Origin of the sequence: Enterococcus sp. AZ156, assembly GCF_051714165.1 — a bacterium.
In the GTDB taxonomy this organism is placed as follows: domain Bacteria; phylum Bacillota; class Bacilli; order Lactobacillales; family Enterococcaceae; genus Enterococcus_B; species Enterococcus_B pernyi.
This window is the reverse complement of record NZ_JBIORI010000001.1, coordinates 1,798,224-2,720,969: the sequence shown is the minus strand read 5'-3', so window position 1 is coordinate 2,720,969 and position 922,746 is coordinate 1,798,224. Positions and strand designations below refer to the sequence as shown.

Here is a 922,746-nt window from a genome sequence, read left to right as displayed (position 1 = left end):
GAGAATCGATTGGAAATCAAGGTGAATTAGGGAGGTCGTTGATTCCCGAAGTTCAATCATCTGATCCAGGAGGATATGTTCAATTAGCTGAAACAAGTAAGACTGGCTATGTAGGAGAAACGGTCATCGTATCGTTTATCTTAAGTGATTCTGTTCAATCTGTTGAAATGATATTGCCTGAAGAAGCAATGATTGTAAAAGAAGTACTCCCTGCGGATGTGGAAGTTGAAAAAGCCCACGATACCAATAAGTGGATGATCAAATCTGAAGTGGCAGGGATTAGGATTGCACTTCCTTTACGTTTTGAGGATGAGGGAAATTATGAAGTTCAGATAGGTACAGAAAGAATAAAAATCGAAATAATCAAAGAAGAGAAGGCAGTAAGTGCTACAGACGACAACGAGGCTGTAACTGAAGAGAATATAGTTGAAGATGAAGAAATTGATGTGTCTCAGGTTGCAAATGCGGAAGAAACAATGCCAGAAACTGATAGAATAGAGGATAGCCAAAAGGATGAAACGAACACAAGTGAAACAACGCTTAGAGATCCAATCACACCTTTAGATGAAATCAATCATCGAGATATTTCGAATTGGCAGGAATTTATGTTGGCATTAGTTGATCCAACAATCAATTATATCAATGTGATCGCTGATTTTGAGTCGGCGAATAATCCGACAGGTGGAATAACAGGGGTGACTGGAGCAACTTCAAATCCTAATGGAGGTGCGGTGTACGCGTATGTTAATGCTTCTCAAGTTTCTCGAAGTTTGGTAATTGAAGGAAATGGACATCAAATTGATTTTCGTGCAGTATCACTTTGCTTTCTTCCTGTTACTCATAATGGATCATCTCCTTGGGATATCACATTGAGTAATATAGAAATTTACCACGGGAATTTCTATGGACCATTTACTTTGAGGGATTTAGGTGGTACATTTGAAAGTCAGTCAAAATTTACTTATTCTAATGTTAAAAATATTGGTAATCAATTGACACACTCTGAATTTGGGAACATTTTTTTCGACGGAGATGTATCCTCCAAACAAGTGGCAACATATACTTCAAAATTTCGAACTCAAAATATTAATGCTACAAACCAAACTAACTTATATGTTAGTCAAATGACAGTACTAGAGAACGCTAAAGTTACAATGGAAACAATAAATGCAGGAAATTTAGATTTAGGTTTTTCTTCACCAGGAAATCTAATATTAAAAGAAAATTCCGAATTGAATCTAATTGCAAATGGGACATCGAAGTTGGCCTTTGAGGCTTGGGGAACAAATATACTTAATTCAGCTGGAAGCATTATTTTGAGGGATAATGCGACACTTAATCTATTTCCACAAGCTAACTCTTCTGCTATTTCTTTAAACTCTACCTCTGCAAAATTAGAAGTCGGTAGAGATGCAACAATTGATATACAATCTAATGGCCGAACATCAACAGCTAACAACTTTAATACAAATACTATTTTTATGGCTGGAGGAGCCAATTTCCATGTACTCGATGGTGGAGTTGTAAGAATTAATGAATATGGACAGACTACATCTACTTCCAATGTAGTGCATGTTGCTGGAGCAGCTACTTTTGTGATAGATAAAGGTGGGACATTAGATATTCAATCAGATAGTACATCACCTGCTCAAAGTCTTATTAATATAACTAGTGCTGCTTCAATTTTTAGTTTTGCCGATGCACTAAGAGTTAATCTTGAGAGAACAATTAATTTAGTAGGAACTACTACAACAAACGGATTAATTAATATAGCTGGAACAACAGGTCTTTTGGACGTTGATATCCAAGCAGTCAAACAATGGCAACATGGGAATCTAAGTGAGGAACCAGATTTTAGCTGGACACCTATCTTTAATTTGAAAATCAATTATGCAGGAACTCTACCGACAATCAACAATGTCTCTTCAATTTCACAGAATATAGTAGATAGTTTTAGAACAAATTTTACAACTCGTGCTCAACGTATCTTATTTGAATATATTCCTGATGTGGAAGTATCCATGGAGACTCTATCGGAAGATCCTTCGCTGGAAAATTCTAAAATTATCCGAGGAAAAGCGACTCCTCATAGTGTCATACGTTTTGATGGTGATCCAGCGATACCAGAACCAACCATTGATTCACCAAATTATGCAGAAGAAGAAAAGTACCATATTCAAGCAGACGAGAATGGAGACTATGCGTTTCAGTTACCTTTTGGGTCGTACTTTACTAAAGATAACATAGTAAAGGCGTATGCTTTTTTAAACGGAAAATCTGATTCAGCTGAAACAATCGTAGAAGAAATCAAGGATCTTGATCCGTTAGACCCAATTGATAGTGTTACGCCAATCACCCCTGAGAATCCACCAAATATTCCAGAAAAACAAGGTTTTATCAGTATCGATTTTGTCTCTCAATTTGATTTTGGAAAAAATGGAATAGCGGTTGATGATACGGAAAATCAGGAAGAACGCCCTAACTTTATCCAAATCAGTGATCGACGTTCGACGATTCAAAGAAGTGGTTGGCAATTGACAGTCATGCAGAATGATCAATTTAAAAATAAAGAAGGTAAGGAATTGAACGGGGCAAGTGTTGGTTTTAGAAATCAAAGTTTGATGACAGCCCAAGGAGGAACAGCCCCTAGTTTGCAACAAACGGATCCTCATGAATTGATACCTGGAGTGAAACGTGTGTTATTATGGGCGCAGAATAACGAAGGAACGGGGACTTGGATCTATCGTTTCGGGGATGAACGTACAGCAAGTGAAAGTATAGGGGTGACGGTTCCAAAAGGTTCCAATCCAGAAGCGATTCAGTATTCTACAACCTTTACTTGGGAACTGAGTGCCGTACCTGGAAATTGAATAATAAGAAAGATAACAAAATGAATGAAGATGTTGGAATGGATACCAACATCTTTTTTTTGAACAAAGGAATGACAAAAGACTACTATACAATAATCAAAAATATAGTTATTTGCCTAACTTATACCAGACTAATAAAAGTAGAAGTCATTTTTTCGAAGAATAGTTGGCAAAAAAAACACATATGTATCTTCTAGTAGTAAGGAAATAGAAGAAGCATATGTGTTCAAATAGCTAATCATTTTAGGTCGTGCTTCCTTGAATCAATTTCACTGGCAACACATAGTTGGATTCAAGTGGTTTCTCTGGATCTTGGATCCGTTGGAGCATTAGGTCGACTAAGATGTCAGCAATATCTGTAATTGGTTGTGCGATGGTCGAGAGCTGTGGGAAATAATTTTGAATCATTTTTGTTCCATCATACCCGATGATTTTTATTTCTTCAGGAATTTTAATATGCAACTCTTGACAGAGATTATAGGCTAAAATAGCAGTTAAATCGTCTGTACAAAATAAACCATCAATTGTTTCCATTTCTAAAATCCGTTTGATCTCTAAATTTTTTAAAGCAGTTGAGCGGGCAGTAGAATGAAAATGAAACACGTGCGGCTCTAACTGGAATTCTTCCATAAATGCCAAATATCCATTCAATCGTTGATTGGTCGGTGAATTTGATTCTTGGGAGCCAGTTAAGATGGCAATGTTTCTGGCACCTTTTAAATAAAGGTTTTCGGTAGCTAAGTATCCACCACGTAAATTGTCACTACTGATAATTGGAATTCCTTCTGCTAAATAGCGGTCGAAGGAGACAATGGGTAGTTCAATATTTTCGTATTCTTGGATACCCAGATTATGCGCTCCAGCAAGGATACCATCTACTTTGTTTGCAGCTAACATGTTGAGGTAGTTTCGTTCTTTTTCTTTATTGTTTGCACTATCGCATAATATTGAACGGTATCCTAAATCAAATAGCTTACTTTCTAATTGTTCGACTAATTCACCAAAGAAAGGGTTGGCAACTGTAGGAAAAATCAAGCCAATCAATTGGGTGTTTTTTCCTTGAAGAGAACGAGCCAATGAATTGGGTTGATAATTTAATTCTTTCATTGCTTGATTTACTTTATCGATTGTTTTTTGGCTCAATGAGCCGTAGTTATTGATGACACGTGATACAGTGGTTGGTGAGACTCCAGCCTTTTTGGCTACATCGGTTAATTTAACAACCATTTAACTTACCCTCTATTCATTCATTTTACGTAACTTCCAAAGCGTTCCTGAGAAGGCATGGTCACATTCGATCAAGAGTGTGGTCTGTTCGCTTGAAGGGAAAATTCGGGCAGTAGCCGTTTGTTTACCGTCATTGATAAAGATTTCGACTACAGAAATATCAACAAAGATTTGTAAAGACAAAGGTTCTTGTGAAATTGTAAATTCTCTTGTGACACCATAATCTTCTGCAAATACTTCTCCTGATAAGCTACGATCTATTTTCATTTTACCATGCCTGCGATCGAAAGAGAGGATCAATCCGTTATTTCCCATGGGATCACTATATAAATGAATTTTTCCACTTTGATTTTCTTTAAACTCTAAGTTGATTTCGTAGCGATTTTGCTCGGTATTTATCTGTGAGACTGAATGATTCAAAGAACATGGCGGATCAAACCGTAATTGACTCATTTCTTTTACAGGACGTTGATGGAGTGTCCCATTTTCAATCGTCAACTCTTTGACGATACTTAAACAATGGGCCCAGCCAAATGGATCAGTCGGATAACTGATCTCAGGCAACCCGATCCAACTAACTGCTAAGGCACGACCATCAGGAGCGTTGAATGCTTGAGTAGCATAAAGATCAAAGCCTTCGTCAAGATTTTTAAGGGTTGAAGGTTGGGTAAGTTGATTCGTTTCGATGTCATAGGCTTCTCCGATGATGTAAGCATTCGGGTATATATTTTGATACTCCAAAATTGACTGTTCTAAGCCTTGTGGACAAAAGAGCAATAGCGCTTTTCCGTCAATGAATACTAAGTTAGGACACTCGATCATAAATCCCATCGATTGTTGCGTAAATTGTAAAGGACCTGCGTAAGACCAAGTGTCTAGATCGGAACTACGGTAAACTAAAATTTCCCCTTGTTTATTTTGATTTTGTGCACCCAACAATAACAAATATTCGTCTTTATAAAAAATCACTTGAGGATCTCGAAATTCTTGTGTATAGCCGTAAGGTGGCTTAGAAATCAGTGGGGTGGTTAATTTGGATAGTTCGCCATTAGGTTGCATCCATGCACCCAACTGATACGAAGTGCGTGCCCAATTTTCATCACGGACATTGCCTGTATAGGCCAAAAATAATTTGTCATTAACCGGAAGTGCTGAACCGGAATAGACGCCATGACTATCATATGATGTGCTGGGTAGAAGTTTCAATCCTTCCTCTTGCCAATCGACTAAATTCTTAGAAGTCAAGTGGTACCAAGATTTTAACCCATGAACAGCGCCCATCGGATAAGCTTGGTAAAATAAGTGCCATTTGCCGTTGAAAAAAGAAAAACCATTTGGGTCGTTCAACAAACCAGAAGGTGGCTGAATGTGGTAATCCAAACGCCAAGGAGAATAAGCTACTTGTTCCTTTAACAGTGTTTGATACTCTTGAGGCCACGCCTGATAAGCTTGATAACGTAGTTGACGTGTCCATTTAAAATTATTATTCATAAGTACGACTCCTTGTAAACGTATTCTATTATAGAATAGCTCGAACCAGCATTAATGTCAAACGCATATCATTATTGTTGTTTTTTTTATCATTCTCTCTAGTTATTTATTATAAAAGATAAGCTTTATTTTTGATAAACGTTTGACAATTTTGAAGTGCCGTGGCATACTCAAGCTAGGATAACGGTTACAAAAAATTGATGTTTAGATTATATAGGGGGGACAAAAAGTGGATTATAAAAAAGTGGCAAAAGAAATCAATGACGCACTAGGGGAAAATAATATCCAAGCTGCCGCACATTGTGCAACTCGTTTGCGTTTAGTATTAAAAGATCAAGCGAAAGTAAATCAAAAGGCACTAGATGCCATTGATGAAGTAAAAGGAACCTTTGAAGCAAACCATCAATTCCAAATCATTATAGGCGCAGGTGATGTGAATAATGTTTACGACGAACTTATCCAGCTGACCGGTACAAAAGAAGCATCGACTGACGATTTGAAAGCGGTAGCACAATCAGGGAAGAAACAGAATCCTTTTATGTCCTTGATCAAAGTACTGTCTGATATATTCGTACCAATTGTTCCTGCTTTAGTCGCAGGTGGGTTATTGATGGCAATCAATAATGTTTTGACCGCACAAGATCTATTCGGACCACAATCAGTGATTGAGATTTATCCTAATTTAAAAGATGTGACTAGCATTATTAATTTACTGGCTTCTGCTCCATTTGCATTTCTCCCGATCCTAGTAGGTTTTTCAGCAACGCGAAGATTTGGTGGCAATCCTTATCTAGGAGCAGCAATGGCAATGGCGATGGTGATGCCGGAGCTGGTCAATGGGTACAGCGTAGCAAATGCTGTGGCAGAAGGAACAATGCCTTATTGGAATATTTTTGGGTTAAACATTGCTCAAGCAGGTTACCAAGGATCGGTCTTACCAGTTTTAGCTGTTTCATGGATTTTGGCGAATTTAGAGAAATTTTTCCATAAACGTTTACTTAATGCATTTGATTATACATTTACACCGATGTTAGCAATTATCATTACAGGTTTTTTGACATTCGTTGTGGTTGGTCCAGTGATGCAAACAGTCGGAGACAGCTTAACAGCAGGATTGAGTTGGTTGTATCAAACAACCGGAGCAATCGGTTTAGGGATTTTTGGTTTGTTCTATTCACCAATCGTGATCACTGGTCTTCATCAAAGTTTTCCAGCAATTGAAACATCTTTATTGGCTGATGTGGCTCGAACGGGAGGAACATTTATTTTCCCAGTTGCTTCAATGGCAAACGTTGGACAGGGGGCAGCAACACTTGCCATCATGTTATTGACTAAAAATACAAAGCAAAAAAGTTTAGCAACTTCTGCTAGCATCTCTGCTTTACTAGGAATTACAGAGCCAGCAATTTTTGGTGTCAATCTAAAATTAAAGTTTCCATTTATTTGTGGAATGATTGCTGCCGGGATCTCCTCCATGTTCATCGGTTTTTTCCATGTACTTGCTATTGCTTTAGGCCCCGCCAGCGTCATCGGCTTTATTTCAATTACGCCTAATCAGATTCCTTTTTTCATGATAGGTATCCTGATCAGTTTACTCGTTGGTTTCACTACAACATATCTTTATGGGAAAAAACATGCATACCTACTTGCTAGTGAAGAACCGGAAACAGCAGATGTACCGAGTGATGCAAAAGAAGAGGAGGAACGTGTGATAGAAGAAGTAATCGTCGCTCCTGTTTCTGGTGAACTGATATCACTGCAAGCAGTAAATGACCCTGTGTTTTCTCAAGAAATGATGGGGAAAGGAATAGCAATCAGACCAACGGAAGGACTTTTATTTGCTCCAGCCGATGGTGAACTGACTGTTGTTTATGAATCGAAACATGCCTATGGGTTGAAAACAGATGCTGGTGGAGAAATTTTGATCCATATCGGTATTGATACAGTTGAATTAAACGGTCAAGGGTTTTCGACAGAATTTCAGGTAGGAGATAAGGTAAAGAGAGGCCAGTTGTTGGGAAGATTTGATCAGCAAAAGCTCAAGCAAGCCGGCTATGATGATACGGTAATGGTGATTATTACCAATTCTTTATCGTATGAATCAATTACTCTTGTTACAGAAGGCACAGTAGATAGCAAAGAAAGATTGCTCATGCTACGTTCAAAGACAGAATCTAACTAATAAAAAGCATTGAGAAATTTTTATTTCTCAATGCTTTTTATGAAATAATTACTTATCTTCTTTTTTTGGTAATTGATTTTCTAAGTTTGTACGTACGACTAGAACATCACATGCTGCATTGCGAATAACGTATTCTGAAACAGAACCGATAAATAGACGTTCGACTGCGTTGAGTCCAGTTGCACCTAAAAGGATCAAGTCCACTTCATGGTCTTCAGGGATTTCTTTAGCAATGATATGCTTTGGAGAACCGTATTCTACCACAGTTGTCACTTGATGTAATCCAGCTTTTTTAGCTTTCATCTCATAATCGGCTAGTGTTTGCTTGGCCATTTCTGTTGCTTGTTCTGCCAACATGCCATCAAAGGATGAAACAGTTTGGAAAGATCGTGTGTCAATGACATGAGCTAATAAAAGCTCGCTGTTATTTCTTAAAGCAACGTTTACTGCTTTTTTAAACGCTAATTCGGCTTCTTCAGAACCGTCGACCGCAACCATGATTTTTCTATATTGTTGTAACATCAGCATTCACTCCTTCAAAAAAGATACTTGGTTTACAATTCTATTGTAAAGCAAATTCAAAGAAATGAGAATTATTTACTGTCAGGTTTCGTCATTTTTTTGGCAAAACCGATGCTGAAGACAGAGGCAACAGCAATTACGATGACTAAATAAAGTAATGCAAAAAAACGATGATTGATTGCTACGACAACGAGTCCTAGAAGTCCTAAAAATGCGTAGATCGAACCGAAAATACTTAGAAAATCTTGATTCTTTTTATTCTGTTCGATAAGAACGAAAAAAATCGTTTGTTTTTTAAATAAGTAATAACTGACAAATAATAGCAATAAGGCGGCAATCGCCATCAATAAACGAATCATTGTATCCACTCCTACTTTTTCTAAAACCAATCATACCATAAAAGAGGCAGCACCGATAAATCGGTACTGCCTCTTAATAGGTAAAAAAATGGTAATCTCCGTTAATGCCGTTGTTTGTCCTGTAGTATTGATCCCGCGAATTCAAGCAGGTGGGTCCCATGGTCGTCGCATCGAACTACCAAATGATAAGGCATGTTACCAGCTGTGACACAAGACAGGTCCCAAGATATCAATAAAAATGTTCGGTCAACACACAAAGAGGACAATTCGAACATCACAGATTTCCCACTTCTATAGTAGCACATGGATTTAAAAAGAGCAATGTGGGCGCTCAATAATTTTGAACGCTTTCAATGACGGTGGTTATTGTGTTTTTTTCTGCCATTCTTTAATGCGCTGATATTGCTGTCCTAAGGCTTGTTCGTACTTCCCAGTATTTTTAGGTTGATAATACTGTGTATGTTTCAGTTTATCAGGTAGATATTGTTGATCGACCCAAGCATTTTCGTAGCTATGAGGATATTGATAGTCTACACCTCGATTCAATGACTTGGCCCCTTGATAATGGCTATCTTTTAAGTGATCAGGAATTTCGCCTGCCTTTCCTGCTCTTATGTCTGCAATGGCTGTATCTAATGCGGTATAGGCAGAATTGGATTTTGGTGAAAGGCAAAGATCGACGACTGCATCAGCTAAAGGGATACGACCTTCTGGTAGACCTAAACGTTCGGCAGCTAGCACAGCGTTGACTGTTCGAGCCGCAGCAGCAGGGTTGCCTAAGCCAATATCTTCGTAGCCAATCACCATCAGGCGACGACAAATACTTGCTAAATCCCCAGCTTCGACTAAACGCGCCAAGTAATGTAATGCAGCATCCACGTCGCTCCCACGAATGGATTTTTGAAATGCGGAGATCACATCATAGTGAGCATCCCCATTTTTATCATGCGTCAATGCTTTTCGCTGGATACACTCTTCGATAATCGCGAGGGTGAGATGAATTGTACCGTCTTCTTGTTTTTTAGTGGAACGTACAGCAAGTTCCAAGCCATTAAGTGCGCTTCTCAAATCACCGTTAGTGGCACGAGATAGATGAAGCAAGGCATTTTCATCTATTTTAATCGATGATTCTCCTAAGCCATTTTCTTTATCGGACAATGCACGATGAATTGCTAATTGGATATCTTCTTCGTCTAACGGTTTTACCTCAAAGATCTGTGTCCGACTACGGATTGCTGGATTAATCGTGATATAAGGATTTTCAGTGGTTGCCCCAATCAAGATGATACGACCGTTTTCTAAATGCGGAAGTAAAAAATCTTGCTTTGTTTTATCTAATCGATGGACTTCATCAAGTAAAAGAATCACAGTACCGCTCATTCTAGCTTCTTCGGCGACAACTTGTAGATCTTTTTTAGAATCGGTCGCGGCATTCAACATCCGAAAGGCAAAATTAGTTGAGCCAGCAATGGCACTAGCGATACTTGTCTTTCCTGTGCCGGGTGGTCCATATAAAATCATGGAAGATAACATTTCTGCATCAACCATTCGGCGAATGATTTTACCTTCACCAACTAAATGGCGTTGGCCAACGACTTCATCGATATTTTTCGGACGCATCCGATAGGCTAATGGTTGTTGCATCAGTCTGCCTCCTTTAGATTATTCGTTCGTTTATTATAACATATCTCATAGGATAAAGGGGCGCAAAAGGCGGAGGAATAGTCAGAATAGGGCGAGAAGCTAGAAATAGGTTTCTCTAGTTCAGCAATGGTAATCGCCAACTCGTTGACCCGCTTTTTTCATAGCTTCTTTGCCTAATATTGTGTATGATAAAGGTGGTGAAGCAAATGACAAATCAAAAACAATTAGATGAACTTTTATTAAATAAAACAACGGCAGAAGTGGCAAAAGATTTACTAGGAATGTATCTGGAATATGAAACACCAAATGGGCGCTTAGGTGGCTATATCGTAGATGCAGAAGCTTACTTAGGTCCGGAAGATCTGGCTGCTCACAGTTATGGTATGCGGCGTACGCATCGAGTGCGTGCAATGTATGAAGAACCAGGAACGATCTATCTCTACACGATGCACACCCACTTGATTTTAAATATCATCACACAACCTGAAGGAGTACCACAAGGAGTGATGATCCGTGCCATTGAGCCTGTGGAGGGGATTGAGCAAATGAGCCTGAATCGCAAAGGGAAGGCGGGTCCTGATATTAGTAATGGTCCAGGGAAATTAGTGGCAGCCTTAGGTCTATCACCAGATTTATATGGACAGTCGATTCGTGATAGCTCGTTGCGTTTGGTTTTTGAGAAAAAACGGCTACCAAAAAAAATATTGGCGTTGCCTAGAATCGGTATACCGAATAAAGGAGAATGGACGGAAAAACCATTGCGTTTTGTCGTTGCTGGAAATCCGTATCTTTCATTACAAAAAAAGAACCAAGTCGATGAAGACTGGGGTTGGAGGAAACAAAATGAAGAAAACAACAATATTGGATTACCTTGATACAGCCATTGAAAAGAAGATCACAGACTATGATGTGGCGTTAGATTGGGACACAAAAAACCATACGATTGAGATCGTGGTACGTTTATTTGCAGAAAATCAGGCACATTTTGAATTAGATGATGCCCAAGGTGTTGTCTCGGAAGAAGAAATCATTGAATTTGAAGATGGTGTCTTATTATTCAACCCAGAAAAATCTATATTTGATGAGCAAGATTATCTGGCAGTGATCCCTTATGAAGGAAAGAAAGGGTTAGCGAGTTCTGTAGCCGATGCACTGATTGACTACTTGAATGATGTATTAGCACAAGGTCAAAGTGATCTTTTAGATTTTTTAGATGCAGAAGACGAAACAGCTGTCTTTGAATTGAAATGGGATAACCATGTGTTCACACGTTTAGTCGAAGAAAAACAACAAAATGAAAAAGATGTATATCTACCCTATCCCAGCTATTAAGGAGCAACGTATATGAAATGGAATGAAGTCAAAATCGAAACGGCGAGTGAAGCGGTTGAAGCAGTCGCAAATATTTTAATGGAAGCAGGAGCGAGTGGTGTCGCGATCGAAGATTCATTGGACGTCGAAAATTTTAAATCTGATCCTTATGGAGAAATCCTGACAAAAGAAGATTTTACAACGATTGAAGAGGGTGCCATCGTGATGGCTTATTTCCCTGAAACGATCTTTTTACCGGAAATTTTACCCTTTATCAAAGAACGTGTGACAAAATTACCCGAATTTGGATTAGCGATCGGTAAGAACATTGTGACGGTGAGTGAAGTCGAAGAAAGCAATTGGGCAACGGCTTGGAAAAAATATTATCATCCGGTTCGGATCACACGTCTACTAACTGTCGTACCAAGTTGGGAAAGTTATCAAACGACTGATCCATTAGAAAAAATCATTACATTAGACCCAGGGATGGCGTTTGGAACAGGTACGCATCCAACGACTTCTTTGACATTACAAGCACTGGAGTCGACCTTGCGAGGTGGAGAAACGCTTTTAGATGTCGGTACTGGTTCCGGAGTGTTGAGTATTGCGGCGAAGCATTTAGGGGCAAAAGAAGTCTATGCGTATGATCTCGATGAAGTGGCAGTACGTTCAGCAAAAGAAAATATGGACCTAAATGAAGTAGCAAAAGATGTGCATGTGTCAGCCAATGACCTATTAAAAGGCATCGAGAGCGAGAGCGATGTGATCGTAGCTAATATTTTGGCAGATATCATTTTGTTGATGATTCCTGATGCGTGGCGTTTACTAAAACAAACTGGGACGTTGATCGTTTCTGGAATCATTGAAGAGAAGAAAGAAATGGTTCTTACGGCGATGGAAGAACAAGGTTTTGTTGTCGATCAAGTGTTCCAACAAAAAGATTGGTATGCCATTATGCTAAAAAAGCCTGAGGTGGATTAAATGCAACGATATTTTCTAGATGAGCCTTATCGACCACAAGAGCGTTTTGTAATAGAGGGTGAAGCCTATCACCATATGGTAAGAGTTATGCGAATGGCAGTGAAAGATCAGGTCTATTTAGCATTTAACGACCAGATCGCGATCATTGCAGAAATCAGTGAAATGAAGGAGAATGAAGTCTTCTTAATCGAAGTGGCGAAAGAAAGTGTTCAAAAAGAATTACCCTGCAAGATCACGATTGCTAGCGGATATCCTAAAGGGGATAAGTTGGATTGGATCGTACAAAAAGGGACAGAGCTAGGCGCTCACGGGTTTGTGGGATTTCCTGCTGCTGCTTCTGTCGTTAAATGGGATGCCAAAAAACGCAAAAAGCGACAAGAGCGGTTGGTCAAGATTGCACATGAAGCGGCGGAACAGTCGCATCGCCAAGTCGTACCGCAAGTATCTTTAATGGAGACAGAAAAGCAATTTTATGAGACGCTCAGTTCGTATGATGTCCTTCTGGTTGCATATGAAGAATCAGCAAAACAAGGGGAAGCCGCTAATTTAGCCAAAATACTGCAATCTGTTTTACCAGGTACTCGGATCCTTGCAGTGTTTGGCCCAGAAGGCGGATTATCACCTCAAGAAATCGCTCATTTCGAATCACAAGGTGGCATTCTTTGTGGTCTTGGTCCAAGAATCCTACGAACAGAAACTGCGCCATTGTATTTGTTAAGTGCCGCAAGTTTCCAACTTGAATTACAAGCACTTAGCAAGTAATAGGCGAGTTAATCGTTAGGGATAACGATCTTCTACAAAACAAATGTATGAATTTTCCTATTTTCTTGATCCCTCAAAGTGAAAGTGGGATTTTGCCTTTTGTACGGAATTGAAAATCATTGACACAATCGGTATAATAAGAACAATTATTTAATCCTAAGCTATAAAAAAATGCTTTCTCACGACAAAAAATATCTGTTTTGATTATGAATAGAAAGGGGGATGTTTCCCATGCCAAAAGAAGAAATATTAACAGGGCCTGACGTCATTAAGATGGTTAGCCAATACATGGGACCTGAACATGTCGCTTTTGTGCAAAAAGCATGTGACTACGCGACCACTGCACATGAGGGACAATTTCGTAAATCAGGAGAACCTTATATCATCCATCCGATCCAAGTTGCAGGGATTCTTGCAGATCTACGAATGGACCCCCATACGGTTGCCACTGGTTTTTTACATGATGTGGTAGAAGATACAGAAGTAACCTTAGAAGATTTAAGAGAAGCCTTCGGGAACGACGTGGCAATGTTGGTGGACGGAGTGACGAAGTTAGGGAAAATCAAATACAAATCCCACGAAGAACAACTAGCGGAAAATCACCGCAAAATGTTATTAGCTATGGCTCAAGATTTACGTGTAATCATGGTGAAGTTAGCCGATCGTTTACATAACATGCGTACGTTAAAGCATTTGCGGGAAGATAAACAACGACGCATTGCGCAAGAAACATTGGAAATATACGCACCGCTTGCTCATCGTTTAGGGATCAGTCGAATCAAATGGGAATTAGAGGATACGGCGCTGCGTTATCTCAATCCAAAGCAATATTATCGAATCGTTCACTTGATGCAAACAAAACGAGAAGAACGTGAAAATTATGTCAGTGGTACAGTGGAGGATATCCGTTTAGCAACGGAAGAATTGGGGATTTTTGCAGAGATCTATGGTCGCCCGAAACACATCTATTCGATTTACCGTAAGATGAAAGACCAAAAGAAGCAATTCAATGAAATCTATGATCTACTGGCAATCCGAGTGATCGTGGATTCGATCAAAGATTGTTATGCAGTACTAGGAGCGATCCATACGAAATGGAAACCTATGCCAGGTAGATTCAAAGATTATATCGCGATGCCTAAAGCGAATATGTATCAATCGTTGCATACGACTGTTATCGGACCAGCTGGCAACCCTGTCGAGATTCAGATCCGTACCCAAGAAATGCACGAAATCGCTGAGTTTGGGGTAGCTGCTCACTGGGCATATAAAGAAGGAAAAGGCGACAAAGTTGAACCCGATGGGATGACAAAACAGTTAAGTTGGTTCCATGAGATCATCGAATTGCAAGATGAAAGTTACGATGCTTCTGAATTCATGGAGGGTGTGAAAGGCGATATCTTTAGTGATAAAGTCTATGTGTTCACTCCTAAAGGCGATGTGACTGAACTTCCTAAAGGATCAGGACCGTTAGACTTTGCTTATAGCATCCATACAGATATCGGGAACAAAACGACTGGTGCCAAAATCAATGGGAAAATGGTCCAATTAGATTACAAATTGAAGAATGGTGATATCATCGAGATTCTGACTTCGCCAAATTCATTTGGACCAAGTCGTGATTGGCTGAAATTAGTAGCCACAAGTAAAGCGAGAAATAAAATCAAGCGTTTCTTCAAAGGGCAAGATCGAGACGAAAATGTGACGAAGGGCCATGAAGCTTTAGTGAAGTGTATTATGGATCTTGGTTTTGTACCAAAGGAGATTCTTTCAAAAAATAAATTACACGACGCATTAGAACGCTTGAATTTTCAAACAGAAGAAGATATGTATGCTGCGATTGGTTATGGCGAAGTAAGTCCATTGACGATGGCTAATCGCTTGACTGAAAAAGAGCGGAAAGAACAAAAAATCGAGCAACAAAAACAAGAAGCAGAAGAGTTGATGAATCAACCTAAAAAAGAGCCTGAAAAAATGAAGGTTCGTCATGAAGGTGGCGTCGTCATCCAAGGTGTTGAAAACTTGTTGATCCGGATCAGCCGTTGTTGCAATCCTGTACCAGGGGATGACATCGTGGGCTATATCACCAAAGGACGTGGTATCTCGATCCATCGCAAAGACTGTCCGAATGTCCAATCGGATAAACCAAACGTGGAAGAACGGTTGATTGACGTTGAATGGGAAGACACTTCAAATACGAACAAAGAGTATGATGCTGATTTAGAGATCTATGGCTATAATCGTTCGGGCATGTTAAATGACGTCTTGCAGACTGTGAATGCGATGACTAAAAATCTAAACAGTGTCGAAGCACGAACGAATAAAGATAAAATGGCGACGATCCATTTGACAGTAGGGATACGTAACTTGTCACACTTGAAAAGTATTGTCGATAAAATCAAGACTGTACCGGATGTATATAGCGTACGCCGGATGAATGGCTAGGAGGTAGTACCTTGCGCGCAGTGATCCAACGAGTGAGTCAAGCAGCTGTGTCGATCAACGAACGAGAAGTGGGGCGTATCGATCATGGCTTGTTGATTTTGCTAGGTGTTCATGATACAGATACGCAAAAAGACGTCGATTATTTGATCAAAAAAATTGCCCAGATGCGTATCTTTGAAGATGAACAAGGAAAAATGAATTTAAGTATTGAAGATGTCAAAGGAGCGCTGTTGAGTATTTCTCAATTCACTCTTTTTGCAGACACAAAAAAAGGCAATCGACCAAGTTTTATCGCAGCAGCACGTCCGGAAACAGCGATTCCTTTATATGAAGCATTTAACGAAGGGCTAAGACAACGAGGAATCACAGTTGAAACAGGAGAATTTGGTGCAGATATGGCGGTTTCTCTTGTGAATGATGGCCCAGTGACGATCATTATTGATTCTCAAAATAAATGATAAATGAATAAAAAAGATCAGTCTGATTTTGATGAAGTTTCTCAAAATCAGACTTTTTTTATTCTCCCTCATTTTGGCAGCCATTTTTATTTTTTGTTCGTTAGTATTACTGAGATGAGAGAAATCAGACAACGATAGACGAGATACTTTCCCACCGCTATGATAATGGCTTTGATTACTGGGCAATACCAGACAAAAAATTGATCAAAGAAGCCCCTTTCACTACTTTAGAATGCCATTATATCTTTTAGTTGCAAGTAAAATATTCCTTTAGAAGCTATAATTTATTTTATGATGTCTATGTTTTGTCTTTTTACAAACATGCTAGAAAAGACGTGCGGTTCAAAGAGGCATTTCACGAGTTGACTACAAAGCTAGACGAAGGAATGAGGCGAATGACAGAGTCACAGAACGTTATAATGAAATCTTATTAGTGATGAGGAAGCCTTTTATTCGAGGTTAGGCAGCTCAAGAGAAATAAATGGTATGGCTTTGTCTCAAACACTTCTTTTGTCAGTTTTATTGTACAAGGAGTATCCTAATAATATCTAAAGTTATTTATTAGGAGGAGCAAAAAATATGCAAGAAATTCCCGTGGTCGATATCAAAATGACCGAAATCAAAAAATACTATAAAGAGGGCTACAAAATGCTTGGAAAGCTAAGAGAAGAAGCCCAATCACCTGTTGTGAAAGCAAAGATATTCAATAAGGAAGCTGTGATCATCTATGGAGAAGAGGCAGCGAAACATTTTTATGATCCAAGAAATTTCAAACGAGAAGGCGCAATGCCTAAAATGGTCCAAAAAACATTATTTGGAAAGGACGGTGTGCAGTCTTTAGATGGCGCGGAGCATCATCACCGTAAAGCAATTTTTATGGATTTGATGACACCAGAGCGAATGGATGACTATCATCAAATATTGGATCGAGTATTGGCACATGAATTGGAACAACAACATGGTACTTTTGAGTTATTTGACCTGAGTAAAAAAGTACTTTTTACCGCCATCTGTGAATGGTCAGGAATCAACTTAGCGGATTATTCAGAAGAAGAGATCAACCAACTGGCAGATTATCAGATCTCTATGATCAGTGGGACAGTCACTTCGCCACTCGATCATTTTAAAGGTGTAGAAAATCGGAAAAAATCAGAAAAATGGGCACAAGAGTTGTTGGAAGAAGCACGAGAAAATCCAGTAGCCGGAAAAGAAAATGTAGCGCTTTATGCTTTTGCGAATGCGACTGACCTTAAAGGTAATCTTTTGCCTTTGGATATTGCGTCGGTAGAATTATTGAATATCATTCGGCCGACCGTGGCATTGACCGTATGGGCGGCGTTGATGGGGCATGCTCTTTTCAGCCGACCAGATCTCTATCAACAACTAAAAAACGATTTTAAGGAACTGCAAGATCCTTTTATTCAGGAGATGCGTCGGTATTACCCATTTTTCCCAATGTTACCCGCCTTTGCTTTGCAAGATGTAGAAGTAGATGGCTATCGCATCCCTAAAGACAGTTGGGTGATCTTAGATTTGTATGGAACAAATCATGATGAACGGACAGTGGATTCACCAGAGGCATTTTTGATCAAACGGTATATTGGTAAAGTGAAAAAAATCTCTTATGAAGAAGAGTATGAGATGATTGCACAAGGTGGCGGTGACTTCCGAAAAATGCACCGATGCGCAGGTGAATGGATCACGTTGCATAGTTTACGCGTTTTTTCCGATCAATTAGTGAATCGTTTTGCCTTTTCTGTGCCAGAACAAGACTGGACGATTCCATTCAATCAATTTCCGACTTATCCAAATAGTCGAGGATTGTTATATAAAGAGTAACGTGGGGGCAATACAGTATTTTATTGACAGTTGTATACATTTGTATTACGATATAGATATGTAATACAAATGTATACAGGAGGTGTCAAGGTATGAGTAATATTACGTTTCGTGTATCAGACGAAGAAAAAGCATTTATGTTAGCAATGGCTGATTTGAATGGAATGACCGTTTCAGAATTGGCAAGGACAACTTTATTAGAAACGCTAGAAGATCAGATTGATATGGATATCTATAATAAAGCGATGAAAGATCATAAGAGTCTTGATGAAAGTATCTCGCATGAAGAAATGAAAAGAGAACTAGGATTATGAGGAAGCAATATCTTGTCCGTTATGAAAAAGGTGCACAAAAAGCATTGAAAAAAATGGATAAATTTCAAGCTTCTTTGATACTATCATGGATAGAAAAAAATCTTATCAATACAGATAACCCCAGACAATATGGTAAAGGGTTAGTAGCGAATAGGAGTGGCGAATGGCGTTATAGAGTGGGGAATTATCGGATCATTGCAGATATAGATGATGAAGTGATAACGATTTTGATCGTACAAATTGGTCATCGAAATGACATCTATAAATAGTGTTTTATGTATAGATTTGATTAATTTGAATGGAAGTTATTCAACCAAAAATTAACTTCTTTCAACCAATTTTAGCCCTATTCAAATAGTCGAGGCTTACTGTATCATTTATAAAAAAACAGCTACATCATTTTCTTGATGTGGCTGTTTTTGAGTATTATTTAAACTCTCGGAATAACTGATCGATTGTTTGGGCATCTTCTAAAGATAAATGAATATCCAAAGCTTTGGCATTGTCTGCGACTTGTTCGGGTTTCTTTGCGCCAGGAATGACAAATGAAATCCGCGGGTGCGCGATATACCAAGCTAAGACTAATTGAGCAGTAGTTGCTTGGTACTTTTCAGCAAGCGGTTTGAGTTGATCGACCGCTGTGATGATTTGTTCATATCGTTCACCTTGAAAGTTTGGTTTGTTCTTTCTAGGATCATCTTCAGAAAAATGTTTTGGACTTTCTAGATCATACTTGCCAGTCAATAAACCTGAAGCAAGTGGGAAATAAGGCACAAAACCAATCTCGTTAGCTTCGAGGTAAGGGAATAATTCTTTTTCCGCTGTGCGATGGATCAAACTGAATTGATCTTGTACGATATCGACATAGCCGTCTTGGTTGGCTTCTTTCAATTGCTCTAAAGTGAAATTAGACACACCGATAGCACGGATCTTCCCTGCTTCTTTTAGTTCGTGTAAAGCGGCAACTGCTTCATTTTTAGGTGTTGCTTCATCTGGAAAATGGATATAAAAAATATCGATATAATCTGTTTGCAGACGTTCTAACGCTTCATCGACTGATTTCTTCAAAAATTCAGGAGAGTTATCAAATTTTTTCGGTTGATCTGGAAGATGTGCTGCTTTGGTGGCAATAATAATACGGGAACGATCATAAGCCGGTTCTTGCAAGACTTCTCCAATCAATTGTTCCGAACGACCTTCGCCATAAATATAAGCAGTATCAATAAGGTTCAAGCCATTATCTAAGGCAGCTCTGACGACTCCTTTTCCAGTTTCATCCGCTAATCCTGAAAAAAGATTGTGCCCTCCGACGGCATTTGCACCTAAGCCGATTGCTTCGGCATATACTTGAGAATGACCAATTTTTACTTCTGACATTTTTTTACCTCCTTTTTTATTTAGTCTAAATCAAAAAGAAAAAAAGCTAAATCAAAATGACTTTGAAAAAGAAATCAATAAGAATCTACTTGACTTTGCGCTGTGTTTTTAGTAGGTTATAATTAATATCTAAATATCGATGAAAGAGCGAGTAAGTAACTAAATGCTTTATAAGAGAGGATCGTCGTGGCTGAGAGCGATCTAAAACAAGTAGTTTCTGAAAGACACTCTGGAGATGGACGCGTGCAAAGCCGTCCCGTAAACGAGCGTTAATCGTGAGAGGAAAGAGCAATCTTTCAAATATAGGTGGTACCGTGTATGAAATAATCATTCACCCTTGTTCATGGCGAACAAGGGTGTTTTTTGTTTGCATTGATTACATAGCGTGAAGAAAAGGAGAGAAAAAGATGAGCTTCCAAAGACCAAAAGGAACAAATGATATTTTACCTGGAGAATCTGAAAAATGGCAATTTGTTGAAGAAACTGCCCGTTTATTATTTAAAGATTATCAATATAATGAGATCCGCACGCCGATTTTTGAGCATTATGAAGTGATTGCTCGTAGTGTAGGGGATACGACTGATATCGTTTCAAAAGAAATGTATGATTTTTATGACAAAGGCGAGCGTCATGTTACGCTTCGTCCAGAAGGAACTGCACCAATCGTTCGTTCATTTGTTGAGAATAAATTATTTGGACCAGAATATACAAAACCTTACAAAACATTTTATATGGGACCAATGTTTCGTTATGAGCGCCCGCAAAAAGGTCGTTTACGTCAATTCCATCAAATCGGTGTCGAAGCATTTGGCTCAGACAATCCTGCGACGGATGTTGAAAGCATGGTGATGGCATTAGACTTCTTCAAACAATTAGGAATCAGTCAAATCCGTTTAGTGATCAACTCTTTAGGTGATCAAGAAACGCGACAAGCGTATCGTCAAGCGTTGATCGATTACCTTGTACCGTTTGAAGCAGAATTAAGCGAAGATTCACAACGTCGTTTACATGAAAATCCATTGCGTGTATTGGATAGTAAAGACAAACGTGATCAAAAATTCGTAGCAGAAGCGCCTTCAATCTTAGATTATTTAAGTGAAACAGCAAAAGCACATTTTGATACAGTGATTGCCATGTTGGATGCGTTAGATGTACCTTATGAAATCGACAGCAATATGGTTCGTGGGTTAGATTATTATACGCATACGATTTTTGAAGTGATGAGTGACGCACCTAAAATGGGCGCACAAGCAACGATTTGTGCGGGTGGCCGTTATGACAACTTGGTCGAAGAACTAGGCGGACCAGCGACACCAGGATTTGGTTTTGCGATGGGGATCGAACGTATTTTATTAACGATGGAGGCAGAAGAAGTAGCTGTCCCTGTAATGAATACATTAGATGCCTATGTGGTGGCACTAGGTGAAGAAACAAATATCGAAGCGTTGAAAATCGTTCAAGCAATCCGTGATTTTGGTTTTTCCGCAGATCGTGATTTTATGGGACGTAAAGCCAAAGCACAATTTAAGACAGCAGACAAAGCCGATGCGAAGTTGGTCTTGGTGATTGGTGCGGATGAACTAGCAAATCAAACGATCAACGTCAAATCAATGGCTAATCGTACAGAGAAAAGCTTTGCACTAGAAGATATTTATGAACACTTTGATAAAGTCTATGATGAAATGACATTATCTACTGAACAGGAGGAAAAATGATGGCACAACGAACAGTTTACTGTGGACTGGTTTCAGAAAAGCAGTTAGGACAAACAGTTACATTAAAAGGTTGGGTACAAAAAAGACGTGACTTAGGTGGCGTGATCTTTATCGATTTACGTGATCGTGAAGGGATCGTTCAACTTGTCTTTAATCCAGAAATCAATAAAGAAGCATGGGAAATCGCAGATAAATGCCGTAGTGAATATGTCATTGAAGTGACAGGTACAGTAAAAAATCGGGATGAATTGGCAATCAATCCTAAAATGGCAACGGGTGAATTTGAGATCATCGCGGATGAAATCATTATCTTGAATCAAGCCAAAACACCACCTTTCTTGATTGAGGATGAACAAACGATCAGTGATGAGATTCGTTTGAAGTATCGTTATCTTGATTTACGTCGTCCAAAAATGACGAACAATATCAAATTGCGCAACGACACAACGAAAGCAATCCGTCATTACTTGGATGACCATGATTTCTTGGATATTGAAACACCTTATTTGGGCAAATCAACACCAGAAGGCGCGAGAGATTACTTAGTACCTTCTCGTATCCATGCAGGGCATTTCTATGCTTTACCACAGTCACCACAGTTGTTCAAACAATTATTGATGAATGCTGGATTTGATCGTTACTATCAAATCGTTCGTTGTTTCCGTGATGAAGATTTACGTGGCGACCGTCAACCAGAATTTACACAAGTCGATATTGAAACGACTTTCTTGACCGCTGAAGAAATCCAAACCTATACAGAAGGATTGATTGCTAAAGTGATGAAAGAGGTACGTGGTATCGAAGTCACTTTACCATTCCCTCGTATGACATATGATGAAGCAATGAGCCGTTATGGAAGTGACAAACCTGATACACGTTTTGACATGGAATTGATCGACTTGAGCACGGTTGTGAAAGACGTTGAATTTAAAGTCTTCCAAATGGCACTTGAAAATGGCGGAGTGGTCAAAGCGCTGAATGCGAAAAATGCAGCAAGCAAGTATTCACGTAAAGATTTAGATAATCTTGGACAATATGCCACTCAGTTTGGCGCAAAAGGACTAGCTTGGTTAAAAGTAGAAGAAGATGGCTTGAAAGGGCCTATTGCGAAATTTATGGGCGAGGCATCTGAAGCATTGATCCAAGCAACAAACGCTGAAGTTGGAGATATTTTATTGTTTGGTGCAGACAAAGAAGAAATCGTTGCAGCCACTCTTGGAGCGATTCGTTCTCGCTTAGGAAAAGAATTAGACTTGATCGACGAATCAAAATTCAATTTCTTATGGGTGACAGAATGGCCACAATTTGAATATTCAGCAGAAGAAGGCCGCTATGTTTCCGCGCATCATCCGTTTACGATGCCTAAAGCATCCGATGTCGAGTTATTGGAAACTGATCCGGCAAAAGTCTACGCAGAAGCGTATGACATCGTCTTGAACGGCTATGAATTAGGTGGGGGATCGTTACGTATCCATACAAGAGAATTACAAGAAAAAGTATTAAAAACACTAGGCTTTTCTGAAGAAGAAATGGAAGAGCAATTTGGTTTCTTATTAAGTGCATTAGACTATGGCTTCCCACCACATGGAGGAATTGCCTTGGGACTTGATCGCTTTGTGATGTTGCTTGCAGGTGAAGAAAACATTCGTGAAGTGATTGCTTTCCCTAAAAATGGTAAAGCAGCTGATGTCATGAGTGATGCGCCAAGTACTGTTTCTGATCTTCAATTATTTGAATTGAACATCGATGTTACAGATGTTGAATAACAAATAAGAAAGAGAAGTTATTTTCATAGGAATACCAAGGTTGTGAAGGAGTCACTGATAAGTCGCGATTGATTCGTGCTAGTGACACTGGAGCAACCTTTTTTTCTCTTATATTGGAATTTCCAATCTTTTTTTCAAAGAAGTCTCTTGATTATATTCTAAAAGATCATATAATAAGGGCATACCAGATAAAGCGAGGCTTTTTTCATGAAAAAAACTTTCGAAAATTGGGCGTATCATGATTATACGACCAAACTTTCGGTGTCGATCGTCTATGCTCTGATTGCTTCAGTTGCATTGAACTTTTTTTATCAACCAGGAAACATCTATTCAAGTGGGATAACCGGTCTTGCACAAATCTTAACGACCCTTTCTAAATCAGTGATTGGTTTTGAAATCCCTGTTTCAACCACATTATATTTATTGAATATCCCGTTATTTTTTTTAGCTTGGTTTAAACTTGGAAAGAAATTTACGATTTTTACATTTATCACTGTGACATTAACCTCGCTTAGTATCCATCTTTTGCCACAAACGATTCTTTCGACTGATCCGATCATTTGTGCGATATTCGGTGGTGCCGTCAATGGGGTTGGTATTGGTTTAGCATTAAAAAATGGTTTGTCTTCTGGCGGATTAGATATCGTGAGTATTACGATCCGTAAAAAAACAGGTCGATCCATCGGTTCGATTTCCATTTATTTCAATGCACTGATTGTTTTCGTAGCGGGCTTGCTCTTCGGCTGGCAGTATATGTTTTATAGTGCTTTGTCGATTTTTGTGAGTGGTAAAGTGACGGATGTCGTCTATACGAAACAAAAAAAGATGCAAGTCATGATCGTGACTAAACATCCTGAAGCAGTGATCGAAGCCATCCAAAAATGTATGCGTCGTGGGATCACGATCATCAATGAAGCAGAAGGTGCGTACAAGCACGATAAACAAACAGTCTTAATGACGATCGTTACTCGCTATGAGCTTCCTTTGTTACGTGAAGCAATGAAATCTTCTGACCCGCAAGCATTTGTCAGTATTGCGGAAAATGTTCAAATTCTCGGACGTTTTTATGAAGATGGGATTTAGATTTTAGTAAACTAGTTAGATAAAACACAGTGGATAACTGAATGGTTATCGCTGTGTTTTTTTGATCTTCTTGTCGCTAGAATACCAGAAATGATTGTTGCGATTAAGGAATTGAAAATAATCATTTATGCTATCGATATTTCAACAGACAAAAGGCGTCTTCTTTCATAAGATTTATGAAGTATGATCATATGAAGCACTTACCTGATCTTAGATAGCCACAATGCAATTCAAATTGGATTAGTAGAATTGGCTAGTGATGATGTAGGCCTAACGACGATTGGTAATTTCCTTGACTGTGTACCTGTTCAAGACGGGTTAGAAAAAATTCCTCCTAGCTTGGTTGCTAAACATATGCAAGAAGATATCTTAAAACAAGTGACAATAATTGATTGATACAAAAATGATAAATGAGTGCAATAACATAACCAAAGAACTACAAAAAGATAAGATATTGAACGAAACCGAAGTTTACGATTTTACAATTAGAAAATCAAAAAGCGAACTTCCTTTATTGAAGTCTTTAAATTTTATGATCAACCATTTGACTACCTACAAGCTTAAAAAATAAAGATATTTTAGAGCATGCTGACTTTGTAAAATACTTTGTTAAAATGCAAATTGACATATTAAACAAAGAGCTGAATCCCGTTTCTGGGGAGCAACGAGCAGAATATAATTTTCACAGAAAAATAGAAGATTCACTCAAATAAGATCTACTTCTTATTGATGAGCCTGAGTCTTCTTTTGATAATATGTTTTTAAACAACAGAATAAATACTGTCCTACAAGATATTTCTAAACGTATTCCTGTTTTTGTCTCAACACATAATAATAGAATCGGCGCATCTAACGACAGTTCCGTTAGCAATCTGTCTGTGCAATTGAATTGTCTTGAAGCCGGCGAACGAACCTCCAAAACAAGGAGAGATACTTATTAAATACTTGGAAATTGATCAAATCATTAAAGAGGATATCTTCGAATTAATTTCTCTAGCCTTTTAATCAAAAGACGGTACTACATTTGAAAGGGATGGATTTTCAGAGGAAATGCTACAACCTGGAGTTCATAAAATTGAAATGGCAACACTTATTTTGAAAAAAGTTAAAAAGTGTAGTTTTTTTCTCTTACTTCGGTAGCCACTTGTAGAATAATGACACTAAAACTATCAGTGGCAACACTAAAATTTGTATTTTCAGTTATGGTATAATAATTGTGCTGTCTGCTACCCCGGCCTATTCTGGCAAGGGGAGGAGGTTATAGCTATGAAGTTTCTTCTTGATTTTACTTTTGCAATCATAGCAGAGGTAGCTGCACACTACTTCTGTCAATGGCTTGATTGTAAAATTGCCAAAAAAGACAGTAAGCCTACCCGTTAATTCGTATAGAAACGTAAAAGAAAACCACTAGCCTGCACGCTAGTGGTTTTTGATTATAGCTATGAGAATTCTTCTTTGTAGCTAAATTATATCATAAATAATATTAATTTCAATGAATAACTAGCCTTTCATATTAATTGGAAACCAAAAAAATGTGATTCGATCTGCTAATATGAATAGTGCATAAACAAACTACTATGCAATCTAGTTTATTTTTCATTTTAACATTGCTGATTCTCCCACCCCACTTATTTTAAATATACAATTAAACACAAAGTATTTTTATTCGTGTGCTGCGATTAGGAATGCAGAATGTCATAAGAATTATTATTAAAAAAATTTCTGGCGTTTTTCGTAACTTTGAAGAAGACGACATGGGAAATAACAAGTTGAAATTATAGATATTGACTAGTATTACATAATAGGATGTGCTCACTTTAAAAATAATTTAAGAGAATTTTTATTTTCGTTGAAGCTATAGTTTGCAACTTTACAGTACGCCCAGTACGTATTATTATATAATAGTCAAGAGGTATGTGCAATGCCCATGACAATCAGAGAAGCAGAAAAGCTACTGAAAGATGCTGGCTTTGTTGAAGTGAAAGGTGGGAAGGGCTCACATAGGAAATTCACTAAAAAGGATCATCCTAGACCTGTTATCCTTACTAGCCATTCAAAAGAGTTATCTAGAAGAGTAGAAGATTCTGTTCGAAAAGCAGTGGGCATTTAAGCCCGCTGTGCTGTTACGAAAGAAGGGGAGATGAATGAAAAAAGTTTATCCAGCTATTTTTGAAAAGGATCCTGTTGGATATGGAATTTATTTTCCTGATATCGAAGGAGCAGTGACACAATCAAAAGATATTATCGAGGGGTTAGAAGTTGCATCGGATGCTTTAGGGATCATGCTCGGTGATTTAGTTGAGAATAATAAACCTTTGCCAAAGCCAACTAATATCAATGATCTTTCGATTGATTCTGAGCGTGAATTTGCTACTTTGATTTCTGTGGATCTAAATGATTACTTAAAAGATGTCCAACTAGATAAAAAGACAATAAAAATTCCTCATTGGTTAAATGTGCGCGCAACAAATGAAGGGATAAATTTTTCAAAAACAATGTCTGAAGCTTTGGTTCAAAAATTAAATATATGATACGAAAGAGAACGATCATCTGTCTGCTAAAGGACAGGTGATGTTTTTTTGTAATAATTAGGAATGAGTTATTAAAGTGATCATAGAAAAGGAGTGACAGAGTGCTTGCAACCAAGGAGTATAGATGTTTATCCTTGTTAAGAGTAGATATCATTCAATTATTTCTCGCCCATCAACGAAAAATAATAGAAAATAATGAAACCCTATCCAAGCAACAATTAGCCAACTTGTTATATTTGAAATTTTGTTAAAGTTACTTAAAAATGTGTTCTTTTTTGATGAACTATGGGATTATAGTATAAAGTGGCAACTTTTATGAAGTTTTTGCTTGCTATTTTTTGGTAATGCACGTATATTACGAATGAAAAAAGTTTATGAAAAGTTGGAATATTGAATGGAAAAACAAAAAAGATTAAAAAATAGCCGGTATATCACGGGCTTCGATGGGATTCGTTCATTAGCGGTCATCGGGGTTATTTTATACCACTTGTTGCCAACAAGTATGAAGGGTGGTTACCTCGGAGTTCCGATATTTTTTGTCGTTTCAGGTTATCTTATTACCGATCTCTTACGACAAGAGTGGGAACAAAATGGAAAAATCAATATTTGGCAATTTTACGTTCGGCGAATGAAACGACTGTATCCTGGGCTCGTTTTCTTGCTTATTACTGCATTAGCATATATTACGCTATTCCAGCGAGGATTGTTGAATAATCTTCGGGGCGTTGTACTCAGCAGTTTATTCTATGTCAATAACTGGTGGCAGATCAATAATGGATTATCCTATTTTGATCGTTTTGCAAATGAGTCGCCATTTACCCATATTTGGTCCTTAGCAGTAGAGGCGCAGAACTATCTGATCTGGCCGATCATTTTTGTATTACTCATGGTATTTGTCCGTAAGAAAAAAAATATTTTTTATGTCATTATGGGCACAGCCATTGCTTCAGCGATTTTGATGATGGTGTTGTACTCGCCAAATGGCGATCCTACCCGTGTGTATTATGGGACAGATACTCGCTTGTTCTCGATTTGGATGGGGAGTGCATTGGCTTTTGTTTGGCCAAGTACGCGATTGAAGAAAAATATCCCTAAACAAGCAAAGAAAGTATTGAATTTAGCGGGTTTTAGTTCGTTGATCATTTTGATCCTCTTTTTCTTTTTCTTAGATGACCATTTGAGCTTTATCTATTATGGCGGGTTCTTTTTAGTCAGTCTTTTATGTATGGTTCTTGTGGCAGTCACAGCGCATCCCGGTGCGAGCTTGAATCGCTGGTTGACGAATCCGGTCTTTAGTTGGATCGGTAAACGAAGTTATGGGATCTACTTGTACCAATTTCCGGTAATGATTTTTTACGAAGCGAAAGTATCAGGTATCGCTGATCATGTGTTGTTACACACGGTCATTGAAATCACATTGATTTTATTGATCAGTGAACTGTCGTACCGCTTTATCGAACGTCCATTGGCACGCTTTGATTATAGCCAAACGTTTCGCGTCGTCAAAGGCTGGTTCACCAAACCTATTTTCAGTTGGAAAAAGCCATGGGTGGTCCCTGGAACCTTAGTCGTAGCGATTGCCTTAGTCGGGTTCGTCACTGCACCTAAAAATGCTGTGACAGCGGACCAAGAGCAATTACAAAAGAATATTGCTGAAAGTAAAAAACTAGCTGAAAAAAGTCAGAATAATCAAGGCAATAATGTAGCACCTATTGACCAAGCGATTTTGGATAAATATGATTTGACCAAAGCGCAAGGGGAAAAAGCCCAACAACTAGAGCTGACTGCATTTGGTGATTCAGTCATGTTAGATGCTGCGGCAGATTTAAAAGAACTATATCCGCAAGTAGTCGTAGATGGCGATGTCGGTCGTCAACTCTACACAAGCCTTCCTTATATCGAAGAATTGAAAAATAGGGATCTATTGAAAGATACGGTATTAATTGGGTTAGGAACAAATGGCTCTTTTTCTGAGGCGCAATTTGATAGCTTGATGAACGCGATCGGGGATCGCAAAGTTTACTGGGTCAATGTTCGCGTACCAACGAAGCGCTGGCAAAATGAAGTCAACGCCATGCTCACAGAAATGGAAAAGAAATATGATAACATGACAGTGATTGATTGGTACGGTTATAGTAACGGTCACAGTGAATGGTTCTATGACGATCAAGTCCATCCAAATCCAGATGGTATGTTGAATTATATCCATCTAGTCAGTGAAGCACTATTAGGTGGAACAAAAGAATCAGAGACAAGTAAAACGAGTGAGACTGCTTCGACTAGTACGAGCGACACTCTATCTGATAGTACTCAAGTAAGTGAATAAAAACTGGGGTTGTGACAGCAATGTTTTGACCTGAGCAGTAGGATAACTCTTATAAAAAAGTGCCTCAACGAAAATCGTTCTCCGATCTTTCGTTGAGGCATTCTTTTTCTCTAAAATTTTTTTACTCCGTTTGATCAGGTAAAGAAAGAGAAGGGTGTGTCTTCAAATAGGTTTCTTTTTGCCGACGTGTTTGTTTTTTGAACGCGGCTTCGGCTTTTGTGGCTTCACTTCTTGTAGCGTATCCTTCTGCATGGATCATTTTTACAGGACGTCTTTTTTGCAAACGTGTGTATTTCGCACCTGTGCCATTATTATGTTCTTGTAAACGACGAGCCAAATCGGTGGTATATCCTCCATAGAACGTATTATCTTGGCAGTGCAACACATAAAAGTAATGGTTATTCTCCATAAAGCATCTCACGGAGTTCAGGGGTATACTCACCTTGCGTATCGTAGGTGAACAAAGGTGGAGACACTTTGAAACCATCGGCTTTTCCTTGCTTGATTCCTTCAATCAATAAAATATTTGCTTCTTTGCCTACTTTAGGATAAACAAACTGAACACGTTTCGGTGCAATCTGATAGGTTTGCATAAGGGTCAAAATCTCTAAGAAACGTTCTGGGCGATGTACAAGAGCTAAGCGACCATTTGTTTTTAATAACTTGCCGGAGATTTGGATCACTTCTTCCAACGTTGTATGGATCTCATGTCGGGCAATTGCTAGATGCTCATTTGGATTTTTTTTGTTTGTAGGTAAGCCTTTAAAGTAAGGGGGGTTACAGACGACTAAGTCACAAGAGTTGTGTCTGACAACCGATAAACTTTCTTTTAAGTCAATCGTATGCACGGTCATTTGTTGTTCTAAATGATTCAAGGAAATGCTCCGTCGAGCCATGTCAGCTAAGCGTGGCTGTAGTTCGATTGCATCGATCTTTGCCTGTGTTTGTTTGCTTAAAAATAGTCCGACAGCACCATTCCCTGAACAAAGGTCAACGATTTGACCGGTTTTTGGCGCACGAGCAAAATGAGCAAGCAATACAGCATCTAAAGAAAAGGAAAAAACTTGGGAACTTTGGATAATCTTAATATCTTTTGCATATAATTGGTCAATACGTTCATGTTCGTGAAGCATCTAATTCCCTCCAAATGAAAAAACTAATCGTATGTAGTATACTATTTTTGTTCAAAAGAACCAAGAGAACTTGTCAAATCGGTCTTTTTTAGGCATACTATAGGAACGAGAAGTAAAGAAAGGAAGAGGATATGTTCTATCGATTTATGCGCGGGCTCGTTAAAGTGATTTTAGCTGTCATCAATGGCAATGCCCGTTATGAAAATAAAGAAGTCTTACCAAAAGACGAGAATTACATACTTGTTGCACCACACCGCACTTGGTGGGACCCGTTGTATCTCGCTGTTGCTGCATCACCTAAATCGTTTAGTTTTATGGCGAAAGAAGAATTGTTCAAAAACCCTGTTTTACGATTTATCTTAACACGCTCGAATGCTTTTCCAGTCAAAAGAGACAATCCGGGACCAAGTGTGATCAAGACACCTGTCAAGATTCTAAAATCAACCGATCTAGGATTGATCATGTTTCCAAGTGGGACAAGACATGCGACTGAGTTGAAAGGTGGAATGGCGTTAATTGCCAAAATGGCCAAAGTAAAAATCGTTCCAGCTGTGTATCAAGGACCTCTCACGTTAGGTGATCTATTCAAACGCAAACGAGTGATTGTTCGCTTTGGTGAACCGATCGACTTGTCAGATATCAAAAAAACTGACAAGGAAGGAATGGCAGAAATCGAGCGACGCACACAAGCCGCATTTGATAAACTAGACAAGGAAGTAAATCCTGATTTTAAATATGAGATCATAAAAAAGAATGAAACAGAATAATTGTTCTTTATTCGATGAGCGATAAAAGAAACGGATTGTCTAAGACACCGCTTCTTTATCGCTTTTTTTGTTATAAAATCCCCTTTTTGTAATTGATTCTAGCTGTCATGTCCTTGATGGAAGTGTTATAATAGTAAGAAGGATATTTTTTTGAGGTGATGAGATGCGTTTTTTACATACAGCTGATTGGCATATAGGGAAAAAATTGCAGGGCTACGATTTACTTAAAGAGCAAGAACATGTACTATCTGAGATTTTAACGATTGCGAAAAAGGAAAAAGTGGATGCGATCGTTATTGCAGGTGATCTCTATGATCGAAGTATTCCGGCCGTAGAAGCCGTAGAGATATTCAATCGATTGATGATCGACTGGAACCTGAACGAAAAATTCCCGATTTTCGCTATCTCAGGAAACCATGATAGCAGTGTTCGATTATCTGCTGGAACTGAATGGTTCAGCCAAACAAAATTCTTTTTACACACCCGATTTGCTGAAGCTTTCCAACCTATCGACTATCAAAATACTCAATTTTTCTTATTGCCTTATTTTGAACCAATCTCTGCTAGAAGTTATTTTGAAGATGATACGATCCGCACGGTCCAACAAGCAATGGAAAAAGTAGTTGACCAGATGCAACTCGCTTTTGATCCTGAAAAAAAACAGGTGCTGGTCAGCCACTTTTTTGTGACGGGTAGTAAGAAATCAGATTCAGAAACAAAAATCGAAGTGGGCGGACTAGATGCGATTCCAGGTAGTTTATTGGAGCCATTTGATTATGTCGCTTTAGGACATCTTCATAATCAAGCAGCCTTGCAACAAGAAAATGCTAGATACAGTGGTTCGCCACTTAAATTCTCACTTTCAGAGATCAATCAGAAAAAAGGTGTTTGGATCGTTGATCTAACTGACACCTTGGTGTTGGATTTTCAAGAAATCACACCTTTGTATGATATCGCTGAAGTAACTGCTAGTTTTAAAGAATTATTAGACCTAAGTTTTTACCATACGATCAACCGAGAAAATTATTTGCAGATTTATTTAAAAGATCGCGCAGTTATTCCTAACATGATGAACCAACTACGAGCAATCTATCCTCGAATACTTGGTGTCGAACGTGTCAATGGACGGCATCGTTCCACAAGCAAACGACAGACACTTGAAATCAAGCAACCAAAGAAACTCGCGGAAACATTCTTTACCGAAATGGTGGATGAACCGATGACAGAACAACAAATGAGCTGGTTAGAAGAAACGTTGCAAGAACTCACAGAAACGGAATGATCAAGTATGAAACCACAGACGTTACGATTGAAAAATTTTGGCCCATTTATTGATGAAACGATTGATTTCTCAAAATTGACCCAAGCGGCCTTGTTTTTGATTACAGGAAAAACAGGGGCTGGCAAAACAACGATTTTTGATGGCATGACTTATGCGCTTTTTGGAGAAACATCTGGAAGGTTGCGGTCTGGCAAAGAGATGCGGTCATTATTTGCGACACCAGAAGACGAAACGAGTGTCTTTTTTTCGTTTGAACATCAACAGTTGCGTTATGAAGTCGAACGTAAGCCTGAACAATTGTTAGCTAAACGCAAGGGTGAGGGCATGAGAAAACAGGCGGCAAAAGTCAGTTTAACGATCTTTGATGAAAAAGGAAAAGAAATTCGACAATTAACAAAACGTAGTGAAGTCGATCAAGAAATCAAAGAACTATTGAATTTAGATGCGAAACAATTTTCACAGATCGTCTTACTGCCGCAAGGAGAATTTCGGAATTTCTTGATTTCCTCTAGTAGTGAAAAAGAAACAGTTTTACGTAACTTATTCGGCACACAATTCTTTCAACGATTCACCGAACAATTGAAAGAAAAAGCCAAGAACAAGCAAAAAGAACTGGATCATTTAGAGCAAGAATTAGTCTTATTGCAAAGGCAATTTAGTTCCTATGAGGAGAAGCAACCGGCTGGTCTACAATCTTTTGAGACAGTGATCAATGAGTGGAAAGAGTATCAAGATCAAGTTTCAACAAGGCTCGCCTCAGAGCAAGAAGTATTAGAGCAACTGAAAGAAGAACAAAAAATCAGCGAGACGGATTACTACCACGGGAAAAATCAAAAATCTGCTTATGAAGAAAAGCAACAATTATTAGCAGAACAACAAGTGCTCAATGAGCAACAACAAGTGATCGAGGAGCACCAAAGATGGATTTCCCATTATGAAGTTGCTCAGCAATTGTGCATACCGCTTGAACGTAGCCAAGAATATCAAGAATCACTTACCACACAGGAAAGTGAGAAACAGCAACTAATTATTGCGTGCAATAAGGTGACAAGTGATTTACAGAAATGGCAAGAACAGGCGGACGTACGAGAAAATCTCGAACAAAAAATAGCAAAAATGAGTCAAACGCTCCAAGAAAAGCAACGATTGATCCCAGTGGCCGATACTTTCAGAGAAAAACAATCGGAACTTTCCGTAATGGAAAAAAAAGTCAGTGAGTTACAGCAAGAAATCCAACAACTGGCAGATCAGCAATTGATCCTTCAAGAAAGACAACAAACGAGTCAAACCGTTTTAGCAACCCAAGGGGAACTACAAGAAAAACAGTTGGTTTATGAACGTTTACGTTTAGAAGGGGAACGTTACTGTGAACAACAGCAACACCTTGATCACCTTGACAAAGAACTAGTAAAAAATCATCAGTACTTTGAACAAACAACAGAGCAATTGGTAGAAAAACAACGATTACTTGAACAACAAACACACGAGTTCAATCAATGTAAAAGCGACTGGGCAAAGCAACAAATTACTTATTTACAAACCCTATTGATACCTGGTGAACCTTGCCCAGTATGTGGTGCAACGGAGCATCCATTGACACCGGATAATCGTGAATCAGTGCAGGAAAACTTAGCTGTGCTTGAAGAAAAAATGGTCCAAGCAGAACAATCGATCGAAAAAACGCATCAAGAAATTGGTCGAAAAGAAGCAGAAATCGAAGAAATCAACCAACAGCTTGCTCGTTTAAGCCAGCAACAAGTGGAAATGAGTCAACAGTTGGATCAACAAGCAATTTATTTGAACACAGAGTTAAAAGCCACCTTCCAAATAGATGTCCAAGAAGATATTGTTCAAGGGTTGGCGGAAATAGAGAAAACCCTCAATGCTCGTTTAAAGGAAATCAAAAAAGCAGAAGAAGCACAAGTAAGGGTCATGGAAGAACTAGCCAGCAACAAAGAACAAAGTGAACAGATCAAAGCTCAACAAATGCTCCATAATGAAAAAATCCAACGACTCCAAGGTGAGATGGCAGGATTGAGTCAACAATTAGGAGCAGAAGACCTTGATACTTTAGTAAAAGAAGCTGATCAATTAGCCGAACAGTCGAGCAAGAGCAAGCAAGAATTGGAAGAGCAAATGGCCCAAGGTGAGAAACTCCAGCAAGAATCAGCTGTTTTGACGACTAAAATCGAAGCGTTGACTGAACAAATCGAAAAGACAATTGCTCAATATGAAAAAGAACAACGGAAAATCTCTAGTTTCTTAGAGCAACACACTGATTTTTCTTCGCAAGAAGCAATAGCAGCGTTGTTAAAAGAAACAGTCACATACGAAAATAGAAAAACAACGATCAAGGATTATCAAACGAAACAGTTGGTTCTTTCCACTCGCTTAGAACAATTGGCACATGTCACTTATGATGAAAAATCCCAAGATTTGACAGTGTTGAGTGAACGAATCGAAAAAATCAAACAACACATTGAAGAGCAACAACAATTGATCTATCACTTACAACAAGAGTATAAAACCAATCAGAAAGTGATCATGGAATTTACTACAAGTTATCAAAATAGTCAGGAACAACTAGATGAATTGATCCAGTTGCAACAATTATCACAGACAATGAATGGCGAAAATCCTAAAAAAACAAGTATTGAACGTTATGTCTTGCAAGTTTATTTACAAGAAGTCTTGCAAGTCGCTAATGAACATCTGATACGATTGACAAAAAGCCGCTATCAGTTTGAATTAGATGAAGAAGTTGGTAGCTACCGCGGAAAGACTGGCCTGGAGATCAACGTGTACGATGATGAAGCAGGAACGACCAGAGGATCGCATACTTTATCCGGAGGCGAAAGCTTTATTGCTGCATTATCATTAGCTTTAGCCTTGGCAGAAGTGATTCAAGCGCAAGCTGGTGGAATCACGATCGAAGCATTGTTTATTGACGAAGGGTTTGGTTCACTGGATGAAGAAGCCTTGGAAATGGCGATGGAAGCATTAGAAACAGTTGAAAGCGAAGGCAGGATGATCGGGATCATCAGCCATGTACGTGAGTTGAAAGAACGTGTCTTGCAACAAATACGAATTGATACAAAAGGTAGTGGACAGAGTGAAATACGCTACCATTTTGGTTAAGAAGGGAGATTGATAACAATGAAATGGAGTATTCCGGAAAAAGTCATTGCAAGAGGGCGTCAATATTTGCAAGAAGACCGTGTGTTATCGGTTGTCCCAGATCAAGAAGATAATGTGTGGCATGCAGAGGTTTTAGGTAGCGAGCTGTATTTAGTTGATTTAGATGGTACAGCAAAAGAAATCGACTACTGTCAATGCCCATACTGGGAAGAACATCATTATTGCAAGCACACTGTTGCAGTAGAACTTTATTTACGATCGAAACAACTTTCTCGTATCATGCAGAAAGATCAAAAAATGATCGAACCAACGAAAAAGACCAGTGAAGGAGAACTATTGACAAAAGGATTTGCCCGATTAAAAGGGAAGACTTCTACTAAATCCTTGCAACCCTTAGTGATCGATTATCATGTCGAACAGATCGAAACCAATCAATACCATCCAGAACTTTCTATTTTGGCGGTTTATCTACGTGTGGGCTTTCTAGAAACACCTAAGAAGACATACATCGTAAAAAATATTTATGAATTTCTACAGGCGTATACAGAAGAAGAAAACTATACGGTCAATAAACAGTATCAATTCCGTTTAGAGCACCGAGTTTTCCAACAAGAAGATCAACAACTAATGGAGCTATTCGCAGGTATTGCACAGACACAAACATTATTAGGCGCAAACGGTATCTTGGTAAAAGGGAAATTAGACAAGCGTTACTTACTTTTGCCAATCGATCAATCGAAATCTTTGTTAGAGCGTATGAATCAATCGACACGTTTGAAACTACAGATCAATGATCAAACTTATCATGGCATCCAGTTTTCAGATGATACGAAACCGCTAAGTTTTCAAGTCAAGAAGAGAGAAACACAGTATCAATTGACTGCCGTAAGTGACTTTGATTTGTTCTTGTCTCACTATCAGTGGGGGATCAGACAAGGTACTATCTATCATTTGACTAAACAGCAACAGACGATCTATTTGACTTGGAAACAACTGATGAAACGTTTTGAAGAGCCAGAAGTTGCCTTTCATAAAAAAGAATTGTCTTCTTTATTTAAAGAAATTTTACCGCTTTTAGATCAGATAGGAACCGTTGCTATTGATGATGAAGTGACAGCAGAAGTCGCAGATATTCCAGTAGAGTTTGTCTTTGTTTTTAAAAAAATGAAAGGGCAAATTCAAGCAAGGATCGATTTTGTATATGGAGATGTTGTGTTCTCCACAGATGAACGACATGAAACGCTTGCTGAGCAAACTACCGAAATATTGAGAGATACGGCGCAAGAACAGCGGGTCCTTGATTTGTTTCGTATGTACCGTTACCGGAAAAATAAAACGGGCTACGAACGTCCATTACCTGAAGGTGAAGCTTTGTATCAGTTTTTCCGGACAGAATTAGCTGTTTTTCGTCAATTTGGAGAAGTCCGTATAGGAAAAAAATTACGGGAATTATATCAAGATGCACAAAAACACCAACCACAGATCGAAGTAGAAGAAACAGGATCATGGCTAGATATCCGCTTTGATGTGACAGGAATCAACGAGCATGAAATCGACAATGTTTTGCAGAGTTTGTTAAGAAATGATTCATTTTATACCTTAGAAAGTGGACAGGTATTATCGTTTGATTCAGAAGAATTCCAACAAACAAGCAAAATCCTACAACAATTCAGAGATACGATCCGTTCAGACGATGGCGTTATCCAAGTGCCAAAAAATCAAGGATTGATGATCAAAGAACAATTTACAGGAAGTAATGCTAGTTTTGGCGATTCTTTCCAACAAATGACTCAAGACTTGATCGATCCTACGAATTACAAAGCCACTTTACCAAAGAATTTGCAAGCAGAGCTTAGAGACTATCAGAAGCAAGGCTTCCAATGGTTGAAAATGTTAGGTCATTATCAATTTGGTGGCATTTTAGCTGATGAAATGGGTCTAGGGAAAACGTTGCAGACTATTGCTTTTCTGCTTTCGGAGAAAGAAGAAAAAGGTGCATTGGACGCCTTGATCGTAGCACCGGCGAGTTTGATCTATAACTGGCAAGCCGAAGTGAAAAAGTTTGCACCCTCATTGAGTGTCCAAGTGATCAATGGCAATAAGAAAGAGCGAGAAACTTTGTTAGCTGAAAAAGTAGATATTCGTGTTACTTCTTATGCGAGCTTACGTCAGGATCTTTCTGAATATCAATCATCGACGATTAATTATTTAGTCTTAGATGAAGCGCAAATGGTGAAAAATAGCAGCACAAAGACTGCTCAAGCTTTACGAGAGTTGCATATTCCACAGCGCTTTGCTTTAAGTGGGACACCAATCGAAAATAGCCTTGAAGAACTATGGTCACTATTTGCTACGATCATGCCGGGATTCTTTCCGAATCGGACACGTTTTAGAGAATTGACGACAGATGAAATCGCGCAAATGATCCGACCTTTTGTTTTAAGACGAGATAAGCAAACAGTTCTCAAAGATTTACCAGAAAAAACTGAAATGAATCTTTATTCTGCGTTGACGGAAGAACAAAAAACAGTGTACCTTGCTTATTTAAGACAAATGCGTGAAGAAGTATCAGCTATGGATTCAGAGTCGTTCAAAAAGAATCGGATCGGCATCTTGGCAGGACTGACACGTTTACGTCAAATTTGTTGTGATCCTCGCTTGTTTGTAGAAGACTACCAAGGTGGATCAGGTAAGTTAGAACAAGTAAAAGATTTATTACTAGCTGCAAAAGAAAATAACCGTCGTGTCTTGTTGTTCTCCCAATTTACGGGTATGCTGACGATCCTTCAAGAGGAATTAGCTGAATTAGGGCTAAGTACCTTTTATTTACGAGGAAGTACAAAGGCACAAGATCGTTTAACCATGGTCGATGCTTTCAACGCGGGTGAAAAAGATGTCTTTCTTATTTCACTTAAAGCAGGAGGGACTGGGTTAAATCTAACTGGCGCAGATACAGTCATCCTTTATGATTTATGGTGGAACCCAGCGATCGAAGAACAAGCTGCTGGAAGAGCCCATCGTATTGGACAAAAAAATGTTGTTGAAGTATGGCGAATGATTGCTGAAGGAACAATCGAAGAACGAATGGATTCCTTACAGCAAGAAAAACGAGAATTGTTCCAAAAAGTAATCCAAGGAAACGAAGAACAATTGACGAAACTAACAGAAGACGATATTCGTTTGATTCTAAGTATTGGTGAAAATGACGAATAAAGCGTAAAGATCATTTATTGAGTAATTACTCTCTTATACAGGAAACAGTAAATAAGCCAAGGAAGATAGCCACGCAAATCTGCGCAGTGATCTTCCTTGGTTTTTCTTGTTTATTTATTCGCAAATGCTTATTTGATCAGACAAGCTGAGCTTCTCCTACAGCAGTTTTTATAGCGGATAGCAGTTGATCGAACTCGTTGATCTCTACATCACACACTGGACGCTCGTTGATGGAACGTTTGCGGTGATTGAACCATAACGTCTGCCAATTGGCACTCTTAGCACCTAACACATCGTTTTCGTAATTATCGCCAACGTATAGTGTTTCATTAGGTGACATATTGAAAGTTTTCTCGGCTAATTGGAAGATTTCCTTTTCTGGTTTTTGAAAGCCAGTTGCTTGAGAAACTAGCATACAATCAGCAGGAATCCAATTTGTTAATTGAAGTTGATTTAATTTTTTTGTTTGATGATCAGTTGGTCCATTGGTGATGATCCCTAATGGAATATTTTTTTCTTTAAGAAAATCAAGTGTTTTTTTTACTTCAGGATGAAGAGAGATATTTGCTAGTTCCTCTTCGTAGACTTCTTGGAAAACTAAGCATTTTTCATCAGAGATAGGTGAATAACCTAGATCGATCAAGGACTGACTAATGCGGTGTGCACGCATATAATCAAGTGTCCATTCTCCAGCCATGACTTTTGGGAAATTCTCATCGCTGTGATGGCGGAAACGGATATATAATCCATGCATATCTTCTTCTGCTACTTGAGGTACCACGCTTTGAACTGAATTCTTAAATGGTTGTTGCTGATCATACATTGTATCGTCAACATCAAATACAACTGATTTAATCAAATTATTACACGCCTTTCAATATTCTATCTTTTCACAAATCCTCGCTTATTGTATCAAAAAAAAGGTGATAAAAACGTTGAGATTTAAAGGTTTTTATTACTATATTTCTTATTAGTTGACAGAATAAGGTTTGTGTATTTTAGTTTTTTTAACTAAAAATAATTAATTTTATTATAAAGAAATCAACAAATCTATTTTCCACTTTGTCAAATGGATTATAATAGTAAAAATAAATAAAACAAAAGATAACTTGTTTTTTTAATACAGAAAAAATAAAATTAGCAAAATATAAAATAACGTTAACTAGCAAGCTGGCTAGTAGGTTTTAACTTTTCCGTTGAACGCATCTGCTACTTCAATTTTATAGTGGCGTTAAAATCAACATTTTTTTAGTTTTTTTTATTTTCTGAGTTTTAAATTTTTTTTGTTATTAAATAAATAAAAAACATTACATGTGAAAAAAACGCTATCATTTTTAAAGTTTTCAAAAAGACTAGTACAGATTTTTGTGCTGTGTTATGTGTTTTTTGTATTGTAAAAGTATTTGAAAACTCTAATTTTTTTACTCAAAATTAAGTAGAAACCTTGGTTTAACTGTATATCTGTCTTAGATAACTTTCATTTTTTTAAAAAATAATTTAAAAAAAAGCTAGCTATTTAAATGTTGATTAGGTATAATAGAAACAGATGGAAGATATTCAGGATCTTCTGTTACAAAAATGTGGCTATAATCACAAAAAGGAGTGATGCACGTTGTTAACACTATATACTTCCCCAAGTTGTACTTCCTGCAGAAAGGCTCGTGCGTGGTTGCAAGAGCATCAGATTCCATTTGTAGAGCGAAATATTTTTTCAGAACCTCTTAATAGCTCTGAATTAAAAGCAATTTTACAAATGACGGAAGACGGAACAGAAGAAATTATTTCTACCCGTTCAAAAGTTTTCCAAAAATTAAACATGGATCTTGATGAGTTACCATTACAAGAACTTTTAGAGCTTGTACAAAACAATCCTGGTTTGTTACGTAGACCAATTATGATCGATAACAAACGTCTACAAGTCGGCTTTAATGAAGATGAAATTCGTCGTTTCTTACCACGAGATGTTCGTCAATTAGAATTACGTCAAGCCCAGCTAATGGCTGGTTTATAGAAAACACAGAATGAAACTTAGGAGGATGTGATGTCTTTCTAAGTTTTTTTTATTAAAAATAAATTGTGTTTTTTTAGGACTTAATGATTTTTTCTTTACATTTATTCTTATTTCGCTACAATTAATCTATATGGATAGTTGGGATAAAGTGAGGTGTAGCATATGGAAATGGAACATATCAATGAGAATACGATTCGTGTAATGATTGGTCATGATGACCTAGAAGAACGTGGGGTCTCATTTTTAGATTTATTAGGTAACCACAGAGAAATTGAAAACTTTTTTTATAGTATCTTAGAAGAAGTGGATATTGAAGAGGAGTTCCAAAGTAGCGAAGCTGTCACTTTCCAAGTTTTGCCAAAAGGGGATGGCCTAGAGCTGTTTATCAGTAAGAATATGCCAGACGAAGAGATCGGTCAAAACAATGAATCGACGTTGAATAGCGCAGATGTTAGTGAGTTTCTTCAAGGTCAAATGCTTGCAAATGAAGAGGAAAGCGACTTAACAGAATCAACTACTGCAAGTGAACAACGAGCAATCTTTGTATTCAATGGCTTTGAGCAAGTGATCCAGCTTGCCAATGATGTTCAGTTAGAATCAGCTTGGACAGATCTATACCAATTAGAAGAACGTTATTATTTAGTTGTTCACTTTTGGATGGAAAATCTAAATCAAACCGATGTTGAAAATCAATATGCACGTATTTTAGAATTCGCTGAGAAAAGTACACGAACAGCTGAAGCATTGAATGAATATGGGCAGCAATTGATGGAACGTAATGCTCTGGAACGAGTAAAATTTTATTTTGAATAAAGCATAGGATAAGCTAACACAGCGATAGTTGACATTGCTAGGTATGCTTTGTCGAGGGTCTCAACATTTGTTGAGACCTTTTTTTCGTTGGCGTATTTATCTAATGAAAGGAAGTGAGTCGATGTTACTCGCCAAAGACAAAGAAGGGTCTATTTTTTTAGCAACTGATGCAACAAAAGAGTGCGACTACTATTGTCCAAACTGTGGGAATCAAGTGTTTTTAAAAAGAGGAATGAAGAGAATCGCCCATTTTTTCCATCATGATACTTCGGACTGCCAAGTATTTAGTGAGGCGGAATCTGAAGAGCATCTTAATCTAAAAAGACAATGTTTCCGATGGTTGAAAAAAAGCTATCCAAGAGTAGAAATGGAAGGATATCTATCACAACTGATGCAACGTCCGGATATCTTGGTTGGTCATCATGCGTTTGAGATCCAATGTTCTCCATTGTCTTATGAGCGAATGATCGAAAGGACGATCAATTACAAAGCAAATGGGTATGTTGTTTGGTGGCTATTAGGAATGAAATTTTTCAAAAGGAACGATTGCTTAAGATTAGAAAAAAAGTTTTGCTACTACGACGATTTACGACAGCTCCACTTTTGGCAAATCGACTGGTCTACGCAAAAGGTTTACTTATATAGTCAGATCTTCACAGACTTATCGGGGAAAATCAGGTTTGAACAATCTTCTTGGTCCTTTTTTGAGAAAGAGCTATTAACAGTATTAGAAGTCGAAAGTGGCTCATTGCGAAAAATACCAAGTTCTTCTTTCGTGAAAACAAAAGACTGGATAGCAAAACAAATCATTCGAAAAAATAAAAAAGTATTAGGAGTACAAGAACAGTGCTATCTAAGAAAGAAGCATGTGCTTTATCTTGAATCGTGGTTCTATGAAGGAAGTGATTTCTTTTGCTTTTTTTCTGAACAAGTATTCTTTTATCGGTTGCTGTTTTCACAGATGAAATGCAAAGAGAATGATAAGAAAACAAGTTCTTTCGATAAATGGTATCAGGAAATCAAGGAATATAAAAATGAGTGGTTATTTCCTTTGATTGATGAACAAAAAATTTATCGATTGTTTTATGAAGAGTGTAAACGTTTAGTACAAAAATAATAATCAGAGAAGAATTCCATATACAAAACATGAAAGAGTTATGATAAACTCAAAAGAGTAAGTAAAAAGTAACTATTATTTTTTATTCAGAAAAGCATAGTTGCAAAGATGAACAAAAGGAGTGGAACAGATGAGCGAAACAACGAAGTTACCAAATAGAGAAGATTTGCCTGAAAAATTGACATGGGACCTAACACCAATCTTTTCAAGCGATCAAGAATTTGATAAAAAGTACGAAGAATTGACTGAAGAATTAAAAAATTCTGAGCATTATAAAGGAACATTAGGTAATGGAGCAACAGCATTTTTGGAGGCGCTTGAATTTGTCTTAACAATGTATCGTAAAGTTGAGCTTATTTATGTCTATTCCCATTTAAAAAATGACCAAGATACGACAAATACGACATATCAAGCATTGTATGCTCGTGCTGGAAGTTTACTTTCAAAAGTGAGTGAAGCAATTGCTTGGTATGAGCCAGAAGTATTGCAACTTTCTGATGAGCAAATTTGGCAATATTTTGAAGAAGAACCAAAATTAGAAGTTTATCGTCATTATGTCAAACAAATGGTTGATAACCGCGCACACATCTTGTCAGCAGAGCAAGAAGCATTACTTGCTGGAGCCGGAGAAATCTTTGGTGCTTCAAGTGGTACCTTTGCAGTATTGAATAATGCTGATTTAGAGTTCCCAACAATCACTGGCGAGAATGGTGAAAAGATCCAATTATCGCATGGTGTATATGGTCAATTATTAGAAAGTACCAATCGTGAAGTACGTGAAGCGGCGTTCAAAGGACTATACAGCGTATATGCACAATTTAGAAACACTTTTGCTTCCACACTTGGGACGCATATCAAAGGGCACAACTTTAAAGCCAAAGCACGTCGATACGCTTCTGCCAGAGAAGCTGCACTAAGCAATAACCATATTCCTGAAAGTGTGTATGATACTTTAGTTACTGTTGTGAACAAACATTTGCCGTTATTGCATCGATATATGGAACTACGGAAACGACTATTAAACGTAGATACATTGCATATGTATGATCTGTATACGCCAGTATTAGGTGAAGCACCAATCAAATTTACGTATGAAGAAGCAGTAGAAAAAGCCATTGAATCACTTGCGCCAATGGGAGAAGAATATCTGGCTGTCGTAAAAGAAGCATTTTCAAACCGTTGGATCGATGTAGTCGAGAATAAAGGGAAACGCAGTGGCGCTTATTCTTCTGGTAGTTATGATACCAACCCTTACATTCTGATGAACTGGCATGATACGTTGGATCAACTGTTCACCTTGGTCCATGAAATGGGACATAGTGTCCACAGCTATTTCACACGTTCGAACCAACCTTTCGTCTATGGTGATTATTCAATCTTTTTAGCCGAGATCGCGTCAACAACAAATGAAAATATTTTGACCGAACATTTATTAGCGACCGAAGAAGATCCTCGGGTTCGTGCCTATGTCTTGAATCATTATTTAGATGGTTTTAAAGGAACAATTTTCCGTCAAACACAATTTGCAGAGTTTGAACACTTCATGCATCAAGAAGATGCAAAAGGAACACCTTTGACGAGTGAGTACCTAAGTGAAAGCTATGGCGAATTAAATGCTAAGTATTATGGTCCAGCTGTTGAAAAAGATCCAGAAATCAAAGATGAATGGGCGCGTATCCCACATTTCTACTATAATTATTATGTCTATCAATACTCAACAGGATTTTCTGCTGCATCTGCTTTAGCGAAGAAAATCTGGGAGAAAGAACCAGGTGCATTAGATGCTTACCTAACGTATCTAAAAGCAGGAAACAGCGATTATCCAGTAGAAGTAATGAAGAAAGCTGGTGTGGACATGACCCAAGCAGCTTATATTGAAGATGCAATGGCCGTGTTTGAACAACGATTAAATGAATTAGAAGCATTAGTGGAAGAATTATAGAAATCATGTGTTGAGTGATCTATTGATTGGATCTTTCTAGGTCCGTTCTGATCCTGCCAAAAACCGGAAAAGTGTGTGAGTTTCTCGCTCAACACTTTTCCGGTTTTTACTGTTAAAAATAACATGAGAATTTAAAAATTAAGGTTTGGATTTTCGGTTTATAGTATACTGACAGGGATAGTAAAGTTGATGCGGTGGCTAGCCTTTAGAAAAGAGGTGATGCCTATGTTGATCTGTGGCTTTCTCCTAGAAAGGAACAAACATGTCTGTGTTTGAGGCATTGATGTTTGCATTATCGTTTGCAACATTGGTCTTGATTGTCAGCGACAAAGACAACAAAAAATAACCGCCACTTAAACTTTGGAAGGTTTAACGGTTATTTTTTGAAGCAATATCAAACTAGCCATTGTTTTGAACGATGCTATCTGAAGGGGAGTTGTTGATGCAACTCTTCTTTTCAAAGTCATGATACCATAGTTGCTACATAAAAGCGAGTTCACTTTCTTTTGTTATGGTAGAAGAACAAAAAGAGGTAGAAATCGCAACACTAAAAATAACAAAAAAATCTAAAAATTAAGGTTTGGATTTTCGGTTTATAGTATACTGACAGGGATAGTAAAGTTGATGCGGTGGCTAACCTTAAGAAAAGAGGTGATGCCTATGTTGATCTGTGGCTTTCTCCTAGAAAGGAATAAGCATGTCTGTGTTTGAGGCATTGATGTTTGCATTATCATTTGCAACATTGGTCTTGATCGTCAGCGACAAAGACAACAAAAAATAACCGCCATTTAAACTTTGGACAGTTTAACGGTTATTTTTTGTAAATATCTAGACTAGCCATTGCTTTAAACGATGCTATCTAAAGCGGAGTTGTTGACGCAATTCCGCTTTTCAACGCTATGATACCATAGCGAGTACATAAAAGCGAGTTCATTTTCTTTTGTTCTGATAGAGAAATAAAAGAGATAAAAATAGCAATACAATAAATAACAAAAAAATCTAAAAATTCAGGTTTAAATTTTCGGTTTATAGTATACTGACAAGGATAGTAAAGTTGATGCGGTGGCTAGCCTTTAGAAAAGAGGTGATGCCTATGTTGATCTGTGGCTTTCTCCTAGAAAGGAATAAGCATGTCTGTGTTTGAGGCATTGATGTTTGCATTGTCGTTTGCAACATTGGTCTTGATCGTCAGCGACAAAGACAACAAAAAATAACCGCTCTTTAAACTTTGGCGAGTTTAACGGTTATTTTCTGTAACTAACCAAGCTAGCCACCAGTAAAACGGTGCTATCTGAAGAGAGGGTTGTTGATACAACGCTCTCTTTTCAGAGTTATGATACCATAACGAGTATATAAAAGCGAGTTCATTTTCTTCCGGCTTATTGGAAAAAGACTGGCTATAATTGTTTTTATTTGACTTGGAGTTGACTCAAGGGGATATACTAGAAGCAATTAATCTAAGGAGTGGAAGCTATGAAAGCAACAGTATTTTTAGAGCCAGGGAAAATGGCTATCAAAGAAATGCCTAAGCCAGAATTGAATCAAGAGAACGAAGCAATCATTCGTGTGGTACGTGCAAGTGTATGTGGTTCTGATTTATGGTGGTATCGTGGTATCTCTAAAAAAGAAGCAGGATCTGCTGCGGGACATGAAGCGATTGGTATCGTAGAAGAAGTAGCAGAAGATGTTACAAACGTTGAACCGGGTGATTTTGTTATTGTGCCTTTTACCCATGGTTGTGGGGAATGTGAGGCTTGTTTAGCTGGGTTTGATGGTGATTGTTTATCAGATACTTCAGGTTCAACAGGGTATCAGGCAGAGTATATTCGCTATCGCAATGCGAATTGGGGGTTAGTAAAAATCCCTGGTAAACCAGAAGATTATTCCGATGATATGTTAAATTCTTTTGTTACGTTGGCAGATGTTATGGCAACGGGCTATCATGCAGCAGTGAGTGCTGAGGTGAAAGAAGGAGATACAGTTGTTGTGATCGGAGATGGAGCTGTAGGGTTATGTGGAGTCATTGGAGCAAAATTGTTAGGCGCATCAAAAATCATTGCGATGAGTCGACATGAAGACCGTCAACAGCTAGCTTTGACATTTGGAGCAACGGATATCATTGCGGCTCGTGGAGAAGAAGCAATCGCTGAGGTCATGAAATTAACAGGTGCCGGCGCAGATGCAGTGTTAGAATGTGTAGGGACACAACAAGCAGTTGAAACGGCTGTAAAAGTAGGCCGACCAGGTGCGGTTGTTGGACGTGTTGGCGTCCCTCACGTAGATGAGTTGGATACGAACGCTTTGTTTTATCGTAATATCGGTTTACGTGGAGGGATTGCGGCTGTGACGACTCACGACCGAGCTGCACTATTAGAAGCAGTCTTATCAAATAAAATCGAACCAGGTAAAGTCTTTACGCAACAATTCGAGTTAGATCAAGTTCAAGCTGCTTATGAGGCAATGGATGAACGAAAAGCAATCAAATCACTGTTGGTCATCTCATAGTTCTTGAGTGTGAATAGATCAGAGGTCAAGAAGCAATGCTACCATCTAATTACTCAATATAGTATCTTTCATTAACCTTGAAACCGTTTGTCAAACGGTTTCAATCATGATAAAATAAATGTAATTAGAGAAAAGGAGCGATGTGCCATGTGGTTGTTTTATTTGGATCAAGTATTTTTAAACAATTAATTGAATCGTTTAAAAACAACTTGTAAATGACAATTCACGGGAACTTTGCTTTTTTTCTATGCTTTTTTAGTATGGACAAAATTCTTGAAGAAGCAGTCTTTCACAGGCTGCTTCTTTTTTGTGTTTCCGTTAGAAGGATGTTCATTTGCACAAAAGGAGTGCAAACAATGGAAGCATTAGCAATGCTACTAAAAGAGATTGAGATTACGTATAACGGAAAAGAAGTATTAACAATCAATGAGCAAGCGATTTATGAGAATGCGCGGATCGGTATCGTCGGAGATAATGGTAGCGGGAAATCGACGTTACTTAAATTATTAGCTGGAGAAATCCTACCAGAAAAAGGAAGAGTAGATCGAAGGATTGATTTTAAATATTTTGCACAGATCGATACCGTTGGTCAGCATCTAGTCGAAGAAATCGATTTTGAGTTACTCAGCCGTTTCCGAGTTCCCAATCAAATGGCTCACTTTAGTGGTGGTGAAGAAACGAAATATCGTTTGGCACAAGTATTATCTACGTACACGACAGGTTTGTTGTTAGATGAACCAACCACTCATTTAGATCAACGAAGCGTGCAAATGTTGATTGAAGAACTTCGGTATTATTATGGAACCTTAGTTTTTGTTAGCCATGATCGCTTATTTCTCAATGAATTAGCTGACAAAATATGGGAAGTATCGGGACATACGATCAAAGAATATACAGGGAATTATGATGATTATGTAAAGCAAAAAGAACAAGAAGTAATTGCTCAAGAAAGAGCGCATGATGACTATTTGAGAGAACGTAAAAAATTAGAAAATAGCATGATCAAAAAAGAGCAACAAGCCAAAAAAATGGCACAATCTTCCAATCAAAAAAGCAGAAGTAATAAAAACAGTCGGAAACCTGATCGTTTGTCAGGAACAAAACAAAAAGAAAGTGGTCAAAAAGGGATAATGAAAGCGGCGAAGTCAATGGAGAAACGTTTAGAAAAATTAACGGAAGTCGCAAGAGTACAAAAAAAGCATCCGATTGATTTCCCGCAGTCAGAAACAACTGTTTTACACAATAAGTTCCCAGTCGTAGGTGAATCAGTGACGATCCATTATGATGAAAAAATCCTGCTTGATGAAGTTAACTTTGCCTTCGCACTAGGGAAAAATATCGCGATTATTGGATCGAATGGCAGTGGGAAATCTAGTTTATTACGACACATCTTACAGCAAAAAAATGGAGTGAAGCTTAGTCCCAAAGTTACTTTTGCTGTCTATGAGCAAAGGGATTATCGCTATGTTGAGGATCTGACCGTCCTACAGTATTTGATGCGTCAGACCGAATATCCAGAAAGTTTGATCCGAAGTATGCTACACCATTTAAGCTTTTCACCGGAGGCTATCCAACAATCAGTTTGTTCGTTAAGTGGAGGAGAAGCTACACGGCTGTCACTAGCAACCTTGTTTGCTAAGCCTTCCAACGTATTGATTCTAGATGAACCGACTAATTTTATTGATCTGCGGACAATGAATGCGCTAGAGTATTTTTTGAAACAATATCATGGAACTGTTTTGTTTACCTCGCATGACCCTTATTTTGTTCAACAAGTGGCAGATCAAGTCTATGAAATAAAGGATCGAAAACTGATTCGACGAGATTGAATCAGCGTAAAACGAGCTTGCTATTGTTGCTAAGTGAGAGTTAAAGGGAGTGCCAAAATAGGCAACTGAATAAGCAGTGAAATCCGGAAATCGTTTTTCCTATTTTGGGATTTCGCTGTTTCTTTTTGCAAGATTTTTTTCTGGTGACTTACTTTTTTTATTTTAATTTTAATACACGGCTGCGTCGTTGACTCTGTTCGGTCCATCAAAATGGAAAAAGCACGAGTCAAATTGGGCTGAAGTGTGATAGCGTTTCCAGTAAAAAGTCATTATAGTTGAAATGGGGGGACGGGAATGATCAATTACCGCTTGAGTTATCTGTTTGAGGAAACGAACAGACAAAAATTGATAAGACTGACGAACTTGGAGGAAGAGACTCTAAAAATAGAATTAACAAAAATCAATCATTTTTGTGAAAAAAAGCTAGGGCAAAAAATAAATATCTCTGGAGAGGAGATACTGGTTCCAGAGGCGATTCGACGACGATGGTCTGAAGTCCTCTTCGAAGTGTCAAAACAGGAACTATATTTTTCTGAAGAGGAAAGACAAGCCATGATCTATCTTCTTGCTTTTTCGATGGTTGATGACTTATCTGTTTATTATTTTCAAGAATTATTCAATGTAAGTAAGAATACAGTTTTAAAAGATGTCAGAAATTTAAGAATGAAACTCCAAGAGGAAGACATTCGACTGATTTATTCGAGAAAAAAAGGCTTCTACATAGATGGCGCTGAACTTGATGTTCGCCGCGTAGCTTATTCAACTGTGGGAGTACTAACAGACACCAAGAACGGCCACTGGTTACTTTTTGAAGGGATCTATGGCATTTCTAGAACGAATTATGTTGTGGTGAGAGACCGCCTGCTTCGTATTTTAGAGGAATTTGATTTAATCATCGTTCCTAGTCGTTTTGAGGAAATGTTGTATTTTATTAGTTTTTTATTGTCACGGATCACAAAAAAAGCAGTTTTTCTAACTGAAAAAGATAAAGAGATGCTGACCTCTTTGAATGTCTATCAAGCAAGCAAAAAATTTTTAACAGATTTTGGTCAAATCAAAAATCAAGTAGAAGAAGAATGCTATTTGACTGTGCTGTTAAAAACTGTTTTACAAGGCGATATCGAGGATCACTCTGTAGAATTTTTATTGGAATGTGCAAGAGAGGTCATCCATGAGATGGAACGTTTATCCGCTGTCCGGTTTGTTGACTATCGGAAATTATTGATGAATTTCTTTTATCATCTTGTTCCCGCTTATTTTCGTATCCGCTATCGATTCACATTGAATAATGTGTTGATCGATGAAATCAAAACCCAATATCGAGAATTATTTGAATTGACTCGTTTAGCGCTTTATCCACTCAAACAATTAGTTGGCGAGATTCCGGATACAGAAATTGGTTATTTTACGATTTTATTTGGTGGAGAGATCAGAAAACAAAAGGAGCGACATCATTACCAACGATTAAAGGCGATGATCGTCTGCCCGAGTGGCATCAGCTCTGGCTTGATCATGGAATCGGAATTACAAGAGCTATTTCCACAAATCGAATTTTTGCCAGCACGATCAACAGAAGAATATCAGATGCTTCGTTTTTCGGAAGACATTGATATGGTGTTTTCCAGTGTCCCACTAAAAACACCGGTGACCAGTTATGTTGTGAAACCCATCATGACTCCTTTAGAAAAAAATGAATTAGTTAAAAAGGTCCAACAAGCATTTTATGTTTCAGAAAGAGGTGTGCATTCGATCGAAGAAATTTTGGAAGTGATTTTTCCATATATTGATTTGAAAGAGGGAATGACAAAGAGGAAACTGCGACAGATCGTCGAGAGAAAAATAAACAAAGAATTGAACAGAAGGGAAGATCAACGGCCGATGTTATCAGAATTATTAACAAAAGAAACCATACAATTTACGGACAAACAACTGACATGGCAAGAAGCCATCACCGAGGCAGCTCAGCCTTTGTTAACGACCAATAAAATCGAAGAAAAGTATGTGGGGGCGATGATCGAAAAGGTCATGGAACATGGGCCCTTTATCCATATCGGAAAAGGAATTGCTTTGCCTCATGCACGACCAGAAGATGGAGTGAAAGAAATTGGGATGTCATTACTGAAGGTAACTGATCCAGTCTTATTGAGCGACGATGAAAAGCATCCCATCCAATTATTTATCTGTTTAGCAGCAGTGGACAACGAGATGCACTTGAAAGCTTTAGCTAGCTTGACGAAAATTTTGTCGAATAAAGAACGTTTAGCGTCATTACTCGAAGCGAAAGATGTAGAAGAAATCATCCATGTAATCAAAGAAGGGGAAGATGAAAAATGAAATTTGCAGCAGTATGTGGTTCAGGATTAGGATCCAGTTTTATGGTGGAGATGAATATCAATTCAGTATTAAATGATCTAGGGGTAAGTGGAGTGGAAGTTGCTCATTACGATCTAGGAAGTGCAGCACCAGAATTAGCAGATGTCTTTTTTATCGGTAGAGATTTAGCAGATAGCGCACAACATTTAGGTGAAATCGTCGTGTTGGAGAGTATCATCGATCTAGATGAATTGAAAGAAAAAGTAGCGGAGACATGTAGACAAAAAGGATTACTATAAAAAATTTTTTTGGGGGAGGAAAAATAAATGAATAGTATTTTAGATCTATTGATCGATATTGCGAGTACACCAGCAATCTTAGTGGCATTGATTGCTGTATTGGGGAATATGTTGCAGAAAAAAGATGTGGCAACGACTGTTAAAGGCGGAATCAAGACCTTTGTAGGATTTCTGGTTGTGACAGCTGGTGCAGGGGTCATAGAAAGTTCGTTGGCGCCATTTGGAGAAATGTTTCAAGTCGCATTCAATATGCAAGGAGTTGTTCCTAATAACGAAGCGATAGTAGCGTTAGCTCTAACTACCTATGGAACATATACAGCACTTATTATGTTAGCGGGGATGGCATTCAATATTTTGATTGCGAGAATCACTCGGTACAAATACATTTATTTGACAGGGCATGCAACGTTATACATGGCATGTATGATTGCAGTCATTTTAAGTGTAACAGGAATGAGTACGTTTAGTCTGATTTTATTCGGTGGGTTAGCGCTAGGCATCTGTAATACGATTTTTCCAGCAATCGCACAACCGTTTACACGTCAAATCACAAAAAATGACTCTGTAGCTTTAGGTCATACAGGGAACTTTGGCTACGCATTGAGTGGCTTGATCGGTAAATATGTTGGAAATAAAGAAAAATCAACAGAAGACATCAATTTTCCTAAAGGGTTAGCTTTTTTACGTGACTCAACAGTAAGTATCACGATTACGATGGCAATCGTCTATGTGATCGTTGCGTTGTTTGCCGGAAGTGACTATATTACTACCACATTGAGCGATGGCACGAATTATATTATTTATGCGTTACAACAAGCGGGTTCATTTGCCGCAGGTGTTTTTGTGATCTTAGCCGGTGTACGTTTGATTTTAGCTGAAATCGTTCCTGCATTTAAAGGAATTTCTGAAAAATTAGTACCGAATTCGATTCCAGCGTTGGATTGTCCAATCGTGTTCCCTTATGCACCAAATGCCGTATTGATTGGCTTTTTAACAAGTTTTGTTGGTGGATTAGTTAGTTTAGTGATTATGGTCTTTACCGGGACAACAGTGATCATTCCTGGCGTAGTTCCTCATTTCTTCTGTGGCGCGACAGCCGGTGTTTATGGAAATGCCACTGGGGGCGTACGTGGCGCGGTCATCGGTTCCTTTATCCACGGGATCATCATTAGTTTCATGCCGATCTTGTTGATGCCAGTAATGGGCGATCTCGGGTTCCAAGGTTCGACTTTCTCAGATACAGATTATGGTGTTTCAGGAATCTTTTTAGGAAACTTAGCAAATATGGGCGGACAAATTGCAGTTATTTCTGGTGTGGTCGCTGTGCTTGCTGTTTTGATCGGTTTGACACTTTTAAAGAAAAGTAAAAAATCAGATACAGTCGCAGAGTAAGGGGGGATCATTTTGACCATCAAGGAAGAGCAGCTAAAAGAACTGGAATTATTAGCAACTAAAATACGATTAGATACATTAATCAGTATCAAACATATGGGGCAAGGGCATTTAGGTGGTTCATTTTCGATCGTTGAGTTGTTAGCCGTCTTATACGGTAAGCAGATGAAGGTCGATCCTAAAAATCCACAATGGGAAGAACGCGATCGGTTGGTCTTATCTAAAGGACACGCAGGAGCTGGGTTATACAGTGCTTTAGCAAATGTTGGTTATTTTGACAAAGAATGGTTACTGACGATCAATGAAGGTGGAACAAGACTGCCTTCTCATCCGGATCGCCAAAAAACACCTGGTGTTGATGCAACTACGGGTTCTTTAGGTCAAGGGACTTCAATAGCTGCGGGGATCGCTACAGGTTTTAAGCAGGCTAACAAAGACAACTATGTGTACTTGATCGTGGGAGATGGAGAGTTGAATGAAGGCCAGTGTTGGGAAGCATTCCAATATATCGCTCATTTTAAATTAAATCATTGTATCGTGATCATCGATGATAATAAAAAGCAATTAGATGGAGAAACAAAGGACATCCTTGACCCGTTCGATTTACAGAAAAAAATGGAAGCATTCGGTTTCTATACCTTAAAAGTAAAAGGTTCCGATATACAAGCGATTGATGCTGCAATCAACAAATGTAAAGAAGTGACTGATCAAGCAGTTTGTCTTGTACTTGATAGCGTGAAGGGACAAGGGGTTCCATATTTTGAAACTTTAGGCGCGAATCATTCCGTAAAATTCAATACGGAACAAGTCAATCAAGCAGCAGATCAAGCAATCCGAACATTAGAAGAAAAAATCGAGAGGATGCGATAAGGGATGTTCCATTTAACTAAATCGACAGCGATCGAAAAAGAATTACGAACTTGTGTCGTGGAAACCATCAATGAATTGATGGAAAAAGACGAGAAAGTCATTGCGTTAGATGCTGATCTAGGATCTGCAAGTGGTTGGACAGCGATTGGAAAGGAACACCCTGACCGCTTTATCAATATGGGAATTGCCGAAGCCAATATGGTTGGCGTCGCAGCAGGATTAAGTTTGACGGGGTACACACCATTTATCCATACTTTTGGTCCATTTGCGACACGCCGGGTATTTGATCAACTGTTTATTTCAGGTGGCTACGGCGGGAATACCATCAATATTTATGGTTCAGATCCGGGATTTGCTGCAGGGCACAATGGGGGAACTCATACGACTTGGGAGGACGTGGCCTTAATGAAAGCCATCCCTCATTCCGTAGTATGTGATGCGGCAGATGACGTACAAATGGCATGGATCATCAAAGAATTTCATCAAATGTCAGGAATCCATTATGTACGAGGAAATCGTAAAGGCGTCACGCCTGTTTATGAGAAAGGTTCAACATTTGTATTAGGCAAAGGAAATGTTTTGCGTAAAGGGACGGATTATCTGCTGATTGCAACAGGGCAACTCGTTTCTGAAACATTGCAAGTAGCCGAACAATTGATGGAAGAAGGAATCAGCTGTGAAGTGATCGATATGTTTACCATCAAACCGATTGATCGAGAGTTGATCCTCAGTGAAGCAATTGGTAAGAAAAAAATCGTAACCATTGAGAATCACTCGATTACTGGCGGTTTAGGTAGTTCAGTCGCTGAAGTTCTTGCAGAAGAAGGGATTGGCGTTCCTCTGAAACGAATCGGTGTCAATGAACGTTTTGGTCAAGTTGGCACACCAGATTTCTTGCAACAAGAATTTGGGTTGGATGTTGCGGGGATCAAAAAGCAGATGATGGAATAAGTCAGCGTATTGACTACGATTATTTGATAGCGAAAAGGAGTAATGAGAGGGTAACCCTTTTTTACTCCTTTTTTGAGTGGGTGATCTATTAGTAGTACAATGGATTTTTATAGGATAAATATGTTGTCTTATGTTATAAATGTGAGGAGATGAAGAATGTTGATTAACGAATTAGGAGATGATATATGAATGTCTACAGCTTTTCTAATTAGAAAGAAACATGTACATATTTTTTATGATTTGTTATTTAAAGATAAAATGGATTTCTAGTTAGAGCAAAGAAATTTTTATTGATCGATTATGGAAACAAAAAGAGAAATCCGATCAATAAACACTAGATGGAGGAACAGAAATTGTCGAAATCAATAAAAAATATCCTTATAGTAGGAGTAGGTGTGGCTATGTATTTATTTACTGCATATGTCTATCGCCATGTGAGCGTGTTTGCAGAGCCTTTGGATCAAATTGTATCAATCGGATTCTACCATTGTTCAAGGGTTTGCTAATTTGATGATCTTCCTATTATTTACTCCTGCACTGAGAATCATTAGTCTTCTTATCTGCTTGGTTTTACTAGTTGTTGTCAATAAAAAAAGAAAGAAGGATCAGTCTGCTGTTTAAGGAAATTAGTCCGGCAGTGTGTATCATTTATAATTTAACAGAAATAATTAGAGAATTGTAGGTGTTTCAAGTAACCGATGATTCTCTTTTTTATACAGTTGAAAAACAATATATTTTTATGTTTAATAATAAAAATAAAAAACATGAAAAAATTCATAGTAAATTTACTTTTCATTGTGCGTGAAAAAGCAAGAAAGCCTATAAAATAAGTGCTTTTTATTATAATTAACGCACTTATTAAATAAAAAATAAATAGTGTTGTATTACCACTCAAAATAAATTTACTAAATAAAAACATGGCATACTGTGTTCAACAAATCGATTTGTATCAAACAAAAAAACAAAAAGGGGAACAAAAAAATGAAAGTGTTCACAAAATTATTTTTAGGAGCATTTGTAGCAACGACGTTAGGAGTAGTCGGAGGAAGTCAAACAGTTTCGGCAGATTTGGATCAAAACATACCAGGTTCTAATGTTGCGGACACCTTTAAAAATCAAGTGGTGAGAATTGAAAGTGCAATGGATTTGGGAAGGGCGTTGGATTGGGATCAATCTAATCTTGACCAAGTAATCATGTACAATAATACTGGCTCATGGAATCAAAAATGTAATATGTTTTATGATTCTAGTGCTGATACATATACTATCTCAACTGATCCTCACCAGATCAACGGCTATATCAGATCAGCAGAATTGGCTGTATCTGACAAAGTTTTTGATAGTCAAGGAAATCCAAAGATTGCTACGACTGGATTAAAAGTAAATTGGAAACTGTACAGAGTAGGCGATGCTGTGGGTGCTGGTGTTTATGTTTTAAAAAATGCTGAATCAGGTAAAGTATTGGATCTGGAAAATGGTAGCCCGTACGACACGAAAGGCCTAGTCGCACGTGAAGGATAGGGTACTGGAACTGCTAGTCAACGATTTATTCTTAGAGTAGTAGGTAACCTTTGATCCTTCGCTAGCTGTATTTCATTTAAATCGAAGAAAAACGAAAAAAGACAAAAACAAAAAAGGGGAATAAAAAATGAAAGTGTTCACAAAGTTAATGGTAGGAGCGTTTGTAGTAACGACATTAGGAGTAGTAGGAGGAAATCAAACAGTCTCGGCAGGCATAGAAGAAAATATACCAGGATCTAATGTTGCTAACTACTTTAACAACAAAGTTGTAAAGATTCAAAGTGAAATGAATAGAGGAATGGTATTGGATTGGGATCAAAGCAATTTAGACCAAGTGATTATATATAATAGTGCTAACTCATGGAATCAAAAATGGAATATGTTTTATAATTTTGCTACTGAGACGTACACTCTCTCAACTGATCCTCATCAGTTCAACGGGTTTATCAAATCAGCCATCCTTATCTGTATCCGAAAAATCTTTTGATAGCAAAGGAAATCCAAGAATTGCAACGACAGGTCTAAATTCAAATTGGCGATTGTATAAAGTAGGTGTAGATGAACTTTTAGGTGATGGACTTTTTGTATTACAAAATACTGAAACAGGTAAAGTACTGGATATTGAAAATGGGGCTCCTTCACAAGGTCAGAAATTAGTTGCTACCGAAGGAGAGGGTCGTGGTACGTCAAGTCAAAGGTTCCGTATTCATATTGTAGGAAATGTTTAACCATATACAATATATTTGATTTGAAAAAATAGTAAAAAAGACATAAAACAGTTTACCTTGTTTTGTGTCTTTTTATTTTGTGTGATACACACATCTATTATTTAATTTGAAAGCAAAGATAAATGGCTATTTCCGGAATGAAGTTGTGGATTCGTTGCTTGCAATGGATGGCTTTCAAACAGCTGATAGCTGTCTTCTTTTCCTTGACAGATCGCCATGATTTGGCGAACACTGTTCATGCCTTCAACTAATACTCCAAAATTTTGTTCACGATTATAATTATAAACAACAGCAGATGGATGTTTCTTTATTCCCATTTCACGGGCCATTTTTTGGTCTGAGAAAAATGCTTCTTTGACAAATTCAGATTGGCGATCTTCTTTGAACATGTTTAGATCTCCAATTTCTGAAAAAATCGATTCAGAAAGCTGTTGAGAATATGGAATTTTTTTACAACTGACTGCTTCTTGTAAACGGCTAAGAAATTGTCTTCCTTTTTTCTTTCCTTGAAAATGCGCAGCTTTGCAATCTAATGCGGCTGAATAAGTAATGGAAAATAGTTTGTTGCGCTCTTCAAGATTAGTTTGAGAAATCCCGTTAGTCTGCATGACATCCCCGATTGTCTGCAAGTTAACTAGTGGTAGAAAACGAAATTGTACTTTGTCTTTCGGCTTCTTTCCATATTCCTCATCAATAAATTGAACGAGCTGTTGCTCTAAATGAAAGCAGTTTTTCCCCAATGGATTAACAAAAAAATAGATTTCGATCATACGAATCTCCCCCAAATTAGATTCTATGCAAATCATGAATAATATTCACAACGTATAACTTACCAGAAAATCCCGAAAAAATGAACTCATGAGCCTTATGAAAATGATAGAGTTCTAATTTTTGGCCTCAAACATTCGTTGGATTTTATTTTTTGAAGGATGATAAGGAATTCCTTGACGTTGAAGGAAGCGCTCAAATGCTACTTTTCCACTGGCAGCATCAGTGACTTCTAATTCTAATTCATAGTCGTGAAGTTGTTCCCCCCAACTTTCGTCAATGGCTAACAAGCCTTCATCAATAGGAAATTCAACACGCTTAGTCGTCAGTTCTCCGATTTCGAACAATTGATTGGAGTCGATCGATAGCTCATGAAGTTTTTCTAAAACAGCGCCCGTTCGTGGCAGTGTCTGATCCTCGATCATTTTAGTGGCTTCTTGGAGCGTATAGGTGTCTGTTGTTTCCAATTTTCCTTCTGCAGCTGGCGTTTTTAACGTGTACTCCGCATAGGTATCTAATAAGCGGATACGTAAGCCACAACCACGCTGTTTTAATTGGAAATCAGGCGTGTCATAATAAATATTGGTTTGGATATGGAAGGATTCCGTTGTAAGTTGATAGTGCGAAAGCAAACGCGTGTAATCTTCCTTAGCTAGCAATGTTTTAAATTCGATCTCTAACATTTCAGTCATTGGCTTCGCCCCTTTTCTTTTATTTTGCCTAATTTTTTGTTTTTGGTCAACTTCAAAGACAGAAGGTGCAAAAAAACTATGTTTATATGTTAGAATATCTATGAATGTTAACAAAGTAGAGGTATAGATTATGGAACGAGACTGGGAAGAGTTTTTAGCACCTTACGAACAAACAGTATCAGAATTAAAAGTAAAACTAAGAGGAATACGTAAACAATTTAGAGAACAAAATCGCCATGTCCCAATCGAGTTTGTGACGGGGCGGGTCAAACCGGTAGAAAGCATCGTTACCAAGTCTCAATTGCGTCATATCCCAATGGCGCGTTTAGAGGAAGAAATGTCAGACATTGCTGGGCTAAGAATCATGTGTCAATTTGTAGAAGATATCCATCAGGTGGTTGAGATCATCCGTAACCGAAAAGACATGAAAGTATTACAAGAGCGAGATTATATCACCAATAAAAAAGCGAGTGGGTATCGCTCGTATCATTTAGTGATCGAATATCCAGTCCAATTGATCAGTGGTGAAAAGAAAATTTTAGCAGAAATTCAAATTCGAACGTTAGCGATGAACTTTTGGGCAACGATCGAACATTCGTTGAATTATAAATATCAAGGTGTATTTCCGGAAGAAATGAGTGAACGATTACAACGTGCAGCGGAAGCCGCGTATCAACTCGACGAAGAAATGTCGAATATTCGTGAAGAAATCCAAGAAGCACAACGGTTATTCTCACATGGCAGAGGCAAATCTGAAGATGCCTATTATCGCTCATTGATCAATCAAGAGAATAAACATGAGGAGGCAAAAGATGAAGGTAGCGATCGTTCATAACAAGGAGCCCAAAACATTAGCAGTCACCGAACGATTGAAAAATCTTTTGGCTCAAGCAAATATCAAAATCGACGATCAACAGCCAGAGTTAGTGATTTCAGTTGGTGGGGATGGGACGCTATTAGCAGCGTTCCATCAATTTAGCCATGCTTTGAACGATGTGCGTTTTTTAGGCGTCCATACAGGGCATCTAGGCTTTTATACGGACTGGCGGGACTATGAATTAGAAGAACTAGTCGATAGCCTGAAAACTAATCGTGAGCAAAGTGTCAGCTACCCGTTGCTGGACGTTCGAATCAGCTATTTAGATGATAAGCCTGATCAACATTTTTTTGCTTTGAACGAGTCGACAATCAAGCGTTCTAACCGAACGATGGTAGCAGATGTGTATATCAAAAACGAACTATTTGAAAGCTTCCGTGGTGATGGTTTGGCATTATCTACGCCTACCGGATCGACTGCTTATAATAAGAGTGTTGGTGGGGCTGTGATCCATCCAAGTATCAATGCATTTCAATTAGCAGAGATTGCTTCATTGAATAACCGCGTTTTTCGTACGCTAGGTGCGCCGATGGTCATTGCTCAAGATGAATGGGTGGAAATTCGTTTAGAGAATACCGCAGATTATTTGGTGACGATTGATCAATTGGACGTTTCAAAAAATAATATACGAGCCATTTATTATCGGATTGCAGAAGAAAGAATCCACTTTGCTTCTTATCGACATATGCATTTTTGGCACCGTGTGAAAGATGCCTTTATTGGTGAGGTTTAGCAATGGAGTTTACATGGATCTATGAAAAAGAGCAAGCGCAACAAGTAAAATATTTTTTAAAAGAAAAAGGGATCTCCAAAGGGCTACTAGCGAAAATCAAGTTTCAAGGCGGCACGATCATGGTCAATGATCAGGTTGAGAACGTCTTGTTTTCTTTGGCTCAAAATGATAAGGTAACCATTGTGATTCCAGCAGAAGGCGAGCATGAAACGGTTCTTTTAGACGAAACACCGATTGAGATCGTTTATGAAGATGAACACCTCTTAGTCGTCAATAAACCAGCTGGAGTATCCTCGATACCGGCACAATACCATCCTACCGGTACGATGGCGAATCGAGTGAAAGCTTATTATAAACAACAAGGCTATGAAAATCAGGTGATCCACGTAGTGACTAGACTAGATCGAGATACTTCAGGATTGATGCTTTTTGCAAAGCATGGTTTTGCGCATGCAAAATTGGACGTACAGCTTCGCGAAAAGAAGTTCGTCAAAAAATATCAAGCCTTGGTCAGTGGCGATGTGGCTACGTTGAAAGCGCATGGGCAGATCGATTTACCAATTGCTCGTGATATGACATCATTATTAAAACGTAAAGTTTCTTCTACGGGGAAAAGTGCGCAAACGGAATACTGGTTAGAAAACAGATCAGCAGAGATTGCACTCGTTGATATCCAATTGCATACGGGGCGCACGCATCAGATCAGAGTGCATTTTTCTGCGATCGGGTGTCCTCTTTTAGGCGATGACATGTATGGGGGAAGGATGGATCAAGACATAGCTAGACAGGCGTTGCATTGTTATGACTTACAGTTCTATCATCCGTTTACAGAAAAATTATTAGCATTCAAACAGCCTTTAGCAAAAGATATGGCAACAATAGTGAAACGATTTGAAGATTAAGGTGAGGTGAGATTGGTTTGGACGAAAATCAAGAATTAGAGGAAAGATTTGCCCAGTTAGCTCAAGATCTAAGAGAAAACAATATTCAAGATTTTAGAAATAACTTCTTGGAGATGCATATCTACGAACAGGGGCAATTCTATCAATCCCTTAAGGAAGCAGATCGTCAACAGATTTATACCTATCTTTCGCCAAAGGAATTGGCGGATATGTTCGATGTCATTGAAGAAGATAACGAATATATGAAGGAATATTTAGCAGAAATGCGTCCTAGTTATGCTGCGGAAATGCTCTCAGAGATGTATACCGATAACGCGGTCGATTTGTTGAATACATTAGATAAGAAACAAGTGGCGAAATATCTTAGCTTGATGGCAGCAGAAGATGCGAGCGAGATCAAAGACCTCTTGCATTATGAAGATGAAACGGCTGGGGCGATCATGACGACCGAATTTATTTCGATCGTTGCGAACCAAACCGTTCGTTCGGCGATGTATGTCTTGAAAAATGAAGCAGATGTGGCAGAAACGATCTATTACATTTATGTAGTCAATCAGGACAATCAACTTGTTGGGGTTATCTCGTTGCGTGATTTGATCGTCAATGATGATGATGCGATGATCTCTGATTTGATGAGTGAACGGGTATTATCTGTTCACGTAGGCGATGACCAAGAAGATGTGGCACAAACTTTCCGTGACTACGACTTTCTTGCGTTGCCTGTCACGGATTATGATGATCATTTATTAGGGATCGTGACTGTCGATGATATCATTGACGTTATCGATGATGAAGCCGCGAGTGACTATTCTGGATTGGCGGGGGTCAACGTCGAAGAAATCAATGAGAATCCAGTAAAATCAGCTTCTCGCCGCTTACCTTGGTTGATCACTTTATTATTTTTAGGTATGTCAACTGCCTCTTTGATCAGTCATTATGAAGAATTGGTCAGTGAAGCAAGTATTTTAGCTGTCTTTATTTCTTTGATCACAGGGACGGCTGGAAACGCCGGTACACAATCGTTAGCGGTCGCTGTACGTCGCCTAGCGATTTCAGATGAAAAAGATCAGGGCTTTGTTCGGTTGATCGTGGCGGAAGTATTGACGGGTTTAGTGACCGGCGCTGTGACTGGCCTAACGATCTTCTTGATCGTAGGATTTTGGAAGCAGAACTTTATTCTAGGCTTTGTTATTGGTATTGCGATGCTATTTGCGATCACAGTGGCAAATCTTGCGGGAAGTTTGATCCCGATGTTGATGGATCGTTTAGGCTTTGACCCTGCCGTTGCCAGCGGGCCATTTATTACGACCTTGAGTGACTTGACCAGTGTATTGATCTATTTCAATATCGCTTCGTTGTTTATGGGGTATTTTATGTAAGATAATAGAGCTAAAATAGTGTCTGGGACATTAGTCCTCTGTACCACCTAAAACCGAATAAACGGCGGGAACAGAAGTAACCTCTTCGGAAATAAGGCGCCATCCACAAAAATTTGAAGAACAATTTTCGTGGATGGCGCCTTATTTCTCGAGGCTGAACACTTCTGTCCCGACCTCTTATTTTTGTTTATTCAGATAAAGGAACGATTTTGGTGCCGTGGACTTCGTGGACTCCTAAAGCATCAGCAACTACTTGTGCATTTTCTGAAGTGATACCACCACCAGGTAAAATGATGATTCGACCGTCTGCATGAGCGATCAACTGTTTTAAGTGTGCAAAATTATCTTCGATGTTTGTACCGGCAACACCGCCATGTGTCAAGATACGATGAACGCCATGTTCAACCAACCAATCGATGGCTTCGTATTGACGTTCTTGAGGAATCGCATCAAACGCCATGTGGAAGGTGATCTGTAGGCCTTCTGCGGAGTCGATCAAGACTTCCAGTGCTTCTTCATCTAACCAACCAGAAGGAGTCAAGCAACCGATCACTACACCATCAGTTCCTAGTTTTTTGGCTTCAATCAAGTCAGTGTGCATGATTTTCAATTCGATATCATTATAAACAAAATCGCCACCACGTGGTCGGATGATCGTCATGACAGGTACACTTTTTTCATTAGCGTAGCTCAATACTTCTTCAATGACACCAGTACTTGGTGTAGTGCCACCTACTGCTAGGTTGTCACATAATTCGATCCGATTGGCTCCATTTGCGATGGCTAACGGGATCGATGTATAATTCTCCGCACAAAATTCTTTGATCATATTCTTGCTCCTTTATTATGTCTACTTTTGTTGAAATTATACCATAGTTTTTACAGTTGCTAAAGCGCTCTTCAAACGGTAAGATGAAGGGGATAGCATGATAGGCAACATCGGATAACGAATGTTTTTAAAGAAAGTTTTTTATCTTTATATGACTATCTCACTACGTATTTTAAAGGAATGAATAATCACTATGTTAAAGAAAATAGACCAGAGTCGACTATTTTTATCAGAGAATGCCCAAATGTTCCGCTGCCCGTTATGTCAAGCATCCTTTTTATCGACCACGAATGGGCTTATTTGCCAAAAGAATCATCGTTTTGATTTATCTAAAAAGGGAACGTTGTATTTTTTATCTCACGCAATCAAAACCGAATATGATCAAGGTATGTTTGCTCCAAGAAGACGAATGATCCAATCAGGTATGTATCAACCATTGATCGAACAGTTAGCTAAGCATCTACCAAGTGATGCGACTGTTCTAGATGTCGGTTGTGGAGAAGGGAGCTTTTTGGCGGCCATCGATCAATTACAACCATTAAAACAAGCAATTGGCTTTGATATCGCGAAAGAAGGTGTCTATGCAGCCACTGAACAGCCGATGCAAGCATTTTGGTGTGTCGCGGATTTAACGAATTTGCCTTTTGCGGATCAACAATTTTCGACGATATTGAATATTTTCTCGCCTTCTCACTATCAAGAGTTTCAGCGAGTACTTGCAGATGACGGCATGGTATTAAAAGTCGTTCCACAATCAGGCTATTTAAAAGAATTACGCCAAGCTTTTTATCCAGATCAGCCAGAAAAACACCATTATTCTAACGAACGTGTTGTTGACAAATTCATGGAATCAATGGCGTCAGTGGAACGTCAACGTGTGACGTATGAATTTACGATTCCTGAAGAAAATCGCCGTGATCTCTTGGCAATGTCGCCACTGGAATGGCAAGTAGCAAAAGAAATAAAAGAGTCTCTGATGGAAGAACCCCTTAGAAAAATTACAATTGACGTAGAATTGTTAAAAGGAAATAAGAGAAAACGATTCCAATAAGAATATTATAGAGTTAAGGTTGCAAAAAGCGTTTAATGGTGATATAGTAGCAACAAGTTGTTTTTTCATTGGTTTTTATCAGGTTCCTGTTCTGATAAAAGATAGTGAAAAGAGCTTCACTAACGTAACGACTCGCAGTGACTGACACCGAGTTGATACGTTTTTTTTTATGCAAAAATCAAGATTTAGTCTAAAATGGATTTCACATATACATGAGAGGATGAATAGTATGAACCACATCGTTTTATTTGAACCTTTGATTCCTGCAAACACAGGAAACATTGCACGAACATGTGCAGCGACCAACACACCGTTACACTTGATCGAACCACTAGGATTTTCAACAGATGATAAACAGCTGAAACGAGCGGGGCTTGATTATTGGCATGATGTGGATATCACGTATCATGCAGATCTACCAGCATTTATGGCTTACTTAGGCGATAGAAAGTTACATTTGATCTCCAAATTTGCGAATAAAGTATACAGTGATGAAAACTTTGCAGATGGCGAAGAGCATTTCTTTTTGTTTGGGAAAGAAACAACTGGATTACCGGAACCCTTTATGCGCGAGCATGAAGAAAAATGCTTACGTATCCCTATGAATGATACACACGTCCGTTCATTGAATCTATCGAATACAGCGGCAATGATCGTGTATGAGGCATTGCGTCAACAAGGTTTCCCAAATTTAGAGTTAACACATCATTACGAAAATGATAAGCTAGACTAAAGGTTGTAAAGAGAGGTTTCGCTCCTATTAAGAAGACGAAGTTGAGAAAATAGTTTCTCTTGCTGCTCAACCTTCGTTTTGATAGAGTAGGAGCTTCCTTTTGCATTTCCTTGATCGAGGGTGTGGATGAAGTATATTTCGTGAACATCGCTGATCGAAAACAAGACTACATAAACGATAGCACAGTTTTTTTACAGTCGATTTTTAGCGATATTCAATTGGCGAAAGCCTCTATTTTTTAGAAACAAGCTTTTCTACACGGTCCAACAGGAAAATCCTATATGATAGTATATATACAAGTACGGAGTGAGGAGTCTAACATCTATGGAACTATACTTTACAAGACATGGTAAAACGGAATGGAATCTTGAAAGACGCTTTCAAGGAAGCCAAGGAGACTCACCGTTGTTACCTCAAAGCTATGAGGAGATCAAGACATTCGGCCAAATGGTCAAGTCTGTTCCTTTTGAAGCTATTTATTGCAGTACGGCAAAACGTGCAAGAGATACAGCAAAAGGGATCAATCAAGAATTGGACCATCCGACAGAAATCATTTATACAGATAAATTAAGAGAATTAGGTTTAGGAAAACTGGAAGGACAGTCGATCGAAGAGATGTACAAAAAATTTCCAGAGAACTTACCTAATTTACGAAATCATTTAGATAAATATGATCCAACACCTTTTGAAGGAGAGCCGATCACCGAAGCAATCACGCGGATCGAAGCCGTTGTTGCGGATGCAGTCTGTCAACATCAAGGGCCTATTCTATTTGTAGGGCATGGTGCCTCTTTAACTGCTGCGATCCAGTGGATGACTGGTAAAGAATTAGGTCAGTTACGAGAAATGGGCGGTTTATTCAATAGTAGCTTGACGATTTTAGAAACAGGAGAACCAAACAATCTGTTACCATATGACCTTAAAGTATGGAATCAGGTGGATTTTTTAGGTAATGGACAGCCAGAGCCTTTACTATAAATAAAGGAGGCGGCCTCGATGGAGCCAGAAGAAATGCCTTATTTTGTCGGCACAGTTGCCGCTATCTTTTTTCAAAATCCTAGTAATTTTTATAAAGTATTGCTCATCCAAGTCAGTGAAACAAGTGTTGATTATCGGGAAAAAGAAATTGTCGCAACTGGTAGTTTTGGCGATATCCAAGAGAACGAAGTGTATCGTTTTTATGGTGAGCTAGTTGATCATCCTAAATATGGCAGACAGTTGAAGGTAGAGCGTTACGAACAGGAAAAGCCGACGACAGCCAACGGGATCGTCAACTACCTATCAAGTGACAAGTTTCCCGGTATCGGAAAAAAAACCGCAGAGAAAATCGTGGAACTGCTTGGTGAAGATGCGATTGAAAAAATCATCGAAGATCCTGCGCAATTGCAACAGATTTCAGGTTTAACGAAGCCAAAAAGAGAAATGATTGCTGAAACGATCCGTTTGAATCATGGAATGGATCAAGTGATCATGGGGTTGAACCGTTACGGATTTGGGAGTCAATTATCCTTTAGTATCTATCAAGCTTACAAAAATGAAGCGTTGGATATCATTCAAGAAAATCCTTACCAATTAGTCGAAGAGATTGAAGGAATCGGCTTTAAACGTGCAGATAACTTAGCTGAACAAATCGGCATTGCTGCTGACTCGCCACGACGCATCAGAGCAGCGATCTTGCACCAGATTTTCCAACAGGCGATCCAAACCGGTGATACCTATGTGCCTGCTGAATCTTTATTGCAGCAGACGATCAAAATCTTGGAATCAAGTCGTCCAATCGAAATCGAACCGGATCAAGTAGCGACTGTCATTATTCAGTTAGTGGAAGAGGGAAAGATCCAACAAGAAGAAACGAATCTATATGAAAATAGTTTGTATTTTTCTGAATGGGGGATTGGCAATTCGATCCAACGCTTGTTGAGTCGAAAAAAGGAAATCAAGTACGAACCAAAAGAAATTAAAAAGAATATTCGACGAATTGAGAAAATGTTTGGTATCCAGTATGGGGATTCACAAGAAGAAGCGATTTCTGAAGCGATTCGCTCACCACTATTTATCTTGACTGGTGGTCCAGGAACTGGAAAAACTACAGTGATCAATGGCATCGTTCATCTGTTTGCAGAGTTAAACGGCTTAGATCTTGATCCGACGAAATATACACAAGAGATTTTTCCGATCCTCTTAGCTGCACCCACAGGACGGGCTGCTAAACGGATGAATGAAACGACTGGCTTGCCAGCTAGTACGATCCACCGGCTTTTAGGTTTGAATGGTCGTGAAAAAACCCCTTCAATCAGCACGAAGGAATTAGACGGTGGCTTATTGATCGTCGATGAAATGTCGATGGTTGATACATGGTTGGCCAATACACTGTTCAAGGCGATCCCTACGAATATGCAAGTGATCTTAGTAGGGGACAAGGATCAGCTACCATCAGTAGGTCCTGGGCAAGTCTTGCATGATCTATTAGAAATCGATCAAATCCCTAAAATCGAATTGAATCAGATCTATCGTCAAGGCGATGGCTCAAGTATCATTCCTTTGGCTCATGAGATCAAAGAAGGAAGATTGCCAGCAGATTTTAGGAAAAATCAAAAGGATCGCTCTTTCTTTGCAAGTGATGCGTATCAAATCGAACCATTGATTTCTAAAATCGTGGAAAAGGCGAAAAACAAAGGATTTACTGCACAAGATATTCAGGTGTTGGCACCGATGTATCGCGGTGCAGCTGGTATCGATGCCTTGAATAAAATGATGCAAAATATTTTCAATCCAGGCGGTGGGAATCGGAAAGAAGTTCACTGGAATGATACAGTTTATCGAATCGGGGATAAAGTACTCCATTTGGTCAATACGCCAGAATTAAATGTGTTCAATGGTGACATGGGGGTAATCACGGGAATTGTTTTAGCAAAAGATTCGGAAGATAAGGTGGACGAACTCGTCATCCAATTTGATGCCAATGAAGTGAGTTACAAACGAAATGAATGGAATAAGATCACCCTGTCTTATTGTTGCTCGATCCATAAATCCCAAGGTAGCGAGTTTAAGATGGTGATTTTGCCGATGGTTCATCAATACCAACGAATGCTCCAAAGGAATCTGTTGTATACAGCGGTTACTCGTAGTAAGGAATTATTGATTTTGTTAGGGGAAGAGCAAGCATATTTGACATGTGCAAAAAACGAATCCGCTGTTCGATTGACGACACTGAAGAAGCGGATCGAAGATAACGAAATGACTCTTAATCTGCGTACGAAATTAGCCGCTTATGAAGATTCCTTGACAGGTGATGATCCATTTGAAGAAGGAACGTATTCGGCAGCCATTGAACAAGTGTCTGAGCCAACAAAACAAATAGAGGACCGTAAAGAGGCAACTGACCAAGCGCAGGAAGTTTCGCTTTTTGCCATCGAAGAAGAAAAAAATGAAGTGAAAGAAGCTGAAACGCCAAAATTACCTGATAATTACATTCTCACAACCGAAGCTGTGGAACAGCAATGGATTGATCCAATGATCGGTATGGAGAACATCCGACCATAAACAGGCAACATCAGTTGGAAGTGTGAAGTATCAGCCCAGAAAAGACACCCGAAACGCTAACGTTTCGGGTGTCTTTTCATTGGAAAGGTAGATGCTCCATCTGAAGAACTTCCACAGATCAAGAGGCTGACTGTTCCTCCCTCATTACTATTTTTTCACACCACAATAACTGTGTTTTATTTGTTAGTTGTAAATCAAACGATTGTTTTTCTAAATCTTCCCCATCTTCTTGACCATATTGGGGAATAGTAGAAACAATTCGAAGTTTGCTTGTTGTATAGTGATGGAAATACTTCGAGTGCATTTGTTTCTTCTGTAATAATAAAAGAAGCAACCAAGCGATTTTAAATAGATTTACTCGTTCAACAACCACGAAGTCGATAGTTGGCTTGGTCACATCTGCAGTAGGAACAATCGATACTCCTCCACCAAAATAAGGATGATTAGTTGCCGTACATAGAAAGGCTTTTTTAAAATTCACACGTTTCCCACCAATATCTACAAGAATCGGAAAGCCTTTTTGTGAGAAAAGAACATATAGTAAAGAAAAAATATAAGAAAGCGAGCCTAAATTATACTTATTCAATCGTTTTTTTGCATTGGAATGATTCGTAGTATGAACGATTGCTGCATCTAAACCAATCCCAAAATTATTGAGTGCCAGCCCTTCGCGATCGTTTACTTTTTCTTCATAATGCAACACATTTATTTTTTGTGGTTCTTTGGTTGCTAAAATCGTTTCTAAAGCTTTTTCTGGATCTCTACTTAACCCAATTCCACGAGCAAAGTCATTGCCTGAGCCGGCTGGTATGAAGCCGACAGGAAAAGATACACATAAATGATGAAACGTATTCAGGACTTGATGAAGCGTACCATCTCCTCCAATGACGATGAGAAGTGGGTACCATCCGATAGTATCAGCATCGATATCCTCTTCCCATTCAATGAGGGTATTTTCGGCTAAATGTTCCGCTATAAGGGCATCGTGCCCTTTATATTCACTATAGTGAACCGTATAGGAAAGTTTCTTTTGATCCAAAATTGGTAAAATCTTATCCGCTGTTTTCTTTCCGTTTCCGCTACCAGCAGCTTGGTTGATTAATAGGTGATAATGAAAATTCATTTTTTCCTCCTGGAATGCACCAAAGTATCGTGTACCTGAGTTGAGAAAACAAGTCTTGTCGGGCTCCTTCATGAGTTCTCATTAACATACGATAGCAAGGCGACATAGTCAAAAGGAGAGCAAGCAGTGTCAGATTTAATCAACAGCTGTGAATACTTGTGGTTTTAGTCATGTAAATAGATCAACGATGCTTTACTAAATCGTCTCACCCTGAGTAAGCAGTGGTTGAATAATAGAGTCAACCACTGAAGGTTCAACAAAGCATCTCGTCATTATTGTCAAAAGAATTACAATCTTGGTTATTATAGCAGAGGTTTGGGGAAATGAAAAAGAAGTTAAGTTAGAAAATACAATAAAGAACAAACGAAAAAACGTAGGTAAAAGATAGAAACAAAGAATTGTCTGGAGAGTATTAGTCAACAGCGACACTCATTTTTTTGATAAGAAGAGTGCGATTCCTTTATCTATCAAGCCTCAATCTCTCAATGAGGCTGTTCAATAAGGTCTTGCGCTAACTACTCGAGGTGTCTTGCTTGTTTTTATTTCTTTTATTTTTTATAACAATCTTTTCAGGGTAAGGTAAAAATGCTGAAATGGTGGGGTGGAGGGAAGGTTGTAATCTAGAATTGTTATGTTATAATACGCCTTGCGGTTCATCAACCATCCCGCATTAACAAAACTAGGAGAAATGAGGAATAGAATATGGAGAGAACAAAGAGTAGGCAACGACTGATGGTAGTCGTTATTAATGGGTTGATCATGGCCTTATATCTAGCGTTAACGATTTTGGTAGCACCTGTGTCTTCGGGGCCAATCCAATTTCGTATTTCAGAAAGTTTGAATCATTTAGTTGTATTCAATCGAAAATTATTATGGGGTGTCTTAGGTGGCGTGATTGTTTATAATGCCATTTATGGTTTTGGTGTCATGGATGTGATTTTCGGTGGTGGTCAAACACTACTTGCATTAGGACTAACGGCACTTATCCAAAATAAAGTGAAAAATGTCAAAGTGCGCTTAGCATTAAATACAGCGTTCTTTACAATCAGTATGTTTATGATTGCTTATATGTTAGTACCAACTGGCGGTCAAGCGTTTTGGACAACGTATGGTACACTTGCGTTAAGTGAATTTATCGTGATGGCTGTTTCTGCGCCATTGATGTATTATCTAGACCAAGCAGTGAAATTCAACGATCGTGTATGATTGTTTTTAATCGAGTAAAAAAGCCAGGAATTCCAAAAGTCGTAAATGATTTTGGGATTTCTGGCTTTTTTGAAATATGATTTTTCGAAAAATAGTTAGTAAATATCAACCACTAAACAGGTTTTTATTTATCAGTATCTTGTAAATTTTCAATTTCGATCACTTTGTAATTTTTCTTTTCTAAGTGATTGACGATCGAATCACAGACACTTTTTTCTGTATGAGCTGGTAGAGTGATCAAGGTACGACGGATGTATTCATCTTTTTCGATATCCAAAGTGATACAACTAGCAATGCTACTATATTTTGCGATGATTTTTGAAATCGCCGCTAAGTCACCTTGTTTACCTGTCGAAGCAATCGTCAAGACGTAGCTTCCTTGTTCTACGCTCCAAGACTGAGACAACATACCAAGTAAGGTACTGTGTGTCAAAATCCCATAGAAATGGTTTTGGCTATCAAGTACAGCAATGTATGGAAGCTCTTTGATCGTAAAGAATACTTTAAAGAAAGAAGTATCTAAATAAATGAATTTTGTTGCGTTTTTCAATAGATGAGTGACTGGTAAAGTCATATCGCCGCCATTTGCTTTGTGACGATAGATGTGCATTTTATAAATATTCCCACGGAAAATATTTCCGGAAGTATCAAGAATCGGTACACAACGGTAACCGGATGTTTCTAAAATTTCTAGTGCTTCTTCCAAGTTGCTTGTCTCAGAGACGGTAGTCAAATCTTTTTTCTTGTAAACAAGAGTTTTTAATAGCATAGTCATACCTCCAGATTGTTCATTTTTAAAATCCTTTAAGTAATCATATCATAACTAAAATAAAAACAGTAGAGCGTATGATCACTAATTGACATAAAATAATTTACATGATAATGTAGTATGGTATAAATTTGGTTTTCAGTGAGGAGGGGAAACGGATGGCAAAGAAAAAAGCGGCATTAGCATGTTCCGTTTGTGGTTCTCGAAACTATACTAAGTCGATTAGTGAAGGAAAAAGCGGCGAGCGTTTGGAAATCAACAAATTTTGTAAATATTGTAATCAATACACATTACATAAAGAGACAAAATAACAAGGAGGAGGCTTACGATGAAATTTCTTAAAAGTGTAAAAGATGAAATGAAACAAGTGACTTGGTCAAGTAAAAAACAATTACGTAAAGATACACTAGTCGTTATCGAAACGTCGATCATCTTCGGACTAATGTTTTTCGTGATGGATACAGCGATCCAAAGTCTGTTTGCATGGATCTTGCAATAATTCAATAAGTTTATCTAAATAAAAGGCGAGCTATCCATGATTATCAATCAATTGGAAGCTCTATTTTTTTTGATAGTAACCGTGAAATTTCAACAAGTTTTTTGTGAATCATTGATCATTCTTTTGCTTTGCTAGTTGATAAGTAAGGAGGAACACATGGAAGTTCATGAATTATTAAAAAAATGCGTGTTGACAGAGGCATCTCTCAAAAAAAGCTAGCCGATGGAATTGTTTCGCGGGAAACGTTAGCTAAATATGAGAATGGGAAAAATCATTTACCATTATTAGTCTTTTTAGAATTATTAGAACGCTTGAATATGACGATCGATGAATTCATGTTTTATCTTGATGGAGATAAAGTATCTCAAAAAAATTTGAGTTTGAAGAAAATATTCCGGAATCTAGAAAAAAATAGTGGTGCAATCAATTATCAATTAAAAAAACTAGCCCAAGAAGTAGAATACTCAGATGATTTAGTCGTCATAAGAAATTATCTTGCTGTCAAAACTTATAAGTGGTATGAGGGAATCGGTGGTGTAAAAAAATTAAATAAAAAAGATACTAACTATCTGAAAAGATTATCTGATTATTTAGAGAAAATCGATGAGTGGGGAAGATTTGAAATGACGACTTTTGCTACTCTCATCTATTTATTTGAAACAAGTTACATCAAACAGCGATTGAAAGAAGTAGAAAAGAATGTGATGAAAAAAGGAGAGTTGGAGAGCTTCCATTCCATATTATCAGGTATTTATAATAATGTGTTTTTACTGATGATTGAAAGAGAAGAGCTAAAATTAGCTAAGTATTATTTGGAAAAACTATGTGAGACTCGACGTAGAATTATTTTTCAGCGAGAAACTGAAATATATCATCGGTTTTATCAACTTGTACTTGCGCACATCGAAGGAGAGGCTGTCAGTAATAAAATAAAGGATTTTATTATGGGATTAGAATTGATTGGAGCGAGCAAGTTGAAGAATGAGTTTTTAGCTGATTTACATAGATTTGAAACACAATACGAGATTGAACATATTTTTAATATATGAGGCTAAAAGAGATTTCTTGTTTGCTTATTTAGGGAGAGTTTGAACTGATCGGACTATCTGAAAATGTAGATATGTATTGATTCATACAACATGACTCTTATTTTGAATGGTTTTCAAAAGTATCCTTTAGTATTTTTACTTCTTTTTCTAAAGATGAGACTTTTAAACTTAAAAAGAAAACAGTGAGACAGGAGAGAATCAAGGCGAGAGAATCTAACCAATCAAAAACCGTTGCAATGAGTTGTCTAATTGTTTCCATGGGGATACCTCCTCTCGTAAAGTTCTTTAAAGCTCAATAAGATGCCTTATGACTATAATTGTACATTGTAGGAATAAATAATATTGACATGGGTATGTATTTTCCTATGCCTTTTCGCTGAATAACAAAAAATAAAAAAATTTATTGATTCATCTTTATAAAATAAGCTTTTTAAGGAATTATTTTTTTTCAAAAAAACAGTAGATAATATAATTTCTGCACCAAAATAAGAATAAATAACGCTTTTTTAATTACTAGAGAACTAAAAATAAGTCACTAGTAAAAACCAGCAAACGGTGCTATAATCAAAGAGAGGAAAAGCTTCGGGGAACTGAGGTTTTTTTATTTTACAAATGAAATGAGGAGCCTTCAATGGAATCTTTTGAAAAAAATTGGTATGTATTGCATACATACTCTGGATACGAAAACAAAGTAAAAGCAAATATCGAGTCACGTGCGCAAAGTATGAAAATGGCTGATTTTATTTTCCGTGTCGTTGTTCCTGAAGAAACAGAAACTGAAGTGAAAAATGGGAAAGAAAAAGAAATCGTTCATAAAACATTCCCTGGATATGTCTTAGTAGAAATGATCATGTCAGATGCTTCATGGTATGTTGTCCGTAACACACCGGGCGTTACAGGTTTTGTTGGTTCTCACGGAGCAGGAAGTAAGCCTGCACCTTTATTACCGGAAGAAGTAAATCATATCTTACGTTCAATCGGTATGAGTTTACGTCAAAACGAACTGAAAGTAGAAGTTGGCGAAGTTGTTAAGATCATCGAAGGAGCTTTTGCTGGATTAGAAGGTCAAGTGACAGAAGTCGATGAAGAAAAAGAAAAACTAAAAGTAAACATTGACATGTTCGGTCGTGAAACAAGTACAGAGCTTGATTTTGATCAAGTAGATAAAATCGACTAAACAGTGATCAGAATAATGGAGGAGTTGGGATGCCTAGTCATCTCAGCTCTTTTTTGTCTTGAATGAAAGGAGTGAAAAAAGTGATAAAACAAAATGAAGTGAATTTTAATCGGGTGCTAAGTGGCATGGTGTTGCTGGTACTGCTAATCCTCTCTGGTTGTCAAACGCAAGAAAACAAGAGCCAAAAAGAAACTGCCTCTACTGAAACAACGAGGACAAGCCAAGTAGAATCCGTAGAAAAGGGGAGTGTGCCTACCTTATTTGTTCACGGATATAAAGGAACAGTGAATTCATTCAAAGGAATGATCGATCGGTTAGAAGGAGAAAGCAAAGGGCAACAAGAATTGACATTGACTGTAGATACTAATGGGAACGTTCAAGCGCAAGGGGAGTTATCAAAAGAAGCAACCAATCCAATGATCCAAGTGCTTTTCGAAGACAATGAAAATAATGAGTGGAATCAAGCAGAATGGATTCGTGCATGTCTGGTTTATTTGCAGACAACTGATCAAATCAACAAAGTGAATATTGTCGGACATTCGATGGGTGGAGTCAGCGGCCTCCGTTATCTAGTCACGTATGGCCAAGAAACAACTTTACCGCAAGTTGAAAAGTTTGTAGCACTAGGCGCACCGTTCAATGACTTTGTTGATGATAGCGGTCAGAATTTAGCTGATTTACTCGAAAATGGGCCAACAGTGGTGTCTTCAAGGTATCAAGATTATCAAACAATGATAGGGAATCTCCCTACCGACACACAATTTTTATTAGTTGCAGGGCAGTTGAGTGAAGTAGAGCTAAGTGATGGAACTGTTCCGCTGAATAGTGCATTGGCAGTTTACGCCTTATTGAAACAACATGGTAACCCTGTAATGGAAAAGGTCGAAGAAGGTGAAGGTGCTTCACATAGTATGCTTCATGAAAATGAAGAAGTGGATCGAGAAGTTAGTCAGTTTTTATGGAATAGTTGAGTCGAATAAAAAGAGTAATTAACGAACGTTTTTGGGTGAATGTTCGGTAATTGCTCTTTTTGGGTTTCCAGAAAACCGATTTTCTGTTTCGTATGAGATGTATTCCTCGACACTTTTGATAATTAACTCGCATTAATTACTAATAATCGTTTGGCGGATAAACATAGATAACTAAAAAAAATAAAATGAATACGAGTATTTTTTGTATAAAACGGATAAACGCAGGTTTTTTACGATGTTTTTCATATAACTCATGTTTTTTTCTGAATATATTACAAAGTTTTCTTGAAAATGTTCGTATTTTTTCTTATAATGAGACAGAACACGAATGAGGGGGAGAACAATGAGGAAGAATGTTCCGTATTTGATCATTGCGCCAGGAACGATCTTATTACTATTTTTTATGATTTTGCCATTGGTCAATATTATAGGGCCAACTATTTTTACTGAAACAGGTGCTAGTCTAAGTGCTTACACCAGTTTTTTGACAGATGATTTCAATTTGAAGATTTTTCTTCGAACAATTCGCGTTTCTGTCATTGTGACGTTGATTTCTGCCGTTTTAGGTATTCCAACTGCTTATTTTATTGCAGGTGTGGGTAAAAAGTGGAAAAGTTTATTGATGGCAATGACGATGTTTCCATTATTGACCAATTCAGTCATCCGTAGTTTTGCTTGGATCAACATTTTAGGAAGGACAGGAGTAATCAATAATTTCTTGATTCGCATAGGACTGATCGAACAACCCATCGCCTTACTATATACGGAGTTTGCAATTATTATCGGGTCTGTCTATTTATTCTTACCTACCATGGTCATGACACTTGTTGGCGTGATGGAAAATATTGAGAAAGAAACACTGGAAGCTGCCGAAACGTTAGGTGCGAGTCCGTTTAAAACGTTCTATAAAATTGTCATGCCGCTTTGTATACCTGGAGTGATCGTTGGCAGTATTTTAGTATTTACAGGCACATTGACGGCTTATACGACACCACAACTTTTAGGTGGGAACCAAAATATGATGATGGCGACTTTCTTATACCAGAAAGCATCGACTTTAGGTGATTGGACTTCAGCAAGTGTCATTGCATTGATCATGATCATCACGACTCTGATCGTGAATAAAGGATTGAATATGATTGCTGCACGTTTAGATCGGAGGGAAATGAATCATGCGTAAGCAAAAAGGGATGACGATCATCGCAGTATTAGTTTTTGCGTTTTTGTTTTTACCATTAGTGATTATTGTTGTAACGTCTTTTGGACAATCATCGACGATACAATTTCCGATTGATGGATTCTCATTAGAATGGTACAAGAAAGCACTAAGTTCTGAAACATTTATGAATAGCTTTAAATTGAGTTTAAGTATTGGCGTAGGGGCTACTCTGTTAGCTTTATTAGTAGGCGTGCCGACTTCTTACGCACTTTCTCGTTACCACATGAAGAGTAAACAGCTTTTTAAAAATTTCTTTTTGTCACCAACGATGATTCCGGGTATCGTTGTCGGCTATTCCTTGTTCCAATACATTGTGATCAAGTTTAACTTGCCGGTGATCCAAGCTTTATTGATTGGTCATTTTTTGATCAGCCTACCGTATATCATTCGCGTCGTAGGTTCAAGCATGGAGCAATTAGATTTTTCGATTGAAGAAGTTGCCTGGACGTTGGGTTGTACCAAAACCCGCGCTTTTATGCAAGTCGTCTTACCAAATGTTTCTTCTGGAATATTTGCGGCGTTTATGCTGGCTTTTGTCAACTCATTCAATAATGTACCAGTTTCAATGTTTTTATCTGGACCAGGAGTAACGATGTTGCCCACTTCATTGTTGAGCTACATTGAATATACGTATGACCCGACTGTGTCGGCGATTTCAGTAATGATCATGGTATTAACCGTTTTCTTGATGTTTATTATTGAGAAAACGTTAGGATTGGCTTCAATCGCTTAACTATTGAGTGAAGAAATCGAACCGTACTTGAGAATGACTGGAAACTATGAGGGGGAGAACCGTGAGTTTTGTAAATTTGAACAATATCCGTGTGAGTTATGACGGAAAACAAAATATATTAGAAGATTTGTCTATTTCAATGGAAAAAGGAGAGCTAGTTTCTTTATTAGGCCCCAGTGGTTGTGGTAAAACAACGACGCTACGTGTGATTGCTGGATTGATTTCGCCGAATGAGGGCTCTTTTGTTCTGGAAAATCAAGAATTAGTGAAAGTTCCTGTGCATAAACGTAATTTTGGTATGGTATTTCAGAGCTATGCGTTGTTTCCTCATCTAACGATTGCTGAGAATGTTGCTTTCGGTTTGAAATTGCGTAAAGAAAATAAAGCGGATATCGCCAAGAAAGTAGCAGATATGTTAGCAATCTGTGGCTTAGAACAGTTGGGTGATCGTTACCCGAAACAACTATCAGGTGGGCAACGTCAACGAGTGGCATTGGCTCGAGCATTGGTTATTGAACCTAAGTTACTACTCTTAGACGAACCATTAAGTAATTTAGACGCTAAACTACGTGTCCAAATGCGGATCGAGATCAAACGTATTCAACAACAACTTGGTATCACAACAGTTTTTGTGACCCACGATCAAGAAGAATGCTTTTCGATCTCGGATAAAGTCGCGGTCATGAATAATGGCGTTATCGAGCAATATGATACACCGGAAACAATCTATCGGCATCCCAAAACTCGTTTTGTTGCACATTTTATCGGTTTTGAAAATTTCTTTCCAGTTGAACCAATCGAAGGCATCCGCTATCAAGCAGCAGGGAATGTCATTGAGACATCTTATGAGCAACCGATAGCAGAACGATTAGTAGCGACGATCCGTCCCGAAGATATCGAGATTGCCTCTGATGCGACACATAACGTTGTAAAAGGTGAAGTGAAAGTCAGAACATTTTTAGGGAAAAGTTACCAGTATGAAGTGACAACGGCTTTAGGTAAGTTCTTAGTAAACGGTACGGATAAACAAATTTACCAAGCAGGGGATCAAATCAACCTGCATTTCCCAAAAGATAAAATCGTTCTTTTGGAAGATAAATAAGCAAAGAAAAGGGGAAAAATCAGTGAAAAAAGGCTTTCTAGTAAGTTCAGTAGTTTTAGCGAGTATGTTTGTATTGACAGCTTGCGGTGGAGGATCTGAAACTAATTCATCCGAAGCGAAAGAGTCAAAAGATCTAGTTGTATCAACATTTGGTTTAAGTGAAGATATCGTGAAAAGCGATGTAATGGATCCTTTTGAAAAAGAATTCGATGCGAAGATCACAATGGATCTAGGGAACAGTGGCGATCGCTTCAACAAATTAATCAGTAATCCTAGAGGAATCGACGTGATTGAGTTAGCGCAAGCGAACTCAGCGGATGGCGCTTCTCAAGAATTATTTGAAAAACTAGATGAATCAAAAATCCCGAATTTAGCGGACTTAACTGAAGGAGCGAAGGAAGTCTTTGATAGTGGTGCGGGTGTTCCGATTGCTGTAAACAGTGTAGGTATCGTTTACGACAGAGAAAAAGTTGGAAAAGAAATTACTAGCTGGTCAGATCTTTGGGATTCAGCATTAGAAGGAAAAATCTCGATCCCGGAAATTACTACGACTGCCGGTCCTTTGATGATGTATATTGCAAGTGATCATGCGGGTGTAGCGATTGAAGATGACAATGGTGAGGCAGCATTTGAAGCCTTAGAAGAATTGAAACCAAATATCGTTAAGACCTATGCAAGATCTTCTGACTTAGCAAACATGTTCCAAGCAGGAGAAATCGAAGCAGCGATCGTGATGGATTTTGCTTATGATATCGTCAAAGGAGATTCTGATACGATCGAGTATGTTGTACCAGAAAGTGGCACATATGCGAACTACAACACGATCAATATTCCAAAAGAAGCAGCGAATAAAGAATTGGCTTACTCATTCATCAACTATAGAATTAGCGAAGAATCACAAAAAACAAAGGCACTTTCATTAAATGAAGCACCGACGAATGATAAAGTGGAGTTGAGTGAAGAAGAAGCTGGTAATATGACGTATGGGGCAGTTGCTGATCGCGCAAAAAATATTGACTTTGATTTCGTGAATAGTCAAATGACTGACTGGATCGATCGTTGGAATCGTTTGATCAACCAATAAACATTTTCCTATAACGGGAAATCATTGAAAAAATAAACATTGGGGTGGTTGTGTCGGAAGCGCACAGCCCCCTATTCTTGTCTAAGGACAATAAAAGTGAGGGAAAAATGTGAAGATTGACTTACTGATTAGAGATGCACAAGTGTATAACACAGCCAAACAATGTTTTGAGAAGAAACATGTCACAGTCAGCGGTGAAAAATTTTATTACATCACAACAAAGGATCTGAGTCACTTGGAGATCCTTCAAGAAATTGATGGCCGAGGGAAATACATGATTCCTGGCTTGATTGACAGCCACATGCACATTGAGAGTTCAATGACTACGCCAAGTATTTTTTCAAAGGCCGTTTTACCATTTGGTGTGACTACAGTGATTGCGGATGCGCATGAGATGGCAAATGTTTTTGGGCTTGAAGGGTTGACTGAATTTATGGCTGCAGAAACGGAATTAGATATTTTCCATGCAATCCCATCGTCCGTTCCTTCCACTACACCTGAACTAGAAACTACCGGTGGCATCATTGGGTTAGCTGAAACAGAAAAGTTGTTAGACAATCCAAAAGTGATTTGTTTAGGCGAAGCCATGAATTTTCACGGCATTGCCCATGAACCAACTTCGCTGATTCGCCAAATTATTGACCTATGTAAAGAAAAACGTCCGACCATGCCGTTAGAAGGACATTGTCCTAAAATTTACGAAGAAGAATTGGCAGCATTTATGTATAGCGGGATTTCTTCTGATCATACGCATCAGTTTCCGGAATCCTTAGCAGAAAAAATTGAGAACGGCATGTTCATCCAATTCCAAAACAAGTCGATCACACCGGAAAATATGGCGGTGATCACAGAAAATGAATATTATGACTATGCTTGTCTCATCACTGATGATGTGATGGCAGACGATTTACTCACTGGTCACTTAAATGAAAATTTGAAAAAGGCAGTAGAGGCGGGGGTGCCGATCGAACAAGCAATCTATATGACGACTTATACGCCTGCACGTAGAATGGGTTTGAATGATCGTGGATTGATTGGACCTGGACGAATGGCTGATTTTATTTTGTTAGATGATTTATCCACATTCGCTATTTCTGCGGTCTTTAAATCGGGCAAAGAAGTCTACAGGCAAGGTAAGGCGATCACTTATCCAGAAAAAATCGAACAATTTCCTACTTCATACAGTCAAACGGTCCATTGTAAAAAGCTTTCTTTAGACGATCTAAGGTTGCCAGTCAAAACGGATTTGGCAAGTGTTCGTTGTAATGTTATTCGTAAACATGAGGTTGGTACATTTACAGAACGGATCACGAAGAAAATTCCGGTGAAAGATGGGTACCTCGATTGGGAAAATTCAGATTGCGCCTTATTGCTCGTGATGGAACGTTATGGAAAGAATGGCAATGTGGCGTATGCTTTGATGGAAGAACCCATTTCAAAACCAGGAAGTATTGCGACGACTTGGGCGCATGATCATCATAACGTGATGGTGATGGGGAATAACTGCCAAGACATTCTGCTGGCTCAGCAAAAATTGTTGGAATTACAAGGTGGCTATGTGGTAGTTAAAGAGGGCAAATTAACAGCAACTTGCCCGCTACCGATTGGCGGGATCGTTTCACAAGCGCCAATTGAAGAGTTAGGCCAAGACTTAAAAACTGTGCGTAGAGAAATGCAAAATCTAGGCTATAAAAACATGAATGAGATCATGTCGTTTTCTACGTTGTCACTACCAGTTTCACCTGCAATCAAAATGACAGATAAAGGAATGATGAATACGAAAACACAGGAATTTTATCCGCTGGTTTTTCCAAGTGATGGTGTTTTGTTATGAGTACACTGATAAAAAATGTCCACGTTCTAACGATGGATGATCAACTGACTGAATACAAAAACGGGTATGTACGGATTGAAGAAAATCGTATCATTGAGATAGGAGAATGGCAGGAAGGGATAGCTTCTGCGGAGGAAGTCATCGATGGAGCAGGCGGCATCTTGTTGCCAGGTTTTGTGAATACACATACCCATGCTGGGATGATTCCTTTTCGATCTTTAGGAGACGATGTGCCAGATCGGTTACGACGGTTCTTATTTCCATTAGAAGCGTTCATGACGCCAGAGCTAGTGGCAGCAAGTACAGCATATGCAATTAGTGAAATGTTGCTTAGTGGTGTGACAGCTTTTTGTGACATGTATTATTTTGAAGATCAAGTCGCGCAAGTATGTGATCAGTTTAAGATTCGTGCGATTCTTGGTGAAACGATCATTGATATGCCTGTGTGTGATAATGTAGAGCCTTCTGGCGGCTTGACTTATTGTGAGACATTCCTGCCAAAGTGGAAAGATCATCCATTGATTACGCCTGCGTTGGCTCCTCATGCGCCGAATACCAATACCTATGAAGGGCTGAAGCGGACAGTTGAATTGAGTGAACGATTCGATGTGCCGATCACCTTGCATGTGGCAGAAATGGACTATGAAATGCAGGAATTAGTGAAGCAGTATCAACAAACGCCATTCGAGTTATTAAAAGACTTAGGTTTTATGAACAGACCGTTGATCATGGCCCATTGTATCCATATGACAGAAGCAGATATTGCCTTGGTCGCTACAGCAGGAGAGCAAGTCGGAATTGCGCACTGTATCGGCGCGAACACAAAATCAGCGAAAGGTATAGCACCAGTTAAAGCCATGCTGTCTGCGGGGTTAACTGTCGGGTTAGGTACAGACGGTCCAAGTAGTGGCAACACTTTAGACCTCTTTGCACAAATGAAGCTCTTTGCCAATTTCCATAAAACCTTTGAAAAAGATCGTGCGCTTTTCCCAGCGAAGGAAATTGTCCGTTTAGCCACTAGAGGTGGGGCGGAATTGTTAGATTTTAAAGAGACTGGTCAGCTTGTTGTAGGGAACAAGGCAGATTTTATTGTAGTTGAGACGCAGTCTGTGAATATGTTTCCGATTTTTGATCCATATTCTGCCTTAGTTTATTCAGCGAATGCTTCCAATGTGGCCCATGTATGGGTGGATGGCAGACAACTCGTACGTGATCATCAGTTAGTCCATCATGATTTTAAACAAATCAAAGCGGATCTCTATGAACAAATGGGGCAATTTGTGTTTGAAGCAAAGCAGAGGATGTAAGAAACAAACCGAATAACCATGGCAGCAAATTTGCTGCCATGGTTATTCGGCATATCTTTGGCGATAACGAATTTTTGTGCATTGTCTGATTCAGCTTTTGATATAAGAAGTAACTATGATTGTTTTTCTAAGATTTCTTTCGTTAGTCGTTTCGCGGTAGGTGTCACTGCAAGTCCGCCTTCTGCTGTTTCTTTGAAAATCGAAGGCATTTGTCTGCCCACTTGGTACATGGCAGCGACTACTTCATCAGGTGGGATCACGCTTTCGATGCCAGCTAAAGCCATATCAGCTGAGATGAATGCTTGTGACGAACCTAAAGCATTTCTTTTAACGCAAGGGACTTCGACGAGACCAGCTACAGGATCGCAGATCAAACCCATCATATTTTTAAGCGTGATTGCCACCGCTTGGGCGGCTTGGTGAGCTGTGCCGTTTTTCGCACAAACCAAGGCAGCCGAAGCCATCGCACTCGCCGATCCAACTTCTGCCTGACAGCCACCTTCAGCCCCGCTGATTGATGCGTTGTTTGCAATGACCAAGCCAAAAGCGCCAGCTGTAAATAAGAAGTCGAGTTGTTGTTCATGGGTTAATTGCAAACGATCACGTACGGCCATCAAGACACCTGGGACAACTCCTGCGCTGCCCGCAGTAGGCGTTGCGCAGATCAATCCCATTTTGGCATTGACTTCGTTCACAGCAATCGCATTACGAACCGCGTTCAAGATTGTTTCGCCACTAAGAAAATCAGCGTTAGAAAGATAGTTGTCCATCTTTTTGGCATCGCCGCCAGTAATTCCTGTGACAGAAGTTACGCCGGCATTTCCTTCTGCGATAGATTGTTCCATCACGAGTAGATTCTTTTCCATGATCTTGATGATCTGCTCACGAGAACGACCGCTCATCTCCATCTCAACTGCGATCATCAATTCGGCAACGCTAGGGTAGTCTTGTGCTTGTTGGACTAATTCTTCAATTGATAAAAACATACCTCGTCTGCTCCTTTACTCGAAATAATTGACACTGTCAATATTTGGTAACTGTTTTAGTTTTTTTACGGTATCTTCTACTTGAGGATCGTCCACTTCCATGATCATAATGGCATTTTCGCCTTTTGACTCACGAGTAACTGTCATTGTACCGATATTGGTGTTGGTTTCTGAAAGAATATTGGTGACTTTAGCAATCATGCCAGGAACGTCTTGGTGGACGATGATCAAGGTTGGTGTTCCCATGCTTAATGAAATCTTGAAGCCGTTCAATTCAGAAATCTGGATGTTACCCCCACCAATTGAGATGCCTGTAACCGAAAGCTTTCGACTGCCTTTTTTCAACAACATTTTGACGGAATTAGGATGATCGGCTTTTTCACTTTTAGGTACGAATAATACTTCCATACCTGCTTCATGAGCCAACCTTAACGAATCTGCTAAACGAGAATCATCAGGTTCCATGCCTAATAATCCTCCAACTAAGGCAATATCAGTACCATGTCCACGATAGGTTTTGGCAAAAGACTCATATAGGTAGATGTCAACAGAATCTGGTTGATCACCAAAAATACTACGGACGATCTTTCCGATTCTTGCTGCTCCAGCAGTATGCGAACTGCTCGGTCCAATCATGACAGGACCAATAATATCAAATACACTTCTGTATTTTAGATCTTTCATTATTTCACCTCATTAGAATAGAAGAACTTATTTGTTATATATAATATGTATTAGGTTCATACAGGCGTAAGTTTAGCATAAATAAGCGATTTATAAAGAGATTTCTTCACGTTTTAACCAGATATTTAGCTTTTTTTTGGATAAAGGTGAAAATAATCAGAAAAAATTGTTGAAAAAAGAGAAAAATTTGCTATACTGTATCAGTGTGCATTCGTTATGTACATGATATGTCAATTGGTTTTAAGATCAACTGACAATACGTGGGAGGAGAAATATGCATCTCCAATTAACCACATCACGGACTTAAGGAGGTATGTCTCGTGGCAAAGAAAGTAGAAAAAATCGTTAAATTGCAAATTCCTGCAGGTAAAGCAACTCCAGCTCCCCCAGTAGGTCCTGCACTAGGTCAAGCGGGTATCAATATCATGGGATTCACAAAAGAATTCAATGCTCGTACAGCTGATCAAGCAGGTTTGATCATTCCAGTTGTGATTTCTGTATACGAAGACCGTTCATTCACATTCGTTACAAAAACACCACCAGCTGCAGTATTATTGAAAAAAGCAGCAAAAATCGAAAAAGGTTCAGGCGAACCAAACAAAAATAAAGTTGCTAAAGTTTCTAGCGATCAAGTAAAAGAAATCGCTGAATTAAAAATGGAAGACCTAAACGCAGCTAACGTTGAAGCAGCAATGCGCATGGTTGAAGGAACTGCACGAAGCATGGGGATCACTGTAGAATAATCTACACCCTAAGAAAGTAGCTTCTCAGTTGGCCCTGTATTGAAAGGTATAGGACACGTGGGAGGTACAACCGTTATAACCACAATCAAGGAGGAACCAAAATGGCTAAAAAGAGCAAAAAAATGCAAGAAGCATTGAAAAAAGTGGATTCAAGTAAAGTTTATTCTGTCGCTGAAGCAGTAGCATTAGCGAAAGAAACAAACATTGCAAAATTTGATGCAACAGTTGAAGTTGCATACCGTCTAAACGTAGACCCTAAAAAAGCAGACCAACAAATTCGTGGAGCTGTTGTATTACCAAACGGAACTGGTAAAACACAAACTGTTTTAGTATTTGCTAAAGGAGACAAAGCAAAAGAAGCTGAAGCAGCTGGTGCAGACTTCGTTGGTGACGACGACATGGTTCAAAAAATCCAAAACGGATGGTTTGACTTTGACGTAGTTGTTGCAACACCTGACATGATGGCTACTGTTGGTCGTCTAGGACGTGTATTAGGACCTAAAGGCTTAATGCCAAACCCTAAAACTGGTACTGTAACAATGGACGTAACAAAAGCAATCAACGAAGTAAAAGCTGGTAAAGTAACTTACCGCGTTGACAAAGCTGGAAACATCCACGTACCAATCGGTAAAGTTTCTTTCGACAACGAAAAATTAGTTGAAAACTTTGCTGCGATCCATGATGTATTAGTGAAAGCTAAACCATCTGCAGCTAAAGGTCAATACATGAAAAACATTACTGTAACAACAACATTTGGACCTGGTATCCATGTAGACCAAGCTTCTTTCTAATCCAACGATTAGAACGTTGATTGATCCAACTGAAAAATAATTCTTGACTCAACTAGTTTAGCGTGCTAAGCTAGTTGAGGTTAATAATTAACTTGTACCGAAGACAGTAGGTGGCGTAGCCTTAATTTCCTACCGAGGACGTTTATTGAATATATTCAATAGTCCCTCTATGTCTACGGTGGCATAGAGTTTTTTGTTGTGAATCACTAAGAACGAAGAGATTAGATGATGAACAATACTCATTGAGTTGAGCGAAAGGAGTCTCCTTTCGAGCGCAAGCGAGTAGAATCACTAAGAACGCAGTGATTAGATGATGAACAAACGATTCAGTCGTAAAAAACTCTTCCATCAAAATTCAGGAGGTGAAACTCAAAAATGAGTGAAGCAATTATCGCAAAAAAAGCAGCAATCGTTGACGAAGTAAGTGCAAAATTTACTGAAGCAGCTTCTGTAGTCGTAGTTGACTACCGTGGATTAACTGTTGATGAAGTAACTCGCTTACGTAAACAACTTCGTGAAGCTAACGTTGAAATGAAAGTTATCAAAAACTCAATCCTTTCACGTGCAGCGAAAAAAGCCGGCCTAGAAGGCATGGACGAAGTTTTCACTGGCCCTACAGCCGTTGCATTCAGTAACGAAGATGTAGTAGCACCAGCGAAAATCATGGACGAATTTGCTAAAGAAGCAAAAGCATTAGAAATCAAAGGCGGTATCATCGAAGGTAAAGTATCTACATTGGAAGAAATCACAGCATTGGCAAAATTGCCAAACCGCGAAGGACTTCTATCTATGTTGCTATCTGTACTACAAGCGCCAGTCCGCAACGTGGCTTACGCTGTCAAAGCAGTCGCAGACAAAGAAGATGGAGATGCAGCTTAATCGCCGCATAGCATAAACAATAAATAAAAAAAGAACATTTAAAATGGAGGAAACAAAAATGGCATTGAACATTGAAAACATCGTTGCTGAGTTAAAAGAAGCAACTATCCTAGAACTTAACGACCTAGTTAAAGCTATTGAAGAAGAATTTGGCGTATCTGCTGCTGCTCCTGTAGCTGCAGTTGCTGCTGGTGGCGGTGCTGCTGCTGAAGAACAAACTGAATTCACTGTAGAATTAACTGCAGCTGGAGACCAAAAAGTTAAAGTTATCAAAGCAGTTCGTGAAGCAACTGGCTTAGGCTTGAAAGAAGCTAAAGCTGTAGTTGATGGCGCTCCTGCACCAGTTAAAGAAGGCGTTTCTAAAGAAGAAGCTGAAGAATTAAAAGCTAAACTTGAAGAAGTTGGCGCTTCTGTAACAGTTAAATAATTTTATTGATTTTTGATTGGCTAAAAACCTTATTGATTAAGGTTTTTAGCCTTTTTTTGTTTTTTGAAATGCTTTTTATTTCTAGTTCTAAACCGTAGCAACACAAGTAAAAACATAAAAAACATTTGACCATGAGGAGTTGCAGAAAAGAAAGGTGTTCATCAAGTATATTACTAAAACTTATTCGTAATTAGATATAGTTGGCGATAGATGACGGTAGCTAAAAGGAATTTGGGTACGTGTACAATCTTCTTGTAACTCAACTATTATCCAGACTCGTTCTGGTCGTTTTTTTGTATAAAAAAAACGACTCAAAATGAGTCGTTTAAACAGATTATTGTAATAGATCATTAATTTCTTTAAATTCTTTATCAAGTTCTTTTTCATCATATTTTTCGTATTTATCAGCTTCATGAAGAATTTTTTTGATTTCATGAATCGCCTTACGTTCAACTAACCATTTTTTTAGGTTGTGTTTTTTTTCTGGATTTTCAGATAACGTATCAAGTTCATTTAATTCTTTATCCAGTTTATTGACTGTAGCAACAATTTTGTCTAAAGCTTTTTCTTCTTTGTGTTCTAAATCTGACATTTATCTTCACGTCCTTTTTATTTGATAATTTAAGTATAGGACGTTGCCATAAATTCTTCAAAATAAAACCCTTATATATGCTTATTTGCATAAAGGAGTAGAAGAACTCAACAATTGATAGTTTATCCCCTCCATAGGATTATTTGATTGAAAAAGTGGTGGATTTTTGAGCTATACTTTGGTGGAGTAACTAAAAATGATAGTAATTTTCATTAAAGCACAGAAACTATTAGTAATATTAAAAGCTTGATATTAAAGCGGTTGAAGTGAATAGAAGTCATCAATAATTATAAAATTATAATACAGGTAAAAGCTTATGCGCTAACCATCTTCGGATGGCATTTTTTATAACATATATAATTAAAACGAATAGAAAGCCTTGTTTTTATAGACTATAATTATGTTGTGGTGCATGATCTTCTATCCAACTTTTAGGACAAAAGGCTTGTTGTTGCAACCCTCAATTAGTCTCACCAGAGCCTCTGTGTTTTCTGCCACTTTTTCTCAGCTGCTTGAAAGAGTAGCCTTTACATAAATAATTTAACAAAGAAGGTATAGTTATGTATTATGTAGAAGTCCAAACGCGAGGAGTAAAAAATAAACAGTATGTTAAAACGGTACGCCATAATTATCCATTATTAGGTTCATGGGAAGAGGCTGAACCATTTTCAAAAGAATGTGCATTGCAAATAAAGTCAATATTAGAACAAGAATTAACTTGTGGAAAAGCAAATGTCACTATCATAGAAAAGTGAAAATGATTGAAACTTTAATCAGGCAAAGCAATAGAAGGACAACACATGCTTAATTTCATAAAGGTTATCAGTGAGAAAGTGTGGATAGATAGACTTTAAAAATATATGTAAGAAGGGATAGGCATGACATATGAAGTTAAAGTCAGTAAAGAAATTCTGAATATATTTTCTGAGAATCAATCAAAAAGGTATCAAGAAATAATCTTATATAAAGTGAATGAGTATTTGACACACAACTTTTATCGAATCAAACTTGTTGTTACACCTGTAAAACAATCAATTTATGAAATGAAAATCCGCTTAGGAAAAGAAAATTTTCGAATTGCTTTTATGATAGAGGATAAGAAGGTACAAGTTTTTTATATTAGTCGAACGTTAAAAAAAGAATTATTTGATAAAGAAGTAAATAGATTTGTCCATCGATTCAATAAAAATCACAGAATTACTAAGTCTATGAAGAAAGTAGAGGCTTAGTAAAATGAACATGATTTGTAAAAAGCAATTAAAGCAATTTTTGAAAAGAAAATTTAAATCGAAGGATTGTTTTAAGTTAAAAATTCTTACGTTAAAAAAAGATCGCTATTTACTTATCAGTTATGATCAAGAACGATATACAATAGTTGAAGAGGGATTCGAAAAGAGTAAGTATGAATTCGACTCTTCAGATGAAGCAATAAAAGCAGTGATGAAAATGGCAAATATTGAATTTAAACGTAGCTATAGACTTCATGTACAATAAATCCTCTGATGTAAAGTCTGATGAATCGAAAAAATCCTCTTACGATGTAGAAAGAAATAGGAAATATTAATAAATGAAAAATTAGAAAGCCAGATATTAAAGCCACCAAGGTAAACTAAAAGCAGTGAATTATTGCAAAATAAAAGTAATTAAATCTTTTCTATTCATGATTATGAACCGAAACTTTAACATGAGTAGTTCCGGTATTTTTTGAGCGAATTGTATTGCCTTCAGCATGTTTAGAATAATAGTGATTGAAAGTCTGGTATTTTAAGTATCACGTTTGTTCTGTTTCCTCATCTAATGATACACTAACAGTGAGTAAGTCTGAGGAGGAGAAGAAGTCGCTATGAAAAAGCAATATATACGTAATACACTGATTGGTTTAGGATTACTGCTGATTTTGTTTGTTGGCTATCAACTTTATTTAGAGTATCGACCAGATATCCACTTATTGCTAGATCCACGGGCAAGTCGCAAAGAATGGATGCGAGAAATTCGTTCACACGGAGTATCTGCTGCGTTTATTTTGACGTTATTGATCAGTTTGATGTGTGCGGTGCCAGGTATTCCTACTTCTGTGATCGGTGTGGTCGTCGGCCTAAGTTATGGTCCATTTCTAGGAACAGTTATCAATGTAACAGGCAATGCACTTGGAAATATCTTATCGATCGTTTTGATGCAACATTTATCCTTTATGGATCATAGTAAAAAAGAGAATCGTTGGGTCAAAGCAATACGTCGGATGAAGCATCCAAAAATAGGAGTCATGATCGGCTATATGGTACCGGTGATTCCGTCTTCTGTCGTGAACTTTGCCGCAACCTCCTTAAATCTTTCGGTTCGTGAGTTATTATTATCGATCCTTATCGGCGTAGTGCCATCTTCCCTTTTATATGCGTGTGGCGGAGAAGCATTGTTTCATGGGGAACATATAAAAGCACTTGTTTTGGTCGCTAGTGTGTTAGTTTTAACAGTATTGGTGGTCATTATCTATCGAGATCGAAGAAAACATTTAGTTAAATAACTTTATTTATTTTATTTGAGCCTCCCTGTTTTCAATTATTCTAAGAAGTTGTAAACTAAGAAAGGAAATGGGGGAATCCGATGGAAATGAATAAGCAAACACCGCTTTCGAAATCATTGATTTTATTATTAGCGATCACCTGTGGAGTAGTCGTCGCAAATATGTATTATATCCAACCAATTGGCACAAAAGTAGCGGCAAATTTATCAGTCAATACGAGTGCTGTGGGTTTGTTGACGATGCTGACTCAGTTAGGCTATGCATTAGGATTATTATTTTTAGTTCCATTAGGGGATGTTGTCGATCGACCTAAATTGATCATTCGCATGGCGGGATTATCTGCACTATCCTTATTAGCAGCCTTTTTCGCACCAAACTTTGCTCTATTTGCAGTTGCTTCTTTCTTGATTGGTCTACTATCGATCGTTCCGCAAATCATTATTCCTTACGGCGCCGTACTTGCAGGACCAGCAGCGCGAGGAAAAACCATGGGGATCTTATTGAGTGGTTTACTAATGGGCATCTTGCTCTCTCGAACTGTTTCAGGACTTCTTGCCAGTTGGTTTTCTTGGCGTAGTGTTTACCTATTTGCCCTTTGCCTAGTTGGAGCGCTCACTGTGCTACTCTATTTAAAATTACCGAGAACACAAGGAACGTTGGAAAAAGAGTCAACAGTCTCTTATCTTGCCTCACTAAAAAGCTTACCGAAACTCGTCAAAGAGCAACGATTGTTGCGTGAAGCTGCAATCAATGGCTTTTTTATGTTTGGAACGTTTTCGCTTTTTTGGTCAACGCTGATCTTTTATATCAGTAGTCCAGCCTATGGTTGGGGAACTTTTGAAGCAGGGATCTTGGCAATCTTTGGTTTGTCGGGAGCAGTAGCTGCGCCGATCGTGGGCCGCTTGGCGGATAGTTATTCAGAAAGAAGAATCGTTGGCATGGGCTTAGTGATGCAGACAATCAGTTTCCTAGCCTTATTCATTGCTGGTGATTATGTTGCTGTCCTATTAGTTGCAATCATTTTATTAGATGTTGGGAACCAGTTCGGGCAAGTAGCGAATCAAAGCAGAGTACAAGGTCTTGGCGAAGCAACAAGTAACCGCAACAACACGATTTTTATGTTTATGTACTTTATCGGTGGAGCAACAGGCTCTTTATTAGGCTCAATGATGTGGCAGCATTATGGTTGGGTAGGTGTGACTGTTACGGGACTGATTTTCCAATTGTGCGCGTTTATTTTTCAATACTATTTCTCTACTCGCAGAAAAAACATCCAACAATCACTAGAGTCCTAAATAGGAATAAGGATAGTACTATGAATTGACAAAAAAACTATGAAGGCCATTAGAGATGGATGACTTTTATAGTTTTTTTTGATTCTGGAACTTTTAGTTACGTTTTGATGAAATCAATAATATTTTGATAATTATGGCATATTTGGTCTATACAGATATTGTCATTTTGAAATAAAGGTGCTATAATTGGGCTATACCAAAACAAAAGGAGTAATCGTTATGGAAATCATTCGTGTGAAAAATGCTGAAGAAGGCGGAAAAAAAGCTTTTGAGATAATTAAAAATGGAATGGAAAATGGTGCGAAAGTTCTAGGTTTAGCAACAGGGAGTACGCCAATCACTTTATATAAAGAAATGACTTCAAGCGACATGGATTTCAGTAACATGACTTCTGTTAACTTGGATGAGTATGTTGGACTAGGTGGCTCAGATGATCAAAGCTACCGCCATTTTATGAATGTTGAATTATTTGACAAGAAACCATTTAAAGAAACATTCGTACCTGATGGAAAAGCAGCTGATTTAGATCAAGCTTGTCAATCCTACGACCAAATCATTGAAGAACATCCAATCGATATCCAAATTTTAGGGATCGGTCAAAACGGTCACATCGGTTTTAATGAGCCTGGTGCTCCATTTGATGGAAAAACAAGTGTTGTCGATTTAACTGAATCAACAATTAATGCCAATAAACGTTTCTTTGATAAAGTGGAAGACGTCCCAACGAAAGCAGTTTCTATGGGAATCGGCTCAATTCTAAACGGTAAAAAAATCGTTTTGATGGCTTATGGCGAAAGTAAAGCAGAAGCAATCAATGGAATGATCAACGGACCTGTTACCACAGATATGCCAGCAAGTGCTTTGCAAAATCATGATAACGTGATAGTCATTGTTGATGAAGCAGCAGCAAGCAAATTATAATAGAAAAGATTTCAGTCACTGGAGATCATCTGGTTTTTATCAGATGATCTGGCACAGTGGCTTTTTTTTAGGTCATAAAAAATAGTTATATTTTGTTTGTTTTTTTTAGTCGTGCTATATTTGATAGGAGGGGGGATATTCATGGAGGATATGGTTTTATCCATACCAGAAATTATTATACGATTGAGTATCGCATTGCTTTTTGGCGGAGCAATTGGTTTTGAGCGACAATATAAAAACCGTCCAGCAGGGATGCGTACACATATTTTGGTTTGTATGGGGGCTTGTATTATTGCCTTGATCCAAGTGGAAATTGCCAGTGGTGCGTTGAGAAATGCATTAGAGTATCCTGAATTAGTTGGGACCCTCCGTTCAGATGAAGCTCGCTTGATTGCACAAGTTGTCAGTGGCGTCGGCTTTTTAGGAGCAGGTACGATCATTGTTACGAAACAATCAGTGACTGGGTTAACGACCGCAGCCTCACTTTGGGCAATCGCAGGATTGGGTATTGCAATCGGAATGGGTTTTTATGCCATTGCACTCACTAGTTTCGTCGGTATTGTGTTTGCTTTGACTGTAGTGAAGCGCATCATCCATGTACCAACAACGAAAAAATTAGTGATCCAATTTATTCATCGAAAAGAAACCAAGGATTTCTTGAATGATTATTTTGAAAAAAGAAACATTACGATCGAGGATGTCAATTTTGATGTAAAATTTGTGGATGATTACCGTATTTATAAAAATGTTTATACGATCGATTTACCAAAAGGATTGACGTATGCAGAAGTGATCGAAGAATTATCCACGTATAAAAATATTACTAACTTACATCTGGTTAGTTTATCTACCTAAGTAACCACTTTTTTTAAATAACAAGAAATAAAAGAAAAAATAGCGCTTTACCGATGAATAAATGATAAAATAAGAGTATCTGTAAGCATGAAATTTGGAGGATATCTATGTATTCAAGGTTCAAAGAGTCAAAATTGTTATTTTGGACAGTGGAATTAGTCTTAACGATTATTGGCGTTTTCTTTATTTTACGTATGCCAAATGTGTTTCACCCGATTTTAAGAATGGCATCTGCAATCATTATGCCGTTGATCATTGCTGGATTTTTCTATTACATGTTTAATCCAGTTGTCTTGTTTTTAGAAAAACATCGAGTACCACGCGTGTTGGGCTATCTATTGACATTGATCGTTTTATTAGTGATCGTCTTTTTGACCATCATGAACATCTTGCCTCAATTGGTTGATCAAGCAGTGCAATTAACCAGAAGTATCCCTGCATATGCAGACGAAACAAGTCGTTGGTTGACTGAGATCATGCAAAGAGAAGAGTTTCGTTCATTGAATCTAGAAGAACAGTTTGCGTCTGCCAACTTGTCGTTGAGCAACTTGTTCAATATCTTGTTGGTTAGTCTGACAGGGAGCGTTTCAAGAATTCTTTCTTTTATGATGCAATTCTTTATTTTATTGTTTACTGTCCCATTCATCTTATTATTTATGTTCAAAGATGGACATAAATTTATCGATGCGTTATCGCCTTTCTTTCCTCAAGCAATTCGAGGAGAATTACGCCAAACGGTCAGAGAGTTGAATGAAACACTATCTGCTTATATCAGTAGCACGATTGTGGATGCAGTGATCATTGGCGTGATGAGTTTTATTGCAATGACGATTTTCAAGCAGCCGTATAGTTTGTTGCTGGCAGTCGTTTGCGGAGTGACGAATATCATACCGTACGTTGGCCCTTTTATTGGTGCAGTACCAGCTATTATTGTCGGACTGTTTATTTCGCCATTTCAAGCACTCTACATGGCGTTATCCATTCTTGTTATCCAACAATTGGATGGCAATGTGATCAAGCCATTACTCTTCGGAAAAACAATGAACATTCATCCACTAACGATCATTTTAGTATTGATCGGTGCAGGAAGTGTTGCTGGCATCATGGGAATGTTGATCTGTATCCCTGTGTATGCGGTGATCAAAACATTAGTATTGAATATTCGTAAGATTTATTTATTGCGGAAGTTTGAACAAGTTCCAGCAGAAGAACAACCCAAGAAAATTGAATTAGAACATGAATAACTGTCAACGAAAAGAGACGAGGGTCATCAGATGATGACCCTCGTCTTTGTTTAGTTATCATTATCAAACACTTTGCTCAACTTTCGGTTCTGCGAGAAAATCTAAAGAGTGGATCTCGACGCCTTCTGTTTCGAAAATCACCACTTCATTTTCCCCTTTTTTAAGGAAATCTTTTGGACAATAAAGTGAATAGATCGGTCCACGATTCCAATAGCGGCCAAGGTTGATCCCATTGACAAAAATCACTCCTTTACCATAGTTGGAACAATCGATATACGTATCTATCGGCTCGGCTACATCAAATGATACGTGATAAAACGAAGGATGAGCTGGATTTTTGCCAGCTTGATAGTCGATCAGCTGAAGTTGCTCGGCTGATAGTGGCAAAGGATAATGTAGATAGCCTTGATGGAAATGGATATCTTGCATGATTCCGCCACGAATCCCTTTTGTTTGGGTCGGGTTATTCAATTTTGAGCCATAATTGACTCTTCCATGATTTTCTACTAGTACATCTAATTGGATTTCTTCATTTTCTGTCTTTCCTTGGATCATGAACTCTTCACCGATCGTTGTTTGGTCTTGCGTCAATTGATAGGTTTCGTCCACATAAACAGAAACTCGATCACTTGCTTCGATGATCCGCACTTTGTTTTCATGGTGATAGTTTTTCAATGCCAAAGAATATAAGACGTAACCATACCCATTACTGACTTGTTCCATCGTCATAGGATATGCGGTAGGTACCGCTTTTGCTAGTGTTTCTTTTGTGTTTAGTAAAGAAACGCTAGTATCAATTGGGTAACTACCAAGAGACTCTAATTGTTTTGTACGTGGTTCTGCTTGCCATACGTCGGGGCAAACTTCTTTGATTGCTTGTTGGACAGCATAATATTTTTCTGTAGGTTCACCCGTTTCAGTGAGTAACGCATCGTAGTCATAGCTTGTCAATTGTGGTAAATCGGTATTTCCACGTGCGGAACAGCCATTATAAAAACCAAAATTGGTGCCTCCATGGAACATGTACAGATTCAAAGAACCGACTTCTAACATATCTTTGACTTCATTCGCTAGGTCTTGAGCATCTCGTTTGATGATCGGCTCGCCCCAGCGATTAAACCAACCATCCCAATATTCCATACACATCAAGGGCCATTTTTTCCCATGTTTCTCAAAAAAGGTTTGCAAGACCGCACTATTCTCTTTAGAATGACTACCAAAATTACCAGTGACGAATACATCATCTTCAATCAGCGTTCCAGCATCCAATACTTCATTCCAAGCGCCATCGGAAGTAAATAGAGGAACAGTGATGCCGGCATTCTCTAGTAGTTGTTTCGTTTCACGTAGATACGCTTTTTCCATCCCATAAGAACCATATTCATTCTCGATTTGGATCATGATGACAGGGCCACCGTTTGAAATCTGCAAAGGTACGATCTTTGGCAGTAAGGTATCATAGTATTTTTTGACTTTTGTCATAAATCGTTCATCCGTCGACCGCAAACGAATACCTGGTTCTTTTAATAACCAAGCGGGTAGACCGCCAAACTCCCATTCTGCACAAATATATACAGAAGGACGTAGGATCACCATTAGTCCGAGTTGTTGAGCAAGTGCAACAAAAGCAGTGAAATCATTCATTCCTTCGAAGTTGAATTGTCCTTCTTTGGGTTCATGGATATTCCAAGGGATATAGGTTTCGACAGTATTTGCGCCTAATGCTTTCAAGTTATATAAGCTATCTTCCCATTGCGATTGAGGAAGACGGAAATAGTGGATGACGCCACTGATCAATTTGATCGGCTGCCCATCTAAAAGAAAGTCTTCTTTTATTTCAAAAGTTTGCATGTTGGTTTCTCCTTACCAATATTTTTTCCACGAGGGTTTTGCTAAACGTACCAGAGCTTCTAGGTAGAAATAATCGCCCCAAAGATTAGGTTCATCGATTCCTTTACCTTCTGCATGGGCATATACGCCATGTAGTAGTAGACCTTCATTATCAGGTTCGGACAAGGATGTGTAATGTTCGCCTAATTGGTAGAGCATTCCTTTCGCTAATTCTTCAGACTGAGGATACGCTTCCATTTTTGCGGCTTCTAATAATCCACAGGCGGTGATCGCTAAGGCGGAACTATCTTTGTCAGAAGGATGTTCATCTGTGAAATCAAAATCCCAATAAGGAACAAGGTCTTCTGGTAAATGTGTCAAAAAGACATCAACGATTGCTTCATAATTTTTAGATAAAGATGAAGTTCTTAAATAACTTTCATTTAAAGGAATCCCAAGAACAGCCCAACTTTGTCCACGTGCCCAAATCGACGCATCGCTATTTCCCTGATGTGTGGCACCGTGAGTTGGTGTACCGGTTGAAGGATCAAAATAATACGTATGGAAAGTTGTTGCGTTTTCTCTAACAACGGTACGTAACACTGTTTCGTAATGTTTCTTTGCTACTTCTCGATAATGATCATTACCTGAAATCTCAGAAGCTTGGAACAATAAAGGTAAGTTGATCAATGAATCGATGATCAAGCGATACTCTTTTGGATCGCCATACGCGCCCCAGGCTTGGATAAATTGTCCTTTTTCTTGAAAACGTGCAAGTAAGACATCTGCGGCTTGAAGCAATTCTTCTTTGCATAATAAGCTGTTGGTTAAACGATAGCCTGCACCAGCAGATAAACTATATAAGAAACCAATATCATGATGATCTAATACGTGATGTGTGGTTAAACGCTCTTTGAAACTATGGATATTTTCCATGGCACGTACGAGAAATTTCTCTTTACCAGTCCATTCATAAGCCAACCATAACATGCCAGTCCAAAAGCCATTCGTCCAGTCATCATTAGGTTTGATCCGATAGATCCCATTTGTTGCGCAAGCCGACGGAAAATCTAGACCGTAGCGTGTCATATTATGTTCGATTTTTTGGCAACACCAATCAATTTGCTTCGCTAGCCAGGCGCTATCGACAGACTGACTTATGGAAATAAGGGAATCTTTTGTTTGTTGTAATCCCATCATACCACTCCTCTTGATTTGTTAACATATTAACTTTAAACTAGTATAACCTAAATAATCAGAAAAAGCGAATGGCAAAATAAAAAAACAGAAAGATCGGAAAATAAATAACTTTATTTATTTTTTAAAGTAGGTAACTCCGATCATGGATAGATATATATAGTTAAGAAGGAATCCACAAAACGTTCAAAGAACGGTCTGATGGATTCCTTCTGGTTTTGCTTATTTAATTCAATGGGTGCGAAATTACGGCTATTACCGTTCTACTTATTCTGCTTCTACTTCGATTTTTGTTTTGAAATATTTCCAGTGCTTATAACTAATGATATATTCGGCTACGCTTCGATCGGCAAGAAAAGAATGCTTGACTTGTTTGACGACTGGTTCGCGAAAGCTTAACTTTAACAAGTTCAATAATTCTGGATCATCGGGAAAGACAATTTCATTCGTCTCAACAGATGAAAGAGAGAAGAGGTCGATCCCAAAATCTTTTCTCACTCTCTCGTAGATACTGGAGTATTGAGATAAGTCTTTACTAATAGGTTCCTTGACCAAACGTTTTGGCAGATGAGTGATATGCACAAGGAAAGGGATATCCTCAAAATATCGCACTCGTTTGATGCGATAATAAGAACCATTTTTTGGTAGTCCAAGTTCTTCTAAAATTTCAGGTTCTTGCGCTTCTTCTATCGAAACGACCTTGACCTTCTCTTTATCTAATGAATGTAATTCGATATCTGAGAATTTGACTGATTGAGAGACTTTTGATTTAGAAACAAAGGTCCCTTTCCCTTGGACGCGATAGAGATAGCCAGCGGTTGTAAGTTCATTCAATGCTTTAACGGCTGTGATCGAGCTGACAGAATATTTTTTCTTGATATCTGCTTCTGAGTAAAACTTATCTCCAGGAACAAATAAATGATTTTTGATTTCAGCTAATAATTCTTGCTTAATTTGTTCATATTTGGGAATCACCACATGAGACCTCCTTTTTTTGCGGTATTCAATTAATCTTACCATAACATGTTAACTTGTTTGTGGCAATGGATTAATTTTGGATCTAAATTTTTTAAGAAAAAAATATAATATGTTAAGATGTTAGGTTTACGTTTGAGTTGATATGTGATATAGTGTACGTAATCAATAGCTAACATGTTAAGTAGCTTAGATGTTTATTTAAGGGGGAAGAGAGATGAGAAATATCTTATTGGTCAGTCATGGTAGCATGGCCGATGGAGTCAAAGCCAGTTTAGAGATGATCGTTGGCGTGCAAGAACATGTCCACACACTTTCTTTAAGACCAGATGGCGATAATTTACAATTTGAACATGAATTAACTGATAAAATGAAAGCCCTTAACGGTTCGACCTTGATTATTGCAGATCTGCTAGGTGGGACACCATGTAACACAGCGCTAAAAAATTACCTAGAAGATGAAGAAGTTACAATTATTGCTGGGATGTCTTTACCTTTAGTCATGGAAGCGACCCTTAATCCACAAGCAACGATCGAGGCGTTGATCGATTTGGCACGCGGGGGTATCGTAGATATCAAAAACAAGATGATCTCAACGGAAGCGGAAGAAACGCAAGCCGCAGAGGGAGATCTAGCACAATATAAGGAATTTAAAGGCAAAGCGAATATTGTCAATGTAAGGATTGATGAACGCTTGATTCATGGTCAAGTTGCAGGAATTTGGTCCACAAGTTTGAATACACAACGGATCATCGTGATCAATGATGAGGCAGCAATGGATTCTTTACAAAAATCTTCATTAAGAATGGCAGCGCCTACATCTATGCGGCTATCCGTTTTAACTGTTGCTGCGGCGGCAAAAAATGTTCAATCTGGCAAATATGGCAAGCAACGTATTTTTTTACTTTTTAAAAATCCAACAGATGTCTTGCGGTATTTAGAAGCGGGCGGTGAGCTGGCTGCAATTAATGTAGGAAACATGAGTCATAAAGAAGGTGCGAGAGAAATCACGAAAAGCATCAAGGTCATGAAAGAAGAAGCAGCAGTGTTTGAAGCAATCGCAGCCAAAGACATAAAAGTGACCGCTCAACTGGTACCAAATGATCCAGTCATCGATTTTATGGAAAAACTAAGAAAGTGATTTAGGAGGAAATAATCATGCAACATTTAGCCATGTATCAAATTATTCTTATTACAGTTTATGCTTTTATTGCAATCAATGATTCACTTATTTCAAATACGTTGACACAACCAGCCATTGCGGGAATGATCTCCGGGATGATCATGGGAGATTTAGAAACTGGCTTGATGGTAGGGGGAACCCTTCAATTGATGCGTTTAGGGATTGCGGCTTTTGGAGGTGCATCTGTACCCGACTTCTTTACTGGCGCTGTATTAGGAACGGCGTTTGCTGTGATTTCTGGTAAAGGCGCGGAATATGGGATCGGTCTAGCTGTACCAGTATCATTACTGATGCTACAGCTTGATGTCGTTGCTCGCTTCTGTAATGTCTTTTTGCTACACCGTGTAGATCGTGCGATTGAAGATATGCGTATCAACAGTATCCCACGGTTAGTATTATCTGGTTCATTCTTATGGGGGCTTTCTCGAGCAATCCCGATCTTATTGATGTTACTAGTCGGTGATGCGGCAGTCTCAACAATCACAGAAAATACACCTGAATGGTTGATGAATGGATTACGTACAGCAGGTGGCGTACTACCAGTTGTCGGTGTGGCCATCCTTTTACATTATTTACCAGCAAAACAGTATATTCCTTACTTACTTTTAGGTTTCTTCTTATCAGCATATCTACAAGTACCAATGCTTGGTATTTCAATCGTTGGTGTTATTGCTGCATTGTTAGTATTCAAACGAGATAACGAAAAAGAAGCAACTGCTCAAACAGTGACAACCACTGGAACACTTGAAGGAGGTTTTGATGGCGATGAGTAATCAAAAGTTAACGAAAAAAGAATTGAATGTCATCAGTTGGCGCTATATCCTTGGTAGCCAATTGAATTGGAACTATGAGCGTATGATGAGTACCGGTTATCTCTATGGTATTTTACCTGTACTGAAAAAATTCTATGGGGAAGACAAATCACAATTACAAGATATGATGAATACTCATAATCAATTTTTCAATACGAATGCAATTTTTGGGAACTTGATCATGGGGATCGATGTGGCAATTGAAGAAGAAGATGGTTACAAAGCAAAAGATACGATTGTCGCGTTGAAAACAGCGTTGATGGGTTCATTGGCAGGGGTAGGCGATTCATTATTCCATGTCATCTGGGGAACGATTTTTGGTTCAATCGCGGGTACATTGGCACAAAGCGGATCAGTCGTTGGCTGTGTGATCTGGATCATTGCCAATATCGCTTTACTTTTTGGACGAGCAGCATTATTACCACTTGGCTATAAGCAAGGAGTTAAATTAGTTACGACTCTGAAAAATAAACTAACAGCATTCACCAACGCAGCAACTGTTTTAGGGATCACAGTTATTGGTGCCTTGATTCCGTCAGTTATCAAAGCAACGGTTCCTTTCGTTTACAAACAAAATGGGGTGGAGTTAGTTGTTCAAGATACATTAGATGCGATCTTACCTTCATTAGTACCGGTTTTATTAGTCTTATTGACTTACTGGATGTTAGGTCAGAAGAAATTGAATTCAACTCGCGTGATCTGGATCATTTTGATTCTTTCGATTGCATTAAGTGCTGCCGGGATCTTAGCTTAAATGATTCATAAAAAATGAATGAAGTGATCGCAAGGTCGTGATCCGATCTGCAAGAAAGAATTGTTCGAAATAAGAATGCGCCTTTCTTGCAGATTTTTTTAGTTCAAAAAATATCTATAATCAAAAAGGAGAACAAAATGAAGCGTTGGTCAACAAAATTAGTGGTGACATTAGGGTGTAGTTTATTCGTTGGTATTGGGTTAGGGTACAGTCAACAAGTCGGTGCAGAAGGAACACAGACTGACATGCAAAAAAATACGACATCAGGGAACTATGAGTCAGATTTTTCGCAGCATTTGGGTACTTGGCAAGACATTGTTGGAAAAGCAGATAAATATACCAACGAGAATGGATTACAGATCGCAAACCAGAAAGTCAATCAACAATTTGAGTCTGTGTCGTTATTATTAGATGCAGGTGTCCGTAGCTCAGGTGATCTAGAATACACGTTTCTATATGAGGGACAGACCAATTTTGGACTAGTTTTTCGAGGAAACGATCAGACGACATCGAACTGGCAATCGTTTGCCTATATGCGCGATGGTGAATGGCAATTGGGGCAGCCTGGGGGGAAATGGTTGACAGCCATCAAAGGTCCTACACTGATTTCAGGACAAACCTATAAATTGTTACTAAGATATGAAGGAACATCGTTCCAAGCATATTTGAACGACCGTTTGTTGTATGAAAATCAAGAAGTTCTTTATTCTGATGGGACAACGATCAATGGGGACTGGTCAGGTTATTCAGGGATTCGGTTATTTGGGAATGAGAGTAAATTAACTATTTATTCCATGCGTAGTGGAGCGGTCAATAGTCTGCAAGTGGAAGAACCGACAGAAGAATTTCAAACAATGAAAGCAAACTGGAAAGATCAACTTGTGTCAACAACGACCGATTTAGCTAATCCAGCGATTGCCAATTATGTAAACGCTCTTTCTGACGAAGCAGAAAAACTTTACGAGACAATGAATCAAGATCCTGACCGCACGTATCTGTGGCCATTAGAATCTGGGAATACCGCTTCGGCAGATTTAACCACGCAATTTACAAAGTTGCAAAAACTAGCGTTAGCATATGGAACGAATGGGACAAGTTTTTATCAAGATGAAGTCATCAGTCAAGCGATTCAAAGTGGATTAGATTTTATGATCACAAAAAAAGGCTATGATGGAACAAAGTATCATGGCAATTGGTGGGATTGGCAAATCGGAGTAGCTCAAAAATTTGTGGCAATTTTGATGGTGCTGGATGAAGACGTACCAGAGGAGAAACTTCAAGAGTATACGGCTGTGTTGAGTAAATATGTACCCGATCCATTTAAACAACTCTACACAAAACCACAAGGAACTTTTGTCGCGCTTGATTTTATACCAAATTTTTCAACGACTGGTGCGAATCGCACAGATTTAGCGCAAACTGTTTTAGGACTAGGTCTCTTACAAAATGATCCAGCGAAAGTTACACAAGCAGTTGAGAGTATCACAGATGTCTTTAAATTGGTGACCCATGGAGATGGATTTTATCAAGATGGTTCATTTATCCAGCATGAAACGATCCCTTATACAGGCTCTTATGGCAATGTACTAGTCAAAGGCGTAGGCCAAATTTTATCGATCGTCAAAGAATCTCGCTATACGTTGACAGCTGATCAAATAAAGTCCTTTGTTGATAACGTACAATCGGCATTTATCCCATTAGTTTATCAAGGTGAAATGTTGCCTTTAGTCAATGGTCGCTCCATTTCTCGAGTACCAGCAGCGACAAAAACGGGTTACGGATCGACAACGATGTACAATTTAATGATCGTGGCGAAATTTGCACCTGAAACACAGCAAAAAGCTTTACAAGAAGCAGTGAAATATTGGATGTTGTCTAATCCTAACTATTATTTGACAAATACGAGAGATTACAATGATTTGATGATGACAACGGAGCTATTGGCTAATACCACGGTGATGGGTAAGCAACTACCGTTCATCGGAACAAAGATGTACCATGCAATGGATCGGTTTGTCCAACGAACAGAGAATTACCATTTAGGATTAAGCATGTATTCGAAGCGAATCTCTTCATTTGAAGCAGGAAATCTGGAAAATCAACGAGGCTGGCATACGTCTGACGGGATGATCTATCTTTACAATGATGACCAAGTCCAATTCGGTCCGAGTTATTGGCCAACAATCGATCCTTATCGTTTACCTGGTACGACCATCGATACAGTACCTTTAGCAGATGAAATTTCAGCATTTACTACAGTGACTTCAAATGAAACATGGGTAGGCGGTGCCGTTGCTGGAGATCAAGGTGTAGTAGGAATGGCTCTTAACAAAGAAGGAACAAAGAATAATGGAACGACCTTACCGATGAATGTACAAGGGAAGAAGTCATGGTTTACATTGGATGGGCAAATCATTGCCTTAGGTGCCGGTATTACAGGAGATACAACTGCTTCAATCGAAACAATTGTCGATAATCGTTTATTAAATGATTCGTATACGTATCAAGTACTTTCGGATACAGGAATGATTGATCAGTCACAACAAACGAAGGAGACATCTTGGTTATTGTTAGAATCAGATCATCAACATGCGTCGATCGGTTATTATTTCCCACAAAAGGAAACAGTCGATGTGATCAGTGAGACACGTACAGGTACTTATCGAGAAATCAATGAAGCATTTCCTAGTGATACACCCTATACAGGTGACTACCGCACCTTCTCAATCAATCATGGACAGCAACCAAAAGATGCAGAATATGCTTATGTGATGTTGCCCGGCAAGACTCAATCGGAATTAGCAGATTATGCAGCAAAACAGCCAGTTGCGATTTTGCAAAATACCAAAGAAATCCAAGCAGTCGAAGTGAAAACCTCTGGTTACTTAGGCATCAATTTTTGGCAAGAACAAGGCGGAGAAATGGCAGGGATCAAAACGAATAAACCAATTTCTTTACTAAAACAAACGAAGGCAGAACAAACAGTTTATACAATTACCAATCCAACGCAACAAACTGAACCAGTAACACTTACTTTACCAAGTGATTTTACTGACGTGGTGTCTACGAGTGAAGGGATTGTCTATGATAGTCAAACGCACACATTCACCATTGACTTCGCACAGTTTGAAAGTAAAACGATTGTTGTTAAATAGATCTACCTTTCTAAGTCATAATTAAACACAGAACAATTGAAAAAAACAGAAGCTTCCCAATCGTTTTCGTATTGGAGGAGCTTCTGTTTTTTTATAAAGTACGCTCTTTCTTAAGCCCACTTGAGATCACCGATAAAGTTGATATTCAACCATAAAGAATAGTCAGAGAAACCTTCAGTTACTTTGCGGTTGAGTTTATCTCTTAGATGATCTTGCGCGCGGATACTATCTAATTCACTATCGGGTAAAATCACGATATCTAGTTCAAGAATGACTTGATCCCCTACTTTTGCGATTCGTAAGACATAGGTTTCGATAGCGACATTTTGCAAGAGCTTATCAACTACTAACAATATTTTTTCGCGCAATTCATATTTGGGGGGTGCATAAGTAAGTTCTAATGTGGCACTTTTGATTTCAGTCACTGATAGATAAATATAGAAAATGGTGATTCCAATGGAAATCACAGGGTCGATCAATTGGGCGATTGCAAGATATGGCGTTTTTGCTAGTACACCAGAGACGATGATCGAGACCACGACTCCTAAACTGAACAGAAAACCGAAGCGCCATTGTTCCAGCTCCACCTTATAAAAGGAATGATTGATCGGATTTTTTTTCAAATAAAGATAAAAGACAAAACAAAAGAGTGTCCCAAACAAAGAAAAAGGCAAACCAATCGCTAAATCAACGTAGGTATCTGCATAAAGCAAACTGAAAAAAGACTCAATCAGGCCATAGGAAGAAATCAATAGGATGACACTGTATTGGATAAAAACAACCAAGGGCATCAGTGATTCCTTTCCAAATGGAAAACGTTCAAAATCTTGTGTCTGGATAAACTTAGCAATATATAATGCGATCAGAGACATCAGCGCACCGACCATCGTATAGACACCATCAAGCAAGAGGACATTGTAATTGATCATCAATCCTGTAAGTAGCGCTAAAAGACCATAAACGGTTCCTGCAATGATGGAGGCGGTTAATAATTTTTTTATTTTTTGCGTATTTTTCATATAACTAAAACCCTTTCTGGAATAGATGCTTTTTTGAGAATCATACTGATTGTAATAAAAGATGCGAATAAATACTTGCGGTTAGAGTCGTTCTAAGCCTTATACTTTACTCATCTTATCAAAGGAGGAGCGTTGTACAAGTAAAAAAACAAAACTAGAGGTGGAAATAGATTGAAAAAAAACGTATTGATCCTTGGTGCATCAGCACCAATTGCTAAATATAGCTATGAATTTTTAAAAAATGATCCTACTGTGAATGTCACTTTATTTTTGAGAAATCCGGATAAAGTCTTTGATAAGGAGCGAAGTATCATTGGTGATGCGATGAATCTAGATGATTTGGTTCATGCAATGAAAGGCATTGATATCGTTTATTCTTGCTTAGGTCCTTACAATATGGTGCCTTTAGCTAAACATGTGATCAAGGCGATGAACCAGAATAAGATCAAACGCGTATATTGGATGGCAACACTTGGGATCTACGGTGAAGTTGACTTCAATGACGAAGAAGCAGTTGCAGAGTTGGGCGACTATCGCGATCCTGATACTTATTTAGGGGACCAGCGTATTGCAGCAGATTTGATTGAGAACAGTCATCTAGACTTTACCATCATCCGTCCTAATTGGTTAACCGATAAAGAGATTGTTGAGGATATTCGTATCGAGAATAGAAACGGAAAAAGTTACATTGGTGAAATCAGCCGACAAACTGTAGGGAAATACCTAGCAACTTTGATCAACGAGCCAACTACTCATATGTATGACTCTATTGCATTAACAGCAAAGGAAAAAATACACGAGTAAAAAATAATTGAGGTTTGACAGAAATTTTCAGCTTTGAAATAAGGCAGGACCCCCAGAAAGCATTCTTTGATTTTCTGGGGATTCTGTCTTACTATTTTTTGTGATGATTGAAAGGAAAGTAGTTAAGACAAACGTAAGATTCACTTTTGTCTGTCACCATACAAACAAATCAACGGGAAGAATTAACGAAACCACTTCGAAAATAAGGCAACAGCTACAAAAATTGGAAGAGCAATTTTTATAGCTATCGCCTTATTTCATGAGGCTAAACACTTCGGTGCAATATCGGATCGCTGATTCTTTGATGGCGACTACCCAGCCTGAGTGGGAAGCGTGTTGGCACAGTCCAATTGATTGAACATTTTATAAAGATTGTCAAAACTTGTTTCGATCATATTAGATACTGCTTCGTCGGTGTTCGAACCAATATGTGGAGTAATGATCACTCGCGGATACATATCGATCAGCGCCTTAGCTGTTGCATCGATCAATAAGGGATCTTCATCAAAATTTTTGTTGAAAATCAGCGCTTCATTAGGCAAGACATCTGTACCAAATCCAGATAGTTTTTTGCTTGTCAACGCATCAAGGATTGCTTGATTATCCTGTAACTCCCCTCTAGCAGTGTTGATCAAAATCGCATCATCCTTCATTTTTTCGATAAAATCTTTATTAATGAAACGTTCATTTTTACCGGGGATGTAAGGAATATGGATACTGACGATATCACTTTCTGCCAGTAAGTCATCAAGCGACTTAAATTCGATGAATGCTTTTGCTTCTTCACTTGGATATAGATCATTACCAATCACCGTTGCGCCTAATCCTTTGAAAAGTTTTGCTTCTGTTAGTCCGATGTTCCCCACGCCAACGATTCCAACTGTACAGTTTCGGACTTCTTTACTGAACATAAAGCGATCAATCGTAAAATTATAAGCAGCTGTTTTATTCGTTGTATGAGTTGTTCTACGTAAAAGCATCATTGCTAAAGTAACAGATAATTCAGCGATTGCATTTGGTGAATAAAATGGTACATACGCGACTTGCATTCCATGATCGTGAGCTGCCATTAAATCAATATGATTTGTCCCCACTGTACGCGTGAGGAGGAACCTGATCCCGAATTGGGCAAAGCGTTCGATATTCATGCGATTTGCTAAACAATTTCCTCGAACGATGATGGCATCCATTCCTTTTGCTTCTGCGTAATTTGTCTCATTTAATAAATCTTCTACTAGTTTCAAGTTGAATCCGTGGACATTCAACTGCTGAAAGAGAGATCTTTCAGCAGGGCGAACACCATAACATACAACATTTAAATTTTTCATAGTATAGTTTCCTTTCGTTAATTAATTATATAATGTGGGTTAATTTCCAATCAAGTTTAAGACGATGATCCAGATAGGGATTAAGACGATCGAGAAGAGTGTAGAAAGTAAAGAGGCGTTAGAGGCAAGTACTGCTTCTTTTTCAAAATTGATGGCATAAGCAACCGCAACTGTTGCAGCTGGAGTAGCCATCATAATGATCATCGTACCTAGACCAACTGAATTCACTGGTAAAATATTCATTGCGTTCAACAGTAAAATTGAAAGTAAAATCACAAGTGGGAAGACAATGACTTTGATGAATGAATAGTACCAAGAGGTGTGACTGCTGAGGGTTTTTCCGAATGGCAGATCGCCTAATGTGATCCCGATTGCCAACCAAGCGAGTGGGGAGGCTAAACTAGAGAGGAACGTCAAAGGTTTAAATAGCCATGGCAACGTCTGATCGATTCTTAAAAAAGCAACAGATTCAGAACTAGACTGAGCAATTTGAGGTAAGCTATCTTGGAAGAGCCAAATAAATAATCCGATAAACGTTGCCAATACGATTGGGTTCAAGATCATTTCTCTAATATTCTTGCGTGCCATTTTCAGTCCGCTCATCTTTAGATAAGCATAAGAGTATAAAAAGATACGATAACCAATGTTAAAAATCGATGCGTACAAAATCCCTTCTGCGCCAAAAACTGCACCGACGACAGGAATACCGAAGAATGTTGTTGACCCGAAAATAGAGAGTACACGCAATGTGTCTTCTTTATTTGGTGCATATCTAAAAAAGAAGAATTTACTTAGAAAAATCAAGAAAACGTGGACTAAGATTCCGAGAATTAAAATGTTGATTCCTTGATTCAATACTTCATCATTCAATTCCTGCATAAACGAATTAAAAGCTAATGCAGGAATTGCGACAGTTAAGACGACCTTAGACAAAGTCTTTCCGACATCTGATGAGAAAACCTCACGCTTTCTTAAAAAGTAACCTAATAATATAATAAACAGTGTGGAAGTGATCGCACTGATAATTTCCATGTTGATGACATTGCTTAATGTTTCTGATAGTGACATTTAAATTTTCCTCCTCAATTCTTGTGAATGTTTTAATTTTTTTATTTAATCAGCTGTGCATGTGTACCACTCCTCCTCAATTACATCCTAGAGGTTAGAATCGTTATAAGGTCAATATGCTTTACAAATAAAATCACAAAAGTATTTTTTCTTCTATATAAGTGATTTTTTACTTTTTTAATGTAAGCGATTTTATTAAAAGAATAAAAAAAAGATTGACCTTAGAGTTGTTCTACCCTTTAGTCTTAACATGTAAACAGGAAAGCAGATAAAGGAGAGAATAATATGAACAATCGCAAGAAAAAGTATTTTTGGCATCCGATGACGGATACTCGAGCAAGTGAAGAAGAAACAATTGTTATCGAACGTGGAGATGGGAATTTTATCTATGATGATACGGGGAGAAAATTACTCGATGGTGTTGGTGGATTATGGTGTATGAACGTTGGTCATAATCGCCCTGAAATGAACCGAGCAATTGCTGATCAAATGGAAAAATTATCTTACTATCAATTGTTTACGAATATTGCCCATCCCAAGGCATATGACTTGGCAGAAAAAATCATTCAAATGACGCAAGAAGAAGAGATGGCGAAAGTATTCTTTACTTCTGGAGGAAGTGATTCAGTAGATACTGCTTTAAAAATCACAAGACAATACTGGCAAGCAGTAGGTAAACCGACAAAGAAAGTATTTCTGTCATTGGAAAAAGCCTATCATGGGATGCATTATGGTGGAACGTCGATAGGTGGCAACCCAATCTATCGGGAATTTATTGGTCCAGGTTTACAAGATTGTGTACGTGTCTCTTCCCCGCATTTGAAGAAAAATAAATGGAATTGCCAAGATCCAGAAGAATTGACAAAACACTGTATCGCTGAACTAGTTGAAACGATTGAACAGATTGGCGCAGATCATATTGCTGCATTTATTGCTGAACCGATCCAAGGTGCTGGCGGTATCATCGTTCCACCAACTTCTTATTGGCCAGCTTTAAGGGAGGTTTGTGATACTTATGGTATTTTATTGATTGCAGATGAAGTGGTGACAGGTTTTGGCCGTTCAGGACATCTTTTTGGTAGTCGTGGCTGGGGCATCAAACCAGATGCTATGGTTCTAGCGAAAGGATTATCTTCTGGGTATGTTCCACTAGGGGCTACTGTTTTTAACAAACGCATCGTTGAAGGCATCGAATCAGCGACCAATGGAGCTAATGTCATTATCCATGGGCATACTTACGGTGGACATCCGCTCGGCTGTGTGGCAGCATTAGAAGCTTTACGTATTGTGGAAGAAGAAAATTTAGTTGAAAATGCCCGTGAAGTCGGTGCATATTTATTGGAACGTCTAAAAGGACTTGAAGGAACATATGACTGCATTAGTGATGTTCGTGGAAAAGGCTTGATGATCGCTATCGATTTTGAGAATACAGGGAAATATGATGTGGAACAAACAGCAAAGAATGTACAAGCCGTGGCTGATTATGCCATCAATGCAGGCGTCTTGCTACGTGATGAATTACAAACGATTATCATTTCACCATCGTTGACCTTTTCAAAGGAAAACGCAGATCAACTATTCGATGCGATTCATATGGGCTTTGAGAAGTGGCAAAAGCAACAATAATTCAAAGGAGGATATAATATGACAATCATTGGTGTACCAAAAGAAATCAAAAATTCAGAGAAACGTGTAGGTGTGACACCCGCAGGAGTCAAAGAGTTAGTAACAGCAGGTCATATCGTTTATGTAGAAGAACGTGCAGGGGAAGGATCAGGCTTTACAGATAGTCAATACCGTGAAGCTGGCGCTCAAATCAAAGCTGATCCAGAGACAGTCTGGTCGGCAGAAATCGTCGTGAAAGTCAAAGAACCACTAGCATCAGAATATCAATACTTTAGAAACGATTTGATTTTGTTTACGTACTTGCATCTAGCCGCAAATCTTGAATTGACTGAAGTATTGATCAAGTCTGGAACAACAGCGATTGCCTATGAAATGGTTACGAAAAACGGAGCATTCCCATTACTCGCACCAATGAGTGAAGTCGCTGGCCGTTTAGGCGGTCTATTGGGTGCGGAGATTTTAGCGAAGCAAAGTGGAAAATTGATTTCAGGTGTAACAGGTGTTTTACCAGTTCAGGCAGCTATTTTAGGTGGTGGGATCGCCGGAGTGAGTGCGGCACATTACTTGCACGGATTAGGAGCAGATGTGACGATCTTAGATATCAATGTCGACCGCTTACGTGAATTGTCAGAGATGTTTAATGGACAAGTAAAAACCCTCTACTCAAGCCCAGCGAATATTGAGAAAATGGCATTGACTAGTGATATCGTGATTGGTTCAGTCTTATTACCAGGTAAAAAAGCCCCACATCTTATCACAGAAGAATTAGTGAAGCAGATGAAAGAAGGAACGATCTTGGTGGATATTGCGATTGACCAAGGCGGCTGTTTTGAAACGAGCCAGCCAACCACCCATGAAGAACCGACTTTCGTTAAACATGGAGTGATCCACTACTCGGTTGCGAATATGCCAGGTTTAGTTCCTCAAACGTCTACGTTAGCTTTAACGAATGTCACGATGAGATATATCAAGGGCTTAGCCTCCCAATCACTGACAGAAGTCATCCAAACGTATCCAGAGATCCTACCAGGAATCAGTACCTATAAAGGAAAACTGACCTGTCCTGAAGTGGGGGAAGTCTTTGAGCGAACCGTTGACGATATTCGTGAGCTCGTTTAAAAATTTTCTAAAAAGTGAGGGAAATACAATGACTAAAAAAATTCGTATGGTCCAAGTCGGCTGTGGAAAAATGTCGAAAGAGATTATCAAATATGCCATGGCAAAAGATATTGAAATCGTTGGAGCTGTAGACAATCGTCCAGAGGCGATCGGTCAGGATCTAGGGCTATATTTAGGATATGACCAAGCTTTAGGAGTGAAAATCTCTAACGATCCCCATGAAGTATTTCAAAACTGTGATGCCGATGTGGCGTTAGTCACGATAGCTAGTTATATCAAAGATTTCATGCCAAGTTTAGAGATACCCTTGACCTATGGAGTCAATGTTTTAACAATCAGTGAAGAAGCTTTATATCCTTGGACGACTTCGGTTGCAGAAACCAATCGTTTGGATAAAATCGCAAAAGCCAACAACGTTACGATTTCAGGAACAGGAATGCAAGATATTTACTGGGTGTTGTTTCCAACGCTGCTGGCTGCTGGCATGAATGATGTACAAAAAATCAGTGGGGAAGTTAGTTATGATGTCGAACACTATGGGAAAGCGTTAGCGGAAGCGCATGGTGTGGGCTATGATCAAGTAAAATTTGACAAAGAAATTGCCAATGCAACCGATTTGCCTTCCTATTCTTGGATGACCGCAGAAGCCATCTGTGCCAAAATGGGTTGGACGATCAAACGCATTGCTCAAAAGAACGTTCCAATCGTTTTAGATAAAGATATTCCATCGAAAACAATGGAACGGCCGATCAAAGCAGGCGAAGCGATCGGCATGTCTGCCGTTGCAACGATTGAAACGGTACAAGGTCCAGTGGTGGAAGTCGGTTGTACTGGGAAAGTCTATCAGACAGGTGAAGGCGATTTATGTACTTGGTCGATCGAAGGAACACCAAGTATGCAATTTGAAGTGACCAAACCAGATACACCAAAGCATACGTGCGCTACGTTGATTAACCGGATACCGACGGTGATCAATTCAAACGCAGGCTATGTCACGATCGATCAATTGCAACCTGTCGAATATATGACGTATCCAGCACATCTTTATTTAGATAAAAAATAGGCAGAACTAAGGTTGGTAGTTGGTTAAAGAGAAACAAAAAAAGAGCGAGGATGCAATATCCAAGCTCTTTTTCGTTTAGTCTAAACCAATCAAGTAATCTTCATCTTTCATCGCTTCTACGTTACCTAATAGGTAGCCGTTTCCGACTTGAGAGAAGAAATCGTGGTTACTTGTACCAGTAGAGATCCCATTCATCACGATTGGGTTGACATCGTTTGCTGTATCAGGGAATAGTGGGTCCATTCCTAGATTCATCAATGCTTTATTTGCATTGTAGCGTAAGAATGTTTTGACTTCTTCCGTCCAACCGATTGGATCATATAATTCTTCTGTGTAGCGCTCTTCGTTTTCGTATAATTCATATAACAAATTATACATCCAGTCTTTCAATGTTTCTTGTTCTTCTTCAGGTAATTCGTTGTAACCTAGTTGGAATTTATAGCCAATATACGTGCCATGGACAGATTCGTCACGAATGATCAACTTGATGATCTCTGCCACGTTGGCTAATTTATTATTTCCTAAATAATAAAGTGGTGTATAGAATCCTGAGTAAAATAAGAAGGTCTCTAAAAAGACACTCGCAATTTTTTTCTCTAACGGCGTACCGTTTTTGTAGATCTCATTGATACGCTCCGCTTTTTTCTGTAGATAAGGATTGGTATTCGTCCATTCAAAGATTTCTTCGATTTCTTTTTTCGTATTCAATGTACTGAAGATCGAAGAGTAACTTTTCGCATGGACAGACTCCATAAATTGGATATTGTTCAATACCGCTTCTTCATGGGGCGTGCGGACATCTTTACGTAATTGATCCATCCCGCTTTCTGATTGGACGGTATCAAGTAAAGTCAATCCACCAAATACGTGACCAACTGTATTTTTTTCTAATTGGGAAAGCGTACGCCAGTCGTCTAAGTCATTTGACAAAGGGATACGTGTGTCTAACCAAAATTGCTCAGTTAATTTCTCCCAAGTCGATTTATCAATGATATCTTCAATTTCATTCCAGTTTATCGCTGCATAATAAGTTTCTGACATGAGAATGCTCCTTTATTAAAATCCAGTAACGGGTTCTATCACTAAGTGAAATTAGATCACACAGCTTTCACATTGGTTGCTGCCGATTTCTTCTGCATCGTCTGTAAACGTACGTACATAATAAATCGATTTGATTCCTTTGTGGAAAGCGTAGTGTCTTAGAATATTTAGATCACGTGTGGATTGTTTTGTCGTTTCTTTCCATTCGTACAAACCTTCTGGGATTTCTGAACGCATAAACAACGTCATACTCATTCCTTGATCCACATGTTTTTGTGCTGTGGCATAAATATCGATCACTTTACGCATATCCATATCATAAGCAGAAGTGTAATACGGGATTGTTTCATTTGATAAATAAGGCGCTGGGTAATAGATTTTCCCAATTTTCTTTTCTTGGCGTTCTTCGATCATACGAGTGATCGGATGGATACTTGCACTAGTATCATTGATATAAGAAATAGAACCATTAGGTGCTACAGCTAAACGATTTTGGTGATACAAACCATCTTTCATGATTGCTTGCTTCAAGTTTTCCCAGTCTTGGGCAGTCGGAATAAAGATACCATCAAACAAAGCAGCAACTCGTTCAGATTTTGGTTGGAATTCGCCAGTGACATATTTATCAAAATAAGTGCCGTCTGCATAAGCTGATTTTTCAAAATTATGGAAGACTTGTTTTCTCTCACGTGCGATATTGTTACTTTCAACAAGTGTCCAGTAATTCAACAACATGAAATAAACATTGGTAAAATCAATTGATTCTTCGGAACCATATTCCATTTGCTCTTTGGCAAAATAAGTATGAAGTCCCATGGCACCAAGTCCGATCGTATGATTCAATTTGTTCCCGTTTTGGATCGGTGGAACCACGTCAATGTCTGAAGCATCTGTGATATACGTCAATGCACGAGTCATCGTGCGGACAGAGCGACCAAAGTCAGGGCTATCCATCAAATTGACGATGTTTGTAGAACCTAAGTTACATGAGATGTCTGTCCCTAACTCTTCATATTCTTGCTTGCCATTGATGACAGAAGGTGTCTGTACTTGTAAAATCTCAGAACATAAGTTACTCATGATGATTTTACCGTCTACAGGATTTTCACGATTTGCCGTATCAATATTGATGATATACGGATAACCAGACTCTTGTTGTAATTTAGAGATTTCATTTTCTAAATCACGGGCTTTGATTTTTTGTTTACGGATATTTGGATTTGCGACTAAATTGTCATATTCCGCAGTGATATCTACGTAAGAAAATGGCACACCATATTCTTTTTCCACACTATAAGGACTGAATAGATACATTTCTTGGTTTTTACGTGCTAATTCATAGAATTTATCTGGGACGATCACACCAAGTGATAAAGTCTTCACGCGAATCTTTTCGTCTGCATTTTCTTTTTTTGCTGAAAGGAACATCATGATGTCTGGGTGGAAGACGTTTAAATAAACGACACCCGCACCTTGACGTTGTCCTAATTGGTTCGAATAACTAAAGCTATCTTCAAACAATTTCATGACTGGAACAACACCGCTAGCTGCACCTTCGTATCCTTTGATCGGCGCTCCGGCTTCACGTAAGTTAGAAAGTGTGATCCCAACACCACCACCGATTCGTGAAAGTTGTAAGGCAGAGTTGATCGAACGACCGATTGAATTCATATCATCCGTTACTTGAGTCAAGAAACAAGAAACAAGTTCACCACGACGTTTACGTCCAGCATTCAAAAAGGAAGGGGTTGCTGGTTGATAACGTTGGTGGATCATTTCATCAGCTAAAGCTAAGGCTAGTTCTTCGTCGCCATTCGCAAAGTACAACGCATTGAATGCGACACGATCTTCATAAGATTCCAAGTAGGCAGAACCATCATTTGTTTTTAACGCATATTGAGAGTAGAACTTATAGGCTGCCATGAATGATTTAAATGTAAATTTTTGTTCGAATAGGAATTGATAAAGTTTTTCAATAAATTCACTACTATATAATTGAATGAACTCTGCTTCTAAATATTGGTTGTCGATCAAATACTGGATTTTGTCGATCACTGTTGGAAACGTCATCGTATTTGGTTTGACATTTTCTTCAAAAAAAGCAGCTAAAGCTTCTTTATCTTTATTTAAAGGGATTTGCCCGTTGACTGGTCGATTGATTTCATTGTTCAGCTTAAAGTAGCTGACATCTTTTAGATTTTTAAGACTCATACATACGCCCAACCTTCTTTTTGATTTTGATGATACGTGTTTGACCACAAGATATAGTGGTGTTCATTGCTGTAAAAAAGGATTTGGGGAGGTTACGGACAATATCCGTAAGTCCATCAAATCCATAGTGGCAGAGGATCAAGTAAATCCTCGATCTATTTGACAACTGTTTGAATGATTCTTAGCTAGCTAAGTGACGTAGTTGATCTGGTCTGAAACCAATGACAGTCGCTGCGTCTGAAGTGATGACCGGAACACTTTGGAATCCTTGGTCTTTTAACCATGAGATTGCTTCAGGTTGCTCGTCGATATTTACTTCTTCAAAGTCGATTTTATTTTCAGCTAAAAAGCGTTTCACCATTTTACATTGCATACAATTATTTTTTGAAAAGATTTTTACGTTCATTATTATTTGCCTCCTTGCTCGTGTGTTTTCTCTATAATCAATAGTATAAATCTATTAGTAAAAAAGTCAATCAACAAACACTACATATTGTGTTGTGGAAATTGTGGAATACTATGTTTTGTGGTTTTTGAAAAACAATGAAAACAAGTATCTCGTGCAGATTCGCTTGTATTAATACAGAAATGCTTGTGGAAAACTCCGTTAAAAAATATTTTTTTAACCTTTGCTTGCCAATAAATGAATGTTCGATCGAAAAATCACAAACGAAAAAGGTATGCAAAATGATGGAAAGAAGAAGAGAAATAAATGCAGATCAAAACCAGAAGAAAAAGGTATTTATACATTTTAGAGATAGAAATTTTTTCACAAAACGAAAAATGATCATGAAGTGTCTAAGGATCATCGAAAAGAGAAACCCGAATCAAAATAGCAAAAGTCAAAAGAGTACTCACTATATATAGTAGTAAGATGATAAATGTTGTAAAAATTGAACTAACAATATTTGTTAAATTTTTAATAACGATGTTATGTTTAAAAATTGGTTAATTGTCATGTTATCTGTTTTTTTATTCCTAGATTTTTGTTTAAATAGAGCCAACAGGACGTCTTGTTGATGCTTTGAAAATTCAATAAAAGGAAGCGATCCAAGATGCGTACAATGGTCAAATGGGTAGGTGTTATTTGTTTTACTTTACTAGTTTACGTTGGAGGAACAGCACAGGCAACTTCGATTCCAATCAAACCTACGATTACTGAAAAAAATCAACATGTGTTAGGTAGCAGCAACCAATTCTCAGAGTCATTCACTCGAAGTCTGATAGACGATTCAGGAATCTCCGCTGCAGAACCAGGCAGACCAGCTAAAGATTTTATTGACATATCTTCCAATAATGGCAAGATATCGAGTGAAGAATTTCAAACGATGAAAAACTACGGCATTAAAGGGATAGTCATAAAATTGACTGAAGGAGACTCGTATAAAAATCCGCTTGCTCCTGAACAGATTGCTTCAGCCGTTGCGGCAGGCCTAAAAGTAAGTGTCTATCATTATGCGTGGTTCAATGAAGAAGCTGACACAAAAGGGGAAGCTCAGTTTTTATTGGATTATATGAGAGAGTTGAACCTGTCATCGTCAACTGTTGTTGTCAACGATAGCGAAAATCCAAAGATGAACGTGGACAAAGTGACAGATAATGCATTGGTTTTCCAAAAAGCGATCCAACAGGGAGGCTATCAAAACGTCGTCCACTATTCGAGTGCTTCTTGGTTCACCGAAAACAAATTGGATATGACACGTCTAGGAAAAGAAAATTGTTGGGTTGCACAGTGGCCCTACGATCCTTCTGATAAAAATCCGTTGCATACAGATACAGCAGCTTGGCAGTGGGCAAGTGATCTTTATTTCCCAGAATTTCCTAGCCGTCATTTTGATGTAAGTAGTGACTATTTGAAAAAATTTACAAGTTAAATGAAATTTATTTTTTAGCGCAAGAAACAAAAAGACAACCACGAAAATTTTTTGATTTTCGTGGTTGTCGCTTTATTCTCGAAGTGAGTGATACGAACTGTTTAGTTTGAGAAATCAACTGATAACTACCGGATTTCTTGTATAGAAGAAAAAAATAAAACCAGTTTACTTTTGCTTCTTTGAAGCGTCCATAGTAAGATGTTAGCTGACAAGTAGATGAAAGAGGAAGAATAAAATGAGTGAAAAAACCAAACTGGTTCGCCCACGTTATCAACAGATCGCTGTTGATTTGGCTGAACGAATCGTAGAAAATCGTTATCAAATCGGCGAGAAGATCCATGCAAGATCCACTTTAGCAAGCACGTATAACGCTTCGCCAGAGACGACTCGTAAAGCAATCAATGTTTTGGTCGATCTGGGGATCATGGAAGTTCGTCATGGCAGTGGCGCGTTTGTAGCATCTAAAGAAAAAGCAAAGGATTTCCTTTTACAATACCAAGATGTGCAATCGATCCAAGAAACAAAAGCAGAAATCATGGAAAGCGTGAAAAAACAACAAGAAGAATTGAACCATTTTTCACAACTATTGGATCAACTGGTGAGTCAAACGAAACGAATACATAAGATGAACCCACTTCTGCCTTTTGAACTTGCTTTGACAGAGGAAGCGGCTCACTTAAACCAATCCATCAGCGAATTGAACATTTGGCAAGCCACTGGTGCAACAGTGATTGCAATTTCCCACGATCAAGAACTGTTGGTCTCGCCTGGTCCATATGCTAAATTTTCAGCGGGGGATACTGTCCACTTTATTGGGAACGAGTATACGCTGCAACGAATGACAAACTTTTTTTATCCAGATGGGCAGTGAACGAGCGGATAAGAAAAATCTCATTTAATTCTAATTTTGGTTAATCCCTATACTGATAAGGGATTGACCATTTTTTTGTATAGTTTCACTAAGAATAGAGATGCTTGAATTTTGACAAAGTGACTACATAGTGTTATCGTAGTGTGGTCACTTTTTTCAGAAAGAAAAATGAATTTACATACAAAGGAGAATTTGTTTGGTAAAAGTAGAAGTCAAAAACTTAACGAAAATATTTGGTAAACGAACACAAACTGCTTTGGAAATGATGAAAAAGCACCAATCGAAAACAGAGATTTTACAAAAAACCGGCGCAACTGTCGGTGTATATGAAGCGAGTTTTGATGTACAAGAAGGTGAGATCTTCGTGATCATGGGACTTTCGGGGAGTGGGAAATCAACCTTGATCCGTCTATTGAATCGTTTGATTGAACCAACATCTGGCAATATCTTGATTGATGGAGAAGACATCTCAACACTTAGCAAAGAAGAACTTCGCGAAGTTCGTCGTCACAAAATCAACATGGTGTTCCAAAACTTCGGTCTATTCCCACATCGTACGATTTTAGAAAATACAGAATACGGTCTTGAAGTTCGCGGTGTTCCTAAAGAAGAACGTCAAGCTAAAGCAGAAAAAGCGTTAGAGAACTCAAGCTTGTTATCCTTTAAAGATCAATATCCTAGTCAATTATCTGGTGGGATGCAACAACGTGTTGGGTTAGCCCGAGCATTGGCAAATGATCCAGAGATCCTATTGATGGATGAAGCTTTCTCAGCACTTGATCCATTGATTCGTCGTGAAATGCAAGATGAGTTATTGGAACTACAATCCAATGTGCAAAAAACGATCATCTTTATCACACATGATTTAAATGAAGCATTGCGTATCGGGGATCGCATTGCGTTGATGAAAGACGGAGAAATCATGCAAATCGGTACTGGGGAAGAAATCTTGACTAATCCAGCCAATGATTACGTGAGAGAATTCGTTGAAGAAGTCGATCGCTCGAAAGTCTTGACGGCGCAAAACATCATGGTTCCTGCACTAACAACAAACATCGAATCAGATGGTCCAAACGTTGCGTTGACACGTATGCGTAATGAAGAAGTTAGCATGTTGATGGCTGTTGATAGAAAACGTAACTTAAAAGGGATCATTACAGCAGATCAAGCATTAGAAGCAAGACGTCAAAAACGTCCATTAATCGATTTCCTTGATGAAAATGTTACCGTGATCGGTAAAGATATGTTAGTTAGTGATATCTTCAATATTATTTATGATTCGCCGACTCCATTAGCCGTTGTTGATAACGGGAAATTAAAAGGCGTTATTATCCGAGGTAGCGTAATCGAAGCATTAGCAGCAACAAGTGAGGTGAGCGAACATGAATAATCTATTGAACTATCAAATACCCGTCGCTGACTGGGTCGAAACGATCACTGATTGGTTGACAACAACGTTCGCAGGACTGTTCTCATTCCTTCAAACGATTGGTCAAGCAGTGATGACAGCTATCACGAATCTTTTATTAGTGATACCAGCACCACTATTTATTCTTTTAATGGCAGTTGCAGCGTTCTTTATTTCAAAAAAACGTCCCGGATTGACATTATTTACTTTGATTGGCTTATGGTTCATTTATAATCAAGGGCTATGGACAGATTTGATGAATACTGTCACATTGGTTTTACTATCTAGTGTGATCTCGATCATCATTGGTGTACCTCTTGGTATTCTCATGGCGAAAAATGATAAAGCGCAAGGAATCATTAAACCGATCCTTGACTTTATGCAAACAATGCCTGGTTTTGTTTATTTGATTCCAGCGGTTGCCTTTTTCGGAATTGGTATGGTTCCAGGGGTGTTTGCCTCAGTGATTTTTGCCTTACCACCAACTGTTCGCTTTACGAACCTAGGTATTCGCCAAGTACCGAAAGAGTTAGTAGAAGCGTCTGATTCATTTGGTAGTACGAGTTGGCAAAAACTAGTGAAACTTGAATTACCACTAGCAAAAGGAACGATCATGGCAGGGATCAATCAGACAACTATGCTTTCTCTTTCAATGGTCGTGATTGCCTCAATGATCGGAGCTCCTGGTTTAGGTCGTGGTGTCCTTTCTGCTTTACAACGTGCACAAGTCGGAAATGGTTTTGTCAATGGGGTAGCATTGGTGATCTTAGCCATTATCATTGACCGTTTTACGCAACACTTGAATCAACCAAATGATCAAAAAGCAGCAGGTACTGCGAAACAAAAAAATAAAAAGCGCCAAGGAGTGATCATTGGTGCAGTAGTCGTTGTTTTATTAGGTGCGATCGGTGTTGGAAGTTTTAGTTCTTCAACAAAAGAAACAAACACGATCAATCTTTCTTATGTGGAATGGGATACAGAAGTTGCTTCAACAAATGTCGTAGCAGAAGTCTTAAAAGAGATGGGCTATGATGTGAAAGTGACACCTCTTGATAATTCGATCATGTGGGAATCCGTTGCAAAAGGAGAATCAGATGGAATGGTGGCTGCTTGGTTACCTAAGACTCATGGTTCTCAATATGAACAATACAAAGATCAAGTCGATGATCTAGGTGCAAACTTGAAAGGTGCCAAAGTCGGATTAGCTGTTCCAACATACATGGATGTTAACTCGATTGCGGATCTAACCGATGAAGCAGGCAAAAAAATCACCGGTATCGAACCTGGTGCAGGTGTGGTGAATGCTGCAGAAAATACGATTGCCCAATATCCAAATCTGGAGGGTTGGACAGTTGAGACCTCTTCTTCTGGTGCGATGACGGTTGCATTAGGACAAGCAATCAAAAATCAAGAACCAATCGTCTTTACTGGTTGGACACCACACTGGATGTTTGCAAAGTATGACTTGAAATATCTAGAAGATCCAAAAAATGCGATGGGAGATGCGGAAGAAATCCACACTATCGTCCGCCAAGGCTTAAAAGAAGATCAACCAGAAGCATATGCTGTGTTGGATAAATTCAACTGGACAGAAAAAGACATGGAAGAAGTCATGTTGGAAATCAACAACGGCAAAGATCCACAACAAGCAGCAAGAGAATGGATCGATAAGAACCAAGAAAAAGTTGCAAGCTGGAAAAATTAAATACCATATAAAAAAGGTGTTACCGAAACAAATGAGATGTTTCAGTAACACTTTTTTTGTGAAAAATTCAATAGTATGCGAGATCAAAAGGCGTATGGTGATACATCAGCCAATGGAGTCCTAAAACGATACTGCTTTCTAAATCATCCAGATAACTGAATACAGGAGCATTGGGCTGTTTCGGCAAATAACGGTTTTGCGCTAAAGTTTCCTCTACGAGCGGCTTAATATCTGGGTCAATAGCTAAGACGAACTTGTTCGGAGCAATCAAAGCATTATACGTAATAATCAAAGAAGAAAGATTTTTAGCAAGTTCAACAGGTGTATCAGGACTCCCTTGATCTAAGAATAAAGGGAAATATTTTGCTTCACCAGCTAGCGAGTCATGTCCTTCGATCAAAGATGATTTGGCAAGTAACGTGACACCTGGCATACTATTTTGTGGATAATAGATGCCTACGATCGTTTCAGATAATGGAAGTTGTTTCAAAAGACAATGACCGATCGTAAAAAGATGGGCATCATTTTGGATATAGTAAGGAAGATCAGTCACTTCTTCAATCAGTTGATGGATAGGCCAACGATCCATTTTTTCATACCAACTAGAAGTGATTACGCCCTCTGAGATTTTACCAGGAATTGAAAATCCAATAGAGGAAATAGTTGATGCGCTCTTCAAATGATTGGAAAGCAACAGTTGAAAGGCAGAAGGAGAGATCTCATGAAAAGATTGTGTCTGCTTTGCTAATCGGTCCCCTTTTAAGTCAATCGTAAAAATATCTACATATAATTGCTTGTTTTCTTCTCGAAAAACAAAGAGCAGTGAATGTTTTCTATCATAATTGAATTCATATTGCGTTGCTGGACGACCAATCTCTCTTGGCTTGTTAGGATGTTCAAATAAAAAACCCTCAGACACCAACTCTGTCACCAAGGAATTGGTCGTCACCATACTGATCTTTGTTGCTTCAACAATTTCGGAAGAAAATAGTTTTTGATGTTGGAATAGTAAAGAGATCACTCGATTTAAATTTGTTTGACGTATTAGATTTTTATTGATTGTCATTATTGAGGTTTTCCTTTATTAAGTTATTTAATTAAGTATAGCGGACGCAAGTATAAATGTAAATATGTAGCTGTAATAGTCAAACCAACCTATTTCTCTCATTTAATACTTGACGTCCACTTATTAATTGATACCGTTAATAAAGGAGGTTAATTAAATAGAATTAGGAGGGTCTCAGATGATCAAATTGATATTAACGGACTTAGATAGAACATTTTTAAATAGTAAAGGAGCGTTTGATAAAGATTTATATACAGAAGTGAAAGCGCTTATGGATGAACAAAATATCTATTTTGCACCGTGTACGGGCAAACAGTGTGAACGTGTCGAAGAATTATTCGGTCCAGAGTTTTCAAAAGATTTATGGATTTTAGGAGATAGTGCTACTAGAATCAAGCACAAAGATGAATATATTTACGAATCTTTATTGCCAAATAAAGTCGGAACTGAAATCCTTCAAAAACTAGAGGAAATCTCTGATGAATATACGATCATCGCTTGCACACCGAGTGCAGCAGCCATCAAAAATACTGTACCTGAAGAAGAAGCTAAAGTGGTTCGTCGCTCCTATGCTAAGGTTAAGACGGTTGAGAGTCTAAAGGAAATGGCAGAAGACTTTGTAAAAATCACCGTTTTTGATCCACAAAAAAAATGTTTTGAGCATGTCAAACAGTTAGAAGAATTTAAACAACAAGCCTATATTGTTGCTTCAGAAGCTGCTTGGATCGATATCTCCAATCATAATGTCCACAAAGGGACGACAGTCGCAGAACTGCAAAGAATCCTCAACGTCACACCAGAAGAAACCATGGCATTTGGTGATGGTCTAAATGATGTGGAATTATTAGAACGTGCAGTTTATAGCTTTGCGATGAGTAATGCCTTTGAGCAAATCAAAGAAGTTGCGCAATTTGTGACAAAGTCGAACGATGAAGATGCTGTACTTCATACCATCAAAAAAATGATTACTTTACAAGTAGGATAATAGTTTTGCTTATTAAAAAAGCTCAAGTATCTGAGTTAAAAGCAAAATTAGTTACTTAAACCTGAGTAAATGGCGGGTACAGAAGTAACCTCATTGGAAATGAAGTATCATCCACAAAAGTTTGGAAAGTAATTTTTGTGGATGATACTTTATTTCTCGAAGACAAGAATTTTTGTTCCAAACTTAAGTTGAGAGTAGTGCTTGGTATAGGAGAAACTAATGCTAATGAGATTCATACATAAAAGTTTAACTGTGGATGAAACAGCTAAGTACTGAATAATTTCAAATACTATTTAGAAAACTAAATGATTTAATTTTTTATTCAGTCCAAAAATTTGAAGAAGAGCCCTAAACTAATAATGTAAGGATTAACATTTTAATTTGAAAAAATTATAAAAAGTATTATAGAGCAGAAGAATCACTTTTCTAAATTAAAGCAACCTAATCTATCAATTGCTTATTGATTATTACATAAAAAAATAAACTTCATTAATTTGATATTTCATCGTGTTTTATTTCAGTAGTTTAGATATTTTTACATGCTTTGCTATAAATAGATGGAGTGAGATATATTTTATAAAACTTAAATAAAGAATTTTCTATCTGACTATTCAATAATAAAAGTGGACTATTCATTTTTGAAAGTTTTTATTTCTAAAAAATCAAAAAAAAGAAAAAAATGGTGAAGCTGTTTTGTTAATTTTTTCATTGATGGAGGTGAGTAGGTGAAAAGTACGGTGCTAAAGAAAGGGTAGTTTTACTAAAGTGGTTAATTTAATGCAGTCAAGAAAACGAGAGCCGATATACAAACAAAAGAATAATAAATGGATATATCTGTTAATTCTACTCTTAGCTGGTTTTAGTTTAGTATATCTCAGTGGAAAATTGAGTAGAGAAGATACAAAGTCAGATAATAAAACGACTAGTTCAACGACAAACAACTTACGTTATGATATTAATATAGAAAATAAAGTAGATAAGTATTTTGAATAGAGTGATTTTTTATTAAAAAAGAAAATAAATTTTTATGGAGGAAATGGAATGCAATGCAAGTTAAACGAACTATAAAATGGATGATGATTTTGACCATTTTATTTTACTGTCTTATCCCCCCTTTTGTGACAGTTGCAGTTTCAACTGATGATTCCAGAGAAGAAATTAAGACTGAAACTCAGAGTAGTGTGGCATCTACAGCTGAGGCAGGAATCAATTCTTTGGAAGAAAATCAAACAATGACATCATCGGAAATGAGTATTCCTAGTACAACTGAATATTCAATGAAGGAACAAGGGCAAACTACAGACACAGGTAAGGAAGAAGCGGAAATAGACGGAACATTGAATCAACGCACTGTACCATTAGAAAAATTAAAACAAGAATTAAAAGCTAGAAATAAAGCAACGACTTCATTGAAAGTATCGTTGTTTTCAAATGAAAGTAATGTTCGTCTAACGGAAGCTGGAGTTTCTGGATATTTTGATTATCAAGGTGGTAAATTTTCAGAAGAGAATGTTTCCATTAAACAATGGATTTCTAATCGGACATTCAGGAGAGCTGCTTATAAAATAAATGGATCAGCCCAAGAATTTCCAATTTTAGGCTTGTATTCGTATGAGGGTAAATGGTTTTATACTGTAGCAACAGATGAAACGAAAAATAAAGCAATTAATGATCAAATTGAAGCAGAAGTTGGGGTTGAATTAGACACAGCAAATTCAGAGGTGATTTTATATTACGAATTAGATACAGAACCAGCGGAAGTATTTACCATTAATCAAACTTTTTCTAATAATAAAGCAGATATATGGGCTGTAAATCTAAAAGATCAAGCACAAACCAATGAACAAGTAGTTTTTAGTTTTAATGTACCAACAGAGTTTTCATCTGCAACTATTACTGTATCCCAAAACAATACGGTACTTTATACATTCAATACGGAGACACCAAATCAAGGTAGTCCATTAGAATTAATTGATACTTCTAATCGAAGATATACTGGAGTTTTCAAAATGCCTAAGGGTCAAGTAACGGTAGCGTTTAGTGGGAGAGACTATGTCGGGGGAACGGATCGTTGGTTCGGGATTGGTTGGGAAGGCCAAGACGGTTTTAGAAATGGTAAATTGTATCAGCAAGTTTTTAATACCATTTCAGTCGCTGGTAAAGCACAAAATTTACCAAGTTATACTATCAAAAGCAGAAATTTTTCAAGTGAGCCTACCACAATAATAAAGTCGCAATCTGGGTTACAAAACCAGACAACTAATTATAGAAATTCAACGAACGGTCGTCATACCCATTCTTTTTCAACTGCTATTGGTAAATTTAATGTTGGAGAAGAGATCGTTTTAGAATTAGATACTGCACACGGCTTGTATCAATATGTTGAAAATCAATCTTTCAGATTTACTCCAGTGGTGTTAGTTGTTGATGCTTATACAAAAGGATATCACGATCAAGATCAAATGATTACAGATCTAGTACCTTTACCAACTGGAAAAGGACAAGTACAACTCCAAGATTTATCAAATGGTGGCAAAGTAAAAATCGAAGTTGTGGAATATGAAGCACCATTAACCATCAACAAAATAACATTAAATAGGGCTCGATTTAAATATAAATTGACTTTTTTAAATATGCGCTACGACTTTAGTACCTACGTCAATACAGTATCTGGTGCGCAACAAAACTTCTTCTTTGACAAATTGACAGGAATTCAACTAGGAGAAAGCTTAGACGATCTTTCTAAAAGTTATCTTGATTATGTTATTGATTGGAATCCAGTAAAAATTCCTTTGAGCACAGGGATAAGTGTGATGGGGAAATTTGCAGATCAAGGTGCCATACTTGCTTATATCAAGCCAAGATATGGGTATAGTAAACCGACAGTAACCTTAAAGAATAGACGAGATCCTCAGTCTATGGATATTGCAGATGATAAAGATAAATACACCGAAGCACTAAAAAAAGGTTATTACCTATATCAATTAAAATCTGGAGGAGGAAATGATGGGATTCAGCCAGCAACTGGTGTAGATATTTCTGCAGAACCGATTTCCTTTAAGATACAATATTATAATAATGAGTCGATGTATTATGAGGAAACAACAAAATTAAAACCTTCAGAAGATAAAAATTATGCGGTCAAAGAAAAAATACCTACAAAGACCAAGAATACGAATGAGTACTTTTATGGTTACAAAGTGGTTGTTATTGGTAGTGATAATTCAAGAATAGAAATTTCACCTAAAAATGGAAGTTATTGGCGGCCACAAGAACTAGTAGATATCAGAGTAGTCTATGATAAACTGATAGAAAATGATAAATTATCAGAACAAACAGAATATACAATTCGTTTAGAGGCGCAGACAGGAACTAGTGAGAATGGTGCTTATATGCGTAGTAGTTTCTATACTACGGTTCAACAAAGTTTTTCCGAGGCATCGGATACAACTAAAAATCAAGAACTGTCTAAACTCTTTCCAAATGGTGCATTCACCAGAAATACGGAAGATATCTATGGCTATAATCAGTCAAATATTACCTTAGTCGGCCACAAGGATGTCTATCAACAGGGGTCTACAAAATATCTTTTAAGTGGAAAAAGTAAAACTTCAGTGAAACTAAGTAAAGATACATTTGCAGAATTAGTTTATTTAAAAGCCATCACAGTTACCTATGATAAAGATAGCTTGGGACAAAATCCGAATATGAGTTATGATGAATCAACACTTTATGTAGGTGTTAATGGTGATGCTGGTCAAGTAGATGGGAAGAAATATTCTTATGAAAAAACATTATATAAAGCTGATGGCAGTCCTTTAGATGAGATGAATCCAGGAACGATCACAGACTATAAATTTATAGGTTGGAAAATTAAAAATGCGGCACTTGATGCTCAAAATTATATAATTACACCAAGTTCAAATGAAAAAATAAATTTTTATGAATTAGGCTTGAATTATCCAGAAACATGGGAAAAAGTTTTTACAGAAGGTACACTGATTTTAGAAGCAGTCTATGAACCAAGATACTATGAAATCACAGGCGAGAATAATGATTATACGCCTTTTGAAACGTCTTTAGAAACATTTACAGGTGGAACAAAAGAGCAAACAGATCAAGAATATGGATTTACGATTTCTTCAACTTTCAGTTATCAAGGTGATTGGTCAGATCAAGATAAAAAACTGAAGTTTGCGTTATATAAAAAATCTCCAGATGGACAACATCAGCTATTAGCAACGGAAGCTGGTGTCAAAGAGGACTTCAAAGAGCAGGTAAGCTCAGGAAATATCGAGGCGAAAGATGGTAAACTAATGATTACATTTAGAATAAAAAATGTAGATGAAGATGGTAAGCCTTCCATTCGCTATGATCAAGAAAACGGCCATTCTTATCTAATTTATGCCTGGAATGATAAGAATGGTGAGTTAAATGTTCCAGATACAAGTGAGCAAGCACCAATTATTGGAAAGGTACCATTAAGTCAAACGAACGTAACCGTATTGCCAACAAAAATAGAATCAAAAAATGGAGGAATTAGTAATGAAAGTAACACGAAGATTACTATTTCACCAGGCGAGAACTTCACAGCTTCGGCGGATTTTAGCTATGATTATTTCTACCCACATCTAGAGCAATGGCAAGAAAACAAAAATGTGGTGGATTATGCAGATAAAAAGCAATTACATGTTGCTCTATTTAAAAAAATAACAGATGAAAATGGCGTTGAGAAGTATGAATTGTGGGGTAATGATGAAGGTTCTTATCAAAATGGAGTGGAAGATGGACTAGAAAAAGTAGGTAAACCCAATATTACATTTAATGAAGAAACAGGAAAAATGAATGTGACATTTGCTATCAAAAATGTTTCTCTTAGTGATGGAAAAGATAGCATAAATTATGATTCAGATAATGGAGCCAACTACAAAATCATTGCATGGAATTATGCGAATATAGCAAATACAAGTGTTGATGATATTGCCAATGATTCAACCCACCATTCGGATCTGATTTCTTCCGTTACTACTCCGATTGAAGTATTTCAAGATCCAGAATACTATTTAACAATTCCAACCATAGTACAACTGGATGATCATGAAGGAAAAGTACTTGATTCTTCAGGAAAAGATCAATCAAACAAGTACGCAGGGAAAGAACAGATGATTTCTTTTGATGCTACTAAAAATTCTAAAACTTGGCCATCTTTTAAAGCAGAAATAGAAGATAATGTTAAAATGACTGCTTCTGGCCGAGATGTTGATGATCGTTTTGTAGATATTTATTTTCCAAATGGTTTAAAAAATCCATCAGTTGAAAAGAATGGTAGTCGATATTCTGTTTTAGGATATTTAGATAAAAATTCTGAAAAAACCGAGATTATTGAAAATGGTTTAGCTTTACCCGTAGGAGAGAACATTTCATTTAGATTAAATACTCGCAGATCCCTGTATGCAGGTGATACGTATTTTGCTACATTAAAATATATTTTTACTTTACAAGAAAATGGACAAGTAGAAGGTAGTGATAAAAAATGAAAAAACAATTGAATAGACTTTACCTTTGTATAATTAGCCTCATATTTGCTGGTATGCCGTTTCAGGCGTTTGCTGAAGAAAGAAGTATTCCAGTTAGTTATTCAACATTGCCAGCTATGGTTAAGGACTTAGTCCAAAAGAAAACAAGTATCGAATTAGGGCAACCTAATTCGGTACAGACTGGCGATCCTACATCTTTTAAGTTATTAATATTAACATTTTTATTATTACTGATGCTGTTTTTCATTCTAGTATGGAGACGCAGAAAAACTAGCAGAGATATGAACTATTGATAATACGATTTTTTTAGAAACATTGATTAATTATCTAAATAGAAAGAAAGGAAAAAATGATGAAAAAACGAATTGGTCTATTTTCATTAGGCTTGTTAGGCGTATTACTGACGAGTGTTCTTGCTGGAGATTCGAGTACTGCTAAGGCAGAAGAGAAAGAAGCTTCTCTTAACGTAGGGTATTTTGCTGGAGGCGTGACAGTGGATCCGAATGCTAGTGTTTTGATTCCCACAGGAATCATATTTTCCGATACAACTTCAAAAGTCGATACTTCAGTTCAATTAATGGCAATTTATCCAGATGGTCCAAGTAGTGATGTGAGCGGGTTACCGAATAACTTTAAGGTAGATGTACAAGTTCAATCTAGTAATGGCTATACTTTGAATAATCAGAAGTACAGCCAAAAAGGAGAATATAAACTAGGATATAAAGTAGCAGGAGAACCCGAAACATTTACCTATTACAACCAAAATACACCTGATAGTACTGGAGCTAAAAATATTGGTACACTAAATAATCAGCGTCAAAAAATCACTGGGGAAGCCCAAATGACAACGGCTCCGAAAGTAGCGGCCTTAGCTGATGATTTATTTGAAGACACGCTAACTTATAAATTAAAAGTTACCAATCACTCAAATGAAACGCAATAACATGTTGTTTTTATAGGATTAGTAATGAACAGGTGCTCACCATATTGCTTTGCTTAAAATAAAGCAATGTGGTGGACACTACTTATCAATTTAAAAGCATTGAAATGGACAAAGCTTACAAAAGGAGAATAAAAGAGAAAGGAACTCAACCATGCATTATCATCTCTTAGATAAAAAATTGATGTCTTATTTTCGAACGAACGATGGGACTCATTGGCCCTACTATACAAAAAAAGAATTTAAAATGTTAGGGGATCATTCCTTCTGTATATGTGGTGAATTAAGGAAAGATAGCAAAAAAAGCAACTATAATTACTGGTTGGTTAAAGATGAACGAACAAGGATACAACTTTTTGAGTATCACTTAAAAAATAAGTGGTATGAAAAAACAGTTGGTTATATTCCAGTGAAAGAGGATAATGAAAACGATGGAGTCAATAGTAGTTATTTTATAAAGATTGTAGATAGATCGTATATAAAAATATTTTTTTATCCTGTATTCTATTTATTAGTAGCTTTATTTATTTTTTTGGGGATAAGTTGGTACATAAATAAAGAAGCAATACCTAAAGTTGATCAATCAGCCGTTGTATACGATTTGAATGGATTGATCAACGAGCAACCAGATAAGATTATGTTACCAGGAATAACAACCATTAATTTACAAGAAAAATCAACAAATGTTCAACAAATGTTACCAAACCCAAAAGGAAACCAATGTTATTTTCAATACCAAGTGATTTTAGATAGTACAAAGGAAATACTTTATAAATCAGATCTAATTCCTCCAGGAAAAATGATAACACAATTTCATTTGACTCGGGAATTATCAGTTGGTGAACATCAAGGAACTGTAAGAATTTTAACGAGAGATTTGAAAAATCCTAAAATTACTTTTAATACTGGTGAAGTAATGATTACTTTAAATGTACAAAAAACAAGCGAATAATTTGTGAAGGGAGTAGACAAAGATTAAAGCAATAAAAAACAATGAGTTAAATGAACTAATGAATGTTCAAGGTGTCAAATGGCAGTATATAAGTAAAAAAAAGTTTAAAAGTATGGGAGTTACGCATCAAAAAATTGTAGGTGATGTATTTAGAAAAACGAGAAAACGACCGATAGAGCAGGTACTTCATTATGATCAACAGACACAATTGAAGGTTTTTCCTTATAGAGAAAAATTGAGTATTTTTGATAATGTTGTCGGTTATATTCCTTGTGAAAAAAAACAAGAGGAAGTCTATGTCAGAATCGTCAAAAAAAACTGGTTAAAACTAGTATTTTTTATTTCTTTTTTTAGTTTGCTAGTCGGTAGTGGAATTTTATATTTTTGTAAGGATAGAGGACCAAATCTAGACGAGACGGCGGTAGCTTATCAAATGCCAGGTAATAAAAAAAATGAAGATCCCTCTAGTATTATGTTACCAGCTTTCAATGAAATTAAGTTAGCCTCAGATACTAAAAAAATGCATATTGCTCTAGCTAATCCAGAAGGAAATCCATGTTATTTTAAATACAAATTAATTTTGTCAGAAACAGACGAAATATTGTATGAAAGCGAGTATATTGAACCTGGAAAAGCAATTACTGAATTTTCAATTAGTCGGACACTTAATCCAGGAAACTATCAATTAAAGTTAAAAATTGAAACAAGGAAATTAGATAACTTTGAACAATCACTAAATAGTGGTGATATCGAAATTCCACTAATCGTGTCTTGAGGAATGGTGTAAGGATAGAAGATGAAAAATAAAAGTGTATTATTTGGTATCCTATTATGTAGTTTAGTACTAACTCTAACTGGTTGTACTAAAAATAGCTTTTCTGGGAAGGAGACGATTTTTGAAAAGCAAAAGCAAGTAACGAATTTAGAAAATCTGCAACTAACATTTGGAACACAAAAAATTACTAACGAATTAAAGCCCCCCAATCCGGTTGGTTATTTTGATTATTATAAAGAAATTGACAATTATCAATATTTAGTTTATGAAGTTATCTTAGAAAATAAAGGAGTTTCTGATATCAATCTTAAAAATTTAGTGATACAAGTTCAACTAGACAAACAAATTTCAAAAGCAAAATTAGTCTCTTTAGATATAAAAAAAAAACGGTTTGAAAATAGTTTGAAAGGTCGAGAAAAAGTGAGTGGTTATCTTTTTACAGCGTTAAAAAAAGAAAGAATCAATACGTCTTCAACTGCTGATCGTATTAAAATTTATTATAATAAAAACCTAACCAGTAACGGGGAAAGTCAGCAATTTGATTTTGAAAAAATGATAGATATGAAGTAGGAGATATTAATGCGGAATCAGATAAAAAAGGAAGCCAAAAAGCATTTTAGAATTAGTTCTATTCTTATGCTATTTACTTTTATTGGACTGATCGTTGTAGGAGGCCGAATTATTATAGAGACACTACCTTATATTGAAGGAGAAAAGTATTACAAGAAACTTAGTGAAAGTTACGTAAAAGGCCAGCCAAATAATAAAAAGATTGATTTTGATGCGCTAAAAATAATCAATTCAGACATCGTAGGTTGGCTAATTTTCGATGAACCAAAAAATATTAACTATCCTATAGTTAAAAGTAAGGACAATAAAGAGTATTTAACAAAAACGTTTCAAGGAACCTATGATAAATATGGTTCAATCTTTATGGATAAAGATAATAATGAGCGTTTTAGTGATGAAAATACAATCATATATGGTCATAATCTAGGTTTTGGAATAGGTATGTTTTCTGAATTACCTACCTATCAAAACTCAGATTTTAGGAAGAAATATCCTTATTTTTATATCTACACTATTTCTGGTGAAGTAAAGAAATATAAAATATTTTTTGCAAATTATGTTAAGAATACAGATAAAAATTATCAAAATCGTTTTGTTAACCTAGATGATTATTCTAATTATTTAGCATTTTTAAATAGTCAATTAAATGAAGAACAATTAACGGCAGAATCAAAAATAGTCAGTTTATCTACTTGTGCGAAACCTGATGTGATTGATGATAAACGCTTCTTAGTACAAGCAATTTTAGTTGGTTAAAAAAAGATTCACTCGTTCTATTTTTACTTTAGATGAATAAAAATTGATTTTGTGCTCTATAAGGTAAAGCAATACGAAAGTGTTAAAGAATTTTTGGCTCAGAAGCTTTTAAAAATTTCTGGATTTTAAGAGACATAGCCCTACGAAATCAGCATCAAAATGAATGTGTTTACGAATTATTGTTGCCAAATGAACTAGTTCTCAAGCTTATCGATTGAGTAGGAGAAATTAGCAAGGATTGTACTAACTGAGCAAGTCATTTAACAGGTACTTTCGAAAAGAATAAAAAAATCGTAAAGGAGATGTATATCGACAATCTAAAGAGTAGAAAAACTGAAAGATATAATGGGATATTTTGTCAAAATAACTGTAATATGATAAAAAAATATTTTGAACATGTGAAGGGTTTAGCTGAATTTTAGGTCCAAGCACATATCATAGCATCTAAAATAGCATATAGATTTGCTATGAGGAAGATTTTAAAAAACTAAATCTATGTCCATCTTATTATACGCTCAAATGATGAAAATGGAGTATTTCAGACAATCAATAAAGAATAACTTATAAAATAATAATGCTTTGGAAATATTGTGAAAACAACACCTTTCACAATAGAAGTAGATTCGAAGGCGAGAATAAAACAACAGAACAATAAAACAGTTAACGACCATACAGAAGATGATATTGACGAATAAATTTTTATACAAAAAAATAAAAAATACCATCATGCACATTCTTTTTCAAACTACCGAAGTAGCCAAAAGTGTACTGGTGACGTGGTTTGAAACTCAATAGGCCATAAGTGACTCGAACCTGCTGGCTGCTTATTAATAGTTTGTTATTTAATGATTATTAAATTAAAGATAAGTGAATTTTTGCGTATTTCTGTATATCCTACACGAGTTTATACTTTGAAAAATAATCTTTAATTGTTATATCGGATGATGAAATCTTATTTTATGTTTATCAAAGTCAATATCTTTTTCTTGTAAAGCTGCAATTTCCCCTTGTCTTACTTCTGTAATGAATGCTAAGTTATTTTCTATAGTTTCCTCAAATGTTACTTTTAGTATTACATGAACTTCAATATTCTTTTTACACCTTGTTTTAGTGTATGAATATATATGATACCGATTACCTATTTTTGATTGTCGTAGTAGTAAAATTTTGATTTAACAGTTTTTTTCGTCGCTTTATTTTTCTTTTTTATATTCTTTCCAAGTTTGTATTTCTTGCCTGCAATAAAACCAAATTCATTTCTCTCAATAATTTTTGTACGCGTTCAAAAGATAGAAGCAAACTTTTCCAAGGATACAGATGTAAAAAATACTAATAACATCAAAATATTAATTGATGATTTAAGAGTAATAATAGCTAATACAAAGGTAGCGGTACCTTTTAGACATGGATGCCATTGTAGATTTAAGTTGTGTGAAAAAAGGCAAGAAAATTGATGTTATTTTGCGGCGTTGTAACCAAGCAAATGATGAAGGGATAGTCAATGATGTACGTATTAAGGATATCTTTTTGACAGTATAGTCGAGAAAAGCTCCTTATTAAGTAGCTATATATATTATAAGAATTCTTTTTATATCAGATTATTTTAAAAATACACAAATTTTTGATGATTAATTAGCAAATTTATGATAACCATATTTTTCTTTATTTATCTTTGAAAGAAAACATCGTATGAAATAGTATATTTTTTATAGAAATATACTGTTGAAAAAAATATTTTGATGTGGAGGATAAATGATGCATGACTAAGTAAAGATAGATTAATTATTAAGATTAGCAAAGTCTAAAAGATATAGGCTGATTAAATCTAAAGAATATGGAAATATACTATTACAATTATTGAATTTAGATTATTCTCATTTTACTTTTCTTAAATTCACTCCTTATAAACAAAATATCGAACTATTATCGTTATATCAAGAATATGTGAAATGTAACTTGGAAATTTTTAGTCATAGAAATATTGATTTGATAGACTCTTCACTGGAAAATAGTACATACAGTTCAATTGAACCACAACTTTTAAGTAACTATATCGATAGACTAGTTGCTAATAATCAAGATAGTTTTTTTATTGTACCTTTAACAGTTATATTATTTGAAGAGGAAAAAAATGATTGGTATGCATATGAAGTGGGTGCAATTATTAAAAAAATTGAAGATGAATTTGTAGTTTGTATCATCGATAAGGCTAACACTAAAATAAAAGATAGAATACAAGTATCTCCCTATATACTTGACGGAAAAATTCAATCTAATTTCAAGAAAGGAAATGTAGAGTATAAATACAAAATAAAAAATAGACCATCGAATATTGAAAAACTATCTAATATTTTAGAATTAGGTTTGTTAACAGATCTAGATAATATAGATAGAAAAGTAAATTTATTAATGGAATATAAGATACAGGAGATATTATTTTCTGAGCTAAGTGAGTTATAAACTTCAGAAAAATTGAGAACGAGAGAGGGAAACTATCAACAATATTTAGATAATTATTTTGTAAAAGAGCTGGATGAGACTATTAAATTCGTATTAATTAATGAATCTAAATCTGATATTTCGAAGACTAGATCAAAGAAATATTTACAAGAGAAAATTCAACATATGTCAAAAAATACGAAACTATACTCTACGAAAGCAATGTACAAAGATCTAATTAAGATTATTGATAAACAATTGGAAGTATTAAAGTTTAATCCAATCGTATATAAAAAACTTATATCAGAAATATTTTAAAACTATTTGCATTTAAAGGAAGCTAGACAAAGCTGCTTTCTTCAAAAAATTCAAACAACAGAAGCAAGTGAAGTATATAGTCAGAGAGATTTCAATATTCCTAAACTTCAATCTACGAATGTCAAGCCTAGCGATTTCAAAGTGAATATAACATCATTAACAGTGAGAAGAAAGCACAACGGCAACAATATGTAACTCTCAAACACATTAATTACTCTCGAAAATTTTGACAATTACAAAAATAATTCGATATAATAAATATGTTATTGTATGATTTTATCTCATAATCTAATATCAATTTAATTTTATGTAATAGCAGAATTGTTGTCGCATTTAATAATAAAATTACGGTAGTCCTTTGGCGTTCTCGCGACAACATTGGATATCTTTAGTTCAGTTGGTCAGAGTATTTGGCTCATAATCGAGCGATCGTAGGTTCGATTCCTACAGAGTATATAATTTTTTTAAAAAGCTAAATCCATAAATTCTTTATAAGAAATAATGAGGAGTAGCTTTTTTTTAGCAGGTGAAACTATAAATTTATTAAAAAAAAGAAAAAATAAGTATATCATTTTCAAATAAGGGATAAAATTACAAAGAATTGAATTTATTAGCTAAATTAAGGGTATAAACTTTTTTATTATTAATAAAGTAGCTTTATTGAATCAGGGAAATATCGTTATATGGTGAAAGTGAAACAACCATTTAAAAAAAACAGTTACAAAAAGGTAATCGTGGACCTGTAAGTATTGAGGATTATTATAGTGCTTTTTATTGGTCTATAGAAGAATATTAAAAAAACATTACTACAAGAAGTGAAAAAGATTATGCTGATGCACTGTTACAAAGTACAAAAAAATCTTTTGTCTTCCCAGATAAAGCTAAAAATTAGCCGTTATGGGATATGTTTTTACAAAAAAACTATTTCATGTAGGAGCCAACCATTGGAACTTTACGATCCTAATGGCCCCCGTTTTATGGATTCATTTGTTCTTGGACACCTTATGAAAGAATCTTCTAAGCTAGGACTTCAAATGGCTATAGAAAATTCTGAGGTAAAGGTTTAGGTTAGTTTAGATAAAGTAGCTATGACTGAAGTTTTGACAAAGGAAGCAGATTGGATTCCTACTCTGGGACCAGAGTTACGTTTTATGTATCGCAATTGATCTGATTTATCAAGTAATGTTATATTTTTTCTACAAGGGAAGGAAGTAGATGCTCCTTGGATAAGTAATCCTGATAGGTGGAAGCTTTACGGATATAGAAGAAAATCAAAACTTCAAAATTTAAGTAGAAACAGTAATAAGAATTCAGTAACTTCAGAAAAAAAAGGAAGTAGTTACTCACAAGAAGTAACTCGATTTCCCAAAAATTGTTTGTGCCAAGGTAAACTCTAGTTTCAAAAATAGTAATACAAGTAGAAAAGCGCACGTAAAAGTAGAAGAAGAAAAAATAATTTTTTAATATAAAATTAGATTAGTAGTAACTTACAAGTATTTATTTGTATATTACTTTACAAATAAATACTTGTTTTTTGTCTCTTATTAAAAAAAGGAAAAAGATTAATTTTTATTCGTAGTAAAATAATTGTGTCATCAAATTACACAATCTTAAATTACATGATGACAAACTATCCGTTCCAGGCTGTCTGTAAAGATAGCCTGTTTTTATATGTAAAATTTCTTTTTGAGTAGCATGAGTAGTAGATAATATTAAAAAAAGATAGTAGTATTTAGAGTTTATTTTTTTGAGATTTTATTTTTGAATCTAGCATTTGTAGTTTTAATTTATGAGGTAGTAAAGAATAAAGAAATTATAGTATTGGTTATTTTAGGGATATGTTTCTTTGTAAATTTCACTAAGGATATTTTATATTTTGATGATGATGCTTCATTTGAAAGAGAATGGAATTTGATAATAAAAAAAACATATAGTTTTCCTGTATGAATAGAATGATTGCTGGTTTAAAATAATAGGTATAATAATATTTATAAATAAAACCTTATTATTCAACCAGAACTGACAATATAATAAGATACTCTTAAAAAAGAGCACCTCAAATTTAGTAAAATAAATTTGGAGGTGTTTTTATCATGACAAAACATAATTATTATCCGAAAGAATTAAAGATTCAGATGGTTAAACGTTTGCTAACGGGTGAACCACCCCACTGCACTTCGAATCGAGTTTCATATCCCTAGTACTGGAACCATTTTTATTTGGAAAAAATGGTATCTTACTAATAATTTAAAAAGGCTTGATTCTTCTTCTGGTCATCCTAGAAAAGCAAAATAGACAGTCTTACAAGAACTAGAAGAGAAGAACAAGGAACTATCTCTATAAAATAAATTTTTCTTTCAGGAAAGGTGGTGACGTTAGAAAATATCTTTCACTTTATTAACCAGCGTACCAATGAACTGTCAAGTGTACGCTTGACCAAATTATTTGGTATCTCAAGAACTACCTATTATCGCAATCGAAAATGAGAGTTTTCTGCGCTCGCTTCAATTGAAAAACGTATTCATCAATTAGTTTTGGAAAATCATTTCTTATTTGGTTATTGCAAAATACATGCTTTATTAAATCGAGAAATGCTTGTAGGTATCAATAAGGTTGCATAAATTATGAAAAAATACTGGTGGAATTGTCTTGCTAAGTGAAAAAACGTAAACATGCTGGAAAGATACACAAAACCTTTGATAACCTCATTCAAAAGAATTGGACAACAAATCAATCAATGGAAAAATTAACCACAGATATTACTTACTTGCCCTTTGGCAAATCCATGTTATATCTTTCTACCATTATGGACACTTTTAATAGTGAAATTATTGCTTATCAATTGTCTGAACAACCGGATACCCAATTAGCAGTAGATACATTAAACCATTTAAAAGAAACAATTATTTTGCATAGTGATCAAGGATCAACCTATACTTTGAAGGTATTATACGAACTTGTTAAACAAAAAACGTTATCCAAAGTATGTCACGTAAAGGAACCACTTCAGATAACGCTCCGATAGAATCGTTTCACTCCTCGCTAAATTCTGAAACGTTCTACATTTCAAAAGAACCAATAGATTCTAATTAATAGAGTAATCGAAATTGTCGAAAATTACATCTATTTTTTGAAATTATCACCGAATTATAGCCAAATTAGGCTATAATTCTCCAATTGACTACCGAATGAAAGGAACAAATTGAGTTGCTCTTCTTATTTTTTATCAAAAAATAGATGTACTTCCACCACCTTCGTTTTTTTTAGAATAGCTATAATGAAAATGAATAAAAAACCTAATTTTTGTAGATTATGATTATATTGTGCTATATGTATTCCGTTCTTCTTTTACACGATCTGCTTGACAACAAATAACACATGCATGGTAAACCACAGTCGAGTAACATCATCCAGTTTTTATATGTTTAGTGTGAATAACTGCTCAAAAGAGTAGTTATTTCTGTAAAGAAAAATATGATGTATTTCTGAATACGTCATGTTAATGTTACATTAATCATGAGAAAAAAATGCCATACTATTTAGAAAAATAGAAAATATTACTGACTGTAAAATTATAGAAAATTTGATACTAAGGCAAACAGCGTTAACTAGAATTAATCAAGAATTGTAAAACTAGAAGTGTATGTTTATCAATAGCTCAAGAAGTTAAATAAAGTGCTCCATCTCTTTGTTAGTAAGGATGGCATTTTTTTTAAATTAAAAATTTTTTTTGACAATTCAAACATAGGGAGTTAGCTATCAATTAGGATATAGTTAAATCTAATGTATGAAAGGAAAGTTTTTTATGAGAAATAGAGTAATAAAGATTTTAGACGCGATGGTTGAAAAACATAAATGGATGTCAAAAGTTTATGTTCATAGTGAATTTAAAAATAGTGAACCTCATTTTGATAAAAAACAGCCTGCTTATGATACTTTAGAAGGATTATATACACGGTATGCTAATGTTAGAAGATTAGGATTAGTTAAAAACGTAAATGAATGCACTAGAAAAGACTTATACATGAATTACTATAAAAATAACTATCGTTTAAGTGATTATTATATGACTTTATTAAATATAAATAGCAACAAGATTCAACAGGGTGATTTTCCAAAAAAATTTCAACATTTCCTTGAATTTGAAAATGTGAAACTTAGAAACAAGATTTTATTATTAATGGATTATCCACACTTAAATAAAAAATTAAATACAGAATTTACTTTCCTTATAAGCGATCAAGTAAATTTAGATACAATGGCTCCTAATACTTATTTAATGAGTCTTTTGAAAAATAAAGTTCAAGGGGACCGAGTTTACAAAGACATGATAATAAACAAATCTCAGGCTCAAAATAAAAATGTAGTTTCTCCAGTGGAAGAAGCAAAAGTTGCACCGCCAGTTCCTCCAAGGACTCAATTAACTAAAGAAAAGTTAGAAATTATAAAAAAACAAGCACAGAAAGTAAATGAGAACGTGCAAAAAACAAAGATTCAATTAGGTCGAGAGGTTATGATATAGAATCTAGGTAAAGATTACTCATTTTGAGTGATCTTTTTTAGTCTATTTTACATGACTTATGAGAGAAAAAATGATTGTAAATATGGAGATAGTATGAATGGACTATTTATATTAAAACTGTATTTTTTGAATGCTATGTATAATTTTTTAGCGAAAATTAACTAAAATAAAAATAGTCAATCCCTTTATATATAAAGATTTAAGTGTTCAATAAAATCTCCTAGAATCTCACAATGGAGACGTAACTTCGAACTCCTTAGTAGGGATTAAAGATCTCAATTTATCATTTTTGGTTGATTTTTTATAGGTTCTTCAATTAAATACGTTAACTCTTCCAAATTCTTATAGCTAGAATTTTTCAAAATTATTTGCATTTGAAAGAAGTGAGACAAAGCTGTTTGCTAAAAAATAAATTCCAATAAAGGAAGCTGGTGAACTATATAGTCAAAGAGAGTGTAATATTCCTAAACTTCAATCTACGAATATCCAACTGAATGATTTCAAAGTCAATCTAAAATCAATATCTAGTGAAAATAAGAAACAGCGTGTGTAGTACAAAAGTACTTTTATCAGTTTTAATATAGGAGAAAAGACTTATATAAACGAGTTATTATTACATTTGTTTATAATAGATATATTGATATTTTATATAAGTAGAAAATTTATTGACAAAGGTAAAAATTAATCGATAAAATATTTTTGTTATCGTATACAAAATAATCAATTTCATAACTGTCTATACACTAACGTTTTAATACGATAATAGGATTGTTGTCGCATAGAATAAAAAAATAAGATTATTCTTTGACCTTGTCGCGGTAACAACCTGTACCCCCTTAGCTCAGTTGGTTAGAGCAGACGGCTCATAACCGTCTGGTCGTAGGTTCGAGACCTACAGGGTACATATACCAAAAGCACTCTATGATTTAATCGGTAGAGTGCTTTTTTTGTTATTAAAAAATAAAATACTAAGATACATACCCGAATTTCATACCCGAAAAATAAAAAATGCCACCACGCACACTCTTTTCCAAACTACCGAAGTAGCCAAGAGTGTACTGGTGACGTGGGTTTGGCACCCAATGGGCCGTGAGGGGCTCGAACCCGCGACCCGCTGATTAAGAGTCAGCTGCTCTACCAACTGAGCTAACGGCCCATATGAAAAAGTACTTTATTATAGTAGCACTAAGCATTTTAAAATGCAAGGCACGTACAATAAAAAATCTACGAAAACTTTACTACTTCCTAGAAATTCATTCATAGTTTATTCATAAATGACCGTTATGATAAATGTATCCCAACCAACAAAGTTCTTGCAAAAGAACAACCCATAACACTTTTTCATTTTTTTACTCCTTTTCCCGTCATGAAAATGGCGGGTCTTTTTTTATTCCAAGAAGAATCTAGAACAAGCATCGTTTAAACGCTTGTTATCGATGTTTGATTTTGTTATTAATTTATCTAGTTTGAGTAACTAGATTGAATGTTTTTGAAAACTTTGATAAAGTATTAATGAGAACATTAAAGGAGCTTTCATAATGGAAAAAATGCGTCAGCAATTAATTGATTGGGCTGTCAGTATCGAAACGTTTCGTTTACCACATTGGGAAGAACTTCCAGACTTGGAGCTATACATGGATCAAGTCAAGACACTAGTAGATCGTCATTTATCACCAGTTATCCAAGGAGAAAAACATCCTTTGTTAACTTCTTCAATGGTTAATAATTATGTGAAACTAGGTTTAGTACCGGCGCCAATCAAAAAGCGATACAACAAACAACATGTGGCATTTCTGATTGCTATCACAACGCTTAAACAAGTGTTGACGATTCCTGAAATCAAAGAAGGAATTTTGTTTCAAGGAAAAACAGTGGGCATCCGTGAAGCATACAATCTTTTTTGTGATGAACAAGAAAATGCGATACGAATGGTCAGTCAATTAGCCCAAGGAAAACAACATGAACAATTATTGAATCAAGAACTTCCATTAGAATATGTTGCTGTACGTTCAGCGACGATTTCTTTTGCAATGAAGCTACTAGCAGAAAAAACGATCAGTTTAGAAAGCGAATATTTACAAGAGGCAAAAAAGGAGAAAGAAAATGAAGAATAAGATTGCGATTTTAGTAGACTCAGGAACAGATGTGCCACAAGAAATCATCGATATGTACAATATTTATGTGATCCCTTTGAAAATCATTTATAAAGATAGAGAATATACAGATAAAGTCGATATTACTCCTGAAGAGATTTATAAGCGTTTACCTGAGGAAATTCCGGGTACCTCGTTACCTGATGGAGAATCAATCACTAAGATTTTTTATCAAATCAAAAATGATGGATATGATAAAGTTCTAGCAATCACTATTTCAAGTGGTTTGAGCGGGACGAATAATGTGGTTCGTCTTGTCGCACAAGAACAAGAAGGAATCCAAACACATGTATTAGATACTAAAAATATTGGTATTGGCGCCGGTTTTACAGCAATCCAAGCCGCAAAATGGATCGAAGATGGCATGGAATGGGACACGCTGATCGATGAATTAGTTGCATTAGCTGAACGAACGAAAGTCTTTTTCAATGTAGCAACACTTGAATACCTGCAAAAAGGCGGACGTATCGGTCTAGTTGCCTCAATTTTAGGAAATGCCTTAAAATTGAATCCTATCATCTCTTGTAATGAAGAGGGCATCTATTATACAGTAGGTAAAGCACGAGGCAGAAAGAAAAGTTTAGACAAGACAATGTCCTATGTGAAAGAAGCTGTCGGGGATGCAAAAGTCTTCAACTTGGCAGTCGCACATGGTGCGGCGGAAGAAGAAGCAATTGAAATGAAGGCTCGTTTTGAACGTGAATTCCCTAATGTCCAAGAGATTTATTTTGGACAAATCTCACCGGCATTGGTTGTCCATACTGGCCCAGGTTTATTAGGGATCGGTGTGCAAATACTTGAACCATAATATGATCGAAGCTAAGTGATCATCAAAGAACAGCATTATTTTTTATCTAAAATAATTAGAAAAAAATAGTGGACACTAAAAGAATCGCAAATAGAATTCCGCTCTGTAGAAGTTAGATATTCGTCTGACTTCTCTAGGGCGGGATTTTTTATGGGGAAATTTAATTTTTGAATTTAATGGAACATGCTTCAAGAGTTTTTGGAGAAGAAAAAACACAATTCCGGCATTTTTGATTTTGTATAAAAAATTAGGTTGACCTTAGAATCGCTCTAACCAATATCATTAAAGTAGGCATAGAAATGCGGATCATATCGATTGATCACTATGCCAGTTTATTTTTAGGTAGAAAGAAGGAGTTTAAAAATGAATTATTTAGAATTAAGTGCCCACAGAGAAAATCCAGCGGTAACGATCATGTTAGGGATGCCAAATGACGAGAAAAGTGCTGAAAAATATAAACTAGTGTTAAAAAATCTAGTAAAACAGATTATTTTAGAGTTGGAAGAAAGGGAAGGAACAGCGGCGAAAACAATGATTCGTAAAATCGATCAAGTGTTAAAAGACTTTCAACCTACGCATAAAAGAGGAAGCATTGTCTATTTTATTTCGCCAAGCGTCAATGAACAAATCGAAGTACCGTTTGTGTTGGAGAGTCAATTTGTTATTGATGCGTATTTCCATACAAAAGAAATCTTACGAAGTGAAAGTAAAATGAACCATTATTATGTGTTAACGATTGGGATGGATTGTTCACGTTTACTAGAATATGTAGATGATACGCTGATACAAGAAGTGAAAGACGCACATTTCCCAATCAGGAATAAAGGCTACTGGGCAAAAGACCGCGTATTGAATTCAATGGGAAGTGTTCAAACGAATTACAAAAAAGAGTTCTTCAAATGGATTGATTCTGAGTTACAACCTTATTTGAATCGTCATCCACACCCAATCATTTTAGCTGGAACAACAGAAAATATTGCGACATATAAACAGATTTCACATAAAGATGAACGGATTGTTGGAGAAATCTATGGGAACTTTACAGTTGATAGTGGCGAAAATGAGTTGGCAATAGGAGAGCAAGCAAATCAGGTGATTCACGAATACATTCGTCATCAAAAAGAGACGATACTACACACTATAGTAGGAATGGAAAACCAAGGGCGTGTAGAGCGTGATGTAGCCAACATCTACAGACAAGTAATTAAAGGAAAAGGGCAAAAATTGATTGTAGATCACGCTTACTATCAAGAGGCGGTGATTAGAGATCATCAAGTCAAATTAGTAGATATCTCACCGAGTGACGAAGGCTACGTCGAAGATATCGTCAATGAAATCATTTATGAAGTCATGCGTTACGGAGGAGAAGTTATCTTTGCCGAAACAGAAGTATTAGAAAATCAATCGCCGATCCTATTACAATTACGCTATTAAAAATCGATTCATACAAATGGGAAACTAGGAAGCTTAGAAGAATAAGGAGATAGCCCAAGCCCAACACTCGGATACATTCGGAGGTTGGGCTTTTTGATGAAAGATAAAGTCTAAAAAGTTTGGAATAGCTAAGAAAACACTCGTAATCTTAAAAGATAGTATAAGATTCTTTTCAAATCAGCCTTGAGGCGTAGGTTATCTTATAGACCTTATAGTACAATGTTTAAAACAGAAAACAGCTACATGGAGGTTATGTATGAAGAAAACAAAACTTATTGCCACTCTCTTGGTCTCAAGCCAAGTTTTACTAGCAACACCAATCGTATTAGCAGACGAGACAGCAACAACGCAAAGTATTGTCCCAATTTCAGGAACGGTCGACTCGACAGTTGCTACGCATTCTTCCGATTCAACAACGACAACCAGCTCTAGTGAACGATTACAGATCAATGCAGTAGCAATCGGTAATGCGTTAACGAAAGAACAAGAAACTTATACATTAGATAAATTGGGGATCAAAGGAGAAACGCCGATCTATAAAACGTCCGGTACAGACTTGATGTCCTATATTCCTGACGGTGGATTTACCAAAGACTGGGCAGTTTATAGTTCTGTACGTATGCAGACGCTCGCTGAAGGCGAAGGGATCACTGTTGATATCGCGACACCAGAAAATATCACACGAATCACAGCCGCTCAGTATCAAAATGCAGCGTTAACAGCTGGGATTACCGATGCAAAATTGACGGTCGCATCTGCAGTACCGATCGATGGTTCAGGTGCTTTAGCTGGTGTGTACAAAATCGTTGAAGAGTCAGGGGGCATCATTAATCAAGACCGTGTCAGCGTGGCTCAAAATGAGATGGATGTTTTATCGTCTATCACAGAAGAAAACAAAGACAAAGATGGCTATTCCGATGAAGCATTAAATAAAGCACAGGAGCAAGCGAAAGAAGAGTTAGCAGCTAAGACTGCTGACGGCAAAGAGCTGACACAAGCGGATATTCAAACGACAGTAGAAAAAGCTCTGAAGGATAATGGACTAGAAGATGTAATGACAAGCGATCAAGTCACAGAAATAACTTCGTTGATGAGTGAAATGAAAGATAAAAATATTTTTGAAGACTTCGTGAAAGAATTAGACTTGACTGAGGCGAGCAAGCAAATTCAAGAAAAATCAAAAGGGCTTTGGGAAAATATCAAAGGGTTCTTTAGTGGCATATGGGATTCGATCACTGGCATGTTTTCTGGTGACTCTCAATAATCGAAATAGTTTTTTATGTATGAAATATTTGATTTGAGCTACCCTATACGGATCTTTAGTCAATGAAGCAAGAATAAACCGCTATAACTTTTCCGAGTTAGCGGTTTATTTTTATAATCATCTAATTGCATACTTTGATAAGCGACAAGTGAGATTCGTGGGGGGGTGTAGGAATCTGAATCCGCCTGTTCAATCATGCAATTTTTATCAATAACCTCCTATTTTTTTAGAAAGATGAAACCTGATAAGAAATGCGGTATAATAGAACAGAATGACAATACTAACTAAGAGGTGGCTCTTTATGAAAAAAATACTAGTTGTCGACGACGAAAAACCGATTTCGGATATCGTCAAATTTAACTTAGCAAAAGAAGGCTATGACGTCTATACAGCATATGATGGGGAAGAAGCTTTAGCAAAAGTAGCCGAAGTGGAACCTGATTTGATTTTACTAGATTTGATGTTACCAAAAATGGATGGCTTAGAAGTGGCTCGTGAAGTACGAAAAACGTTTGATATGCCGATCATCATGGTGACAGCTAAGGATTCTGAAATCGATAAAGTGTTAGGCTTGGAACTGGGAGCAGATGATTATGTGACCAAACCGTTCTCTAATCGTGAATTAGTGGCACGTGTGAAAGCAAATCTTCGACGTGGCGCTTCTGCTACCAAAGAAGTGGAAGAAGTCACACCTTCTGAACTGATCATTGGGGACTTAACGATCCATCCCGATGCGTATATGGTGACGAAACGTGGCGAAACGATTGAATTGACTCACCGTGAGTTTGAACTGCTCTTTTATTTAGCAAAACACATTGGTCAAGTCATGACACGGGAACATTTGTTACAAACCGTTTGGGGCTATGATTATTTTGGTGATGTTCGTACAGTAGACGTGACCGTTCGTCGTTTGCGTGAAAAAATCGAGGATAATCCAAGTCATCCTAGCTATTTAGTTACACGCCGAGGCGTAGGGTATTACTTGCGTAATCAAGAACAGGAGTAATTGGATGAAAGGAAAAGTCCGTTTTTTTCGATCAGTAAACTTCAAAATAGCTATTACATTTATTTTGATTTTACTGATCTCAATTGAAATTATAGGTGCTTATTTTATTAGAGGATTGGAACGTTCAACGATCAATACCTTTATCAAAGATATGAACCAAACAGTCGAAACATTAGCGACAACGATCAGTCCAGAACTGAATGGGAAAGGCAATGAAAGTGCGACTATCGATGATGTCAATGGGAATATCAAGCGTTTTATTGAGACCAGTGCTTCAAGTGATATCATTGAGATCCGTGTCGTGGATGAAAAAGGCATCATTCGAGCAACGACAGAGGTAAGTGAACAAGGTTCAGTCGGCAAAAAGAATGATTACGTCGATATGAATGATTTTACAACCAAACGATATGTCGCATTAGATGATGACGGAAAACGAGTAAATATCAATATTCAACCGATTTTGTCCCCGACCGGCGACGCCGTCATCGGGGCTCTTTACGTCAAAAGTGATATCGAACAAAAATATTCAGAAATCAATAATACAGCACTGATTTTCTTTACGGCTTCGTTAATTGCAGCATTTATCTCAATGGTTGTGTCTGTTCTGGTCGCACGTTCCATTACGCAACCGATCGGTGAGATGCGTGAGCAAGCGATCCGCATTGCGCGTGGTGATTATAGCCGTAAAGTAAAGGTCCATGGTCAAGATGAATTAGGTCAGTTGGCTGAAACGTTCAACCAACTAGCAGAACGGATCGAGGAAGCGCAAGATACGATGGAAGCTGAACGAAATCGGTTAGACAGCGTCTTGTCACATATGACAGATGGTGTTATTGCAACCGATCGTCGAGGGAAGATCATTACGATCAATGATATGGCTGTCTCATTATTAGACTTGAAAAAAGAAGAAGCAATCGGACAGTCAATCTTGACCCTTTTAGCAATTGAAGAAGAATACACGTTACGAAAACTGTTAGAAGATCCGAATGAAATGATTTTAGATCGATCAACTGGAGCGAGAGAAGCTGACCAGATGATTTTACGCGTCGATTTTTCGATGATCCGTCGAGAATCTGGCTTTATCAGTGGGTTGGTTGCAGTTTTACATGATGTAACGGAACAAGAGAAAACAGAACGGGAACGTCGTGAGTTCGTATCGAACGTTTCCCATGAGTTGCGTACGCCTTTAACAAGTATGCGTAGTTATATCGAAGCACTTAGTGAGGGTGCTTGGAAGGACGAAGAAGTCGCACCGAACTTTTTAAAAGTGACCTTAGATGAGACCGATCGTATGATCCGCATGATCAATGATCTACTGAACCTATCTCGCATGGATACGGGGAATACTCAATTACAATTAGAATATGTCAATTTTAATGAACTCGTTAATTTTGTGTTAGATCGTTTTGATATGATGGTTGGTAATCAAGAAAAAAATTATACGATCCGTCGAGAATTTACGCAACGAGATCTGTGGGTCGAGATCGACACAGATAAAATTATTCAAGTTATTGACAATATCATGAACAATGCAATCAAATATTCACCCGATGGGGGAGCAATCACCTGCCGGTTGCTTGAAACACATAACAATGTGATTTTAAGTATTACAGACCAAGGGCTAGGTATCCCTAAAAAAGATTTGAATCGTGTATTTGAACGTTTTTATCGAGTGGATAAAGCAAGAGCTAGAGAGCAAGGTGGAACAGGATTAGGCTTAGCAATCTCTCGCGAAGTAGTGAAAGCACATCGTGGCGCAATCTGGGCAGAAAGTAAGGAGGGACAAGGTTCAACCTTCTATATTTCTTTACCTTATGAACCGTATGAGGAGGAATGGTGGGAATGAAGATTTCTGAAAAATTTATACGAATTGGTTTGATCTTGATGGTTGCATTAAGCCTGTACTTCTCTTATGCAATTTGGTTGAGTCCAGCAGGGAAAACTTCAATCAACTTAGAAGAGAGCAATTCACAAGTGATTGAATCACAAAGCTATCGTAAAGCATCAGAAATTTATTTGCCTTTACACCTCACATGGTTTCAAACAGATACAGTGAAAGAAACGAATAGTGAGAACCTGATTTCTCAAATACATGGGTGGATCGAAGGTGCTCGTTTTGGCAAGCTGACAGAAGTCGTGGAAGCAGACCAAGAGAAGTTCAATCAAAAGAAGTCTCTCAATGAAGGAATCGAATTCTCTTATAACGCACCTTATCTACTCAGTGGCTATGTGAAAGCATTTGGTTTGAATATTGATCTAGGTTCAGTCCAAAATGAAGATGTCTATTTTACGAGTGTCCAATTTGATCTAAAAGACGAAAAAGTTAGTTTTATTGATTATGATCAGCGGACGATTTACGAAGCCAGTCTATCGATGGATTGGAAAGAAATAGAACATGATTTGAATTCTTCAGATGTCAACTGGACACCTGTATTCAGAACGCCAGAAAGTATTGAAACACAGCACAGTATCAAAGAACCAATGAAACTAAAAAAATACAGTTATATCTTATCTCAGCAACCATACACCGTCTTTCGGAATGCTTTTTTTTCCCAGCCAGATGCGGTTAAAAACAATGATGAAAGTACGGAATTGATTTTTTATGATGGCAATGAAACAATGACGATCCATTCAGAAAATCAGATCGTCGATTTTAGAGGAGATTTACCGACGATTGATGAACCAAACAATATTTTTACGGACAGTTTTCCTTATGTCAGCAAACTAGGTGGCGCGTTAGGCAATGTTCGATATTTTGATCGTAATAAGAATACAATCGATTATCGTATTTTTGTAGAAGGATTTCCCGTATTTGGTTCAGACAGTAAAGGAAAAGTTGGAATCGAAATCGGTAATGAGCAAGTCAATAATCAAGTAAGTATCCAAACGAGTTTAAATACCATCCAAGTCCCGATTCCTTCAGATGAAGAAGTCGAGTTGCCTAGCACCGACGATGTATATCAGGAATTAGTAGATAATGGGGCAGAAGAATCGAAAATCGAGTTGATTATTGTTGGCTATACATGGCAAAACATCGAAGAAACAAATCGGGTGGTTGATCTATTCCCAGAGTGGTATGTGAAATATCAAGGAGAATGGTATTCTGCAAATGAATTATTGACCAAACTACCTGAGAAGGAGGCGGAGTAACTATGGATTTCAAAAAAATTGAATGGATTTTCTTCGTCGCCTTTCTAGGATTGAATGTTTTTTTATTTAGTAGTTATCATGAATCGATCAACCAAGAGCATACGGTAATACGCTCAGATCAGACAGAATCAATCAAAAAACGGTTAGCAAATGATGATATTACTTATACGGGTGATTTCTCTTCTGAAAGTAAGCAAGGCTACTATTTAAGTGCGGAAGAAACGGAACTGAGTCAAAGGTTGTTCAAGTATCGCCAAGATAATAATCGACGTGGTTTATTAGAAAGTGGAGTTTCGATCAATGATAATGTATTGACTAAAACGTTATCGGACTCTGAATCTGAAAGCAAAGTCCTTGATCCAAATCGCATAGCAAGTTCACTCAATGATTTTTTGGATAACGAGGAAGATGTTTTATTTGGTAATGAGTATATCTATATGAAAAATTTCTCTGTATTAGAAGGTGATTCTCCTGAAATCACAGCGAGCCAAACGTATGAAGGATTGCCATTCTATGATGATACAGCTAAACTTATTTTCTCCCTCGAAAAAAAGGGGGATGAGTATCGCATTTTGAAGTATACTCAAACCCACTTAACGAATATTGAACAGTTGCGAGAAAAAACAGAATTGCATACGGAAGAAGAAGCTATTAATACATTGTATGTAAATAATAAAATCTCTCGAGGATCGAATATCCTTTGGCGTCAGCTGGCTTACTCTCGTATTTTGAAAGTACGAGAGAAAAATGTGTATGTACCGGTGTGGTATGTCGCAATTGAAACGCCGGATAAGACTTATCAGATCGAAACGGTCAATGCATTTAGTAATACGATTATTACAAATAATTCGATCCCAAAGGTGGAAGATCATTAAAAAAGTAGGTATAATGAAAAAAGTTTACAAAGTAAGAAGGGAAGTAGTAGTAAAATGGCTGAAGGAAATACAGCTTTTAAAATCAGTATCCTTGCAAGTGGGAGTTCAGGAAACTCATTATATATCGAGAGTGACAAAAAGCGACTTCTGGTAGATGCAGGACTGAGTGGGAAAAAAATTACTTCCTTAATGGCACAAATCGGTCGGACGCCCGATCAATTAGACGGTATTCTTGTGACACATGAACATCGAGATCACATTCATGGGGTAGGTGTTTTGGCGCGTAAGTACCATTTAGATATCTATGCAAATGAAAAAACATGGGAAGCTATGGCTCCGATGATCGGAAATGTCCCAATTGAACAAAAACATTTATTTCAGATGGGGAAAGTCCAAACATTTGGCGATTTAGATATCGAGAGTTTTGGTGTTTCTCATGATGCAGCTGCACCACAATTTTATCGTTTCCATAAAGAGAATCGTTCATTTGTCATGCTGACGGATACGGGTTATTGTAGTGATCATATGCGAGGGATCATTGAAAATGCTGATGGGTACTTGATGGAAAGCAATCATGATCTAGAGATGTTGCGTATGGGGCCTTATCCTTGGAATTTGAAACAACGTATTTTAGGCGATCGTGGTCATTTATCGAATGAAGATGGTGCATTAGTGATGACTGATGTAATTGGCGATCGTACAAAACGAATCTATTTAGGCCATTTAAGTAAAGAAAATAATATGAAAGAATTGGCCCATTTGACTATGGAAAATATTCTTAAGGAAAAAGATCTAGGTGTGGGATATGATTTCAATGTGTACGACACTGACCCGGATGCTGCAACAGAATTATTTTCAATTTGATCAATCAGTTGTGACGGAAGTGATCGGTTCATAAAAATAAGCGGTAAAGTCCGAAAATTTGAAGGGATTTTTGGGATTTACCGCTTTTTTCGTAAGGAGTTACCTCCTGAATGCTATTTATCTTATTATAGGGAGTGCCTGATGATGAAAGTCACAGGCTTTTTTTATTTTTTTACAGTAAACCTTGTTGCAATGCCAATTGTACAATGACAACTAGAGTGTTCATACCAATATGGGTAATCATTGGTGCCCAGATTCGTCCAGTGGATCGGTATAGTAAACTAAAGAAAAATCCTAAAAAGAAGTAGACGAGTAAATGCCCATCATTGTGTGCTAATGCAAAGAGCAAGGAACTAACACTTGCACCTACCCAAAAGTTGGTATAGTGACCAACGATGCCAAGAATACTGCGACGAAATACAAATTCTTCCATGATTGGTCCGGCAATAGTTGTAGCAATAATAAAAGCAGGAGTATCTAAAATCAGTTGGATAATATTTTGCGTATTTTCAGATGGAGAGACTTCTCCAAAAAAGAAACTCTCGATCATAACCGCAATACTTTGTAAAATTAGAGCGATAAAGATACCAACTACTCCATATAAAATGATTTTTGAGCGAGAAGCAACTGGTACGTTTGCTTCGATTTCTATCGGTTCTTTATGCCTGAAGTACAAGAACCACAGAATGATTGCACCTAAGATATACGCAACTGTTGTAGCATTAATCAAACCTGACGTTGAATTTACAAGTCCGACAGATGTCAGAAGTAAAGGCGAGACAAATACTAGCCCGTAACAAAAAATGCTAAAAAAGCTATATTTTTTTAATGACATATGAAACCTCCTTGAGCTAAGTGAAAAGCCAAGTGTAACTTTCTTTCTTGCTCTAATAATATAGGAAAAGCAACCGTTCGTTGAACTTTAAGTGAAGAAACTTAGTAGCTTAATCAACTTCTGTGTTACTAAACACTATCCATTGTTCATTATACCATATCAAGATGTTTCTCTGATCAGTTAGTATTGATCGGCTTTTTCATGACCTATGATAAACGGTGTTCAAGAAGCAACACTTCAATAATAAGACAAAAAAATCCAAAATGAAAAAGCCATTTTTTATTTTCTTGTCTTATTACTCAGTGCTGAGCGCTTCTTTCACAACCTAGATAAACGGTGTTCAAGAAGCTGACCTTCAACATTAAGCTAGAAAATCAAAAAATATGAGGAGCTATTTTCTGATTTTCCATCTTACTGCTCAGGTCAAAACGCTTCTTTCACAACCTATGATAAACGGTGTTCAAAAGCCAGCTCCTTCAATATTAAGTCAAAACTTGAAAAAATATGAGAAGCTATTTTCTCAAATTTTGCCTTAATACTTGGAGCTGATCAGCTTTTTCACAACCTTCTTTAAAAATTTTTTTTCTATGATTTAAAAAGCTTGCAAAAGAATAGGAGAATGAGTATTATTAAAAATGTAGGTTAGCACTCGATGTGATAGAGTGCTAATGGATTCAAAAAAAGAGTTATCGGAGGGATTTATCGTGTTAAAACCATTAGGTGATCGCGTCATCATTGAAGTCGCGCAAGAAGAAGAAAAAACTGTTGGAGGAATCGTTTTAGCTTCATCAGCGAAAGAGAAACCTCAAACTGGAACAGTTGTAGCAGTGGGTGAGGGACGTTTGCTAGAAAACGGTGAAAAAGTTCCTGCAGCTATTAAAGTAGGCGACCAAGTAATGTTTGAAAAATATGCCGGTACAGAAGTGAAATTTGAAGGAACAGAATATTTGATCGTCTCTGGAAAAGATATCATGGCGATTGTTGAGTAAGTACAAAACAAAAATAATTGATGAGGTGACGAAAAAATGGCAAAAGAATTAAAATTTGCAGAAGATGCACGTGCAGCAATGTTACGTGGTGTAGATAAATTAGCAGATACAGTAAAAGTGACATTAGGACCAAAAGGCCGTAATGTTGTTTTAGAAAAATCATATGGTTCTCCATTGATCACAAATGACGGTGTGACGATTGCAAAAGAAATCGAATTAGAAGATCATTTTGAAAACATGGGTGCAAAATTAGTTTCAGAAGTTGCATCTAAAACTAATGATATCGCTGGAGATGGTACAACGACAGCGACTGTATTGACTCAAGCAATTGTCCGTGAAGGTTTGAAAAACGTCACAGCTGGTGCTAACCCATTAGGTATTCGTCGTGGGATCGAATTAGCCACTAAAACAGCAGTGGAAGAATTACACAACATCTCAACTGTTGTTGACTCAAAAGAGGCTATTGCACAAGTTGCGGCTGTTTCTTCTGGTTCAGAACAAGTGGGCCGTTTGATTGCGGATGCAATGGAAAAAGTCGGCAATGACGGTGTCATCACAATTGAAGAATCTAAAGGAATCGAAACAGAATTAGATGTCGTAGAAGGTATGCAATTTGACCGTGGTTACTTGTCACAATATATGGTAACAGACAACGACAAAATGGAAGCTGTTTTGGAAAATCCATACTTGTTGATCACTGACAAGAAAATTTCAAATATCCAAGATATCTTACCTTTATTAGAACAAATCTTACAACAATCACGTCCTTTATTGATCATTGCTGATGACGTGGATGGCGAAGCATTACCAACATTGGTATTGAATAAAATCCGTGGAACATTCAATGTTGTTGCTGTAAAAGCACCAGGTTTCGGCGACCGTCGTAAAGCAATGTTAGAAGATATTGCTGTCTTGACTGGTGGTACAGTGATCACAGATGACCTAGGATTAGAATTGAAAGATGCAACAATCGAAAACTTAGGAAATGCTTCAAAAGTTGTTGTGGATAAAGACAACACAACGATCGTTGAAGGTTCAGGCGATAAAACAGCTATTGATGCACGTGTTCAATTGATCAAAAACCAAATCGCTGAAACAACTTCAGACTTTGACCGTGAAAAATTACAAGAACGCTTAGCGAAACTTGCCGGCGGAGTAGCAGTCGTAAAAGTCGGAGCAGCAACTGAAACAGAATTAAAAGAATTGAAACTACGTATTGAAGATGCGTTGAACGCTACTCGTGCTGCTGTTGAAGAAGGCATGGTCTCTGGTGGTGGTACAGCATTAGTGAACGTGATCAACAAAGTAGCGATGATCGAAGCAGAAGGCGACGTAGCAACAGGTATCAAGATCGTTACTCGTGCATTAGAAGAACCAATTCGCCAAATTGCTGAAAATGCTGGTTATGAAGGATCAGTTATTGTTGATAAATTGAAAAATGTTGATTTAGGAACAGGATTCAATGCAGCAACTGGTGAATGGGTAAACATGGTGGAAGCCGGAATCGTTGACCCAACAAAAGTAACTCGTTCAGCATTACAAAATGCAGCATCTGTATCTGCATTACTATTAACAACTGAAGCAGTTGTGGCAGATAAACCAGAACCAGCAGCACCTGCTGCACCAGCTATGGATCCATCAATGATGGGCGGTATGATGTAATAACTCCAGAAGAACCTTGTTCAATCAAGGTTCTTCTTTTTTTTGTCTTCTTAGAAAAAAGCATAAATAGGGTAAAATTGAGTGTGACGTAATGAGATTGTGCATTCATATTGTAAATAAAAAATGGGCAAATCACTAAATTGACAAGCCAATCATCAAATTGTTGTATTATTATTTCATCGATTTAATCTATGGAAGAAAATTTATTTCCTTTAATATTTCTTTCACTCTTTCGCTAGCGAAGTTCACAAAGTTATGCTATATTTGTGATATCATTATAATGTATGCGTATTCATAATGATGGAAGATCGAATTGTAGGAGGATGAAAATGAATAAATTGATGGAATGGATGGAGAGATATATCTTGCCAGTTGCCACGAAGATTGGTTCGGAAAAGCATCTGGTTGCTTTACGTGATGCGTTTATTGGAACCATGCCGGCAACGATGGCTGGGGCAATTGCGGTGCTATTGAATGCGTTTATGCGTGATTTTCCTAACACGTATCTAGGTGAAGGGAATGCCATTACGACTTTTTTTACACCAGTAATTGGTGTCAATGGCCTGATTTGGAATGGGACGCTAGCGATTATGGCAGTCGTATTCGCATTGTCACTAGGCGCAAATTTGGCAAAGGCATATGAAGTGGACCCTGTATCAGGAAGTATTGTATCTTTAGTTGCATTTATTATTGGATTACCTGATGCTGCCACAGCTGTTTTGACGTTGCCAGAAAAATTGTCACAAGATGCTATGGACATGATCACTACCGCAGGCGGCGTGATTGCTGATGGTACTGATGGTGGACAGACGCTTTCGATGGGCGCATGGGGTTATTTCAACTTTGGGAAATACATGGGTGGTTCTGGTCTTTTTACAGCTATGATCTTTGGTTTTATTTCTGTTATCATTTTTGCACTATTGATGCGTAAAAAAATTATTATCAGAATGCCAGAATCAGTGCCACCAGCAGTTGCACGTGCTTTTGCCGCAATCATTCCTGCAGTTGTTTCTTTATATGTTGTGGGAACGATCAATTATATCTTCCGACAAACAGCAGGAGTACCATTGATTGACTGGATCTCTGAAGCGATTCAAAAACCTTTGATGAATTTATCGCAAGGGTATGGCGCAGTGTTTATTATCGTGTTACTTGTTCATGTGCTTTGGTTCTTTGGATTACATGGAACAAATATCATGTCACCAGTGTTACAGACACTTTATGGTACAGCGATGGTCGAAAATACCAATGCCTTTCAAAATAATGAGCCAATCCCCTTCAAATGGGTAGCAGGTTCATTTGAAGCATTCGTATGGCCTGGTGGTGCCGGCGTAACGTTGGTATTGATCGTCATGATTTTATTTTTATCAAAACGTGCCGATTATAAAACAGTTGGTAAGCTAGGGATTGCTCCTGGTTTGTTCAATATCAATGAACCAGTGATGTTTGGTCTACCAGTCGTATTGAATCCATTGTTGATGATCCCATTCATCGTCGCACCACTTGTAACGGCAACCATTGCTTACTTTGCGACAATGGCAGGCCTTGTTCGCCCAGTGGTGGTAAATGTGATTTGGGTCATGCCAACGATTATCAGTGGGTTCTTAGCAACCGCAGGTGACTGGCGTGCCATTGTCTTGACGATCGTCAATCTCTTAGTCGCTGCTTTGATTTGGGCACCATTTATCTTGGCTGCAAACCGTTTAGATCCTAATCTAGGTGAACCAGAAGAATAAAAGAAGCAAACTCCTTGCTATGAGACGCGTTTCATACCGTATACTCAAAGCATAAATAAAGGAGGGCTTCTTATGAATACCTATATCAAAGCAACGCAAGGCACCAAGAATCAATGTTTTTACGCATTTGTTGAGTTTAAAGATTCCATGCTCGTGTTGTCTAGTTTTCAAGGCTTTAATCGATCGGTGATCAAAAAAATCAATTTAGCAGATATTTCTGGTTTGACCAAGGATAATTATTGGGGTGGTCAACGAATCAGTTTCTATGACCAAGGAACATTGTATCAATTTTTCGAATGTGGACCTGCTGTGGTAGACTATCTACAAGAAAATCTTTTTGTATAGGTGGCGAACAGTAGTCATGGCAAACATCCGAGATATAGCCAAACGAACAGGATATTCTGTTTCGACGGTATCCCGTGTCATCAATCAACATCCTTATGTCGATGAAGCGAAACGAACAGAGATCTTGAAAGTGATCAAAGAATTAAATTATGTACCGAATGCCAATGCCAGACAACTAAGTTCTGGAAAAACTAAAAATATTGGTGTCATTTTACCTTACACAAATCACCCATATTTTGATCAGTTGCTCAGTGGAATCATTGAAGTCGCTTTTAGTGAGGGCTATAAAGTGACGTTGTTGCCAACAAACTACCAAATAAAACGGGAACAACAATATTTAGAAGAGTTTGCGGCGAAAGCATTTGACGGATTGATCATTACATCAAGAGCAAATCCCTTAGAGTTGTTGCTTGATTATCAACGCTATGGCCCTATCGTCTTTTGCGAAAAGATCGAAGACTTGGAAGTAATGAGTGTCTATATTGATCGCAAACAATCGATTACTGATGGCTTATCCTTTTTAAAAGATCAAGGTGTCAAACGTTTAGGTGTCACCTTAGGAAGAACCGGTCGAATGAGTTACAATTCGAAAATCACATTAAAACTGTGTAAAGAGATTTTTCCTGACTTTAATGAAGCTGATGTCTACTGGCAGTGTATTGATACCGAGCATGGGGAAATGGCAGGGGAATTTTTTAAGGAACGAGGAATTGATGGCATTTTCACGAATTCAGACACAGTAGCAGCGGGAATCCTGCAAAGCTACAAAAAACAAAAAATACCAATTGTTGGTAGGGAAAATATGCTGATCAGTGAATTATTAAATTTTTCAACAATTGATCACCATTTGAAACAATGTGGTGAAACCGCTTTTCGTTTGTTTTTGAATGATACAGTCGAACAAGTAAAGATTCCGTATACTTTTATTCAACGTCCGTGAAATAAAAAAGACAAATCCTTTTTGTGGATTTGTCTTTTTTTATTTATGCATGAGCTTGAATGATCTCATTCAATGCTATAGCGGCGCCTTTACCACAGCGAGAATCATAGTATTCAGTAAAACGTTCATCTGAGATATACAGCATACCTAATCCTTTGTGGGCTTCTGCTTGATACGTGGGCCAACTAAATAATAGCCATTTTTTATGTGCATCAAAAATTTCTTTTGCAAGTGCCTGATTTGATTGGTCAGACAGATAAGACGTTAAATTCGTTAGTAATTGTTGCTCAACTTCTTGCATTTCTTGGTATTTTTCTTGGGAAAGGTTTTGCCATTGTTCGTTTGCTTTATCAATCGTTTCTTCTCCGTATTTTTCACGGATCTCTGTGCCATAGTTTGTTTCATTTTCAGTTATTTTTTGTTTTTTTAATCCTTCAAATTTTTCTTGGTCAGTCATCTTTTTTCCTCCTTTGAATTGTGCTAATGTTTGTTGGACGGTTGCCAGGAGAGTATCAATTTCTGCTCGTTTCTCTAGTAGTTTTCTCTGATGTTCGATGAGTGCATGTTGATGATCAAAGGTAGGATCATCTAATAATTCGCGAATTTGGTTCAGTGGAAAATCTAAGGATCGATAAAATAAAATTTGTTGTAGACGATCGATTTCTTGAGAACCATAGATACGATAACCAGCTGAATTGATCCGTTTGGGTTTGAGTAAATCAATTTCATCGTAAAAACGTAGTGTACGACTACTTACTCCTGAGAGCTGTGCCATTTTCTTAATTGTGTATTCCATTGTTTTCCCTCCTGACAAAACTAGCATAATCCTTGACGTAACGAGAAGGTCAAGTGAAAAATCATCTTTTTTATCTAATTGATTATATGTTATACTATTAAACGAAGAGAGGGAAATCAAATTGTTTTTTTATCGTCTTTATGAAAGCGATTTATTTTATTGAGTAAAAAAATTAAGAAAAGAGGAAAAGTATGAAACTGATTGAAACTCCGATTACGAGCAACTTGAATATCAAAACTTTTTATCCAAAAATCGTTGATTTCTTTTTTAGAAATTCTGCTATTCGATTTTATAAACTATTTTCTTTAGATCGTACACAGATTTTGTTGATCGATACCTATAATCAAGTCCAATTAGTGATGATCAATACAAAAAAGAAAATCACTAAACAGGAAATTGATTATGCAATCAAAAAAGTGTTGAAAACAGAACGATCAGCGGTCAATATCCATGTAGGTGTCAAGCAAGAATTAGAAGAAGCGGGTGTTCAGTTCAAACGGCCGAATAAGGATATCGTCATTGTAGAACAAGCCATCGCAACGATTGCATAGCTCGATCAATACAGCAAGAAAGTTATGGATGATCCTAAATTGAATAAGCGATAGGAAGTAAAGCGCCTAAATTCCAAGATAGTTTGATCTTTGGGATTTAGGCGTTTTTTTACAACCTAGATAAACGGTGTTCAAGAAGCAACACTTCAATAATAAGCCAAGAAAATCCAAAATGAAAAAGCCATTTTTGATTTTCCTGTCTTATTACTCAGTGCTGAGCGCTTCTTTCACAACCTGGATAAACGGTGTTCAAGAAGCTGACCTTCAACATTAAGCTGAAAAATCAAAAAATATGAGGAGCTATTTTTGCAAGTTCTACCTTACTACTCGGAGCTGCCCGGCTTTCTCACAATCTCCTATCTTATTTCTTTACTTTGTACAAAATAAAACAAGATTTCTTTTACTAGGGTATTTTTTTGTTATAATGGATAAGAAATGAAAATTGGCTAAGAGGAGCAATAAAAAAGATGACGACAACTTACTCAGATGACAGTTTGACGCTACATACGGATCTTTACCAGATCAACATGATGCAGACTTACTGGGAACTAGATAGAGCAGATAAACATGCAGTTTTTGAATGTTACTTCCGCGAGATGCCATTCAATCATGGTTATGCTGTTTTTGCAGGGTTAGAACGATTAGTGGATTATTTAGAAAACTTGACATTTACTGATACAGATATTGCGTATCTTCGCGAAATGGCTGTTTATCCGGAAGGCTTTTTGACGTATTTACGTGAATTCAAATTCAAAGCGACTGTCCGTTCCGCTCGTGAAGGAGAACTTGTTTTTGCGAATGAGCCATTGATCCAAGTGGAAGGCCCATTAGCCCATTGTCAATTAGTAGAAACAGCCTTATTGAATATGGTGAATTTTCAAACGTTGATCGCGACGAAAGCGGCTCGTATCAAATCAGTGATCGGTGACGATCCATTATTGGAGTTTGGTACACGCCGTGCGCAAGAATTGGATGCTGCGGTTTGGGGTACTCGTGCTGCTTATATTGGTGGAGCAGATGCAACGAGCAATGTTCGTGCAGGGAAAATTTTCGGGATTCCAGCAAGCGGTACCCACGCTCATTCACTTGTTCAAAGTTATGGGAATGACTATGAAGCATTTATGGCGTATGCAAAGACACATAAAGATTGTGTTTTTCTAGTGGATACTTACGATACCTTGAAATCGGGTGTTCCTAGTGCGATCCGTGTGGCAAAAGAACTTGGCAACAAGATCAATTTCCAAGGCGTACGTATCGATAGTGGTGATATGGCGTATATTTCGAAACGGGTCAGAGAACAATTAGATTCCGCTGGTTTTACAGAAGCAAAAATCTATGCCTCAAATGATTTAGATGAAGCGACGATTTTAAACTTAAAAATGCAAAAAGCAAAAATCGATGTTTGGGGCGTGGGAACAAAGTTGATCACCGCCTATGACCAACCGGCTTTAGGTGCAGTCTTCAAACTGGTATCCATCGAAAATGAACAAGGTGAAATGATCGATACGATCAAATTGTCTAGCAATGCAGAAAAAGTTACTACACCAGGTAAAAAACAAGTATGGCGTATCACTCGTAACTTTGATGGGAAATCAGAAGGCGATTATGTGACACTATGGGACGAAGATCCTCGACAAGAAGAAGAGATCTTCATGTTCCACCCGACACATACCTTTATCAATAAAACTGTTCGTGATTTTACAGCTCGGCCAATTTTACAAGATATTTTTGTTGAAGGAACGAGAGTCTATGACTTACCGACATTAGAAGAAATCAAAGAGTATACCAGAGGAAACTTAGATTCTCTTTGGGAAGAATACAAACGTGATTTGAATCCGCAAAAATATCCTGTGGATCTATCAACAGATTGCTGGAATCATAAGATGGCAATCATGGAACGAATGAAAAAAAGCGTCACACAATTAACGAGTGAACTATAGGAGGAATGGAAGATGAATCATTTACAACAAGCAATCATCGAAGAATTAGGCGTGAAATCAGTCATCGATCCTCAAAATGAAATTCGTGTGAGTATCGATTTCATGAAAGAATATTTGAAAAAGAATCCCTTCTTAAAAACCTTGGTTTTAGGTATCAGTGGAGGACAAGATTCTACTTTAGCCGGACGTTTAGCACAATTGGCAATGGAAGAAATGCGGGAAGAAACGAAAGATGATAGTTACCAGTTTATCGGTGTACGTTTGCCATATGGAGAACAGGCAGATGAAGAAGATGCCAAAGCGGCGTTAGACTTTATCCAACCAGACGTCCAATTACGTGTAAATATCAAACCCGCTGTCGATGCGCAAACGCAAGCATTGATTGAAGCAGGTGTGGAAATCAGTGATTTCAATAAAGGAAATATCAAAGCGCGCCAACGAATGATCACACAATATGCGGTTGCTGGACAACGCGCAGGGGCTGTGATCGGAACCGACCACGCAGCTGAAAATATTACTGGTTTCTTTACAAAATATGGAGACGGTGGGGCAGATATTTTGCCATTGTTCCGCTTGAATAAACGCCAAGGAAAAGCATTGTTGAAGGCTTTAGACGCGCCAGAACATCTCTATACCAAAGTGCCAACAGCTGACCTTGAAGAAGGCAAGCCGATGATTGCCGATGAAGTCGCATTAGGTGTCACATATGATGAGATCGACGACTATTTGGAAGGGAAAGAAATTCCAGTAGATGCACAACAAAAAATCGAGCAATGGTGGAATAAAACACAGCATAAACGTCATTTGCCAATTTCGATCTTTGATGATTTTTGGAAATAAAGTGAAATAAACGAATCAAATGAACCGTTAATCCTTTGTTGATCAAGGGATTAACGGTTTATTTTTGTTTGTATTCGCGTTTTGTTCTCCAGTGTATTTTTAAGGTGAAGATTTTTATTGCTTTGCTTCATTCTCATAGAAAAGAAGGCTTAAAAAATAAGTTTTCCACATTGGAAGAGTCAGTATTGAAAGAAACAAAATAGGATCGGCTATACTTGATTGACACTCTTTGACAGTCTGAAACAAATCGATGTTCCTTAAGAAAATCATTTGATAGCGACAATAGCATCTATTTCTACTTTGAATCTTGGATCAATCAATCCAGCTACTATTACTACTGTCATTGCTGGTTTATTTTCTCCATATAGTTTTATAAGTGTCGACCTAAGTGATCCTAAAAAGGAAGCATCAGTTAAATACACGTTCATTTTGACAATATTTTGGGTACTCGCTTCGTTATCCATAATGATGGAATTTATTTTTTCAACAACGATTTGTATTTGCTCATCGATACCATCGGGAATGTAATCCTCTTTTTGAGGTGTCTGTCCGGAAATAAATAATAAAGGTGAATCTGTCATAACACTATTTGAATAGATAGCCATAAAATTACTCCTTTTCATTGATATTATTATTCGGTGCTGACCGCTTCTTTCACAACCTAGATAAACAGTGTTCGAAAGCCAGCTCCTTCAATAGTAAGTCAAAACTTGAAAAAATATGAGAAGCTATTTTCTCAAGTTCTGCCTTACTACTTGGAGCTAAACGGCTTTCTCACAACTTAGATAAACGGTGTTCAAAAAGCTGACCTTCAAAATTAAGCTGAAAAATCAAAAAATATGGAAAGCTATTTTCTGATTTCTCATCTTACTGCTCAGGTCAAACCGCTTTTTTCACAACCTAGATAAACGGTGTTCAAGAAGCAACACTTCAATAATAAGTCAAAACCATCAAAAATGAAAAAACCATTTTCGATGATTCTGTCTTATTACTCAGTGCTGACCGCTTCTTTCACAACCTTAACTATAATACACCTTCATCTTGATATCTTGGTCGTAGTTGCCGAAGCCTTTGCCGAATAGGGTGCAGCCACCGACGTTTTTGGCGTCTTCTTTGACTTCGATGCGGAAGGTCCAGACGTCTTCGTTTCTTGGGATGTCATTGATCGTGATTTCAGATAATGGTTCGCCGTTGATATTGGTCAAATGTTTAGTGATACGGATTGTTTTCAATAGTCCGTATTGGTTTAGATTATCTGGATACCAGTCCGGGGTATGTTTTCCACGAATGTCTGCGAAATCTCCTGGGCTTGTCCAGTTACCTAATTCCACACCGTTTAGGCTGAAAGTGATATCCGATGGCCAATTGTCGTTCGAAAAGGGAAACTCGGAAGATAGTTCAACGGACAATTCCAACATTTCCAAGGTATCTTCTTCGTTTAAAAAGTTTGGTGTTTGATATTCAACAAATCCGCTTGTAAACCACAGAATCCGAGCATCCATTCGTCGTGGATCGGCAAAATAACGTGGTTCATCGACTTTGCCGATAAAGTCATGGATCGTTGCCAGACCGCATGTCGGCTCGATCGAATAGCGGGTATAATGACCGATAGGGATCGATGTTTCTTTCGTATCAAAGGCATTGAAGATTTTTTCTGGAAACGTGATGTTGATTTTATCGACACGTAAGCTGGAAATTTTTTTTTGGCCTATTTTTTCAGATTTGATGATATTTGCTTCTTCAAGTTTTTTTACATGCATTGTTGTAATCGCGCTACTGATACCGAGTGCTTGGGCAAGCTCTTTGATATTCATTTTGTTTTTTGAAAGTAACTGGATGATTTTTATCCTTGTTTTACTAGCTAAAGCTTCATAAACAGGTAACGATTCTTCATTGATTTGGAGTTGCATGATTTTTCACCTCTTATTTAGGTTTTTGTTTAACTATATATTAACATAAATATTAATTTATAGGTTAATATCATAAAACTAATATATATAATTAACATTTATGTTAATTATAATGTAAAAATATTTTTATATTTAATAATATTATTATTGACAACGCTTTCAAAGAAAGATATGATTCATGTATAAATTAAAGGAGGGGACATATGGAAGCTGTAATGTCAGTTAGTCGTGTGCAAAAGATAGGGGAAATCGATCGTCGTTTGTATGGCTCGTTTATTGAGCATATGGGACGTGCAGTGTATGGAGGGATCTATCAACCAGATCATCCGACTGCAAATGATAAGGGATTTCGCCAAGACGTTATGGAGCTAGTCAAAGAATTATCGGTACCATTGATCCGGTATCCAGGTGGGAATTTTGTTTCTGGGTTCAATTGGGAAGATAGTGTGGGGCCTATAGCGGAGCGGCCGAAAAGATTAGACCTTGCTTGGCGATCTTTAGAAACAAATCAAGTGGGTGTGCATGAATTTGCTGCGTGGTGTCAAGAAGTGGGCGCTGAGATCAATATGGCTGTCAATCTTGGAACACGTGGCTTAGATGCTGCAAGAAATCTAGTAGAATATTGCAATTATCCTAGTGGTACTTATTGGAGTGAGCAAAGAATAGCAAATGGACAAACCGAACCTTTTGCGATCAAGACGTGGTGTTTAGGCAATGAAATGGATGGTCCTTGGCAAATCGGTCATAAGACAGCAGCGGAGTACGGACGGCTGGCAGAAGAAACAGCAAAAGCAATGAAACTTGTCGATGAATCGATCGAAGTCGTTTTATGTGGTAGCTCGAATGGTAAAATGCCGACGTTCGGTGAGTGGGAATTGACTGTATTGGATCAAGCCTATGAACAAATCGATTATCTTTCATTGCATCAGTATTATGGCAATCAAACAAATGATTTGAAAAATTATTTAGCTCGTTCAGTCGATATGGATCAGTTCATCTCTGGTGTTGTTGCGATGTGTGATGCAATCAAGGCGAAAAAACACAGCAAGAAACAAATCAATCTATCTTTTGATGAATGGAATATTTGGTATCATTCGACAGAACATGATCAAACAGTCAAGCCATGGCAAGTGGCTCCACCTTTATTAGAAGATCACTATAATTTTGAGGATGCTTTAGTATTGGGCTGTTTATTGATCACTTTGTTAAAACATTCTGATCGAGTAAAAATTGCTTGTCTGGCGCAGCTAGTCAACGTAATTGCTCCGATCATGACAGAAGAAGACGGTGAAGCATGGCGTCAAACAATCTATTATCCATTTATGCAAGTCGCGACTTTAGGGCAAGGTATTGCTTTACGACCTGAAATCACTGTCGATACGTATGCAACGAGTGAATTTGATACAGTTCCATATTTAGAAAGTATCGCGGTGCTGAATGAAGAAAAAAATGAGTTGGTGATCTTTGCAGTGAATCGTGGAGAAGAAGAGATGAGTTTAGATCTACAATTTTCTGACTTAAAGATTAAGGAAGTCATTGATTTTTCAGAGATGTCTGGCTATGAAATCAAAGCGGTCAATCAAGCAGGAAATGAGCAAATCAAACCTGTGTCTTCAAAAGCCTACGAACATAAAGAAAATCAGTTGAATTGCAAATTGAAACCGTTATCTTGGAATGTGATCCGTACAAGCTTGACCCCGAACAAATAAGGAGGAGATAGAGATGCGAGGAAAAAAATTGATGATTGGTTCATTGTTGTTAGCTGCGACTGGAATATTAGGTGCTTGTGGCGGTGGTGCTTCTTCTCAAAGTAAAAATGACGGAGAAGTCACACTCTCTTTTTGGAATGGGTTTACAGCTTCTGACGGAGAGATCTTACAAGAGATCGTCAATGATTTTAATAAGAATAATGACAAAAACATCACGATTGAGATGGATGTGATGACATGGGCTAATTTGAATGAAAAATTACCAACGGCTATTTCTTCGAGAAAAGCACCAGATTTTGTTGCACTGAACTACGCTGATTTTGCTCAATATGTGGAGAATGGGGCTGTGCAGCCTGTAGATGATTTCTGGGAATATGACGGTGTGGATAAAGGAGATTTCAAAGATACTGCGGTAGATCTAGGAATGGTGGATGATCAGCAATACTTTATTCCGATGCAAGTACAAGGGATGTATATGTATTGGAACAAAGAATTATTCAAACAAGCTGGCTTGGATGAAACAACACCACCAACTACTTGGACAGAATTAACAGAGATGGCTCCACAACTGACCGATAGTAGTAAAAATGTCTCAGGTTTTGTCTTCAATAAAGACGGTACTGCACCACTTTATAACTGGATGAAGGCAAATGGAGGAAAACTTGTCAGTGATGACTATACAAAATCTGAGTTTGCTTCACCAGAAAATCTTGAAACACTAACAGCCATCCAAAAAATGATCCATGTCGATAAAGCAGGACCAGAATCGATTTCAGGAGCAGAAATGGATAATTTGATGAACGCTGGACAATTATCGATCATCATCAACGGACCGTGGTTGAATAACGGCTTGAAAGCAAACGAAATCGATTATGGTGTAACGACATTACCGCAAGCAAGTGCGGACGGTGAAAAAACAGCGATTTTAGATGGTGTTGGTTATGCAATCCCAGCAAGTACAGATAGTGACAAAAAAGAGGCAATCTATGAATTCCTAAAATACTGGAACACAAGTGAAATCGGTAAAAAATGGAGTATTGAAAATGGCTTCCCTGCCTACTTATCATCTGTCGCAGAAGATGAAGAAGTGAAGAATGATCCTATCGTATCGGAACTATCCAAACAAATGGAATATGCTGAACCTTATCTACCAGGATTCACGAAAATCGCAGCAATCAATAATGACATCATTAATCCATTGATCGAAAAATTGTTGGCTGGTGAAGATCCAGAGCAACTCATGAATGATGCAGATGATCAGATCAATGATCTATTGAAGGAATAATCGAGTAACAGTTCACAATGAAATCAAAACAACGAAAGAAATAGAAGGAATCTCGTAGAGGATAAGGCGAAAGTCCTATAAATTGCAAAAACATATTTATTGCTTTCGCTTTCCTTTTTCGAGAAAAACTTCTTTCCTTTCTTGGGCTGATTTTTCATCGCTTGAACTGTTCATCAAGGAATCCATCGAATAAGAAAGAGGGGAAATAGACGAAATGAAAGCATTCACCAGATACTGGAACCGACCGGATCGAGCGGCTTATTTGTTTTTAGTGCCATCCTTTTTGATTCTACTGTTATTCACAGTGGTGCCATTGATTGGTACATTTGCGATCAGTTTTACTGATTTGAACATCTTTTTTACTTCAAGAGAGTTCGTAGGCATGGATAATTTTTTGCGGATCTTTGGGGATGAACGTGCGGTCAATTCACTTTTCCATACGTTGTATTTTACCTTACTTGAAACACCAACACAGATTATCGTTGGTTTATTAGCTGCGGTGATCTTGTCAAAGAATACTCGTTTCAATCGCTTTTGTCGCTCAACTTTTTATATCCCTGTTATTTGTTCCTTAACATCCATTGCAATCATCTTTTCAATGTTGCTTGACCCAAACGTTGGGGCTATCCCTTACCTTTTCTCACAAGTAGGTTTGCCGATTCCACAATTTTTCCGTGATCCAACATTAGCAATGCCAACAGTTGCGCTGATGACGGTTTGGAAAAATTTCGGTGTCACGATGACGATCCTGATCACTGCTATTCAAGGAATCTCCCCTTCGCTTTACGAATCAGCGCAAATGGATGGAGCAACCAATCGTCAACAATTCTTTAATATCACGTTACCGCAGATCGTCCCATCTCTTGGTTTTTGTATCTTGACCAACCTGATTGGTTCCATGCAAGTGTTTGACCAAGTATATGTGGCAACGAACGGCGGACCACAATTCAAAACGGAAACAGCTGTCCAATACATTTATAGTCGCGGCTTCACCGCTCCATATGAGTTAGGCTATGCTTCCGCATTATCTTCAGTACTGTTTGTCATTGTAGCTGTGTTGGCAATTTCGACCAATTTATATATGTCAAGAAAAGAAAAACAAATGAAATAGGGGGGAGTAATAATATGCTTTCGGAAAGTTATACAGCAGTTTCAACGAATCGTCGGAAAAAGTTTGATGGAAAGAAATGGTTGCGTGTCGTCGGAATGTTACTCGTATTATTGATTATCGCTTTTCCTTTTCTATGGTTGATCATTTCCTCGTTCAAATATGAAAAAGACATTATTTCTTTTCCCCCGAGAATTTTTGCAGATGAATATACCTTTGAGAATTATATCAAGGTTTGGACGACTATTCCGTTGTTAGATTACATCAAAAACACAGTGATCTTTGCAGGTGGGACAGTGATCACTTCTGTTTTCTTTGATTCTCTTGCAGGGTATGCTTTTGCTCGGATGCGCTTCAAAGGGAAATCGGTGTTGTTTTACTTTGTTTTGTTAACGATGATGATCCCATTTCAAGTCTTCATGATCCCACTGTTCATCCAAGCAAACTTTTTAGGTATGTTAGATACGTATGCCGGATTGATCATTCCTCGGATGACTACTGCTTTTGGGATATTTATGATGCGGTCGTTTTTTGTGACTTTACCAGATTCATTGGAAGAAGCCGCACGTATTGACGGGTTAGGTGAGTTCAAGATTTTCTTGAAGATCATGTTGCCTTTGAGCAAGCCAACACTTCTATCACTAGCAATCTTTACGTTGATGAACAGTTGGAATGATTTATTGTATCCACTGATTTTGACAACAAGTTCGAAAATGCGGACGTTACCTGCAGGATTAGCTTTATTCACCGGACAAAATATATCATTTTATGGACCGGTGATGGCAGGAACAGTTATTTCGATGTTGCCATTGTTGATCATTTATATTTTTGCTCAAAAATACTTTGTACAAGGAACTGCAATGTCTGGCATGAAAGAGTGAGAAGATGAAATTAGTCGAAACAAAATGGTATGGTCAATTGATCCAAATTTCCGATCATATCTTATTAGGGATTTTATGGGTCGTCGTTTCTTTGCCTTTAGTCACAGTAGTACCAGCCACAACAGGGGTCTTTACAGCGTTGAATAAATGGAAGAATGGCGAATCAGGGCATGTTTGCTATTCCTTTTTGCAGGGCTTTAAGCGTAAGTTTTTCCTTCAATTAGTGATGAGTTGCGTGACCATCATCAGTTATTTTGCGATGAATCTTATTTTGCAAGAATCTGCTATTTGGTTAGTGATTTGTGGGTATGTAACAATGTTGGTTTTTACGATGTTTTTACTTTCTTGGTGTAGTTCTCTTGCCCAAAATGACGCTCTTTCCGGAAAGGTACTTTTTCAAGAAAGTACGTTGTGGGTGTTGACCAACTTTTTGAAGAATCTTGTATGTTGTGGCATATTATTAGTTTTTCTTGTGCTTGTGTTTATGTTTCCGCCGATTATTTTTATATTAGCAGGTGGGGTTTGGTGGTTGATCAATCATTTAGTGGGAAACATAAATAGGAAAGGAGTGTGGCAATGAAAAAAGTTGAATTAAAGGTACGTCAAGGATTTTCTAAAGGAGCTATCAGTCCACGACTCTTCGGTTCTTTTGTTGAACATATGGGAAGTGTCGTGTATAACGGAATATTTGAACCAGAACATCCGACCGCGGATAAGAATGGCTTTCGACAGGATGTACTTTCTTATGTAAAAGAACTGTCTTTAGGGGTGATCCGTTATCCTGGAGGGAATTTCACTTCAGGATATGACTGGCAAGATACGATTGGTCCAGTCAACGAGCGTCCAAAAAAAATCGATCTTGCATGGCAAGGAATCGAACCAAATACATTCGGGCTACATGAATTTTTCAAATGGTTAGACATGGTAGAAGCGGAGCCAATCATGACGGTGAATCTAGGCACAAAAGGAATCGATGATGCACGTAATCTAGTAGAGTATTGTAATTTTCCTCAAGGAACCTCTTGGAGTGAGTTACGCAAACAAAACGGACAAGAGCAACCTTTTAACGTGAAACTTTGGTGCTTAGGAAATGAGTTAGACGGGCCTTGGCAAATTGGCGCAAAAAGTGCCTATGAGTATGGCAGGTTAGCCAATGAATCTGCCAAAGCGATGAAATTAGTCGATGAATCGATCGAAACGATTTTAGTCGGTAGTTCGACGCCACGCTTAGCGTCTTATCCTGAATGGGACCGAATCGCTTTAGAAGAAGCATATGAAAACGTAGATTATATTGCTTTGCATAATTACATCGATAAATATGACGAAGAAGATTTAACTAAACCTCCAAAAAATGAGCGAGCAGATACCAAAACTTACTTAGCTAAAGCGGAACGGTTTGATCGACAAATCGAAGAGATCATTGCGACGTGTGACTATGTGAAAGGCTATCTACGCAGTGACAAGACGATGTACTTAGCTTTTGATGAATGGAATGTTCATAGCCAACCAGAACAAACCTATCAAAAATTCCAAGAGGGGTCACCAATCGATTGGTGCCAGTTCACCATGGAAGATACATTACTGTTCGGCACGTTAGGTCTTGCGATTTTACGGCATGCAGATCGTGTCAAAATTGCTTGCCAATCGCTTTTAGTCAATACCATCCCGCTTATCCTAACAGAGAAAAATGGGATCGCATGGGTAAATCCGACCTATTATGTGGTGCAACATCTGGCAAAATATGCGAAAGGCACTGTATTAGATCAACAAACGTTTTGTCCCACTTATGACTGTGATACTGGAAAAGAAGTGCCGATCATTGATAGCGTAGTTGTCGAAAATGAGCAAGAAATCGTACTGTTTCTAGTGAATCGCACAGAAGAAAAAGTGTCCATTACGACAACGCATGATTTTGAGCTGGAGACTAAAGCAGTCCAACTAGTCGTAAAAAGTGATCATTTACTAGATAAAAATACGAAAGACGCTCCGAATACGATCCAGCCGATAGAACAAGTAATCGATGTAAATGAAAAGAACAAGATCCATATGGTGCTTGAAGCATATTCTTGGAATGTCATCAGACTAAAAAAATGTGAGGAACCTTTATGAAAAAAACAACTTATGCTAATCCAATCGTCCTTGAACGAGCCGATCCTTGGATCTACAAACATACGGACGGCTACTATTATTTTACGGGTTCTCTACCTGGTTATCAGTCCATCGAATTGAGACGTGCGAAAACGATCGATGGCTTGAAGCATGCAGAAAAGTTACTGGTTTGGCATGCACCTAAAACTGGACTCATGAGTCAGTTGATCTGGGCACCAGAAATCCATTATATCCAAGGAAAGTGGTATATCTATTTTGCAGCCAGTGATCATGCAGAGATTCGTGATCGGGATCATCACCATCGGATGTTCGTTCTTGAAAACACGTCCATTGACCCAATGAATACTGATTGGGAAGAAAAAGGGCAAATCATCACTGCTACAGATACGTTTAGTTTAGACGGCACGACTTTTACACATCAAGGAAAGTTGTATTATGTTTGGGCGCAATTAGACCCGCGTATTCCGGGAAACTCCAATCTCTATTTATCAGAAATGGCAAATCCTTGGACACTGACCGGAAAACAACTATTATTAGCCATCCCAGAATTTTCTTGGGAAAAGCAAGGATTTGCAGTCAATGAAGGACCAGCCGTACTGGTTCGTAACGGGAAAATATTCATCACTTACTCAGGGAGTGCCACGGATGAAAATTATGCGATGGGTTTGCTGTGGGCAGAAGAGTCAGCGGATCTACTTGACGGTTATTCTTGGCATAAAAATCCTAAACCTGTCTTTGTCTCTTCGGAGAAAAATAAGCAGTTTGGACCGGGACATAACTCCTTTACTCTCTCAGAAGATGGCAAAGAAGATGTATTAGTTTACCATGCACGACCAGAAAAAAATGAAGGAATCGATCCTCTGAACAATCCCAATCGTCATGCCAACGCACAAGTATTTTCGTGGGACACAGAGGGATTCCCAGTTTTTGGTGAACCAGTTGCGTATTCGGCTGATATTTGAGCATCATTTCAATAAAGCCCTTCAAGAAATAAGCGGTAATAGCCACAATTTGTTGTTCAAAATTGTGGCTATTACCGCTTATTCTTTGCGAGCTGGAGAGACTAAGACACAGTTTCATTCCTTTTGTTTTCTATTTATTTTTTTATAAAATTGGTCGTTCAGACTACTTGTTTTTTGAACTTTACTTTCATTTGTGAAGCGACTAGAATAAAATAGGCGTTAAAGTAGTTTAGAAAAAGTGAAGGAGCGCTCTCTTGAACAAACATTTAGATAAGCTTTCAACCAAACAACAAAAAATTCTACGAATCACTACTCTGGGGGTAGTAACAGTCTTACTGATACTTATAAGTAATTTGTATTTACAATGGTGCCAGAATAATCTTTCAGTTGATTTAGCCTTGAAATTTGCTTTTTCATGGCACACAGAAAAATTTTTACTTGCTTGTTTCGTATTACTTACTGTCTTTTTATTTATGGTCGCTTTCGCGGGTTCTTACTTATTTGGTCTGCTTTTTTATCTCGTAAGTATCGGTATATTAGGTTTTGCAAATTACTTGAAAATGAGCTATCGTCAAGAACCAATCTATCCAGATGACTTAAAGATGATCACAGAGTTCAATTTACTCAAAGACATGACCGGAACACCGATTTTTATTGGGTTGATGCTACTAGCGATCCTTGCCTTTGGTGGAGTGGTCTGGGCAATTGTCCGTAGTTTCAAAAAAGATCGAACATTCCAAATCTATCGTATCTTGACTTTAGTCATGACCGTTGCAATGATGGGTTATTTCAGTAACTTCAATAATCCCAATAATTTGTTGCGTAAAGCTTATAATCAAACGGCTTTGTGGATTCCTTATAGTCAAAAAATGAATTATTATAATACAGGATTCATTGGTGGCTTTTTGTACAATCTAAAAGTTGAACCGATGGAACGACCAGAAGGTTATTCAAAAGAAAAAATCAATGAAATCACTAAAAAATATCAAGCAACCGCAGACGAAAAAAATCAAACGGCAAGTGATGAGCAGCCAAATATCATTTATGTGATGAGTGAAAGCTTTTCTGATCCAAGTCATCTAAATGGTGTAACGGTGACCGGTGATCCCTTAGCTGACTATCGTGAAGTGGCAAATCAAACCTATAGTGGCCGAATGCTTTCGCAAAATTATGGTGGTGGAACAGCAAATATTGAGTTTGAAGCCTTAACGGGTCTATCCATGGCACTATTCAATGGTCAAATGACCACACCATATACGATGCTCGTTCCCAAGCTGGATCAATTACCATCGCTTGTTTCCACACTTAATGCACAAAACTATCGAACAACGGCGATCCATCCTTATAATACATCGATGTATAAACGTGAAGATGTCTATCAGACGCTAGGGTTTGATTCGTTTATCAGCGAGGGAAATATGACTTACACCGATACCATTGATAATAATCCATATATTTCAGATGAGTCTGCCTATAAAGAAATTTTAGACTTATTAAAAGATGAGGAAACGCCTCAGTTTGTCCATCTAGTCACGATGCAGACTCACATGCCTTATGCAGGCAAGTATTCGCAATTGGATTTTTCGGCTACAACAGAAGATGATACTGGAACAGATACACTCAACAATTATTTGCAAGATATTGCCTATAGTAGTCAAGCATTGAAAGCATTCACTGAAGCGCTGAAAGATACGCCAAGAAGAACACTAGTCGTTTTTTGGGGAGATCATTTACCGGGGATCTATTCGGACGAGATCAAAAACAAAAATGAGAAACAAGCCTTACATCAGACAGAGTTTCTCATGTTCGATACAGCAGGTGAGTTAGAGAAACGTGAAACCAATGATGCTGTCACTAGCCCTTTTTATTTTGCAGCGAATCTTTTAGAACAAACGAATCAAAAGACCACTGGTTTTTATCAATTACTGCTTGAAATGGAGTCGGCTATTCCCGCGTTCGAACGAGAACTGTATTTTCAAAATGGCCAATGGGGAAAAGAAGCTCAGTTGAATCAGGCGCAAGAGGAAGTATACGAGGCGTATCACTTGATCCAATATGATCTAGTTTCAGGAGAACAATATAGTTTGGATGCAGGATTTTATGAAAAATAAACGATAAAAATAACATTTTATTGATGTAATGACTTGTTTTCTACTAGAATAAACAGGTAAAATAGAGAAAGAAAAAGAAGAAAGTAGGAAAACCTATGTTACCGAATCTCGGTTATTACGTGCAGACAGTCGATAAAATCGTGAAAGAAACAGAAGCAATCGGCGAAACGATGCACCCAAAATATGAAAAAATCAGAGAAGCAATCGATCAAAAGAAAACAGCTGAACTAACGCAAGCCGAGCTTGTTGAGACGGTTGAGTTATTTGACCAAGGTACTGAAAAATATCGCAATATGCTAAAGAAAATCAGTACGTTGCGTCCACCAGCCAAAGTAATGGGTATCCATAAGAACTTTGAAAAAGCCTACAAAAATTATGTAGCTGGTTGTGAAGAAATGACTCAAAGCATCCAACCAGAAAAAGGCATCGATGCTGAACAATTTGATGCGTCAGAAGCAAAACAAGACCAAGCGACAGATGATATTTCCGCAGCAATCCAAAAAATGACTAACTTATTGATGAAATAATCAAAAAGCCGAGACGACTGAAAATAGGGTTCCTATTCTCGATCATCTCGGCTTTTCATTTATTCTTGTTGCTTTTCTTCATAAAGGGAAGAAATCGTAGTGTACCATTCAAAAATGTGAGAAATCAATACTTTCGCTGCGGCATAGACAGGTATCCCTAAAATCACACCGACCACACCAAATAATTTTCCGGATGTTAATAGGACAAGTAAAATCGTCACTGGATGGATCGACAACTGATTGCCAAGTACAAGTGGCGAGATCAAACGGCCTTCGATTGTTTGCTCTAAGGCGAAAACGATCAATACTTTGACCAACATGATTGGTCCTGCAACGATGGCTAAAAATACCGCAGGGATCATCGCTAAAAATGAACCTAAGTAAGGGATCAAGTTCAAGAAACCGGCAATGATTCCTAAAGTGACAGCATAATCTAACCCGATGATTGCAAATCCGATCATGAACATCACCGCAACTGCGAAAGCCACAGTCAGCTGTCCACGAATATAAGAAGAGACTTGGCTGTTCATCTCACCTAAGACTTTTAACGTAGGCACTCTCATACGAGTGGGTAAGAACTTGACCAAATAAGGTGCTAATTGTTTTCCATCTTTCAACAGATAAAATAAAATAAACGGCATCGTCAATACGGCAACAACGATCGTAGCTACAGCGCCAACAAAACTCCCTAAGCTTTGAACGGTGCTTTTTGATAGATTCTGTAAAATATCGCCAGCAGAATTCATAAACTGATCGCCTGTATTTTCCAGTTGCTCTCTAAATTGACTGAATAGTGGATCACGAAAAATCTCGGTTAATTTGTCATCGATGGTCTCGACGTATTGTGGAAAATTGCTGACAAAGCTGACGGTTTGTTCTTGGATTTTCGGGATGATCACTACACTTCCCCAGACGATCAAAGCGATAACAAGTATAAATAAACCGATGATGCTATAGAGCCTTGGAATATTTTTCTTTTCAAAATAATCGACGACAGGATTCATCAGGTAATATAAGATACCTGATAGAATGATCGGTAAACTAACGATCGCTAGAAACTGCCAAATGGGCTCAAAAAGATAAGAGACTTTCGTAAATAAGAAAACGATCAGTAAGACCAAAAGAACGACTAATAAAGCCGTGACTACTTGATTATTCAAAAACCAACGCCAAAACCATGAAACAGGTTTGATTTTTCTTTTTTTATCCTCTTCCATTAGTTCACCTGCTTATAGTCGATGGTCGTGCCGACAGTGATTTCTGGTAGTTGATAAGGGGACAAATAGATTCCATTGACGATTCTGTTACCTGCTGGTGGTTGTTCAAAAACCAGAGTCACATGACCAACCGTTGTTAAGTTTTCATTGGCCAACGGACCAACATGTTCGATGGTATATTCTTGATGATCAAAAGAAATTTGATCACCTTGATTAAGTGAAAAATTCTCTTTTGTACTAAATTCTTGAATGATCGTATAGTCACGCAACGCGGATGTTGCCGACTGATCGAATAAAATCAGCATAGGTTCCTCTGAATTGATTGCTGACGTGCCAATTTCTGTTATCGTTGCTTGAGTCATCTCATTTCTCTCCTTTACTCCTAAAAAATCAATGATTCTATGGTTACAAAAACAGTATAACATATTCTCTTTGATTAACGACATGAATGGATGTATGATAGAATAAATTAGAATTCTTAATTTGAGGAGGATCAAAATGATAAAAAAAATCATTCTAGGAACATATACAAGACGAAAAAGTGAAGGAATTTATCAAATCGAATTAGATACAGATAAAGGCACTTTAGAGAATCTAACGTTAGTGACAAAAGAAAATAGCCCAACGTATGTGACAAAAAGCGATGCAGGTAATCTTTACACAGTAACAAGTGTCGATGGGTTAGGTGGAGTCGGTGCATACGATCATTCATATAATTTTTTGAATGCGGTAACAGAAGCCGGCGCACCTTTGTGTTACGTGACAGTCGATGAGCAACGCCAACTGGTTTATGGCGCAAATTATCATAAAGGAGAAGTCAATGTTTATCGTATCACTGAAGACGGTAGTTTAGAGGCGACAGATGCAGTCTTTCATCAAGAACCGACTGGTCCACACAAAAACCAAGATCATGCCCATGTCCATTACACAGACTTAACACCTGACCAACGATTAGCTGTCTGTGATCTAGGAACTGATCGTGTGTACACATATGATGTAGATGAAAATGGGAAATTAGCTGTAAAAGCTGTATTAGAAGTAGAGCCAGGAACCGGCCCACGTCATTTAGTTTTTCATCCTAATAATCAATTCGTCTATTTGTTTGGTGAGTTAGATAGTACAGTTCGTGTTCTTTCCTATGATGAAACAACAGGCGAATTCAAAGAAGTGCAAAAAATCAGCACATTGCCTGAAGGATTCACCGAAGAAAATGGTGGGGCTGCCATCCGTATTTCAAACGATGGACGTTTTGTCTACGCATCAAATCGGGGACATAATTCGATTGCTGTATTCGCTGTGAATGAAGAAGGTTCACATTTAGAACACGTACAGACAATCTCAACTGAAGGAGATTTCCCAAGAGATTTCGCCTTAGATCCAGAAAATGATTACGTGGTATCTGCCAACCAGAATACGGATAATCTTACCTTGTACAAACGTGATGCTACAACTGGAGAATTGACATTGATCCAAAAAGACATCTATGCACCTGAGTGTGTCTGTGTTTACTTTGATTAAGGAGTAGTGACATGAATAAAGAAGAAGTATTAGACCGTTTACGTGAAGAATTAGAGATTCCGTTTTTTCAAGGAAAAATCGAAGACAAAGAGTATAGTGAAGAAGAATACCAAAAGATCAAAAATGATTTGATCCAGTATTTTGATGACTATGTTCGTAATGTTGAAAATTAAAGAAGGAAATATAGCCTAGAGTAAAATGATTTCTATCTTATTTTGAACCAACACGCTAGCATGCCAAAGCTGTTTAGCTGGATAAAAAAGGGGGACGTATGAAAGAGTTGAAAATAATTTTTGGTGCGTTTCTTTTGTCGCTACTTTTAAACTGGGGCTCATCCTATCTATTAAACCGTCCATTCAAATGGTGGATTACTTTAGGTATGTTCATAGGATTCTCCAGTGCCTATTTAGTTGGTTCAAGAAAGAGGTTGGGACAGAAGAGTTTACTTCTGCTCCCGCCGTTTATTCGGTTTTAGGTGGTGGGAGAGGACTAATGTCCTACTTCCTTTCTTTTAATAACATCTGATTTTAACCAAAGTTTATTTTGCGTAAGACTATAGTAATATTCCTTGAAATTAAGCAAAGGAGCAACAGTAAATGAGTCATCTAAGATGGTTTTCTGGTGGAAACGATCGACGCAAAACAGCAGAAACAATCATTAATGAATTGATAGCTGATTTAGCGTTAGACCTTGGAAATGAATCGCTTAGAGAGGTTTTACACGCTTATCTAGAAAAATTACAAAATGATGGAGCATCAGTGCCGTTCATTCTAAGCCGTATGAACTTAGATATATCTAATGCATTGAAAAAAGATGGCGCCTCTCTCAACGAGCATCAATCCGAAAAGCTACGTGAACTGATGGCTATTTCTAGTATTAGATATGGTTATTAATGAATTTTAGCGTCGCAAATCAGCCACTTTGCAACAAATAAAAAAGGATTTCATGAACATTTATTGTGAATGTTCATGAAATCCTTTTTCTTTTCTCAACATTTTAAGAGAAAGATTTACCTAATAGTGACTAGAAGTCTTTACCGAATGCAGTTGCTTTATCTAAGGCAGCTTGCATCAATTCTTCTGCACGATCAGGTGTATAGTCGATCCCCTCGATAAATAATTGGTCGACTTGATCGATGCCGACAAAGTTCAAGATTGCTTTTACATATTGAGAAGCAAAATCTTGTCCATTGTAGATTCCGCCATTTGATTGGATGTGTAGTGCTTTTTTACCAGTAACTAAGCCAACAGGACCATTTTCAGTATACTTGAAAGTTTTACCAGCAACATTGACTGTATCAAACCAAGCTTTTAATTTTGTAGGAATGTTCAAATTCCATAAAGCATTGGCAATAACGATTTTATCTGCTGCTAGGAATTGCTCTGTCAATTCGTTGAAACGAGCAATTTTTTGTTGTTGGTTTTCAGATAGACTAGAGAAATCTGCACCTGCACGAAGCGCTTCCCATCCAGAAAGCAATTCTTCATCAATTTCTGGGATATCATCACGATAAAGGTCTAAAACAGTTACCTCGTCGTTTGGATGATTTTCTTTGTAGCTAGTTAAAAAACTAGTTAATGCGTTAACTGAACGTGATTCTTGTGCAGTTAGTGGATGTCCTTTGATTACTAATACTGATGCCATAATCTCTCTCCTTTAGTCGTAATTGTTAACTTTACTGCTAACAATACCAGTTTACTTGAAACAGAAAAGGCTATCAAGTATTTTTACTGATAAAAAGTAAGTTATTTTCCAGTACGATCAAAGAGGACTAGTTAATTCACGACTTTCAAATAACTTCATGTTGTCGATCACATAAGTTGCTTGCAATCCGTTTTCTATTAGGTAACTAGTGATTTCTTGTGCTGAATGGTTAGATGCTCCGACAATGTAGTACTGTTTTTTTGTATCGAGATTATTTAATTGGGCTGGCAAACTGGTAATAGGGATGGATATCGAATGACTTAGGTGTTTTTTTATATACTCATTCGTTTTTCGGACATCTAGAATTACAACATCCTTCTTTTGATAGACGAAATAGAGTTCGTGGACGGTTATTGATTTGATCATGGCGTTCATCCTTTTTATATAATGATCCTATTTTAGATGTATAGAATAGAAGAAACAAATCTTTTTACTCGATTTATTCTTTTTTTAATAATTATGAAAAAAAATGTAAATGACTTGCAAAACAATCAGATGGTGTTATAATGACAAGGTGTCATATGACGGTGTGTCATTTTTATGTAGGGAGGAATCAACGATGCCGACACAGACTTTTTTTCATCTACCTGAAGAAAAACAGCAAAGACTTTTAGAAGCTGCCAGGGTCGAATTTTCAAGAGTACCATTGAATGAAGCTTCGATTGCACAAATCGTGAAACTTGCGGGGATCTCTAGAGGTAGTTTTTATCAATATTTTGAAGATAAAGAAGATCTTTATTTTTATTATTTTGAAACCGTTCGTAGCGATAGTACAAAAAATATGATCCAACTAATCAAAGAATCGAATGGAGACTTATTTATCGGTTTTGAACTTTATTTTGGGAAAATGATTCGAGATATTCTAGAAGGTGAAAATGCCGCGTTTTATAAACATCTTTTTATGCACATGGATTACCGTGCCTCACGAAAAGTCGTGCCGCATCCACAAGGACATCGTCCATCACCACATAAAAATCATAAAAAAGCGTCCAAAGAGTTGATTGGTTTGATTGATCGTTCTAATCTTAGAGTAAAAGATGACCATGAAATGGAATTATTGTTTCAGTTAGTCATGAGTACACTATTTACAACGATTGCTCATGCCTATAAATCATTTTCAACCTCTGAGGAGTATTCTGTTGAACAAGCCATTGCAGAATTCAATCTAAAACTGTCATGGATAAAAGATGGCGCTTATAAATAGAAAGAAGGGGAACGAATGCTAAAAATTGTCAAACGAATTTCATTGACCTCAGCAATCGCTGCAACGGTCTTTATGATTATTCAAGTGTTAGCAGATCTGTATTTGCCAACGTTAACATCTAATATTATTGACAAAGGCGTAGCAAAAGGTGACGTCGACTATATTTGGCAGACGGGATTTGTCATGATCGGATTTTCTTTGATCAGTATTTTAGCCGCCATTGCCAATACGTTTTTTGCTACACGAGAATCTCAAAAGTTAGGAAAACAATTACGAACAGAAGTCTATCAAAAAGCCGAAAATTTGACGAAAGACAAATTCGACAAGTATGGAACAGCTTCATTGATCACTCGTACAACGAATGATGTGACGCAGATCCAATTGGTGATGCAAATGTTTTTACGGATGATGATCAATGCACCGATCACTCTTGTTGGGGCAAGTATCCTTGCTTATCAAAAGGACCATCAACTGACAAGAATTTTCTTAGTCGTGATTCCTGTCATGATCATTTTGATCGGTGGTATTATGTATTTTGCTGTTCCTCTATTCAAGAGCATGCAAAAGAAAACGGACCGCTTAAACCTTGTTTTTCGTGAAGGATTAACCGGTGTACGTGTCATCAGGGCGTTTGACAAAACACGTTTTGAAGAAAATCGTTTTGATTTAGCGAATAAGGATTATACAAATACGGCAATCAAAGTCAACACGATTGTTGCATTGATGATGCCATTGATGACGTTGATCATGAGTGGGACGAACGTAGCGATCACATGGTTTGGTGGGCACTACATAGCGGATATGACATTAGAGGTCGGAAATCTGATTGCCTTCATGACTTATGCGATGCAAATTTTGATTAGTTTCATGATGCTATCAGCAATCTTTATCATGGTTCCTCGTGCCCAAGCTTCGGCTGATCGGATCAATGAAGTACTAGAAGAAGACGCGGGTATCGTTGATCCAGAACAACCAGAAACGGTTGCTTTAGCTGGAAAAGACGCAAGTTTGTCATTCGAACAGGTGAATTACCGTTACCACGGCGCAGAAAAACTAGCGTTGGAAGATATCAACTTTGAAGCGTCATCCGGCGATATCGTAGCTATCATTGGTGGTACAGGTTCAGGAAAAACGACTTTAGTGAATCTGATCCCACGTTTGTATGATATTGAATCGGGTGAGATCGCGATTAACGGAACGAGCATCACTGATATGACGCAATATAACTTGCGTGAATTGATGGGATTTGTTCCCCAAAAAGCTGTCCTTTTTTCTGGAACGATTCGTGAGAATATGCAATATGGGAAAGAAGACGCAACAGATGAGATGATTTGGAAAGCATTAGAGATCGCCCAAGCAAAAGACTTTGTTTCTGAAATGGAAGATGGTTTAGATAGTCATGTCGAACAAGGCGGCGGAAATTTCTCTGGTGGACAAAGACAGCGATTAGCCATTGCGCGTGCCTTAGTAAAAGAAGCCGACATCTATGTCTTTGATGATTCATTCTCAGCACTAGACTTTAAAACAGATGCGAAACTCCGTCAATCACTAAAAGAAAATATGACAGAAAGTATCACCGTTTTAGTGGCGCAACGAGTAAGTACCGTCATGGATGCAGATACGATCTTAGTATTAGATGAAGGAAAACTTGTTGGAAAAGGAACGCATAAAGAATTACTAGCAACAAATGAAACATACAAAGAAATCGTCAACTCACAATTGAGAGAGGAGGATTTAGCATGAGTAAAGGAAACAATCGACCTCCTCAAGGACCAATGGGTGGGGGACCAGGACGTAACATTGGTGCTAAAGGAGAAAAACCAAAAAACTTTTGGGGCACTGTTCGCCGGTTATTCGGCTATATGTCTAAGCGTTTAGTAGCGATCATTGCTGTATTTGTCTTAGCGATTGCAGCTGTCGTCTTCCAAATCCAGACACCAAAAGTATTAGGGAAAGCAACCACAGAAATTTTTAACGGTGTGATGCTTGGCGCAAGACAAATGCAAGAAGGGCAACAAGTCACGAAATTCCCAATTGATTTTGACAAAATTGGTCAAATCATTGCGACAGTGATTGTCATGTACTTGATTTCTGCCGTGTTCAACTTCTTGCAACAGTTCATTATGACTCGCGTGTCACAACGTACGGTATATGAGTTAAGACATGATTTAGAGACAAAAATGAATCGTGTGCCGATCTCTTATTATGATACACATACGAATGGGGATATCATGTCTCGAGCAATCAACGACATGGATAATATCGCCAGCACGTTACAACAAAACTTGACTCAATTTGTCACAAGTGCGGTCACACTGATCGGGGTCATCGTTATGATGCTATCCATCAGCTGGCAACTGACATTAGTGGCGTTGTTGATGATTCCATTGAGCTTGATCATCGTGATGATCATTGCACCGAAATCACAAGTTTTCTTTGCGGATCAACAAAAGAGTTTAGGATTATTGAACAACCAAGTCGAAGAAACCTATGCTGGACATACGATCGTCCAAACGTTCAACCATACAGCAAAAGACCAAGCAGTTTTTGAGATTGAAAACCAAAATTTATATGCCTCTGGTTGGAAAGCACAGTTTATTTCTGCGATCATCATGCCATTGATGAATTTCGTAAAAAATCTAGGGTACGTCTTTGTGGCTGTGCTTGGTGGGATCAAAGTAGCCAATGGGAATATGGCATTAGGGGATGTACAAGCATTCTTGCAATATACGACACAATTTTCTCAACCGATCACACAATTGGCAAGCTTGATGAATACGATCCAATCAACAGTAGCTTCGGCTGAACGTGTCTTTGAAGTCCTAGATGAAGAAGAGATGACAAATGAAAAATCTGGTTTACCAGTCGAAGAAAATACACCGTACAAAGTTCGTTTTGAAAATGTGCAGTTTGGTTATACGCCAGATCACTTATTGATGAAAGATTTCAATTTGGATGTGAAGCCAGGTGAAATGGTCGCTATTGTTGGTCCGACGGGGGCTGGTAAAACGACTTTGATCAATCTATTGGAACGTTTTTATGATGTTTCAGGCGGAAGCATTCGGTATGACGGTGTCGATACGAGAGATGTTTCTCGTGATGTATTACGTGCGCAATTTTCAATGGTACTACAAGATACATGGTTATTTACTGGAACGATCTATGACAATATCAAGTATGGAAATGATGATGCAACGGATGAACAAGTGATCGAAGCTGCGAAAGCTGCCCATGTCGATGAATTTGTCCGCAAATTACCTGACGGGTATGATACGATCTTAAATGAAGATGCAAGCAATATCTCACAAGGTCAACGTCAATTGATTACGATTGCCCGAGCATTCTTAGCAAATCCAGATGTCTTGATCTTGGATGAAGCAACCTCAAGTGTCGATACTCGTACGGAGATTTTGATTCAAAAAGCGATGAACCGTTTATTGAAAAATCGTACAAGTTTTGTAGTTGCGCATCGATTATCAACGATTCGTGATGCGGATAATATTATCGTGATGAACCAAGGATCGATCGTTGAAACAGGAAACCATGATACACTCATGGAAAAAGATGGGTTCTATGCTGATCTGTATAATAGTCAGTTTACAGAAGAAGCTTCATAATAAGATAAAATAAGTTATAATAATCTTTATAGGATTATGGGAAAGCGGCGTTTAAAAAGATAAAAAAGTTTTATCAAAGATTCGCCGCTTTTCTTACATATAGAATGATTTTCCCTTCCCATTCTGATAATTAGCTAAAAAATAAGACAATCTGAGAATTAATTCAACAAAAAATAAGATATTGCTTGAAAGAAAAGAGAAGCATCGTTAAAATAAAGCTTAACGTAGAGGGGAGCAAGAAATTATGAAAGTTTTTGATTTGGGGTCTACTACTTATTTGAAAAGTATTGCGATACGTGTAAAAGACCGTGATAAAATGATCGAGTTTTATAGAGACACGATTGGTTTCGATTTAAAGAGAGAAGAAAATGAGTTAGCGATTTTCGGTACAGTAGAAAATGACAGCGAGATGTTATTATTAGAGGAAAGTCCACGAGCAAATGATCACTTTGGGGAAATCAAAAAGCTCAATCGCTTTTCTTTGATCATTCCAACATTAGAAGAAATGGCAGATGTGCTGTATCGCATTCGCCAAACGAATCAAACGATCGAAGAAGCACTGGAAAGTGATGGCAGAATCGGTATTTTATTGAAAGATCCTGAAGGCAATATGTTAGAGATCTATCATGAAGAGACTCATACTTCACAAGAACAAGCGGTGGAACAATTAGACCAAGAAGCACTATTAAGACAATCAAATGAACGCTTTAAGAAATTATCTGCTGGTACTTATTTCCAAAAAGTCCACCTAAATGTACTAGATATGGAAAAGGAACGAGAATTTTTATCAGAGCTTTTAGGTCTGACTGTGCATAAAGAGGAAGAAAAAGAATTTATCTTGAATAAAGGTGATTTTCATGTAGGACTGACTCAAGCTGAGAGTCCAGTGATTGCCTTACCGACTGATGAAATCTTAGGATTAGACTTTTTGAAATTTGTTGTTGACCCAGAGAGTATGCAACGTCTGATTGCACATTTGAACACAGAAACGATCGATTTTTACATTGACAAAAAACAAAAAGTTTTGACTTTGTATGATGCAATTGGCATCGAATGGTGGTTCGTGGACGAAACAAAAGTAACTAATGTTATCCAATGAACAGTGGCTAGGATCAGTCGATTGCTCGTTCGTTGGAAAAAGCAGGAAAAATTCAGCTGATGCTGAAAGTTTCCTGCTTTTTTATGTCAGCCACTGAATACTGGGATAAATGAGAAAAACAATTGATTCTTATGGAAGAAAGAATTATGCTTGGGGAGCAAACAAGCATATCCAGAGATAAATAAGGAGAAACTATGTACGCTAAAACGAAAGAATATATACTAAAAAAAATGAATGAGGGATATTATCCAGGGGTCGTCGCTGCTTTTATGAAAGGGGATCAGATTAAAAAAGTGATCGCAGGTGATGCGCAGATCATTCCTATAATAAGACCAATGACCGAAGATTTGCTCTTTGATGCAGCCTCCCTGACAAAAGTGATTGCAACGACAAGTCTGGTCTTGCGATTGATCGAAGACGGGAAAGTTGAATTAGATGAACCTTTGCATACGTACTTGCCGACTTTTGAGAATCAAACGATCACGATTCGCCACTTATTGACACATACCTCAGACATCCAGACATTTATTCCTGATCGAGATCGTCTATCACAAACAGAATTGATTGAAGCTTATTTGAAACTTCAACCAGGCGATCAATTAGGAATCGAAGTTCGCTATACGGATGCAGGCACGATTCTTTTAGGATTGATGCTAGAGGAGATTTTCCAGGAAGAGGCGGTTGAGCTTTTTGAAGAGCAAGTACTAGCACCGTTAGGAATGATGAATAGCTTATTCTTACCACGTCCTTCAGAACGGATCGTTCCGACTGAACAACTTCCTTCTGGTGAGGTGATCCATGGCTTGACCCATGATCCAAAAGCACGAGTGTTAGCAGAACATGCAGGTAATGCTGGTCTATTTATTGATCTTGCGGATTGTGAGAAGTTTGTCCGGATGTATCTGCAATACGGAAAGTTAGATTCTGGTCATTTTTTGGAAGAGACAACCATCCGTTCCTTATTGGCTGATCATACGCCAACTGGTAAAGGTGGTCGCTCACTCGGATGGGATTTAAAACAAGATAAAAAGGATGGCCATCCATTACTATTCCATACAGGCTATACAGGGACATTTCTATTGATCGACCCAATCGATCAAGAAGCCTTCATTTTTCTGTCCAATCGCCTACATCCAAACGATCATCGGGAAGAATATCTAAAATGTCGGGATGAAATCATTGAAATTTATTTACAAGAGAAAGCGTTACACTGAAAATAATGCTATAATAGCAATTGAAAATTGAGAGGAGTTTGACGTATGCAAGAACCATTATTTTTAAAACCTGTTTTTCAAGAAAAAATCTGGGGAGGCAGTCGCTTACGTACTGTTTTTGGCTTTGATATCCCAAATGATAAAATTGGGGAAGATTGGGCAATCAGTGCGCATCCTCATGGCGTGAGTGTCGTTGAAAATGGCCCATTCAAAGGCTGGAAACTAGATGATCTATGGAAAGAACATAAAGAATTATTCGGCCATCCAACAGAACCAGTTTTTCCGTTATTGATCAAAATCTTAGATGCAGAAGATGATCTATCTGTTCAAGTCCATCCAGATGATGCTTATGGTATGGCACATGAAGGAGAGCTAGGAAAAACAGAGTGCTGGTACATCATTGATGCCGAACCAGGTGCAGAGATCATCTATGGTCATCATGCAAAAACACGTGAAGAATTAGCCGAAATGATCCAAGATAGTCGCTGGGATGACTTATTGAAAAAAGTTCCTGTCAAAAAAGGTGATTTTTTCTACGTACCAAGTGGAACGATCCATGCAATTGGTAAAGGGATCATGATTTTAGAAACACAACAAAGTTCAGACACAACTTATCGTGTTTATGATTATGATCGCAAAGACGACCAAGGAAACACTCGGGAATTACACATCCAACAATCAGTCGACGTAACAACAGTACCAGCAAAAGCTCCTGAATTACAGATCAAAGAGATCCGTCAAGGGAACTCTTCGATCGTCACTTACGTAGAAACAGAATTTTTCAACGTCTACGAGTGGGACATCAAAGGGATCACATCCTTTAAAAAACAAGCACCGTATACATTGATGACAGTTATTGATGGTGCGGGAGAATTGGTGATAGGTAACCAAACCTACTCACTAGAAAAAGGAACAAGTGCGATCTTACCAAGCGATATCACGGAGTGGAAAGTTCAAGGAGAACTTTCGATCATCGCTTCTGAGCCAGGAAAAAAATAATAAGATAAAACTGTCGTTGCTAGGTTCAGCGATAACAATAAAGCGTACCAACCGAAAATGGACTTGCTATTTTTGGTTGGCGCTTTTTTTTTAGATCAGTGATGAGCTATCACTGATCTAGTGATATAAGAACAAAGAAGGTACCAATTACAGTTAGTTTTATCGATGAAAAGTTGCTTGTTGAAATCACTTACAAAATATGTTATATTCTTCTCGTAGAGTTAAAACGTTTTAATGGAACGTTAAAATGATTTTCTTGTTAAAGGAGAGGGAAAACGATGAATACTGTTACAGTTATCGGAAGCATCAATTTAGATCGAACCATCCGTGTGACTTATATGCCAAAACCTGGAGAAACGATCCATACGAAAGAAACTTTTTCAGCTGGTGGAGGAAAAGGAGCCAACCAAGCGGTTGCTGCTAGACGTTCGGAGGCAAAAACTTACTTTATTGGTGGTGTGGGTAAAGACGAAGCAGGAAAAACGATGACAGAATTACTTGAACAAGAAGAAATTGATTTATCTGGTGTAGCGACATTAGAAAATCAAGCGACTGGACAAGCGTATATCATTGTTGATGACCAAGGTGAAAATAGTATCATGATCCATGCTGGTGCAAACAATGCGTTTACCGTAGCACAAGTACAAGAAAATAAAACAATCATCCAAAAAAGTGATTTTATTATTGCTCAGTTTGAAAGCGCTATAGAACCGACGATCGAAGCATTCAAAATCGCTCGAGAAGCTGGCGTGAAAACGATCTTGAATCCGGCACCGGCGCTAGAAAATGTTCCTGACGAGTTATTAGCAGTAACGGATATGATCATTCCAAATGAAACAGAAACGGAGATCTTAACAGCCATTGCTATTACCGATGAAAAAAGTCTAAAAGAGGCGGCACAAGTCTTTCATGGATTAGGTATTGAAGCGGTGATCATCACGATCGGAAGTAAAGGCGCTTATTATGATATTGCTGACGGCGCTAGTGGGATCGTACCAGCTTTTAAAGTTCATGCAGTAGATACAACGGCTGCTGGGGATACCTTTATTGGCGCGATGAGCAGTGTATTAGCCAAAGACTTCAGTAACCTAGAAGAAGCAATCCGCTATGGTAATAAAGCCTCTTCTGTGACTGTTCAACGTTTTGGTGCACAGCCTTCTATTCCGTATAAACATGAATTAATCTGATTGAGGAAAGGATGAACAAATAATGAAAAAAACGAAAGTAATCAATTCTGATATCTCACGAGTGATTGCACAAATGGGACATTTTGATAAATTGAGTATTGGAGATGCAGGAATGCCTGTACCTATGACCACTGAAAAAATCGATTTAGCAGTCACGCAAGGGGTTCCTAGCTTTATGGAAGTCTTACGCAATGTGTTGTCAGAATTAGAGGTGCACCGTATTTATCTAGCAGAGGAAATCAAAAAAGAGAATCCTGACATCCTTCTAGAAATCCAAAAAGAAATGCCGGAGACACCGATCACGTTTATTCCGCATAGTGAAATGAAAACCGAGTTAAACAATTGTCACGCATTTATTCGCACAGGTGAGATGACTCCTTATGCGAATATCTTGTTAGAAAGTGGCGTCGTATTCTAAAAAAGGAGATGTAATAAATGAATGCAACAGCATTATTGATCGGATTAGGACCATTACTAGGTTGGGGACTTTATCCAACGATTGCTTCGAAGATCGGTGGACGTCCTGTGAACCAGATTTTAGGATCAACAATAGGAACTTTGATATTCGCACTTATTTTTGCCCTGATCAATGGCATAGCACTGCCATCTGGAATGGATCTTGTCTTTTCTATTCTTTCCGGTGTGGGCTGGGCGACTGCTCAAATCATTACTTTTCAATCTTTCACACTGATTGGTTCGTCACGTGCAATGCCTATCACCACAGCTTTTCAATTACTTGGGGCTTCATTATGGGGTGTTTTTGCGCTAGGCAATTGGCCAGGAACGACAGCGAAGATTCTTGGTGGATTAGCATTGATCTTGATTATTTTAGGCGCATGGATGACTGTTTGGACTGAGAAAAAAACCAAAGAAAATAGCAGTCTACTGAAAAAAGCGGTTTTATTATTAGCAGTCGGAGAGATTGGGTATTGGGCATATTCCGCAGCACCTCAAGCAACAACCATCGACGGAATGCACGCTTTCTTGCCACAAGCAATGGGGATGGTCTTAGTGGCGATCATCTACACCGCTGTATTAAGTATGAAAGGGCATGAAAAATCAGCATTTACGGAAGTTGTTTCTTATAAACAAATTTTTTCTGGCTTCTTTTTTGCCTTTGCTGCATTGACCTATTTGATTTCTGCACAACCAAATATGAATGGTTTGGCAACGGGCTTCATCCTATCGCAAACTTCTGTTGTTCTAGCAACCTTGACTGGTATCTGGTTCTTAGGTCAAAAGAAAACGAAAAAAGAAATGACTGTCACGATCATTGGCTTGGTCCTTATCTTAGCTGCCGCAACGATGACTGTTTTGATATAAGATATTTTGTTAGAAGCGTTATTTTAAAAAATTGGGAAGTAATTACGGTTACTTGCCCAATTTTTTTTGTGGAAAATAGATAACGGAAACTGTTAGAATAGAGCTATCTGAAAAAAAGCATAAGCGCAGTCTGCTGAAGTAGAAAGGGCAGGTGATCAACGTGGGGGAGAATTTGAATGCGCTTCCTGCTAATGCAGTGGCGAAATTAACCTGGTTTCGTCAATTACTACATTATTTCAAACAAATGATCATGCCAAATCTAAGTATTTTTATTGCTTGGGGTTTGTTATCGATTGTATCAAATATCGTATCAGGTGATTTGCATCAAACGCTTGCACATGTCAGTGATTGGCTGATTTATCTGTTATTGCCTATTTTGATCAGTTACTCTGGAGCAAAGATTTTTGATCAAAAAGCAGCTGTAGCAGGTGGGATTGCTGTCATCGGTATGATAGTAGTTTCTGATCTTCCACAACTATTCGGAGCGATGGTCATCGGTTTGATCACGGGAGGTATTTTTCACTGGGTGGATCGTTGGTTGGCGCCGAAAATCAAACCTGGCTATGAGATGTTGCTGAATAACTTGATGATCGGTCTAATCGGTGGGGTTGTCTGTCTGTTAGGCATACTGGTCATCCAACCAATTGTTGAAGGTAGTTTGTCTTATGTTGGACGCTTTGTTTATTGGCTCATTGAACAACATTTGTTACCAGTGGTCAGTTTAGTGTTGGAACCGTTAAAGGTCTTATTTTTGAATAATGTCATCAATCACGGCATCTTGACACCTTTAGGAATGGAGATGACACAACATGCGGGGCATTCGATCTTATTTTTGATGGAAGCCAATCCTGGGCCAGGAATAGGGATTTTAAGTGCATTCTTGTTTGCTGCTGATCGAGAAAAAAGTGTCAAAGCAGGTGGAGCATTGATGATCCAAGCTGTTGGAGGAATCCATGAGATTTATTTTCCTTTTGTCTTGATGCAACCTGCGCTTTTTTTTGCCGTTATGATTGGAGGAGCAACAGGAACGTTTGTGTTCCAACTGTTTGCTAGTGGGTTGAATGCTCCGGTTTCACCAGGTTCATTGGTGATTATTTTAGGGAATACACCACCTTCACAATTAGCAGGTGTCATTTTAGGTATTATTCTCAGTGCGCTTGCTACGTTTATTTGTGCCATACTGTTATTGAGAAAAACGAAACCTGTGGAATCGATCCTCCCAGAAAGGAGCCAACTGATGAATCATGAAGCGGTCAACCAAATCATCTTTGCTTGCGATGCCGGGATGGGTTCTAGTGCAATGGGCGCAGCCATTTTGAAGAAAAAACTGCATGCGCAAGGGATAGATATACCTATAAGCTATACCTCTATTTATAGTCTGAAGAATCATCAGAAACAATTGGTGATCGTACAAAGTGCCTTTCAATCTTTAGCACAAGAAAAAGCCAAAGAGAGTCAGATCATTGCTGTCGAACATTTTTTAGAAGTTGAGTCGTATCTACCATTGATCAAGCAGCAACTTCATGAAATAAACAGTGAACCTCAGATCAAAAAGCAACAAGAAGTTAAACAACCTAGAACCAGAGTTGTGTTTTTATACCAAGGAAATCGACGAGGCTCACAAACGATGGGGATGACGATTTTAATGAAGCTAGCCAAGGAATATCAGGTCGATCTATCTGTAGAAAAAACAGCCGTTGAAGACCTAGTACCCGAAAAAGAAGTGGTATATCTTGCGAATGAAAGAATGGCAAAGACGTATCAACTGGAACAACAAGTGGAGCATTTGTTGATCATTGATCATTTTGTCAGTACCAAAGCCTATCTATCATTAGTAAAGGAAGTGGACTAAGATGTATTTGTCATCAAGGGAAAAAGAATTATTGACAGAACTCATCAATAGTCCAGCACCCGTTTCTATACAAAAAATGGTCAATGTTTTACGTGTCAGCAAACGGACTGTATACCGCGAGTTGGAGCAATTAGAACGATCGCTCAAGGAAGTAAATGCTTCGCTGAAAAAAATAACCCGCGGATCATTTATGATTGAAGCGACACCTGAAACAATGACACAACTGCGCCAACTACTGAACGAAAAAGAGATGGAATTATCGACAACTGAAAGGCAACATGCAATTTTATTAGAGCTGTTACTCACGAAAGAACCATTGTCTTTAAGTTATTTTTTAGAAAAGTATTTGATTAGTAATACGACTTTTTATGCTGATATCAAGCAACTCGAAACCAGTATGAAACAGCTACCATTATCTATCACTCGTAAACGTGGTTATGAAATCACTGGACCGGAAAAATACAGAAGATTGCTGATCGCGAATATCTTAGAGTTGGAGATTAATGCGTATGAAATATTTCACTTGCTGGAATTTGATACGACAACGAATTTCTTTTTTCAATTTATCACGACAGATAGTTTATTACTGGCGCGTCAAGTGGTACGAGAAGAATTGATCCAGCAAAAGAAAGAATTAAGTGACCGGAAACTGGAACATTTAGTTTTGATACTCAGCATTACGATCGACCGTGTCAAAAAAAATCACGTGCTGACGAATGAAACCTACACTGGACTAGTGAACAAAGAGTTATTACGTATCGCCAAAGCTTTATTTTCTAAAATCGCTAAGGAAACGCAACAACTTTATCCAGTCAATGAGATCGTCTTTTTTGCTAGTCTATTAAATGACTTCTCGAATTCCTTCGATCAGGATTTCTTTGAAGAAACATTTGATACGCAACTCGCTTATCTTGTGAAACAGTTGATCCAAGTAGTGAGTGAAGCAACAAATAATCCATTCTACCAAGATGAAACACTCTACAAAATGTTGTTGACCCATTTATCAGGAGTATTCTCTCGAGCGGTACTTCAAGAAGAACAATTGACTAATCCAATTTTAGAAAAAATCATGGTTCAGTATCAAGAGATTGCTCAAGCCATCCGTCAAGGAATCGAGCAGATTTTTCAAGAAAAGAAACTATCCGAAGAAGAAATTGCTTATATGGTTCTCCACTTTGCGAACTCGTTAGAAAAAACACCAAAGGACAGCACGATCAAAATCGCTGGTTTTTCCCCTAGTGGATTAGCTTCGACAAGTATGCTTGAGTTAAAACTAAAGAGGTACTTCCCATTTGTTCAACATATCCATTTTTATCGAATTGCTGATCTAAAGAAAATCAATTTAGAAGAAGAGTATGATCTCGTCATTTCTACTTCGATCTTAAGTGGCTATGAGGGGAAATATCTATTAGTTTCACCATTACTTCTTGAGGAAGAAATCAAACAATTAAAAGCAGAATTTGCTCGTTTGACAGCCCATCGAACGGAACATATCCGGTTAGCTGATCAACCTTCTGTTATCGAAGATACTTATGAAGAAACGGTGTTGATGATGAGCAAAATCAATCGATTACTTCAGCACTTCTTCATTCAAGAATTAGACAATCCAGAAACAGTAGAAGCTACGTTGAAGGATATTTTCGACTATTTACCTACAGGGTTGGTCCAAGATAAAGAAAAAGTCTATCAGCGTTTAATGAAAAGATATCAACAAGCACCGATCGGTTTACCTCATACCAACATGGGGCTTTTCCATACTTCTAGTTCTGAGGTCACAGAACCCTTCTTCTGTATTTTTCAATTGAAGCAAGTATTGGAGATCGAAGGAATGGACAAAACGAAAGTTGATTTATCAAGAATGTTAGTGATGTTAGCCCCGTCTCCAATTGATGAAGCTACTGGAAAGTTACTTGGGAAAATAAGTGGTGCATTGATCATGAATGATTTGAATACTGAGATTTTTCGATCAGGAAATGAGGCAATCATCTATCAGTTGTTATCTAAAATTTTGATCGATGAAATAAAAAAATAAAGGGGGGCTCTATTGATGCTTGAGATTCCATCTGAACATATTTGGTTGAACCAACAGTTTGGTAGCTGGAAAGAAGCCATTCAGCAGATTGGTGAACAACTTCTTGAAAAAGGAGTGATCCAAAAGGAATATATCGATGCGATGGTTGCTCGCCAAGAAGCAGCAAGTGTCTATATCGGCAATTTTGTGGCACTTCCTCATGGAAAAGCAAAAGATGAACAGATTGTTGAAGAAGGTATTTTTTTGTTCCAAGTACCTGATGGCGTTGACTTTGGTATCGACGAAGAAAAGAAAATCGCAACGATTTTATTTGCAGTGATCATGCGAGAAAACCAACAACTAACAAGTTTACAAGAACTCGCCTTTTTTTGTTCCGATGTCGATCAAGTGATGGCATTGAGCGATGCTCAAACAGTAGAGGAAATCCAACAAATCTTAAAACAAGCTGAGGAGTTTTGACGTAAAATACGCAACGACCAATCAATTGATTGGTCGTTTTTTTTTCTATTTTTTTGGGAGAATCTCGCCAAAATCGTAATTATATAGTGAAGGAGGTACGACGAGAAGGGCACATGTTCCCAGTTGATCTATTCCACTAATGAAAGGAGCCAAAGAATGAAGAAATCCTCTGAATCACTATTTTTGATTCTACCAATCATTATTTTAATCACTATTTTTTTTCAAATGAAAGTGAGACCAGTCTCGGCAGAAACATTGCCTGACCTACCCATGTATCAACAAATCACTGCATCTGATCCCAATCAAACTTTACGTACAGCTGAACAATCAATCCCACAGGATAATAGCTGGACAAATTTCAAAAAAAACTATCAATTAGTCCAAAGGGCCACTGGGAAATTGATTACTATTGGTTCGACGAATTATATTGAAGCGGCGATCCATGAATATTCTCCAAGATTGGCTGATCCATTTGCAAATGAAAGTGTCGTTGTTGATCCAGCGATCCATATCCCTCATATCGATATCCATCTATCTAATGGTGGCAGAGAAATTGGTTGGTACGGCAAGCGAGTGAAGGGAGAGATTGCGCTTTGTCTGGAACAAGGAGTAGCGCTGAATATTGGAGAAAATAGCGGGTATACTTCAAGTATTCAAAACACAGAATTATTGAAGAAAATTTCTTTGATTAAATACTATGGGGTGATTGCGACAAACTACACGATGGAAAAAGAATTGATGACGCAACTCCTTGCTTGGGAGCAACACGGAATCACCCCCACCAGTATTACTGGTGTTTTGACAATGAACGATTACCAAACATTCAAACGAACAGTGATGGAACAAGTGGAACGGTTCTATACCCAACCGAGTTTTGATGGACAAATATTGGATATAAAAGCCGGCGAAAGCCAAATATTGACCGACACAACAGGAGCATTTTCAAATTATAGCTCATCGCCTGTTCAACAAATCAATGGAGTAACCATTGAAAAGCAAGGTAATCAAGTAACAGTCACTGCATCGAAAGAAGCACCGGCGACAAGTGAAATCGCATTTGATTATCATATCCCCAGTAGTTATCAAGGAGCAATCGTCGTGTACCAACATCCTTATACACAAAACATGGTAGTCGGTAGAGTGCCACAGCTGACAAGAACCTCCTTTCAGTTACGCGTGCAAAAATATGGACATGCAGGTATCCGCAAAGTCGATCAACAAACAAAACAACCATTAGTAGGCGCCGTTTTTTGTTTCACGACTGCGGATGGACAGATAAAAGAATTGACGACAGATTCTGATGGTGTTGCTATTTGGCATGATCTACTCGTTGATACGGTCGTTACGATTCAAGAAATCAAAGCGCCAGAAGGCTACGTTTTAAATCCAACGTCCCAGACTGTCACTGTCAAAGTGAATGAATTGACGAGTATCACATTAGCTAATCAAGAACAGACAGCTAATTTGATGGTCATCAAAGAAGATGCAGAAACAGGCAATCAGCCTCAAGGAGGTGCCCAATTGATCGGAGCTGTCTATAAATTAACGGACAAAGACGGAGAAACAGTGGCGGAATTGACGATGGAAGAGGTTAATGGAAGTGCATCAGCTGAGCTAAAAGGATTAAAACTAGGAACCTATTATTTACAAGAGACCATTCCACCGAAAGGTTATAACTTAGATCCGACCATCTATCCTATACATTTGACTTACGCAGGACAAAATGAAACGGTGGCTGTTCATAGCAAAACAGTCACTGATCGCGTCATCAAGGGACATGTCGAAGGATATAAATTTGGTTCAAAACCTCTTATCCCCACTTCTATCTTCGAAATTTTACACGCATTAACATCCAATCAAACGAATCATAAACCACCACTCGAAGGAATCGAACTAACAGCCACCGCTCATACCACAGGAAAAGAATATGTCCAAGTCACTGAAAAAAACGGCTACTTTAAATTTATCGATTTACCCTATGACACGTATACGATTGCTGAAACTAAAGGAACGGATGGCTATTTGATCATTGAACCATTTGAAGTGACGATCAGTGAGGAAGGCTACACACATTTCTTTTTATTAGAAGATGAAATCATCGAATCACGCGTACATCTCATCAAGATCGATCAAGAAACAGGACAACAAATTCCCTATGCTGGCGCACAATTCAAGATTTTTGATACTTGGGCGAATGATGGACAAGGGGCATTTGTAGCAATGACACGTCCGAATGATACAGAAAAAACTGAGATTTTTGAAACGAATCAAAAAGGGGAATTAGTGACAACAGAGAGCTTACCTTGGGGCGTGGATCGCTATGAGCTTCATGAAGTCAAAGCGCCAGAAGGCTATCTCCCGTTAGAAGAACCATTGATTTTCAGTGTAACAGCAGAAAATCATAGTGCATTGATTCGCTTAGAAGTCCCTAACCGTTTAGCAAGACAATCCATTGAATTGATCAAACGAGATCGCTTGAATGAACAACCTTTGGTGCAAGTACCATTTGGTTTATATCAGGTAGAAAAAGCAGAAAATGGCGGGGATATCCTTCAATTTATTGAAGAATATCTCACGGATGATGAGGGAAAAATCGAAGTAAGCGATTTGCCCTATGGGACCTATCAATTTATTGAAGGAAAACCATTGGAAGGGTATTTACCTTTAGAAGAACCTTTAGATTTTTCAGTAACTATTGAAAAAGATGGTGAGTTGATCGTATTAGAAGCCTATAACGAACGCGAAAAATTAGCATTGACGAGTTTGTTCACAGCAATCGACGGAAGTAAGGAGCTTGATCCAACCAAAGACAATCAATTGAAAGACGTAGTCTGGATCAAAGGAGCAGCCATTGAAGTCGGTCATGTGTATACCGTAGTGACCCAGTACCGAAAAGGTGACACCGGAGAACTCATCAACGAAGCAATCTCAACCTACACAGCAAAGAGTAAAGAAGATCAATTTGAAGTTTTTCTTGAGCTGAAAGCCAATACGCTAAAAGACAAGGAGCAGTTGACTGCCACTCACATTTTATACTACGAGTCTGAGCAAGAAAATGAGGTAGCACGTGAAGATGATTTGACGAATCAAGAACAGACTGTTCATTTCAATACACCAAAAGAAGGGGAAAAAGAAGAAACGAAAAAGCAGGAAAATACTCGTGATTTACCTAAAACAAATAGTCGTACTTCTGTTTCTCTAGTAGGGCTAGGTAGTTTATTTCTAGGAGTGAGTGGTCTTTTGATCTATCAACAAAAAAAGGGTGGTTTGAATGACTAAAAGGAAAAAATACATGAGATTTGGCTTGTTCATATTCAGTTGTTCAGTTGTTTTGTTCGTCAGCGGCTGTAAAACACAACAAACAGAAGATCCATCAACAGCTGGCTCTACTTCAAGCAAAATGAAACAGGCAATCAGCGTGGAGACACCAGAGGAGAGCTATTTCAAAAAAGAAAACAATTCTTCTCATTTGTTTGAGTTTGCTTCTCAATTTAGAAAACCACTGGATCTTCCCACGGAAGCAATGATCAAGGATGAAACCAATCAGCTGAGAATCGCTTACCTTGAAGCCACAACAGTCTCTCAAAATCGGGAAAATACAGAATCAAGAAGCAATCTCACGAATCGCTTCGAAGAAAACGAACAAAAAGGTACTCTATCCAATATTTCAGCAATTCCAGAGAGCGATAATCATTGGCAAGGTCCTTACGTCCATGCAAATGCTCCATTGCAGATCTTACCAAGAGGAACAGCAATTGATCCCTTTACCTATTTTACTGTTGTTCAAGGAAGTGATCCCGTTCCAGTGATCCATTATACGCCCGTCGATCCTAATGAATCTGGCTACCAAGTGATGCAGATCACAGCAATTGATTCAAAAGGGAAAGTGAGTGTTGCGACAGTCACCTTTCTGTTTAATCACTCTCCGATCATTCAGCAAGTAAGACAAAGTCACCACATTACGATTGGTTCAAGTATTGACTTATTAGAGGGCATTTCTGCTCATGATGAAGAAGATGGTGAATTGACCTCAGAAGTTCAAGTACAAACCACACTCCAAACAGAACAAGAAGGCAGTTATGAAGTGATTTATTCTGTGACTGATCAATTTGGAGCAAGTACCAAGCTGATAAGTAATATGACGATCACCAATGAAGCACCAATAATCGCGGGGCCGAACCAGCTCGTTTTACCTGTTGATCAATCATTCTCTTTATTTGATTATTTCTCCGCAAATGATCAAGAAGATGGTGCGATAAACCTTACTTCAGACAATATCTTGGCATCCGATCTTGTCCCATATGTACCAGGAAACTACTTCTTAAGAATTGGGAATGTCGTTGATCGGTATGGCAAAAGAGCGGCAGAGCGTACGATCCGTGTTCACTTAACAAATGAAGCGCCGACGATTACAAATACGCATATGACTCTTCCTGTATTTAGTGAACTGAATAAAGAAAGCTATCTAGCAAAACTAGTTCTTGCAGATCGTGAAGATCCGGTTGAGCAATTACATGTGGCAATCGATCTGCCTTTTTGGGAGAAAATCGACACTTCCCGATTAAATACCTATCGTTTTCCTCTTCAAGTCCAAGATACACATGGAGAGATCACCAAAACCTTTGGGAGCATCCAAGTAATCAATGAACCACCTGTATTTTCTGGGATAGAGGATAAGAGAATCATTGTAGGCGAAGAAAAGCCAGATTTATTAGCAGGGATCTCCGTTTCGGATCGTGAAGAGAGTATTGGAATAGAAGATGTTGAGATCATAGAAGAAATCGCTTGGGATACACCTGGAATCTACTCTGTTTATTTGACGGTCAAAGATACATTTACAGAAACGACAGTATCTTTTCAAGTCATTATTCAAGACAACAATCCAGAAATGCCAGAGAAATTGAGCGAATAAGGAGAAATAAATGGATTATTTCAATCAAGCAATGTCTTTATTTTCTAACGGGGTGATTACTGCAGGAAGCTTACTGACCGTTTGGGGCATTATCCAATTAGGCGTTGCAATCAAAGAGCATAATGGGCCAGGGATGCAACATGCCATTTTTCAAATCGTTGGGGGTGCAGTGATTTTAGCTGCTGGTGCGTGGATCACGAATATTTCAATGTGAGGAGCGAAAAAGAATGGACGGTGCGATCGAATTTTTGCTACAAACGATTGCAGAACAATTAAGTTTATCGACGAATCATAAAAATAGTCTTTTACAAAACCTCGAACATTATCTGCCGGAAATCTATCGTTACAGTGTGACGATCATGGAAAGTGTCGTCAAACCTATTGCTTATTCACTATTAGGTTTTCTATTGTTGATCGAATTTCAACAACTCGCACATCGACTATATGGCAAGCAGTCAGAGTTTGGTGGACTGGATCTTTTTTTACCATTGTTTATCAAAATCGGATTGACCGTACTGCTTTTACGCCACTTGATGGTTTTCCTCAATGCCATTATGGATGTAGGTATTTTTGTTAGTCAAGGAATCAATCAATTGGAGATTCGAGGTGTGACGGATCAGACAATGGATATCTTCAACGTGATGGAGCAGATCGATCAGCTAGGTTTTTTTGAAAAAATGGTGTTGTTGATGATTTTACTCGTTCCCTTGATTCTATCGATCATTGTTAGCGTCCTTGCTCAAGTGCTGATCTTTTTACGCTTTTTGGAAATGTATCTTTATTTGAGTATCTCACCTTTACCGATTGTCGCTTTAGTGAATACAGAAATCGGGCATGTCGGAAAGAATTTTTTAAAACTATTTGGTGCGGTATCTTTACAAGGTGTATTGCTTTTTATCGTGTTAAATATCTATCCACTACTAGTGAGTACTATTTTTTCATTTGATGAGACGCAGGGGATGATTGCAGTGATCAGTGCGATTGTCGGTAATTGCTTGGCGCTATCCATGTGTTTGTTTTACACCATGAAATGGTCGAAAGCGATCATCGTTGCGGCCTGAGTGGGAAAAGGAGTGTGAAAAATGGCGATTGAAGTCGTGATCAGAAAAGAAATCAAAGAGTATCAAGAGAAGATCTTTTTTGGCTTCTCTTTAAGACAGGTTATCGTTATTGCATTGGCTTTAATCGTGATTTTACCGGTCGGCCTACTTAATCATTTTATTTGGGGTTATTCAATTGATGATCTAGGAATTGTATTGATGTTTTTTACTAGTCCGATTTTATCGGTGGGTTGGATCAAAAAAAATCAGTTACCTTTAGAAAAATATCTCCTTATCCGTTGGCGCCATCTTATCGCAACAAAGCACTATCCATATCAAAATGCTCGTTTGGAGGAAGATCATGAAAGGATTTCAACGAGGAAAGTCAGTAAAACAGAGAAATATCGAAGTGAACAAGGCAATTAAAAAGTCTTCCTTAACCAAACTATTACACAAGCAAAAGAAAAAAAGAGGAAAAAAAGAACGAAAATCAGCACCAGCCAAACATGCACAAAGGAAGATTCGTTATGAAAAAATGTATGAAAGTGGAATTTGTGAACTTGCTTCCGGATATTATTCAAAAAGTATCCAGTTTTCAGATGTCAATTACCAAATTGCACCTGTAGAAGACCAACAAGCTATTTTTCAAGGGTATTGTACCTTACTAGATAGTTGTGATGAACGAACGCATCTAACGATTACCTTGAAAAAAAAGCGAATGGAGCAAAAGGAACTTGAAAAGCAATTGTTCTATAAAGAAACAGGGGAGAGACAGGACATCTACCGTCGAGAATTGAATGAAATGCTGCGGCGAACCATGACAGAAGGAGGAACGAATTTTAGCAAACAAAATCTATTGACCTTCAGCACGCAGTCTACTGATTATGACCAAGCCAAGCATTCCTTGACACGTATCGAACAACAACTTAGTCATAGTCTTTCGGAAATCGAATCAAGTAGTCAAACACTTTCTGGCAAAGAACGGTTGCAACTGCTCCATGAATTGATCAAACCTAATGAATGGTTCCAGTTCAATTATACAGATTTAGTTTATAGTCGTTTGTCGACAAAAGCAGTTGTTACCCCTGCAAGTTTCAGCTTTAAAGCAAAAGACTATATCGAAATTGGCTCAGAGTATGCCCAAGTCCTATATTTGAAAGATTACCCTACCAAACTTTCAGATAGATTGATCTTAGAATTAATGGATATTGGCGAAGAGTTGTGTATATCGATCCACATTGAACCAGTGGATTCTGAAAAAGCAAATCAGTTGGTTCAAATTAAAAAAGCTTATATGGAAGGGGACAAAACAACTGCTGAAAGAAAAGCGACACAAAAAGGCTATGATCCTTATTCAAATATTCCGTATGAATTGACCAATAGTATCAAAGAAGCCGAAGCTTTATTAGACGATCTAGTCAAAACCGGTCAAAAATTATATTTTGTTACCTTCCTCGTTTATTTCCGATCTCAGACCAAAGAAAAACTTGCTGATATTGCGGAACAAGTCCAACATGTTGGGCGTAAAAATCGTTGTCATTTCAATGCATTAGACTATCTACAAGATGAAGGATTCAATTCGGTCTTACCTTTAGGAAAAAATTGGATCGAACAACAACGGACGTTGACGACAGAAAGTACAGCGATTTTTATTCCATTTTCAGCGCAAGATCTTAATCATATAGATGGCAAATATTACGGGAAAAATGAAATGACCAAAAATAGTGTAAGGATCGATCGTAAGCAACTAAACACGCCGAGTGGCATGATTTTAGGTAGCTCTGGTTCAGGCAAAGGTGTAGCCAAAAAATATGAAGAAATCACGACGTTACTTAAAAATCCCGAAGATGAAGTCATTTCGATTGATCCGGAAGATGAAGATACGATCATCGGCAATGATTTTGATGCTCAAATCATCAATATCGCCCCTAATACCAATACCTTCATCAACTTACTAGATATTTCAGAAGACTTGAGAGGAGAGGCAGATCCAGTAAAATTGAAATCTGACTTTCTGTTGACTGCTTGTGAAGCCTTGATCGGTGGGCCAACTGGGTTAAATTCGGCACAACGATCGATCATTGATCGTGTCACGCGATTGACGTATTTCAATTTTCAAAAAAGCTCAGAAAAATCAGCGCCGACATTGGCGGAAGATTGGTTTCCGCTTTTAAAAGAACAACCGGAAAAAGAGGCGCAGACATTGGCGTTAGACTTAGAGTTATATATCGATGGTTCACTTTCGATGTTTTCTAAACCAACTAATGTTTCTTTAAATAAACGTTTTATGATTTACAATACGAAACAACTAGGAAATCAATTGAAAACTTTTGGGATGATGGTTGTTTTGGAACAAGTGTGGAATCGGGTCGTTCGCAATCGAGACAGAGGCATCACTACTTGGATCTATATTGATGAAATGCAACTCCTGTTAAATGATCCTTACTGTGAAAATTATTTTTTTGAACTATGGAGCCGAATCCGTAAATGGGGTGCGATTGCCACTGGTATTACCCAAAATGTCGAAACCTTATTATTATCAGATAAAGCACGCCGAATGTTAAGTAATACGGAATTTATCATTATGTTGAAACAAGCGAAAAGTGATTTAGATGAGCTGTCTTCCTTATTCAATCTTTCGTATCAGCAACAAAGACAATTACTCAATCCAATCAAAGGCGCAGGATTGATACGGGCAGGCAATGCCATTGTCCCTTTTTCCAACACTGTTGATCCAACAACAAAACTTTATGAGTTGATCACCACTGATCCTGTCGAACGCCACAGATTACGACAGGATGTATCGCCATGAAAAAAAACGATGTAGGCATTGAAGAGACCGTGAAATCACGAAATAAACGAAGGAGTAACAGACATTTTCTGCGTAGGAAAACGAAAGATCCTTGCAGAGTCATGCTTGCATATCAGACAAAAATAGTTGATTTCTCTTTACTTGGAAATAAAACTTCGATCAGTAGCAAAGTCAGCCTTTACCTACTTGTTGGTGTTAGCATTCTCATATTTTTTCTCTTTTTCAGTATGATCGGCTTCGTTTCGTCTGCCACGATCAAAATCAATGAGCTTGAATTGACGAAGGTATGGAAATATTTAACCGAATTGGATGTGGAATTGACACTAGAATTAAACTCAACTAAGAGTTTGATTCTAGTAAATGAACGAGTAGTGGCTGCAAATGAAGTCGTGATCAGGTCTGATATTGAAGAGGTGCTGATTTATTTAGACATGGCTTATGGTGAAGACCAATTAGGAAATCCAGATGTTCTCAAAGAAACGATCCAAGGATTGCATGAACAGATGTGGCAAGTAGACAGTAACGAAGGTCAAATCAAATTAACATCACGATCATTGTCGCAAGTGATCACTTGGACACCGGAGTGGAAAGAACGCAGACAGCTGTTAGCAGAAATTGGTCTTTATGCAAGTTTGACTGAATTAAGCAATCCATTGAAAGAAACAGACTCTTTACGCATAAAACAACGCTTTGGTTATTACGTAACAAATCAAGAAAAAAGCTTACTTGAAGGACTGCTCATCCAGACAGAACCGAAAGAAAGCATAGTCGCTGTGATCGCTGGAGAAATTACAAGAGACCGAGAGAACGTAACCATCACAATGAACGATCAAACCATTACTTATCATGATGTAGATCTAACAGCTACTGAAGGACAGATGGTATCGGTGGGGACAGAGATCGGGAGAGTAAAACAAGAGGAACTGCATCTGTCTTACCAGAAAAAAGGTGAAATCGTCAATCCAGCTTTTTATCTCCCCAATGTAGTCGATAACAATGAGACACAGCTTGATCCCATTGAAACGGACGTTACATTTAATGGACAGAAATTTCGAGAAGTGATTTTACTGCATTGTCACGCATTTAGTGACCATGCAGAAACGATTATCCAAGAAGCTAAAAAGAATAATATCTCCCCCATTGTTCTAGCAGCCATCATGATCCACGAAACTGCTTGGGGGACGAGCGAAGGAATTCGAGAAAAGAACAATCCAGGTGGCTTGATGCGAGAAAATGAGTTGCTTTCCTACTCCACACTTGAAGAAGGGATTGCCGCCACCGCTCGAACACTAAACCAATTGATCGTGAACCAAAGACTGCTGACAGTCGAGCAACTCGGAAGTGTGTATTGTCCTGTAGGTGCAAGTAATGATCCCCTGGGATTAAACCAATACTGGGTACCGACGATCAAAGAATTATTTGTACAACTAGGTGGCAGTAAAGAGATGAGCTTACTCTGGCAATCGAATCACACAGTAGGTCAAGAGGTGTTGACACAAGCCAGAACATTGTATCGTCAAAATGTTCAGTACTCACAAGGCTTTGAACGAGGCACCTTTCCTTATCATGATTGCTCTTCTTTTGTTCTGTGGGCGATGAGAAGTGTTGGCTTGCCTGTGCCACTAGGTAGCACTGAGACATTGTATTCTTTGGAAGGGACTTTCCTGATGCCAATCAGTCGAGAAGATGTCAGAGCCGGTGACTTGTTTGTGTGGGGGAAGAAAGGACACTCTTTAGGTAGTTACGGCCATACAGGGCTATTTTTAGATGATGGTGGTAAAACGATTCTTCATTGCACACCTGCTACTGCACGAGGGTATGGTCAAGAAGGCGATATCATCATCACTCAATTTGAAGGCTATGCAGGTGATTTCCAGCTGGCGCCTGTTTATTTCTATCGATTGTTGGGAGAAAAAAAATGAATGCAAAATCCCGCTTCCTTTGTCTCATTCTAGCTTTCTTTCTGTTTGGTAGCATGACTTTTAGTGTTGGTAGGTCACTTGTCTTTCGTTCACAAGAAAAAAGACAAGCCTCTGAAAAAAAATCCAGACAACTTTCGGAAGCACAAGTCAGAGAATTTTTACAAGCTTATTATACGTTTGAAACAGTCGGCGACAATTACTCTGCATATGTTGATGCTCTTTCTAACAAGATGAAAGATAAAGTAAAAACAGAACAAGATAAAAAAACGCATAGTCCACAGCGTTTTGGCTTCAGTCGCTGGCTCAAAAGCGAGCATTATTTTAAACAAACGAACGAGGAAATGGTTGAAGTCCTCTGTTTGGTTGATTTTACGACGTCTTTATTGAATGAAGAAGGCGGAGTTGTAAAAAAAGATATTCGCCATCGTGAGGGTGTCAAACTGACTTATCTCTATGACACTAAAAATCATCGCTATGTCTTGGATGATCTCGAACAGCTGTCTTCTTTTATGGAAATACAATGATTGAGTAAGGAAGACCTTTCAAATGGACGCAACAAAAATGAATGAGGGGAGTGACAACGTATGGCGAAAGAAACTGTAATCATCGATCAGATCCATCACTTACAACTAGAAGAGACTCAGTTGGATTTGTTTCAGGCTTTGGAAGATTTAGAAACTGAAAATCGACGAGTCTTGCTGGCAAACACACAAGGACAATGTCGCATACGTATTTATGATCGTAAGGGAGAAATGATGATAGAAAAAGTGCTTCAATTTCCTTTGACAGAGGAGATTGAAGAGATCTTAAGTCAACACTGGGAGCAAGAAATAGCCAATACAAAAGAGAAGAGTCAGTTCCCTCATTCAAGCAACACGCTGAAAAAAAATCAGTTGTTACAAATCGATTGGAAAAAAATCATCAAGCGATTACTTCTTAGTGGAGTAATCGTTTTTGCTGTGGTTCAAGGCAACATGTGGATCGAACAAAGAACGAATAACGAGCAAGCGACAACCAAAGAAAATCAGAAAAGTTCATGGCAGTCATTGGTAGAACTAGGTGCATATGAAGAAGCAGCTGAAGAATATCCCGCTCGGTATCAGCAATTGATCGATCACTTAGTAGAAGAACAGGAATTTTCTTGGGTAGAGAAGTTGAATGAGCAAAAGCCAACAGGAAATGCCACTTTTGATTTGGCTTTTTATCAAAACGATTGGGAAACAGTAATTGTGACCCACGTGGAACAATTGACGGAAAAGCGCCAAGTCAAGTTAGCGATTGCTTATTTGAAGCTAGAACAAGTACAAGAAGCCGTTGTCTTGAATGGCCACTTAAAACATCCGGAGATCACGTTAGCACTGGATCAGTTTTATTTTGAAAAAAGTCTTGATTGGTTGAAAGAAAAAGAAATGAACAAAGCAAAAGAAGCATTTGAACAAATCCAAACGGAAGAATTAAAAGTGGTGATGGCGGCTTACATAGAGCAAGGAACGATTATTTTAGATTTCATTACGTTCTATGAGGCGTCAGCCGATATGTCTGAAAATCTAATGCTTTGGGAAGAACGGTTGGCTCGATTAGGAGAGTCAATGGAATAAAAAACCTTACTTTGTAAAAAAGAGTCCAAAAGATCACGAGGATGTGCCTTTTCGTAGGTATCTACAGATAAAATGCTCCCTTAAATGAAGAAAATAATTGTTTCAGCGTCTCTAATTAGTACCAGAAGTCTTTCATCAAATCACTCATTTGGATCACTCCATGTTTTGGCACAAATGATTGTGACAAAATCCGACTATTTATCTAAACGGTAAGCGGATACAATTTGGTTAAAGAAAGAGATAAAGGAGCGATTGAAGTGGAAGAGACGATACCAAAAAATAAAATTTCATTCAAAGCAAAAGTACAAAAGTTAGGAAGTACCTTATCTAGTATGGTGATGCCGAATATCGGTGCGTTGATTGCTTGGGGTGTTTTGACAGCATTATTTATTCCAGATGGCTATTTACCAAACGAAGCGTTTGCTACGATGGTCGGCCCAATGTTGACGTATTTAATTCCTTTATTGATCGGCTACACCGGAGGGAAAGTCATCGGTGGTGATCGTGGTTCAGTCGTCGGAGCAATTGCGACGATGGGTGTGATCGTTGGGACAGATATTCCGATGATGTTAGGTGCCATGATCATGGGTCCATTAGGTGGCTTTGCCATCAAGAAATTCGATCAAGTGTTTCAAAAACATATCAAATCAGGGTTTGAGATGTTGGTCAACAATTTTTCTGCAGGATTAATCGGTTTTGCGTTAGCATTGATCGGCTTTTCTGCAATTGGTCCAGTGGTGGATACACTGACGCAAGCGATGGCAACAGGTGTTGAAGCAATTTTAAATGCAAATTTGATTCCATTGACGAGTATTTTTATCGAACCAGCGAAAATCTTGTTTTTGAATAATGCGATCAACCATGGCATTTTGACTCCTTTAGGAACAGAACAAGTGGCTACAGCCGGTCAATCGATCCTGTTCTTGTTGGAAGCTAATCCTGGACCAGGTCTAGGTGTATTGTTAGCTTTCACACTATTTGGCAAAGGCGCGGCAAAATCATCTGCACCGGGTGCAATGATCATCCATTTCTTAGGTGGAATCCATGAAATCTATTTCCCATACGTAATGATGAAACCGTTATTATTCTTATCAGTGATTTTTGGTGGGATGACAGGTAGTTTCGTTTTCCAATTAATGGATGCAGGCTTACGTGCGCCAGCTTCACCGGGTTCGATCATTGCCATTTTAGCAATGGCACCATTGAGTGCTTACTTACCAGTTATTTTAGGGATCGTCGCTGCAACAGCCGTTTCTTTTGGGATCTCTGCAGTCATTCTAAAAGCTGATGCGAAAGAAACAAGTGAAGATTTTGAAAAATCAGTGGAAGCGACTCGTCAAGCGAAACAACAAGCGAAAGGAACTGGAACTACTAGTCAGGGACAACCAGCTTTATCAGCGATCAAAAAAATCATTTTTGCCTGTGATGCTGGAATGGGGTCAAGTGCGATGGGTGCTTCCTTGTTAAGAAAAAAAGTCCAAGAGCATCACTTACCTCAACTCGTGACGAATCAAGCCATTAGTCAATTATCTGATGAAGCAGACGTATTGATCGTGACTCAAGTTGAGTTGCAGGAACGAGCAAAACAAAAAGCGCCACATGCTCATTTTGTTGCAGTAGAAAACTTCTTAAATTCACCAAAGTATGATGAAATCATCCAAGCATTAGGAAGTAAGGAAGAAACACAGCCAAGCCAACCACTCTCTACTACTCCAACAGATGATTTGGATTTATCTGAATTAAAAGATATCAAAGAGATTTTACTTGTTCATGACGATCGTGCAGGATCAGCGACAATGGGATTGTCCTTATTGAAAGATATTTTGAAGAAAAACCAATTGGAGATCCCTCTGAAAAAAATCAATATTGATGAGTTGACGGAGCAACCGAATACACTGATCGTTTCAAGAGAATCCTTGTCTGAGGAAGCACGTTCAGTGGCACCGCATTCACTTCATTTTTCAGTGGCGACGATGGTCAGTCCACAAAAATATGAAACGATTGCTCACTATTTGAAAAAAGTAGCATAAGGAGGAAATAAAATGTCTGAATTAGCATTTGATATGATCGAGTTGAATAAGGCTTTTGCAACAAAGGAAGAGGCCATCCGATACTGTGGAAGAAAATTAGTGGAAGCCGGTTGTGTCGAAGAACCCTACATTGACGCAATGGTGGAACGTGATGCGATGTTATCCGTTTATATGGGGAATTTTATCGCGATCCCTCATGGAACAGATGAAGCCAAAGCATTCGTAAAAAAATCAGGGATCTGTGTGATCCAAGTGCCAGATGGTGTCAATTTCGGGACTGAACAAGAAGAAAAGATTGCGACAGTCTTGTTTGGTATCGCTGGCGTAGGAGAAGAACATCTGCAATTAGTGCAACAAATCGCTCTTTATTGTAGCGACATGGACAATGTTGTCCAGTTAGCAGATGCACTGAGTAAAGAAGAAGTCACACACAATCTAGCAATTGCCTAAGGAGAGAAGACGAATGAGAGCAGTACACTTTGGTGCCGGAAATATCGGCAGAGGATTTATTGGAGAAGTTTTAGCTGAGAATGGGTTTGACATCACTTTTGTTGATGTCAACGAACAGATCATCGATTCATTAAATGAAAAAAGACGGTATACGATCGAACTAGCTGACGAATCGAAAAAACAACTTGTCGTTGAACGCGTTCGCGGATTGAACAACCAAAAACAGCCTGAACAAGTGATCAAAGAAATAGCACAAGCAGATCTTGTGACCACAGCGATCGGTCCCAATATCTTACCATTCATTGCTGAACTGATTGCAAAAGGGATCGAGCAAAGAGAACAAGAGGGCAATCAGCAACCGCTAGACATCATCGCTTGTGAAAATATGATTGGTGGCTCTGAGCATCTAAAAATGGAAGTCTATAAATATCTGTCAGATACCCACTTTGCAGATCAGTCCATCGGATTTCCAAATGCAGCAGTGGATCGCATCGTGCCGATGCAACAACATGAAGATCCTTTGTTTGTGCAAGTGGAACCTTTTAAAGAATGGGTCATTGATGATACGCAACGAAAAAATAAAGAGATTTCGTTAAATGGCGTACTATACGTCAAAGATTTGGAACCATATATTGAACGAAAACTATTTAGTGTGAACACAGGGCATGCGACTGTAGCTTACACCGGTGCATTATTGGGATATGCAACGATCGATGAGGCAATGCAAGATTCGTTAGTCGTTGCCCAACTAAAATCAGTACTACAAGAAACAGGAAGTTTACTGGAAGCAAAATGGGGCTTTGATAATAAACAACATGAAGCCTATATTGAGAAAATCATCCAACGTTTCCAAAATAAATATATCTCAGATGCCATCACTCGGGTAGCTCGAACGCCTTTACGGAAGTTAGGCTATCAAGAACGCTTTACTCGTCCGGTTCGGGAATTGCAAGAATACAATTTGACTTGTCCACATTTGACAGCTACGATGGGGATCATTTTCAACTACTATGATCCTGAAGATGAGCAAAGTCGTGAACTGCAAGAGATGAAAGTGCGAGAAAATATGGATCAGTTGATCCAAGAAGTCACAGGTATCCATGATCCGACAACAATCAGTAACATCAAGCAAAATGTGATGCGTTATGCGAAACAAGTAGCTTGATTCTTGATACGATCAATGGAATAAACAAGTGGATTGTAAAAAAAACCTCTAAAAATATCTAAGATATTTTTAGAGGTTTTTCGCTGTTTACTTGATTGGAGCTGCGGCAACTGTTGGTAGATCAAGCTCTTTTCCATAACGTTTCTCTAATGCTAAGCGAACGAGACGCTCCGCTAAATGTTCATTACGTGCTAAGATCGGACCATGGAAATAGGAGCCGTAAACGTTGCGGTAAATGACACCTTCTGATTGATCTTCCCCATTATTCCCTTGACCTTTGACGATTTTTCCCAGCGGGCGTTCGCCTTCGCCAAGAAATGTTCGACCATTATGATTTTCAAATCCATAATAGGTTTCGTTGAACTCTTCGTTGTGGATCACGATGTCACCAATGAAGCGATTATTCTCTTGGCTTATGGTGTAATGATCCAACGCACCGATTCCTTGGATTTTTTCACCGTTTGCGCCCATATAATAATGACCAAGTAGTTGGTAACCGCCACAAATCGCAAGTACGACACCATCATTTTCAATGTAATTAGTCAATGATTCCTTCTTTTCTTGAATATCTTTTGAAATGATCATTTGTTCAAAATCTTGACCACCTCCAAAGAAAACTAAGTCATATTTATCTGCCTCAAAGGGTTCATGGATGCTGACGATCTCAGTATGAGAAGTGACCCCCATTTTTTTGGCGATATATTGGAGCATCAAGAGATTGCCATTGTCACCATAAGTATTCATCAGATTCCCATAGAGATGGGCAATGCATAATTCGTAGTTAGCCACGATTCATGCCTCCTTTGATAAAGCCTTGACTCGCTAATTCTTTTCGTAATTGTAAGACAGCTGTATAGGTCGCTAAAATATAGACATGATCCGTCGGTAGTTGCTTGATTTTCTCAATGACATCAGTCAATTCTTTTGATTGTGTCAATTTATCTTCAGCGATACCCGCTACTTTCAAACGTAGTGCCATATCTGTGTGGCGATCGCCACCAGCAATCACAGCAGGGATTTCCATATCTGCAAAGCGTTCAAATTCTCCGTCCCAGATCCAACTCACATCGATTCCATCTGCGTAGTTCGCATTCAAGAGGGCTACTAGTGAAAATGGATACGGCGCATGTCCCATCATGTCGATGACTTGGTTGATCCCTACAGGATTTTTGACTAGGACTAAGGTACAGGACTTGCCATCGATTTCGATGACTTCTTGACGACCAAATACTTTTTCGTCATACCCTAAGCCTTGTCTGATTTTTTCAGGAACAACACCATAATATTCAGCCACCGCAGTAGCTGCTAAAGCATTATAGACATTGTACATGCCACCAACTTCGATGCCATATTCATTGCCATCAATAACGAAATCAGCTGATTTGTTGTCCATTCGTTTCATTTCTGTCAAACGATAATCCAGTTCTGGACGTTTAAAGTCACAATTTGGACAATAGTATTTACCTAAGTTTGCATAAGTGATCATTTTGTAGTGCAAGATGTGATGACATTTCGGACACAACACACCATCTGTATTGTAGTGGGCCATCTGCTCATGGTCTTCTTCGTGATCAAATCCATAATATCTTCTAGGGTTGACGGTCTCAACTGAATTGAAGATCGGTGAATCGCCATTACTGATGATTATAGCATCTGGCGATTTTGCGGCACCGTCAACGATCATTTTATACGTGGTATAGATTTCACCGTAACGGTCCATTTGGTCACGGAAAATGTTTGTAAATAAAAATAGCTCAGGTTTGATGTATTCAGTCACTCTACTTAGACTGGCTTCATCGATTTCTAACACCGCAAATTTCTTTTGCCCTTTTCCGGCTTTTGCTTGTAAAAAAGTCGAAACGATTCCTTGGACCATGTTGGCGCCAGTAGGGTTCGTCAAGACTTCATCAAATTGTTGTCGTAAAATATTGACGGTCAAAGCGGTCGTCAATGTTTTTCCATTTGTTCCAGTTACGACGACGACTTGATAGTCTTTTGCTAATGTATCTAAAATATGAGGATCGATCGACAAAGCAAGTTTACCAGGTAAACTTGATCCTCCTTTAAAAAAGGTTTTTAGTCCCCATTGTGCGGTTTTACCAACTGCAATCGCAAATTGACTGCGTATTCCCATTATGTAACCTCCAAAACGTCATAATTACAAATAAATTCAACTAATCATACCATATGTTGAAAAAAAGGTTAAATTGCTTTGTCTTATTTTACAAAAGTTTATACTGTTCGCAAAACAAAAACGAAAGAAGCAAGAAAACGAAAAACGATCGCTTCCTTGCTTCTTACATATCGGTTTTTTATGGTAACGATAGACTAGCTTACCCGATAATGATTTTCTCAGTAGGATATTCATAACCTAAATCTCGTGTTTCTTTTGGCACAAATAACATTAATGTATACAACATCCCGATACGTCCAATAAACATCAACGCACCGATCGTGATTTTACCGACTGTTGATAGATCACCGGTAATTCCTAGCGATAACCCCGTTGTACCAAAAGCAGAAGTCACTTCCACGATGATTGAGATCAGCGGTTGTTTCTCCGTGGCAGATAAAAAAAGAATACAGAAGAAGCACATCCCTAAGGAGAGCATAAAAACGACTACTGATTTTCGGACATCATCTTCATCAATTCGACGACCAAAAATATTAATGTTATCTTCACTTTTCAAAAACGAATAAAGATAAAGACCAATGATCGCCACAGTCGTGGTTCGGATACCACCACCGACAGAACTGGGACTACAACCAATGAACATCAATAAGGAAAAGACGATCAAGGTCGTGATTTGAAAATCTCCTAGATCATGGATCTGTAAACCCGCATTACGAGTTGTCATGGAATAAAACATTGAATTGATCCACTGGACACTAGGATGGAGATCTTTGAACAAGTGATTTTTTTCAAGTAAAAAAATCAAGACAGTCCCGCTGACAAATAAAATGACAAAGGCGAGGACGGCTAGTTTGGTAAACAAAGAGAACCGAAAAGGAATCTTGGCTTTCGTTTTTCGATACAAGCGCCATTCTCGAAACTCCATCAATACCGGAAAACCGATTCCACCAATGAAAATCAGGAACATGATCATAAATAAAAAAGGATAGTCATGTTCAAATGGCTTGATCGACTCACCAGTAATATCGAATCCCGAATTTGTGACCGCGGAAATAGCTTGATAAAATCCATGGAAAATGGCTTCGTGCCAATGATCGAAATAGCCGCGAATATAAAAATAAACGGAGAACAAGGCACCGAATAGCAATTGGAACCAGAGCAATATGACAAAAGTGATCCGAATCAAACGAACGATACCAGATAAACGTGGTTGGTTCATATCTGTCATGATCAATTGTCTTTGACGTAAGGTGATCCGTCGCTTAGAAAAGATAATAAATGCCGTTGAGATCATCATGATCCCTAAACCACCCACTTGAAACAACACTTCGAGTAAAATAATGCCATTGTTATTAAAAATCGCGTGGATGTCAAATGTCGAAAGACCAGTGACACTGATCGTACTGATAGCCATAAAAAGCATGTCAATAAATGAAGCATGACTACCCGGATTTCGGAAAAATGGGATGTAAAACAAGCCCAAAGAAATCATAGTCATTAAAATATAATAAAATACAATAATTTGAATAGAAGAAAAGTGACTAGAAGCATATCTTGCACTACGCCTTCGCCATTTCCGGAAAAAAAGATTCAATTGCACAAATTCGATCCTCCTTGTTAGATGTTTCTTCCAGTATACCGACAATAAAATAAATACACAAAGAAATAATAAAACTAAAATTTACTAGGATTTTAGTTATTGGAAAAGTGTCTTATAATAAAGATGACTTTGCGAAACAACTTGGAGGGAGATCCATGATAAAATGAAGTGTATCAACTAGTCATAGACTGTCTGATTACGACTAAAACAACATTTGAGTAATCTACACAAAAGTTTCATGAAAAAATAAGAAAAAAATAAGAAATTTATGGTAAAACTAAAGAATACGTGTGAGAAAAATCAATTTTTGCCAAACGGATCAAGACTTCAAGCGGCAACAAGGAAAAGGATGAGAGAATATGCGAAAAGTAGCACCTATATTAAAGCCAATCGCTGTATTGACGATTTCGACGATTGTTGCTACCACAACAGGCATTGTTAATAGTTCTAGCTATCGTGCACCAAGTCGTTCCACAGAGACTACGACGACTTCTACCAATGAAGGAACAGGGCAAACGAATGACACGGTAGAAACAACACCGACGACTGTAGAACAAGACACAACCAATTCTACATACAACCAAAACTCAATACCAGAAAGTTCCGTGGATGAAGGAAATACAGGATATACGACCGATTCGACTAGTCAAAATCAAGGGGACGACAGCGGTTCAAGTACGACGCCAAGTGCCACTACACCAAGCAGTACGACGCCTAATACAACGCCAAGTACTTCTACGCCAAGTGAAGGCAATCTAAATGAAAATAATGCACCTACAGAGCAATCCGCTGAAACACAGATGTATAATCAACAGGCAGGTGATGAAGAATGACATTTATATTAGATATCATCAATGGGATACACAAGTTTTTAGGATATTTAGATATCAGTCCTAAATATTTGAACCGAGGCTATACTATATTAAGTGTGATTCCGACCGTTTACCTTTTACGGATTGTTTATGGATTATGGCAAAATCAAAACTATTTGCAGTTCTTTTTATATGGATTAGGCTTTTTAGTTCTTTTATATTTCACTGTTCTAAATGTGTTTTATTACTTTTTTGATAAAAATTCAAAAGCCGATGTGACCCAAGTGATCGTAAAATATCTACCTGATGAAGCATTCAATATTGAAGGAGAAACGGTTCGCGGGAACAACGGAAATATCGACAAAGTCAATACAGAAAAAGCCAATGTTCTATTCGATGAAGACTACCAATTGAAACTAGCAGAGAATATGCGTTATTTGATTGAAAAAGGGGAAATCAAGGTCAATGAACTTGGTCGAATGGACGGTTTCTTGATTGATCGAAATACACTTTATCCGTACTATTATGTGAAAAAAGTCTCCGACAAAACTTATCAATTAAGTATCGGCCGTAATTATTCCAGCATGGAAAAAGTAGGAACGATCAAGGTCGACTCGCCAGAAGATCATATTGAACCCGTAGGCTTATTCCTTGCAGGCGGTGATTTTGTCAAAGATGGTCTTAGATACCATGAACCCTATCGTTTGAAGTTGATCATCAAGAAAAATCAACCAAAAGAACAAGAAGGTGAAGTGACATACAGTCGAAGCCAACGAAGAAAAAAATCAAAAGTGTAGGATAAATCTTCTCCATCAAGTATTTATTTCGCTCTAATATGAAAGATACATGAAGTTCAAAAAAACATTTCTAAAAAAAACGGATTATTCCCAACACGATCCGACACTTATTCTTTCTTTTAATTGATAAAAAATGTAAAATAAAGAATAGCTAACAAATAAATAAAAAATAACATAAAAATGTTTGGTTAATAGGAGGTATAAATTGAAAAACTTTTTGAAAAATTGGGGAATCTTGATCGTTGTTTTAGCCGCCATCATTTTGGCAAGAGTCTATGTATTCACACCAGTCACAGTGAGTGGTCATTCCATGGACCCTTCGTTACATGATGGGCAACGTTTGATCTCATCTAAAATCTCAGATTTTGACCGCTGGGATATCATTACAACAAAAGAACCTGGGGATGAAGAACGGATGATCGTCAAACGAATCATTGGGATGCCAGGCGATACTGTGAAAATGGAAGATGATCAACTATACATCAATGGGGAAAAGCAAGATGAACCCTACTTAGATGAGTATAAAAAAGAATTTTCAGAAGACAAACTACAAGAGGAATATTCTTATAATTCAGCCTTCCAATCGCAAGCTGAAAATGCTGAAACGTTCACCAGTGATTTTGAATTCACTGTTCCGGAAGGACAATACTTGGTACTGGGCGACAATCGTTTGATCTCAAAAGACAGCCGCATGTTTGGTTTAGTCGATGAAGACTTGATCCAAGGTAAAGTCGTTTTCCGCTATTGGCCGTTGAATAAGATCAATATCATTTAATCGATGATACGTAATGCGATAGCGATATAACTCTAAACAGTAAAGATATACCCTGAAAAAACCTCAACATTCGTTTGGAATGTTGAGGTTTTTTTGTTATATAAACTAAAACAACAAGTGATCAAGTATAATTTTTTTATAAAATCACGTTATTTTCAAAGTTTGTTCATAAAGTAAGGCTAAAGTGAAAGACACATAGATATAAATAACTATTAAAATATATAGGAGTGACAGCATGAAAAAATTCATCTCAATATTAGCTGTATCATCAGGACTGGTTTTGTTTTCTGCATGTTCAACAAATCCGTCAGATCAAGCTGCAGTGACGTATAAAGGCGGTACCATCTCAGAGCAGGAACTAGTGGACCACTTGAAAAAAATCAAGGGTGCGGAGACCGCTGTCCAAGATTTGATCATCTTCCAGATTTTTGAAGAAAATTATGGCGACAAAATTACGGCTGAAGATGTAGATAAAGAATACAACGCTAGCAAAGAAGCACTCGGTGATTCTTTCGATTCGCAATTGAAATTAGCGGGCTATACAACTGAATCTTATAAAGAAGAAATAAAAAGAGGGTTAGCTTACAAAGCAGGTTTACGAGCGAATGTCGAATTGACGGATGAAGATCTTAAAACAGCGTGGGAAAACTTCCATCCAGAAGTAGAGGCACAATTGATCAAAGTAAGTAGCGAAGATGAAGCCAAGGAAATCAAAAAGTCACTCGATGAAGGGGGCGACTTTGCTAAAATCGCCAAAGAAAAATCGACCGATGAAGCGACAAAAGAAAAGGGTGGAGAAATCACCTTTGACTCGCAATCTACAAGTGTGCCAACAGAAGTCAAACAAGCAGCTTTCAAACTTAAAAATGAGGAAGTATCTGATGTTATCACAGCGACTAATTCCTCTACGAACGCCACGGAATATTATCTTGTGAAAATGGTCAAACAACAAGAAAAAGGCAATGATATGTCGAAATATAAAGATGAATTAGAAAAAATAGCAACAGAGACAAAAATAGCAGATCCAACATTCCAACAAGAAGCTGTGCGTAATGAATTGAAAAAAGCAAATGTAAAAATCAAAGATGAAGATTTCAAAAACGTACTAAGTGGCTTGATGACGGAACCATCCACAAGCGAAAGTTCAACCGATGCTTCAACTGAAGCTTCGACAAGTACTTCGACAGATAGTTCAAACTAATTGATCAGTGGAAGAACTAAACAAATACGAACTCAATTAAAATAATCAAAAGAGGTCGGGACAGAAGTGTTCAGCCTCGAGAAATAAGGCGCCATCCACGAAAATTGTTCTTCAAATTTTTGTGGATGGCGCCTTATTTCCGAAGAGATTACTTCTTTTCCCGCCGTTTATTCGGTTTTAGGTGGTACAAGAGGACTAATGTCACAGACACTTTGCGTATTTATGAAAGGTTTTTTTATAGAAATAGAAAATGCTTATTCTTTGATTGCTATAGCCAAAAACAAAGAAGCATCTTGTTTTATGAACAAGTTTTTTCCGTGATGGAATGTTTCAATTGAGAGTGGTTTAAATCCAGCAAGCTTCAATTGTTCTCTTAGCTCCTCGTGGTCAAAACCATTATGGACTTTTGGATGCTGGATCTTTTCGTTCTTATCGAAGTCAACGATATAAAGTTTTCCGCTTGGATGAAGCATTTGCGAAAGTTGTTTTAAAATGACTTTCGTTTCTGGAATATGCAACAAGACTAAAGATAGTAAGATGATGTCGGCTTTCTCTGCCGGCAAATCCTTTGTAGCATCCAATTCAAGTGTTCGTACATTTGCTTGTTTTGCCTCTTTGATTTTTTTATCAGCCATCGCTAGCATTCCTGCGGCTGAATCTATAATGATCACTTCTTTAAAACGTGAGGCAAAGGTAACGTGACAAGACCAGTTCCCCCACCGTAATCGATCAATTTCTGGTCATGAGTCTGTGCAGAAAATTCTTTTTCAACAGCTGAACGAATCGTAGCAGCTAATTGTATTCGTTCGGGGGTATCATAATGGTTCGCCATTTGGTGGAATATTTCGGACATAAGTGCCCTCCTTTATTTTTCATTCGATTATACCAAAAGAAGTGCGGGTAGTTTATTGATTTATAACGAAAATACCAACATTTACACTAGGGAAATCTCGCTTCGAAAATTCTCACTGTAAAAATGATTGAAAATCAAGTATAATACCATAGGAACAAACTGGAAGGTGAATGAGGACATGGCACAACTATTTTTTAAGTACGGCGCAATGAACAGCGGCAAGACAATCGAGATCTTAAAAGTCGCACATAATTATGAAGAACAAAACAAACCGGTTGTTTTGATGACCAGCGGAATCGATACAAGAGATGGCGTTGGCGTAGTTTCAAGCAGAATCGGGCTGAAACGTGAAGCAATTCCCATTTTTGAAACGACCGATGTATTTGAAGTCATCCAGCAGATGGAACATCCACCATTCTGTGTATTGATCGATGAAGCGCAGTTCTTAACAAAAGAACATGTCTTAGCATTCACGAGAATCGTTGATGAACTCAATATTCCGGTGATGGCGTTCGGATTAAAAAATGATTTTAGAAATGAATTATTTGAAGGATCGAAATATTTATTGCTTTATGCAGACAAAATCGAAGAAATGAAAACGATCTGTTGGTTTTGCCATAAAAAAGCAATGATGAATTTACATTATATAGACGGAACACCGGTGTACGAAGGAGATCAAGTCCAAATTGGTGGCAATGAAGCCTATTATCCCGTATGTCGAAAACACTATTTTCATCCATTGATGATCACAGAAGGAGATTAAGCATGTACGATCAATTACAATCAATCGAAGACCGTTACGAAGAGCTTGGGGAACTACTGAGTGACCCAGAAGTGATTTCAGATACGAAACGTTTCATGCAGCTTTCAAAAGAAGAAGCAAATACACGTGAAACGGTTGAAGTTTATCGTCGCTACAAGGAAGTTGTTCAAGGGATCAAAGATACAGAAGAATTACTCGGCGAAAAGTTAGACGACGAAATGGCAGAGATGGCTAAAGAAGAATTAGCTGATTTGAAAAAAGAAAAAGAAGAACTAGAAGAAAAAATCAAGATTTTGTTACTTCCAAAAGATCCAAACGATGACAAAAACATTATCATGGAGATTCGCGGAGCCGCTGGTGGCGACGAAGCCGCACTATTTGCAGGGGATCTTTTCTCGATGTATCAACGATACGCAGAGAGCCAAGGCTGGAAAACAGAAGTCTTGGAAGCAAGTGTGACAGGGATCGGTGGCTATAAAGAAGTCATCATGATGATCTCAGGTGAAAATGTCTATTCGAAATTAAAATATGAAAGTGGCGCACATCGGGTCCAACGTGTTCCTTCAACAGAATCTCAAGGACGTATCCATACATCAACGGCAACTGTCGTTGTCATGCCTGAAGCAGAAGAAGTAGAGATCGATCTGGCTGACAAGGATATCCGCGTCGATATTTACCACGCTTCTGGAGCCGGTGGACAGCATGTCAATAAGACAGCATCTGCGGTACGTTTGACTCACTTACCAACTGGAATCGTGGTGGCGATGCAAGATGAACGTTCACAATTGAAAAACCGTGAGAAAGCGATGAAAGTCTTACGTGCGCGCGTCTACGACAAGATCCAACAAGAAGCACAAAGCGAATATGATGCGAACCGTAAATCTGCGGTAGGGACTGGGGATCGTTCAGAGCGTATCCGTACGTATAACTTCCCTCAAAATCGCGTGACCGACCACCGTATTGGCTTGACGATCCAAAAATTGGATCAGATTCTAGCAGGAAAACTAGATGAGATCGTCGACGCATTGATCGTGTACGACCAAACATCTAAGTTGGAAGAGATGCAAAATGGATAAAACCTATCGAGAAGTCCTCACACGGGCTTCTTCTTTTTTAGAAGAACAAGGAGTAGAAGGGTATAATATCCAGTTTGTCTTTCTTGAACGAAAGCAGTGGACGAAACTGGATTGGCTCATGCGAATGAATGAACCGATCACAGCCGAGGATCAAGCCATGATCGATGCAGATATGCAACGACTAGTGCAACATTATCCGCCCCACTATTTATTAGGTTATGCTGAATTTTTTGATCACCGCTTGAAAGTCACGGAAGCAACCTTGATTCCTCGTCCAGAAACCGAAGAATTAGTCGCACTGTGTTTGGCAAAAACAAGCGAAGAAACCTTAAATGTCGTGGATATCGGTACAGGAACTGGAGCAATCGCCATCAGCTTGAAAGCTGCTAGAAAAAATTGGCGGGTCTCAGCAATTGATTTATCTTTAGAAGCACTAGCTGTCGCTAAGGAAAATGCAGAATATGAACAAACAACGATCAATTTTTATCATGGTGATACGTTGGAACCTGTCATGGATCAAACCTTTGATGTCATTATTTCTAATCCCCCTTATATCAGTCGAGCAGAATGGTCGGTGATGGATCAGAGTGTACGAACCTATGAACCGAAGATGGCATTGTTTGCTGAAGAAGATGGTTTAGCGATCTACCAGAAAATCGCAAAGGAAGCTGCACAAATATTAGCTAGCGATGGACAACTTTTTTTAGAGATTGGTTTCCAACAAGGAGCAGCTGTCAAAGCAATCATGGAGCAAGCCTTTCCGACAAAAAAAGTACGGATCAAAAAAGATATGGCAGGAAATGATCGAATGATTTTTGTTACCAATTAGTTTGTGGATGAAAAAATTTTTTTCTGTTTTTTTATAATAAAAAACACTGATTTGATAAGGATGAAAACGAATATTTTAGTTATCAACATACTTATCCACTATTGACAAACTAGTTATCAACAATTTGTGTATAACTACCTGAAAAAACGGAATAAAACAAGGATTTTGAAAAAAGAGGATGTGGATAGACTGTGGAAACAATTAAATATGATGAAACACAATTGAATGAAGCTGCGAAGGAATTAGCAGTAGGAAATCTAGTGGCTTTTCCAACGGAAACTGTCTATGGATTAGGAGCTAATGCCCTTTTACCGGAGGCTGTCAAACAAGTCTTTACAGTGAAAGGTCGACCACAAGACAACCCATTGATCGTCCATGTCGCCTCCTTCGAACAAGTAAAAGAGTATGTGGACAACTTTCACCCATTAACAGAACAAATTGTGAAAAACTTCTGGCCAGGACCACTGACTTTGATTTTTCACATCAAAAAAGGTAGTTTACCAGGGATTGTCACTGGTGGTTTATCCACAGCTGCTTTTCGCATGCCAGATAACAAGAAAACGTTAGAATTAATCCAATTAGCAGGTGTACCACTTGTCGGGCCAAGTGCCAACACTTCAGGTAAACCGAGTCCAACAACAGCAGACCATGTCTTTCATGATCTAAATGGAAAAATCACAGGAATCATTGACGATGGGGCGACGAGGATCGGTGTGGAATCAACGGTACTTGATCTGAGTGACCCATCTGCACCGCCGATGATCTTACGACCAGGAGCAATCACGAAAGAGCAACTAGAAGCTGTCATTGAAAGTCCAGTGGCGACAGACCGCCATTTGGTCAAAGAATCTGAAACACCGAAATCACCGGGGATGAAATACAAACATTACTCACCTGATACTCGAGTACTAATGGTTGAAAAAAAGGATTGGCCAGAGGCGATCATCTGGACAAAAGAGCAAAAACTACGTACCGGTGTTTTAGCTGGACCAACAATTGCTGATCAGGTACGCAAGGATGTCGCAGCTGTGTATATGTATTACGATGATTCAATAGAGGCAGCAACGAAAGGGTTGTTTGCGGGGTTACGTGGCTTAGATGATGATCGATTAGCTCTTGATCTGATTCTAGTACAAGTTGCACCTGAAGAAGGGCTAGGTATTGCTTATATGAATCGGTTGAAAAAAGCCGCAGGACAAAATTATTATAAAAAATGAACCAGAAGTGATTGCTGCAAAATCATTCTGTGATACAATCTAGGAAACAAACTAAAATAGCTATTTAAGAAATAATGTTCGTATTCTTAGCTAGTAATGTTTGGTCAACATCAAAAAAAGACAAATAAACTGAATAATCATTTGAAATTTAGAGAAGTTGACACATAAATAAATAAGGAGTTGTTGTTTGTGGTAGACTACAAAACGTTTGACCCTGATTTATGGGCAGCAATCGCAAAAGAAGAGGAAAGACAAGAAAACAATCTGGAGCTGATCGCTTCTGAAAACTTTGTCTCTGAAGCTGTGATGGCGGCACAAGGAAGTATTTTAACGAATAAGTACGCAGAAGGGTATCCAGGACATCGCTATTATGGTGGGTGTGAATTTGTGGATATCGTTGAAAATCTGGCGATCGACCGTGCCAAAGAATTATTTGGTGCCGATTTTGTCAATGTTCAACCACACTCTGGATCACAAGCCAATACAGCTGCATATCTTGCGTTAGTTGAACCGGGGGATACGATCTTAGGAATGGATCTTTCTGCTGGCGGACATTTGACACATGGCTCTCCAGTCAATTTTAGTGGAAAAACGTACCACTTCGTTGCTTATGGTGTAGATCCGTCAACAGAAGTCATTGATTATAATGTCGTACGCATCTTAGCGAGAAAACATCAACCAAAATTGATCGTAGCAGGAGCAAGTGCCTATGGTCGGACGATCGATTTTGCAAAATTCAGAGAAATCGCGGACGAAGTTGGGGCAAAATTGATGGTCGATATGGCACACATTGCTGGTTTAGTTGCAGCGGGTGTCCATCCAAGCCCAATCCCTTATGCCGATATCACAACAACTACTACTCACAAAACATTACGAGGACCTCGTGGTGGGATGATCTTAACGAACAATGAAGAGCTGGCGAAAAAAATCAATAGCGCAGTCTTCCCAGGCATCCAAGGTGGCCCCTTGGAGCATGTGATTGCCGGAAAAGCTGCTGCATTTAAAGAAGCATTGACTCCTGAATTTAAGGAATATAGCGAACAAGTCATTGCCAATGCAAAAGCTATGGCAAAAGTATTCAATCAATCGATTGGTACCCGAGTGATTTCAGGTGCCACAGATAACCATTTGATTTTGATCGATGTACGTGACTTAGAATTGAACGGAAAAGAAGCAGAAGCGATTTTGGACAGTGTTCATATCACCGTCAATAAAAATTCGATTCCTTTTGAAACACTAAGCCCATTCAAAACAAGCGGTATCCGTATCGGGACACCAGCAATTACGACCCGTGGCTTCCGCGAAGAAGATGCGGCAAAAGTAGCTGAATTGATCGTCAAAGCCTTACAGGCAAAAGATGATGAAGCACAATTAGAAGAAGTGCGTGCAGGCGTCCGTGAATTAACAGAGCAATTTCCATTATATAAAAAATAAATAGTTTATAACTAAGAGTCATCAATAAGAAGGTAAGAGAATAGAAAAAGGTGAGACAACCAGGCATGTAGCTGTTTGGTTGTCTCACCTTTTTTCTGATTGTTGAAGTGTTAGATGGCTCTCTGGAAACTCAAAAAATATGAAAAGCTATTTTCTGATTTTTCATCTTACTGCTCAGGTCAAAGCGCTTCTTTCACAACCTGGATAAACGGTGTTCGCAAGCCAGCTCCTTCAATATTAAGACAACAATTGAAAAAATATGAGAAGCTATTTTCTCAATTGTTGCCTTAATACTTGGAGCTGAACGGCTTGCTAACAACCTAGATAAACGGTGTTCAAGAAGCAACACTTCGGTCATAAGCCAAAAAAATAAAAAATGAAATAGCCATTTTTAATTTTTCTGTCTTATGCCTTAGTGCTGAGCGCTTCTTTCACAACCTCTTTCAATCTGATTTTTTGACTTTTGTCTGGTTGCTCTCTAGTATATGAGGTGTAATTTTATTTGTTGCATTCAATTTAGGGAGGAATCCGTATGACTGATCGAATTTCATTAGAAAAAGAAGCAATTGAGTTTAGTGATGCTAATGCACCGCACCCGCGTATCTATGAATTACCTCCGGAAGAAGGGCGTGATCTTCTAGAAGAAGTTCAAAGTTCTTCTGTGGAAAAATTACCTGTGGATATCGAGGATTTGAAAATGGATACCAATGATTGGGGACAAATCAATGTGCGTTTTATCCGTCCTGAAGGAAATGTAGAAAAATTACCTGTCATATTTTATATACATGGTGCTGGTTGGGTATTTGGAAGTGCCAAGACACATGACAAATTGATTCGAGAATTGGCTGTTCGTACAAATTCGATTGTGATTTTTCCTGAGTATAGTCGTTCGCCAGAAGCAAAATATCCTACTGCCATCGAGCAAAACTACGCGATTTTGCAAAAACTTGCGGAGCTTTCTGAGTCGAAAGGCTTGGATCTTGAGAACTTGACAGTCGCTGGGGATTCCGTAGGTGGGAATATGGCAACGGTGATGACGATCCTTACAAAGCAACGTCAAGGATTACCAATCAAAAAACAATTACTATATTATCCTGTAACTGATGCAAATTTCGATACAGATTCTTATAACCAATTCGCAGAGAATTACTTCTTAACAAAAGAAGGGATGCAATGGTTCTGGGATCAGTATACGACAGATGAAAAGAAACGAGCAGAAATCACTGCCTCACCTCTACGTGCAAGTAAAGAAGAATTGACAGGTTTACCACCTGCAATGATCTTGACTGGTGAAGCGGACGTGTTAAGAGATGAAGGAGAAGCATACGCTAGAAAACTTCGTGAAGCTGGTGTGGAAGTTACGCAAGTACGTTTCCAAGGGATCATCCATGATTTTGTCATGGTAAATGCGATGGACCAAACCAATGCGACACGAGCAGCAATGACTCTTTCCACAGAATGGCTAAAAAACTAGTTGTTTTTTGTCATCTTTATCCATTAATAAATTAGAAAAATAACAAAAAACGTCTGATTTTCAGGCGTTTTTGTTATTTTTTGCTGATTTTAAAAAGAACACCGCTTTGTTTTTTTATTTCTTTGATTTTCTTTAGGAAAATGACGGGTTAGACTAGTCAAGTCAGTGATTTTGTTTTACAATTAAAAAGAAACGAGAGAAAAAGGAGACAAAAAAATGGGCAAATTTCAAGTAATCGACCATCCATTGATCCAACACAAATTAACGATTATTCGCGACAAAAATTGTGGTACAAAAGTTTTCCGTGAGGTTGTTGATGAAATCGCTATGCTGATGGCATATGAAGTATCACGTGATATGCCACTTGAAGACATTGTCATCGAAACACCAATCACAGAAACAACACAAAAAACATTGTCTGGTAAAAAAGTAGCCATTATCCCAATCTTGCGCGCAGGTATTGGAATGGTTGACGGAATCTTAGAATTGATCCCAGCAGCTAAAGTCGGCCACATCGGATTATACAGAGATGAAGAAACATTGGCACCGCACGAGTATTTCGTTAAATTACCGGAAGATATCGACGCACGTCAATTATTCGTAGTTGATCCAATGTTAGCGACAGGTGGCTCAGCGATCATGGCGATCGATGCTCTGAAAGCACGTGGCGCTTCAAACATTAAATTTGTTTGCCTTGTTGCAGCTCCAGAAGGTGTTAAAGCCTTACAAGAAGCACATCCAGATATTGATATCTATACTGCTTCATTAGATGAAAAATTAAACGACAAAGGCTATATCGTTCCTGGTCTAGGCGATGCTGGCGACCGTTTATTTGGTACTAAATAGGAAAAATCAGCTATACAAAAAATCTGGGATTTTCCCAGATTTTTTGTATTTCATTCAGTCAAAATAAAAACCATCCACTTGATGGATGGTTGAAAAAACTAAATCTTACTCATATCTTTGTAATTGATAATGACGACGCCTTTACTTTGGGTCATCAAATCGGCATTCTCATTAGTTTCATCAATTGCAACAACAGCAGAGTTTTTCAATTGCTTGGAAATCGTTCCGGTTTGCGTTTTTCCGTGAATCATAAAGGTAACATGTGTATCAGTGGTAAATTTTTCTCCAAATTCTGACGGTTCGACCTTTGTTTCAAATTTTCCAAAAATTGCCATTTTCATAAAACCTGCCTTTCATCTATAATTATAGCACATTTTTTGAAAAAAATCATGAAAGTAGAAAATTCTTCCACATTACCCCTTTACATTTCTTAACATAACGACTATAATTTTTCTTGGAAACGCCAGCTTAGCTCAGTTGGTAGAGCAACGCACTCGTAACGCGTAGGTCGTAGGTTCGATCCCTATAGCTGGCATACGATAAAAGCAGTCATATTAAGGTTTTTATGCCTTCGATATGACTGCTTTTTGTTTAACCAAATTATTTTTGTCCAAGCACCTACATAAAGCTTTTGTTAGGGAGATTACAATGGACGAAGTAATAGAGATAAGATGAAAATTCAGCTATTTTCTAGAATAGTCTACACGTAGGCTTATTTCTTATTATTCGATCGAGCTTTTTTTAGCGAGTTTTTTCCCAAAATTTCAAGAACAAATTAGCCACTTTTCGAAAATATGAAAATCTCCTGTTATTACTAATTTCCGGGTTGATTTGACCATGAGTTGGGCGTGACATAGCCAAGTATTTTTCTTGGTAGTTGATTCATTTTGTCTGCGATTCCTTCAAGAAACGAACGAGCATAGCCATCGATACTCTCGCCTTTTGGAAGATATAGGCGAATCACCCGAGTATGATTTTCATTTGTGCCATGTTCACAGGAAGAATACGTATGGGTAAAATAAACCGCAATGAATCCCTTCAGACATTCCTTCAACTGGGAAAATTCTGACCTGTTGTCTGACGTAATCGAACGAAAAATTTCCGAGAAATTCGAGCTATATTCGTCCATCAGTTGACGGAGGGTATAGGTCACTGAATCCGCATCCTTACCGTCAATCGCACGAATGATCTCAAAGCGAGTCATCCGCTCAGTCAACGTCAATAACGCTGTTTCAGCGCCATTTCTCTTGCCAATTATGGTGTCGATCTCAAAATGAACAAACTCGGTACGTATGTCCACCGAAGCAGGGCGCTCTTCGATACTTTGACCGAAGACTTTACGATTTCGCTTCAAGATTGGTTGATCTGATCGACGACTCAATTTCATCAAAAGATCGATATTTCGAATCTCCAAGCGTTGTGCATCAATATACGCATACAAGGTGGTCGTAGAAACCATTTTATCTGGTGAAAATAAGTTATGACGCTTGGCAAATCCCACTACGGCATCTGGCGAAAAGCCTCTTCCTTTGAATGCTTCGACAAAGAATGCGAGAAAAGCGGCGACTTGTGAAAATTTAGTAGGAGGGCGACATTTTTGGCGCTTCGTTCGGTAGCGAGTTTGCGCATATTCGGCGTGATAGTAGGCAGAAAAGTGCGTGCGGCTATTAATTTTCTTGACTTGTTTCAATTGCCTGCGTTTGATTTCGTTTTAAATGGTTTGAGGAGCGACACCAATACGCTTAGCGATTTGGCAATTTAAGACCCTTTGGGCATGCCAAGCAGCGATTTTTTCTCGTTTGATTTCAGTTTGGTGCTTTCCTTTTGAGCGAAGTGTAGTAGAATTTATACAAGTCATAGTGAAAATCTCCTTATTGGTTTGGTGTAGGAACCCCAATAATATACGATTTTCACTATGATGCTTTTTTATTTCTTAGGTGGCTAACTTGATTATAACATTTGCAAGCGAGTTTTTTTGAAAAAATTTTTGATTTCGTTATAGTTTATAGTATAGATAAATTAATCAAGGAAATACATGATAAAGGTAAGAAAAAAAGAAACAAATCTAAAAAAAGAACATATGTCAAAAGCTGTGAATTTAGTCTGACAAGGAACTAATGATACGGAGAAGCAGCGACTCATTACTCCGTAAGAGCACGTGGAGCATTAAAAAAGAAATAGCAAGACTAGAAAAACGAATAATTAATCTGATCTTGCTCTCGGATAGTTCCATTACGGTCAATGCAAAGTGTTGACATTGACAGTTGACCAGTAAAAAAGGTTACAATTAGAAAAGAAAAAGCAGCGCTTGATAGCTGATTTAGCGGGAATACAACAGCCACTGGCTTGAGCAAGCAGTGAAGCTTGCTTTTTTAGATAATTTCGTTCAAAAAAGTTTACTTACTCCTGTTTAATAGTTCACTTTTTTTATTTTTTTTAATAATCTGCTTCGTACCGTTTTTTGATCCTCTCGTAGTTTATACTAAATGTGAAAATAAATATTTTTGTGTAAAGGAGAATATTTAATGCCAGTACCAGTAGATGTAGAGAAACGAAAATCAGGTCAATCCCCAAATAAACGAAGAGAAGCATTTAAACGAAAAAGAAAAGAGAATGAGAAGAATGAAGCACATCAATTGAAAGAAGAACTACGACGAACTGGAGTAACAGAACCAATTTATGAAAACTTATATAAGCGACCAATCCCGCAAAAACCTAAACGAACGAAAATGCCTTACTCTAGTCACTCACAAGAAACCCAAAGATTATCTGCTATTGATATGAAGACAGAAGCGTTAAAACAAAAAATATTGCGCGAACATAAACAGAAACAACATAAAAAAGGCAAGAAGAAAAGTCTCGGATCTCTTTGTAAAGAGCTAAGACAGAAGATGGCCTCAAAGCCGAAAAAAAGTCCGCAACAGAAGCAACAACAAGAACGATAGTTAATCCTTTGCTGGACTACACTGACTCTTTTTGTAAAATAGAAAGCTAGGTGGAAGGTTGGTTTTTTCAAAATTATTTTTTTGCGAGAAACATTAGGCGAATTAGGGTAACATACGTTTTATAATAAGATTAACTTTGACGGAAGGAGGAAGAAATCTATGAGGCCAAACGAACACTTATTAGATAGATGGTTAGAAAACATTAAAGATCAAGGCTATCAACAAGTCCTGGAGTAGCGATGTCAGGGGTTGTGGTTCCTATTCCATAGGATAGACTTAATGACACTTTTTATATCTTTTTGTGATTTAAAAACCTCTAACGACTTGCTTTTCAGCAAGGTATATTATAGTAGCAAGCTACGTCAAATTAACGTAGCTTGCGTAATAATTTTCCGTTTGTGGGTTAATAAATTAGGAGTATTAGCATTTTTTGAATCAAGAATTTAAAAGAGTGAAACTTTGATAAAGTCTTCGTTCTTTTTTAGTGTTTAAAAAATAGTTGAATCATAATTCTGAAAAGATGCTGTGAGCTATTACAACATCTTTTTTTATTTTAGAACTTTTTTGAAAAAAATCTTTTTTGTTTGACGTTTTTTCGTATCATTTTAGTAGATAAATTGCATGTAATTACAAAAAGAAGTGGAGGAAGAGAGCATGAGAAATTGGTGGATTCGATTATTAGATAAAGCAACTATTAAGTACCCGTTTGTTTCGAGAGTATATGTCCATAGTGAATTAAAAGCTAATCGTTCGGCATTTGATAAACATCGAGGACCATATGATACAACGGAGAATTTATACAAGCGTTTCAAAGATATACGAGAACTAGCATCAAAAAAAGAGTTATCTAGCTCAATTTTTAAACAAAAATGTCTTGCGTATTATGACAGAAATTTTTGTCTAAGTGATTATTATATGTATTTGATCAACCTGAACCAACAAAAATTGACTCTTCCGAACATACCAAGAGATTTCAAGTTATGTTTAGAAGCAGAGACGTTAGAATTGAGAAAAAAATTATTGTTTTTAGTGGATTATCCACATTTGAATTCACGTCTGAGTGAAGCTTTCACCAAGGATATGGTTGCTCGAGCAACACCAGATTTGGTGTTGCCAGATATGTATGTAATGAGTTTATTAAAAAATCGAGTCGAGGGAACACGGTGGTATTCATCAGTGGAAATTAAGACCACATCCCTTAAAACACTTGCTACTATCAAAACTCAAGCGTTAGGTCAATCAAGATTGGCAATTCATAGAAGTACACCGACTACGAAGCCAAGAGAGTATTATTTGCGCTAGTTTTGCTGGAGCAAGGAACAAAAAAAGAAAAATACCACGAAATAAAAATGAAGAAAAAAATACTTCTAACATAAATATATTCATTAAATAAGAAAGAGGTGGAAATGATGTCTAGTGTTTGTTGTTTGATTACTGGATTGTTCTGTTTGTTTCGCTTAGCTTGTAAAATCATCTTGTTAGTTTTTGTGAAAATTATTCCTGCACCATTTAAGTTTATGCGCTTTATGTATAAATGTATGGAGAGGGAAAAACAAACAAAGGAACAAGAATATTCAAGCAGAAAACGTGAATATTCAGTTAAAGCTAAACGATTCAAAGATAACGGACGCAAAAGTAGAATGTCTAACTTGGATCGTCATTCTAGAAGTAGTTCCTTAAGTTCAATCAGTAGTTTAGGAAGCTTACCAACACCAACTGTTTATTTGTCGACTAGAGAATCACGTTAACGTGTTGATCTATCCAAGTATTTTGTTTATAAGAATAAAAACGATAGTTATCTTTAAAAAAAGAGAAAAAAAAAGAGGTGTGTATCAGGTATAAATGATACATATCTTTTTTTTATAGGGAGAAGGTGCAATAAACAAAATTAAATAGTCAAATGTCTTTTATCAAAAATAAAAATAGTCAAATAGAAAAGGAGTAAAAAAGAATGTCAAATACAGACTTACTGTCACAAGTATTTAGTTTGATTACAAAGTTTACACAAGTTGGTGGAGGATTATGGCTGATCTGGGGAATCGTAATGATGGCTGGTGCATTGAAAGATAAAAATGGACCACAGTTACAAACGGCAATTTGGCAAGTGGTCGGCGGGATGCTGATTCTTGTAGCTGCGCTATGGTTCAGTTCGTCATTTGATGTCGGTTCTTTAGTAGGGGGTCGCTAAATAATAAGGGAGTGTCTTAATTGGGCGGAGCAGTAATGAACATCTTCAAACAGATTATGTATTATCTGAATGGAGAAGATTTAAGAAATATTCTGAGTTTAGATTTACAACAATATTTGTATAATGCATATGTGTTTGTCATTGATTTGCAAAAAACAGTTGTTGGTCCAGTTGCCTATGCCTTATTAGCTATTTTTATTTTATTGGAATTTCAAAAAATTTCGATGAAAGTAGAAGGTGCAGGTGGCGCAGCGACGTTAGGCTTTGAAATGATCATTAAAGCATTCATCAAATTTGTTTTATGCTATATTGTTATTTTAAAAATTCAAGTCATTTTGGACGGAATCATTGCTATTACATCATCACTTACAAGAAGTATTTTGAATGGTGCTGGTCAAAGTCATTTGAATGATTTATATGCACGTGTTGAAGCGGTGATTAAGTCATTAGCTTGGTGGGATCAATTAGTGATCTTACTGGTCTTTTGTATCATGTTTTTAGCTGCGTTAGTTGTCAGAGTGTTGATTCAAGTAACGATCTACATACGATTTTTAGAATTGTATATCTTTTGCGCAATGGCGCCAATTCCAATGGGTGCTTTGCCAAATCAAGAGTTTTCATCTTTGGCGAAAAACTTTTTTAAAAATTTTGCAGCTACCGGATTACAGTCCTGTTTTATTGGTCTCGTACTAGTGATTTATCCATTTATTTTTGAGGAAATTTTGAATAACTACAGTAATGGTGTTTGGGGAATTATCCTGGGGATCACAATTTACATGATTGCTCTGTTATTCTCGATCAATAAAACAAAAGGTTGGGCGAAAACACTTGTTTCTGCCTAAGTTTAATTTACAAAGAGGAGCAAAACTATGGCAATTGAAGTAAAAGTTCCAAAGGATATCAAAGAATACAAAGAAAAAATCATCGCTGGCATGAGTATGAAACAACTTTTAAGTGTGAGCGTTGCGATTGTGTTAAACATCGTTTTAAGTATTGTATTGATCAAAATTTTAGGGATGAGTATGGACATTGCAAGTTGGTTCATGATTATTCTTTCAATTCCAGTTGTTTCTTTTGGCTGGTTTAGAAAACATGGCCTTGCGTTTGAAGTATTCATGAAATATTTTTTGAAATACCACTTAAATCCTGGGAAAAAAGTTAAAAAAGAAAATACAAATAAAATGAATGAAGTTAGAGAAGCATGACACATTTAGTTGATTGATGTTCTTTCAAAAACTCGAAAGAACATCAATTCTCTAAATAGTCACTTTTAGGAAGAGGAGAGGATAGCTATGCTCAATATGTTTAAACAACGAGTACATAGTGAAAAAGCAACAGGAAAAAAAGTAAAGAAAGATATGACGAAAATTCAAAGTGTTCTACCTTACGAAAAAATGTATGAAGATGGCATCTGTTTTTTAGAAGAAGGAAAATATTCAGTATCTGTTGAAATTGCCGATATCAATTATCAGCTTTCATCTGAAGAAAATCAGATTAACATCTTTTCTCGTTATTGTGATTTTTTAAATTCTTTAGATCAACGAACAAATGTGCAGCTGACATTAAATAAAGTAAAAAGACATACGGATGAACTGAAAAGCATTGTGCTATATCCTCACAAAGATGATTCTTTTAACCATTATCGCGATGAAATGAATCAAATTGTTTCTGAAAAAGTGGAAGAAGATAAAAATGGGTACAAGAAATCGATTATTTTTACCTTTACTCAAAGTCATGGCAGTTATGAAATTGCTAAAAAAGAACTTCATTTGTTATTGGATCGCTTTGAAAATTATTCTCAAAAAATTGGTTCTTCTATTCATTGCTTGACTGGAGAAGAAAGAAATCATTTAACCGCTAAGATTTTTAATCAAACGTACCGATCATCCAGAATGGAGGATCGAACACAGTTATTACCCAGTTCAATCCATTTTAAAAAGAATAAAAAATGGATTGAATTAGATGGAGAACTAGGTCAAGTAATTTATTTGGAACAATACCCATCAGAATTATCGGATCAATTTTTGTTTGATTTATTGGAGATTCCACGGGAATTACTGATTTCTTTCCAAATCAAGCCAATTGAACAATCTGATGCATTTGATTTAGTTCGTACGAAGCTAGCATTTATGGAGCAACAAAAAGTTGATGAACAGAAAAAAGCATTGAAAAATGGTTATGATTTTGACATGTTACCGTATGAATTGACCTATTCATTAAAAGAAGCAGAAAGCTTACTCGATGATTTACAGAATAAAGGTCAGAAGCTTTTTTCACTTACAGGCTTGATTTATATCAATGCCCATGAACATCGGTTGCTTGAAGAAATCAAAGAAGAAGTGTTTTCAGTTGGACGTAGGTATGGTTTTAAATTCTCTATTTTAGATTATATGCAAGAAATTAGTTTACAATCTGTTTTGCCTTTTGGAAATAACCTCATGCCAGTAGATCGAACCCTATCAACAGCAAGTACAGCTATTTTTTTACCTTTTACAGTGTCTGAATTGATTCAGGAAAATGGAAAATACTACGGGGTCAATGCCATTACGAAAAATATCATTTCAATTGACCGAAAACAATTAAAAGCACCAAACGGGTTTGTACTTGGAACACCAGGATCAGGTAAAAGTTTTTCTGTGAAACGAGAAATTGTCAATGTGTTACTCCGAGACGAAAAAGATGAAGTCATTATCATCGATCCGGAGAGAGAATACACATTGATTGCGGAAAATTTTAAGGGTGAAGTGATAAAAATCTCCAGTGATTCAAAGACGCATATTAACCCTTTAGATATTAACGAACATTATGGAGACGATGTTGACCCAATTGTAATGAAATCTGAGTTTTTGATTTCTTTGTTTGATTTGATTATTGGTGGAACCATTGGCTTAACTTCTACACAAAAAACATTAATTGACCGGGTTTGTCGTCATTTATATGAAAAATTCTATCAAGAAGGGATCAAACGACAACCGACGTTACTAGACTTTTATGATCTGCTAAAACAGCAACAAGAAGAAGAAGCTAAGTTGTTAGTGATGGATTTAGAAATTTATATTGAAGGAAGCTTGTCTGTTTTCTCAAATGAAACGAATGTCGATATTAATAAACGATTGGTTGTTTACGATATTAAAGATTTAGGAAAACAGCTTAAAACAATGGGAATGCTTATTGTATTAGATCAAGTGTGGAACCGAATCACAGAAAATAGAAGCAAAGGTATTCGGACATGGTTATACATTGATGAGATGCAATTGTTGTTCACCAATGATTATGCAGCGAATTACTTTTTTGAGTTGTGGAGTCGTGCCAGGAAATGGGGAGCAATCCCTACGGGTATCACACAGAACGTTGAGACTTTACTTCTATCTGATCTAGCGAGACGGATGCTTTCCAATAGTGATTTTGTCATGATGCTCAATCAAGCAAAATCAGACCGAACGCAGTTAATTCGCTTATTTGATATTTCAGAAGAACAAGAGAAATTTATGATAAATACCAATGAAGGAGCAGGACTTCTCGTTTATGGTGATACAACCTTGCCATTTTATGATAAGTTTCCAAAACATACTCATTTATACAAAATGATGTCAACAAAACCTGGTGAAAATCAGGAGGTAAATGAGGGATGAATCATTGAAATATGAAAGTAGAAGTAGTGAGAGAACAAGAAGTTATCAAATCGGTCATTCTGGCCGTAGGAAGTATACCTTAAATCGATACTCCGATTTTCAGACGAAGCAAATGACTGGAACCACGCCTAAGAGGTATGTGATCAGTCGAAACGAGTCCTCTCTTTCAAAAACATCGTTACCTAGTGCAAGAAGTCAGATAATAAATAGGCGACGCAGATTACAAGCGCTAAGAAGAGCTCAGGGAATTAAGAAATCAGGCATGTATGATGGAAATCCGATTGGAAAAATGGGCGGAGTGGCTCCTGGGTTTGATCGGAAGAAGAATCTGCTGAGGTCAGAAGTTCAAAAAGCTAAAGAAAGCTTGAATCCAGGTGGCGGACGCAAACGCTCGCTTTTCAGGACAGGTTCATCTACTTCAGCAAATTTGTCCACTGCCCAAGCAGGAGGAGCGCAAGGTAAGCGTTCAATTCTAAAAACAGGACGAGCCGTCAATGCATCGAAGAAAATCAAATTCCGTAAGAAATTAGATAAAAAAATAAGTTCAAAGAAGTCAAAAAAATCGAAAGCAAAAGGTTTATTTTTGCAAAAATTATTAGATAAATTTGGCCGAGATAATGATGGCAATTTAAATATTTTTGGGATTATTTTAGCAATTATCATGATTATCCCGATTTTGGGCACATCCATCATTATCGTTGCTATCTGTAGCGTGGTGATTGCAGTGGTCTGTGCAGTCTTAGCACTATGGCTCTTTATCGTAGATTTGTTCACGATAAAGACGGAAGACATGGCAATTACGCAAGCCTATCAACACGTAACTTGGTTGGATGCTAGTAAAAATAAAGAAGTTTATGAGCGATATCAGCAATTAAAAGAAGAAAAAGACAAAGTTTATTTTCTTGTCAATGGAGCAGCATCAGATCCAGAACAGTTTATGTATCGATCTGATGGAGATAAATATTTGTATTATTTAAATGCGAAATACGAAGTTTATGATATTGATAAGAAAATCTCAAATTCATCTAATATTTTCGGTGCTACAACGATTAAAGGTGAAATGGAAAAAATTCACGAATATACCTTTAATTACAATGTGACAGAAGAAACAAAAGATACAGAAAAAACGATTACGACTGTTGATCCAGATTCAGGGGAAGAAAAAGTAGAGAAGATACAAGAAACTCAGGATATCGCTACCATAAATGTTACAGCAAAAACACTTCAACAATTTGTTGATGAAAATCCAAATACCTTAACGGAAGATCAAGAAGACCGATATTATCCTATTCAAGATATGGATCGTTTTGAAAACAAAATTTTTCTTGATAGCCCGCTAGGTGAAGGAAATACTGCGACTGTTACAGAGAATTTTGGCTACCAAAGAAGAGATCCTAATACGATTCATCCAGGTATTACGATTACTGTCAATGGACGAGTCCCAGTTTATTCTACATTAGATGCATCAATTGGTGGTGTCGATAATAACAGCTTATGGTTATGGACAAATATTAAGAAAGATATTTGTTATTGGGATATTGAGGATATTCAAGTAAAAAAAGGACAAAAAGTAAAACGAGGCCAACTTTTAGGATACGCGAACAGTAAGTTCCGAATGGCTGTAAAAGAAGTTCGTCCAATCAATCGGAAATACTATAACTATCCTGCGATTTTCTTTGATGATCTTGCCTTTAATTATGAAAGTAATACTGGATATCATGCAGGAAGTGGTGGACTGACAGGAGAATTATTGAATCCACCAGCAAATGTTACGAAATGGCGTGAACTAGTTAAAAAAGCAGCTGAAAAATATGAGATCGTTGGCTATGAAAACTTGATTTTAGCCATTATTTGGGAAGAATCAGGTGGTTTAGATGAGCAAACACCAGATATTATGCAAGCGAGTGAATCACAAGGAAAAGATCCTAATACCATCGATAGCCCAGAGGAATCAATTGATGTAGGAACAAGCTATTTAGCAACATTATTAAGGCAAGCTAAAAGTTTAAATTTAAGTGAGTATGCAGCAGTTCAAGCTTACAATTATGGCGGTGGATTTTTAACATGGTTAGCAGCGAAAAATATTGACTATTCGTTTGATTGGGCAAAAGATTTTGCAGCCGAAAAAAGCAATCGACAAATCACAGAATACAAACATCCAATCGCAGAACAACGTGGCTACAATTGGCGCTATAAGTACGGCAACATGTTTTATGTGGATTTGATTACACAACATATTATGAAAGATGATGATGAGTTGGTAAAAATTGCAAAAGATGAAATTGGAAATTCCGACGGTTCTAGATATTGGAAATGGTATGGTTTTAGCCGTGAAGTGGAATGGAGCTCCATCTTTATTTCCTGGGTGGCTAACCAAGCAGGATATCTTGATCAAGGAAGAGTACCGAAAGTAGGAAATACGATTGATATGGTCAACTGGTACAAAAATAATCAGCGATATAAATCGACTGACGAGGACTATACACCACAAGCAGGAGATTTGATTTTCTTCGATTGGAAAGGCACGAAGACAGGGAAAGATCATGTAGGGATTGTCGAATATTCAGATGGCAATATCATTCAAACAATCGAAGGAAACTCTGGTGGAACAGTCAAACGTAACACTTATGATATCAATAATCAAGCTATTTCTGGTTATGGATTAACCAATGCAACTAAAGAATAGTTAAAAAAGGGGGGAGTAAAATGTTAAAAAATATTTTGGAAACAAAAGAAGGAAAACGTATGGCTATTTTATCGGTTATCGGGTTCTTTTTTGTTGTAGTAATTATCATTTTTTCTCTCTTAGCAGGAGAAAAAAAAGTAAATGAAGCGACAGCAGAAAGTCAAAACAATCAAAAAAATAGTCGTGTGACAACTTCTAGTGAGTATGCCGTAAGAAATGCAGTGGTCTATCAAGGAACGTGGTATTCTAATCGGTCAGACGATATGATCGTTGAATTGAAATCAGATGGTAGCTATACGGCATCTGATTGGTTAAGTAAAGGTACCTATTCTTTAACAGACGATACAATGGTATTGAAAGATGACAAACAAGGGATCAAAAAATTTAAATTGCAGACAAAATCAGGTCAAACTGTGATGTATCTAAATGAAGATAATGAGGAAATCTATCTTTATCCAAATCAAGAATTATTGAAAGAATCAGAAAACCAACAAGAAGAAATTGATGAGGATCTAACCAATTTGGTGAACCAAAAATGGTCTGATATTTTATATCAAAATAGTTGGGAATCAAAAACTGGAGATACAACGTTTACGATTACTTTCTATCAAGATAAATATGTGCAGCTCAAAGAAGAACCGAATGGCCAAAAAGAATCACATACTTTCAATTATCGGATTATTTCACAAGAAGTAGAAGAAGAAAAATCAACATATCAGATTTCACGAACTTCAGAATCAGGTGAGGTGGATGAAGTAACATTCACAGTCTCTGAAGGGGAGTCAACCTATGAATTAGCTGGAAACACAGGAACCTTCTTATGGGTGCCATCTTATGAAAAATTGAAATCTGAAGTACAACTTACACAAGATGGAACGACAAAAGAAGATGCCCCATTAGAAATAACTGTGACGACAGATGAAAATGGAAATACGGTCACAATTACTGAAGAAACAGCAAATTAAGGAGTGAATCAAATGAATATTAGTCCAGAAAAGGATCCAGAAATTAGACAACTTGAAAATGGGATGGAAAAAATGCCCAAGCAATCAATGGGAATGCTACGAAAACTTTTCACCTCATTAATGGATATTGGCAAGAAAATTAAAGCTTTTATTTTTAGTAGAACTGGAAAAGTGGACTTGTCAAAATCCACAATCAACAAAAGTTCTATCAAAAAAGATAGTCCAGGTATTTCCAGAAATTCCATTTCATTAAAAAAAGAAAAATTTCAAAGCAGAGCTCATTCACAAAAACAATCATTAAAAGCAGTTGTATCTAAGGCTGTTGAAAAGGCCAACAAAGCTAATCAACATCTGGATAGAACTGTTTCGCTTGAACGAACTCGAAATTAGTCGAACCAAACTATGGAGGGATAACTATTAAAGACAGTAGTATTTTAAAAAATTTAAAACGGATCAAGATCATGATGCCTGTCTTAGTGATCGTTCTTCTAATCGTTTTATTCTGTGCATTCTTTTATCAGAAAAATACGCAACAAGCTAGTACGACGGACTCTACAAACTATAAAGAAGTCAATATTTTAAAGAGCCAGGGTGCGGAAATCACACTAATTCAAAAAAAACTTGCCCAATTAATGAACGAGCAAGGTTACTTAGCAGAAAAGGTGAATGATAATGATTTAGAAACATTAACGAAGACAGTAGACAGTATCAAAGAAACACTAAATAAAAAAGAAGAAACCAAAAATATTTCAGAAAAAGATCTCGAAAGAATCCAAGAAGATATTGAAGAAACTGCGTTAAAAATTCAACAAATCAGAAATAAGAAGGACCTTCAAGAGATTATCAATAAATTGTTTGTTGGAGATGAAACAGCAATCAGAGGAGAGAAAATCAATGCTTCTTTACCTCTAAAAGCATCGATTGTATCAAGTAAAATTGAGAAAATAAACAATCAAGTGACGAACTTGAAAGTGGCTGATCAATGGAAAAAAAGTATTGATCAAATTTTAGAAAATGCTTCTTCTCAAATCAAATTAGCGACACAAATTCAATCGAATCTGAATAAATTTTATGATTCAGAAGGCAACATTGATAAAACAGCTGATTTTTCAATCTTAGCAGAAGTTGAGCAATCACTTGAACAAGTCAAAAATACGGAACAGAAACAAAATTTCTCTGAAAAAATTGAAAAAATCAAACTAGTACAAGCAGAAGTAGCCAAAGAAGCAGAAGCAAAAAAACAAGCAGAAGAAGCAAAGAAGCAGCAGGAAGAACAACAAAAAGTTGCTGAAGAAGCAAGACAACAACAAGAAGCGGAAGAAGAAGCTAAAAAACAAGAAGAAGCACAAAAAGCAGCCGAAGAAGCTGCAAGACAACAACAAGAAGCGCAGCAAAAAGCACAAGAAGAATATCAGCGACAATTAGCTGAGCAACAAAAACTAGAAGAGTACCAACGACAACTTGAAGCGTATCAAAAACAATTAGAAGAATACCACATGCAATTAGAAGAACAACAAAATATGAATTAAAGCCTTTTTTAGGGGAATATGAAAAAGTAACTCAGGATAACAATTAATAAAAGGGGCGAATATTATGGAGTTAACCACAAAAGAAAATAAGGTAGTCACTCCGGCAGATCTGACTCATTCCAAAACACAAATACCTAGAGGCATTTTAAAAACTGATGGTCCTTCTAAAAATGAAAAACACGTTACTTTTGGAGAAACGACCATTATAGGAGAACAACAAGTGGAACCATCAATAGAAGTGGAGGAATCAATCATTCCTCCACCGCCAGCTCTCCCTCAAACTAAGCATTCCTTTGAGGCTGAATTAAAAAAAGTAGTGGCTAAGCGAAAAGAAGACAGAAATACCAAAGGTTTAGTAGATCAAGTAGTGGAAGGAATAAAAAAACCAGAACCACTAATCAAAGGAAACACTTCTTTTGAATCAGAATTAAAAAAAGCAGTAGCTAAGCGAAAAGAAGACAGAAATACCAAAGGTTTAGTAGATCAAGTAGTGGAAGGAATAAAAAAACCAGAACCACTAATCAAAGGAAACACTTCTTTTGAATCAGAATTAAAAAAAGCAGTAGCTAAGCGAAAAGAAGACAGAAATACCAAAGGTTTAGTAGATCAAGTAGTGGAAGGAATAAAAAAACCAGAACCACTAGTTAAAGGAAACACTTCTTTTGAATCAGAATTAAAAAAAGCAGTAGCTAAGCGAAAAGAAGATAGAAATACCAAAGGTTTAGTAGATCAAGTAGTGGAAGGAATAAAAAAACCAGAACCACTAGTTAAAGGAAACACTTCTTTTGAATCAGAATTAAAAAAAGCAGTAGCTAAGCGAAAAGAAGACAGAAATACCAAAGGTTTAGTAGATCAAGTAGTGGAAGGAATAAAAAAACCAGAACCACTAGTTAAAGGAAACACTTCTTTTGAATCAGAATTAAAAAAAGCAGTAGCTAAGCGAAAAGAAGACAGAAATACCAAAGGTTTAGTAGATCAAGTAGTGGAAGGAATAAAAAAACCAGAGCCACTAGTTAAAGGAAATGCCGCTTTTGAAGAAGAACTAAAGAAAGCTGTTGCTAAAAGAAGACAAGAAAGAAAGTCTTTAAAAGATATACGGATAGAAGCCGAAGTGAAAAGTCAGCAAAGAAACCAGTCAGAGCAACAACAAAGTCAGAAAAATAGAGAAGAAAAAGAAAAATAATCAGCCAGCTGTTTGATTAAGCATTATCAAAAATGTAGGATTATTTTTCTAACAGGGATGTGATAGCATCATTAATTTTTTAGAAAAGCAGACAGAAAGACAAATTAACATTGTCTTACTAGTGAATAAAGATATCAATGATATTACTGTTATTGCCGATCGGCTTCGTGTAATCGATAAAACGATTCTAGGTGATATTAATGATTTTAATGAAAAATATGCTCCTGCAGAATTACGCGAGCTAGAAAATAAAAAGATCGTGCTTAATTTACCAGCCGATATGAACTTGAGTGATTTATTTTCACAAATTCTCAATGCTTCAACAACCGTTCAAGCTTTAAAAATGATTTTTGAACGTGAACTAACAATCAAAGAATTGAGTAAAAAAATCTTTGTCAGTGAAACAAGTATTCGCAGAATGATCAGCCGAACCAATCTTTTTTTTAAAGAAAAAAACTTAAAAATCGAAATTGAAAGCTTGCCATTCCTGTCCATTCAAGGGGATGAAAAACAAATTCGAGAATTCTTTTGTCAAATGTATTTAGAGATCTATGATCAAACAAATTTACCTCAATATACGTTAATTTATGATGCTCTATTTCAATGCAATCAATTGTTTTCCAACAGTGGAAATCGAAAGGAGCAGTTATATCTTTATTTAAAGCTAGTTTTCTTTTTGCTGATTGGGATTATACGAATTGGAAAAAAGCATTATAATTTAAAATCAAAAAATATTCGACCGATAGGAGAGGATATCGTCAATCAAATCTATGATATCATGCGGGGGAATTCGCAGCTGTGTGACGTATTAAAACAGGAATATGGATTTGAAATCGAAAAATTCAACATTCAGGATTTATTAAATGTGAATGCCAGCTATATCAGTCACAAGATTATCGAATATGAGGAATTAAATCAGGAAGAAAAGCAACTCTATCGGTTAACAGTTCAATTCTTCTACCAGTATTTTGAAAGAATTAACTTATCCGAGTTGTTAACACCACAGAAAAAAAGTGCATTGTATCGGATTGTTTTGCTTTCTTCTAACCGAAATTCCTTTATGATTGACTACCATGAAATTTTTTATTATCAAATTGTGAAACGCTCACCTTGGCTGATTGATCAATTTGAAAAAGAGTTTGTTAAAAGTGGGTTGTCTTCGCTCATTCCATTTGGTTCTTCACGTATGAAAGAAGTTTTTATTGAAATGTATATGGACACTGAAGAACTGATTGATATTGTCGAACCATCACTTAAAGAAAAAAGTATTGCAATTTTCTTCAACAGTAGTAAAGGAGTAGAAAAACTTTATAAAAAATTGATTAAACAGCGTTATCCATTTCTAACTAAGTTAGATATTTATACAGGAGACGATGTACTAATTGATTACACTTATTTGAATCAATATGATTTAGTATTAGCTGAAAATAGTTTAGATATGGAGAAACTGAGTGCTGATTTTTTGAAAATTTCTAGAATTCCCACAGATAATTTCTGGGAGCATTTTCACAGCAAATTATATTAACAAACAGATTTGATTTAGAATTAAAGGAGTGATGAATATGCTTCGATCAATTGAAGAATTTTATGGTACACAATATAGAAGTGCAACCATCCCTAGCTATGAAAAGTCTGTTTATGAAACAGCACAACAAGAATTTTCTGCTAGTAAATATAAAGAGAACTTAAAAACTGAAGCTGCTGTCATCTTTAAAATGACAATGCAAAATCTTAAAACGCAAGAAACCGTCTATCGTTTAGAAAAAGAAGCAGCAATTGGGATGCTAGCGCTAGGCAACCAAGACGAACAAAAATACAACGATATTATTGAGAGATCTAATGAGGGGATTCTCCGTGTTCAAAGTGAAATTACCCGTTTAGAAGTTTTCCAGCAAAAAGATATCTATGATGCTTGGAATATGGACAAGTTCATGGAAAGCTACGGACGAGAAAGCTATGCACAGTACAAGATCAAGTTGTCTGAAGCTAGAAAACATCGAAATTACCAAGACAAAGAAAGAAAAGCGGAAGTGGAATTCAATAAAATCCGTGATAATTTAAGAAAACAGAGAAAACATGAAGTTAAGAAAGTACAAGAAGGGAATTCATTACTTGAAACGCTGTTAAAAGATTACCAAAGTGAAGTTAAAAGACCGACTGGGAAACGGGCATCTTTGATTCGTGAAACAGCAGCGAGAATTGAAGTCGTACTATCTGAACAAGTAGAATCATATAAACGTTTAGAAGCATTTGGCCAAATTTCTGAACTCCAAAAAAGCGAACAGGAAAAAGATTTATCTACTTTTGAGGAAACCAGAAGCAAAATTAAAGCTTTATTGGCTCAAACCAAAGAATTGGGGTTTAACGTAGAGGTTCAACCAGGTGTTATGGATGTTCCAGGGAGAAAAGATCAAGCTAAAATAGTTGATCCGAAGCCTCATACTCAGCGTTCAGAGATGAAGATTCCGATCCATGGAAAAACAAGATCTAATGAAGAAGGTACGCGCCATCGTTCGAGTGTACACATCAAGTTGATGAAAGCTAAAGAAGCAGAGGTCAAATCAGCTCAATCATTAGTAGAAGCAAAATTACAGCGAATAGAGTTGAAGTTAGCCATCTTAATTAGTAGTCGTCAGATGAATGAGCTTCAGTTATTAGAAGCACAAGGCACAAATCGAGAGCCTATTTTGCATCAAGAAGCTAAACGATTGAGTAAAGAAATCAAAGAGTTGCAAAAAGAGAAGGTTGACTTTACTTATGACTTGGATCAATTGAAAGGACAAAAACTAGAATTTCCTGTTGAGCACTTGTCTGAACAAGAAGCTGAAAATGAATTGCAACAAGCAGATAAAAATACGCAAGCGAATACGATTGAAACGAAAGAAGTTTCTACAGAAAATGCTGGACTTTTCCACGAAAATCAAGTTTCTCAAGGGTTAGCAAAACAAGCTATTCTGGTACGTATTAGTAAGTTAAATGATCAACTAACTGCTAGTGTGGCTGATTTTACTTATGATAACGAGATGCTCGGTGCAGCTAAAATTAGTATACTTGCTAAACGAGCAAAATTAATTACGCAGAAAATACGAGATATCGAAGCTAATGATACGATTCCACCAGCAGAAAAAGCTGGGATCATCAAAGTTTTACGTGAACTTCAAAATGAAAATGCCTTAGAACAAAAAGCCATATCACAAGAAAACAAAGGAAAAGTAGAATGGGCGAATGTGCTTGACCCTAAAGAAGATGAACCAAGCGAAGTACTTATTGAAAAGGCGAAGAAATTAACAGATCAACTGGATAATCTAAAAAAAGAACATCAAGTCGTAAAGTCAGAAATCATTGTGCAGCGTCAAGAAGACCAAGACTTTGATCAAACACAAGGTCCACATTTTGCTGGGACATTAGAATTTCTAGTTCAGGATGTTCAACGAAAAGAACGACAAAAAGAGCAAGAGAAAGATAAAAACAATGGTAAGACTTTTGAAAATCGAGGCATAGGGACAGATCAAGAGGGACAAGGCAAAGACGGCCGAAACAAAGGACCGGTACCACCAGTACCGCCAAAACCACCAAAAGAACAAGAAAATAAAGGAAATGACCAAGGCCAAAATATCGGTGGTGACCAAGAGGGACAAGGCAAAGACGGTCGAAACAAAGGACCGGTACCACCAGTACCGCCAAAACCACCAAAAGAGCAAGAAAATAAAAGAAATGACCAAGGCCAAAATATCGGTGGTGACCAAGAGGGACAAGGCAAGGACGGTCGAAACAAAGGACCAGTGCCACCAGTACCGCCAAAACCACCAAAAGAGCAAGAAAATAAAGGGAATGACCAAGACCAAAATATCGGTGGTGACCAAGAGGGACAAGGCAAAGACGGCCGAAACAAAGGACCGGTACCACCAGTACCGCCAAAACCACCAAAAGAACAAGAAAATAAAGGAAATGACCAAGGCCAAAATATCGGTGGTGACCAAGAGGGACAAGGCAAAGACGGCCGAAACAAAGGACCGGTACCACCAGTACCGCCAAAACCACCAAAAGAACAAGAAAATAAAGGAAATGACCAAGGCCAAAATATCGGTGGTGACCAAGAGGGACAAGGCAAGGACGGTCGAAACAAAGGACCAGTGCCACCAGTACCGCCAAAACCACCAAAAGAGCAAGAAAATAAAGGGAATGACCAAGACCAAAATATCGGTGGTGACCAAGAGGGACAAGGCAAAGACGGCCGAAACAAAGGACCGGTACCACCAGTACCGCCAAAACCACCAAAAGAACAAGAAAATAAAGGAAATGACCAAGGCCAAAATATCGGTGGTGACCAAGAGGGACAAGGCAAAGACGGCCGAAACAAAGGACCGGTACCACCAGTACCGCCAAAACCACCAAAAGAGCAAGAAAATAAAAGAAATGACCAAGGCCAAAATATCGGTGGTGACCAAGAGGGACAAGGCAAAGACGGCCGAAACAAAGGACCAGTGCCACCAGTACCGCCAAAAACGACACGTGTGGAAGGCGGCACACAAACTGATTTCGGAGAAACAAATGTCAGAAAGAACAAAAATAAACGTAAAGGTCAAAAAAATCGTCAGGACCGAGAGCATGATCCAGTAAAAGATTCTCGGGTAGAAAGGGAAACCCAAACAGATCTTGAAGAAAACAATAAACGTCGGAACAAACGCCCAGCTCCACCAGTTCCCCAAAAAAATAGACAGTTAGAGGATGAACGACCAAAAGAAAAGACAACAAAAGACAATGGCAATAATCCAAGAAAGGGAAAAAATAGAAATGTCGGTGTAAACACCGAACCAGCTGCAATTACCCAAGATGAGGAAAATCAACCAAATGATAAGAAGAAAAGACGTGGTTTAGGCCGTTACTTCTGGCACAAAAATCGTAACAAACGTGCTTCACGCGGAATTCGCTGGTTACGTTATTTGTTGAATCTGTGGCCTGCAGCTGTATGGCCATTATGTACAGCGTGGATGACAATGATCGTACCTTTCCAAATATTACCATTAATTATGCCTGCGGTTGGTGCTACTTTTGCAGCTGTTTGCTTAAGTTACTATATTCCTAAATTAATACGATTTGTCCGAAAAAGACGTTTAGTTAGAAGAGCTAAAAAGCTAGGATTAGATGTACGCTCCTATGTAAAACAAAAAGAGTTCGAACGAAACCAGCAAAATCAAGGAAGGTTTAAAAAATTTGTTCGGAGAAATTGGAAGACAGTTGCGATAATTTTAGGTGTAACTGTTGCTTTGGCAGGCGTAGGGCTCGTACTGATGCCTGCAGTAATGGGATCTATCTTGACAGCATCTACGATAACTGGATTGATGTATATGGGAGCAGTAGCAATTGTCGGTGGGTCAATTAGTATAGGTGTTCAATTATTTGAAAAATATGGTTTAGTCAAATTAGATAAATATTTTGAAAATAAATATATTAAAACAAAAAATCAAAGTAAAGATTTAGTTTTTGACAATTCCAGATACGACAATAATTATGATAAAGTGACAAAAGAATTAAGGAATATGTCGAATAATTTGTCAAAATTAGAAAAAAGTAACGAAAAATCTAATGTTAAATCTATAGTACATGATAATTCTAGACATGATAATAATTATGATAAAGTAACAAAAGAGTTAAGAAATATGTCTATTTCCTTATCAAAATCAGAAAAAAAATCGTTGATGTCTGAATTGAAAGATAGAGTTGTAAAAGAATCTAATAAGCAAAATAAAAAAGTAAATAATAAAATTGAAAAAGATAAGAGTATGCAAAGCCTTTAATAAAAAATAGAACGGAGTAAAAACTAATGAAAAAAAGAATTTTATTGAGTTTGCTGGGTACGGTAGTTTTAGGAACCAGTATGTTATCCACAGCAACTCAAAATGTAGAGGCTATATTTTTGGGAAATTACCAAGGACAAAATTTAGCAGATCGGTTAAAAATTGAAGGTCACACAGCGTATATTGATAATTTACTGAAGCATGAAATTGAGTCTACTAATGTAGAAATTAACTCAAAAAAAGATTCAGAAGTAACTTTTAGAATTGAAGTTCCAACATGGGTAGTAGTAACTGCTGGTAGTGGTGAATGGATTGAAAGAATTGCTGGGAATAATAATTTAGGTGTACCTGGTTATACTCAAATGTATTATGGAAAAAATGATGATTATAATAGAACATTTGAAGTAAGGGGACTGTCTATAGATTCTAGAACTAAAGCAAATAATATAACAACAAATATTACTAGCAATGTTACTACTAATAATATGTTAGAAATAACAGCAAGTGTGAAGCTAAATGAAGATGTTACGGATACAGAGATTCCATTGGAAGTTACTGCTGATGCGATAGAGCTTGGTACTACTGTAGTGGATCCGACTGGTAATAGGCTTAACCCTTCTTTAGAAGTACAAAACGTTATTTTTGAAGGCAATGGAAATACTAAACTAGATCTAGGAACCGTAAATGTAGCTGTAAAAGCTGATACTACTACTTCTTCAAGCACAACACCAAGTACGTCAACTAGCTCAAGTTCAAGCACAACACCAAGTACGTCAACTAGCTCAAGTTCAAGCACAACACCAAGTACGTCAACTAGCTCAAGTTCAAGTACAACACCAAGTACGTCAACTAGCTCAAGTTCAACTACGACAGAAACGTCTAGTGTAATGAACACGGAACAATCAACATCACCAAGTACTAGTACAACGAGTTCACAAGCGAAAACACCTGTTATTTATACGCCTTCTGAACCATCGACACCAAGTATAACATCAACAAGTAGTACAAGTGAGAAATTTAGAAGTACAGCAAGTGCAAGTACGCTTCCAAAAACAGGAGAAAAACAATCGATTTGGATTACTTTGATGGGGATTGTTTTACTGGGAGCAAGTATGTTCTACTTCAAAAAAAATAAAGTAAAAAACAAATAGAAAGAAAGACGCTATTGATAGGAGCTGAGTCTTCTATCAATAGCAATTTTTATGATAAATAAAAACAGGAGAATGGCTATGAAAAGCAAAATACCAATGGGGTTGATTTTTCATCTCTTTGCGTGTAGTGTAATTGGTTATATTTTTAACCGATTTTATATTCTATTTGAGTTAAATAAAGTAACAACGCCAGATAGTGTTGGTAATTTCTTAAATACGTTTGATACTTTAACACGTGAATTATCTGCTATGCAGTTTCATTTTACGATTGGAGGTTCTTCTTACTTCGCTAGTATCATTGGTATCACTCTGTATTTAATGATCGTCTTATATCATAAATATAGCAAGAAGAACATGCGTACAGATGAAGAGTATGGTAGTGCAAGATGGGGGACAAGTAAAGATATTGCGCCATTTATTGATAAGAAAAAGTTTTTCAATATTTTGTTAACCGAAACAGAACGATTGTCTTTATCTGGACGAATGAAAATTACCAAAGCCGATAACTTTAACCGAAATAAAAATGTGATTGTTGTCGGGGGGGCTGGTAGTGGGAAAACCCGCTTCTTTGTAAAGCCAAATTTGATGCAAATGCACTCTTCTTATGTAGTTAGTGATTCAAAAGGATTGTTATTGAGTGAAACAGGAAAACTTTTTGAAGAAGAAGGCTATGAAATCAAAATTTTTGACTTGATTTCAAGAAAAAATTGTAACCATTATAATCCATTCAACTATATAAGAAACGAAGATGACATCCTGAAAATTGTCAATAACTTGATTAAAAATACAACTAATCCGAATAAAAAAGGTGGCGATGATTTCTGGGAAAAAGCTGAAACTGCGTTATTAATGGCAATCTTTAGCTATCTTTTACAGGAAGTTGTCGAAGAAGATCAAACGTTATCCAGTGTGGTTGAATTGGTACGTTTAGCAGATATTCCTGAAGATGTACCAGGCTATGTAAGTCCGTTGGATATTTTATTCCAAGAATTAGAAGAAAAAGATCCACAAAACTTTGCGGTACTACAATACAAAATCTTTAAATTGTCAGGAGACAAAACGACGAAATCTATTCTCGTCAGCTTAGGGGTGCGGTTAGCACCATTTGATATTCCAAGTATCAAAGAATTGGTCTCAAAAGATACATTAGAATTGGATACGATTGGGGATAAAAAGACCATCTTGTATATTTTACTTTCCGATACTGATACAAGTTTCAACTTCTTGGCAAGTATGATGTACCAACAATTGTTCGATATGCTTGTCCATCGAGCGGATAATTATTATAAGGGAAGGCTCCCTGTTCATGTCCGTTGTATCCTCGATGAGTTTGCGAATATTGGACAGATTCCTGATTTTGAAAAAGTTATTTCCGTTATTCGAAGTCGTGAAATTTCAACCAATGTGATTTTACAGAATATCAGTCAGTTAAAAACATTGTATAAAGATACTTGGGAAACAATCATTGGTACCAGTGATACGTTTTTATATCTAGGGGGAATGGAACAAAGTACCCATGAATATATTTCTAAATTATTAGGAAAAGAAACAATTGAACAACGAAATATTAGTGTGACTAAAGGTGCCAATGGTTCTTACAATGAAAGTTTCCAAAAATTAGGCCGTAATTTGATGGAACCGGATGAAGTGGCTAGCTTAAAAGGGCAAGAATGTATTTTAAAAATTAGGGGGGTTCATCCATTCCTATCCAAAAAATACAATATTGAAAAGCATAAAAATTATAAACGTTTAGGAGATGTCAATAAAGAGTATTGGTATTCGAGAGAAGAAGAATCAGAGACAGCAGATATCGAATCGATAGCGGGAGACGAGTTTGATCTTAGCAAATTACAAGGTCTTTCTGAGAAAGAGCTGGCACGCTTAAATGAAGAATTGGATATTGAAGAATTTGAAGAGCTTCTTGAAGAAGAAGTTGAAGCGATAGAAACAGAAGGAAATAATTCATCAGAACGAAATGAATAAACTAGGGATAAGGGGAGTTTTTAATGAAAAAAATGTCAAAACTTTTTTGTGTGGCTACGTTATTAGCTACGCCGTCCGCAACACAAATGAATAAAGTTTTTGCATCTGAACAGGATAAGGCAACGATTGATTCATCTTTTATTGAAGAAAGTACGATAGATTCAACCACAAGTACAAGTGATTCAAGTAGTCAAATAAATGAAGAAATAGGCACAACAGAAAGTACAGTGGGAGACGCAACGATTAGTTCGACAGAGACAACCGAAAGCACGGATGATAATAAAACAGACGTGACTGAGTCAAGCCAACAACTGGAAGAATCAACCGAAAATACGCAAGAAGAACAAAGTAGTACGAATATGGGAGCAACTCCCCATCCTTCTGGAAGTATAAACATTCCAAAACCAGACTTCCATAGGCCAACGCCACCAACGATCCGTCAACCAGATTTAAGTCAATTCACTACTGAGCCAATTTATCCAGAAAATGTTAATGATAGCCGAAGACAAGAAACGAGTAAGCAGACTAGTGCAAAAAGTGAATCGATTGAACTATTTATTAAAAAAATTGGCGAAGATGCGCGAAAAATTGCACAAGAAAATGATTTATATGCATCAGTGATTCTGGCACAAGCCATTTTAGAATCAGGTGCAGGATCCAGTATTCTAAGTCAAGCTCCTTATTATAATTTATTCGGAATTAAAGGCGCATTTAATGAGCAAGGTGTATATCTAGCTACGCAAGAAGATAATGGTTATGGGCAACAGTCCGTTACCCTTGCACAATTTAGAAAATATAGTGGCTACGAAGAGAGCTTCCAAGATTACGCGAAATTAATGAAAAACGGCTTGATTGGTAATCCAACTTTTTATCAAGGAACTTGGAAATCGAAAACAACGAGTTACCATGATGCTACTAAAGCTTTAACAGGAACGTATGCTACCGACATCTATTATGGAGATAAGTTGGACCAGTTGATCGAAACTTACGAGTTGACGGAATATGATGAAGCGAAAGAAGTGATAGTAAGTGATACCAATTACTGCATGCCATTGGATTCCTATACTGTAACTTCTGAATTTGGCATACGTGGTTCAGAATTTCATCGTGGAATTGATTTAGCAGCACCTATGGGGACACCAATCAAAGCGGCTAAAGCAGGAAAAGTAATCATGGCAGATACCCATTATTCGTGGGGAAATTATGTAGTCATCCAACATGAAGATGGGACAACGATGCTTTATGCCCATCTAGATCGTTATGTTGTTAGCGTAGGACAACAAGTGGGTCAAGGGAGTGTGATCGGATTTGTTGGGTCAACAGGTAATAGTACAGGACCACATTTACACTTGGAATTGTGTAAAGATAACTCTCTATTAAAAACCAAATTAATGAATCCACGAACTGTTTTACCGATTCGTTAACTAAGAATGTCTAAAAAACAAACGCACAAAAGTAGAGAGATAATCTTTCATTTGGCTTGTTATGCAATAGACACAAAAAAGGGACTTCTTTGAACATAAGTTGAGATTTACAAAGGATATACTGCAAATTTTGTGAAGTTTCTTTTATTTTTTGAACACAAATATGGTGATCGAAGTCCGGACTTTCGGAGCATCAAGAAAAGTCTGATTACAATTGTTATTTTCAAATAAATGGTGAAGTAACAAGCGAACTGGCTTTTTTCGGCTCTTTGTCAATAAGGACTGATGAGTTACGAAAAATTAAATCTGGGTCAGAATGAACCTCATTCTGGCTCAGATTTTTGTTATCTAACTTTGATTAATTGATTGGTCAAAAAGATTCTAATTTTCATGTTCTCAAATGATTTAAATCCATAGGATACTCGTTTCATTTTTTTTATGTGGGTATTCTTTGCTTCTATTTTTCCATTGGAGTAAGGATAAATCATCGCATTGGTGATGTCTTTTTCATAGGGCAAAAGGTTTTGAAGCTTCTACCGAAAGCCTCATCTAACGTTTCGGTAAGTTCTGCCAATAAGGAGAAAAACAAGTCAGGTCTTTGTCTCCAAAGGCTTCAACTAATTCATGAAAATAGGGATACGCCTCCTTCAGGAGCGCAGAAAAGCCAAGCAATCGATCAATCATCATTGCTTCAGTAAGAAGTGGGGATTTTGGTGTCCGGAAACTTTTCCATGTTTTGTATTCATAATGGTTGATGTTTGCTCGATTTTTTAGCAAAAAGCGCCAATTCTTTTTCAGTTTTTCTGACTGACTTTTCTATCCTGCTTTACGGAGCGCATTCATTTCACGATACGCCAATCATTGAATGCTTGATTCATATGTTTGACAACATGAAACCGATCAATCACTACTTTCGCATTGGCAGAACACGCTTGGTGAGCTGAAAGTAGGCGGCGTTCCTGTCTGTGACTAAGAACTTTACTTCTTTTGGATTGGTGCAGCCTATGAAATAGCTTGTTAATCGAGGCAATTTACGCGTAGGCAAGACATCAAATGATTGTTGAGTTCCTGTTTGTTCCTCTAATTGCCTATTGTGTTGTAAAGTAATCACTGGAACAGTTTTTAAAATGTCTTTATGAAGTAATATTGCTTTATCGATTAAAGTCAATTTTAAATGAGTTTTATTCTTTTAAATCAACTAAGAATTTGTATACAATTGTCCTGAACAACAGCATTCCGTTACTGGAATCAATAAAAATGAATCAGGATCATCTGTTAACGCCGAGAGTGCTTTTTCCAATAAAATGAGGCTTCTATCACAATAAATGCTGTCTTCTAGCGAATACTTGATTTTTTCGATTTTACGGTTCGGAAAACATTGGTGATTAGTTGTTAAAAAATCGATGTATAAAGTTAAATATTCTAAATTTAGATCTAATTATGGAATATAATCAAAAAGCGTTACCTGACTTGATTTCAAATTCATATGCTGGCATAATGCGCTATATAGATAAGAAGCGTACTCATGGCTTTCTAACAACACTTTTCTTTGCTACTGGAGAACTGAACGAAAGAATTGTTCTTGTTCTGTTGATAGAGGAATATATTGTTGTATCAGATCATCCAAATAATTAGGCTGTTGCAAAAATTTTTCATACTCCGTTTGACTTAAAAGAGAGAGTGACTGATATGTGTGGCGATCAATTTGATGCATCAATTCAATTAAAGCAAGTTGCTTCTCTTTTGATGGTAAACTGTCGATCAGTTCATAAGTATTACCAGGAAGGGAAAATCCAAAATTCTTTAATGTAAAAGAATCAATCGATGTTTGTTGAATCATTTTTTTAGCTGTAGAAGATGTTCTTCAATACATAAACAAATAACTAGTAGGAATTATAGAAAAGAGGGGGACAAAAATTTGGTTGTATACTTTCTTCTGAATAAAAGGTATTCAGAAAGCTATCCTTCGATAAAACTGTAAAAAAGGTAAAAAGCTATTTCTATAGTTTTTGAGTTATCACTTAGGGCAAAGTATTGCTTTTGGAGCATCTTCTTCTAGAATAATTTTAGATGAGAAAAGGATGAACTACAAGCACAGGGCTCTTCTTATTGGCTCCAAATTAAGTTTTGAGCTATTAAATTATTCATAATGTGTATAGATAAAGGATAATAAATATTCTCGTTTTCTTTTGAATAAAAAAGCGTAGTGATAACTTCAATAAACAAATAAGGAAAAATTGATTGAATCTCTTGTAATTTTTTTAAAATGAATTAGCGTAAAAAGTAAGACAGAACATAGAAATGTAGTAAAAGTCGTTTCATTTCACTAAATAAATACCCTCTAAAAAGTAGTTCTTCAATAGTGGACCGAAGAAGACTATGGATAATGGCATAAGATGAGCAATTAACGGATGAGATAAATTTTTTTAATTCATGTAGGTTGGTACTTTCTTTAAATGATCCCTGCTCAAAAAACATGAGAGAAACTAGTGTAAACAAAAAAATCATGAGAAAACCGATAAACCTGTAAAAATAAAATAAATACCATTTTTTTCTTTGCCAATCATTTTTCAATATTGGCCACTAAATATAGACGGCTAAGAGTGCCACTAAACTACTACCAATGAAAAAGTACCACTCATTTAATGTATCATAATCAATGGCTAAAAATGTGGAATTTGGAGTAGACATAATCTAGGGATCATGTTTAGCAAAAGTATATAGAGGATTAGTATTTTTTCTTTCCGTAAACTTCTTCTATCTTAACTTTTGATAATGGTCTAATTATAGCTGTCTATTAGTTCAAATTTTTCAAATAAATACATAAATTTCTTCTAAATAGTTCATTTATAGGGAATGAATAGGAAGGAAACTGGGGAAATATCTGAAATTCCAAAGGGGAAACAATCATATAGTTATCCCTCCTATTTCCAAATAAAGAGTATCCAAAGGAATGTATCTTCAACAATAAATCAAAGCAGATCAAAAATAAGAGAAGCTTTTATTCTCTATTCCGAATTATCATTTGATGCAGAATAGCCTTCTCATGATCTCTAATAAATGATGCTCAAAAGTTAACTTCTGAAATAAGTCAAGATTTTTTCAAATATCAAAAGCTATTAAACAAATCTTTTTTATTCTCGTCAGAGCTGATTGTTTTTTTTACATCCTCTTGTCAACCAATCATTTTCTTTAAACTTTAGATAGAAGGAAGGAGCGATCGGCTAAATAGTTGTAGTTAGAGTTAATTTGAATGGTAACTTTACTTGAAAAAGAGGCAATATTTTTTTTTATGAGAAAAAAATGAAGTAAATTTCAAGAGAAAAATGTAACTTGATATCATTTTTTTATAAAAAAGTGGAGGTACTGTAGAAATGAAAAAATTGTTTGAGAAATTCAAGAGAATGAACCATGGTAGAAGAGAAAGCGAAGAGAAAAATAAAGGATGGAAGAAATCAAATGAAGAATTTATTTATCTTTCCCAACCGATGGATAACGGACAGATCAAGCCAGTGACACAACAGCAAAAGAATATGCAAGATTTTCTTCAAATAGGCGCCGCATGTGTGCAATTACGAAAAAGACCAGAACAAAATGGGCAAGCACTGAGAGAGATACTAAAAAAAGTAGAGCTAAACTCGCATTCAAAAAAAAGTTCTTCACATGTTTCAGTCAAAGAGCACAAAACATCTCACTTATGTCGTTAATCAAGAATAAGAGATAATAAGGAAAGTCGGACAAAATCAGATCTTATGCGAGATGAATAGACAAAAAAGTTAGAATCCACTTAGTGTAATCAGGGATTCTAACTTTTTAGTGGAAGGAATTTATAAAAACAAATTATGTTGTTTTTTTCTGATGAATAAGCAAAGATTTTTCATAAAGATATTCACGAATCAACTTGATATCTTGCAATAATGAATTTCTTGAAATATAAAAGAGATGACTGTCTGCAAGATGATGCTCTTCTTTTGTTAGTAATGAACGTTCATAAATGATAAAATGAGGCCAATCGTCTTTATAGATCGGGATATGATCAGCTGAATAGTACATTCGATCGTCCATCGTAATAAATTCTGGATTGATCCATCTTTTTAAACTTTCTCGATAAATAATATGAGATAATTCATTTTCAGCGACAATCATACATAAATGTTTCTGCATATGATTACTCAATAAAGCAGAATGAATTTCTGAAACTAATCGAATAATCGCTGTTTTGTTAAAATGGATGTTTTCATCTGGGTGATACAATTCTTTCCATTGAATTAAGATTTTTTCTAGACGATCCGCAATGCCCATTTGATAGACAGTTAAAAAATAATTTCGTTCAATAAAGTAGTTTTGCGTATTTTCCCATAATGAATAAATAAAATAAATAAACGGTACTTCAAAGATCATATTGTTCCTCAAGGGGATCTTAAATTCAATTTCGATTGTTTTAATCAATTGTTGGATGTCTGGTTGGTCTTCAATGACTTCTTGCCGATCCAAATGATAATTCATATTGACAATCGAATAATTTTTTGAATTTAACATTAATAGCTTACAAAATATAGCTAATAGTTTAAGATTCTTATCGGACAAATGATATTCAGCTAGTACTGAATCAGAAATTTCGGCTAGCTTGTTATAGGAGCTATTAATCCTAGACTTTTTATAATTAGATAGAACTAAATTGTCATCTGGTCGTTCTATACAAAGATAGGTATGGTATAAAAAAAATGAATATTCTCGATCATTTGGCAAGTAAGACACATCGAATACGTCAAATACTTTTGCCACAAATTGTTCGGCTCTTTTGAAAAAATCCTTGTTTATTTTTTCAGAAAAGAAGTCTGTCCGTAGCCAGATCGAAACAAAAATCAATCGATAGAGTAGTTCATTGGGTTTAATGTGATTGTTGCTGTCTAAAAGTTTCTCTTTTTTTAGGTAGTTTTCGACTTCTTTTTTGATTTTGAATGCTTTCGTGACCGAAACAAATTCTTCATCCACGATACTCAAATAGTTGGTGTCACCTAGAAGGTAGCGAGCAACAACTTTCAAAAATTTAGATTCACTATAAATTTCTTTAATCAAATCGTATCTTGTTGTTTGTTTTGTGAAAATCATTGTGACTACTGTAGCGGAAAGTTCATAATGATCTAAAAAAGGCGATAATTGTACTAATAGCATAGAGAGATCTTTTTTTATGGTATTGAACGTAACGTCAAGCTCTTTAGCTAGTTCTCTAATTACTAAGGTTTTGTGTTCAAACATGTATTCGGTAATTTTGACTTTTCTAATGATATCTTTTTCCATATAGTTTTCTATATTCATCGTGGTTTGCCTCCTGTATTTTTTTCTACAGCTAAAATGAGATAAAGTTGTTACCATTAGAAGTTAAACATACTATCGCTTAAGAATATTTCATTTAATTTTATAAAAAATTGATTTATGATAAAAAAAAGGGAAAATAAAAAGGCTAAAAAAGAGGTATATTTTAAGAGTAATATCATTTAATAGAAGATATTACAGATACCATTGTTATTCTCTATACTTATCCTAAAAAACATGAGAAAAATAAGAAGAAGTATCTTTTTTGATACTTCTTCTTATTTTTTGTGTTCATAAAATAGTTTATTTTAAGAATCAGTGCCATTTTTTTCATTTTAAGAAAAAAAAAGATAATAACCGATTGTTAGAATAAAGTATAGAAATTATTTAAGCGAACTACCAGGTTCTAACTGAGGAAAGAAATTGATCAAAATAACAAAGGAGAAGAAAAAAATGCAACGATGTTTGGATAAAAGAAAAATGTATCAATGCAAAGTAATTGGAGAAAATGAGACGTATCGAGTTCGTATTGTTACTATTTTAGAAAGAACAGTAGTTGTTGAGATAACTGATGGTGTCACTAAATTAGCTTTAGCCAGAAAATCAGAACTGAAAGAGATTGCTTGACGATTGGGTCATTAAATATAAAAGGCTCTATAATTTATGGGACTGATGAATCAAAATTGATTCTTCAGTCCCATTTTCATTTTAGATATTAAAAAACATATCGTTCTCTAGTATGATTAAATCACCACAAAATAAACAACTGAGAGGACGATATGGTATATGAATGATTCTATCAAAAAAAATGCTGAGATTAATAGATAAAAATTTGATGATTACTGAGTTCTCTTACGAGATCTTTCATAAAGAAAAGACATTGGTCATTAATGCCATTCTCTCACCTGATTCTCGTGCCTGTAGAAGTTGTGGTTCTAGTGTGGTAGATGGAAACGGGAAAACAATTGTGTTGAAAAATGGGAAGAAGGAAATCATTGTCTCCTTTGAACAATACGATCATATGCCAATGGTTATGCGCTTAAAAAAGCAACGCTATACCTGTAAAAACTGTCGAACCCATTGGACTGCATAAAGCTATTATGTCCGCCCAAGACATTCAATCGCGAATCATGTCAGATATAAAATTGCTTCTTTACTGACTGAAAAAGTCTCTTTGTCTTTTATTGCGAAAAGCTGTCAGGTATCTTTGACTACCGTTATTCGTACATTGAAAGAGTTTAAAAGCTATTTACCAAAGTCCACTAAGAGGATTCTACCCAAAGTATTGATTCGTTTGCACACTTCCATAGCAGATAAAATGAGCTTTATTTGCGCAGATGGAGAAACAGGTAATTTAATTGATATCTTACCTACGCGTAAATTACCTCGATTAACAAACTATTTTTTGGGCTGCACCAATCCAGAAGAAGTAAAATTCTTAGTCACAGACAGGAACGCCGCCTACTTCCAGCTCACCAAACACGTTTTGCCAAATGCGAAAGTAGTGATTGATCGGTTTCATATTGTCAAACACATGAATCAAGTTTTCAACGAGTTGCGTATCCGTGAAATGAATGAACTGCGTAAATCCGGACATAAAAGCCATGCAGAAAAACTGAAAAAGAACTGGCGCTTTCTGCTAAAAAATCGTGCAAACATTAACCACTATGAATATAAAACATGGAAAAGTTTCCGAGCACCTAAATATCCATTTCTTACTGAAGCAATGATGATTGATCGATTGCTTAGATTTCCAACGCTCCTAAAGGAGGCGTATCCCTTTTTTCCATGAATTAGTTGAAGCTTTTCGAGACAAAGACCCTGACTTGTTTTTCTCCTTATTGGCAGAACTTCCCGAAACGTTAGATGACGGCTTTCGTGAGAAACATCAAAACCTTCTGACTTACTAAGAAGGCATGGCCAATGCGATGATTTATCCTTACTCCAATGGAAAAATAGAAGCAAAGAATACCCACATAAAAACAATGAAACGAGTATCCTACGGATTTAAATCATTTGAGAACATGAAAATTAGAATCTTTTTGACCAATCAATTAATCAAAGTTAGATAACAAAAAATCTGAGCCAGAATGAGGTTCATTCTGATCTAGATTTCATTTTTCGCAACTCATCAGTCCTTATTGACAATAAGCCATATAAAAGGGACTTCCTCATATCCGGAAAGAAGTCCCCTGTTTATTAGATATTAATTTCCATGAAAAGCAACACCTTCATACCGCCAACCTCTTTTTACCAAGGTATTTTTTTCATTGACATCAGCGGTGTAATGATGCGTGCCTGTTTTGGCATTTGGATTAAACAACCTGAGGATTGTTTTTGAACCACCTGAATAAAAGCTTAGCCCTTCATACCGCCAGCCAATCTTAGTGAGTGAGTTGATCTCCCCTTGATTTGATGTATAGTGATGATCGCCGTTGTTCGGATTATACAAACGATAGACAGCCGTTCCTCGATTAGGTGCAGACCACGCAATTCCTTCGTATCGCCAACCAATTTTAGCTAATTGATTTTTTTCAGCAGCGTTCAATGTGTAGAAATGTTCACCAGTATGCCGATTGTACAGACGATACATTGCTGAATAAATTGTTGAGTTATTTGATGAAACACTGTCATACTTTGTCAGATTGTATGTCTCGATAATATTATTCAATTTTGATCCATAATTTGGATCGGTTGCATAACGACCAGTTAACCAGGCTGTTGCTTCTTTATAAGATTTTGTATTACTTTTCCAAGCACCACTATAATAATAAACGCCAGATTGAAAAGAAGTCGTTTTTAAAATTTTTGCATTGTCTTCCAAAGATTCCTTATAAGAAGGGTATTTTCTAAAAGCTGCTTGAACTGTTACCCATTTGCCATTGAGATACTCTTGCGTAGGTAGCGTAACGGATTGTCCATTATAATTGCCCTTGATACCAAATAAGTTGTGATTTGGATAAGAAGCTAGCGTACTTTTTCCCCAACCACTTTCGACAATCGCTTGCGCAATCATAACGGAGGCATAGAGATCATTTTTATGGGCTAATTGTTGTGCATCACTTGCAATAGACTGGATAAACATTTGTTGACTACTCCTAGCAGTAGCCGAAAAAGCATCTTCGTCATAGGTTGATGAAGTACTTTGGTGAATTATAGTTTCTCCAGTAATTAAAGGATTTTCAATCGCAGTGGGACCGTCTGTAGGATCTTCAACGTTTTCCAAAGAGAAAACTTCTTGCTCTGAGTCTTGGAACAGCAAATGTGCCGGTGCAGCCTCCTCATTAGAAGAGGTGACTTCGTTAGAAAATATTGGTGTAGTCACTGAAAATAATGTCCATAAGCTACAAGTATAAATTAGAATTTTTTTTCTTTTCATCCTATTCTCCTTTTATTTGTTTTACTAGCACAAAAATAATAGTAAACAAAAAAAACAACATTTTTTTCAAAAAAATGAAAAAAATGTTGTTTTTATGAGAGAAAATGAGAAAAAATCATTTTTGTTAGTAGTCGGCTACTAGCTTGTGTTTTTGAAAAAAATCAGTTCTCCTAACATGTTATTCATTTTCCTATTTATAAGAATGGTTCAAATCGATTAAGTTAAGTTTATAAAAAGAATCAATAATATATTTGGTATCTTTTAGCAAGGTATTTCTTGAAATGTAAAAGAAATTGGGCTCCTGTTGTGTGTATCTTGTTTGCAAAGTTCGTTCACAGACAATAATATGGGGCCATTGTTCACGATAGACAGGGATATCATCTACCGAATAATAGAGATTTTCATCGATAAAGAGAAATTCTGGATTCAACCATTTTTTGAGTGTATGACGATAAAGGATATGAGATAACTCCGTTTCTGCAATAATTATACAAACGTATTTTTTCTTTCTTTTTATAGTCAAACAAGGTAAAATTTCAGAAGTGAATTTCACGATAGATAATGGATTAAAATGAAGCGAGTGATCATTAGTCGTTTCTTTCCAACGGATAAGTACGTTTTCAACCCGCGATACATAATAAAGTTGTTCTGTAGATAAATAGTAGTTTCTTTCTAAATAATAATTTTGAATGTTTTCCCATAATGAATATACGAAATAAATCAATGGAATCTCAAAGCTTTCATTATGAAAAAGAACTGTTTGAAACTCTTCTTCAAATAAAGCAATTAAATGTTTGATCTGCTGTTGATTCTCGATAATCCGCACCCGTTCATTTTGATAATTTAATTCGATTACGGAATAATTTTTTGCTCGAATTGGTAGAATACTACATATTGCAGTTAAAAAAGTCAGGTTTTTTGAAGTAAGCTCATTTTTTTTGAAAATTTTTTTTGCAATTACTGAAAGTTGCTGGTATTCGATTCTAGTTTGAGTAGTCATTTCATTTGCAAAAAACAGCTGTTTTTCTGATCTCGATAGACAAAGGTACGTATGGTAAAGCAAAAATTGATATTGGCGGTTATTTAAATGGTAATTCGAAGAAAAAGTTTCAAAGATTTGTTTCACAAATGAAGAGGCTAATAATAGTAGCCTCTGATCGATTGTTTTGTTAACAAGATCTGTACGCATCCAAATCGTCACGAAAAGCATCCGATAAGTCAATTCATCGGCTTTAAATTGTTCACCAACTTGTTGAAAGTTTTGGGTAATTAAAAAAGATTCTACATTTTTTTTAGTGCGAAAAGCTTTTGTTGTTGATACAAAATCTTCCTCAACAATTGTTAGATAATTTGTTTCCCCCAGTAAATACCGAGCAACGACTTTAAGAAAGTGAGACTCTTTGTACACTTCTTTTACCAATTCATAATCAGTTACTTCTTTTGAAAATAATATCGTGATATGTGTCGTAGTTAGCATGTTATACGTAATAAATGGTGCTAATTCTATTGTGAGTTTTTGGATGTCTGTTTTTATGGTATTGACAGTAACACCAAGACGTTTACTCAGTTCACGCAAGCTAATCGTTTTTAATTCGAAAATATATTCCACTAACTTTACTCGGCGAATGACATCTTTTTCAATAAATTCTTCAATCATATTTTTCTGTTCACAACCCTTTCTTTCCCACTTAAGGTCTATTAAATCATAAAAATCAAAATTATGAAAATAATGATGAAATAAAAGGCTCGTTTTTTCTCCGAGGCTATCATAGTAGAAAAGGAGTGAGTGATATGCTTGAAGAAAAACTGCAATTGTTACAAGGATTATTAGCACAAGATTCAGTGGACAAACGAGAAATTAAGAGCCTGTTGACTTCATTAAATTCTAATGAAAGAAATATGATTATAGGGAAATTAAGCAATACAGAGTATAGAAAATTTATTGAAGTTACTTTATCTGTTAGCTTTAAATTATATGACGAAGTCATGAAGGTTTGTGATAAAGAATATGATCGATTTGTTCAAACACCTAATTTTTTTGATCAGTTGGTAGCTAACTATCAACCTTTAAGTGATGAAGAAATTCGTCAAAATATCTTATTAGTTGAAAAACAAAGAAAAAAATTGGTAGAGGGGCAAGATTATGCCTTTCTTTTATATGATGCTCTATGCCAGCATACCAATTTGAAAGCCAGCCAAACTACAATTTTAGATTATCTAGATCGACTAGATTTAAATTTAGAGTTTATGACATTATATTTAGATTTTCTAACAATCTATACGGATTCTTTTATTGATAGGGATGTAGAGAAAATAAAGAACTCCATAAAAAATAGTATTTATTGCGCTAGATCTTCATACTTATTGGAACAATCAATTGCAAATTTGGAAAAGAATAACTCAGATTCTTTTTTAGTTTTACCTATTATCCAAGCGCCTTCCAGCGAAGGAGCTCATAACAGTGTGATTGTACTTAAGAATAAAGAGAATGTATTAGAATTAACAATATTAGATAAGGGAATGCACTACAGTCAAGAACTTTGCCAAAGTGTTCCAACTATTGTTGTTAAGGAACAAGCCAATTCAGGATTTATGTCTTATTTAAAAAGTTTTTTTGGTGAATCAAATAATCCAAATATAAAAGCTGCGATACCTTATGTATTTGAATTGGAAAATAGTGAAGCCATGAGAACAAGACTATCTTATCTTTTAGGATTTGGTACCTCTATTATTGGTCAAAGTATCCAATTATCTGTGGCTACTAGAGAAAAAAAATTCTTAATTTTAGAAGAAGAATTAAAAAAAATTGCTTCTAAATCGTATTGGGGAAAAGAGATATACGATGTTCAACTTTATACAAAAAATTGTTACATTAAATCTGTTAGTGCTGCGATGCAACATATTTTGGGGGATAAACAACAAAGTAAGACACATTATATTCAATCTGAGCCAGCAGAATTGAAAAAGATTCCTCATCATTCCGCAAGAACGATTACAGTAGCTTTGGCTGAAATAATCAAAAATCGAATAAGAAAATTAGGTTATACACAAGAGGCCACCCAAATAATTGATGACTTATTAGGAGATTACTTAACAAGGAAAAACCAAAATTATGACACCAAAGGGAAGTATATTGAAACAACGAAGCTGATTAAAAAATATGGTCAAAAAAATGATGATGTATTTGAAAAAAAATCACATGCAGCGATAGACGTTTCTTTTATTCCTAATAGTTATTCATCTTCTTATTTAAAACAATCCCAAGTAATTGGGCAGCAAAGTAGCCTTTTAGTAAAAGAATCACTTCAATTGTCTGATTTAGAAGAAATTGAAACAGTAAAATCAGCGATCCGAGCAACTTTAGCTATTCACCAAGAAAAAACTGCTGAAAGGCGGACGTTAAGTGAAGTTGCCAATGTAAAAGGTGACAGTAACAAGTCAAAGGAAGAACCAGAAAAACAAGTAAAAAAGGAAAATCTAGAACGCTAATTGCTTTAGTGAGTGATCCAATAATTTGTTAAACAAATTATTTCGTTCTCATTATTTTCAAAAAAAAGAAAAAACTGGTCTTGGAAGAAGCGTATCATGAACGAGTGATAAGATAAAAAATAAGATTTTTTAAAGGGGAGTAGAAATGGGTAGAGTAAGAAAATTGATTGATAAATTTGAAAAATTTGTCAAAAATAAAGTATCTAAGAAGCCAAAAGAATTACCACAAAAAAAACAAGTACCACAACCACAATCGCAACCGCAACATTATGGGGCAATGTTGGAAGAGATGGTCAAATTGTTGCCACAAAAAGAACATCAACGACCACTTGTCTTTTTTCAAGAGTACTCGCAGGTTCATGATCAAGTTTCTCAAAAAGAGGAAGAGCATATCTATGATGAGATTGATCCAGAATCAATCTATGACCCAGTTACAAAAGAACCGATTTATGATCAAGTATCTGACGAAGGTCTTTATGTTACTATTACGCAGGAAAATTTTAAATCAGAAGAGCCAAAGAAAGAAACACCAAAAAAACCACTGCGTCGTAAATTGCTGCAACCACACACGTATGAAAATACATCTCCTAAAAAGGAGCCGATTTATGACCAAGTATCAGGAGCAGGTAAACCAGTTATTCCGCCTAAACCGAAATTAACCAAAGAATTTTTAGAGGAAATGAAACAAAAATCTCATCGTAAGAATCAACAAAGGCAATCACAAGGACCATTGCACAAACAGGAAAAAGAACGATAAATCGTTATAGAAGAGCCTTATAAAAATAAATAGTAAGGAGAGGCATCTAAATGAAGTATCTGGGAATTATTAGTATTTTAATTGGCATTTATGTTAATTTAGCATTATTCACGCAGTTTTTTGAAATGATTTTTGATACCGTCATCCCAGTTTTTTTAATCGCTTTATCCGGAATCGGCTTAGCGATACTTAGCTTAAAAGAAAATAAAGGCACTTTCCATACTTGTTTTGCCAGTGTCGGGTTATTAGTTAATTTGTTGCCAATTACGAGTTATCTTTATCTGTTGATTGGGCTTGGTTAAGGGAAGTAGCGGAAGCCATCCCCTAACATTGAAAGAATCGGAAGAACTAATTATGAAAAGTATAGGAATACTCAGTATTTTGATTGGTGTGTATATCAATGATGCGCGATTTATTCATCTATTTGCACCTCATTTTTCAAGGATAGTAATCTTCATCCTTGGGTTGATCGGAATAGCCTTTGCCTTCACTAGCTGGAAAATAAGCAATTTAAAAGGTGATCGATATCTAGCCATTAACGGATTATTATTAAATGGGGTACCCATGTTGAGCTATCTTTATTTGCATGTGATAATTTAAGAGAAAAAAGACAACTTCGAGAGAAACACAGGATTCTAGCTCGTACTAAAATGACTAGATTATTCTTGTTTCTTTCGAAGTTTTTGCTGTATTAAAAGTATTTTTAAATGATGGTATCGAAATAATCACAGTTGTCAAAAATAATTTCGTTCCTATTTTTTATTCTTTTACAAATGATTTTTTCTTTCTATATAAAAAGGGATAATAACTGAGAGGATTTTGAAAGAAAGATTTTACTTTTTTTTAGAATCATGCGTTTTCCCAAATAAAAAATGATATTTAGTTAAAAAGTAAGTAAATTAAAGAAGTAGAAAAAACATTGAGATAACCCTCAAAAGTTTTGTTTACTTCTTTTTTCGAATAAAAAAAGAGATAGCATTGTGCTATAAAACACAAATAAAGGTATTTGCTATTTGTCAACGATTAAAAATCACTTTTTTAAAAATCGAAAAAAAAATGGTGTTACTTTTTATTTATATTATTTATGTCACGTATATATTAAGTTTACAGAAGAAATTCTTAAGTAATTTTAGTAGTATGAAGGAGTTTAAGATGGGAAACAAGAAAAAACAAGCAATTTATGACAAACAAAATCAAAGCTACATAACTTATCAATCAAAAAAAGAAATGGAGAAACACCATCCCGATGGCAACTACCTGGTCATAGGGGAAATCGAAAAAAACAACAAACCACCGAAAAAAGAAGGAATTACAAAAGAAGTAGGAGAACAGCAATTAACGATGTATCCTATTGGAACCTACGCAGAAAAACGATTTCAAACTGTTGGCTATATTCCTTGTAACGACAAAGAATACATCGTTGTCAAGGGAAGAAAATACCATCCTTTTCTTTTTATCTTAATAGTACTACTGCTATTTTTTGTAGGTTATTATTTTTTTAATCAGAAAACGGTAACAGATATTGATCCACAAGCTGAAGATTATTTGTCTCAGCTGAAACGTCCGGAAAATATCGATGATTCCAAAATCTTGATTCCAGGATATGGCACGTTTACCTTAACTAAAGGGAGTGATACCATCGATACGGTTTTATTCAATCCAGAAGATAATCCTTGCTTCTTCAAGTTTACTTTAACAGACAAAGAAACCGGAGAGATATTATATGAAAGCAAACTTGTTGCACCAGGAAAAGGAATTAGTCCCATCAAATTGACGAAAGTATTTTCTGAAACAGGTACGCAGGAGGCTGTATTACTGTTTCAAACGTTTGATTTGGAAGACACAGACATCGCGTATAATTCCTCAAATATTGATGTAAAAATCAATGTTGTGGATTAAAAGGAGGTGAGGAAAAGATGGAAAGGAAAAAGATGGAAAGGAAAAAGAATTATCTCTATCAAGGAATTGCGTGGTTAACCATTCTTTTGCTGACAGCTGGTTCATTTCATATCAAAGAAATCGTCGAAGCTATTACAGCTGATCCATTGATTGAATTCAATGTAGTGTATAACGAAGACCATACGAAAGCAAGGATCGTATTTGACATAGAAAGCATCGATCAACCAATGAATGAAATTGTTAAGATTACAAGTGAACATGATGGAGAAGTTGTTTATGATAGAAATTTTATTAATCAATCCTCGAATTATGATGTAACTGAGAATGGTGATTATCAGTTTAAGATAACATATCGTCCGATCTCTTTGTTAGCGAGTCATAATGCTAGTCTTCCAACTGACTCAGAAACAATAGAGACTACTCAAGTGACCATACAAGTCGAGGGAATCCAACCAATACCCGAGACAGCCAGTACAGAACAACAACTACCTATCGATTCTGAAGAAAATGCTGAAGCTTCTGTTGAAGTAGCAACGACTGAAACAAACGATGTAGCTTCAAGTGCTGACTCCTCAGAAATTATTTCTTCTACTGATATGAGTCAAGAGCAATCAGAAACAAGTAATACAGTAGAAAATACTAAGAAAAATAGTCAAAGGGAAGAAGGCAATAAGGCATCAGTAAATGAAGAGAATGCGATAAGTTATCCGCAAGAGCTATTATTAAGAGGTATATCTGTTTCAGGAAATGAAAACAAAGTAAAGTTTAAAGTTGATCCTGAAACGTATAATATTTCTGCTCAATTGATGGCTACAGGTTATAGTTGGCACAGCTATTTTTCAAGTGTTTATTATAGAATTACAGTTTATAAAAAAGACGCTGTTTTGGGAGATAGCGGTACCGTGTTACTCGAAGTTAAAGGAACTGACAAAGTTCAACAAAATCAAATGACTCAAATGACAACATTTGATTTTGAAGAAGGGGATATGATTCAAATTTGGTGTCAAGAATCTAGATTTAACTTCTTGGGTAATCCTGTAATTGCTAGTGATGGTATCAATACTATCAATTATGCTACTAGTTCTGTGCCAAAAGAAAAATTCCAAAATTCTGTGTATGAGCTCACTAGTGAAGGATTTAAGGAGATTTATAATTCAGCACCTACAGCCACTGGTCAAGAGATTCCTTTGTATTCTCTATATGGCCAAGGAGATTGGTCAGACGGAGACTTGGAAACTGCTCCAATCTATTCTGATATGATTTTTAAAGATGATCGGAATGAACACGGTGTGTATCAACCTAATGGCTATATAATTAAACAAAAAATAGGTTCTATTAATTATAGTATTGCAAATAAACCAGCAGATGATGTGGTTTCAGGTAGCTGGACAACCAAGTATACAGTTACAGATTCATGGGGGAGAAAAACAACTATTAATCGCTTAAGCATAAAGTTGCCTAAAATTGATTCCAAAATAACTATTGAAGAGATGGAGGAAAAAATAGTTGATGGGAAAAAAGTCGAAGGCTTTGTCCATTTTCCCGAGGCAACGGTAAATACAAAGGATCAGACTGTGACTTTGTCTTCTAGTGTGGTGATCAATGCAAATCCTCAATGGGAAGCTTGTTTAGTAATACCCTATGGGGGAACTGAAAGAACCAGAATGATAAAAAGTTCTACTGGAGATTTACAAGAAGTTGATTTTGCAGGTAAATATCGCATACCTGCTGACCATGTTACTTCTGTAACAATAAAAAAAGATCCTGTGACAGTGATAGCAACAGATTATCAAGTAAATTTATCAGAAACTCAAATCGTCTCCTTAGAGGAAACTGCGTTAAAAGAAAAAATCAAAGAACAATTAGCTCAAGAAATTGGAACGACTAATTCGGAACTTTCTGATGCAGAGATAGTTCTTGATACGACTTTAGATAAAGTGAATCCAAAATCAGGAAACTACCAAGCAACTCTCAAGCTTACAAATACCAGTGGGACAATCGAACAAACCTTTAACTTAGAGGTAACCTCAAATCCTTGGAGTTATGATACGCCAGAGCGAACAGAAACGAATGGTGCTTCGGGTTTTGTAGTCATTCCAAAAGGGATTGATTTACAACGAGATACAACCAATACGAGTCAACTTTCAGCAACAGCTGAAGTATATTTCGCAAACTATGGGAATGCTACAGGTGTCAATTACCAAGTTTCTGTGGATGAAACTTTTGAAATGATGAATGTTGTAGATACTTCCAATAAATTTACTGTGACAGCAACGGCAACTAACAATCAAATAGGAGCAAGTAATGGTCAATTAGCTTTAGGTAATTTATCGACAACAAATACCAAAGGAAACGGGCTAAGTGTTACTTTTACTGCTCCAACGGATAAAGTCGACCGAACTAAAGGGCGTTGGCAAGGAAATGTTCAATTTTATATCGAACGTCAATAATTTTGTGATTAACATAGGCAACTATGTTTGAATAAAAAATAATAACTAAAAGGAGATTAAAATCGATGATCAATAAAAAAATGATGAGTACAATGGCAATATTGGGGACGGTGTTGATTGGAGGAACTATTGTGAATGCACAAACTACCAATTCTATTCAAAATGGAAGTACTCCTGTTACCTATGATAATAGAAACATATTACCGGATAATAATGCTCAATATGGAATGGTGATTCCAACAGCAATTTCTTTCTCAGATAATAAGAAAGAAGCAGATGCTTCTGTACAAATTGTAGGAATAAATGGATACGATATAGATACTGACTGGACAGAGTTAGATGTTACAACTAAAGTAAAGTCACAAAATAGTTATAAATTAAAAAATGATAATAATAAAGAAGTTAGTTATAAACTAAAGATGGAAAATAATTCAGCTGAATTTACTGCAAATGATCAAGAACAGGAAATCAGTAAACATTTTGGGAAAGGAGGAGATACTGTTAAAGAAGAGGAAGGAACTGCAACATTAACAGGAAAAGCAACTGAAAAGGGACAGTATACTGATACATTAACGTATACATTTACTGAGAATACAAATACACCAACCTAATAAACTGATAAATACTGAAATGAACTAACTATAGTGCGGATAATTTTACTATAGTTGGTTCATTTACCTACTTAGAATGGAGAGGAAGACAATGAACCATCAAAACTATTTCACCTACTTCCATCAAGAATGTCAAAAGGACTATTTAGCATTGAGATTTCCTTTGATTAAAGCGGAAGTGGAGGAGCTATGCTTAGTGATGCAAGAAGAAATTGATAGTATAAATGGGGATAATTTTTTTGAAAAGCACGCAGAGATTCTGGGAATTGATGCACGCTTGCAAATTATTTTTTCTTTGTTATCAAAAGAAGAAAATGGCATTTTCACTTATTTAAGTGAGGAAGAAATTTTAGAATTGTCCAGAAAAGATTATCCATATTATATACGCGAGTTATGCGGCTTTCGTTCCAACGAATCAACGCCACATTCCTTATTCTTTTACTGTCAGTAGAAAATCTTTTAACTATTGATTAAAAATCAAAGAGACGCTCTTGCATTGTAAAAGAGTGTCTCTTTGGGTTCCTTAAACTTTTTTCAGTTATTGGACGTTGAAAGAAATAGGCTCTTTGTCAATAAGGACTGATAAGTTACGAAAAATTAAATCTGGGTCAGAATGAACCTCATTCTGGCTCAGATTTTTTGTTATCCTTCTTTGATTGATCAAAAAGATTCTAATACTTATGTTCTCAAAAAATTTAAACCCGTAGGATAATAGTTTTATTGTCCTCATGTGGGCATTCTTTGATTCTATTTATCTATTGAAGTAAGGATAGATCATCGCATTGGTGATATGCCTTCTTCATAGGTTAGATGGTTTTTAAGCTTCTGCTGAAAGCCCTTATCTAACCCTTCGGGAAGTTTTGCCAATAGGTTTTATTGTTCAAAGCGGACAATCATCTCCTTCTTCCCATTTTTCACTACACTTACTTTTCCATTTACCACAGTAGAACCACAATTTCTACAGGCATAGGGAGCTAGCGAGAGAACAGCATTGACGATCAACTTTTTTCTTTCTGAAAGGTCTCGTAAGAGATCTTTGTAATCATTAAATCTTTCTCTATTAATCTCAGCATTTTTTAATGGAATCATTCATATAGCATATCGCCCTCTCTGTTGTTTATTTTATGGTGATTTAATCATACTAGAGAACGATATGTTTTTTAATATCTAAAATGAAAATGGAGCTGAAGAATCAATTCTGATTCATCAGTCCTATAAATTATAGCTACCTTTTTTTAGAAAGTTAATTTGTAGGTAAAAGGATATTTTTATCTGTTAAACCGAGTGATTTTTACTAGGATATTTTATGGAGATACCTTTTTTGTGATGAGTTTGTTTTAGTCGACTTTATTCGCTCAATTTGGCTATCTCTTATTTCATAAAAAAGTGTTGATGGAAAATTGAAATGTTTTCCATCAACACTAGATATTCTAGAATCTTCTTTTGTTTTAGGATGTTATTGTATCTAAAATGATACCTTTTTGATAATCAATGATCGAGACAGAAAGATCTTCATTCAATACATATGCTTGATTATCTGTCTGGCTAACGGCAATAGCCTGCCGTGGAGCTTTTAATCCGTTGATAGTTCGAATGACTTTGTTAGTAGTCAAATCAATGACTGATACCTGATTACTACCTTTGTCTCCTGTTAAAATCAGATTTTTATCTAGTAATAAAACACAACCATATGGTTCTTGACCAACTGGGATTTGATGTAAGAGATCCCCTGTAGCAGAATCCACGACATTGATAGAATTATTACTACTTGAAGCACCGTATAAAAGATTATTTTTTTCATCTAATGAGATAGCACGTACTTTAGGAATATTTTTCAATGTATTGACGATTTCTTTGGTTTTCAAGTCTAGTACTTTGACATCATCCGATTGAAAATTTGTGACATAAGCATAACTATCTGTCGAATCAATCAAAATGCCTTGTCGTGGGCCAGAAAAACCAGGAATGATTTCTTGTTTTTTCGTATCGAGATCAAGAATCGTGACGGAATTTTCTGCTTGATTATTGGCGATGATCTTTTTACCATCTTTAGTTAAAGCAAAGCCAAAAACTCCTTTTTTCATTTGATAATTTGCAATACGCTCAAACGTCATAGCATCAAATTCTTGGATACTTCCTAAGGAACTATCGGAAACAAAAAAAGAACTACTGTCTTTCGAAAAAGCAATGTTTCTAGGAGAAAGGAATCCATCTAATGATTTGATTTTTTTCTTGGTCTTTAAATCATAGATGATGATTTCTTGACTATCACTCTTACCGACAATCATAATATCTTCTTTAGGTCCGACAGCTAGTGTATTATTTTTAATTTCTGGATCAAAGAAATCAGTAGAAGTAGTTTTTTGCTCTTGATTCTCAGGGGAACCAGGATAAAAATAATATAAGATACCTAAGATACCCATGATAAATAATAGAACTGCCAGAAGATAAGCTAATTTTTTTGACATTTTTATTTCATCCTTTCGTTGTAAATAGTTTCATCTATCTATTATTTCTTATTAAAAGCTAAGTATGATTCTTCCCGTTATTGAAACTTTAATTATAAATAAAAAATTTTTTTCATAATAGCTAAAAGAAGATTCATTTTCTTTTAGCTATTATGAAATTTGAAGAATTAGGTTGGTACAAAAGTAAATTATTGAAATTTTAGCTAGGGGACCTGCTAAAATGGTAGACAAGGAAGATACATTTTTTGTTTATACCCTTCTTATTTGTTTCCTTTTTTAACATAAATATTCGTGTCAAAAGAATTAATAAAAAAATTATTAATTAAATAAAAGTATTCTCCATTGAAGTAATAATGAAAAAAGCCACCTTTCTTTACGATTTTTATCAATCATTTACTATAGAAAGATCTCTAAATTCCAAGATGTTAAGGATATACCTGGGAAATGAATTCTTTCTATTTAAATAACGGATTACAGGAAATATAAAAGTATAAATAAACAGGATAGTTATATCATAAAGTAAAAAAAAAAACTGATAGATATAACAATCAAAAATTCTTTTTTTTTTTTTTTTTTGATAGAGGTTTCTAAATAGTAAAAAAACTAGTTTTAAATTGCTTAGTAAGATATTCAAGATAATCTGCTTCATTTTTACATATCAAATAAAAAAAACGTTTGCTTTATGTTAATTAGTATTTGTTAATTAAACGCAGTGGATGAGAAAAAATGAACATTATAATAAATGGATAAGCTTATATCCCCTTATCTAAAACAATATTATTTAGTTGAAAGTATCCTATTTTTGCTTATGTATAATGCATATATTAAAATTGATTAATTAAAAAATAGTGAATCCTGGCTTGATGAACTGTTAGTCATCCATGAATTAATGAATTCTCTAAATTTATTTTTAATTCTATGTTAGAAAGAGTAATTTCTCTTTTAGAATAAGTATTTATTTGAGTGTTGATAAACTTAAAACAAAAGGCTCTTGTATTTTAGAGAAGACAATATTTAGAAGATAGTTTATAGTATTCTAGCTTTGTGATGTGGGCTCGTTTTTTAGAATATAGGGCATTTTATTAATTGTATACTGAAAATTGTTTAACTATCATAGCCAGTTTGTTATAATTCTTCGGACGAAGTTATGATCTGCTTCTTACTCTATTTCTTAGTTGTTGGACTTCTTTTTTCAACTAGAGTATCTGAGTTAATTATATTAATTGATGCAAAATTGGAAATGAAATGATATAAGTAGTATGAAAGATTTTATTTTCAAGTAGAAGTTGTACCTAAATTATAAAAATAAGGCGTTATCTACAAAATTGATCAACAAATTTTGTGGATAACGCCTTATTTCTCAAGGCTAAAGATTTCTGTCCAAACCTCATTATTTTCAGAGTTTTCACTTCTGAATTCTTTCTTTGTTAATTGATGCAACTTTCATTTTGAAAAAATTATTAGTATGGAAAGTAGGAAAAGTAGATAGTTATATAAAAAGATTGCATCAATTATCTAAAGTCTATCACTCTAAAAAAAAGTAAAAGATAAAAACCGTTTTTTTTTAGAAAAAAAAAAAAAAGATAATATTGAGTTTGCTATCATGTAATAAATGGATAAAAGAAAGGAGCAAAAAATGAATAGGAGTCTGTACTTGTTAGGGCTATTGATCTTAATAGTACTAAATGGAGTTTCCATCAATGCAGAAGAAAACAAAGAAGAAACATCATTAAATGTGCATATTACTACGTCTGAAAATGGAGGAGACACACCTGCTCCGCCTTCTGCTTCATCTAATGTTGCTAGTTCAGATCCAGATAATCCAGGAAATAGAAACAATCAGTTACAATCGGCCTTTGGGTTAGCTTACCAACCGGATGTCTTTAATTTTGGTCAAGTCACTTTAAAAGAAAAAGGTGAACAAGAGGTTTTTGCTAAATTACCAAAAAATGGGGATGGTAAGTTTCATGTTGGTGTGAAAGCTAAAAATCGAGATACAGCTGGATGGGCGTTAAAGGTTGGACTAAAAGGTTCTTTAACTGCGCAAGCAGGTGTCACAATTGAAATAGGCAATGGGACGGGTGAGGTTAAAGTAAACCAAGGAGATACAATGACAGCACAATTATTTGCTGCTCCTTTAGATGTAGTCTCAGCTTCTAAAAACATTTCAGTGGGCCAAACAGAAGCACTTGTCATGGAAGGAAAAGCGGGAGAAGTTCATAATGATGTCTATGACTACGAACTTGGTGAAGTCAAATTAAAGATTGCTGATGTGCGTCATATTCAAATGGGAGATTATTCCTATTCGTCGTTACAATGGAATTTAGAGAAAGCGCCTTAGGTCACATAAATTAATAAGTTTTACTAAGTAAAACAGAAAATGATGAAAGGAAAAATGAAGTGAACAAGATTTGGAAATTCGTAAGCTTGATCTGCTTATTGTTTTCTTTAGGAACTCAGTCAGTAGCTGCTGGTGATTTAGGAGGATACACCATTGAAGGTATACCTAATCCTAATCAGCTTGATCCTACTCTCGGTTACTTTTATTTGCATGAAGAGATAGGTGCAAGTGATACAGTCAAGGTAAAATTGATCAATACTTCTTCTGAAGAAAAAACACTATTTGTAAAACTGACCAATGCGGCTACGAATAGTAATGGTTTACTTGATTATACTGGGGGATTGCCAGAACATACTTCATTGAAGTACTCTTTAACTTCTCTCGCAGAAGTTAGTCAAAAAGAAGTAACTGTACCACCATCAAGCGAAATCGAAACAGAAATCAAACTAACAATGCCTGAAGAGAAACTATCTGGTGTGATTATTGGTGGCATTGTAGTTTCTGAGAAATCAACAGAAAATCAAACAGCTGAACAGATTTCCTTAGAAAATAGATATAGTTATACTTTAGGATTAGTTCTTACAAATGAAAAAAAAGTAGATATAAATAAGCATATTTCCGTCGAATTAGAGAGTATTCAAGCAAAACTAGTAGATGGGAAAAAAATTGTTGAAGCAAATTTTTTAAATCCACATCCATACATCTTTGCAGATGCTCAAGTCCAAGGAACGGTCATCAATAAAAAAAATCAAAAAGTTATAAAGCAGGTTACAAATGAATTTGTGAATATTGCTCCATATTCAGTCTATCCTTTTCAGCTAGATTGGCAAAAAGCGAACTTAAAGCCAGGGGTATATATATTCAAGGGGGAAGTATCCGCAAATGGAAAAAACTGGACATTGGAAAAGGAATTCACAATCAGTAAAAAGCAGGCAGATACATTAAACAAAAAATCTGTTTATAAAGTGACAATTCCAGAGTGGTTGCACATTGCTTCTTATGGAACAATTGGTATGAGTATACTAGGAACTGTTTATTTGATTTTGAGAAAAAAAAAAGTGAGGTAGAAAAGATGAAAATAATTATTCGGTGCATTTTACTAGGTAGTTTCCTGTTGCCAATGTTCGCAGTCCAAGCTGACGCAAGTCAAAAAGCAGAGACTGAAGTCGAAGTGACCTTTGTTCGTCCCATTAAACCTAATCCAGAACAACTACCTGGAGGAGGACATGTGGAAGAGAGTAATGGAACTACAGGGACTGAAGAAGTAGATGTGTCATCGAATGAACAAACTGCAAGTTCTTTGAATACGTCTAATACTTCAGCAACTATGTTTTTTGACCAAAATAGAGAAGAAATTGTTTTGACAGATAAGACACAAAATATCAATAATTCCTCTTCAATAACGGAAAACTATCAGCCTAGTCTCGTATCGCAAGCATCAAATTTTCCTGAGACAGGTACAAAAATCAATGAGTTATCAAGATGGATAGGAGGTATTTTACTAATAGTTAGTGCTTTATTATGGAAAAAGCAAAGAAGGAAGGAGCATAAAAATGTATGAACAACCAATTTTATTCTTAGGAATAGGAGGCTGTTTACTAATTGGAAATATTTTTCTATTACTTAGTGACTACAAAAATAACTTGATAGTGAATGAAAGTAAGAGAAATCTTTCCATCAATGCGTTGGTCCTTATTTTAGTGATAGCGACGGTTGTTCTTGGAATTATCTATCTTTTTATGATCAATCAGCAATTATAATTGATGTGTAGGACTCTGGAGAAAATAATCTGAAAAGATAAAGAGGGGAAAAATGAACAAAAAGTATAAATCAATTGCATTATTCGCTACGGCTAATTTGTTTATCTCACCTATGGTTACCATATATGCACAAGAGAGTTTAAATAGCCCTAAGGTGTCGATGATCAAGGAAGAAGCGCTTCAAGAAAAAACAGATATAAACAGTGTGTCAATCGAGAATGGCTCAAATGGAGAAAATACTCAAATGACAGGAATGTCAAGTTCTGAAGAACTAGAAGTAAGTGATGATTTGCCTGAAAATATACATGTAAAAACCATTGATCAAGAAGATACAAGTGATACGAACGAGGAATTTGTGACTGATATCGCTGAGCAGGAGGAGATAGTTAATAATGAAGGTAGAAACACTGGAATAGTAGAAGTCAGTGAAAAAGCAACAGCAACCCTTACCTTTGATTTCTTAGGTATAGGTAATCGAAATTTTGGTACACTACAATTCACCAAAGAAGGAAAGTTATTGCTGACGTTAAAAGGTGGACAAGCTCATTCTGGATTTGGAACAAGCACATATGTATCTCTGAAAGTAACGAGTCAAGGGACTGAAACCTATACGAAAGTCATTAAAGGGGATGAATGGTTATCGAATCAAACAGAAGAAATTTCTTTTAAAGAAGGCGATCAACTAACTATTTATCATGCTGAGCCAAAAAATCGCTTTGTAGTGTCAGATACAAATTTTAAATCAAAAGATGTAGACATTAAAACTTTTAATTATCACTTAGCAGCCAATTATACCTTAAAGAATATTACGGATAGTGTGTATTTAAATGAACAAGTAGATGCTCTTTTTGAGAACGAAGAACAAGTAGAATTATCAGAATCAGCCAATCAAGTTAAAATCAATGAACTGAAACAGAAATTAACGAATGATGACTATGAAATAGAGGAACAAGAAAAACAAGGATTGCTACAATTATTAGAAAAAGCTCAACAATTAATCAATCAATTAGGAGAAGTGATTCAAAATAATCAGATTCTAACTCAAGAAATATTCACATTACCACAGCCTACTCATCTTTTAAATGAAGGGCGTAGAATGGCTGCAAATCATGATCGCCAAGACTTAGGGATTGTCTTAGAGGGGCAGACACAGATCCAAGTAAGACAGGCCAATGATCAGTATTCAAATAATGTGACATTACGTTTGTTGGGAAATGATTCAAAATTGGAAATGTCGAAGACAATCTCGAAAGAGTGGACAACAATCGATGTAGCTACTTCATTAGTGCCCTACATTGAAACACCTTATACCAACACGCAAACGAATGAACAACCAAAAATTGAATTAAAAATTGTTCAAGGGGTAGCTAAAAAAATCCCAACTTATGATAACCAAACACAGATTGCTGATTTCTTAGCAAACTGGTCGCAAAGCAGAGCAAGTTTTGCAGTCGTTAAGGGACGGAAATTCCAAATGTTGATCCCGGTAAATGATTTCAACACTGTAAAAAGTATTGATCTTTCTAATTTAGTTCATGAATATGATGATCAAGTTTTTCAATTAATTGATGAGCTAACAGGGCTGGCTACCAATAGTTTAGATCCGATTCATGAAGAAGAAAAACAACGCTATTTCATCAAAGCTGATGCTAACGGTGCAGGTGCTGCTTACTATGGAGGAAACTGGACAGCGCAAAATTCAACGAGTATGTCTTCGTATCTCTCCATCAATTGGCTGTCAATCCATGAAATTGCTCATGGCTATGAAGTGCCAAGTAAAGAAATGGCCGTAGTAGATGTGTTAAATAATGTTTATGGCACGTATTATCAACAAAAGTATTTAACGAATTTCATTAAAGACAGTTGGCTTTTTAGAAATAATAAACAAGGGTTAATAAACAATGTAAAAACAAGTCTATTAGAAAATCGTGTCGCTTATAATGAGCAAGGTTACCAAGAAAAACTACTTTTATTTATGATTTTAGTAGAACGATTTGGTCAAGAAGGCTTTGCTGCATTTAACAAGTATCATCGTAAATTAGCAAATGAAGGTAAAACAGTCAATGACCTTGTCCAGCTGTTTATTGAATTTGGGTATCAGTATCAAAAATATAATTTGGTGCCATATTTCGAATTGTTAGGATTAACTGTCAATGATCAAACAGCAAACCATTTTTTGAAAAATGACAGTCAGCCTGTTGCGATGGTAACACAAGTAGTTCCAGATAGACAAATCGAACAAGCGCTACAAATGTTAGGTTTAACTAATGATCTTGACTCACAACTGACACTGGTAACGAACCAAGAACTACAAAAATTGAATTTGACCAGTCAAATTACCGTTAATATTAAAAATAGTGAACTACTTCAAAATGCTACTTTACGTTTAAAAAATGGGCAAGAAGTTGTTAAAGAAGTAACGGTCCAAGGAAATCAAGTCACTCTTGAAAACATGCCGAATGGCGTGTACACGATTGAAGCAAGTGAAGGGCAGATTATTTTTGATCAACAGTATCTCTATGTAAAAGAAGACGGGATAGTTGAAATCACCGCAATTGATAACTATATTTTAAATAGAGTACAAGAACTTTATGAAACAAAAAAATATACGACATTATCACCTGATTTGATGCAAGAGCAAATTGATCAGGCCAACGTATTAGTAGCTGAATTAGCTGATGGCCCACGAAAAGAAGTGAATATGGAATTAATTGAAAAAGCTCAAAATATGTTCAAACAATGGCTAGCAAAAGGTTTAGCCGATGCTACATTTGGACATATCCGCTACTTTGAAGATGGAACCAACCGTTTCGTCTTTACGACAAAGAGTAGTCAGCCCCATTCTTATTATGGAGAGTCTGTTTATTTTTCTCTTAAAATTAAAGAAGATGATGGAACAGTACTATACGACCGTAAAATTAAAGGGACTGAAAATCTGACGAATGAGAGCATACAATGGACCTTAAAACCGGGTACAGTGATCACAATGACTCATGCTGAATCAAGTCGTTTGCATTTAAATGATGATCAGTTAAAACCGGTAGTAGGGCAAGTAACGATCAATTATAAAATTGACGAGTCCGGAAAAATTTCTAAAGTTCAGCAGGATTGGGATTATACTGAAACTGATAATTATGTTATTTTAACAAAGTATATTGGCTCGTCTAAAGATGTTGAGGTTCCGAAAATGATGAATGGATTACCTGTACAATTAAAAGCAATTAATCACAGTGTTTTGCCAAAAGATATTAGGAGCTTTTCGATTAGCCAAAAAGGCACTGGCAACGTCGCTTTACAGAATAAAACGCTAAAAAGCTCCTTTGAAAACTTCCCCAATTTAACCAATGTTGATCTTAGAGGATTAGATACAGAAGGAATCAGAGATTTTTCACGAATGTTCTCGAATTGTAAAAAACTGGTAAATGTTGATTTAACTGGTATTGATACGAATGCAGCAACGAATATGAATCGAATGTTTAATGAATGTGATAGTTTACAAAAGATTGATTTGTCAAGTTTTGATCTAACGAATGTGACGGACAAAGGATTTATGTTTTTTGTTTATCAACAGAAGCCATTAGTATTGGTTACAAAAGATTCACAATTATTACACTATAATTTTACAACCGATCATCGAGTACCACATATGTCACCTAAATTGGAAGCAAATGGTGGTGTTTTTATTGACGGTACAACGAGCACAACTACTGTAAAACAGTATTTTAATTCCTGTGCGGTGACGTTAGAACAGATTCAGTTAGCAACCTTCGAAGCGTTTAAAGAAGCAAATGTTCCTATACGTAGTGGGTATGAATTTAATGGATGGAAAGCCAAGCAAAACAAAAGTGAAGGAACTGTATTCGATTTATTAGATACTGTCTATACTGCTAGCTGGAAAAAAGACTCAATCTTTTCTGCTAGTGATAATCACAAGGTAGAGTATATTTATGACTCGTTTGGTATCGCTTATTTTCCAAGGAACTTTAAAACTGATGCTACAATTCTAAAGAAAGAAGGCGAACAAAGTATCCCAATCAAGAAAAAAGAATCTTTTAATGTGGGCGTGCTTGACCAACGAACAACTAATAGTCCATGGACATTGACAGCGAAACTCAAGTGGCTTAGCCAACCGATTGTCGGAGCCTTTATCCAGACAACGAACGATACGGGAGAAATTACCAAAAATACCAATGATGGGTCAAAAGAATTTGATGCCATGACTGATCTCAAAGAGTTATCAGGAAATCAAACGGTGACTGGGATGTCCCAGGTTAAGATTGAGACCGTTCCTTCGGTGGTGATGTATGGAGAAGGTTCAATGATGGATGGCGTCTACGATTACAATTTAGAAGACGTCACTTTAGAGATTCCTGCTGTTGAAAAAGTCGCTAAAGGAGAGTATCAAGCAACGATTGAATGGAACTTAACATCTGCACCATAAGAAATAATCACGTATTCGTGGATTTGTTATAGTAGAAAAATTAAATAAAGTACAAGCCTAGAGGTATAGAGCTGGAAAACTTGAAAAAGACAAAGATATTTTCAAGTTTTTCAGTTTTTTTGATGTGAAAGACTAGAAATCAACTTTTTTAGTTCTCTCGTTTGTAGATTAGGTTGCATAGCTTTGATAAGCGGAGAAAAATATTTTTTCAATGAATGCTTGTTAGTCGATGATTGATTTGCGACACCTAGCTTCCGATTAAGTAAAAAAAAAAACTAAATTGCTAAAAAATACTATTTTTCGTTTTTTTTGTTCTCTTTCTACAAGAATGAAAAAAAGAGATTAGACAGTCAGTTACTCCTTCTCTATAATCTCATCTTGTTAACAAAATTTAGCTTTACCAAGAAAGGTGAATAGAATGGATCCAATCATTAAAAATCAACTAGTTAGTTTCTACACGAATGCAGTAGAACTCAATTTACTAAGAAAATCGAATTATCGAAAGCTGATTTTTCTTTTAGCTACTTTTGAACAGGGAAAATCAGCTTCAATCAAACAGTTACCTTTGCAGATTGAAGAAAAAGACATCCAAAAATCTTTACGATTTGCGGATCAATGTATGGACGAAGTAGTGAAGGCCATCAATCAAAAGGCTCATAAGGGAACCAATAAAAATAAGCTGAGAAAATTGGTAAATGAGGCAACCAATCAAGTAACAGAGCGAGTAATCGATCAAAACAAAGCCGGATTGAATAAAATTATGATGTCTTATGACGTCCATCGATTGCATGCTAATTTTGCGAAAGCAAAACTTTCTCCTGGCGAAATACAAAATCAAAGTAAAGCACAAATACAGGAACTTCTTCAAATGTTATCACAACAATTAGAAGAAAATATTCATTACAAGCTATCTTTACGAGGTCTCTCCCTTAACCTGCCGCTGTCAGAAAAAATAGTTCGTACGCCAGTATCACTGAAATATACGCACTGTGATCTTTTGATGTATAAAAAAAGAACTTATCAAAATAAACGGTTGACTTTAACAGAAAAAATCGAACAATCCACTTATATTAAATCGTTTCATCCGCCAAAAAATAATCAAAAAAAATCATTAAATCAGCTAATTTTTAAAGAAAAAAAAGATCCGGAGGGTCATTTAAGGAAAAAAATATTAAAAGAAATCAAACAATTGGAACAGAAGGAAAAAAAATTACAAGAAAAACTACTTCATTTAAATTTCAAATCAGGGGAAGTTTCTGCGAATAAGAAATCAAAAATCAAAGAAATGCAAAAAGAAATCGAATTATTTAAGCAGGAGCATTCAAAAAAACAACCATTGAGCCAAAAAATGCGTCAAGCAAATTACACCATTAAAGAGGGATATCGAGGGCCAATAAAGGTACCATCAAATTCTTTATTACGGAAATCTCAAGTAGTAAGGTAAGCAACTCGAGACGTATAGATTATTTGGAATATTTGTTGGCATGTGATTCATTCAAGTTACATAGAAGCCATGCAACAAAAAATTTTATATATGAAAGAGGTAATGGGATGAAACGAAGAAAAAAATATACTTGCCCTTTAGAGCTAGTTCACGATATGATTCGTGGAAAATGGAAACCCATTATCTTATGGCGTCTACGACTAGGGAAAACAACACTAGCGCAATTACAACGCGATATCGAAGGTATTTCACAAAAAATGTTATTGGAACATCTAAAAGAATTACAGATGGATGGATTTGTTGATAAAGAAGTAGCGTCAGGCTATCCTTTGAAAACGGATTATTTTTTAACCGAACACTATGGCAAAAAAATCCTCCAAGCATTGACAATCATGCAAGAGATTGGTACAGAAATTGAAAGAAAACAATAGAATGGCTTTCGAGTCTGCGTATGAAGGTTACTTACAAATTTGTGGGTAATTTACGTAGTAAAACTGCTCTATTATACTATAAGTACCATAATTAGCGAAAGGATGTTGTTAAATGTATGTGATTAGTCAAGGAATTGTCAATGGTATCATTGACGATAAATATGGAAAATATGGGACGTATTTTAATGAAAATGGGATCCCAAGTTATTCCCTTCCTTTTGAGATTTTTGATGTGCCAAAAGGAACAAAAAGTTTTGCTCTTTTTTTAGAAGACAAGGATGCCTGCCCAATTAGTGGAGGATTTTCTTGGGTTCATTGGGTAGCTGCCAATATTACACGAACGAAGATAGCAGAAAATGAAAGTCAAACAGCTAATGATTTTGTCCAAGGACTAAATAGTTGGATTAGTATTCAAGGCGGACAGCAAGACAAAAAATTATCTGCTTGTTATGGTGGAATGGCACCACCCAATGAACCCCACACTTATGAATTGCATGTCTATGCGTTAGACACATTATTAGAATTAGAAGATGGTTTTATGTTTCATGAACTATTTAAAAAAATGGAAGGCTATGTCTTAGATACGTATACGCTAAAAGGTAGATATCGAAACTAAGAATTGCAAACGTTAGATAATAGAAGAGTCAAGTAAAAAAGTAAACGAATATTCTTGTTGTTTTGCTTTTTCACTTGGCTATTCCTTACCAAAATATTCTATAGTCAGTAAAAAATGAAGAAATTTCCTTTTTATTAGGTCTTTCTATATATAATAAATCTAAATTAGAAATACTAAAGATAGGAGTATTTATATATGGGGAAATTTAGTAAATTCGTTGAAGTCTTGGATCCAAGAAAAAAAAAAGAAAAAGTAGGTCATCCGCAAAGAAAAGAAACAACGGTTAGTTATAGAAGAGAAGATAGATCTAAAGGAATGTCTAGACGACAAAAAGAAGAAACGTGCAAAATGTTATTAGCAGCAGCTAAAAAAAGCCAGGAAAATAGAAGGAGCCATTCTCCAAAACAACTGGGAGAAAGAATTCAGACTGTAACTGTACAACTTGAAGAAGTTGAGGTAGCCTATGCAGAACTTGATTTGGATGCACTAGGCAAAGGCACCAAACCACAAAATAAAGTACCAGAAACGATTTATGCAGAAATTAAAGATTCATCGAGAGAGAAAAAACATAAACCGATTTATGAAAATCTAAAAGGGCTAACTCAGCCATCACCAGACTCTCTTTATGAACGATTATCTCCATGGAAATCATCTGGAGAAACACAAATAAAAATTTCATTGGAAGAGATTCAGACAAAAAATAATCTAGGTGCTCGTACAAAACGATATAATCTACCACTAGGAATAGCGCACGAGCGATAATACGTACAAAATGAAATAGTGGCACCAATTGGTTTTAAAAATTTTTTTGAATAGGAGGAGTCTAGCGTTCTTTATTGAACGCTAGACTCCTTTTTTCTGTTTTACTCTGGGATGCAACATTTTTTTTTAGTATTTGGTGTAAAAAATGGGGGATTTTTGTTTATAGGTTGTGCAAATAGCTTCTTTCTAAAGCTCTCGAGATGCAGTGGATCGAGGAGCTTTTCAGTTGCATGATAGTGCTTAGAATGTAATTTTGATAGAAATAAATCAGTTTGTTAATAATAACGATTGGCTAGGCATGATTGGACCTTCTTTTTAAAGGAGCTATAAATATGTTCGATTGAGGGTTCAAAAGCAACGGAGTCAAATCCTAATTTTTACAAACGACTCAATAAGATTGCACTTAATGTACCATAAATGGTTTTCGTTGAGCGCGAACAGATGGTAGTTTTGCTTGCATTAGGTATGTGGCTTGGAGGCCTGCTAGTGAAGGTTAAATATTGAGTTTAGTAATGGTACTCTCCTTTTTTTCCTAAAACGATTTTCAATATGCTGTCCAACTACTTAGCGAAGCAATTACCTAAAAATACTTGCGGAAGTACTGACAGGATAATCATAGTACTCGTCTATTGCTAACGTTCTTAATTTAGCAAAAAAATTTTTCTGTAGCCTATGTTTCTTTTTAGCAAGAGAATAATCCCAATTTTTTTTAAGAGCAAAGCTTCACTAAATTTTTGTCTATCTTAATGAGTCCAAGTGTTAATAATTTGGATTAATTTTGTCTTATTTCTATAGGAACTGAGTAACAATGATTAACAATTGTTTTTTGTCGAAAATGAGCGTCTGGAGCCATTGTTTCAGGTAATGGTTATTTTTTCGTAGGAATAGCTAAATGGGCGATATCGATTATTTCTAGATGTATAAAACTCTCCGTCCTGCGTAAGATACAACCGACTTCATGAACAAGCCAGTTATCAAAATAATCATAGAGACAGTCAAAGACAACACTAAAAAAATTTTTTTTTATTAGGCACTAATTCATAAATTGCTATTTCCAATAAATTTGGTTCGATAGAGGCGTACAAACTATTTTACTAGGAACATTTTAACATGGAAACATCAGAAGAGTGGTACTTGGCCACATTTAGTATAAGGTAATCTTGATAGAACAAAAACAATTCAATGTTTGATTTGTAAAAATGATACTCGCTTAATGGGATATTGTTTTCCATTAGATTTAGTAATTGCAATAATAATTTGATCAATGAAATTCCATATTGCTCAGAGTTGAAGAATTCGGTTCGTTTAGTGATAGCTAGTGATATTCATTCGTTATAATTGGTTGTTTTATTCATTTGATCAGATGAGGCTCAGAAACTACTATTAGGTGAAATGAATTAGCAAGAAGGAATGATTTTCCTGAACTCAGTTCTTCCTTTAGTTCAATCATGCGAAAATTTTTTATATAAAAGTGACAATTAGTCAAAAAAAATTTTTTATAGTCATTTTTTCTTAACTAATTATTTAAACAGTATAATGTAAAATTCAATTTTTAAGTGAAATAACAGTATGGAGTAAGAAAGACTTTGTTAGTGAAACAGTCTGAGTTGTGAAAAAAACGAGCAACAAGTAAGTAGTGTGTTTGTGAAAAGTAGTGATGCATGAGCCAATTATCAAATAATATGAGAGTATTGTTTTGGATAGCATAAAAAAGTTCACGATCTTTTTGAAAAAAGCAGTGAACTCTTTAAATAATTCAGAATAAAACTAATAGAAAGATCTAGAAAACAACAAAGAAATGTACGATAGAGATCAATATAAGATTGTTTAACGTTCTTTCGAACACTTTTTAAGTCTATCTTTAAATTTTTTTGTTGGGCTCGTTCTTCTTTTTTGATGTTTTTTTCATTGTAGCTAAGTTTTCAGGTAAGTTAGTTTGTTCTTGCAGTAATCTGGATCGGATAGATAATAAATTTTTTATTTATTTGAAGCAAATCCGAGGGAACCATCGTAGTGCTAATTTTACAAAGTTCTAAATCTTAATTTTTATAAAATTGATTGGATAATAAAAGTTGCAATTTTTTTTTAAATAGTTGATTGTAGCGACAGCTTTTTAAAAAAGTGTACGTACGGTATATATCTGTTATCATAGGCTGAACGGCTGCTGGATCAAATTTTAGTATCAGTAAGCGCTCCATTAAAATAGAGGTCAAAGTCAAGTAAATATCTTTGGTGTAACGTACATTTGGAAGCTTAGCTGTATGCAGGTATTTTGCCTGAATACCTTCAAATGATAAGAAATACTTTATTTTTGAGATTTCGCTAAATCTAGCTTCTCCTAAAGCTGTTTTTAATGCAAAATCTAATTCTTTAACCAAACAATTACCAATTAATTCTTGTGAGGTACTGGCGAGTTCCCCATAATGTTCATTCACAGAAAGAAAACTGAACTTAGAAAAAAATACTTCAATCAAGTTAGGTTGCTTCTGATCTGTATGATTCAGGGCTTCTTTTTTAGCAAGTACTTCGTTTTTTTGAGTTAAAAAGTTAATAATACCCATACAAAGAATAAGTGCTAATTGTTGTACTTTTGTTGATGGAATAATATAAAAATAATTAATGACATCTCTTGTATTTCGGTTGTTTGGATTCGGATCCATCGTTTATTGTTTCTTATTTTTTCTATGGGAATGGAATACATGCGATTTATCAAAAATTTCTAGTAAAAGGTGTTGGTTTTTCTTTTGAATTCGGCAACTAATCTCATGAACTTCCAATGCTTCATTGGGAGCCGTGGAGTAAGCGATGGTAAGAGTTAAAACAAAAAAACTTCTGGTTTATTAGCAATTAAGTGTTGCATTTCAAATCCTAATAATGCTGGGACAATTGGAGCATATAAGCTATTATCCAAAGAATTTTTTAGGATTCAACAGACTTAGAAGTGAAATCTTGTTTCTGTAGGTTAAATACTCTTTGTATAAAGAAATGAGTTCGATATTCGGTTTATAAGGCACGAAATGGGGTGTCGAAATCTGATTTTCCATTAAATTCAGTAATTGTAAAAGAATATGAATAGATAAAATATCATATTTTTCCGAATTTAAAAGTTCAGTATGTTGAGATTTCGTCTATGCTTTTAAGTGAGAATAATACTCTTCTTGATTCATTTCACTATTCTTCCTTTCAAATCATTGTTATGAATAATATTTTTTTATTTAATAACTCTAATGAGCCTTTACTAGTAAAATAATAAAAAAACAGAGAAACGAGAAACCAATATAAATATACCCCAACTAGGGGAAACGATCGTTATGAGCGAAGTATTTCCTCTAATTGGAGTATTGTTTATTGTTATCTGATTTCATCAGGCCAAGATTTTTTAACCAATAGCAAAAATTAAGAAAATAAAGTAAAGAATCGGTGATAGATTCAATAAACCAGCAACAACACAAGTCAAACGTAAATAACTATTTGACAATTTTAAGAAACCAAAAATTGCAATAACTGTACCAATAGCACCTAAAACAAATATTGGGATGACACTTGTTAATCTCAGGGCAAGGCTTGCATCATCAATAAATAATAAGAGATTGACTAAAAGACCAAACACCATACTAATTATCCCTGAATACTTCACTATCATTACTCACTCCTTACATTATTTATGAAACTAGTATAAGAGATTTTTTGATCAAGCCAGAGAAATAACCATTTTTTTATCATTATAAAAAAATAATTGGAAAAATTAAAATAACAATGAATAAATGATAAAAACAGATACTGGTTGACATAGAATTTATAAATAGTATTCTGTAAAGATGAATTTTTTTATTAAAATAATTTTGTAGGAATATTTATAATAGTTTCAGTGTTCTATAAAGCTTGGATTTATAGAGATACAATTTATTGACAGTCGTAGGTTCGATCCCTATAGCTGGCACACTAGATAAACACCGTTATATCAAGGCTTATACCGAGATAATGACGTTATTTTTTTGCTTTTTTGGATTTGTGGCAGAGATAAGTTAAATGAATTTAATCAGATAATTTTCAATTGGTGTTTGATTTCAAAGAATAATTTTCATAGTTTATGGATCACTGATTCACTCCGTAATGAATCAGCTCTAGATACGCTTGCAATAGAGAAAGCAAGATGATTTATGCCTTTTGCCGTTCTAGTAAATTGATTATGCTTACGCTGATATTTTTCATGAGTTTGAACAAACAAAATCTAGCAATATACATAGATGTGGTTAAAGCCATTTTTGAAATACTTGATACCCTAATTTTAGTAAAAGAAAGTCATAAAAAATCCTTAGATCATTTCAAGTTACTGATGTTAATTTCTATGTGATATAAGGTCAATTCTCCCCTTTGTCGATTTTATTATATTAAATAATAGGGAAGCAAATGCTAGAAAAAGAGCCAAAATATTTTATACTTTATATATAGATGTATATACAATCAGGTAAGTTCCTGTTTTTTTATATAAATTTGCATGCATACTAAAACATAAGGAAGTATCTATTTACTGAAATTGTTACACTTTTACTAATATGATATTCTTGTGTCATAGTTATAGAAATCGACTGCTCATGGAGGTCGTATATATAATTATCGTTCGATAAAATCCTCAATCAAATTCAATAGAAATTTTCATTTAAGAGCGAACCTTACGGAGGCAGACTATAGAAATGAAAAAGGACAGTCTTGTCTGGGAACGCTATACCAATCACTAACTTTGTTCGATAATCAGGTAGCTATTAACCAGCTAAGGGTAGGAATCTACGTAGCTCTGAACAACCATCTAAAAATTTATCCAGAAGACTGTGACTTGATTATTTCAGAAATAAATTTAGATCCAAATATATTTATAGAAAAAATTTGATTAGTTTAATATATATAAAATAGAATAGAAACAAAAAATGGATAGCGATTATGTAATTTGATATAACCGTTATTCTTTAGATAATTAAGAATCATAGTCGTAATAAAAGCTACTAGTTTTCTTTGGTTGATGTGGTCACAGTTTGAGATGTTTGCCATACACAATCACATAGGTATTGATTCTTATTTTTATGGGATGTTATTATATTTTTTCAAGAAAATCCCGACTAAAATAAGAAAACGTATCAAAAGCCCCCTCAGCCTGTTACACTTTAACTAAATGAGTGAAAGGAAGTGGACAGCAATGGATTTAGTGATTGCAAAAGATTATGAAACGCTTAGTGAAGTGACAGCGGGGATCGTCTTGGAAAAAATGTTGAAGAAAAAACGAGTGAATTTGTCTTTGACGACAGGAAATTCGCCTAAGATGGCGTACGAGATTTTAGTGGAGACGCTTAGTAAATTACAGATGGATACATCGATGATCCATTATTATAATTTTGATGAAGTGGCATTAAAGGACAAGCAGTATGGTCTGACTATGTCAGGACTGAAAGAAGCCCTTTATGATCCTATAGGGGTCGCTACTGAAAATATCCATGAACTGACTATTGATAATTATCAAGATGTGGATAAACGAATGGCGCAAGCGGGTGGATTGGATCTAGTCTTGATGGGGCTTGGTGAAGATGGTCATTTTTGTGGAAACATGCCTGGATATACGGATTTTAGTAAGGAGACTTATAGCATTCCAGTCATTCCAGGAGATCAGATGTATGAATCGTTAAAAGAACATCTGGGAGAAGAACCTGGTGATTACTTTGTGACATTTGGGCCAAAGACGGTCATGGCAGCGAAACAGTTAGTATTGATCGTTAACGGGGAGCATAAAGCAGAGATCATCAAACAAGTGATCGAAGGACCAGTAACAGAGCAGATTCCTGCATCGATCTTGATGACTCATCCCGATATCACAGTGATTTTAGATGAAGCAGCTGCAAAATTATTAAAATAAATAGTCATATCAATGGATTGTTTCAAAGAACAACACAGAATCCACGAAAATCATATTACCGATTTTTGTGGATTTTTTTGCATGTCTGAATTTAACTGTAGACTCGTTTTCCATCGTATTCTCCGGTAGAATAGATAAGAAAACAGACCATATCGTTCATTGGCGAAAAACTGCCAGAATAGGAGAAAGAGATGAATCAGTTTTATAAGAGAATCCAATATAAATTTTCTGAATTAAATCAAGTGGAAAAAAATATCTTAGATTATTGTTTGCATCAATCAAGAAAAGTTTCCTCCATGACAGCCGAAGAATTAGCGAGTGAAAGATTTACCAGCCAATCGACTATTACTCGAATGGCAAAAAAGCTTGGCTTTAAAGGATTTCAAGAATTTAAGTTTGCCCTTAAAAGTTACCGGTCATTAGAAGAAACGAGTGGTTCTACTGATGTGTCGGATGAATTCAAACCATTGATCAATGAAATCCTTCGTCAGTTTACAGAGACGTTAGAAAAAATCGAGCCGAAACAAATCGATCGCGCAGTCAATATGATTAAAGAAGCACAACGTATTGAACTGTTTGCTGTAGGGCAAAGTATTCCGGTCGCTGTTTCCCTGAATCGAAAATTGCATTTTCTTGGTAAAAATGTGGGGCATTCAACCGATTGGGACGAATTGCTAGCAGTGAGTAAACAACTAGGAGAAGGAGATCTTGCTATTTTTATTAGTCATAGTGGGGAAACATTAGGAATGCTCGATTATGCTAAACGACTAAAGGAGCGAAATGTTCCTCTGCTGTCTTTTATTGGTCAACCGACAAGTTCTTTAGAAGAATTGTCGACGGGCGCATTTATTGCAGAAATGTTGACGATCTATCATCAGAATATTGATTTGAGTCCAAGAGTTTCAATGGATATCTTGTTAGATATTTTGATGATCCATTATGCGAAACAAGTCATTTCTCAGAATGGAGATTCTAATTTATGAATGCCCATTCTACATGGACAGGAAGTATTGCAACCGCCTTTGTCATCGCTTACATTTTAAGGGTAAGAAATAGAGTAAGGGGGAAAAGGGATGCAAAAAGGGAAGAAAGCAAGTTGGATGGAGATTTTTCAAGGGTTAGGCAAAACGTTCATGTTACCAGTCGCACTGTTAGCTTTCATGGGATTGTTCTTAGGGATTGGGAGTGCGTTCTCCGCTGAATCAGCAATTACTGCTTTTCCATTTTTAGGTGCTGCTTGGTTACAGGTGATGTTTCGCTTTATGTCGACGATTGGTGGCTTTGCTTTTAGCTATTTACCTGTGATGTTTGCCATGGCGATTCCTTTAGGCTTAGCACGTAAAGAAAAAGGCGTGGCTGCTTTTTCTGGGTTTGTTGGATATGTAGTGATGCAATTATCGATCAATTTTTATTTGCAAGAAACGAATCAATTGGCAGCAAGTGAACAATTACGTGAAGCTGGTCAAGAAATGGTTTTTGGTATCCAAACATTATCTATGGGTGTTCTGGGAGGGATCATTGTCGGGCTAATCGTTTATCAGCTCCATACGCGATTTTATCAATTCCAATTACCAGATAGTTTTGCCTTCTTTTCAGGGACACGTTTTGTACCCATCATTACTTCAGTAACTTTAGCAATTGTTGGCGTGTTGATTCCGATGGTTTGGCCACTTTTTGCCATGTTGATCACTGGGATCGGAAATTTGATACAACGCTCTGGTGCATTTGGCCCGTTCTTATTCGGTTCTGGAGAACGACTCTTATTGCCATTTGGCTTACATCATATTTTAGTATCGATGATCCGGTTTACAGAAGCTGGAGGAAGTCAGGTCATCAATGGGCAAGAAGTCTTTGGCGCACTAAATATTTTTTATAATGAATTGCAACAAGGATTGGCGATTTCACCGAGCGCCACTGCTTTTCTTTCACAAGGAAAAATGCCGACATTCATGTTTGGCCTTCCCGCAGCGGCTTTAGCGATGTATCAAACCGCAAAGCCAGAGAATCGTGCAAAAATCAAAGGATTATTGATTTCAGGTGTGATTGCGACTTTTGTAACAGGGATCACTGAACCAATCGAATTTCTCTTCTTATTTGTCAGTCCTCTCTTATGGGGATTCCATGTGTTGATGACTGGTGCCGGATTTATGGTCATGAGTTTGTTGGGCGTAACGATCGGGAACACCGATGGCGGTATCTTAGATTTTATTATTTTCGGGGTCATGCAAGGGACTTATACTAAATGGTGGTTAGTTTTACTTGTGGGTGCCTGTTGGTTTGGTATCTATTACTTTACATTTAAAACGGTGATTTTACGCAAAAACTTAAAGACCCCTGGACGTGAAGAAATGACTGCTGAGACAGAATATACAGACGAAGAAGTATCATATAAAGGAAAAGGCACAGTTGATGCACGAGGAATCTTGGCTGCTTTAGGTGGTGCTGAAAATATCACTTCTTTAGATAATTGCATCACACGTCTAAGGTTAGTGGTGAATGACGGATCGATCGTTGATGATGACCGACTGAAAAAATTAGGTGCATTAGGCGTGGTTCATTTGGATGATACGAATGTACAAGTCATTATAGGAACAAAAGTGACGACTGTTAGAAATCAACTGGACGACATCTTGTTGTTCTGAAATCGGGAGAGTGTAGAAGATGTCTTTCAATGAACAAATCGATCGTAAAGGGACGTATTGTACGCAATGGGATTATATTGAAGACCGCTTCGGTAAAAATGATCTCTTGCCATTTACGATTTCTGATACAGATTTTAAAGTACCAACAGGCGTCGAAGCTGCGCTCCAAGAAAGGTTAAGACATCCAATTTTTGGCTATACTCGTTGGAATCACACAGATTTTAAATCAGCAGTCACTCACTGGTACAAAGAACGTTTTGGACACCAGATCGACGAGGACTGGTTGGTTTACAGTCCTTCCGTCATCTATAGCATCAAGCAACTGATTTGTTTATTAAGCGAATCGGGAGAAGGTGTGATTATCCAAACGCCTGCTTATGATGCCTTTTATAAACTGATTGCTGGGAATGGCCGCAAACTGGTAAGCAATGAATTGATTTATCAAGAAGGTGCCTATAAATTGGATTTTGAGGACTTGAGGCGCCAATTTGAGCAACCGGAGAATAAAATTTTGTTATTGTGTAGTCCCCACAATCCAACAGGTAGAGTGTGGACCAAAAAAGAATTAGTGAACATCATCGAGCTTGCCCAAAAAAACGAGGTGTTCATTATTTCGGATGAGATCCACATGGATATTCTCAGAAAGGGACAACACCATCAACCACTGACAGAATTGATTCAAAAAAATGTCGCAGTCGTCACATCAGGAAGTAAAACATTTAATTTTCCTGGATTGATTTTTTCTTACGGATTGATTCCAGATTCGTCCTTGCGCCAGCGGTTTTTACAACAGATGAAAGAAGCTGATGGCCTCGGTTCCACGAGTGTTTTTGGATTAGTTGCTACGATTTCGGCGTATGAAAAAGAAAACAACTGGGTCAGTGAACTCAATCAGTACATTGATGATAATATTGCTTTTGTCACTGCGTACCTTAAAAAACATCATCCGGAAATCATCGTGACCAAAAGCGAAGCCACCTACTTGATGTGGCTCGATTGTGCCCGACTCCCATTCACTATGGAAGAACTTCAGCAACGAATGATCGAACGAGGCAAGGTTGCAATCATGTCAGGCGAAGTATATGGGAAAGCTAGTCACAATTTTTTGCGATTGAACGTGGGATGCCCACGTAAGAAATTGGAAGAAGGATTGCGGCGATTGACGGAGAGTTTGGGGTAAGAGAGAGAAAGTATTTATAAATAGATCACCTATCATTTTATTTAAAACAAGCGCCAAAGGACAACTACTTCTTGTATCTTGTCCTTTGGCGCTTATTATTTCAAGAACCTTTCTTATCAAATGATTTGATATAGATAGGAATCACCTATTTATTGTTAATTAGACTTAAAGTCTTCAGGAAGTTGATCGAACGTAACGGAAGAAACGTTTAAATAGTCTTTTTCAATCCCATTGTTCGTAAAAATCATCCCTAGTAATACGCCAGTTTTGGCATCAATATTTAGTTTAAAGTGATTAGCCTGATATCTGACTTGATTGGCGTCTGATAAGCTACCTTCTAAAACTACTGTATTTCGTCCAGCTATTTTTCCAGTATCTGTAAGTTCATAAATAGCTTCATCCTCTAATAAGTTAATTGCTAAATCGGAAGGTAATGCAACTATTTTTGCATTGCTATAATAATTTGCATCTGGTCTTGCCTTGTACAATTTTTCTCCATCCTCACCAATTTTTATACTATCGGCTAATGTCATAGAATGATTACTAGATGCTCCTTCTAACCTAACAAAGGAAGTATCTATGCCTAAGCTTTTATCGTTTGAATCAAAATTTTCCGTTTCAATATTGCCGTTGTCGTAAAAAAGAAAACTTCGATTATTTGTTGAATAAGTAGTATCGATTTTCGTGAGATGATTGTCAGGCAGATTAACAGCTGATAGATGAATTGATTCAATTAATTCTCCTGCTTTTTTAGTCGCTAAAAAATGAATCTCGATACTGTGATAATAATCAATAGCATTGATCATTCGATAGACTGCTTCTTGTTTTGTTGTGATTTCATCTTCTATTTGTACAGTTGGTATTTCAATTGTTGTTTGTTTTTCTTCTTCTGGAGAAGTCGTGATTACTCTACTCTCAGACTTAACTTGTACATCTGTTTGTTGATTAGCTAAGACAGCATAAGTAGAGCTTGCCAAGATTGTTGTCAACGTTAAACCAATAATAACTCCTCTTATTTGTTTTTCCATAGTTATCTCCTTTTACCATGTGACTTTGAATGCATCTGCACCCAGACCACCCTGAATATTCACATTATTAGGTTTCCCAACATTTGCAGCTAGGTTCCAATTAGTGGCACCCAAATCACCAATCCAATTCCATCCTACAGCAGCGTAGTATTGTTCAATAGTATTTCCTTCACCTATCCCTGGCGGTGAAGCAACATTATAAGCAGCTGTTGACTCGAATGCTGGATTAGCTAAATATGCGTAAAAATTCCCAACATTTGTTCTATTTGTAGGGTTAAAGCCATACGCATAAAATGCACCACTTTTGTCGTAACTAATCCTTGCGTCTCCAAAATAACCTGATGAGATCCACGTCCAATTCCCTGACATAATATGACTCAAACCCGGTTGCCCTGCAGCTGCATCGTTGTCTACTAATTGCTCACCAGCAAAAACCTTGTACCCAGAAAAAATAGTACTGACAAAAAACAAAATAAAGAAAAGATTTTTTTCATGAGTGACTACTTTACTTATTTATTTGTTCTCTTGAAGTATAAATCTAAGAAATAAAAAAACATATATTTTTTATTAATCATTATATTTGCATAATATTTAATGAATAATTTACTCTTCATCAACCTGTTTTTTTGTATAATTTAGCTCGGAAAATAAAATTTTATATTGTGTGAAAAAAATAAATATATTATATATAGCAAAAAAGATAAAAAAACATAAAATTAGGAGATTTAAGTGGATGATTTATTTAATAACTATAGAAATTTATTGATTTTATATTAAGAATAATGTGTATGTTTTTATACTATCTATTCTTAAATTAAATAATAATAAATTGAAATCTATGAGATTCTAAATACGCTAAAAGCTTTTTTAATAGAATAGAGCATAAAGTTTAAAATAGATAATATTAGAAGGAGTATCCTACTTAAATAACGTAATAATCATTTTTAATTTTATATTAATACTTTCTAATTCATTTACATAAAAGTAGAATAAGTTAACAAAAATGAGCAGAAAATCTTTGAATGTTAAATAACTAATTATATATATTTATATTTATATAAATATATATAATTAAGAAGTCATAGTTTATTCGAATAATTTATTATATTGGTGAAGATATCTTCTAAAATCGAAAATATAAACACACTTGGTAATGAATTATAATTGAAGATCAAGGAGAGAATAAAAAATGAAGGAAGTATTGATGGGGTTTACAATGCTGTTTGGTTTGATAGTTAGTGGAATGCATACTGAGGTTGCAGATGCAGCAATTCGAGCAATTGATCCTGAAAGTATTGTTATTTCGAAAGAAGATAACCAAAAAGCAATACAACAACTTGAAGAACAGGGGATTGATGTAGATAATCTACCTTTTTCAAAAGACAAGTTGACGACACAAAAACCAAAACCTGGCACATATATCATCGAAGGAGAAGATAAAAATTCAACAGATAATTTAAGTACAGAAGAGTTGTTACCAAAGGCTAAACTATATAGTATTAATGCCCCAGGGTTCTCAGTTCAAATTTATAATCCTAGTTCAGGTAGTACTTCGTCAGCTAGTGGGATAAGATGCAACGAATTAGCACCTTTATTTACAATAGAGGACAATGGCATTGCGGGTATCCATGCAATAATGTCTTATAATCAGTTTTATTTTCTAGGTGATTATGTGCAAGATTATGGAACTGGTGTATGGGATGGAGGATATTACTATAGATACTTCAACATTTCTGATACAAAGTGGCAATGGTATAGAAGGTTATGGCTGAGTGTTGCTGATAAGAATGATTTGCTAAACTAAAAATAGACTGTTTGGGAAGAAGCCTCTTTCTATTTTTTGAAATGAAGAGAGAGTGATCAAATAGAATGAAGAAACGAATAATATCCATCCTGCTATTTCTATTACTAATGGCTGGCTGTAGTAGCGAAACAAATACAAGACAATTTGAAATGAGTGACAGCGTTCCGGAAACAAAAGAAAGCACTCAATCACAGGAAATAGCTGATTCAGACGATTTAACATTCGAGGAATATAAAAAAGCCTTTCCTGGTCCGGGAAAACTCGATGAAGCATATCAGAAATTAAAAATAAAAAGCGATATTTCCCACGACCAGTTACACGATCTCTTGATTAAGTATTCCTGGAAACTGGAGGGAGGGGGTATTTTGATCTTCAATGAATCAGGTGAAGTACAGCGAATCAATCTGTCTGGGCTGATAGAGTATGCTGGAATATATTCAGTTAATCAAGATAACTTCTATTTAGAACCAGATCCAGCAAGTGTGAACTATGCAAATGTGATCAAAGATCATAAGTACAGAATCGAAGCAGATAGATTGTTTTTATTCAGCGAGGAAGTGAAAGAACATCAAGTCATTATGTATCCTATGAAAAAAATAATTCCATAAACCAGTATTTTTTGTGCTCAATCTATTTATAAGTCATTAAATAAATAAGCGATTTAAAGCATCGGTATTCTGCCGATGCTTTTTTTGTCACAATTTTCTTCATTTTACCGACATATTAAACGTATTTAAATACGCAAAAATTTTGAGAGGAGAATCAAAATGAAGTATGTTGTAAAATCTGGAGATTCGTTAAGTAGGATTGGTGAAAAATTTGGGGTATCAGTTAGTCAATTACAACAATGGAATGGAATCAAAAATCCTGACTTTATTTTAGTTGGGCAAGAGCTGATGATCATGAAAGAGTTGAATGATACACTTACGCGAAAGATTACTAGGAGCCAACTTGAAGCAATTGGATGGAGTAATTTTTCAGAGCAGATAATCAACGATTTAAATCAGTGCATCAACGTGTATCGTATCACTGAACTTAATCCTTTACAGCATTTTATTAGCCAGTGTAGTCACGAGTCAGGTTGTGGGAAATGGCGCATAGAACTTGCTTCTGGAGAAGCTTATGAAGGGCGTAGTGACCTTGGAAATGTTTTTAGTGGGGATGGTAGAAAATTCAAAGGGGCAGGGTTTATTCAACTAACTGGTCGTTATAATTATACACAGTTTTCTTTATCAATCGCAGATCCAGAAGTTGTCAATCAAGGAGTAACTTATGTGGCTGAAAGATATCCTTGGTCAAGTGCTGGCTATTGGTGGGAGGCCAATGGGATGAATAATTTCTGTTTATTATCACCTACTGTTGAACAAGTGACATTTAAAGTAAATGGTGGATACAATGGATTGGCTTCACGTAAATCCTATTACGAAAAATGTTGCGAAGTGATCAGTTAAGAGGGAGATAATGTTTAGTAAAATGGGGATTTTTATACATTTATTTGAAACAGAAGAAGAATTGATCCATATCTTCTTTTTGTTGATTTTATTAGATTTATTCACTGGTTGGCTAAAAGCGAAAGTACAAAGAACTTGGTATTCTAATCTGAGCTGGCAAGGCCTATGGAAGAAGCTTAGCCATTTTGTTTTATTGATTTTGACTGGCGTTGTCGATATCGTTTTAGCAAAAAATAATGTTCAACTTGAATTCACGTTAGTTCAAGTATTTACAACATTTTTAGTACTGACGGAAATCGGAAGTATTTTAGAGAATATGGCAGAAACAAATCTAACAAAATATTTTTGTCAGATCATCGAATCGATTGAACAGAAATTAAAAAAAGGCAGCTAATATCCAAAAAATAGAAAAATAAAGAGTAGATTCTATGTCACAGATTTATTCAACTTATCGACATATCCTTTCAAAAGAATGAATGGAGTGGCTAATGATGAGTTTTTGGATAAGCATAACAGAAAGAGTGGATTTGTATGTAATAGAACAAAATGGAGAGTTACTGGAAGCAATACTCAGAGATTTTTTTCCATATTTAAAAAAAAGTGCTAAAAATGCCCAAATTTCAGCAGAGAAATTGGGCGTATACATACCTTTTGAAGATTTTTATAGTACTTATCTGTTAGCTACATGGAAAGCGATTGAAGATTATCGACTGGAAAGAAAGAAGAAAGAGTTGAAGTTTAAAAATTTGTTTCTCTATCGCTTAGCAATTGCTGAGAAAGATGTATGGCGTCTTTACAAAAAAAGTTCAAACAATAAGAATGACAAAAATAGGATTACTTATGATGCTGGGCGTTGGCAATCTTTAGATCCTGGATTTATAGAGAGTCAGTCATCGGTGGAAATTGATTCAACTATCGATTTAAAAGAGATGGTTTGTAATTATCAAAAGCAAGAACCACTTGATGGGTTCTTCTTTTCATTGCTAGTTGAAGGGTTTACTTGTTCTGAAGCAGCGAAAATCATGTTTTCAGAAAAGGACTACCATCCGTCAGTGCGTAAAAGAGTGGAGAGAATGAAGAAACGCTTAAAAAAATATTTGCTTCAAGAAAAATATTTCCTGAATACTGTCACAAATTCTAAAAAATCTCAACATATCTAAGTGATTCGAATCAAAATAATGTTGAGGAGTGAAAAGAATGGATAAGAAAGCAAAACAAACACGTGATCCTTGGGTGTTAGAGGTACAGCAATGGTTGAATGAGACATATGGAAATGTAGCAGGCTTTGGTTCAGTACCGGAAGATGGTTATACTGGATGGAATACGATTTATGGATTGATTCAAGCGGTACAACATGAACTAGGAATTACGACATTAGTTGATAACTTCGGTGCTACCACTTCTGCTTTATGGGATAAAGAAGTCACCCCCAATCTAATCAACACATATGAAAGTAATTTTGTAAAGTTGATTGATGGTGCATTTCGTTGTAAAGGAATGGGAACTGGAAAGTTTAATACCATTTACACAACGGACAATGACAATGCAATAAAGCAGTTAAAAATTGCCGCAGGATTTGAATCAGTCAATAGTACATTAGATTCCACATGGGCCAAAGCCTTGTTTGATATGAGCGCTTTTGTTTTAGTACCAAGTGGAGATGCGACGATTCGCTCGATGCAACAAGGATTGAATCGAGAGTACTGGCAATATACGGGGATTTTGCCTTGTGATGGCGTTTATCAGCGTCAAACCAATACAGCATTGATTTATGGTCTTCAAGCAGAAATTGGTATGGATACAAATACAGCAAATGGTAATTATGGTCCTGGGACTGAAGCGGGTACCCCAGTACTAAATCAAGGAGACATCGGTCCATTTGTTCGAATTTTGCAATACGGTCTTTATGTGAACGGTTATAACAAACAAGGTGATTTTTCAGGAAACTTTACGTCATATATTGCGGAGCAAATTCTTGCTTTCCGACAGTTTATGGTATTGCCACCGTATAATCAAACGTCGGATTTAACCGTGATGAAAGGTTTACTAACATCAAACGGGAACACGAATCGTTCAGCAGAGGCCTTTGACACCTCGACAATTTTGACTAAAGAAACAGCGGAAGGTTTGAAATCACAAGGTTTTTCGATTGTTGGACGCTACTTGACAGGTACGGTTGGAACAGGAGCCGACGAACGTGATAAAAGTTTATCATTCGAAGAGATAGAAGCAATTACACAAGTTGGCTTAGCTATTTTTCCTATCTACCAAGATGGCGGTTGGTATGAATCTTATTTCACGCAAGATCAAGGCCTAAAAGATGGAAAACTGGCGATTGAAGCAGCATATAACTTAGGTTTTCCTTTAGGAACAACCATTTATTTTGCATGTGATGTGGATATTCAAGACGGAAATATCCCCGGAACCGTCTTACCTTATTTTGCGGGAGTATGGTCAATTCTTTCATCAGACCAGACATATAATGTTGGCGTTTATGGTACTAGAAATGTTTGTCAGAAAATCATTGATGCGAGTTATGCAACTCAAGCTTTTGTATCTAATATGTCCTCAGGCTTTAGTGGTAATTTAGGATTTCCTATGCCTAAACAATGGGCATTTGATCAGTTTATTGAACTGACCACAGCGGGAGTAGGTATCGATAAAGTTGCTGTGTCAGGTAGAGATCGAGGTATTTCATCTTTTTCTGTATCTCCAGAAGCAATTGCGAAAAGAGAGTTATTGAAGTTGTATAAAAATTTCGGTGTAGCAGAAACAGCATTTGAATTTGAACAAGAAGTACGTATAGAGCCAGCACCAAATTATGTGGTCTATTTGAAACCGCATATGGAGTGGTCTATTTCAGGAGAAGAATATGGGATTTCTGTATTGGTGAAGGATAAAAAAGTGGATATGTCTCCTTATTACAATGAAATCACTGATTCGATCGTGGAATACAGTGAGTATCTTAAAGGAGACACAAAAAGTTTTGAAGATGTCATCAACGAACTTGGACCAAAAGTAGATAATGGAGCGATTGCAGTTGGATTAGCAACGAAAGAAGGGTTAATAGGTACACGTATCTTGATGACCTTTGAGAAAGAGTTGAAGCACGGAGACCATGAAATTACATCCAAGTTTCAATTAGAGATTGAGATTTACTTACGTCCGCTTGTTGATTCCCCCTTGCCAGATCCAATTTATCAGGACGTCGTAGATCAGTTGGAGAATGGGACGTTTGAGTGGAATGTTCCGTTGTTGATAGGGATTGGAATGTCCGCTTTTTGCGTAGCTATTCTTATAATCTACGGCGGCACAATCATTGCGGCTATAGGTACGATTATTGCAGGAGTTACAAGTTCTGTGACAACTGTAGCAGCTGCATTAATTGTTATTGGAACTACACTCATGGGGATATTATCGAGTTTTCTAAGTATTTAAAAAAATATAAATTATTGGACTGATGAAACCTAGCCATCAGTCCTTTTTAAACAAAAAATAGACATATAATTACTTAATAATTGAAACCCTATAACAATAAATATAATAGTAAAAAATTTTTATTTTATTGGACTAATTTTATCAGTAAAGTTGAGATCAAAAGTAACATATAAAAGAAAAAAGTGAGATAAACTGAACAAATCATTTTATTTTGCCAAGATAAAATCATATCTTTCTCTTTTTGATCGTTAAAGTAGTATATCCAATATGATTTTTTTTTAGCTATAATCAGATATCCGTGGCTAATGTTCCCTTTAAAGTAGTACCATTTATTTAAACTTAAAAACAAGAAGACGATTCCTAAAAGTAGTAAAAGAGTAGAGATAGTTAAGATGTTTTTCAAAAGTAGGAAGGCCGAAATACCAGATGAAATTGAACCAAAAAGAATATATATATTGCTTTTTCTTACTATACGATTATATAGTTCTGCTTTATCAAGAGCAGGAGAAATGATTCTCTTTGAGTAGATTTGTTGTTTGAAATGTTTCCATTCGATTATTAAAGAAAACTAAAGATATAAGTGATATTATCATAAGACCTAAAATACCAAAGTTAAGTATTCCGAGTAATTTATGCATATTCATGCTCCCTTCTTTTCAAATTACTGATATAGGAATAGAATTTTATTTTAAAATGTAGGTCTGGATAAAACTAGTATCCAATAATGTTGCTCATTCAAGACTAAGATAAATTATTTAAATAGCAGTACATAAAGCTTGTGCTTATGTATCACGGATTCGATTCTTAGGCTGTAGTGGGCTGCTTTAAGGTCAAAGTACAAAGTAACTATAAGTAAAAAATGATATCTATCGTAAAAAAATGCTAGAACCATCAATAAAAGAAATAGCACTAGATTGTTTTCATCAGTAAAGTTGAGATCAAAAGTAACATATAAAAGAATAAAGTGAGATAAAGTGAAGAAATCATTTTATTTTGCCAAGATAAAATGATTTCTTTCTGTTTTTGATTATTAAAGTAGTATATCCAATAGGATTTATTTTTAGCTATAACCAGATATCCTTGGCTAATGCTCTCTTTAGAGTAGAAACATGTAGTTAAACTCAACAACAAGAAGAAGATTCCCAAAATTAAAAAAAAGGTAGAAAGATTCAAGATGTTCTTTGAAACTAGCACATTTGAAAGGATAAATGAAATTGAAGTCAAAAAAAATGTATTGATTATTTTTTTTTAACATACGAATATATATTTCTGTTTCATCAGAAGCTGCAGAGAAAATTTTTTTGAATATATGTATTGTTTAAATAATTCTATTCGATTACTGATTAATATCAAAGATACAAGTGAGATTAACATAAGACCTAGAATACCGAAGTTAAGTATGTCTAAGTAATGATACATAGTATTGCCCCCTTTAGTATTTATGTAGCTTAAAAATGCTATCAGCTATATATCAGCTATAATTAACAGATAGAAACGTTATCATCTATAAGTATACGCAATTAATGGATAGATAAAACGCAATCAGTTAAAATATTTTTTATAATGAGAGTTATTTTAACTGGCTATCATAAAAGAAAAAGCTACCCTCTAATTTGAAAGGATAGCTTCATTCATTACTTATTTATCTGTTTGTTCCCCAATTTGGTGGGCTTTTTGTTTTTCAGTTTCCCGTACGATATAGACTGGGCGTTTTTTCGTTTCTAGGAAGATTTTCCCGATATATTTCCCAATGATGCCAAGACAAAGGAGTTGGATTCCGCCGATGAATAAAACGATCGAGACGAGTGAAGGCCAACCGGAAGTTGGATCACCAAATAATAACGCACGTAAAATAATAAATAATATGGCGATTCCTGAACCGATACATGATAATGCACCAACAAATGAGGCGATGTTCAATGGCGTGTCAGAAAAATTGACGATCCCATCAATTGAATAGTTGAATAATTTCCAAAATGACCAAGACGTTTCACCGGCAACGCGTTCGCGATTTTCAAATGAGAGATACTCAGTTTTGAATCCTACCCAACTGAATAGTCCTTTTGAAAAGCGATTGTATTCCGCTAATTCTAAGACCGCATCCACCATTTGGCGAGTCATCATGCGATAATCTCTTGCACCGTCAATCATTTCAGTATCACTGATTTTATTGATCAATTGGTAAAATTTCTTCGCAAAGAAACTGCGGATAGCTGGTTCACCTTCACGAGTAGAACGGCGTGTACCGATACAATCGATATCGGAGTTGATGACTTTATCGATCATCACTGGTAATAATTCAGGCGGATCTTGTAAATCGACGTCCATGACAGTGACAAGGTCTCCTGTAGAGGCTTGCAGGCCGGCATATAGTGCAGCTTCTTTTCCGAAATTTCGTGAAAAAGCGACAAAACGAACGGATTCATGTACATTCGCTAATTTTTTGATGGCAGCCAATGTGCCATCACTTGACCCATCATCGATAAAAAGATACTCGAACTCGTAATCGCCACGAAATTTTTCGACTTCGTCAAAAAAAAGTGGGACAGTTTTTTCTTCATTAAAACAAGGGATGACAATTGATATTTTCATGTTTTCGTTCCTTTCAAGCATGTTTTTTTCATATAACCTATATAAATAAAAGTATGCTTAAATAACAAAAATAAAAGATGTTATAAGCGCCTTATTCAGTGTACCATCTCTATGGCATTAAATAAACTTTTAGGTTGCTTTTTTTTCTTGAATCATAGATGATAAATAAAATAAGTGAGGAGGAAGGCGGACAAAAATGAAAATTGAAACACCAATCGGTCCTTTATGGCTTGATGCCGATCAAAAAGGATTAACAGCTGTCTCTTTTGAACGAATTTCTGAAAATGAAGAAGCAAATGCTCAGATTTTATCCTTGGCAAAACAACAGCTGGAAGAGTATTTTTCAGGTGAAAGACACGTTTTCGATGTACCTTTATCTTTCCAAAGAGGAACAGCCTTTCAACAAAAGGTTTGGCGAGTGCTCACAAGAATCCCTTATGGACAAAGTCGCACATATAAACAAGTGGCACAGGCAATCGGGCAACCAAAGGCAGCTCGTGCGATTGGTCAAGCCAATCGTTTGAATCCTCTACCAATCGTTATTCCTTGTCACCGAGTGATTGGGCAAAATGGACAATTGACTGGGTATATGGGGAAAGCTGAAAATGGGTTAGTGATCAAACGGCAACTATTAGTGCTTGAAAATATTTTAGCTCATTAGGCTGTACTACTAGCTGACAGCACAGATAAATAAGCACCAACACCTCGAAATAGAAAATCTTTCCGAGGTGTTGGTGCTTATTTTTACTTATAGTTTGATCAACCAAATAAAGAATAAAGCCATGATTGTTTGTAAAAGTCCCACAGTCAATCCATACGTCAAGAATCGTTTTCCTTCTTTCATGAACTTTGCAAAATCCAAACGTAAGCCAATCGCGGCTAATGCAGTGACCTCAAACCAACCACTAATAAAACTAGCGCTTTGATCGATCACATGGGGAATGGTAAAGAAGCTGTTGATTAAACACACGATCAAGAAGCCTAAAACGTACCAAGGAAGTGGCATTTTTCGTTTGTGGTTTTTTGGCGTATACGTTGAAGAGACGGCCGGCTGTTTTTTTTCCATAAATTTTTCAAAGAGGAAGACCACGACCACAAGCATCATGATCCGCATGATTTTAAACAGCATTGCAAATTGCACGACTGAAGTATCTAATAGACTTGCTCCAGCAACAACTTGTCCAACGGATTGTAAAGTACCACCTATAAGTGCACTTTTTTCGATCAGTTGATCACCAAAGAGTTGGAGACCTAAAAAGGGAAGTGTCAACATCATCACTGTTCCTAAAAGATTGACCAAGGTAATGACTTGACCCTTTTCTTCTTCATCTGCATGGATCACTGGAGCAATCGAAGCAATGGCTGAAGAACCGCAAATGGCGTTTCCACCTGCCATCATCAAGGAAAATGTATCGCTGAACAATAGTTTTTTTCCGATGAAATAGGCACCAAGAATCGTGACAGTCATTTGGAGTAACACGAAAGTTACACCTTTGAAACCAATCTGTGCAATCGTTTGGATCGTCACAGTTGCACCAAGCAAGAAAACGGAACATTCTAATAGTTTACTTTCGGCAAATTTGGTACCCACCGCAAGTTCAGGTTGCTTAAACAAGGTGTTTCCTAAGACGATACCAAGTAAAATCGCAATCGTTCCTGCACCGAGTTGAGGGACAAAGGGTCCCAGTAGCCGACTAATGACTGCGACAGAAAAGGCGAGTAGTAGTCCGGGTAAGATTTTTCGGCCACCAAATTTTTTCAGCGTTTTTATATAAGTGAATAAAGCATTCATTTGATTCTTTCCTTTCATTTAAGAAAAAGTTTTTCTAAAATATAGTATCATTTAATTGTTTCTTCGTGAATACAAAAAAACCTTCTGCCTTTTTACTAAGTGAAAAAGACAGAAGGTGAAGTCTATTCTATCAATCCCTTTGAAAGGTGATGTTTATGTTGACTGTGTTCTTTAATCAAGTAGATGGCATAGTGTCCTAAGACGTAAGCGATCATGCCACAGGCAATCAAACACTCGATGACTTTCAATCCATCTAAGATTCCTGTAGCAAACCCTAATTGATGGAAATAAGCAGTGGCAGTAGAGATTGCTGTAGCAGAGATTACCAATGGGAAAGTAAAGGCTGCAAAGCTTGGATAAAAATCAAGCAATAATAGACGTGGTAACATGGCTAAAACGATAAAGTAAAGTACTTGCGAAACAAGGAACAACGTCATGACTAAGGCCAAATTTGGGTCTTCAAAGTTTTTTAAGTACCCTGTCAGGCACAAAGAACCAGGTGCTGCAAGAATCGCAATCAATGGCAAGGTTGGTTGCGCCATATTTTTGACAAAGAAAATTCGATGGATGATGATTGGTAGTAGTACGACATAACAAGCTAACGAAAGCCAGAAGAAGATCTTTCCAAGGATCGGAGAAAAGTTTCCAGCAGTTACTGTGATGACACCAAAACCAACATACACGATAAACCAGCTTGGAAAAATTGCTTCTATTGACAAGTCTGCTTTAACTACATGATGGTAATTAAAGTACAGAACCAAGATGATTTGGAAGATCCCTGCGGCTAACCAAATCAATTTGACGATTGGCGCAATTGATTTGAAAGAAACAAAATACGTACAGATGACCATCAAAGACATCGTAAAGGTCGGCGAGACGGAAGCGACGATTGGATCATATAGATGTTGCTTCGTGTGTTCAAATAAAAGGATCAGTTTGCCGATGATCAACAGCATCAAAAGCATACCGATCGCACCTACAAAATTCCCTACATGTGTCAAATGATAGTCTTTTAAAAGATTCCCTAAAGAAGTCAATCCAAGGATCAACCCACAAATCGGGATCGGAACAATCTTCAAGAAATGCTTCATACATTACTCTCCTTTTTTATTGATAATCAAGGACAGACTCGTTGCAACGATAAGTAGCCAACGATGAAAACTGCTTGTTACGAAGAATAGTAAAGTTTTTCAATGGGAAAAAACAAATCGCATGGATGCTTCTCCTTATCGTTGCAGTAAGCTGTCTGGAAGGCTGTGAGGTGTGTGTAACTGAAGGTCCACAACCTGTTCCTTACACTTTTCATTATAGAGTCTTTTTGATATATTTAAATCAAATAGTTATTATAGTTACTATAAAAAAAGATAATGGAAGTGGTTAGATGTTTAAATTATTAACAACCTTTCGTGTCGTTTATGAAACAAGAAATTTTTCGCGAACCGCTGAATTACTCTATTTGTCTCAACCTGCGGTGTCCAATCAAATCAAACAATTGGAGCGGGATCTTGGGGTGGAACTTTTCCAACGTAATGGACGACAAGAGATGAAACCGACAAAACAAGCGGATTTGCTTTATGAACGAACATTGGTTTTATTGGAAGAATGGGAAACAACACAACAACAATTAGCGGATGAAAAAAATGAAGAAGAAGTGTGCCGGATCGTCGCTTCCCATACATTTGCGGTGTATTTATTGCCTCAATTGATGAAAGAGTTGATCGTGCGTTTTACAAAAATCAAGTTTTCGATTGCTTTTGCGAATTCTCATGAGAGTTTGGAGCAAGTGGCAAAACATGAAGCTGATTTTGGTTTTATCGAAAAACCTTTAGAAACAACCGGAGTACAACGCTTTTCTTTACTTGAAGATGCGTTGGTCGTTGCAGGTGATCCTAAGAGTGAGCTATGGCTAGTCAGGGAATCTTCTTCAGGTGTGTTCCATTACACGCAACGTTATTTTGAAGAAAAGAATATCCAAGGGAAGAAAATGCTTGTAAAAAGTAATGAAGTCATTGTGGCGATGTTGAAAGAAGGAATCGGACGATCCATATTATCCAAACGAGCAGTACCAAAAGGGATACACGTTGAACCTTTAGCTGAATCTCGTCAGTTCTATTTGATCCAACGGACCCATTTGACCTCTGAACGGTTATTAGAAGTAGGAAATGAGATCTTGGATTTCTATAAAAAGGAAAAGAAAAAATGAAAAATATCAGACGGAATCAATAGAACTTCTCCCTTGAATAAGCGTTTTTTTCGTTTTTATCTTAAGAAAGGATAAAGAGAAATGAATAAGATTAATTTTTCGCAAATCTCATTTGCTTTGGCTTTCATTTATAGAAGGAGACAGCTATAATATAGGGCAGTATGGTTTTTAGGAAAAGGGATGAAAAATGGAAAAAAAAATAAAAACTTCGAATGATAACCGCATTGATTACGGAGTCATTCTACCAGTATTTTTATTATGTTTGATTGGGATTTTATCCTTATACGTTGCATTGACACATGATCCAAACGGTCCTTCTGTGACAAGAGGTGTCGGGATGCAGATCATTTGGTACCTTGTGGGAGCAGTAGCGATTGCAATCGTCATGCGGATCAATTCAAAATGGATCTGGAAATTGACACCGTATCTCTATGGACTAGGATTGCTTGTCATGGGGTTGCTCTTACGATTTTACGACCAAACTCTGGCGGCAAGTACTGGTTCAAAAAACTGGTTCCGTTTTGGAAGTGTCACATTTCAACCAGCCGAGCTGATGAAGATCGCTTATATTTTGATGCTGGCGTTGATCGTAACGAAGCACAATACGCAAGTCAAAGTTCGCACAATCAAATCTGATTTTTGGCTGATTGCAAAGATGTTGATCATTTCGATTCCTGTGATTGCGTTAGTCATGGCGCAAAAAGACTTTGGGACGATGCTCGTCTTTCTGGCGATCTTTGGTGGCGTCTTTTTGATGTCAGGGATTTCTTGGAAAATCATTGGTCCGATCTTTGCTTTAGCATTTATTGTGGGGGCAGGAACGATTTTCCTTGTGACCACAGAATCAGGAAGAGAATTCCTATATACTGTTGGGTTCAAATCTTACCAATTTGCCCGAATCGATTCTTGGCTCGATCCATTTCATGATACGTCGGGCTTTAGCTTCCAACCCGCCCAAGGGATTTTAGCAATCGGAACAGGTGGGATGTTCGGAAAAGGCTTTAACGTCAGCAACATTTACGTGCCAGTCCGAGAATCGGATATGATATTCACTGTCATTGGCGAGAATTTTGGCTTTATTGGTGGCGCATTTGTCATTTTCTTGTATTTTGTATTGATTTATCGTATGATACGTGTCTGCTTCGATACGAACAATGAGTTTTATGCCTATATCGCAAGTGGATTGATCATGATGCTCTTATTCCATGTCTTTGAAAACATTGGCGCAAATATCGGCTTACTTCCATTAACTGGGATTCCATTGCCGTTTATCAGTCAAGGGGGTTCATCGATCTTAGGGAATATGATTGGGATCGGATTGATCTTATCTATGCGTTATCAAAATGAAGCACCGGTAAAAAATTCTAGGAGGTAACGTAAGTTGTTTACTTTTTATGAGTACCCAAAGTGTTCCACTTGTCGAAAAGCCAAGGCTTGGCTCGACAATCATCAAGTAACGTATCAAGCGGTCGACATGGTCAAAGATACGCCTACGGCAGAAACGATCGAATCATGGTTGAAGCATTCCGATGTGCCGCTTCGACGTGTCTTTAATACAAGCGGGATGAAGTACCGTGAACTTGGTCTAAAAGACCAAATCGATGAATTATCCCTCACAGAAGCAAGTCAGCTGTTATCTACGGACGGCATGTTGATCAAACGTCCATTGATCGTCAAAGACAATCAACTGGTCACAATCGGTTTTAATGAAAAAATATACGAAGGAGCATTCAATTAAAATGGCTGGGAAACACTTAAAGAAGAAAGATAACCTTTGGATTTTATTTAATGGAAAAGAATACTGTGTAGGTTTGACAAAAGAAGCGCAAGAAGATCTAGGTGAGATCACGTTTGCCAACTTACCAAAAATCGGTAAAGCGTATCAAGCAGGCGATGCACTAGTTGAAGTAGAAGCAGAAAAAGCAGTCACTGAATTTGCAAGTCCTTTATCTGGAACAGTCTCATCTGTGAATGAAAAAATCAGTGAGAATATCGCTGTTTTGAACGATGAAGATGAAATGACTGCGTGGTTATTGAGTTTTAAAGATGTCGATGCAGCAGAATTCGACGCACTTTAAGAAACACGATGTTCAAATAAATGTTTGACACTGATTCTTGTAACTGCTATAATCATAAACAATCATATTGAAAGCTTTGATAAGAAGAGTACATGTCACAGATGTTTCAAGAGAGCCCGGTTTGCTGTGAAAGGGTAACGGAAATGAGATGGAAGATGGTCTTAGAGCAGAGTGAGTGAGCGCAAGCAAACTGACTACGGGAGTGCCCGTTATAGCACAGCAGTATGCGACTAGCGTCAAGTACTGAACGAGGTTGTTATTGTGAAATAGCAGCGAATCAAGGTGGTCACACGGAAGTCTAAACTTTCGTCCTTTTGCTAAACGCAAAGGACGAAAGTTTTTTTGTTGTCTAAGAGAAAATAAGTAAAGAAAGATGTGAACGATATGTCATTGATCCAATTGACGAATGTTAAGAAAACATTTGGCGGGAAACATGGGACGATCCACGCTATCAACGACGTTTCACTACAAGTGGAACAAGGCGACATTTACGGCATCGTCGGTTATTCCGGTGCTGGTAAGAGTACGTTAGTCCGTTTGTTGAACGGCTTGGAATTACCTACAGATGGTCAAGTAATTGTCAACGACCAAGACATTACTAAATTAAAAAATAAAGAATTACGCGTTTTTCGTAAAAAAATCGGTATGATTTTTCAACATTTCAATCTATTGTGGTCACGTACCGTACTAGAAAATATCCAGTTCCCTTTGGAATTAGCCGGTGTATCGAAACAACAACGGAAAGAAAGAGCAGAAGAATTGCTCCGTTTAGTCGGTTTGGAAGGACGAGGACAAGCTTATCCGTCCCAATTATCCGGTGGACAAAAGCAAAGAGTCGGGATTGCTCGTGCGTTAGCCAATGAGCCAGAAATCCTCCTTTGCGATGAAGCGACAAGTGCATTGGACCCACAAACGACAGAAGAGGTCTTAGATTTATTATTAGCAATCAATAAAAAGTTGAACTTGACGATTGTTTTGATCACTCATGAAATGAACGTTATTCGCAAAATCTGTAACAAAGTGGCAGTGATGGAGCGTGGGCAAGTCGTAGAAGAAGGCGATGCGTTGACCGTTTTCCGTCATCCGCAACAAGAAGTCACGAAACGTTTCGTCCAACAAGACATCGAACCAGAAGCTGAATCCACTGAATTATTGGCAGAGTTGATCAAAGAAAATCCAGACGGTCGCTTAGTGACATTGACCTTCAACGAAACGAACGCCAACGAACCAGTGATTTCTCAAGCCATTCGTCGTTACAATGTGGATATCAACGTCGTATATGGGAAAATCAAGCAAACTAAAGAAGGCTCGTTTGGTTCACTGACTACCTTGATGATCGGAGAGGAAAACGAATTGGACCAAGCAGAAAACTTCATCAAAGAGCAAGGCGTCGGAGTGGAGGTGATCCATCATGGATAAAAGCTTCACAGAAACCTACCTTGATTTCAGCCAAATCAACATGGAGACGATGCAACAAGCCATCATGGACACGTTATACATGACGTTGATCTCCATGGTCTTAGTAACCATCATCGGTTTGATCCTTGGTTTGATCCTTTACTCGATCGGTCGCAAAAACAAACCGTATGCGCGGATCATTTACGGCATCGTTTCGATCATTAGTAATATTTTCCGATCGACACCATTCATGATCTTGATGGTCTTGATCATTCCTTTTACCAAAGCAATCGTGGGAACGATGTTAGGCGCACAAGCAGCGATTCCAGCTCTCGTGTTGTCCGCTGCTCCTTTTTACGCTCGACTTGTAGAAATCGCGTTTCGCGAAGTCAGCCCTGGGGTCTTAGAAGCCGCAGATGCGATGGGGGCGAGCTATTGGGAAATCATTTGGAAAGTCTTGATACCTGAAAGTGTCCCGGCTTTGATCTCAGGTTTGACTGTAACAACGATCTCGATGATCGGTTTTACTGCCATGGCAGGTGCAATCGGTGCCGGCGGTCTAGGTGGCTTGGCTTGGCAAGAAGGCTACCAACGTGGTAATTTAACAGTGACTTTTGTCGCTACCTTGATTATTTTAGTCATTGTATTTATTGTTCAAGGAATCGGGGATTTCTTAACGAAGAAAACAGATAAAAGATAGTAGGAAATAGGAGGATATAGGATATGAAAAAGAAAATTTTTGGATTTGCAGCAACGCTTTTACTGACAGTTGGATTAGCCGCATGTGGAAACGGTGGAAGCAGTAGTGACTCATCAAACGCATCAGACGACGATACAACCTTGAAAATCGGCGCATCACCAACACCACATGCGGAAATCTTAGAACATGTGAAACCTCTTTTGAAAGACGAAGGCATTGATTTGGAAATCGTCAAATTTGACGATTATGTCTTGCCAAACCAAGCATTATCAGAAGGCGACATCGATGCGAACTATTTCCAACACATCCCTTACTTGAACAAAGAAATCGACGAAAAAGGCTATGATTTTGTCAATGCGGGTGCTGTCCACATCGAACCAATGGGCTTGTATTCAAAAAAAATCAAAGACATTTCTGAATTAGAAGATGGCGCAACGATCATTACTTCAAATTCAGAATCTGACTGGGGACGGATCATCACGATCTTGAAAGACGCTGGTTTAGTGACAGTCAAAGACGGCGTTGATTTAGAAACAGCCACATTTGATGATATCGATGAAAATCCTAAAAACTTGAAATTCAATCATACGATCGATCCAGCATTATTGGCTTCTACCTACCAAAATGATGAAGGTGATCTAGTAGCTATCAACGCGAACTTTGCTTACGGCGCTGGATTGAATCCATTAGAAGATGCGGTATTACTAGAAAAAGATAACTCACCATATGTCAACATCATTGCGACACGTAAAGGTGACGAAGACAGCGACAAGATCAAAAAATTGATTGAAGTCTTGCATCAAGAAGATGTTCGTCAATGGATCGAAGAACAATGGGAAGGCTCCGTAAAATCTGTCGATGCGGATGCAAAATAAAACCTGTAAAGTCTGGGAATGATTCCTAGACTTTTTTTGAGAAAAAACGAACAAAACTATTTTATTCAGTTTATAAAGATTATCAATTGAAAATGATGTTTTATTTGCAATAAATCAAAATTATGACATTTTTAACTGGTCGGGGCGTTGCGCTTCATTCTCAATTAGTCTAAAATAAGTGAGAACGAATCAGAATATGGAGGGGAACTACATGTCTGTCTTAGAAATAAAAAACCTACATGTGTCGATTGAGGACAAGAAAATCCTTAAAGGCGTGAATTTAACAATGAAAACAGGGGAAATCCATGCCATCATGGGACCAAACGGAACAGGTAAATCGACCTTGTCTGCTGCAATTATGGGAAATCCGAATTACGAAGTAACTGAAGGAGAAATCCTTTTTGATGGGCAAAATGTGTTAGAGCTAGAAGTAGATGAACGTGCACGTTTAGGTCTGTTTTTAGCCATGCAATACCCAAGTGAGATTCCAGGAATCACAAATGCCGAATTTATGCGTGCAGCGATCAATGCGACACGTCCGGAAGATGACAAGATTTCTGTCATGTCATTCTTGAAAAAGTTAGATGAAAAGATGGCACTTTTGAACATGCCAGAAGAAATGGCTGAACGTTATTTGAACGAAGGCTTTTCTGGTGGAGAGAAAAAACGTAACGAGATCTTACAACTCTTGATGTTAGAACCAACGTTTGCGATTTTAGATGAAATCGATTCTGGTTTAGATATCGATGCACTGAAAGTCGTGGCAAAAGGCGTGAACGAAATGCGTGGCGACAGCTTTGGTGCCTTGATCATCACTCATTACCAACGCTTGTTAAACTACATCACACCTGACGTCGTCCACATCATGATGGAAGGTCGTGTCGTGATGACTGGTAGTGCAGATCTAGCAAAACGCCTAGAAGCCGAAGGATATGCTGGCATCAGTAAAGAATTAGGAATCGACTACAAAGAAGAAGAAGCGTAAGGAGGAGCACATCTATGAAAGACATTAAATGGCTCGATCATCTTGACGCTGTTACAGATTTTTCATTCAGTAAAGGTGAACCGGAATGGATGACGACGCTTCGTCAAGAGGCGCTGAAAAAAGCAGATGAACTACCATTGCCCCATATCGAACGTGTGAAATTCCACCGTTGGCCATTGTTTTCAATCAATGAGTTGACTGATCAGACACCTGAATCTGGAAATGTTGCGGCATTTGATGCGATGAAAGACAATCCATTAGTCGTGCAACAAGGCACCTTGACTGTCTTTGAGCAATTATCCGCAGACCTTGCAGAACAAGGAGTGATCTTTACAGATCTATTTACTGCGATGCAAGAATACCCTGAATTAGTCCAAGAATATTACATGACGAAAGCTGTTGAAATGGACGAAGATCAATTGACTGCACTTCATGCCGCATTCATGAATAGTGGTTTGTTCTTATACGTACCAAAAAACGTGGTCATCAAAGAACCGATCGAATCCCTGTTTATCCAAGAAGGCGCATTTTCGCAACACTTCTTTAAACACGTCTTGATCGTCGCAGATGAACACAGTGAATTCTCTTACTTGGAACGATTCCAAACAACTGGAGAAGAATTACAAAAAGTCTCTGGGAATATCATTGTTGAAGTCATCGCCAAAGCCGGTGCCAAAGTCAAATATGCAGCAGTCGATCAATTAGGCGAAAATGTCACAGCATATATGAACCGTCGTGGACATATCTTACGGGATGCTTTTGTGGACTGGGCAATCGGAGTGATGAACGATGGGAATATCGTCGCTGATTTTGATTCAGATCTTGTCGGTGAAGGCGGACATGCGGAAGTCAAGATCGTGGCAATCAGTTCAGGAAAACAAACGCAAGGAATCGATACCCGGGTGACAAATAAAGCCCCACATACGATTGGACATATCTTGCAACATGGTGTGATCCGCGAACGTGGTACGTTGACATTCAACGGTATTGGACACATCTTGAAAAAAGCCAAAGGTGCCGATGCCCAACAAGAAAGCCGTGTCTTGATGCTTTCAGATAAAGCCAGAGGCGATGCCAATCCGATCCTCTTGATCGATGAACACGAAGTTACAGCAGGACATGCCGCAAGTGTTGGACGTGTCGATCCGGAAGAAATGTATTATTTGATGAGTCGAGGCTTACGAAAAGAAGAAGCAGAACGTTTAGTCATTCGTGGCTTCTTAGGGTCTGTCTTAACTGCGATCCCAGTTGAAGCGGTGCGCAAAGAACTAGTGGCAGTTATTGAAGGGAAGTTAAATGTATGATTTCTCCAGAACGTATCCGTCAAGATTTCCCGATCTTATTTCAGGAAGTCAATGACGAACCCCTGGTGTATTTAGACAATGCAGCGACTACGCAAAAACCCAAACAAGTGTTAGCGACTATGACGCATTATTATTCCGCAAACAATGCCAACGTCCATCGAGGCGTGCATACATTAGCTGAGCGAGCAACCCATGATTATGAAGCTGCCAGAGAAAAAGTTCGTCGTTTTTTAAATGCTCAAGAGACCGCCGAGATCCTTTTCACTCGTGGAACGACCACAAGCTTGAATTGGGTAGCACAAAGCTATGGCGATGCCTTTGTCAAAGCCGGTGATGAAATCGTGATCTCTTACATGGAGCATCATTCGAACATCATCCCTTGGCAACAGTTGGCAAAACGAACTGGCGCTACTTTGAAATACATCGAATTGACCGAAGAAGGCTTTCTTGATCTAGAACATGCCACTTCGATCATTACAGAAAAAACCAAGATCGTGTCGGTCGCCCATGCCTCTAATGTATTAGGTGTCATCAATCCGATCCAAGAGTTGGCGACGATCGTTCATGAAAAAGGCGGAATTTTGGTGGTGGACGGTGCACAATCTGCCCCACACATCAAAATCGATGTCCAATCTTTAGACTGTGACTTCTTTGCCTTTAGCGGACATAAGATGTGCGCAACGACCGGAACAGGTGTATTATATGGAAAACGGAAATGGTTGGAACAAATGGAACCCGTTGAATTCGGTGGAGAAATGATCGACTTTGTTGGCCTACAAGACAGCACATGGAAAGAACTTCCCTGGAAATTTGAAGCAGGCACACCAAACATCGCCGGTGTGATCGCACTTGGCGCTGCCATCGATTATCTTGAATCGATTGGTCTAGCAGGCATTCATCAATATGAAGAAGAACTTGTTGGTTATGTCTTACCAAAACTGCAAGCAATCGAAGGCTTGACGATCTATGGACCAAAAGACCCGACCCAACGTACAGGTGTGATTTCCTTTAACTTAGAGAACCTACATCCCCATGATGTAGCGACTGCTCTTGATATGGAAGGCGTCGCCGTTCGTGCCGGTCATCATTGTGCCCAACCATTATTGAAGTATCTAGGGGTTGCTGCGACAGCTCGTGCCAGCTTTTACATGTATAACACAAAAGCAGATGCCGATCGTTTCGTCCAAGCAATTCTCGCAACAAAGGAGTTTTTCCAACATGGCGCTATCTAAATTAGATAATCTTTACCGTCACGTGATCTTGGACCATTCATCCCATCCACATCATCGTGGCACGTTGACGGAATCAACGAATAAAATTGAAATGAACAACCCCACCTGTGGGGATGTCATTGAATTACAAGTCGAGATCAAAGACGGCAAAATCAATAATATCGCCTTTGACGGCAGTGGTTGCTCCATCAGCACAGCCAGTGCCTCAATGATGACCGATGCGGTCATCGGCAAAACAATTGCAGAAGCAGAGCAATTGACGGACGACTTTTTACTACTGGTCCAAGGAAAAGAAGTCGCAGAGCTTGAATCACTAGGGGACGCTGCCATGTTAAGTGGTGTCGCAAAATTCCCCGCGCGTATCAAATGCGCAACACTTGCCTGGAAAGCACTAGGCAAAGCAATGGAAGAAGACGGTACTGCAACCGTCCATCATGAGCACAAGGAAAAGGAGTGAGCAAATGGGCGTACCAGAATTAGAAGAATATAAATTTGGCTTCCACGACGATGTGGAACCCGTTTTTAGTACAGGAGAAGGCTTGACCGAAGAAGTCGTTCGAGAAATGTCACGAATCAAAGAAGAACCAGAATGGATGTTGGAGTTTCGTTTGAAATCTCTGGAAGCATTCAACAAAATGCCTATGCAAGACTGGGGACCAGACTTATCTGACATTGATTTCAATGCCATCAAATATTACCAAAAACCAAGTGACCGACCTGCTCGCGATTGGGATGACGTACCAGAAAAAATCAAAGAAACCTTTGAACGAATCGGTATTCCAGAAGCCGAACGTGCTTATTTAGCCGGCGCTTCAGCCCAATACGAATCAGAAGTCGTATACCACAATATGAAAGACGAATTCGAAAAACTCGGCATCGTCTTTACCGACACAGATTCTGCATTGAAAGAGTATCCTGAACTATTCAAAGAATACTTTTCAAAACTCGTGCCACCAACAGATAATAAACTAGCCGCACTAAACTCAGCCGTTTGGTCTGGAGGTACGTTTATCTATGTACCAAAAGGCGTCAAAGTCGATGTCCCATTACAAACCTACTTCCGAATCAACGCCGAAAACACCGGCCAATTCGAACGTACGTTGATCATCGTGGACGAAGGCGCCAGCATCCACTATGTCGAAGGCTGTACTGCACCAACCTATTCAAGCAACAGCCTACACGCAGCCATCGTGGAAATCTTTACCCGTAAAGACGGCTACTGCCGCTATACAACGATCCAAAACTGGTCCGACAACGTCTATAACCTCGTAACTAAACGAGCAAAAGCCTACGAAGGCGCGACCGTTGAATGGATCGACGGCAACTTAGGAGCCAAAACAACCATGAAATACCCAAGTGTCTACTTAGACGGACGAGGCGCACGAGGCACCATGCTATCCATCGCATTTGCCGGAGCCAACCAAATCCAAGACACAGGCGCAAAAATGATCCATAATGCACCAAACACTTCAAGCTCGATCGTCTCAAAATCAATTTCAAAAGACGGCGGCGAAGTAAACTACCGAGGCCAAGTCACCTTTGGAAAAGACAGCGCCGGCTCGATCTCCCATATCGAATGTGATACCATCATCATGGACGAATGGTCCAAATCTGATACCATTCCATTCAACGAGATCCACAACAGCCAAGTCTCGTTGGAACACGAAGCAAAAGTCTCCAAAATCTCAGAAGAACAACTTTACTACCTCATGAGCCGCGGCTTGACCGAATCTGAAGCCACAGAAATGATCGTCATGGGCTTCGTCGAACCATTCACAAAAGAACTACCGATGGAATATGCGGTAGAGTTGAACCGGTTGATTAGTTATGAGATGGAAGGCAGCGTTGGTTAAGGTTAAATTACCAATGATTTCAAGCTTTTCATGGGGTGGGTGATTGACATTTGCCACAAATTTGCCACAAAAATAATAAAAAAATTTAGGAGTGCTCTTTGAGTGCTCCTTTTTCGTTCATATAGTTTTGGTAGAGTTTTAAAGAATCATCTTCGATTTTTTCTGTAATGTGCATATAAATGTCAGCAGTCACACTTATAGTGCTGTGCCCAAGTCGAGTACTGACATACTTTATGTTTGCCCCGGATTCTAGTAAATGAACTGCATGGCTATGCCGCAAAGCATGAGGGGAAAGTACAGGGACATTCGCACGTTCACATGTTTTATAGAAAAATTCTCTAACAACTGAATGGCGCAAATAGTTGCCGTTTTCGTTTGAAAATACCATAGATTCATTTATTGGGCTATCGTATGACCGATACCTCAAAATACATTCATTCTTGTTTATTTTATGTTTTTTTAGCAGGTGAACAAGACGATCATCAATTTTGATCGTACGAATACTTGTTTTTGATTTAGGTGGCGTAATTATGGAATTGTTATGATCATCGTAAGATAGTGATTTGTTTACTGATAATTTATCTCCGTCAATATCTGACCACTCTAACGCCAAAGCTTCGCCTAATCGGAGACCAGTACTCGCTAACAGGTAGAATAAGACGTAATATTGAATAGAATGAGCGTATTTACCTAATTTATAAGAGGATAAGTATTCTAACATTTGAGCAAGCTCATTTTTAGAATAGAATTTCAATTTCTGTTCTTCTTTAGCGGTTGGGAGTTTTATTTTTTTTGCAACATTTTTTTCAAGATAGTTGAGTTCATAGACTGCAGTCTCTAATGCATCGTGTAACACATTTAGATTTGATCGAATTGTGTTTCTTGTTTGTTGTTTTGTGGTATCTAGGTCATTTACCCACTTAACAATATCTGTACGGGTTATTTCCTTTAAACTCATCATTCCAAACGTAGGTAATATATGAAGTCTTATGGAACGTTCTAACCTAAGATAAGTTGATTGTTTGATATTTGGTTTTTTGTAAACTTCGAGCCAATCCTCCAAATAGTCGGCCATTAATATGTTATTAGCTCCAATCTGAACACCGTTATTATATTGTCTTTCAAGTTCATTTGCCGCAGCTTGTGCATCTCTCTTTGTTCTAAACCCACTTTTCGAAACTTCTCTAAATTTTCCGTTATCTTTATATCGAATACGAAAACGCCACTTTCCGTTTTCTTGTTGCTTGATACTAGCCATGATAATCAACACCTTTCTTAGACATTCTAGGACTCTAACACTGCTAACTCTTTATCTTGAAAGCCTGTTGTTTTTTTACTAACGCAATATCTCCTTCGGATATTTCTATTTGAGACAAAACATCATTTGTTAGTATTAAATTTAAGTAGTTATCCATGTCAATATTAAATTTTGCTTCATTCTGTAGTAAAAAACCGTTTGGTATAGTCAAATTTTTTTCGGACATAATGAATCCCTTTTCAAGAATGTATGTTCGTTTTTCAGGCAAAAAAATAATAATTAAACTGCAACTTCGTTTCTTACCATTTCTAAAATAAGATTTCTGATAGTAGATTCGCAATTGTAATCTAGTTCATAGTAGTCCATAAATGAAAAAATGTTTATTTGATATGGATCGATATGACATTCAGATAAAAAATCGTAGAGTAAATTCTCAATCATAAATCGATCAGCTTCATATTCCATTTTAGTTCTGAAATAAAATATCTTGTAGAGCTCAATAAATTCTTTGTGATCTACAACATGCTTTATTTCATGATAAATTGTTTTTCTTCTGTCTTCTTGCGAGAGGCTGCAGTTAACGAAGATAGTATGCTCTTCTTCGATATAGCAGCCATCTGATTCCATTTCAACATAAGCAATACCTACGCCACATTCATCAAGTACCTTTTCTAATAACTGCATACACTCACCTCACTTCGAACTTTGTCTACCTTCTATATAAGCGCGAATTGCCGCTCTGTCTATCTCGGTCAGTGGTTTGCCACCAAAAGTCATAGCGTTGTCGAGCATCTTGTCTAAGTCGTCAGGCACACGCTCCTGTGTCGAATTAGGGTTGTCTGTGCGTCCTAGTAAGTAATCAATTGATGTGTCGAAATAATCTGCTATTTTTTTTAACTTATCTGTTCCAGGTACTCTTTTTTTCCATTGATAAATCGTGTTTGTCGGGAGGCCTACTTTGTTTTCAAGTACTGAGACACTAATACTTCTAGATTTGCAGAGCTGCTTAATCCGTTCCACTAAAATTTCCATTTTAATCACCTTTAAAGCTCAGATAGAATATAACTAATATTTTTATTAGTTATCAGTTGACAACTAATAAAAATATTAGTATACTTCATTCATAAGCTAGTTATTTAGCTAGAAACAAAACTAAAGAGAACCAATAAAATTCAAATTTTCGAGGTCGGCAAACTTAGAAATATTGATTTATGGCTTTTTAAAGTCTTATTTAGCTATACCTATATACTAATATATTTATTAGTTAAATGTCAACGATTAGTTTAATTTCTAGCTATATTCCTAGGTTAAATATATGAGAAATGAGGTGACGTTATGGTCATTGAAGATTTTCATGAAATGGTCCTGATTCAAATGAAACGTCAAGATAAAACCTGGAAATACCTAGGAGAACTAATCGGAACTTCACCGACATACGCCAAGCAAATTGTAGAAGGTGTTCAAAAAGGTCCTAAAGCCCAGGAATACAAACGTATAATTGCCAACGATTTACAGATTGTAATAGTAAAGGGGGTGTAATTGATGTTTCCACAACAAAAACAGTCAGTGACGGTGGATATTCAGGTTGATGACGCTTACTGGAAAGAATATGCAGACTCATACCTCAAAGAATTGTTCGAACACTATTTACGACCACAGTTTTTAACTATTGCTGACATGGAAAAAATTACTCGTAGAAAACGAGCGTGGATAATGGAATACATTGTCGATGACCCATATGTGCGGAAAAACAAGTTAGCTAAAAAAGATACAGATGGTAAATGGATTTTTGATGCCGAGAATATTCGACCGTTTTTAAAACGATTATTTGATAATTTACCAGATTATTAGAGAATGGAGGCAACATAATGAATCAACCACAAATTTTTTATTTCGAACAAAACGAAGTTCGAACAATCTTAGTAAATGACGAACCATATTTTGTAGGTAAAGACGTTGCAGAAGTCTTAGGATATAGAAACACTCAAAAAGCAATCCTAAATCATGTGGATGAAGAAGACAAGGGGGTAACGAAATGGGACACCCTTGGAGGAAAACAAAACATGACAATCATCAACGAATCAGGGTTATACAGCTTAATACTTAAATCCAAGCTTCCAAACGCAAGAAAGTTCAAACGTTGGGTAACGAGTGAAGTTCTACCAACAATTAGAAAGAACGGCGCATACCTAACCGATCAAAAAGCGTATGAGATTACACACAATCCAAACTCACTAGCAGATCTGTTGTTACAAGCAGGTGAACAATTAAAACAAAAAGATTTGGTTATCCAAGAAATGCAACCTAAAGCATTATTCTCAGATGCAGTAAGAGGGAGCGTTAATTCATGTTTGATTAAAGAATTAGCCACGATTCTAAAACAAAACGGTATAAATATTGGGCAAAATCGTTTGTTCATTTGGTTAAGAGAGAATGGTTATCTTTGTCGAGACGGACGACGTAAGAATCAACCAACGCAACGTTCTATGGATTTAGGAATTATGGACGTGAGGGAGCATGTACGCACGAATTCTCAAGGTGAGTTAGTGACAAAGTTCACGCCTCTTGTTACTGGTAAAGGACAGCAATACTTTATAAATAAATTTTTGAATGAGGATGTATAGGAGGTAAGTTGATGACTTATACAGTACAACAAGAACATCAAATTCTCAATCTTATTAGGCTACGTAGAAAAGAATTACAAGATGATCGTGCAGCGCTTAGAAAAGCCGATGAGCTTTCAGATAGACAAGCAGAGCTGATTGCGACTGAGCTTGAAGATTTACGCAAGTTTAATGGTTTTGATGAACCTATTAGATTCCAAGGAAAGGAGAACATATGAAACGAAAAGAAGCTTTGAAAAAAGGAAAGGTGATTGCTGATCGATGGTGGTATGACAATAAGTCAACTTTCTTAAGTCAACAGGTAATCAATAAACAAAAGAAATGGCAGGAGATCAAATGAGACTAAGACAAAAATTAAAAGAGTATCTATTTTACAGACATGTTTTTTATTGTCCGGATTGTCGCTACACATTACGTTTTAACAATAATTTACTACAGCAGTATCATCCATGGGATGGACCGTATTGTCCAAAGTGTGGAGAAAAGATACAAAAAAAGTGACTCAGCCGACCAAAGCAATGAGTCACAATCTAAACATATCTAAGGAGATTTTAGCATATGAATAATGAACTTTCCACTTTAGATGAATATTTAACTAATCCTGATTGGGGAAAAATGAATATCAAAGAAACAAATAACCGAAAAATAAGACGAAATCTTTTGACGGATGAAGAACTAGCATGTGATCAAGATGATCTGGGAAATTTTGTGAGTCTTTGGGATCATATCTATCTTATCCATCTATCAAAACATTCAAATAAACCTGAATATATTTACGTCATCGAAGACGGCTTGATTGATGCGCTTGAAGAGTACGAGAGAGGAAATTTGATCGATATCTCATACTACGGGCAAGGAAAAAAATATATCGCTGATATGGAGGCGAAGTTTTATGAGTGAAGCAAAAAATATCACGAATTTTGAAAAACTATCAAGTAAAAAGTTAGATAAAGTTTTAAAAAAGAAAGGACAGTTTGATTATTTATCGTGGGCACGCGCTTGGGAGATCATGAAAAAAAGTGATCCAAAATCAAGAGTAACGATTAACGAATATAAACACTTTAGTGTTGTTTCAGGAACCCATCAAGATTTTCTTGTGGAAGAGTTTAAACCCTATTTATTAGATGAAACGGGTGTCTATGTTTCGGTGTCTGTAACGATCCATGGAATCACAGAAACTGAGCTTTTTCCAGTAACTGATTATACGAACAAAGCGGTCATAAAACCAAATGCTACTCAGATAAATAATGCACTTAAACGATGTTTTGTTAAGGCGTTAGCGTTACATGGTTTAGGATTGTATGTCTATCAAGGCGAGGATATACCTGCACCACAGAGAATCGACATAAAAAAATTAAATATGTTGGAAGAAATCCTAGGGATATTCAACGAAGAAATGGGAGAAGATATGACTCCGATGTTAATTGATTTTGTAAACGAGCAGACTGCGAAACTAGGGCTGATTGCTGACAATGTGGAAAGTCTTGAACAGTTATCTTATGAACAATGTGGGCTGTTGGAAAGAGCAATTGCTAAAAAACGAAATGAATTAAACAAGAAGAAGTGATGTAAGTGTTTAATTCATTAATCGATTCCTATTCAGCAGTTCTTAGAAAGTTCAATAGAAAAGACATTGCCGCAACAATCAACGAAGAAGTAAACATTGAACGACTTAAAACGATGTACGAAGGCTATGAAGGTGATCGGATCATTGAAATTCGCTTTATTGATCCACGTCGCTTCACGATCCAACAAAGAAATTTCATCTATGCGCTCATAGGGGATATATTCATCGATACGGGCACACCAACGGACTTCTGGAAGGAATTCTTCTATTTCCGTTTTGAAGGTGTCACAGGGCGCAAAATAAGCCTGAAAGATGATTCTAGTACAACCGTGAGCGATGCGAATATCTTAGCGAACATCATTATAGATTTTATTTTTGAACATCATATTCCATTCAAAGAAGGCTATGAAATCTTACCAGCGAATCAAGAATACTACTTCTACAAGTGTATTACGAAAAGAGTCTGTTGTATTTGTGGAAGAACAGGAGCTGACATTGATCACTTCGATAAAGCATTGGGTAGACGAAAACGTAAAAAAATTGATCATTCAGAATACACTTACGCAGGACTTTGCAGAATACACCACACAGAAAAACATCAAATCGGTGTAACTAATTTTAAAAATAAGTACCAAATCAAAGGGATTAAGTTAAATCAAGAAACGATCAAAAAGTTAAATATTGGAGGATAAAAAGTGGATCACAGAGGATATTACGCTATCATACCTGCAAATGTTAGATATGACGATTCATTGATACCTAGTGCAAAACTTCTTTATGGAGAAATCACAGCTTTGTGTAATGAAAAAGGTTATTGCTGGGCTAGTAATGAATACTTTGCCAATCAATACAAAGTAAGTAAGCCAACAATTCAGAATTGGCTAAAGTCACTTGAAGAAAAAGGCTATATCTACCGAGAAGTTAAGTACAAAGAGGGTAGTAAAGAAATCGAGGCTAGGTATATAAGAATTCTTGGTGGGGGTCACCAAGAAAATTTGGTGGGGGGTCACCAAGAAATCTATCAAGATAATAATACATCTATTAATAATACATTTAATAATACAAAAGAATATATAAGAGAGTTACCGCCTTCGAAAAAATCGAAGGCTAAGCCCATCCGTCATAAATACGGGGAATATAAAAATGTTCTCTTGTCAGATGACCAAATGGAGAAACTCAAAACAGAATTCCCTAATGATTATCAAGAAAGGATTGAACGGTTATCCGAGTATTGTGAATCAGCTGGTAAAACTTATAAAAATTACTTGGCCACTATTCGAAGCTGGGCAAGGAAAGAAAAAAGTGAGCCTAAGAAGATGAATAGTAGCTACAAGCGCACAGGAAGACGAGAGACACTTCCTGAATGGGCAATCGACCAAGAAGCCTATCAAAAGAAAAAAGCGCTAGAACGATCAAATAAGCCTCGATGGGATGAAGCGTAAGGGGGAGAAGATTTGGATATTAATTTTGACTACTTAGGATTAATTAAAGAAATCGCTAAGTACAAAAAAGATGAGGAGTATGACATTTTAGGAATCGTACATGATCAACTGGCAGCAGTTAATCTCGAACAGATCAAAAATGATCGTAGATGTTGGGCGAAATTACGTCATTATTATGCTTTTTACATTGATCGTACAAAACTAAGGGAAACAGCTTATATGAAATTGCTTTTTTGGGAATGTATCAAAGGATTAAAAGCACATTTAAGAGAACTCGAAAGACAAGGGTACTGTCATGGAAATTAATGAGTTGAAAGCTCAAGTGGAGCTAATGCACAAAGAAGCGATGAGGCAAAGCGCTTCGTATGAAGACAAATGGTTAAATACATTTCACGGCGGACGTGAGAGTGCACTTGATCAAGTACTCAAATTATTGAAAGGAGACTGTCAGGATGGATAAGAAAGCAGCAATGAAACAAATTGCTGAATTAACCAGTGCGGAATCTTGGCAAGAAGATGAAAAAATCATCGTAGAAGTACAAAAGCTTGGTAAAAAGATATGGACTGAGAAGCTTAGAAGAAAAACACCGAGGAAAATTGCAATTTGGCATGGCGACAGAATTCTAATTACAGGCACAGCTGAACAGTTAACAGAAATTACTGGGCTGTCAAAAAATATCATATGGAGCAGAGCGAAGCATATGGATATTGATTCTAAGGGTCGTCAATTTAAATACATGGAGGAAGAAAAATGAACGAACTAACAATGAATATTGAGAAATGGGCTAAAAATAAAGGATTGGATCAGGCTCAACCAGAGAAGCAGATGTTGAAAGTAATTGAGGAACTTGGAGAGGTCGGCGCTGGCATGGCTCGTGGCAATTTAGAAGCCGTAAAAGATGGTATCGGAGACACGCTTGTTACTCTTATCATTTCAGCTATGCAGCATGGGTTGACTGCTGAGGAGTGCTTAGTATAGGCTTAGAACGAAATTAAAGGACGTACTGGGCAAATGGTTGATGGGGTGTTTGTAAAGTCTTAGTGATCTGGAGGACAGCAAATGAAAAAACTAATTATGCTCATTGTGACTATAGGAATGGTTTTTAGTTTATCGGCACGTCGTTAATTTACAAGAGTTTCTTGAAAAGTAAGCCAAGGGATAGATAATCTCGCTGCCATTCTCATCTGTTAGAGATTAGCAATTATTGTAAAGGAAGTCGTAAAAGGAAAATTTACCGTATTTTGCTGAGATAGAAAAGCCCCTTTCTGAGTAGAGGCTAATTAAAACTCACACTTTGCTCTTTTAATTGTTTAATTACTTCAGCAACATAAGTTTCTTGAAATTTTTTTTCAAACTCTTCTATAAATTTTTTTGATGTTAAATCAAAATTTTTTTCTGAATACTCAATTAGTTCATTGGGTGTATCGAATTCTGCAATAATTGAAGCACTGTCAAAAGAATCTGCTACTTGTAATGAGACAGTTTTCATTATTGATACAATATCAACTTGTGTTTTTAGCATAAATTTCACTCCTTTATATAAGTTTAACACATAATTGATGAATAGTAGTGTGTTTTATAATTCTATACATTCATTGTGAAATAAATGAGATAAAGTGAATGGGTCTCCGACGATACTGAGGTTAAAAACCGTAGTGAGATTCTTTGGATGATGCCAATCTATATGAGTTTACACAAACTGAAAGAGACTCACGGAGACAACGAGTACGACAAACAATACCTACTGATCATCGGACTTGCCAAGTTGCGGTTTGGGGTAGAGGCCAGCAAATGAGTGATTGGGAAAAGGATAATGAAAAGAGTAATGATTAGCAAAGCCATACGTCGCTTAAGAAGTTACCTGTACACTTAAGCTACAAAAGATGCAGAGAAAGCTATTATTATTTTTCAGAATATGGAGGAAGACAGCAGATGATACTGAAGTTTCGGGCATGGGATAAGAAAAACAAGTCAATGCATGAAGTTGAATTAATAGATTTTAGCGATAATATAGGCTATTTATCCATAGAAAACGGTAGAGGTGATTGGTACAGCTTTGAAGTCGATACCATACTCATGCAATCCACAGGACTGAAAGATAAGAACGGTGTAGACGTTTATCAAGGCGATATTATCAAATGTACTAGCGGTTGTCCTCATGAAGTCATTTGGTTAGAGGAGTATGGCGGGACGTTTATCGGTGGTATGCCAGCATGGTATCTTTCAGGACTAAATAATGGCTATTCTTGGACGGGTGAAGAAGAGGTAATCGGGAATATTTGGGAGAATAGTGATCTATTAGAGGAGTAGACGTAAGAAACCAGCCATATAGACTGGTTTAGTTGTTACTTTTTAAAGCGATAGATTAGATATGCGATAAAAGTAACAACTGCGAGAAATAGGCCAATCAAATATCTAATAAAAACAGATAACGATTGATCAAGTCCATAGTTAAATATTTTAATTATAAAATAAAAAATCGGACATGCAAAAAGAAACATTGTGTAACATTGAGCATTACATTTTGCAAATCTACAAATAACTAGGACGAAAAGAATAACTATCACCCAAAAGATAACTTTTGCAGTTATAAACAAATGAGCCACCCCCTAAATCCCCCACAAATTAAAGCTAACACGTTAGAGATTTAGAGACGAATAATAAGATTGAAACTCAAACCAAAATCAAGTAGAGATGTAATTTTAGGAATCTATAATCACTAATCAATAATTCACAAAGATTAATAACTAGCGACAAAAAACAGTCCAAATGGACTGTAAATCTTATTTTATAAAGAAAGCTATAAAACCAAGAGAATCATACACGAAATGGCAAATCCAACTAACCCATATACTATCAGATTTCTTCCAAATATAATTTAGAGCAAGTCTTGCAGGCATCAAAGTTATTAATAATTGTAGGGGATGAAAACCATATGCAGGGATATGCCATATAGCAAATAGGAGGCTACAAATAATTGTTGACCAGAAAAAAGATAATCCTCTTGTTTGAAGAGCTAAAAGAATATTTGTACTTAATAATTCTTCTCCCAAGAGCATAAAAGGTATTTGTAAAAATATCATTGCCAATGAGATGGTTTCACCAATGGAATTAGTTGTAGGTTTACCGAATAAAGAAGAATAAAGCGAGGAAAATAATATGCCAGAAATCATAATTAATGGTATTCCCCAAAGTAAAACTTTGAAACTGAAGTGTTTAAACTGAGATAAAAACTCAGTCTTCAATAAGAAATAACCCGCTAAAGCAGCTAACAATAAATTCCAAACAGTTCCGAGTAAAGATAGAACGTTATTGCCCAAACCTGTATAAGGAAGGAACGAGTAAGAGAGGCCAATAATTATGGTTATAAAAAATAGAATAGTAGATGATTTCTTTTTCAATATTATCACACCTTTAGATTTGATAAGAACAAAGTAAGTATATAGATAAAAATTAAAAAAGCAATATAAATATTCATGTTGTTTAATTATTTATAAGCAAGAGACAAGGTACATGGCATGTGACAAATTCTGTTATATGAACAGTGTAGGCCTTGGATAGGATGATTTTCTATGATGAGAAGGAATCATGATGGCAACTAAAAAAACATATACAGTCGAAATTACATGTGATGTTTGTAAAAAGAAATTATTCGTGAAGGTGAGTCAAAAAGCTTTTTATCTGTTAATTGTGCTGTTAGAGAAATAGGATTTAGAGACGAGTACGGAAATTTTCACGAAGAAAATACGCAAACATTATTAGTTAAAGATTTATGTCCTGAATGCAGAGAGAAAGCTTATGAAAAGATAATTATTAGAATCTCTCAAATGTTTTCTCTAGACTATTATTATTCGTTTTTCAGTAATGAAGAACAGGAGGAAACAGAATGAAACTAAAAGACGAATTTTACACTGATGCTTATGGAATTGGTGGCTTGATGATGGATCTACCAACTAAAAATCCTATTAAGCAAGTGGAATCAGAAATTAAAGTTGGCGATATGGTTCGTTGTACAGCGGAAGAGTTCATTTATCCAATCAGAGGGTATGTAGAACGTGTGTATAATCATTCAGCAGTTATTCGTATTGAGAATACGATGGACTGTGACAAAGAACTAGCGAAGAGCAAAGCGAATGTTGCAGTGGCTCGATTAGTGGATATGAAGACTATATAAACAGCGAAAGAATGTACTTCTAAGAGAAAAATTTATTTTCTATAAAAATAGGAAAGTATCATTATGAAAAAGACCACAGAGATAAATAAACCTACCACATAAAAAATGAATATTTCTTGCGATTCAATATAGGTATGTTTAACAATTTGTACAATAAAAAATACTATAGGTAAAAAAGATAACATGAGGAGCTTATTTGTTCTAGAGTGTTTGACAAAGTAACAAAACGCGACAACACCAATACAAACGGGAATCCAAAATAACAGCATGCTCCACATAGTCACTCAACCATCTCCTATACGCTTTATTATCAATAGATAATATCATTTTTCGTAATAAAGATAAAAAAATAAGTAAGGCTTCTCATTAAATATAAAAAAGACAGCCGACCACTGGCTGTCCTTAGCAGAATATTGAAATAGTGAGCCATCTGTTTTCCGCCAGATAGCTCAACATGTATATGGGTAACGAGTGCAACCTCGCTACTTGAAAAGCTTAGCATAAGCATGGGTATAAAAAAAGCCGGATTCCTCCGACCTTAATTAATAATTCTGACACAATTATTATATCATAAATGGAGGAATCAATGGATGGTACTTTTCGATGTAAAGAAGTATGAGACACCAGAGGCAAAAGATGTGGATATGGATCGCACAAAACATAATGTTGGTGTTTTCCTTTCAGCATATCTGTCAGCTAGATGTAGGGTAGGTCAACCTCGTGAGCCTAAAGTAACAGCATCTTACTCCTTGGTTCCACCTTCTACTGCAAATAATACATTTGAAGCAGAACGAATGATGATTGAGAAAGAGGAAGCACAACAAGAATTTGAGTACTTGCACAAATTATTTATTCGTGGCTATTCAGCAATTCAGCATCCGCATAAACCTGATGTAACAGAAAGACGGAAAAAGATATTCTATGATCGTTATATCAACGGTATGTCGATTTATGTAACTGCTCAAAGAAATAATACGAGCGAGGAATCTGTAAAAGCAGAATCGAACAAAATCATCATTCAATTTGCTTCTTCATTAGAACTGGTTGCTTTTAAGTAGCCAGTTTTTACACTTTTTATACCCATTTACTACCCAGAAGCTTTCCTTTTTATACCTTTTTTGTACCGATCAACTACCTAGCAAATGATTTATTATGATAGTGTCGAAAGATTAGGAAACAGGACTTCGACAAAAACAATTTGAAGGGAGGAAATCTCCCTCATCGTTGTAATTAAGCTTCGATAGACAGCAGCAAATAAACTAAAGGATGTGGGGTTCAGCTCCTGCGGATAGTTCATATGTTGCTGTCTATTCTTATTATGTCGCTGTGGCGGAAGTAGGAGACGCAACGGTCAATGTGAATAACCTCGTGAGAACCTAGTAGGTTCTTGTGTGTAGTGCAATCCCACTCCAGTGACTTTGGGAGGACTTATTTAACACTGGTCAGTGTAATAAGTATCTGACCCATAACAATAGCAACTGAGGCTGTGGTAGGGAAGAGAAGCGGTTGTCAGGCTTGTGTAAGGTTGTTGGATTTGTTTGTATCTACAATATGAACATGCTTTACTAATTATCAAAAATTGTTTATCCTGTATGGAAAATGTTCTCAGAGGTGAAACGATTTATGTTAGAAACTAGTGAATTGAAAAAAGATGGCATCTACATGGCTAAAGTAGTCGGAGAAAAAGAACTTTATAAAATCAAAATTCGTAATATTTTAGAAAGAACAGCAGTCGTCGAGTTAGTGGACGACAGCAATAAGGTAGCTGTAGTTAAGTTAAAAGATATTAGAGAAGCTGTCCTATAAAGGATAGCTTTTTGTTTTGAGAAAAAAATTTGCCGGTATCAAATCTGGCAGATTGTAGGGCCTATTTACTTATAATTCGAGTTTTGCAACAAAAGCTACAAAATAAAAATTCGTCTGAGGGTCTTTTTAAGCTAATAGAGAGAAGAGCATCATTATGTTCTGTATGATACCCGATAGCAGTGATTTCATCTTTTTGTTTAATACGATGGCAAGTGCATTCGTGAATGACGAATCGATTATTCGATATTTTTAACTTTTTCTTTTTGATCACATAGTAAGGCATTTTACTTACCTCTCTTTTTTACTCTATTATACAGCGAAAGGATAAAAAGTCATGAAAAAGTTAAATCAGATGAATGATTAGAAGGGACAAGGTAAAGACTCGTAAGCAATACAAGCTACATTTTTTTACAACATTTGATCAAAGTGTATTGTCTAGGGAGGACTGTTTACACAAGTCTGTCACTTAGAATGTATGAGATAAACTTGGATGTTACAGAGTCTTGCTACCAATATCTTAGGAGGGAATTATGAAAACGAGGCAAATAATTTGGAGAAAGATTACACGCTAATCCAAGATGCGTCAGAGGCCAATAATCAAATTATATCAAAAAAGCCTATACTAGTTTCCGCTAGTATAGGCAAATGACTATAGTAAAAAACAGTTTACAAAAAACGAGCATTAATGTCTAGTGAAATCATTATTGCCCATTTATAAGAAAATCAAACACACTTCTCTGTGTAGTTACATAAGATCGCTCGTTGAGAGGTCTTTTTTATTTTGTCTTAAGGAGGAATGAACTCATGAAACAATACACTGATAAAGATTTTGAGGAAATGAAACAATTAAAGAAGGGCTTTGAAGAAGTTGGTCAAGGTCAAGTATTTACGATTGGAACTATTCAACGTAGATTACGTGTTGGAAAGGAACGAGCTACTGCTCTTTACAATGATTTGATCTCAGATAGAGAGAAGGCCACGTGATGAGAAACTACTGGTACGTATCACTATCTAATAGGTATCCACAGCCGAATGAAGGTGATCTAGTTAGAGTCGTCCAGTCAGTTCAGATCAAAAAGAAATACTCCATTGTAGAAATGACCAGAGAAGCGACACCGAAAGAAATTGACAAATATAATCTTCGATACTGTGGATATGGCTACTTTAATGAATCACATATTGAAGAAAATATTAACAAGAATTCGAGGGATACAAATGCAAATTGAAGTAATGAAGTTACAGGACTTAAAGCCTGCTGATTATAATCCAAGAATTAAGTTAGAACCTGGTATGGCCGAATACGAGAAGTTAAAACAGTCCATTTTGGAATTCGGCTTTGTTGATCCACCTATTTTTAACAAACGAACAGGAAATCTCGTAGGCGGTCATCAACGGGTTGCTGTGGCTAAAGATTTGGGCCTATACGAAGAGATAGACGTATCTGTCGTTGATTTACCACTTGATAAGGAAAAAGCTCTTAATGTGGCTCTCAATAAGATTACTGGGCATTGGGATGATGAAAAGCTTTCTGTTTTGTTGAAAGAATTAGAAAATGAAACCATTGTTTTAACAGGGTTTGAATCGGAAGAAGTAGAAGAATTACTTACTGCGTTTGAGTATAAAGAAGATACCGAAAAGCCTGTAATAGAAGATGGATTCGAAGTGAATGAATTTATAGAAAATCATTCTGATCCTAGAACTAAATATGGTCAACTATGGAAGCTGGGTAAGCATTATTTATTATGTGGCGATGCTACGAAAGCGAGCGACGTCGAAAGATTGCTACAAGGTAAAAAGGCGAATTTAGTTGTCACTGACCCACCATATAATGTAGCGGTGAAATCTGATAATAAAGAATTAAATGAATCTGGACGAGAAAAAATTATGAATGATGACATGAGTGATGAAGAGTTTGATCAATTTTTAACATCTATATTCCAAAACTATGCTAATGCAATGGAAGACAACTCGGCAATTTATGTCTTTCATGGATCTTCTTATCAGCGAGAATTTGAAAATAGCATGAATGCCGCAGGAATTATAGTTCGGTCGCAGTGTATTTGGGTTAAAAATAATGCAACATTTGGTTGGAGTCAGTATCGTTGGCAACATGAACCAGTTTTCTATGCACATAAGGACAGATATGCACCTACGTGGTACGGAGATAGGAAACAGACAACGGTTTGGCAAGACGACTTACTAGAAGATTTACCAGCAACCATTTGGAGAGTTCCCAAAGATGATGTGAATGCATATTATCATCCGACGCAAAAGCCATTATCACTTATTGCTATACCAGTAAAAAATAGTTCTAAAAGACAAGATATCGTTTTAGATTTGTTTGGTGGCTCTGGTAGTACATTAATGACCTGCGATCAGTTAGAACGTATTTGTTATACTCTCGAATTAGATCCTCTATTTTGTGATGTAATTATTGAAAGATGGGAACGAGCAACAGGGAACGAAGCGATTTTAGTTTAAGAATAAAAAAGAAGCCGAGTGCGCTAACACCCGACTACTTCAACAAGGACCGTAAGCCCCCGAAGACACAGAAACCACACGCGCGTGCTTTCTAGTCAGTTCTGTGTCTTTTAGCATTTTAACAAATGCGGGGTGCTTACACAATGGAAAACAAAAACTTTGATTTAGATTATGAGATTGAAAAGGCAATGGAGAAAGCAGAGTCCATTCAAGAATATAAAAAGATCATTCGTATCGCTTTGGGGAAATGGTTAAAAAATCTCCAATCAGGACAAATCAAGTTAGATAAAGTTTCCGACTTAAAGATATTGATTGAAGCGGATTTGATGCTAAAGGATATTGATAATGATTAACAAATTTCATAAAATTCTTGATATACTTTAAGTAAAGTGTATTGGGAGTGTTTTTATGGAATGGTTAAAATTATGGATACCTTTTGTTGGAACTATCTTGGGTATTGGTGCTAATGTTTACATTAGTTTTAGGCAAAGTAAAAAACAAAACGAATTTCAGAAGAAATTGAATCATCAGCAACAAGAATTCCAAAAAGAAATGACTCAAAAACAAATAGATGCTAATTTAAAAGCAAAAGCAAGAATAGAATGGATAAATGAAGTAAGGTCGCTCTCAGCTAGCATTATTTCTGGCTTTGCAGAAATAAAAAAAAATAATACTCATTTTGAAGATAGATATCTAGAAATTAGTAAAGATGCAGAACTATTAAAGTTGTATTTTGGAGCATTTGAGGAAAGTGATTCTAAAAAAATTGATGAAAGTATTCTTTTAAATAAGACAAGCAACAAGAATAAAAATGCCCATATATTCAAATTTATTGACTCAATGCTAGATGATTACAGTGAATTTGGCATAAAAAAATATAAGTTTAATTTAAAAGAATATAGTAAATATCAAGATGAAATTAAAAGATACGAAGAACATATGATGGAATATTGCACTGTAGAAACTGATGAGTTTGGAAATTTAGAAATTGTGCCAACTGACGAAGGTTGGTTTGCTCATAACTTTTATTTTGGAGAAGTTCAAGAACTAAAAAGGAAAAGTACGAAATACTATTGGTATATGAGAGAATACGATAGTAAAATCACAATGTTTGAAAAGATTATTTCTATATATTTAAAACTAGAATGGGAGAAAGCCAAAAAAGGAGAATAGAAAAACAAAACTCAACCTAATCAGATTGTGAGGTGGTGTATATTGAATGGCAAGAAAGCGTGATCCAAGACGTGATGAAGCTTTCGAATTGTTTAAAAAGTCTAATGGAACAATAACTAACCGAGAAATTTCTGCAAAGTTATCTGTCCCAGAAAAAACTATTTCAGCATGGAAATCACGTGACAAATGGAATGAAGTACTGCAAAAAGATGAATGTAGTACTTCAAATAATCATTGTAGTACTGCAAATAAAGGTGGCGCACCTATCGGTAACCAGAATGCCATAGGGAATAAAGGGAATAGCAGAGCATCGCCGCCATCAGGTAATAAGAACGCTTTGAAAACTGGCGAATATGAAACAATATTCTTTGATACGTTAAGTGATGATGAGAAGGACATCTATTCAAGTTTGGATGATGATCCTTCTTTTGTTTTGTCTGAAGAAATACGGTTACTGAAGATTAGGCAGCTACGAATGATGAAAAGAATCAAAAAAGCCGAAGAAGGGCTAAATGAGGAAGAAGTTGAGCGACTACAACAGCTAAGAAAAATAAAAACTCCCATAGAAAAAGATGGCAAAAAGCTAGAAATCAAACGTGAAGCAATGCAAGATATCCAAGTAAGTAGAAAAGTATACCGTAAAATTGATGATATTCTTTCAATTGAAGATTCGCTAACTCGGATTAGTAACCAGTTGACAAAATCGATTAAACAACTAAATGAATTATCTCTATTAGGAGGAAAAGTTGTATTAATGGAAGAGCAGAAACGGAAGCTAGCCTTTGAAGCGGATATTCTCGAACATAAAGTCTCTAAACTTATTCTGAAACAAGGTGAGCAAAATAAAGTACAGGGCCTTATCGATATCGGTCAATCGCTTATTGGCCCAATAAAGAAAGATGAGGAGAGTGATGCAGATGAGCCGGTTGAAACTATCGACTAAGCAACAAGAGAATATTTTCCAATCGCTCAAGGGAATTCGGATGGAATTGAACGAGGGAACGATTCGTTCGGGAAAAACGATGTCAGATGCACAAAAGATGGCGCTGATCTATGCAGGACATCCCGACACCAATCATCTTGTACTTGCTTACAACCAAGAACAAGCTTACAGAATGTTTATGGATTGTGAAGGGTTCGGACTGGAACATATCTTTGCCAGCTGTGCTGAAATTCGACACGATGAACATGGAGATCATTTATGGATCAATCTACCAGAGGGAGAAAAGCGGATCTATTATAAAGGCGGCGGAAAAGTCAATGCTGTCGGCGCTATCACTGGTATGTCATTTGGAACTGTCACTTTTTTGGAATTCAATCTGCTTAACAAAGCGGTCATAGAGGAGGCTTTTCGTCGGACTAAAGCTTCTAGTTTTCGTTATCATCTCGCTGAACAGAATCCGCCAGCACCAAATCATCCGAACCTAGAAACTCTTAAACCCTTTATAGAAACTGGGTCTTTTAAGTTTCGTCATTGGCGACCACAAGATAATCCTATTTTAACGAAACAAGCTTTGAAAGAATGGGAAGCGGAATGTAAAGTCTCCGAGTATCTTTACAAACGAGATTGGCTAGGTGATCGTGTGATGCCTGAAGGTGTGATCTATTCAATGTTTAACGAAGATACTCATCTGTCGAAGGGAATCATCGGCAAGCCTGTAGAAGCATTCTTTAGTGCAGACGGCGGACAAAGTGATGCAACTACCTGTTCCTTAAATCTCGTTACATGGAAAGACGGAAAGTATTATCTCTATCGAATGGCCAACTTCTATCATAGCGGTACTGATACAGGGGTAACAAAAGCAATGAGCGAGTATGCCAAGGAAATTAAGCAGTTTAAAGAATGGTGTTATAAAGAGTGGTCATGGCTGCCTAAGCATTCAAAATTCTTTGTCGATCCAGCCTGTAAGTCATTGAGTGAGGAATTACGTGTGTTAGGAATCGTCACAACAAAAGCAGACAACAACTCAAAAGACAAAGTAACCAGCAATGGCACTAAAATTGAAGTAGGGATTGAACGAACGCAAAGCGCCTTTTCAAAAGGACGCTTTTTTCTTTACGATCATGATGGCAAGTATGGTCACTATCATTTCATCAAAGAATTAGGAATGTACGTTCGGAATGATTCGGGCTACCCAGTGGATAAAAACAACCATGCATTAGACGAATGTCGTTATGCGATTAATTACTTTACGAAACGCTATGTTCTTTAGCAGGAGGTGATCAGGTGTCATTTTGGCAAGCAATAAAAAGAGTTTTTGGAAAGGGGGCGGTTGCGATAGGAGCGAAAAAAGAGTTACAAAGTATTTTAGATCATCCAAAGATTCAAATGAGTCGTGAAGAATATGATCGTATTCAAAACAGCTTGCTCTATTATCAAGGGTACACCCATTGTAATTCTGATCAGAGGGCAAAGGCGAATATCAATATGGCCCGCAAGGTTGCTTCTGAATATGCGAAGGTAATGTTCAATGAACAGGCAGAAATCACGATCGGAAAAGACGATAAATCAAAAAAATATGATGAAGCTAGCGCTTGGATAGAGTCTGTGTTTCAACATAATGACTTCAAGCGTAATCTCAGTAAGTATCTTGAACCAGCAATGGCTCTTGGTGGCTTAGTTGTGCGACCTTATTTCAATGATCAATCAGGACAAGTGGAATTTTCATGGGCGCTCCCGGATGCTTTCTTTCCATTGGAAAGTAGTACAAATAAGATCAGTCAGTGTGCAATGGCATTTAAAACGATCAAAACCCAAGGGAACAAAACGTTCTATTATACCTTGTTAGAATTCCATGAGTGGATCGATGGTGAGTATTGGGTCTCTATGGAACTATACGAAAGTGAAAAATCTAATGTGTTGGGGATGCAAGTATCTTTAAACACATTAAAGCAGTACGAAGAGTTTGAGGCGGCTGTTCATGGTGAAGAAATTGAACGTCCAATCTTCTCTTATTTTAAGACAGCAGGTTTTAACAATATCAACCCATACTCACCACTTGGTGTTGGTGTGTACGATAACTGTAAACGAACACTTGATCGATTAAACAAAGCACTTGATGCGTTCGATCATGAAATTGACGTAGGAAAGAGAAGAGCGGCCTTTCCTGAATCTATGCTAAGTGGAATTCCTGACAAGGGAACAGGCGAAACGAAATTAACCTTTGATAAAGATGATGACTTCTATGTCATTGTTCCTGGTACGGACCCTGATGAATTTAAAATTACTGATTTAACTCATGATATTCGAACAGAACAATACATCGGAGCAATTAATCATCGCTTGCGACTTCTAGAAATGGAAGTGGGGCTGTCGACTGGTACGTTCGTTTTCGATGGTGCCGGGGTACGTACGACGAATAAGACGGCAACTGAGGTAATCAGCGAGAACTCGCAAACGTATCAATCAAGGAACCAACAAACAACCGAATTAGAGGAATTCATTCGGGATGTTGTACTAGCGTTGTGTGAGTTAGGGCGGGCCACAGAAGTTGATGGGAAACCACTATTTAGTGGTGAATCTCCAAATCGTGAAGAGATCGGTGTGAACTTTGATGATGGCATCTTCTTAGATAAAAAGTCAGAATCTGATTATTATCGTGAACTGAAAAATGATGGGCTGATTCCCGGATGGTTAACTTTAGCCAAAATAATGAAGTTGCCTGAAAGTAAGGCAAAAGATCTTTACCGACAAGCGCAATTAGATATAGTTGATGAGACTACTGGTAAAATACGAGATTCTGGATACGAAGACTTCGAGGAGTGATTGAATGGCCATTACACCCAACCAGCTAGATATTGAGGCTTCTTACATTCAAGATGCTTATATGGCGATGGAAGATGAGATCATGAGGATGCTTGTCCGCCAGTTAAACAAGCCAACGAGAACACCGCTCACAGAAGATAATGTGCTTCGATGGAAGCTTGAAAAGATGCAGCAATTAAATTTGTTGAATCAACAATCTTTGCAGCAAGTGGTCAATGAAACAAGTCATTATTCTTATGATCAGTTACGTAAAATCATCGTGGATATGGGATTTGAGGTCGTTTCAGATCTCGACAAGAATTTGGCTAAGCAAACCGGAAAAGAATCGCCACCACGAACGGAGATCGACAATGTGATGGAGTCATATTTCAATCAGCAATGGCGAGAGCTCGACAATCATGTCAATCAAACGCTGATCGACACTAATTATCCGAATAATCCACTGGCTAAGATGTATCAACAAGTTTTAAACGATACTGTAGCCAAAATCATTGGCGGCACTAAAACGCCACAACAGGCGCTTAGAGAGTCGATCTATGCGATGGTGGAAAAAGGGGTGATGACGACCTTTGTCGACAAGGCAGGGCGTGAATGGAGCCTTGAGCGGTACGTTCGGATGGTTTTAAAAGCAACCACTCACCGTGTTTATCAAGATCTGCGACTTAAGCGAGGCTTAGAGCATGGCATCGTCACTGCTTTAATGAGTAGCCATGTGGCTGCACGACCACACTGTGCCCATATTCAAGGTGGATGGGTATTGCTTGTCCGTAAAGAGGATGCGCCGGAAGAATTACGGCACATTCCATCGATCTATGATCATGGATACGGTGAGCCTGACGGAACCCAAGGTATTAATTGTCGACATCGATTGTACATCCAAATCTATGATCCGGATCTTGATATTCACATGAAGCAGTATGATCCAAAGCAAGCGATTGACAATGCAGACTTGGTTGCCAAGCAACGACGCATGGAAGTCGCTATTCGTCGTGCCAAGCGGCAGTTGAACGGAGCAACGACAATGGACAACAAAGAAGATGTTCTGCACTTCAAACAACTGGTCAGACGACGTCAAGCAGCACTGCGTACTTTTATCAATGAGCATGATCAATTGTTACGTCGGGATTATTCGAAAGAGCAAGTGTATTCATAGAAGGAGAAAGTATGGTGGAGGATTAAAGCAAATTGAGCTTATCTGAAATCTTACTAACATTTTATGAAATTGGTCTTGCTTTGAAGTTTGAGGATTTTGGTTTGTTTAGTCTAGCTTGCTAGGCTTTTATTTTGTCCTGAATATGACATTAAACTGTTCATCTACCGAGTGAGCGGTATAACTCACACTCTAAACTGGTACCAACCAGAATAAAAAGGAACGGAGAATGAATCATGGAATGGATCAAAGAAATTTTATCAAAACACGTCGGAGAGGATGGGAAGTTTGATCTAGACGGAGCGACAAAAGAAATAAAATCAGAATTTCCGAAAAATGCTGTGCCTAAAGCTGATTTTAACGATAAGTCTCAAAAGCTAAAAACTGCAAACGAAGATTTAACCGCCGCAAATGCGCTTGTTGAGCAGTTGAAAGCATCAAACAGTGGAAATGAAGATCTGCAAAAACAAATTGATGACTATAAAAATCAGTTAGAAACCGTAACCGCTGAAAGACTAGCAGATCGTAAGAACGCTGCGATCGAATTAGCTTTAACACAAGCTGGAGCTAAGAACATTACAGCTGTGAAAGCTTTGTTGAAGGCAGATGAATTGGAAATGACTGACGAAGGAGTCAAGGGATTAGATGATAAAGTAGCCTCACTGAAAAAAGATGAAGGCTATTTGTTTCAATCAAGCGATCCTGCACCACAGCCAAAGAAAAAGCAGTTTGTGGCTGCTGGTAATACAGGTGGTGGTGAGCCACCTAAAGAAAAAAGCTGGAAAGATAATCTAGCAGAGAATATTGCAAGAACAAAAAATAATTAGGAGAGTGGTTTAAATGCCAGTAATTTTAGACAGTAAGGATTTAGCGAAAATCGACAAGGAATTTGCAGCTGAGTCGCAAGTATGGGAAGTATTGACACAAGGCGCAAAAGATATTACAGAAGCTGATTTTGTGGGGACTCATGAAGTTCGTGTAAATGAAATGCAAGGATTTACTGCTGCCGATTATAAGCGAAATAAAGAAAATGAACGGAACAATATATCAGTTGAGAAGTCAACTTTAAAATTGGAAAAGGAACGTTGGATGGGCTACGACATGGATCGCTTAGATCAATCGGAAAATGCAGCCTATCAAGTAGGTGCTGTCATTGAAGAGCACACTCGATTGGTTACGATTCCTGAGAAAGATCAAACCGCTGTTGCTCGTTTGCTTGAAGCTGGATTTGATACTTCTGATAAGATTTACAAAGGAAAAACGGTCAAACAAACAATCACTAAATCTAATATTTTAGATAGCTTCGACGATGCTGAAGCGTACATGACTGACACAGAAGTCATTGGTCAGTTTGTGGCATTTATGTCTAGTGATGCCTACAAAGCATTGAAGAATGCAGATGGCGTTTCTAAAACTTTTACCACCAACACTGTTCAATTTAACGGTATCGATCGTCGTGTCGAGATGCTTGATGGCACGAACATCATCATCCAAAAGGTTGCTAAAAATCGGTTGCAGGTCGATGAAGACAAGCATATTAATTTCATTATGACGCCTATTACCGTTGCTAAGCCAATCGAGAAGTACAATACGATTGATTTGGTCCCTGCTGACCAGGATCGTGGCGGTTACCGTGACACCATCAAAGGGTTGGATTATTACGATTGCTTGGTACTTAAGAAAGCACGTCCAGCAATCTATATCTCTTATGATGACCCAAAAGCATGACCCCGGAAGAACCGGGGAAGTCTGGGGTAGAAGGTAAATCATTTGTCATCGATGACATGAAAGTTGATGAGCTTAGAGCTGAGTTAGATCGTCTTGGCTTTGAGTATCCATCTACTGCCAAGAAACCAGAATTAATTGAGCTGTTAAAAGAGAGTGAATAACCACTCTCTTTTTTCATGGAGGTGAAAAACCATGGAACGAATAAGACGTAAGCCGTTGAACGAAAGCTTTGACGATCAGGAGAGCATCGAGCCATGTGGCTACCTGTCTCTTAAAGAGTACAAGCGACTCGTGGATCGTGACACGGAACTGACCGAAAAAGATTTCCGGAAGCTTCTGAGAAAAGCCAGTGCATTGTTGGACATCCAAACGAGACGTTTTTATCAGCGGAATGATCTCGAGTCAGATATTCCGATGCGGCGCAATGCCTTTAAGTTGGCTATTGCCTATCAAATCGAGTACATGCATGAAGTAGATGCCACTACCACGTTTGGCATGCAAGAGCCTGACAGTTGGTCCATCGGACGGATGAGTGTTTCTAAAAGCAAAGGTGTTTCGTCATCGACAAACGAAGTATCCCTGCTTTCTGGGGACGCTATGCTGCAGTTATCTGGCACAGGGCTGTTATATCGTGGGGTGAGTCGATGAGAATGCGAATGCCACCTAAACGTTTTTTCCCTCATGCGATGATCTATCGCAAGAAAAACGGAATGGGTCCACGAGGTGAGCCGATTTTTGAGGATGATTTAGCCATTGAGCATGTCCGCTTTGACGACACAGTCAAATTTGAGCCAAGGGATATTGATGGGAAAGTACAAACGCCAAATGCATTGATTTCTATGGTGAAAAAATACACTGGACCATTACCGGAGTTTTCAGTTGCAGATCAAATTGAAATCTTTGGCGAACAATACACAATCACAAAAATCGTTCCGTTGCTTGCTGATTCTCCTGAACCATTCGCTTATGAATTGGAGGTGGTTTAATGGGAGCATCTGTAAGAATTGATTTAAGTCGAGCAAAAATAAAATTAAGTCATTCATCTATACAAAATGGACGGCACGAAATGGCAAATAAAGCTCATTTAGATATGAATGAAAGATTTGTTCCTATGAGGAGCCAACACTTGAGAGATATGTCTTTTGTTGAAAGTAATGGAGAAAAGATTACTTGGAATGCTCGATATGCTTTGGCTCATTATCACGGAGGGTTTACAAATAAGTTTGGAACACAGGTAATATTTTCTAATTATACTACACCGGGAACTGGCCCATATTGGGATAAAGAAGCAAAATCTATATTTATGTCTAGTTGGTTAGAAGCATTCAAGAGGGGAGCGAATTGGTAATGGATTTTATTGATCAGTTGCTAGAAGTATCGAACCAAGTACCAGTACCAGTCCGTATTCACTCTTTAGATAAAGACGAGTCGATGCGTCTAACCGCATTACCTGGAGGTAAAACGGTCGAAACTTTTATGGATGGATCAAAACAAAAAGAACTAAATTATGAATTTGTCTATAAAACAAAATGTGAAAATGCAGATCGGATAATGATTGAACTAGGTGAGTTACTAGAAGAACAAGAAGATATTCCATCTAGTAACAATAGTTATCAATTTGTTGGAATAACTATTGTAGATGAACCTTTTTTTACAGGTTATGACGACAAAAAATTTCTGTATTATCGATTAGCAATCAAAGCAACATTATATTTTGATAAATAGGAGGAATATTATGAAACGAAAAAAAATTGCGCTAATTGGATTTGAAATTCAAAAATTGAAAGATGGAAAAATTACTGAAGATGGTTGGGTTCGCTTAAAAAAAATCAAGAGTGTCTCTGATGCCTCACAAGAAGAAGTTGATGATGGAGACGGTTTCTTTGATGGGTCGGGAGAACCAGAACAAACGATCACCTCTCATCGACTAGGCTATAGTTTTACGGGTGAATACTTTGAGGGTGATGAAGCATCCGAATTAATTGATGAAATGATTGGTTTATTTGGAGATGATCGGAAAATTGGTTTTCGAGTAACAGATGATCGAGATAATCCCAAAAAGAAAAGGGAAGGAATTGCAACTTTATCAAGTCCTCAAACGAAAACTGGAGGGGCTACTGAATTTGGTAATATTGAATTTACTGTTCTATATGATACTACACCTAAATGGGAACCTTATTCAAAGCAGACAGCCAAGAGCCAGAGGAACTGAAAGCTACTGGGCTAACTATTCCAGAATTAAAACAAACACTTGATAGTAAAAATATAGAATACCCGTCAAACACTAAGAAAGATGAACTAACTAAAATATTGGGGGAGGCTTTATAGCCTTCTCTTTTTTATATGGAGGTAATTATGAAACAAACACTTGATATCGATATTGAACTCTCTGGCTTTCCAGTAGGATTTACAAATCCAATTACTGGTGAGCGTGTTGAAATCTGGTTTGATAGCTCATTGGAAAATTTAAAACGAATTATTGTAGAAGAAAACTATGAGGAATTCGACATATACGAACAAAAACTTAAAGAAGATTCTATCCACGAAACTAATGTTGAAACAGTCATAGAACATGCTAAAGGGACTCTTGAATATCAATATGATTTTTTCTTTGGTAAAGGAACATTTGAAAAATTATATGAATGTGTACCAGATTTTGATGCACTTGAACGTGCTTATGAACCAACTATCAAAGCTATTGCTAAAAAAGTCGAACAACAAGCAAAAAAAAGACAAAAGGATAGAGAGATTGCAGCAGAAAAGCTAACCAAGGAGTTTCAGAATAAGAAAAAGCAAAAAGTAGCAAATAAAAAGTAGGTGGTGACATGAGGTTAAATGACCCAGAAGTCACTTCCTTTTTTTATAAAGAACGTGAGTATTTGATTAATTTGTCATTTGATATTGTATTAGATGCTTTTGATGTGTTAAACGAGGCAATATTCACTGATTATGAGAAAGCTTGTCTATGTCTAGACTTATTAATTGGTGAAGGTTGCTATCAATCTGAGGATGCACTTAGTCTATGGGTATTTATTTACGACCAATTTATCCATAAGGAAGTTCCACCGTTCATTAAATATAGTTTTTACGGAGAGCCACTTTCTGTGGAAGAGCACGAACAATTAATAGATATATCAGCGGATGCAGAGACTATTTACGCTTCTTTTATTCAAGCATATAACATCGATTTAATTGATAAACAGGGAATACTGACTTGGTCCAAATTTAGAGCTCTTTTACATAATCTGCCTTCAGACACCCCACTTAAACGAATTATGCAGATTCGAGCTTGGAAACCAGGAAATAATGATTCAGAAGAATATAAGCAAGATATGACAGATTTACAAAGATACTATGCCTTAAATACTGATAGAGAGGAGGAAGATAATGACTAAAGATGGCAAAATAAGTATTCTGATTGATGTCGACGCCAAGCAGGTTCCTAATGTAATAAGTTCAATTGAAAAAAACTTTGGACAGTTAGGAAAAAATGCTGATGATATTACAAAAAAAATTGGTAATAATATGGGTGCCAATACTGAGACAGGAGCGAAAGTTGCTAATCAAGCAGTGGATTCAGTTGAACAGTCGATGACTGATTTGGGAAGATCGACTGATACGGCTACTGTCAAAGCTGGGAAATCATTAAGCGAAAACTTCGAAGTGGGATCTAAGGCCGCTAATAACGCAACAGATAGCGTGGCTAAAGGAGTGACGGATCTAACCGCCACGACGAGCACTGAACTAGCTAAGTCAGGACGTATCATGGGTGAATCCTTTGATTCTGGTGCCAAAAATGCCAATCAGGCCAATGACAGTGTCGTTAAATCAGTCACAAGCTTGGTTTCTTCTGTGGAATCTTCTGCACCTAAAATTGGTAAAGAGCTTGGTGGCTCCTTTCAATCTGGTGCCAAGGAGGCGACTAGCGCTTTAGATGGTATCGGGAAATCAAGCAGTAACATGTTAGCCAGTATTGAAGCGACGTCACCTAAGGCAGGTAGAAGCATCGGTAATTCGTTTGAAGCAGGTTCCAAGCAAGCAGCTAGCGCTCTTGGATCTATAGAAAAGTCCTCTGCGCAGATGGTTCCTCCTGTTGAATTATCAGCAACTAAGGCAGGAAAGAGCATTGCGACTAGTTTAGAAGCTGGTTCCAAAGACGGAGCAAAGACTGTCAGTGATGCGGTTGATGCGATGAAAAAGGATCTTACGTCATTGGGTGATGAAGCAGAAAAGTCTGGTGCTAAAATGAGTACCTCCTTTTCTCAACCAGAGCCAAAAGCCAATTTGTTAACAGGCTCTGTGGGCAAACTAAGTGCAGCGATGTTGATCACAAAAGGAGCAACTACAGCACTATCGATGGCTAAAGGTTCATTAGATGGTGCATTTGGTCGTATTGATACTTTGAATAACTTTGAAAATACGATGACTCGATTAACTGGCAGTTCAGAAGAAGCGGCTGCAGGGATGGAAGGCGTTCGAGATGTCGTTGTTGGTACAAACTACATGCTGGATAGTGCGGCTCAGACCGTTCAACGTTTAGTGATGCAAAACGGCTCACTGGAACAATCGACAAAAAGTTATCAAATCTGGGGTGACGCTGTGGCTATGTATGGTGACGGTGCAGCGGAGACAATGGATAACGTAATGGATGCCATGATCCAAATGAGAGCCACCAGTACCGTAAATATGGCTCAAATGGATCGAATGGTCCGTCGTGGTGTTGATCCTTGGAAAATCTATGAAGATGCAACTGGCATGAGTATGCAGAGTATTCGTGATGCGTTGCGTGATGGTGAAATTAGTGCCAATCAGTTTTTTGATACGGTTGAACAGGCGATGCGTGATGGTGGGAATGAATTCACATCGGTTTCTGGGATGGCTCAACAAGCTGGGGATACTTGGGCAGGGTCGTTTGCCAATATGGCTACTGCAACAAGCCGAGGAACAGCAAATATTATCGCATCTATGGACGAGGCATTCTCAGAAACACGTTTTGGCTCGATGAAAGAAAACATCCAAGGATTTGGTAAAACATTTGAAGGTGCGCTAAATGGGATTGCTGGTGTAATCCCTCCTGTTGTTTCGGCTGTTGATACGATGACCGGTGGGGTTATTGCTGTGAAGGACGCAGCTGTGACAGCTTCACCCGTGATTATCGGATTAGGAACTGCATTTGGTGGACTACTTATTGTACAGAAAGCAGCAGTTGCTACAGCATCTTATGTTCAGATGTTGAAATACCTGACCGGTGCAACTTCTGGTGCGACGATGGCTAAAAAAGTTGATGCAGTTGCTACAAAACTAGGAATCAGTCTCAACTTACAGAACGCCACCACCACTAAAGCGGTTGTTGCAGCAAACATTTCCAATGCAGCTTCACTAAAAGGTGCAGCAGCCGCCCAAAAAACCTATGCGATTGCTGCTGGTGCTTCTGCAGCAGCGAAGAAGGCACTGGCAGCAGCTAGCATTCTATTGAATCCAGTAGTCGCGGGTACAGCAGCTGTTTTAGGAGCAGCTGGTGTAGCTGCAGCCATAATGGGAAAAAATTTTTTAGATACACGTAAAAAGACCAAAGAATTAGCTAGTGAATTAGATGGATTAAAAGACGATCTAGATAATGTCGGAAAGTCAACCCAGTCCAGTGCAAAAGAATTTGAGTCACAAGCTAAAGTGATCGAGTCGAATACAGAAAGAAACAAGGATCTAGCAGCTGAATTACAAAGGCTTTCAGCAATTGAAGATAAATCGGCTGCGGATAAAAAATTGATGGCTGATACAGTTGATGAACTGAATAATTCAGTGACTGGTCTAAATCTCTCTTACGACGAAGAAACAGGCTTGCTTAATGCAACCACAGAAGAAATAAACAAACGGATTGAAGCTTCTAAAGGAATGGAAGAAGTCAATCGGCTAACCGAACGACAAAAGACGTTGAATCAAGAAGCTGCAGACATTGAATCCTCATTAACTGAAGTAGCCAAAGAACGTATGAGATTGGAGCAAGAAGCCTCAGAATCTGGCGTGGATGGAAAGAAAAAAGTCAAAGAATCACTGGAAGGACTGTCCCAGAAGGAAGATGAACTTCAAGGTTTACTTGTTGAAAATCAATCCGAACGAAATCAATTGTACACGGAGGAGCAAGAGAAAAGACGAGCAGTCGCAGAGACCGTCTCAGAAGCTAATTCTCAGATGATTACTTCATGGAATGTTCTATCTGATGCACAACAAGCTGCCTTGGAATCAATGAATAGCATGTACAAAAAGCTGGTAGAAGAATCAGGGAATGCTTTTAAGCAGATTGAACAACAAGAAGCAATCAGCTTAGATCAAATGAAGGAAAATCTACAAAAAAATGCTGAAGCTATGAGAACGTGGTCGACCAATGTTGCCATTTTGGCGAAGGCCGGTGTAGATGATGGCATTATTATGCAACTTGAAAAACTAGGCCCGGCGGGTGCGCTTCAAACACAGCAAATGGTGGATGAGATGGGGCTGAATCTTGGTTCATTAGCGGAGTTAGGTGGAGAACATACAAAAAGCCTGCTGGAACAAATGGGTCTTCATATGGAGGACCTACCAAAAATGTCAGCTGAACAATCGGCGTGGTTTGTTGAAAATTTAGATCTTGAATTAGGTAAATTACCAGAAACAGCACAACAGCACATTAGTGATTTAAATGGGACTGCGGATGCAACGATGAAGCAAGCGATGGCGAGTATGGGGAATATCGTTGGTGAAGAAACGGAAACTGTTGCTGAAAAATTTGGATTAATTCCAGAAAAAAGTGAGGCATCTTTACGGAGAGGAACAGAGGGGCGAGACTTTGCACAGTGGGGACGTCAACCTGTCGAAGAAATTGGGGATGGGATGGTAGAGGCAACCGCCAAAGTAGAGGAAGCAGCAAAGGAAGTTGCTCAAACGCCAGAGAGAGTTATGGGCCCTCAACTAGAACAAACAGACTACGCCTCAATGGGTGCAGCACCACCAACAAAATTGGGGCAAGGAATTTTAGATAATATTACTTCAGTAGAAGAAGCTTCTAAAGAAGTAGCACAAACTCCAGAAACAATGTTTCAGGAAACCATACAAGCAAATCGTTATATTCCGACTGGTCAAGAAACAGGTAAAGGATTAAGTGAAGGAATTAATCAATCTAATGCCGATGTTGAGTTAGCAGCCAAAGCTATAGGAATGATACCAGAAAATACTATTCAAGCTGAGATGACTACAGAAAAAACTAAGGAAAGTGGAACAGAGGTAGGTCGAGGTGTAGCACAAGGGATTGATAGCAGTCAAGAAGCTGTGCAACAAAGTGCTAAAGCTGTCGCAGACACTCCAAATAATGAACTATCTAGCCATATGAACCAAGGTAACTATGCTGAGTACGGACAAGCAGTGGGAGAAGGTCTTGCAACGGGAATCGCAGCCACTAGTCCAATGGTTGTTGCGGAAGTAAATAAGTTGGTTGACCAAATGGTAAAACAAACTGACATTGGTATCAAAAATATGACAGTAAGTTTTAATCAAGTTGTTCCTAATGTAGCTAACGCGTTGAGTGCGCTTCCTATGGTAGCTTCCAATAGTATGAATTCTATGAATATGAGTTTCCAAAGTGGATCGCAAGTACAATTAGCTACTGTGAAAGCTTTGAATAGCAACTTGATACGGACCTTTACTAATACGCCAAGTGAATTTCAATCGATCGGTCGAGATATTATGAGTCGATTGAATTCTGGAATGATGGCAGAGTCGAGCAGGGTTGTCGCAACTTCCAGAAATATATCAAATAGGATTGTACAATCCTTCAATCAGTTGCCAAATCAGATGCAAATGGCAGGTCGCAACGCAATTAGTTCATTAAATAGTGGAATGAATTCATCTGCAAGTCAGCCTGTTTCAACTGCATCAAGAACTAGCTCGGCGGTTGTATCTGCTTTTTCAGGATTACCTAACCAGCTAAATGGAGTGGGTCGAGATGCTATGGCTGGATTGAATGCTGGATTAAATGCCGGTACAGCATCTGTATTGGCAACCGCAAATAGAATTGCCAATCAGGTTGCTAATACAATGAAACAAGCATTAGATATTAACAGTCCATCTAGAGTGATGGCATCAGAAGTTGGTCGATGGATACCAGAAGGTGTAGCTGTGGGAATTGATAAGTATGCAGATGTAGCATATCAATCGATAGATAATTTATCAAAAGGAATACTGAGGATCACTACCCCAGAAATAGCTTTAGGCGCTTCAAGTATGGGTATGGAAGCTAGAGGTACACAAATTATTAATCAATCATACAGTACGCAATCCCCATACACCTCCAAAATTGCACAAGCTTTAACAGATTTGGCAAATAAAGAACAGATAGTAATGATTGAAGACACTAATGGACTGACAAAAATAATCGGTAAGACGATGGCGAGAGGAGGATTTTAGTGCAACATCTATCAATTGAAAACAGTCATGGTGATACCTGGCTCATAGATAATACGCACTCTTTAAGGGCTTCTAATGTAAATGGTTTAGGAATAGGTTTTGAAACTGATTATTTGAGCGAAAATGGGCATTCTAGAATTGAAAAGCACGTATTGAAACAACATCAGTTTGAAGCTTATTTTCATTTTGGACGTCGTAAAAATGAAAATGCCTATCAAGTATATTATTCTTTTGTAGAATTTTTATCCTTTAGTCCACTTTATTTAATTTATACTACTGACGCAGGCCAAAAAAGAGCACTGATTACAGTTTCTATGTTATCGAAATCTTCTATACAACAAGGCGGATTTTTAAAAGAATCAATTATAATTGACCGATTATCGCCTTGGTATACAGTGAAGTATGCAAAAATTCATCAAAAAAATATAAATGTTAATGCCCATGGAAAAGTCTATAATTATGTCCGGCCGTATGTCTATACTCAAAATGCACATGAGAAAAAAGGGAACTATCGAATTAATAATCGTTCCTTCTATTTATCTGCTGAAAAAAATCATCTGACTCCGCTAAGAATAAAAATAACTGGTTATTGTGTAAACCCTCGTTGGGAAATATTCCAAGGTTCAAAATTAATTAGCTCAGATGGTTATTTTCTAACTTTACAAGAAGAACATCAGTTGGTTGTTTCTAGTTTATTTCAAGAAAGGACTGCTATATTAATAGATCAGAATGGATTACAGTCTTCGGTCTATCAACAACAAGATATAACTAAAAACGGGTTTGTTCATGCGCCTGTCGGAGAATCAATAATAGTATTTCATATCGGTACTGCAGAAGTAGAAATAACGATTTATGAGGAGGCTGATCTGTTTTAATGATTATATCTGTTCATTTATTTCGTTGGGATCTAACTCCCTATCCTAGAGAATATATATGTGGAGAGTTCGACTTTGGTATTGATGAAGTTAATCGTGAACTGACCAGTGAGTTCACCTTAACAGAAGATATAAAAATTGAAAAAGGTGATTGGCTAAGAGCAAAGTATATACCTAGTGGAAAATACGCTTATTTTGGGATAGTCGACTCTCAAGATAATAAAACAATCCGTTGTCGTGGGTTGATGGGCCTTGGAGATAGTTATTTCCCTACTTATAGAACAAGTGGGAATAGCTTTGAATCTCATGCTAAATCAATCATCACTAACTACCTTTTAAATGACCGTACAAAGAATTTAAATGGAACATTAAGTATTGATGTTGAAAGTGATACAGCTCATAGTTATCAAGCAATTGAATTAAATTCTCGAAGGATTAATAGCTATTTGATTAATGGATTTAGGAAATACAACGTAAAGTGGTATGTTAAAGCAATCTCAGGAGGCAGAATACAGACTGGTATAAAAAGAATAGAAAAAAGTATTCAAATAATGGATAATTCTTCAGAATTTAGTGACTGGGATTATTGGGTAAAAAAGCCAGGAGTTGGTAATGAGAATGCATTGTTAATTGTTGATAAAGCAACTAACAGTATGGACCATCCAATTATCTTAGCTACCTACTATTTAGAAAATGATAATAATGTCACTAACAATCCAAACAGCAATAAAATTATTAGACCTACTGTTAATACGGTATATATATATGATCAGGATTTAGAAGATAAACCCACATATTTAGAAGTTGCAAATAGTGAACTAAAAGGAAATGCTTATTCACATGAAATCAATTGTAAAGTTATGTTTCAAGCAAAAAATATTGATGTTGAAGAAATTGAAACTGGATTATTAGCGAATGTAAGAATAAAAAATACAATTTATCAATCAGTTCTAACTGCTTGGCGAGTAAATAGTACTGAGAACAAGATGCAATTAACATTTGGTAATATTCGAAGTCGATTAAGTGAATATTTTGATGAATAAAAGAAAGGTAGTGGAGTAATGGAGCCTATTGAACTTAAATTAGGCGGTAACGGACGAAAGCTCTCAAAGTCCATTATTGGTCGAGTTGGGGATAATCGATTTATAAATTATCCCTTTAAATTATTAGATCCAGACGGATCAACAATAAATCTCAATGGATGTACAATAGTTTTTTATGGAACAAATGCAAATGGCACATTCACAACTGGCGTGCCCACAATTTTAGATCCTACTGAAGGTGAAATCAGCTATAAATTTAGTCGTGAAAATTTTAGTGTCCAAGGTGAGTTCAAGGAAGCGTTCTTTCGTGTGACGAGAGAAAACGGAGAATGTTATGCAACACAGAGCTTTCGAATAAAAGTTGAAAATGATGCCGATATCAGTCAAGGTCAAGCAACGCTTTATGTGTCTTTGCTAGATGAAAAACTAAAGGATTTTGATAATCGTTTCCGATTATTTATTGAAGAAAAGGAACAAGAGTATAAGGGTATTGAGAACGTAGTTAAAGAGTTAAACGAACAAGTTCTAAATTTAAATGAAAAAGTCAACGAGACAAGCAAACAAATCAACGAGCTAGGTAATCTAAAACGGATGTACTCAAACAGTATTGATTTCGGTAATTACGACTACTCAGGGAATGCCAATTTGCTACCAAAGATTACAGCTGCTCATTTTACATCGGGAAATGGAGCTACGGTTGAAGATGGACCAGATGGCGAGATCATTTTCACGTTAGATGGATCTGCACAACTAACTAAATTTAATACAAGCATGCGTTTACCCGCTCTTAAAAACGGAAAGAGATACACAATTAGCGCTGAGATTATGTTACATGAAGGTTTAGAGGGAGATGCCTCTAATATTCGATTAACTAATACCTACGTACCAGGTGGAAATATTATGTTATCTACAGTTAGACCTCTCCCGACAGCTACTAATATCTGGCACACGATTAGTGGTACGCAAATAGCCACTTATGCGACTACACTGCCTCAACAGTGGTATGTAGTCTTACAAGATGTTACAGCATCAAGTCGAATTAAGGGTAAAATCTCTCTTCGAAACATAAAGATAGAAGAAGGATCGGTTGCTACGCCTTATCAACCCAATCTACTTGTTGAACCGTATCACATTTCCAAGGTTCCATTGAACGAAAATCTAGCAAATAAAGAACAAGCTTTCCCGATAAGTAGTCGACAATATTTAGTATATTCTGCTGAAATGATTGAACCATTTATTGCTAATCAAACGTATACATTAACTTTGAAAGGAACCAAGCTAGGTACACAATCATTTAGGGTATACACGACTGGTCCGAATAGTACCTCTAATATTGGGGACATGGAAATAGTAGAAGGTTTAGCAGATACTTGGCGACTGACATTCACTCCTTCAGAAGTAAATTTGAATGGGAGTGTTTCTCCTAGCACATTACAAATTTACCAATTCCCTCAAGCAACAATGGGGCAAGTAACGATTGAATCATTAAAAATAGAAAAAGGTGATATAGCCACTCCGAATATTTTGGAATATAAATATTTTGGCGAAGGTTTGAAAGATAGTAGTAACCCAAATGATTATAGCTGGGATATCACCGAAGAGTACTTGGATTCTAAAATCTTACAAACAGTTAGTCTAAATGAGCCACAGCAGGTCCCAGGATTTAAAAACTTTTTAAGCGGTTTACAGTCTAATGGTGTAAATATAGGTGTTGAGTACGCGAAAGCAGTAGCGACTGATAAATATAAAAATCATGGTGCGGTGTATTTAGGTGGCTGTGTGTGGCTTGCGTGGGAGACATTAGAATTTTCGAATTCAATTGGTTGGGCAAGAGGAAGTACAATTCGCGTTGGAAATGATGGTCATCCGGGCTTCACTTATCCTGATGTTCCGAATATTTTTGGCGGATATATTTGGATTGGTGGCTCCTGTTTACCAGACTACACAGACGGCGGATTTGGTTCTTATCATATTACTGTATCAAACAATTTTGATGATGCTCGTAAACCGATTGTCCGTTTTATTGATTCGCCAACAACATTAGTGAAGAGACTAGCAGTTCGAGGTCATGCATTAGTTTTTGCACCTGCACCCACAAACAATAGTAAGGTTGAGGAGGTATGAAATGAAAAAAATTTGGCAGTATGGACGTACTGGTGGAAAAGAGCTAGAAGTCTCAGATGATTTCCCAATTCAGGTCCCTTTTACTGATGTTCCACCGATAGAGGAAATTGAAATAGCCAACCAGTTTTTTGTTCCAACAGAAAATCGCTGGCAAGAGTTAGAGAATAGTGTGCTTAGTGAGCAGGTTGATAATCTTCAAGTACTTTATAAACATTTAGAAAAAAATGTAAAAAGACAAGAAGAGCAACTAACAGAAACTCAGTTAGCTTTAACAGAAGTATATGAATTGATTCTAGGAGGAGGATAACTTGATAAAAATATATATTGAATTAATCAACAAGGGGTTAAAAAAATTGAAGATGTACCTAAAAAAATCCAGAAAGAAGTCAAAGCGATCTTATCTCAACAGGCTGAGATGTAGGATTGTCTTTTTTATTTTAAAAAAGGAGTATAAGACAATGGTCATTGTATATGCAACGTTAATCATAAAAGAAAAGAAAAAAATTGAAGATGTTCCAAAGATCATACGTGAACAAGTAAAAGAAGTTTTGGTTGAGATGGGATTACCTGAACTGACATTTAAAGAGGTGGACTGATGGCTGGAAATATAGATGGATATCAATTTGACAATATAAAAATCAGTGCTGAAAATGATGCGAAAATGTACCATGCTTTAGCAAGAAAAAGAAGTTATGTGATTTCTGGTTATGAACAAGGATTAGAATTATCTTCCAGTGGTTTGGATGTAAGAGTTGCCAGTGGTAGTGCGATTATACAAGGTAGAATGGTATATGTGAAAGAAGCACAAAGTATTACTCTTCCAGCAAATTCAAGTGGGTATGTTTGTTTAACGATTGATTTAAATGAATCGGTAATTCCAACTGATGATTTTCCAGCAGATAGTGAGAATTACTCTTGGACAAATAATCAGGTTCGTTTAGAGGCAGTTAACCATTTAATTAATGGAAATACTTTAGCAGGGGATAGGGTAGTTACATTCCCGTTGTGTAGTTATACAACTTCAGGAACTACTGCCATTATTACAAAGAACACAACAAATTATAATGATTCGCTCATTGAAAGTCTTCCCCTTTGGACAGGAATATTGACTATGAATACGAGTCACATCATAAGACTTTCTAAAAAATTCGAGGATCTTAATTCAGGACTATTACTGATCTGGGCACCTTACGCTAACGGTTCAGCATGGAATTATGATTTTACGACACAATTTTTACCTAAACGAGCAGGTTTACATGTGAGTCAAGTATTAAATTCTAGTAGTAACTGGATCAATAAGAGAATTCAAGTGGATTATTCTTCTAATTCAATTTGGGGACATGGTGGGAATGTGAGTTCTGAAGGATTAAAGGCTGTTTTACGGGAAATTCGAGAAGTTTGATATAAAGGAGGTTACTTATGGAGGGAATTACAATCGGGGAGTGGATCGCGATTCTTACACTCGGTGGATCATTAATGGTGGGTGTGGCGAAATTTTATGCGATGTTCACGAAACTTGATCACACGTTAGGAAAGTTAGAAAAGACGATCATCCGCGTAGAAAAAAGTCAGATTGACTATGGCAATCGGCTTTCAATTATTGAAGAACAAATCAGATCTATTTTTAAGCAAATTGGAAAGGGGAGAAAATAACATGACAGAAATCTTAGCTGCTTCAAGTATTATTACACCACTAGTCGTTGGTGTCACAGGGTTAATTAAAACACAAATGAAGGAGTACAAACTCTTACCCGTGATCAATGTGATTGCGGGTATTTTGTTAGGGGTGCTTTATGCAATGACCCTAGCACCACAAGATTTAGCAATCTACGCATGGGCTGGGGCTGTATCAGGATTAGCCGCTGGCGGATTATTTGATTTAGGAAACAGCATGGTTAAACCAGACGTTGATCCACCGGATTATGGTGATGGCCAAGAAGGTACAGAAAACTTAATTTATAAAGAACAGGATCAGTCGAAAGGCTGATCTTTTTCTATTAAATATTTAGGAGGTAAATACGATGAGAAACAAAGAAAAATTTTTAGAAGACTACAACAAAGTAGTCAAACCGGAGTTTCAAAATGACGAGAACACGATCGAGGATGCCGCACACACTCTTAACAATATCGAAGGAACGACCGTGACCGTGGCAGCTGAATTTACAGAAACTGGCAAAATGGAAGCATTTGATTTTGAGCAGAAGCAACGACCCAAAACAGATGATCCGGATCAACAGATGCTGGACTGGTATTACGTAGGAAGAGGTGAAGTAAAATGACGATCAGATCAAACGGTGCCGGACACGGAGGAAGAAAAAATGGCTCCAACTGGATGGATCCAGGTGCAGTAGGAAACGGGCGACGTGAAGCAGATGTTGTACGAACAATCACCCAAAAGATGCAAGCAATTGCAAGTGTGCGCGATTCTACAGATAACGTTGGCGCAACTGTTAACCAAAACTTGCAGAACCAAGTCACGGTTATGAATGCGGCGGGATCAGGCGTAGCAATCACGAGTCACTTGAATGCCTTTAATGGTCAGGCAACTGGTGTTGAGGTTTTTTATTGGGCTGGTAACGAACAGATGCGTATTTTAGCGGCAGCTGTATCAAAAGTGATTGCGGATACGTTGGGAATTCCGAATCGTGGAGCAAAGCCTACCACAACGTTCTTCGTACACCGTAACACTAATCCGGGCGTCAATGTATTATTGATCGAATGGTGCTTTATCGATAATGCAAATGACATGCGACGATTAGACCAGAATATGGATCAAGCAATTCGTGCGGTGATGAGTGTTCTTGGCTATAATACAAGCGGAAGTGGTAGTATTCAAGCGACACCACAGACACATGATCAAATTATTTTAGCGAGCCCACCAAAAACTGTTGGTAATTATGTAGGTAAGTTAGAAGTGTTTAATGAGCTATCTCTTGGTATTTTTCGAATCGGTGCTTGGTTGGTTCCGCAAAATGGTGCAGCTTATTTAAATCAAGGATATATCTTCTGGATGGATGCCGACAATCCAAATGTCGAAATTGGACGTTGTCGATCAGCAGGTATTATTAGAAATGATGTGAATGCAGCCTATGGATTACCTAGTGGTTTGCGATTTGGTTTAGATGGCACACTAGATATCCGTAAATTTGCAGGGAAAAGAGTCTTTCCGATGTTACGACGAACAAACGATCCTAATGGAAATACGATCAATGGACAAACAGTCGACATTCGATTCCCTGAGTATGTTTTAACGATTCCTAAACGATGAAAAATAGCCCCTCGATGAGGGCCGGTACTTGGAATCATATATAACAGTTTTGTTACAAATTCAACGGCATGCAAATCATAAAATATCGTTTTAATGTCATAAACGTTTGGATTGAACTTACGTTCCCTATATGTTAAACTTATTCCATAATCCTCAAAGATTATATCTGCTAATAAGCCCGAAAGCTATTGTCTTTAGGGCTTTCTTTTGTTTTAATTATATTATGCAGATATTATTTTTTGAGAGTGGGAATATTTAATGAATATTGATGAGATTAGAAGATTCATGCGTGATTTAGATACCGCTAATATTGATAGTATAACAATGAAAGTGGTACAAAAAGTTGGTAATGGTATTGATATTTATACCCCAGAAATTATTTTAGAGATGCGAGAAAACTTAAAAAAATTTTTTTGTGAGAGTTTAAACAATAATTTTTTTGATTTAGAGCAAAGAGCTTATGATCCGAGTGTGGTAGTTGAAGGTACTTTACAAATCTCTGATTTAGCAACGGCTCACATAAATGAAGTGTTAGCAGATCTACGAAATAGTGATAACTATGTTGGAGATGTTAAAGATATAGATATTGAGCGTGTAAACTATTATGTTTTTGAATTTTCTAATAATGGGAATAATTTGTTAATCTTTAGAAGATTTACTAAAATGAAAAAAATTAGAAATGGTTTCTTGGGACGTTTTGTAGATAACAATTTTAGAAAAATTGAAACAGATGATTTTTTTGGAATCGATAGAGATATAGATATAATGATTTTTGATAATCAGGCTTTGATAGTGAATAGATTCGCATTACAAACAATTTTCAAACTAAATGATTATTTTAACCAACAAGCGCAAATAGCATTAAAAAAAATTTCTGATGCGTGTGTGATAAGCAACTTTGATGAATTTTGTGAGGATTGTCTTAATGATAAACTTGCTGCAAGAAGAATGACTAAGATTTTGAATACGCCTGGTAGATTAAGCGGTTTTTTTGATCATGTAGAACATTTACCAAAAGTTATTGAGCACTTCGAGTTGGATATAATTTTTGAGAATAACCAAATTACTTATAATTTAAATAGGGATTCTAGGAACCATATATTAGGATGTATCTCCGATGGATATTATCAATCATTAATTCAACAAAGATATGGGGAGGAACTCTAGAAAAAGGAGATAGCAAAGTGAGAACGATACAAAAATTTCTTTTTTATATGTCTTCATTCATGCCCCTTTATTTGCTGTTATGTGTGCAAAATATTAAGGTATTTGATAAAAATAAGAAGTTATCATCTGATGTATTTTGTAGTCAATTTAACTTCTCCAATATTCCACAATCTATTTTTTGGTGGGGCTTAATAGTTTTTGTTTTTATTTCTTTTTTTGGGTGTATATTGTTTTTTTTTATCTATACAAAAAAAGATGGGATTACTTCCAAATTAGAAGATGCTGAGTTTGTTAGGGAAGATACGATGGGATATATTGTAACTTATATTGTTCCACTGATTACGATGGATATTTACAGTCCGAGAAGCTTGATCGTTAATTTTATTTTATTTATAGTCATAGGAACTTTTTATGTTAAAAACGATCAAATATTTATGAATCCAGTATATAATCTTTTCAGTTACAATGTTTTTTCAACCGAAAAAGGTATTTATATTACTAAAATATCTAAACAAAAATTACGGTCTATATCTAAACATGGATTAGAGGTAAGAAAAATAAATATTTTAGCAGATATTTATGTCTTAAAAGAAGCAGATAATAAACCAATAAGTCAGTTTTAACCATTGAATTGTTTATGTAAAATATGGCAATCAAGAAACTTATTTTTTCAATTGCTCAGTTTGGTTAGAGCAGACGGCTCATAACCGCCCGGTCGTAGGTTCGAGTCCTACAGGGTACATAGTAAAAAACTCAATCATTCTTGACTGAGTTTTTTTATCAATTGTTGCAATTCTTCCAGATCCTCAATCAGTATTTATCACATTATATAGAACGAGCAGATCTGTTAGTAATTGCAAAGCACATGACTTGAACAATAAATAAAATCATAGTACCCTTAAGTTATCCTCAGTACTAAGAATTCGTTTTTTAATACCCGCCCACTCTCCGGAGTGGGTCTTTTTTTATGGGAAAATCTGAAAAAACATAAAAACAAAACGCTTGCAATAATTTTAGGTCAGCCTTAAAATATCCGTAGGCGCCATCATAAAAAAGAGTATCAATAACTAAAAACTTTTGGGGAAGTGTATAGCGTGCATATCGATACTCTCTTTAATAATTATATCATACGTATTTTAGACAGCAAAATGATTATATCAGTTGAATAATAGATAAAAAGATAGTAATCTTATTGTATCACCCTAACAACATTGCTTTTTTCACATCCCGCTCATTGGAGCGGGGTACATAAAGAACATATTATTTGAACATAGCCTGAAATGGTAGTAAGCTTTACTTAGCTTCACTAATGCGGATTGAATCCTTTAGTGGCCCGCTCTTTACGAGCGGGTATTTTTTTGTTTAAAATAAGATTCGATCAAAGTTTAAGAATTCTCAGATTAAGACAAGGTACTTGCAATAATCACTGGTTACCCATAAGGTGTGAATAGGAATCATTCTAAAAAAAGAGTACCAATGGACAAAGTTTTAAAAACTTGGGGAAGTTTTCAGCGTGCGCATTGGTACTCTTTTTATGATTCTATCACATGTGTTTTAAACAGCAAGGAAAGCGTATTACTTGAATGCGGGGTCAAACTCTAGTAATGTGAAGCTGACCAAATAATTCCCATATTAACGTACGTGCCACTCTTCGGAGTGGTATACATAAAAAAACATATTATTTGAACCTAAATTAAAATGATAGTAAAGTTTAATTATCCACATTCAGAAGATTCTTTATCCTAAGACTGCCCGCTCTTATATGAGCGGGTGTTATTTTGTCTAAGTGAATCTGATTTGATTAAAATAATCTAAAATGAATAAGCAACAACTTATACTAAATCGATATCTCTAGGATTGATAAATAATCATTTTTTATTACATCTACATGAAATCCCGTTTGCTTCTCAATAGTATTGGTATGTAATAAGATTGAAGAATGTGCAATTGTTTGTAAAGTTAAATTAAGGAATAATCTGTTACATTGACAATAACAAAAATTGTTCGATACAATTTGGCTATAACTATTTCATTATTTATATTTACGATTATATATATTTAAGTCATAGTGACAAGAAGATTGTTACCATAATAAATAAACTATCTACCAGATAATAGTTCTGACGACCCTTTTGACAATAATTTGTACCCTTAGCTCAGTTAGGCAGAGCATATGGCGAGTTATTAACCGTCCGGTCGTAGGTTCGAGTCCTACAGGGTACATAGTAAAAAACTCAGTCAACCATTCTTGGCTGAGTTTTTTTATCAATTGTAGCAATTCGTCCAGATCCTCAATCTTTATTTATCGCATTATATAGAACGAGCAGATCTGTTATAAATTCCAAAGCACATGACTTGAACAATAAATAAAAACAATACTTCCGAATAGTCATTGTCAATGTGTGAAGAGTGTTAAATATAAGGAAGAGCAGGCATTATCCAAGTACCCATGATTGCAACGCCTAGTACTAATAGCGAAAATAGGATACAACATATCATGAATATGCTCCAATTCGATTGATCAACATCAAGTTTTTTCTGATGAATTATCCAACCGGTTATATAACATCGTGAAACTTAAAAAGTATAGAATAAAAATCCAGAAAATAAAAATCACCTCAAATAATAATATAACAATATTTTACAACTTATGGTTAAATTATCTCAAATTTCATATAAAATTCTTAAATCTATAATATTATTTGAATGTATAAGAGGAGGTGCGTGCTATTGAGTATTCTAAAATCGGCAGTGAAATATAAAGTTGCAAAAAAAGCTACAAATAAAGTAATGGGCGACGGTTTGTTATCAAGCGTTGTTGCTGCAAAAGCAGTGAAGAAAAGTAATCAGCGTAGTAAGCAAAGAACAAAAAAATAAAAATACTAGAAGTCCTGTCCTTAGTTAGAAAGGGAATTTTTGTTTTTTTAATCGATTGTAGTAACTCGCTCAAATCTTCAATCGGCACCTAACCATTATAAGAGAACAAGCGATAAAAAAAGCATATGACTTGAACAATAAATAAAATCATAGTAATTTAAAAGTGTCCTTGAAACCATTGATTAGGATATTATCATTTGCCCACTTTTCTGAGTGGGTCTGTTTTATGTTTCATAATCTAGCAAAACGCTTGCATTATCATTAGGTTAACCTTAAACTAACTGTAGGCGTAATTATGAAAAGAGAGTATCGATAGCTAAAACTTTTGGGGAAGTCTATAGCGTGCATATCGATACTCTCTTTACTAATTATAACATACGTAATTTAGACAACAAAGGAATTGTACAATCCTAACCATACTGTTTTTTTTAATTGCCTACTCTGCGGAGTAGGTCTTTTTTCTATAATGATATAGTTAGTTTTACAGAATATATAATGTCAATTTGACTATACGTATATTTTGAATTAGCTTTCTCACTCACATTTGTCAATGGAAATTGACCATTCATTTAAAGAAAAAATAGTAGACAAATGATTGGAAGTGAAAAAACTAGATTTAATAGGAGTAAAAATATTGAATCTGATTTCAAGTTATTTTGTTTAATATTTATTAAGAGCATAACAACTGGAAGCGTGATTGTAAGAACAATTAGAACCAAATATATTTGATTGGCTGTAAAAAATTAAAGATTAGCAGCATATACTGATAAGATATGATAAAAGTTATAGACATGTATTGGCATCGACGGTTCCAATATTCCTACATTAAAAACTAGAAAATCAGCTAGATTGAAAAAAGAAAACAGAGTACCTAATCCACCGATAAAAAATAAGATGATCGGTGTAGACGAAGTATTTAATCGATTAGCGTTCAATACAATAACCTCCTAATTTTCTTTATAAAAGTTTAGAGCTAATGAATCATTTCGGATAGCAAAAAAACTAAATTTAGCGAAACTATTTAAAACAAAAAAATTTCATAAAAAGTTCATATTTTGTAAAGAGATGAATTTGTTTACTTCTGCAAAGTGCTAAATAGAAATATTCTTAATTATTTAAACATATCTATGGATGTTTAAAAAGTAATGTGACAGTAATGTAAGCGTTTCTTATTAATGGTTTAAGCAAATAGGCATCGTTTAATTTATTCTTTTTTATACACTCTAAGTGTACCAAAAAAAATAATAGGAGTGGTCAATATGAAGAAATTTTTATTAGCATGTTTAGGAATTTTAGCGACAGTTAGTTTTGCAGCGTGTGGTCCTAAAGTGTCAGAAAAGCCAAAGAGCCATTCGCCAAAGCAATCACAACAGATCCCAAGAAAAAAACAAAGTAGTGACACAAATGGTACTAAGAAAAAAGAAAAATCTAATAACAAGAGAAATGAACAGGAGAATAAACAGTCAAGTGATAGTAAAGAAAAGAAGAGCCAAAAAGTAAAACCAAAAAATGAAAGCAATTCTCAAAATAGAAAAAAACCAAATATTACGAACAAAGAATCAAATCATAATAATCTAGCAAATGTAAGCTAGATTAGCCTGCGATGATCTAGTAACCCAGCATTGCCAAAAAAAAGAACATCGATAACTGAGTATTTTTGTTATCGATGTTCTTTTAGCGAGATTAATGACTTGAACTTGCTGTTATTGTTACATAATTAGAAATTAAGTAAAGACAATCCTTTTTTGTAATATTGAGCCATTTCTTCTTCTGGAACCATATTACCACCCGTTCCCCAAATTATGTGTGTGCCAGACTTTATCCAAGTTTTTTTCAATGCGAATGCTCGATTTATATTCACAAATGATGCAATCCCAGCGGCGGATGAAGGTTCCACATAGATGTTTTCACTATCCGCAAGCAATGTTAGATATTGATATAATCTTTCATCTTGAACAGTAGAAGTAGCATATAAAATCGGTTCTATGATCTTGCCGACTAAATGTGAGGGGCGCCCGACGGCTAATCCATCAGCAGCTGTCTTACCATCGATTGCAATATCTTGCACTGAAATTTTGTCGTGTAATCCTGTGTACAGGCCAAGTAACATTGACGGAGCGTGAGTAGGTTCTACAAAAAATATTTTTACAGCATCACCAAAAATGCAGGACAATCCAAAGGCAATTCCACCTGGACTACCACCTACACCACAAGGAAGATGGACATATAGAGGATGATCTTCAGATACTTCAATATTTTTTTCTTTTAATTGAGTTTGTAGTCTCAGTGCAGCTACAGAGTATCCTAGAAATAAATCTTTTGAAGCTTCATCATCGATGAAATAACTGTGGAATTTGTTTACTGTTTCTGCTCGCCCTAAAGCTACAGCTTTGCTAAAATCACCTTCGTACTCTTTGACAACAACGCCTATTTCTCTCAACAAACGCTTTTTCCAGCTTTTTGCTTCATTAGACATGTGGACAGTCGTCTGAAACCCTAACTTTGCTCCCATGATTCCGACACTAAGACCTAAATTCCCTGTAGAACCCACAGCGATTGAATAATTAGAAAAAATATTTTTGAATTCATCATTTGCTAGAATAGCATAATTACTATCAATTGTTAGTTTTCCAGAATCCAGCGCAACTTTTTCAGCAAACGTCAAAACTTCATAGATTCCACCTCTGGCTTTAATTGAACCAGATACAGGGAGATTATTGTCACATTTAAAATATAGTTTACTGTTTGTTTCGAAATGTTCTTTTTCTTTTATTTTATCCAACATGTTAGGAATCTCAACTAATTCTGACTCGATGATACCACCAGTAGCTTTAGTCTCAGGAAAAACTTTAGCAATGTATGGAGCAAACCTTTGTAGCCGTTTAGAAGCGTCTATCACATCATTTAGGGTAAAACATGAAGTTTTTCTTTCTCCAAAATTTGGATTTATCCAGCACACTTCTTGATATGATTGCAATGCTCTTAATAAACGATCTGTTTTATTAGTCATTTTGGAACCCTCTTTCTATTTCTTAATTTGTGCTAACAATGGAAGAATTACTGATTCATCCCCCATGCAACGAAGAAATAAAAGAGTGTAGGGAGAGAAAAAAGTAAATTTATTCCTAAAATCCAAATGGAAATCAATTTATTATTATTAGTGAAGATATTGAAAAATAATCCAATAATTGAAAAAATGATAAATAACGAGAGAGATGATAAATAAAGATTGTCGGAAGAAATGTGAAGGATAGATGAAGTAGCAGAAGCAAATTTTTCAAAAGATCCAAACAGAGGGATGTTCGGATCTGCAACACCCATATGAAAGATATAGATACAAGTGATGTGCAATACCGATATAGCTGTGCCAAGAGCACCGATTACTAATAAAGAGATTGCTTTTAAAGGATTAGCAGATTTGAGTATTGGCATATAAATACCTCCTAATTTTGATACATTTAATTATCTATAAAAAATTTTTTTCTAACCATTTTTTTGTCCAATTTATTCATTACATTTTCGTAAGGAATTAAAAGATAAAGAGGTCTGTATGATTGGAAAGCTTCATTTGAGAGTCACTAGAATTGTTATAGCTTAAGACAATTTACTTATCTCGAAGGTCTTAGTTTTCAATGAGATAGCTACTTTTCAGAGTGATTGTCTTTTAAAAAATAGATACAACCACTGAAAACCAAAACAGTTGAATAATAATTAAAATGATAGTAATCTTATTGTATCACCTAACAACATTGCTTTTTCACAACCCGCTCTTTTCGAGCGGGTGTTTTTTGTGGACTAAAACAGCCACCAATGTTTCTTGACTACGGCAAAGGCATGTAGTCATAGTGACTTAAAATGAAATCAATAACATTATTTTTGCCACAAATTTGCCACAAAAAAATATAAAAGTAAGTAAATAAAGGGGAACGTATTTTCTGTTTTGGCATAAAAACTACTGTTAAATAGGGACTTTTATTAAATTGAAATCAATTGATATTACCTATATATATTTAGTTATGAGATGGAAGGGTCTGTGGGTTAAGTAAATGAATTATGCGGTCTCTTTGTCAATAAGAACTGCTGATGCGTTCAATCAAGTAAAATAGTGTGGGACAATCATCAGAAAATATCTGATGACTGTCCCACTTTTTTTCTTTTTTTTTAAATTTAAGGAACGAAAATTTTTCTAACTCATGATAAAGTTGAGAAAGAATGATATCGTTGAGATCAGCTAAATATATGAAATAATGATCATTAAAAAAATGTTAAAAGGTTTATTCTTTTTATCAAAAAACTAATGCAGAACCTTGTGTATGAGAGTTTAAGCAACTCGTCAAGGAACGTTTGGGAATCAGTCATTGTTGATGTCGTAATGGGATACTGTTGCGTATCAAGTGAGTATTCTTGGTAACAAGAGGAAAGCCAGTGTAAAAGCATTGGAGCGCAAAGAACGTGTGCAAAGTGTGACCAAATGTAAGGTAGCGAACTTGTCGGGACGACAATAGAAAGCTAAGTTGATAAGACTTAGCCTCCCTGTGAAGAGATTTGCTAAGGGATTGGCATTTCACACTGATGGAAACATCCAAAGAAGTCCTTCGCCGTGAAGTGATTAGAAATAATCTATAAGACAAGAAACGCGTGAGAGTAGCAGAAGGCGGTATATGTTGATACTAATCATAATCAAAATATACCGAATGCCCTTGTGGAATTTGTAGGCTGTCATGCCTGACCACATCTCGTAAAGCTACAATATGCCAGTGGTCGCTCCGACTGGTACGGTATTGTAGAATGTGTGACTGAACAACATTGCAATCGGATGGCGTAGAGAGAGACTCCGCATAGTTTTTTGGTAAAGGGCGTAAGCCTTTTTCTTTTGCAATTTTTTATATTTAAAAGAACAGTTACAACGATTTGCACGATTATGATATCAAAACTACATTTTATGAGATTTTTCGTTTTTCGATTTATATATTTGGTAAGCTTTACATAGAATGCGCTTTCTTTACAAAGATCAATAGTGATACGATTTATATCTTGGAAGTAGCGAAACGTTCTCTAAAACGGTAAAAATCATTACTTCTAGGTAGATTCAAATCAAATGTATGATATGGAATGGAGGTAAGTAAATGAATGGTGAAATGCTAAAAAATCAACAAGAAATTGTCAAAGTAGAAAAACATCAAGAAAAATTATCGAATGAAAAACGTGTATTAGAAGAAAAACTGCTTCAGTTGCAAGATGTACTTCAAAGAGGTTTTCAACAATTAGCTGAATCAAACCATGAGGCATTGCAACGAGGTTATACCTCAACACAGTGGTTACATAAAAATAATGAAACAAAACAACATATTTTTCAACGTCAGTTAAGACAAGCCAATGAGGAATTAAATCATACATATAATAAAGCCATTCAGAAATTAGAAACGGAACGAGAAGAATTACAGGCGCAAAGGAGAAACCTCTCATGGGATTGATTTATGTCAGTAGTGAATCTTCAGACTTTATGTCTGCGCTTAAAAGTAATTTAGAAAGTGGTAAAGAAACTGTAAGTCAATTGAAATCGGGTAGTCAAAAAGTTGTCTCAGCAGTAGATGGCAAGCAATTATCTGGTGCGGCGTATACAGCAGGCAAAGGCTTGTTTGCGGATTTGATCATTCCAACGATCACCCGCACAACAAATGCCATTGAACAGATTGAACAAGAATTGAAAAAATACCAAAATGCCGATAAAATAGTGGCAAGTGAAGGCGAATTGAATGAAGATAAGTTAAATCAACAGATACAAGTCACACGTACAATGAAAAACTCAGTAGACAAGACCTTATTTTTCGTCCGATTACAAACGACACTGAACCCAATCGCAAGTGTACTAGATACCTTGTTGAATGTTGAAAGAGATTTGCAGCGAATGACTGATAGCTTTCAACAAGCTATCGATCATTTACAAAATCAACTAAGAAAACTACAGGATTTCAATACACAAACAAGTGGTTTATTTGCTAATAGTCTAAATGAGTTGAAGATAGCGATGCAAGGTGTATTGATATTAAATAATACGACAATCAAAAGTGATGGCTCATACTCATTACCAAAAGGTACAAATAAAAGTTATTTTGAGAAAATAAAAAAAGACGTATCTTTGGTTATTGAATCAGGCGATCAAGAGATTGAGTTAATCAAAGAAACAGATAGTCTAGAAGAAATCAATCGCAAAACACTTGGTTGTGCGAATATAAGAATCAATCCATACACAGGAAAGAAAATCAGCCAAGAAGAAGCGAATAAATTCAAGTACGCTGCATGGTCAGGAACATTTACGAATATTGGCGACACAGTGATGGGGGCGTATTATGGAAATAAAGGTGCTTCGAGATTAGATGGCATCGATGATGTTGGGAGTGTCAATAAAAAGTCGTTTAGTGAGAAAGAGGGAGGAGCTACAGTCTTTAAACTTGAAATTCCGGAACAAAGTTTGAAACATGCTGATGTCGGAGATTTTACTGTTAATCCTTCCACAGGAAAAGTTTCCAAAATGAAGGGTGGGGGACATGGCCAAGCTAACATTGACTTTCTAAAGGAAAATGGGTTTGAAGTAAACATTGACAAAACTTACTCTAATGGTGTCAGAGCTGGAAATGTACCACACCACAAGACACCGTCGAAACGTATAGGCACAGGTCAATCTTGGTTTCCTGAAAATTGGACAAATAAAGAGATAAAACGTGCAGCACAGCATATTGCTAACCAATCAAATTTTGTAGGTGCTCAAAATGGGGATGTTATTTTTGGGGATTATAATGGTGTACGAGTGGGTGTAATAAAAACTGATGGGAATATTGGAACCATTTTTCCAGATGGCACGAAACAACCATAAATAACTATTTAAAGGAGAAAAAATTATGGATATATTTAATCAAATAAATAAAAACTTAGAAGAACGAAGAAGTTTACATGAAGAAGACGACTTTGGACTTGAAAAAAGTTGGACAGAATTAACCACTATACTATCTATGAGTGAAGATAAAACAATTAATTATTTGAAAAATTGTTCTAAGGAAGACTTATTATTGATTAGCTCAGTTTTTGCTGATGTTTCTGAAAAATTACAAAGTAAAAGATTCATCTCTTGTTTAAGGGAACTTGATAAAAAATATCCTGATTTGAAGCTAACCTTTTTTATTTCTGATGCTGAAAGTTACATAAAAAATTAAAATAAAAACCAGTACAGCATTTCCAGAGAGCTGCATTGATACGAAAATCATTGAAAGTTCAAAGACTATTGGTAATAGCAATCTAGTTAACTAGTGATGGTGCTACATGGTATGGAAGTATTATTTGTGGCGTCAAAATTGATGTAATAAAACAAGGAGCTAAAATAATTAGTGCTTATCCTACTGGAACAGTTAATGGACCTCCTCCTATAGGATTTAGTAAATAAGGAGTGTTAAAATATGTATGATGAGTTAGATAAAATATTATCTGAAGATAGTTCAGAGGATTCTTGGTATGATGATGGATGTATCTATACTGAAGAATTACTAGGAAATTTTACTGAGAGCGATTGGAGAGCGTTAATGCAATCTGTAAAAAAAGAATGATAGATATAAAATTAGATTAGCTTATTCTATTGAAGAGGATACTGGTATGAATGGCTTCAACTTGTTGTTAGAGCTAGTAAACGATAATGCTGAGGTTGCTGAATATGCTTTAGATTCGTTGCGTTCATTCGATAGAGAACCATATAAAACCATGATTATTTCCAATGTAGCAACAATAAAAAAAGCAGAAAGTTTATTAAAAAATGCCAGTTTGTCGGTAAAGCATATTTTAGAAGCCTTTTTACAACAAAATAAATAAAAGGATATACAATTTTATTTTAAGATCCAAATCCAATACTGAAAAGAAGCGATTAAAATTTATCGTTTCTTTTTCTAAATATGAAGTTATTACACACTTATCAAGAAAAATGATGAAGTGGAATTAAATTACATAAAACAAATCTTTGGCAAAGAAATCCAGTATTTAGGCAAGACCGAGATAATTGTTAAATCAGAAGAAAAATTAAGAATATATTTAAAAGTAGAGTATAAAATATCTAATTCTCTATGTATATTTCTTCTATGTAAGGCTCGATTTTTCTAATAACCATAAGTAGTAAATAATTCATTTGAAAATACACATAGTAAGTAAATGAAGGAAAAAATGACAATAGTGAATAGTTTGGCATTAAGAGATGATGTTTATCGTTTTCTTGAAGAACATGATCATATAAAAACTTATGAACATTGTATATCAGTCGGTGATTGTGCGGAGAAACTTGCTGTAAATTACAATATCAATGGCGAAAAAGCCAAAATAGCGGGTTATTTACACGATATATCCGCAATTTATCCAAACAATCGTAGAATTACTATAGCAAAAAAAATAGGGATAGAACTAAATCAAGAAGAGTTGGTATTTCCAATGATCATTCACCAGAAGATCTCAAAAAAAATGGCAGAAAAGATTTTTGGCATCACTGACAACGAGATTTTATCCGCAATTGAGTGTCATACAACTTTAAGGGGGAGGTATTCTCAACTAGACTTAGTTGTGTTCGTTGCAGATAAAATAAGTTGGGATCAAGATGGAATTCCTCCGTATCTAGACGGTTTATTATCAGCACTTGAATGTTCTTTAGAAAGTGCTGCATTGTATTATATTAAATATCTATTAGATCAAGGCGTCAAAGTTATTCATCCATGGCTAAAAGAAGCACATGAATCATTGTCTAAGGCAGTTAGTAAAGGAGAGGACGGGAGAGATATATGCCAGAATTTATAAATTTACCAAACTTTTATCATGACAGTGAAATTTTAAATAATGTTGATTTACCTGAAGAAGACCAATCTTTACAAATCCAAAGAACTTTAAAAGAAACAGAGAAAATACAAAAATCCGTTTCTTCTCTGGAAGATAGTGAAGAAAAAAGAAAAAGAAGAAAACAACCGACCTTTCAAAAAGAACAGTAATAAGTTTCGAAACGGTATGGCTTCATCTATGTTGACTTGGATGATGAAGGAAAAGGCACCGGAAACAGATACAAAAAGAAATCGTTTGATTGGTATAAAAGTGTGATTGAAACAAACGGAATAGGATGATAAAAAGCAAAAAACCCAAAAATTGGAAGAACAATTTTTGGGGTTCTTATTTTTTTTATAGAGGAATTGTTTCTAAGATATTAAGCTTTAAGCATTAACTAAAAAATGTATTAGCGAAAGCAATAAAAACGACCAATACAGGAATCATCCATGAAAAACCATACGTTTTATCAAGGATTTTGTTTGACGAATGATTGATCATTCTTGAGATGACCTCAATCAGAAAATAACCTAGAATCATTCCTAGTACATTTGAAATTAAATCATCAATGTCTGTTGCTCTAGCTATCGTAAATAGTTGGCTTATTTCAATCAACAATGAGGTACCAAATCCAAGTAAAAGAGAATAACTGAATTTTCTATACTTGTTGCTAATTAACGGACACAAGAACCCGATGGGTATAAAGCAAAGAATATTAAGAATATAACCTGCATTTATTCCATCTATAAAAGGGATAAGATTGATATTCGGATTGAAAATACTCTCACCAAATCCACTGATCCTATTCAACTCACGAAGCGTAGGAACACCGAACACATTGAAGAATGTGAAACTCATATAATAAAATAGTAAAAGTGCTGATAGAATGTTTATCAATTTAGAGGAATCTTTATTTTTTCTAGTGAGCCAGAATAAAAAACTTGCCAAAATCAGTAGACCTATCAAGAATACTGGTTTTAAAGTCAAGATATCTACTATGGATTCCCAGAACCCGATTTGTTGCGTCATATTTTCCGCCTTCTTTCCTTAAGTTAATGGGTAATTAGTAAAGTTAATAATCTCATAGAAGGAGAATCGATCCATCAGCCTGTAGACTTATTTTAGAAATTATTTGAGTATAATGCCAAACTGGTAAATGATACAAAGTGAAGTCGATTGGTTAGTACTGGATAATAATTATGGCAGGTAGAAAAGATAGCCCAAAACTTGGATCTCGGCATCTATCTCAATGTAATCTTTGACTTTATTATTAAAATGAATCGCCTTAATCTGATAAATCTATTCTTTTTTCTAATGAATAACATAGGAAATTTTTGCATGGTTTTTAGCAAATTCTTGTCCTTTTATCTTACACTTACATGATAGGAATGACTATCAATAGCTTTGTTTTATTAAAATAAAAAACGTTAGATAAATCAACGAATGATACAGTGTCGTCAGTTTTTATAGTATAAATGAATACCATTTTAAAAAACAGAAAATAATATATTTTTGTTGAAATTCATGTATTTTGTAGCTCTTTTCGCTTGATTTTCGTCTATCTTTTATGAAATCCATATGTTAAAGTATTGGCGGAGATACTTTTGTTGATAGAGCTAAAATTTCCAAGAGATAAATGAGTGAATAAAAGTGAATTTAAAATAAAATAGTCGATTAGATGTCAGGGAAAGAGGTGAAAGTCCTCTACAGACCTACCTACTGTAAGGTGGATGAAACCAATAGGACCACAGATAATTCTGGAAGGGTTGGGAGTAAATGGAAGCCAAGTCAGGAGACCGGTTTAACGGCAATCATGTTCTTTTGTAGGAGAAAGATCAAGCGTTTTTTTGTGTGATCAATCAAACTGTCTTCTCCTGTAAAAGGAAAGGCAGTTTTTATTTACTTTTAAAAAAAGTTGTTTGATAAGAAAATGGAAATGAAAGGGTTATCGTAAAAAAGTAATCACTGGGAAAAGTAAAAATGAGTCAAAGAAAGTGGGAAAAGATGATGAAAAAATTATCGAAATTAGTTGCTGTATTGGGATTGAGTGTAGTCTTTGGGTTGAGTGCTTGCTCAAATAATAACAACGAAACAAGCGAAACAGCAGAAACAACGACAGCTTCAGAAGTTGCTTTGCCGACGAAAGATCGTGGCGGTGAAGAAATCGAGATTCCTGAAGAAGTGGATAAAATGGTTTCTTTAGTTCCTTCAGTTACACAAGTGATCGATGATCTAGGACGTAAAGATCAATTAGTAGCGGTTGACACACAAAGCCCAGCAATGACAAAAGATATTGATGAGTTGCCACAAATTGATATGATGGCTGTGGATGCAGAAACATTGATTTCATTGAACCCACAAGTGATCTATGTTTCAGATATTAGTCTGCATGGCTCTGAAAATGTTTGGTCACAAGTAAAAGATGCAGGAATTACTGTCGTGAACATTCCAACAAGTAATACCATTGAAGATATTGCTTTAGATGTCCAATTTATCGCGGATACTTTACAAGAGCATGAAAAAGGACAAGAATTAGTCGATACAATGAACAAAGAGATCGATGAAATCAAAGAAATTGGTGAAACGATTACGGATAAGAAAAAAGTATTGTTTGAGATTAGCGCATTACCTGAAATCTATAGCTTTGGTAAAGGCGTTTACTTGAATGAAATGATCGAACTTGTAGGTGCAGAAAATGTCTTAGCGGATCAAGAAAGCTGGATTCCAGTAACAGAAGAAGCAGCGATTGCTAGTAAGCCAGATGTAATTTTGACGAACGTAAATTACTTGGATGATGCAGTGCAAGAAATCTTAGATCGTGGAAGCTGGAAAGACGTTCCTGCGGTGAAAAATGAAGCAGTATTCTATATCGATAACGCTGCGAGCTCTTTACCAAACCACCATATGACAAAAGCCTTAAAAGAAATGGCATTAGCAATCTACCCTGATGAATACCAATCGTTGGAAAATGAATAAACAAAGTCGGTTGCTGATAGCAGTGGTCTTAAGTATCATCGTGGTATTCTTTGGGATCAAAATCGGGAGTGTATCCATTCCTTTTGATACCTTGATCCAAGCATTATTTTCAAGAGGAGACAAACAGCTAGATGAAACGATCGTCACCATTCTTTGGCAGGTTCGCCTGCCGAGAGTGGTTTTGGCGTTTCTTGTAGGAGCTGCTTTGGCTGTTAGTGGAACGGTCATGCAATCCTTATTAGGTAATCCGTTGGCTTCTGCTTATACGCTAGGTGTGTCATCAGGGGCATCACTTGGCGCTGCGTTGATCATTGTTTCAGGAATCACTTTACCGTTGTTCCCGAATTTCACATTACCTCTGACAGGCTTTATTTTTGGTTTAGCAACTGTGTTTATTGTTTTGGCGATGAGTCAAAGATTGGATCAGCAATTATCGAACCAAACAGTTATTTTAGCGGGAATGGTTATGACCTTATTTGTGGGCGCAATGTTGACGATCGTCACGGCACTGTTCAAAGATCATTTGCAGCAATTAGTCTTCTGGCAAATGGGTAGCTTTTCAGGAAGCACGTGGGCAAAAATCCAAATCTTTTTACCTATCTTACTATTTGGAACAATCGCTCTTTGGTTCTCTGCTAGAAGTTTAGATGTGTTATCTTTAGGTGAAGAAGAGGCGTTAATCTCTGGTGTAGATGTTCGAACGATCAAGCTATGGGTGATGGTTCTTGCGGCTTTACTTGCAGGAAGTGCGGTTTCATTTGTCGGCGTGATCGGATTTGTTGATTTGATTGCCCCCCATGTCATCCGACGTTACTTCGGTGCCAGTCATCGTTGGGTCATTCCAGGAGCAGCACTGTTAGGTGGCAGTATGATGGTCGTCGGCGATACGATTTCTCGAACGCTATTATCTCCCCAAGAAATCCCAATCGGCGCTGTTACAGCACTGATTGGTGCGCCCTTTTTTGCCTATGTTTATTTCAAACGAAAGTGAGTGTTTTACAATTATGAAAGATATTTATCGAAGTCCTTATGAGGCTTATCCATTTTTAGCAGACGATGCAGATGATTTACGCTGCGATTATGAATTACACACCGATCGCTTATCTTCAGAAATCGGGCTATTACGCGCAAAGTGTGAAGATTCTCCTTTTTACAAGGAGTTAGAAAAAATCGGTGAATTGGTTTACCATGCAAATGCGTGCGTGCGTACAAAAATGACGATCACGCAAGAAGAAGTCGACTGGTTAAAGAGTCGTGTCGATGAATTGAATGCAGAAAGAACAAACCAAAGTGGACCATTCTTCTTACCTCAAGGAAGTGAACGAGGTGCATTAGCTCATATTTTACGTGTCGATTGTAAAGTAATCGTTCGTTTGCTGTATCGCCATCTTTATCAAGGTAAAAAAGTCGATTCAGGCTTGCTAGACTTTTTCAATTTATTGTCGGGTTACTTCTTCATGATTGCGCTGAAATTCAACCGAGAAGATGACGTAGCAGAAATTCCTTTTGTCAGCAGAAATTACCGCTAAAGGAGGAAAAGTGATGACATTGAAGCTATCGCAAGTCAAAGCTGGCTATGGCTCAGTAAAAATCATCAAAGAAGTTTCCTTCGAGCTGAACAAAGGTGAGAACCTATGTATCCTAGGACCTAACGGCTGTGGCAAGACGACCGTATTGAAATCAATTGCAGGCATCCTTTCCTACGAAGGATCGATCACGATCGATGGAAAAGAAGTCCGCACGATGAAACGCAAGGAAGCCGCACGCAAAGTTGCTTTACTCAGCCAGTTTTCAACTATTGCCTTTGATTACACCGTCTATGAAACCGTCATGATGGGCCGCTATACGCACATCAAACAAGGACTATGGTCAGTCACCACAGCAGAAGACCGAGAAAAAGTCATGGAGTGCCTGACACTAACCAATTTGTTGGAATTGAAAGACCACCCCGTCAATCAACTTTCCGGTGGCCAAAAGCAACGCGTCTTCCTAGCTAAAGTACTAGCCCAAGACCCAGATATCTTATTACTAGACGAACCCAATAACCATCTCGATATCAAGCACCAGCTCGAACTCATCGGCTATTTAAAAGACTGGGGCAAGAACCAAGACAAAACAATCATTGGCGTCTTCCACGACATCCGTTTAGCCCTGTCATTAAGTGATCAAGTCCTATTCATGAAAGCAGGCCAAGTCATCAAGCAAGGCCCATTTTTGGAAACAGCTTCAAGGAAACTACTCAAAGATATCTTTGATGTGGATTTAGTGAAGCATTTTCAGGAGCAGAGTGAGATTTGGGAGAAGTTGGGGGAAGGGTTATTGTAAATTACTAAATAATTATAGAAATCCTGAGATTAATTGTAATAAATCTCAGGATTTCTTGTTTTATATAACGATTATAGAAGAAAGTTATGGCTATCTGATCGCCTCTTTTGTTAGAGACAAAGATGCGATCCAAGCGGCGGTATTATTAGCGGAAGCTGCGTTAGATCGCCATTTATCAGGGCAGGATTTGATCGATCGCTTACACGAACTTTATAAAGAATACGGCTACTACGAAGAACATTTGGAAACGCAGATTTTTTCTGGGAAAGATGGAATCATCCAAATGAATCAACGACTGGATTGTCTGAGAGAACAATCATTTTCTCACTTAGGAGAGTTTGTGCTTTCCTGTACAGAAGATTACGCTACTTCACTAAGAACGACGCCAAATCACCAATCATCCACGATTGACCTGTCTACTTCCAATGTCTTGAAGTATTTATTCACAGATGGTTCATGGTTCTGTCTACGACCATCAGGTACAGAACCAAAGTTTAAGATTTATTATTCAGTGAAGGATAAATCTCAAACTTCTGCACGTGCGAAATTGCTTCGCTTACAGAAGGAATTTCAGAAATTGTTGGATCACTTATAAATATACTAAACATACTAAGATTAGTGGGTAAGATATTTGACGAAATATTTTACCCACTATTTTTTTGTCATCAAGTATAGTAAGAGTGAAAGAAAGCTCGGACATGACCTCACGGACTTTGAGTCCGAATCATAAAACGAGCTTCTACACTACCATTCTAGAATCTGTTTTAAGTATGTTGGTAATCCGTGTAAAGATAAGTTGAATCGGGATTAATCAGTGAAGGTTTTTCAATCAAATAATAAAGGAGAAGTCGCATGTCCTTTATTTTAGCTTTTGACGTATCTAAAGGAGTAAGGTGCAAAGTGCCCTACCATGATGATTGCTGTCTCACTGAAGGGAAAGACCCTCACAATCAATAAGGCTTCCGCTAGTTATTATGAAGAAATCACCGCACTACCAGAATTACCTGAAATTTTTTTGTAGCCACCGCAACTTAGATGGTTATCTACTCTATCTTTTTTAGCGATAGCAAATTTAGCAGAGGCCGTCCTCCAAATAGATGAATAGCAATATTTGGAGGACTATTTTTTATAGATTGTTCGATGCTACTCTGTTAAAAAAAGGGTGAAATAGTAATGTCAAGTTCAAAATTTGCACTAAAATATGAAAAAATATGGACTGCTTAACTCTTCTTATTCCTGTTAAAATGAATTATAATAAAGTAAAAGTCTGTCGTATTATCTCAGTGTTCGCTAGATATTTTCACTTAACGTTTGTTATTAGTAGTGGAACGAAGCATAAATATGAGATAAATAATTGTTATTACTTTATAAAAATTATTATTTTTTTAACAAAAAATTCATAACTAACATGTATCTTAAAAATAACTAAAGAAAAGGATGTAAGAAAATTGAAAAAAAAGTCTACGTATAAATTAGTTTCATTTGTATTTCTTTCACAAATTTTACTAACTACGCCTTTACAAGTATTAGCAGATGAACAAGTTTTTTCTGCGGACCAACCAGTAACAGCGGAAGCCCAAACAGAAACAACGACGGATTCGTCTGATACCACAGGTGAAGATAACACAACAGATACAACAACAGATGGTACAGAAGAATCAACGCCACCGTCTACTGGTGATTCAAGTGAACCAACCACACCTGATACTTCAGAACCGACAGAGCCAAGCACACCGGAGGAAACAAAACCAACGGAGCCGACAAAACCAACAGAACCGACGAAGCCGAGTCAGCCACAAAAACCAACGCCACCATCAACTGGCGGTTCTACTGGAGAAACACAACCAACTACACCACAGCCGAGTCAGCCGACACAACCAGTGACACCACCAGCTGCACCTGTGGCACCAACGCCTGCTCCTGCAGCGCCAGTTGCTCAAGAGGTACGTCAACCTTCTGCAACTACACCGATCCAAGATCTTGTACCATCAAGTCAAGAAACGGATGAAGGATCGATCCATTTTGAAAAAGATGAATCAGTTGAGAGCTTCATTCGCAAAATCGGTGAATCTTCTCGAGAAATCGGGCAAGAACATGATTTATACGCATCAGTGATGATCGCCCAAGCGATTTTAGAATCAGCTAGTGGACAAAGCCAGTTGGCGCAAGCCCCTAACTACAATCTTTTTGGGATCAAAGGTACACACGAGGGCAATGGTGTGACTTTTGCCACACAAGAAGATGCTGGTGATGGTACATTGTATACGATCCAAGCAACATTCAGAAAATATGCCAACTATGAAGAAAGTCTTGAAGACTATGCTAAATTAATGACTGAAGGATTGACTGGAAATAGTGAGTTCTATTCAGGTGCTTGGAAATCCAATGCAGAAACTTATAAAGAAGCAACAGAATTTTTAACAGGCCGTTACGCAACAGATACAAGATATAACGAAAAACTAAATGGTCTGATCGAAACTTATGATTTAGAACAATATGACAAAGAAGTTGCCGGACCTGAAGTGAATAAAGAAGGATATATCGTGCCATTAAGAAATTATACGATTTCTAGCCCATTTGGTCCTCGTGGTGGTGAATTCCACCGTGGATTAGATTTTGCGGCACCTCAAGGGGAGCCAATCTATGCTAGTAAAGCGGGTACTGTGATCAAAGCAGAATTCCATCCTTCATGGGGAAATTATGTTGCCATTGAACATGAAGATGGCACAACAGCGCTTTATGCTCATCAACAAGAATACGTTGTGAAAGTTGATGATGAAGTTGAACAAGGACAAATCATTGGGTTTGTCGGTTCTACTGGTAATAGTACAGGCAGCCATCTGCATTTTGAGATCAGTCGTGACAACAGCTTAGCTCAAGCGCAATTGATTGATCCAGCAACTGTTTTGTTTTAATTAGTGATAATGAAAAAATGCCATTGGAAGAGTTCTCTCTTCCAATGGCATTTTTATTTGACTCAATTAGTGATTCATCGGCCGATCAGCCAACAAAACGAATTTGAATGAATCGACTTGATGCCAACTTTCTGTGTATTGAAAGTGGGTATAATCAGTCAAATATGCCCAGTTCCTAACAACAAAGATGTTTTTGTCATGTTTTCCTAAATCTAAATATTGTGCGATCGAAGTGGTGATATTCTCAACAGAAATTTATTTTTTTGAACAGTTCAATTTCAAATGTAATTGGTACGAGCCAAGAATCATCCGATTCAGACACGATCAAACAAATTGTGATCCAAAATAAAATTTGTGGTGTGGATATCCAACATATCGGGGATGCCGGCTACTCGGGAATCGCTCCGGTAGAAAATATCATGGCGATGAGCCGTGCGATCCGTGGAAACCGTCATACGATCGCGATGATGTCACGCTCGATCGTGCGTTAGAAATTTAAGTGATTAAATGGACACTACTTTCATTTTAGATATATTCTAAAAAGTGAAAGTGGAGGTCCTTTTTTTATTACTATTGTTCAAGCAACTAATTAACAATATATACAATTGGTATAGCGGCAATTTGCTTTGTGTTGTGATTTCTATCAGTAATCACAATTTTATAGACTATCTGAAGTTAAATTCAAAAAAAAGTTTTTAGGAAGAAATTTGAAGTTAACTTCAAATTTTAATATAAGTGTGATGGATTTTACTATTCACATAGTTAGATGCTAAGATTTATTTTGACAAACTTGAAAGAAGCGATTACACTAGTGAAAAGAAGCACACAACGATGTGTGCGTATGAATACGGCAATGACGCCTAAAAAAGTAGAGCTTTTTCTGCTTTTTTAGGCTTTTTTTATGGAGGAGAGGTAAATGAGGAGAATCATTTTAATGGGTGCGATTGGCTGTGGAAAGACCACTCTTTGTCAAGCCTTGCGAGGAGAAGCGATCGTTTATGATAAGACCCAAGCGGTAGAATTTCATCCTGAGATGATCGATACACCAGGGGAATTTATTCTACATCGCCAATACTACGCTGCTTTGACTGTAACAGCAGCAGAAGCAGATGTCATTGGTTTGGTGCAAAGTGCATTAGACCAAGAACAGATTTTTTCACCAGGATTTGGCCACATCTTTCCAAAAGAAGTCATCGGGATCATGACCAAAGTTGATCTAGTGAAAGACGAGAAAGAGTTGACGCGTGTACGTGAACAATTGCTTGCAGCTGGAGCAACGAAGCTGTTTGAAGTCTCATCAGTCGAAAAAACGGGACTAGCAGAATTGATTGAGTACTTAGGAGGAGAATCATGAAAATCTACACAAAAACAGGCGACAAGGGAATGACAAAATTAGTTGGCGGTCATAGTGTATCGAAAGATTCAGATCGTGTGGAAAGTTATGGAACGATCGATGAATTGAACTCATGGTTGGGCTATACGATCAGTCAATTGTCAAAAGAACAAGAGGTTTTTAAGAAAGAATTGGAAGAACTACAACAACTTTTATTCGATGTAGGGACTGATTTATCAACGGTCTTGGAAGATGGACGACCGCTGAAAGTCCAACAAGAGAGCGTTACTTGGTTGGAAGAACGGATTGATTTTTATACACAGCAATCGCCGGATATCGAACGATTTATTTTACCAGGGGGCTGTCAAGGAGCGAGCATGGTCCATGTGGCGCGAACAATTGCTCGTCGCGGGGAACGACATATCGTCCGTTTAAGTGCGACTGCGGCGATCAATCCTGAAGTGATCGTGTTTGTGAATCGCTTGTCTGACTATTTTTATGCGTTGGCGCGTTATATGAATGTGCAAATGGGGCAAGAGGATGTTTTTTATACAAGAGGAGAGAAGGTCTTCCATAAGATAAAAGAAGAAGGTTTATAAAAAGTGTTTGATTTTTCACAAACAGTGTGGTAAAGTGCTGTTAGATTAATCAAATGTTTATGAGAGATACGAATGGAAGCCAGTGAGATGCTGGCACGGTCCCGCCACTGTGATAAAGCGTTCGAGCTTTTAAGTCAGGTCTTTTCTTATTTTTCATTATTGGGCAAACTGTTTCGAGGCAAAACAGGGTGTTGCTAAAAAAATGACGTTTTTTGAAAGTCAGCCCAAGAATATTTGATTCAATCCCACACATAGCACGATGATGTGTATGGGAATATTGGGCTGGTCTTTCAATGGGGAAAGAGATTTCAAGTACAATGGCGTACTGCTGATTCCCAGCGCATGTGTTGATTAATAATTACAGAATAGACACCATACACTGTTGTATGGATTGTAAAAGAAGCAAAGGGGCTTCAGACAAATGGATCTTGTGATTTCCATTGGTTTGAAGGCTCTTTTATTTTGGTTTCAAGGAGGAATGTTCGTGGAAAGTATACAATTCTCGACACAGATCATTGTGGGAGAAGATGCGTTACAAAGTCTTGAGAGTGTCAAAGATAAGCGTGTTTTCATCGTTACTGATCCCTTTATGGTAGAAAATGGTCTGGTAGAAAAAGTCAGGACTTATTTAAATCAGTATCACGTATTTAGTGATATTGTTCCTGATCCACCACTTGATAAAATCGTTTCAGGAATCAAAGAAATGGAAAGATTTCAAAGTGAAGTCATCGTAGCAATCGGTGGCGGTTCAGCCATCGATGCAGCGAAAGCAATGAAATATTTTGGGCAAAAGACAATGGATCTCTTGACTGCCCAATTTATTGCAATCCCAACCACCAGTGGGACAGGGTCTGAGGTGACAAACTTCTCAGTGATCACGATCAGTGAATTGGGGTTGAAGATCCCTTTAGTAACAGAAGAGATCCAACCGGATATAGCGATATTAGACACTGGACTAGTCATGAGTGTCCCACCAAAAATCACTGCCGATACGGGAATGGATGTGCTGACCCATGTGATTGAATCCTACGTTTCTACAGAAGCAAATGGGGTAGCAGATGCCTTATGTGAGAAAGTGGTTGCTTTAGTTTTCGAATATTTAGAGCGAGCCTACAAAAATGGGCAAGACAAAGAAGCAAGAGAGCAAATGCACTTAGCCTCTTGTATGGCAGGGATGGCGTTCAATTCAACTTCATTAGGGTTGAATCATGGAATCGCTCATGCAGCTGGCGCTCGTTTACATGTGCCACATGGACGGATCAATGGGATCTTACTGCCAGAAGTGATTGCTTACAATAGTGGTTTAGAAAATGGTCAAGTGACTGAAATCAAAGTGGCTGAACGATATGCGGCATTAGCAAACTGCATAAGCAATACGCAAACGAAAAATCCTCGTTTAGGTGTGCAGAATTTGATTCGTATGATCAAACAGCTGCGAGAAAAATTAGAGATGCCAGCGACGTTGAGTGAATACGGCTTGTCTTCAAAAGAAGTATTAGTACAAGAAGAAGCAATTACCACCTCTGCCTTAGCAGATGGTTGCACGAGAACGAATCCTCGTAAGGCAGATGAAAAAGGCGTTAGAGCAATATTAAAAGCCATTTTATAAAGATTGACATCGTGAAAAGGTTAACATATAATGAATGAGCACAACGGAGTGCTTCAAAATTTAAGAGCAATGGGGCCCTTAATAACAAGCGTAAAGTGAACACTTTATGGCTTATTATTGAGGATTTTTTATTGCTTAAAATGAAGGAGCGAGTCTTGTTTGGAAGAAAAACAACGAATGATCCAAGAATACGTCCCAGGAAAACAAGTCACTTTAGCCCACATCATTGCGAGTCCCGACAAGGAAGTCTATACAAAATTAGGATTACCGGCAGGCACAAGCAATGCGTTAGGGATTTTGACGATCACGCCAAGTGAAGCCGCAATCATCGCTGTGGATATTGCAACGAAAAGTGGCGACATTACCATTGGTTTTATCGATCGTTTCTCTGGTTCAGTAGTTATTTCTGGCGACGTGAGTTCTGTTGAAGCAGCATTACATGCTGTATTGGATGGACTCAAACAGATTTTGCAATTCTCTGTGACGTGTGAAATTACAAGAACTTAGTTCGGGGGAGACAAAGCGTATTGAATATGAAGGGCAGAATTGTGATAGTAGACGATGAACCAATCACACGATTGGACACTCGAGATATTCTACTGGAAGCTGGTTATGAAGTTGTTGGGGAAGCCGCAGATGGATTTGAAGCAATCGAAGTTTGTAAAGAGAACAAGCCGGATCTCGTATTGATGGATATCCAAATGCCGATTTTAGATGGTCTAAAATCCGGTAAAAAAATCATCCAAGATCAGTTAGCAGGGAGTATCGTGTTTCTTTCTGCTTACAGTGATCATGAGAATACGGAGAAAGCGAAGAAATTAGGAGCAATCGGTTATCTGGTAAAACTATTAGATGCAAAATCATTGATCCCGACCATTGAAATGGGGATCGCTAGAGGAAAAGAAACCCAAAACTTGCTGCAGCAGATCGATAAACTACAGTTGAAATTGGAAGAACGAAAAGTTATAGAGAAGGCAAAAGGGATCTTAGCAAAAGAAAATAATATTTCTGAAGAAGAAGCTTATCAGATGTTGCGCGCATTAAGTATGAACAAACGCGCACGGATGAGTGACATCGCAGAATTGATTATTATGGATGATGAATAATGGAACGGATCAATACATTATGTCAGCGTTATACCAACTTAACCCAGTCAGATATCCAAGAGCTTTGTCGGACGAGTGCTTATTTAGCAGAGTCTAAGCATTATGAGATGGCAGATGTGTTCATCGATGTTTTTAATGAAATGACGAAAGAAGCATTAGTTGTCTATCACAAAAAGCCAAAATATATTCCCTCATTATATAAACATGAAGTTGTCGGAAAAGAAGCGTTATTAAAAAATGAACCTGGCGTTTTACGGACCATGGAAACAAGCTTGAATAGCATTGGTTTGTTAGCAGTCACGCAAGAGAATCGCTTGATCAAACAAAACATTTTTCCGATTCGTAATGAACAACGAACAATTGGTGTGATCATCGTAGAAGAGGGAGTCGAGCAACCGATTGGGGCAGTTGAACGACAAGAATTACAGTCAAACGAGCAAGGGACAATAGCAATCGAATCGACAGTTGATCCTCTAATCATGGACCAGTTAGCCGAAGCGGTCTTGATTTTTGATACGACCACAGGAAATTTGGTCTTAGCAAATCATCGGGCCAAAGAATTATACCGAAAACTAGGCTATCGCGAAATGATCAACGATTTACACTATGACAATCTCTCCCTTGATTATACAACGTTCGAATATGTTCTTTATCAGATGAACGATCAGACCAAAAATCGGTTGATCGAATTAGAGACAGCGTATTTAAATTATTACTTTAATATTCGAAAAGTTTGGATTGATGCAGGATCGAGAGTAGCAATGATTATTCAAGATAATACAGAAGTGAAAAAGAAAGAAGATGAAATCGTCTCAAAATCGGTGGCGATCCGCGAGATCCATTACCGTGTCAAAAATAATTTACAGTCCGTCGTTTCGTTATTGAGGATCCAAGCACGCCGTACCACTAGCAAAGAGGCTAGTAAAGTACTAAAAGAAAGTGTGAACCGGATCATGGCGATCGCGATGACACATGAATTATTGTCGAAGCAAGTGGAAGATAATGTTTCCTTGCGACAAATGCTTGAGGCAGTGATGTACAATTTCCGGCATATTTTCAATCCGGAGAAAGTGCGATTGAATCTAACCGTTGATCCGACGATCACTGTTTCTAGCGATCAAATGGTTTCCATTTCCTTAGTCGTTAACGAATTACTCCAAAATATCTTTGATCATGCCTTTGAGGCAGATCAAAATGGCGTAGTTGAAGTCAGCGGGGAAATCGAAAATAGAGTCATTACGATCACTGTCACAGATAATGGCAATGGCTACGATATCAACCGAAACAAAGAGACCAGTTTAGGTTTGATGATCGTGAATAGCTATATCAAAGATAAGCTAAAAGGAAAAGTAAAAATTGAATCATCCAATAAAGGAACAAAAACTTGTTTCTATTTTGAACAGAACACCAAAGATGTTGTTCGGTGAAAAAGCAACGATGCTTAAAGATGCGTAGAAGAGATTCTAGGCTGTCTTTAAGCATTTTTTGTTTGCAGAAAGGAGAAAAAAGATGGCAAAAGAAAAAATTCTTACTGTAGGGATCGATTTAGGTACCTCGACGACTCAGCTTGTTTTATCTGAGTTGACGATCGAAAATTTCGCCTCTGCGTTTTCTGTTCCTCGGATCACGATCTCAGATAAGGAAGTGATCTACCGTAGTGAAATCATCTTCACTCCTTTGATCAATCAGACAATGATTGATGATGAAGCAATCAAAGCGTTTGTTTCCCGACAATATCACCAAGCAGGGATAGAAAAGCAGCAAATCCAAATGGGTGCGGTGATCATCACCGGTGAAACAGCTCGTAAAGCCAATGCGAGCAAAGTATTACAAGCACTGAGTGGCTTTGCTGGAGATTTCGTGGTCGCGACAGCTGGCCCAGATCTTGAAAGTATCATTGCCGGAAAAGGGGCAGGCGCGCAAGAGTATTCGACAAAGCGTCATGCTTCGGTCGTCAACATCGATATCGGCGGCGGCACGAGTAATTTAGTCGTCTTCACCGATGGGGAAATCGATGATACCGCCTGTTTTGATATCGGTGGTCGGTTGATCAAGGTCGACCAAGCAGGGAATATTTCGTATATTTCACCAAAGATCACAGAAATGGTCGAGCAGTTGAGATTACCCTTGAAAGTTGGAACAAAAGCTTCTGTTACTGCCATCCAACCAGTGATCGATGAGTTAGTAAAAGTTTTGGCGAATAGTGTGGGTATCGGAGAACGAAGTCCCTTTTATGAGTTATTCATTACGAACCGAGGATTACGGCTAGATGGCGAACTACCAATCGTCACTTTTTCTGGTGGCGTAGCGGATTGCTTGATCGAAGAAGTGACAGATATATTCAAGTATGGGGATATCGGTCTGTTATTAGGTACGGCTTTACGAAAATCGCAAATTTTTGTTGAAAAAGAAGTCTTACAAAGTAATGAAACGATTCGGGCAACGGTGGTCGGTGCAGGTTCCCATACCGCTGATATTAGTGGCAGTACGATCGCTTATCATGAGCAGATCCTGCCAATCAAAAATATTCCGATCTTGAAAGTTTCCCAAGAAGATGAGTCCTTGCCTGCGGAAGCAATGGGTGAGCGAATCAATGAAAAGCTGGCTTGGCATCGTTTGGAAGAAACACCGCAAATCGCTTTAGCGATGAAGGGGCTCGTGAATCCGACATTCGCAGACGTCCAACGATATGGGGAAGGCATCGTTCGGGGGTTATCTGCCTTGATCAATGAAAATATCCCACTAGTCATCATGGTGGACGAGGACATGGCAAAAGCATTAGGTCATGCATTATATGCGTATTTACCGGGGAATTATCCGTTCATCTGCATTGATTCCGTCAAAGTAGAAAATGGGGATTATATCGATATTGGTCAACCTGTTGCCGAAGGTGCAGTGTTACCGGTAGTTGTCAAAACATTAGTATTTAATTAAGGGAGCGACAAGAAAAATGATTTTAAAAACAAAATTATTTGGCAAAACCTATCAATTTTCTTCAGTCAAAGAAGTATTGGCTAAAGCAAATGAAGAAAAATCAGGAGATAAATTAGCGGGTGTGGCAGCAACTTCTGCGGAAGAACGAGTGGCAGCCAAAGTCGTGCTATCTCATCTGACTTTAAACGATTTATTCAACAATCCAGTGGTTGATTATGAGGAAGATGAAGTCACACGTATCATCATCGACCAAGTCAACATGCGTATTTTCGGCATGATCAAACATTGGACAGTTGCCGAATTAAGAGAATATATACTTTCAGACAAAACAGGAGATTTTGAAATCAAATATCTCTCTCGTGGATTGACTGCGGAAATGATTGCGGCAGTCTGCAAATTGATGTCAAATATGGACTTGATCGTAGGCGCAAAAAAAATCCACATTGAAAAAACAGCCAACACAACAATCGGTCGCGCAGGTACTTTCTCCAATCGTCTACAACCAAATCATCCAACAGATGACGTAGACGGAATCATGGCTTCTGTAATGGAAGGATTATCGTACGGGGCCGGCGATGCACTGATCGGATTGAATCCAGTGGATGATTCGACAGAAAGCGTGAAACGTTGTTTAGATAAATTTGAAGAATTTCGTAGCGAATGGGAGATTCCAACACAAACCTGTGTCTTGGCTCACGTGACGACCCAGATGGAAGCCATGCGTCAAGGCGCACCGACTGGTTTAGTTTTCCAATCCATTGCTGGATCAGAAAAAGGAAACACTGCGTTTGGTTTGAATGCGGATATGTTAGCTGAAGCGCAAGCATTAGCATTGAGCAATGGCCAAGCAGCTGGACCGAACGTGATGTATTTTGAAACTGGTCAAGGTTCTGAGTTATCATCTGAAGCTCATTTTGGTGCAGACCAAGTAACGATGGAAGCACGTTGCTATGGATTAGCGAAGAAATTTGATCCATTCCTTGTGAATACTGTTGTCGGCTTTATTGGACCAGAATACTTGTATGATTCAAAACAAGTCATTCGTGCAGGCTTAGAAGATCACTTCATGGGTAAACTAACAGGTTTATCAATGGGTTGTGACGTATGTTATACAAACCACATGAAAGCAGATCAAAATGATATGGAAAACTTAGCTGTGTTACTAACATCAGCCGGGTGTACGTATATTATGGGGATTCCTCATGGGGATGATGTGATGTTGAACTACCAAACGACAGGTTTCCATGAAACAGCAACAGTCCGTGAATTGTTCGGTTTACGTCCAATTAAAGAATTTGAAGGTTGGATGGAGAAAATGGGCTTGATGGAAAATGGGAAATTAACAAGCCTAGCCGGCGATGCTTCAGTATTTATCAAATAAGTGGGGTGCAAGAAAAAAATGAACGAACAACAATTGAAAGAAATGATCACTTCCATGCTAAGTGAAATGGTAGCCGGTGAAAAAACAATAGAACAACCGAAAGCACCAGCCGCAACAACAAATACGATGACAACAACCATGCCAGTAGTAGAAGAAGGGATGATCGATGACATCACAGAGTTAGATCTGCGGAAACAGCTTTTGGTCAAAGATGCAAAAGACGAAACAGGATACTTGCGTATGAAGGCATTTACACCTGCTCGTATCGGAGTGGGACGTACAGGCACTCGCTATATGACTGATTCTACCTTACGTTTCCGTGCGGACCATGCAGCAGCACAAGATGCCGTATTCTCTGATGTTGATCCGCAATTGGTTGAGGAAATGGGCTTCATTTCAACACAAACGATTTGTAAAACAAAAGACGAATACTTGACTCGTCCAGATTTTGGTCGTCAATTTGACGAAGAAAATAGCACAAAAATCAAACAACAAACGACCGCAAAAGCCAAAGTACAGATCGTTGTTGGGGACGGATTAAGTTCTGCGGCTATCGGAGCAAATATCAAAGAAGTACTACCAGCAATCAAACAAGGCTTGAAAATGTATGGCTTAGATTTTGATCAAGTCGTATTCGTAAAATATTGTCGTGTACCATCAATGGATCAAATCGGCGAAATCACCGATGCAGAGGTCGTTTGTTTATTAGTTGGTGAACGTCCTGGGCTTGTAACAGCAGAATCGATGAGTGCGTATGTTGCTTACCGTCCAACTGTCGGAATGCCAGAAGCTCGTCGTACAGTGATCTCAAACATCCATAAAGGTGGGACACCAGCGGTCGAGGCCGGTGCATATATTGCGGAATTGATCAAGAAAATGTTAGATAAGAAAAAATCTGGTATTGAGTTGAAAGAAGCCGAATAGGAGGAGAAACATCAATGAAAAATGATCGTTTAGGCGCAAACGTCTTAAGTGTTCAAGTCATTCCTAATGTAGATGCTGCATTAGCGGAGCAATTTGGGTTGACACCAGGGATGCGCTCATTAGGTATCGTGACATCAGATTGTGATGATGTGACTTATGTGGCTTTAGATGAAGCAACAAAGGCAGCGGAAGTAGAAGTTGTTTATGCAAAAAGTATGTATGCAGGAGCGGCGAATGCCTCTACGAAACTTGCGGGTGAAGTGATTGGGATCATTGCTGGACCAAGTCCGGCTGAGATCACCAGTGGACTATCTGTCGTGACACAAGTCATTGAACAAGAAGCAAGCTTTATCAGTGCAAATGACGATGACAGCATCGTGTACTTTGCCCATGTGGTTTCTCGTTCTGGAAGATACTTATCAAAAGAAGCGAACATTCGTGAAGGCGAAGCAATTGCTTACTTGATTGCGCCACCTTTAGAAGCGATGGTTGCACTAGATGCAGCATTGAAAGCGGCGGATGTTGAAATCTGCAGTTTCTTTGGACCACCATCTGAAACAAACTTTGGTGGGGCGCTTTTAACGGGTAGTCAATCAGCATGTAAAGCAGCTTGTACAGCTTTTGAACAGGTCGTTCAACGGATTGCAGAAAATCCGTTGAGCTACTAAGGGAGTGTCACGAATGAATGCGATTGGAATGATCGAAGTTCGCGGATTTTTAGGCGCTGTCAGTGTCAGCGATGCTGCGTTGAAATCCGCAGATGTGACCTTGTTGAATGCGGAGATCATCAAAGGTGGACTAACCACTGTCCAACTAAGTGGTGATGTTGCTGCTGTGAATGCAGCAGTCGATGCAGGGGTCGTCGTAGCGAAGGCGTTGAACTGTCTGATCTCACATCATGTGATTTCACGGGTGGATGAACAGACGCACATCCTTTTTCAACAACCGAAAACAGAAGAACGTGTCACTGAAGTAACACCTGATCGTTTAGAAGAACCAGCCGAGCCGACGAAAGTCGAAACGAAGGTTGAAGCCACCCAGATCAGTGAAACAAACGATCGTCGTGCGGAGTTACAAGCAAAACGTGTCGCAGAGCTACGAAAAGAAGCTTACAAATTGAATGTGAAACATTTAAAACCATCAGAAATCAAATCTGCAAGCAAACAATCATTAGTAGAGGCGATCATGGCAGAAATTAAAGGAGTGACCCATCGTGGATAAAGATTTACGCTCGATCCAAGAAACCCGTGATTTGATCGAAGCTGCAAAAAAGGCGCAAAAAGTATTAGAAACATTTTCGCAAACGCAGATTGATCAAATCGTCAAAGCCGTTTCAGACGCTACATTTGCACAACGTGAACGTCTAGCGAAAATGGCGAATGAAGAAACTGGCTTCGGCATCTATGAAGACAAAATCATCAAAAATGCTTTTGCTTCAAAAATCGTTTATGAAGAATTCAAACATACGAAAACAGTGGGTGTCATCAATGAAGACCCACAGAAAAAGGTAACGGAGATTGCCGTACCTGTTGGCGTAGTTGCTGGGTTGATCCCATCGACAAACCCAACTTCAACAGTGATCTACAAAGCATTGATCGCATTGAAAGCTGCGAATAGTATCGTCTTCTCCCCACATCCCAACGCATTACAATCGATCCAAGCGACAGTGGAGATCATTCGTTCAGCGATCGAATCTGCGGGTGGACCAAAAGAGAGTGTTTCAGTGATCACGACACCAACGATGCAAGCAACAAAAGAATTGATGACCCACAAAGATACAAACTTGATCTTAGCCACTGGTGGCAATGCGATGGTCAAAGCTGCGTATTCTTCAGGAACACCGGCGATCGGCGTAGGCCCAGGCAATGGTCCAGCATATATTGAACGTAGCGCATTGATCCCAATGGCGGTGAAACGGATCATGGATTCTAAAACATTTGATAATGGAACGATCTGTGCATCAGAACAGTCGATCATCGTGGAAAAAGTCAATCGTGAAGCAGTCAAAGCTGAATTGATCAAACAAGGTGCTTACTTCTTGAGTCCAGACGAAGCAGATAAATTGTCTCGCTTTATCTTACGACCTAACGGCACGATGAACCCACAAATCGTTGGACGTTCGGTTCGTCATATCGCTTCATTAGTTGGGTTGAATATTCCATTTGATCGTCGTCTGATCGTGGCAGAAGAAAGCAACGTTGGCATCAAGTATCCATTCTCAAGAGAAAAATTAGCACCGATCATTGCTTTTTACACGGTAGAAAACTGGCAAGAAGCTTGTGATCTATCGGTAGAAATCTTAAAAGGTGAAGGTGCAGGACACACAATGTGTATCCATACTGAAAACAAAGAAGTCGTTCGTGAATTTGGCTTAAGAAAACCAGTTTCTCGTCTGTTGATCAACACCGCAGGTTCATTAGGCGGAATCGGGGCTTCAACTGGCTTAGTTCCAGCGTTGACACTAGGGTGTGGCGCCGTTGGTGGAAGTTCTACATCTGACAATATCGGAGTAGAAAACCTATTCAATGTTCGTCGTGTCGCTTACGGTGTCACTGATCTAGCGGACATCCGTCAAGAATTTGGCGCTGGCGCTCAAATGCCAGTCCAAGAAACAAACAACCAAGGGGGCAACAAAGATGAGTTGATCGATACACTCGTTGCCCAAGTATTAGCTCGATTACAATAATATGTAATATATATTAATTGAAAACACACACAATAGGAGGAAATTATAATGTCAAGTACAAACGCTTTAGGAATGATCGAAACTCGTGGATTAGTAGGTGCTGTTGAAGCAGCAGATGCAATGGTAAAAGCAGCAAACGTAACATTGATCGGCAAAGAACAAGTAGGTGGCGGCTTAGTAACAATCATGGTTCGTGGTGATGTTGGGGCTGTAAAAGCAGCAACAGATGCAGGTGCAGCAGCAGCTGAACGTGTTGGCGAATTATTATCTGTACACGTGATCCCACGTCCTCACACTGAAGTAGATGCGATTTTACCAAAAGTGGCTGAATAATCATCGTTATAGACATCTAAAATGAAACAAGAGGTTGTGACAGAAGGGTTCAGCTCCGAGAAATAAGGGCGAAAAGCCGAAAATATTTTCTCATATTTTTGGCTTTTCGCCCTTATTTTTGAAGGAGTTGCTTCTGGAATGCCGTTTATCTATGTTGTGGAAGTAAAGTGGATATTATTGTTATAGGCTTGTTTCCAAGACGAGATCAATGCTTGGAAATAATCCATTGGAGAAAGGAGAGCGTCCTATGAGTGTGATTACAGAAGACCAGTTACGGCACATGTTTCGGAAAAAAGAAATACAAACAGGAATCACTTTCGTTGTGCCAAAGGATTGTCTTTTGACTCCCGCAGCTTCTAGCTATTTACGTGAGCATCATATTCCGCTTATGCGAGAAAACCTCGTTTCTTCTCCAATGGAGAAACCTAAGCAACCTATGTTTGAACAAGAATCGTTGATGCCCAGTGTGCGACGAAAAATCTGTTTAGAAATAAAAAAACTGAAAAATCTACTCTTCTTTCATTTATTGGAAGAAAACGATATTTATGCCGAAGGTTGGTTGTATTTAGAGTATCAGCAAGATTGGTTAGTAAGCTTTAGTCGATTGGATGGGGAAAAGCTCTCAACTCATCCAAAACGACTTTCAGGAATGATGTATCGTTCCTCCTTGTAAAAAAGAACCTTGCGCTATTCAATCAATGAGATCGAGTATCAAATAGAGAAAATCAGTCAATTGTTAGAAGAATTTCCGACAGATTTAGCTATTTTTATGTTATGGGCAGAAGAATTGCAACGTATGATTCAACTGCCGAAAAATGAGTAGGAGATGAACCGATTGGATCATTTAAATGAAATTATCAATGAAGTGGTACAACGTATCCAGTCACAACAACATTCTTTCGAAGTAGAAGCTTCAGGAAGACACGTGCATTTGAGTCGCAAAGATATCGACGCATTATTTGGTCCAGGATACCAATTGACCAAAGTAAAAGAATTGTCCCAACCAGGTCAGTATGTCTGCAAAGAGCGGATCACTGTCGCAGGTCCCAAAGGCTTATTCCAAAATGTGGTTATTTTAGGCCCAGAACGTGCGGAGTCACAAGTCGAAGTTTCGATGACGGATACACGTATTTTAGGCAGTCGCGTGCCTGTCAGAGAAAGCGGCAAAATCGAAGGAACACCAAGTGTGGTCTTGATGAACGGTGAATCAGCTGTTCAATTAGATAAAGGGTTGATCGTGGCAAAGCGCCATGTCCATATGACGCCAGAAGATGCAAACAAAAACCAAGTAGTGAATGGTCAAACGGTGAAAGTACGTGTGGAAGCAAGTCGTCCGCTGATCTTTGATGATGTGGTTGTCCGTGTCAGTCCAGATTTTGCGACGTATATGCACATTGATTACGATGAAGCAAATGCGTGTGGCTTGAACAAAGGAGATCGTGGTTACATTTGTAAATAGGGAGGGGATTTCGTGAAGGTAACGGAGATTGAAAAAGTCATTCAGCAAGTCACCGAAATGCTGATGAACCGATTGCCCGCAGCTGACTATCAGTTAGCATGGATGGACGAAAAAGCAAGTTATCCTACAACGTTATTCGCTGAACGATCGATGGTCGATTGGATAGAAACGCAAGATCCAACGAAAAGCGATGGCTTAGTCGTCCAACATGTCAGTTTTCCTCAATTGGCCGCGATTGCTCAGTTGCTACCGACTGATCGTAAAACGGTGAGTATCCTTTCTTTTTTGTTCGCAGGAAAGCCTGTCTTGGTTCTGCAAACAGAGTCAGTGAACAGTCCAAACAAAATGAAGTACCATCTGAAAAAGAAAATCACTGAATCAACAGTGCAATGCCAACGTTATGGGATGTATTTTTTCGAAGAAGAAAATGCAAGCTATGACTCATTTTTAGCGGCTTGCCGAAAAAAGGTGTTAGCAAATGAGTTGCCAAAGCGAAAGTATATCACAGAGAAGCAATTGATCCAGCGACTACAACAAACAAATGGAATAGATTTAATGAATCAGGAACGGTTGACACCCTTAGCAGAGGAGTATGCGCTAAGAAATCGTTTATTCAAATGAGGAGGGATCACAGATGCTATTAGGTGAAGTGACTGGAAGTCTATGGTCGACCAGAAAAGATGAAAAACTAAATGGTTGGAAACTACTGATGGTCGATGTACTAGACGAGAAAGAAACAAAAATTGGATTTATTGTCGCAGCAGACAATGCCGGTGCCGGAGTTGGTGACAAGGTATTGATCAGCAAAGGACAAGCAGCCAGAATTTCAGCTGGTGATCCAGATACACCCATTGATGCAATGATTGTCGGTGTGATTGATTCAATTGAAGAATAAAGGAGATTTACGATGAGTATCAATGAAATCATTATGTATATCATGGTTCTTTTTATGGTTATCGGCGGGATCGATAAATGTATCGGGAACAAATTAGGTTTAGGGGAACAATTTGAAGAAGGCTTGATGGCGATGGGTTCATTAGCTTTGTCAATGGTCGGGATCATCACATTAGCACCTGTTCTTGCAACAGTTCTTAGCCCAATCGTTGTACCTGTGTATGAATTCTTAGGTGCGGATCCTTCGATGTTTGCGACGACTTTGTTAGCAAACGATATGGGTGGCTTCGCCTTAGCACAACAAATGGCACATGATCCACAAGCTGGCTTGTTTGCCGGTGCGATTCTAGGTGCAATGATGGGCCCAACATTAGTTTTCACGATTCCCGTTGCCTTAGGGATCATTGAAAAAGAAGATCAACAATACTTAGCAACAGGTGTGCTGAGCGGGATCATTACGATTCCATTAGGTTTGTTAGCAGGTGGCTTAGTCGCTGGTATGCCAATGAGTATGATCTTACCAAACTTATTGCCGATCGTGATAAAGGATTCAATGTCTTTGGTAAAGGTGTAGTAATCGTCGCAATTGCTGGCTTGGTCATTGGTGCAATCCAACAATTAGTTGACATCACATTGATTCCAGGAATTGCTCCGGTGACAGAAGGTATCGAAGTAGTGGGTGACATTGCGTTGACATTAGCTGGCGCATTCTGTTTAGTAGCTGTCATCACACGAGTGTTCAACAAACCATTGATGAAATTAGGAAAAGTTTTAGGTATGAATGAAATTGCAGCTGCCGGCATGGTGGCTACTTTAGCAAACAATATCCCAATGTTCCAAATGTTAAAAGATATGGACCGTCGTGGAAAAATCATCAATGTAGCATTTGCAGTTTCTGCTTCATTTATTTTAGGTGATCATTTAGGCTTTACTGCGGGCGTGGCGAAAGAAATGATTTTCCCGATGATGGTTGGAAAAATCGTTGGTGGGATCACTGCAATCTTTGTCGCAGTATTCATGGCCAATCGTTTATTAGGAAAAGAAAAAGAAGTAACCGTAAGTGAGCAAACAACAACGAAAGAGCAAACGATCGTAGAATAGGAGCGTGGCGAAAATGGCAGAATTAGATCGTCAAATGATCGAAAACTTAGTACGACAATTAGTGATGGAAAAATTGATGCCGGCAAAACAGGTCGATCCTAGTGGTGTTGCTTCCATTAGACTAGCAGAAATGACTGTTTCTGAGGAAGATCGCCTTGATACAGGTAACCCTGCTGACCGTGTGTATACAAAAGATCTTTTTTCATTACAAGAAAGCCCACGTCTAGGTTGTGGCATTATGGAAATGACCGATACGACTTTTGATTGGACGTTAGAATATGATGAAATCGATTATGTGATTTCTGGTCAGTTAGATGTATTGATCGATGGACGCAAAGTCTCTGCAAAAGATGGCGAATTGATCTTGATCCCGAAAAGTACGAGTATCCAGTTCTCAGTAACTGGTGAAGCACGCTTTATCTATGTCACTTATCCAGCCGATTGGCAATCGCAATAAACAAAGTATTTCGGAAGTACCGGTTATTTGGTTTTATGGCTGGTCGGGCTTCATGATCTCAGGTAACAATGAATAGGTGCAAATAATCAATTTAAGTGAGTGGCTATTTTTTATTTCAAGTATCGTTACATGAGAGTGCGGAAGAAGGTCTAGAATGTACTAAAGCCGAATAACCGGTGCTTCTGAATAGTTTAGGTTTAATGAGTCAAGTGGCACGTTTTGAAGCGGCAGTATTTTTTGTCGCATAAATGATCTGAAAAGTGAAGTGGTAAATTCTGTTGATTCAGGATTTACCGCTTTTTTGTTGCTTTTCCCAATAGCATCATTCCTTAGAATTTTCTTGTTTTATGTTATTGTAAGAGAAAGAACAAACAAGAAAGGAAGAAATCGGATGAAAAAAGCGTTGTTGATCGTTAACCCTAGTTCTGGAGGAGAAAAAGCAAAAGAATATGAAGAAATGGCAGAAAATAAATTGCGTACCATTTTTGAGGAAGTCCAAGTCTTGCACACTGAAAAAAGTGGCGATGCAACAAATTTTGCTCGTGAAGGGGCGTTGGAAAAAGTCGATAGTGTCTTTGCGATGGGCGGTGATGGAACAGTCAATGAGGCAATCAGCGGTCTCGCAGAGCAAGAGGAACGACCAAATTTTGGCTTCTTTCCTTTAGGAACGGTCAATGATCTAGCCCGAGCATTGAATATGCCGATTGATCCAGAAGAAGCCATCCAACAATTCTCGATCGACCACACGAAACCGTTAGATATCGGGAAAATCAATGATCAATACTTTATGAACGTCGTTGCCATTGGAACGATTCCAGAAGCGATCAATGACGTTGATCCTGAAAAGAAAACCAAACTAGGAAAGATGGCTTATTTTATTTCTGGCTTCAAACAACTGACGAATACCCAATCCTATACGTTCCGTGTGGAAGCTGATGGCGTAGAGGAAGAAATCGAAAGTAGCACACTGCTGATTGGTTTGACAAACTCAGTCGGTGGTTTTGAGACGCTCTTACCAGAGGCAGAAATCAATGATGGCAAGCTTCATTTTGTATATTTAAAAGACCGCTCATTTTTTGATACCTTAAAAGCAGTGCCTGATTTGATCAAAGGGGTCGATGCGACAACGGAGAATCTTGCGTATCAGATCGCAGAAAAACTAGTGATTTCTTTAGTGGACGAAGAAGAACTGGCAACAAATATCGATGGAGATGAAGGAACAAAACTTCCAGTAACGATCGAAGTATTACCGTCTCATCTATCCGTTTATTGTTAGAATCAAATTAAACAAAATCAACTAGACCAACTACCTAAAACCACGAATATGAAAGATAAAAATAGAAAAGGGTGACTCGATGATGAAACAAATCAACCGAGTCATCCTTTATTTTTTGCGTTTTTTTGTAAACATTGGATGAATTTGTTAAGAGGATTTTTTATGGTTTTCATTTATTTCAAAAAAAGACGCAGATGTACCAAGGTGTTGGTTGATCAAAGAAAAGAACCCTTGTTTTACAAATGATTTACAATCTTCATCTACTCCTATCGCGAAGTCCATTAGAAATTTACATTGAGTCCATAAAATGGAAGATGTACCAAATAAAAAACAAGGGAGCTTACCACACATGTTTTGGAATAAAAGACGATTGAAACTTATTAGTGCGATGTTTTTCATGACCGGTTTATTTTTATTAGCTGGGTGTAATTCTAATGCTCAAGCGGATGGCGAAAGTCAACATTCTTCTGAGCCAATCAAGATTGCTTTTTATCCCAATGAATCAGCAAGTGAATTTGAACAATCAAGAAATGAAATCCAATCGATCGTATCAGAAGCAACAGGTAGAGACGTCGAAATCGTCATAAGTACGGACTATAATATCGTGATCGAATCCATTGCCAACGGACAAGTAGATTTGGCATATATGGGGCCCGATGGCTATATTGAAGCAAATAGAAAAAACGAAAATGTTCAAGCGATTTTAACAAATTCGGGTGCAAGTGGCACTCTGGAAGATGCCGTCTATTACAGTTTTATTGTCGTCAATGAAGAAGATACAGCGGAGTATCAAGAGGGTGATGCCTATACGTTGGAACCGATCGAAGGCAAAGCGTTTTCCTTTGTCTCTAATTCTTCGACTTCTGGGTTTAGAGTACCAAGTCAAGCAATCGTTGATCAGTTTGGACTTGGTAGTTCGGATGAATTGATCATCGATGGCGATTTCTTCAACAAAGTACTTTTCGGAGGTTCCCATCAAGGCTCTGCCGTCAACTTGCTTAAGGGAGATGCGGATGCAGCAGCATTTATGAACATGGCTCAATATTTTGATGTCGTGGAGGGGGAAGAAAACAAAGCTGGTGTCGTTTACCAAGTAAAAGCTGATGCAGAGGCACCATTTGATACAGTCAGAGGCGAAAAAGTCCGTGTGATCCATTCGATCCCAGTGTTAAATGGACCATTTGTTGTCAACAAAGATAATCTGGATGAAGAAACAGTCGATAAAATCACTCAAGCCATGATGAGTGAAGAAGTGACGAATAATGAAGCGATCTTTTCACCAAAAGACTCAGAATCTGTGGGTCTATATCAGAAAGAAGCCGATGAACAATTTGTAGAAGTCACTGATAGTTTCTATGACCCACTTCGCTCGAAGTAGAAAGGACGAGCCATGCTATTACAAGTAGACTCGATTTCAAAAACCTATAGTAACGGGAAACAAGCGTTAAAGGACATTTCCTTTCAACTAGAAAAAGGAGAATTTGTTTCGATCATCGGACCATCTGGGGCAGGAAAATCCACGATTCTACGTTGTATCAATCAGTTGATTTCTGCCAATGAAGGGGCTGTCTTCTTTGAAGATGAGGACATGCAACGTCTAAAGAAGAAGTCTTTGCGCTTAAAAAGAAGAAGAATCGGTATGATTTTCCAGCATTATAATTTAGTCAGTCGCCTCACAGCTGTTGAGAATGTCCTTCACGGTAGACTTGGATACAAGTCTGCCGTGAAAGGCTCGATTGGTGTCTACAATGAAGAGGAAAAACAGGAAGCCTTCGATTTGTTAGAAAAAGTCGGATTATCAGAGTTTGCTTACACACGTTGTGATGAATTGAGTGGTGGACAAAAACAACGTGTCGGGATTGCTCGAGCGTTGATGCAACGTCCTGCGTTGATCTTATGTGACGAACCGATTGCATCTTTAGACCCCAAATCTTCGAAAGTCGTTATGGATTACTTACGGCAAGTGACGAAAGAATTAGATATCGCTTGTCTAGTGAATCTTCACCAAGTAGAGGTTGCGATCGATTATTCCGATCGGATCATTGGCGTAAACAGTGGCAATGTCGTGTTCTCTGGGAACCCAGATGAACTGACAACAAATCAAATCAATCAGATTTATCAGTCTGATGAATTGTTAGTATAGGGAGGGCTTGGATGGATAAAAAACTGAATCAAGATCTCTTTCGTAAAAAGAAGCAGTTTTTATTTGTGACACTCTTTAGCTTTGTTGTCGTGTACGTTGCCTTTTCACAATTTGTTGGCTTTCAATTTGGTGCAGCTATTGCGGCGATTCCCCAGAGTTTTGTCTGGTTGTTCACCAATTTTATCCCAACGGAAAATTCGATCCAATCCTTGCCATTGATCTTATCTAAATTACTTGAGACGGTTTTGTTGTCGATCACAGCAACGATGACTGCCACAGTATTTTCATTGATCACGGCAATCATTGGTTCAGAGACAACTGGCCTGAATAAGGGAACAAAAACAGTGGCACGGGTCTTTGCTAGTTTTTTTAGAAATATCCCGATCGTGGTTTGGGCAATGGTCCTACTGTTGAGTTTCAAACAAAATGAATTTACTGGTTATTTAGCCATCACCTTTACAACGTACGGTTACTTGACACGCTCGTTTATGGAAACGATCGATGAAGTGGCAGGAAGTATCACAGAAGCGATGACGGCGACTGGTGCTTCTTACTTTGCGATCATTTTTCAAGGCGTCTTACCGATGGTCTTTGGTCAGCTGATCAGTTGGATATTGTTCATGATCGAAAACAACATCCGTGATGCAACATTGGTCGGCATATTGACCGGAACGGGGATCGGTTTTCTATTTGACCTCTATTATAAGAAATTTCGCTACGATATGGCAGGAATGGTCATCTTGACGATCGTTGTCATCGTGATCGCACTGGAACTTTCGTCCAATAAAATTAGGAGGATGATTCATTGATATGGTCCAACGACAAAGTGAACTTGAATTAGCGGTGACAGAAACCGTCTTAGCCCAACCGACAAAAATCAGACGAAATGCTAAAAAGAAAATCCGTATTCGCGTGTGGAAAACCTATCGGATCGTCCCTTGGGTCTTGTTTACGCTACTGACTAGTATATCGATCTACACCTTACTCACGATGGATTATGGCGAGGTTGTATTGCTGGATGCGACGCGACAATTTTTTACAGACTTGCAACGGATTTTTCTCCAGCCAAGACTCTCTGGACGTTTTTCTTTTGAGACATTGCTCCAAGCTTTAGGTATGACGGTAGGTTTGGCGGTGATCACCACATTGCTTGGAGGTGTGACAGCCTTCTTGATGGCGTTATTTACATCAAGAAATATCAGCCATTCAGGCCCATCAAACGCGATCCGAACAGTGATGTCCTTCATCCGTGCGGTGCCAACGATCTTGTGGGTCATGATTTTCTCGATCTTGATTGGATTGGGTGCGAATGCGGCAATCATTGGCATGTCTTTTCACACGATTGCTTACCTCACAAAGGTCTTTTCTGAGAGTATTGAAGAAATCGATTCTGGTGTGATCGAAGCATTGCGTGCATGTGGGGCAAGTTGGTGGCAGGTGGTGTTCCAAGCAATTTTACCTTCTTGTATGACCGCTTTGCTTTCTTGGTTGTTCATTCGTTTTGAGATCAACTTTACTAATGCGATTGCCGTAGGTGCCGCCGCAGGAGCGGGTGGTTTAGGGTTCCAACTTGCGATGACAAGTAGTTTTTATTTTGATTTTCATGAGATCGGCGTATTAGTGTATATGATTTTAGCAGTAGTTGCGATCTTAGAGGTCGTGGCGATCAGACTACGAAAAAAATATATCATTCACGCTTGATTGAGATGAAATTGACTGGAAAAAAGGAGAGGAGAACGTCGAGTGAAAGCAGATTTGCATGTCCATAGTTACTTTTCAGATGGTAGCAGTTCACCAGAAGAACTACTCAAATTAGCATTGAATCATCACATGAATATCCTGTCCGTCGTAGATCAAGATACCTCGGCGGGATTAGCTCACATAAGACAGGTCTTCGCTCCTTCCCCAATCAATTTTATTGAAGGCATCGAAGTGACCGCTTATGATTTCAAACGCCGGCAACAGGTACATATCTTGGGGTATAATTTACTGAATTATCAGTATATCGAACAGTTATGTGAACCGTTGCGTGCGGCGCGAACAAGAAATACCTTACGTCAGTTGAGACGTATCCAAACTGAAGGATTTCGTATCAAAGAAGAGCAAGTAAGACAGTTTGCGAAACAGGCGACCGCTCTTTACAAACAACACATCATGTCTGCGTTGATCAAAGCAGGATACGATACATCGATTGATGGACATCTTTACCGTAAATTATTCAAATATAATGATTTTGGTCAAGAAGAGGCAGAGATGATCGATGTCTACGAAGTGATCCAAGCAATCAAGCTCGGCGGCGGGATGTCCGTCGTTGCCCATCCGGGAAAGCTCGACAGTTTCGAGTTGATCCCTGAACTGGCTTCGTTTGGTATTGATGGTATCGAAAAATATCATCCAGAACATAGTTTGAAAGATCAACGAAAAGTACAGGAATTAATTGATCGTTTCAATATCCACTGTTTTGGAGGATCTGATTTTAAAGGGAAGAACGGGCCAGATTATTTTGGTGAGTGTGCCATGGCTAATGTTCGTGAATTTCCTGACGAGTTATTACTCGATGCACATATGAAAGCCAACTAAATTTTTTTCTTTTTTATCCTATATTTTATTTAGCCCCCTGGCTGAAAAGACGGTCTTTCCATTCGTGCGATCATCCTTGCACGTGTTGAAAGACCGTTTTTTGTGTAGGTAAAAAGTATCTAGTACGCCATTACTGTCTAGAATGGAATAAACGGAGTTCAAGAAGGGGCACTTTAATAATAAGAGGGTACTTCTGTTCCCGCCGTTTATTCGGTTATAGGTGGGGGAGGTGAACGAATGTCCCATTTCCTGATCAGTGTGAACCGTTACTTCAAGACAGTGGTTTTTTTGTTTTCAAGTGTTGTCAATCTAACGCAGCAACAAATCGTTGCGTGATCTCTTGTGGGCGGGTAATGGCGCCCCCAACCACGATACCAGCTACACCTAACGCTTGGATTTCCTTGGCTTGTTGGGGCGTGTGGATCTTTCCTTCTGCAATCACGCACACATCTGCTTCAAGAAGGCGTTTGATCAACTGCACATCAGGCCCTTCTGTTTCTTCACTTTCTTCGGTATAGCCGCTTAATGTCGTCCCGACAAAATCGATCCCGGCTTTATAAGCATTGATTCCTTCTTCAAAGGTCGCAATATCTGCCATGAATAATTGATGAGGATATTTCGTTTTGATTTGTTCAATGAATGCGTTGATCGATAAGCCATCGTGTCGTTTACGCAGGGTACAATCAAGTGCAATCACTTCTACGCCAGTGGCGACTAATTCATCCACTTCTTTCATCGTTGCAGTGATAAACTGTTTTTCAGGTGGATAGTCCCGTTTGATGATACCGATCATCGGTAAATCAACTTTCTCTTTGATCTCTAAAATATCTCTGACTGAATTTGCCCGAATACCGACTGCGCCAGCTTTCTTTGCAGCTAGTGCAAAATAAGGCATCAAGCCACCTTCTTCTGAATAAAAAACTTCGCCAGGTAATGCTTGGCAAGAAACGATCAATCCATGACTGATTTGTTCTAAAAATTCTTGTTTGTCCATTTGTCAAAAACTCCAATCTGAAAACAATAGTAAGCAATTTCTACCAAGAAATATAGCATCCGCTTTCATGCGTGTAAAGAGAAAGGGCTTTATTCACAGCACCTTCCATTGGAAAAATCATTCGTTTACAAAAGAAGGATCAAAATTTTTTCGCATATACTGAAAAAGTTCTTGATTTTTTCTTGGATTTTGGATATGATTTTAACAATTTAGGGTGATTTAAAGAAAAGGGGAAGAAAAATGACGAAGTATCAACGAAAGGTATTATTATCAACATCGGCGGGTATTGCTTTAGAAAATATGGATATTATGTTTTTAGCTTTTTCATTATCTTCAATGATCGCAACTTTTAATATTAGTGGAACGCAAGCAGGGTTGATTGCAACGATCACTAATTTAGGGATGCTCGTTGGAGGTATTTTTTTTGGATTGATGGCGGATAAATATGGGCGAGTCAAAGTATTTTCGCAAACCGTCATTTTATTCTCGATTGCTTCTTTACTCATGTATTTTGCTTCGAATATTTATCTTGTTTATCTGTTTCGTTTTATCGCAGGAATCGGCGCTGGCGGGGAATACGGCGCATGTATGTCTTTGATTTCTGAAAGCTTTTCAAAGAAACAAATTGGTCGTGCATCTTCTGTCGCTGCAATCGGCGCACAAGTTGGTGCAGCTTTGGCCGCCATCTTAGCAGCAGTGATCATTCCTTTGTTTGGCTGGAAAATGCTTTATGTCATCGGTGTCTTGCCGGTCTTGATGGTTTTGTTTATTCGAAGAGGGCTAAAAGAACCAGAGGCATTTGAAGAAACAAAAGAAACTGGGAAAAAGACAAAGCTTAGTCATTTGTTCCAAACGAAACACATGGCATGGCAAACGACAGGTCTTAGTCTGATGGTTACTGTACAGATTGCTGGTTATTTCGGCTTGATGAATTGGTTGCCTTCAATCATGCAAGCACAATTAGGTCTATCAGTATCGGGTTCCTCTTTATGGATGATCAGCACGATTTTGGGGATGTCATTAGGGATGATGACGTTTGGGATCATCATGGATAAAGTTGGTCCAACCCTCGCATTTGGCTTGTTTCTGATTTGCTCCTCTTTGTCTGTCTTTTTACTCGTACTTGCACACAGTCAATGGAGTTTAGTTGCTGCAGCAGTAGTCGTAGGTTACTTCATCAACGGAATGTATGGTGGTTATGGAGCGATCATCAGTAGTTTGTATCCAACAGAGATCCGTGCCACAGCGAATAACTTTATCATGAACCTAGGACGAGCAGTAGGCGGTTTTTCATCGATCGTGATCGGCTTTCTAATGGACCATTATAGTTTGACGGCTGTTATTCTATTTCTGAGTGGAATTTATTTAATCAGTTTACTCGTCTTGATGACTTTATCAGGCGTAAGAGATCTGAAAACAAGTTTACAACAATAGTAAATGGATCAAAGCGATATTCTAACATATGATTAAATTGAGGCTGTGACAGAAGCGTTTGTTCTAAGTTGGAGAAGACGAATGTCACAGCCCCAGTTTTACATAAAGCACCGACCAACCAATCCAAACGATGAACTTAGCGTGGATGAGACGTAAATGAACCTTTTCCTTGATTTAAAACCGGCGATAAGATATTTCTTTTTTCTGAAAAATAGAACAGATTATTAAAATAAGTCTAAACTATTTTTTCGTTAAACATGGTATGATTAATGTAACTTGATTTAAAATTAGGAGAAGATCAATGGAAAAAAGCATGGAAAAAATCAATCAATTTAGAGATGATCGCAATTGGCGGCAATTTCATAATGAAAAAGATTTAGCAATTTCGATTTCTTTAGAAGCCTCAGAATTATTAGAGTTATTCCAATGGAAGCAACCAGAAGAAGTCACCACCACTCAGCTTGAACGAATCAAAGAAGAACTAGCAGATGTGTTGATATACTCTTATATGATGGCCGACAATCTAAATTTAGATATCGATACGATCATTGAAGAAAAATTAGAAAAAAACAATCAGAAATACCCAGTAGAAAAAAGTAAAAACAACAAAGAAAAATATACAGAATTATCATAGGAAGATAAGCGTGGAAGGTGGAAGATACATGAAAAAAAAAGGAAGAGTCAAAAAGTGGCTGGTCAATTTCCTATTGTTTCTACTATTATTAGTAGGATTAGCCTTGATCTTTAATGAACAGATCAAAGATTTTTTTGTTAAAAATACAGGAGATGCGTACGCTATCTCTAATGTGACTCGTGATGATATTGTCAAAAATAATCAAAAAGAGGCAAACTTTGACTTTGATTCAGTTGAATCAATGAGTTCAGAAGCGGTGTTAAGAGCCCAATTGAATCGACCAGATCTACCAGTCATTGGAAGTATCGCCGTCCCATCCGTCTCGATCAATTTGCCGATTTTTAGAGGGTTAGATAATGCAAACTTATTGTACGGTGCCGGAACGTTAGACCCAAATCAAGAAATGGGGAAAGGCAACTATGCCTTAGCAAGTCATCGTGCCAACAATCCGGAATTACTTTTTACTCCATTAGAAAATCTAAACTTAGGGGATAAAATCTATATCGTCGATTTGGAAAACGTCTACACGTATAAAGCGACATTCAAAGAAAAAGTCGACCCTTCAGCAACAGAATTATTGAACATCGAAGAAGGAAAAGAATTGATCACCTTGATCACTTGTGGTGATATGGATGCCATTACACGCCTAGTCGTCCAAGGAGAACTCGAAAGTATCACACCAATGAAAGAAGCCACCCAAGAAATGAAAAACGCCTTTGACATGCCAATGAGAACGTTTTAGAAGAGGTTGTGAGAAAAACGTTTTGATCTGAGCAGTAAGATAGAAAATTGAAAAATAGCTTCTCATATTTTACAATTTTTTAGCTTAGTGATGAAGATCAGTTTTTCGATCACCGTTTATTAGAGGTTGTGAAAAAGCCGTTCAGCTCCAAGTAATAAGGGTCTCCCTGAGAAAATAGTTTTCTATATTTTCTCAGGGAGACCCTTATTTCCGAAGAGGTTACTTCTGTTCCCGCCGTTTATTCGGTTATAGGTGGGGGAGGTGAACGAATGTCCCACTCCTTTTTTGTTACTCTCATCGCATGTATATTGGATTCAGTGTTACAAAATGCTAAAAGTTCTTCTCCTTTTGAAAAAATAAAAACCATGAAAAGGGTTGCATAACGAATGTAATAGTGATATAGTAAATGTAGTTAAACAACGGATTGTTACTGTTCGGCAGGCAAAACCAGAATTCAGCTAGTAATTACGGGCGGGTTCTAGGTTTTTTTATTTTTTAGTTGGGAGGTCGATGTAGATGGTCATAGAAAAAGTCTTGAATAATAATGTCGTCATTTCAAAAAATGAATTAGGCGAAGAAATCATCTGCATGGGAAAAGGTCTTGCTTTTCAAAAAAAATCAGGCGATACGATCTCTGAAGAATCGATCCAAAAAGAATTTGTGTTAAAAGATTCTTTTACTACGCATCAGTTCCAACAATTGATGGCAGATGTCCCATTAGAAGAGGTCGAGCTGGTGAAGCAGATCGTCGACCTTGCCGAAGAACAACTAAACATCCAATTATCGCCAAACATCTATTTGACACTGACCGATCATATCCATTATGCGATCAGTCGAGCAAAGGAAAACATCGAATTACCGAATCCTTTATTATTTGAAACAAAAAAGTTTTATCCTAAAGAATATCGAGCAGCCAAACAAGCCCTTCAACTTGTTGAAGAAAAGCTTGGTGTGACCTTACCAATGGATGAAGCAGGCTTCATAGCCTTTCATTTCGTCAATAGTGAACAAGGAAATGGCGACATGCAAGTAACGATGGCGGCAACGAAAATGGTGCGAGATATCCTAAGTATCATCAGTAAATTTTTCGGCATCGCCTTTGACGAAGATTCCTTGAATTATCAACGAATCATCACACATTTACAATTTTTCACACAACGATACTTAAAAGATGAAGCTTCGGATGAGAAAGATGAATTTCTTTATGCGCTTGTCCAAGGAAAATATCCAAAAGCGTTTCGCTGTGTGGAACGGATCAATGAATACCTGATACAAACACAACAAAAAGAGATGGGACCAGGGGAACAAATCTACCTGACGATCCACATCCAACGTGTAGTAACAGAAAAACAAACCCAATGATAAGGATTGTTACTGGATCAAGCAGGCAAAACCTAGATTGAAAATATGGACACGTCTCATCACGTGACCGTTTTTTCAATCTAGGTTTTTTATTTTTATCAAAAAGAAAGAAGGAAAGAATATGGATAATCAAGCAGTAGGACGGAGAGTCTGGGAAGCCGTAGGTGGAGAAAAAAATGTCAATAGTTTAGTGCATTGTGCGACAAGATTACGTTTCAAATTGAAAGATGAATCGATTGCCGACACTCAGAAATTAAAAAATGATCCAGATGTCATCCAAGTCGTTCAAAGTGGCGGACAATACCAAGTCGTGATCGGCAGTAATGTGTCTGATGTCTATCAAGCAATTGTGGATGAACAAGGCTTGGGCGAAGGGGTAAGTTCAGAAAGTGAGGATACAAGTAAAAATCCTTTGAATCGCTTGATCGATATTATTTCAAGTATTTTCACCCCGTTCTTAGGTGCTATGGCAGCTGCTGGGATATTGAAAGGTTTCTTATCACTGGCGACAGTTCTCGGTTGGTTGGCAGCAGATAGTGGTACTTACCAAATCTTGTTTGCAGCAGCAGATGGAGTCTTTACTTTCCTACCAGTGATGTTGGCCTTTACAGCCGCAAAGAAATTCAAGACCAATCAATTTTTGTCCGTAGCAATCGCGATGGCATTAGTTTATCCAACAATCACGCAATTAGCAGGATCAGGTGTTGCAGTTGATTTCTTTGGTCTTCCAGTGATCTTATCTCAATCAGGCTATACTTCTTCTGTTATTCCAATCATCTTAGCGGTTTGGGTACAAAGTAAGTTTGAGCCACTTGTGAAGAAAGTTATTCCACAATTTTTACAAATGATTTTTGTGCCAATGATCGTCTTGTTAGTCATGGTGCCTTTGACTTTCTTAGTATTAGGGCCAATTGGAACCGTTATCGGTAATGCCTTAGGTGGGTTGTTCAATTCGATTTATAGCTTTAGTCCATTAGTTGCTGGGGTCATCATGGGTAGCATGTGGCAAGTATTAGTGATGTTTGGGATGCACTGGGGCTTTGTGCCAATCATCTTCTTGAATATCGAACAATATGGCTTTGATGTTTTGATGCCAATGCTTTTGCCAGCAATTTTGGCACAAGGTGGTGCAGCATTAGGTGTGGCTTTACGTACGAAAGATTCAAAATTACGCTCATTAGGGATCTCTTCAATGATCACTTCGTTCTTTGGAATCACTGAACCGACTGTTTACGGTGTGACTTTACCTTTGAAAAAACCATTTATCGTTGCCTGTATTTCCGGTGGGATCGGTGGAGGAATCATCGGGTTTGCTGGCGTAAAAGCATTCTCTAGTGGTTTGATCAGTTTACTGACCATCCCAACATTTATTAGTACCGATCCAGCGCTTGAATCAAGTGTAACTATGGCGATCATCGGTACAGCAGTTGCTTTTGTTCTTGGGTTTGTCGGTACTTACTTGATTGGTTTTGATGAAGAAGTTCAAGATGAAAAATTAGAAGCAACAGAAACAACCACAGGGGATACGATCAGCACAGCACGTCACAATTTGAAAAGTCCATTGACTGGAAAAGTCTTACCACTGACAGAAGTACCAGATAAAGTCTTCTCTTCTGGGGCAATGGGAAAAGGGATTGCGATTGATCCTGAGAAGGGGGAATTAGTTGCTCCGGCAGATGGCGAAATCACGACGATTTTCCCAACAGGTCATGCAGTAGGTTTGACAACCACAGATGGTGTAGAGATTTTGATGCATATCGGGATGGATACTGTCGAATTAAATGGTGAAGGATTTGCAACATTTGTCAAACAAGGAGACAAAGTAAAAGCAGGGGACTTGCTTGTCCGCTTTGATATTGAGAAAATAAAAGCAGCAGGCTATAGCGTGATCACCCCTGTGGTCGTAACGAATACCGATCACTTTGCAGATGTGTTAGAACTTGATCAACAAGAAATTATTGCTAATGAAGATTTTCTGGCAATTGTAAAATAAAAGGAGGAAAACAAACATGACAGCACGATTCAAAAAAGACTTTTTATGGGGTGGCGCAACAGCCGCCAATCAATTAGAAGGTGCTTTCGACCGCGATGGGAAAGGCTTATCTGTCGCCGATGCAATGCCTGGTGGTAAACAACGTTTTGCAATCATCGGGAGTGAAGAATTTGATTGGACGATCGATGAGGAGAAATACCTTTATCCGAATCATCGTGGAATCGAACATTACGATCACTTCAAAGAAGATATTGCTTTATTTGCAGAAATGGGCTTTAAAAGTTATCGTTTCTCCATTGCTTGGACACGAATTTTCCCTCAAGGTGATGAGCAAACACCAAATGAAGCGGGCTTAGCTTTTTATGATGAACTGATCGATACGTGCTTGAGCTATGATATCGAGCCAGTCATTACGATTTCTCATTATGAAATGCCATTACATTTAGCAAAAGAATACGGTGGGTGGAAAAATCGTCAGTTGATAGAGTTTTATGAACGTTTTGCTCGTACAGTGTTAGAACGTTACAGCAGCAAAGTGAAATATTGGATGACATTCAATGAAATCAATTCAGCTTTCCATTTCCCAGCATTGAGTCAAGGATTGGTCAAAAGCAATGGCGCAAGTGACTACCAAAATATTTTCCAAGCATGGCATAATCAGTTTGTCGCTAGCAGTAAAGCGGTGAAGATCGCACATGATTTGCGTTCGGATATCCAAGTAGGCTGTATGATCATTTATGCAACGACCTATAGTATTGATGCAAATCCGATCAATCAAGTGGCTACATTGATCCAAAATCAAGAGTTCAACTTCTTCTGTACAGATGTGCAAGTTCGTGGCGAATATCCAGCCTATACAGCACGTACGTATAAGAAATATGGAGTTGACGTCGCAAAACTAGAACAAACAGAAGAAGATTTCCAATTATTAAAAGAGTATCCAGTAGATTATATCGGGTTTAGTTACTATATGTCATCAGCTATCGATGAAACCAATCCAGATGCCGATACATCGAATGGAAACCTACTAGGCGGCGTGAAGAATCCATTCCTTGAGGCAAGTGAGTGGGGCTGGCAAATCGACCCTGAAGGATTGCGCGTGGCGTTGAATGAATTATATAACCGCTATGAAAAGCCACTGTTTATTGTTGAAAATGGCTTGGGTGCGATCGATAAAGTGGAAGAAGATGGCTCAATCAATGATGATTATCGTATCGATTACTTGCGTCGTCATATCGAAGCAATGGCTGAGGCAGTTGCTGATGGGGTCGATTTGATGGGCTACACACCATGGGGCTGTATCGATTTAGTCAGCGCATCTACAGGGGAAATGAGTAAACGCTATGGATTTATTTATGTCGACCTTGATGATGAAGGAAATGGGACGTTAGCACGTACCAAGAAAAAATCTTTTGACTGGTACAAGGCAGTCATTAAAACGAACGGCGAAGAATTAGGATAAATAACGACTGGGCCATTTTTATAGAAAGGCCTTTCACCACAAAATTCCTTACAAATTTAATGATTATTTGAAATTTCTGATAAAATTCTCCTTGTTTTTATAATCGGTAATTATGTTATTAAAACAAGGATATAACAAAGGTACGAAAAAAGCAGGGTAATAAGCTTAGACGTTTTGTTATGTCTAAGCTTATTATTTGTACATAGGTAGACCAATTATCAATATTTCTATTCTTTTTTTTGTTTATTTATGTTATTCTTTTACTAACATAAAGGTGAAAGGTGAAGCTATGAAAAGAACGCGTGTTTTATATTTAGAAGTAGCAGACAAGATCAAAGAGGATATTTTTTCAGGAAAGTATCCGGTGGGGAGTATGTTACCGACTGAAAATGAGTTAGAAGAATTGTTCCAAGTGAGTAAAATCACTGTGCGAAAAGCCATCGAGTTATTAGCTACAGATGAATATGTCGAAAAGAAAAGTGGTCGGGGAACGACAGTATTAAGCAATCGTCCTTACAATCGTTTATCTAAAGCCGAAAGTTTTACTCAGATCTTAAAAGATTCCCAATATGAGGTTCGCAAAGAAACGATTGGTTTAGAAAAAATCAGTATCAAAAAAGATCATCCATTATATTCGATGTTTGGTTCAGCTGCGGTATGCTTCAAGCGTTTGTACTATTTAAATGACCAACCATATATCTATTTTGTTCACTATTTACCAAAAGACATGAATAAAATGAAACAAAAAGAATTTGATAAAGAATCTTTGTACCGATTGCTCACACAGAATAATCACATTATCGACTCTTTTTCAGATGACTTTTCTGCCACGTTTTTAACAGATGAAGAAAAAGCACTATTAAAGACGACTTCAGAAATCGGGATCAAGCGTGTACGTCGATCAACGACGGAAGATCGAGAAGTGGTCGAGTATTCAGAGGCAATTTATCATACGGATCTACATCCTTATCATATCAACTACGAAACATAGACAATCGCAATGAGGTCGGGGCAGAAGTGTGTAACCTCGAGAAATAAGGCGTCATCCATGAAAATTGTTCTTCAAATTTTTGTGGATGGCGCCTTGTTTCTCGAAGAGGTTACTTCTGTTCACACCGTTTATTCGGTTTCAGGAGGTGGGAGAGGCTGGGTGTCTCAGTCTCTTTTTGTCAGAATAATCATATATTTTAATGAAAATGTTTACATTATATCGTTGATATGTTATCTTTTATTTAAACATTATAATGTTTAAATAAGGGGGAGTAATAAATGGATAAATTTGTAGGGTTGATCGAACAAAAAATCATGCCTGTTGCGAATCGGATTGGTACACAGCGTCACATGACAGCGATTCGAAAAGGAATCATTGCGACAATGCCATTAACGATCGTTGGTTCATTTTTTACGATATTATTGAACATCCCGATTGCGTCGGTCGCAGCAGTCATTGAACCATATCGGGCAATTTTAGATATCCCATTTCGATATACAGTGGGGATCTTAGCTTTATATGCCACATTTGGGATTGCCTCTTCATTAGCAAAGAGCTATCGTTTAGATTCATTAACTGCTGGTATTTTAGCTTTGATGTCCTTTCTGATCGTAGCTGCGCCACCAACTCAAGTGTTGGAAGATCTTGAAGGGATAACCGCTGGACGCTATATCAATATTGCAAATCTTGGTTCAGGTTCTTTGTTTGGGGCAATCGTAACAGCGATTTTGACTGTAGAGATCTATCGTTTCTTTATTGAAAAGAAAATCACGATAAAAATGCCAGATGGTGTGCCGCCAGAAGTGACGAATTCTTTTGTCGCATTGATCCCAGGAGCAGTGATCTTGATTTTCTTTTGGGTCATCCGTCATTTGCTTGGCTTTGACTTGAATGGTTTCTTGAGTCAATTGTTGATGCCACTTAAAGGCGTGTTAGCAGGGAACAGTTTATTTGGTGGACTACTTACGGTTTTCTTGATTTGTTTCTTCTGGGTATTAGGGATTCATGGACCAGCTATCATGGGACCGGTGATTCGTCCGTTTTGGGATATCTCGATTGCTGAAAATATCGACGCATTCAATGCAGGAACCAATGCACATGATATGCCAAATATCTTTACAGAACAATTTTTACAATGGTTTGTCTGGATCGGTGGGGCAGGTACGACCCTTGCATTAGTCGTACTGTTCATGTTTTCCAAATCCAAGTATCTGAAAAGCTTAGGACGTCTGTCGATCCTTCCCGGTTTATTCAATATCAATGAACCAATGATTTTTGGTGCACCGATCGTCATGAACCCAGTATTAGGCATCCCATTTATTGTCGCACCCTTAGTAACGACAACAATTTCTTATGTCCTTACGGTAAGTGGTTTAGTGCCAATGATGGTGGCAAGGCTGCCTTTCGCGATACCAGCGCCATTTGCGGCTTGGATGAGTACCAATTGGAGTGTCGCTGCGGGTGTCTTAGTCGTGTTCAACTTCTTTATCACTTTGGCGATCTATTATCCATTCTTCAAAGTATTTGAGAAACAACAGTTGGCACAGGAGAAAGCAGAACAAGCAGAACAAGCAGAACAAGCCTCTGTCCAGATCACAGATGGTATCACGAACGAGTAAATAGAAAAGAAAGCAGGCGTTAATATGAAACGTTCACTAGGAATCTCTCTTTATCCTGATCATAGCAATCCGCAAGAAGATCGTGCCTATCTCGAAATGGCACATAAATATGGGTTTACTCGAATTTTTATGAGCATGTTAGAAGTGACTGAGGAAACAGAACAAATCAAACAGAAATTTCAACAATTGATCGAATATGCTTCATCACTTGGCTTTGAAACGATTTTAGATGTCGCACCATCGATTTTCGAACAGTTGAACATTTCTTATGATGACATGAGTTTTTTTCATGAACTAGGTGCAGATGGGATTCGTTTAGATTTAGGCTTTGATGGTAGAAAAGAAGCGCTACTGACTTACAATCCTTACCAGTTAGCAATTGAATTGAATATGAGTAATGATGTGGCCTATTTAGAAAATATTTTGAGCCACCAAGCGAATACCCCGTTTTTATACGGGTGTCATAATTTTTATCCTCAAGCAGGAACTGGACTTCCTTATGAATTTTTTGAAACGTGCAGTTGCCGATTTAAACGCCAAGGCATCCGTACCGCCGCTTTTATTACCTCTCAAACGGGAACAATCGGCCCTTGGGATGTAAACGATGGCTTACCAACATTGGAAATGCATCGCCAGTTAGGTGTCGTTCCAGCGGCTAAACATTTATTTGCGACTAATCTTATCGATGATGTCATTATCGGCAATGCGTATGCTTCAGAAGAAGAGTTGCAAGCGTTAGGTACAGTTGATCGATACCAAACTGTTTTTGCTATTGAGTTTCTTCCTCAGACCCATGAAGTCGAACGAGGAATCGTTTTGAACGAACAACACGTTCGCAGAGGAGACATTACGTCGCAAGTGATCCGTTCAACAGAAGTGAGAAAAACGTATCAAGCAGATGCTAATCCTCCTCATGACAATGAAGAAACGTTTCAAGTGGGTGATGTCGTCATTGGAAATGATTCTTTTGGGAAATACAAGAATGAGTTACAGATCGTATTAACGCCACATCAAGATCCAAGAAAAAATAAAGTGGGTGCCATTGTGGCGGATGAACAACTGTTACTATCCTTCGTCCACCCTTGGTCAAAATTCAAATTTAAAGAAAAGTAGGCGTTTGTCATGTTTGATTTAATTATAAGAAACAGTCAGGAGTTAGGCAAAGAACCTGTTGATATCGGTGTGAAGAACGGCAAGATCGTCTTGATCAGTAAGCATATCGAAGAATCTGGGAAACAAGAACTGGTACTTTCAGATGAACAGTATCTCTCCGCAGGGTGGATCGATGATCATGTCCATTGTTTTGAAGAAATGACATTATATTACGACTATCCCGATGAAATCGGTGTGGATAAAGGGGTAACCACGGTCATCGATGCTGGAACGACAGGTGCGGAGAACATCCATACATTTTATGAACATGCAAAGCAAGCAAAGACAAATGTTTTTGCTTTATTGAATATTTCAAAATGGGGGATTGTGGAACAAGATGAGTTGGCAGATTTATCAAAAATCCAAACAGATCTGGTTCATCAAAAACTAACAGAATTGCCTGATTTTATTGTAGGGCTAAAAGCTCGGATGAGTAAAACAGTCGTGGGTAAAAATGGGATTACGCCTTTAAAGTTAGCAAAAGAAATCCAAAAGCAAAATGCTGGATTAACATTAATGGTCCATATCGGTTCTGCGCCTCCACGTTTAGATGAAATTTTAGCGCATATGGGAAAGAATGATGTGATGACTCATTGCTTCAATGGAAAGCCTAATGGCATCATTGATCCAGCGACCAATGAAATCAAATCCTTCGTCAAAAAAGCCATTGCTGATGGTGTGGTGTTCGACATCGGACATGGGACTGATAGTTTCAATTTTGATGTGGCAGAAACTGCGCTCCATGCGGGAATCAAAGCCGATTCGATCAGCACAGATATCTATATCAGAAATCGTAAAAATGGTCCGGTATATGATTTAGCAACGACGATGGAGAAACTCTACGTTGTCGGTTATTCTTGGAAAGAAATCCTTGAAAAAGTGACCAGCGCACCAGCGAGACAGTTCAACCTAGCGACAAAAGGCAACATCAAAGAAGGCTTTGATGCAGACTTTACGATTTATAAGTTTCTCGATCAAGAAAAACAATTGATGGATTCGAATGGCAATACACGAACGACCACACAGCAAATCATCCCTGTAAGCGTTATTATTGGAGGTGTCAGTTATGACTGTGAATCATGAGAAATTTGGCTTGAATGAAGTGATCAATGCTTCTGGTCGAATGACGATCTTAGGCGTGTCCACCTTGAGCGAATCGGTGTTAGAAGCCCAGCGTTTTGGGGGCGAACATTTTTTTGAAATGGCTGAATTGATGAAGAAAACCGGTGCATACTTGGCAAAACAATTAGAAGTAGACGATGTTCAAATCGTTTCTTCCGCATCTGCTGGAATCGCTCAATCCGTTGCTGCGGTGATCGGTCAAGGATCGATGTACCATGTGCATCACCCTTATGACGAAACGATCAAACGCAGAGAAATCATTTTACCAAAAGGTCACAATGTCGATTACGGTGTGCCAGTGGAATTAATGATCCAACAAGGAGGTGGGCATGTCATTGAGGCAGGGTATGCCAACCAATGTACACCTGACCACATCGAGGCGATGATCACCGAGCAAACAGCAGGTATTTTGTACATCAAAAGTCATCATACCGTACAGAAAAGTATGTTGGATGTGGCAGAAGCGGTAAAAGTGGCTAATCACTACGAACTGCCTTTGATCGTTGATGCAGCAGCCGAAGAAGACTTACTGAAATATACCGCATTGGGCGCTGATCTAGTGATCTATTCAGGTGCCAAAGCGATTGAAGGTCCAAGTGCAGGGATGGTGATTGGTAAAGATCCGCTCGTTTCTTGGGTTCGTCTGCAATCACAAGGCATTGGTCGATCAATGAAGATCGGCAAAGAAAATGTTTTAGGCTTTGTCCAAGCAGTCGATGATTATTTGATACATGGTAGTGAATCAGGTGAATCGATGAAAAAAAGAGTTCAGCCATTTGTCGAAGCACTGGAAAAGTTGCCAGGTATCAAGGCTAAAGTCGTCCAAGATCCAGCTGGGCGAGAAATCTATCGTGCCAGCATCCAAGTCGTTACAGGCTCTGCCAGGACGATCATCGAGCAGCTAAAAGCAAAAGCCCCAGTCATTTATACCAGAGAGTACCAAGCGAACAATGGGATTATTGAGTTCGATATTCGCTCAGTGACGCAAAAAGAGATGGAACAGATCATCCAACGTTTAAATGAAATCTTACAACCAAAGGAGTAATCATGATGTCATTGACCCCAAATTATCTTGAAGATAGAATCTGTTTGAATGTGCTAGCCAATTCTGTCGAAAATGCAAAAGAATGTTATGAAGCAGCCGAAGGGCATATCCTACTAGGTGTTTTATCTAAAAATTATCCGAGTGATGATGCAGCTATCACAGACATGAAAAAATACCAAGAAGCAACAAATAACGCCTTATCAATCGGCTTAGGTGCCGGCGATCCAAAACAAAGCCAGATGGTGACTCGCTTGGCGAAAGTATTACAACCCCAACATGTCAACCAAGTTTTCACAGGTGTTGGCGCTTCTCGTGCGGTCTTAGGACAGTCAGACACGATCGTCAATGGTTTAGTTTCTCCAACTGGAAAAGAAGGATACGTCAATCTTGCCACTGGTCCTTTAAGTAGCCAAGGCCCTGCTGCGATGGTACCGATCGAAACAGCTATTCGTTTGTTACAGGATATGGGTGGAAGCTCGATCAAATATTTTCCAATGAAGGGATTGGCGCATAAGAAAGAATATGAAGCTGTTGCAGCAGCTTGTGCAGCGTTTGATTTTTATTTAGAGCCAACAGGTGGAATCGATTTGACGAATTTTGAAGAAATCGTTCAGATCGCATTAGATGCAGGAGTCAAAAAAATCATTCCCCACGTCTATAGTTCGATCATTGATCCAGAGACAGGTGACACTCGACCACAGGAAGTCCGTCAGTTGTTGGAAATGATGAAAAAATTAGTGAAAACAGGTGAGTGACCATGAAAATCGGTGCATTTGGTGAAGTGATGTTGAGGCTGACACCTCCTGAATATCTGATGTTGGAACAAACACACACTTTGCGTATGGCTTATACTGGAACAGGTGTGAATCTAGTTGGTAATCTAGCACATTTTGGATTGGAAAGTTACTTGTTGACGGCACTACCAGCCAATCGTTTGGGAGATGCAGCGTTAGCTAATTTGAAGAGTTTAGGCATCAATACCTCCTATGTCATTCAAAAAGAACAACATATCGGTACTTATTTTGCTGAGATGGGCTATGGGATCAGACCAACAGAAATCACCTATCAAAATCGTAAAAACAGTTCTTTTGGCTTAGCTACAGTGGCTGATTATGCCATCGAGGACTTTATTGAAACAGTTGATTTAGTCCACATCTGTGGCATCAGTTTGAGTTTGAATGAGCATTCAGCGGAAGTGGCGCTTGCTGTAGCAAAAACAGCGCATAGGAAAGGAAAAAAAGTTTGTTTTGATTTTAATTTTCGTCCGAGTCTAAACCAAGAGCCAGATAAAAAAAGAGTGATGAAGGAACGTTATCAAGAAATACTGCCCTATTGCACGGTCATCTTTGGTTCTGTTCGTGATTTGTCTGAATTATTAGAGAGGCCGATCGACCTTTCCAGTCGTTCTGCCAAGATTCGTTCGTTCCAAGAATTTTTAAGTGATTACCAAATTGACTGGTTTGCTGGTACGACACGGCAATCAACCAGTGAAAAGAAACAACTAAGTGGCTATCTGATGACTTCGACAGAATGGATCGAAACAGAAGCTTATCCACTGGATAGTTTAGATCGTATCGGAGCAGGTGATGCCTTTGCTGCGGGGATTTTATTAGGCTATAGTGAGGAATGGTCATTGGATCGAACCGTCCAATTTGCTTTAGGTAATTCACGCTTAGCCCACACGATCCAAGGGGATGTGCCACTGACGACCAGAAAGCAAGTGGATCAATTATTGACGCATCCAACGATTGATTTAAATCGATAAAATAAGTTATACAAAAAAATGGGCGAAAAATGGTACAGTTTTTCGTAGCTTTTCAGATTCGCTTGACTCTCCATCTGGGAATCAGTATCATAAATGGCAGATAGAAACAGTCAAATAAAAAAGGCCCCCCAATTTTTAGTGGCAGCTAAAAATTGAGGGCTTGAGTAGTCAACGCATTGACCAATCAAGTTTGCCATAGTCAATGGAAACCATCGACCGAGTTCATTGTATCGAATCTTAAAAGAGATTGCTAGGTTTTTTGTCGATTAAATGAATAAAATGTATGGGCTTTTATTTACTGTGCCAAAAGAGGAGGGACAATCGTTCCCTCTTCTTTTTTTGTCCAACACGTATACCCAAGGACGATTGATCAGAAGTAAGATCGAAAGAATAAGTAATGATCCACAACATCGTTTATCGCTTTTTCCGAACCCTTATCAATGATCAAGGCAAGTCATGCGTACTGACCTCAGCCATGTTTTGACTGTTTTCTATCTTCTAACGGATCAGCCATTGAGAATTTGTTGATCGATACAAATAAAAATAACAAAAGAAATAAAATAGATTTCTTTCTTCAACAGAAGTCAAATGTTATTCGCAAGAAAGTCGAAAGAAAGAGAATATCACAAAGTAAGACCATACGTTTTTTTAGTTTTTAGTTATTTAAAAAATAGTATTAAAACATAATCTATTGAAATGCTATCCTAAGACAAAACACTATATATAGTGTTTTTTATTTTGCATAACACTAAAATACAACTAAATCTAGTCTTTTATTTTAAAAAAACAAGAGTAGAATAAAGGTAGATCGATTAGTAAGGATGTGTTTTTTTTGAAGTTGACTATTTTTTGTGGTTCACGTTTTGGACAAGATCAGAAGTATATTCTGTTAGCTGAAACGATTGGAAAATATATGGCAGAAAAACAAATTGAATTGGTTTATGGTGGCTCAGATTCGGGTATCATGGGTGTTTTTAGTCGCACGATCTTACAAAATGGCGGACAAGTAACAGGGATTTATCCAGTCGGGCTGTTTTCTGAAGAATTACCAAAAACAGATGTGACGACGTTTATACCAACAGAAACGATCGATAAACGTAAGGAACTATTATTCGAAAAAGGGGAAGCAGTGCTGGTTTTTCCTGGAGGACTAGGTACACTTGAAGAATTTTCGCAGCTACTCTCCTGGATGGCGATCGGCTTGGTACCAGAAAAACCAATTGGTATCCTTGATGTTCATGGGTATTATTCAGGATTGAAAGAATTGATTAGGAATTTTGCAAGAGAAGGATTTATGGCTGAGAAATGGCTCAATCATCTTTATTTTTCAAATGATCCTTTTGAGCTGATCGATCAATTATGTGCAACAGAAAAACAAACGAAATCAATGATGCAGGAGATTAAATAATGAGTTATATTTATTTAGCAGGACCTTTCTTTTCAGATGAACAAATCGAGCGGATTGCTCAGGTTGAAACGGCATTGACTGCCAATCCAACGGTGGATAGTTTCTACTCACCAAGACACCATCAACACAGTAATTATGAGATGTTTAGTAGCGGATGGGCGCAAGAAGTCTACGAGAGAGACATGAAAGAACTTGCCTCGGCAGAACAAGTTGTAGCAATCCTAGACTTTGAACATCAGACGATCGATCCTGGCACTGCCTATGAATTAGGCGTCGCCACGATGATGGACAAACCGATCATCATTTTTCAAGAAGAAACGGTACCTACTAATTTGATGATCACCCAAAGTTTACATTCATATGTAAAAACGTTCGAAGCGATCCAAGCATATGATTTTAAGATGTTACCCAAAAGTGCTTATAAAGGCGAATATTTATAGAATGAGAAGGGATTAGATGTCAGTGATATTGATTTCAGGAACAATTGGCGCAGGAAAGAGTAGTTTGACCGATATGCTTGCCAAAAAGATTGATTCAACACCATTTTATGAAAATGTAGAGGACAACGAGGTACTACCTTTGTTTTACTCTAATCCAGAGCAATATGCGTTTTTATTACAAATCTTTTTTTTGAATAAACGATTTTTAGCTATGAAAAATGCACTGAACCATGATGATAACGTATTGGACCGTTCAATTTATGAAGACAGTTTATTGTTTCATCTAAATGCTGATTTAGGTCGTGTGTCAGATATTGAAGTCCAACAATACGATAACCTCTTAGATACGATGCTTCATGAATTAGATGATGTTGCACCTAAAAAAAGACCCGATCTACTCGTGCATATCAAAGTCTCTCTTGATACGATGTTGGCACGAATCAAAAAACGTGGACGAGACTATGAACAATTGGATAGTGATGAAACGCTCTATCAGTATTACCGCTCGTTAAATGAACGATATGATCAATGGTACGAAGACTTTGATGTTTGTCCAAAAATCCAAATAGATGGTGATGCCTTTGATTTTGTTGAAAGACCTGAAGATGCACAAGTCGTGATTGAGCAGATTCAAGCAAAATTGGCTGAATTAGAAGAACAGCAGTCTGGAAGTTATTATACTGACAATCAACATGCTAAAGGGCAGCAATTAGATTCGTCTGGTGCTATGTAAGGCGAGACAAAAGCAAAATTCACTGATTGTTTTCAACCTGTAACTGAATAAACGATGGTGATAGAAGTTCTCTCTTAAAAAAATAAGGCAACAACTACAAAAAGTGGAAGAATGATTTTTGTAGTTGTCGCCTTATTTTTAGAGACTAAACATTTCTGTTCCGCGCTCTTTTTTTGTATTTTTAACTATTTGTTTCTTTGTTCGACTCTTCTCGGCTTGTAAAAAACTCAAAAGGTTGATTCGAACCCTCGATCATTTTATGGCAATGGTCACAAAAATTGGCTCTTCCTTGGTCGTTGATCTCTGTGTGTACATTTTGATTCGTCGTACAGGTACAGTAATCTTGAGTATTTGCTGTCTGCATATTCTTTCTCCTTAGTATATCAAGTGCTTCTTTACTATAGCAGAAACACAGGATAGAAACAAAATTAATTAAGAAAACTTAGAATTTTTAGTGATGAGCATGTATCAGAAAATTGACTCATCATTGTGAGCTTTCATAGTGAAAAACGGCTAAAAGATGCACGATCTAATGAAAAGAAACATGAGTGGGAAAGCATATTTTAAAACTGAATAAACGTCGAAATAGCAGTAACCGCTTCGAAAAATAAGGCACCATCCACAAAAATTAGGAAAACAATTTTCGTGGATGACGCCTTATTTTTCGAGATGAAACATTTCTGTCTCGACTGCTACTTTTATGTTATGCACTCAAACTATAACGTATAGATATTACCTTCATCATCTTCTATACGAAAATTACCGATTTTTCTAAAATGAAAAGTCTGAGTCGAACCGTCTTTTTTACCAACGATCGTATACTCCTCATTTTCAGTTGTGATCTTGACATCGGTTAACACGATTTTATCTGGAGACGTGCTTGCTGTATCAGTTTCAGACTCAGCATATGTTCGTGTCCATTCCATCGTGTCGTCTTTAAATTTGATCTCTGCATTGGCAAGGTCCATGTTTTTTCGGACCTTCAGTGTATAGGTGCTATTTGTTATATCAGATTTATCCGCCTGAAAAGTGGTCGTATTCGTTGTTTCTTCCGTTGAGTGATTTGATTGATTACAGCCAGAAAAAGCGAATAAGGCAAAAATCAACGTAAAGTAAATCAATGTTTTTTTCAAAATAATGCCCCCAGTAGATTGGATAAAGTGATTATACCATTGAATCCAGCAACATGAAATAAATGGCTACAAAAAGTAAGTTTTTGAAGCGATTGATGTTTTAGAGTGGTTCCAGGAGAAGTTTGCTGGGAAGTAAAGTAAACATTTTTAGTCTTATTGGTTCGATTTTATTATTTATCCTAATTGGTCTAGTCTTTTTGGAGAAAACGGTTTATAATAATGGTTGTAAGCGGAGAAAACGTTTGCTGTATTGAGATGTGCGACATAAAAAAACATAAATGAAAAGAATCAACGAGGTGCAAAAATGACAACATATCAATTTCCAGAAAAATTTTGGTGGGGTTCTGCAGCAAGTGGACCACAAACAGAAGGTCGGGTACCTGGCGATCATAAAGGAGACAATATTTTCGATTATTGGTTTTCCAAAGAGCCAGAAAAATTCTTTGATCAAGTCGGTCCGGAAAAAGCGTCGCAAGTCTATACAAAATATAAAGAAGACGTTCAGTTGATGAAACAAACCGGACATAATTCATTTCGGACATCTATTCAATGGAGTCGCTTGATTCCAGATGATACAGGTGCAGTCAATCCCCAAGCAGTCGCATTTTATAATAGTTATTTTGATGAACTGATTGCACATGGTATTGAGCCATTTGTTAACTTGTATCATTTCGATATGCCGATGTACCTTCAAGAAAAAGGTGGTTGGTTCGCCCGTGAAACTGTCGAAGCTTATGAAACGTATGCCAAAACTTGTTTTGAATTATTTGGAACCAAGGTAAAAAAATGGTTCACGCATAATGAACCAATCGTTCCTGTCGAAGCTGGTTATTTATATCGTTGGCATTATCCTGAAGAGTCGGATATGAAAAAAGCAGTTCAAGTTGGCTATCACGAGGCATTATCTTCTGCGTTAGCTATCAAAGCCTATCATGAAACAAAACAAGACGGTAAAATCGGGATCATCTTAAATTTAACACCTAGTTATCCAAGAAATGAGAACGATCCTGCCGATGTGAAAGCTGCGCAAATCGCCGATGCCTTTTTCAATCGCTCATTTTTAGATCCCGCTGTTAAAGGAGAATTTCCACAAGAATTGATCGAGATCGTAACTGAGCTAGAGATTCTTCCGGACATGCAGGAAGAAGATCTAGCAATTATCAAAAATAATACGGTGGATCTTTTAGGAATCAATTATTATCAGCCACGCCGTGTCAAAGCTAAAGAAACAGCAATCGATACAACAAATGGCCCAATGCCCGAAGATTACTTTGATAACTATGAAATGCCAGGACGTAAAATGAATCCTTATCGTGGGTGGGAGATTTATGAAAAAGGTATTTACGATATCTTGATCAATGTTCGAGACAACTACGGCAACATCGACTGTTTTATCTCAGAAAACGGTATGGGTGTTGAAAATGAAGCCCGCTTTATTGAAGCTGACGGAATGATCCATGATGATTATCGCATCGAATTTGTCCAAGAACACTTAAAATATGTGCATCAAGCAATCGAAGAAGGTGCGAACTGCTTAGGCTATCACATGTGGACGTGTATGGATAACTGGTCATGGACGAATGCGTATAAAAATCGCTATGGCTTTATTTCAGTCGATCTAGCTGATGGCAAACGGACGATCAAAAAATCTGGCTACTGGTTCAAAGAAGTAGCTGATACAAATAGTTTTTCTGTTTGATTAGAAATTTGTTCTTTTTTGAAATTTTTTAATTTAAAAAATGATCCCGAGATTCACAATGATCTCGGGATTTTCACTTTCCTACATCATCGATATGCGTTATTTTTTATCTTTTTCTTTAATTTCTTCGCTTAAAGTTTCATTTTTTGTATATAATAGATTAGGTAAATTTGAATGGGAGTGGAAGAAGGTATGCGAAAAAAAAGGCCTTTTCTTCTCTTTTGGTTAATTGGCTTTTTTATAATACTTATGTTATCCGCAGTATTTTCTGGTAAAATGACCGCTGATCTTGCGCACAAAGAACCAGAAACAACCATTGCAAATAAAGCTTCAGTAGATGAATTCAAAAAAGAATTTTCAACCTATTGGTGGGCGGACTACGAAGTTGTAGCGAACTATGAAAAGGGAGAATTAGAGATTTATCTGCCAAAAGACAAGGAAAAAAATCAATTCATCAATGTCAATGATGTATTAAGTGCCATTTCAATCAGGCAAGTCCAACACGGGGACAAGCACTTGAGCGTGCTGCTTTTGACCGAAGATAAACAGAAAGTCGCACGGTTAAAAAATGGAAAGGTATCTTCTAGTTATTCTGAAAAAGTAGACCCAGAGATGGTCAATCAACGCTTGACTGAATGGCGGAAGACGACAGAAGAAATCCAAGAAATAACTGAAACCACCACCTCTTCATCCGAAGAGACGTCCAATACGACTAATTCTAGTGTAGTAACTGGACCGTAACAGCAACAAGCGCATAAACAAGTGAAAAAAGTTCAAATTTTCTAACATAAAAATATTGAGATCAGCTAGTTGAAGAGTTGGGGCAAGAAATGTTCAGCTCTGATCAATAAGGCGGAATCTAGGCAAATTAAGACAATTTGCCTAGATTCCGCCTTATTTTCGAAGCAGTTACTTTCCGGAAAGCAGAAAAGCAACGATAGAACACCAGTTATTAATTTATAAAAAAGAGTAAAAAAACAGATTTTTTTAGCAAAAACTAAATGTTTAGGAGCAAAATAGACAGGAACAATAATTTAGAGAGAAGTGGTGACTTTGACACAACTAAAAAAAATTGGCCAACATCAAGTACTCATCGTTTTGATTGCTGGCTTTTTCTTTTGGATGAAAACGATTTTTGCCTACTATACTGATTTTTCTTTAGGCGTAGAAGGAAGCATCCAAACGTTTATTTTATGGATCAATCCAATAGCGACAACGCTATTGTTTTTTGGGATTTCTTTGTATTTTAAGAAAGTCAGAACAAGTTTGATCGTTTTATTTATCATCGATTTTTTAAACACGTTATTGCTATATTTGAATATTATTTTCTATCGTGAGTTCACAGATTTCATTACCGTTAAATCAGCACTAGGTTTCTCCAAGGTTTCCCAGGGATTGTCTGGTAGCTCTTTTTCTTTGATGAAGCCTCATGATATCCTTTATTGGATCGATATCGCCGTCTTTGCTTTTCTGCTGATTCGCGTATTTATAAAAAAAGTACCATTGAAAGCACCCCCTGTGCGTAAGCCAGTGGCGGTTGCGGTGACTTGTTTGTCTGCGTTGATCTTTTCTGGCAATCTGGCAATGAGTGAAGCGAATCGCCCTCAATTATTGCAACGGACATTCGATCGTTCTTATATTGTCAAATATCTTGGACTTGATGCCTATACGATTTATGATGGGATAAAAACAGGGATCACTAGCAGTGTCAGAGCGCATGCAAGCAGCAATGGCTTAGATGAAGTCCTCGATTACACCAAATCTCATTACGCTGTTCCTGATCCAGAGATGTTTGGACTTGCAAAAGGAAGAAATGTGATCGTATTGCATTTGGAAAGTTTTCAACAATTTTTGATCAATATGAAAGTAGATGGACAAGAAGTCACTCCTTTTTTAAATAGTCTCTTTACCGATCAGGGAACAATCAGTTTTGATAACTTTTTCCATGAAGTTGGACAAGGGAAAACCAGTGATGCTGAGAACATGTTGGAAACCGGGACGTTTGGGTTACCCCAAGGTTCGTTGTTTACAGAATTAGGTTCAGATAATGTGTTCCAAGCTGCTCCAGCCATCTTGGATCAGACACAAGGCTATACCAGTGCGGTTTTTCATGGGAATGTCGGTAGTTTCTGGAATCGTGATCATGTATACAAAAATCTAGGGTATGATAATTTCTTTGATCGCTCATATTTCGATGATTCAGATGAGATGCTTGGCTATGGTATTTTAGATAAAAATCTATTTCGAGAATCCGCAAACTATCTCGAACATTTGCAACAACCATTTTATGCGAAGTTTCTTTCTGTCACGAATCACACCCCTTATTATACAGATGACAAAAACTTTGATTTTCCTTCGTTAAATACAGGAAATAGTACCGTTGATAATTATGTGCGAACGGCCCATTATTTAGATCAGTCGCTCAAACAGTTCTTTACTTATTTGAAAGCTTCTGGGATTTATGACCATTCGATGTTCGTGATTTACGGGGATCATTTTGGTATCTCAAATACGGACAATAAAGACCTTGCTTCAGCACTAGGAAAAGATCCAGAAACATGGGGCGATTTTGATAATGCGCAGATGCAAAGAGTACCGCTGATGTTCCATATTCCAGGTTATACAAAAGGAACAGTCAAACATGAGTATGGTGGTGAAATCGATGTATTACCAACTTTACTCCATTTATTAGGAATCGAGGACAAAAATTATATCCATTTTGGTACAGATTTACTTTCACCTCAACATGATCAAGTCGTGGCATTCAGAAATGGGAATTTTGTCGCGCCGGATTACACCGTATTAGGTGGAAAAATCTATGATACGAAAACAGGGGCATTACTTGAAGAAAACCAAGCAGCGGAACAAAAAGTCGCACAAGAACAAAATCAGGTAAAAACAGCTTTGAGTCTTTCTGATAAACTCAATCAAGAAAATCTTTTGCGATTCTATGTGCCAAGTGGATTTACGACGATCGATCCTGCAAAGTATGACTATAAGAATCAAGTGCAACGGAACCAACAAATTGAAAAAGAAAAAGGTGCAGCCTCAACAAGTGTCTATTCTAAAAATCATGATCAAACAACAACCAATCTATACCCTGCAGAGGATGGATCGGCGGACAAACCATAGACATGGCTAGATGTCGGTGAAGGAGCAAGCTATCTGAAGGCTTCTTTCACAACCTATGATAAACGGTGTTCAAGTAGCTGACCTTCAACACTAAACAGAAAAATCAAAAAATATCAGGAACTATTTTCTGCCTTTTCATCTTACTGTTCAGGTCAAAGCGCTTCTTTCACAACCTTACTAAACTTCTAAAAAGTTGTAATTTCACTTTTTAGAAGTTTTTTTATTGTTCTTCAAATATTTTTTTTATTTATGCGTACTTAATTAGTGAATGCAATAAATATTTCGATAGTTATTTCTCTTTTTCGGTTGTTGTTCTGACGAAGAGGATCTTATTGGAAAATGCACACACTAAAGGAGGCGTATTATGCACGATGGAGAATTGATCAAAAAATTACGGGTAAGTCGCAAGTTGACACAGTCACAATTGGCAGAAGGGATCTGTTCAAAAACTTCGCTTGTGGGGATCGAGAATCGTACGATCAAAAAAATTTCTTTTTTAACACTGATGGCATTTCTTGATCGGTTGAATATCACACTTACTGAATACGAATCGCTACGAAATCAAGTGGAAGAACCACGGAAAACGAGAAAAACACGTAATCTTTTGAATAAAGTTCAGGAGGATGATTTTGATCCCTACAAAGAAATTGCCGACAATCGCAAGCAATTTAAGCGAACGGCTGATCTTTACTATCTCGTACTGAATATACATATGTATTGGAAATCAAGTGTGAAGCCAGATATCCAATTGGAATTTTTGGGATATGAGATACGAATGATCGAAGATTACTTTATGAAACTGAAAGAATTTGGTCGATATGAACTAGACTTATTAGCAGAGTTCCCCTTTATTTTCAGCGATTCCTTTATCGAAAACAATTATTTGAAAATTAAAAAACGAATGCGTAAAGCAATGAAGTCAGGTTATGATCAGTGTTTGTTTCTTTTTTTAAAGAATTTGACTATCTATTATATCGACAAAAAAAGATATAAAAAAGCACGAAGCATCAATGAAGATATGTATCGTTGTTTAGGTTTGAAATCAAAGACAGCAGTCATTTACGAGAGTTTGATGTCCGATTATTATCGTCGATTGATCGCCACCGCATTAGGGGAACCCATCAAAAAAGAGGAGTTTGAGTCATTATTTGCAGTGATCGAGTATACCTTAGGCAAAGAAGAGCGAGATGAATTAGAAGAAAAATTATTGTCTATCCAAGCACAACGCTAGAGATTTGCTGAAGGCGGCTATTTAGTGGGCATTTGACTTAATACAAAAGGAAAACCAGTCCCTCTAGTATTGAGTCAATCCTCTCACTAAACGTGTGGAGCATGACCTCTAACAGAAGGACTGGCATATCAATAAGATGATCAAAAATTTATGCACTCAAAAAGTCAGTGAGCAAAAAATTTATTTTTTCGCATCTTCTACTTTCTTTGTATCGAATGGCGGAAAGAAACGTGTGATCTCAGTATTGGCTGCATCTCGTGAATCCGAAGCGTGAATGATATTTTCTGTACCAGGTAAGGCAAAATCGCCTCTGATCGTCCCAGGAACGGCATCCGCTGCTTTTGTTGCACCGACCATTTTGCGTACGAGATCGATCACATCTTCACCTGTTAATACCAGATAGACGACTGGGCCAGAAGTCATATAGTCGATTAAGTCATCGAAAAAGCTTCGATTAGATAGATGTTGATAGTGTTCTTTTGCTAGTTTTTCAGTCATCGTCGCGAATTTCATTTCAGCGATTGCGAATCCTTTTTCTTCAAAACGCTGGATGATTCGGCCAATCAAATGACGTCTTACCCCATCAGGTTTGATAATAACAAGTGTACGTTCCATATCCTTCACTCCGATCTGTTGTGATAGGTTCATTATACCTAGAGAAAGAAAACATGACAAACGAATCCCTTAGAGTTTCAATTTTTTTGAAAATGTGTTTGACATTCCAGCCAATAGTTGTTACATTAGGTGAGGGAAAACTGAATAAGATTTGTTAGGTGAGGCTCCTATACAAACATAGGCTACTGCCCAAAAATGTCGAGAGACGCCAATGGGTAGAACAGGAATTGTCGAGATAAGGCTTTTCATAAGGTAGCTAAAAGCGCTTTTGCTTTTTACGTTGTATAGTGCCAAAACTCAACGAGTAGATCATCCATGCTTTTTTTTGTGCACTTTTTTGACCTTTCGCTGAGTTTTGGCGAAAGGTTTTTTGTTTCTCACCAATCTGTTTTTTCAAATAAAAAGGTGTTAGAGGGTGATCAAGTTGGGAAGTTGAAGTATCCAGTAGTCGGCCAAGAAAGTAATTTAAGTAAACGAAAGGAGATGAGAACAAATGGATGAAAGTCCGGTGTACAAGGAGACAAAGCGTTGGTATGTTGAGACTATTATCTATCTGTTCTCAGCGCCTTTAGAACACTCTGTCTCCGTTGATTAGATAAACGATCAAGCGCACAACAGATATCAGTGTGTGCTTGATAAGATCAAAGGAGGAACACGAGATGGAAAAAAAGAAAGAAACAAAAAAAGTCTACGCTGGTTTTGCTAGTAAAAATAAGCAACAGTTATTTGACTTATTTCAAACAACACAAAAAGGCTTGTCTTCAGAACAAGTAGAAAATTTAAGAGAAACTTATGGAAATAATAGTATTTCATATGGAAAGAAAACGCCGTTTATTGTAGAAGTGATCAAGGCGTTTATCACCCCTTTCACATTAGTATTGATTGCTTTAGGAATTATTTCTTTTATCACCGAGTATCTATTAGCTGCTCCAGCAGATAAAGATTTGTTTGGTGTAATCATAATTTTTGCCATGGTGTTAGTCAGTGGCACGATGACCTTGATCCAATCCGTACGTTCGAACCAAGCTGCTGAAAAGTTGAAATCATTGGTGAAAGTAACAGCTGCCGTAAAACGAGATGGTGAATACAAAGAAATTCCTATGGAGGAAATTGTTTGTGGCGATCAAGTTCGTTTGTCAGCGGGAGATATGATCCCAGCAGACATGCGGTTGCTTTCTGCTAAAGATTTATTTATCTCACAAGCGGCATTAACGGGTGAAAGCTATCCCGTTGAGAAACATGCGACTGTGTGCTCTGGAAGAACACAAAGCGAAACGAGTTATGAAAATATTGCATTCATGGGAAGCAATGTGATCAGTGGTAGTGCAGAAGGTATCATCATCTCTGTTGGGAACGACACGATGTTTGGACATGTGGCACAAAACTTATCACAAAAACCGATAAAAACAAGCTTTGAATTAGGCATCCAAAAAACATCCATGTTGTTGATCAAATTCATGGCATTGATGGCACCAACTGTGATCGTGATCAATGGATTTACAAAAGGAGACTGGTTAGAAGCATTCTTGTTTGGTTTATCAGTCGCTGTTGGGTTAACACCAGAAATGCTACCGATGATCGTTACGACAAATCTGGTCAAAGGTGCCAGTGCTATGGCAAAAAAAGGAACAGTCATCAAAAATCTAAATGCCATTCAAAATTTTGGTGCGATCGATGTCCTTTGTACAGATAAAACAGGTACATTGACTCAAGATAAAATTATTTTAGAATACCACATGGATTGTGAAGGAAATGAAAATGACCGAGTACTGCGCCACGCCTACTTGAATAGTTACTACCAAACTGGATTAAAGAATCTTTTAGATGTTGCCATTATCGATGAAGCAGTTGAGACGTTAGATACAGAGAAGATTCGTTATCAAAAAGTAGATGAAATCCCCTTTGATTTTGAACGTAGAAGAATGAGTGTCGTGGTGGCTGACCCAGCTGGAAAAACGCAAATGATCACAAAGGGTGCAATCGAAGAAATGTTAAGTATCTCTTCATACATCGACCTTGGTGGTGAAGTCAAACCATTGACTGCTGAACAAAGAGAAACAGTTTTGGCGAAAGTGAAGGACTTGAATGAAGATGGGTTGCGTGTGATCGGTGTCGCGCAAAAAACGAATCCAAGTGTCGTTGGAGAATTTTCAGTGAAAGATGAGTCAGAAATGGTCTTGATTGGCTATCTTGCTTTCCTTGATCCACCAAAAGAAACAACCAAACAAGCATTGAAAGCTTTGAAAGATCATGGTGTTGCTGTAAAAGTATTGACTGGTGACAACGAGTTGGTCACACGTTCTGTTTGTCGACAAGTAGGCTTACAAATCAATGAATTGATCACTGGCGAGAAAATCGCTGAGATGTCTGATAAGGAATTAGGAAAAGTTGCTGAGGCACATGATGTCTTTGTCAAATTGAATCCGCAACAAAAAGCACGATTAACCACTGCCTTACGTAACAATGGTCACACAGTAGGTTTTTTAGGCGATGGTATCAACGACGCACCAGCAATGAAAGTCGCAGATATCGGTATTTCAGTAGATACAGCAGTAGATATTGCAAAAGAATCAGCGGATGTTATCTTGTTAGAAAAAGATTTGATGATTTTAGAAAAAGGATTATTGTCAGGTAGAGAGACTTTCGGCAATATTATGAAATACATCAAAGCGACAGCTAGTTCAAACTTTGGCAACATGTTTTCTGTCTTAGTAGCTAGTACATTCCTTCCATTTTTACCTATGCTACCGTTACAAATTTTATTCTTAAATTTGATTTATGATGTATCTTGTATCTCTTTGCCATGGGATAGAATGGATAAAGAATATTTGCATGAACCAAAAAAATGGGAAGCATCAAGTATTGGCAAATTTATGGTGTACTTCGGACCAACGAGTTCCGTTTTTGACATCACGACCTATCTATTGATGTACTTTGTGATTTGTCCAGCAGTGGTTGGTGGAAGTTACCATACATTGACTGGCTCACAACAAGTTCTATTTATCGCATTGTTCCATGCTGGTTGGTTTGTTGAATCTTTATGGACGCAAACCTTAGTGTTACATGCGTTACGGACACCTAAAGTGCCTTTCTTGCAAAGTAATGCCACTTTTATTATGTTTTCAATTACAACATTAGGTATTCTAGTAGGTTCTGTTCTTCCTTTTACTAATTTTGGTGAAGGACTAGGATTGTTACCATTACCAGCTAACTATTGGATTTGGTTGATCGTGACTGTTATCGCTTATTTAGGATTAGTTACATTCATGAAAAAAATCTATATCAATAAATTTGGAGAACTATTGTAAAAGAAAATCTTTTCTGCACTTTCGTACGAGGAATTTGAGCATCCTTCAGGTAAGATTTCAATAAAAAAATAAACTTCATTTAATTGGTTCGCTTATTCTATAAAATTTTAGTGAATCGTTGCATCGTTCCATCAATAGTAAAACGCTGATAGATTAGGTATTTTAAATACCTAATCTATTTTTTTTCTGCGCTACTAAAAAAGTCAAGTACTCGCGTAAGTTATATTTAAATAATTTTTCAAAAAAGAATAAATTATATTTAAATATAACGGAAACAATCGTTATACAATGTGTTCGAGCGATTGTTTAAAAGCAATCTATTATTACCCGTTGCCAGCTATTGTTATGTTGGATAAAGAAAATCTATGATTCAAGTAAGACTCAAAATGCTTGATTTTTAGAAAAACTAGATAACGATAAACCACTGATATAGCAGTTCGATCAAACATTGAATCAAATGGATCATTTGTCTCACTTCTTGACTCGCAACGGGATAAGGGGGCGAAGAATGGATCAATTGAAGCAATCCGACGGGGAAATACTCTTGGGAAATACGATCATAAGAGTATGCTGGGAATCGTGGCTTCAATAGAAGCGGGAATGATATATTGTCGTAGTTACTCTAAGTAGATTTAAGCGAATAACTAATGATAAGTGAGTGTAGTTAGGGTTACGGTCACGGTCACGAATAGTTGCGCTATCGTTTATAAAAATAGCTGTTTGTTTAGATCGGTAGCTAATAATGTTGAGACAGGTAGATAAAATTTTTGTTACAGAGGTTTGAGTCGAAAATAGTGGAGTCTAAAATTGATCCTTTAAGGTCGGAACATAAGTGTTCAAACAAATAAGCCATCATTCATGAAAAATTGTATTTTACAAATTTTTATGAATGATGGCTTATTTATGAAAAATGGTGTTTGGGAATAGAATGTATTCATTTTTGAAGGGATTACGCATGGTCATTCGATGAGTATAAACAAAAAAATAAGATTATAATGCAAAACTCGAAATAAAAAAACAACAAAACGCACTCGGAAAAATAGCCGTTTAAAAAAATGACTGGTTCTTTACTATAATATAATTCATGAAAATTTCATTCGTTTTTCATGGTAGAAAATTAAATAAGCAGAAAATGGGTGATAAAGCGAATTAGCGACACATGATTAACGTTGATATAACAGCTTTTTTACTTTCAATTGTTTTTTTGAAATCGCTTGTTATTTTTTAAAGTCAAATAAAATGCTCTGAAAAAAATTAATCGTTTTTCAGTAATAAAGAAATTTTTTTTAAAAATAACTGGATTTAACATTATACAATACAAAAAGAATCAAGCAAGCAATAATAATTATCAATAAGTTAATTTTGTTGTATGAAGCAGAAGGGAAGATAAGATGAAAAAAAATATTGTTATGTGTGTTGCCGCAATGCTTCTTTTTTCAGGAATAACTTCTCCATTGTCAACCGTCGTGCAGGCAGTGGATGCTGAAAATGACTCAGTCACTCTATCACCCACAACTCAAACAGAAGAGTCGATTGATCAAACCATGCAAAGTGAAGAGACAGTCACACAGACAACAGAATCAGTAAAAGAGGAGGTGAAACAGTCAGAGGCGCAGACACAAGAATCGACGACTGAAGAAAAACACTTTACTTTAACTTTTATGACAGATAGCACTCATTTATTCGAATCAGGAGCGGAAGTTAAAGAACTGACAGTGAAGGAAAACGAAAAATTAGCAAGTAATGATATTCCGAGTTTTGCGGATGATCAACCATTGAACGGTTGGGAAGTTGAAGGCAAACTCTATACGAATGAAGAAATCAGCCAATTAACAGTGACGAAGGATCTACAATTAAAAGCAGTATTTAAACAACAGGCGTTCCGCTCTTTGAGAAGTACAGATGCTTCGATCAAAGATACGATTGCTACCGCGGATAAGACGAAAGTACTTGTTGTACCAAATCCCACAGATAGCACGCAAGCTTACCAGACATATGCTGCATCAGATGCCGGAGTAAAAGCGGCATTAAATGATTTGTATCATGCGGGCAATATGCAAGATTACGTTATGTATATTGGATCAAACGTCACATTAACAGCTGCAACAGTCGCTAACAATATTCCAAGTACGGTCGATGCAACTAATGCTACGTTTGCCTCATTAAAAGATAAAGTAAATAAACTAGTGATCACTGGCCATTCAGATGATCCAATCACACAAGATTTAACGGTACCATCTGGTGCAAAAACACTTGCTTTTACTGCGAATGCTTACTTTGGTTCAACGATTACTTTACGAAATATTAGCTATACCGGCTCTTACTTCTATATGAATGGACACAGCTTGAATTTGAATGGGGGAGCAAACGGTAATGGTATTTCAATCTATGGTGGAACCAATTCAGGAGATGTCGTAGGGAATCCGGTAATCACCATCAATACGACAGGTTCTTATACATGGAATATCTTTGGTGGTAATCAAAATGGCGGCACGCTGAAAGGGAATACGAGTATCGTTATCAACAATACGAATAATGGGGGAATCAATACATTAGCAGGAGGAGCTAATATTGGTACCGTTGATGGAAACGTCTCTACGATTATCAATAATGCGGGTGGACGAATCACGAATTTGTACGGTGGTGGAAATGGAACCAGTGCGACCAATACAGCAAATGTTACGGGCACTGTATCTACAACTATCGGGATTACAAATAGTGCAACAGGGTTTCAATTAAGTACCTTTTATGGTGGTGTCATCTACGGGAATATTGGTGGAAAAGTAACCAATAACATTTCAGGTTATGGTCGTTGGTACGGCGCAGGGGAACGATTCATCGGTGGGTCCTCTCGAGGAAATATCGGAACCAATCGTTCAACTGACGGAATCGAAACAAATTTGGATAGTAGTTTATACAGTGCTGGACGGGCAGAATTTGAAGGCGGCAATCGTTATACCGGTACGGTCACTGGGAATATCACGAATACGGTCAAAGCAGGAACCCCATCTGCCGGTGGAATCAATGACTTCAATGGGGGCGCCGGCAATAACGTGGTTAAATTCAATAAAAGTGGGATTGGGGCATCAAATGAAACAACCTATGATGCGTATACACCACAACAAAGAGCGGATTTAGCCAAAGCTGCAGCAGAGTTCAAAGTCTTCGGTAACATCACCTCAAAATTAGTCAGTGGTTCATTCAATAATGGTGCAATTTGGACAACAGCAGCAGGTCGCGGTGGCTACATCGAAGGTAACACAACGATTGAAGTTGGAACGGCTAATGCAGATGGTTCAATCGGCGGAGCTGGCTTTGCCTATTCCGGATCAATGCCAACCGATTTAGCCTATTCGACCACGAAGAAAAATCGTGGGGAAGCTTCTGATTGGGACGTTGTAGGTGGAGGTGGTTATCCTGCTTCAAATGATACATGGGACATCTATATTAAAGGAGATACACAAACAGTATTAAATAATACTGTAGCGCGATGGACTTATGGTGGTTCTTATTCAGGGGTTATTGAAGGAAATAGCTCAAACATATTAAATGGTGGAATCGCTGATACGTTAGAAGGTACAGGCTATGCAGGTACACGTGTGTATGGTAACGGACAAACCATCGTCAATGATGGTCAAGTAGACTGGTTCCTATCTGGTGGCGGATGGGATGACAAAAAAATTGTCGGAAACGTAGGAGTGACCGTTTATGAAGGCGTCATTAATGCTTCTATGGGTGCATCCTATGGCGCAAGTGGTGGACATACTGTCACTGGAAATTCAGATAATCGCATCTATGGTGGGAACTTCTCTGGTACTCCACGAACTGGTTCTAATGGCTTTTCTGGTGGTATCACAAACTATGGGTCACTACTTGGAAATGCTAGTTTACTCATCGATTTACGAAACTATGACGGTGAATTCAAGTTGCCAGGTAATACGTATATCACAGGTGGACGACCATATGGACAAAACACGAATTTGGGGACATCTGCAGACAATACGATTACGTTGAATATCTTTACCAAACCAGGTGTGGATTCATTAAATGGTGCGAGCATTTATGGGGATGGTGGTAGTAATGCTGCGTACACCAAAAATGGCTCGATCCAGATGAATATCCAAGCGGAGGGTTCTAGTATTGGTAATCTGTATGCTACACAGTATTCCAATATCAGCAGTGGGAAAATTTTGCGTAATGTTACTGCTAATGTTCAAGGAGCGGTCAGCATCAACGGTTTATCCGGTGGTTCAGCGAGTGATAACTTTACGAATACGATCGCTAGTGCTAGTACAAACAAAGTCGTGTTCAATTTTGGTGAGACTGTCGATGGTACAAACAACTATCAAACTGATCCAATCAATCTTACTGGACTAGGCATCGTCAATTTCACCGAATTAAATGTAACAAACGGATTGAAATTAATGGCAAATGGCGGAAATATCAAAAATGGTTTATCTGCGACTGCTGCCAATCATGCAATAACCTATCATTCATTTGGGGACATCCATCTGTCAAAAAATGCTGGGATCGGCGTTTCAACTTCTAGTAACTTAATTTCAGCAGCTAAGTTAACTATAGAGGATGAAGCCACTTTAGAAACGATTCCTGGAACAGGAAAAGTCAATATTTCAGATGTCGAGTTTCCTGATCCTGCAAAAGATGAATTAGTCTGGATCAAGTCAACTACTGGAGATTCAGCAACGCAAGTAGATAGTACCGGTACATGGTTCGGTGCAAATCAAGCCTATCAAGTTTTGACAATCAATCCAACGATTGCCAATGCAACAAAGCTAACACCTTTGAATTTCAGAGGAACTGAAAAAGCAACTGGGAAAAGCTTCATCGGAGATAACGATGTCTCAAAATCCGGTAGTGGTTATGGTATCGCCATATCTGGTTCAGTTATCGATTATGAAGTAGAAAATCCTGGGATCGCTCAAGGCAAAGGAAGTATTTTTCATGACGTCAGTGAAGTGAAAGAAGGAAATGCGCCATTAGTCCTGAATGCATGGGGAACAGAAACTGCAGGTACAAAAGTTCAAAAAGGACGCTTGGTGATTCCATCAGGAAAAGGTATTACACCAAAATTAAGCTTTGAACCAGAAACACAAACAACTGGTTCATGGTTGTACCAAGCAGAAATCATCAGTTCAAAAAAAGGAGATACCCCGACAACGATTGCTGAACAAAAGGATTCTTCAACGATCGATTGGCAATCGCCAGATAGCGAATACAGTTATGAAGTCAAAGTGAAGTATTCGAATGCAGCTGAGCTTTCTGCTAAAAATGTGATCATTTCTGAAAAAGAAGCACAAGATTTAGTCGATAAACAATCGATTTTAACATTGATGGAGGCGAAGGGACGTCCATTCTTTACGGATTCGATCACCGCTGATGTGATGGACGAGATCAAGCAACCACTAACTGCAGATGAAGTTTCCAGAAAATATGTCATTGATTACAAAGTCGGTACGACAGGGAATGAAAAGGAACAACAAGCAAACTTGATTGTTGTAAAAAATGAAGCAACGATTTCGACGGATCGCAGTTTTGCAGTCTATGCAAAAGATGTTCGGATGAGTTTATCTGATGCCAATGGGTTGACGTCTCAACAAGAGTTGAATCAACGAACACTGGCACAAGTGATCTTAGCCGATGGCAGTGCGAATCAAGTACCAACGTTGACAGACGCAACGTTTTCAGCAATCAAGAATGCGACAGAAGCGGAAGTTTTAAAAAATGTTTCAACGACGTATAGCTATCAACTAAATGGAATAACAACTGAAAAAACAATCAATGTAGCAATTACAGGGACATTAGAGCTTAAAGAAGTACCAAATACGATGAATTTCGAGACACAAAAAGTTAAGACAACGACTCAAACGTATTGGCCATTGATCGAAGGTGATTTGATCGTGAAAGATACAAGAGGTTCTGAACGGGATAGTTGGCAATTGACAGTCACTGAAAAACAACCTTTGACTTCGGGGACAACCCAACTTTCTAATACACTTTCATTTACAGACGGTACAAAGAATACCGTACTCGGCCCCAATGCAGTGATCGTGGAAGAGAAGACACTGACGACAAATGGTGAATATCTTGTCAATCAAGAGTGGGGACAAACGAACAACAAAGGAATCAAGTTAACTGTTCGTCCGGAAAAACAAAAAGTCGGAAGTTATCAAGGAACATTATCATGGTCATTGGTTGCAGCACCTGGTAACCCATAGAAAACACGACGATAGAGAATAGGTGGGAAAGATGAAGAAAAAAAGGTGGAAGATCCTTGTGTTGTTAGGACTTCTTTTTACTCAAACGCCAATTGGTCTAGCCGATGAAGAGCAATCGTTCAAAAGTGAGGGTGTTACAGGATTTTATGGCACCTATGAATATCCTGAAGCAGGAAGTAGCAGTTCCGAAGAAGGGGTGGGTGAGCCAACTTCCCCCAGCTCTACTCAAGAGGATCAAACGTCCTCTGAAAAAAATGGAGCAACTGTGGAACAGCAAGAGGCGATACAAGGGGATAGCAAACAGTTACCAAAAACTGGAGAATACAGAAGTAAACAATTTACGATTATTGGAAGTTTCCTTCTTTTGATCGTATTGATAATTATTGTTATAAAAAGGAGAAGAAGAGAAAAATGAAAAAGACAACGTTGTTAACAGCTGGAATTATTTTATTTAGTACACTAGTAGGAACAAGCACAGTATTTGCTGCGGATGAAACTGCAAGCTATGAGACAAATGGAGTGATCGCATTTGAAGCAGATACCGATCCAACAAACCCGGTTGATCCAACTGATCCAACAAGTCCGGTAGAACCAGTAGATCCAACTGATCCAAATGGACCAAATCCAGGGACGAACGGACCATTATCAATTGATTTTGCTTCAAGCTTCCAGTTTGGGAAACAAAAAATCACTACTGTCACAAAAGACTACTATGCACAGATCCAAACATTCAAAGATGGAACAGACGGACCAAACTACGTCCAAGTAACAGACAAACGTGGAACACAAGAAGGATGGAGCTTATCTGTCAAGCAAGACAGTCAATTCAAAACTGATGCTGATGAAGAGTTATCTGGTGCAGTACTATCCTTAAGTAACGGTGCAAGTGCATCGATCATGGATGATCAATACAAACCAGATCTAGTAACACAAAACACATTGACTCCTGGAAGCGAATCAGTCTTGATGACTGCTGACGCGGGTAAAGGCATGGGAACTTGGATCTACAAATTTGGTACGGATGCCACACAAGGCGCAACTGCTGTAAAACTTAACGTACCAGGTAAAACGGTCAAATTAGCGAAAGAGTATAGCACCACATTGACATGGAGCCTTAAATCTACTCCAGCACCATAAAAGAAAAAGGCAGAAAATGAATCACTTTGGGGGATCGTATGAAAAAAACAGTAAGTGGTTTAATGATCATTAGTCTTTTGACAGGAGTTACGGTTACCGTCCAAGCAGTCGATCAAGCAAAGTATACAAGTAACGGTACGGTCAATTTTATACCTGATACGGAACCAACCGATCCAGTCAATCCAATCGACCCTGATCCAGACAAACCGGTTCATCCAACTAATCCAGATGGAACCGACCCAGAACCAGGTACAAAAGGGCCACTATCGATCGACTTTGCTTCAAGTTTTGATTTCGGCATGAATAAGATATCGAATAAAACAGAAACCTATTATGCCAAAGCACAGACTTATGTAAATGACGATGGCACATTTTCGGATCTAGTCACACCAGATTATGTCCAAGTGTCTGATCACCGAGGAAATAATGCTGGTTGGACATTGAAAGTATGTCAAAACGGTCAATTTAAGAACGATGACACATTAAACAACACGTTGACTGGCGCGGTAATCGAATTGCAAGATCCGGTAGTCAAATCAAATGCAGAGGGTGTGGCTGCACCGACTGCGACCACTGAAATCGCCTTAGATCCAAACGGTGCAGAATCGATTGTTCTAAGTGCAGGACAAGATGCAGGTTCTGGCACGTGGATCGAAGCGTGGGGGGATAAAGTGGAGACAATCACAATGAAAGACCAAAAAAATAAAGACGTATCCTCAATGGTTACAAAAAGTGTTTCATTGACCATCCCGGGTAAAACGCCGAAAGATGCAGTCACGTACTCAACAACATTAACTTGGAATCTATCTGATACACCAGGAAATTAAGAATGGAGAAAATAAAAATGAAAAAATCACAAATGATCTTATTATCAACAATGTTATTAGGCGGAGTATTTAGCACAGTTAGCGTAGCAGCAGCTGATGGTGGAGAGTATACTTCAAATGGTGTCATCAATTATGTGCCAAATACAGAGACGACTGATCCAGTTGATCCACTTGATCCAGAACAACCAGTGACGCCAGTTGATCCAACAAATCCTGATGGTAAGCCAAATCCAGGTACAAATGGACCATTGTCGATCGACTTTGCTTCAAGTCTAGTCTTCGGTGAACAAAAAATCACGTCTAAAACGCAAACATACTATGCTGCAGCACAAAAATATAAAGATGCAAGTGATGTTGAAAAAGAAGGACCAAACTTTGTTCAAGTATCTGACAACCGCGGAACTGAAACAGGTTGGACATTGAAAGTAAAACAAAATGCACAATTCAAAACAGCGGAAGACCAAGAATTGACAGGTGCAAAAATCACATTATCAAATGGTAATGTCGTGACTGGTTCACAATCAGCAAAACCAACAGGCGTTGCAACTTTCAGCTTAGATCCAAGTGGTAGTGAATCATTAGTGATGAGTGCGAAAAATGGTGAAGGTGCTGGAACGTATTTGATGGATTGGGGAAATTCAGTGGATACCGCGAAAAATAGTATTGCACTAGAAGTACCAGGTTCAACGGCAAAATACGCAAAAGCTTATCAAACAACGTTCACTTGGACGTTAACAGATGCGCCAGGAAACTAATCGAATACAATCTGGTCAAGGCAAAAATGAAAGAACTTTTTGTCTTGACCTCAAAAAAATTGGTGCAACGCAGTGATATTAGTTACCTTTGAAGGGATAGAACGCTTCTGTCATAGCCTCGCCAACATCTAATTTATCAGGGAGTTAAAAATATTATGAAAAAAAGATTTATCCTTATTGTCAGCCTCATTGTTGCCATGCTAAGTATGGTTCCAGTCCAATCAACTTTTGCATCAGAATTTAATTTTGCGGTTACCCCAGTGATTCCTGAAAATCAAATCGATAAAGAAAAAACATATTTCGATCTATTGATGGAACCTGACAAACAACAAACAATCGAAGTCCAATTACGCAATGACACAGACAACGACATCACGATCGAAACCACGATCAACAGTGCAACAACTAATTTGAATGGTGTGGTGGAGTATGGTGAAAATAAAATTGAACCCGATAATAGTTTGGTTTACAATTTAAAAGATTATGCGAAAGCAGAGCCAGAAGTGACGTTACCAAAACATTCGGAAGTGACAGTGCCAATCACAGTCACGATGCCAGCAGAAAAATTTGATGGTGTCATGGCAGGCGGGATCACTTTTAAAGAAAAAACGGATGACACTCAGGACTCTTCTTCCGAAGATAAAGGATTAGCCATCAAAAATGAGTACTCTTACGTAGTTGCATTATTGATCCGTCAAAATATGACAGCGATCAAGCCTGATCTCAAAGCAACGAAAGTGGAACCCGCACAAGTCAATGCGAGAAATGTGATCAATGTACATTTGCAAAACCCTCAAGCGGTTTACTTGAATCAATTGAATGTAGCAACAACGATCACGAAAAAAGGATCAGCTGAAGTGCTGTACGAAAGCCAAGCCGAAAGTATGCAAATGGCGCCAAATTCTCACTTTGCTTACCCCATTTCTTTAAATGGTGAAAAGTTGGAAGCAGGGAAGTATACGATGAAGATGACTGCTTACGGCGAAAAAGCTGAAGATGGAGAATACAAAGTCAAAACTTCTAATGGCTCTGAGGAAACCTATAAATATAAATGGGAATTTGAAAAAGACTTTGAAATCAAAGGCGAAGTTGCTAGGGAATTAAACGAAAAAGATGTGACGATCGAACAAGACAATACTTGGATCTATCTATTATTCGGTATCCTATTATTATTGATTCTTTTACTTCTATTTATTTTTTGGAAAAGAAAAAAACAAAAAGATGAAGACGAATCTGAAAATAAATAATATCAATCCCTGATAAAAAAACGTCTGACTGATCAAATAAATAAGATCAGTCAGACAATTTTTGCTTGGAAACGAATGGTTTCACTTACTTAAAATGTCTAATCAAAAAAGGGGGAGAAAAGTGAAAAGACAAAAAATCGCCATATTAGGAACACTTTTGTTCGCGGCAGTCTATTTTGAATCTTCCAACTATATATATGCAGAAACGATCATTTATGATCCGTTGAATCCAACAGAAGAAATCCAAATTCAACCAGTTACTCCCCAACGGCCTGTAACGGATGAGAAAGAAGCAAAGGTTGAACACACCGAACAATCACAAGATACTGCAATTATAAATAACGAAAAGCAGAAAGTTGAAGAACAACCACCAGCCGAATTACCGTATCAAGATTCTTCAATTCCTAAAAAAAAGCGACCAAACAAAACAAAATTATTAGATAACCAGGGCGATATTATTAGCCAGATTGCTAGTACATCACGTAAAATAACCTTAGATGATCAATTTTTTTCTGATGATCACTCTCATAGCCAAGTGATGTTGCCACAGTCGAGTGGTTCTGGTTCTGCTAGTTCAGATAATAGTCAGATGGCAGCAATGAGCTACTTATTTTCAGGTACGATACTCTATGGAGAAAAACCAGAAGGTAGAGGAAATCAAAATGTTCAAACTATTTTTAGATAAGCCAGCGCAACGAAAGTTAGAGTTGCTACGTTATTTGGAAACAAAGCCACTTTTAATTGAAAATCATGAAAAAGTGCTGGAAGAATTGGATATCTCTTATTTTTTGCTGAATAAGTCAATGGAAGAATTGTCACATGATTTTGTGGACTATGGGCTAACGGATGAATTTCAACTGTTTTTCGAAGGAAATAACGTCCGACTGATTGAGAGTGGTCGAGGGAATTCGACAATTTTAGGTGAAATGTATGTCCGCCATTCCTTTGGTTTTTTGATGTTACAAGAAATATTTTTTGAAACGTTCGAATCTGTCAATGACTATGCAATCAAGAAATATATCAGTCATCCCCTCGTCTACCAAAAGCTGAAAGACATGCGTACGAGATTAGCAGACAAAGAACTTACAGTCACAAAAAAATTCTTACTAAGTGGGGAAGAAGGCTCTGTACGTGGATTGGTGACGTTTTATTTCACCAAATTATACGGACGGGCTTATTCGGTTTATCCAACAGAGATCACGAAACCAGTGGAAGAATTGATTCGGTTGCTTGAACCGAAATTCGCTGCTTCTTTTACAGGTTTTAGTGAAACAAAACTCCAACATTTTCTTTCAGTCAGCTTGATTCGAATAAAGCAAGGTTGGCGAATGTCCGAGAATAAAAAAAGTCAATTGACATTCAATAAAAAAATGTTAGAAACTAATGATTTCTTTCGAAGCATATTTTCTTGGCTTGAAAAAGAGGCAAAGATCGATACGGAAAAAGAGCTATATAGCGAAGCGCAACAGATTTTTGCTTATCTTGTTGTCGAAGGCGCAATCAATGAGCCGGAACTTATTGAGGGAGTGACACTAAAGGAAATACTTGCCTTGAATGACTTATTTCTTGAAGAACTTGGACAAGCATTTATTCTCTCAGAGAATCAGCTAAAAGAAATCAGAAGACAGCTGACGGTCTTGCATTTGAAGATCAAATATTTCAAAGAAGAAAATATTGATGACAATAACAACCTGGATGTCACTTATTTTTATGAAATGTATCCAGAATATTTTTTGTTTTGCAGAGATTACATCAAAAAACAAAAAAAGAACAAGCAAATTTGGCTCGCAAAAGAATTTTTATTTTTTCATTATGTGTTAGTGATGATGGATATATTACCCATCGATCAACAATTGAAACCGCTCCGTATTTGCATTGATTTTTCCTTTGGACCACAATTTAATGCGTTGATCAAAAATAATATCCAGAAAATCTCTGACTTGAATATCATCTACCAAACGAAGGCAGATGATGAAACAGATCTACTTTTGACAGATAAAGAAATCTGTTCTTTTGGAGACTTGTTCCAAATCATTTGGTTAGTTCCTCCAAGGGCAGTCGATTGGGCTAATTTTACGAATCAATTATTAAAGATTCGTAGAAATAAAATAACTAAAATGAATCCGAATAATTGAGTACGGAGGGTGAGTGTAATTATTACTCATAACAAAAATGCTTGAGATCCCATTGGTTTGAATGAAAAAACATGATACACTACAGATATTGTTTTTTTGAAAGGATCAGTGGATATGAAGGGTGCAATATTTGACTTAGATGGACTATTAGTTGATACAGAAAGAACTTATCGTGACGGTTGGCTATGGGGATTCAAGCAATTTGATATCGAAATACCTCAAGAAATCGTTGATACATGGGGTGGAAAAAATTGGAAACAAAGCTATGATTTGTTGATCAAAATGGCGGGAACACCGGAAATGGTACAAAAGGTTCGCGAAAAACGAGAAGAATATTTTTATCAACAACTGCATAGTGGCGCTATCCAATTAAAACCTCATGCAAAAGAAGTATTGAAAGAATTGAATGACCAAAAACTCATTCTTGGTCTCGCAACGACGACGGTAACAAAACGAGCAAACAATATTTTGGATCAATTTTCTTTGAAGCCTTATTTTCATACATATACCTTTGGGGATGAAGTGTCTGAAAATAAACCTTCACCAATTCCTTATCTAACTGCGCTAGAGCGGTCGGGATTGACAGCGTCAGAAGCCTTTGCAGTGGAAGATTCTTTGGTTGGTGCGACCGCCGCATCACGAGCAGGAATGGGTGTTGTTTTGATTCCAGATTCAAGCTTTGATCGGGCTTATACCGAAAGAGAAAAAGCAGATTTATCGATCTTAGCAGAAGGTACCGATCTTTTGATCGTGTTGGAGATGTTAGAAAAACAAAAAGGAAAAAAATAAACGGCTGGAAATCCAGTGCCACCAACGATTTTTTTATTGATCAATCGACTGAGTGCATATTTTTTTAAATTTCTTGCTTGACTTTTTGTTTTCACTTAGATAAAGTGTTCTCAACAACAAAATATGGATTCGTTGATAAGGAAAGTAAACTTGGAAACTTCAAAGAGAGGCTCTGGTTGGTGGAAAGAGTCAAGTAAGAAAAGTTGAAAAATGGCCTTGGAGAATAACTTGTCGATAAGTAGGCAAGTTCGGAAATGTCTGACCGTTAAAACGGACAACCAATCTCTCGTAAAGAGATGTTGGATCGAGGGAAGGAAACTTCCGAATAAAGGTGGTACCACGATACGTCGTCCTTTTATCAGTAGATTTATGCTGATAAAAGGATTTTTTTTATATTTTTTGCGTTGAAATAGTAAGTACAAATACAAAAACCTTTAACAGAGAGCTTCGGTAGCTGAGAAGAAGCAAGGCGGCATGTTTGGAAAATGGCTATTGAGCAATTCACCCCGAGCAAAATTGTGAGACGGTGACGGTCGCAACCGTTAGCTTGCTAGAGTATGATTGTACTCGAAGAGGAGTTACATGTAAGTGTAACTTGAACATGAGGTGGTAACACGCAAAAAGGCGTCCTCAAGAAAGTGATGAGTCATTTTCTTGAGGATGCCTTTTTTTATCGTCAAACCGAAGGAGGAGTAAAAATGATTGAATTACAAGCAATAAATGTTTCTTTCCAACAAAAAGAAAAGACGATCCAGGCAGTGAAACAGGTGGATCTTTCGATTGCTAAAGGGGATGTTTACGGAATCGTAGGTTATTCAGGTGCTGGGAAAAGTACGCTGGTTCGTGTCATGAACCTGTTACAAAAACCAACAAGTGGCAAAGTCATCATCAATGGAACAGAGCTAGGAAAACTATCCCCGAAAGAATTACGAAAAGAACGAAAATCGATCGGGATGATTTTTCAACATTTTCACCTAATGGAAAGTCGCACGATTTTTGACAACGTCGATTTCTCGTTGAAATATACGAAAAAATCGAAACAGGAGCGTCGTCAAAAAGTTAATGAGCTTTTAACATTAGTCGGGTTAGAAGAAAAAGCTACTGCGTATCCAAAACAACTTTCAGGAGGACAAAAGCAAAGAGTTGCTATCGCTCGTGCATTAGCCAGTGATCCGCAAGTATTACTTTGTGATGAGGCAACGAGTGCCTTAGATCCAAAAACGACCCATCAGATTTTAGCTTTATTGAAAAAACTGAATCAGCAATTAGGGTTGACAATCGTTTTGATCACACATGAGATGCAAGTCGTTAAAGAAATCTGCAACAAAGTAGCTGTGATGGAAAACGGGGAAGTGATCGAACAGGGAAGTAGCGTTCAGATTTTCAGTGCACCAAAAGAAGTTTTGACGCAAGAGTTTATCCGAACAGCCACCCACGTTGACCAAGCATTAGAAACGATTCGCTCGCATCGTGCTTTTGCAGATCAGTTGACCAATAAATGGTTAGTGGAATTGAGTTATGTGGGCACACAAACGAATGAACCGTTGATCGCACAACTTTATAGCAAATACCAAGTCAGTGCGAATATTTTATACGGCAATGTAGAACTATTACAAGAAACCCCATTAGGACGATTGATCGTTACTTTATCAGGAGAGATCCATCAACGAGAAAAAGCCTTGGCTTATCTTATTGAATCCGGTGTACAAGCAACGATTTTACAAAAAAATGGCGCAAGTAAGGAAATGAAAGTGATTCAAGGAGGACGCTGATATGACCCATTTCTTAGAAACCTATTTACCTAATGTCTATTTGATACCCGATGAATTTATTGAAGCGACGAAACAAACGTTGTATATGTCTTTTTGGACCGCGTTGATCGGAGGTGCGATCGGTCTTGGTTTTGGGATCGTATTGGTTGTGACACGGCCCCAAGGATTGCTTGAAAATCGCTTGCTTTATGAGGTGCTAGACAAGGTCATCAATGTTGTCCGCTCGATTCCCTTTATCATTTTACTTTCTTTACTGGCATTGACGACTCGCTTTTTAGTCGGTACTACGATCGGCGCGAAAGCTGCTTTAGTCCCTTTGATCTTTGGTGTTGTGCCATTTTTCGCTCGACAAGTGGAAAATGCGTTGTTAGAAGTAGATCCTGGAGTGATTGAAGCAGCCGAATCTATGGGAACCAGTCCAATAGGGATCGTTTTTAGAGTCTATTTGATCGAAGGCTTGCCAGGGATCATTCGTGTCTCTGCATTGACGATCATCAATGTCATTGGCTTGACTGCTATGGCAGGAGCAGTTGGGGCAGGAGGATTAGGAAACCTAGCTATTTCTCGTGGGTATAATCGTTTTCAAACAGACGTGACTATCGTCGCCACTTTGTTGATCTTGATCCTTGTTTTCTTAAGTCAATGGATCAGCAATTTATTGATCAAAAAAATATCACATTAAACTGGAGGAATCATCATGAAAAAACTCATTCGTTATACAGTACTTGCTTTTGTTGCACTTATTTGGTTGGCTGGCTGTAGCCAAGGCAATGCCGAAACAGACACAAAAAAACAAACGACAGTAAAACTTGGGATTATTGGAGAGGACACTGACGTTTGGGATGATGTCAAGGCACGTTTAGCAAAAGAAGATATTGACTTAGAATACGTGAAATTTACCGACTATAATCAACCGAATGCTGCATTAGCAGATGGCTCGATCGATCTCAATGCTTTTCAACATCAATTCTTTTTAGACAATTACAATACGGAACACGGAACGGATCTAGTCTCGATCGGCAACACAGTGAATGCACCTTTAGGGATCTATTCCAATACGATCCAATCCATTGATGATATCAAGGATGGCGCAAAAGTAGCTATTCCAAACGACGTCACAAATGGCGGACGGGCGTTGCTATTGCTACAAACAGCTGGTTTGATCAAAGTTGATCCAGCGAAAGGCCAAACGCCGACTACTTCAGATATCACTGAAAATACAAAAAACCTAGACATCTCTGAACTGGATGCCTCACAAACAGCTCGTGCATTGAATGACGTGGATCTTTCAGTGATTAACAGTGGTGTGGCAGTCGATGCAGGATTGAACCCAACGAGTGATGCTATCTTTTTAGAACCTGTCGATGACAGTGCCAGACCATATGTCAACATCATTGTAGCAAGAAAAGAAGATGAAAATAACGAAATCTATCAAAAGATCGTTGACACCTATCAAACGGAAGAAACAGCAAAAGTGATCGAAGAAACATCAAAAGGATCAAGCGTACCTGCCTGGGAAACATTTGGTGAAAAATAAAAAGCAAACTGGAGGAAGCCAATATGACAACATCTACTTTAACAACACATTCTTTTAAGGAAGCAATCCAGCAACGATTAGCTGAATATCAAGCATTAGCACTAGATATCCATGACCATCCTGAGGTAAGTAATTATGAGTTTTATTCCTCAGATGCTTTGATCAAACAATTAGAAAAAGAAGGATTTTCTGTCACAAAAGATGTTGCTGGTCATCGAACAGGATTTGATGCTCGTTACGCTTCAGGAAAACCAGGACCAACGATTGCTTTTTTAGCAGAATTTGACGCTTTACCAGGAATCGGTCATGCTTGTGGACACAACTTGTTTGGTACGTATTCTGTCTTAGCTGCCAGTGTCTTGCGCGAACGAATTGCTGAGATTGGTGGAGAGATTCGGGTATATGGCACACCTGGAGAAGAGGGAGGCGAAAACGGATCAGCTAAAGGAAGTTTTGTACGGGAAGGCTTCTTTGAAGATGTGGATGCGGCACTTTGTGTCCATCCCGCATATCGTTACGGCAAAACGACAGAATCATTAGCGAATGACCCGGTGGACATCAAGTTCCATGGTGTTGCTTCCCATGCAGCTGCCGCACCAGATAAAGGAGTGAATGCCTTAGAAGCGTTGATTCAAGTGTTTAATGGAATCAATGCGTTGCGCCTGCAACTGCCAAAAGACGTCAATATCCATGGGATCATCACGGATGGGGGAGTCGCTGCGAATGTGATTCCCGAATACGCAGCAGGTCGATTCTACTTACGAGCAAAAAATCGTCAGACATTGAATGAGGTGTATCAAAAAGTCGAAAATATCGTGAAAGGGGCGGCTTTGAGTACGGGAACAAGTTATGAATTTGGATTGTTCCAAAATTCTGTCGATGATGTGATCGTGACGCCTTCATTTGATGCGCTGTTCTTCAGTCATGCGAATGCAGCAGGTGTACCTGATGAAGAAATCGAAACAAAAGAACAAACAAGTCTAGGTTCTTCTGACGTTGGTAACGTGAGCCATGTGATTCCGACGATCCAACCAACCGTCTCGATTGCTGATGAATATATCGCCGGTCATTCGGAAGAATTTAAAGCAGCTGCTCGTAGTGAAAAAGGACTAGCTTCGATTGCCATTGCTGCTGAACTATTGGCAAATACTGCATTAGATCTATTTGGAAAGCCAGAACTTCTAGATAAAATAAAGCAGGAGCATCAAGCAATCCTTGCAAAAAAATAACGGAAAATGATGGATGGGTGAAAGGACTAGATCGTTATGAATCAAAACATTTGTTTTCAGAAAAAATACATTTAGATTGACAAATTGGACAGATGCAGGTAAACTTCATGAAAGTTCACTTTTCACCCAGTAGTAGTTTTGGTGTTTTGTTCAGAAAGTCGGTGGTTGCTGCGAACCGACCAAGCCAATTCTATGAATTACAGGAAAAGTTTTAACAATTAAATCATTCAAATCAAAGTGAAAAACAGATCTGTTTTTAATTAAGGTGGTACCGCGGAGAAATTCGTCCTTAGTTGAAAACAGATCTTTTTGTCTTTTTTTAGGGAGGAAACGCAGATGAACTGTGGCGGAGTCATTCGATATCGAAGCTTTTTTAAGACGTAACAAACTTAAAAAAGGAGAATGGATATGGAAAAAATAAAAAAACCTAGTTTTATAGAAGCAGTGAGTGTATTAATAATTATCGTTGCAACGATAGCAGCCGGAGTAGTTGGCTTTAAGATTTCACCGAATATCGCGATTTTGATTGCTATTGGTATGGTCATGGTCTACGCAGTAGTGAAGAAACAGCCAACCGATCGATTACATGAAGGAATCATCAACGGTCTCAAACCGGGGATCATCCCGATCTTTATCTTTATTTTAGTCGGCGCATTGATTGCGGTCTGGATCCAAGCTGGCATCATTCCAACGTTGATGGTCTATGGCTTTAACATCATTAGTGTCCCATGGTTTGTGCCTTCAGTTTTTGTTGTGTGTGCCATTGTCGGCAGTGCAGTCGGTAGTGCCTTTACTGTCATGTCAACCATCGGTATCGCCTTTTTCGGTATCGGCACAACGTTGGGATTGAACCCCGCATTAGTTGTCGGTGCTATTGTTTCTGGGGCAGTTTTTGGAGATAAGATGTCGCCATTATCTGAATCGACAAATCTGGCAGCAGCCATTGTTGATGCGGATCTATTTAAACATATCAAACATATGATGTGGTCAACACTTCCGGCATTTATTGTTTCTTTGATTTTGTTTGCATTTTTAGGACATACAGATAAAGGTGCCAGCTTGACAGAAATCCAAAATGTAACAACTATTTTAGAAAACAACTTTACGATTTCGATCTGGTCTCTAATCCCTTTATTCTTGATGTTGGTTTGTGCTTGGAAAAAAGTTCCAGCGATCTTAACGATCCTGTTGAATATTGCCGTAGCAGTTGGAATGATTTTTATCCAAGATCCAAGCACTTCCTTCTCAGGACTAGCGACAGTCCTCGAATCTGGTTTTCTATCTGAAACAGGAAACACGCAAATCGATGCGTTACTTAGCCGCGGTGGGATCGAAAGTATGATGCCTACAGTTTCCTTGATTATTCTGACGCTTTCATTAGGCGGTTTATTGATCGAATTTGAGTTGATCTCTACAGTTATGGAAGTGGTATCGAAGAAAATGACGACGATACCTAAACTGATTTTTACGACACTAATGACAAGTATTGGTGTCAATCTGTTTATCGGTGAACAGTTCTTATCTGTGATCTTACCAGGAAATGCGTTCAAAGAAACATACAAAAAAGCAGGACTTGATCCAACTGTTTTGAGTCGTACCTTAGAAGATGGAGGGACAGTCATCAATTACCTTATTCCTTGGGGGATTGCCGGTAGTTTTGTTGCCAGCACGTTTGGAATACCAACGATGACCTACTTACCATTCGTATTTTTCAGTTTGCTTTCTCCCGTCTTTTCGATGGTCAGTGCCATTACTGGTTTAGGTACTGCAAAAAATAATGAAAAGCAGGAACAATTGAACGTTGTGAAGGAAACGATATAAACTCAAAAAAATAGTCACCCAATCAGCGGGGGGCTATTTTTTTTTGGATAATCAATGGATTGACTTATCAAGTGAACGTATCGATGAAGTGAAACAACATCTGTTCAAGTGTCGTTGCAAAAAAACGAGGGGGATCTTTTTGGACGAATGGTTCATTCAGGCTCAAAGTTCTCTAAAAAGATTAATAAAAACCAGCTAGAAAGCTCAAAGATCCATCAAGTGATCTCGTATTTTCTAGCTGGTTCATGGGGAAGTTTTAGTTATCTATCTTTACCATCAATCATATCGAAGAAAAAGGCTCATTTTTTATCGTAAAGACATCTTTTTTCTTTTGATAGCTAAAGAAAATCACCGCATATAATAAAGCTGTCAAGACCGTTACACCAATTGAATTTGTCATGAGTATCCCAATCAAGATCAAGCTTAACGCGATCAAAGCAAATAAATTAAAACTTTTGGCTTGCCAAGTGCCTTTCTTCAATGCTAAACGAAAAGCGGCAGCGCTGATCATTAGCCAAATCACGAGTACCGTATAAGAAAGAGAACCGGCTAAGTAACCGAAAAGTTTGTCACCTACGAAATAGGAAAGGATGACCCCTAGATATAGCACGCTGGTACAAAATAATACAGCACGTTGTGGCACATAATGTTTGTTCAACTTTGCCAGTTTCTTGGCGGTGCCTTTTTTGTCTTTCAAACGGAAAAACAAGAGACGAGAAGAAGCATAAACGCCAGAATTGATCGATGAAAAGAGTGCCAAGACAATGACGAAGTTCACGATATCACTAGCAAAAGGGATATTCATCTGTTCAAACACCAAGACGAACGGGCTAACCGCAGAACCAGCTAAAGTATTCCAAGGGAAAAGAATCAGCAATAAGAAAAGCGGAATAATATAGAAGGAAACAATTCGGCCCATGACCCCTTTTATCGCTTTTGGTATGGCTTTTTTAGGATCGTCCGCTTCACTGACAGTAATTGCAATCAATTCTGACCCACCATATGAATAGATAACGACAAGTAATGAACTAATGACCCCTTTTAATCCATGGGGAGTAAAGCCACCGTGATCAGTCAATTGACTTAATGTAGGAAAAATTCCAGTTCCTAACATTTGTTGTCCGACGAGATATAACCCGAAAAGAATCATCAAGATAATGACACTGATCTTCGCAAAAGCCAACCAATATTCGGTTTCAGCAAACAAGCGGACAGAATAAAGATTGATCAGAGTCGTTAAAATAGCTAAAAGTAAGATGAAACACCATGCAGGAACATGCGGAAACCATAATTGTAAGAAGGAAGCTGCTGCTACAGCCTCAGCGATGATATTGATCATCCACATGGAATAATAGACCCAGTCGACGAAATCCGCAGAATGATTACCTAAATAAGGGCGAATCAAGCCAGATAATCCATGTTGTGTATCCCCACCGTCTAAAACTAACTTACCCAGACCACTCATAACAATAAATAAAATACCACCACCGATCAAAAAAGCAAGCAAGACCGCAGGACCAGCGATCCCAATGGCTTCACCACTTCCTTTGAATAAACCAGCACCAATTGCACCACCCAAAGCAAGCATCGTGATGTGTCTGGAGCTTAGCTGTTTTTTTAATTTTGTTTGTTCTGTACTTTCCATCAAAAACCCTCTTTTCTAAAAACATGAATGAAAAAACAAATAGGTTATAAAATAATATTCTCTATAATAACAAATTGTCTGACAATTACAACTATTCTGAAAACTTTTTTGTAATTTTTAATGAAACAATCATAGAACTCTTATCTGTTTTGATAATTATTGTTATATTTCTATAAAAAATAACTTGAAACGAAAGCGTTTCATTCGCTTTTTCCTTTCATGCAGGGCTATTATAAGAGGAAACCCATAATTAATAGGATTGTTTTGAGTAAGTAAAAATAAGGAGTTGATAACTATGAGCCAACACGAACGATTGCTTATAGCGAAAAATAAGGCGTTATATTTTTTCCCATACGTACAAACAATGGACGTCATCTCAGCAAAAGATTTGATGGATGATTTCTTTATGTCATCGTTCCAACAGCAACTCGATCAATATAAACTAATTATTTTTTTAGATTATGGATTTGATGTGGCATTTGCTTCTCGTATTCGACCGTACACAAATGCGAAGATCATCCTCTTCTTTTGGAACCATTTTAAAGAAGAACACCTTCAATTATTGAAGAAAGCAGAAGCAGAACCAGCAATTGATGACATTTACCATTTTGATATTTTAGAAGCAAAAGAGTTAGGGATTAAACACAATAGTTCTTTTTATTCAAAAGAGATGGAATTACCAAAAGCTGAAGTCACGACTGATCTGTTCTTTGGAGCAACTGATAACGGCAGAAAACAACGAGCAGATGATTATCAAGCCGCATTTGAACAGTTAGGTATTTCAACAAACTTTTATATTTTACCAAGTCGTGGAAATGATCAAGAAGGGTATCTGACCTATACAGAATATTTACAAAAGACGAATGGTTCGACCGGTATTTTGGAATTGTTGCGAGAAGGTCAAAGTGGTGTGACTTTACGAACATTTGAATCTATTTTCTTCCAAAAAAAATTAGTTACTGATAACAAAGCGATTTCCGGGTATCGTTTCTACAATCCACAAAATATTTTCTTGTTGGAAGAAAGGAATTTGGATGAACTTCCTGCCTTCTTAGATAGCCCTTATCAAACCGTCGATCGTGAGATCATCGAATTTTTTGATGTAGAAAATTGGTCACAGCGGTTTATCGATTATGATCCTGAAGTATTTTCTATCTATGAATATAGCGGTATTGAAGCACGTTAGATATGATATAGTTAAAGAAAAACACGTTGTTCAATCATCGCAGAAAAAGGAGTCTCAGAATGAAATTACTTGCAGCAATCGATTCGTTTAAAGGTAGCGCATCGTCTATTGAACTCAACCAAGCAGCATTGCAAGGCTGGGGGGAGGCGGAACAAACAGTCAATCAACCTATCGCAGATGGTGGCGAAGGAACTGCTGAAGTGATTTACGCTACTTTAGGTGGGGAATGGCGAACACTTTTTTGTCCAGATTTGCTCTTTCGGGAAAAAGCATGTCGTTATTTACTGACACAAAAAAAGAACCGTAAGTTAGCCATCATTGAATCGACGGAAGTCATTGGATTGGACTTGTTGACCGAACCGACAGATCAAACGATCCGGTTAGCTTCAAGTTTTGGTTTAGGAGAGTTGATCAAAGATGCTTTGGATCAGCAAGTAGACGAAGTTATCGTAACATTAGGTGGTAGCGGTTGTTCTGATGGAGGCTTGGGTTTATTGCAGTCATTAGGGGCGAAACTAAATGGCGTTACAGAAGGGAATCCTTTGTTATCCATCGAGACAATCGACGTCTCTCAATTAGAGCGAATCGAGCAACGATTAACGATCGCAGCGGACGTTACGAGTCCTTACACTGGCAAACAGGGTGCGACTCAACTATTTGGGAAACAAAAAGGTGGTTCACCAGAAACTCTAGCATATTTGGAAGCCCAAGCAGAAAAGATCGTTGAACAAATCAAAGAAAGCACAGCAATTGATTTGAATAAACTCGCTGGCAGTGGCGCAGCGGGTGGAATCGGAGGCGCTCTAGCCATTGTCGGGGCTACGATGAAAGCAGGTTTTATGACTGTCTCTGAGTTAGTAGACTTAGAAGATAAAATCAAATCAGCCGATATCGTGATTACAGGAGAAGGACGGATCGATCAACAGACAATTCATGGGAAAGTGCCTTATGGTGTAGCTTCTTTGGCAAAAAAACACAACAAAAAAGTTGTAGCGTTCTGTGGGAGTCGGGAAAAAGATTTAGGTGAATTAACGACGATCCTTCCTAGTGTATTTAGTATCCAAACTGGCCCAACTTCTCTTGATAAGGCATTGGATCATCAAGAAACACTAGAGAACGTCAGACTGCTTTCACAGGCAATCAGTGGCTTGTTTCAATAATTTATTGGTTGACAGTCTTAAAACACCTATGGTAACCTAGTGGCAAATAAAGACAAAGTGAGGGATCCGCGCATTGAAAAAGTAAGTCAATTTGTTGAAGCTGCATTTTAACTATACCTTGTTCGTTCAAGGGGATAGTATGCAGATTTTCAGAATTGGCTGTTTTCAATGAGTGGGTCTCTTTTTGTACTCATCTTCTTTGACCAGTTCTGAAAATAGGACTGGTCTTTTTTATAACGAGGTGAAGATAAATGTCTAAAATCGAAATCAAACAATTGACGTTTGGCTATGACAGCCAAGACGATCTGTTATTCGATCAAGCAAACTTAAATATTGATTCCACATGGAAATTAGGACTGATTGGTCGAAATGGTCGTGGCAAAACGACGTTATTAACTATTTTGCAAAACAAACTACCTTATCAAGGACAAGTGACCCATCAACAAGAATTTGTCTATTTTCCACAACAGGTCAGGGAAACGAATCGACTAACCTATGATGTGTTGTTAGAAGTTTCAGATTGTGAGTTATGGGAGATCGAGCGTGAGCTGATGTTGATGCAGGCAAATCCGGAAATTCTCTGGCGCTCTTACGATTCCCTTTCCGGCGGAGAAAAAACAAAAGTATTGCTGGCTCTCTTATTTACCGATGAGCTGCATTTTCCACTGATTGACGAACCAACAAATCACTTAGATGTGATTGGGCGTCAGCAAGTAGCTGAATACCTGAATAAGAAAAAACAAGGGTTTATTGTTGTCAGTCATGATCGTCAGTTTATTGATGAAGTCGTTGACCATCTTTTGGTCATCGAAAAAAGTCAATTAGTGATCTATCAAGGAAATTATTCCGTCTACGAAGAACAAAAGCGTAGAAAAGATGAATTTGAGTTAGCACAAAACCAAAAAATCAAAAAAGAAGTCGGACGTTTGAAAAAAACCGCAGCTGAAAAAGCGGAGTGGGCTAACTCTCGAGAAGGAGACAAAACAAAAAAACGTGTTGGCTTTATTGATACCGAAGCACGGCGTGTCAATCGTGGCGCAATTGGAGCGGATGCTGCTCGTACAATGAAACGTTCAAAAGCGATCGTCAATCGGATGGAAACTCAAATTAGTGAGAAAGAGAAATTATTGAAAGATCTAGAGTCGATCGATTCATTGAACATGTGCCCAAATCAGTCGCATAATAAACGCTTATTGACAGTAGAAAATCTACAATTAGGCTATGAAGAGATGTTATTCGATCCTATCAGCTTTAGCATCGAGCAACAAGAGTGTGTGGCAATAACTGGACCTAATGGTAGTGGTAAATCATCGATCATCCAGTATTTACTTGGGGAATTTACTGGTCAATCCAAGGGAAATGTCACACGTCCGGCAACAATCAGCATCAGTTATGTTCGCCAAAACTATGAAGATAACACCGGAACATTAACAGATTTTGCGCAAAAGAATCAGCTAGACTTGGAACTCTTTTTAAATAATCTTCGTAAATTAGGAATGGAAAGAGACGTGTTTCATACCTCCATTGAAAACATGAGTATGGGGCAAAGAAAAAAAGTGGAATTAGCCAAATCATTTGCACAATCCGCAGATCTTTATATCTGGGATGAGCCATTGAATTATCTGGACGTGTTCAATCAAGAACAAATCGAGCAGCTTTTAGTACAAGTCAAACCAGCGATGTTGATCGTCGATCATGACCAGCGATTCTTAGAAAAAGTCGCAACGAAAAGAATCGACTTGAGAAGAAGAGAAACACACATTTGAATCACTAAGGCTAATCGAACGTCGTCGACTCCAAGCAGATGATCCATTTGGACTGAAATTGTATGATAAAATTGAAAGAGCATAAAATAAAGGAGAGTTATCTAATGTTATATATTACTAGACATGGCGAAACGACTTGGAATGCTCAAGGCTTAGTTTGTGGCCATGCAGACATCGAATTAACAGAAAAAGGTAAACAACAAGCAGAAAAACTCGCTGAAAAAGTTGCAAACTTGGAAATACCGATCACCAAGATCATACATTCCCCTTTGCAACGCGCAAGAGATACGGCACAAGCGGTAGCCAAAAAAGTCAATCTACCTATGACAGTGGATGAACGACTGATCGAGATGGATTTTGGGGATTATGATGGGCGTCCTAGCGAAGACGAAGACTTTCAACGTGCACGCCAAAATTTTGCGGTACGTTTTCCAAATGGGGAATCGGTTTTAGATGTGTATGCACGGATCACTCCTTTATTGAAAGAGTGCTTAGAAGATGAGGACAATGTCTACTTGCTTGTTTGCCATAATGCACTGATCCGAATCATCAATGCCTATTTTCATCCGATGGCAAATGACACATTCTTTGACTTTTTTGTTGAAAATACGGAATTAGTTACCTTTGACTAGCTGTTTTTATTCTTGGCGTAACAAGAATAACTAGAGGATGTTATCGTAAATTTTCTACTATATAAAATATTTTTTCTTTTCATGAAGATTATTTCACATAAGTACGCTTTCATGGTATAATTTCATAGGAATACAAAAAGAGAGGAAGAAATTTAATGTTATCAAAAAAATTATCTTTATTAGGTTTAACAGCAACAGCACTTTTGGCTTTAGGAGCTTGTGGTGCTGACAACAATGATTCATCTAATTCTAGTTCAGCTTCATCAACAACAGAAGTAAGTACAACAGAAAGTTCAGCAGATGTTGTATCAACAGCTTCAATCAGTGATGATCCAGCTGTTTTAGAAAAAGCAATGTCAGCTGACGGTAACTGGATCGTTGCAGCAACAGGTGATGTGACATTCTCAAATGATGTAACTATCGCAGGCGAATTCCATGACAAAGATGATGCAAGTGCAGATATCTACCGTAAAATTGCTTTGTACTCACAAGACGATGACCGTAACGTAACTGCTGAATACACAATCACTGTTCCAACATTGATCGTTGAATCAGAAAACACAAATATCGTTCACGGAACAATCAAAGGTGACGTACTTGTAAAAGCGAACGGCTTTGTATTAGACGGAGCAAAAGTAGAGGGTAACGTAACATTTGAAAAACAAGAATACCAAGATTCAGCAAAACTTGACGAAAACGACGCATCAGTAACAGGCGACGTAACAGTTAGCGAATAATCTTATAGTCATAAAGACATCTAAAGCAGAAATCCTTCTGTTTTAGATGTCTTTTTTCATTAAAAAACATCCGATATCAATCCTTAGTGATACGACCATAGGCATAGTGAGAAGTTTTACATAAAAACAATTGAGTGAAAAAACGTATATAACAAAAAAGAGAGTAACTCTATGATTGAAAATAATATGAGGGAACAGATATTCATAGATAAAGGAGCGTATATGAAGAAACGACTTTGGTTAGGTGTATTAGTAGTAATTATTTTAGGAGGAATTGGAGGAAAAATGTATATGGATAAAAGAGAAGGAGATCGTCAAGAATTGCTGGAAATACAGAAAGATCTGGCGAATTATGTATATAATAATTATCGTCTCTATGTAAACAATCGGGAGAAAGAAGAAGAAATTTTCAGAAAGTATGACCGCGGACAAGGTGAAATGACAACGGAAGAATATTTGAAAGCATTGTTGGAGGTCAGAGAATATGAGGAGATAACTAAAATTGAATTTACTGGATATTCCATTGATCCAATGAATTCATTAATTATCTATTTCACAGTTAATGATGTCTATCAAGAAGAAGTATGGTTAGATACAAGGTCAGCAGAAACAGACAAGTTCATTTATACAATAACTAATAGTACAGGTGAGGGTCCCTATTATATCACTGAAAAAGAAGCAAAAACTCAACTTGTACTCCCTGATGATCAAATTATATACTATAGGGGAGGGATAGACTAATGGACCAAAATAGAAAGATATCTAAATTTGTATATCGTATCGAAAACGGTCTAGTAAAAATCGGTAAACTAGTAAAAGGGACTCAATTTATCGTTATAGATACAATAGATACAAATAAAGACAAAATCGGCAATGAATCTAAGCCAAAGAAAAATAGTATGCAAGCAATGGTAGTTGCTAAAATAAAAGAGGAATATCTTGGGTACAATGAAGAGCAATTAAAAAAAGTACCTGGCTTCCCTGACTCCGTCATCACCAAAAACCTTACGATTGCCTATGCTGGCACGACTTCGCTCAAAGATTGGCATACTAACCTTGAGGAAATTGGTCGAAGTAATAAACACTCAAATGGTGCATTTGCTTCTGCCTTGAACTATGCCCGTGAAATTGAAAAGCAGTATCCCAAATCAGATGGCTATACGATCTCAACGACAGGACACTCATTAGGTGGCGCTAAAGCACTTTTTGTCGCAGCGATCAATGGTTATGATAGTGTGACGTACGGCGCGGCAGGACCAGGGCTTGCACAAGCCTTATTCGATAATCACAACGGTACCCTGATCAATATCTACGACACTTCGGATGTCGTCACGAGTGGGCTTTTCACTGGTGGGAAAGAGATGCTTCCAATCAATAGTTTTGGGATTGATAACCCGGGGTGGCAAACAGCAGGGCATTCATTGGATCAATTCAGGGTTGATAAAGAAGGAAATTATATCGATAAGCATGGACAGATCATCGTATACGTCGATGGCAATGGGGGGATCTTGTTAGCCCCAACTTTGTGGCAACAAACGCTTTTGGAAAACGAAGCAATGATCAAACTACTAGCAGTCAGTGGCGAACATACGCTAGATGAAATCAAGCGTTTGAAAGAAGAAAATGAGTGGCTCAAGGTTCAAATCAAAGAATTCTTGACCTTAAAAGAGTTAGGTAAGAAGCTGACTGCAAGTGGCGGCGGACTTTCTCAATCAGAAAAAATTTATTTAGAGGATAGCCAAGCATTTGCTGTAGTACGGACCGCAGCAAGTAAATTTGATGAGGCGATGAGCAATGTTCGCGTGATTTACCAAAACGGGATCACGGAGTTGGAAGAGTTATGGAATGACTGGTTGGGAAGAGTACGCAATTATACGCCACATTTGACGTACAACGAGGTAATTGAAACATTAGCCGAAGTTAATTGTACAAAATGGGAGATTGTCGATGAGCCAACACAGGAATTTAGAGATAAAATCCGCCAGATCGATCAGATGTCGGAACAGTTTCAAACGCTCGCCGATGAAATCACCCGAAAAATCAATGAAATGGTGACAAGTGACAAAGAATTAGCGAATCAATTGTTTGGTGTATAAAAGGAGGAGAGGAAAATTGAGTCAGGAAATACAGCTTTATGAAACATATCAAGCAACGAAACGAGGGTTATCAGAGCAAGAAGAAGCATTGATTGCAACAGAAAGAAAAGTCCATGAGCTAGCGGAAGCAACTTACAAAGATCTCCGATTGATTTTGCACTCTTTTTCTGAACCACAAGAGGCCTTTGACTATGGACGTATCATGATTTCTCGTTTAGAAGAGGATCTGTCGACGGAATTGCGCCATCAACGAAAGAAAATCCAGCTTGACCTAGAAGATAACGAGCAGGTCTATCGTAAGAAACTGGCACAATTGGATTAAAAAGAATGGAGGTTTTGAGATGTTTGAAATGATTGAAACGATTGATCAATGGTGGGAGAAATATCAGAAAGATATGGAGAAATGCTTAACTCGTTCACTTGGAATCGCGCTGAAAAGTGAGAAGGGATTGAAAATAAGAACGACAAATCAATCTGGGAAGAATGAGACAAATAGAGCAAAACGCACGATTTCTTCAGCAGGTACAGGATTGAAGGAGACCCTCAAAGGGCAATTTGGCAACAAAGTGTCGCTAGCTTTAGACGAACAAGAAAAAGCCTTAGACAAAGGTTAGTCAAAGAAACACAAAAAACTTATTCTTACATAAATTGATTAAAGGATTCTGTCAGAACTGATCAACTGAATAATCTATAAAAGCCGAAAATAGGTTGGACTATTTTCGGCTTTTTTGGATTAGTTGCTTAGATGAATTCATTGATTCGTTTTTTTTTACACTATCAAGAAATGAAATTTAATATATTTTATATTTATGTTGAAAAATTATTTCATACGAAGTATAATCAATTTATAAATGAATGCGGATACATGGTAAGGGGGAGAGTACATGTTTGGTTTTTCTGTATTTATGAATCAAGAGTTGTCCGAAGAAACGAAAACGTATATCCATGAAATGGCAGAGAAGGGATTTATTGGTATCTTTACATCCATGCATATTCCAGAAGATGATCCTTCAGCTTATAAAAGGCGTTTGACTGAACTTGGCCAAGAAGCAAAAGCAACCGGATTAGAGTTGATGGTAGATATATCGGGTAAGGCATTAGAGTTGGCAGGGTTCTCCTTAGAAAATCTTGAGCCATTAAAAGAGATTGGTGTGACAGGTCTGCGGATGGATTATCACCTGTCGAACCAACAGATTGCGAAGTGGTCTCATCAATTGAAAATCAGTTTGAATGCAAGCACGATCACTGAACAAGATGTGCAAGAATTAAAAGAAGCAGGTGCTGATTTTACTCAGATGGAAGCTTGGCACAATTATTATCCGCGCCCAGAAACAGGGTTAGACAAATCGTGGTACCAAAGAAAAAATCAATGGTTAGCAGAACAAGGATTTACGATTCAAGGATTTGTACCAGGAGATGAAGTGTTGAGAGGGCCTTTATACAAAGGACTTCCAACATTGGAAGAACATCGTTACCAACATCCTTTGGCAGCAGCGCTAGACTTAGCTTCATGTGGAACGGATCTGATCTATATTGGTGACGGTGGGCTATCGCTGACCACGCAGGAACAATTTTCGTATTATAAAGAAACAGGTGGTATCTTATTGCATGTGACATTGTTGGACCCAACATTTGGTCCAATCATTTTAGGTACACATACGAATCGACAAGATGAAGCTAAAGCTGTGGTACGTAGTGCAGATGCACGATTTAGAGAAATCCCTCCTATTCCTGCTCGACTAACAGATGAACGGAAAACAGGTACGGTCACGTTAGATAATGAAGCGTATCTTCGCTATATGGGTGAAATCCAACTAATGAAAGAAGATTTACCAGCAGATGAAAAAGTCAATTGTGTGGCACGAGTGATCTCGGCTGATTTGCCATTGATCCAACAAATCCATGCAGGAATGATTTATAAATTTAAATGTAAAGAAGGAATTGAGAAATGACGATCGATTTAGATAAATTAACAACGGAACGTAGAAATCAAAAGACATTTGGTTTGGATGAGATGAGTGTTTCTGAAGCCGCTCGCTTGATGAATCAAGAAGATCATGAAGTGGCGGCAGCTATCGCAAAAGAACTACCAAGTATTGAACCAGTGATTGAAGCCGCGATTGTTTCTTTCAAAAAAAATGGACGCTTGATCTACATGGGCGCTGGCACAAGTGGACGATTGGGTGTACTGGATGCAGCCGAGTGTGTTCCTACATTTGGTGTAGAGCCTGAAATGGTCGTTGGTTTGATTGCAGGTGGTGAAGCGGCTATGACTGTCGCAGTTGAAGGTGCAGAGGATTCACTTGAGTTAGGGAAAGAAGATTTGATCCAGTTGAACTTGACGGAAAATGATTTGGTCGTAGGTATCGCGGCTAGCGGTCGCACGCCTTATGTGATTGGTGGCTTAGACTATGCTCGTTCAATCGGCGCAAAGACGGCCACGATTTCTTGTAATAAAGAAGCTGAAATCAGTCAACATGCTGATTTTCCTATTGAGGTAGATGCCGGACCAGAATTTTTAACAGGTTCGACACGTTTAAAATCTGGAACTGCACAGAAATTGATTTTAAATATGATTTCTACAATCAGTATGATCGGTATCGGAAAAGTATTCAATAATCTAATGGTCGATGTCAAGCCAACAAATGACAAATTAGTCGAACGTTCAAAGCGAATCATCATGGAAGCAACAGAAGTGGATTATGAAACAGCAGAAAAATACTTTTATGAAGCGGAACAAAATGTTAAACTAGCGATCGTTATGTTATTGACGAATAGTGACAAAGAGACAGCAAAAAGAAAACTAGCTGAGGCAGACGGCTTTGTAAAACGAACGTTGTAAGGGGGAAAAGGAAATGGCAAAAAATGAATTGACTTTGACAGAACTGGCAAAACAAATTTATGCTGGGGCTGGTGGCATGGGCAACGTAGACAGCGTTGTCCATTGCATGACACGGGTTCGGATGAAGGTCATTGATGAATCGTTGGTCGACGTAGCGAAATTGAAAGCGATACCGGGCGTGTTAGGGGTAGTTGAGGACGAACAGTTACAAGTCATCATCGGACCAGGGAAAGTAAACAAAGTCGCACAAGAAATGGTTGACCAAGCAGGAGTCAAACTAGGTGAAAAAATTCCTGGAAACCCTAATGTTACAACTGGTTTATCAGGGAAAGACAAGGTCAACGAACGTGCCCAAGAGATGAAGAACGTACAAAAATCAAAACAAAAACCGTCAAAAATCAAATCTATTTTAAAAGATATCTCGAATATATTTGTCCCAATGATTCCAGCTTTTGTTGGTACAGGGATCGTTGCAGGGATTGCCGCAGTATTGACAAACCTTGTGACAGCCGGAACCATCGATGGCGCATCATGGCAACAGTACATCGACATCATGAACATTCTTAAAAATGGGATGTTTAGTTATCTTGTCATCTATACTGGGATCAATGCCGCTCAAGTATTTGGCGCAACGCCAACACTTGGTGGAGTAATCGGTGCGGTTGTCATGTTGACAGGGATGAATCCAGAAGCTCCTTTGACGAACCTGTTTACTGGAACCCCACTTGCTGCCGGACAAGGTGGGATCATCGGAGTGATCTTTGCGGTCTGGTTGCTTTCGATCGTTGAAAAGAAATTACACAAAATCGTTCCTGATGCAGTAGACATCATTGTGACACCAACACTTTCATTGATTGTCATCGGGCTGATCGAGATTTTCTTGATCATGCCATTAGCTGGTTTTATCTCAGATGGTATGGTAGGAGGGATCAATTGGGTACTTAGTGTGGGTGGTGCCTTCTCAGGATTTGTATTAGGTACATTATTCTTACCGATGGTCATGTTTGGTTTGCATCAAATATTGACTCCGATCCATGTGCAAATGATCGATGAAACAGGACGTACATTATTATTGCCTATTTTAGCAATGGCAGGAGCTGGACAAGTTGGTGCTGCGCTTGCTTTATGGGTACGTTGTAAGAAAGACAAAGAATTGACTGAAATGATCAAAGGTGCGTTACCTGTAGGGATTTTAGGGATTGGTGAACCATTGATCTATGGGGTAACATTGCCTTTAGGTCGTCCATTCATTACTGCTTGTATTGGAGGCGGTATCGGTGGTGCGGTGATTGGCTTGATCGGGAATATTGGTGCCATTGCTATTGGACCTTCTGGCGCAGCGCTGATTCCTTTGATTTCAGATGGCAAATGGTTTGGCTACGTCCTTGGATTATTAGCTGCTTATGCGGGCGGATTCTTAGCTACTTTCTTTTTCGGGATTCCTAAAGAAGAATTAGCGAAAGAAGAATTAGCAGAAGAAGCACCTGTTTATACAGCATCAAGTACTGACTCAACAAATCAAACACAAGCCGTTCAATTATGTGCAGTAGCAGATGGTACAGTGCAATCAATCGAACAAGCGAGTGATCCTGTATTTGCTCAAAAGATGATGGGAGAAGGGTATTTTGTTGAACCAACGAATGGTCATATCTATGCGCCAACTTCTGGGATCATCAGCTCTATTTTCCCAACGAAGCATGCCATCGGATTAACAACAGCTGATGGGTTAGAGCTATTAATCCACATGGGAGTCAATACTGTGGAACTAGGTGGGACGCCATTTGATATAAAAGTGAGTGAAGGACAAGCTGTCACAAAAGATACGATGATAGCGGACGTGGATCTAGCTGCGATCAAAGAGGCAGGAAAAGAAACCGCTATGATGGTTCTCCTGACAAATATGGAACATGTCCTAACGTTTGTTTTAACACATACAGGTGAAGTAACAGCAAAAACACCCGTGATGGATGTGGAAAGTGTAAAATAATAAAAAGCGCAAAATCCTTTGATTTTGCGCTTTTTATTAAGCTCTATATCGTTGAACTAAGGCATGGTAGATTCTTTCAACATCTATTGGTGTACCACGTAATTCATAATCTTCTATCATAGGAAAGCCGAATTGTTCAGCATATTGTTTCGCTGTCAAACAATATTGATAGTTAAAATTTTTATTTCCGCTACCGACAACACCAAGACAAAGCGCATGATTTTCTTGATATTCCAAGTATTCTCGCATGGTTTCTGTCAAAATCTCTTGGTCACCACTGTCAATGCCATTGCCTCCTTCTAGATAGGTTGGCACAAACACAAAGAAAGGTTTAGTTTCTTTTTCAAAGTCGCTATTTTCATGGATCTCTTTCAGGTGGACTAAGGGAAGTGAAGCATCTTTTTCATGTTGTTCCACAGCAAATGCTGCTAATTTTTTGACGAATCCTCGGGTGTTACCAGAAATTGAGATATATAAGATATTCATGATATCGTCCTCCAATCATTCTTATCCAGTATAGCATTTTTTTGTTTTTTGGGTAGATAAGAAGAGGAAGAGAAGCGGTCGCTTTCCTTGTATAATTAGAAAAAAATAGTTACAATTAAATTTCAATTAGAATTTTTTAGAAAAAAATAAATGAAACGAAGTTTTGCTATACTTTGCATAAAAGCGGTTTATTTTGGAGGATGCGTACATGGACACAGAGCAACAGAAAAAAGGTATTGGATTGATCCCACTAGCGGCCTTAGTGATTGGGTCAGCGATTGGAGGTGGCGTTTTCGGTATTATGACCGACATCTCAGGATCGGCTGGTGGCCCAGCATTGTTCAGCTGGGTATTAGTTGGGACGTCCATGATGATGCTCTCTTTGTCAATCAATAATATCAATAAGAAACGTCCAGAATTAGAAGGTGGTATTTTTAGCTATGCCGAAGCTGGCTTTGGTCGATTTTCGGGATTCATCAGTGGGTGGGGCTATTGGCTGACCTGCTGGTTAGGAAACGTGGCATTTGCTACGCTATTGATGAGTGCGTTGGGCTATTTCTTTCCAGTATTCGATGGGGGGCAAAATGTCGCCTCGGTCATCGTCAGTACTATATTTTTGTGGGGATATGCTTGGCTCGTCAATCGAGGAGTCGAAAATGCCAGTTACGTCAATGCAATCGTGACAATTTGTAAATTAGTTCCGCTATTTTTATTTATCATTGTTGCTATCAGCACGTTCTCATTGCAACAATTCATCAATAATTTTTCAAGTGATATCATCTTGAATGCCAATGGACAGCCGATTCCTTTCTCAAGTCAAATCCTAAGTTGTATCATGGTGATGCTTTGGGTATTTGTTGGAATTGAAGGTGCATCTGTGGTTGGTTCACGAGCAAAGAAAAAATCAGATGTCGGAAAAGCCACGATTTTAGGAATTTTTGGATTGATCGTGATCTATGTTTTAGTTTCGATGTTGCCTTACGGTACAATGACGATGGAAGAACTCCAAACAATCCAAACGCAACCAGCAATGGGCTATGTGTTTGAGATGATGGTTGGTAAATGGGGAGCTGTCGTGATCAATGGTGGACTGATCATTTCCTTGGTCGGTGTATGGTTATCTTGGACGATTTTACCCATTGAAACGATGCGCAATATGGCGGATGACGGCTTATTGCCAGCGCGTTGGGGAAAAGTCAATAAAAAGGGCGCACCGACATATGCGATCGTATTAACGACTTTATGTACAAATGTCTTTTTGCTTTCGCTACTGTTTACAGATAGTGCCTATAACTTTGCTTATACCCTCGGAACAGCAGCGATCTTCTTTACGTGGTTATTCTTAGGATTGTATCAAATGAAACTATCTTATCAAAGAAAAGAATGGGTCCAGTTCTTGGTTGGCTCATTAGCAAGTGCTTTTCAAATTTGGGCAATGCTATTTGTCGCTTTCAATGAAGTGATGCTCGTTCTTGTATTATTTTTACCAGGTATCTTATTTTATCTCAAAGCAAGAAAAGAAAAACAGCAAGCTGTTCCACAGACAAAACTTGATTATTTATTGCTTTCGTTAGTATCGATTTTTGGAGTAGTGGCATTGGCATTATTTGCAACTGGAGTATTGCATTTATAAAACGCACAAAAGTTGAAACCCATTCTTTTGTATCACTCAAAAAGCATCTAAGAGATCGACCCGATTCAGGTTATTTCTTAGGTGTTTTTTCATGCTGCCTATTCTCTGATTGTTTAGTAAAAACGATACGTGACTTTCTCACAACGTTTTTCCGCGATTGTTCATTTAATTTCAGTGAAGAGGAATGGTTACGTTGTCACATTTTGATACATTGAGGCAGATTTTGTTTTAATGATGATCCAAACAAACAATTTTGTAAGAGAAAAAGTTGAGAGAAAGATGGTCGAAATAGGTAGTGATTGCCTATACTTATTCCTTGAGGCATAAAAAAATGGAGGGAATATATGAGAGTGAAAGGGTTGACGAGCTATCAATTGAAATGGATAGCAATTGTTTTTATGGTCGTTGATCATATCAACAGTTATTTCGGGATGCAATTAGGGTTACCAAGTTGGGTCTCGTGGTTGGGACGTTTTGTTGCGCCATTATTTGTATTTTTATTAGTTGAAGGTTTCAAGTATACGCATAGTAAATATCAGTATGCGAAACGATTAGGAATAGCTGCATTCGTAGTAGCGATTGGAAATATCATCTATCATTTATTAACAGGAAATTACATCAGTGAATATAATCATCAGCCAAACTATTATTTATTTTTAGGTCCACATAATATCTTTTTGACATTATTTTTGCTGTTTTGCTTGATGTGGCTTCTTTCTATAATAAAAGGAAAAACACTTTGGAGAAAAGGAATGCTCGTAGCAGTAGCACTTTTATTGGTCATGATCACGATTGCTTTTTCAGAAGGTGGTCTGTATTTAGTTCCAATGTTGTTGCTGATGTATTTCTTCCGCGAGAAAAAAGAACGAGGGAAATTGGTTCTAGGTATTTTTGTGTATACGCTGATTTTATTTTGTCTAGCAATTTTATCCTACACACAAATGCCTGATTATCAATCATTGTATCAATTTTTAACGTTTGATAATGAATTTATGATGGTCACCGTCATCCCATTTATCATTCTTTATAATGGAAAACTAGGTGGAACCGGACGCGCATTCGACAAATACTTTTTTTACTTGTTTTATCCGTTACATCTATGGATCATTTATTTGATTTTTTCTTTTATTCATTAAGAAACAAATGAGGCGAGGTCTGGACAGAAATGTTCAGCCTCAAGAAATAAGGCACCATCCACAAAAATTGTTCTTCAAATTCTTGTGGATGGCGTCTTGTTTTTTCGAAGAAGTTACTTCTGTTCTTGTCGTTTATTCGGTTTTAAGGGAGAGAGGACTAATGTCTCAGAAACGTCTCATTTGTTTTTATGAGTTGTTTCAAACATTACAGTTTTGATCCCTTAGTTAGATGTAAAGAATGTTATGTAGTTCAAGAAAATCGGCAGTATAAATAAGACTTCAAGTCATTTGTTGTTATGGAATTGACAGAATTTTTTAAATATATTATTTTTTTTGTAAGAATTCTCTATATTTTCAATCAATTTTATTTTATAATGAAAAAATATCATGTAATTTTTAGGAGGAAAACAGATGGAAAATTATCTTAGCCTGTTAGGCGTACTGATTGTTATTCTTGGTTTTGCTTTCAAGTTAGATTCGATCTTGATCGTTATGGTTGCGTTAGTCGTGACCGCATTTACTGGTGGATTAGGACTTGAAGGTATGCTGGAAACTTTAGGTACAAGTTTTGTAAATAACCGAGGAATGGCAATTTTTATTATTATTATGTTAGCAACTGGTACGTTAGAACGCAATGGTCTGAAGGAGTCTGCTGCAACGTTGATCAAACGTTTCAAGAAGGTATCCGCTGGAATGATCATCGATATTTATGGTGTTTTCCGCATGATCTTTGCAGCTTTCAATGTCAGTTTTGGTGGGGTGGCCGGCTTTGTACGTCCAATCATCATGCCAATGGCGTTAGGTACCGTTGAATCAAAAGGATTAACCGTCAATCCCGAACATGAAGAGGAATTAAAAGGAATGTCTTCAGCGATGGAAAATATTTGTTGGTTCTTTGGTCAAGTATTATTTATCGGTGGGGCCGGTGCTTTGTTAGTACAATCCACATTAAAAGACTTAGGCTACGAGGTAACTCTTGGTCAGTTGGCACTGGTGCAAATACCAGTCGCAATCACAGCTTTAGTCGTAGCGAGTGTCTATTTTTATCTAAAAGAAAAGAAATTAGCGAAGAAATACTATTCAGGAAAGGAGGAATAAGATGGATTTTTTGAACTTTTTTTCAAATTCTGAAATATTGTTAAGTGAAAAATTATTGGAAATCTTATATATCTTGATGGGACTAGTCTTGATCTATACGGGCCTTCGTAATGCCTTTGATAAAAGTAATCCTCATCGATTTGGTTCTGCCTTTTTCTGGACAGTTTTAGGAGTCGTGATTGCTGCTGGACGTTGGATATCTCCAACTTACAACGGAATCTTGATTTTCGCGATGACGATCCCAGCAATCACCAAAAGAGTGAGTAAAGGTGCAAGTCGTTTGCCATCAAAAGAATACATGGAAAAAATGTCAGATAAATTAGGGATGAAAATCTTTATTCCGGCATTGAGTATTGGGATCTTTGCCATTTTATTCGCACTATTCACTGATTTAGGTGCTTTAGTCGGTGTAGGTGTTGGGGTATTTGTAGCGATGTTGATCTTGATGTTCTTTTCAAGAGATAATCGACCAACGACTTTCTTGGATGATGCTTCAGACATGTTAGGTACAGTCGGTCCTTTAAGTATGTTACCGATGCTCTTAGCTTCATTGGGTGCGGTCTTCACGAGTGCAGGTGTTGGTACCGTGATTTCTAGTGCAGTCGGTACGATCGTTCCAGAAGGAAATGTCAATATTGGTATCATCATCTATGCGCTAGGAATGGTTCTATTTACAGTGATCATGGGGAATGCTTTTGCGGCAATCACCGTCATGACAGTCGGAATCGGTGCGCCTTTTGTCTTTAGTCAAGGGGCTAATCCAGCATTGATCGGTATGGTCGCGTTGACATGCGGTTTCTGTGGAACGTTGTTGACACCGATGGCTGCTAACTTTAACGTAGTACCAGTGGCGATGTTAGAAATGAAAGATAAATACGGCGTGATCAAGAATCAACTATTTGTTGCTGTATTCATGCTGGTTTTCCAAATCATCTATATGATTTTATTTAAATAGTATCTTGAGCGAAAAAGAATCAATGATTTCCATAAAATATGGAGAAGATTGATTCTTTTTCTGAACAGCTAAGCATTTCATTATTGACTGTTTTTTGTTAAAATAGATAGATACTGAGTCCTTCTAATAGGAATGACTTACTGAAAGTACTAAATACACGAGTGAGAAACAATCAAATTTTAATGTTTAGTTAAATCTTTGAAGGATGAATTGAGCGCATCATTTTATAGAATAATGGAGGAATGAAAAATGAAAGTACTCGTAACTGGTTTTGATCCATTTGGTGGAGATAAAGTAAATCCTGCCTATGAAGCAGTCAAAAAAATGCCGTCTGAGATTGCCGGTGCAGAAATCATCAAATTAGAAGTTCCCACTGTTTTTGGTAAAAGTGGTCAAGTCGTAAAAGAAGCAATCCAAGAACATCAACCTGAAATCGTGATTTGTGTTGGTCAAGCGGGTGGACGTTCAGCGATTTCTTTTGAACGCGTAGCAATCAATCTAGCTGAAGCACGTATTGCAGATAATGAAGGTAACCAGCCATTTGATACGCCGTTAGAAGCAGACGGCCCAGCTGCTTACTTTACTTCATTACCAATCAAAGCAATGACAAAAAATGTCCATGAACATGGTTTACCAGCCTATATTTCTTATACAGCTGGTACGTTTGTTTGCAACGACATCATGTATCGATTGTTACACTTGATCGAAACAGAGTTCCCAACGATTCGTGGAGGCTTTATCCATGTACCATTCTCACCAGATCAAGTCATCGATCGCCCTGTAGGGACACCGGCAATGTCACTTGATGATATTGCGGCTTCATTGACTTATGCGGTAGAAGCAGCAGTCAACAACAAAGAAGATATTTCAGGTAACGCAGGAACAACTCACTGATAGTTAGCTGAAGCGCAGCAAGTGCAAGACACTCCTGTCACAACCTCAGCTTCACGTATGAAAAAAGCGAAAAGTCGAAAATAGCTCACATTATTTTCGGCTTTTTTGTTGCTCTTTGAATGTATTTATTTTTACTCTCTTAATTTAGAAAGGCAGGTGAAAGGTATGAATGAAAGTTGGCAAGCAATTTTTGACGAATGGTTCCCAAAAGAAATCAAGCAACGCTACCCAATAAAAATCTCCAAACAATATACAAGTAGCCAACGATGGGAAATCTATGAACGATTGACGAAACAACAACGAATTGTCATGGATCAACATCGTCGTTATTTGATCCACTCACAGTTTTTGGAAGAAAACTATTTAGTAGCAACGGATTGGATTTTTTCTGACTTTAAGATCAATCCATTTTATCGCACATCACGTAGGCAACAGAAACTTTATTGTGAATGTGGCCGTGAACTGAAAGTCCAATACATCGTTCGTTCCCCTAAAACGGGTAAGGAATTAAAACTAGGGATCAATCATTTTGCAGAACACTTGCACGTTAGTCCAACAGTTGCAGCGTCGATCAATCAGGGAATGACTAAAGTGGATCTAGCGCTGGATGAGATCCTCTGGCTGAAACAACAAAATATTGCCTTTCCTGAACGACTCTGGCAAGAATATTGTCTAATGTTGTATCATAATCGCCGGCTGAAACAACCGATTTTACCAGATAAAAAGCTGACTAAACGACTCACTGAATTTCGTCATGCCCAGTTACCGATTTATCTGGCAGACTATCAAGCAATGGAAAAGTACATCCAACAAGTGAGCTATCAGGCAAAAGAAAAGCCGAAAAAAATCCTTGAGAAAAAATCATTATTTGAGGATTTTTCAGAAGATTTGACTAAAGATGTTGAAGCGTTCTTGACCAATTATCAACTATTTCTTCGAAAAGATTGGTCATCTGTTTCAATGGCTGAGACAAGCCAACCATCTGTCGCTTTTTTTGCAGAGTTTATCGCTAATCTGCGAGAAGGATCGAAGAATGAAGCTGTAGACGTCGATCGATTAGCAAAAGAACAGCGTTTTATCCAACCGCAAATTTATCATTTTGTTTGGCAACAATATCAGCGTTATGGATTTACAACTGGTTTTTTCGATAGTATCCCTCGGGTGATGAGGAATGGTTTTCTAAAGATTTTACGCAAAGAACGTGAAGAAAAACAGCAAGCTATAACAAAAACTGTGACAGAAACTGAATGGCAAGAACTTGCAAAGAAAATCAAAAAACAATCAGTCGCCTCTTTGATCCAAGAATATGAACAAGCAGACTATGTATTTACTTCAGAACAACAGCTTGCATTAAAAAAATTCCAAGAATTGGAATCAGTGATACAAACGATGGATGAAGACATTAGAATGTTGCTCAAGGATTTGATTTAGTTGACTGGAACCGCTGAGAGAATCTTGGTATGACGATACCTAGAAATAAGCGAGAAAAGTCCCATCCTATTTTGGGTGACTTTCTCGCTTTAGTAAGAGGTTTGAAAAACAAACCAATTTCTAGTACAAGTTTATTTATTGTTTTCCATCAAGAAACATGGTGCGAAAAATATTCTGCTTCCATGCGCTGCATGCGCGCTCTTTCTTTTTTGTTGTACCAAGGAGAGACAGTAAAGGCTAATAAGTCATTGATCAAGTAAACAGAGCTATTGATAAACATAGCTAAACTAGCAGACCCATGGGTATAGGAAACATACCATAAGACCATTTGTGCAAGACCAGAAGCAAGCCACCAATAATACTGATTGTTGTAGCGAAGGAAGCTAATGATGCCGGCAGAAAGACTGATCGAAAAAGCAATGGCATCGATCCAAGGACGAGGGTCGTCTGTATACGTACCAATCAAATAACTTGAAATCAAGTAAACGAAAACAGTCCCGGTTAATGCAATCAACCAACTTTTTCCACTAAATTCTCGAATTTTAGAAGCCATATTATGATTCCATTCTTTACTTAATAAAACTGGGATATCCAATGTGACCATATAAGCAATTTGTTCGCCGATACTTAAATAGTTTTTGGCAGAAAAGCCAACGACGATAAAACAAATAGCAGAGAGAATTCCTAGAATACCGTTGACTGATTTAGCGGCATTGATTGATAAAATACATAACACCCCTAGATTTGTCCCGATAAAGGTAATGATCGATAACCAAGTGATTGGCTGATTCACAAGTGTCATGACTTGGCAACCTAGGCTAAAATAGAATAGATAATAATTTTGTTGAGGCCAACCTTTCAATTGATGAATCAAAAATCTGAAATAATTACTCATAATAAAAAACTCCTTGAAACACAATATATAGTGTCTGTTTATTTTAGAGACACAAATTATTGTATTCCTTTTAAAATTTATTTCTAGTCTTTCATTTTAAAAAAATATATGTTATTATTCGATTTGATTGTTTTCTGAGAAACATTTACTTTCAAACGATGAAAAGTAGGAGGCCATTTGATGTGGTCTCTCTTTTTTTGTGCAGCGGGAGAAAAATCTATGCTATGTCTAAAAGTATTGATAAGATAAAGGAAACAAAAAGATTGGAAGTGTGAGAATGAATTTAACAACCGTTCACCATGTTGCGATCATTGTGTCGGATTACCAAAAGTCACGTGCTTTTTATGTTGATTTGCTAGGTTTTGAAGTTATTCGTGAAAATTATCGAGAAGACCGTGGCGATTATAAGCTAGATTTAAAACTAGGAGATATGGAGCTTGAGATTTTTGGCATCAAAGACGCACCTAAAAGACCGAGCTATCCAGAAGCTTGTGGTTTGAGGCACTTAGCATTCAAAGTGGAACATATCGAAGAAACAGTCGCGGAACTACAAGGATTGGGGATTGAAACTGAACCAGTCCGTATCGATACCTTTACAGGCGAAAAAATGACTTTCTTTTTTGATCCGGACGGATTGCCGTTGGAGTTACACGAATAAAGGTAACAAATTTGTCACTTTTTCTTCCGTTCATTCGATTTTTTTCTTTCCTATTTCTTGTTATTCTAGAAAAAAACGGGGAGAGAGTGGAATGAAAAAAATAATCATTGCAGCATCGATTGCTATCATTGTTAGCTTAGCGGCTTCGTTAGGACTATTGGATGCAAACTTTTCTTTTGATGACATCAGTGACCAAGAATATCAAATCTCATTGCAAAAGGCAGTGTCTATTTTGCGAGATGAGTACCATGAAGAGAAAGTCAGTCGTATCCAGTTCAACCAATTAGACGAAGAACAAAGTAATAAAAAGATGTATGAATATATTTTTTATACTCCCAATCGAGTGATCACAGTGAATCCAATCTCAGGAAAGACGATGGTTGTTGATGAAAGCCGAAACGAACCAGGGCAATACTTTCACTTGAAAACGATCCATCAAGTGAAACATCCACAGGCAGCAATGAAAGAAGCAGTCCATAAAGTCGGAAAACATCACGGGAAAGCAAAAAGTTGGGAAATCACGACAAAAAGTGGTCAATTGTATTATTCTGTAGCCGTCGATGGAACGAATCATGTAGAAGATGTATTGATCAGTGCTTGAAAGAGAAGTGGTTTCACTTCTCTTTTTTTATAGATAAGAGTAATCTAAAAGTGTAAAACAAAGAAGGGATTGAGGGAATCATGCAAAAAATGGTTTGTCCAAACTGTGGAAAAAAATTCACTTATGAAGAAGTAAATCATATCGTCGAACACGTAAAAAAAGAGATGCCGATTGTTTGCCCCTACTGTCGTTTTGAAGCAAAAACAATCGTTTCGAATGGTTATTTCGTGACACAAAAAATTGAAGATTATTTGAATTAGCTGTTTTGCTCTGAGATTTCATTATGGTAAAATGAAAAAAAGGAGTGTCAGAAATGATTCGTAATGCAAAAAAAGAAGATGCGGCAGCTATCGCTCCGCTTATTTTAGTTATATTGAAAGATATGGACTTACCGTTTCTTTTAAAGTACGGTGAAGAAAAAACATTAGAAGTATTGGAAGAAGCCATTACAGACCCAGACTATCGTTACAGCTATACAAGAGGGATCGTTGATGAGCGAGAAGGCAAGGTAGCAGGAATCGTTTACGGTTATACAGACGAAGAAGAACCAATCATCGACCAGCCGTTAGAAAAAATCTTACAAAAGCATGGCATTTATGAGCAAGTAAAAATGTTTACGGATAGAGAAACATTCCCTGATGAATGGTATTTAGATTCTATCTGTGTTTCAGAAGAATTTAGAGGACAAGGAATCGGTTCCTCTTTGTTAGAAGCATTGCCACCAATTGTCAAAAAACAAAACCGCGATGTCATTGGACTAAGTTGCGATAAGCAAAACCCGCAAGCTAGAAAATTGTACGAGCGCCATGGGTTCAAAGTAATCGGGGAACGAACGATTAGTGGACATCTGTATGATCATATGCAAAAGAAAATCGTCTAGTGAGTTTTTATTGCTCAATCAAGCTTACCAGATTAACAAAATGCAGGCATACCTGAAAAGGTGTGTCTTTTTTTATTAATAAAAAAGTGAGGAATATCACATAATTCAAAAATAATTGTGAAAGTATATAAATACTATACGTTATGTTAAATGAAGAATGTATGAAATTAATGTAATTTTTCTATATAATTTCAGAAAAATATGTATTTTATCGATTTTTAGGAATATAATTACGAATGTTTTTATGTTATGAAATTTTATATATTGATGAAAAGAGATGAAAAAATGTTCAAAAATAAAGTTGTGAATCTTTCCCTAATGTCTGTTTTGCTTCTCCATTTATTTTTTCCAATCCAAGTAATTGCTGAGACATTTCTTCCACAAGATCCAGGAAGTGTTTATGATGATTTGACTGGTGATTATGGGGTATTAGGGATTGCTTCTCAGTTCCATGTGTTCGCAAAAGAAAAAACGACCATCAATGCGCATACAGAGGGGAATGTAGCAACGAGTGTTTTATCAGCAACGAATAACTTCGGTACATCGATCAGTACAGGGGATTTAAATAAAGAGATCAATTATGCACAATCCGTTGAGACAATCATTAGCTCAGCAGAAACTGCGGCTTCTGTTAAACGATCGAATAAATTTATTGTGGGACCAAACAATGTGATCACGACGGAAAACGATAAAATAATTGTCAATGGAACAAGATTGGATCATTTATCAGTGGATGAGTTCTATCAAGATCGAGAAGATGCTCAATATATTGATTTCAACAAAGAGTTTGAAAATTTAATGCTGACATCAAATATGTTGATGTCATTAGATCCATTAAAAACATATACGCCAGATGATTTCCCTGATATGAATAATCGTGTGATTGACTGTACAGATCTGGTTGGGGACCAGCCCTATGTCATCAATGTTGCTGCTTCTGTTCTGGCAAAGAATACCCCCTTACGAATCAACAATCCTGAGGGAAAAGTGCTTATAATCAATGTTGTCGATGCACCGACTAATTTTTCGGTACAATCCCAGATCCAATATAATAAACGTTCCAATCATCAAACAGAAGATTTTTCTGATGCCAATATTTCTTGGAATTTTGGTAATCTAACAGAAAAATTAGAAATCAATGCGCCTTTCCAAGGAACGATTATTGCACCTTGTGCGGATATTACAGTCAATCAAAGTCAAGATGGAACGATCATAGGGAAAAATGTGATCTTGAATGCTACAACAAATCGTTGGGACCCAAATGAAATTTTTGCTGTACCAAATACGCATGATGACACGACAGATACAACAAGTAGCAGTACAGAACCAAGTACGAGTGAAAGCAGTACAGAACCAAGTACGAGTGAAAGCAGTACAGAACCAAGTACGAGTGAAAGCAGTACAGAGCCAAGTACGAGTGAAAGCAGTACAGAGCCAAGTACGAGTGAAAGCAGTACAGAACCAAGTACGAGTGAAAGCAGTACAGAACCAAGTACGAGTGAAAGCAGTACAGAACCAAGTACGAGTGAAAGCAGTACAGAGCCAAGTACGAGTGAAAGCAGTACAGAACCAAGTACGAGTGAAAGCAGTACAGAACCAAGCACAAGTAAAAGCAGTACAGAACCAAGTACGAGCGAAAGCAGTACAGAACCAAGCACAAGTGAAAGCAGTACAGAACCAAGTACGAGTGAAAGCAGTACAGAGCCAAGTACGAGCGAAAGCAGTACCTATCCAGGTAAAAATGGAAAGCAATCAGATACAAGTACCACAACAAGTAGTGCTAGTAGTGTTTCATCAACAAACGAGTCTGACGAGTCTGTTATCAGTGGAGAAGGAACAGTTGAAAGCGATGGATCAGGTACGATGCAAATGAACGATAGACGTGAAAATAAAGTAGCGCTAGCTGTTGAATCAAATACCAATAATGATGATCCTTCGACTAAGAATGTACAATCACAAAATCAACAGCTTTTCCCTCAAACAAATGGGGAAAGAAATAATTTGTGGATCATGGTAGGTGCAGTGCTTATCTATGTAGTGACACTTCTTTTCTATAGAAGAAAACAGGTGTAAAAGAAAAAACGAAGCTGTGACATCGATTGTCTGATCCCTTTAAACCTGAATAAACGGTGTTCCAGAAGTAACTCCTTTAAAAATAAGCCAGAAAACTCCAAAAATTTGAAAGACAATTTTCGGAGTTTTCTGGCTTATTTCTCGGAGCTGGACATTTCTGTCACAACCTTATTTTTAGTTGACATCAAAGCGATAAGAAAGAGGTGTTTCTTTGTCTTTGTTTTTTCGATAGAGCCAGTAATCAAGGACAGCAGCGATACAGATACAGATAGGCGCATTTTCTTCACAAGGGATATCAAGGACATAATAATCACCGGTAAAGAGGGTTGCTTTGTCCATTTCCATGATTGGTTCATTGAAATGCTGGATCTGATAACGATGATTATAGATATCTCCTTGAACAGTCCAATGTAATCGGCGAATATAATAAAAATCTCCTGGCCAATTGAAAATCTTTTGCATCGTACCGACTTTTTCGAAATCTTTATAAAGTTCAAAGCGTGTCCCAAATGTCAGACTGATTTGTTTGATATGAGCGACTAGATCTCCATTCATGGCATAAAGAGATAAAGCATCTCCTTTCGTTCCCCAGCGGCCGACCATCAAAAAAAGTGATTTGCCTTTTTCGTCTTTGACGATTGTCCGGGTCGCACGACTCAGCTGTTTTTCCTGAATGAAAAATTCTGACATATTTGTTCCCCTCTTTCTTCAAACAACTATAGATTTTCGTTGATTGCGCGTAAGATGGCTTTGCCAACACCCGATTCAAGGTTCGTGTCTGTTAAGTATTTAGCGTAATCTTTGACTTCGATCTCTGCATTTCCCATAGCGAAACTAACGCCGGCGGTTTGCAACATGCTGACATCATTGAAATTATCACCGATCGTCATGACTTCATCTAAAGTGATCCCTCGTTCATGAGCGACATGAGCAACTGCGATTCCTTTTTGAGCATTTTTATGGTTGACTTCAAGATTATTTTGACCAGAAGAGGTCACTGCCAGTTCGCCTAAATTACTGATTTCTTTCCCTACAGGGCCTAAAATACGTGGACCTTCAGTATGGAAACAGATGATTTTTAGGACTTCAAGTTTATCATCAAGTAGTAATTCGCGAATGCTGTCAACATAAGTGATGTGTAAGAGTTCAAGATTAGCTGAAGCCATGGCGATCGCCATTTTGTAAGTCAAATGGGGCATATGGGTCGCAATGGAAGAAGCAAAGCTTTCGATTCTTTTTGGTTGGCTTTCCGAATACAATCCTTGGTTTGTCGCTACCTCGTAATAAATACCATTTGCATCTAAAATATCCATAACTGTCATGGCTTGGGGACTTGGAATTGGTACTGTAAAAAGCGACTTACCGGATCTGTCAAAAACTTGCGCGCCATTCAAAGTGATCATCGCACAATCGATTCCTGCTTCATCTAAGGCTGCTCGTGCTTCTTGTGCGTTACGTCCAGTAGCGACCATAAATTCAATACCCAGCTCATTTGCCATGCGGATTGCTTCAGTATTTTCTGTTGAGATACTCATATGTGCATCGAGTAAAGTGCCGTCCATATCAGAGGCAATTAATTTGATCATGTGATTACCGTTCCTTTCCTTTTCTCCCTCCTAGTTTAACATACTAATGCGAGATAAGATGGAAGATTTTGACTTGTTAACAAATAATTTGTGAGTTATTCTGGAAAATAGGAGGTGGGAAATTTGAAGAAAATCATCCACAATAGTTGGCAAGAAGTATTAGCTGATGAATTTGAAAAAGATTACTATCAGCAGTTGAGAATATTTTTAAAAAATGAGTACGCAACTCAAAAAATCCATCCGGATATGTATCATGTTTATGAAGCGTTAGAGCTGACTCCCTATGAAGAAGTCAAAGTCGTGATTCTAGGACAAGACCCTTATCATGGAGTAAATCAAGCGCATGGTCTTTCTTTTTCCGTACAACCAGGAGTAAAAACACCACCGTCTCTGGTCAATATCTACAAGGAATTGAAGAATGACTTAGGGATCGAACCAGTTTCTCATGGGAATTTAGTGACTTGGGCCAAACAAGGTGTGCTGCTGTTGAATACTGTACTAACTGTCAGAGAAGGGCAAGCTTATTCTCATCGCGGAAAAGGCTGGGAACAATTGACGGATGCGATCATTGAAAAGCTGAATGAACGAGACAAACCGATCGTATTTATTCTTTGGGGGAAACCTGCACAAGAAAAAATGAAAATGATCGATAAAAGTCGACACATTATAATAACAGCCCCACATCCAAGCCCATTATCGGCGCATCGTGGCTTTTTTGGTTCAAAACCATTTTCAAAAACGAATGATGCGTTGCTTGCTCTGGGTGAAACACCGATTGATTGGCAACTGCCTAAAACAGTGTAATGATACAGCGCTTTCCTGTTATAGTGCAGTTTTTCCGGATTATGTGAAAAACTTAATTATTATCCATTATTTGACTGATACAGAAATTTAAAACTGTTCTTTTTTTTGATAATAGTGTATCATGGTAGTTAATAAAAATAACTGGGGGTCATCTTGTGGAATTGTTTGATAGTTTAAGATTTAAAATTGTACGTCGCGGCATCAAAATCGTGTTTCCAGAAGCAACGGATGCAAGAATTTTAGGAGCAGCAGCACGTTTAAAAGCAGAAGAATTAGTTGAACCGATTTTGATCGGCAGCAAAGAAGAAATTGAAGCAGCAGCAAATGCACGTGGTATCCAAACATCTAACTTCACGATCATCAATCCAAATGATTATGAAAAATGGGATGAAATGGTCGAAGCTTTTGTTGAACGCCGTAATGGAAAAGCAACAAAAGAACAAGCAGAAAAAATCTTAAAAGATGTCAATTACTTTGGAACAATGCTTACATATATGGGCATTGCTGATGGTATGGTTTCTGGAGCGATCCATTCAACCGGAGATACAGTACGTCCAGCACTACAAATCATCAAAACAAAACCAGGTGTAAGTCGTACAAGTGGTGCTATGATTATGGTTCGCGGTAGAGATCAAGAAAAATATGTCTTTTCTGACTGTGCGATCAACGTGAATCCAAACGCACAAGAATTAGCTGAAATTGCTGTGGAATCAGCAAAAACAGCTGAACTATTCGATATCGATCCAAAAATCGCATTGATGAGCTTTTCAACAAAAGGTTCTGCAGCAGCTCCTGAAGTAGATAAAGTGGTTGAAGCAACAAGAATCGCGAAAGAATTAGCGCCTCAATATACGATCGATGGCGAATTACAATTTGATGCTTCTTACGTTCCAGCAGTCGCACAATTAAAAGCCCCTGATTCTAAAGTGGCAGGTCAAGCAACAGTCTTTGTCTTCCCTGAATTACAATCAGGAAACATTGGCTACAAGATCGCTCAACGTTTTGGTAACTTTGAAGCAATCGGACCAATCTTACAAGGATTGAACAAACCAGTAAGTGACCTTTCTCGTGGTGCTAATGAAGAAGATGTCTACAAATTAGCAATCATTACAGGTGCACAAACATTATTAGATTAATCGAACAGTAGATCTAAAAAGAAAAGGGCTAGGGAGCTGAGGATTCCTGACTCTTTTCTTTTTTTTTGTTGGATTACACGTTATACTGACAAAAAAGAATGAGGAGAAATGATGATGATTGAATTAACAAGTGTGGCGATGACAGACCAATTAGCAGAAATCATTGGAAAAGTCGCTCATCCGGGAGATAATCTAGTGTTAACTGGCGATCTAGGTGCTGGTAAAACGACTTTGACAAAAGGAATTGCAAAAGGATTAGGCATCGTTCAAATGATCAAGAGTCCGACCTATACGATCATTCGGGAATATACACAAGGAAAAATGCCTTTGTACCATATGGATATCTATCGTGTCGCTGCTAGCGGTGCTGATTTGGGATTAGATGAATATTTTGAAGGTGATGGACTTTCAGTCATTGAGTGGGGAAATCTATTAGAAGATGCTTTACCTGAAGATTATTTGGAACTGATTATTGAGAAAAGTGATACAGAATTAGAAAAAAGATATGTGAAATTCCAATCATACGGACCGAATAGTCAAGAGTTTGAAAAACGTATCTATGAAGCATGGGCGAATTCTCATGGCTAATGATGTTGAACTGACGTTAAAAGAAGCGGAGAAATCAGATGCTGAAGGATTGTTAGTGATGCTACGCCAAGCGAGACAAGAAACGGATTATTTTGTTGTTGAGGAGCGTTCACTCAATAAAAGTAAAGAGGTACTTGCAACTGAATTGTCTCGAATAAAAGAAAGTGCAGAACATTTATTATTTTTAGCCTGTGTCAAAAAACAGGTGGTAGGTGTTGTTTCTGTTGCTCCCAAACCTGACTTGCCCCGTCATGGCGAAATAGGGATCAGTATCTTGAAAGAATATTGGGGAATGGGGTTAGGTACGATTCTTTTAGAGGAGGCAATCATTTGGGCTACAGAAAATGCGCGATTTAGTACGTTGGTTCTTGACGTATTGGCGGGCAATCAACGAGCCATAAATCTTTATCAAAAAATGGGGTTTCAAGAGGAAACCCAAAGTGTTGACTCTTCGAGAAGACAAGGTCAATCATTGGCGATAATCAAGATGAAACGAACGATCGAGCATAAAATAAACTGATTTCAAAAACAAAGAACCTGAAAAGTAGTTGTCCACTTTTCAGGTTCTTTATTTATCATCATCTTTGATTCTTTCGTACGAGGGAATCAACCAATAGAAATGCAAGAATTAGCTTATTTTAGCTAGTTGAACTATTTCACTGTGACTAATTTTTTCAATGGGTCTGTCCCAAAATATTTTTCCTGATATAACAAGATTTCCGCACATGCTCGACTATCTTCTAACGCATCATGGTGATTTTTCAACGTGATATCCAAATTTTCACAAACTGTATTCAAGCGATGATTTGGCATTTCTGGAAACAAGCGGCGACTTGTTTTGACGGTACACAATGAGAGATAGTTCGGTTGAGGCAACTGATAATAATCTAAACAACCAGCTAATACTTTTGTATCAAATGCGGCGTTATGCGCAACAACTAATCGGTTTTTTTGGAAATACTTTTCGATTTTCTGCCAAACATCTGGAAATTTAGGTGCCTGTTGGACATCTTCGGGTCGGATACCATGGATCTGGATGTTCCGCCAGAAAAATGGCGTTTCCGGTTGGATCAAGGTATAAAATTCATCGACAATCTGACTGTTCTCCACTTTGACAAGGGCTAAGGAACACGCACTATGAGATTGGTGGTTCGCAGTTTCAAAGTCCATCGCGATAAAATTCATTTTCAAATAAGCCTCCTTTAAAAAATAAACCATAACATAGATTTGTATGAAAAGAAATAGCTTTTTCAGACTATGTATCAAGTAAATATGGTGCCAGTGAAGAATCAAGGGAAGAAAATCGGGACAACCCAATTTCTTCCGTTGCTATCCTAACTATTCGATAATTAATTCGACAGGGCAGTGGTCACTACCTAGAATCGATGTATGGATTTTTGCATCAACCAAACGAGGTGTCAAATCTTCACTCGTCAAGAAATAATCGATACGCCAACCTGCATTGTTTTTTCGAGCATTGAAACGATAACTCCACCAAGAATAGACACCTTCTAACTCTGGATAGAAGTAACGGAAAGTATCTACAAAACCATTATCAAGTAAATGAGACAATGCGTTTCGTTCTTCGATAGAGAAACCGGCACTTTTTTGATTCGTTTTCCAATTTTTCAAATCGATGTTCTCATGGGCAACATTTAGATCCCCACAAACAATTACCGGTTTTTGTTTTTTCAACTCTTCTAAATAATCATAAAAAGCAGATTCCCATTCTAAACGGTAATCGAGACGTTTCAATTCATTTTGTGAATTTGGTGTATAGCAAGTGACTAAGTAAAATTCAGGATATTCTAACGTGATCAATCGGCCTTCTTGATCATGGACATCAATGCCCATTCCATAAGAAACGTTCAATGCAGGTTCTTTGGCGAAGATCGCTGTACCTGAATAGCCTTTTTTGACTGCATAATTCCAATATTGATGGTAACCTGGTAAATCCAAGTCGATTTGACCTTCTTGTAGCTTTGTTTCTTGAAGACAGAAGAAATCTGCATCAAATTCCTTAAATGTTTCTAGAAAATTTTTGTTGACGATGGCTCTTAAACCATTGACATTCCACGAAATCAGTTTCAAAAAAAACACGCTCCTTTTTCTATCAAGTCTGTGCGATTATATTGTACCTCATTTTTATTAAAAATAGTGTAAGATAAGAGTAATAACAGATAGCAGGAGGGAAACCATGAAAATTGGCGTAGTAGGAGTAGGTAACATTGCCGAAAAAGCATATTTACCCACATATGCAGGGAAACAAGGAATGGTTGATTTTTATTTTGCGACACGTAATCAGGTAACGAAAGATCGTCTGAAGAAAACCTATGGATTTGCTCATTTGTATGAGTCTTTGGATGACTTAATTGAAGAGGAGATCGAAGCATGTATGATCCATGCGGCAACAAGCGTTCATTTTCAATTAGCTAAAAAATGTTTGGAACATAATATCCATGTTTATATCGACAAGCCTTTAAGTGTCGACCTAAAAGAAATCCAAGAGTTACAAGAATTGGCAGAACAACATCAAGTGATTTTAATGGTGGGCTTCAACCGACGATTCGCCCCAATGGTCGAAGAATTAAAAGCGATTCCAGAAAAACGGTTGATCCAGTTACAAAAAAATCGCATTGCGGCAAAAGAAGCAACTGCTTTGGTCATTTACGATCTGTTCTTGCATCTGGTGGACACGGCTGTTTATTTATTAGACGAACCAGTGATCAAAACAACTTCTCATATCCGAGAAAAGGAAGGATCTATGGAAGTAGCGATGTTGCAACTTGAAACTGCGAACCAAATGGCAATTGTGACGATGGATCTTGGAAGTGGTGCAAATACTGAAACCTATCAAGTAACGAGCAAACAAGGAACCTATGAATTGAGTGATCTGACAGAATTAGTCATCCGTAAACCAGATACGGTGGAAATAAAGAAATTTGGTGATTGGGAAACCACGCTGAGCAAACGTGGTTTTGTGCCAATGGTTGAACGATTTTTTGAAGAAATCCAACAACCGACGCCAAATAATGAAAAGTTAAAACAAACCAACATTTATGAGAGCCATGCACTTTGTGAGGAGATGTTGAATAATCTTTATCGTCATCAGCTTTGAGCAAAACTGGCAAGATTGTTTTAAGCGTGATAGAATGATGGGGACGTTTGAAAAGAAAGGAAAGTCCTCAGTGAATAAAGAAGATATCGTTAAAAAAAATCCAGAGTTGAATCTGTTGCTTGATGAACCGTTAAGTCATTATACATTTACCAAAACCGGTGGACCGGTAGATGTTTTAGCTTTTCCCAAAACCAAATCAGAAGTCAAACAGTTAGTTGACTATTGTCGAGAAAACCAAGTGCCATGGTTGGTATTAGGAAATGCAAGTAACTTGATCGTCCAAGATGGTGGGATACGCGGCGTGGTCATCATGTTGACAGAGATGAACCAAATCAGCGTTGAAGGCACGATGGTGATTGCAGAAGCAGGTGCGAAACTGATCGATACGACGTATGCAGCCTTAGCAGAATCTTTGACAGGATTCGAATTTGCCTGTGGGATTCCTGGAAGTATCGGCGGTGCAGTCTACATGAATGCAGGAGCTTACGGTGGGGAGATCAAAGACGTGTTTGCAGAAGTCGATTTATTATTAAGTGATGGGACGATCCAAACTCTGTCAAATGAAGAAATGGCCTTTTCTTATCGCCACAGTGAATTACAGAAGATGGAGGCCATCGTCTTAGAAGCTCGTTTCCAATTAACACCTGGTGATCATGAGATGATCAAAGGTCGGATGGACGAATTGACGGAATTGCGTGAAGCAAAACAACCATTGGAATACCCTTCATGCGGTAGTGTCTTCAAACGACCTGAAGGACACTTCACAGGACAACTGATCCAAGAAGCAGGCTTACAAGGTTTGAAATGGGGCGGCGCACAGATTTCGGAAAAACATGCCGGCTTTATCGTCAATATCGACCATGCAACAGCAACTGATTATACAGAGTTGATTGCCCATATCCAAGAGGTGATCAAAGAGAAGTTTGATGTCGCATTAGAAACAGAAGTACGGATCATTGGTGAAAAAAGAAGCTAAAGGAAAGTAGGTGGCGTGATGTTAGATAAGCAATTGCCCTATGCAGAGATTTGGATGACACGCCCACTCAATGAAGAATTGCCTCCTTATCCCTTGAATCAGCAGTATCGCTTTGAAAAGTATCAACCAGGCGCAGAGCAGGATTGGGCAATCATTGAAACAGCAGTCGGTGAATTTGACTCTGTGGAGGAAGCACTGGTTTACTTTGACCAAGCTTTTGCCCCTTATCCAGAAGAACTGGCAAAGCGCATGTATTTTGTGGTCAACGAACAAGGTGAACGCATTGCCACATGCACTGCTTGGTGGAAGCTTCGTGAGAAAGAATATCCGCTTTTTCATTGGTTAGCGGTCAAGCCAGAACATCAAGGAAAAGGGATTGCCAGAAGTTTGACGATCGAAGTGCTCCGTTGTTTTCAGCAAATAACGACACAAAGTCCAATTTATTTACACACACAGACATGGAGTCATCCAGCAATCAAACTTTATCAAAGTTTAGGTTTCACGTTCATCCCTGAGAAATTTGATGGTAGCGAAAATCCCGATTATGAAATGGTGATAGATATTTTATCATCGAAAATTAAAAAAGGCACCTAAAAAATAGGTGATGACAGAAGTATTCAGCTCCGAGAAATAAGCCGTGAAACCCGAAAATTGTTCTTCAAATTTTTGGGTTTCACGGCTTATTTTTGACGGAGTTGGCTTGCGAATACCGTATACACGATTTTAAGGATAGAAACAAAAAGGAATTTCATTTTTTTCCTAACGCTTCAAATTGCTTCAATGTTAGAGAATTATTAGGTTGATCGCTAAGTGGGAAATCCTTCACTAAGGTATTAAAGTTATTAGTTCATATACCAACGTTATTTAAATATCAAGAAATAATAGGTCAACTTAGAAAGAGGTTTGTGTGTATAATCCTGTTAATAAAAAAACAACAAATCGTCCAGATGATTTAGTTATAAGAGTCAATTAGATACTCGAGATAGTTGAATCACCAAAAAATGCAAGGTGTTTTGCTAAAATACTACAAAAATTTCGCATGGAAAAGAACCTCACGTTCATTACTTGTCCATTTCCAGCGTAAAATAGCTTATTAGGATTCCAAGCAGGTATTTCTGCCAAATCTAGCAATTTATCCTGATCGTTCGAATGATTTAGGCCATTCATTAGATAAATATGTCAATCATTGTTTTTGTGACTGGTTTACAACAGACAAAAAAACAGAACTTCAAAAGGTCATGGCTATTGATCCTACAAAACAAAAAAAGGTGGGACAGAAGTGTTTGGTCACGAGAAATAAGGTGTAATCCCCAAAAATTACTCTTTGAATTTCTGTGGATTTCACCTTTTTTCTGACTATTATCGCTTATGGTTCAGCCGGTTATTTGGGCTTGAGGTCAAAAACTAAAATCAAATTTACTTTTTCTCCAGCTACTCTTTTTTGTTTCCAGCAGTATCCATCCGTGTGGTCACACCTTTTTTTCTAGGGATGAAGTTCCGGATGAACGTAAATTTCCGATAATCGTTTCGTGTATAAAGATAGCCGAAAACGCTGAAGACAAGGGCTCCGATAAAATTGACGAATAAATCTTTCATCGTATCTAAGATCCCGATGTCCAAGTACCCATCTGCCATGACATACTCTTTGGTTTTGCCATGCTCATCTTTATATGTGACGGTTGTTTGTTGGATATCTTTGATCTTATATACGGTGTTGCCATCCTCACTTAATTTGACACTGTTGATCTGATCAACATAGTTATCTTTTTGCATGTCCATCTGCAAGACTTGATCCGCAGAGAATTCGATAAATTCCCAAAAAACCCCTACGGTCATGGAAAAACAGAAAGAGACTAGAGCGACTAGTAATGGCGTCAGATTCATTGTTTTCGTGTTTTTGTTCAAAAGATAGACAAGAGAAAAACCGACACCACCTGCTAGGAAGCCGCTTAGTGCGTGTAACGCTGTGTCCCATAGTGAAAAGTAGCCATAAAAGTCACTTAATTCACCCAAGACAGTGGCACTGAAAATAAAGGATAAGATGATGATTTCCAGTGTGTTAGGGATTTGGATCTTTAGTAATTTTTCTAGTAAATAGGGGATTTCAAACAATAATAAAGTTAATAATAAGAGCATGATATTCCCCATGTTCCGGTCGATCAATTGGTCGACGAGCATGACCACCACAATGATACGTAAAATGATGTAAATCGCATGAGTGACCTTCCCAGCAGACTTACTCCCTTTTGAAAAAAAATGTTTGATAAATTTCATAAATGAACTCCTTCGTGTTTCATATCGATTATACTTGTCTAATGAAAAAAGCCCAAATCTTCTGTTTGGATCAAAAAAAAAATTTTTTTTTGCCTGACTATTTATTCAAGAAACTCGACTGTTTTTCGATAGTTACTAACGAAAACTTGAAAAATTTGGAATATTAATGGTTATTTATAAAAGAGTGAGATACCAGTAGTACGGAAAATGTAAATTGTTGGTTGAATTTGTGAATGCTATCACTTATGATGGGGTAAGTGTTAAATTTTAGGAGGACAACTATGAAGAAAACAATTAAAGGGTTACTGACAGTTACAGCAATTTTTGCCTTAGGTGCCTGTACGCCTGATGAAAAAGAATCTGCATCCAGTAGCTCTTCCACAAAAGAATCAACAGAAGTATCATCCGGAGCGTCTGCTCAAACTTACACAAATCCAGCTGATATGAAAGAAGAATATGATTTGATCATCGTCGGCGGAGGAGGAGCTGGTATGGCAGCTGCAATCGAAGCAAAAGATGCAGGCTTGAATCCAGTCATTTTTGAAAAAATGCCAGTTGCTGGTGGAAATACATTAAAATCTTCAAGTGGAATGAACGCATCTGAAACAAAATTCCAAGAAGAAGAAGGTATCACTGATTCGAACGACGCCTTTTATGAAGAAACATTAGCAGGTGCGAATGGCACAAATGATAAAGAAATGTTACGCTATTTTGTCGATCATTCGGCTGCTGCAATCGAGTGGTTAGATGAAAATGGCATTAAATTAGATAACTTGACGATCACTGGTGGAATGAGCGAAAGACGAACACATCGCCCTTCTGATGGTTCTGCTATTGGTGGCTATTTAGTCGATGGGTTATTACGAAATGTCCACGAACGCCAAATCCCGATTTTTGTAAATACTGAAGTGACAGATATCCAAAAAACGGGAGATACAGTTAACCAAGTAACAGTCCAAGTCCAAGGGGAAGAACCAAAAGAAATCACTGGTAAGGCTGTAGTTGTTACAACTGGTGGATTCGGTGCGAGTGAGCAATACATCCAAACTTACCGTCCAGATCTGGAAGGATATGTAACGACGAATCAAGTGGGATCAACAGGCGATGGTATCAAGATGATTGAAAAATTAGGCGGTCAAACGGTCGATATGGATAAGATCCAGATCCATCCAACGGTTCAACAAGATGAAGGATTCTTGATCGGAGAAGTGGTACGTGGTGAAGGAGCGATCTTAGTCGATCAAGATGGCGAGCGTTTCGTCAACGAAATGAATACACGAGACAAAGTATCAGATGCAATCACTGCATTGCCAGAAAAATCTGCTTATTTGATTTTTGACCAAGGGGTACGCGATCGCGCAACAGCAATTGAGTTTTATGATGAAAAAGGTTATGTAACTGCAGGTGAGACGATTGAAGAATTGGCAGAGAAAATCAACTTACCAGCAGAAACATTAGCACAAACAGTAACAACTTGGAACGAAGAAGTTGCCAATCAAGACGATACAGCATTTGGTCGTACGACAGCCATGGAGCATGATCTGTCTAAACCAAACTACTATGCGATCAAAATCGCACCTGGTATCCACTATACGATGGGTGGAATCAAAATCAATACGAACACAGAAGTTGTGGATAAAGACGGACAACCGATCACTGGACTTTACGCAGCAGGTGAAGTCACTGGTGGCTTACACGGTGAAAACCGCATCGGCGGAAACTCTGTAGCGGAAATCATTATTTTTGGACGTCAAGCAGGACAACAAGCAGCAAAATTTGTCTCTGCACAATAATAGAAATGATATAAAAAGAGAACCTAAGGCGCATGCCCTAGGTTCTCTTTTTAAGTTTCACTGACTGTCAAAATGATTTTTCCAACGTTTTTGTTGGCTTCCATATATTCATGGGCTTCTTTTGCTTCTGATAATGGAAAGGTTCGATCAATGATTGGACGGATCGCTCCGGTTTCAAAATAAGGATCGATGTTTTTCATAAACTCTTGAGTCAGTTTTGCTTTGTATTCATCACTTCTTGGTGTCAATAGCGTACCAATCAATTGGATTCTTTTTTGCAGCAAAACGCTTAAATCAAGAGACTCGACTGTTGTGCCTCCTAGTGTGCCAATCAAGACCCAGCGACCATCTACAGCAATCGATGCCAGATTTTTTTCCCAATAAGAAGCACCGATGAAATCTAAGATGACATCAACGCCATGCCCATCAGTTATCTTTTTTACTTCCTCCGCGAAATCTTGCGTTTTATAGTTGATTACTTCATCTGCGCCTAATTCTTGGCAAAAGGCTAACTTTTCAGCTGAACCTGCGGTAACGATGATGCGTGCTTGCGAATATTGTTTGGCTAATTGGATCGCTGCAGTACCAACGCCACTTGCACCAGCATGAATCAAGACAGTCTCATTTTTTTGGAGTTTTCCTAACCAATACAAGGTTTGATAGGCAGTCAAGAAAACTTCAGCGATACCAGCGGCTGATACGTAGTCAAGGGAATCGGGCAAGAGGATTGCTCGATCTGCTGGGATTACGGCATATTCTGCATAGCCACCTAAATTCACTAGACCATAGACTCTTGTTCCAGTTGAAAACTCAGAACGGTCACTTGCGTTTTCAATGACTTCACCAGCAACCTCTACACCTAAGATCGGGTAAGGCGCTTGAAGTGCAGTATTTTCGCGACGCATGATATCCGTACGATTGACCGCAGCGGTGTGGACTTTTAACAATAACTCCCCAGCTTTTGGAATAGGTCTAGGGACATCCACTTCAGTCAAAACGTCTGCTGAACCGGGATGTTTCATAGAGATTCCACGCATGATCAAGCCTCCTCAACAAGTTGTTTGATGGCATCCGATACTGTAGCTGATCCTTCAGATAGAACAACAGTTGTTTTTGAAATGTTTGGTTGATCCACTAACGCTGCTAAAACTTCTGCTACCGTTTTTCTTGTAATCGATTGAGCTGGTTTTTCGTCTGGTTTGGTCAATTGGATCGAAGTGACCTCCTCGTCGTTCGTCAAAGCTACAGGTTGTAGTATGACATAATCTAATGATGTCTGATTTTTCAACCATTCGTCTGCATAATATTTGGTAATATAATAATCAGTCATTGACTCAGGCCATTTCTCACGGTTATCCGCAAAAGCTGCACTGATCATCAAATAACGAGAGATATTTGCTTGCTCTGCTGCAATCATTGTTTTGATTGCGCCGTCTAAATCAACTTGTAAAAGATTTTTTCCTTGAGAACCAGCAGCAAAGATGACGAGTTCACTCTCTTGAAAGGCTTCCGCCATTTTTTCTGAAGACCAAGTTAAATCAAAGGGAACATAAGCGATATTTTCTTCATCATAAATCGCTTGGTTGGCAACATCTCGCACACCCGCGTAAACTTGATGTTCGGTTGTTCCGAGTTTTTGGATCAAATGACGCCCAATTTGTCCGTTTGCTCCTACTACAAAAATATTCATTTTCTTCATCCTTTCGCTACATATCTGTATCAATCATGGTAACACCAAAAGATAAAAAATTCAGGACTAAACACTTATCAACAAAAAAACCAAAAAAGAGCTAACATACCGCATCACTCTTTTTTGGTTTTTTAATCCGATCATTAACGAAACATTCGTAGTAAAACGGTAGATACCGCAGCTGTGACTAAACCAGCGACGATTGCTTCTGGTACGCCACTAGTAAAGATGACCGCTAAAACTGCTGAATAGACTGCATTGATATTTGTCCCAAGAACCTGTGCATAATCTTGTTGGAATAGAAAATAGATCAAGTTCATCACTAAGATCGTATTGGTCAGAGAACCAGCGATCCCTGCGAGAAACAATGAGAGCGGACTAACTTTGTTTTTTGTCAATCGCTGTATTCCTTTATATACGAAATAAGGAACAACACCGATCAGGATTCTAGGTATCAAGGCAATGATCAAGGCTTTCCAGCTTCCTTGATCTGTGCCGATCACCGGAATAAACGGTGAGAAAACAAAAGACAACGGTGTTGGTATGAACGTACTGCGAATCAGACTGATCAAACCAAATGTGCCACCGAGAAAGGCACCTAGCCGAGGACCTAAAATAATTGAAGCGACGATGACAGGGATATGCATCGTTGTTGCGTTGATCGGCCCAATCGGAATAAATCCGAGAGGCGTGACAGCGAGTAAGATCATAATTGCTAAAAACATAGCAGTTAAAGTAAAGTTTTTGGTATTTTTCATCATAACTCCTTAAATACTAGACCGACCTCTGATTCAGCAGAAGTGTGACTTGGTCGATAATGATTTGGTTATCCGCTAAAGCACCTTTTCCGTAATCGCCACAAGCTAAGAGGGATTCTCTAGGTTCAATCTCTTGATAACCGATTTCTTTTAGCGTCATTAAATTTCTTTGATTGATCGGATGTTGGTACATATTAGTATTCATCGCCGGTGCAATCAATTTTGGTGTTTCCGGTAAAAGTGCCATGGCAACAGTCGATAAGAGATCATCCGCTAGACCATTCGCTAACTTGCCGATAATATTTGCAGTGGCTGGTGCAATCAAAAACAAGTCTGCTTGTTTGGCTAGCTCGATATGGTTGATCACTGAAGGATCGTTTTCTTGCATAACGTCTGTATGGACAGCACGTTTTGAAAGGGATTGCAATGTTAAAGGTGTAATAAATTTGGTACTACTTTTTGTCATGATGACATCGACTTGATAACCGAGTTTGACTAGTTGATTTGTGATATCTGCACTTTTATAAGCAGAGATACTGCCCGATACGCCTAATAGGATTTTTTTCATCGTGAATTCCTCCTTATTTTAAAATCGCAGTGACGATACATTTTGCAATCTCTTGCTTGGTATCGGCTTCTATGACCTCTCCATTTTTTGATAATAAGTATCCATGATGTTGTGTTTCACTGACTTGGGTCAAGTCATTTGCTAAAATATAGTCGGTTTGATTGGTGATCAAGCTATTTTTAGCTACTTCCAATAAGTGTTCTTTCGAGACATCGACTAATAATTTAAAACCAACGATGACAGCATTTGGTTGCCATTGGCGTAAAGAACGAATAATCTTTGGTGTTTTCTTCAATGTCAAAAAGAGATAGTCCGTATCAGATGAAATCTTGGCTTCTTTACTAGCGGTTCGTTCTGTTTCTGCAAACCATGCCGGCAGTGAATCAGGGGTCAATGCCTCTTTACTCAAGCGCTCAGCAAACTGTTGTTCAGAAAGACTGAAAGCCGGTGTGAAATCACTAACTGCCATGCTATGGATAATGGCATCATAGGTATTTTCTTGCATCAATCGTTCTAATGTAGTCAATAAGTCTTGAGTAGATTCGATGAGATGGATCTTCAAATGCTCAGAAGCAGTAGGCTTTACAGCAGAACGTGTCGTCACGTAGTCGATTCTCACCGTCTCGTGAGCCAGAAAGACTTCTGCGATGGCTTGACCTAATCGTCCAGTCGAATGGTTTGTGATCGAGCGGACTTGGTCGATTCGTTCGCTTGTGCCACCGGCTGTGATCAATACCTTCATATTGTTTCACCTACAGTGACAAGTGTTCTTCCTTGGTGTGTCCCATCAAGGATTTTTTGGGTCGTTTCTTCCAATTGATCTAAGGTGATCTCATTGACGACTAAATGATCTGTTACAGATAGGTCTGCTAGTTGTTGCCAGATATTCAAGCGTTTCTCATGTGGGACATTGACTGAATCGATACCGATCAACTGGATATTACGTAAAATAAAAGGTAACACTGTTGTTGTCAATTTGATGCCCCCCGCATTGCCACAGAGAGCAGCTGCGCCATCATAAGCAATCAAAGGCAATAATCGTGTGAGCTGTTCGCCCCCAACAGTATCGATCACATAATCGACTTGTTGTTTATCTAACGGTTTATTTTTTTCTGGTAGAAAGGCTTCTGGATGAACGACTTGAGTCGCCCCTAGTTTCTGTAGCCAAGTCTTTGCTTCTTCTTTACGAGAAAATGCGGTGATTTGCTGAAAGCCCATTTTATGCAACATGGCAATTGCCACACTACCAACTCCGCCAGAGGCACCAGTGACGATCACTTTGTCCTCTGCTTTCATTCCTTGGGTAAGTAAAGCATTCACGCAAAGTGCAGCAGTCAAACCAGCGGTGCCTAAAACCATTGCCTGACGTAGGGTCATCGTTTCTGGAAGAGGGATGAGCCAATCTCCAGTTACTTTCTGGTAATCGCTATAGCCACCAGGTTGACTAACACCCAACCCATAGCCGGTTGCTAGAACTTGATCTCCTGGTTGAAATCGTTTGTCCAAGCTTTTCATGACGACACCAGAAAAATCAATTCCGGGAGTCATTGGATAATGACGAATCACTTGGCCATGTTCACTACAAGCTAACGCATCTTTATAATTGACATCTGAGTAAGCGATTTTTACCCAAACTTCATTATTAGTCAGCTCAGGAAATTCTTTGTCAACGATGCTTGTATGAAAAGTAGGCTCGTTGTTTACTTGAAACTGTTTGAATGTATTCATTAGATAGAAGATACTCCTTTCGAAATTTTCCTTAATCATACCATAAAGCGTTTCATTTTCTAGTAGTTTGCTGATTAATTTCTTCTAAAAAAAAGTCGAGATAACCGAAAAAGTACAAAGGAAATTCAAGCAAAAGGGTTGTTTTTTCAGCGGAAATTTGTATACTAATACAGGTGGTAGTAAACTTGGAGTTTACTATTAGAAAACTTCGCATAGGGGGACAGTGACAAATGGAAATTGGTGAGAAGTTACGAAATCTGCGTATCCAAAAAAACTTGACACAAGAAGAATTAGGGGAGCGGACAGATTTATCAAAGGGCTATATCTCACAACTTGAGCGGGATTTAAGTTCGCCATCGATGGAAACATTTTTCTCAATCCTTGAAGTATTAGGAGTTACCCCAGAAGCTTTTTTTCATCAAGAAACACCTAACCTTCAAATCGTTTATACGAAAGAAGATCGAACGGTCTATTATGATGAGGAAAATGGTTATGAACTGGAATGGTTAGTGACAGATTCCAACGAAAAAGAAATGGAACCAGTTTTATTGACATTCGATACAGCTGGTGAATATAAAACCTTTGAACCTTCACTCTCAGAGACATTTATCTTTGTCTTAGAAGGGGAGATCGCGCTAAGCTTGGGTGAGCGAGAGTATGTAGCAAAAAAAGGTCAATCGATGTACTATCAGGCAACGACACATCATCAATTACGCAATCATCAAAACAAACAAACTAAGGTATTGATCGTCGCAACCGAATCATACTTGTAATATAGGGGGCAGAAAAAGTGGGAAAACCAATCATATCATTCGATCAGGTCGTAAAAAGCTATGATGATGAAACAATTTTGAAGAATGTCAGTTTTGAGATCGAACAAGGGAAATTTTATACATTGTTGGGGCCTTCTGGTTGTGGGAAAACAACGATTTTACGAATCATTGCAGGATTTACGGAAGCAACCGAAGGAGATATTTATTTTGAAGGAAAGCGCCTAAACGATCTACCGGCAAATAAGCGCCAAGTCAATACGGTTTTCCAAGATTACGCCTTATTTCCTCATATGAATGTATTTGATAATGTTGCATTTGGATTGAAAATCAAAAAAATGCCTAAATCAGAAATCGAAAAAAAAGTCAAAGACGCATTACGTATGGTGCAATTACCTGGATATGAAACGCGGGAGATCAGCGAGATGTCAGGGGGACAACGCCAACGGGTGGCCATCGCGCGAGCTATCGTCAATGAGCCGAAAGTCTTGTTATTGGATGAACCGTTATCAGCCTTGGATCTAAAGTTACGTACTGATATGCAATATGAGTTGCGCGAACTACAACAACGTTTAGGGATCACCTTTATTTTTGTGACGCATGATCAAGAAGAAGCGTTAGCAATGAGTGATGAGATTTTTGTGATGAACAAAGGGAAAATCGTCCAAAGTGGTACTCCTGTGGATATTTATGATGAACCAATCAATCATTTTGTGGCAGATTTTGTTGGTGAAAGCAATATCGTCAATGGCGTGATGATTGAAGATAACTTGGTTGAGTTTGTTGGCAAACAATTTGAGTGTGTCGATGGTGGGATGCGCGTCAATGAACCAGTTGAAGTCGTACTTCGTCCAGAGGATTTAACGATCACAACACCGGATAAAGGGAAATTAGTCGTGACAGTTGACACTCAGCTATTTCGTGGTGTCCATTATGAGATCATTTGCTATGATGAGCAACAAAATGAATGGATGGTCCACTCAACGAAAAAAGCGCGCGAAGGGAGTCAAGTCGGCTTAGCCTTTGAACCAGAAGACATCCACGTTATGCGTTTCAATGAGTCAGAAGAAGACTTCGATGCACGTTTGGAAAGCTACGAAGAATAGGGGGAGAGAATATGAGAACAATGCGTAGGATCTATTCCATCCCTTATGTTTTGTGGCTTGGATTATTTGTGATTGCGCCTGTTTTGATGATCATCTATCAATCTTTTTTTGATATGAGTGGTCAGTTTACATTAAGCAATTATGCTGCGTACTTTACTTCAGGAACTTACATCGCCATGACGATCAATTCGGTATGGTATGCGTTCTTGATTACATTATTCACATTGTTGATCAGCTATCCAACAGCTTATTTTTTAACGAAATTGAAACATAAGCAATTATGGTTGATGTTGATCATTTTACCGACATGGGTCAATTTATTGTTGAAGGCATATGCCTTTATCGGGATTTTCAGTATCCATGGAAGTGTCAACCACTTTTTCGAGTTTGTCGGCATTGGCCCACAACAGATTTTATTTACTGATTTTAGCTTCTTATTCGTAGCGACATATATCGAGATTCCTTTCATGATCATGCCGATTTTTAATGCTTTAGAAGAAATGAATCCTTCATTATTGAGTGCTAGTAAAGATCTAGGAGCAAGTAATTTTGAAACATTTCGCCGAGTGATTTTTCCTTTGTCATTGAACGGCGTGAAAAGTGGGGTACAAGCAGTTTTCATTCCCTCACTATCACTTTTTATGTTGACACGTTTGATTGGTGGAAATCGAGTGATCACGCTAGGTACAGCGATCGAACAGCATTTCTTAGTGACGCAAAATTGGGGCATGGGTTCAACGATCGGCGTGATTTTGATCATCGCTATGTTCGTTGTGATGTTACTAACTGGTGAGAAGAAAAAAGGAGGTCGCTCATGAGAAAAAAATTCAAATGGTCGTATCTCTATCTAACAGTTGTCTTTCTATTATTGTATTTACCGATTTTTTATTTGATTTTTTATTCCTTCAATGAAGGCGGAACGATGAACAGCTTTACCGGCTTTACTTGGGAGAATTATCAAGCGGTATTTGAGGATACACGACTGATCATCATCGTATTGAATACATTTATGCTGGCGTTCTTATCGGCTTTGATTGCAACGATCATCGGGACATTTGGCGCGATGGGGATCTATTACACGAAAAAACGTCAAGCACGAACGGCGCTATTGAGCATGAACAATATTTTACTTGTTTCTCCCGATGTGATCATCGGTGCGAGTTTTTTGATTTTCTTTACGCTAATCGGCTTTGGGTTAGGCTTTCAGAGTGTCTTGCTTTCCCATATCGCTTTTAGTATCCCTATCGTTGTTTTAATGGTCTTACCAAAATTGCAAGAAATGAACGATTCGATGGTGGATGCTGCGAGAGATTTAGGAGCGAATAATTTCCAAGTCGTAAAAAATATCATTTTACCGTTTTTATCTCCAGGAATCATTGCCGGTTATTTCATGGCGTTCACATACTCTTTAGATGATTTTGCGGTCACTTTCTTTGTAACAGGAAACGGCTTTACTACTTTATCCGTTGAGATCTATTCAAGAGCACGACAAGGAATCAGCTTAGAGATCAATGCGTTGAGCGCACTTGTCTTCCTGTTCTCGATGGTGTTAGTGATCGGCTACTACTTTATCAGTAAAGAAAACCGACCAAAACGATTGAAAAAAAATCGCCGCAACCGTGAGGAGGTGGCTCGTTTACGATGAAAAAATTACAATCTTTGCTGATCGGTATTATCTTGATCATTGGTGTATTGCTTGTCAGTGTTAGACAATTAGAAAAAGCGAGCGGAATGAGTGGAGCGAAAATCGTGACCATTTATAACTGGGGAGACTACATCGATCCTAGTTTGATCACGAAGTTTGAACAAGAATCCGGTTATAAAGTCAATTACGAAACATTTGACTCGAATGAAGCCATGTTTACCAAGATCCAACAGGGCGGAACCAATTATGATATTGCTATTCCTAGTGAATACATGATCCAAAAAATGATTGAAGAAAAACTTGTCATGCCTTTAGATCATAGTAAGATCAAAGGCCTGAACAATATTGATGATCGCTTCTTGGATTTGGATTTCGATCCTGATAATAAATATTCGATTCCTTATTTCTGGGGAACACTGGGTATCGTGTATAACGATAAAGTGTTCGACGAAGAAGAAATCAAGCATTGGGATGACCTTTGGAAACCAGAATTAAAAGACAGCTTGATGTTGATTGATGGAGCAAGAGAAGTGATGGGCTTATCTTTGAATAGTTTAGGGTATTCTTTGAACAGCAAAGACATGACCGAACTGAACGAAGCAGCACAAAAATTGAATAAAATGACGCCAAATGTCAAAGCAATCGTTGCAGATGAGATCAAAATGTATATGATCAACGAAGAGGCATCAGCAGCTGTGACTTTCTCAGGTGAAGCAGCAGATATGATGTATGAAAATGAACATTTACATTATGTGATCCCAACAGAAGGCTCAAATCTTTGGTTTGATAACATCGTCATGCCAAAAACAGCTAAAAACCAAGAAGGCGCCTATGATTTTATCAACTTCATGCTCGATCCGGAGAATGCCGCTCAAAATGCAGAATATATCGGCTACTCTACACCAAATAAAGCAGCCAAAGCATTGTTACCAAAGGAAATCTCCGAAGATGAACAATTTTATCCATCTGATGAAACGATTTCGCATCTTGAAGTTTACGAAAATCTCGGTTCAGAATACTTAGGAATCTATAATGATTTATTCTTAGAGTTTAAGATGTATCGGAAATGATGGTAAAACTCAAGGATCAAAAAACTTTGTTTTCGTACTTTTAGAAGCTCAGTTTTTCAAATTTCTACCAAAAGCGCCTTTTTAGGCGTTTTTTTTTTGTTTTGATTTAAGGATAGCAATATAGATTAAAATAATAGTCTTTAATTAGCGTAATTGATTGTGTAAAGGATAAATCAACCATGAAAAGAAGGGAAAAATAAACATGCAATTTTGATTTGCCTAAAGAAAAAAGTTTTTAACAAATAGTAGAAAAATATAGCTAATTCGCTATATAATGATATGATTACAAGGAAATAAGTTGAATCATCCTAAATTTAAGTGGGACGATGATTTTGAAAGTTTCCTTGATTCATTGAGTGACAAGGAGGCTGCAAAAATTTTATCAATCATTGATAAAATTGAAAAAACAGATATACATACAGCCATGCGGCAAAAGTGGGTAAAAAAACTGGAGAGCAATCTACATGAAGTGCGAGCAAGTATAAGTAGTAATGCTTTAAGAGGGATATATTTTCAAAGAAAAGGGAATGAATATTTTATTACTCATGGGTTTCGAAAGAAAGCAAATAAGCTTTCCAGACGAGAGTTAGAAAAAGGTAGAAAGTTGCGAGACAATTTTGTAAGTAAGAACGAGAGGTGGATATGATGAGTCAAGTACAAAATTATATAAAAAAAAGAGCGGAAAAAAGTGAAGAATTTGTGCATCTAATGGAAATTGAAGAAGATAAATTAGATGTTGCGTTAAAACTAGCAGAATTAAGGAAAAGTGCTGGATTAACACAAAAACAATTAGCGCAAAAAATTGGGAAACCTCAATCAACCATTTCACGAGTTGAAACAGGTGAAATGAATCCTAGTATTGAGTTAGTGATCGAACTAGCACAAGGATTGGATAAAAAGCTTGTCATAAATTTTGAGTAATCATTTTTTAAGTCGGAATCTATTGGTCCAGCCAATTAGTTGTCTCCATAAATCCTTCTTATATATCAATCAGAATTGAAGAAGAAGCCGAAGTTGTGCTATAATAAAAACGAAAAAAGGAACTGCGTCAACAGTTCCCTTTTGACAGCACCGCTAAACCCGGTGACAGAATTTTATTCTAAGTTGGAAATAGTCGTCTCCGGGAAAAAGTGACGGCTATTTCTTTTTGTCATTTTTGTTGGTCAAGGCTAGGATGCCAAAGATCAAAGTAGCGGTAAATGAACCGAAACTGATCATTAGCCCTAACGCTGTTTCAACAGACAAAAGGCTTCTCCTTTCTTCGATTTCAGTACTTATCTCCATAAGCACCACCACCTTTTTTGAAGTCGCCACCGTCATTCAACTTTACTGTCCCAAAAAGTATAGCATATCGCCCTAGATAGAGTCCTTGAACTTTAGATAAACACGGATGTTTTTTTGAAAAATTTGTATGTTCACTTAAAATACACTGAATCAGGAATCAGAATTGAAGAAGAAGCTGGAGTTGTGCTATAATAAAAACGAAAAAAGGAACTGCGTCAACAGTTCCCTTTTGACAGCACCGCTAAAAGCTAGTGGCAAGTGTAATAGTTAACTCAAAGAGAAGTAAACCATCGGCTCGCTAAAGTGACGGTTACTTCTCTTTGTCATTTTTCAGCATCGTAACACCCAAACCAACTAAAGCAACGGTAAACATACCGAAAGCTATCATTGTTTGGATTGTTTCATATCAAGACAAAAAGGTCAGTTACTTAGAGTTAGAAAAATGACACTATCAATTTAAGCGATTACGTCCTTTTCAATGGGCTCATATTTTGAATATCTAAAAAATAGTTAGTTGTTTATCTGTATCTGCGTAAATCAATTGCTAAGAAAAAGAAAGCAATCAGAAAATACATCCGTGTATTTTCTGGTTGTTTTTCTTTTTTTCTTATTTTTGTCAGTTAAAAGATCCGAAAATACTATCAAAATAAAATAACAAAAAAAATATTTGTTTTATGATTGATCGAATCATCATTCATGGGGTTATCGGACACCTTCGCTTTTGATTGCCTGAATTAACAATGATTAACCTTATCATTTTATGAGGAGTAAAATTTACAATGTGCAAGTTGGCGGTTGTTTTTTCTATTTTTAGGAAACATTATAATTATCATTCTATGAAACGAAGTAAGAGATCGACAAATTAGTAATTAAACTGGAAGCCGTTAAGAAGATATTGAAAGTTCTCTCGATTCAGAGAGGGACATACTTTTATTTTAGTGGAAAATAAAAAAGATTTTTTTTGCATAACAATGTTTTAATATCTTGTGTTTCCTTATTGGTAAAAAAGTAATAACAAGAAGTTTCATGAAGTAAACATGAACTTTCATATCATAAATAAAAAAACATTTAGTTATAATATAATTGGAGTTCTCTAATTATAGGTGCTGCTTAGATAGTAAAAAAAGTTCATTTATCAAATTTTTTATGAGATAATTTGTATATAAATTAAAATATGGTTAGAGAGCGAAGGGCGGACATATTTATGATTAAACTGAACAAGAAAAACTTATTGCAAATATATTTTTAAGTTCAATGGTGTTAACGCAAACAGTACCGACTTTTGCAAACGTTCTAGAAGATATTGATCCAGTAAGACATACAGTTATTGAAGAAGAGCCAATAGACGAAGAAAAAGAAAGCTTTGATGATGAAATCATAAATGAAAAAGTGTCTTCCGAGGAAGTCGTGGTTCTGGAGGATGATCGTCATGTGGTGGTAACTGAAGAAGACGACCATGTAACACTCGAGACAACCGATCAACTGGTTGAAGTGCAACAGACAGTGATGGAAGAAATGGAAGCGCAAAACGAAACGATCATTGAATCGTACTTTTCTGGAGCAGGTGATGGTTCTCTCACCTCGCCCTTCCAAATCACCACTGAAGCTGAATTGAATGAAATGCGAAATGATCTCACGGCGCATTACCAATTGATGAATGATATTACACTCACTTCAGATTGGATACCTGTTGGATATGGGACAACTTTAGCAACAAAATTTACTGGAAGTTTTACAGCTGAACCTGGAACAGTGATCCGTAATATGATAGTGAATACTGGGGTACAACTTGGGGATCTGCATAATCGTGGGTTCTTCGGTGTGACAGACGGTGCAAAGATTTCCGAGATCACATTAGAAAATCCTCGGGTTGTGGGAGGGCTCTACGGAAATAATGTTGGGGGATTGATTGGTCAAATCAATGACCTATCTAAAGGACCAACGACCGTCACTGATTCTACTGTTATTGGTGGAAGTATTGAAGCAAGTGGGAATAACATTGGTGGACTAGTTGGTTATATGGCGAATACTGTCGCAGGTACTACGATTGCGCGCTCATCTTCTTCAGCAACGATAACAGTTAATGCCAATCCTTACATGTATCCTCAAGCTGTTGGGGGGCTGATCGGAGTAAATGGAAATACAGTTGTAGATAGTTATGCCACAGGAAATGTCACAGCGAATACAACCAATACTGGAGGACTAATTGGTCTGAATAGCTGGGGTAAAGTCAGCCGCTCGTATGCTACTGGGAACATTGACAGCCCGGAAAGTGAAAACGTGGGAGGTTTGATTGGTGGACACGACTTCTACAGTACAGTAGTCGATTCCTATGCGACAGGCGATGTTATTGGGAGAACGAACGTTCGGGGCCATTCATCCATATGCGATTGAAGTAGCACGCAACTATAGTACAGGACATGTAACTGGCATTGAAGCTGTTGGCAGTTTTGTCGGTAATGCCGGCTCTTTAACAATCAAAAACAGTTATGGGATGGGGGATGTCACTGGAGAATCCGATGTCGATCATTTCGGTTTAGGTGGAACGAATATCAATAATTACTACTATAATAACTCTGAAGCTTTATACGGCGGGGTTCCAGTTGGTGGTCAAGTGATCAAAGATGTCATTGAATTGCGCACGCAAGCGACTTATGAATCAAATGGTTGGGATTTCGGTAGTACTTGGGTGTGGGATACTGCGACAAATTATCCGAAGCTAGGACTAGGTAACGAGATGGATACTTTACCGATCAATGCGTTAGGAGAAACGCTTCAAGTGCCATATGGTGGAGCAGAAACAAAGATTCCACTTACTGATGTCTTTTCTTTATTCGGACGAGGTGGAAATCCAGATGATTATCTTTTTGAGACAAATGCGGATGGGGTAAGCATTTCAGCCGATGGTATGGATTTGATCTTGGAAATTTCTAGTGTTGGGATTTATGAAGTGACTGCTACACCAATCAGTCGTATCACTACATTAGAACCTGGACAGAATTGGAATAAAGCAATGATTGAAGTGACTCCGGCTGAGATCATTCTAGAAAAAGGGACAGTTTTTGCTCGTTCATTCAATGGAACGACTGAAATTGATCATTTCGATATGCCGACGTTAACTGGGGTGGCACCTGGAGATGAGGTGATTTGGCAATAAGCAAGCTTCCAATATACGAATAGTGCTGCTGGAACGAATACGATCGAAGGAGCGAACTGGACCATTGATTGGGGCACGGTTAACCTTTCCAACTATGAGGTTACCGGCTTACCGACTATTGGGAATCATGAGTATCTGGTCACAGATCTCTTTGATGTCGAAGCAATCACGAAAGCAGCCGGTGCATTTCTGAGAATAGATGAGGAATTAGCAAAACAAAACAATACAATACCCATGAAGTGATCACGATTGCGGATACTGCACTTCTACACCATGACGACACCCCAAATACACCAGGCGAGCACTGGTACCATGACCATGCGGAAGAATTGCTGCAAGATGTGACCTACCTGATTTACGACACAGATCCACAAGCCACTCCGCTTGCACGAGTAGTAGCTTATGCGGATGGTGTAGCAGCGGTAGATGGGGTTTTTGTAGGATTAAGTGCCAACACTACCTATTGGATCACTGCAATTTCAGATGAGAGCGACAACTTTTTAGCAGGGGAAGAGTCTGAACCCATTATGCTTACTACAGCACAGTCGGGAGGCACTGGGAATACTGGAAATGGTGGGAATAACATCAGCGCTCCTTCTGGCAACAATCAGTCAGGCAACAATCAAACCGGCACGACTCCAAATGGTGGTAGTGGCAGTGTAGCGACAAATGTTGCATCAACAAAAAATAATGGCAGAGACAGCAATCTACCGAAAACTGGCGAAGTAGCTAGTACATTCGCATTACTTGGTTTTGGCTCGGTAGGTACAGCTTTAGCTAGCTGGCTGAAGCGTAAGAAAAATAATTAAGTGGTGACATAAAGATTGAGCTAATTGTGTATAGTGTCAAGAAATATTTTTATGAATCTAGAATTTGTTTTTCGGATTTTTAGGTTTTGGACTATTTCTGAGAACTAACATGATTGTCTCAATCTTTTTTTCGTTGATTAAAAAAGAATAGGGAAGATCAGTGAGTAGTCATTCGACAGACAATCGTCGCCTACGGGCTCAAACTTCTATTTGCTGATTCTTTCGAGTATACTATAAGAAAAGATCAAGTACGAGAGGCAAAAGAAATGAACTCATCAAAAAAAGATAACACATGCAAAGACTACTTTGTAAGTAGAAGCCAACACTTTTTGATTTGATTGCTTGTTACTCCTACTTGCTCAAAATAAAAAATGGAGAATCACTATGACAAACATTTTATTAGTAGATGATAGTGCACTGATTACAAGCGGCTTAAAAATCATTTTAGAAAGTACAAACGATTTTCAAGTAGTGGGTATTTGTCATGATGGGCGTTCAGCTATTGCTTTTTGCGAAAAAAATCAAGTCGATCTTGTATTGATGGATGTCCGAATGCCGGGAATGGATGGCGTCACTGCTACGCAACAGATTACGGAAGAATATCAGATACCTGTCATCATTTTAACTACGTTTGATGAAGATCGTTACATAGAGGAAGGGATACGCAACGGTGCAAGTGGTTACTTGCTGAAAACAACTCCTCCTGAAGCGGTGATCCAAGCAATCAAGAGTGTGTTACAGGGACAAACGATCCTTTCGAAAGAAATCCTCGTGAAGGCAACGCAACAATTAGGTAACAAGAATGATCAAGAAGCAGATCTCTCCTTACTGACGGAACGAGAGCAAGAAATAGCCTACCTCGTCGCAAAAGGAATGACAAATAAAGTGATTGCGCAAACACTATTTTTAAGTGAAGGAACTGTCCATAACAATCTTTCAATGATTTTAAAAAAATTGAACTTGGATCATCGTACGCAATTAGCGATCTATGTTCTCACAGGTGAGGTTATGACGTAGATGCAAACAATCAAATTATCGATCAACTTGCTATCGATCATTGGTTTGATCGGGTTGATGATCTATCAAACATCCGCTACCATTTTGATGTTTGTCATTAGTTTAAGTATGGTATGGTTGACATTTTTTTTCTTAGGCGAAAGTTTTCAGAAACATCGGCCTTGGTTTGTTGCTTTGCAATTGATCAGTGTTCTATTGAGTTTGATTTTTGTCGAACAAGCGATTTTTCTATTGTCACTTTCCTTGCTGCAAGGTTATTTTTGCTTCCAAAAATCATGGTTACTTTTAGTCGTAGCCTTGATCAATTATAGTGTTGGCAGCTTTTTTCTCTCTGATTCACTTTATTTTCTCTTTGTACTGTGGGTAAGTGGGATGATCAGTATCGTTTGGTCTGCGGAAAAAATGATGAAACAACAAGAAGAGTTAACTACTTCTTCCGATTTTTTACGGATTGAACGAAACAAATTATCAAAACTCTTTGCACAAAGCACTTTGAATGCTGAAGCGATGCAAAAAGAAGCAACGTTAGTAGAAAGACAACGGATCATTCATGAAATCCATGACCATCTTGGGCACGACTTAACGAGTTGCTTGATCCAAATAGAGGCGGCAAAGGTCATCAATCGAGAACAACCGGAACAAGCGCATCAATTATTGAGTCAATCTGCTGGTCGCTTAAGAAAGTCGATCAACGAAGTGCGCAACGTGTTACATGACGAGCGACCAAAGAATGAAACCTTGAACATCAATAAAGTAAAGGCTGAACTCCAACGTTTCTCCGAGACTCACCAGATTATCGTGGATTTCCAATATAGCGGTTCCTTAGATAAAATCAGTCGTTTTCATTGGCAAGTATTAGCGGCGAATTTGAAAGAGTTTTTGACGAATACGTTGAAATATAGTGAAGCTTCAACGGTTACGGTGCGTTTACATGTGTATCAAAAATTTTTACGATTTGAATCGAAGAACAATGGAAAAAGTGCAATAGACTATCGTAAAGGTCTGGGGATCGTAGGAATGGAAGAACGAACAGCCGTATTGAGCGGCAAATTGTTGATCGATGGCACGGATGGTTTTCACATCACCACGATATTACCTTTTGATGAAGAACATGAGATTTCTAATTCGTAAATCATGAGAAACTGTACTATTACAGTTTCTCTTTTTTTTATAAAATAAAGAAAAGGAGTGATTGAATGAATATACTCAGTGTGCAAAAATTGACAAAAAAATTTGGACAGAAAATTGCTGTGGATGGTGTGTCATTTGAAGTACCAGAAGGAACGATTTTAGGGTTACTAGGTCCAAATGGAGCAGGAAAGTCAACCGTTATCAATATGATTACTGGTTTATTGAATAAGACATCTGGAACGGTTCAGTTGTTTTCAGAAGAGATGAGCGAGCGAAAAAGAGAACTTAGGCGAAAATTAGGCGTTGTTCCGCAAGAGTTAGCGATTTATTATGATTTGTCTGCTGAAGAAAATGTCCGCTTTTTTTGTGGGCTATATGGACTCAGAGGGGAAGAACTAAAAAAGAATGTAGAAAAGGCATTGAGAACGGTTGATTTGTATGAACGAAGAAAAGAGCGACCGAGTGCTTTTTCTGGAGGAATGCAACGACGATTGAATATTGCAATGGCGATTGCCCATCAACCTGCTTTACTGATCATGGATGAACCGACAGTGGGGATCGATCCACAATCTAGAAATTATATTTTAGATGCCATTGAAAAAATGAAAGAAAACGGTACGACGATCATCTATACGAGTCACTATATGGAAGAAGTCGCACGTTTGGCGGATGAAATCGTCATTATTGATAAAGGTCAAGTGATTGCTATCGGTAGTGAAGAAGAATTGGTGAATCTCGTCACGGATAAAATCAATCTGCAAATCACTGTGGAGAATCCAGAGGCACTGGATTTAGAAGAAATCAATAATATTAACGGGATCATCAATGTTTCACTCGACAAACAGCAAGTACAGATCGTGACGGTGCTTGAGAGCAAATTGTTGAATCAAATATTAATGATACTGATCAAGCAAGAAGTTAGCGTAGTCGATGTACTGCAACAAGCTCCAGATTTAGAAACAGTTTTTCTTAGTTTGACTGGACGTAATCTACGTGATTAGGAGGAGTGAGTATGAATGAAAGAATAATTATCCGGACCCTGATACAAAATTTTCGTGAAAAATCCAATTACATTTATTATCTCGCTTTTCCGATCACGTTGATGTTTATTCTAGGGGCCGTCCTCCAAGGTGTATTCAATAATGACATAACCTCTGATATGGAGCCATTGACGGTACAATATCAGGTAGACGATCAAGAAGTTCGTGAAATATTCCAACAAGTAAGTTCTTTTGCAGAAGGTGCTATTCATTTTGAAGAAGTGACAAATTAAAAGGAAGGATTAGCGAATATAAGACAACAAGAAGCTGATGCTTACTTACATTTTTCCGATCGCATCGAAGTGCAGAGTCGGGAATTGACCAATGTAGAAAAAACAATCCTACAAAGCTATCTAGTAGAAATCGTACAGGAAATCAAACGACAAAGTTTCATTATGGAACAGCACTTGCCACCAACTACTGGCCTAGTTTCAGCAGAGCAGTTTACAGAGGCGATTGTCGTCGATCAAGAAAATCAACGAGAAAGCGCATCTTCCTACCAATACTATGCGATTGCTATGATTAGTCTATTTGTTTTATATTTTTCTGAAATTGGTCTGAGCATGTTTCGAGAAGCACGACAGCATGGAACGGTGCAAAGAGAATTAGTCACGCCACTTAGCCGTAAAACAATCATTTTTTCGACATTTTCTGGACACTTCATATTTGGCATGTTGGTAGTGTTGGTCTTGATGCTCATCTCTCAATTTTTATTTGATGTTCCATGGTATTTAAGATTTGGCTTTTCTTACCTAAACTTAATCGCACTTATGGGCAGTTTTCTCGCACTCGGTTTATTTTTAGAAACCATTGGAGACCGTGATGAAAAAAGAATTGGTTCTGGCATTACCCAGATATTTATTCAACTCACTGGATTTTTAGGTGGTGCCTATTTTCCAACGAATGAAACAATGATGGGATTGTCACCATTAGGTTGGGTTTTAGCATCTGTAAGAGAAAGTTTGTGGACCAACAATTCCTTACAAGGGTTAGGTATCTATGGAAATTTTGGGTTAATGTTTGTTTTACTCATGTCGTCAGTCGTCATTTTAGATAAAAGGGAGGTATTCTAATGAGAGATATCTTTTGGATCGTTAGAGAACGGTTGGTTCTTTGGAGAAATCGACCATTGCAAATCTTGTTTCTTTTAGGAATTCCTTTCTTGAGTGTCGTCCTTTATCTTTTTGCTTATGGAGATCAAGAAACGAATCTACTGACGATAGGGGTAGTTGATCAGGACCGCTCATCCTATAGTGAATTGCTTATTGAAAGTTTGGAAAAACGAGTCAGCGTTCAGGAAATTGGTTCAGTAGAAGAAATCGATCAGGTTCTTTCCCGACAACAGGCGGTGGCAGTCATCACAATCCCTAAAGGTTATCAAGAAAATGTTTCTGAAAATACGAAACTCTCTCTCCGAACATTCCAAAAAGGGGAGCTGTTGGAGAATATCGACCGATTGACCCAACGCGCATTGGCAGAAGTTTCTAGTATCCATCTGTTAGCAGAAGCTGAAGGGGAGGACGAATCGCTGGAACGCTTGAAAGAATCGACAGAAATCGAGATCAAGCAAGTAGATCAAAGCACAACGACCGAACGAATGTCAGTGCAAATCGTTGGCTTTTTGTTGATGATGTTTCTTTTCCAAGCAGGTAATTTTGGAACGACGACGATTCAACAAGAACGACGAAATAAAATTTATACGCGTTTGATGACGACTTCGGTAGCTAAAAGTACGTATTTTATCGGGACAACGATTTTTGCGACATTCGCTATGCTGATCCAAGTAATGTTAGCAGTTATCGTCATGACAAGTCTATTCAACATCGACCCAGGGTTAAGCGCTTTTGATTTGATTGGCCTACTAAGTCTATTTAGTTTATTAGCGGTAGGTTGGTCGATCGCGATTGGTGTGCTTGCACCAAGTACAAGTGTGGCAGCGGCTTTGCAAAGTATTTTGATTACCGTCACAAGTTTACTATCGGGTGCTTTGATCCCCCATGAGGTGATGCCAGAATTGATGCAGAACGTATCGATGATTACTCCGCAATATTGGGTCTTGACGATTATCAAAAACCTTCAATCCGGACAAACATGGGGAGCTAACAGTAGGGAAATACTCATCTTGGTCATTTATATTCTATTCTTTCTAAGTTTGGCGATATATGGATATACGAGAAGAACGAGGCAAGAAGTATATAGCTGAGCAAAAAAGCGTGAGGTAATTTATGATGGATACGCCACATTAAAAGAAAAACAAGAGACCGATACAGAAGTATTTAACCTCGAAAAATAAGGCGTCATCCACGGAATTTGTGTTTCAAATTTTTGTGGATGGCGCCTTGTTTTTGAAGAGGTTAAGTTCAATAAAAACGTCAAGTCTTTTTTTTGCATGTATAAGAAAAGAAAGGCGAACGAATCGATTTACAAACTGTATACTCATTTTATCAACAGAAACAAGGAGGAATATTATGGGAATCAGCCAACGTATCAGGAATATCTTTAGTCAAAATCAGGAACCAACCTTGACGATTGAAAATCAACAAACTTCTTTTAATGAGTTTGACAAAACGGTCAAAGAAGAAGTAGAGAAAATTCTAAAACACCAGATACCTGACGGGGCTTGGTCAAGTAAGGAAGCTGCCATCATTCGCCTCCAACAAGCAGAAAAAATTGCAATCAACTGCAAAGACAGTGGACAAAATGAGTTGACTAATCAAATAACTAAGTATTACGATAAAAATTTCTATTTATCGGATTATATACATTTATGGTTAAGTATCGATAAAGAAAAACTTGAGCAATTTCAGCAACAGAAAAATCGAACAATCGATGCAAATGTCGATGCTAGTGTGCTTACGAGATTAGTTCAGTCATTAGAAGAAACCGTTGATATACGAAAGGGAATCCTTCAGTTCTGCTTAAAGAATCCAAAGTACAATCGACTGCTGAAGGATGAGGTAAGAGAAGAAGTGAGCCACCGAGCGAAACCTAGCTTTTTTATGCTTGATCCGATGATCCAAGAATATTTGAAAGACATGGACAAGCAAGAAGCCGCTATTCCATCAACGAATGTTCAAGAAGATTCATTGACTAACCTGTCATCAGAGAGCGTATTAGAAAAAAATAATCGTCTGAAACAAGAACAGGATGCTAGACGAGTGGGTGTATTTGAAACGGTGATGGTTCAAAATAGAAAAATGACCATCCTAGAAAAAAACAAAGAGCCCCAAGAATTAGGAACAGCGTCATCAAAAGATGATCAGAGTCAAAAAAAACAGTTATCATCAGTGCTAGATGCGAGCAAGAATAGCGCCAGACAAAAAAATAAGAAGGCTATTATCATCGCGAATAGGAAAGTAACCATTTATCAAAAGAAACAAAAATCAATGAATAATAGAAGAAGATTCGTCTTTATTCGGAACCAACTAAGAAAACTTAATTTCAGAAATCGAAAAAAAATAAGTTTCTTAAAGCAACAAGCAAAAGCAAGCAAGAAAGTAAGAAGTAGACGAACCGATTACTTTAACTACCTTAGATAAGGGGAAAACAAGGTGTAAAGTTTATCCTATGGAATGATTATCTTGTTACTAAGTAACTAAAGGACTTAGCATTTTACTTTTTCTTAATGAATTATCCTAACAAAAGACAAATATTATAGTGAAAATTCTTCAAACTTTTCTTCTATTCTATATACATACCAACCAACAACCCTATACTTTTTCATTTTTACTCCTCAAGTAAAAATAAACTCCTAGACCGCGGCCACCCACCGCGGTCGCTTTTTTGTCCTATGATGAATTCCTGTGAATCTGCCACCATTATCCTTATTTTTTGCTATTGTAAACGCTTGCTTTAAATTGGAAAATAAAGAAGTAAGAACCAAATGATAATTGCTAGGGTCGAGCAGATCGAACAATCAGTGAAAGGGGAATAAAAATGATCAAAAAAGCAGTAAAAATGAAGTTGTACCCAGGATACGAAGCAGAGTACCTCAAAAGACACCATGAATTGTGGCCGGAGATGCGTGACATGTTGGCTGAACATGGTGCGCGCTCTTATTCGATTTTTCTTGATCCAGAAACAAATACTCTTTTTGGGTATCTAGAGATTGAAGATGAAGAAAAATGGCGCCATGTACCAGAAACAGCAATCAATCAAAAGTGGTGGGTGTTCATGGAAGATCTGATGGAAACAAATCCAGACCATTCTCCAGTAACTGTCGAATTGAAACATGTTTTCGATTTATATCAACAAGTCTAAAGTAAAACCGCTGAAAGCAGGATATAAAGCCAGCTTTCAGCGGTTTTGTTTAAAAAGGATGACAGGAGCGAGTCTATTGATTATTTTCGATTTCTTCTAACTCAAGACTCAAGTTTTCCCATTCAGACAACTTTTCTTCTTGTAGTTGATGTGCTTCATCAAGCGCTTGATTTAATTCATTCAATTTGACATGATCATCTAATACAGCAGGAGAAACCATCTGTTGTTCGAGTTCATCCACTGTTTCTTCTAGTTGAGCCATATCTTCTTCGATTTGCGTGATCTTACGTTGCAAGCTCCGCATGATCTTTTGTTGCTCTTTGCTTTGGAAGTAAGTGGATTTGTTTGTTGAAGGCGTGCTGACCTCAGGTTGTTCAGCTGCTAACAGTTCCGCAATTTCTTCTTCTTCTTTTTTCTTTTCTAAATAATAATCATAGTCCCCCAAGTAGACTTTGCTTCCGTTTTCTGAGAGTTCAATGACTTTAGTGGCGATACGATTGATGAAGTAGCGGTCATGAGAGACAAAGAGCAATGTTCCTTCATAGTCGATCAATGCATTTTCCAACACTTCTTTATTGTCGATATCTAAGTGGTTGGTTGGCTCATCTAAAATCAAAAAGTTCTCTTGATTCATTGCTAGCTTAGCTAACGCGACACGTGCCTTCTCTCCACCACTTAACAAGGGGATCGTTTTTTCAACGTCTTCACCAGAAAATAAAAAAGCGCCTAAAATCGAACGGATATCTTTTTCTGGAACGGTTGGATGTTCATCCCACAATTCAGCTAGAATCGTTTTATTAGTGTGCAGTTCCGCTTGTCCTTGATCGTAATAACCAATGCTGACATTCGTACCAAGTGTTTCTTTTCCACGGATGAAAGGCAGCTGTTGGATGATCGATTTTAGTAAAGTGGATTTACCGATTCCATTTGGTCCCACTAATGCGATTGCTTCTTGACGACGGATATCCAAGTTGATTGGTTCAGATAAGATGGTGCCGTCATAGCCAATAGCGGCATCTTCTACTTGCAACACAACATTTCCCGAAGGTTTCGCCACGTTGAAGAGAAAATGAGCTTGTTTCTCATCTCCTTGTGGACGGTCTAACCGTTCCATTTTTTCTAATGCCTTTCGACGACTTTGGGCACGTTTTGTCGTTGACGCACGGACAAGATTTCTGGCAACAAAATCTTCGAGTTTATTGATTTCTGTTTGTTGTTTTTCATAGGCTTTCCAATCAGAAGCTAATTGTTCAGCTTTCATATCTAAATATTTGGAATAATTTCCTTTATAGTGACGCATCTTTTTCCGACTTAGTTCATATACCTCAGTCGCCACTTTATCCAAGAAATAACGGTCATGGGAGACAATCAGAAGGGCACCAGTATAACTTTGCAAATAGTTTTCCAACCAAGCAAGTGTTTCGATGTCCAAGTGGTTGGTTGGCTCATCCAGGATCAAGATATCTGGATGTTGTAAAAGCATCCTAGCTAAAGCTAATCTTGTTTTTTGACCACCAGATAACGTATCGATTCTTTGCTCGTAAAACGACGGATCAAATTTGAATCCATGCAATACAGAGCGAATTTCATTTTCATAACTATAGCCGTTCTTATCAGAAAAATCATGCTGCAATTTATCATATTCTTTCAAGAAGGCTTGATAAGCCGGCGTGTCAGGAGTGCCTTCACTGATAAATACTTCAAGGTCACGCATCCGCTGTTCCATCAAGCGCACTTCTTCAAATGCTTTTAGCATCTCATTCCAGACGGTTTCAGTGGAATCTAATCCTGTATCTTGGGCCAAATAACCAAGGGTAGCTGTTTTATTTTTTGCGATATTACCTACATCTGGGGCTTCAATGCCAGCAATGATTTTTAATAATGTCGATTTACCGGCGCCGTTACGTCCGACTAAAGCGATACGTGCGCCCGTTTGGATCTCTAAGTGGATATTTTCAAATAAAATCTCAGCGCCAAAATGGCGAGCGATTTGATTGGCTTGTAATAGTATCATCGAATCCTCTTTTCTACTTTGTGAATTATCCTAGAATTTCATGGACTTTTTCTATTGTAGTCTACCACAAATTCATAGTTACTGCGAGGTTCTGAGAAGCTAGGAAAATGAGAATAAGAATAAAAATTCACAATATACAAGCAACGAAATTGATTTTTTTGTGTAAGTACTGATATGATGTATAAATCGAGAAGAAATACAGTGGAGGTAATGAAGTGAAAGACCATGTAATTCCAAAGGCAACCGCAAAACGCCTGCCTTTATATTATCGTTATTTAAGAATCTTGAATAACGCAGGTAAGAAAAAAGTTTCATCAACTGAACTAAGTGAAGCAGTCCAAGTAGATAGTGCGACGATCCGTCGTGATTTTTCCTATTTCGGCGAACTAGGAAAACGTGGTTACGGTTATGATGTAGAGGACTTGATGCATTTCTTTGCAAAAACCTTGAATGATGACCAATTGACGAACGTTGCATTGATCGGGGTCGGTAATCTAGGAAGTGCTTTGTTGAAATATAAGTTTCACCAAAGTAATAGTATCCGTGTCAGCTGCGCTTTTGACGTGAACCCAGAAATCGTGGGTCGGATCGTTGATGGTATCCCCGTTTATCCAATGGATGACATGATCGAACAAATCAAGATCCAACAAATCGAAGTGGCAATCTTAACGATACCTGCCGAAAAAGCACAAGAAGTAGTGAATCGTTTGACAGAAGCTGGTGTCAAAGGGATATTAAACTTTACATCTGCTCGACTAAATGCACCATCCGAAGTATTGATCCAAAATGTCGATTTGACGAACGAGTTACAAACGTTGATCTACTTCTTGCATTCCGATGCGTCCTTGCATGAGCATGACGACAACGAATAACCGGAAATAAAGAAAAGTTAAACCATCAATGACAAACTATTTTTCTATTCACTAGAAAAAATAGTTTGTTTTTTTATGATCTTTTTTAGAAATAGATAAAAATAAGTGATATTTTCCTTCATTGGCGTCTCTTCAATTAGGAGGCTGATAGGTGAACAACTGAAAGCTTCGAAATTTATTATAGTGATACATTGTTTCTGTGTTATAATAATACTTCACCAAAAAAATCGATGGAATACGGGAGGATCAGCAATGCAGGAATATATCAGGATACATAATGCCAGACAGAACAATCTAAAAGGGTTTGATTTACAAATCCCAAAAAGAAAGATCACGATTTTTACAGGTGTCTCCGGTTCGGGAAAATCTTCCATCGTTTTTGATACGATTGCCCAAGAAGCGGGAAGACAACTCAATGAAAATTTCTCTAAATTTGTGCAGAATTTCTTACCTAAGTATAGTCAGCCAGAAGCAGATGCCATCGACAATTTATCTATGGCAGTCGTTGTAGATCAAAGCCGTTTAGGTGGGAATTCGCGTTCAACACTAGGAACGATCACAGATATCAACCCACTGATCCGCTTGCTTTTCTCTCGTATTGGCATTCCCCATTTAGGCCCCGCTTGGAATTTCTCATTCAATGATCCTCACGGCATGTGCCCAGCGTGTGAAGGGATTGGTCGGATCGTTGGATTGAATCTAGACAAAGCGTTAGATTTAGAAAAATCGTTGAATGAAGGAGCGATTATACTTCCAGGCTACAAAGTCGGATCTTGGTTATTGAAGTCTTTCACGAACACAGGTTTTTTTGACAATGATAAGCCATTAAAGGATTATTCAACAGAAGAAATGGAAAAGTTCTTGTATGTTTCAGGAGAAAAAATCGATTCGTTGTATATGGAAGGGATGAGTTCGACCTATGAGGGATTAGTTGCACGTTTCAATCGTTCCAATATCAAAGGGGGCAATGAGAGCTCTGCCGCGACCCAGAAAAAAATCGCAGCGTTCATGGATGAACAAAGATGTCCAGAATGTCAGGGAAAACGATTCAATCAAAAGGTTTTGGGCTGCAAGATCAACGGATATTCAATCGCAGATTTCTTAGCGATGCAACTGGATGAACTATTAGAAATCTTACCGGGGATCACAGATGAAATGATCCAACCAGTGTTGAAAAATCTCCAATCACGACTACAAGATCTGATCAATATTGGGTTAGATTACGTTTCTTTAGATCGCGAGACAGCGACTTTATCTGGAGGAGAAAGCCAACGAGTGAAAATGGTCAAGCACTTATCTTCTAGTTTGAATGACGTCATTTATATCTTCGATGAGCCTAGTATTGGGTTACATCCACGAGATGTTCATCGGTTAAACGAACTATTGATCAAATTGCGTGATAAAGGAAACACGGTCATTGTTGTAGAACATGATCCAGATGTCATCAAAGTAGCAGATCATATCATTGACGTTGGACCAAAAGCAGGAAAAAATGGTGGGTATATCACCTATGAAGGTAGTTACGAAGGATTACTGGCTTCAGATACATTGACAGGAAAAGCTTTTGGACAAATGACAGATTTCAAACAGGAGCCAAGAAAAACAGACAAGTTTATTGAAACTTCAAAATCGACATTGCATAATCTTAAAAATACTTCTCTCAGAGTACCATTAGGTGTTTTTACAGTAGTGACCGGAGTAGCTGGTTCAGGAAAGAGCAGTTTAGTGAATGGTGTGTTTGCGAAGGAGTACCCGGAAGCAATCAATATCGATCAGTCAGCTGTTGCAGGGAATATTCGTTCTAACCCAGCGACTTATTCAGGGATCATGAACGATATCCGCAAGGTCTTCTCGTTGGAAAATAATGTTTCTGCCGGACTGTTCTCTTATAATTCAGAAGGGGCATGTGAAACTTGTAAAGGACATGGTCATATCAAAATGGAATTATCTTTTATGGATTCTGTAGAGGTCCTTTGCCAAGTCTGTGGCGGTAAACGATTCAAAGAAGAAGTTTATCAGTACAAATTAAAAGAGAAATCGATCGATGAAGTATTAGCGATGAGTGTGACTGAAGCGGTGGCATTTTTTGAAGAAAAATCGATTCAACGAAAATTGAAACAAATTTTAGAAGTAGGGCTAGGATATATGACGTTGGGACAACCGTTAAATACATTGTCAGGAGGAGAATGTCAACGGTTGAAACTGGCGAAAGAATTAAGTAAAAAAGGCAATATCTACATTATGGACGAACCAACAACCGGTTTACACATGGCAGATATCAAGAGTATCTTAGAAATCATCGAGCGGTTGGTCAATAAAGGCAATACGGTCATCGTCATTGAACATAACCTGGAAATCATGAAGGCGGCAGATTGGTTGATCGATGTAGGGATCGATGGGGGAATTCGTGGTGGCGAGATCCTTTATGAAGGAACACCAGAAAAAATCGGTACTTGTGAACAGTCGATCACAGCTCGTTATTTGATGGATGTTTAAATAAAAAGAGCGACAAGTCATTGTTTGTAGAAAATGACTTGTCGCTCTTTTTTCTAGTGATCAAATAAAGTATCGTAGCCGATTTGATCACTTGATTCATTTAATTGATCTAAATGCTTTGTCAGTTGTTCAAATTGAATAAAGCGGGCTTGTCGCTCGACTTCTTTTCCAAAATGGAAGAGCAAGATCACTGGTGCAGTAAATGCTTGGAATGTGCCAGCTACTTCCGGCATCTCGAAGGCATCTAAATGATACGCTGGGAAATTATAATGAGTCAATAATTGTTCCAATTTTGGCACTACTGCATGACAAACACTACAATTGGGGGTGGAAATCGCAAGCACGACAGTCGGTTCTTCTTGGATAGTTTTTAAGACTTCAGTTAAATCATGGGTTTCTTTCATGGTGATAACTCCTTAAGGTTACTTTTAGCACATCGCTAATTCGATGGTGAAAAAGTATTCAGTCGTATACAGATAGAAAATAGGCAAATGACTCTCTTCTTTTTACCTGAATCTTCATCTTAGCTGTGCTAAAAGTAAATCCTTATGACGGAGATGTCAATAAAAAAGCTTTTTTTGATTTCTTAAACTTATGAAAAAAATTTAAGCTTTCTTGTATTTTATTGAAGAAAAGCGTATATTGATGGGCGAATGAAGTTCAAATGACAAGGAGAAATTATATGTTTTCGTTTATTCCAAATTCGGTATCGCAGATGGGAACGATTTTTTTATCGATCGTTATCGAAGCCTTGCCGTTTGTTTTATTGGGATGTATCATCTCAGGTGCTTTACAAGTATTTTTGACCCCCGAACGTGTCAAACGATGGTTACCTAAAAATCGCTTTTTATCGATTATTGTTGGGTCTATTTTAGGTTTTTTCTTTCCTTCATGTGAATGTGGGATCGTTCCAATCGTTCATCAGTTTGTAAAAAAAGGGGTTCCTGTCCACACAGCATTTGCGTTTATGCTCACTGCGCCAATCATTAATCCAGTCGTGATCTTTTCAACTTTTATTGCATTTGGCAATACTTGGAAAATGGCGGGACTGCGTATGTTAGGAAGTTTTATTGTCGCACTGATCGTAGGTGTCTGGTTGGCCTATATCCAAAAAGGCACAATCTTGAAGTCTTCATTTGATTCAGCGATGGTTGAGCCTAACTCCCATACACATGAGCATGAGGAAGTGGAAGCAATCGCACCACAGAAATGGGGATATCGAATCCTCCATGTCTTGACTCACTCGATTGATGAGTTCTTCGATACGGGCCGCTATTTGATCATTGGCGGTTTGATTGCTGCAGGGATGCAAACCTATTTACCTACGAGAGTGATGTTGACGTTAGGTTCGACAAAGCTATTAGCCATTTTGATCATGCTAGTATTGGCATTCACGATGTCTCTTTGTTCCGAGGCGGATGCGTTTATTGGTTCCTCTTTGTTAAGTCTTTTTGGAACAGCGCCAGTTGTTGCTTTCTTAGTTTTTGGACCAATGGTGGATATCAAAAACCTATTGATGATGAAACGTTACTTCAACACACGCTTCATCGTTTCATTGATCGGGCTGATTGCCTTAAGTGTTATCGGCTTTACACTATTTATTTAGGAGGAGAATCATGCTGCGATTTTTGATTTTATCTGGTTATTTTGAAATGATGATGTATCTTCAAGTTTCAGGGCGTTTAGATCAATACATCAATGTCCATTATCGTTATTTGGCAGTATTATCCATGGTTTTATCTGCCTTACTAGCCTTAGTTCAGTTGTATCTTTGGGTAAAAGCAGATGGAAAAAAAGGAGTCCATGAGTCCCATGATTCTCATGATCACGGATTATCAAAACCGTATCAGCGTTGGATTGCTTATCTCTTATTAGCCTTGCCGATCGTTGTAGGAACACTGTTTCCGACAGTTAGTTTAAACACAACGATCGTGGAAGCGAAAGGGTTCAACTTTCCACTAAGCAAAGAATCTGTCGGTGATCCACAAGTGCAAACGCAATATTTGAAACCAGATACGAGTATTTATTTCAATAAATCCGACTATCAAGATCAAATGAATGAGTTAAAAGACAAATACGAAGATGAACAAACGATTGCGATCACAGACGATAATTATTTAGAGATCATGGAATTGATCTACAACTATCCAAGTGAATTCATTGGTAAGAAAGTCTCTTATGAAGGCTTTATCTATCAGTCGAAAAATGACAAGGCTACTGATACCTTTCTCTTTCGATTTGGGATCATCCACTGTGTTGCTGATTCCGGGGTTTTTGGATTGTTGACGCATCTGCCAGAAGGAATGACTGTGAAAAATGATGACTGGTACAAAGTCGAAGGAACGATCCAAACCGATTTTTATCAACCTTTCAAGCGAGAGATTCCTTCAGTCGTAGTGACGAAAGTAGAAAAAATCACTGCTCCTGAAAATCAATATGTGTATCGTGCATTTTAAATGAACGAAATAAAGTTGTAGTCATGTACAACACAAATAAAAAAGTGATAAGAGATGAAACTCGTAAGAATTTCATCTCTTATCACTTTTTTTATTAAAGCTTGCAAGAATCCCACAGTATGATTGCTCTGTACAAAAAAGATTAAAGCGAGAAACGCTCATTTTTTCTTTCTTCTCTTCAATACAATCGCTTCACGTTTCAGTTTAAAACTACGGATATTGTGGTTGAATACTTCTGATATCACTAGACCTAAGGCAATCGCTCCAGCAATCATGATCGCTTGAACAGTGAAAAATGCCGCATCTTGATAAGCACTTGTAACTAAACTGCGAACAGCTTGATAGGCTAAGCCTCCAGGAACCAGTGGTACCATACCGGGGATATTGAAAATCGTGACGGGCATTTTTAGTTGTTTAGAAAAAAGATCACTAGCAAAAGCAACGCCTAATGAACCTAGTAATGAACCTAAAGCTGCACCGCCACCCATAGCTAGACACAACCAATAGATCATCCAACCTACGGCACCAGCTAAACCACACCAAACTAAGGCTTTCCTTGGCACATTAGTGATGATTGCAAAGGCAGCGGTCGCTAAAAAGCTAAAAGAAAATTGAATCAATACATGCCACATGGCTAAAGTCCTTTCTTAGTAGAAGATTTGAAAGATAAAGGCGATTGCAAAACCAATCACCGCCGCAGTCATCATCGCTTCTGCTCCACGAGAAACACCAGAAACGTAGTGCCCCGCTAATAGATCACGAATCGCGTTGGTGATTTGAACACCAGGAACCAACGGCATGACACAACCAATGATGATCAAATCCTGATTGAGACCGATTCCTAAACGCACACTTAAAATAGCGGCAATGCCGATAATCAAAGAGGAAAGGAATTCAGCTAAAAACTTGATTCTAAAAAAACGCAAACTGCAAAGATAAACAATGTAGCCCACTCCACCAATCGACAATGTGATCGGTAAATCTTTCAATTCGCCACCAAATAAAATCATGATCGTCCCGCTAATGATAGCAGCGCTGATGATTTGTAGCCATACTGGGAACATCCGACGATCTTTCTCGACTTCTTGTAATGCGCTATATAGTTCTTCCAAAGTCAATTCATTGGCAACATATTTTCTTGAAAGATTATTGACCTTGACTACTCTTTCTAAATTGATCGTTCGATTGGTGATTTGTTCCATGCGGATCGTCGAAGTCCGATCAAATCCGATAAATAGTCCTGTTTGGGTCACGTAGCTAACTAAGCGATAATTTCCAGAAGCAGAAGCGATCCGACTCATCGTATCTTCTACACGGTACATCTCTGCATTACTTTCCGTCATTATTTTTCCCGCCAATAAACAGGTATTAAGCAATAAATCTAAATCTCTTTCTGGCATGGCATTTTCTCCAATAGTTGTTTTCTTGTATTTATTTTACTACAAACAAATTGGAAAACGTATAAAAAGAAAACTTGAATCAAAAAAATAAGCAGTGAAAGGTAAAATAAGATCCAAGTGAGAACAATGCAGAATAGATCCAAGTGTTAAGTCAACAGTTAGGCTAAATCAAGCTTTTTGGTTAATTGTTGACCAATCGTTCAATAATGTGGCATAATTAAGTTATGGGAAGAACGAGAGAATTTAATGAAGAGAAAGTTTTACTAGAATCGGCAAAAATATTTGCCAAAAATGGGTATGCAGGGACGTCGATCAGTCAATTGGTAAAAGCGACTGGCTTGCTTCGAGGAAGTTTATACTCTGCTTATTATAGTAAAGCTGGTTTATTTACGACTTGCTTTAACTATATAGCTGAAGATGGAGTGACCGATAATGGGTTATTGATTGATTTATTGATCATCGCATTATTAGAACGTACGGCAGATGACAACGAAGTAAAGAAAGTCGCACAGAAGGTAATCACCGCTTTGGAAGAGAAAAACGAAGGTTCGATTGAAACGATCATTGCTGATCGAGTCATGCGTCGAGCGGATCTTACGGACAGGGGGAAGTAGAAAATGGCTAAAGTTGAAATCCAAAATGATCGATTGATCATCAGTATGGAGGGCGTACGAAAACTGTGGGCATTGAAAAATGAAATATCCACACCATTATCCAATGTATTAGGCGCAACTGTGGATGCCGATGTCTGGGAAGATACACCGAAATTTGGCGAAAAAAGAATGGGAGTTGATGCCTATGGACATTATTTTGCCGGAACATTCGTCCAAGATTCAAACAAGGTATTTTATGACCTCAAAAGAAAAGAAAACGCAGTCGTTATCACACTAAAAGATGAAGAATTCAATCGTCTCATCATTGGAGTAGAAGACCCAGAAGCAACAGTCGCGATGATTGAACAGGCAATGAACAGAGCAAACTTTGTAAAAGAAACTTGAAATAAGAATCGATGTTGAGCGCCTAATTGTCCTATCGGAAAACGTATTTACTTGGTGATAGAATAGATAAGAAGATCAATCGAATCGAGTGATGAAGTTTTAGTAACAACCTAGATTTCCTTTCACGTGGAAATTTAGGTTGTTTATTTTAGGAAATAGACTAAACATGCGTATATAATTTTTGAAGAAGGAATTGTTGAAAGAATTTAAATACTTCTTTATTTTAAAAAAGGGGAACATATGTTAAGATTTATGAAGTTCGACTGAATAAAGGAGTAGATACATGAACAAAAAAACAACCAAAACAATCATAGGAGTCGCAGTTGCTCTTTTAGCTGGTGCATTAGGGATTTCAACGACGCAAAAAGACTCTGATCTCGTTCAACAACTGACAGGTTTATTTGATTCAAAACCTCAAGTCTCACAAGTGGCGAATGTTCCAGAATACGACGGCACGCACCAAGAAATCGAAATCAATCAAAATAAGCCAACTTTTACAAAAGAAGAACTGAGCTTAGATAAAGGAACATGGGAAAGTTATTCCGATATCGATCGACTGAATCGTGTAGGTCAAGCCAATGCCATGTTAGGAAAAGAGATGTTCCCTAAAGAAAAACGTGAGTCTCTTTATATCGATCCTACAGGTTGGAAACAAAAAAAATTGAGTGACGGACAATGGCTTTACAATCGAAGCCACTTGATAGGTTTTCAGCTAACTGGTCAAAACAATAACATCAAAAATTTGATGACAGGGACTCGTTCGTTGAATACCCCTCATATGCTGGCACATGAAAATGATATTGCCGCATACATCAAAGAAACCAATCATCACGTTCGCTATCGGGTAACACCACATTTTGAAGGGGAAGAACTAGTAGCACGAGGTGTTCAGTTAGAAGCCCAAAGCATTGAAGATAACCAAATCTCGTTCAATGTGTTTATCTATAATGTGCAAGACGGTTATACGATCAACTATCAAACGGGGCAAGCTAAGAAAACATGATCCATAGGCGTTCGTTATTTGAATATTTTGTGAATTTTTTGAAAAAACAGAGAAAAGACTTATTTTTGATTAAATATCACGTATACTGTAAGAAAGTGTACTCATAAATGTTGGAATCGATACAATCAAATAAGAAATCATTATTATTTTTATATTTCCAGCGAAGTTGGAATATTTATTTGTAGTTTTACCACATTTCGAGTAAAATAAAGGGTGTAGAGGGTAATTTGACTACCCTGCGGAAAGAGGTGTAGAATCATGGGTTTTACAGATGAAACCGTACGTTTTGGTTTTGATGATAGTCGTAAAAAAGAAGTCAGCGAAACATTAGCGATCGTTTATCGGGCTTTGGAAGAAAAAGGCTACAATCCAATCAACCAGATTGTGGGCTACTTGCTTTCTGGAGACCCGGCCTACATTCCTCGTTATCGTGATGCAAGGAATCTGATCCGTCGTCATGAACGCGATGAAATCATGGAAGTGATCGTCAAAGACTATCTCTCAAATCATGGAGTGAATCTATGAGAGTGATGGGCTTGGATGTCGGCTCAAAGACTGTAGGTGTCGCTGTTAGTGATCCTTTTGGCTGGACTGCACAAGGCGTAGAGATCATTCGTATCGATGAAGATAAAGAAGAATTTGGATTTGAACGATTGGCAGAACTGGTCAAACAGTACGAAGTAGATCGTTTTGTTGTAGGCTTGCCGAAAAACATGAATAATTCAATCGGTCCGAGAGCAGAAAGCTCAATGGTTTACGGAGAAAAGATCAAAGAAATGTTTTCTCTACCAGTCGACTATCAAGATGAACGACTGACTACCGTCCAAGCAGAACGCATGTTGGTCGAACAGGCAAATACGTCAAGAGCAAAAAGAAAAAAAGTCATCGATAAGCTTGCTGCGGTGATGATTTTACAAAATTATTTAGATGGTTCGGGAAAACAACTATTTTAAAAAATGAAAAGAGGGGTTCTAATGGCAGAACACAATCATACACATGATCATGAAGGACATGAACATATCACATTGGTCGATGATCAAGGAAATGAAACATTATACGAAATCTTGTTAACAGTCGATGGACAAGAAGAATTTGGTCGTAACTACGTATTGCTTTATCCAGCCGGCGTACCGGAAGATGAAGATGTAGAATTACAAGCCTATGCCTACGTTGAAAACGAAGACGGAACAGAAGGCGAATTAGAACAAATCGAAACAGATGCTGAATGGGATATGATCGAAGAGGTCTTCAATACATTCATGGCTGAAGAAGAAGAATAGTATTAAAATAGTGGAGAAACCTTGAAATGACAAGGTTTCTTTTTTTTTATCATTCTTTTGATCAAGGAATTGACCATGGTTCATTTCGATAGAAAAATCCATACTATCTTTAGCATAGTACTTAACCTTAGAGAAGAAAGGAAGAACAAAATGATCAGAACTGCTCGTGTGGAGTATGCAGAAACCATAAACAAGCTAAATAAGGAAGAAATAGGGTATGAGATGCCACTTTCGGAAACAACGAAGCAATTAAAATGTATCTTGGCACAGCCAGAGATCTATGTCATTGATGTTTATGAGGAAGAAGGGACGAAGAAAGTATTAGGATATGTCCATGCCCAAAAGTATGCAACATTGTTAAGTCCAACGTTGTTCAATATTTTAGCATTAGCAGTTTCTTCAAAAGCGCAACATCAAGGAATTGGCAGACGATTGATGGAGAGTGTTGAGAAGCAAGGAAAAGAACGTGGCTACTTTGGTGTTCGACTAAACTCTGGCGAACATCGCAACGAGGCACATCGTTTTTATGAACGTATCGGCTATCATTCAACCAAATGGCAAAAGCAATTTCAAAAAAGATTTTCTAAATGAATGATGAAGGTCATCGCAAAAAAACTTCTCGAATAATGATCGAGAAGTTTTTTTACATTTATTCGAATTAAGAAAATAGTTGCATCAAAAATCCTGAAATGATCAAGACGATCGCTCCACCTAAACGATTGCCCATTTGAGCAAAAGCAATCAATTCCATGCGGTTTGATGCGGATAAGACGGCAACATTTCCTGTACCACCCATTGAATTGTTACATAGTCCTGCTGTAATCGTTGATTCGATCGGATAAAGTCCAAATAGACGACCAACAAATGCAGAGACAAGGGAGATGACGATGACACTTGTTAAGCAGAGTACGACGAATTGCCATGTTAAAGCAGAAGCTAAAACATTCAAGTTCAATAAAGCAATCCCGATACCTGCTAAAACAGCTGCCGTTAAGTTTTTAACAATCAAGTTATTGAACATGATTGCTGCATCTTCGTAGTATTCAGGAAGAACATTGGTGATTTTACAGATGACCACAATAATGATCATGAAAGCATAAGCATGAACTTTTGGTACAAAGAAATTACAGATTTGGCCAAGAATAAAGAATGTGATCGAGACCATTAAACCAACACCTAATTGAGGGATAGAAGGTTTCACATTGCGTGGTTTGCCGTCACCTAGATCGCCTTTTTCCATCAGTTTCCCATTACCATTCAATTTTGGCATGGATTGTCCAGCACGAGCCACTAAAGCGGCTCCGATAATGGCTAGCACATTTGTCATTGCAGTTGCAGGGATCAAACGTGAAATAATAGCAGAAGCATCTGTTCCTAAGACGTTTGCATAAATAGTTGATAGTGGAACAGCGCCAGCACCTACACCACCAGCCATGGCAGGTAAAGAGATGTATAATACGGAATTAGCGAAGCCATTCCCAATCAACATTCCCACAAGTCCAACTGCAAAAAATGAAACAACCATAGAAATAAGTGCAACAGGGATAAAACGAACGGAAGCCTTCATCAATAATTTGCGGTTCATTCCTAGAATACTTCCGGTAATCAAAGCAGCGATATAAAAGTCTAAAAAGCCCATATTATTGACAAAGTTTTCAGTTGATTTCACGACATAATCAGGTAAAATACCAAAGGTTGCGATAGCTGCGGAAGCGAAGATCGCAAAAACAGAACCACCACCTAAATAACTTTTGACGATTGGGATTTTTGTCCCAATAAAATGGAATAGATTCCCAAAAATGACGAGCACGGCGATAGGACCGATCATATTTGTTGGTAATTTACCTAATGCCATCGCAACGATCAAAACGAGAACCATGATCAAATAGATAGGTAAACTGACCCCACTGATTTTTGTTTCCCAAAAACCTTCTTTGTTTGTCTTAACGACTGTAGAAGTCGTTTGTTCTTGATGTAACATTCTTACAGATCCTTTCCTTGATTAACGTAAGAGGAGTTCCCTATGAGTTGGAAAATAATCTAAAGCTATTCCTCAACTGGCTCCAGTATTTCTTGGCAAAAAACACCCCTTGGATCAATTCGTTGAAAAATAGTTGGTTTTCCTATTTCTCGGTGAACGAATGATCCAAGGCTTCGATGTTTACCATGCGTATTTTTTACTTTAAGTCTCGTTTTGCTCAGAACTGTTTAGTAACGAATTATTGTGAAAGAGACTAGCGTGAATTAAGCTTCTAAATCTTGATATTCAGGCACCCATTTAGCTGCTTCGACAGCTGCTTTGATGTCAGTGATTTCTTCACGATTCAATTGTTGATCCACGACTGATTGAGCGACTGTTTCAGCAATCGTTTGTGAGAATTCAGTGATTCTTGCAACTGGTGGTAAAATAGCTGCCCCTGGTTTTGTGACATCAACGATACCACCTAATGCACGACTTGCTTGTGAGATGATCTCAGCGTTGACACGAGTAGCTGTTGAAGCAATCAAACCAAGTCCTAAACCTGGATACATCAATGCGTTGTTTGCTTGTCCGATTTGATAAGTCACGCCATTGTATTCCACATCATCCGCAGGGATACCTGTTCCGACTAATGCTTTTCCATCTGTCCATTCAATCAAATCTTTTGCCTTTGCTTCTGCTAATTTTGTTGGGTTAGACAAAGGCATGATGATTGGTCGTGGTGTATGGCTAGCCATTTCTTTGACGATTTCTTCTGTGAATGCCCCTGGTTGAGTAGATGTACCAATCATGATCGTTGGGTCAATTGCTTTGACAACAGCTTCTAAATTAGTCAATTCTTCACTATTGGTAAATTCTGAACGTTTACGTGCAAAAGGAATTTGTCCAGGTGTCAATCCTTCAGTATCTTCGAATAATAGTCCTTGTTTATCCACTTGATAGAAGTGTTTACGTGCTTCTTCTTCTGGTACACCTTGACGGATCATTTCATCTAATAAGATATTCGCGATGCCGACTCCAGCTGTTCCAGCTCCGAATGTTAGGATCGTTTGATCTTTCAAGGATTCACCAGAAATATTCAATCCGCCGAGTACACCAGCTAGTACGACGATCCCTGTTCCTTGGATGTCATCATTGAATGTCGTGATTTTGTCTTCATATTTTTCTAAGATCGTTGCGGCATTGCCACGACCAAAGTCTTCCCAGTGTAACAATAATTCAGGGAATAGTTCTGTAGCAGATGAAACGAATTGGTCGATGAATTCATAGTAAGAATCACCTTCGACACGCGCATGTTTGTTTCCTAGATATAACGGATTATTCAATAACTCTTCATTGTTTGTACCAGCATCGATCGATACAGGTAATACTTGCGCTGGATTGATACCAGCAGCTGCTGTATAAACCATTAGTTTTCCAATTGCGATGTCAACACCATTAACTCCCCAGTCACCCATTCCAAGGATACCTTCTGCATCTGTAACAACGATCAAACGAATATCACGACCAGCTGCGGCATTTTTCAAACTTTCTTTGATCAGTTCTGGTTCATCGATCGAAAGAAATGCAGCATCTTGTGGTTTTAAGAAAATTTCATTGTATTGTTCGATTGCATCTGCAACTACTGGATCATATACTACCGGCATAAATTCTACTAAATGTTGTCCCATCAATTTATAGAAAAGTGTGCGGTTTGTATTGAATAAGTTCATTAAGAAAATACGTTTTTCTAAATCAGTTTGTTTGCTTAGGTATTGGCCATATGCTTGCACAGATTGTTGTTCTAATGTTTGGACTGTGCTAGGAAGCATTCCGGCAATCCCGTATTTTTTACGTTCTTCTTTTGTAAAAGCAGTTCCTTTATTTAAAAATGGATTATTTAATAAGTTTAACCCTGTTAGCATGAATGATTCCTCCTAAGTTTTAATACATACGAAGTATAGGATTCGCTCAAGGCTATAGTCAAAATAGGTAGTTATGATAAATTTTATTTATATGACAATAGAAAAAAGAGGAGCCTATGATTAAAAATAGGCTCCTCCTCGATGGGGATTCGAGCAGTTAAAAACAAAAAGAATGAGTTGGATCATTTTGATTTTATATGATAAGTCATCGTTGAAAGTACACGATTTCTTTCTTGACGATTTCAAGTCCTTTCGTTAATACTTCCAAAGGATTAGAGGATAAAGCAATTCGAATAAAAGGATCATGTTGCGGTTGTGTCGTAAAACGATGTGAATGATAGACACGAATCCCTTTATTTAAAAAAGCTTGTTCGATCGTTTTCGGAGACAGATCATTTCGAACAGGGAGATTTCGATAAAAAGGAAGTGGATTGGTCGGTCGAGGCAAGTTGAAAAGTGTATCGAATCGTTCATTTGCTTGTTTTGTATAGCTGGATTTTGTTTCGAGTATGTCCTGTGCGGTTTCTGAACATAGGATTTGCGTGACAATCTCAGCATCTAAACTTGAGGTTTTGACATTGATATTGAAAATCGCCTGTTGGATGTTTTGTTTGTACTTATCGGGAAATACTAGAAAGGCAACACGCATGCCTGCACAGATAAACTTGGTCATTCCGGCAAGATAAATGGTTTGTTCAGGAAGTAACTGCTGGAATGGGGGAATGGGTGCTTTTTGATTATAGGTAGTCAAAAAAGAATGGATGTCGTCTTCGATCACGATCAATTGTTGCTTTGTAATGACTTCTTTTAGCTGTTGCCTCCGTTTTGCAGATAGTTGAAACCCAATAGGATTGTTACATGAAGGCATCAGAAAAATACCGTGGATTGCTTTTTTCCGACATTCTTGCTCAAGTAATTCTGGAAGCATACCCTCCGCATCAAAATCAATCGGCACGATTTCCATATGGTAAAGGTGAGCAAGCTCAATGAAATTCGAATAAGTATAGCGATCGACTGCCAAACGATCTCCTGGAGAAAACAAAGCAGCTAGCGTGATCGCCAAGCCGTTTTGGACACCTGAAACAATAGCAATCTGTTCCCTTGAAGCATAGACACCTTGTGTTTCCAACCATTTTTTGGCAATCGTCAATTGATAGGTTGTCCCTAATGGTTCACGGTAGCTAAGAAGTCCGTTAGTCGCATGATTTTGTGAAACAGCTTGAATAAAAGGAGTGATCATTTCGTTGCATTCATCAAATGAACTGACTAACCCAAAATCAATGACATGATCAGGTACTTGATCAGAAGAAATAGTGATGGAGGTAAACGCATTTGGGGAAACAAATGTCCCACTCCCGATACTTGTATAGAGTAACCCTTTTTCTAGACCCAACTTATAAGCTTGACCAACTGTTGTGAAATTGATGTCTAAAAAATCAGCTAGTTCTCTTTGGGAAGGTAACCTTGTATTTTTTTGTAATTTATTTGATAAGATATCAGCTTCTAGCTGCGTGATAAGTGATTGGTAGATTGGGCGATGTAACTTTTTTTTATCTGGACGCCAAGTCAGTGGATAATTCTCATAAGAGTTGATCGACATACTCGTTCCTTCTTTCAAAAATTGTATTCCATACAATTATATCATTGAATGTATTGTTTTCGGGCGCTAGGATAGAAAAAAGGAGGGGAAATATGCAAATCATCGATAGTCATAAAGTAATCACCCATTTTAGTTTTACAGAAGCAATCAACGTAATGGAACAGTGTTTTAAAGATTTTCAAGTCGGAAAGATTTCTCAAGAGAATCGAATGGTCCAACAATTACCAGATGGCGAGAAACAAAATGTATTTGCGATGATGCCCGCTTATTTGGGAAGAAACCGGTACTTTGGTTCAAAAATCATCACGGCTTTTCCAAGCAATCACAAACAAAAGCTACCATCACATTTGGGTGAAATCATGCTCTTCGATTCAAAAAACGGGCAACCCGTCGCAATGATCGATGCGAATGCCGTGACTTGGATACGAACAGCAGCAGTTTCAGCATTAGCCACAGATTATCTAGCAAAGCCATCAGCAGATACACTCACATTGATCGGAACTGGACAACAAGCAGTTTCACATCTAGCCGCAATTACCTGTGTCCGAAAGATTCACCGTGTATATGTCTATGATTTAGATGAAACACGACGAAAACAATTTATCCTAGAACAGCAAACTAATTATCCAAAACTGCGTTTTATTGATTGCTCGACATTGGCTGAAGCGACTATAGAAGCAGATATTGTCTGTACTTTAACACCTAGTAAACATGCTTTTTTATCAAAAAAAGAGGTTAAACCAGGCACACATATCAATGCAATCGGTACATTTACACCAGAGATTCGTGAATTAACGAGTGATTTGATGGCATCTGGACAATTGTATGTAGATGATTACCAAGCGGTCAAAAGGGAAAGTGGCGACTATTTGATTCCCTTGTCAGAAGGGAAAATTGATCAGACAAACATCCTCGGTTCTCTAGGTGAATTAGTCACCCATCAGAAAACAGGGCGTACAGACGAACAAGCGATCACGATCTTTGATGCGGTTGGCTTAGCAGTGGAAGATTTATGTTGTGCCGAATATATTTATCAAAAAGTAAAGGAGTAGTTTATAAATGAATTTACCCTATTATGTAGTTGACGCCTTCACCAATGAAGTGTTTAAAGGAAATCCTGCTGCGGTCTTTGTGTTAGATGAATGGCTACCTGATGATACCATGCAAAAAATCGCCATCGAAAATAACCTATCCGAAACAGCCTTTACCGTTAGAAAAGAGAAAGGTTATGAATTACGTTGGTTTACCCCTGATCGTGAAATCGACTTATGTGGTCATGCGACCTTGGCAACCGCATTTGTATTGTTCCACTTCTATGGTATCAGTGAATCCATGATTTCATTTTCAACGCAAAGTGGGAACCTAGTTGTCACAAAAAAAGAGCAAAAATATGCGATGGATTTTCCAAGTATTTTACCGCAACCAATTGCTATATTACCAGCATACGAACAAGCAATCGGCACAAGAATAAAAGAGGCTTATCTGGCAAGGGACTTATTTTTTGTATTAGAAGACGAAGAGACAGTGGCAAAGCTGACGCCTGATTATACTGCAATGAGGGAATTAGAAGAAGGCGTCGGCGTGATTGTCACAGCCAAAGGAAAGAAAGAAGATTTTGTTTCTAGGACCTTTTTCCCAAAACTAACGATCAATGAAGATCCAGTGTGTGGCTCGGCTCATGCGAATTTGATTCCTTACTGGGCACAAAAGCTTGGAAAGGACGACTTGGTTGCTCAACAACTTTCTGCCAGAGGTGGGTTCTTGGCTTGCAAGTGGTTAGGTGAACGCGTGATGATCAGTGGCGAAGCAACTTTGTTTGCAAAAGGTGAAGCGTACATTTAGAAAATCCATCCAAACAGATAGGATACAGAGTGCAATAAATAGCATACAGCTCTGAAAAATAAGCAAGAAGACCCGAAATTTATTCAAATTTTTGGGTCTTCTTGCTTATTTTTAAAGGCTTTTTTTGATGTTCGTTTATTTGGATTCAAAAGTGCGAAATAATTATGGAAACTGCGCTTGTTTTATTTGAGATTTTCTCAATTTAGAAGAAACGATTTTCCCGTAATGTCACATTTTTGATATCTTCGATGGTTTGCGTCCCAGCTAATTGCATGACCATTTCTAATTCTTTTTTGAAGAAGTCGAATACTTGTTGGATGCCTGTACTTCCACCGAGAGCTAAACCGTAAATGGCAGGACGACCGATCGCGACTAGATCGGCACCAGAAGCAATGGCTTTAAAGACATGCTGACCACGACGAACACCACTATCAAAGACGATAGGGACACGTTTGTCGACGGCTTCTGCTACATATTTCAAAGAATCAAAGGCTGCTGGCCCACCATCTAATTGACGACCGCCATGATTCGATACCCAGATGCCATTTGCCCCCGCATCTAATGAACGATAAACATCGTCTTCTGATTGCACACCTTTTACATAAACGGGTAAGTCAGAATGAGCGGCAATAAATTCCACATCTTTTGGACTTAACTTTTGTTTGGAGGATTTATAAACTGCGTCCATCGTTTGTCCGACCCCTGATTGATAGGCTTGAACGATCGGCATTGGCAATGGAAAAGTGAAGCCATTGCGAAGGTCTGTTTCTCGATTCCCACCAACGGTTGCATCAGCTGTCAAAACGATTGCTTTTGCGCCATTACGTTTGGCCATCTCTAGAATATCTAAATTGATCCCATTATCTTTACTCATGTAAAACTGGAACCATTGTGGTGCATCTGGACCACCGGCCTCACGGATTTCTTCTAATGTACAGGAAGCGTAAGAACTCGCCGTATAAATCGTATGAAAATCGGCAACTCCTTTAGCTGAAGCTTTTTCTGCATGTGTATGAGCTAAACCATGAGCTGCAATAGGCGCCATGATGATTGGAGCAGTTAATGTTTCTTGGTCAAAGTAAGTCGTTGTATCTGGAATTTCCACGTCTTTTAAAACATGAGGAATAATCAATTGATGATTGAATGATTGCACGTTTTCTTGATACGTAAAGAGATCTCCAGCACCACTACTGATATAGCCGTATCCGCCAGTAGGAATCACTTGAGCTGCCGCCATTTCTAAGTCTTCTGTATTGATAAAACTGATTTGACCTTCTTGTGAGCCAGCTTGATAAATCATTTCCATAAAACAAACCTTCTTTCGTAGTATCGATCAATAAATAATATTGAATTTGTCAGCGTTTACATTTTTATACTACGCCTTGTTTTTAAAACAGGCAAATAATCTGTTTTATTTTATTTAACTGAACGGAGAGTTACCGCTATGCAAGAGTATAGTCACGCTTTGAATACTCGACTAAAAGAAGAAAATCGAATCATAGCTGTTTTTTATCTGTTAGCAACTTTGATGAAATTTACTTTCTTTTATAAACTTACTCGAATAACAGTGACACCTAATTGTTCAATTTTTTTGGCAAGTTTAGGTGAACAATGCTGATCGGTGATCAAATAATCAAAGGCAGAAATATCGGCAATCTTAAACTGTGAAGTCCGGCCAATCTTACGATGGTCTGCAACAAGAATACGACATTTGATACTCTTTTTGATCATCCATTCGTTGATTTTAGATTCGTTTAAAATTTTTGTCGTCACACCATTCTCTAAATCTACTCCGCTACATCCAATAATACAGACATCTGCATTCATATCTGCTAATGTGCGAGCGGCAATATCTCCTACCAAGACTTCTTTCGGTACGCGTAATTCGCCACCAGTGAGTATATACGTATAATTACCTTGTCTGACACAAGAAATGACCTTTAAATTATTCGTTACGACGGTGACGTGATTCGATTCTAAATAATCGAGTGTAGCTAAGGCAGTGGAACTTGAATTGATAAATACGGTGACATAGTCTCCAATATATTGACTAGCACAACGAGCAATTTGATGTTTGATCCACGTTGGTCCTGAAAGATCGAAATTTGTTTGATTGTCATAGTTGAAGAGGCAATAGCCATATTCACGAATAATCTCATTTTTTTCTTCTAATAATCTAAGGTCTCGACGAATAGTGCTGAGTGATACGTGAAGCTTTTCAGACAGTTCAATCGTGGTCATTTTTGTGTACCTTTGTAATAGATCAAGAATTTCATTACGTCTTTTTTTAATCGTCAACAGAGAATTTTTCATTGTTATCCTTCCTTTTCAATCAATTTGTTTCTCTATATGACTAATTATAGCTAAACGAGCATAAAAAAATGGAAACGATCACATAAAGTAATAACAGTCATATAAAGCTATTCCAATCACTTTGATAGCGCTTTATCATTTATATATACCTAATAAAGAGGAGGATGGCACATGAATATAACAGAAGTAACAAAGGAAAGTTGGTTACGTTCGACTTTTCCAGAATGGGGAACCTATCTGAACGAAGAAATCGAAATGGAACAAGTAAAAGAAAAAAGCGTATCTATATGGTGGCTAGGATGTACAGGTATATGGCTGAAGTCACATGAAGGTACAAATATCCTTTGTGACTTATGGTGTGGGACAGGAAAACGAACACACGGGAATGGACAGATGAAAAAAGGCCACCAGATGATGCGTATGAGCGGTACAGAAAAGATGCAACCGAATTTACGAACGCAACCTTTTGTGATCGATCCATTTGCGATCAAAAATGTGGATGCATTAGTGGTGACACATATCCATTCCGATCATCTGGATATTCACACTGCCGCAGCTGTTCATCAAAATTGTCCGGAGGCACTATTTATTGGCCCCAAAGCAGTAGTGGAGACATGGCTCTCTTGGGGGATACCAAAAAAAAAGACCCAAGTAGTCAAACCCGGCGATATCGCTTTGATCAATGAAGTAGAGATCGTTGCGCTGGAAGCCTTTGATCGGACGGCATTGATCACACATGATGATCCTAATGTGCAATTAAAAGATCAGTTGCCACAAGAAATGGATACGATCGCTGTCAATTATCTTTTCAAAACATCAGGAGGGAACATCTATCACGCAGGGGATTCGCATTATTCCAACCTTTTTGCCAAACATGGCAATGAACATCAAATCGATGTTTGTCTAGGTGCATATGGTGAAAATCCGCGTGGCATCACTGATAAGATGACCTCCAGTGATTTGTTGAGAATGGCAGAATCGTTAAGAGCTCAAGTCGTGATCCCAGTCCATTATGATATTTGGTCCAATTTTATGGCTGATCCTAGCGAGATCACTCAATTATGGCGCATGAAAAAAGATCGATTGGCTTATCAGTTTTCCCCTTATATTTGGCAAGTGGGTGGGAAGTATACGTACCCAGATAATAGAAAAGACTTGGCATTCAATTTCGATCGTGGCTTCCATGATGTCTTCACCCAAGAAAATGATACGCCGTTTCCATCATTTTTGTAGGAGCCCAAGAGATATATGACAATAAATCAGCTGAGCTGAGAATTTTTTAACAAAAGCAAGAGCGAGGAGGGAGAACGTATCAAAGCAAGTGAACGTAAGACAAAGTCATCTCTTGATAAGAATGCGCTATTGTCAAACAACGGGTTGACTGCTTGATACTGTTTGTAAATATGTTGAGATATTTCTATGAGAATGACTTAGTCAATTATGTAGAAACTACGATAAATGATTGGCGAGTAGCAATCGAGGAGAGCAGTCGTCACTTATTAGAAAAAAGAATCATTGATCATGTATATGTAGAAGAAATGATCCGCAATGTCGAAGAACATGGGGCATATATCCTGATCGCCCCACACGTTGCGATGCCTCATGCCATGCAAGGTGGCTCACATGTTTTCGATACGACGATTTCATTTACCAAAATGAACGCACCAGTTCCTTTTGAGGAAGGGTCAAAGTCTGCCAGCCTTTTCTTCACCTTAGCTGCTAAAGAGCCAAAGCAACACTTAGAAAATATTCAATCATTATCAGAATTACTGATGCAAGATGGGTTGATCGAAGAATTACTAGCGACAGAAACAATCGAAGATTATCAAATGGTCATGGAGAAATACGAGCCACTATAAGGTAGAGGTAGTCTTTTGCTTGCTAGGTATGGCCAGTGAGGACCATTCGGTACAAAGCAAATAGACATAAAAGATAAATTATCAACTAAAAAATACGAGGCAAGGGAGGGAGTCCGTTTACATGAAAACCATGATATCTCGCATCGTTTGAGGAGTTGTTCTGGTTTTTGGTAACGGAAAAATATGGGAGCTATCTTGATGGAGATATGGACGTATTTTGCGACAAATATTTTAACGCAGCCGGCTTATTTGATCGGTTCGATCGTTTTATTAGGGTATATACTTCTTGGCCGACCATTATACGAATGTATAGCTGGATTTTTGAAAGCCACTGTAGGTTATCTGATTTTAGTTGTTGGTTCAGGTGGATTAGTAAACAATTTCCGACCGATCTTAGTTGGTTTAAAGGATCGTTTTGATCTTGAGGCGATGGTGACTGATCCCTATTTTGGTCAAAATGCTGTAGATGCAGGATTGATGGATATTTTTGGACGAACGTTCAGTGATGTGATGATTTTATTATTGATTGCATTTGTATTGAATATCCTGTTAGTTCGTTTCCAAAAATATACGAAGTTGCGAGCTGTTTTTACGACAGGAAATGTCCAGATCCAGCAAGCAGCTACAGCTTTTTGGATCTTACTTTTCTGTTTTCCTGAATTAGGAAGAGTAGAAGTATTAGTATTTATGGGGATCATTTTAGGGTGTTACTGGGCAGTTGCTTCTAATTTAACTGTTGGTGTGACACAAGAATTGACAGACGGAGCTGGTTTTGCGATTGCGCACCAACAGATGTTTGGGGTGTACCTATTTTCTACCTTAGCGAAGTGGTGGCAAAAGAGTAGTCGTAAAAAAAATGGGAATAGAAAAGCCGATAAAAAGCTTGAAGATATGGAGCTTCCGGGTTTCTTATCCATTTTCAACGAAAACATGGTGGCGACTTCTTTATTGATGCTGTTCTTCTTTGGCATCATCTTATTAGTATTAGGACAGGAGTACTTGATTGAGGCAGAATTTATGGTGGCAGGACAAAGTTTTCTATTCTACGTACTGACCACTTCTTTGAACTTTGCTGTGTATTTAGCCATTTTACAGCTTGGTGTCCGGACCTTTGTGGACGAGTTGACACAATCTTTCCAAGGAATCTCAAATACTATTTTACCAGGAGCTGTGCCAGGGATCGATGTGGCTGCAACTTTTGGCTTTGGATTACCAAATGCAGTCACGATCGGGTTTTTATTTGGTGCATTAGGACAATTCTTGATGATCATCTTATTGATCGTCTTCCGATCACCAACGATCGTGATCGCTGGATTTATCCCACTATTTTTTGATAATGCGGTCATCGCTGTGTTCTCTAATAATCGGGGTGGGTTCAAGGCAGCATGTTTGTTCCCTTTCTTATCTGGGCTGATCCAAGTCGGTGGTTCTGCACTCTTTGCGACATGGATCGGGTTATCTAGTTACGGAGGGTACATTGGTATGTTTGATTGGGCGACTGCTTGGCCAGTCTTTACTGTTTTGATGAAATTTTTTGGTTATGCAGGTGTTGCACTAGTGGTCGTCGGTTTGTTGCTAATTCCGCAACTACAATATCGAAAAAATCCAGAAGGATATTTTTTGATTGTGGAGGATTATCAAAAATATAAAGAAAAGTTTGGAGACAGTAATTAATAGGAGGGAAAGTAAATGAGAATTTTAGTTTCGTGTGCCAATGGTTCTGGTACAAGTTTAATGATGATGCGTAGTGTAGAAAAGGCAATGAGAAAATTAAATATTACAGTGAGTAAAATCCATCATTGCCCGATCTCTGAAGGTAAAAGTTCGGCAAGTCAATATGATGTCGTCTTTACGCCACTCAATTTTATGCCGATGTTCATGCAAGCAATTGAGCGAGGTGTGACGGTCGTGGGGATCAAAAATGTGATGTCACCTACTGAGATCTGTGAGAAATTCAAAGAAACATCAATGTACAAAGAATTGAAATCAAAGGAGAATTAGATGAAACGACCAAAATTACAAATTGCACTGGATCATAACACGTTAGCGTCTGCATTGGCAGATGTGAAAAAAATTGGAGAAATCGTCGATGTGATTGAAGTAGGCACCATTCTTTGTCTTCAAGAAGGAAGCAAACCAATCGAATGTATGAGAAAAATGTTTCCAGAAAAAACGATCGTTGCGGATACAAAATGTGCCGACGCAGGAGAAACTGTGGCTGGTAATGTAGCGCAGGCTGGGGCAGATTTCATGACAGTGATCTGCTGTGCCTCTCTAGCTACCATGCAAGCCGCACAAAAGAAAGTCAAAGCACTTCAAGTAGAACTATACGGAGAATGGACGATGGAACAAGCAAAAAAATGGCGAGAAATTGGGATTTCTCAGGTCGTCTATCATCAAAGTAGGGATGCCTTGTTAGCTGGAGAAGTTTGGGGAGAAAAGGATCTGAAGCTCGTCCAACAATTGATCGATTTAGGTTTTCAAGTCTCAGTAACTGGTGGGCTGTCAATTTCAACGTTAGCCTTGTTCCAAGGGATGCCGATCTTTCATTTTATTGTCGGTCGAGGATTGACGGCGTGTGCAGATCCTATCATACAAGCCCAAGCATTCCAAAAGGAGATCAAGCGACTGTGGGGAGAATGAGATGATGAGAATCGGACTTTATGAAAAGGCACTGCCTAGCGGATGGTCGTGGCAAGAGCGGTTAGATGCAGTAAAAGAATTGGGGTTTGATTTTCTGGAAATATCGATTGACGAAAGCGAGGAACGATTGGCTCGTTTAGATTGGACGAATGAACAAATCGCTGAGTTAAAAGAAGCGATAGCGGTTTCAGGGATTGCTATCCATTCGCTTTGTTTAAGTGGGCATCGCCGTTTTCCATTCGGCTCAGTAGATGTCAAAAAACAAGAAAAAGCCTTATCTATGATGAAAAAGGCGATACAGCTTGCGTATCGGTTAGGTATCAGGATCATACAAGTGGCGGGATACGATGTATACTATGAAAAAAAATCAATAGAGACAAGAGAAGCGTTTATCAGAGGATTGCGTGCCAGTATCAAAGAGGCAGCACAGTTTGGGATAATCTTGTCGATTGAAGTCATGGATGACCCATTTATGAATTCCATTCGTAAATTCATAGAGATAAAAAAACAACTCCCTTCTCCTTATTTACAAGTGTATCCTGACTTAGGAAATCTATCAGCGTGGCCAGAAAATAATGTGGCGATTGAACTTGAACAAGGCATCGAATATATTACTTCGATCCACCTAAAAGATACGCAACCAGTAACAGTTAGTAGTAAGGGTAAGTTCAGAGACGTTCCGTTTGGTCAAGGTTGTGTGGATTTTTCTGGCTTATTTAAAACATTGAAACGTGTAAATTACGAAGGGCCATTCTTGATTGAAATGTGGAGTGGTCAGGATAAGGATTATGAAAGTCAGATCTTACAAGCGAAAGAATATCTATTGCCAAAGCTAAAAGAATCGGGATTTTAACCTCAATTTTTTGATGAAACTTAGAAATAAACGACTGACATATTCCTTATTGAATATGATCAACTCAATTGTTTTTTCTTTTATTGATTATTCTGAGCAGATTATTCCTCTAAAAATTTATCAAGTGATAAGATATATTTATCAGTTGATAAATTTTTAGGGGGAATTTTATGTTTTTAGCATTAAATGAAATCATTCATTCAAAATTACGCTATGCCTTAGTGACAGGCGTCATGTTTCTAATTGCGTACCTTGTCTTTTTTTTGACAGGATTAGCCTATGGGTTGGCACAAGACAATCGAACTGCTGTAGATAAATGGGAGGCAGATACCATTGTTTTATCAAAAGACGCCAATACAAACTTAGGGATGTCGATGATCACGAAAAAGATGGCAGAAGAAGTGAAAGGTGATCAAGTCGCTTATTTAGCTCAAACACCTGGAGTAGTCACGAGTTCAGATCGTCCAGATGCTGATAAAGTCAATGTTAGTTTTTTTGGAATCGATCAAAACCAATTCATCATGCCGAATATCGTGGAAGGAGAAGAATTCCAGTCAAATGATGAAGCAGTCGGTGATATTAGTTTAAAAGAAGAATATGGCTTAGACATTGGAGATACGATCAAATTATCAGGAAGCGACAAGACATTTAAATTGACTGGATTTACTGAGAATGCCAAATTCAATGTCTCTCCTGTCGTCTATACAACGATCAATGCGTACCAAGAGATACGATTTGAGAAACAAGATGCAACTGATAATGCTCGTATCAATGCAGTGGTCGTGCGAGGAGATGTGGATAGCTTACCGGATGATCTAGAGAAAATCAGTATTTCGACATTTATCAATGAACTACCAGGGTACAATGCACAAGTATTGACGTTTGGTTTCATGATCGGCTTTTTGATTGTGATTGCAGCAATCGTGATCGGCATTTTCATTTATGTATTGACCATGCAAAAAATCAATATTTTTGGTGTACTTAAAGCCCAAGGCGTTACTGGTGGATTTATTGCACGTTCAGTAGTTGCACAAACGTTCTTACTTTCATTTTTCGGTGTCGCTCTTGGATTGTTTGGAACGTTCGTTACCTCACTTGTTCTACCAGATGCTGTACCATTCCAAAGTAACTGGTTGTTTTTCGGTGTGATTAGTGTAATGATGTTGATCGTTGCTATTTTAGGGGCACTTTTCTCTGTTAGAACGATCGTAAAAATTGATCCATTAAAAGCAATCGGATAGAAAGGAGAATGGGAAATGAAAGCAATTGAATTTATAGATGTTGAAAAAAGTTTTAAAGATGGTGATCAAACCATCCAAGCATTGAAAAAAACAAATGTCAGTGTCGATAAAGGGGAGTTTGTCGCAATCATTGGACCATCTGGTTCTGGAAAGAGTACCTTCTTAACGATTGCAGGCGGTTTACAGACACCAAATAAAGGAACCGTCAAGATCAATGGAGAAGATTTCAGTGAACAACCGGAGAAAAAACGAGTAAAATTACGGTTTAAGGAAATCGGATTTATTCTTCAAGCTTCCAATCTAGTTCCATTTTTGACCGTCAAAAAACAATTAGTACTGGTCGATAAGATCAAGCATGAAAATCGACAAGAGGAGGCAAAAGAACTATTCCAACAACTTGGGGTGGATAAACTCCTTAATAAGTATCCAGAAGATCTTTCGGGTGGTGAACGACAAAGAGTGGCAATTGCTCGAGCGCTATATAACGATCCTTCGATTATTTTGGCAGATGAGCCAACAGCTAGTTTGGATTCAGAAAAAGCAGTAGAAGTTGTAGATATTTTAGCAAAAGAATCCAAGGAAAAAAATAAAGCAATCATAATGGTCACTCATGATACCCGACTTATTGACAGATGTGATAAAGTATTTATGATAGAAGATGGTGTCTTTCGAGAAAAAAAATAAGTCAGAGGGTGTAAAAGTTGGTCCATCGATACAATAAGGATACACAAGAGAAAATTTTAAAAGAAGCCAATCGTTTGTTTATGTCAAAAGGTTATCAAGGAACTTCAACACGTGAGATTGCTAAAAATGCTGGAATCACGCAACCAAATCTTTATCATTACTTTAGCGATAAAGAAAAGTTATATTGTGCAGTCTTAGAAGAGCATTTGAGTACTGTAGGTACAGACTTAAGAGCAATCTTAGAAGAGAACAAACTTGATTTTAAACAATCTTTGACTAAAATGACGAAGTATCTGATCGATACCCATCTTTTAGACCTATTTATGATGCACCATGATTTAAAATCAAACCTTTCTGCCGAGACACGAAATCATCTTTTTACCTTGTGGAAAAAAAGTTATCGTGAACCATTTGAAGTGATTTTTTCGACAAATCAATCTTTGATGCGCGCTCATGTTACGACAGAAATTGCTGCAAAGCACTTTTTTCTTCTGTTAGCACCATATATCACCGAATCTTCTAATTCACTTGAAAACCCATTTAGTGTGGAACGACTGATCGATTTATACCTTCATGGTGTCGTAGCTGATTAAATGCGGTGGGGACAGAAGTGTCCAGCTCCGAGAAATAAGCCGAGAAACCCAAAAATTGTTTTTCAAATTTTTGGTTTCTCGGCTTTTTATGAAGGAGTTACTTCTGGAACTTCGTTTATTTGATTTTTAAGATTAGAAACAAAAATCAATTTAATTTCTTGTCCTCTACGCCTTTTTGTTATTATATTTTCTCAAATTGTTATTTTTTAATTAAAATAATGAGGGATATTTAATTTTTCTAGCAATTGAGAAAAAGAGGTGAAAAGCAAGTGATATAAAGATTTTTAATAATAACGATTATAAAACAGGTAAATAACCAAGGTGATTTAATTTGTTTTTTAAATAATTTTAGGAGAACGGTTGAAAAAGCCATTTTCAGGTGATAATATTCTGTTAGCAACAAAAGTTTCACTGAGTTTAACTCACTATTTTAGAGAAATAGAGGGGGGATGAATAACATATTTTCGTGTTTATTTTGTTACATAATTGTTTTTTGAAAAGTGAATAGTGTAAAAAGGGGAGAATTTAAAAATGAAAAGTATTAAAAAAATTGGGTTGGCAGCGATGTTATTTTCTTCTGTTGTCTCAACGGCGCTTCCGACAATTGGGGAATTGTCTATCGTCAATGCAGAAGAAATCCAACAAACAGAACAACAAGCAACTTATAGAAACGTAATGTATTATGGTGACTGGTCGATTTGGGGCGGCGAAGGTAACTTTTATCCAAAAGATATCCCAGCAGATCAATTGACTCACTTGAATTTTGCCTTTTTAGATTTTGATAGTAATGGCGAACTAGTCTTTACTGATGCAGACGCAGCGACAGGCGCACCTGTAGGATTACCGGGCGTACAATGGAACTCTGCTAGTTCTGGTATCTTAAATGCGATTCAAGATTTACGTGGAAAAAATCCAAACATGAAAATTGGTGTTTCATTAGGTGGTTGGTCTAAATCAGGAGATTTCTCTGAAGTAGCAGCAAACCCTACGAAACGTAAGAACCTTGTAGATAATGTAGCAAAATTTATTAAATATACAAATATGGACTTTGTCGATGTTGACTGGGAATTCCCGGCAGATGTACGTCAACCAGATCTAGTGGATAACGTAAATGACGAAGGAACACCAAATGCAAAACCTGAAGATAAAGAAAATTACATAAAATTATTAGATGAAATTCGCGAAACAATTGATAAACAAGGCGAAGAATTAGGAAAAACATATGAACTATCTGTTGCATTGCCAGCAGCTCAAGGTAAATTAGATTCAGGTATCGACGTGAAACGACTATTTGATGTTGTCGATTTCGCAAACATCATGACTTATGACTTAACTGGTGCATGGTCAGATACAAGTGGTCACCATTCAGCACTTTACGGGAATCCAGCTGATCCTAATTATGATGAAGGCTTCTCAGTAGATCAAACAGTAGAATACCTACGTGAGAAAGGTGCGGCTTCAGAAAAAATCGTTATTGGAGCAGCATTCTATACTCGTGGATGGAACGAAGTGGCAAAAGGGGATAATGAAGAGGCACCGGGATTATTCCAAAAAGCAGAATTATCAAGTCAAGATGCCGATCAAACACCAAGTTATGGAGCGAAAAACAAAAATCCATTAAAAGTAGGTGACGGTGGACGTGCCAGTGGTGTATGGCCATATCGAGATATTGAAACGTTACTTGGTAATACATCTGGATTGAAAGAGTATTGGGATGACGTAGCGAAAGCACCATTTATGTACAGCGAAACAACTGGTGAATTCTTTACTTACGAAAATGAAAAATCAGTGACTTATAAAGCTGAATATGTAAAAGAAAACCAACTTGGTGGAATCATTTCATGGCAACAATCACAAGACAAAGAAACAACTGGAACAAAACGTGATGAGTTGACCAATGCAATCAAAGAAGGATTGTTAGGTAGTGAGAAACTTCCAGAGTTTGAAATCAAGAGCACACCATTGAATGTGGATGTTGAGATCTCAACTTATACACAATATGGCGTTAGTGGTTACGACGTAAAAATTACCAACAATGAAAAAATGGAAGAAACTTCTTCTGTATTGAAATTAGTTGAATTTTCACAAGAAACAATCAAATTACCTAAATTAGTGATTCCAATGGCGACAAATGAAAAGCTTGGCGCTGGTGATTACAAAGCAGGTACTGTAACAAATGTTGATGGCGCTGCAATCGTTGATTTGTCTTCTGTATATGATGGCAAAGAAATCGCACCAGGTGCATCTTATGAGTTCAGATTGAGTTCAAATGCTGCTGAAGCAGATGTCGCTGTTGACAATATCGACTCAATCACATTAAGCCAAAGAATTGGTAACGAAGGTATTGAAATCAATAAACAAGTGATCTTTGGTGAAGGTTCAACGACTGAACCAGGAACACCGGATACAGAAGCACCTTCAGTACCAACAGAACTAACAGCTTCAACAATCGGTGAAACAAACGTTTCTCTATCATGGACAAAATCAACTGACGACAAAGGGGTCGCAGGATACTACGTTTTCCGTGATGGCAAACAAGTGGGTCAATCAGCAACAACTTCATTTACTGACGCTGGTTTAACTGCAGATACAGAATATTCATATACAGTAAAAGCATTTGACCGTGCCGGAAATGTTTCAGAAGACAGTAAAGCATTAGTTGTTAAAACGTTAGAAAAAGCACCAGTAGATACAGAAGCACCTTCAATTCCATTAGACTTGAAAGCTTCAACGATCGGTGAGAAAAATGTATCATTGTCTTGGACTCGTTCAACTGACAATGTTGCAGTAGCAGGATACTATGTTTTCCGTGATGGCAAACAAGTGGGTCAATCAGCAACAACTTCATTTGCTGATGCTGGGTTAACAGCGAATACGGAATACTCATATACAGTAAAAGCGTTTGATGCAGCAGGAAATGTTTCAGAAGAAAGCAAAGCATTAGTTGTCACAACTTTAGAAGAAACAACTCCGCCAGCTGAAGGCGAATGGGATGCGAACAAAGTCTATGATTTAGGTGATGTAGTAACTCATAAAGGAAATACTTATCGTGCGAAATGGTGGACACAAGGTGATGAGCCAGGAACTGAACAATGGGGTCCATGGGAACTAATTGGTTAATTTAAATAAAAAAAGAACAGGGCAGATTGCCTTGTTCTTTTTTTATAATGTTATTCTGTCATTGTTATTTATCTTATTTACTCGAATTCACTGAAAAAAACATGTTAGTTAAAAAATAAACAAAATCATATGGTTTAAAAATAACTTGAAACACGAAAATTGTAATCGGTTGCAATTAGTTGCGTTAAAAATAAATAAATGTTAAATTCATATTTGTAAGATTTTTACAATTAAAATTTATCTGATTTCTAATTTTTAAGGAGTGATAAAATAACTTTTAACCTGTGATTTGGGCGCGTTTGTTTTTTCGCAAAAAAACTGAAAAAAAAAGGAGATGAGATTGATATGAAAAGAATTAAGAGTATTAGTTTAGTTGCTTTGTTATTTTCTTCGATTGTTGCAATGACTTTACCAGCATTTAATGAGTCGCCAGAGGTTCATGCTGAAGAGGTGCGAGAAACTCAGGTCGCACCTTATCGCAATGTCATGTACTATGGCGATTGGTCGATTTGGGGTGGAGAAGGAAATTTCTATCCTAAAGATATTCCAGCTGATCAAATCACTCATTTGAATTTTGCCTTTTTAGATTTTGATAGTAATGGCGATTTAGAATTTACAGATACGGATGCTGCTGTTGGTGCGCCTGTAGGACAAACAGGGGTTCAATGGAATTCAGCAAGTTCGGGTATATTGAATGCGATCCAAGATCTACGTGGGAAAAATCCTAATATGAAAATTGGTGTCTCTTTGGGCGGCTGGTCTAAATCAGGTGATTTTTCTGAAGTAGCGGCTGATCCAGTGAAACGACAAAATCTAGTGGAGAACGTTACCCGCTTCATCAAATATACGAATATGGATTTTGTTGATGTCGATTGGGAGTATCCTGCAGATGTTCGACAACCTGACTTGGTAGACAATGTTAACGATGAAGGAACGCCAAATGCAGTACCTGAAGACAAAGAAAATTACATCATTTTACTAAATGAGATTCGTGAATCGATTGATGAACAAGGCGAAGAACTAGGCAAAACTTATGAATTATCAGTTGCGCTGCCTGCATCTCAAAGTAAATTATCTTCAGGGATAGACATTGATGGTTTATTTGAAGTTGTTGATTTTGCAAATATCATGACCTATGATATGAACGGTGGTTGGGGTGACCGCAGTGGACATCATACAGCACTTTATGGGAATCCTGCTGATCCTAATTATGACCAAGGACTTTCGGTAGATCAAACGGTTCAGTTTTTAAGGGATGAAGGTGCGCCAGCTGAAAAAATCGTGATTGGGGCAGCTTTTTATACTCGTGGTTGGCATGAAGTGGCAGAAGGCAATGATCCATTACTGCCGGGATTGTTCCAAACGGCTGAACAGAGTAATCGAAATGCTGACCTAACGGCAACATACGGTGCAAAAAATAAAAGTCCATTAGTCGTTGGGGATGGTGGTAGAGCCGGAGGTGTCTGGCCATATCGAAATATTCCAGATTTGATCAGTGCAACGAGTGGATTGACTGAGTACTGGGATGATGTAGCGAAGGCTCCTTATATGTACAGTACAGAAACAGGCGAGTTTTTCAGTTTCGATAATGAACGTTCAATCGGTTACAAAACCCAGTATGTGCAAGAAGAAGAACTGGGTGGTGTGATTTCTTGGATGCAATCACAAGACAAAGAAACGACAAGTACAAAACGTGATGAATTGACGAATGCGATCAAAGAAGGATTATTTGGGAATACGCCATTACCACAGCACGAGATCGTTAGCACACCGTTAGATATCTCTGTAGATATTACGCCTTATACAGAGAATAATGTAAGCGGGTACGAAATCACTTTGACAAATAATGAAACATTGACAGAAACGTCTACTGTACTAAGCGCTGTGGAAGCTGCCCAGAAAACAGTCAAATTGCCTAAACTTATGCTGGAGTTGAATAGTAATGAAACGTTAACTTCTGGTAACTTCAAGGCAGGGGATGTGACTACCACGAACGGCATGGTAACTGTTGATCTAGCCACCGTTTATGATGGCAGAGAACTTGCTCCAGGAGCTTCTTATGATTTCCGTTTACAATCTGATACGTCACAGGTTTCGGTTGATCATATTGACACGATCACTTTAAGTCAACGAATTGGGACTGACGGTATTGAAATCAATCACCAAGTGATCTTTGGTGTAGAAGCGCCAGACCCATCAGATGTTGAGGCACCGTCAATTCCAACAAATGTGGCAGCAACCACGATCAATGCGACAGAAGTGACGTTGAACTGGACGGCTTCAACCGATAATCAGCGAGTAGCAGGTTACTTTGTTTACCGTGATGGTCAATTAGTAGGGCAACCAAGAACGCCATCATTTACAGATACGGGATTAGCACCTGATACACAGTATACGTATACTGTAAAAGCATTCGATGCCTCAAACAATGTTTCGGCAGCTAGTCAACCAGTGATCGTTCGAACCTTGGAAGACAGTGTGCCTGGATATGCGGCATGGGATGCCTCAACAGTCTATCTTATGGGTGATAGAGTCACTCATTTAGGAAATGCGTATCGGGCGAAATGGTGGACACAAGGCGATGAACCTGGTACTCAACAATGGGGACCATGGGAATTGATCAATTAGATCGTTTTAATATAAACAGATTCAGCGGTGACCATGTACTGACAACTGGTTGCTGATGAAATGGAAGAACCTTGTTGGTCTTGATGAAACATCAATACCTAACGAGGTTCTTGCGTTTAGAAAAAAATTACTGATTGAAATAAGTGAGTAGCGCTTGTGTGATCGATTGCGCCAACTGTTGTTGATAGTTAACAGTAGTCAATGTAGCTAAATCTTCGTCATTGTTCATATAGCCCATTTCGATCAAGAGGGATGGCTGAAGGTTTTCTCTTAACACCTGATAGTTCCCTGTAGCAGTTCCACGAGATGTAATGAGCAGATCCGCCAGTTCATCAGAAACAGTTTCCGCTAGACGTTGCTCACTATTGTAATAATAATAAGTGGTTGTACCAGTTGCTTCATTGGCTGATTCAGTCGAATCAGCATGTAAGCTGATAAAAAGGTCAGCTGATTTTTCTTCGCTAAATGCACAAATGTCATCTAATGAAATGTAGTCATCTGTTTCATGTGTCAAATAAACCGTTGCGCCAGCGGCTTCTAAACTCGTTTGTAACTGTTTTGCAACAGCGAGTGTCACTGTCTTTTCTTCTATATGTCCATCTATGCTAAGCGCGCCTGTATCGTCGCCTCCGTGTCCAGGATCTAGTACGATCACCGCTTCTGATAGGTCACTCGGTAGCTCTTGTGTCGAGCGAGTCAGTGATGAGCCATCCGTAAGTGATAAATAGCCAGTTTCACCATCATTCGTGGTAATTTTGTAGGCGTTGTCTGTAGTTGAAAGAAGCGTGGCCAGTTCACCAGCATTGACGGAAATTAGCGGTTCACTTAATGACGAGTCTGCATACAATGTAGCATCTTCTTTTCCGATTTTTATGAGGGCCTCTGAATAAGAATCAGTTGATTGTATGATGCTAGAGACACTATTGCTTGTCTGTTGTCTCGCATCTGTTTCTTGATTGCTAAGACCAAATTTGAAAAGAGCAATGATCCCGATCAGACATATAAAAATAATAATTCGCATTTTTTTCATCGTTTTCACCTCTTGAACATGAGGATAAACAACAAAACTTAAATCGAACTTAAAGAAAAGCGGAACAAGCTAAAACGGATAGTTAGTTGACTATTTTTTTGGCTTTTTCTGTGTTCGCAAAATGCAATTTTGCATAGTTTGCTAACAAGGCTTCGCCACCTTTTTTTAAAATCGTTGCAGCGACTTGGTCGGATTTTGTACCTGCACCAGAAGGAAGCGTGAGACCAAGTTCAGCAGATTCTTTGTCCAACTCTTCTAAAAAGCTTGCGCGACTAATGATCGAAGCGGCAGCAACAGCTAAATGATATTGTTCACCTTTTGTCACAAAGTAGAGTTTTTCGGTGAGTTGATTTTTTTCTAAACGAGCGTATTTTTTAAAGTTGGCTTCCGGTGTGAACTGGTCGATCAAAATAGCATCCGGCTTGACTGGTGCTATTTTTTGTAACAATAAATGGATAGCTTGATTGTGTAAAGCGACCTTCATTCTCACTGCATTATACGTAGGTTGGATCTCATTGTATTTTTTTGGTGGCAGAACCAGTAATTGATATGGGATCGTTTCCTTTAATACTTTGGCTAATTGAATGATTTGTCCATCTTTTAATTCTTTTGAATCTTTGACGCCTAACGTGCGTAATTCTTTCAATTGTATTTGATCGACATAGGCAGCACAAACAGTCAGTGGGCCAAAGTAACTACCGTTGCCGACTTCGTCACTCCCTAAAACAGATAGTGTTTGTAGATCTTTGGGTAAGGAAGAAGAATTAGTTTGTGTCGATTTTTTTGCTGTAAGTGGGTTTCCCCATTTCGCTGCTTCTTGTTCAGCGCCGGTACCTTGAAACATCACTTTTCCAGAAGTATAGGCAGTGATCGTTGTGCCATTTTTTTTAGCGGAAAAATGCGTATATGGAATCGGCTTTTGTACTAAAAATGGGCGATATGCCTCTTTCATCATGTTCATTTGATTTGTTGTTACCTTTAAGATAATGTTACTCATGTTTTCCTCCTATTGCGATCCAGTCGTAAGAAAAGTTGTATTTGACTAGATCTAGCTGATTTGAAATCAATGCACACATAGCATTTTTGCAAAGTTTATCATATAATAGTAAAGTATTTATAATGAAGTTTTTCGTGTACGGTTAATTGCTTAACTATATGGTACACTAGTTAATATTTTTGGCAATAGGAGGAGACAGATTCATATGGCACATGAAAAAACACGCTATAAAGCGGTGATTGCGGACCAAACGTATACTATTATCGGGCAAGAATCAAAACAGCATATGGATATGGTCACAAAATTAATCAATGAACAATTAGCTGAACTGAAAGAATTGTCCCCTCAATTAGACAATGAACAAGCAGCTATTTTATTAGCAGTCAATGCATTTTCCGATCAATTGAAAAGACAGGAAAAAAATTTGAATTTAATAAAAGAAGTCACAGAACTGAAACAAAAAATGGTGAGATTCACAGAAATGGAAAATCGGATCAAACGAATCGAAGCAATTGAAAATGAAGCACGAGCAGTATTGAAAGAAAATGGAAGTGACCATGAAATCAAGAATCATGTGGAAGCACAACAGATTCTAAATGAAAAACGAAAAGGTCAAATCAAACAAAGATCTTCGAATTGATATTATTATAGAAGAGAAAGGAAGAATGTATGCTTAGTCTTTTGATTTTATTTATTTTGCTGATTGCATTTTTTTCTGGAGCCAGTCGTGGTTTTGCGCTACAGGGAATTTATCTGGTTGGCTATTTTGTCTCATTTCTAGCAGCACAAACCTATTACAAAACATTAGCCAATCATCTGCAATTATATATTCCTTATCCTGCGGTAACCGCCAATTCTAACTTAGTTTTTTTTGATCAAGCTTTTTCATTTAAACTAGATGAAGCATTTTATGCAGGGGTGGCTTTCTTGATCATTTTATTTGTTGGTTGGCTAGTCACACGATTCATTGGGGTATTCGCTCATGGGTTGACATTTATTCCTGTACTAAAGCAATTAGACTGGGTGGCTGGAGGGGTTTTATCCGTGATCATCACCTATATTTCGTTGGTTCTAGTTTTACGTTTACTAACATTTATTCCGGTAGGATTTATCCAAAACCAATTTAGTGGCAATAATCTTGCAACATTTATGGTTGAACGAACACCTATTTTAGCAAATAAAATATATGATCTATGGGTGACACAAGTGATTAACTAAGTAAGAGATGATTTTTTGTCAATGACAGAGGCTATGAAGATGTTGGTTAGTCTTGAAGACTGCTTAGCCATCTATCGGCCTCTTTTTTAGTGAAAGTAAGGTGAAAAAAATGAACAAACGCATTCTAGAAACATTAGAGTTTGAAAAAGTAAAACAACAAGTACGACAGTTTGTGATCACAGCACAAGGGCAAGAAGAATTAGCCCAGCTTGTGCCAGTGAATGAAGCAGAGACGATCAGATATTGGTTGGAAGAAACGGAAGATGGACTAAAAGCCCAACGATTGCGTGGCGGCATCCCAATCCCCAAAATAGAGAATATCCGCCCACATATGAAACGGATCCAAATCGGTGCGGATCTTAATGGGGTCGAGTTAGCACAAGTTTCTCGTGTCTTATCTACTACTAGTGAGTTGCGACGTTTTATTGATGATTTAGCAGATAGCGAGATTGAGTTTGCGCGTCTTTATTTTTGGACAGATCAATTAGTCGCTATCCCATCCTTGAGCCGTCGTTTGAAAGAAGCAATCGATGATGATGGACGAGTGACGGATGATGCCTCTCCAGAGTTGAAGACGATCCGCCATAATATCCGTAGAAGCGAACAAGCAGTCAGAGAACAATTAGATGGGATCGTTCGTGGGAAAAATGCCAAATACCTAAGCGATGCCATCATTACGATGAGAAACGACCGCTATGTTATTCCAGTAAAACAAGAATATCGTGGTGTGTTTGGCGGAGTCGTCCATGATCAAAGTTCTTCGGGACAAACACTATTCGTTGAACCAAAACAAGTCGTGGAGTTGAACAATCGCTTGCGTCAATATCAAATTGCCGAACGCAATGAGATCCAACGTATTCTAAGTGAGTTGTCGGCGGAGTTGGCTCCTCATCGCCAAGAAATCATCCACAATGCGTATGTCATTGGAAAAATGGACTTGATGAATGCGAAAGCACGCTTTGGGAAAGAACTAAAGGCAATCGTACCGACGATCAGTATAGAAAACATTGTTGATTTGAAGCAAGCCAGACACCCATTGATCGATCAAGAAAAAGTCGTACCAAATGATATTTCGATTGGGGAAAACTATCAAGCGATCGTCATTACTGGACCAAATACTGGTGGGAAAACCATCACGTTGAAAACACTGGGCTTATTGCAATTGATGGGGCAAGCAGGGTTACCGATCCCGGTGGATGAAGAAAGTCAGATCGGGATCTTTGAAGATATTTTTGCTGATATCGGAGATGAACAATCGATTGAGCAAAGTTTATCGACCTTCTCCTCACATATGACAAATACCGTGGATATCCTTTCCAAAGTTAATGAAAAAAGCTTAGTTTTATTTGACGAACTAGGTGCAGGGACTGATCCTCAAGAAGGAGCAGCGCTAGCAATTGCTATTTTAGATGATCTAGGAAAGAAATCTGCCTATGTGATGGCAACAACACATTATCCTGAACTGAAAGTGTACGGCTACAATCGTTCGAATACCATCAATGCAAGCATGGAGTTCAACGTTGACACCCTTAGCCCCACATACCGCTTGTTGATCGGCGTGCCAGGTAGGAGTAATGCCTTTGAGATTTCAAGTCGTTTAGGATTAGACAACCAAGTCATTGATGAAGCCAAGCAATTGATGAACGATGAAAGTCAAGACTTGAATGAAATGATCACTGATTTAGAGAATCGTCGAAAAATGGCAGAAACAGAGTATTTAGAGATGCGTCATTATGTCGATGAAGCGCAACGTCTGTACAATGATTTGAAAGAAGCTTATAGCTACTTCTTTGAAGAGCGCGAACAAGAAATGGCGAAAGCCAAACAAAAAGCCAATGCACTTGTTTCTGAAGCAGAAGAAAAGGCAGAAAAAATCATCGCAGATATTCGCAATTTACAAAAACAAGTGGGGCAAGGTACGGTCAAAGAGCATCAATTGATCGATGCCAAATCACAGTTAGCTAACTTGCATCAAGAAGAACAATTAAAGAAAAATAAAGTCTTGAAAAAAGCGAAAGAACAGAAAACATTGAAACCAGGTGACGAAGTACTCGTGACGACTTATGGGCAACGTGGAACATTGTTGCGCAAAAATGGCAACCAATGGCAAGTGGAGATCGGTATCTTGAAGATGAACGTTTCGGAAAGTGAATTGACACCGATCGCTCCCCAAAAAGAACCACAACAACGAGTGATCCATACGGTTCGCTCAGATGCGCATTCGACAGTCTCCAATCAACTTGATCTTCGAGGGAAACGTTATGAAGAAGCATTAAATGAAGTCGATCTATATTTAGATGCGGCAATTTTGGCTGGCTACCCTCAAGTGACGATCGTTCATGGAAAAGGCACAGGCGCACTAAGAACCGGGATCACCGATTATTTAAAAAATCATCGTAGCGTCAAGAGCTTCGATTTTGCTCCTGGAAATCAAGGGGGCAATGGTGCGACAATTGTTAAATTTAAATAAAGCTTACTAAAGGTAAGCAAATAGCTCGAATCTAGGTACCAATAGTGCTATACTTAGAATAGACTAATAAATGGAGGTCTTTGATATGGCTCAAGTAATTACAGATGCAACATTCAACGAAGAAACAGATAAAGGGTTAGTTTTAATCGACTTTTGGGCAACTTGGTGTGGACCTTGTCGAATGCAAGCGCCAATTTTAGACCAGTTAGAAGAAGAATATGACGAAGACGAATTCAGAATCGTGAAGATGGATGTTGATGAAAATCCTGAAACACCACAACAATTTGGGATCATGAGTATTCCAACATTACTTTTGAAAAAAGACGGCGAAGTAGTAGAAAAAGCAATCGGTGTTCAATCAAAAGATCAATTACGTCAAATGATTGCCCAACACTTATAAGATTAAGTAACTAACACATCAGACTGAGACAACAATCATATGGATTGCTGTCTCGGTTTTTTTGCGACTAATCAAGTCATGAAACTGAACAGAGAAGTGGAACAAAAAAGTCATAGATGAAGAGAATAGTATCTATTTTTGGAGACAAGATACTTAAAAATTTATACAATAAACTGCGCAAAATTTTTCTTATGTCTCTTCGCTTGATACTTCTCTCTCAACCTCTGTTATAATAGCGATATCAGAAATATAAAGGAGCAGTCACCATGAATGAACGAATAAAAAATAAACTTGCATTACTTCCTGATCAGCCTGGCTGCTATTTGATGAAAGACAAAAACGGCACGATCATTTATGTGGGAAAAGCCAAAGTCTTGAAAAATCGCGTGCGTTCCTATTTTACTGGAAGTCATAACACGAAAACGGAGCGATTAGTCAGTGAGATCGAGGACTTTGAGTACATTGTGACAGAATCCAACATTGAAGCATTACTGCTAGAAATCAATCTGATCAAAAAGAATGATCCAAAATACAATATCATGTTAAAGGATGATAAAACTTATCCTTTCTTAAAAATCACGAATGAAAAATATCCTCGTTTGGTGATCACTCGTAAAGTATTAAAAGACAAAGCCTTTTATTTTGGCCCTTACCCGGATGTTGGGGCTGCGAATGAAACAAAAAAGATTTTAGATCGTTTATTCCCATTACGGAAGTGTAAACCAAGTCAGACAAAAGAACCTTGTCTTTATTACCATTTAGGTCAATGCTTATGTCCCTACTATTTTGATGTAGATCCAGCGGAATATACAAGTATTGTGAACGAAGTCAAACGCTTTTTGAATGGTGGTCATGAGACGATCGAAGCTGAAATCAAAGAGAAAATGGCTAAGGCTGCAGAAAATATGGAATTTGAAAAAGCAGCAGAGTATCGTGATCAAATCAGAGCTATTGAAACGATCATGACAAGACAAAAAATGACAAACACTGATTTGATTGATCGAGATGTGTTTGGTTATGCCATTGATAAAGGCTGGATGTGTGTCCAAGTATTCTTTGTACGTCAAGGAAAGCTGATTGAACGAGATGTATCGATCATTCCTTTTTATAATGAAGCAGAAGAGGATTTCTTAACATACATCGGGCAGTTTTATCAGGAAAATGAACATTTCATTCCAAAAGAAGTGGTGATCCCTGATACGATCGATCAACCGAGTGTTGAGGCGTTATTATCGACAAAAGTCATCCAGCCCAAACGTGGTGAGAAGAAAAAATTAGTCGAACTAGCCAATAAAAATGCAAGGGTGGCATTGAACGAACGCTTTGATTTGATCGTGAGGAAACAAGAACGAACGATCGGAGCGATCGAGCGCCTTGGTAATGCGATGAACATTCCAGCACCCATTCGGATCGAGTCTTTTGATAACTCTAATATCATGGGAACCGATCCAGTAGCGGCGATGGTGGTATTCATCGATGGAAAACCAGCAAAAAAAGAATACCGTAAATACAAAATCAAAACGGTCGTTGGACCAGACGACTATGCTTCGATGCGAGAAGTCATCTACCGCCGCTACGCACGTGTGATACGAGAAGAACTGCCCTTGCCTGATCTGATTTTAATCGATGGGGGGAAAGGGCAAGTCGATGTAGCGAAGGATGTACTGGAGAATCAATTGGGAATCGATATCCCTGTCGCTGGAATGGCTAAGAATGATAAGCATAAAACCAATGAGTTGTTATTTGGGAATGAATTAGAAGTGGTTCCGCTTGAACGAAATTCACCAGAATTCTTTTTACTGCAACGTATCCAAGACGAAGTCCATCGCTTTGCAATCACGTTTCATCGTCAGTTACGTAGTAAAAATAGTTTTGCGTCGCGCTTAGATGAAATTGAAGGGTTAGGGCCAAAACGAAAAAAAATGTTGTTGAAAGAGTTCAAATCGTTAAAAAACATCACCGCTGCGTCAATTGAGGAGTTACAAGAAATTGGTCTACCAAAAAATGTCGCACAAAATGTTTTCGATAAACTGCATAAAAATTGAACTGAGGGCGCTTTACAAAACCTGTAAAGTGTCCTATCATTTTCATATGTACAATAAAAAATAATAACATAAGTTCTTATGTATAAGTTATTTTATATCGTACAGTAAAGGATAGAGGAATTTAGGGTGAAGGAGTGAGAAAATGCTAGAAGTAAAGGATTTGGTTAAGACATTTGGCAGTTATACAGCTGTTGATCATGTTTCTTTTCAAATACCTGATGGGAAAATCATGGGATTGATTGGGCAAAACGGGGCAGGAAAAACAACGACTTTTCGTTTGATTTTAGATTTTTTGACGCAAGATCAAGGAGAAGTACTATGGAACGGCCATCATTTGAGTGAAAAAGATTATGACATCATTGGGTATTTACCTGAAGAACGAGGGCTTTATCCCAAGGTATCGATCCAAGAACAGTTGATCTATTTTGCCGCATTACGGGGAAAAACAAAAAAAGAAATTGAACCTAAGATCGATTTTTGGATGGAGAAATTTCAAGTAAAAGGGAAAAAAACAGATAAAGTTAAGTCCTTATCAAAAGGAAATCAACAAAAGGTACAACTGATTGCAACACTGATCCACGAACCCAAGTTGATTATTTTAGATGAACCTTTTAGTGGGTTGGACCCAGTGAATGCTGAGCTACTTAAAGACGGGATCATCGAATTGAAGAAAAATGGCTCTTGTGTCATTTTTTCTAGTCACAATATGGATAATGTTGAAAAGATTTGTGACCACTTGATCATGCTTCGAAATGGGGAGATGGTACTAGATGGGAAAGTCCACGAGATTCGAGAAGCATTTGGCAGAACAAAGCTATTTTTGGAGTCTGGATTGTCACAACAAGAAGTAGAGGAAATCGCTGGGGTCCAAAAAGTGGTTCTTCGTGAGGATCAATCGTTGGAAATCACGTTGGATCATCCAGATGTAGGGAAAGAAATTTTTACCCGTGCGACACAATTTGGCTATATTCCAATGTTCAATCAACAACCGCCTACTTTAGAAGAAATCTTCAAGATGAAAGCAGGTGAACTACATGGGTAAATTTTGGATCATCACAAAAGATGTCTATTTGAAAAATGTCAAATCGATTTCTTTTATTATTATGATATTAGTCCCGTTTGTTTTGATGGGTGTGATTTACTTAGCAGGTAATTTTGCTCAACAAAACAGTGAAACAGATAAAATCGGTGTGATTGCTGAAGACCAACAAATCACTGATTATTTGAGTCAATCCGATATGGGGGATTTCCACTTTGAAGCTTTTTCATCGGAGGATGAAGCCAAAAGTAAGTTATCTGACGAAAAGATCGATGCGTACATGGTAGTCACGACAGATAATGGAGAAGTATCCGGAGAATTATTTAGTGAAAACTCATTAGGCCAAGCAACACAACTGTTGATCCAACAGCAGTTGACTGGTTTACAGTCAATGATGCGGGCAAGTAGCTTAGGGATCTCTCCTGAAGAAGTGGCTGCATTAAGTCAACCGGCTGGATTTTCACGACAAAAAGTCAGTTTTGACGCCAATGGTGAAATGACGATAGGAGAAGATAACTCAGCTGTTCAATATGCAGTCAGTTATGTCGCAACGATCATTCTATTCATCATCATCTTGACGTATGCACAGATCATCGCGCAAGAGATTGCTTCAGAAAAAGGGACAAGAATCATGGAAGTGATCTTGTCTAGTACCACTGCACAAAAACATTTTTATGGAAAACTAACAGGAGTTCTGCTAGTGGCAGTCACTCAAATGGCTTTATACGGTATCATCTTTGCAGTAGGATTCAACCAGTTCAAAGATATGGAAATCGTTAAAAGTGTACTGGATGGGATTTCTTTGGATAGTATTTTCGGGCCATTCTTATGGTACTCTTTACTATTTATGTTCTTTGGGATCTTGATCTACGCCGTGTTAGCTGCCTTATGTGGCTCACTAGTCAACAAAGCCGAAGATACAGCAAAAGCGATTTTACCAGTGACGTACCTTTCTTTAGGTGGTTATATGCTAGGATTGATCCTTGGTGCATCTGATCCGAATAATATCGTGATCCGCATCACTTCATACATTCCATTCCTATCTTCATATATCATGCCGATCCGCTTGGCAAATGAAACGGTTGAAATAAGTGGCGTATTGATTTCTTTGATCGTTCTAGTGATCATCACATTCGTATTGATGTTCATGTCCGCAAATATGTACAAATCAAACGTGCTTGTTTACAGTGAAGGTGGTATTTGGACGTCATTGAAACAATCGATTTCAATCATGAGAAATGAACGCAAAAAGAAATAAATGTTGAAGTTGTAACAGAAATATTCAATGATGAGAAATAAGCCGAGACGCCCGAAAGGTGAAGAACAATTTTCGGGTGTCTCGGCTTATTTTCGTAAGAGTTGCTTTTAGACGTATACCTAGAGTGCTTTTGTTTGATTTGAAAAATCCACGATTTTATATGTACCTATTTTTTATTTAGTAAAGTAATTTTGTTGTAAATATCCATTGTGTGTCCTATAATTTTAGGTATACCAATTTTGGAGGCGTTTGGATGGATCAATATTTAGAATTATTGTCAGAAAAATTCCCAACAAAAGAAGAAGTCATTACGGAGATCATCAACTTAGAAGCAATCCTACAACTACCAAAAGGAACCGAATTATTTTTAAGTGATATCCATGGAGAGTTTCCAGCATTTGATCATATATTGAGAAATGGTTCAGGGAATCTACGAGAGAAAATCAAAGATTTATTTCAAGATTGTTTAAGTGAAGAAGAGATGAAACGATTAACGATTTTTGTTGCATATCCGGAATACGCATTAGCGACTGACTGGTACAAAAAACAAGACAAAACAACGTTGATCCATCAATTGATCGAGTTACTGCGATTCACTTCTGTTAAGTATACGAGATCAAAAGTAAGAAAAGCCTTGCCTAAAGAATATAGTTATATCATTGAGGAATTATTGTATGTCGATGATCGTGTGCAAGGGAAAAAATCTTATGTGAGTAAAATCGTTGATCAGTTGCTTGAGATGAATGAAGAAGAGCGCTTTTTAAAAAAGTTAGCGCAGACGATTCAACGAATGGTGATCGATCATGTCCACGTGGTCGGAGACATCTTTGATCGGGGGACACAAGCCGCCAAAGTGATGGACCGCTTGATGGAGATCCATTCAATCGATATCCAATGGGGCAACCATGATATTTTATGGCTGGGGGCATATTGTGGCTCGGAAACTTGTTTGTTGACCTTATTGCGTATCGCTGCGCGGTATAATTATTTATTCGAGTTGGAAAAAGAATACGCGTTGAATCTGCGTTCCCTTTGTTCGTTTGCGACAGAAACTTATCAAACAAACCCTTTGTTTACACCTAAGAATAGCCAAGACGCAACGGAACGCGAGAGAGAAGAGATGGAGAAAATCCATCAAGCGCTTGCGATAATGCAATTCAAACTAGAATCGCATTTACTGAAACGACGACCAGAATTTGAGATGGCGGATCGGGATATGTTAGCGAATATCGATTATGAAAAAAATGAGTTGTTTCTGGATGGTCAAAAGTATACGATCCATCACCCATGTTTCCAGACGATTTCTGCGCAGGAACCGGATCGTTTAACGGCAGACGAACGACGAGTGATCGATATGTTGCTGTATTCTTTTCAACATTCACTCCGAATGCAAAAACATATGGATTTCCTTTTAGAAAAAGGTAGGATGTATCTTGTCACGAACCAAAGTATCTTGTTTCATGGCTGTATGCCGGTAGATGAACATGGTGAGTTTCTAAGTTTTAAACTTGGGAGTGAGACGTATCAAGGGAAGCAATTGATGGCATTTTTTGAAGAACAGATTCGTGAAAGTGCTAAATCACTGAAGAAAAAAGAAGACCTAGCGACTGATTTGATTTGGTACGCATGGAGTGGGCCTTACTCGCCGTTGTTTGGTAAAAGTAAGATGGCTACGTTTGAGCGTTATTATTTAACAGAAAAAGAAATGCATGTGGAAGTCAGCAATGCTTACTATCGATTACGAGACAAAGAATGGTTGAGTCAAAAAGTAAGGCGTGAGTTCGGTGTACCTGTCTATGGTTCAGTGATCATCAATGGACATACACCAGTCAAAGTGAAAAAAGGGGAGTCACCAATCAAAGCGGACGGAACAGTTTTCGTGATTGACGGTGGTTTATCAAAGGCCTATCAACGAACAACGGGTATTGCAGGGTATTCGTTGCTATGTAACTCTTATGGCTTTCAAATCGTGACCCACTACCCATTTTTAGGCATCGAGGAACAATTTGAAACAGCCAATGGCTTGGCAGAAGTCAAAAAGGTCATTGATCAACAGTTGCCACGAAAATTAAATCGTGATACGACAAAAGGGAGCGAATTGCAGCGACAAATCGAGCAATTGAAACAGCTGCTTGAGTATCGTAGAAGTTAACTGCAGATCGATGTTCCTTGCATAAAATGAATGAAAGCCCGTCTAGCTGAAACAACATGTTCCTGCTAGACGGGCTTTTCATTTCGTTTATAACGATCATAACGATTGTACAAAATAATCAAATAATTTTTGATCGAGTGGATTTTTTTGGTGAATAAGCTCAGGATGCCATTGAACACCAAGTATTCGTTGGTTGGATCCTTTACTTTCAACAGCTTCCACCAATCCATCAGGAGAATACGCTGTTGCTTTTAGTGTAGGAGCAAGATCCCTGATTGCTTGGTGATGATAAGAATTTACAAAATAAGAAGTAGGTAATACTTCGTGGAGGATACTATCTGGTTCGACTGTGATTTCATGCGTAGCAAATTGTGGGGGAGTTGGTTGTTGTTCATGTTTCACTGACCAATTTGGATATAACGTAAGGTCTTGGTAAAGATTCCCCCCTAACGTTACATTCAATAATTGCATCCCACGACACACAGCTAAGATCGGTTTATTTTGTTTTAATGCTTCATTGATCAACGCCTGTTCAAATAGATCCCGATTCAGGTTTGTTTCTGTCAATTTAGGGTGAGGCGCTTCGTTGTAGAACGAAGGACTGACATCCTGACCGCCAGCTAGGAGTAGCTTATCGACGAGCTGAATGTAGTCACGAGCGCTTTCTGTGGAAGAAATAGGGAGAAGCAAAGGCAAGCCCCCTGCTTGCTGTACCGCATTAACAAAACCTTGCGGGGTGTAAGTGACTTGATTTCCTTGAAATGTTTCTGTAGCCCGCAGTAATTGATTGGCCGCGATACCAATTTTTTGATGCATACGATTTCCTCCATTCATAAACTACTTCTATTTTAGCAATAGTTTAAAAAAAATTAAAATATTTGTTTTGGAAAACGTACGTAATTATATAATAGGTAGAATGTTTCTAAAGTTGCTCATTTACTGTCAGTTATGAACTTTCTGAAAGGAAAAAGGGATCTGTTAGTTGAAATTTTACCTGAATTTGTTATACTTGTAAGTAAGAAATATATAAATGGTTGGGCGCAAGCTTCAAGGATCTAGTTCTTCAAGGGGTGAGAAGAACATTTTTTTGAAAGTGCCTAGATTATCTGAAGTTATTTTTAGAGGGACATACTTTCAATGAAAAAAGAAAGGATGTCCCTCTTTTTTTAGAGAAAGGAAGTAGGGAATGTGCTAGAAGCCTTAGAAAAAATCAAACAAGCTGAAAAAGAAAATGAACAAGCGATGAAAAAGCTTCAGCAAGAGTTAAAAGATTATAAAGAAGCAAAAGCGGTCGAATTGGATCAACTTCGTGCAAGTCAAAAACAACATTTGGAACAGTTGCTTGAAGAAAAAAAACGAGCGGAACAGCAAAAAGCGATTGCTGAAAAAAATAAATTGAACGAAGACGCTAGACGATTGCAATCCATCGTACAAGAACAATATGAGAAGCAACGTCAGCAAGCGGTTGACGCGATCATTGAAAGGGTGAAAGAAACCTATGGCCGTCACTAAGATGGAAAAAGTGACTCTTATTTCCGATAAACAAAATCAGGATGCCTTATTACAAGCAATCCAAGGCATCCAAAATGTAGAGATTCGCGATCTTTTTCAAGAAACGACAAATAACCAATGGGTGGATACTTATTTTCCTAAGGCAGCGATTTTTGAAAAAGAACCGATCGTCAATGCGCTTACTAGTCGGATCATGCAAACAAGAGAAGCTGTTCAGTTCATTGATCATCATGGGGACAAGCAACAAAAGAAACAACACCTCAAACGAAGAGAAGTGACCTTGCAGGAACTAGAAGCAAATTATTCGGAAGAAGATTTTACGAAGCGTTTAACTGAAATATTAGGCTTGAAGAAACAATGGGAAACATTAGCAGAACAACGAGAACAACTGTCAGAGCAGGAAGACTGGTTGACACATTGGGCAAATCTGGATGTTATACCGCAAAGCTTTAGTAGTCACCAAACAACAGTTGAGATGGGAACGATCAGTGTTGCTAATGCGACAGAATTTAGAGAAGCATTAGCAAAAGTTCCAGAGGTCTATGTGGAAGAAGTCAGCGAAACAGATCACTTCGTTTACTTGACTTACGTGGTGCTCAAAACTTCAGCATCTATTGTCGATGAGATTGCTACTCGTTATGGTTTTGTCAAAGAAGCATATCCTTATGAGCAAACGCCAAAAGAACAGCTACAGGAAATCAAGCAAGAGTTGCAAGCTTGTTACGAAGCACAAAAACAATTAGCGATCAAAATCGGTCGTTGTAGCAGTTACATCCAAGAATTGGAATGGGCAGAAGAAATCCTCTTGGCAATGGCAGAACGAGAAGCAGTGAAGGATCGATTTGTCATGGCGCCTTACCTGATCGTTGTCCAAGGATGGGTCGGCGAGGACGAAAAGCAAGAATTGATCCAGCAGGTAGAAAATACGTTGTCTGCTGATGAAGTCTTTCTTAGCTTTGAAGCGCCCACCGAAGAAGAGATCGATCAAGAAGTACCAACGAAATTGAAGAACCATCCAATCGTGGCACCTTTTGAAATGCTGACGGAAATGTACAGTTTACCTAAGTATCATGAAATTGATCCGACACCATGGATGACGCCATTTTATCTTGTCTTTTTCGGGATGATGGTGGCTGATACTGGTTATGGTTTACTCATGCTTATAGGCGCAATCATTGCGCAAAAATTGTTGGTATTACCTCGAGGGATGCAGCGATTTGCTAAGTTTTTCGAAATCTTAGCGATTCCGTCGATCATCTGGGGATTTATTTATAGTTCCTTCTTTGGACAAGCGTTACCGACCGAAGTATTAGGTATCCACTTACCCTTCCCGTTGTTGTCTACAACAGATGATGTCAATACGATTTTAGTCTTGTCTGTCATTTTTGGGCTTATCCAAATCTTAGTAGGATTGTTTCTTGCAGCAAAAGAGCATATCAAGCGCAAAGATTACGTGGATGCGATCAATGATGGATTTGCCTGGCAAGGGATTTTAGTGGGAGTCGTCCTTTTATTACTTGGTAGTATGATCGTCAAGAACCCGATTTTTGTTTACCTAGGTGCAGGATTAGCGATTTTATCAGCGCTATGTATTTTGGTCATTCCGATTTTCCAATCTTCATCCAAAGTCAAAGGTGCTGCAAAAGGAGCCTATAATTTGTATGGTTTGACTGGTTATATCGGTGATCTAGTGAGTTACACACGATTGATGGCTTTGGGGATCTCTGGTGGGAGTATCGGCGCTGCCTTCAATATGTTGGTTGCTTTCATGCCGCCAGCCGCGCGCTTTAGTGTCGGGATCTTATTGATCATCGCTTTACATGCGTTGAATATGTTCTTGACCTTGCTTAGTGCCTACGTGCATGGCGCGAGATTGCAATATGTCGAATTTTTCGGCAAGTTTTATACCGGAGGCGGACGGGCCTTCGATCCACTGAAAACAGCGGAAAAATATGTCAATATCAATCATAAGAAAAAGTAAAAAAATTGGAGGAATTTTTAAAAATGATGGATTACTTAATTGCTCAAAATGGTGGAATGGTGTTTGCGGTATTAGCGATGGCAACAGCCACGATCTTTTCAGGGATCGGATCAGCGAAAGGTGTGGGGATGACTGGTGAAGCCGCAGCTGCATTGACGACAAGTCAACCGGAAAAATTCGGACAAGCGTTGATTTTACAATTACTTCCCGGAACACAGGGACTTTATGGCTTCGTAATCGCCTTCTTGATCTTTATCAATTTAAATGCAGATATGTCGGTTGTCCAAGGGCTGAATTTTTTAGGCGCATCTTTACCGATTGCCTTTACAGGATTGTTTTCTGGGATTGCTCAGGGGAAAGTATCTGCTGCAGGTATCCAGATATTAGCGAAAAAACCAGAACACGCAACTAAAGGAATTATCTTTGCCGCAATGGTTGAAACTTACGCAATCTTAGGCTTCGTTATTTCTTTCTTATTAGTATTGAATGCTTAAACAAGGAGGAAAAACAATGAACGCCATTGATAATATCATTCGTCAAATGAATGAAACAGCTGAAGCAGAACGAGCGGCGTTTGAAAAAGCAGAACGTGAAAAAATCGATCAGCAGTTCAAAATCGAGCGTGCGCGTTTAGAAGCAGACGATGAAAAGCAAAAATCTAAAGAACTTGAAGAAATCGAAAAGAGTTACCGTCAATTAAGAAATCGCCAACAGGTGGAAGTGCGTCAAGCAACACTCAATGAAAAACAAGAATTTTTACATCGTTTGTTTGCTGAAGCACGCCAAGAATTAGAAAGTTGGCCAGCAGAAGATCAACTTTCATTGATGTTCAATATGGTGCAGAATTTATCCTTATCTGGTGAGGTTACTTTATTAGCCGGAGAAAAATCTGCTGCCATTTTAACCAATGAAGTAGTGACAAAGTGGAACCAACAGTTGCCCTTCACCTTGCATATAAGTGATCGAAGGATTGCCAAAGAAGCAGGATTTTTGATTGATGACCAAGGGGTACAATACAACTTTGTCTATAGTGATCTAGTACAAGAAGTGCAAGAACAAATGCGCTTTGAAATTGCGAAACAACTATTCGAGTAAGGAGGGATCGGTGAATGGATTATCATGAATTAAATCCCTTGATTCGTGGAAGAGAATTAGAACTTTTATCAAAAGAAGATTTTGATCGCATGATCCAGACGAAATCATTGGACGCATTAGGCGAAATGTTAAAAACAACGATTTATCATCCTTATATCTACGAAGGTTTTGAACGGGACTTTGAGGAAAATCTATTGGCTGAGTCGGGCAAACTATTTACCTGGTTGAAAGAATCGGCGCCAGAACCTGAAGTCGTTTGGGTCTATACGATGCGGTATACGTTCCATAATTTAAAAGTCCTGACAAAAGCCGAGATGACGGGTAAAAATCTGGATCACCTGTACCGTAATGATGGTTTTTATTCATGCGAAGCGTTAAAGCAAGCAATCCATACACAAGGCTCTACAGAATTGCCTTCGCAGTTGATGGATAGTATTCGTGAAGTCCATGAATACTGCGAAGAATCCTCTGTGTTACAAGGAATCGATGTTATCTATGATCGCTATTTCTTGACAGAGCAACGCCGTCTTGGAGAGAAACTTGGGTATCCGGAATTACTGGAAGAAATCATTGCGTTTATTGATTTGACTAATATCACGACGATGGCACGCGGTATCTTGCAACAACGATCCAGTGGTTTTATGACTGCAGTACTTTCAAGTTCTGGCAGTATCCCGAAAGAAACGTTTTTGAGTTTCGTCAAAAGCGAGTTGGATACCTATTTGAACTTTCTGCAAACAACAGATTATCGTCAATTGATCGAACCTGCAATCCATGAAGGAGAACTAGATTTTGTTCGATTAGAACAAATCAAAGACGATTACTTATCTTCGCTGTATGAAGCCGCACAAACGCAGGCTTTTGGCCCGTTGCCTTTACTTGCTTTCTTGAATGCAAAAGAAATTGAGAGTAAAAATCTTCGGCTATTAGTGATCGGTAAGAAAAATCACTTTGATAATGAAACGATCAGAGAAAGGGTGAGACAAGTCTATGACGCATAAAATCGGTGTCGTTGGCGACAAAGATTCTGTTTTACCATTTAAATTATTTGGGTTTGATGTGCACTATGCGACAGAGCCACAAGAAGTGAGGCGCGCAATCGAACAAATGGCAAAAAGCGCCTATGGAGTGATCTATATCACAGAACAATCGGCGGCGATGACACCTGAGACGATAGAACGTTACAAAGAATCGATGACGCCAGCAATTGTCCTAATCCCTAGCCATCAAGGAACGATGGGGATCGGCGTAGCAGAGATCCAAAAGAGTGTGGAAAAAGCAGTTGGACAAAATATCTTATAGAATGTAAAGGAGATAGTGCATTGCAAATTGGAAAAATCATAAAAGTCTCCGGCCCTCTCGTGATGGCAAAAAATATGTCAGATGCAAGTATCCAAGATATGTGCTTAGTGGGAGAGCTAGGAGTCATCGGCGAAATCATTGAGATGCGCGGAGATGTCGCATCGATACAAGTATACGAAGAAACTTCAGGGATCGGCCCTGGTGAACCCGTTCGTTCAACAGGTGAAGCGTTGTCTGTTGAGTTGGCGCCTGGGATCATTTCACAAATGTTTGATGGGATCCAACGGCCATTGGATACGTTCATGGAGATCACGCAAAGCAACTTTTTAAGTCGTGGTGTCCAATTACCAGCGTTAGACCATGAAAAAAAATGGTGGTTTGAAGCAACTGCTGAAGTCGGGCAAGAAGTCAGTACCGGAGATGTTCTAGGTGTGGTGGATGAAACAAAGATCATCCAACACAAAATCATGGTACCTCATGGTGTCAAAGGAAAAATCAAAAAAATCGAAGCGGGATCATTTACGATCGATGAAGTGGTTTGTGTCATCGAAACAGAAGACGGTTTGCGAGAATTGACGATGTTGCAAAAATGGCCTGTTAGACGGAGTCGTCCGATCAAAGCAAAATTGAATCCGGACGCGCCAATGATCACGGGGCAACGTGTTATCGATACCTTTTTCCCAGTGACAAAAGGCGGAGCTGCCGCTGTACCTGGCCCATTTGGTGCTGGTAAAACAGTTGTTCAGCACCAAATTGCTAAATGGGCAGATGTTGATATGGTCGTTTATGTTGGTTGTGGTGAACGTGGTAATGAGATGACGGACGTACTGAATGAGTTTCCAGAACTGATTGATCCTAATACAGGTGAATCATTGATGGAACGTACCGTATTGATTGCCAATACATCAAATATGCCAGTAGCTGCACGGGAAGCATCGATCTATACAGGGATCACTATTGCGGAATATTTCCGTGATATGGGATATGATGTGGCGATCATGGCAGATTCCACTTCTCGTTGGGCAGAGGCATTGCGAGAAATGAGTGGACGTTTAGAAGAAATGCCTGGTGATGAAGGCTATCCTGCATATTTAGGTTCTCGTTTAGCTGAATACTATGAACGTTCAGGACGTGTCATTGCTTTAGGTAATGAAGAACGTGAAGGAAGCATTACAGCGATCAGTGCGGTCTCACCATCTGGTGGAGATGTTTCTGAACCAGTGACTCAAAATACGTTGCGTGTCGTGAAAGTTTTCTGGGGATTAGACTCCAGTTTGGCGCAAAAACGTCATTTCCCATCTATCAACTGGATTCAAAGCTATTCTCTTTATTCGTCAGAAGTGGGACGTTACATGGATCAGATCCTACAAGCGGATTGGGCAGAGATGGTGGCAGAAGGAATGCGTATCTTGCAACAAGAAGAGCAATTGAATGAAATCGTGCGTCTTGTTGGTGTCGATTCACTTTCAGATAATGATCGCTTGACGCTTGAAGTAGCAAAGTCCATTCGTGAAGATTACTTACAACAAAATGCGTTTGATGAGGTGGATACATTTACTTCTAGAGAAAAACAATTCAAGATGTTGAAATTGATCCTATCTTTTGGTGAAGAAGCACGTCAGGCGATTTCATTAGGTGCTTATCTCAGTGAGATCATGAAAGGAACTGTGGGATTGAGAGAACGAATCGGTCGTAGTAAATTCGTGCCAGAAACAGAATTAGAGAAATTAGATGAAATCCAAGCGAATATCAAACCAACGATCCAAGCAATCGTTTCAGAAGGAGGAATGACCGATGATTAAAGAATATCGAACAATTGGTGAAGTGGTCGGTCCTTTGATGGCGGTCGAGAAAGTCGCTGGGGTGAAATATGAAGAGTTGATTGAAGTTCGTATGCAAAATGGCGAGATTCGTCGTGGACAAGTACTTGAAGTACAAGAAGACAAAGCGATGGTCCAAATTTTTGAAGGAACTAGTGGGATCAATCTGAGAGATTCAACGGTCCGCTTTTTAGGGCATCCATTAGAGTTGGGAGTTTCTGAAGACATGATCGGTCGTGTATTTGACGGGTTAGGTCGTCCAAAAGACAATGGGCCAGAAATCCTACCAGAAAAATACTTGGACATCAATGGAGAAGTCATCAACCCGGTGGCTCGTGATTATCCTGATGAGTTTATCCAAACAGGTATCTCAGCAATCGATCACCTGAATACTTTGGTCAGAGGACAAAAATTGCCGGTATTTTCTGGCTCTGGTTTGCCACACAAAGAATTAGCTGCTCAAATTGCGAGACAAGCGACGGTGTTAGACTCTTCTGATGATTTTGCAGTTGTTTTTGCTGCCATTGGAATCACCTTTGAAGAAGCAGAATTCTTTATGGAAGACTTCCGCCAGACGGGAGCAATCGATCGTTCGGTGATGTTCATGAACTTAGCGAATGACCCAGCCATCGAACGGATCGCAACGCCTCGTATGGCATTGACTGCGGCTGAATATCTCGCTTATGAAAAAGGGATGCACGTGTTAGTCATCATGACAGATATGACTAACTACGCCGAAGCATTACGAGAAATCTCTGCTGCCCGTCGTGAAGTGCCAGGTCGTCGTGGCTATCCAGGGTATCTTTATACGAATTTAGCAACTTTATATGAACGTGCTGGTCGAATCCGAGGATTAAAGGGGTCTGTGACACAAATCCCGATCTTGACCATGCCAGAAGATGATAAGACACATCCCATCCCTGATTTGACCGGCTATATCACAGAAGGACAAATCATTTTGACGAGGGAATTGTATAAGAGTGGCATCCAACCACCGATCGATGTCCTGCCTTCGCTTTCACGTTTGAAAGATAAAGGGACAGGTGAAGGGAAAACTAGAAAAGATCATGCAGCGACGATGAACCAATTATTTGCGGCGTATGCCCAAGGTAAACAAGCCAAAGAATTAGCTGTTGTCTTAGGGGAGTCGGCGTTGTCAGACGTGGACAAAATCTATGCTAAGTTTGCGGAACGTTTTGAAAAAGAATATGTCAATCAAGGATTTTATACCAACCGCTCAATCACTGAAACGCTGGATCTAGGATGGGAACTTTTAGCCATGCTTCCACGAACGGAATTAAAACGGATCAAAGATGATCTGCTTGACCAGTACCTGCCAGAAGGGGAGTGAGTGTCAGATGGTTCGATTAAATGTTAATCCGACACGAATGGAATTGACACGACTCAAAAAACAATTGACGACTGCAACAAGAGGACACAAATTGTTGAAGGATAAGCAGGATGAATTGATGCGTCAATTCATCCTACTGATCCGTAAGAACAATGAACTGCGCCAAGTAGTAGAAAAAGAAATGACAGCAGCTATGAGCGATTTTGTCCTTGCGAAAGCTTCATTACCTGAAGCCTTCATTGATGAATTGTTTGTACTACCGGCTGAAAATGTCGAGTTAGCTGTTATCGAAAAAAACATTATGAGCGTCAAAGTACCGATCATGAATTTTGAATATGACGAACAGCTAGGCGAAGCACCGGTGGATTATGGCTATTTGAATTCCAATGCAGAATTAGACCGTTCGATCGATCGTTTTACCTCATTTCTGCCTAAGCTCCTTGAGTTGACAGAGATCGAGAAAACCTGTCAACTGATGGCCGGTGAGATCGAAAAAACACGGCGCAGAGTGAATGCGTTAGAGTACATGACGATTCCACAATTAGAAGAAACGATCTATTATATCAAGATGAAGTTAGAAGAAAATGAACGTGCGGAAGTTACTCGCTTGATCAAAGTGAAAAATATGGGGAACGCTGATTAGCTAAGTCATCTGAGCAAATTAGTAACGTTGTTCGTTCATCCGAGCTACAGTTCTAAGCTCCGAAGAATAGGCCGTAAATGTCGAAAAATATCTTTAACTAATTTCGGATGTTTATGGCTTATTATATGGAGTTTTTTTTTTTGTAGAACTCATTTGAGCGTTCCTATTGTTTGTTCGAAAGCATGTGTATCAAACGAACAGGTATAAGGGAGGAAAAAGACTCAAATTCTTTGCTGGAAGAAGAAAAACAGGGTAAGATAAGGGATGAAAAGAAAGCGAGCGTTTGGCGGACTTACTTTTACATCCGTGAGAGCAATAGCTACTTCATTTGTTCGTTGCGAAGGTAGCTAACGGTCTTAGAGGAGTGATTCGAATGAAACAGAGGATAACAAAACAACTGTCACCAGTTCAATTGATTGCTGTTGGCTTTTTTCTTTTGATCTTAGTTGGTGGCAGTTTACTTACTTTGCCTTTCTTTAGTAAAAGTGGCGAACCGACGAATTATATTGATGCATTATTTACTGCAACTTCAGCCGTCTGTGTCACTGGCTTGACTACATTGAACACTGCGGCGCATTGGAATGAAGCCGGTCAGTTTCTGATCATGGTTTTGATCGAGATCGGTGGTTTAGGTTTTATGATGATCCCCATTATTTTCTTTGCAGTAGCGAAGAAAAAAGTCAGCTTTAGTATGCGGATCTTACTAAAAGAAGCATTGAATCTTGAAATCATGTCAGGTGTTATGAGTTTGATGCTCTATATCTTGAAATTCGCAATGGTCATCCAAGGGCTGGGAGCACTTGCCTTGAGTTTTACATTTGTGCCGACTTACGGATGGACAAAAGGGATTTGGTACAGCATCTTCCATGCCGTATCAAGTTTTTGTAATGCTGGGTTTGATTTGTTAGGGGATAGCTTAGCAAATGATCAGCCAAACATCTATCTCTTAATGGTGGTCTCTGCGCTGATCATTGCTGGTGGGTTAGGTTTCATTGTTTGGCGGGATCTACTTAGTTATCATAAAGTAAAGAAAATCACTCTCCACTCAAAAATTGCATTGATTGTCACTGGTGGCTTATTGGTGGGCGGTTTTATCGTCTTTTTCTTTACCGAACAAAATGCGATCCATCTAGTTGAAGGAACTTATCTTGAACGTTTAGCAAATACGTTCTTCATGAGTGTCACACCAAGAACAGCTGGTTACTACTCCATCGACTATTTACAAATGAGTCATGCCGGCTTGATGTTGACAATGATCTTGATGTATATCGGTGGAACATCCGGTTCAACAGCAGGTGGGTTAAAGACCACTACTTTGGGCATCCTATTGATTCAAATGCATGCGACATTTAACGGGAAAACCAGAGCTGAAGCTTTCGGACGAACTATTCGCCCAGCAGCAGTACTTCGCGCACTGACATTGTTTTTCGTTACATTGTCTTTATGTATGTTGGCGATCATGGTCTTGTCTGTGACTGAGACGATCCCAGAAACTTCAGGCATCGAATATATTGCTTTTGAAGTGTTCTCAGCTTTTGGAACAGTTGGGTTGACAATGGGGTTGACGCCAGATCTGACAGAAGTCGGGAAACTGATCATCATGTCATTGATGTATATCGGACGTGTAGGGATTTTAACCGTCTTTTTCTCTATTCTTGTAAAAGGAAATCAAGTAGGGACGAAGTACAAATATCCAGAAGAGAGCGTATTGATCGGTTAACAGTAAGTGGTTTTAAGAACAGAAAAAAACAGAGGAAGTTGACACGCGGTGTTCACATCCTCTGTTTTTTAGTATTGCTCTATTTATTTTGTACGAATGACTTCGATTTTGTAACCATCAGGATCGACAACGAAGTAATAAGACGGAGCTGTTCCTGGCAGTCCTTTCAAGTCAGTCACGTTGAAGCCTGCTGCTTGATGTTTTTCATGAAGTGCTTCTAAGTCTTCAACTGAAATAGCGATATGACCGTAGCCGTTTCCTAAATCATAGCCTTCATGATCATAGTTGTAAGTCAACTCTAATTCGTAATCATCTCCTGGTAAAGTCAAGTAAACCAGCGTGAACTTGTTTTCTGGAAAATCGCGACGACGACTTTCTTCAAAGCCGAATGCTGTTTGATAGAATTTTAAAGAAGCGTCAAGATCTTTAACGCGGACGCAAGTGTGAGCCATTTTCATAAGTATATCTTCCTTTCTTTTTTACCTTTTCCACATTATCATATCAAAAATTTCAAGTACGCTATGGGTTTGTGCTTGTTTATGAGAAAACTCTCATGTAGAATAGAAAGAAAAAGATGAAGGGACAATACCTATGGAAAACCCAATGTTTGGCGAAAAAGACGAGTCTGCAAATTACCAAGACCGTTACGCAGCGTATATCATTGTCGAAACACATGGGAAAATCGCAATGATCGAAGCGCCAAATGGTGCCTTTTTTTTGCCAGGCGGTGAAAAAGAGGGACAGGAAACAAATGAAGAAGCGATTTCTCGTGAATTACTGGAGGAAATGGGGATCAGCGCAGAGATTTCTTTTTATCTAGGGGAAGCAGCGGAATATTTTTACTCAAACCATCGAAAAACTTACTTCCACAATCCTGGCTATTTTTATGTAGCAAAGAGTTGGCAAAAGGTAGGGGAACCAACCGAAAAAGACCAATCGATCTGGTGGGTCACTCCTGAAACTGCCTTAGAAAAATTAAAACGAGGAAGTCATCGTTGGGCAGTGGAAAAATGGCTAGCGATGAAGCAAAATTGAACAAAAAAACAGCTCATAAGAAAGAGCCGATACTTCGGACTTTAAAATGAGCTGTTTTTATTCATTACTTTTACAAAACATATTTTTTGATTGCTTCAGCCACACCGTGTTCATCGTTGGTTGCAGTAACCACATTAGCCGCTTCTTTTATCAACGGAACGGCATTTCCCATCGCCACGCCTAATCCAGCGTATTCGATCATCGACAAATCATTTTCGTTGTCACCGATTGCCATGATCTCCTCTTGTTTGATTCCTAGATGTTGGGCTAAGTTAGCAACAGCAGCGCCTTTACTAGCTTCTTTGTTCAAGATCTCAAAGTAGAAAGGTGAACTCTTGACAGTTGTATATTTTTCGCGGAAAGTTTGTGGTAAACGAGCGATGGCCGCATCTAGGATCGCTGGTTCATCGATCATCATCATCTTCACGATACTCATATCAGGTGTCATTTCATCAGCTGTCCGATATTTCAATGGCATGTTGACTAAAAAAGCTTCATGGACAGTATAGGGACTGATATCACGATTCGTTGTATAGATCGTTTGATCATCGATCGAATGCAAATGACTCCCCACACGTCTGGCCATGACTTCGATCTCCAAGAAATCTTCATAAGTCAAGCCATGACGAGCAATGATCTTGCCGGATTTTGTTTGCTGGACTAACGCACCGTTATAAGTGATCACATAATCGTTGTCTTGGTATAATCCCAATTCATTCAATTGGTTTTTGACTCCTGGAAGCGGACGACCTGTACATAATACGATTGCCACGTTTTTTTCCACAGCGCTTGCAATTGCTTCTTTTACTTCTTGTGTGATTTCTCTTTTTTCGTTTAACAGGGTGCCATCGATATCGATAGCGACTAATTTGATAGACATAAAATTCTCCTTAGTTAGTTTATTTCTTCAATCAATGCGCCATTATGGATATGACGCGCAAATTCTTGGTAGGTTTCATCAAAAAGATCATAGTGATTACGCAAGGTAGGATCGACCATTTCTTTCGGAAAGAAGAAGCGTTCATCTCCTTGTTCTTGCCCTGCGAGTGCAGCAACTAATTGACTGACCTCTGATAATTCTACCAAAGTTCCGTCATTTCGCAAGATTTCAATTTGTGTGCGATGTCTGCCTTCTTCTGGACGGTAAAAATCATAAGGCAGGTCATAGCTTGAATTGATGGCTGTATAATAGTTTGGATTGTAGCCCACTTTTTCGACCAAAGAGGTCAATTCAGCAATCAGTGGTGAGTAACGATCACCAGAAAACATCGCTGATTTCAATGGTTTACGATTTAAGAAGCGTTTGGCTAAGTCACTAAGGATTGGATCAGATGAATCCGTCCATTGACTGAAACACGTATTCAAGACGCCATCATCCAGCTTTAAGTACTCATCTAAACTAAATGTGCCATCTAAAAATGGCAACAGTAACTGTGAATAACGTGCAAAACTATCATCATCTTGGTGATAAAGTTCATGGGCACGATGCAATAGATGCTCCAAGACGACTTCCATTCCTCGAGAAACTGGATGAAAGTATACTTGAACATACATCTGATAGCGACTGACGATATAATCCTCTACTGCGTGCATCCCATTCATGGAAAAAGCGATTCCACCTTGATAGGGGCGAATCACACGCAAAATCCTTGTCAGATCGAACGTTCCATATTCTGTACCTGTAAAGTAGGCATCACGTAAAAGGTAATCCATACGATCGGCATCGATTTGGCTAGAGATCATTTGGACGACTTGTGGATTTGGATATGTTTTTTGGATCACACTAGCCACTTTCTCAGGAAAACCTTCTTCGACACGATTCAAAATCTGATAGACTTCCGTTTCTGGCGAAGTAATGATCTCTACAGTGATTGCTTCATGATTGGTCTGGAAAATATGTTCAAAGGTATGTGAATAAGGCCCATGGCCAATATCATGGAGTAAGGCGGCACATAAAGTCACGAGACGTTCCCGATCATCCCAACCAGAAGGACCGATTTTTTCAATGGAGAAATTTCTTGAAAAAATGTCACAGATGCGTCGGGAGATTTCGTATACACCGAGTGAATGAGTGAAACGGCTATGCTCTGCGCCATGGAAAGTAAATGACGAAGTACCGAGTTGTTTGATCCGTCGTAATCGCTGGACTTCTTTCGAATTGATCAAGTCTAAAATCACTTGATGTTGCACGTGGATGTAGTTATGCACTGGATCTCTAAAGACTTTTTCCATTGGTAATAGTTTGTATTTATAAGGTGTTGTCATAAGCCAGCTCCTTTAGTGCATTTCGTTGGGTCATACGTTCAATTTGTCCGTGCCATTCATCTGGCGAAACATTCGCTTCTTGCCAAATGTCAGACCCCATAGAAATACTTGTTGGATAAGATGTAGTGAACGCTTGGATAAATGAATCTTTTACTTGAGCAACGGTCAACGGTGTATCGAATAACTTTTCTAGTGTCGCCATGCTTGTAGGTGCCACCGCAGGATAGCCGTTTGTACCGAATTGTTCTTTCAATGCTTGTTGATAAAACTGTCGCATCAGTTCGCCTCGTTTTTCTTGATCCCCATTCACGCTCAGATACATCATCACAGAGATCCCGTTTTTGATCCGCCGTTGTGCGATCCCGGCAAATTTTTTACCATTGATACTGAGATCGTAGGTACCAGGACAATAAGAATCTTTGATTTCATAGGCTTCTATTTTGTCTGCATAAACAGGAAAAGCCTGACGAGTAAGAGCGAGCATCTGTTCATATCCTTCATCGATCGAGATCTTGTTCTCATCTTCTTGTGGGAAAATCAACGAGATATTCAAAATCCCTTGGTCTGAAACGATACCTAGTCCACCAGCATTGCGGATCACCGGTGTAAATCCCGCATCTTGGATGACCTTGATCCCTTCAGATAAAAAAGGGGTTCGGGTATCCTTCATACCGAGGATGATCGTCTGTTCATATTGCCAAAAATGTAGAAAAGTTTGTTGATTTTTTTTGGCATACTCTGTTAAAATATCCGTTAAAGCAAACGGAGAAAAATCATTTGTTTGGTAGACTTCTTGATCCAAAATGATGGACGTCATGTACTCAACTCCTATTTAAATCTGCTTGAGCAGCGATTGTTACAACCTCAACTCATTCTAATATACAGGAGTATCACTCCTTCTTTCTTCATTATACTCCAAAATAAGAAAGAAGAGATGAAAAAAGTTATCTGTTCTCTATACCTGTCGGTTGACAAATCAGTGGAAAGTGGGAACAATGTAGCTATGAGAAAAGGAGAATGTCAAATGGAACGATCTGGATTACCGATTTCGATACAATTACGTACAAAAGTGAAACAACAAGGAGAGCAACAAGATTTTTATTTTGATCTGAAAGGACAAATGGTCAAAATTGGCGATACCTTATACATACGCTATAAAGAGATCCAAGAAGGACAAGAAGAAATTCCTGTCACAATCAAGATCATGCCAGATGGTCACGTGCAATTGATCCGTGCTGGTGAAATGCGTATGCGTCTAAAATTTGCCTATCGGGAGCGTCTAGAAACCCATTACCGCACGCCTTATGGAATGATCCAAGTCGACACATACACAAAAGAACTACATGTCAGTCTAAAAGATCGTCCAACGGCTGGCAAAGTCATGATCGATTACGATTTGTTCATGGGTGTCGAAAAAATAGGCGAATATGAGATGGTCTTAGATTTTACTGCATAAATAGCAAAGAAACGTTTGATTTTTTACCTGTGATTTTGTATGATAAGGAGTAGACTGTGAAAGGACGTGTCCTGATTGGAAATTAGTGTATTTGAAGGTGCAAACAAAAACGAATTATCAATGATCGAAGTCGCACACGCGATCTTAGAGCAGCGTGGTGATGTGATGGACTTTTCTGATTTAGCAAATGAGATTCAAACATATCTTGGCAAATCAGATAGTGACATTCGTGATTCACTCGCACAATTTTATACTGACTTAAATATCGACGGTAGCTTTATTTCATTAGGCGACAATCGTTGGGGCTTGCGTTCATGGTATGCCATCGATTCGATCGATGAAGAAGTCAACCATGGAATCGACGAAGAAGACGAGGATACACCACGTCGTCGTAAACGCAAAAAAGTCAATGCCTTTATCAATGATGACGAAGATGCCATCGATTATAACGATGATGACCCAGAAGATACTGATCTGTCTGACGAAGACGATGATGATCTTTTTGAAGATGAAGATGACGATGATGAAGAAATCGCTGCATACAATTCAGACTTACAAGAAATTGGTGCAGATACTGGAGACGACGAAGAAGAAATCCCAGGAAACATCGAAGAAGATCTAAGCATTATCGAAGACGATGACGAAGAAGACGAAGAATTTGAAGACGAAGATTTCCCAGAAGAATAAGTAAGAGAAATCACAAAAAACTGCAAGTTACTTGTAAAAGTAGCCTTGCAGTTTTTTTGTATTAGAATAAAAGAAAAAGTCCTAGAGAGTAAGGCAGAACGTCAACTAGAAACCAAAAGTGTTTCTCCTTAAGGATGAAGGCATATTTTTGTGGTTTATAGAAATGTTTCAGAGAAAAGCATTAGGTGATGTCAGCGAATCTTTTTTCATTTGTTGTAAAAAAGAGTATGATGAAAGTGAAACTGAGACATGACAATCAAATATAAAAGGAGACGATCGATATGTTAGATGATCAATTAAAATGTCCCAATTGTCAGACCAAATTCTATTATAATGAAGTACGTCACATTGTGAAGCATCGAGAAAAAGAAATGCCGATCCGCTGTCCTGAATGCAATGAAGTAGTCGAACGGAAACTTTCTCATGGCTATTTCGTGACATACAAAGAAACAGATTTTTCAAAGTTGGATCAAGAAGTGGAGGAAACACCGAAGCAATACAAAAGCTTGAAAACCGGTGCGGTGATCAGTGCAGATGAATACCGGGAAATGATTGAACGTCATGATTTATCTTTAAACGGACCAATGAGTTCGGAATTGATGGGCGGTATGAACTATTTTATTGAAAATGAAGCCTTGAACAACGAAGAAAGTTACGAAGATTATGTTCCTTATGATTGATAAAAAATGAAAGAGAGTGGGACAATAATCCTCTCGCACCATTTAAAATCGAATAAACCGCGGAAACAGAAGTAACTCTTCGAAAAATAAGTCGCCGTCCACCAAAATTTGAAAAATAATTTTCGTGGATGGTGCTTTATTTCTCGTGGTCAAACACTGCTGTAGTGACTTCTTGAGGAAACAGGTTATAGAATCAAGTCGGAAAATAAAAAACGATTGTTTTTTATAAAAACTCTTTGCTTCATTGGCTATTTCTGATTATGATTATAGACAGAAGAATAACAAATAAATAGGAGTAATCAATGAAAAAGTCAATACGAATAAAAGTAATCGGTTTTCTTGTGATTTTATTTGGGTTGTTTCTCTTGGTCCATTCATCACCAAAAGAGCAAACCTCTTTGAATCTTTCAACGAAAAATGAAGAAAATACATATCGTACAATGTCCAGTAAGTTGGACTTTCAGCAACTGCTTCGTGTCATTTCGAGAGAATATCAACTAACCGAAGAAGAAGCTAAAAAACAGCTCGGCTATACTGAGCAAATGGTGCAAAGCGCAATACATAATGGGGCAATCTACCGTATCTTTTCTCAAAACATAACTGTCAACAGAGTATACCAACCAAATTTATTGTTATACTGTGAAACGAGCGAAAGTGGAAATTTCCGAGCAATCAAGTCAATTTTATCCGTTCAGTTGAAATCCGCTGATCAAGGATTGGAAAAACACTTTACAGGGGATGTATTTGCTTATTTAGAGGACCCTAACCGAATATTTTATCTCATCAATGGTGATTTTTATGATCAAAAAACAGCCACTTTAAGAAACGGTTTAACGCTTCGTCAAGGTGAGGGTGTGACAGAGCGCTATACTCCTGGACCTTTAACGAATCATTTCTACTATAGTTACATAGAAGATTGGTTTACTTTTTGAAATCCCATGAAGAAATCAAAAAAAGCAGTTTTCCTAGATAGGAAAACCGCTTTTTTTCTTAGAAATTTGAAAGCAAAATCTTCACAAATATGCTAAGATAACAATAGACGCGTCCTGAGGGAATCGAACCCCCGTCTCAAGAACCGGAATCTTACGTGATATCCACTACACTAAGGACGCAAGCACTGCAACAATTGTATCGAAATCAAAAATAAATTACAAGGGGAATGGACAAAAAAATGAAATTTGAACAAAATTTTTCACAAAAACAACAACAAACACAAAAACTTGCCATGACACAACAGCTCCAACAGTCCATCCAAGTCTTGCAGTATAACAGCGAAGAGCTACTGGCTTTTGTTGAAAATCAGGCGTTGGAAAACCCCTTAGTAGAAGTGATCGAACCGGATTGGCAACCCGATTACCAAAAACGTAATGCCAGTTATGAGGGAGAAGAGACGAGCTACTTGAATCAAATTCCTGATACAACAGGCTCACTTTTTGAATCATTGATCGAACAAGTCCATTTGAATTACCGAGATACTTTCTTACGTAAGTTGATTTTATATTTGATCGAATATATCGACCTGAATGGTTTTTTGACTATTTCTTTAGAAGACGCCATCCAACAAACGAATGCGACACCGATCCAAATGCTTGACGCATTGACGCTGATCCAGCAGTTAGAGCCAGCAGGTGTTGGGGCGCGAAGTTTACAAGAATGTTTAATGTTACAAACCGAAAGAGACGATTATGCGCCCGAATTGGCTTACATCGTCTTGGAAGAATGGTTTGATCAATTAGTCGAACGCAAATGGAAAGAGATCGCCCAACATTTTGCGATTCCATTAAGCGATGTACAACGGATCTTTGACTATATCCAAACCCTTAGTCCAAGTCCTGGACGAGTCTTTGACCATAGTAGCGGTTTGTATATCATTCCCGATGTCAAAGTTGTCGTAATAGGTGAAGAAGTCCAAGTCATCTCAAATCGAGGCAACCAGCCGAATGTACGTTTTCAAGAAGCCTATTTTCAACAGATGCAAAAAAAAGCAGATAAAGAGACTCAAGCCTATTTGAACGAACGAAAACAAGAATTTGAATGGCTGCAAAAAACGATTTTGCAACGCGGTGATACGATCATGCGCGTGGCGCAAATCATTGTTTCTCGGCAAAAAGAATTCTTTACAAATGTCGCACGACCGATCCGCCCATTGACCTTAAAAGAAGTCGCAGAAGAAATCGACGTCCACGAATCAACGGTCAGTCGAGCAGTCAATGGCAAGTATCTTGAAACCGATTTTGGTGTCTTCGAATTGAAAAAGTTCTTTACGACGAGACTCCAACCTACAAATGCAGAGAGTACTGAAGACCTATCAGCAGATACCGCAAAGAAAAAAGTCCAAGAACTAGTGGATGCGGAAGATAAAAGCAAACCATTATCTGACCAAAAATTAGTAGAACTACTGAAAAATGACAAAATTTCGATTTCTCGACGAACAGTCGCCAAATATCGTGACTTGTTAGGAATCCCTAGTTCATCGAAAAGAAAACGGTATGATAGATAATTGAATGAAAGACTGGAAGAATCTTAAACATTTTTCTAGTCTTTTTTTGTTGATAAATACGGACAAAACTGTTAGACTATGTCATGTGAGGTTGAGATTTTCCTAGTAGAAAACGTGCAAGTTGGAAAGTCCGATTTATTTTTTTAGATCACATGGGTCGTTTTGAGTCTACATTGGACGAAAAATGTCCAACTAAGGAGATCGCTATGTTAGATGAATTGAAACTGATTGAAGCTGTTGCGCCAGACATCATGGATGTTTTGCAAGAACGCTATAAGATTTTGCGCAATATTTACTGGATGCAGCCAATTGGTCGTCGTAGTTTATCGGAAAGCATGGGCATGACCGAACGTGTCTTACGAACAGAAACGGATCTGCTCAAACAACTTGAACTGATCAACGCCTCTAAAAGTGGTATGACGCTGACGAAAAAAGGAGAGGAAGTCTATCAAAGCCTCGAAGGCTTTATGGACCAACTTTTAGGAATGCATCAGATTGAAATGAAACTATCTGAGTATTTTGGAAACCAGCGCTGTATCGTTGTTTCTGGAAACAGTGAACAACAACCAAAAGTAGCAGATGCTTTTGGCGAAGCCTTAGACGAATCACTGAATCTACTACTTCCTGAAGGTGATAATATCATCGCAGTCATGGGAGGAACGACGATGGCGATCGTTGCAGAGCAATTGACTAGCTTAGAAAACAGCAAGCGCCATAATTTGTTTGTTCCTGCGCGAGGTGGGATCGGTGAGGCGATTACTGTACAAGCGAACTCAGTCAGTGCTAGAATGGCTACAAAGGCAAATGGAAAACACCGAGCACTATATGTGCCGGAACAATTAAGCTTGGCTACTTACAATTCATTACTCAATGAGCCGTCTATACAAGAAGTTTTAAACTTGATAAGTCAGGCAAATTGTGTTATTCATAGTATTGGACGGGCGTTGCATATGGCAGCGCGACGAAAGATGAATGAAGAAGAATTGCTGATGTTGAAACAAGCCAATGCCGTTGCGGAATCTTTTGGCTATTTCTTCAATGAAAAAGGAGAAGTCGTTTATAAAGTCCCACGAATCGGCATCGAATTAAAAGACTTAGCTAAAGTCCCGATCATTCTTGCGGTTGCAGGAGGGAAAGCCAAAGCCAAAGCAATTCGAGCGTATATGAATAATGCACCAAAACAAACGTGGCTCATCACAGATGAAGCCGCTGCTAATGAGATTTTAAAAGGGGTATCCCTTTAAAATAAATATTTTTTTGATTTTCATAAGGAGGAAATCTTAAATGACAGTTAAAGTAGGTATTAATGGTTTTGGACGTATTGGACGTCTAGCGTTCCGTCGTATCCAAGATGTAGATGGAATCGAAGTAGTAGCAATCAACGATTTGACAGATGCTAAAATGTTGGCACACTTGTTAAAATACGATACAACTCAAGGACGTTTCAACGGAACAGTTGAAGTTCACGAAGGTTCATTCAACGTAAACGGAAAAGAAGTTAAAGTATTAGCTAACCGTAACCCTGAAGAATTACCTTGGGGCGAACTAGGCGTAGACATCGTTCTAGAATGTACTGGTTTCTTCACTTCAAAATCAGCTGCTGAAAAACATTTAACAGCTGGTGCTAAACGTGTTGTTATCTCAGCTCCTGGTGGAGACGATGTACCAACAATCGTTTACAACACAAACCATGAAACATTAACTGGTAAAGAAACAGTTATCTCTGGTGCTTCATGTACAACTAACTGTTTAGCTCCTATGGCTAAAACATTGAATGACAAATTTGGTGTTGTTGAAGGATTAATGACAACTATCCACGCTTACACAGGTGACCAAATGACTCTTGACGGACCTCATCCTAAAGGTGACTTCCGCCGTGCACGCGCTGCTGCTGCAAACATCGTTCCTAACTCAACAGGTGCTGCTAAAGCAATCGGTTTAGTAATCCCTGAATTGAACGGTAAATTAGACGGAGCTGCTCAACGTGTACCAATCGCAACTGGTTCATTAACAGAATTAGTTACAGTTCTTGATAAAAACGTAACAGTTGATGAAGTAAATGCTGCAATGGAAGAAGCAGCTAACGAATCTTACGGTTACAACACAGACGAAATCGTTTCTTCAGATATCGTTGGTATGACTTACGGTTCATTATTTGATGCTACTCAAACAAAAGTAATGACTGTTGGCGACAAACAATTAGTTAAAACTGTTGCTTGGTACGACAACGAAATGTCATACACTGCACAATTAGTACGTACTTTAGAATACTTCGCTAACTTATAAGATAAATCGTACAAGTGTAACCTATATCCATGTACACTTAAAAGCGGGGAAGCAATCGCGCTTCTCCGCTTTTTTTGATAAGATGTTTATTTTAGGAGGAAATCAAATGGCTAAGAAAACAGTCAAAGATATTGATTTAAAAGATAAAAAAGTCCTTGTCCGTGTTGACTTCAACGTTCCTTTGAAAGACGGCGTCATCACTGATGATACACGTATCAAAGCTGCGTTACCAACAATCAATTATGTGTTGGAGCAAGGCGGAAAAGCGATTCTTTTCTCTCACCTTGGACGTGTGAAAACAGAAGAAGACAAAGAAGGAAAATCTTTGGCACCAGTTGCAAAACGTTTAGGCGAATTGCTAGGTAAAGAAGTAACTTTCGTTCCTGAAACTCGTGGTTCAGAATTAGAAACAGCAATTGCTGACATGAAAGACGGAGACGTAGTTGTTTTTGAAAACACTCGTTTTGAAGACATCGACGGCAAAAAAGAAAGCAAAAATGATGCTGACCTAGGTAAATACTGGGCTTCTTTAGGCGATGTATTTGTCAATGATGCATTTGGTACGGCTCACCGTGCGCATGCTTCAAACGTAGGGATCGCTTCAACAGGTATCCCAACAGTTGCTGGATTCTTGATGGATAAAGAAATCAAGTTCATCGGCGAAGCAGTTGAAGAACCAAAACGTCCGATGATCGCGATCTTAGGTGGAGCGAAAGTTTCAGATAAAATCGGTGTCATCGAAAACTTGATTCCTAAAGCAGACAAAATCTTGATCGGCGGCGGAATGACTTACACATTCTACGAAGCAAAAGGCATCAAGATCGGTAACTCTTTAGTTGAAGCAGATAAAGTAGCTTTAGCAAAAGAATTGATCGAAAAAGCAGGCGACAAATTAGTTTTACCAATCGACAACGTTTGTGCCCCTGAATTTTCAAATGATGTAGAAACACAAGTCATCGAAGGAGATATTCCTGAAGGCTTGATGGCATTAGACATCGGTCCTGCTTCAGTTAAATTATTTGCTGATACATTACAAGGTGCGAAAACAGTTGTATGGAACGGACCAATGGGTGTATTCGAAATGAGTAACTTCGCTAAAGGTACGATCGGTGTTTGTGAAGCAATCGCTAACCTTGAAGATGCTACAACGATCATCGGTGGCGGTGACTCTGCAGCTGCTGCGGAACAATTAGGTTTTGCAGACAAATTCACTCACATCTCAACAGGTGGCGGTGCAAGCTTAGAGTTGCTTGAAGGGAAAGAATTACCTGGACTAGCTGCAATCAACGACAAATAAGCATAAAATCAACGAATAAATAAAATGGTGAGAGGACCATCTACAGATTGCTCAAATCTGTAGTCCTCTTACATTCTGAATAGGAGTGCATATCATGCGTAAACCAATTATCGCTGGTAACTGGAAAATGAACAAAACTGCATCTGAAGCAAAAGCTTTTGCAGAAGCAGTAAAAAACAAGATCCCTTCAAATGATAAAGTAGATTCAGTGATTGGATCTCCTGCATTATTCTTACAAGAATTAATGGCTTCAGCTGAAGGTACAGAATTGAAAATCGCTGCACAAAACTCTTACTGGGAAAACTCAGGTGCATTCACTGGTGAAACATCACCAGCAGCTTTAGCTGATCTAGGTGTACAATATGTGATCATCGGTCACTCTGAGCGTCGTGAATACTTCCACGAAACTGACGAAGATATCAACAAAAAAGCGAAAGCAATCTTCGCAAACGGTATGATCCCAATTCTTTGCTGTGGTGAGTCATTAGAAACATATGAAGCAGGCAAAACTGCTGAGTGGATCGAAGGACAAATCACTGCTGGTCTTGAAGGCTTAACAGAAGGTCAAGTAAGTAATCTAGTTATTGCTTACGAACCAATCTGGGCAATCGGTACAGGTAAATCAGCAGATGCTGAAATCGCTGACGAAATCTGTGGCGTGGTACGTCAAACAGTTGAAAAACTTTACGGCAAAGAAGTATCAGAAGCAGTTCGTATCCAATACGGTGGTTCTGTAAAACCTGAGAACATTGCTGAGTATATGGCAAAAGAAAATGTGGATGGCGCATTAGTTGGCGGAGCTAGCTTAGAAGCGGATTCATTCTTAGCATTACTTGATGCTGTAAAATAATTATTGAAAATTTGTGAAAAATGCAAGAAATGTTTGCACAAAGACACAAAATTAACTAAAATCGTATATGAGGGAAATCCCTTAGGAAAAAACCAAACTCAAAGGAGAGACAAAACATGTCAATTATTACTGATGTTTACGCTCGCGAGATTCTAGACTCACGCGGTAACCCAACAATCGAAGTAGAAGTATACACAGAAAGCGGTGCTTTCGGCCGTGGAATGGTTCCTTCAGGTGCTTCAACTGGTGAATACGAAGCAGTTGAATTACGTGACGGAGACAAATCTCGTTATGGCGGTAAAGGTGTAATCAAAGCTGTTGACAACGTAAACAACATCATTGCTGAAGCAATCATTGGCTACGATGTACGTGACCAAATGGCTATCGACAAAGCAATGATCGCTTTAGACGGAACTCCTAACAAAGGTAAATTAGGTGCGAACGCTATTCTTGGTGTTTCAATCGCTGTTGCTCGTGCAGCTGCTGACTACCTAGAAGTACCTTTATACCACTACCTAGGCGGATTCAACACAAAAGTATTACCAACTCCAATGATGAACATCATCAACGGTGGATCACATGCGGATAACTCAATCGACTTCCAAGAATTCATGATCATGCCTGTTGGCGCGCCAACATTCAAAGAAGCACTACGTATGGGTGCGGAAGTATTCCATGCATTAGCTGCAATCTTGAAATCTCGTGGATTAGCAACTTCAGTTGGTGACGAAGGTGGATTCGCTCCTAACCTTGGTTCAAACGAAGAAGGTTTCGAAGTAATCATCGAAGCAATCGAAAAAGCTGGCTATGTTCCTGGTAAAGACGTTGTTCTTGCAATGGACGCTGCTTCTTCAGAATTCTACGACAAAGAAAAAGGTGTTTACGTATTAGCTGATTCAGGCGAAGGCGAAAAAACAACTGACGAAATGATCAAATTCTACGAAGAATTAGTATCTAAATACCCAATCATCTCTATTGAAGATGGATTAGACGAAAACGACTGGGATGGATTCAAGAAATTGACAGAAGTTCTAGGCGACAAAGTTCAATTAGTGGGTGACGACTTGTTCGTAACAAACACTGAAAAACTTGCTGAAGGTATCGAAAAAGGAATTGCTAACTCAATCCTTATCAAAGTTAACCAAATCGGTACTTTGACAGAAACTTTCGAAGCAATCGAAATGGCTAAAGAAGCTGGTTACACTGCAGTAGTTTCTCATCGTTCTGGTGAAACAGAAGATTCAACAATCTCTGATATCGCAGTTGCAACAAACGCTGGCCAAATCAAAACAGGTTCTCTATCACGTACTGACCGTGTTGCGAAATACAACCAATTATTACGTATCGAAGACCAACTTGGTGAAGTTGCAGAGTACAAAGGTTTGAAATCTTTCTACAACTTAAAAAACAAATAATTAAATGAATGTAAAAATGCCCTTCTTATGTCAATGACATGAGAGGGGTATTTTTTTAGGCAGATGATTAATCAGAAAAAATATTTTTAGTACTTACAGAAACGAATGATAAAAACAAATCATAGATTCTTATGAATATAAATAAAGATCATCATTCCTCATATTTTTATTAGGCACAAAATCGATTAATTAGCTTTATCCAAGCTGTTCTTAATTCATCGCGTCTTTATCATGGATGATGAAAACGAGACGATTGAGAACAAGAATGTACCTCCTATAAACTTGAAGATCGACAACTATGTGGGCTTTCTTTTTATTATATAGTGTGTTATAGTCTATTGATTATCTAAACGACGAACGATTCCGAAGGATTTCTTCTTTATCATTTGCTTCTCTTACTTCCTCAAGCTAACCACCAACTCTTTTGACGTCATCACCATATGTTGCCATATAAACAAAACCCGCATAGTGTTCGGTTCCAATATAAATAAGTTGATTTTTGATGAATGTAAGAGAATAAGTTCTCATGGAAATTTTTTTGATAACCGGACACGGATTTGGTCGAAATATCACGCCTAAAAGGTCTAATAACTCTGATCAAAGGACAAATAGGGAGCTTTTATAGAGTTAAGGAGTGAGCCTAGTCCATCTTTCCGGACAAGTTTCTATCATGTAGCAAAGAACGTGGTGAAAGATTATCCTGTTTTTAAAAAAAGAGTTGAATGTTCGGATAAACCCTATGAGGGAATTTAATGTAAACTGATTTTGTGAAAAAAATATTAAATTCCGGAGGCTATCCAACAATGAAAAAAAAGGTATCCACAACAGTTATGCTATCAACTTTGTTGTTAGTAGGTAGTAACCCAAGCTTAGTAAACGCATCCGAGACAGTCAGTGAAAAACAAATACCGATTGAAGTCCAAGATGGAAAACTAGATATCACTTTCAATGAAGGAACAACAAACAAAGTCGATTTCAAATTATCTGATTTTGACTTAAACTCAGATATGCGTAAACAAACGAAGGTCTTGAAAGCAACTGCTACAGTAAATAATACAAAATCACAGGATGTTTTTGTGAATATTTTTGCAAAACTTGACCAATATGGAAATGGACTAGACATTCAACCTTCAAACCCACATCTTCAAGCACAACAGGTAATGCGAATGAGTTCGGTACAGATCGAAAAAGATTTCGATGTCATTTTAGATGCAAATGATTACGTATGGCGATCAAACAGAGATGATAGTGCCAAAATCATCTTGACAGCACAAGAAGTAAATAATCCTTGGTGATAATACTCCGGACTAAAAAATAGTTTTTTTCAGTTGTGAAAGGCTTGACAGATAAAAAGAGTTAAGTGTGCGAAGATTGACAGAATACGATGGATCATAATATAGAATGCGTAGATCTATCCGTCTGTCCTATAGAATATTCAAAGAAGAAATGCTGATCCAATCAATGAAAACTACTCTTGTTGATTGCCTGATCAGTGTTCCTTCTTTTATTCTTTCGCGTAGTTGCAAGCTTCTACTGTCGCTGGTTGGTCCATCAGATTTATGAATCTAGTAATGCAAACAGAGAAAATTTTAATCAATAGAAATTTATTAGAAAAAGTGAAGGTGTTTAGATAATAATTCCGTAGAAAGACAAATATACATGATCAAAGCTTCACTACCTTAGTAATCAAGTCAAAATGTACAGGCAAGACCAATACAACAGCCATGCAAGTTGAACTAGGAGACATCGGTATAGTTCGCTGAAAATAAAAAATGAAACATTCTGACTAAATGAATTCTTCTTAGTATAGAATCCTCTAAAAATGAAGGTTGGTAGAAGAAATGGAATATATAATGGATACGTTTAGTAGCCGTTACTTAACAAAAAAACAAAACGAAATGTTGCAACTGTTTACGGTTCTAGTGACAGAAAAATATTTGTCATTGAATAAATTAAGTGAGCGGTTAAACTTAACGATGTATCAAACGAAAATATTACTGGTTGAACTCGAAGAAAACTTCGAACAATTGAATTTTACATTTTCATCTTTCTTTTTACTAGAAAAGGGGACGATTGGTTTAATTGAAGGTGTTAATCAGGAACTGTTGCTTCAAGTATTTGTTAATTTGAAAAAAAAGTTTTTTAATGAATCACCTTATTTTCAATTATTGCTCTATCTCTTGAAACACCGAAAAACTCGTGTAGTCGATATTTCCGAAAAGTTGATGTTTAGTAAGTCTTATAGTTATAAATTGATCAGCCGACTGAAAGATATCTTTCATTATCAAAAAATACCAATAACTATTAATAGTAATTTTGAATCAATTTCTTTGGAAGGCAATGAGATGTCTATCAGAACATATCATTACCTGGTACAAATCATGGCCTATAATGTTTTCGCAGATAGCCAAACAAGAGTGAATATTGACCTAGTAGGTGGACACTACGAGAGGTTGAAGACAACAAAAGCAAAGCATGACATTCTATTCTCAATACTTGAAAATGCTGTGTCACGTGGGTATATCATACAAGATTTGGACAAAACAGCGATAGAACTATTCGCTGATATGAAAGAACTATATGAAGAGAACTCGCTAACAAAGTTGATACCAACTCGAAACATGGAAGATAGAGAAAAAGAAGTTGCATTCTTTTATTTTTGTAGACAACTTCTCATCCCTGAAACGACAAGCAAGCAGGACAAGATAGTCTTAGGCAAAAAATTCAAAGAGCATAGACAGAACGAAATCGTTGATTTTTCTATGAATGTCGTCGAAACATTATCAGAAAAATATAAGATAAATTCCGATGTGGAACATGTGATTTTATATGAAAGTGTCATCAATAGTTGGGCATACAAAAATATTTATTTCGAGAATTTAAAAGGAGTGGCTAATCAAAATAGTCCCAATAGTAGAATCCATGAAGTGAAGCAGCTACTATTGGGAATAGTCAAAAACAGGAATTTTCAAGTTGGTGATAGACAAATATTTGCGAACAAGTTAGCACATATCCTTTCGTATTATTTGCCTATCCAAAACAATGAAAGAGTGACTATTGCTATATCGATGTTGCATCATCCGGAATATGTACCAGTTATCGAAAGTAAATTACTAACGATATTTAATAAAAAAATCATTCATTTCACTTCTGACTTTACTGATGCAGATATTTTGGTGTCTGATGGGATTGTGTATCACGAAGAGTCCCAAGATTTTGCTTTTTTTAGAGACATTCACAATAAGGATCATTGGGACAATTTAAACGCGATTGTCCAAGCAAGAATTATCTTAAAGTTAGAGTAATGAATTTAATAAATATAAATAATAAAAAAAATCTCTAAGGATACTTATTCTTTTCAATTTGATCAGGAAAAAGTGAAACATTCTGATGAATCAAAATACAAAGTATGATGATAGGATAACTACTGTTGTGAAAAAAGAGGAATAAGAATGATCAAGAAAAAATATAGAGATTTAAGATACTTGATAGGAAAATGAATAGGAGAAATAATGACAAAAAATAGCCAAGCCAAAGAATACAAGTTAGTTGACTTCTGTTCGCTTATTTTCGTTTTATTGATGGGATGTTTTTTTTACATACAACCAGTAGAGGCGTCCGAGGAAGATACTGCATCGATCCTAGTGGATGTGCAACCCAAAGAATATGAGATCAGAGATAGCTATCTGCAGTTTACTCCAGAACTTAATAAGAACTATGAGTTCACTGCTACGATTACAAATATAGGTGACAAGGACTTAGATGTTACTGTCTATCCATCGGTTGCTATATCAACGATGGGAAGTGTCACTTATGTTGAAAATACAGAAAACCTTTTAGATGAAAAGTATGACTTTAGTAAATACGTGAAGATAACTGATGCTAATGGCGAACTAGAAGACGGGAAAATCAAAGTTGAAGCGAAACAAAGTGAAACGATAGCAATTTTGATCAATGTGACTGAGGAACTTGATGGAGAAGTTTTAGGTGGGGTGAATTTCTCTCAGACATTAAGTGAAGAAAGTCATGAAGATGCTGTAGATATCGTTCATGTCTATGAGAAAGTAATCCTATTTCATCTCAAGATGGATGAAATAGAGGCTGAAAAAGAACAAACTTATGATGAGTTTGAGTTTGTGAGCTCACAGGATGCGATAAGGCTTGATTACTATATAGCCAACAATGATCCTGCAGTAACTTTTGCGGAAAGCGGCTCGTACAAAGTAATCAATCCAAACGGGGATATCATTTCTGAAGGAGAAATTGAAGAAAGCTCAATTGCATTGACTCCAATGACTAAAACAAAGCTAAATCTACCGTTAGTTAGTGATGCAGAATTGATGTTTGGGGAATATCAGTTTATCCTAACTGTTGATGGCAAAGAAAAAGTAACTAAATTTAATTATACAAAAGAAGAGCTGGAAGGGTTGATAGAGCAAACAGGTGGTTCAAACAAGATTATCGTCAATCAAGGAAGTAATATCTGGGTGATCGGTTTGTTGCTTGTTTTTTCTGCTCTGTTGATCATCACAAGTGTAATACTTTATCTTAAATATAAGAAAACGAGAATCGACAGCTAAGGCTTCGATTCTCGTTTTGCATTTCAGTCAGATGATTTTTGAAAAATTATGTGGTTTCTTTATTAGGTAAAAGTCCGAATGTATAAATGATTAACAATGTCAGGAAATAAATTCCAGTACCAACAAAGCCAAAACACATATCAATAAGATCAGGTGTGTTTATGAATCCAAAGACAGTTTCACATAGTGCATTTACTACGAGTAAGAGTAAAGAAAAGATGACTACATAATTGAATTTTATCCCCATCAATAACCAAAAATATGGAATCAAACCTAAAATCAAACTAATTGAAAAGTTTGAGATATGAAGATAAAAATCAGGATAGATAGAGGTGAAAATCGTAACATTCCAATACTTTGATAAATACATGAATGAGCCAATAGCAATCACCACAAGATATAAAATAGAAGTCCATAACTTGGGTAAAAATTTAAAAGCGAGTTGGTTTTTCATGAAGGGTCACCTCCGAATGATGTTTGAGTAATGAATATAGTGAGTTTTATTATGTATACACTGGCTTTTTATTGTTAAAAAAAAGGTGGTCAACTTCATTATAGCCTATGTAATACATCAAACAGTAAAGGACACATCCATATCAATAAAGACAATACCAAGACATGTCTGGTATCGTCCATAAAACAAACAATGCTTTATTCTTTTTGATTTTCCAAAATAAACAGAGACTCTTCTGACTGCTCATAATACTTTGGGGTTAATTTTATATCCACGTGGGAGTTATTTTTTCGAACGATCGATAATAGCATCGGGCTAAAACCTAAAATTGCTAGAACAATAGAACCAACTACTAAGCTTGTTTTTCTTAACATAATTGCTCCCTCTGTAAAAAGGTTAGACGAAATAAGCATTTCTCTATGATCGTATAAGACTAAAACGAACCGTATACGACGTATATGCGCCTTATCCAGTAAATTTTAATTTAAATAGGCAAAAATTACGTATAGTAATAATGAACGAAGTAGATGAGTAAAGAGTAGTACAAATAGAAAATACTAGAAAGTATTGATGTGCTGACAGAACTTACACAAAAAGTATCCGAGAATTTGAAGAGTAAGGAATGAGGGATAATCATTTGGGAAAGAAAAAGTGGCTGATTCTAGTAAGTATAGGTGTATTATTAGTTCTTTTGATGACGATAGAAGTGAAGAAGATGAGCGAACCAACAGAAAGAGAGAAACAAATTGCTTTTTTGAAAGAGCATGAAAGTAAAATGACAGAATATATTAATCAATACAAAGGTGAAAAAGTAACAGAAATTAATTATGATTGGAATAATGTTAATCGAGTGGTTATCGGAAATAGTCTTCCTAGTGGGGCTGGCAAAAAAATTCAAATTTTTGGATTTGTAAACCATAATCCACATATGGATTTCAGACTGGATATAGAATTAAATCAAAATAATATGCCTGATATGTCAACTTTACATTATGGACAACAAATAAGTGATGAGGAACTTAATAGCTGATATAGAGAATCAAGATATATCCTGATTTTAGGCGAAGCTTTTATACAGGTTGTGGTCATAGCGAAAACCTTGGTCTAGTAAAAAAGAAATTAGCTAACTATGATTACTATAGTTGCAGCCACAGAAGGGAGAAGTTCTTGTGAGGAAAAAGGAAAAAATTATTGTAGTTAGTTTGACTATTGTCTTGGTACTTTTAGGCACGTTAGGAGTGAAAAAAATAATGGAACCGACAGAAAAAGAAAAACAAATCGCTTTTTTGAAAGAACATGAAGAAGAATTAACAAAGTACATTATAAAGAGAAATTCAAAAGCTAATATAAATATTGTCAAATATAATTGGGAATCGTTTAGGATAGAAGATAGTGGAGCGTTCACCAAAAAGATGTATATAGTTGATATTGAATTATATGGAATTGATAATAATGAAATAGATGCTGGAGCAATTCAAGTGTTACCAAATAATTTACAAAAACCTACTAAAATAGAAGAGATAGCAACAAATAATTTTGAAGAAGCATTGGAGGAATTTAAATAATGGCTAACTTAGGTAATTCATATAATGTTTATGCTAACTTAGCACAAAGTTCATACAATAATAGAAGAAACAATGCTGGAGTTACGTATAATTTTGTAAATGGTATGACAAAAAAAGAAAAGAGAGCTTTGGAAAAAGGTAAATCTATTCGTTTCAACTTCCCAAATGCAAAAGATGCTCATGGAAATGATTTAAGTACAGTCTACCTCCAACCCGACACCACCGTAAAAACAGTCAAGGAGTTAGGAAACAGCCGAGTGCCGAAAGTAAACGGAGGCTATGAAATACAGAGCTATGTAAAAAACACATATAAGCAAGGACTCTTGACGGATGAAAAAGCTGGATTCAATGCTTATTATGTGACGGATACGCCTAAGTTGTCGATAGAGACTAAGCATACTTATTTTGTTACTAGAGGCAGTGATGGTATTTCTTCAAGTAATTTGAATCTTAATGACTGGTGGCATAATAACCAGGCATTTACAACAAAAAATGCTTATATTCCGCAAGCAAAATTAGCAAATCAAGCCATGCACCAGAAGATAACGGAAATGACCACACAAGCACCTCATGCTACAATGTCTGTCACAGGTCATTCTCTGGGAACGATGGTGTCGATTCAGGCTGTGGCGAATCTCCCTGAAAAAGATATTGCTAAAATCGACAAAGTGGTTTTGTTTCAAGGACCTGATGCGCGTGAAAGTATCAATAAAATGTCTGAACAGGCACAAAAAAATATCCAGAAGTTGGAAGAGGATGGGAAAATCGATTATTACGTCAATGCTTTTGATATCGTTTCCATGTTGAATAGAAATAAGCCTGGAGTAGATGAAATCGGGAATGTTCGCTATTTACTACCGAAATCTTTTAACACGACGTTTGATATGGAAGATCAAAACGGCTCTAGCCATGACTTTGGACAGTTTCAAATAAATCCTGATGGCACACTTCAGGAAGCTAATTTAAAGGAACATGGCTACATTTTTGCTGCGGGGATCAAGGTTTCCCATTTGATCGATAAATATTTGAATCGTGTAGTAAAAGAAAAACCAGAAGGTGGGTTATCTTTTACAGAAGTCATAAAACTATTGTTATCTGGAGAGTATAAAGATTTTGAAAAAGAATACGCTACGATTATTGCGGAAGCAAAAGTTGCTAGTGAATGGAACGAGACGGTCAACGAATTACATAAAAGAATTTCTAATGCTTCAGGTTCTAAAAAAATCACTTTACAATCGGAGTTAGTTCAATCGATCATCCAAAAGGCGAAAAATATAGGCGAAGAGTACGAGATCATCTTTAAAAATGCCCAAAAAGAATTTGAAGATGAGATTACGGCAATATCAAAAGAAATATTGGCTGGTGCGGGAGCAATCAAAAACTATTTGACTTATTGGGAAGTACAAGAGATGGTTTCCCCATATGAAAAAAATAATTTATGGGACAGCGGACAAGCCTCATTAAATACGAATCAAGTGAAACAATATAAAGAGAAGCTGGAGGAATTTAGTAATAAACTGGCGGTAGTAGCAAATCATCTTACAGAGTATGACAGACAGGCAGGAAATATTTTGTTCAAAAACAAGTGAAAGGAGTTTATCCATGGAAGATAGAGAATTGCAAGAATTTCTAGAAAGACTTGGACAAGAACAAAAGGAACGGGAACGAGTAGCCATACAAGCGCTGATTCTGGCAAAGGAAAGTCGTATTGCTCAGGCCAAGTTAACTTCGATCGAATCCTTAAAAGAGATCTCAGAAGGAATGTATCAACAAACGAATAGTGTCTTACCATCTACTTTGAAAGGCGCTTTAGAAGGGGAAAGTGCCGTTGCAGCAGAACAGTATGTCAAACAAATGAAACAACCAACATTGCTCACACCTGTGAAAAGGGGATAAAGAATGGGGACAGTAGAGAAACAACGTAAACTACAAGATTTAGAGGAGCGATTTAATGAAAACAAACGTCAGATACACCGTCAACAAGAAGAAATCGATCATCAGTTAGTAAACTTTAGGAAAGAAACAGGTCAATTGGTACAAAAAATCATGTATTTGTCGAAGAATGATCATTGGGATAACCGACAATTCTATCATCAAATGGAGGCAATAGATCGTAACCTGATCCATACGGCTCAAAACTATGAACGACAATTAGAAGAAAAAGAGCAAGAATTAACAAGATCCTATCGAAAAGAGATAGAGCGAATTCACGAAACCAATTACTAGAAAAAAACAGTCACGATCTTTCACAAATCTCTCTTCCTTATAGAAAATAGACTCTCTGTTATAATACATGTAAGCAAATAAGATAATAGGGGGAGAAAGATGAGCGAAGATGATGTGAAACAGATAACCAATACAGGGTTGCCAGACGATGATATGGACTCTAAAGTAGTACACGCACGAAATCATGCTTTGAGACAATGCAGGAGATATAATTTTCTCGTGAATTCAGAAAATCATTATAAATACCCCATTTTACGGGCGCTATTCGCTTCAATGGGTGAGAATGTCTATATCGAGTCGAATTTTCAATGTGAGTTTGGATTCAACATTTCTATAGGAAATAATGTTTATTTGAACCATGATATGATCATTCTTGATTGTCATGAGGTGACGATCGGAAATGATGTTTATGTAGGGCCGAGAGTTGGTTTGTATGCAGCCAATCATGCAGAAGATCCATTTGAACGTGCTGATCATGTCGTTTATGCGAAGCCAATCCATATTGGCGATAAAGTTTGGTTAGGAGCGGGAGTCCATGTTCTTCAAGGGGTAACGATTGGTGCAAATAGCATCATTGGGGCAGGAAGTGTCGTAACAAAAGATATACCAGAAAATGTGATTGCTGCGGGAAATCCATGTAAAGTGATCCGACCAATTACGTATAAAGATCGAGAAAAAAATATTAAAGTCCAGGATAGTGCCTTGTTGATGGAACGATAGCATACTGGATTTAGGAAAGTCTCTTTCAGTCAAATAAGAGACAAAAACTTTTGGATAACAAACAATACCCGAACGATGGATCATTCCTTCTCATAGAGATGAGAGAAATTGATTCGACGTTCGGGTTTTTGCATTTAGTGATTAGCTATAGTACAAATACGCATCAACGATTTCTTGTCTTTGCCACTACTTGGTTTGGTAATTTCAACACAACGAGTGAAACGACAAGGACCGATAGTAGCCGATCTAAATAATCTGTCGCTGCTTGAACAATCGTGACACTTACAGCTTGGTTTAGTCCTAGTCCATAAAGAAGTTGGACAATGGTACTTGAACCTGATGAAGTGATACCACCAAATAATTGGATCGTGATGATCGAGGATAGTATGGTTCCAGGCGCTGAAAGGACAAACGTCCATGCGAATAATGAAAGTTTACTCTTCAAACCTTGCGCCTGTAATTTCTGTGGTAAAATCAACCCCGCTAATAACCCAGTGATGATTTGTATCGGGGAATAATACAAAGAGAACATATCCATCGTCACGCCACTAAGTAAGCTACTACTCAATCCTGTCAAAATCCCAGGAATTGGTCCAAGTAAGGCACCTGCAAAAATCGTACCGATCGAATCAAGATAAATCGGTAAACGGAGCCATAAAGCAATCGTTCCACCGAGAAAGTTGATTCCGATACTTAGTGCCATGATTGTGATCATTCTTGTCGTGATTTTCTTTTGTGTCATCTTTTTTCATCCTATCTTTAATCTTTCCAGATCATTTTTTATCAATTCTTCTTGTGCATGTAAAAGAACGGCTAAAAACTTCCGGAAAAAAAGAGAGGTGTCGACATCTGTCATGATTAGACTGTTTGGTTTTTTCTGCCAAAAATCATAACGATCAACCAAGGTTTGTCCGCGGCTGATGCCTTGTGTTTCAACAGCAGTATAGCTAGTGAATCCTTGGCACAGTTGTTCATCGATGAAATATGCAACTGCCAAAGGGTCATTGATGACACAACCTAGGACGCGTTCTTGCTGCCAATGAAAGTCAAAGTAAAAGCGTGTGATTGCTTTTAAATAGTTGCCTTCTTCGGGCGAAAGTTGGCAACAATATTCTAGGATCGTTGGTGTAAAGACGATTTCTCGTGTCACGTCTAAACCGACCATCTCGATCATTTGACCAAGATGTTCAAATACATAAGCTGCGGCATCAGGGTCACACCAGTAATTGTATTCTGCTACTGGTGAACAATTGCCGTGGCTTTTATACGTGCCGCCCATCGAAACAAATCGATCCATGTGCTTTCCTATTTGTGGATTCTTTTGTAAAGCAGAAGCGACATTTGTTAGCGGCCCTAAAGCAATCACTGAAGTATCTTTTTGTTCAGCAAAATAACTCGCTAAAAAATCAACAGCGTGGATCGTTTCGGCTTGCTTGTCTGTTACTAATGGGAAGTTCGTTTCCCCTAGACCGTCCATGCCGTGAGTATCTTGAGCGCTGATAAATGGCGTGTTGAGTGGCGTTGCAGAACCTTGATAGACAGGGATGTCTAAACGGTCACAACGTTCCAAACAACGGATGACATTTTCAGTTCCCAAATGTACGGGGACGTTCCCACAAACGGTGGTGATTGCGACAACTTCGATTTCTGGTGATTTTAATGCAAATAATAGCGCTAATGTATCATCGATACCGGGATCGCAATCAATAATAACTTTTCGCATTATTTCCAATCTCCTTTCTTTAGAGACACTTAGTTTTTTATCCTGGGAAGTTTCCGAACCAGTCCAAGGGGTCAACCCTTGATTCCAATGCACGGCATTAGTATACTTATTTTTATGAAGAATGTAAATGTTATGCAAACAATTCATTATCTCTTATGAGTGTTAGAAGTAGGAAGAGAAGATCGTTTGTAAGGAATAAGGTGTTTAAAATTACAGCTGGTCAATGGTTCACTGTCTGCCTCTTTGGTAGAACGTGGTACAATAGAAATGAACGTTGAAATACGTAGGAGAATGCTAGAGCACCATTTAGCATACTTGAATTTTTGTTTCAATCACCAAGTAGAAAGTGTGGGATGCAAGTGATTGTTTTTTATAGTTTATTAATTATGTTATTAATGATCGGTAGTTATCATTTTATTGCTTATCTGTACGCAAAGAAGTTGATCAAAACTGGATTACAACGTGGTTATGCTTGGTATGAAGAGACAGGTCATCAACTCATGGACCCTGCCTCTTTGACGACAGTCGAAGAGCAACGCCAACGTTTAGAAGATCTAGCAGAAGATTTTTGGCAACAAGGAGAACCCATTATGACTAAAAGTCAAGAGGGGTTAAAATTGAAGGGGAGGAAATTCTCTACTTATTCGAACAAAGGTAAATGGGTAGTCTGTGTCCATGACTATCGCAGCACAGGAAAAAAAGACATGTCTTATATCGGGAAAAAGTATGCAGAAAAAGGATTCAATGTCTTGATCCCTGATTTGCGTGCCCATGGGGAAAGTGAAGGGGAGATCATTGGGATGGGGTGGTTGGATCGATTAGATCTGATACTCTGGATCAATGAGATCTTGCAACGAGAGCCAGAGGCTAAGATCATCTTACATGGAGGCTCAATGGGGGCTTCTACGATCATGATGGCTAGTGGCGAGAAGTTGCCGAGTGCTGTCAAAGGCTTGGTCCTTGATAGTGGCTTTGTATCCGTTTATTCAGAATTTCGTTATATGTTAAGCAAATTGACAGTTTTTCCCAAAAAAATCATTATGCGACATGCGAATCGTTACGCACAAAAATATGCAGGCTATTCTTTGAAACAGGCATCAGCAACGAGACAGTTAGGGAGCAATCATTTACCCGTTCTGATCATCCATGGTGAACATGATCATTTTGTTCCGATGGAAGCAGCTTATACGATCCAAAATGCAACGGCAGGAGATAAAGCCTTACTGCTAGTGCCTGGAGCAGAACATTTAGAAGCAGTCAGTAAAGATCCAGAGACCTACTGGACAGTGATTTTTTCATTCATTGAGCAAAGAGTGGGTCTATAAGTACAAATGATTGTTTGAAAAAAATAGGACTGGTAAAATCAAATTGAATAAAGAAACTGTTCGTTATTTTAGGGTTGGGAGAGTGAAATGATGGAAATCAAAGAAGAAAAGAATCGCTTAGTGTTATTGGACGATGAACAAAATGAAATAGGAGAAATGACGTGGTCTGATGCTGGTCCTGATATTATGATCATTGATCATACATTTGTTGATCCTGCATTTCGTGGACAGAAATTAGCAGAAAAATTGGTTGCTACAGGAGTGGAAGTAGCCAGACGTACTGGCAGAAAAGTTATTCCGTTATGCCCCTACGCAAAAGCGGAGTTTGAGAGAAAAGCTGAATATCATGATGTTTGGCGGAAATAAGCGTTAATGGTTAGCAAAAAAGCATTGATTTTAGAGGAGGATACAGGTGGATCGTTTGTCACAGAACCTGAAAAAAATCGATGTAAAAAAGCCTAGAAATGTTCTTTAAAACATCGCCCATCTTATGAAACACTGTTGTCACAAGACGTGTTATGTGATAAAGTTAGAAGGACGATATTTTGAGAAAGGAGGCTGTTTGATGTATAATATTATTTTAGGGATCGTCATTGTCATCTCGATTATGATGGTCATTGCGATCATGATGCAACCAAGCAAACAAAATAGTGCAGCAAGTGCATTTACAGGTGGCGCAGATCAATTATTCGGAAAGCAAAAAGCACGTGGATTTGAAGCAGTAATGCAACGCTCGACAGCTGTTATGGGCGCTGTATGGATGATTCTGTTGTTCGTACTTGCATTTTTATCTTCTAAATAAATCGTTCGAAACTAATGATCAGAAGTGATCATTTGCTTCATTCAGATTTTGAGGATACACGGATGGTTCATCGATTGTTCAAAAAAATAGAAGGTCTGGGAAACGAAATGCTCCCAGACCTTTTTTGTTGAATAGAAAAAGAACCGTTATATAAGAAGGTATTTGCTAACTATGGTAAAATAAGGCTAATGAGGTGAATAAAATGAAAAGTCTACCACAACCTATTTATGAAAAACATGGGAAGCGTGCAATCCTCTTATTGCATGCGTATTCAGGTAGTCCAAATGATGTACGGATGTTAGCCCGTTTTTTAGAGAAATCAAACTATTCGGTCTATGCCCCAATGTTTACAGGACATGGCACGCTTGCTCCAAATGAGATCTTAGAACAGGACGCTGAGACGTGGTGGCAAGACACGAAACAAGCAATCAAGTTTCTCAACGATGAAGGATTTTCTGACATCGCCGTATTAGGATTGTCGATGGGTGGCATTTTTGCCGTTCGAGCATTATCAGAATTTCCGATGATAGGAGGCGGATTTTTTTGTTCGCCAATTTCTCCAGTAGAAAATCATGTGCCGGAGAATTTTGAGAATTATGTACGCCAGGTCTTGAAAATTGCCGGTGAATCGGAGTCGATGATCGAACAAAAAGTCGAAAGCTTTCGGCCACGAGTACAGCAACAATTAATAGATATTCAAGAGCAAGCAGCAATAACAGAAAGTAAGTTATCAGATATCCAAAAACCAGTATTCATGGCTCAAGCGGGTCAAGATGAAATGATTGATCCTTATGGTGTCTACGAGACAGCAAAAAAACTTACGCAAACTGACATTTCCTTACACTGGTATCCAGAAAGTAAGCATGTGATCACAGTAGGAATAGCAAGAAAAGCGTTTGAAAAGGATGTATTGGATTTTTTAGAGAACTTACCTTGGAATGAGGAATAATAATGACAAAAGAAACATTAAAAGAAAAAATCATTTTCTTTATTGAAAGCAGTCGCAAGAAAAGTTTTTCGATGGAAGAAATCGCTGAAGGTCTTGGCTTTCAAAAAAGCGAAGATTTTAAATTACTAGTGCAAACCATCGCACAGATGGAAAGAGAACAAAGTATCGTATTTACCAAAAAAGGAAAAATCAAACTGCCACTTCAGCCTATTTTGATTGAAGGAACGTTCCGCGCAAATGAGCGAGGATTTGGGTTTGTCACGATCGATCCTGAAGAAGATGATGTGTATATCCCTAAAGAAGCGACTGGCTATGCGATGGACGGGGATACTGTTGCAATAGATATCGTCAAAACGGCGGATGCCTTTTCGGATCGTGGAGCCGAAGGAAAGGTCGTTGAGATTCGTCAACGCGCAACCACACAAATTGCCGGAGAGTTCATCGCTTATACAGAAGATGAAATGGCAGAAACGGATCTTTATGGAGTAGTCATTCCAAAAGATAAAAAAATGAATCAATTCAAAGTGTACGCCGCAGCAGAAGGTGTCCGTCCAGTAGATGGAAGTATCGTGCTGATCGAATTGACCCATTATCCAGAAAAAAGCTATGCAACGAGTTTAGAAGGAATCATCAAACAAGTCATTGGTCATAAGAATGATCCTGGGATGGATATTTTATCGATTGTCGTAGCCAATGGAATACCGACCCAGTTTCCGGATGATGTATTAAGCGAAGCAGATGCTGTACCAGATAGTATCAGTGACAAAGATTTGATTGGTCGCAGGGATTTACGTGACCAATTGATCGTGACGATCGATGGCGAAGATGCCAAAGATTTAGATGATGCAGTCACAGTTAGAAAGTTAGATAATGGGAATTACTTTTTAGGCGTCCACATTGCCGATGTTTCATATTATGTGACAGAAGGCAGTCAATTAGATCGTGAAGCCTATGAACGTGGAACAAGTGTGTATTTGACTGATCGTGTGATTCCGATGATCCCGCAACGTTTATCAAATGGTATTTGTTCGCTGAATCCTAAGGTTCCTCGTTTAACGATGAGTTGTGAAATGGAGATCGACCCAACAGGGAAAATCATTTCTCATGAGATTTTTCCAAGTGTGATCCAAACAACAGAGCGAATGACTTATACAGCAGTCAATCAGATCTTAGAAGAGCAAGACGAAGAAACTATGGCTCGCTATGAACCATTGGTTCCTATGTTTCAAGCGATGGGTGAGTTGCATGAGATCTTAGAGACGATGCGTATTCGTCGTGGTGCGATCTCTTTTGAAGATCGGGAAGCCAAAATCATGGTTGATCCAGACGGTCACCCTCAAGATATCCTCTTGCGGAGTCGTGGTGTAGGAGAACGTTTGATTGAATCCTTTATGTTAGCAGCCAATGAAACGGTGGCAGAACATTATTCACGTGCGAATTTCCCTTTTATTTATCGTATCCATGAGCAACCAAAAGAAGAGAAAATGCAACGATTCTTTGATTTTGCATCTGCTTTAGGGATTTTAGTCAAAGGAACGAAGGGCACGATCACACCTAAGGACTTACAAAAAGTGATCGAAGATGTTGAAGAAAAACCGGAGTCAGCAGTGATCAATACCATGTTGTTAAGAAGTATGCAACAAGCACGCTATTCTGAGGATAATTTTGGTCATTACGGATTAGCAGCAGAGTACTATACACATTTCACGTCACCGATCCGTCGTTATCCAGACTTGATCGTGCATCGTTTGATTCGTTCATATGGTCAAGATCCAAGTGAAAGCAATCAGACGCATTGGGAAAATGCACTGCCTGATATTGCCGATCATAGCTCGAAAATGGAGCGACGTGCAGTTGAAACAGAACGTGAAGTGGACTCAATGAAGAAAGCCGAGTTTATGATGGATAAAGTGGGAGAAGAATTTGATGGGATCATCAGCTCTGTGGTGAAATTCGGGTTATTCATCGAACTTCCAAATACAGTAGAAGGTTTGATCCATATCAATGAATTGAAACAAGATTACTTCCACTACATTGAAAACCATCTAGCGCTCGTTGGTGAGCGGACAGGATTAACTTTCAAGATCGGACAAAAAGTTCGAGTAAAAGTAGTCAAGGCTGATCCTACGGAGCGAGCGGTTGATTTCGAATTAGTCTCCGCAGAGGAATTGGCACCGTTGGAAGCGCCAAAAGGAAGAAGAAAAGAAGCCAATAGAGGTTCTTCAAAACATTCAAATGGACGGCAAACGGACAAGAAAAAACGTCCGAAGAAAGCCGATAGTAAATATGGTCCAAAAAAAGAAAAAGGGAAAAAAGGGAAAAAACCTTTTTACAAAGGCGTCACCAAGAAGAAAAAGAAAAAATAAATATAAAATGAAAATGAATTGGGGGAATGTCCAATGCCAAAAGGCGAGGGAAAACTGATTGCGCAAAATAAAAAAGCTCGCCATGATTATTCGATCATCGACACAATGGAAGCAGGAATGGTTTTACAAGGTACAGAGATCAAATCTATTCGCAATAGTCGTATCAACTTAAAAGATGGATTTGTTCGTGTGAGAAACGGCGAAGCTTTTTTGCATAATGTCCATGTCAGCCCTTATGAACAAGGGAATATCTTTAATCATGATCCACTAAGAACTAGAAAATTGTTATTGCATAAAAAGCAAATTGCGCGTTTATTGAATGAAACAAAAAATACCGGAATCACGATTGTTCCTTTGAAAGTCTATATCCGAGATGGCTATGCGAAAGTCTTGATCGGATTGGCCAAAGGGAAAAAATCGTATGATAAGCGAGAAGATCTGAAGCGAAAAGATGTGGATCGACAAATTGATCGTACATTAAAAAATTTCTCTAGATAATTTCATTATCCTTTTTCGCATATTCGGTGCTTTTAGATTTACTTAATGATAAAATTTGTTAGCATTTAATCTGATGAAACATGATTATCACAGGTTTTTTCTGAGTTTCCTGGCATCATATCATCCATGTTTTTGATGATTTTTAGACTGAAATAAAAAAGTGTCTAATTTTCATGAAAATACTTTGAAATTTCTATTTCGTGGTGGTATGATACCGTTTGGTTAGAAACCGATAAAGAAAAACCAGATACACACATGAAATTGATTTTATGTGAAATTCGGGGAAAAGAGGTGAAATGGATTGGATGAACGCTCGCTAACGTTCCACATTGGACCGGTTTGGTTTGATGGGACTGTTTGTTTGATGGTGTTGTTAACTTGTTTGATCGTTTTCTTTTTAGTTTACTTCTTTACAAGAAATCTAAAGATGAAGCCAACTGGGAAGCAAAATGCACTTGAATGGGTCATTGATTTTACACGAGGGATCGTTACAGATAATGTGCCTAGAAAAGAATTGAATAATTTTCATTTATTGGCATTTACCTTGTTTCTCTTTGTTTTTGTTGCGAACAATATCGGTTTAGTTACAAAAATCGTCTTACCTAGCGAAACGACACTTTGGAAAAGTCCGACAGCAGACCCGTTTGTAACTTTAACATTGGCATTTATTATGATCACACTTACTCATCTATTCGGGGTGAAGAAGCTCGGCTTCAAAGGTTACTTTGTCAACTCGTTCCTAAAACCTTATAGTTTTATGTTTCCAATGAAGGTGATCGAAGAGTTCACAAACTTGTTAACACTTGCTTTACGTCTTTATGGGAATATTTATGCGGGAGAAGTATTGCTAACTTTAATCGCAAAAATGATGACAAGCTTAGGCTGGTTCTCATTGCCTTTAGCAATTCCGTTAGAGATGGTTTGGATCGCGTTCTCATTATTTATCGGAAGCATCCAAGCATTTGTCTTTGTCACTTTATCAATGGTATATATGAGTCACAAAATCGAAGTAGAAGAGTAAAATAACTAGATTTAATTACTATTTAAACTATTTTAGGAGGAAGTAAATTATGAATTATATCGCAGCAGCAATCGCAATCTTAGGGGCAGCTATCGGAGCTGGTTACGGTAATGGTCAAGTAATTTCTAAAACAATCGAATCAATGGCACGCCAACCTGAAATGTCAGGTCAATTACGTACAACGATGTTCATCGGGGTAGCCTTAGTCGAAGCCGTTCCTATTCTAGGTGTTGTTATCGCCTTGATCCTAGTTTTTGGTGTGTAATAAAAATGCTGAGGTTGCGCGATAGTCAAAAAAGCTATCTACTATTTTATTAAATACGCAATCTAAGAAAACTGGATTCTCAGAGAAAGGAAGGCTAACCTATGCTGAATCAATTGGCAATTGCAGAAGTTGGCAATCCGATGTTAGGTAATATCATCGTTGTCAGCGGCTCATTTTTGATATTAATGGTCCTATTAAAACACTTTGCGTGGGGACCGATCAGCGATATTTTGAAAAAACGTGAAGATAAGATCGCCAATGATTTAGATTCTGCAGAACAATCTCGCATCAAATCAGCAAAATTAGAACAAGAACGTGAGCAACAATTGTTGGCTTCTCGCTCTGATGCTGCGGATATCATCAAACATGCGAAAGAAAGTGGAGAATTAAGCCGCCAAAATATTTTGAAGGAGACGCAAGAAGAAGTTGCTCGTCTAAAAAGTAAAGCTCAATCGGATATCACGATGGAACGTGATACGGCATTGAACTCAGTCAAAGACGATGTAGCTGAACTTTCTCTTCAAATCGCGGAAAAAATCTTGAATAAAGAATTATCTCCAGAAATGCACGAATCTTTAATCAATCAATATATCGAAGGTCTAGGTTCGTCAAATGAAACTAGATAAATATACAGTAGGTAGACGTTACGGAAAAGCATTATTTGAACTGGCGATCGATTCAAATAATACAGAAGAAATTTACCAAGAACTTCTTAGTCTACGTAAAATCTATGCTGATGTTCCTGAATTAGGGAGTATCCTTAGTGATGTTCGGTTGGAACCTCATGAAAAGCGATTGATCATGGACAAATTAGTCAGTGGTTATCAAGGAATCGTAAAAAACTTTTTAGAAGTCGTGTTCATGTACAATCGGATGAACGATCTACCTTTGATGATCGACGAATATGAACATCGTTACAATGAAAATAATGGTTTGTTACTGGGAAGTGTGACTACAGCAGTCCCACTTTCAGCGGAACAATTGACTAGACTTGAAGAAAATGTCGCTAAAACAATGAACTATCAAACGGTCGAATTGAAGCAACAAGTTGATTCTACGATCATTGGTGGGGCAATTGTAGAAGCAGATCATCAAGTGATCGACGGAAGCATTCGGACGCAGTTGGAAAAATTGCGTAATCAATTAAATAGATAGTACAAAGAGGTAGGTGAATCGAATGGCTATCAAAGCAGAAGAAATTAGTGCCTTGATTAAAGAACAAATTGAACATTATGAAAACGTGCTTTCAGTCGAAGAAATCGGTACAGTCACTTATGTTGGTGACGGAATCGCACGTGCGCATGGACTTGAAAATGCCATGAGTGGTGAACTACTTGAATTTTCGAACGGTTCATATGGTATGGCACAAAACTTGGAATCAAATGATGTCGGAATCATTATCTTAGGTGATTTTGAATCCATTCGTGAAGGGGATAAAGTAAAACGCACAGGAAAGATCATGGAAGTACCTGTAGGGGACGCAATGATCGGACGTGTCGTCAATCCTTTAGGACAACCCATTGATGGGCTAGGAGAAATCGTGACGGACAAAACACGTCCAGTTGAAGCGATGGCACCTGGTGTTATGCAACGTAAATCAGTCAACGAACCAATGCAAACAGGGTTGAAAGCGATCGATGCGTTAGTTCCGATCGGACGTGGACAACGTGAATTAGTCATCGGTGACCGTAAAACAGGGAAAACATCGATTGCAATCGATACAATCATCAACCAAAAAGGTCAAGATATGATTTGTATCTATGTAGCTATTGGACAAAAAGATTCAACGGTACGTACACAAGTAGAAACATTGAAAAAATATGGCGCAATGGATTATACGATCGTAGTCAATGCGGGCGCTTCTCAACCTGCACCATTGCTATACATCGCACCTTATGCTGGAACAGCTATGGGTGAAGAATTCATGTATAACGGCAAACATGTATTGATCATTTTTGATGATCTATCTAAACAAGCTGTTGCCTATCGTGAGCTTTCTTTATTACTTCGTCGACCACCAGGCCGCGAAGCCTATCCAGGGGATGTTTTCTACTTGCACTCACGTTTGTTAGAACGTGCAGCAAAATTAAGTGATGATCTAGGTGGAGGGTCAATGACTGCTTTACCATTTGTTGAAACACAAGCTGGGGATATCTCTGCTTATATTCCAACAAACGTCATTTCGATCACTGATGGACAAATCTTCTTAGAAAGTGATTTGTTCTATGCAGGAACTCGTCCAGCCGTAGATGCAGGGTTATCAGTTTCTCGTGTTGGTGGTTCAGCACAGATCAAAGCAATGAAAAAAGTTGCCGGAACATTGCGTCTAGACTTAGCAAGTTACCGTGAATTAGAAGCATTTACGCAATTTGGCTCTGATCTAGATGCGGCGACACAAGCGAAATTGAATCGTGGTCGTCGTACAGTAGAAATCTTGAAGCAAAAATTACATGCACCTCTTGCAGTGGAAAAACAAGTAGTCATCTTATATGCATTGACACACGGTTACTTAGACAGTATCCCTGTAGATAGCATTTTAGATTTTGAACATGAGTTATTTGAATATCTTGAGACAAATCATGCAGATCTCTTTGAAACGATCCGTACAACGAAAGATCTTCCTGAAGAAGAAGCGTTGAACCAAGCAATTCAAGAGTACAAAGATATCTTTATGGCAACAAAAGGAAATAATTCTTCAACAGAAGACAAATTGAAATCCATTCAAAATGCATAGTGAGGTGAGATGAATGGGCGCTTCATTAAATGAAATCAAGACACGAATCGCGTCAACGAAAAAGACGAGCCAAATCACTCGTGCCATGCAAATGGTCTCAGCCTCTAAATTGACAAAATCTGAAGCTTCTTCACAGAAGTTCCAGATTTATGCCAATAAGGTGAGAGAAATCGTTACGCATTTAACAGCAACACAATTAACTGACATTGCTTCGGCTAATCCAAGAGGAGATGTCAATTATAATAGTATGCTGATCAGTCGACCAGTTAAAAAAACCGGTTATATCGTGATCACAGCTGATGGTGGGTTAGTCGGTGGCTACAATAGTTCCATATTGAAACAAACCATGTCCATCTTGGAAGAAGACCATCAATCACCAGATGAATATGTCATGATCGCCATTGGTGGTACCGGAGCGGATTTCTTTAAAGCTCGTGACATCAACTTAGCGTATGAACTGCGCAATTTGTCTGATCAACCTAGCTTTGATGAGGTTCGTAAAATCGTGAACATGGCAACGACCATGTATCAAAATGAAGTATTTGACGAATTGTATGTATGTTATAACCATCATATCAATTCATTGACTAGTCAATTTCGTGTAGAAAAAATGTTACCTATTTCAGATTTAGATCCGGGAGAAGCGAAAAGCTTTGAGCAAGAATATATTTTTGAACCTTCAAAAGAAGAAATCTTGACTCAACTGTTGCCGCAATATGCCGAAAGTTTGATTTATGGTGCGATCGTCGATGCGAAAACGGCAGAACATGCCGCGGGAATGACTGCAATGAAAACCGCAACAGATAATGCTGCGAACATCATCGATGATTTGACGGTTTCTTATAACCGTGCAAGACAAGGGGCGATCACCCAAGAAATTACCGAAATTGTTGCCGGAGCATCGGCACTAGAATAGCAAGGAGATTGGAGGAAAAAAGATGAGTTCAGGCAAGATTGTTCAAGTAATCGGTCCCGTTGTCGACGTGGAATTTTCTTTAGACCAATCCTTACCAGATATCAACAACGCATTAGTTGTTTATAAAAATGATGAGCAAAAATCAAAAGTTGTTCTTGAAGCAGCATTAGAATTAGGTGACGGTGTGATCCGTACGATCGCAATGGAATCGACGGATGGACTACAACGTGGAATGGAAGTCATCGACACAAGTAAAGCGATCTCTGTACCAGTTGGAACAGAAACATTAGGTCGTGTGTTCAACGTGTTAGGTGAAACAATCGATTTGGAAGCACCATTTCCAGAGGATGCCCAAAGAAGCGAGATCCACAAGAAAGCACCAAATTTTGATGAATTAAGCACAAGTACAGAGATTCTTGAAACTGGGATCAAAGTCATTGACTTATTAGCACCTTATTTAAAAGGTGGGAAAGTTGGATTGTTTGGAGGTGCCGGTGTTGGTAAAACCGTACTGATCCAAGAATTGATCCATAATATCGCCCAAGAACATGGGGGAATCTCAGTGTTTACCGGTGTTGGTGAACGTACCCGTGAAGGAAACGATCTGTATTACGAAATGAAAGATTCAGGCGTAATCGAAAAAACAGCGATGGTGTTTGGACAAATGAATGAGCCACCAGGTGCTCGTATGCGTGTCGCACTAACTGGATTGACGATTGCGGAATATTTCCGTGATGTCGAAGGACAAGACGTGCTCTTATTTATTGATAATATTTTCCGTTTCACCCAAGCAGGTTCGGAAGTATCTGCCTTACTAGGACGTATGCCATCAGCGGTTGGTTATCAACCAACCTTAGCGACTGAAATGGGACAACTCCAAGAACGGATCACTTCAACGAAAAAAGGTTCGATCACTTCGATCCAAGCAATCTACGTGCCAGCGGATGACTATACTGACCCAGCGCCAGCAACGACATTTGCCCATTTAGATGCAACGACAAACTTGGAACGTAAATTGACCGAACAAGGGATCTATCCAGCCGTTGACCCACTTGCTTCTTCATCAAGTGCGTTATCTCCTGAAATCGTAGGAGAAGAACACTACAAAGTAGCGACTGAAGTACAACATGTATTACAACGTTACCGTGAATTGCAAGACATCATCGCTATTTTAGGGATGGATGAATTATCAGATCAAGAAAAAATATTGGTTTCACGCGCTCGTCGAATCCAATTCTTCTTATCACAAAACTTCAATGTAGCTGAACAATTCACAGGTCTTCCAGGTTCTTATGTACCAGTTGAAGAAACTGTCAAAGGCTTCCGTGAGATTCTTGAAGGTAAATACGATGACCTTCCTGAAGAAGCATTCCGCAGTGTCGGCCGAATCGAAGACGTTGTCGAAAAAGCGAAAAAACTAGGCTACTAGAAAGGGGTGCCCCATGGATCAATATTTAACTGTTAATGTGGTTACTCCCGATGGTTTAGTTTATGATCACCATGCGGCAATCGTTGTTGCACGCACTACTGCTGGCGAACTTGGTATTTTACCACAGCATGCGCCAATCATCGTGCCTTTAACGATCGATGAAGTTCGTGTGAAGCGGACAGATTCAGATACACACGTTGACTGGATCGCTGTGAACGGCGGCATCATGGAAGTTCGCGATAACTTAGTTTCAATCGTCGCAGATAGTGCGGAACGTGAACGAGATATCGACGTCACTCGAGCAGAACGCGCAAAACAACGTGCTGAACGCCAAATCGAAGAAGCCAAACAAAAAGAAGATAAGAATGAACTGAAACGGGCAACTGTTGCGTTACACCGCGCAGTGAACCGTATCAATGTATCAAAACATAAGTGATTACTATAATTGACAAGTAATTGAATTATGGCGGGAGAACAACTCCCAAAAGAAGAGATCGGGACAAACACTTATGGGTGCTAATGCAGCCACGTGTGTTTCCCGATCTCTTCTTTTCTTTATCATTCATTGTTAGGATAAAATTTATTTTTTTGGTGTAAAGAAATGATATTTTTCATCCATTTTTCAGAGTTTGTCAAGAAAATTACAGAGATTTATCATTTTTACAACCAATAATTTCTACTTTTATAAAATTTATGGTATCATCAGTGTGTTAGTTATCAAAAACATTTGTTAGAAAGGGCGTAATGATGCAAGTATATGGTATTGATGCAATCATTCGGATCGTTAGTCATTTGGCATTTATTTACTTAGCCTTTTGGTCTTTGCGTTCTTTACGCGTTGACGCTTTTTTTCGTTCAATGCATACGACACAAATTAGAATGGCAATTGTCCTTTTTTCAATTTTTTTAGGGTATACAGCGAGCAGTTTTTTCTTAGAGATCATTGCGCTATGTCGAAATCTTTTCGTCAGCCTATAATTTTAAAAAAAGGTACTATTTTAAAACAAGAAGTGATATAATAAAAAAGATTTTGAGCGAATGTATACTCAACGGATTTTTTTGGGGGGAACAACATGGAAGAGATCATCGTAAAAGGTGGCAATCAATTAAAAGGAACAGTAAAGATCGAAGGAGCAAAGAATGCGGTATTGCCGATTTTAGCCGCAAGTTTATTGGCTGAAGAAGGAACGACCGTTTTAGATAATGTGCCAATTCTTTCTGACGTGTTCACTATGAATCAAGTGATCCGTCATTTGAACGTAGATGTAGCGTTTGATGAAGAGAATAATCGTGTGACACTTGATGCATCGAGAGAATTAGAAATTGAAGCACCTTATGAATACGTAAGCCAAATGCGTGCGTCAATCGTTGTGATGGGACCATTATTGGCTAGAAATGGTCATGCAAAAGTTGCAATGCCTGGTGGATGTGCGATTGGAAAACGTCCGATCGATTTACACCTAAAAGGTTTTCAAGCCTTGGGTGCAAAAATCATTCAAAAGAATGGTTATATCGAAGCAATCGCCGATCAACTGATCGGAAATACGATCTATTTAGATTTTCCAAGTGTTGGTGCGACACAAAACATCATGATGGCTGCTGTCAAAGCAAAAGGCACGACGATCATTGAAAACGTCGCACGTGAACCTGAAATCGTTGATTTAGCGAATATCTTAAATAAAATGGGTGCGAATGTTTATGGCGCTGGTACAGAAACGATGCGTATCGAAGGCGTTGATCATTTGCATGCAGTCAACCATTCAATCGTCCAAGACCGTATCGAAGCTGGTACTTTCATGGTAGCAGCAGCAATGACTGAAGGCAATCTATTGATCGCTGATGCGATTTCTGAGCATAATCGTCCATTGATCTCTAAATTGATCGAAATGGGTGCAACGATCACTGAAGAAGACGGTGGCGTTCGTGTCATCGGACCAAAACATATTTTACCAACAGATGTAAAAACAATGCCACATCCTGGTTTCCCAACGGATATGCAAGCACAAATGACTGCTATCCAGTTGGTTGCAGAAGGTACAAGTGTTGTGACTGAAACAGTCTTTGAGAACCGTTTCCAACATCTTGAAGAAATGCGCAGAATGAATGCACATGTAAAAATCGATGGCAACATTGCAATCATGGATGGTAATCACGAATTACAAGGTGCTGAAGTCTATGCAACAGATCTAAGAGCAGCAGCAGCGCTCGTATTAGCTGGTTTGAAAGCAAATGGAATCACACGCGTTCGTAACCTAAAATATTTAGATCGTGGCTATTATAATTTCCATATTAAATTGCAACAATTAGGTGCAGATGTGGAACGTGTAAATGTAGAAGAAACACCAGTCGAAAAAACACCACAAACAATCGCTTAAGGATGTGACGAGAGATGACGAGTCCACGCTATATTTTGATAAGTTTGGTAAAAATTTTAGCTGTCATTTTACTTGTACTCCTATTATTCATCATTGGAACAATGATCGGATATGGTTTGATTGGCGGTGGAAGTCCATTCAAGGTCTTTCAACCGAGCTTATGGTTGCATATCTTCGATTTCTTTAGTTAAGTGTGTACACTAGGTAACAGATAAGATAAAAAGAGGTTGTGGCAAAAGCGTACAGCTCCGAGAAATAAGCGCCAAAATCCGAAAATAGCTTTTCATATTTTTGGGTTTTGGCGCTTATTTCTGTAGGAGTTGCTTTTAGAACACCGTTTATCCGGTTATAGGGGATGGTAAGTGGATGTATGACCAATCCTCTTTTTTATGGAGATGAGAATATGAAAAAGATTTTAATTTATTTAGTTCGAGGATATCAGCGTTTTATTTCACCTGCGTTCCCACCAAGTTGTCGGTATTATCCAACTTGTTCTAATTACATGATCCAAGCCATCCAAGTACATGGTGCGCTCAAAGGAACCCTAATGGGAACAGCACGCATCTTTCGTTGCCACCCATTTGTGAAAGGCGGTATCGATTATGTGCCTCGTAACTTTCGTTTGACGCGTAATAAAGAAGATCAATCGATGCCAGACTATAAAAAATACAAAAAATAGAGTCATTGATTTTTATTAGATGGGAGAAAGCGATGTTTCAACAATTGAACAAAAGTGACTTACCATGGGCATTACTACTAGAAGCCGATCCTGATAAAAACAAAGTGATCGCTTATGTGACCAATGGCGATGGATTTATCTGGAAAGAGCAGGATGAAGTGATTGGTGTGCTTGTTTATGAAATCAGAGAAACGGAATGTGAGATCATGAATGTTTCTGTTGCTGATGCGCATCAAGGAAGAGGAATCGGTGGCAAGCTGATTGACCATGCACTCGAACAGTTTAGCAAAGAATGCAAACAACCAACAAAAATACTGATCCGTACAGGAAGTATCACGAATCCAGCGTTACATCTTTATCAAAAAAAAGGCTTTAAAGAAGTATCAAGAGAAAAGGATTACTTCATCAATAACTACCCAGAACCGATCTATGAAGAAGGAATACTTCTGAGAGATCAAGTCACTTTATCCAAAGAATTATAGAATAAAAAGAAAGCGTTTCATAGTGGAAATAATGATGAAAAACTATCGAGGAGGAACAAATAATTATGGGGATTTTAGCATTCGATTTTGGTGGTTCAGCTGTCAAATATGGTTATTGGGAACAAGAAACACTTACACATAAAGGTCAGTTCACAACGCCAGCTACATGGAAAGAAATGAAAGCGCAATTATCATTGGTATTCCAACAATTATCACAAGAAGTAGCAATCAGTGGGGTCGCCTTTAGTGCACCAGGTGTTGTGAACAGCCAACGACAAGTGATTGAAGGTATCAGCGCGATCCCTTATATCCATGGGTTTGATATTTATACTGAATTAGAGGAATTATTTGGTCTGCCAGTTGTTATGGAAAATGATGCGAATTGCGCGGGAATGGCTGAGTTTTATGAAGGTGCTGCTCGTGGCTATAAAAATGTTGCTTTTGTAGTAATTGGTACAGGCGTAGGTGGTGCGATGTTCACTAATGGTGAATTGAATAAAGGCGCTCATCTTTATGGCGGAGAATTTGGCTTGATGTTTCTTAATGGGGAGCATACATTCAGTACATTAGGAACGGCAGTCCAAATGGCGTGGCGGTATTGTGAACGCAAAGGATTAGATAAACATACCTTTAGTGGAAAAGAAGTCTTTGAATTAGCAGAAAATGGTGATCCGCTCGCACAAGAAGAAGTTGAATCTTTTTATGATTATTTAACAAAAGGGTTATTTAGTATTCAATTTTCTTTTGATCCAGAAGTGATCTTATTGGGTGGCGGAATTTCTGCAAAAGAGGGATTACTGACAGAAATCAATCAACGGATGAAAAAATTGACGAATCATTTTGGGTTGAATGATTTTGATCCATTGATCACCCTGTGTGAGTATCGCAATGATGCGAACCTGATAGGGGCAGCAGCAAATTATCTAGCGCAACACGAAGCAGGAAAATAAATTATCAAATAGAAGGCACGCAGTGAATGTTTTCTGCCGTTAAATGTGATAAACTATTGAGGAGGTGGGAAATAATGTCAAAAAAGAATAAAGATATTGAAGTGCGTACCGAAGAGATCAAAAAAACGATCAAAGGGAACACATATGAGGTAACGCAGTTATTTATTGGTAAAAAAATGATCGGTGAAATTTTAGCGTATGGCCCAAAAGAATTTGAGATTTTCTTGGGAGAAGAAGACTTTGGCAAAGAAAAAAGTCTTGAAAATGCGATAGAAACAGTAATTCGTCATTGGAATTTACACGAATAAAAAAATATCAAAAAAATTTTCAATAAAGGGTTGCAATCACTTGGAAAATTAGGTATTATAACTAAGTCAGGTTGATACAAACCTTTCGGAGGAGTAGCGAAGTGGCTAAACGCGACGGACTGTAAATCCGTTCCTTAGGGTTCAGTGGTTCGAATCCACTCTCCTCCATTTCATTGGGGTATAGCCAAGCGGTAAGGCAAGGGACTTTGACTCCCTCATGCGTTGGTTCGAATCCAGCTACCCCAGTTCCTAGAGTGATCAGTTGCAGATCACTCTTTTTTTTGTGTAAAACACCTTGTTTCTTGCTGATTTTGCTATTATAGGCTAGAGTAGATATAAGAAGAAAAAAAGGAGGCGGCACAAATGAAGTGGAAACAAAAAGTAGATGAAACAGCAGAAAAAATTTACGATATGATCAAATCGGAGAAGTACAATGTAGAGATCCATGTACCGAAAAAATCAGAAAAATTTGTCCAAATCAAAGCGAAACGTCCAACAAATCATACCAAAAAATGGTTGTCTAAAAATCGTTAAGAATAACAAAAGCTCTGAAGTTCACATAATCTTGTGTTCTTCAGAGCTTTTGTTATTTTTCAATCTCGATCCCTAAGACGGTCAAGTGACCATTTCCCACTAATTTGATGACTAAAGTAGCTAACTGCTGTGGTGTCATCTCGGTATCACTAGTGACCCACCAATGTAAAGTACCGGTGAAAATGGCAGTTATGTATTCTGTGATAAAGTCAATAGGTACTTCTAGTTCGTTCTCTGTGATTTTTAGACGATCAAAGATAGTGGCGTATTTTTCTGATAAGAAAATTTTCAACTTTTTCCTGAAAAACTCGATCGAAGTGCCGTCCAAAGTCGTAATAAATATGGCTTTGTTCTCAGCCACCAATTGGTAAATTTGAGTTAAGGCGCGGTTGACCCGTTTCAGCTTCAATTTATTGTCTTCCATCAAGGGTTCCAAATCTAAGATCGAGGTAAATGTCTGGATAGCGATATGGAATAAATGCTCATAAAGATCTTGTTTATCTTTGAAATGAGCATAAAAAGTCGCACGATTGATCATTGCTTCATCGGCAATTTCTTGGATCGTGATTCGCTCTATACTTTTTGTTTCTAGTAAACGTAAGAATGCTTCAATAATCATTTTATTGGTACGTTTCACTCGAAGATCGTTTTTCTTCATCATAAAAATCTCCTCACTTTTGGTCGACAAATCGCACACGATTGTTGTTTATCTCACAAACTGACGATTATTGCTTATTGAAATCGCTCTAAATCGTTTTAAAATAGATATATGTAGTATAACAGACGGTTTGTTCAATGTTAAACAAAGCGTTTTTTTAAGAGGGTGGCGAGACGATGAAAATGTACGGAGGTATCGATGTAGGTTCAACGACAGTAAAATTAGTGATTCTTGATAACCATGGCGAAACTCTTTTTGCTAAATACGAACGACATTATGCAGATATCAGAAAAGCAACCATCAACATATTAGAAGAAGCCAAAACAACCTTACAAGATCAGGGGATTGCTTTTGCCATCACTGGTTCTGGCGGTATGGGATTAGCGGAACATCTACAATTACCTTTTATCCAAGAAGTGATTGCATGTACAAAAACGATCGAAGAAAGGATTCCCGAAACAGATGTAGCAATTGAATTAGGGGGAGAAGATGCCAAAATCACTTTTTTTGGTTCTTCTTTAGAACAACACATGAATGGTAGCTGCGCGGGAGGGACAGGCGCGTTTATTGATCAGATGGCAGCACTATTGAAAACCGATGCAAATGGGTTGAATGAACTAGCCAAAGCGTACCAACAGCTTTATCCAATTGCCTCTCGCTGTGGTGTATTCGCTAAAACGGATGTACAACCACTGATCAATGAAGGAGCGGCGAAAGCCGATATCGCTGCTAGTATTTTTCAAGCCGTCGTCAATCAAACGATCGCTGGTTTAGCAGCAGGCAGAAAGATCAAAGGAAAGGTCGCCTTTTTAGGCGGCCCACTTTACTTTATGTCCGAATTGCGCCAACGCTTTATTGAAACGCTTGGTCTATCGACAGAAGAAGTGATTTTTCCAGAAAATCCGCAACTATTCGTAGCATTAGGGGCAGCTTATCACGCAAAAACTTCAAAGGAAAAAACACTCAGTGAATTAATCCAGAAATTGAAAAGCCAAGAGCAAGAGTTGCTTCATCCATCTCGTTCTTTAGCGCCACTGTTTCAGAACGATCAAGAGTTAGCTGATTTTCGCAGTCGACACGAAAAAGCGAAGGTGCAAGAACGTGCGCTAGCTACCCATCAGGGGGTGGCTTTTCTAGGTATTGATGCTGGTTCGACAACGACGAAAGTCACCTTGATCAATCAATCAGGAGAGCTATTATTCTCGTTTTATGGAAACAATGAAGGACAGCCTTTAGAAACAACCATCAACGTATTGAAAAATATGTATCAGCAAATGCCCAAAGGCTGCTTTATCGGTAAAGCGGTAGTGACTGGATATGGTGAAGCGTTGATCAAGAGTGCGTTGAAAATCGATATTGGTGAAGTCGAAACGATGGCGCATTATAAAGCAGCAAATTTTTTTCAACCAGGTGTCGATTTTATTTTAGATATTGGCGGACAAGATATGAAGGCAATGACGATCAAGGACGGCGCATTGTCCTCGATTCAATTGAACGAAGCCTGTTCTTCAGGTTGTGGTTCATTTATCGAAACATTTGCTAGGTCATTAGGTTATGGAATCCAAGATTTTACGGTTGCTGCTATTTCAGCCAAGAACCCTGTGGACTTAGGTTCCAGATGTACGGTCTTCATGAATTCAAAGGTCAAGCAAGTCCAAAAAGAAGGCGCTTCTGTTGGAGACATCTCGGCTGGTCTATCTTATTCTGTGATCAAAAATGCGATCTACAAAGTGATCAAAATCAGAAAACCAGAAGATCTAGGCAATAAGATCGTGTGCCAAGGTGGAACCTTTTACAACGATGCAGTCTTGCGAGCATTTGAAACAATCAGTGGAAGAGAAGTTGTTCGTCCTTCTATCGCAGGATTGATGGGTGCATATGGGGCTTCTTTGATTGCTTTGGAAGAATATCAAAAAGGGGAAATAAGTGAAGTACTCTCATTCGAAGAATTGTCTCAGTTGACGACAGAAAAAGAATTGACGCACTGTGGGTTGTGTGAGAATAATTGCCTATTGACGGTCACTTTATTTTCTGATGGTCGGAAGTTGATTTCTGGTAATCGTTGTGAACGTGGGGCACAGATCAAAATCAAAAAAGCCGATAAGAAAATCAATTTAGTGGCTGAAAAATCTCGGCAATTATTCCGTTACCGTCCATTACGAAAAACAGAATCTGTCAACGGGGAAATCGGGATTCCAAGAGTATTGAATATGTATGAAAACTTTCCTCTTTGGCAGACTTTCTTTCGTACTTTAGGCTTTCGAGTAGTCTTATCCCCTCGTTCGAGTAAGGAAATCTACGAACAAGTAATCGACACGATTTCAAGTGATACCGTCTGCTATCCAGCGAAACTGGTGCATGGCCATATCCAGTCACTGATCGATGCTGGTGTTCCCTGCATTTTTTATCCGGGCGTGATCTTTGAGCAAAAGGAGAACAACCAAGCGGACAATCATTTTAATTGTCCCATCGTTCAAAGTTATCCAGATGTCATCAAAAATAATGTCGATGCGATTCGGGAAGGAAGGATCGATTACCGTCAGCCGTTTTTGAATCTAGCGAACGAAGCATCAGTGGCAAAGACGTTACACCAAACATTTTCTGACTATGGATTTTCAGAAGATCAAATAAAAGAAGCCTTACACCAAGGATATGAAGCATTAGCCGATTTTAAAAAAGAAATTCAGCAAAAAGGAGAAGAAACCTTGAGGATGCTACATCAAAACAATGAACGTGGCATCGTCCTTGCAGGTCGTCCTTACCATCTAGATCCGGAAATCAATCATGGGATTGCAGAATTGATCACACAAGAAGGCTTCCATGTCTTGACAGAAGATAGCATTGCTCATCTAGGAGATGTGGGGCAATTACGAGTAGTGAATCAATGGGTCTATCAATCAAGATTATATGCAGCTGCCCGAGTCGTCGCCAAATCTAAGGAGTTAGAATTAGTGCAATTAAACTCTTTCGGGTGTGGTATCGATGCGGTGACAACTGATCAAGTGGAAGAAATCATGGCGCAATATGGCAAGTTATACACTGTCCTAAAAATCGATGAAGGTGCAAATTTAGGTGCCATCAGGATACGCTTGCGCTCATTAAAAGCGGCAGTCAATGCACGAACCAAACAACAATTTCGCCCAACGAAACAATTTCTTACACCGGAAAAAATCACCTTTACCAAAGAAATGAAGAAAACACATACTTTGTTATTGCCGATGTTAAGTCCTATCCATCAATCTGGTTTAGTTGATGTTGCTCTAAAATCCTCGGGATATCGAGTCGTTTGTTTGCCAAGTGAAAGTGGCAGTGCCGTTGATGTTGGGTTGAAGTATGTCAACAATGACGCGTGTTATCCAGCAATCATCTCGATTGGGCAAATAGTCGAGGCATTGGAAAGTGGCACATATGATTTAAATCATACCAGCGTGATGATGACCCAAACAGGAGGTGGATGCCGAGCGACTAATTATATCCCACTACTTCGCAAGGCGCTTGATGAAGCTGGCTTCCCACAGATACCTGTGGTTTCTGTGTCTTTCGGCAATCAAGGGGTAGAATCTTCTCCTGGTTTTACGTTCACATTGCCATTGTTGAAACGTTTAGCTGTTGCTTTTTTATATGGCGATCTATTTGAACGAGTCGTTTACCGCACTCGACCGTATGAGATAGAAAAAGGCGCGATTGATGAAATACACCATCAATGGCTTGAACGAGTGGAACGCAATGTCAAAAATGGTTCTTTGACAAATTTCAATCGAAATATGGCGAAAATCATCCATGATTTTGACACGGTTCCGCTAACGAACCAAACGAAACCTAAAGTAGGGATTGTTGGAGAGATCCTAGTCAAGTATTCACCGACAGCCAATAATGATATCGTCCGATTATTAGAAGAAGAAGGAGCTGAAGTCGTTGTACCTGATATCATGGGCTTTATGAATTATTCGATATACAATCAAATCTGGAAATATGAACATTTAGGTCATTCGAAAAAAAGTAAATGGGTCGCGCAGTTTCTTATCCGCTTGATTGAATATGTTGTAAAGCCAATGGATAAAGCATTAAGGAAATCACAACGCTTTGATGGAATAACACCAATTCATCAATTAGCAGAGGGAGCAAGCCAGATTTTATCAATTGGCAATCAGACCGGCGAAGGCTGGTTTTTAACCGGTGAGATGATTGAATTGTTGGAAAATGATGTGCCTAATATCGTTTGTATGCAACCATTTGGCTGTCTACCGAATCATGTCGTAGGCAAAGGGGTATTCAAAGAGCTTCGTCATCGTTACCCAAAAGCCAACATTACGGCAATCGATTATGACCCAGGTGCTTCCGTAGTCAATCAATTGAATCGAATCCGTTTGATGATGGCAACGGCCATGAAAATACTGGATCAATGATTAGTTGGGTGAACTTGAGCCAGCCTTTTTTGATTCTGTCGTTTCCGAGCAAGAATAGTAAGGGCTTGTTACTTTAATTACTTATTGAATAAGAGTGAATGATCATAGGTCTATATCCAAACGCTATTATATCGGAGGGCAAGGCAGTGGAATGAACAGCATGATGGGCTCTTTTTTGTTGAGAATTAGGTATATACCAGTTATAATAAAATAGAAATGAAAGGACGGGTAGATGTTATGTCGAATCAATTACCGGTATATATACAAATTCACGATCAAATCAAAAGTGAAATCGAGCAAGGCGTCTGGAAAATTGGAGATCGTCTTCCTTCAGAAAGAGAATTAGCCATCAAGTTTAATGTTAGTCGAATGACTTTAAGACAAGCAATCCAAAACTTAGCCGATGAAGGAATCCTTGAAAGAAAAATTGGATCAGGTACCTACGTGGCACGAGAAAAAGTCCAAGAAAAGATGTCTGGTGCAACCAGTTTTACCGAAATCATGGAATCACAAAATCGTGTACCATCCAGTCGAACGATTTCTTATTTTCTCACGTCACCAAGTTCGAGTGAAATGGAGAAATTGCAACTAAAAAAAGATGATACTATCTTACGAATGGAACGTATTCGTTTTGCTGATGATATCCCTATTTGCTTTGAGATTGCGAGTATTCCGCAAAAAATCATCGACGGATACAGCAAAGCAGAAATTACGGAGTCATTGTACCGAACACTCGAAGAAAAAAGAGGAAACAAGATCGGTGCGGCGAAACAAACAATTTCAGCAGTCTTAGCTTCAGAAAAAATTGCTGAATATTTAGAGGTCAAGCGAGGAGATGCTGTTTTACGTTTAAGACAGATTTCTTACTTTGAAGATGGCACGCCATTTGAATACGTACGTACCCAATATGTCGGCGACCGCTTTGAGTTTTATTTAGAAAGATGATCGTTCATATTGAATAAAAAGACCAGAGAATAGTCATTGGCATAGCTGCCTTCTATTCTTTGGTCTTTTTCTCTATGATCAGGCTCATTCTCTTGTTTGAATGAGTTGTTCATGATAAGAAACAGCGCCTTCAGTAAATGTCACTTGACCGCTTAAAAGTTCAATGATTGCTTCTTGGAAAGCAGAGACCTCTTTTTCATTGATCATGCAAACAACGATGACTTTTTCTGTATAGCGGATTTCTTTCACATTCACCTGCTGGAGTGCCAAGAAGTTTTCTATTTTTCCTAGCTGGGGATAGGCAATATGAATCGATAATTCTTGTTGCAATGTCCCTTCAACGATGCCAATTTCTTGTAATGCGTGGGAAACCGAATGCGCATATGCACGAATCAAGCCGCCTGTACCTAATTTGATCCCGCCGAAATAACGAGTCACAACAGCCGCAACATTGATTAGTTCATTTTTTTTGATTACTTCTAGCATCGGCACGCCAGCAGTTCCACTCGGTTCACCATCATCGCTACTTCGTTGAATCTCATTTTTTTCACCAATCACGAACGCACTACAATTATGATTGGCTTTCCAATGTTCTTTTTTTGTTTCTTGGATAAATTGTTTTGCTTCTTCTTCCGTTTCAACTCGTTTCAGTGAGCAGATAAAACGTGATTTTTTTATTTCAAGCTCACTTTGACCATTTTCTTTGATCGTGTAATAACGTTCTAACATCTGTTTCACTACTTTCATTGTTTGTTCTCGTCTCTTTTCAAGTATAGAGAATTTTTTTCTGCATGACAATTATGTTAATAGTTGCTTAACGAAGGGAATATGGGATAATAAAGAAAAGTGAGGTGCGTAACATGAAAGAACGAGTCAAAAAGTATGATGCCATCACTCATTATTTAAAGACAAATGGTGGCTCTCAAATCACGCTGACATTTACTCAAATCGATGAGTTGCTTTTTCCAAGTAGTGCCTTGCCCCGTTCTGCACGAGAAAGTACCGATTGGTGGGCGAACGACTATAAACATCCTGAAAAAGGCGCCTATGGCTGGATCAATGCTGGCTATGAAGTGGTGGTCATCAATTTAGAAAAAGAATTTATCGTATTCAATCAATTAGTCAAATCCAGTTGGTTGTTTGACGAATAACTATTTTTCTAGCTGTTGATCCGATCCCTCGATTCAAGTTCAAATTTAGGTCTAGCTACATATATCAGTATGATCTGAGTCCGAAAGTTTCTGTTAAAGAAATGGCCCGCTGACTCAGTTTCATACTTTTTTTGTTTTTCATTGAAATCATCACGTTCGTTCGTCCGCTTATTAGCTGATTTTCTAATTGGATCAATCCGATTGATTCTGCATGAAGAATTTCTTTTTTGGCGTATCTATTTTGCGAAGGGAGAGAAGTGCACATGCAAGCGGAAGATTTTTTTGGGCGGCGATTATTAACTAAAGAAGTATATGGGAATGAACATTCTTATGAAAAATTGAACTATGTAGTGGTCGATGCAATCACAATAAAAAAGAAGCAGCTTTATTGCAATCGTTGCAGTCAAACGACCCCTTTGCAAACTGCAAGGCTCAATGCGTCTACCTACTACTGTCCCCACTGTCTGTTTTTGGGGCGTTGCGATACCCTGCAACAGCTCTACTTATTCGAACAACCAAATGGAAAGAAGCGTCATATAAATCAATGTTGGGAAGGTCAATTAACAACACTACAACAGCAAATTTTGGATGACCTATGTGAACGATCGGGTGAGCATTTGGTTTGGGCAGTTACCGGTTCAGGCAAGACGGAGATGCTTTACGCCAGTATCCGAAAGACCTTAGCTAAAGGTAGGAGAGTTGCTATCGCCTCACCAAGGATCGATGTTTGTCAGGAATTATACCTACGACTTAGCAAGGTCTTCCCAGAAGAAACGATCCGCCTGCTTCATGGGAAATTAGACGAACCTGATCGCTATGGTTCTTTAGTGATTTGTACGACGCATCAGTTGTATCGTTTTTACCGAGCATTTGCTCTTTTAGTAGTAGATGAAGTGGATGCTTTTCCATTTGTGGGGGATCAAGGGTTAGCTTATGCAGTGGAAACCGCGCTACAAAGAAATGGCCAACTGATATATTTAAGTGCGACACCCGATGACCAGTTATTGAAAAAAAGCCGAACAGCTATGACTGTTCATCAGTTGGCTTTACGCTTTCATCAACGATTATTGCCAGAACCGAAACTGCTTTTTTGGGATCAGTGGGCTAATCGCTGTTTACACCCAAAAAAGAATCAACGATTGTGTCGCTTGATCCAAGAGCTAGTCAAAGAAAACCATGTGCTATTGTTTTGCCCGAGTATCTCTTTAATGGAGCAATTGGAGAAACAATTAAAAAAACAATTGTCTTGTCGTATGACATCCGCCTCATCAAAAGATGAAGCACGTAGTAGCAAAGTCCAAAATATGAGAGAGCAACATTACGATGTGTTTTTGACAACGATGATCTTAGAGCGCGGGGTGACTTTTGAACGGATCTCAGTCGTTGTTTTAGGCGCCGACCATCCGGTATTCAGCAAATCATCACTGGTCCAAATTGCTGGACGTGCCGATCGAAAGGGAGGATTCACCAATAGTCAGGTCTATTTTTTCTATGAAGAAAAGACACGTGCTATCGCAAAGGCGTGTAAAGAAATCAAACAAATGAATAAAAAAGGAAAAGAGCAACGAGATGAGATGCGTATACTGTAAGAAAACATTTAGTAGAAATATAACAATTAGTGAATTGCTTGGACTGAAAAAAATAGCGAGACGTTGCCAGGAATGTCAATTTTTATTCCAACGAATACAACAGGAGAGTAGCCATCAGTGCGAAGGCTGCCAAAAAGTATGGACGAAACAGGCGATTGATCAACCTGACTATTGCCGAGATTGCTTGCATTGGCGTACGCGTTATCCTGACTATCGTTTTTGTCATCGTGCGTTCTTCCGCTATGATCACGCGTTCCGTACTTGGCTCAAACAATATAAATTCATGGGGGATATCCTGTTGGCACACACATTCAGCTTAGAGTTACAAGAATTACGAAAACAATATAAGTCGTTTGTTTTTTGTCCGATCCCATTGTCTACAGAAAGGATCAGCGAAAGGGGATTTAATCAAGTGAGTGAACTATTGAGAGCTGCTGGGCTTCCTTTTCAAGAATTGCTGATCAGAGAAAAACACCATACACCGCAATCTAAAAAAACAAGAGAGCAACGTTTGATTACGTCCCAACCATTTGTTTATCAGCCATCTACACTTAAAATCAAAGGGGAAAATATCTTACTGATCGATGATGTTTATACGACTGGCCAGACGATGTTCCATGCAGCGACCTGCCTATTGGCGCAGTCACCCAATAAAGTACAGACGTTCTCACTTGCTAGATAAGCTTTTTGTAGAAACAGCAGTAAAATGACAGCGATTTAGTTTGCAAATGCTTACGAGTTCGATATAATAGAAGTAAGAAGAGGGAAAGAGTGGTCCTTCTCCTTCTTGATTGTGGTAGATGAAAGGGGTAGTTTTTATGTTTAGATATAATGTACGCGGCGAAAATATCGAAGTAACTGAAGCGATTCGTGACTACGTAGAGAAAAAAGTAGGAAAATTAGAACGTTATTTCAGCGATGCTCCCGATGCTACGGCGCATGTGAATTTAAAAGTTTATACTGAAAAAACAGCAAAAGTGGAAGTTACGATTCCATTACCTTATCTCGTATTACGTGCCGAAGAAACTTCACCAGATCTATATGCAAGTATTGATTTGGTTGTTGATAAATTGGAACGTCAAATCCGCAAATTTAAAACAAAAATCAATCGCAAATCTCGTGAAACTGGTTTGAATACAGCAAATGCGGCGGTTATGTTCAATAATGAAGACGAAGAAGAAAATGAGTCTGAATTAGATATCGTGCGTACAAAACGCTTGTCATTGAAACCAATGGACAGCGAAGAAGCTGTTTTACAAATGAATATGTTAGGCCATAACTTTTTCATCTTTGAAGATGCAGAAACGAATGGTACAAGCATTGTTTACCGTCGTAAAGATGGCAAATATGGATTGATCGAAACTGATTGATAAATAACGAAAGAATAACATGAGAAAAACTTGCAGTGGTCTCTAATGACTACTGCAAGCTTTTTTTTCGGATTGAATAGATAAAAAAGAATATGAAATAATTATGAAGATATCACTTTAATTGTCTTAAGTTATTTCATTTATCCACAACTAATGATAAAATAAGAAACAGAGTCTACATAGTTTGGATATTATATAAAAGGAGATTAAACAACGCATGGCCAATTTTATTCGTTCGATTATCGAAAATGATAAGAAAGAACTAAAACGTTTAGAAAGTATTGTAAAAAAAATCGAAGCTCATGCTGATGATATGGCAGCATTAACAGATGAACAATTACAAGCAAAGACAACCGAATTTAAGGAAAGATATAAAAAAGGGGAAACATTAGATCAACTTTTACCAGAAGCTTTCGCAGTCGTTCGTGAAGCAGCAAAACGCGTATTAGGATTGTACCCTTACCCTGTGCAGTTGATGGGGGGGATCGTACTTCATGATGGAAATATTCCAGAGATGCGTACCGGTGAAGGGAAAACCTTGACTGCTACGATGCCTGTTTATTTAAATGCTTTGACGGGAGAAGGCGTTCACGTAGTTACTGTCAATGAATACTTGTCTACCCGTGACTCCAATGAGATGGGTGAGTTATACAACTTCTTAGGTTTGACAGTTGGTTTGAATATCAATTCAAAATCAGCAGATGAAAAACGTGAAGCCTACAATTGTGATATTACGTATAGTACAAACAACGAGCTAGGGTTTGACTATTTGAGAGACAACATGGTCGTTTATCGTCATCAAATGGTACAACGTCCATTGAACTATGCAATCGTCGATGAAGTCGATTCGATCTTGATCGATGAAGCAAGAACGCCATTGATCATTTCTGGACAAGCAGAAAAGTCAACTGCGTTATATACGCGTGCTGATAACTTTGTCAAACGATTGAAAGAAGAAGAAGATTATAAAATCGATGTTCAATCAAAAACGATCAGCTTGACTGAAGCGGGAATTGAAAAAGCCGAAGAAACTTTTGGTTTAGATAACTTATATGATATCGAAAATTCTGCTTTAACGCATCATATCGATCAATCATTACGCGCAAACTATATCATGATTTTAGATATCGACTATGTGGTCCAAGATGGAAAAGTAATGATCGTTGACCAATTTACTGGTCGTATCATGGATGGACGCCGTTATTCTGATGGCTTGCACCAAGCGATTGAAGCCAAAGAAGGCGTGGAGATCGAAGATGAAACAAAAACGATGGCATCGATCACATTCCAAAACTATTTCCGTATGTATAAGAAATTATCTGGTATGACAGGGACAGCGAAGACAGAAGAAGAAGAGTTTAGAGAAATCTACAACATCCAAGTCATTCAAATCCCTACAAATCGTCCGGTCATTCGTGATGATCGTCCAGATTTGTTATATCCGACATTGACAAGCAAGTTCAATGCAGTCGTTCAAGATATCAAAGATCGTTACCGTAAAGGACAACCTGTTCTTGTAGGTACTGTCGCTGTTGAAACGTCTGAATTGCTTTCTGATTTATTGAACCGAGAACGCGTACCTCATGAAGTACTAAATGCCAAAAACCACTTTAAAGAAGCCGAGATCATCATGAATGCTGGTCAAAAAGGAGCAGTTACGATTGCAACGAACATGGCTGGTCGTGGTACGGATATCAAGTTAGGTCTAGGTGTTCGTGAGTTGGGTGGATTAGCCGTTATTGGTACAGAACGTCACGAATCAAGACGTATCGATAACCAGTTACGTGGACGTGCCGGTCGTCAAGGAGATCCAGGGATGTCACAATTCTACTTGTCTCTTGAAGATGACTTGATGAAACGATTCGGTTCAGAACGAATCAAAGCTTTCTTGGAACGCATGAAGATCGGTGAAGAAGATGCAGTGATCCAAAGTAAGATGTTGTCGAAACAAGTTGAATCTGCGCAAAAACGTGTAGAAGGAAACAACTACGACACACGTAAAAACGTTCTTCAATACGATGACGTGATGCGTGAACAACGTGAAGTCATCTATAAACAACGTCAAGACGTCATCATGGAAGAAACAAGTCTATCTGAACCATTGATGAATATGGTCAAACGAACGATCAGTCGAGTAGTAGATGCACATACTCAACTTGAAAAGGAAAACTGGAACCTTGAAGGGATCGTTGACTTTGCTGGTAGTACACTTGTTCATGAAGACAGTATTTCATTGGCTGATCTAGAAGGCAAGACACCGCAACAAATCAAAGAATTCTTAAATGAAAAAGCACAAGAAATCTTTAATACGAAAGCTTCACAACTAAATGGACCTGAGCAATTACTTGAGTTTGAAAAAGTCGTGATCTTACGTGTTGTCGATTCAAAATGGACAGACCACATCGATGCAATGGATCAATTACGTCAATCGATCGGACTACGTGCTTACGGACAAAACAATCCACTTGTCGAATATCAAACAGAAGGCTACAAAATGTTTGAAGACATGATTGGTGCAATCGAATACGAAGTAACACGTATCTTTATGAAAGCAGAGATCCGTCAAAACGTCCAACGTGAACAAGTGTCTCAAGGACAGCCTGTTCAACCAACAGAAGGCGGCGCGAAAGAAAACAGTCGATTGAATGTGAAATCACAGCCTGTCAGTGTCAATAAAGTTGGTCGTAATGACCCTTGTCCATGTGGCAGTGGTAAAAAATTCAAAAATTGTCACGGCAAGAATGAAATGTAATCTTTCCTATTGAAAGAAATCGTTCATACTGAACAATAAGATTTGATCAATTCAGAAAAGGAACTCCCCTCATATGAGAGTGATCGTTCCTTTTCACAAACTAAAATAGATAGGGAATCTTAAAGCACTATTTTTTGTTTTATGACTTCCCTGAGGTCAAGCAGTACTGAGCCTCAAGAAATAAGGTGGAATCCGCAAAAATCGTTCGTTGAATTTTTGTGGATTCCACCTTATTTCCGAAGAGGTTACTTTTGGGACACACTACCATTAAGAACGGAATGAAAAAGGGAAAGTGGCAAGCTTGTCGCATCTTATTCTTTCTGTTCGTTCAAGATTCTGGTAGACTAAACAATGAAGATTAGACAGAAAGAAGGAAATCGAAATGGAAATTTCTGAAATTCGAAACCTCCTAACCGAAATGCAAGAGAAAGTCACAAGTTTTAGGGGGTCTCTTTGACTTAGATCAGCTGGAAGAAGATATTGCTGAAGCAGAAGCAAAAATGGCTGAACCAGGTTTTTGGGATGATAGTGAAGCTGCACAAAAAGTGATCAATGAAAATAATGCAAACAAAGAAACCTATGATCAGTTCAATGAACTCGCACAAGAGCTAGAAGAACTAGAATTGATGGTGGAAATGTTACAAGAAGAGCCAGATGCGCAAATGCAAGAAGAAGCACAAGAGCGAATCAGTGCGTTAGCTGAAAAAATGACGACTTACGAATTAGCCATGTTACTAGACGGACCTTATGACCGCAATAACGCCATCGTCGAGCTGCATCCAGGTGCTGGGGGAACAGAATCTCAAGACTGGGGAAGTATGTTGTTACGAATGTACACCCGTTGGTCAGAGCAACACAACTACCAAGTGGAAATGTTAGATTACCAGGCTGGTGATGAAGCTGGAATCAAAAGTGTGACATTATTGATCAAAGGGAATAATGCTTATGGTTATCTGAAATCAGAAAAAGGCGTTCACCGTCTTGTTCGGATCTCGCCATTTGATTCGGCGAAACGCCGACATACGTCATTTTGTTCGGTCGATGTCATGCCAGAATTAGATGACATGATCGACATCGAGGTCAATCCTGATGATTTGAAGATCGACACTTACCGAGCAAGTGGAGCGGGTGGACAGCATATCAACAAAACAGAATCTGCTGTACGGATCACGCATTTGCCAACAGGAACGGTCGTTGCCAGTCAGGCACAACGCTCACAATTAAAAAACCGTGAACAAGCGATGGGGATGCTGAAAGCGAAACTTTATCAATTGGAAGTTGAAAAGAAAGAACAAGAAGCAGCTGCATTACGTGGGGAACAAATGGAAATCGGCTGGGGCTCACAGATCCGTTCTTATGTTTTCCATCCGTATTCGATGGTCAAAGATCATCGGACCAATGTGGAAACTGGAAATGTCCAAGCGGTGATGGATGGCGAGTTAGACCCATTCATCGATGGCTATTTAAAAATGCATATATAGTATGCTTACGATTAGTAGTAAATTGAAATAAAATTGTAAGATTTCGAAAGCAAGCTGAAACATTCCCATGCTATAATGACTAAAGACTGAAAAGATATGGAGAGAACGCCATGATTGAAATGAAGGATGTAATGAAGAAGTACTCAAATGGTACCACAGCTATCCGAAATCTCTCGATCGTCATTGACCAAGGAGAGTTTGTTTATGTAGTAGGACCATCTGGTGCTGGTAAATCTACATTCATCAAATTGATGTACCGAGAAGAAAAAGCAACGAAAGGAACATTGAACGTTGCTGGCCATGATCTGATAAATATCAAAGATCGTGAAGTACCTTATTTACGTAGAGAAATCGGAGTAGTTTTCCAAGACTATAAATTGTTGCCTCGAAAAACAGTATATGAAAATGTCGCATATGCGATGCAAGTCATCGGTAGAAAACCTCGTGACATAAAAAAACGTGTCATGGAAGTTTTAGACTTAGTCGGCTTGAAACATAAAGTACGTGTTTTCCCAAGTGAATTATCAGGTGGGGAACAACAGCGTGTTTCGATTGCTCGAGCAATCGTGAATACACCAAAAGTATTGATTGCAGATGAACCGACAGGAAACTTAGACCCGGAAAACTCATGGGAAATCATGAAGTTATTGGATCGGATCAATGCGCAAGGAACGACTGTTGTTATGGCTACACATAACAGTACGATCGTTAATACAATTCGTCACCGCGTAATCGCCATTGAAAATGGCCGGATTATTCGTGACCAAGCGGAAGGGGAATATGGATACGATGATTAGAACCTTTTTCCGTCATTTATTAGAAAGTATCAAAAGTTTAAAACGAAACGGTTGGATGACCATCGCATCAATCAGTGCGGTGACGATCACACTGACTTTGGTTGGTGTATTTATGGCAATCATCATGAATGCGACTAAATTAGCCGAAGACATCGAAGGTAACGTAGATGTTTCTGTGTTCGTTGATATCGGGACGAATGAGAAAGATATGAAAACACTCGAAAAAGAATTGAATGAACTTGAACACGTCAACAAAGTTGAATTTTCAAGTAAAGACCAAGAATTAAAGAAAATCCAGGATCAAATGGGTGATTCTTGGAGTTTGTTTGAGGGAGACGGCAATCCGTTATACGATGTATACGTTGTAACAACGACACAACCTTCTTATACTAAAGAAGTTTCTGAAGAAGCCGCGAAGTTGAAAAATGTTTTCCGTTCGGATTATGGTGGCACTTCGTCTGACCGAATCTTTGATATTGCTGCGGCAGTACGTACATGGGGATTAGCAGCAGCTGCCTTGCTATTATTTGTCGCGATGTTCTTGATCTCAAATACGATTCGTATCACGATCATTTCACGTCAAAGAGAGATCCAAATCATGCGTTTAGTTGGTGCCAAGAATGGCTATATCCGTTGGCCTTTCTTCCTTGAAGGAGGTTGGATCGGCTTGATTGGAGCCATTATTCCTGTATTGATTTTCACATTTGGGTATCAGGAAATCTACAAATTGCTCAACCCAACCTTGTTGCGTTCAAATTACTCATTGATACAGCCACAGGATATCGTTTGGAAAATCGACGCATTGATGGCCGGTATTGGTGTCATTATTGGTTCATTAGGTTCGATTATTTCAATGAGAAGATTCTTGAAATTTTAGTCAAAGATATGAAGCAGACCAGTGGGAGCGATCCTGCTGGTTTTTTTTTGTAAAAATTTTCATTCTCGAAAAATCTATTTTATAGAAAAATAAACTTACTCTTTCCTGTCTATCTATAGTATTCTAAGGAAGTCGGTTTTTCTGGTAGACAAATCAGTGGTTTTTCTTTACTTTAAAAAACAACTTCGCTATCCTAAGGAGGATAGCCGGATAAGAGGTGAGGCAATGGATATTATTTTTGACAATTTTTCGACGATCTTACTGCTTACGAACACATTATTATCTTTAGTGATCGTTTTTACCGAAAGAAAAGAAACTGCTCAAACTTGGGCATGGTTACTTGTATTGACTTTTATCCCGATACTAGGTTTTTTCCTTTACATTTTCTTTGGACGTGGGATTTCAAAAGATAAGATATTTGATTTGAAGATTCAAGGAAAGATCGGTAAGAACTTAGAGATCGAAGAGGATCGACAGGCATTGATGCGGGGATTATACCCACATCCTCCGACTGGACAAGTGGATGTCAAACAGTTGATTTATATGTTAACTGTTGGAGAAAGCACACTGTATACCACAAGCAATGATGTGACGCTGTTCACCGATGGCAGAGAAAAATTTGACCGGTTGATCGAGGATATTGAACAGGCAACTGACCACATCCATCTACAATATTATATTTATCGCAGCGATAGCTTAGGGATCGAGGTCTGCCAAGCATTAACTTCTGCTGCTCGCAGAGGGGTACAAGTAAGAGTTTTACTGGATGCGTGGGGATCGACGGAAGTTTCAACCAAGTTTTTCCATGAGTTAAAAGAAGCTGGTGGAGAAGTTGCTTTCTTTTTTCCGCTTTTTGTTCCTTATCTGAACCCGCGAATCAATTATCGTAATCATCGAAAGATCGTAGTAATCGATGGGAAAATTGGTTATACAGGTGGATTCAATGTGGGAAATGAGTATTTAGGTCTCGTACAAAAATTTGGTTATTGGCGAGATAATCATTTGCGTATCTATGGTGAAGGAGTCTATGCGCTACAAAATCGCTTTTTGATGGATTGGAATTCTCAACATACAAAAGAAGTGCATTATGCGGCGCGCTTTTTCCCAAGTATTGCATCAACCGGTGAGATTGCCTTACAGGTCGTGACGAGTGGACCAGACTCAGAACATGAACAAATCAAAATGACGTACCTTAAAATGATCTCACTGGCCAAGCGGGAGATTTTGATCCAAACGCCTTATTATATTCCAGATGAATCAATCCATGAAGCGTTGAAATTGGCATTGCTATCCGGTGTGAAGGTCCATTTGCAGATTCCCAATAAACCAGATCACCCATTAGTGTATTGGGCAACGTATTCTTTTGCTGCTGAATTGATCGAATATGGTGCTGTCATCGAAACTTATGAAAATGGATTTATTCATGCGAAGACAATGATCATCGATAGCGGAATCGTTTCCGTAGGTTCAGCAAACATCGACGTTCGTTCTTTCCGTTTAGATTTTGAGGTCAATACACTGATCTATGACGAACGGCTCGCAACTCAAGTGCGAGGGGCATTTTTTGAAGATGCAAAAGTTTCTGAGCGTTTGACAAAAGAACGTTACGAGGCTCGGGGCTGGATGATCAAGCTAAAAGAGGGATTGGCTCGACTTGTTTCACCACTCTTGTAAAAAACTGAACAAAAAAGGACATGAAATAGACTCATAAGAGCAGATTTTCATGTCCTTTTCTATCGGGGCCATTTCTGTAGTTTTATTACAAGAAATGGAGAAAGCGTCTCGCAAGAGCGGGGATTAACTTTTGGGGTATTTCTTGTTTTTTGGGGAAAGCAAGAAATAAGTTAATGCTTGCTTGGTACAGAGACACATTTCAATGCCAGTATAGCATAGAAAAATTTATTGAGATAGTATTTTTTTTAATTAAATTAAATTATTTGTTATTTAATAAAATCAATTGATTTTCAAGTAATAGTGAAAATGTTAAAATGGAAATACTTTAGGATTGAAGGAGATTTCTAATGAAAAAATTACGATTATTAATACCAATGATAGCACTATTTATAACAATGTCTGGGTGTTCAAACCTGGTCGACCAAGGTGAATCGATCACAGCGGTGGGATCATCCGCTTTACAACCTTTAGTTGAAACGGTTGCTGAGACATATCAATCAGAAAATCCCGGCAAATTTATCAATGTACAAGGTGGCGGAAGTGGTACTGGTTTATCGCAAGTCCAATCAGGTGCTGTTGAGATCGGTAATTCTGATTTGTTCGCAGAGGAGAAATCAGGGATCGATGCGTCCGCGCTGATTGACCATCGAGTAGCAGTAGTGGGCATTACACCAATTGTCAACAAAGAAGTCGGCATTGACAACATTTCGATGGAAGACTTGAAAAAAGTATTTACTGGTGAACTGACGAACTGGAAACAACTAGGTGGGAAAGATCAGCCAATCGTGATCTTGAACCGTGCAGCAGGTAGTGGAACGAGAGCAACTTTTGAAAAATGGGTCTTAGACGGTGAAACAGCGATTCGTTCCCAAGAACAAGATTCTAGTGGAATGGTCCGTCAAATCGTTGCGGATACCCCAGGAGCAATCAGCTATGTCGCATTCTCTTATGTATCAAAAGATGTGGATACACTGAAAATCGACGGAGTCGAGCCAACAGACAAGAATGTCACAACAAATGATTGGACGATTTGGGCTTATGAGCATATGTATACGCGAAAAGAGACAAGTCAATTAACGAAAGACTTTTTAGCTTATATCTTATCAGATGAAGTGCAAAAAAATATCGTTGGAGATTTAGGCTATATTCCAGTGTCGAGTATGAAAGTTGAACGCGATTGGGAAGGTAATGTGGTGAATTAACCATCTTTACACAAAATTTACAAAGTTAGCAAAAAATTTACATGTTATTAAAATCAAATTGATATTCGCTTAGTAGACTGTATAGGTATGTTAAAGGACCAAGGAGGAATCATCTGTGGAAGATGTAAAAAAAGCACTAGTAACTAAATCCAAGCGCTCGAAAATGGAACAACGTGGAAAGTTTATCAGCTTTTTATGTATTGCATTGATTGTAGTGGTTGTTTTAGCAATATTTTATTTTGTTGCCAGCAAAGGGTTAGCGACCTTTTTTGTTGATAAAATCAATGTTTTTGATTTCTTATTTGGAACAAATTGGAATCCAAGCGCACTCGGGCCGGATGGAAAACCAATGGTAGGAGCTCTACCAATGATCGCGGGTTCGTTTATCGTTACTTTTTTATCTGCGATCATTGCAACACCTTTTGCCATCGGAGCAGCTGTGTTCATGACAGAAATCTCTCCGAAAAACGGAACAAAGATTTTACAACCGGTCATTGAACTACTTGTAGGTATTCCTTCAGTTGTTTATGGGTTTATCGGTCTATCCGTCATCGTTCCATTCATTCGCGGCATTTTTGGCGGAACGGGTTTTGGTATTTTAGCCGGAACATTTGTGTTGTTCGTAATGATCTTACCAACGGTTACGACGATGACAGTCGATGCGTTAAAAGCCGTACCAAGACACTATCGTGAAGCTTCTCTTGCATTAGGAGCAACGAGATGGCAAACCACATATAAAGTAGTCTTACGCGCAGCAATTCCAGGAATCTTGACAGCTATCGTCTTTGGGATGGCTCGTGCCTTTGGTGAAGCCTTAGCGATCCAAATGGTTATCGGTAATGCGGCATTGATGCCAACAAGCTTTACCACTCCAGCTGCAACGCTGACATCGATCTTGACGATGGGTATCGGAAATACGATCATGGGTACCGTTGAAAACAACGTGTTGTGGTCTCTAGCCTTGATCCTACTCTTGATGTCATTATTCTTTAATATCGTTATCCGCTTGATTGGTAAGAAGGGAGAATTGAAATAATGAATGCAAAACGTTCTGATAAAATAGCAACAGGTGTCTTATATGTGATTTCAGGCATCATCGTCCTGATCCTCGCTGCGTTGCTTCTTTATATCTTAGTTCGCGGTATTCCACATATCTCTTGGGCATTTTTGACTGAACCGTCAAAAGCGTATCAAACTGGCGGAGGAATTGGAATCCAATTATTCAACTCTATCTATTTACTGATCATCACAATGATCATCAGTTTTCCGATTTCACTGGGTGCAGGAATCTACTTGTCTGAGTATGCAGGTAAAAACTGGTTGACAGATGTCATCCGCACATCCATTGAGATTCTTAGCTCATTGCCTTCTGTCGTTGTCGGTCTCTTTGGTTTCTTGGTTTTCGTTATCCAATTCCAATATGGGTTCTCGATCATTTCAGGTGCCTTGGCATTAACCGTATTCAACTTGCCTTTATTGACTCGGACAGTCGAAGAATCTTTACAAGCAGTTCATTACACACAACGCGAAGCTGGTTTAGCTCTAGGATTGTCTCGTTGGGAAACAGTGCTTCGTGTCGTTGTTCCTGAAGCGACACCAGGTATTTTGACGGGGGTCATCTTGAGTTCTGGCCGTATTTTCGGTGAGGCCGCAGCGTTGATCTATACCGCTGGTCAAAGTGCGCCAGCCTTAGATTTTACTAACTGGAATCCATTTAGCATTTCCAGCCCGATCGGTATCTTCCGACAAGCTGAAACACTAGCTGTCCACATTTGGAAAATCAATACAGAAGGAACGATGCCCGATGGGGTTTCCGTTTCGGCAGGAGCTTCTGCAGTATTGATCATCGCTGTGTTACTATTCAACTTTGGTGCTCGAGCAATTGGAAAACGTCTGCACCGTAAAATGACTTCAGCTTAAGGAGAAGAAGCAGAATGAAAGAATATAATATGAATGAAACCAACATCATCAAAATGGGCGCTGAAAAAGATATCGCGCTATATACAGATGATTTGCATGTATGGTATGGCGATAACGAAGCCATTAAAGGTGTCAATCTTGAATTTGAAAAGAATAAAATCACTGCATTGATCGGACCATCAGGGTGTGGGAAGTCCACTTATCTACGTTCATTGAATCGAATGAACGATGGGATTGCAAACACGAAGATCACTGGAAAGATCATGTATAAAGAAGTCGATGTCAATGCACCACAAATCGACGTTTACGAAATGCGCAAACGAATCGGCATGGTGTTCCAACGTCCGAATCCTTTTAGTAAATCAATCTATGACAATATTACGTTTGCCTTGAAACAGCATGGTGAGAAAAACAAACAAAAACTAGATGAGATCGTCGAAACTAGTTTGAAGCAAGCGGCATTATGGGATCAAGTCAAAGATAGTTTGAATAAAAGTGCTTTGGCGTTATCAGGTGGACAACAGCAACGTCTTTGTATCGCTCGTGCAATCGCGATGAAACCAGATATTTTATTGCTTGATGAACCAGCGAGTGCGTTAGACCCGATTTCTACTGGGACTGTTGAAGAAACGTTAGTCAACTTAAAAGAAGATTATACGATTATTATTGTGACTCACAATATGCAACAAGCTGCCCGGATCAGCGATTACACTGCGTTCTTCTATCTTGGAAATGTGATCGAGTATGACAAGACGAATAAGATATTTACTAGACCTAAGATTCAGGCAACTGAAGACTATGTGTCCGGTCATTTTGGTTAAGACGGAGGACTTGCTATGACAAAAGAAATTATCTCATCAAAAGATCTTCATCTGTATTATGGGGAAAAAGAAGCCTTGAAAGGCATTGATCTAAGTTTCAATAAAGGCGAGATCACTGCAATGATCGGACCATCTGGTTGTGGGAAATCTACTTATTTACGTTCATTGAATCGTATGAATGATTTGATCCCAGGTGTAACGATCACTGGTAGTGTCGTTTACAAGGGCAATGATATCTACAGTCCTAAAACGGATATCGTTGGACTACGTAAAGAAATCGGTATGGTGTTCCAACAACCAAATCCTTTTCCATTCTCCATCTATGAAAATGTCATTTATGGGTTGAAAATCAAAGGTGAAAAAGACAAAAAAGTGTTAGACCAAGTAGTAGAAGAGAGCTTGAAAGCAGCATCTGTTTGGGAAGATGTCAAAGATAAATTGCATAAAAGTGCGTTGTCTTTATCAGGTGGACAACAACAGCGAGTGTGTATTGCCCGTGTGTTAGCTGTCAATCCAGAAATTATTTTATTAGATGAGCCAACTAGTGCCTTAGATCCAGTCTCTACTGGTAAAATAGAAAGTATGTTATTAGAATTAAGAGAACGCTATACGATGATCATTGTGACTCACAATATGTCACAAGCATCACGTATCTCAGACAAAACAGCTTTCTTCTTAGATGGCAATTTGATCGAGTTCAACAATACGAAAAAAATATTTATGAATCCTGATAAAAAAGAAACGGAAGATTATATCTCAGGACGATTCGGATAAGGAGGAAAGAGGATGTTACGAACACAATTTGAAGAAGAATTATTGAACCTTCATAATCAATTTTACGAAATGGGAATGATGGTTAGTAATGCCGTGCATAAATCAGTGCGCTCTTATACAAAACACGACAAAGTTCTTGCAAAAGAAGTAATTGAAAATGACATTACAATCAATGATATGGAAACACGATTAGAGAAAAAAAGTTTTGAAATGATTGCTTTGCAACAACCGGTGACAACTGATCTACGAACGATCATCACAGTCATGAAAGCAAGTTCAGATTTAGAGCGTATGGCTGACCACGCAGTATCAATCGCCAAGTCAACGATTCGTCTTAAAGGAGAAACAAGAATTCCTGAAATCGAAAAAGAAATCTCTGATATGTCTGATTATGTCAAAAAAATGGTAGATAATGTCTTAGTCGCTTACGTTAAAACAGATGAAAAGGATGCACGTACGATTGCAAATATGGATCATCGTGTCAATGAATCATTCAATCGGATCTACAATGCAACGATCAAAAATATGCAAGCAAATCCCGAAACTGTTATCAGTGGAACGGACTATGTCAACGTAGCAAGTTATTTAGAGCGGATCGGTGATTACGTAACAAATATCTGTGAATGGATCGTGTATCTAGCTACAGGTAAAATCACTGAGTTGAACACAAATCATAACGAAGAGACTAATCAAAGATAAAAATCATTCGCTGATTTTTGTCAAATGCTGATCAGTATTTCTGAGAAATAAGCGCCAACTTCCGAAAAGAGAGATATATTTTTGGAAGTTGGCTTTTTTATTAATATAGAAGACAATTATTCGAGATTTGGCGATGATTAATTGTTTGTTGTTATCCATTTCATAAATTTTAAGGATCGGGTACATTAGATATCCTGTTCCTTCTAAAAATGAATAAACGGTGTTCAAGAAGCAACACTTCGGACATAAGTCAAAAAAAAAAAAAAATGAAAAAGCCATTTTCGATTTTTCTGCCTTATGCCTTAGTACTGACCGCTTCTTTCACAACCTTAGAATAAACGGTGTTCAAGAAGTAGCTCCTTCAGAAATAAGCGTGAACCCCCAAAAATTTGAAGAACAATTTTCGGTTCTTCACGCTTATTTCTCGGAGCTGAGCACTTCTTTCACAACCTTAGAAAGGAAGGCGTATGTACAAAAAAAATCGATTATTGATCAAATGTTTGATTCTTTGTAGTTGTTTTGTGGCCGCATGGGTAATCCAACATGCCACTGAATGGTACGAAGACCCAATCATGCAAGTACAGCAAGTATCGCTAGAAAATGAACAACAAGTAATCAAAGGAGAATTGATGAATACGCAAGCGAAAGGAACAGAACTCACTCTGTTTATTCCGCACCAAGAAAATCAGATCGAACATGCAAAAGCTAAGACGAATCAACTTTATCTCGTACGGAAAATCGGGGATGAATGGCAGATACTCAGCAAAAAAAATGACGGCTGGTTATTCCTTTTTACAAGTTTATTTATCTGTGCGCTCTTGTTCGTAGGCGGAAAAGCAGGCATATTCACTTTGATCAGTGTAGGACTCAATCTCTTGTTATTGATTTTACTTCTTCAGGGTTTCACGCAGATCCAAGGGATATCTTTGGTGATGACGAGTGTCCTTTTTGTCTTTCTAGGAACGGTCATTTGCGTTTTTGCCTTAGATGGTTGGCAACAAGGTGGACTGATAAAAATCGTCGCAACCATGACGAGTGTAGGTGTAGCTTTTCTAATTTGTTTGTTCGCAATGGATTATTTGAACGATCAAGGATTACGTTATGAGGAAATGAGTTACTTGACTCGACCGTATCGTTCCGTTTTTTTAGCTAGTTTATTAGTAGGGATGACAGGTGGGGTATTGGATACAGTTGTCACAGTCACGACAACTTTAGATGAGTTGGTGAATAAAAAACCAAAAATAACGATGAAACGATTGTGGCAGTCTGGTCAAATGGTAGGACAAGATGTAATTGGCTCCATGACGAATATCTTACTATTCGTATACGTCAGTGGGACGATCCCGATGTTACTTGTTTACTTTAACAATGGTTGGCCCTTGAGAGATGCGATTGAGCTACATCTCTCGTTGGAATTGCTACGTGTGATCAGCGGAAGTCTAGGCATTGTCCTTTCGATTCCCATTACACTTTTATGCTATTTAGGCCATTTGAAGTATCGGAGGGCGATTTGATGAATGTACTTTTGCTCTTAGCACTTCTCTTAGTGCTATTGATTTTACTGGTTGGTGGGAAAAATGGGCTCTATACGATCTTAGGTCTGTTCATCAACGTCCTGTTGTTTTTCCTTCTATTACTCCTCTATCATTTTCGGTTGCCAATATTACCAAGTGCCATCGTGATCTTTTTATTGATCACTAGTGTCACATTGTTTTTTGTTAATGGCTATAATCTCAAGATGAAAGCAGCTTTTCTTAGTGTATTGCTTTTTTTAGTGGCTTTCTTAGTGGTGACGCCGTTTCTTTCTGAATTAGCGATCCAAGGGTTTACAAGGATTGAATTAGATGAACTGACAGGGTTCGATTTGCATGTACCCTTGGATTTTTTCGCATTGACGCGAGCAATTTTATTGATCAGTGTGAGTGGAGCCGTATTAGATGCAAGTGTGTCCATCGCTAGTGCGACGTATGAAGTATATCTGACAGATTCATTACAAAGCTATCGGGAATTAGTAAAATCGAGTATACGGATCGGCAGAAAAATTTTAGCTACAACAGTAACGACCTTGGTTTTTGCTTTTATGGGAAATTGTTTAGCCCTGATATTGTGGTTCATTGATCTAGAATTGTCTTTTGGCCAGTTGATCAACGAAAAAACTTTCGTTTTGGAGTATGTAACTGTAGTAGTCACGACAAGCGCAGCGATCCTTGTTTTACCGATAACATCAGTCATTTCTTCAATTTTATTTACTCGACAGAAAAAATCATCCTAAGAATGAGAGAAAGTTACAACTTAAGTCCTATGACTTTTTCTTCAAATCATTGCATAATATGTATGTAAGGAAAAGCTTGCAAACAATTTTTGCTATAAGGAGGCAATTTCCATGAAAGAAAGAGAACGTATTTTAGAATTAGTTAAAAAAGGCATCCTTTCAACTGAAGAAGGTTTAGAACTATTGGAGAGTATGGCAACTGAAAAAGATGAAAAGCAAATCGCAAAAGAGGCAGATCGTGTACATGCTGATCGTAAAGAAAAAGATGAAGCAAGTCGTTTGATCGATGAACTTGAAAATGGCAAAGCTGAACGTGAAGCAGTAGAACCAGATCCAAGACAAAAAGAGCAAGAAGACAAAGAGAATCTAGAAAAAATCTTAGATGAATTGGCGACTGAAGCGAACAAAACTTCTGCTCACTTAGATGAAGTCAACGCAAAACTTTTTGAAAATAAAATTGCACGCAATGAAAAACAGGAAACATTGATGCAATTGAATACAAAAGAAGAGTTGGATCAACTAACAGAAGAAGAATTGACACAACGTCAACAATTGGAGCAAGAAGTCAAAGAACTTGAAGCAGCCGGAGATCTCTTATCTGAAGAGCGGATCAAGCTTGAAGCTGAATTAAAAGATATCCGTAAAAGCCAATGGTCTGAGAAAAAAGACACCTTTGCTGAGAAATTTGACTTGCCAGAGGATTGGAAAGAACAAGCAAATGACACATTGAACCAAGTCGGCGAAAAAATGACTGAAGCTGGGAGTCAACTAGGTAAATTCTTAAAGAAAACCTTCCAAAATGTTTCCGTAACAGTGAATGATAATATGGAATGGAAAGATGTCAGTTTACGAGTACCTGGGATCGCTACAACTAAATTTGAACACGAATTTTACTATAGCGCGCCACAAGCAAGTATTATCGACATCAAAGCGGCTAATGGGAATGTCACCTTGAAAACTTGGGATAGCGAAGACGTAAAAGTCGAAGCGAAAATCAAGCTTTATGGAAAAATGGGTGCAGAGCCTTATGAAGCTTTTGCTGAACGCAGTCAAATCGAAGTCAATGATGAACACATTTCTTTCCAAATCCCGAACAAACGTGTACGTGCCGATTTAGTCTTCTACTTACCAAAACGCACGTATGACCATACAGCAATCAAATTACTCAATGGTAATATTGTAGTTGAAGATTTAGATGTAAAAGATATTTATATGAAATCAACAAACGGTAATATCTTGGTTGAGCAAATGGCTGCAACGATGCTTGAGATTGGTGGAGTCAATGGGAATATCGATGTCCGTAATGGAGATATTTTAGATTCAATCATTGAAACAGTCAACGGTACAGTTACTTTTGGCGCAACACCAGAAAACTTAGCAATTTCATTAGTCAATGGGGATGTTCGTTTGACAGTGAAAGAAGATCGTTTGAAGAAAATCGAAGCAAGCTCAGTCAATGGTAACGTCAAAGTTGCATTGCCAACAACCATCGGTATGGACGGTCATGCAAAAACAAGTCTCGGCAGTATCAATAGCCGCCTGTCTGATTATGAAGTGATCCGTGAAAAGAAAGAGCGCACGAATCAAATGTTAGAATTCCGTCGCGTTTCTGAAAATGAAATGGCGAAAATTGAATTGTCTACTACAACTGGTAGTATCTATTTAAAAGATACAGATAAATAATTTTTTCGCTTCGACCTTCTGAAAGAGGAAGGCGAAGCGAAAATCATACTTATAAGAAACAAACAATAGGTTTATTATTTCAATAAATCTTCCGAAGTAAGATTGTTTTAGCATCTTTCTTCAATTAAAATAGGAGAACAGAGGTGAAAGAAAATGAAAAAAAAGTTGACAAAATCAAATAAAAATATTGTATTGACTGGTACTTTAGCTGGGATTGCTGAATATCTTGGGATTGATCCAACAGTTGTTCGTGTCATTTACGTCTTCTTAAGTTTAGTTGCATTCGGAAGCCCAATTATTTTATACATTCTGTTGGCTTTGCTTGTGCCTTCAGGAAAGAATAATCAACGTCGATATGGACATGACAACGACTATTATCAAAAAAACAACTACAGAGAACAAACGAATAAACGAAAAGAGGCAGAGAAAATCAACGATGACGAATGGAGTGACTTTTAATGTCTTATCTTCAACGTATTGTTGTTAGTACGCTGACGTTTATCTCTCTGGCAGTTATTTTTCCAAATATGATATTTGTGAATAGTATTTGGACCGCAGTTGTGGCGAGTTTTGTTCTTTCTGTGCTGAATCTATTAGTCAAGCCATTCATTATGTTTTTATCGATCCCCTTTACCTTGTTGACGTTTGGATTATTCACTTTTGTGATCAACGCATTGATTTTACAAATGACCTCCTTCTTTGTCGGAGCAGCTAATTTTAGCTTTTCGTCATTTGGATCAGCTATAATGATTGCAGTGATCATGTCATTCGTAAATATCATCGTTAGCAATCGTAATATGAACAGGAATCGTTAGAAAACAATGCAAAGGACAATAAAGCACAATCAAATAAGTGGAAAGAGGAAGTGGCAATTGTCGCTTCCTCTTCTTATTTCTAAAGAAATGACAGCGATTTCTTGATCGGTGCTTGCCATAAAAAACGAGTGTAATGAAAAGGATATCCCTTGTTTTTTTTATTGGTAGTACTTTTACCGATAGAATGATAAAATAAAAGAGAACAGTTTAATAGAAATGAGGTATACGAATGGCAGAAATGGTAAAAGTTAGCCAATTAGTAGAAAAACTATCATTAGAAATCGTCACTGGTGACGAGCAAAGTTTAAATCGTGTCATCGTAACCGGTGATATCTCCAGACCTGGACTGGAATTGACCGGTTATTTTAATTATTATTCGCATGATCGACTACAGTTATTTGGGAGCAAAGAAATCAGCTTCGCAGAACGGATGATGCCGGAAGAGCGTTTGATGATCATGCGTCGTTTATGCAGTGAAGACATGCCAGCCTTTATCATCTCTAGAGGTTTAGCTGCACCAGAAGAAATGATTCAAGCAGCAAATGAACATGGCATGGCCGTTTTGCGTTCGCCAATCTCAACCTCACGTTTACTTGGTGAGTTATCAAGTTATTTAGATGGACGATTAGCACCTAGGACAAGTGTTCACGGCGTCTTAGTCGATGTCTATGGACTAGGTGTCTTGATCCAAGGAGATAGTGGTATTGGGAAGAGTGAGACAGCGTTAGAACTGATCAAAAGAGGCCATCGATTGATTGCAGATGATCGAGTGGATGTGTATCAACAAGATGAGCTAACTGTTATTGGAGAGCCACCAAAAATCCTTGAACATTTGATTGAGATTCGCGGAATCGGGATCATTGATGTGATGAATCTTTTTGGTGCCAGTGCAGTCAGAGGATCGATGCAAGTCCAATTAGCTGTCTACTTAGAAGCTTGGGCAAAAGAGAAAAAATACGATCGTTTAGGGTCTGAAGATACTTCTGTTGAAATTGCGGAAGTAGGTATCCCCCAAATCAAAATACCTGTGAAAACTGGACGAAATGTCGCGATCATCATTGAAGTTGCTGCGATGAATTTCCGTGCGAAAACGATGGGATTCGATGCAACGAAGACATTTGAAGAAAGATTGAGCCGTTTGATTGAAGAAAATTCAAACGGACAATAGCTAGGAGTGAAAGTATGATTGCACAAATCAATCGGGTCGCTTTTGACCTTTTAGGAGTTCCTATTTACTGGTATGCATTGATCATTGTTTCAGGCATTATCATCGCCATGTGGTTAAGCAGTCGAGAAGCAGTAAGAGTAGGAATGAAAGCAGAAGACGTCACTGACTTTATGTTATGGGGATTACCGCTATCGATCATTGGCGCACGCTTGTATTACATCTTGTTCGATTTACCACAGTATATTGCAAATCCGATCCAAATATTCAATATCCGTTCAGGCGGTCTAGCGATTTATGGTGGTCTGATTGCAGGCGGTATCACATTATATTTTTACACGAAATATCACTTCATTGATGTCTGGACGTTCTTGGACATTGCTGCACCTAGTGTTTTATTAGCACAAGCAATTGGGCGCTGGGGAAATTTCATGAACCATGAAGCATTTGGACCAGATACAACAAGGAGTTTCTTAGAAAGTCTATATTTACCGAATTTTATTATTGATAATATGTATATCGATGGGATCTATCGACAGCCAACTTTCCTTTATGAATCAGTATGGAGCCTTATTGGCGTGATCATCCTCTTATTACTACGGAAGAAAACGCATCTTTTGAAAAAAGGGGAAATCGCACTGCTTTACTTGATATGGTATAGTTTTGGTCGTTTCTTCATCGAAGGAATGAGAACGGATAGTCTTTACTTTTTAGATACGATCCGTGTGTCACAGCTTTTATCTGCTGTGCTATTCATTGGAGCAATCGTTCTATTCATCTGGCGTCGGAAAAAAGGCAACTTACCAGATTACGACCGATCTTTAGGGAAAAATCAATTCATTATCTAAAGTCCAAGTCGAAAAAAATGAAAAAATTTGCAGGAGTGGTAAAATGAAATATAGGGTAGCGGTTTTAGGTGCTGGCTCGTGGGGAACAGCATTAGCACAAGTGCTTGCTGAAAATGGTCATGACGTTCGACTCTGGAGTCACCGTGCCTCACAGGTTAATGAAATCAACCAAAAGCATATCAATGAGCATTATTTACCAAAACACCAATTGCCCAAAACGATCATCGCATACTCGGACATGGCGAAGGCTGTTTCGGATGTAGATGCTGTTTTGTTCGTTGTACCGACTAAGGCGATTCGTTCGGTATGTCAAGAACTCGTTGAGGTCTTGCAAACAAAACCAGTGATCATCCATGCAAGTAAAGGCTTAGAACAAGGAACACACAAGCGGATCTCAGAAGTCCTGGCAGAAGAGATCCCAGCAGAAAAGAGACAAGCAATTGCTGTTTTATCGGGTCCAAGTCATGCAGAAGAAGTGGCTCGTCACGATATTACGACGATCACTGCTGCAAGCACGGAAGCAGATGCTGCTAAATTTGTTCAAACACTATTTTTGAATCATTATTTCCGAATCTATACGAATCCTGATGTTATTGGGGTCGAAATGGGTGCCGCTTTAAAAAACATTATCGCAATCGGTGCAGGTGCAATCCATGGCTTAGGTTTTGGGGATAATGCAAAGGCAGCTATCATGACAAGAGGATTAGCAGAAATCAGCCGCTTAGGTGTTGCTATGGGAGCAAATCCGTTGACCTTCATCGGACTGAGCGGTGTCGGTGATTTAATTGTCACTTGTACAAGTATCCACTCGAGAAATTGGCGTACCGGTAATCTGCTTGGACAAGGCCATGAATTAAGCGAAGTCTTGGATAATATGGGCATGGTCGTGGAAGGTGTCCAGACCACACGAGCTGCTAAAGAGTTAGCTGAGACCATGGGGATCGAGATGCCGATCACTCAAACGATTTATGAAGTGCTATATGAGCACAAGAACATAAATGAAGCAGCGACAGAGATCATGTTGCGCGATGGCAAAAAAGAGAATGAATTTCACTAACATTTTTAAGGGAGAGAAAAAAATGAAAGTAAAAAAAGCAGTGATTCCAGCAGCAGGTTTAGGAACAAGATTTTTACCTGCAACAAAAGCGATGGCAAAAGAAATGTTGCCGATCGTTGATAAACCAACGATTCAATTTATCGTAGAAGAAGCGTTAAAATCAGGGATTGAAGATATTTTGATCGTCACAGGGAAAGCAAAACGCCCAATTGAAGATCATTTTGACTCAAATATCGAATTAGAAACGAACTTAGGCGAAAAAGGAAAAACTGAATTACTAAAATTAGTGGAAGAAACAACGGATGTAAACCTTCATTTTATTCGTCAATCGCATCCTAAAGGGTTAGGACACGCTGTGTTGCAAGCAAGAGCATTCATCGGAAATGAACCGTTTGTTGTCATGTTAGGCGATGACATCATGGAAGATGAAATACCATTGACACAACAACTGATCGACGATTATGAGCGTACACATGCTTCAACGATCGCCGTGATGCAAGTACCTCACAAAGATACATCTAAATATGGGATCATCAATCCAGGAGAAGAACTAGAAGACGGCTTATTCAATGTCAAAGATTTTGTTGAAAAGCCTGAACCAAGTAAAGCACCAAGTGATTTAGCAATTATTGGACGCTATTTATTGACACCCGAAATCTTTGATGTCTTAGCAGAGCAAAAACCAGGTGCAGGTAATGAGATCCAATTGACCGATGCAATCGATACATTGAATAAGACACAACGCGTATTCGCACGTAAATTTACGGGTAAACGTTATGATGTCGGCGACAAATTTGGTTTTATGAAAACAAGTATCGAATATGGATTGACACATCCAGAAGTGGGTGGACCATTAAGAGAATACATTCTATCATTAGGCAAGTCTTTAGCAGCAGAGACGCCTTCATCTTTCAATCAATCAACAGAAACTTCTGAACCAACTAACAAAAAGTAAACAAACGAGATGCTTCAGCTGCTGATCAAAATGTAGGTAGTTGAAGCTTTTTGCTATTTTTTATTTGTTTAAAAAATATGAAAATGCTATCCTTATAGCAAGAAGAGGAGAAGGAGGCTTGATTATGACAGTTGGAGAAATTGCTGGCTTGATTGCAGCAATTGCTTTTGCAATACTTGTGGTCTTTCTAGTACGTGTATTGATTCGATTAGCAAAAACGATTGAAAAAGCAGAACAAACAGTAACAGAAGCAAACACAACGATTGAAGTCGTTACCAAAGATGTTGATCTTTTATCGAGACAAGTCGAAGGCTTGTTAGTGAAAAGCAACGAATTGTTGAATGATATCAACGGAAAAGTAGCAACGATCGATCCTTTATTTACAGCTGTCGCTGATTTGAGCGAGAGTGTATCAGAATTGAATTCTTCAAGCAAACACATCGTTACAAAAGTTGGTGGCATCGGTAAAACAACAGCAAAAGCAACTGTTGCCAGCAAAGTCGGTGGGACTGCAGTGAAATTCTTTAAACATAAAAAACCAACAACAGATACGACAGGAGGAAAATAATCATGGCAAAAAAAGGTGGATTTTTACTAGGTGCAGTGATTGGTGGTACAGCCGCAGCAGTGGCAGCATTGCTACTTGCACCAAAATCTGGTAAAGAATTACGTGATGAATTAGCAGCACAAGCGGATGATTTTCTAGATATGGCTTCTGATTATACAGAGATGGTAAAAGAAAAATCAACTGAATTGACAAGTATCGCAAAAGACAAAGCGCATGATCTTTCACAACAAGCAGGCGATTTAGCTGGTAATGTCAAACAAACAGTCTCAGACGCAACAGCCGACGCAGGAGACGAATCAGAAGATATTTTAGTGACATTGAAAGAGCAATCAGCTGATTTATCTGATCGTTTCAAAAAATCAGCTGCTGATTTAGGCGACACAGCAGCTGCTGCGAAAGAAGACATCATGATCGACATCAAAGATACAGCAGACCAAGCAGGTAGTACTGTAAAAGAAGGCATTGACGAAGCTAAACCAGTAGCTGAAGATGCAAAAATCTTGTCTGAGATGGCAAAAGAAGATGCAGCTACTGCGAAAGAAGATTTAAAAGATACATTTAAATAAGCAACACTAAAAAGTGAGCAAGAAAAGGCACGATCAGGAAACAACCTGATTCGTGTCCTTTTTTCTCTAATCTTACGTGGAGAGGATATTGTAAATGATTGAGATCAAGAAAAGCGATTCCGAAGAAACAGAAAAGAAAATCATTGGTCTGCTGAACGAACAATATATGCAATCATTTTCTACAAATGAACACTTAACAACTCAAACCATTTCAATCAGTGCATCTAAGGATGAGAAGTGGATCGGTGGCGCAGTAGCATCTTTATTTGGTAATACCTTGCATCTATCATTGCTCGCCGTAGATCAATCGTACCGTCACGAAGGCATCGGATCGCGATTAATAGAAGCGGTTCAACAAACAGCATTGGAAAACCAGTGTTTGTATATGACCGTCAATACGCAAGATTATCAAGCTCGAGAGTTCTACGAAAGGCATGGCTTTGAGGTGTTTGCTTCGGTGGAAAATATGCCTTTTGTTGGCACAACGAAATTCTATTTAAAGCAACAAATAGCAAATGAATAGGTATCGACAACTAACGGATATCAGAAAAAGCAACTAAAAAAAATAAGCGATAACCCGAAAATAGTTTCTACTTTGGGGTTATCGCTTATTTACAGGTCAAAACGCTTCTTTCACAACCTATGATAAACGGTGTTCAAGAAGCAACATTTCAATAATAAGTCAAAAAAACCAAAATGAAAAAAGCCATTTTGGTTTTTTTGCCCTTATTACTCAGTGTTGAGCGCTTCTTTCACAACCTCGATAAACGGTGTTCGAAAGCCAGCTCCTTCAATATTAAGTCAAAACTTGAAAAAATGTGAGAAGCTATTTTCTCAAGTTCTGTCTTAATACTCGGAGCAGAACGGCTTTCTCACAACCTCGATGAACGGTGTTCAAGAAGCTGACCTTCAACATTAAGCTGAGAAATCAAAAAATATGGAAAGCTATTTTCTGATTTCCCCTCTTACTGCTCAGGTCAAAACGCTTCTTTCACAACCTTACTCCACCACTAATAATTCTTTTGGTGTTGTTGTAAATGGGATGCAACCGTCACTTGTGACATAGACGCAATCTTCGATTCTTACGCCTACTTGATCAGGGATATAAATACCTGGTTCTAATGAGAAGCACATGCCTTCTTCGATCACTAGATCATTGCCTGCCACTAGTGAGGGATATTCATGAACAGTTGTACCAATACCATGACCTAGACGATGATTGAAGTATTCGCCGTAGCCGTAGCTTTCAATGACGTTACGTGCGACTTGATCAAGTTCAGCGGCTGTGACGCCTGGACGAACAGCTTCTTGAGCTGCTAATTGGGCTTCAAGCGTGATTTGGTAGATTTTCTCTTGAAATTCTGTCGGTTTTTGGAAGGCAACTGTTCGTGTCGCATCACTACAATAGCCATCCCATACGACGCCTAGATCGAACAAGACAAGTTCATTTGGTTGGATCGTAGTACTTCCAGGTGTTCCATGAGGGCTTGCTGCATTTGTCCCCGCTAAAACTAGCGTGTCAAAAGACATTTGAGATACCCCTTGTTTTTTTAGTTGATATTCGATTTCAGCAATAATCGCTTGTTCCGTTACGCCTTCTTTGATGGAGCGAAAACCAATTTCAAAAGCTACATCTGCCCATTTTCCTGCCGCAATCAATTGCTCTTTTTCTTTTGTTGTTTTGATCAATTGCAGACGTTGGATGACCGGAGTCAGGTCAGCAAATCGGACACTGCTTGTCATTTGTTGCGATAACGCGTCAAAGCGATCAACCGTCAATGCATTTTTTTCGATCCCGATCGTTTTTATTTGTGGATAACGGGTGCGGATCTCTTGCCCGATCAATAGCCAAGGATCTTCACTATCAAGATAACCTCGGACATCATAGGCCCAAGGACTATTTTGTGCATCTTCTACTTCTAATGCAGGTGTAAACAAGAAAGGATCTTGGTCAAGTGGAAGAAATAGAGCTAGTACACGTTCATGGGGTTCACTTTTATAACCAGCAAAATAGGCGATATGACCTGGATCACTGATATAAGCAAGGTCGATTTCTTTTTGAGCCATCCATTGGCGTAATTCATTGATTTTTTCAAGATTCATTTGGACATCCTTCTTTCACATTTATGGCATGTTTCGATAATTCATTGTACCACTCTTGTAAAAAAAGACCAATTGACTAAAAGTGAAAAAGGTGATTTTTTTCATGAAAACGCTAGTAAAACGGTTGCAATTTCTGTCAATCTTTGATATCCTGTTTTAGAAATGTAAATCGTATTTTCAGAAAAGATATAAAAACAGAATAGGAGAACAACGATGGAAAAACAAACTATCACTATTTATGACGTAGCGAGAGAGGCAAATGTTTCGATGGCTACTGTTTCACGTGTTGTCAATGGGAATCCAAATGTAAAACCAGCTACAAGAAAAAAAGTATTGGAAGTCATTGACCGCTTAGATTATCGCCCAAATGCTGTAGCTCGTGGTCTTGCAAGTAAAAAAACAACGACGGTTGGGGTCATCATCCCAGATGTCAGCAATATGTTCTTTGCTTCATTAGCACGTGGGATCGATGATGTGGCAACGATGTACAAATATAATATCATTTTGGCAAATTCAGACGGAAATGACCAAAAAGAAGTCAACGTACTGAACAATCTTTTAGCCAAACAAGTTGACGGTGTGATTTTCATGGGGCATCATATCACAGATGAAATCCGTGGCGAATTCTCACGTTCAAAAACTCCAGTTGTTTTAGCTGGTTCGATCGATCCAGACGAACAAGTAGGAAGTGTCAATATCGACTATACTTCAGCGACAAAAGATGCAGTAACTAAATTAGCTAAAAACGGCAATAAAAAAATTGCCTTTGTAAGTGGTGCATTGATTGACCCGATCAATGGCCAAAACCGTTTGAAAGGCTACAAAGAAGCGTTGAAAGAAAACGGACTGACTTATAGTGAAGGTTTGATCTTTGAATCAAGCTATAATTTTAGAGATGGCTTGTCATTAGTAGAACGTATCCACAATAGTGGAGCAACTGCTGTTTATGTAACGGATGATGAACTAGCAATCGGTATTTTAGATGGCTTGATTGACCGTGGTGTCAAAGTACCAGAAGAATTTGAGATCATCACAAGCAACAATTCTTTATTGACTGAAGTTGCTCGCCCACGCTTGACAAGTATTACGCAACCATTATATGACTTAGGTGCGGTATCAATGCGTCTATTGACAAAAATGATGAACAAAGAAGAAGTAGAAGAAAAAACAATCATCTTACCATATGGAATTGAAGAAAAAGGTTCAACGAAATAAATCGATTGAGATAAACATCAAGCGATTGATCAAATAAAACGATAATTAAAAGTAGCTGAAATGACAAAGAATAGTCGTTTCAGCTACTTTTTTATGGAAATAACAGGGGTAAAGCTTCACCAAAGATAAGTAAAAACGAATAAAAAATGAGCCGGATCTTGATATCATTTATCAAGATCTGACTCATTTTTTTTTGAGAAAGAGTAGTGGACTCAAATTGTTTTTTTAATCGTCGTCTTTGTCATCCTCTTTGTTCTGTGGATTTTCACGTTCGAATGTTCCGACAGTATTCCAGTAATCTTTGTAATTTTCATCTGTTCCACCTACACCAAATTTGAAGGTGCTTTTCTCAGGACCATTTTTTGCCCAAAGTGACTCGACAGTTTTGCTAGGTGTATTGATCGATCTTCGGTCAACGGTCACTTTTCCAGGTAATTGTCCTGTGAAGGCAGAAACGTCTTCTTTCTTCACATCAGAAGCAAGTGTGAATTTCTGATCGGTACCAAAAATCGTTGGGTTTACTTGATACACTTGATTGATTAAATTCGCTAAATATTTGGATGAACGCAATCTTGCTTGGGCATCCATTCCGGTATTATCATCGTGTCCTGCCCAACTACTGATCGTGACAGAGGGTGTGGAGACAACTAACCATGAATCTCGGTAATCATTCGTTGAACCAGTTTTACCGATCCAGTCCGCTTGACCTAAGCTGCCATTGAGACTAGTGATATCATCTTTGAATGGTGTGGTGATCTTTTCATTGATAACGCTACGCAACATATCATTGACGATCGAAGCTGCGGCTTCGGAAAAGACGCGCACTGGTTTAACTTCGTGTTGATAAATGACATTCCCCTCGTTGTCAGTGATTGCATCAATGATATACGCTTGCTGGAATTCGCCATTATTTGCTAATGCCTGGAAGCCATTGGTTTGTTGAAGAGTGGTGACATCGACTGTTCCCAGTGGTGCCGATTCAACGCCCCAGTTGGCATTTGCGGGATAGTTCATTTTTGATAGATACGTTTCGTAGGCGTATTGTTTTGAGCCGCCATTGTTCAAAACATCTTGATATAAATGGTAAGCAGGGATATTGTTCGACCATTCCAATGATTCACGAACCGTTTGGAAGGTATTTGATCCTTTATTCGTCGCATTGACGATGTCTTCTCCCGCATTTGAGCCTTCTTGCCAAGTAGTTGCATAGTCAGAAACACGTGATTCTGAACCAACTAAGCCCATATCGATCGCTGGACCATAAACCAACATCGGCTTGATCGATGACCCGGCTTGTCTTTGAGTATCAAAGGCATGATTATTTTGGTTCAGCGCATAATTACGACCACCGACAAATCCATAAACTCGACCGGTTTTATTATCCATCAGAACGTTACCAGTCTCAACAGGTGTGCCTTTTCCGTCATCAAGTAAGTAACCATAATTGGCAACACCTGCTTGCATCGCATCATAGATGCCTTTATCGATCGTTGAATGAATCGTGTACCCTTGATTTTGGATCGTTTGTTCTGCACGTTGATAGTAGGCATTGTAGACGTCTGTATCGGATAGATCTGCGTTATCTTTTTCTCCCAATTGTCTAGCAATGATATCGGTCGCGGCATTCATGACCGTGTAATATAAGAAGTCACGGTCAGTTTGTTCTGCCACTTGTTGACCTAAGAAATCTTTTGTTAAGTCATAGGCTTTTGCTTCTTCATATTGTTCTTTTGTGATTTGGTGTTCACGGTACATGCTAAATAGCACGATGTCTTTTCTTTCTAAGCCGGCAGTAAGGTCTTCTTTCAATGCACCTGTATTGGTATAAGGGCTATAAGTGATCGGACTTTGTGGTAAACCTGCGATAAATGCCGCTTGTGGTAAGGATAAATCGCTCGCATTGACTCCGAAGATCCCTTGCGCAGCTTCTTGGACACCGGCAATATTTTGGCCTTTATTGTTTCTTCCGAAAGGTGAAACATTCAAATAAGTGGAGATGATTTCGTCTTTTGTAAAATGTTTCTCGACTTGAGCAGCCAATAAGATCTCATTTGCTTTACGTTTAAAGGTTGTTTCATCGGTCAAAATCTGTTGCTTGACTAACTGCTGGGTCAGTGTTGATCCTCCAGATGAGCCGATCCCGGTTGCTTCAGAGAAAAGTGCTCGGATCACCGCTTTAGGAACATAGCCTTTATGTTCTTCAAAATATTCATCCTCTGTGCTGATGATCGCAGATTTTAAATAAGGCGACATTTGATCTGAAGGGACGGTTGTCCGCATCAAATCAGTTTGGATCGTCGAGATCTCTGTATTATCGGCATAAACAAGTTTTGATGTTTCGGTTATATTGCCTAACTCAGATTGTAACTCAGATTTGGAAGGTAGCTTTGTATCTTCAACTAGATACGCAAAATAGCCGGCACCGACTCCCACACCTAATGCAGCGAATAGAATGATAAGAACCATGATAAAAACGGTTAATGATTGAAAAACGCGAAAAATGACCTTAGGAACAAACCACTTTTCTTTTGTTCGTCGTGCTTGTTTTCTTCGTGTATTATTACGTGGCAAAGGTTTCACCTCAACTAATGGTTTTATTTCGCTAATTATAGCAAATAATAGAACAAAAAAACAGACATGGCTTTTTTTGTGTCTTATTTGACCTTTGGTTTTGAGAAAACATTAAAAATTCTTCTAGTTATTTTGTATCTGCTCGGATCATTGGACAGATTTCAAACTTTTCTTTCAAATCCGTTTCAGTTAAGATAAAAGGAGAGTGAACAAATCCATTCACTGAGTGACTAGCCGAGAGGGCTTTATAGGAGGAGTAAGATGTTATTAGGTTCACATGTCAGTATGAGCGGTAAAAAGATGTTACTAGGTGCAGCAGAAGAAGCAGCCAGCTATGGTGCTTCTACTTTTATGATCTATACAGGCGCACCACAAAATACCCGTAGAAAACCAATTGAAGAAATGAATATTGAAGCTGGAAAACAATATATGGAAGAAAATGGATTGAAGAATATAGTGGTCCATGCACCGTATATCATTAATTTAGGAAATACAACGAAACCAGAGATGTTTCCTTTTGCTGTACAGTTTTTAAGAGAAGAAATCGTTCGAGCGGAAGCATTAGGAGCAACTCAGATCACATTGCATCCAGGCGCACATGTCGGTGCTGGAGCAGAGGCAGGGATTGCAAGGATCATTGAAGGGCTAAATGAAGTCTTGACGAAAGAACAGACCGCACAAATCGCCTTAGAGACAATGGCAGGAAAAGGTACAGAGATCGGCAGAACGTTCGAAGAGTTGGCACAGATCATTGATGGAGTGACATTGAATGAAAAGCTATCAGTCACCTTTGACACGTGCCACACGAATGATGCCGGCTATGATGTAGCGAATGATTTTTATGGCGTCATTGAAACGTTTGATAAAGTGATTGGTTTAGATCGCTTAAAAGTACTACACATCAATGATTCAAAAAATCCACAAGGTTCACATAAAGACCGCCACGCCAATATCGGCTTTGGTACGATCGGTTTTGATGCATTGAATAAAATCGTCCATGAACCAATGTTCAAAGATGTTTCAAAGATTCTTGAAACACCATATGTCGGAAAAGATAAAAAATTAGCTTATGCCCCTTATGGGAAAGAAATCGCGATGTTCAAAGCTGAAACCTTCAACCCAGAAGTATTCCCAGAATTATTAGCAGATGTAGAAGGCTAAGTAAGTCATATTCTTTATTAAATAAATTGATTTTTAGGATCGAATGACTTGAGGTCGGGACAGAAGTGTTCAGCCTCGAGAAATAAGGCACCATCCACGAAAATTGTTCTTCAAATTTTTGTGGATGGTGCCTTATTTTTTGAAGAAGTTGCTTCTCTTCTCGTTGTTAACTTGATTTTAAATTAAAAAGATAAGGTTATGTTTATTTTGAAAGAAACGGATGATAAAAGAAAACCAATCAAATAAAGAAAATTTGTTGATTATCATTTGCCTTGGAGTTGACTTTAGGGTTTATGATAACCTATATAAAAGTGGAGGGTGATGGAATGAATATAAAAAAAGCAGCTGACATGTTTGATTTGAGTGTGGATACACTCCGTTACTATGAACGTGTAGGAGTCATCCCGCCGGTTAGTCGTAATGAGAGTGGGTATCGGGATTACACAACAAATGACCTAAATTGGATTTATTTAGCAAAAAATTTACGTAACGCGGGTTTGTCTGTAGAATCTCTCATTGAATTTGCTCACTTGGCTCAATTACGCGAAGCACAAAACGTGGAAAAAGCGCAAAAGCAGATTTTAGTTGATCAGTTAGAAGAACTAGATAGAAAACTAGAGGAGATGCAGGAAGTGAGAGAATTGCTGGTTTATAAGATCGAAACGTATGATGAACATATTGCGAAGTTCAAGGCTGGGGAAATGACTCCAGATAAAGTCGAAAAATTATGGGAACGAAAAAAGTAAAAATTTTTTCTTGCTATGGATCTAACTTCAAGGTTTAGGATAGAAAAGGTAAAGAAGAAAAGGAGGAAATAACATGAACACAATAAAATTGAACAATGGTGTAGAGATGCCTCAACTAGGATTTGGGGTTTATCAAATTCCACTAGAAGAAACAGCAGAAGCGGTTTATCAAGCCATCAATGCAGGATATCGTTTGATCGACACAGCATTTATTTACGGAAATGAAAAAGAAACTGGTGAAGGAATCCGACGTGCGATCGCCGAAGGAAGTGTAAAGCGTGAAGAACTTTTTGTCACTTCTAAATTATTTATTCTACAAACTCCAGAAGAAAAAGCAACTGAAACGATCGAACATTCTCTGGAGGCAATGGGGTTAGAGTATCTTGATTTATATCTAATTCATCAACCCTATGGAGATATCTATGGCGCATGGCGTGCAATGGTTGCTGCTCAAAAAGCAGAGAAATTACGTGCAATTGGGATTTCCAATTTCAAATCGGCTAAAATGATCGAATTTGTTGGTTTGAATGATGTGAAACCTCAAATCAATCAAATAGAAGTAAATCCTTGGAACCAACGTGTAGAAGATCAAGAATGGCATGAAAAATATGGCGTACAAATCGAAGCTTGGGCACCATTTGCTGAAGGTCGTCACGAGTTGTTCACAAATCCTGAATTAGCAGAAATCGGTAAAAAATATGATAAAACAGTCGGACAAGTTGTTCTTCGTTGGTTGATGCAAAGAGGGATCGTTGCTCTAGCAAAATCTGTTCGACCAGAGAGAATGGCTGAAAATATTGATATCTTTGATTTTGAACTTTCGAATGAAGATGTTGAAAAAATAGTCGCTTTAGATATGAAAGAGTCTGCCTTCTTTGACCATGATGCACCACAACAAGTGGAATGGTTTATGGAGAGAATGTTGGCTACAGAAAAATGATAGAAAACTATTGATCTGTGAAAAGGATAAAAGTTTAAAAGAATCGAATGTGAAAGGACGAAATAATAAAAGCAATAGAAAGAAGTTAGGAAATTTGAAGAGAGAAAAATTTGGTGTCATTTTACCAATTACTTTATTATCCTATTTTTTGATTTTAATGGATAATTCTATTATTTTTACAAGTTCTATGAAGATAGGAGAAAGTTTAGGTTTATCTGCAAGAGCACTTTCATGGGTATCAAGTGCATATACGCTTACTTTTGGTGGTTTTTTACTATTAAGTGGTCGCCTTTCTGATTTATTTGGAAGAAAAAAGATTTTTTTAGTTGGTTTATTTATTTTGGGATAAGTTCACTGCTTATTGGATTATCACAAACAGCAGGAACGTTGATCATGATGCGTGGTGTCCAAGGAGTAGGTAGTTCCATTATTGCTCCGACATCTTTAGCACTGCTCATGGATGCTTATCAAAATAATATGAGGCAACGTGCGATCTCTTATTATGGAGCAACGGCGGGAATTGGTTCAAGTATTGGTTTGTTAGTTGGTGGGGGACTGACTAGCTTGATTTCTTGGCGCGCTGGTTTCTTAATAAATGTGCCATTTACTCTTTTGTTAGTGGTTTTAACATTGAAATATGTGAGACCTTCGGAACGTCGAAGGGAACGTATTGATTATTTAGGAAGTTTATTATCGATCCTCGGATTGATAGGAATCATCTACGGTCTTACTGAAGGAAAAAGTAACTTTTTATTCATAGGTATCATGTTTTTAGGTTTGTTTATTTTATGGGAGCGAAGGACTTCTTCGCCAATGCTTCCCCTCGAACTTTTTAAAAATAAGATACGTTCTGGTGCCTATGCTACTCGTCTCTTATTTATGATGGCGATGCTGCCATTTTGGTTCTTTTTACCTCAAATGATGCAAAGTCAATATGGATTCTCAGCGTTACAATCAGGATTTGCTTTTCTACCACTAACGATAGTTAATTTTATTATTGCGATGCAGTTGCCGAGAATGACTGCACGATTTGGAAATAATAGGATGTTGTTTGTTGGAGAAATAATACTAGCAATAGGGGTGATTTTACTGGCGGTTTCGAACCCGTTTAATGGTTATTGGCAAACGATCTTTGTTCCTATGATGATCCTTGGATTAGGACAAGGAATGATTTTAGCGCCAGTGACATCTGCTGGTATCCATGAAGCACCTGACGAATTAGCAGGTATCGCAAGTGGTTTGACGAATACCATGCACCAAATTGGTGGACCAATTGGTTTGTCATTGATTGTCTCGACTACTACTAATTTTCAAACTGAGATCTGGTGGATGGTTACTTTTACAATCATAGCTATTGCCGTGGTAGCTATTTATCTTCATGATGAAAAATAGAACTTTCTAATTTAGTAACCACAAAAAAGAAGCATAGGTCAAAACCTATGCTTCTTTTTTTCCTGCTTAGAGGGGGGAATGGCTCACGACAACTCTTGTAAACGTTGTTCATAGCGTTTATTTCCCTTGTAAAGATCAACGATCGTCCAAGCGAGTAAGGCGAGAACTGCAACGATGATGATGTAAGCGATCCGATCAGCAAGGGCGATTGACGCAGTAGAAGCTTGATCGCCGAAGAAAGCTTCGATTTGTCCAGGGAGTCCGCGCAAGTTTAAATACGTCAAACTGATGACAGAAAACCAACCAAGTATTTTGACGATCAGTGAATTTTTGAAACGGGCGCCCATTTCTGCTTGGCTGTTGGTCATCATCAATAAAGGAATCATTGAAAAAGGTAAGGCAAAAGCTAAGAATACTTGGGACTCATTCATTAGATTATTAAGTGCTGTATGTTCTTCGATCGTGCCTTTGGAGCTAGTGAACAAGACACAAAGTAGTACTGGAATGACGGACAATAGTCGAGTGACTAAACGGCGTAACCAGATCGGCATGCGCATATGGATAAAGCCTTCCATAATGACTTGTCCAGTCAATGTACCGGTAATCGTTGAATTTTGACCAGAAGCAAGCAGTGCTACTGCAAATAAGGTTGATAAAATGCCTGATTTTGCTACGGCGATCAAGACGCCGTTACTCATCGCAGATGGATCGGAAAGTGCTTCATATAAACCAAAGAAAGAGGGATCTTGAACTGCACCAGTTTTAAAGACGGCAACCCCCATGATCAATAGAAGTGCATTGACAACGAAAGCCATCGTTAATTGAATATTGGAATCCCATGTTGAGAAACGAACCGCTCTTGCAATATCTTCTGGATCTTTTCGATCGATCTCGCGGGTTTGGGAAACAGCAGAGTGCAAATAGAGATTGTGAGGCATCACAGTTGCACCAATGATCCCTAAAGCTCCAGTCAATGGGGTTTCTCCACCGATTTTTGGTTCTTCAGCAAATGTTTGGCTATTAGGAATAAAGCCTTTGAATAGACTGCTCCAATCAGGGTTTGAAAGCGCCACTTGGTAGACAAAGACAAATAGGATAACGAAAATCAAACAGACGACTAACGCTTCGATTTTACGAAAACCGATCTTTGTCAAAAGAAGCAAGACAAAGACATCCAAGACGGTAATAAAGACAGCAATTGCCAAAGGAATATCAAATAATAAATATAAAGCGATCGCTGCACCAATGACTTCAGCGATATCTGTCGCCATGATCGCTAATTCGGTCAAGATCCAAAGAATGACCCCTAGCGTTTTACTCGTACGAGCACGAATCGCCTGTGCCAGATCCATTTGGCTGACGATCCCAAGTTTGGCCGCCATATATTGTAGTAACATAGCAATCAAGCTGGACATCAGAATAACTGACATCAATAAGTATTGGAAATTTTGGCCACCGGTGATCGATGTTGACCAATTACCTGGGTCCATATAGCCGACTGCTACGAGTGCACCAGGTCCGGAATAGGCAAGTAAGGTGCGGAAGAAACTTTTTCCTTTTGGTACTTTAACCGTACCGTTTACTTCTGAAAGGGATAACCCATTAGTGTGTTCAATCCATTTATGTTTATTCTCGTGATTATTCAAATGAAAACCACCCTTCTATTTCTTTTCGAATTCATTCTACACCCAGAGACGAAAAAATAAAAGAAAAAAATTCGGCTAACCTAAAAATTAAATGTGGCTCACTTTCTAAATAGGTGTTTTTGTATAATCATGAAATAAAAATGACTTTTTTTACATATTCTTAAGAAAACGCCTTTCTTTTTTTTGTAAGTTTTAGTAAAATGAATCATTGAGAGCAATTAGGAAAAGGAAAGGAGAGATTTACATGGTATCAAACGGAATCGTTGTACTTATTGCAGTTATTGCATTGTTAATCGGCGCAGTCGGTGGATTCTTTCTTGCGCGTAAATATATGAAAGATTACTTAGAAAAAAATCCTCCCGTTAATGAGGAAATGTTAAGATCAATGATGATGTCTATGGGGCAAAAACCATCTGAAAAGAAAATTCGTCAGATGATGCAACAGATGAAGAACCAAGGGAAGAAGTAGGTTCTTATTCGACAACATCAAAAAGCGGGCTGATTGATTTCAGCTCGCTTTTTTCTTTTTCTCCATTTGAGAAAAGCGCATTCATGCCGATCAATGATTATTTTTTATAAATTGTATAACGATCATATTTTTTCGATTGTGATCAACGATATCTGAGGATGCAATTCAACCTCGGAAATAAATGAAATTTTTAGGAGTTAGAAGGAGGAAATATATGTCGATTTTCAGAAAATTGGGTTGGTTTTTTAAACAAGAGAAAAAGCACTATTTGATTGGCGTATTTTCTTTGTTCGCGGTGGCAATAGTGCAGTTGATCCCACCTAAAGTCATCGGGATCATTATCGATGAAATCGCCGATCAAAATATCTCGATGCAAATCATTGCATTGTGGATAGGTGTATTGATCATTGCAGCTTTTTTGCAATATCTTTTTCGCTATATTTGGCGAATGAACATTTGGGGCAGTGCAGCTAGACTTGAAAAAGAATTACGCCAGCGTCTATTTGCTCATTTTACGCGAATGGATAGTTTGTTCTATCAAAAATACCGGACGGGTGATTTGATGGCTCATGCAACGAATGATTTGAACGCGATTCAAAATGTAGCTGGTGCAGGAATTTTAACATTTGCAGATTCAGTGATCACTGGAGGAACGACGATCATTGCGATGGTTCTATTCGTTGATTGGCGGTTAACGTTGATTGCATTGATCCCATTGCCATTATTAGCGGTTACTTCAAGGATCTTAGGCTCAAAATTACATGATGCGTTTCGTGACTCACAAGAAGCCTTTTCAAGTATCAACGATAAAACGCAAGAAAGTATCACAGGTATCAAAGTCATCAAAACATTTGGTCAAGAAAAACAAGACTTGGAAGATTTCCAAGAAAAGATCGATGATGCCATTGAGAAAAATAAGCGAGTAAACTTTTTAGATGCGCTTTTTGATCCATTCATCACATTGATCATTGGCTTGTCATATGTGGCGACAATTATTTTAGGTGGACGTTATGTCTTGGATGGTACGATCTCAATTGGACAGATGGTTTCCTTTATCAGTTATATCGGTATGCTTGTCTGGCCGATGTTTGCGATTGGACGTCTGTTCAATGTACTAGAGAGAGGGAATGCTTCGTATGATCGTGTCAATGAACTATTGCATGAGAAAACACATATCGTCGAAAAAGTAGGAGCAGAAATGACACCAGCAAAAGGTGAGTTGAATGTGGCAATCACACAATTTACCTATCCAGACGATGAACAGCCAGCATTAGAACACATCAAATTTGCGATCAATGAAGGTGATACGTTAGGTATCGTTGGTAAAACAGGTGCCGGTAAGACGACGATCATCAAATTATTGATGCGTGAGTATGACCATTATCAAGGAGAAATCAAATTTGGCGGACGAACGATCAGAGACTACTCACTAGATGCCTTGTTGCGCTCGATTGGTTATGTGCCACAAGATCATTTCTTGTTTTCGATGACGATCCTAGATAATATTCGCTTCTCCAATCCACAGAAATCACCAGAAGAAGTGGAAGAAGCAGCGGAATTGGCGTATATCAACACAGAAATCAAAGGACTGCCAGAAGGGTACCAGACAATGGTCGGTGAACGTGGAGTCTCCCTTTCTGGTGGACAGAAGCAACGGTTGTCGATTGCTCGTGCATTGATCCAAAGTCCCGAATTATTGATTTTGGATGACGCATTATCCGCTGTTGATGCTAAGACAGAAGAAGCAATCTTACGTAACCTTAAAGCAGAACGGAAAAACAAAACCACGATCATTGCGGCCCATCGTTTAAGTAGTGTCATGCACGCCAATGAAATTATCGTCATCGATCATGGTCGGATCATTGAACGTGGCACACATCAAGAGTTGTTAGCTCTTGGCGGTTGGTACGAACAAATGTGGCAGAAACAACAATTAGAAGCAAAAATTGAAGGAGGTGGCGAATAATGGAAGATCAATATCAGTCGGAATGGTCAAAATCCATGACCTATAAAGAACAAGCTTCGATCATTAAACGGTTGATGCAATTTGCTAAACCCTTTCGCTCGACATTCATCATTGCGATTTTATTTGCTTTAGTATTATCAGTCATCAATGTGCTATTGCCAAGGATCATCCAAACATTCATGGATGAGCATCTAGCGAAGCAGTCAGCAACGACACAAGTCATCCTTTTCTTTGCAGGGCTTTATCTATTTGGGGTCATTGTCAAAAGTATCATCTGGTTTTTCCAATGGTATCTATATTCGATGGCGTCATTGAAGACCTACCAACATATCCGTGTAAAGTTGTTTGAGAAACTTCATACACTAGGAATGCGGTACTTTGACCAAACGCCAGCTGGATCGACTGTTTCTCGTGTGACTAATGACACAGAAACACTGTTTGAATTTTGGTATGTCTTTCTGATGGTTTTAACAGGAATTTTTGCCGTGATTTCTTCATTTATTGCGATGTTTCAAATCAATCAAAAAATCGCGCTATGGTGTCTGATCTTTTTACCGATTTTAGGAGTAGTGATTTGGTATTATCAAAAATTCAGTTCAAGGATCTATCGAAATATGCGTGAGCGCTTGAGTCAATTGAACACAAAATTAAATGAATCGATTTCTGGGATGCGGATCATCCAACAATTTCGTCAAGAATCGCGTTTAGCAAAAGAATTTGAGGAAGTCAATGAAGAGTATCTAGCGACTCGCTATGCCATGATCAAGACAAATTCGATTCTTTTGAGTCCAATCATCAGTTTTTTATATGCTTTAGCAATTGCCTTGACTTTGACGTTGTTCGGACTCGACGCGTTACATTCACCAGTTGAAGTCGGTTTGATCTTTGCCTTCACCACCTATGTTCAAGGATTCTTTAATCCGATGTCGCAAATGATGGACTTCTTGAGTGTCTTTACGGACGGAACAGTCGCAGGAAGTCGTATCTTGAAAATCATGGATACGGAAGAATATGCACCACAGCAAAAGGAATCAGCGGATCGGACGATCACTGCTGGAAAAATCGAATTTCGTAATGTCAGTTTCTCTTATGATGGAAAAAACAATGTATTGAACAATATTTCATTTGTTGCTAATCCAGGAGAAACTGTCGCATTAGTCGGACATACAGGAAGTGGGAAAAGTTCGATCATCAATGTGTTGATGCGTTTTTATGAGTTTTACGAAGGGCAGATCTTGATTGATGATCATGACATTCGTGAATATCCGATCGCTGAATTACGCAATAAAATGGGTCTAGTATTACAGGATGCGTTCTTATTTTATGGGGATATCGCTGGAAACATCCGAATGATGAATCCAGAGATCACAGACGAACAAATACGTGAAGCCGCTGAGTTTGTCCAAGCGAATCAGTTCATTGAAGATTTACCGAAAGGGTATCATTCAAAAGTGATTGAAAGAGGGGCAAGCTATTCAAGTGGGCAACGCCAATTGATCACGTTTGCCAGAACGATTGTAACTGATCCTAAAATCTTAGTTCTGGATGAAGCAACGGCGAATATCGACACAGAAACAGAAGTGTTGATCCAAGAAGGACTTGCGAAGATGCGTCAAGGTCGGACAACGATTGCTATCGCCCATCGTCTGTCAACGATCCGTGATGCAGAGTTGATCCTCGTATTAGATAAAGGACATATCGTGGAGCGCGGGAATCATGAAACACTTTTAGCGGAAGAAGGGCTATACGCAGATATGTACAAATTACAAAGTGAGTAACAGGGAAGAATAAAGACATCTGTTTTTGAAACACTTGTATCGTAAGCCGTGATAAAAATAGTTAGCCTCAACTCATAAGTCTTGAATCCCCAAAAACGTGCCAACTTTTGGGGATCAAGGCTTTTTTTATGACTTGATTGATAGCGGTGTGATTCAAATCAAAAAAGTCAATCGGCTATTCTTACTGTCTAGTTAATGGCTGTTCTGGGGGAGTGGTAGTTTCCATGTTAACGTGAAAGAATTTTTTTAGAAATATAGGAATAATACAAAAGAAAGCGTTGACATTTTAAAATTGTTTCGCTACTATGAAGAAAAGAACATACTGTTGGATAGTGATTGCATCACGCAAGCTAAACCTAATCAGTCACCATGAATCGATTCCATGGCTGACTTTTTGGGTTTTTTTGTTTTTTTAGGAGTGACAATCATAGAAAGGGGATATTATGCGGATTGAAAAAATTCTAAATAATAATGTCGTTGTCACAAGGGACAAATTAAATCGAGAAATGATCGTTATGGGAAAAGGATTAGCATTCAAAAAAAAGATTGGTGATGCTATTTTAGAAGCGGGTGTGGATAAAGAATTTCATTTGACAGATGATCGACTGTCGAGACATTTTCAAAAATTAGCGGAGGATATCCCGATGGAATACCTCGAACTCTCCTACGAGATCATTGAGTATACGAAAGAAAAGTTAGATGTGACATTGAATGAATCCATTTATATTTCATTGACCGATCATTTATACAATGCGATCAAACGTTATAAAATCGGCGTTGGATTACCTAATGTTTTATTATATGATATCAAGCAATTATTTCCGAGAGAATACCAAATAGGTAAAAAAACGATTGAAAAAGTCCATCATAAATATGGATTTGATTTATCCGAAAATGAAGCTGGATTTATTGCCCTTCATTTAGTCAATGCACAATCAGAACAAGATAGTATGAACAATATGTACCAGTTTACGAAAACCATTCAAGATATTTTGAATATCGTTCGCTATTATTATCAAACACCCTTTGATGAAGAATCGCTTTATTTTTTCCGATTTGTCACGCATCTTCGTTTTTTTCTTAGCCGTGTGATGAACACGTCCCTTACCCAAGAAGGTGAGGTCGAGGAGGAATTGATCCAGATGATCCAGCGAAAATACCAAACGGCTTCTGGCTGCGTGGACAAAATCGCTTTATTCTTACAGGAAACATTTAATTATCATATGTCAGACGATGAAATTGTCTACTTAACGATCCATCTGGCTCGTTTGGCAGATAATAATCATTAAAAAAATCACTAAAAGGAGGGCCGTGGATTCAACGAATGAGTACCAAAGGATAGTGACATTGAGTTGGCTAAACCTTCAATCAAACAATTGGAGGAAAAGAACATGGGAAAATACCAAGATTTAGCAAAAGAAATCGTGAAATATGTTGGCGGAAAAGAAAATATCAGTAGTTTGACGCACTGTGTGACTCGCTTGCGTTTTCGGTTAAAAGACGAAAGTAAAGCAGATGACGAGACATTGAAGAATATGGATGGTGTCGTGACCGTCATGAAAAGCGGTGGGCAATACCAAGTAGTCATTGGTAATCATGTACCAGACGTATATGCAGATGTATTAAGTGTAGCAGGGATTTCAGAAGATGCGGAATTAGCCCCTGCGAAAGGCAATATATTTAATCGTTTGATCGATATTTTAAGTGGTTGTTTCCAACCCTTCTTAGGAGCTTTAGCAGCTGCTGGGATGGTCAAAGGATTGAATGCATTATTTATCTTTTTAGGATTTTATGAGCAGACTTCCGGAACTTATATCATGTTAAATGGGATCGGTGATTCGATCTTTTATTTCATGCCAGTTATTCTAGGGTATACAGCAGCTAAAAAATTCAAATTGAATCCAATGGTCGGCATCGTCATCGGTGCAGCCCTTGTCTATCCGACCGTGCAAGGTCCCGCATTACAAAGTAGTTTTGAAGCAGCCAATCAAGGTGCTGCAGCGCCGCTTAGCCTTTTAGGATTACCTGCATATGAAAGTTTCTTGGGTATTCCCTGGGTAGGAGCTTCTTATACATCAAGTGTCATTCCTGTCATCTTTATCATTGCTTTTGCCGGACAAGTCCAAAAATTTGCGAAGAAGATCGTTCCAACAGTTGTCCAAACATTTGTTGTTCCTTTTATGGTCTTATTGATTGCTCTACCGATCGGCTTTTTGGTGATTGGCCCAATCGTTAGCTTGTTAACAGAGTGGTTGAGTGCAGGTTTCCAAGCATTGATGGATTTTTCACCAGCATTATATGGTGGGGTTCTAGGCTTCTTCTGGCAAGTATTAGTTATCTTCGGTCTACATTGGAGTATCATTCCTTTGGCGATCATGCAGTTGGCACAAAATGGCTCAAGTCAAATGCTTGTAGGTGTTTTTGGGGCAAGTTTTGCACAAACCGCCGTGGTATTAGCAATGTACTTCAAGTTTAAAGACAAGAAAATGAAAGCCTTATGTATGCCTGCCTTTATCTCAGGAATCTTTGGTGTGACAGAACCAGCCATCTATGGAATCACTCTACCTAAAAAGACCCCGTTCATTTATTCAATGATTGGTGGGGCAATCTCTGGTATCTATTTGATGATGAGTGGTACGACAAGTTATACAATGGGTGGATTGGGCATCTTCGGAGTGGTCAACTTCATTAGTGGTAGCGATGCAAGTGGCATGTACAATGCCTTTATCGGTATCGCAATTGCAGCAACGATCGGTTTTACTTTGACTTTCTTGTTCTGGAAAGATACCGAAGAAGTAGTGCCTGAGAAAAAAGAAAGTAAAATCAAAGAAATCGTCAAAACACCGATCCAAGGTGGTATTGCATCTTTAAGCGAAGCAAAAGACCAAGCATTTGCTAAAGGCGCGTTAGGACGAGGAATCTTGATCTATCCAGAAAAAGGGGAAGTCGTTGCACCATTCGATGGGACAGTGATGACGTTATTTCCTTCAAAACATGCGATCGGTTTAGTTTCTGAAAGTGGATTAGAACTGTTGATCCATGTTGGGTTAGACACTATACAATTGGAAGGGAAACATTTTGAGTCTTTTGTGAAACAAGGGGATAAAGTGAAACAAGGAGACGTCTTATTGCGATTTGATATCAATGCGATCGAAAGTGAAGGCTATAGTGTAGAAACCCCTGTCATCATTACCAATTCAGCAGATTACCTCGATATCGTCGAGAATCAATCGAAGATCGTGACGAATGGGGATGAGTTGATCACAGCGTTGACTTGATGAGTTCAAAGCCCTTTAGATCAAGGTTTTAGAAAGTTAGCTTAGTGTTAAAAAGCATTTTTCCACAGGAGAATGTTTCTAAGTACCTGATTCCAAAAAAAGTCGTAACATCCGAGGGTTTCCTCTCATATTTTGGATGTTACGGCTTATTTTCTTAGAAGTTCAGCTATTTAATTAGAGAGTAAATTTCAAGGAGCAACTTTGTTCTGAACGAATCTTTCTGATCGTTCCCGCTATAAAAGTAGACTAATCGCCATCTTCGATTGAATCGGTAAATAGTTCTTCTTTCATAATGGATGAACTGATCTGCCGTGTATCGACTTTTTGCCCAACTTCGATCAAATAATCGAGGTTCTCACGATAATGTTCAGCAAAGACACAACTATATAACACATCCAACAAATAGGAGATCGACGTATTGATCGTGAAACTACTGATTTTTGAGTACAATCGTTCACGTGTTGTCAGGCGTAATACCACATCGCTCGCTGTGGACAAACTGGACTCACCGATGCTCGTCAACGATAAAATCGGCACATTTTTTTCTTTCAAAATTTCAGCAGTCCGAAGCATCATCTGATTTTCTCCCGTATAAGAGATCAAGATCGCACAGTTTTCAGGCTGACAATTGTAGGCATCGTAATAGGACTCGCCAGATGTGGGCACGATGGTCACTTCTTGTTTGATCCGATTCATTTTCAATTTGAATGATTGAGCAATCAATGTGTTGGTATCACTCGAAAATAATACGATTTTATTCGATCGCAGCAGAAGTTGCTTTGCTTGTTGGAGATCGTCGTGCATCAACAAGGATAACGTATCTTGGATCGTCATACGTTCAAGTGCCGCAATCCGATTAGCGATCGTCATGATGCCTTCATTTTCGGAAAAAGGGAGATTGGCGTCCACTTCTTGAAAGTTTCCTTGTAGATATTCTGTTTCAGCAATGAACGCATCTCTAAAATCCACCCATCCGTGAAAACCCATTTTTTTGGCGATCCGAATCAAAGTAGAAGGATGGACATAGCAAGTTTCAGCAATTTGTTGAATCGTTCGATCGGCCAGAGTTGTTTCATTGGCTTGGAGAAAACGGATGACTTCGCTTTCTGAAGGTGAAAAGTTGATTTGTTTAAGCTTTTCCTTTAATAGCATAATTCGATCCTCTTTTTTACGTTTTTAGTTAAAAATATGTAAAATAATTGTAAACGGTATTATTTAGTGTGTCAATGAAACAAAAAAAAGAGAAGTAATTCCTTTACTCGTTTATTTTGATTGAAAAATTAGGTTTTATTTGGATTTTCTCATTATTTTTCTTTTTGTTATGCGCAATAAATTTACAAAAAAATGCAAGAATATCGATCATTTTGTAAATGGTTATTCAAATTGATCAAAAAGTATTGTGACTTTTATTTACAAAAATGATAATAGAGTTGTAAAAAAGACGAAGGAGTGAGTGTATGAATCAAGGAATCAAGATCGCGACAATTGGTGGCGGAAGTAGTTACACACCGGAACTAATGGAAGGATTCATCAAACGTTACGATGAATTGCCGATTCGTGAAATCTGGTTAGTCGATATCGAAGCTGGGCGTGAAAAACTAGCGATCGTCAGTGAAATGGCCCAACGGATGTGGGATGCTTCTCCATATGACGTGAAAATCTATGCCACCTTAGATCGCGAAGAAGCATTGAAAGATGCGGACTTTGTCACTACACAATTTCGGGTCGGTCAATTGGATGCTCGTGTAAAAGACGAACGCATTCCAGCGTACTACGGCATGTTAGGCCAAGAAACCAATGGAGCTGGGGGAATGTTCAAAGCATTTCGTACGATCCCAGTCATTTTAGCAGTAGTTGAAGACATGAAACGCCTCTGTCCTAACGCTTGGTTGATTAATTTCGCTAATCCAAGCGGTATGGTGACTGAAGCAGTCGTTCGTTATGGGAAATGGGACAAAGTGATTGGATTGTGCAATGTACCAGTAATGGCAATGATGACAGAGCCAGTCATGATCAGTGAAAAGAAAGAAGAGTTGATTTATAAATTTGCTGGGCTGAACCATTTCCATTGGCACAAAGTAGCTGATGCAAAAGGAAATGATCGTACAGAAGATTTGATTGAACAACTTTATGCGGAAGATAACGGGTTGCCAAAAAACATATTCGATGTGCCATTCTTTAGAGAACAACTCGATCAGATGAAAATGATTCCTTGTGGCTATCACCGCTATTACTATCGTGAAGAAGAAATGTTGGAGCATGCGTTGGAAGAATACCACACGATCGGAACGCGAGCACAACAAGTCAAACAAACAGAAGCGGAATTGTTTGAGCTATACAAAGATCCGCAACTCGATCATAAACCAGAACAATTACAACAACGAGGTGGTGCCTATTATTCGGATGCTGCGTGTGAAACGATTGCTTCGATCTATGGCAATAAAGAAACTCAAATCGTTGTCTCAACGAAAAACAATGGGGCAGTGCCTGATCTACCAGCAGACTGTGTCGTTGAAGTAACAGCGTATGTAGGCGCGCAAGGAGCAAGAAGTGTTGCTTTTGGTTCATTACCTACAGCAGAACGTGGCTGGTTACAAGTGATGAAAAATATGGAGTTGTTGACGATCGAAGCAGCTGTCACAGGTGATTACGGGACGGCGTTACAAGCATTTACGATCAACCCATTAGTTCGTTCTGGTAAAACAGCAAAACGTATGATGGATGAATTATTTATTGCTCATCAAGAGTATTTACCACAATTTAAAGAAGCCATCGATCGCTTAACAGCAGAAGGCATCGAAGTGCAAGATGAATTAGCAAGAGAATTGTCAGAAAAACGTGTAGTGGAAGGAGTATAACAACGATGGGATTTAGAAAAGACTTTTTATGGGGTGGCGCAACAGCTGCCAATCAATGTGAAGGTGGATACGACGAAGGAGGGCGCGGCTTAGCCAATGTAGATGTCGTGCCGATTGGTCCAGATCGTTTTCCAGTGATTACCGGTCAACAAAAAATGTTTGAGTTTGATGACGAACATTTTTATCCAGCAAAAGAAGCGATCGATATGTACCATCACTATAAAGAAGATATTGCCTTATTTGCAGAAATGGGCTTTAAAACCTACCGTCTATCGATTGCCTGGAGCCGTATTTTTCCATTAGGTGATGAGAAAGAGCCAAACGAAGAAGGGTTGAAATTCTATGAAGATGTCTTTAAAGAATGTCAAAAGTATGGGATCGAACCCTTAGTAACGATCACCCATTTTGACTGCCCGATGCATCTAGTCAAGGAATATGGGGCATGGCGTTCGCGTGAATTAGTCGGATTTTATGAAAACCTTTGTCACGTGATCTTTAACCGTTACAAAGGATTAGTAAAATATTGGTTGACCTTTAATGAAATCAACATGATTTTACATGCACCGTTCATGGGCGCTGGCTTGTATTTTGAAGAAGGCGACAATGTAGAGCAAGTCAAATATCAAGCAGCTCATCATGAGTTACTAGCGAGTGCGATTGCCACAAAAATCGCGCATGAAGTCGACCCTGAGAATAAAGTCGGCTGTATGTTAGCTGCGGGGGCTTATTATCCTTATTCATGTAAACCAGAAGATGTCTGGGCTTCACGCCAAGCAGACCGTGAAAACTACTTCTTTATCGATGTGCAGTCAAGAGGAGAATACCCAGCATATGCACTAAAAGAAATGGAACGCCAAGGCATCGAGATCAAAATGGAACCAGGAGACTTAGAGTTATTGAAACAACATACTGTTGATTTTATTTCATTCTCTTATTATTCTTCTCGTGTTTCAACAACCGATCCAAAACTATTAGAACAAACCGCAGGAAATATCTTTGAATCAACGAAAAACCCTTATTTAGAAGCAAGTGAATGGGGCTGGCAAATTGACCCATTAGGTTTACGGGTAACCTTGAATGATATTTATGATCGTTATCAAAAACCATTGTTTATTGTCGAAAATGGTTTGGGCGCGGTAGATACTCCGGATGAGAATGGCTATGTGGAAGATGACTATCGCATTTCATATCTTGCTTCACACATCCAAGCGATGAAAGATGCAGTCGAATTAGATGGTGTTGATCTTTTAGGTTATACGACTTGGGGATGTATCGATCTAGTTTCTGCTGGAACTGGTGAAATGAAGAAACGCTATGGTTTTATCTACGTTGATCGTGACAATGAAGGCAATGGTACATTGAAACGAACAAAGAAAAAATCATTTGATTGGTATAAACAAGTGATTGCCTCGAATGGTGAAAATCTAGCGAACAAATAGGATAGAATAAGAATGTCTATTGTTTTTGTCTATCGATTTCGAGTATAATATATCTATTCGAAACTCGTAGGCAGAACAATAGACTTTTTGTGTGATTGGCTGTAAAGTAGGCTTACTTGATTTTAAAACGGAGGAATCTACATATGTATGATGTAATCGTAATTGGTGCAGGACCTGCTGGCATGACCGCTGCTTTGTATGCTTCAAGATCAAACTTATCAGTAGCGATGATCGAACAAGGGGCACCTGGTGGGCAAATGAACAACACCGCAGAAGTAGAAAATTATCCTGGATTTGATTCGATCATGGGGCCAGACCTTGCGTATAAAATGTATGAAGGTGTTTCACGATTTGGAACTGAAAATGTCTACGGTATCGTCCAAGATATCAAAGATCATGGCAACTATAAAGAAGTCATCTGTGAAGACAAAAGTTACGAAGCGAAAACAGTTATCATTGCAACTGGTTGTATCCATCGTAAACTAGGAGTACCAGGCGAAGAAGAATATGCTGGACGTGGCGTTTCTTATTGCGCGGTTTGTGACGGTGCATTTTTCCGTGATAAACGCTTAGTCGTGATCGGTGGTGGCGATTCTGCAGTAGAAGAAGCTGTGTATTTGACACAATTTGCTTCAGAAGTCGTTATCGTTCATCGTCGTGATGAACTAAGAGCGCAAAAAATCATCCAAGATCGCGCATTTGCGAACGAAAAAATCTCATTTGTTTGGGATACGATCACTGATGAGATCATCGGAAATGATATGGTCGTTACTGGTGTCAAAGGGCACAACGCAAAAACAGGGGAAGAAATCGAATTAGCAGCTGACGGTGTGTTCATCTACGTTGGACTAGATCCATTAACTGAACCTTTCCGCAAAGCAGGACTCACGAATGCTGCTGGCTGGATTCCAACAGATCAAGATATGCGTACGAATATGCCTGGTGTGTTTGCTATTGGCGATGTGCGAGAAAAAGATCTACGCCAAATCACCACAGCAGTAGGCGATGGCGGGATTGCTGGACAACAAGTGTATAAATACTTGGAAGCATTAGAAAAAACGCCAAACGCTCAAGGATAACTAATGATTTAAAAAACGAAAGGTGTCTGGGACATTAGTCCTCTTGTGCCACCTAAAACCGAATAAACGGCGGGAACAGAAGTAACCTCTTCGGAAATAAGGCGCCATCCACAAAAATTTGAAGAACAATTTTCGTGGATGGCGCCTTATTTCTCGAGGCTGAACACTTCTTTCCCGACCTCTTTTTCTTATGCTTTGCTATCTAAATAGAGAATGCTATACTTAGAAAGGAATATATTTTTAGAAAGAGGTGTCAGCTTCATGTCTTGGAAACAAGTTTACGAGCAATGGGCAACTGAAGAATCATTAGAAGAAAATTTAAAAAAACAATTAAAAGAATTAAGTGAAAATCCTGAAAAATTAGAAGATGCGTTCTACGCACCTTTGGAATTTGGTACAGCAGGAATGCGCGGGATCTTAGGACCTGGAATCAATCGAATGAACATCTATACTGTACGTCAAGCAACAGAAGGGCTTGCACAATTTATGGATGAACAAGGAGCAGAAACAAAAAAACGTGGGGTAGCGATTGCTTATGATTCACGTCATCAATCGCCAGAATTTGCGATGGAAGCGGCAAAAACTTTAGCGCAACATGGTATTCCATCTTTTGTATTTGAAAGCTTACGACCAACCCCAGAGCTTTCATTTGCGGTTCGTCATCTTAACGCATTCGCTGGGATCATGGTTACAGCTTCTCATAATCCAGCGGCATATAATGGCTATAAAGTCTATGGCGAAGATGGTGGACAAATGCCGCCTGCTGATGCAGACGCATTGACAAAATATGTACGAAACATCAGCAATCCATTAAAAGTAGAAGTTTTAGCAGAAGAACAAGCAAAAAATAGTGATTTGATCACGATCATCGGCGAAGAAATCGACCAAGCGTACTTGGAAGAAATCAAAGCAGTGACGATCAATCATGAATTAGTAGAAACATTAGGGAAAGAATTGAAGCTAGTCTTCACGCCGTTACACGGAACAGGCAAAATGTTAGGTGAGCGTGCGTTGACTCAAGCGGGATTTGAACAATTTGTCTTGGTTCCTGAGCAAGCAGTCGCTGACCCAGACTTCACCACAGTCAAATCACCAAATCCAGAAGAACACTCTGCTTTTGAATACGCAATCCGTTTAGGCGAAAAAGAAGGCGCAGATCTATTGATTGCTACTGATCCAGATGCCGATCGTCTAGGTGCAGCTGTACGCTTGCCAGACGGTTCATACAAAGTATTGACTGGAAATCAAATCGGCGCTTTGCTTGTCCAATATATCCTAGAAGCTCACAAAGAAAAAGGAACACTGCCAGAAAATGCGGCGGTCTTGAAATCAATCGTTTCAAGTGAACTACCGACAGCAATCGCTAGACATTATGGTGTAGAAATGATGAACGTTTTGACTGGCTTCAAATTTATTGCTGAAAAAATCCAACAATTTGAAGAAACCAAGGCGCATACATTCATGTTTGGTTTTGAAGAAAGCTACGGTTATTTAGTCAAACCATTCGTTCGCGATAAAGACGCGATTCAAGCACTATTATTATTAGCAGAAGTTGCTGCATTTTATAAAAAACAAGGTAAGACCCTTTATGATGGGTTACAATCGATTTTTGAAACGTATGGCTATTATGCAGAAAAAACAATTTCAGTCACAATGAGTGGGCAAGAAGGTTCAGCGAAAATTGCAGCACTGATGGAGAAATTCAGAAAAGATGCACCAACTGAATTTGCCGGAGAAAAAGTTTTACAAACAGAAGATTTCAAGGCACTGACAAAAACAGATGACCAAGGAAATGTAGAAAAACTAACGACTCCACCTTCAGATGTATTGAAATATACACTAGAAGAAGACGGTTGGATCGCGATCCGTCCTTCTGGAACGGAACCAAAAATCAAATTTTATATTGGTGTCAAAGGTGATTCAAACCAAGCAGCACAAGAAAAAATTGCTGCACTTGAAGCTAGCATCAAATCAATGACAGAAGAATAAACAGTTGAGACTGACGAAAAAAGTGGTACACTTTAGTAGTCAGTCTTTTTTTGGAGGTGAATCGTTTGTCGGGGAATCAAAACATTAAAGTAGAAAAAGTGAGTCAATTATTCAAGGTATTAAGTGATCCGACACGTTTGAATATTTTACTTTATTTAAAAGATGGTGAAAAAAATGTGACGTCGATCAGTCAATCTGTTCAAATGGAACAATCGGCTGTGTCTCATCAATTACGGTTGTTACGTGAAAACCACGTGGTGAAATCACGACGTGAAGGAAAAACGATCCTTTACAGTTTAGATGACTTTCATGTATTAGATATTTTAGAACAAACGATCAAACATGTAGAGCATCAAAAAAGCTAACTAAAGTCATTAAAAAAGGATTTGAAAGTGTCTGGGACATTGGTCCTCTTGTACCACCTAAAACCGAATAAACGGCGGGAACAGAAGTAACCACTTCGGAAATAAGACGCCATCCACAAAAATTTGAAGAACAATTTTCGTGGATGGCGCCTTATTTCTCGAGGTTGAACACTTCTGTCCCGACCTCGATCAACTCCTATTTTTATCATTTAAAAAGATAATAAAAAGCTATTTCTCTTCCGAAGTTTCTGTGCCGTAATAGCTATGGTCTTCCAGCTCTAACTCATTCAATATCAATGATGCTGTTTCTTCAATGGAAAGAGAAGCAACATTGATGACGACACACCCTAATTTTTCATAAAGTTCATTGGCAAATTCCAATTCTGCACGAATTTTTTCGATATCGGAGTACGCAGTATCTGGATTCAGGCCATATGAACGCATGCGTTCTTTACGAATGTTATTTAAAATATCAGGGTTATTTGTTAATCCAACAATCTTCTTCGGATCGATTTCCCACAACTGTTTAGGGATATGTGCTTGAGGTATCAGTGGGAGATTCGCTACTTTTAAATTTTTATTGGCTAAAAACAAACTTAATGGTGTTTTAGAAGTTCTGGAAACACCAAGTAAGACGACATCGGCTTCCAAAAAACCTCGAGGATCTTTTCCGTCGTCATATTTCACCGCAAACTCCATCGCTTTGATTCGTTTGAAATAATTTTCATTCAATAAGTGAAGTGCCCCTGGTTGACGTGTCGGTTTGATGCCAGTCAAGCGCTCGATTTCTGCAATTGGCGGGGTCAATACATCAAAGCTGTATAATTTGTTTTTTTGACAAAATTCATTTGTTAAATCCACCAATTCTTGGTTGATCAATGTATGGAGAACTAATGCTTGTTCTGACAATGCATCATTTAGTGCGCGTTGCAACGTCTCTGGATCAGTCACAAAAGTTCGTCGAAATAAACTAAATTCGATGGATGGATATTGCGCCATTGTGGCTTGGGCTAATTTTGTTGCTGTTTCACCTGCAGAGTCTGAAATGACAAAAAAGGTGACGACTTCATTTGATTCGGCAGTCATAAATAAAAAACCTCGCTTGCTTTTTTTTTAGGTTTATTATACCATACTCGAGTGTACATACTTCGTAATCATTTTGATTTGGGGGATAATGATGAATAAACAAACATTGATCGAACAATCTTTAGAAACATTGAAAAATAACGGGTTCAAATACACGAAAAAGCGAGAAGCATTACTCGCATATTTAATCAAACGAAATCGTTACGTCTCTGCAAAAGAAGTCTTTGACTATATGAGTCAGGAATTTAAAGGAGTCAGCTATGATACGATCTATCGTAATTTACATGACTTTTCAGAGTTAGATCTTTTGGAAGAAACGGATCTAAATGGAGAAATGAAATTCCGTTTTCATTGTTGTCAAGGCGAGATTGGGCATCATCACCACTTCATATGTACCGTTTGTGGGACGACAAAAGAAATCCATATGTGTCCAATGAATTATTTTGAAGAACAACTCAGTGGGTGTACCATTGAAGGGCATCGCTTTGAGATATTTGGTCGCTGTGAGAGCTGTCAATAATAATTTTCAATAAAATAACAGGTGATTATTTAAAAAAATCATAAGATTCTCTTGACGGTCAAAACTGCTTTAGCTATAATGTTTATAGAACAGTCTTGTTTCTTGAGATTAACATTTCAATAACAATTACGGTTACTTTTTAAGCTCGGAGGGAGGGAATTAATATGTCAAAAACAGTCGTTCGCAAAAACGAATCACTTGACGATGCTCTTCGTCGCTTCAAACGTTCCGTGTCAAAAGCGGGTACTTTACAAGAATCTCGTAAACGTGAATTCTACGAAAAACCAAGTGTAAAGCGTAAGAAAAAATCTGAAGCAGCTAGAAAACGCAAAAAATTCTAGTTCTTTGATGAATTGGAGTTGGTAGTGTGTCACTACTAAGTAGATTGAACGATGACATGAAGACAGCGATGAAAGCTAAAGATAAAGAATCTTTACAGGTGATTCGTATGATCAAGTCATCTATACAAAACGAGCAAATTAAAGAAGGTCACGACTTGACAGAAGAAGAAGAACTAACAGTGTTGTCTCGCGAAATGAAACAACGCCGTGATTCTTTGCATGAATTCGAGGAAGCTGGACGTGACGATTTAGCTGAAAAAGTGAAAAGTGAAATTGTGATAGTCGAAAAGTATATGCCAGAGCAACTTTCTGAAAAAGAAATTCGACAACTTGTTCAAGATGCGATCACGCAAACAGGTGCTTCATCTGCAAAAGAATTTGGTAAAGTCATGGGAGTTATCATGCCTAAAGTCAAAGGAAAAGCTGATGGAAATCAAGTAAATGCTATCGTAAAAGAACTATTGCAGTCTTAATCTTAGCAAACGAAACTACGGACGCGAAAGTGTCCGTAGTTTTTTTGTGTTCATTAAAAGAATAGTTTTTTGATCAATATTTTTTTGTTTAAAAACGTTTGTTGTTACTTGACAAAAGATTCATAGATTAAAATAAATCGGACAACTGATGATCAAAGTCAGGTATCTCTGCTAGTTACTAAATGATTAGGTTGTTTTAGTTGAAGAACGTTTTGTCTCAGTAATCCAAATTAAAACTTTTTTCTCAAGTCGTCTAATTTTATTCGCTATATAGTTTTTCATGATTATGGTAGAATAGGTAAGAACGATTTGAAATAAAGGAGATGTCTATTTTTGACAGAAGCGTCTAGTTCTTTGGATATTAGATTAACAGCAACTGATGATATCAGTATGCTTTTAGGGTCACATGATAAACATATCAAACTGATCGAAGAAACAACTGAAACGACGATCCACACAAGAGGTGAAGTGATCCAGATCATCGGGGAAGAAACCGATATTTCTTTGGCTGCTTCCGTCATCCGAACGTTACAAGAATTGATCAAACGAGGGATCCATATCAGTATGCCTGATGTGGTCACTGCCTTGAAAATGGCTCAAAAAGGGACATTGGACTATTTTGTTGAGATGTATGAACAAGAGATCGTCAAAGATCGCAATGGCAAACCGATCCGTGTCAAAAACAGCGGACAAAAAAAATACGTCGATTCTGTCGCCAAACATGATGTGGTCTTTGGCGTAGGACCAGCTGGTACTGGGAAAACATTTTTGGCTGTCGTATTAGCGATTGCTGCCTTAAAAAAAGGCGAAGTCCAAAAAATCATCTTGACTCGTCCAGCCGTCGAAGCAGGTGAAAATCTTGGATTCTTACCTGGAGATCTGAAGGAAAAAGTCGATCCATATTTACGACCAGTTTATGATGCACTGTACCAGATTTTTGGGTTGGATCATACCAATCGTTTGATGGAGCGAGGAATCATCGAGATTGCACCACTTGCATATATGCGTGGTAGAACGTTAGATGATGCCTTTGTGATTTTGGATGAGGCGCAAAACACAACAGTCGCCCAAATGAAAATGTTTTTGACTCGGCTTGGCTATCAGTCAAAAATGATCGTCAATGGGGACACGAGCCAAATCGATTTACCAAAAGGGACAATGAGTGGATTGATCCATGCAGAACGAACACTCAAACAAATCAAAAAAATCGATTTTGTGAATTTTGAAGCTAGTGATGTCGTTCGTCACCCTGTCGTGGCAGAAATCATCAAAGCTTATGAAAAAGCGGATCTTCATCAAGAATAGCTTTTTTAGGAGGATTACCACATGTTGAACAAAATATTGCAGCAGCTTCAAGCGAAATTAGGGAAAGCTGCAGCACCTTTTCTCTTATTGCTTTTCTTTCTATTGATGTGTGGGATCACGTTTAGCAGTGTGAAGCAAAAGCCCAATGATTTTAGAGAGGGACAAGTAGCGGAAGAAAGTATCCGTGCCAATAAAACGATTGAGAACACGGAAGAAACCGAACAAAAAAGGAAATTAGCAGCTGAAGCAGTGACACCTGAGTACACCTACCAAAGTGACCTAGCTTCGGAACAAGATCGTCGGATCAATCAACTGTTTGTTTTGATCGATCGTGCGAATGACACGATCGACAAACAATACGAAGAAAAAGTCAGTAAGGCAAAAGAAGATGAAAATGTTCCAAAGCCAACAGTAGAAGAACGGATAGCCGCATTGAAACGAATATTCGAAAGTTCAAATGCGGATGATGTCGCGTTCTACCAAAAATTACCAAATAGTTTTTACTCAACGATCATGAATATGTCAGAAAGCGAGATTACGACGGTTCGTGATGAAAGCTTGAAATTGATCGACGAACAAATGAGTAAGCAAGTTCGAGAAAGTGATTTAGATAATTTCAAACAAGAAGCAAATGATAAGATCCAGTATTTGAATGTTTCGGCAGAACAACAAGAAATGATCCGCTATTTAGTCGATCAGGGCATTGTTGTGAATGATGTGCTAAATGAAAAACGAACAGAAGAGTTGAAGCAAGAGGCACGTGACTCCATCCAACCCGTCATGATTTTCCAAGGGGAGATCATTGTTCGTGAAGGGAATCAAATCGATGCAGCTGCTATGAAAAAATTAGAGTTGTTAGGTTTGACGAGTCAATCTACTTCGATTTTTCCTCTTGTCGCTATGATTCTAGCGGTATTATTGCAAATTGGTGTGTTATTCTACAATTCACTACAGTATAAAGATCTATTCAAACGAACAGAGTATATTCTTTTCTACGTAACAGCGATGTCCATCAGTATTTTATTGATGAAATTTTTCCAAGTCTTTCAAACAGAGCAAGCGACGTATATTCCGTTACTTTACCCAGCAGCGTTTGTACCGCTTGTCTTAAACTTTTTCTTGAATCGAAGAGCGGGTATCATGGCTGCGTTATTCCAAGCAGTTTCAGCGCTATTCATTTTTTACAATTCGATCGGTACGAATTTCTTGACTGTGATTTTGGTCTCGTACCTATTTGCCGGCTTTTTAGCAGCCATTTTAAAACGGCAACGTATTTCAGAACAATGGTTCCCAGCAATCATGTGGGTCGTTGTCTTTCCGTTATTGATGGATGTCGTTTTAGTGGTTTATCAAGGCATGAGCTTTAGTGATGGCACCACTTGGTTAACACTTGTATGTGGCTTCATGGGCGCATTTCTGTCGTATTTACTGACGATTGGTCTGCACCCTTATATTGAGCTATTAGTGAATGACGACAGTGTGATCGTTCTAAATGAATTGAGTAACCCGAACCATCCATTATTGAAGCAATTGCTAGAAGAAGCACCGGGAACGTATCATCATAGTATGATGGTTGCGAATCTGAGTGCGAATGCAGTTGCTGAAATCGGTGGGCGTTCATTGTTGACACGTGTGGCTTGTTATTACCATGACATCGGCAAAATCAAACATGCCAGCTTTTTCGTGGAGAACTTACCTTCTGGTGCGGAAAATCCCCATAACTTTTTACTTCCTGAAGATAGTAAACAAATTATTTTTGGGCATGTGACGGACGGTGCGAAGATTTTAGAAGAGTACGATATGCCACAAATGGTGATCGATATCTGCAAGCAACATCATGGGACGACTTTGATGCGTTATTTCTATATCAAAGCAAAAGAACGTAATCCCGAAGTAACAGAGGAACAATTCCGTTACCCTGGCCCTAGACCGCAAACACGGGAAGCTGGGATCGTCAATATTGCGGATAGTTGCGAAGCCGCTGTGCGAGCGATGGATCATCCAACCAGTGAAAAAATCGAAGCTTTTGTGCATAATTTGATTGAAGAACGGATTTCTGATGGTCAGCTTGATGATAGTGGATTGACACTCAAAGAAATCCGCAAAGTTGAAAAATCTCTTGTTAGTGGATTGAGCAGTACCTTCCACTCAAGGATTAAATACCCTAAAATGAAGTCTGAAGCAGAAAAAATGAAACAAGAAAAAGAATAGCAAGAAGGAAGCGATGACTAATGGATATTACATTTATCGATGAAACAAACACTGTATCTGAAACGAAAATCAAAGAAATTGAAGAATTGCTTCAATTTGCGGCAAAAAAACTTTCTTTATCAGATGAGACGGAAATGTCGGTGACCTTCATGGATAATCCGTCTATCCAAGAAATCAATCGTACGTACCGTGGCAAAGACGCACCAACAGATGTGATCAGTTTTGCGTTAGAAGATGAAGGTGAAGACGAGATCCCAGTGATTTTTGAAGAGGACGATGAGCCAATGCCTCGTGTATTGGGAGATATCATGATCTCAATCGATCGGGCAAAAGAACAAGCTGAAGAATATGGTCACTCCTATGATCGCGAACTAGGCTTCTTAGCCGTCCATGGATTTTTACACATCAACGGCTACGACCATATGACACCTGAAGATGAAGCGGAAATGTTTGGCTTACAGAAAGAGATTTTAGATGCTTATGGACTTAAAAGATAAAAGAGAAGAACAAAAAGTAGATAAAAACAAACATTTTTTGATGTCAGTGGAGTTTGCTTTACAAGGAGTCAAAACCGTTTTTGATGAAGAAAGAAATATGAAGAAACATGTGGCTCTTGGGATCATTGCTCTGATCATGGGGTTCATCTTTCAATTGGATCGAATGGAGTGGCTATGGTTGCTCCTTTCAGTCTTTCTCGTATGGATCGTCGAAATCATGAACACTGTGTTTGAGAATGTAGTGGATATGTTCACAGACTTCCATTTTCATCCCATTGGGAAAAAAATCAAAGATATGGCAGCTGGGGCAGTGTTATTGACTGCTTGCTTCGCTGTAATCGTGGGGATCATCTTATTTGGTCCAAAAATCTATCAACTGTTTTTTAATTAAAAGGAGAGTAATTATGTCAGAACATAAATCTGGATTTGTAGCAATCGTCGGACGACCAAATGTTGGTAAATCGACGTTGCTCAATCGGATCGTTGGTCAAAAAATCGCGATCATGAGTGATAAAGCGCAAACGACAAGAAATAAGATCCAAGGAGTGTATACGACTCCTGAAGCACAATTGATCTTTATTGATACACCAGGAATCCATAAACCCAAACATCGCTTAGGCGATTTTATGGTAGAAACAGCTTATAGTGCTTTACGTGAAGTTGATGCGGTATTGTTCATGATCAGCGCCGATCAAAAAAGAGGAAAAGGCGACGATTTCATCATCGAACGCTTGAAAAATGTCCAATCACCGGTACATTTAGTGATCAATAAGATCGACAAAGTCCATCCAGATGAGTTATTAGGGATCATTGAAGATTATTCCTCACAAATGGAGTTTGCCCAAGTTGTTCCGATCTCTGCGACAGAAGGAAACAATGTCGAACGTTTGATGGAGGTCTTAGTGGACGAAATGCCTGAAGGCCCGCAATATTTCCCAGACGATCAAGTCACTGACCATCCGGAGTATTTTATCGTTTCTGAATTGATTCGGGAAAAAGTCTTGTTTTTGACACGAGATGAAGTACCCCATTCAGTCGCAGTAGTCATCGATACGATGAAACGTAATGAGAATAATAAAATCCATATCCAAGCTACGATCATTGTCGAGCGGGATAGTCAAAAAGGAATCATAATCGGTAAAGGCGGTAAGATGCTGAAAGACATCGGAACAAAAGCACGAAGAGATATTGAGAATCTGCTAGGGGACAAAGTCTTTCTAGAACTTTGGGTAAAAGTCCAAAAAGATTGGCGAGACAAACGAGTCTATTTACAAGACTTTGGATATCGTCAAGACGAGTATTAAACAAGGTTGTGAGAAAGCCGGTCAGCTCCGAATAGTAAGGCGAAACGTGGGAAAATAGCTTTCCATATTTTTTCACGTTTCGCCTTACTATTGAAGAGTTGCTCTTGAGCACCGGTTATCCAGTTACAGAAGTTAGAGGACAACTAAGTCATGGAAGCAATTAAGAGTCTGGAATAAAAGTAATAGTTACTTTTGTCTCGACTTCACGGATGATCGCATGACTTTTTCCTTCTTTTCAATTTAAAAAAGCAATTTACGTTAAAGTCAGAGGAGGGGTGACGATGAGTCAGCTTGCAGAATCAAAAGGAATCATCCTTTCTAGTCGCAACTACAAGGAAAAAGATAAATTAGTCAAGATATTTACAGAATCGGCAGGAAAAATGATGTTTTATGTCAAGGGGATCCATCGTCAAAATCAACCGATTGCACCCGCATTGTTGCCTTTTACGGAAGCAATTTATATTGGTCATTTTCATAATGAAGGCTTGTCCTTTGTTAACAGTGTAAAAGATGTCCACTCGTTTCGTAAGATACAAGAAGATATTTTTCTTAGCGGTTACGGGACTTATTTGTTGAACTTAGTGGATGCGGCGATCGAGGATCGGCAATATGATCCGAATCTATTTCAATTCACACACCAAGCATTGCAACGCATGGATCAAGGAGATGACCCAGAGATCATTACGAATATTTTTGAGATTCAATTATTGCAACGTTTCGGGATCTCGCCAGTTTGGACCCACTGTGCAGTGTGTGGAAAGACGCAAGGAAAATTTGATTATTCATCCAAATATGGTGGCGTCTTATGTGAAAATCACTGGGAGTTAGATCATTATCGGTATCACGCGGACCCACGTGCAGTTCACTTCGTACGGCTCTTCTCAGCAATCTCGTATGATCGCATCAGCGGGATCGACCTCAAAGAAGAAACCAAACAAAAGATTCGCCAATTGATTGATCTGTTATATGAAGAATACGTAGGCATCCATTTGAAAAGTAAAAAGTTTATTGATCAAATGAAAAGTTGGGAACATATCATGAAACCGACCAATGAGGCAACGAAGGAAAATCCTGCAGAAGAATGAAAAAATGTTTGAAACAATGGATTTTTTTCAAAAATATTTGACAAAGTACTTGGTTAACGTCTATTATAAAGCCTAGATAGTAACTATTGTTTTTTCAATAGACGAATGTCATTTATAAAGGATATTCAATAATCACATACGTACGATGATCAAGATCAGTAGAAAATCAAGTGGCACAAGCGAGTTCGGGAGAGTGTGAGCCGAATGCTAACGGTTTTTGAAGAGGCACTTGTGAGTACGATCAACGAAGCTGCCGAGTCGCTCGGAAGTAGGGTGGAACCGCGAAGATATTCGTCCCTATGTTTGTTTACGCAAACATAGGGACTTTTTTTGTTACTATTTTTGATTCTTGGTTAAGATGAAAGGGGTAATTATATGAGTAAGAAGCAAACAGTTCAAGAAATGATTTTGACATTACAAAAATTTTGGTCATCGAACGGTTGTATGCTGATGCAAGCATACGATACAGAAAAAGGGGCAGGTACAATGAGCCCTTACACGTTTTTACGAGCAATCGGTCCAGAACCTTGGAATGCCGCTTACGTTGAGCCATCACGTCGACCAGCTGATGGTCGTTATGGTGAGAATCCTAACCGGTTATATCAACACCATCAATTCCAAGTGGTGATGAAGCCATCACCAGAAAATATCCAAGAACTTTACTTGGAAAGCTTGCGTTTGTTAGGGATCGATCCGTTAGAACATGATATCCGCTTTGTTGAGGACAACTGGGAGAACCCTTCGATGGGTTGTGCCGGTGTTGGTTGGGAAGTCTGGTTAGATGGCATGGAAATCACGCAATTTACGTACTTCCAACAAGTCGGCGGTTTGCCATGTAAACCAGTCACTTCAGAAATCACTTATGGGTTAGAGCGCTTAGCTTCTTATATCCAAGAAGTGGAAAGTGTGTATGATCTTGAATGGTCAGCAGGTGTCAAATATGGTGAGATCTTCAAACAGCCTGAATATGAACACTCAAAATATTCATTTGAAGTGAGTGATCAAGAATTATTATTAAGTAATTTTGATCGTTTTGAAAAAGAAGCGAAACGTTGTATTGAAGAAAATCTGGTCCATCCAGCATATGATTACATTTTAAAATGTAGTCACACCTTCAATCTATTAGATGCTCGTGGTGCAGTATCTGTGACTGAACGTGCTGGCTACTTGGCTCGCATTCGTAACATGGCGAAATCTGTGGCGAAAATCTTTGTTGCAGAACGTGAAAAACTTGGATTCCCATTGCTAAATAATCAATCAGAAAATCCAACGACTGTTAAGGAAGGTGAATAAGATGGCAAAGGACTTATTATTAGAAATTGGCTTGGAAGAAATGCCAGCGCATGTTGTGACACCAAGCATGAAACAATTAGAAGAAAAAACAGCAGCGTTTTTAACGGACAATCAATTGACTTACGATGCAATCGAGACATTCTCTACTCCGAGACGTTTGGCGATCAAAGTAACAAATGTACCAGAACGTCAGGCTGACAGTGAAGAAGAAGTGAAGGGACCAGCGAAAAAAATCGCATTAGATGCTGAAGGAAACTGGTCGAAAGCAGCTCAAGGATTTGTTCGTGGGCAAGGATTGACGACAGACGATATCACCTTCCGAGAAATCAAAGGTGTGCAATATGTCTATGTGACGAAATATACTCAAGGAAAACCAGCAATCGAAGTCTTGACAGGATTGATCGATGTGATTAAAAGCATGACATTCCCTGTGACAATGCACTGGTCTTCTTTTGACTTTGAATATATTCGCCCGATTCATTGGATCGTGGCACTATTTGGAGAAGAAGTGATCCCGTTTGAATTTTTAGATGTGAAAACTGGACGTACTTCTCGTGGGCATCGTTTCTTAGGTGAAGATGTGACATTTGCTCATCCAGCAGAATACGAAGAAAAGCTATCTGAACAATTTGTAGTTGCTTCGCCACAAAAGAGAAGAGCAATGATCATGGAACAAGCGACTCAATTATCAACAAAAAATGATTGGCACATCGATTTTGATGAAGACCTACTTGAAGAAGTCAATAATCTAGTGGAGTATCCAACTGTCTTTGCTGGTGATTTTGAAGAAAAATATCTATCTGTACCGGAAGAAGTACTCGTGACTTCCATGAAGGAACACCAACGTTATTTTGATGTTCGAAATGCCGAAGGTCAACTCTTACCACATTTTATCGCTGTACGAAATGGCGATCGTGTGAAGCTAGATAACGTTATTCGTGGGAACCAAAAAGTACTGACTGCGCGTTTAGAAGATGCGGAATTCTTTTACAATGAAGACAAAAAATTCCCAATCGAGCATTATGTCAATAAGTTGAAATCAGTGACTTTCCATGAAAAGATCGGTAGTATTTATGAAAAAATGCAACGTGTGCAAGTGATTGCATCTGTTATCGGTAAATCTGTCGGTTTATCGGGGGAAGAACTAGATGCATTACAACGTGCCGGCGAAATCTATAAGTTTGACCTAGTGACGAACATGGTTGGAGAATTTCCAGAACTTCAAGGAATCATGGGTGAAAAATATGCGTTGTTGCATGGAGAAGATCCAGCGGTTGCGACAGCGATCCGTGAACATTATTTACCGATCGCTAGTGAAGGTGAATTGCCAGAAACGACGATTGGTGCAGTCTTAGCCATTGCCGATAAATTAGATAGTATTTTCTCTTTCTTTACTGTAGGAATGGTGCCAAGTGGTTCAAACGACCCTTACGCATTACGTCGTCAAGCATATGGTATCGTTCGGATCATTGAAGCAAAACAATGGGCTTTCCCATTGGCACAATTACAACAAGAAGTGAATGCTGCAATCAATGAAAATCAAGAGCGTTTCGGGTTAGCTTTCGTTCAAGGAACTGATGTAATCGACTTTATCAAAGGTCGTTTGCGCCAACGATTGATGACAAAAGCCATTCGCCACGATGTGATCGATGCTGTCTTGAATGCGAAGGAAAGTAATTTGACAACCGTTTTTGCAGCTGCACGTCTGTTGAAGGAACGTTTGCAAGATGAAAACTTCAAACCATCGATGGAAGCTTTGACGCGTGTGATGAACCTAGCGAAAAAAGCCGAAAGAACAACGAATGAGATTGATACAAGCCTGTTTGAAAATGAAGCAGAGCAAGCATTGTACGAAGCAGTTGAGAAAGTGAAAGCTCAGTTTGCGGAACGTACACTTAAAGAGAACTATGAGCAATTAGTCAGCTTAAGACCAGTTATCGATCAGTATTTTGATCAAACGATGGTCATGGTCGAAGATGAAGCTGTCCGTAACAACCGTTTAGCACAGTTGCAACAAATTGCTGATATGGCATTAAGTATTGCTAGTCTGGATCAAATCATTACAAAATAAGACGGATCAAGTAAAAGCTTGAAACAAAAAAGGTTTGGGATGCGAACATCCCAAACCTTTTATTTTTTACGTTGCTGTTTACCGGCATTTCGACCGTTAGCATTTTTCTTGGTTGCTTGTGTATTGATTTTTTTCGTTGGTTTCGTCGCTTCTTCAGGTGTCACATCTTTTCGAGGTGTCACGACTTGTTTCGGTGGATTTTGTTTCAATTCTTCTGCGACTTGAGCTTTTAAGCGTGGCTTCATGATCACATTGGTGATAAATGTTTGTAGACAACTAAAGATACCACCGACTACCCAGTAAAGGGTCACTCCTGCAGGAGCACTGATCGACATGAAGACGATCATCGCAGGTGAAACGATCAACATGGTGCGCATCGTTTTTTTCTGTTCTTCAGGAATACCGATCGTTGAGATGTACCCTTGAATTAGGTAAGCAATCCCGGCAATCGCAACTAAGACTAAACTTGGATTTCCTAAGTCGATACCATAAAAAGTCGATTCACGGATACCTTCTGTATAGCGAGCAGTAAAGTACAGCGCTGAGAAGATCGGCATTTGGATCAATAAAGGTAAACAACCGATTCCACCAGTCATACTTAACCCATTTTCGCGATACACTTGTTGCATTTCTGCTTGTGCAGCCATTTGTTCTTCTCGGGTCGTTGCCGCTTTTAGTTTTTCTTGGGCGGCACTGACTTGAGGTTTCAATGCTTGCATTTTTTCAGATTGGATCATTGTCTTTTTCGATTGACTGATTCCTAAAGGTAAAATGATGATTCGTACGATCACAGTCATCAAGATAACAGCCCAACCGTATGACCAGTTGAAATTCTGCACGAGATATGTAATCGCTTGTCCCATAGGTTGTACTAATACGCGATAGACGATTCCAGATGTATCAGGGTTTCCTTCAGCATCCATTCTGACACAACCAGATAAGAAAAGTAAGAGTGTTACAAGACCAGAACCTAGTAACCAATTTTTCCATTTATTCATAAAATACTTCCTCTTTTAAAATTTTTACACAAGCTTAACTATACTAAAAATATGAGAATAATTCAATGAACTTCATAGAAAATTCAAATAATTCCCTTAAGTTTAACCGATCATGGGAAGGACAGGGAAGCGCACATAAAAGAACAGAGAATTGAAACGATCATCTTCCAGTAGATGGCAACAACGACTTTCTTCATATGTGCTTTCAAGAAGAAACATTTAGCCGATCACATCAAATTTCTTTCGTTCTTCCATCATCGGATGTTCTTGCAAGTCGACATATTGGACACGGCCACTGGGACTAGGGGATAGCTTGACTTCTTTGATGAACTGATCGATGGTTTCCTCCTCACCAGCGGCTTCGATCGTCACCGAACCATCTTCTTCGTTTTTAACTGTTCCTGTCACGCCCAATTGATCAGCTACTATTTTTGTCATATAACGAAAACCTACACCTTGGACACGCCCTTGCACATTCATTTTAACTTTTTTCATTTGAAGCACCACTCTTTCCTCTATTTGATAAATTTATGATAACGATTTTTTATAAAACTAACAAGCCCAACGATTGATTCCATGCTATAATAAAGTGAGGTGGAAAACGTGAAAAAAATTCAATCAGCAAAAAATCCTAGAATCAAAGAAATAAAAAAATTACATAAAAAGAAGCACCGCGAAGAAGGACAGGAGTACCTGCTTGAAGGGTTTCACTTGATCGAAGAAGCTGTGAATGCCAAAGTCATACCTAAAGAGATCTTTCTGACAGAACGAGGCTGGTCAGAATGGGGGACATGGGTCGAACAACACGCATTGGATTGCTTTTTAGTCACTGATGAGGTGATGGCGGTGATCTCTGATCTACCAACACCACAAGGAATCGTGGCAGTGATGCCGCTAGAAGTTAGCCAAGTGTCAATAGATACAGGAGGCTGGTTGCTTTTAGACAATGTCCAAGATCCTGGAAATGTCGGAACGATGATCCGAACAGCAGATGCGTTTGGTTTAGCAGGTGTGATCTTAGGGAAAGGCTCAGCTGATATTTATAGCACCAAAGTTTTAAGAAGCATGCAGGGAAGCAATTACCATTTACCAGTTATCTCACAAGAGTTAGACGCGCTCATTCCTGAATTGAAAGAAAAAGGATTTGCGATATACGGAACAGAACTCAATGAAGAAGCTGTTTCTCTTCCAACCGTCGTACCAACAAAAAATTATACGATCATTATGGGAAATGAAGGGCAAGGGGTGCGATCAGAATTATTGGCGCTAACTGATAAAAATATCTACATCCCGATGAATGGCCATGCTGAGTCATTGAATGTCGGCGTAGCTACCGGCATATTGTTGTATCATCTTTCTTCTTGATTAAGGAACTATTAAGCTTTTTGGATTTTTAATCAACCTCACTAGAATATTCCGAACATGAATGATATACTATGTACAATTTCAACGATAAATGAAATTCAAAAAGGTGGCAGATCGAAAATTATGACAGAAAAATGGCGTGAAGACGAAGAATACATGTCTTATATCGAAGATCTATTAGAAACAGAAGCAGTACAAAAATTAGCTGATTATATCCAACATGTACATTCGACAAGATTGGAACACTCAATCAGTGTTTCTTATTACAGTTACAAATTAGCAAAAAAATGGGGTGGAGATGCAAGAGCTACTGCACGTGCAGGACTTTTACATGACCTATTCTATTATGACTGGCGTACAACAAAATTTGATGAAGGCACACATGCGTATGTGCATCCTAGGATCGCTGTGAAAAATGCAGAAAAGATTACTGAACTTTCTGATTTAGAGCGCGACATCATCTTGAAACATATGTGGGGAGCAACGATCGCTCCACCAAAATACAAAGAAAGCTATATTGTGACATTTGTTGACAAGTATTGTGCAGTGAAAGAAGCGGCGCAACCAGTAACGGATACAATGAAACAAAAATGGCAACGATATTTTGGAAAAGAACAGTCGATCTAACTATTTGACCAGCCGAACGGAAACAGTCGAAGGTCCCGATCATGGGAAACCTTTGACTGTTTTTTTTTTGCGAAAGTAGTTGACGAAATAAGATTTATAAGGTTAACTCTTTATTAGTGAATGTACATAGATGAAAAAAGCATAAAGGGGGTGATGATAAGATGCCATACGTATCTTATTTAGCAGAGTTCAAGGACTTCAGTTATTAAGCTAACTTTGTTGAAGGACTCTTTTTTCTTCAAAGTAGCTACTTTTGAAAGAAGAAAGGACTCAAAAAATCATGGAAACAACAATCAAAACGTATCAATATTTCTTTATCAAACGAGAAATCGAGCAACTGTTAAATGTCTATCATTCAGTGAATGATAAAAAAACTGTCGCAACCGTTCAAGCATTAGCCACAGAAAGAATCAATGAGGTAGTAGAAAATGATCCACAAGTAATCGCCTTAGTTGAACCATTTGTGAAGCAAGTTATGGATACAAACTTGAAAAAAGAAAAAGCGACAGAATTGCTCGAACGTTTAAAAGAACATGTTGCGCCATTCAAGCAACCATCAAAAATCCAAGTGGAAAAAATATTCCGAAAAGTAAAAAAGTTGAAACACCCAGATTGGCAAACATTGGATCTTAAAGAGCATACTTATGTGGGCTGGAATGATCCAGGAACACAGAAGAAATATCTGCTTTATTATGCAGATGAGCGGCTACAAGGTGTCCATGGCACACTTTCTCCGACGATCATCAAAGGAGTATGCGCGATTTGCCATAAGACTTCGAGTGTTTCGATGTTTCTTTCCACGACAAAATCAGGATCAGATGGCACGTATACTAAAAAAGGAAATTACATTTGTCATGATAGTGATCAGTGCAATCAGCAACTAGTAAAGCTGGCACCATTTTATGAATTTACAGACATCGTGAAGAAAGAAAAATAGCGCCATTGTTTTTCTTGAGAATGTATGATAAACTTTCTGTAAATGAATAGGTGATGGTGTTCGCCTTTAAATGTCGATCGATAGATGACTAATGACGCCTACTAAAAATCGGAGAATCCGTTTTTTTAGTAGGCTTTTTTTGTGGGGAGGAATAGAAAAATGGATCAACGGTTACTTAGTCCATTCAAAATAGGGACATATATGGTGAAATGGTTAGTGATCACTGCTTGTTTAGGCGTACTAATGGGAGGACTTTCCGCTTTTTTTCTAAATAGCTTAACTGTGGTGACGGATTTACGAGAAGCACATACTTGGTTATTGTATCTATTACCTGTCAGTGGGGCATTATTTGCGTTTCTTTATCAACGATACGGTGGGAATGCTAGTCGTGGGAATAATCTGGTCATTGATCAAGGGAATGGTGGGGAAGAAAAAATCCCGCTCCGATTGATTCCTTTAACGCTTTTCGGTACGATCACGACGCATCTTTTTGGCGGTTCTGTCGGTCGAGAAGGAACAGCAGTCCAAATGGGTGGCGCTTTAGCTGAAAATCTAGCAAGGGGATTAAAATTGAGTCCTATCGAGCGAGAGGTGCTGGTCATCAGTGGGATCAGTGCAGGATTTAGTTCAGTGTTTGGGACACCTTTAGCAGGCACATTGTTTGGACTTGAAGTACTAGCAATCGGAAAGATGCGTACAGAAGCGATCTTTCCCAGCTTTTTTGCTGCTTTATTTGCTAACTTCGTAACCGAAAGGATTGGTGTCACACATATCCTTTATAAGATGGGAGAAATTCCAGGGTGGAGTCCTGCACTCTTTGGCAAACTGATGGTGGCGGGTATCGCTTTTGGGATTATTGGTTGGGTTTTTAGTCGTTCAATCGTCTTTTTGAAAAAGTGGTATCTGAAATGGTTCAAACATCCAATCACTAGAAATTTTATAGGTGGAGGAATTGTCGTAGTTGTGGCAATGATTTTACAAACACAACGCTACTTAGGACTTAGCTTGCCTTTATTGCAAGATGCGTTTGCCGGAAAAGCACATGCCTATGATTTTATCGGTAAGTTAGGATTTACTGTCCTTTCTTTAGGCGCTGGCTATCAAGGTGGGGAAGTGACCCCTTTGTTTGAGATTGGTGCAACTCTAGGGGCAACTTTAGCGCCCATCCTGCATGTTTCGATTCCTTTTCTAGCTGCATTAGGATTTATCGGTGTGTTTTCTGGAGCGACGAATACACCCATTGCTTGTTTTGTCATGGGCATCGAATTATTTGGAGGAGAAGCAGCTAGTTTCTTTTTTATGATTTGTTTGATCAGTTTCATGTGTTCGGGAAATAACGGAATCTATTCCGCACAAAAAGTAATGATCAAAAAAGGGATTTTATTTTTACCAATGAATAATGATCAGAGAGAATAGTTTACTGATTGAAAGAAAAAAAGAAGTTGCATGAAACGCAACTTCTTTTTTTAGGCAATAAGTGTGATCAAAGCTAACAATGCAGTCAGGCCAAGGATGATACCACATACGATCATGTGACGTTTTTTATGCAACATCAAGATCGCGATATATTCTCTAAGAAAAGCATTTGGCAAATAATAAAAGGCTGTTTTTGCACCAATGCCATTGGCTTTTAACTGTGCTTGCTTCGCAAAGAGTCCTGCACGGAAAATGTGGTAATTATTTGAACTGAAAATCGCACGATAAGCGCCACCGCCAGATTCACGATCCATTAATTCTTTGGAGAAACGCATATTTTCTAAAGTGGTTGTTGAATTTGTTTCAACTAAAATGTCCCGCTCCGGAATCCCTTTTTCTAAGGCATAGTTTTTCATGGCAATTGCTTCTGGTAACTTTTCATCTGCACCTTGACCACCAGACATCAAAAGAATCGGTGGATTGAGCGTAGCATGACTCTGGGCCCAATAAAAAGCAATTGCTTTGTCGATCCGTTTGGCTAGGAGGGGAGAAACACGTTCCCCGTTGATCAGGCCTGCGCCTAACACGATAATATAATTCTGGTTGTAACGTGGTCGGTTGAACTGATATAAGAAAGAGACAGTCATAAAATTATAGAAGACAATAAACAGATAAATCAAGATGACTGCTATACCAGAAAGAAGAACATTGATCCACGCTGGTAAGTAGTTGATTAAAAATACAGTGGCAATTAAATATAGCGTTAAGGCAATCCCTAGCAGTAAAGTCAAAAGATTAGCTAGTGAACGTGATTCTCTTTTTAAGACGATGATGCCATTCCAAATGAGAAAGACGACCAAAATATATATGCCAAATAGTAAAATCAAAAAAGCTGGTACTGCAATCAAAGCAAAAATCCCACCAATAAAGATATTCTGCGTCTCAAAAAGTAAGAGTAATAAATAAGCGCCGAAACTAATCAAAAATAAATTGAAGATCAAACCATTCAGTAGTCGCCTTTTTTCGGTAAAGTAAAAAAAAGCAAAGATACTGAAAAAAGCGAGAGGGATCAAGAAATAAAAACTCGCATAAAAAATCTCTAATACAACGAAGTACGTAAGCATCAATGTGAATGTCCAAGTACCACAATAAAAGAATAACGCGGGATCTTTTTGTTTCCTGCGCCAGGTGATGATCCCAACCATCCCTACGATATAGAGAATCGAAAAAATCAAATCTCTTGTTAAATTCATAATACCAACTCCTTTTTCTAATCGTGGAGTCATCACTGCGAATGAAAAGGAAACAGCTGATTAGCAGACTAGTGATGATTATTCAACACGAACTGATAGTGTTACTCGCCCCTCATAGACCAACCCTACAAGTAACAATCTACCATCTACAGTATAACGAAAAATTTGTAAAAATGCTGTTATAAAAAAAAGAAAAAATAGAAAATACATTTATTTTCTGTAAGAAGCAGAAAAATACCCAAACAGTAAAGGTTGATGGCGTCTCGTCGATTCGTGAAGAAGAGCCAGCATTTACTGTTTGGGTAAGGAGTGGATGTAACTATTTGGAATGTTTATTTAGAATAGATTACTGAAAAAATTAGTGACATTGCGCCAGCCGATCACAAAGATATTCGCTTTTTCAACCGAACTAGCAGTGATGATGTCTGTGCTTGGAGAGGCACCATCTTCTAAGTAACCTAATTGATCATCAGCTAAAGTGATAGTGGCTGTGCCAACCTTTGTGCCTCTAACGATCGGTGCTTCAAGTTCATTATCCTTTACTTTTGTCTCATCGATCTTAGGTGTGATCGTCAATTGACCCGTATCCATATCATTTCTGACCCAGACACTGACTGGGCTTTTTAGTACGACATTGACAGAAGTTTCTTTTCCGTTTTTCACATCGATCGATTTGAGTGAAGGAATGCTTGCGTTTGCTTTACCGATTTCTTTGACTGACCAGTTATCATAGCAATAATCCATCAAGCGAGCCGTTTCGGTGAACCGAACGCTTGGGTTTTGCTCATGACCTTCCGCATTCAATATGACTGTAATGATGCGTTTGCCGTCTCGTTCGATGGTACCGACAAAACAAGCACCAGCAAAATCAGTTGTTCCAGTTTTTAGTCCATCAACGCCTTCTTTGAAGTTGATAAAACCTGGAAGCATCCAATTCCAATTGACCATTTCAACCGGCGATTGTGTGTTTTCACCAAACATTTTTGTTGCAGTACTCGTCACTTCTAGTACCTCAGGAAAATCGAGTAACAGGTGACGTGCGATGATCGCTACGTCTTTTGCGGACATTTGATTTTCATCTGCTTCGCCAGTACCTTCTGGACGATTTGCGCCGAGGTAAACATTGTTCAACCCAGAAACATTGACGATCGTTGCATTTTCAATGCCCCATTCTTTTAACTGGTCATTCATGACAGTCAGAAATGCTGTTTCACTACCAGAGATCTTTTCAGCTAAAGCGACCATTGATGCGTTGGCTGATTGGATAAAGGCAGAGTCAAAAAGTTCTTTTACAGTATAGGTATTCTCCTTATGTAAGGGAACATTCGATAAATTAGGTGCAATGCTTAATGTTTCAGCATAATCGGAGATTGCCACTTCATCATCCCAGGATAATTTTCCTTCTTTGACTTGGTCAAGTACGATGTACAACCCGATGATTTTTGAGATTGACGCGATCCCCATTGTTTTTTCTCCGTCTTGGTCGTATAAAATTTTTCCGCTTGTTGCGTCCACAGCAAATGCTGCTTGGGAATTCACAGAAAATGCTTCATCGGCCTGTACGGATAAAGTTGGCAAGAATGATCCTAACGTCAAAAGAAGCGTTGCCAACAGTAAAGCGAAATGTTTTTTCTTAGTGCCCATGTCCAATCCCCTTGTTTTCTAATTTGATTTGCTACAAATTAAAATTTTATCAGAGAGTGTGCGTAGTTTCAATCTTTCTGAAAAAAACTTTAGATAAACCAAACGAACACAAGAGGATAGTTAGCGTTGATTCTTTTTGACTCGTACAGGTTGAGCCTCGGGTTCATTTAGACGAAAGGCAGTGAATACAAATAGAGCAGTCATACATAATAAACTAAATATCATCAATAATTGCATATAAACACCTCGATTTCTACTTTTCTCTATGTTATCAGTTAGGTATGAATAATTTCGCTGTGAAATGTAACGAATCATTGATGAAATTTTGAAGAATAGTTGAAGAAAACAATCCTTAGTCAGAGATGGGATTGTAAACGATTTTTTGTCTAGGGACCATTTTGTTTTATGGATAAAAATGGTTGTGGTAGACTTTAGTTAGTAGTATTGAAGAAATGATTTTTAGGAGGGGTACGTTTATGGCGAAAAAGGATAGAGAGTTACTGTCACAACTGACTTCAGAAGGTGTCAAAGGACCATTTATTACTATTATGCTAAACACTCACGTTGCACATCAAGATGTGGAAAAAGATCAGATCAAATTCAAGAACTTTGCAAAAGAAGCAAAAAAACGTTTTGAAAAGAAATATGCGGAGCATGATTGGTCGAATTTTCAAAAAAAAATCGATCAACTACTAGAAGATGCTTCATTTTGGCGCAGTGCCACTGCGAGTGTCGCGGTGATCTTGTCTCCTGAAAGTACCATTGTTCATCGTTTGAGCATTGCAGTAGATGATCAATATTATGTAAGTGACCTACCTTATTTATTAGCGATCATTAAAAATGGACATTTTAACTACTCGTATTATTTACTGGGATTGAATCGTGATTCAATGAAGCTTTACGAAGTAAGCAACAAACAAGTAAAAGAAGTTGATCTACCCGAAGGAGCACCTACAGATGTGGTGACAGCTTTAGGATCTGAGTTGACAGGTGGAGGTATCAACTACTCGTCAAATGGTAGTGAAGGCTCAACATTCCATGGGGTGAATCCTAAAGACGAAGAAGTTGAAATTGACTGGATCAATTATTACCAAGCGGTCGATGAATTTCTTAAAGACAGCTTGGATAATCCTGAAAAATGGCCTGTGTACTTGTATGCTTTGCCTGAAAATCAAACAATGTTCAAAAAAGTGGCGAAAAACCCTTATTACCGTTCGGATGTGGCGATCTCAGCTTCACCTGCCCAATTATCTTTAAAAGATATCGAAGTAGGTGCGAAGAAACTTTCGGATGAACTGGCAGCGAAGGAAGCAAGTAGCTACAATCAATTGTTAGATAAAAAATTCTTGGATCAACTAGTGGACATCGTGCCAGCAGCGAAAGAGGGAAAGATTTCTCACTTATTTATCGCAACCTCTAATCTGGCTGACGGATTTGGTGAAGACCCAGAAACAGAGTACGACCGTCGACAAGTGTTGAATCAACTAGCTGATGATGTGATCACCAATGGCGGACAAGTCTTTATCTTGGATCAAAAAGATGCGCCTGACGAAAAGAGTTTGACCGCGATATTGCGTTATTAGTCTCTAGGAACAGTACCTAGAACCGATTGATCATTCATTTTATAAGAAAGGAAAAGCCATGTAGATCATTTATTTGATTTCGTGGCTTTTTCTTATTTCTCAGGGGAGAAAGATCAGAAGATCATCAAGTTTAAAAGTGAATTTTTTTTTAAGCGTAAATTAAAAACGTTCGTTTTTTTTGGAGAAATAAGCAAAAGAATGAAAAAAAAAATAAAAAAAGTTCAAAATTTACTAGCTAAACTGTAATTAATGTGCTACAATAACTATGTAGTTTTTGTTCGGTAATCTTGGTAGTTTGTTTCAAATAAACATCTTCCAGATATTCACCATTCAAGTAATTGCAAAATATGTGTTTGATACACAAGGAGGATTTTTATTATGGAAACAGGTACAGTGAAATGGTTTAACTCAGAAAAAGGTTTCGGTTTCATTACAGCAGAAAACGGCAACGATGTATTCGTTCATTTCTCAGCTATCCAAGGTGATGGATTCAAAACTTTAGAAGAAGGCCAAACAGTAAACTTCGATGTTGAAGAAGGTCAACGTGGCCCTCAAGCAACTAACGTTGTTAAAGCTTAATTAACCCACTACTAAATAAAAGCTCAGTCTGCTAGTTCCTAGCGGTCTGGGCTTTTTTGTGTTTTCTTTTCATATGCTTTGATTCTCTACACCTAAGAACATCGCCTTACATGGTTAGATGAGTGATAACGAGAAAAGGAAGGGGAGAAGTAAACTTACTGTTTCTCTCAGTAGCAAAGATAACAACAGACGTATGCTTTAGGTTGATTTCCTAAGAATTTTCAAGTGATTTGTAGTATAATTTCAAAAGAAGACTAGAGGGAAGAGAAGAGGAAGATATGTTGAAACCGAAAACTTATGCAGTCGTCGATATTGAAACGACTGGGACAAATCCAAAAGAAGATCGCATTATCCAATTTGGATGTGTCATGATCGAAGATGGGCGGATCACCTCTCGTTATTCGATGGATATCAACCCTGGGCGAAAAATCTCAAAACAGATCCAGCATTTGACAGGGATCACCAATCAACGTGTCCATCGTTCACCCTATTTTGAAGATGTAGCACAAACGATTTACAACCTTCTAGCGGATACCATCTTCGTGGCGCATAATATTTATTTTGATTATCAGTTTTTGAACCATGAATTGACTCGCTGTGGCGTACCTAAATTACAGATTCCAGGAATCGATACAGTCGAGTTGGCCCAGATATTTTTGCCGACTGAACCGAGCTTTCGTTTAGCTGATTTGTCGGAAAGTCTGGGGTTTATCCACGATAATCCCCATCAGGCAGATAGCGATGCGGAAGTGACAGCACAGTTGCTTCTACTGATTGAAGAACGGATGCGTCAGTTACCTTTAGTGACGCTTGAACAGATCGTGAAACTGAGCAATCATACAGGGATGGATACTAGATTATTCATCGAACAAACCACCAACGAACTGAGAAAGCAGCCCCCACCTTTATCAGATGAACTGGAAATCATCGAGGGAATCGCCTTACAAAAAAAAGAAGTCGAACTGTTTTCAGAAGTTTACTATGGTCATAAAGCTTATCCAAGAAAAAAACAAGCGAAAGAGAAAATATTTGGAAAAACGTTGATGTATCGTAAAGAACAAAATCGTTTGATGAATGTTGTCTATGATCATTTTACCAAAGATGAATCGAAAAATTTGATGATCGAAGCAGCGACTGGTATGGGCAAGACGATTGGCTATCTATTGCCTCTTAGCTATCTGGCCACACCGGAGAAGCCGGCAGTGATCAGTACGGTATCGCTTGTTTTACAAGAGCAGATCATGGAAAAAGATATTCCTTTGTTGAATCAATTATTCGACCAACCGATCCAAGCGACGATTATCAAAAGCTACCGCCATTATCTCGATTTGCAACGGTTCAAAGCCACACTCCTTGAGCCAAAGGAGCAAAAACAATATGCACTCTATCAAATGACAGTTCTTGTCTGGCTGACGCAGACGAAAACAGGAGATTTAGATGAATTGCATCTAACGAATTTGAATCATGCCTTTTTTACAGATGTTTCGCATCGCGGGCTTGACTTTTTAGCGAAAAAACAAGCGTTCTATGAACAAGATTTTATTCGATTTTTGCATCGACAAATCAAGCAAAGTAACTTCTTGATCGTCAACCATGCTTTTTTAGTCCAAGAAACACAAAGAAAGACACCGTTGTTGCCTGAAAGTCCTTATTTATTGATCGATGAAGCACATCATTTACCTGAGATTGCTGAAAAAGTCAATGATCAACGATTCAGTTTGAGCTATTTTAACAAGGAAGTACAATTATTCGAAGAACCTGATCGTTTGTTCGATCGCTTCAAAGGCTATCTTCCAGCCAATCATGAGGGGCAGCGCTGGCTTGATATCTACAAAGAAGAGTTGTCTGCGCTTCGTGAGGCACAGCTTTGTTTAGCTGAAGGGTTACTTGAGATCATACCTCAACAAAAAAGACAAACTTACCCGGAAGAAGTCATGATCACGAAAGAGGACTTAGATAAATTATCTTTTGAAGCAAGTACAGCCATTGACCATCTTCATCTTTTTTACCAAGAAATAAAGGGATTACAGTACAGGATCCGTTCAGGCTTAGAGGTGCTTCAAGAAAGTTGGACGAAGCAAATGCGTGTCGATCTTGCAAGTCTGTATGCTTTGTTTGATCGTTTAGATCAACAAGCAAGTTTTATGGAAGAATGGTTGGAGAATTGGCAAGAAAGTTTAGTCCATTGGTTTGTTCCGGGTGCCACCCCTCAGCAGACGATGTTCCATCTCCACGATTTTACTGCCGCACTGATTCCCAATACAGTTTGGTATCAGCGCTATGAACGGATTTTATATATAGGAGGGACATTGAAAGTGGGCCCAGATCGTCAATATTTGGCGAAACGATTAGGAATTGAAGGTACTCCGCTGAAAGTCATTGCCTCTCCTTATGATTACGAAAAACAAGCACGGATCTTCGTGCCAAAAGAAGCACCAGAGATCAATCAATTAAGTGGTACAGCGTATGTCGACTATCTAACGGATGTGTTATACCAGTTGATCAGACAAGAAAAAAGACCGATCCTAGTTTTGTTTACTTCTCATGATGTTTTACAAAAGGTGTATCAACGAATGCATTTGACAATGCTTGAACAAGGAAGAGAGATTTTAGCTCAAGGAATCGGTGGCAGTCGTGAGAAACTATTGAAGCGTTTTGTTCTTTCTGATATGAGCGTGCTATTCGGCGCAGATAGTTTTTGGGAAGGCGTCGACCTGCCAGGAGATGCGTTACAACTAGTCGTCATTACGCGGTTGCCATTCGATCATCCACAACGTCCAATGGTCAAAGCGAGAAATGCGTATTTGGAATCGGAAGGCATCAACCCTTTTTATCAAGAATCCTTACCAAAGGCAGCACTGAAGGTCAGACAAGCTTTAGGTCGTTTGATTCGTTCGGAAACGGACAAAGGTGTCTTGCTGATTTTAGATCGACGATTAGTGACCGCAAAATATGGCGCGAGGATCATTCATGCCTTGCCTAAAAAGATGCCTGTCCAAGAGGCGCCTTTTGAACAAATTTGTGAAGATATCCATGATTTCTTAAACAAAAACGAAGAAATTAAGCCATAATCGAGGACTATTTTCACCTCGAAATCTGTTATAATGGACATCAATGAAAAAAGAAGGAGCGACAGTCCTTGAAGAATCAGACAAACAAAGAACATACGATCAATCGCATCTTGCTGGGCTTGATCATCGCTTTATTAGCAGTAATCGTGATCAGCACGATTTTTTATCTGCGTGCGACACGCCCAATGACGCAAGCGAAACAAGAGGCGACAAAACTAGCTGAACAATATGCAAATCTTGAGGAAGTGGACCAATTCTATTGGTTTACTCGGGAAGCCACTTATTTTTCATTAACAGGCCAAAATGATAAAGGACAAGATATTGCAGTGATCATACCTAAATCGGGTGAGCGTGTGAAAGTGTTAGAACAAAAAGCAGGCTTGACCGAAGAAGCTGCCCGCCAAGAAATCAGCAAACAACATCCCGATCAACAAGTGGAAAAAGCTTCCTTAGGGATGTACAAAGATGAACCGGTATGGGAAGTCATTACCAAAACGTCAGATGACCAGTTGAATTATTATTTACTTTCTTTTAAAACGGGAGAGGAAGTCAAAGTCATTAGCGGGGTATAGAAAAGACGGATGAAAGGATAGATTGGATGAAACAGTCAAAAAGAGTGGAACGCTTAGAGCCTTCCGTAACACTAGCAACTGCAGCAAAAGCAAAGGCATTGAAAGCACAAGGGAAAGACATTATCAGTTTGACCGTAGGAGAGCCTGATTTTGCTACACCTGAAAATATCCAAGAAGCAGCGATCGCAGCCATCAAGAATGGAAAAGCAAGCTATTATACGCCAACAGCGGGTATTCCAGAATTAAGACAGGCAATCGTTTCGTATCTGGAAACCTATTATGGCTTGACTTACGATGCTTCTCAGACGATTGTGACAGACGGGGCGAAATTTGCCCTCTATGCCTTATTCCAAACAATCCTAGATCCAAAAGATGAAGTCATCATTCCAGTACCTTATTGGGTGAGCTATGGTGAACAAGTCAAGTTAGCAGAAGGTGTCCCTGTTTTTGTCACTGGTCAAGAAGTCAATGATTTCAAAGTGACCCTCGAACAATTGGAACAAGCACGTTCTTCCAAGACAAAAGCAGTCATTATCAATTCTCCTTCTAATCCGACAGGGATGATCTATACAAAAGAAGAACTACAAGTTATAGGTGAATGGGCAGTAAAAAACGATATTTTAATAGTTGCTGATGATATTTATGGCCGATTAGTTTATAATGACAATGAGTTTACTCCAATTGCAACGATTTCAAAAGCAATACGTGAACAGACGATAATCATCAACGGTGTATCAAAAACCTATGCAATGACAGGCTGGCGTATCGGATACGCGGTCGGCGATCAAAAAATCATTGATGGGATGATTGCGATTGCATCACAATCAACTAGTAACCCAACTGCAGTCAGTCAATATGCGGCTGTTGAAGCATTACAAGGGGAACAAGATACCGTTGAAGAGATGCGCAAAGCATTTGAAGAACGTCTAGACATCGTATTTCCGCTTGTTGCTGATTTGCCCGGGGTGTCGGTCAAAAGACCACAAGGCGCATTTTACTTGTTTCCGAATGTGAAAGAAACGTTAGCGATATGTGGCTATGAACAAGTGACGCCGTGGGTCGAAGATCTACTAGAAGAAGCAGGGGTTGCTCTAGTTACAGGTGAAGGTTTCGGCGCACCGGAAAATGTTCGTTTGAGTTATGCGGCGAATCTAGCAACGTTAGAAGAAGGAATCCGACGAATCCAACGTTTTATTGAGAGTAAAAGTCAAAACGAATAGAAATTATTATAGGACAAAGGAGAATTTTACGTGGAACAAATTCAAATCATCGATTCAAAAAAACATGTAGGCGAAACAGTAACGATCGGTGCTTGGGTCGCTAATAAGCGTTCAAGTGGGAAAATCGCCTTTTTACAATTACGAGATGGGACAGCATTCTTCCAAGGAGTTGTCGTAAAAAGCGAAGTGCCTGAGGAAGTTTTCCAAATGGCAAAAAATCTTTCTCAAGAAACATCGATCCTTGTGACAGGTGAGATTCGTGAAGATAGCCGTTCTAAATTTGGCTATGAGATCGGGATCACGAACATTGAAGTAGTGAGTGAAAGTCATGATTATCCAATCACACCAAAAGAACATGGAACAGATTTCTTGATGGATCATCGTCATTTATGGTTACGCTCTTCACGCCAACATGCAGTGATGCAGATTCGAAATGAAATCATCCGTGCAACCTACGAATTTTTCAACAACAACCAATTCGTTAAAATCGATCCACCGATCTTGACTGGCTCTGCCCCAGAAGGAACCACCGATCTATTTGAGACAAACTACTTTGATCAAAAAGCATATCTGTCACAAAGTGGTCAATTGTACATGGAAGCTGCTGCAATGGCATTTGGTAAAGTATTTTCATTTGGACCAACTTTCCGTGCTGAAAAATCAAAAACACGTCGTCATTTGATCGAATTTTGGATGATCGAACCTGAAATGGCGTTCACGCATCAAGAAGAAAGCTTAGAAGTACAAGAACAATATGTTGCTTTCTTAGTTCAAAGTGTATTAGATAACTGCGAGTATGCTTTAGACGTCTTAGAACGTGATAAAGAAGTATTGAAAACTTATACTAAATTACCTTTCCCACGTATCACGTATGATGATGCCATCGAATTATTGAAGAAAAATGGTTTTGACGATATCGAGTGGGGCGATGATTTCGGTTCACCACACGAAACGTTTATTGCGAACTCATTTGAACAACCAGTCTTTATCTTGAACTATCCAAAAGCGATCAAACCATTCTACATGAAACCACATCCAACAAGAGAAGATGTCGTGATTTGTGCAGATATGATCGCACCTGAAGGATATGGCGAGATCATCGGCGGAAGTGAACGTGCGACTGACTATGATTTCTTACTTGAACAAATCAAGAATCATGGCTTAGACGAAAAAGAATACTCATGGTACCTAGATCTACGTAAATACGGATCTGTTCCACATTCTGGTTTCGGCTTAGGCTTAGAACGTACAGTGACTTGGATCTCAGGGATCGATCATGTACGTGAAGCAATTCCATTCCCACGTTTGTTAAATCGTATTTACCCATAAGAAATAAGACGCGTTCCACGAAAATCGTTCATCGTATTTTCGTGGAACGCATTTTTTTTAAGAAGTTATTATGAAATCACTATTGTTCCAATTCCTTCTTTCTTTGGCTAGATGTGTGTGGGATAATAACGTAAAAGTGGCAAGGAAAGTAGGGTGTGTGATGGAACAACGACTTTTATTCATTGGAGATAGTATCACAGATGCGGGTAGAGGAACTGACGATCTCGGTCAGGGCTATGCACTGTTAACAGCGGCAAAATTGGCTGCGAGTGATCCAGAAAACACGTGGACATTCGTCAATCGCGGAATCGGCGGAAATAAGTTAGCAGACCTAAAGAAGCGCTGGCAAGCAGACTGCATCGATTTGAAACCTGATATGGTCTCGATTTTGATTGGTATCAATGATACATGGCACAATGTAGGCGAGCCTGCAGCATTTGCGACAAAAGAATCTTTTGAGCGTTTTGAAGCCGATTATCGGTATTTACTTGATCGTTTAGTGGAAAGTGGCATCAAAAAAATCGTCTTGATGGAACCATTTGTTTTGCCAGAGCCTGACGATCGTAGAAGTTGGCGTAGTGATCTTGATCCAAAGATCCACTTGATTCGTCAACTAGCAAAAGAATATCAAGCAGTTTTTGTCCCGTTAGATGGAACGTTGAATTCTTTAGGCATCTCATATGGCTATGAGAAATATACAGGGGATGATGGTGTCCATCCGACACTACTGGGTCATGAAACGATTGCCAATATTTGGATAGAAACGGTCAAAAAAAGAAAAGAGTGGTTTGAATGATCATTCGCCCAGCAACCGAAGCAGATCTACCGATGATCAATAGGTTGATCAGGCAACAAGAAAATCGATTCTTGGAGGAACTAATGCTGCCAGATATAAACGATCCATTGAATATATCCTTTATAGCAGCACATGATGACGCAGAAAAACAAATGATTTTCGCTTTTGGACAAGCGAGACAAATCGAAACGACTGAAGCAGATCAACAATCAGGTGAACTGCTTCAAACGATTTTTGTGGCAGTCGATCAAGAAAGAACAGTAGCCGCTCAGTTTATGGAGCAGTGGTTACTAGAAGCAAAAAAACGTAAAATCAAGAGAGTCGATTTCAATGGTTTTTAACGTAAGACTCTTATTAGAATGGAGAAAGAAACAATGAGTTGTATTGGAAATATTATTTGGTTTATTTTTGGTGGCTTACTCGGAGGACTGAGTTGGGCGGTAGCAGGTGTATTATGGTGTATCACAATTGTTGGTATTCCGGTCGGGCTACAATGTTTCAAACTAGCTTCTTTATCGTTTGCACCCTTTGGAAAAGAAGTCATTTATACAAACAATGGCGTGTCTTTGATCGTCAATATCATTTGGTTGATCGTGTCAGGTTTGCCGATTGCTTTAGGTCATGTCATCAGTGGGATTTTACTTTGTATCACGATCATTGGTATTCCTTTCGCAAAGCAATCCTTCAAACTAGCACGCCTAGCGTTGATGCCATTTGGGGCAGAAATCGTTTAAATAGTGACTAAATATAAAAGTAACTCTCTTGCACAGTTGGTTGTCTGTCCAAAGAGTTACTTTTTTTACACTTAGCGAGTGATATCTGTATGTTTTTTAGGTATTTGCTTACTCAAAAAATTCGATTTGTTGGTTGCGTCTACTACGCGATGATTAAAATTCGCTTGTGTAAAGGACGTTTGTGTTGGAGAAGTTGGAAGTGTCACGTCTGTGGTGTTACTTTTAGAGGTCTGTCTATCAGAAAAAATCCTATCTTTGACTGTTTTGACTGTTCCCCCAAACCGCTGGCTCTTAACTTTTACTTTTTGGCGAAATCCCTCTTTTAATGGTTGATCCGTTCCATCGATGATTGCGTTGATGTGAGCATCCAATGGTTTCAATCGCCTGGAATCATCATAAAAAACATGATAATAATAAGGTGCAACCTCGACGGATTGATTTTTGACAAATTTTTTAGGTGTTTTAGGATCTTCGTAGACTTTCTTTACGAAATCATCCGAAATATCAACGAATTCATCTCTGGAGATAGTTTCTTTTAGACCAGTGATTTTTTTTCGCTGTTCGTAATGTTTCCATAATTGAAAAAATTTTTGATCGTGTTTTAAATTTTCACCTAAAAAAGTCTGAAAGAACCGCTCACGAAACGCAAACGATGAGCAGAATTTAGGTTTCACTTTATCTTCAATCAATGGTGGAGTAAAAATAGCTTCCTGACAATTATGAAGAACACTTCGGAAAGTGACAAGCGGTTCTAAAATCGGGCAGTTGGGAATCATTGCATACCCTCTCATTTCAAAATTAAGGTTTTTTGCAGGCTTATCTGAGAGTCTGGTGATTTCATTGATGAGGTTGATCTTAGACTCACTGTGGTGTTCAAGCTTTGTCGCAAATAGTATTTTACTTAATTTCCCCAACTGATCCGCTGGGATTTTTAGCAAATGATTCCCCATCTTTTTATTTGTCTCATATTTATCTAATTTCGCGACAAGATAGTCATTATCTTGCTTATAAATTACTAAGCCATAAATATGATTATGATAAGAGTCAGGGGTCACTGAATAAGCTGGAAAAATCATAAAACTGGCTGGGTCATCTTTTTTTAAATGTCTGATTTTCTCTTCCAGTTCAGTCGGTTTTTTCATATCGTAGTAGACGATCGTATTTCTTAAAGACTGGATCACTTGATTTTTTTGACTTTCATTGATCAAGGTACCAGCAACATCATTTTCAATCATTTTGATAAATCTTGAAAATAAAAATTGATAATTTTTTCTTCCGCCTGAACCGACAACTTCAAATGCCGCCGCATTTCCTAATCTTAAAGCAAGTGCCAATTGGTGGTATTGTCCATCAAAATCAAGCATAATAACTCTCCTTATTTTTTATTTTCGTGCAATAGTCCCACCATAGAAAGGATAGGATAAATTTACTTGGCAACTGTTTTTCGCTTTATCTCAATTTCGTAGGAAAACAGTTATCTTTGTATTGAACAGACTTGGCGCTCTTTTTTTGAGAGAAAACTAATGGAGGTAACGTTATCTGATGAAGTAGAAGCAATACTATTACTTGGTCTAAAATATTGAGAATTCTCATTGTTTTTATGTTGAGATTTATCAGTTGTTATGTTCTTTTTATTGGTTATATGACTTATTTTTGTGTGCAATGTTTCCAATTTTTTTGACCTTGAATGAAATACTTTATAATTTTGTTGACTGGCTTCATTTGTTTGATTTCTCTTAAATTCTATTGGAACGGCTGGATCATTTAAGACTTTATTTAAATATTTAATAGAAAGATAGCGGATTTTTCCTTTGTATTCTTTATCAACTAATTGAGTTTCTGCTTTTCGCATGGTGTAATAATGCCATAATATAGAAAATTGTTGATTATGTTGCTCATTATCGGTTAAAAACGTTTGATAAAATCGCATCCGAAGCTCCTTTGAAGGCCATAGTTTTGGATTGATCACTTTCTTCTCCTTGATTTCGGCAGACGAAATTGGCTTATTGCAATTGTAGACAGTCCATTTTAATGCTGTTAACGGTTCAAGTATCGGGCAATTTGTAATGCCTGGATAACCACGCATTTCCACATGTAAAGCAGAGGGTTTTTCAACAGCTATTTTTTTTAGTTTTGAGAATATATCAACAGATATTCTCGTCTTTCGATACTCAAACTTAGAATAATAAAGAATATCGCTAAGCTTATTTAAATTTTTTTCATCAATTTTAAGCTGGAAGTTCGTAGTCATTGACTCTAATTTATTGATCTTAGTAACAATGTAGTCCTTATTTTTGTGAATGATCAAGCTATATATGTGATCATGAAATAATCTTATAGTAGTAGAGTAAGAGGGAATGATGACAAAGCTAGTTGGGTCATCCTCTTTTAAGTTTTCCATGATGTGCTGAATGTCTTCTCTTTTTTTGGCATCGTAATAGTCAATTGTATGTTCAAGAGAGTGTATCAAGTCATTTTTTTTGACTGTTTCAATAAAAAATGAATCTTGATCATTTTCGATCATTTTTATCAATTTTGAAAATAAAAATTGATAATTTTCTTTTCCTTTCTTTCCGACTGCTTTGAAGTTGGTAGCTTTTCCTAGTCGCAAAGCCATAGCTAGTATATGGTATTGATCGTTGAAATCAATCATGTATTTCCTCCTTTAGTGTCTTATGTAAAAGTTTATCATTCGTCACTTTTACATAAGAAACTTCTTTTACACCTTGCAGAAATAATGATTCTCCCGAACGATACTTTAATCATGATCTGTTATTACTATGATTTGACATATGAATAACTATTCATGTATAATAACTTATGAATAGATAGTCATATGTTTAGTAAGGAGGGACTTGAAATGAAAAGTTATCAATTAGAAGGTTTAGATTGCGCAAATTGTGCGATGAAAATCGAAAAAAAAGTACAAGCAATACCCGGCGTAAAAGAAGCATCAGTCAATTTTGCGACTGGAAAAATGATGATCGATGCAGATAAACCGGTCATTGAAGCGATTGAAAAGCAAGTAACAGAAGAAATCCATCAATTAGAACCAGAGGTCAAAGTAATCGAAGTGAAAAACCAGATAAGTGAAAATCATGAACCAGAAAAAGAAAATAAAACAGCGTTGTTACGTATCATCATAGCGTCACTTAGTTTACTTTTATTGTTTTTATGGAAGCCTGCTGAGCCAATTCGTTTCGTTACTTTTTTCGCCATTTTTGTTCTTATCGGCTTTGATGTGATCAAGCAAGCGGTTGTCAATATTCGTAAAGGACAAGTGTTTGATGAAAATTTTTTAATGTCGATTGCAACGATTGGTGCAATGATGATCGGTGAATATCCAGAAGCAGTTGCTGTCATGTTGTTTTATCAAATCGGTGAGTATTTCCAACATTTTGCGGTCGATCAGTCTCGTCGGTCCATTCGTGAGTTGATGGCGATCCGACCGGAAGTTGCTCATGTGATCACTGAAAGCGGCTTGGTAAATAAGCAACCAGAAGAAGTGCAGATCGGTGAGTCGGTCATGGTCAAACCAGGTGAAAGAATTCCTTTGGATGGAACGATTTTGAAGGGACAATCCCTCGTAGATACATCTGCATTAACAGGAGAATCATTGCCTAAAGAAGTGATGAATGGTGAAAATGTATTAAGTGGTTTTATCAATAAGACCCATCCTCTAACCATCGAAGTTAAAAAGAACTATGAAAATTCGACCATCAGCAAATTATTAGAACTAGTGGAGACAGCAAGCAGTAAAAAGGCACCTGCTGAAAAATTCATCACTAAGTTTGCTCGTTACTATACGCCGATCGTCGTAGCGTTAGCTGTTCTTTTAGCAACTGTCCCACCCTTACTCTATGGAGGAGATTTTTCTGAATGGATTTATCGAGCATTGACATTCCTAGTGATCTCTTGTCCATGTGCATTGGTCATTTCTGTTCCACTTAGCTTTTTCGGAGGAATCGGTGGAGCTAGTAAACGGGGGATACTTGTCAAAGGTGGAAATTATCTAGAACTTTTAGCTCGTACAGAAACAGTAGTATTTGACAAAACAGGTACCCTGACCAAGGGTGATTTTGCCGTACAAAAAGTTGTTTCTACCATTGACGAGAAAGCATTTATGAAATATGTGGCGAGTCTAGAAAATGTATCGACACATCCAATCGCCAAGGCGGTCATGGATACCTACAGTGGCCCGTTATATGAAATTGAAGAACCTGCAGAAATCGCTGGAGAAGGAATCAACGCCCAGGTCAAGGGACAAGAGGTACTTGTCGGAAATCAAAAATTATTGGCTCGCTATGGAGTCGAGCAACCAGAGAATCATGAAATAGGAACATTGATCTATTTAGCGATCGACAGTCAGCTCATGGGCTATTTAGTTATTGCGGATACGATCAAACCAGATGCAACATTTGCTATCGAGACATTGAAAAAAGTCGGCGTCAAAAAGACAGTGATGTTGACAGGTGATGCCCAAAAGATTGCGGAACAAGTCGCAAAAGAGGTCGGAGTCGATACAGTCTATAGTGAACTGCTTCCAGAAGATAAGGTAGAAAAATTAGAAGCATTGATGAGCGAAACGACTCAGAAAACTGCCTTTGTCGGAGACGGGATCAATGATGCACCGGTATTAGCTCGAGCAGATGTGGGAATCGCCATGGGTGGTTTAGGCAGTGATGTAGCCATTGAAGCAGCCGACGTCGTCATCATGAACGATGAGCCATCAAAACTTGCGGAGGCGATTGAAATTTCAAGAAAAACGTTGAAAATCGTCAAGCAAAATATTGCGTTTGCTATCGGAGTAAAAGTAATCGTATTGGTTCTCGGAGCTATTGGCTTTGCTTCTATGGGAAATGCAGTCTTTGCCGATGTGGGTGTGACCCTGATAGCAGTTTTAAACGCCATGCGTGGGCTATCTGTCAAAAAAGTCAAATAAACAGTCAAAAAAGCACCGTTAAACCACAGAAATCATTTATTTGAGGACTGTGGTTTTTCTGTGATTAAAATAACTGTAAGATTTTAATTGTTCTGAAAATTCCAAAATAGTTAGAAAATACTTCTTGTTTGTTCGCCTTTAAATTAGGTGTTAGAGGGTAAAATGAAAAATAAATGTAAAAACAATGTGTTTTACCTAAAATAATCCACAAATAAAATAACGAAGTGTTGTAAACATTATGAAAATTGAATATGATAGTCAATGAATAATTATTAAATATTTATAAAGGAGAAATCAGATGAACGAAAAACAACTGCGCTGGTTTACAGTAGCGTTGATTGCATTCAACATGGTCTGGGGTATGGGGAATGTCGTCAATAACTACGCGCAACAAGGAATCTCAGTAATCACTTCATGGTTATTGATCCTAGCTATTTATTTTATCCCCTATGCACTGATCGTCGGTCAATTAGGATCAGCATTCAAAGATAGTAAAGGGGGCGTTAGTTCTTGGGTAGAAAATACTACTTCGAATAAACGCTTAGCTTATTATGCTGCCTGGACATATTGGGTCGTGCATATTCCATACTTAGCACAAAAACCACAAGCGATTTTGATTGCAGCTGGTTGGGCAGTTCAAGGAAATGGCGATATCGTCAATACGATGTCTGTCCAAATGGTCGCAGTGATCTCCTTGATCATTTTCTTAGCTTTCTTGTATCTATCAACAAAAGGCTTATCAACGTTAAAAGTTATCGGTGGTTTAGCAGGTACAGCGATGTTCGTCATGTCATTATTATTCATTTTACTTGCTGTTACTGCGCCATTCATCAATCCAACGATGGAATTTGCGACAGCAAATATGAACCAAGTCAAAACGTATATTCCTAAGTTTGACTTTAGTTACTTTACGACTGTTTCAATGTTAGTCTTTGCTGTAGGAGGCGCTGAGAAAATCTCTCCTTATGTTAATTCTACACGTAACCCGGCAAAAGAATTTCCAAAAGGTATGATCTTTTTAGCAGCAATGGTCGGTATCTGTGCTGTTTTAGGTTCTGTGGCAATGGGTATGTTATTTGCAAGTGACAATATTCCGAAAGATTTAATGGCAAACGGTGCGTACAGTGCCTTCCAAATCTTAGGTAACTATTATGGTATCGGTAATGCATTGATGATCATCTATGCATTGACGAATATGGTCGGTCAAATTTCTGCCTTGGCATTTTCTATTGATGCGCCATTGAAGATCTTGTTAGCCGATGCAGATCCAGAATTTGTACCAAGTTGGTTACGTAAACGTAACCGTAAAGGAACGTTGGTCAATGGTTACATGTTAACTGGTATCTTAGTCGGTATCATCATTCTATTACCGATTATTGGTATCAAAGATATGAATGAATTAGTTAAATGGTTGACGAACTTAAATTCAGTCGTTATGCCAATGCGTTACTTATGGGTATTCCTAGCCTATATGATGTTGAACAAAGCATACAAAAAATTCACGTCAGAATATAAGTTCGTGAAAAATCCTAAAGTTGGATTCATCTTTGGTGCTTGGTGTTTTGCTTTCACTGCGTTTGCATGTATTTTGGGAATGGTACCAAAAGTGGAATACGCTGCTGATCCACAAGCTTGGTGGTTCCAATTGATCTCAAACATCGTCACACCGATCATTTTGATTTTACTAGGTATGATCTTACCAGCAATCGCGCGTCGTGATAATAAGAAAAATCCATTGAAAGAACCAGTTTCTCAACTTTAAAATAAGATTTGACCGAATCAGTCCAACGATTGGTTCGGTCTTTTTTTGCGTTATTAAGAATAAGAGGTAAAATAAAAAGATGACCATTCGAAGGAGGACAAAAAATGAAAATAATGATTATTGGACAGTCGGGTGCAGGTAAGTCCACACTTGCAAGAAGCTTACAAGCAACGTCAGGAAGCCCTCTTTTAGCACTGGATCGTTTGTGGCTAACAACGGACTATGGAAAAGCAGCTAAGCAATGGTTGTTAAAAGAACAGGAAAAATTTATGGCTGAGAACAAGGATTGGATCATCGAAGGGAATTATCTATCGATTGCAAAAGATCGAATTGAACAAGCTGACTTGATCCTGTTACTTCGCTTGCCGAGACACATCGCGATGTATCGTGTGGTCAAACGTTCGATTAAACGAAAATTAGATAAAAGTACCCGTCCAGATGTTCCAGAAGAATTTATAGAAAAATTCGACAAAGAATATTTGGACTTTTTACTTTTTGTTTGGCGTTTCAAGAAAGAAAGGGAACCCTTAGCAATCAAAAAAATCTATGAACAAGGAGCAGAAGGAAAATTAGTCATTCTGAATGGTTCACGACAGCAAAAAAAATTTCTAGAGCAATGGCGAAGTAAAAGTAGTTGACACGTTTCGTTTACAAGTGTAGTCTGTATTTAGAATTCAAGTTTACATTTGTAAACGAAGAGGAGAGTGATACATATGGAAGAAGTGAAAAAGCCAATCAAAATCAGTGACTCAGAATGGGAAATCATGCGTGTCGTCTGGACATTAGGAGACACCACAGCTCAGGAAATCACACAGATCCTTTCTGAATCAATGGGCTGGAAAGCAGCAACAGTCAAAACGTTATTAGGACGACTTGTAAAAAAAGAAGCGATTTGGACAGAACAAGAAGGGAAAAAATTTATTTATCACCCAGCGGTGTCTGAAACGGACACTGTGCAAAGTGCTGCTGAAAATTTATTCTCACATATTTGTGCGAAGAAAATCGGCGAGACGATTGCAGATCTTGTCTCAGAAGCAACTTTAACACATGCAGATATTGACCAAATCATGGCAGAACTAAAGAAAAAAGAGCCAGTAACAGATATCCAGTGCAATTGCATTCCAGGACAATGTCATTGCCATCAAAACAACTAGGAGGAAAACAGGGATGAAAACAAAAGTAACGATCAAAGGAATGAGCTGTAAACATTGCGTTGCAAGAGTGGAAGAAACGGTCAATGCGCTACCGGGTGTAAAAAAAATTAATGTCAACTTAAAAAAAGAGATCGGAACTGTGTCATTAGATGAAACAGTGATCCAACCATCTACGATATGTCAAGCAATCAATGATTTAGGCTATCAAGCAGAGGTGATTTAAATGGAGTATCCAGCTAAAAAAGACACACTCGTGATTACTGGAATGACTTGTGCCAATTGTGCTGCACGAATCGAAAAAGAGTTGAATGAACAGCCCGGTGTATTATCTGCGACTGTTAATCTGGCAACAGAAAAAGCGACGATCAATTATCAGGAAGTATCAATTGAAGAACTGATCCAGAGTGTTGAAACCATTGGTTATGGTGCGATTTTATATGATGAGGCCCATAAGCAAAAAATTGCAGAAGAAAAGCAAACTTATTTAACAAAGATGAAGCGAGATGTCATCATAGGTGCTATCTTGACGCTTCCTATGATGATCGCGATGATTGCAATGATGTTAGGCTTTCACGGAACGCTTGTCCATTTTTTCCATGATCCATGGGTCCAACTGATTTTAGCAATCCCTGTCCAGTTTTATATTGGTTGGCGCTTTTATGAAGGAGCGTATCATGCCATCAAAACAAACGCACCCAATATGGATGTGTTAGTGGCAATCGGTACGACCGCCGCATTTGCGCTTAGTGTATACAATGGTTTTTTCAGTACACATTCATCGGACTTATATTTTGAAAGTAGCAATATGATCATCACACTGATTTTGTTAGGAAAATATTTGGAACACACAGCCAAAAGTAAAACCGGCGATGCCATCAAGCAGTTGATGTCTCTTCAGAAAAAAACAGCACAGGTCATAAAAAATGGTGAAGAAAAGACCATACCAATCGAGGAAGTAGAGATTGGGGATATTTTACTCGTCCGACCGGGAGAACAAATCCCAACAGATGGGAAAGTCATCAAAGGAGATAGTGCGATCGATGAAGGAATGTTGACTGGAGAAAGTGTGCCAGTTGAGAAAAAAACGGGGGATCTACTCTTCGGCGGAACCATCAATTCCACAGGGATTCTTGAAATGACGGTGACCCAAGTAGGAAAAGGAACTGTCCTCTCACAAATCATCCAAATGGTGGAAGATGCCCAAGGAAGTAAAGCACCGATCCAAAAAATTGCTGATAAGATTTCTGGTATTTTTGTTCCTATCGTTTTAGTCATTGCTTTCTTTACCTTAATAGTCACTGGACTCATCAGTGGCAACTGGGAACTGGCAGTGATCCATAGTGTTTCAGTGTTGGTTATTGCTTGTCCTTGTGCGTTAGGACTAGCGACACCAACTGCTATCATGGTTGGTACAGGATTAGGCGCACGAAAGGGTATTTTGATCAAAGGCGGCGAGGCATTAGAAGCTGCAACACATCTAGACACGATCCTTTTAGATAAAACTGGTACGATCACACAAGGTAAAACAGTGGTCACAGACGTTATTGGTGACGAAGAAATGTTAACGATCGCCACCACATTAGAGCAAGGCTCAGAGCATCCTTTAGGCAAAGCCATTGTGACTTATGGAAAAGAACAGGCGATCGCGACTTTGCCTGTGGTTCAAGCAAAAGCACATCCGGGTGCTGGGATCAGTGGGGTAATAGATGGAAAATCTTATTTTATTGGTACGAGAAAACGACTAGTGGAGCTGAACGTTTCATTTGAAGCGTATCAAGAACAAGCGTTACAATTAGAACGACAAGGAAAAACCGTGATGTTTCTTGCAGATGACAGACAGGTATTGGGGATGATCGCTGTGGCTGATCAGATCAAAGAACACGCACGATCAGCAATCCAACAATTACAAGCCCAAGGATTGGCAGTTTATATGGTCACAGGGGACAATCAATCAGTTGCAACGACGATTGGACAAGAAGTTGGTATTCCAAAAGAACACATCTTTGCTGAAGTATTACCTGATGAAAAAGCAGGATATGTCGAAAAATTGCAAAAAGAAGGAAAACAAGTGGGGATGGTCGGTGATGGTATCAATGATGCCCCCGCCTTGGCTTTAGCAAATGTCGGTATCGCCATGGGGAATGGCACCGATATCGCTATGGAAACAGCAGATGTAACGTTAATGAATAGTCAACTCTCGTCGATTGGACAAACGATCGAACTTTCAAGTGTGACCTTGAAAAAAATCAAACAAAACTTATTTTGGGCATTTATTTATAACACGATTGGCATTCCATTTGCTGCGTTTGGCTTATTGAATCCAATCATTGCCGGAGGAGCGATGGCCTTTAGCTCAATCAGTGTGTTACTCAATTCATTAAGTCTAAACCAAAAAATGAAGAAATAAACGGTTCAACAAAGGAAAGGACAGAATGAAAATGAACGAGCAAAAAAAACAAACGATGCACGAGCATCATCATGATGAAATGAAGCAACAAACGAACATGACACACCATAAAATGGATCATACGAGTATGGACCATACAAAAATGAACCACGAGAGCATGGCACATGAGCATCACTCAATGGACCACAGTTCAATGGATCATCATGACCATATGAGCGGCGGGATGGATCATTCGATGCACATGGGGAATTTTAAACAAAAATTTTGGTTGTCCTTGTTGCTAACGATTCCGATCATCTTGTTTTCTCCCATGATGGGCATGGAATTCCCCTTTCAAGTGACTTTCCCTGGCTCTGATTGGCTCGTCTTGATCCTGGCGACCATCTTGTTCATCTATGGCGGACAACCCTTTTTAAGTGGCGCTAAAATGGAATTGAAACAAAAAAGTCCAGCAATGATGACCTTGATTGCTATGGGGATCAGTGTCGCCTATGTTTATAGTGTCTATTCTTTTATCGCAAATCTCATCAATCCCCATACTCATGTGATGGACTTCTTCTGGGAATTGGCGACGTTGATCGTCATCATGCTATTAGGGCACTGGATCGAAATGAGTGCCGTTTCTAATGCAAGTAATGCGTTACAGAAATTAGCAGAATTATTACCGGAAACGGTCAAACGATTACGAACAGATGGGACAGAAGAGACAATTTCTTTAAAAGAGGTCAAAGAGGGCGATCATTTAGTCGTTCGAGCAGGAGATAAAATGCCAACGGATGGGAAGATCCTGAAAGGTGAAACGATCGTGGACGAATCTGCCGTAACTGGCGAATCCAAAGGGGTCAAAAAGCAAACATCTGATCCAGTGATCGGTGGTTCGATCAATGGAGACGGTACTATTGAGATCGAAGTGACTGGAACTGGTGAAAATAGCTATTTAGCAAAAGTCATGGATATGGTCCGTCAAGCACAAGGTGAAAAGTCAAAACTAGAATCTTTGTCTGACAAAGTAGCCAAATGGTTGTTTTATGTCGCATTGATCGCCGGTCTATTGGCATTTGTTGTGTGGCTCTTTTTAACCGATTTACCAACTGCTTTAGAACGGATGGTCACCGTCTTCATTATTGCCTGTCCTCATGCGTTAGGTTTGGCGATTCCTTTAGTTGTTGCACGTTCGACATCGATTGCTGCTAAAAATGGGTTGTTGCTCAAAAGTCGTCGCGCCTTAGAACAAGCCAATGAGTTAGATGTCATCATGCTGGATAAAACAGGTACGTTGACGGAAGGAAAGTTCACCGTCACTGGTATCGAAAGCTTAGACGATGATTATCCTCAAGAAGAACTATTGAAATATCTAGGTGCCTTAGAAGCGAACGCCAATCATCCTTTAGCCATTGGGATCATGCGTTATTTGAAGGAACAAAATATTTCTCCTTATCAAGCAGAGAATCAAAAAAATCTTTCAGGGGTTGGCTTAACTGGCACAGTAGCAGATAAGAATGTAAAAGTAGTCAACGAAAAAGAAATCAAACGTTTAGGACTTGAAATTGCAAAGGAGCGATTAACTCCTTACGAAGAACAAGGGAATACTGTCAGTTTTCTATTGATCGATGATCGTTTAGTGGGATTAGTGGCTTTAGGCGACATCATCAAAGCAGAAGCAAAAACCTTTATTCAAAGTCTCAAAGAAAGAAATATCACTCCGGTTATGTTGACTGGTGACAATCCACATGCAGCAGAAGTGGTCGCACAATACTTAGGTATTGAAGAGTATTATGGCGGACTTTTACCAAATGACAAGGAAGATATCGTCAAACGTTATCAGGAACAAGGGAAAAAAGTCATCATGGTCGGTGACGGAATCAACGACGCCCCAAGTTTAGCACGTGCGACGATCGGGATGGCGATTGGGGCAGGAACCGATATTGCGATCGACTCAGCGGATGTGGTTTTGATCAACAGTGATCCAAAAGATATCTTGCATTTCTTAGATCTAGCCAAACAAACGAGAAAGAAAATGATCCAAAACCTATGGTGGGGAGCTGGTTACAACATTCTTGCCATTCCTTTAGCAGCAGGGATTCTTGCACCGATCGGGATTTTGTTAAGCCCAGCGATTGGAGCTGTCTTGATGTCATTGAGTACCGTAGTTGTAGCACTGAATGCGTTGACGTTGAAGATCAAAGAATGATCATTTTTAGTAAATAATTATTGAATAAAGAGTGAATATGACTATGTCAATGCGGTCGGGACAGAAGTGTTCAGTCTCAAGAAATAAGGCGCCAGCCACGAAAATTGTTTTTCAAATTTTTGTGGCTGGCGTCTTATTTCCGAAGAAGTTACTTCTGTTCCTGTTGTTTATCCGGTTTTAGGTGGTGGGAGAGAACGAAGGGCTCACTTCTTTTTTGTCGTTGGTATGATTTACACAAACGAGAGACTTTGGATTAATTTCTGGTTAATTTTGTAAATTAGTAAAATAATAAAAATAAAAAATATTTCTTTGCGTACTTTATATAAGAGACATTTTCAGAGTATTGATGAACCACTCTGGAAAAACTATTGATAGAGTGAGGTTAAGCAATGAATTGGCAAACATTACTAACAAAAAATGCACAGAATATCTTTTTACTGATCAACCAAATGAAAGATCTGACATGGAAGAAAAGCGACTTAGCAAAAAGGATGGATGTCGATGTCAAAACGATCGATCGTTATTTGAAGCGATTGAAATCAGAGGATTATCCCTTAGAACTAGCGTATGACAAAAAAGAAGTCCAACTGGTTTATCATCAAGCATACAATGAGCCATTTCTTTTGTTTGAATTTTTGATCCGATCGGATTCGTTCTGTTTATTACGGGATCTGATTTTACAAAGGGAATACTCCTTCGAATACGATCGTTCCGCACAAGAACGATTGAAAAAATGGCTAGGGGATTATCATCTTTCTTTTTCCTACAAAAAGCGACAAATCTATGGTTCTGAACGAAAAATCAGATATTTACTTTTTTGTTTTCTCAAAGAGTTCCCAACTTTTTTTAAGGAAGACCATGATCAAACATTTTCAGAACTATTCATCCAACTTCTAGACCAACGTCCCAAACATACAGATATTGAGATTTTTACAAATCATCAATTGTTCTTCTATGAGATTTTTCCAGAACTACTCTTTCGCTCTGAACAAAAGCTTCCGACAAAAGAAAAGAATTATCGGGCTATCCTGCGACTGAATAGCCATTTGATCACAGACAAGCGGTGGGAAAGGATCGAAAAAACCTCCGTCTATCAAAAATTATCGATCGTTACTGAAAAATTAGATTCATTATTTTGGTTGACGAATGATTTTGAAAGTTCCAACAAAAAGAAAATAACAAGAGTACTATTCCAAGAGTGGTTAAAATATTCAATTGGTATTCATGATCGCTTTATCCATGAAGAAGCTGTTGCCTACCAAGCATTAGCAGACACGATCCCTAATTTTATTGAAAAATCAAACCAGTTTCGTATCGCTTTGCAACAAGCTTTGTTTCAGCCAACCACCGATTGGGCAAGGATGTTGCTGAAATTATTAAATGAACGAGGCTATCTGGAGATGTATGCACCGGAAGTTAAAATCGTATTCTTTTTTCGCTATGACCATGAAGAAGCTAGACGACTTGCAGCAATTTTAGATAAAACGTTACGTCATCGCAAACGCACATCGATCCACGTATGTACCAGGAGTAAGCCACCTAGTTATGCTCAACTTGTCATCACAGACCATTTTTTTTCTGCTAGTCTCACTAATGATCAGAAAACTTATTTTTATCAAGACTCACTTGGAATCGAAAAACTATTATCAGACATCGATTATTGGATCAACACAAAGATAACTTTTACGAGTAAACGAATCATCGAACGCTAGAATATGCTATAATGGACTGGAAAAACAAAGGAGGAAAATCCATTGGAATTAAAGAAACTAGAAGTACCTACATCTTCAATTACAGAAGTGAAAAGATCGCCGATGGATGTGTTTGACCAAGCTAGAAAAGCTGAAACAGGCGTATATATTTTTAATCGTGAAAAAGTTGCTGGTGTGATGTTGACCCAAGAGCAATATGAGACGTTGTTGCAAGAATTAGCCACGCTTCGCCAACTCGTTGCGACAGAAACAGAAGAGGCAAAAACAAATGGAACTGGGACAAACGAACCATTCACAAAAAATCGCACGGCCATCGTATCCACTTCTGAATCGTTAGATGAATTGGTTAGCGCCTTAAAACAATATTTAGTTACAGGTGTATCTATCTCTGCTAAAAATCTTGATGAACGAATGGTGGCATTGGGATTCATTACGAAGAAAACTGGTTTTGGCGGGGTTGTTGATATGCTCAATGAATTAACAGAAACGGGTAAAATCAATTACCAATTAAGGAAAAAACCAAATGGTAAAATCGTGATCGCAGAGATCATCGGTGAACAAGATAGTCAATCTCAACTATTCGATAAGCTGATCATCAAAAAAATCTATTTACATGAAATATAAAAAACTACGAAGTGTTGCCTTGATTGCTTCGCTAAACATCGAACCTAGGCCAAAAAGAATATAAAAATAAAAGTAAAGCCCTCTAACGACCACTAGCCGTCTCTGGGGGTTTTACTTTTATTTTGCTATCTAAAAAAGTGAAAGCTTATTTTACTTGCTTACGCGAATAGGCAAATATACTACCCCAAATGATCCCTAATAACTGTGGAAATAAGTAAATACCAGCGAGCAGTAAGATGATCTGTTCAGGGGGAAAAGGATGATATAAAAAATGCCATTCAGTACATTTAGCAAAACATAAATAGGAGGTGATCGTAGAACAAAGATTGCCAAGAACCAATGTTCCTAAACGATTGGCTCGTCTCAACGTAAAACCAAGGAAAAAAGCCCAAAATATCAATAGTATAAATAGGATGACTGAATGATAATAATAATCAAAAAGTAGAGCAAGATAAAAATAAGGCACACACATCAATAAGTAGATTGTTTTTTTTATGTAGAATAATTGCAAAGGTCCATTCCTCCAAATCAGTTCTCCTTGGTTTTAATTGTAAAATCAAACAATGAATAATCAATTCTTTTTAGAAATATTCTGAATAAAATGAATAAACTCTCATTGCTTTATTCTTAAAAAACTAGTCTTTCCCCTCAGTTTTTTTAGAGAAATAGAATATATTATGATAGATGGAGTGTCTTTTGGGAGGTTTTGTATGAAAAAGAGAATAAAACTAGAACAATTGTATTTGTTTCTTTGGTTTTTCCCAATTTTTCTTTTGCCTTTTACATGGGTGAATGCAGTGGTACAAGGTGCTGAGATTCTTGGCATCATCAATGGAAGTGGCTTTATTATTTCCAAAAATTTTCCGACATTGACCCTTTTTTATTTTTTGATCAGTGTGAATTTGATCGTTTCAAAAACATTTATAAAAAAGTATAATTGGCATTTGATCCAGTTTTCTTCTATGCTGGTCTTTACATCTTATTTCTCGATATTACCGAGGATCATCATCGGTCCGAATGGATTAAGTGAAAGTGGACTAAAAGATACAAGCTATTCTGCGATGTATTTTTTGACCATCAAACCTTGTTTTTATGTAGCGATTGCTTCCTTTGCGTTAGCAGTCGGCCTATTCTATTATACAGAGATCCGTGAACAATCTTTACTTATAGAAAAGATATAGTTTTTTGTAGGACGTCCATTTTCGGACGTTTTTTTGTTTTACGATATATTTACACAACTTAACAATAACTTTACATATTCAATATCTAGGATTTACAGTACCCTGATACAATCAATTTGTAACTAAGAAAGGGGCATATAAATGAAAAAAGTTTTATTTTCTTTAGGAGTATTAGGTTTTATCTTAGCTGGATGTGGTTCTGGTTCAGGAAGTACGGATGGATCAGCCAGCAACTCGGCTAGTTCAGATGATCAAGTAAAAATCGTAGCGGTCGGTTCAACCGCTTTGCAACCTTTAGTTGATGCTGCACAAGAAATGTTTACCCAAGATAACCCCAACTATCAGATTTCTGTTCAAGGTGGCGGAAGTGGAACAGGTCTTAGTCAAGTAGCGTCAGGTGCTGTAACAATCGGAAACTCTGATGTATTTGCAGAACAAAGAGATGGAATCGATGCAAGTAAATTGGTAGACCATCGTGTAGCAGTTGTTGGAATGGCACCAATCGTAAATAAAGATACAGGCGTTGAAGATATTACAAAAGAACAATTGATCGACATCTTCACTGGTAAGATCACTAACTGGAGTGAACTAGGCGGAGCAGATCAAGAAATCAACGTCATCAACCGTGCAAACGGAAGCGGCACTCGTGCAACCTTTGAATACTGGGCATTAGATGGCGCTGTACCAATACAATCTCAAGAACAAGATTCATCAGGAACAGTTCGTCAAATCGTTTCACAAACACCAGGTGCGATCAGCTATTTAGCTTTCTCTTATTTAGATGATTCTACTCAAGCGTTGAAAATCAACGGTGTAGAACCAACTCCTGAAAATGTCTCAGACAACAGCTGGGAAATTTGGTCTTATGAGCATATGTATACAAATGGCGAACCTGAACCAGAAGTGAAGAAGTTCTTAGACTTCATGATGACAGATGCCGTTCAAGAAGGAACAGTACAAGATTTAGGCTACCTACCGATCAGCATGATGAAAGTTGAACGTGACGCAGAAGGTAACTTATCATAAGATTGAATACATCTTTCAATCACATGTTTATTCAAAACGACTACCATTGATCATTAAGCTTAGTTCCTCGTTGAGGATCTAAGCTTTTTTAGTTTATTGCCCACTCTACGGTTTCGTTTTTTTTCATATGACAGTTTTGAAAGAAGAATATCAGTTATATCTGAGGATTTATTGGACGAAATGACGTATGGTTAAAGAGTAGAAAAAAAGTTGAGGGATTAGCTATGAATAAAAAAGAAAAACAACGAAAAAAACAGATGCAGCAAATGTTGGCACAATTAGAACGCATTGATCCTAACAAAAATGAAGGGCTGACAGACACACAGGTACAAGAAAGAATACGTGTTGGCGCTGTCAATCAAGCAACGAGTCCTACATTTAAAACGAACAAGCAAATCGTGATGGAGAATGTCTTTACTTATTTCAATCTGATTTTTTTAGTCTTAGCGATTCTATTATGTGTCGTCAATTCCTATAAAAATTTGACTTTTTTACCTGTCATATTGGCAAATACGGGCATCGCAATCTATCAAGAGATCCATTCCAAGAAAATTTTAGATCAGTTGAGCATGTTACACGCCGCAACGGTCAAAGTATTACGGAATGGTCAAGAACAGAAGATAACTATCGAAGAGTTAGTGCTAGATGATCTCGTCATTCTAAAAACAGGAGACCAAATCCCCGCAGATGGAAAGATCATAGACGGCAATCTACAAATGAATGAAGCGCTATTAACTGGTGAAGCGGATGAGATAAATAAGGAAATCGGCGACGAACTAATGTCGGGAAGCTTCATCGTCGCGGGTAAAGCGAAGGTTCAGTTGACACGAGTCGGCAATGAATCTTATATTGCCAAATTAACGATGCAGGCAAAAGAAATGGGTACTGGAGAACAATCAGAGATGATTGCTTCGTTAGATAGGATCATCAAATGGGTAGGGATCATCATTATCCCCATTGGATTGACCTTATTTTCTCAAAGCTATTTTTACAATGGCAATACGTTGAGGGAAAGTATTGTTTCGATGGAAGCTGCGTTGATCGGTATGATTCCTGAAGGACTGTACCTACTCACGACGATTGCTCTAGCAATGAGTGCGACACGCTTAGCGAAACAACAAGTGTTGCTTCATGACATGAAAAGTATCGAGACGTTAGCACGAGTGGATGTATTATGTGTCGATAAAACAGGAACAATCACTGAAAATTCAATGGACGTTCAACGTGTGCTGATTCCTGAAAATCCTTTAGCAAAACAAACAGCAGATCAGTTGGATGAATTACTTGGTGACTACGCACAGGCAATCGAAGCTGACAATGAAACGATGCAAGCAATCAAAAATTACTTCACAAAGCATTCTGACAGAGAGGCAACAGCAAGTTTACCCTTTTCTTCTGTGAGAAAATATAGCAGCGTGACATTTACAGATAAAACGTATGTCCTTGGAGCACCAGAGATGGTCTTACGTGAAGCGTTCACGAGTTATGCTTCTGAATTTAGCGCGTATACGGATCAAGGCTATCGGGTATTAGTTTTCGGTGAATACCAAGGGATACTGTCACAAGAAGACTTGGAAGAAGCCGTTATCCCGTTAGGTTATTTATTGATTGCTAATCCGATCCGTCAAGAAGCGAAAGCGACGTTTAATTACTTTAAGAAGCAAGATGTTGCTATCAAAGTGATTTCTGGTGATAACCCAGCGACAGTTTCTCATGTTGCCACACAAGCGGGTATTTCAAACGCGGAGCAATATGTGGATGTCTCCTCGTTAAGGGAAGAAGAATTTCCAGAAGCCATGGAAAAATATACCGTCTTTGGCCGTGTCAAACCAGAACAAAAAAAGGAATTTGTTCGTTTACTAAAAGAGAAGCATACAGTGGCGATGACTGGGGATGGGGTAAATGATATCTTGGCGATGAAAGAAGCCGATTGTAGCATTGCGATGGCATCAGGGAATGAAGCGACGATGCAAGCTGCACAAGTGGTCTTGTTGGAATCAGATTTTTCTAAAATGCCAGAGATTGTTGGCGAAGGACGGCGTGTCGTAAACAATATCGAACGTTCTGCCAGTCTTTTCTTAGTAAAAAATATTTTTTCATTCTTATTGTCTGTTTTTTCTGTTCTTTTTGCATTCACTTATCCATTAGAACCTTCACAAATCACATTGATCAGTTTATTTACGATCGGGTTACCTTCCTTTTTATTAGCATTGGAAGAAAATGAAAAGCGAATCAAAGGCCGATTCATTGAGAACGTCTTGGAAAAAGCCATTCCGGGTGGTCTGACCGATATGATGGTGGTAGGCGCTTTAGTCGTGGGTGGTTCAATTTTAAATCTGAACAAAACCGATACGTCGACAGCCTCTACCATGTTGCTGATCGTTGTTGGCTTTTTAGTCCTTTATAAAATCTGTCAACCATTGAATCAATTTCGAACACGGATCATACTATTTTGTGCAAGTGGAATCGTCTTTTCTGTTGTCTTCTTGCATAAACTATTTTCAATATCAGCCATTTCGCCAGTGTCTATCTTAATGGTGGTCATGCTCTTTTTCGCAGCAGAATCCATCTTTCGTCAGTTGACCTTTTTCGTGGAAAAATATTTGCATTTAGATAAGATCGATACGACACGTACGAAAAAACGTTGGAGAAAAGTATTTCCATTTTTCAAGAAATGAGCGAAGAATTGTTGGGTACAAAGAGATAGCGTCAACCTCCTAAAACAGAAATGTTCTTGGAGGTTGACGCTTATTTCATTTATACCTATCAGGTTCACGATAAATTGATTTTAGGGATCTTCACAATAAAGGTAGAGCCGATACCAGGGTGACTCTCGATCTCCACCGTACCATGAAGTAAATTCACGTATTCTTTCACGATCGACAATCCTAATCCTGTACCACCTGAATGGCGACTACGCGCTTTATCTACACGATAAAAACGTTCAAAGATGCGTTCTTGATCTTCGCGATCGATACCAATACCAAAATCTTGTACAGAGAAAATCAGCTGATCGTGGCTTTCGTAGCGAATGATGATCTCACTTTCTTCTTTTGAATATTGGATCGCATTTTCAAATAAGTTTTTGATGATTGGGTAAAGCAAATCAGGATGTGTCGTAAAGGCAGTATTTTCTCCAATCAATTTGATCGTCAACTGTTTTTTCCGGATCATTGGTTGATAGCTTTGGATCACTTGTTGGAAATAAGGCTCCATATAGATCGTTTGGGTTTCATGTAAACTCTCTTCGTCTTTTGATAACTGAATAATTTCTCGGATCAGCTTATCTAAACGAATCGCATCTTTTTGCATGATCAATAGAAATTCAGTAAGTGTGTCGGGGTCTTCTTTTGCACCGTCCAGTAAAGTCTCAGTAAACCCGATCAAAGAAGTGACAGGTGTTTTTAATTCATGTGAGACATTGCCGACAAAATCTTTTTGCATTTTTTCTAAATGTCTGACTTTTGTCAGATCATAAGCAACACCTAAAATTTGGCCAGTATCCTCTGAACTATTGAAATAACGCAAGCTGATATCCAGTGTTTGCGTACCGTCAGCAATCGTGACTTCTTGATGAACGATCGGTTCAGTCGGAGAAACTTGATGGATCAATTGGATCAATTTTGGTTCGCGGATCACTTCTGTGTAATGTTGATTTTCTTGATAATCTTTCACACCTAGATGGACTTGCATTTTTGGATTAAGCAGACGCAGTGTCGCATTGGAGTCAATCAGAAAGACACCGATCATCAATTCATTCAACAAGCTGTATAATTGCTCTTCCGTCGTTGTATAGGCGCGATACATTTTGGTCATCTGTTCACTCAAGCCATTGATCGTCTGGTATAATTCTTCCCATTGATCAGAAGTCTGCATAATGATTTCCGTTTGTTCCGGGCTCTTGACCATCTTTTTCAAAACAGGAATCACTGTTTTGAGTGGTTGGTTCCGTTGGTAAATCAGATAGTAAATCATAAATGTCAATAAAAGAAAGAAAACTAAGAAGAAACCAAATACCCAACGGCGAAAACTTTCCGTGCGAGGAAGAAAGCCACTTGTAGGTTCAGCGATGCGAATGATCGCTACTAATTTCCCATTGACTTTTATAGGCAAGGCGACATAAAGTAATTCTTCGTTCAATGTCGTACTCTTACGAAGTGAAGTGCCAAGCGTACTGCCTTCTAAGATCGCTTTGATTTCCGGACGTGTTTTTCTTTGTTCATGCAGAGAAGATTCTTCCGTGTCATAAATGATCGTGCCAGTTTGATCGATCAACGTCACTCGTTCATTGGATTGATGGACAAATTCATCCAGAACTGCTTTATTACTAGCAGAAGCAGGATTCTCAACATCTAGTTGACGAGCCAATAACTGCGCTTTTTTAGTCAAATAACTTTCTTGTTGTTCAATGATCTGTTGTTGGAAATAATGGGAGATGATCTGCCATCCGCCAAAAAATAAGCCAAGCAACAAGACGAGGAAAAATAAGCGCTCGGAGAATTTTTTCCATTGTTTTTTCATCGTTTTGGTTCCTGGAATTTATAACCAAAGCCCCGAACAGTCAGTAAATATTTAGGATGTTTCGGATCACGCTCGATTTTTTCACGTAAATGACTGACGTGGACATCAACAATACGACTTTGTCCAGAAAAATCAAAATTCCAGATACGATCCAACAGTGTATCTCGATCGATCACTCGATCTTTGCGTTTCATGAAATAAACAAGCAACTCAAATTCTTTCGGCGTAAGTTCGATCGGTTGGTCCTCGATCGTCACTTGATAATTCGTCAAGTCGGCTTTGATTTGTCCAATGGATAAGTATTCTGGTTCTGCCTCATCAGATTGAGTTTTACGGGGTTCGATCCGACGAAAGATGGCTTTCATCCGTGCAAGGACTTCCCGAGGGCTGAAGGGTTTCGTCAAATAATCATCCGCACCGATCTCCAGTCCAATGATTCGATCGACTTGATCATCTTTAGCTGTTAGGATCAATATAGGTGTGTCATTTTTTTCTTGACGGAGTTTTTGTGTGATCGCGATTCCGTCGATCGAAGGAAGCATCACGTCTAAAATAATGAAATCATATGAATGTTCCAATGCAAGATCAAGACCTTCTTGACCATCTGCAGCACTGGTTACTTTATATCCTTCTTTTTCAAGATTGAATGTCAGTAATGTTACAATTGAGGGTTCGTCATCAACAACTAGTACTTTTTTCATAAATTCTCCTTTTGATAAATTTCATCTCCTTTATTTTAGCACAGAATCGGGGGCAAGGACTATTTAACCAGCTAAATAAATGGTATAATATAAAAGCAATTTGCTCAGCTAAAGGAGAAAATGTCCGATGATCGGTATCAGTGCTTGTTTAGGTGGCGTGTCATGTCGCTATGATGGCCGGGAACAAACAATCCCTGCCTTAAAAAAACTCGTGACAGAAGGTCAAGCAATCGTGATCTGTCCAGAAGTAGCAGGAGGTTTGCCCATTCCAAGAGAACCAGCAGAAATCGTTGGTGGTGATGGGTTTGATGTCTGGGATCATCAGGCTAAGGTCATGACGATCTCTGGAAAAGATGTCACAGAAGCCTATAAAAAAGGTGCGATCAATGCTTATCAAGTGCTAAAGGAAAAGCAGATCTCAACGTTGATCTTAAAAGCAAATAGTCCTTCCTGCGGCTCATCAACTATCTATGATGGTAGTTTCACTGGTAGTCTGAAAGAAGGCATTGGCGTAGCTACCGCCTATTTTCTCCAACAAAAAATCAGTGTCTGCTCAGAAGAAGAGTGGATGGATCAACGAGGTGAGTTGAATGGAAATTGAGAAAACCAATCGGATGAATGCTCTTTTTGAATTTTATTCGACACTGTTGACTGAGAAACAAATGAATTATATGGAATTATATTATGCAGATGATTTCTCACTTGGAGAAATCGCTGAAGAATATGAAGTCAGTCGCCAAGCAGTTTATGATAATATCAAACGAACGAGCAAGATCTTGGAGAATTACGAAAAAAAACTCCACCTTTTTTCTGACTATGTCGTTCGTGAACAGTTGTTGACAGAATTGACGAACTATATCAATGAACAGTATCCTGAAGATCAAACGCTACAAGGATACATCAAAAAAATTCAAGAAATCGAAGAATAACAAAAAGGAATGAATAAAATATGGCATTTGAAAGCTTAACTGAACGCCTACAACAGGCGATGTCAAAGTTACGAAAAAAAGGAAAAGTCTCTGAAGCTGACGTCAAGGAAATGATGCGCGAGATCCGTTTTGCGCTATTAGAAGCCGATGTCAACTTACAAGTAGTCAAAGATTTTACGAAACGTGTGCGCGAACGTGCAGTTGGAGCAGAAGTACTTGATAGTCTTTCTCCAGCACAACAAATCGTAAAGATCGTGGATGAAGAGTTAACGATCACTTTGGGTTCTGAAACAGTTGAATTGACTAAATCTCCTAAAATCCCGACTGTCATCATGATGGCTGGGTTGCAAGGGGCAGGTAAAACAACGTTTACTGGTAAATTAGCGAATTATTTAAAGAAAAATGAAAATGCTCGTCCCTTATTGATTGCAGGTGACGTGTACCGTCCTGCTGCCATCGACCAGTTAAAAGTTTTAGGACAGCAATTGGATGTTCCGGTTTTTGATATGGGAACAGATGTGAGTCCTGTAGAAATCGTTCGTCAAGGGATGGAACTCGCAAAAGAAAAGAAAAATGATTACGTATTGATCGATACAGCCGGTCGTTTACACATTGATGAAACATTGATGGATGAATTAAAACAAATCAAAGACTTAACACAACCTAACGAAATCTTACTCGTTGTCGATGCGATGACTGGTCAAGATGCCGTCAACGTTGCGGATAGCTTCAATCAACAATTAGGGATCACCGGGGTCGTCATCACAAAATTAGATGGAGACACACGTGGGGGAGCGGCGCTATCAATCCGTTCAGTGACAGGCGCACCGATCAAGTTCATCGGTTCTGGTGAAAAGCTGACTGACTTAGAAGTCTTCCATCCAGATCGCATGGCAAGTCGTATCCTTGGTATGGGGGATATGTTGACGCTGATCGAAAAAGCGCAACAAGACTATGATGAGAAAAAAGCAGAAGAGCTTGCGCAAAAAATGCGTGAAAACTCATTTGACTTCAATGATTTCATTGAACAATTGGATCAAGTCATGGGTATGGGCCCAATCGAAGACTTATTAAAAATGATCCCAGGAATGAATCAAATGCCAGGAATCGAAAATATCAAAGTTGATCCGAAAGATGTTGAGCGTAAAAAAGCAATGGTTTATTCAATGACACCTGCAGAACGTGAAAACCCAGACCTATTGAATCCAAGCCGTCGACGCAGAATTGCTGCTGGTTCAGGGAACAGCGTAGTGGAAGTCAATCGTATGATCAAACAATTCAAAGAATCCCGTAAGATGATGCAACAAATGTCTAAAGGGGACATGAATATTCCTGGCATGGACCAAATGTTCGGTACCGGTGTCAAAGGTAAGCTAGGAAAAATGGCGATGAATCGCATGATGAAGAAAAACAAAAAGAAAAAGAAGAAAAAGAAATAAACAGTAATCAAGTGCAAAAAAGCTTCGAAGACGTATTTAATTTTGTCTTCGGAGTTTTTTCATACATTGTTTGAAAATCCTAAAAGGAGTGAGTCGATGAAACGCTGTCCATGGAGTGAATCAACTGAAATGATGCGTGAGTACCATGATACGATTTGGGGGGTACCTGAATATGAAGATCAACGACTGTACCGTAAATTAATGCTTGATATCAATCAAGCAGGTCTCAGCTGGCAAACGATCTTGAACAAGAGCCAAGCTTTTGATGAAGCTTATGACCAGTTTGAACTCGAAAAAATTGCCAAGTATGATGAAGAAAAAATCGAAGAATTGATGAACAACAAGGGGATCATTCGCAATCGTCGAAAAATCGAAGCGGCAATAACGAACGCACAAGCTGTTCTGGCAATGCAAGCCACTGGACTCAGTTTTTCGGATTATCTCTGGTCTTTTGTGGATGGCAAAGTAGTAACCGGAAACTACCAAGACCAAAGTGAAGTGCCAACTACTAGTGAACTCTCTGATCGTATCTCAAAGGACTTGAAAAAACGCGGCTTCAGATTTATTGGAAGTACGACTATTTATGCCTTTTTAGAAGCGGTAGGGATCATCAACGATCACCTGATCACTTGTTTTCGCCACCAAGAAGTCAAACGCTAAAGGAGAAGGATAATATGTCTAAGATCATTTTTTACGGAGCAATCAGTATGGATGGCTATCTAGCAACAACTAATGATGACTTACAATGGCTCTTCGATACGCCTACTGGGGAAAAAACAACCTATGATGCGTTTTATCAAACCATCGATACAACGATCATGGGCAGAAAAACATATCAAGAAGCCAAAAAATATTTAGATACAGCCAAGATCTATCCAGAAAAAACCAATTATGTCTTTTCAACAGACAAAGAATTGAAGCTGGAGGATGCTAGGGTCGTTCACGAAGATCCCGTAAGCTTTCTCAAGGGGTTGAAGGAATCAAGTGAACAAAGGATCTGGGTAGTTGGTGGGGGCAGTTTGCTCAAACCAATCATTGAACAGCAACTGATCGATGAATGGTACATTCAAATTGCGCCGGTTTTACTTGGGAATGGGATTCGTCTTTTTCAAGAAGGGGATTATGTACAGCGGTATCAATTGGTGGACACGAAACGCTTTGGCGAGTTCATCGAGCTACACTATCGTAAAGAAGAGCACAAAGAATAGTAGGTCACACAAAAAACCACGAAACAACATGCTGTTTCGTGGTTTTTTGTAAAATTAGCAAGACATCAAGCGTTCAATTTTCCCGCGAAATCTAGATACGCATCTAAAATCGTTTGGAAGAAATCAACGGTTCCTTGGATAATGTTGCCCTCTTCATCAAGTAAGTTAGTGATATTTCCGATATACGCTTCTGGTTGTTGTAATGTTGGGACATTTAAAAAGACTAATGATTGACGTAAGTGATGATTTGCGCCAAAACCACCGACTCCACCAGGAGAAGCAGTGACCACTAAACCAGGTTTTTTATCCCAAACACTTTGACCATAAGGACGAGAACCAACATCCAAGGCATTTTTCAATACAGCTGGCACTGAGCGGTTGTACTCAGGAGTTACAAAGATCACGCCGTCTAGATCTTTGACTTCTTCACGGAAACGTGTCCATTCTGCAGGTGTTTGCTCAGGTGTTTCGATATCTTCGTTATAAAAAGGAAGGTCATCGATTTTTACAAATACGCTCTCGTATCCTTCCGGTAATAAGTCCGCAAAAGTTTCTGCAACTTTCTTATTGTATGAATCTTTTCTTAAACTTCCGATGAAAAAACCAATTTTTTTTGTCATAAAACAATTCCTCCTTCAATCTTTCTATATTTATCTTACAAAAAATAAGTAAACTGAGCAAATAAAAACACTTGGGTTATTTTAATGTGTGATTGAAAACATAGGAAATGCTTATGGATAGGGGATTTACAAGCTTCCTATGTTCAACCTTGATGATTCAAAAAAGTAAGAAAAAATCCGTAGAAAAGGAACAAACTACTTAGAGAAAGAATAAAAATAGAAAAAAATCAGACTGTAAAGAAAAAAAGCTTTACAGGGTAAAAAAAAACTGGTACACTACATCTTGTGAATAAAACAATGGAGGTGGAAATATATAATGGCAGTTAAAATCCGTTTAAAACGTATGGGTTCTAAAAAGAGTCCTTTTTACCGTATCGTCGTAGCTGATTCACGTTCTCCTCGTGATGGACGTTTCATCGAAACTGTAGGTACTTACAACCCTTTGAAAGACCCTGCAGAAGTAGTTTTAAAAGAAGATTTAGTACTTGACTGGTTATCAAAAGGTGCACAACCTTCAGATACAGTACGTAACATCCTTTCAAAAGAAGGCGTTATGAAAAAACATCATGAAGCTAAATTCTCAAAGAAATAAGGTGACCGGATATGAAAGATTTAAGCGACTTAGTCTTAACAATCGTTCGTCCGTTAGTTACTTATCCTGATCAAGTCCAGCTAGAAGTCGTTGAGTCGGAAGATTTTTACGAATACAATCTAACTGTGGCTCCCGAAGATATCGGTCGTATCATCGGTAAACAAGGACGCGTTGCGAAAGCAATCCGCACAATCGTTTACGGAGTACGAATCAATGCACCGAAAAAAGTGCGTTTGAATATCATCGACAATAAAGAATAAACTGTTTCGTTTTCGCGAAACAGTTTTTTTGTGTTCTTTAGAGATCATATTTGGCAAAAACAGGTACAAAGCGTATCCTTAATAGTAAGAGAGGAGTGTTTCGAATGAAAAAAATAGGTTTGATCAGCTTATTCGCAGTCGCTTTACTCGGTGCCTGTCAATCACCAAGTGAAACGAGTCAAGAAACGACAAATGAAACAGTTCGTACGACAGAAACAAGTACTTCAAAAGAAGAGATAGGGTCATCTTCCGTGAGTAGCAATGAGACAGCCTCATCAGCTGAAACAAGTACGAGTACGCAAGAAAATTCGACGCAAACTGCCTTTGAGCAATTGCAAAAAGAGTATCCAGACACACCGATGCCCAAAGAGATCCCAGTTGGGTCATCTAACTTGAACATCGCAGCAACGATGACAAAACAAGGCTTTTCTGTCTTATACTATCAATCAGAACAAGCGCTACCACTAAACGACGCCTCATTGAACCAAGCAGAACCAATCGCTTCTTACCTTTATCAAGATGACTTTGCATCTTCCCAAGAAACACTGAACACGATTCAGCCATTTACGGTCGATACTGGAGGAAGACAAGTCGATCTCGGTTATAACATTGTCGGTTATCAACAAGGTGCTGCTGGTTCTTCGATTCTTGAATGGCAAGAAGGAAATTGGCGGTTACGAATACGTGCCAGCAATATTGACGGACAAGATCCTGTACCTTTGGCGAAACAGATCGTGACTTACTTGGAGTCTGCCCGCTTACCTGCACCGGAAAAAGTCGGAACGATCGAAATCAATATGACCGATGGCACGAATCAAAATACTCGAATCATTTGGCAAAAACCAACCACTGTCTATACCATCACGAATCAAGATTCGATGAATGCATTAAAAATGGCTGTTTCCATAGAACAACAATAAAAGAAGACTAGAATTGCCAAGAACCACATGCTAAAATAGACAGGAAACGATAGAACACTCTGAGTCCAAAAGCAAATCGGGACCAAGCAGAGTGACAAGAATCATGAAAGAAATGAGGACAAAAGTTGACTGAATATCTAAACGTTGGCAAGATTGTCAATACCCAAGGAATCAAAGGTGAAGTCCGTGTCATCTCAACCACAGATTTCCCTGAAGAACGTTACAAAAAAGGTGAAGTTTTGACACTCTTCCAAGAAGGAAAAGCTCCTGTAGAATTGACTGTAAAGAGTCACCGTAAACACAAAAACTTTGATTTACTCAGCTTTGAGAATCATCCTTCCATCAATGACGTTGAAAAATACCGTGATGGTATCTTACGTGTATCAAAAGAAAACTTAGTTGAATTGACAGAAAATGAATATTACTACCATGAAATCATTGGCTTGAAGGTCATTGATGAAAACGAAAAAGAACTAGGAAAGATCAAAGAGATTTTATCTCCAGGTGCAAATGACGTTTGGGTCATCCAACGACCAAAGAAAAAAGATGCACTGATCCCGTATATCGATTCCGTCGTTCAAGAAGTCGATCTTGAAAATGGCTTGGTTCGTGTGACATTATTAGAAGGATTGATCGATGATGAAGATTGACGTGTTGACTCTGTTTCCACGAATGTTTGAAGGTCCGATGGGGGAATCGATCATTGGTAAAGCAGTAGCAAAAGAATTGTTAGAAATCAATGTTTCTAATTTTCGTGAGTATTCGGACAACAAACACCAAACAGTCGATGATTATCCATATGGTGGTGGGGCAGGGATGTTATTGAAAGTCCAACCCATCTATGACAATATCAAAGCCATCGAAGAAAAACATCCAGAAACAAAAAAACGTGTGATCTTGCTTGATCCAGCTGGTAAACCATTTAATCAAAAAATGGCAGAAGAATTTTCGGAAGAAGAGCATCTGATCTTTATTTGTGGCCACTATGAAGGCTATGATGAGCGCATCCGTTCACTCGTAACAGATGAAGTCTCATTGGGAGATTATGTATTGACCGGTGGTGAGCTAGGCGCCATGGTGATGATCGATGCGACCGTTCGGCTATTGCCAGATGTTTTAGGTAATCAAACATCTGCCCAAACAGACTCGCATTCTACTGGCTTGTTGGAACATCCTCAATATACAAGACCAGCAGAATTCAAAGACATGAAGGTACCAGAAGTATTGACCAATGGTAATCATAAATTGATTGAAGAATGGCAACTAAAAGAATCCTTACGCCGAACATATCTTCGACGTCCAGACATGTTAGCAAAATTAGACATGACACCGCAAATGGAAAAAATGCTAGCGGAGATCAAAAAAGAAGAAGCTTGAGTTGCAACAAATAAATGAAAATTTTCTTTACACTCACCATAGAATATGATAGTATTCTATGGTGAGTGTAAAAACACTTAACTATTACGATGTTCCGCTGTGAGAAATTACTCATAAGAATGTTTGGAATAAGGAGAAGAAAACAATGAATCCATTAATCGAAGAATTAACAAAAGAACAACTACGTTCTGACATTCCAGCTTTCCGCCCTGGTGACACTGTACGTGTTCATGCGAAAGTTGTCGAAGGTACTCGTGAACGTATCCAGTTATTTGAAGGTGTTGTAATCAAACGCCGTGGTGCTGGAATCAGCGAAACTTATACAGTACGTAAAGTTTCTAACGGTGTAGGCGTTGAGCGTACATTCCCATTGCACACACCACGTGTTGCAAAAATCGAAGTTGTCCGTTACGGTAAAGTACGTCGTGCGAAATTGTACTACCTACGTGCATTACACGGAAAAGCAGCTCGTATCAAAGAAATCCGTCGTTAATTTATTGTTATCGAATGGTAAAAGAACTCTTGTTAATTCAAGAGTTCTTTTCTTTTTTATGTTATATTGATATTCCTTTAGCTGATTGAAATTTTAATTTAAATAGTGATGAGGGGCAAAAAAGGGGCAAACTTTTATAAAAGCTCAAGATCACTCTGTAATTTTTCACGCATTCCTTCAGTAACATGAAGATAAATTTGTTGAGTTAATTTACTGTCCTCATGTCCAACTCTGTCTTGAATGACATACATCGGTGTTCCTATTTCAGCAAGTTTAGAAATATGAGTATGCCGAAAAATATGAGAGCTTAAATTTTTAGATTCATCGATTCCCATTTGTTTCCTATGAGTTCGTAAATAAGTGTTTATTGCATTTATCAAAATTGGAGTACCATGTTTGGTTTGAAAAAGGAATTCTCCTTGTGGATTTAATTCGAGAAGACGTTGGTAGATGGTTAAAGTTTTTTTGGATAAATCAATGGTACGCATTCCAGCAGCAGTTTTTGTCCGATTAGACTTTTTCATTTCTTTTACTCTACGTTCACGATAAAGTAAAGTTCCGTTTATTGTTACTGTTTTCTTCTGAATATCTATATCTGATTTAAGAAGAGCCGTAGCCTCGCCTGGACGCATTCCTGTGAGATAAAGCCATTGGAATAGTAAGCCATATCGTTCATTGTGAGCCATTGAGAAATCAATTATTTTTTTATATTCTGTATCTTCAAGGTACTTGTCCTTTATTTTAGCTGTTCTAAATTCTTTTTTATAATTAATTTCTACTTTATCCATGGGATTCACATGGATATATTCTTTTCTTACAGCATATTTTAATACAAGATTGATTTTAGCTTTTATAATTGCAACGTACTTATTTGATAAATTTTTATCGTATAAGTATTTATCAAGAATATCATTTAATAATCTAGCATCAATTCGTGAAACCAGTGTATTTTTTCCAATGTCTTGTTTGACTGCAGTCATTAAATTGTTTGTGGATAAATAGGTACTTTCAGCTACTTGTTTTTTATAGTGATTAAACCATTCGCTATATAATTCAAGGAATGTGATTTCTTTAGTAGCGGAATCAATTTCTTTAAGTTTTTTAGCAATTTTATTATTAAGAATATAAGATGCTTCTTTTTGTGTTTGTCTAGTTTTATTACTTTTAACGATTGATACTCTTCTTAGTTTACCAGTTAAAGGATCAGTATATCGTTCTACATATTTATACTTTCCACTAGAAAGTTCTTCAATCCACATTACATTTATCCTCTCTTTCTTTCGAATATATGTTCTTATTGGTTGTAAAAGAAAAGCCCGAAGGCTTTTTACTTTATCGATTTATTCTATTGAGCTAATTCATCTATGAATTCTTGTCTTTTTGAAAAAGGAATTACTTTAATTCGCTCATGTTTAAGCAAAGAAACGATATCAGGTCTAACTTCTTTTTCAGCATCATTAATGAAAGTATAAAATGTCGTTGGTCGACTGACTATTTCGCTAGTATTGTGTACATCAGCAGTCAAAGCCTTTGCATACATTTCATTATTTGGAACATTTAATGTTTTTATTAGCTTATCAGGTATATCTCTAATTCCTGGAATTGAAAATTCAAATTTATGACTCATTCCAGAAAGTCCTACGTAGGAAACGTTTTGACTTGCCCTTATATTATTATTTTCTAAGAAATTTGCTATGTCTTCAAAAAATACATTTGAAGTTTGTTTTTTCCCTAGCATAAACATATCGTTAGTGAAAAGCATTGCTTGTAACAAACGATGCTTATCATTTGGGAAATTTGACAAATTAGTATTTAATGATAATGAGTTATCCTCTAAATTTATAGAAACACCATATGATAGTAACTGTCTTGTTAGTAGATTTTTTCTTTGTGGTGATCTCAAAACATAGATTCCACTTGCCTCTAAATCATCTATAACATATCCTCCATCAGTTAAGATAATATTTTCTTTATCTTTCACTTGAGCATAAAGAATTAAGCTATCATTGTGCCTATCAAAAAAAGGTGTATCAATTCTAATAAATCCAGTTTCCAAGTTTTTATAACTAAATTTTTCCGAAACCCAATCATTATAGATTTTTTTTAAATTAGAACTTTCAATCATTATATTCACCTCCTAATTTGGATCTTCTTGAATATTAGTATACAGTAAAAATTGTTCTAATACAGAAAATATCGATTCTAGATCGGTAAACTCTGTTGGTAATGGATAGGCAAACGCATCTTTAGCATACTCCGAATCTTTATATATATGAATATGATTGTTTGATATAATTTCGCCATCAGGATTTCTGTGAGATCCATTATTTATATCAATACGTATTAAATGATCATTGGTTTCTTTAAAACGTAAATGTATGCTAAATCTTTCCTTTTCCAAAGGATGTCGATACCTATGCAATTTGTATTCAATTCCATCACTCATCCCTAAAACTAGTGTATCATCTTTAATTTTTCCTATAACTGGCATTTCAGAAGGAAGTTTTTCTTTCATATATTTAAGAGAGTTTATTAAATTTTTAACTTGTATATCTATCAAATGATTCAATATATTCATTTATTTTCTCCTTTGATTTCAACCAAATGACTTTGTCTGGGATTTGACTTCTGAATATATAGAAGCAAATTTTGCTAAGGAAACAGAGGTGGAAACAAATACTAATAATATTGCAATGCTAATTGATGACTTAAGAGTAGTGACGGCGAATGTTGTTTGGATGAAAAATAATACTTATGTTCTAGGGGAATGGCAAGATTTATCACTAACAGAAGGTTATCAAGGAGGAGACGGAACTAGTCCTAAGTATCGAGTTGACACAATAGATGGTCATAAAAAACTATCATTTAGAGGTGCGGTAACCACAACAAGTAATACATTGCCTAGTCAAACACAACAACATATTATTTCTACATTGCCAGATGAACTCACCCCTTCTGATACTAAAATGGGCTTAGGGACAACTAATTCATTGAGTACTTCATGCAGAATAGCTGTCACTAGCGCAGGAAATCTATACGTAGGAAATGACAGTGGCAAAGATGTTAAATATTGTTATTTAGATACATTTTCATATTGGTTAGATTGAAGAAAATAAAATCATTTAGTAGCGTGCTCAAATGAGTGCGCTTTTTATTTTTATGAAAGGAAGAAAATAAGTGAATACAATGATAGAACTGTTGAAAAATCAACTTTTAAAAATGAGTCATGACGGTAGTTGGGTATTCGGTGCAATTGGTGGAGGAATTTCTTTTGTGTTTCCTGATTGGATTACGTCAAAGAAATTAGGCATTGAGCATGCAGTTGTTATTGGAATATTATTAGCAGTTTTTCTTATGGAATGGGCTGTGGGTTCTAGTTTAGCCAAATTATCGACAAGTAAAAAGAAAAATAGTACGACTCTGATCGATTCAGCTATTCGAGATTTTGTAATCTTGGTGATTTGCATGATTGCCTATGGCTTTGATTATTTGTTAGGTACTGGTTCCATTATTTTTTGTTTGTTTATCTTCGCTTTTATTTACCATAATTTCTATAGTTTGATGGCCAATATCGCTGTTTTAGGTTGGGAAGATAAATTTCCAATGTGGCTAATTAAGTGGCTAGAAGATGAAATTGAAGTAAAAAAAGAAAAATATTTCCCAACAAATCATTTACAAGGAGACGATGAAAATGAGTAAACATTTAGTAGTATTTGGACATGGCCAAGGTGATCCCGGAGCACTGGGAAATGGCTATCAGGAAGCAACGTTTACCCGTAATATTTTAGGACCAAAACTAAAAGCATGGGCTGCAAAACTAAAAAATAATCAGATTGATTTTTACAATGAATCGCTAGATATGTATCAACAAACAAAAGCTGGAGGTGGCGCGTATGACGTAAATGGTTATGCTTCGGTGACAGAGTTTCATTTAGATGGATCAAGCAATCCTAGCGCTGAAAATGGTCATGTGATTATCAATGCTCGATTTAAAGCGGACAGTAATGATCTTGCGATTGCAAAAGTGATTGAGAAATATGTTGGATTGTGGGGATCATCAAAGCCAACAGGAACATTTGGACGTTCAGATTTGCTAAACTGCAATGTATTTTCTAATCGTGGAATTCCATACCGCTTAGTTGAACTAGGATTCATCTCTAATGCAAATGATGTAAAGAAATTAGTTGATAACATTGATGCAGTAGCGAAAGAATTAATCGAAGCAATTACTGGTGAATCTTTGGGAGTATCTTCTTCAAACAATACAAATGCCAATAGCTCATCTAAGCCAAAAACACACGATGAATATGTGACAGAAAGCCCGATTCAGAAAGCAAATGGGCAAGAAGCCAAACTAGAATTGATGAAAGAAGTTGAGAAAGGGATTTTAACGATTCAAGGCTGGCAAGGAGCAGGGAATCACAGATACGGTTATATTTTCTTAATGGATAAACAAACAGGCAAAGAATTAGCTAGAGTTGCGACTCCTGGAATCGTTCGAGAAGATGTCAACAAACACTTAGGCGTTGCCAAGGGGTTAAAATATGGGATGAAAGGTGAGTTTGACATGAAAAAATTTGTCGGAAAGAATGTTTATATTATGTTTAGACGAACGAATGATCCAGCAGGAAATACAAAGGGTGGCCATCAAGATTTCCACTTCAAAGATTTAGCGTTGACGATTCCAAAACGATAAAAAATAGCTCCTCGTTGAGGGGCAGTACATACAAAATCAATTTTAAAAGCATTAAACTTGAATATCACGTGTTATTTATAATATTTTATTTATAATTCAAATGATAGGATGTGTATGCTATGGAAAGAAAAATAAAAGAAACTAAAATTTTATTTTGTATCATGTTTTTGTTTTTTATGCTTGTTCCTAATTCTACTGTTCTAGCTAATGAGAGTTTTAAAGAATTTACAAATGCTCAAGAAGCAACAACTTGGGGGATCAATCATTCAGGAAATTATTTATTTTCAGATGAACAACGACAAATGTTCAAAGATTATACCTATAATTCTCGTCCATTTAATAGTAATTTGAGAAAAGGAATACCTTTTTCAGATTTAAGCATAGAAGAACAAAAAAGAATTTCCATATTAGATGAAGCAGTTGTTTATCCGCTTATTACAGAAAATATCATTGTTTATCGATATGCGAATATAGACTTTTTTGAACGACTTGGCTATTCTTTGCAAGAAATAGAAGAAAACATATGTAATAATTATTTTCAAACAGTATTGCCTACTGCAGCAGATTATCTAAAAAATACAGGAATAGTGGGAAAGATATATCAAGATCCAGGTTTTTTATCAACGACTTTGGTGAGAAACTCTGTATTTACTCATCGACCAATCGAATTAAGAATAAAAGTGAGGAAATGGAAAAACGCTACTTTTTTAGGATATTATGGAATGAGCTTTTACCCACAAGAATTGGAGTTATTATTTCCTAGAGATGAAAAATTAAGAGTTGAAAATATTAGTTTATCATCAAATAATAAAATTGTTATAGAAACACAAATGCTAGGACCGTATTTTTTCTAGAATGAAAAAATTGTTGAATATGAAGAACGTCTTAGTTAAATAGTAAGATCTTGACATTAGTGAAAAATGTTCGATAAAATAATTGTGTTATCGCATGTAACCATTATCTCTCTTAGCTAATACCAACTTAAATTTATGCGATAACAGGTTTGTTGCCACTATAATTCTTCCTTAAAACAAAAATGTCCATGATGCTGTGACAACAACCTGTACCCTTAGCTCAGTTGGTTAGAGCAGGCGGCTCATAACCGTCCGGTCGTAGGTTCGAGTCCTATAGGGTACATGCGAACTCCTTACTTCTCATTATAGGAAGTAGGGATTTTTTTATGTGCCAAATAATTTTTTTATTGTTCGAGTTGTTTGGTGGCTTTGATTAGAAAAGCTTTATTTAGCAATTAAATAGAATTACTTATAGCTATGATTAGTTCTCCTAAAACAGCTCCAAAACCTAAATTAACTAAGGAGTATATACAGAAATTAAAGGAGGAGACTTAAAAAAATAAAGAGGCTAAAGGAAATTTAAATAATAAAAATAAGAATGGATATTTATAACTATTTAAAAGTTAATAATTAGTAAAACAGAAAAAGATATTTATCTTTTTCTGTTTTACTAATTCTAGTGACAAAATAGTTTAGGTGATACAAGAAAGAATTAGAAGTGTTACCTGGTTAAGGATTTTTTCATGTTTTCGATTTACATAAAATTATGATAGTGAATTTAACCACCGTAAAAAGGTACATAGTTATTATAGCTAAGTACTAATTGTCAGTTATATTTTTTAGGTAGGCACAAAGAGGTAACATTAGTTATATTAACGATCTATATATTTTAAACTACGCTTAAACTTTTTTTGTTTATTTTTTTTTACTTTATTTATTTCTTTTTCTAATAAATCAATATTCTTAGGTACTATAGGTATTCTATTTAATGATCGCTTAATAAAGTGAATATTACTAATATTCATACTAATAACATCAGCATGAATATTAGTATAATCTAATTTTGGAATATACAAATCTTGTTTTTTATAGAAATTATTTGTTAGATACATTTGTAATTTTTTTGATAGTGGGTGATTGATTCTGCAATCTTTAAGATAAGAATAAGTATTGAAGATATTTTCCATAATTTCTTTGGTTATAGAAATATCAAATTTTAAAGTTTCCAATCTATCTAACAATATAGCAATTAATGCCCAATATATTTCTTTAGTTGAATTTATATGTGGTAATTTATAAGTAGACAAATATCTAGCTTGAATACTTTTAAAAGAAAGAGAATATTTTACTTTAGCTATTTCACATTTTTTCTCTTCTCCTAGTGCAATTTTTAAAGCAATATCTAATTCTTTAATTAGACAATTTCCAACGAGATTTTGATATGTGCTGACAATTTCTCCGTAATATTCCTTTATTGCTAATTTTTTGATTTTTGAAAAAAAAATTTCTGAGAAATCTGATTCCATATTATTTGAATCAGATTTCTGCATTTTTATTTTATTTGATAATTCATTTCTTTGTTTTCTAATATCTACAGTACCCAAGCACAGAACTGTAGATAGTTTTTTTACCGATTCGTTAGGGATAATATAGTAGTAATTAATAATATCTCTTTTATTACGTTGGATAGGATGAGGATCCATAGTTATTGGTTTAAAATTATTTCTTAATGAATAGAATTGGTTAGCCTTATCAAAAAATTCTAACTGAATAAAATTATTTTTATTTTGTATTCTACAACTAATTTCATGGAATCGCCAATCTTCAATAGAAAAATCATAATAAGCTACTGTTATTGGTAGTATTAAAAAGCTCTCTTTTGTATTAGGAATTAAATTTTTAATTTCAAAAGGTAACAGCTCTGGTACAATCGAAGCATTTATACTATTTTCTAACGAAACTTTTAGTAATTCTATATTTTGAGATTTAAAATCATTTACGTTTAGATCCAAATAATCTTTATATAAAGAAATTAATTCTATGTTAGGCTTATAGGATTCCATTTTTGATAAAGAAATTCTGTTATCCATTAGATTGAGTAATTGTAAAATTATTTGCATAGAAAAGAAAGAATATTCTTCGTCATTCATGAATGCTGTTCTTTTAGATTTTGCGCATTGTACTAGATGGGTATAGTATTCTTCTTCTTCTTGATTCATATTTATCCCTCGTCTTATTATAGAAATATAATTTTCGTTATTTCAAATGAATTTATATATTTTTTACCGGTTCTTATAATTGACAGTAATACTTTCTTTCCATTTTTTTCTTTTATAAAAAGGTTGTTTTTTTATTTCTGCGTTTAAATTATCTAGACTTTTAGGATTAAAATATCCGTGTATTAATGCTTTTCTTATATTTTTTATATAGTCCAAATTCATATTAGAACTATCTATAGAAAGATTTGTTCTTTTGGTTTTTGAAATAACTAGATTAGAATTACTGTATAGTTGATTTGTTAATTTAGTTTGCAATGTTTTTTTAAACGGACTATCTTGACGACAATTCTTTAAATATTTATAAGTATTATATAGTTCTATGAGATTTGTTTGATAGTCTTCTTTCATAAATTTTAGAGATTCAAAACGGTCCATCAGAATAGCAATTAAAGAAGCATAAATGGTACTAGTAGACTTAATATTAGGTAATTTATATTCTGAAAGTGAAGTATAAGAATTAAGCCTATCCATAGATAGAGGTTCTAAATAATTACTAGGCTGTATTTTACCTAATGCTACTTTTAGTGTGGTATCTAATTCCTTTGAAAAACAATTTCCTAGTGCCTGGTAACTACTAATTTTATTCCCATAATGTTCTTTGTTTGAGATAGTACTTAATTTAGTAAAGAAGTAATCTCTAATATTTGAATTAGAAAAATTAGGAAATTCATGTGTGAAAGGCAATAAAAAAACACTTTTTTTTTGTGTTTCTAAATTATTAATTCCTAATGATAATAAATCAGAAAGTTCTGAAATTCTTTCAATTGAAATATAATAATGATAATCAATAATTATTTTTGGAGGAGTATTTTTATGATTTTGAGACCAGACATAATCTGTTTGTTTTGCACGAGAAGGTATAAATAAACCAGATTTATCGATAATCTCTACTTCAATCAGATCTGATTTTTTTCTTATAATAGAGCCTACTTCATGACTAATCCATTCATTTTTTGATGAGTCATATTGAAATATACTTAATGGTATTACTAAAAAACTATCTTCTTCATTTGTAATTAAATTCTGCATTTCATCTTGTAATAATCTAGGTTCTAGGGTACTATATATGCTATTTTCTAATGATTTTTTTAAATTCAAAATATCTCTATGTTTAAAGTCAGATTCATGTAGTGTTAAATAATCATTATAAAGAGATATTAATTCAACATTGAATTTATAAGGTGCCAAATCTTGATACTTCCAAGAATTGTCTTTTAAATTTAGTATTTGTAGCATGATATCAGTCATTATTGAGGCATAATCATTGGAGTTTAAGAAATCTTTTCGTTTTGTTTGTGCAAGTAATTTTAAAGTTTGGTAAGTTTCTTCTGAATTCAAAATAAAAATCCTTTCTAATTAGCTTATAATAATAAAAAAAATGATATTTATGTTTCAAACACTTTAAATAAATATAAGAGAAATAGATTTATCTTATATTTATTTATAAATTAGCGATGTTTTAGAGTGCAATAGTTTGTATAAGATTATCTATTTAGTTACAAATATTATTTATATTCTTTTCGTTACATTCTATACTGTAAGTTAGGTGAAATTCTCTAATGAACCTATTATTATTTTTTTTTTACTAAAATGGAAAAAATTCAGATTGTAGATAAAAGTAATAGTTGATATATTAGTTTTCAGTCTTTTAATAACTCTAAATAGCGGAGTGCCTTGAGGTATTTTTTTGAGAAAGGGGAAGAAAAGGGGCAAAAATTGACTGATGATTGGTTTTTTATGACAATTTTTGAATAGTCTAAGACATCTAAAATGTTGATATGAAAGTGTTTTGGAGCTTTTGATGTATATTTAAATAGTCTTTGAATCCCTACGTGCATTACACGGAAAAGCAGCTCGTATCAAAGAAATCCGTCGTTAATTTCTTATTATCAGACAGAGGAAGAACCCTTGAATTTTCAAGGGTTCTTTTTTTTGCTTTACGACAAGTAGGGTTCGTGAATTTAAATTAAATGAATATCATCGAGGATCAATCGAAATGTAAATCCCCCTTTTTAATGGTGGTTATGTTTTTACTGTTTTTTGATAAACGTATTGATTTGTACAGAAAGTTCTTTAGTCGCTTTTTTGATTTCTTCTTTTGCTAGGATCGCTGAAACCACAGCAAAGCCTTGGACGGGGAAGGTTTTGAATTCTGCAATCGTGTGTTCGTTGAGACCACCGATCAAAACAACAGGGATCGAAACGTGTTGAAGAATCTTCTTGAGTTCATTTTTTGATACGATGATGGCATCTGTTTTAGTAGCGGTTGGAAACATCGTCCCTACACCTAAATAATCTGCCCCAGCTTGTTCAGCGGAAATTGCTTGTTCGAGTGTTTGGACGGAAGCGCCGATGATTTTTTCAGGGCCAATCATTTTTCTCACCACAGCCACAGGTAGATCTGTTTGACCGACATGAACACCGTCTGCATCACAAGCTAACGCAATGTCTACTCGATCGTTGATGATCAATGGAACATTGTATGGTTTAGCTAATCGTTTCAATGCGATCGCTTCCTCATAAAAATCTCGTGAATTGGCTTTTTTTTCTCTCAACTGTAAGACGGTAATACCTCCTTCAAGAGCTTGTTGCACTGCTTCTTGGAGGGGCTTTTTTTTCAGCAGTGACTGGTCTGTCACTAGGTATAAGGAATAGTTGATGTCATTTTTCAAAGTAGTTTCCTCGCAGTAGTAATGTTTCCCGATCAATACGGCTGATTTCATCAATCAGTGCGATCCGAAAACTTCCCGTACCAGCCGTTTGTTCCAACGCAAGCTCGCCAGCAATCCCCATGGTAAGAACAGCTGTAGTTGCTGCATGGAAAAGATGTTCAGGAGACCCCCCACAAAAGCTAGCAATCAATGAAGTGAGCATACAGCCAGTGCCAGTGATCCGACTCATTTCAGGACAACCATTGTGCACTAAGATTTTACGCCGCCCATCAGAAATCACATCTGTCGCACCGGTGATCACTACGATACATTTGTGAGCGGTTGCTAATTGATCAGCAATCCGTTGGGCTTCTTCAATGGAGCTTGCATCATCTGCCGAGGCATCGACACCTTTCGTCTTGCTTGCGATTCCCGCTAAAAAGCGGATTTCTGAAATATTGCCACGAATCACTGCACATTTCAAGTTTTCTATGATCGTTTTCGCTGTTTGATTACGAAACTGTGAAGCCCCTGCACCGACTGGATCAAAAATGATCGGGATACCTTTTTCGTTGGCTGTTTGCCCAGCTGAAAGCATCGAAGCTACGGTACGTTCATTCAAAGTACCCATGTTTAGTACCAATGCCTGTGACATTGCTGTGATTTCCGCTACCTCTAACGCATCATCAGCCATGATCGGTGAACCACCGATCGCAAGTGTGACATTCGCACAATCATTGACCGTTACATAGTTCGTGATATGGTGGACCAAAGGATTTTTCATACGGACCGTTTCTACAGCTGTTTTTAAAAATGTATTCATTGACTTTGTTCCTCCTTAAGACCATTGCGATAGAGTGAATAGAAATGATTGGTTGGGCCATGACCTTCGCCCAATTCTAGTGAATGTGCGATTGCAGTAGTGATATATTTTTTAGCCTTGGAAATTGCTTGGTCTAATGGTACGCCCAAAGCGAGTTGTGAGGCAATCGCTGAAGAGAAGGTACAACCAGTGCCATGGGTGTTTTTTGTGACGATTCGTCCAGATGTATAGGAGTAAATATTTTTCCCATCATACAATATATCAGTGGCTTCACCTGTGCGATGGCCTCCTTTGATCAAAACTGCAGCGTGACATGTTTCATAAATAGCTTTTGCTGCTCGTTCCATTTCTTCCAGGGAAGTAATCGAGCGATCTGCGATTTTTTCTGCTTCTGGAATATTTGGGGTGATCAAAGTAGCTAATGGTAAGACGTTTTTGATCAATGTGTCGATTGCTTCTGGCTCCATCAAGGCATCGCCATTTTTCGCATACATCACAGGATCTAGTACAATATTTTTAGGTTGCCATTCTTGTAGACTGCTTGCGACAGCTAACATCGTATCTGCACACGACAACATACCGATTTTAACTGCATCAGGATAGATGTCCTCGAAAACAGCTGTCATTTGTTCATTGATAATTGTTGGTGCGATGTCTTGGTATGAGATCACACGAGCGGTATTTTCAGCGACTACTGAGGTGATCACAGACATTCCATAAACACCATGAGCGGCAAATGTTTTTAAATCGGCTTGGATACCGGCGCCACCGCTACAGTCTGAGCCAGCAATACTTAGTACTTTTTTCATCAAATTCCTCCTTAAATTAGAAAAAAGACATTCTTCCAGTATAGAAGAATGCCTTGATTGTTTCGATTTCGCATCAACAAAAAGGACATTTGCTCCCTACGCTGGTATCAACCAACAGGTTCAAAGGGTCAGGTTTTACCTTCTCAACGCGATAACGTCCCCCTGCAAACAAAATCATATTTAGTTACGAACCAATGATATCTGAAAAAAGCAGAAGATTCAAGTTTACAGGAGCAAGCCTACACTGAGTAGCTAAAAGCAACAGTTTACTTTCTTTCGAAGTAGCGTTCTTATAGGAATTGCTAGTGCGTTTCTCAAGATGGTATACTAAAGAAAAACGATAGAATATTCTAAGTGTACGATGCAATATATCAAAGCCAAACTTTTGGAGGGAATCTTATGACAGAGTTAAGTAATCTACCGAATATAGGGAAAGTATTAGAAGAAAATTTGCGAAAGATTGGTGTGACAACGGAAGAAAAATTTAAAGAAAAGGGAACGGAACAGATATTTTTTGAAATTCGTCAAAAGGTGGACAGTGGCGCCTGTCTGCATATGCTATATGGAATTGAAGGAGCGAGAAAAGGCAAGCCTATGCAAGCTTTGACAAAAGAGGAAAAAGAAAAGTTAAAGCAATTCTATCGAAGCCTAAGCTAAAATAATAAGCAATGAAATCCGGAAATTGTGGCTTGTTCCGTATTTCGTTGCTTATTTTTGTATAATTTTTAAAAAAAAAGTTCATTGCTATCGATGGATAAGCAATCTTTGTTTTACTTTTCTGATCAAAATAAGCGATGAAGATAGAAAATACGAAATTATTAAAGAATATTTTTGTGTGAATTTAATAACAATATTTAGTTTTTTTATAACTTTTTAACAGAAATATATATTGCTAGGAAGAAGCGATGAAGTTGATTGGATTTGAAAAAAAGAGAACTTGAACAAAAAAATAGAATATATTTAATTACTGGTTTACTAGCATTATGAGGATTTGGTATGCTAAAATCCATGCAATTTTAATTTAAAATTTGTTATGATTTACTTGAGATTAAGTGAACTTTCATTTTTGTAAACCACTAAAAAATAGCTAATAAACAAAAAAATATAACAATTTTGGTGTATGATCGCAGGCTTTTATATTTTTATAATTTTAATAATAAATTAAAAGCGAATGAAACATTATAACTAAATAGTAAGGTAGGAGATTAAATTTGTGATCGAATTTACTATCATTACTTTTTTCAAAAAAAGAGGGTTTACAAAACGGAAAACATTCATTTTTTTATTGATCATCATTGAGCAATTTAATATGCAAAGGGAATGTGATTTTTGACTTCATGTCAGAATGGAGGATCATTATGAAAAAGATAGTCGCTTGTTTTATTGTTTTACTGGTATTTTTAGGTTTCAATCCAACTATTTCTGCGGCAACTCTAGGAATCAATTCAGAAGTGTCGTATTCTGCAAATGGCATTGATTATTATGATGTCGGGGAAGATGCAATGATCCCATGGCGTTTTAATGGTGCACAAATCAATCCTGGAAGTTCTCCAGGGATATTTTCAACACAAGTGAAATTGTTATCTCAAAACCAACAAAGTGGCAGAGCAATGGTCATGGTTGATCTAAGCACGCTAGATAATACTGATGAGGAAAGAAGAAATCCTAGTGAGATGGAGCTGGAAGTTTTTCTAAATGGGACCTCCTTAGGAAAATATCAGGTCGGCGACCTATTCAGTAATACTAGCCCGTACCTAGATCCAAGTGTTCGTATGATCGGCGTCCCATTTACCATCGAAGGTGAAGTCGGTGATATAAATACACTTGAAATTCATGTCTCGCTACCAGTAGATGCGTCAAATGCTTCTCGACTAGCATCAATTACTGTAAATGCTTCATTCACACCAATTGAATCGTTTACAGTGAGTTATGCAGATGGTGTAGAGAATGACGTTGTATTTGAGGATAAAACTTTCAAACGTATTGAATCTGGAACTGCTACACCAGGTTTTGGTGCAGAACCAACAAGAAAAGGTTATACATTTGCTGGTTGGAGTCCGACTGTCAGCGAGACAGTTACAACCGATGCGCTTTATACAGCAACATGGGAACCAATTCCAACGTATCAGGTCAACTATACAGACGGTGTACCAGATGAAGAGATTTTTGCAGATCAAGTCTTTAACAATTTAGTCGCCGGTTCTGCGACACCCATATTTAGTGGGCAACCTACAAGAGCTGGGTATATATTTAAAGGATGGGATAAAGCAATAACTAATACAGTGACTGGTGATGGCACTTATACGGCCATTTGGGAACCTGTGATTCCACAAACTGTCACTTATCAAGTGATCTATACAGACGGTGTTGCAAATCAACCCATTTTTGAAAACCAAGTATTTTCAAAATTGATTAAAGGCATAGCAACCCCTGTGTTTAGTGGAACACCATCAAGAGAAGGCTATAAATTCATCGGTTGGACGCCAACTGTCAGCGAGTTTGTGGAAGGTAATATGACTTATACCGCACAATGGGAAAAATTACCGCAAATCATTGAACCGGTGATACCATCGATCCAACAACCAGAAGGAAACAAAGTGTATGAAACAGTAAAAACAACTGAAACAACTAAAGCAATAACTAAAGTAATGAAAAAAGATAAAGTTACGTATAGTACACCCATAAAACAACCTAGAAAAGTGAGTCATCTTCCAAAAACGGCGGAACAATCGATGTATTCGACTAGTATGGTTGGCTTGGGTATGTTTATAGTCTTCGTAATAGGAATATGCTGGTTAAAACGTTCGAAATCAGAAGGTAGCCGATAAAACTGAAAGATAATCCTCACGTAAAAAAATATTATAAAGGAAAGAACTAGTAAATAAAAAAAACATCACTCATAAAAAGACATTAAGTCAGATTTTTTTTGGAAATTCAAAAAAAGTCTGACTTAATTATTTTCTTCTACGTAGCTATACTGAAAGCGTAAACAAAAAAAGGGGGGATAGCTTATGACAAATTGGCTGAACATTGAGGGGAAAACGATTATTGTAACCGGAGGATCTTCTGGTATCGGGAAAAGTATCGTAGAAAGTCTATTGGAACAACATGTCAATGTAGCAAATTTTGATATTAAAGATTCGACACTTAAACATCAACGATTATTATTTGTAAAAACCAATATAACATTACGACAAGAAGTAGAAGCTGGAGTTGCAAAAGTAAAGGACCACTTTGGTACGATAGATGGTTTGGTCAACAATGCAGGCATCAACATTCCACGCTTATTAGTGGATAAAAAGCAAGCGCATGGGAGATATGAATTATCCGAGGAAGTATTTGACAAAATCATCGCAATCAATCAAAAAGGATTATATTTGATGACTCAAGCAGTAAGTAGAATCTTAGTTGCTAAAGGAGAAGGAGTAATCATCAATATGTCTTCTGAATCAGGACTTGAAGGTTCAGAGGGGCAAAGTGCGTATGCGGCAACGAAAGCCGCTGTCAACAGCTTTACTCGATCTTGGGCAAAAGAGTTAGGAAAATCAAATGTTCGGGTAATTGGGATCGCCCCAGGAATCATGGAGGAAACCGGACTACGCACACTTTCTTATGAAGAAGCCTTGGCCTATACTCGTGGCATCACGATTGAAGAGCTTAGAGCAGGTTATGCCAAAACGAGCACGATTCCATTAGGTCGAAGCGGGAAATTAAAAGAAGTCGCTGACTTAGTTAGTTACTATCTATCTGATCGTTCGAGTTATATCACTGGAGTAACCACAAATGTGGCCGGAGGAAAAACTAGAGGATAAAAAGTGGGGGAAGTAAATGACGGTGGTGAACAGATGGTATCAAATTCTACAATTACTGGTTACCCACAAAGAAATGAGGATCGGCAGTTTGAAACAACAGCTGAATACAAGTACGCAAACGGTAAAAACCAGCATTGAATCTTTAAACGAAGAATTGATTGGAATTGCAGAAATCGTTCAACATAAGAATGATTTTCATATCGAAATTGAAAATTTTGAAAAATTTGATTTGATAATGAACGGCAGTTTGAGGCGGAAGAGCGATTTTAATTCTTGCAGTAAAAGAGTTTTCTTTATCGTCAAGAAGCTGATCGAGCAAAAAGATTTTTTGCTGATCGATGATCTGTCAGAAGCATTAGGGGTCAGCCGAAGTACTGTCGTTAAAGATCTACGAGTGATGAAAAAACTGATTTCCTCTTTTAATGTCGAAGTGATTGGAACGCCGAATCGTGGACTGCGTATGCGTGGAGAAGAACTGGATCTACGACTGTTACACCTTCATTATGTACAAGAATATTTTGCCGAACGTCCATTATCAGAACGCACACAAGATTTCGTAGAACACGTAGTTCAAAAATTTAATTTACCTAAAAATCAGGGCTTTCTTTTGAAAAAAACGATTTCTATTACAATGAAACGACTCCTTAAAGGAAATATACTGGTAGATTTGCCAAATGAATATATGGACTTTATGACGAGTCATCCTGCTTTTGTCGAATTGATCCATCATTTGGAATATGAATATAGCATCACATTAAGCCAAACAGAACAAGCTTTTCTCAGTTTTCCTCTTAATATAAGTGCTATTGCTGGCATGGATAAGTCTACTATTGATGAGCAAAAAATCGAACAGTTATTTCAACAAATGATAGAGACAATTCATCAAAATTTACTAGTAGAATTTGATGAAACCTTCTTAGTCCATGAAATAAAAGAGCACTTCATTTACATGCTCAATCGTTTGATTTTTCGAATAGAGCTTCAAGATCTGTTCTATGGTGAAATCGAATCCCAATATCCTCTAGCCTATGAACTGGCAAAAATTGGTCTACAGCAGATCGGGGAGCAGTTACAACGAGTGGTTCCGACTGTTGAAATCAGCTATATTGCCTTTTATTTTGAACTTGCATTGAGGAAACAAACCAGTAACAACGAACACAAAGAAATTGCAATCGTCTGTAATACCGGAAAAGGAACAGCCTTGATTATTCGCCGTCAATTGGAACGGGTTTTGGGTCCGCAAATCAGCATGGTCCATTTTTCTGAGGAGGAGTATCAGCAGGAAGACTTAGACCAATATTTTGCTGTTTTTACAACCATTCCGCTGAAAAATGTAAAGAAACATACCCCAATCATTCGATTGATCAATCTATTCAACGAAACTTGGTTGCAAGAAGAGTGGCGTAAAGCAGAAAAGTTGAGAGCCGCAAACGTTCATCACTTAAAATTAGATTTTGAGATTTTAAATGAAAAGAAACCCTACAAACAAAATCTTGATCATATGCTTGAATCTCTTGAGAGCAAAGGCTTAGTCGATCAAGAATTTAAGGAGCAACTGTTTATTAGAGAAAAGTTAAGGAGTACGATTTTTGAATATGGCATTGCTTTTCCTCATGCTATCAATAAAAAATCGGCTGAAATTATTTTATCAGTGGGTATCTTTAGGAAAGGAATCTCCACGATCAACGGACAAGTACAAGTCGTCTTGTTGTTAGCCATTCCACAAGATCTAACGATGGAAAAAGAAAAAGAATTGCTAAAACTGTATGATCAGCTTTTTGCTGTTATTGGCGATCCTGAATTTAGAAGTGAACTATGTCGTTTGGATGATTTAGTTGGGTTACAAAATTGGATGATACGAAAGGGGGTCATAACATGAATTTCATATATATATTCGGCGCATTTGCACTTGTTGCTTACGGACTGCAAGTAATATTTGGAATGAAACAAATCAAGCACTTTAATCAAATCTATCTAGAAATGCGCAGAAAAGGGAAGGTGGCTATCGGTCGTCGATCTGGAAAAATCAAAGCAGGAACGATCGTCATGTTTGCTGTCGATCAAAAAGGGATCATTATTGATGCGCGAAAGATGCAGGGCGTGACTGTTCTAGCAAAATTTCGTCTATTGCCACAATATATCGGAACAGATATCCACTACATCGACAACTATCATCCTTTGGTACGAACAGAAAATAAATTGGTGCAACAAGCAATGGCAAATGCCAGAGAAATCTATTTGCGGGTAGAACTAGGCAATTATCAAGAAGAATCGCTACCTTCCCCACTTACGATGCTTGGCATTCAATTCAGTTTATGGAAAAAACAATACCTATCAAAAAAAAGGAGTGTTGAATAATGGAATATATCACAAAATTTGCGGAAGGCTTCATCGGTTTATTTGAAACGGGTGCGGAAACTTTTATATCTTGGATGACTGGTATCGTCCCTGTAGTGTTGATCCTAATGGTCGCAATGAATACACTGATTGCTTTCTTAGGTGAAGAACGAGTAACTAAAGTTGCCAAACTATCAACGAAGAATCCCGTCACAAGATATTTGATCTTACCTTTTTTATCTGCCTTTATGTTGGGGAATCCGATGTCTTTTACATTGGCTCGCTTTTTGCCTGAATATTACAAGCCAAGCTATTATGCTTCTCAAGCACAATTTTGTCATACGAGCAATGGCGTCTTTCCCCACATCAATCCGGGTGAATTATTTGTTTGGTTAGGAATCGCCCAAGGAATCACAACCTTAGGATTAAATTCAATGGAATTAGCTGTACGTTATATGTTTGTCGGAATTCTTATGAATTTTATTGGTGGTTGGGTGACAGATTTTACCACCGCATATGTTTGTAAACAACAAGGGGTTACCCTGAGTAAAACAGTAGAAACAGCGACAGAATAAGGAGGAAGTGAGAAAATGAGCTATCATAGTATTCGAATTGTTAGAGGAACTGGTGGGTTCGGAGGGCCATTAGTGATCACACCAACAGAAGAAAAACACAAATTCATTTATATTACTGGTGGGGGAGAAAAGCCAGCAATCGTCGATAAAATTGCTGAATTGACAGGCATGGAAGCAGTCAATGGCTTTAAAACTTCTATCCCAGATAATGAAATCGCTTTAGCAATCGTTGATTGCGGAGGAACGTTGCGTTGTGGGATCTATCCAAAAAAAGGAATACCTACGATCAATGTCGTACCAACAGGAAAAAGCGGACCATTAGCACAATACATTACAGAAGACATTTACGTCTCGGCAGTAGGGATCAATCAAATCACACTGACTACTGAAGAAGGCACAGTCGGTCAATCTGATAACATAGAAAATAAGCGTGTAGCAGCACGTGAATATAAATACGATACAAGCAAAAAAATTACTGAACAAAAAGCTGAACAGCAGAATTTTATTGCAAAAATCGGCATGGGTGCAGGAAAAGTAGTGGCAACTTTTAATCAGTCCGCGCGCGAAGGTGTACAGACGATGATCAATACGGTCATTCCATTCATGGCATTTGTTTCTTTGTTGATCGGGATCATACAAGGATCTGGTATCGGTAATTTCTTTGCCAATATTATGGCACCTTTAGCAGGGAATATTTGGGGGTTGATGATCATCGGTTTTATCTGTTCTTTACCGTTTCTTTCTCCATTATTAGGACCTGGGGCAGTAATCAGCCAAGTCATCGGGACACTGATCGGGGTGGAGATCGGAAAAGGCAATATTCCACCACAGCTTGCTTTACCTGCGTTATTTGCCATCAATACTCAAAATGCTTGTGATTTCATCCCTGTCGGATTAGGCTTAGAAGAAGCAGAGGCTGAAACAGTAGAGGTTGGCGTACCTTCCGTTTTATATTCACGCTTTTTAAACGGTGTACCTAGGGTGTTAGTCGCATGGATAGCAAGCTTTGGAATGTATAGTTGAATCTAGGAGGAAAAAAATGTCAGTTTATTCAACAAAAGTCACTTCGATTGGCGCTGAAGCTACGCTCTTTAAAGAAGAGAAGCTCGTGATACTATTTGGAAAAGATGCACCCGATATGCTATCAGCCTATTGTTACCATATTGAACTTCAGCCAATCCACGGAGAGATCAAAGTAGGACAACAGCTCTTCGTCGATGAGACAAGCTATCGCATCACGTCTGTCGGAAGTTTGGTCAATGATAATCTAAAAGAGCTTGGACATATCACAATTAAATTTGATGGAGCGGTAACACCTGAACTTCCAGGTACTTTATACGTCGAAGGAAAAGAAATCGTTGAGATTGGTATCAAGACTAAAATCAGTATTAAGTAAAATACAGAGCAACATATCTGTTGAAAGGATGAATAAAATGGAATTTATGTTAGATACGATCAATATTGAGAAAATTAGTTATTACCAATCGATCCTTCCGCTATCTGGAGTAACGTCGAATGCTTCAATCATCAAAAAAGAAGGAAAGATTGATTTGTTTGCTCACTTGAAAGAAATCAAGAAGCTCATTGGAAAAGCAAGTTTACATGTACAAGTAGTTGGAGAAACAACGGAGGAAATCTTAACTGATGCCCAAGTAATCATGGATCACCTTGGTAAGGATATCTTCATTAAAGTACCAGTAAACGAACCAGGACTGGCTGCCATCAAACAACTGAAAGCCAAAGGAGCATATGTCACTGCAACCGCTATCTACTCTGAAATGCAAGGATACTTAGCAATTGCCGCAGGTGCCGATTATGTGGCACCTTATTATAACCGTATGGAAAATCTGAATATCGATGCTGTTGCTATTATCAAAGCATTAGCAATGGAAATCGAACGAACGCAATCTCAGAGCAAGATCTTAGCTGCTAGTTTTAAAAATGTTGCACAAGTCAATCATGCTTGTCGCCAAGGGGCGCACAGTATTACTGCGTCACCAGATATTTTTGCACAAGTATTCGGTATGCCTTCCATTCATAAGGCAGTGACAGATTTTAGGAAAGATTGGGAAGAGACATTCGGTGTCAAAGATGTGAAAGCATTAGCAGCAACAGGGGCGATAAGTCCTACTAAATAAAAAAGAATAAAGAGTCATGGAATGGTTGATCGATCCGTTCTATGGCTCTTTTTTAAATAACGTTATATTTATTATATTCATCCATAATCAAATAGTCACCGTGTAGTTAAACCAACAATGGAATGGGAACTTCATATGTCCGTCTACATATAGTTGATATCGTAAAAAATTATTTTTTTATGACATTCAACAAATAAGCATATCTACTTTATGACTGGATGTTTACTAAAAAAATGAACGGTATATTTCATCCGTTGAAGCAAGAAAGATTATATTCTTTAATATACCGATTTGAATAAATGGAAGAGGAAATAGTTGCTTCATTGCGTCTTAGTGGTTAGACCTTTATAACTGACAACTAGTCTTTCTAAGTGATATAATTTATATAAATAGTAGATTAAAAATAACCTTATGTATATTTTATAGCATGCTTTTATTAATGAAGGAGGCAGTTGATGAGGATCATAATTGTTGGAGGAAACCACGCGGGGATTGCCGCAGCACTTCGTATTCGTGAGGAATATCCAGACGATGAAGTAATCGTATTTGAAAAAAAGATGAAATAACATTTGTCTCCCAAACAATCCCATTATTTTTGATGGGACATCAAGATATCCACTCCCAAGCAAATTATGCAACACCGCATGAAATTATTGCTCAAGGAGTGGATTTACGCATTCAAAAAGAAGTAACCAACATCGATGCGAAAAAGAAGACGTTGAATTTTAGAAATGTGTTAAGTCAACATGAGCACGAAATAACTTATGACCGATTGATCATGGCTGCGGGCTCGTATCCCAACCTTCCTCCAACTGGCGGAAAACTGAATGAGACACTTTTTCTTTTGAAAGAGCGTAAGGATGCTGAAGCAATTGAAAAATTTATATCAGAAGCCCATCATGCGGTAGTGATTGGCGCTGGACTGGTCGGTGTAGAGATTGCTCGTATCTTAGCTCAACGAAAAATGAAAGTCACTTTGATCCAATCAAATGCAAGAATCCTTGACAAATATTTGGATGAGAATGCCGCAATCGAAGTAGAGAAGCAACTAGAAGAAGAAGGTATCCAACTATTACTAGGTACTAGAGTGACAAGCTACCATACAATTGATAAAAAAATCTGGAGTCGACCTAAAATCGAAGTTGAAACTTCTTCTGATTTGACTATCCGTGCAGATGGCGTCTTTGTTTCTGTTGGCTTCCGACCAAATTCGTTCTTATTAGCTGGACAAGTCGAAACCGGTGACCGTGGAGCAATCGTCGTTGATAAGTACATGTATACAACAGATGATTCGATTTTAGCGATAGGGGATTGTTCTACGACTTATATGGACTTGACCAAAGAAAATATTTATAATCCTCATGCTTCCGATGCTTTTCGTCAAGGACTGATCGCTGCTGTCAATATCCACGAGAAAAAGCAAGAAGTAGCAATGACCACAGGGACTTATAAATTCAATATGGATGGATTTACCATTGCGAATACTGGGATTACATTGAATCAAGCAAGAAAATTCGGATATGATGCAGAAGAAGTACACTACCAGAATCGTTATCTAGAGCGTGGCGGACAGCTTGTGCATGAATCGATTGTCAAATACTCACCAATTGAAAAAGGCAGAAAAAATCATTATTCAAGTATTTATCTAGTTTATGAGAAGAAAACAAAAAAAATCTTAGGATTGCAGGTTCTAGGAACAGTTGATATTTCTCAATATGTCAATATCATCAGTTTAGCAATCCAAAAAAATGTGACCGTGCCAGAAATTGAATTTACGGATTTCTTTTATGAACATGGCTACAAGAATCCTCTAGGTTTTACAAAAATATTAGCCTCTTTAGTTAGGGAAAAAGAAAGAGAGAGTGGTCGTGATGGCAAAGAAGAAAGATCAAATGAAATTAAATAAACCAGATAAAGAGATGTCAAAAAAACAAAAGCGAATGATTGAAGCTGGCGCACTGTTGACAGTAGGTGCTGGTGCATTTATCGGTGGCGTCACGATTCCAAATCTTTCTGCCTCTGCAGACAGTTCCTCTTTGTCCGAAAAGCGACTTGTTGAAGATGAGACCATCCAAGATATTGAACATACTTCTGTGGATGAATTGAATCAATCCTTACAAAAAGGTCAAAGTAGCAGTGTGAAGACAAATACTGGCTTTGTAGCTAAGTTAATGGATCAACTACCAAGTAAAGAAAAACTTTCTTCTATGTATGAAGGAGAAGGGATCAAAGTCAGTGATAGTCATACGGCATATGATATCCAACAAATTCTAGGAATCAAAGATGCGGACGTTTATTACCAAACTTCCACTTTATCTACAAGTGATGCGCAAGTAATGAAAATGTCAAGCTATCGGCAATTGATCCAAGCAAATCCGAATGTGAAGGTAACTTCACAAGATAATTATAAAACGGTCTCTCCTCATTTATATGAATCCAAAGAAAAGGCTTATGAAGATTCTGCAAACTGGAAAGATTCAAAAGTAGTTGCAAGTACGAGAGAAAAATCCTTAAGTTTCTCATCTAAAACGAAACCTGAAAGCACCAACTTTACCGCGGATGATGGTGCAGTATTAGGAAATATGAAAATCGATACAGGCTTTTCTTTGAACGTGAAAGCAGAAAATGGCCAAGCAAAATTAACAGATGAAATCAAAAGCGATTTTGAAGATGCAATGGAGAAGAATTTTTCCATCACTTATGAAGGTAGTACCTATTATGCAGTTTATCATGATGAGTCTATTTCTACCGACCATGGTAAAAATCAAGCAGATGGTTATTTCACATTTTCTTCGTCGACACATGGATTGCCTTTAGAGATCAATGGTCATTACTTGGTCTCATCTGTTCAGTTCGGTAGTACAGTTGACAGCTTAAAAACGTCTTTATCCTTGCACGGTGTACGGAGTTTTGAGAACACAGATTCTTGGTTAAATACAGATGAATCCAATATCAATGTAAAAGTAAATTTCGTTGATCAATTAGCGGATGAAAATACAACTTACTATGAAATCCAAGCAAAAGATCAAGTGATCGAGTCATTGAAATATGAATATGTGACCGTTAGTTTAGATGAGCAAAAAGCCACTGATTCAACTACAGCATACGCAGATGAGATGTCGATGCCAACGTATAGTGGTTCTCAATCAGGTATTAGTCCTGGGGGAGCAGTTGATGGTAATCTCGCAGAAGACGCAGCTGGATTAGCAGGATGGAATCAGACAGCGACGTTTTCTGGTGGTGGATATGGCGGACACACGATTACAGCGAATTCGGCAGTAACTGTGAAAACAGGACAGGTTTCTCAGACAAACTTTTCTTCAGTTATAAGTACGGTCAATATAACAGTAGACGGTGTGTCTTATAATCAGTTTGTTGCTCAACCAATCATGGTCAATGGGGTTCAGTATGCTGGTTATTTAACTGGTGCAAACGGAAGCGGCAGTGATTTTACGATCGTTGTGAAAGATACGAACTTTAATATCTACCAAATCGGGGGAGAATTTGCTTATATTTCTTCCTCAATGACGGATATGGCTTCACCAGATGCAACAACACTGGATGCAACCAACCCACAAGTGACCCCAGGAACAACTACACCAGAAGTCGATCCAGGCACAGGTGGCGGAGAAACTACTGATCCAGGCACAGGCACGCCAGAAGTCGATCCAGGCACAGGTGGAGAAACCGATCCCGGAACGACAACACCGGAAGTAGACCCAGGCACAGGCGACGAAACCGATCCCGGAACGACAACACCGGAAGTCAATCCCGGAACGGGCGGCGAAACTGACCCAGGTACAACAACGCCGGAAGTCGATCCCGGAACAGGTGGAGGCGAGACTGATCCAGGAACAGGCGGCGAAACTGATCCAGGAACAGTCACACCAGAAGTAGACCCAGGCACAGGTGGCGAAACTGACCTCGGCACAGGCACACCAGAAGTAGATCTCGGAACAGGTGGCGGCAAAACTGATCCCGGAACGACAACGCCGGAAGTAGACCCCGGAACAGGTGGCGGCAAAACTGATCCCGGAACGACAACGCCGGAAGTAGACCCCGGCACAGGCGGCGAAACTGATCCAGGAACAGTCACACCAGAAGTAGACCCAGGCACAGGTGGCGAAACTGATCCAGACACTGGAAAGCCGGAAATAGATCCAGGAACGGGCGGAGACGAGACTGATCCAGGAACAACTACGCCAGAGGTAGCCCCCGGCACAGGCGGCGAAACTGATCCAGGCACCGGAACGCCGGCAGTAGATCCAGGAACGGGCGGAGGCGAGACTGGTCCCGGAACGACAACACCGGAAGTAGCCCCCGGCACAGGCGGCGAAACTGATCCAGGAACAGTCACGCCAGAGGTAGACCCCGGAACAGGTGGCGAAATTGATCCAGGAACAGGCGGGGAAACCGAGCCAGGAACAGGCACGCCAGAGGTAGACCCAAGTACAGGAGGGGAAACCGATCCAGGAACAGGCACACCAGAAGTAGACCCAAGTACAGGCGGGGAAACCGATCCAGGAATAGGCACGCCAGAGGTAGACCCAAGCACAGGCGGAGAAACTGACCCAGGAACAGGCACACCAGAAGTCGATCCAGGTACAGGAGACGGCGAAACCGACCTAGGCACGACAACACCAGAGGTAAATCCAAGAACCGGTGGTGGAGGAACTGATTTAAGTAGTACCACAACAACTGAGACTACCGATACAGATAATCAAATTGTAAGAACCCAAGTACTAAGTGATAACAGCTCTAACGATGGATTATCTAGTAATAACCAAACGAATGACCAAACGACTAACACACAAGGAACAAGTGACTCTGAAGATGTTTCAGGTAAGCAATTACCTAAGACTGGTTCAACTTCAGGGATTTTTGGAAAATTTGTTGGTGGAATACTTGTTGCTTTTGCGGGATTCTTTGGACTATTCAAACGTAAACGTCGTGAATTACAAAAGGATGAAGATCGTGTCGAACGTGTGATCAAAGAGGAAGATGAAGAACAAGAAAATAAAGAGGAAAATAAGGATAAAAAGTAGAAGATAAGATACAATAGAGTACTTTTACCTCGATAAGCAAGAAATCGAAGCATAAGTGCTTAGCCTCGAAAAAAAGGCACCATCCACGAAATTTGTTTTAGTGGATGGTGCCTTATTTCCAATGATGTTACTTTTGTTTCTGCTGTTTATTCGGTTTTAGGTGTGTGATAGGACTAATGTCCAGACACTTTATTTGGAAGTGGTCATTTTGATTCAACTCATTCCAACTAAAGAATGGATAAAATAAAACGATAGAAAACAACCCATGAAACCCCGAAAATAGTTTCCTATTTTTGGATTTCATGGGTTGTTTTCTAATAGCTATTAGTTACAATGCTTATTCTGCTAGATTTTTATTAGGTTGTTCATCTAGAATAGGCGAACTCTCATTCACTAAATCAATCGGCTTAATAGCTAAAAATTGAGTTTGAAATTGTAATAGTTTTTTCATGAAAAATGAAATGAGATAAATAGAGATGGCAGAGATAACCGCTTGTCTTATCCCAAGAATCACAAGGTTTAGAGCGATGATCACGGTATTTGTCAGTAAAACGCCTAGAGCATGTTCGATCCCAAAATATTTTTTGAAAATCAATGGGGGAACCGTAACCCCGCCGTTTGACGCGCCGATTTGATAAAGAATGAATATTCCAAGACTAAATAGAAAACTGCCAGCGACTAAGGCGATTGGGAAATGTTGGGTGATTACCAAAGCCGGTGTGTACGCTAAAATAATCGGAAATATCAAACTACCTATCAGAGTTTTAAAAAAAACTGCTCTTTCCAGAAAGATAAAAGCTAAACACAGCATCGCTAGATTGATTGCCCAAACAATCAATGTCCGGTCGATCAGCAAGACCATTTCTAGAAGAAAACCAATTGATCCTACGCCTGCTGAAGCAATTTGATGTGGAAGCAAAAACATATTTAGTCCCACAGTAATACTAATGATTCCAACAATAATCACAGGTAATTTCTTTATTTCTGCTTTCACACGCGTATTCCTTTCTTTTTTCACTATTTCTATAATTATAGCAAGTAGTCCAGTTAAGAAAGTAACAACTTTTTCAGACTAAACTGAAAAAAATACTCCGCGACTTTGTTGCTTATTTGTTGACTAGATAATTATTTTCTTGTAAAGAATGTGTACGATTTTTTTTCATTTTTCGATACTCTTTTGGTGAGATTTTTTCTTTTCGCTTAAAAATAGAACTAAAATAATTTGGATCATTGTATCCCACTTCTGAGGCTATGACAGATAGTTTTGAATTGGTTTCCCGCAAAAGTCGCCTAGCCATGCTCAATCGTTGTTCAGTAAGATAGTCAATAAATGTTTGTCCTATTCCTTGAGAAAAAATCGTACTGAAATGTGAGCTGCTCAAATGGACATGATTAGCCACTTCTTTAAGAGAAAGCTCTGGTTCAAAATAGTGGTTTTCAATATACGTGATGGATTGTTCGAGTACTTCTTTATATTGATTCATGTGATTCTCAAGTACCATTTCTTTTAAAAAGTAAATCATTTGTTCAAGGTATTGGATGAAGAGAGGCCTCTCTGACAGAATGTTCGGAATTTCCTCTGTAGTGGTAAAAGAAACGACTTGATTGGTTTGGTTTTGACGTATCGTTACTAATTCATTCAACTCATTGATGATCAGATGCCTAACGAGAAGTGGATCGGCATGTTGATTGGTCTGTTTGACCAACTTCTCAACAAACGAAGAAATTTCGCTTTTTCTTAGTAAACGAATGGATTCTTTTAGATCAAAAGATTGTCCGTAATTGCCAAGCTTTTTTTCATAATCTAAATAAGAAAGAATTTTTATTTTAGGATCGATCTTCAAGTAACTGAGCAAATGAACAGCAGTCTGATAACTATGTGGAATTTCGCTGATTCGTTTCACAGGATATCCGATTGCAATAACTAAATCATCTGTTGTATGCCCTAATGTTTTGTGAGAAAGCAATGCAACCTGATTTGCTTTTTTTTGTAATAGATCTTCATTTGGATCAAAAATCAATAGTTTGATAAATCGTGAAGAAAGGGAAGAAAAAAGTATTTGTTTATCGTGATCGAATAGCTCAGCCATCTTTTCATGAAAAATATCATAATCTGAAAAAAATTTATTTGTATGATTTGCGATCAAAAGAACCATATATTTATTTCCGGCGATTTCACGTTCAAGTTTTCGACCTTCTTCAATTGCTTCTGAAAGTAGTAACTGATTATTGAACAGGGCATTCAAGTAGAAGTTTTTTTGTACTTCTAAGGAATAGCCATTTGTTTCTTTAGACTGTTTCAATAAGGAGTCAGCTTCTAGTTTTTGAATGATTTGTTCTAGGCTTTTTTGTAGTTCATTAGGTTTGATCGGTTTTAACAGATACTCGGCTACTTGAAGTTGAATCGCAGCTTTTGCATACGTAAATTCATCATATCCACTAATAAAAATGATTTGGATATCAGGCAAAAGTTTTTTTACTTCATTGGCTAATTCAATCCCATTCATAAAAGGCATACGAATATCTGTCAATAAGATATCTGGTTTCTGCTCGGCAATCATTGATAAAGCAAGTTCGCCATCGCTGGCATCTTCAATAGAGCCCAAAGGTAAAAAGGTTGAAAATTCAGTGATCATCCTCTTCAATGATTCGCGAATCAAATGTTCATCTTCTGCAATAAAAATTTTATACATTTGCTTCATTCCTATCTATATTTTTTGTAGGGACAACGACATGGATGAACGTTCCATGATCGATCCGACTAGTAATCTTGATACTTGCATCGGTTCCATAGTATAAAAGCAAGCGTTTGTTGACATTAAAGAGTCCATATCCTTTATGGAAATTAGTATCTAGACCATCTGCGAGTTCTTGGTTGATCTCCTCTAACTTGGTTTCAGTAATCCCTTTTCCGTTATCAATGATCCAAAAATGGATAAATTCTTCTTGGTCTATATACGCTTTTACGATGATTTTTCCTGGCCGACGTACCAATTTGGTTCCATGATAGACCGCATTTTCAATCAATGGTTGAAGAATCATTTTCAATATTGGATGATTATTGACTTTTGGATCAATGGTTAATTGATAAGATAATTGGTCTCCATAGCGGATTTGCAAAATCTTCAGGTAATTGTCGCAATGTCGAATTTCCTGTTCGACTGGTATCCAGTCTTTTCCTTGGCTTAATGAAATGCGGAAAAAGTCAGATAAGGCATATGTCATTTCTTTGACTTTTTCAATTTGACCCATTTCTGCCAAGACCAAAATGGCATCTAAACTATTATAAATAAAATGGGGAATGATCTGAGCTTGTAGTGTCCTGACTTCACTTTGCGCAAGATTATATTGTTTCAACGCATTTTCCTCTAACAAAATCACTAAGTTATCAGCCATATCATTCATGCTATTACTTAATTTTTTCAACTCATTATTTTGTGGAGTTTTGATCCGATGATTTAAATGTCCTTCTGCTAAAGCATCAGCCATTTTGATCATTTCATCCATAGGCTGTTGAATTTGGTACATCATTTTCATGTTGAACTTTCTTGTCATTAGGAAAATCAGCGCGATAATAACAGCCTCGATGGTGGAGAGAATCACCAAGGAACTGCGAACTTCTTCACTTTTTACGGAAGCTGTATCGATTTCGATTTTGACAAAATCTTGTAAGATGTCATGGGCAAGTTTGACCGCAGATTCAACATGTAACATCAATGCTTGATTCTCTGCGAATGTTTCTTTTTGATGGATATTTGCAATGATTTTGTCTAAATAGTCAGAAACATTATCAAGGGAGCGCAAAACGATATTGAGTGTTGCTAATTCTTGTGAGTTTTGAGTGCTGACCTTGATTGCACTGATTTCTTCTTTGATGCGATTGATCTGGTTGCTCTTTTGGAATTCTTCAGGTGTGATCTGTCCATAAGTTAATCCAAGAGCTTCTTCGATGATCGTTTCTTCTACATTACTGGCGATTTGATTAGCAATCGAGATATTATGGATACTTTTTTCATAGGAAAAAAGATAATGTGTATAAAGTGCAATGCTAATGATCAAAGGCGTGATTGCTAAAGATAACATGAGCCAACTTGTATGTCGAAGTAGTACTTTAATGCTTTCGTTCTTTTTCATTTTTCCTCCTAATATCCCCGCGGTGGGATCGTTGAAAAATCATTTTGATCTGAGAACACCGTATCAGAAACGTAGATGTCTTCTGGAATCGCTTTTTTTTCGAAGTAGCGTTTGACTGTATTGGCTACTAGTTCACCCATAAAAGGATTGCATTCTACCACACAGTTGACCTTTCCTTTTTTTAATTGATCAATCATCTCTTTTTGTGCATCAATGCTGACAATCACAAAATTCTTTTCGAGCTTTTTTTCCTTGATCGCATCTAAGGCACCTAGTGTCATTTCATCATTGTGAGAATAAATGACATCGATTCCCTCAAGTTTTCCCTCATCAATGGCTTTTGAAAATTGTTCTTTGGCTTTTAAGCGAATATAGTCTCCGGTGATCACTAGCCTGACATGGATTCTTGGGTCGCGACCGATAGTTTCTAAAAAGCCGTCTGATCGCAAACGAGTGGGAGATGTGTTTTCTGAACCACGTATCTCAAATACTTGGATCGATTCTTGTGTTTTTTGCTGGTAATGATTGGTGACGTAGAGGCCAGCTCGACTACCTTGTGCTTTGAAACTTGAACCAATATGGGTCAAATAGAGATCTTGTTTTTCCGTTGTGATGTTACGATCAACGATGATGACTGGGATATTCGCTTCTTTGGCTTCTTCCAAAACAGAATCCCAGCCAGTTTCTTCGATAGGAGATAACACGATCATATCGACTTGATAGGCAATAAATGTCATCACATCTTGTATCTGTTGTTTTGGATCAGAGTAACTATTTCGGTGAAGGACTTGGAAATTTTGTTTTTCCAGTGCTTTTTTGATGGACTGATTTTGAACTTTGCGCCAATTACTTTCAGTGCCAGCTTGAGAAAAACCAATAGTCAACTCATTTTTTGTAGGCTCAGTAGAGTTGAAAGCACACCCAGTCAACAACAGGCAAAAAGCTGCCAGAATAAAAAAACTTTTGTTCTTCATAATGAATCTCCCCTTTTTCTATATCATATAGCGTTTTCAAATTTCATATTAGCATGTTTGTCAATTTCGTAAGAAAATCAAGAATCGTCAAAAGAAAATGAAGAAAAATCAAAAGTTTACATAAATTTGCGAGGGAATTTATAGAAACACAGAAAAATAATCAATGAAAGCGTTTTATATTTCAACTATGATAAATTCATCAAATAAGTATTTGGAGGGACACACATGAAACGAGTTGGGAAAAATTGGTTGGTAGCAATTGTTTTTTTATTAATGTCAGTGACAGTATTTGCTGGTTGTAGCAATGGCAGTGCAGCCGGAGATGAAAAAGGCTTCGTAGGTATTTCGATGCCAACAAAATCTGCAGAGCGTTGGATCGCAGATGGCGACAATATGGTCAAGCAACTAGAAGAAAAAGGCTACAAAACGGATTTGCAATATGGAGAAGACAAAGTAGAAAACCAAGTGGCGCAAATCGAAAATATGATCACAAAGGGAGTGGATACGTTGGTCATTGCTTCGATTGACGGTTCAGCATTGACAGATGTCTTAGAAAAAGCACATCAGGCGGATATCAAAGTCATTGCGTATGACCGTTTATTGATGAACTCTGAATATGTCGATTATTATGCAACATTTGATAATTTTGGTGTAGGTGTTTTACAAGCTTCTTATATCGAAGATAAATTAGACTTAAAAGATGGTGCTGGCCCATTTACGATCGAATTATTTGGCGGTTCGCCTGACGATAACAACGCATTGATCAATTACAATGGTGTGATGTCGATTCTTCAACCTTATATCGACAGCAAACAATTGAACGTCTCATCAGGTCAAACGAAATTCAATCAAATCGCGACGCTTCGTTGGGATGGCTCAACTGCACAAGCACGTATGGATAACTTATTAAGTGCTAACTATACAGATGACCAACTAGATGCAGTTCTTTCTCCTTACGATCCAATTAGTTTAGGGATCATTTCTTCCTTAAAAGGAGTAGGGTATGGCTCAGCCGACAAACCACTTCCAGTTATCACAGGACAGGATGCAACGATTGCTGGAGTGAAATCCATCATTGCAGGAGAGCAAACACAAACGATCTTTAAAGATACACGGGTGCTAGCTGATAATACGGTAGAGATGATCGAAGCAATCAACAATGATAAAGAAGTGCCGGTCAATGATGAGGAAACCTACGATAACGGTGTGAAAGTCATTCCGACTTATCTAGCTAACCCAGTTTCTGTAGATAAAGAAAATTATAAACAAGAGCTGATCGATACTGAGTATTACAGCGAAAGTGATTTAGGCCAATAAGAGGGCTTTGGAACATTTGTCCTCTTGTACTCCTTAGAACCGAATAAACGGTGTTTAGAAGCTGACCTTCAATATTAAGCAAAAAAACGGGAAATATAACCAACTATTTTTCAATTTTCTCTCTTATTGCTAAGTTCAAAACGCTTCTGGCACAACCTCAATAAACAGTGTTTCAGTAGTAGCTCCTTCAAAAACAAGCGTGAGATCTCAAAATTTGAAGAACAATTTTCAGTTTTCGCGCTTATTTTTCGAAGTTGAGCGCTACTATCACACCCTCGATTAGGAAGTGAAAAAATGGCAGATTATATTTTAGAAATGAAAGAAATCATCAAAGAATTCTCTGGTGTTCGTGCGTTGAACAATGTCAATCTCCGCATCAAACGTGGAGAGATCCACGCCCTTTGTGGCGAGAATGGTGCAGGAAAATCCACGTTGATGAATGTGTTGAGCGGTTTGTATCCTTATGGCAGTTATTCAGGCGAAATCATGTATGACGGTGAGGTATGCCAATTCAAAAATCTTAGAGATAGTGAAGCGAAAGGGATCGTGATCATCCACCAAGAATTAGCCTTGAGTCCTTATCTATCCATCAAAGAAAACATTTTTTTAGGGAACGAACAAACAAAACATGGCGTGATCGACTGGAACTTGACGGAACGAAAAACAGAAAATCTACTAAAAACAGTGGGCTTGAAAATCAATCCAAATACCTTAGTTTCACAAATCGGTGTCGGGCATCAACAGTTGGTGGAAATTGCGAAGGCTTTTTCTAAAAATGTTCGATTACTCATATTAGATGAACCGACAGCAGCACTGAATGAAGAAGAAAGTGCCAATCTTTTAGCCTTGATCAAGGAGTTTCGCAATCAAGGGATCACTTCGATCATCATTTCGCATAAATTGAATGAAATCGTTGCGGTGGCGGACAGAATCACGATCTTACGAGATGGCCAAACAATTGAAACGTTAGAAAATACAGCAATCAGTGAAGAACGGATCATTAAGGGGATGGTTGGTCGTGATTTAACGAATCGTTATCCTGATCGTCATCCTGATATCGGCGAGGTTTATTTTGAAGTCAAGGATTGGACGGTCCATCATCCATTGACCACCGACCGAATCATCAATGATCATATCGATTTTTCGATTCGACGAGGAGAAATTGTTGGTATCGCCGGATTGATGGGGGCAGGACGAACTGAATTTGCCATGAGTATTTTTGGTCGATCATATGGAAGCAATCTCAGCGGTAAGATTTTTAAAGATGGAAAAGAATTAGTGATCAAAGATGTTTCTCAAGCAATTGATCATGGGTTGGCGTATGTGTCCGAAGATCGTAAGTCTGTTGGCTTGAATCTTTTGATGGACATCAGAGAAAATACGACGATTGCTAGTCTCAAAAAAATTAGTCGAAGTGGTATTTTAGATCAAGAAAAAGAAGTGATCGAAGCAGAAAACTTCCGGAAAAAAATGAGGACCAAAGCCACTAATGTGTTCCAAAACGTTGGTAGTTTAAGTGGTGGGAATCAACAAAAAGTCGTTTTAGCTAAGTGGTTGATGACAGAACCGGAAATTTTATTTCTGGACGAACCGACTCGTGGTATCGATGTCGGGGCAAAGTATGAAATCTACACGATTATCGAAGAAATGGCTGCCTTAGGAAAATGTGTCTGTATCATTTCTTCTGAACTACCTGAGATCATCGGTATGTGTGATCGGATCTATACCATGAATGAAGGGAAAATGACGGGAGAAGTGCTTAGAGAAGAGGCAAATCAGGAGTTATTGATGAACCTGATGACAAAAGAAGAGGAGGCAGTGGGCTGATGGAAAATGTCACAAAAAAAAGTCAGGAAAAAAAAGCTTGGAATGTAAAAGAAAAGATATTAGATATCTTTAGTAAATATAGTATGGTCATTATTTTGGTTGCTTTATTGATTGCTTTTCAACTAATGACCGGCGGGATCTTTTTAAGACCGCTGAATATAACGAATATCGTGTTGCAAAACAGCCATATTTTGATTTTGGCTGCGGGAATGTTGTTGGTCGTGCTTTTAGGCTACGTGGATCTATCGGTAGGTTCAGTCATGGCATTTGTTGGAGCGATGGCCGGTATGTTGATGGTCAACAACAACATCAGTCCATGGCTCGCCGTTCCTTTATGTTTATTAGTCGGTGGGGTGATCGGCGCATGGCAAGGCTTTTGGGTCGCTTATGTAGGGATTCCGGCGTTCATCGTGACACTTGCCGGTCTATTGATGTTTCGTGGTTTGACACAGGTTGTCTTAGGAGGGCAATCTTTAGCGCCTTTCCCTGGAGGTTTCCAAAAAATCTCGACGGGGTATTTACCAGATATCTTTGGTGTTCCTGGAATGCACTTATTGACGTTGATTTTAGGTGTCGTATTAGCTGTTAGTTTAGTATTTGCTCAATGGCGTGCGAGAGCGCGAAGAAAAGAAAATTTATTTGAAGTACCATCAATGAACGCATTCTTGATCAAAGCGGCATTGACGATCGTTCTTGTCTTAGGATTAAGTTATATCTTTGCTTCCTACCAAGGATTTCCAGTAATATTGATCATTTTAGGTGTGATTGTTGGGATATATGGATTTTTGACCAATCGGACAGTTGCGGGACGACAAATTTATGCCACAGGTGGTAATTTGAAAGCTGCTCAATTATCTGGGATCAAGACGAAGAAAATCACTTTTTGGGTATTTGTGAATATGGGCGTCATGGCTGCTTTAGCAGGACTGATCTTAGCCGCACGTTTAAATGCTGCTACCCCACAGGCAGGGACTTCGCTTGAATTGGATGCGATGGCTTCTGTCTACTTCGGAGGAGCTTCCACTTCTGGAGGGATTGGAACGATCACTGGAGCAATCGTCGGTGGCTTAGTCATGGGCGTGCTGAACAATGGGATGTCGATCATGGGTGTTGGAGTAGACTGGCAACAAGCGATCAAAGGCTTGATTTTGTTGCTTGCTGTCGTATTGGATATTTACAATAAAAAACGCAAAATTTCTTAAGGTGGTGAACGGATGGAAACGACAGAGGAAAAACGGATATTATTGATTTGCACCGCTGGGATCACTTCAGGTCTGCTAGTAAAAAATATCCAAAATGCAGCAAATGAAAAAGGTGTACCTCTACATGTATACTCTGCACCAGCAATCGTGGCAGAGCAGGCGATCCAAAACCAGCAGATTGACGGACTGATGATAGGTCCACAATCAGAATATGAAGTGGAACGATTAAAAGATTTTCTAACGGTGAAAGCTGTTCCTTACAAATTGATTCGTAAAGAGGATTACGAAACATTTGATGGAGAATCTGTCTTAGCAGATATCTTACAATTCTTTTGAAATCACTTGAACTAAAAGCTGAAAAAAAGCAGTTGTTCCTTACAAAGCGCTAATAAAAAGAAACTCGTAGATATTTTTTCGTGTTAACAAGCCTTTCCAAAACAAGTTGTGCTACAATGATATCAAATAATTGTTCGGACAACTTACGTCGGAGTGAAAGGATTGGCAAAGTAACCATGGATAAAACAAAATATCAAATGATCGCAGATGAGATAAAGGATAAGATCATTGACCAAATTTTCAAACTAAATGAACCGATACCACCTGAACTCCAATTACAAAAAGACTATCAAGTCAGCCGTCATACGGTAAGACAAGCGATTGGACTGTTAGTCAATGAAGGGTATCTGCGTAAAGAGAAAGGCTCTGGAACATATGTCGATGACGCGTATAAGAAAACATCAGAAAGTAGAAAAAACCAAAAAACGATTGGCGTCATCACGACGTATTTATCGGATTATATATTCCCCTCGATCATCCGAGGAATTGAAAAAGCGTTGAGTGAACAAGGCTATTCCCTCTTACTAGCCAGTACGAATAATGATCATCAACAAGAAAAAAACTGCTTGGAAAAAATGTTGCAGTTTGGTGTAGATGGCTTAATCGTAGAGCCGACAAAAAGTAATGAATACAATCCGAACCTTGCGCTCTATGTCAGATTGAGAGAACAAGGGATTCCGATGGTCATGATCAATGCTGTCTATGAAGAATTAGCGGTCGCCTCGATTTGTGTCGACGATGTAAAAGTTGGCTTTAAAGGGACGGAGTATTTGATCCAGCAAGGACATCAGCGATTACTGTTCATCACGAAAATCGATGATTTACAAGGGAAATATCGGATGAAAGGATTTATTCAAGCGTGCGAAGCCTACGGTATCCAATTTTCGCCGGAAGATATCATTACCTACACGACTGATTCACGTGGGAAACTAGGTGAAAAAGTCCTCTTACAGCTAAAGGAATCGGCAAGCACCGGCATCATCTGTTACAACGATCAAGTTGCTAGCCAGTTGCTTGATGAGGTGATCGCAAAGGGTTATCAAGTACCTCAGCAATTGTCGATCATCGGAAATGATGATTCCTCGTTGAGTCAGATGGGCGCAGTGAAACTGACCACTTTAACTCATCCAAAAGAGCGGATGGGGAAAGATGCAGCAGAATGGATCATTCACACGATCCAAACGGGCAATCAAGGAGAAAATATCGTCTATGAACCTAGTTTGGTGATCAGAGATTCAGTAAGTGCAACAAAGAATGGCGAGTAGCTGAGGGAAAACGATAAGTGTACCAAATACGATAAAAATTTATTTAATGAACATTAGTCAATGTCTAGCAAGATTATTTGCTCTTAAAAAGGTAAAGAGGAGGAATTTACTCTCTTTGCCTTTTTTATATGATAAATGTGAATTTATCAGGAAAAAGAAAAAGGATTTATGTACGAACAAATAACTATGTTTGCGTTGACATGTACGTACAAAAAGTTTTATACTGTAACTATCATAAAGAGAAACTAAGGGGGCGTTTGACATCGAAGCGAAAGAAACTAGGCTGAAACGAATAGAAGCGATTCGCACAGGGCAAACAGCACTAGGTATTGAGCTAGGTTCGACGAGAATCAAAGCAGTGCTGATCGATCAACACTATGAGCCGATTGCAGCTGGAAGTTACGATTGGGAAAACCAGTTAGAAAACGGTATTTGGACCTATTCACTTGACGATATTTGGAAGGGGTTACAATCGAGTTATCAGCAATTAGTCGATGTGGTTTCTGAAGAGTATGACACGACACTGACTACGATAGGAGCGATCGGCTTTAGCGCAATGATGCACGGTTATTTAGCATTTGATCAGCACGATGAATTGCTTGTTCCTTTTCGCACGTGGCGCAATGCCATTACCGCAGAGGCAGAAGAAAAATTGAGCAAAGCCTTTCATTATACGATTCCACAGCGTTGGAGCATTGCCCATCTATATCAAGCAATTTTAAATAAAGAAACACATCTAAAAGATCTTAGTTACTTTACAACATTAGCTGGGTATATCCATTGGCAGTTGACCGGACAAAAAGTATTAGGAGTTGGAGATGCTTCAGGAATGTTTCCGATCGATCGTCAAACGAAGGGATATGATGCACAAAAGATTGCTATTTTTGATCAATTGGCACAAGCAGAAGGTTTTATGCAACCTTTAGAAACGCTTCTTCCAGAAATTCGTTTAGCTGGTGAGGTTGCAGGGACGCTGACTGAAAAGGGAGCCAAGCTCTTAGATCTATCCGGTAACTTATCTGCAGGGATTCCTGTTTGCCCACCAGAAGGGGATGCCGGCACCGGCATGGTCGCAACGAACAGTGTGGGGCTACGCACAGGGAATGTTTCAGCTGGGACATCGGCTTTTGCAATGATCGTGTTGGATAAAGAGTTAGTAAATATCCATCCAGAAATCGACCAAGTAACAACACCTGACGGAAGCCCTGTTGCAATGGTGCATACAAACAATTGCTCATCAGAAATCAACGCATGGGTCAAGATTTTCAAAGAGTTCAGTGAGAGTCTTGGCGTGACGATCGATACACAGCAGATTTATGAAACCTTATTTTTGAAAGCGCTACAAGGAGAGAGTGACTGTGGAGGATTACTCAGCTACGGGTACCACTCAGGAGAAAACATCACAAAAATGGAACAAGGTAGACCATTATTCGTGCGACAGCCGGATAGTAAGTTTGATTTAGCGAATTTTATGCGGATGCACCTTTCAAGTGCTTTTGGGGCGATGCGTCTAGGGATGGAGATTCTTAAATCCGAACAAGTCACGATCGATCGTTTAGTCGCACATGGCGGGATCTTTAAAACGCCGAAAGTTGCTCAAACGATTTTAGCTTCAGCAATGGAAGCACCTGTCACAGTCATGGAAACAGCCGGAGAAGGAGGCGCTTGGGGGATTGCCTTATTAGCTGCTTATCTCCGATCGGCAGACGGTATGACTTTGGAAGAATTTTTAGCAAAAGAGGTATTTTCAACTAGTGAAGGTCTGACGATCGAGCCTAAAGAGGCAGATTTAAAAGGTTACGAAAAATTTATTGAGCTGTATGAAAAAGGGTTGCCTATCGAAGCATCCGCGATCGTATCAATGGAAGAAGGAGTGAGAGAATGTTAGAAAGTCTGAAAGAATCTGTTTATCAAGCGAATTTAGATTTACCAAAACAAGGACTGATCAAATACACATGGGGGAATGTGAGTGCATTTGATCGGGAAACGGGTTATTTTGTCATCAAGCCTAGCGGCGTGAGTTATGAGGAAATGAAAGCAGAAGATATGGTCGTTGTTGATTTGAATAATCAAGTCATCGAAGGTGAACTAAATCCATCTTCCGATACACCGACACATGCGGTTCTCTACAAACATTTCCCGGAAATTGGTGGGATTTGTCATACGCATTCGACGTGGGCAACGATCTGGGCACAAGCGGGTATCGATCTACCCGCCATGGGTACGACTCATGCAGATACTTTTTATGGGAGCGTTCCTTGTGCAAGATTTTTATCACAAGAAGAAATCGATGCTGGTTATGAACATGAAACCGGCAATGTGATCATTGAGACATTCCAAAATAGAAATATTGATATCATGGCAATTCCAGGAGTGTTGTTACATGGCCATGGACCATTTACTTGGGGGAAAGATGCTTCCCAAGCGGTGATGAATGCCGTTGTACTGGATGAAGTGGCGAAAATGAACTTATTTACTCGCCAATTGAATAGTTTTTCTGAACCATTGCCCCAACGAATATTAGATAAACATTATTTACGCAAGCATGGTAAAGATGCGTATTATGGCCAAAAAAAATAAAAAAATAGAGGAGTTACAATCATGTTAGCAATCAGTAAAAAAGAATTTTGGTTCGTCGTAGGTTCACAACATCTATACGGGGAAGAAGCGTTAGCGCAGGTCAAAAAGAATGCAGAGACGATCGTTACGGCACTAAATGATCAACAAACGTTGCCTTATCCGATCGTACTAAAAGAACTAGCAGTAACTGCTGATACGATCACCTCGATCATGAAAGAAGCGAATTACCAGGAGCAAGTAGCAGGTGTGATCACTTGGATGCATACTTTCTCCCCAGCAAAAATGTGGATTCGTGGCACGCAGTTATTACAAAAGCCTTTGTTGCATTTAGCTACGCAATTTAATGAGAGTATTCCTTGGGAAACGATCGACATGGACTTTATGAACTTGAACCAAGCAGCCCACGGGGATCGGGAATATGGTTTTATCAATGCACGACTCAATAAGAAAAATGAAATCGTGGTAGGTCATTGGCAATCCGAAGATGTGCAACGTCAGATCTCAGACTGGATGCACGTGGCTGTGGCTTATAATGAAAGCTTCTCGATCAAGGTTGCTCGGTTTGGAGACAATATGCGTAATGTGGCTGTGACCGAAGGAGACAAAGTAGAAGCACAGATCCAGTTTGGCTGGGTGGTCGACTATTATGGGATCGGCGATTTAGTCAAAGTGATCGATGAAGTCACTGATGAAGAGGTAGCGTCATTATTTGAAGAATATAAACAACTTTATGATTTTGATTATGCACATTATGACCATGACACTTGGGAAGCACATGTCAAAGTACAAGCAAAACAAGAAATCGGGATCAGACGTTTCTTGGAAGCGGGCAATTATAATGCTTTCACAACAAACTTTGAAGATCTTTACGGTATGCAACAATTACCTGGCTTGGCAGTCCAACGGTTAATGGCAGAAGGCTACGGATTTGCCGGTGAGGGGGATTGGAAAACAGCTGCTTTGGATCGGATGTTAAAAATCATGGCACAAAACAAAGACACAGGTTTTATGGAAGATTACACGTATGAATTGACGCCAGGAAAAGAAGCAATTTTACAATCTCACATGATGGAAGTAGATCCGACATTGGCGGTCAATCGACCAAAAATCGTTGTTTCGCCATTATCGATGGGTGATCGAGAAGATCCGGCTCGTTTGGTGTTTGACGGTAAAGCAGGCGATGGTGTCGTGGTTTCCATGGCAGATTTTGGCACGCATTACAAATTGCTGATCAATGAAGTGGAAGCCTTCGAACCAACAGAAGAAGCCCCACATTTACCAGTGGCACGCGTACTTTGGAAAGTCAAACCGAATTTCCATGAGGGAGTAGGTGCTTGGATCCGCACAGGTGGCGGACACCATACCGTTGTGTCATTGCACCTTACTACTGATCAGATCCAAACATGGGCGCGCTTGGTTGATTTAGAAGATATCGTCATCAAATAAGTGAAATGATCAATTGAAGAACTTTGGGACTTTAGAAAAACTTACGTCAAACACTCTTTTTCAAAGAAGTAGAGCGTTATGATGTCATTTCTTAGAGATTCAAGTTAAAGTTAAATAAATACCGTAATGTTATCAGCTGATTAAGGGATAGCACATACGAGCAGTCGAAAGAAGCGACGAAGATGAGTCTGGACACTCTGGTAAAGGCCAGACTCATTTTTTGTTCTTTCGTAGGACTAGCAATGATTAAAGGGGTGTTCGATATGACAAACGTAGACAAACAAATAGAATTCGAACAATTAGATGCTTGGTGGCGGGCTGCAAATTATATTTCTGTTGCTCAAATGTATTTAAAAGATAATCCATTATTACGCCGTCCATTAACTAAAGACGATGTAAAGACACATCCTATTGGGCATTGGGGAACGATTGCTGGACAAAATTTTGTGTATGCACATTTAAATCGTGTCATCAATAAATACGATTTGGATATGTTTTACATAGAGGGCCCTGGTCATGGTGGACAAGTGATGGTATCCAATTCTTATATTGATGGCAGTTACAGTGAGATCTATCCTGAATTTACAGAAGATGAAGCCGGATTGGCACATTTATGTCGGGTGTTTTCTTATCCTGGCGGGATTGCATCCCATGCTGCGCCGGAAACACCAGGATCGATCCATGAAGGTGGAGAACTTGGCTATTCACTTGCCCATGCGACAGGTGCGATCCTTGATCATCCGGATGTGATCGCGGCGACAGTTGTAGGCGATGGCGAAGCAGAAACAGGTCCATTAGCTGGCGGTTGGTTTTCAAATGTCTTTATCAATCCGGTCAATGACGGTGCGGTGTTACCAATTTTGAATTTGAATGGCGGAAAAATTTCTAATCCAACCATCCTTGCCCGCAAGAGTGATGAGGATCTTCGAAAGTATTTCGAAGGAATGGGTTGGAAACCATATTTTGTTGAGGGAACAGATCCAGAGGTTGTTCATCACATCCTGGCTTTAACGCTAGATACAGTGATCGAAGAAATCAAAGAAATCCAAAACGAAGCAAGACAAGCACCTGCGGAATCAGCCACGATGCCAAGATGGCCCGTCATTATTTTTCGGACGCCAAAAGGCTGGACAGGACCAAAGACGTGGGAAAATGAACAAGTGGAAGGAACGTTTCGTGCGCATCAAGTACCGATTCCAGTCGATTCTGAGCATATGGAACACGTCGATCATTTGATTGATTGGTTACAATCTTATCGTCCGGAAGAGCTGTTTGATGAACAAGGAAGAATCAAACAAGAAATCAAAGATCTTTCACCGAAAGGCAATCGTCGGATGTCGACAAATCCAATCACAAATGGCGGAATCGATCCCAAACCGTTAGTTATGCCTGATTGGAAAAACTATGCCGTGGATACTGCAACACCAGGAGCTGTTGTTGCGCAAGATATGATGGTCTTTGGAGAACAAGCCAGAGATGTAATCACGAAGAACCCAACCAATTTTCGGATCTTTGGCCCGGATGAAACAAAATCCAATCGCTTGAATAAAGTCTTTGAAGTGACAGATCGACAATGGTTGGAACCTAAAGATGCTTCAGATGAGTGGCAGTCTTCTGTAGGAAGGGTCATTGATGGACAACTGTCGGAACATCAAGCAGAAGGATTTTTAGAAGGGTATGTTTTGACAGGGCGACACGGGTTCTTTGCTAGTTACGAATCTTTTTTACGTGTGGTTGACTCGATGTTGACGCAACACTTCAAGTGGATGCGTAAAGCTAGTGATCAGCCTTGGCGGAAAAACTATCCTTCATTGAACTTGATTGCCACATCGACTGTTTTTCAACAAGATCACAATGGGTATACCCACCAAGATCCTGGTGTGTTGACCCATCTAGCAGAGAAGAAAGCAGAGTTTATTCGCGAATACTTGCCTGCAGATGCGAATAGTTTGATGGCTGTGATGGATCGTGCGTTGCAAGAAGAGCAAGTCATCAACTTGATTATTTCCAGTAAACATCCACGTCCGCAATTTTATTCTGCAACAGAAGCAGAAGAACTAGCCAATGAGGGGTTGAAAATCATCGAGTGGGCTAGTACGGTTTCTGCGAATGAAGAGCCAGATCTAGTGGTCGCAGCAGCAGGCACAGAACCAAACCTTGAAGCACTTGCGGCAGTCTCGCTATTGAATCAAGCATTTCCACAACTAAAAATCCGCTTTATCAACGTGGTGGATATCTTGAAGTTAAGACACCCATCCGTTGATCGGAGAGGACTAAGTGATGAAGTGTTTGACACGTTCTTTACGAAAGACAAACCAATTCTGTTTGCTTTCCATGGCTATGAAGGCATGATCCGGGATATTTTCTTCTTACGGCACAATCACCAATTGATGGTTCATGGTTATCGAGAAAATGGCGATATCACTACACCGTTTGATATGCGTGTCTTTAGTGAGTTGGATCGTTTCCACTTAGCGCAACATGCAGCGGTAACTGTGTACGGTGAAGAAGCAACAGCTTTTTCTGAGGAAATGACGCAACAATTGAAAGCACATCGAGAGTATATTCGGAAAGAAGGTCATGATCTGCCAGTAGTGGAAAACTGGAAATGGACGGAGTTAGCTCGGGTGAAGGAATAATAACTAAGAATGACACTAGTAAAACGCGGATCTATCTGCCTTTACTAGTGTTTTTTTAGCAATCGTAAATTTAGTTGCTTTGCAGAATTTTAGTGTGGGGAAAATCAAAGCAACCTATTAGTTGATTAAAAAAGCGAGTCGTGCATACAATGAGCATCGTATTCATTGTTTGTTCATAAATATTAATATTTTGTGATTGCGTTTCCAACTATTGGTATTGAAGTGTTTTATTATAGTTATCGTTCTCTAAATACATAATGTTATAAGCATAAAAATTCATTTAAAAAATAAAGTATGTTATTATTTTTTTGATGAGAGATATCGTAAGAGAATAGTTAGATTATACATAGTTTTATTTTTTTATTTTGGGTAACTCGCTTAGTTCCTCCGTTGTTTTTACATAATAGTCTTTGATAAATTTTCATTTTCTAGTGAAATCTAGTAGAAATGGACCTGATCTCAAAGGCTATTTGAAAAAATGATAAAAGTAACGACTTTTTAAAAGTCTTCTATATTCAAATTGCGATAGTTTGGACAAAGGAGGTAAAGTTTGTGGGGATAAGGAATGGAATTCAAACCAATACGCGACCGTTTTTTATAACGTTCATTATTATTGTGGTGTTCTTTATTGGAGGCGTTTGCTCTTCTGTTTTTGCTGATGTCAATCAAAGGCAGTCAAAAAATGTGTTGGTCGATAATGGAGAAGTGGCGTTATCACTCGAAGACACGAATAAAGGGGTGCGTTTTAAACTAGAAAAAAATTCATCTGAAGCGTTACAATTTTCCGTAAATTTGATTGATTCTAAGGGTGAAAAAATCCCACTTATGATAGATGATCAATCCATTACTGAGAATCAGGTGTTGACAGAAGAACAATTTTCTACCCTACATTTTACCAAACCAACTGAACCTGTTCGATTATTTGTCAAGTACAAGTCCGCAAATGGAACACTGACGGATCTGACACCACCTGAAGGAGAAATTCTTCCACTTGTTGAACCAGAAAATAATGATCAATCAGGTACTTCAGGGAGTCAACCAACCGAAGTAACGAGCGGTACCATTGAAGAAAATAGCGAAACTGGAGAAAATCAGGAAACAACCGAGACACAGCAAGCAACCAGTGAAGCGAAAGTAGCGGAAGAGCAAAGCTCGACGTCTTCTGACTATCAACCACCCCAGGCACGAGCAATCCAAGCTTTTGCAACAGGTACAGGTTCTCAATACGTACCGCCGGGAGCTATCCCTATCAGTGGCGCTTTTGCCGCACCAAATGGTGGGGCTGTCGTTTCAAATGTCACGAATACAAATGACAATGGCGGAAAACCATTTTCACAAATCTCTCTTTCGGGGAGTAATAACTGGACGTCGATTTGGTCAAATGACGCGTATCGCTTGGATTTCACAAAATCCTTTTCGCAACGTGTCTACGTCAATTTTGGCACACAACAAGCAGATGGCGTGGCGTTTGTCATGCATAACGATGCAAGAAAAACAACGGCCATTACGAACTCACGAGCGGTAGGTGTCGACGGTCAAAACTTGGGTGTCTACGGAGCGACTGGCGGCTACTATGAGTTATTGGCTCAGAGAACGCCAGAAACGACAGCTATTCGTAATTCATTTGCGGTTGAATTTGATTTATTTGCCAATGAAGCAGTAACTGGTAGAGCACGCTATGACGCACAGATTCCTGCTGGAAGTACGCCACATATGGCGTATACCTTTCCGGGTAACCTAAGCCGAACGTATCAACCAATCAATGCAGTGAATGGTGATTTAGGAGCAAATGAGTGGTTCACTTTGACCCTCGCCAATCCCGGACGGATCAAACACAACAGCTTGATCCCACTTAATGGAGCTGTCAGTACCAATGTCCAAGATGGAACATGGTACGAGTTCAATTATAGCTTTAATAGCAACACACGGAACTTTACGTATTCATTTAGAAATCCTGTCAATGGAGCAAAAACTGCTGACACAACGATACCTTGGGGGGATTTGAACTCGGAATTACAATTAGCGACCAACAACAATCGAGCCTACTGGGGATTTACAGCGGCCAACGGTAGCGTATCAGGACAAGTTCGTTTTGCTTTTACTCAGCCGCCGATACCGATAGGCGCGACAGTGACGAGTAATGTATTGGACAACGGCAATACATCTGTGACTGTTCCAAGTATAGATACAAGTAAAAGTAAATATTTGATGAGTGAGCAGCCAGCTAAGATCCAATCAACGATCAAGGTAAATACAGGTGAAGCAGCCTTGAATACTACGAGGTGGACGACGGTACTTGATGCGAAAGCAGTCAATTTGGCAACAAATGCGACAGTCACACCGACGATCACGAAAACGACTGCTGCAGGGGTGACGTCAACGATTGCCCCAGCAAATTTAGCAACAGTCGTGACAAATAATACAACGACTGGCGTGATCACAGTGGTCACGACAATAGCCAATAACGCGATCAATCTCAATCCAGGAGATTCAGCGACACTGAGTTATTCAGCACCAACAAGAACATTGTCAGCGGATGCACTAACTAGTTACGGAAGTTCAGTCTTGGCAAATCCAGTGGGAACGACACCAAATGATACAACAAACATCATCTACTATGGCGATACCGTGTATTATTGGGTTCGAAAAACGGATCAATTTACTGCTTTGTCATGGGAAAATGTCAATACGGTGACCAATTTTAGTGAGACGTTGGATATCTCTGCGAATCGCGATCCTGGGTACAAAAGAACATTTTATTGGAAAGATTTAGATATCGGCGATCGATTGAGTTTCAAAGTGAGAAAAGGAACGAATTATCTCACTGATGTTCCATTCTCTGATGTCACGACAACAGGGGCGACAAATTTTAACGCAAATACACAGTTAATGATCCCAACAAAATATTTTGATTATGGTGAGAATAAATTTGTCATTGAAGTCTACTCCTCCGGAAAAATGACGAAACCTGAAGAACCGGCAGCGTCATTGAATCTGACGGTAAACTACACTGGAGAATTAAGACTTGAGCAGGCACCAAGTACATTCAAATGGACGAATCGAAAGGTTCGTCAAAGTAAAGGGATCTTGGATCGTGATGCGGGCAATAGCTTAGAATTAAAGGTATGGGATTCGAGAGATCCACGAACAACAAGAAATTGGTCAGTTGGACTTTCGATCACGAGTGGAACGAACGCACCTTTTTCTTTCGTCTGGAAAACAAGTCCTACGAGTGCGGTTCAAAATCTGGGTAATTCACCAATCAAAGTGTTTGATTCTGCGAGTGTGACCCCGACTGGTTATGTTTATACGCTGAATATGAGTGAAAATGCGGGTGTATTGTTAAATAGCTCAAAACTGTTGCCTGTAGGTGATTATAGTGGACGAGCAACAGCCAATTGGAAGCTATATAACACGGCTACGATCGAATAAGGAGGCGATGAGATGAAGAGAATAACTATGAATCTTTTGTTCCTGCTTAGTGTTGTTTTGTTCACTGGCTTTGTGCGAGTCGCTCCTACGTTTGCCGACGAGGTGATTGCTTCCGATCAGCAAGAAATCCAGTTTGAATTATATGAAAAAGACGAAGTGAGTCCCATAGATAAGGGTGAAAGTGGAACGACCAAACCGCAAGCGGAAGGGATGCTTCCGCAAACAGGTAGTTTGTTGTATGGAACGTCTGCATTTCTCGGTACATTGCTGATTGGATTTGTCGGACTGATGTATCGATCAAGGAGGCAGAAGCGATGAAGCCTAAAATCAAATGGTTGCTACTATTTATCTTGCCCCTGATGTTTGTTTCTCCTTCAAAGATTCGAGCGTCTTCTGTTGGTGAAGAGAAAAAATCAGCAGTGAATGTCCAAATCATCGAACCTGCTATTTATTTAAAGAAAGTAATACCCCCAACTTTTGATCGCTACCCAGTCCCTGAGACGGACATTGAAGTACCAGCAAAGCAAGATCTAGTGATCGAAGTGGTTGACAATCGTTCTGGAACAAACGGGTGGAAACTCGATTATTCATTATCTGCTTTTAAAAATCAGCAGGAATATACAGCAAAGCTTTCTATGAAAGATGGACAGTTGACGACAGAAAAAAACAGTGTCTATCAAGTCAATGATATAGAATATATCAGTCATGGTGAAACGCAAGAACTCGTCAAAGTCAGTCAAGGAACGAAACAAAACTTTCGATTGATCATCCCGAAAGAAAGTATTAAGTTGAGTGTTCCTGCTAATAGTCCAAGTGGTACCTATAAAGCGATACAGACGGTCAACCTCGTAAATGTGGTTGCCGATGTAGATTAATTGAAAATCAAGGAGGAATAAAAATGAACCACAAAACAAAAACATTAAGTGCAGTATTCGCAGGGTTGATTTTAGTAAATATAGGTGGAGTAGCAGCATTCGCAGCAGAGGTACCAGGACAAACTGGAAGTACACCAACGACTGTAACGATCACCGATGCTACTTCAGGAGATTTAAGACTCGATGCCGTTCCAGCGACTTATGCGTTTGAGACGGAAATCGAAAATGGCACGTATTCACTTAGTACTGGAACGATCGGTACACCAGGAAATATCGTTGTTTCAAATGATAGTATCGCTCAAGCATGGTCTGTGAGAGCAACTGTTGCGAATAATCAATTGACACGAGCAGCTGCACCAGCCACATTTGATGTGAATTCATTCCAAATCAATGGCGCACAATTAGTTGGTACAGGCGCAACTGGGATTGTCGCTCGATCAGCGACTACACCAGATGCCGGAAATAATACCGGTCAAATCACCACTCCGGTAACATCGATCGCAATTGGTTTTACCGATCCGAGCAATGTCTTACAAGTAAATAATGTCTTGAACGGTACGATCAATTATCAATTGTACAATACGGCAGATGCTTCTTAATGGCTGTGTTCAAATTGAGAAGATTGGAGCAATCGCATTCAGCGATTGCTTCAATTCTTTCTATAGGTTTTTGTTCATGATCAAATCTCTGGGAAAAACCAAATGAATCGATAAATGAGGTGTAGTGATGCGGAAAATAATTTTAATCATTTGTTTCATGTTTGCTTTTTGCTTCCCCTTAGTCACCGAGGCAGAGACTGAGAGTGAAGTGGGCTTTCATATCAAAGCAATTATTCCAGAAAATCAAGCCGATAAAAAATTAACTTATTTTGATTTACAATTAGAACCTGGTCAAAAACAAACGATCAAGTTCCTGATAGAAAATACATCGAATGAAGAGTCAACTTATCAGGTTGCAGTAAACCAAGCCTATACGAATGATCAAGGATTTATTGATTACACGCAACCAACTGATGAATCAGATATACCGGAGGAATTTCAAATCAACAACATTGCGAAAGTCCCAGAAAGCATCACTTTAGCTGGTGGGAAGTCACAAGAAGTTAGCGTTGACCTCACAATGCCGGAAAAAGAATTTGATGGACAAATCTTGGCAGCCATCCATGTCATGAAAATAGGTCAAGCGGAACAAGAGGGCCAAATCATTAACAATTATGGCTATGTCTTAGGATTGAAATTAACGAATAATACGAATGAAGTGCAAAGAAAGGTGGAATTAGAAGGCGTCGAACCAGCCATTTCATTTGGGAAAACAAGTGTGGTAGCAACTTTGAAGAATCCAACGATGGATGCGATCGGTCATTTGAAATATGCAGCTGAGGTGAAAGATGCCACAGGGGAAGTCATAAAAGAAGTATCTTATGATAAAGAGATGCAAATGGCGCCCTTGTCAACGTATCGATTTGCAATCGATTGGGACAATGAACGACTGGAAGCGGGAGATTATTCCTTACATTTGACAATCTCAGATGCAAAAGACAACGAATGGGTATTCGATCGCGATTTTTCAATCAGTGAGAGTGATGCGAAAGAAGTGAATAAGGTAGCAATCTCTAAAGTGAATCAGCAGTCAATCCCAACTTGGGTCTATGTAGTTGTGGGTGTCTTACTTGGGATCATCCTTCTATTGATCATTTATTTTCTATTCATACGTAAGAAGAAAAAAGAAGAGTAACCAAAAGGGGTTGTGATCCTTATGTTAACACGAGTCTTAGCATAGGGATCACAATCTCTTTCTGTCAGTTAGCGTTTTTTATAGAAATAATAAAGCACACTGATGAAAAAAATCACAGATATTAGAAGGCCGATTTCGTAATATACAAACACCCTCAGAGAATCGTAAAAGTAATACGCCATGATTTTAGTGATAAAATAAATCACTGGACATGCAGCTAGGAACACCAGGAAAGTGCGCTTAGTTAATTTAAAGAAATAAAAAAATGCTAGCACGGCAATACTTAAAGGAAACCAAAATAAAAACTTGCTTAACTGAACCAACATCATTCACTCCTCTATAATCTTCGTAATCAAATAATACCATTTTTGTGTTATTTTTAAAACTATTAATAGTATCATAACAAAATATTTTTTTTGATTTTAAAATAAAAATAAGTGGTTTTTATACATGAAAGCTTGATTTAAAGATATTTGTGAAAAGGTGTTCATGCGGAACGTTCGTTTTTTAATAACATTTAAAAAAGTGAAATTAGGTTCCTTTGTTATATATCGACCATTTTTTTAAAATGATTTTAACAAGTTTGTACGGATGAAATGTAAGATCATTTCAGTGATCCAAGGACAGTCTTGGCGACGCATACTGAAAGGTTGGTAACCATTATAGCGATAGATATATTCATTTTTCCAACCTTTTGTTTTGGTTTGCTTCATTTTCAATAACTCGATCAGTGGGCGTAATGCCGCTTGATCAAGATCTGGAGTATGAGAAGCGATGTAGATAAGATCGGTCAAGGATAAAACGTAGCCTTGTGGAAACATATTTTCTGTAATGTGTGCAGAAATGGGCTGTCCATTCGATAAGCGTTTGAACCATTGATGCTTTTCCATATACATCACACCATCAGTGATCATTTTTTTTACTTGTGGGTCAGTTTGATCCACCATTTTTTGATAAGTGATCAACGCACGAACAGTTTTTCCAATGCCGATGTAACAAGGGGTTTTTCTTAAGCAACCGCCATGTTGACAAATACCACGTCCTGTCCATGAGGTTGTTTGATTCCGTTCAAAGAGCTAATAATTTTTGATCCACATGAGTGCTCGCTGTGCAGAAAGTTTTTGCCCTAAACCGAGACGAACATAGGCTTCCAGTAACATTGCATTGTAGCAAGGAACGATATCTTCTGCTTTTCCGGTATAAGAAAAACCGTCTGACGTCGCAATCGTTTTTTCTACATACTGGATCAATGACTGGGTAACTGGTAATTGACTTGCATAGGGGATTTCGGCTAAACCAACCAAAGCAAAAATTTTTCCTAAAGCGGATAGATTCTCTTGTTGTTCATATTTTTTGACGATCTGTGATTGCTCAAGATCGATCATGGGATCTTCAATCGGTTCATTTTGATCTATTTTCATTTTTAATCGATAAGCTGCATCCATAAAAGCATGACTTCTTCAATTGCTTATTGTGAGTATTTGGTAAGGGTTTCACAAATCAAGTATATCATCAAATGGCTGTTCCATGATGGAGCAGCCATCAAATCTTAGCTGGAATATTTTGATGTTCCTTTTTTTTATTTCCGAAAAAATTATGATACTGGGAGATTTCTAATAATTGAATGTTCTTTTAATAGAAATAATCAATGACGAATATTTCTAAGTTATTGGTGTTTATTTATATAATAGGAAATAATAAGCACGATAACGCTAATGAATGGTGTTATTATTCTTGGTTAAAGGATGTAGATTGTTATTTATTTGCAAAAAACCGCTAATAAAAAGGGACTATGAATGGGTGAAGAATCTATCCGTAGATAATTGGTGGGTAAAATTTCCTTAGGAGGATGATTTACATTATGAAAAAAAGAAAACAATGTGTCCGTTGATGTTGCTCGCTCTCTCTGTGTCGACAACAATGGTGACAGTTTCCCATGTGTCAGCAACAATTCAATCAGTAGAAAAGAGGAAGGGGAATGATTCGATACAGACGAGTCAACGCAATCAGTCTTGACTAGGATCGATCACTTCTAACCGAGAACAAATCAATCGTTTAGAACAAAAGTATGAGTTAGTCGCTTATGATGCAACTGTCTTGCCTGAAAAAATTGATCCTAAGTCACTCTTAGTGGCTGCAGATGCGAAAGTTGTTGATGGAGAAGGGAACCTCTAAGTGATTTTACGCCTTATATCAAAGCAACAACCGTTGAATCAAATCCAGGAGAATACCAGATAACCATTGGCTTAAAAGAAGGTGTCAGTGTGGAAAAAGTAGTAAAAGTAACAGTTTTAAATGAGAAATAAGAAGAAACAAAATATACGATTTTAGCAAAAGACGTGACTGTACTAGTAGGACAAATACTCCAGGAGAATATGAAGTGACGATTGGTCTTGAACAAGATGAATGTGTGGAAACAACAGTGAAAATCACAGTTGTTGGGGAGCAAGTTCCACAACAAGAGTACATTTTAAATGTAGCGGATGCTGCTGTGACTGTCGGACAGACGGATGATCAATCAATCTTAACGGCAGTCGGGCCACTGTGACAGATTTATCTAGTCAACCAGTCGACGCACGACCAGTGATCAAAGCATCGACAGTCAAAGACGAAGTCGGTTACTATGATATCTCACGGATACCACAAGAGGTGGGAATAAAAGTATTCAAGCTCAATAAATAAGGCGACAACCATGAAAATCGCTTCTTAAAATTTTTGTGGTCGTCTTTTTTTGAAGATCGTACTTCTGTTTCCGCCGTTTATTCGTTTCTAAGGCGCGCATAGTCTTCTTTTTATTTTAGGTAAATGTTACACTTGTGAAAAGAATCCAACGATCATCAAAGGAGAAAAAAATGAAAAATCACTGTCTGATTTACCGAGCGTTTGGCTTGCCACAAGAGGTTGTGCAACTAGCAGAGCAACCACTCTCTTTAAGACAAGGAGAAGTCTTGGTCAAAATGTTAGTGGCTCCAATCAATCCTTCTGATTTGATTCCAATCCACGGCGCCTATGCACATCGCATCAACTTGCCACAAATTGCTGGGTATGAAGGTGTCGGGAAAGTGATCCAAGTCACTGATCCTCAGGATGAACAAATGATAGGACAATACGTTTTACCTCTACGAGGGGAAGGAACTTGGCAAACCTATCACACAGTACCCAAGAGTGAATTAGTTATTGTTCCCTCTTCGGTCGATCTTTTGACAGCTGCCCAGATGTACATCAATCCTGTAACCGCCTGGTTGATCTGTACAAAAGAATTGAACCTGAATAAAGGAGATCATATTTTGCTCAACGCAGGAAATTCTTCCATTAGTAGAATTTTTATCCAATTGAGTAAAATTTTATCATTTAAAGTCATTGCAATCGTTCGCCACGAAAAATATAAAGAAGAGTTAACTGAACTAGGAGCAGATTTGGTCGTTCTTTGGGATGAAGAAACAACGTTGCCGCAAATTTTAGCATATACAAAGGGGAAAGGCGTAAGGGCGGCGATTGATCAAGTAGGTGGGAAAAGCGGTGAAACCATGGCGCGAGCGATTCAACCGTATGGGAAGTTCGTTGCGATCGGGTTACTCTCTGGTCAACAAGTTGATTGGGCGTTTATCCAAACATTGCCGATCCAAGCTAAAGTCTATCATCTAAGGCATTGGGCGGATTCGGTTTCCAATGAAGAATGGCAAAAACAATTTCAACAACTATTCCGTTTGGTTGAAGAGGGACAATTGAATCTACTAACTACCGCTCCCGTATATCCAATTTCTGAGTACCGCCAGGCTTTAGTAGAAGCAGAAAAGAAAAAAAGGAAAATATTTTTAAATTTCAATGTTCCATTAGAGGGCTGAGACAATCAAAAGAGAGTGTGATATTCGTCCTCTCGTACCACTTAAAACCGAATGAACGGCAAGAATAGAAGAAACCTCTTCGCAAAATAAGGCGCCACCCACGAAAACTTGGAGAACAAATTTCGTGGGTGGCGCCTTATTTCTCGAGGTTAAACACGTCTGTTTCGACGTCTTTTTGAGATCACGGCTAAAGGATAGGGAGTGTTTTTCCTTTAGTTAGTTTCTGAATACGCAGGCAAAGACAAATAAGTGATCGTCTCCATTAAAAGACGCCAATCCGCTATCGTCGGTACATTGGAGATTCGATGGATGCGACAAACCTGTTCATCAATCAAATGAAGATCGTAATTACAAACTACGAGATCAGCTTGGTAGGTTTCGATCGATTCTTTTGTGACAGCATGTTCAATTTGAAATTCGACCGTTGACCGTTGCATAAAAAGTGTCTCGATCTCATTCAGGATATAATCATCTAAAGATGGCGGTCCTTGGATCGTAAACAAAATGCGTAAAGGGCGATACGACTGCTTCATCAACAGCGAAGCATGAAACGTTGTCAACGCAGCTGCAAGATAGTCGATATGAACAAAACCAAATAATGGGTTATTTTTTAGAATCGTCAGTTTTTCAAGCCATACTTGGTAGAGCTCAGAATAACGTACCTTCATTTGTGTCACCATCGTGGGTGAATGTAATTCATAAGTATGGCTCATTTTAGAAAGTAAACGCGCATTGACCAAGTAAGCTTCCATTTTTTCTAGTGTCCCGTCTTTGATCATGTGTTCCGGGAAAACAGTCGCTAGAAAACGTTGGATCGCTTCGATGACACCCGGGCTTTCTTCTCGATAAAATGCATAGGAGCGACCATCGTCCAAATTACTTTGTCGTGTGTAGGAAATACAATGAAGTGAGACCAAGTATAACCACATCGTTTCATTTAATGAGAGTGTTTCATTGGAGCGTGAAAGATAGTAATCCTGTAATAATGGCTCAAGTGAAGAGAAGCCTTTGCTGCTTTTGATCAACACTTTGATACTTCGATTTAAGTTGCAAAGTTTTTTACACTTCCAACGTGCTTTTGCAATCGACAGCCATAAAGCGGCACGAAAATGGCTAAAATGTAAAAAGGCATGATCTCTTTTATGGCCTTCGTCGACTAAATACTGTGCATCGATTTCACTATCTGAATCAATGATCGTACTATCGCCAAAGCTTGAGTAAAAGGCAAAAAAACAAAAACGAATATCTTCTTCTCTACCTGATAAACTCAATGGTCCAGTGGTGATCGTCACACTGAATTCCTTCAAGATATTATTCATATGACGGATCGTTTTAAAAATTGTACTTCTAGAGACCATCAAGGCATCGGCTAATTCATCGGTTGAGTAAGTTACATTATGAAGCAATAGATCCATGATCTGGTAGGTGATGGTCCTTTTAGCTAATAAGGTGATCATTGAATCGATCGTCATTACCTTTTTGTAGTGAAACGATAGTAGTCCTTTGTGATCAATCTTTAGTGAAACGCACTGCTCATTCAGCGCATGGTTGATTTCCTCGATGTCTTTTTTTAGTGTTGGTTTTGACTTCTCTAAGTTAAGAGAAAGATCATTGAGCGTTAACTGGTTGGTTTTATTTTTATGTACTAAATTTAAAATTTGATATTGTCGTTTAAACTGATTATCAAGTTGTAAGGTGATGGGTAAATTTTCCATTATTCTGGCTTCCAATCTTTATTTTTCTATAAATATGTAAGAAATATAGTCTCTCTTTAAAGTTAAAACACATAGTTAGATAGGCTCAGGGAAAGATGTGCATATTATAAGTATACAAAAAAAACAAACGTTTGAAATAAAAAATCATTATAATTTAAAAATAATCTGTTTTAAATTAAGGGGAAATAGTTGGAATTGCCGTGTTTTTTATCGAATAATTGTTTTTTGAATAATTATGTTATTTTTTATAAGTGAAGATATTTTGTTTTTTCAATAAAAAGTATACAAAAATTTCTTAGGTGTATAGTGTGATATTTTTTTCTGAATAATAAAAAAATAGTTTTGGCTATAGGTATATGTATTGCAACCAATGACTATTACTAGAATTACAGAACTTATAGAAATAAGGCAGTGCTTTATTTTTTTTGTTCGAAAAAAAAATAAAAATAAACAAAGGGTAGATTAGTGTTATTATAATCAAAAGATGAAAAAATAACAGCTTTGTTACGTCGTTATTTAATATCGTAGTTTCATCTGGGTTAAGAAAGGGGTGCAGCTATTTAATTAGTCGAACATATAACTAGCGATATCTAAAAAAGTAGGCATGTTCTAATGTAAAGAACAGTTGTTTAGGAAATCAATCGTGCAATAGAAGACACTAAGTAGAAAATGAATCACTATAAATTAGTACATTCCATACATTGAGTATAACTTTTTGCCAAAAATCAGCAGATTACGTCACGTCAAATAATACGTGTAGAGTAGGAGGAGGAAATGACTCATTTTTATAAGAAACAAAGTTTACATATTATTGTAATTATCTTGCTGCTTTTCTCGTCATTAGGAAATAGTATCAGTGTTATAGCAGAAACAACAAAAGAGAGCACTGCTGGACAAATAAGTGAATCAACAGATGATGATTCCCCAACAGAGAACGATGAACTTTCAAGAGAAGTACCTGTAGAGAGCGGGGACGCCCAAAAGACCTATGCTTCGGAAGAAAAGACCCAGGGGGATAAGGGGGTAATAAAATTAGATCCCGGTCTGCGGAATGTACCTAATTTACTCACGAGTCTAGATCATCATTTTATTACTAGATTTTTACAAGGCAATGCGAATGCACCCGGCCGTACGCAATTCCCAACGACATATGCTAATTTCTTTGCCAATGATAGCCGTGCAAGGGTATCGTGGAATGGTAGCGATCAATTAGGGAATAGGATAGGGGATAAGATTGAAGGCACGGTTAATTTGCCGAGGCAGTATTTGTATAGGGATAGCGCAAATGATAGTATAGGCTCGTTGTTACAAGCGGGGGTTTCTTTCTATTCGATGCCTATTCGAAATGACTATCAATTTGGAAATGCAGTTATTGAACATAACCAAGGGGACTTTTTAATTACAGTTCGAGAAAGCTCGCCGTACAATATAAAGTCGGCAGTTGTATCACCACCTACAGATGTTAGAGAGGGTGTATTGGCAGACTTTCATGAGTTTAGCATTGTTGTGGAACGAATTAGAGCTGCGTCAATTACTAGTGCACGAACCAATTCATTTACGATAGATCTAGATTGGATTTTTAATACGTACTTCTATATGAGAACCCTTCCTGCACATGCATATTATCCGAACTACACAGCGACAGTTCGTCAGGCAATTCGAGGGAGCTTTACTGAACTACCAATTACACTTCAAACATTGACCTTAGGACGTTCTCCGGAAGCAGAAAGTGCAGGAAACCCAACAGCGGGAGAGACAACTCTTCAAATGGGAGAAACAACAACAGTGACTGCGGCGGCCCCAGCGACGGGATATCAATTTGCAGGGTTTGATGTGAGTGGTACAGGAAGTTCGATCACGAATGTGAATATAGCTAATCGCACAGGCACATTTACTATGGGATCACAAAATGCGACCGTTACCGCATGTTATGAGTTGAGTAATCGAAACTTGACTCTGGCACATTCGCCACAGGCCGGAAGTGCAAGTAATTCAGATGCACCAACGACTACTCTAGTAGTAGGTGCAACGACGACAGTCACAGCAGGCGTACCTTCTCCTGGCTATCGTTTTGCTGGTTTCAATGTGACAGGTAATGGTACGATCACAAATGTTGATTTAGCAAATCGAACAGCAACCTTTACCATGGGAACTGAAAATGCGACAGTCACAGCAGAATACGCCTCAACGATTATCCGTAATGCCGATGATCTCGGAAAATTTTTACGAAGTGAGTCTCCTTATGATGCAAACGACCAGACTTACACGATCGAACCAGAATCAAATCAAACGATCGACATGTCAGGAGAAGGTGATTTTTCAGGACGTAGTCAATTTTCTGGTCATCTGATCGGAAATGGCACGATCATTAAAAATCTCTCATTAGTAGATTCCGGCGTTTCTCTTGGATTGATCCAAACGTTAAACGGTGGCAACCTTTCACGAATCGAGAACTTGAAGTTAGAAGGAGTACTCGTCAATGATACGAGGACGCGGTCTAACGTGGCTGGAATCATCGGTCAAGTAGTAAGAAGTAAGTCAGTTGAGCTTGAAAATATCACGCTCGATGAAAACAGTCAAATTACTGCTAGTCAACCCGATGGAAGTGCAGGATTGATCGGGAACAACCAAGGTTCAGCATTGATCAAAAACAGTGAGGTTTCAGGAACGTTACATTCCAACACAGCTAATGGACTAATGGGTGGACTCGTTGGTAAAAATGACGGTTCATTGACCATTGAGAGTAGTCTTTCTCGAGTTACTTTTACTGGTGGTGGTTCATATACATTAAATATCGGTGGACTAGTGGGCGAAACCAGCAGTGAGGTAACAATCACTGATTCTGTGAGTGAAAGCCAAACAGCAATCAATTCATTGAGCGGGACATATCGAGGTGGAATGATTGGTCGAGTGACCTTCTCAGGAGATGTCACGATCCAACGAAGTATCAATGCCAGTGATATGCGAGGAAGTAGCAGTTATGTGGGCGGATTTATCGGAAGGATGTCAGGAACTGCTAAAATCGAGGAAAGCTATCACAATGGACATGTTCAAGGAAGTACAAGTCTAGGAACTGCTGGGTTCATTGGTATGACCGAAGGCAATGGCGCACTTGGTATCATGGATAGTTATAGCATCGGCTCCTCCAATAGCAATGGTGTGATCGGGATCAATCAATTAACGGATCGAGTGACACTCAGCCAACTATTTGTTGCAGGGTTTACAGGGGGACAACCCATTACCTCAGATACGATGGGTATCACTACGACCAATGTGTATTATGATTCCAGTACAACGAACAAATCAACTACGACTGGAGTAGGTGAAGCGAAAACTACGCTAGAGTTGATTGAGTCAACAACTATTGCGCTAGGTTTCGGGAGTCGTTGGCGAACCGACTTTTCAGTGGCTCAACGCACGAATAAAACTTATCCATACTTGAGTTGGCAGACCCAAAATACGCAACCATCTATGTTTTTTGACAGCATCGATCCAATGGTCGATCGTCAAGTAACGGGTAATCAAGTGTTGGTAACGTTAGATCTACAAAACGAGCCATTGAAACTATTCAATCCATATAGTTCTGGCTTAGCTGGTGAAGCGACAGCAGGAACCTTCACTTTCAATCGTGGATCTATTGCAAGAGTGTCGATTGGTGTCATCAATCAGCAAGGAGTCGTGGGCTTTACCGCACGGCGAATGAGTTTGACACTGGTCCGTGATCCCTTGGCAGGGAGTGCAGCTGATCCAAACGCTGACCAAACGAATTTTATCGAAGGGGAAACAACAATGATTCAGGCAGCTGAAGCAAATACAGGGTATCGTTTTGTTGGATTTAGCGTGACAGGCACAGGAAGTACAGTGACAAATGTTGATCAAAAAAATCGAACGGCTACTTTCACGATGGGGACAGAAGATGCAACAGTGACAGCAAATTATGTGCAAACGGTCATTCGTACATCAGAAGATCTAAGTCGCTTTTTGAATAGTCAAGCACCTTTTGATCCAGACGATGAAAACTATTCGATTGAACCAGAAGATGGGATAGCAATCGATATGGCAAATGCAGGTACTTTTTCTGGCAGACAAGGATACGGAGGGAAATTGATCGGTAATCATGCGGTCATCAAGAATTTGACTTTGACTAGTGGAGAAATAGACTTAGCCTTTATTCGCTCAGTCGGGAATGATTCTTTACGAATTGAGAATCTGACATTTGAAAACTTGAGAGTGACGAATACTAGAGAACAGTCATATACCAACTATACAGCCGGGGTGATTGCTCAAATCGGTACAGGAAATATTGTTGAACTTGAGAATATCAGGATGGACAGTAACAGTAGCATTGTTTCAAACCAGTCAAATGGAAGTGGAGCTTTTATTGGAGAAAACAATGGACAACTAACGATTACGAATAGCCAAGCATCAAGTAATCTTCACTCGAATACTTCGAACGGTCTATTAGGTGGTCTCGTCGGTCGCACGACGGGCGTGCTTACCATAAATCACGCTAGTTCAAAAGTGAATTTTACTGGTGGTAATAATTATACCTTGAATCTAGGCGGGCTGGTCGGTGAAGTATCTGGTACAGTTACGATCATCGATACACATAGTGAAACTCGCTCGACAGTTAATTCTTTAACTGCTAGCTATCGTGGAGGATTGATTGGCTATGTGACAGAAAATGGTCAAGTGCAGATTGAGCGAAGTATCAATTCGAGTGATTTACGAAGTGGAAATAGTTATGCTGGCGGATTTGTTGGTCGTTTAGCAGGAAATGTAACGATCAATGAGAGTTATCACAATGGCTATATCCTTGGGAATGTTACTAGTGGATCTGGTGGTTTTGTCGGAAAGATCGAAGGCAATGCTCAGTTAGTGATGACCGACAATTATAGTGTTGGTTCATCAAATGCACAAGGGGTGATCGGAGCGATAAGTGCAACTGCTACCGCACAACTTACGAATTTATTCGTCGCAGGATTTACTGCTGGAGAACCAATTTCGAATACTACCACAGGAATTACAGCAATCAATGTTTATTTTGATTCAAGCACGACAAGAAAAACAACAACGAATGGTGTGGGTGAAGCACGTAGTACTACAGGATTGATCGATAGAACGATAACTGAACTTGGGTTTGGTGAGAAGTGGTTCACAGGTTTTGCTTTGGGGAGCAATGCCAATCGAACTTATCCGTACTTGAGATGGCAGACGAATGGAGCGCAAACAGCCGAGTTCTTCCACTCGATCCAACCAGAAGTAGATACAGCTGTCTCAACCAACCAAGTAACAGTAACTTTAGATCTTGCAGGACAACCTGTTCGCTTATTCAATCCATATCAAGCGGACTTGGCTGGAGAGATCACATCAGGTACATTCCAGATCAATCGGAATAATGCCGAACGCTTTTCAATCGGGGTCATCAATGAACAAGGCATCATTGGTTTTACTGGTATCGGAAATTATACAGATATCCAGCCAAAGAACCAAGTTTTGAACTATGGATATGGAGAAACGGATTATCAGGCAAAAGACTTTGTCACAGTCTTCAAAGATCAAACTGAAACAGAGGATTATGATGCACGTTTTGTAAGTTTCCCTGATTCACTGAATGGTCAAGCTGCACGTGTAGAGGTTTCAAAAAATGGCACAGTATTAGCTACGATCGATGTTCCTGTCACTTATCAGTTTGGTCATTCGCTAAATGTAAGAGGCATTAGTTTTCAAGGAACAGACCTACGAGCAGCAACTTTAAGCTTGAACAGTGATCAAACACAAATTGTTGCGACCTATAATAGTGCATTAGCTGGAACTTCGGTTCATCCCTATTTTGGAGATGATATGTATTATCAAATCAGGCACTATAACCAAGCAATTGTTTCTAGTGGTCCAATGAATGCACAAACGCCAGATTTCGATTTTTCTGTAAATGGCAATCAAAGGTTAGACACATTGAATGGTTTTGGAACAAATCGAAGACTATCAGTTACGAAAGGCGATATCGTGGAAATTTTCCATGCAGAAGCCAATGGCAGACTGGACAACTTCCAAGATAATGTGGTGCAGTCAAGGATATCGGATAATCGAAGTCGTTATCAAATCACTGCGAAGGGGTTTGAACGAATAAACATCGATCGTTTAAATCCAAGGGAACAAAAAACAGTGTTAGGAATGTCTCGTGAAGATATGGATCGTCAAGTTGGGCGATATTTAGATATCAGTCAATATCCAACCTTGAAAATTGAAGGTTTCACTCAATATCCTGATACGTCAAAAGAAGGAGCGACGATTGGTAAGATCGTTGTCAGCGAGTCATTGGTTAATGGTGAAACAGCCACATGGGAATATACCGTTCCTTTTGTGGTGGAAAGTGATCCAGCGATCCATGTAACGTTACCGGTTCGGATGGCTTTTGATGTCTTAGACGATCAAGTGACTAGTGATGATTACGAGGTGGTCAATCATTCGACAACGACAGAACTGACAGTTTCCTTCCATACCAAAAACGATGTGGAATTAGCAAGTACTTCAAATATTGTCTTTTTAGATTCATCAGAACAAGAGACGACGAGCGAATCGATGTTTTTATATTTACAACGAATCGGTGCGGCACCATCTGAAAAGCCGTTAGTTGGACAAGCAAGTACTTTTGCTGGTACTCAATGGGCGGAATCAGTGCCGTCAGATTCCCGAATGTCGCTTGGTTTTACAGGAAAATATTTTGGGGATACCACACAAAATAATAAAGTAACAGGCAAGTTAAATTTACACCTTGCTGCGAAGATAAATTGAACACACACAAGAAGGTGAACATGATCACACAGGAAACACAGAAAATAACTGAAAAAAATGAACAACAAAAGAAAAAAAGATTACTGACGCTTCTTTTATTATTGCTTGCGTTTGTTGCGATTGGTTGGTATTGGTATGTCAATATCCAACCAACGCAGATTTTGTCGGACGATTTTCCGGAAATCAAACATGCGGAAAAAATGACAGGCGATCAACTGAAAAAATATGCCAATCAAGCGGTAGACGATAGTAATGTAACTATCAATGTGTATCCAGAAGTCAGTGTCAATGCGGATGGGAAAACGGGCAATATCTGGATCCAAAACTTGCCGACCAATCGTTATGGGCAACAAGCCATATTGTCTATGAAGGATTCTAAAGAAACATTATATGAAACAGGCTTATTGGAGCCTGGATATGAAGTAACCGAATTGACATTAGCAAAAGAGTTAACGACAGGCACGCATACAGGAGTAGTGGAACTAGAGTTTTATGATTTAGAAAATAAAAAGCTTATGGGTAAAACGACGGTTGACGTGACCATCAATGTCAATCAATAAAGAGGGAATAAAGCAATCATGCTTTAGGATATAAAGACATAAATAAAGGAGAAAACAAAATGAAAGCAAAAAATATTCTAGCAACAGGTTTGATGTTCGGCACGATTTTAGCAGCAGGGGCAAGTGTTCAAGCTGATATTGTCATCAACGGAGATGATCAAACGATCGATAATTCATTAGGTGGATCGATCGATAAGACTGCAGATGTGGCGATCGATGGAACTTTAGGTTTTGATAACACAGATCCGGAAGCGCCAGAACCAGGAAATCCAGATAAATGGTTGAATGTGACGTTACCTTTAAAAGCGGTCTTCTTCACTGAACCAGAAGACTATAAGACAATTCTAGGTGGAGAGCATACGATCACCAATCATTCAGGTCGTCCAGTAAAAATCACTCTAGGAAATTACGCAGTTTCATCTGGTGATATCTCAGCAATCGATCGGTTAACATTGGTTGGTAGTTTAGGAGACAGCAATCTTTTGATTGAAAATGGTTCGGTGAATTCAACCTTATCACAAGACTTTATGACTTTAGCTTCACCGAATGCACGTCCTGGTGATTTAACAGGAGCAAGCACAGCGACGTTTACTTTTGAAGGGGATGTTGATACTGATGTTCTTGATTTTCCAACGGATAAAGGATCAATCTCAATTGCAAGTACGTTGACATTGAATATTGAAGCGCTAGATGAAGCTGGAGATCCTTATCCATAGTTCAAATCGTGAGGTGATTGGATGAAACAAAAAAAACAAACAATTCTTTGTTTGTTCATGGCTTTAAGTCTATTGATCGTTGGATTGCCACAAACGCACATAGAAGCTAGTTCTAATACCATTGAAGTCACTGGAGAACTAGAGTTTGATTCAAATGCGACACAAGAAACAAGCCCCACAAAGCCGAACACCGATGATCCGAAAGAATCAGTGACACCAAGCGCACCGCCTAAAAAGAACGTTTTACCACCATTGGGAGAACAAATACAAGTATTGTACGTTTTGACAGGTGTGATTTTGATTTTGATCGTTCTTGTTAGTTATCAAATTATTCGTGACAAGCGACGAAATCCAAAAAAAAAAATGGGTAAAATCATTGTGAACTATTCATCGAATAAATAAATAAAAACCGTAGATTGAAGGATCTACGGTTTTTTTTTTATAAAAAATAGCTTTATAACAGCAGGTTCAACATTTTCGCAAATCAGAATTATTTGTTAAAAAAATCACTTGACTTAGAGTTCGGTTCAAGGTGTATGATTAAGCAGAAATAAAGGAGGGAAATTCATGTTATTAAAACAAATAAAAGGTCCTCAAGATCTAAAGAAATTGAAGCAAGAAGAGCTTCAACAAGTGGTAGAGGAAGCACGTGCCGCGTTATTGCAAAAAATCAGCCAATATGGTGGACATAATGGCCCCAATCTAGGCGTTGTTGAAATGACGGTAGCGCTACATTATGTGTTCGATTCACCAAAAGATCAATTTGTTTTTGATGTCTCACACCAAACCTATGTGCATAAAATGTTGACAGGAAGAGCGCAAGCGTTTTTGGACCAAGCACATTATCAGGAAGTCTCAGGTTACACGAACCCATTAGAGAGTGAACATGATCTCTTTACGATCGGACATACATCGACTTCATTGTCTTTAGCAAATGGTTTAGCTAAGGCGAGAGATTTAAAAAACGAAAAAAATAATGTCGTTGTAGTGATTGGCGATGGGTCTTTATCGGGAGGTTTAGCCTATGAAGGTTTGAATAATATTTCTGAACTAGGCACCAATACAATCATTATCGTCAATGATAATGACCAGTCGATCGCAGAAAATCATGGAGGACTTTACAAAAATCTCAAAGAGCTAAGGGAAACGAATGGTCAGGCCACGAACAATTTCTTTAAAGCATTAGGACTTGATTATCGCTATCTTGACGCAGGTAATGATTTAGCTGCTTTGATCGAGTTATTCGAAGAAGTAAAAGATCAAAAAGAGCCAGTTGTGTTGCATATCCATACCGTCAAAGGAAAAGGTTTCTCCTTTGCAGAAGAAAATCGCGAAAAGTTCCATGCGGGTGGACCGTTTAGTCTCGAAACAGGTGAGTATCTGCGATCGAAAGGAGCAGAAACCTATAGCGGTCTAACAACAGACTTCTTATTGCGCAAAATGGCGGATGATCCAACAGTTGTGGCAGTAAATGCAGGCACACCGATGATTTTATTTACACCGGAACAACGTCAACAAGTTGGCGCACAATTTGTTGATGTAGGGATTGCCGAAGAACATGCGGCGACGATGACTGCTGGTTTAGCTAAAGGCGGGGTAAAACCTGTATGGGCAGTCCATTCACCATTTTTACAAAGAAGTTACGATCAAATTTCTCATGACTTAGCGTTGAATCGTTTATCAGGTACGATCCTCGTGACACTTGCTTCTGTAAACGGAATGAATGATGAAAGTCATTTAGGGATCTTTGATATTCCATTTTTGAGTCATATCCCAAATCTAGTCTACTTAGCACCGACAACTAAAGAAGAATACTTAGCGATGCTTGAATGGTCGATCGATCAAACGGATCGATTAGTGGCAATCCGCGTACCAGTCGGCCCAATCACTTCTTATGGTAAAGTAGATCGAACAGATTACAGTCAGTTATATAAGAACAAAGTCATCCAAAAAGGCGAAAAAGTAGCAATCATTGGTGTAGGTAATTTTTATGGTTTGGCAGAAGAAGTCGCTGTTGAATTGAAGAAACATCTCCAACTAACTGCTACGGTGATCAATCCAGCGTTCATCTCTGGTTTAGATACTGAATTACTGGATGAACTTAAAGATACGCACGATATAGTAGTAACACTTGAAGATGGTCTCTTGGAAGGTGGCTACGGTCAAATGGTCGCTGGCTATTTAGGAAATGCAACGATTCGTGTACAAACTTACGGCTTAGATAAAGCTTTTCATGATCGCTATGAAGCATCAGAACTATTAGCGGAAAATGGGCTGACAGTAGAGAATATCGTGAAAAATATTAAAGAAACACTTGCCGAGCAACGATAATCAAGTCGAAGAAGTGCTTATTTCCGGAGAACGATTTGGAACGAAGCGAGCTTACACTTGAACCAAATTTACATCAAATAGATAAATAAAATGATCTAATAAGTAATCACTGAAACAGTGGTCTGCTTTCAATGCTGAGGATAGCGCATTGAAGCAAGCCACTGTTTTTTTATAGAAATACTTATCTGAAAATGATTATAAAATTTACACAAAAAATATATATTCCTACAAATAATTTACTTAAAGTTAATCAGAAGTAAAAAGTGATTTTCTACAATTAGCAGTATAGAAAGAACAAAGGAGTGAACGCATGTTAAAGCTAGATGGTATTAGTAAGACGTTTAATCATCATGAAGTTTTAAAAGAAATCAATGTATCGATCGCTAAAGGTGAGATCGTTTCGATACTCGGTGCTTCGGGTTCAGGAAAAACAACTTTATTGAATATCATCCTTGGATTGGAGCAACCAACAAATGGTCAACTACTTTATGATGGCGAAGATATCACAAAACAGGTCATGGAAAAACGACCATTTAATATTGTCTTTCAGGACTATGCTTTATTCCCTAACCTAAGTGCCTATGAAAACTTGGTGTACGGGTTGCGAAAACAAAAAAATATCACTTCCAAAGAAGAATTGCAAGAATTGATCGATCTATTGGATTTGAATGATCATTTGGATAAACGCATCCACCAACTATCTGGCGGGCAAAAACAACGGGTGGCATTAGGTCGAACTCTGGTGATGAAACCCCAAGTATTGTTACTTGATGAGCCCTTAAGTGCATTGGACGGTGTCATCAAAGAATCGATCAAAGAACGTATCCAATTGATTGCTAAAAAACTGAACTTAACGACGGTCATCGTTACGCATGATCCAGAAGAGGCATTGACCCTTTCTGATAAAATCATGGTTTTGAAAGATGGTCGAATCGCACAATACAGTACACCAAAAGAAATCGTGACGAATACGATGGAACCCTTTGTACAGGCATTTATTGTCGATCAGCTAAAAATCAAACGACGTAATATTGAACGGATCTTTACTCAAGCAACCGGCGTAGTTCATGAAAAAGTGGTTCGCTTCTCATGAGAAAGATGAAAATAGAAGCACTACTGCCAGCGTTCATCTTGTTTGGTTTTGTCCTCGTATTGTTTTATCCCTTAGCGAATGTTTTGAAAGAAGCGTTGACTGTTGAAGGCGGATTTTCCTTTGAGTTGTTCAGGGAACTAGCAAGGAACTTCGATTGGCTAAATGCGTTAAGTAATAGTTTGCTCATTGCTGGGCTCACAGCACTTTTTGCCACCTTTCTTGGCTTCTGGTTTGCTTACGGGATGCATTTTACGAATCTACCTAAGGGGTTCAAGTGGATGATTGAGAGATGCTTTATGTTGCCAATGTTATTACCGACCATCACATACGGGTTTGTGTTGATCTATTCTTTTGGCCGTCAAGGATTGTGGACACGTCTAGTCGGTCAAGAATTGTTTTCGATCTATGGAAAATCAGGTGTGATCTTAGGATTACTGATCTATACGATCCCAGTGACTTTCTTATTGATGAATGACGCCATGAATTATTTGGATAAACGCTATTTGACGGTGTCGAGATTGATGGGAGACGGATTTTTTAGAGGATTGAAAATCACAATCCTGCAACCTTTGGGCAAAACATTTGGAGTTGCTTTCGTCCAAGCCTTTTTCATGAGTTTTACGGATTTTGGTATACCTGTAGCGGTGGGGGGGCGAGAACCGTTTATCACGACTTTATTGTATGAGTACTTTATGGGTTCGATCCCAGACTTTAATCGAGGAGCCGTCATTGCATTGATCATGTTAGTTCCTTCGATCGTTAGCATTCTGTTTTTGCGTAAGATCCAAAAAAATGATCATGCAACCCCCGGGACAAATACGTCAGTAAAAAGCAACCCTGTCAGAGATTTATTCTTTGGCGTAGGACTGACAGTTGGTGGTTTATTTATTTTAGGAGTCTTCCTCGTGATGTTTCTTCTTCCTTTTGTAGAAGGGTGGCCCTTTGATATGACTTTTACTACACGTCATATCGAAGCGTTCCTACAAACGTCTGATTTAAGAAGAACTTTGAATACAGGGATATTCGTTGCCTTATGGACAGCGTTGTTTGGAACAGTTATTGCTTATTTGGCAGCCATTTTTACCGCTAGATCCGCAAAACAAAACGTGATCCTGAAAATGATCGATAGTCTTGCTTCTGTCACGAATTCGATTCCAGGAATGGTTTTAGGGATTGCCTATTTGCTGGTGTTTAGCGGAACAACTCTTCAAAGTACGATCAGTATTTTGGTGATTGCCAACATGGTGCATTATTTTGCAACCCCTTATCAGTTAGCGAAAAGTGCCTTATTAAAAATGAATCCCAACTGGGAAAACACAGCGAAGATGATGGGGGATAGTTGGCTTGATACAGTGGTTCGGATCATTCTTCCAAATTCAAAGCGGACGATCGTGGAAATGGCTTGTTACTATTTTACAAATTCGATGGTTACGATCAGTGCAGTGGTGTTTTTGACAAGTGCCCGAACGATGGTGATCACGACTAAAATCAAAGAATTACAACATTTCGGCAGATTCACTGAGATCTTTATCCTATCCATCTTATTATTGTTGATCAATCTAACCGCAAGAATACTTGCGCAATCTATCATGAGGAGATTTGAAGCAAATGAAAAAATTAGTCAAAAAAGGGTTCATTTATCTGTCTTTCGCCAGCGCTTTAGGAATTTTAGGGGCGTGTAGTACGTCAAACGCAAGTGAGAATGCCAACGGTAACGAAGAAAAAGTCATAATATACACGAATGCAGATGAAGAGCCGGTTCAAATCATCAAAGATGTTCTTGATTCGAATGGATTTGAAAACCAATACTTGCTACAATCCTTCGGTACTTCGGAATTGAGCGGTAAACTCTGGGCAGAAGGCACAGATATTGAAGCGGATCTAGTGACAATGAGCACGTTCTATTTGGATGGTGTCCAAGAAAATGAACCGATATTCAAAGAATTGGCATTAGAAGTCCAACCAATCGATGATCTGCCAAATTACCAAGTACCGATGACGACACAAGAAGGGGTCATTTTCTACAATACTCAAGCAATGGAAGAAGCAGACTTGCCTGTACCGACAAGTTTAGCTGATTTAGCTGATCCGATCTATGAAGGGCAACTAGCGATTTCTGATATCAACCATTCCTCAACAGCTTGGTTATTGTTCCAAGGATTGATTGATCAATATGGAGAGACAAAAGCACAAGCGATTTTAGCCGATATTTATGACAATGCAGGCGACCATATTGAAGCGTCTGGTTCGGGTCCGTTGAAAAAAGTCCGCGTCGGTGAATTGGCGTTGGGTTTTGGGTTACGTCATCAAGCACTCAAAGATAAAAAAGAAGGATTGCCGATCGATTTTGTGGAACCAAGTGAAGGAACATATGCTTTAACAGAATCACTCGCGGTGATCGATAAAGGAGAAGCGACGAATCCTTTAGCCGAAGAAATGTTGAATGTGATCCTTAAAGAAGGTCGGGCAGATTTATTACAATTCTACCCAAGTAAACTTTATGAAACAGATGATCTAGCGGGGGTTGAAACCGCCAAAAATCAAAAAGTTTTCCCGGAAGCATTAACCCCAGATCTGCTAAAAAAACATGCCAGTCTAGTTGAATAGGAGAAAGAAAATGAGTGGAAAAACAAAGGTGATCGAACATTATGAAAAAGAAATCAATCACAGTAAAATCAATTATAAATTACTGACACCAGGTCCTCTGACCACGAGTCGTACAGTGAAAGAAGCAATGCTTGTCGATCATTGTACATGGGATGATGATTTTAAAGTCATCACTCAGGCGATTCGACAACGATTGCTTGATCTTGCTGGTGTCTCCAATGAGGCTTATACAGCTGTTTTGATGCAAGGAAGTGGCAGCTTTGCAGTTGAATCTGTGTTAAGTTCAGTTGTTGGCGCGACCGATCGTTTACTGATCTGTACAAATGGTGCTTATGGCGAACGGATGGTGCAAATGGCTCAATACCATGGCATTGATCATGTGATTTATCAAGTGGCTGAAAATGAAACACCACAAGCTGAAAAAATCGAGGAACTATTAGCGTTGCATCCTGGTATTACTGCACTTGCAATGATCCACAGTGAAACGACTTCTGGTATTTTGAATCCTTTAGAAGAGATTTCAGCAGTGACAAAGAAACACAAATTATGTTTTATCGTCGATGCGATGTCAAGCTTTGGCGGCATTCCGATCCCTGTTGGCGCGTTAGGAATCGATTTTCTAGTTTCAAGTGCAAATAAATGTATCCAAGGAGTACCTGGATTTGGTTTTGTGATTTGTCAAAAAGAGCTATTAAAAAAAAGTGCCGGACAAGCACGCACGTTGAGTATGGATCTGTATGATCAATTTCGTGTGATGGATGTAGACGGGAAATGGCGTTTCACTTCACCAACCCATACTGTTCTCGCATTTTGGCAAGCGCTAGAAGAGTTGGCGGAAGAAGGTGGTATCGATGCTCGCTATGACAGATATCAGATGAACAATGAGCGTTTGCGTGAACGAATGGCAGAAATTGGGTTTGAAGCCTATGTTAGTGAGAATCAGGGACCTTTCATCACGTCATTCAAATATCCTGAGAACATCCAATTCGAATTCCAAGCATTTTATGACTATTTAAAAGCACATGGCTACGCGATCTATCCTGGGAAAATCAGTGATACTGATTGCTTCCGGATTGGGAATATTGGTGAAATCTATCTGGAAGATATCGAAAAAGTAGCTGGGTTGATCCAGCAATATATGGAGGAGCGAAAAAATGATTAATGTGGTCATCTTAGATTGGGCAGGAACAGCAGTCGATTTTGGTTGTATGGCACCGGTGTCGGCGTTTCGCGAAGCATTCAAACATCAAGGGATCACTGTGACTGAACGAGAAATCAGAGAGCCGATGGGAATGAAAAAAATCGAGCATATCCAAATGATGCTAGAAATGCCTCGTATTGCTGAAAGTTGGTTAGAAACTCACGGACGTCAGCCTGAAACTACTGATATCGAGGCAATCTATGAAACATTTGAAGAAGTATTATTCCAGCAATTGGCAAATCATGCAGAAGTGAAATCGGGTGTACTTGACACCGTCGCAACTTTACGTAAGCGAGGAACCAAAATCGGCAGTACGACTGGTTATACGAGTGAAATGATGGCAATCGTTGTTGCGAAGGCGAAAGAACAAGGGTATCAGCCAGATCACATCGTCACACCAGATGAAGTAGACGGCAAAGGGCGTCCCTCTCCAGAGATGTTATTAACGAACTTGAATTATTTTAAACAGGAAAATAGACAAGAAGTGTTAAAACTAGGAGATACGATCTCTGATATACTCGAAGGGAAGAATGCAGGAGTTCTTTCTGTGGGCGTAATTGAAGGAAGTTCACAAGCTGGTTATTCCTTTGACACGTATCAGCAATTATCGTCTACTGAAAAAGAGAAACTTTTTGAGCGGGTGCGGCAAGAATTTTTAGAAGCTGGCGCAGATTATGTGATCGATCGGTTTTCTGATTTGCCAAGACTCATTGAAACAATTGAAGAGAAGCAAGCTGTTATGAATTGAATCAATCAACCATCAAGAGGTCGAGACCGAAATGTTTAGCCTTGAAAAATAAGGCGCTAGCCGCGAAAATTGTTCTTCCAATTTTTGTGGCTGGCTCCTTATTTTTTTCGAAGAGGTTACTTCTGTTCCTGCCATTTATTCGGTTTTAGGTGGTAAAGAATTAGTGGCCCACTTATTTTACGAAAAAAACAGCAAAACATTGCAAAATAATGCAAAATAGCGTATCTTAGATGAAAGGAGTGAGCGGTCATGTTGAAGGAAGAACGCATCCAACGTATTAAAACAATGATTGATCAAGAAAAAAGTGCTTCGATCGAAGATTTAGCAGATCGCTTAGATGTGTCTAAAGATACGATTCGTCGGGACTTGATCCAGTTAGCAAAACAGCGCCAAATCAAACGGACCCATGGCGGTGCTTTAGCGATTCAAAAAGAAGCAACGATCTTTGATTATGAGCAACGGTCAACGATCCTAAATGATGTGAAAAAACAAATGGCTGAGCAGGCGCTTGAAATAATGGCAGATCCTTCCTCGATCATCTTTGATTCTTCGACCACAGTGGAAGCAGTGATTAGAGAACTGCCGGACAAAAAAATCCATGCGGTCACCAATTCTTTATCTCACGCTTTATTACTAGCCCATCATCCGAAAACAGCTATTTCCTTATTACCTGGTAGATTACACAAAGAACAGTTGTTTTTATTTGGAACGGAAACAGTGGAACAGTTGAAAAATTATCAAGCAGACTACACACTACTTGGAGTATTTGCGTTGACAAGCGAAGGACTGTTCATCCATACAGAGGAAGAAGGCTTAGTGAAACGTCAGATGATCCAACAAGGACGTAGGGTGATCGCGCTAGCGGATCATACCAAACTAGATAAAACTGGTTTTTATAAAGTCAGCGACTTATCAGCGATTGATTATTTGATCACGGATCAAAAGCCTCCAAAAGCATTAGCCAAAGCACTGACTCAGAACCATGTAGAACTCATAGAAGCGAGGAAGAATGAATGAAAAAAGAAAACATCCAGTTAACAACTATACCAAAACCAGCGATTTTTCCAGATGTTCCCCCTGTCTTTTTGACGGAGGACACGATCACCGAACGGATCAACAAAACGATCGAACGCATGAAAGACGAAGCGATAGATCTGTTGGTGATATATGCAGATAAAGAGCATGGTGGTAATTTTGAATATTTTACAGGCTTTATTCCGCGATTTGAAGAAGGATTATTGGTGTTAGATCAATCGGGCAAATTCACGATGATTCTTGGGAATGAGAATCTAAAAATGAATGCCCATGCGCGGATCACTGCGGATTTGATCCATTATCCAGCATTTTCTTTACCGAATCAACCAATGGACCATGAACAAAACCTGTCAGCTATTTTTGCATCATTAAAGGTGGCAGATAGAAAGAAAATCGGGTTAGTCGGTTGGAAGTTGTTTACGTCTATGACACAAAACAATAGCCAATTGTTCGATGTACCATTCTTTATCGTAGATGCGCTAAAACAAGCAATCACTGCGGAAACTGCTATCGTCAATGGCACTCATCTATTGATTGGTGAGGAGGGGGCGCGTGTCACGAACAATGCAAATGAAATCGCACACTACGAATATGGGGCAAATCTTGCTTCGTCTTGCATGCTACGTGCATTAGATGCCATTGAGCTTGGTGTGAAAGAATCCGAGATCGGAGAGTTGTTGCACGGACAAGGACAAGCGAATACAGTGATCACGATTGCTGCAACTGGACGCCGTTTTGAATTTGCGAATCTTTATCCGACAGCAAAAACGATCCAATTCGGTGATCCGCTGTCATTGACGACAGGCTTCAAAGGTGGCTTATCCAGTCGTACAGGATTTGTGATCGAAGAAGAAGCTCAACTGCCAGTAGAACAAGCCGATTATCTGGATCGAGTAGCAAAACCTTATTATGCAGCTATCGTCAGCTGGCTAGAAGCTATCCATATCGGAATGAAAGGGGCTGATCTCTATCAATTGATTGAAACAGTCTTGCCACAAGTGACCTATCACTGGCATTTGAATCCAGGACACTTGACGGCGGATGAAGAATGGTTAGCCTCGCCCATTTATTCTGGTTCGCAAGAAATCATCAAGAGTGGTATGATCTTCCAGTTAGATATTATTCCTTCTGTATCAGGATATACTGGAGTAAGTGCAGAAGAATGTGTGGCACTAGCAGATGAAGGATTGAGAAATGAACTGAAAGAGCAATATCCAGACATGTGGGAGCGGATCGTTAGACGTAAGCAATATTTAGCGGATGACTTGAAGATTCATTTAAGTGAAGAATTGCTGCCTTTATCAAACACTGTCGGCTATCTCCGTCCGTTCTTTTTAGCCAAAGAAAAGGCATTCTGTGTAGATTCAGTTGAATAAGCAACCTCCCTTCTTAACGATCGAGTAATCTGGTTGAGAGGGGATTTTTTTATTTAAGTGCAAAAGAGTATTTTCGTTGGGCCTCCTTTATTGTATAATATGTAAACGATTTCTTTTTGTGGAGGTAAAGATGAAAAAGGTTTTATTGATTGATAATGGCCGTAAATATTTTTCGAAAGAACAATTGATCCAGATCATAAAAAAAGCAAGTCAATGTCGATACACGGCGATTTCTTTTGCGCTGGGAAATAACGGATTACGCTTTTTACTGGATGACATGACGCTGACTGTCAAAGGGAAAACTTATTCCAGTCAATCAGTCAAAGAAGCATTGATTGCAGGAACAAAACAGTACTATGAGGATCCTAATGGTACTTATTTGACGGAAACAGAAATGGCAGAGTTAGCTAGTGTGGCTAAGGCAGAAAACATGGAAGTGATCCCGCTTATCAATACCCCTGGCCATATGGACGCGATTCTAACAGGAATGCAACAATTAGGCATCGAACACCCTTGTTATCAAACGTCGATTCGAACACTTGATTTGGATAATCAAGAAGCGGTCGCTTTCACCAAAGCACTACTTGAAAAATATGTGAGCTACTTCTCAACGATCACTAATTCCTTCAATATAGGTTGCGATGAATTTGCCAATGATTTAACTGATGGCGGATGGCGAGGACTCCAGCAGTCTGGGAAGTATCGCGATTTTGTCACTTATACCAATCAATTGGCTGAACTGGTCAAAACCTATGGGATGATTCCGATCGTATTTAACGACGGCATCTACTACGAGGAAAAAGAACAATTTGGTCGATTCGATCAAGACTTAGTGATTGCCTATTGGACAGCAGGGTGGGACAACTATCACGTCAGTTCTGCCGAATTTTTACTTGATCAAGGGCATCAAGTAGTGAATACGAACGATCACTGGTATTGGGTCATCGGTCGAAAAACAAGTGAACAAGGACATTACTCCTTTGATACAGCAAAAAACGCACTAGCGACAATTTCGACATCCACTGTAGTCAGCAATACCGAATTACCAGTGATGGGTAGTATGGTTGGTATTTGGGCAGATGAGCCACAAGCAGAGTTTGTACTAGCCGATCTGTTTGAACTACTAGAAACAACTGTAAAACAATAGTAAAGACAAAAAACTGTCATTCGATGGCGTACGTAGTTGCCTGTTGAAAATCAGTTTTTTGTTATTTTTAATTGTTTAAAATGAGTATCCATTCATTTGAAGTTATTTTCATTCGTTTTTTTATTGACAGTAATTCGCTACTAGCGTATATTATATTTTATAAATCGTAATCATTACTATTTAAAATTTGAGTGGTTTGATCGAAGCTGAAAATAGGGCAACGATTGAATTGCTAAAAAAGAGTGAGAGAAGGAGAAAACATGCGCCAAAACATTACATTAGAATGCAAAGAAACGGGTGAACGAATCTATCTGACGAGTAAAAACAAAAGAAATACACCGGAACGATTAACGTTAAAGAAATATTCGCCAAAGTTAAGAAAGAAAATGCTATTTACAGAAGTAAAATAAGGTGAAATGAATGTTCTAGAAAATGGGGGGATAAAATGGAGAAGCAAGACCTTTCAAGCGCATATAGACGATTGAACAGCCCGAATATCAAAACACGAAAACGTGCGCTCAAACTCATTCAACAATCAAAAAGATTGAAGAATAAACACTAATAGTAGTAATATCATTGGTTTCGATACAACTCTTTTTTTTGCTGTATAACGATGATAAAAAACGTGTTATACTATTCAAAAATAAAGGGGGCGAAATCAATCGATATCAAGTATACCTATGCAACGATCAAGGATCTACCGCGAATTGTGGACATTTATAATCAGTCTATCGCATCGAAGCAAGCAACAGCGGACCTAGAACCGATAACGGTTGACTCGAGGGTCCCTTGGTTTGAGGCGCATCATGCTGATTCTAGACCGCTTTGGGTAATGCGTCATGGCGATCATATCGTCGGTTGGATCAGCCTTAGTGATTTTTATGGTCGGCCTGCGTATCAACAGACAGCGGAAATCAGTATTTATCTAGACCCAGTGACACGTGGTCATCATTTAGGTAAGGCCGCACTTGCCTTTGTGGAAACTCAACTGCATCGTTTAAAAATCCAGACAGTGCTTGCATTTGTTTTTGATATGAATCAGGCAAGTAAAAAGTTATTTCTCAAAAATGGATATGCCGTTTGGGGACATTTGCCAAAAGTTGCCAATATGGGCAATCAAGAAAATGACCTGATCATTCTAGGGAAAAAATATCAAAATCAATAAAAAAGATGTACATTTTGTCCATGTGACAAAAATGTATGTTTTTTTTTTTGCTTCTTACTACACAAATGACTCATTAAGTGCTAGACTAATAGATGAAACAGGTATGAATATCTGTATTAATATTATTTCTATTTATAATGTAATGATCATGTAAGTAGCTTTGAAAAGGAAGGTGTCTCATGTTGTTTAAGGAAAAACAAGGTGTAGGAACTGTATCAGAAGAAGTAATTAAAGAAAAACAAGGTGACGAAACTGTATCAGAAGAAATGATTAAAGAAAAACAAGGTTCAACAACTGTAGTAGAAAGTTTAATCAATCATCAAGTTGATTACGTATTCGGTATTCCAGGAGCGAAAATCGATGGAGTATTCAATGAATTAGAAGATCATGGTCCAGAGTTGATCGTGACGCGTCATGAGCAAAATGCTGCCTTTATGGCGCAAGCAATTGGTCGTATTACGGGAGAACCAGGTGTGGTGATTGCGACAAGTGGGCCAGGTGCGAGTAATCTAGCAACCGGACTAGTCACAGCAACAGCAGAAGGTGATCCCGTGTTGGCAATCGCAGGGCAAGTAAAACGAAGTGATTTATTAAAATTAACACATCAAAGCATGAACAATGCTGCGTTGTTTGAACCAATCACAAAATATAGTGCAGAGATCCAAGATCCTGAAACAATTTCAGAAATTATCGCTAATGCCTATCGAATGGCAAAGAGTTCGAAAAAAGGCGCTAGTTTTATCAGTATCCCTCAAGATGTGGTGGATGCACCAGTCAAAAGTGAGGTCATCAAACCATTACAAGATCCTAAATTAGGCTCAGCATCTTCAGGAGATATCGACTATCTGGTTGAACGGATTCGTGAAGCGAAGTTACCTGTATTGTTAGTTGGAATGCGTGGATCTAGTAAAGATGAAACAGCAGCCATTCGCCAACTTGTTGAAAAAACAGGATTGCCTGTGGTAGAAACTTTCCAAGCAGCTGGTGTGATTTCTCGTCAATTAGAAGACCACTTTTTTGGTCGAGTAGGTCTATTCCGCAATCAACCAGGAGATATGCTGTTAAAACGGAGTGATTTAGTGATTGCAATTGGCTATGATCCAATCGAATATGAAGCGAGAAACTGGAATGCTGAAAAAGATGCTAGAATCATCGTCATTGATGAAACACCAGCTGAAATCGACAGTTACATGCAACCAGAACGTGAACTAATCGGGGACATTTCTGCAACATTAGATTTACTGACAGAGTCATTAGAAGAAACACAAGTATCGGCAGATGCGCAAGAATATTTAAATACGTTGCAAGAAAAGTTGAAGGCACGAGATATTTGTGAAACCAGTAGTGAAGACGGGATCTTACATCCGTTAGAAGTAATTAATACACTGCAATCGAAAGTAACGGACGACATGACTGTGACAGTTGATGTAGGTAGCCATTACATTTGGATGGCCCGCCACTTTAGAAGTTATGAAGCGCGTCATTTGCTATTCAGTAATGGCATGCAAACATTAGGCGTCGCACTTCCTTGGGCGATCTCTGCTGCACTGGTTCGTTCAAATACGCAAGTAATCTCTGTGTCAGGAGACGGTGGCTTCTTATTTTCTGCCCAAGACTTAGAAACAGCTGTACGTAAAAAATTGAATATCATTCATTTGATTTGGAATGATGGTCGTTATAATATGGTCGAGTTTCAAGAAATCATGAAATATGATCGAGCATCAGGGGTTGATTTTGGTCCAGTTGATTTTGTTCAATATGCCCAAGCTTTTGGGGCTAAAGGTCTGCGAGTAAGCAATGCAGAAGAATTGGCATCTGCCTTAGAAGAAGGATTTGCTACAGAAGGGCCAGTCATCATCGATATCCCAATTGATTATCGAGATAATGAAAAATTAGGTGAAACGATCTTACCAGACCAATTTTATTGAAAAAATAGCGTGATTTGTGAAATATCAAAATTATAAAAAAGAAGTCCTTGAACCTCTAAGAGTTCAGGGATTTTTTTTGTGAAACATATAAGAAAAATTCTCAATGGAATTTGTGAAAAATTGCCAATAATTGCCGAATAAAATGCCCTTTTTTCTCCAAGAGGATGCTAGAAACTATTCAGATGCTCTTGTGAGAGTATGCACAAAAATAATGAAAGAGAGCGTATTACTGCTTTTTAAAATCTACGCTAGTATGGATGAAGACACAAGCGGTTTAAAAGATAAAAATTCATCAAGTGTTTACCACAGTTTACATTGAGCTGGAAAAAAACTGGATTATAATACTCTCTGCCCGTAACTAGCCAAATAGAATTTAACTTTTTGAGGTGCATTGCAACTACTACGTTAAAAGAGATTTGGCGAATAATACTTTTTTTGCGCGATTCCAAAAAAAGAAGTACTTGGTCAATTTGACCAAGTTAGGTTTTGTTAGGTGGAATTTAGTGTATAAATAGATGTACAAAATTTTTTCAAAATCAAAAGTAAGGAGAAAAATTATGGGAACTAAAAAGAGGAAATGTTTTAATTTGGTTGCTGTAGGTTTAGCACTTGCGTCTGGCTTGGTGCTAACAGGTGCTAATGGAACCGTTGCTAGTGCCGATAGTGTTAAGACAGGTTATAAGTCTTCAGATGACTATTTGGTACAGCATGGTATTTATACGCTTGGTGCGACAGATGCAACGATTGAGGTTGGTTCTGTGAACGCAACTTCAATTTTATCTGCTACACATGCTATTGCTACGAATGTTCTTGCAAGTGAAATTCCGATGCAGTCACCGAATATACAAGTTATTCTGAAGCAAAGCAACGTTAAAGATGTACCTGGTCAATATAAGGTTACATTAGGCATTGCTGAAGATCCAGAGTTAGAAAAGACTGTGACAATTACCGTTGTAGATGAGAAAAAGGATGTTGGTCAAAATGGTATTTATTCATTAACTGCGAATGATGTAGTTTTTTCTATCGGGCAGGCAAATGAACAAACTATTATTGCTCAATCAGGAGCTCAAGCTAAGACTACGGCAGGGATTCCTCTAGAAATAATTATTAAAAAATCAGATGTTAAGAGTTCAGAGGTTGGAGATTACAAAGTTGTATTAGGTATAAATGAAGATCCAACTATTAGCATTACAATTAACGTGAAGATTGTTGGAACAGAAGGTGAAAAGCCTAGCACAAAGGTGATTCGTGCTTATGATGCCGTGGTAGAGGCAGGGCATATCGACGATAATTTGATTCTTTCATCTGCGAATGCTGCGGTTATCAATCCAGTTACTGGAATGGAAGTAATAGAAACCCCAGTTTATATCAAATCAAGTACAGTCGAAGATAAAGCAGGAGTCTACTCTGTCGTATTAGGAGCGAAAGGTGATTCGTCAGTCCCAGAAAAAACAATTCAAGTAACAGTCCTTGGCAACTCATCTGGAGGTGGAGAAACAAATCCGGATACACCAATCCCTAGTCCGTGGATGATTCGTGCGTATGATGCTACAGTTGAAACAGGTCAAATTGATGATAATAGCATTCTTTCCGCTGCAAATGCTATGGTCATTAATGCGGTTACGGGCATGACAATTGATACTCCCTATATTAAATCAAGTACAATTGAAGACAAGCCAGGAACCTATACAGTTGTATTAGATGCAAAAGGCGGATATTCATCAGTCCCAGATAAAACAATTCAAGTAACAGTCCTTGGTAACTCATCTGAAGGTGGAGAAACAAATCCGGATACACCAATCCCTAGTCCATGGATGATTCGTGCGTATGATGCTACAGTTGAAACAGGTCAAATTGATGATAATAGCATTCTTTCCGCTGCAAATGCTGCGGTCATTAATGCGGCTACGGGCATGACAATTGATACTCCCTATATTAAATCAAGTACAATTGAAGACAAGCCAGGAACCTATACAGTTGTATTAGATGCAAAAGGCGGATATTCATCAGTCCCAGATAAAACAATTCAAGTAACAGTCCTTGGTAACTCATCTGAAGGTGGAGAAACAAATCCGGATACACCAATCCCTAGTCCATGGATGATTCGTGCGTATGATGCTACAGTTGAAACAGGTCAAATTGATGATAATAGCATTCTTTCCGCTGCAAATGCTATGGTCATTAATGCGGTTACGGGCATGACAATTGATACTCCCTATATTAAATCAAGTACAATTGAAGACAAGCCAGGAACCTATACAGTTGTATTAGATGCAAAAGGCGGATATTCATCAGTTCCAGATAAAACAATCCAAGTAACAGTCCTCGGTAACTCAGGAGGAAGTGGAGGAGCACACCAACTTCCAAATGAAATTTTTTAAAACTTTGGAAAAAACAATGATGTTATTTTTTTCAGAGCCTTGAAAAGGAAAAGGAAGAGGTATTTACAAGTATGAAAAAAAATATTTTAAAAGCGGTAGTAGGAGTTGGAACAGTAGTCTTCATGGGGTGTGGCATGAGCATGCCTGTAGTTAATGCTGATGGGCTTACAGGAAATGTGACTCTAGATCCAGGTAGTAGTGGGGAAAGTAATGGGAATGATGGCAATGAAGTAAATGATATTCAAAGATATTTTATTTACGCAGAAAATGTTGCTCAAATTTTAGTAGGCAAAACAAGTGATCAACAGTTAATTGAAGCTGCTAGTGTGCAGGCTATGAATTTAATTGGAGGTAGTGCGGGAGTTGTTGTAAAAAATACCACCATTCATCCGAATAAAACAGGCAGTTATGAAGTAACTTTTGCTGTAGCGGAGGATTTGACTGTTGAGACAACTGTTAAAGTGAATGTTGTTGAAGAGCTTACTCATGCTGGTGAAGATGGATCAACTGATTTCCCGCATTCTTCTATGACAAGACCAGATTGGAGTTTCCAATAATTGAAGTGAAGAACGGTTACTCAAAAGGAATTTAATACGAAACTGTTAAGTTCTCACTTTTGATAAAAAAAGATAGAGTTACCTTCTATTTAGTTTATGGCTTCCAGCCACTTGTTTCAATAGGAATAGTCAAAACCACCCGTATAACGGGTGTTTTGACTTTATTATAATCTCAGATAATATCAATAAAAAAGAAAAGAAGAATCTTAAAGCCTATGGCTAGAAGGATTACTGGTATTTTAATATGTATTGTCGGGATTAGTTGTTTGGTCAGCACACTTAGATGATATCATTGTAGTTTTCGTTGTATTAATTCTAATACTTATTCCCAGGGTGTTTGATTATAGTGTTTGAATAGCTTTCCTCAGAGCTAATTTCATTACTGAGGGAATTTTTTTAGTTTTATCGTATAATATATAATAACCTTTACATAGGTACAATTTCAGGATTTACAATTCGTGCAAGAATGAGAGAATAGGACAAAATGATGTATGAGCAAAAAAAATTGGAAGAATACAAAAGCTTGGGATATTATTTAGAAAAAATACGTAAGGGAAAGCACATCCCATATCGCGTTTTTAAAGAAAATGGTTTGTCTGTTTCTACATACCAAAGGGTTGTAAAAGAAGAGGCTGATTTAAAGCTATCTGACTTAGCAATCATAACAGAGGTACTTTGTTTATCGCCATTAGAAGTAAACATGGAAGCAGAAAATGCCTCGTTGACAGTAAGTTATCGCAAACGATTCATACAATTTCTGGAAACTGGGGAGTTTGAGGAGGCACAAAGAGTTTATAAAGGATTTAGGGAGTATATTGATTCTACCTCCTTTACATTAGGAAAACTATCAGTCATGTATATGTTCCAAGCTTTATTACTCTTGCATCATCCTCAGACTATAGTTACAAAAGAGGAAGCATTAGCAACTGAAAATGAAATTTTAAAGCGACTAGAAGAAGCAGAGGTTTTTACGCTTTTTGATATTGAATTTTTGGCCTTGCAATATCAATTAAATTTACAACGGATGGATTCCAACCTTTTCTTGAGATTACTCAGAGAAACAGATATCCAAATGACTGATTTTAGAACCAAATTAGTTCTTGATAATTTTTTTATTCAATTTACGCTGACAGTATTAGAACAAAAAAGGATGAAAGAGTTTAACGTTTTTAAAAAAATTATTAGCGATAAAGAATTCTTTCATTCGGATTGGTTTTTGTCAGTATTTAAAAGGACACTGGATACTCTAGAGAGAGGTTTTGTTTATGGACAAGTAGAGAAAATGAAAATCGAACTCTCAAAACAAAAAGAGGCTTTAGAGATAATATTAACTCGAGAAGAGTATATGAAAATTGCAGAGTTTTTTACCAATTTACTAAAGCTAAGTAAAGAATTGTAAAGCACGAGGGGCAAGTCCTCCGTGCTTTTTTTATCCTCAAAGTGAGACATTACCGAGAAATATAGCAGTTTCATACATACGCGATTCCTCAAAAGAAATATTTGGTCAATTTGAACAAGTTGTGCGCAGAGGGGGGAGATTTTTGTAAAATAATATTGTAAAAAACAGTATGTCTTGTTTGTGTTCTCTGGTGTAGTCTTTTTCGTTCGTGGGGCCTGTATAGACAAATAAGACAAACTACATTTAATTATAAATACTAGGAGAGTTTTTTATGAAGAAAAAACAGAAAAAAGTTTTGAATCACTTGCTTGCATGCTCTGCACTGCTCGTTTTGGGTGGTCCAGTTGTTGGTCAAGCTGTAATCAATGTTCCAGTTGCCCATGCAGATACAAATGCAAATCCAGTTGCTGATAAGACAACAATGCGTTCAATTACTGGTGTTAGTATCAAATCTTAGACATCTTTTCTTAGAGCCAGAAATAAATTAAACTTATCTACGAGAGGATGGATTTTATGACCCGATACGAAGAAAATTTCAAACAGATGATTGTTGAGCTGAATTAAACTGGACGTTCTGTTCGAGGATTGGCGAAAGAATATGGCTTATCTGAAGCAACGATTTACAAATGGAAAAATTTATATTTACCAAATCAGTCCACAGGACTGACCGGAAAAGAAGCGGCTGATTTGAGAAAAGAAAATGCTCGTTTGAAAGAGGAACTTGAAATATTAAAAAAAGCCGCAGCCATATTCTCTCGAAAGACCTAAAGTCACTTGTTCGATTCATTGAAAAATGGTGTAAGGAGTACACTGTTTCTTTGTTGTGTCGGTTATTAGAAATTCCTAGAAGTGTCTACTATTTTTATAAAAATAAATCGTTAACAGCTACAGAAGTCAGAAATAACCAATTGAAAAAGAAGATTTCAACGATCTTTTTTGATCATAAACAGAGATATGGTGCAACAAAAATCCATCAAGTGTTGCTAAAATAAGGAATTTCAGTATCTCTTAATCATGTAAAAAAACTGATGAAACAATTAAATCTAAGGTCAATTGTGGTTAAGAAATACAGACCTCAACGGCCTGTTCAGCCGGTTTTTTTAAAAGAGAACATCTTAAATCAGGACTTTTCTACTAAAACTATCTGTGAAAAATGGGTAGCTGACATCACCTACATTCCAACTAAGAAAAATGGTTGGTGTTACTTATCTTCGATTATGGATTTACACATGAAAAAGATTATTAGCTATACATTTTCTAAACGAATGACTGTCGATTGTGTGTTACAAACATTCAATCAAGCAAAGCAACGGTACTACATTCCAGAAGGAATGATTCTACACACTGATTTAGGTAGTCAATATACAGCAATCGAAGTGGAAAATTGGCTTGAAAACAATAAAATAAGGCATTCCTATAGTCGCAAAGGAACACCATATGATAATGCAGGAATTGAGTCCTTCCATGCATCATTGAAAAAAGAAGAAGTATACACAACGACTTACTCAGACTTCGAAGAAGCGAATCGATCTTTATTTAGCTACATTGAAGGATTTTATAATCGTAATCGAATCCATAGTTCGATTCATTACTTAACTCCACAGGAGTTTGAAGATTTAGAAACAGAGAAAATGTCTTAGCAGTCTCTACTAAAATATGTCCAAGATATTGACTCAAATCCAATATCTATCACAAAATGATTTATTGGTAAATCATTTTATTGGAACTTATTTGAAAAAAATGAAATAAGTAATAAGCTTAATATTATTTAGGAAAAGTAAATATTTAGTATAATTCTAGAACCTATGATGAACAGTGTTTTCATTTTTGAATTTTGTAATGATCGAGAATATTTAAACTAACCATTTCTTTTAACTGTTATGTGTTTTTCGAATAGATGACGGGAATCTTAAGCTAAAAAATGCTATAATCAAAGAAGAACATAAGGGAGGATAAGCTAATGACTTTAGATGTAAACAAAGAAGAATTGACTATTATGGGCGTGAAATTCGATAGTTTTCGACTATTCAAAAGTGTTTGGTATGCAATCAGTACAAATATGATTGAAGGTTGTATTCCCAAAGTAAAAGAGGTTATTCGATTGCGTGAAGAAGCCATTGTATTAGGTATTTCATAATGGCTAGAAAACAATATGAAGATCCTGATAATATTTATACTTCCCCAAATTCAAAAGTATCAATAAATAAACTTGATGAGTAAGACTTTGAAAAATTGCAACAAGCAGAATACAGAATGGTTGCTTCTCAAATCTTAAAATTAATTGCACAACCGATTGAAGTTCATTCAATGAAAGATATACTAAAAATTCATGAGTTTCTTTTTCAAGATTTGTACTAGCGGGCAGGGTAGTACTGGAAAGGGAACATTTCAAAACAAGAGCATGCTTTTATGGCGATGCAATCGTTTGGAACAGCTGAGTCATATATGAACTCTTTAATTCAAGATTATTATAAGAATGCAAATACAAGGGACAAAGTTATTAGGCATTTAGCGTCAATATTAGCTAATGAAAATTATTTGCACCCTTTTCGTGAAGGAAATGGGAGGACTCAGCGTGAAGTGATTCGATCCCTAGGCTTAGCTAAGGGTTATGATTCGGAATTTAATGTTGAACTTGATGATGAGATTTATAATTTATCTCTGGATGGGACTGTTCATTGAGATATCAAGAAGTTGGAACAATTGGTCGATAAAATTTTAGTGAAAATCAACTAATTTTAGAAACTTTTAGCAGACCTTTCAAAAATATAGGAAGAGTATATCTACACCAAACCTCAAAATTAGCTTGCCCATACTTGTCAAAAAACCATGCTCATTTCATACTCATATTCGAAAATAGACAAAGATATGGCAGAAAAACGCTGATTTAATCGGAATCAGAAACGAATTAACATTACCAGACCAATTTTACTAAGGGGATGTTCAGATGACAGAGAAAGTATTATATCAACATGGTACATTAGGTGCGCTAATGGCGGGACTGATGGACGGGACTACTTCCATTGCGGGGGTCTTGAAGTACGGTACACTAGGTCTTGGAACATTACATGGGTTAGACGGCGAAGTGATATTTTTAGACGGTGAAGCCTATCAAGGTAGATCAGATGGTGCATTGATCCATTTGTCCGGAGAAGAGTCCACTCCTTATGCGGCAATCACTGCATTTTCAGCGGACCGTTCATTTACAGTCCAACATCTATCTAGCGAAGCATTAAAAGAAAAAATCCTGAAGGACGAAGCAGGGAAAAATCTCTTTTTAGCAGTCAAGATCAGCGGTTTATTTAAAGATATGCATATCCGGATCATGCCAAAACAAGAAAAACCATATCGACGCTTAGCGAAGATCTCAGAATCCCAGCCAGAGTTTCATCGATCAGATATTCAAGGGACAATTGTTGGGTTTTATACACCGGAATTATTTCAAGGGGTGGCTGCTGCAGGCTTCCATTTGCATTTTATTGACGATGAGAAAACATTTGGAGGGCATATCCTCGATTTTACTGTGTCGCAAGGAACAGTAGAAATCAGTCAAATGGAATCTTTGGTGCAACATTTTCCGACGAATGATCCGACTTTTATCCAAAATGAAATCGACTATGCAGATCTAGCTGCTGAAATCGAGCAAGCAGAATGATCTAGTCATTAAGAAACAAAAATAAAACCATAGCGTTGCTCCTTGAATTAGGCTATAATTTTGGGCATAGAAGGAGTGATTTTGGATGTTATGGACAGAAAAAGAAAAAAGAGATGCTTATGAAATTTTGCTACTCCAACAAAAAGGACTTTTAGAAGCAGAAGACAACTGGTTGGCCAATTTAGCTAATTCCTCTGCATTATTGAATGAAACATTACCTCAAACAGTCTTTGCCGGCTATTATTTATATGATGGACAAGAATTGATTTTAGGCCCTTTCCAAGGTAGAGTGTCATGTACCCGTATCAAAATGGGAAAAGGTGTTTGTGGCGAAGCAGCAGAAAAACAAAAAACATTGATCGTTGCGAATGTGAAAACCCATGAAAATTATATTTCATGTGATTCAGCCGCACAATCTGAAATCGTAGTACCTATGATCAAAGAAGGTCGATTGATCGGAGTACTTGATATCGATTGTGGTGTGACCGAGGGCTACGATGCTTTAGATCAAGAATTTTTGGAACAATATGTTGAGTTATTGTTAGGTGATTCTCCTGTAAATGTTATGAAATAAAGTGAAAAAGAGTTGAAAAAAGGTGTTTAATCACTTTTTTTCAACTTTTTTTTAATTTATTGAATATTTTTTGTTTTCATAATCTAATTTTAATGTTATTATCATTTTATAAAATATTAAAGAACCAAGAGGAGAATGAGTTATGACAAGCGAAACAATCGTTTTAGGACAAAAATATGTATGTTATCCAATCGGCATCAAAAATAAAGTAGTCGGAGAAGTAATTGGAAAATTAGAAAACTGTGTGATTATGAGTGTAGAGGAATATGATCGTACAGATCACTTAGATATTCTAGAGAAATGTGGGAAAGTTGTCGCAAAATATACAGATATCTTTGAGTTGAGTCCCGTTGAACAGGTCTTTCAGTCACCAACCAAGCTGTACACACAAGCAATGGTATCTTAAAGTGATGAATACGCCTATCGCCTAGCAGGAAGTCTGATTTGAATAAGCTATTGTTAATTATCAGACTTCCTTTAATTTGCATACATAATAGAAGCAATTGAACATTCATACATAATCGTTAAGAAATAGAATACTCGAATACAGACAGTTGAAGAAGGGGCAAGTTAAAAGGGAAAATAACTTTTAACTTGCTTCTTTTTCTTTTTACTTTACAAAAGGAAGTAAATGATTTATATTATTGACAAGTCAATAATTGATTAGTCAAAGATAGTAGGAGGCAACATTATGGAGCTGAGAAAGTTAAGTCAATTGCTTTATCAGATAAAAATCATCAGTCAAGAAGGAACAGCTTTATTTGAAAAAGAAACTGGATTTAGTTTAACGAGGTACGAGATCTTGATGTTCTTACAAGAAAACGGGGAATGTTTGCAAAATAAGTTACAGAGCGATTTAAAAATCGATTTGGCAGCTATTTCACGTCATCTAAAGATATTAGAACAAAAAGGATATGTGATCAGAAAAAGAAATGAGAACAATAATCGTGAAGTATTCGTTTCTTTGTCCGATAAAGCAGTGAATGAATTGACCGAGTGTGAAAAAAATCATCAAGAATCAGATGACTCCCTGTGTGTTTCGCTATCAGATGAAGAAATCGATCAACTGACTAAATTACTAGATAAATTATACTAAAAATCAAAACGAAGAAAGAAGCGGTTAAGTAATGAATAAAACTCTAGCAAACAATGATTTTTCTGATATCGTCTTTGGCAGAAAATCAATCCGTGTGTACGATGAAAATGTGAAAATCCCTCATGAAGAAATGTTGGAAATGATCCAAGAAGCAACAACAGCACCATCTTCTGTGAATCTACAACCTTGGCGCTTTGTAGTAGTTGAAAGCGAAGAAGCAAAAGCGAAATTGAAACCATTGATCCGTTTCAACACAAAACAAAATGATACATCATCTGCCATGGTCTTGATTTTTGGTGATATGAATTGCTATGAATACGGAGAAGAAATCTATGATCAAGCTGTGGAAGAAGGCAAAATGCCAGCAGAAGTTCGTGACGAACAACTAGCAGCGATCATTCCTTATTACAAAAATTTCACACGTGAACAAATGAATGACGTAGTGAAGATCGATTCAAGCTTAGCAGCTATGCAATTTATGTTAACTGCACGTAGCCATGGATATGATACAAATCCAATCGGCGGATTTGAAGCAGACCAATTAGCCGAAGCTTTCGATTTGGACAAAGAACGTTATGTCCCTGTAATGATCTTGTCAGTTGGTAAAGCAGTCGATCAAGGCTACGAATCTGTTCGTTTAGCTTCAGAAAAAATCACTTCTTTCAAATAGAAAGAAAAAGGAGACGGACGAATGATCATCATCAATGCAAAATTTACCATCAAAGAAGCAAAACGCGCTGAATTTTTAGAAGAAGCGACACAATTGATCGAAGCGACTAGAAAAGAAGATGGCTGCTTGAGTTATCAATTGTATGAGTCAACGGAACAAGTAAATGTCTTTGTGATGGTTGAAAACTGGCGTGACGAACAAGCAATCGAAGGACATAACCAAAGTCCATTGTTGCAACAATTGTTCAAAAATATGCCTGAATATGCAGAAAAAGAAACAGAATTGAATGTCGCGAAAACACTTGCTTAAAAGGATTCGCTGACACGTTCTTTTGCGATCGAAGCAGCTAAAGTAGAAAGAACGTTCACTTTAAGAGGGAGCAAGAAAAGTCTGATGTCTATTCATCCCTAAGACCTTTCTTGCTTCGCTCAAGAAGTGAAGCATCTACTCGAAAAGCAAACAACCATATTGAAAAAAAACTACATATATGGTATATTATGTAAGTATCTTGAAAATACCGTAACCCATTTTATTAAGGGGACGTTACGGATTCGACAGGCACAGTTCGAGCTTGAATTGCGTTTCGTAGGTTACGTCTACGCTAAAACGTTACAGTTAAATATAACTGCTAAAAACGAAAACAACTCTTACGCTTTAGCTGCCTAAAAACAGTTAGCGTAGATCCTCTCGGCATCGCCCATGTGCTCGAGTAAGGGTCCTAACTTTAGTGGGATACGTTTCAACTTTCCGTCTGTAAGTTGAAAAAGAGAACATCAGACTAGCGATACAGAATGCCTGTCACTCGGCAAGCTGTAAAGCGAACCTCTAAATGAGTTGACTATGAACGTAGATTTTTAAGTGGCGATGTGTTTGGACGCGGGTTCGACTCCCGCCGTCTCCATTCGGAGAAATCACACGATTTAGCTGAACGCTAGAATCCTTTTTATGAAGGATTTTAGCGTTTTTAGTTTTCAGTTTTCAGTTGTTCTTGCTTTTATGAAAATTTATCTAGGTCAAAATCCAGGTCAAAAATGTTTTTATATTGTATTTTCTTTTTTGAAGTCGGAAAATCACCGTTTCTTTGCGTATAATAGAGTTGGAGGATGAATTGTGATATTATGATCAATTACTTTTTTTACTTGAATAAGTAAAATACAGGTCATAGTGTATTTTTTAACCTATGGATGCTCTAGGCAGGAGGAAAGAAAATGAGAAATGAGAAGATATTGGCGATCGATGAAGATCTAACATTTAGAAGAATGATTTGGAAGGCCTTACAACCAGCTGGTGTATTGATCTATCAAAGTGATTGCGTCGAAAAAACACTGGATATCATGTCTAGAGTGACTTTTGATCTATATCTCTTAGATATTCGTTTAGCCCATCAAACAGATGGCTACCATATTGTTCAACTCATCCGAGAGCAAGACAGTCTTTCTCCCATCGTTTTTTTTACCGAACAACAAAATGAGATTGAAATTATCACTGGATTGGAGATGGGAGCAGATTATTACATCACTAAACCATTCAATCCGACACTGCTAAAGGCGCAAGTTCTCGCTATTTTGGACAGACACAAGGTACTTAAAGAACAAACGACAAAGTGCAAAAAAAATAAAATCAGTATAGGTGATTTTTGCTTTGACAAAGCGCTTTATCGTTTATATAAAAAAGGCAAATCCATTGAGTTGTCTTCAAAAAAAATCAAGCTGATGCAATTCTTTATAGAAAATCCCGAACAGGTTTTTTCAAAGGAACAAATTTATCAAAGTGTTTGGAATGACAGTGAGCTGGATGCCAATACCATTATGGTTTTTATCAATCACTTACGAAACAAAATCGAAGATGATCCAAAAAATGTCCAGTACCTCAGAACGGTTAGAGGACTTGGTTATATTTTCTTACCCTCTGGTAAAGAAAGTAATCCTTCTAATTGAGCGAAAAAAATACCTAATGAAAGTAAATCTGCTGCACCACCAGGACTTAGATTGCGTTTGGTCAATCGTTGATCATAGATCGTTAATTCATCAAGTAGCTGCTTCCGTGGAAGCTTTGCTTGATGAATTTTTTTTGTCTCTTGTTGTACTTTTTGCCACTCCTGAATACCGCCTCGGTGAAGTATATTCCCGTCTTCGATTTCGCTCATCAATAAAACCAAGGCACGTAGAAAGACTTCATCGGGCGCATGATAGTTTGCTGAACGTAAGTAGGGAAGAAGAATGGAAGCAAGACTGGGATAACACTGAGCAGCTTCGCCACGAATACCTGAAATACCATGCACCAAAAAAAGCTCTTCCCCATGTGTACGCTGTGTCTTCCGCGCTAAATCATGAAAATCCTCTTTGATCAAATCATGGGTCAGTTCTCCGGTAAGCTTTAAAATTTGCTCCGTCTGTTTGGCGTTTAATGGAAGTCTTTGGATAAAGCACTGTTGCATGTGCCAACCGATCGCGCCCAAGATGACAGCAAACGAAAAATTCGCTCCTTTATGTGTGTTGATGTCATTTGTTGCGTCAAGCATTGCTTGCTCTGCTTGATATCCAGTCTGCCTTAGCTGTTCAAATAATGATTTCGTGTTTCCTTTATGGGTAAGACCTAATGCGATATATTTTTGAAAAAAAGGTGTTAAGGTTTGGATACTTATTTGAAAAGTCTGAAAATCCATATCTGTATGCGCACCATTTGAAATAGGATCGACTAATCCTGGTTTTGGACTTAATGCTACTTCGTAAAACAAAGCATGCTGTGCAGCCTGTGCGATCGTACCGATCAGTTTGTAGTCAGTCAATTTTTCTACGCTCCATTTCAGCTAAAATAAATTGTAATGAACGATCTAAATGCTCGTGGGTGATCAAAGTGATTTGTTCTGCATTTTTTGTTTGCATCCCGCGATAGATCAGCCAATGTTCTTCAAGGGATTTATCCCTGCGTCTGGATGAACGAATGGCGATATCGCGAAAATAAACGAGGTAAGCTTGTAACTCTAAGACAATGGATTTTAAACGGAGCATTTGGCTTTTTTCATAGATGAACGTATTGAAGTCCGAAAAATTTTGCAAGACTTTTTCTGTTTGATCTGCTTGATTATAGCTTTCGCCTCGTAATAATAGTTCTTTCAGCTCAATGAAATCTTCTTTTGTCATCTGATTCATTGCTTTGATCGTGGCAAGTGTATCTAAAGATTTACGGATATCATAGATTTCGTAAGCGTCTTTTATGCGGATACCTTTGACGACGATGCCGATTTTGGGTACGTGTTCAACCAATTTTTCATTGACTAATTGTTTCATTGCTAAGCGAATAGGTGTACGGCTGATATTCAATTCTTCGGCTAAGACTTTTTCGTTGATCCGCGTATTGGCAGGGATATCGCCAAGAATGATCGTTTTACGAAACGCTTCATAAATAAGCACATTCAATGTCTTATTTTGTGTGAGGTCCAAATTTTTACGTAATGCTTCAACAACCTTGTTCATTTCTTCTCCCCATTTCTACTTTTGCTATAAAAAACTAAGTCAATGAATAAGTCTATCATGCTTTATCCTTCGCCTCATGAGAAATGACTAAAATGTGAGTGACTTTTATTTTACAAATCGGAATAAAGTGTCCGTTTGGAAATCTCTGAGAAATTGTTCCGTAACATCGAAAAAGAGAGGATCAATTGTTTTCTACTATTACGGAGCACTTCTCAGAGTGGACATCTACTTTAGACGGTTGTTTTTATTGGGAAATATAAAATGGCATATAGCCAAAAAGAAAAATTGTGACGACAAAAATAGTAAAAATACCCAAGGCATATTTTCCAGCTTCTCGTTGCCATTTCCCCATATCCAATCCGGTCAAACGTAACAAAAGATAGATAAAAGCGACTAAAGGACTGAGCAAATGGAAGGCTTGACCCATCAAAGAGGCGAGAGCCATTTGCATATTCGTAAAGCCATAGGTATGTCCGGCTTCTGCTAAAACGGGTAATACACCGAAATAAAAACCGTCATTTGAAATAAAGAAAGTACCGGGCGCTGAAATCAACGCAATGACTAATCCCCAGAATCCTGCTAGTTGTTTTGGAATGAGATAAGTAAAGCTATTCGCGAGTGCTTCAGCCATACCGGAACCTTGGAAAAGCCCCATGAAAACTCCTGCTGCAAAAACTAAAATCACGACTTGCACTGCATCGCCACCATTTGCACCAATACGGGCGGATTGATCTTTTAGATTAGGGTAATTGACCATTAAGGCAATGCATGTTCCTACTAAAAATAATAAAAGAGATGGTAAGGCAATCGAAGAGATAAACGAGCTTGCAACCAACCAGGCAATCAACACGATCGTGAGTATCCCATTGAATACAAAATTTTTAGGACAGCGCATTTTGACTGTTTCAGGATCGGTGATTTTAGTGATTTCTTCAATTTCCTCATTTGATAATTGGGTAATACCTAAACGGTCACGTTCTTGTTTTCCCATCCGGCGTGCAACGAAAAAAATGACATAAAGCAAAGACAAGATCATTCCAGGAGCTAGGTAAGACAAGATATCCGCATCGACTTCCAATACTGCCATCGCTCGAGCGGTCGGTCCACCCCAAGGTAATAGATTCATGATGGTATTTTGAAGAATGATCAATACCCCTAAGTTCATCATTTTCATGTTTAATTTTTTATAGATAGGAATAAAAGCGGAACAGCAAATCAACGTAGTCGTTGTCCCATCGCCATTCAGCGAAACGGTTGCGGCAACGATCGCAGTTGCCATTAAAACTTTCATCGGATCGCCTTTGGCAAAATAAATCATTTTTTTAGTGATTGGATCAAATAGACCAGCGTCTAACATGATTGAAAAATATAAAATGGCAAATAATATCATGATTCCTGTATTTGAAGTTGTTTTGATGCCTTCTAATACAAAATCGCCAATATTTCCTTTCTTTGAAGCACCAGAAATCATTGCAATTAAGGTAAATAAAAGTGGAATAACCACAAGGGAAGTAAAAGGGGACATTTTCTTTTTCATGATGACATACATGAAGATAATGATCATTGCATAAGATAAAACGGTTAGTAACATACGCTTCTCCTTTTCTGATTGCATTGTTTGTAAGCGGTATCAAAATTAGATGGGTAGAAAATTATTCTTAGGACAGAAAGAGTTGTGTGTTTCTAAAATTGACGCCTCCTTGACGACTCTAGGATAAGCAATATTTTAAAGGGAAGATAGATGAAGTAAGAAAAAAGAACATGAAAAAAACAATTTGGTCTACCTAATCTTATCGAATGCTTAATAGTACCTTAACAGAACATTAATTCATCGGAAAAAGCTTTTATATCAATGTTTGTATTGCTTTTTTTGCCTGATTCAAGAAAAAGAAACAACAAAAAAACAATCTTATATCAGTTTGGAAAACATAATTGGTTGAATCATCCTATAATAAAAATAAGGACAGAAAAGAAGAAAGGAGCAAGAAGTATGTGGCTGTTTACAAAACGAAGAAAGAAGCAACAACCAGCAGTGAAGCCCAATCCCACAATAGTAGAAAGAGACAATGAAAAGCCAGAAAAAATGAAACCGGTTCCTGCATATATTGATGCTGCGCCAGCTGATATTCAGCTTGTCAGCGTGGTAGCTGCAAGTTTAGCAGCAGAATATGATCCGGAGAGTCGATTCATTATCAAAAAAATCAAGCAGAGAAATCCGGAAGCAATTTTGGTTTCACTGATTGCTACAGGTGTAGCAGCGGGAGTCAATCCAAATAGTCAGTTTATTATACGAAAAATAGCCAAAAAATAAATGTTTTGGAGGAGAAAAAATGTTGCGGAAATTCAAAATCTCAATTGATGGAAAAGAATATTTAGTGGAAATGGAAGAAATCGGTGGAAGTCCGCAAACGAATCCAGTTCCAACACCAGAACGATCTACACCAGTTGAAGCGGTCATACCATCAGAGGTCTCAACAACTGTACCAGAAACGAAATCCTCAGTCGGAGCGGGAGCGGATGCGATGACTTCGCCGATGCCAGGCACGATTTCTCGTTTATTAGTTACAGTTGGGGAGGTAGTGGAAATCAATCAACCTTTGATGATTTTAGAAGCGATGAAAATGGAAAATGAAATCGTTGCTGGAAAAGCTGGTCAAGTGACTGGAATCCATATCAGTCAAGGAGAAATGGTGAATCCTGGTGATCCACTTATCACGATTAGTTAAATGTTCGCTTTGAGAGTAGAGTCATTTTGGTGACTCTTGGTATTCAGTATTAAGTAAAAGGAAGTGACATCTGTGGAAACACTTATTGAAGGAGTTATTGGCATGGGGCAAGAGCCGGGACGCATCGTGATGATGGTGATTGGCGGAGTCCTCATGTACCTTGGGATAAAAAAAGAATATGAACCAACGTTACTCGTACCGATGGGGTTAGGTACGATCTTAGTTAATTTCCCTAATTCAGGTGTGCTGAGTGCCGGTGGTGAGGCCGGCGCGTTCCAAATTTTGTTTGATATGGGGATTACGACGGAGCTATTTCCGCTCTTATTATTCATTGGTATTGGTGCAATGATCGATTTCGGTCCCTTGTTACAAAATCCATTTTTATTACTTTTTGGAGCCGCCGCACAATTTGGGATTTTCTTTACGATCATCGTAGCGATCCTATTAGGTTTTGATTTGAATGATGCAGCTTCTATTGGCATCATCGGAGCAGCGGATGGACCAACTTCCATTGTTGTCGCGAACACGTTGAATTCGAAATATATGGGTGCCATCATGGTGGCTGCCTATTCGTATATGGCCCTCGTGCCAATCATTCAGCCAGTTGCGATCAAAGCTGTGACGACTAAAAAAGAGCGACGTATTCGAATGAATTATCGTGCAGGGGAAGTGTCGCAAACAGCAAAAATCCTCTTTCCTTTAGTTATTTCAGTCGTCGCTGGTTTGATTGCGCCTGTCTCTCTGCCACTTGTTGGGTTTTTGATGTTTGGAAATTTGTTGCGAGAATGTGGGGTATTGGATCGTTTGTCGATCACTGCTCAGAATGAGTTAGTCAATCTCATCAGCATATTATTAGGGATCGCCATTTCGGTCAAAATGCAGTATGAAGAATTTTTACAGATCGATACGTTGATGGTTATCGGTCTAGGGCTGGTTGCTTTCATTATGGACTCGATCGGTGGAGTATTGTTGCTAAATTGTTAAATTTATTCCGAAAAGAGAAAATCAATCCAATGATCGGAGCAGCAGGAATCTCTGCTTTTCCAATGTCTAGTCGCGTCATTCAGAAAATGGCAACAGAAGAAGACCCACAGAACTTTATTTTGATGCACGCAGCTGGAGCCAATGTATCTGGTCAGATTGCTTCAGTGATTGCCGGCGGCTTATTGCTCGCCTTATTGGTATAAGAAAGGAGAAAAACGATGTCAGCAGAGTTAATCAAATCTCTTGAACTACTAGTTTTAGGATGGGGTGGCGTATTCGTTGTTATCTTGATCATTTATCTTGCTTCGATGCTATTGAGTCGCTTGTTTCTAGTAAGAAAATAAAAAGAAGGTCTTGTACATGTATACAATCAAAAGATTATGGTTGGAAAAGGACGCTCAAGTCTATCAACAATGGCTGGAGCTGATCGAAAAATCCGGTCTCACATTGAATGAAAAGGTTGACTATACCGTTGGGATCTATCAAGAAGAGCAGCTGATTGCCACCGGTTCTTATGAGCGTAATATTTTAAAATATTTGGCTGTTGCGAAAGATTTCCAATCAGAAAATTTGTTGACGAAGCTCGTTCAGCAATTAATTGATCATTTATCCGAAGAAAACAAAAGGCATTTCTTTGTCTACACAGATCCTAGTAATCACTCCATTTTTCATGCTATGGGATTTAAAGAGATCATTGCCACTGAAACCATATTGTTTATGGAACAAGGTACACCTGACTTTCAAGATTATCTTGCCATGTTGAAGGCAAAAAAGAAAAAAGGTACAGGCTGTGGGATTGTGATGAATGCCAATCCTTTTACAAAAGGACATCAGTACTTGGTGGAGTGCGCAGCCAAACAAGCAGACCAAGTCTACCTTTTTATCCTTTCAGAAGATTGTTCAGAATTTTCCTTTTCCGAACGGTTCGAAATGGTCAAGCAAGGGGTCGCGCATGTAAAAAATGTCACGATTTTGCCGACTGAAGATTATCTGATTTCTTCCGCCACATTTCCTGCCTATTTTTTAAAGGAACATGCTACAGAAGAAGCGGCAAAAGCGCAAGGTACTTTGGATGCGCTACTTTTTAAAGAAAAAATCGCATCGATACTTAAAATTGAAAATCGGTTTGTCGGTGAAGAACCCTACTCTAAGGTAACTGAAATCTATAATGAAACGTTGAAAAAGGTATTTGGAGAATCGCTTTCTTTGATCGTCCTACCACGCAAACGTATCAAAAGAGTAGCAATCAGTGCAACAAAAGTCCGAAAAGCCTTACAAGAAGATGACTTGCAGACATTACAAGCGTATTTGCCTGCTTCGACTTATAACTATATCAAAAATCATAAACGTAATAGAGGTGACAGGAAGTGAAAATTTATCAAAGTGCAGTGGCTGGAACAATTGAATCCAGTGATATCATGATCACGATCGATCCAAAGATAGAAAAAGGCATTGAACTTTCCTTGACAAGCAATGTCGAAAAACAATTTGGTCACCAAATCAGAAAAGTCATTATGGACACCCTTCAACAGTTAGGCATTGAAGCCGCCAAAGTAACAGCTGTCGATAAAGGTGCGCTTGATTGCACGATCCAGGCAAGGACGATTACAGCAGTCCATCGAGCTGGAAAGCAAGAGCGCTATGATTGGAAGGAGATCAATTCATGGAACGTTTAAGGAGAACGATGATGTTTGTCCCTGGTGCAAATGCAGCGATGCTGAGAGATGCGCCATTATACGGTGCAGATTCACTCATGTTTGATTTGGAAGACGCCGTATCCTTAAAAGAAAAAGATTCGGCACGCTTGCTCGTTCATATGGCATTAAAAACATTTGACTATAGCAAAGTAGAAACGGTCGTTCGAATCAACGCATTGACGGCTGGAGGTGACCAAGACATTGAGGCAATGGTATTAGCAGGGATCGATGTCATTCGCTTGCCAAAAACAGAAACCGCACAAGACATCATCGAGGTTGATCAGGTCATCACTTCAGTGGAAGAAACCTATCAAATCCCAATGGGAACCACAAAAATGATGGCAGCGATCGAATCTGCAGAAGGGGTATTGAATGCAAGAGAAATCGCTAAAGCTTCCAAACGGTTAGTTGGCATCGCGTTAGGTGCCGAAGATTATGTGACCAATATGAAAACCCAACGATATCCAGATGGGCAAGAATTGTCTTTTGCCCGAAATATGATCCTTCATTCAGCCAGAGCTGCTGGTATTGCAGCAATCGATACTGTCTATTCAGATGTTGAAAATTTTGAGGGATTTCAAACAGAAGTTCGTCTGATCAAGCAACTAGGCTTTGATGGGAAATCAGTGATCAACCCACGTCAGATTCCATTAGTCCATGCTATTTATGAACCAACAGAAAAAGAGATCCAAGCAGCGAAAGAAGTGATCTGGGGTATCCAAGAAGCGGAAGCAAAAGGTTCAGGCGTGATTTCTGTGAATGGCAAGATGGTGGACAAACCAATCGTCGAGCGAGCAGAAAGAGTGATTGCTCTTGCAAAAGCAGCGAAGTTGATCAGAGAGGAGGAAATCTAGAAATGGTTGTAAATAAAGTTGGCAAAGAGATTCCACAAACAGCAACAGTTGCTCATCGTCTGTACGAAGGTGAGTTGGACCATATTGAACCATACAAGGAAGCCAGTAGAAACATCCATCCTGTCCGACCAAATGAGAAAAAAATAGTGGGAAGTCTCAAAGAAGCCATTGAAAAAACAGGGCTGAAAGATGGAATGACGATTTCTTTTCATCATCATTTCCGTGAAGGAGACTTTGTACTTAATAAGGTCATGGAAGAGATTGCCTCGTTAGGAATCAAAGATATCACGATCGCACCAAGTTCAATCGCAAATGTCCATGAACCTTTGATTGATCATATAAAAAATGGCGTTGTGACAGGAATTACCACAAGCGGTTTGCGGGATAAAGTAGGTGCAGCGATTTCGCAAGGAATCATGGAAAAACCAGTAATCATTCGTTCCCATGGTGGACGAGCGCGAGCAATTGCATCCGGTGATCTGCATATTGATGTCGCTTTTTTAGGGGCGACGAGTTCAGATGAATATGGAAATGCCAATGGAACCACTGGAAAGACCATTTGCGGATCACTAGGTTATGCCATGGTCGATGCAAAATATGCGGATCAAGTGGTCATCCTCACAGATACATTAGTTTCTTTTCCTAATATCCCAATCAGTATTGCACAGACGGATGTCGATTATGTTGTAGAAGTGGAAGCGATAGGTGATCCCGAAGGCATTGCCAAAGGTGCGACACGCTTTACTAAAAATCCTAAAGAACTTTTGATCGCAGAGTATGCAGCAAAAGTTATCACTCATTCGCCTTATTATCAACAGGGATTCTCCTTTCAAACTGGCACAGGTGGTGCGGCACTGGCAGTTACCCGTTTTTTACGCGAAGCAATGTTGAAAGACCAAATGACTGCTAGTTTTGTTTTAGGTGGAATTACAAATGCGATGGTGGAATTACTGGAGGAAGGTTTAGTAGAAAAGATTATTGATGTCCAGGATTTCGATCATTTATCTGCGATTTCTTTAGGTGAAAACAACCAACATTATGAAATAGATGCAAGTATTTATGCTTCTCCAGCAAGTAAAGGTGCTATGGTAAATCAGCTAGATACAGCCATTGTGTCTGCGCTAGAAATCGATACGGCTTACAATGTCAATGTCATGACTGATTCAGATGGAGTGATTCGTGGAGCTGTTGGCGGGCATCCAGATACAAGCATGGGTTGTAAAATGAGCCTGGTGATCACGCCACTCGTTCGTGGACGGATACCCACTGTTGTTGATCATGTCAATACGGTTGTGACTCCCGGAACTAGCATTGATGTCTTAGTTACGGAAGTAGGTATCGCCATCAATCCTGAACGTCAAGATCTGATCGAGTATTTTAAGGGTGTAGATATACCGCAATATACGATTGACGAGCTTAAACAAAAAGCATATGCCATCGTTGGCGAGCCTTCAGCCATCCAGTATGGCGAAAAAATCGTTGCCTTGGTGGAATATCGCGATGGCACATTGATCGACGTGGTCAAAAATGTGTAGCAAATTATTCAATGGACCAATTGTGACGCATGAAGAGATCCTTATCGCAAGAGAGGCCCGTGCTAAAAGACAAAGAAAATTATTGGTAGCAAATCCACAACATGTGTTGCTTTCAGCAACTACGAATATACCAGGTCCTGTCAAAACGTCAGAAGAAATCGCACAAGTCTTTCATATAGTGGTCGAAGCTATAGAAGAATGTGTTTCAGAAGTCACTCCATTGGTCCAGTTGTACCGTAAGAAAAAAACAGGTTACGAGTATTTTTTGCTTCTTCCTTTAAGAAAAGAGCTACTAAAAAAGCGCATGATCGAACTCGAAGAAACATGCCCCTATGGTCGATTAGTTGATCTTGATGTACTTTTTTGGGAAGAAGGAAAGATGCAGCAGTTGAGTCGCGAGATGCTGGGATATAACCAACGGACATGTTACGTGTGTAACGAAGTAGCCAAAGTTTGTAGTCGCGAACAGAAACATTCCCTTCAAATGATACGCACACATATCCAGCAACTTGTTGAGAAAGGAAGGAAGTAAATGGCAAAAAAAATCCAAATGATGGAAACCGTTTTGCGTGATGGGCAACAAAGCTTGATTGCCACAAGAATGAGTACAGCAGACATGTTGCCAATCCTGAAAACAATGGATCAAGCAGGCTACCATTCATTAGAGATGTGGGGTGGCGCTACCTTTGATGCGTGCTTACGTTTCTTAAATGAAGATCCATGGGAGCGTTTGCGTATGATTCGTTCACAAGTCAAACAAACAAAGCTACAAATGTTGCTTCGAGGACAAAACCTCCTTGGGTACAAAAATTACGCAGATGATGTAGTCAAAGAATTTGTCGAGAAATCGATCAAGAATGGCATTGATAGTATTCGTGTGTTTGACGCATTGAATGATGTCCGAAATTTACAGACTGCTATTGTGACAGCTAAAGAAGCTGGTGGTCATTGCCAAACAGCTATTTCTTATACGACGAGTGAGATCCATACGATCGATTATTTTGTAAGGTTAGCAAAAGAAATGGCGGATACTGGAGCAGATTCGTTATGTATCAAAGATATGGCGGGCGTATTGACCCCGCAAACGGGTTACAAATTGATCAGTCGAATCAAAGATGCTGTTCCATTACCATTAGAAGTCCATACCCATGCAACAAGTGGGATCGCTGAAATGACCTATTTAAAAGCAGTTGAAGCAGGGGCGGACATCATCGATACGGCTATCTCTTCTTTTGCGGGTGGAACGAGCCAACCTGCAACTGAATCAATGGCTTTGGTGCTTGAAGAAATGGGCTATGAGACAGGGTTAGATATGAAAAAAGTAACAAAAATAGCAGAATACTTCAATCCGATCAGAGATCGTTTTCGCGAAGAAGGGATGTTAAATCCTAAAGTCAAGGACATTGAACCTAAAACATTGATTTATCAAGTGCCTGGCGGTATGTTATCTAATTTATTAAGTCAGTTGACGGAACAAGGATTACAAGAGAGATATGAAGAAGTATTAGCAGAAGTGCCAAAAGTTCGAGCAGATCTTGGCTTTCCTCCACTCGTTACTCCGTTGTCCCAAATGGTAGGAACGCAAGCGTTGATGAATGTACTTTCTGCTGAGCGATATAAACTCGTCCCAACTGAAATCAAAGAATATGTTCGAGGGTTGTACGGCCGTCCTCCAGCACCAATCGCTGAAGCCATCCAACAAACAATCATTGGCGATGAACAAGTGATCCAAGAGCGACCCGCAGATTTACTAGCACCTCAATTGCCGCTACTCAAAAAAGAAATCAGTGAGTATGCAAAATCACCAGAAGATCTTTTAAGCTATGCCTTGTTCCCTCAACAAGCCAAAGATTTCTTAGGGCGTCGCGAAGACCGCTTCTATGACGTACCACTGCAAACGGTTGAAGTGATGATCGACATGGACTGATGTCAAAACAAGGATTCGGTTTTTAGCCGCAGTTGAGAGATAGTAAAATAAAGGTGGATATATGTCATTTTAGAGATGTTGAGTAGATAAAATTCCCTACTCATGGACTTAGGGGCGATGTCTGAATCCTCAGTCTTGGGCGAGATTAACAATAAAAAAGGAACTGCTTGAACAGTCCCTTTGGAAAGCGCCGCTAAAAAAGGCGCCAAAAATTTCATTCGGTATAGTAGAAATAGTCGTCCTCTGTTAAAGTGACGGCTATTTCGTTTTGTCATGTTCAAGCAGTTCCACAATCAAATCAATTCAAAATGCTTCAATGCGTGAACGATCCCGCCTTCGGTATTTTTCTTCGTAATGAAGGTTGCAAGTTCTTTTAACTCATCATAGGCATTGCCCATTGCGATTTTGTGATCGCAAGCTTCGAGTAAGGCAAAATCGTTCGGTCCGTCACCAAAACCAAAAGTCGGAACATTTTCCAATTGTAACGTTTCTTTTAAGTGTTTGACGCCTGCACCTTTTGAAATACCCTTTCTGACCGTATCAATCGAATAAGGACTATTGCGGTAAAAAGTCATGTCTGGGAAACGTTCATGATAATATTCATCACCTGATTCGGAAAGAATCAGCAACATATTGATCGGATGATCCTGAAAAGCGGAAGGATCGATTGGTGGCACATCTGAATGGATAAAGCCATAAGCTTTTCTCATGGTCTCTGTGTGATGAGTACTCCAAATGTTCTCTCTATTATAAAAACAAAGGGCATGACCTTGCTCTTCGATATGGTCACGCATTTTTTGACATTCTTCTTTAGAAAAGCGTACAGAATAAATTTCTTCTCCCTCTACGCTAATGCAAGAACCATTCATTGTTACAGCGGAAGTAATACCCGCATCACGCATGATTTGTTTGATTTCCATTTCTGTCCGTCCAGTAGCGATAACAGGTAGGATATCATTCTCTTTTAATACTTGGATTGCTGTGGCGATCTCAGGAGTTATTTTAGAATGTCCATCTAATAAAGTTCCATCGAGATCGAAAAATGTGATTGCTTGATAGTTTGTCACAAATAAAACTCCTTTTTCATTTGACTATCTTTATCTTATCAAAGAATGAACAAAAGACAAACGTTTCGTGAAGAATTACTGAACTTATTGGTTCAGCAACCATTTTAGAGTATACTATAGACAGAGATTGGAGAGTGAAATCATGATTTTTTTAACAGTTGGTCTTTTTTTGACCTTGATAGGGCTCTTATTTTTAATTTTGCCTTCTAAAGGTAATTTACCTTTCTATGGTTATCATTCAGAACGTGCCACAAGATCCGACGAACATTGGCGGATTGCCCAACGAACAAGCGGAAAATATTTCTTGATTTTCGGATTATTGATGACCTTGATCGGCTACGGATTAAAAATCACAGGACATACCAATTTTTTTATTATTGAAATGTTGGTCTTAGTGTTTCCGATCATGCCGATTTTTATATTAACAGAAAAAAAATTACAAACTTACGATTTGATAAATGGAGGAGACGAGCATGAACATTTTAATGATTGAAGATAATCAATCCGTATCTGAAATGATGCAGATGTTTTTTTTGAATGAAGGATGGGAAGCAACCTTCAAATACGACGGAAAAGAAGGATTAGATGCGTTTTTAGAGAATCCGCAACATTGGGATATGGTCACGTTGGATCTTAATCTTCCGACAATGGATGGCATGATGGTTGGACGAGAAATCCGAAAAGTTTCTAGTACAGTACCAATCATCATGTTGACCGCCCGAGATTCTGAAAGTGATCAAGTGATCGGTTTAGAGATGGGAGCTGATGACTATGTCACTAAACCTTTTAGTCCCTTGACATTGATTGCACGTATGAAGGCATTACACCGTCGTAGCGAATTGGTAGAAACAAAAGAAGAAAATCCATTATCTGATCAAAATTTTGACATCCAAACCGATCACTTCAAGATGAATACGAAAACGCGTGAAGCCTACTTGAATAACCAACCGATCGATGGATTGACACCAAAAGAATTTGATCTTTTATTTACATTAGCAAAAAAACCAAGACAAGTGTTTTCAAGAGAACAGTTATTGGAACTCGTTTGGGATTATCAATATTTTGGTGATGAACGAACCGTCGACGCCCATATCAAAAAACTGCGTCAAAAAATCGAGAAAGTAGGCCCACAAGTGATCCAGACCGTTTGGGGAGTAGGCTATAAATTTGATGATTCAGGTGTTGCCTGATGCGCTATTTATACCAACAATTACTGGCATTTTGTGGGATGATCGCGATGATCATCTTGATCGTCGGTATTTCTTTTACGCAATTGACCAAGCAGACCATCGAAGAAAATAATTACCAACAACTTTTTGGTTATGCCGAGTCGGTGGAGAAAACGACCCAAACCTTTGCGGATACGTTTCCTCAATTCAATCAAGATCAAGCATTCCAAAATGCGTTGGAACTGACTGAACAAGTATTAACTGAACAAAATGTCAATTTTATCTTTATTGATAAATATGAGCGAGTGATTTATCCAACTGCTGGGGTTTACTTGAATTTTACGATTACAGCAGATCAATGGGAAAGTTTGAGAAGCGGTCGCCAAGTCAAGTTTACTTCAAATAAAAATATCTCAGGAGAGAATCAAGCCACATCCTATGCTTTGGTTCCTTTCAACTTGAATCATGAGTTTTATGGGGGATTAGTTGTAAGCCAACCAGCCAGAAACATCGACAATAGCGTGCGATCAGTCACCTTGAATCTCTTCAAAGGCTTCATCTTCTCAAGTATCATTGCAATCATCGCAAGCTATGCCTTTGCGGCTTTCCAAGTCAAACGGATCAATCGTTTGAGAAATGCTACAAAAGAAGTCACGAATGGCAACTTCGATGTGCAATTACCTGTAAATGACAAAGATGAATTTGATGAATTAGCAGATGATTTCAATAAGATGACCAACTCACTGAAAGAATCACGAGCAGAAATCGAGGAACAAGAGAATCGGCGCAGACAATTCATGGCAGATGCTTCCCATGAAATGCGGACCCCTTTAACAACCATCAATGGCTTGTTAGAAGGCTTAGAGTATAATGCCATCCCAGAAAACCAACGGGAAAATGCCATTAAATTAATGAAAAATGAAACTGAACGTTTGATTCGTCTAGTCAATGAGAATCTAGATTATGAAAAAATCAGAACGAATCAAATCAGTATGGTCATCAAAAAATTTGATGGGACAGAAACGTTAAAAAACATTGTTGCTCAATTGGAAGCAAAAGCAGAAGCTGCGGGTAATCAATTGATTTTAGAAGCACCTGAACAATTAGACGTATACGCTGATTATGATCGGTTTGTACAGATCATGGTCAACATTATTCAAAATGCGATCCAATTCACTGAAAATGGAACGATCACAGTCACATTAGAAAAAGGTTATCTTGAAACGATCATCAAAGTGACCGATACTGGTATTGGTATGTCAGAACAACAAATGAAAAGCATATGGGATCGCTATTACAAAGTTGATCCATCTAGAAAAAATACAAAATATGGCGAATCCGGCTTAGGGTTACCGATCGTTCAACAATTAGTTCGATTGCATAAAGGAAAACTCGACGTAACAAGTGAGTTAGGAAAAGGAACGACATTTACTGTAAAATTACCAGATGTTGAAATCGAATGATAACTAAATCAAAAACCGTTAAAACAAGGCTTCTCTCTTGTTTTAACGGTTTTTTTATGAAGATCAACAAGCACAAGTCAACTCGCTTCTTTACAATCAGTGACATATGGGCTTTCGGCAATCGAAAGATCATGAGTCAACAATAAGATCGAAAAAGAATGATCGTTGACTAAATCGCAAAGATTTGTCAAAAGATCTTGAATCTCGATAATCGACAAATCATCGATAGGGTCTTCGATGATCAGTTTATTTTTATCGGCGAGGATCGCATGCATCAGTTGCAATTTGATTCTTTCATACGTGCTCAATTCACTTACTGATTTTTTGAGCAACGAGGAATCTATCATTAGCTTATCTTGCGCTTGTTCCTGTTTGGCTTTTTTTTGTTTTTCGGGGATGTCCAAAAATACTTGTTCTTTTAAATTAAGATAAGGGAAGAACGGCCAATTTTTTTGAACGATCATCAGATCAGTTCGTTCTGAAGCAAGGAGTTGTGCTTTGATCTCTGTGAAAATCACCTGTTGTTCGGCTTTCGAACCGATCAGAACAGTAAAACCGCTAAATGATATCAGTGAATCATGTTGGTTCATCAATGATCAGCTTCTTTCTTTTTAAAAGTCGATTTGAAATCATGAAAAGACAGGTACTAAGTAATGTGCTAATACTAACTAAACAAATGATCGTCTGTCCGATCCCTTTTAAGGTATCTACTAAAAAGTTATCGCTAAAAAAATCGATCATGAAAAAACTATTTTGATCAATCGAGATCGATAAACCATTTCCAGAAGAAAAGACACTTGGTAAATTCGGTAGTTCGAAGAAATCTAACAGAGCCAAATTGATTTTTTGGAGTAAAGCTTGATAGCCATTTTGGAAAGCAAAAACGATCAAAAGAACGCCAAGACAACTCAGAACTAATGGAATCAAGGATTGCCAAAAAACAAAGAAGAACATTTTTGGTTTGGAAAGACCCGCTAATCGCCAATTGATGATTTCCATACGATGACGATAGAGTGAGAGTAAAAAGAAAAAAAAGAAACACAAGGCAAACAGTGCCAGTATACAACTGATCACAACCAGATAGGCTTGTTGAAGCGTTTCTGATGAAGGCAAGTTTTCTTTGACATCAGAAGCATCAAATATCAACACCCGATCTTGGATTTGTTTGTGTAAAGTGGTTTGTAGATTATATAAGTTAAAGCTGATCAATAATAGAAAAGCAGAAAAGCTTGAAAACAAAGTATATAGAAATGTTTGTTTTTTGTAATAAAGTAATCGTGCGGTAGAATAACGGATCATATTCATACTTTTCACCTCAAGAATAGTATAAAAAATGAATATGAATAAAGTATGAAAATCATTTAGTGAAAAACCGAAATAAAGGAAGGCTTGTCAAGTAGGACAAGCAAAAGGAACCTGAAGGCGTATAAAAAACTTCTTTAGTGACGCTATTCTTTTGGTCCTACTATGAGATCCAGTGCAAAAACTAATAGGGAAATGTATCAATTTCAAGATTTATGAACGAGCGATGAGTCCCCAAGAATCAAATGATTTGTCTGGGATCTTAATCGTTTCAGACTTAGAGTATGTATGAGGGGACAGAGATGCATCGAATATGATTAGTAGCATCTCTTTGCACTTTCAATCGTGCGGGTAAAAAAAATCACTGAGTAGAAATAAGCAAATCTATTTATATCGCTAGTTATTAGATCAAAAAAAGCACCCGAAGAAAGGATTTCCTCGAGTGCTGTTCGTTGAGTGATAACATTCGCTACTTATTCTCACGTTGTTCATTCGTTGTTTTCTACTGCATCTTCACTATCCGTAGGTTCCTCGGTAGGAATACCATGGATATCTTGGAAAGTTTTTGTTTCGTAAAGATTTTGTGTCGTTTGATTGTTGTTCTCACTGAAGACGCTTGTTGATTTGTCACCAAGTGAACGCTCGGCATCATTTAGATGTTGCAAGCCATTTTTGTAATCAAACTTAGAAGTATCAAGTGGTTCTAAACCACTTTCTGTATAAAATCGAAGTAGATCGCCATTGTTGATCTGGTCTGAAACGGCGAGTTGCTTGCTGACTGCTTCACGTAAGGCAGTAACTTCTGCTTGTTGTTCTTCAGTCATATCGGATAGGACTTCACCTGTTTGGGTATCGTAGACAGCTCCACCATAATAGGTATATTTAGGTGAAACGAAGTCACCATCACGGAAAGCGACTAACTGGTTATTATCAGGTGAGAAAAGATCTTGTCCTAATTGGATATAATTTTTTGAATCAACACCTAACAAATGAAGCAATGTCGGTAAAGCATCTACTTGGCCACCGTACGTATGATTGATTCCACCTTTTGTTTGTCCGGGGATATGGATCATATATGGCACGCGTTGCATCGCTGCATTGTCAAAATTTGTCCATGTCGAACTTGTTTTACCAACTAATTCAGCTAAAGATTTGTTTCTTGTATTAGAGATCCCGTAGTGGTCACCGTATAAGACGATGACTGAGTTTTCATACAAGCCACTTGCTTTTAAATAGTTGAAGAATTCTTCTACCGCTGTGTCTAAATAGTTAGCTGTCGCAAAGTAACCATTGATTGTTTCATCGTTCGTATTAGCTACTGGGAATCCAGCTTCCTCATTCGTGAATTTTGAATAAGGGAAGTGATTCGATACAGCAATGAATTTTGAGTAGAAGGGTTGTTGCATCCGTTCTAAATATTGGACGGATTGTTCAAAGAATGGTTTATCATGTAAACCGTATTGGAATGAGTTATCGTCATTCACGTCATAGTATGAAGCATCAAAGAAGTAATCATATCCAAAACTCTTATAAGTTTCGTTACGGTTCCAGAATGTACCAGCATTCCCATGGAATGCTGCACTGGTATAGCCTTTTGTTTGTTTTAAAATATTTGGTGCTGCTTGGAAAGTATTCTTACCACCAAGTTGAGTGAATAGCGATCCTTGGTTCAAACCGAATAATGAATTTTCCATCAATGTCTCTGCATCACTTGTTTTTCCAGCTTTTACTTGATGGAAGAAATTGTCAAAACTAAATGTTTCATTACTGTGGAATAAACTATTCAAGAAAGGTGTTACTTCGTGTTCTACGCCATTTTCGTCTTTCAGTTTATAATCGATCACAAACTGTTGTAAGCTTTCTAAATGGATATAGATAACATTCTTACCCTCAGCTAATCCATAGAGATCTTGGTTTGGTTGCGCATAATGTTCTTTGACGTAAGTTGCTACTTCTTTCATATCATTTGGACTTGCTTCAGCTCGTACTTGGTTCGTTTGGTAAGTTTGGATACCGTCGTATACCATGAACGCGTTCAGTCCAAGATATTTAACTAGATAATCACGAGAGAATGTACGTGTCAATAACTCTGGGCGATCTGCTTCAGCTAAAAATAGATTTCCAGAGAAGATCATCACTGCTAATGTAGTAAAAGCAAACGCCATTCGAGCGCGTACAGGACGTGGGTCCATTTTGATTTTTTTCGTTGCTAAAAGTGCAATGATCAAAATGATATCGATCCAATAAAGGACATCATAAGGACGGAATAACCGTAAGGCACTTTCGCCTAAACCACTTGCGACTTTTCCGGCGCCTAGGATCGCGTTGATCGTAATAAAATCAGTGAACTCACGATAATAGATGATGTTAGAAAATAAGAGCAAGGTCAACAAGAAATAGATGACTAGCATCGTGATATACGCTGCTTTCGTTCGTCTAACATATAAGGCAATCCCTAAAAGAAGGATAGTCGTTGCGATTGGGTTGATGAACAAGATAAAATATTGGATGCCACTCTCGATCCCTAAATGGAAATCAAATAGATAAGTAGCAATCGTTTTGACCCATAACAAAACTGCTAGTAAAGAAAAAAATCCGAGCCTTTTATTTAAAAAAGCGGGTGTTTTTATTTTCAAATTAATCTTCCTTTCTGCACTCTTACATAAAAAAAGAGTGACATGAAACATACTCACGACTCACATACTCCTAACCATTTTACTAGTAGACCAAAATAGTGTCAATTGAAAGTACAAATCAAGCTTGATAGATTAAGATTTTCTTTAAGATCGCTAAGTTTTGTACAAAAATCTACACATGAATAGGGAGGACAAAAGTGCGCAGCACTGAGAAATCATCATGGAAAATCGGAAATCATTCTTCAAATTGTCGTTTTTCAAATTTTTTTCTGAAAGAGCTACTTTCGGAACACTGTGCATTTCGTTTTAGTGGGAGATAAGGAGTTTTTATTTTAGCTCTTTTCTAAGGGAAACTACCTATAAGACAAGGAATCTCTAAGACAAGAAGCGTGTTTTTTGTTATACTAAAAGGGAGAATGAAAAAGCAGGTGAGCCAATGAAACTAACAATAAAAAAAAGAGCAGTCAAAAAATTTTTAAAAGGCTATCCATTGATCCAAGAAGAAGATCTAGTCCAAATGAAAAAAACGACGGAATGGGTAGAGTTAATTGATCAGCAAGGAAAATTTTTAGGAAAAGGCTATTTAGGAAAACAAAACAAAGGGATTGGTTGGGTACTCAGTCAAAAGGATGAACCATTTGATCAATCATTTTTTGAACTAAAATTTCTGACAGCTAAAGAAAAAAGGACAAGCTATTTTAATGATGAGCAGACAACAGCTTTTCGTTTGTTCAATGGAGAAGGGGATGGGATCGGTGGTTTGATCATTGACTACTACGATAGCTTTGCTGTCTTTTCTTGGTACAATGAAACCTTATATTTGGCTCGTGAAGTTTTATTAAAAGCTTTTCAAGCTGCTTATCCTGAAATTGTCGGAATCTACGAAAAAATTCGCTTTGAAACAACGCGATTACCGGAGAGCCAGCATGTGACTGGAGAAGAGGCCAAAGAACCACTACTTGTCCAAGAAAATGGAGTGACTTATGCCACTTATTTGAATGAAGGTCTGATGACAGGAATTTTCCTTGATCAAAAAGAAGTCAGAGGGGCATTGATCGATGGCTTAGCTTTAGGGAAATCAGTACTGAATATGTTTAGCTATACCGGTGCTTTTTCTGTAGCTGCTGCTATGGGTGGGGCAACAGAAACGACAAGTGTCGATCTAGCAAAACGAAGTTTGAAAAAAACTCGTGAACAATTTGAGGTCAACGGGTTGACACCGGATGCCCATAAAATCATCGTCATGGATGTTTTTGAATACTTTAAATATGCCCAACGTAAAGGTTTCTCTTATGATGTAATCGTTTTGGATCCTCCAAGTTTTGCTCGGAACAAGAAAAAAGTCTTTCGTGTAGCCAAAAATTATGGTGAATTAGTGAAAGATAGCTTGTCGATCTTAGCCGATGAAGGAATCCTGATTGCCTCAACAAATGCAGCCAATGTGTCGATTGATCAATTTCAAGCAATGATCGAAGATGAACTAATCTCTGCAGAGTATGAATACCAAATCAGCGGTGTTTATCGTTTGCCTGATGATTTTCAAACCATTGATTCTTTCCCAGAAGGAAATTATTTAAAGGTATTTGTTTATGAAATAAAAAAATAGAGAGGGCGTGAAGTAAATGTTTCAAGTAAAAGGAGTAAGATTTGGTACTGGACGTCCAAAAGTCTGTGCGCCCTTGACTGGTACAACTCGCGAAGAACTTCTGAGAGAAGCAATCCTGGCGAGGGAAGCCGGTGCTGATTTGGCTGAATGGCGTCTTGATTGTTATCAGGATGTCTTCAACAAAGAACAACTAAAGGAAACGTTAGTACTGATCTATGAAATGTTAGAAAGACTTCCATTGCTTTTGACTTTTCGAACCTTAGAAGAAGGTGGAACGCAAGATATTTCAATCAAAGACTATCACGATCTGTATAAATTTTTGATCGACACAGAATTAGTGGAAATGCTAGATATTGAGTTGTTCAAAATCGAAAGTATGGAAAAGGATCTGCTCCATGATATCCACCGCCGCCAGATCCCACTGGTCATCAGTAGTCACGATTTTAAAGAAACACCAGCAGATCCGGTCTTGCTGTATCGTTTGAATATGATGGAACATTTTGGTGCAAGTATCGGCAAAATTGCTGTGATGCCAAATAATGAACGTGATGTTTTACGGATGATGGAATTGACTCGTCGTGCACATGCGTTTGTGTCAATGCCTCTAATCACTATGTCAATGGGTGAGCTTGGCATGGTCTCTCGACTTGCAGGCAACGTGACAGGTTCAGCCATCACTTTCGGTGCGTTAGATGCGACACGAGCTTCTGCACCTGGCCAATTACCAGTTAAAGAATTAAAACAAATCATTAGTTTACTCAATGAAAATTAAGCTAGACGAAGGTGAAGATTTTGGCAAAGAAGAAACCAGTAAAAACGAATGCTATACGTATGGTAGAACAAAAAAAGATTGCTTATACAGAACATGAATATGCTTGGGATGAAGCACATATCAGTGCCTCATCCGTTGCTGCTCAGTTGCCAGGAAGTGAATCACGAATTTTTAAAACATTAGTAGCAGTGGGGAATAACACAGGTCCGATCGTTGCCGTTATCCCTGGAAGCACTGAACTTGATTTAAAAAAACTAGCAAAAGTCTCCGGCAATAAAAAAGTAGAAATGCTCCATCTCAAGGACTTGGAAAAAACGACCGGATATATTCGAGGTGGCTGTTCACCAATTGGTATGAAAAAATTATTCCCAACATTTATTGAAGAACAGGCAAAAGAATATGACCAGATCATTATTTCTGCTGGAAAGCGCGGATTGCAAATGGAACTTGCTCCAGAAGCAATCGCTGAGTTGACCAATGCAACATCTGTCGATATCAAAATTTAAAAACCACAAACAAAAAGCAAAACAAATGCTGAAAGATCGATCCATGAAAGGCGAACGACACGCGTTGCCTTTCATGGATGTTTCATTCAAGCAATGTTTTGCTTTTTTGTCTCTTACCATTGACTTTGCATGGCTGCGTGCATCCCTGAAACACGCCCCGTAGCAAAAGCTGCCGTGATATTAAAGCCACCTGTATACCCATTTACATCAAGTAATTCACCGCCAAAAAACAATCCGTTCAATACTTTACTTTCCATGGTTTTTGGATTGACTTCTTTTAATGAAACGCCACCACCAGTAACAAAAGATTTCTCGATGGGAAATGTCTTATGGATCAATAGCTCAAAGTTTTTACATAATTCAGCAAATTCTTGGATTTGTTTTTCGGTTGTTTGGCTACCAGTTAGTTCGGTCATTTCTAGACGTTCAAGATAAAATTGGAGTAGACGTTCAGGTAGAAAACCACGCCACGCATTGATCAAATTCTTTTTCGATTCCTTACTTAGTTCCACTAACTCCTGTATCAGTTCTTCGACTGATTTCGTCGGGAAGCAATCTAAAGAAACAGTTACAGGTGCCTGCGTTTTTTGTAGTTCATTGTTGATGAAGCTGGAACACCTTAAAGCTGCTGGTCCAGAGATCCCAAAATGGGTAAATAAAAGATCCATCGTGTGTTCCGTGATCACTTTTCCTTTTTGGTTCAAGACACGTAACGTGATATCTTGTAAAGAAAGACCTTGCAACACTTTATCCGCAATAAATGATTCCTCAGAAATCAAAGGAGACTCTGTTGCATAAAGTGGTGTGATCGTGTGGCCTACTTTTTTGACCAATTTATACCCATCACCCGTTGCACCAGTAGAAGGATAGGTGCGTCCACCAGTCGTCAAAATGACGCATTTTGCTTTAAATTCATCAAATTCAGTACGCACACCATAGATTTGGTTGTCCTTATGGATCAATTTTTCTACACGTTCACCAAAAAACATCGTGACGTTCAATTCATTCAGACGATGAACCAGTGCTTCAATGATCGTTTTAGATTTATTAGTCACTGGAAACATTCGTCCATGATCTTCTTCTTTTAAGTGAACCCCTTGTGTTTCAAAGAATTCCATGATGTCAAAATTGTTGTATTGAGAAAACGTACTATATAAAAATTTACCATTTCCTGGGATATGCGCAATCAAATCATCGACAGGGCGATTATTTGTGACATTACATCGACCGCCACCAGTCATCAATAATTTTTTACCTGCTTTTTTATTTTTTTCGATCAACAAGACACTGGCACCATACTCGGCTGCACTGATTGCAGCCATCATGCCACTTGTTCCTGCGCCAACAACAATCACGTCATAAGTTTTTTCCATTTTCTCACCTCACAGAGAGTGTAGCATATTTGAAGACGATTCGCAGAAAATGTTTTGACCTATGATTGAAATAAGCTAAAATAAAGTCAGATGAATAAAGGAGCGTGAACCTATGTCAAATGCAAAAGAATACGTACAAGCGATACAAGAAAAACTTCACCAAAAAGATGACGGCCAAATCGAGTTTCTGCAAGCGGTCGATGAATTTATGCCTACGGTCATCCAATTTTTAGAAAAAAATCCAGAATACATTGAAAAAAATATTCTAGGGATTTTAGTAGAACCAGAACGAGTGATCCAATTCCGTGTTCCTTGGCAAGATGATCAAGGAAACTGGCAAGTGAATCGTGGGTACCGAATCCAATACAATTCAGCCATCGGACCATATAAAGGTGGCTTACGTTTTCATCCAAGTGTCAATTTGAGTATTTTAAAATTCTTAGCATTTGAACAAATTTTCAAGAACAGCCTGACAGGCCTACCAATCGGTGGCGGTAAAGGCGGAAGTGATTTTGATCCAAAAGGAAAATCGGATAATGAAATCATGCGCTTTTGTCAAAGTTTCATGTTGGAACTGGCAAAACATATCGGACCTTCAATTGATGTACCGGCAGGCGACATCGGTGTAGGTGCTCGTGAGATCGGCTATATGTATGGTGCCTATAAACGACTGAAACAATATGATGCAGGCGTTTTGACAGGGAAACCTTTAGATTTCTGGGGAAGTAAGATCCGAACAGAAGCAACAGGTTATGGCTTAGTTTATTATGTGAAACACTTATTGAACGAAGAACAAGATTCATTTGCTGACAAAACAGTGATGGTTTCAGGCAGTGGGAATGTGGCAATCTATGCAATCGAAAAAGTCCATGAATTAGGAGGGAAAGTGGTTACTTGTTCTGATTCAGGTGGCTATATCTATGACCCAGAAGGTATCGATCTTGATCTATTAAAAGAATTGAAAGAAGTCAAAAGAGCCCGCTTAACAGAATACGTCAAAGAACGCTCATCAGCTGAATACCACGCAAATGAATCGGTTTGGACTTTGAAACAAGCGGCTGATATTGCTTTACCTTGTGCAACGCAAAATGAAATCGACGGACAATTGGCAGAGATCCTTGTAGAAAATGGCGTGAAGATCGTCGCAGAAGGTGCGAACATGCCATCCACATTAGATGCTGTTTCAGTCTATGAAAAAGCAGACATCTGGTATTGTCCAGGAAAAGCTGCCAATGCTGGTGGTGTAGCTGTATCTGCGCTAGAAATGAGCCAAAATTCACAACGATTGGTGTGGGAAAGCAGCCAAGTTGATGCGCAACTTGATGAGATCATGGCAACGATCTATCAAACATGTCGTCAAACTGCCAAAGAATTTAGTAACGAAAAAAATCTTTTGCTTGGTGCTAATGTGGCAGGTTTTGAAAAAGTCGCAAAAGTAATGGCTATGCAAGGTTTAGTCTAAAAAATGGAAGTTTCTTGCAAATATTAGAAGCTTCTCGCATATTTGCTTGAAAAATAATAAAAAAAAACGTAAAGTATATCTGTAGATTGAAACTTTTAAGGAGGAACAAAAATGGCACACATTCATTTTGACTATTCAAAAGTTGCACCATTTGTCAATGAACATGAGTTAGGCTATATGCAGAGTCAAGTTACTGCTGCAGACAAATTATTACGAGAAGGAACTGGCGCAGGTAGCGATTTCCGAGGATGGATCGACCTACCTACGAACTACGACAAAGAAGAATTTGCTCGTATCAAAGCTGTTGCTAAGAAAATCCAATCTGATTCTGAAGTCCTTGTGGTCATCGGTATCGGTGGTTCTTATTTAGGTGCTCGTGCAGCAATCGATTTCTTACAACATACCTTCTACAACTTGTTGGGAAGCGACAAACGCCAAACACCACAAATTTTCTTCGCTGGAAACTCAATCAGCTCAACTTATCTTGCTGACTTGATCGAAGTGATCGGCGACCGTGACTTCTCAGTAAATGTCATTTCAAAATCAGGAACAACGACTGAGCCAGCCATTGCATTCCGTGTATTCAAAGAATTACTTGTTAAAAAATATGGTCAAGAAGAAGCAAACAAACGCATCTACGCTACAACAGATAAAGCAAAAGGGGCTGTTAAAGTAGAAGCAGACGCAGAAGGATGGGAAACATTTGTGATTCCTGATGACGTCGGTGGACGTTTCTCTGTATTGACAGCAGTTGGTTTGCTACCGATCGCCGCAAGCGGAGCAGATATCGATGCCTTGATGCAAGGTGCTGCCGATGCAAGCAAAGCTTATTCAAGCGACAAACTTGAAGAAAACGAAGCTTACCAATATGCAGCAATGCGTAATATTCTTTACCGTAAAGGCAAAGTTACTGAATTGTTGATCAACTACGAACCAGGAATGCAATACTTCTCTGAGTGGTGGAAACAATTATTCGGCGAATCAGAAGGTAAAGACCAAAAAGGAATCTACCCTTCAAGTGCAAACTTCTCAACAGACTTGCATTCACTTGGACAATACATCCAAGAAGGACGTCGCAATATCTTCGAAACAATCGTAAAAGTTGAAAAACCACGTAAATCAATTACAATTCCTGAACAAGCAGAAGACTTGGACGGACTTGGTTATTTACAAGGAAAAGAAATTGACTTTGTAAATACAAAAGCTTTTGAAGGTACATTATTAGCTCATACAGACGGCGATGTACCAAACCTATTAGTTAAAATCCCTACAATGGATGCTTACACATTAGGTTACACAATGTACTTCTTTGAAATTGCTGTCGGCATTTCAGGTTACTTGAATGGCATCAACCCATTCGACCAACCAGGAGTAGAAGCTTACAAGAAAAACATGTTTGCTTTACTAGGCAAACCAGGGTTTGAAGACCTTGCGAAAGAATTGAACGAACGCCTGTAAGATGGGGGTTAGAGAAGATTCTTAGTAATGAAAACGACTAAACATGTAGGTGCCATTTTATTTTAATGGTACTACATGCAGAAAAGACAGCCGATTATTGGCTGTCTTTTTTTTGATGTAAATTGGACCAGTTGACCAGATGCTTTTTATCTTGATTGTTTAAAAAATCATCTGATTTACTTACAGCACGTTCTTTGACAAGGAGAGAGAGGTGACCATATATCTGGGGGATAGATACTTCTTTGTATCTAAGTATAATTGGAGTGAGAAATATATTTATGGAGGTAGTATAGTTTGATCAAGGTTTATTGACAAATAAAGCATACTAAATTTTTTTGTTAAAAAATTAAACTGCGTTTCCGTATGCATCAGTTATTGTGATCGTTCCTTCCTTAGAAACTCAATAAAAACCTACCGATCCTGATCCTCCTTGTTCAAGTATTGATTTACTTTGTGCATTGAATAGATAGTCTGATTCAATCATTTATAGAAAGTAACCACGATATCCTCATTTTGTAATTCAGGAGAATCACTGATAAGTACTTGCAATGCTCGTTCCTGAGAGGTTATTGCATTACCTACAAGGGGCGAAGAAGCAGCCGTTGATTCCGTTGTTACCTCAGATGATTGAGTAGAATTTATAGCTTCTTGAATTTGTGAAGGTTGAAATATTGATGAATTTTCTTGAAACGAACTCTTTTCATTTATTGAATTTAGTTCGATATTACTCGTTGAACTTATAGATTGGTTATCTGACTCTGTATTTTTTGAGGTAGTTGTCTCACAAGCAGCGAGTAAAAGAAGACTAGTTACTATACCAATAAAAACAATTTTTTTTATTATAATTTCTCCCATATATATTATTTATTTATCGTACACTTTATATATATATTGTAAAAAGATAACGCATCCAAATTAGCGTGATAATAATAATTACTTACATTAAACTTGTTTTGACTAGAGATAGGTATCATAAACTCTAATGATGTTTTGCGAGAGTTATTATTTGTGTTCTTAGCTGATACGTGCTATATTAAACAAGTAATCTAATTTGAAACGTAATCTGAGCGATATATTCACACTATAAAAACTCCTTTTACCAAGTAATGTTAATTGCAATAAAACACGTATGATTTACGTAATAGGAGGAAATATAGATGAATAACGGTACAGTAAAATGGTTTAACTCAGACAAAGGTTTTGGATTTATCACTGGTGAAGATGGACAAGATGTATTTGCACATTTTTCAGCCATCCAAGGTGAAGGCTTTAAGACTTTAGATGAAGGTCAAGCAGTTACTTATGATATTGAAGATGGTCAACGTGGACCACAAGCAGTAAATATCAATAAATAATTCAATAGACGAATTTGAACCATCTCTTTGTGAGATGGTTTTTTTGTTATTTGGAATAGATATGAAAATTTTGGAAACATTTGAAAAATCAAGTAAACTATTATTTAATAATCAGTAGGTAGAGATCGCAAGAATCAAATGCTTTTAAAGTAATTAGAAAAGAGGAAAAGTATATGGAATATGTCATTACAACCCAAGAACATTCTGATTGGCTTTCAGTAGCTAATTCTATCCGTCAATTTGAATGGAAAGCAGCAAAGTATATAGCAGAAAAAATGGAAAAACAAGAATTTACAGATTGGGAATCCGTGATTATTGCAAAAGATGGAAATCATGTTGTAGGATTTTGTACTCTTGTAAAAAAAGACATTATTGATACGAAGGACTACACGCCTAACATTGCCACTGTTTTTGTCGCGCCAGAATATCGAGGGAAGCATATCAGCCAAAAATTAGTTACAACAGGTGAAAATAAACTAAAGGAAATTGGTTTCGGCAGTGTATATATAACAACTCAACATGAAGGGTTATATGAAAAATGGGGATATCGGGAAATAACTAAGGAAAATGATCGGTTTGGACGATTGATGCGGGTATTAAAAAAAATTTGATGAATGAAAAATCCGAATGAATAGGAGCGGCTCATACTAAGCGATTAATCAGTTATTTGAATAAGTAAAACAAGTATGCAGACATATTTGTTCGTATTTATTGAACATTGGTTTGATGTTTTCATAAGCTCATTCTTAGTAAAAATCAAGGGAAATTCAATATGTTTTTCACAGATTATTTGTAAGATTAAGCGAATTCAAAAATACTGATAGGAAAATTTTTTCATGAAGAGAATTTTAGTAATTATTTTAGGTATAACAGTTTTATTAAGTGGGAGTATGTTTTGGAATAGTAGAGATGCGGCAGCAAAGGAGCAAGGTGGCACTTATCTTCTAGGCTGTACCATGAGAATAGAAGGAAAACAGTATAAATGGAGAGAAGCGTCATTTGGTGGTACGAACAGAGGGTATGAAATCAACCCAGGGAAATATCGCTACCAATTAAGTCCAAATCCACATAAAGATCCTTGGTATAATAAAAACCAAGTGAAGTTTTATAACCAAGGTGCTGATCAAATCGAAAAACAAGCAAATGAAGAGAAATGGCAGAGCAAGGGATGGCCTGATACTATCAAAAATATTACGATCCATGGTATTGAGTACAAATTGACAAAATAAAAATATTAATGGTACAAACTTATACTACTAAAATGATAAATCAAAAGAATAAGCGTAAATATTTGTATTCTTAGGTAATACATGGTATATTAAATAAGTAATCTAATTTGAAACGTAATCTGAGCGATATATTCACACTATAAAAACTCCTTTTACCAAGTAATGTTAATTGCAACAAAACACGTATGATTTACGTAATAGGAGGAAATATATATGAATAACGGTACAGTAAAATGGTTTAACTCAGACAAAGGTTTTGGATTTATCACTGGTGAAGATGGACAAGATGTGTTTGCACATTTTTCAGCTATCCAAGGTGAAGGCTTTAAGACTTTAGATGAAGGTCAAGCAGTTAGTTATGATATTGAAGATGGTCAACGTGGACCACAAGCAGTAAATATCAATAAATAATTCAATAGACGAATTTGAACCATCTCTTTGTGAGATGGTTTTTTTGTCTTTTTATCAAATAATAAGATTTGGAAAGAGAGTTAAATAAAGCTAATTTATGATATATACTAAATCATGTAAAAGGGTATACTTAGGCTTATTGAGATTTAAAATTTAAAACAGTATGTACATAAAAAGGAAAATGTATTGTAAGATTTTTAAAACTAGAACAGAAAGCATCAACGGAATGAAGATACACCAAAACAACGGCAGTTACGCCGCATCAATGTGTTGGTAAAATAATGTCAGCAAGTGATCTGTACTATTGATGCGTATGTTAGATAACGCTAGTCAATAAAATATATATAAGGTAAGCTGGAGACAAAGCTAACTCTAAATATTCTTTCTTCTCCTAAAACCGAGTGAACAGTGTAAGTAGAAAAGATTATTTGAATAGACAACAAACTCATAATGAGAAGGTGTTATAAATAATAGCGCTTTCTTTTTAGCGGTTATAAAAATTTATTTACCACGTTAATCATTTCTTTGGATAGGTTATAGATATCCATTGGTTCGGATAGCTCATAAATCGTCTTATTATCATCGTTCAATTCGATTTTCATACCAGATGAATTAAAACGAACACGTAAAATCCATTTTCTAATATTGTCGTCTAATAGGATATTAAAATAGCTTCTATTATCTCTATAAAATAGTCGGTTTAATGGAATGGTATCTTTTAAGACAACTTTGCAAATGGTATAAGCTTCTAGCTCTTCTGGAGTAGTAATAACTTCACTGTCACTTTCATCTGTTGTGTCTGATTGAGATTTAGCTTCATTTTCATCTGTAATAACTGATGTTTTCAATGCTGCACTTAATTTGTCATTTACTTTTTCAGCAATAAATTGATTCATTCCTTTTTTTATGATAGGTTTAAATTTTTCTATTGTCTGTTTTGTTTTCATCCCCTCATAAATTTCGCCTAATAGATACTTAACGAAGTTATCGGAAGGCTCATTTAATTCAGAAGTAAGATAAGATTTTAATGAACTGAGATACTTTAATTCTGCCGCAGAGCTTGTGATTTTATCAACGTCAAAATTATCTTTATGAAATTTTGCTAATTCAGGAATCTGGTTATCTTTAATTTTTGTGATATTTATAGTTAAAAAAGGTGTCAAATCCATCTTATTAGGCTCGTCTAAATCAGTAAAAAATTTATATTCTTCGCCATTTGTTAATATTCTAAACTTAGATGTTGTTGTTCCAAAATATCTGAACAATTGAGAATCATGTTTCGTTAGCTGTTGATTGATTGACTTTGCTTCGATTAATATAGTGGGTTTTCCATCTAAGACAATAGCATAGTCAACTTTTTCTCCCTTTTTTATGCCAACATCTGCTGTAAATTCTGGTACAAACTCTGTGGGGTTAAATAAGTCATAGCCCAAAGTTGCAAAGAACGGCATGATCAAAGATGTTTTGGTTGGCTCCTCTGTACCAATACTATCTTTTAGCTCAATAACTCTTTTACCTAACTGTTTTAAATTATCTTGAAACTTTTCCAATTCCATAATAGCCCTCCTGATAGTTTCTTACTCCCATTTAACTGCAGGTAGTAGTAGTCGCCAAATCTATATTATCGAGGACTTACCCCACTAAGTCCTAAATAAACATAATAGTACACTCATTAAATCAAAAACCGATAACAACTCTCTGGAAGACCATAAAGTCTTGTCAGTTCTTCCACTTCTCTTGGGTAGGTTTCCGTATCTTCTTTGTACAAGGAAACGATCAAGTTCGAAGCAAAGCAGTTAGCTTCGCTTTCAGACTTGCTTCTTGAATTTCTAGAGGATACATAGTAACTAGATATTTCTCGATGGAACAACGCGTGTCCAAGTTCATGGGCACAAATGTAAAAACGTTCTTCTGATTCTTTCAGTGAGTTGTTCAATAAAATAATAGGGGAGCCTAATAGTTCTTGAAACTGTCCTTTTGGATTATCGAGAAAAGAAACATATCTGATTTCTATTCCTAATTTTTCAGCAATCACAAAAGGATTGGCGGTATCATAGGTACGCTTCAGTTCGCTTACTAGTTTGATAATATCCATCTCCATATATGCTCACTTCTCTTTGCCACGTTTTCGAAATTCCCAGAAAAGCCCCGTCAATACATCTTTCACACGTTGCTTTTCTTGTTCTGTCAATGTTTCTCCACCATACGCCATATTGACATTTGAATTGAGCATTTTGTCTAACTCAAATAAATCATCTTTATTTGCCCATTTTGGCGCTTGGTTGCTGCCCAATAAGAAATCAGTTGTTACCCCAAAATAATCCGCTACTTTTTTTAAATTTTCCGACTTGGGTGAAACACGATCCCATCTTCGGATCTGGCCATTAGAGATTCCTACGGCACGTTCGACTTCAGCAAAGGTTACTTTTTTTTCTTCTGCTAATTGTTTGATTCGCGCAACTAGTGTCATAAGGAACCACCTTTCTTGATATTTAAATAGCATAAAAGTCATTATGGTTGACAATTAGCTTTTAAGCTATTATAGTTTGCTTATACACTGATTCAATTGTTCGAAAAGTTAAGAATACAGTTACTTAAAAGTTCTTTCAATAGAGCATGCTTAAGATAAAGCGTATTCTTATGATTTCTATTGACTTTATAATAGCTTAAAAGTTATTTTGTGTCAAAGATGATGAACATTGAATTGTAATCAAATTGAAGTAGTCTGTCGGAATAGGTAAGATCAAACAAAGGTTAGGTATTCCAGAAAGTGGAGGGTGAGCAAAATGATTGTAGAGAATGATGTGGTATTGAATGAGTTTAGAAATCTTGTAAGTAATGTGTACATTCAAATTTTTGTATTGATTCTGTGTCTTGATTTTATTAGTGGTATCTGTCTGAAAACAGGAAAAAAGAAACGATTCAAACGTTCTGTGGTAAAAGATGTAATCAAATATTTGTTGATTTTACTTATTGTTTTGATTGCTTATCCCTATCTCAAAATTACAGGTTTTGAAGCAATTGGTATTGCTTTGGTTTTTTCGTATTGTGCGATCTATGGTTTGTCCGTTATTGAAAATCTAAGGAACCTAGGAATACCTGTACCTGATTTTGTTAAAGTACGTTTGAAAAAATGGCGTGATTTCTCAGAGGAGCAGGGGAAGTACAAAAAATGATCGATAGGATTTTCTTAAAAGTGCTGCTAGGATATTCTTCTTATTTGGAGCAAACAAAAAAGACGTTTCTATGGCTCGTTTAGCCAAAAACGTCTTTTAATTCTCTATAGAATTATCAGCTGACATGAAAAGGGAACACTCCTTAGTTAGATTCGTGTAGCGCTTTTACTGCTTGCTCAATGGTGATCCCATAAGCGATGTGTTGTTCGTTCATTGCATCGATTGCCATGAAGCGATTCGTTGAGCTATCAAATGCTACACGATAGCTGATGCTTGTTTTTGTGAATGTCATAGATATTTCTCCTTTCATCGGTATTTGTGTATTCATGAAATTTTTCATAAAACTTCCGAATACACCTTAAGTTTAGCACCATTCTAATATTTGGGCAATCAATGTGCTATAAGATAGCTGTTGCTAGTTTACTTGAAATTAATTCTCTGAGATTCCCATCAATAATCCAATCATTAATAAAATAAATATACCAGTTTGAATGTAGACCATCTTTATTCACCTCTTTAAGATTAATGTATCTCTTTTTTGGTTTGGACTCACGAACAGTGGGGGATAATGTTCAAACAAAATTGTCATATTTTGGGTTGAAATGACTAAAATAATAGCAAAACAGGCATCAAAATAGTGAAAGTTGAAAGCGTCGAGCAAACACTTGCTTTGAGATATTTCGCAAACTTCATTATAATAAAAGAAAGGGGGCGAATCGCTATGCAAAAAAGAAAAAATTCTGGTAAACTAAGCATTTTTCTAGCAGTTATATCTGCTATCCCTGCTGTTTTAGCAGTCGTTCGAGCTATTAAGGAATCAAAGCAAAGATAAACTAAAAAAAACGTGTTGCTTACTTATCCGGTGGGATAGTGAGCAACACGTTTTTATATTAACCAACACCAAGAACAAAGTTTAATAACTTGTCAGAGTAAGTAATTTCTCCTTCAGAATCTTTGATCGTATCATTCAACGCTTGCATATCATCTGTGATGATACCATCTACACCATAAAACATCATCCGGCTCATATCGTCTGACTCATTGGGTGTCCATACATAGACTTTTTTGCCATCCTGATGAGCAGAATCAATGAAATTACGATTGATCGTACTGTACTCCATGGTCAAGAAGTCGGCAGGTGTTACTGGAGGGCCAACTAGATTAAAAGGCAAAATGTAGCCAACGTAAAAATTAGGGTTTTCCGCTTTTAAATCTGACACTGTTTGGTAAGTCAAACTTTGTAAAATATGTCCATGTGTTAAAATAGTTTCTTCGTATTTTTTAACAAAATTTTTAACTAAATCATCCGAGTCTTTTCGAGTCGTTTTGATTTCGATCAATAATTTTTGGTTCAGTTCATTTGCTCGGTTTAAATACGTATCGAATGAAACCAATGGCTCTTTGGCACCATTTTCAGTCACAGTCAATTTTTCCAGTTCTGCTAAAGTTAGGTCTTGCGGTGCTTTATTGACTCCAGTCAAATTTCTTAAATTGAAATCATGCATGACCACGAATTGACCATCTTTGGTTTCTTGGATGTCCATTTCTACATAATCTGGATGATAATCTTTGCTCGTCTTTTCTAGTGCAGCAATCGTATTTTGTGCGCTGTTTCTTAAGCTAACGCCACGATGGGAAATCGTTAGAGGTTTTGTTTCAGAAGCAGATGTCAGGTAATTCATATTGTAAATACAAACACCGACACCGAAGAAAACAGCAAATAAAGTAAACGCAGTATTTTTTAAAGCTGTGTGTTTTTTGGGCACTTCTTGTGAAGAGAACCAGCTGGGAATATCTGGTAAGAAACCTTCATCATCCATAAAATCTACAATGACGTAAAAAATTCCGACGGTAGACATCACAATATTGAACAAAAGAACGCCTTGTAAGAGTGTCATGGCAAAAACAGCACTAATCAATGAGTAATCGGAGAAATATTCCTCAACAAAGATCTGACCTGACAAGATCGCCAAGTAACTGATTGTTGAAATCAATAAAATCGTACCACTGATCACTAAAAATTGACCTGAAATCGCAAAAAAACGTGCTTTGGTCAAACGCCAACTCTCACGGATCGCTTCACGAAAAGGGCGATCTCTTAAAATCATTTCAGGTAATGCAAAGATTAAACGAATCCCGATATAACCGAGGAAGACATAGACAAGTAGAAAAGAACTTACGATGATCCAGCGGTTAGTGAAAATAAAATCCATAATAAATGCAGGAATTTTTATTTTAGAAAGTAAGTCCGAATTAAAACTTAATCCACTGATCGGTAAAATCAAAAAAAAGTAAGCTAAGAAAAATAAAAAAATCATCGGACGAACTTTTTTTATTTGTCGGATGGTCAACTGCAATAATTGCTTTAATGAAATTGGTTCTTGTTTTTTGATGAAATAAACACTCATTAGCAAAAAAGTAAACTCAAAATAGACTAAGAGCAAAATCAACAATAAGACAGCGATCAAGGAGAAGAAAACTCCTGGATGTTGCGAAATCAGTGTGGGGATATTATCCGTTGAAAGATAATCGATCGACCCACGTTGTAAAATCAAGCGTGTCATACTACCAAGCAAAGGCAAACAAATAAACAAAATAAACCCATGCATCAGAACTACATCACGAAAATAAGCTTGTGTTCCTTTCAGGAAGTCCCAAGCATTTCCTAAACTTCGTTTTAAATAAACGATCATTATTATCACCTACTCCTAACATTATAGCGCAAAAAACATAAAAAAGGAGTACTGCAGGAATCTTTCATTGCAGTACTCACAGTGTATCTATTAAGAAATCATCCTAACAAGCCAGTCAGGAAGTTACCACCATAAATCAATGCCATGCTGTACAAAAAGATCGATAAGGGTTTAGCAATCAAAATAATCAACGTGTATTTTTTGACTGAGATATTTGTCAAGCCAGCCATTAAACACAAGGCATCGTCTGGTGCTACTGGTAAGAAGATCGCTAGCGCGAAAAGCTTTTCAAAACGACTTTGGTTTTCTAACCAACCAATATATTTGTCATATGTTTTATCACTAATCATCGACAGGATAAATGGTTTTCCATATTTTCTACCTAATAGGAAAATAATGATCGAACCGATACAAATACCAACATAATTATAGATAAAGCCAGCGTAAGGACCAAAAATCAGGACACCTGCTGCGGTGCTGATCCCTCCAGGAATGATCGGTATAACGACTTGCAGTATTTGGATCAAGATAAAGATTATCGGTCCTAAAATAATTGAATCACCTACAAGACCTCTTAATGCGTTCAAATCTTTAAAGACGCCTAGATTAATAAAATAAATCGTGAGTGCAATTGAAAAACCAATACCGATGATCGATATAATATTCATTAATTTACGTGATACTGCAACGTTCATCCCTAGTCAACTCCTTCGAGGTTTTCATCTGATAATTGTATTTTACCTGAAAAGCGCAACTGCGCGCCACTATTTCAAGTGAGAAACAACAAACAATTTTGTAAGTTCAAACCAAGTATAGAGGATGGAACAAAATAAAACATCCATCTAGAGTCTTATTTACTTAATTTTATGATCTATAAAAGGATCATGGCTATTTCACATTTAAATCCGGCGAAAAATCTTGATGTTCAAAATTGGCGAATCATACATGATTTCCACATCATCGATCAGATTCCCAAGTAATCGATAGGATTCTTGGCCATGAGAAGGGGTACCTAGCAACTCGTGGTAATAGATCTCCATACTAGGATCTCTAGGTGTATTCAACAGTGAGGCCAATCTATTCAAATCTTTTGGCGGATTTTTCGTTGTTCCTTGAAATTCGATATACAGTCCTTCATCTGTATATTCTAAGCCAATACGAATCTCATTGATCTCGTGTTCGTAAAAATACGTGAGAAATTCATCAATGATCCTCTTTGATAGTTCTTTTTCCATTTCCATGTGCGTTCTTTCCCTTCCCGGTAAACGTAAAATTTTCTAGGATAGGCACTAGTATACCAGCAATAAATCCCGTTGAAAACCCACTATTATATAGATTCAATCCTCCGTGTAATGTGCTGAGATTATGGACAAGAGTAATATGTAAAAAGCCTGCAATCACTCCATAAACGCCGCCATAAAATCCACTGATCGGGGCAAGCCCTGTACCGAAAATCGCAGCTACGAGCATGGTTGTTTCGGTCATATCATGCATCGTCCCTAATATTGAGGCAATGTAGATACCAATCAAAATCGGAAAACAATTTTTAACATGACTTCCAAATGAGCTGAAACCAGCCACTGAGATGATTCCTCCCACCACAGGTCCATTTAGCACACCACCGATCAGCAAGACGTAAGACATCAATAACAAGCCAACAAAGCCCATATTGATCAAGGTGGCGCCGATACCTGATGTGCCGATGAAATCTGTTGTAAGTTTTCCAGAAGACTCAAAGATTTCACGTAATCCTTTCAATTTGAAGGCATTAAAGAAGAAGCCACAAACAGCGGTTGATAAAAAGAATAAAAAAATGATCCAAGTCAATTCATGGTGGTAATCAGTCGAAAGAATCGAATGTACTTCGATCGAATAACTAAATTGTCGAAGGATACCTGTCACCAACATAGCAATCAACCCTGAAGTAAAACCAATATTATAAAGTGTAAAACCACGATGAAAGGTCAGAGTCTGAACAGCTAGGATCGGCAATAAAAAGCCAACGATCAAACCGGCTAAATTACCCAGGAAAGCACCTTGAAGGATTGGTAAACCCATCCCGAATGTAATATAGCTGACAACAGGGGAGAGTGCACTACCAAATAAGCCAATCATTACATATTGAGAAAATGGTTTGTGCATAAAATAGGCATATAAATAAACACCGAGGATAATGGAGATGGAATTGTATAGATTTTTCCCAAAGAATGAAAAACCCGAGACAGTCAATATGGAAGCAAACATTGCACCATTCAACGTGACTTTATGGCGATAGGCGAGTAACACAGAAGAGAGTGTAAGTAAGCCTACATTCATAAATGCGCTTCCAAATCCACCTAAAGCAATATAGTCGGTCAAAAGATTACTGGGGGAGGTCATGATGACCATTAATCCCACGAGGTTATTTGATAAAGAATCGCTAAGCAATCCAATAATCAAAAAAAACACGCCTGTAAAAATAAGGTAAAAATAGTTTTTCCTTTGAGAAATGATTCTTTTTTTAGGATGAATATAAATAACGTCACTTTTATTCTTCATTACACACCTTCTTTTCCTTTTTATTTAACTATAACTTGAAAGAAAACTTTAGGTCAACTTAAATTCAACACAAAATAAAAAATTGTAAGGGGAAACAAATTACACAAAAAAATATTTAGAAAATTGAGAAAATCAATAAAAAAACACATATATGCTTTAAAATATAACAATTTAGGTATATTATTTGCAAAAATTGATCAATATCGGTTAAAATAAAAGAACAGAGACTGTAGCATGGAGTGGGGGAGTTTATTATGAGAAGAAAAGTCTATACGAAGGATCAAATTCTGAAAGCTGCATATGAAGTTGTTGCTAAAGAAGGATTTAAAGGTTTCACTGCACGAAATATCGCGAAGAAGATGGGGATATCTACCCAACCGATTTACTTAGAGTTCAAAAATATGGAAGATTTAAAAAATACGCTATTAGATGTCATCTTCCAACAGTTAGAAGAAGAAGTGTTTCCTGTAGAGCGTACAGGCGATAAAATCATTGATTTAGGATTGAATTATATTTATTTTGCTAAGAAAAACCATAGCCTTTATATGGCTTTATATATCGATGAGCATGGAAATGGTCAAAAGATGCATGATTTTTCTTATAATTATTTCCGCAAGTTATTAAAAGAGGACGCCCGCTATAAAGATTTATCGGAAGAGTATATTGATGCGCTTCATACTGGTACTTGGGTAACCATCACTGGTATTGCTTCATTGATGTCTTCTAGTATTATGCATCCGACTGAAGAGCAAATCATTTCGATCATCAAAACGACGGTCGATTCTGTACTTGCAATTGAAAATCCAGAAAAAATACGCTAATTACAACAGCATGAGGTCGAGACAGAAGTGTTTAGCCTCTAGAAATAAGACGCCATCTACGAAAAATGTTCTTCAAATTTTTGTGGATGGCGCCTTATTTTTTCGAAGAGGTTACTTCTACTGTTAACGCCGTTTATTCGTTTTTTGGTGGTGCGAGAAGACGAATGTCCGTAAGCTATTTTATTCCAATCCTGTAATTTGAAAAGTGTTTTCGGATTTAAACATAACAGTTATGGTATTTAAATGACCAGTTTACAAAACAAATAAGATGAACTGGAGTGCATAATACCTCTTGACATTTGTAGAAAAAAGATTAAAAATAGTAGGCATGGAAGGTTGGCAGAGTGGTAATGCACCGGACTCGAAATCCGGCGAGCCGCAGAAATGTGGTGCACGGGTTCAAATCCCGTACCTTCCTTATATACCAACGGTTAGACACGATTTAGGTCGTGTCTTTTTTGTTGTATTTTTATCTTAAATTATTCTTTGACTCCCCTTTTGGTACTCCTTTTATAATTTTACATACTCATCTCATGTGATTTGTAAATTTACAAACACGGTCTATTTTATGTATAAAGAAAGATCTCTGTAAAAAGAAAGAAACAACAAGGGACAGCCTAGCTATCCCTTGAAAGTCAACCGTTATGGCAGTCTTTGCAACAGTAGCGACATCCATCGAAACTTTTGGATGTGTGGGTTGTGCTTGCTTTATGTAGGGCTTCTTCACATGTAGAAAATACGCCAATAAAAAGTACATCCTCTGGACAATGCGTACATGAGATCACGTGGACTTCGTGATTTCCTCGCGCATCTGTTTTTTTGTTAAAATAATAAATTGCCATCTATATCTACCATCCTGATTTATTTCAACGTCTTGCTCGTTGATACTTAAATTATACGGGAAGGTTGAGTGAACATGAGGAATATTTTTTCGCTATGATGGAAGAGGTTGTTTTAAAATACTCTTGCAATAAAAAGGATGTAAAAAAAATTCTTATAAAAGTAGCGATTGCTAATTTTGATTTTTTTATGATTGAATCTCAAGTTCTTGCTCTTTGTTCCTCGTAATGGGGCAATCATTAGCTTCCTATCCTGAGCAATAAAAAATTTTATTTACAAGAAGATAAGCGCAAAAATCTAAACGACGGTGTAGTCTTTTTTGGTTTGTGCGCTTGTTTTCTTGTATTCAAGTAATCTGTTCTCTTTTTTAGATAGATTTTCTATTTATCTGAAATCAACTAATATAGCCATGATTTTTTAAGGATTTTTGATGTTCGCAAGGTGTTCCAACGATTGTAAAAGGAGTTATTTTAGTTGTCGTCGTTTGGCCATTCCATTCATAGGCGTAATTTCTACGGCTCCAATTCGTGTCGCAAGCGAAGCAGTGGTATTCTACCTCTATTCTTCCAGTTGCGTCTTCTGCTTGAATCCAGCCGATAGACTGAGCGGTGCCGTTCGTGATATTCGCTTGATTTAAATCCCAATCATAAGGATCTGAGCTAAAGGCGCTCAATGGTGTAGCAGGTGTATTTAATGCCTTTTCCAAAATTGGATCTGGGGTTTGTCCTTGTGTAGGTGTTTGATTTACCAGCTGTTGATCATTTGGGCTTGTTGTTTCTGTTGTGGTTAATGAACGTTCGGTACTTTTTGCCTGTGAAGTATTTGTGGCTTCTTGAATTGTCGTGTTTTGGATTTCTGGTGCAAATAACGGGAATAGCATGATACCTAATATAAATGCCCCAATAATAGTTGTTACCCCTAACAATATCCCTAATAGTACTTTTCCGATTTTCATGTTCATCCTTCCTAACTTTAAAATAAAATATGTTCTTAAATTGAGCATCTCCGAAATTCGTTTTTTCGTCAAGTGATTTGATAGCAGGTTACAGTTATTGTATATTGAATTTTATTTATTGAAATTTACCTACTCTGTATAGTGAAGCAGGTAGTACAAAGAGATACTTAGTTATTTTCAAATGTAATAAGAGGCAAATAAAAAGTTTTTTTAATATTGTGCCGAGTAGTTCTCGTTTCTACCAAACAGAATAACTGACTTTTTTTCTCGCATGATGATTTTCTTACATGCCGACGTAAAAGACAGTGATGGATAAAAGGTATCCTATCAAAGCGCAAGTAAAGAAGATTTTAGATTGAAATAAAAAATGAAATCGCTTGTTATTTTGAAGATATACGTCTACAAAAATCTCCCTATTTATGAATAACATGAAATATTTGTAAACTATAGGAGAATCCAGTAGCTTCCTAGGATAAAACATGTTAAATTAATTGTTGAGTCTACTTTTTTTAAAGATAGAGATTTTTCATTTTATTTGTTTTCATGTGACGAAATTGTAAGAGTGAAAATCATTCATTCTGGATGCCTTCCTGTGATAAGATTCATGTGGACATAATAATGGAATAGTAATTTTAGTAGGATGTGAAATAAATGTGCGGAATCGTAGGATTTGTTAATGACAAAGATAATAAAAAAGCAATCATAAATGACATGATGGATCGCATCATTCACCGCGGACCGAATAGTTCAGGTGAATACATTGATCGTGATGTGGCTTTGGGTTTTAGACGTCTAAGTATTATTGACTTAGAAGGGGGCACACAGCCCATTTACAATGAAGACCAAACAAAAATCATTATTTTTAATGGAGAAATCTACAACTATCAACCACTTAGAAAAGAATTGATCGATGCAGGTCATATTTTTAAAACCCATGCTGATACAGAAGTTTTATTACATGGCTATGAAGAATGGGGAACTGAGTTATTGCAAAAAGTACGTGGGATGTTTGCTTTTGCGATTTGGGATAATGAGAAAAAAGAATTATTCGGTGCAAGAGATCATTTTGGGATCAAACCGTATTACTATGCTGAAATGAACGGAACTTTGATGTTTGGTTCTGAAATCAAGAGTTTTTTACCACATCCAGACTTCAATAAAGAATTGAATCGGGAAGCATTGAAACCATATATGACGTTCCAATATTCTCCTTTAAATGGGGAAACATTCTTTAAAGGCGTCTATCGTTTACCAGAAGGTCATTATTTCACTTACAAAGATGGCCACATGGATATCCAACAGTATTGGGATGCGAACTTTGAAGAAAAAGGCACACAAAGCCGTCAAGAATGGATCGATCAAATTGATGAAACTGTGAAAGCATCGATCGAAGCACACACGATCAGTGATGTGGAAGTTGGCTCGTTCTTATCAAGTGGGGTCGATTCAAGTTATGTGACTTCTGTTTTGAAACCAGACCATTCATTCTCAATAGGCTTTGATGATAAAACCTATAATGAAGCAATCGAGGCACGTAAATTAACAGAAATGCTTGACTTGGATAACACCGCAGCTGTCATTGATGGAGACATGTCGTTTAAGGCTTTCCCTTTGATCCAATACCATTTAGATGAACCAGATTCTAATCCATCTTGTGTACCGTTATATTTCTTAGCGAATCTTGCGGCACAAAGTGTACGAGTGGTCCAATCTGGTGAAGGGGCAGATGAATTATTTGCTGGCTATCAATCATATGGCTTCCACACAAATTCAAAATTTATCCGAGTGATTGCTCAAGGATTGAAAAAATTACCGAAAGGCACTCGCTATAACTTAGGTAGAAAAATCGGTAAGATGCGTAATTTCCATGGTAGGATTCATCTATATGAATCTTTAGCGCCTGCCAAAGAATATTTTATCGGACATGCACGGATCTTTGAAGAAAACGAAGCGGCCAACTTGTTGACGCCAGAATTTCAACAAGCCCCAACAGTCAAAGAAATCATGGCAGAACATTATGCGAAAACGGAAGGAATCCAAGACGAGATCAACAAGATGCAATATGTTGATTTACACCAATGGATGCCAAAAGATATTTTGTTAAAAGCCGATAAACTTTCAATGGCAAGTTCACTGGAAGTGCGGGTACCACTTCTTGATATCGAAGTAATGAAATTAGCGCAACAAATCCCAAGTAAGTATTTATTGAATCAAAACAATACAAAAGATGTCTTTAGACAAGCTGCGAACAAGCATCTGCCTGAAGAATGGTCAAATCGTGTAAAACTTGGTTTCCCTGTACCGATCAAAGCTTGGCTGAAAGAAGAACATGGCTATCACCAAGTAAAAGAATTATTTGAAGCTGATTTTGCGAAAGAGTTCTTTGATCAAGCGAAGATCATCAAATTACTTGATGACCATCATGAAGGTAGAAGTGAAGAACAGCGTAAGATTTGGACGATTTTCAGTTTCTTGACGTGGTACAAAGTTTATTTTGTGGATGAAACGATTCCTCAAGCTGAACCGATCCAATATGTAACAGTTTAGACGATCCAACTATGTTTCTATTGAACGCAAAAACGAAGAGTGCCGATCCATAATGGGCAGACTCTTCGTTTTTTGCCGTAAATCGGACTAGGTTGATTTTTTATTCAAAGGTACGATAGTATACAATCAGTAATGGACTTCTCGCTCAAATGTGCCATCTTTTTTATAGATCATCAAGGATGTTTCTTTATTACGAGCTACTTCTTTTCCTTTTTCAATGGCGTCTTCTTTATGATCGAAGTGATTGCTTGCTTTTTCAGCGCCTTTAGAGCGAACGATCCAATGATCTTCTTCGAATTTGACTTCGACTGTGGCGTCTAATAATTTGGCTGCTCGCGGATTGCTATCATGCTTGTCATTTTTTTGTGGATTTTTCTCTTTTGAGAAAGCTTTCTTCTCTTTCTCATCTGCACTTTCAACCCATTCTTTCGCTTGACTGATCGCAATCGGGATTGCACGATCATCAGGATAGCCTTCATCTAAAAGCGCATTGCCGATATCGATTGCTTTCTTTTTGGTCAATTCTTCCAAGTTCTTCATGGCTGGTGGAAAATCTTTCATATTCCAAGGCATAGTTAACTCCTCCTAAAAGAATAATTGATTTTACTACTATAACAAGTGTAATCTCAACTTGGTAAAAAGAAAAATCATCTGTTTCAATTTTTGCTATGCTTATTTTTTGCTCGTCAAGTAGAACTACTTAACAAAATCGTGAAAAAGGCTAGCAATCTGATAAAAATCATGGTAAGATAATCAAGTCTGAGAGTCATCTTAGAGGATTCTAGTATAAATGGGAGGGAAAATCATGCGCGTAAACATTACTTTAGAGTGTACTTCTTGTAAAGAACGTAACTACCTAACTAACAAAAACAAACGTAACAATCCTGATCGTTTGGAAAAGCAAAAATATTGCCCACGCGAACGTAAAGTTACTTTGCACCGCGAAACAAAATAATATGTCTAAAAAAGTTTGGGTCTGTACCCAAGCTTTTTTATTTTTAGTATAATCAAGTAGTAGATGAAAGGAGCGAGTCAAAATGTTTATTTCCATGTGGGCCCAAGACAAGAATGGGTTGATCGGTAAAGATGGGTTATTGCCTTGGCGTTTGCCAAATGATATGCGTTTTTTCAGAGAACATACGGTGGATCGTTTATTAGTGATGGGGCGTAAAACATATGAAGGCATGGGCGACCTATCTCTTCCTTATCGCCACATCATCGTGTTGACTACCCAAGAAGATTTTGAGGTCAAAGAAAATGCAGAAGTCATGCATTCGATCGATGAATTATTGGCTTTTGCGGAGACTGTTTCAGAAGATATTTATGTTTCTGGTGGAAGTCGGATCTTTCAAGAACTATTGCCCCAGACTGGGATTATTTGGCGAACACTGATCGATGGTGAGTTTGAAGGAGATACGTATATTGGAGAGATCGACTTTAGTGATTTTGAACTAGCAGAAGAACATATCGGTATCACGGATCAAGAAAACCATTATGCCCATCGCTTCCAAAAATGGGTAAGAAAGTAAGCTCTGATCATTGATGCATAAAATGGAGGATTGAAAGAAATAAAGGGAGATGTTCAAGATCATGGGAGCATCTTTTTTTTGTCTTATTTATAGAGAAACAGCTAAGTCAAGCGAGCGTTGCTCCTTAAGGTTTAGCTGTTTTTTTGTGTTGTATAAAGAACATATAAAGAAATTTCTTGAATATTAACACTATCTTTATAGTCCTTTGTCTATGATGAAAACAAAGGAGAGGAAGAAAATGATCTTATTTTTAGGTTGTATCAGTATTATTTTGTTAGCTTATCTATTTTGGTTTTTATTTAAGGGGGAAGAGCAATGATGAGTGCAGTATTTCAAGGGTTGTTTTTCTTTTTTATTCTACTCGTTTTAGCCGCACCTCTTGGGTGGTACATCAAGTTGATCATGACAGGGGAAACACCAAAATATGTACGTTTCATCCAACCAATCGAACGCTTTTTTTATCAATTGATTGGTCCTGAGAGTCAAAAGAAAATGACGGCGAAGCGCTATTTAGCGCATGTGTTGGGTATTGGAATCTGTTCTTTGCTATTTTTAACCGGATTATTGATGGTCCAAGGTTGGCTTCCTGGCAATAATGGCGTGGAAAATCTGTCATTTGATTTAGCCGTGAATACAGCTGTTAGTTTTGTGACAAATACCAACTGGCAAGCTTACGCAGGAGAAGTGACACTGTCGAATACGACGCAAATGCTTGGTTTGACTGTTCAAAATTTCTTGTCAGCAGCTGTAGGTTTAGCGGTTCTTTGTGCATTGATCCGCGGCATCATCCAAAGGAAATCAAGCCAACTGGGCAATTTTTGGCAAGATCTAGTACGCAGTTTGCTTTACATTTTTTTACCACTTTCATTAATTACTGCTGTACTTCTGATTTCCCAAGGCGTGGTTCAAACGTTTAGTCATGGGATGTCATACACTGGTCTATCTGGAGAATCTTTATGGTTGTATCTAGGACCTGTGGCCAGTCAAGTATCCATCAAGCAATTAGGAACCAATGGTGGTGGATTTTTTGGTGCAAATTCCGCTCATCCATTTGAGAATCCGACGATTTTTTCTAATTTCATCGAGAATCTCGCCATCTTGTTGATACCTACTGCATTGATTTTTGCTTTTGGCTATTGGGTCAAAGAATGGAAACAAGGTCGAACGATTTTGATCGTTTCGTTTGTTTTTCTTTTTGCAGCTTTTGTAGGTGTAGCAATTAGTGAATATCATGGGCCCGCTTTTACGGATGTTCTGGGTTCACTGAATATGGAAGGAAAAGAAGTACGTTTTGGTGTGGGTTGGTCAAGCTTATGGGCTGTTAGCACAACAGCGGCATCGAATGGATCAGTCAATGCGATGTTGGACAGTTTTACGCCTCTCGGTGGTGGTATTCCGCTTTTCTTGATGCAATTAGGGGAGATCATCTTTGGTGGTGTGGGTAGTGGATTATATGGCATGTTGGCATTTCTACTACTGACGGTTTTTATCGCTGGGCTACTTGTCGGGCGTACGCCAGAATATTTAGGCAAGAAAATCGAGGCTTTCGATATCAAGATGGCTAGTTTAGTGATTTTGACGCCAGTATTATTGACGTTGTTTGGTACGATGGCAGTTTCACTGCATCCTGATGTTTTAACTTGGTTGACCAATAAAGGGCCTCATGGATTTAGTGAGTTGCTTTATAATGTGACTTCTCTAGCAAATAATAACGGGAGTGCATTTGGTGGGTTGACGGCAGATAAATCGTTTCTAAATCTTTTAGGAAGTGTCTTGATGTTGTGCTCTCGCTACATTCCGATCGTTGCTATTTTGTTCTTGGCTGAAAACATGGGAAGGAAGAAAACCATCGCGATCAATGATGGAACACTTTCAACAACGAATGGCACATTCATCTCCATGTTGATGATCGTTATCCTTGTTGTCGGAGCATTGAGCTTTTTACCAGCGTTGGCATTAGGTCCGATCGCTGATCATTTTACCTTAAGTTAGAAGGAGTAAAATCAAATGAAAACTATTTATGTATGGGCAATCAAAGAAGCCTTTGTCAAATTAGACCCAAGACAACAAATCAAAAACCCAGTGATGTTCATGGTCTACATCGGAGCGATCTTAGCGACGATCCTTTGTTTTGAACAAACAACCGTGCCTTTATGGTTTACTATAACGATCACCTGTTTGTTATGGATCACTTTATTGTTTGCAAATTTTGCCGAAGCAGTGGCAGAAGGTCGCGGAAAAGCGCAAGCAAATAGCTTGAAGCAAGCAAAAAAAGAAGTAGTCACTTATAAGATCAATCGCTTAGAAGACATTGAAAACCAAGAATTTATTGAAATCAAATCTTCTGATCTCAAAAAGGGGGATCTGATTTACGTAGTATCGGGTCAACAAATTCCGGCGGATGGTGATGTAATCGAAGGAGCTGCTTCAGTGGACGAAAGTGCCATTACAGGGGAATCAGCGCCAGTAATCCGTGAATCAGGGGGCGATCGAAGTGCCGTTACTGGTGGGACGACGGTGGTTTCTGATTACTTGGTGATCCGTGTGACATCCGAAAATGGACACTCCTTTTTAGATCAAATGATTTCAATGGTGGAAGGGACACAACGAAAGAAAACCCCGAATGAGATCGGGTTACAAATCTTTTTGATCACGTTAACGATCATCTTTTTAGCGGTCTCTGTTAGTTTAGTTCCTTTTACCGAATTCAGTAGTCAGCTGTCAGGTAAAGGGGCGCCGATTGCGACGATCGTTGTCATTGCTTTATTCGTATGTTTAGCGCCAACGACGATCGGTGCATTGATTTCATCGATCGGAATTGCTGGAATGAGTCGATTAACGAAAGAAAACGTGATTGCAATGAGTGGTCGTGCCATCGAAGCAGCGGGAGATGTTGATGTATTACTGTTAGATAAAACAGGAACGATTACTTTAGGAAATCGTCGGGCAAGTGAGTTTTTACCGGTCAATGGCGTCACAGAACAACAATTAGCTGATGCAGCACAACTTTCATCTTTAGCAGATGAGACGGCAGAAGGCCGCAGTATTGTCATTTTAGCTAAAGAAAAATTTGCTTTGCGGGAACGTATTTTTGAAAAATCTGAAGTGAAATTCATTGATTTTAGTGCGCAAACCCGCATGAGCGGCATGGATTATCGTGGCGATCAGATCCGTAAAGGTGCCGCAGATACGATCAAGAAATATGTGCAGGCACGTGGTGGACAATATCCAGAAGAATGTGATCACATCGTTGCAAAAGTTGCCCAAGCTGGCGGAACTCCTTTGGTGGTTGTAAAAAATGATCAAGTGATGGGGGTCATTTATCTCAAAGATATTGTAAAAAATGGCGTACAGGAAAACTTCGCAGATATGCGTAAAATGGGGATTAAAACTATCATGATCACAGGAGATAATCCTTTGACAGCAGCGGCGATTGCGGCTGAGGCGGGGGTCGACGACTTTCTCGCAGAAGCAACACCTGAAAATAAAATGGATCTTATTCGTGACTATCAAGAAAAAGGTCATCTTGTAGCAATGACAGGTGATGGAACGAATGATGCGCCAGCATTAGCACAAGCGGATGTGGCAGTGGCGATGAATACAGGGACACAAGCAGCAAAAGAAGCGGGCAATATGATCGATTTAGATTCTAGTCCAACGAAGCTATTGAAGGTCGTACGTATCGGTAAACAATTATTGATGACTAGAGGTGCTTTGACCACGTTTAGTATTGCAAATGACGTCGCTAAATATTTTGCTGTGATCCCAGTCTTGTTTTATGGGATCTATCCCGAATTGGCCCAATTGAATATCATGGCATTAGGTAGTCCTCTTACGGCGATTTTATCGGCTGTTATCTATAATGCAGTGATTATTGTCGCATTGATTCCTTTAGCGTTAAAAGGAGTCAAGTATACAGAAAAACCTGCCAGTCAGATTTTGCGGCATAATCTATTGGTCTATGGATTAGGTGGTTTAATTGCCCCATTCATATTCATCAAACTGATCGATCTCGTTTTGAGCTTTTTCTTAATATAAAAAGAAAGACATTTTGCAGAAAGAAGGAATTCACCTATGAAAAAGATCCTTAGAGCACAGCTTAGTTTTTTATTCCTCAGCATCCTACTCTTCGGTGGGCTATACACCGTCGCTGTTACTGGTATCGGTCAACTTTTCTTTGCTCATCAAGCCAATGGTAGTCAGGAAGTCGTTTCAGGGAAGGTGGTTGGCTCTTCGTTGATTGGACAATCCTTTCAACAGGCAGCTTATTTTAGTGGAAGAGGGCAAGACGTGACCCAACTTTCACCAACCTCATCGGAGCAAAAGAAATTAGTAGAAGATAAAACGAAATTGGCACAACAAAGCAATCAAACTACGGAGATCCCAATCGATTTAGTCACAAACTCTGCAAGCGGTGTTGATCCGCATATCAGTGTGGTAGCCGCAGAAAGTCAAGTCTCTCGTATCGCTAAAGAGCGGGGAGAAGAGGTTACTAAGATTCGTGCTATAATACAGGAAAAAGCACAAAAAGATTGGTTTTCAGATCGAATGTTTGTCAACGTGCTTGAATTGAATCTGTCACTTGATAACATGTAGGTGGCAGAGGGGTTAGGAGAAACAAAGATGGAAAGACAGGATGTTTCAGAAATGTTACACCAGCGTGAAAAAAGCCGAGGACGTCTACGGGTGTATTTTGGTTTCGCGGCGGGAGTCGGCAAGACGTATGCAATGCTGGCGGAAGCACAAGAGCTGAGCGTACTAGGTAAAGACATTGTGGTAGGCTACATCGAACCTCATGATCGCCCGGATACGAACCAATTATTAGAAGGATTACCACAGATTCCTTTAAAAGAAGTGACGTATAAGGGGCTGACTTTGAGTGAACCTAATATCGATGCCATTATCAAACGTCAGCCAGAGATCGTTTTGATCGATGAATTAGCCCATAGTAATGCGCCAGGATCAAGAAATCGCAAGCGATATCAAGCTATCGAAGAATTATTGAATGCAGGAATCAATGTCCATACGACGATCAACGTCCAACATATTGAAAGCTTGAATGATATCGTTGAAGAAGTGACTGGGATCGAAGTAAAAGAAACGGTTCCGGATACGTTTTTCCAACAGGCGACATTGAAGGTGATCGATGTGGAACCAGATGAATTGATCGATCGTTTAGCGCAAGGGAAAATCTATGCTGATGAAAATGCAAAACGCGCCTTGCAGCACTTCTTTATTCCTAAAAAATTGGAACAGTTACGAGGTCTAGCGATTCAACGGGCTTCGGATCATATCAATCGTGTGATCGGTAAAACAAATGGTGTCCAAAGTAAATTGATCACGATCGTTCAAGATGCTTTCCCTAAAATGGCTGAGAAAAGTATTCGGTGGACTGCTCGGTTAGCTCAAGGCTTGGGGGCAGAATGGATCGTGCTATACATTCGTTCCGATGATCGTTTACAAGGGACGAATGACTTAGCGGAGAAACTTGGCGCAGAAGTCGTGGTAATCGAGGAGGACCATTCATTTGAAACGATCGTCGAATATGCTAAACTGGTCGGCGCAACCGATTTGATCATCGGTAAAAATTTGGCGAAACCGTGGACGGAGCGATTGTTTTCAGAAGAGCTGGATGTACGACTGCTCAAACGATTGCCAGAAACTGAACTTCACTTGATTCCTTATAAAGAAAAACGTTCAACCATCCTTTCCCATTCCAAGAAACTAGTGGAAGGGGGAGGAAAAGATTTTGCGATTTCATTGATCTGTGTGTTCGTAGCAACGCTCTTGACTGAAGTGATGCAATATCTTCACTTTGGAGAACAAAACTTGATGTTGGTGTACATTTTCTTTATCTTACTTGTTGCCCGTTTGACCTCTGGCTATTTTTGGAGCGCATTATCTTCTATTTTAAGTGTCTTAGCTTTCAACTGGTTTTTTGTCGAGCCGCTGTATTCCTTGACCGTATATAAACAAGGTTATCCGATTACTTTAGTCATCATGCTGATCGTTGCACTGATGATCAGTAATTTAATGGTTCGTCTGAAAAAACAGGCTGTCCATGCCAGAGAAAAAGAACAACAGATGGAAATTCTGTATGAACTGAACAAGCAGTTTGTTTTAGCAGAAGATCAGCAACAAATCGTTGAATTATCTGCCACTTATTTAGGTAGACTATTGGATCGGGAAGTGATTTTCTTTGATAAACATGCCATCAAGCTAAGCCAATATACACCAAAAGATGCCCCATTTTTACTCGATCATCCAGAAGAGGCAGCAGTAGCTTATTGGACGGCTAAAAATCAAAAAGACTCAGGTTATGGAACGGATACATTAAGTGGCGCAAAAGGTTTTTATTTACCGATTGTCGCAAATGGTAAGACGTTAGCTGTTTTAGGGATTCGTCGCAGTCGCGGGCTGCCGATCGAGGATAGTCAATTGAATTATTTACGGTTAGTGTTGACCCAGCTTGCTGTTATCTTAGAGCAAACAGAGCTTAAGAATGAAAAAGAACAAATTGAGTTAGAAAATGAACGTGAAAAAGTTCGCAGTAATTTATTACGTGCGATCTCCCATGATTTGCGTACACCATTGACTGCGATTTCTGGGATTGCAGAAACACTCTTGCAAACAGATGAAGAGCTGAAACAAGCAACGCGCCAAAAATTGCTGACCGATATCCAGACAGAATCCCAATGGTTGATTCGAATGGTGGAGAATCTGTTGTCGATCACACGGATCAATATGGACACGATGCAAGTGAAAAAAACAACAGAACCGATTGAGGAAATCATCGAAGCAGTCTATGAACATGTCACAAAAGTTTATCCTGACAAGGAACTATTGGTTCATTTACCGACAGCGGTTTTATTTGTCGAAGTTGACCCTATCTTGATTGAGCAAGCGATGTTCAATCTGGTGGAAAATGCGTTTCGTCATGGATCGACACAAGGGCAAGTAGAAGTTAGCGTGTTTCAAGAGGGACAACAGGTCATTTGCGAAGTGAAGAATGATGGTGAAATCTCATTGAAGCAATATGAAAAAATCCAGATGAATCTATCTAATGAAGAAGAAGTACCAATCGATTCAAAAAATGGTCTTGGCATTGGATTAAGTATTGTCAAAACCATCATCCATGCCCATAATGGGAAATTAGAGATGGCTGTATCAGAAGGGAAAACAGTGGTTCGCATCTATTTGAACAAGAGTGAGGAGGTGACGTTACATGAGGAAAGTACTATTGATTGAAGATGACCCAACGATCACTGATTTTATGGAAGTCGTGTTGGCAAAAGAACATTATCACGTTACGATTGCCACAACAGGCATGGAAGCTTTGCATGTGTTCCAAGAAGATTCCTTTGACTTGATTTTGCTCGATTTAGGTTTGCCAGACATTGATGGCATCGAATTATTGAAAATCATTCGTAAACGACTGGCTACACCGTTGATCGTGATCTCAGCGCGAAACAACGAGCATGAAAAAGTCAAAGCCCTTGATCTCGGTGCTGATGATTACGTCACTAAACCTTTTGGGATGAATGAATTACTTGCTAGGATCAGAACCGCTTTTCGTCATCGTAAACAAGAGGAATTACCTTCAGTCATCACCAATGGTGAATTGACTTTGGACACAGAAAGCCAACTGTTAACCAAAGCAGGAGAACCGATCCATCTCACTAAGAATGAATATCGCATTTTGCTCGTATTATTCCAACACCTTGGGAAGGTCGTCACTTATCGCGTATTAACATCAGAAGTTTGGGGGCCTTATGGAACAGATTCCCAAGTGTTGCGAGTGAATATGTCAAACATTCGGAAAAAAATCGAGAAAAATACCATTCGTCCAGAATATTTGATCACTGAGATCGGAGTTGGCTATCGGTTACGTGATTACCGAAATTCTTAGTAAGCGACAAACAAATTGAATATCGAAAAAAACGACAATCACCGAAGAATTTTACCTCTTGGTGATTGTCGTTTTTCGATGTGCTGTTTACCAGCTAGCACATGGAACACTTCTTTTATTTACAGCGCAAGCCAAATTGTGGTTTTCACGTTTTTACTTTAGCTCGCCTTTGATATCATCGATCATTTGACGACTAGCGATTGGTCCATTATATAACCAGCTAGAAGTTGGACCAAATTCGAACACTTGACCCGCTTTGACTGCTTTCAAATTTTGCCAAGTGGGTTCGTTGAACATCGCTGCTTGTTCATCACTATTGACTAAGATGATGTAGTCTGCGTCTAATTCAGCTAATTTTTCTGATGAAACAGCTGACCAATCAGAGGTTGCCTCTTTTGATACTTCTTCTACTAAAGATGGCACACCAAATTGTAGATCTTCATAAACGATGCGACCGCTTGAACGATTCTGGCTGACCATAAAGGCAGAGTTGTTCGTGACCCATAAGACAGCCGCTGTTTTCCCATCGATCTGATCACTCAATTCTTCTCGTGTTTCTTTCGCGTAATCTTGATAATCTTGAATGATTTCCTCTGCTTTGTCCTCTTTATTCAATACTTTGCCAATGTCTTGCAACTGTTCTTCCCATGTGACATCGGTACCATTTTTAACAACATAGGTTGGAGCAATTTTACTATATTGCTCGTATTTACCACCTTCAACAGTGGCTGAAGAAGAAATCAATAATAAATCAGGTTCAAAACTTAACACATTTTCATAGGGTAGATCATAGGAGATAGTTGGGACATCTTTCAGATCATCTTGTAAATAATCTTGGATCGAACCACTGCCGACTGTCCATTGAGCAACCGGGGTTTCACCTAACGCAACAAGATAATCCTCTAAATAACTGCCGATGATCCGCTTTGGTTGGTTAGGTATTTCAACTGAATGTCCTAATGTATCTGTCAAGGTATGCGTACCATTATCAGCAGTAGTCGATGATGCGGTTGTCTCTTCGGTTGTAGATGAGCCTGGCGAGCAAGCGCTCAGTAATCCCACCAAAAGTAATGCACTAGAGATTGTGAATAGTTTATTTTTAAGTCTCATGTCTTTCCTCCAAACGTAATTGAGAATGTTTCTCAATTGCTATTATTCCCCAAGAAAAGGGCGCTGTCAACTCTTTTTACTAACGTAAATGACGAAATTTGTGCTTGACGAATTTGTGAAGTACCGTCATAATTGAGAATGATTTTCAATGAGAGGGGGAAGTATATGTCTAGATTAAATGCAGTTGAAATTACTACCGGTTACCCCAACAAAACGATAATTGAAAATTTGTCTGTCGCTATACCAGAAGGGAAAATCACCAGTTTGATTGGCCCGAACGGCAGTGGTAAGTCTACATTATTAAAAAGCTTTACCCGCATACTTCCTGTAAAAAACGGTAAAATATTAGTCAACGATCGTGACTTGACGACCTATCATTCGAAAGAACTAGCTCGGAAACTTGCCTTACTAGCCCAAACGAGTGAATACCCATTAGGAATGACAGTCGAAGAAGTCGTTTCTTACGGTAGATATCCTTATCAAAAACTATTCAGTGGCATGGATGATCAAGATCTGCAAGCCATTGAGTGGGCATTGACAGCGACGGATCTGATCTCGCTAAAAGATCGAGACTTAGCTAGTTTATCCGGAGGTCAAGCCCAACGAGTCTGGATTGCGATGGCGTTAGCTCAAGAAGCAGATATCTTGATTCTTGATGAACCGACAACTTTTTTAGATCCGGCGCATCAACTGGAAATCTTAGATCTGCTGAAAGAAATCAACCGAATGAAAAAAACAACGATTTTGATGTCGATCCATGACATCAATCATGCCTCCCGCTTTTCCGATTATTTAGTCGCAATGAAAGAAGGGCGATTAATTGTCAACGGGACTCCAGAACAAGTCATCACGAAAGAATGGATGAGAGAGATTTTTGAGATCGAAGCACAAATCGTTCAATTACCTGAAACAAATAAACCTGTCTTTTTAACATATGATCTCATCAAGAAACCGGAGGGAAAATGATGAGGAAAGGGAAAAAAATAAATATCCTATGGCTGCTTCTGTTATTGGCAATCCTTGTCTTCTTTTTTGCTTTGTATAATGGTGCTTCTGAAGTTAAAGGAAATGAAGTCTGGCAGGCGTTGTTCCATTTCGATCCAACTGATCAAGCCCAGCAGATCATACGTAATATCCGTCTGCCTCGGGTCATCGGAGCATTTATTGTGGGTAGCTGTTTCGCCCTCAGTGGCGCTTTGATGCAAGGGGTAACGCGAAACAACTTGGCAGATTCAGGATTGTTAGGGATCAATGCTGGTGCCTCGTTAGCCATGGCATTTAGCTTTGCTTTTTTACCTAAAGCTTCGCCGTTTTCAATTTTTCTGCTTTCATTACTTGGTTCGTTGATCGTGACGATGATCGTTCTAGGTTTTTTCAGTTTTTCAAAAATAGGACTTAGTACTATGCAGATGATTTTAGCCGGTGTGGCAATCAGTTCTTTTTTTACCGCAATCAGCCAAGCACTGACCCAGTTATTTAATCTACAACAAGATTTGACTTTTTGGTTTGTTGGCGGTGCGGCGAATATTACTTGGCAACAGTTACTCGTTCTTTCACCTATCTATCTAGTGGCGGTTATTGGCTCTTTTCTATTAGGGAAGTCGATCTCCCTGATCCATTTGAGTGAATCGCATGCGATCGCCTTAGGAGGACATCCACAGCGCACACGGGTACTGGTTTTCATCTTTGTTTCGATCTTAGCAGCGTTAGCTGTTTCTTTAGTTGGGCCCGTCTCTTTTATTGGTTTGATGGTTCCACCTGTTGTTCGTGGCTTTGTCGGTACGGATTATCGGTATGTCTTGCCAGCTTCATTTATCGCTGGGGGGATCTTAGTTATGTTAGCAGATTTTGTGGCACGCATGGTCAATCCACCATTTGAAACACCTTTTGGCTTAGTCATTTCCTTGATTGGTGTCCCTTTTTTATTGGTACAAGTTAGGAGGGAACGCGTGTGAAAAAAATATATTGGGGGATTGGCCTGTTACTATTTTTATGGTTTGTGACTGCGGGAATCAGTTTAATGATCGGTACACCGTTTCTTTATATTGATCAATTGATCGATGTCGCACTTGGTAGAGGAACACAGGTCCAACAATTGGTTCTGACAGAATTTCGCTTGCCACGCCTATTGATCAGTTTATTCGCAGGTACCTGTCTAGGAATCGCAGGCTATCTTTTGCAAGGAGTAACTAGAAACCCATTAGCTGATTCAAGTATTCTAGGTATCAACTCCGGCGCAGGATTTTTTGTGATGCTATACTTAGGTTTTTTTACTAGCCATGCGTCACCTTTCTTGTTGCTTTTCGTTGCCTTTTTAGGCGGCACGCTTGCTGCATGTCTAGTCTATTTTGTTGCCTATCAGCGTTCTGGACAAGTAGCGATGAATCGCTTGCTCCTTTCAGGTATCGCTGTGAATGCGGGCTTTTCTGCGGCAATGCTTTTAAGTACGATAAAAATCTCAAAAGAAAATTATGGCTTTGTGAACGCTTGGTTAGCAGGTTCAATCTGGGGGGCTAGTTGGCCTTATGTCACTGCCTTTTTGCCATGGGTACTTATTCTGATCCCTTTAGCGTTTTTCTATAGTCGCAGGATTGGTCTTTTATCCTTTGGCCCAGAACGTGCGCAAAGCTTAGGGTTGAACGTGTCACGAAGTCAGTCAGTTTTATTACTGCTTGCAGTTGGTTTAGCCTGTGGCAGTGTTGCTGTGGCAGGCAGCTTGTCCTTTGTGGGTTTACTCGCACCGCATGCTGCCAAAATCATTGTACGTAAAGAAAATCAGTGGACACTCCTATTCAGTGGTTTGTTCGGAGGATTATTTGTCAATATTGCTGATATTCTTGCGCGCATCATTTTACCAGATGGAGAAGTTCCTACAGGGATCTTGATTGCCGTCTTGGGCGCACCGTATTTTCTTTATTTATTATTTTATATTCAAAAGAAACAACTATCTGTCTAGGATAAGACCAGAATGTTGGGATCGGGAAACACTGAAGGAGATTTTGTCTTCAGTGTTTTTTTACATTGAACAATACTTTCAACAATCAGATAGGAGATAAAGTAACGATGCCTATCTAATGGGATTTTAACCCACTAGTTGATTATATATTGTTATAATATAATATGTAAGCGTTCTATTCGACATATATAAACTGAGGAGGAGATCTATGGTCACATTCAGCAGTAATTTTCAACAAGCCCAACAGTCCACTTCAAGAATCACCAGTGCAACCACCCCTTTAAACCAAGCATTATCGCTTCAAAATGACACACGCACCACGCTAATTGGCAATCAAGACATTCAAAGTAGCATAACGTCCGCCAAAAACTTAGCCAATCAAATTGCCTCAGCTATCTCAGGCGCTGCTAATCAATTGCAAACTGCTGCTCAAGGTTTTTCTACACTAGACACTCAATTAAGTCGAGATCTTTTCAAGGAGAGACGCTAATGAATCAATGGACAAATCTTGATACCGAGGAAACGTTGCTGCAAGCAAAAAAGAGAAGAACAGGAAAAGAAAATGAAACAACTTGATGCCTGCCGTTCAGATTACCAGAATCACTTTAAAGAAATCGGAAACTTCTTATTTCAATTACAATTGTCTTACCAGAAATCGAATATCTTTACGTCCATCGAAACATTCACCTCGGAGTTTTCACATCAAAGTAGGCGATTGATGAATGGCTTTGATGAATGCCAACATCACGAAATGATCCAACAACAAAGAATCACGAATAAACTCGAAGAAATTGCTTTTGAGAAAAGAAAAATCATGTCGGAGGAACAAAACCTATGAGTATCGACATGTACCTAAACGACTCCTTAACACAAGCTACGAGCGCCAGTCACTTCTGCCAAAAACAAGTCACTGATTACCAAAATCTCCAACAAGCCATCACTCAATTCACTTTACAAACGCCCAATCTCCAAGGGAAAACCTACGACGCTGCGAAAGCCTATTTTTCCCAAGTACTATACCCACTCGTGCAAGGAGGAATCTTACTCTCCGAAGCGGTCGAAAAAGTAGCAAAACGATTTCCACAACAGTACATAGAACAAGTCGACTCCATTAGCTTGAAACAATCCGAATTAGAAGCGCAAATTCGTCAAATGAATCAATATATCATCCAAGCCGAGGGAATACGGCAACTGCTTCTTTCACCACATATGCCAGAAGAACACCAAGGCTTTCAACTCAATCAGAATACGTTGTTACTCATGATGTATCATGACTTGAAACACAAACTGGAAGAAAAACTCCAAAAACTCTTAGCTTACAATCAAAGTTCCGCCCAATTTTTTACAGAAATCAAAAGTATCGAACAAGCAGTCAATCAAGGACTCGCTCAAACAAAAACAGCTTGGAACAGTCAAAAAAAATCATTCTCTATCCCGAAAGATTTGTCGTGGACAACCACGATCCAAGACAAATGGCAACATGCAGAAAACGAGAAAAAAGGCATCGATCCAACTAAAAATAAAGAACTAGAAAAGTACAACGTCTATGCTCTCATTATTCACGATAGCGAGGTCAACCCACGTGTCTTTTGGAAAATCGAAGACAAGCAATCAGGCTACGGCATCGTGAACCCCGAGCTGTATCAATATGTCACGAAAGTAGGTCACTACTTAGAACCTGAGCTGATCCAATTTATGACGTACGATACCTACCAAGAGAAAGTCAATGCAGCATGGCGTCAAGGCGTCAATTACGAAACCGGCGAAAAACTAGACCCACTTTTAGGCAGTATCGTCTCTACCTCGCAATACGTCAAAGACGGCTACACATGGATCAACGAATCCGAACTCGGCCAAGCCCTGATGATCTTAGGCTTTACTTATGCATCTTACAAAGTATTGACGACTACTGGTGTGAAGCAGGTGGAAAATGCTAAGATTGAGGAGGTGGGTGGTGGAAATATACCAAAGCTATCCACGCTAACTGAAGCAGAGAAACTTAAAATTGCAAATCAATATAAGAAAACAGCACCTATAGATATTCCTGATAACGTAAAAATTAATGCCAAGACAATGAATGCTGGTTATGAACAGATTACTTATAAGTGGAATGATGGTGAATTTAAGTATGAAGTGAGGTGGCATACAAGAACTCCAGGAGCACCTGTTGAACAGGGCAATACATGGGTCATCCAAAGAATACTACCTGGAAATGGAGGGAACAAGCCCCAAAATTTTTTCAAAATTGGTGATAATGAATGGGTAGAAGCGTATAAATGGTATGATGCTATAAATGCAAGAAAAAAAGGAAATGCTACTACAGAACAAATTATAATTTTGGAAAAAGGTCATTGGAAGGAGTGAATGGTATGATTGACAATAAGTTTTATGAAGGTTTCGAAGGAGAAGCAGAGCTTTCTTTTATAGCTGATGGCAATAAACTTATAATTTGGAACGGGTATTTTGATACAATTTTAGATAACTTATTAGATTGTAATTTAGAAAAAAAGGGGATTTTGAAAGAATACTTTCATCATGAGGGATGGTATGATGATTCACCGTGGTTAATCAAAGATAAATCCCTTATTATTGAACAATTAAAATGTTTTAATATCAACAAAATAAATCAAACCTCAATGAAAGATAGCTTGGAAGAAGTAGTTCAAGCAATTGTTTTATTTTTAGAACACAATTACTTAAGTAAAATCTATATCAACTACGAATAATAAAAGATAGAAATTATAGATGGTAAAAAGTCTCTATTCATGAATTGTTAAGTTGAAAATTGAAAAACAAATATAAACAAAAAAATCATTCGCATCACTAGTTTTCATCTAGTCTGTGAATGATTTTTCTTCTGTCGTATACATCAAGAAAGAGTAACCTTTATTCATCGATTCCACATAAACTATAATGCTTTTCAGTGTTATCTAACGAATGAATGATTGACGATTGTTAACATCAAATGGGGATAGATCGATGTCCTAACTAAAATTAGACAGAACAAATCCAAAAATCTAAAAAGTTAAATTGCTATTTTCTCCGTTTTCCGCTACCATTTTAACAGAAGGTAGGCAGGTGATTATTTGGGACACGAAAAGCAGAAAAAAGACCAGCTCCGTCAATTTGGCATTAATGAACTTAAAAAAATTGCTGCAAGTGGCTACAAAAAAGAAAAAGAACAAAAAATCTATAAGCAATTGTTTGCAACCGAGTATTGGAAGCAGGCGCAAGTCATCGGTATAACTCTTTCAAATGAATTTGAAATAGATACACGACCGTTGATCGAACAAGCGAGAGCCTCAGGGAAAATCGTTGTGATCCCCAAAACATTGCCAAAACGTCAAATGGCATTTTATGAGTTCTCTGAGAACACAGTTTTAGAACGTTCAAGTTTTGGTGTGTTAGAACCTGTTTCAACGCATTTTTATGAGGCAACGATGATCGATTTATTGATCGTCCCAGGAATCATCTTTCATCCAGATGGGTACAGAATCGGCTTTGGTGGAGGGTATTATGATCGCTATCTGAAAGAGTATTCGCATCAAACGTGCAGCTTGACTTTCAAAGAGATGATTCATAATGATTGGGAACCAGAAGACTTTGATAAGAAAATCCAACATTTATTGAACGACTAAAAAAACAAGGGGGTATATATGAAAGTAAATCGGCAGCAACAATTCAAATTAAAATCTTGGCTCGATGGGCCATTTTTAACACAGATATTTTTAGTGATCCAAACAATCATCTTTTTCGCAATGGAGGTATTACCTGGTAATAGCGTGGCTTTTGGACTAGGCATGTCTGGCCAGCATATTGCCTACCTACATGAATGGTGGCGTTTGATCACACCAATATTTATCCATTTTGGGATGATGCATTTTGTACTGAACTCTGTCGTTTTGTATTTTATGGGTTCACAAATCGAAACGGTATACGGTCATTGGCGCTTTTTCTTGATTTATTTACTTAGTGGTATCATGGGAAATGTGACCAGTTTTGCCTTCAATGAAATGAACGTATTATCTGGTGGGGCAAGTACATCACTTTTTGGTTTATTTGGTGCGTTATTTGTTCTAGGTATTCATTACAAAAATGATTATGTGGTGAAACAGCTTGTACGCCGTTACATGATATTCATTGTTTTTTCTTTTATATTCGGTATATCAGATACCTCAGTAGATATCTGGGGACATGTTGGTGGCTTGATCGGAGGTTTCCTGATAGGGAATCTATTAGGATTACCAAATCGATCCAATGATTACTCGATCCATCATCGTATTATATCGTCGATCGTTTTTCTCTTTCTTTTTATAATATGTGTTTTAGTGGGTTTAAAAAATTATGGAATACTTGTATAATGTGAAGGAAGTGCTTTAAATGGAAAGCTTATACGACGTACAACAGCTATTCAAGAGATTTGGTATCTTTATTTATGTGGGAGCACGGATTTATGATATTGAATTGATGACGATCGAATTACGCAAGCTTTATGATAATCATTTGATCGATCACGAAACATATATGACTGCGTGGCACATCTTAAAAAGAGAACACCGAATCGAAGAGAGCAGAAAGAAAGGAATTTGATCATGGACAAAAAAATTATTGGGATTGATTTAGGTGGAACAACAGCAAAATTTGCGATCTTGACACCTGACGGAGAAATTCAACAGAAATGGAGTATCGATACCAATATTTTGGATGATGGCAAACACATTATTCCTGAAATCATTGAATCTATCAATCATCGTCTGAACTTATACGGTATGAAAGCGGAAGATTTCATCGGTATCGGTATGGGGACACCAGGAACAGTCGACAGCGAAGCTGGTACAGTGATTGGTGCGTACAATTTAAATTGGCGCGAGCTTCAATTTGTCAAAAAAATGATTGAAGAAGGAACGGGCATCAAATTTGCCATCGATAATGACGCCAATGTCGCAGCATTAGGCGAACGTTGGAAAGGTGCAGGCGAAAATGATCCTGATGTCGTATTCATCACTCTAGGTACAGGTGTTGGTGGCGGTATTGTGGCGGATGGTCATTTACTTCATGGGGTGACTGGAGCCGCTGGAGAAGTAGGACACATTACGATCGATCCAAATGGATTCGAATGTACTTGTGGCAAACGTGGCTGTTTAGAAACTGTCTCAAGTGCGACAGGTGTCGTTCGAGTGGCCCGTCATTTGGCAGAAGAATATGCCGGTGATTCACGCTTGAAAGCGATGCTTGATAATGGTGAAGAAGTAACAAGTAAAGATGTTTTTGAATTAGCAGAAGCAGATGATCCATTTGGTTTGATGGTGGTCGATCGTGTCTGTCTATATCTAGGACTAGCTTGCGGGAATTTAGGAAACACGTTGAATCCATCAAGTATTGTCATCGGTGGAGGCGTATCAGCTGCGGGAGAATTTTTACGCAGTCGTGTGGAGAAATACTTCAAAGAATTTACCTTCCCACAAGTGAGAGAATCAACAAAAATCAAATTAGCTGAATTAGGAAATGAAGCAGGCGTTATCGGTGCTGCCTCATTAGCCTTGAAATATGCTGAATAAAGTGGAGGCACGACATGGTTTTATGGATTATTAACATCATTTTATTACTGATCATCTTAGCTATCGTATTTTGGGAAGTTTACTTACGAGTAATGGCTAAACGTTCTGCAACAATGCTTGAAGAAGAAGAATTTCGTGAAGGAATGCGTCGTGCACAAGTCATCGATGTTCGTGAAAAAGATGTCTTTGATGCGGGTCATATTTTAGGCGCTAGAAATATTCCTTATACAGTACTAAAAAATTCACTTGGTTCGATTCGTAAAGACCAACCGGTTTATATTTATGATCAAAAGAAAAGTTTGAGTATTCGTACAGCTAACCAACTGCGTAAAGCAGGTTACCAAGATATCTATATCTTAAAAGGCGGCTATGATGGTTGGTCAGGTAAAATCAAAAGTAAAAAAATCTAACGAGGAGTCTTGTACTTCTTATGTCACCTTAGTAGCAACAAGAATAAGAGTGGTTATTCGCTCTTTTTTCTTGTTGTTTTTTCTTATTGCAGAAAAATTATGCTATGATGGAATGAGAGAATATGACAAAGGTAGTCATCACAAAATATTTTCCTAAATTCGTTTTTTTGATTTACGGATGTTATTTGGAAATCAGTTGGTCACAAAATAAAGAACATGAAGAACTGTTGCTCCTCAGTGAGTTAGCCAAGTAAATCATTGTAGCGTGTATTGAGTGGAATCAAGAGAAAAGATGCGTGACAATCAAGCAAATACATATAGGTAGGTGGATAGATGAGAATTGGGATCATCGGGGCAGGACCTCGTGGACTTAGCATGTTAGAGCGTTTACTCTATAATCAACAACAAGAAGATATTGAGATCCTCCTTTTTGATCCAAGTGGGATCGGTGGCAAGGTTTGGCGAGTCGATCAGCCAAAAGAAGTACTGATGAATTCATTGGCGTCACAAGTGACGATGTTTACGGATGAGACATTAAGTAGTGGAGGCGTGGTCGCTAACGGAGTGAATCTTTATCAATGGGCGAAAGAATTTGCCCCTTCTTATCTTAGTCAGACAACTATCAAAGAAAAAGAAGCGTTTTTGTGTGAAGCAGCTAATTTATTAGAAAATCAACCAACAAGTCGTCGCTTCTTTGGCGTCTATCTCCAATGGTTTTACGCGCGCCTACAAGAACGATTTTCTGATCGTTTCGATTATATACAAGAATTAGTTATCGAAGCCACCAAGAAAGAGAAACAATTCATTCTGCGAACTAAAGAAGAAGCCTATGTGGTGGATCAACTGATCCTAGCAACGGGTCATTGGGAACATGAACAAACGTCAGAAGAAAGCCAATTAAGTGAGTATGCGGCTGAGCATCACTTATTTTACCAAGGACCAGCTAATCCAGCCGATGTTGATTTATCGATGATTCCTGCCCAAGAACCGGTGTTTATTCGGGGGTTAGGACTCTGTTTTTTTGATTATATTGGTTTGTTGACACAACAACGAGGCGGTCGCTTTGAAGAATTGGAAGGTCGATTGGTTTATCGTCCGTCGGGAGAAGAGCCAGTCGTCTATTGCGGCTCTCGGCGAGGCTTACCTTACTATCCCCACGGACGCAACCAGAAAAAAGTTGGCGAGGTGGCACAACCAGTCATTCTGACGCAAGAACGATTAAATATGTATTATCGTACTAAAAAACTGACTGGGGAGGATTTTTTTACTGACTTAAAAAAAGATCTCGAATTGTTTTATTATAAAAAAGTGATCGAGGAACATGGGTTGTCGATTGCTCTCAGCGAATTTCAAGAAGTCTTTCTTGGGGCTACAGAAAAGGAATGGCTGCGAAAATATCCTGAATTATCAAGCCACTTGTGGTCATGGGACTTACTGGATCACTTGATCGACCACATGTTGCCGTATCAACAAATGAGTCGGAGGTATATCGAAGATCAAATCAATGAAGCGTTAAAAGGCAATGTGAGTGGTCCATTGATTGCGACGTTGGATGCATTGAAAGATTGGCGAAATATCGTGCATCAAGTGATGCTATGGGAAGTTTTTTCTGCAAAAGAATATAAAGAAATATTGTGGCAATGGTTCAATACGTTTGATGCGTTTTTTACTATTGGTCCGCCTTTACGAAGAACGCAGGAATTAGCAGCATTGATCGATGCAGGAATTTTCCATTTGGTGGAACCTCCTTTTACTGTTGTAGGAAAGGACAAGAGATTTCACCTGGAACCAGAAGGGCTTACAAGTAGCTATCTAATTGAGGCACGATTACCAAAAAATGACTTACGAACAACAAGAAATCCAGCCTTGATCAGTCTACGTGATGCCCAGATCCTTCAGCCATTCCAGTTGCATGATCCAAGTGGCGATTTCGTTTCTGGTGCGGTAGCAATCGAACGAGAAAATTCACGTGTGATCGATGCCCATGGAGAAGTACAAAACAATTTGTATTGTATCGGCATCCCAACTGAAGGGGTAGAATGGTTAACAGCCTCCGTTCCGAGACCCCATGTCGATTTTTGGAATCTTAGACAAATTGATCGTATCGCACAACTGATTTTAGCAGAAAAATCATAAAAAGAACGTTCCTTTAGGAGAGAGGGACATTAGTTCTCTCCCACCAACTAAAACCGAATAAACGGCGGGAACAGAAGTAACCTCTTGGGAAATAAGGCGTCATCCACAAAAATTTGAAGAACAATTTTCGTGGATGGCGCCTTATTTCTCGAGGCTAAACACTTCTGTCCTGACACTTGTAAGAAAGTTCTTTTTGGATAGCATGAGGGAGATAGTGGAAACACAACTGTGCTATTTGTCAGCTTCCATTTCTATCGTAACTTAAAAATGCGAGTTTTAGAAAAAACTCGGTAGAAACAAAAAAACCCAAAAAATTGAAGAACAACTTTGGGTTTTTTGTTTTTGAAGCTGAATGCTTCAATCACTAGCTCTTATCGTGATACACGTTTTCTCATTGCTTTTTTACGATTTTCTTCAATCATTGCTTCTTTTTCGTCGATTGGGTCGATGACTGTTTTCTTCACAGAAGTTACTAAACCAGCCACAGCTGCTACAGTAGCCAAGCTACCTACTAAGATACCTGATACAAATTTTTTCATAATGATTCACCTCATTTATCTATTTGACACTTCTATTATGAAGCAAAACAAGGAAAAACGCTAGTCTTTCGTTTTTTTATTTGAAACCCTTTACAATAAAATGTTGAAAAAATTTACTAAATGTTTTATTATAAATTTACTAAATAAAATGAAAGAAGGTTTTGTCAAAAAAAGTCCCTGTTTTCTGGTCATCACTTTTGTTAAAATAAATAACGAATATAATTATATGGATAAAGGAGTCTTAACATGACAATTTTAGTATTAGGCGGAGCAGGCTATATTGGTTCCCATGCCGTCGATCAATTAATTGAAAAGGGCTATGATGTAGCAGTCGTGGATAATCTTTTGACAGGCCATCGTCAAGCAGTTCATACTGATGCACGTTTTTATGAAGGCGATATTCGTGACAAAGAATTTTTACGTGGAGTTTTCCAAAAAGAAACAATTGAGGGCGTCTTGCACTTTGCAGCGAGCTCGTTAGTCGGTGAATCAGTTGAAAAACCCTTAGTCTACTTCAATAATAATGTTTATGGCATGCAAGTATTATTAGAAGTAATGCACGAGTTTGATGTGAAACGGATTGTCTTTTCTTCAACAGCTGCGACTTACGGTGAGCCAAAAGAATCGCCAATTACAGAGGGGTCACCAACGAATCCGAAAAATCCTTATGGCGAAAGTAAGTTGATGATGGAAAAAATGATGAAATGGTGTGACGAAGCATATGGCATGCGTTATGTGGCTTTACGCTATTTTAATGTAGCAGGAGCTAAGAATGATGCGTCGATCGGCGAAGATCATACGCCCGAAACTCATTTAGTGCCGATCATTTTACAAGTAGCTTTAGGCCAACGAGAGTCATTAGCAATCTATGGGGATAATTATGATACGCCAGACGGAACATGTATCAGAGATTACGTACAAGTAGAAGATCTGATTGCTGCGCATATTTTAGCTTTAGAATATTTAAAAGCTGGAAATGAAAGCAACTTCTTCAACTTGGGAAGTAACAAAGGTTATTCAGTCACAGAGATGCTAGAAGCAGCACGAGAAGTCACAGGCCGTGATATTCCTGCGAAAATCGCACCACGAAGAGCAGGTGATCCAAGTCGTTTAGTAGCGTCAAGTGAAAAAGCGAGAGCAATCCTTGGCTGGGCACCTGAATATACAGATGTGAAAGAAATCATCAAAACTGCTTGGGCATGGCATGAAAGCCATCCTAACGGGTATGAAAAGTAGGTGGAAGAAAATGACGATTAGTCAAACAATTGCAGATTTTGTCACACTAGCAATCGCGTCTGGTGGTTGGATGGAAATGGACCGTATCTACTTACAAAATCGTATTTTAGGTCTTATTGGCGAAGAAGCCGGCGACTCTTTTGAAGTACGTCCAGTGCAAGAAGAATCGGTCGATCTATTGGATCGTTTAGTTGAACAAGCAAAAGAAAATGGCTTGGTGACGGATGTAACAGCTGACCGAGAAATATTTGAGGCACAATTGATGGATTTCTTGACGCCACCACCTTCTGTTGTCAATGCTTTTTTTGCTCAACATTATTCAAAAAGTCCAGAAGAAGCAACGGATTATTTTTATCAGTTGAGCCGCAACAATGACTATATCAAAACACGAGCCATCGCAAAAAATATCGTGTATACTTATCCGTCTGAATATGGGGAGTTGGAAATCACGATCAATCTATCTAAACCTGAAAAAGAGCCAAAACAAATTGCTGCAGAAAGAAAAGCGATACAAGTCAATTACCCATCGTGTATGTTATGTATGGAAAATGAAGGGTACAAAGGAAGGTTGAATTACCCAGCACGAACCAATCATCGAATCATCCGAATGAACTTAGACGGAGAAAGTTGGGGATTTCAGTATTCGCCTTATGCCTACTACAATGAACACTCGATCATTTTATCAGAAGAACATCGACCAATGCGCATCACTAAAGAAACGTTTGCTCGGTTGTTGAAGATCACTGAAGTCTTACCACACTATTTCGTAGGTTCAAATGCTGATTTGCCGATCGTTGGTGGATCGATCCTTTCACATGACCATTATCAAGCTGGACGTCACGAATTTCCGATGGCAAAAGCGCCGATGGAGAAATTGTTCAAGCTAAGCGAGTATCCGCAGGTGATTGCAGGGATCGTCAAATGGCCGATGTCGGTGATCCGGTTACAGTCGCCCGATAAAGATTTATTAGTAGAAGCAGCAGATGCGGTCTTAAACAAATGGCAGAACTATTCAGATGAATCAGTATCAGTCATCGCCTATTCAGCAGATGGTACGCCACACCACACGATCACGCCGATTGCTCGTCGAAAAGATGATTACTTTGAAATCGACTTAGTATTGCGCGACAACAATGTGTCCGAAGAATATCCTGAAGGGATTTTCCATCCTCATCGTGATATCCAACATATCAAAAAAGAAAACATTGGCTTGATCGAAGTTATGGGGTTGGCTGTGTTGCCACCACGCTTAAAACCAGAATTGGAAGAAGTGAAGCAATATCTACTGGGTGAAGAAAATCAAGTCGCGGACTACCATCGTGAATGGGCAGAACAGCTAAAACAAGCAAATCCTGATTTGACTGAAGAGACTGCGACAGTTGTTATCCAAAATGCTGTTGGGCAAGTCTTCGCCAGAGTTTTAGAAGATGCCGGTGTCTTCAAACGGGACGAACAAGGAAGAGCTGCGTTCTTGCGCTTTACTGAAACATTATAAGCATCGGTCACTTACAGGAGGGGAAACGAATGGCCACAATCAAAGATATTGCTCAGTTGGCGGGAGTTTCTCCTGCCACTGTCTCAAGAGTGCTGAATTATGATGAGAAATTGTCAGTAGGAATGGAAACGAAACAAAAAATTTTTGAAGTAGCTGAACACTTGAATTATAAAAAACATCATAAGAATCTAGCCTCTGAAAAACAAACGATCAAATTGATCCAATGGTATGATACACAAGAAGAATTAGAAGATCTTTATTATCTTTCTATACGCTTAGGAATCGAAAAAAAAGCGGAAGAAGCGAATATTCGCCTGATCAAGGAAACATGGGATGCCATCAGTGAGCAATCTGCAGATGGAACGATTGCTTTAGGAAAGTTTGACGAAGAGCAATTGAAAGAATTGAAACGTACGCAAGAGAACCTTTTACTTGTCGATTCAGATGGCACAAGATTTGGCATCGATTCATTAGTCGTTGATTTTGAGTCGAGTCTTCGCTTAGTGATGGATCATTTCTTACAAGAAGAAGTCAAACAACTCGTGATGTTAGCCGGAAAAGAGTACACGAAGCAACACCGAACACCGGTGACTGATCCTAGAACGGCAATTTTTCAAAAACTGATCAGTGAAGAAAAGAACCTCACAGGAAAGATCATTGAAGCGGATTTTTCAGTGGAGGCAGGATATCAAGCTGTTCATGATTTTTTATTGCAAGAAAAGGAATTACCGGATGCGTTGTTTGCTGCGAATGATGCATTAGCAATTGGTGCATTGAAGGCAATCAAAGAAGCAGGATTGACTATTCCGCAAGATATCTCAGTGATTGGCTTCAATGATATCAGCGTGGCAAAGTATGTCTCACCACCCCTCTCTACAGTCAAAGTGTACACCGAATGGATGGGGGAGTTGGCAGTTGAGACATTGACCCAGTTAATCCATAGTACTGCACCGGTTGCAAGAAAAATCACGATCGCGACAGAACTAATTTTACGAGAATCAACAAAACAATCTACGATCAAATAGACGATTATCAACCTAAGTATAGGGGTGGAAATTTCGACAGCGGCGAGAGCCAAACTTGATTTTTCCTCCCCTTTTTTACCTCGAAGTATGCTACAATGATAAACGACATTAGAGTAGTAGAAGGGAACGGTCAAATGATTACATTAGGGATCGATACAGCAAATCAAACCTTAGCTGTTGGCGTATTGGAAGACGAAACAGTGTTAGGTCAAATCCAAATCAATAGAAAGAAAAATCATAGTCTGACGTTGATGCCAGCGTTGGATCAATTGATCTCAGATTGCCAACTCACACCAGAACAAATCGATCGAATTGCTGTGTCAAGTGGTCCAGGCTCTTATACAGGATTGAGAATCGGTGTCACAACTGCCAAGACATTAGCATATACTTTAAATAAAGAATTGGTTGGTGTTTCCAGTCTTGCTGTACTTGCAGCAAATTGCGTAGGAATCGAAGGAATCATTGTACCGATATTTGATGCGAGAAGAAAAAATGTTTATGCTGGTGCCTATCGCTGGCATCATGGAACATTAGAAAACGTTCTAGAGGACAGACATATTGCTTTCGTAGAATTAACCGAAAAATTAAAACAAATGGATGGATCGATCACTTTTGTCGGTAGCGATTGCCACAAATTCAACTCAGAAATCGCTGAATCAATACCTGATGCTAAGCGTAACTCCTTGCCACTTTGGGATATTCCTAGTGGAGTTGTCGTCGCGCAATTAGGGGCTTCAAGTAATCCGGTCAACGATATCCAAGCCTTTTTACCACGTTACTTAAAACGAGTGGAAGCAGAAGAAAAATGGTTGGAGACACATACGCCAGGAGAAGAAAGCTATGTTGAAAAAATTTAAAGCCTATCTACGGACCATGCTTCAAGAAAAAGCAGATTATCCAGAGAAAACGGTCACTGTAGGCGAAAAGCAATTTCAAATACGGGAACTGACAGTTGATGATGTCAAGGCGTTGTTAAGTATCGAACGGGAAGTTTATTTGGGGGAATTACCTTGGACAAAAAGTGCGTTCATCTCAGAGCTGACTTCCCCATTCATGACTTTATATTTAGGGATATTCGATCGAGAAGAATTATTCGGCTTTGTTGGATCCAGAGTATTAGGACTCGATTGCCATCTCACAAACATTGCGGTCAGTCCGAGTTACCAACGGCAGCGTGTCGGTACCTATTTAATCAACGAGATCGAGACATTCGCACGGATGAATCAATGCGAGACCATGTCATTAGAAGTACGGATCAGTAATCAGAATGCCCAACGCTTATACAGAAAACTAGGCTTCCAATCGAGAAAAGTAAAAAAAGGGTATTATACAGAAACGAATGAAGATGCCTTAGATATGGTAAAACTATTAAAAGAAGAGTGAAATAAAGTGATTGAAGAAAAAACAGCTTTCAATGATACAAAATTAGCCCAAGCGCTTTGGCAAGTCAGTGACGATGCTTTTTTAAATGGGTCACCTTGGACAAAAGATCAATTTTTGTCTGATATCCAACAACCACAAACCAATTATTTAGTCGTTCATCAAGCAGAGGAAATCATTGGCTTTATTGGATATGCCAAAGTACTTGATGAAGTAGAAGTGACGAATCTTGCAGTTCTGACTGCTGAACAACACAAAGGTGTAGCAAGACAATTATTACAAGAGATGCTGCAACGAGAAAAAGCTAACCAAGCGCATAGTGTTTTTTTAGAAGTACGACAGTCAAATATTGCTGCCCAACACCTTTACGAATCAGAAAAATTCCGCCAAGTAGGTAAACGAAAAGCCTACTATCATGATCCGGTCGAGGATGCGGTCATCATGTGTACAAAGCTAAAAACAGAGGTGATGAAACCATGAATGAAAAACAAACAGAATTGATTTTAGCAATTGAGTCAAGCTGTGATGAAACAAGCGTAGCGGTCGTGAAAGATGGGCAAGAAATCTTATCAAATATCGTTGCCTCTCAAATCAACAGCCATAAACGCTTTGGCGGGATCGTACCTGAAGTGGCCAGTCGCCATCATGTAGAGCAAATTACTTTATGTCTTGAAGAAGCGTTGGTGGAAGCAGGCGTGACCGCCGAACAACTTACCGCGGTTGCTGTCACAGAAGGACCAGGCCTTGTGGGGGCATTACTCATCGGTATTTCAGCAGCAAAGGCTTTTGCTTGGGCAAATCATCTGCCATTGATCCCTGTCAATCATATGGCAGGACATATTTACTCCGCCCGCTTCGAAAAAGCGTATGAATTTCCATTGATGGCGTTGTTGGTCAGTGGAGGGCACACGGAGTTAGTTTATATGGAAGAAGATGGCGCTTATGAGATCATCGGTGAAACAAGAGACGATGCCGCTGGAGAAGCCTACGACAAAGTAGGACGTGTTTTAGGATTGAGCTATCCAAGTGGAAAAGAAATCGATGAATTAGCCCATCAAGGGAAAGATGCCTACCACTTTCCTCGGGCAATGCTTCGCGAAGATAACTATGATTTTAGTTTCAGTGGCTTAAAAAGTGCATTTATCAATTTAGTCCACAACGCGGAGCAACGAGGGGAAGAATTAGATCGAGCAGACCTTGCTGCGAGTTTTCAAGCCAGTGTTGTCGAAGTCTTGGTAACAAAAACGATACGTGCTTGCAAAATTTATCCGGTGAAGCAATTAATCCTTGCAGGCGGTGTTGCTGCTAATCAAGGACTAAGAGAAAGTTTGAGAAAAAATTTAGCCACAGAATTACCTGAATTGGAACTGATCGTACCACCATTACGTCTTTGTGGGGACAATGCGGCAATGATCGGAGCCGCTGCATCTGTCGAATGGCGAAAAGAGCATCTTGCTGATTATCGACTGAATGCAGAACCAGGTTTAGTGTTAGGTGAGTCCTTGGAAAATGTCAGGTAAATCACCTGACATTTAACCTAGATATTCGCAAACAAAAAGATTATATGAATATAATCTATGCTGTGGTAAAAATTGCTAGGGAATGGGAATCTTATCCTTTTTTATACACTTAATATCAACATGGCTGATAGGCCCAAAAAAACATAAATTTACTTAGGTTATATAAATTGTGTCAGCTAACTCTATGTGATAGTATAAGAAATGTAGAAAATAAAATGAATAATGTTATTTTCTATAATGTTTTATCTGAAGGCTGAAAGCCTTCACAATAAAATGCAAAGGAGGTCGAATGGATGAAAAAGTTTGTCGGATATTTAGTTGTATTTTTCACTGCATTATTGTTCACTGTTCCTGTAGATGCCGCTGGCGCGATTTCTGCGAATGAGCAACAGATCCTAGACTTGTTAAAAGCACCAGTAAGTATTCAAGGAAAAGAATTCACTGTCCCTGATACTTACATTACACAAGCCGAAAACCATTTGAAACAAAATGATTTAACGGATGCACAAGTAGAAACTGCCGTTACAGGTATTCAAAATGTGCGTAATCTGTTAGGTTCAGTAACAATCGATATGACAGGAATCAACACGCTTGATGATTTGATTCGTGCTTTACCGCGGGATATCATCATGCAAATCCAACAAGAGGTAACGAGAGTTGCTGACGCGTTGGGATTAGTTGTACTAAGTTGGAATGGTAGCGATATCCAAATCGGTGCAAAAAATGCTGATGGAACAACTTCACCAGCTTTTAGCACTAGTTCTCCAATTAAACAAACAGGTGGTAATTATACCGCTAGTGCAATGGCAATTGCTTCATTACTATTAGTCGCAGCAGGTGCGGTTGTAGTAGGAAGAAAGACAAAGATTGCGTAAAAAGCGCAAGCTGCTTAAGAGACTAGGGGCAATGCTTTTTGTCCCTGTCTTTTTTTTGGCAGCTGGTTATTCTCTAATGTACGTCATAGGAAGACCTGTCATTCATTTTGCCACTTCTTCTTTAAATTTGTTTTTACTTTCAGATGTTCCAACATTCGAAACGCAAGAACAAAGCTTTGAAGCTGTAAAAGAAGAAGATGTCGCTAAAGATGAGAACAATGAACTGGCATCTAGCAGTATCGCTTACCCTAGAGGTGGCGAACGCTATGGTGACATCATGGTAGATTCTTTAGATCTGAATGTGCCTTTGTATTTTGGAGATACCGATGAGATATTAAGAAAAGGTGCCGGACAATATATGGGTTCTGTCTACATAGGTGAGACTGGAACGTCACTAGTCGGTGGGCACAATGTTGATGGGTTTGGTAAGCTAAGCGGTATTCAAACAAATGATATCGTGACAGCTAAGACGACCTATGCGAATTACCGCTATCAAGTAAAAGAAATGGTGATTCGTCATAAAGATGATCCGGAAATCAATGAATTGATCAGTCAAAAAGATAAACCAATACTGCTTCTTTATACATGCTATCCTGTTGATAGTTTAGGCATGACGGATGAACGACTTTTTGTTATCTGTGAGTTAGTTGAAGGTCCGTTGATCAATCCTAATAAATAGGAGGAAATCATGAGTAAGCAAAAATTCATGCAAAAAGGGTCTCGTTGGCTACTTACTTTTATTTGTTCTTTGAGTTTGTTTGCCGGCATGACGTTAGTTGTATTGAGACTAACGTTGTTCAACCAACAGTTTATGGAAAAAGCCATGGAAGAAGCCAATTATTCAGAAACGATCACCTCTGAGATCAATCAAAGAATCAGCGATCTAGGTCGAGGAAGCAATATTCCTGCAGATGTATTGGCAGACACTGTTCCTCAAGCTTATGTACAATCGAATGTTGAACACTATATTCGCACCATTTATACAGACATTCCTTTTTTGATTGAACGGACAGAGGATGTAGACAAAATCATCCAGAAAAAAGTCGAAGACTATGCGAAAGAAAACAATTATGAAATCAATGCAGAAACGCAACAATCGATTGATAATCTAAAAAAATCTGCCATCGAAACCTATAGTGAATATATTGAGATCCCTTATCTTTTGACCTATGGGAAGCAAGTGATGGGGTATAAAAGAACGCTGACCTTATTGATCTTCTTTACAATGACAGTTTCTGCATTATTAGTGATTGCGATCATTGCAATCGACACACGTTTTTTCCATCGTGCGTTACGCTATTTAAGTTATGCAGTGGGTGGCGCTGGTCTAATGCTTTTAGCGTTACCTCTTTTTGTGTACCTTTCAAAAATGGTCGAGCGTATCGGCATCAATTCAAAGTCGCTCTATCATTTTTTAACTACGTATCTAAGCAACTTTATTGTAACATTTATCCAATGGGGAATCGTGCTCATTATTTGTAGTTTCATCATCTGGATGTTGAGCGAACTATTAAGAAGACGAAAAGTTAAGAAAAGATATTAACGATAGAAAGTGGAGAAAACATGGAAGAAACGATTAGTCTAGGAGAATTATTTGAGATTTTAAGAAAGCGTTGGTTGCTGATTCTTGCGACCACGCTTGCCGGATTTGCATTAGCTGCTGGAGTCACGTTCTTTTTGATTACACCTAAATACAGTTCATCAGCTGAGATGATCGTTCAGTCAAAAGCAGAAAATACGAATACGAATCTACAAGATGTCAACGCTAACGTATTGTTGATCAATACTTACAAAGATATGATTTTAGGCGATGTTGTCATCAATGATGTTCAAAGAGAACTTGAACAAAATTATGGACAAAGTCTTACAAAGGGTGAGTTGAAATCGGTGATCAGTGTCAATCAATCACAAAACTCACAAATGTTCCAAATCGTTGCAACTGTTGATAATCCAGATCATGCGACGGATATCGCCAACGTCACAGCACAAGTTTTCCAATCAAAAGCAACGGACGTATTGAATGTCAATAAAGTGACGATCACTTCTGCAGCACAAAGCAATCCTACACCTGTTTCACCAAATAACATGTTGAACGTAGTTATTGGTGGGTTACTTGGCTTGATGATTGGAGTCGGATTAGCCTTTCTTCTAGAGTTGTTAGATAAAACAGTTAAAGATGAACGTTTTGTCACAGAAGAATTAGGATTGCCGATACTTGGAGATGTCAATGAAATGACGAAGAAAGAACTTGAAAACGGCCGTATGTTTCAACCAGCAGAAGTCGAAACGATTGAAACAACTGAACAAAGAGAAAGCCGTCGTTCACGAAAACGTGTATAAGGAGAAGTATTTATGAAGAAAAACACTATTTTACCTGTTTCACTCCTCAGCATTACCGATAAAAATGCCATGGTTTCCGAACAATATCGGACGATCCGTTCAAATATCCAATTTGCTTCTGTCGATCGTGAATTGAAGACGATGGTCGTGACTTCATCTGGTCCAGGTGAAGGAAAATCAACAACAGCTGCTAACTTAGCTGTCGTATTCGCAAATAGTGGCAAAAGAGTTTTGCTGGTTGATGCTGATTTGAGAAAACCAAGTGTAGCATTGACTTTTCAATTGCCAAATGTCAATGGATTAAGTAATTTCTTAGGCGATCGTGAAGGAAGACCGGAATCATATTATCATACCAGTTCCGTCGAAAATCTTTGGGTCATGACAAGTGGACCGAAACCACCGAATCCATCCGAACTACTTGATTCGAAACGAATGGAAGAAGTGATCGAACAACTAAAAGCATTATTTGATTTGATCATTTTTGATTTACCACCCATTGCAACAGTCACTGATGCTCAGATCTTAGCCGCAAAAACAGATGGGACACTTTTAGTCGTCCGAGAACGCAAAACAATGAAACAAGAATTAATCAAAGCGAAAGAACTGCTAGCCATTGCACAAGCAACGATTTTAGGTGTTGTTTACAACGGTGCGAAGAAGAATGCAGATTTTAATTATTATTACTATTGATGAGGAAGTGAGCAAAAATGATTGATTTACATTGTCATATTTTACCTGGTATAGATGACGGACCAAAAACGGTCAAAGAATCGATCGCCATGGCAGAAGAAGCTGTTCGACAAGGAATCACCCACATTTTATGCACCCCTCATCACAATCAACGTTTCACCAATGAAAAAGCAGATGTATTACTAGCTGTCGAAGACTTGCAAAAAGAACTCGATCGACAGTCCATCCCCCTAACTTTATTTGAAGGACAAGAAGTTCGAATAAAAAGTAATTTAATAGATGAAATTAAAAGTGACAAGATTCTTTTTGCAGATGTCGCCGATCGCTATTTGCTAGCTGAGCTACCAACAAACAGCATTCCCGAATATACAGAAAGTTTGTTTTATGAATTACGTCAGATGGGGATCGTACCAATCATTGTCCATCCTGAGCGGAACCGCGGTTTCCAAGAAAGTCCTAATCTATTATTACCCTACTTGAATATGGGGTGTTTGGCGCAGTTGACTGCACCGAGTATTGCAGGTGTTTATGGCAAACAGATCAAGAAGTTAAGTGAGGAACTGGTTCAACATCGGCTTGTCCAGATGATTGCCTCAGATGCCCATAGTCGAAAAGATCGGGATTTTTATATGGAAAAAGCATATAGTATCGTAGAGAAAAAATTTGGATCTACAGTCATCGAAGAAATGGATCAAGTAACAAGAGACATCATCAATGGGGAGCAAGTGCATGCAAAAGATTTTCGACCTATTGTATAAAAGTTTTAGGGGGCGCAGGGGTTGTTTGAACTTACTAGAAGAAGAAAAGTAATCATTTTAGTTTTGGTTGATAGTTTTTTATTAGGCATCTCTATATTATCAAGCTATTATTTTATGACACCATTTGTTGGTATCGATCAAGATTACTTAGCCGTGAATTTAGGCGTATCACTAATTTTTTACATTGGATATGGCATGCTGTTTAAAACATTCACGCGAATCAATCGATATACGAATTTAAATGAGATGGCAGCTATTTTTTCAGCCATTACTTGTACCGTTATTTCATCATTTATCATCCAATATTTGTTTATGCAAAAAATCAGCCTTAGATTACAATTATTAACTTACATCTTATCTATGTTTCTCATCATCAGCAGTCGTTTATTCTGGCGTATATATATCGAACATAAAACACAGCGTCAAGAATCGCCACTAAACAAACACAGAACACTAATTATTGGAGCTGGCGAAGGCGGACGTATTCTATACAATAGTATTCTTAGTTCAAAAGCAATCAACGATTTGGAAGTGATTGGCTTTGTGGATGATGATCCGAACAAATATAAAACATATTTGTCTGGGATAAAAGTCGTAGGGAATACTAAGGACTTACCAAGATTGATCGACGAATTGTCGATCGATATGGTGACGATCGCGATACCTTCCTTGCCACGAAAAAGAATTCGTGAAATTTTCCATCTTATCGAATCAAAAGAAGTCAAGATGAATACCATGCCTTCGATTGAAGAAATCGCATCAGGGAAAATCAATGTTTCTCGCCTGAAAGAAATCGACGTGGTCGACTTGTTAGGACGAGAAGAAGTCAAATTAGATTTAGATAAACTAAAATCACACATCTCAGAAAAAGTCATACTTGTTACCGGAGCTGGAGGCTCTATTGGTTCAGAGATTTGTCGTCAAGTACTTGCTTTTTCGCCAAAAAAATTACTCTTATTAGGACATGGTGAAAACTCGATCTATTTGATTCATCGCGAACTATCAGGAGACCCCTCTTATAATAAAACAGAAATCATTCCAATTATTGCAGATATCCAAGACCGTGAAAAGATCTTCCATATCATGAAAGAACATCAGCCGGATATCGTCTATCATGCAGCAGCACATAAACATGTGCCCTTGATGGAATATAACCCAAGAGAAGCAGTAAAAAACAATATCAAAGGAACAAAAAATGTAGCAGAAGCTGCCAAAGAAGCGAATGTCAAAAACTTTGTCATGGTGTCCACCGATAAAGCCAATAACCCACCAAATGTGATGGGAGCCACGAAGCGAATCGCAGAAATGATCGTCACAGGCTTAAATGAAGAAAACAGTACCAAGTTTTCGGCCGTAAGATTTGGGAATGTCTTGGGCTCTCGCGGAAGCGTAATCCCTGTTTTTCGAGAACAGATCGCAAAAGGCGGACCCATCACGATCACCGATTTTCGGATGACCCGTTACTTTATGACAATCCCAGAAGCAAGCCGTTTAGTCATCCAATCGGGTGCATTAGCAAAAGGAGGCGAAATCTTTGTCTTAGATATGAGTGAACCAGTCAAAATTTTAGATCTTGCACGAAATATGATCCGCTTGAGTGGTTACACTGAAGAAGAAATCGAAATCGTCGAAACAGGCATCCGACCTGGCGAAAAATTGTATGAAGAACTGTTGTTGGACAAAGAACGAAATGATGAACAGGTGTATGAAAAGATTTTTGTAGGGAATATCAAAGGTTACCCGATCCAAGAAGTCATGGAATTTGTAACAGGTTTATCCGACGATGACAAACAACTAGCAAAAGAAGTCGTAGCATTTGCAAGGGCTTCGAGTAAATAGGGGGAGTGTCATGAAAGCAATAATTGTTGGTGCTGGAGGATTCGGTAAAGAACTCGCCTTTTTATTAAGTAGACAGTCCGAATATGAGTTAATTGGATTTGTTGATGATGTCAAGCCGGTAGATGAAAAGATTGTTGGAATACCAGTGCTAGGAAAAATAGAATTATTAACAAAAATGGAACTAAAGATTGCTGTATTTATAGGAATTGCTAATCCGCGTATTAAGGAAAAAATTTTTTTGGAATTGAAAGGTAATAATCATCTGACATTTCCAAATTTGATTGATGCTACTGCTTTAGTAGGATTGAATGTACAACTAGGTATAGGGAACATTTTGATGCCTTACACAACTTATACAGCCGATATAACAATAGGTAATTTCAATATGTTCAATATCTATTCAACAATTGGGCATGATTCAAAGATAGGAAACTATAATTCAATCTATCCAAATGTAAATCTGTCTGGTTATGCACTATTAGGCAATCGAAATGAAATCGGAGTCGGAACTAAAGTGATACCAGAAGTCTCGATTGGCCAAGGAAATATTATAGGCGCAGGAAGTGTAGTTGTTAAGGATATTCATAACAATACAAAAAGTGTGGGAGTGCCTGCAAAAATAATAGAAAGTTGGGATTAAGATGGAAAATGAACGAATACTCCTAGCATCACCACATATGAGTGATGAAGGATACGAACAAGAATACGTCAAGGAGGCATTTGACACCAACTGGGTTGCTCCGCTTGGTGCAAATGTCAATAACTTTGAAAAAGAATTGGCTGAGTATGTAGGGATTGACCATGCGGCTGCATTGACTTCAGGTACAGCAGCCATCCATTTAGCATTAAAAGCAGCTGGGGTTGGAGAAGATGATATTGTGATTTGTCAATCATTAACATTTTCAGCTACTGTAAACCCTATCGTCTATCAAGGTGCAAAACCAGTGTTTGTAGATAGTGATAATGAAACTTGGAATATGGACCCTAAACAACTTAGAATCGCTTTAGAGAAATATCCTGAAGCAAAAGCAGTAGTTGTCGTTCATTTATACGGTTTATCTGCAGATTTAGATGAAATCATCAAGATATGTAAAGAATATCAAGTGACCTTGATCGAAGATGCGGCAGAGTCACTAGGTACAACATATAAAGGTCAATATACTGGCACATTTGGGGAATATGGTATCTATTCTTTTAATGGGAATAAAATAATCACCACATCTGGTGGAGGAATGGCTGTTTCAAATAATCCAGAAAGAATTGAAAAAATTCGATTTTGGTCAACACAATCCCGGGAACAAGCACGTCATTATCAACATAATGAAATAGGCTATAACTATCGTATGAGCAATATTGTAGCAGGGATCGGCAGAGGACAGCTAAAAGTATTGTCAGACCGAATCAACAAGAAACGATATATTTATGATTATTATAAACGTGAACTATCTGACATTCCTTCCATTTCCTTCATGCCTGAAAATGAATGGAATCAACCTAATTATTGGCTAAGTGTGATTTTGCTTTCAGATGTGGATACGAATATGCTTATGGATGAATTGGATAAAGCAAATATCGAAGCACGTCCTGTCTGGAAACCAATGCATCTACAACCAATTTTTGCAGAATATGATTATGTTGGAAATAATGTTGCTGAAACATTATTTAATACTGGTGTGTGTTTGCCATCAGATACGAAGATGACAGATGAAGATTTGTCTCGAGTCGTGAAAACAATCAAGCGAGTGTTGCAACATGAATAATAAAAGCGTATATCAGAAATGGGGAAAAAGAGCATTAGATATATGTTTCTCAGCTCTTGCTCTTGTTGTCTTATCGCCTGTTCTTTTAATCGTAGCTCTTTTAGTAAAAATTAAATTGGGCTCTCCAATCATATTTAAGCAAAATCGACCTGGAAAAGATGAAGTCATTTTTTCCATGTATAAATTTCGTACAATGACGGATGCAAAAGATGCAAATGGAAATGACTTACCTGATAATGTTCGGTTAACGAAATTTGGACAATTACTACGAGTAACTAGTTTGGATGAACTCCCTGAACTTTGGAATATCTTAAAAGGAGATATGTCGTTTGTGGGGCCAAGACCATTATTAGTTGAATATTTACCATTATATAATGAGGAACAACGGAAACGTCATAGCGTCCGCCCAGGATTAACGGGATTAGCGCAAGTCAAGGGTAGGAATGCGATTAGTTGGGCAGAGAAGTTTGAGTATGATTGCTACTATGTAGAAAACTGTACATTTATGCATGATATTATAATCTTTTTTTTAACAATCAATAAAGTTATTAGACACGAAGGTATTAGCTCAAATTCTAGCGTAACGATAGAGAAGTTTGAAGGGAATGATACAAACTGAAAATCTTATATGTAACGACAATATCCAATACTTTAAATGCATTTCTTATCCCACATATTGAAATGTTAATTAATGAAGGGCATGAAGTAAGCGTTGCTTGTTCAATCGAGCAACCTCTAAAGCCTTTTTTTCAAGATTATGATATTGAAGTTTATCAAATCCCGTTTAGTAGAAGTCCATTTTCAAAATATAATTTATCTGCATACCAAAGTCTTAAGAGTATTGTTAATGAAAAAGATTTTGACATCGTTCACACCCATACACCTATAGCATCTATGATTACTCGATTAGCATGCAAAAAATTGAAAACTAAAGTATTTTATACTGCTCATGGCTTTCATTTTTATAAAGGTGCAAGTACAATAAACTGGCTTTTTTACTATCCAATTGAAAAATATTTGTCTAGATATACAGATACGCTGATTACTATAAATCAAGAGGATTTTCAACGTGCATCAGATCATTTTTTTGCTAAGAACGTCTATTTAGTAAATGGTGTAGGGTTACCTCTTGAAGCATGTAATAAACCTATTGATCGAGTGAAAAAAAGAGAAGAATTGGGGATTGATGGAGAAGCGAAAGTTATTCTATCTGTAGGAGAACTTAATGATAATAAAAATCATAAAATTGTAATTGAGGCATTGAGAGATTTCAAAAATGAAAATTTCAAATATTTGATTTGCGGAATTGGCCCGCTAAAAAATGATTTGATCCGTCAAATAAACGAAGCTGGTCTATCAAAAAAAATTGAGTTACTAGGATATAGGAATGACGTTATTGAAATAATGAAAATTAGCGATTTATTTGTATTTCCTTCAAAAAGAGAAGGGCTTCCTGTTTCAGTTATGGAAGCAATGGCTAATGGAGTTCCTGTAATGGCATCTAATATAAGGGGAAATATGGATTTGATCACTCAAGGAGAAAATGGAATACTGTTCACCGATAATATAGATTTAATAGGCTCGCTAAGTGATTTCTTCTCAGAAAATATTCCGATAAAGAAATATGCTCAAATTGCAAGCGAATCAATAAGGAAATATGGTGAAGAGATAGTTATAAAGCAAATAAGTGATATATACAGTGAGTAACCAACATCCTTTTAGGAGGAAGATAATGGAATTTACAGATATTTCAACATCATTGGAAGAAAAAAAAAGCGAAAAATTAGTTATTGATAGATTTATTTTTTTGATAGGATTCACAATAAATATCACACAGATTTTTCTAGGTATAAATGTTTCTGTCAGTGATGTTTTCATGATTTTTTTGATCATATTATTATTTTTGACAAAGTCAATCTATTTAACAAAAAAAACAACTATATACTTTATTATACTCTTGAGTTTGAGATTCTTTTCGACTATGCAAATATCAAATTGGTTGAATATTTCAATATCATTTATACCTATATTTATTACTTTTCAAAAGTTTATAATCAGCTTGCTCTATTTTATTCTTTTTATTTCTGTTTTGACCATAAATCCAAAAACAAAGGAACTTTTTTTTAAAGGATTAAAATATGGAAGCCTGATTTTAGGTACTTTATCATTAATAATTTATTTTATTGGCCCAGCTGCTCTACGGTCTATTGTATTGTTTGGTGAGATACGTATGAGAGGGTTTATGAATGATCCTAATTATTTCGCTTATATGCAAATATGCGGGTTTTGTATTTGGTATCTCAAAGGATTCAAACGAAAACTAACAAATTTTTTGGCAATGATTATCTATCCTACGACAATTTTGCTATCGGCTTCAAAGACTGGTCTAATTGTTTTTATTTGTATGTTAAGTGTACTGAGTTTAAAAAAATTTTTTACAAAAAGTAAGTCACCTGCTAAGTTAGCAACTTTGTTCTTAGTAATAAGTGGAAGTTTGACTATGTTTTATGTATTCTTCGATTCAATCATGACAGATTTACTGGCATTTACACAATCAGTTCCTCAACTGGAACGAATATACATTGTATTTGAAAATTTTAGTGGTGCAATTACCGAGGGTGGTTCAGGGAGAGTAGACGCATGGGAAACAGCTTATAGACTTATTATTGATACTCACTTTATGGGGATAGGTTTTATGGATTACTCAAGTGTAGCCAAAGTAATAAGTGGTAGTCCAACTATAGCGCATAATACCTTTTTACAATTAGCAGTGGAGTGGGGAATTGGTCCGTTAGTTGTTGGTTTAATATTCTTAGTAAAACAAAGTATTATTGAACTTTTTAATAAAAACTGGATAGTTGTTGCATTAGTTCTTGGAACAATATTTTTTTCCTTCAGTATATCTCTGCAAAACTCGAGAATACTATGGATTCTATTAGCAATGTTATTTTCAAATAAATCAGTTTCTGATTATTCCAAAAATTCAAGAGTTAAATAAAATGTTTCATTTTATGTTATTAGCTAATTTAGGAGAGAAAATAAATGATAAGTGTTATTGTACCCACATTTAATGCGGAGAAATCAATTAAAAGAGCTATAGACTCTATTTTAAAACAAACTTACCAAAATTTTGAAATCATTATTTGTGATGACTGCTCAACAGACGGTACATGGGAAATATTAAAGGAACTGGAAGAAACAGATTCAAGAATTCAAATTTATCAAAATGAAAAAAATTCTAAAAGTGCCTATACGCGTAATAAAGCAATAAAAAAATCTTCTGGAAAGTATATCATGCAACTAGATGATGATGACTATTGTCACGAGGAAAGAATGGAAAAGCAAGTTCTATTTTTAGATAATCATCCTGAATATGATTTTGTTGGAAGTAATGCTTATCTTTGGGATCAAGATGGTATATATGGTGAGTTGATAATTAAAGATAAACCTGAAATTAATGACTTGCTAAAAACTAGTCCATTTATTAATCCATCAGTAATGTTTCGAAAGGAAGCATTAGAGAGTGTTCAAGGCTATAGGGTTTCTAAAGAAACTGTGAGAGGTCAGGACTATGACTTATACTTGCGATTGTATGTAAATGGATTTAGGGGATTCAATATACAAGAAAAGCTTGTTTATTATTATCAAGATAAGAATTACTATAACAAGATTTCTTGGGAAAATAGAATTGGTGAATTCAAATTTAGATATAGAAATTTTAAGAAACTCAAGCTATCACCAACACAATATATTTATATTATCAAACCTTTAATTGCATTAATCGTACCAAGAAGAATCTTATCATTGAAACAATCAAGGAGGAATAGAGCTTGAATATCTCAGTATTCGGTTTAGGTTATGTTGGCCTAGCAAATGCACTACTTCTAAGCCAAAGCGAAGCAGTCAAAGCATATGATATTGTAACAGAAAAAATAGACCAGTTGAATCAAGGAATTTCTCCTATAGAGGATAAAGAAATTAGTGAATTTTTAAAAAAGGATAATCTAAAAATTAATTTTATCAAAGACTTTGAAGAAGCTGTGATTTTCGGTGATTACTTAATTATTGCAACCCCAACAGATTACGATGAAAAGAAGAATTATTTTAACACTTCATCAGTTGAAAAAGTAATCGAACAAGCTTTAGCAATTCGCTCAGATGCTACTTTTATAATCAAATCAACCGTTCCTGTAGGGTACACGGAAGAATTAAAGAAAAAGTATGGAACGGAGCGGATAATATTCTCACCAGAATTTCTGCGTGAGGGTAAAGCACTATACGATAACCTTCACCCATCAAGAATCGTGATTGGCGAAAACTCAGATAGGGGACAAGAAATTGCTAATCTTTTTAAGGAAAATGCTCATGATAATGATGTCCCGATACTATTGACGAATTCAACAGAAGCGGAAGCAATCAAATTGTTTTCAAATACCTACTTAGCTTTAAGAGTTGCTTATTTCAATGAGCTTGATACGTATGCTGAATCGAATGGTTTAGACAGTAAGCAAATTATCGAAGGTGTCGGACTAGATCCTAGAATTGGTTCGCATTATAATAACCCATCATTTGGCTATGGAGGGTATTGTTTACCAAAGGATACTAAGCAACTGCGTGCAAATTATAGTGGTGTCCCAAGCAATTTGATTGGTGCAATCGTTGATGCAAATGCGACGAGAAAAGATTTTATCACTGAACAAATTTTAGCTAGAAGTCCCAAAGTTGTAGGGATTTATCGCTTGACTATGAAAGCTGCTTCAGATAATTTTCGTTATTCTTCAATTCAAGGAGTAATGAAAAGACTGAAGGCGAGAGGTATTTCTGTTATTGTTTATGAACCTACTGTAGATGAGAAGGATTTTTCAGGTTTTCCGGTGATACCTGAACTAGCAGATTTTAAAAATCTAAGTGATGTAATCATCTCCAATCGATTTGATGAAGAATTGGATGACGTTGAAGAAAAAGTTTATACTAGAGATATTTTTAGAAGGGATTGATTGAGTGAAAAACATAGCTCGTAATTTCATTTATCAATCCATATTCCAGATAATGAAAATCGTTATTCCAATTATAACCATACCTATAGTATCTATGGCGTTAGGTCCTGCTGGAATAGGGATCTTCAACTATACCAATTCAATCGCACAATATTTTGTACTAGTTGCTAGCTTAGGTGTAGCTATGTATGGGAATAGAGAAATCGCACTTGCGTATAATCGACAAGAGGACATTTCTAAATTATTTTGGGAAATTGTTGTATTTAAAGCGATATTGACATTAGCAGTATTTTTTATCTACATTGCTGTTGTCAGTTTCTTACCTAACAGTAATTATTTTTATTTTCAAAGTTTAACCATTTTAGCAGTGCTTTTTGATATATCATGGTTCTTTATGGGAATTGAAGATTTTAAGTTAACTAGTGTATCGAGTTTATTCGTTCAAATAATTACTTTTGTGTTGATACTGCTTTTTATTAAAGATTCAAATGATGTAGGTATCTATATTTTGATCCAAACAGCTGGTATATTTGTTTCACAAGTGTTAGTTTGGTTCTTTATCAAACCTTATATAACATTTCAAAAAATAAATCTAAAAAAAAGTTTTAGTCACATCAAAGGCTCGTTTGAATTCTTTATACCCCAAGTAGCGATTACCTTATATACGAATTTAAATAAGACCTTATTAGGCTTATTCATAGGGGCTTCAGCAGTTGGATTTTATACAAACTCACTCACCTTAAATACAGTGTTTATAACAATCATCACTACACTTGATATTGTTTTACTTCCACATATGAGTGGTTTGTTTGCTAAAAAAAATGTTGAGCGAATTGTAGAGCTGATGGATAAAACGATTGATCTACAGTTGTTTTTTAGTTTACCGATCATGTTTGGGATGTTAACTGTATATGATAAGCTTGTTCCATGGTTTTTTGGGGAAAAGTTTTTATTTATTAATAATGTTATCCCATTTTTTACTCCTTTAATAGTAATTATTCCGCTAGGTATGGCTGTTTCAAGACAGTACCTTATTCCTATAGGTAAAGTTAGAGAATATAATAAATCTGTGATTATTGGTGCAGGTATAAACATTATCAGTAATCTAATCTTACTACCAACTGTTGGTTTTTTTGGAGTTGTCATTTCTAATTTATTGGCTGAATTCTTTGTTACTGCAGTAAGAGTGCGCTCGTTTCTCAAATCTACTAACTTTTCTTTTAATTTTCGGCGAATAAGTATTTATTTTATTTCAGCACTTGCAATGATGATTATCACCAGAATATTGACTAATTCTATGCAAGCAAGTTTAATAACTAATATAGTACAAGGTTTAATTGCTATTACCCTGTATTTTATCTTTACAGTAGTAATGAGAACAAATCCTATTGTTTCATTTATTCAAGAGAGAAGAAGTAAGTGACTGATTACTTACTTCTTTTTATTTATCAAAAAATGAGCCAAAGGTAGTGGATATTGTCAAATACCTTTGGCTCATTTATTAATATTTATAGTAGAGGATGGCAAAGAATCACTCCCGCCATCCCGGTGTCACTGCCTCCTTACAAAACGTGAACCGCTTCTTGTCATAATTCACCAAGCCGGAGTCTTTCAGCTGTTTGATCACCTGTCCGGCGGTTTCACGAGTGGTACCACTATTGACTGCTAGTTCTTTCAACGTGATCGGATAGGGTATCGATATATGACCGTCTTCTGTAGGGATTCCTAATTCTTCTTTTAAAACAAATAAGTTTTGTTTCACTCGGTCAAATGCACTGGAGGTCAAGCCGATTTGAATGCGTAGTTCGTGCATCTGAACGACTTTTCCTAACTTCTGGATCATGTAAATCAATTGATTGGGGTTGTTTTTGACAATTTTTTCATAACAAGCTACAGGAAAATAAAAAGTCTCGATATCTGTCATGGCTTGTGCTGTATACGTATAAGGTTCTTCTTCAAAAATACCAGACATTGGAAAGAGATTATTTGCTGTGACATAATCATAGTAGTAATAAGTAGCACTTTCGTCATAACGCTCTAAACGGATCAATCCTTCTGTTAAGACATAGAAACGTTGCCGCTCATCTCCTTCATCAAAAAGCACTTGTCCTTTCTTATATGAACGTAGGACAGTCTGCTCTTTGATTTCTTCAAATTCCTCATCAGTAAAGTGTTCAAAATCAGGTTGATATCTGAGTTTAGAAAAATGATAATCGATTTTATTTACACGCATGAACATCCCTGCTTCCTATAATTCTCTCCTTCTATTGTGACTTCTTTTATTTCTTTTGTAAAGCCATAATACATTCCGAGAAAAGCTATATTTTGTAAAATATTAATTGCGTTTGTTATTATGTAGGATTTATACAAAACAGATGAATATAATTTGATGAGTGATCATAAAAGTGTATAAAAAACAAATAATATACATAAAGTAAACGCTAACAACCTTAATTTAAATGGGATTTAAAAATATACAAAAAAATTTTTTTGATGAATAAAAATTTTTTTGAGAGAGTTTTCAGTATAAAAAAAAGAGAAATTATTAATAAAAGATGCAAAAATGTGTAATTATTTAATTAAGCTTTAATAATGAGAGATTCTTCTCTTTTTAAATGCGAGAAAAGCATGAAAGTGATTACAAAAGCAGTTTATTCTAAATATGTAATCAAAACGAAGGAGGCAACACAACATGGATAAACCGATTCACGTTTTCTCTGAGATAGGAAAGTTAAAGACAGTATTATTAAAACGACCTGGTCAAGAAGTGGAAAATCTAACGCCTGATATTATGGATCGTTTGTTGTTCGACGACATTCCGTATCTACCGATTGCACAAGCTGAGCATGATGAATTTGCACAAGTGCTCCAAAGTGAAGGCGCTGAAACATTATATTTAGAAAAATTAGCGGCTGAAGCAATCGATGCAGGTAATGTCAAAGAGGAATTTTTAAATAAAATGTTAGATGAATCTTTTATTGCATCTAATGCTGTTAGAGATGGTCTTCATGAGTTCCTTCTATCAATGGAAACTCAAGATATGGTAGATAAGATCATGGCGGGTGTCCGTACAAAAGATATCGATGTGAAATCACGTAGTTTATACGATTTATCATCTGATGACGACTATCCTTTCTACATGGATCCAATGCCAAACCTATACTTTACAAGGGACCCTTCCGCATCAATGGGGAATGGGATGACAATCAATAAAATGGCATTTGAAGCACGTCGTCGTGAGTCAATGTTCACAGAATACATTTTGAACCACCACCCACGTTTTGCAAATAAAGGGGTTGACGTATGGTTGGATCGCGAAAATCCAGATCATATCGAAGGTGGGGATGAATTGATCCTTAGTGACACAGTTGTCGCTGTGGGTATCTCACAAAGAACAAATGCAAAAGCGATTGAGCGTTTAGCACGTCACTTATTTGCGAAAAATGCAGGATTTGAAAAAGTCTTGGCAATCAAGATCCCGAATAATCGTGCCATGATGCATTTAGATACAGTATTTACTATGGTTGACCATGATAAATTCACAATCCATCCAGCGATCCAAAGTAAAGAAGGAAAAATGGACGTCTTTACAATTGAACAAGCTGGCGATGATATCAAAATTTCTCATTCAGATGATTTACAAGAGTCATTGAAATCAGTTTTAGGGTTAGATGATCTTGTATTGATCCCAACAGGTAATGGCGATGCGATTGTTGCACCTCGTGAACAATGGAATGATGGCTCAAACACATTAGCGATTGCTCCAGGGGTGGTAGTTACTTACAATCGTAACTATGTATCAAACGAATTATTGAGAAGCTACGGCATCAAAGTATTGGAAATCACTTCAAGTGAATTGTCACGCGGTCGTGGTGGCCCTCGTTGCATGAGCCAACCATTAGTTCGTGAAGATTTAAAATAGTTTATTCCTGATGGCAGTCACTGTCAGCTGCCATCAGATTTCCTCTTAATACCAAGTGCTTTATGTACTATCAAATAGAATACAATTTTAAAGGAGAATGTTCATATGAAAGAATCAGTATTTCAAGGAAGAAGTTTATTAGCAGAAAAAGATTTTACAAAGGAAGAGTTACAATATTTGATCGACTTTTCTCAACACTTGAAAGATTTGAAAAAACGTGGCATCCCACATCATTACTTAGAAGGAAAAAACATTGCATTACTATTTGAAAAAACATCAACACGTACACGTGCAGCATTTACAACGGCAGCAATCGATCTTGGTGCGCATCCAGAGTATTTAGGTGCAAATGACATCCAATTAGGTAAAAAAGAATCTACAGAAGATACTGCCAAAGTATTAGGTAGTATGTTTGACGGAATCGAGTTCCGTGGTTTCAGCCAAAAAATGGTGGAAGAATTAGCTGAATTCTCAGGCGTACCTGTATGGAATGGTTTAACTGATGAATGGCACCCAACTCAAATGATCGCTGACTTCTTAACGATCCAAGAAAACTTCGGTAAAGTGGAAGGCATCACAGTTGCTTATTGTGGCGATGGACGTAACAACATGGCGAACTCATTGTTAGTAACAGGTGCGATCTTAGGAACAAATATGCGTATCGTTGCACCAAAAGAATTACAACCTGAAGAAGAAATCGTGAAAATGGCTGAAGAGTTTGCAGCGAAATCAGGTGCACAATTAATGATCACTGACGATGTTGCTAAAGGGGTAGACGGAGCAGACGTTCTTTACTCAGACGTTTGGGTATCAATGGGTGAAGAAGATAAATTTGAAGAACGTATCAAATTATTGAAACCTTACCAAATCAATATGGATATGATCGAAAAAACAAACAATACAGATCGTTTGATCTTCTTACACTGCTTACCAGCATTCCATGATACGAAGACAGTTTACGGTGAACAAATGAAAGAACGCTTCGGCATCACTGAAATGGAAGTAACAGACGAAGTATTCCGCAGTAAATATGCACGTCAATTTGAGCAAGCAGAAAACCGTATGCACTCAATCAAAGCAATCATGGCAGCAACACTAGGAAACTTATTCATTCCTCGTGTGTAACAACTAACAAGTAAATAATCAAAACGAGTCAGCGTGAGGATCGTTCAGAAAGAACGCTGGCTTGTTTTGTCATCGGTAAAATTCAGAATGTTCTGAAAGAAAGGGAGATAGACATGGCAAACAGAAAAGTGGTTGTTGCATTAGGCGGAAACGCGATTTTATCAACAGATGCAAGTGCAAAAGCGCAACAAGACGCATTGATGGAAACAGCAAAATACTTAGTGAAATTTATTGAACAAGGAGATGAATTGATCATCTCACATGGTAATGGTCCTCAAGTTGGGAATTTATTGATCCAACAACAAGCGGCTGATTCAGAAAAAACACCGGCAATGCCATTAGATACATGTGTGGCGATGACGGAAGGTTCAATTGGCTATTGGTTGCAAAATGCGATGGGCGAAGTGTTGAAGGAAAAAGGAATCGATAAAGATGTCGTTTCGTTAGTGACACAAGTCATCGTTGATGAAAATGATCCATCGTTCAAAAATCCAAGCAAACCAGTTGGACCGTTCTATACAGAAGAAGAAGCGAATGATCAGATGAAAGCAGACTCTTCTGTAACATTCAAAGAAGATGCAGGACGTGGTTGGCGTAAGGTCGTTGCTTCTCCAAAACCAATCTCAATCAAAGAAGCTCGAGTCATCCAAACATTAGTGGAACAAGGCGTAATCACCATTTCTGTAGGTGGTGGCGGTATTCCAGTAGTGGAAACTGCAACAGGTCTTGAAGGAAAAGAAGCTGTTATCGATAAAGATTTTGCTTCTGAAAAATTAGCAGAGATCATTGGTGCAGATCTATTGATCGTGTTGACGGGTGTCGATAATGTCTACGTAAATTATCAAAAACCAGATCAAAAGAAATTAGAAACAGTTGGTGTTTCAGAAATGAAACAGTATATTGCTGAAAACCAATTTGCTCCAGGAAGCATGTTGCCAAAAGTGGAAGCAGCGATTGCCTTTGTTGAGGCTCGTCCTACTGGGAAAGCAATTATTACTTCCTTAGAAAATATTGAAAATCTATTAGCTTCAGAAGAAGGAACAATCATTGTTGCTGATGAAGCGTAAGAAACTTTTTATCGTTTTACCATGATCATGTGTATAAAATGTCCAGTTGGTTTTTAATCTCCTTTAGACCTCCTGGACATTTTAGCTTATTGTTGAAGGTCAGCTTTTCGAACACCGTTTATTTATGAAGAAAACTCTAGCCAGGAGATTGGATATCTGCTATAATTCAAATCAAGTTAAATAAGAGCAACGTTTGCTGAACAAGAGAGTAATTGGTGTCATTTCGTTCAAAGCGAGTCTGGGTAGAGTGGAAGCCGGACGGACAAATCCCAATGAAGCGCACTTGGAGAACTCTGTCTTTGACAGACGGTCGTCTACCGATATCAGATCGAGCAGGTCCTTTTTAGGACAATTGGAGTGGTACCGCGGGAATTCTCGTCTCTAGTAAATTCATAGGAAATATGGATTTGCTAGAGATTTTTTTGTTTTACAGCAAACAATATGTAGGAGGAAAATAAATGAATAACAAAGATGTTGTTGCAAAAGCACTATATGAAGTCGTACAAGATGACTTGACGTTGGAGCAAGTCGCACAATTACTTGAAAATCCAAAATCAGCGGACCATGGAGATGTCGCATTTCCAACGTTCTCTTTAGCAAAAATCTTCCGCAAAGCACCACAACAGATCGCAGCGGATCTTGCTGAGAAAATCGATGCAACAAATTTTGAAAAAATCGAAGTCGTCGGACCATACTTGAACTTCTTTATGAACAAAGAGATCATCAGTAAGCAAGTGTTAGCTACAGTAGTAAAAGAAAAAGAACACTATGGGGATAGCACGATCGGTAACCAAGGAAGCGTGCCGATCGATATGTCTTCACCAAACATTGCAAAACCAATTTCAATGGGTCACTTACGTTCGACAGTAATCGGAAACTCAATTGGCTTTATTATGGAAAAATTAGGTTATCAACCAGTACGTATCAACCATTTAGGAGACTGGGGTACACAATTTGGAAAACTGATCGTTGCCTACAAAAAATGGGGATCTGCTGAATCTGTAAAAGCTGAACCAATCAATGAATTATTGCGTCTATATGTCCAATTCCACGAAGAAGCTGAAACACAACCTGAATTGAATGATGAAGCTCGTTCTTGGTTCAAGCGTCTAGAAGAAGGCGACGAAGAAGCGATGGAGTTATGGCAATGGTTCCGTGACGAATCAATGAAAGAATTCAACAAGATCTATGACTTGTTAGAAGTTCGTTTTGATTCATTGAACGGGGAAGCTTTCTATAATGACAAGATGGATGAAATCGTCGAATTACTAGAAGAAAAACATCTCTTACAAGAAGACAAAGGTGCAGAAATCGTTGACTTATCTGCTTATGATCTAAATCCTGCCTTGATCAAAAAATCAGATGGTGCGACACTTTATATTACGCGTGATTTGGCAGCTGCACTATACCGTAAACGTACGTATGATTTTAGTCAATCACTATACGTAGTTGGTAATGAACAAAGTTATCACTTTAAACAATTGAAAGCTGTCTTGAAAGAACTAGGTTTTGACTGGGCAGATGATATGCACCATATCCCGTTTGGTTTGATCACACAAGGTGGTAAAAAACTATCGACACGTAAAGGAAAGATCGTTTTACTAGAAGAAGTATTGAATGAAGCAATCGACTCAGCGAAACAACAAATCAGTGAAAAGAATCCTGATTTGGAAAACAAAGATGTCATCGCAAAACAAGTCGGTGTGGGTGCTGTTATTTTCCACGATTTAAAAAATGACCGTTTGAATACGTTTGACTTCAATTTAGAAGAAGTGGTTCGTTTTGAAGGAGAAACAGGTCCTTATGTCCAATATACTCATGCTCGGGCGATGAGTTTATTAGACAAAGCAGGTTTTGTTCCTTCTAAAGATCAAGCTTATGCGTTGAATGACGAAAATAGTTGGGAAGTCGTGAAGCTTGTACAGAAATATCCTGAAACAGTGCTTCAAGCTGGTGAAAAATATGAGCCATCGATCATTGCAAAACATGCGATCAAATTGGCACAAGCGTTCAATAAGTACTATGCACATACAAAAATCTTAGCGAATGATGACCAAAAAGATGCGCGCTTAGCGTTAGTTTATGCTGTCACTGTTTTACTAAAAGAAGACTTACGTCTATTAGGATTACATGCACCAGATAAAATGTAAAAAGTTTCATTGTTTAAAGATTTTCTGAAGAGAAATCTAAATGTTATGTTCCAGTCAATAATCCATGGCATATTTTACAATTGAATTGATTTTTATCTAGAAGGGTTTCTTTTAGAAACGAGCCAAGTCGGGATTTGAAAAAATCCCGGCTTTTTTGACGTATTTTTGGTACGGCATACATTCTTATAGTTGTTTTATGTTGAATTGTACATACAAAAATTTTTATGAATAAATAATTGAATTTCCTTTTCTTATTTTAGAAAAAGTCGTTTCATGAGAATTTTCACTTTTTATTAAGCGCTTTCTTTTCTTGGGATATACTCTCGGTGTCAATAAAAAAGAAAAGGAGTGGAAAAATGAAAAAGAAATGGTTCTCGTTGTTGATGGTTGTAATGTTGTTGTCGTCGGTTTTCCAACCGACACTCTTAGCCTTTGCGAGTGATCGATCCTTCAAAGAAGCAACCTCGCGTCCGGCTGTTGCGATTGATTTAAGTGGCACTTCGCCAGCAAAAGATGAAAAAACATGGAACGAATGGGCAAAACTCCGAGGATTTACGGATACCCTGACTGCCGAACATAACGTATTTGATAATTTAGTTCTAGCGGATTATTTAGACGTGATGGAAGGGCCAAGTACGTTACCCCTCAGTACTCGGTTTGCTCGTTCAAAAATTGCACCGATCATCCAAGCTACCGCCTTTGCTGAATTTACCCGACCCTACTTAAAAGAATCAACCAAAGAGACAGCTGTCAGCCAATTGTACCGTTTGACTTCGACAAGTATCCTAAGGCAGTCGATCAGCTTGCTCGGTGATGCCATTGATGCTCCAGAAGACCCCGTTGAGATTTATCCGACCACCAAAATCGAGTTGGCTAGCTGGATTACGGTCCAAAACCAGTTCCTTGAATACATACAAACAACACCAGAACTATCTGGATATGAGATGCGAACCGGCACGGACGGTATGAGCGGATTGTTCGTTCCTAAAGACACGAATGATCAAAGTCTATTAGTTTATCCAGATACTTCACTGAATGAATACTTACCGGGAAATGAAAAATTACCTCCACGGATCGGCGCCCTCAAGCAAATCAATTTTTCTCCATATAATGGTCCAGGAACACCCTATGTCAATGTGACCATGAGCTATACCGCCTATGACCATCGCCAACAATTATATACACAATATGATGTTCGGGGCATCACGATTCCCTTGGAGACGGACTTTGATACATTTTTAGCAGAAATCGCCACACCTGAACAAGCTCTGGAAGTGGTCAAAGAATACTCGTCCGTCCAATTTGGGGCAGTAGCCCCAACAGATGTTGATTCTGTCAATGACATCGGAAAAGAAATCACCCGTCAGATGATCGATGAGCGGGATGCGCTGATTGATCAATTACCTGATACGTTTCAGACCAATCTATTCCGAATCGCAGCGAAAGCCAATGACAAAGAAGTTGTCACTGATCGGGAAGGTGAGTTTGCGTATCGGGGAACGCAAGAAATTGTTCCCTTAGACCAAATCGACATCGGTTTTAACCAAGAAGTCATCTATACGATCCGCAAAGTGCAAAGCTTTTTCGGTGTCTATTGCAACTACTATGCGTTAGCCGATGGCTTGCTTGATGAAGAACGCACGAATTCTTTGCCAAAGAGTTTAGATGACACCACCATTGCAGCGATTTCTGAAGTCGGTGGCAGTGTATTGAAGCACTTACCAAATTACGAAAATACCGACTGGGTCATCAAGCAGTCCCAATTGAAGCTCGAACCAGTGGATATCTTGCTCATCGCCATGTGCTTACCATGGTCTGAAATGATTTCTGTCTTACAAGCAGTTGAATCCGAAGAAGTTATCCTAGCAGCGATTGAAGTCGAAGAAGCCGAAGCCGCTCGCGTATTGGAAGCGGAAAAGGCTCTAATCACCAAAGGGTGTCCAAATGAAGCCTTGGTAGAGAAGTTACCAACCACCGAATACTATAACCGTAAAGCCTTGCGCCATGTGGCGGGAGAGGTAAGACCGGGGAAAGATGGAAAATTGACTATATCAGGTGCTCATTCGCGCCATCCTGATTTTTATAATCCGGAAAGTGGGGTAGTTTATAAACCGACAGGAACGGTGGTGGAAGGAAAACCGTTTAAATCCGATGTGAGTTATGGGAAAGATTTCAAGAGAGCAGGATCTACCGTTTTTCCAGATAATTGGGATGCAGAAAAAATTACTAGTGAGGTTGAAAGGATTGTAGAGAAAAATGTCACAAATGTTCCAGGTCCACAAGATTATATTGAAAAGGAAAGCAGTGGTAATTTTGAAATAAAAATACATGTGAATGTAAAAGCAAATGGAAAGGTAAACGTTGTGACAGCGTACCCATTTATAAATTAGAGTTAAGAGATTAGAAAATATTTATAATTTACAACAAAATAATAAAGACTAATAACTCTAAAAAAAATTGAGTTATTAGTCTTTTTCAGATATTTTAGAACTGTTCACACTTCAATAATTTTTTTGTGTATTTATGGTACCTACTATATAAAATATTAAGGCTATTATAGAAAGCTTAATCTAGAGGGTTTTTAGCAAATTTTTAAACGAAAATAAAAAAACATTTTGTGAAATAATTAAATTAAGTCTATAGATAAAGTATTATTTTTTTACAAGAGTCTTTCTGTCATTTTTTTGTAATTGACTGAGCATTAAGTACACCATTTTGAATATTCAGGAGTGGATTTGTCGTAGCCCGCGTTCTTTGGAATCAAGGGCTTCAGATTGGAATTTTTCAGTGGAATAATGATCACGCCAGTAATATAGATTATCTAACTGATATTGATGAATAATAGCTAAAGTAGGGTTATTCAATCGCTCTCTTAAATCAAGATAATCAATATTCAACATCCATTTACTGTAAAAATCTCCATGTATACCAAAGCTTATGTTATAGGGAGAACAACCAAATAGAGGAATATCTTCATAGCAAATCTCATATTCTTCCTCCGATAGACCACGTCTATCGTCGTCTAGGTCGTCTTCCTCTGGATCATAAGGACACTCAGCAAGAAAATGTCCATCACTTGGACCAAAATCAATAAATGAATCATCATGGGTCACAGTTAGTCGAGAATCTAATTGATTTAACTGAGTTTCTAGAAATTCCGTATTCTTTTCTACAGCGGCCAAAGGTCGATGCTTAGGGGCAGTGAAGGTGATTAGTCGACTACTTTTTCTACCTTCACCGATCATCTGTGAAGTTCTTTGATAATGAGATGCGATTGTTTGTTGGAATTGTTCTTCTGGAAATAAATCCTTCCAGTAAGATAAGTTTTTTGCTTGATAAGTGTGAATAACAGTTAATATCAAATCGTCAATTGCTTGTAGCGTTTTTCGATCCGAATGATTTACTTTTCCGTAATGTTCATCAATTTGTTCGCCATAAGGTGTAAAACAATAGAGCGTATAAAATTGATATTTCAACCGATACTCCGAATACACAAAATGTTCCATTGGATGATCTGGCACACGAGGATCCCAGTAAATCGACGAAAGTTGTGGAAAGACCTCTGGACCATAATCAATAAAGTTATCATTATGTATCAAAGTCAAATCTGGATCGATTGCTTGAAATTTTTGTGTGAGTTCTTCTGTGATTTTTCGAATCTTGGCTTGTGGTCGACGATTGGGATCGACAAAGGGGAAGAAGGTCATAATCGTTTTTTCCTTTCTATCTATAAAAATTTTTTTAATTAAATTATGACATGTAAATAAGGAGTGTTGGGGACTGTTTTTTTCGTCAATCAGAAAAAAGTAGATGTTTATAATGAAACAAGCAATACCTGCCTAATTCAAAGTTAAATAAGCTTTATATGATTTTTAGCGCTTGTGGTGTTTCTCAAATTTGTATTTATTCTACTAGTGGAAAACATTACTATTGTTGTTTCTATGAGGCATTGAGTGCGAGGTATAGCGGAACTTTCGTAGTAACTGGTGGTATCAG

The 922,746-nt window shown here is 38.0% G+C and carries 847 protein-coding genes, 10 tRNA genes, 2 other RNA genes, 15 pseudogenes, 6 riboswitches and 6 other annotated features (1 of these 886 cut by a window edge); of the genes and pseudogenes, 710 read left to right on the top strand and 164 right to left on the bottom strand.

Translation table 11 applies throughout. The features are described from left to right. Positions 1-2,870: the 3' portion of a WxL domain-containing protein gene (locus tag IGJ95_RS12890; protein ID WP_438762050.1), read on the top strand. The gene continues 118 nt to the left of window position 1, outside the view; the window shows 2,870 of its 2,988 coding nt (coding positions 119-2,988); the start codon falls outside the window, past its left edge; it ends in the stop codon at positions 2,868-2,870. 243 nt (positions 2,871-3,113) lie between these two features. On the opposite strand, the gene IGJ95_RS12885 is transcribed toward IGJ95_RS12890, so the two are convergent. Beyond that, the gene (locus tag IGJ95_RS12885) at positions 3,114-4,097 is read right to left on the bottom strand and encodes a LacI family DNA-binding transcriptional regulator (RefSeq protein ID WP_010734212.1); all 984 of its coding nucleotides are present in this window, start codon (positions 4,095-4,097) and stop codon (positions 3,114-3,116) included. Positions 4,098-4,109: 12 nt separating this feature from the next. Then, complete coding sequence (locus IGJ95_RS12880) at positions 4,110-5,588, bottom strand: sucrose-6-phosphate hydrolase (protein WP_062806114.1); 1,479 nt, start codon at positions 5,586-5,588, stop codon at positions 4,110-4,112. Positions 5,589-5,817: 229 nt separating this feature from the next. Between IGJ95_RS12880 and IGJ95_RS12875 the strand changes: the two genes are divergently transcribed. Continuing rightward, positions 5,818-7,770 carry a sucrose-specific PTS transporter subunit IIBC gene (locus IGJ95_RS12875; protein ID WP_077151678.1) on the top strand — a complete coding sequence of 651 codons (1,953 nt, stop codon included), beginning with the start codon at positions 5,818-5,820 and terminating at the stop codon, positions 7,768-7,770. A 48-nt stretch (positions 7,771-7,818) separates the two neighbouring features. On the opposite strand, the gene IGJ95_RS12870 is transcribed toward IGJ95_RS12875, so the two are convergent. From IGJ95_RS12870 to IGJ95_RS12855, 4 genes are all read right to left on the bottom strand, one after another. Next, positions 7,819-8,292, bottom strand: a complete 474-nt coding sequence (locus tag IGJ95_RS12870) for a universal stress protein (RefSeq protein ID WP_010734215.1) — start codon at positions 8,290-8,292, stop codon at positions 7,819-7,821. A gap of 71 nt (positions 8,293-8,363) precedes the next feature. Continuing rightward, positions 8,364-8,651, bottom strand: coding sequence for a hypothetical protein (locus IGJ95_RS12865; RefSeq protein ID WP_010734216.1), 288 nt, complete (start codon positions 8,649-8,651; stop codon positions 8,364-8,366). A 91-nt stretch (positions 8,652-8,742) separates the two neighbouring features. Next, positions 8,743-8,937: non-coding RNA, 6S RNA (gene ssrS / locus IGJ95_RS12860), on the bottom strand. Between the two features lie 77 nt (positions 8,938-9,014). Continuing rightward, positions 9,015-10,295 carry a replication-associated recombination protein A gene (locus tag IGJ95_RS12855; protein ID WP_153830542.1) on the bottom strand — a complete coding sequence of 427 codons (1,281 nt, stop codon included), beginning with the start codon at positions 10,293-10,295 and terminating at the stop codon, positions 9,015-9,017. Between the two features lie 206 nt (positions 10,296-10,501). Here IGJ95_RS12855 and IGJ95_RS12850 point away from each other — a divergent pair, with 206 nt between their 5' ends. The 9 genes from IGJ95_RS12850 (at position 10,502) to IGJ95_RS12810 (ending at position 18,674) form a co-directional block, all read left to right on the top strand. Beyond that, positions 10,502-11,170 (top strand): DNA-3-methyladenine glycosylase, encoded by a 669-nt coding sequence (locus IGJ95_RS12850; RefSeq protein WP_438762047.1) that lies wholly within the window; start codon positions 10,502-10,504, stop codon positions 11,168-11,170. Then, positions 11,139-11,627: a DUF3013 family protein gene (locus tag IGJ95_RS12845; RefSeq protein ID WP_010734219.1), complete on the top strand. Its 489-nt coding sequence runs from the start codon at positions 11,139-11,141 to the stop codon at positions 11,625-11,627. The genes IGJ95_RS12850 and IGJ95_RS12845 overlap by 32 nt, the downstream gene beginning before the upstream one ends. A gap of 12 nt (positions 11,628-11,639) precedes the next feature. Beyond that, positions 11,640-12,587 (top strand): 50S ribosomal protein L11 methyltransferase, encoded by a 948-nt coding sequence (gene prmA, locus IGJ95_RS12840; protein ID WP_010734220.1) that lies wholly within the window; start codon positions 11,640-11,642, stop codon positions 12,585-12,587. Then, positions 12,588-13,349: a 16S rRNA (uracil(1498)-N(3))-methyltransferase gene (locus tag IGJ95_RS12835; RefSeq protein WP_153830540.1), complete on the top strand. Its 762-nt coding sequence runs from the start codon at positions 12,588-12,590 to the stop codon at positions 13,347-13,349. A 231-nt stretch (positions 13,350-13,580) separates the two neighbouring features. Then, positions 13,581-15,794, top strand: coding sequence for a RelA/SpoT family protein (locus IGJ95_RS12830; protein WP_153830539.1), 2,214 nt, complete (start codon positions 13,581-13,583; stop codon positions 15,792-15,794). Between the two features lie 11 nt (positions 15,795-15,805). Next, a complete protein-coding gene (gene dtd / locus IGJ95_RS12825; protein WP_010734223.1) occupies positions 15,806-16,252 on the top strand; it encodes a D-aminoacyl-tRNA deacylase in 447 nt (148 codons plus the stop codon). A 579-nt stretch (positions 16,253-16,831) separates the two neighbouring features. Continuing rightward, complete coding sequence (locus IGJ95_RS12820; protein ID WP_438762044.1) at positions 16,832-18,091, top strand: cytochrome P450; 1,260 nt, start codon at positions 16,832-16,834, stop codon at positions 18,089-18,091. Between the two features lie 92 nt (positions 18,092-18,183). Continuing rightward, positions 18,184-18,405 carry a type II toxin-antitoxin system RelB family antitoxin gene (relB, locus tag IGJ95_RS12815; RefSeq protein WP_010734225.1) on the top strand — a complete coding sequence of 74 codons (222 nt, stop codon included), beginning with the start codon at positions 18,184-18,186 and terminating at the stop codon, positions 18,403-18,405. Continuing rightward, positions 18,402-18,674, top strand: coding sequence for a type II toxin-antitoxin system RelE family toxin (locus tag IGJ95_RS12810; protein ID WP_010734226.1), 273 nt, complete (start codon positions 18,402-18,404; stop codon positions 18,672-18,674). Before relB ends, IGJ95_RS12810 begins: the two co-directional genes overlap by 4 nt. 157 nt (positions 18,675-18,831) lie before the next feature. Here the strand turns inward: IGJ95_RS12810 and IGJ95_RS12805 are convergent, their stop codons facing one another. Then, positions 18,832-19,782, bottom strand: coding sequence for an aldo/keto reductase (locus IGJ95_RS12805; RefSeq protein ID WP_137072868.1), 951 nt, complete (start codon positions 19,780-19,782; stop codon positions 18,832-18,834). 130 nt (positions 19,783-19,912) lie between these two features. Further along, positions 19,913-20,124: a binding site (T-box leader), on the top strand. Positions 20,125-20,189: 65 nt separating this feature from the next. On the opposite strand from IGJ95_RS12805, the gene hisS reads away from it, so the two are divergent. From hisS to IGJ95_RS12775, 6 genes are all read left to right on the top strand, one after another. Continuing rightward, positions 20,190-21,497, top strand: a complete 1,308-nt coding sequence (gene hisS / locus IGJ95_RS12800; protein ID WP_023520426.1) for a histidine--tRNA ligase — start codon at positions 20,190-20,192, stop codon at positions 21,495-21,497. Continuing rightward, a complete protein-coding gene (aspS, locus tag IGJ95_RS12795; protein ID WP_010734229.1) occupies positions 21,497-23,263 on the top strand; it encodes an aspartate--tRNA ligase in 1,767 nt (588 codons plus the stop codon). Before hisS ends, aspS begins: the two co-directional genes overlap by 1 nt. 207 nt (positions 23,264-23,470) lie before the next feature. Continuing rightward, on the top strand, positions 23,471-24,346 hold the full coding sequence (locus tag IGJ95_RS12790; RefSeq protein ID WP_010734230.1) for a YitT family protein: 876 nt from the start codon (positions 23,471-23,473) through the stop codon (positions 24,344-24,346). A 1,921-nt stretch (positions 24,347-26,267) separates the two neighbouring features. Continuing rightward, on the top strand, positions 26,268-26,456 hold the full coding sequence (locus tag IGJ95_RS12785; protein ID WP_010734231.1) for a type II toxin-antitoxin system HicA family toxin: 189 nt from the start codon (positions 26,268-26,270) through the stop codon (positions 26,454-26,456). 34 nt (positions 26,457-26,490) lie between these two features. After that, on the top strand, positions 26,491-26,877 hold the full coding sequence (locus tag IGJ95_RS12780; protein WP_010734232.1) for a type II toxin-antitoxin system HicB family antitoxin: 387 nt from the start codon (positions 26,491-26,493) through the stop codon (positions 26,875-26,877). 394 nt (positions 26,878-27,271) lie between these two features. Then, on the top strand, positions 27,272-29,203 hold the full coding sequence (locus IGJ95_RS12775; RefSeq protein ID WP_438762042.1) for an acyltransferase family protein: 1,932 nt from the start codon (positions 27,272-27,274) through the stop codon (positions 29,201-29,203). 121 nt (positions 29,204-29,324) lie between these two features. On the opposite strand, the gene IGJ95_RS12770 is transcribed toward IGJ95_RS12775, so the two are convergent. Beyond that, positions 29,325-29,612, bottom strand: coding sequence for a GIY-YIG nuclease family protein (locus tag IGJ95_RS12770; protein WP_010734234.1), 288 nt, complete (start codon positions 29,610-29,612; stop codon positions 29,325-29,327). Continuing rightward, the gene (locus tag IGJ95_RS12765) at positions 29,602-30,336 is read right to left on the bottom strand and encodes a tRNA1(Val) (adenine(37)-N6)-methyltransferase (protein WP_010734235.1); all 735 of its coding nucleotides are present in this window, start codon (positions 30,334-30,336) and stop codon (positions 29,602-29,604) included. Before IGJ95_RS12765 ends, IGJ95_RS12770 begins: the two co-directional genes overlap by 11 nt. Positions 30,337-30,467: 131 nt before the next feature. On the opposite strand from IGJ95_RS12765, the gene IGJ95_RS12760 reads away from it, so the two are divergent. The 4 genes from IGJ95_RS12760 to IGJ95_RS12745 all read left to right on the top strand — a co-directional run bounded on the left by IGJ95_RS12760 (position 30,468) and on the right by IGJ95_RS12745 (position 38,736). Continuing rightward, the gene (locus tag IGJ95_RS12760) at positions 30,468-31,103 is read left to right on the top strand and encodes a lysophospholipid acyltransferase family protein (RefSeq protein ID WP_010734236.1); all 636 of its coding nucleotides are present in this window, start codon (positions 30,468-30,470) and stop codon (positions 31,101-31,103) included. Between the two features lie 163 nt (positions 31,104-31,266). Then, on the top strand, positions 31,267-32,385 hold the full coding sequence (locus IGJ95_RS12755) for an exonuclease SbcCD subunit D (protein ID WP_438762040.1): 1,119 nt from the start codon (positions 31,267-31,269) through the stop codon (positions 32,383-32,385). Positions 32,386-32,391: 6 nt separating this feature from the next. After that, positions 32,392-35,523, top strand: a complete 3,132-nt coding sequence (locus tag IGJ95_RS12750; RefSeq protein ID WP_438762038.1) for an AAA family ATPase — start codon at positions 32,392-32,394, stop codon at positions 35,521-35,523. 18 nt (positions 35,524-35,541) lie between these two features. Continuing rightward, positions 35,542-38,736, top strand: a complete 3,195-nt coding sequence (locus IGJ95_RS12745) for a DEAD/DEAH box helicase (RefSeq protein WP_153830536.1) — start codon at positions 35,542-35,544, stop codon at positions 38,734-38,736. Between the two features lie 136 nt (positions 38,737-38,872). Here IGJ95_RS12745 and IGJ95_RS12740 read toward each other — a convergent pair whose 3' ends face one another. Continuing rightward, positions 38,873-39,595 carry an HAD family hydrolase gene (locus IGJ95_RS12740; protein ID WP_010734240.1) on the bottom strand — a complete coding sequence of 241 codons (723 nt, stop codon included), beginning with the start codon at positions 39,593-39,595 and terminating at the stop codon, positions 38,873-38,875. 753 nt (positions 39,596-40,348) lie between these two features. Here IGJ95_RS12740 and spxA point away from each other — a divergent pair. From spxA to IGJ95_RS12670, 14 genes are all read left to right on the top strand, one after another. Continuing rightward, positions 40,349-40,747, top strand: coding sequence for a transcriptional regulator SpxA (spxA, locus tag IGJ95_RS12735; protein WP_019723016.1), 399 nt, complete (start codon positions 40,349-40,351; stop codon positions 40,745-40,747). 162 nt (positions 40,748-40,909) lie between these two features. Then, positions 40,910-41,560: an adaptor protein MecA gene (locus tag IGJ95_RS12730; RefSeq protein WP_062806126.1), complete on the top strand. Its 651-nt coding sequence runs from the start codon at positions 40,910-40,912 to the stop codon at positions 41,558-41,560. Between the two features lie 121 nt (positions 41,561-41,681). Further along, positions 41,682-42,677: a competence protein CoiA gene (locus IGJ95_RS12725; RefSeq protein WP_062806127.1), complete on the top strand. Its 996-nt coding sequence runs from the start codon at positions 41,682-41,684 to the stop codon at positions 42,675-42,677. Positions 42,678-42,807: 130 nt separating this feature from the next. Further along, positions 42,808-44,619: an oligoendopeptidase F gene (gene pepF / locus IGJ95_RS12720; protein ID WP_062806128.1), complete on the top strand. Its 1,812-nt coding sequence runs from the start codon at positions 42,808-42,810 to the stop codon at positions 44,617-44,619. Between the two features lie 1,473 nt (positions 44,620-46,092). Beyond that, positions 46,093-47,124 carry a zinc-dependent alcohol dehydrogenase family protein gene (locus IGJ95_RS12715; protein WP_153830534.1) on the top strand — a complete coding sequence of 344 codons (1,032 nt, stop codon included), beginning with the start codon at positions 46,093-46,095 and terminating at the stop codon, positions 47,122-47,124. A gap of 356 nt (positions 47,125-47,480) precedes the next feature. Then, positions 47,481-48,953, top strand: coding sequence for a ribosomal protection-like ABC-F family protein (abc-f, locus tag IGJ95_RS12710; protein ID WP_153830533.1), 1,473 nt, complete (start codon positions 47,481-47,483; stop codon positions 48,951-48,953). 294 nt (positions 48,954-49,247) lie between these two features. Continuing rightward, positions 49,248-51,287 carry a BglG family transcription antiterminator gene (locus IGJ95_RS12705; RefSeq protein WP_023520417.1) on the top strand — a complete coding sequence of 680 codons (2,040 nt, stop codon included), beginning with the start codon at positions 49,248-49,250 and terminating at the stop codon, positions 51,285-51,287. After that, positions 51,284-51,565, top strand: a complete 282-nt coding sequence (locus IGJ95_RS12700) for a PTS sugar transporter subunit IIB (RefSeq protein WP_010734248.1) — start codon at positions 51,284-51,286, stop codon at positions 51,563-51,565. The genes IGJ95_RS12705 and IGJ95_RS12700 overlap by 4 nt, the downstream gene beginning before the upstream one ends. Positions 51,566-51,592: 27 nt before the next feature. Continuing rightward, on the top strand, positions 51,593-52,957 hold the full coding sequence (locus IGJ95_RS12695) for a PTS ascorbate transporter subunit IIC (RefSeq protein ID WP_010734249.1): 1,365 nt from the start codon (positions 51,593-51,595) through the stop codon (positions 52,955-52,957). A 12-nt stretch (positions 52,958-52,969) separates the two neighbouring features. Beyond that, entirely contained in the window at positions 52,970-53,827 is an 858-nt protein-coding gene (locus tag IGJ95_RS12690) for a transketolase (RefSeq protein WP_010734250.1), read from the top strand. A gap of 3 nt (positions 53,828-53,830) precedes the next feature. Further along, positions 53,831-54,778 (top strand): transketolase family protein, encoded by a 948-nt coding sequence (locus IGJ95_RS12685; RefSeq protein ID WP_023520416.1) that lies wholly within the window; start codon positions 53,831-53,833, stop codon positions 54,776-54,778. A 981-nt stretch (positions 54,779-55,759) separates the two neighbouring features. Next, a complete protein-coding gene (locus IGJ95_RS12680; RefSeq protein WP_153830532.1) occupies positions 55,760-56,299 on the top strand; it encodes a hypothetical protein in 540 nt (179 codons plus the stop codon). A gap of 127 nt (positions 56,300-56,426) precedes the next feature. Beyond that, entirely contained in the window at positions 56,427-56,786 is a 360-nt protein-coding gene (locus IGJ95_RS12675; RefSeq protein ID WP_224434923.1) for a hypothetical protein, read from the top strand. Beyond that, a complete protein-coding gene (locus tag IGJ95_RS12670) occupies positions 56,692-57,027 on the top strand; it encodes an RICIN domain-containing protein (protein ID WP_224434908.1) in 336 nt (111 codons plus the stop codon). Before IGJ95_RS12675 ends, IGJ95_RS12670 begins: the two co-directional genes overlap by 95 nt. Before the next feature lie 101 nt (positions 57,028-57,128). Here the strand turns inward: IGJ95_RS12670 and IGJ95_RS12665 are convergent, their stop codons facing one another. Together IGJ95_RS12665 and IGJ95_RS12660 are read right to left on the bottom strand one after the other, a co-directional pair. Continuing rightward, complete coding sequence (locus IGJ95_RS12665; RefSeq protein WP_023520411.1) at positions 57,129-57,797, bottom strand: DsbA family protein; 669 nt, start codon at positions 57,795-57,797, stop codon at positions 57,129-57,131. Between the two features lie 114 nt (positions 57,798-57,911). Beyond that, positions 57,912-58,487 (bottom strand): CYTH domain-containing protein, encoded by a 576-nt coding sequence (locus IGJ95_RS12660; RefSeq protein WP_010734256.1) that lies wholly within the window; start codon positions 58,485-58,487, stop codon positions 57,912-57,914. Between the two features lie 130 nt (positions 58,488-58,617). On the opposite strand from IGJ95_RS12660, the gene IGJ95_RS12655 reads away from it, so the two are divergent. From IGJ95_RS12655 to mgtE, 4 genes are read left to right on the top strand one after another with little or no spacing between them, the layout of a single operon-like run. After that, positions 58,618-59,322, top strand: coding sequence for a GTP pyrophosphokinase (locus IGJ95_RS12655; protein WP_019722324.1), 705 nt, complete (start codon positions 58,618-58,620; stop codon positions 59,320-59,322). Then, positions 59,300-60,097 (top strand): NAD kinase, encoded by a 798-nt coding sequence (locus IGJ95_RS12650; RefSeq protein WP_010734258.1) that lies wholly within the window; start codon positions 59,300-59,302, stop codon positions 60,095-60,097. Before IGJ95_RS12655 ends, IGJ95_RS12650 begins: the two co-directional genes overlap by 23 nt. Positions 60,098-60,099: 2 nt before the next feature. Further along, complete coding sequence (locus IGJ95_RS12645; RefSeq protein WP_010734259.1) at positions 60,100-60,999, top strand: RluA family pseudouridine synthase; 900 nt, start codon at positions 60,100-60,102, stop codon at positions 60,997-60,999. 17 nt (positions 61,000-61,016) lie between these two features. Then, positions 61,017-62,378 carry a magnesium transporter gene (gene mgtE, locus IGJ95_RS12640; RefSeq protein ID WP_010734260.1) on the top strand — a complete coding sequence of 454 codons (1,362 nt, stop codon included), beginning with the start codon at positions 61,017-61,019 and terminating at the stop codon, positions 62,376-62,378. 187 nt (positions 62,379-62,565) lie between these two features. Here the strand turns inward: mgtE and IGJ95_RS12635 are convergent, their stop codons facing one another. Then, the gene (locus IGJ95_RS12635) at positions 62,566-63,207 is read right to left on the bottom strand and encodes a copper homeostasis protein CutC (protein ID WP_023520410.1); all 642 of its coding nucleotides are present in this window, start codon (positions 63,205-63,207) and stop codon (positions 62,566-62,568) included. A 193-nt stretch (positions 63,208-63,400) separates the two neighbouring features. Here IGJ95_RS12635 and IGJ95_RS12630 point away from each other — a divergent pair, with 193 nt between their 5' ends. The 4 genes and pseudogenes from IGJ95_RS12630 to recD2 all read left to right on the top strand — a co-directional run. Further along, complete coding sequence (locus tag IGJ95_RS12630) at positions 63,401-64,258, top strand: methyltransferase domain-containing protein (RefSeq protein ID WP_153830531.1); 858 nt, start codon at positions 63,401-63,403, stop codon at positions 64,256-64,258. A gap of 229 nt (positions 64,259-64,487) precedes the next feature. Beyond that, complete coding sequence (locus IGJ95_RS12625) at positions 64,488-64,991, top strand: tRNA (cytidine(34)-2'-O)-methyltransferase (RefSeq protein ID WP_010734263.1); 504 nt, start codon at positions 64,488-64,490, stop codon at positions 64,989-64,991. 324 nt (positions 64,992-65,315) lie between these two features. Continuing rightward, on the top strand, positions 65,316-65,969 hold the full coding sequence (locus IGJ95_RS12620; RefSeq protein WP_010734264.1) for a histidine phosphatase family protein: 654 nt from the start codon (positions 65,316-65,318) through the stop codon (positions 65,967-65,969). An 18-nt stretch (positions 65,970-65,987) separates the two neighbouring features. Continuing rightward, positions 65,988-68,310: pseudogene (recD2, locus tag IGJ95_RS12615) on the top strand (SF1B family DNA helicase RecD2); the annotation flags it as partial. 342 nt (positions 68,311-68,652) lie between these two features. On the opposite strand, the gene IGJ95_RS12610 reads toward recD2, so the two are convergent. After that, positions 68,653-69,657: a diacylglycerol/lipid kinase family protein gene (locus tag IGJ95_RS12610; RefSeq protein ID WP_153830529.1), complete on the bottom strand. Its 1,005-nt coding sequence runs from the start codon at positions 69,655-69,657 to the stop codon at positions 68,653-68,655. Between the two features lie 702 nt (positions 69,658-70,359). Here IGJ95_RS12610 and IGJ95_RS12605 point away from each other — a divergent pair. After that, positions 70,360-70,863, top strand: coding sequence for a QueT transporter family protein (locus IGJ95_RS12605; protein ID WP_019722317.1), 504 nt, complete (start codon positions 70,360-70,362; stop codon positions 70,861-70,863). 124 nt (positions 70,864-70,987) lie between these two features. Here the strand turns inward: IGJ95_RS12605 and cbpA are convergent, their stop codons facing one another. Continuing rightward, entirely contained in the window at positions 70,988-71,632 is a 645-nt protein-coding gene (cbpA, locus tag IGJ95_RS12600) for a cyclic di-AMP binding protein CbpA (protein ID WP_010734268.1), read from the bottom strand. Between the two features lie 158 nt (positions 71,633-71,790). On the opposite strand from cbpA, the gene rpmG (IGJ95_RS12595) reads away from it, so the two are divergent. The 3 genes from rpmG (IGJ95_RS12595) (at position 71,791) to IGJ95_RS12585 (ending at position 73,180) form a co-directional block, all read left to right on the top strand. Beyond that, a complete protein-coding gene (gene rpmG, locus IGJ95_RS12595; protein ID WP_005878997.1) occupies positions 71,791-71,943 on the top strand; it encodes a 50S ribosomal protein L33 in 153 nt (50 codons plus the stop codon). Between the two features lie 17 nt (positions 71,944-71,960). Beyond that, positions 71,961-72,131 (top strand): preprotein translocase subunit SecE, encoded by a 171-nt coding sequence (secE, locus tag IGJ95_RS12590; RefSeq protein WP_010734269.1) that lies wholly within the window; start codon positions 71,961-71,963, stop codon positions 72,129-72,131. 182 nt (positions 72,132-72,313) lie between these two features. Beyond that, positions 72,314-73,180, top strand: coding sequence for a helix-turn-helix domain-containing protein (locus tag IGJ95_RS12585; protein WP_228760941.1), 867 nt, complete (start codon positions 72,314-72,316; stop codon positions 73,178-73,180). Between the two features lie 97 nt (positions 73,181-73,277). On the opposite strand, the gene IGJ95_RS12580 is transcribed toward IGJ95_RS12585, so the two are convergent. Next, positions 73,278-73,439: a hypothetical protein gene (locus IGJ95_RS12580; RefSeq protein WP_010734271.1), complete on the bottom strand. Its 162-nt coding sequence runs from the start codon at positions 73,437-73,439 to the stop codon at positions 73,278-73,280. Positions 73,440-73,811: 372 nt separating this feature from the next. Here IGJ95_RS12580 and nusG point away from each other — a divergent pair, with 372 nt between their 5' ends. The 8 genes from nusG (at position 73,812) to IGJ95_RS12540 (ending at position 82,607) form a co-directional block, all read left to right on the top strand. Further along, positions 73,812-74,357, top strand: coding sequence for a transcription termination/antitermination protein NusG (gene nusG, locus IGJ95_RS12575; RefSeq protein WP_010734272.1), 546 nt, complete (start codon positions 73,812-73,814; stop codon positions 74,355-74,357). A gap of 125 nt (positions 74,358-74,482) precedes the next feature. After that, a complete protein-coding gene (locus IGJ95_RS12570; RefSeq protein ID WP_153830555.1) occupies positions 74,483-75,328 on the top strand; it encodes an alpha/beta fold hydrolase in 846 nt (281 codons plus the stop codon). A 343-nt stretch (positions 75,329-75,671) separates the two neighbouring features. Further along, positions 75,672-76,508, top strand: a complete 837-nt coding sequence (locus tag IGJ95_RS12565) for an ABC transporter permease (protein ID WP_153830528.1) — start codon at positions 75,672-75,674, stop codon at positions 76,506-76,508. Continuing rightward, complete coding sequence (locus IGJ95_RS12560) at positions 76,501-77,280, top strand: ABC transporter permease (RefSeq protein ID WP_010734275.1); 780 nt, start codon at positions 76,501-76,503, stop codon at positions 77,278-77,280. Before IGJ95_RS12565 ends, IGJ95_RS12560 begins: the two co-directional genes overlap by 8 nt. A gap of 61 nt (positions 77,281-77,341) precedes the next feature. Beyond that, positions 77,342-78,382, top strand: a complete 1,041-nt coding sequence (locus tag IGJ95_RS12555; RefSeq protein ID WP_438762031.1) for an ABC transporter ATP-binding protein — start codon at positions 77,342-77,344, stop codon at positions 78,380-78,382. 22 nt (positions 78,383-78,404) lie between these two features. Further along, entirely contained in the window at positions 78,405-79,466 is a 1,062-nt protein-coding gene (locus IGJ95_RS12550; RefSeq protein WP_023520403.1) for an ABC transporter substrate-binding protein, read from the top strand. 109 nt (positions 79,467-79,575) lie between these two features. Beyond that, a complete protein-coding gene (locus IGJ95_RS12545) occupies positions 79,576-81,300 on the top strand; it encodes an adenine deaminase C-terminal domain-containing protein (RefSeq protein ID WP_062806143.1) in 1,725 nt (574 codons plus the stop codon). Continuing rightward, the gene (locus IGJ95_RS12540) at positions 81,297-82,607 is read left to right on the top strand and encodes an amidohydrolase (protein ID WP_153830525.1); all 1,311 of its coding nucleotides are present in this window, start codon (positions 81,297-81,299) and stop codon (positions 82,605-82,607) included. The genes IGJ95_RS12545 and IGJ95_RS12540 overlap by 4 nt, the downstream gene beginning before the upstream one ends. A gap of 113 nt (positions 82,608-82,720) precedes the next feature. Here the strand turns inward: IGJ95_RS12540 and sdaAA are convergent, their stop codons facing one another. Then, entirely contained in the window at positions 82,721-83,593 is an 873-nt protein-coding gene (gene sdaAA / locus IGJ95_RS12535) for an L-serine ammonia-lyase, iron-sulfur-dependent, subunit alpha (protein ID WP_153830524.1), read from the bottom strand. A gap of 15 nt (positions 83,594-83,608) precedes the next feature. Then, a complete protein-coding gene (gene sdaAB / locus IGJ95_RS12530) occupies positions 83,609-84,277 on the bottom strand; it encodes an L-serine ammonia-lyase, iron-sulfur-dependent subunit beta (protein ID WP_010734281.1) in 669 nt (222 codons plus the stop codon). 320 nt (positions 84,278-84,597) lie between these two features. Here sdaAB and rplK point away from each other — a divergent pair, with 320 nt between their 5' ends. The 4 genes from rplK to rplL all read left to right on the top strand — a co-directional run bounded on the left by rplK (position 84,598) and on the right by rplL (position 87,117). Next, positions 84,598-85,020, top strand: coding sequence for a 50S ribosomal protein L11 (gene rplK, locus IGJ95_RS12525; protein ID WP_010734282.1), 423 nt, complete (start codon positions 84,598-84,600; stop codon positions 85,018-85,020). Between the two features lie 101 nt (positions 85,021-85,121). Then, a complete protein-coding gene (gene rplA, locus IGJ95_RS12520; protein WP_010734283.1) occupies positions 85,122-85,811 on the top strand; it encodes a 50S ribosomal protein L1 in 690 nt (229 codons plus the stop codon). 79 nt (positions 85,812-85,890) lie between these two features. Then, positions 85,891-86,016: a sequence feature (ribosomal protein L10 leader region), on the top strand. A 170-nt stretch (positions 86,017-86,186) separates the two neighbouring features. Further along, on the top strand, positions 86,187-86,690 hold the full coding sequence (gene rplJ, locus IGJ95_RS12515; protein WP_010734284.1) for a 50S ribosomal protein L10: 504 nt from the start codon (positions 86,187-86,189) through the stop codon (positions 86,688-86,690). Between the two features lie 58 nt (positions 86,691-86,748). Further along, positions 86,749-87,117: a 50S ribosomal protein L7/L12 gene (gene rplL, locus IGJ95_RS12510; protein WP_010734285.1), complete on the top strand. Its 369-nt coding sequence runs from the start codon at positions 86,749-86,751 to the stop codon at positions 87,115-87,117. 334 nt (positions 87,118-87,451) lie between these two features. Here the strand turns inward: rplL and IGJ95_RS12505 are convergent, their stop codons facing one another. Next, positions 87,452-87,709 carry a hypothetical protein gene (locus IGJ95_RS12505; protein WP_010734286.1) on the bottom strand — a complete coding sequence of 86 codons (258 nt, stop codon included), beginning with the start codon at positions 87,707-87,709 and terminating at the stop codon, positions 87,452-87,454. Positions 87,710-88,269: 560 nt separating this feature from the next. Here IGJ95_RS12505 and IGJ95_RS12500 point away from each other — a divergent pair. The 7 genes from IGJ95_RS12500 (at position 88,270) to IGJ95_RS12470 (ending at position 94,545) form a co-directional block, all read left to right on the top strand. Further along, a complete protein-coding gene (locus tag IGJ95_RS12500) occupies positions 88,270-88,464 on the top strand; it encodes a hypothetical protein (protein WP_019722298.1) in 195 nt (64 codons plus the stop codon). Positions 88,465-88,587: 123 nt separating this feature from the next. After that, positions 88,588-88,938, top strand: a complete 351-nt coding sequence (locus IGJ95_RS12495; protein ID WP_010734288.1) for a hypothetical protein — start codon at positions 88,588-88,590, stop codon at positions 88,936-88,938. Between the two features lie 614 nt (positions 88,939-89,552). Beyond that, positions 89,553-90,230 (top strand): TVP38/TMEM64 family protein, encoded by a 678-nt coding sequence (locus tag IGJ95_RS12490; protein ID WP_010734290.1) that lies wholly within the window; start codon positions 89,553-89,555, stop codon positions 90,228-90,230. Between the two features lie 80 nt (positions 90,231-90,310). Beyond that, the gene (locus tag IGJ95_RS12485; RefSeq protein ID WP_153830522.1) at positions 90,311-91,525 is read left to right on the top strand and encodes an MFS transporter; all 1,215 of its coding nucleotides are present in this window, start codon (positions 90,311-90,313) and stop codon (positions 91,523-91,525) included. A 219-nt stretch (positions 91,526-91,744) separates the two neighbouring features. Further along, positions 91,745-92,446, top strand: coding sequence for a glucosamine-6-phosphate deaminase (gene nagB, locus IGJ95_RS12480; protein WP_153830521.1), 702 nt, complete (start codon positions 91,745-91,747; stop codon positions 92,444-92,446). A 141-nt stretch (positions 92,447-92,587) separates the two neighbouring features. After that, complete coding sequence (locus IGJ95_RS12475) at positions 92,588-93,301, top strand: MgtC/SapB family protein (RefSeq protein ID WP_010734293.1); 714 nt, start codon at positions 92,588-92,590, stop codon at positions 93,299-93,301. A 107-nt stretch (positions 93,302-93,408) separates the two neighbouring features. Next, positions 93,409-94,545, top strand: a complete 1,137-nt coding sequence (locus IGJ95_RS12470) for an AI-2E family transporter (RefSeq protein ID WP_010734294.1) — start codon at positions 93,409-93,411, stop codon at positions 94,543-94,545. Positions 94,546-94,608: 63 nt separating this feature from the next. On the opposite strand, the gene IGJ95_RS12465 is transcribed toward IGJ95_RS12470, so the two are convergent. From IGJ95_RS12465 to IGJ95_RS12455, 3 genes are all read right to left on the bottom strand, one after another. Then, on the bottom strand, positions 94,609-96,396 hold the full coding sequence (locus IGJ95_RS12465) for a glycoside hydrolase family 35 protein (protein ID WP_438762028.1): 1,788 nt from the start codon (positions 96,394-96,396) through the stop codon (positions 94,609-94,611). A gap of 12 nt (positions 96,397-96,408) precedes the next feature. Further along, positions 96,409-97,572 carry a glycoside hydrolase family 88 protein gene (locus tag IGJ95_RS12460; RefSeq protein ID WP_062806152.1) on the bottom strand — a complete coding sequence of 388 codons (1,164 nt, stop codon included), beginning with the start codon at positions 97,570-97,572 and terminating at the stop codon, positions 96,409-96,411. Between the two features lie 267 nt (positions 97,573-97,839). Beyond that, positions 97,840-98,547, bottom strand: a complete 708-nt coding sequence (locus IGJ95_RS12455; protein ID WP_023520339.1) for a GntR family transcriptional regulator — start codon at positions 98,545-98,547, stop codon at positions 97,840-97,842. Positions 98,548-98,764: 217 nt separating this feature from the next. Here IGJ95_RS12455 and IGJ95_RS12450 point away from each other — a divergent pair, with 217 nt between their 5' ends. The 4 genes from IGJ95_RS12450 to IGJ95_RS12435 all read left to right on the top strand — a co-directional run bounded on the left by IGJ95_RS12450 (position 98,765) and on the right by IGJ95_RS12435 (position 104,451). Further along, positions 98,765-99,688: a PTS mannose/fructose/sorbose transporter subunit IIAB gene (locus tag IGJ95_RS12450; RefSeq protein ID WP_438762026.1), complete on the top strand. Its 924-nt coding sequence runs from the start codon at positions 98,765-98,767 to the stop codon at positions 99,686-99,688. A gap of 17 nt (positions 99,689-99,705) precedes the next feature. After that, complete coding sequence (locus tag IGJ95_RS12445) at positions 99,706-100,503, top strand: PTS mannose/fructose/sorbose/N-acetylgalactosamine transporter subunit IIC (protein ID WP_010734299.1); 798 nt, start codon at positions 99,706-99,708, stop codon at positions 100,501-100,503. After that, positions 100,496-101,296 (top strand): PTS system mannose/fructose/sorbose family transporter subunit IID, encoded by an 801-nt coding sequence (locus IGJ95_RS12440; RefSeq protein WP_029593929.1) that lies wholly within the window; start codon positions 100,496-100,498, stop codon positions 101,294-101,296. Before IGJ95_RS12445 ends, IGJ95_RS12440 begins: the two co-directional genes overlap by 8 nt. A 137-nt stretch (positions 101,297-101,433) precedes the next feature. Further along, on the top strand, positions 101,434-104,451 hold the full coding sequence (locus IGJ95_RS12435; protein ID WP_349520401.1) for a polysaccharide lyase 8 family protein: 3,018 nt from the start codon (positions 101,434-101,436) through the stop codon (positions 104,449-104,451). 110 nt (positions 104,452-104,561) lie between these two features. On the opposite strand, the gene IGJ95_RS12430 is transcribed toward IGJ95_RS12435, so the two are convergent. Further along, positions 104,562-105,470: a cation transporter gene (locus tag IGJ95_RS12430; protein ID WP_077151976.1), complete on the bottom strand. Its 909-nt coding sequence runs from the start codon at positions 105,468-105,470 to the stop codon at positions 104,562-104,564. Between the two features lie 171 nt (positions 105,471-105,641). On the opposite strand from IGJ95_RS12430, the gene IGJ95_RS12425 reads away from it, so the two are divergent. After that, the gene (locus tag IGJ95_RS12425; protein WP_062806156.1) at positions 105,642-106,274 is read left to right on the top strand and encodes an NAD(P)H-binding protein; all 633 of its coding nucleotides are present in this window, start codon (positions 105,642-105,644) and stop codon (positions 106,272-106,274) included. A 311-nt stretch (positions 106,275-106,585) separates the two neighbouring features. Here IGJ95_RS12425 and IGJ95_RS12420 read toward each other — a convergent pair whose 3' ends face one another. Beyond that, entirely contained in the window at positions 106,586-107,602 is a 1,017-nt protein-coding gene (locus IGJ95_RS12420; protein WP_077151977.1) for an NAD(P)-dependent oxidoreductase, read from the bottom strand. Positions 107,603-107,641: 39 nt separating this feature from the next. Next, on the bottom strand, positions 107,642-108,670 hold the full coding sequence (locus IGJ95_RS12415) for an AEC family transporter (protein WP_077151978.1): 1,029 nt from the start codon (positions 108,668-108,670) through the stop codon (positions 107,642-107,644). 285 nt (positions 108,671-108,955) lie between these two features. On the opposite strand from IGJ95_RS12415, the gene IGJ95_RS12410 reads away from it, so the two are divergent. Genes IGJ95_RS12410 through IGJ95_RS12400 form a run of 3 tightly spaced genes read left to right on the top strand, consistent with a single transcriptional unit; the run spans position 108,956 to position 112,478 of the window. After that, a complete protein-coding gene (locus tag IGJ95_RS12410; protein ID WP_062806158.1) occupies positions 108,956-110,296 on the top strand; it encodes an aminotransferase class III-fold pyridoxal phosphate-dependent enzyme in 1,341 nt (446 codons plus the stop codon). A gap of 18 nt (positions 110,297-110,314) precedes the next feature. Continuing rightward, the gene (gene ald / locus IGJ95_RS12405; protein ID WP_349520405.1) at positions 110,315-111,415 is read left to right on the top strand and encodes an alanine dehydrogenase; all 1,101 of its coding nucleotides are present in this window, start codon (positions 110,315-110,317) and stop codon (positions 111,413-111,415) included. A gap of 28 nt (positions 111,416-111,443) precedes the next feature. Further along, positions 111,444-112,478 carry an NAD(P)H-dependent amine dehydrogenase family protein gene (locus IGJ95_RS12400; RefSeq protein ID WP_194179572.1) on the top strand — a complete coding sequence of 345 codons (1,035 nt, stop codon included), beginning with the start codon at positions 111,444-111,446 and terminating at the stop codon, positions 112,476-112,478. 75 nt (positions 112,479-112,553) lie between these two features. Here the strand turns inward: IGJ95_RS12400 and nrdF are convergent, their stop codons facing one another. The 3 genes from nrdF to nrdH all read right to left on the bottom strand — a co-directional run bounded on the left by nrdF (position 112,554) and on the right by nrdH (position 116,136). Beyond that, on the bottom strand, positions 112,554-113,519 hold the full coding sequence (gene nrdF, locus IGJ95_RS12395) for a class 1b ribonucleoside-diphosphate reductase subunit beta (protein ID WP_438762023.1): 966 nt from the start codon (positions 113,517-113,519) through the stop codon (positions 112,554-112,556). A 51-nt stretch (positions 113,520-113,570) separates the two neighbouring features. Next, entirely contained in the window at positions 113,571-115,730 is a 2,160-nt protein-coding gene (gene nrdE, locus IGJ95_RS12390) for a class 1b ribonucleoside-diphosphate reductase subunit alpha (protein WP_169058495.1), read from the bottom strand. Between the two features lie 181 nt (positions 115,731-115,911). Further along, entirely contained in the window at positions 115,912-116,136 is a 225-nt protein-coding gene (gene nrdH / locus IGJ95_RS12385) for a glutaredoxin-like protein NrdH (protein ID WP_010734318.1), read from the bottom strand. A 649-nt stretch (positions 116,137-116,785) separates the two neighbouring features. On the opposite strand from nrdH, the gene IGJ95_RS12380 reads away from it, so the two are divergent. The 4 genes from IGJ95_RS12380 (at position 116,786) to IGJ95_RS12365 (ending at position 121,588) form a co-directional block, all read left to right on the top strand. Further along, positions 116,786-117,604: a GH25 family lysozyme gene (locus IGJ95_RS12380; RefSeq protein ID WP_438762020.1), complete on the top strand. Its 819-nt coding sequence runs from the start codon at positions 116,786-116,788 to the stop codon at positions 117,602-117,604. 235 nt (positions 117,605-117,839) lie between these two features. Continuing rightward, on the top strand, positions 117,840-118,475 hold the full coding sequence (locus tag IGJ95_RS12375) for a GntR family transcriptional regulator (protein ID WP_010734320.1): 636 nt from the start codon (positions 117,840-117,842) through the stop codon (positions 118,473-118,475). 196 nt (positions 118,476-118,671) lie between these two features. Then, positions 118,672-119,865 carry a quaternary amine ABC transporter ATP-binding protein gene (locus tag IGJ95_RS12370; RefSeq protein ID WP_019723090.1) on the top strand — a complete coding sequence of 398 codons (1,194 nt, stop codon included), beginning with the start codon at positions 118,672-118,674 and terminating at the stop codon, positions 119,863-119,865. Next, entirely contained in the window at positions 119,858-121,588 is a 1,731-nt protein-coding gene (locus IGJ95_RS12365; protein ID WP_438762018.1) for an ABC transporter permease/substrate binding protein, read from the top strand. The genes IGJ95_RS12370 and IGJ95_RS12365 overlap by 8 nt, the downstream gene beginning before the upstream one ends. Before the next feature lie 67 nt (positions 121,589-121,655). Here the strand turns inward: IGJ95_RS12365 and IGJ95_RS12360 are convergent, their stop codons facing one another. Next, a complete protein-coding gene (locus tag IGJ95_RS12360) occupies positions 121,656-122,654 on the bottom strand; it encodes an ROK family protein (protein ID WP_077151980.1) in 999 nt (332 codons plus the stop codon). Between the two features lie 178 nt (positions 122,655-122,832). Between IGJ95_RS12360 and IGJ95_RS12355 the strand changes: the two genes are divergently transcribed. From IGJ95_RS12355 to IGJ95_RS12295, 13 genes and pseudogenes are all read left to right on the top strand, one after another. After that, the gene (locus IGJ95_RS12355) at positions 122,833-123,639 is read left to right on the top strand and encodes an HAD-IIB family hydrolase (protein WP_062806163.1); all 807 of its coding nucleotides are present in this window, start codon (positions 122,833-122,835) and stop codon (positions 123,637-123,639) included. 1,046 nt (positions 123,640-124,685) lie between these two features. Beyond that, positions 124,686-129,176, top strand: coding sequence for a hypothetical protein (locus tag IGJ95_RS12350; RefSeq protein ID WP_438762015.1), 4,491 nt, complete (start codon positions 124,686-124,688; stop codon positions 129,174-129,176). Further along, positions 129,173-129,469: an LPXTG cell wall anchor domain-containing protein gene (locus IGJ95_RS12345; RefSeq protein ID WP_062806166.1), complete on the top strand. Its 297-nt coding sequence runs from the start codon at positions 129,173-129,175 to the stop codon at positions 129,467-129,469. Before IGJ95_RS12350 ends, IGJ95_RS12345 begins: the two co-directional genes overlap by 4 nt. Before the next feature lie 59 nt (positions 129,470-129,528). Continuing rightward, complete coding sequence (locus IGJ95_RS12340) at positions 129,529-130,119, top strand: hypothetical protein (RefSeq protein WP_438762013.1); 591 nt, start codon at positions 129,529-129,531, stop codon at positions 130,117-130,119. A 151-nt stretch (positions 130,120-130,270) separates the two neighbouring features. After that, positions 130,271-131,068 (top strand): hypothetical protein, encoded by a 798-nt coding sequence (locus IGJ95_RS12335; protein WP_438762011.1) that lies wholly within the window; start codon positions 130,271-130,273, stop codon positions 131,066-131,068. Between the two features lie 58 nt (positions 131,069-131,126). Then, positions 131,127-131,843 carry a hypothetical protein gene (locus IGJ95_RS12330; protein WP_438762009.1) on the top strand — a complete coding sequence of 239 codons (717 nt, stop codon included), beginning with the start codon at positions 131,127-131,129 and terminating at the stop codon, positions 131,841-131,843. Positions 131,844-131,864: 21 nt separating this feature from the next. Next, a complete protein-coding gene (locus tag IGJ95_RS12325) occupies positions 131,865-132,413 on the top strand; it encodes a hypothetical protein (RefSeq protein WP_062806171.1) in 549 nt (182 codons plus the stop codon). 9 nt (positions 132,414-132,422) lie between these two features. Further along, positions 132,423-133,169 carry a class B sortase gene (locus IGJ95_RS12320; protein WP_062806172.1) on the top strand — a complete coding sequence of 249 codons (747 nt, stop codon included), beginning with the start codon at positions 132,423-132,425 and terminating at the stop codon, positions 133,167-133,169. A gap of 1,425 nt (positions 133,170-134,594) precedes the next feature. Then, positions 134,595-134,708: pseudogene (locus tag IGJ95_RS12315) on the top strand (GH25 family lysozyme); the annotation flags it as partial. 417 nt (positions 134,709-135,125) lie between these two features. Beyond that, on the top strand, positions 135,126-135,629 hold the full coding sequence (locus IGJ95_RS12310) for a hypothetical protein (protein WP_077151982.1): 504 nt from the start codon (positions 135,126-135,128) through the stop codon (positions 135,627-135,629). A 2,953-nt stretch (positions 135,630-138,582) separates the two neighbouring features. Further along, a complete protein-coding gene (locus tag IGJ95_RS12305) occupies positions 138,583-138,951 on the top strand; it encodes an IS3 family transposase (RefSeq protein WP_062806176.1) in 369 nt (122 codons plus the stop codon). Between the two features lie 780 nt (positions 138,952-139,731). Continuing rightward, positions 139,732-140,448 carry a hypothetical protein gene (locus tag IGJ95_RS12300; RefSeq protein ID WP_062806177.1) on the top strand — a complete coding sequence of 239 codons (717 nt, stop codon included), beginning with the start codon at positions 139,732-139,734 and terminating at the stop codon, positions 140,446-140,448. Between the two features lie 828 nt (positions 140,449-141,276). Beyond that, positions 141,277-141,352 (top strand) — tRNA-Ile (locus tag IGJ95_RS12295). Between the two features lie 179 nt (positions 141,353-141,531). Here IGJ95_RS12295 and IGJ95_RS12290 read toward each other — a convergent pair. Next, positions 141,532-141,604 (bottom strand) — tRNA-Lys (locus tag IGJ95_RS12290). A gap of 382 nt (positions 141,605-141,986) precedes the next feature. Here IGJ95_RS12290 and IGJ95_RS12285 point away from each other — a divergent pair. From IGJ95_RS12285 to IGJ95_RS12245, 9 genes are all read left to right on the top strand, one after another. Beyond that, positions 141,987-142,562, top strand: a complete 576-nt coding sequence (locus IGJ95_RS12285) for a DUF1836 domain-containing protein (protein ID WP_010736696.1) — start codon at positions 141,987-141,989, stop codon at positions 142,560-142,562. Then, entirely contained in the window at positions 142,552-143,409 is an 858-nt protein-coding gene (locus IGJ95_RS12280) for a DegV family protein (RefSeq protein WP_062806179.1), read from the top strand. The genes IGJ95_RS12285 and IGJ95_RS12280 overlap by 11 nt, the downstream gene beginning before the upstream one ends. A gap of 363 nt (positions 143,410-143,772) precedes the next feature. Next, positions 143,773-144,843: a baeRF3 domain-containing protein gene (locus IGJ95_RS12275; RefSeq protein WP_010736694.1), complete on the top strand. Its 1,071-nt coding sequence runs from the start codon at positions 143,773-143,775 to the stop codon at positions 144,841-144,843. 256 nt (positions 144,844-145,099) lie between these two features. Further along, positions 145,100-146,107, top strand: a complete 1,008-nt coding sequence (locus IGJ95_RS12270; protein ID WP_010736693.1) for a DUF1002 domain-containing protein — start codon at positions 145,100-145,102, stop codon at positions 146,105-146,107. A 301-nt stretch (positions 146,108-146,408) separates the two neighbouring features. Continuing rightward, the gene (gene yycF / locus IGJ95_RS12265) at positions 146,409-147,113 is read left to right on the top strand and encodes a response regulator YycF (RefSeq protein WP_019723593.1); all 705 of its coding nucleotides are present in this window, start codon (positions 146,409-146,411) and stop codon (positions 147,111-147,113) included. Positions 147,114-147,117: 4 nt separating this feature from the next. Further along, a complete protein-coding gene (walK, locus tag IGJ95_RS12260) occupies positions 147,118-148,959 on the top strand; it encodes a cell wall metabolism sensor histidine kinase WalK (protein WP_438762005.1) in 1,842 nt (613 codons plus the stop codon). After that, the gene (locus IGJ95_RS12255; protein WP_062806180.1) at positions 148,956-150,263 is read left to right on the top strand and encodes a YycH family regulatory protein; all 1,308 of its coding nucleotides are present in this window, start codon (positions 148,956-148,958) and stop codon (positions 150,261-150,263) included. Before walK ends, IGJ95_RS12255 begins: the two co-directional genes overlap by 4 nt. A gap of 2 nt (positions 150,264-150,265) precedes the next feature. After that, the gene (locus IGJ95_RS12250) at positions 150,266-151,138 is read left to right on the top strand and encodes a two-component system regulatory protein YycI (RefSeq protein WP_438762003.1); all 873 of its coding nucleotides are present in this window, start codon (positions 150,266-150,268) and stop codon (positions 151,136-151,138) included. A gap of 54 nt (positions 151,139-151,192) precedes the next feature. Continuing rightward, positions 151,193-152,002, top strand: a complete 810-nt coding sequence (locus IGJ95_RS12245; RefSeq protein ID WP_010736688.1) for an MBL fold metallo-hydrolase — start codon at positions 151,193-151,195, stop codon at positions 152,000-152,002. 172 nt (positions 152,003-152,174) lie between these two features. Here the strand turns inward: IGJ95_RS12245 and IGJ95_RS12240 are convergent, their stop codons facing one another. Beyond that, complete coding sequence (locus IGJ95_RS12240; RefSeq protein ID WP_010736687.1) at positions 152,175-152,837, bottom strand: CPBP family intramembrane glutamic endopeptidase; 663 nt, start codon at positions 152,835-152,837, stop codon at positions 152,175-152,177. Between the two features lie 704 nt (positions 152,838-153,541). On the opposite strand from IGJ95_RS12240, the gene groES reads away from it, so the two are divergent. The 5 genes from groES to IGJ95_RS12215 all read left to right on the top strand — a co-directional run bounded on the left by groES (position 153,542) and on the right by IGJ95_RS12215 (position 158,509). Continuing rightward, complete coding sequence (groES, locus tag IGJ95_RS12235) at positions 153,542-153,826, top strand: co-chaperone GroES (RefSeq protein WP_019723198.1); 285 nt, start codon at positions 153,542-153,544, stop codon at positions 153,824-153,826. Positions 153,827-153,862: 36 nt separating this feature from the next. Further along, positions 153,863-155,488 carry a chaperonin GroEL gene (gene groL / locus IGJ95_RS12230; RefSeq protein ID WP_010736685.1) on the top strand — a complete coding sequence of 542 codons (1,626 nt, stop codon included), beginning with the start codon at positions 153,863-153,865 and terminating at the stop codon, positions 155,486-155,488. A 329-nt stretch (positions 155,489-155,817) separates the two neighbouring features. Further along, the gene (locus IGJ95_RS12225) at positions 155,818-157,224 is read left to right on the top strand and encodes a PTS sugar transporter subunit IIC (RefSeq protein WP_019723199.1); all 1,407 of its coding nucleotides are present in this window, start codon (positions 155,818-155,820) and stop codon (positions 157,222-157,224) included. A 72-nt stretch (positions 157,225-157,296) separates the two neighbouring features. Next, on the top strand, positions 157,297-157,569 hold the full coding sequence (locus IGJ95_RS12220; protein ID WP_438762001.1) for a hypothetical protein: 273 nt from the start codon (positions 157,297-157,299) through the stop codon (positions 157,567-157,569). A gap of 16 nt (positions 157,570-157,585) precedes the next feature. Beyond that, complete coding sequence (locus IGJ95_RS12215) at positions 157,586-158,509, top strand: LacI family DNA-binding transcriptional regulator (RefSeq protein ID WP_023520313.1); 924 nt, start codon at positions 157,586-157,588, stop codon at positions 158,507-158,509. Between the two features lie 43 nt (positions 158,510-158,552). Here IGJ95_RS12215 and IGJ95_RS12210 read toward each other — a convergent pair whose 3' ends face one another. After that, positions 158,553-159,305, bottom strand: a complete 753-nt coding sequence (locus IGJ95_RS12210; protein ID WP_010736681.1) for a MerR family transcriptional regulator — start codon at positions 159,303-159,305, stop codon at positions 158,553-158,555. A gap of 191 nt (positions 159,306-159,496) precedes the next feature. Here IGJ95_RS12210 and IGJ95_RS12205 point away from each other — a divergent pair, with 191 nt between their 5' ends. From IGJ95_RS12205 to nadE, 3 genes are all read left to right on the top strand, one after another. Beyond that, complete coding sequence (locus tag IGJ95_RS12205) at positions 159,497-159,856, top strand: DUF1827 family protein (protein WP_023520312.1); 360 nt, start codon at positions 159,497-159,499, stop codon at positions 159,854-159,856. Between the two features lie 467 nt (positions 159,857-160,323). Beyond that, a complete protein-coding gene (locus tag IGJ95_RS12200; RefSeq protein WP_010736679.1) occupies positions 160,324-161,796 on the top strand; it encodes a nicotinate phosphoribosyltransferase in 1,473 nt (490 codons plus the stop codon). Between the two features lie 12 nt (positions 161,797-161,808). Then, entirely contained in the window at positions 161,809-162,636 is an 828-nt protein-coding gene (gene nadE / locus IGJ95_RS12195; protein WP_023520311.1) for an ammonia-dependent NAD(+) synthetase, read from the top strand. A gap of 266 nt (positions 162,637-162,902) precedes the next feature. On the opposite strand, the gene IGJ95_RS12190 is transcribed toward nadE, so the two are convergent. Both IGJ95_RS12190 and IGJ95_RS12185 read right to left on the bottom strand, forming a co-directional pair. Beyond that, a complete protein-coding gene (locus IGJ95_RS12190; RefSeq protein WP_194179566.1) occupies positions 162,903-163,241 on the bottom strand; it encodes a RidA family protein in 339 nt (112 codons plus the stop codon). Positions 163,242-163,655: 414 nt separating this feature from the next. Then, positions 163,656-164,546 (bottom strand): ArsR/SmtB family transcription factor, encoded by an 891-nt coding sequence (locus IGJ95_RS12185; protein ID WP_019723205.1) that lies wholly within the window; start codon positions 164,544-164,546, stop codon positions 163,656-163,658. A gap of 203 nt (positions 164,547-164,749) precedes the next feature. Here IGJ95_RS12185 and arfA point away from each other — a divergent pair, with 203 nt between their 5' ends. The 9 genes from arfA (at position 164,750) to IGJ95_RS12140 (ending at position 175,238) form a co-directional block, all read left to right on the top strand. Continuing rightward, positions 164,750-166,255, top strand: a complete 1,506-nt coding sequence (gene arfA, locus IGJ95_RS12180; RefSeq protein WP_023520309.1) for an arabinosylfuranosidase ArfA — start codon at positions 164,750-164,752, stop codon at positions 166,253-166,255. Positions 166,256-166,268: 13 nt separating this feature from the next. Next, positions 166,269-167,540 carry an ABC transporter substrate-binding protein gene (locus tag IGJ95_RS12175; RefSeq protein WP_010736674.1) on the top strand — a complete coding sequence of 424 codons (1,272 nt, stop codon included), beginning with the start codon at positions 166,269-166,271 and terminating at the stop codon, positions 167,538-167,540. Positions 167,541-167,754: 214 nt separating this feature from the next. Continuing rightward, positions 167,755-168,651 carry a carbohydrate ABC transporter permease gene (locus tag IGJ95_RS12170; protein ID WP_010736673.1) on the top strand — a complete coding sequence of 299 codons (897 nt, stop codon included), beginning with the start codon at positions 167,755-167,757 and terminating at the stop codon, positions 168,649-168,651. A gap of 14 nt (positions 168,652-168,665) precedes the next feature. Beyond that, the gene (locus IGJ95_RS12165; RefSeq protein ID WP_010736672.1) at positions 168,666-169,529 is read left to right on the top strand and encodes a carbohydrate ABC transporter permease; all 864 of its coding nucleotides are present in this window, start codon (positions 168,666-168,668) and stop codon (positions 169,527-169,529) included. A 4-nt stretch (positions 169,530-169,533) separates the two neighbouring features. After that, on the top strand, positions 169,534-170,109 hold the full coding sequence (locus tag IGJ95_RS12160) for a DUF624 domain-containing protein (protein WP_062806185.1): 576 nt from the start codon (positions 169,534-169,536) through the stop codon (positions 170,107-170,109). Continuing rightward, positions 170,106-171,638, top strand: coding sequence for an alpha-N-arabinofuranosidase (locus IGJ95_RS12155; RefSeq protein WP_438761998.1), 1,533 nt, complete (start codon positions 170,106-170,108; stop codon positions 171,636-171,638). Before IGJ95_RS12160 ends, IGJ95_RS12155 begins: the two co-directional genes overlap by 4 nt. Beyond that, a complete protein-coding gene (locus tag IGJ95_RS12150; protein WP_438761996.1) occupies positions 171,635-172,600 on the top strand; it encodes a glycoside hydrolase family 43 protein in 966 nt (321 codons plus the stop codon). Before IGJ95_RS12155 ends, IGJ95_RS12150 begins: the two co-directional genes overlap by 4 nt. 254 nt (positions 172,601-172,854) lie before the next feature. Then, positions 172,855-174,711, top strand: a complete 1,857-nt coding sequence (locus tag IGJ95_RS12145; RefSeq protein ID WP_062806188.1) for an LTA synthase family protein — start codon at positions 172,855-172,857, stop codon at positions 174,709-174,711. 95 nt (positions 174,712-174,806) lie between these two features. Further along, complete coding sequence (locus IGJ95_RS12140; RefSeq protein WP_019723602.1) at positions 174,807-175,238, top strand: hypothetical protein; 432 nt, start codon at positions 174,807-174,809, stop codon at positions 175,236-175,238. Positions 175,239-175,297: 59 nt separating this feature from the next. Here IGJ95_RS12140 and IGJ95_RS12135 read toward each other — a convergent pair whose 3' ends face one another. Together IGJ95_RS12135 and IGJ95_RS12130 are read right to left on the bottom strand one after the other, a co-directional pair. After that, positions 175,298-176,455, bottom strand: a complete 1,158-nt coding sequence (locus IGJ95_RS12135; protein ID WP_010736666.1) for an AI-2E family transporter — start codon at positions 176,453-176,455, stop codon at positions 175,298-175,300. Continuing rightward, on the bottom strand, positions 176,455-176,817 hold the full coding sequence (locus tag IGJ95_RS12130) for a PTS glucitol/sorbitol transporter subunit IIA (protein WP_062806189.1): 363 nt from the start codon (positions 176,815-176,817) through the stop codon (positions 176,455-176,457). Before IGJ95_RS12130 ends, IGJ95_RS12135 begins: the two co-directional genes overlap by 1 nt. A 136-nt stretch (positions 176,818-176,953) precedes the next feature. On the opposite strand from IGJ95_RS12130, the gene IGJ95_RS12125 reads away from it, so the two are divergent. The 3 genes from IGJ95_RS12125 to IGJ95_RS12115 all read left to right on the top strand — a co-directional run bounded on the left by IGJ95_RS12125 (position 176,954) and on the right by IGJ95_RS12115 (position 178,866). Beyond that, positions 176,954-177,973, top strand: a complete 1,020-nt coding sequence (locus IGJ95_RS12125) for a lactonase family protein (protein ID WP_062806190.1) — start codon at positions 176,954-176,956, stop codon at positions 177,971-177,973. An 11-nt stretch (positions 177,974-177,984) separates the two neighbouring features. Continuing rightward, entirely contained in the window at positions 177,985-178,146 is a 162-nt protein-coding gene (locus tag IGJ95_RS12120) for a hypothetical protein (protein WP_019724465.1), read from the top strand. Positions 178,147-178,569: 423 nt separating this feature from the next. Further along, positions 178,570-178,866 (top strand): bacteriocin immunity protein, encoded by a 297-nt coding sequence (locus IGJ95_RS12115; protein WP_062806192.1) that lies wholly within the window; start codon positions 178,570-178,572, stop codon positions 178,864-178,866. Positions 178,867-178,996: 130 nt separating this feature from the next. Here IGJ95_RS12115 and IGJ95_RS12110 read toward each other — a convergent pair whose 3' ends face one another. Next, a complete protein-coding gene (locus IGJ95_RS12110; protein ID WP_010736661.1) occupies positions 178,997-179,617 on the bottom strand; it encodes an NAD(P)H-dependent oxidoreductase in 621 nt (206 codons plus the stop codon). Between the two features lie 117 nt (positions 179,618-179,734). Beyond that, positions 179,735-180,043, bottom strand: a complete 309-nt coding sequence (locus IGJ95_RS12105) for a rhodanese-like domain-containing protein (protein WP_010736660.1) — start codon at positions 180,041-180,043, stop codon at positions 179,735-179,737. Positions 180,044-180,236: 193 nt separating this feature from the next. Between IGJ95_RS12105 and IGJ95_RS12100 the strand changes: the two genes are divergently transcribed. The 24 genes from IGJ95_RS12100 (at position 180,237) to IGJ95_RS11985 (ending at position 210,592) form a co-directional block, all read left to right on the top strand. Continuing rightward, positions 180,237-180,881, top strand: a complete 645-nt coding sequence (locus IGJ95_RS12100; RefSeq protein WP_010736659.1) for a TetR/AcrR family transcriptional regulator — start codon at positions 180,237-180,239, stop codon at positions 180,879-180,881. 15 nt (positions 180,882-180,896) lie between these two features. Next, a complete protein-coding gene (locus IGJ95_RS12095; RefSeq protein WP_438761993.1) occupies positions 180,897-182,624 on the top strand; it encodes an ABC transporter ATP-binding protein in 1,728 nt (575 codons plus the stop codon). Further along, positions 182,621-184,498: an ABC transporter ATP-binding protein gene (locus tag IGJ95_RS12090; protein WP_010736657.1), complete on the top strand. Its 1,878-nt coding sequence runs from the start codon at positions 182,621-182,623 to the stop codon at positions 184,496-184,498. Before IGJ95_RS12095 ends, IGJ95_RS12090 begins: the two co-directional genes overlap by 4 nt. Positions 184,499-184,742: 244 nt before the next feature. Then, positions 184,743-185,597 carry a VOC family protein gene (locus IGJ95_RS12085; protein ID WP_438761991.1) on the top strand — a complete coding sequence of 285 codons (855 nt, stop codon included), beginning with the start codon at positions 184,743-184,745 and terminating at the stop codon, positions 185,595-185,597. A gap of 194 nt (positions 185,598-185,791) precedes the next feature. Next, positions 185,792-186,811, top strand: coding sequence for a serine hydrolase domain-containing protein (locus IGJ95_RS12080; RefSeq protein WP_023520294.1), 1,020 nt, complete (start codon positions 185,792-185,794; stop codon positions 186,809-186,811). Positions 186,812-186,856: 45 nt separating this feature from the next. Beyond that, on the top strand, positions 186,857-187,810 hold the full coding sequence (gene manA / locus IGJ95_RS12075) for a mannose-6-phosphate isomerase, class I (protein WP_023520293.1): 954 nt from the start codon (positions 186,857-186,859) through the stop codon (positions 187,808-187,810). Positions 187,811-188,088: 278 nt separating this feature from the next. Continuing rightward, positions 188,089-188,997 (top strand): ribokinase, encoded by a 909-nt coding sequence (gene rbsK, locus IGJ95_RS12070; protein WP_438761989.1) that lies wholly within the window; start codon positions 188,089-188,091, stop codon positions 188,995-188,997. 22 nt (positions 188,998-189,019) lie between these two features. After that, the gene (gene rbsD / locus IGJ95_RS12065) at positions 189,020-189,415 is read left to right on the top strand and encodes a D-ribose pyranase (RefSeq protein WP_062806194.1); all 396 of its coding nucleotides are present in this window, start codon (positions 189,020-189,022) and stop codon (positions 189,413-189,415) included. A gap of 17 nt (positions 189,416-189,432) precedes the next feature. Beyond that, positions 189,433-190,320 carry a ribose/proton symporter RbsU gene (rbsU, locus tag IGJ95_RS12060; protein WP_010736651.1) on the top strand — a complete coding sequence of 296 codons (888 nt, stop codon included), beginning with the start codon at positions 189,433-189,435 and terminating at the stop codon, positions 190,318-190,320. A gap of 244 nt (positions 190,321-190,564) precedes the next feature. Next, a complete protein-coding gene (locus IGJ95_RS12055; RefSeq protein ID WP_240481990.1) occupies positions 190,565-192,172 on the top strand; it encodes a PTS transporter subunit EIIC in 1,608 nt (535 codons plus the stop codon). 1 nt (position 192,173) lies between these two features. Next, positions 192,174-194,204, top strand: a complete 2,031-nt coding sequence (locus IGJ95_RS12050) for a BglG family transcription antiterminator (protein WP_077151630.1) — start codon at positions 192,174-192,176, stop codon at positions 194,202-194,204. Between the two features lie 15 nt (positions 194,205-194,219). Beyond that, positions 194,220-194,663 (top strand): PTS sugar transporter subunit IIA, encoded by a 444-nt coding sequence (locus tag IGJ95_RS12045; RefSeq protein ID WP_062806196.1) that lies wholly within the window; start codon positions 194,220-194,222, stop codon positions 194,661-194,663. 156 nt (positions 194,664-194,819) lie between these two features. Beyond that, a complete protein-coding gene (locus IGJ95_RS12040; RefSeq protein ID WP_062806197.1) occupies positions 194,820-197,942 on the top strand; it encodes a SpaA isopeptide-forming pilin-related protein in 3,123 nt (1,040 codons plus the stop codon). Beyond that, complete coding sequence (locus IGJ95_RS12035) at positions 197,935-199,575, top strand: immunoglobulin-like domain-containing protein (protein ID WP_240481968.1); 1,641 nt, start codon at positions 197,935-197,937, stop codon at positions 199,573-199,575. Before IGJ95_RS12040 ends, IGJ95_RS12035 begins: the two co-directional genes overlap by 8 nt. A 10-nt stretch (positions 199,576-199,585) precedes the next feature. Beyond that, positions 199,586-199,789, top strand: a complete 204-nt coding sequence (locus IGJ95_RS12030) for a hypothetical protein (RefSeq protein ID WP_010736645.1) — start codon at positions 199,586-199,588, stop codon at positions 199,787-199,789. A 13-nt stretch (positions 199,790-199,802) separates the two neighbouring features. Further along, the gene (locus IGJ95_RS12025; RefSeq protein WP_438761985.1) at positions 199,803-200,636 is read left to right on the top strand and encodes a hypothetical protein; all 834 of its coding nucleotides are present in this window, start codon (positions 199,803-199,805) and stop codon (positions 200,634-200,636) included. A 21-nt stretch (positions 200,637-200,657) separates the two neighbouring features. Next, positions 200,658-201,041, top strand: coding sequence for a PrgI family protein (locus IGJ95_RS12020; RefSeq protein ID WP_062806199.1), 384 nt, complete (start codon positions 200,658-200,660; stop codon positions 201,039-201,041). Next, entirely contained in the window at positions 201,025-203,427 is a 2,403-nt protein-coding gene (locus tag IGJ95_RS12015) for a VirB4-like conjugal transfer ATPase, CD1110 family (RefSeq protein ID WP_421757555.1), read from the top strand. Before IGJ95_RS12020 ends, IGJ95_RS12015 begins: the two co-directional genes overlap by 17 nt. Further along, positions 203,424-205,349 carry a peptidoglycan amidohydrolase family protein gene (locus tag IGJ95_RS12010; protein WP_438761983.1) on the top strand — a complete coding sequence of 642 codons (1,926 nt, stop codon included), beginning with the start codon at positions 203,424-203,426 and terminating at the stop codon, positions 205,347-205,349. The genes IGJ95_RS12015 and IGJ95_RS12010 overlap by 4 nt, the downstream gene beginning before the upstream one ends. Further along, positions 205,346-205,873 (top strand): hypothetical protein, encoded by a 528-nt coding sequence (locus IGJ95_RS12005; protein ID WP_077151625.1) that lies wholly within the window; start codon positions 205,346-205,348, stop codon positions 205,871-205,873. The genes IGJ95_RS12010 and IGJ95_RS12005 overlap by 4 nt, the downstream gene beginning before the upstream one ends. 60 nt (positions 205,874-205,933) lie before the next feature. Beyond that, positions 205,934-206,947: a hypothetical protein gene (locus tag IGJ95_RS12000; protein WP_062806202.1), complete on the top strand. Its 1,014-nt coding sequence runs from the start codon at positions 205,934-205,936 to the stop codon at positions 206,945-206,947. 257 nt (positions 206,948-207,204) lie between these two features. Next, positions 207,205-208,977, top strand: coding sequence for a PTS mannitol-specific transporter subunit IIBC (locus IGJ95_RS11995; protein ID WP_065097028.1), 1,773 nt, complete (start codon positions 207,205-207,207; stop codon positions 208,975-208,977). Between the two features lie 12 nt (positions 208,978-208,989). Beyond that, positions 208,990-209,427 (top strand): PTS sugar transporter subunit IIA, encoded by a 438-nt coding sequence (locus IGJ95_RS11990; protein WP_019723779.1) that lies wholly within the window; start codon positions 208,990-208,992, stop codon positions 209,425-209,427. Between the two features lie 13 nt (positions 209,428-209,440). Then, a complete protein-coding gene (locus IGJ95_RS11985) occupies positions 209,441-210,592 on the top strand; it encodes a mannitol-1-phosphate 5-dehydrogenase (RefSeq protein WP_062806204.1) in 1,152 nt (383 codons plus the stop codon). An 87-nt stretch (positions 210,593-210,679) separates the two neighbouring features. Here the strand turns inward: IGJ95_RS11985 and IGJ95_RS11980 are convergent, their stop codons facing one another. The 3 genes from IGJ95_RS11980 to IGJ95_RS11970 all read right to left on the bottom strand — a co-directional run bounded on the left by IGJ95_RS11980 (position 210,680) and on the right by IGJ95_RS11970 (position 214,326). Then, on the bottom strand, positions 210,680-211,381 hold the full coding sequence (locus IGJ95_RS11980; RefSeq protein ID WP_438761980.1) for a type 1 glutamine amidotransferase: 702 nt from the start codon (positions 211,379-211,381) through the stop codon (positions 210,680-210,682). After that, a complete protein-coding gene (locus IGJ95_RS11975) occupies positions 211,374-212,726 on the bottom strand; it encodes a Mur ligase family protein (protein ID WP_062806206.1) in 1,353 nt (450 codons plus the stop codon). The genes IGJ95_RS11980 and IGJ95_RS11975 overlap by 8 nt, the downstream gene beginning before the upstream one ends. Before the next feature lie 199 nt (positions 212,727-212,925). Continuing rightward, a complete protein-coding gene (locus IGJ95_RS11970; RefSeq protein ID WP_010736633.1) occupies positions 212,926-214,326 on the bottom strand; it encodes a TrkH family potassium uptake protein in 1,401 nt (466 codons plus the stop codon). 359 nt (positions 214,327-214,685) lie between these two features. Between IGJ95_RS11970 and IGJ95_RS11965 the strand changes: the two genes are divergently transcribed. From IGJ95_RS11965 to IGJ95_RS11950, 4 genes are all read left to right on the top strand, one after another. Further along, positions 214,686-215,159 (top strand): hypothetical protein, encoded by a 474-nt coding sequence (locus tag IGJ95_RS11965; RefSeq protein WP_023520277.1) that lies wholly within the window; start codon positions 214,686-214,688, stop codon positions 215,157-215,159. Then, positions 215,156-215,935 (top strand): DUF6681 family protein, encoded by a 780-nt coding sequence (locus IGJ95_RS11960; protein ID WP_010736631.1) that lies wholly within the window; start codon positions 215,156-215,158, stop codon positions 215,933-215,935. The genes IGJ95_RS11965 and IGJ95_RS11960 overlap by 4 nt, the downstream gene beginning before the upstream one ends. A 205-nt stretch (positions 215,936-216,140) precedes the next feature. Beyond that, positions 216,141-216,710 (top strand): signal peptidase I, encoded by a 570-nt coding sequence (gene lepB, locus IGJ95_RS11955; RefSeq protein WP_010736630.1) that lies wholly within the window; start codon positions 216,141-216,143, stop codon positions 216,708-216,710. Positions 216,711-216,945: 235 nt separating this feature from the next. Further along, positions 216,946-217,911: a peptidylprolyl isomerase gene (locus IGJ95_RS11950; RefSeq protein ID WP_010736629.1), complete on the top strand. Its 966-nt coding sequence runs from the start codon at positions 216,946-216,948 to the stop codon at positions 217,909-217,911. A 254-nt stretch (positions 217,912-218,165) separates the two neighbouring features. Here the strand turns inward: IGJ95_RS11950 and IGJ95_RS11945 are convergent. Continuing rightward, a pseudogene (locus tag IGJ95_RS11945) lies at positions 218,166-218,764 on the bottom strand (class I SAM-dependent methyltransferase). Between the two features lie 178 nt (positions 218,765-218,942). Here IGJ95_RS11945 and IGJ95_RS11940 point away from each other — a divergent pair. From IGJ95_RS11940 to upp, 7 genes are all read left to right on the top strand, one after another. Continuing rightward, the gene (locus IGJ95_RS11940) at positions 218,943-219,527 is read left to right on the top strand and encodes a thymidine kinase (protein WP_010736627.1); all 585 of its coding nucleotides are present in this window, start codon (positions 218,943-218,945) and stop codon (positions 219,525-219,527) included. Positions 219,528-219,529: 2 nt separating this feature from the next. Then, positions 219,530-220,603 carry a peptide chain release factor 1 gene (gene prfA, locus IGJ95_RS11935; protein ID WP_010736626.1) on the top strand — a complete coding sequence of 358 codons (1,074 nt, stop codon included), beginning with the start codon at positions 219,530-219,532 and terminating at the stop codon, positions 220,601-220,603. Beyond that, positions 220,596-221,432 (top strand): peptide chain release factor N(5)-glutamine methyltransferase, encoded by an 837-nt coding sequence (gene prmC / locus IGJ95_RS11930; RefSeq protein WP_438761977.1) that lies wholly within the window; start codon positions 220,596-220,598, stop codon positions 221,430-221,432. The genes prfA and prmC overlap by 8 nt, the downstream gene beginning before the upstream one ends. A gap of 191 nt (positions 221,433-221,623) precedes the next feature. After that, on the top strand, positions 221,624-222,649 hold the full coding sequence (locus tag IGJ95_RS11925; protein ID WP_438761975.1) for an L-threonylcarbamoyladenylate synthase: 1,026 nt from the start codon (positions 221,624-221,626) through the stop codon (positions 222,647-222,649). A 189-nt stretch (positions 222,650-222,838) separates the two neighbouring features. Continuing rightward, positions 222,839-224,083 carry a serine hydroxymethyltransferase gene (gene glyA / locus IGJ95_RS11920; protein WP_438761973.1) on the top strand — a complete coding sequence of 415 codons (1,245 nt, stop codon included), beginning with the start codon at positions 222,839-222,841 and terminating at the stop codon, positions 224,081-224,083. 532 nt (positions 224,084-224,615) lie between these two features. Continuing rightward, the gene (locus tag IGJ95_RS11915; RefSeq protein WP_066025792.1) at positions 224,616-225,557 is read left to right on the top strand and encodes an alpha/beta hydrolase; all 942 of its coding nucleotides are present in this window, start codon (positions 224,616-224,618) and stop codon (positions 225,555-225,557) included. Positions 225,558-225,773: 216 nt separating this feature from the next. Continuing rightward, positions 225,774-226,403, top strand: a complete 630-nt coding sequence (upp, locus tag IGJ95_RS11910; protein ID WP_010736621.1) for a uracil phosphoribosyltransferase — start codon at positions 225,774-225,776, stop codon at positions 226,401-226,403. Positions 226,404-226,501: 98 nt separating this feature from the next. Here upp and IGJ95_RS11905 read toward each other — a convergent pair whose 3' ends face one another. After that, on the bottom strand, positions 226,502-226,744 hold the full coding sequence (locus IGJ95_RS11905) for a hypothetical protein (RefSeq protein WP_438761971.1): 243 nt from the start codon (positions 226,742-226,744) through the stop codon (positions 226,502-226,504). A gap of 121 nt (positions 226,745-226,865) precedes the next feature. Here IGJ95_RS11905 and IGJ95_RS11900 point away from each other — a divergent pair. After that, positions 226,866-226,938 (top strand) — tRNA-Thr (locus tag IGJ95_RS11900). A 279-nt stretch (positions 226,939-227,217) separates the two neighbouring features. Here IGJ95_RS11900 and IGJ95_RS11895 read toward each other — a convergent pair. Continuing rightward, positions 227,218-228,261, bottom strand: a pseudogene (locus tag IGJ95_RS11895) (IS30 family transposase). A 667-nt stretch (positions 228,262-228,928) separates the two neighbouring features. On the opposite strand from IGJ95_RS11895, the gene IGJ95_RS11890 reads away from it, so the two are divergent. From IGJ95_RS11890 to IGJ95_RS11810, 17 genes are all read left to right on the top strand, one after another. Beyond that, positions 228,929-229,348 carry a hypothetical protein gene (locus tag IGJ95_RS11890; RefSeq protein WP_077151622.1) on the top strand — a complete coding sequence of 140 codons (420 nt, stop codon included), beginning with the start codon at positions 228,929-228,931 and terminating at the stop codon, positions 229,346-229,348. Between the two features lie 654 nt (positions 229,349-230,002). Further along, positions 230,003-230,650: a hypothetical protein gene (locus IGJ95_RS11885; protein ID WP_077151621.1), complete on the top strand. Its 648-nt coding sequence runs from the start codon at positions 230,003-230,005 to the stop codon at positions 230,648-230,650. 107 nt (positions 230,651-230,757) lie between these two features. Next, positions 230,758-231,096 carry a hypothetical protein gene (locus tag IGJ95_RS11880; RefSeq protein ID WP_077151620.1) on the top strand — a complete coding sequence of 113 codons (339 nt, stop codon included), beginning with the start codon at positions 230,758-230,760 and terminating at the stop codon, positions 231,094-231,096. Between the two features lie 203 nt (positions 231,097-231,299). Beyond that, entirely contained in the window at positions 231,300-231,536 is a 237-nt protein-coding gene (locus IGJ95_RS11875) for a hypothetical protein (RefSeq protein ID WP_077151619.1), read from the top strand. A gap of 35 nt (positions 231,537-231,571) precedes the next feature. Then, positions 231,572-232,378: a hypothetical protein gene (locus IGJ95_RS11870; RefSeq protein WP_077151635.1), complete on the top strand. Its 807-nt coding sequence runs from the start codon at positions 231,572-231,574 to the stop codon at positions 232,376-232,378. A gap of 27 nt (positions 232,379-232,405) precedes the next feature. After that, a complete protein-coding gene (locus tag IGJ95_RS11865) occupies positions 232,406-232,741 on the top strand; it encodes a PrgI family protein (RefSeq protein WP_062806211.1) in 336 nt (111 codons plus the stop codon). Positions 232,742-232,828: 87 nt separating this feature from the next. Further along, positions 232,829-235,168 carry a VirB4-like conjugal transfer ATPase, CD1110 family gene (locus IGJ95_RS11860; RefSeq protein ID WP_077151618.1) on the top strand — a complete coding sequence of 780 codons (2,340 nt, stop codon included), beginning with the start codon at positions 232,829-232,831 and terminating at the stop codon, positions 235,166-235,168. Further along, positions 235,158-237,854 (top strand): lysozyme family protein, encoded by a 2,697-nt coding sequence (locus tag IGJ95_RS11855; protein WP_438761967.1) that lies wholly within the window; start codon positions 235,158-235,160, stop codon positions 237,852-237,854. Before IGJ95_RS11860 ends, IGJ95_RS11855 begins: the two co-directional genes overlap by 11 nt. A gap of 20 nt (positions 237,855-237,874) precedes the next feature. Further along, positions 237,875-238,819, top strand: a complete 945-nt coding sequence (locus IGJ95_RS11850) for a hypothetical protein (RefSeq protein WP_438761965.1) — start codon at positions 237,875-237,877, stop codon at positions 238,817-238,819. Positions 238,820-238,831: 12 nt separating this feature from the next. Then, a complete protein-coding gene (locus IGJ95_RS11845) occupies positions 238,832-239,209 on the top strand; it encodes a hypothetical protein (protein WP_062806214.1) in 378 nt (125 codons plus the stop codon). A gap of 71 nt (positions 239,210-239,280) precedes the next feature. After that, positions 239,281-240,348, top strand: a complete 1,068-nt coding sequence (locus IGJ95_RS11840; RefSeq protein ID WP_062806215.1) for a hypothetical protein — start codon at positions 239,281-239,283, stop codon at positions 240,346-240,348. A 64-nt stretch (positions 240,349-240,412) separates the two neighbouring features. Continuing rightward, positions 240,413-241,531 carry a hypothetical protein gene (locus IGJ95_RS11835; protein ID WP_438761963.1) on the top strand — a complete coding sequence of 373 codons (1,119 nt, stop codon included), beginning with the start codon at positions 240,413-240,415 and terminating at the stop codon, positions 241,529-241,531. A 121-nt stretch (positions 241,532-241,652) separates the two neighbouring features. Beyond that, positions 241,653-243,056, top strand: coding sequence for a helix-turn-helix domain-containing protein (locus IGJ95_RS11830; protein WP_062804705.1), 1,404 nt, complete (start codon positions 241,653-241,655; stop codon positions 243,054-243,056). A gap of 37 nt (positions 243,057-243,093) precedes the next feature. Continuing rightward, complete coding sequence (locus IGJ95_RS11825; RefSeq protein ID WP_438761961.1) at positions 243,094-247,329, top strand: hypothetical protein; 4,236 nt, start codon at positions 243,094-243,096, stop codon at positions 247,327-247,329. A gap of 26 nt (positions 247,330-247,355) precedes the next feature. After that, entirely contained in the window at positions 247,356-248,480 is a 1,125-nt protein-coding gene (locus tag IGJ95_RS11820) for an LPXTG cell wall anchor domain-containing protein (RefSeq protein ID WP_438761959.1), read from the top strand. Between the two features lie 78 nt (positions 248,481-248,558). After that, positions 248,559-250,463 (top strand): VirD4-like conjugal transfer protein, CD1115 family, encoded by a 1,905-nt coding sequence (locus IGJ95_RS11815; RefSeq protein WP_438761957.1) that lies wholly within the window; start codon positions 248,559-248,561, stop codon positions 250,461-250,463. 23 nt (positions 250,464-250,486) lie between these two features. After that, positions 250,487-251,887 (top strand): peptidoglycan DD-metalloendopeptidase family protein, encoded by a 1,401-nt coding sequence (locus tag IGJ95_RS11810; protein ID WP_438761955.1) that lies wholly within the window; start codon positions 250,487-250,489, stop codon positions 251,885-251,887. 344 nt (positions 251,888-252,231) lie between these two features. Here the strand turns inward: IGJ95_RS11810 and IGJ95_RS11805 are convergent. Next, a pseudogene (locus IGJ95_RS11805) lies at positions 252,232-252,953 on the bottom strand (transposase); the annotation flags it as partial. A 486-nt stretch (positions 252,954-253,439) separates the two neighbouring features. Beyond that, entirely contained in the window at positions 253,440-253,727 is a 288-nt protein-coding gene (locus IGJ95_RS11800; protein ID WP_438761953.1) for a hypothetical protein, read from the bottom strand. Positions 253,728-255,261: 1,534 nt separating this feature from the next. Between IGJ95_RS11800 and IGJ95_RS11795 the strand changes: the two genes are divergently transcribed. Then, positions 255,262-255,594 (top strand): hypothetical protein, encoded by a 333-nt coding sequence (locus tag IGJ95_RS11795; RefSeq protein ID WP_077151611.1) that lies wholly within the window; start codon positions 255,262-255,264, stop codon positions 255,592-255,594. Between the two features lie 133 nt (positions 255,595-255,727). On the opposite strand, the gene IGJ95_RS11790 is transcribed toward IGJ95_RS11795, so the two are convergent. Further along, a complete protein-coding gene (locus IGJ95_RS11790) occupies positions 255,728-257,206 on the bottom strand; it encodes a helix-turn-helix domain-containing protein (protein ID WP_438761951.1) in 1,479 nt (492 codons plus the stop codon). A gap of 450 nt (positions 257,207-257,656) precedes the next feature. Here IGJ95_RS11790 and IGJ95_RS11785 point away from each other — a divergent pair, with 450 nt between their 5' ends. Next, positions 257,657-257,830 carry a hypothetical protein gene (locus tag IGJ95_RS11785; RefSeq protein ID WP_157072110.1) on the top strand — a complete coding sequence of 58 codons (174 nt, stop codon included), beginning with the start codon at positions 257,657-257,659 and terminating at the stop codon, positions 257,828-257,830. A gap of 159 nt (positions 257,831-257,989) precedes the next feature. Beyond that, a pseudogene (locus tag IGJ95_RS11780) lies at positions 257,990-259,275 on the top strand (ISL3 family transposase). 134 nt (positions 259,276-259,409) lie between these two features. On the opposite strand, the gene IGJ95_RS11775 reads toward IGJ95_RS11780, so the two are convergent. Next, complete coding sequence (locus IGJ95_RS11775; protein WP_084812819.1) at positions 259,410-260,582, bottom strand: glycoside hydrolase family 73 protein; 1,173 nt, start codon at positions 260,580-260,582, stop codon at positions 259,410-259,412. A 190-nt stretch (positions 260,583-260,772) separates the two neighbouring features. Beyond that, the gene (locus IGJ95_RS11770) at positions 260,773-262,416 is read right to left on the bottom strand and encodes a helix-turn-helix domain-containing protein (protein ID WP_438761948.1); all 1,644 of its coding nucleotides are present in this window, start codon (positions 262,414-262,416) and stop codon (positions 260,773-260,775) included. Between IGJ95_RS11770 and IGJ95_RS11765 the strand changes: the two genes are divergently transcribed. From IGJ95_RS11765 to IGJ95_RS11735, 7 genes are all read left to right on the top strand, one after another. Then, on the top strand, positions 262,374-264,071 hold the full coding sequence (locus tag IGJ95_RS11765) for a hypothetical protein (protein ID WP_438761946.1): 1,698 nt from the start codon (positions 262,374-262,376) through the stop codon (positions 264,069-264,071). The genes IGJ95_RS11770 and IGJ95_RS11765 overlap by 43 nt on opposite strands. Before the next feature lie 145 nt (positions 264,072-264,216). Further along, positions 264,217-264,828, top strand: coding sequence for a hypothetical protein (locus tag IGJ95_RS11760; RefSeq protein ID WP_062804717.1), 612 nt, complete (start codon positions 264,217-264,219; stop codon positions 264,826-264,828). Positions 264,829-264,878: 50 nt separating this feature from the next. Beyond that, positions 264,879-265,130, top strand: coding sequence for a hypothetical protein (locus IGJ95_RS11755; RefSeq protein WP_077151606.1), 252 nt, complete (start codon positions 264,879-264,881; stop codon positions 265,128-265,130). A gap of 850 nt (positions 265,131-265,980) precedes the next feature. Continuing rightward, positions 265,981-266,727: a hypothetical protein gene (locus tag IGJ95_RS11750; RefSeq protein WP_438761944.1), complete on the top strand. Its 747-nt coding sequence runs from the start codon at positions 265,981-265,983 to the stop codon at positions 266,725-266,727. Between the two features lie 17 nt (positions 266,728-266,744). Continuing rightward, positions 266,745-269,177: a hypothetical protein gene (locus IGJ95_RS11745; protein ID WP_438761942.1), complete on the top strand. Its 2,433-nt coding sequence runs from the start codon at positions 266,745-266,747 to the stop codon at positions 269,175-269,177. A 65-nt stretch (positions 269,178-269,242) separates the two neighbouring features. Then, positions 269,243-269,788, top strand: coding sequence for a hypothetical protein (locus tag IGJ95_RS11740; protein WP_438761940.1), 546 nt, complete (start codon positions 269,243-269,245; stop codon positions 269,786-269,788). A 76-nt stretch (positions 269,789-269,864) separates the two neighbouring features. Then, complete coding sequence (locus IGJ95_RS11735) at positions 269,865-270,239, top strand: DUF7006 family protein (protein WP_438761938.1); 375 nt, start codon at positions 269,865-269,867, stop codon at positions 270,237-270,239. Between the two features lie 425 nt (positions 270,240-270,664). Here IGJ95_RS11735 and IGJ95_RS11730 read toward each other — a convergent pair. Both IGJ95_RS11730 and IGJ95_RS11725 read right to left on the bottom strand, forming a co-directional pair. Beyond that, a pseudogene (locus IGJ95_RS11730) lies at positions 270,665-270,881 on the bottom strand (ISL3 family transposase); the annotation flags it as partial. A gap of 355 nt (positions 270,882-271,236) precedes the next feature. After that, positions 271,237-272,256 (bottom strand): YncE family protein, encoded by a 1,020-nt coding sequence (locus tag IGJ95_RS11725; protein ID WP_062804724.1) that lies wholly within the window; start codon positions 272,254-272,256, stop codon positions 271,237-271,239. 1,636 nt (positions 272,257-273,892) lie between these two features. Between IGJ95_RS11725 and IGJ95_RS11720 the strand changes: the two genes are divergently transcribed. From IGJ95_RS11720 to IGJ95_RS11680, 9 genes are all read left to right on the top strand, one after another. Then, positions 273,893-274,597, top strand: coding sequence for a hypothetical protein (locus IGJ95_RS11720; RefSeq protein ID WP_143352718.1), 705 nt, complete (start codon positions 273,893-273,895; stop codon positions 274,595-274,597). A 98-nt stretch (positions 274,598-274,695) separates the two neighbouring features. After that, positions 274,696-275,664: a DUF916 and DUF3324 domain-containing protein gene (locus IGJ95_RS11715; RefSeq protein WP_438761935.1), complete on the top strand. Its 969-nt coding sequence runs from the start codon at positions 274,696-274,698 to the stop codon at positions 275,662-275,664. Between the two features lie 5 nt (positions 275,665-275,669). After that, positions 275,670-276,158, top strand: coding sequence for an LPXTG cell wall anchor domain-containing protein (locus tag IGJ95_RS11710; RefSeq protein ID WP_143352717.1), 489 nt, complete (start codon positions 275,670-275,672; stop codon positions 276,156-276,158). Further along, on the top strand, positions 276,151-276,357 hold the full coding sequence (locus IGJ95_RS11705; protein WP_062804728.1) for a hypothetical protein: 207 nt from the start codon (positions 276,151-276,153) through the stop codon (positions 276,355-276,357). The genes IGJ95_RS11710 and IGJ95_RS11705 overlap by 8 nt, the downstream gene beginning before the upstream one ends. Positions 276,358-276,409: 52 nt before the next feature. Further along, a complete protein-coding gene (locus tag IGJ95_RS11700) occupies positions 276,410-280,798 on the top strand; it encodes a putative mucin/carbohydrate-binding domain-containing protein (protein ID WP_438761933.1) in 4,389 nt (1,462 codons plus the stop codon). Between the two features lie 631 nt (positions 280,799-281,429). After that, positions 281,430-282,242 carry a hypothetical protein gene (locus IGJ95_RS11695; protein ID WP_438761931.1) on the top strand — a complete coding sequence of 271 codons (813 nt, stop codon included), beginning with the start codon at positions 281,430-281,432 and terminating at the stop codon, positions 282,240-282,242. Positions 282,243-282,349: 107 nt separating this feature from the next. Continuing rightward, positions 282,350-282,673 (top strand): winged helix-turn-helix transcriptional regulator, encoded by a 324-nt coding sequence (locus IGJ95_RS11690; RefSeq protein WP_062804731.1) that lies wholly within the window; start codon positions 282,350-282,352, stop codon positions 282,671-282,673. A 112-nt stretch (positions 282,674-282,785) separates the two neighbouring features. Beyond that, positions 282,786-283,289, top strand: coding sequence for a YbhB/YbcL family Raf kinase inhibitor-like protein (locus IGJ95_RS11685; RefSeq protein WP_062804732.1), 504 nt, complete (start codon positions 282,786-282,788; stop codon positions 283,287-283,289). Positions 283,290-283,484: 195 nt separating this feature from the next. Next, complete coding sequence (locus IGJ95_RS11680; protein WP_062804733.1) at positions 283,485-284,051, top strand: hypothetical protein; 567 nt, start codon at positions 283,485-283,487, stop codon at positions 284,049-284,051. A 2,039-nt stretch (positions 284,052-286,090) separates the two neighbouring features. Here IGJ95_RS11680 and IGJ95_RS11675 read toward each other — a convergent pair. Both IGJ95_RS11675 and IGJ95_RS11670 read right to left on the bottom strand, forming a co-directional pair. Beyond that, positions 286,091-286,711, bottom strand: a complete 621-nt coding sequence (locus IGJ95_RS11675) for a hypothetical protein (protein WP_062804734.1) — start codon at positions 286,709-286,711, stop codon at positions 286,091-286,093. Between the two features lie 719 nt (positions 286,712-287,430). Then, a complete protein-coding gene (locus IGJ95_RS11670; RefSeq protein WP_062804735.1) occupies positions 287,431-287,694 on the bottom strand; it encodes a hypothetical protein in 264 nt (87 codons plus the stop codon). Positions 287,695-289,242: 1,548 nt separating this feature from the next. On the opposite strand from IGJ95_RS11670, the gene IGJ95_RS11665 reads away from it, so the two are divergent. The 4 genes from IGJ95_RS11665 (at position 289,243) to IGJ95_RS11650 (ending at position 293,775) form a co-directional block, all read left to right on the top strand. Next, positions 289,243-289,953, top strand: a complete 711-nt coding sequence (locus IGJ95_RS11665; protein ID WP_010734607.1) for a glucosamine-6-phosphate deaminase — start codon at positions 289,243-289,245, stop codon at positions 289,951-289,953. A gap of 191 nt (positions 289,954-290,144) precedes the next feature. Further along, positions 290,145-290,936, top strand: coding sequence for a MurR/RpiR family transcriptional regulator (locus tag IGJ95_RS11660; RefSeq protein ID WP_438761927.1), 792 nt, complete (start codon positions 290,145-290,147; stop codon positions 290,934-290,936). Positions 290,937-291,026: 90 nt separating this feature from the next. Next, complete coding sequence (gene malX, locus IGJ95_RS11655; RefSeq protein WP_062804738.1) at positions 291,027-292,595, top strand: maltose/glucose-specific PTS transporter subunit IIBC; 1,569 nt, start codon at positions 291,027-291,029, stop codon at positions 292,593-292,595. A gap of 19 nt (positions 292,596-292,614) precedes the next feature. Beyond that, positions 292,615-293,775 carry a MalY/PatB family protein gene (locus tag IGJ95_RS11650; RefSeq protein ID WP_062804739.1) on the top strand — a complete coding sequence of 387 codons (1,161 nt, stop codon included), beginning with the start codon at positions 292,615-292,617 and terminating at the stop codon, positions 293,773-293,775. A gap of 155 nt (positions 293,776-293,930) precedes the next feature. Here IGJ95_RS11650 and IGJ95_RS11645 read toward each other — a convergent pair whose 3' ends face one another. Together IGJ95_RS11645 and IGJ95_RS11640 are read right to left on the bottom strand one after the other, a co-directional pair. Then, positions 293,931-294,803 carry a hypothetical protein gene (locus tag IGJ95_RS11645; RefSeq protein ID WP_062804740.1) on the bottom strand — a complete coding sequence of 291 codons (873 nt, stop codon included), beginning with the start codon at positions 294,801-294,803 and terminating at the stop codon, positions 293,931-293,933. A 12-nt stretch (positions 294,804-294,815) separates the two neighbouring features. Beyond that, entirely contained in the window at positions 294,816-295,172 is a 357-nt protein-coding gene (locus tag IGJ95_RS11640; RefSeq protein WP_157072112.1) for a hypothetical protein, read from the bottom strand. 820 nt (positions 295,173-295,992) lie between these two features. On the opposite strand from IGJ95_RS11640, the gene IGJ95_RS11635 reads away from it, so the two are divergent. The 6 genes from IGJ95_RS11635 (at position 295,993) to IGJ95_RS11610 (ending at position 301,496) form a co-directional block, all read left to right on the top strand. Beyond that, a complete protein-coding gene (locus IGJ95_RS11635; RefSeq protein ID WP_438761924.1) occupies positions 295,993-296,607 on the top strand; it encodes a hypothetical protein in 615 nt (204 codons plus the stop codon). A gap of 65 nt (positions 296,608-296,672) precedes the next feature. Continuing rightward, entirely contained in the window at positions 296,673-297,215 is a 543-nt protein-coding gene (locus tag IGJ95_RS11630) for a hypothetical protein (protein WP_010734618.1), read from the top strand. A 159-nt stretch (positions 297,216-297,374) separates the two neighbouring features. Continuing rightward, positions 297,375-298,058 carry a LysM peptidoglycan-binding domain-containing protein gene (locus IGJ95_RS11625; RefSeq protein ID WP_062804742.1) on the top strand — a complete coding sequence of 228 codons (684 nt, stop codon included), beginning with the start codon at positions 297,375-297,377 and terminating at the stop codon, positions 298,056-298,058. Positions 298,059-298,068: 10 nt separating this feature from the next. After that, the gene (locus IGJ95_RS11620) at positions 298,069-298,452 is read left to right on the top strand and encodes a phage holin family protein (protein ID WP_062804743.1); all 384 of its coding nucleotides are present in this window, start codon (positions 298,069-298,071) and stop codon (positions 298,450-298,452) included. A gap of 97 nt (positions 298,453-298,549) precedes the next feature. Then, on the top strand, positions 298,550-299,218 hold the full coding sequence (bacL2, locus tag IGJ95_RS11615; RefSeq protein WP_153830196.1) for a BacL2 family protein: 669 nt from the start codon (positions 298,550-298,552) through the stop codon (positions 299,216-299,218). 37 nt (positions 299,219-299,255) lie between these two features. Beyond that, on the top strand, positions 299,256-301,496 hold the full coding sequence (locus tag IGJ95_RS11610; protein ID WP_153830131.1) for a glycoside hydrolase domain-containing protein: 2,241 nt from the start codon (positions 299,256-299,258) through the stop codon (positions 301,494-301,496). 1,638 nt (positions 301,497-303,134) lie between these two features. Here the strand turns inward: IGJ95_RS11610 and IGJ95_RS11605 are convergent. Further along, a complete protein-coding gene (locus tag IGJ95_RS11605) occupies positions 303,135-304,088 on the bottom strand; it encodes a glycosyltransferase family 2 protein (protein ID WP_137072797.1) in 954 nt (317 codons plus the stop codon). Between the two features lie 196 nt (positions 304,089-304,284). On the opposite strand from IGJ95_RS11605, the gene IGJ95_RS11600 reads away from it, so the two are divergent. Next, a complete protein-coding gene (locus IGJ95_RS11600; protein WP_010734626.1) occupies positions 304,285-304,749 on the top strand; it encodes a methylated-DNA--[protein]-cysteine S-methyltransferase in 465 nt (154 codons plus the stop codon). Positions 304,750-304,836: 87 nt separating this feature from the next. Here IGJ95_RS11600 and IGJ95_RS11595 read toward each other — a convergent pair whose 3' ends face one another. Then, a complete protein-coding gene (locus IGJ95_RS11595; protein WP_153830197.1) occupies positions 304,837-305,880 on the bottom strand; it encodes a YeiH family protein in 1,044 nt (347 codons plus the stop codon). A gap of 122 nt (positions 305,881-306,002) precedes the next feature. Beyond that, entirely contained in the window at positions 306,003-306,971 is a 969-nt protein-coding gene (locus IGJ95_RS11590) for a TDT family transporter (RefSeq protein ID WP_153830132.1), read from the bottom strand. Positions 306,972-307,261: 290 nt separating this feature from the next. On the opposite strand from IGJ95_RS11590, the gene IGJ95_RS11585 reads away from it, so the two are divergent. From IGJ95_RS11585 to sufB, 12 genes are all read left to right on the top strand, one after another. Next, positions 307,262-308,083: a LysR family transcriptional regulator gene (locus IGJ95_RS11585; RefSeq protein ID WP_153830133.1), complete on the top strand. Its 822-nt coding sequence runs from the start codon at positions 307,262-307,264 to the stop codon at positions 308,081-308,083. A gap of 187 nt (positions 308,084-308,270) precedes the next feature. Continuing rightward, positions 308,271-309,458 (top strand): FtsW/RodA/SpoVE family cell cycle protein, encoded by a 1,188-nt coding sequence (locus IGJ95_RS11580; RefSeq protein ID WP_153830134.1) that lies wholly within the window; start codon positions 308,271-308,273, stop codon positions 309,456-309,458. Between the two features lie 6 nt (positions 309,459-309,464). Beyond that, positions 309,465-309,821, top strand: coding sequence for an arsenate reductase family protein (locus IGJ95_RS11575; RefSeq protein WP_010734631.1), 357 nt, complete (start codon positions 309,465-309,467; stop codon positions 309,819-309,821). 1 nt (position 309,822) lies between these two features. After that, on the top strand, positions 309,823-310,161 hold the full coding sequence (locus IGJ95_RS11570) for a glycine cleavage system protein H (RefSeq protein ID WP_010734632.1): 339 nt from the start codon (positions 309,823-309,825) through the stop codon (positions 310,159-310,161). Between the two features lie 67 nt (positions 310,162-310,228). Continuing rightward, positions 310,229-310,478 (top strand) — a binding site (T-box leader). A 67-nt stretch (positions 310,479-310,545) separates the two neighbouring features. Continuing rightward, on the top strand, positions 310,546-311,580 hold the full coding sequence (locus IGJ95_RS11565) for a methionine ABC transporter ATP-binding protein (protein WP_010734633.1): 1,035 nt from the start codon (positions 310,546-310,548) through the stop codon (positions 311,578-311,580). Continuing rightward, on the top strand, positions 311,573-312,259 hold the full coding sequence (locus IGJ95_RS11560; protein ID WP_010734634.1) for a methionine ABC transporter permease: 687 nt from the start codon (positions 311,573-311,575) through the stop codon (positions 312,257-312,259). Before IGJ95_RS11565 ends, IGJ95_RS11560 begins: the two co-directional genes overlap by 8 nt. Before the next feature lie 23 nt (positions 312,260-312,282). Then, positions 312,283-313,134 carry a MetQ/NlpA family ABC transporter substrate-binding protein gene (locus IGJ95_RS11555; RefSeq protein WP_023520252.1) on the top strand — a complete coding sequence of 284 codons (852 nt, stop codon included), beginning with the start codon at positions 312,283-312,285 and terminating at the stop codon, positions 313,132-313,134. Positions 313,135-313,345: 211 nt separating this feature from the next. Continuing rightward, complete coding sequence (gene sufC, locus IGJ95_RS11550; RefSeq protein WP_010734636.1) at positions 313,346-314,119, top strand: Fe-S cluster assembly ATPase SufC; 774 nt, start codon at positions 313,346-313,348, stop codon at positions 314,117-314,119. Between the two features lie 14 nt (positions 314,120-314,133). Next, entirely contained in the window at positions 314,134-315,423 is a 1,290-nt protein-coding gene (gene sufD / locus IGJ95_RS11545) for a Fe-S cluster assembly protein SufD (protein ID WP_019724375.1), read from the top strand. Continuing rightward, on the top strand, positions 315,420-316,655 hold the full coding sequence (locus IGJ95_RS11540) for a cysteine desulfurase (protein ID WP_010734638.1): 1,236 nt from the start codon (positions 315,420-315,422) through the stop codon (positions 316,653-316,655). The genes sufD and IGJ95_RS11540 overlap by 4 nt, the downstream gene beginning before the upstream one ends. Continuing rightward, positions 316,642-317,112: a Fe-S cluster assembly sulfur transfer protein SufU gene (gene sufU, locus IGJ95_RS11535; protein ID WP_010734639.1), complete on the top strand. Its 471-nt coding sequence runs from the start codon at positions 316,642-316,644 to the stop codon at positions 317,110-317,112. Before IGJ95_RS11540 ends, sufU begins: the two co-directional genes overlap by 14 nt. A gap of 4 nt (positions 317,113-317,116) precedes the next feature. Further along, on the top strand, positions 317,117-318,508 hold the full coding sequence (gene sufB, locus IGJ95_RS11530) for a Fe-S cluster assembly protein SufB (RefSeq protein WP_010734640.1): 1,392 nt from the start codon (positions 317,117-317,119) through the stop codon (positions 318,506-318,508). Positions 318,509-318,593: 85 nt separating this feature from the next. On the opposite strand, the gene IGJ95_RS11525 is transcribed toward sufB, so the two are convergent. The 3 genes from IGJ95_RS11525 to IGJ95_RS11515 form a co-directional block, all read right to left on the bottom strand. Next, positions 318,594-319,766, bottom strand: a complete 1,173-nt coding sequence (locus tag IGJ95_RS11525) for a tyrosine-type recombinase/integrase (RefSeq protein WP_438745330.1) — start codon at positions 319,764-319,766, stop codon at positions 318,594-318,596. Between the two features lie 279 nt (positions 319,767-320,045). Beyond that, complete coding sequence (locus IGJ95_RS11520) at positions 320,046-320,450, bottom strand: ImmA/IrrE family metallo-endopeptidase (protein WP_023520247.1); 405 nt, start codon at positions 320,448-320,450, stop codon at positions 320,046-320,048. A 9-nt stretch (positions 320,451-320,459) separates the two neighbouring features. Beyond that, positions 320,460-320,798, bottom strand: a complete 339-nt coding sequence (locus IGJ95_RS11515; protein WP_074799438.1) for a helix-turn-helix domain-containing protein — start codon at positions 320,796-320,798, stop codon at positions 320,460-320,462. Between the two features lie 303 nt (positions 320,799-321,101). Here IGJ95_RS11515 and IGJ95_RS11510 point away from each other — a divergent pair, with 303 nt between their 5' ends. From IGJ95_RS11510 to IGJ95_RS11450, 13 genes and pseudogenes are all read left to right on the top strand, one after another. Further along, positions 321,102-321,305: a hypothetical protein gene (locus IGJ95_RS11510; RefSeq protein ID WP_104871654.1), complete on the top strand. Its 204-nt coding sequence runs from the start codon at positions 321,102-321,104 to the stop codon at positions 321,303-321,305. Positions 321,306-321,308: 3 nt separating this feature from the next. Next, positions 321,309-321,617 carry a DUF771 domain-containing protein gene (locus IGJ95_RS11505; RefSeq protein ID WP_104871653.1) on the top strand — a complete coding sequence of 103 codons (309 nt, stop codon included), beginning with the start codon at positions 321,309-321,311 and terminating at the stop codon, positions 321,615-321,617. 17 nt (positions 321,618-321,634) lie between these two features. Continuing rightward, entirely contained in the window at positions 321,635-322,390 is a 756-nt protein-coding gene (locus IGJ95_RS11500; RefSeq protein WP_438761918.1) for a phage antirepressor KilAC domain-containing protein, read from the top strand. A gap of 11 nt (positions 322,391-322,401) precedes the next feature. Continuing rightward, complete coding sequence (locus tag IGJ95_RS11495; protein WP_438761916.1) at positions 322,402-322,608, top strand: hypothetical protein; 207 nt, start codon at positions 322,402-322,404, stop codon at positions 322,606-322,608. Next, positions 322,605-322,730: a hypothetical protein gene (locus IGJ95_RS11490; protein ID WP_264082993.1), complete on the top strand. Its 126-nt coding sequence runs from the start codon at positions 322,605-322,607 to the stop codon at positions 322,728-322,730. Before IGJ95_RS11495 ends, IGJ95_RS11490 begins: the two co-directional genes overlap by 4 nt. A 218-nt stretch (positions 322,731-322,948) precedes the next feature. Further along, entirely contained in the window at positions 322,949-323,290 is a 342-nt protein-coding gene (locus IGJ95_RS11485) for a hypothetical protein (protein WP_438761914.1), read from the top strand. Continuing rightward, the gene (locus IGJ95_RS11480) at positions 323,283-323,957 is read left to right on the top strand and encodes a DUF1071 domain-containing protein (RefSeq protein ID WP_206855112.1); all 675 of its coding nucleotides are present in this window, start codon (positions 323,283-323,285) and stop codon (positions 323,955-323,957) included. The genes IGJ95_RS11485 and IGJ95_RS11480 overlap by 8 nt, the downstream gene beginning before the upstream one ends. Positions 323,958-323,962: 5 nt before the next feature. Continuing rightward, positions 323,963-324,649, top strand: a complete 687-nt coding sequence (locus IGJ95_RS11475; protein ID WP_438761911.1) for a putative HNHc nuclease — start codon at positions 323,963-323,965, stop codon at positions 324,647-324,649. A 3-nt stretch (positions 324,650-324,652) separates the two neighbouring features. Continuing rightward, positions 324,653-325,399, top strand: coding sequence for a helix-turn-helix domain-containing protein (locus tag IGJ95_RS11470; protein WP_438761909.1), 747 nt, complete (start codon positions 324,653-324,655; stop codon positions 325,397-325,399). A 12-nt stretch (positions 325,400-325,411) separates the two neighbouring features. Then, positions 325,412-325,705, top strand: coding sequence for a hypothetical protein (locus IGJ95_RS11465; RefSeq protein WP_229078077.1), 294 nt, complete (start codon positions 325,412-325,414; stop codon positions 325,703-325,705). Further along, positions 325,695-325,859, top strand: coding sequence for a hypothetical protein (locus IGJ95_RS11460; RefSeq protein ID WP_010733960.1), 165 nt, complete (start codon positions 325,695-325,697; stop codon positions 325,857-325,859). The genes IGJ95_RS11465 and IGJ95_RS11460 overlap by 11 nt, the downstream gene beginning before the upstream one ends. Then, positions 325,852-326,154 (top strand): hypothetical protein, encoded by a 303-nt coding sequence (locus IGJ95_RS11455; protein WP_438761907.1) that lies wholly within the window; start codon positions 325,852-325,854, stop codon positions 326,152-326,154. The genes IGJ95_RS11460 and IGJ95_RS11455 overlap by 8 nt, the downstream gene beginning before the upstream one ends. Beyond that, positions 326,151-326,375, top strand: a pseudogene (locus IGJ95_RS11450) (MazG-like family protein); the annotation flags it as partial. The gene IGJ95_RS11455 and the pseudogene IGJ95_RS11450, both read left to right, overlap by 4 nt. A 301-nt stretch (positions 326,376-326,676) precedes the next feature. Here the strand turns inward: IGJ95_RS11450 and IGJ95_RS11445 are convergent. Then, positions 326,677-326,922, bottom strand: a complete 246-nt coding sequence (locus tag IGJ95_RS11445; RefSeq protein WP_071866024.1) for a toxin-antitoxin system, toxin component — start codon at positions 326,920-326,922, stop codon at positions 326,677-326,679. A gap of 410 nt (positions 326,923-327,332) precedes the next feature. Between IGJ95_RS11445 and IGJ95_RS11440 the strand changes: the two genes are divergently transcribed. Continuing rightward, complete coding sequence (locus IGJ95_RS11440) at positions 327,333-327,710, top strand: YopX family protein (protein ID WP_438761905.1); 378 nt, start codon at positions 327,333-327,335, stop codon at positions 327,708-327,710. 473 nt (positions 327,711-328,183) lie between these two features. Here the strand turns inward: IGJ95_RS11440 and IGJ95_RS11435 are convergent, their stop codons facing one another. Beyond that, the gene (locus IGJ95_RS11435) at positions 328,184-328,801 is read right to left on the bottom strand and encodes a CPBP family intramembrane glutamic endopeptidase (RefSeq protein WP_438761903.1); all 618 of its coding nucleotides are present in this window, start codon (positions 328,799-328,801) and stop codon (positions 328,184-328,186) included. A 485-nt stretch (positions 328,802-329,286) separates the two neighbouring features. Here IGJ95_RS11435 and IGJ95_RS11430 point away from each other — a divergent pair, with 485 nt between their 5' ends. Further along, positions 329,287-329,574, top strand: a complete 288-nt coding sequence (locus tag IGJ95_RS11430) for a hypothetical protein (RefSeq protein ID WP_438761901.1) — start codon at positions 329,287-329,289, stop codon at positions 329,572-329,574. Positions 329,575-329,606: 32 nt separating this feature from the next. Here the strand turns inward: IGJ95_RS11430 and IGJ95_RS11425 are convergent, their stop codons facing one another. Next, a complete protein-coding gene (locus IGJ95_RS11425; RefSeq protein WP_081367400.1) occupies positions 329,607-329,858 on the bottom strand; it encodes a hypothetical protein in 252 nt (83 codons plus the stop codon). Positions 329,859-330,164: 306 nt separating this feature from the next. On the opposite strand from IGJ95_RS11425, the gene IGJ95_RS11420 reads away from it, so the two are divergent. The 39 genes from IGJ95_RS11420 to IGJ95_RS11230 all read left to right on the top strand — a co-directional run bounded on the left by IGJ95_RS11420 (position 330,165) and on the right by IGJ95_RS11230 (position 361,468). After that, the gene (locus IGJ95_RS11420; RefSeq protein ID WP_071866027.1) at positions 330,165-330,632 is read left to right on the top strand and encodes an ArpU family phage packaging/lysis transcriptional regulator; all 468 of its coding nucleotides are present in this window, start codon (positions 330,165-330,167) and stop codon (positions 330,630-330,632) included. Positions 330,633-331,197: 565 nt separating this feature from the next. Then, on the top strand, positions 331,198-331,380 hold the full coding sequence (locus IGJ95_RS11415; protein ID WP_023520218.1) for a hypothetical protein: 183 nt from the start codon (positions 331,198-331,200) through the stop codon (positions 331,378-331,380). An 804-nt stretch (positions 331,381-332,184) separates the two neighbouring features. Further along, a complete protein-coding gene (locus IGJ95_RS11410) occupies positions 332,185-332,364 on the top strand; it encodes a hypothetical protein (protein WP_071866029.1) in 180 nt (59 codons plus the stop codon). Continuing rightward, entirely contained in the window at positions 332,364-332,606 is a 243-nt protein-coding gene (locus IGJ95_RS11405) for a hypothetical protein (protein ID WP_071866030.1), read from the top strand. The genes IGJ95_RS11410 and IGJ95_RS11405 overlap by 1 nt, the downstream gene beginning before the upstream one ends. Beyond that, positions 332,596-333,861, top strand: a complete 1,266-nt coding sequence (locus IGJ95_RS11400; RefSeq protein WP_438761899.1) for a site-specific DNA-methyltransferase — start codon at positions 332,596-332,598, stop codon at positions 333,859-333,861. Before IGJ95_RS11405 ends, IGJ95_RS11400 begins: the two co-directional genes overlap by 11 nt. A 143-nt stretch (positions 333,862-334,004) precedes the next feature. After that, entirely contained in the window at positions 334,005-334,214 is a 210-nt protein-coding gene (locus IGJ95_RS11395) for a hypothetical protein (protein WP_438745314.1), read from the top strand. Positions 334,215-334,269: 55 nt separating this feature from the next. Continuing rightward, entirely contained in the window at positions 334,270-335,034 is a 765-nt protein-coding gene (locus IGJ95_RS11390) for a hypothetical protein (RefSeq protein ID WP_438761897.1), read from the top strand. A 46-nt stretch (positions 335,035-335,080) separates the two neighbouring features. Continuing rightward, positions 335,081-335,977 (top strand): phage terminase small subunit, encoded by an 897-nt coding sequence (terS, locus tag IGJ95_RS11385; protein WP_195514168.1) that lies wholly within the window; start codon positions 335,081-335,083, stop codon positions 335,975-335,977. After that, positions 335,952-337,247 (top strand): PBSX family phage terminase large subunit, encoded by a 1,296-nt coding sequence (locus tag IGJ95_RS11380; protein WP_438761895.1) that lies wholly within the window; start codon positions 335,952-335,954, stop codon positions 337,245-337,247. The genes terS and IGJ95_RS11380 overlap by 26 nt, the downstream gene beginning before the upstream one ends. 14 nt (positions 337,248-337,261) lie before the next feature. Beyond that, positions 337,262-338,800, top strand: a complete 1,539-nt coding sequence (locus tag IGJ95_RS11375; RefSeq protein WP_438761893.1) for a phage portal protein — start codon at positions 337,262-337,264, stop codon at positions 338,798-338,800. A 4-nt stretch (positions 338,801-338,804) separates the two neighbouring features. After that, positions 338,805-339,953: a phage minor capsid protein gene (locus IGJ95_RS11370; protein ID WP_195514171.1), complete on the top strand. Its 1,149-nt coding sequence runs from the start codon at positions 338,805-338,807 to the stop codon at positions 339,951-339,953. Positions 339,954-340,186: 233 nt separating this feature from the next. Then, positions 340,187-340,777 carry a phage scaffolding protein gene (locus IGJ95_RS11365; protein WP_010733985.1) on the top strand — a complete coding sequence of 197 codons (591 nt, stop codon included), beginning with the start codon at positions 340,187-340,189 and terminating at the stop codon, positions 340,775-340,777. Positions 340,778-340,790: 13 nt separating this feature from the next. Beyond that, entirely contained in the window at positions 340,791-341,678 is an 888-nt protein-coding gene (locus IGJ95_RS11360) for a hypothetical protein (RefSeq protein ID WP_010733986.1), read from the top strand. Further along, complete coding sequence (locus IGJ95_RS11355) at positions 341,675-341,839, top strand: HeH/LEM domain-containing protein (RefSeq protein WP_100495009.1); 165 nt, start codon at positions 341,675-341,677, stop codon at positions 341,837-341,839. Before IGJ95_RS11360 ends, IGJ95_RS11355 begins: the two co-directional genes overlap by 4 nt. Before the next feature lie 31 nt (positions 341,840-341,870). Beyond that, entirely contained in the window at positions 341,871-342,326 is a 456-nt protein-coding gene (locus IGJ95_RS11350; RefSeq protein WP_137073000.1) for a hypothetical protein, read from the top strand. Then, the gene (locus IGJ95_RS11345) at positions 342,323-342,664 is read left to right on the top strand and encodes a putative minor capsid protein (protein ID WP_229078078.1); all 342 of its coding nucleotides are present in this window, start codon (positions 342,323-342,325) and stop codon (positions 342,662-342,664) included. The genes IGJ95_RS11350 and IGJ95_RS11345 overlap by 4 nt, the downstream gene beginning before the upstream one ends. After that, positions 342,664-343,026, top strand: coding sequence for a minor capsid protein (locus IGJ95_RS11340; protein WP_010733990.1), 363 nt, complete (start codon positions 342,664-342,666; stop codon positions 343,024-343,026). Before IGJ95_RS11345 ends, IGJ95_RS11340 begins: the two co-directional genes overlap by 1 nt. Next, positions 343,026-343,403 carry a minor capsid protein gene (locus IGJ95_RS11335; RefSeq protein WP_010733991.1) on the top strand — a complete coding sequence of 126 codons (378 nt, stop codon included), beginning with the start codon at positions 343,026-343,028 and terminating at the stop codon, positions 343,401-343,403. The genes IGJ95_RS11340 and IGJ95_RS11335 overlap by 1 nt, the downstream gene beginning before the upstream one ends. A 10-nt stretch (positions 343,404-343,413) precedes the next feature. Further along, entirely contained in the window at positions 343,414-343,890 is a 477-nt protein-coding gene (locus IGJ95_RS11330; RefSeq protein WP_438761890.1) for a phage tail tube protein, read from the top strand. Then, positions 343,845-344,006 carry a HeH/LEM domain-containing protein gene (locus IGJ95_RS11325; RefSeq protein WP_438761888.1) on the top strand — a complete coding sequence of 54 codons (162 nt, stop codon included), beginning with the start codon at positions 343,845-343,847 and terminating at the stop codon, positions 344,004-344,006. Before IGJ95_RS11330 ends, IGJ95_RS11325 begins: the two co-directional genes overlap by 46 nt. A gap of 27 nt (positions 344,007-344,033) precedes the next feature. Then, positions 344,034-344,495, top strand: a complete 462-nt coding sequence (locus IGJ95_RS11320) for a hypothetical protein (protein WP_178946488.1) — start codon at positions 344,034-344,036, stop codon at positions 344,493-344,495. 8 nt (positions 344,496-344,503) lie between these two features. Continuing rightward, entirely contained in the window at positions 344,504-345,073 is a 570-nt protein-coding gene (locus IGJ95_RS11315) for a Gp15 family bacteriophage protein (RefSeq protein WP_137072740.1), read from the top strand. After that, positions 345,066-350,114, top strand: coding sequence for a tape measure protein (locus IGJ95_RS11310; RefSeq protein ID WP_438761886.1), 5,049 nt, complete (start codon positions 345,066-345,068; stop codon positions 350,112-350,114). The genes IGJ95_RS11315 and IGJ95_RS11310 overlap by 8 nt, the downstream gene beginning before the upstream one ends. Further along, entirely contained in the window at positions 350,114-350,989 is an 876-nt protein-coding gene (locus IGJ95_RS11305; protein WP_438761884.1) for a phage distal tail protein domain-containing protein, read from the top strand. Before IGJ95_RS11310 ends, IGJ95_RS11305 begins: the two co-directional genes overlap by 1 nt. Then, positions 350,989-352,032: a hypothetical protein gene (locus IGJ95_RS11300; RefSeq protein ID WP_010733997.1), complete on the top strand. Its 1,044-nt coding sequence runs from the start codon at positions 350,989-350,991 to the stop codon at positions 352,030-352,032. The genes IGJ95_RS11305 and IGJ95_RS11300 overlap by 1 nt, the downstream gene beginning before the upstream one ends. 18 nt (positions 352,033-352,050) lie before the next feature. Continuing rightward, positions 352,051-354,156, top strand: a complete 2,106-nt coding sequence (locus IGJ95_RS11295; protein WP_096081704.1) for a BppU family phage baseplate upper protein — start codon at positions 352,051-352,053, stop codon at positions 354,154-354,156. 1 nt (position 354,157) lies between these two features. Then, positions 354,158-354,463, top strand: a complete 306-nt coding sequence (locus tag IGJ95_RS11290; protein ID WP_010733999.1) for a hypothetical protein — start codon at positions 354,158-354,160, stop codon at positions 354,461-354,463. Between the two features lie 21 nt (positions 354,464-354,484). Next, a complete protein-coding gene (locus IGJ95_RS11285; protein ID WP_418922073.1) occupies positions 354,485-354,577 on the top strand; it encodes a CD1375 family protein in 93 nt (30 codons plus the stop codon). Positions 354,578-354,614: 37 nt separating this feature from the next. Beyond that, positions 354,615-354,752, top strand: coding sequence for a CD1375 family protein (locus tag IGJ95_RS11280; protein ID WP_010734000.1), 138 nt, complete (start codon positions 354,615-354,617; stop codon positions 354,750-354,752). Next, positions 354,752-355,558: a hypothetical protein gene (locus IGJ95_RS11275; protein ID WP_438761880.1), complete on the top strand. Its 807-nt coding sequence runs from the start codon at positions 354,752-354,754 to the stop codon at positions 355,556-355,558. Before IGJ95_RS11280 ends, IGJ95_RS11275 begins: the two co-directional genes overlap by 1 nt. A gap of 17 nt (positions 355,559-355,575) precedes the next feature. Then, the gene (locus IGJ95_RS11270; protein ID WP_062804778.1) at positions 355,576-355,809 is read left to right on the top strand and encodes a hypothetical protein; all 234 of its coding nucleotides are present in this window, start codon (positions 355,576-355,578) and stop codon (positions 355,807-355,809) included. A gap of 1 nt (position 355,810) precedes the next feature. Further along, positions 355,811-356,143, top strand: a complete 333-nt coding sequence (locus IGJ95_RS11265) for a holin (RefSeq protein WP_195514176.1) — start codon at positions 355,811-355,813, stop codon at positions 356,141-356,143. Between the two features lie 34 nt (positions 356,144-356,177). Further along, complete coding sequence (locus tag IGJ95_RS11260) at positions 356,178-356,435, top strand: hypothetical protein (RefSeq protein ID WP_096081701.1); 258 nt, start codon at positions 356,178-356,180, stop codon at positions 356,433-356,435. After that, positions 356,432-357,424: an N-acetylmuramoyl-L-alanine amidase gene (locus IGJ95_RS11255; RefSeq protein ID WP_438761878.1), complete on the top strand. Its 993-nt coding sequence runs from the start codon at positions 356,432-356,434 to the stop codon at positions 357,422-357,424. The genes IGJ95_RS11260 and IGJ95_RS11255 overlap by 4 nt, the downstream gene beginning before the upstream one ends. Positions 357,425-357,682: 258 nt before the next feature. Further along, complete coding sequence (locus tag IGJ95_RS11250) at positions 357,683-358,591, top strand: Kiwa anti-phage protein KwaB-like domain-containing protein (protein WP_438761876.1); 909 nt, start codon at positions 357,683-357,685, stop codon at positions 358,589-358,591. Positions 358,592-358,608: 17 nt separating this feature from the next. Then, a complete protein-coding gene (locus IGJ95_RS11245; RefSeq protein ID WP_438761874.1) occupies positions 358,609-359,214 on the top strand; it encodes a hypothetical protein in 606 nt (201 codons plus the stop codon). A 52-nt stretch (positions 359,215-359,266) separates the two neighbouring features. Next, positions 359,267-359,330: transfer RNA gene (locus IGJ95_RS11240), tRNA-Met, on the top strand. A 1,406-nt stretch (positions 359,331-360,736) separates the two neighbouring features. Then, a tRNA-Asn gene (locus IGJ95_RS11235) sits at positions 360,737-360,814 on the top strand. Between the two features lie 507 nt (positions 360,815-361,321). Continuing rightward, positions 361,322-361,468: a hypothetical protein gene (locus IGJ95_RS11230; protein WP_195514180.1), complete on the top strand. Its 147-nt coding sequence runs from the start codon at positions 361,322-361,324 to the stop codon at positions 361,466-361,468. Positions 361,469-362,211: 743 nt separating this feature from the next. Here the strand turns inward: IGJ95_RS11230 and IGJ95_RS11225 are convergent. Continuing rightward, positions 362,212-362,403 (bottom strand): hypothetical protein, encoded by a 192-nt coding sequence (locus IGJ95_RS11225; protein WP_438761872.1) that lies wholly within the window; start codon positions 362,401-362,403, stop codon positions 362,212-362,214. 324 nt (positions 362,404-362,727) lie between these two features. Here IGJ95_RS11225 and IGJ95_RS11220 point away from each other — a divergent pair, with 324 nt between their 5' ends. Beyond that, on the top strand, positions 362,728-363,060 hold the full coding sequence (locus tag IGJ95_RS11220) for a hypothetical protein (protein ID WP_023520188.1): 333 nt from the start codon (positions 362,728-362,730) through the stop codon (positions 363,058-363,060). Positions 363,061-363,185: 125 nt separating this feature from the next. Here the strand turns inward: IGJ95_RS11220 and IGJ95_RS11215 are convergent, their stop codons facing one another. Together IGJ95_RS11215 and IGJ95_RS11210 are read right to left on the bottom strand one after the other, a co-directional pair. Beyond that, positions 363,186-364,478: a D-serine ammonia-lyase gene (locus tag IGJ95_RS11215; protein ID WP_023520187.1), complete on the bottom strand. Its 1,293-nt coding sequence runs from the start codon at positions 364,476-364,478 to the stop codon at positions 363,186-363,188. 47 nt (positions 364,479-364,525) lie between these two features. After that, positions 364,526-364,900: a hypothetical protein gene (locus IGJ95_RS11210; protein WP_041684275.1), complete on the bottom strand. Its 375-nt coding sequence runs from the start codon at positions 364,898-364,900 to the stop codon at positions 364,526-364,528. 1,694 nt (positions 364,901-366,594) lie between these two features. Between IGJ95_RS11210 and IGJ95_RS11205 the strand changes: the two genes are divergently transcribed. The 8 genes and pseudogenes from IGJ95_RS11205 to IGJ95_RS11170 form a co-directional block, all read left to right on the top strand. Beyond that, positions 366,595-366,942 (top strand): hypothetical protein, encoded by a 348-nt coding sequence (locus IGJ95_RS11205; protein ID WP_062804790.1) that lies wholly within the window; start codon positions 366,595-366,597, stop codon positions 366,940-366,942. After that, positions 366,933-368,342, top strand: a complete 1,410-nt coding sequence (locus IGJ95_RS11200) for an EndoU domain-containing protein (RefSeq protein ID WP_153830157.1) — start codon at positions 366,933-366,935, stop codon at positions 368,340-368,342. The genes IGJ95_RS11205 and IGJ95_RS11200 overlap by 10 nt, the downstream gene beginning before the upstream one ends. A 25-nt stretch (positions 368,343-368,367) precedes the next feature. After that, positions 368,368-368,679: a hypothetical protein gene (locus IGJ95_RS11195; protein WP_019723443.1), complete on the top strand. Its 312-nt coding sequence runs from the start codon at positions 368,368-368,370 to the stop codon at positions 368,677-368,679. A gap of 240 nt (positions 368,680-368,919) precedes the next feature. Then, positions 368,920-369,066 carry a hypothetical protein gene (locus tag IGJ95_RS11190; protein WP_023520184.1) on the top strand — a complete coding sequence of 49 codons (147 nt, stop codon included), beginning with the start codon at positions 368,920-368,922 and terminating at the stop codon, positions 369,064-369,066. Positions 369,067-369,112: 46 nt separating this feature from the next. Beyond that, positions 369,113-369,325 carry a hypothetical protein gene (locus IGJ95_RS11185; RefSeq protein ID WP_023520183.1) on the top strand — a complete coding sequence of 71 codons (213 nt, stop codon included), beginning with the start codon at positions 369,113-369,115 and terminating at the stop codon, positions 369,323-369,325. Positions 369,326-369,670: 345 nt separating this feature from the next. Continuing rightward, positions 369,671-370,291: a bis(5'-nucleosyl)-tetraphosphatase (symmetrical) YqeK gene (gene yqeK, locus IGJ95_RS11180; RefSeq protein WP_153830200.1), complete on the top strand. Its 621-nt coding sequence runs from the start codon at positions 369,671-369,673 to the stop codon at positions 370,289-370,291. Further along, positions 370,276-370,479, top strand: coding sequence for a hypothetical protein (locus IGJ95_RS11175; protein ID WP_010734650.1), 204 nt, complete (start codon positions 370,276-370,278; stop codon positions 370,477-370,479). Before yqeK ends, IGJ95_RS11175 begins: the two co-directional genes overlap by 16 nt. A 3-nt stretch (positions 370,480-370,482) precedes the next feature. Beyond that, positions 370,483-370,608, top strand: a pseudogene (locus tag IGJ95_RS11170) (family 1 glycosylhydrolase); the annotation flags it as partial. 94 nt (positions 370,609-370,702) lie between these two features. On the opposite strand, the gene IGJ95_RS11165 reads toward IGJ95_RS11170, so the two are convergent. After that, positions 370,703-371,338 (bottom strand): VanZ family protein, encoded by a 636-nt coding sequence (locus IGJ95_RS11165; protein ID WP_153830158.1) that lies wholly within the window; start codon positions 371,336-371,338, stop codon positions 370,703-370,705. Between the two features lie 618 nt (positions 371,339-371,956). Next, positions 371,957-372,128: riboswitch (cobalamin riboswitch) on the top strand. A gap of 188 nt (positions 372,129-372,316) precedes the next feature. On the opposite strand from IGJ95_RS11165, the gene IGJ95_RS11160 reads away from it, so the two are divergent. From IGJ95_RS11160 to IGJ95_RS11000, 33 genes and pseudogenes are all read left to right on the top strand, one after another. Beyond that, on the top strand, positions 372,317-373,285 hold the full coding sequence (locus IGJ95_RS11160; RefSeq protein WP_023520179.1) for an ABC transporter substrate-binding protein: 969 nt from the start codon (positions 372,317-372,319) through the stop codon (positions 373,283-373,285). Continuing rightward, positions 373,278-374,276 (top strand): FecCD family ABC transporter permease, encoded by a 999-nt coding sequence (locus IGJ95_RS11155; protein WP_194928329.1) that lies wholly within the window; start codon positions 373,278-373,280, stop codon positions 374,274-374,276. Before IGJ95_RS11160 ends, IGJ95_RS11155 begins: the two co-directional genes overlap by 8 nt. Before the next feature lie 13 nt (positions 374,277-374,289). Beyond that, the gene (locus IGJ95_RS11150; protein ID WP_062804795.1) at positions 374,290-374,814 is read left to right on the top strand and encodes an ATP:cob(I)alamin adenosyltransferase; all 525 of its coding nucleotides are present in this window, start codon (positions 374,290-374,292) and stop codon (positions 374,812-374,814) included. Between the two features lie 13 nt (positions 374,815-374,827). Continuing rightward, complete coding sequence (locus IGJ95_RS11145; protein ID WP_153830160.1) at positions 374,828-375,610, top strand: ABC transporter ATP-binding protein; 783 nt, start codon at positions 374,828-374,830, stop codon at positions 375,608-375,610. 55 nt (positions 375,611-375,665) lie between these two features. Continuing rightward, positions 375,666-376,205, top strand: a complete 540-nt coding sequence (locus IGJ95_RS11140) for a hypothetical protein (RefSeq protein WP_228065540.1) — start codon at positions 375,666-375,668, stop codon at positions 376,203-376,205. An 853-nt stretch (positions 376,206-377,058) separates the two neighbouring features. Continuing rightward, positions 377,059-378,525: a peptidoglycan DD-metalloendopeptidase family protein gene (locus IGJ95_RS11135; RefSeq protein WP_153830161.1), complete on the top strand. Its 1,467-nt coding sequence runs from the start codon at positions 377,059-377,061 to the stop codon at positions 378,523-378,525. A gap of 275 nt (positions 378,526-378,800) precedes the next feature. Next, positions 378,801-379,016 (top strand): annotated as a pseudogene (locus tag IGJ95_RS11130) (DUF7916 family protein); the annotation flags it as partial. A 425-nt stretch (positions 379,017-379,441) separates the two neighbouring features. Continuing rightward, positions 379,442-379,879 (top strand): EutP/PduV family microcompartment system protein, encoded by a 438-nt coding sequence (locus tag IGJ95_RS11125; RefSeq protein ID WP_023520165.1) that lies wholly within the window; start codon positions 379,442-379,444, stop codon positions 379,877-379,879. Further along, complete coding sequence (locus tag IGJ95_RS11120; protein ID WP_023520164.1) at positions 379,876-380,457, top strand: cob(I)yrinic acid a,c-diamide adenosyltransferase; 582 nt, start codon at positions 379,876-379,878, stop codon at positions 380,455-380,457. Before IGJ95_RS11125 ends, IGJ95_RS11120 begins: the two co-directional genes overlap by 4 nt. A 47-nt stretch (positions 380,458-380,504) precedes the next feature. Beyond that, positions 380,505-380,654: riboswitch (adenosylcobalamin (AdoCbl) riboswitch) on the top strand. Between the two features lie 287 nt (positions 380,655-380,941). Continuing rightward, a complete protein-coding gene (locus tag IGJ95_RS11115) occupies positions 380,942-382,066 on the top strand; it encodes a 1-propanol dehydrogenase PduQ (protein ID WP_194179487.1) in 1,125 nt (374 codons plus the stop codon). Positions 382,067-382,225: 159 nt separating this feature from the next. After that, positions 382,226-382,573, top strand: a complete 348-nt coding sequence (gene eutS / locus IGJ95_RS11110; protein ID WP_023520162.1) for an ethanolamine utilization microcompartment protein EutS — start codon at positions 382,226-382,228, stop codon at positions 382,571-382,573. 26 nt (positions 382,574-382,599) lie between these two features. After that, positions 382,600-383,172, top strand: a complete 573-nt coding sequence (locus tag IGJ95_RS11105) for an ANTAR domain-containing response regulator (protein WP_438762204.1) — start codon at positions 382,600-382,602, stop codon at positions 383,170-383,172. After that, positions 383,172-384,599 carry a sensor histidine kinase gene (locus tag IGJ95_RS11100; protein ID WP_438761868.1) on the top strand — a complete coding sequence of 476 codons (1,428 nt, stop codon included), beginning with the start codon at positions 383,172-383,174 and terminating at the stop codon, positions 384,597-384,599. The genes IGJ95_RS11105 and IGJ95_RS11100 overlap by 1 nt, the downstream gene beginning before the upstream one ends. A gap of 82 nt (positions 384,600-384,681) precedes the next feature. After that, positions 384,682-386,106, top strand: a complete 1,425-nt coding sequence (gene eutA / locus IGJ95_RS11095; protein WP_010734669.1) for an ethanolamine ammonia-lyase reactivating factor EutA — start codon at positions 384,682-384,684, stop codon at positions 386,104-386,106. Positions 386,107-386,122: 16 nt separating this feature from the next. After that, positions 386,123-387,487 carry an ethanolamine ammonia-lyase subunit EutB gene (locus IGJ95_RS11090; RefSeq protein ID WP_096081677.1) on the top strand — a complete coding sequence of 455 codons (1,365 nt, stop codon included), beginning with the start codon at positions 386,123-386,125 and terminating at the stop codon, positions 387,485-387,487. Between the two features lie 18 nt (positions 387,488-387,505). Next, a complete protein-coding gene (gene eutC, locus IGJ95_RS11085) occupies positions 387,506-388,411 on the top strand; it encodes an ethanolamine ammonia-lyase subunit EutC (RefSeq protein ID WP_010734671.1) in 906 nt (301 codons plus the stop codon). 14 nt (positions 388,412-388,425) lie between these two features. Next, positions 388,426-389,079 carry an ethanolamine utilization microcompartment protein EutL gene (eutL, locus tag IGJ95_RS11080; protein WP_010734672.1) on the top strand — a complete coding sequence of 218 codons (654 nt, stop codon included), beginning with the start codon at positions 388,426-388,428 and terminating at the stop codon, positions 389,077-389,079. A gap of 13 nt (positions 389,080-389,092) precedes the next feature. Further along, positions 389,093-389,632: a BMC domain-containing protein gene (locus IGJ95_RS11075; protein ID WP_010734673.1), complete on the top strand. Its 540-nt coding sequence runs from the start codon at positions 389,093-389,095 to the stop codon at positions 389,630-389,632. Then, positions 389,622-391,097: an acetaldehyde dehydrogenase (acetylating) gene (locus IGJ95_RS11070; protein WP_096081676.1), complete on the top strand. Its 1,476-nt coding sequence runs from the start codon at positions 389,622-389,624 to the stop codon at positions 391,095-391,097. The genes IGJ95_RS11075 and IGJ95_RS11070 overlap by 11 nt, the downstream gene beginning before the upstream one ends. A gap of 48 nt (positions 391,098-391,145) precedes the next feature. Next, positions 391,146-391,430: a BMC domain-containing protein gene (locus IGJ95_RS11065; protein ID WP_010734677.1), complete on the top strand. Its 285-nt coding sequence runs from the start codon at positions 391,146-391,148 to the stop codon at positions 391,428-391,430. A gap of 247 nt (positions 391,431-391,677) precedes the next feature. Next, positions 391,678-392,103 carry a hypothetical protein gene (locus tag IGJ95_RS11060; protein WP_153830165.1) on the top strand — a complete coding sequence of 142 codons (426 nt, stop codon included), beginning with the start codon at positions 391,678-391,680 and terminating at the stop codon, positions 392,101-392,103. Between the two features lie 9 nt (positions 392,104-392,112). Then, the gene (locus tag IGJ95_RS11055) at positions 392,113-392,253 is read left to right on the top strand and encodes a hypothetical protein (protein ID WP_153830166.1); all 141 of its coding nucleotides are present in this window, start codon (positions 392,113-392,115) and stop codon (positions 392,251-392,253) included. Positions 392,254-392,256: 3 nt separating this feature from the next. Then, a complete protein-coding gene (gene eutD / locus IGJ95_RS11050; protein WP_034691491.1) occupies positions 392,257-392,889 on the top strand; it encodes an ethanolamine utilization phosphate acetyltransferase EutD in 633 nt (210 codons plus the stop codon). 12 nt (positions 392,890-392,901) lie between these two features. Beyond that, entirely contained in the window at positions 392,902-393,510 is a 609-nt protein-coding gene (locus tag IGJ95_RS11045; RefSeq protein WP_153830167.1) for a hypothetical protein, read from the top strand. Positions 393,511-393,523: 13 nt separating this feature from the next. Beyond that, positions 393,524-393,784 (top strand): EutN/CcmL family microcompartment protein, encoded by a 261-nt coding sequence (locus IGJ95_RS11040; RefSeq protein ID WP_010734681.1) that lies wholly within the window; start codon positions 393,524-393,526, stop codon positions 393,782-393,784. A 12-nt stretch (positions 393,785-393,796) separates the two neighbouring features. Continuing rightward, positions 393,797-394,884 (top strand): annotated as a pseudogene (locus tag IGJ95_RS11035) (ethanolamine utilization protein EutH). 13 nt (positions 394,885-394,897) lie between these two features. Continuing rightward, on the top strand, positions 394,898-395,341 hold the full coding sequence (locus IGJ95_RS11030) for a cupin domain-containing protein (protein WP_153830169.1): 444 nt from the start codon (positions 394,898-394,900) through the stop codon (positions 395,339-395,341). A gap of 391 nt (positions 395,342-395,732) precedes the next feature. Beyond that, positions 395,733-396,617: a diacylglycerol/lipid kinase family protein gene (locus IGJ95_RS11025; protein ID WP_153830170.1), complete on the top strand. Its 885-nt coding sequence runs from the start codon at positions 395,733-395,735 to the stop codon at positions 396,615-396,617. 307 nt (positions 396,618-396,924) lie between these two features. Continuing rightward, the gene (locus tag IGJ95_RS11020) at positions 396,925-397,995 is read left to right on the top strand and encodes a phosphate/phosphite/phosphonate ABC transporter substrate-binding protein (RefSeq protein ID WP_371740601.1); all 1,071 of its coding nucleotides are present in this window, start codon (positions 396,925-396,927) and stop codon (positions 397,993-397,995) included. Positions 397,996-398,007: 12 nt separating this feature from the next. Then, positions 398,008-398,760: a phosphonate ABC transporter ATP-binding protein gene (phnC, locus tag IGJ95_RS11015; RefSeq protein WP_019722481.1), complete on the top strand. Its 753-nt coding sequence runs from the start codon at positions 398,008-398,010 to the stop codon at positions 398,758-398,760. 11 nt (positions 398,761-398,771) lie between these two features. Then, a complete protein-coding gene (locus IGJ95_RS11010) occupies positions 398,772-399,569 on the top strand; it encodes an ABC transporter permease subunit (RefSeq protein ID WP_023520152.1) in 798 nt (265 codons plus the stop codon). A gap of 1 nt (position 399,570) precedes the next feature. Further along, complete coding sequence (locus IGJ95_RS11005) at positions 399,571-400,461, top strand: PhnE/PtxC family ABC transporter permease (RefSeq protein WP_114543818.1); 891 nt, start codon at positions 399,571-399,573, stop codon at positions 400,459-400,461. A 42-nt stretch (positions 400,462-400,503) separates the two neighbouring features. Continuing rightward, positions 400,504-401,340: a PHP domain-containing protein gene (locus IGJ95_RS11000; RefSeq protein WP_169058407.1), complete on the top strand. Its 837-nt coding sequence runs from the start codon at positions 400,504-400,506 to the stop codon at positions 401,338-401,340. A 304-nt stretch (positions 401,341-401,644) separates the two neighbouring features. Here the strand turns inward: IGJ95_RS11000 and IGJ95_RS10995 are convergent, their stop codons facing one another. Then, positions 401,645-402,334, bottom strand: coding sequence for an N-acetylmannosamine-6-phosphate 2-epimerase (locus IGJ95_RS10995; protein ID WP_153830172.1), 690 nt, complete (start codon positions 402,332-402,334; stop codon positions 401,645-401,647). 240 nt (positions 402,335-402,574) lie between these two features. Between IGJ95_RS10995 and IGJ95_RS10990 the strand changes: the two genes are divergently transcribed. The 16 genes from IGJ95_RS10990 (at position 402,575) to IGJ95_RS10915 (ending at position 420,236) form a co-directional block, all read left to right on the top strand. After that, positions 402,575-403,768 (top strand): MFS transporter, encoded by a 1,194-nt coding sequence (locus IGJ95_RS10990; RefSeq protein WP_019722476.1) that lies wholly within the window; start codon positions 402,575-402,577, stop codon positions 403,766-403,768. Between the two features lie 301 nt (positions 403,769-404,069). Continuing rightward, positions 404,070-404,402 carry a nucleotide pyrophosphohydrolase gene (locus tag IGJ95_RS10985; RefSeq protein WP_010734693.1) on the top strand — a complete coding sequence of 111 codons (333 nt, stop codon included), beginning with the start codon at positions 404,070-404,072 and terminating at the stop codon, positions 404,400-404,402. Between the two features lie 28 nt (positions 404,403-404,430). Next, positions 404,431-405,144, top strand: coding sequence for a class A sortase (locus IGJ95_RS10980; RefSeq protein WP_438761864.1), 714 nt, complete (start codon positions 404,431-404,433; stop codon positions 405,142-405,144). Between the two features lie 516 nt (positions 405,145-405,660). Continuing rightward, positions 405,661-406,506: a BglG family transcription antiterminator LicT gene (gene licT, locus IGJ95_RS10975; protein WP_023520149.1), complete on the top strand. Its 846-nt coding sequence runs from the start codon at positions 405,661-405,663 to the stop codon at positions 406,504-406,506. A gap of 121 nt (positions 406,507-406,627) precedes the next feature. Continuing rightward, positions 406,628-408,499, top strand: a complete 1,872-nt coding sequence (locus IGJ95_RS10970; protein WP_023520148.1) for a beta-glucoside-specific PTS transporter subunit IIABC — start codon at positions 406,628-406,630, stop codon at positions 408,497-408,499. A 16-nt stretch (positions 408,500-408,515) separates the two neighbouring features. Beyond that, complete coding sequence (locus IGJ95_RS10965; RefSeq protein WP_010734697.1) at positions 408,516-409,961, top strand: glycoside hydrolase family 1 protein; 1,446 nt, start codon at positions 408,516-408,518, stop codon at positions 409,959-409,961. Between the two features lie 289 nt (positions 409,962-410,250). Beyond that, positions 410,251-410,952 carry a GntR family transcriptional regulator gene (locus IGJ95_RS10960; RefSeq protein ID WP_010734698.1) on the top strand — a complete coding sequence of 234 codons (702 nt, stop codon included), beginning with the start codon at positions 410,251-410,253 and terminating at the stop codon, positions 410,950-410,952. A 278-nt stretch (positions 410,953-411,230) separates the two neighbouring features. Continuing rightward, positions 411,231-412,571, top strand: a complete 1,341-nt coding sequence (locus IGJ95_RS10955) for a PTS sugar transporter subunit IIC (RefSeq protein WP_023520147.1) — start codon at positions 411,231-411,233, stop codon at positions 412,569-412,571. 24 nt (positions 412,572-412,595) lie between these two features. Continuing rightward, positions 412,596-413,684, top strand: a complete 1,089-nt coding sequence (locus tag IGJ95_RS10950; RefSeq protein WP_023520146.1) for a DUF871 domain-containing protein — start codon at positions 412,596-412,598, stop codon at positions 413,682-413,684. Positions 413,685-413,693: 9 nt separating this feature from the next. Further along, on the top strand, positions 413,694-414,806 hold the full coding sequence (locus tag IGJ95_RS10945; protein ID WP_010734701.1) for an amidohydrolase/deacetylase family metallohydrolase: 1,113 nt from the start codon (positions 413,694-413,696) through the stop codon (positions 414,804-414,806). Further along, positions 414,790-415,890, top strand: a complete 1,101-nt coding sequence (locus tag IGJ95_RS10940) for a DgaE family pyridoxal phosphate-dependent ammonia lyase (protein WP_153830174.1) — start codon at positions 414,790-414,792, stop codon at positions 415,888-415,890. The genes IGJ95_RS10945 and IGJ95_RS10940 overlap by 17 nt, the downstream gene beginning before the upstream one ends. Positions 415,891-415,895: 5 nt before the next feature. Then, the gene (gene dagF, locus IGJ95_RS10935) at positions 415,896-416,645 is read left to right on the top strand and encodes a 2-dehydro-3-deoxy-phosphogluconate aldolase (RefSeq protein ID WP_034691486.1); all 750 of its coding nucleotides are present in this window, start codon (positions 415,896-415,898) and stop codon (positions 416,643-416,645) included. A 2-nt stretch (positions 416,646-416,647) separates the two neighbouring features. Next, complete coding sequence (locus tag IGJ95_RS10930; protein WP_010734704.1) at positions 416,648-417,655, top strand: sugar kinase; 1,008 nt, start codon at positions 416,648-416,650, stop codon at positions 417,653-417,655. Positions 417,656-418,487: 832 nt separating this feature from the next. Next, positions 418,488-419,063, top strand: coding sequence for a TIGR00730 family Rossman fold protein (locus IGJ95_RS10925; RefSeq protein WP_023520143.1), 576 nt, complete (start codon positions 418,488-418,490; stop codon positions 419,061-419,063). After that, positions 419,063-419,503: a nucleoside 2-deoxyribosyltransferase gene (locus IGJ95_RS10920; protein ID WP_010734706.1), complete on the top strand. Its 441-nt coding sequence runs from the start codon at positions 419,063-419,065 to the stop codon at positions 419,501-419,503. Before IGJ95_RS10925 ends, IGJ95_RS10920 begins: the two co-directional genes overlap by 1 nt. Before the next feature lie 16 nt (positions 419,504-419,519). Beyond that, the gene (locus IGJ95_RS10915) at positions 419,520-420,236 is read left to right on the top strand and encodes a deoxynucleoside kinase (protein WP_010734707.1); all 717 of its coding nucleotides are present in this window, start codon (positions 419,520-419,522) and stop codon (positions 420,234-420,236) included. Positions 420,237-420,417: 181 nt separating this feature from the next. Here the strand turns inward: IGJ95_RS10915 and IGJ95_RS10910 are convergent, their stop codons facing one another. Next, positions 420,418-420,600 carry a hypothetical protein gene (locus IGJ95_RS10910; protein ID WP_010734708.1) on the bottom strand — a complete coding sequence of 61 codons (183 nt, stop codon included), beginning with the start codon at positions 420,598-420,600 and terminating at the stop codon, positions 420,418-420,420. A gap of 352 nt (positions 420,601-420,952) precedes the next feature. Further along, positions 420,953-421,369, bottom strand: coding sequence for a hypothetical protein (locus tag IGJ95_RS10905; RefSeq protein ID WP_153830176.1), 417 nt, complete (start codon positions 421,367-421,369; stop codon positions 420,953-420,955). Positions 421,370-421,673: 304 nt separating this feature from the next. On the opposite strand from IGJ95_RS10905, the gene IGJ95_RS10900 reads away from it, so the two are divergent. From IGJ95_RS10900 to IGJ95_RS10885, 4 genes are all read left to right on the top strand, one after another. Then, positions 421,674-423,068 (top strand): glycoside hydrolase family 1 protein, encoded by a 1,395-nt coding sequence (locus IGJ95_RS10900; RefSeq protein WP_010734710.1) that lies wholly within the window; start codon positions 421,674-421,676, stop codon positions 423,066-423,068. Between the two features lie 192 nt (positions 423,069-423,260). Beyond that, positions 423,261-423,809 carry a hypothetical protein gene (locus tag IGJ95_RS10895; RefSeq protein ID WP_080674330.1) on the top strand — a complete coding sequence of 183 codons (549 nt, stop codon included), beginning with the start codon at positions 423,261-423,263 and terminating at the stop codon, positions 423,807-423,809. Between the two features lie 312 nt (positions 423,810-424,121). Further along, positions 424,122-426,200, top strand: coding sequence for an LTA synthase family protein (locus IGJ95_RS10890; protein WP_438761861.1), 2,079 nt, complete (start codon positions 424,122-424,124; stop codon positions 426,198-426,200). Between the two features lie 364 nt (positions 426,201-426,564). Beyond that, positions 426,565-427,431: a helix-turn-helix domain-containing protein gene (locus tag IGJ95_RS10885; protein ID WP_010734713.1), complete on the top strand. Its 867-nt coding sequence runs from the start codon at positions 426,565-426,567 to the stop codon at positions 427,429-427,431. 180 nt (positions 427,432-427,611) lie between these two features. Here IGJ95_RS10885 and ndk read toward each other — a convergent pair whose 3' ends face one another. Next, a complete protein-coding gene (ndk, locus tag IGJ95_RS10880; protein WP_010734714.1) occupies positions 427,612-428,046 on the bottom strand; it encodes a nucleoside-diphosphate kinase in 435 nt (144 codons plus the stop codon). Between the two features lie 143 nt (positions 428,047-428,189). Continuing rightward, positions 428,190-428,362: riboswitch (M-box (ykoK) riboswitch) on the top strand. A 343-nt stretch (positions 428,363-428,705) separates the two neighbouring features. Between ndk and mgtA the strand changes: the two genes are divergently transcribed. The 15 genes from mgtA (at position 428,706) to nhaC (ending at position 450,839) form a co-directional block, all read left to right on the top strand. Next, complete coding sequence (gene mgtA / locus IGJ95_RS10875) at positions 428,706-431,354, top strand: magnesium-translocating P-type ATPase (RefSeq protein WP_023520136.1); 2,649 nt, start codon at positions 428,706-428,708, stop codon at positions 431,352-431,354. A 1,391-nt stretch (positions 431,355-432,745) separates the two neighbouring features. Further along, positions 432,746-437,590, top strand: a complete 4,845-nt coding sequence (locus IGJ95_RS10870) for a beta strand repeat-containing protein (RefSeq protein WP_153830177.1) — start codon at positions 432,746-432,748, stop codon at positions 437,588-437,590. Between the two features lie 31 nt (positions 437,591-437,621). Beyond that, complete coding sequence (locus IGJ95_RS10865; protein WP_010734718.1) at positions 437,622-438,005, top strand: LPXTG cell wall anchor domain-containing protein; 384 nt, start codon at positions 437,622-437,624, stop codon at positions 438,003-438,005. Beyond that, complete coding sequence (locus IGJ95_RS10860) at positions 438,002-438,727, top strand: WxL domain-containing protein (protein WP_023520133.1); 726 nt, start codon at positions 438,002-438,004, stop codon at positions 438,725-438,727. The genes IGJ95_RS10865 and IGJ95_RS10860 overlap by 4 nt, the downstream gene beginning before the upstream one ends. A gap of 38 nt (positions 438,728-438,765) precedes the next feature. Beyond that, positions 438,766-439,554 carry a WxL domain-containing protein gene (locus IGJ95_RS10855; RefSeq protein WP_019724078.1) on the top strand — a complete coding sequence of 263 codons (789 nt, stop codon included), beginning with the start codon at positions 438,766-438,768 and terminating at the stop codon, positions 439,552-439,554. Between the two features lie 17 nt (positions 439,555-439,571). Beyond that, positions 439,572-440,309, top strand: a complete 738-nt coding sequence (locus tag IGJ95_RS10850; RefSeq protein ID WP_438761859.1) for a WxL domain-containing protein — start codon at positions 439,572-439,574, stop codon at positions 440,307-440,309. A gap of 155 nt (positions 440,310-440,464) precedes the next feature. Further along, a complete protein-coding gene (locus IGJ95_RS10845; protein ID WP_023520132.1) occupies positions 440,465-441,556 on the top strand; it encodes a DUF916 and DUF3324 domain-containing protein in 1,092 nt (363 codons plus the stop codon). Positions 441,557-441,677: 121 nt separating this feature from the next. Next, positions 441,678-442,241 (top strand): hypothetical protein, encoded by a 564-nt coding sequence (locus IGJ95_RS10840; RefSeq protein WP_023520131.1) that lies wholly within the window; start codon positions 441,678-441,680, stop codon positions 442,239-442,241. Continuing rightward, a complete protein-coding gene (locus IGJ95_RS10835) occupies positions 442,219-443,691 on the top strand; it encodes a helix-turn-helix domain-containing protein (protein WP_438761857.1) in 1,473 nt (490 codons plus the stop codon). Before IGJ95_RS10840 ends, IGJ95_RS10835 begins: the two co-directional genes overlap by 23 nt. Positions 443,692-443,805: 114 nt before the next feature. Further along, positions 443,806-444,480, top strand: coding sequence for an HAD family hydrolase (locus IGJ95_RS10830; protein WP_010734725.1), 675 nt, complete (start codon positions 443,806-443,808; stop codon positions 444,478-444,480). 123 nt (positions 444,481-444,603) lie between these two features. After that, positions 444,604-444,838, top strand: a binding site (T-box leader). A gap of 37 nt (positions 444,839-444,875) precedes the next feature. Continuing rightward, positions 444,876-445,115, top strand: a binding site (T-box leader). Positions 445,116-445,178: 63 nt separating this feature from the next. Next, positions 445,179-446,252: a methionine ABC transporter ATP-binding protein gene (locus IGJ95_RS10825; protein WP_010734726.1), complete on the top strand. Its 1,074-nt coding sequence runs from the start codon at positions 445,179-445,181 to the stop codon at positions 446,250-446,252. Between the two features lies 1 nt (position 446,253). Next, entirely contained in the window at positions 446,254-446,934 is a 681-nt protein-coding gene (locus IGJ95_RS10820; protein ID WP_023520129.1) for a methionine ABC transporter permease, read from the top strand. A 15-nt stretch (positions 446,935-446,949) separates the two neighbouring features. After that, entirely contained in the window at positions 446,950-447,789 is an 840-nt protein-coding gene (locus IGJ95_RS10815) for a MetQ/NlpA family ABC transporter substrate-binding protein (protein ID WP_153830179.1), read from the top strand. Between the two features lie 23 nt (positions 447,790-447,812). After that, a complete protein-coding gene (locus tag IGJ95_RS10810; protein ID WP_010734729.1) occupies positions 447,813-449,018 on the top strand; it encodes a M20 family metallopeptidase in 1,206 nt (401 codons plus the stop codon). 408 nt (positions 449,019-449,426) lie between these two features. Continuing rightward, positions 449,427-450,839, top strand: a complete 1,413-nt coding sequence (nhaC, locus tag IGJ95_RS10805) for a Na+/H+ antiporter NhaC (protein ID WP_153830180.1) — start codon at positions 449,427-449,429, stop codon at positions 450,837-450,839. A 280-nt stretch (positions 450,840-451,119) separates the two neighbouring features. Here nhaC and IGJ95_RS10800 read toward each other — a convergent pair whose 3' ends face one another. Then, the gene (locus IGJ95_RS10800) at positions 451,120-452,484 is read right to left on the bottom strand and encodes an amino acid permease (RefSeq protein WP_153830181.1); all 1,365 of its coding nucleotides are present in this window, start codon (positions 452,482-452,484) and stop codon (positions 451,120-451,122) included. 295 nt (positions 452,485-452,779) lie between these two features. Between IGJ95_RS10800 and IGJ95_RS10795 the strand changes: the two genes are divergently transcribed. The 12 genes from IGJ95_RS10795 (at position 452,780) to IGJ95_RS10740 (ending at position 464,890) form a co-directional block, all read left to right on the top strand. Continuing rightward, positions 452,780-453,670, top strand: a complete 891-nt coding sequence (locus IGJ95_RS10795) for a hypothetical protein (protein ID WP_010734732.1) — start codon at positions 452,780-452,782, stop codon at positions 453,668-453,670. Between the two features lie 59 nt (positions 453,671-453,729). Next, positions 453,730-454,830, top strand: a complete 1,101-nt coding sequence (locus IGJ95_RS10790) for a glycerate kinase family protein (protein ID WP_010734733.1) — start codon at positions 453,730-453,732, stop codon at positions 454,828-454,830. A 251-nt stretch (positions 454,831-455,081) separates the two neighbouring features. Continuing rightward, positions 455,082-456,596, top strand: a complete 1,515-nt coding sequence (locus IGJ95_RS10785) for an Lsa family ABC-F type ribosomal protection protein (protein WP_438761855.1) — start codon at positions 455,082-455,084, stop codon at positions 456,594-456,596. A 104-nt stretch (positions 456,597-456,700) separates the two neighbouring features. Beyond that, positions 456,701-457,228, top strand: coding sequence for a histidine phosphatase family protein (locus IGJ95_RS10780; protein WP_010734735.1), 528 nt, complete (start codon positions 456,701-456,703; stop codon positions 457,226-457,228). 155 nt (positions 457,229-457,383) lie between these two features. Beyond that, entirely contained in the window at positions 457,384-457,965 is a 582-nt protein-coding gene (locus IGJ95_RS10775) for a polymer-forming cytoskeletal protein (RefSeq protein WP_019723609.1), read from the top strand. 171 nt (positions 457,966-458,136) lie between these two features. Next, complete coding sequence (locus IGJ95_RS10770; protein WP_023520124.1) at positions 458,137-458,706, top strand: hypothetical protein; 570 nt, start codon at positions 458,137-458,139, stop codon at positions 458,704-458,706. After that, positions 458,706-460,061, top strand: a complete 1,356-nt coding sequence (locus tag IGJ95_RS10765) for a lipase family protein (protein ID WP_438761852.1) — start codon at positions 458,706-458,708, stop codon at positions 460,059-460,061. The genes IGJ95_RS10770 and IGJ95_RS10765 overlap by 1 nt, the downstream gene beginning before the upstream one ends. Before the next feature lie 16 nt (positions 460,062-460,077). After that, positions 460,078-460,383 (top strand): hypothetical protein, encoded by a 306-nt coding sequence (locus IGJ95_RS10760; RefSeq protein ID WP_023520120.1) that lies wholly within the window; start codon positions 460,078-460,080, stop codon positions 460,381-460,383. 19 nt (positions 460,384-460,402) lie between these two features. Next, complete coding sequence (locus IGJ95_RS10755; RefSeq protein ID WP_010734740.1) at positions 460,403-460,675, top strand: hypothetical protein; 273 nt, start codon at positions 460,403-460,405, stop codon at positions 460,673-460,675. Between the two features lie 270 nt (positions 460,676-460,945). Next, positions 460,946-462,013, top strand: a complete 1,068-nt coding sequence (locus IGJ95_RS10750) for a DUF871 domain-containing protein (protein ID WP_023520119.1) — start codon at positions 460,946-460,948, stop codon at positions 462,011-462,013. After that, positions 462,010-462,903: an N-acetylmuramic acid 6-phosphate etherase gene (gene murQ / locus IGJ95_RS10745; RefSeq protein WP_023520118.1), complete on the top strand. Its 894-nt coding sequence runs from the start codon at positions 462,010-462,012 to the stop codon at positions 462,901-462,903. The genes IGJ95_RS10750 and murQ overlap by 4 nt, the downstream gene beginning before the upstream one ends. A gap of 13 nt (positions 462,904-462,916) precedes the next feature. After that, positions 462,917-464,890: a glucose PTS transporter subunit IIA gene (locus tag IGJ95_RS10740; protein WP_077151084.1), complete on the top strand. Its 1,974-nt coding sequence runs from the start codon at positions 462,917-462,919 to the stop codon at positions 464,888-464,890. Positions 464,891-464,926: 36 nt separating this feature from the next. Here IGJ95_RS10740 and nrdI read toward each other — a convergent pair whose 3' ends face one another. Further along, positions 464,927-465,376: a class Ib ribonucleoside-diphosphate reductase assembly flavoprotein NrdI gene (gene nrdI / locus IGJ95_RS10735; RefSeq protein ID WP_010734744.1), complete on the bottom strand. Its 450-nt coding sequence runs from the start codon at positions 465,374-465,376 to the stop codon at positions 464,927-464,929. Positions 465,377-465,584: 208 nt separating this feature from the next. Between nrdI and IGJ95_RS10730 the strand changes: the two genes are divergently transcribed. From IGJ95_RS10730 to IGJ95_RS10705, 6 genes are all read left to right on the top strand, one after another. Then, positions 465,585-467,009, top strand: coding sequence for a basic amino acid/polyamine antiporter (locus IGJ95_RS10730; RefSeq protein ID WP_023520116.1), 1,425 nt, complete (start codon positions 465,585-465,587; stop codon positions 467,007-467,009). Positions 467,010-467,353: 344 nt separating this feature from the next. Next, positions 467,354-468,145 carry a TraX family protein gene (locus tag IGJ95_RS10725; protein ID WP_062804833.1) on the top strand — a complete coding sequence of 264 codons (792 nt, stop codon included), beginning with the start codon at positions 467,354-467,356 and terminating at the stop codon, positions 468,143-468,145. Between the two features lie 411 nt (positions 468,146-468,556). Next, complete coding sequence (locus tag IGJ95_RS10720) at positions 468,557-469,243, top strand: DUF969 domain-containing protein (RefSeq protein WP_438761850.1); 687 nt, start codon at positions 468,557-468,559, stop codon at positions 469,241-469,243. A gap of 10 nt (positions 469,244-469,253) precedes the next feature. After that, positions 469,254-470,198, top strand: coding sequence for a DUF979 domain-containing protein (locus tag IGJ95_RS10715; RefSeq protein ID WP_062806222.1), 945 nt, complete (start codon positions 469,254-469,256; stop codon positions 470,196-470,198). Between the two features lie 249 nt (positions 470,199-470,447). Beyond that, positions 470,448-471,092, top strand: a complete 645-nt coding sequence (gene pcp / locus IGJ95_RS10710; RefSeq protein ID WP_010734749.1) for a pyroglutamyl-peptidase I — start codon at positions 470,448-470,450, stop codon at positions 471,090-471,092. A gap of 165 nt (positions 471,093-471,257) precedes the next feature. Continuing rightward, positions 471,258-472,523 (top strand): hypothetical protein, encoded by a 1,266-nt coding sequence (locus IGJ95_RS10705; protein WP_062804834.1) that lies wholly within the window; start codon positions 471,258-471,260, stop codon positions 472,521-472,523. Between the two features lie 148 nt (positions 472,524-472,671). Here the strand turns inward: IGJ95_RS10705 and pnuC are convergent, their stop codons facing one another. Further along, complete coding sequence (pnuC, locus tag IGJ95_RS10700) at positions 472,672-473,418, bottom strand: nicotinamide riboside transporter PnuC (protein WP_438761848.1); 747 nt, start codon at positions 473,416-473,418, stop codon at positions 472,672-472,674. Positions 473,419-473,695: 277 nt separating this feature from the next. On the opposite strand from pnuC, the gene gloA2 reads away from it, so the two are divergent. From gloA2 to IGJ95_RS10675, 5 genes are all read left to right on the top strand, one after another. Beyond that, complete coding sequence (gene gloA2 / locus IGJ95_RS10695; RefSeq protein WP_010734753.1) at positions 473,696-474,076, top strand: SMU1112c/YaeR family gloxylase I-like metalloprotein; 381 nt, start codon at positions 473,696-473,698, stop codon at positions 474,074-474,076. Positions 474,077-474,167: 91 nt separating this feature from the next. After that, entirely contained in the window at positions 474,168-474,677 is a 510-nt protein-coding gene (locus tag IGJ95_RS10690) for a hypothetical protein (RefSeq protein WP_438761846.1), read from the top strand. An 80-nt stretch (positions 474,678-474,757) separates the two neighbouring features. Continuing rightward, entirely contained in the window at positions 474,758-474,937 is a 180-nt protein-coding gene (locus IGJ95_RS10685) for a hypothetical protein (RefSeq protein ID WP_010734755.1), read from the top strand. Between the two features lie 53 nt (positions 474,938-474,990). Then, entirely contained in the window at positions 474,991-475,557 is a 567-nt protein-coding gene (locus IGJ95_RS10680) for a GNAT family N-acetyltransferase (RefSeq protein ID WP_023520112.1), read from the top strand. Positions 475,558-475,842: 285 nt separating this feature from the next. After that, positions 475,843-477,630: a hypothetical protein gene (locus IGJ95_RS10675; RefSeq protein WP_438761844.1), complete on the top strand. Its 1,788-nt coding sequence runs from the start codon at positions 475,843-475,845 to the stop codon at positions 477,628-477,630. Positions 477,631-477,804: 174 nt separating this feature from the next. Here the strand turns inward: IGJ95_RS10675 and IGJ95_RS10670 are convergent, their stop codons facing one another. Together IGJ95_RS10670 and IGJ95_RS10665 are read right to left on the bottom strand one after the other, a co-directional pair. Beyond that, a complete protein-coding gene (locus tag IGJ95_RS10670; RefSeq protein WP_010734759.1) occupies positions 477,805-478,320 on the bottom strand; it encodes an LURP-one-related/scramblase family protein in 516 nt (171 codons plus the stop codon). Between the two features lie 26 nt (positions 478,321-478,346). Beyond that, complete coding sequence (locus IGJ95_RS10665) at positions 478,347-479,216, bottom strand: Cof-type HAD-IIB family hydrolase (protein ID WP_023520110.1); 870 nt, start codon at positions 479,214-479,216, stop codon at positions 478,347-478,349. Positions 479,217-479,339: 123 nt separating this feature from the next. On the opposite strand from IGJ95_RS10665, the gene IGJ95_RS10660 reads away from it, so the two are divergent. The 4 genes from IGJ95_RS10660 to IGJ95_RS10645 all read left to right on the top strand — a co-directional run bounded on the left by IGJ95_RS10660 (position 479,340) and on the right by IGJ95_RS10645 (position 482,264). Further along, entirely contained in the window at positions 479,340-480,020 is a 681-nt protein-coding gene (locus tag IGJ95_RS10660) for a uracil-DNA glycosylase (RefSeq protein ID WP_023520109.1), read from the top strand. Positions 480,021-480,175: 155 nt separating this feature from the next. Continuing rightward, positions 480,176-481,156, top strand: coding sequence for a phosphate acetyltransferase (pta, locus tag IGJ95_RS10655; RefSeq protein ID WP_010734762.1), 981 nt, complete (start codon positions 480,176-480,178; stop codon positions 481,154-481,156). A gap of 114 nt (positions 481,157-481,270) precedes the next feature. After that, entirely contained in the window at positions 481,271-481,744 is a 474-nt protein-coding gene (gene tsaE / locus IGJ95_RS10650) for a tRNA (adenosine(37)-N6)-threonylcarbamoyltransferase complex ATPase subunit type 1 TsaE (RefSeq protein ID WP_023520108.1), read from the top strand. Next, positions 481,737-482,264 carry a GNAT family N-acetyltransferase gene (locus IGJ95_RS10645; protein ID WP_062804838.1) on the top strand — a complete coding sequence of 176 codons (528 nt, stop codon included), beginning with the start codon at positions 481,737-481,739 and terminating at the stop codon, positions 482,262-482,264. Before tsaE ends, IGJ95_RS10645 begins: the two co-directional genes overlap by 8 nt. 131 nt (positions 482,265-482,395) lie before the next feature. Here the strand turns inward: IGJ95_RS10645 and IGJ95_RS10640 are convergent, their stop codons facing one another. Both IGJ95_RS10640 and IGJ95_RS10635 read right to left on the bottom strand, forming a co-directional pair. Continuing rightward, on the bottom strand, positions 482,396-482,929 hold the full coding sequence (locus IGJ95_RS10640) for a 3'-5' exonuclease (RefSeq protein ID WP_010734765.1): 534 nt from the start codon (positions 482,927-482,929) through the stop codon (positions 482,396-482,398). A 153-nt stretch (positions 482,930-483,082) separates the two neighbouring features. Further along, on the bottom strand, positions 483,083-483,835 hold the full coding sequence (locus tag IGJ95_RS10635) for an exodeoxyribonuclease III (protein ID WP_023520106.1): 753 nt from the start codon (positions 483,833-483,835) through the stop codon (positions 483,083-483,085). 106 nt (positions 483,836-483,941) lie between these two features. Between IGJ95_RS10635 and IGJ95_RS10630 the strand changes: the two genes are divergently transcribed. The 3 genes from IGJ95_RS10630 (at position 483,942) to IGJ95_RS10620 (ending at position 486,432) form a co-directional block, all read left to right on the top strand. Next, complete coding sequence (locus IGJ95_RS10630; RefSeq protein WP_438761842.1) at positions 483,942-484,862, top strand: Gfo/Idh/MocA family protein; 921 nt, start codon at positions 483,942-483,944, stop codon at positions 484,860-484,862. 70 nt (positions 484,863-484,932) lie between these two features. Continuing rightward, positions 484,933-485,838 (top strand): UDP-N-acetylmuramate dehydrogenase, encoded by a 906-nt coding sequence (murB, locus tag IGJ95_RS10625; protein WP_062804841.1) that lies wholly within the window; start codon positions 484,933-484,935, stop codon positions 485,836-485,838. A gap of 18 nt (positions 485,839-485,856) precedes the next feature. Beyond that, positions 485,857-486,432, top strand: a complete 576-nt coding sequence (locus IGJ95_RS10620) for a GNAT family N-acetyltransferase (protein WP_153830271.1) — start codon at positions 485,857-485,859, stop codon at positions 486,430-486,432. 837 nt (positions 486,433-487,269) lie between these two features. Here the strand turns inward: IGJ95_RS10620 and IGJ95_RS10615 are convergent. Further along, entirely contained in the window at positions 487,270-488,112 is an 843-nt protein-coding gene (locus IGJ95_RS10615) for a hypothetical protein (protein WP_023520102.1), read from the bottom strand. A gap of 281 nt (positions 488,113-488,393) precedes the next feature. Here IGJ95_RS10615 and IGJ95_RS10610 point away from each other — a divergent pair, with 281 nt between their 5' ends. Beyond that, a complete protein-coding gene (locus IGJ95_RS10610) occupies positions 488,394-489,905 on the top strand; it encodes a flavocytochrome c (RefSeq protein WP_137072690.1) in 1,512 nt (503 codons plus the stop codon). A 50-nt stretch (positions 489,906-489,955) separates the two neighbouring features. On the opposite strand, the gene IGJ95_RS10605 is transcribed toward IGJ95_RS10610, so the two are convergent. The 6 genes from IGJ95_RS10605 to IGJ95_RS10580 all read right to left on the bottom strand — a co-directional run bounded on the left by IGJ95_RS10605 (position 489,956) and on the right by IGJ95_RS10580 (position 494,649). Further along, on the bottom strand, positions 489,956-490,942 hold the full coding sequence (locus IGJ95_RS10605; protein WP_010734772.1) for an NAD(P)H-quinone oxidoreductase: 987 nt from the start codon (positions 490,940-490,942) through the stop codon (positions 489,956-489,958). 2 nt (positions 490,943-490,944) lie between these two features. Further along, positions 490,945-491,595, bottom strand: coding sequence for an NAD(P)-binding oxidoreductase (locus IGJ95_RS10600; RefSeq protein WP_010734773.1), 651 nt, complete (start codon positions 491,593-491,595; stop codon positions 490,945-490,947). A gap of 143 nt (positions 491,596-491,738) precedes the next feature. Then, positions 491,739-492,353, bottom strand: a complete 615-nt coding sequence (locus IGJ95_RS10595; protein WP_153830270.1) for an ECF transporter S component — start codon at positions 492,351-492,353, stop codon at positions 491,739-491,741. Between the two features lie 16 nt (positions 492,354-492,369). Further along, the gene (gene coaC, locus IGJ95_RS10590; protein WP_010734775.1) at positions 492,370-492,921 is read right to left on the bottom strand and encodes a phosphopantothenoylcysteine decarboxylase; all 552 of its coding nucleotides are present in this window, start codon (positions 492,919-492,921) and stop codon (positions 492,370-492,372) included. Between the two features lie 13 nt (positions 492,922-492,934). Beyond that, positions 492,935-493,663, bottom strand: a complete 729-nt coding sequence (locus IGJ95_RS10585; protein ID WP_137072688.1) for a phosphopantothenate--cysteine ligase — start codon at positions 493,661-493,663, stop codon at positions 492,935-492,937. Continuing rightward, positions 493,660-494,649 carry an acrylyl-CoA reductase family protein gene (locus IGJ95_RS10580; RefSeq protein WP_062804846.1) on the bottom strand — a complete coding sequence of 330 codons (990 nt, stop codon included), beginning with the start codon at positions 494,647-494,649 and terminating at the stop codon, positions 493,660-493,662. The genes IGJ95_RS10585 and IGJ95_RS10580 overlap by 4 nt, the downstream gene beginning before the upstream one ends. Positions 494,650-494,879: 230 nt before the next feature. Between IGJ95_RS10580 and IGJ95_RS10575 the strand changes: the two genes are divergently transcribed. From IGJ95_RS10575 to IGJ95_RS10545, 7 genes are all read left to right on the top strand, one after another. Then, positions 494,880-495,422, top strand: coding sequence for a helix-turn-helix domain-containing protein (locus tag IGJ95_RS10575; RefSeq protein WP_019723760.1), 543 nt, complete (start codon positions 494,880-494,882; stop codon positions 495,420-495,422). 17 nt (positions 495,423-495,439) lie between these two features. Continuing rightward, a complete protein-coding gene (locus IGJ95_RS10570; protein ID WP_010734779.1) occupies positions 495,440-496,525 on the top strand; it encodes an ABC transporter ATP-binding protein in 1,086 nt (361 codons plus the stop codon). An 11-nt stretch (positions 496,526-496,536) separates the two neighbouring features. Continuing rightward, entirely contained in the window at positions 496,537-497,343 is an 807-nt protein-coding gene (locus IGJ95_RS10565; RefSeq protein ID WP_019723761.1) for an ABC transporter permease, read from the top strand. Beyond that, positions 497,340-498,170, top strand: coding sequence for an ABC transporter permease (locus IGJ95_RS10560; protein WP_019723762.1), 831 nt, complete (start codon positions 497,340-497,342; stop codon positions 498,168-498,170). The genes IGJ95_RS10565 and IGJ95_RS10560 overlap by 4 nt, the downstream gene beginning before the upstream one ends. Then, positions 498,167-499,240 (top strand): ABC transporter substrate-binding protein, encoded by a 1,074-nt coding sequence (locus tag IGJ95_RS10555; RefSeq protein ID WP_023520096.1) that lies wholly within the window; start codon positions 498,167-498,169, stop codon positions 499,238-499,240. Before IGJ95_RS10560 ends, IGJ95_RS10555 begins: the two co-directional genes overlap by 4 nt. A gap of 298 nt (positions 499,241-499,538) precedes the next feature. Beyond that, the gene (locus tag IGJ95_RS10550; protein WP_153830269.1) at positions 499,539-499,886 is read left to right on the top strand and encodes a type II toxin-antitoxin system RelE/ParE family toxin; all 348 of its coding nucleotides are present in this window, start codon (positions 499,539-499,541) and stop codon (positions 499,884-499,886) included. After that, positions 499,886-500,161 carry a helix-turn-helix domain-containing protein gene (locus IGJ95_RS10545; protein WP_077151091.1) on the top strand — a complete coding sequence of 92 codons (276 nt, stop codon included), beginning with the start codon at positions 499,886-499,888 and terminating at the stop codon, positions 500,159-500,161. Before IGJ95_RS10550 ends, IGJ95_RS10545 begins: the two co-directional genes overlap by 1 nt. A gap of 216 nt (positions 500,162-500,377) precedes the next feature. Here the strand turns inward: IGJ95_RS10545 and IGJ95_RS10540 are convergent, their stop codons facing one another. Continuing rightward, entirely contained in the window at positions 500,378-500,524 is a 147-nt protein-coding gene (locus IGJ95_RS10540; RefSeq protein ID WP_010734785.1) for a putative holin-like toxin, read from the bottom strand. A gap of 310 nt (positions 500,525-500,834) precedes the next feature. Then, positions 500,835-500,930 (bottom strand): annotated as a pseudogene (locus IGJ95_RS10535) (putative holin-like toxin); the annotation flags it as partial. Between the two features lie 851 nt (positions 500,931-501,781). Here IGJ95_RS10535 and IGJ95_RS10530 point away from each other — a divergent pair. The 11 genes from IGJ95_RS10530 (at position 501,782) to rhaM (ending at position 511,938) form a co-directional block, all read left to right on the top strand. Further along, a complete protein-coding gene (locus tag IGJ95_RS10530) occupies positions 501,782-502,918 on the top strand; it encodes a GLUG motif-containing protein (protein WP_194179471.1) in 1,137 nt (378 codons plus the stop codon). Further along, a complete protein-coding gene (locus IGJ95_RS10525) occupies positions 502,875-503,681 on the top strand; it encodes a hypothetical protein (RefSeq protein ID WP_375148501.1) in 807 nt (268 codons plus the stop codon). Before IGJ95_RS10530 ends, IGJ95_RS10525 begins: the two co-directional genes overlap by 44 nt. Before the next feature lie 239 nt (positions 503,682-503,920). Continuing rightward, a complete protein-coding gene (locus tag IGJ95_RS10520; protein WP_010734788.1) occupies positions 503,921-504,490 on the top strand; it encodes an LPXTG cell wall anchor domain-containing protein in 570 nt (189 codons plus the stop codon). Positions 504,491-504,874: 384 nt separating this feature from the next. After that, a complete protein-coding gene (locus IGJ95_RS10515) occupies positions 504,875-505,507 on the top strand; it encodes a response regulator transcription factor (RefSeq protein WP_010734789.1) in 633 nt (210 codons plus the stop codon). Further along, positions 505,508-506,638 carry a sensor histidine kinase gene (locus IGJ95_RS10510; RefSeq protein ID WP_023520089.1) on the top strand — a complete coding sequence of 377 codons (1,131 nt, stop codon included), beginning with the start codon at positions 505,508-505,510 and terminating at the stop codon, positions 506,636-506,638. It abuts the gene before it with no gap. 65 nt (positions 506,639-506,703) lie between these two features. Further along, positions 506,704-507,639 carry an ABC transporter ATP-binding protein gene (locus IGJ95_RS10505; RefSeq protein ID WP_023520088.1) on the top strand — a complete coding sequence of 312 codons (936 nt, stop codon included), beginning with the start codon at positions 506,704-506,706 and terminating at the stop codon, positions 507,637-507,639. 11 nt (positions 507,640-507,650) lie between these two features. Further along, the gene (locus tag IGJ95_RS10500) at positions 507,651-507,911 is read left to right on the top strand and encodes a hypothetical protein (protein ID WP_438761839.1); all 261 of its coding nucleotides are present in this window, start codon (positions 507,651-507,653) and stop codon (positions 507,909-507,911) included. Positions 507,912-507,995: 84 nt separating this feature from the next. Further along, positions 507,996-508,751: an ABC transporter permease gene (locus IGJ95_RS10495; protein ID WP_438761837.1), complete on the top strand. Its 756-nt coding sequence runs from the start codon at positions 507,996-507,998 to the stop codon at positions 508,749-508,751. Next, positions 508,751-509,881 (top strand): ABC transporter permease, encoded by a 1,131-nt coding sequence (locus IGJ95_RS10490; RefSeq protein ID WP_023520086.1) that lies wholly within the window; start codon positions 508,751-508,753, stop codon positions 509,879-509,881. The genes IGJ95_RS10495 and IGJ95_RS10490 overlap by 1 nt, the downstream gene beginning before the upstream one ends. Before the next feature lie 265 nt (positions 509,882-510,146). After that, positions 510,147-511,217, top strand: a complete 1,071-nt coding sequence (locus IGJ95_RS10485) for a hypothetical protein (protein WP_010734795.1) — start codon at positions 510,147-510,149, stop codon at positions 511,215-511,217. A gap of 397 nt (positions 511,218-511,614) precedes the next feature. Continuing rightward, the gene (gene rhaM, locus IGJ95_RS10480; protein WP_010734796.1) at positions 511,615-511,938 is read left to right on the top strand and encodes an L-rhamnose mutarotase; all 324 of its coding nucleotides are present in this window, start codon (positions 511,615-511,617) and stop codon (positions 511,936-511,938) included. Positions 511,939-512,011: 73 nt separating this feature from the next. Here the strand turns inward: rhaM and IGJ95_RS10475 are convergent, their stop codons facing one another. After that, the gene (locus tag IGJ95_RS10475; protein ID WP_010734797.1) at positions 512,012-513,952 is read right to left on the bottom strand and encodes an ABC-F family ATP-binding cassette domain-containing protein; all 1,941 of its coding nucleotides are present in this window, start codon (positions 513,950-513,952) and stop codon (positions 512,012-512,014) included. Between the two features lie 215 nt (positions 513,953-514,167). Here IGJ95_RS10475 and IGJ95_RS10470 point away from each other — a divergent pair, with 215 nt between their 5' ends. Both IGJ95_RS10470 and IGJ95_RS10465 read left to right on the top strand, forming a co-directional pair. Beyond that, the gene (locus IGJ95_RS10470; RefSeq protein ID WP_010734798.1) at positions 514,168-514,824 is read left to right on the top strand and encodes a redox-sensing transcriptional repressor Rex; all 657 of its coding nucleotides are present in this window, start codon (positions 514,168-514,170) and stop codon (positions 514,822-514,824) included. A gap of 252 nt (positions 514,825-515,076) precedes the next feature. Continuing rightward, on the top strand, positions 515,077-517,320 hold the full coding sequence (locus tag IGJ95_RS10465) for an ATP-binding cassette domain-containing protein (protein WP_153830263.1): 2,244 nt from the start codon (positions 515,077-515,079) through the stop codon (positions 517,318-517,320). Between the two features lie 53 nt (positions 517,321-517,373). On the opposite strand, the gene IGJ95_RS10460 is transcribed toward IGJ95_RS10465, so the two are convergent. Then, positions 517,374-517,724, bottom strand: a complete 351-nt coding sequence (locus tag IGJ95_RS10460; RefSeq protein ID WP_010734800.1) for a thioredoxin family protein — start codon at positions 517,722-517,724, stop codon at positions 517,374-517,376. 278 nt (positions 517,725-518,002) lie between these two features. On the opposite strand from IGJ95_RS10460, the gene IGJ95_RS10455 reads away from it, so the two are divergent. Both IGJ95_RS10455 and IGJ95_RS10450 read left to right on the top strand, forming a co-directional pair. Beyond that, a complete protein-coding gene (locus tag IGJ95_RS10455) occupies positions 518,003-518,926 on the top strand; it encodes a permease (RefSeq protein WP_023520083.1) in 924 nt (307 codons plus the stop codon). 10 nt (positions 518,927-518,936) lie between these two features. Continuing rightward, positions 518,937-519,776: a TIGR03943 family putative permease subunit gene (locus tag IGJ95_RS10450; RefSeq protein WP_062804858.1), complete on the top strand. Its 840-nt coding sequence runs from the start codon at positions 518,937-518,939 to the stop codon at positions 519,774-519,776. Between the two features lie 158 nt (positions 519,777-519,934). Here the strand turns inward: IGJ95_RS10450 and IGJ95_RS10445 are convergent, their stop codons facing one another. Both IGJ95_RS10445 and IGJ95_RS10440 read right to left on the bottom strand, forming a co-directional pair. Further along, a complete protein-coding gene (locus IGJ95_RS10445) occupies positions 519,935-520,408 on the bottom strand; it encodes a threonine/serine exporter family protein (protein WP_153830262.1) in 474 nt (157 codons plus the stop codon). Between the two features lie 15 nt (positions 520,409-520,423). Then, on the bottom strand, positions 520,424-521,176 hold the full coding sequence (locus IGJ95_RS10440; RefSeq protein WP_438761834.1) for a threonine/serine exporter family protein: 753 nt from the start codon (positions 521,174-521,176) through the stop codon (positions 520,424-520,426). Positions 521,177-521,400: 224 nt separating this feature from the next. Here IGJ95_RS10440 and IGJ95_RS10435 point away from each other — a divergent pair, with 224 nt between their 5' ends. From IGJ95_RS10435 to IGJ95_RS10405, 7 genes are all read left to right on the top strand, one after another. Then, positions 521,401-521,790, top strand: a complete 390-nt coding sequence (locus IGJ95_RS10435) for a TetR/AcrR family transcriptional regulator (RefSeq protein WP_010734805.1) — start codon at positions 521,401-521,403, stop codon at positions 521,788-521,790. Positions 521,791-521,793: 3 nt separating this feature from the next. Then, on the top strand, positions 521,794-522,174 hold the full coding sequence (locus IGJ95_RS10430; protein ID WP_023520079.1) for a hypothetical protein: 381 nt from the start codon (positions 521,794-521,796) through the stop codon (positions 522,172-522,174). A gap of 283 nt (positions 522,175-522,457) precedes the next feature. Continuing rightward, on the top strand, positions 522,458-523,177 hold the full coding sequence (locus tag IGJ95_RS10425; RefSeq protein WP_010734807.1) for a DNA/RNA non-specific endonuclease: 720 nt from the start codon (positions 522,458-522,460) through the stop codon (positions 523,175-523,177). 258 nt (positions 523,178-523,435) lie between these two features. Beyond that, the gene (locus IGJ95_RS10420) at positions 523,436-523,702 is read left to right on the top strand and encodes an IreB family regulatory phosphoprotein (RefSeq protein ID WP_002290885.1); all 267 of its coding nucleotides are present in this window, start codon (positions 523,436-523,438) and stop codon (positions 523,700-523,702) included. Further along, the gene (ruvX, locus tag IGJ95_RS10415) at positions 523,699-524,130 is read left to right on the top strand and encodes a Holliday junction resolvase RuvX (protein ID WP_010734808.1); all 432 of its coding nucleotides are present in this window, start codon (positions 523,699-523,701) and stop codon (positions 524,128-524,130) included. Before IGJ95_RS10420 ends, ruvX begins: the two co-directional genes overlap by 4 nt. A 21-nt stretch (positions 524,131-524,151) precedes the next feature. Beyond that, positions 524,152-524,457 carry a DUF1292 domain-containing protein gene (locus IGJ95_RS10410; RefSeq protein WP_010734809.1) on the top strand — a complete coding sequence of 102 codons (306 nt, stop codon included), beginning with the start codon at positions 524,152-524,154 and terminating at the stop codon, positions 524,455-524,457. 150 nt (positions 524,458-524,607) lie between these two features. After that, a complete protein-coding gene (locus tag IGJ95_RS10405; RefSeq protein ID WP_096081655.1) occupies positions 524,608-525,048 on the top strand; it encodes a GNAT family N-acetyltransferase in 441 nt (146 codons plus the stop codon). A 67-nt stretch (positions 525,049-525,115) separates the two neighbouring features. Here IGJ95_RS10405 and IGJ95_RS10400 read toward each other — a convergent pair whose 3' ends face one another. The 3 genes from IGJ95_RS10400 to IGJ95_RS10390 all read right to left on the bottom strand — a co-directional run bounded on the left by IGJ95_RS10400 (position 525,116) and on the right by IGJ95_RS10390 (position 529,942). Then, entirely contained in the window at positions 525,116-526,438 is a 1,323-nt protein-coding gene (locus tag IGJ95_RS10400) for a 2-hydroxycarboxylate transporter family protein (protein ID WP_010734811.1), read from the bottom strand. A 263-nt stretch (positions 526,439-526,701) separates the two neighbouring features. Then, positions 526,702-528,342 carry a malolactic enzyme gene (locus tag IGJ95_RS10395; protein ID WP_010734812.1) on the bottom strand — a complete coding sequence of 547 codons (1,641 nt, stop codon included), beginning with the start codon at positions 528,340-528,342 and terminating at the stop codon, positions 526,702-526,704. 205 nt (positions 528,343-528,547) lie between these two features. Beyond that, positions 528,548-529,942 carry a PLP-dependent aminotransferase family protein gene (locus IGJ95_RS10390; protein WP_438762201.1) on the bottom strand — a complete coding sequence of 465 codons (1,395 nt, stop codon included), beginning with the start codon at positions 529,940-529,942 and terminating at the stop codon, positions 528,548-528,550. A gap of 92 nt (positions 529,943-530,034) precedes the next feature. Here IGJ95_RS10390 and IGJ95_RS10385 point away from each other — a divergent pair, with 92 nt between their 5' ends. Both IGJ95_RS10385 and IGJ95_RS10380 read left to right on the top strand, forming a co-directional pair. Then, the gene (locus tag IGJ95_RS10385) at positions 530,035-530,994 is read left to right on the top strand and encodes an ornithine cyclodeaminase family protein (protein WP_023520072.1); all 960 of its coding nucleotides are present in this window, start codon (positions 530,035-530,037) and stop codon (positions 530,992-530,994) included. Positions 530,995-531,001: 7 nt separating this feature from the next. Next, complete coding sequence (locus tag IGJ95_RS10380) at positions 531,002-531,784, top strand: PhzF family phenazine biosynthesis protein (protein WP_153830259.1); 783 nt, start codon at positions 531,002-531,004, stop codon at positions 531,782-531,784. 202 nt (positions 531,785-531,986) lie between these two features. On the opposite strand, the gene IGJ95_RS10375 is transcribed toward IGJ95_RS10380, so the two are convergent. Both IGJ95_RS10375 and IGJ95_RS10370 read right to left on the bottom strand, forming a co-directional pair. After that, positions 531,987-533,090 (bottom strand): alpha-hydroxy-acid oxidizing protein, encoded by a 1,104-nt coding sequence (locus tag IGJ95_RS10375; protein WP_010734816.1) that lies wholly within the window; start codon positions 533,088-533,090, stop codon positions 531,987-531,989. Positions 533,091-533,329: 239 nt separating this feature from the next. Next, positions 533,330-534,097, bottom strand: a complete 768-nt coding sequence (locus tag IGJ95_RS10370; protein WP_438761831.1) for a DeoR/GlpR family DNA-binding transcription regulator — start codon at positions 534,095-534,097, stop codon at positions 533,330-533,332. A gap of 171 nt (positions 534,098-534,268) precedes the next feature. Here IGJ95_RS10370 and ulaG point away from each other — a divergent pair, with 171 nt between their 5' ends. The 11 genes from ulaG to IGJ95_RS10315 all read left to right on the top strand — a co-directional run bounded on the left by ulaG (position 534,269) and on the right by IGJ95_RS10315 (position 547,718). Continuing rightward, positions 534,269-535,330: an L-ascorbate 6-phosphate lactonase gene (gene ulaG / locus IGJ95_RS10365; RefSeq protein ID WP_153830258.1), complete on the top strand. Its 1,062-nt coding sequence runs from the start codon at positions 534,269-534,271 to the stop codon at positions 535,328-535,330. Positions 535,331-535,500: 170 nt separating this feature from the next. After that, complete coding sequence (locus tag IGJ95_RS10360) at positions 535,501-535,956, top strand: PTS sugar transporter subunit IIA (protein WP_010734820.1); 456 nt, start codon at positions 535,501-535,503, stop codon at positions 535,954-535,956. A gap of 183 nt (positions 535,957-536,139) precedes the next feature. Next, on the top strand, positions 536,140-537,630 hold the full coding sequence (locus IGJ95_RS10355) for a PTS ascorbate transporter subunit IIC (RefSeq protein ID WP_438761829.1): 1,491 nt from the start codon (positions 536,140-536,142) through the stop codon (positions 537,628-537,630). A gap of 15 nt (positions 537,631-537,645) precedes the next feature. After that, on the top strand, positions 537,646-537,957 hold the full coding sequence (locus IGJ95_RS10350; protein ID WP_010734822.1) for a PTS sugar transporter subunit IIB: 312 nt from the start codon (positions 537,646-537,648) through the stop codon (positions 537,955-537,957). Further along, entirely contained in the window at positions 537,958-538,599 is a 642-nt protein-coding gene (locus IGJ95_RS10345) for a 3-keto-L-gulonate-6-phosphate decarboxylase UlaD (protein ID WP_010734823.1), read from the top strand. Position 538,600: 1 nt separating this feature from the next. Then, positions 538,601-539,452 (top strand): L-ribulose-5-phosphate 3-epimerase, encoded by an 852-nt coding sequence (locus tag IGJ95_RS10340; RefSeq protein WP_041684260.1) that lies wholly within the window; start codon positions 538,601-538,603, stop codon positions 539,450-539,452. Between the two features lie 170 nt (positions 539,453-539,622). Continuing rightward, on the top strand, positions 539,623-540,693 hold the full coding sequence (locus IGJ95_RS10335) for an ABC transporter permease (RefSeq protein ID WP_438761826.1): 1,071 nt from the start codon (positions 539,623-539,625) through the stop codon (positions 540,691-540,693). Positions 540,694-540,708: 15 nt separating this feature from the next. Continuing rightward, positions 540,709-541,377 carry an ABC transporter ATP-binding protein gene (locus IGJ95_RS10330; protein WP_019722442.1) on the top strand — a complete coding sequence of 223 codons (669 nt, stop codon included), beginning with the start codon at positions 540,709-540,711 and terminating at the stop codon, positions 541,375-541,377. A gap of 17 nt (positions 541,378-541,394) precedes the next feature. Continuing rightward, entirely contained in the window at positions 541,395-541,970 is a 576-nt protein-coding gene (locus IGJ95_RS10325) for a TetR/AcrR family transcriptional regulator (RefSeq protein ID WP_010734827.1), read from the top strand. A gap of 531 nt (positions 541,971-542,501) precedes the next feature. Beyond that, positions 542,502-545,090: a glycosyl hydrolase family 18 protein gene (locus IGJ95_RS10320; RefSeq protein ID WP_194179469.1), complete on the top strand. Its 2,589-nt coding sequence runs from the start codon at positions 542,502-542,504 to the stop codon at positions 545,088-545,090. Positions 545,091-545,435: 345 nt separating this feature from the next. Continuing rightward, the gene (locus IGJ95_RS10315) at positions 545,436-547,718 is read left to right on the top strand and encodes a glycosyl hydrolase family 18 protein (protein ID WP_194179468.1); all 2,283 of its coding nucleotides are present in this window, start codon (positions 545,436-545,438) and stop codon (positions 547,716-547,718) included. Between the two features lie 127 nt (positions 547,719-547,845). Here IGJ95_RS10315 and IGJ95_RS10310 read toward each other — a convergent pair whose 3' ends face one another. Continuing rightward, positions 547,846-548,748 carry an N-acetylmuramoyl-L-alanine amidase family protein gene (locus tag IGJ95_RS10310; RefSeq protein ID WP_438761824.1) on the bottom strand — a complete coding sequence of 301 codons (903 nt, stop codon included), beginning with the start codon at positions 548,746-548,748 and terminating at the stop codon, positions 547,846-547,848. An 82-nt stretch (positions 548,749-548,830) separates the two neighbouring features. Next, positions 548,831-549,745, bottom strand: a complete 915-nt coding sequence (gene rnhC, locus IGJ95_RS10305) for a ribonuclease HIII (protein WP_023520062.1) — start codon at positions 549,743-549,745, stop codon at positions 548,831-548,833. Between the two features lie 205 nt (positions 549,746-549,950). On the opposite strand from rnhC, the gene zapA reads away from it, so the two are divergent. From zapA to IGJ95_RS10265, 8 genes are all read left to right on the top strand, one after another. Continuing rightward, positions 549,951-550,385 (top strand): cell division protein ZapA, encoded by a 435-nt coding sequence (zapA, locus tag IGJ95_RS10300; protein WP_010734832.1) that lies wholly within the window; start codon positions 549,951-549,953, stop codon positions 550,383-550,385. Positions 550,386-550,414: 29 nt separating this feature from the next. Further along, positions 550,415-550,963 carry a CvpA family protein gene (locus IGJ95_RS10295; RefSeq protein WP_010734833.1) on the top strand — a complete coding sequence of 183 codons (549 nt, stop codon included), beginning with the start codon at positions 550,415-550,417 and terminating at the stop codon, positions 550,961-550,963. Between the two features lie 109 nt (positions 550,964-551,072). Next, the gene (locus tag IGJ95_RS10290) at positions 551,073-553,433 is read left to right on the top strand and encodes an endonuclease MutS2 (protein WP_023520061.1); all 2,361 of its coding nucleotides are present in this window, start codon (positions 551,073-551,075) and stop codon (positions 553,431-553,433) included. 85 nt (positions 553,434-553,518) lie between these two features. Beyond that, positions 553,519-553,833: a thioredoxin gene (trxA, locus tag IGJ95_RS10285; RefSeq protein WP_010734835.1), complete on the top strand. Its 315-nt coding sequence runs from the start codon at positions 553,519-553,521 to the stop codon at positions 553,831-553,833. Between the two features lie 266 nt (positions 553,834-554,099). Beyond that, a complete protein-coding gene (gene uvrC / locus IGJ95_RS10280; protein ID WP_023520060.1) occupies positions 554,100-555,878 on the top strand; it encodes an excinuclease ABC subunit UvrC in 1,779 nt (592 codons plus the stop codon). A 142-nt stretch (positions 555,879-556,020) separates the two neighbouring features. Then, the gene (locus IGJ95_RS10275; RefSeq protein WP_010734837.1) at positions 556,021-556,920 is read left to right on the top strand and encodes an ABC transporter ATP-binding protein; all 900 of its coding nucleotides are present in this window, start codon (positions 556,021-556,023) and stop codon (positions 556,918-556,920) included. Next, complete coding sequence (locus tag IGJ95_RS10270; protein ID WP_010734838.1) at positions 556,913-558,175, top strand: ABC transporter permease; 1,263 nt, start codon at positions 556,913-556,915, stop codon at positions 558,173-558,175. The genes IGJ95_RS10275 and IGJ95_RS10270 overlap by 8 nt, the downstream gene beginning before the upstream one ends. 253 nt (positions 558,176-558,428) lie before the next feature. Further along, positions 558,429-560,327, top strand: coding sequence for a fructose-1,6-bisphosphatase (locus tag IGJ95_RS10265; RefSeq protein WP_438761822.1), 1,899 nt, complete (start codon positions 558,429-558,431; stop codon positions 560,325-560,327). Between the two features lie 96 nt (positions 560,328-560,423). On the opposite strand, the gene IGJ95_RS10260 is transcribed toward IGJ95_RS10265, so the two are convergent. Beyond that, positions 560,424-561,143: a gamma-glutamyl-gamma-aminobutyrate hydrolase family protein gene (locus IGJ95_RS10260; protein ID WP_010734840.1), complete on the bottom strand. Its 720-nt coding sequence runs from the start codon at positions 561,141-561,143 to the stop codon at positions 560,424-560,426. Between the two features lie 216 nt (positions 561,144-561,359). Continuing rightward, positions 561,360-561,407 (top strand) — a sequence feature (sodium ion sensor (DUF1646 type); this cis-regulatory element may regulate processes involved in with the transportation of sodium ions). A 108-nt stretch (positions 561,408-561,515) separates the two neighbouring features. On the opposite strand from IGJ95_RS10260, the gene IGJ95_RS10255 reads away from it, so the two are divergent. From IGJ95_RS10255 to IGJ95_RS10210, 10 genes are all read left to right on the top strand, one after another. Further along, the gene (locus IGJ95_RS10255) at positions 561,516-561,839 is read left to right on the top strand and encodes a hypothetical protein (protein WP_023520058.1); all 324 of its coding nucleotides are present in this window, start codon (positions 561,516-561,518) and stop codon (positions 561,837-561,839) included. Continuing rightward, entirely contained in the window at positions 561,826-563,820 is a 1,995-nt protein-coding gene (locus tag IGJ95_RS10250) for a V-type ATP synthase subunit I (RefSeq protein WP_153830253.1), read from the top strand. Before IGJ95_RS10255 ends, IGJ95_RS10250 begins: the two co-directional genes overlap by 14 nt. Positions 563,821-563,843: 23 nt before the next feature. After that, positions 563,844-564,314, top strand: a complete 471-nt coding sequence (locus IGJ95_RS10245; protein ID WP_010734843.1) for a V-type ATP synthase subunit K — start codon at positions 563,844-563,846, stop codon at positions 564,312-564,314. A 16-nt stretch (positions 564,315-564,330) separates the two neighbouring features. Next, positions 564,331-564,915 (top strand): V-type ATP synthase subunit E, encoded by a 585-nt coding sequence (locus IGJ95_RS10240; protein ID WP_010734844.1) that lies wholly within the window; start codon positions 564,331-564,333, stop codon positions 564,913-564,915. Positions 564,916-564,929: 14 nt separating this feature from the next. Then, positions 564,930-565,916 (top strand): V-type ATPase subunit, encoded by a 987-nt coding sequence (locus tag IGJ95_RS10235; protein ID WP_010734845.1) that lies wholly within the window; start codon positions 564,930-564,932, stop codon positions 565,914-565,916. Beyond that, entirely contained in the window at positions 565,906-566,217 is a 312-nt protein-coding gene (locus tag IGJ95_RS10230; RefSeq protein ID WP_010734846.1) for a V-type ATP synthase subunit F, read from the top strand. The genes IGJ95_RS10235 and IGJ95_RS10230 overlap by 11 nt, the downstream gene beginning before the upstream one ends. Before the next feature lie 20 nt (positions 566,218-566,237). Next, positions 566,238-568,019 carry a V-type ATP synthase subunit A gene (locus IGJ95_RS10225; RefSeq protein ID WP_023520055.1) on the top strand — a complete coding sequence of 594 codons (1,782 nt, stop codon included), beginning with the start codon at positions 566,238-566,240 and terminating at the stop codon, positions 568,017-568,019. Continuing rightward, on the top strand, positions 568,012-569,388 hold the full coding sequence (locus tag IGJ95_RS10220; RefSeq protein WP_010734848.1) for a V-type ATP synthase subunit B: 1,377 nt from the start codon (positions 568,012-568,014) through the stop codon (positions 569,386-569,388). Before IGJ95_RS10225 ends, IGJ95_RS10220 begins: the two co-directional genes overlap by 8 nt. Positions 569,389-569,395: 7 nt before the next feature. Then, positions 569,396-570,031 (top strand): V-type ATP synthase subunit D, encoded by a 636-nt coding sequence (locus IGJ95_RS10215; RefSeq protein ID WP_010734849.1) that lies wholly within the window; start codon positions 569,396-569,398, stop codon positions 570,029-570,031. Between the two features lie 373 nt (positions 570,032-570,404). Continuing rightward, entirely contained in the window at positions 570,405-571,751 is a 1,347-nt protein-coding gene (locus IGJ95_RS10210; RefSeq protein WP_019723165.1) for a TrkH family potassium uptake protein, read from the top strand. Between the two features lie 83 nt (positions 571,752-571,834). Here the strand turns inward: IGJ95_RS10210 and gloA are convergent, their stop codons facing one another. After that, entirely contained in the window at positions 571,835-572,209 is a 375-nt protein-coding gene (gene gloA, locus IGJ95_RS10205) for a lactoylglutathione lyase (RefSeq protein WP_010734851.1), read from the bottom strand. Positions 572,210-572,342: 133 nt separating this feature from the next. On the opposite strand from gloA, the gene IGJ95_RS10200 reads away from it, so the two are divergent. After that, positions 572,343-572,786 (top strand): NUDIX hydrolase, encoded by a 444-nt coding sequence (locus IGJ95_RS10200; protein WP_010734852.1) that lies wholly within the window; start codon positions 572,343-572,345, stop codon positions 572,784-572,786. A 70-nt stretch (positions 572,787-572,856) separates the two neighbouring features. Here IGJ95_RS10200 and yidA read toward each other — a convergent pair whose 3' ends face one another. The 3 genes from yidA to IGJ95_RS10185 are packed head-to-tail and all read right to left on the bottom strand — an operon-like array spanning position 572,857 to position 575,868. Next, positions 572,857-573,666 (bottom strand): sugar-phosphatase, encoded by an 810-nt coding sequence (gene yidA, locus IGJ95_RS10195; protein WP_010734853.1) that lies wholly within the window; start codon positions 573,664-573,666, stop codon positions 572,857-572,859. Positions 573,667-573,680: 14 nt separating this feature from the next. Further along, positions 573,681-575,051 (bottom strand): HD domain-containing protein, encoded by a 1,371-nt coding sequence (locus tag IGJ95_RS10190; RefSeq protein WP_096081645.1) that lies wholly within the window; start codon positions 575,049-575,051, stop codon positions 573,681-573,683. Beyond that, a complete protein-coding gene (locus IGJ95_RS10185; RefSeq protein ID WP_023520051.1) occupies positions 575,035-575,868 on the bottom strand; it encodes a lipoate--protein ligase family protein in 834 nt (277 codons plus the stop codon). Before IGJ95_RS10185 ends, IGJ95_RS10190 begins: the two co-directional genes overlap by 17 nt. A 207-nt stretch (positions 575,869-576,075) precedes the next feature. On the opposite strand from IGJ95_RS10185, the gene IGJ95_RS10180 reads away from it, so the two are divergent. From IGJ95_RS10180 to IGJ95_RS10165, 4 genes are all read left to right on the top strand, one after another. Further along, complete coding sequence (locus IGJ95_RS10180; protein ID WP_010734856.1) at positions 576,076-576,507, top strand: DUF1934 domain-containing protein; 432 nt, start codon at positions 576,076-576,078, stop codon at positions 576,505-576,507. Positions 576,508-576,582: 75 nt separating this feature from the next. Continuing rightward, on the top strand, positions 576,583-577,194 hold the full coding sequence (gene rpoE / locus IGJ95_RS10175; protein ID WP_019723160.1) for a DNA-directed RNA polymerase subunit delta: 612 nt from the start codon (positions 576,583-576,585) through the stop codon (positions 577,192-577,194). Between the two features lie 281 nt (positions 577,195-577,475). Further along, a complete protein-coding gene (locus IGJ95_RS10170) occupies positions 577,476-577,874 on the top strand; it encodes a hypothetical protein (RefSeq protein ID WP_010734858.1) in 399 nt (132 codons plus the stop codon). A gap of 302 nt (positions 577,875-578,176) precedes the next feature. Beyond that, positions 578,177-578,806, top strand: coding sequence for a hypothetical protein (locus tag IGJ95_RS10165; RefSeq protein WP_019724552.1), 630 nt, complete (start codon positions 578,177-578,179; stop codon positions 578,804-578,806). A 108-nt stretch (positions 578,807-578,914) separates the two neighbouring features. Here the strand turns inward: IGJ95_RS10165 and IGJ95_RS10160 are convergent. Next, positions 578,915-578,986: transfer RNA gene (locus IGJ95_RS10160), tRNA-Arg, on the bottom strand. Positions 578,987-579,045: 59 nt separating this feature from the next. Between IGJ95_RS10160 and rpoN the strand changes: the two genes are divergently transcribed. The 9 genes from rpoN to IGJ95_RS10115 all read left to right on the top strand — a co-directional run bounded on the left by rpoN (position 579,046) and on the right by IGJ95_RS10115 (position 590,802). Continuing rightward, complete coding sequence (rpoN, locus tag IGJ95_RS10155; RefSeq protein ID WP_010734860.1) at positions 579,046-580,374, top strand: RNA polymerase factor sigma-54; 1,329 nt, start codon at positions 579,046-579,048, stop codon at positions 580,372-580,374. 152 nt (positions 580,375-580,526) lie between these two features. Beyond that, complete coding sequence (locus IGJ95_RS10150) at positions 580,527-581,618, top strand: sugar-binding transcriptional regulator (RefSeq protein ID WP_171844984.1); 1,092 nt, start codon at positions 580,527-580,529, stop codon at positions 581,616-581,618. 40 nt (positions 581,619-581,658) lie between these two features. Continuing rightward, complete coding sequence (gene gap, locus IGJ95_RS10145; protein WP_010734862.1) at positions 581,659-582,660, top strand: type I glyceraldehyde-3-phosphate dehydrogenase; 1,002 nt, start codon at positions 581,659-581,661, stop codon at positions 582,658-582,660. 106 nt (positions 582,661-582,766) lie between these two features. Beyond that, positions 582,767-583,957: a phosphoglycerate kinase gene (locus IGJ95_RS10140; RefSeq protein ID WP_010734863.1), complete on the top strand. Its 1,191-nt coding sequence runs from the start codon at positions 582,767-582,769 to the stop codon at positions 583,955-583,957. Between the two features lie 94 nt (positions 583,958-584,051). Then, positions 584,052-584,807, top strand: coding sequence for a triose-phosphate isomerase (gene tpiA / locus IGJ95_RS10135; protein WP_010734864.1), 756 nt, complete (start codon positions 584,052-584,054; stop codon positions 584,805-584,807). A 116-nt stretch (positions 584,808-584,923) separates the two neighbouring features. Beyond that, positions 584,924-586,222 carry a phosphopyruvate hydratase gene (gene eno, locus IGJ95_RS10130; protein WP_010734865.1) on the top strand — a complete coding sequence of 433 codons (1,299 nt, stop codon included), beginning with the start codon at positions 584,924-584,926 and terminating at the stop codon, positions 586,220-586,222. An 803-nt stretch (positions 586,223-587,025) separates the two neighbouring features. Then, positions 587,026-587,517 (top strand): hypothetical protein, encoded by a 492-nt coding sequence (locus tag IGJ95_RS10125; RefSeq protein WP_153830250.1) that lies wholly within the window; start codon positions 587,026-587,028, stop codon positions 587,515-587,517. A 546-nt stretch (positions 587,518-588,063) separates the two neighbouring features. Further along, positions 588,064-589,527, top strand: coding sequence for a helix-turn-helix domain-containing protein (locus IGJ95_RS10120; protein WP_034691468.1), 1,464 nt, complete (start codon positions 588,064-588,066; stop codon positions 589,525-589,527). Between the two features lie 207 nt (positions 589,528-589,734). Then, positions 589,735-590,802: a WxL protein peptidoglycan domain-containing protein gene (locus tag IGJ95_RS10115; RefSeq protein ID WP_010734868.1), complete on the top strand. Its 1,068-nt coding sequence runs from the start codon at positions 589,735-589,737 to the stop codon at positions 590,800-590,802. A 46-nt stretch (positions 590,803-590,848) separates the two neighbouring features. Here the strand turns inward: IGJ95_RS10115 and IGJ95_RS10110 are convergent, their stop codons facing one another. Further along, complete coding sequence (locus tag IGJ95_RS10110; protein ID WP_010734869.1) at positions 590,849-591,256, bottom strand: hypothetical protein; 408 nt, start codon at positions 591,254-591,256, stop codon at positions 590,849-590,851. Positions 591,257-591,453: 197 nt separating this feature from the next. Beyond that, positions 591,454-591,630, bottom strand: coding sequence for a hypothetical protein (locus tag IGJ95_RS10105; RefSeq protein ID WP_010734870.1), 177 nt, complete (start codon positions 591,628-591,630; stop codon positions 591,454-591,456). 263 nt (positions 591,631-591,893) lie between these two features. Here IGJ95_RS10105 and IGJ95_RS10100 point away from each other — a divergent pair, with 263 nt between their 5' ends. The 6 genes from IGJ95_RS10100 to IGJ95_RS10075 all read left to right on the top strand — a co-directional run bounded on the left by IGJ95_RS10100 (position 591,894) and on the right by IGJ95_RS10075 (position 595,767). After that, positions 591,894-592,286 carry a hypothetical protein gene (locus IGJ95_RS10100; RefSeq protein WP_224434139.1) on the top strand — a complete coding sequence of 131 codons (393 nt, stop codon included), beginning with the start codon at positions 591,894-591,896 and terminating at the stop codon, positions 592,284-592,286. Between the two features lie 139 nt (positions 592,287-592,425). Next, positions 592,426-592,821, top strand: coding sequence for a hypothetical protein (locus IGJ95_RS10095; RefSeq protein ID WP_010734872.1), 396 nt, complete (start codon positions 592,426-592,428; stop codon positions 592,819-592,821). Next, on the top strand, positions 592,821-594,410 hold the full coding sequence (locus IGJ95_RS10090) for a cutinase family protein (protein WP_153830248.1): 1,590 nt from the start codon (positions 592,821-592,823) through the stop codon (positions 594,408-594,410). Before IGJ95_RS10095 ends, IGJ95_RS10090 begins: the two co-directional genes overlap by 1 nt. Positions 594,411-594,423: 13 nt before the next feature. Next, a complete protein-coding gene (locus IGJ95_RS10085; RefSeq protein WP_023520042.1) occupies positions 594,424-594,717 on the top strand; it encodes a hypothetical protein in 294 nt (97 codons plus the stop codon). Positions 594,718-594,720: 3 nt separating this feature from the next. Beyond that, the gene (locus IGJ95_RS10080) at positions 594,721-595,047 is read left to right on the top strand and encodes a hypothetical protein (RefSeq protein WP_010734875.1); all 327 of its coding nucleotides are present in this window, start codon (positions 594,721-594,723) and stop codon (positions 595,045-595,047) included. Positions 595,048-595,146: 99 nt separating this feature from the next. After that, on the top strand, positions 595,147-595,767 hold the full coding sequence (locus IGJ95_RS10075) for a sugar O-acetyltransferase (RefSeq protein ID WP_438761818.1): 621 nt from the start codon (positions 595,147-595,149) through the stop codon (positions 595,765-595,767). 163 nt (positions 595,768-595,930) lie between these two features. On the opposite strand, the gene IGJ95_RS10070 is transcribed toward IGJ95_RS10075, so the two are convergent. After that, on the bottom strand, positions 595,931-596,509 hold the full coding sequence (locus IGJ95_RS10070; protein ID WP_023520040.1) for an ECF transporter S component: 579 nt from the start codon (positions 596,507-596,509) through the stop codon (positions 595,931-595,933). 6 nt (positions 596,510-596,515) lie between these two features. Next, positions 596,516-597,490, bottom strand: coding sequence for a nucleoside hydrolase (locus IGJ95_RS10065; protein WP_010734878.1), 975 nt, complete (start codon positions 597,488-597,490; stop codon positions 596,516-596,518). A gap of 23 nt (positions 597,491-597,513) precedes the next feature. Next, a riboswitch (PreQ1 riboswitch) is annotated at positions 597,514-597,558 on the bottom strand. Between the two features lie 291 nt (positions 597,559-597,849). On the opposite strand from IGJ95_RS10065, the gene IGJ95_RS10060 reads away from it, so the two are divergent. The 24 genes from IGJ95_RS10060 to IGJ95_RS09945 all read left to right on the top strand — a co-directional run bounded on the left by IGJ95_RS10060 (position 597,850) and on the right by IGJ95_RS09945 (position 615,123). Next, a complete protein-coding gene (locus IGJ95_RS10060) occupies positions 597,850-598,815 on the top strand; it encodes an alpha/beta hydrolase (protein ID WP_324186860.1) in 966 nt (321 codons plus the stop codon). Positions 598,816-598,905: 90 nt separating this feature from the next. After that, complete coding sequence (locus IGJ95_RS10055) at positions 598,906-599,181, top strand: GNAT family N-acetyltransferase (protein ID WP_019724263.1); 276 nt, start codon at positions 598,906-598,908, stop codon at positions 599,179-599,181. A 199-nt stretch (positions 599,182-599,380) separates the two neighbouring features. Then, positions 599,381-599,617: a preprotein translocase subunit SecG gene (gene secG / locus IGJ95_RS10050; protein WP_010734881.1), complete on the top strand. Its 237-nt coding sequence runs from the start codon at positions 599,381-599,383 to the stop codon at positions 599,615-599,617. A 202-nt stretch (positions 599,618-599,819) separates the two neighbouring features. Next, the gene (locus tag IGJ95_RS10045) at positions 599,820-600,566 is read left to right on the top strand and encodes an alpha/beta hydrolase (RefSeq protein WP_010734882.1); all 747 of its coding nucleotides are present in this window, start codon (positions 599,820-599,822) and stop codon (positions 600,564-600,566) included. Between the two features lie 2 nt (positions 600,567-600,568). Next, a complete protein-coding gene (gene rnr, locus IGJ95_RS10040; protein ID WP_010734883.1) occupies positions 600,569-602,932 on the top strand; it encodes a ribonuclease R in 2,364 nt (787 codons plus the stop codon). 33 nt (positions 602,933-602,965) lie between these two features. Further along, entirely contained in the window at positions 602,966-603,430 is a 465-nt protein-coding gene (gene smpB, locus IGJ95_RS10035; protein ID WP_010734884.1) for an SsrA-binding protein SmpB, read from the top strand. A 301-nt stretch (positions 603,431-603,731) separates the two neighbouring features. After that, positions 603,732-604,451, top strand: a complete 720-nt coding sequence (atpB, locus tag IGJ95_RS10030) for a F0F1 ATP synthase subunit A (protein ID WP_010734885.1) — start codon at positions 603,732-603,734, stop codon at positions 604,449-604,451. A 49-nt stretch (positions 604,452-604,500) separates the two neighbouring features. Beyond that, positions 604,501-604,716 (top strand): ATP synthase F0 subunit C, encoded by a 216-nt coding sequence (gene atpE, locus IGJ95_RS10025; RefSeq protein ID WP_010734886.1) that lies wholly within the window; start codon positions 604,501-604,503, stop codon positions 604,714-604,716. A 101-nt stretch (positions 604,717-604,817) separates the two neighbouring features. Further along, on the top strand, positions 604,818-605,342 hold the full coding sequence (gene atpF / locus IGJ95_RS10020) for a F0F1 ATP synthase subunit B (RefSeq protein ID WP_010734887.1): 525 nt from the start codon (positions 604,818-604,820) through the stop codon (positions 605,340-605,342). Then, positions 605,329-605,871, top strand: a complete 543-nt coding sequence (gene atpH, locus IGJ95_RS10015) for an ATP synthase F1 subunit delta (protein ID WP_010734888.1) — start codon at positions 605,329-605,331, stop codon at positions 605,869-605,871. The genes atpF and atpH overlap by 14 nt, the downstream gene beginning before the upstream one ends. Before the next feature lie 22 nt (positions 605,872-605,893). Next, on the top strand, positions 605,894-607,450 hold the full coding sequence (atpA, locus tag IGJ95_RS10010) for a F0F1 ATP synthase subunit alpha (protein WP_010734889.1): 1,557 nt from the start codon (positions 605,894-605,896) through the stop codon (positions 607,448-607,450). Positions 607,451-607,463: 13 nt separating this feature from the next. Then, a complete protein-coding gene (locus IGJ95_RS10005; protein WP_010734890.1) occupies positions 607,464-608,366 on the top strand; it encodes a F0F1 ATP synthase subunit gamma in 903 nt (300 codons plus the stop codon). 22 nt (positions 608,367-608,388) lie between these two features. Continuing rightward, positions 608,389-609,795 carry a F0F1 ATP synthase subunit beta gene (gene atpD / locus IGJ95_RS10000; RefSeq protein ID WP_010734891.1) on the top strand — a complete coding sequence of 469 codons (1,407 nt, stop codon included), beginning with the start codon at positions 608,389-608,391 and terminating at the stop codon, positions 609,793-609,795. Positions 609,796-609,808: 13 nt separating this feature from the next. Then, entirely contained in the window at positions 609,809-610,231 is a 423-nt protein-coding gene (locus IGJ95_RS09995) for a F0F1 ATP synthase subunit epsilon (protein ID WP_010734892.1), read from the top strand. A gap of 311 nt (positions 610,232-610,542) precedes the next feature. Beyond that, positions 610,543-610,773, top strand: a complete 231-nt coding sequence (locus IGJ95_RS09990) for a DUF1146 family protein (protein WP_029594144.1) — start codon at positions 610,543-610,545, stop codon at positions 610,771-610,773. Between the two features lie 95 nt (positions 610,774-610,868). After that, positions 610,869-612,170 (top strand): UDP-N-acetylglucosamine 1-carboxyvinyltransferase, encoded by a 1,302-nt coding sequence (gene murA / locus IGJ95_RS09985; protein ID WP_010734894.1) that lies wholly within the window; start codon positions 610,869-610,871, stop codon positions 612,168-612,170. Between the two features lie 14 nt (positions 612,171-612,184). Next, positions 612,185-612,361 carry a DNA-directed RNA polymerase subunit beta gene (locus IGJ95_RS09980; protein ID WP_010734895.1) on the top strand — a complete coding sequence of 59 codons (177 nt, stop codon included), beginning with the start codon at positions 612,185-612,187 and terminating at the stop codon, positions 612,359-612,361. 212 nt (positions 612,362-612,573) lie between these two features. Next, the gene (yidD, locus tag IGJ95_RS09975) at positions 612,574-612,849 is read left to right on the top strand and encodes a membrane protein insertion efficiency factor YidD (protein WP_010734896.1); all 276 of its coding nucleotides are present in this window, start codon (positions 612,574-612,576) and stop codon (positions 612,847-612,849) included. Positions 612,850-612,881: 32 nt separating this feature from the next. Next, on the top strand, positions 612,882-613,331 hold the full coding sequence (locus IGJ95_RS09970; protein ID WP_010734897.1) for a GNAT family N-acetyltransferase: 450 nt from the start codon (positions 612,882-612,884) through the stop codon (positions 613,329-613,331). A gap of 65 nt (positions 613,332-613,396) precedes the next feature. Next, positions 613,397-614,281, top strand: coding sequence for an ROK family protein (locus IGJ95_RS09965; protein WP_153830245.1), 885 nt, complete (start codon positions 613,397-613,399; stop codon positions 614,279-614,281). 74 nt (positions 614,282-614,355) lie between these two features. Next, on the top strand, positions 614,356-614,589 hold the full coding sequence (locus tag IGJ95_RS09960; RefSeq protein ID WP_010734899.1) for a DUF2969 domain-containing protein: 234 nt from the start codon (positions 614,356-614,358) through the stop codon (positions 614,587-614,589). A gap of 87 nt (positions 614,590-614,676) precedes the next feature. Beyond that, positions 614,677-614,757: transfer RNA gene (locus tag IGJ95_RS09955), tRNA-Tyr, on the top strand. Between the two features lie 6 nt (positions 614,758-614,763). Next, positions 614,764-614,835 (top strand) — tRNA-Gln (locus IGJ95_RS09950). Positions 614,836-614,952: 117 nt separating this feature from the next. Then, positions 614,953-615,123: a hypothetical protein gene (locus IGJ95_RS09945; protein ID WP_010734900.1), complete on the top strand. Its 171-nt coding sequence runs from the start codon at positions 614,953-614,955 to the stop codon at positions 615,121-615,123. Between the two features lie 52 nt (positions 615,124-615,175). On the opposite strand, the gene IGJ95_RS09940 is transcribed toward IGJ95_RS09945, so the two are convergent. Next, on the bottom strand, positions 615,176-615,784 hold the full coding sequence (locus IGJ95_RS09940) for a TetR/AcrR family transcriptional regulator (protein WP_153830244.1): 609 nt from the start codon (positions 615,782-615,784) through the stop codon (positions 615,176-615,178). 173 nt (positions 615,785-615,957) lie between these two features. Between IGJ95_RS09940 and IGJ95_RS09935 the strand changes: the two genes are divergently transcribed. Both IGJ95_RS09935 and IGJ95_RS09930 read left to right on the top strand, forming a co-directional pair. Continuing rightward, positions 615,958-620,187, top strand: coding sequence for an acyl-CoA dehydratase activase-related protein (locus IGJ95_RS09935; protein ID WP_438761815.1), 4,230 nt, complete (start codon positions 615,958-615,960; stop codon positions 620,185-620,187). Positions 620,188-620,424: 237 nt separating this feature from the next. Further along, entirely contained in the window at positions 620,425-621,132 is a 708-nt protein-coding gene (locus IGJ95_RS09930) for a GntR family transcriptional regulator (RefSeq protein WP_010734905.1), read from the top strand. A gap of 84 nt (positions 621,133-621,216) precedes the next feature. Here the strand turns inward: IGJ95_RS09930 and IGJ95_RS09925 are convergent, their stop codons facing one another. After that, positions 621,217-621,861: a YigZ family protein gene (locus IGJ95_RS09925; protein ID WP_023520031.1), complete on the bottom strand. Its 645-nt coding sequence runs from the start codon at positions 621,859-621,861 to the stop codon at positions 621,217-621,219. Between the two features lie 131 nt (positions 621,862-621,992). Between IGJ95_RS09925 and IGJ95_RS09920 the strand changes: the two genes are divergently transcribed. The 27 genes from IGJ95_RS09920 to IGJ95_RS09790 all read left to right on the top strand — a co-directional run bounded on the left by IGJ95_RS09920 (position 621,993) and on the right by IGJ95_RS09790 (position 648,691). Next, the gene (locus IGJ95_RS09920) at positions 621,993-622,283 is read left to right on the top strand and encodes a DUF7662 domain-containing protein (protein ID WP_010734907.1); all 291 of its coding nucleotides are present in this window, start codon (positions 621,993-621,995) and stop codon (positions 622,281-622,283) included. 263 nt (positions 622,284-622,546) lie between these two features. Then, on the top strand, positions 622,547-623,872 hold the full coding sequence (locus IGJ95_RS09915) for a DEAD/DEAH box helicase (protein ID WP_438761813.1): 1,326 nt from the start codon (positions 622,547-622,549) through the stop codon (positions 623,870-623,872). Continuing rightward, positions 623,853-624,554: a ComF family protein gene (locus IGJ95_RS09910; RefSeq protein ID WP_062804904.1), complete on the top strand. Its 702-nt coding sequence runs from the start codon at positions 623,853-623,855 to the stop codon at positions 624,552-624,554. Before IGJ95_RS09915 ends, IGJ95_RS09910 begins: the two co-directional genes overlap by 20 nt. Before the next feature lie 136 nt (positions 624,555-624,690). After that, positions 624,691-625,242 carry a ribosome hibernation-promoting factor, HPF/YfiA family gene (hpf, locus tag IGJ95_RS09905; RefSeq protein WP_010734910.1) on the top strand — a complete coding sequence of 184 codons (552 nt, stop codon included), beginning with the start codon at positions 624,691-624,693 and terminating at the stop codon, positions 625,240-625,242. 217 nt (positions 625,243-625,459) lie between these two features. Beyond that, the gene (gene secA / locus IGJ95_RS09900) at positions 625,460-627,994 is read left to right on the top strand and encodes a preprotein translocase subunit SecA (RefSeq protein WP_010734911.1); all 2,535 of its coding nucleotides are present in this window, start codon (positions 625,460-625,462) and stop codon (positions 627,992-627,994) included. Positions 627,995-628,376: 382 nt separating this feature from the next. After that, a protein-coding gene (gene prfB / locus IGJ95_RS09895; RefSeq protein ID WP_194928335.1) for a peptide chain release factor 2 occupies positions 628,377-629,475 on the top strand; the annotation gives its coding sequence in 2 pieces (ribosomal slippage) (positions 628,377-628,448 and positions 628,450-629,475; 1,098 coding nt in all). A 110-nt stretch (positions 629,476-629,585) separates the two neighbouring features. Then, entirely contained in the window at positions 629,586-630,272 is a 687-nt protein-coding gene (gene ftsE, locus IGJ95_RS09890) for a cell division ATP-binding protein FtsE (protein WP_010734913.1), read from the top strand. Then, positions 630,265-631,149, top strand: coding sequence for a permease-like cell division protein FtsX (ftsX, locus tag IGJ95_RS09885; protein ID WP_306795955.1), 885 nt, complete (start codon positions 630,265-630,267; stop codon positions 631,147-631,149). Before ftsE ends, ftsX begins: the two co-directional genes overlap by 8 nt. Positions 631,150-631,374: 225 nt before the next feature. Continuing rightward, on the top strand, positions 631,375-632,823 hold the full coding sequence (gene cls / locus IGJ95_RS09880) for a cardiolipin synthase (protein WP_010734915.1): 1,449 nt from the start codon (positions 631,375-631,377) through the stop codon (positions 632,821-632,823). A 347-nt stretch (positions 632,824-633,170) separates the two neighbouring features. Continuing rightward, positions 633,171-634,025, top strand: a complete 855-nt coding sequence (locus tag IGJ95_RS09875) for a phosphate ABC transporter substrate-binding protein PstS (protein WP_010734916.1) — start codon at positions 633,171-633,173, stop codon at positions 634,023-634,025. 115 nt (positions 634,026-634,140) lie between these two features. Further along, entirely contained in the window at positions 634,141-635,061 is a 921-nt protein-coding gene (pstC, locus tag IGJ95_RS09870; protein WP_034687410.1) for a phosphate ABC transporter permease subunit PstC, read from the top strand. Then, complete coding sequence (gene pstA / locus IGJ95_RS09865; RefSeq protein ID WP_010734918.1) at positions 635,061-635,945, top strand: phosphate ABC transporter permease PstA; 885 nt, start codon at positions 635,061-635,063, stop codon at positions 635,943-635,945. The genes pstC and pstA overlap by 1 nt, the downstream gene beginning before the upstream one ends. Before the next feature lie 14 nt (positions 635,946-635,959). Beyond that, entirely contained in the window at positions 635,960-636,766 is an 807-nt protein-coding gene (gene pstB / locus IGJ95_RS09860; RefSeq protein ID WP_010734919.1) for a phosphate ABC transporter ATP-binding protein PstB, read from the top strand. Between the two features lie 15 nt (positions 636,767-636,781). Beyond that, positions 636,782-637,540, top strand: a complete 759-nt coding sequence (pstB, locus tag IGJ95_RS09855) for a phosphate ABC transporter ATP-binding protein PstB (protein ID WP_010734920.1) — start codon at positions 636,782-636,784, stop codon at positions 637,538-637,540. A 12-nt stretch (positions 637,541-637,552) separates the two neighbouring features. Beyond that, positions 637,553-638,239, top strand: coding sequence for a phosphate signaling complex protein PhoU (gene phoU / locus IGJ95_RS09850; RefSeq protein WP_010734921.1), 687 nt, complete (start codon positions 637,553-637,555; stop codon positions 638,237-638,239). A gap of 467 nt (positions 638,240-638,706) precedes the next feature. Next, positions 638,707-639,753 carry a YibE/F family protein gene (locus tag IGJ95_RS09845; protein WP_010734923.1) on the top strand — a complete coding sequence of 349 codons (1,047 nt, stop codon included), beginning with the start codon at positions 638,707-638,709 and terminating at the stop codon, positions 639,751-639,753. After that, positions 639,753-640,511, top strand: a complete 759-nt coding sequence (locus IGJ95_RS09840) for a YibE/F family protein (protein WP_438761810.1) — start codon at positions 639,753-639,755, stop codon at positions 640,509-640,511. Before IGJ95_RS09845 ends, IGJ95_RS09840 begins: the two co-directional genes overlap by 1 nt. A gap of 111 nt (positions 640,512-640,622) precedes the next feature. Then, positions 640,623-642,194 carry a daptomycin-sensing surface protein LiaX gene (gene liaX / locus IGJ95_RS09835; protein ID WP_438761808.1) on the top strand — a complete coding sequence of 524 codons (1,572 nt, stop codon included), beginning with the start codon at positions 640,623-640,625 and terminating at the stop codon, positions 642,192-642,194. 153 nt (positions 642,195-642,347) lie between these two features. After that, a complete protein-coding gene (locus IGJ95_RS09830; protein ID WP_010734926.1) occupies positions 642,348-642,653 on the top strand; it encodes a PspC domain-containing protein in 306 nt (101 codons plus the stop codon). Beyond that, positions 642,653-643,009 carry a phage holin family protein gene (locus tag IGJ95_RS09825; RefSeq protein WP_010734927.1) on the top strand — a complete coding sequence of 119 codons (357 nt, stop codon included), beginning with the start codon at positions 642,653-642,655 and terminating at the stop codon, positions 643,007-643,009. Before IGJ95_RS09830 ends, IGJ95_RS09825 begins: the two co-directional genes overlap by 1 nt. A gap of 229 nt (positions 643,010-643,238) precedes the next feature. Further along, positions 643,239-644,177 carry an HPr(Ser) kinase/phosphatase gene (gene hprK, locus IGJ95_RS09820; RefSeq protein ID WP_010734928.1) on the top strand — a complete coding sequence of 313 codons (939 nt, stop codon included), beginning with the start codon at positions 643,239-643,241 and terminating at the stop codon, positions 644,175-644,177. Positions 644,178-644,191: 14 nt separating this feature from the next. Next, the gene (gene lgt, locus IGJ95_RS09815; RefSeq protein WP_023520023.1) at positions 644,192-645,022 is read left to right on the top strand and encodes a prolipoprotein diacylglyceryl transferase; all 831 of its coding nucleotides are present in this window, start codon (positions 644,192-644,194) and stop codon (positions 645,020-645,022) included. Between the two features lie 43 nt (positions 645,023-645,065). Beyond that, positions 645,066-646,079 (top strand): NAD(P)H-dependent glycerol-3-phosphate dehydrogenase, encoded by a 1,014-nt coding sequence (locus IGJ95_RS09810; protein WP_153830240.1) that lies wholly within the window; start codon positions 645,066-645,068, stop codon positions 646,077-646,079. Between the two features lie 22 nt (positions 646,080-646,101). Continuing rightward, entirely contained in the window at positions 646,102-647,034 is a 933-nt protein-coding gene (gene galU, locus IGJ95_RS09805) for a UTP--glucose-1-phosphate uridylyltransferase GalU (RefSeq protein ID WP_010734931.1), read from the top strand. Between the two features lie 124 nt (positions 647,035-647,158). Then, positions 647,159-647,602, top strand: coding sequence for a DUF948 domain-containing protein (locus IGJ95_RS09800; protein ID WP_010734932.1), 444 nt, complete (start codon positions 647,159-647,161; stop codon positions 647,600-647,602). Positions 647,603-647,604: 2 nt separating this feature from the next. Next, on the top strand, positions 647,605-648,168 hold the full coding sequence (locus IGJ95_RS09795) for a YtxH domain-containing protein (protein WP_010734933.1): 564 nt from the start codon (positions 647,605-647,607) through the stop codon (positions 648,166-648,168). A gap of 94 nt (positions 648,169-648,262) precedes the next feature. Then, entirely contained in the window at positions 648,263-648,691 is a 429-nt protein-coding gene (locus tag IGJ95_RS09790) for a GNAT family N-acetyltransferase (RefSeq protein ID WP_062804913.1), read from the top strand. Between the two features lie 476 nt (positions 648,692-649,167). On the opposite strand, the gene IGJ95_RS09785 is transcribed toward IGJ95_RS09790, so the two are convergent. Next, on the bottom strand, positions 649,168-650,271 hold the full coding sequence (locus tag IGJ95_RS09785) for an aminopeptidase P family protein (RefSeq protein WP_062804914.1): 1,104 nt from the start codon (positions 650,269-650,271) through the stop codon (positions 649,168-649,170). A gap of 213 nt (positions 650,272-650,484) precedes the next feature. Here IGJ95_RS09785 and ccpA point away from each other — a divergent pair, with 213 nt between their 5' ends. Next, positions 650,485-651,486 carry a catabolite control protein A gene (gene ccpA / locus IGJ95_RS09780; protein WP_023520019.1) on the top strand — a complete coding sequence of 334 codons (1,002 nt, stop codon included), beginning with the start codon at positions 650,485-650,487 and terminating at the stop codon, positions 651,484-651,486. A gap of 225 nt (positions 651,487-651,711) precedes the next feature. Here ccpA and IGJ95_RS09775 read toward each other — a convergent pair whose 3' ends face one another. Next, the gene (locus IGJ95_RS09775; protein ID WP_065096318.1) at positions 651,712-654,057 is read right to left on the bottom strand and encodes a transglycosylase domain-containing protein; all 2,346 of its coding nucleotides are present in this window, start codon (positions 654,055-654,057) and stop codon (positions 651,712-651,714) included. 261 nt (positions 654,058-654,318) lie between these two features. Between IGJ95_RS09775 and IGJ95_RS09770 the strand changes: the two genes are divergently transcribed. From IGJ95_RS09770 to IGJ95_RS09755, 4 genes and pseudogenes are all read left to right on the top strand, one after another. Then, positions 654,319-655,218, top strand: coding sequence for a deoxyribonuclease IV (locus IGJ95_RS09770; RefSeq protein WP_010734938.1), 900 nt, complete (start codon positions 654,319-654,321; stop codon positions 655,216-655,218). Positions 655,219-655,544: 326 nt separating this feature from the next. Beyond that, entirely contained in the window at positions 655,545-655,964 is a 420-nt protein-coding gene (locus IGJ95_RS09765; protein WP_010734939.1) for a MerR family transcriptional regulator, read from the top strand. A gap of 73 nt (positions 655,965-656,037) precedes the next feature. Further along, positions 656,038-656,904: an aldo/keto reductase gene (locus tag IGJ95_RS09760; RefSeq protein WP_010734940.1), complete on the top strand. Its 867-nt coding sequence runs from the start codon at positions 656,038-656,040 to the stop codon at positions 656,902-656,904. Positions 656,905-656,998: 94 nt separating this feature from the next. Further along, positions 656,999-658,296, top strand: a pseudogene (locus IGJ95_RS09755) (MFS transporter). An 83-nt stretch (positions 658,297-658,379) separates the two neighbouring features. On the opposite strand, the gene IGJ95_RS09750 reads toward IGJ95_RS09755, so the two are convergent. Continuing rightward, a complete protein-coding gene (locus IGJ95_RS09750; RefSeq protein ID WP_023520012.1) occupies positions 658,380-659,942 on the bottom strand; it encodes an Nramp family divalent metal transporter in 1,563 nt (520 codons plus the stop codon). A 244-nt stretch (positions 659,943-660,186) separates the two neighbouring features. Here IGJ95_RS09750 and IGJ95_RS09745 point away from each other — a divergent pair, with 244 nt between their 5' ends. The 5 genes from IGJ95_RS09745 (at position 660,187) to IGJ95_RS09725 (ending at position 667,433) form a co-directional block, all read left to right on the top strand. Then, positions 660,187-660,411, top strand: coding sequence for a YneF family protein (locus IGJ95_RS09745; RefSeq protein ID WP_010734944.1), 225 nt, complete (start codon positions 660,187-660,189; stop codon positions 660,409-660,411). A 214-nt stretch (positions 660,412-660,625) separates the two neighbouring features. Continuing rightward, positions 660,626-662,377: an ABC transporter ATP-binding protein gene (locus IGJ95_RS09740; RefSeq protein WP_019723116.1), complete on the top strand. Its 1,752-nt coding sequence runs from the start codon at positions 660,626-660,628 to the stop codon at positions 662,375-662,377. Further along, a complete protein-coding gene (locus IGJ95_RS09735; RefSeq protein WP_062804919.1) occupies positions 662,377-664,155 on the top strand; it encodes an ABC transporter ATP-binding protein in 1,779 nt (592 codons plus the stop codon). The genes IGJ95_RS09740 and IGJ95_RS09735 overlap by 1 nt, the downstream gene beginning before the upstream one ends. 443 nt (positions 664,156-664,598) lie before the next feature. Further along, positions 664,599-665,444 carry a BglG family transcription antiterminator LicT gene (gene licT, locus IGJ95_RS09730; protein WP_153830239.1) on the top strand — a complete coding sequence of 282 codons (846 nt, stop codon included), beginning with the start codon at positions 664,599-664,601 and terminating at the stop codon, positions 665,442-665,444. A gap of 102 nt (positions 665,445-665,546) precedes the next feature. Beyond that, a complete protein-coding gene (locus IGJ95_RS09725; RefSeq protein ID WP_153830238.1) occupies positions 665,547-667,433 on the top strand; it encodes a beta-glucoside-specific PTS transporter subunit IIABC in 1,887 nt (628 codons plus the stop codon). Between the two features lie 246 nt (positions 667,434-667,679). Here IGJ95_RS09725 and IGJ95_RS09720 read toward each other — a convergent pair whose 3' ends face one another. Next, on the bottom strand, positions 667,680-668,585 hold the full coding sequence (locus tag IGJ95_RS09720; protein WP_023520007.1) for a MurR/RpiR family transcriptional regulator: 906 nt from the start codon (positions 668,583-668,585) through the stop codon (positions 667,680-667,682). A 305-nt stretch (positions 668,586-668,890) separates the two neighbouring features. On the opposite strand from IGJ95_RS09720, the gene IGJ95_RS09715 reads away from it, so the two are divergent. The 5 genes from IGJ95_RS09715 to IGJ95_RS09695 all read left to right on the top strand — a co-directional run bounded on the left by IGJ95_RS09715 (position 668,891) and on the right by IGJ95_RS09695 (position 675,163). Next, positions 668,891-670,291, top strand: coding sequence for a 6-phospho-beta-glucosidase (locus tag IGJ95_RS09715; protein ID WP_019724139.1), 1,401 nt, complete (start codon positions 668,891-668,893; stop codon positions 670,289-670,291). A gap of 5 nt (positions 670,292-670,296) precedes the next feature. Beyond that, the gene (locus IGJ95_RS09710; protein WP_019724140.1) at positions 670,297-671,730 is read left to right on the top strand and encodes a 6-phospho-beta-glucosidase; all 1,434 of its coding nucleotides are present in this window, start codon (positions 670,297-670,299) and stop codon (positions 671,728-671,730) included. 143 nt (positions 671,731-671,873) lie between these two features. Further along, a complete protein-coding gene (trxB, locus tag IGJ95_RS09705; RefSeq protein WP_153830237.1) occupies positions 671,874-672,809 on the top strand; it encodes a thioredoxin-disulfide reductase in 936 nt (311 codons plus the stop codon). Between the two features lie 261 nt (positions 672,810-673,070). Then, positions 673,071-674,798 (top strand): phospho-sugar mutase, encoded by a 1,728-nt coding sequence (locus tag IGJ95_RS09700; RefSeq protein WP_010734953.1) that lies wholly within the window; start codon positions 673,071-673,073, stop codon positions 674,796-674,798. Between the two features lie 65 nt (positions 674,799-674,863). After that, positions 674,864-675,163 carry an ArsR/SmtB family transcription factor gene (locus IGJ95_RS09695; RefSeq protein ID WP_010734954.1) on the top strand — a complete coding sequence of 100 codons (300 nt, stop codon included), beginning with the start codon at positions 674,864-674,866 and terminating at the stop codon, positions 675,161-675,163. Positions 675,164-675,391: 228 nt separating this feature from the next. Here the strand turns inward: IGJ95_RS09695 and IGJ95_RS09690 are convergent, their stop codons facing one another. Continuing rightward, entirely contained in the window at positions 675,392-676,249 is an 858-nt protein-coding gene (locus IGJ95_RS09690; protein WP_010734955.1) for a pyruvate, water dikinase regulatory protein, read from the bottom strand. 91 nt (positions 676,250-676,340) lie between these two features. Here IGJ95_RS09690 and IGJ95_RS09685 point away from each other — a divergent pair, with 91 nt between their 5' ends. The 11 genes from IGJ95_RS09685 to glyS all read left to right on the top strand — a co-directional run bounded on the left by IGJ95_RS09685 (position 676,341) and on the right by glyS (position 687,349). Next, on the top strand, positions 676,341-676,769 hold the full coding sequence (locus IGJ95_RS09685; protein WP_010734956.1) for a Fur family transcriptional regulator: 429 nt from the start codon (positions 676,341-676,343) through the stop codon (positions 676,767-676,769). A gap of 164 nt (positions 676,770-676,933) precedes the next feature. Further along, positions 676,934-677,110, top strand: coding sequence for a 30S ribosomal protein S21 (rpsU, locus tag IGJ95_RS09680; RefSeq protein WP_002356740.1), 177 nt, complete (start codon positions 676,934-676,936; stop codon positions 677,108-677,110). Positions 677,111-677,136: 26 nt separating this feature from the next. Then, positions 677,137-677,583: a GatB/YqeY domain-containing protein gene (locus IGJ95_RS09675; RefSeq protein WP_062804925.1), complete on the top strand. Its 447-nt coding sequence runs from the start codon at positions 677,137-677,139 to the stop codon at positions 677,581-677,583. Positions 677,584-677,916: 333 nt separating this feature from the next. Next, positions 677,917-678,888 (top strand): PhoH family protein, encoded by a 972-nt coding sequence (locus IGJ95_RS09670; RefSeq protein ID WP_010734958.1) that lies wholly within the window; start codon positions 677,917-677,919, stop codon positions 678,886-678,888. Between the two features lie 21 nt (positions 678,889-678,909). Then, positions 678,910-681,099, top strand: a complete 2,190-nt coding sequence (locus tag IGJ95_RS09665) for an HD family phosphohydrolase (protein ID WP_010734959.1) — start codon at positions 678,910-678,912, stop codon at positions 681,097-681,099. Positions 681,100-681,119: 20 nt separating this feature from the next. Further along, positions 681,120-681,596, top strand: coding sequence for an rRNA maturation RNase YbeY (gene ybeY, locus IGJ95_RS09660; protein ID WP_010734960.1), 477 nt, complete (start codon positions 681,120-681,122; stop codon positions 681,594-681,596). Next, positions 681,580-681,987, top strand: coding sequence for a diacylglycerol kinase family protein (locus IGJ95_RS09655; RefSeq protein ID WP_029594236.1), 408 nt, complete (start codon positions 681,580-681,582; stop codon positions 681,985-681,987). Before ybeY ends, IGJ95_RS09655 begins: the two co-directional genes overlap by 17 nt. A gap of 13 nt (positions 681,988-682,000) precedes the next feature. Then, positions 682,001-682,900: a GTPase Era gene (gene era / locus IGJ95_RS09650; protein ID WP_153830236.1), complete on the top strand. Its 900-nt coding sequence runs from the start codon at positions 682,001-682,003 to the stop codon at positions 682,898-682,900. A 281-nt stretch (positions 682,901-683,181) separates the two neighbouring features. After that, positions 683,182-683,985 (top strand): DNA repair protein RecO, encoded by an 804-nt coding sequence (gene recO, locus IGJ95_RS09645; RefSeq protein WP_023520001.1) that lies wholly within the window; start codon positions 683,182-683,184, stop codon positions 683,983-683,985. 375 nt (positions 683,986-684,360) lie between these two features. Further along, complete coding sequence (gene glyQ, locus IGJ95_RS09640; protein WP_010734964.1) at positions 684,361-685,278, top strand: glycine--tRNA ligase subunit alpha; 918 nt, start codon at positions 684,361-684,363, stop codon at positions 685,276-685,278. A gap of 1 nt (position 685,279) precedes the next feature. Next, positions 685,280-687,349 (top strand): glycine--tRNA ligase subunit beta, encoded by a 2,070-nt coding sequence (gene glyS / locus IGJ95_RS09635; protein WP_153830235.1) that lies wholly within the window; start codon positions 685,280-685,282, stop codon positions 687,347-687,349. Between the two features lie 59 nt (positions 687,350-687,408). Here glyS and yidC read toward each other — a convergent pair whose 3' ends face one another. Together yidC and IGJ95_RS09625 are read right to left on the bottom strand one after the other, a co-directional pair. Continuing rightward, positions 687,409-688,347, bottom strand: coding sequence for a membrane protein insertase YidC (yidC, locus tag IGJ95_RS09630; protein ID WP_010734966.1), 939 nt, complete (start codon positions 688,345-688,347; stop codon positions 687,409-687,411). A gap of 219 nt (positions 688,348-688,566) precedes the next feature. Then, positions 688,567-688,842 (bottom strand): acylphosphatase, encoded by a 276-nt coding sequence (locus IGJ95_RS09625; protein ID WP_023519998.1) that lies wholly within the window; start codon positions 688,840-688,842, stop codon positions 688,567-688,569. A 108-nt stretch (positions 688,843-688,950) separates the two neighbouring features. Between IGJ95_RS09625 and IGJ95_RS09620 the strand changes: the two genes are divergently transcribed. The 4 genes from IGJ95_RS09620 (at position 688,951) to IGJ95_RS09605 (ending at position 692,692) form a co-directional block, all read left to right on the top strand. Next, positions 688,951-689,712, top strand: a complete 762-nt coding sequence (locus IGJ95_RS09620) for a TrmH family RNA methyltransferase (protein WP_062804929.1) — start codon at positions 688,951-688,953, stop codon at positions 689,710-689,712. 123 nt (positions 689,713-689,835) lie between these two features. Continuing rightward, positions 689,836-690,339, top strand: a complete 504-nt coding sequence (locus IGJ95_RS09615; protein WP_010734969.1) for an HD domain-containing protein — start codon at positions 689,836-689,838, stop codon at positions 690,337-690,339. A gap of 280 nt (positions 690,340-690,619) precedes the next feature. Beyond that, complete coding sequence (locus IGJ95_RS09610) at positions 690,620-691,276, top strand: FusB/FusC family EF-G-binding protein (protein WP_010734970.1); 657 nt, start codon at positions 690,620-690,622, stop codon at positions 691,274-691,276. Positions 691,277-691,316: 40 nt separating this feature from the next. Next, a riboswitch (Fluoride riboswitch) is annotated at positions 691,317-691,384 on the top strand. A 51-nt stretch (positions 691,385-691,435) separates the two neighbouring features. Next, positions 691,436-692,692: a voltage-gated chloride channel family protein gene (locus IGJ95_RS09605; protein ID WP_153830234.1), complete on the top strand. Its 1,257-nt coding sequence runs from the start codon at positions 691,436-691,438 to the stop codon at positions 692,690-692,692. A 50-nt stretch (positions 692,693-692,742) separates the two neighbouring features. Here the strand turns inward: IGJ95_RS09605 and IGJ95_RS09600 are convergent, their stop codons facing one another. Continuing rightward, positions 692,743-693,945 carry a YdcF family protein gene (locus IGJ95_RS09600; RefSeq protein WP_010734972.1) on the bottom strand — a complete coding sequence of 401 codons (1,203 nt, stop codon included), beginning with the start codon at positions 693,943-693,945 and terminating at the stop codon, positions 692,743-692,745. Positions 693,946-694,281: 336 nt separating this feature from the next. Next, positions 694,282-695,589: a serine hydrolase gene (locus IGJ95_RS09595; protein ID WP_062804932.1), complete on the bottom strand. Its 1,308-nt coding sequence runs from the start codon at positions 695,587-695,589 to the stop codon at positions 694,282-694,284. A gap of 476 nt (positions 695,590-696,065) precedes the next feature. Between IGJ95_RS09595 and IGJ95_RS09590 the strand changes: the two genes are divergently transcribed. The 9 genes from IGJ95_RS09590 (at position 696,066) to IGJ95_RS09550 (ending at position 705,473) form a co-directional block, all read left to right on the top strand. Further along, positions 696,066-697,172, top strand: a complete 1,107-nt coding sequence (locus IGJ95_RS09590; RefSeq protein WP_023519992.1) for a baeRF6 domain-containing protein — start codon at positions 696,066-696,068, stop codon at positions 697,170-697,172. A 378-nt stretch (positions 697,173-697,550) separates the two neighbouring features. Then, positions 697,551-697,751 carry a cold-shock protein gene (locus IGJ95_RS09585; RefSeq protein ID WP_005875554.1) on the top strand — a complete coding sequence of 67 codons (201 nt, stop codon included), beginning with the start codon at positions 697,551-697,553 and terminating at the stop codon, positions 697,749-697,751. 281 nt (positions 697,752-698,032) lie between these two features. Beyond that, positions 698,033-700,822 (top strand): helicase C-terminal domain-containing protein, encoded by a 2,790-nt coding sequence (locus IGJ95_RS09580; protein WP_194179842.1) that lies wholly within the window; start codon positions 698,033-698,035, stop codon positions 700,820-700,822. A gap of 68 nt (positions 700,823-700,890) precedes the next feature. Then, a complete protein-coding gene (locus IGJ95_RS09575) occupies positions 700,891-701,394 on the top strand; it encodes a cell wall elongation regulator TseB-like domain-containing protein (RefSeq protein ID WP_010734977.1) in 504 nt (167 codons plus the stop codon). A gap of 26 nt (positions 701,395-701,420) precedes the next feature. Continuing rightward, complete coding sequence (locus tag IGJ95_RS09570; RefSeq protein ID WP_062804936.1) at positions 701,421-702,614, top strand: pyridoxal phosphate-dependent aminotransferase; 1,194 nt, start codon at positions 701,421-701,423, stop codon at positions 702,612-702,614. A gap of 30 nt (positions 702,615-702,644) precedes the next feature. After that, complete coding sequence (asnS, locus tag IGJ95_RS09565; RefSeq protein ID WP_010734979.1) at positions 702,645-703,943, top strand: asparagine--tRNA ligase; 1,299 nt, start codon at positions 702,645-702,647, stop codon at positions 703,941-703,943. A gap of 160 nt (positions 703,944-704,103) precedes the next feature. Then, positions 704,104-704,739, top strand: coding sequence for an SGNH/GDSL hydrolase family protein (locus tag IGJ95_RS09560; protein ID WP_104776392.1), 636 nt, complete (start codon positions 704,104-704,106; stop codon positions 704,737-704,739). Continuing rightward, complete coding sequence (locus IGJ95_RS09555) at positions 704,736-705,080, top strand: hypothetical protein (RefSeq protein WP_023519988.1); 345 nt, start codon at positions 704,736-704,738, stop codon at positions 705,078-705,080. The genes IGJ95_RS09560 and IGJ95_RS09555 overlap by 4 nt, the downstream gene beginning before the upstream one ends. A 33-nt stretch (positions 705,081-705,113) precedes the next feature. Further along, positions 705,114-705,473 carry a YccF domain-containing protein gene (locus IGJ95_RS09550; RefSeq protein ID WP_010734982.1) on the top strand — a complete coding sequence of 120 codons (360 nt, stop codon included), beginning with the start codon at positions 705,114-705,116 and terminating at the stop codon, positions 705,471-705,473. Positions 705,474-705,544: 71 nt separating this feature from the next. Here the strand turns inward: IGJ95_RS09550 and IGJ95_RS09545 are convergent, their stop codons facing one another. Beyond that, the gene (locus IGJ95_RS09545) at positions 705,545-706,837 is read right to left on the bottom strand and encodes a hypothetical protein (RefSeq protein WP_010734983.1); all 1,293 of its coding nucleotides are present in this window, start codon (positions 706,835-706,837) and stop codon (positions 705,545-705,547) included. A gap of 110 nt (positions 706,838-706,947) precedes the next feature. Further along, positions 706,948-708,126, bottom strand: coding sequence for a hypothetical protein (locus IGJ95_RS09540; RefSeq protein WP_137072589.1), 1,179 nt, complete (start codon positions 708,124-708,126; stop codon positions 706,948-706,950). Between the two features lie 207 nt (positions 708,127-708,333). Here IGJ95_RS09540 and IGJ95_RS09535 point away from each other — a divergent pair, with 207 nt between their 5' ends. From IGJ95_RS09535 to IGJ95_RS09495, 9 genes are all read left to right on the top strand, one after another. Next, the gene (locus tag IGJ95_RS09535) at positions 708,334-710,415 is read left to right on the top strand and encodes a heavy metal translocating P-type ATPase (protein ID WP_438761801.1); all 2,082 of its coding nucleotides are present in this window, start codon (positions 708,334-708,336) and stop codon (positions 710,413-710,415) included. Positions 710,416-710,713: 298 nt separating this feature from the next. After that, the gene (locus IGJ95_RS09530) at positions 710,714-712,177 is read left to right on the top strand and encodes an APC family permease (RefSeq protein ID WP_010734986.1); all 1,464 of its coding nucleotides are present in this window, start codon (positions 710,714-710,716) and stop codon (positions 712,175-712,177) included. Between the two features lie 104 nt (positions 712,178-712,281). After that, positions 712,282-712,815: a topology modulation protein gene (locus IGJ95_RS09525; RefSeq protein WP_062804945.1), complete on the top strand. Its 534-nt coding sequence runs from the start codon at positions 712,282-712,284 to the stop codon at positions 712,813-712,815. 75 nt (positions 712,816-712,890) lie between these two features. After that, positions 712,891-713,331: a CopY/TcrY family copper transport repressor gene (locus IGJ95_RS09520; RefSeq protein WP_010734988.1), complete on the top strand. Its 441-nt coding sequence runs from the start codon at positions 712,891-712,893 to the stop codon at positions 713,329-713,331. 13 nt (positions 713,332-713,344) lie between these two features. After that, entirely contained in the window at positions 713,345-713,554 is a 210-nt protein-coding gene (gene copZ, locus IGJ95_RS09515) for a copper chaperone CopZ (protein WP_010734989.1), read from the top strand. Next, the gene (locus tag IGJ95_RS09510; RefSeq protein ID WP_153830232.1) at positions 713,555-715,738 is read left to right on the top strand and encodes a heavy metal translocating P-type ATPase; all 2,184 of its coding nucleotides are present in this window, start codon (positions 713,555-713,557) and stop codon (positions 715,736-715,738) included. 127 nt (positions 715,739-715,865) lie between these two features. Beyond that, a complete protein-coding gene (gene copB, locus IGJ95_RS09505; RefSeq protein ID WP_228065592.1) occupies positions 715,866-717,929 on the top strand; it encodes a copper/silver-translocating P-type ATPase CopB in 2,064 nt (687 codons plus the stop codon). A gap of 389 nt (positions 717,930-718,318) precedes the next feature. Further along, a complete protein-coding gene (locus IGJ95_RS09500) occupies positions 718,319-719,641 on the top strand; it encodes a hypothetical protein (RefSeq protein ID WP_194179830.1) in 1,323 nt (440 codons plus the stop codon). A gap of 42 nt (positions 719,642-719,683) precedes the next feature. Further along, a complete protein-coding gene (locus tag IGJ95_RS09495; RefSeq protein ID WP_010734993.1) occupies positions 719,684-720,265 on the top strand; it encodes a hypothetical protein in 582 nt (193 codons plus the stop codon). Between the two features lie 145 nt (positions 720,266-720,410). Here IGJ95_RS09495 and IGJ95_RS09490 read toward each other — a convergent pair whose 3' ends face one another. Next, positions 720,411-720,776, bottom strand: coding sequence for a hypothetical protein (locus tag IGJ95_RS09490; protein ID WP_010734994.1), 366 nt, complete (start codon positions 720,774-720,776; stop codon positions 720,411-720,413). A gap of 199 nt (positions 720,777-720,975) precedes the next feature. On the opposite strand from IGJ95_RS09490, the gene IGJ95_RS09485 reads away from it, so the two are divergent. The 3 genes from IGJ95_RS09485 (at position 720,976) to IGJ95_RS09475 (ending at position 725,150) form a co-directional block, all read left to right on the top strand. Continuing rightward, complete coding sequence (locus IGJ95_RS09485; protein WP_010734995.1) at positions 720,976-721,446, top strand: hypothetical protein; 471 nt, start codon at positions 720,976-720,978, stop codon at positions 721,444-721,446. 141 nt (positions 721,447-721,587) lie between these two features. After that, positions 721,588-722,472 carry a phosphate ABC transporter substrate-binding protein PstS family protein gene (locus IGJ95_RS09480; RefSeq protein WP_438761798.1) on the top strand — a complete coding sequence of 295 codons (885 nt, stop codon included), beginning with the start codon at positions 721,588-721,590 and terminating at the stop codon, positions 722,470-722,472. 224 nt (positions 722,473-722,696) lie between these two features. Continuing rightward, positions 722,697-725,150, top strand: a complete 2,454-nt coding sequence (locus IGJ95_RS09475; protein ID WP_438761796.1) for an HAD-IC family P-type ATPase — start codon at positions 722,697-722,699, stop codon at positions 725,148-725,150. Between the two features lie 94 nt (positions 725,151-725,244). On the opposite strand, the gene IGJ95_RS09470 is transcribed toward IGJ95_RS09475, so the two are convergent. Together IGJ95_RS09470 and IGJ95_RS09465 are read right to left on the bottom strand one after the other, a co-directional pair. Beyond that, positions 725,245-726,993, bottom strand: coding sequence for an ATP-binding protein (locus IGJ95_RS09470; RefSeq protein WP_438761794.1), 1,749 nt, complete (start codon positions 726,991-726,993; stop codon positions 725,245-725,247). Next, positions 726,990-727,694, bottom strand: a complete 705-nt coding sequence (locus IGJ95_RS09465; RefSeq protein WP_010734999.1) for a response regulator transcription factor — start codon at positions 727,692-727,694, stop codon at positions 726,990-726,992. Before IGJ95_RS09465 ends, IGJ95_RS09470 begins: the two co-directional genes overlap by 4 nt. Positions 727,695-727,821: 127 nt before the next feature. Here IGJ95_RS09465 and IGJ95_RS09460 point away from each other — a divergent pair, with 127 nt between their 5' ends. The 5 genes from IGJ95_RS09460 to IGJ95_RS09440 all read left to right on the top strand — a co-directional run bounded on the left by IGJ95_RS09460 (position 727,822) and on the right by IGJ95_RS09440 (position 731,270). Further along, positions 727,822-728,295 carry a DUF523 domain-containing protein gene (locus IGJ95_RS09460; RefSeq protein WP_010735000.1) on the top strand — a complete coding sequence of 158 codons (474 nt, stop codon included), beginning with the start codon at positions 727,822-727,824 and terminating at the stop codon, positions 728,293-728,295. Then, positions 728,285-728,623 (top strand): putative DNA-binding protein, encoded by a 339-nt coding sequence (locus IGJ95_RS09455; protein WP_010735001.1) that lies wholly within the window; start codon positions 728,285-728,287, stop codon positions 728,621-728,623. The genes IGJ95_RS09460 and IGJ95_RS09455 overlap by 11 nt, the downstream gene beginning before the upstream one ends. 20 nt (positions 728,624-728,643) lie before the next feature. Then, positions 728,644-730,062, top strand: coding sequence for a signal recognition particle protein (gene ffh, locus IGJ95_RS09450; protein WP_153830229.1), 1,419 nt, complete (start codon positions 728,644-728,646; stop codon positions 730,060-730,062). A 96-nt stretch (positions 730,063-730,158) separates the two neighbouring features. Continuing rightward, entirely contained in the window at positions 730,159-730,722 is a 564-nt protein-coding gene (locus tag IGJ95_RS09445) for a DNA-3-methyladenine glycosylase I (protein ID WP_062804951.1), read from the top strand. A 14-nt stretch (positions 730,723-730,736) separates the two neighbouring features. After that, the gene (locus IGJ95_RS09440; protein ID WP_010735004.1) at positions 730,737-731,270 is read left to right on the top strand and encodes a dihydrofolate reductase family protein; all 534 of its coding nucleotides are present in this window, start codon (positions 730,737-730,739) and stop codon (positions 731,268-731,270) included. A 65-nt stretch (positions 731,271-731,335) separates the two neighbouring features. On the opposite strand, the gene IGJ95_RS09435 is transcribed toward IGJ95_RS09440, so the two are convergent. After that, positions 731,336-731,890 carry an NADPH-dependent FMN reductase gene (locus IGJ95_RS09435; RefSeq protein WP_010735005.1) on the bottom strand — a complete coding sequence of 185 codons (555 nt, stop codon included), beginning with the start codon at positions 731,888-731,890 and terminating at the stop codon, positions 731,336-731,338. Positions 731,891-732,206: 316 nt separating this feature from the next. On the opposite strand from IGJ95_RS09435, the gene rpsP reads away from it, so the two are divergent. From rpsP to rplS, 6 genes are all read left to right on the top strand, one after another. Continuing rightward, on the top strand, positions 732,207-732,482 hold the full coding sequence (rpsP, locus tag IGJ95_RS09430) for a 30S ribosomal protein S16 (protein ID WP_010735006.1): 276 nt from the start codon (positions 732,207-732,209) through the stop codon (positions 732,480-732,482). 11 nt (positions 732,483-732,493) lie between these two features. Then, on the top strand, positions 732,494-732,742 hold the full coding sequence (locus IGJ95_RS09425; protein ID WP_010735007.1) for a KH domain-containing protein: 249 nt from the start codon (positions 732,494-732,496) through the stop codon (positions 732,740-732,742). Positions 732,743-732,846: 104 nt separating this feature from the next. After that, positions 732,847-733,662, top strand: a complete 816-nt coding sequence (locus tag IGJ95_RS09420) for a hypothetical protein (RefSeq protein WP_194179828.1) — start codon at positions 732,847-732,849, stop codon at positions 733,660-733,662. Between the two features lie 125 nt (positions 733,663-733,787). Then, a complete protein-coding gene (gene rimM, locus IGJ95_RS09415) occupies positions 733,788-734,312 on the top strand; it encodes a ribosome maturation factor RimM (protein ID WP_010735009.1) in 525 nt (174 codons plus the stop codon). Then, positions 734,302-735,039 (top strand): tRNA (guanosine(37)-N1)-methyltransferase TrmD, encoded by a 738-nt coding sequence (gene trmD / locus IGJ95_RS09410; protein WP_167347588.1) that lies wholly within the window; start codon positions 734,302-734,304, stop codon positions 735,037-735,039. The genes rimM and trmD overlap by 11 nt, the downstream gene beginning before the upstream one ends. A 145-nt stretch (positions 735,040-735,184) precedes the next feature. Then, complete coding sequence (gene rplS / locus IGJ95_RS09405) at positions 735,185-735,532, top strand: 50S ribosomal protein L19 (protein ID WP_002286913.1); 348 nt, start codon at positions 735,185-735,187, stop codon at positions 735,530-735,532. Between the two features lie 134 nt (positions 735,533-735,666). Here the strand turns inward: rplS and IGJ95_RS09400 are convergent, their stop codons facing one another. The 3 genes from IGJ95_RS09400 to IGJ95_RS09390 form a co-directional block, all read right to left on the bottom strand. Beyond that, positions 735,667-736,791, bottom strand: coding sequence for a tyrosine-type recombinase/integrase (locus tag IGJ95_RS09400; RefSeq protein ID WP_146896580.1), 1,125 nt, complete (start codon positions 736,789-736,791; stop codon positions 735,667-735,669). Positions 736,792-736,877: 86 nt separating this feature from the next. After that, the gene (locus tag IGJ95_RS09395; protein WP_438761791.1) at positions 736,878-737,657 is read right to left on the bottom strand and encodes a DUF1828 domain-containing protein; all 780 of its coding nucleotides are present in this window, start codon (positions 737,655-737,657) and stop codon (positions 736,878-736,880) included. A gap of 12 nt (positions 737,658-737,669) precedes the next feature. Continuing rightward, entirely contained in the window at positions 737,670-738,110 is a 441-nt protein-coding gene (locus IGJ95_RS09390; protein WP_438761789.1) for a DUF6978 family protein, read from the bottom strand. An 88-nt stretch (positions 738,111-738,198) separates the two neighbouring features. Between IGJ95_RS09390 and IGJ95_RS09385 the strand changes: the two genes are divergently transcribed. The 5 genes from IGJ95_RS09385 to IGJ95_RS09365 all read left to right on the top strand — a co-directional run bounded on the left by IGJ95_RS09385 (position 738,199) and on the right by IGJ95_RS09365 (position 741,365). Next, complete coding sequence (locus IGJ95_RS09385; RefSeq protein ID WP_438761787.1) at positions 738,199-738,639, top strand: hypothetical protein; 441 nt, start codon at positions 738,199-738,201, stop codon at positions 738,637-738,639. Between the two features lie 79 nt (positions 738,640-738,718). Next, positions 738,719-739,231, top strand: a complete 513-nt coding sequence (locus IGJ95_RS09380) for a phage holin family protein (protein WP_438762185.1) — start codon at positions 738,719-738,721, stop codon at positions 739,229-739,231. Then, positions 739,224-740,228, top strand: a complete 1,005-nt coding sequence (locus IGJ95_RS09375) for an N-acetylmuramoyl-L-alanine amidase (protein ID WP_438761337.1) — start codon at positions 739,224-739,226, stop codon at positions 740,226-740,228. The genes IGJ95_RS09380 and IGJ95_RS09375 overlap by 8 nt, the downstream gene beginning before the upstream one ends. 119 nt (positions 740,229-740,347) lie before the next feature. Next, complete coding sequence (locus tag IGJ95_RS09370; protein ID WP_438761785.1) at positions 740,348-741,082, top strand: ADP-ribosyltransferase; 735 nt, start codon at positions 740,348-740,350, stop codon at positions 741,080-741,082. A gap of 209 nt (positions 741,083-741,291) precedes the next feature. Further along, positions 741,292-741,365 (top strand) — tRNA-Ile (locus IGJ95_RS09365). Between the two features lie 529 nt (positions 741,366-741,894). Here the strand turns inward: IGJ95_RS09365 and IGJ95_RS09360 are convergent. The 5 genes from IGJ95_RS09360 to thiD all read right to left on the bottom strand — a co-directional run bounded on the left by IGJ95_RS09360 (position 741,895) and on the right by thiD (position 747,584). Beyond that, entirely contained in the window at positions 741,895-743,241 is a 1,347-nt protein-coding gene (locus IGJ95_RS09360; protein ID WP_438761783.1) for a hypothetical protein, read from the bottom strand. A gap of 63 nt (positions 743,242-743,304) precedes the next feature. Beyond that, positions 743,305-744,639, bottom strand: coding sequence for a hypothetical protein (locus IGJ95_RS09355; protein WP_438761781.1), 1,335 nt, complete (start codon positions 744,637-744,639; stop codon positions 743,305-743,307). A gap of 692 nt (positions 744,640-745,331) precedes the next feature. Further along, positions 745,332-745,973 carry a thiamine phosphate synthase gene (gene thiE, locus IGJ95_RS09350; RefSeq protein WP_153830227.1) on the bottom strand — a complete coding sequence of 214 codons (642 nt, stop codon included), beginning with the start codon at positions 745,971-745,973 and terminating at the stop codon, positions 745,332-745,334. Then, positions 745,963-746,775: a hydroxyethylthiazole kinase gene (gene thiM / locus IGJ95_RS09345; RefSeq protein ID WP_153830226.1), complete on the bottom strand. Its 813-nt coding sequence runs from the start codon at positions 746,773-746,775 to the stop codon at positions 745,963-745,965. Before thiM ends, thiE begins: the two co-directional genes overlap by 11 nt. Further along, positions 746,772-747,584: a bifunctional hydroxymethylpyrimidine kinase/phosphomethylpyrimidine kinase gene (gene thiD, locus IGJ95_RS09340; RefSeq protein ID WP_153830225.1), complete on the bottom strand. Its 813-nt coding sequence runs from the start codon at positions 747,582-747,584 to the stop codon at positions 746,772-746,774. Before thiD ends, thiM begins: the two co-directional genes overlap by 4 nt. A gap of 76 nt (positions 747,585-747,660) precedes the next feature. Continuing rightward, positions 747,661-747,758, bottom strand: a riboswitch (TPP riboswitch). 225 nt (positions 747,759-747,983) lie between these two features. Between thiD and IGJ95_RS09335 the strand changes: the two genes are divergently transcribed. The 11 genes from IGJ95_RS09335 to IGJ95_RS09285 all read left to right on the top strand — a co-directional run bounded on the left by IGJ95_RS09335 (position 747,984) and on the right by IGJ95_RS09285 (position 761,491). Then, positions 747,984-748,241: a TfoX/Sxy family protein gene (locus IGJ95_RS09335; protein ID WP_062804957.1), complete on the top strand. Its 258-nt coding sequence runs from the start codon at positions 747,984-747,986 to the stop codon at positions 748,239-748,241. Between the two features lie 701 nt (positions 748,242-748,942). After that, positions 748,943-750,412, top strand: coding sequence for an InlB B-repeat-containing protein (locus IGJ95_RS09330; RefSeq protein WP_438761778.1), 1,470 nt, complete (start codon positions 748,943-748,945; stop codon positions 750,410-750,412). 183 nt (positions 750,413-750,595) lie between these two features. Next, complete coding sequence (locus IGJ95_RS09325; protein ID WP_010735016.1) at positions 750,596-751,396, top strand: SDR family oxidoreductase; 801 nt, start codon at positions 750,596-750,598, stop codon at positions 751,394-751,396. Positions 751,397-751,412: 16 nt separating this feature from the next. Continuing rightward, positions 751,413-753,275, top strand: coding sequence for a BglG family transcription antiterminator (locus IGJ95_RS09320; protein WP_153830223.1), 1,863 nt, complete (start codon positions 751,413-751,415; stop codon positions 753,273-753,275). After that, positions 753,272-753,754 carry a transcriptional regulator GutM gene (locus IGJ95_RS09315; protein WP_010735018.1) on the top strand — a complete coding sequence of 161 codons (483 nt, stop codon included), beginning with the start codon at positions 753,272-753,274 and terminating at the stop codon, positions 753,752-753,754. The genes IGJ95_RS09320 and IGJ95_RS09315 overlap by 4 nt, the downstream gene beginning before the upstream one ends. Further along, positions 753,754-754,308: a PTS glucitol/sorbitol transporter subunit IIC gene (srlA, locus tag IGJ95_RS09310; protein WP_153830222.1), complete on the top strand. Its 555-nt coding sequence runs from the start codon at positions 753,754-753,756 to the stop codon at positions 754,306-754,308. Before IGJ95_RS09315 ends, srlA begins: the two co-directional genes overlap by 1 nt. Positions 754,309-754,323: 15 nt before the next feature. After that, positions 754,324-755,331 carry a PTS glucitol/sorbitol transporter subunit IIB gene (gene srlE, locus IGJ95_RS09305; protein ID WP_010735020.1) on the top strand — a complete coding sequence of 336 codons (1,008 nt, stop codon included), beginning with the start codon at positions 754,324-754,326 and terminating at the stop codon, positions 755,329-755,331. 16 nt (positions 755,332-755,347) lie between these two features. Beyond that, complete coding sequence (locus IGJ95_RS09300) at positions 755,348-755,704, top strand: PTS glucitol/sorbitol transporter subunit IIA (protein WP_010735021.1); 357 nt, start codon at positions 755,348-755,350, stop codon at positions 755,702-755,704. 37 nt (positions 755,705-755,741) lie between these two features. After that, positions 755,742-756,446, top strand: coding sequence for a fructose-6-phosphate aldolase (locus tag IGJ95_RS09295; protein WP_153830221.1), 705 nt, complete (start codon positions 755,742-755,744; stop codon positions 756,444-756,446). A gap of 598 nt (positions 756,447-757,044) precedes the next feature. Beyond that, the gene (locus IGJ95_RS09290) at positions 757,045-758,352 is read left to right on the top strand and encodes an FAD-dependent oxidoreductase (protein ID WP_232092500.1); all 1,308 of its coding nucleotides are present in this window, start codon (positions 757,045-757,047) and stop codon (positions 758,350-758,352) included. Continuing rightward, positions 758,318-761,491, top strand: coding sequence for an LPXTG cell wall anchor domain-containing protein (locus IGJ95_RS09285; protein ID WP_438761775.1), 3,174 nt, complete (start codon positions 758,318-758,320; stop codon positions 761,489-761,491). The genes IGJ95_RS09290 and IGJ95_RS09285 overlap by 35 nt, the downstream gene beginning before the upstream one ends. A 337-nt stretch (positions 761,492-761,828) precedes the next feature. Here IGJ95_RS09285 and IGJ95_RS09280 read toward each other — a convergent pair whose 3' ends face one another. From IGJ95_RS09280 to IGJ95_RS09265, 4 genes are all read right to left on the bottom strand, one after another. Continuing rightward, complete coding sequence (locus IGJ95_RS09280; RefSeq protein WP_010735027.1) at positions 761,829-762,485, bottom strand: YitT family protein; 657 nt, start codon at positions 762,483-762,485, stop codon at positions 761,829-761,831. Between the two features lie 112 nt (positions 762,486-762,597). After that, positions 762,598-764,184, bottom strand: a complete 1,587-nt coding sequence (locus tag IGJ95_RS09275; protein ID WP_023519959.1) for a response regulator — start codon at positions 764,182-764,184, stop codon at positions 762,598-762,600. Next, positions 764,177-765,625, bottom strand: a complete 1,449-nt coding sequence (locus IGJ95_RS09270; RefSeq protein ID WP_438761773.1) for a sensor histidine kinase — start codon at positions 765,623-765,625, stop codon at positions 764,177-764,179. The genes IGJ95_RS09275 and IGJ95_RS09270 overlap by 8 nt, the downstream gene beginning before the upstream one ends. A gap of 8 nt (positions 765,626-765,633) precedes the next feature. Further along, on the bottom strand, positions 765,634-766,599 hold the full coding sequence (locus IGJ95_RS09265) for an ABC transporter substrate-binding protein (protein ID WP_153830218.1): 966 nt from the start codon (positions 766,597-766,599) through the stop codon (positions 765,634-765,636). Positions 766,600-766,872: 273 nt separating this feature from the next. On the opposite strand from IGJ95_RS09265, the gene chvE reads away from it, so the two are divergent. From chvE to IGJ95_RS09195, 14 genes are all read left to right on the top strand, one after another. After that, on the top strand, positions 766,873-767,916 hold the full coding sequence (chvE, locus tag IGJ95_RS09260; RefSeq protein WP_226075794.1) for a multiple monosaccharide ABC transporter substrate-binding protein: 1,044 nt from the start codon (positions 766,873-766,875) through the stop codon (positions 767,914-767,916). Between the two features lie 294 nt (positions 767,917-768,210). After that, complete coding sequence (gene mmsA / locus IGJ95_RS09255; RefSeq protein ID WP_153830216.1) at positions 768,211-769,743, top strand: multiple monosaccharide ABC transporter ATP-binding protein; 1,533 nt, start codon at positions 768,211-768,213, stop codon at positions 769,741-769,743. Further along, complete coding sequence (gene mmsB / locus IGJ95_RS09250; RefSeq protein WP_023519955.1) at positions 769,743-770,945, top strand: multiple monosaccharide ABC transporter permease; 1,203 nt, start codon at positions 769,743-769,745, stop codon at positions 770,943-770,945. The genes mmsA and mmsB overlap by 1 nt, the downstream gene beginning before the upstream one ends. A gap of 12 nt (positions 770,946-770,957) precedes the next feature. Next, complete coding sequence (locus tag IGJ95_RS09245; RefSeq protein WP_062804969.1) at positions 770,958-771,281, top strand: PTS sugar transporter subunit IIB; 324 nt, start codon at positions 770,958-770,960, stop codon at positions 771,279-771,281. A gap of 176 nt (positions 771,282-771,457) precedes the next feature. Continuing rightward, positions 771,458-772,546, top strand: coding sequence for a GntR family transcriptional regulator (locus IGJ95_RS09240; protein WP_062804970.1), 1,089 nt, complete (start codon positions 771,458-771,460; stop codon positions 772,544-772,546). A 262-nt stretch (positions 772,547-772,808) separates the two neighbouring features. Continuing rightward, positions 772,809-774,434: a xylulokinase gene (locus IGJ95_RS09235; RefSeq protein WP_077151132.1), complete on the top strand. Its 1,626-nt coding sequence runs from the start codon at positions 772,809-772,811 to the stop codon at positions 774,432-774,434. Beyond that, positions 774,428-775,126, top strand: a complete 699-nt coding sequence (locus tag IGJ95_RS09230; protein ID WP_077151133.1) for an L-ribulose-5-phosphate 4-epimerase — start codon at positions 774,428-774,430, stop codon at positions 775,124-775,126. Before IGJ95_RS09235 ends, IGJ95_RS09230 begins: the two co-directional genes overlap by 7 nt. Positions 775,127-775,147: 21 nt before the next feature. Continuing rightward, entirely contained in the window at positions 775,148-776,572 is a 1,425-nt protein-coding gene (gene araA, locus IGJ95_RS09225; protein ID WP_062804973.1) for an L-arabinose isomerase, read from the top strand. Between the two features lie 263 nt (positions 776,573-776,835). Continuing rightward, positions 776,836-779,211 carry a phosphoketolase family protein gene (locus tag IGJ95_RS09220; RefSeq protein WP_023519950.1) on the top strand — a complete coding sequence of 792 codons (2,376 nt, stop codon included), beginning with the start codon at positions 776,836-776,838 and terminating at the stop codon, positions 779,209-779,211. 552 nt (positions 779,212-779,763) lie between these two features. After that, positions 779,764-782,643: a hypothetical protein gene (locus tag IGJ95_RS09215; protein WP_438761769.1), complete on the top strand. Its 2,880-nt coding sequence runs from the start codon at positions 779,764-779,766 to the stop codon at positions 782,641-782,643. Between the two features lie 12 nt (positions 782,644-782,655). Next, positions 782,656-782,961, top strand: coding sequence for an LPXTG cell wall anchor domain-containing protein (locus IGJ95_RS09210; protein ID WP_010735041.1), 306 nt, complete (start codon positions 782,656-782,658; stop codon positions 782,959-782,961). Next, the gene (locus IGJ95_RS09205) at positions 782,958-783,518 is read left to right on the top strand and encodes a WxL domain-containing protein (RefSeq protein WP_153830211.1); all 561 of its coding nucleotides are present in this window, start codon (positions 782,958-782,960) and stop codon (positions 783,516-783,518) included. Before IGJ95_RS09210 ends, IGJ95_RS09205 begins: the two co-directional genes overlap by 4 nt. Before the next feature lie 23 nt (positions 783,519-783,541). Further along, positions 783,542-784,117 (top strand): hypothetical protein, encoded by a 576-nt coding sequence (locus IGJ95_RS09200; RefSeq protein ID WP_010735043.1) that lies wholly within the window; start codon positions 783,542-783,544, stop codon positions 784,115-784,117. Positions 784,118-784,244: 127 nt separating this feature from the next. Next, the gene (locus IGJ95_RS09195; protein ID WP_228065589.1) at positions 784,245-785,252 is read left to right on the top strand and encodes a DUF916 and DUF3324 domain-containing protein; all 1,008 of its coding nucleotides are present in this window, start codon (positions 784,245-784,247) and stop codon (positions 785,250-785,252) included. Positions 785,253-785,815: 563 nt separating this feature from the next. Here IGJ95_RS09195 and IGJ95_RS09190 read toward each other — a convergent pair. Together IGJ95_RS09190 and IGJ95_RS09185 are read right to left on the bottom strand one after the other, a co-directional pair. After that, positions 785,816-786,217 (bottom strand): hypothetical protein, encoded by a 402-nt coding sequence (locus IGJ95_RS09190; protein WP_228065588.1) that lies wholly within the window; start codon positions 786,215-786,217, stop codon positions 785,816-785,818. Positions 786,218-786,328: 111 nt separating this feature from the next. Continuing rightward, a complete protein-coding gene (locus IGJ95_RS09185) occupies positions 786,329-786,697 on the bottom strand; it encodes a hypothetical protein (protein WP_228760917.1) in 369 nt (122 codons plus the stop codon). Between the two features lie 935 nt (positions 786,698-787,632). Between IGJ95_RS09185 and IGJ95_RS09180 the strand changes: the two genes are divergently transcribed. The 3 genes from IGJ95_RS09180 (at position 787,633) to IGJ95_RS09170 (ending at position 789,097) form a co-directional block, all read left to right on the top strand. Beyond that, on the top strand, positions 787,633-787,800 hold the full coding sequence (locus tag IGJ95_RS09180; protein ID WP_023519947.1) for a hypothetical protein: 168 nt from the start codon (positions 787,633-787,635) through the stop codon (positions 787,798-787,800). After that, a complete protein-coding gene (locus IGJ95_RS09175; protein ID WP_023519946.1) occupies positions 787,797-787,934 on the top strand; it encodes a hypothetical protein in 138 nt (45 codons plus the stop codon). The genes IGJ95_RS09180 and IGJ95_RS09175 overlap by 4 nt, the downstream gene beginning before the upstream one ends. 170 nt (positions 787,935-788,104) lie before the next feature. After that, positions 788,105-789,097: a zinc-dependent alcohol dehydrogenase family protein gene (locus IGJ95_RS09170; protein ID WP_096081610.1), complete on the top strand. Its 993-nt coding sequence runs from the start codon at positions 788,105-788,107 to the stop codon at positions 789,095-789,097. Between the two features lie 212 nt (positions 789,098-789,309). On the opposite strand, the gene IGJ95_RS09165 is transcribed toward IGJ95_RS09170, so the two are convergent. Then, entirely contained in the window at positions 789,310-790,812 is a 1,503-nt protein-coding gene (locus IGJ95_RS09165; RefSeq protein ID WP_023519944.1) for a helix-turn-helix domain-containing protein, read from the bottom strand. A 774-nt stretch (positions 790,813-791,586) separates the two neighbouring features. Here IGJ95_RS09165 and IGJ95_RS09160 point away from each other — a divergent pair. From IGJ95_RS09160 to IGJ95_RS09005, 32 genes and pseudogenes are all read left to right on the top strand, one after another. Continuing rightward, positions 791,587-797,607, top strand: a complete 6,021-nt coding sequence (locus IGJ95_RS09160; protein WP_438761766.1) for an InlB B-repeat-containing protein — start codon at positions 791,587-791,589, stop codon at positions 797,605-797,607. 20 nt (positions 797,608-797,627) lie between these two features. Further along, entirely contained in the window at positions 797,628-798,167 is a 540-nt protein-coding gene (locus IGJ95_RS09155; RefSeq protein WP_153830209.1) for a hypothetical protein, read from the top strand. Positions 798,168-798,226: 59 nt separating this feature from the next. Then, on the top strand, positions 798,227-798,883 hold the full coding sequence (locus IGJ95_RS09150; RefSeq protein WP_010735055.1) for a hypothetical protein: 657 nt from the start codon (positions 798,227-798,229) through the stop codon (positions 798,881-798,883). A 21-nt stretch (positions 798,884-798,904) separates the two neighbouring features. Further along, positions 798,905-799,285, top strand: coding sequence for a hypothetical protein (locus tag IGJ95_RS09145; protein WP_153830208.1), 381 nt, complete (start codon positions 798,905-798,907; stop codon positions 799,283-799,285). Between the two features lie 165 nt (positions 799,286-799,450). Continuing rightward, on the top strand, positions 799,451-801,214 hold the full coding sequence (locus IGJ95_RS09140) for a 1-deoxy-D-xylulose-5-phosphate synthase (protein ID WP_153830207.1): 1,764 nt from the start codon (positions 799,451-799,453) through the stop codon (positions 801,212-801,214). 310 nt (positions 801,215-801,524) lie between these two features. Continuing rightward, on the top strand, positions 801,525-802,307 hold the full coding sequence (locus tag IGJ95_RS09135) for an ABC transporter ATP-binding protein (RefSeq protein WP_153830206.1): 783 nt from the start codon (positions 801,525-801,527) through the stop codon (positions 802,305-802,307). Further along, a complete protein-coding gene (locus IGJ95_RS09130) occupies positions 802,304-803,989 on the top strand; it encodes an ABC transporter permease subunit (RefSeq protein WP_438761763.1) in 1,686 nt (561 codons plus the stop codon). The genes IGJ95_RS09135 and IGJ95_RS09130 overlap by 4 nt, the downstream gene beginning before the upstream one ends. Next, positions 803,916-804,914: an ABC transporter substrate-binding protein gene (locus tag IGJ95_RS09125; RefSeq protein ID WP_153830204.1), complete on the top strand. Its 999-nt coding sequence runs from the start codon at positions 803,916-803,918 to the stop codon at positions 804,912-804,914. Before IGJ95_RS09130 ends, IGJ95_RS09125 begins: the two co-directional genes overlap by 74 nt. A gap of 10 nt (positions 804,915-804,924) precedes the next feature. Beyond that, positions 804,925-806,076 (top strand): 2-aminoethylphosphonate--pyruvate transaminase, encoded by a 1,152-nt coding sequence (gene phnW, locus IGJ95_RS09120; protein ID WP_010735061.1) that lies wholly within the window; start codon positions 804,925-804,927, stop codon positions 806,074-806,076. After that, positions 806,069-806,863 carry a phosphonoacetaldehyde hydrolase gene (phnX, locus tag IGJ95_RS09115; RefSeq protein ID WP_010735062.1) on the top strand — a complete coding sequence of 265 codons (795 nt, stop codon included), beginning with the start codon at positions 806,069-806,071 and terminating at the stop codon, positions 806,861-806,863. Before phnW ends, phnX begins: the two co-directional genes overlap by 8 nt. Before the next feature lie 249 nt (positions 806,864-807,112). Then, on the top strand, positions 807,113-807,880 hold the full coding sequence (locus tag IGJ95_RS09110) for a DeoR/GlpR family DNA-binding transcription regulator (protein ID WP_010735063.1): 768 nt from the start codon (positions 807,113-807,115) through the stop codon (positions 807,878-807,880). Further along, complete coding sequence (locus IGJ95_RS09105) at positions 807,877-809,274, top strand: M24 family metallopeptidase (protein WP_153830203.1); 1,398 nt, start codon at positions 807,877-807,879, stop codon at positions 809,272-809,274. The genes IGJ95_RS09110 and IGJ95_RS09105 overlap by 4 nt, the downstream gene beginning before the upstream one ends. Before the next feature lie 130 nt (positions 809,275-809,404). After that, positions 809,405-810,421, top strand: coding sequence for a family 20 glycosylhydrolase (locus tag IGJ95_RS09100; RefSeq protein ID WP_010735065.1), 1,017 nt, complete (start codon positions 809,405-809,407; stop codon positions 810,419-810,421). A 260-nt stretch (positions 810,422-810,681) separates the two neighbouring features. Further along, positions 810,682-810,831 carry a 50S ribosomal protein L33 gene (rpmG, locus tag IGJ95_RS09095; RefSeq protein ID WP_010735066.1) on the top strand — a complete coding sequence of 50 codons (150 nt, stop codon included), beginning with the start codon at positions 810,682-810,684 and terminating at the stop codon, positions 810,829-810,831. 35 nt (positions 810,832-810,866) lie between these two features. After that, positions 810,867-810,983 (top strand): putative metal homeostasis protein, encoded by a 117-nt coding sequence (locus tag IGJ95_RS09090; protein WP_096081604.1) that lies wholly within the window; start codon positions 810,867-810,869, stop codon positions 810,981-810,983. A gap of 51 nt (positions 810,984-811,034) precedes the next feature. Then, positions 811,035-811,586 carry a GNAT family N-acetyltransferase gene (locus tag IGJ95_RS09085; RefSeq protein WP_010735067.1) on the top strand — a complete coding sequence of 184 codons (552 nt, stop codon included), beginning with the start codon at positions 811,035-811,037 and terminating at the stop codon, positions 811,584-811,586. Between the two features lie 266 nt (positions 811,587-811,852). Continuing rightward, positions 811,853-813,514: an acetolactate synthase AlsS gene (gene alsS / locus IGJ95_RS09080; RefSeq protein WP_153830279.1), complete on the top strand. Its 1,662-nt coding sequence runs from the start codon at positions 811,853-811,855 to the stop codon at positions 813,512-813,514. A gap of 557 nt (positions 813,515-814,071) precedes the next feature. Beyond that, the gene (locus tag IGJ95_RS09075; protein WP_438761759.1) at positions 814,072-815,895 is read left to right on the top strand and encodes a hypothetical protein; all 1,824 of its coding nucleotides are present in this window, start codon (positions 814,072-814,074) and stop codon (positions 815,893-815,895) included. Positions 815,896-815,966: 71 nt separating this feature from the next. Then, positions 815,967-816,452 carry a hypothetical protein gene (locus IGJ95_RS09070; protein ID WP_153830202.1) on the top strand — a complete coding sequence of 162 codons (486 nt, stop codon included), beginning with the start codon at positions 815,967-815,969 and terminating at the stop codon, positions 816,450-816,452. Between the two features lie 487 nt (positions 816,453-816,939). After that, positions 816,940-817,851: a hypothetical protein gene (locus tag IGJ95_RS09065; protein ID WP_438761757.1), complete on the top strand. Its 912-nt coding sequence runs from the start codon at positions 816,940-816,942 to the stop codon at positions 817,849-817,851. A gap of 271 nt (positions 817,852-818,122) precedes the next feature. Then, positions 818,123-818,308: a hypothetical protein gene (locus IGJ95_RS09060; protein WP_023519925.1), complete on the top strand. Its 186-nt coding sequence runs from the start codon at positions 818,123-818,125 to the stop codon at positions 818,306-818,308. A gap of 56 nt (positions 818,309-818,364) precedes the next feature. Then, positions 818,365-819,491 (top strand): annotated as a pseudogene (locus tag IGJ95_RS09055) (IS3 family transposase). A 320-nt stretch (positions 819,492-819,811) separates the two neighbouring features. Next, entirely contained in the window at positions 819,812-819,988 is a 177-nt protein-coding gene (locus tag IGJ95_RS09050) for a hypothetical protein (RefSeq protein WP_010735074.1), read from the top strand. A 272-nt stretch (positions 819,989-820,260) separates the two neighbouring features. Next, a complete protein-coding gene (locus tag IGJ95_RS09045) occupies positions 820,261-820,533 on the top strand; it encodes a Fic family protein (protein WP_309296175.1) in 273 nt (90 codons plus the stop codon). A gap of 265 nt (positions 820,534-820,798) precedes the next feature. After that, positions 820,799-821,506, top strand: a complete 708-nt coding sequence (gene budA / locus IGJ95_RS09040) for an acetolactate decarboxylase (protein WP_010735076.1) — start codon at positions 820,799-820,801, stop codon at positions 821,504-821,506. Positions 821,507-821,591: 85 nt separating this feature from the next. Then, positions 821,592-822,080, top strand: coding sequence for a GAF domain-containing protein (locus IGJ95_RS09035; protein WP_153829722.1), 489 nt, complete (start codon positions 821,592-821,594; stop codon positions 822,078-822,080). 142 nt (positions 822,081-822,222) lie between these two features. Continuing rightward, complete coding sequence (locus IGJ95_RS09030) at positions 822,223-822,486, top strand: hypothetical protein (protein WP_023519921.1); 264 nt, start codon at positions 822,223-822,225, stop codon at positions 822,484-822,486. Positions 822,487-822,771: 285 nt separating this feature from the next. Next, complete coding sequence (locus tag IGJ95_RS09025) at positions 822,772-823,176, top strand: MarR family winged helix-turn-helix transcriptional regulator (RefSeq protein ID WP_019724433.1); 405 nt, start codon at positions 822,772-822,774, stop codon at positions 823,174-823,176. Between the two features lie 31 nt (positions 823,177-823,207). Beyond that, positions 823,208-823,846, top strand: coding sequence for a nitroreductase family protein (locus tag IGJ95_RS09020; protein ID WP_010735080.1), 639 nt, complete (start codon positions 823,208-823,210; stop codon positions 823,844-823,846). Between the two features lie 21 nt (positions 823,847-823,867). Beyond that, positions 823,868-824,155 carry a putative quinol monooxygenase gene (locus IGJ95_RS09015; RefSeq protein WP_023519920.1) on the top strand — a complete coding sequence of 96 codons (288 nt, stop codon included), beginning with the start codon at positions 823,868-823,870 and terminating at the stop codon, positions 824,153-824,155. Between the two features lie 227 nt (positions 824,156-824,382). After that, positions 824,383-824,750: a transfer-messenger RNA gene (ssrA, locus tag IGJ95_RS09010) on the top strand. A 304-nt stretch (positions 824,751-825,054) separates the two neighbouring features. Beyond that, positions 825,055-825,783, top strand: coding sequence for a response regulator transcription factor (locus IGJ95_RS09005; RefSeq protein WP_153829724.1), 729 nt, complete (start codon positions 825,055-825,057; stop codon positions 825,781-825,783). On the opposite strand, the gene citG is transcribed toward IGJ95_RS09005, so the two are convergent. The 3 genes from citG to IGJ95_RS08990 form a co-directional block, all read right to left on the bottom strand. Further along, a complete protein-coding gene (gene citG, locus IGJ95_RS09000) occupies positions 825,738-826,634 on the bottom strand; it encodes a triphosphoribosyl-dephospho-CoA synthase CitG (RefSeq protein WP_153829725.1) in 897 nt (298 codons plus the stop codon). The two genes, IGJ95_RS09005 and citG, sit on opposite strands and share 46 nt — an antisense overlap. Next, positions 826,627-827,322 (bottom strand): GntR family transcriptional regulator, encoded by a 696-nt coding sequence (locus IGJ95_RS08995; protein WP_438761755.1) that lies wholly within the window; start codon positions 827,320-827,322, stop codon positions 826,627-826,629. Before IGJ95_RS08995 ends, citG begins: the two co-directional genes overlap by 8 nt. A 244-nt stretch (positions 827,323-827,566) precedes the next feature. After that, positions 827,567-828,913 carry a CitMHS family transporter gene (locus IGJ95_RS08990; RefSeq protein WP_438761753.1) on the bottom strand — a complete coding sequence of 449 codons (1,347 nt, stop codon included), beginning with the start codon at positions 828,911-828,913 and terminating at the stop codon, positions 827,567-827,569. A gap of 399 nt (positions 828,914-829,312) precedes the next feature. Here IGJ95_RS08990 and IGJ95_RS08985 point away from each other — a divergent pair, with 399 nt between their 5' ends. The 10 genes and pseudogenes from IGJ95_RS08985 (at position 829,313) to IGJ95_RS08940 (ending at position 837,045) form a co-directional block, all read left to right on the top strand. Further along, complete coding sequence (locus IGJ95_RS08985; RefSeq protein WP_023519914.1) at positions 829,313-829,633, top strand: hypothetical protein; 321 nt, start codon at positions 829,313-829,315, stop codon at positions 829,631-829,633. 19 nt (positions 829,634-829,652) lie between these two features. Further along, positions 829,653-830,048 carry an acetyl-CoA carboxylase biotin carboxyl carrier protein subunit gene (locus IGJ95_RS08980; protein WP_023519913.1) on the top strand — a complete coding sequence of 132 codons (396 nt, stop codon included), beginning with the start codon at positions 829,653-829,655 and terminating at the stop codon, positions 830,046-830,048. A gap of 72 nt (positions 830,049-830,120) precedes the next feature. Then, positions 830,121-831,235, top strand: a pseudogene (locus tag IGJ95_RS08975) (sodium ion-translocating decarboxylase subunit beta). Positions 831,236-831,250: 15 nt separating this feature from the next. Further along, positions 831,251-831,376, top strand: a complete 126-nt coding sequence (locus tag IGJ95_RS08970; RefSeq protein ID WP_267463338.1) for an OadG-related small transporter subunit — start codon at positions 831,251-831,253, stop codon at positions 831,374-831,376. A 16-nt stretch (positions 831,377-831,392) separates the two neighbouring features. Continuing rightward, complete coding sequence (gene citC, locus IGJ95_RS08965) at positions 831,393-832,403, top strand: [citrate (pro-3S)-lyase] ligase (RefSeq protein ID WP_438761751.1); 1,011 nt, start codon at positions 831,393-831,395, stop codon at positions 832,401-832,403. Then, positions 832,400-832,708 carry a citrate lyase acyl carrier protein gene (citD, locus tag IGJ95_RS08960; RefSeq protein WP_010735091.1) on the top strand — a complete coding sequence of 103 codons (309 nt, stop codon included), beginning with the start codon at positions 832,400-832,402 and terminating at the stop codon, positions 832,706-832,708. The genes citC and citD overlap by 4 nt, the downstream gene beginning before the upstream one ends. Then, positions 832,696-833,583, top strand: coding sequence for a citrate (pro-3S)-lyase subunit beta (gene citE, locus IGJ95_RS08955; RefSeq protein ID WP_077151152.1), 888 nt, complete (start codon positions 832,696-832,698; stop codon positions 833,581-833,583). Before citD ends, citE begins: the two co-directional genes overlap by 13 nt. A 2-nt stretch (positions 833,584-833,585) precedes the next feature. Further along, positions 833,586-835,118: a citrate lyase subunit alpha gene (citF, locus tag IGJ95_RS08950; RefSeq protein ID WP_438761748.1), complete on the top strand. Its 1,533-nt coding sequence runs from the start codon at positions 833,586-833,588 to the stop codon at positions 835,116-835,118. Continuing rightward, positions 835,111-835,650, top strand: coding sequence for a citrate lyase holo-[acyl-carrier protein] synthase (citX, locus tag IGJ95_RS08945; protein WP_023519909.1), 540 nt, complete (start codon positions 835,111-835,113; stop codon positions 835,648-835,650). Before citF ends, citX begins: the two co-directional genes overlap by 8 nt. After that, a complete protein-coding gene (locus IGJ95_RS08940; protein ID WP_438761746.1) occupies positions 835,651-837,045 on the top strand; it encodes an oxaloacetate decarboxylase subunit alpha in 1,395 nt (464 codons plus the stop codon). A 293-nt stretch (positions 837,046-837,338) separates the two neighbouring features. Here IGJ95_RS08940 and IGJ95_RS08935 read toward each other — a convergent pair whose 3' ends face one another. Further along, positions 837,339-838,112, bottom strand: a complete 774-nt coding sequence (locus IGJ95_RS08935; protein WP_194179983.1) for a Cof-type HAD-IIB family hydrolase — start codon at positions 838,110-838,112, stop codon at positions 837,339-837,341. Positions 838,113-838,254: 142 nt separating this feature from the next. On the opposite strand from IGJ95_RS08935, the gene IGJ95_RS08930 reads away from it, so the two are divergent. Genes IGJ95_RS08930 through IGJ95_RS08920 form a run of 3 tightly spaced genes read left to right on the top strand, consistent with a single transcriptional unit; the run spans position 838,255 to position 840,744 of the window. After that, positions 838,255-838,605: an SdpI family protein gene (locus IGJ95_RS08930; RefSeq protein WP_010735097.1), complete on the top strand. Its 351-nt coding sequence runs from the start codon at positions 838,255-838,257 to the stop codon at positions 838,603-838,605. Then, positions 838,586-839,302: a response regulator transcription factor gene (locus IGJ95_RS08925; RefSeq protein ID WP_010735098.1), complete on the top strand. Its 717-nt coding sequence runs from the start codon at positions 838,586-838,588 to the stop codon at positions 839,300-839,302. The genes IGJ95_RS08930 and IGJ95_RS08925 overlap by 20 nt, the downstream gene beginning before the upstream one ends. Further along, a complete protein-coding gene (locus IGJ95_RS08920) occupies positions 839,302-840,744 on the top strand; it encodes a sensor histidine kinase (protein WP_019722958.1) in 1,443 nt (480 codons plus the stop codon). The genes IGJ95_RS08925 and IGJ95_RS08920 overlap by 1 nt, the downstream gene beginning before the upstream one ends. 77 nt (positions 840,745-840,821) lie before the next feature. Here the strand turns inward: IGJ95_RS08920 and IGJ95_RS08915 are convergent, their stop codons facing one another. The 3 genes from IGJ95_RS08915 to IGJ95_RS08905 form a co-directional block, all read right to left on the bottom strand. Beyond that, positions 840,822-841,334: a hypothetical protein gene (locus tag IGJ95_RS08915; protein WP_010735100.1), complete on the bottom strand. Its 513-nt coding sequence runs from the start codon at positions 841,332-841,334 to the stop codon at positions 840,822-840,824. Continuing rightward, the gene (locus IGJ95_RS08910; protein ID WP_019722957.1) at positions 841,321-842,049 is read right to left on the bottom strand and encodes a hypothetical protein; all 729 of its coding nucleotides are present in this window, start codon (positions 842,047-842,049) and stop codon (positions 841,321-841,323) included. Before IGJ95_RS08910 ends, IGJ95_RS08915 begins: the two co-directional genes overlap by 14 nt. Before the next feature lie 485 nt (positions 842,050-842,534). Next, positions 842,535-844,733 (bottom strand): LTA synthase family protein, encoded by a 2,199-nt coding sequence (locus IGJ95_RS08905; RefSeq protein WP_375148596.1) that lies wholly within the window; start codon positions 844,731-844,733, stop codon positions 842,535-842,537. 385 nt (positions 844,734-845,118) lie between these two features. On the opposite strand from IGJ95_RS08905, the gene IGJ95_RS08900 reads away from it, so the two are divergent. The 3 genes from IGJ95_RS08900 to ybaK are packed head-to-tail and all read left to right on the top strand — an operon-like array spanning position 845,119 to position 847,566. Then, on the top strand, positions 845,119-846,288 hold the full coding sequence (locus IGJ95_RS08900) for a class I SAM-dependent rRNA methyltransferase (protein WP_065095976.1): 1,170 nt from the start codon (positions 845,119-845,121) through the stop codon (positions 846,286-846,288). Positions 846,289-846,304: 16 nt separating this feature from the next. Next, on the top strand, positions 846,305-847,060 hold the full coding sequence (gene aroD, locus IGJ95_RS08895; protein WP_023519905.1) for a type I 3-dehydroquinate dehydratase: 756 nt from the start codon (positions 846,305-846,307) through the stop codon (positions 847,058-847,060). A gap of 20 nt (positions 847,061-847,080) precedes the next feature. Beyond that, positions 847,081-847,566, top strand: a complete 486-nt coding sequence (ybaK, locus tag IGJ95_RS08890) for a Cys-tRNA(Pro) deacylase (RefSeq protein WP_438761744.1) — start codon at positions 847,081-847,083, stop codon at positions 847,564-847,566. Positions 847,567-847,679: 113 nt separating this feature from the next. On the opposite strand, the gene IGJ95_RS08885 is transcribed toward ybaK, so the two are convergent. Further along, on the bottom strand, positions 847,680-848,939 hold the full coding sequence (locus tag IGJ95_RS08885; RefSeq protein WP_010735106.1) for an NAD(P)/FAD-dependent oxidoreductase: 1,260 nt from the start codon (positions 848,937-848,939) through the stop codon (positions 847,680-847,682). Between the two features lie 112 nt (positions 848,940-849,051). Between IGJ95_RS08885 and gdhA the strand changes: the two genes are divergently transcribed. Together gdhA and IGJ95_RS08875 are read left to right on the top strand one after the other, a co-directional pair. Further along, complete coding sequence (gene gdhA, locus IGJ95_RS08880) at positions 849,052-850,401, top strand: NADP-specific glutamate dehydrogenase (RefSeq protein WP_023519903.1); 1,350 nt, start codon at positions 849,052-849,054, stop codon at positions 850,399-850,401. A 111-nt stretch (positions 850,402-850,512) separates the two neighbouring features. Next, positions 850,513-851,859, top strand: a complete 1,347-nt coding sequence (locus IGJ95_RS08875) for a glucose-6-phosphate isomerase (RefSeq protein WP_438761742.1) — start codon at positions 850,513-850,515, stop codon at positions 851,857-851,859. A 480-nt stretch (positions 851,860-852,339) separates the two neighbouring features. On the opposite strand, the gene IGJ95_RS08870 is transcribed toward IGJ95_RS08875, so the two are convergent. After that, the gene (locus IGJ95_RS08870; RefSeq protein WP_153829730.1) at positions 852,340-852,714 is read right to left on the bottom strand and encodes a hypothetical protein; all 375 of its coding nucleotides are present in this window, start codon (positions 852,712-852,714) and stop codon (positions 852,340-852,342) included. 302 nt (positions 852,715-853,016) lie between these two features. Between IGJ95_RS08870 and IGJ95_RS08865 the strand changes: the two genes are divergently transcribed. The 4 genes from IGJ95_RS08865 (at position 853,017) to IGJ95_RS08850 (ending at position 854,854) form a co-directional block, all read left to right on the top strand. Next, a complete protein-coding gene (locus IGJ95_RS08865) occupies positions 853,017-853,214 on the top strand; it encodes a cold-shock protein (protein ID WP_010735111.1) in 198 nt (65 codons plus the stop codon). 173 nt (positions 853,215-853,387) lie between these two features. Beyond that, complete coding sequence (locus IGJ95_RS08860) at positions 853,388-853,825, top strand: GNAT family N-acetyltransferase (RefSeq protein ID WP_438761740.1); 438 nt, start codon at positions 853,388-853,390, stop codon at positions 853,823-853,825. Between the two features lie 225 nt (positions 853,826-854,050). Continuing rightward, a complete protein-coding gene (locus tag IGJ95_RS08855; RefSeq protein ID WP_062805015.1) occupies positions 854,051-854,443 on the top strand; it encodes a hypothetical protein in 393 nt (130 codons plus the stop codon). Positions 854,444-854,656: 213 nt separating this feature from the next. Beyond that, complete coding sequence (locus tag IGJ95_RS08850; protein WP_153829731.1) at positions 854,657-854,854, top strand: cold-shock protein; 198 nt, start codon at positions 854,657-854,659, stop codon at positions 854,852-854,854. A gap of 491 nt (positions 854,855-855,345) precedes the next feature. On the opposite strand, the gene IGJ95_RS08845 is transcribed toward IGJ95_RS08850, so the two are convergent. The 3 genes from IGJ95_RS08845 to IGJ95_RS08835 form a co-directional block, all read right to left on the bottom strand. Then, the gene (locus IGJ95_RS08845) at positions 855,346-856,410 is read right to left on the bottom strand and encodes a type I restriction endonuclease (protein WP_438761738.1); all 1,065 of its coding nucleotides are present in this window, start codon (positions 856,408-856,410) and stop codon (positions 855,346-855,348) included. Positions 856,411-856,526: 116 nt separating this feature from the next. Further along, a complete protein-coding gene (locus tag IGJ95_RS08840) occupies positions 856,527-856,955 on the bottom strand; it encodes an ImmA/IrrE family metallo-endopeptidase (RefSeq protein ID WP_019722947.1) in 429 nt (142 codons plus the stop codon). A gap of 6 nt (positions 856,956-856,961) precedes the next feature. Continuing rightward, complete coding sequence (locus IGJ95_RS08835; RefSeq protein ID WP_010735116.1) at positions 856,962-857,324, bottom strand: helix-turn-helix domain-containing protein; 363 nt, start codon at positions 857,322-857,324, stop codon at positions 856,962-856,964. 316 nt (positions 857,325-857,640) lie between these two features. Between IGJ95_RS08835 and IGJ95_RS08830 the strand changes: the two genes are divergently transcribed. Further along, entirely contained in the window at positions 857,641-858,030 is a 390-nt protein-coding gene (locus IGJ95_RS08830; RefSeq protein WP_438761736.1) for a phage holin family protein, read from the top strand. Positions 858,031-858,172: 142 nt separating this feature from the next. Here IGJ95_RS08830 and IGJ95_RS08825 read toward each other — a convergent pair whose 3' ends face one another. The 5 genes from IGJ95_RS08825 to IGJ95_RS08805 form a co-directional block, all read right to left on the bottom strand. After that, positions 858,173-858,322 (bottom strand): hypothetical protein, encoded by a 150-nt coding sequence (locus IGJ95_RS08825; RefSeq protein WP_010735118.1) that lies wholly within the window; start codon positions 858,320-858,322, stop codon positions 858,173-858,175. A gap of 598 nt (positions 858,323-858,920) precedes the next feature. Continuing rightward, entirely contained in the window at positions 858,921-860,720 is a 1,800-nt protein-coding gene (locus tag IGJ95_RS08820; protein WP_324186834.1) for a glycerophosphodiester phosphodiesterase, read from the bottom strand. A gap of 101 nt (positions 860,721-860,821) precedes the next feature. After that, positions 860,822-861,418 (bottom strand): TVP38/TMEM64 family protein, encoded by a 597-nt coding sequence (locus tag IGJ95_RS08815; protein WP_010735121.1) that lies wholly within the window; start codon positions 861,416-861,418, stop codon positions 860,822-860,824. A 204-nt stretch (positions 861,419-861,622) separates the two neighbouring features. After that, a complete protein-coding gene (locus IGJ95_RS08810) occupies positions 861,623-861,958 on the bottom strand; it encodes a hypothetical protein (RefSeq protein ID WP_194928312.1) in 336 nt (111 codons plus the stop codon). Continuing rightward, positions 861,927-863,261, bottom strand: a complete 1,335-nt coding sequence (locus IGJ95_RS08805; protein ID WP_153829734.1) for a DUF1576 domain-containing protein — start codon at positions 863,259-863,261, stop codon at positions 861,927-861,929. Before IGJ95_RS08805 ends, IGJ95_RS08810 begins: the two co-directional genes overlap by 32 nt. 254 nt (positions 863,262-863,515) lie before the next feature. Between IGJ95_RS08805 and IGJ95_RS08800 the strand changes: the two genes are divergently transcribed. Together IGJ95_RS08800 and IGJ95_RS08795 are read left to right on the top strand one after the other, a co-directional pair. Then, positions 863,516-864,082 (top strand): TetR/AcrR family transcriptional regulator, encoded by a 567-nt coding sequence (locus IGJ95_RS08800; protein ID WP_023519894.1) that lies wholly within the window; start codon positions 863,516-863,518, stop codon positions 864,080-864,082. Positions 864,083-864,412: 330 nt separating this feature from the next. Further along, a tRNA-Ser gene (locus tag IGJ95_RS08795) sits at positions 864,413-864,500 on the top strand. A gap of 816 nt (positions 864,501-865,316) precedes the next feature. On the opposite strand, the gene IGJ95_RS08790 is transcribed toward IGJ95_RS08795, so the two are convergent. Then, entirely contained in the window at positions 865,317-865,877 is a 561-nt protein-coding gene (locus IGJ95_RS08790) for a hypothetical protein (RefSeq protein WP_194179990.1), read from the bottom strand. Positions 865,878-866,528: 651 nt separating this feature from the next. On the opposite strand from IGJ95_RS08790, the gene asnB reads away from it, so the two are divergent. Then, positions 866,529-868,424, top strand: coding sequence for an asparagine synthase (glutamine-hydrolyzing) (asnB, locus tag IGJ95_RS08785; protein WP_010735126.1), 1,896 nt, complete (start codon positions 866,529-866,531; stop codon positions 868,422-868,424). A gap of 126 nt (positions 868,425-868,550) precedes the next feature. Here asnB and IGJ95_RS08780 read toward each other — a convergent pair whose 3' ends face one another. After that, the gene (locus IGJ95_RS08780) at positions 868,551-868,997 is read right to left on the bottom strand and encodes a DUF2188 domain-containing protein (protein WP_010735127.1); all 447 of its coding nucleotides are present in this window, start codon (positions 868,995-868,997) and stop codon (positions 868,551-868,553) included. Positions 868,998-869,214: 217 nt separating this feature from the next. On the opposite strand from IGJ95_RS08780, the gene rpmG (IGJ95_RS08775) reads away from it, so the two are divergent. From rpmG (IGJ95_RS08775) to IGJ95_RS08745, 7 genes are all read left to right on the top strand, one after another. Beyond that, positions 869,215-869,379, top strand: coding sequence for a 50S ribosomal protein L33 (gene rpmG, locus IGJ95_RS08775; RefSeq protein ID WP_373865805.1), 165 nt, complete (start codon positions 869,215-869,217; stop codon positions 869,377-869,379). 82 nt (positions 869,380-869,461) lie between these two features. Then, entirely contained in the window at positions 869,462-869,953 is a 492-nt protein-coding gene (locus tag IGJ95_RS08770; RefSeq protein ID WP_010735128.1) for a dihydrofolate reductase, read from the top strand. 315 nt (positions 869,954-870,268) lie between these two features. Next, complete coding sequence (gene kdpA, locus IGJ95_RS08765; protein WP_438761733.1) at positions 870,269-871,945, top strand: potassium-transporting ATPase subunit KdpA; 1,677 nt, start codon at positions 870,269-870,271, stop codon at positions 871,943-871,945. 15 nt (positions 871,946-871,960) lie between these two features. Then, positions 871,961-873,991, top strand: coding sequence for a potassium-transporting ATPase subunit KdpB (kdpB, locus tag IGJ95_RS08760; protein ID WP_108145759.1), 2,031 nt, complete (start codon positions 871,961-871,963; stop codon positions 873,989-873,991). A gap of 36 nt (positions 873,992-874,027) precedes the next feature. Further along, the gene (locus tag IGJ95_RS08755; RefSeq protein ID WP_153829737.1) at positions 874,028-874,549 is read left to right on the top strand and encodes a potassium-transporting ATPase subunit C; all 522 of its coding nucleotides are present in this window, start codon (positions 874,028-874,030) and stop codon (positions 874,547-874,549) included. Positions 874,550-874,576: 27 nt separating this feature from the next. Continuing rightward, positions 874,577-877,201: a DUF4118 domain-containing protein gene (locus tag IGJ95_RS08750; RefSeq protein ID WP_438748259.1), complete on the top strand. Its 2,625-nt coding sequence runs from the start codon at positions 874,577-874,579 to the stop codon at positions 877,199-877,201. Next, positions 877,179-877,862: a response regulator transcription factor gene (locus tag IGJ95_RS08745; RefSeq protein ID WP_010735133.1), complete on the top strand. Its 684-nt coding sequence runs from the start codon at positions 877,179-877,181 to the stop codon at positions 877,860-877,862. Before IGJ95_RS08750 ends, IGJ95_RS08745 begins: the two co-directional genes overlap by 23 nt. 153 nt (positions 877,863-878,015) lie before the next feature. On the opposite strand, the gene IGJ95_RS08740 is transcribed toward IGJ95_RS08745, so the two are convergent. After that, entirely contained in the window at positions 878,016-878,972 is a 957-nt protein-coding gene (locus IGJ95_RS08740; protein ID WP_023519887.1) for an iron-hydroxamate ABC transporter substrate-binding protein, read from the bottom strand. Between the two features lie 165 nt (positions 878,973-879,137). On the opposite strand from IGJ95_RS08740, the gene IGJ95_RS08735 reads away from it, so the two are divergent. The 13 genes from IGJ95_RS08735 (at position 879,138) to IGJ95_RS08675 (ending at position 890,032) form a co-directional block, all read left to right on the top strand. Further along, the gene (locus IGJ95_RS08735) at positions 879,138-879,938 is read left to right on the top strand and encodes an ABC transporter ATP-binding protein (RefSeq protein ID WP_023519886.1); all 801 of its coding nucleotides are present in this window, start codon (positions 879,138-879,140) and stop codon (positions 879,936-879,938) included. Further along, positions 879,938-880,927, top strand: coding sequence for a FecCD family ABC transporter permease (locus tag IGJ95_RS08730; protein ID WP_062805058.1), 990 nt, complete (start codon positions 879,938-879,940; stop codon positions 880,925-880,927). Before IGJ95_RS08735 ends, IGJ95_RS08730 begins: the two co-directional genes overlap by 1 nt. Then, on the top strand, positions 880,924-881,928 hold the full coding sequence (locus IGJ95_RS08725; RefSeq protein WP_010735137.1) for a FecCD family ABC transporter permease: 1,005 nt from the start codon (positions 880,924-880,926) through the stop codon (positions 881,926-881,928). Before IGJ95_RS08730 ends, IGJ95_RS08725 begins: the two co-directional genes overlap by 4 nt. A gap of 208 nt (positions 881,929-882,136) precedes the next feature. Continuing rightward, a complete protein-coding gene (locus tag IGJ95_RS08720) occupies positions 882,137-882,418 on the top strand; it encodes a TIGR04197 family type VII secretion effector (protein ID WP_153829739.1) in 282 nt (93 codons plus the stop codon). Between the two features lie 72 nt (positions 882,419-882,490). Further along, the gene (locus IGJ95_RS08715) at positions 882,491-882,766 is read left to right on the top strand and encodes a DUF3958 family protein (protein ID WP_267463339.1); all 276 of its coding nucleotides are present in this window, start codon (positions 882,491-882,493) and stop codon (positions 882,764-882,766) included. Then, positions 882,763-884,292, top strand: a complete 1,530-nt coding sequence (locus IGJ95_RS08710) for a hypothetical protein (protein ID WP_010735140.1) — start codon at positions 882,763-882,765, stop codon at positions 884,290-884,292. The genes IGJ95_RS08715 and IGJ95_RS08710 overlap by 4 nt, the downstream gene beginning before the upstream one ends. A 5-nt stretch (positions 884,293-884,297) precedes the next feature. Continuing rightward, a complete protein-coding gene (locus IGJ95_RS08705) occupies positions 884,298-884,654 on the top strand; it encodes a hypothetical protein (protein WP_010735141.1) in 357 nt (118 codons plus the stop codon). A gap of 360 nt (positions 884,655-885,014) precedes the next feature. Then, complete coding sequence (locus IGJ95_RS08700) at positions 885,015-885,566, top strand: 5-formyltetrahydrofolate cyclo-ligase (protein WP_153829740.1); 552 nt, start codon at positions 885,015-885,017, stop codon at positions 885,564-885,566. A gap of 18 nt (positions 885,567-885,584) precedes the next feature. Beyond that, entirely contained in the window at positions 885,585-886,289 is a 705-nt protein-coding gene (locus tag IGJ95_RS08695) for a rhomboid family intramembrane serine protease (RefSeq protein ID WP_010735143.1), read from the top strand. Positions 886,290-886,308: 19 nt separating this feature from the next. Continuing rightward, entirely contained in the window at positions 886,309-886,518 is a 210-nt protein-coding gene (locus IGJ95_RS08690; RefSeq protein ID WP_010735144.1) for a YqgQ family protein, read from the top strand. Between the two features lie 2 nt (positions 886,519-886,520). Continuing rightward, positions 886,521-887,486: an ROK family glucokinase gene (locus IGJ95_RS08685; RefSeq protein WP_019723942.1), complete on the top strand. Its 966-nt coding sequence runs from the start codon at positions 886,521-886,523 to the stop codon at positions 887,484-887,486. A 14-nt stretch (positions 887,487-887,500) separates the two neighbouring features. Next, positions 887,501-887,896, top strand: a complete 396-nt coding sequence (locus IGJ95_RS08680; protein WP_010735146.1) for a rhodanese-like domain-containing protein — start codon at positions 887,501-887,503, stop codon at positions 887,894-887,896. 333 nt (positions 887,897-888,229) lie between these two features. Further along, positions 888,230-890,032, top strand: coding sequence for an FAD/NAD(P)-binding protein (locus IGJ95_RS08675; protein WP_153829742.1), 1,803 nt, complete (start codon positions 888,230-888,232; stop codon positions 890,030-890,032). Between the two features lie 371 nt (positions 890,033-890,403). Here the strand turns inward: IGJ95_RS08675 and IGJ95_RS08670 are convergent, their stop codons facing one another. Then, positions 890,404-890,571 carry a DUF3042 family protein gene (locus IGJ95_RS08670; RefSeq protein WP_010735150.1) on the bottom strand — a complete coding sequence of 56 codons (168 nt, stop codon included), beginning with the start codon at positions 890,569-890,571 and terminating at the stop codon, positions 890,404-890,406. Positions 890,572-890,817: 246 nt separating this feature from the next. On the opposite strand from IGJ95_RS08670, the gene galE reads away from it, so the two are divergent. From galE to IGJ95_RS08560, 22 genes are all read left to right on the top strand, one after another. Continuing rightward, the gene (galE, locus tag IGJ95_RS08665) at positions 890,818-891,807 is read left to right on the top strand and encodes a UDP-glucose 4-epimerase GalE (protein WP_010735151.1); all 990 of its coding nucleotides are present in this window, start codon (positions 890,818-890,820) and stop codon (positions 891,805-891,807) included. Positions 891,808-891,817: 10 nt separating this feature from the next. Next, positions 891,818-893,302: a UDP-glucose--hexose-1-phosphate uridylyltransferase gene (gene galT, locus IGJ95_RS08660; protein ID WP_438726805.1), complete on the top strand. Its 1,485-nt coding sequence runs from the start codon at positions 891,818-891,820 to the stop codon at positions 893,300-893,302. A gap of 29 nt (positions 893,303-893,331) precedes the next feature. Further along, positions 893,332-894,327 (top strand): LacI family DNA-binding transcriptional regulator, encoded by a 996-nt coding sequence (locus tag IGJ95_RS08655; protein ID WP_010735153.1) that lies wholly within the window; start codon positions 893,332-893,334, stop codon positions 894,325-894,327. A gap of 134 nt (positions 894,328-894,461) precedes the next feature. Further along, positions 894,462-895,184, top strand: coding sequence for a tRNA (adenosine(37)-N6)-threonylcarbamoyltransferase complex dimerization subunit type 1 TsaB (gene tsaB, locus IGJ95_RS08650; RefSeq protein WP_153829881.1), 723 nt, complete (start codon positions 894,462-894,464; stop codon positions 895,182-895,184). Further along, a complete protein-coding gene (gene rimI / locus IGJ95_RS08645) occupies positions 895,168-895,710 on the top strand; it encodes a ribosomal protein S18-alanine N-acetyltransferase (RefSeq protein ID WP_023519872.1) in 543 nt (180 codons plus the stop codon). The genes tsaB and rimI (IGJ95_RS08645) overlap by 17 nt, the downstream gene beginning before the upstream one ends. Before the next feature lie 6 nt (positions 895,711-895,716). Beyond that, on the top strand, positions 895,717-896,187 hold the full coding sequence (gene rimI, locus IGJ95_RS08640) for a ribosomal protein S18-alanine N-acetyltransferase (protein WP_010735156.1): 471 nt from the start codon (positions 895,717-895,719) through the stop codon (positions 896,185-896,187). After that, positions 896,184-897,227 carry a tRNA (adenosine(37)-N6)-threonylcarbamoyltransferase complex transferase subunit TsaD gene (gene tsaD, locus IGJ95_RS08635; protein WP_375148465.1) on the top strand — a complete coding sequence of 348 codons (1,044 nt, stop codon included), beginning with the start codon at positions 896,184-896,186 and terminating at the stop codon, positions 897,225-897,227. Before rimI (IGJ95_RS08640) ends, tsaD begins: the two co-directional genes overlap by 4 nt. A gap of 293 nt (positions 897,228-897,520) precedes the next feature. Beyond that, positions 897,521-898,102, top strand: coding sequence for a hypothetical protein (locus IGJ95_RS08630; RefSeq protein ID WP_010735158.1), 582 nt, complete (start codon positions 897,521-897,523; stop codon positions 898,100-898,102). Positions 898,103-898,133: 31 nt separating this feature from the next. Then, positions 898,134-898,781 (top strand): class D sortase, encoded by a 648-nt coding sequence (locus IGJ95_RS08625; RefSeq protein WP_023519871.1) that lies wholly within the window; start codon positions 898,134-898,136, stop codon positions 898,779-898,781. A gap of 9 nt (positions 898,782-898,790) precedes the next feature. Then, the gene (locus tag IGJ95_RS08620) at positions 898,791-899,645 is read left to right on the top strand and encodes a hypothetical protein (RefSeq protein ID WP_438761728.1); all 855 of its coding nucleotides are present in this window, start codon (positions 898,791-898,793) and stop codon (positions 899,643-899,645) included. A gap of 20 nt (positions 899,646-899,665) precedes the next feature. Continuing rightward, the gene (locus IGJ95_RS08615; protein WP_010735161.1) at positions 899,666-900,442 is read left to right on the top strand and encodes a YveK family protein; all 777 of its coding nucleotides are present in this window, start codon (positions 899,666-899,668) and stop codon (positions 900,440-900,442) included. 12 nt (positions 900,443-900,454) lie between these two features. Next, complete coding sequence (locus IGJ95_RS08610) at positions 900,455-901,132, top strand: CpsD/CapB family tyrosine-protein kinase (protein WP_023519869.1); 678 nt, start codon at positions 900,455-900,457, stop codon at positions 901,130-901,132. Between the two features lie 17 nt (positions 901,133-901,149). Continuing rightward, complete coding sequence (locus tag IGJ95_RS08605) at positions 901,150-901,890, top strand: tyrosine-protein phosphatase (RefSeq protein WP_023519868.1); 741 nt, start codon at positions 901,150-901,152, stop codon at positions 901,888-901,890. Between the two features lie 21 nt (positions 901,891-901,911). After that, the gene (locus IGJ95_RS08600) at positions 901,912-903,729 is read left to right on the top strand and encodes a polysaccharide biosynthesis protein (RefSeq protein WP_010735164.1); all 1,818 of its coding nucleotides are present in this window, start codon (positions 901,912-901,914) and stop codon (positions 903,727-903,729) included. A 10-nt stretch (positions 903,730-903,739) separates the two neighbouring features. After that, a complete protein-coding gene (locus IGJ95_RS08595) occupies positions 903,740-904,369 on the top strand; it encodes an acetyltransferase (RefSeq protein ID WP_130029272.1) in 630 nt (209 codons plus the stop codon). Between the two features lies 1 nt (position 904,370). Then, on the top strand, positions 904,371-905,489 hold the full coding sequence (locus IGJ95_RS08590; RefSeq protein WP_023519866.1) for a DegT/DnrJ/EryC1/StrS family aminotransferase: 1,119 nt from the start codon (positions 904,371-904,373) through the stop codon (positions 905,487-905,489). After that, positions 905,482-906,108 (top strand): sugar transferase, encoded by a 627-nt coding sequence (locus IGJ95_RS08585; protein WP_438761725.1) that lies wholly within the window; start codon positions 905,482-905,484, stop codon positions 906,106-906,108. Before IGJ95_RS08590 ends, IGJ95_RS08585 begins: the two co-directional genes overlap by 8 nt. Beyond that, the gene (locus IGJ95_RS08580) at positions 906,105-907,196 is read left to right on the top strand and encodes a glycosyltransferase family 4 protein (RefSeq protein WP_034691408.1); all 1,092 of its coding nucleotides are present in this window, start codon (positions 906,105-906,107) and stop codon (positions 907,194-907,196) included. The genes IGJ95_RS08585 and IGJ95_RS08580 overlap by 4 nt, the downstream gene beginning before the upstream one ends. A 25-nt stretch (positions 907,197-907,221) precedes the next feature. Further along, entirely contained in the window at positions 907,222-908,487 is a 1,266-nt protein-coding gene (locus IGJ95_RS08575; protein WP_010735169.1) for an O-antigen ligase family protein, read from the top strand. Positions 908,488-908,531: 44 nt separating this feature from the next. Further along, positions 908,532-909,323, top strand: coding sequence for a glycosyltransferase family 2 protein (locus IGJ95_RS08570; RefSeq protein WP_010735170.1), 792 nt, complete (start codon positions 908,532-908,534; stop codon positions 909,321-909,323). Next, positions 909,320-910,486 (top strand): nucleotide sugar dehydrogenase, encoded by a 1,167-nt coding sequence (locus tag IGJ95_RS08565; RefSeq protein ID WP_023519862.1) that lies wholly within the window; start codon positions 909,320-909,322, stop codon positions 910,484-910,486. The genes IGJ95_RS08570 and IGJ95_RS08565 overlap by 4 nt, the downstream gene beginning before the upstream one ends. 4 nt (positions 910,487-910,490) lie before the next feature. Continuing rightward, on the top strand, positions 910,491-911,909 hold the full coding sequence (locus IGJ95_RS08560) for an oligosaccharide flippase family protein (protein WP_010735172.1): 1,419 nt from the start codon (positions 910,491-910,493) through the stop codon (positions 911,907-911,909). A gap of 108 nt (positions 911,910-912,017) precedes the next feature. Here IGJ95_RS08560 and IGJ95_RS08555 read toward each other — a convergent pair whose 3' ends face one another. Then, on the bottom strand, positions 912,018-912,719 hold the full coding sequence (locus IGJ95_RS08555; RefSeq protein ID WP_023519859.1) for a Crp/Fnr family transcriptional regulator: 702 nt from the start codon (positions 912,717-912,719) through the stop codon (positions 912,018-912,020). Between the two features lie 459 nt (positions 912,720-913,178). Between IGJ95_RS08555 and arcA the strand changes: the two genes are divergently transcribed. From arcA to IGJ95_RS08530, 5 genes are all read left to right on the top strand, one after another. Next, the gene (gene arcA, locus IGJ95_RS08550) at positions 913,179-914,408 is read left to right on the top strand and encodes an arginine deiminase (RefSeq protein ID WP_062805084.1); all 1,230 of its coding nucleotides are present in this window, start codon (positions 913,179-913,181) and stop codon (positions 914,406-914,408) included. Between the two features lie 105 nt (positions 914,409-914,513). Continuing rightward, entirely contained in the window at positions 914,514-915,533 is a 1,020-nt protein-coding gene (gene argF, locus IGJ95_RS08545) for an ornithine carbamoyltransferase (protein WP_010735175.1), read from the top strand. A 113-nt stretch (positions 915,534-915,646) separates the two neighbouring features. After that, positions 915,647-916,600, top strand: a complete 954-nt coding sequence (arcC, locus tag IGJ95_RS08540; RefSeq protein ID WP_010735176.1) for a carbamate kinase — start codon at positions 915,647-915,649, stop codon at positions 916,598-916,600. A gap of 458 nt (positions 916,601-917,058) precedes the next feature. Further along, positions 917,059-918,750 carry an arginine--tRNA ligase gene (gene argS, locus IGJ95_RS08535; RefSeq protein ID WP_153829747.1) on the top strand — a complete coding sequence of 564 codons (1,692 nt, stop codon included), beginning with the start codon at positions 917,059-917,061 and terminating at the stop codon, positions 918,748-918,750. 356 nt (positions 918,751-919,106) lie between these two features. Next, on the top strand, positions 919,107-921,140 hold the full coding sequence (locus tag IGJ95_RS08530; protein WP_438761723.1) for an EndoU domain-containing protein: 2,034 nt from the start codon (positions 919,107-919,109) through the stop codon (positions 921,138-921,140). A gap of 333 nt (positions 921,141-921,473) precedes the next feature. Here IGJ95_RS08530 and IGJ95_RS08525 read toward each other — a convergent pair whose 3' ends face one another. Continuing rightward, a complete protein-coding gene (locus IGJ95_RS08525) occupies positions 921,474-922,457 on the bottom strand; it encodes a hypothetical protein (RefSeq protein ID WP_438761721.1) in 984 nt (327 codons plus the stop codon). Positions 922,458-922,746: the final 289 nt, after the last annotated feature.

What these genes read in the sequence shown, in the direction of transcription:
- IGJ95_RS12885 (WP_010734212.1), bottom strand. Translation starts at nt 4,097, where the DNA reads ATGGTTGTTAAATTAACCGATGTAGCCAAAAAGGCTGGAGTCTCACCA.
- IGJ95_RS12880 (WP_062806114.1), bottom strand. Translation starts at nt 5,588, where the DNA reads ATGAATAATAATTTTAAATGGACACGTCAACTACGTTATCAAGCTTAT.
- IGJ95_RS12870 (WP_010734215.1), bottom strand. Translation starts at nt 8,292, where the DNA reads ATGTTACAACAATATAGAAAAATCATGGTTGCGGTCGACGGTTCTGAA.
- IGJ95_RS12865 (WP_010734216.1), bottom strand. Translation starts at nt 8,651, where the DNA reads ATGATTCGTTTATTGATGGCGATTGCCGCCTTATTGCTATTATTTGTC.
- IGJ95_RS12855 (WP_153830542.1), bottom strand. Translation starts at nt 10,295, where the DNA reads ATGCAACAACCATTAGCCTATCGGATGCGTCCGAAAAATATCGATGAA.
- IGJ95_RS12850 (WP_438762047.1), top strand. Translation starts at nt 10,502, where the DNA reads ATGACAAATCAAAAACAATTAGATGAACTTTTATTAAATAAAACAACG.
- IGJ95_RS12845 (WP_010734219.1), top strand. Translation starts at nt 11,139, where the DNA reads ATGAAGAAAACAACAATATTGGATTACCTTGATACAGCCATTGAAAAG.
- prmA (WP_010734220.1), top strand. Translation starts at nt 11,640, where the DNA reads ATGAAATGGAATGAAGTCAAAATCGAAACGGCGAGTGAAGCGGTTGAA.
- IGJ95_RS12835 (WP_153830540.1), top strand. Translation starts at nt 12,588, where the DNA reads ATGCAACGATATTTTCTAGATGAGCCTTATCGACCACAAGAGCGTTTT.
- IGJ95_RS12830 (WP_153830539.1), top strand. Translation starts at nt 13,581, where the DNA reads ATGCCAAAAGAAGAAATATTAACAGGGCCTGACGTCATTAAGATGGTT.
- IGJ95_RS12820 (WP_438762044.1), top strand. Translation starts at nt 16,832, where the DNA reads ATGCAAGAAATTCCCGTGGTCGATATCAAAATGACCGAAATCAAAAAA.
- relB (WP_010734225.1), top strand. Translation starts at nt 18,184, where the DNA reads ATGAGTAATATTACGTTTCGTGTATCAGACGAAGAAAAAGCATTTATG.
- IGJ95_RS12810 (WP_010734226.1), top strand. Translation starts at nt 18,402, where the DNA reads ATGAGGAAGCAATATCTTGTCCGTTATGAAAAAGGTGCACAAAAAGCA.
- IGJ95_RS12805 (WP_137072868.1), bottom strand. Translation starts at nt 19,782, where the DNA reads ATGTCAGAAGTAAAAATTGGTCATTCTCAAGTATATGCCGAAGCAATC.
- hisS (WP_023520426.1), top strand. Translation starts at nt 20,190, where the DNA reads ATGAGCTTCCAAAGACCAAAAGGAACAAATGATATTTTACCTGGAGAA.
- aspS (WP_010734229.1), top strand. Translation starts at nt 21,497, where the DNA reads ATGGCACAACGAACAGTTTACTGTGGACTGGTTTCAGAAAAGCAGTTA.
- IGJ95_RS12790 (WP_010734230.1), top strand. Translation starts at nt 23,471, where the DNA reads ATGAAAAAAACTTTCGAAAATTGGGCGTATCATGATTATACGACCAAA.
- IGJ95_RS12785 (WP_010734231.1), top strand. Translation starts at nt 26,268, where the DNA reads ATGCCCATGACAATCAGAGAAGCAGAAAAGCTACTGAAAGATGCTGGC.
- IGJ95_RS12780 (WP_010734232.1), top strand. Translation starts at nt 26,491, where the DNA reads ATGAAAAAAGTTTATCCAGCTATTTTTGAAAAGGATCCTGTTGGATAT.
- IGJ95_RS12775 (WP_438762042.1), top strand. Translation starts at nt 27,272, where the DNA reads ATGGAAAAACAAAAAAGATTAAAAAATAGCCGGTATATCACGGGCTTC.
- IGJ95_RS12770 (WP_010734234.1), bottom strand. Translation starts at nt 29,612, where the DNA reads ATGGAGAATAACCATTACTTTTATGTGTTGCACTGCCAAGATAATACG.
- IGJ95_RS12765 (WP_010734235.1), bottom strand. Translation starts at nt 30,336, where the DNA reads ATGCTTCACGAACATGAACGTATTGACCAATTATATGCAAAAGATATT.
- IGJ95_RS12760 (WP_010734236.1), top strand. Translation starts at nt 30,468, where the DNA reads ATGTTCTATCGATTTATGCGCGGGCTCGTTAAAGTGATTTTAGCTGTC.
- IGJ95_RS12755 (WP_438762040.1), top strand. Translation starts at nt 31,267, where the DNA reads ATGCGTTTTTTACATACAGCTGATTGGCATATAGGGAAAAAATTGCAG.
- IGJ95_RS12750 (WP_438762038.1), top strand. Translation starts at nt 32,392, where the DNA reads ATGAAACCACAGACGTTACGATTGAAAAATTTTGGCCCATTTATTGAT.
- IGJ95_RS12745 (WP_153830536.1), top strand. Translation starts at nt 35,542, where the DNA reads ATGAAATGGAGTATTCCGGAAAAAGTCATTGCAAGAGGGCGTCAATAT.
- IGJ95_RS12730 (WP_062806126.1), top strand. Translation starts at nt 40,910, where the DNA reads ATGGAAATGGAACATATCAATGAGAATACGATTCGTGTAATGATTGGT.
- IGJ95_RS12725 (WP_062806127.1), top strand. Translation starts at nt 41,682, where the DNA reads ATGTTACTCGCCAAAGACAAAGAAGGGTCTATTTTTTTAGCAACTGAT.
- pepF (WP_062806128.1), top strand. Translation starts at nt 42,808, where the DNA reads ATGAGCGAAACAACGAAGTTACCAAATAGAGAAGATTTGCCTGAAAAA.
- IGJ95_RS12715 (WP_153830534.1), top strand. Translation starts at nt 46,093, where the DNA reads ATGAAAGCAACAGTATTTTTAGAGCCAGGGAAAATGGCTATCAAAGAA.
- abc-f (WP_153830533.1), top strand. Translation starts at nt 47,481, where the DNA reads ATGGAAGCATTAGCAATGCTACTAAAAGAGATTGAGATTACGTATAAC.
- IGJ95_RS12705 (WP_023520417.1), top strand. Translation starts at nt 49,248, where the DNA reads ATGATCAATTACCGCTTGAGTTATCTGTTTGAGGAAACGAACAGACAA.
- IGJ95_RS12700 (WP_010734248.1), top strand. Translation starts at nt 51,284, where the DNA reads ATGAAATTTGCAGCAGTATGTGGTTCAGGATTAGGATCCAGTTTTATG.
- IGJ95_RS12695 (WP_010734249.1), top strand. Translation starts at nt 51,593, where the DNA reads ATGAATAGTATTTTAGATCTATTGATCGATATTGCGAGTACACCAGCA.
- IGJ95_RS12685 (WP_023520416.1), top strand. Translation starts at nt 53,831, where the DNA reads ATGTTCCATTTAACTAAATCGACAGCGATCGAAAAAGAATTACGAACT.
- IGJ95_RS12680 (WP_153830532.1), top strand. Translation starts at nt 55,760, where the DNA reads ATGAAAGTGTTCACAAAATTATTTTTAGGAGCATTTGTAGCAACGACG.
- IGJ95_RS12675 (WP_224434923.1), top strand. Translation starts at nt 56,427, where the DNA reads ATGAAAGTGTTCACAAAGTTAATGGTAGGAGCGTTTGTAGTAACGACA.
- IGJ95_RS12665 (WP_023520411.1), bottom strand. Translation starts at nt 57,797, where the DNA reads ATGATCGAAATCTATTTTTTTGTTAATCCATTGGGGAAAAACTGCTTT.
- IGJ95_RS12660 (WP_010734256.1), bottom strand. Translation starts at nt 58,487, where the DNA reads ATGACTGAAATGTTAGAGATCGAATTTAAAACATTGCTAGCTAAGGAA.
- IGJ95_RS12655 (WP_019722324.1), top strand. Translation starts at nt 58,618, where the DNA reads ATGGAACGAGACTGGGAAGAGTTTTTAGCACCTTACGAACAAACAGTA.
- IGJ95_RS12650 (WP_010734258.1), top strand. Translation starts at nt 59,300, where the DNA reads ATGAAGGTAGCGATCGTTCATAACAAGGAGCCCAAAACATTAGCAGTC.
- IGJ95_RS12645 (WP_010734259.1), top strand. Translation starts at nt 60,100, where the DNA reads ATGGAGTTTACATGGATCTATGAAAAAGAGCAAGCGCAACAAGTAAAA.
- IGJ95_RS12635 (WP_023520410.1), bottom strand. Translation starts at nt 63,207, where the DNA reads ATGATCAAAGAATTTTGTGCGGAGAATTATACATCGATCCCGTTAGCC.
- IGJ95_RS12630 (WP_153830531.1), top strand. Translation starts at nt 63,401, where the DNA reads ATGTTAAAGAAAATAGACCAGAGTCGACTATTTTTATCAGAGAATGCC.
- IGJ95_RS12625 (WP_010734263.1), top strand. Translation starts at nt 64,488, where the DNA reads ATGAACCACATCGTTTTATTTGAACCTTTGATTCCTGCAAACACAGGA.
- IGJ95_RS12620 (WP_010734264.1), top strand. Translation starts at nt 65,316, where the DNA reads ATGGAACTATACTTTACAAGACATGGTAAAACGGAATGGAATCTTGAA.
- IGJ95_RS12610 (WP_153830529.1), bottom strand. Translation starts at nt 69,657, where the DNA reads ATGAATTTTCATTATCACCTATTAATCAACCAAGCTGCTGGTAGCGGA.
- IGJ95_RS12605 (WP_019722317.1), top strand. Translation starts at nt 70,360, where the DNA reads ATGGAGAGAACAAAGAGTAGGCAACGACTGATGGTAGTCGTTATTAAT.
- cbpA (WP_010734268.1), bottom strand. Translation starts at nt 71,632, where the DNA reads ATGCTATTAAAAACTCTTGTTTACAAGAAAAAAGATTTGACTACCGTC.
- rpmG (WP_005878997.1), top strand. Translation starts at nt 71,791, where the DNA reads ATGGCAAAGAAAAAAGCGGCATTAGCATGTTCCGTTTGTGGTTCTCGA.
- secE (WP_010734269.1), top strand. Translation starts at nt 71,961, where the DNA reads ATGAAATTTCTTAAAAGTGTAAAAGATGAAATGAAACAAGTGACTTGG.
- IGJ95_RS12585 (WP_228760941.1), top strand. Translation starts at nt 72,314, where the DNA reads ATGCGTGTTGACAGAGGCATCTCTCAAAAAAAGCTAGCCGATGGAATT.
- IGJ95_RS12580 (WP_010734271.1), bottom strand. Translation starts at nt 73,439, where the DNA reads ATGGAAACAATTAGACAACTCATTGCAACGGTTTTTGATTGGTTAGAT.
- nusG (WP_010734272.1), top strand. Translation starts at nt 73,812, where the DNA reads ATGGAATCTTTTGAAAAAAATTGGTATGTATTGCATACATACTCTGGA.
- IGJ95_RS12570 (WP_153830555.1), top strand. Translation starts at nt 74,483, where the DNA reads ATGGTGTTGCTGGTACTGCTAATCCTCTCTGGTTGTCAAACGCAAGAA.
- IGJ95_RS12565 (WP_153830528.1), top strand. Translation starts at nt 75,672, where the DNA reads ATGAGGAAGAATGTTCCGTATTTGATCATTGCGCCAGGAACGATCTTA.
- IGJ95_RS12560 (WP_010734275.1), top strand. Translation starts at nt 76,501, where the DNA reads ATGCGTAAGCAAAAAGGGATGACGATCATCGCAGTATTAGTTTTTGCG.
- IGJ95_RS12540 (WP_153830525.1), top strand. Translation starts at nt 81,297, where the DNA reads ATGAGTACACTGATAAAAAATGTCCACGTTCTAACGATGGATGATCAA.
- sdaAA (WP_153830524.1), bottom strand. Translation starts at nt 83,593, where the DNA reads ATGTTTTTATCAATTGAAGAATTAGTCCAACAAGCACAAGACTACCCT.
- sdaAB (WP_010734281.1), bottom strand. Translation starts at nt 84,277, where the DNA reads ATGAAAGATCTAAAATACAGAAGTGTATTTGATATTATTGGTCCTGTC.
- rplA (WP_010734283.1), top strand. Translation starts at nt 85,122, where the DNA reads ATGGCTAAAAAGAGCAAAAAAATGCAAGAAGCATTGAAAAAAGTGGAT.
- rplJ (WP_010734284.1), top strand. Translation starts at nt 86,187, where the DNA reads ATGAGTGAAGCAATTATCGCAAAAAAAGCAGCAATCGTTGACGAAGTA.
- rplL (WP_010734285.1), top strand. Translation starts at nt 86,749, where the DNA reads ATGGCATTGAACATTGAAAACATCGTTGCTGAGTTAAAAGAAGCAACT.
- IGJ95_RS12505 (WP_010734286.1), bottom strand. Translation starts at nt 87,709, where the DNA reads ATGTCAGATTTAGAACACAAAGAAGAAAAAGCTTTAGACAAAATTGTT.
- IGJ95_RS12500 (WP_019722298.1), top strand. Translation starts at nt 88,270, where the DNA reads ATGTATTATGTAGAAGTCCAAACGCGAGGAGTAAAAAATAAACAGTAT.
- IGJ95_RS12495 (WP_010734288.1), top strand. Translation starts at nt 88,588, where the DNA reads ATGACATATGAAGTTAAAGTCAGTAAAGAAATTCTGAATATATTTTCT.
- IGJ95_RS12490 (WP_010734290.1), top strand. Translation starts at nt 89,553, where the DNA reads ATGAAAAAGCAATATATACGTAATACACTGATTGGTTTAGGATTACTG.
- IGJ95_RS12485 (WP_153830522.1), top strand. Translation starts at nt 90,311, where the DNA reads ATGGAAATGAATAAGCAAACACCGCTTTCGAAATCATTGATTTTATTA.
- nagB (WP_153830521.1), top strand. Translation starts at nt 91,745, where the DNA reads ATGGAAATCATTCGTGTGAAAAATGCTGAAGAAGGCGGAAAAAAAGCT.
- IGJ95_RS12475 (WP_010734293.1), top strand. Translation starts at nt 92,588, where the DNA reads ATGGAGGATATGGTTTTATCCATACCAGAAATTATTATACGATTGAGT.
- IGJ95_RS12470 (WP_010734294.1), top strand. Translation starts at nt 93,409, where the DNA reads ATGTATTCAAGGTTCAAAGAGTCAAAATTGTTATTTTGGACAGTGGAA.
- IGJ95_RS12465 (WP_438762028.1), bottom strand. Translation starts at nt 96,396, where the DNA reads ATGCAAACTTTTGAAATAAAAGAAGACTTTCTTTTAGATGGGCAGCCG.
- IGJ95_RS12460 (WP_062806152.1), bottom strand. Translation starts at nt 97,572, where the DNA reads ATGGGATTACAACAAACAAAAGATTCCCTTATTTCCATAAGTCAGTCT.
- IGJ95_RS12450 (WP_438762026.1), top strand. Translation starts at nt 98,765, where the DNA reads ATGAGAAATATCTTATTGGTCAGTCATGGTAGCATGGCCGATGGAGTC.
- IGJ95_RS12445 (WP_010734299.1), top strand. Translation starts at nt 99,706, where the DNA reads ATGCAACATTTAGCCATGTATCAAATTATTCTTATTACAGTTTATGCT.
- IGJ95_RS12440 (WP_029593929.1), top strand. Translation starts at nt 100,496, where the DNA reads ATGAGTAATCAAAAGTTAACGAAAAAAGAATTGAATGTCATCAGTTGG.
- IGJ95_RS12435 (WP_349520401.1), top strand. Translation starts at nt 101,434, where the DNA reads ATGAAGCGTTGGTCAACAAAATTAGTGGTGACATTAGGGTGTAGTTTA.
- IGJ95_RS12430 (WP_077151976.1), bottom strand. Translation starts at nt 105,470, where the DNA reads ATGAAAAATACGCAAAAAATAAAAAAATTATTAACCGCCTCCATCATT.
- IGJ95_RS12420 (WP_077151977.1), bottom strand. Translation starts at nt 107,602, where the DNA reads ATGAAAAATTTAAATGTTGTATGTTATGGTGTTCGCCCTGCTGAAAGA.
- IGJ95_RS12415 (WP_077151978.1), bottom strand. Translation starts at nt 108,670, where the DNA reads ATGTCACTATCAGAAACATTAAGCAATGTCATCAACATGGAAATTATC.
- IGJ95_RS12410 (WP_062806158.1), top strand. Translation starts at nt 108,956, where the DNA reads ATGAACAATCGCAAGAAAAAGTATTTTTGGCATCCGATGACGGATACT.
- ald (WP_349520405.1), top strand. Translation starts at nt 110,315, where the DNA reads ATGACAATCATTGGTGTACCAAAAGAAATCAAAAATTCAGAGAAACGT.
- IGJ95_RS12400 (WP_194179572.1), top strand. Translation starts at nt 111,444, where the DNA reads ATGACTAAAAAAATTCGTATGGTCCAAGTCGGCTGTGGAAAAATGTCG.
- nrdF (WP_438762023.1), bottom strand. Translation starts at nt 113,519, where the DNA reads ATGTCAGAAACTTATTATGCAGCGATAAACTGGAATGAAATTGAAGAT.
- nrdE (WP_169058495.1), bottom strand. Translation starts at nt 115,730, where the DNA reads ATGAGTCTTAAAAATCTAAAAGATGTCAGCTACTTTAAGCTGAACAAT.
- nrdH (WP_010734318.1), bottom strand. Translation starts at nt 116,136, where the DNA reads ATGAACGTAAAAATCTTTTCAAAAAATAATTGTATGCAATGTAAAATG.
- IGJ95_RS12380 (WP_438762020.1), top strand. Translation starts at nt 116,786, where the DNA reads ATGCGTACAATGGTCAAATGGGTAGGTGTTATTTGTTTTACTTTACTA.
- IGJ95_RS12375 (WP_010734320.1), top strand. Translation starts at nt 117,840, where the DNA reads ATGAGTGAAAAAACCAAACTGGTTCGCCCACGTTATCAACAGATCGCT.
- IGJ95_RS12365 (WP_438762018.1), top strand. Translation starts at nt 119,858, where the DNA reads ATGAATAATCTATTGAACTATCAAATACCCGTCGCTGACTGGGTCGAA.
- IGJ95_RS12360 (WP_077151980.1), bottom strand. Translation starts at nt 122,654, where the DNA reads ATGACAATCAATAAAAATCTAATACGTCAAACAAATTTAAATCGAGTG.
- IGJ95_RS12355 (WP_062806163.1), top strand. Translation starts at nt 122,833, where the DNA reads ATGATCAAATTGATATTAACGGACTTAGATAGAACATTTTTAAATAGT.
- IGJ95_RS12350 (WP_438762015.1), top strand. Translation starts at nt 124,686, where the DNA reads ATGCAAGTTAAACGAACTATAAAATGGATGATGATTTTGACCATTTTA.
- IGJ95_RS12345 (WP_062806166.1), top strand. Translation starts at nt 129,173, where the DNA reads ATGAAAAAACAATTGAATAGACTTTACCTTTGTATAATTAGCCTCATA.
- IGJ95_RS12340 (WP_438762013.1), top strand. Translation starts at nt 129,529, where the DNA reads ATGAAAAAACGAATTGGTCTATTTTCATTAGGCTTGTTAGGCGTATTA.
- IGJ95_RS12335 (WP_438762011.1), top strand. Translation starts at nt 130,271, where the DNA reads ATGCATTATCATCTCTTAGATAAAAAATTGATGTCTTATTTTCGAACG.
- IGJ95_RS12330 (WP_438762009.1), top strand. Translation starts at nt 131,127, where the DNA reads ATGAATGTTCAAGGTGTCAAATGGCAGTATATAAGTAAAAAAAAGTTT.
- IGJ95_RS12325 (WP_062806171.1), top strand. Translation starts at nt 131,865, where the DNA reads ATGAAAAATAAAAGTGTATTATTTGGTATCCTATTATGTAGTTTAGTA.
- IGJ95_RS12320 (WP_062806172.1), top strand. Translation starts at nt 132,423, where the DNA reads ATGCGGAATCAGATAAAAAAGGAAGCCAAAAAGCATTTTAGAATTAGT.
- IGJ95_RS12300 (WP_062806177.1), top strand. Translation starts at nt 139,732, where the DNA reads ATGAGAAATAGAGTAATAAAGATTTTAGACGCGATGGTTGAAAAACAT.
- IGJ95_RS12285 (WP_010736696.1), top strand. Translation starts at nt 141,987, where the DNA reads ATGGAAAAAATGCGTCAGCAATTAATTGATTGGGCTGTCAGTATCGAA.
- IGJ95_RS12280 (WP_062806179.1), top strand. Translation starts at nt 142,552, where the DNA reads ATGAAGAATAAGATTGCGATTTTAGTAGACTCAGGAACAGATGTGCCA.
- IGJ95_RS12275 (WP_010736694.1), top strand. Translation starts at nt 143,773, where the DNA reads ATGAATTATTTAGAATTAAGTGCCCACAGAGAAAATCCAGCGGTAACG.
- IGJ95_RS12270 (WP_010736693.1), top strand. Translation starts at nt 145,100, where the DNA reads ATGAAGAAAACAAAACTTATTGCCACTCTCTTGGTCTCAAGCCAAGTT.
- yycF (WP_019723593.1), top strand. Translation starts at nt 146,409, where the DNA reads ATGAAAAAAATACTAGTTGTCGACGACGAAAAACCGATTTCGGATATC.
- walK (WP_438762005.1), top strand. Translation starts at nt 147,118, where the DNA reads ATGAAAGGAAAAGTCCGTTTTTTTCGATCAGTAAACTTCAAAATAGCT.
- IGJ95_RS12255 (WP_062806180.1), top strand. Translation starts at nt 148,956, where the DNA reads ATGAAGATTTCTGAAAAATTTATACGAATTGGTTTGATCTTGATGGTT.
- IGJ95_RS12250 (WP_438762003.1), top strand. Translation starts at nt 150,266, where the DNA reads ATGGATTTCAAAAAAATTGAATGGATTTTCTTCGTCGCCTTTCTAGGA.
- IGJ95_RS12245 (WP_010736688.1), top strand. Translation starts at nt 151,193, where the DNA reads ATGGCTGAAGGAAATACAGCTTTTAAAATCAGTATCCTTGCAAGTGGG.
- IGJ95_RS12240 (WP_010736687.1), bottom strand. Translation starts at nt 152,837, where the DNA reads ATGTCATTAAAAAAATATAGCTTTTTTAGCATTTTTTGTTACGGGCTA.
- groL (WP_010736685.1), top strand. Translation starts at nt 153,863, where the DNA reads ATGGCAAAAGAATTAAAATTTGCAGAAGATGCACGTGCAGCAATGTTA.
- IGJ95_RS12225 (WP_019723199.1), top strand. Translation starts at nt 155,818, where the DNA reads ATGAATAAATTGATGGAATGGATGGAGAGATATATCTTGCCAGTTGCC.
- IGJ95_RS12220 (WP_438762001.1), top strand. Translation starts at nt 157,297, where the DNA reads ATGAATACCTATATCAAAGCAACGCAAGGCACCAAGAATCAATGTTTT.
- IGJ95_RS12215 (WP_023520313.1), top strand. Translation starts at nt 157,586, where the DNA reads ATGGCAAACATCCGAGATATAGCCAAACGAACAGGATATTCTGTTTCG.
- IGJ95_RS12210 (WP_010736681.1), bottom strand. Translation starts at nt 159,305, where the DNA reads ATGGAATACACAATTAAGAAAATGGCACAGCTCTCAGGAGTAAGTAGT.
- IGJ95_RS12205 (WP_023520312.1), top strand. Translation starts at nt 159,497, where the DNA reads ATGAAACTGATTGAAACTCCGATTACGAGCAACTTGAATATCAAAACT.
- IGJ95_RS12200 (WP_010736679.1), top strand. Translation starts at nt 160,324, where the DNA reads ATGACGACAACTTACTCAGATGACAGTTTGACGCTACATACGGATCTT.
- nadE (WP_023520311.1), top strand. Translation starts at nt 161,809, where the DNA reads ATGAATCATTTACAACAAGCAATCATCGAAGAATTAGGCGTGAAATCA.
- IGJ95_RS12190 (WP_194179566.1), bottom strand. Translation starts at nt 163,241, where the DNA reads ATGGCTATCTATTCAAATAGTGTTATGACAGATTCACCTTTATTATTT.
- IGJ95_RS12185 (WP_019723205.1), bottom strand. Translation starts at nt 164,546, where the DNA reads ATGCAACTCCAAATCAATGAAGAATCGTTACCTGTTTATGAAGCTTTA.
- arfA (WP_023520309.1), top strand. Translation starts at nt 164,750, where the DNA reads ATGGAAGCTGTAATGTCAGTTAGTCGTGTGCAAAAGATAGGGGAAATC.
- IGJ95_RS12175 (WP_010736674.1), top strand. Translation starts at nt 166,269, where the DNA reads ATGCGAGGAAAAAAATTGATGATTGGTTCATTGTTGTTAGCTGCGACT.
- IGJ95_RS12170 (WP_010736673.1), top strand. Translation starts at nt 167,755, where the DNA reads ATGAAAGCATTCACCAGATACTGGAACCGACCGGATCGAGCGGCTTAT.
- IGJ95_RS12165 (WP_010736672.1), top strand. Translation starts at nt 168,666, where the DNA reads ATGCTTTCGGAAAGTTATACAGCAGTTTCAACGAATCGTCGGAAAAAG.
- IGJ95_RS12160 (WP_062806185.1), top strand. Translation starts at nt 169,534, where the DNA reads ATGAAATTAGTCGAAACAAAATGGTATGGTCAATTGATCCAAATTTCC.
- IGJ95_RS12155 (WP_438761998.1), top strand. Translation starts at nt 170,106, where the DNA reads ATGAAAAAAGTTGAATTAAAGGTACGTCAAGGATTTTCTAAAGGAGCT.
- IGJ95_RS12150 (WP_438761996.1), top strand. Translation starts at nt 171,635, where the DNA reads ATGAAAAAAACAACTTATGCTAATCCAATCGTCCTTGAACGAGCCGAT.
- IGJ95_RS12140 (WP_019723602.1), top strand. Translation starts at nt 174,807, where the DNA reads ATGTTACCGAATCTCGGTTATTACGTGCAGACAGTCGATAAAATCGTG.
- IGJ95_RS12135 (WP_010736666.1), bottom strand. Translation starts at nt 176,455, where the DNA reads ATGGAAGAGGATAAAAAAAGAAAAATCAAACCTGTTTCATGGTTTTGG.
- IGJ95_RS12130 (WP_062806189.1), bottom strand. Translation starts at nt 176,817, where the DNA reads ATGACTCAAGCAACGATAACAGAAATTGGCACGTCAGCAATCAATTCA.
- IGJ95_RS12125 (WP_062806190.1), top strand. Translation starts at nt 176,954, where the DNA reads ATGATAAAAAAAATCATTCTAGGAACATATACAAGACGAAAAAGTGAA.
- IGJ95_RS12120 (WP_019724465.1), top strand. Translation starts at nt 177,985, where the DNA reads ATGAATAAAGAAGAAGTATTAGACCGTTTACGTGAAGAATTAGAGATT.
- IGJ95_RS12115 (WP_062806192.1), top strand. Translation starts at nt 178,570, where the DNA reads ATGAGTCATCTAAGATGGTTTTCTGGTGGAAACGATCGACGCAAAACA.
- IGJ95_RS12110 (WP_010736661.1), bottom strand. Translation starts at nt 179,617, where the DNA reads ATGGCATCAGTATTAGTAATCAAAGGACATCCACTAACTGCACAAGAA.
- IGJ95_RS12105 (WP_010736660.1), bottom strand. Translation starts at nt 180,043, where the DNA reads ATGATCAAATCAATAACCGTCCACGAACTCTATTTCGTCTATCAAAAG.
- IGJ95_RS12100 (WP_010736659.1), top strand. Translation starts at nt 180,237, where the DNA reads ATGCCGACACAGACTTTTTTTCATCTACCTGAAGAAAAACAGCAAAGA.
- IGJ95_RS12095 (WP_438761993.1), top strand. Translation starts at nt 180,897, where the DNA reads ATGCTAAAAATTGTCAAACGAATTTCATTGACCTCAGCAATCGCTGCA.
- IGJ95_RS12090 (WP_010736657.1), top strand. Translation starts at nt 182,621, where the DNA reads ATGAGTAAAGGAAACAATCGACCTCCTCAAGGACCAATGGGTGGGGGA.
- IGJ95_RS12085 (WP_438761991.1), top strand. Translation starts at nt 184,743, where the DNA reads ATGAAAGTTTTTGATTTGGGGTCTACTACTTATTTGAAAAGTATTGCG.
- IGJ95_RS12080 (WP_023520294.1), top strand. Translation starts at nt 185,792, where the DNA reads ATGTACGCTAAAACGAAAGAATATATACTAAAAAAAATGAATGAGGGA.
- manA (WP_023520293.1), top strand. Translation starts at nt 186,857, where the DNA reads ATGCAAGAACCATTATTTTTAAAACCTGTTTTTCAAGAAAAAATCTGG.
- rbsK (WP_438761989.1), top strand. Translation starts at nt 188,089, where the DNA reads ATGAATACTGTTACAGTTATCGGAAGCATCAATTTAGATCGAACCATC.
- rbsD (WP_062806194.1), top strand. Translation starts at nt 189,020, where the DNA reads ATGAAAAAAACGAAAGTAATCAATTCTGATATCTCACGAGTGATTGCA.
- rbsU (WP_010736651.1), top strand. Translation starts at nt 189,433, where the DNA reads ATGAATGCAACAGCATTATTGATCGGATTAGGACCATTACTAGGTTGG.
- IGJ95_RS12055 (WP_240481990.1), top strand. Translation starts at nt 190,565, where the DNA reads ATGATCATGCCAAATCTAAGTATTTTTATTGCTTGGGGTTTGTTATCG.
- IGJ95_RS12050 (WP_077151630.1), top strand. Translation starts at nt 192,174, where the DNA reads ATGTATTTGTCATCAAGGGAAAAAGAATTATTGACAGAACTCATCAAT.
- IGJ95_RS12045 (WP_062806196.1), top strand. Translation starts at nt 194,220, where the DNA reads ATGCTTGAGATTCCATCTGAACATATTTGGTTGAACCAACAGTTTGGT.
- IGJ95_RS12040 (WP_062806197.1), top strand. Translation starts at nt 194,820, where the DNA reads ATGAAGAAATCCTCTGAATCACTATTTTTGATTCTACCAATCATTATT.
- IGJ95_RS12035 (WP_240481968.1), top strand. Translation starts at nt 197,935, where the DNA reads ATGACTAAAAGGAAAAAATACATGAGATTTGGCTTGTTCATATTCAGT.
- IGJ95_RS12030 (WP_010736645.1), top strand. Translation starts at nt 199,586, where the DNA reads ATGGATTATTTCAATCAAGCAATGTCTTTATTTTCTAACGGGGTGATT.
- IGJ95_RS12025 (WP_438761985.1), top strand. Translation starts at nt 199,803, where the DNA reads ATGGACGGTGCGATCGAATTTTTGCTACAAACGATTGCAGAACAATTA.
- IGJ95_RS12020 (WP_062806199.1), top strand. Translation starts at nt 200,658, where the DNA reads ATGGCGATTGAAGTCGTGATCAGAAAAGAAATCAAAGAGTATCAAGAG.
- IGJ95_RS12010 (WP_438761983.1), top strand. Translation starts at nt 203,424, where the DNA reads ATGAAAAAAAACGATGTAGGCATTGAAGAGACCGTGAAATCACGAAAT.
- IGJ95_RS12005 (WP_077151625.1), top strand. Translation starts at nt 205,346, where the DNA reads ATGAATGCAAAATCCCGCTTCCTTTGTCTCATTCTAGCTTTCTTTCTG.
- IGJ95_RS12000 (WP_062806202.1), top strand. Translation starts at nt 205,934, where the DNA reads ATGGCGAAAGAAACTGTAATCATCGATCAGATCCATCACTTACAACTA.
- IGJ95_RS11990 (WP_019723779.1), top strand. Translation starts at nt 208,990, where the DNA reads ATGTCTGAATTAGCATTTGATATGATCGAGTTGAATAAGGCTTTTGCA.
- IGJ95_RS11985 (WP_062806204.1), top strand. Translation starts at nt 209,441, where the DNA reads ATGAGAGCAGTACACTTTGGTGCCGGAAATATCGGCAGAGGATTTATT.
- IGJ95_RS11975 (WP_062806206.1), bottom strand. Translation starts at nt 212,726, where the DNA reads ATGGGAATACGCAGTCAATTTGCGATTGCAGTTGGTAAAACCGCACAA.
- IGJ95_RS11965 (WP_023520277.1), top strand. Translation starts at nt 214,686, where the DNA reads ATGCGAAAAGTAGCACCTATATTAAAGCCAATCGCTGTATTGACGATT.
- IGJ95_RS11960 (WP_010736631.1), top strand. Translation starts at nt 215,156, where the DNA reads ATGACATTTATATTAGATATCATCAATGGGATACACAAGTTTTTAGGA.
- IGJ95_RS11950 (WP_010736629.1), top strand. Translation starts at nt 216,946, where the DNA reads ATGAAAAAATTCATCTCAATATTAGCTGTATCATCAGGACTGGTTTTG.
- IGJ95_RS11940 (WP_010736627.1), top strand. Translation starts at nt 218,943, where the DNA reads ATGGCACAACTATTTTTTAAGTACGGCGCAATGAACAGCGGCAAGACA.
- prfA (WP_010736626.1), top strand. Translation starts at nt 219,530, where the DNA reads ATGTACGATCAATTACAATCAATCGAAGACCGTTACGAAGAGCTTGGG.
- prmC (WP_438761977.1), top strand. Translation starts at nt 220,596, where the DNA reads ATGGATAAAACCTATCGAGAAGTCCTCACACGGGCTTCTTCTTTTTTA.
- IGJ95_RS11915 (WP_066025792.1), top strand. Translation starts at nt 224,616, where the DNA reads ATGACTGATCGAATTTCATTAGAAAAAGAAGCAATTGAGTTTAGTGAT.
- upp (WP_010736621.1), top strand. Translation starts at nt 225,774, where the DNA reads ATGGGCAAATTTCAAGTAATCGACCATCCATTGATCCAACACAAATTA.
- IGJ95_RS11905 (WP_438761971.1), bottom strand. Translation starts at nt 226,744, where the DNA reads ATGAAAATGGCAATTTTTGGAAAATTTGAAACAAAGGTCGAACCGTCA.
- IGJ95_RS11890 (WP_077151622.1), top strand. Translation starts at nt 228,929, where the DNA reads ATGCCAGTACCAGTAGATGTAGAGAAACGAAAATCAGGTCAATCCCCA.
- IGJ95_RS11885 (WP_077151621.1), top strand. Translation starts at nt 230,003, where the DNA reads ATGAGAAATTGGTGGATTCGATTATTAGATAAAGCAACTATTAAGTAC.
- IGJ95_RS11880 (WP_077151620.1), top strand. Translation starts at nt 230,758, where the DNA reads ATGTCTAGTGTTTGTTGTTTGATTACTGGATTGTTCTGTTTGTTTCGC.
- IGJ95_RS11875 (WP_077151619.1), top strand. Translation starts at nt 231,300, where the DNA reads ATGTCAAATACAGACTTACTGTCACAAGTATTTAGTTTGATTACAAAG.
- IGJ95_RS11870 (WP_077151635.1), top strand. Translation starts at nt 231,572, where the DNA reads ATGAACATCTTCAAACAGATTATGTATTATCTGAATGGAGAAGATTTA.
- IGJ95_RS11865 (WP_062806211.1), top strand. Translation starts at nt 232,406, where the DNA reads ATGGCAATTGAAGTAAAAGTTCCAAAGGATATCAAAGAATACAAAGAA.
- IGJ95_RS11860 (WP_077151618.1), top strand. Translation starts at nt 232,829, where the DNA reads ATGCTCAATATGTTTAAACAACGAGTACATAGTGAAAAAGCAACAGGA.
- IGJ95_RS11855 (WP_438761967.1), top strand. Translation starts at nt 235,158, where the DNA reads ATGAGGGATGAATCATTGAAATATGAAAGTAGAAGTAGTGAGAGAACA.
- IGJ95_RS11850 (WP_438761965.1), top strand. Translation starts at nt 237,875, where the DNA reads ATGTTAAAAAATATTTTGGAAACAAAAGAAGGAAAACGTATGGCTATT.
- IGJ95_RS11845 (WP_062806214.1), top strand. Translation starts at nt 238,832, where the DNA reads ATGAATATTAGTCCAGAAAAGGATCCAGAAATTAGACAACTTGAAAAT.
- IGJ95_RS11840 (WP_062806215.1), top strand. Translation starts at nt 239,281, where the DNA reads ATGATGCCTGTCTTAGTGATCGTTCTTCTAATCGTTTTATTCTGTGCA.
- IGJ95_RS11835 (WP_438761963.1), top strand. Translation starts at nt 240,413, where the DNA reads ATGGAGTTAACCACAAAAGAAAATAAGGTAGTCACTCCGGCAGATCTG.
- IGJ95_RS11825 (WP_438761961.1), top strand. Translation starts at nt 243,094, where the DNA reads ATGCTTCGATCAATTGAAGAATTTTATGGTACACAATATAGAAGTGCA.
- IGJ95_RS11820 (WP_438761959.1), top strand. Translation starts at nt 247,356, where the DNA reads ATGAAAAAAAGAATTTTATTGAGTTTGCTGGGTACGGTAGTTTTAGGA.
- IGJ95_RS11815 (WP_438761957.1), top strand. Translation starts at nt 248,559, where the DNA reads ATGAAAAGCAAAATACCAATGGGGTTGATTTTTCATCTCTTTGCGTGT.
- IGJ95_RS11810 (WP_438761955.1), top strand. Translation starts at nt 250,487, where the DNA reads ATGAAAAAAATGTCAAAACTTTTTTGTGTGGCTACGTTATTAGCTACG.
- IGJ95_RS11800 (WP_438761953.1), bottom strand. Translation starts at nt 253,727, where the DNA reads ATGATTCAACAAACATCGATTGATTCTTTTACATTAAAGAATTTTGGA.
- IGJ95_RS11795 (WP_077151611.1), top strand. Translation starts at nt 255,262, where the DNA reads ATGAAAAAATTGTTTGAGAAATTCAAGAGAATGAACCATGGTAGAAGA.
- IGJ95_RS11790 (WP_438761951.1), bottom strand. Translation starts at nt 257,206, where the DNA reads ATGAATATAGAAAACTATATGGAAAAAGATATCATTAGAAAAGTCAAA.
- IGJ95_RS11785 (WP_157072110.1), top strand. Translation starts at nt 257,657, where the DNA reads ATGCAACGATGTTTGGATAAAAGAAAAATGTATCAATGCAAAGTAATT.
- IGJ95_RS11775 (WP_084812819.1), bottom strand. Translation starts at nt 260,582, where the DNA reads ATGAAAAGAAAAAAAATTCTAATTTATACTTGTAGCTTATGGACATTA.
- IGJ95_RS11765 (WP_438761946.1), top strand. Translation starts at nt 262,374, where the DNA reads ATGCTTGAAGAAAAACTGCAATTGTTACAAGGATTATTAGCACAAGAT.
- IGJ95_RS11760 (WP_062804717.1), top strand. Translation starts at nt 264,217, where the DNA reads ATGGGTAGAGTAAGAAAATTGATTGATAAATTTGAAAAATTTGTCAAA.
- IGJ95_RS11755 (WP_077151606.1), top strand. Translation starts at nt 264,879, where the DNA reads ATGAAGTATCTGGGAATTATTAGTATTTTAATTGGCATTTATGTTAAT.
- IGJ95_RS11750 (WP_438761944.1), top strand. Translation starts at nt 265,981, where the DNA reads ATGGGAAACAAGAAAAAACAAGCAATTTATGACAAACAAAATCAAAGC.
- IGJ95_RS11745 (WP_438761942.1), top strand. Translation starts at nt 266,745, where the DNA reads ATGGAAAGGAAAAAGATGGAAAGGAAAAAGAATTATCTCTATCAAGGA.
- IGJ95_RS11740 (WP_438761940.1), top strand. Translation starts at nt 269,243, where the DNA reads ATGATCAATAAAAAAATGATGAGTACAATGGCAATATTGGGGACGGTG.
- IGJ95_RS11735 (WP_438761938.1), top strand. Translation starts at nt 269,865, where the DNA reads ATGGAGAGGAAGACAATGAACCATCAAAACTATTTCACCTACTTCCAT.
- IGJ95_RS11725 (WP_062804724.1), bottom strand. Translation starts at nt 272,256, where the DNA reads ATGTCAAAAAAATTAGCTTATCTTCTGGCAGTTCTATTATTTATCATG.
- IGJ95_RS11720 (WP_143352718.1), top strand. Translation starts at nt 273,893, where the DNA reads ATGAATAGGAGTCTGTACTTGTTAGGGCTATTGATCTTAATAGTACTA.
- IGJ95_RS11710 (WP_143352717.1), top strand. Translation starts at nt 275,670, where the DNA reads ATGAAAATAATTATTCGGTGCATTTTACTAGGTAGTTTCCTGTTGCCA.
- IGJ95_RS11705 (WP_062804728.1), top strand. Translation starts at nt 276,151, where the DNA reads ATGTATGAACAACCAATTTTATTCTTAGGAATAGGAGGCTGTTTACTA.
- IGJ95_RS11700 (WP_438761933.1), top strand. Translation starts at nt 276,410, where the DNA reads ATGAACAAAAAGTATAAATCAATTGCATTATTCGCTACGGCTAATTTG.
- IGJ95_RS11690 (WP_062804731.1), top strand. Translation starts at nt 282,350, where the DNA reads ATGAAACGAAGAAAAAAATATACTTGCCCTTTAGAGCTAGTTCACGAT.
- IGJ95_RS11685 (WP_062804732.1), top strand. Translation starts at nt 282,786, where the DNA reads ATGTATGTGATTAGTCAAGGAATTGTCAATGGTATCATTGACGATAAA.
- IGJ95_RS11680 (WP_062804733.1), top strand. Translation starts at nt 283,485, where the DNA reads ATGGGGAAATTTAGTAAATTCGTTGAAGTCTTGGATCCAAGAAAAAAA.
- IGJ95_RS11675 (WP_062804734.1), bottom strand. Translation starts at nt 286,711, where the DNA reads ATGGATCCGAATCCAAACAACCGAAATACAAGAGATGTCATTAATTAT.
- IGJ95_RS11670 (WP_062804735.1), bottom strand. Translation starts at nt 287,694, where the DNA reads ATGATAGTGAAGTATTCAGGGATAATTAGTATGGTGTTTGGTCTTTTA.
- IGJ95_RS11665 (WP_010734607.1), top strand. Translation starts at nt 289,243, where the DNA reads ATGGATTTAGTGATTGCAAAAGATTATGAAACGCTTAGTGAAGTGACA.
- IGJ95_RS11660 (WP_438761927.1), top strand. Translation starts at nt 290,145, where the DNA reads ATGAATCAGTTTTATAAGAGAATCCAATATAAATTTTCTGAATTAAAT.
- malX (WP_062804738.1), top strand. Translation starts at nt 291,027, where the DNA reads ATGCAAAAAGGGAAGAAAGCAAGTTGGATGGAGATTTTTCAAGGGTTA.
- IGJ95_RS11650 (WP_062804739.1), top strand. Translation starts at nt 292,615, where the DNA reads ATGTCTTTCAATGAACAAATCGATCGTAAAGGGACGTATTGTACGCAA.
- IGJ95_RS11645 (WP_062804740.1), bottom strand. Translation starts at nt 294,803, where the DNA reads ATGGAAAAACAAATAAGAGGAGTTATTATTGGTTTAACGTTGACAACA.
- IGJ95_RS11640 (WP_157072112.1), bottom strand. Translation starts at nt 295,172, where the DNA reads ATGTCAGGGAATTGGACGTGGATCTCATCAGGTTATTTTGGAGACGCA.
- IGJ95_RS11635 (WP_438761924.1), top strand. Translation starts at nt 295,993, where the DNA reads ATGAAGGAAGTATTGATGGGGTTTACAATGCTGTTTGGTTTGATAGTT.
- IGJ95_RS11630 (WP_010734618.1), top strand. Translation starts at nt 296,673, where the DNA reads ATGAAGAAACGAATAATATCCATCCTGCTATTTCTATTACTAATGGCT.
- IGJ95_RS11625 (WP_062804742.1), top strand. Translation starts at nt 297,375, where the DNA reads ATGAAGTATGTTGTAAAATCTGGAGATTCGTTAAGTAGGATTGGTGAA.
- IGJ95_RS11620 (WP_062804743.1), top strand. Translation starts at nt 298,069, where the DNA reads ATGTTTAGTAAAATGGGGATTTTTATACATTTATTTGAAACAGAAGAA.
- bacL2 (WP_153830196.1), top strand. Translation starts at nt 298,550, where the DNA reads ATGAGTTTTTGGATAAGCATAACAGAAAGAGTGGATTTGTATGTAATA.
- IGJ95_RS11610 (WP_153830131.1), top strand. Translation starts at nt 299,256, where the DNA reads ATGGATAAGAAAGCAAAACAAACACGTGATCCTTGGGTGTTAGAGGTA.
- IGJ95_RS11605 (WP_137072797.1), bottom strand. Translation starts at nt 304,088, where the DNA reads ATGAAAATATCAATTGTCATCCCTTGTTTTAATGAAGAAAAAACTGTC.
- IGJ95_RS11600 (WP_010734626.1), top strand. Translation starts at nt 304,285, where the DNA reads ATGAAAATTGAAACACCAATCGGTCCTTTATGGCTTGATGCCGATCAA.
- IGJ95_RS11595 (WP_153830197.1), bottom strand. Translation starts at nt 305,880, where the DNA reads ATGAATGCTTTATTCACTTATATAAAAACGCTGAAAAAATTTGGTGGC.
- IGJ95_RS11590 (WP_153830132.1), bottom strand. Translation starts at nt 306,971, where the DNA reads ATGAAGCATTTCTTGAAGATTGTTCCGATCCCGATTTGTGGGTTGATC.
- IGJ95_RS11585 (WP_153830133.1), top strand. Translation starts at nt 307,262, where the DNA reads ATGTTTAAATTATTAACAACCTTTCGTGTCGTTTATGAAACAAGAAAT.
- IGJ95_RS11580 (WP_153830134.1), top strand. Translation starts at nt 308,271, where the DNA reads ATGGAAAAAAAAATAAAAACTTCGAATGATAACCGCATTGATTACGGA.
- IGJ95_RS11570 (WP_010734632.1), top strand. Translation starts at nt 309,823, where the DNA reads ATGGCTGGGAAACACTTAAAGAAGAAAGATAACCTTTGGATTTTATTT.
- IGJ95_RS11565 (WP_010734633.1), top strand. Translation starts at nt 310,546, where the DNA reads ATGTCATTGATCCAATTGACGAATGTTAAGAAAACATTTGGCGGGAAA.
- IGJ95_RS11560 (WP_010734634.1), top strand. Translation starts at nt 311,573, where the DNA reads ATGGATAAAAGCTTCACAGAAACCTACCTTGATTTCAGCCAAATCAAC.
- IGJ95_RS11555 (WP_023520252.1), top strand. Translation starts at nt 312,283, where the DNA reads ATGAAAAAGAAAATTTTTGGATTTGCAGCAACGCTTTTACTGACAGTT.
- sufC (WP_010734636.1), top strand. Translation starts at nt 313,346, where the DNA reads ATGTCTGTCTTAGAAATAAAAAACCTACATGTGTCGATTGAGGACAAG.
- sufD (WP_019724375.1), top strand. Translation starts at nt 314,134, where the DNA reads ATGAAAGACATTAAATGGCTCGATCATCTTGACGCTGTTACAGATTTT.
- IGJ95_RS11540 (WP_010734638.1), top strand. Translation starts at nt 315,420, where the DNA reads ATGATTTCTCCAGAACGTATCCGTCAAGATTTCCCGATCTTATTTCAG.
- sufU (WP_010734639.1), top strand. Translation starts at nt 316,642, where the DNA reads ATGGCGCTATCTAAATTAGATAATCTTTACCGTCACGTGATCTTGGAC.
- sufB (WP_010734640.1), top strand. Translation starts at nt 317,117, where the DNA reads ATGGGCGTACCAGAATTAGAAGAATATAAATTTGGCTTCCACGACGAT.
- IGJ95_RS11525 (WP_438745330.1), bottom strand. Translation starts at nt 319,766, where the DNA reads ATGGCTAGTATCAAGCAACAAGAAAACGGAAAGTGGCGTTTTCGTATT.
- IGJ95_RS11520 (WP_023520247.1), bottom strand. Translation starts at nt 320,450, where the DNA reads ATGCAGTTATTAGAAAAGGTACTTGATGAATGTGGCGTAGGTATTGCT.
- IGJ95_RS11515 (WP_074799438.1), bottom strand. Translation starts at nt 320,798, where the DNA reads ATGGAAATTTTAGTGGAACGGATTAAGCAGCTCTGCAAATCTAGAAGT.
- IGJ95_RS11510 (WP_104871654.1), top strand. Translation starts at nt 321,102, where the DNA reads ATGGTCATTGAAGATTTTCATGAAATGGTCCTGATTCAAATGAAACGT.
- IGJ95_RS11505 (WP_104871653.1), top strand. Translation starts at nt 321,309, where the DNA reads ATGTTTCCACAACAAAAACAGTCAGTGACGGTGGATATTCAGGTTGAT.
- IGJ95_RS11500 (WP_438761918.1), top strand. Translation starts at nt 321,635, where the DNA reads ATGAATCAACCACAAATTTTTTATTTCGAACAAAACGAAGTTCGAACA.
- IGJ95_RS11495 (WP_438761916.1), top strand. Translation starts at nt 322,402, where the DNA reads ATGACTTATACAGTACAACAAGAACATCAAATTCTCAATCTTATTAGG.
- IGJ95_RS11490 (WP_264082993.1), top strand. Translation starts at nt 322,605, where the DNA reads ATGAAACGAAAAGAAGCTTTGAAAAAAGGAAAGGTGATTGCTGATCGA.
- IGJ95_RS11485 (WP_438761914.1), top strand. Translation starts at nt 322,949, where the DNA reads ATGAATAATGAACTTTCCACTTTAGATGAATATTTAACTAATCCTGAT.
- IGJ95_RS11480 (WP_206855112.1), top strand. Translation starts at nt 323,283, where the DNA reads ATGAGTGAAGCAAAAAATATCACGAATTTTGAAAAACTATCAAGTAAA.
- IGJ95_RS11460 (WP_010733960.1), top strand. Translation starts at nt 325,695, where the DNA reads ATGGAAATTAATGAGTTGAAAGCTCAAGTGGAGCTAATGCACAAAGAA.
- IGJ95_RS11455 (WP_438761907.1), top strand. Translation starts at nt 325,852, where the DNA reads ATGGATAAGAAAGCAGCAATGAAACAAATTGCTGAATTAACCAGTGCG.
- IGJ95_RS11445 (WP_071866024.1), bottom strand. Translation starts at nt 326,922, where the DNA reads ATGCTAAAAACACAAGTTGATATTGTATCAATAATGAAAACTGTCTCA.
- IGJ95_RS11440 (WP_438761905.1), top strand. Translation starts at nt 327,333, where the DNA reads ATGATACTGAAGTTTCGGGCATGGGATAAGAAAAACAAGTCAATGCAT.
- IGJ95_RS11430 (WP_438761901.1), top strand. Translation starts at nt 329,287, where the DNA reads ATGAAACTAAAAGACGAATTTTACACTGATGCTTATGGAATTGGTGGC.
- IGJ95_RS11420 (WP_071866027.1), top strand. Translation starts at nt 330,165, where the DNA reads ATGGTACTTTTCGATGTAAAGAAGTATGAGACACCAGAGGCAAAAGAT.
- IGJ95_RS11415 (WP_023520218.1), top strand. Translation starts at nt 331,198, where the DNA reads ATGTTAGAAACTAGTGAATTGAAAAAAGATGGCATCTACATGGCTAAA.
- IGJ95_RS11410 (WP_071866029.1), top strand. Translation starts at nt 332,185, where the DNA reads ATGAAACAATACACTGATAAAGATTTTGAGGAAATGAAACAATTAAAG.
- IGJ95_RS11405 (WP_071866030.1), top strand. Translation starts at nt 332,364, where the DNA reads ATGAGAAACTACTGGTACGTATCACTATCTAATAGGTATCCACAGCCG.
- IGJ95_RS11400 (WP_438761899.1), top strand. Translation starts at nt 332,596, where the DNA reads ATGCAAATTGAAGTAATGAAGTTACAGGACTTAAAGCCTGCTGATTAT.
- IGJ95_RS11395 (WP_438745314.1), top strand. Translation starts at nt 334,005, where the DNA reads ATGGAAAACAAAAACTTTGATTTAGATTATGAGATTGAAAAGGCAATG.
- IGJ95_RS11390 (WP_438761897.1), top strand. Translation starts at nt 334,270, where the DNA reads ATGGAATGGTTAAAATTATGGATACCTTTTGTTGGAACTATCTTGGGT.
- terS (WP_195514168.1), top strand. Translation starts at nt 335,081, where the DNA reads ATGGCAAGAAAGCGTGATCCAAGACGTGATGAAGCTTTCGAATTGTTT.
- IGJ95_RS11380 (WP_438761895.1), top strand. Translation starts at nt 335,952, where the DNA reads ATGAGCCGGTTGAAACTATCGACTAAGCAACAAGAGAATATTTTCCAA.
- IGJ95_RS11370 (WP_195514171.1), top strand. Translation starts at nt 338,805, where the DNA reads ATGGCCATTACACCCAACCAGCTAGATATTGAGGCTTCTTACATTCAA.
- IGJ95_RS11365 (WP_010733985.1), top strand. Translation starts at nt 340,187, where the DNA reads ATGGAATGGATCAAAGAAATTTTATCAAAACACGTCGGAGAGGATGGG.
- IGJ95_RS11360 (WP_010733986.1), top strand. Translation starts at nt 340,791, where the DNA reads ATGCCAGTAATTTTAGACAGTAAGGATTTAGCGAAAATCGACAAGGAA.
- IGJ95_RS11355 (WP_100495009.1), top strand. Translation starts at nt 341,675, where the DNA reads ATGACCCCGGAAGAACCGGGGAAGTCTGGGGTAGAAGGTAAATCATTT.
- IGJ95_RS11350 (WP_137073000.1), top strand. Translation starts at nt 341,871, where the DNA reads ATGGAACGAATAAGACGTAAGCCGTTGAACGAAAGCTTTGACGATCAG.
- IGJ95_RS11345 (WP_229078078.1), top strand. Translation starts at nt 342,323, where the DNA reads ATGAGAATGCGAATGCCACCTAAACGTTTTTTCCCTCATGCGATGATC.
- IGJ95_RS11340 (WP_010733990.1), top strand. Translation starts at nt 342,664, where the DNA reads ATGGGAGCATCTGTAAGAATTGATTTAAGTCGAGCAAAAATAAAATTA.
- IGJ95_RS11335 (WP_010733991.1), top strand. Translation starts at nt 343,026, where the DNA reads ATGGATTTTATTGATCAGTTGCTAGAAGTATCGAACCAAGTACCAGTA.
- IGJ95_RS11330 (WP_438761890.1), top strand. Translation starts at nt 343,414, where the DNA reads ATGAAACGAAAAAAAATTGCGCTAATTGGATTTGAAATTCAAAAATTG.
- IGJ95_RS11325 (WP_438761888.1), top strand. Translation starts at nt 343,845, where the DNA reads ATGGGAACCTTATTCAAAGCAGACAGCCAAGAGCCAGAGGAACTGAAA.
- IGJ95_RS11320 (WP_178946488.1), top strand. Translation starts at nt 344,034, where the DNA reads ATGAAACAAACACTTGATATCGATATTGAACTCTCTGGCTTTCCAGTA.
- IGJ95_RS11315 (WP_137072740.1), top strand. Translation starts at nt 344,504, where the DNA reads ATGAGGTTAAATGACCCAGAAGTCACTTCCTTTTTTTATAAAGAACGT.
- IGJ95_RS11310 (WP_438761886.1), top strand. Translation starts at nt 345,066, where the DNA reads ATGACTAAAGATGGCAAAATAAGTATTCTGATTGATGTCGACGCCAAG.
- IGJ95_RS11300 (WP_010733997.1), top strand. Translation starts at nt 350,989, where the DNA reads ATGATTATATCTGTTCATTTATTTCGTTGGGATCTAACTCCCTATCCT.
- IGJ95_RS11295 (WP_096081704.1), top strand. Translation starts at nt 352,051, where the DNA reads ATGGAGCCTATTGAACTTAAATTAGGCGGTAACGGACGAAAGCTCTCA.
- IGJ95_RS11290 (WP_010733999.1), top strand. Translation starts at nt 354,158, where the DNA reads ATGAAAAAAATTTGGCAGTATGGACGTACTGGTGGAAAAGAGCTAGAA.
- IGJ95_RS11280 (WP_010734000.1), top strand. Translation starts at nt 354,615, where the DNA reads ATGGTCATTGTATATGCAACGTTAATCATAAAAGAAAAGAAAAAAATT.
- IGJ95_RS11275 (WP_438761880.1), top strand. Translation starts at nt 354,752, where the DNA reads ATGGCTGGAAATATAGATGGATATCAATTTGACAATATAAAAATCAGT.
- IGJ95_RS11270 (WP_062804778.1), top strand. Translation starts at nt 355,576, where the DNA reads ATGGAGGGAATTACAATCGGGGAGTGGATCGCGATTCTTACACTCGGT.
- IGJ95_RS11265 (WP_195514176.1), top strand. Translation starts at nt 355,811, where the DNA reads ATGACAGAAATCTTAGCTGCTTCAAGTATTATTACACCACTAGTCGTT.
- IGJ95_RS11260 (WP_096081701.1), top strand. Translation starts at nt 356,178, where the DNA reads ATGAGAAACAAAGAAAAATTTTTAGAAGACTACAACAAAGTAGTCAAA.
- IGJ95_RS11255 (WP_438761878.1), top strand. Translation starts at nt 356,432, where the DNA reads ATGACGATCAGATCAAACGGTGCCGGACACGGAGGAAGAAAAAATGGC.
- IGJ95_RS11250 (WP_438761876.1), top strand. Translation starts at nt 357,683, where the DNA reads ATGAATATTGATGAGATTAGAAGATTCATGCGTGATTTAGATACCGCT.
- IGJ95_RS11220 (WP_023520188.1), top strand. Translation starts at nt 362,728, where the DNA reads ATGAAGAAATTTTTATTAGCATGTTTAGGAATTTTAGCGACAGTTAGT.
- IGJ95_RS11215 (WP_023520187.1), bottom strand. Translation starts at nt 364,478, where the DNA reads ATGACTAATAAAACAGATCGTTTATTAAGAGCATTGCAATCATATCAA.
- IGJ95_RS11210 (WP_041684275.1), bottom strand. Translation starts at nt 364,900, where the DNA reads ATGCCAATACTCAAATCTGCTAATCCTTTAAAAGCAATCTCTTTATTA.
- IGJ95_RS11205 (WP_062804790.1), top strand. Translation starts at nt 366,595, where the DNA reads ATGAATGGTGAAATGCTAAAAAATCAACAAGAAATTGTCAAAGTAGAA.
- IGJ95_RS11200 (WP_153830157.1), top strand. Translation starts at nt 366,933, where the DNA reads ATGGGATTGATTTATGTCAGTAGTGAATCTTCAGACTTTATGTCTGCG.
- IGJ95_RS11195 (WP_019723443.1), top strand. Translation starts at nt 368,368, where the DNA reads ATGGATATATTTAATCAAATAAATAAAAACTTAGAAGAACGAAGAAGT.
- IGJ95_RS11190 (WP_023520184.1), top strand. Translation starts at nt 368,920, where the DNA reads ATGTATGATGAGTTAGATAAAATATTATCTGAAGATAGTTCAGAGGAT.
- IGJ95_RS11185 (WP_023520183.1), top strand. Translation starts at nt 369,113, where the DNA reads ATGAATGGCTTCAACTTGTTGTTAGAGCTAGTAAACGATAATGCTGAG.
- yqeK (WP_153830200.1), top strand. Translation starts at nt 369,671, where the DNA reads ATGACAATAGTGAATAGTTTGGCATTAAGAGATGATGTTTATCGTTTT.
- IGJ95_RS11175 (WP_010734650.1), top strand. Translation starts at nt 370,276, where the DNA reads ATGCCAGAATTTATAAATTTACCAAACTTTTATCATGACAGTGAAATT.
- IGJ95_RS11165 (WP_153830158.1), bottom strand. Translation starts at nt 371,338, where the DNA reads ATGACGCAACAAATCGGGTTCTGGGAATCCATAGTAGATATCTTGACT.
- IGJ95_RS11160 (WP_023520179.1), top strand. Translation starts at nt 372,317, where the DNA reads ATGAAAAAATTATCGAAATTAGTTGCTGTATTGGGATTGAGTGTAGTC.
- IGJ95_RS11155 (WP_194928329.1), top strand. Translation starts at nt 373,278, where the DNA reads ATGAATAAACAAAGTCGGTTGCTGATAGCAGTGGTCTTAAGTATCATC.
- IGJ95_RS11150 (WP_062804795.1), top strand. Translation starts at nt 374,290, where the DNA reads ATGAAAGATATTTATCGAAGTCCTTATGAGGCTTATCCATTTTTAGCA.
- IGJ95_RS11145 (WP_153830160.1), top strand. Translation starts at nt 374,828, where the DNA reads ATGACATTGAAGCTATCGCAAGTCAAAGCTGGCTATGGCTCAGTAAAA.
- IGJ95_RS11125 (WP_023520165.1), top strand. Translation starts at nt 379,442, where the DNA reads ATGAGGAGAATCATTTTAATGGGTGCGATTGGCTGTGGAAAGACCACT.
- IGJ95_RS11120 (WP_023520164.1), top strand. Translation starts at nt 379,876, where the DNA reads ATGAAAATCTACACAAAAACAGGCGACAAGGGAATGACAAAATTAGTT.
- IGJ95_RS11105 (WP_438762204.1), top strand. Translation starts at nt 382,600, where the DNA reads ATGAAGGGCAGAATTGTGATAGTAGACGATGAACCAATCACACGATTG.
- IGJ95_RS11100 (WP_438761868.1), top strand. Translation starts at nt 383,172, where the DNA reads ATGGAACGGATCAATACATTATGTCAGCGTTATACCAACTTAACCCAG.
- eutA (WP_010734669.1), top strand. Translation starts at nt 384,682, where the DNA reads ATGGCAAAAGAAAAAATTCTTACTGTAGGGATCGATTTAGGTACCTCG.
- IGJ95_RS11090 (WP_096081677.1), top strand. Translation starts at nt 386,123, where the DNA reads ATGATTTTAAAAACAAAATTATTTGGCAAAACCTATCAATTTTCTTCA.
- eutC (WP_010734671.1), top strand. Translation starts at nt 387,506, where the DNA reads ATGAACGAACAACAATTGAAAGAAATGATCACTTCCATGCTAAGTGAA.
- eutL (WP_010734672.1), top strand. Translation starts at nt 388,426, where the DNA reads ATGAAAAATGATCGTTTAGGCGCAAACGTCTTAAGTGTTCAAGTCATT.
- IGJ95_RS11075 (WP_010734673.1), top strand. Translation starts at nt 389,093, where the DNA reads ATGAATGCGATTGGAATGATCGAAGTTCGCGGATTTTTAGGCGCTGTC.
- IGJ95_RS11065 (WP_010734677.1), top strand. Translation starts at nt 391,146, where the DNA reads ATGTCAAGTACAAACGCTTTAGGAATGATCGAAACTCGTGGATTAGTA.
- IGJ95_RS11060 (WP_153830165.1), top strand. Translation starts at nt 391,678, where the DNA reads ATGAGTGTGATTACAGAAGACCAGTTACGGCACATGTTTCGGAAAAAA.
- eutD (WP_034691491.1), top strand. Translation starts at nt 392,257, where the DNA reads ATGAACCGATTGGATCATTTAAATGAAATTATCAATGAAGTGGTACAA.
- IGJ95_RS11040 (WP_010734681.1), top strand. Translation starts at nt 393,524, where the DNA reads ATGCTATTAGGTGAAGTGACTGGAAGTCTATGGTCGACCAGAAAAGAT.
- IGJ95_RS11030 (WP_153830169.1), top strand. Translation starts at nt 394,898, where the DNA reads ATGGCAGAATTAGATCGTCAAATGATCGAAAACTTAGTACGACAATTA.
- IGJ95_RS11025 (WP_153830170.1), top strand. Translation starts at nt 395,733, where the DNA reads ATGAAAAAAGCGTTGTTGATCGTTAACCCTAGTTCTGGAGGAGAAAAA.
- IGJ95_RS11020 (WP_371740601.1), top strand. Translation starts at nt 396,925, where the DNA reads ATGGAAGATGTACCAAATAAAAAACAAGGGAGCTTACCACACATGTTT.
- phnC (WP_019722481.1), top strand. Translation starts at nt 398,008, where the DNA reads ATGCTATTACAAGTAGACTCGATTTCAAAAACCTATAGTAACGGGAAA.
- IGJ95_RS11010 (WP_023520152.1), top strand. Translation starts at nt 398,772, where the DNA reads ATGGATAAAAAACTGAATCAAGATCTCTTTCGTAAAAAGAAGCAGTTT.
- IGJ95_RS11005 (WP_114543818.1), top strand. Translation starts at nt 399,571, where the DNA reads ATGGTCCAACGACAAAGTGAACTTGAATTAGCGGTGACAGAAACCGTC.
- IGJ95_RS10995 (WP_153830172.1), bottom strand. Translation starts at nt 402,334, where the DNA reads ATGGACAAACAAGAATTTTTAGAACAAATCAGTCATGGATTGATCGTT.
- IGJ95_RS10990 (WP_019722476.1), top strand. Translation starts at nt 402,575, where the DNA reads ATGACGAAGTATCAACGAAAGGTATTATTATCAACATCGGCGGGTATT.
- IGJ95_RS10985 (WP_010734693.1), top strand. Translation starts at nt 404,070, where the DNA reads ATGGAAAAAAGCATGGAAAAAATCAATCAATTTAGAGATGATCGCAAT.
- IGJ95_RS10980 (WP_438761864.1), top strand. Translation starts at nt 404,431, where the DNA reads ATGAAAAAAAAAGGAAGAGTCAAAAAGTGGCTGGTCAATTTCCTATTG.
- licT (WP_023520149.1), top strand. Translation starts at nt 405,661, where the DNA reads ATGGTCATAGAAAAAGTCTTGAATAATAATGTCGTCATTTCAAAAAAT.
- IGJ95_RS10970 (WP_023520148.1), top strand. Translation starts at nt 406,628, where the DNA reads ATGGATAATCAAGCAGTAGGACGGAGAGTCTGGGAAGCCGTAGGTGGA.
- IGJ95_RS10965 (WP_010734697.1), top strand. Translation starts at nt 408,516, where the DNA reads ATGACAGCACGATTCAAAAAAGACTTTTTATGGGGTGGCGCAACAGCC.
- IGJ95_RS10960 (WP_010734698.1), top strand. Translation starts at nt 410,251, where the DNA reads ATGAAAAGAACGCGTGTTTTATATTTAGAAGTAGCAGACAAGATCAAA.
- IGJ95_RS10955 (WP_023520147.1), top strand. Translation starts at nt 411,231, where the DNA reads ATGGATAAATTTGTAGGGTTGATCGAACAAAAAATCATGCCTGTTGCG.
- IGJ95_RS10950 (WP_023520146.1), top strand. Translation starts at nt 412,596, where the DNA reads ATGAAACGTTCACTAGGAATCTCTCTTTATCCTGATCATAGCAATCCG.
- IGJ95_RS10945 (WP_010734701.1), top strand. Translation starts at nt 413,694, where the DNA reads ATGTTTGATTTAATTATAAGAAACAGTCAGGAGTTAGGCAAAGAACCT.
- IGJ95_RS10940 (WP_153830174.1), top strand. Translation starts at nt 414,790, where the DNA reads ATGACTGTGAATCATGAGAAATTTGGCTTGAATGAAGTGATCAATGCT.
- dagF (WP_034691486.1), top strand. Translation starts at nt 415,896, where the DNA reads ATGTCATTGACCCCAAATTATCTTGAAGATAGAATCTGTTTGAATGTG.
- IGJ95_RS10930 (WP_010734704.1), top strand. Translation starts at nt 416,648, where the DNA reads ATGAAAATCGGTGCATTTGGTGAAGTGATGTTGAGGCTGACACCTCCT.
- IGJ95_RS10920 (WP_010734706.1), top strand. Translation starts at nt 419,063, where the DNA reads ATGAGTTATATTTATTTAGCAGGACCTTTCTTTTCAGATGAACAAATC.
- IGJ95_RS10915 (WP_010734707.1), top strand. Translation starts at nt 419,520, where the DNA reads ATGTCAGTGATATTGATTTCAGGAACAATTGGCGCAGGAAAGAGTAGT.
- IGJ95_RS10910 (WP_010734708.1), bottom strand. Translation starts at nt 420,600, where the DNA reads ATGCAGACAGCAAATACTCAAGATTACTGTACCTGTACGACGAATCAA.
- IGJ95_RS10900 (WP_010734710.1), top strand. Translation starts at nt 421,674, where the DNA reads ATGACAACATATCAATTTCCAGAAAAATTTTGGTGGGGTTCTGCAGCA.
- IGJ95_RS10895 (WP_080674330.1), top strand. Translation starts at nt 423,261, where the DNA reads ATGCGAAAAAAAAGGCCTTTTCTTCTCTTTTGGTTAATTGGCTTTTTT.
- IGJ95_RS10885 (WP_010734713.1), top strand. Translation starts at nt 426,565, where the DNA reads ATGCACGATGGAGAATTGATCAAAAAATTACGGGTAAGTCGCAAGTTG.
- ndk (WP_010734714.1), bottom strand. Translation starts at nt 428,046, where the DNA reads ATGGAACGTACACTTGTTATTATCAAACCTGATGGGGTAAGACGTCAT.
- mgtA (WP_023520136.1), top strand. Translation starts at nt 428,706, where the DNA reads ATGGAAAAAAAGAAAGAAACAAAAAAAGTCTACGCTGGTTTTGCTAGT.
- IGJ95_RS10870 (WP_153830177.1), top strand. Translation starts at nt 432,746, where the DNA reads ATGAAAAAAAATATTGTTATGTGTGTTGCCGCAATGCTTCTTTTTTCA.
- IGJ95_RS10865 (WP_010734718.1), top strand. Translation starts at nt 437,622, where the DNA reads ATGAAGAAAAAAAGGTGGAAGATCCTTGTGTTGTTAGGACTTCTTTTT.
- IGJ95_RS10860 (WP_023520133.1), top strand. Translation starts at nt 438,002, where the DNA reads ATGAAAAAGACAACGTTGTTAACAGCTGGAATTATTTTATTTAGTACA.
- IGJ95_RS10855 (WP_019724078.1), top strand. Translation starts at nt 438,766, where the DNA reads ATGAAAAAAACAGTAAGTGGTTTAATGATCATTAGTCTTTTGACAGGA.
- IGJ95_RS10850 (WP_438761859.1), top strand. Translation starts at nt 439,572, where the DNA reads ATGAAAAAATCACAAATGATCTTATTATCAACAATGTTATTAGGCGGA.
- IGJ95_RS10845 (WP_023520132.1), top strand. Translation starts at nt 440,465, where the DNA reads ATGAAAAAAAGATTTATCCTTATTGTCAGCCTCATTGTTGCCATGCTA.
- IGJ95_RS10835 (WP_438761857.1), top strand. Translation starts at nt 442,219, where the DNA reads ATGTTCAAACTATTTTTAGATAAGCCAGCGCAACGAAAGTTAGAGTTG.
- IGJ95_RS10830 (WP_010734725.1), top strand. Translation starts at nt 443,806, where the DNA reads ATGAAGGGTGCAATATTTGACTTAGATGGACTATTAGTTGATACAGAA.
- IGJ95_RS10825 (WP_010734726.1), top strand. Translation starts at nt 445,179, where the DNA reads ATGATTGAATTACAAGCAATAAATGTTTCTTTCCAACAAAAAGAAAAG.
- IGJ95_RS10820 (WP_023520129.1), top strand. Translation starts at nt 446,254, where the DNA reads ATGACCCATTTCTTAGAAACCTATTTACCTAATGTCTATTTGATACCC.
- IGJ95_RS10815 (WP_153830179.1), top strand. Translation starts at nt 446,950, where the DNA reads ATGAAAAAACTCATTCGTTATACAGTACTTGCTTTTGTTGCACTTATT.
- IGJ95_RS10810 (WP_010734729.1), top strand. Translation starts at nt 447,813, where the DNA reads ATGACAACATCTACTTTAACAACACATTCTTTTAAGGAAGCAATCCAG.
- nhaC (WP_153830180.1), top strand. Translation starts at nt 449,427, where the DNA reads ATGGAAAAAATAAAAAAACCTAGTTTTATAGAAGCAGTGAGTGTATTA.
- IGJ95_RS10800 (WP_153830181.1), bottom strand. Translation starts at nt 452,484, where the DNA reads ATGGAAAGTACAGAACAAACAAAATTAAAAAAACAGCTAAGCTCCAGA.
- IGJ95_RS10795 (WP_010734732.1), top strand. Translation starts at nt 452,780, where the DNA reads ATGAGCCAACACGAACGATTGCTTATAGCGAAAAATAAGGCGTTATAT.
- IGJ95_RS10790 (WP_010734733.1), top strand. Translation starts at nt 453,730, where the DNA reads ATGAAATTACTTGCAGCAATCGATTCGTTTAAAGGTAGCGCATCGTCT.
- IGJ95_RS10785 (WP_438761855.1), top strand. Translation starts at nt 455,082, where the DNA reads ATGTCTAAAATCGAAATCAAACAATTGACGTTTGGCTATGACAGCCAA.
- IGJ95_RS10780 (WP_010734735.1), top strand. Translation starts at nt 456,701, where the DNA reads ATGTTATATATTACTAGACATGGCGAAACGACTTGGAATGCTCAAGGC.
- IGJ95_RS10775 (WP_019723609.1), top strand. Translation starts at nt 457,384, where the DNA reads ATGTTATCAAAAAAATTATCTTTATTAGGTTTAACAGCAACAGCACTT.
- IGJ95_RS10770 (WP_023520124.1), top strand. Translation starts at nt 458,137, where the DNA reads ATGATTGAAAATAATATGAGGGAACAGATATTCATAGATAAAGGAGCG.
- IGJ95_RS10765 (WP_438761852.1), top strand. Translation starts at nt 458,706, where the DNA reads ATGGACCAAAATAGAAAGATATCTAAATTTGTATATCGTATCGAAAAC.
- IGJ95_RS10755 (WP_010734740.1), top strand. Translation starts at nt 460,403, where the DNA reads ATGTTTGAAATGATTGAAACGATTGATCAATGGTGGGAGAAATATCAG.
- IGJ95_RS10750 (WP_023520119.1), top strand. Translation starts at nt 460,946, where the DNA reads ATGTTTGGTTTTTCTGTATTTATGAATCAAGAGTTGTCCGAAGAAACG.
- murQ (WP_023520118.1), top strand. Translation starts at nt 462,010, where the DNA reads ATGACGATCGATTTAGATAAATTAACAACGGAACGTAGAAATCAAAAG.
- IGJ95_RS10740 (WP_077151084.1), top strand. Translation starts at nt 462,917, where the DNA reads ATGGCAAAAAATGAATTGACTTTGACAGAACTGGCAAAACAAATTTAT.
- nrdI (WP_010734744.1), bottom strand. Translation starts at nt 465,376, where the DNA reads ATGAATATCTTATATATCTCAATTTCTGGTAACACCCGAGGATTCGTC.
- IGJ95_RS10730 (WP_023520116.1), top strand. Translation starts at nt 465,585, where the DNA reads ATGGACACAGAGCAACAGAAAAAAGGTATTGGATTGATCCCACTAGCG.
- IGJ95_RS10725 (WP_062804833.1), top strand. Translation starts at nt 467,354, where the DNA reads ATGAGAGTGAAAGGGTTGACGAGCTATCAATTGAAATGGATAGCAATT.
- IGJ95_RS10720 (WP_438761850.1), top strand. Translation starts at nt 468,557, where the DNA reads ATGGAAAATTATCTTAGCCTGTTAGGCGTACTGATTGTTATTCTTGGT.
- pcp (WP_010734749.1), top strand. Translation starts at nt 470,448, where the DNA reads ATGAAAGTACTCGTAACTGGTTTTGATCCATTTGGTGGAGATAAAGTA.
- IGJ95_RS10705 (WP_062804834.1), top strand. Translation starts at nt 471,258, where the DNA reads ATGAATGAAAGTTGGCAAGCAATTTTTGACGAATGGTTCCCAAAAGAA.
- pnuC (WP_438761848.1), bottom strand. Translation starts at nt 473,418, where the DNA reads ATGAGTAATTATTTCAGATTTTTGATTCATCAATTGAAAGGTTGGCCT.
- gloA2 (WP_010734753.1), top strand. Translation starts at nt 473,696, where the DNA reads ATGAATTTAACAACCGTTCACCATGTTGCGATCATTGTGTCGGATTAC.
- IGJ95_RS10690 (WP_438761846.1), top strand. Translation starts at nt 474,168, where the DNA reads ATGAAAAAAATAATCATTGCAGCATCGATTGCTATCATTGTTAGCTTA.
- IGJ95_RS10685 (WP_010734755.1), top strand. Translation starts at nt 474,758, where the DNA reads ATGCAAAAAATGGTTTGTCCAAACTGTGGAAAAAAATTCACTTATGAA.
- IGJ95_RS10680 (WP_023520112.1), top strand. Translation starts at nt 474,991, where the DNA reads ATGATTCGTAATGCAAAAAAAGAAGATGCGGCAGCTATCGCTCCGCTT.
- IGJ95_RS10675 (WP_438761844.1), top strand. Translation starts at nt 475,843, where the DNA reads ATGTTCAAAAATAAAGTTGTGAATCTTTCCCTAATGTCTGTTTTGCTT.
- IGJ95_RS10670 (WP_010734759.1), bottom strand. Translation starts at nt 478,320, where the DNA reads ATGTCAGAATTTTTCATTCAGGAAAAACAGCTGAGTCGTGCGACCCGG.
- IGJ95_RS10665 (WP_023520110.1), bottom strand. Translation starts at nt 479,216, where the DNA reads ATGATCAAATTAATTGCCTCTGATATGGACGGCACTTTACTCGATGCA.
- tsaE (WP_023520108.1), top strand. Translation starts at nt 481,271, where the DNA reads ATGATTGAATTAACAAGTGTGGCGATGACAGACCAATTAGCAGAAATC.
- IGJ95_RS10645 (WP_062804838.1), top strand. Translation starts at nt 481,737, where the DNA reads ATGGCTAATGATGTTGAACTGACGTTAAAAGAAGCGGAGAAATCAGAT.
- IGJ95_RS10640 (WP_010734765.1), bottom strand. Translation starts at nt 482,929, where the DNA reads ATGAATTTTATCGCGATGGACTTTGAAACTGCGAACCACCAATCTCAT.
- IGJ95_RS10630 (WP_438761842.1), top strand. Translation starts at nt 483,942, where the DNA reads ATGAAAATTGGCGTAGTAGGAGTAGGTAACATTGCCGAAAAAGCATAT.
- IGJ95_RS10620 (WP_153830271.1), top strand. Translation starts at nt 485,857, where the DNA reads ATGTTAGATAAGCAATTGCCCTATGCAGAGATTTGGATGACACGCCCA.
- IGJ95_RS10615 (WP_023520102.1), bottom strand. Translation starts at nt 488,112, where the DNA reads ATGAAATTTATCAAACATTTTTTTTCAAAAGGGAGTAAGTCTGCTGGG.
- IGJ95_RS10610 (WP_137072690.1), top strand. Translation starts at nt 488,394, where the DNA reads ATGAAGAAAACAATTAAAGGGTTACTGACAGTTACAGCAATTTTTGCC.
- IGJ95_RS10605 (WP_010734772.1), bottom strand. Translation starts at nt 490,942, where the DNA reads ATGCGTGGAATCTCTATGAAACATCCCGGTTCAGCAGACGTTTTGACT.
- IGJ95_RS10600 (WP_010734773.1), bottom strand. Translation starts at nt 491,595, where the DNA reads ATGAATATTTTTGTAGTAGGAGCAAACGGACAAATTGGGCGTCATTTG.
- IGJ95_RS10595 (WP_153830270.1), bottom strand. Translation starts at nt 492,353, where the DNA reads ATGAAAAATACCAAAAACTTTACTTTAACTGCTATGTTTTTAGCAATT.
- coaC (WP_010734775.1), bottom strand. Translation starts at nt 492,921, where the DNA reads ATGAAAAAAATCCTATTAGGCGTATCGGGCAGTATCTCTGCTTATAAA.
- IGJ95_RS10585 (WP_137072688.1), bottom strand. Translation starts at nt 493,663, where the DNA reads ATGAAGGTATTGATCACAGCCGGTGGCACAAGCGAACGAATCGACCAA.
- IGJ95_RS10580 (WP_062804846.1), bottom strand. Translation starts at nt 494,649, where the DNA reads ATGAATACATTCAAACAGTTTCAAGTAAACAACGAGCCTACTTTTCAT.
- IGJ95_RS10575 (WP_019723760.1), top strand. Translation starts at nt 494,880, where the DNA reads ATGGAAATTGGTGAGAAGTTACGAAATCTGCGTATCCAAAAAAACTTG.
- IGJ95_RS10565 (WP_019723761.1), top strand. Translation starts at nt 496,537, where the DNA reads ATGAGAACAATGCGTAGGATCTATTCCATCCCTTATGTTTTGTGGCTT.
- IGJ95_RS10560 (WP_019723762.1), top strand. Translation starts at nt 497,340, where the DNA reads ATGAGAAAAAAATTCAAATGGTCGTATCTCTATCTAACAGTTGTCTTT.
- IGJ95_RS10555 (WP_023520096.1), top strand. Translation starts at nt 498,167, where the DNA reads ATGAAAAAATTACAATCTTTGCTGATCGGTATTATCTTGATCATTGGT.
- IGJ95_RS10545 (WP_077151091.1), top strand. Translation starts at nt 499,886, where the DNA reads ATGAGTCAAGTACAAAATTATATAAAAAAAAGAGCGGAAAAAAGTGAA.
- IGJ95_RS10540 (WP_010734785.1), bottom strand. Translation starts at nt 500,524, where the DNA reads ATGGAGATAAGTACTGAAATCGAAGAAAGGAGAAGCCTTTTGTCTGTT.
- IGJ95_RS10515 (WP_010734789.1), top strand. Translation starts at nt 504,875, where the DNA reads ATGACAAACATTTTATTAGTAGATGATAGTGCACTGATTACAAGCGGC.
- IGJ95_RS10510 (WP_023520089.1), top strand. Translation starts at nt 505,508, where the DNA reads ATGCAAACAATCAAATTATCGATCAACTTGCTATCGATCATTGGTTTG.
- IGJ95_RS10505 (WP_023520088.1), top strand. Translation starts at nt 506,704, where the DNA reads ATGAATATACTCAGTGTGCAAAAATTGACAAAAAAATTTGGACAGAAA.
- IGJ95_RS10500 (WP_438761839.1), top strand. Translation starts at nt 507,651, where the DNA reads ATGAATGAAAGAATAATTATCCGGACCCTGATACAAAATTTTCGTGAA.
- IGJ95_RS10490 (WP_023520086.1), top strand. Translation starts at nt 508,751, where the DNA reads ATGAGAGATATCTTTTGGATCGTTAGAGAACGGTTGGTTCTTTGGAGA.
- IGJ95_RS10485 (WP_010734795.1), top strand. Translation starts at nt 510,147, where the DNA reads ATGGGAATCAGCCAACGTATCAGGAATATCTTTAGTCAAAATCAGGAA.
- rhaM (WP_010734796.1), top strand. Translation starts at nt 511,615, where the DNA reads ATGATCAAAAAAGCAGTAAAAATGAAGTTGTACCCAGGATACGAAGCA.
- IGJ95_RS10475 (WP_010734797.1), bottom strand. Translation starts at nt 513,952, where the DNA reads ATGATACTATTACAAGCCAATCAAATCGCTCGCCATTTTGGCGCTGAG.
- IGJ95_RS10465 (WP_153830263.1), top strand. Translation starts at nt 515,077, where the DNA reads ATGCAGGAATATATCAGGATACATAATGCCAGACAGAACAATCTAAAA.
- IGJ95_RS10460 (WP_010734800.1), bottom strand. Translation starts at nt 517,724, where the DNA reads ATGAAAGAAACCCATGATTTAACTGAAGTCTTAAAAACTATCCAAGAA.
- IGJ95_RS10455 (WP_023520083.1), top strand. Translation starts at nt 518,003, where the DNA reads ATGTTTTCGTTTATTCCAAATTCGGTATCGCAGATGGGAACGATTTTT.
- IGJ95_RS10450 (WP_062804858.1), top strand. Translation starts at nt 518,937, where the DNA reads ATGCTGCGATTTTTGATTTTATCTGGTTATTTTGAAATGATGATGTAT.
- IGJ95_RS10445 (WP_153830262.1), bottom strand. Translation starts at nt 520,408, where the DNA reads ATGTGGCATGTATTGATTCAATTTTCTTTTAGCTTTTTAGCGACCGCT.
- IGJ95_RS10440 (WP_438761834.1), bottom strand. Translation starts at nt 521,176, where the DNA reads ATGCCAGAAAGAGATTTAGATTTATTGCTTAATACCTGTTTATTGGCG.
- IGJ95_RS10435 (WP_010734805.1), top strand. Translation starts at nt 521,401, where the DNA reads ATGGGAAGAACGAGAGAATTTAATGAAGAGAAAGTTTTACTAGAATCG.
- IGJ95_RS10430 (WP_023520079.1), top strand. Translation starts at nt 521,794, where the DNA reads ATGGCTAAAGTTGAAATCCAAAATGATCGATTGATCATCAGTATGGAG.
- IGJ95_RS10425 (WP_010734807.1), top strand. Translation starts at nt 522,458, where the DNA reads ATGAACAAAAAAACAACCAAAACAATCATAGGAGTCGCAGTTGCTCTT.
- IGJ95_RS10420 (WP_002290885.1), top strand. Translation starts at nt 523,436, where the DNA reads ATGGGTTTTACAGATGAAACCGTACGTTTTGGTTTTGATGATAGTCGT.
- ruvX (WP_010734808.1), top strand. Translation starts at nt 523,699, where the DNA reads ATGAGAGTGATGGGCTTGGATGTCGGCTCAAAGACTGTAGGTGTCGCT.
- IGJ95_RS10410 (WP_010734809.1), top strand. Translation starts at nt 524,152, where the DNA reads ATGGCAGAACACAATCATACACATGATCATGAAGGACATGAACATATC.
- IGJ95_RS10405 (WP_096081655.1), top strand. Translation starts at nt 524,608, where the DNA reads ATGATCAGAACTGCTCGTGTGGAGTATGCAGAAACCATAAACAAGCTA.
- IGJ95_RS10400 (WP_010734811.1), bottom strand. Translation starts at nt 526,438, where the DNA reads ATGTTACATCAAGAACAAACGACTTCTACAGTCGTTAAGACAAACAAA.
- IGJ95_RS10395 (WP_010734812.1), bottom strand. Translation starts at nt 528,342, where the DNA reads ATGCTAACAGGGTTAAACTTATTAAATAATCCATTTTTAAATAAAGGA.
- IGJ95_RS10390 (WP_438762201.1), bottom strand. Translation starts at nt 529,942, where the DNA reads ATGTCGATCAACTCTTATGAGAATTATCCACTGACTTGGCGTCCAGAT.
- IGJ95_RS10385 (WP_023520072.1), top strand. Translation starts at nt 530,035, where the DNA reads ATGCAAATCATCGATAGTCATAAAGTAATCACCCATTTTAGTTTTACA.
- IGJ95_RS10380 (WP_153830259.1), top strand. Translation starts at nt 531,002, where the DNA reads ATGAATTTACCCTATTATGTAGTTGACGCCTTCACCAATGAAGTGTTT.
- IGJ95_RS10375 (WP_010734816.1), bottom strand. Translation starts at nt 533,090, where the DNA reads ATGGAAATGATTTATCAAGCTGGCTCACAAGAAGGTCAAATCAGTTTT.
- IGJ95_RS10370 (WP_438761831.1), bottom strand. Translation starts at nt 534,097, where the DNA reads ATGAAAAATTCTCTGTTGACGATTAAAAAAAGACGTAATGAAATTCTT.
- ulaG (WP_153830258.1), top strand. Translation starts at nt 534,269, where the DNA reads ATGAATATAACAGAAGTAACAAAGGAAAGTTGGTTACGTTCGACTTTT.
- IGJ95_RS10360 (WP_010734820.1), top strand. Translation starts at nt 535,501, where the DNA reads ATGTTGAGATATTTCTATGAGAATGACTTAGTCAATTATGTAGAAACT.
- IGJ95_RS10355 (WP_438761829.1), top strand. Translation starts at nt 536,140, where the DNA reads ATGGGAGCTATCTTGATGGAGATATGGACGTATTTTGCGACAAATATT.
- IGJ95_RS10350 (WP_010734822.1), top strand. Translation starts at nt 537,646, where the DNA reads ATGAGAATTTTAGTTTCGTGTGCCAATGGTTCTGGTACAAGTTTAATG.
- IGJ95_RS10345 (WP_010734823.1), top strand. Translation starts at nt 537,958, where the DNA reads ATGAAACGACCAAAATTACAAATTGCACTGGATCATAACACGTTAGCG.
- IGJ95_RS10340 (WP_041684260.1), top strand. Translation starts at nt 538,601, where the DNA reads ATGATGAGAATCGGACTTTATGAAAAGGCACTGCCTAGCGGATGGTCG.
- IGJ95_RS10335 (WP_438761826.1), top strand. Translation starts at nt 539,623, where the DNA reads ATGTTTTTAGCATTAAATGAAATCATTCATTCAAAATTACGCTATGCC.
- IGJ95_RS10330 (WP_019722442.1), top strand. Translation starts at nt 540,709, where the DNA reads ATGAAAGCAATTGAATTTATAGATGTTGAAAAAAGTTTTAAAGATGGT.
- IGJ95_RS10320 (WP_194179469.1), top strand. Translation starts at nt 542,502, where the DNA reads ATGAAAAGTATTAAAAAAATTGGGTTGGCAGCGATGTTATTTTCTTCT.
- IGJ95_RS10315 (WP_194179468.1), top strand. Translation starts at nt 545,436, where the DNA reads ATGAAAAGAATTAAGAGTATTAGTTTAGTTGCTTTGTTATTTTCTTCG.
- IGJ95_RS10310 (WP_438761824.1), bottom strand. Translation starts at nt 548,748, where the DNA reads ATGAAAAAAATGCGAATTATTATTTTTATATGTCTGATCGGGATCATT.
- rnhC (WP_023520062.1), bottom strand. Translation starts at nt 549,745, where the DNA reads ATGAGTAACATTATCTTAAAGGTAACAACAAATCAAATGAACATGATG.
- zapA (WP_010734832.1), top strand. Translation starts at nt 549,951, where the DNA reads ATGGCACATGAAAAAACACGCTATAAAGCGGTGATTGCGGACCAAACG.
- IGJ95_RS10295 (WP_010734833.1), top strand. Translation starts at nt 550,415, where the DNA reads ATGCTTAGTCTTTTGATTTTATTTATTTTGCTGATTGCATTTTTTTCT.
- IGJ95_RS10290 (WP_023520061.1), top strand. Translation starts at nt 551,073, where the DNA reads ATGAACAAACGCATTCTAGAAACATTAGAGTTTGAAAAAGTAAAACAA.
- trxA (WP_010734835.1), top strand. Translation starts at nt 553,519, where the DNA reads ATGGCTCAAGTAATTACAGATGCAACATTCAACGAAGAAACAGATAAA.
- uvrC (WP_023520060.1), top strand. Translation starts at nt 554,100, where the DNA reads ATGAATGAACGAATAAAAAATAAACTTGCATTACTTCCTGATCAGCCT.
- IGJ95_RS10275 (WP_010734837.1), top strand. Translation starts at nt 556,021, where the DNA reads ATGCTAGAAGTAAAGGATTTGGTTAAGACATTTGGCAGTTATACAGCT.
- IGJ95_RS10270 (WP_010734838.1), top strand. Translation starts at nt 556,913, where the DNA reads ATGGGTAAATTTTGGATCATCACAAAAGATGTCTATTTGAAAAATGTC.
- IGJ95_RS10265 (WP_438761822.1), top strand. Translation starts at nt 558,429, where the DNA reads ATGGATCAATATTTAGAATTATTGTCAGAAAAATTCCCAACAAAAGAA.
- IGJ95_RS10260 (WP_010734840.1), bottom strand. Translation starts at nt 561,143, where the DNA reads ATGCATCAAAAAATTGGTATCGCGGCCAATCAATTACTGCGGGCTACA.
- IGJ95_RS10250 (WP_153830253.1), top strand. Translation starts at nt 561,826, where the DNA reads ATGGCCGTCACTAAGATGGAAAAAGTGACTCTTATTTCCGATAAACAA.
- IGJ95_RS10245 (WP_010734843.1), top strand. Translation starts at nt 563,844, where the DNA reads ATGATGGATTACTTAATTGCTCAAAATGGTGGAATGGTGTTTGCGGTA.
- IGJ95_RS10240 (WP_010734844.1), top strand. Translation starts at nt 564,331, where the DNA reads ATGAACGCCATTGATAATATCATTCGTCAAATGAATGAAACAGCTGAA.
- IGJ95_RS10235 (WP_010734845.1), top strand. Translation starts at nt 564,930, where the DNA reads ATGGATTATCATGAATTAAATCCCTTGATTCGTGGAAGAGAATTAGAA.
- IGJ95_RS10230 (WP_010734846.1), top strand. Translation starts at nt 565,906, where the DNA reads ATGACGCATAAAATCGGTGTCGTTGGCGACAAAGATTCTGTTTTACCA.
- IGJ95_RS10220 (WP_010734848.1), top strand. Translation starts at nt 568,012, where the DNA reads ATGATTAAAGAATATCGAACAATTGGTGAAGTGGTCGGTCCTTTGATG.
- IGJ95_RS10215 (WP_010734849.1), top strand. Translation starts at nt 569,396, where the DNA reads ATGGTTCGATTAAATGTTAATCCGACACGAATGGAATTGACACGACTC.
- IGJ95_RS10210 (WP_019723165.1), top strand. Translation starts at nt 570,405, where the DNA reads ATGAAACAGAGGATAACAAAACAACTGTCACCAGTTCAATTGATTGCT.
- gloA (WP_010734851.1), bottom strand. Translation starts at nt 572,209, where the DNA reads ATGAAAATGGCTCACACTTGCGTCCGCGTTAAAGATCTTGACGCTTCT.
- IGJ95_RS10200 (WP_010734852.1), top strand. Translation starts at nt 572,343, where the DNA reads ATGGAAAACCCAATGTTTGGCGAAAAAGACGAGTCTGCAAATTACCAA.
- yidA (WP_010734853.1), bottom strand. Translation starts at nt 573,666, where the DNA reads ATGTCTATCAAATTAGTCGCTATCGATATCGATGGCACCCTGTTAAAC.
- IGJ95_RS10190 (WP_096081645.1), bottom strand. Translation starts at nt 575,051, where the DNA reads ATGACAACACCTTATAAATACAAACTATTACCAATGGAAAAAGTCTTT.
- IGJ95_RS10185 (WP_023520051.1), bottom strand. Translation starts at nt 575,868, where the DNA reads ATGACGTCCATCATTTTGGATCAAGAAGTCTACCAAACAAATGATTTT.
- IGJ95_RS10180 (WP_010734856.1), top strand. Translation starts at nt 576,076, where the DNA reads ATGGAACGATCTGGATTACCGATTTCGATACAATTACGTACAAAAGTG.
- IGJ95_RS10170 (WP_010734858.1), top strand. Translation starts at nt 577,476, where the DNA reads ATGTTAGATGATCAATTAAAATGTCCCAATTGTCAGACCAAATTCTAT.
- IGJ95_RS10165 (WP_019724552.1), top strand. Translation starts at nt 578,177, where the DNA reads ATGAAAAAGTCAATACGAATAAAAGTAATCGGTTTTCTTGTGATTTTA.
- rpoN (WP_010734860.1), top strand. Translation starts at nt 579,046, where the DNA reads ATGAAATTTGAACAAAATTTTTCACAAAAACAACAACAAACACAAAAA.
- IGJ95_RS10150 (WP_171844984.1), top strand. Translation starts at nt 580,527, where the DNA reads ATGGGTCGTTTTGAGTCTACATTGGACGAAAAATGTCCAACTAAGGAG.
- gap (WP_010734862.1), top strand. Translation starts at nt 581,659, where the DNA reads ATGACAGTTAAAGTAGGTATTAATGGTTTTGGACGTATTGGACGTCTA.
- IGJ95_RS10140 (WP_010734863.1), top strand. Translation starts at nt 582,767, where the DNA reads ATGGCTAAGAAAACAGTCAAAGATATTGATTTAAAAGATAAAAAAGTC.
- tpiA (WP_010734864.1), top strand. Translation starts at nt 584,052, where the DNA reads ATGCGTAAACCAATTATCGCTGGTAACTGGAAAATGAACAAAACTGCA.
- eno (WP_010734865.1), top strand. Translation starts at nt 584,924, where the DNA reads ATGTCAATTATTACTGATGTTTACGCTCGCGAGATTCTAGACTCACGC.
- IGJ95_RS10125 (WP_153830250.1), top strand. Translation starts at nt 587,026, where the DNA reads ATGAAAAAAAAGGTATCCACAACAGTTATGCTATCAACTTTGTTGTTA.
- IGJ95_RS10120 (WP_034691468.1), top strand. Translation starts at nt 588,064, where the DNA reads ATGGAATATATAATGGATACGTTTAGTAGCCGTTACTTAACAAAAAAA.
- IGJ95_RS10115 (WP_010734868.1), top strand. Translation starts at nt 589,735, where the DNA reads ATGACAAAAAATAGCCAAGCCAAAGAATACAAGTTAGTTGACTTCTGT.
- IGJ95_RS10110 (WP_010734869.1), bottom strand. Translation starts at nt 591,256, where the DNA reads ATGAAAAACCAACTCGCTTTTAAATTTTTACCCAAGTTATGGACTTCT.
- IGJ95_RS10105 (WP_010734870.1), bottom strand. Translation starts at nt 591,630, where the DNA reads ATGTTAAGAAAAACAAGCTTAGTAGTTGGTTCTATTGTTCTAGCAATT.
- IGJ95_RS10090 (WP_153830248.1), top strand. Translation starts at nt 592,821, where the DNA reads ATGGCTAACTTAGGTAATTCATATAATGTTTATGCTAACTTAGCACAA.
- IGJ95_RS10085 (WP_023520042.1), top strand. Translation starts at nt 594,424, where the DNA reads ATGGAAGATAGAGAATTGCAAGAATTTCTAGAAAGACTTGGACAAGAA.
- IGJ95_RS10080 (WP_010734875.1), top strand. Translation starts at nt 594,721, where the DNA reads ATGGGGACAGTAGAGAAACAACGTAAACTACAAGATTTAGAGGAGCGA.
- IGJ95_RS10075 (WP_438761818.1), top strand. Translation starts at nt 595,147, where the DNA reads ATGAGCGAAGATGATGTGAAACAGATAACCAATACAGGGTTGCCAGAC.
- IGJ95_RS10070 (WP_023520040.1), bottom strand. Translation starts at nt 596,509, where the DNA reads ATGACACAAAAGAAAATCACGACAAGAATGATCACAATCATGGCACTA.
- IGJ95_RS10065 (WP_010734878.1), bottom strand. Translation starts at nt 597,490, where the DNA reads ATGCGAAAAGTTATTATTGATTGCGATCCCGGTATCGATGATACATTA.
- IGJ95_RS10055 (WP_019724263.1), top strand. Translation starts at nt 598,906, where the DNA reads ATGGAAATCAAAGAAGAAAAGAATCGCTTAGTGTTATTGGACGATGAA.
- secG (WP_010734881.1), top strand. Translation starts at nt 599,381, where the DNA reads ATGTATAATATTATTTTAGGGATCGTCATTGTCATCTCGATTATGATG.
- IGJ95_RS10045 (WP_010734882.1), top strand. Translation starts at nt 599,820, where the DNA reads ATGAAAAGTCTACCACAACCTATTTATGAAAAACATGGGAAGCGTGCA.
- rnr (WP_010734883.1), top strand. Translation starts at nt 600,569, where the DNA reads ATGACAAAAGAAACATTAAAAGAAAAAATCATTTTCTTTATTGAAAGC.
- smpB (WP_010734884.1), top strand. Translation starts at nt 602,966, where the DNA reads ATGCCAAAAGGCGAGGGAAAACTGATTGCGCAAAATAAAAAAGCTCGC.
- atpE (WP_010734886.1), top strand. Translation starts at nt 604,501, where the DNA reads ATGAATTATATCGCAGCAGCAATCGCAATCTTAGGGGCAGCTATCGGA.
- atpF (WP_010734887.1), top strand. Translation starts at nt 604,818, where the DNA reads ATGCTGAATCAATTGGCAATTGCAGAAGTTGGCAATCCGATGTTAGGT.
- atpH (WP_010734888.1), top strand. Translation starts at nt 605,329, where the DNA reads ATGAAACTAGATAAATATACAGTAGGTAGACGTTACGGAAAAGCATTA.
- atpA (WP_010734889.1), top strand. Translation starts at nt 605,894, where the DNA reads ATGGCTATCAAAGCAGAAGAAATTAGTGCCTTGATTAAAGAACAAATT.
- IGJ95_RS10005 (WP_010734890.1), top strand. Translation starts at nt 607,464, where the DNA reads ATGGGCGCTTCATTAAATGAAATCAAGACACGAATCGCGTCAACGAAA.
- atpD (WP_010734891.1), top strand. Translation starts at nt 608,389, where the DNA reads ATGAGTTCAGGCAAGATTGTTCAAGTAATCGGTCCCGTTGTCGACGTG.
- IGJ95_RS09995 (WP_010734892.1), top strand. Translation starts at nt 609,809, where the DNA reads ATGGATCAATATTTAACTGTTAATGTGGTTACTCCCGATGGTTTAGTT.
- IGJ95_RS09990 (WP_029594144.1), top strand. Translation starts at nt 610,543, where the DNA reads ATGCAAGTATATGGTATTGATGCAATCATTCGGATCGTTAGTCATTTG.
- murA (WP_010734894.1), top strand. Translation starts at nt 610,869, where the DNA reads ATGGAAGAGATCATCGTAAAAGGTGGCAATCAATTAAAAGGAACAGTA.
- IGJ95_RS09980 (WP_010734895.1), top strand. Translation starts at nt 612,185, where the DNA reads ATGACGAGTCCACGCTATATTTTGATAAGTTTGGTAAAAATTTTAGCT.
- yidD (WP_010734896.1), top strand. Translation starts at nt 612,574, where the DNA reads ATGAAAAAGATTTTAATTTATTTAGTTCGAGGATATCAGCGTTTTATT.
- IGJ95_RS09970 (WP_010734897.1), top strand. Translation starts at nt 612,882, where the DNA reads ATGTTTCAACAATTGAACAAAAGTGACTTACCATGGGCATTACTACTA.
- IGJ95_RS09965 (WP_153830245.1), top strand. Translation starts at nt 613,397, where the DNA reads ATGGGGATTTTAGCATTCGATTTTGGTGGTTCAGCTGTCAAATATGGT.
- IGJ95_RS09960 (WP_010734899.1), top strand. Translation starts at nt 614,356, where the DNA reads ATGTCAAAAAAGAATAAAGATATTGAAGTGCGTACCGAAGAGATCAAA.
- IGJ95_RS09945 (WP_010734900.1), top strand. Translation starts at nt 614,953, where the DNA reads ATGAAGTGGAAACAAAAAGTAGATGAAACAGCAGAAAAAATTTACGAT.
- IGJ95_RS09940 (WP_153830244.1), bottom strand. Translation starts at nt 615,784, where the DNA reads ATGATGAAGAAAAACGATCTTCGAGTGAAACGTACCAATAAAATGATT.
- IGJ95_RS09935 (WP_438761815.1), top strand. Translation starts at nt 615,958, where the DNA reads ATGAAAATGTACGGAGGTATCGATGTAGGTTCAACGACAGTAAAATTA.
- IGJ95_RS09930 (WP_010734905.1), top strand. Translation starts at nt 620,425, where the DNA reads ATGTCGAATCAATTACCGGTATATATACAAATTCACGATCAAATCAAA.
- IGJ95_RS09925 (WP_023520031.1), bottom strand. Translation starts at nt 621,861, where the DNA reads ATGTTAGAACGTTATTACACGATCAAAGAAAATGGTCAAAGTGAGCTT.
- IGJ95_RS09920 (WP_010734907.1), top strand. Translation starts at nt 621,993, where the DNA reads ATGAAAGAACGAGTCAAAAAGTATGATGCCATCACTCATTATTTAAAG.
- IGJ95_RS09915 (WP_438761813.1), top strand. Translation starts at nt 622,547, where the DNA reads ATGCAAGCGGAAGATTTTTTTGGGCGGCGATTATTAACTAAAGAAGTA.
- IGJ95_RS09910 (WP_062804904.1), top strand. Translation starts at nt 623,853, where the DNA reads ATGAGATGCGTATACTGTAAGAAAACATTTAGTAGAAATATAACAATT.
- hpf (WP_010734910.1), top strand. Translation starts at nt 624,691, where the DNA reads ATGTTTAGATATAATGTACGCGGCGAAAATATCGAAGTAACTGAAGCG.
- secA (WP_010734911.1), top strand. Translation starts at nt 625,460, where the DNA reads ATGGCCAATTTTATTCGTTCGATTATCGAAAATGATAAGAAAGAACTA.
- ftsE (WP_010734913.1), top strand. Translation starts at nt 629,586, where the DNA reads ATGATTGAAATGAAGGATGTAATGAAGAAGTACTCAAATGGTACCACA.
- ftsX (WP_306795955.1), top strand. Translation starts at nt 630,265, where the DNA reads ATGATTAGAACCTTTTTCCGTCATTTATTAGAAAGTATCAAAAGTTTA.
- cls (WP_010734915.1), top strand. Translation starts at nt 631,375, where the DNA reads ATGGATATTATTTTTGACAATTTTTCGACGATCTTACTGCTTACGAAC.
- IGJ95_RS09875 (WP_010734916.1), top strand. Translation starts at nt 633,171, where the DNA reads ATGAAAAAATTACGATTATTAATACCAATGATAGCACTATTTATAACA.
- pstA (WP_010734918.1), top strand. Translation starts at nt 635,061, where the DNA reads ATGAATGCAAAACGTTCTGATAAAATAGCAACAGGTGTCTTATATGTG.
- pstB (WP_010734919.1), top strand. Translation starts at nt 635,960, where the DNA reads ATGAAAGAATATAATATGAATGAAACCAACATCATCAAAATGGGCGCT.
- pstB (WP_010734920.1), top strand. Translation starts at nt 636,782, where the DNA reads ATGACAAAAGAAATTATCTCATCAAAAGATCTTCATCTGTATTATGGG.
- phoU (WP_010734921.1), top strand. Translation starts at nt 637,553, where the DNA reads ATGTTACGAACACAATTTGAAGAAGAATTATTGAACCTTCATAATCAA.
- IGJ95_RS09845 (WP_010734923.1), top strand. Translation starts at nt 638,707, where the DNA reads ATGTACAAAAAAAATCGATTATTGATCAAATGTTTGATTCTTTGTAGT.
- IGJ95_RS09840 (WP_438761810.1), top strand. Translation starts at nt 639,753, where the DNA reads ATGAATGTACTTTTGCTCTTAGCACTTCTCTTAGTGCTATTGATTTTA.
- liaX (WP_438761808.1), top strand. Translation starts at nt 640,623, where the DNA reads ATGAAAGAAAGAGAACGTATTTTAGAATTAGTTAAAAAAGGCATCCTT.
- IGJ95_RS09830 (WP_010734926.1), top strand. Translation starts at nt 642,348, where the DNA reads ATGAAAAAAAAGTTGACAAAATCAAATAAAAATATTGTATTGACTGGT.
- IGJ95_RS09825 (WP_010734927.1), top strand. Translation starts at nt 642,653, where the DNA reads ATGTCTTATCTTCAACGTATTGTTGTTAGTACGCTGACGTTTATCTCT.
- hprK (WP_010734928.1), top strand. Translation starts at nt 643,239, where the DNA reads ATGGCAGAAATGGTAAAAGTTAGCCAATTAGTAGAAAAACTATCATTA.
- lgt (WP_023520023.1), top strand. Translation starts at nt 644,192, where the DNA reads ATGATTGCACAAATCAATCGGGTCGCTTTTGACCTTTTAGGAGTTCCT.
- IGJ95_RS09810 (WP_153830240.1), top strand. Translation starts at nt 645,066, where the DNA reads ATGAAATATAGGGTAGCGGTTTTAGGTGCTGGCTCGTGGGGAACAGCA.
- galU (WP_010734931.1), top strand. Translation starts at nt 646,102, where the DNA reads ATGAAAGTAAAAAAAGCAGTGATTCCAGCAGCAGGTTTAGGAACAAGA.
- IGJ95_RS09800 (WP_010734932.1), top strand. Translation starts at nt 647,159, where the DNA reads ATGACAGTTGGAGAAATTGCTGGCTTGATTGCAGCAATTGCTTTTGCA.
- IGJ95_RS09795 (WP_010734933.1), top strand. Translation starts at nt 647,605, where the DNA reads ATGGCAAAAAAAGGTGGATTTTTACTAGGTGCAGTGATTGGTGGTACA.
- IGJ95_RS09790 (WP_062804913.1), top strand. Translation starts at nt 648,263, where the DNA reads ATGATTGAGATCAAGAAAAGCGATTCCGAAGAAACAGAAAAGAAAATC.
- IGJ95_RS09785 (WP_062804914.1), bottom strand. Translation starts at nt 650,271, where the DNA reads ATGAATCTTGAAAAAATCAATGAATTACGCCAATGGATGGCTCAAAAA.
- ccpA (WP_023520019.1), top strand. Translation starts at nt 650,485, where the DNA reads ATGGAAAAACAAACTATCACTATTTATGACGTAGCGAGAGAGGCAAAT.
- IGJ95_RS09770 (WP_010734938.1), top strand. Translation starts at nt 654,319, where the DNA reads ATGTTATTAGGTTCACATGTCAGTATGAGCGGTAAAAAGATGTTACTA.
- IGJ95_RS09765 (WP_010734939.1), top strand. Translation starts at nt 655,545, where the DNA reads ATGAATATAAAAAAAGCAGCTGACATGTTTGATTTGAGTGTGGATACA.
- IGJ95_RS09760 (WP_010734940.1), top strand. Translation starts at nt 656,038, where the DNA reads ATGAACACAATAAAATTGAACAATGGTGTAGAGATGCCTCAACTAGGA.
- IGJ95_RS09745 (WP_010734944.1), top strand. Translation starts at nt 660,187, where the DNA reads ATGGTATCAAACGGAATCGTTGTACTTATTGCAGTTATTGCATTGTTA.
- IGJ95_RS09740 (WP_019723116.1), top strand. Translation starts at nt 660,626, where the DNA reads ATGTCGATTTTCAGAAAATTGGGTTGGTTTTTTAAACAAGAGAAAAAG.
- IGJ95_RS09735 (WP_062804919.1), top strand. Translation starts at nt 662,377, where the DNA reads ATGGAAGATCAATATCAGTCGGAATGGTCAAAATCCATGACCTATAAA.
- licT (WP_153830239.1), top strand. Translation starts at nt 664,599, where the DNA reads ATGCGGATTGAAAAAATTCTAAATAATAATGTCGTTGTCACAAGGGAC.
- IGJ95_RS09725 (WP_153830238.1), top strand. Translation starts at nt 665,547, where the DNA reads ATGGGAAAATACCAAGATTTAGCAAAAGAAATCGTGAAATATGTTGGC.
- IGJ95_RS09720 (WP_023520007.1), bottom strand. Translation starts at nt 668,585, where the DNA reads ATGCTATTAAAGGAAAAGCTTAAACAAATCAACTTTTCACCTTCAGAA.
- IGJ95_RS09715 (WP_019724139.1), top strand. Translation starts at nt 668,891, where the DNA reads ATGAATCAAGGAATCAAGATCGCGACAATTGGTGGCGGAAGTAGTTAC.
- IGJ95_RS09710 (WP_019724140.1), top strand. Translation starts at nt 670,297, where the DNA reads ATGGGATTTAGAAAAGACTTTTTATGGGGTGGCGCAACAGCTGCCAAT.
- trxB (WP_153830237.1), top strand. Translation starts at nt 671,874, where the DNA reads ATGTATGATGTAATCGTAATTGGTGCAGGACCTGCTGGCATGACCGCT.
- IGJ95_RS09700 (WP_010734953.1), top strand. Translation starts at nt 673,071, where the DNA reads ATGTCTTGGAAACAAGTTTACGAGCAATGGGCAACTGAAGAATCATTA.
- IGJ95_RS09690 (WP_010734955.1), bottom strand. Translation starts at nt 676,249, where the DNA reads ATGACTGCCGAATCAAATGAAGTCGTCACCTTTTTTGTCATTTCAGAC.
- IGJ95_RS09685 (WP_010734956.1), top strand. Translation starts at nt 676,341, where the DNA reads ATGAATAAACAAACATTGATCGAACAATCTTTAGAAACATTGAAAAAT.
- rpsU (WP_002356740.1), top strand. Translation starts at nt 676,934, where the DNA reads ATGTCAAAAACAGTCGTTCGCAAAAACGAATCACTTGACGATGCTCTT.
- IGJ95_RS09665 (WP_010734959.1), top strand. Translation starts at nt 678,910, where the DNA reads ATGTTGAACAAAATATTGCAGCAGCTTCAAGCGAAATTAGGGAAAGCT.
- ybeY (WP_010734960.1), top strand. Translation starts at nt 681,120, where the DNA reads ATGGATATTACATTTATCGATGAAACAAACACTGTATCTGAAACGAAA.
- IGJ95_RS09655 (WP_029594236.1), top strand. Translation starts at nt 681,580, where the DNA reads ATGGACTTAAAAGATAAAAGAGAAGAACAAAAAGTAGATAAAAACAAA.
- era (WP_153830236.1), top strand. Translation starts at nt 682,001, where the DNA reads ATGTCAGAACATAAATCTGGATTTGTAGCAATCGTCGGACGACCAAAT.
- recO (WP_023520001.1), top strand. Translation starts at nt 683,182, where the DNA reads ATGAGTCAGCTTGCAGAATCAAAAGGAATCATCCTTTCTAGTCGCAAC.
- glyQ (WP_010734964.1), top strand. Translation starts at nt 684,361, where the DNA reads ATGAGTAAGAAGCAAACAGTTCAAGAAATGATTTTGACATTACAAAAA.
- glyS (WP_153830235.1), top strand. Translation starts at nt 685,280, where the DNA reads ATGGCAAAGGACTTATTATTAGAAATTGGCTTGGAAGAAATGCCAGCG.
- yidC (WP_010734966.1), bottom strand. Translation starts at nt 688,347, where the DNA reads ATGAATAAATGGAAAAATTGGTTACTAGGTTCTGGTCTTGTAACACTC.
- IGJ95_RS09625 (WP_023519998.1), bottom strand. Translation starts at nt 688,842, where the DNA reads ATGAAAAAAGTTAAAATGAATGTGCAAGGGCGTGTCCAAGGTGTAGGT.
- IGJ95_RS09615 (WP_010734969.1), top strand. Translation starts at nt 689,836, where the DNA reads ATGACAGAAAAATGGCGTGAAGACGAAGAATACATGTCTTATATCGAA.
- IGJ95_RS09610 (WP_010734970.1), top strand. Translation starts at nt 690,620, where the DNA reads ATGGAAACAACAATCAAAACGTATCAATATTTCTTTATCAAACGAGAA.
- IGJ95_RS09605 (WP_153830234.1), top strand. Translation starts at nt 691,436, where the DNA reads ATGGATCAACGGTTACTTAGTCCATTCAAAATAGGGACATATATGGTG.
- IGJ95_RS09600 (WP_010734972.1), bottom strand. Translation starts at nt 693,945, where the DNA reads ATGAATTTAACAAGAGATTTGATTTTTTCGATTCTCTATATCGTAGGG.
- IGJ95_RS09595 (WP_062804932.1), bottom strand. Translation starts at nt 695,589, where the DNA reads ATGGGCACTAAGAAAAAACATTTCGCTTTACTGTTGGCAACGCTTCTT.
- IGJ95_RS09590 (WP_023519992.1), top strand. Translation starts at nt 696,066, where the DNA reads ATGGCGAAAAAGGATAGAGAGTTACTGTCACAACTGACTTCAGAAGGT.
- IGJ95_RS09585 (WP_005875554.1), top strand. Translation starts at nt 697,551, where the DNA reads ATGGAAACAGGTACAGTGAAATGGTTTAACTCAGAAAAAGGTTTCGGT.
- IGJ95_RS09570 (WP_062804936.1), top strand. Translation starts at nt 701,421, where the DNA reads ATGAAACAGTCAAAAAGAGTGGAACGCTTAGAGCCTTCCGTAACACTA.
- IGJ95_RS09560 (WP_104776392.1), top strand. Translation starts at nt 704,104, where the DNA reads ATGGAACAACGACTTTTATTCATTGGAGATAGTATCACAGATGCGGGT.
- IGJ95_RS09555 (WP_023519988.1), top strand. Translation starts at nt 704,736, where the DNA reads ATGATCATTCGCCCAGCAACCGAAGCAGATCTACCGATGATCAATAGG.
- IGJ95_RS09550 (WP_010734982.1), top strand. Translation starts at nt 705,114, where the DNA reads ATGAGTTGTATTGGAAATATTATTTGGTTTATTTTTGGTGGCTTACTC.
- IGJ95_RS09545 (WP_010734983.1), bottom strand. Translation starts at nt 706,837, where the DNA reads ATGCTTGATTTTGATGGACAATACCACCAATTGGCACTTGCTTTAAGA.
- IGJ95_RS09540 (WP_137072589.1), bottom strand. Translation starts at nt 708,126, where the DNA reads ATGATTGATTTCAACGATCAATACCATATACTAGCTATGGCTTTGCGA.
- IGJ95_RS09535 (WP_438761801.1), top strand. Translation starts at nt 708,334, where the DNA reads ATGAAAAGTTATCAATTAGAAGGTTTAGATTGCGCAAATTGTGCGATG.
- IGJ95_RS09530 (WP_010734986.1), top strand. Translation starts at nt 710,714, where the DNA reads ATGAACGAAAAACAACTGCGCTGGTTTACAGTAGCGTTGATTGCATTC.
- IGJ95_RS09525 (WP_062804945.1), top strand. Translation starts at nt 712,282, where the DNA reads ATGAAAATAATGATTATTGGACAGTCGGGTGCAGGTAAGTCCACACTT.
- IGJ95_RS09520 (WP_010734988.1), top strand. Translation starts at nt 712,891, where the DNA reads ATGGAAGAAGTGAAAAAGCCAATCAAAATCAGTGACTCAGAATGGGAA.
- copZ (WP_010734989.1), top strand. Translation starts at nt 713,345, where the DNA reads ATGAAAACAAAAGTAACGATCAAAGGAATGAGCTGTAAACATTGCGTT.
- IGJ95_RS09510 (WP_153830232.1), top strand. Translation starts at nt 713,555, where the DNA reads ATGGAGTATCCAGCTAAAAAAGACACACTCGTGATTACTGGAATGACT.
- copB (WP_228065592.1), top strand. Translation starts at nt 715,866, where the DNA reads ATGGACCATACAAAAATGAACCACGAGAGCATGGCACATGAGCATCAC.
- IGJ95_RS09500 (WP_194179830.1), top strand. Translation starts at nt 718,319, where the DNA reads ATGAATTGGCAAACATTACTAACAAAAAATGCACAGAATATCTTTTTA.
- IGJ95_RS09485 (WP_010734995.1), top strand. Translation starts at nt 720,976, where the DNA reads ATGAAAAAGAGAATAAAACTAGAACAATTGTATTTGTTTCTTTGGTTT.
- IGJ95_RS09480 (WP_438761798.1), top strand. Translation starts at nt 721,588, where the DNA reads ATGAAAAAAGTTTTATTTTCTTTAGGAGTATTAGGTTTTATCTTAGCT.
- IGJ95_RS09475 (WP_438761796.1), top strand. Translation starts at nt 722,697, where the DNA reads ATGAATAAAAAAGAAAAACAACGAAAAAAACAGATGCAGCAAATGTTG.
- IGJ95_RS09470 (WP_438761794.1), bottom strand. Translation starts at nt 726,993, where the DNA reads ATGAAAAAACAATGGAAAAAATTCTCCGAGCGCTTATTTTTCCTCGTC.
- IGJ95_RS09465 (WP_010734999.1), bottom strand. Translation starts at nt 727,694, where the DNA reads ATGAAAAAAGTACTAGTTGTTGATGACGAACCCTCAATTGTAACATTA.
- IGJ95_RS09460 (WP_010735000.1), top strand. Translation starts at nt 727,822, where the DNA reads ATGATCGGTATCAGTGCTTGTTTAGGTGGCGTGTCATGTCGCTATGAT.
- IGJ95_RS09455 (WP_010735001.1), top strand. Translation starts at nt 728,285, where the DNA reads ATGGAAATTGAGAAAACCAATCGGATGAATGCTCTTTTTGAATTTTAT.
- ffh (WP_153830229.1), top strand. Translation starts at nt 728,644, where the DNA reads ATGGCATTTGAAAGCTTAACTGAACGCCTACAACAGGCGATGTCAAAG.
- IGJ95_RS09445 (WP_062804951.1), top strand. Translation starts at nt 730,159, where the DNA reads ATGAAACGCTGTCCATGGAGTGAATCAACTGAAATGATGCGTGAGTAC.
- IGJ95_RS09440 (WP_010735004.1), top strand. Translation starts at nt 730,737, where the DNA reads ATGTCTAAGATCATTTTTTACGGAGCAATCAGTATGGATGGCTATCTA.
- IGJ95_RS09435 (WP_010735005.1), bottom strand. Translation starts at nt 731,890, where the DNA reads ATGACAAAAAAAATTGGTTTTTTCATCGGAAGTTTAAGAAAAGATTCA.
- rpsP (WP_010735006.1), top strand. Translation starts at nt 732,207, where the DNA reads ATGGCAGTTAAAATCCGTTTAAAACGTATGGGTTCTAAAAAGAGTCCT.
- IGJ95_RS09425 (WP_010735007.1), top strand. Translation starts at nt 732,494, where the DNA reads ATGAAAGATTTAAGCGACTTAGTCTTAACAATCGTTCGTCCGTTAGTT.
- IGJ95_RS09420 (WP_194179828.1), top strand. Translation starts at nt 732,847, where the DNA reads ATGAAAAAAATAGGTTTGATCAGCTTATTCGCAGTCGCTTTACTCGGT.
- trmD (WP_167347588.1), top strand. Translation starts at nt 734,302, where the DNA reads ATGAAGATTGACGTGTTGACTCTGTTTCCACGAATGTTTGAAGGTCCG.
- rplS (WP_002286913.1), top strand. Translation starts at nt 735,185, where the DNA reads ATGAATCCATTAATCGAAGAATTAACAAAAGAACAACTACGTTCTGAC.
- IGJ95_RS09400 (WP_146896580.1), bottom strand. Translation starts at nt 736,791, where the DNA reads ATGTGGATTGAAGAACTTTCTAGTGGAAAGTATAAATATGTAGAACGA.
- IGJ95_RS09395 (WP_438761791.1), bottom strand. Translation starts at nt 737,657, where the DNA reads ATGATTGAAAGTTCTAATTTAAAAAAAATCTATAATGATTGGGTTTCG.
- IGJ95_RS09390 (WP_438761789.1), bottom strand. Translation starts at nt 738,110, where the DNA reads ATGAATATATTGAATCATTTGATAGATATACAAGTTAAAAATTTAATA.
- IGJ95_RS09380 (WP_438762185.1), top strand. Translation starts at nt 738,719, where the DNA reads ATGATAGAACTGTTGAAAAATCAACTTTTAAAAATGAGTCATGACGGT.
- IGJ95_RS09375 (WP_438761337.1), top strand. Translation starts at nt 739,224, where the DNA reads ATGAGTAAACATTTAGTAGTATTTGGACATGGCCAAGGTGATCCCGGA.
- IGJ95_RS09370 (WP_438761785.1), top strand. Translation starts at nt 740,348, where the DNA reads ATGGAAAGAAAAATAAAAGAAACTAAAATTTTATTTTGTATCATGTTT.
- IGJ95_RS09360 (WP_438761783.1), bottom strand. Translation starts at nt 743,241, where the DNA reads ATGAATCAAGAAGAAGAAGAATACTATACCCATCTAGTACAATGCGCA.
- thiM (WP_153830226.1), bottom strand. Translation starts at nt 746,775, where the DNA reads ATGAATACATTTTTAAAAACAGCTGTAGAAACGGTCCGTATGAAAAAT.
- thiD (WP_153830225.1), bottom strand. Translation starts at nt 747,584, where the DNA reads ATGAAAAAAGTACTAAGTATTGCTGGCTCAGACTGTAGCGGTGGCGCC.
- IGJ95_RS09335 (WP_062804957.1), top strand. Translation starts at nt 747,984, where the DNA reads ATGACAGAGTTAAGTAATCTACCGAATATAGGGAAAGTATTAGAAGAA.
- IGJ95_RS09330 (WP_438761778.1), top strand. Translation starts at nt 748,943, where the DNA reads ATGAAAAAGATAGTCGCTTGTTTTATTGTTTTACTGGTATTTTTAGGT.
- IGJ95_RS09325 (WP_010735016.1), top strand. Translation starts at nt 750,596, where the DNA reads ATGACAAATTGGCTGAACATTGAGGGGAAAACGATTATTGTAACCGGA.
- IGJ95_RS09320 (WP_153830223.1), top strand. Translation starts at nt 751,413, where the DNA reads ATGACGGTGGTGAACAGATGGTATCAAATTCTACAATTACTGGTTACC.
- IGJ95_RS09315 (WP_010735018.1), top strand. Translation starts at nt 753,272, where the DNA reads ATGAATTTCATATATATATTCGGCGCATTTGCACTTGTTGCTTACGGA.
- srlA (WP_153830222.1), top strand. Translation starts at nt 753,754, where the DNA reads ATGGAATATATCACAAAATTTGCGGAAGGCTTCATCGGTTTATTTGAA.
- srlE (WP_010735020.1), top strand. Translation starts at nt 754,324, where the DNA reads ATGAGCTATCATAGTATTCGAATTGTTAGAGGAACTGGTGGGTTCGGA.
- IGJ95_RS09300 (WP_010735021.1), top strand. Translation starts at nt 755,348, where the DNA reads ATGTCAGTTTATTCAACAAAAGTCACTTCGATTGGCGCTGAAGCTACG.
- IGJ95_RS09295 (WP_153830221.1), top strand. Translation starts at nt 755,742, where the DNA reads ATGGAATTTATGTTAGATACGATCAATATTGAGAAAATTAGTTATTAC.
- IGJ95_RS09290 (WP_232092500.1), top strand. Translation starts at nt 757,045, where the DNA reads ATGGGACATCAAGATATCCACTCCCAAGCAAATTATGCAACACCGCAT.
- IGJ95_RS09285 (WP_438761775.1), top strand. Translation starts at nt 758,318, where the DNA reads ATGGCAAAGAAGAAAGATCAAATGAAATTAAATAAACCAGATAAAGAG.
- IGJ95_RS09275 (WP_023519959.1), bottom strand. Translation starts at nt 764,184, where the DNA reads ATGTATAAAATTTTTATTGCAGAAGATGAACATTTGATTCGCGAATCA.
- IGJ95_RS09270 (WP_438761773.1), bottom strand. Translation starts at nt 765,625, where the DNA reads ATGAAAAAGAACGAAAGCATTAAAGTACTACTTCGACATACAAGTTGG.
- IGJ95_RS09265 (WP_153830218.1), bottom strand. Translation starts at nt 766,599, where the DNA reads ATGAAGAACAAAAGTTTTTTTATTCTGGCAGCTTTTTGCCTGTTGTTG.
- chvE (WP_226075794.1), top strand. Translation starts at nt 766,873, where the DNA reads ATGTCAGTGACAGTATTTGCTGGTTGTAGCAATGGCAGTGCAGCCGGA.
- mmsA (WP_153830216.1), top strand. Translation starts at nt 768,211, where the DNA reads ATGGCAGATTATATTTTAGAAATGAAAGAAATCATCAAAGAATTCTCT.
- mmsB (WP_023519955.1), top strand. Translation starts at nt 769,743, where the DNA reads ATGGAAAATGTCACAAAAAAAAGTCAGGAAAAAAAAGCTTGGAATGTA.
- IGJ95_RS09245 (WP_062804969.1), top strand. Translation starts at nt 770,958, where the DNA reads ATGGAAACGACAGAGGAAAAACGGATATTATTGATTTGCACCGCTGGG.
- IGJ95_RS09240 (WP_062804970.1), top strand. Translation starts at nt 771,458, where the DNA reads ATGGATAAAACAAAATATCAAATGATCGCAGATGAGATAAAGGATAAG.
- IGJ95_RS09230 (WP_077151133.1), top strand. Translation starts at nt 774,428, where the DNA reads ATGTTAGAAAGTCTGAAAGAATCTGTTTATCAAGCGAATTTAGATTTA.
- araA (WP_062804973.1), top strand. Translation starts at nt 775,148, where the DNA reads ATGTTAGCAATCAGTAAAAAAGAATTTTGGTTCGTCGTAGGTTCACAA.
- IGJ95_RS09220 (WP_023519950.1), top strand. Translation starts at nt 776,836, where the DNA reads ATGACAAACGTAGACAAACAAATAGAATTCGAACAATTAGATGCTTGG.
- IGJ95_RS09210 (WP_010735041.1), top strand. Translation starts at nt 782,656, where the DNA reads ATGAAGAGAATAACTATGAATCTTTTGTTCCTGCTTAGTGTTGTTTTG.
- IGJ95_RS09205 (WP_153830211.1), top strand. Translation starts at nt 782,958, where the DNA reads ATGAAGCCTAAAATCAAATGGTTGCTACTATTTATCTTGCCCCTGATG.
- IGJ95_RS09200 (WP_010735043.1), top strand. Translation starts at nt 783,542, where the DNA reads ATGAACCACAAAACAAAAACATTAAGTGCAGTATTCGCAGGGTTGATT.
- IGJ95_RS09195 (WP_228065589.1), top strand. Translation starts at nt 784,245, where the DNA reads ATGCGGAAAATAATTTTAATCATTTGTTTCATGTTTGCTTTTTGCTTC.
- IGJ95_RS09185 (WP_228760917.1), bottom strand. Translation starts at nt 786,697, where the DNA reads ATGGATGCAGCTTATCGATTAAAAATGAAAATAGATCAAAATGAACCG.
- IGJ95_RS09170 (WP_096081610.1), top strand. Translation starts at nt 788,105, where the DNA reads ATGAAAAATCACTGTCTGATTTACCGAGCGTTTGGCTTGCCACAAGAG.
- IGJ95_RS09165 (WP_023519944.1), bottom strand. Translation starts at nt 790,812, where the DNA reads ATGGAAAATTTACCCATCACCTTACAACTTGATAATCAGTTTAAACGA.
- IGJ95_RS09160 (WP_438761766.1), top strand. Translation starts at nt 791,587, where the DNA reads ATGACTCATTTTTATAAGAAACAAAGTTTACATATTATTGTAATTATC.
- IGJ95_RS09155 (WP_153830209.1), top strand. Translation starts at nt 797,628, where the DNA reads ATGATCACACAGGAAACACAGAAAATAACTGAAAAAAATGAACAACAA.
- IGJ95_RS09150 (WP_010735055.1), top strand. Translation starts at nt 798,227, where the DNA reads ATGAAAGCAAAAAATATTCTAGCAACAGGTTTGATGTTCGGCACGATT.
- IGJ95_RS09145 (WP_153830208.1), top strand. Translation starts at nt 798,905, where the DNA reads ATGAAACAAAAAAAACAAACAATTCTTTGTTTGTTCATGGCTTTAAGT.
- IGJ95_RS09140 (WP_153830207.1), top strand. Translation starts at nt 799,451, where the DNA reads ATGTTATTAAAACAAATAAAAGGTCCTCAAGATCTAAAGAAATTGAAG.
- IGJ95_RS09135 (WP_153830206.1), top strand. Translation starts at nt 801,525, where the DNA reads ATGTTAAAGCTAGATGGTATTAGTAAGACGTTTAATCATCATGAAGTT.
- IGJ95_RS09130 (WP_438761763.1), top strand. Translation starts at nt 802,304, where the DNA reads ATGAGAAAGATGAAAATAGAAGCACTACTGCCAGCGTTCATCTTGTTT.
- IGJ95_RS09125 (WP_153830204.1), top strand. Translation starts at nt 803,916, where the DNA reads ATGAAAAAATTAGTCAAAAAAGGGTTCATTTATCTGTCTTTCGCCAGC.
- phnW (WP_010735061.1), top strand. Translation starts at nt 804,925, where the DNA reads ATGAGTGGAAAAACAAAGGTGATCGAACATTATGAAAAAGAAATCAAT.
- phnX (WP_010735062.1), top strand. Translation starts at nt 806,069, where the DNA reads ATGATTAATGTGGTCATCTTAGATTGGGCAGGAACAGCAGTCGATTTT.
- IGJ95_RS09110 (WP_010735063.1), top strand. Translation starts at nt 807,113, where the DNA reads ATGTTGAAGGAAGAACGCATCCAACGTATTAAAACAATGATTGATCAA.
- IGJ95_RS09105 (WP_153830203.1), top strand. Translation starts at nt 807,877, where the DNA reads ATGAAAAAAGAAAACATCCAGTTAACAACTATACCAAAACCAGCGATT.
- IGJ95_RS09100 (WP_010735065.1), top strand. Translation starts at nt 809,405, where the DNA reads ATGAAAAAGGTTTTATTGATTGATAATGGCCGTAAATATTTTTCGAAA.
- rpmG (WP_010735066.1), top strand. Translation starts at nt 810,682, where the DNA reads ATGCGCCAAAACATTACATTAGAATGCAAAGAAACGGGTGAACGAATC.
- IGJ95_RS09090 (WP_096081604.1), top strand. Translation starts at nt 810,867, where the DNA reads ATGGAGAAGCAAGACCTTTCAAGCGCATATAGACGATTGAACAGCCCG.
- IGJ95_RS09085 (WP_010735067.1), top strand. Translation starts at nt 811,035, where the DNA reads ATGATAAAAAACGTGTTATACTATTCAAAAATAAAGGGGGCGAAATCA.
- alsS (WP_153830279.1), top strand. Translation starts at nt 811,853, where the DNA reads ATGATTAAAGAAAAACAAGGTTCAACAACTGTAGTAGAAAGTTTAATC.
- IGJ95_RS09075 (WP_438761759.1), top strand. Translation starts at nt 814,072, where the DNA reads ATGGGAACTAAAAAGAGGAAATGTTTTAATTTGGTTGCTGTAGGTTTA.
- IGJ95_RS09070 (WP_153830202.1), top strand. Translation starts at nt 815,967, where the DNA reads ATGAAAAAAAATATTTTAAAAGCGGTAGTAGGAGTTGGAACAGTAGTC.
- IGJ95_RS09065 (WP_438761757.1), top strand. Translation starts at nt 816,940, where the DNA reads ATGTATGAGCAAAAAAAATTGGAAGAATACAAAAGCTTGGGATATTAT.
- IGJ95_RS09060 (WP_023519925.1), top strand. Translation starts at nt 818,123, where the DNA reads ATGAAGAAAAAACAGAAAAAAGTTTTGAATCACTTGCTTGCATGCTCT.
- IGJ95_RS09050 (WP_010735074.1), top strand. Translation starts at nt 819,812, where the DNA reads ATGACTTTAGATGTAAACAAAGAAGAATTGACTATTATGGGCGTGAAA.
- IGJ95_RS09045 (WP_309296175.1), top strand. Translation starts at nt 820,261, where the DNA reads ATGGCGATGCAATCGTTTGGAACAGCTGAGTCATATATGAACTCTTTA.
- budA (WP_010735076.1), top strand. Translation starts at nt 820,799, where the DNA reads ATGACAGAGAAAGTATTATATCAACATGGTACATTAGGTGCGCTAATG.
- IGJ95_RS09035 (WP_153829722.1), top strand. Translation starts at nt 821,592, where the DNA reads ATGTTATGGACAGAAAAAGAAAAAAGAGATGCTTATGAAATTTTGCTA.
- IGJ95_RS09030 (WP_023519921.1), top strand. Translation starts at nt 822,223, where the DNA reads ATGACAAGCGAAACAATCGTTTTAGGACAAAAATATGTATGTTATCCA.
- IGJ95_RS09025 (WP_019724433.1), top strand. Translation starts at nt 822,772, where the DNA reads ATGGAGCTGAGAAAGTTAAGTCAATTGCTTTATCAGATAAAAATCATC.
- IGJ95_RS09020 (WP_010735080.1), top strand. Translation starts at nt 823,208, where the DNA reads ATGAATAAAACTCTAGCAAACAATGATTTTTCTGATATCGTCTTTGGC.
- IGJ95_RS09015 (WP_023519920.1), top strand. Translation starts at nt 823,868, where the DNA reads ATGATCATCATCAATGCAAAATTTACCATCAAAGAAGCAAAACGCGCT.
- IGJ95_RS09005 (WP_153829724.1), top strand. Translation starts at nt 825,055, where the DNA reads ATGAGAAATGAGAAGATATTGGCGATCGATGAAGATCTAACATTTAGA.
- IGJ95_RS08995 (WP_438761755.1), bottom strand. Translation starts at nt 827,322, where the DNA reads ATGAACAAGGTTGTTGAAGCATTACGTAAAAATTTGGACCTCACACAA.
- IGJ95_RS08990 (WP_438761753.1), bottom strand. Translation starts at nt 828,913, where the DNA reads ATGTTACTAACCGTTTTATCTTATGCAATGATCATTATCTTCATGTAT.
- IGJ95_RS08985 (WP_023519914.1), top strand. Translation starts at nt 829,313, where the DNA reads ATGTGGCTGTTTACAAAACGAAGAAAGAAGCAACAACCAGCAGTGAAG.
- IGJ95_RS08980 (WP_023519913.1), top strand. Translation starts at nt 829,653, where the DNA reads ATGTTGCGGAAATTCAAAATCTCAATTGATGGAAAAGAATATTTAGTG.
- IGJ95_RS08970 (WP_267463338.1), top strand. Translation starts at nt 831,251, where the DNA reads ATGTCAGCAGAGTTAATCAAATCTCTTGAACTACTAGTTTTAGGATGG.
- citC (WP_438761751.1), top strand. Translation starts at nt 831,393, where the DNA reads ATGTATACAATCAAAAGATTATGGTTGGAAAAGGACGCTCAAGTCTAT.
- citE (WP_077151152.1), top strand. Translation starts at nt 832,696, where the DNA reads ATGGAACGTTTAAGGAGAACGATGATGTTTGTCCCTGGTGCAAATGCA.
- citF (WP_438761748.1), top strand. Translation starts at nt 833,586, where the DNA reads ATGGTTGTAAATAAAGTTGGCAAAGAGATTCCACAAACAGCAACAGTT.
- citX (WP_023519909.1), top strand. Translation starts at nt 835,111, where the DNA reads ATGTGTAGCAAATTATTCAATGGACCAATTGTGACGCATGAAGAGATC.
- IGJ95_RS08940 (WP_438761746.1), top strand. Translation starts at nt 835,651, where the DNA reads ATGGCAAAAAAAATCCAAATGATGGAAACCGTTTTGCGTGATGGGCAA.
- IGJ95_RS08930 (WP_010735097.1), top strand. Translation starts at nt 838,255, where the DNA reads ATGATTTTTTTAACAGTTGGTCTTTTTTTGACCTTGATAGGGCTCTTA.
- IGJ95_RS08925 (WP_010735098.1), top strand. Translation starts at nt 838,586, where the DNA reads ATGAACATTTTAATGATTGAAGATAATCAATCCGTATCTGAAATGATG.
- IGJ95_RS08920 (WP_019722958.1), top strand. Translation starts at nt 839,302, where the DNA reads ATGCGCTATTTATACCAACAATTACTGGCATTTTGTGGGATGATCGCG.
- IGJ95_RS08915 (WP_010735100.1), bottom strand. Translation starts at nt 841,334, where the DNA reads ATGAACCAACATGATTCACTGATATCATTTAGCGGTTTTACTGTTCTG.
- IGJ95_RS08910 (WP_019722957.1), bottom strand. Translation starts at nt 842,049, where the DNA reads ATGAATATGATCCGTTATTCTACCGCACGATTACTTTATTACAAAAAA.
- IGJ95_RS08905 (WP_375148596.1), bottom strand. Translation starts at nt 844,733, where the DNA reads ATGTTTCATGTCACTCTTTTTTTATGTAAGAGTGCAGAAAGGAAGATT.
- IGJ95_RS08900 (WP_065095976.1), top strand. Translation starts at nt 845,119, where the DNA reads ATGAAACTAACAATAAAAAAAAGAGCAGTCAAAAAATTTTTAAAAGGC.
- aroD (WP_023519905.1), top strand. Translation starts at nt 846,305, where the DNA reads ATGTTTCAAGTAAAAGGAGTAAGATTTGGTACTGGACGTCCAAAAGTC.
- IGJ95_RS08885 (WP_010735106.1), bottom strand. Translation starts at nt 848,939, where the DNA reads ATGGAAAAAACTTATGACGTGATTGTTGTTGGCGCAGGAACAAGTGGC.
- gdhA (WP_023519903.1), top strand. Translation starts at nt 849,052, where the DNA reads ATGTCAAATGCAAAAGAATACGTACAAGCGATACAAGAAAAACTTCAC.
- IGJ95_RS08875 (WP_438761742.1), top strand. Translation starts at nt 850,513, where the DNA reads ATGGCACACATTCATTTTGACTATTCAAAAGTTGCACCATTTGTCAAT.
- IGJ95_RS08870 (WP_153829730.1), bottom strand. Translation starts at nt 852,714, where the DNA reads ATGGGAGAAATTATAATAAAAAAAATTGTTTTTATTGGTATAGTAACT.
- IGJ95_RS08865 (WP_010735111.1), top strand. Translation starts at nt 853,017, where the DNA reads ATGAATAACGGTACAGTAAAATGGTTTAACTCAGACAAAGGTTTTGGA.
- IGJ95_RS08860 (WP_438761740.1), top strand. Translation starts at nt 853,388, where the DNA reads ATGGAATATGTCATTACAACCCAAGAACATTCTGATTGGCTTTCAGTA.
- IGJ95_RS08855 (WP_062805015.1), top strand. Translation starts at nt 854,051, where the DNA reads ATGAAGAGAATTTTAGTAATTATTTTAGGTATAACAGTTTTATTAAGT.
- IGJ95_RS08850 (WP_153829731.1), top strand. Translation starts at nt 854,657, where the DNA reads ATGAATAACGGTACAGTAAAATGGTTTAACTCAGACAAAGGTTTTGGA.
- IGJ95_RS08845 (WP_438761738.1), bottom strand. Translation starts at nt 856,410, where the DNA reads ATGGAATTGGAAAAGTTTCAAGATAATTTAAAACAGTTAGGTAAAAGA.
- IGJ95_RS08840 (WP_019722947.1), bottom strand. Translation starts at nt 856,955, where the DNA reads ATGGAGATGGATATTATCAAACTAGTAAGCGAACTGAAGCGTACCTAT.
- IGJ95_RS08835 (WP_010735116.1), bottom strand. Translation starts at nt 857,324, where the DNA reads ATGACACTAGTTGCGCGAATCAAACAATTAGCAGAAGAAAAAAAAGTA.
- IGJ95_RS08830 (WP_438761736.1), top strand. Translation starts at nt 857,641, where the DNA reads ATGATTGTAGAGAATGATGTGGTATTGAATGAGTTTAGAAATCTTGTA.
- IGJ95_RS08825 (WP_010735118.1), bottom strand. Translation starts at nt 858,322, where the DNA reads ATGACATTCACAAAAACAAGCATCAGCTATCGTGTAGCATTTGATAGC.
- IGJ95_RS08815 (WP_010735121.1), bottom strand. Translation starts at nt 861,418, where the DNA reads ATGAACGTTGCAGTATCACGTAAATTAATGAATATTATATCGATCATC.
- IGJ95_RS08810 (WP_194928312.1), bottom strand. Translation starts at nt 861,958, where the DNA reads ATGGAAAAAGAACTATCAAAGAGGATCATTGATGAATTTCTCACGTAT.
- IGJ95_RS08805 (WP_153829734.1), bottom strand. Translation starts at nt 863,261, where the DNA reads ATGAAGAATAAAAGTGACGTTATTTATATTCATCCTAAAAAAAGAATC.
- IGJ95_RS08800 (WP_023519894.1), top strand. Translation starts at nt 863,516, where the DNA reads ATGAGAAGAAAAGTCTATACGAAGGATCAAATTCTGAAAGCTGCATAT.
- IGJ95_RS08790 (WP_194179990.1), bottom strand. Translation starts at nt 865,877, where the DNA reads ATGAAAATCGGAAAAGTACTATTAGGGATATTGTTAGGGGTAACAACT.
- asnB (WP_010735126.1), top strand. Translation starts at nt 866,529, where the DNA reads ATGTGCGGAATCGTAGGATTTGTTAATGACAAAGATAATAAAAAAGCA.
- IGJ95_RS08780 (WP_010735127.1), bottom strand. Translation starts at nt 868,997, where the DNA reads ATGCCTTGGAATATGAAAGATTTTCCACCAGCCATGAAGAACTTGGAA.
- rpmG (WP_373865805.1), top strand. Translation starts at nt 869,215, where the DNA reads ATGGGAGGGAAAATCATGCGCGTAAACATTACTTTAGAGTGTACTTCT.
- IGJ95_RS08770 (WP_010735128.1), top strand. Translation starts at nt 869,462, where the DNA reads ATGTTTATTTCCATGTGGGCCCAAGACAAGAATGGGTTGATCGGTAAA.
- kdpA (WP_438761733.1), top strand. Translation starts at nt 870,269, where the DNA reads ATGATGAGTGCAGTATTTCAAGGGTTGTTTTTCTTTTTTATTCTACTC.
- kdpB (WP_108145759.1), top strand. Translation starts at nt 871,961, where the DNA reads ATGAAAACTATTTATGTATGGGCAATCAAAGAAGCCTTTGTCAAATTA.
- IGJ95_RS08755 (WP_153829737.1), top strand. Translation starts at nt 874,028, where the DNA reads ATGAAAAAGATCCTTAGAGCACAGCTTAGTTTTTTATTCCTCAGCATC.
- IGJ95_RS08750 (WP_438748259.1), top strand. Translation starts at nt 874,577, where the DNA reads ATGGAAAGACAGGATGTTTCAGAAATGTTACACCAGCGTGAAAAAAGC.
- IGJ95_RS08745 (WP_010735133.1), top strand. Translation starts at nt 877,179, where the DNA reads ATGAGGAAAGTACTATTGATTGAAGATGACCCAACGATCACTGATTTT.
- IGJ95_RS08740 (WP_023519887.1), bottom strand. Translation starts at nt 878,972, where the DNA reads ATGAGACTTAAAAATAAACTATTCACAATCTCTAGTGCATTACTTTTG.
- IGJ95_RS08735 (WP_023519886.1), top strand. Translation starts at nt 879,138, where the DNA reads ATGTCTAGATTAAATGCAGTTGAAATTACTACCGGTTACCCCAACAAA.
- IGJ95_RS08730 (WP_062805058.1), top strand. Translation starts at nt 879,938, where the DNA reads ATGAGGAAAGGGAAAAAAATAAATATCCTATGGCTGCTTCTGTTATTG.
- IGJ95_RS08720 (WP_153829739.1), top strand. Translation starts at nt 882,137, where the DNA reads ATGGTCACATTCAGCAGTAATTTTCAACAAGCCCAACAGTCCACTTCA.
- IGJ95_RS08715 (WP_267463339.1), top strand. Translation starts at nt 882,491, where the DNA reads ATGAAACAACTTGATGCCTGCCGTTCAGATTACCAGAATCACTTTAAA.
- IGJ95_RS08710 (WP_010735140.1), top strand. Translation starts at nt 882,763, where the DNA reads ATGAGTATCGACATGTACCTAAACGACTCCTTAACACAAGCTACGAGC.
- IGJ95_RS08705 (WP_010735141.1), top strand. Translation starts at nt 884,298, where the DNA reads ATGATTGACAATAAGTTTTATGAAGGTTTCGAAGGAGAAGCAGAGCTT.
- IGJ95_RS08695 (WP_010735143.1), top strand. Translation starts at nt 885,585, where the DNA reads ATGAAAGTAAATCGGCAGCAACAATTCAAATTAAAATCTTGGCTCGAT.
- IGJ95_RS08690 (WP_010735144.1), top strand. Translation starts at nt 886,309, where the DNA reads ATGGAAAGCTTATACGACGTACAACAGCTATTCAAGAGATTTGGTATC.
- IGJ95_RS08685 (WP_019723942.1), top strand. Translation starts at nt 886,521, where the DNA reads ATGGACAAAAAAATTATTGGGATTGATTTAGGTGGAACAACAGCAAAA.
- IGJ95_RS08680 (WP_010735146.1), top strand. Translation starts at nt 887,501, where the DNA reads ATGGTTTTATGGATTATTAACATCATTTTATTACTGATCATCTTAGCT.
- IGJ95_RS08675 (WP_153829742.1), top strand. Translation starts at nt 888,230, where the DNA reads ATGAGAATTGGGATCATCGGGGCAGGACCTCGTGGACTTAGCATGTTA.
- IGJ95_RS08670 (WP_010735150.1), bottom strand. Translation starts at nt 890,571, where the DNA reads ATGAAAAAATTTGTATCAGGTATCTTAGTAGGTAGCTTGGCTACTGTA.
- galE (WP_010735151.1), top strand. Translation starts at nt 890,818, where the DNA reads ATGACAATTTTAGTATTAGGCGGAGCAGGCTATATTGGTTCCCATGCC.
- galT (WP_438726805.1), top strand. Translation starts at nt 891,818, where the DNA reads ATGACGATTAGTCAAACAATTGCAGATTTTGTCACACTAGCAATCGCG.
- IGJ95_RS08655 (WP_010735153.1), top strand. Translation starts at nt 893,332, where the DNA reads ATGGCCACAATCAAAGATATTGCTCAGTTGGCGGGAGTTTCTCCTGCC.
- tsaB (WP_153829881.1), top strand. Translation starts at nt 894,462, where the DNA reads ATGATTACATTAGGGATCGATACAGCAAATCAAACCTTAGCTGTTGGC.
- rimI (WP_023519872.1), top strand. Translation starts at nt 895,168, where the DNA reads ATGTTGAAAAAATTTAAAGCCTATCTACGGACCATGCTTCAAGAAAAA.
- tsaD (WP_375148465.1), top strand. Translation starts at nt 896,184, where the DNA reads ATGAATGAAAAACAAACAGAATTGATTTTAGCAATTGAGTCAAGCTGT.
- IGJ95_RS08630 (WP_010735158.1), top strand. Translation starts at nt 897,521, where the DNA reads ATGAAAAAGTTTGTCGGATATTTAGTTGTATTTTTCACTGCATTATTG.
- IGJ95_RS08625 (WP_023519871.1), top strand. Translation starts at nt 898,134, where the DNA reads ATGCTTTTTGTCCCTGTCTTTTTTTTGGCAGCTGGTTATTCTCTAATG.
- IGJ95_RS08620 (WP_438761728.1), top strand. Translation starts at nt 898,791, where the DNA reads ATGAGTAAGCAAAAATTCATGCAAAAAGGGTCTCGTTGGCTACTTACT.
- IGJ95_RS08615 (WP_010735161.1), top strand. Translation starts at nt 899,666, where the DNA reads ATGGAAGAAACGATTAGTCTAGGAGAATTATTTGAGATTTTAAGAAAG.
- IGJ95_RS08610 (WP_023519869.1), top strand. Translation starts at nt 900,455, where the DNA reads ATGAAGAAAAACACTATTTTACCTGTTTCACTCCTCAGCATTACCGAT.
- IGJ95_RS08605 (WP_023519868.1), top strand. Translation starts at nt 901,150, where the DNA reads ATGATTGATTTACATTGTCATATTTTACCTGGTATAGATGACGGACCA.
- IGJ95_RS08595 (WP_130029272.1), top strand. Translation starts at nt 903,740, where the DNA reads ATGAAAGCAATAATTGTTGGTGCTGGAGGATTCGGTAAAGAACTCGCC.
- IGJ95_RS08590 (WP_023519866.1), top strand. Translation starts at nt 904,371, where the DNA reads ATGGAAAATGAACGAATACTCCTAGCATCACCACATATGAGTGATGAA.
- IGJ95_RS08585 (WP_438761725.1), top strand. Translation starts at nt 905,482, where the DNA reads ATGAATAATAAAAGCGTATATCAGAAATGGGGAAAAAGAGCATTAGAT.
- IGJ95_RS08575 (WP_010735169.1), top strand. Translation starts at nt 907,222, where the DNA reads ATGGAATTTACAGATATTTCAACATCATTGGAAGAAAAAAAAAGCGAA.
- IGJ95_RS08570 (WP_010735170.1), top strand. Translation starts at nt 908,532, where the DNA reads ATGATAAGTGTTATTGTACCCACATTTAATGCGGAGAAATCAATTAAA.
- IGJ95_RS08555 (WP_023519859.1), bottom strand. Translation starts at nt 912,719, where the DNA reads ATGCGTGTAAATAAAATCGATTATCATTTTTCTAAACTCAGATATCAA.
- arcA (WP_062805084.1), top strand. Translation starts at nt 913,179, where the DNA reads ATGGATAAACCGATTCACGTTTTCTCTGAGATAGGAAAGTTAAAGACA.
- argF (WP_010735175.1), top strand. Translation starts at nt 914,514, where the DNA reads ATGAAAGAATCAGTATTTCAAGGAAGAAGTTTATTAGCAGAAAAAGAT.
- arcC (WP_010735176.1), top strand. Translation starts at nt 915,647, where the DNA reads ATGGCAAACAGAAAAGTGGTTGTTGCATTAGGCGGAAACGCGATTTTA.
- argS (WP_153829747.1), top strand. Translation starts at nt 917,059, where the DNA reads ATGAATAACAAAGATGTTGTTGCAAAAGCACTATATGAAGTCGTACAA.
- IGJ95_RS08530 (WP_438761723.1), top strand. Translation starts at nt 919,107, where the DNA reads ATGAAAAAGAAATGGTTCTCGTTGTTGATGGTTGTAATGTTGTTGTCG.
- IGJ95_RS08525 (WP_438761721.1), bottom strand. Translation starts at nt 922,457, where the DNA reads ATGACCTTCTTCCCCTTTGTCGATCCCAATCGTCGACCACAAGCCAAG.